Origin of the sequence: Natronincola ferrireducens (genome assembly GCF_900100845.1) — a bacterium.
In the GTDB taxonomy this organism is placed as follows: Bacteria; Bacillota; Clostridia; order Peptostreptococcales; family Natronincolaceae; genus Natronincola_B; species Natronincola_B ferrireducens.
Window position 1 is genome coordinate 57,672 of the sequence record NZ_FNFP01000001.1, and the last position, 922,746, is coordinate 980,417.

Genomic DNA, 922,746 nt, shown 5'->3' on the forward strand with positions numbered 1-922,746 from the left:
CCACCACCATAGAACTAAAAAATCAAGAAGAATTAATCATGACCTACCAACAGTAGGCCAATACAAAAGCCGAAGGGAATTTTTCCCCTCGGCTTGTATTTTCTTTATCTTCCTCTACAAATTACGGCTACTGAAATTTGTTAAGTAGCATTTCTCCAATTTTATAGACATCTCCAGCCCCCATGGTCAACACCAAATCCCCTGGTTGAATGTTTTCATAAACATAATCAACAATTTCCTCAAAGTCCTCCATATATCTAGCCCCTAGCTTGGGGTCCATCAAGGAAACCAGCTTTTTACTACTAACCTCACAATCCTCTGGCTCCCTAGCGGCATAGATATCGGTAATAATGATGTAATCTGCTGAACCAAAGGCATCGGCAAACTCCTTCAATAAAGCCTTTGTACGACTATAGGTATGGGGTTGAAATATGGCCCATATTTTTTTATGGGGATATTGTTTGGCCGCCTCCAGGGTAGCCTTAATTTCAACAGGATGATGGGCATAATCATCTACAATTTTAGCACCCTTTACATCCCCTAATATATCAAAACGTCGATGGATACCATGATAACGTTTAAGATTTTCAGCAATTTTTCCAGTATCTATTCCCAGTATATGGGAGGTGGCAATAGAAGCTAAGGCATTATAAACATTATGAACACCAGGAATACTCAAATGAAAATCGCCAAAGTCCTCACCCCTATAAGTAACCTTAAACATAGGATGACCTTCCCTATCAAAGATAATATCCTTTGCCATAAAATCCGAAGGAATGTTAATCCCGTAGGTGATGACATTACAATTCCCAACACCATATACCTCCCTTACATTAGAATCATCGTTACAGGCCACCAGAAAGCCCTCCTGGGGGATAAGCTTCACAAAGCTTCTAAAGGCTTCTTTAATATGATCTAAATCCCTATAATAATCCAAATGATCCTCATCAATGTTTAAAATAATTCCAATGAAGGGAAAAAGTTTTAAAAAGCTTTCAACATACTCGCAGGCCTCTGTAATAAAATGCTGGCTCTTACCGATTTTTATATTGCCCCCAATATCATCTAATTCTCCACCCACCAAAATGGTTGGGTCTAGATCAGCATATTCTAGCAAAAGAGATACTAAAGAAGTGGTGGTGGTTTTACCATGACTTCCTGCTACTGCAATAGCCTTTTCATACTTCTTCATAATTTGACCCAGCATTTCTGCCCGGTCCACTTGAGGAATATTTAATTCCTCTGCCCTAACCCGCTCGGGATTAATGCTTTTAATGGCAGCACTATAGACAACCAAGTCGGGATTTTGAATATTTTCTGCTCTATGACCAATAAAAATCTCGGCACCATGACGTTTTAATTTATCCACTATATTGGATTGTTTAATATCTGATCCCGATACACGATAACCATGATTTAAAAGAACCTCTGCAATAGCACTCATACTAATACCACCAATACCAATTAAATGAATATGATGAATTTTATGCTCACTCAAATCAAAAGAAATCACAATCTTCTCTCCTTTACAAAAAGATAGTTCTATTACTATTATTGACATTTTTATACCTTTATATAAAACCTTCTCTACATCTACAAATACTCCCTTTATATTAATACGAAACTATGTTCAATATAATAACATAAAAAAAAGAATAAGCATACTAATTTTAATAGAGCCTAGACCATGATGGGAAAAAATTTGTTGTGCTTTCAAAAAAAAACGAATAAAATAGATAATAAATAAAAAAACATTCAGTTTTGGAGGCGTGAAGTTAATGGAAAAATTAAAAAGGAATGAAAGAATCGCTGCCATAATGAAAATTCTTGGGGATCAGCCTAATAAAATATTCACCTTAAATTATTTCACGGAAATGTTTACTGCTGCAAAGTCCACCATAAGTGAAGATATTGTAGTAGTAAAACAAGCTATGGAAAAAATGAATTTAGGAAAGATTCAAACAATTTCAGGGGCAGCTGGGGGAGTAAAATACATTCCCCTTACTACAAAGGCTCAAAACAGAAAAATCCTACAGGAGACTGTCCAGTACTTATCTAAACCCGAAAGGATTCTTCCTGGAGGATTTTTATATATGGCGGACATTATTTATTCTCCCACCATTATGCATCAACTAGCGGCTGTTTTCGCCAGTCAGTTTGACTATAAAGAGGTGGACTATATTATTACTGTAGAAACCAAAGGAATACCTTTGGCCATGATGGTGGCGAAGGCCATGAACTTACCTCTTGTTATTCTTAGGAGGGATAGCAAGGTAACCGAAGGCTCCACCGTTAGTATCAACTATGTTTCTGGTTCCAGTGGAAAGATTCAAAAAATGTCGTTATCCCGTAGGGCTATTCCGCCTAATTCTAGAGTTATTATCATTGATGATTTTATGAAGGCAGGGGGAACAGCTAGAGGAATGATGGATATGATGAAGGAATTTGACACCCAGGTGGAGGACATTGGCGTATTGATTGCCACTAAGGAGCCTGATACAAAGCTGGTGAAAGATTATATTCCCCTCCTTATTTTAGATGAAGAAAACCTAAAAGAAGGGATTATTCATATACAACCTAATCCGAATCTCATATAAATTTACAAAAAACATAAAAAAATTAAGAAATTTATAAATATTTAAGAAGGAAAACAGGAATTAATGGAGAATAAAGGTAATTAATTGCAATTGTGGTACAATTTAGTATAGACATAAGGGAAGGTGGTGAGTGACAGGTGGAAGTAACAGATGTAAGAATTAGAAAGGTAGCTGCTGAGGGGAAGATGAAGGCTATCGTTTCCGTTACTTTTGATAATGAGTTTGTTGTACATGACATCAAAATTATCGAAGGACAAAATGGATTGTTTATCGCGATGCCTAGCAGAAAGATGGGGGAAGGAGACTTTAGAGATATAGCTCACCCTATCAATTCTGACACAAGATTCAAAATTCAAGATGCTATATTTACAGAATACGAAAAAATCAATGAAGAATGTGAAGTAGAAGAAGTTGAAACCCTAGGACAAGTTAACGAAGCATAGCACCAACAGAAGCCTTGCTATAAAAGGGCTTCTTTTTTTATGGTTGCAGGAAGTTTTAGGGGAAGTTAAATTTGTTAAAAAGGGTTTATTATTTGTTTGAAATATAATAAACTATTATAGGGATACTGCTGGAAAAACAAATTTAAAATTAAAAATGGAAAATGAAAAACTAAAACATTTTTTAAAAGCAATGAATACCGAACTTAAGTTAGTGAATAATGAACAAAAAAAAGCTTTAATGAATAGTGAACAATGAATAATGAATAATGAAGGACAAAATCTTAAAGACTAAAACATAACAAAATTAATCTCTGAAGCTTTCAAAGAATATTTTGTTTTAATCCTATGAAATTTTCTGTAGTTTAAGACAAGGGGACTTTATTAGTATTGAGGATTTTAAAAGTTTTAATTATTCATTATTAATTATTCATTATTAATTCCGCCCAAAGGGCGATAACAGGTGGTGAAAAAATGAAATTACAGGCAATTATACTGGCGGCAGGTGCTGGTACCCGTATGAAGTCAAAGCTTCCAAAGGTACTCCATAGGGTTTGTGGTCAAACAATGCTTCAGCATGTTATAGATACGTGTCGTCAATCTGGCATAGAAGATTCGATTGTAGTTGTAGGCCATGGTGCTGAAGAAGTAAAAAACAGCCTAGACCAAGGTATGAAAACCGTCCTCCAAAGCCAGCAGCTGGGGACAGGTCATGCTGTTATGATGGCCCATGATCTCATTCTGGAGGAGGGCACCGTAGTAGTCCTCAATGGTGATGGACCATTGATTACAGAAGAAACCCTAGGACAGCTATTGGCTTATCATCAAGAAAAGGGTTGTAGTGCAACGGTCTTGACAACAGAATTAGAAAATCCCCATGGCTATGGGCGAATTATGAGAACCACAGCCAATGGTCTCGACAAAATTGTGGAGGAAAAGGATGCCACACTGGAGGAAAAGGCTGTCAAGGAGATTAATTCCGGTCTTTATTGCTTTGATGCAAAAACCCTCAGGGAGGCACTACCTAAGATCAGCAACAATAATAAGCAAAAAGAATACTACTTAACCGATGCTCTTACCATTATGAAGGAAATGGGAAAAGAAGTAGGTGTCTACAAGACCCCCCATTATGAAGATATTATGGCAGTAAACTCTAGGGTGCAATTGGCGGAAGTAGAAGAAATTATGCGGAGAAGAATCGCTAAGAAGCATATGGAGCAGGGTGTCACCATCATTAACCCCAACCATACCTACATTGAAAAAACAGTGGTTATTTCACCAGACACTATTCTTTATCCAGGTGTAATCCTAAGGGGCAATACCATCATAGGAGAGGATTGCAGTATAGGTGCCGATAGTCGGATAGAAAATTCCACCATAGGAAAAGGGACAACCATCCACAACTCTACGATTTTAGACAGCCTGGTGGATGAGCATACCACCATAGGACCCTATGCCTATTTAAGACCTAAAAGTCAGATAGGAAAACACGTAAAAATAGGGGATTTTGTTGAAGTAAAAAATGCCATTATCGGGGACTATTCTAAAGCCTCCCATTTAGCTTATATAGGAGATGCAGAGGTGGGTAGCCATGTGAATATAGGCTGTGGTGTTGTATTTGTCAATTACGATGGCAAGAACAAGCATAAAACCATTGTCAAGGACTATGCTTTTATTGGTAGCAATGCCAACTTAATAGCCCCTGTGACAGTGGAGGAATCTGGATATGTCGCCAGTGGCTCCACCATTACCAAGAAGGTGGAGCAAGGTGCCTTAGCAGTAAGCCGCAGCCGTCAAGAAAACAAAGAAGGCTGGGTAAAACGTAAGGGTTTATTGAAAACAAAGGAGGAGTAAAAAAAGTGAACACCAGTGGTAATCAGATAAAAATATTTTGTGGTAATGCTAACCCAGAATTAGCAAGAGAGATTGCTAGTGAGATAGGCATTCCCCTTGGAAATTGTGAAGTAGGAACCTTCAGTGACGGAGAAATTGCTGTTAATATCAACGAAACCGTTAGGGGAGCTGACTTATTTGTGGTACAGCCCACCCACCCTCCAGTAAATGATAATTTAATGGAGTTGTTGATCCTAATAGACGCCTTTAAAAGGGCTTCGGCAGGAAGGATTACAGCTGTACTGCCCTACTACGGCTATGCCCGTCAGGATCGGAAAGCAAAGGCTAGAGATCCTATTACAGCTAAGCTAGTGGCGGATCTATTGACAACAGCTGGAGCCGATAGGGTGTTAACGATGGATTTACATGCTTCTCAAATTCAGGGCTATTTTGATATTCCTTTAGACCATCTATTAGGTGTACCTATATTAGCAAAATACTTTATCAAAAAGAATGTTCAAGACTTGGTTGTTGTCTCCCCTGATCTAGGTAGTGTTACAAGGGCTAGAAATTTTGCCAATCATTTAGATGCCCCCATCGCTATCATTGACAAGCGGAGACCGAAGGCAAATGTTTCTGAGGTTATGAACATCATTGGTGAAGTAGAGGGTAAAAACGTTATCCTGATTGATGATATGATTGATACCGCTGGTACTATTACTCAAGGAGCCAATGCCCTAAAGGAATTTGGAGCCAAGGAGGTTTATGCCTGCTGTACCCATCCTGTATTATCTGGTCCCGCCATTGAAAGAATACAAAATTCCGCTATTAAGGAACTAATTGTTACCAACACCATCAGTCTTCCAGAGGAAAAAAAGATTGATAAAATACAGGTGATGTCAGTGGCACCTATTATTGCAGAAGCTATTCAAAGGATCTACAAAAACATTTCTGTAAGTCGGTTGTTTGACTAAACCCAACCTCCATAGGAAGAATAGGAGGCATTATAAATGTATATTATTGCAGGTCTGGGAAACCCAGGGAAAAGATACGATGGTACCCGACATAATGTGGGCTTTGAAGCCATAGACCTACTGGCCCATCGTAATGGTATAAAGGTAAACAAGCTTAAGCACAAAGCCCTCTATGGAGAAGGTTTCTGGGGTGGTGAGAAGGTTGTCCTCGTAAAACCCCAAACCTTTATGAACCTAAGTGGAGAAAGCCTTCGAGATATGATGGAGTTTTATAAGCTGGATATAAAAAATCTTATTGTTATTTATGACGATGTTGATATAGAGGTGGGGACCCTCAGAATACGACAAAAAGGCAGCTCTGGAAGTCATAATGGTATGAAATCCATTATCCATCAACTGCAGTCCCATGACTTTCCAAGGATACGGATTGGTATAGGAAAGCCTCAATATGGGGACTTGGCCGATTATGTCCTGGGAAGATTTTCAAAGGAGGAAATTTCTCCTACAGTGGAGGCTATAGAAAGGGCGGCCTTGGCAGTGGAATCCATTGTAAAGGAAGGTATAGAACTGGCCATGAACCGATACAATGGATAGCTAAAAAGAGGAGTAAAACCTATGATAACCACCATCATGGCAGGCATATTGTCGGCTATACTTGCTTATTTATGTAATAAGGTGATTTTAAAATCCTTTAGAGACGAAGGACTTACAATTTTAGTACCTCTTTTGGAGGAGATGGCAAAGACCACCTTTGCCCTCCTCCTTAAAACCAATATGATAGGAACCCATTTCATCTTTGGATGTATTGAAGGAATTTACGATATCATTACTTCTTCAAAAAGAATAGGAAAATGGGCTGCTGTGGCTAGTATCCTTAGCCATAGCTTTTTTGGCATGGTCACCTATCTAACCTATACAAGAACCAAGCAGGCTTTAATAGCCATTATACTGTCTTGGATTCTCCACAGCGGATGGAATTGGTATGTAGTAAAAAAATTATAACTAAATTAACATGTCCCCCCGCCTCTATAGGCGGTGGGTTCCACTTAATTTTTTCAGGGGAAGTTCAATCCTCCACTGAAATCGTTGAATAACGGGGAAAGCCCTTATTGAAAGAGCAGGTGCAAAAATGAAGAAAAACATACTATTATCACCAATGGAACGTTCACTACAATATATACAGCTATTAGAAGCTTTAAAGGGGCATATGACCCCTGTGGGAGTCCATGGATTAAACGATTCACAAAAATCCCACTTGATTTATGGGGTTTTCGAAGGCTTAAATCGTCAGATTTGTCTATTAACTTATAGTGAATTAGAGGCACAACAAATTTATCAGGATCTGAAGTTTTATCTAAAGGAGGAAGTCCTTTTTTTCCCATCAAAGGATGTTGTTTTTTATGATATAGAAGCTATTGGAGATGAAGTTAAGGAGGAAAGAATAAAAACCCTTGACAGGCTGGTGAAGGGAGGACCTGCTATTGTAGTAGCTTCCATAGAAGCACTGCTTTTAAAGATAACTCCTCCACATATCTATAAAAAATATCAATTGACATTAAAGGTTGGGGAAACCCTTGACCTCCATCAAATTATCGAAACCTTTATCATGCAGGGCTACGAAAGAACTGAACGGGTGGATACCAAAGGTCAGTTCAGTATTCGAGGTGGAATCATAGATATTTTTCCGTTGACAGAGGAAAATCCCCTTCGAATAGAGCTTTTTGATGATGAAGTTGACTCCATCCGCTATTTCCATGGAGATACCCAGAAGTCTATTGAAAAAGTTCAACAAATAAAGATCTATCCTGCCACAGAGATTATTATAGAAACCCAAAATCATAATGAAGTCATTGGTAAGCTATCCCAAGAATTAAAAAGTACCCTAAAAAAGCTGGATTCAGCCCCAGGGGAAAAGCTACAGCTGAAAATAGGGGAAGTGATGGAAAAGCTCTCTACCCTAGGGAACTTTGAAGGTATCCAACGGTTTTTGCCCTATATCTATGAAAAGACCGGCTCCCTCTTAGATTATCTTCAGGGGGAGGCAGTAGTGATGCTTGATGAACCCGATAGGGGGAAGGAAAAAATCAAGGACTTCCATGAGGAATTTCGAGAAAATTTCAAAACCCTGTTGGAACGGGGGGAGGTTTTGCCCGGCCAGGGGAACTTATTGTTTACCTATGACGATATCCTTAGAAGCCTAAAAAACCGTAGCCTTGTTACCTCCAGTCTTTTACCCAAAAATCATCCAGATTTTCAGCCTAAGGAGATTATTAACTTTACCTCAAGACCTGTACAGACCTTCCATGGGAAAATGAACCTTCTGTTGCCAGAGATAAAAAACCTTGTAAAAAAAGGCTATAAAACTGTACTGGTGACAGCCACCAAGGAAAAGGCGTTAAAATTAATGGAAACCTTTAGGGAGCAAGGAATTCCTGTGGATTTTACAGTGAAGGAGGGGGATGCCCTGCCGGCTAGCAGGGTCACCATTCTACAGGGAAACCTTTATCGAGGCTTTGAGTATGTAGATGTAAAATATATTCTTATCACAGATTATGAAATCTACGGTGTTCATAAAAAGAAGAAGCAAAAAATTAAACGAAAAGATGCAGCCCCCATTAAGTCCTTTATCGATTTAAAGGTGGGGGACTATGTAGTCCACGAGGGTCATGGTATTGGTAAATATATCGGTATAGAGGAGTTAAAGGTAGAGGGAATAAAGAAGGACTATTTAAAAATCCGTTATTCTGGAGAAGATAATCTTTACGTTCCGACAGACCAGATGGATTTAATACAAAAATATATCGGTGCCGATGATAAAACCCCGAAGCTCAACAAGCTAGGGGGGACAGAATGGGTTAAAACAAAGGCAAAGGCTAAAAAGGCCATTGAGGATATGGCAAAGGATCTTTTGAAACTCTATGCCGAAAGGGAAGAAAGTAAAGGCTATGGCTTCTCCCGGGATACCGATTGGCAAAAACAGTTTGAATACCTCTTTCCCTATGAAGAAACCCCTGATCAGCTAAGGGCTATTCAAGAAGTAAAAGAAGACATGGAGCAGGAGCGCCCCATGGATAGACTTCTATGTGGGGATGTGGGTTATGGAAAAACAGAGATAGCCATTAGAGCAGCCTTTAAGGCTGTGATGGATAGCAAACAGGTGGCTCTACTGGTTCCCACCACCATTTTAGCCCAGCAGCATTATAATAATTTCAAGGAACGATTTTCTGGGTTTCCTGTAACCGTAGATATGTTAAGTCGTTTTAGAACAGCCGCCCAGCAAAAACAAACCTTAGAAAATGTTAGAACAGGAAACGTAGACATCCTTATTGGGACCCACCGGATTTTATCCAAGGATATAGCCTTCAAGGATTTAGGCCTCTTAATCGTAGATGAAGAGCAACGATTTGGTGTAAAGCATAAGGAGGTCCTAAAACAGCTGAAACAGTCTGTAGATGTCCTGACCCTAACGGCTACACCTATCCCCCGTACCCTCCATATGTCTATGATAGGAATAAGGGATATGAGTGTTATTGAAGATCCTCCAGAGGAAAGGTATCCCGTCCAAACCTATGTTGCCGGATACAATGAAGCCTTGATAGGGGATGCCATTGGCAGGGAAATTGTAAGGGGTGGACAGGTATACTATGTTTACAATCGGGTACAGGGAATTCATCAGGTGGCGGCAAGATTAGGGACTTTGGTACCCCAAGCCAGAATAGCTGTTGCCCACGGTCAGATGAGTGAGCGGCAGCTGGAAAAGCTTATGCTGGAATACTATCATGGTGAATATGATGTATTGGTATGCACCACCATTATCGAAACGGGATTGGATATTGCCAATGTCAATACTATTATTATACAGGATGCTGATAGACTAGGGCTTTCCCAGCTTTATCAGCTCAGGGGAAGGGTAGGAAGGTCTAATCGTCAAGGCTATGCCTATTTATTGTACGAAAAGGATAAAATTCTTTCAGAGGTGGCAGAAAAACGGTTAAAGGCCATCAAGGAGTTTACAGAATTTGGCTCAGGATTTAAGATTGCCATGAGGGATTTAGAAATCCGTGGAGCCGGAAACCTTTTAGGCTCAGAGCAGCATGGACATATGGCTTCTATTGGCTACGACCTTTATGTGAAGCTATTGGAGGAAACCATAGGAGAGCTAAAGGGACAAGTAATAGAAAAATACGAGGATACCATGATGGAGCTCAACGTAGATGCCTATATTTCAGAAAAGTACATTTCTAACCAAAGCCATAAAATAGAGATCTATAAGAAAATAGCCTCCATTCGAAACCAAGAGGATATGTACATGATAGAGGAAGAGATAGAGGATCGCTTTGGTGACATTCCTTTAAGTGCTAGAAACCTACTATTGATTTCCTACATTAAGGCTTTAGCCAAAAACTTAAAAATCCAGTATATTTCCCAAAAAGACAAACAAATCAAGATTCAGTTTAAGGAGGGTAAAGTCCTAAGACCAGAATACATTGTAGAGCTGATGGACCAGTATCGATGGAAGCTTAGTATCCATGGAGGGGACCAACCCCATTTCCTTTATAAAGTCCAGACCCAAGACCAAAACAGGGTACTGATGGACCTAAAAGACATCATAGAAAAAATTAGTGGTTTAAAAAAGACAGAAAGTTAGATATAATAGAAGAAGAATGAATAGGAGTTGATAAAAATGAGTGGGAGAAAAACCAGAAAAAAACTAATCCTGGTAGCAATGTTATTAATAGCAGCACTACTTTTTACTGCATGTTCTAGCCCCCAAAAGATTTCAGAGGATGCTGTAGCGGTGGTTAATGGAACCAATATTCCCATGGAGGAATTTGAAAAGCTTTTGGCATTACAACGAATTGAGTACGAAATGATGTATGGACCAGATATCCTTACCCAAGATTTAGGAACGGGGATGACCCTTTTAGATACGATTAAAAAAGGTGTTTTAGAAAACCTAGTTAAAAGTGAAATTCTTTTACAGGAAGCCATGAAAAATAATATCACTGTAGAAGATGAAGACATTGAAGAAGCCTATAACTCCTATGTGGAGCATATGGAAGGAAACGAAGATCTCAAGGTGTTTACAGAGGAAAATAATATCGATGAAGCCTTTGTCAGAAAGGAAATGAAAAAGAATCTAATCATTCATAGATATAGAGACTTTTATTTTGAAAACCTAGAAATTGACGAAGCAGCAGCAGAGGCCTACTATGGGGACAATCCTCTAGAGTTTGTAAGCAAAGTAAGTGCAAAGCACATTTTAGTACTGGCTGCAACAGAAGATGCTGAAGGTAAGGCAGAGGAGCTACTAAGCAAAATCAACAATGAAGAAGAATTTTCAGCCTTATTTGAACAATATGTGGAAGCAGCAGCGGGAGATGAAATTATCGCAGAGGAATTAGGCTACTTTGGAAGACAGCAAATGGTTCCAGAATTTGAAGCAGCTGCCTTCTCCTTAAACCCTGGGGAAATCAGTGATATTGTACAAACCTCATTTGGATACCATATTATTTTGGTAGAAGATAAGGAAACCTATTCATTTGAAGAAATGAAGGACTATATAATTCAATTTCTGAAGCAGAAGGATTTTGAAATTCATATAGGGGAATTAGAGGAAAAATCAAATATTACTAAGCGAGAAGAGCTATAATAAATAAAGACAGGTGCTGAAGCACCTGTTCTTTATTTTAGGCTATGTTAAAGGTAGACGTATTCTATAAATAAAACTATGACAAGATATTGAGGGATTGTCACGCTGAGGCGATGGATATCAAGGATTCATAGGATGTAAAAATCAACAATAGGGTTTAACAGAGGCTTGTTTTTAAAAAGTAAAATTGTTCCAATGAATAAAAAACAAAGATTGGTAAAATACTATGATTACACTAAATTTTACTTTAGCTAGGAGGGAATGGTAGTGAAAGCGACTGGAATAGTAAGACGCATAGATGATTTGGGAAGAGTAGTCATTCCTAAGGAAATTAGAAGAACCTTAAGAATTAGAGAAGGAGATCCTCTTGAGATATTTACTGACCGTGAAGGTGAGGTTATTTTAAAAAAATATTCTCCAATAGGGGAGCTCAGTGAGTTTGCCACAGAGTATGCAGAATCATTGCAGGAATCACTAGGGCATATTGCAATTATAACCGATAGAGATACTATTATAGCCGTAGCTGGACACTCGAAAAAAGAATATTTAGAGAAACGAGTAAGCAAAACCCTAGAACGTATGATGGAGGAAAGAGAGCCCATTGTATTGAACGAGGGGGAACAAATGTATCCTATAGCTGTCGATGAAGGAGAGGATGGCAAATATACAGCACAGGTAATAGCTCCTATTATTACCCAGGGAGACCCTATCGGAACCGTCATTATTTGTTCCAAAAACAGTGGCGTAAACATGGGTGAGGTTGAGAAGAAGATAGCAGCAACAGCTGCAGCCTTTTTATCCAAACAAATGGAACAATAGAAAAATCTAGCTCCGTAAAGGCGGGGCTGTTTTTTTTATGTAAAGTCTGCTATAATCAATAGGTAATTGTGGAGATGGGTCTTGGCATTCTGTGTTGTTGACCTTGTCCTTGATTGTATCTTAACGTTAATATTGTGGAGGAATTGTGATGAAGAAGGATACCTTTTTAAAGGGTGCAGTGATTTTAGGTGCTGCAGGCATGATTGTAAAAGTAATGGGAGCATTTTTTAGAATTCCATTGGGAAGAATTCTTGAATCAGAAGGTCTAGGCTATTATCAAGTAGGTTACACTGTTTTTAATCTTTTATTAGCCTTTACTGCTGCAGGCTTTCCCACAGCCATATCTAAATTAGTTTCGGAAAAACGGGCGAAAGGAGATTATCAAGGAGCCCATAAAATATTTAAGACATCTTTTTATCTGTTGGTGGGATTAGGAGGGATAGGTTCCATTGCTTTAGCTCTGTTAACATCATTTTTAGTCACCAACGTATTCCAAAGTCCCAACACCTATTATGCTGTACTAGCATTATCGCCAGCTGTATTTTTTGTTGCCGTGCTAGCATCCTTTAGGGGCTATTTCCAAGGGATGAAGGATATGAAACCCACTGCTATTTCTCAAATAGTAGAGCAGGCAGGGAAGGTATTATTTGGCCTATCCTTGGCGATAGTACTATTAAGACGCTTCGACATAGCATACGCAGCTGGTGGTGCCTCCTTTGGAACAGGCATCGGTGCAGCTTTTGCCCTAGTGATGATGGTATTTCTTTATCGTAAAAGGAAAGATAAAATTTTTCCTGCAGAGGGACAAGCAATAGATGCTGAAGAGGAAACCTCTGAGGAGATTGTTAAAAACCTTTTAAAAATTGCTATTCCTATTGCCATAGGAGCAGCGGTGATGCCCCTAATTAATATTGTAGACACTTTTGTAGTATTGAGGAGATTACAGGCTATCGGTTATAGTGTTGAAGAAGCCACCAGTCTTTATGGACAGCTACAGGGCATGGCAAACACCTTGGTGAACCTGCCACAGGTCTTGACGGTAGCATTGGCCATGAGTATTGTCCCGGTTATTTCTGAATCCGCCGCCACAAATGACTGGCAAGCTGTCAGAGGAGATACAAAGTCAGCCTTAAGGGTGGCTCTGTTGATAGGATTACCAGCCTCCGTGGGATTGGCGGTATTATCCACCCCCATCATGAGGATGCTGTTCCCTGCAGAGCCGGCAACTGTGGGACAGATTTTGCTTTTCCTTGCATTTGCAGTAACCTTTTTAGCTCCCCTCCAGACCTTAACGGGGGTATTACAGGGTCTAGGGAAACCAGATGTACCTGTAAAAAATCTAATGGTGGGAGCCGCCTTTAAATTTGTTGTTACCTATGGACTGACGGGTATACCAGCACTGAATGTTAAGGGGGCGGCTATAGGAACTGTAACTGCCTATATGGTAGCCTTTTTCCTAAACTTTTTAGCCGTGAAAAAAGAAACAAATGTTACCTTTGAGATCCAGCAGTTTGTTATAAAACCTATACTATCGGTGACAACCATGGGATTTGTTGTATATGCTTTATACAGACAGCTATACCCCTTCCTTGGCAACAGCTTATCTACAGTAGGATCCATCGCTGTAGGAGCCGCTGTTTATGGAATCATGCTACTAAAAACCCAAACCATCATTAAGGAAGACTTCGACCTACTACCTGGTGGAGGGAAATTGTTAAAAGTGCTTCATAAGATGAAACTTATCAAGGAATAAGGTTGAGGCTTTTGTAAGAAGGGAGTGAATATAATGTCTAAGTTAACCATTGTTGGCTTGGGCCCTGGTGCAAAGGAGCATCTGACCCTTGCCACCTTTAAAGCCATGAAGGACCATAAGGAAGTATACCTTAGAACAGATAAACACCCTATAGTCACCTATCTAAAGGAGGAAGGCATCAATTATAAAACCTTTGACCATGTGTATGAAGAAAAGCAAGACTTTCAAGAGGTTTATGAAGAAATTGCTGAAATCCTTATAGAAAAGGCAAAGGAGGAGGATATCCTTTATGCTGTTCCTGGTCATCCCTACGTGGCAGAAAACACTGTTCAGCTCCTCCTTGAAGGATGCAAAAGAGAAGGGATACCGAAAGAAGTATACCCTGCCATGAGCTTCGTGGATGCCATGTTTATGGCACTGGAGATAGATCCTATCGACGGATTCAAGCTGCTAGATGGATTACAGCTGGAGAAGCAAAAGCCCGATCCAAGTATAGCCAACATCATCACTCAGGTTTATGATCCCTTTATAGCTTCAGAGGTAAAATTAAGACTGATGGACTATTATGATGATGAACAGGAGATATTTGTAGTGAAGAATGCTGGAATTCCAGGGATTCAGAGGATTGAAAGGATGCCCCTTTACATGTTGGACAGACTGGATTGGATAGATTACCTGACAAGTCTTTATATACCAAGGATTGACATAGATCAAAAAAAATACTATAATGTGAATAATTTAGTGGAAATCATGGAAATATTAAGAAGTAAAGAGGGCTGTCCTTGGGATATCAAGCAAACCCATGATAGTCTAAAGCCTTACCTTATAGAAGAAAGCTATGAAGTGTTAGAAGCCATTGATGAAAAAGATGACCTTCTGCTGGAGGAGGAACTAGGAGATTTACTTCTACAGGTAATCTTTCATAGCCAAATCGCTAAGGAAAGACAAGCCTTCACCATGGAAGATGTGGTACAGGGTATTTGTGAAAAGCTAGTTTTTAGACATCCTCATGTTTTTAAAGGGGTAAAGGCTGAAACCACCAGTGAAGCCCTAGCCAATTGGGAACACCAAAAGCGTCAAGAGAAGCAAATTAAAAGTATAGCAGATTCAATGACAATGATACCAAAGGAATTACCAGCACTACTAAAGGCTGTCAAAGTTCAAAAGAAAGCAGCAGACGTTGGCTTTGATTGGGACCAGATAGAGGATGTTGTTAACAAGGTTAAGGAAGAATTACTGGAAACCCTCCAGGCCAAAGAAACAAAGGATGACAATAAAATTAAAGAAGAAGTCGGAGATTTACTTTTTGCAGTAGTGAATCTAGCTCGATTTTTAAAGGTAAATCCTGAAGATGCCTTGAATGCCACCTGCAATAAATTTATTTATAGATTTCGATACATAGAAGAAAAGGCAATGGAGGCAAAACAAGACATAAAAAAAATGACCCTATCAAAAATGGATGAACTTTGGGAGGAAGCCAAGAAAAAAAATCGCAAAAATTGCTGGTAAAATCTTTTAAAAAGAAGGATTTTAAAAATTTACAGAGAATATGCTATACGTACTTTAAAATATGAAGGAGGTATTCTAAGTGAATAAAGCTGAATTAGTTGCAAAAATTGCTGAAAAAAGTCAACTAACAAAAAAGGATGCTGAGTTAGCATTAAATGCATTCATGGAAAGCGTTGAAGAAGCATTAGTAGAGGGTGACAAAGTGCAATTAGTTGGATTTGGAACCTTTGATGTAAGAGAAAGAAAACCAAGACAAGGTAGAAACCCAAGAAATCCAGAGCAAGTAATCGACATACCAGCTTCAAAAGCACCTGTATTCAAAGCTGGCAAGACCCTTAAAGAAAAAATTAACGGATAAATAGGATTAAATACCACTAAATAGAAATCAGGGACAACCCTGATTTTTATTTTCTCTAATTTTATGGGGAAGGGAGGATGTCTTTCTCTAAAATTATAGAAAGCAAGGAGGAGAACTACCTATGAGATTAGATAAATACTTAAAAATATCAAGAATCATCAAACGTAGAACGATTGCCAAGGAAGCCTGTGAAAAGGGCAGGGTATTCATTAACGATAAAACAGCAAAGCCTAGTACAGAAGTGGAAGTAGGAGATCGACTGGAAATCCAGTTTGGGGACAAATCCCTAAAGGTAGAGATTACTCAAATTGCAGAGCATGTCAAAAAAGATGAAGCAAAGGAAATGTTTCGACTAATTGAATAACAATTGTATAGGAATTCCCCACATTTCAAATACTACAAATAGATGTAGCTTGAAAATTCTAGAAAAATGATAGAAGGAGGATTCCTATATGAGAAAAATTAAAAAATATGGTATGTTGCTTTTGATTCTTTTACTGATAGTACCCTTAGCTGCCTGCCGTCCTCAGCAGCGTCCAGAAGGCCCGGAAGAACAACCCCAGGTACAGGAGGATGGACCCCCTATTCCTGAAGCCATTAGCCAAGGGGAAGGTCAAGAGCCTAGATTGACAGTACACATAGTAGAAACAGGAGAAAACAAAGAAATGGACTTTGAAGAATACCTTCCTGGAGTACTGGCTGGAGAAATGAAAAATGATTGGCCAGAGGAAGCCCTACAGGCCCAAGCTATTTTAGCTAGAACCTTTGTTATGCAGTTTGTTACTGAAATGGGAGGCTCTAAATACGAAGGAGCCCATGTTTCTACAGATATTGAGGAGGCCCAAGCTTGGAATGAAGAAGAAATCAATGAAAGGATTATAGAGGCAGTGAATGCCACCAGAGGTCAGGTGGCTGTTCACAACAATGAATACATCAAAGCATGGTTCCATGCCCATGCCGCTGGTCAGACAGCCATGGCGGTGGAGGGATTAGGCTTAGACGATGAAGATCCCCCCTATATCCACTCCGTTGAATCTCCAGATTCTAAAGAAGCACCAGAGGACGATGTGAACTGGAGTGAGACCTTTACCAAAGCAGAGATTATACAAGCTGTACAAACTACAGGACAAGATCCTGGAGACTTTAACAGTATAGAAATCATAGAAACCGGATCCTCCGGAAGAGCATATAAACTGCAGATAGGTAATGCTACAGTGGTGGCACCAGCCTTTAGATTAGCCCTAGACAGTACTCGAATGAAATCCAATCAACTGGAGGGCATCTCCGTCGAAGGAGATCAGGTTACCATATCCGGCAGAGGCTATGGTCATGGAGTAGGTATGAGCCAATGGGGAGCCTATCAAATGGCACAGGATGGAAAAGATGCTGAAGAGATTGTAAAGCATTACTTCAAGGATATAGAAATTATTAAGCTTTGGGAGTAAGAGTAAATGAAAAATGAAAAATGAAAAATGGAAAATGGAAAAGACAAAAACATGCAATTAGGAGAGAAGAATTTTCTCTCCTAATTGTTTTTTGATGAATCTATTTGTTGGTGGTTGATGAAGAAGGACAGGGGGGAAAGCCCTTGATTTTGTCATCCTGAGCAACAGCGAAGGATCTTAGCATTTAGAAGACTTTAAAGATTTTTCATTTCACTTCGCTGCATTCAGAATGACAAGTATTTGAGGCTTCTTTAGGAATAAAGGGTAGCTTTTCTTTATAACTAAGAGTTATAATGGACGACCTGATGGGAATAAATATAGAGTACAGTGAGGATTAAGCCTTAGCCTTAACCTCAACCTGCGGCAGTGCCGTAAAAAAGGCAGGTGATAGGATGGAAGAGCGAAGGAACAACCGATATCGAGGCCATAGTGTTATACTAGAAAACAGGGAAAAGCTATCTATTTCAGGTGTAGAGCATGTGAACAATTTCAATAGCGAACTAATCGTTGTAGATACTACAGCAGGAGTTATTACCATTAAGGGTGAAGAATTGGACGTAAAAAAATTAAGTCTAGAGGATGGTAATGTCTCCATAAGTGGAACAGTCCACTCCATGGTCTATAGCGATCGGGAAAGCTTTACTGCTAAAAGCTCAGGCTTCTTCAGTAAAATGTTTAAATAACTGTCGAAAAAACTCGGCAGTTTTTCTTTTTGTCCATCTGTCACCAAATTGCACCCTGAGGAATATAATAAATAAGAAACCTATGTTTTTGACGTAGATTTCTTTTGTAACAGGTTAAAGGTTTTGACTTTTCTCGACCTTGACCTTAACCTGATTTTTAAATGAGGTGGTGAAATCATGATTTCTACCTATCAAGAGGCCTATATTTTATTGGTTACTATTTATGGAGGTATATTAATTGGGTTTATCTATGATTTATATAAAATATTCAGAGGGATTTTCAATCCTAAAAAAATTGCTACCCTCATCCAAGATTTTCTCTTTTGGCTGATTATCTCCATAGTGGCTTTCTATGTATTGATTATAAGTAACCAAGGAGCTTTACGGTTTTATAATTTTTTAGGATTTCTTATAGGAGCAATAATTTATAGCTTTTTGTTAAGTGACATTGTTATCAGGGCAGTGATTTTCATATTAAGGACCATGAAAAAGTTTATCGTTGATCTTTATCACATCATCACCTATCCCCTTCGTGTAGGATTATGTCTAATAGCCGTACCTTGTTCCTATTGCAAAACTAAAACAAAGCCGATATACTATAAGACAAAGCGATATGTCAAGCTACCCAGTAGAATGCTGGAGGAAACGAAAAAAAGCCTGACAAATTACTTTAAGAAAAAATAAAAAAGGAACATCTACAAAGGCTGAAGGGGGGAAGAATGTGCAAAAGAAAAAGCGAAGAAATAAGACCAAGAGAATATGGATGGGTATTCTCCTTTGCCTGGGACTTTATGTAGGTGTAACCTTTTATCAGCAACAGCAGGAAATGAAGCAACTTAGACAACAGGAAGCAAGATATTTGCAAGAGCTAGAAAAAATCCAACAGGATATTGATAACTTAAAGCAACAGGTAGAGATCAGTAATCATGATGAATATATAGAAACCATTGCCCGTCAACAGCTGAAAATGATAGGTTCTAATGAAATGATTATTATAGACATTGGACAGCAATGAAAAATATTTTGTCCCTCTACTTGAGACATTACATAGAATTTGATATAATAAAGTAGGTGAAATTCAATTATTTTAGTTTATAAATACATTGCTCAAGGAGGAAGATTGATTTTATGCTGGCAGAGGAAGGTAAGATTGTAGAAGGCACGGTTTCGGGGATTACGAATTTTGGTGCCTTTATAGACCTTGGTGAAGGCAAAACAGGATTAGTACACATCTCAGAAGTTGCAGACGACTATGTTAAAAACATTCATGATTATTTAAAAGATAAGCAAAAAGTCAAGGTGAAAGTGCTATCTATCGGTAAAGATGGAAAGATTAGTTTATCTATCCGACAAGCTACTACAAAGGTTAAAAAATCAGTTCGACCTGCAGAGGTGGATTGGCAGGTGAAGGACGATGAATCTTCAAGACTCTCCTTCGATGATAAGATTAGCAGATTTATGAAGGAAAGCGAAGAGAAGATGCAAGTATTAAAAGCTAAGAGTAAATCTAATGGCCGTAAAGGTAATGGATTTAGAAATAAAATGTAAATGAATGCCAGGGGGAACTTACCTGGCTTTTTTTATGAAGTTTTGGAGGGAAAAAATGAGAAAATATGCAGCCATCGATATAGGAACCAATTCTATGAGACTTTTACTGATGACTGTGGAGACGGATAGAATTCTACATAGAACAAAAGAAATCAATACTACCCGTATTGGACAATCGGTTGACGAAAGAGGGGCTATTACCCGTGAGGGAATGGAAAGAAATCTTGGAGCCTTTGAAGACTTTGTAGAAAAGGCTAGGGAATATGGGGCAGAAGAGATTTATGCCATTGCCACCAGTGCTGTCCGAGATGCCAAAAATGGAGAGGTCTTCGTAGGGGAAGCTTTACAAAGAACAGGGATAAAAATAGCTATCCTATCGGGAGAGGAAGAAGCAGGACTGGGCTATAAAGGGGTGCTGATGGGGTTGAAAAATCCAGAGCTAGAACTCCTGGTCATTGATATTGGTGGTGGAAGTACGGAATTTATTTTAGGAAAATCTGCCACACTACAGGAAACCATCAGCGAAAATGTGGGGGCTGTTAGAATGACAGAACGACTTATTACCACTGACCCCATTACCCAGCAGGAGAAGGAAGGATTAGAGAAGGTCATTAAAAAAGAGCTTCATAGCACTTTGCAAAAGCTACAGAAGAAGCAGATAAAGGGTCTCATAGGCATAGGGGGTACCATCACCACCTTGGGAGCCCTCCATCAACAATTGGACCCCTACGACATGGACAAGATCCATAACTATACCCTAACCCTACAGAATATAAAGGACCTCCTACAAAAACTAGAGACCCTAACCCTAGAAGAAAGAAAGGCACTAAAGGGTATCCATCCTAAACGGGGGGATATCATCATAGCTGGGACCACCATCCTCCGCATTATCATGGAAACCCTAGCCATAGACACCATCACCATAAGCGAATATGATAATATAGAAGGTCTATTATATGAAAATATGTAGCTAGCTATACCAAAAACCATTCATCACAAACCACAACCCTTCGGCAAAAAACAAAGCAATTTCCACGACAACCTCAACATATAGTATGGAATACGTGTTGCACATACCATATATTTGAATAATTTTGTCAAAAACCTACTTTTAAATGTCAAAAACTTTTTCAAGCTTCTCTCCTATTCTTGACAAATCTCCCCCCATTCCTTTGTTACAATAACCCTATAAAGTAAAGTTGGTTTGGCGTCAGGTTTTGATTTTTAACCTGAGGCCAAACCTAACCTTATAAACAATGGAGGGGTTATCTATGATAGACAAGCAAACAGTAGTTCCAGCATCCTTTAGGGAGAAAAGAAGGATAATGACACTTATAAATAAAAAGCTGATATTCTTGAATATACTTGCTTTTTTATTAGGAAGGGCAGGGATTTTAGAGGGGCTTACCCCCTTTGGCATAGGATTTTTTGCCGCACTAAACTATAGGGATAGAAAGTATGGAACTATAGGAATAGCCACATTACTAGGAATTATGTCTATTCAGGGCTTCTATAAAAGCATTCCCTACATCATAACCCTAGGCATTATCTATCTTTTATTTCATTATGTAATGGATTTAAGAAAGCTAAAAACCTTAAAGGCCGCCTTCATCAGCGGGTTTACCTACTTGACAGCCGGCATGCTGTTTTTAAGCCTTCAGAGCTTCTATATCTATGATGTAATGATTATTGCCTTCGAAGCATTGGTGATCTTTGTTATTGTATATATAGCCTCCTATGCGTTGCCCCTCATGGTGGAAAAGAAAAGTAGAAGCATCTTATCCTCAGAAGAAATTATTTGTATTGCCATTCTTTCAGCCATAGCCCTGTCGGGAATCAATGAAATATATATTTTTAACCTATCCCTAAGAAATAGCTTAGCCATCCTTATAACAATTTTATTTGCCTACAATGGTGGAACAGCCATTGGAGCCTCTGTTGGGATTACCCTAGGATTAATCACCAGTATGTCCATTGGGGGGACACCACCGGTGATTATCGGTATATTTGGTTTTTCTGGATTGTTGGCAGGTATATTTAAGGATATGGGAAAATTGGGAAGCGGCTTAGGCTTTTTAATGGGAAATGCCATCTTAACCTTTTACATAAACGGCTATTATGAGATTTTCATACAGTTTAGAGAAATCCTTTTAGCCTTTGGATTATTTATGCTGCTTCCCACACCCTGGATTCAGCAGCTGGAGAAGCTTTGCAACAGTCCTAAAAGTATTTTATATTCCGATCAAACCTATAGCCAACGGATGAAAAAAAGAACCTATGAAAAGCTTTCTGAATTTTCAAATGTATTTCACGATTTAGCTGTAACCTTTGATAAAATTTCTGATAAATATGTAATTTTTGAAAAGGAGGACTTAACCAACATTATACAAGAGGTAGCTGACCATGCCTGTGACAGCTGTGGTATGCGAAGAAGCTGCTGGGAAAAAAATTTCTGCAACACCTACCAAAGCATGGTAGACCTGTTGGTGCTTATAGAAACTCGAGATTCCATAGAGCCTAATGTTTTACCAGAAGAAATCCAAAAACGTTGCATTCATCCCCAGAAGGTTGTAGAGAAGATGCGGCACCTTTATGAGTTAAGTGCCCTAGATATGAACTGGAAGGAGCGTCTCATTGAAAATCGTTATTTAGTAGGAGAACAATTTAAAGGAGTATCGAAAATTATTGGACAAATGGCGGAGGAATTAAACAGCAATACCTCCTTCGATATTGAGCTGGAAAATGAGCTTTATGTGGTGCTGGATAAGGCTGGGTTATCGGCAAAAAATATTATTGTCACCAATCAACAGGAATCTCCCCTTGAAATCACTGTAGAAAAAAATCCCTGCTATAATCGAGAAAGCTGTATCTATAAATATATTCCTGTTCTTTCAGAAGCAGTGGGGGTGAAGCTGGTGAAAAAGCCAAGTACTTGTAGCTATCAAAGGGACGGGAGTGGGTGCAGCTTCACCCTAGTGGAAGCTAATCGCTACACCGCCATCACCAGAGTAGCTAGGGCAAAGAAGGAAGGCAATAGGGTTTCGGGAGATACCTGTACCTTTATGGATATTCAAGATGATCAATATCTTATGGCCATCAGCGATGGTATGGGAGCGGGGGACAAAGCCCAGCGTCAATCCAGTGCCACCATTACGATGCTGGAAAAAATGATGGAGGCAGGTTTTGATAGGGATGTAGCCATTAAAACCATCAATTCTATGCTGATGCTAAAATCATCGGAGGAAATCTTCTCTAGTCTTGATATGACTCTGCTGAATCTATGTAAAGGCACAGCAGATTTTGTGAAAATAGGTTCTGCCCCAAGTTATATCAAACGGAATCAAACAAAGATCCAAACCATTAAGGCATCAACTTTACCCATCGGCATCCTGAAAGATATTGAGTTCAATGAAGATGTTAAAAGAATAGAGGATGGAGATTTTATTATTATGGTTTCCGACGGTATCCTAGAGGCCAACAAAGAAGATGAACAATGGCTGGTAAGCTTCCTTGCCACCATTGAAACCCGCAATCCCCAAGACCTCGCCGACAAAATTCTTCAAAGGGCGCTACAGCTATCGGAAAACAAGGCCCAGGATGATATGACGGTATTGGTAACCAAGGTGTGGAGGGTGATATAAAATTTAATAATTAGTTTTCATTAGTAAACCAAGGGCTACTTCACCACTCCCTCCTAATTAATAAGAGGAAAAAATAGAAATTGTACAAATTTAGCATAAAAGTGCAAGTCCTTAATAAAGTATATTAAGAGCATCTATGGTCTTAGCAATACACCGAAGGATAATTCACATAAGGATTGTGGATTAGTAGGAGATTCTTTACTAAAGGAAGGGGAAAAGAGATGAAAAGAAAAGCAATTTGTTTTGTACTGTTGGTGATGTTTGGGGTAATTTCTGTGATGTCACCTATACACGCTTTGTCGGCAGGTGGAGATCTTCTTGCGGATAAGGTTCTCATCAATGGGGTTGTCTATACTGTGGATCAGGAGGACACCATGGCTGAAGCCATAGCCATCAAGGATGGCAAAATCCTAGCCGTAGGCACCACCCAAGAGGTTAAAGCCTATATTGGGCCCCATACGGAAGTGATGGATTTAGAGGGAAAGATGGTCCTACCTGGGCTGATGGACTCCCATATTCATCCACCAGGAACTGCCTTGACAGAACTATACGACATAAGCCTAAGCGCCACTGACAGTAAAGAGGTTATACTAGCAAAAATTCAACAATATGTTGACAACAATCCTGATCTTAATGCCTACTATGGTAGAGGATGGTCGGTTGGTGCCTTTGATGGAGATGAGACCAGTAGAGGACCTAAAAAAGAGCATCTTGATGCCATAAGCCCTGATATCCCCATCCTATTGACCTCCTATGATGGCCATAGTACATGGGTCAACAGCAAGGCTTTAGAGATGGCAGGCATCACAAAGGACACCCTAAATCCAGAGGGCGGGGTGATCGAGAAGGATCCAGTTACGGGAGAGCCATGGGGAACAATTAAAGGATATAAATCAGGCCTACTTCCTCCCCAGGAGTATACCCATGAAATGCTAGTAGAAGGAATGAAGGCATTCCAAGACTTTATGCATAGCCTTGGCTATACCGGATTCTTTAATGCCGGATGGGACGAAGAAATGTTTGAAGTAGTAAAGGAGCTAGAGGATAAAGGGGAACTTAAGATGTGGGCTCGGATTTCTGGAAGATTGGATATTCGAAGCGGCGAGGCGGTAGAGGAGCAAATCCAAAGACTGCTGGAGCTTAGGGACACATATAATTCTGATCTTTACAAAGTTATTAGTGGAAAGATCTTCATTGATGGGGTTGTTGAAGGTGTTACAGCCAAGTTGCTGGAACCCTATGAAGAAGAAGCAGGAGAAGGCAGTGAGCATTATGGCCTCTACTACTGGGGGGATATGGAGGCCCTAAGGGAAACCATCATCAAGGTCAACAGTGAGGGGTTATCTACCCATTTCCACTCCATAGGAGATAGAGCAACTCGAGAAGCCCTAGATGCTCTGGAGTATGGCCTAGAGCAGGTTCCAGGAGAGCATCGCAATGTCATTACCCATCTACAGTTGGTAGCTCTAGAGGACATTCCTCGGTTCAAAGAACTAGGGATAGTAGCAAATGTGCAGCCCTATTGGCACATGAAGGAACCAGGCTGGTGGCATGAGGTTGATTCTCTATTCTTAGGTGAGAGGGCTGAATATGAATATCCATTGGGCTCCTTCTTTAATGCAGGGGCAGTGGTAGCTTCATCCTCAGACTATTTCGTAACAGAGTACCCTAATGCCCTTTGGGCTATTGAGACAGGGGTTACCCGTAACCTGAACAATGGAGAGTACTACGGCGTAGATGACATAGAGGATATGGATGATCCTACTTGGCTGTTAAATAAAGAGGAGAGGGCCTCCCTTAAGGATATGATTAGAAGCTTCACCATCAACAATGCCTACTCCCTCTTCCTTGATGATAAAACCGGAAGCATCGAAGTAGGCAAGTATGCTGACTTAGTTGTTCTTGAAGAGGATCTCTTCAGTATCAATCCATTAGATATAGATGGTGTTGAAATCCTCTACACCATATTCCAAGGTGAGATTGTTTATGAAGCAGAGGTAGGACCCTATGAAGAAGAGATAGTTATTGTTACAGAAGACCTCTTCAACATTGAGGTTATAGATATGGGGGGCGGTACATTCTGGTATACGGTTTCTCGTAATAGATAGGTTGTAAGGGCCAAATATAGACTTTTTTTAAAAGGCTATGTTAAATAGCACTGTTGATTTTCATTCAAATCAAATAATAGAAAGTGTTTGAACTAGTCATCCTGAACGTAGGGAAGGATCTTTGTACAGCTTTTTAAATTAGATCCTTCACTACTCCTCAGGATGACACCCATTTGTATCAAGACTCTTCATCCAACAACATACCTGCTAAGCCCCTGTCTATACCATCACCATAACTCTTTTGTATCCCCTTTGGAGCCATGTATTTCACACTCTTAAAGGCTCTATATAACTTGATAACCAGTCCCTCCATAGGTTGGAACAAAAAGTTCAAGGGATCTAGGGAGTTGGTTATCTTATCTATAAAGACATCTGCATCTAAAACCATTGTATAACTCTCATCTACCAGGATACCTATATGCCCAAGGGCAGCTTTAAAGGAGTCTACTACATCTATTACCTTTATAGCGTTGTTTGTAGACATAACTTCATCCAGCTTTTTTAAGGAATGAAGGGCTTTATTGTATTTTTCTATAAGCTCCTTCATATGCTCTAAAAGGTGATCGCTTTCCTCATCTATATTTTCAATAGCCTCCTCTAGTCTTCTATGATCATGATAAAATTCCTTATATTCCCTTTTTAATTCCTCTAGCTTTTTATAGAAGAAATCCGAGGCAAGGGTATAGTTTGAGGAATAATATCCCGTTTGATTTTTTATTGCATCCACCGGTGTTACAGCCTGTACCCCATCACTTTTTTCCACGTACCTGACCCTATTGACATAGCTGTTTTGAACCCTTTTGCCAGCCACAGTCGAAGTCCTTGAAATTTTTGTCATAACCCTACACCCCCTTCTATTATCCTATCCCACTGTACAAGAGGACATTTCTCTTGTGTGTTGTGGCCTATTTACCATGCTGGCGAAAATTAAAGTAAATTCGGTCTCTATTGGTGTTAAAGGTAATATCAGTAAAATTATTGGTGCTGGAGGGAGTGCTTTGTATAGAGCCGGTGATTTCCGCATGGGGGTCATATAGCTCCCTTATAGCATCTACCATATTTTCTACCCAATATTCAATAATAGATTTTCTAATACCATCAAAGTCACTGAAGCTACTCCTAGGGTAGGTGATTGTTAGACGATAATCATCCCCATCCCTATGGCTAAAGGAGATACGCATCTCAATGTCCTCCAGCATATCAAAGTAATCCCTTAGGTAGGTCTGCATTCTAGATGTGGAGTTGATGCTTCTATAGGGGGTAGGCAACCTTCTGGTCCTCTCCAAATCTGCCACCAGTCTATCAATCTCCAAATCCCGTTGGCGCAGCAATTGATTACCAAATGCAACATACTCTCTGCTATAAAAATTATTATCCCTAATCCTTACCTCCCCCTCCTCAGGAAGATATTCCGCCATCCAATAGAGGGCATCAGCCAGCTCCGTAAGAGGCATATAAATTTCCTCCCCTATAAAAAAGGGCTCCTTTAATATGTTAAAGGGGTTTCCATCTATCTCCATAGTTACAGGATGAAACCAGGCCATCATATTACGCTGAAGGGTAGTAGGTTTTGGAGAAGTAATAGTTCTATTAGGCTTTGTATAGGCATCCTCTTGGGAATAAACCCTCCCATTTTCAAAACTAAAGAATAAAACATCCTTATCTTTATAATCATCATGGATAACACCATATACATCTAAATGATCATCATAGTCTTCTATTTCTCGTTTAAGACGATTTAAAAAGTTATTTTGCCTAGCTGTACTCCAATTATAAAAATCCTTATTAGTAAAATATACTACAAGGTCTATGTCATAAGGATGGCCAGTGACTTCATAATGAAAATCTATACCATAATAGGAGGGAAGATATCGGTCAAGGTGTCTTTCCAACCTACCCTCGTTAATATAAATCCTATCCCTACTGGAGGCATAGGTTCTGCGTGTTTTGTAAAGGGAATCATTTCGATTTTTTAAAGCCCTAGACAATACAGCTATTTCATAATCCCTTTGTAGCAACATCCCTGCAAAAAACTCAGCTGCTGGGTCCTTTAACATGCTTCCTGTATCAATTCCTATCCTGTGGTTAGCTTCATCATATTCTACAGAAAAATACAACCATTTGGCTAAATCCCTTAAGGGAACATAAACTTCATCCCCATGGATAAAGATGTCTTGACGGAGGGGGAGGGAGAGATTATTGATAACTATTTTGATGTCGTTGAATTCTGCTGTGATGTTTCTACTATATCCCTGTCCAAAGGCCACAGAAGACAGAGATAGTAAACATAGTAGGATACCTAGAATAAGCCATGATTTTCTCCTCATAGGAGATCACCCCTTTTCAATTTTTTTCTATAAATACTATATCGACAATTTTTAAAAAGAACTATAGAAGTTTTACAGATTATTCATGTTTATATTCCTAAAAACCTGTTTTTATTTCTTGACAATCTATAAATAATATGTAAATATTGGTTGAATAAGGGCTTTGCCCGTCATTCAACGATTTCAGTGGGAGATTGAACTCCCCCTGAAAAAATTAAGTGGAACCCGCCGCCTATAGAGGCGGTGGACATCTTAATTTAGTTATATTTACATATTATCTTGATGAAGAAGGGGATGATTTGGATGATACAAGAAAGAAAATTAATTCCGATCCTTTTAGCGGTATTATTGTTCTTAAGTACGGGGTTTTTTCCTATAGAAGCCAGCTATGGGGAGACAAAGTCAAATGCAGCTATAGCAGGGGCTGTTTCAAGTTTTTTAATGAATACAACAAGTAATATAGGCGGCCTCCAAATGACTGGTATCAACATGATACCAACTGGTGAGAAAATCAATTGGCTTACGAAACATAATGTAGAGCTTCAAAGCCCAAGCAACAATAATCCCGTAAAAGTACCCATCGTCACCTACCATCATATCGTTACAAATGTTGGATTAACCAATAATATCATCATTACTCCAGAAAAATTCAGGTCGGATATGGAGGCCATAAAGAAAGCAGGTTTTACCACCATCCTCTTTAAGGACTTGGTGAATTACGTTGAAGGGAAGGGACAACTGCCCCAAAAGCCAGTCCTAATTACCTTTGATGACGGCTACTACAGCAATTATGAATATGCCTATCCTATTTTAAAGGAGCTTGATATGAAGGCTACCATCTCCATCATAGGCTGGGCGGTGGGGGAAACCAAGCATAAAGTTACAGGTCGAGAGATTATTCCCCGCTTTACTTGGGAAGAGGCCAAGGAAATGATTGATTCAGGCCATATAGATATACAGAACCATACCTATGATATGCACAATCCCAGAGACCAGTATCCCTATAGGAGGGGTGTCCTGCAAAAAGAGGAGGAAAGTCTGGAGGATTACATAGAAGCTTTTCGGGAAGATGTTATGGAATTTCATCACGCTATAGAGGAAAACCTAGGTAATGATGTATTTGTCTTTGTTTACCCCCATGGGGAATATAACGATCTTACAGAAGAACTATTAGTTCAGTTAGGTTATAGGGTGACTTTGACGGGAGAACATGGTGTTAACCTGATCACTAGAGATAAAAACAGTCTATTTAAGTTGAAACGCATCAATGCCGGCTACAAACTCCCCAGTGAAGAACTGGTGAGGAGGATAAGTAGGTAGATCTATGCCAGGAGATGGTTCCTTAGGAATCAACCCCTGGCATTTTTTCAACAATTATTTCCAATTTTAAGGAAGGCTAAAAACCTCCCCTTATTTCTACATATTTTTCAATTCTATTACAAATCTCTACAAAGAAAGGAAGCAAAAGAAATATATGGTATAATTACCATAATTAATAATGGTAAAATATACTACTAAAATTGTTGGAGAAATTTGCCGATAAAATGTATAGGTAAAAAATGAATGTGTTAGTAAAAAATTATAAAGTTTACATATTTTAGGCAGGGAGGCTGGCAAATGAAAAAAAAGAAAAAGATGAGAAGGATTATAGCTTTTTTAATGACCCTTATGATGGTATTTATAATGCTACCTATCGAAGATATGGAGGTCCATGGTTTTGACCCAGATAGATATAGAGTAGATGAAGTTATACTCTTTAGGGTTTATGATCGAAATAGAAATGTGGTGGAAAGAAGGCTTTTAATATATGGAGCCTTTTTAAAGGATGCTGAGGTAGGGGTAGAAAGCAGTTCAGGGTACAATGCCTTAACAAACCGTATCACCAATTCCGAAGGGATACTACAGTTTAACATAACCAACAATCAGCTGGGAAGCTCTATACGTATTGAAGGGAAACATATTAGTCTCAAGGAGGAAGATATGCCGACACTGACCGGCATAACAAGAAAAGTAAAGATAGGGGAAGTAGATGGATTAAACATCCAGGGAACGAATCTTACCAAGATTAAAGATGATGACAATATAGTGGCCAAATATGAGCATGAGGGTGCAGAAACCACAATTGCTTCTAGTGTCTTTGACAACGATACAAATGTCAACATCACCCCTGCTACAGGACAATTGGGGATGCAAAACATTATCTTCCAAAAAAATGAAACCCAGGAACACACCTTTAATGATCTTAATACAAATCATGAGGTACGGGTGACGATTAAATATACCTATAGGGATCAAGTTAGCTTTTATAAGGATTTAATTATTGATGATTTAGAGATGCGACCCAATAGAGGGGAAAAGGGGGATACTGTTTATTTTGAAGCTCCTGCCCATAACCTAGATTCCTATGACGTATTTTTCCTAAGGGAAATCGACGGAACCATTCCCTATGCTTTAACCAATATGGGAAAAAATAAAACCTTTAGCTCCAATGTAAATGGAAGGGATATTTTAACAGTCAAGGTACCGGATTTACCTGTTGGGGAATACTATGTGGTCCTTACCAATGCAATTGATACCAGCAAAAACCCTATGGGACAGATAACCCAGGAAAAAGTTATGGGGAATAACAATAACGGCCCCTTTGAATATGAGAAATTTACTATCATTGATTCCAACATAAAGGCCAAGATTATAAACCTCCAGCCTAATACTGGCCCCGATACGGGAATCAAGGTGGAAATAGCAGGACAATTTTTAGGCACCTTAAATATAACAGAATACACACCAAATAACCTAGGAAACTATCCAAGTGTAGAAGGGCCAAGTGGCAACAGACAGGAACTAGTGGTGGACTTTGGAGGAGGTTATTATAATAAAGGAAAAACCAATGAGATAGAAATTACTGCTGCTAAAAGAAAAATCACAGTATTTATAGGGGAACAGGCAACCTTTCTTACTAAAAACAGTGATGCCCAATACGATGTTGATTTTAACCAAGACATAGACCGGATGGTGATCCAAACACCTCAAATAGGAGATGCCGCCACCAATCCTATCAAGGATGTTATTGTGGAGACGGAAACAATTCTAACAAAAGCCAATGGGGGGACTATGGTATTTAAAGAAAGGGCAGAGCTTATAAATGGTTTTACCTATATCCCCAGCAAAATAGATCCCACCATCACCAGCGTGGTGCCGGATAAGATACAGGTGGTTGGGGACACCACTGGATATAGGATTCCTGAAGATAGAATGCTTGCAATCCATGGTAGCAATTTTATGATTCATCGATATATTAAGGCCGATGGTACAGAGGTTATTCGATATCCAGTAATTGATTTAGGGGCAGAATTGACAATAGATAAAAACTATAATACAGGAGATTCCAACGCCTATATTAAGGTATTCGATGCAATGGGAAGGGAGCTGGACGGTACAGAGGGAAATGAAATAGGAACAAAGATTTTAGTGATGGTTCCAAAGGACCATCCTATAAATAATTTAGGAAAAACCTTTATAAGGGTTACCAATCCTGTTAGAAATTCCGATGCCCTAGGCTTAAGTACCCAGCGAATAGATTTTATCGAATACGTTAATCCCGATGCCAACAAAAACCCCATCATTAACTCTGTTGTTCCAGATGTGGTGGCAGTAGAAGGGGGAGAAGACATCGTAGTAGAGGGAAGTAACTTCCAAACAGGGGTAATGGTTTTTATAGACGGTAAACAGGTGGATAATGTTACCCGTCAAGGGGACGGTAAAAAGCTTACCTTCAAAGCCCCCAAGGGAAGAGAGGGGGAAACCCAGCTACAGGTTATGAATCCCGAGGGAGGTATGGACACCAGACCCTTTACCTACGTTACAACCTTCACCAACCCTAAAATTACAGACTTTGCACCCAAGAAAGGAAATACAGGAACCCTGGTAATTATCAAGGGAGAAAACTTCCTAAAGCCTGATCCAACAGCTACAGCTGATAATATTTTAAGGTTAATAGGGACAAGGGTACTATTAAATAATATCGAAGTAAATGATTACAATAGAAATGCCTCCACCAATAGAATAGAGCTACGGGAGTATACTTCGCCTGATGACAACAGGTTATTCAGAATAAATAATAATGGGAAGCTGGAGGTGGCAGATTACTACAATGCAGTTATTTTAAAAGCCGCAGGAAACTTTTATACGGTGGATAAGGATGTAAAGGGAAATATAACCCTATCCGACGGAGCTGCCAACAGCTACAGAATTGAAGTTAGAGGGGGAGATACAATTGTAGCCAACAAGGTTGGGGATAATGTATACCCATTAACCGTTGATACAGGTAGCATCACCATCAATCCACCCGTCAGTAACCCCGACTTTCAACCTATTACACTAGATTTTGTTACCCCCTATAGAATTCAGGGCAATAAAATCGTGGGGAATCGAGTACGGGTGAATGATCGAAGTGAAATATACTTTACAGTACCTATATTAGAAGCAGATGGTTACTATGATTTAACTGTTATCAATCCTGACACAAAAAAGGATAGTAAAATCAATCAACAGGGTTTTTACTACTACACCCTTCCTGAATCAAGACCAGTGATAACCAATATTTTTCCAAAGGAAGGATCTACTGCAGGAGGATATACCATTGATATTGTAGGAAGTGAGTTTTTAGACAATGCAAAGGTATATATTAACGGTGTAGAAATCCCTGCCGCCAACACCATTGTCACCACCAACGGCAATAAAATAACAGTGGTTGTCCCTAAGTATGCAGGAGATTTGGGAAAGGACAAGGACACCAACCGATTAACGGTTCCAGTGGTGGTGGTGAACGGAGACGGTGGTACCGCCAGTAGGGAAGATGGCTTTACCTATGTTGTTCCCAGCAGTAATCCCCAGATTACTAATGTGGTACCTCAAAAAGGTACTGCAGCCGGGGGAGATATTATAGAAATTACGGGAACAGATTTCCGATATTTTGAACCCTACGATGATACCAATAGAAATCAAATAAGAGATGAAGATGAAACCTTTAATGACATTAACAAAAACGATATATGGGACGACTTGTTGGACATACAAAGAGGAGAAAATGAATCCCTAGAGGATTTTGCCACAAGAAGAGATACATTGCTGGGGAAAACACCTATATCCCATAGGGACTATGACTACTACTATGCTTCACCTATATTGCCAAGGGTGTTTATTGGAACCCAGCAGGCAAGGATTGTAGAGTTTTCAAGGGGGTACATAAAGGCAATCGCTCCTGCTGGTACAGCAGGTAGAGCGGACTTATACATCCTTAACAATGATGCTGGAATATCTAATAAAGTGACTTTTACCTATGAATCCACAGATCCCAAAATCACCAGCATCCTACCAGCCCAAGGATCTAGACTAGGGGGAGATAGGGTAGATATTCATGGCAGCAGCTTTTCCTCCAGTGAGGTTCATGTTTACAATGACAATATAGATGAAGATGGAAATTCCCTTTATGATATAAAAAATCAGCCCCTAGTGAGATTTGGAAATGTTAACAATCTAAGCATTCCTAGGGAGCAGGAAAACAGTGGTCTGATCAATAACAATCGTGCCACCGTTAGACTGCCGGGAAATGTAACAGTAGAATACAATGGTGTAGAGGATAAGGTAACCGTCACCATTAGAGAAAACAACATTAATTATCGCAAGGAAATTACCGGCTATAATGACACAGTAAAATATATCCCTACCCATCTGCTAAAAAACCCAGAGGGTAAACAGTATGGGGATGATGAAAAAAACAAGCTAACAGAGGAACTAATCAAAATAGAGGTTTCCGATAGAAGGTTTTTTGTAGATAGGGGATATGCCCCAGAGGTAGAATATGTAAGTTCAGGACAGCTAAGGGTAAACACCCCCTTCTATTACACAGTAGGGAAGGTACCCACCTTTGTTATCAATCCCGACGGTGGTAGGGGTCAAACCCAATATGAATACCTGAACCCCGACAGTCGACCTAGAATCGTTAATATTACTAAAGAAGAAGAAACACCGACACTGGAAACCATAGAGGTGGAGGGTAAAAGGGTAGATGCAGGAGTTCTGAAACTCAGCTATAAGGGAGGTAACATTGTCAGTGTCTTTGGTGAAGATATTCGAGAAGGCGCTACAATTCAAATCGGCAACCTTGCTACTATAACAGCCGATAGAATCAAACGAGAAATCGTTGAAAACCCCTTTGGCACTACACCTCAAACCCTAGTGAAGCTCACCTTCGAGATGCCCAATGTAGGAGAAGCAGCATTGGAACAACCTCAGCGAGTAATCGTAAGGAACACCGATGGTGGCAATGCTTATTCCGATGGTTTGATACCACCTATCTACCTTGTATTTCTTCGGGGAGAAAGTGCACCTCAAATAGGAAAAATTGATCCTAACCTAGGACCGGTAAAGGGTGGCACTAAGGTAGAAATTGAAGGAAATGATTTTAGAAGAGAAATTGTGGGCTTTGAAGGAGGTACATTGAAGGTATTCTTTGGAGAATATAGAGTTCCTCAAGGGGATATCCAGTTCATTGATTACAAAACCCTTAGCGTAAGAGCTCCTAAAAGCGGTCAATATGGTGCAGTAGATGTAAAGGTTGAAAATCCTGATGGAGAATTAACTATATTAAGAAACGCCTTTACTTACATCAGTGAACCTAGGATTCAAAACGTCAACCCGGCCAAAATCTTTGCCAACGATAAAGAAGGAGAGATTACCCTTACGGGATCTATGTTTATGGCGGGGGCAAAGGTAGTACTTGGTGGGGAGATAAAAAATAAAAATGATGTAAAAAGCGATATGAAAATAATGGGGGAAGGAATAAATCGTGTAGATACAGATGGGAACAATGTTCACGTGGCTGTAGTGGGGGGTATTTTTGCATCCTCAACAACAGTAGTAGATGATACCACCATTATAGTAAAGTTTAATGAAACATTGGATTTAAAAAATAACAACCTCATTGTCATCAATCCTGACGGAGGTATTTCTGAGGCAAATAAAGACTTTGACTACCAGATTCCTCTTCCAGAAAAACCATTGGTTCTAGAGGCCATCCCAGGATATGAATCCACCGTACAGCTACTATGGTCGGAGTCAGCCCCCGAGATCCTCAACGCCTCTGAAAAATACGAGATCTATGGCAAGAGGAGTAGCGACAGCAACTATACCTTCATCGGCGACACTAGAGATTCTCGATTTTTAGTAAGGGGTCTCCAACCCAATACCCGATACGATTTTATGGTAAGGGCTTTAAATAGCTACGGCAGTGCAGTAGACTTTGCAGAGGTCACCGTCAGAACCTTAACCCTTAGGGAGGATGATAAGCTAAAGGATAAGGAGGAGGCCCTTGAAAAGGAAGCTGAGAAGCTAAGGAGAGAAGGTAAAGAAGAAACCCTAGACGGAGCACTGGTGAAAACCATCGGTACGGAGGAAATCCCCCAGGGGTCAGGAATCTATACCATTGATTTCTCCTTAAGTAAATACAAGGGTTATGATAAATTTGTGGTGGCTATACCGGTATCCATCCTGTCCACCACCAATAGAAATATCAGTATCACCGATGGCAGAGCCAACCTCACCTTTAGCCTTAGAAGTCTCTACACCCGTGAAGTAATAGAAGGATCGAGACAAAGTCTAGAGGACGCCCATGTAAGGGTTATCTTTGAAAGACTAAAGGGACAGGAGGCAGGAGGAATCTACACTGCAGTTTCCCGAAACCAACAGAGGGCATCGGAAATCTATAGTATAGACTATCAGCTACAGGCAGGAAAGACCATCACCGACATAAGACGGATCCTCCAGCCAGGAAGCCTTAGCATCAACTTTGATGCCAGAGCCTACCCTGCAGCTAGAGCCAACAGTCTCTTTATAGGACAATACAACCCAAGTCAACACAGCTTTACAAAAATTATGGAGGGCAACCGAGGGAACATCCAAGATCCAGCAAGATTTATGCTGTTGTCTGATAGAATGTAGGGAAGGGTCTTTGACCCTTCCGAAGATGGACAACCTACACGAAGCCATGGGGACTGTCCCTCTGGCACACGTTTCCCAGTGGGCAAGAGGGACTGTCCCGCGGAGTATGTAGGGAACGACCTCTGTGTCGTTCCGATGGAGTTAAGATTTTTGCTTTTTTCTTCACCTCTACATTTTGACGACAGGCAAAAATCTTACTGATTGACAACAAAACTAGCGAAGTCATGGGGACTGTCCATCTGGCACGCGTTTCTCAGTGGGCAAGAGGGACTGTCCCCGTGGCGTAGCAAGGGTTTTGCTTTTTCCTTAACCTCAACCTTAAAACAAGGAGGAATCCTATGACACTTACAAAAAAGAAACTAAGTGGTGCCATGGGGACTGTCCAACTGGCCCATGTTTCTCAATGGGCAAGAGGGACTGTCCCCTATGGCGTATGCATCCTGCTAATAGTAGCACTTTTACTACAAATATTCCCCTACACCAGCTTTGCCCAACAAAACCAAACCTACAGGGAAATAGAAGGCTTCATCGAAGCCATTGACAGCCATAATCAGCAGCTGGTGATGGTGGACTTTAGGGATCGCCAGCATATCCTCAATATAGGACCTTCCCCAGTGGTACAGATCAATGGAAAGACCGTTGCCTTAAGGGAATTACCCTATGGTCTAGAGGTGTCAGCAATCCTTCTCAATGGAGTAGTCACCCGTATCCAAGGTTTTTTAGAGGAAGAGCCCTTCCTCCACGGCTATATCCCACCAGGAAGTCGAACCAAGGTGGGGGATGTTCTATTCATCGATAAGGACACAGTAGAGATAAAAACCAATGAAGGTAGAGAAAAATACCAAATCACTGGTGGAACAAGGATTTTAAGGAACAACGGATCTGCCAATTTATTTGAAGTGAAGGTGGGGGATAGAGTTCTACTGTCCTTCAATGACATCTACAGCCCCCATATCGCCACCATTAGAGTAGAGGATCAGGAAAGACATGTCCAAGGGATTTATCGAGGGCGGATAGAAAAAGTAGATCCAAGGAATCGAGAAATTATTCTAAAGGACATCACCACCTATGAAAATGGAAGGTGGCTACAACATCCAAAATCCCAAGTAAAACTAAGGGCGGAGGGGGACCTTCTCTATGAAGGAGGACAAAAAATCTCCCTGAGGGATTTAACCAGTAGAAACAATCAAGAGGTCTATGCAGCTGTAGAAAACAGCTATGGCCTTCCTAAGATTGCTAAGCTTCTACTGAAAAATGGCTTCACCACCCTATATGAAGGAAATATCACCGATATTCAGTACGGTACCGGCAGGATGGTGGCCGACAATGTAGGCTTTACCTTCCATCCCGGCACTATTCTAGTAAAGAACAACCGACTGGTGGATACATTAAATCTAGATCTGGGACAAAATGTCTATATAGCAGCTGACCTCCTAAGGGGCAGTAGAAATACCTCCTTTGTCTCCATAGAATACAGTGGTATGCTGGAGGAACGGATCGATGGAAGTCGTCTTGTTATCTACAGAGGTACTATACAGGATATCCATCAAAATCGTGTTACTATAGGCAGATTAGCTCGACGATTGGATTACCTAAGATTAGAAGGAAACCAATGGATAGAGGATTGGGGTAAGAGAACCTTCACCTTAACAGAAGATACCTTTATCTTTGATAGTGATCTACAGAAGGAAATTCCAAGTCAATACTTTACCGATACCCGCTTCATTGATCCTGAGGATATTGAAGACGATGAACTAAGGGAAAGAATTGAAGAGGAATTCTATCTAGAAAAGGGAGCCTACTTCATCGTAAGGGAAATCACCATAGAAGGAGAAACCTATGAAGAAATTCTGGCCCTAAACCTTACACCAATCACCACCTATGAAGGGGGAAGTCTCCACATAGAACATAGTAGTATAGGAGAAATAGCAGCAGTAGATATGGATGCCGACACCATCACCCTAACCAACATCAAGCACTGGAACACCTTAAATAGTAGGTGGGAGATCGTAAGAGGCAGTGAAACCATCCATACCGAGAAGGCTGTCGTCCTCATCAATGACACCCCAATCAATAGGGAAGAGATGTACAAGCTAAGAAAAAATGCCAAAGCCTATATGATCAAAAGCAAACAGGTCTCCACAGGAGACGATGCCTACGTCATCATTGTAGAACAATAAACCATGTGTAGGGAAGGGTCTTGGAGCCATGGGCAGAAGCCATGGGGACTGTCCATCTGGCACAAGTTTCTCATTGTGCAAGAGGGACTGTCCCCGTGGCGCAGTATCCCCGTGGCTCAGTATGTCCCCTATGGCGCAGCGTAACCAACCAACCAACCACCTAAGGAGGTAACAAATGAAGAAAAAAACCACACAAATCCTATTAACGCTCCTGCTAATCCTATCCTTCACCCTCCAAAGCTACGGATTAGAAATCCCTGGCTATGAGGGGGGTATACAAAATGAAATGCTCTATCGAGAGGTTATCTTCCTAACAGGAGAGCCGATAGTTTTAGAAGGTACGGTAACTGTACGGGATAGAGGGGACAGAATTACCTATACCTATAGAAATTTAAGGAACCTAGAAAAAAACGCCACCTTAACCCGAAACATTACCCTAGATAGGGAAACCATCAGCAACGGTAGGGATCAAAAAAGGGAAATCTTTGCCCTAAACCGTTACAGAGAGACCATCAATATCAACGGTGTTCGGTATGAGGCCACAGAGGCCCACCACGCCTGGAGTAAATCCAACGTATTCCATGAAAAGCCCGGTGTCACCTACTTTGCCGGTAACTGGGACGGTAAAAAGGTTTATACCATTAATAGAAATCAAGGAACAGTGGAGGTAGAAACCCAAGGAACAGTGGTGGGGTATGACCACCACTGGGGGGCCACCCAAACCCAAACCATCCAACACTATATAGAATACAATCGCAGCTCCAATGGAGAAGAGGAAGCCATCTCCTGGGAGGGAACAGCAGAAGTCAATGTCGTCAATAACCGTACAAAGGACTATCACTATGAGGCCAATATCCCCTCCCACATCAGCTTTAGGGGAGGCTACCTTCTAACGGAAAAGGAAGAAAACATCGTAAAGTATAGCTACAATCTTCCGAGGCTATCGGAGGATGGAGAGGTTTTAAGGGGTAGAACCACCGACACCAAAAGCTTTACCCTGAACACCACCCCTTTAAATGAAAGACTCAACATCCCCACCATGAGGGATGCTGTAGGACATTGGGCAGAAAAGGACATATTATTCCTAGGAAGTCTAGAGGCTCTAAACCCCAACAATACCACCTTTGGCCCATCCCTGCCCATGAGCCGCAGTGAGTTCGCCAAAGCCTTAGCAGTAGTAATGGGTATAGAAAAGGTGGCAGAGCAGCCCACAAGAAACTCAAGGACCTCTAGAAACCAAGTAGAGGTACCCTTGACATTTAAGGATGTTGCTAAAACCCATCCAAACTACGGATACATTGAAGCCCTCTATCAAAAAGGGATTATGGGAGGTAGGGGAGACAATCAATTCCAGCCCAACCAACCTATCACCAGGGCAGAGGCAACCCTAACCATCATCAAGGCCCTAGGCTTTGAAGGATTAGCCCCTCTACAGCAGTACTACACAGGCTATCAGGATGACCCTTCCATCCCATCCTGGGCACGGGACGCTGCTTACTTAATGAGGGAACTAGGCATCGATGAAGGCATCGGCAGTAGCTTCTTCCAAGCCAATAGATCTCTAACCAAAGGAGAGGTTGCCCATATGCTGACTAACCTTGTCAACTATCTTCAACAGGATTTACGTTATGATTATAGGGAGAGAATATTAAACTATTATTAGATTGTCATCCTGAAGGTAGTGAAAAAAAGGTTGTCATCCTGAACGAAGTGAAGGATCTTCAGGAGAAGCCATGAAGCCATGGGGACTGTCCATCTGGCACGTGATAAAAGCAGCGAAAATATAGCTGGAAGGTGGAAAGTGGAAGACTGGATGGCACCCCCTATGTAGGGAAGGGTCTGTGACCCTTCCGAGACACAACGGGAACACCCATTATCTTTAAAGCCTCAATATTAAAAATAACAAAAAATAGAAAAAAATTATGAAAATAGAAGGAATTTTTTATACACCATAGAATATTATGGTAGTGGACAAGAAATCTTTACCATAGCAACTATGTCCTTTTATTTTTAGATTATGAATCTTAAAAGGTTTCGATTTTAGGTTTTGATTTCACATTTTTCATTTTACATTTTAAATTTTGCATTTAGAACGGTTTTTCATTGATTTTTCCCACTTGTCACATAAGTAAAAAAAATCTGTAACATTTCTGTAATGGTAATTTATCTAAAATATGTATATAATGGTTTTAGTAGAAAATAAAAACTAAGTTTTACAGTTTTGTTACAAAATGCCATAGGTGGTTGACCTTGGCAAAAACCAGTGGTATAATTTTACCTACTGGTGAGTTTAGAGAGCATGTCTCACCAGTACATAATCCAATTTAGTTTTTAAAGGTTTAAAGCCTTTAAAATATGTACTTTGGGGGTTGGCCCTTTCGGCATCCTAAAGTAGATAAAAATAAAAAAACCATATATTTCAAAGGAGGAAGAAAAAGCATGAAAAGAAAAATAGCTTTAATGCTAGCGTTAGTAATGGTACTTTCTTTAGTACCAATGTCAGCTTTCGCTGCTAGCACAAACAGAGTAAACAGAGTACCAGTAGTAGCAGATGATCACAAATTTACTGATGCGACTACTGCACCAGCTTTAAGAATTCAAGAAACAGATTCAGACTGGGGTGGCGCTAAGCAAACATTCAGATTATCCCTAGAAAATTCTGAATGGAGAGAAGATATTGAAAAAGTAGGAAAAACTATAACAGAAAATGTTTATAGTGCTGAAGTTAGTGTATTCAACATTACTAGATTAACAAAGACTACAATTCAGGTAGAAGTGCAAGCAACAACTGATAAAAAGGCATGGGTTTCTATCCCAATGTTAGTTGATGTTAAAGATTCTGGCGATATAAAAGTAACAGTTGAACCTAGAGACAGTGCAATAACTGGCGGAACTTATACTTTTGCTAGAGCTTCTGCAGGTAAAGCTTTAGTAACTATCGAAGATTCAGTTACTTTCGGAAGTGGATCAGAGCCAATTAAAGTAATTGAAATTGATGAAACAAGTTTAGGTGCTTTTGACGAAGACAAGAAAATAAGATTAAGATTACCTAGCGATTTTGAGTGGATAACAAGTGACCTAAAAGTAGAATTTAAAGGTGGATATAGCAAGCTTAATGACGCTAACTGGGAAGAAGTAAACAAAGCTGATAAGCAAATATTAGAAATAGAATTTTCAGACTTAACTACTACACAAGATGTACGTGGAAGTATATTCTTAAAAGGTTTGAAAATCAATGCTAAATCTGATGCTAAGTTTGGTGACGTAGTTGCAAGAGTTACTGGAGATGTTGAGTCTACAGAACTATTAGTAGCTAAATACGTAGACTATGGTGTGGCAGTAAAGAGAGATGGAGACGTTAGAGAAATTCTTGCAGGAAGATATGAAGGCGAAGAAAATGATGCGCACAAGTTAGCAAAATTAGTTATTAAAGAAAACATCGAAGGTTCATTATTACCAAGAAATCTGAGAATAGAATTCCCAGAATGGGTTAAAGTTACAGAAGTTAAAGTTAACAAAGCAAAAGACTTCACATTCCCAACAACAGGTTCTAAATTAGTTGATTTCTCAACAAATTCTGATAGAAATGTTGTTGAATTTACACCAGAAGTAGATGGCAAAGGTGATTTAGAATTAACATTCTACGTTTCTGTAGAAGCTGATGCTACTGGAGATATTACTGCTTTAGTATCTGGTAGAGGTTTGTCAGGAGAAGAATTTGAAGTTGTTTTAGGAAAAGCATTAGCTCCAGTTGAAGTTAAAACTACTGTAGAAGATGTAAGAGTAGGAGTAAAAAATCAATCAATTGGAAATATTACAATAAATGAAACAAAGGCAGGGGCTTTAAAGAAAGACAAAGTTGTTGAAGTTGAATTAGAAAATGGATTTGTATGGAATGCAAAGCCTTCAGTAGAGGTTGTAGAAGGTGACCTTAAAGTAGATAACATTACAATTAATGGTGAAAAATTAACATTTAAAGTAACAAGAGATAGTGATGAAGCTTCTGTGATTGAAATCACAGGTGGCAAGGTAGATTTATGGAGAACTTTACCACAAGGAGAGTTTGTTGTATCTATAGGTGGAGATGCACTTGTAAGAAATAATGGTGACAAAAAAGATCAATTTGATACAAAGTGGGTAGCTGAAGCAGCAATTGCTAATGTAGTAACTTTAGCTCCTGGTGAAATAGCTAGACAAGAAGCAGCTTTCACAATTGGTTCAACAACATTCACTGTTGGTGGAAAAACTGTTCAAGCTGACGTAGCTCCAGTTGTTAAAAACAACAGAACTTTCGTTCCAATCGCTTGGACTGCAATGGCTCTTGATGTAAACTACGTATGGGATAATGGAACTAAAACAGTTACATTATTCGGAGACAGAACTGTTCAAATGACAATCGGAAGCAAAACTATGTTAGTAAACGGAGTTCCAATGACAATGGACGTAGCTCCATATGTTGAAAACAACAGAACTTTCGTTCCAGTAGCATGGGCTGCAATCGCACTAGGTGTAGACTATACATGGGATGCTCCAACTCAAACAGTTACATTTAACTAGAATTAATAAATGTTATTGTAGATAACATAAAACAAAAAGAGGACTCCTTCGGGAGTCTCTTTTTATCATATTCTCATTATATTCACATATAATGCTAAGTGGGAAGGTGAAAAACCATGGGATTAAAAAAACTAACCATACTGACATTTGTTCAGCTTTTGATTTTATCTATTTTTGCTGGAAACTTGGCTTATAGTATGGATATGAACCCTACAAATGTTAAGACTACCGCTGGAGAAGAAACATTAACCTATTCCTATGATGAACTGCTGCGATTAGCGTTGAACAACAGTAGTGAATTAAGAAGAAGAAAAATAGAAGTAGAGCGTAGTGAAATTATGAGGGAAGAGGCAGCTAGAGCTAAGAAGTATACACCAGTGGGTCACGGAGGCACGATAGAAGACGCTATGGCAGTAGGTGCCCTCAGAGGACTACTTGCAGCAGATATTAACCTAGAGGTAAATAAGAGACAGCTAGAAACAGAGGAAGATAAGTTGGCTTACGAGGTGCTGGAGGGCTATAACAAACTATTATTGGCGAAAAGCCAACTGAATCTAAGACAAAAAGCCGAAGGTGTAATGAAGAGAGAACTAACCATTGCAAACCTTCGACATAGCTATGGCCAGGTTAGTAGCTTTGAAAGAATGATGGCAGAAAAGAATTATCATGAAGCTGTAAAACAATTGGATACAGCCAAAGCAAGTTTAGAAGCGGCTTTCTTAGAGCTAAACAATTTAGCAGGATTAAGCATAGACCTACGATATGAGCTGGCTGAAAAAGAGGGAGAAGAAAAGACACTTCCTGAATTAGAGGCACATATCCGTAAAATGTTAAATGATAATCCCAATATATGGGCTCTAGAGCAAAGGGTAAAGCTGGCAGAGCTAGCTGTAAATCTTTATACCTACAATGTAGGAGATGAGCCCTTTAGGGTAAAGGAAATGGATGTTTCAACTGCAAAGCTAACCTTGAATAATTCTAAGGAAATCATGGAAAATTCCCTTAGAAGTCTTTATCAATCCCTAGAACAAATGGAAAAGGCCATTGATATATTAGAGATCAACCTAGAAAAAGCTAGAGAGAATCTAGGGTTAACGGAATTAAGGGTAGAGTTAGGTATGGCTATTCCTTTGGAAGTACAAAAACTTGAAAAGCTTATAGCTGAATTAGACTATCAATTATTACAAAGTATAGCAAGGCATGAGGAAATGTCAGTGGTTTATGAGAAACCTTGGGTAGTTAGTGGAGTCTTGTAAAATGGCTGAATAATAAGAAAACATAAAATTATATGTTTTAAAATGGAGGTGTAGTTCTATGAAAAAGAAATACCCTATAACAAAGCAAGTAGGAACATTGGCTTTAGGAATCATCATTGGTATGATGCTGATGATACCTGCAGTAGCCTCTGCCAGCAACACATCTATTACTGCTTCCCTTGCCAATCATATTACTATGTATTTCAACGGAGAAGCAAAAAGTCTTCCTGAAGGCTATGACCTTCTAACCTATCAAGGTAGGACCTATACACCTGCAAGATTTGTTGCTGAGGAATTAGGAGCTGAGGTGGATTGGGATGGAAAAACCCATAGTATCTATATTACCTATGATGAAAAAACAGAGGAAGCAACCGATGATCAAAGGGATGAGCCACAGGAAAAGCCTCAACCTAAAAAAGATTATAAAGCATTACCTCTAACCAAGATATCCCCTGAAGCCCAGGTAATGCTAACCACCGTAGTTTTAGACAACAAAGCAACCACTGTATACCTAGAAATAGAAGGAAGAAGTAACACGCCTATACAACTAAGACAAAGCACCGCTAAGCTGGAGGTAGATGGGAGAGTCTATACCCAGGAAAAATTAACAAATATTGTAAACCCTATTGATGACCGATGGTACCATGACATTAGAAATGAACAAAGAACCTCTGGATGGATAAAGTTTCCTGAAATTGACCCAGATACAGAAAACCTATCATTATACCTACAGTTAATTAATAACGATGGTAGCAATGAAGTAACTGAATTTGAGTTTAATATAGCTTTATAATCTTCCTCCAGATTATCAATAGATATAAGAAAGCAATACAAACATATTTTCAAGGATGGCTGCAACTAAGCTGTTCTTTTTTTATGGCTCTGTTAATGATAAATGTTGATATTTGAAAAAATATAGAGGTTCTAGGATGCAGTCATCCTGAGTGATAACGAAGGATCTTAATTTTAGAGCTAAAGAGTTAGATCCTTCACTGCGTTCAGGATGACAAGTCTCTAACACTTATAATAAAATTACAATTCAGTCTAAAATCAACAATGAAATTTAACATAGCCTTTTTTATAGATAGGATATAGATATTCAAAGCCAAGGAGGTTTAAAATGCTATTTTATCTACAAAACCGTAACAAAACCATCAAGGAGTTAAGAAAAAATGCCAGTCTAACAGTAAAGGAATTAGCCAAGTTAATGGACTATGAAACTGTAAGAATTACTGAACTAGAGGATGTAAAGTTAAAAGATTTACCCAAAGATATGAGACAACAGATTATCCCTATCCTAAGACAAGACTATCTAGATAATATTTCCTATTAAAGAAAATTTTGTAGAAATATAAAGGATTTCATGGAAATATATAGAATAATATAGTCATATAATTTAAAAATGAGGGGGAAGACTAATAAATGAAAAAAGCTAGAAAATTACTCATTCTATCCATAACATTGTTGTTACTTGTAAGCACTACTATGACAAGCTTTGCCTCCACACCCTTTAGGGATGTAAGTGGAACCCATTGGGCTCGACAGCATATTACTAGAATGGCGGAGAAAAAAATCATCGGTGGGATGCTGGACGAAGGCGGAAATCCTATCTTTATGCCCGATGCTTCTGTAACAAAGCCCCAGGCACTACAGATGATTTACAATACTTTAGCTGCCAGTGGAAAGCTAAAGTCCACCCAGAATTATACGGAAAAGTATAAATCAGTAATGGTTTCCAATAGTGTCCCTACATGGGCCCATCAAGCTGTGGCCTACGCTTTAGAGCATAGCCTTTTACCAGGAAGTGAACTGGCTGGACTGATGAATGGAAGCCAACAGACAAATGCTACTAGACAACAGGTGGCTGTTTATTTAGGAAGGGCACTGGAAGGAAACTTGCCAAAGGATACTACAGTAGCCGTTAACTTCATAGATAGAGAAATTATTAGCAGTGAAGCCCTACCCTACGTAGGGTTACTGGTGAAGCATAAAATTATATCGGGAGATAACAACAATCGATTCAATCCCCATAACACCATCACAAGGGCTCAAATGGCGGCTATGTCCTCCAGTACCTATGATGTGTTAAAGTCAGAGATTATAGTGGAGGTTACACCACCAGCAGAGCCTAAAACCACAACAAAGTCCCGTACCATTATATCAGCAGACAATAGAACGATTTATGTATGGGACAATGATTATCGGGTGGAAATGTATACAGTGGAGAGTAACACCGAGGTTACTATAAATGGGGTAAAAAGAAGTATTACTAACCTAGCTAGAGATCAAAAAGCTAACTTGGTTTTTAATGAAGACGATGAACTAATTAAGATAGAAGTAAATCCCTCAGACAATAAATATGAGGGAGTTGTGGAAAGTACCACCATCGGTAACATCTATGGTACCATAACTGTTAGAAATGATAGCTACAGCAGTGATAGGAGAAGGGTCTTTAGAGTATATACTACTGAAAATGTGGAAATAAAGCTGGATGGAAAAACTGTAGGTCTACAAGACTTGAAGGAAGACCATCAAGTAACAGTAACCTATGATGGCTACAATGCAATTAAAATTATAGCCGATACGAAACTAAGGGATACAACAGGATTATTAGAGTCCTCTGTAAATTTTGCCAGATATCCTTACACTATTAGAATAAGAATAGCCAACAATGAAGTACGGGAGCTTGAACTAGACGAATATGTGGCAGTAAGAAGGGATGGTAGAAGAAGGAACCTAGAGGATTTAGTACGGGGTGACATTATAGAGGTCACGATAGAGAAGGATAAGGTTACTTATATTGAAGCCACCTCTATCAATGTTAAAAGAGAAGATGAAGGGGTTATACAATCTATCGTATTTGGCAACCCCAACAAGATTACCATAGTAGGGAAAGAAGATAAAGAAGTTACCTATGAGGTGGACACCAATGTCAGCGTCTATATAGATGATGAGAGGGCTACCTTCCATGACTTAAGGGTGGACTACAATATAGAGCTGGAGCTACAGGGTAACGTTATTATCACTATCGAGGGTAAGAAAATTGAGCGACGAAATAGCTTCGATGGTGAAATTGTACGTTTTCATGACAATATTAATAGAATCATCGTGAAGGTCTATAATACAGATGCTAGAAAATATGAAGAAATTCCTGTCTATGTCAACAATTCCACTAGAATTCTTGACGAAAAAGGAAAGGAAATAGACATGCGATACTTAGATAGAAGGGATCAAGTCTTTATTACGGGGCGATATGATGATGATGTCTTTATAGCCACAAGAATTATCGTTATCAATGATTAGGGGCATACCGAAATAGAAGTGAATATGATAAAATAAAAGCGGAGAGATTTCTCCGCTTTTATGTTGCTTTATAATATATAAACAATCCATGTCCTGAAGGATAGCAAGTTATCAATTGTTAGTGGAGCTATAGGAATAGCAGGCTATTCCTTTGGTAAGGATAAAATGAGACTTAATTCAGAGGGAGTTTTTATGCCCTCTGAATTATAGCCGAATTTACTTCGAGGATGTAGTGCTTGGTCTCCCGCTTTAAGTAGACAACCGAAAGTTTGGTTTTTAACTTTCGTGTTGGTCACTTAGTTTCTTCACCTATAAGTAGCGGGAGTCTTAGCAATACACCGAAGGATAAAATAATAGGAAAAAGGAGTTTTAACCATGAAGGGTATTATACTAGCAGGTGGGGCAGGAACAAGGCTGTATCCCATAACACGTTCTATATCAAAGCAGTTATTACCTATATATGACAAGCCTATGATCTACTATCCCCTATCTGTCTTGATGCTGGCGGGGATTAGGGATATTTTGGTGATTTCCACCCCTAGGGATATAGGGGCCTATGAAGAACTACTGGGTTCTGGAGGGCAAATGGGAATCAACATCTCCTATAAGGTTCAAGAAGAGCCTAGGGGCTTGGCGGATGCCTTTATTGTAGGAGAAGAATTTATAGGGTCGGACCCTGTTGCATTAATTCTTGGAGACAATATCTTCTATGGTCGGGGATTTACCCCTATTCTAGAGAGGGCTGTCAATAGGAGGGAAGGAGCCACTATATTTGGCTACTATGTCAACAATCCCGTAGATTTTGGGGTGGTGGAATTTGATGGAGAAAACAATGTATCCTCTATAGAAGAAAAACCCCAAAACCCTAAATCCAACTATGCTGTCCCCGGCCTTTACTTTTATGATAATGATGTGGTGGAGATTGCTAAAAATATAGAGCCCTCCCCTAGGGGAGAAATTGAAATCACCTCCGTTAACAACGAATATTTAAGAAGAGATAAACTGAAGGTGGAGCTATTGGGTAGGGGAATGGCTTGGTTAGATACAGGAACCCATAGTGGTCTTTTGGAGGCCAGCAATTTTGTCCAAGCGGTTCAAAAGAGACAGGGTCTCTATATTGCATGTTTAGAGGAGATCGCCTATAGGAAGGGTTATATTAACAAAGAGGAGCTTCTAAAATTAGCAGAACCCCTAGCTAAGACGGATTACGGAAGCTATCTCCTAAGTATTGCTGAAGGTAGATAAAGGAGGAAAGAAATATGAAGCGTTTATTGGTCACCGGTGGAGCAGGATTTATCGGAAGTAATTTTATTAAATATATGCTGGAGAAGTATGAGGAATATGAGATCATCAACCTGGACAAGTTAACCTATGCGGGTAACCTAGAAAACCTAAAGGATATAGAGGAGCATCCCAATTACACCTTTATTAAAGGAGATATTACTGACAGCAGTCTTGTGGAGGGGATTGTCGGTAAGGGTATTGATTATATCATCAATTTTGCAGCAGAATCCCATGTGGATCGAAGCATTGAAAATCCAAAGGTGTTTTTAGAAACCAATGTCATAGGAACCCAAGTTTTGTTGGATGCCGCCAAGAAGTATGGAATAGAAAAATACCTACAGGTATCCACCGATGAGGTCTATGGAGCCCTAGGGAAAATAGGATTATTTACAGAAACAACCTCCTTGGCCCCCAACAGTCCCTATTCTGCCTCCAAGACCAGTGGAGATTTGTTGGTAAGAGCCTATCATAAAACCTTTGACCTACCCATCAATATCACCCGATGCTCCAACAACTATGGCCCCTATCAATTTCCAGAGAAGCTGATCCCCCTCATGATTGCCAACTGCCTGCAGGAAAAGGATCTTCCAATATATGGAGATGGGATGCAGGTGAGGGATTGGCTCCATGTGAAGGATCATTGTACAGCCATCGATGCTGTCCTCCACAAAGGGAAGGATGGAGAGGTCTACAACATCGGAGGGAATAATGAAAAGGCCAATATAGAAATTGTTAAATTGATTATAAGAGCCCTAGGAAAATCCCAGGATCTTATCAAATATGTAAAGGATCGGCCAGGACACGATCGGAGATATGCCATTGATAACACCAAGATTACTACAGAGCTGGGATGGGAACCCCAATATACCTTTGAAGAGGGGATAGAAGAAACGATAGCATGGTACCTAGACAATAGGGACTGGTGGGAAAAAATCATCAGTGGTGATTATAGGAAGTATTATGATAGAATGTATAAAGACCGAGAACAAACCTTTAAATTTGGTAACAATAGAGAATAAGATTGATGGAGAGATACTATGAAAAATTGTAGATTAATAGAATTCCATAGAATAGGATCAACTGATGTCGGTTACTTAACCCCCCTAGAGGGCAATAAAAATATACCCTTTGACATCAAAAGGGTATATTACATCTATGATGTTCCCACCGAAATCCCCAGGGGCTTCCACGCCCACAGGAAGCTGGAGCAGGTACTGTTTTGTCTCCAGGGCAGTGTAAGGGTGAAGGTGGAGGATGGAGAAAAGACGGATGTGATTCCCCTAGATGCCCCCCATAAGGGTCTTTATGTGGGTCCTATGGTATGGCATGAGATGTTTGACTTTGAAGAAAACACCGTCATGATGGTACTGGCCTCCGACTACTATGAGGAGAAGGATTATATTAGGGACTATGAAGAGTTCAATGAATTGTTAAATACTGATATTATATAAAGGTTTAGAGAACACCAGTGGAAAGTCATAACAGATCCTTCACTTTGTTCAGGATGACAGGCGAGAGGGTTCAGGATGACAGGACAGACAAAATATAGGAATCTATAGGATAAAAAGGAGCTAGATAAGATGGAAGAGAAAAAAATTACAGACATTAGCCCTAGGGCACAAATTAGCACTACAGCCATCATCCATCAGGATGTTATAATTGAAGAAGATGTAATCATCCATGATTATGTGGTGATCTATCCCAACACCCATATAAAAAAGGGGGCAGAAATCTATGACCATTGTGTTTTAGGAAAACCCCCCACATCCCCAGGGAATGTTTCTAGGAGCTTAAAGAAACAGTATGAAACCCTAGTGATTGGAGAAAACAGCATACTATGTCCCCATGTTACCATCTATACGGGAACCAAAATAGGGGATAGGGTTCTTCTAGGAGACAATTGCTCCATTCGAGAGGAATGTGTCATTGGCAATGATTGCCTCATCAGTAGAAATGTCAGTATCAATTACAACACAAAGGTGGGGGATAGGACCAAGATCATGGATAATACCCATATTACCGGGGATATGATTATAGAAGAGGATGTATTTATCAGTGTGTTGGTGGCCACCACCAACGACAATACGATGGGGCGGGAAGCTTACAGTGACCAGCATGTAAGGGGACCCCATATCAAGAAAAATGCCACCATCGGAGCAGCCGCCAATATCCTTCCCCAAATAATAGTAGGGGAAAATGCTGTCGTAGGGGCTGGATCAGTGGTGACAAAAAATGTCCCCGACAACAAGGTTGTGATGGGGGTTCCAGCAAAGGTGATTCGAGATATTTAAAGGATAGACTTTGTTAAGGATAAGTGTTGATATTTTATAAAAACGGCTGGGTACTACAATTGGTGTCATCCTGAGCAACAGCGAAGGATCTTATACAGGATGACAAAACCTTAAATAATTTTTTTCATTGTTTAGTCAAAAATTGACAGAAACATATAACAGAGAAAAAGATAAAAAGTTTTGAATAATGAGGGGTGAAATCATGAAAATACCTTTTGGAGATATGAAAAAAGATTATAAAGACTTAAAACAGGAAATTGATGGAGTTCTACAAAGGGTCTTAGACTCTGGGTGGTTTATACTGGGGAAGGAGGGGGAAGCCTTTGAAGGAGAGTTCGCCCAGTATTGTGGTGTCAACTATGCTGTAGGATGTGCCTCTGGAACGGAGGCCTTGGCCCTATCCCTTATGGCCCTAGATATTAGTTCGGGGGATGAGGTCATTACCGTCAACAATACGGCTGTACCCACCATTACCGCCATCGTCATGGCGGGGGCTACCCCTGTATTGGTGGATATTGAAGAAGATACCTGTCTTATAGATGTAGATAAAATAGAGGAGAAGATTACCTCAAAAACAAAGGCCATCATGCCCGTCCACCTATATGGTCAAATATGTGACATGGACAGGATTAATGAAATTGCTGAAAGATATGCTTTAGCTGTCATTGAAGATGCCTGTCAAGCCCATGGCAGTCGATACAAGGATCGTCAGGCGGGAAGCTTAGGGACAATGGGTTGCTTTAGCTTCTATCCCAGCAAGAACCTTGGAGCCTATGGGGATGGTGGTGCCATCACCACTGACTCAGAGGAACTGTACAATAGGCTGATGATGATGAGGAACTACGGTCAAAGGAAAAGATATTATCATGACACAAAGGGCATCAACAGCAGATTAGATGAAATTCAAGCAGCTATACTGAGGGTAAAGCTAACATACCTTGAGGAATATAACAATAGAAGAAGGGAAATAGCCCATCTCTATGATACCCTCATTACCAACCCCAAGGTTGAAAAGGTAGGGATAAAGGAGTATAATAAAACAAATTACCACCTCTATGTCATTAGGGTGGAGGATCGGGAAAGGATTATGGAGTTTCTTGAGGGAGAGGGGATAGGTACCTATATCCATTATCCTGTCAACATTCACCTCCAGAAGGCGTTTCGGTATTTAGGCTATGATGAAAAGGACTTTCCTGTAAGCCAAAGGTGTGCCAAGGAGATTCTAAGCCTTCCTATGTATCCTCAGCTGACCGATAAAGAGGTAGAGTATATATGTGGGAAGCTGAATGAGATATAGGATGTAGTGTATAAATGCTAATAGGATTGTCATTCTGAGCATAGCGAAGAATCTTAAAGGTAGATTTTTGGCTCTGATAAGATCCTTCGCTATTGCTCAGGATGACAGACTAGAGAGGCTCATAGAAGCTTTGGCTGTGCTCAGCATGACAGACTCTAGGGCGTAGCATTTAAAAGAGGCTAAATGAAAGAGGTTAATTATGAAGAAATTATCGATTGTTATTCCCGTTTATTATAATGAACTGAATATTCCTTCCCTCTATGAAAAACTAAGGGAAGCCATCTTAAATAAGAAGCTGTTTCACGTGGAGCTTGTATTTGTGGATGATGGCTCTAAGGATAATTCCTATCAGGAACTGATAAAGCTAAGGGAAATGGATAAGAGAATCAAGGTGGTCAAGCTTTCTAAGAACTTCGGGTCCCATACAGCCATCTTAGCAGGTCTGAGCTATGCCACCGGTGACTGTGCCACTGTCATATCGGCAGACCTCCAAGATCCTCCGGAAATCATTGTTTCCATGTATGAGAAATGGCTGGAGGGGAACAAGGTGGTCCTTGCCGTAAGGGAGGATCGTGAAGAGGGATGGCTCCAAAAGAAGCTTTCCAACACCTACTATAGATGGATGAAGAAGTATGCCCTCTCCAATATGCCAGAGGGGGGCTTTGACTGCTTTTTAATCGACAAACAGGTGATAGAAATCCTTCGGGGTATGAAGGAAAAGAACTCCACCCTCATGGGACAAATCCTGTGGTGTGGCTTAAAAACCGAAAAGATTTACTATGTCAGAAGGGAAAGGGAGATCGGAAAATCCAAGTGGACCCTCTCTAAAAAGATTAAGCTATTTATTGATTCCTTTTTAGCATTTTCCTATGTCCCTATCCGATTCATCTCCACCTTTGGGTTTATTATCTCCTTCTTAGGCTTCCTAATGGCCCTCATCATCGTTATCAACAAATTCATCAATGATATTCCCGTACAGGGCTGGACCTCCTTGATGGTGGTGGTCTTAATACTATCCGGCATCCAGTTGATTACCCTGGGGGTTCTAGGAGAATATCTGTGGAGAAACTTTGATGAAACTAGAAAGCGTCCCCTATTCATTGTAGAGGAAACCATCGGGGTAGGAGAAGAAAAGGTGGCGGAGGAACGGATGGATCTATGGGAAGTGGGAAAATGATAGATAAAGCCTATATAAAAAGAAGGTTTATCCAACATCTTAATTTTATCAAATTTTGCATGGTGGGGGGTACCAATACCCTTGTATCCCTAGTGATCTATTGGATACTGCTGAAGGCTGATGTCTATTATCTGGCAGCCAGCACCTTGGCCTATGGGGCCGGCATTGTCAATGGCTATCTATTGAGTACAGCCTTTGTTTTTAAACGGTCACGGGAGGCTAGATCCTTTATGAAGTTCTTCTTGGTCTACTTCTCCTCCATGATTATCAACCTAATCATCATGTATGTGGCCGTAGACCATTTGTTGATTAACAAGGTCCTAGCCCAATTCATCGCCATAGGCTTTAACATGATTTATAATTATTCGTTAAATAAAATATGGACTTTTAAATAAAGACTATGTTAAAGATAGATGTTGATATTGTACATTTTGGGGGGATATGGTAATGGGATTAAAAAAATTAGCTGTTTTAGGGGTTCTGCTGATAGCCTTATCGGGGATTTCCATCCATTGGCTCAATAGCCACCATGCTGGAAAGGAAACCTCCCTTGAGGAGGAGCTTGCAGCCTTTACCCAGTATATAACTATTAATGACCATATAGGGACCCCTATCTTTTATACAGAAACAGAGGGAATTTCCCCCAACCTAGCCTTTGCTGGGGAAATCAAGGAGCGGGTTAGACTGACCTTTCCTAAGGAGGACCCCCTTCAGGGGGACTTTGCTGCTATGGAACTACCCCTTACCAACCTAGTAGAAGGACAAGCCTACACAGTAAGGATGAGTCTCCATGACAGCTACCACGGTGACCCTTATCCCAATCTTTTTCACCAATATGTATTATTAGGGGATGAGGTAATATGGCAGCATGATATGACGGGAGAGGATTTCACTGGATGGAATGGGCTAGAGTATTCCTTTGTTGCCTCCACTCCCCAAACCCAGCTGACCATAGGAGTTCAGGCGATGGGGGAAATTCCAGAGGGCTGGAGCTGGGGAACTATAGCTGGGGTGGAAGTCCAGCATATTTACATTGGTCCATCTAGGGATCAGCTTTAAGGAGGATAGACATGGGAGAAACTAAATTTTTAAACCTTATTCATAACCTTATCCATACACTACGACAGCGACTAAATACCATCTTTGCCATCACTGGAATAGGGTTGTTTTCCTTTATTATCCTCATCTATACCTTTGTTCGGATGCCCAATATGATCTATGCCGAGGTTCCCATCACTATAAATCTACTATTTATTGCCACCATAGGGGTTATTATGTTGGGGATTCATTTCCTTCTAAATGAAGGGAGGGGTCGGTTAAAGGAGAAGAACTTTTTAATTGGGTTAATTGTATTCTCCTTTCTACTAAGACTTCTTTGGGTGATGCTGGTGAGGACTGCCCCCGTCAGTGACTATGGCAGTATGCACTACCTAGCAGCCTCCGCCAGTGAAGGGGAGTTTACCCTGAAATTTGGTGAGGGAGGGTATCTCTACACCTTTCCCCATCTCGTAGGCAACACCCTCTATCTATCCATCCTATATAGGATTTTTGGTGTATCCCTGGCGATACCTAAGATGCTGAATGTTGTTTTCTCTGTTATCACGATTGTAATCCTTTACTTTATGACAAAAAAAATCTTTAATGAAAAGAGTGCCAGAATTGCTTCCTTTTTATACAGTATTTATTCCCCAACCATTATGATCAATTCTGTACTGGCCTCTGAAAATATAGCGGTTCCCTTGTTTTACTTGGCCTTCCTGATGGCCATCCTATATCATGGGGAGAAGGGGTCTAAATGGTATCTGTGGACCATAGGTCCTATGATGGCGATGGGACACTTTATGCGACCCCTAGCCCCCATCTTTCTTACAGCAATTGTATTATATATCCTCTTCTTTGAAGGGGATAAGGGAATAGACATCAAAAGAAATAGCAAAACCATTGCCATCATTGGGGCAGGCTTTATGGTTGTCACCCTCCTCATCAACTATAGTATCGTTATGCTGGATATTTATGAAAAACCCACATGGCAGGAGGATGTCCCCTACGGGAAATTTTTAGCTGGCTTTAACCATGCCTCCTTTGGGGGCTTTAGTATGGAGGATAGGATGATCCTAGAGCACCATGACTTTGACTATGAAAAGGTCAATGAAGAAATGAAGCTACGGGTGGAAAAGAGGTTGGAGGACCCTGTAGCCGTCATCAGCCTCATGGAGAAAAAATATGAAAGAATATGGGTGGACAATGGCTTTGCCTTTTATTGGAGCCTACAGCATGAGCAGGAAAGAGTGGGGCTTGCTGCCCTTCTCAGGGACAATACTCGAAATATAAGACTCCTTTCCCAAACCTTTTATATGGGGATTTTAGCATTTGCAGTGGCAGGGTGCTATTATGCCATGAGGGTAAGGAAAACCTATTATCATAATTTGATCATCATTACCTTTATAGGTTTTGTGCTGATCCATTGTGTTACAGAGGTACAGTCTAGGTACCAACAGCCAGCCATTCCCCTATTTTTCATTATGGGGGGATATGGTATAGCAAAAGTCTATGAAGCTGTAAAATAACCTATAGGAGGATCTTCCTATGTCTTATTTTACTAAGGCTCTGTTAAATATCACTGTTGATTTTCAACTAAATAATAATAAGACCTGCTGGAGGTTTTGTCATCCTGAACGTAGTGAAGGATCCTAGTTTATAGCAACCATCATTAGATCCTTCGCTATTGCTCAGGATGACACCAACCACGAGACTCACAAGCTTTTTATAAAGTATCAACAACGAAATTTAGCATAGTCTTTATTAAAGATAAAAAACCCTTTGGGATAGCCTGGGGGGTTTTTTTATGTTACAATAAACTAGGATTATTTAAGAAGAAATAAGGGGAGAAATATTATGGGGTTTTTAGGGAGATTTATCGAGATTATGACAATTGAGTTAACGGTATTGCTGACGGCAGCCATGCCGATTATTGAGCTGAGGGGGGCGATACCAGTAGGAGTATCCCTAGGAATGTCCCCCCTCCACGCCTTTATCATTAGCTTTATAGGGAGTATTCTTCCTGTACCTTTTTTGATTTTTACCATAAGACCTATTTTTAAAGCCCTAAAGCAGTTAAAGTTTTTCAGAGGCTTTATCGAGAGGATTACCGATAAAACCTTGATGCGGAGCGGGCGGATTCAGCGGTATGGCTTTTGGGGTTTGATTTTGTTCGTGGCCATTCCTCTACCGGGAACAGGGGTTTGGACTGGAACCTTAGCCTCCGTTCTTTTAGACCTACGGTTTAAGATGGCCTTTCCTGCAATCTTTATAGGAAACCTCATGGCAGGGCTGATCGTCATGTCCCTAAGCCAGGGGGCTGTTAGGACGATTAACATTTTTAGTGGTTTATTTTAAAAAAGTCTACTCCAGTTACTAAGGAGCAGACTTTTTTAATGGTGGGGGTGTTGGATAGATAGGGATTATAAAGAGGACAAAATCCCCGTCAAGATACCCCGGATAGCCGCCAACTCCCGTAGGATAGGTTCGATATCCCTTTGGGTGACGGGATAAAAATAAGGGGTTTTTTCCTCCTGGAGATATTCCTCCCCACCGTGGGTTTCTTTATATAACTTGCTACAAATAACTGCTTGGTTATAGCGTTTTTTCAGGGTGTCACCGTTGTTTAGGCTATAGACAATACGATTGTTTTCAAGATGAAGGGCTGCCTGGGGGTAGTCCATTTTTTTAAGGGCAAAATAATTGATATAGCCAATGGAGGAATCATTTTTAATCTTAGGGGTACGGGTTTTAATAGGGAACAGTAGAAGGCTAGAACTAAGGGGTAGGGGGGTATAATATCTACAGTTCAAAAGCTGCTGCTGCTTTTTTCTGATGAGTCTAAGATGTAGAGAATAATAGCTACAGATGGACTTAAGGACGGATTCTATGGATTGGGGAAGAAGAACTTCTCCACCATTGGCTGTTATGATTTGGGTAACATTCCCTAGATCCTTTTCATACAGAGGTAAAACACAAAGGATTTTTTCTTTATTTTCCAACAGGCTTTCTATGGACTTCAACTACTATCAACTCCTATTTTTTATACTTTTTTCCAATCCTAGGACCACCTTAGTAGCGGTGAATGATTTTATTATAGCACATGCCGAACAAATGTTCTATACCTTCTTCAAAAATTTGCCGAATTTTTCATCAAATTATGACAAAGTCCTGATAGACTTTAACCTATATCAGGGGTATAGAAACTATACTTTACTACAAAAGGTGTCGATGATATACTATATATGTTAACAATGATTTAAATCTGTGGAAATAAAATAGAAAATTATCATAGACGATGGGTAAAATTAAGGTTTTTAAGGATGAGGGGTTCGATAGGATGGAAAAGTCTACGAAGGAAAACCTAGAGATAAAGGAAATGATAGAAGCTTTAGAAACCTCCCTTCACCAGGTAGCGGAGGCAGAAGGTCTACAGGGAGAGATCCATAGGGCCTATAGGGTGCCGTATCCCATCCCTATAAAGTATAATGTATTGGTAGGATTTATACTCTACATGCTCTACAGAAATGGGCTAGCCCTAGGGGGATGGTTGTTGTTAGGGTGGTTTGGATGGCAGATCTGTGTCAATGTTGTCTATTTTATGTTGCAGCTATACAGAAAAATGCCGGAAATTGCAAGATGGAAGGATAAGGTTAATACCAACATTGAGGAACTGGAAAAGACCTGTATTGTCCCTCAAAAGTATTGGTACTCCAGTGCCCTACAGCACTTTATCAAATACTTGAAATCTGGAAGGGCTAAAACCATTCAGCAGTGTATAGAAATCTATGAGGAAGACTAGTAATAGTTAGGAGGGGGGCTTAAGGATGGCCCAAGAAGTATTTAATCGATACGAATTAAAGTATTTGATTCACCAAGATATCTACAGACGATTGTTAGAGGCTTTAAAACCCCACATTTCCATGGATGTCCATGGGGATAAGGAGGGATATTATACCATATCCAATATCTACTATGATACAGAGGACAATCTTTTTCATCGGGAAAAAATGTTGGGGCAGCCCTTCCGTCAAAAGCTTCGATTAAGGGTATATAATGAAGCAACCTTAGATGATTGGTCTTTTTTTGAAATCAAACAAAAACATAAGGGGGTTGTCAACAAAAGGCGGACCCTCATCAAATTGAAGGATGCCTATCGCTTTTTAAGCCAAAAGGAGACCTTGAAGGCTTCCCTTGACTTTGAGGTTTCTAACCATCAAATATTAAAGGAGATAGACTTTTTAAAGAACTTTTATCAGTTGAAGCCAAAGATGGTCCTTTGCTATGAACGTCAAGCCTTTCAAGCCATAGAAAACAGCGATATCCGTATTACCTTTGATAAAAATTTGAGAAAGCGGGAATACAACTATCGTTTAGAAAATGGAAGTGATGGAGAATTATTTATGGATTCAGATGTTTTTGTGTTGGAGGTAAAGCTAAGGGAAAGAATGCCCCTATGGCTTGCTAGAATTTTAAGTGAGTATCGCTGTGCTATGCAAAGCTTCTCAAAGTACTCCAACAGCCATAGTAACAAAGAAATAGTTGTACCAGAAAAGCATATTATTTAGGGGGAATTAGTAGTGATAGATACGATAAACGACATATTTATGTGGAATGAACTAGGAACAATAACCACCTTGAAGGAGGTTGTTGTCACCATTTTTATTAGTTTTCTTTTAGGATTAATCATTTCCTACACCTATATTAAGACCTATAGGGGAAGATATTATTCCCAAACCTTTGCCCAAACCCTAATTATTGTTGGGGTAGTTATTTCCATCATTATCGTGGCCATCGGCAGCAACATTGCTAGAGCCTTTAGTTTGGCAGGGGCTTTGTCCATCATACGTTTTAGAAGCACCATAGGAGATCCTAGGGATATTGCCTTTATCTTCTTTGTATTGGGGGCAGGACTGGCGGCAGGGGCAGGATTATTTTTACCGGCTGCTGTGTTTGTTATGATTTTAAGTGGACTGATTTATGGACTTTATTATATTAATTATGGCTCCAAGAGGGGCAAGGAAAAAACCTTGAAAATTACTGTCCCAGAAAACCTGAATTTCGAGGGCTTATTTGATGATGTGTTACAATCCCATCTAGAAGCCTATTCTTTGCTGAGTGTTAGGACAACCAATCTTGGTACGATGTTTGAGCTGGTATATTCTATCCGAACCAGTGATACCGTCTCTGAAAAGGCTTTAATCGATGATATCCGTGCTAGAAATGGGAATTTAAATGTTACTATTCTATTGGATCAACAGCTGATGGATTAACGGAGGTTTATAAAGTGAGGAAAAGATCAAGTGTAGCAATCCTTATAGGAATGATGATTGTTTTGCTCATCATGATTGCTGTAGTAACAAAGGTTGAAAACACACGGAAATCCACCATATTTTTATCCCCCCAATTTTCCCGAGGGGGAGGATTTTATGATGAAGAATTTTATTTAAGACTGTTTACCTATGATAAAAATGACGTTATCTATTATACATTAGATGGTTCCTCACCGGACCCCATCCAAAATCCCCACAACACCTATATCTATGGGGAAAGAATTCCCATAAGAAGCAGGAAAGGGGATGCCAACATTTTATCCAATATCCCCACCACCGTTTATAATCCTAGGAATACATGGAAGCCTCCTATGGAGGAGGTTTTTAAAGCCACTGTCGTAAGGGCAGCGGCCTATAGGAATGGAGAAGCTATTGGTGATATCGTTACCCATACCTATTGGGTGGATGAGGATATAGGGGATAGATATACCTTTCCCGTCATCTCTATTGTCACCGATAGGGAAAATTTCTTTGATGAAGAAAAGGGGATTTATGTTCCAGGCAGCCTTTACGATGAAGGGGCAAATCCCCCCTATATCACTGGCAATTACTTTCAACAGGGGGCTGAATGGGAAAGGATAGCTTCTATGGAGTTTTATGAGCCCCATGGAGAATTGGGCTTTTCCCAAAGGGTTGGGGTAAGGATTCATGGTGGGTCCTCCCGGCTGGAGCCTCAAAAAACCCTCAGACTCTATACTAGAAGGGAATATGGAGAAAACGCCATCTCCTATAAACTATTTCCCGACAGTGACATAGAGGAATATAAACGACTTCTTCTAAGGAATTCCGGTAATGAATGGGGCAATACCATGTTTTTGGATGCCTTGGCCCAAGGAATTATTAAGGATATGAATTTTGAAACCCAAGCCTACCGCCCCGCCGTTGTTTTTATTAATGGTGAATATTGGGGTATCCACAATATACGGGAACGGTACGATGATTGGTATTTTGAAATTAAATATGGTATAGCTAGGGAAGATGTGGTGATCCTTGAATTCCAGTGGTCGGTAGATACTGGGGTGGAGGGGGATGAAGCCCACTTTGTGGACATGCTGACATTTATGGAGGAAAATGATATGAATCTTCCAGAGAATTATCAGCAGGCCCACACCATGATGGATGTAGATAATTTTATAGATTATCAGGTGGCTCAAATATTTTTTGCCAACATCGATTGGCCCCAAACCAATGTCTATTATTGGCGAAAACGGACGGAGGCCTACGATCCCACCGCCCCCTATGGTCATGATGGCAGGTGGCGATGGATGGTGTTTGACTTAGATGCCTCCTTTGGATTTTGGGGAACCAATTATGACACTAGATCCCTAGAGATGGCCTCTGATCCAGACTATAATCATAACGGTATATGGGGAGGCAGGGATTGGTCCTGGAGTACCCTGTTATTTCGATTGCTTTTAGAAAATCAGGATTTTCAGCATCAATTCATCAATACCTTTGCTGACCATCTAAATACCACCTTCCAGAAGGAAAGGGTTTTAAAGGCGATTGATGAAATGCAGTTCATCTATGAACCAGAGATAGGGGAGCATATAAAGCGATGGGGCTATCCCTCCTCTATAGAGGAATGGTATGAAAATGTAGAGGGGCTTAGGAATTTTGCTAGAAAACGTCCAGAATATGTTCGTCTTCATATTATGGAAAAGTTTAATTTAGAGGAAATGGCCACAGTAACCATCGATGCCCCTGAAGGCTGGGAGGGGACTGTAAAGGTCAACAATATCTCTATAGATGCTTCTCAGCTACCCTGGCGGGGCACCTACTTCCATGGAGTACCCATCACCATAACAGCCATCCCCCAGGAAGGAACTACCTTTAGGGGATGGGGGGGAGATAGGTCAGGTGATGACTCCACCTTAACAGTAGATCCTAAAGGAAGTATGGAATTTCGAATAAAATGATTAAAAGCCAAGTAGACCTATCCATAGGATAGGGAGCTACTTGGCTTTTTAAATTCAAATAGTAACAGTGATAATACAATAAAATTCTTTCATTGCTATTGACAAAGGAGGGGATAAGGTTTAAAATAGTGGCCATATACTTTTATACTTTAACACTTTAATTAATTAAAGTGTTAAAGTGACAGGGGGGGAGAATTCATTGAAATCAAGAAAAGTATTGGTGCCGGAGGGGGTACAGGATCTGCTGATTGATGACTGTATTTATCGTAGGCACATTGAAAATATATTGATGGAGAACTTTTTTAGGGCGGGCTATATGGAGGTCAGCACCCCCACCCTAGAATATTATGATCTTTTTAGCAAGGATTATCTTACCCACAATGGGGATAAAATGTTTAAATTGATCGACACCAATGGAGGAATTTTAGTACTAAGACCCGACTGCACCATTCCCATAGCCAGAATGGTGGCCACCAAAATGAAGGACTTTGTCTACCCACTGAAGCTCTGTTACGTGGAAAATGTATTTCGGATTGATGAAGAACAGGCGGGTAAGAAGAGGGAATTCCGACAGGCGGGGGTGGAGCTCTTTGGGGTGGACTCCTATAGGGGAGATGGAGAAGTTATCATTACAGCCATAGAGAGTCTAAGGAGTCTTGGGCTGGAGAACTTCCAAATCGATATAGGCCAGATAAAACTGCTAAAGGGTATTTTAGAAACCCACCAACTGGCGCCAAAAGAAAAGGAAGCCATCCTCCACCATATGGAAAACAAAAGCTTTATTGAGGTGGATAGATTGGTGGAGACCCTTGCCATCGATGGGGCTACCCAACAGGTGTTGAGGGCCCTTCCTAGACTCTTTGGAGAACCCCAGGAGGTACTAAGGGAGGCAAAGGATCTACCTTTAACAGAAGCTATGCTGGAGGCAGTCCATGGGGTGGAGAAGGTTTGTAGAATGATAGAGGACTATGGATTAGGTCAATACATATCCCTGGATTTAGGCATGGTCACCAGCATGAAGTACTATAGTGGCATTATCTTTAAAGGATTTACTAGGGATTTAGGAGCTGTTCTCCTCAGTGGGGGACGGTATGACAGATTGATGGAGGACTTTGGTATGGAATGTCCCTCCACAGGCTTTGCCTTTATCATCAACAAGATCACCAAGGCCCTAAAAATCCAAGAAAATCTAAACATAAAGAAAACAAAACATATCCTCCTATTGCTAGAGGAGGAGGGCAATGAAAGAGTAGCTAATGAAGTTGAAAGACTTCGGCTGGAGGGGAATATAGTGGAGATAGGTCTTCTAATGGATAAAAAAGCCCTAGAGGTCTATAGGGAACGAAGGAAAATAGATGAAGTAATGGAGATAGATAAAGAAGGGGAGCTGAAGCTGTGGAAACCATAAAAATTGCTATTGCCAAGGGACGATTGGCAAAGCATAGTATAGGGCTTTTGGAGGAGATAGGTATAGATTGTAGGATTTTAAAGGAAGACAGTAGAAAGCTGGTATTCCATCTTTCTAGCCATCAGCTAGAGGTTATCCTCCTAAAGGCAGTAGATGTCCCCACCTATGTGGAGCATGGGGTGGTGGATATGGGGATTGTAGGCAAGGATGTATTGATGGAGCAGGAAAAACCCCTCTATGAGGTGATGGACTTGAAATTTGGAGGATGTAGGTTTTCTATAGCAGGCAGACTAGGGGATGGATTGGGGAAAAAACATCTTAGGGTAGCCACCAAATACCCCAATGTAGCCAGGAAACACTTCGCCAGCAAGGGTCAATCTGTGGAGATTATTCGACAGGAGGGTTCGGTGGAGCTGGCCCCCATAATGGGGCTATCGGATATTATTCTAGATATTGTAGAGACGGGAAAGACCTTGAAGGAAAATGGACTGGTGATACTGGAGGATGTGGCCCATCTCAGTGCCCGACTGGTATTGAACAAGGTGAGCTACAAGACAAAGAAAAAGGAGATCTCCACCATAATAGAGGCTATGGGAGAAAAGGTGAATTAGGGGGCGATGGGATGATGGACATAATTAAATTGCAGGGAAAAGAAAATCAAAGCTTTTTTAAGGAACTAAAGAAGAGGACCACTGTGGATTTTAAAGACTACGAAAAACCAGTGGAGGAAATACTGGAGGCTGTAAAAACTCAAGGGGATGCAGGTCTATTGGAGTATACCCAAAGATTTGATGGGATAGATCTAAAGGAAAGGGGCCTGAGGGTAAGGGAAGAAGAGTTTGATGAGGCCTATAATCTGGTGGAGGAGGATTTTATTCAAGCCTTAAGGAGAGCTATTGACAACATAAGAAGCTATCATGAGAGACAAAGGCAGAACTCTTGGTTCACCACCTCTGAAGGAATTTTTCTAGGACAGAAAGTAACCCCTATAGCCAGGGTAGGAATCTATGTCCCGGGGGGAACGGCGGCCTATCCCTCCTCTGTTTTAATGAATACCATTCCAGCCCAAGTGGCGGGGGTAAAGGGGATTGTCATGGTGACACCCCCCGATAGGGAAGGAAAGGTTTCTCCGGGGGTACTGGTGGCGGCTAAGGAACTGGGGGTCAAGGAGGTCTATAGAGTCGGTGGAGCCCAAGCAGTGGCGGCCCTAGCCTTTGGGACGGAATCCATAAAAAGGGTTGATAAAATCGTAGGACCCGGCAACATCTATGTAGCCACCGCCAAAAGAGCAGTCTATGGCTACGTAGATATCGATATGATTGCAGGACCCAGTGAGGTTTTGGTAATAGCCGATGAAACCGCCAACCCCAAATTTGTGGCGGCGGATTTACTGTCCCAGGCGGAGCATGATGAGATGGCTTCAGCCCTCCTGATCACCACCAGTGAAAAGCTGGGGATGGAGGTCAGGGAAGAGCTTATCCGACAGACGCAACAGCTGGAAAGACGGGATATCATAGAAAAGTCCTTAAGAAACTACGGGAAAATCATGGTGGTGGAGGACTTGAAGATAGGGGTAGCCCTTGCCAATGAAATCGCCCCAGAGCATTTGGAGCTATGTGTAGAAAAGCCCTTTGAACTGTTGGATGCCGTAGAAAATGCAGGGGCCATATTTCTGGGGCACTACACTCCAGAGCCTCTTGGGGACTACTTTGCAGGACCTAACCATGTGTTGCCCACCAGTGGTACAGCCAAGTTTTATTCTCCCCTATCAGTGGAGGACTTTATAAAGAAATCCAGTGTCATCTACTACAGTCAAGAGGCCTTGAGACAGGTGAAGGAGGATGTGATGACATTGGCAGCGGAGGAGGGCTTAACCGCCCATAAAAATTCTATAAAAGTGAGGTATGAAGATGATGATAAATAGCTTAGTGAAGAAAAGTGTAAAAAGCCTTATACCCTATAGGGTGGAGGAATGTCAAGATGCCATCAAGCTGGATGCCAATGAAAACAACAACGTAGCCTATTTGCTAAATCAAAAAATTGCTAAGGCCCTAATGGAGCTAAAGGTCAACCAATACCCCGATAGTGATTGTTGTCGGTTAAGGGGTCAACTGGGAAGGGAATTGGGATTATCTCCCCAACAGCTTTTGATGGGATGTGGTTCAGATCAGTTGATCTCCCTTGTTATCAATAGCTTTGTAGGGGAAGGAGATAAGGTGTTAACCCTCACCCCCACCTTTGGTATGTATAAACTCAGCACCCAAATAGCTGGTGGAGCTACGGTGGAGGTGCCGCTGGGGGAGGATTTCACCTTTGATTTCTACAGTTTTATGAAGGCCCTCAGAAGAGAAAGTCCTAAGGTCATCTTTTTAACTACACCTAATAACCCTACAGGGGGGATTATTCCACGGGAGCAGCTGATTAAGATTATAGAATATGCCAACGCCATTGTAGTAGTAGATGAGGCCTATTATGAGTTCTGTGGAGAGACGGTAATAGATCTGGTAAATTATTATCCGAACCTTGTTGTCCTAAGGACCCTATCCAAAGGCTATGGCTTGGCGGGGGCTAGGGTAGGCTATGCTGCGGGAGGCAGGGGGATCATGGGGATTTTATACAAAGTAAAGCCCCCCTACAATGTCAGCAGTATAAGCCAGCTGGCAGCCCAAGTATGCCTAGACAATAGGGGTTTTATAGAAGCTGAAATTCAAGAGGTTATTAAAGAGAGAGAAAAGCTGAGGACAGCTCTAGAGGCCATGGGAATGAAGGTCTATAAGAGCTATGGAAATTTCCTCCTCTGTAGGCTGGATAAGGCAAAAGAGATGTATAATTACTTATTGGAAAATAAGGTACTGGTAAGATACTTTGGGGAGGAAGGTCCTTTAGCTGGATGCCTTCGCATCACCATTGGCACCAAGGAGGAAAACCAACTGGTGCTGAAGCTTCTACAGGAGATATTGGACGTCACCACCGAAGTAGCTGTCTAGTCGTAGGGGGAGGTTTTCACGCCTGCCCATTAAACAAAGGACGATGTCATCCTGAGCAACAGCGAAGGATCCTATGCTTTACGGGGTATGTTGCCTTGACAGAAACAAGGTTTTGGTTTTTCTTGACCTCAACCTTGACCTTAACCTATTAAAACAACGACAGTTGTTTTAATCTATGAAAAGGAGGATACCATGAAAAACCGAAAACACATACTACAACGAACTACCACAGAAACAACGATAGAAATAGAGATGGATTTAGACGGGAAGGGACAGAGCAATATCCACACCGGCATTGGCTTCTTTGATCATATGCTCCACCAAATCGCCCGTCATGGTTTCATGGATTTACATATTAAGGCAAAGGGGGATTTGGAGGTGGATTTCCATCATACGGTGGAGGATGTAGGGATTGTCCTAGGTCAGGCCATAGCTGGAGCCTTAGGAGAAAAAAAGGGGATTGTACGCTATGCCACCACCTTTACTCCCATGGACGAGGCCTTATCTATGGTATCGATGGATATCAGCGGTAGACCCTATCTCCATTATGATGTCCCCTTTCATGGAGAACTAACGGGAAGCTTTGAGGTTCAGCTGGTGGAGGAATTTTTTAGAGCCTTAGCCTTTCAAGCAGGCATAACCCTCCACATCCAAAACTCCTACGGAAAAAACAATCACCATATTATAGAAAGTATTTTTAAAGCCTTCGGCAGGGCCTTAGATACTGCCACTAGATTAGACCCTAGAATAGAAGGGGTAATGTCTACTAAAGGACAGTTGTAAAAAGGAGCTGGTAACATGATAATTTATCCTGCTATAGATATTAAAGAGGGTAAGTGTGTGAGATTAACACAGGGAAAATTTACAGAGGAAAAAATTTATTTTCAACAACCGAAGGATGTGGCAAAAATGTGGCAGGAAAAGGGGGCAGAAGTCCTTCACATTGTGGATTTAGATGGGGCATTACAAGGGATATCCAAAAATCTTTCTGTGATTAAGGAAATTCTAGAGGCGGTAGATATTCCCATACAGGTGGGGGGAGGCATAAGAAACAAACAAACCCTAGAAGTCCTCTTTGATATAGGTGTGGAGAAGATAATTTTAGGTACAAAGGCCATAGAGGATAAAGGATTTCTTAAGGAACTGGTGGAGAAATATGATAGGAAAATCATCGTATCCATTGATGCAAAGGAGGGCTATGTAGCCACCGATGGATGGACGAAAGCCAGTGGAGTGAGGGCCATAGACCTTGCAGCTGAGATGGAGGAGATGGGGGTAAAAACCATTATTTATACCGATATTGCTAGGGATGGTATGTTAAAGGGGCCCAATTTTGAGAGCATCCAGGATTTGCAGGAAAGAACTAGGGTAGATATAATCGCTTCGGGAGGAGTGACCTCTATGGAAGACCTACAAAAGCTATCAACAATCGGCGTGGCAGGTGCCATCGTAGGAAAGGCCCTTTATGAAGGAAAGATTGATTTAGAAAAGGTAAAGGAGGGATGTTAAAATGCTTACCAAACGAATCATACCCTGTCTAGATGTGGATAAGGGACGGGTTGTAAAGGGCATTAATTTTGTGGATCTAAAGGATGTAGGAGATCCTGTGGAGGTGGCTAAGGCCTATAACCGACAGGGGGCAGATGAACTGGTGTTTTTAGACATCACCGCCTCCAATGAAGAAAGGGACATTCTACTGGATGTGGTGAAGAAGACGGCCCAAGAGATTACTATTCCCTTGACGGTGGGGGGAGGTATCAGAAGCACCGATGATTTTCGACGGGTTCTAGAAAGTGGTGCTGATAAGGTTTCCATTAACTCAGCTGCTGTAAAAAATCCTAAGCTAATCACAGAATGTGCCAGACTATTTGGCTCCCAAGTGGTGGTGGCCATCGATGTTAAAAGACAACGGGATGGGAGCTATCACGTCTATATCAAAGGTGGGCAAGAGGACACAGGATTAGAAGCAGTAGCCTGGGCTAGGGAAGTAGAAAAGCTGGGGGCAGGGGAAATCCTACTTACCAGTATGGATGGAGATGGCACCAAAGGAGGGTATGATCTAGAAATTACCCGACAGGTCAGTGAAGCTGTAGGCATCCCCGTCATCGCCTCTGGTGGAGCAGGAAATTCCGAGGATTTCTACGATGTATTTACCGAGGGAAAGGCAGATGCAGCACTGGCGGCCTCTTTATTTCATTTTAAGGAAGTGGCCATAGGGGAATTAAAGAACTATTTAAAGGAAAAAGGCATACCCATAAAAACAAACCCCTAGCAGTTGTCATCATGAGGGCAGCCACAATGTCATCTGAGCAAAGCAAAGGATCTTATGCTTTTATGTACTCATTCTCATTAGTAGGGGCGACCTTAGGTCGCCTAAAAGCAACAGAAAGCAGGTGAAAAAAATAAAAGACTTAACAAACCTAAAATTTGATAAAAAAGGACTAATCCCCACCATCATAAAGGAATCCACCACAGGAGAGGTTCTGATGCTGGCCTATATGAATAAGACCTCCCTGACAAAAACCCTAGAAACAGGAGAAACCTGGTTTTGGAGTCGCAGCAGGGGGGAGCTATGGCATAAGGGAGCCACCTCTGGACACACCCAACAGGTGAAGGAAATCCGATATGACTGTGATGGAGATGCCCTGTTAATTGAAGTCATACAAAAAGGTGCCGCCTGCCATACGGGAGAAAAATCCTGTTTTTATAATGACCTCTACACCACAGAAAAAAATGAAGGGAGGGCCCAAATACTACAGGACCTCTATGGCATTATAGAGGATCGGAAGGCAAATCCCAAGGAGGGCTCCTATACCAACTATCTCTTTGATAAGGGGATGGATAAAATCCTAAAAAAAGTCGGCGAAGAAACGGCAGAGGTTATTATCGCCGCCAAAAACCCAGCTAAGGAGGAGTTGATTTATGAGACCAGTGACCTCCTCTATCATCTATTGGTACTACTAAAAGAAAAGGAAGTACCTTTGGAGGATATTTTTCAAGAACTCCAAAGCCGCCACGGATAAATCTTTTAATTTAATCTTGCGTAGGGGTTGACCTTTGGTCCCCCGTCTAACTACAAAAAGCTATGGATTTCCTCAAACCCCGAGGGAATCCATAGCTTTTTCATTTTTATTCCAAAAAATTACTATATTACGATTTGTTACATTTATTGAATTAAACGGAGAAATTTTATACAATAAATAAAAGAAATAGAAAAAATTCTATATATTTCTAAAAAACTATTTGTTTTAAAGGGTTTATAGTATAGATGTAGAATATATATATGTTTAGGGAAAAATTTCCTTGCTATACACATTGAATCAAAGGAGCTGAAGACAATGGATAATATAGAAGAAATAAGTCTACGGGAATTAATAGAGGTTTTAATAAAAAGAAAGGTATTAATTATAGCTGTTACACTGATAGCCATAATAACTGCCGGTATCGTAAGCTTTTTTATGCTAGAACCAGTGTATGAAACGAGAATGGTACTGATGGCCTCTCAATTTAGTGATAAGCTACAGCCCAATCAGATTCAAGGGGAGGGAATCGACAGCTTGTTGAATACCCTGTCAAAATATCCCACCATGACCCTAGAAACCTATCGACAGCAAATCAAGGCCCCTAGAATTATGAGAGCCACCATAGCTGATCTAGGCCTAGAGGAAGAATACGACATTGAAAGTCTAGCAAGGGCCATCGAGCTAGAAACCATAAAGGACACCAACCTGATTACCCTTAAAATGAAGCATGGAGACCCTGAAAGGGCAGCAGAAATTGTCAATAAAGTGGGAGAAAACTTTGTGGCCTTTGTCTCCGACAAGGCTAAAGAGCATGCCACCAATTCCTCTAGATATGTAGAGGCCCAAATGGAAATCGAAAAACAAAAGCTAGATGAAGCTCTAGAGGAGCTAAAGGAATTTTTATCAGAGCCAAGGGGCGTATCAGAGCTGGAGAGGGAACTGGATGCAAGACTAGAGCAGATCACCCAATATAAAACAAAGCTAACGGATCTACATATACGTCGAGAGGCGTTAAAGGCGGCCATCCCGGTGGCTGTAAGGGAGTCAGGGGATGCCAGTAGGGTTATTTTAAAGAACCAATCATCAGATGAAGACAATCCAACGATAGAAAATCTACAGCTGATGATAGAGGATGCCGCCACCCTGTTAAAAATAGAGCTGGCGGAAGTGGAATCCAATATAGCCAATATACAAAGTCAAATCACGACCCTTCAAGGTCAAATAGAAGGCATCCAGGGGGAGCTGCAGGACAAAAAGCACCAGGAACGATTAATCAATCAAAGGGTATACATTGCTGAAAATACCTATGATGCCTTTGTAAAAAAATATGAGGAGCTAAGAATAGCAGAATCCTCCCAGATAGGGGAAGCCACCATTACCGTCATATCCAGAGCCTTCCCTACAACCAGTCCAATAGGACCTAGAAAGACTCTAAACCTTGCTATAGCAGCAGTGTTGGGTGTCATGATAGGAGTATTCATGGCCTTCTTTATGGAGTATTGGCAAACGTCAGGAGAAGAAAAGAAAAAAGAAAATCTAGCTTAGTTTTACATTTTAAATTTATACCATCGATACGGAAATGGAGCCACGGGGACTGTCCATCTGGCTCGCGTTTCTCAGTGGGCCTGAGGGACTGTCCCCGTGGCGTAGCTGCTAAAAGGAGCTGTTAATATGAAACCAAAAGAATTTAAGCAAAAAACAAAAGAAAATAGATCCACCATAGCAACAAAAAAAGAAGGAAAAAGCCTAATTTTATTTACTCTATTGGCCATCCTGCTTTTTTATCCCCCTTTTTTTAGAGGACTATTTTTTCAAAAAGAAATTTTAATCACCCATATCCTATCCTTTGGATTATTCACCATCTATTTAATCAACAAAGTCACAAAGGGAGAAAAGATCTCCTTCAACAATCCCTTTGACTACATAGGACTATTCTTCATAGTTGCCTATATCCTCCCTATTGTTTTTAGACAATGGGCGGACCTAAGGGGGGCTATAGGTCTAGTACTGAGATATACCAACTTTTTTGTCGTTTATCTTATGGTGAAGGAATATGCTGTAGAGGAAAAGTATAAAAACTGGATTGTAGACATATTTATTTTAAGTGGTGTAGGCACCGCCATCATCGGTCTATTGGGGGGAGCAGGCTATGTAACCCTGCAGGACGTAGTATTAGGCAACAGAATATCCTCCACCTTCCAATATCCGAATACCCTGGCAGCCTTTATGATGACCTTGTTTTTTATTACTGCAGGGAAACAAGCTATAGAAAATAACAACTGGAAAAGAAACCTCTATGCTACAGCAGGATTTGTAATGGCCTTTACCTTTATCTTTACCTATTCTAGAACAGCATGGGTTATCTTCCCTATATTTGCCCTTATTTATTTGGTCATCCTACCATCTATGGAAAGGGTTAAGACCATCTTTTATTACATAGCAGTGATTGTGCCTAGTCTTCTATTACTACAGCCCTTTAGTAGCTATACGACAAATATAGAGGACAAGAGTCCTAGGGCAGTTTTGACAGTAGTAATAGGGATAGCTATATTTTTAGGAATCTACATAGGAGCTCAACTTATTATTCAAAAGCTTCAAGAAAAGGATTTTAAAAAGGTATATATTGGCCTAGCAGCAGTTATGGTTGCTTTTGTCATATTGACAACAGCCGCCTTTAATGTCACTAGACCCCTCACATTTGATAATAGTGAAGCAACAGAAAATAAGAGTAATAATATCCATAGGGTTATAGGAAGCGTTGAAGGCAATCAAGATTATAATCTATTTCTGAACCTAGAGGCTGTAGGCAACGAAGAAAATCAATGGCCCTGGAGGATTAGAATCTTCAGTATAGATGGAGAAGGACAACGACAAGCCCTCTTAACGAGAAACGGAGAAGTAGATGAAGCAGGAGATATCCTCCTACCCTTCACTACCAATGAAGATACGGAGAAGCTAGCTATATACTTTGATAACCTTTATCCCGGGACACAGGTCACCTTTTATGAAGCAAAGCTTCTGACGGTGGATGAAGAGGTGGTGGACACCATCAACCTAAGCTATCGCTTTATACCAGAAACCATCATTAATCGGATCAATGTGCTAGACTTAAATCAACAAAGCTTCACCACCCGTGTCGCCTATTATAGGGACAGCTTTAAAATCTTTAAGAACTATCCTATCTTTGGAGCCGGAGGGGGAGCTTGGCATGGTCTCTATGCTAAGTATCAATCAGAGCCCTATTTCAGTACAGAAGCCCATAATTATTTCCTACAGACCCTAGTGGAGGTAGGGGTCATAGGTATGTTATTAATGTTGGTCTTTTTAGGGATGCTTTTAGCTTTATTTATGATGGCTGTAAAAAACCGGAGAACAATGGAGATGACTATCCTATTTGCCATAGGGTCCCTCCTAACCCATAGTGGACTGGACTTTAACTTCTCCTATCTATCCATCCCTCTATTTATGTGGGGACTGATGGCACTAGTAGATGTAGAACCTATAAAGAATCTGAATGTGAAGATCAAAGAAAAACTCAATAAAGAACTATATGCTGCCATACCCCTTGTTTTAATATTACCCTTTATCTTTATCTCTTTCTCCTTCTATGGGGGACACCAATCAGCCGTAAGGGCAGCAGAAGCCCTTCAATATGAAGGGGACTATGAAAAGGGTTATACCCTACTGGAGAGTGCCATCGCTAGAGATGGATTTAACAAGGACTTTAGGGGAGACATGGCTCGACTACAGACCATGATAGGAGAACAAAACCAACAGCAGGTCTGGTTCCAGCTGGCGGAGGAGAATCTACTAAGGGCCCTACAATACTCCCCTCATAATGAAAACCTTCTAGGACAACTAGGACAGCTGTATCTATCCCTAGGGGACTTTGAAAAAGGCTTTGGATATATAGAGAAGATGGTGACGGCAGCACCCCTAAGACCTGTTGTCTATGAAACAAAGGCTAATGCCTATAGTATAGTAGCTAACTATTATCTAGATAATGGAGAGACTGAAAAAGCTAAAGAGATGTTTGAGATGGCTACTGGGGTAGTGGAGGATGTAGAGGTAGGAAATAGTCAGGCGGAAAGGACTATCCAGTTAAATAGAGAAACCATCAATACATTAGCTAAAAATAGATATATAAAAGAAAATATAGAAAAATCCATGATAAAAGAAAGAGTAGACAACATAATCTATATCGCTTACCTAGATCAGCATATAGATGAAACTAGAGGACTGCCCAATGGTTGGTGGACTTGGAATAGAGAAGGAGGCAATATACAGACAGAACTAGTGGAGAAGGGGATTCGGGTTGTCAATGATGGCAAAGATTTAGGAATACTATTGACCCCGCAATTTCAGCTAGAACCCTCTACAACCTACGGCATTGATTTAAAGCTAGGGGGAGATGTAGAAGAACATCTACAACTTCTCCTCCATAGTAGAAGTGGAACTGCTATTCAATTTAGTCAAAGGCCCTTAGGAAAGCCTAATGGGGAAGGGACCTATAGCTTTACCTTTACTACAACAGAAGACTTAGAAGCAGGGGGACAGGATCTAAGATTTTATCATTATGGAGATAGTGAAAAAAGTTATATAGTAGAGTGGGTGGCTCTTTATAAGATGGATTAAATACAAGATAAAAAGTTGATAAAAAATCATGTTTTATTGACTTAAAGGATGAACTGTTTGGCCTTACTTCTCAAATGGGCAGGTCATCAACTTCTATCCCATGTAATATCGTTGAAGGTAAAGCTAGAGGTTCAAGCAAAGATTTTAAAAGGTTCTTGTTGATTGCAAGAGGATCTCTGGAAGAACTAAAGTATCAAATTTTACTATCAAAAGATTTGAATTACATAAATGAAGATAAATATCAAGAAATATTAAACATAACGAAGGAAGTAGGAAGACTCTTGAATGGGTTGATGGTGGCGGTAGATAAGAGTGGAAAGTAGAAGGGTAGAAAGTTGAAGATTTTGAACTTAATTGTTTTCCTTTCAACTTTAAGCTTTAGACTTTAGACTTTAGACTTATTTATTTTTCCACTTTCCACTTTCTGCTTTCCACTTTCAACTATACATCAATGAAAGGAAACAATTATTATGAATATACATAATGTCGATAAAAAGAAAATTTGGTTATCCAGCCCCCACATGAGCGATGAAGGCTATGAAATGCAATATGTACAGGAAGCTTTCGATACAAACTGGGTAGCTCCTCTAGGACCTAATGTTAATGAGTTTGAAAAAGAACTAGCAGCTAAAGTAGGTTCAGAACACGGTGCCGCTTTAGTATCGGGTACAGCAGCTATTCATTTAGCACTTAAGGCCGTAGGCGTTGGTGAGGGGGATATAGTCCTTTGTCAAAGTCTTACTTTTTCTGCTACTGCTAACCCTATTATATATCAGAACGCTACTCCAGTATTTATAGATAGTGATTATGAAACTTGGAATATGTGTTCTAAAGCATTAGAGACAGCCTTTGAGAAATACGGAGATAAAATCAAGGCTGTTTTAGTTGTGCATTTATATGGCCTTTCTGCTGATATGGATAAGATCATGGAGATTTGTAATAAGTACAATGTACCGGTGATTGAAGATGCTGCTGAGTCTTTAGGTGCCTACTATAAAGGAAAACATACGGGAAGCTTTGGAAAGTTTGGAGTGTTCTCGTTTAATGGAAACAAAATCATAACTACTTCTGGTGGTGGCATGTTAGTTTCTGATGATGAAGAGAAGATCAAGAAAGTAAGATTCTGGTCTACCCAAAGTAGAGAGGCAGCAAGGCACTACCAACATAGCGAATTAGGGTTCAATTACCGTATGAGCAATGTGGTTGCTGGGATTGGTAGAGGACAGCTTAAAGTATTAGAAGAAAGAGTAGATAAGAAAAAATATATATTTGAATATTATAAGAGAGAGATTGGTCAGTTAGAAGGTGTAAAATTTATGCCTATCAATGATTGGAACGAGCCTAATTACTGGTTAAGTGTTATGACATTGAAGGGAGAAGTAAGGCCATTAGATGTCATGGAAGCATTAGAGAAAGAGAATATTGAATCAAGACCAGTGTGGAAGCCGATGCATATGCAACCGTTCTTTGCGGAGTATGATTATATCGGTTCAGATGTGAGTGAGAAGCTGTTTGAGAATGGTGTGTGCTTGCCATCTGATACGAAGATGACGGATGAAGATCTTGAGAGAATATGTTCAATTATAAAGGAGCTATGGAAGTAATATGAAGAGAAAGAAAGGGTTCTATGAAAAGTTTATAAAAAGACCACAGGATCTTTTCCTTTCTATATCTGCTCTTATAGTTTTAAGTCCTATACTTTTTATCGTGGCTATTTTAGTTAGAACAAAACTAGGTAGTCCAATCATATTTACTCAAGACAGACCTGGTAAAAATGAGAAGATATTTAAAATGTATAAGTTTAGAACTATGACAGATGAAAGAGATGAAAACGGAGATTTATTACCTGACTCAGTTAGACTAACTAAGTTTGGGAGAATACTTAGAGCTACTAGTTTAGATGAACTTCCGGAGCTTTGGAATATAGTACGAGGGGACATGTCGGTAATAGGACCTAGACCTTTATTAGTTATTTATTTAGAGCTATATAACGAGCATCAAAAGAGAAGACATGAAGTGAGACCTGGTCTTTCTGGACATGCTCAGGTTAATGGACGTAATGCGATTAGCTGGGAAGATAAGTTTAATCTGGATGTTGAGTATGTTGAGAATATAAGTTTTATAGAAGACTGGAAGATTATATTCAAGACGATTAAGAAAGTATTTGTTAAGGAAGGCATCAGTTCAGATACATCAGTTACAATGGAGCCTTTTAGAGGAAGTAAAGTAGACAGTTAAAATATTGAGATTACTGCAATTATACATTTATTATTTCAGAGGGGAATGTACTTACCATGAAAGATAAATTAATCATCATAGGTGCCAGTGGACATGGAAAAGTTATCGCTGACATAGCAATAAAAATGAGTAAGTGGCAAAGCATCGCATTCCTCGATGATGACGAGTCTATTAAGATATCTATGGGATTAGAAGTCATCGGTAAAACTACTGATGCTTTTACATATAAAGAGGGAGCTGATTTCTTTGTTGCGATTGGAAACAATGCTGTTCGAGAAAAAGTCCAGGAGAAATTAATTGAAGAAGGGTTAAATGTGGTTAGTTTGATTCATCCCAGTGCGATTATTGGTACGGATGTTGAGATCGGCATAGGAACTGTTGTTATGGCCGGAACTGTGATTAATAGCTCTACTAGAATCGGTAAAGGATGTATTATCAATACGAGTTCTAGCTTGGATCATGACAATGTTATTGAAAATTATATACATATATCTCCTGGGGCTAACTTGGCTGGAAAAGTGAAAGTTGGCAAGGGGAGCTGGCTAGGAATAGGAAGTATTGTAAGCAATAATGTAAACATCTGCAGTGGTTGCAAAGTAGGTGCAGGGGCTGTAGTGGTTAAGGATATTACTGAACCTGGGACATATGTAGGGGTTCCGGTGAGGAAGATAGATTAAATCAAACGAAAACACACTATTATATGAAAAGAGGAAGTTGATTATGAATTATTTTGTTTATGTTGATGGTATTCTAGGGGTTAAAACCAATGAAAAAGAGTTTCCTTGGTCTTATGGAACGGTAGCTCCAGAATCTACAAAAGAAAAGTTTGATGAATGTAAGATAAAAATTAATGTAGATGTAAGACATTCAAATGATGTTTTTGGTGCAGACATTAATCTTGATAAAATGGGTAAATACCATTATTTTAGCGCCAATAGAAAGGAGAATAAAGTTTATTACGAAAGAAATTTCTTTGGTAAAAGTAAATTAAGATATTCTATTGAAATCAATGGAAACGAAATAAATGTTATTGTAGGCAAAAACTATATGAAGTATGTAAAACATAGAATAATGGGTCTACATTCAATGTCATATACATTAACTGATATTACAGCAGGGTTACTATTAAAAAATGGCATAGCCACTATACATTGTTCAGCAGTTAATGAAGATAATCAATCGATTATTATATTTGCTCCGCCGAATACAGGCAAAACACTCACAAGTATTCAGCTTTGTAAAGACCATAACTTCAAGTTTATTGCAGAGGATTTTGCATTAACAGATGGAGAAAATGTATGGGCTGTTCCTTGGACGAGTACATTTAGATATTATGATGATATAAATGAATCTAAAGTTGATACTATTGTTAACAAAATCACCTCAGTATTGCCGATTATGGAGTTGATTTCCGTTAAGAAAAACAAGTCGATTGATACATATCTTGGTGAAGATAGTATTAAGCACTTTTCTAGAGCAACAGATATTGTCGTTCTTGAAAGAGGAAAAAGCGATATCGAAAGAGATAAGGCTGAAGGCCTAAGGAAATTAATTAACCTTAACAAATATGAGTTTAATTATCATAAGGCGCCATCAATAGTAGTTATGGATTACTTTAACGAAGGGTTTTCACCGGAAGCAATGTATGATACAGAGAAGAAAATATTAAACAAACTCATAGATAACTGTAATTATGTTTCAATCTCTGAAGAAGATGCATTAAATTATGCAAATGTAGTTCTAAGAGAAGTAGTAGAGAAAAAAAGATGAAGAAAATAGTACATGTTTTTACTGTTTCGATGTCAGTAATTTTCCTTGAGGGATTATATGAAAAATTGAAAAGTAAAGGATATGAATTAATAGTAATCTGCTCAGATGGTGAAGAAGTTCGACATCAAGAAAGACTTGGGAATGTTAAATATTACCCAGTTAATATGAGCAGAGGTATAAATCCCATTAAAGATTTATCTGCTCTAATTAAAATAATTTCCATTCTCAAAAAAGAAAAACCGTTAATTGTCCATGGACATACGCCAAAGGGTGGTATTTTGGCGATGATGGCTGCAAAATTGCTTAAAATAAAACATAGACCTTATCATTTGCACGGATTAAAGTACCCTAGTGAAGTAGGAGCAAAACGATTAATTATCAAATGGATGGAAAAAATGACAATTAGTCTTTCAACGAAGGTTTTTGCTGTAAGTAATAGTCTTAAAGAGTTTGCTATTGCGTCAGGATTAGGATCTAATTTAAAAATTATGGTACTACTGAACGGTAGTGTTAAAGGAATTGATATTAAAGATTCAGAGGAAATACGAAAGAATAAAGAACAAACTGCTATCAGATTAGGCATTAAGAAAAATGAAGTAACAATAGGCTTTGTAGGTAGAATAACAGAAGAAAAAGGAATATTTGAGCTCTTGAAAGCTTACAAAAGATTAATAGGGTCAAAACAGAACATTGGATTAATTCTATGTGGACCAACAGAAATTAAAAATTCGCAAAATAGTGTTGTGTTTGATGAGATTAGAGAATTGCCTAATGTACAATATTTTGGGCAGGTTCATAATCCGTTAGAATACATGGTTTGTTGTGATATTTTTGTTTTACCTTCCTGGAGGGAAGGGTTTGGCTTAGTTAACATTGAAGCAAACTCAGTTGGACTACCTGTAATAACAACAGATATCGTAGGGTGTAAAGACTCAATTGAAGATCAAAAAACAGGTATTTTAATTGAAAGTAATAATGTTTGTGATTTAATTGATGCACTAGAACTTCTAATTGAAGATCCAGCACTAAGGAAAGAAATGGGGCAGAATGGAATACAGAGAGTTAGAGATTTATATGATAGAAATAAAATTTGGAATACTCTATTAGAAGAATATGAAAGAATGATTAAGGCGGTGAAAGCTTGAAGGCATTATTTGCACATGGACTGAAATTTTTTGAAGACTCAAATGGAAACTTGTATCTTCGAGGATATGACACCAATTATTGGAATAGATATCTAAAACATTTTGATGAATTATATGTAATTGGCCGTAAACAAAGTATTAGTGATGAACATATAGCAGGATTTAATAAATTTGATGGTGATGGTTTGTTTTTTGTGGAAGTTCCAGATATTCATAACTATAAAACTTATTTTAGAAGTAATAAATTATATGAAAGTATAGCTAAGAAAATAGTGAATGATGTAGATGTAATTATAGCAAGGATACCGGGAACATACTCTTCAAAAATCATTAAATATGCAAAGCAGAAGGACAAGCCTTACTTAGTAGAAATGGTAGGTTGTCCATGGGATTCCTTATGGAATCATAGCTTGAAAGGAAAATTTGTTGCACCTTTTATGATGCAATCTACTAAAAAAATACTGGGAAAAGCGCCTTATGTTATATACGTCACTAATAAATTTTTACAAAATAGATATCCTACGAAAGGGAAACAAACTAATTGTTCCAATGTAACGTTGCCAAAGATGGATGATGCAGTCCTAACAAAGAGAATTGAAAAAATTAAAAGCAATTCATCCTCAGAGATTGTGATAGGAACGACAGCAGCTGTAGATGTTCGTTATAAAGGGCAGCAGTATGTCGTTGAAGCTTTAGGTAAATTAAAAGCAGAAGGCAATACCAATTATAGATATCAATTAGTTGGTGGAGGAGATACTTCATATCTAGAAAGCATAATTAAAAAATATAATGTTGGGGAGCAAGTTGAATTTCTAGGTGCAAAATCTCACAATAAAGTTTTTGAATGGCTTGATACGATTGATATATATATTCAGCCTAGTAGACAGGAGGGGTTACCAAGAGCCTTAATAGAAGCAATGAGTAGAGGGTTACCTAGCCTTGGTGCGGCTACAGGAGGTATACCTGAATTATTAGATGAAAAATATATTTTTTCCAACACAAATAAAAATATAAGTGAAATTGTTACTATACTTACAAACTTGAGTAAAGAAGACATGGAGATGCAAGCGACCAGAAATTATGAAGAAGCTAAAAAGTATGGTGAGACGTTGATAGATAATAGAAGATCCGAATTTATTGAAAGTTTTTTAAAAAGTATAAAAAGGGAAGATAGAATATGAAAGTAACTTTACTTTTACCTAAAATAAGCTATGGTGGAGCTTCTAAAATTATTTCATGGCTGGCGAATCAGTTAACATATAGCGGTTACCAAGTTTCAATAGTTGTGTTTTATACAGGAGAAGTGCAACAAAAAATTGACAACTCAATCAATATTATTAATTTGAATGATAAGCAAAGCGCTAATAAAATTTCTAGACTGTTGTTTGGAACGTTAAAAACTCAAAAAAAGCTCAAGAGTGCAATAAATAAGATAGATCCTGATATTATTATTACTTTTGGCGATACAATGGGGTCCCTATATTTACTTACTAATATACTTAATAGAAGAAAGATAATCATCTCTGAGAGATCAGATCCATATTCTGTGAATGGGTTAAATCATAAGTTAAGGAGAAAGTTATTTGGATTTGCTGATGGTATAGTTTTTCAAACTGAGGGTGCAAAACAGTACTTCTCTAAGCGTATTCAAAATAAAGGAAGAGTTATTGTTAATCCAGTAATAAACCCAAATCAAATGAACAATAAGCATTTTGAATATAATCAGTACAGTAAGGACATTGTATGTGTATCTCGTTTCGATGTTAAACAAAAGAGGCAAGATCTGATGATTAGAGCATTTAGAAAAGTTATCAAAATTCACGATGGCATGAAATTAAGATTTTATGGAGATGGAAAAGATTTACCTATGATTGAGAAGATGGTCAAAGATTATGACTTGTCAGGAAGTGTGGTTTTTGAAGGGAAGACCAAAAATGTAATTGATCGTATAAGAAAATCTAGAATGTTCGTTTTGACTTCTGACTACGAGGGGATTCCAAATGCATTGATAGAAGCAATGACTATTGGATTACCTGTTATTTCTACAGATTGTAGTCCTGGAGGTGCTAAAGTATTAATTGATAATTATGAGAATGGGATTTTAGTACCAAGGGAAGATGAAGACGAATTAGCTGATGCAATATGCTATATTATTGAAAATACCTCCCATGCGAGCAAGATGGGAGAGAAAGCAAAAACAATCATTAATAAGTTTTCAGAAGAAAAAGTATATGGAGAATGGAATGATTTTATTGAATACGTGGCTAATCACTGAATGGAGTAATGCCTATGATTATTAAGAAGTCCAATGAAAGAAAAAAAAGAGTAGAAAAAAGGAACTTGTTTTTTTTAATATTTAATATATTCATTTTAATGCTGCTGTTATTATTTTTTATTTACACAAAAGATAATAATACATACCATTCTGAATGGTATAAGACAGTAAGTATATTATCACTATCTTTACTCATTTATTATATAGTTTATTTTTATAATTATAGATTGTTTTATGACTTTAGGTTTTGGTTCATTATTTTAACCTATCTTTTTATGTACAGTAAAATATACCTAAGGTTTTTTGGGATTGAAGATCCCTTTTACAGACCTTTTTTAGATAAGTATGCTTTGGATGTTTTATATACTACCGGCATGATAGTTGTATGTTACACTCAAGCTTTGTTTACAGGTTTCACATGGATCGGGAAAAGAACGAAAAAATCAAAGTTATATAAGCTTAAAGAAAACATTTCTGATCTGAGAGCAAAGAAATTAATATACTTGACTGGTAGTATACTAATTGCAATATCATTGCCTTTCCGACTTATAGTTGATTATAACACGATAGCTACCACTTATTTAACGGGATCTTACTCAAATCGCGCAGGTATGACAGGTCTATATAATGATATTGCGATATTATTCATCCCAGGTATAGTTTATTTGATTTCAAGTAATTACAAAAAAAGAAGGTTTGCAACCATACTTGCAATAACTACTTTGCTGTATTTTGTGTTAATAATGATTATGAGTGGAGATCGGAGATATTATATAACAGGCATATTAGCGGTAGTCTTAAGTTACTTAAAGGCATATAATATAAATTTATCCATTATTAAACTAATAATACTTGGAACAGCGTCGAATATAATGTTAAATTTATTGGCTGTTTTACGTGTGATTCGTAGCAGGGGATTATTATCACCACTGGAATTTCTAAAACAATTTAGTAATGACTTAATTAACTCTAAAGGAATCATAGAAGCAATGTCAGAGTTCGGATATTCATTTTATTCAGTTGTACAAGTTGTAAGATTTATACCTGAATATATACCACATCAATTGGGGATAGGTATATTTGGTGCAATACCTACATTACTGCCAATTGGGTTTATAATTAGAGATTTTTTAAACAAAGTTTCAATTTCAAGAACAATTAATGTTTTAGATGGTCATACGTTAGGTTCTACTATTGTAGGAAACTTATATGCGGACTTTTCTTGGTTTTTTGTTATAGCTGCAATAATTTTTGGGAAGATAATGTACGAAGCTACTGCAATTAAAACAATTGATAACGATAATCTTGCTTATGCAAGACAGTATTCCATGCTTTATGTTTTGGTGAATTCAGTGAGAGCTTCATTTCTTGAAATATTTAGGCCTTCTGTAACAGTGTATTTAATTCCGATAATGATACTATTATTGATATCTAAAAGGGGGAAGTTTAATGGCAGTGAATAGGCAAGAAAAATCCAAAATTGGCGTAATAACCTATGTAAGATCGAATAATTGGGGGACATTTTTGCAGGCATATGCGACGGTTAAATTACTTGAAAAATATCTTGGTGATTATTATGAAGTTGAACTAATTGATATTACAACAAGAGCTAAGACAACAGAAGGAAGAAAAAGTAAAAGTTTAAGGGAAATTTTGCAATATCCTAAGAGATTCTTATTATCAAGAAAACTAAGAAAAAATCATGAAAATATTATTAAGTTTTACGAATCCAACTTGAAATTGTCAGAACGATTCCATTCAGAACATTTCAACGAGGCACTAAAATTTATTAAAGATAGGCAATATGATATTTTAGTTTCAGGTAGCGATGAAATATGGGCAAATAAATCTGGTGTAGATATACCTAATATTTATTATATACCTCATGAGATAATAGCTCGTAAAATTAGTATAGCACCTTCAGCAAACCGTGGAGATTTAAATACTTTGACTGACAAAGAAAAATCATATATTAAGCATTCTTTATCTGGATATGATTATATAACCGTTAGAGATAAGAATACCTATGAATTTGTTACAGATTTAACTGATAAAAAAGTATCGCTAATATACGATCCAACCCTAGGGTGCGAGTTTGAACCGGTACCTCATCAAAAAATTCGAAGGGATAAAAAAGTAATAGCATTAATGTTTGGTAAGGTTAATCCAGATGTGGCTCAAAGAATTGTGGAGAGATATGGGAAAAAGTATAAAATTGTTTCAATTCATAGTTACATTCCAAAAACCGAATGGCTATATATTAAGGATCCTTTAGAATTTGTTAGTTTGTATAATGAAATTGATTTGATGATTACTAGTAGTTATCATGGAACGATATTTAGTATTAAAAGTGATACATCATTTATTTCTATTGATAATGAATCAATCTACAAGCAATATAGTAGCAAGATTTCTGATTTATTAAATCGACTTAAGTTAGAAGAACATTACCAACCTATTTTAGATAATTCTGAGGTTGAATATGAGATGCTATTTAAAAAAATAGACAAGTTATTAGAGCATGAATCAAGTTTAAATTTTAATGATGCAAAGAAAAGTGCATATGATGTAGTAAATAATTCACTAGCAGAGATACGCAACACTATAATAAAAAAAGATTAAAGGGGGTGTCTTGTTTGGTTCCATCAGAACAGTTCTTGTTTGATAGATTTAATACAGCTAGAAGTCCTTTTTCAATTGATACTTCCAAGCAACCACAAATACTATGGGAATCTAATTTACGATCACTATCTAAAGCTGGACCTGAATCTGCACCAGTCTTTGATAGGTATGGCAATATGTATTTTGGTTCTCATGATGGATGTTTTTACTCATACGACAAAAATGGTAATCATAGATGGATGTATAGCGTAGGCGCTCAGATTTATTCTAGTCCAATTATTAATGATGAGAGAGTCATTGTTGCTTCTGGAAATGGTTATTTGCTTTGCTTTAGTTTAAATGGGGAACTATTATGGACATATGATATAGCGGAAGAAAATAGGAGGTTTAAAGTAAGAATCAAGAATGATTTTAGAAATTATTTGTCGACTGTTATGAAATTCGGACTATCAAGATACCAATTTAAGTTATGGAATCGTATGTCATGGGCGTCTCCTAAAATAATAGATGATGCAGTTTATATAACAGGTTGTGGTAAAGGGGTACATGCAGTGGATAAAATTACTGGTAAAAGATTGTGGGTAAGAGAAATGGAAAAACCCAACCATCACCTAGCAGGCGTAGTTACAGGTATATATGGAGACATAATCGCGGTTGCTCAAAAACGATGGATATACTCATTAACCACTGCAAATAAAGTACGATGGAAGAAAAGACTGAAAAACAACTGGGACAATTGGTCGACACCGAGTGTTGATCCAAAAACTGGTGACATTTTCATCGCTTCTAGCAATGGAGAAACTAAAAGTATTCTTTATTGTTATAGTAAGGATGGAGAAGTCAAGTGGTCAACAGATTTAGAGGGTGCAATAAGGGGAAGTGCAGCTATTTCATACGATACGTACGTTGTTCTTGTGACGCTTAGTGGACATTTGTATTTCGTTGACAAAAATCAGGGGAATGTCATAAAAGATGAACTAATATCGCAATCAACTAGGGCTTTATGGACAACGCCTACCATCGACAAAACTGGAAATGTATTATTTACTATAAAAGAATCTAGTAAAGAAGGTTCAATAATTTGCTTTAATAAAAACGGTGATTTAGTTTGGAAGTTAGAAGGAGTGGGAAAAACTCTTTCTGTCCCAATAATAGATGAAAAAGGAAGAATTTTTATTGGGTCATGGAGAGGTTCTATGATGTGTATAAAATAAAAATTTAGTAAAAATATGCTCCTTATCATTAACAAGCAAAAGATGATATAGGTAGCATTCATTAATACAAGTTCTGCTTTTAGAACATGTAATTTTTTAATTGAGAGGATGTAAAACATTTGATTCAAAAGATAAGTAAAGTATTAAGTAATGATTACATGTTTTCAATAGCCGCAAAAATATTCGTAATTCTTAGCGGAGTTATATATAGTTCTCTATTTTCTAGATATTTTGGCCCGACTTTAAGAGGTGAATCAGCTGTAATTATAAATTTTGTTAGTTTAGCTAGTGTATTTCTAGGATTTGGGATGTATCAAACATATCCAATTTTTCGCAAAGAGAAAAAGGAGTTTCCGATTTATTTTACTAGCAATATGATTACAGTATTTATTGCATATTTAGCAGTAAGTATTTTCATAATTGTTAATTTTGATATTTCAACTAACATTAAGATTGCGGCTTTAATAACCCCGTTAACCATATTAATAAAACAAATTAACTATGTGGTTTTGATAGAAAGACCCAAAAAGAGAAATATCAATAGTATATTAATTGGTTTAACAGATATCATAATTGTAATATTTTTCATTGTGCTTTTTAAATCGAATTATTTCTTTATGATATCCTTTTTAATAGTAAAAGAAATTTTGCATCTAATAATTTCTCTTGTTAATTTAGAAATCTCTATCTTTAAACTTAAACCTCAATTCAAAGGGATTCCACGCTTTTTCAAATTTGGAATAATACCAATGATAACAGTGTCCCTTATGACTATAAATTACCGAGTGGATATTTTAATGTTAAATGGGGTAGTATTATCCTCTAGTATAGGGATTTATGCTATAGGGGTTAATTTAGCTGAACTTATTTGGTTGGTTCCAAACGCATTAAAGGATATTTTGCTTTCAAAATTAACTAAAGGAAGTAAAGACAGTGAAGTAGCTTATGTTATTAGACATAGTTTATTCTTTGCAATAATTTCACTTGTCGGAATATCAGCTTTTGGAAAATATATCATTTTGATATTATATGGCACGGAGTTTTTGGAATCATACAATATCACAATAATTATGCAAATTGGTATTATAGGAATGATATTCTACAAAATGATATATGCTTATAATATTGCAAATGGTTACAGAGTCAATAGTCTAATAATGCTAAGTTTTGCAGCAACATCAAATATTATATTGAATTACGTCATGATTCCTATATATGGTATTTATGGTGCCGCTATATCTTCGGTAGTGTCATATAACATGTGTGGTATAGCATTTTTAATCTATTTTCACTATAAGAGCAATATTGCCTATAAGGAGATTTTGTTCATAACGAAAAAGGATTTGAAAATACTATTTGATAAAATAAGGTAATTGTATAATTTTAGGAGGCGAAAATATGCAATCAATCAAGTCTCATTTAAAGCTGCTAGTTGACGAAAAAATTCCTTTATTGGCGGTATTAAGAAGGAGAAAGTTAAAGAATACTAATTTTACTGTAATATCAAATAATTGTTGGGCAGGCAATGTTTATAGATACTTTGGATTACCATATTTAACACCAACTGTGGGTATATATTTCTGGGCCCAAGACTATCTAAGGTTTGTAAGCAACCTTAGATATTATTTGAGCCAAAATATAGAATTTATCGACTATACTGAATCAAAATATCGCAGAGAAATTATAGCAAAGAATCAATGTCATATACCAATTGGTAGGTTGGATGATATAGAAATTGTATTCTTGCATTATAAGGATGAAGAAGAAGCTAGAAACAAGTGGACTAAGCGTGCTAAAAGAGTTAATTTTGATAATATTTTGATTAAATTTAGTGAAATGAATAATTGTGCTCACAGTGATTTAGCCAGCTTTGATAACTTAAAATTTGAAAATAAGTTTATGTTTGTAAAAAATAAGGATCATTCGTTTAAAAGTGGAATTTATTTACCGAATTATGATAATTGGAATAATATATCCAATGACACCAATAAATGGAATGAACACGTCGATATATTTGATTTGTTAAACAATAGAGCGGGAAAATATAAACTGTAGGTATTAATAGGAAAAATGAGAGGTGATTAATAAATGAAAATACTAATAACAGGTGCAGCCGGATTTATTGGTTTTCACCTTTCAAAGAAATTACTTGATGATTCCTATCAAATAATAGGAATTGACAACTTGAATGACTATTATGATCCAAACCTAAAACAATCCAGGCTTGAAATCTTAGGCAAATACAATAACTTTATTTTTCATAAAGTAGATCTAAAAGACAAGGCTGAAGTAGATAATATCTTCGAAACCTATCAGCCTACTCATGTCATAAACTTAGCTGCTCAAGCAGGAGTGCGGTACTCTATTGAGAATCCCTATGCTTATGTGGATTCCAACTTAACTGGATTTATGAATATCTTAGAGGCTTGCAGGAACTATCCAGTAGAGCATTTGCTCTACGCATCGTCTAGTTCTGTCTATGGTGGCAATAAGGTAGCGCCATTCTCTACAAATCACAATGTAGACCATCCAGTGTCACTTTATGCTGCAACGAAAAAGTCAAATGAACTCATGGCTCATACCTATAGTCATCTCTATGGCATCCCTACTACAGGTCTTAGATTCTTTACGGTTTATGGACCATATGGGAGACCGGATATGGCTTACTTCTCATTCACAAAGGATATCTTAGCAGGAAAGCCTATCAAGGTATTTAATCATGGAAAGATGGAAAGAGACTTTACTTATATTGATGACATTGTTGAAGGTATCGTGAAGTTAATTGATAAAGCTCCTAATGCCAACAAAGACTGGGATGAAAGCAAGGACGATTTAAGTACAAGCTTTGCGCCTTACAAGATTTACAACATTGGCAACAACAATCCTGTGCAGCTAATGAGATTTATTAATGCTTTAGAATCTGCACTTGGAAAAGAAGCCGAGAAAGTATATATGGATATGCAGCCAGGAGATGTTCATAGAACTTACGCTGACGTGAGTGATTTAGAAAGAGATATTAACTTTAAGCCATCGACGAGTATAGAGGATGGTCTTGCTAAGTTTGTGGATTGGTATAAGGAGTATTATAAAGTAGAGAAGTAAACTTATTCACGAGTAACGAGTTAAATGATAATGAAAGCCACAATCAAGTAAAGCAAATAGGTCTTATAACTATAAGATCTTACATAAATCAAGGGGGTAATCGAATAATGAAAATTACTATCGCCGGAACGGGTTATGTTGGATTGTCTAATGCCATACTTTTAGCGCAGCACAATGAGGTCATTGCACTAGACATCATCAAAGAGAAAGTTGACATGATTAACAATAAAAAATCTCCAATTGTTGATCCAGAGATTGAAGAGTACCTTTCGACAAAGGAGCTTAACTTAACTGCAACTACAGATAACTTTGAAGCGTATAAAGATGCTGATTATGTTATTATTTCAACACCAACAAACTATGATCCAGAGAAGAACTACTTTAATACCAGAACTGTTGAAGCTGTAATTGCAAATGTTCTTTCGATAAATCCAGATGCTGTAATGATTATTAAATCAACAGTACCTGTTGGATATACAGAGTCAATTAAAGAAAAATTTGATACTGAGAATGTTATTTTCTCACCTGAATTCTTAAGAGAAGGAAAAGCTCTATATGACAATCTATATCCTTCAAGGATTGTTGTTGGTGAGCAGTCAGAAAGAGCTAAAGCATTCGCTGAACTGCTAGCACAAGGCGCTATTAAAAAAGACGTTCCAATTCTTTATACAGATGCAACTGAGGCAGAAGCGATTAAATTATTTGCCAATACTTATCTTGCACTGCGTGTAGCGTACTTTAATGAGCTTGACTCATATGCAGAAGTGAGAGGTCTGAATACACAGCAAATCATTGAGGGTGTTGGACTAGATCCACGTATTGGAGACCATTACAATAACCCTTCATTTGGTTACGGTGGATACTGCCTACCTAAAGATACAAAACAATTATTAGCTAACTACGCAGACGTACCTCAAAATATTATGTCTGCAATCGTAGATGCTAATAGAACCAGAAAAGACCATATCGCTGATATGATTATCAAGAAAAACCCTAAGATTGTAGGTATCTACAGGCTGACCATGAAGATGGACTCTGATAACTTTAGACAATCTGCGATTCAAGGTGTCATGAAGCGTATCAAGGCTAAAGGGATTGAAGTAGTAGTATTTGAGCCTGCCCTTCAAGAAGATGAGTTCTACCACTCAAGAGTAATTAAGGACTTTGATGAGTTCAAGAAAATCTCTGATGTTATCGTTGCTAATAGATTATCTGATGAAATAAAAGATGTGGTAGACAAAGTTTACACAAGAGATTTGTTTAGTAGAGATTAATGGACAAGCCCTAACACTGTTTAGGGCTATTTCAACATAGAAGGGCTATTAATTACAGCCCAAATTTTATCAAAAGGGGAGGAACAGTAAAAATGAAAGTAAGAAAAGCAGTCATACCGGCAGCTGGACTAGGGACAAGGTTTTTACCGGCAACAAAGGCTACCCCGAAAGAAATGTTGCCAATCGTAGATAAGCCAACCCTTCAATATATAGTAGAAGAAGCGGTAGAATCAGGTATTGAAGAGATTTTAATTATTACCGGAAGGAACAAAACCAGCATCGAGGACCATTTCGATAAGTCTGTTGAATTAGAAATGGAATTAGAAAGAAAAGGTAAAGAGGATCTTTTAAAGATCGTCCGCGACGTATCGGACTTGGTCACAATCCATTACATCCGTCAAAAGGAACCTAAGGGCCTAGGGCATGCGATCCACTGTGCAAAAAGCTTTGTAGGCAATGAACCATTTGCTGTGATGTTAGGAGACGATATCGTAGAGAATGGCAATGGAAAGCCTTGTCTAAAGCAGATGATGGAAATGTACGATCAATTCAAAACTTCGATTTTGGGTGTGCAGGAAATCCCAAAAGAGAATACAGACAAGTATGGAATCGTGGATGGTAGTAAAATTGAAGATCGAGTGTACAGAGTAAAAGACCTGGTAGAAAAACCATCTGTAGATGAAGCACCATCAAATATAGCAATTCTAGGTCGTTATATTATTAATCCAGAAATTTTTGAAATTCTAGAAAAAACCAAGCCGGGTAAAGGTGGAGAAATTCAGCTTACTGATGCACTAAAAGAGCTTGCTACAAGAGAAGCTATGTATGCTTATATTTTCGAGGGAAGACGTCATGACGTAGGTGACAAACTGGGATTTTTACAAGCCACTGTGGAATTTGCCCTTAAGAGGGATGATTTAAGAGATGATTTTTTAGAGTATTTAGAAGGAATTCTGGGGAAGGAAAAAGGAGCTTTAAGTGAGGTTGCAGCAACCAAGTAATAAAATTTTAACATATAAAAACTACGGTGCCAGGCACTTAACTTATTAAAGGGAATAGACCAATTTCTCTTAAAATCTATATTTAAGGAATATTTAAAAGTTACAGAGAAACTATAGGAAATCCTTTGATAGTTTGATAATGAACTCCGATGCCAGGCACTTAACTTATTTATTTTATTTGATTTGTCAGGTTATACCGATGAAGAAATAAAAGGAAATGCTAGGCTTAGAATCTTCTTAAAAATATTAAGGGACATATTTGAAAAGGACTATGAAGAATTTCTTGTAGTTTTGAGAGAAGCGATTATAGCCTTGGATAAAATAGATAAGCAAGAAAAAGGCACAGAATACTTCGAAACATTCATTAGATATATTATGAACGCTAGAAATGATTTAGAGCTTAGGGCTGTATATGATATCGCAAAAGGTATTTCTGTGGAGAGGAGAGATGTGATCATGACAATAGCTGAAAAACTGATAAAAGAGGGTATGGAAAAAGGCATAGAAAAGGGCATAGAAAAAACAGCAGAAGCTGCTTTTAGAAAGGGAGCGGATATAGATTTTGTGGTGGATATCACAGGATTATCAATGGATAAGCTAAGAGAGATAAAGAGAAGGGTGAAAGAGGAGCAGAATTAAAGAATGGTCTTAGTATGCAAAGCTTAAACTGAACTGTGTCAGGCACTTAACTTTTTTAACTTTTAATTTATTGCGATAATTGTTATCAGTTGGTTTTGAAGTTTAAAGTTGAAAGCTTTTAAAAAGCAGGGTGTGGTTGCCACTTCACTTCAGATGAAGGGAGGTGGTGCGATGAGTACATATGAGGCAATATCACTAATGATACTGTTTTCTATGTTTATTTTATCGCTTATCTCCTATATAGATAGGAATAAGAACCAAAAGCAGATTGCCAAAATCTACGATTTTGTGCAAGTCGCTTTCACAGAGTGCAAGAAATAATCACCCTGCACTGCCATGCTGGGTGATTAAAATGATTTAGTCGCTAATTGGCAATCGCATTTTGCGAATCCGATCACCTTTTTTATTATTATATCATAATTGGGGAAAGAATAAACAGGATCATAGAAGAAACTAAAAAAACCTTAGTGTCTAGGGACAAAAGGTAAATAAGGGGTATGAAAAGATGGCTTCTATTGTAAAGAGCCTTGCCATATCAGGAGCAGATGGATACCTTGCGGCAGTGGAAAGAAATATAAGAAGAAGAATTTAGGCAAAGGATTGAGGAAGAGTACCAGTATGTTAAAAGTGTCTATAGGGGAGATGTTGATATCCTATGACCATCATACTCAAAGTAAGGGATATAAAAAGAAACTCAGGTGACATAAGGACCCAAGGGGATGATTTTTGTGGTAACTCATAAAGAGAAAAGCCACAACAATCATCCCCTTGGTTTATTTATGGGTTTTTAGAAAAGCTTCCTATGTTAAACTAGAAGGCTCTTTGGTGCTTACGATATCTTCAGGTCCTAGTATAATGGGTTTCCACTTATCTGGATGAAGTTTTTGCATTCTTTTAGCGTATAGATGAAGTAACACTCCTATGAGGAAATATCCAGCCAATAGGTATAAAGAAGTAGTAGAGATTTCTGATAAGGAGGCATAGATAACCCATATAGTAAAGGAAAGGGCAGCCAATCCTACTAGAGGACCATATTTAACTTTAAAGGGTCTTTCCCAGTTAGGTTGTTTTTTTCTAAGAGCAAGGAAAGATAAAACAACTGCCGTATAAACAATTCCAGCTACAAATGAATAAATCGTATAAATATATTCTACCCATTGCTCTGGGGCAAAAACTGTGAAGTAAATTGCAAGAATTCCAACCACGATGTTTCCTATATAGGGTTGACCATCTTTGTTTATCTTTGTAAATATGGGAGATAGTTGTCTTTGTTGAGCTGCACCATATAGACATCTAGAAGCACTTAGCCAGAATCCACTTAAAGTGGTGACTGTACCTAAAATTCCAACTACCACAACGATTACAGCAAGCCAGTGTTTTCCTACTAGGTCTGCAACTCTAGGGTCTACAATATCAATATTTGCTATCCATTCGGCAGACACTATTCCACCATTACTAAATATCGCAAGTCCATAGATTAAAAACGTAATTCCGATAGCCCCTAGATAGGCTTTCCATTGATCCTTTCTTGGAAAATTAGCTTCTTCTGCCAGCTGGGGCACAAGGTCAAATCCTATATACTTAAAGATTAATATGCCAACAGCAGCACTATAGCCTGGGAATCCTTTAGGGAACCAAGGCTTTAAATTAGCCATGCTCCATTGGGCACTGGTGATTAAGTTTATAGAAACAAATATTGAAGTAGCAATCATGATCCAGAATAAGATATTTTGAATTTTTCCTAACAACTTAATTTCTTTATTCGTCATAAAAAACCATAATATGAGGACTGTTAATGCAATTATCTTTGTCTGGAAAAATGTCAAAGGATAAAAATAATTTGTCATTGTAACGATACCATAGGAAACCGTAGGCATAGCAAGAACGTAAAGCAATAGCTGTGCCCAATCAAAATACCAACCTAGATTCCAACCAAATGCATTAGAAACCCAGATATTTGCTCCTCCTGCAAAGGGAAGCATAGAAGACATTTCCGAATAAACAAAAGCTAAAGGTAAAACCAAAATAGCTGTGGTAGCCAAAGCCCAAAAACTTCCAGTACCACTTAGTTCAAACCAATACTTGATTTCAACCATCCAAGCTGCGATCATGCCACCAGCAGCCATGGCAATTACTTGAGAAAGCGATAATTCCTTTTTCAACTTATTACCCAACGTATGAACCTCCTTTAAATTATAATTATTCACTATAGTTTAATTGCAAGATGCATACCAAGAGATAAATGAGATGAATTCAAGATAATAAAACAAAAAATAAAAATTTGTGTTACAATTAAGTTACACAAATATATTTAAAAGTAACATGATCATTATAGGGAACACAAGCTGGAGGTAAAAACCATGAAATCCTTTTCATCAAGAATAGTATTTATATTTGTTATACTAGTAATCTTTATCGTGTTTATATTTAGCATGTTTAATATTCTAGATGAACAAAAAATTGCTACAAAAATAATGGAGGAAAACCTTAAAAATTTAGTCTATGAAAAAAAATCTATTTTAGATTTACGGATGCGACAAGTGGAATTAGAAGTAGAAGAACTGGCCTATTGGTTGGAAAGCTATGAACAGATGCTGCCTATGGGAGATATTATCTATGATATACATAAAGATGGTACATATCTAGAGTATGGTGAAGAAGGAAACATAAGCCTTTTTGTAAATAGCAAAACAAAATTAACAGAAGAGATAGAAAAGCAAATATTTTATACAAAAAAATTGGAGGATAACTTTAAAAGAACGATAAATAAAAATCAAGACATTGTTTGCGTATATACAATATCTAACGATGGGTTGCTAAGGGTGTATCCTAATATGTATGAAACCCAGCTTAATTCTGAATACGACTTTAGAAAGGATTATTATTTTAGATATGCAATAGAAGAAACGAAGGGGGAAGGCAGGGCTGTATGGACCAAGCCTTATTATGATGTGGCAGATAGAGGATTGGTTGTAACCTGTGCTTATCCAATATATTCAAAAGACAAATTACAATACGTTATTTTTGCAGATGTAACATTGGAACTTTTGCAAAAAGAAATTGCTGATTTTAATATAGCTAGGTTCGGATATGGTTTTCTTATAGATGATCATGGAGAAATTATATATCATCCTGATTACCTAGAGAAGCCTTCTAAAAAAGGAGAAGAACTTAAAAATAATATTTTATCCCTATCAAATAATGAAGAATTTAAATTTATAATAGAAGATATGATAGGGGGTCAAACAGGACAAGCATATTATTTTGATGAAATGACGGATTCTGAAAAATTTGTTACCTATGCACCAATAGAGGGAACAAAATGGAGCGTTGCTTTGGTTGTTAATTCAAATGATTACTCAATAGATATAAGAAAATATCTGGGAAGGTACTTTATAGGACCATTAGTTATTATCATTATTTTTTCTATGTTTGTATATATGGCATTAAAGAAGGTTTCCAATTATTTAGTTGAGTTATCCTATAGGGCTGAAAGAGTAGCGTGTGGAGAATTGATGGCAGTGGAAAATGTGGGGGGAGGAGATGAAATAGTAACTATAGCTAATTCTCTAAACACCATGAGTTCCAATCTAAAAAATCATATGGAAAGCCTGATTAAAACTAATACAAAACTGGAAGCGGTTTTCAATAGTATAAAAGGTGTTTTATTCGTAATTGATAAAAATTATAAACTAGTAAATGTAAATAAATTAGGTAGAGATATTATTAAAAAAGACTATCCTTCATTTCCTGGAATCCATTGTTTTGAATTCTTTAAAGGATGTTTAAGGATTTGTGAAAAATGTCCAGTAACTAAAACAATGGAAACCGGTAAAGAAAGTTTTAAGGAAATGATTTGGGATAATGAAATTTATCACGTGAGGACCTATCCTATATTGGATGAGGAAGGAAATATAGATGAAATTGTAGTCTATAGCACGAAAGAAACTGAAAGGGCCATTATTGAGAGGGAATTTCATCAAAGGGAAAAGTTGGCCAGTATAGGACAAGTATCTGCTGCCATAACCCATGAGCTAAGAAATCCTATTGCTATAATAAATGGAAGTAGTTACTTGCTAAAGGATATGGTGGATAGTATAGATATAAAAACCCATGAAAAAGAAGAATTCCATGAAATTCTTAAGGAAATCGATAATAGCATTAAAAACTCCCTGACAATCATAAATGAATTGTTGGATTTTTCCAGAAAATCCACAACTATGGAAGAAAAGGTAGATATAATACCTTTGATCAGGCAAATATTAATGATCCATAAAAAAAATATAGTTGAAAATAATATAGTTATTTTAGAAAAGTTTAATAAAGAAGAAATATGGGTTTTTGGAAATTTAGATTCTTTAAGGCTAATATTTATAAATTTAATAGACAATGCTTTATATGAAATGAAAAATGGAGGTACGTTGATCATCAAAATAGATCCATTGTATGATGAGGGTAAGGTAAAACTTATTTTAAAGGATACAGGTAAGGGGATGGAGGAGGAAGTATTATCTAATATATTTAAACCTTTTTATACAACAAAACCAAGGGGAATAGGGAATGGTATAGGTATGTGGCTTGTCTATAGAGAGATTAAGAACAATAAGGGGACGATTAATATCCAAAGCCAATTGGGTAAGGGAACAAAAGTAGAAATAAATTTTAATTTATATGAGGAAGATGAGGGGGGAAAAGATGTTTAATATACTGTTGGTAGACGATGATTTAGGCTTTATTCATATACACAAAAAGATACTTGAGAGAAAAAACTATAGAGTTATTACTGCAAATAGTGGAGTAGAAGCTATAGAAATACTTAAAAGGGAAAATATCTCTCTAGTTATAACAGATATAGTAATGCCCCAAATGGGGGGATTAGAGTTATTGAGAAATATTAAAAAGTATTGGAGTGACTTGCCTGTAATCGTGTTAACGGGTAAAAGCAGTATAGAATCTGCGGTACAATCCATGAGGGAAGGAGCCTATACATATTTAACTAAGCCAGTAAATGTTGATGAATTTTTAATAGAGATAAATAAATGTAGAACATACCAGGAATTAAAGGCTGAAAATATATATTTAAAAGAGAGACTAATTCAGGAGAAGGGGGAATTTCTAGGGAAGAGTAGTGTAGTCAATGGAATTAGAGATAAAGTTATGATAGCTGCTCCTACAAATTCAACGATACTCATTACGGGAGAAAGTGGGACAGGAAAAGAATTAATAGCAGAACTATTTCATAGAAAAAGTTTGAGAAAAAACAAACCCTTAATTAAAGTTAATTGTGCAGCACTTTCAGAAACCATCCTAGAAAGTGAACTCTTCGGCCATGAAAAGGGAGCTTTCACCGGGGCATCTGAAAGAAGAATAGGTAGATTTGAAATAGCCCATGAAGGAACCCTTTTTTTAGATGAAATAGGAGATATGTCTTTAAACATGCAAACAAAACTCCTAAGGGTCCTTCAAGAAAAAGAATTTCAAAGGGTAGGATCTAGTAAAACAATATATTCTGATTTTAGGCTAATAGCAGCCACAAATAAGGATTTAATAAAGGAAGTTAAGGAAGGAAACTTTAGGGAGGATTTATATTATAGAATAAATGTAATACCCGTTCATATTACACCCTTAAGAGAGCGAAAGGAAGATATAGGGGTTTTATTTAACCACTTTATTGAAAAAATCTCCATAGAAATGAATAGAAATATTAAACCAATAGATCATGAATTGGAAAGAATATTAAAAACCTATAATTGGCCAGGAAACGTAAGGGAATTAAAAAACATTGCAGAAAGAGGAGTGGTTTTTGCAAGGGAAGATAAAATAGATGCTAACTTTATAAAAAATCAGTTGATATTCAATAATGACAGTAGCTTCGATGAAAAATCTTTAAAAGAAGCAAGGGAAAACTTTGAAAAAAACTTTATTATAGAGGCATTAATAGAAAATCAATGGAATATTTCTAAAACAGCAGAGGAAATAGGGATTGCAAGGAAAAATTTATATGAAAAGATTAAGAAATATGATCTACAGGAGAATTAGTGGTGTAAAAGTATCATAAAGTGTTACAAGAAAGTTACATATTTATATGTTTAAATTTTAGATCAGTGGAGATGTAGGATGAAACCTTACATCCCCACTGATTTATTTATTGGCATAAACTTTGCTTGTATATTAAAGTAGCAAAATGAAAGGAAGGGATAATAATGATATTAGTTCAAAAAGGTAATGCTACAAGAATGCTTGAGGATATAAAAACTCTTTCAAGCTTTGGTAACCGTTTTGCGGGATCTGAAGCTGAAGATAAAGCTGCAGATTTTGTTAAAAAAGCCTTTCAACAATCGGGATTAGAAGTGATAGAAGAAGGGTTTGTGACAGATGCTTTTGAAGAAATAGAATCCTATGTTAAATTAAATGGCAAAACATATGATACGAGAGCCATGTACTATTCTCCAGCCACAGGAGATGAAGGGGTAGAAGGAGAACTTGTATTTGCAGGAGTAGGGAAGGAAGAAGACTTTGAAGATTTATGCGTAAAGGATAAAATAGTAATATTCCATAGGGATAAAGAAACAGAAAAAGATCAGTTTTGGCCAGAAGTAAGGGTAGCTGCAAAAAAGGGAGCAAAGGGCGTCATACTCATCAACTTTGATCCTTGGATATTTATTACTACTTTAGAAACTGGGTTATTTGATCCAGAAAAAAGATTTCTTCCAGTAGAACCAAATCCAATACCTGCGGTAGTAGTAGGTAGGGATAGTGGAAAAGAAATATTAAATGAAATGGAAAAAGGCAATAAAAATATAAAAATATTTACCAACACCTTTAATGGAAAAAGGGAATCTAAAAATGTAAGGGGGATAAAATTAGGTACAGAGCTTCCAGATGAAAAAATTATTATCTATGGTCATAGAGATGCAGCAGGAACACCTGGAGCCAACGATAATGGTTCTGGTACAGTTATCATGATGGAGATAGCAAGGCTTTTAAAAGATATGACAACAAAAAGAACGGTAGAAATAGTTTCATTAGGAGCAGAGGAACAATTAGGCTCTGTTGGTTCCATAGAATATATTAAAAAACATGAAAATGAACTACATAAAATAAAAGCTTCTATAGAATTGGATATGGTAGGGGCAGGAAGTCCCCTTTGGGTAATGGAAGGTGGAAACTGGCCAGATACAAAGATAGAGCTTTCAAAGGATTTATGCAACCATGTAAAATCTGCAGCAGATGAATTAGGATATCATATAGATTTAGGATTTTGTGTTTTAGGAACACCAGACTCTGGAAGGTTTGCTAAAGCAGGAGTACCTACTACTTGGATATGGGGACCAGGAGATGTTCACTATCATAGCCCAGAAGATACTTGGGAAAAAGTAGACCCAAATAAAGTAAAGGCAGTTTGTGATATAGTCCTTACTAGTATATATGATTTAGCAAATCAAGATGAAATATAGAAAAATAAAGGGAACTATCCCCCTTGGATAGAGTGTTTGGTTGTGGGTAGAGTGAAGAAAAGGATCATAGTTAGCAGATAGGAAGCTGCTAATTATGGTCTTTTGCTTTATGTTTTGAAATAAGAAGGTTAGCATGTCGAAATTTGCAAATAAAATCTAGTAGGTATTAATCTTTTTTTATCGAAGTAGTTGTTAATCAGAAAAGTATTTAAAAATCTTAACCTAGGTAAGGGTGAATGCTATGGATGACTATTTATTGAGTCAGAAAAAAGGGTTTTATCAAAAGCTCCTTCGAACCTTTGATTATGAGAATAAGTATCAAGCTTGTGAAGGAGCAGACTATGATAGCCTTAAATTTATTGATAAATATAGAATAATTGATTTTTTCACAAGTTTATTGGATTCCTTTAGTGTAGAAAATGACTTATCTAATTCTATCAATCTCCTTGATATGAAACTTAAGGAATGGAATGAAAAAAATCCTACAAGACAGATTGATAAAACGCATTTATTAAAGAAATATTATGTATTGATAGAAGATAGGTGGGCCATTGTAAATCCTGAAGTAACAGGAAGAGGTACTTCGCAATATACAATAGACAGAGATTATGTTGATTTTGTAATATTATTCTCAAAAACTACATTTTTTTATCCTTTATTTGAAGAATACAGGTGGAAAGCAATATTAGAAGACCACAATAAAAAATATTCCCTAGAATTTACAAAAGATATACTGTTAGATGGTAAAAAAAATATACACAGTATGATCTTCCATAACCACAAAGGGTTTAGAGATGCTTTTTTAGAAGCACTAAAAAGGAAAATTAATCATGAAAGTTACAGTGCTTGGAGTCAAAACATTGAATATTATTTTAGTTTATTGATGGAAATTGCTCACTCTGAGGTATCTATCCACAACATAATACAATCCATGGACAAAAATAAACAGAAAATATTAGCAACATTAGCATTTAATAAATTAAAGGAACAGAGTAAACAGCATAGGATTGGTGATTTGAATTTTTTAAGTAGATTAAAATATGTGCCTTATGAGCTGGAAGGGGAAAATATCACCAGTCCTGTAAAGAATTCTAGGCTGGTGGCCTATAAATCTAACTACTACGATAATCTTAATATCTTTGATAGATTAGATAAAGTCAATAGATGTTTTGGTAACTTTGAATTTAATCACTATTATAGTAAATTAATCAAAGAAATTTCATTCATATTTAGATACCTTAGAAATCTATTTACTGTAGAACAATGGGAAGAGATAATGGAAACAAATTCTAATATTTATCTTTACTATTTTTCAACTTATGTTTTGGATAGAAAGGATAAACTCCTTCAGTTTAAATCAATACACATTGCTCCATTGATAATTGACCAAATGCTTATTATTGAGGAACCTCACTATGAAAGAAATAAAAACCATCTATTTACAGAGGATTTTAAAGTAGAGCTAATACAGTTTTATCTTGAATATATACGGGGAAATAACTCGGCTCATTTTAGTTTCCTGATGGATTTTTATTTTGATTTATCCCGCCAACAAGGTATGAATAATAAAGACACAACGCTAGTAAAAAAGATTAAAGATAAAGTAGTAACTGAGTTAGGTAAATACGTTGACCAGGATAATTATAGAAATATATTACTTGAAGCATTAAACACATTTCCTGTAAAGGATAATTTCTATTTATTTGATATACTTTCCTACTGTAATGGGAGTAACAATGAATTAAGAGATAGAATGGTGGATTTAATAATACAGAGATATCTGGAAATCTTAAGTACAGATGATTTTTATAGTAACTACTATGATTTTAAAGGGATTAATAATTTGTTGGCAGCTATAGATACTATAAGGGCAAATGAAGACAACAGTAAAGGAATTTTTATTGATTGGGCTAAGCGTTTAAGAGCAGTAGGTGAGGAAGATAAGATTGATTGGCACCAATACTTTTTAGTAGCCAAGAAGTTAAGATTTCATCTTGGCGTGCTTTGTAAATTTATAGTAATCTGTGGATGGCATGATAACATAGGCAACTATATTTTAGATACCTTTAAACAGTTAAAGAAGATCAAGATTCAAGAAGCCAGCCCTTTATCCTGGGAAGAAATACTATACGATACAATTAGAATACCTGCTAATGATATTTTAAGGAACGAGGAAATTCTTACATTTCATATAGTAAAGCTACTTGAAGCCAAAGATAGTTTATATGTAAAAAATTATGTAGAAGAGATAGTAAACTATTTAAACTATTTTGAGGCTATATTATTTAAAGATCTTATTTACATAAAAAAAGACCCAGATAAAAATCTAGAAGCCATAAGTTTGGGAATGGCTATAAAAAGTGCATATTTCCTCTTAAACAATGAAAATCCCATAGAAGCCCTTCACTATGTCAATTTTATTGAAGATAATTTGAGTGGCAAAATAACATATTTTCATGAACATGATTATTTAAACTTACTAAAGTATTACTGTTTTATCAACATTAAAGATTATGATAAAGCAATGGAGGCTGCAAACAAGATACAGGATAAGAGCAAAAGTATTCCTAAGATAGCTACAGTTCAATATTTTAAGAAAAATTATAGCCTAGCCAAGCAATTGTTTGAAAAACACCTTGAGGATTATAAGCCAGAAATTGAGACTATCGTTAATTATTCAGCTGTTTTAATTTCTATGGATATGAACAAAGAAGCCATTGAGTGGTGTGAACAATATATTAATGAGTACAAAGAAGATTATTTGCTAAATGCTAACTTGGCATGTGCTTATGGAAACATTGACAATGTAAAATCCTTATATTATTTCAATGAAGCCAAAAATAAGAACCCAGAATATAAACCTGCAATATATGGAACTGTAGATAACATTAACAGAATTGTAGGTGAACTCCCTGAAGTTATAGATTCCCTTGATGAATTTGATAAAAAAGGTAATTTAGCTAAAACATTTACTGAGAATTCTCAAAAAACAATAAGACTGTTAAATAAAGTTGCTATTTCTGATGATGAAGTGAGGATATTAAAACATATTAATAAAGCTATACAACTTATTTCAGAGAGGCCTATTAATATTGAAAAACTTAGTGAAAATGAATTAAGTGATATGATTAGGGATTGTCTTAAAATGGCATTGGATTGCTATGGGTATGAAGTAGTAAGGGAAGCTCCCCAAGGTTATGCTGCAAGTAAGCCAGGAGAATTAGATTTTTTTATATATAAATCTGGAGAAAATTATAGAAATATTGCTACTGGTGAAAACAAACTATGGAGTCAAGATAAGTTTAAAAGGCAGATGGGTCAATTATTTGGATATTTAAGGGAATATGGGGGCTTTGGATTTACTATAATATTCAATAAAGAAACACAATTAGAAAAGGTTTTAAGGGAAAGGGAGATTATACTAAATAATTACTATTTTGAAAATGATAAAGGGGAAAAAATATTTGATAAAATAGGCGCTATAGTAGATATGGGTTGCTACTCAAAAGAAATCAGTGGTGTTCTATTAACCCTTCATAAGAATCCAGAAGTAGAAGACTCTTATGTTAGAATATATCATTATATTGTTAACACCTCTAGACAAGATCGAAAACATCTTGCTAAACAAGTGAGGAAGAAGTAGAAAAACTGAGGCTGTAGAAAATTTTGTATAAACAGATTAAATATACTCTTTCTAGACAATAATTGAGGTAATGATAAAATACCAAAATTTTCTAGGAAGAGTATTTTTATATCGAATATACCAAAGGAAGTATTGAGAAACTGCATTAGGGAACAAAACTTTAGTAGTCCAAATGAAGTGTTAGCGTATAAGAAAATATAGGTTGTAAAACTAAGGGGCTGTAACAAAGCCTAAAGCTTTGTTACAGCCCCATTTGCTTTTAGGGAAAAAGAAACTTTATAGGATAGAGGGATTCCAGAGAAAAGTAATAGGACTTAATCTTTATAAATACACACAAATCATTAAACTTAGAAGGGTTCTATATAACCTCTATTGAGAATACATATTAGAACAAATTAAATAACAAACTGTTAAGCTATAGTGGGGGAGATGGTTTTCCTTACTAAGATTGTTATGTGTGTAAATTTATAGACGGTTGAATGGAGTGATATTATTGTCAAGGAATATTCTCATAAGTATATTGAGTATCTGTATTGTATTCATGTTTTATTTTATATTAGATAAGCTACAGACAATAGATTTCAACCAAGGGGATGAATCTAACAAAGATCCAATTGATTTAACGGATTCAACTGCATCCATGGAAAAACCTATTGGTTCCCAGTACAAGGATGAAGGAGAGGATGTAGTAGACCGTAAATATCAACGGGGTGAATTTCAAGCGGGTATTAATCTACTTGTTTATGATCAACCAAATATGTCCAATGCTACAAAATTATTTAAACGTTTGCGAAATCTAGGGATAAATAGCGTGGCCATTGTATACCCCTTTGTTCAGTCGGATTGGCAAGCTGATCAGGTAATGATCGACCCTATAATAACACCTGATATAGAAGCCTTAAAAGAACTTATTCTATTAGCCCATGCTGAGGATTTAAGCGTGATGTTGCGACCTATTTTAGATGAAAAAACTATCATGGCCTCAGGTCATTGGAGGGGCACCATTATGCCTCAAAATCCCCAGGTATGGTTTGACAGCTACCGCGCATTATTACTTCCCTATGCAGAGCTAGCACAAAAGACAAATGTGGAGATATTCAATATTGGTACTGAGCTTAATTCACTTCAGCATAATAAATATAGCGATGAATGGCTAAGACTAATTTTAGAAATAAGAGAAGTTTATCAAGGAAAATTAATTTACTCATTTAATTGGGATTCTTTTCGGGAAATTCCTTTGCTTGAATTTGTTCCTATGCTGGATCATGTAGGGATTGATGCTTACTTTCCTCTAGATGCTCCAGATGATGCAGGTATAGAGGACCTTAAAGAAGCGTGGGAAGAATGGATGTCACAAATTAAAGATATACTTAATAATCAATCAGTTGTCATAACAGAAGTTGGCGTAATTCCAGTAGCAGGGGCCTATCGGAAGCCTTACATATGGAGTATGCCTGGTGGAAGGCTTGATTGGCAAGCACAAGCCAATTACTACGAGGCAACCTATAGTGTTTGGAGGTTGATGAGTGAAGGGGTGTATTGGTGGATGGTTGATGTGGATGAATATGATTCCAATAGTATAGGTTTTTCACCACTAGGAACACCAACAGAGGATGTGCTAAAGCAGATTTTTCTGAAAAAAACACCTGAAGATATTAGGGATTAAACATAGGGGCAATAACAAAACAACATATTATGTAAAAAATAAAAAGACAATCCTATTAGCTTATGTTAGTAGGATGGTCTTTTTTATTATCCAAATAACATCAAACAAAAATTATTAATTTAGAACGTGTACTTATGACATAGTTTTAATTCATCCTTAATAGTATAGATATTATATTTATTATTGAAAAACAATTGATGTTAGAATGGAGGATTTCAGGTGGGGGTATGTAAAGAGAAACTAGGTTTTATGATCACGATTACAATCGCTGGAATTCTTCTAATTAGTCTATTTTCAACTAGTACTAGTGTGAAAGCCCATAGAGGGTTGGTAAAAGAAACCCCAAATATTTTAGTTGTATTTTCATCTAGAAACGATGAAATTGATGAACATCAGCGTATACTTGATATGTTATTAGGTGGTTTTACAGATAACATAGTCTTTAAGGCTAGTTCACAGGTAGTGAAAAATGATTTAGAGGAAGTGACACACCTTTTTTATTATGGCCAGCAAAGGGAGGTTCTACCTCAGACTTTTTTAGAAATAGTTGGGGATTATACAGGGGTCATGGTAGTTATAGGATATAATGTGGAGCAAATAGGGAATCGTTTTTCCTTTCTAGATTTGCTTACGGATAAGGCAATCATCCATCAAATTACTTTAGGGGATAATCCTAATAAACAACTTTCCTTTATACCCCAGATTATATTTAATATAGCTCTAGTAGATAATCAGAAGGCTAGGGTGCTGCTATTAGGGAAGAACAAAAATAATGAATATCCTGTTTTTGTTCAGCATGGCAAGAACTACTATCTAGCCTCCCACTATATTAAATCACCTTTTTCTATTGCTTTTGCAGAAGTGCTTTATGAGGTTTTCCAAGAGGAAGGCCAGGTGCAAAATCCAGCATATATCCGTTTAGAGGATATTCACCCCTTAGTAGATCCTGAAAAAATGATGGATATAGCAAAAATTTTAAAGGAAAAAAATATTCCGTATATGATTACGGTGATTCCCGTGTATACCAATCCCGAGACAGGGAGGCGGTATCATTTTTCAGACTCTCCTAAACTATTGAGGGTCCTGAAATATATGCAAAGAAATGGCGGTAGCATAGTATTACACGGATATACCCATCAATTCAGGTTGAGCGAAACAGGTGAGGGGTTTGAATTTTGGGATGTTGAGTACAACATGCCTATTTATCATGGGCAGGATGATGAAGTAGTTGTTAAGACGAGAGAAGATTTTAGTAGTGAAGAAGAGTATGAAGATTACCTTAGCCAACAGAAAGCATTTGAAAGAAATTATATAGAAACAAGAATTACAAGAGGAATTCAAGAATTAGCTAACTATGGATTGTATCCCCTTGCCTTTGAAGCCCCTCATTATACCATGTCCCAGCATGGATATGAGGTGATTTCAGAATATTTTTCTACCTATGTAGGTCAACTTCAGATAAGTGATGATGATTGGCGTATTATGACAACAGTACCCTACATGACGAAACCGACATTTTTGCATGGAATGACACTGATTCCTGAAACAATAGGTTATGTTGACCCCGATAACCCTCAATCAATAGAAAAAATGCTGAGCCTTGCCCAGGATTATCAGTTTGTTAGAGATGGAATGGTGGGAGGTTTTTATCATCCCTATTTAGGCGTAGAGTTATTTATAGAATTAATCGAAGAAATTGAAAAAATACCTAATATATCATGGATTGATTTAAGAGAAATAAATAATCGAGTAAATGCTGAAAATGTTGAAATTATAAGCAAGAATGGCCAGCTATTTGTAAATATTAACCGTGTTGGTCTATTTTTAACTTCTAGAGATTACCTAGCCTATCATATCAAAGTTGTAATAAAAACAGTCATGTGGGGCATAGCAGGCATAGGTTCATCGGCTGTTATAATTTTTATATTTAGTATTTTTATATCTCAAAACCGCAATAAATAAGAAGATGGAGGGGGAATAGATTGGCCGATACATTGCTATATATATCTTTATTTAGTATTTGGACCATGCTGTTCTATCATATATTCCTAATGCAGGGGGGATTTCTGCTGTCCCTAAACAATCTATCAATAGGGGAGTCGTGGATTAATGATATTCCTCCACAGCCTATGGTTAGCATTCTAATTCCTGCCCATAATGAAGAGCTTGTGATTGAAGAGACAATAAAATCAATGATAAACCTGAATTATCCTAAAGATAAGCTAGAGATTATCATAATAAATGATCATTCCACAGATTTAACAGGTATGATAGCAGAGTCCTATGCTAGTCGATACCTATATATAAAAGTAGTTAACACTATACCTCCGTTTGTAGGTAAGGGTAAATCTACTGCATTAAATGAAGGATTGAAGCATTCCATAGGGGAGATTATTGTTGTGTATGATGCCGACAATACACCTGAGCCAGATGCTGTTCGAAATTTAATCCTTGTTCTACAAAAAGACAGTGGTGCTGGTGTTTCTGTTGGAAAGTTCCGAGTGATTAATGCAGATAAAAATTTGCTAACAAGACTAATTAATATAGAAACCATTACTTTCCAGTGGTTAGCTCAAGCTGGAAGATGGTATTGGTTTAAACTATGTACTATTCCAGGTACGAATTTTGCAATAAGAAGAAGCATTTTAGAGGAGCTAGGAGGCTGGGACGAAAACGCTCTATCGGAAGATACAGAATTAAGCATTAGGGTCTATAATTTGGGCTATTATATCCGATTTTTTCCATTGGCAGTTACTTGGGAGCAAGAGCCAGAATTATGGAGGGTATGGTGGAAACAAAGAACTAGATGGGCTTGTGGGAACCTATATGTAATTACAAAATATATTTTAGGTTTTCATAAATTACAACATAAAAAGGTATTTATTGATTTACTATATTTTATGTTAACATATTTTTTGTTTATAGGGGGAATTCTCATCTCACATGGTATCCTCATTACTAGTTTATTTGTGGATTTAAACCTAACTATTGGTCTTGTTTCCTATGTGTTATTAGTACTAGGCTTTCTCTTATTTGTTACAGAAGCATTACTGGCAATAAGTATAGAAAATAATCAGTTGACTTTCAAAAACTTTTTTACGGTTTTACTCATGTATTTTACTTATTCCCAAATCTGGTTACTGTTAGTTATGAATGCAGTCTATTTAGAAATAAAGAGTATGATTTTAAGGCGAGAAATAACATGGTATAAAACACAACGGTTTCAGAAAGTTGGAAAAGACAAAGAGCACTCGGCATGAACAGTTTATATAAAAAGATTCATACTTAAGCATGTTGTCATAATTTGATGAAAAATGGGAAAAATACAAAAATAATTTAACTGGTATGGACAACTGTACCAATATAATGTATAATAAGTTTGTAATAAAGTTTTTAATAAATATGAGGAGGGTTTTTATGAAAAGGGGAATGAGTTTATTAATTATTGTCATACTGGTAATGGGGTTGTTGACAGGCTGTTCAGGAGATGCACCTCAAGATGCTTCTACAGAAAACGATACCATACGAATTGGCGCTTCACTTTTGACACAATCACATCCATTCCAGGTTGCTATTAAAGAGGCTATGGAGGCTGAGGCGGCAGGGTTAGGTGTAGAAATTGATATCGCTATTGCGGATCAAGATTTAAATCGACAAATTTCAGCTATAGAGGATTTTATTAACAAGGGTGTAGATGCTATTATACTTGTGCCAGTTGATTCTGATGGTGTTATGGGAGCTATTATGAAGGCTAAGGAAGCAAATATTCCTGTTGTTACAGTGGATATTAAAGCAAATGGTGTTGAAGTAGATTCTCATATTGCTACTGATAACTATGCAGGTGGAATGATTGCAGCTGAAGCGATGGCTCAATTCTTAGAAAAAGCCGGAGATGTAGGATTAATTACTTACCCAGAAGTTCAATCAGTTAGAGATCGTATTGATGGATTTAAAGAAATTGCTGATACATATGAAGATCTAAACATCGTTATTGAATTACCAGGTAGAACAAGAGAAGAGGCTGTATCTGCTTCTGAAGATATGTTAACAAGTAATCCAGGACTTAGGGGTATTTTTGGCTTTGGTGATGATATGGCCATTGCAGCTACTACTGTTATAGGAGAAAGAAATAGCGATACAATTGTAGTAGGTTTTGACGGACTAGAAGAAGCTAGAAACTCTACAGATGCTGACAACGCCTTCCAAGCAGTTGTTGTTCAATACCCAGACCTAATGGGTGCTGAGGGTGTAAGAAATGCTGTAAGCCTAGTAAGGGGTGAAGCGGTAGAAAAAGAAGTGCCTGTAACACCAGGACTTTATGTCCATGGAAGAGGCTTTGTAGATGTAGAGGTTATAAATGGAAAAGTAAATATAGGTTTATAACAATGACACAAATTGAAGAAATACCTAATAGGTATTTCTTCAAATTTTTAATATTTCATTTACAATATAAATGAATCATAAATAATACTGACTTTTATAAAAACAAAAATTTATTGATGGAAATGAGTGTGATACCTTGAATACTGTTCTTGAGATGAAGGGAATTAGAAAGGTTTTTCCAGGTGTTGTTGCACTTGATGATGTAAACTTAAAGCTTGAAAGGGGAAAGGTTTTGGCGCTTTTAGGAGAAAATGGTGCTGGTAAATCTACATTGATGAAGATATTGTCAGGCTCTTACCAACCAGATGATGGAGAAATTTTTCTTTATGGAGAAAAGGTGGAGATAAAAGATGTAATGCGGGCTAAGGAATTAGGTATTAGTATTATTTATCAAGAGCTTAGTCTATGTCAAAATTTGACAGTGGCAGAAAATATCTTTGCACTACAGGAACCAACAAGGTGGGGTTTAATAAAAGATGATGAAATTATAAGCAGAACAAGGGAACTATTTGAAGAATTTAATGTAGACATTGATCCCACCAAGATGGTGGAGGAGTTGTCGGTTTCTAGTCAGCAAATGGTTGAAATCGTTAAGGCCCTATCCTTGAAGCCTAAAATTGTCATCATGGACGAGCCCACCTCTGCTTTAAGTAAGAAGGAAACAGAAACACTATTTGAAATAATAGAGAAGCTGCAGCAGGAAGGAGTTTCTATAATATATATATCCCACAGGATGGAGGAAATCTTTAGAATAACCAACGATGTAAGTGTATTAAGGGATGGAAAATATATTGGAACGGTTAAAACTGCAGACACATCCTCTGAAGAGCTTATCAAAATGATGGTGGGTAGAACTATGGATAATATATATCCTGTTAAAGATTTTAAATATTTAAGGGATGAAAAGCTGTTAGAGGTAAGGGGCTATAATAAGGAAAATTATTTTCATGATATCAATCTATATGTTAGGCCAGGAGAAATATTGGGATTATATGGCTTGATGGGTTCAGGAAGAACGGAGATTGCACAGGGGATTTTTGGCATATTAAAGAAGGACAGGGGAGAAATGTTTATTCATGATAAAAAGGTGGAGATAAAAGACCCCTTTTCTGCTATTCAACATAAAATTGCCTTTGTAACCGAGGATAGAAAAAGAGAAGGACTTATTTTGACGGCTAGCGTTGCTGAGAATGCTACTATGGCTAATATAGATAAAATTCTAAATAAATTTAAATTAATTGAAGATAAAAGAGAAGCCAAAATTGCAAAGGAACATGTTGCAGATCTTAAGGTTAAAACCCCTAGCATCCATCAGACAATTAATAAATTAAGTGGTGGCAATCAGCAGAAAGTGGTTATTTCGAAATGGTTTGAAATTGAACCGGAAATTCTTATTTTAGATGAACCCACTAGGGGAATAGATGTCAGTGCTAAATATGAAATTTACAAACTAATGATTGAGCTGGCTCAAAAGGGTGTAGGGATCATTATGATATCCTCTGAGCTACCTGAAATTTTGAATGTATCTGATAGATTATTGGTTATAAATAAACGTCAAATTGTTACGGAATTAGACCCTAAAAATACTACGCAAGAAGAGATCATGACATATATTGCTGGAAGAGGTGAATAGGTAAAATGCAGCTAAAAAAAATAATGAATAATAGATATTTTAAAAGCTATGGTGGTGTTTTGTTAGCACTGGTGGGATTAGTTATATTATTTTCTTTTCTAAGTCCTCATTTTTTAAGAACAAATAATATTTTAACCATTTTTAATCAGGTTTCAATTATTGCTATTTTGGCCTTTGGTATGACTTTTGTATTGATGATTGGTGAAATAGACCTATCGGTGGGGTCCACTTTAGCCCTATCTAGTGTCATACTGGGGATAGCCTTGTCAACCGGAGTACATCCCTTTATTGCCATCATTTTCACCCTTGGGGTGGGGATTCTGGCGGGGCTGTTTAATGGAGTGGTCAGTGCAAAGCTTAAAATTCCAAGTTTTATTGTAACTGTGGCCACCATGGGTATCTTTAGAGGAATTGGATATGCATTAACCGATTCTAGACCAATACCTATTACTGATTCAGTTATATTGAAAATAGGAAACAATAGATTTTTAGGCGCAATTCCCAATGCAGTTATTGTCATGATATTTATTTTGATTGTCTTTCATATAGTTTTATCTAGAACTAAATTTGGAAGACAGGCTAAAATGGTAGGTGGTAATAAAGTAGCAGCTGAATATGTAGGTGTAGATACGAAAAAATTACAAGTTAAAATATTTATGATTTCAGGGCTAGCCGCTGCCGTTAGTGGTATTTTAATGGCGTCTAGACTTTATTCAGCACAACCCAATACTGCATCTGGATATGAGCTAGATGCTATTGCGTCAGCGGTTTTAGGAGGTACCAGTCTGTCTGGGGGATATGGAACTGTACTAGGAACTTTCATAGGAGCAGTTATTATGGGTGTTATTAACAATGGAATGAACTTAGTTGGTATGGCATATTTTTATCAACAGATTGTAAAGGGTTTAATCATTATTATAGCTGTATTCATTGATGTTAGAAATAAGGAAAGTATACTTGGCAAAAAATAAATTGTAAATTGGAGTTGATAATATGGCTGAAATAATTACCATTGGTGAAGTGCTGGTTGAGGTGATGGCAAAGTCCATAGGACAAAATTTTCATGAAACAGGAGAATTTATTGGTCCATTTCCAAGTGGTGCTCCAGCTATTTTTATAGATCAAGCAGCAAAATGTGGTAGCAAGGCTATGATTATATCAGCTGTTGGAGAAGATGGATTTGGAAGAATAAACATAGAACGTTTGACCAAGGATGGTGTTGATATTTCATCTATCAAAATATCAAAGGATAGGGCTACAGGTGTGGCTTTTGTCACCTATAAAGAAGATGGAGATCGTGATTTTTTATTTCATATAGGAAACGCCGCCTGTGGTGAAATAGATGAAGATTTTTTAAAGGAAGAAGATTTTAAGGATTGTAGATATTTTCATATTATGGGTTCTGCTATTTATAATGAAGGTACATCAAGGGCCATTCTTAAAGGGATGGAATTAGCATTAAAATATGGTGCCAAGATAACCTTTGATCCTAATGTTAGAAAAGAGATTATCGATAATGATGAAAAAAGAAAGTTATTGGTTCATATATTAGAAAAGGCTCATATTGTACTTGCTGGAGAAAGCGAACTATTTTATTTAACAGAAATAGAAGAGGAGGCAGTCAGTGCAAAGGGGTTGTTAGAAAATAATGCAGAAGCTGTAATAGTTAAACGAGGCAGCAGAGGAACTACCTTATACACACCACAGAACACAGTCAATATAGAAGCCTATCCAGTAGAGGAAGTAGACCCTACAGGAGCAGGAGATTGTTTTGCTGGAACATTTGTAGGCTGTATTAACCAAGGCATAACAGTTGAGAAGGCAGTGAAATTAGCTTCAATAGCTGGTGCAAAGGCAGTTACAAAAAAAGGGCCTATGGAGGGAAATACAGATCTTCAGGAGTTAAGTAGAATTTTTGAAGAAATTTATCAATAGATGGAGATGAAAAGATATGTTTATTTCGACGATGGAGATTTTAATTGACGCACAAAATAAAGGGTATGCAGTACCTGCCTTTAATATACATAATTTAGAAACTGCCATGGCAGTAGCAGAAACTGCAGAAGAATTAAAAAGTCCAGTTATATTGGCAGCTACCCCGGGAACCTTTACTTTTAATGGGAGAAAAAATATACATGCAATAGTAGAGACGATAGCTGGAACTACTAGTGTTCCCCTAACCCTTCATTTAGATCATCATACAAGCTTTGAGGATATTAAAACTTCCGTAGACTTAGGCTGCCGATCTGTAATGATTGATGCCTCCCATTATAGCTTTGAAGAAAATATAAAAATTGTCAAAGAAGTTGTAAGCTATACCCATAAAGTCGGCGGTACTGTTGAGGCAGAGCTGGGGGTGCTTGGGGGTATAGAGGATGACCTAGAGGTTAATGAAGATAGGGCTAAATATACAGATCCAGATGCCGCTAAAGAATTTGCAGAAAGAACTGGCATAGATTCCTTAGCTATAGCAATAGGTACAGCACATGGGTTATATAAATCTGAACCTAAATTAGATTATGAAAGATTGAAGCAAATAAAAGAGCTGGTTAGCATTCCTTTGGTATTACATGGTGCATCGGGAATTCCTAATGAAAATATTAAAAGGACTATAGAATTGGGAATATGCAAGGTAAATATTGCTACAGAACTAAAAATTTCCTTTAGCAACGCCCTAAGGCAGCACTTAATAAACCATCCTAGTGAAAATGATCCAAGAAAATATTTTCTATCAGCTAAGGAAGCTGTAAAAAAAATAGTAAAGGAAAAAATATTGTTGTGTAATAGCAACAATAGGGCATAGTCGAGATGATACTGACCATTACTTTAAATCCAGCCATTGATATATCCTATTATGTAAATGAATTGAAACTGGATAATGTGAATCGATGTGATAAATATATTAAAACAGCTGGTGGTAAGGGAATAAATGTTACTAAGGTACTACGGAATTTAAACTGTAATGTGATGGCCACAGGGTTTTTAGGAGGTAGTAGTGGGGAATTTATTAAAAATGAGCTTAAAAAAAGAAAGGTGGATTTAAGATTTGTTGATATAGCAGGAGAGACAAGGAATTGCATCGCCATTGTTTCACAGCAGCAACAGACTGAAATATTAGAATCTGGACCCTTTATCACTGAAAAAGAAGAAACTAATTTTATTGAAACACTAAAAGATAATTTAGATAAATATCCCATCCAAGTAGTAACTGCATCTGGTAGTATACCTAAAGGCTTGAGTAGTTCATATTATACAAAATTAATTAAAATAAGCAATGAAAGAGGAATTAAATTTTTGTTAGACACCAGTGGTATATATCTTCATAAGGCAATAGAGGCATCCCCTTATTTAATTAAACCTAATATTTCAGAACTGGAAGGATTTTATGGCAAAAAAATAGATAGCTTAGAAAAACTAATTAATGTCATGGAGGAATTGAGGGTTTATAATATTCAGATCATAGTGGTATCCCTAGGTAAAGAAGGATGCATTGCATTGTGCGATAATGAGGTATACAAAGTTACTGTTCCTCAGATTAAACTAAAAAATCCTGTAGGCTCAGGGGATGCAATGGTGGCAGGAATGGGAAAGGGCATTGAAAATAAGCATTCCTATGAAGAGATATTAAAAATAGGTAGCACCTGTGGAACACTTAATGCAATGAATGAAGAAACAGGAGCTATTAATATAAAAGAGTTTCAGGATATATACAATAAAATAAAAGTAGAAAAAATAAAAAGGGTTAGTATATAGAATAGCGAAAAAATTTTTGGTAAAAATACTTCAATAATAGTGGATTATATGGTAGAATCAACATTATCATTATCTTAAAAAAGTTGGTTTGTTTAAGTATTTTTTAAAAAATTTGAATCTAGCGGTGATATATTATGATAAACAGAAATTCAGTAATACCTATCTATTACCAAATAGAAGATTGGATTAAATCACAAATAGAAAATGAACAACTGAGGGTTGATAAAGTAATACCCTCCGAAAGAGAGTTAACGGAACTTTTTGGTGTAAGTAGGTATACCGTTAGACAAGCCATTGGCAATTTAGTCAATGAAGGATATCTATACCGTCTTTCTGGCAAGGGAACCTTCGTAAAGGATAGGAATGTTATATATAAAGAAAATAAATATACAAGTTTTTCAGAGGATATGGAAAGCTTGGGGAAAATTTTAAAAAACAAGGTTATTGGCTTTGCTATTACTACTGCCTCCAGTAGTATAGCAAATAGACTTTCCATAAATGAAAAGGATGATGTAATCTCTATAAAAAGGATTAGATCTGTGGATGATGTTCCCTTTTCTTATGAAATGCTTTTTATCCCTAGAGAAATAGTAGGTAACATGGATGAAGGCTTTGCAGAAGGCTCCATGATGGATTATTATGAAAATCATTTAGGTTTAGATATTGATCATTCGCTGGAGACCATTGAATCTGTTAAAGCTATAGAAAAAACAGCAGAAAAATTACAAGTTCCCAAGGATGCGCCACTTTTATTAGTAAAATCAAAGCTATTTTTAGGGAATGGAAAGCAAATACATTATAGGAAGAGTTACTTTAGAGGAGATAAATATAAATTTACAATAAAGTTAAAAAGATAAAAAATCATGTATTCCGAGGCACTTTACTTATTTTGTTAAGGAAATTGCATACTTACATCTCCATAATAGGAGTTATTAACCTACTTTAATGATAACCACCTTTTGCCAAAATAGAGCTAAAGGTGGTTTTTTAAATAAAAAATATCAACAATATTTCAATAATAAAAACAATAGGAGAAGAATCTAAGAACAATTCCCTCTAGGCTTTTTCATAGATAGGTCAGAATTTCTTTGAAAAATATGACGATTTAATCATATTGTAAGGAAACCTCCGTTGACACCAGTTTTTTGGCATAGTATAGTTAAATTAGTAAAAAATGTATAGATTAAAGTGGGGACGGAAATATGAGAAAAAAAATATTTGTAGTGTTACTTGTGGCCATTGATGCAGCATTGATGAATCTAGGCTTTCTTTTAGCCTTTTATATTCGATTTGATGGCGTGCTATCTGGCAAGATGGCAACCCAGTACTTACCTGTTTATTTAGACAATGCTGTGAACTTAACCCTGATTAAATTAGGACTCTTTTATCTCTTTGGCATGTATAAAAACCTATGGAAATATGCCAGCATCGAAGAGGTGTTTCAGATAGCCACTACAGTCTTTGTGGCCAATGCCGGAGTTGTTACCTATATGATGATGACCCAGCAGATGTTACCTAGAAGTATTTATATACTCATCTTTTTATTAGATATCCTGTTGATAGGTGGGGTTCGTCTCAGCTATCGCTTGACGAGAAATATGGGGAAAAATTTAAAGGAGCATGGTTTTGCAGGTATAATCAAGAATAAAGGCCAAAAACGTATTATGATTGTTGGTGCAGGCCAAGCTGGGGCTATGGTCATCAAGGAGTTAAGAAGACATGAGGGCCTCCATAGTAAACCGGTGGCCATCATCGATGATGATGATAGTAAGCTGGGATCGAAAATCCACGGGGTGCCAGTTCTAGGGGACAGGTATCACATTAAAAAGATAGCAGAGAAGAAAAAGGTAGATGAAATTATCATTGCCCTTCCCTCCGCCTATAAAAAGGAAACGAGAGAAATTATAGAGGAGGCCAATAAAACCAAGTGTAAGCTTAAAATTGTGCCGGGGATTTATGAACTGTTGGATGGACAGGTCAGTATTAAGGAACTGCGGGATGTGGAAATCGAAGACCTATTAGGTAGAGATCCTGTGGTGGTGGATCTAGAGGAGATCAGCAGTTATTTAGCCAATAAGGTGGTTTTGGTTACTGGTGGTGGTGGTTCCATCGGTTCCGAGATTTGTCGTCAGATTGCCAACTTTCAACCTAGCAAGCTAGTACTTGTAGATATCTATGAAAACAATGCCTATGATATACAAAATGAGCTGCGGAGAAATTATCCTGATTTAAAATTAGAGGTGCTCATTGCCTCTGTACGGGACAAAAAGAGGCTGGAGGAAATATTTATTGTCCATCAGCCCCAGGTGGTTTTCCATGCAGCAGCCCACAAGCATGTACCCTTGATGGAGGCCAGTCCCCAAGAGGCTATTAAGAACAATGTTTTTGGCACTAAAAATGTAGCGGAATGTGCCCATGATTATGGGGTGGAGAAGTTTGTTTTAATATCCACCGATAAGGCTGTGAACCCCACCAACATCATGGGGGCCACCAAAAGGGTGGCAGAGATGATTATTCAGTCGATGGATCGTATCAGTAAAACGGAGTTTGTGGCGGTGCGATTTGGCAATGTTTTAGGAAGCAATGGCAGTGTTATACCCCTTTTTAGAAGGCAAATTGCTGAAGGAGGACCGGTTACTGTGACGGATGCTGAGATGACAAGGTATTTTATGACCATCCCAGAGGCTGTACAGCTGGTGATCCAGGCCGGCGCCATGGCCCAAGGGGGAGAGATCTTTGTACTGGATATGGGCGAACCGGTAAAGATTATGGATTTAGCCAGAAATCTCATTCGTCTGTCGGGCTTTGAGCCGGAGGTGGATATACCTATAGAGATTGTAGGCCTTCGTCCAGGGGAGAAGCTATATGAGGAGCTGCTAATGGATGAAGAAGGTCTATCGGCCACCAAGCACCATAAGATTTTTGTAGGCAAGCCGGTCTTTACGGATCTAAAGCTATTACATAGGGAGTTAGATATTTTGTTGGACCTATTGTGGGGAGGACCCGAGGCTATCAAGGAATACATGGTAAAAATGGTCCCCACCTATAAACGAACCAGTTAAATACATGAGTAAGCATGAGGGTGACAACACTCTTTTCATATGAAACAAGGTAAAGGCCTTTGAAGAAAATGGTTCTTCAGGGGTCTTTTTCTTTGGATATATTTTAAAAACTATACTAAATCCTTTAGTATTTTGATAAAATAACAGGAGAACCCACAGGACGTTACATAAAGGAGAGAATAATGAATAAAAGCAAAGCTCTAAAAATCAGTTTAAGTATTATGCTTTTAATTTTATTAATAGCAGCAGTTGGTTTTGAAAAATACAATACTATGAAAAATCCTCAGCAAGCCTTTTATAAGGAGCTTCACCAACAGGAGATGGATGCTATAGACAAGGAGACGATCCCCAAGAGGAATATTATCAATGTTCTTTTGTTAGGGGTGGATAGTACAGAGGAGAGGGAGGCTAAGGGATCTGGTTATCGGAGTGATGCCATCATGGTGGTCTCCATGGATTTAGATACAAAGCAGGTAAAGGTACTTTCTATTCCACGGGATAGTTATACCGAGGTTCCAGGCAATGACAATAAAGATAAGATTAACCATGCTATGGCCTTTGGGGGAGGACCTAGGGGCAAGGGTAATGAATATGCTGTTGAAGCTGTAGAGGGCCTACTGGGCATTCCTATTCATCATTATGTTACGATGGATTTAGATGCTGTCAAAGATGTTGTAGATATCATTGGTGGAATAACCATAGATGTAGAACGCAGCATGGGCTCTGGAGGAAGACAGCTGAAAAAGGGGAAACAAAAACTTGATGGACAGCAGGCCCTCATCTATTTATCAAATCGTAATGCATCAACGGGGGATTTTGCTAGGATAGAACAGCAACAGAAGTTTATGCTGACTCTATTTCAGCAAACAAAGGAAAAGGGTAGATTCTCTGATATTCTTCCTATATATTTTAAGGTACAAAATAAGATATTTACCAATCTCAACATAGAGCAGATAGGGGCATTGGCTTTGTTTTTAAAGGATGTTGAATCACAGAATATAGAAATATTTACCCTCAAGGGGAAAAACATGATAATAGACGGGATATATTATTTAGACATTGATAGGGATTATATGGAGGAGATCCTGAAGGAAATCTTCTATAGGAGGTAGAATTTGTAAAAAGAACATACGTTTGACAAATTTTCTCCCTTAGGGTAAAATTAAAATTAAAGATAACGAATGCTTGAAAGCCTTGGAAAACTAAGGAAAGATACGAGTGGAGAGGTGTAGTCATGGATGTTCTGAAAAAACTTGAGATTTTAGCGGATGCAGCAAAGTATGATGTGTCCTGCTCCTCCAGTGGCAGTAATAGAAAAAATAGTGGGGGTCTTGGCAATGGTCATATGTCGGGGATTTGCCACAGCTGGGCCGATGATGGCCGGTGTATTTCTCTGTTAAAAATCCTCCTAACCAATGATTGCATCTATAACTGTGCCTACTGTGTGAACCGAAGTGGCAATGATTTACCTCGAGCCTCCTTTACTCCAGAGGAGGTGGCGGATCTTACCATTAATTTTTATCGGAGAAATTACATAGAAGGTTTATTTTTAAGTGCTGCTGTCCTAAAAAGTCCTGATTACACCATGGAGCTCCTATTAAAGACAGCAAAGCTTCTCCGCCATCATTATAACTTCAATGGATATATCCATATGAAGGCTATACCAGGAGCAGACCATAGGTTAATCCATGAAGCAGGTCAGCTGGTGGATAGAATGAGTGTCAACATAGAGCTACCCTCCACCAATGGTCTTAAGCTACTGGCCCCTCAAAAAAAGAAGGAGGCCATCCTAAAGCCTATGGGATTTATCTCCTCTCAGATTACCCAAAAAGTAGAAGAAAGAAAGCTTTTCAAAAACACCCATAAATTTGTGCCAGCAGGACAAAGCACCCAGCTAATTGTAGGGGCCACACCAGATGCTGACTTAAATATTTTAAGGCTATCGGAGGGTCTATATCAACGGTTTGGATTAAAAAGGGTTTACTACTCAGCCTATGTCCCTGTGTCCAGTGATCCTAAGCTTCCTGCCATAGCCCAGCCACCCCTGCTGAGGGAGCATCGTCTTTATCAGGCCGACTGGCTTTTGAGATTCTATGGGTTTTCTTCTCAGGAGCTGCTACAGGAGGATAAACCAAATTTTGATATCCATTTAGACCCCAAATGTGACTGGGCCCTTCGAAATCTCCAGCTGTTTCCCATTGAAATCAACCGTGCCCCCTATGAGATTCTTCTGCGGATACCAGGGATTGGGGTGAAATCCGCTAAAAGGATTATAGCAGCCCGTAGGTTTCATTCCCTTTCCTATGATAACCTCAAGAAGATAGGGGTGGTATTAAAGCGGGCCAAGTATTTCATCACCTGCAGGGATAAATATTATGGAGAAATAGATTTTCATAGGGAAGGTCTTTTAAGACAAGCTCTGATGGGGACTGAGATAAAGTCACCCTCCAAAGCAATAGAAGAAGGCCAACAGCTATCGATGTTTACCAATGGATTACTAACTTCTTAGTAAAACATAAGTTAGCCTATAAAAGTAATATTTACCATTAATAAAAGGCGATAAAACAGGCTTTATCAAAGGAGACTTTTATCATGATCCACTATATTTATGACGGCAGTTTTGAAGGGATGTTGACGGCCATCCATGAAGCCTACTATCGACCTGAGAAACCCCAAAGAATATTGAGGGAGGGTCCTAAGCAGCAAAACATCTTTGTGACACCCATAGCCATCGTGACGGATTCCCAAAAGGCTGACAAGGTCTATGGAGCCATTAAGGAAAAAATCTCCCATAGGGCCCTTAAAAATGTATTTTATGGTTTTTTATCGGAGGAGGAGGAGGTTGCCACTTGGATTTATCAGTACCTACAGCTGGGCTTTAAGCTAGGGGGAAAGGTGGATGGATACCATACGGAGGAGAGGGTGGCCAAGCTCCATAAAGTCAGCCAGAAGGTGGGGAAAGAAGCCCATAGGATGTTGGGGCTTATTCGATTTCAAAAACTTGAGGGAGGGATTTATTATGCTTCTATAGAGCCAGATCATAATATAACAGCCCTAGTGGCCCCTCACTTTGCCAATCGAATGGCAGATCAAAATTGGGTAATTCATGATGAAAAGAGAAATATTGCAGCCCTTTATAATCAGAAGGAATGGATTATAAGGGAGGGAGAGATGGGGGAAGAACTGGCCCTCCATGGGGAGGAGTTGGCCTATCAGGAGCTATGGAGAAAATATTTTAAGGCCATAGCCATCAAAAACCGCAGCAACCCCCGCCTACAAAAATCCTATATGCCAAAGCGTTATTGGAAGCACTTAATCGAGTTAAACAAATAGTATAAAAACAGCATCATCAATGAAGGGGACAGGTCCACCGATTACCAACAATCAATGGACCTGTCCGCTTGGTTTCCCCAAAAAAGGCGACCCGGAGGTCGCCTTTTAGTTATAGTTTCTTAGAGAATACTCCTAGTGCAAGAATCATCAAAACTCCAAATATCATTAAGCCTGTTTGTGCAATTGATCTAATTCCTGCAACAGCAACGATAGCAATTGCTACAGGGATAACATATTTTATCAAAGTATACCATGCTTCAAATAATGCAAATTTAACTGTTCCACCATTTGTAAGTTCTTGTTTAAGCTCTTCCTTATCTAGGAACCATCCAACAAAGATTGCCAATAATAATCCACCGATGGCTAAGAAGATCTTGTCGGTCAGGATATCAAAGAAGTCAAAGAATCCAACCCCGAATACTGTAACCCCTGACATTGCACCCATAGAAAGGGAAGATAGAACACACAATACAGCCATAGCACTGGATACAGAATAAACAGCTTTCTTTCTTTCCATTCCTCTTTCATCGATAAAGTAGGCAACTGCAACCTCCATTAAGGATACGGAGGAGGTAAGGGCTGCAACCGTTAAGGCTACAAAGAAGATAATAGATAATAACATACCAATACCGCCCATTGCAGCAAATACAGATGGAATAACAACAAATACAAGACCAGGTCCAACTGCTGGTTCCATTCCAAAGGCAAAGATTGCTGGGAACATAGCAATACCAGCTAATAAAGCAACTCCAAGATCCATACCAGTTACAAGAGTAGCATTACTTACAAGATCTTCTTTTTTGTTCAAGTAACTTCCGTAGGTAATCATACAACCCATACCAAGGCTAAGGGAGAAGAAGGCTTGACCTAAGGCGGCTAAGAAGGTTTGACCTGTCACCGCTGAGAAGTCAGGCTTAAACATGTAGCTAAGTCCTGCTGCTGCTCCTGGAAGGGTGAGGCTTCGAACGGCAATCAATACTAAAAGCCCAAATAATACAGGCATTAATATTTTACCAGCCTTTTCTATACCACCGGCGATACCCTTGGCAACGATAACTACGTTAAATAACATGAAAATAAGCATCCATACCAGTGGTTGGGTGGAGCCGGTAATGAAACCACCGAACACATCCCCTATTGCTTCAGGATTACTTAACAACCCAGTGAAGGATTTTGCTACATAGGCAGCGGACCAACCACCAACGACTGGATAGAAGCCCATGATGAAGAAGGCACTTAAGACCCCAAGCACACCTGCAAAGGTCCAGTTTTGACTATGACTTTTGTAAGCACCAACAGCTGCACGACTTGATTTTCTACCTACGGCAAATTCGGCGATCATAATACTAACACCAATAAATACAACAAAAGCTAAATAAATAAGAAGAAATGCCGCACCACCATTTTCACCCAGTAGGTAGGGGAATCTCCAGATATTACCAAGTCCAACGGCTGAGCCAGCTGCTGCCATGATAAAACCAATCCTCGATCCCCAATTCTCTCTTTTGACTAAACTTTTTTCCATAAAAAAACTCCCTCCTTTAAATGTTTAAGTTTGTAGTACCAGTAATAAGATATTAGTGCAAAATACTAATTAGAATTACTTATTAAATTGATTACAAAAACTTATTTAATGATATTACCATATACATAAAAGCATGTCAATGGTAAAATGTTTCAAATATTTAAAATATTTTAAATGTAGGTTATATTAAATATCACCGTTGGTTTTTCTCCAAATAAGCATAATAAAATCTGCTGGAGATTTGGACAACCCTGGCTATTACTCGAAACACCTCCAATTACAAAATCCAGAAGGTTTTGTAAAATAACAATAATTATCTTTAATAGAGGTTAAATATAAAATAAACTATACATAAAGGAAGTAATTTCTTCTAAAAATAAAAAACAAAAAAATACAATCTATTATACAGAATATATCACAGTCCCAACAAAAAGTCAAAATAGTTAAAATATTCACACTAAAATTTGCAAGGTTATTATAAATAATCAGCAGTTTAAATTTTATAATCTTTTTTACTTATGAAAGCATACATCGGTTTTGGGGGAAGATTTTAAAGGAATGATGATGAGGAAAGGGGTGGATATCACCCTTTTCCTATAGAAGATAGGTGATCCACCCACAAGATAAAATAGCAATATTATAAATTTTGGTACTATTTTTAACAAGGTACTTATGGAGAAATATTTCTATGTATGCTATCATTAAGATTAGCGATAAATAAAGTTATCATTTAAATTTTATGTAAGGAGGAATTGAACATGAAGGCAATGATTCGTATGAGGATGAGTATGCATGATGCCCACTATGGAGGAAACTTGGTGGATGGAGCAAAAATGCTTCAATTATTTGGAGATGTGGCAACAGAGCTTTTAATCCGTAATGATGGAGATGAGGGACTGTTTGCTGGCTATGAAAGTGTGGAATTTACAGCTCCAGTATATGCTGGGGATTATATTGAAGCAGTGGGAGAAATCACAAAGATGGGGAACAGTTCTAGAAAAATGACCTTTGAAGCCCGTAAGGTTATTGTACCTCGTCCCGACATCAATGATTCTGCCTGCGATGTTTTAGAGGAGCCTATCGTTGTATGTAGAGCGATGGGAACCTGTGTGGTTCCGAAGGATAAACAGAGAAATAAATAATAAAGGAGGGTTATTATGGAAAAGCTAATTATTACAGCCGCTCTTACGGGGGCAGAGGTCACAAGGGATCTACAGCCAAACCTACCTATCACCCCCGATGAAATTGCACAGGAAGCCTATGATGCCTACAAGGCAGGGGCTTCTATTGTACACATCCATGCCAGGGATGAGGAGGGAAACCCTACCCAGTCCTTTGAGGTATATAGGGAGATTAAAGAGAAAATTGAGGCTAAATGTAATATCATTTTTCAGCCCTCCACCGGTGGAGCTGTATGGCATTCTCCTGAGGATAGATTACAACCGGTAGAATTAAAGCCAGAAATGGCAACCTTAAGCTGTGGCACCTGCAATTTTGGTCCCGATGTTTTTATGAACAGCGAAGGCTATATGGAAAAGTTCGCCAGTAGAATGAAGGAGCTGGGTGTGAAGCCGGAGATGGAAATCTTTGAACGGGGAATGATTGAAAATGCCAAGAAGCTAGTGAAGAAGGGCTTAGCAGTAGCACCCCTGCACTTTGATTTCGTGTTGGGGGTACCGGGGGCTTGTCCAGCTACACCAGAGGATTTACTACATATGGTGAAGGCCATCCCAGAGGGTTCTACATGGACGGTGGCTGGTTTGGGTAGACATGAACTGTCATTGGCCACGATGGCTATTCTATTAGGGGGTCATGTAAGGGTTGGTTTTGAAGATAATATTTACTATAATAAGGGACAGTTGGCCAACTCCAATGCCCAATTAGTAGAAAGAATCGTAAGAATTGCCAATGAACTGGGCAGGGAAGTAGCTACTCCTGATGAAGCAAGGAAAATCTTAGGAATAGGAAGGGAATAAAATGAAGCTTTTTATTGATACTGCCAATGTTGATGAAATAAGAGAAATTGCTGAATGGGGGATTTTAGAAGGTGTTACCACCAATCCTTCCCTCATTGCTAAGGAAGGTAGAGATTTTAAGGAAGTTATTAAAGAAATTACAGAAATTGTAGATGGACCTATTAGTGCTGAGGTTATTAGTCTCAAGGCAGAGGAAATGGTGCAGGAGGCTGAAGGATTAGTAAAAATCCACAATAATATTGTCATCAAAATTCCTATGACGGAGGAAGGCTTAAAGGCTGTAAAGCTTCTTGCAGCTCAAGGGATTAAAACCAATGTTACCTTAGTATTTTCTGCTGCCCAAGCTTTGATGGCTGCAAAAGCAGGAGCCACCTATGTCAGCCCATTTTTGGGAAGGTTAGATGATATCGGCCATAGAGGTATAGACCTTGTGGAGGAAATTGTAGAAATTTTCGACTTGTATGGTATGGATACTGAAGTTATATCAGCCAGTATACGGCATACTACCCATGTTCTAGAGGCTGCCAAGGTAGGCTCCCATATTGCCACCATACCCTATGGTATATTTAAGCAGATGGTAAAACATCCCCTTACCGACAGTGGGATAGAACGATTCTTAAAAGACTGGGAAAATGCAGTGAAATAGATGTTGAAAATTTATTAAAATATATAATAAAGGAGGAGAAATTATGCGGTTAAAGGATAAGGTGGCTTTGATCACAGGCTCTACTAGGGGTATAGGTAGGGCGATTGCGGAAAAGTATGCTGAAGAAGGGGCTAAGGTCATACTAATTGACAGAAGTGGAAAAGGCCTTGATAAAGCAATGGGGGAAATGAAGGCAAAGTATGGAGTAGCCTATGGTTATGTGATGGATGTAACCAACAGATCTCAAGTCCAGGAAGTGTTTGCTAAGATTATAGAAGATTTGGGAACAATAGATATTTTAGTCAACAACGCTGGTATTACAGCCGATGCTCAAATTTACAAAATGGCCGATGAGCAGTGGGATAATGTCATCAATGTTAACTTAACAGGTGTATTTAACTGTACAAAGGAAGCCGTAAAGATCATGAGGGAAAAGGAATTTGGGAAAATCATCAACATTTCCTCGGTAGTAGGATTGTATGGGAACTTTGGTCAAACCAACTATGCTGCTACAAAATCTGGTGTCATCGGCATGACCAAAACATTAGCCAAAGAATTAGGCAGAAAAAATGTCAATGTCAATGTAGTATGCCCAGGCTTTATTGCTACAGAAATGACGGAAAAGATGCCGGAAAAGGTATTGGCCACAATGAAGGAAAAAGCACCTCTAAACCGATTAGGAACTCCAGAAGACATCGCAAATGCATGTGTTTTCCTAGCATCTCAAGAAGCCAGCTTTGTAACGGGAGCTGTGTTATCTGTGGATGGAGGAATTGTACTATAGATTTGTCCTAAGCTTTTACTATTTAAATATAAAGGAGGAAGATGTCAAAAAATGATGTCTTCCTTATTTTTTGGGAAATATTATTTCGTCAGTTGTGAAATAATATGGTTGAGAATTGCCCTTCAATAGTATAATATATTTATATAATAATCTACATAAAGTATAACACAATAACAGGATCATACTGAATATTCAAACAACATATTGTTTTGGATGAAGGAGGAATTTTGATGGATAGAAGTTTATCCTTGGAGTTAGTAAGAGTAACAGAAACAGCAGCCTTGGCTTCGGCCTCCTATATGGGTAGAGGTGATAAGGAGGGAGCTGATCAGGCGGCGGTAGATGGTATGAGAAGTACTTTTTCTGGTCTTTCTATTAAAGGAACGGTTGTCATCGGTGAAGGTGAGCTGGACGAGGCACCGATGTTATATATTGGAGAAGTAGTGGGCTGTGGAGAAGAAGGAGAGTTAGAGGTAGATATTGCAGTGGATCCTTTAGAAGGAACGAATCTGATCGCCAAGGGTCTCCCCAACGCCATTGCAGTAGTAGCCATAGCTCCTAAGGGATGTCTTTTACATGCCCCCGACACCTATATGAAAAAAATTGCCGTAGGCCCTAAAGCAAAGGGTGCTGTGGATATCAATGCCCCTGTAAAACAAAATCTAGAGGCCGTGGCAAAGGCTTTGGATAAAAACATAGAGGATGTAACGGTTATTATCCAAGACCGGGACAGACACGCTGATATTATCCGGGAGGTGAGGGAAGCAGGGGCCAGGATTAAACTCTTTAGTGATGGGGATGTGGCGGCTGCCATGGCAACTGGGTTTGAGGAAACCGGGGTAGATATTATGCTGGGAATCGGAGGTGCTCCCGAAGGAGTTATCGCTGCTGTAGCTTTAAAATGCTTGGGTGGCGATATGCAGGGGATTCTTCATCCCATGAGTGAGGAAGAAGTAGGGCGTTGCAGGGAGATGGGTTTATCAAAGGAAGATGTAGAAAAGGTTCTGACCCTAGATGATTTGGTCAGCAGTGATGACTGTTTCTTTGCGGCAACAGGGATTACCCAAGGAGATTTGCTGAAGGGGGTTCTTTACCTAGGCAACAATCAAGCCCAAACCCACTCGGTTGTAATGAGGGGGGAAACAGGCACCATAAGATTTGTTGAAGCCATCCATCGTTTAGATAAAAATGAAACCTTGACGGAGGTATTAAAGAAGCATAAAACCTTTATGCCCAATAGGTAATATATGAAGCCTCCTTTAATATAGCCCTATTAAAAGAAGTAATTATTGAATAAAGAACAAAATTTTATAAAAGGCAGGGAAAAAATATGGATCGTAACTTAGCCTTAGATTTAGTTAGAGTAACAGAAGCAGCTGCCCTAGGAGCTGCAAAGCACATGGGCAGAGGAGATAAAATCGCAGCTGATCAAGCTGGAGTAGATGGTATGAGAAAGGTCTTCGACAACCTCAACATTGAGGGGGTCGTTGTTATTGGCGAAGGGGAAATGGATGAAGCCCCAATGCTCTATATAGGAGAAACTGTAGGCAAAAGAGGGGCTGAATGTATCAAGGTAGACATTGCTGTAGACCCTGTGGAAGGCACCAACTCTGTAGCTAAGGGTCTTCCCAATGCTATTGCAGTAGTGGCCATGGCCCCTAGAGGATGCTTATTAAATGCCCCTGATATGTATATGGACAAAATTGCTGTAGGACCCAAAGCTGCTGGAAGGGTTCATATCGATGCCCCCATCTATGAAAACCTCAAGGCAACCGCTGAAGCCTTAAATAAAAGCATTACAGATCTAACAGTGACCATGCTGGATAGACCAAGGCATCAGGATATTGTTAGACAATGTAGAGAGGCAGGAGCTCGCATCAAGCTATTTAAGGATGGGGATGTTGCCGCCGCTTTAGCTACCTGCTTTGACTATACAGGGGTGGATATTATGCTGGGAATTGGTGGTGCTCCAGAGGGGGTAATTGCTGCTGCAGGATTGAAATGTCTAGGGGGACAATTTGAAGGCAAACTGATTCCCTATGAAGAGGAAGAAAGGGAAAGATGTATAAAAATGGGTGTGGATGTCAATAAAATCCTATATATGGAGGATTTGGTAAAGGGTCAAGAAGTTTACTTTGCCGCCACTGGCATTTCCGATGGGGAGCTACTGAAGGGGGTTATGTATAAAGGAAACAATCAAATCACAACCCATTCTGTCGTTATGCGTTCCAAAACAGGAACTATTCGTTTTATAGAAGCCATCCATCGCCTCAACAAAAAGCCTAAATATGCCTATTGACAAAAAATGAATTTTAGTTAAATAATTGACAGTTCTTGCAAAACGTGATAGCATAGTCTAAAAATGACTTCATAAGGGGGCAAAGTTTATTTAACTTTGTCCCTATCATTGAATAAGTTGGAGGTGTAACAAAAGTTGGAAGATTCGGAACTACAGGAAATGAAGCTTACGGAGCTTCGAGAGGAAGCAAAACAATTGGGTATAAAGAATTTAGTGAAATATAAAAAGTCGGAACTAATTGAACTGATTTTGCAGGAAAAGCAAAAGGAAAAACCAAAGGAAAAACCAAAGGAAGTAAAACCAGTTACTCCCATTATCAATAAGAAGGAAAACCAATTACCCCAGCATCTTTCCGATGAAATTCCAGAAGGAGAAGAAATGAACGTTGCTGAAGGCATACTGGAAATCCATCAAGATGGCTATGGATTCCTCAGAAGAGAAAATTATTTATCCAGTGATAATGATATATACATATCTCCATCTCAAATTAGAAGATTTAATATGAGGACGGGAGACAAAATTACTGGTATTACAAGGCCCCCAAAAAGCGGTGAAAAGTTTAAAGCTCTTCTTTATGTAAAGAAAATCAATGAATTAAATCCAGAATCTGCTATCCAAAGACCAAATTTTGAAGATCTTACCCCTATTTATCCCAAGGAACGAATAAATTTAGAAAATGAAACAAATGAATTATCTACACGATTAATTGACCTGATAGCCCCTATTGGAAAAGGGCAAAGAGGTGTTATTGTTGCCCCTCCAAAGGCAGGAAAAACCATTTTGCTACAAAAAATTGCCAATAGTGTAGCCATCAATTATCCAGAGATTGAAATTATTGTACTTCTCATTGATGAACGGCCTGAAGAAGTAACCGATATGCAGCGATCCATTAAAGGAGAAGTGGTTTATTCCACATTTGATGAGTTGCCTAGTCACCACATTAAGGTGGCAGAAATGGTATTAAATCGGGCCCAAAGATTGGTGGAGCATGGTAAGGATGTTTTGATTTTATTGGATAGTATTACAAGACTAGCTAGAGCCTATAATCTCACCATTCCGCCTACAGGAAGAACCCTTTCAGGAGGTTTAGACCCAGGAGCCCTTCATAAGCCTAAAAGATTTTTTGGTGCTGCCAGAAATTTAGAAGAGGGTGGAAGTCTTACGATTATTGCAACTGCTTTGGTGGAAACGGGAAGTAGGATGGACGATGTTATTTTTGAAGAGTTTAAAGGTACTGGTAATATGGAGCTTCATCTAGATCGCAAGCTATCGGAAAAGAGAATATTTCCTGCTGTGGATATTAATAAATCCGGTACCAGAAGAGAAGAACTATTGTTGAGTCAGGTTGAACTAGAGGGTATTTGGAGTATTCGTAGGGCTATGAGCAATAATTCGGTGCAGGAGGTTACAGAAAAAATTGTAAGCTCCCTAATGGAAAGTAGAAAAAACAGTGATTTCGTGGAAATGATCAGGAAAAGTATTTAGTGATTTTTTTCTTGTCACTATAAAGGTTATATGCTATAATGTAGTAGTTAAATTCTTAAGGGATAATATTTACTATTAACTACTTAATAATAAAGAAGTTATCATCATTTCAACATAAGTATTTTAGGGAAAGAGGTGAATACAATGAAAAACGGTATCCATCCAGAATACAATGAAGTAGACGTTTTCTGTGCATGTGGAAACAGCTTCAAAACAAAGTCAACAAAAAAAGAAATCAGAGTTGAAATTTGTTCTGACTGCCATCCTTTCTATTCTGGTAAGCAAAAAGCAGTAGAAAAAGGTGGACGTGTAGAAAAATTCAAGAAAAAATTTGGTATGTAAGATTCCTAAATAGATGTAATCAATCAAGGTTAGAAGGGACCCTTTCTAACCTTGATTTTTTGTATAACAAAGATCTTCTTTGATGACAAGTAGAAGTGGGCTTTAATGCTAGAGGTTGTCTAGAATCTAAAGAGGAGATGAGACAATGGTAGATATAGTAGAATATTCTAAGCGGGGTAGTATAGAAGTTATTGTAGGACCTATGTATGCTGGAAAAAGCGAGGAACTGATTCGAAGGGTAAATAGGGCGAAGATAGCTGATTTGAAGGTATTGACCTTTAAGCCAGCCATTGATGATAGATATTGCAGCAACAATATTACCTCCCATAATGGTAAAAAGATGGGGTGTACAGTAGTAGAAAGTGCCAAAGAAATCAAGGAATACATAGAGAAGGAAGACTTTGATGTCTTGGCCATTGATGAGGTTCAGTTTTTTGGTGAAGGTGTTATAGAAATCTGCCAAAAAGCTGCTGAAGAAGGAAAACGGGTTATTGTCTCTGGTTTAGATATGGACTTTAGGGGAGAGCCCTTTAATGTCACACCAAACCTTATGGCCATAGGAGAATATGTTACAAAGCTGACGGCCATCTGTAGGGTATGTAAAATGCCTGCCACCAGAACCCAAAGACTTGTTAATGGAGAGCCGGCTAAGTACAGTGATCCCATCATTATGGTGGGGGCTAAGGAGAGCTATGAAGCAAGGTGTAGAAGGTGCCATAGGGTAATTAAATAGGATTTTAAAAGATATCTATGGGATTTTATAGGGATAGGTATCTTTTTTTGTCTAAAAACCAGTCCCGTTATTCTATTAGCCAGTTGAAGCTATAGGGTATATTGCTATACTATGATGGATTGTAGCTACTTATAAGCAACAAATTTCAAGGGATGCCACTTATGTGTATCATAATGAGCCACTATTTCAAATAGACAATATATATGCAACAGTTCAAAACAATAAAATTTTTAGAAAATTATTGACAAATATTGTGGAACAATATATTATTTAAGATAGATACATCATATGAAACACAATGTATCAAAATGAAACAAAGCAAGACCTTCAATTGGAGTTTAGGAACAAAAAATATGGAGGTTTTGAAAATGCTTGGCTAATGCTGTTTGCTATTTCATCCTGGTTTTGACACTTAATGTTGATAAAAAGGGGAAGGAGGGTGGAGATAGGGGCTAAGCATGATTTTGGTGATATAAAAGAAAAAGAGGAGGGAATTATTGTGAAAAAAATAATAGGGTTTATGTTAATAGTTGTGTTGTTAACAACCACGCTTGTGGGATGTGGCCAGTCTGCTGGAGGTAGTAATGCAGGTGAACAAGATGCTGGAGTTATCAAAATTGCTGTTGCAGGTCCGTTGACAGGTGATTTTGCAGAGTATGGTACTGGCTTTAAAAATGCTGTTGAGCTTCAGGTAGCCGAGTGGAATAATGCCGGTGGTGTTCTTGGAAAACAAATTGAAATAGTTGTATATGATGATAAAAACAATGGCGAAGAGGCAGCTACCATTGCTGAGAGAATTGCTTCTGACAAGGATATTATGGCGGTAATAGGACACTTTGCCAGTGGCGTATGTATGGCGGCTTCCCCAACCTATCAGGAAAACGGTATCATCAATGTATCGCCTTCCGCATCGCATCCTGACTTTACAAAAGAAGGGGACTTTATTTTTAGAAACAATACTGTAATCAATGTAGAGGCTCAAGTGGCTGTTGATCTTGCGTTAAACACCTTAGACAAGAAAAAAGTAGGTATCCTTTCAGTAAGAACCGACTGGGGAACAAATACTGCAGAAATTACTAAAGGTCTAGTAGAAGCTGGAGGAGGAACCGTCGTTGAACACCAAGAGGTTGTTGATGGCACCATTGACTTTGGACCAAATATTACAAGATTACATAATGCAGGGGCTGATGTAGTGATTGTTGTAGCTATGTACAATACACTAGCACCGTTTGCAACCCAATATAAAGCAGTTAATCCTAATATTGATCTGGTAGGATTCTCCAATGCCTACAGTCAACAATTAATTGATCTTGCAAAAGAAAATGCTGAAAATATTCATTTCCCTACAATCTTTTTCCATGGCAGTTCAGATCCAGCTATTCAAGCTTATGTAAAGGCTTATGAAGATAAATTTGGTTCTAGTTCAAGTAGTTTGACTGCCCAAGCCTATGATAGTGCAGGTATTATTTTAGAGGCTATTGAAGCTGCTGGAAAGGCTGATCGCAGAGCCATAAGAGACGAACTTTATAAAATGGTTTATTCAGGTGTAACTGGTCAAACTAGCTTCAATGATATAGGAGATGCTATTAAGAGCTTTACAACTGTTAAAATCGAAAATGGTGTTTTTGTAGAGGTGCAATAACAAGGATAGTATAGAAAAATCCATAAAGCATTAGGCAGTATATAACATAAACAAGGGGGTGTAAGCTTGATAGTACAGCAACTAATGAATGGTTTGGCTTTAGGGATGGTGTATGCACTAATTGCAGTAGGATATTCCCTGGTCTTTGGAATTTTAAGACTGGTGAATTTTTCCCATGGATCAGTTTACGCATTTGGTGCCCATATGGCGTTGCTTTTCGTGGCTATGGAATTTGGTGTGGTGCCAGCTTTAATTCTAAGTATAGTGTTTACTGGCATATTAGGAATGGCCATTGACAAGATTGCCTTGGCCCCCCTTAGGGCTAAAAATTCAAAGGGTATAGCAGCGTTAATTACAACGATTGGTATTTCCTACATTATCCAAAACCTTCTTATGATTGTATTTGGAAGTGAAACCAAATATTTTCCTAAGCTATTTGATTATGGCAATATCCATATAGGTGGCTTTAGCCTAAATACCACACAACTATTTATATTTGGTGTATCTCTAATGTTACTTTTATTACTTACTTTTATTATAAGAAAAACCAAAATAGGTCTTGCTATGAGGGCGGTAGAGCAAAACCCAAAGGCCGCCAATCTAATGGGTATAGACGTAAACTTTATAATAAGCTTTACCTTCTTTTTAGGAGGGGCTTCGGCGGCTATTGCCGGAACTTTAATAAGCGGATATTATCAGGTCGTTTATCCGACAATGGGTTTTCTAGCAGGACTTAAGGCCTTCTCTGCTGCAGTATTAGGTGGAATTGGTATATTACATGGTTCGATTATAGGAGGATTGGTGGTAGGTGTTTCTGAAAGCTATGCTGCTGCTTTTCTTGGAGGAAGCTATAGGGATGCTGTAGCATTTATTATCCTCATTATCGTTCTTCTTGTAAAACCAACGGGCTTATTTGGAAAGAAAGGTGTTGTAAAGGTATAGGACTATGAAAAATATATATTTTGCTAACAATCAACTTTTCAGTAAATTAAGTGAAAAAGTAAGGAGCATCACCGCTAATACCAAAGTAAACTACTGTGTTTTGGTTGGTTTACTATTAGCTTTACCCTATATCATCAGTTCCCAATATCTTTTAAGAATTGTCATTATGATAGGTATATATAGTATATTGGCCTTATCGTTGGGTCTTGTTACAGGATATGCTGGACAAATATCTTTAGGACATGCAGCTTTTTATGCAATAGGTGCCTACACCTCCGCTGTCATTAGTGTTAACTTTGGCATTAGCTTCTTTATTACAGCACCTATTGCAGCTATTGTTGCAGCCTTATGTGGATTGTTATTGGGACTACCTACCTTAAGGCTTTCGGGAACTTACTTAGCAATTACTACACTAGGATTTTGTGAAATAGTAAGGATGGTATTGCTTAATTGGGATCCAGTTACAAATGGACCCTTAGGGATTTCTAGAATTCCAAGACCCTCTTTGTTTGGTTTGGATCTTACCCTAGCAAATAACGGTATGTATTACTTGATGTTGGTATTTTTAGCATTGACGGTTTTAACAGTTATGGCCATTGTTAGGTCTAAGATGGGTCGAGCCATGACAGCCATTAGAGAAGATGAATTAGCGGCAACCATGATGGGAATTAAAACCACAACCTATAAAGTTATTGCCTTTGTGGTATCTGCCTTTTTTTCTGGACTTGCCGGTGCCTTCTATGCCCATATGATAAGATTCATTGACCCCAACACCTTTACCTTTGATACTTCTATCATGATTTTAAGTATTGTTATTTTAGGGGGTATGGGTACGATTAAAGGTATGTTTTTAGGCTCCATTATTTTGGTTTCATTTCCAGAGGTTTTAAGATTTTTACAGGAATATAGATTTGTTGTTTATGGATTTGTCTTAGTTATGATGATGAGATTTCGTCCCCAAGGTATTTTAGGAGGACAACAAAAATCTGAATATAAGCTTCCTAAAGGGGTTGTAGTTGATAGGGATCAAAACCCATCCCCTGTAGAAAAAGGGAAAGCAATTCATACAGTAGAGGAAGGGATATGATATGGCATTCCTTGAAGTGAAAGATGTAACAAAACAATTTGGTGGACTTCTTGCCGTTGATAAGGTTTCCTTAGAGGTCAACAAAGGAGAAATAATAAGTATTATAGGTCCTAATGGTGCTGGCAAAACAACACTTTTCAATATGTTAACAGGGGTTTACACCTTGACTGAAGGTGAAATTATCCTTGACGGAAAACCAATACACAATCTTCCACCCCAAGAAATTGTTAAGGCTGGATTAGCCAGGACATTTCAAAACATCAGACTTTTTGGGGATATGAGGGTTATTGAAAATGTTTTGGTAGGAATGCATATCAATACGGAGTACAATTTCTTTGATTTGCTATTTAGGACAAAACGATTTCGAAATTTAGAGAGGGAAAAACATCAAGTAGCAATAGAAATCCTTGATTCAATAGGCCTTAAATCTAAGATGCACAACTATGCTACTAATTTACCCTATGGTGATCAGAGGAGATTAGAGATAGCTCGAGCTATCTCCACCGATGCACAAATTCTTCTGTTAGATGAACCGGCAGCTGGGATGAATCCCAATGAATCGGAGGAACTGTTGAATTTTATTAAGACATTAAGGGATAAAGGCTATACCATCATACTGATTGAGCATGATATGAACGTTGTTATGAATATTTCCGATAGGATTTATGTCATCGACCACGGTAAAAAAATTGCTGAAGGTTTGCCATCGGACATTGCCAACAATAAACGGGTAATCGAGGCATATCTTGGAAGGAGTGAATAGCCGTGCTAGTAGTTAAGAACTTAAATACCTATTACGGAAATATCCATGCCCTTAAGGGGGTTAGCCTAGAAGTAAAAGAGGGGGAAATTGTCACCCTTATAGGTAGCAATGGTGCTGGTAAAAGTACCACCTTAGGAAGTGTTACAGGGTTATTAAAGACCAGCTCTGGAGAAGTATGGTTTAAGGAGGAAAACATCACCAATGCTCCTCCTTCAGAAATTGTGAAAAAGGGTATAAGTCTTTCCCCGGAGGGTCGGGAGGTTTTTCCTGCCCTGACGGTGGAGGAAAATCTTCAATTGGGGGCTTATATAAGAAAAGACAAACAAAACATTGCAGAATCCTATGATAGGGTCTATGATTTGTTTCCACGACTGTTTGAAAGGAAGAAACAACAGGCAGGCACCTTATCCGGTGGTGAACAGCAAATGCTGGCCATAGGTAGAGGATTAATGTCAATGCCGAAATTGCTCTTATTGGATGAGCCTTCCTTAGGTCTTGCTCCCAACCTAGTGCTTATGATTTTTGATTTGATTGTTTCAATTAATCAACAGGGTACTACTGTATTGTTGGTTGAGCAAAATGCCAATATGGCATTGTCCATTGCCCATCGAGGCTATGTTTTAGAAACCGGCAAGGTAACCTTGACGGATGATGCCAAAGCATTAAGCGATAATGATATGGTTAGAAGGGCTTATTTAGGAAACATTTAAAATTTAAATATAAAATATAAAATATAAAAAATGGAGGTATGTCATTATGTGTCAAGCATGTGAATGTGAAAAAACGTATACACAAGAGGAACTTACAGAGGCTTTTAGAAGTGCAATTGAGGATAGGGGAAGATGGTTTTATTTATTACATAAGTATACACCAGAGGGATTTGATGAAATAGCTGAGAAGGCAATAACTGAATTTGGTATTGCAAAGGGTAAAGGTTTAGGAGAATGTAAAACTGCTAAGGATTTTGCAAATGGGATTTTAACAGGTCATGCCCGTGAAGCATTTGCTATGGAGCCAATCAAGCTGGAGGAAGATGAAAGTGTCATTAAGTTCCGTCACTGTGCCCTTGTAGAAGCATGGAAAAAGCTTGGTTGTTCAAAGGAGGAAGTTGCACATCTATGTGATCTAGCTTGCTTTGGGGACTTTGGCATGGTGAGTGTATTCCCAGAATTAAAGCTTGAGTTTAAGCAACTTTTAGCTAGAGGAGAAGAATGCTGCGAAATGGTTATTACAAAAAAATAGTTAGGGTGATAAATCATGAAAAAAATAATTAATAATCCTAATCATGTTGTAACAGAAATGCTTCAAGGTATTGTAAAGGCCCATCCTGAACTTCAATACTTTGAGGGGGTTGAAGTAATCTGTAAAAAAGATAAGAAGAAAAAAGTAGGACTTGTATCAGGGGGGGGTAGTGGCCATGAGCCCGCCCATGCAGGTTATGTAGGAACAGGTATGTTGGATGCAGCTGTATCTGGCAATGTGTTTGCATCACCATCCCCCGATAGGGTTTTGAAGGGTATTCAAGAGGCCAACACTGGTGAAGGGGTTCTTCTAATTATCAAAAACTACTCTGGAGATATTATGAATTTTGATATGGCTAAGGAATTGGCAGAAATGGAAGGAATCAGGGTAGAGTCAGTGGTGGTTAAGGATGACGTAGCTGTGAAGGACAGTACTTATTCTACTGGAAGAAGAGGGATTGCTGGTACTGTATTTGTCCATAAATTAGCCGGTGCTAAATCAGAAACTGGAGCTAGTTTAGATGAGGTGAAAAGAGTAGCAGAAAAAACCATCACAAATATCCGTAGTATGGGTATGGCTATGACCCCTTGTACATTACCTGCTGTTGGTAAGCCAGGGTTTGTATTGGAAGAAAATGAAGTAGAAATTGGCATGGGAATCCACGGAGAACCAGGGGTTGAAAAAACCACCATAAAAACCGCTGTTGAGCTTGCAGAAATTTTGTGCAACAAAATTCTTGATGATTATGATTATGAAGGAAGCGAAGTTGCTTTAATGGTCAATGGACTTGGGGCCACTCCTTTAATGGAATTATACATTTTAAACAATGAAGTTGAGAAGGTTTTATCTAAGCATAATATTAAAATTCATAAAACCTTTGTAGGAAACTATATGACAGCCCTTGAGATGGCCGGTTGTTCCATTACTTTACTCAAGCTTGATGATGAACTAAAAGAACTGCTGGATGCTCCTTGTGATACACCAGCAATGAAAGTTTAGGTGATAACTATGGAGATAAAGATCAATACTAAAAAGTATATTGAATATATTGAAATGGCAGCGAAAAAGATTGAAGCCAGCAAGGATTATGTCACAGAGCTGGACTCCATAACCGGTGATGGAGATCATTGGGTGAATATGAACATGGGATTTGAAAAATTAGTGGAAACCAAAGAAGAACTGGCCACTATGGACTTGGGACCATTGTTTCAAAAAATTGGTATGCTGCTGATGTCTACTGTAGGAGGATCTTCTGGAGTATTATACGGAAGTGCTTATATAAAAGCAGCTAAAACCATCGGTGATCAGAAGGAAATGGATATCAATCTATTATGTGATGTATTGGAAGCAAAGGTAAATGCCATTATGGAACGTGGCAATGCTAAGCCAGGATGTAAAACCATGATTGATACATTGTATCCAGCTGTGACTGCTTTAAAGGAAGCTTTAGAAAAGGGATTGAATGACTATGATGCTTTACAAGCTTTAAAGCAGGCGGCAATTGATGGAATGAACAGCACGAAGGATATGGAGGCCCTTAAGGGTAGAGCTTGTTATCAATCAAACAAAGGTGCAGGGCATATTGATCCAGGAGCTGTCACCATGTGTTACCAAATAGAAGTTTTAGTTGAATGTTTATGTAAAGAATAGTAAACTGATTGTAACAAAAGGTGTTAAATAAGCAGTAAATACCCTATCATTATTTAAGGTGATATTCAATGTATCTTGGAGAAATTAGAGGCGCTGCATCAAAGTTTGCTGAAACTATTTCAAAAATTTTTGATGTTGATGTCATGATCATCGATAACAACTATAATAGAATAGCCAACACATTCATCTATGCAAACGACCCTACTCCTATTACTCGGTATACGATAATAGGAGAGGTGTTGCATACAGGAAAGGTTGTAGCAGTAAAAAATAAAGCTATCTATCAACACTGTAAAAATTGTTCGGATTTAGAGGAGTGTGCTATATCAGGGCTTGTTAGTGTGCCTATATTCTTTGAACAGAAGGTTATAGGAGCTATTGCCCTGTTAGTACCCAACAATAAAACTAGTCCTATTTTTGAAAATCTTGAGATTTCAATAGATTTTTTAGAAAAAATGTCGGATTTATTAAGCTCAAAGCTTAAAAATATTGATGACTATAATAAGCTTAATCTTATTAAAAAAGAGCGGGAAATCATCCTGGATATGCTGGAGGATGGGTTGGTATTTTTAAATGATGTGGGAGAAGTGATGCATTGTAATCATCAATTTGAGAAATTTTTCAGAATTGAGAAACAGATTACTGGTCAGCATATAGAAAAGATCATCGATCACCCATTGATTCATGATACTATTGTATTTAGAAAAAATTTTTCCCATAAATTATTCTATTATGAAGAAAAGAGCTATGGTTTCTATGGTTTTTTATCCTGCCATAACATCACTTTAAATGCTGTTAACTATGGGTTTTTACTGACATTTAAAAGTCTTGGAAGAGTATATAATGTTTTAAATGAGGCTTCCGATAATAAAACGAATATTTCCTTCAATGATATTGTTGGCAAAGATGCCAAATTAATTGAAGAAATCAACAAAGCAAAACAACTTGCTGTAACCAATGAGATTATTTTAATTTCCAGTGAACCAGGCCTTGGAAAGTCTGTTTTTGCTAAAGCTATTCATAATTTTTCCGACAGGGCACAACAATACTTTGTATGTGTGGATTGTTATAATAAACCCTATGATTTGTTGGAAAAGGAGATTTTTGGATATCAAATCAATGAAAACCCTAAAACAACAGGGATTGGTAAGTTAAGAATGGGCCACAAGGGTACAATATTTTTTAAAAACATAAATGACATGCCCCTTTATCTACAGCAATGGCTGGTGGACATTATTAAGACCAAGCAGCTTAAACAAGGGACCTATAAGGATTTTCCCATTGATGTTAGGATGATTTTTGATACCCGTTGCGATATAGCCTCCCTTGTTGAAAGGGGAATGTTTAATGAGGAGTTATATTTCAGGATTTCAAAAAATATCATAAGGATACCTCCTCTTTCCCGTCGCAAAGGAGATATAAAAATAATTGTAGATGATACAATCGAAAAGCTGAAGGCAAAACACCTAAAAACCCATCTTAAATTTGATAAAGGTGTGTTGGAAAAAATGTATGGATATAGCTGGCCCAATAATATAGACGAAGTTCAAAAAACAGTGGAACTCCTTATTGGAAATGCTAAGGGCTGTAACATTACTTTAGAGGATGTAAGGGATTTTGATTTTGTAGAATTTCAAGGGGCCGAGACAAAAACTGTAGAGGTTATGGAAAGAGAATTAATAGAAAAAATGCTAGCCAAATACCAATCCAAAACAGAAATGGCAAAGGCCATGGGGATAGGTCGAGCAACCTTATATAGGAAGCTAAGAAAATATGGAATGATTTAAATTGCAAAATTTATAAAACTACCCTGGGCTTTAAAAGGGTAGTTTTTATAATTAATAGGAAATTATATACTTTGCAAAAATGTGGATAAGTTTAAACGTAAGTTGCATCAATTTTTTCAATCCAGGTTTTAAGTAAAAGAGTTGATTTAATTTCCGTTATTGGTTTCAAAAAAGTCTACCAATAAACCTTCCAAAGGGTGACTTTTTTATATTTAAGAAATTGCTTATAGAACAATTCAAAGTTCGGCAGAAATCTTACATTTATTGACAGATACATTCCTCTATAGTAATATTTGTTTAAGATGAGTAGGGTGTAAAACAAGGAAGGATACAATCTATTTGACTTCCTAGCTAAAGACCTAGGGTGTAGGACAGGAAGGAAGAATACTTTTGGAAAGGAGTATTTTTATGTCTAATACTTTAATGATCATTGGTTTATTGGGAATGGTGGCTGGTGTTATATCCCCTGTTTTTAGGGTTTTAAACAAGAAACCCAGACGTTCTGCAGGATGGGTAGTAACTATAATCCTATCTTTTTTAATTTTTATTTTAGGGGTAGTACTGGGGATGGAATAATTTAAAACGGGTGACTTCAGTATATTACTGGAATCACCCGTTTTATTGATAATAGAATCGGAAGTAGCTATACCAATCAATTAACTGCTTTGGCGGATTATCGATTATCATCTTTTATCTATCAACGCCTCTCTACTTTAGTTTTTTCAAAGGGATTTTGTGAAGGTTATCTATACTACCTCTGGCCTACAATCAAAGTACTACTTTTAATATACAGGGTTTTACTTATGAGATTGGTAGGGAACTACCGGATTCTATTATATTATATATATACGCAGCAAGTGGAAAAAGTAAACACAAAAAATAAAAAAACCTCAACTTATTTTTTAGGCTCTGTTAAACACTACTGTTGATTTTCACCTTCTATGAATTCTTGCACTCTGTCATTCTGAGGGAACCGAAGGATCTATAGACGCTTCCTTATCCTCGGGGGCAATCCCTTCATATGTTGTCATAGTTTTATCTATACAATATCAACATCTATCTTTAACATAGGCATTTCTTAAGGTTTTTTAATTATAGTAAAGGACCTATAGATAGTATATAATAAAATAGTGAAAATTATTTTAGAGAGGATTTTAATTTATGCCTGAAATTAGACGAACAAGTATAGGGGGTCAAGCCCTTATCGAAGGAGTTATGATGCGGGGACCTAAGGAAGTAGCCATCGTGGTAAGGCGTCCTAACCAAGAGTTAACGGTTAAAAAGGAAGCTGTTGGAGGCATTGTACAAAAATACAAGCTAAATAAAATACCTATTTTGAGGGGTGCCATTGCCTTGATTGATTCAATGGTGCTGGGGATGAAGTCCTTAACCTATTCTGCAGAAGTTGCAGAGGAGGCTATTGAAGAGGAAGAACCCGATAAGTTTCAAAGGCTTATGGAAAGAATCTTTAAGGACAAAGCCAATGATATACTATTATATACCTCTGTAGCTATAGCTATGATGATTTCTATTGGGGTATTTATTATAGGACCCACCTTTGCCACTAGTTTTTTAGGGAGGTACATTGAAGGAAATATTGCATTGAATCTTATAGAAGGACTTTTAAGGCTAGGTATGTTTTTGATTTATGTTATTTTTATTTCTAGAATGAAGGACATTCAGCGGGTATTTCAATATCACGGAGCAGAGCATAAAGCTATTTATTGTTATGAACACGGAGAAGAGTTAACGATAGAAAACGCTAAAAAATATACAACCCTTCACCCTAGATGTGGAACCAGCTTTTTGTTTGTAGTTATGATGGTGAGTATTATTCTCTTTTCTATGGTGGGATGGCCTAATCCTTTGGTAAGGACAGTAACTAGATTGGCATTGTTACCAGTAGTGGCTGGGATTTCTTATGAGATTATTAAAGTCAGTGGTAGAAGCAGCTCTCCTATTATGAAGGTCATTAACTATCCTGGCTTGATGCTGCAAAAACTCACCACCCTTGAACCCGATGCAGGGCAATTAGAGGTGGCAATAGAAGCTTTAAAAAACGTTTTGGTGGAAAATGAAGAAGAAACCAAATGGTAATCGAGAAACCTCGGCCTAGGGGCTGGGGTTTTGTGCAGTCATCCTAATACATTTGCATATAAGGATTTCGTTGGAAACAACGATAGAATTTAACAGACCATTAAAGTGAATACTATATAGCTAGAAAGAATTTTATCCTTCGGTGTATTGCTTTTAGCCTGCCGCCTTATGGAGCCAGGAGATCAAGTACTACATCCTCGAAGTAAATTCGGCTACAATTCAGAGGGTGTAAAAACTCCCTCTTGATAAACAAACTAAGTAATCAACAGGAAAGTTACAAACCAAACTTTCGGTTGTCTACTTACGAATTAAGTCTCATTTTATGAAAGCTTTCTAAAAGGAGGGAAGAATCCTTGATAACTGCAGGGGAATTATTGAAGGAAGCAGTAGAAAGATTAAAGGCATCGGATATAGATACGCCTCGACTGGATGCAGAGGTAATTTTATGTAATTTACTAGAAGTCGACAGGATAAAACTCCACATCTATCCTGAAATGAAGATTTCCCAGGAAATTTGTCTAAAGTATTGGAAGGCTGTTGAAAAAAGATTAAATCGGATGCCGGTGCAATATATTGTCAACCATCAAGAATTTATGGGTTTAGATTTTTGGGTGGAGGAGGGGGTCTTAATCCCTAGGGGAGATACAGAAATATTGGTGGAGAAGGTTTTGGAGCTCTATAATAGCAATAGCTTCCCTGAAACCATCAACATTGTAGATATTGGAACAGGTAGTGGCGCCATTTCCGTAAGCTTAGCCAAATTCATAGAAAAATCTAAGGTATATGCTATAGATATTTCATCGAAGGCTCTAGAAATCGCCACAAAGAACGCCCGCAACAATAAAGTGGAGGATAGAATAACATTTTTGCTAGGGAGCTTATTTGACCCCCTAGAGAAACAGAAGCTAGAGGGAACCTTTAATTTTGTCGTATCCAATCCCCCCTATATTCCCGATAGCACTATTGAAACCTTATCAAGAGAAGTGAAGGACTATGAACCATCTCTAGCTTTAGCTGGTGGGGAAGATGGTCTAGATTTTTATAGGGCAATTGTGGAGGAAGCTCCATTCTTTTTAAAGCCAAAGGGCTGGCTGGCCTTTGAAATCGGCTATGATCAGGGGAAGGCTTTAGAAAAAATGATGGAGCAGGCTGGTTTTTCTCATGTACAGGTGATAAAGGATTTGGCTGGTATGGATAGGGTAGCTATAGGCAGAAAAGGAAATAATCTATAGCAATTTCCTCAGTAATTTGATATAATATACAGTTGGTAGTAATAAAATAAAGTAAATAATGAATAATGAATAATGAAGGTCAAAACCATAAAAGTGTGGATAGAGAAGAGAAAAGGTGTTCTAAAAAACAACCTACAATCTTTAGACCTGTTTTTAAAAATAGAAATCTAACAATAACAATATTGGCGGCCGTAAGAGAGTAAGCTAATGAATATATGAGGTGAGATCATGCTAGAAAAGCTACAGTTTTTACAGGAAAAATATGAGGACATTGGTGTAAAAATCAGTGATCCTGATGTAATTAACAATCAAAGCCTATGGCAAAGGTTGATTAAGGAACATTCGGATTTAGAGCCCATCGTAGGGAAATATAAGGAATATAAAGCTTCAGAGGAAGCCCTGAAGGAAGCAAGAGAAATTCTTTATGATAAAACTGCAGAAGACGAGCTTCGGGAAATGGCGAAGATGGAAATGGATGAACTGGAGGACAAGATTCAAGAGCTGAAGGAAGAATTAAGAATCCTCCTGTTGCCTAAGGACCCCAATGATGATAAAAACGTTATTGTGGAAATCCGTGCAGGAACTGGAGGGGATGAAGCCGCTTTATTTGCAGCGGACCTCTTTAGAATGTACACAAGATATGCCGAAAGAAACGGCTGGAAGACAGAGATGATGAGTTTGAATGAAACGGGAGTAGGTGGTTATAAGGAAATTATCTTTATGATCAAAGGAAAGGGTGCCTATTCTCAGCTGAAGTTCGAAAGTGGTGCCCATCGGGTTCAAAGAATTCCTACTACAGAATCTGGGGGGAGAATCCATACCTCCGCCGCCACTGTAGCTGTTCTTCCAGAGGTGGATGATGTAGAATTCCAAATCAATGCAAATGATCTAAGGGTAGATGTATTTAGATCCTCTGGCTGTGGTGGACAAAGTGTTAACACCACCGACTCAGCTGTAAGGATTACTCATATACCAACAGGATTAGTGGTTTCCTGTCAGGATGAAAAATCCCAGCTAAAGAATAAGGAAAAGGCCATGAAAATCCTAAAGGCAAGACTTCAAGACAAAGCCACCCAAGAACAACAAAGTGAAATTGCTGCCAATAGAAAAAGTCAGGTTGGTTCAGGGGATAGGAGTGAACGTATCCGAACCTATAACTTTCCCCAGGGCCGTGTAACTGACCATAGAATCAATGTGACCCTGTATAAGCTAGATAGCTTCCTAGAGGGAGAAATTGAAGAAATGATCAGTGCTCTAATTACCTCTGATCAAGCTGAAAAATTAAAGGCCGTAGAGGCATAAAATAGAAAAACTGATGATGCATTACTTGTCATCAGTTTTTTCGTACCTTGTTATCTTAACCTTAACCTAATCAAAATCATGGCAGTAGGATTTGTTGCAAAAATATTTTTAGCTTTTCCTCAACCTTAACCTTAGCCTTGACCTAATTAAAACAGTGACAACTGTTTTAATTCCTTAGCCAAGCTATATTTCCCCTCCTGTAGGAATATATATTTAAAAGTTAAGACAATTCTACAGGATTTTTAGGGGGAGATAGATTGAGTAGTTTAATGGGAACTACCTTAATAGGTTTTATGGTAGGTGTTGTGGGAACTGGTGTAGGGGGCTCTATGGCCTTTTTTCTACGAAATCCCACAAAACGATTTTTAAGTGCTATTATTGGACTTTCCAGCGGATTGATGGTGGCCATCGTAACCTTTGAATTAATACCTGAGGCCTTTATGATTAGCGGGGTGGTGGGAACCTCGGCGGGAATCGCCCTTGGTGCCTTTATAGCCTCCTACTTAGATATTTTAATTACCCATATACATAAAAAAACCTTCAATCATGAACAGGGATATATTAAAACTTCCATACTTTTGGGGATAGGCATTGCCCTCCACAATTTTCCAGAAGGGTTAGCCATAGGCTCAGGCTTTGTAGCCCAAGCAAGACTGGGGGTAGGGTTGGCGGTTGTTATTGCCCTCCACAATATGCCAGAGGGCTTGGCGATGGTGACGCCTATGCGGGTAGGGGGCTATTCCAGTACAAAGGCCTTTTTATTAACCCTACTGGCGGGGGCCCCCATGGGTTTAGGGGCATTTATAGGAGCCCTTATTGGAGAATTTGCCTATAGCTTCATTGGAATCTGCCTTGCCTTTGCTGGAGGAACCATGCTTTATATTACCTTTGGAGAGTTGATTCCTAGAGGCAAGGATCTCCATAGAGGCAGGATATCTACTGTATTTGCCATTCTAGGTTTTATCGGTGGCATGTTGATTTCTAAAACATTTTAATTTTAATTGTTAATATTCTTTGTTTTGGTATAAAATAAGAAGAAACTATATGGGGAGACAATATCTTCTCCCCTAAAATACTAAGGAAGATAAAAGGTGATGGGGTATGTTTCAGATACTTTCATGGACAGTACGATATTTGTTTATAGGTCTTATCTATTACTTTATTTATCATATTATTAAGCTTATTTACTTAGACATTCAACAGATCAACAATAGACAGAAGAAGAACTTCGATAGTCCCTACTTAAAGCTGGTGAACCGTAAGGAAAGCCTTGATTTTGAGGTTCAAGAGTTTTATGACCTAAAGGATGTCGTCACCTTAGGAAGACACAGGGACAGTGATATCCAACTTATGGACAAGTTCATATCCTCCCAGCATGCTAAAATCACCATGGATGAAGGAGAGTATTTTCTGGAGGATTTAGGTAGTGTCAATGGCACCTATTTGAATAGCACCCAGATTCAAGATGTTGTCAAACTCAAAAGTGGTGATAGGATTGGCATTGGACAGGTTGAGTTTTTATTTGTAAAAGAGGTGGATTAGATGCGGCCTATAGGGATTTTAGTTATCATCAATACTTTGTTGTTTGGTCTCTTATATTTATTGGTGGAGCCTTTGGATCCATCGATTCTCATGGCTGGAGGAATATTGACCCTATTGATTTTGGCCTCCTATATGATTATCGTAAAGGCCAACATGGGGGATCAATATTTATTCCTCATCATATCCCTTTTATCCAGTTTAGGGGTGATTATGATCTATCGTCTAGATCCTGCCTTTGGGTCTCGACAAATTACATGGTATGCTGTCGGTGTTGTATTATATTTTCTGAGCTATGGCCTATTCCGCTGGGTAAAAAATTGGGACAAGTATTTATATCTTTATATTGGATTTGGCCTGCTGTTGTTTGCCTTGACCTTTATTCTAGGAACAACCATCAAGGGAGCCACCAACTGGATTCGGATAGGAGGTTTTACCTTTCAACCGGCTGAAATTATTAAGCTAAGCTTTGTGTTTTTTATAGCCGCTTATTTTACCTATCCTGAGAAACTTAAAAATATCTATTATTTTTTAGGTGTGGTATATGGCCATATTCTTTTCTTGGTTTTTCAACGGGATATGGGGATGGCCATGTTGTTTTATGGTATTTTCATGAGTGTTTTCTATGTTTTTTCTAAGGACAAGAAGTTGATGCTTTTAAATCTAGCGGCTTCTCTGGTTATCGTGGTTTTTGGCTACTTTACCATGACCCATGTGCAGGTGAGGGTGGAGGCTTGGCTAAATCCATGGCGGGATATTGCTGGGAGGGGCTACCAAATTACCCAATCCCTTTTTGCTATTGGGACAGGAGGATTCTTTGGCACTGGATTAGGAATGGGTCGTCCTGACTATATCCCTGAGGTCCATACCGACTTTATCTTCTCGGCTATTTGTGAAGAGATGGGGGTATTTGGTGGCATTGCTGTGGTGTTATTATACTTTATTTTAATTTATAGGGGCTTTAAAATCACCCTTACCATACCCAATACCTTTAGAAAAATTTTAGCTTTAGGTATTACCTTGACCTATAGCTATCAAACCTTTATTATCCTAGGGGGGGTTATTAAGTTGATTCCTTTAACGGGTATTACCCTTCCCTTCATCAGCTATGGAGGTAGTGCCTTGGTTTCTGCCTTTATTGCCTTTGGTGTATTACAGGCTTTATCCAAGAAATCCCTTGAAGTAGAGGAGTTGTTGGATTTTGGAAAATAACAAGAAAATCGTTCATCTTATTGTTTTTGTCAGTCTTCTATTTTTAAGTATTATTGGTTATTTAACCTATTTTCAAATTTTTATGGCAGCAGATGTCATTGATAACCCCTATAATCAGCGGCAGTGGGCAAGGGAGGATAACACCCTTCGGGGGAGGATCTATGACAGAAGAGGAACTGTTTTAGCTGAAACAGAGGTGGTGGAGGGAAGACCCCGCCGAAGATATCCCTATAACCAACTCTACAGCCATGTGGTGGGCTATAGCTACAAGCAATACGGTCGTTCAGCACTGGAGGCCCAGTATAATAGGGAATTGATGGCCTTAACCCCAGAAAGTCCCGTAGCCCACATTAAGGAACAGCTAACTGGTGATATGATTCAAGGTAATGATCTTATTCTGACCATTGACCATGAAATACAAAGAACGGCGGAGGGTCTATTAAGGGAAAAAACGGGGTCGGTGGTGGTGATAAACCCTGGAACAGGGGAGATCTTGGCAATGGTCAGTAAGCCGGACTTTAACCCCAACACCCTTATGGAGGATTGGGAGAACTTGGCAAATGACGAAAGAAGTCCTTTGATTAACAGAAGTACAACAGGGCTATATCCCCCAGGCTCCACCTATAAAATCGTCATGGCAGCGGCTATTTTAGAGGATTTACATATTGTTGATGAAGAATATAATTGTACCGGCACCATCAATATAGATGGTTATAATCTTTCTGACTATGGCAAAACCGCCCATGGGCCTGTGGATTTAATCCAATCCTTGGTGGTCTCCTGTAATACTAATTTTGCTAGAATGGCAGTGGAGCTAGGAGGAGAAAAAGTTAGGGATACTTCCAGAAGATTTATGCTGGATAGGCCCCTTGGGGGAGATTTATCTATAACCCAAAGTAGGTTTCCCTATGGCAATGTCATTGAACCTACGGAATTAGGGGCTATTGGTATTGGACAGGGGAAGGTTTTGGTTACACCCCTCCATATGGCATTGGTGGCCTCCACCTTTATCAATGATGGTGTCATGATGGAGCCCCAGATCATTAGGAAAATACAAAGTCCCCAAGGAAGAGTGCTGGAAACCCGAAGTCCTAATGGTAACAGAATTCTATCCTCCGAGATTGCTGAAGAGATAAGGGATATGATGGTTGCAACAGTAGAAAGGGGTACTGGGAGGCGAGCCGCCCTTAGGGGAACCACTGTAGGGGGCAAAACCGGGACAGCTGAAAATGCTACAGGAAGAAGTCATGCTTGGTTTATAGGCTTTGCCACTAGAGGTGAAGATCAGGTGGCGGTGGCGGTGATATTGGAAACTGAAGGACAAAGTGGAGGGGTGGCAGCAGCACCCATCGCTGGACAAATTATGGATATAGCATTAAAAAGGGGTGGAGAAATTTAATGGAGACACAGATCATAGAAATTGATTGTAATCATATGGAAGAAAAGGCTTTAGAGGGTTTGGCAGAAATTCTTAGAAGGGGTGGTACGGTGGCCTTTCCCACCGAAACCGTTTATGGATTAGGGGCCAATGCCCTAGATATAGAAGCAGTGAAAAAAATATTTCAAGCAAAGGGAAGGCCCTCTGACAATCCGCTGATTGTCCATGTGGCAAGGATCGAAGATATTCAACCTTTAGTTAAGGACATTCCCCTCCAGGCTAGAAGGGTGATGGAAAGATTTTGGCCCGGACCCCTTACCATCGTACTGGAAAAGACAGAGGGGGTTCCCTTGGCCATCACTGGAGGATTGGATACAGTGGCTATCCGTATACCAGCCCATCCTATAGCCCAAAGATTAATTCAGATGGCTGGCGTTCCGGTGGCGGCCCCCAGTGCCAACCTGTCGGGAAAACCCAGTCCCACCAGAGGAGAACATGTAGTAAAGGATCTTAGGGGAAAGGTAGATGCCATCATCATGGGGGGCAGCTGTGATGTGGGAGTAGAATCCACCGTATTGGACGTGACGGGGGAGGTTCCCACCATTCTCCGACCCGGAGGGATTACCAAAGAGATGCTTTTAGAGGTATTGGAAAGGGTGGAAGTTGATCCTGGTTTAAAGGGGGAGGAAGATATTATTCCTAAATCCCCAGGGATGAAATACACCCACTATGCTCCTGAGGCGGAGGTATATATTTTAAAGGGACAGGAAGAAAAAGTTCATCATAAAATACAGGAATTGGTCTCCCGATACAAAGCTGAGGGGAAAAGGGTAGGAATTATATGCTTTGATGAAGATCATGATGAATATAGGGGAGAGATAGTAAAAAGCATGGGAAGCAGAGGGGAACTAAAAACCGTTGCTGCCAATTTGTTCAAAGTGTTACGGGAGTTTGATGAAACAGAGGTGGATATTATTTTAGCTGAGGCTGTGGAGGAGATTGATTTAGGTGAAGCCATCATGAATCGCCTAACAAAGGCAGCGGGCTACAAAATTATTTATGTTGAATAAATTGTATTTTAAAAGGCATTAAAGGTTCGGAGACTTTCTTGACCTCAATTTCAATCTAAATTTTTAAAAGGGTTTTAGGTTTTGTTTTAGGTTTTAAGGTTTACTTAACCTTAACCTCGATCTCAACCTGAATTTGTTAAAGGGGTGTATAAAATGAAAACAATTCTGTTTGTTTGTACTGGTAATACCTGTCGAAGCAGTATGGCGGAGGCTTTGTTTAAGGATTTTGTGGAAAGAGAAAAGCATGATCTAGGGGACATCAAAATTATTTCTGCTGGAACCAATGCCATCAAGGGGGATAGGGCCTCTTTTCCCTCTATAGAAATTATGGGGGAGAAGGGAATATCCCTAGAAAACCATAAGGCCCAGCCTTTAACAAAGGAGTTAATTGATGAAGCTGATTTGATTTTAACCATGACCACCAATCATAAGGGGGCTGTGCTGGATATAGCTCCTGAAGCCAAGGAAAAGCTATATACCTTAAAGGAATATGTTAACAATGGAGAAAAATTAAATGACATATTGGATGAAATGAATGGGATTTATAAGAAAATCGAGGTAAAAAAACAGCAGTTTATGATGGAAAATCAGAAAAAACTAAAGGAATTAAGGGATAAAAGAGAAGCTCTTTTGGGGGAACTTGAAAATATCGATGAAGAGGTCAGAAGGATAGAAGGAGACTTCAGAGAAACTATTAGGGAGTATGAGGAGGAGCTTGGCAGCTTAAAAGCTAGGGTTCCTGAGATGGATATTCTAGATCCCTTTGGCCAGCCTTTAAATGCCTATCGCCAGAGTGCAAGGGATATTGAGGAAGCTTTACAAAAATTATTAAAAAAATATATAAAAAAATAAAGGGGATTTTAAAAACATAGCGAATATAATACTGGTTAAACTATTATAGGTCGTTGTTGTTATCCACTGGGTTGTTTAGTGGAGTTTAAAGGTTACAGCATTGTATAGACTTGGAGGTGTAAGGATGAAAATAGCTATCGGTAGTGATCATGGAGGTTTTTTACTAAAGGAGCTTATCAAGGAGTACTTAGAAAACAAAGGATTTGCTGTTAAAGATTATGGCACTGATTCTGAGGCTTCCTGTGATTATCCAGAGTTTGCTCAAAGTGTAGGGGAAGCAGTGGCAGCAGGAGAATATGACAAGGGTATTGTTATATGCGGAACAGGTATAGGCATATCCATTGCAGCCAATAAGATTCCAGGAATCCGATGTGCCTTGGTGGGGGATTCTTTTTCCGCTAAGGCTACCCGTCAGCATAATGATACCAATGTTTTGGCTTTAGGGGCTAGGGTCATTGGCTCTGGATTAGCATTGGAAATCGTTGATATATGGTTAGGTACAGAATTTGAAGGTGGCAGGCACGCAGGTCGGGTGGAAAAGATAGGAAACATTGAGAAGAAATATTGTAAATAAAATGAGATTTAATTCAGGGAAATTTTTTACGCCCTCTGAATTGTAGTGGAATTTACTTTGAGGATGTAGTGCTTGATCTGCCCCTTAAGTAGACAACCGAAAGTTTGGTTTTTAATTTTCGTGTTGGTCACTTAGTTTCTTCATCTATAAGAAGCGGAAGTGTTAGCAATACACCGAAGAAAAAAATATAAAGGAGGAGTCTTTGTGGGAAAGGTAGTAACGATAGACCATCCATTGATTCAGCATAAACTAACATTAATAAGGGATAAGAATACGGGATCTAAGGATTTTAGGGACTTAGTGAAGGAAGTATCTCTGTTGATGGGCTATGAGGTGACAAGGGACTTGTCCCTGCAGGAGATAGAAATAGAAACCCCCGTTTGTTCAGCCAAATCAAAGGTAATATCCGGTAAGAAGCTAGGGATTATTCCAATTTTACGGGCAGGGTTAGGTATGGTGGATGGAATACTGCAATTAATTCCGGCTGCTAAAGTAGGACATGTAGGCCTATATCGTGATCCTGAAACATTGGAGCCGGTGGAATATTACTGTAAGCTGCCCTCTGATGTGGAAGAACGAGATTTAATCGTATTAGATCCTATGCTGGCCACTGGAGGCTCCGCCAGTGCTGCTATCCAATTTCTAAAGGATAAGGGTGCCACCAACATTAAGCTTGTATGCTTAATTGCCTCTCCAGAAGGGGTGGAGGTTGTTCAAAACCAACATGATGATGTGGATATTTATGTGGCTTCTATCGATGAAAAATTAAATGAACATGCTTATATCGTCCCAGGCTTAGGGGATGCAGGAGATCGTTTGTTTGGTACAAAATAGGATGAAATATAGTTACATAAAGGGGAGTGGGACAATGCCACTCTCCTCTATGTTTATAGATCGTTGTAAATAAATATTGGAATTTTCTAAAAATAACATAATTTAAAACGCTAAGTAAAACAAACAGACAAACAAAACCATGCTATGGTAGGATATATAGCATGGTTTTATTACTTAAAAATAAAAATAAAAAGAAGGGGGAGTTTGTTGTATGAGTAAAGAAAAACGTCCAAGTTTTGGAGCAGCACTTTTTGTTATGTTATTCTTATGTTTTGCTATGTTTGCCCAGATCTTTATTATTGGAGAAGATTGGATTACCCATATCACGTTAATTTTAGTTGCAGCTGTTGCAGCTATCGTGGCTATGGCTTCAGGATTTACTTATGATGACGTACAGGAGGGTATATTATACGGATGTAAAATTGCTATGCTACCTATGCTGATTCTTATGCTGGTGGGGGTGTTGGTGGCCTCTTGGATACCGGCAGGAACAATTCCAACCCTAATCTACTACGGACTTAGCTTTATTTCACCTTCTGTTTTTCTTGTAGCGGTTGCCGCTGTATGTATGGTGGCATCAGTGGCCACAGGAAGCTCTTGGACAACTGGAGCTACTTTTGGCGTAGCCTTTATGGGAATTGGACATGGTTTAGGAATCCCAGCGGCCATGACGGCTGGAGCTGTCATCTCTGGGGCCATCTTTGGAGATAAAATGTCTCCTTTATCGGATGCTACAAATCTAGCAGCCGGTGTTGCTGAAGCTGATTTATTTGACCATATTAAAAGTATGATGTATACAACTGGACCTGCTATGTTGATTTCTCTTGTGCTTTATGCAATATTGGGGATGCGATTTGCAGGTGGAGAGCTAAATACAGCTCAAATCGATATTATTTTAAATGGATTGAAGGAAAACTATTTCATTAGTCCTATTACCTTGATACCACCGATTATTGTTGTGATTTTAGCGGTAAAGCGGGTATCGGGATTGGCGGTTATGGTTATCGCCTCCCTTATTGGTGCTGTGTTTGCCATCGCCTTCCAGGGCTATAGCGTAGGAGATGTAGCTAACTTTATGAATTACGGTTATGTATCTAGTACTGGAATTGAAGATGTAGATGCTTTACTAAGTCGTGGTGGACTACAAAGTATGATGTGGACCATTTCCCTAGGCTTTATTGCCTTAAGTATGGGGGGTATTCTTGAGAAAACCAGAATACTGGAGGTATTGCTAGAGAAGATTTCAGGCATTGTAAGCACTGGAAAGGGTTTAATCACCACCCATGTCATTTCGGCTCTTGCTGTTAATTTATTCTCAGCAAGTCAATATATGGCCATCTTGATTCCTAGCCGTATGTTTGTACCAGCTTATAAAAAGCTAAGATTACTACCCCAGGTGAACTCTAGGACAGCTGAGGATGCTGGGACAGTAACTTCACCATTGGTACCTTGGGGACTTTGTGGGGTATTCTTTACAGGGGCCTTAGGGGTTCAAACAATGGAGTACTTCCCCTATGTATTCCTATCCTTTATTACACCGATTATAGCAATTATTTACGGATTTACAGGAATTGCTATGTTTAAAGAAGGGGATATCAAAAGTGTAAAAACCTACAATGATGCTGAGGAAGTAACAGAAGCTTAGTTGATCAGGTAAACGAATATTTAATTCTATATGCCTTCCTATTTTATGAATGGGGAGGCATTGTATTCATGTAAATTTTTTATAGGGAGGAGATTTTTTGGAAACTGCAAAGGATTTGGCACAATATATTAATTATGAAAGAGTAACGGCTTTATTAACAGATCTTGTAAAAATCTATAGTCCTTATTTTGAAGAAGATGAAGTTATGGAATACACCTATAAATGGTTAAAGGAGCAGGGCTTGGATGCAAGCTTTCATCATTACCATGAAAAAAAGGTTACGGATTTTCGAGGAACAAATGTTGTTGGTCGTTTAAAGGGTAAGAATAAAGGACCTATAGTATTGTTAAATGGTCATCTAGATACAGTACAAATATGTGAGGGATGGACAAGAGATCCTCTAGGGGCTGAGATAGAAGATGGCAAACTATATGGTGTAGGAGCTCTAGACATGAAGGGCGGCTGTGTAGCCATCATGCTGGCGGTGGAGGCCTTTTCTAAAACCGTAAAGGATTTTAATGGAGAAGTTCTTTATACCTTTGTTTCCGATGAAGAAGGTCCCTATGGATTAGGTACCGATGCCTTGATTCTAGACGGTTATACCCAGGATGTAGATGTGGCTATTGTTCCCGAACCCAGTAGTGGATTTTCTGATGTGGCCTTTCCTTGTATATGTTTAGGGGCTAGGGGTGGATGGAATTATACTGTAACCTTCAAAGGAAAAAGTGCCCATGCAGCTAACCCTGAAAAGGGGATTGATGCCATAGAAGATGCAGCAAAGGTGTTATTGGAATTAAAAAAATCCCCTCTAAATCATGATCCTAAGCTGGGGCAGGGTTCCATTGCTGTCATTGATTTTAAAGGGGGCGGGGCAGCCTGCAGCATAGCCGACACTGCATCCTTTACGATTTTTAGACATACTGTTCGGGGAGAGGATTTGGCCTATTTAAAAAGGGAGGTGGAGGAAGCCGTTAAAAGAGCAGCCATTAAATCCACTGCAACTATGGAATTTAGAGAGGCACCCCATCCTGAATCTGGAGGATTTCATCCCTATACGGTTTCTGAAGACAATCCTTATACTAAGGCACTAAAAAAGACGATTTTAGAGGTAACTGGTGAAGAAGCAAAAACAGCATACTTTGCCAGTATTGGAGACTTTAACTCCCTTGGAGATCGGGCCAAGCTTCCAACCTATGTGATAGGACCTACCGGGGAAAATTATCACAGCTATGACGAATATGTAGAAATAAATTCGGTTGTAAAAACAGCAGAAATCATATATCATTATTTAAAAGAAATACTTGTATAGGGAAGGCTTGTTGCAGTAGAAAAAAGAAGATTTGCTAAATGAATAGATGGACCCTTGCCTTAGCAAGGGTTGTTTTGTAGGAGGTTGAAAATGAACAATAAAAACTTACTACTCTACAATGGTAAATTTATTACACTTTCTGAGGAGTTCCCCGAGGCTGAATGGGTTTATATCAAGGCAGGAACGATAAAAGATATTGGATGGGGAGATGGTTATCGGAGCTATGGAGCTGAAGTGCCTTCTATTGATTTAAAGGGCAGCACTGTTGTTCCAGGTTTTATTGATAGCCATGTTCACCTGATGGAGTCATCCCTTAATACCTTAAGCACCTATTTAGGAGGAGCTACTTCCATAGAAGATATTCTAGAAGTACTAACAACAGCAAAGGAAGAAAAAACAGAATGGGGGGACATGATCCACTGTATCGGTTTAGAGGAAATTAAGCTAAGGGAAAACCGAATGCCCACCCGATGGGAATTAGATCAGGTGGTGAAGGATAGGGTAGTATGGATATCCTCCATAGAGTATCATGTTAGCATTGTTAATACCTTTGGATTTAGGTTACTGAATCTTCCCTTCAATCTTTCGGGGATAGAGAGGAATGAAGAGGGTGTACCTACAGGGGTGTTAAGGGGAAGGGCTAATTTTTTAGCCAGAAAAAAGCTATTGGGAATCACCTCGGATGAAACCCGGGCTAAAGGGACAAAAAAACTTTTTAAAAATATCATCACAGCAGGGGTCACCACCATCAATGCTATGGAGGGGGGTTTTTTATTCCATGACAGGGATGCCCTCTATGTCCATAAAAACCTACATAAATTTCCTATTGATGTGGAGCTTTTCTATCAAACCACCGATGTAGAAAAGGTGAAAAAGATGAAGCTGAAGAGAATCGGAGGATGTATCTTTGTTGATGGCTCCTTTGGGGCCCGTACAGCTGCCTTAGATTATCCCTATGCCGATGATGAGGGAAACAAAGGAACCCTCTTCTTTCAAAAGGAAGAAATTACAAATTTCATTATGAAGTCCATCGCCAACCATTTACATATAGCTTTACATGCCATTGGCTCTGGAGCCATTCGATTGGTGCTGGAGGGCTACGAAGCAGCAAAAAAAGAATATCCACATACCACAAGCATCATGAGGATAGAGCATTTTGAGCTCCCCAATCAAGATCAAATCGAGTTGGCTACAAAGCTAGGGGTTATTCTGTCCATGCAGCCAACCTATGAATATTTTTGGGGTGGAGCAGAGAAAATGTATGAAACCCGATTAGGGAAGGTTAGAGGAAAGAGAACCAATCCCTTTGCCACCATTATAGCCAACGGCGGAATCATAGCTGGAGGCTCCGATAGTGACGTTACCCCCATCAATCCTTTGTTGGGTATTGATACAGCGGTTAATCATCCTAATAGCCAGGAGGCTATTTCCCCCATAGAGGCTTTAAAGCTCTTTACCATCAATGGAGCTATAGCCCTAGGTCAAGAGAAGGTAAAGGGAAGGATAGATAAGGGCTATTTAGGAGATCTGTGTATCCTATCTAAAAATCCTCTAGAGGGTAATACAAAGGAGATAAAAGATATTCAAGTGCTGGGGACTATTAAAGCTGGAAAAGTCCTGTATCTATCGTCAGACATAGGCGTTGAGGGGGCGGGGTCTTGCTAAAATTATATTTTTTAGGAGAACCAAAAATTTTAGTTGGAGATATAGATATTACCAATGAAATCAGTAGCAAGGCCTTGGCTATTTTAGCTTATCTCGTTACCCACAGAAACCAAAAAATTTCAAGGGATCGTATCTCAGCCCTCTTTTGGAGTGAAAGCTCCTACAAATCCTCCAAATATAATTTGCGATATACCCTGTGGTCCATCAAGAAAACCCTAAAGGACAAGGGGATAGAGGAGGATATTATCCTTGCTCCAGATAAGGAAAGCTGTAGTATAATAATAGAGGAAGAAAGCTGGTGGAGCGACGTTGTCCTATTGGAGAAGTTCCCCGATGTATATAAGTCAGTGGAAATCATCGATCTATATCAAGGAGAGTTTTTGCAGGACATCAACCTAAAGGGAAATCCTGAATTAGATGACTGGATTATCTATGAAAGGGAACGGCTTCAAAAACTGTATTTTAATGGTCTACTGAGATTAACCAAGGAGTTTTCGGAGTTGGGTCAGTATAATAAGGGCATCCTCTGTCTTAACAAGCTCCTTTATATTAATCCATTACAGGAGGAAATTCATAAAGAGCTAATGGAGCTTTATTATTTAAAGGGAGATCGGGTTTTAGCTCTACAGCAATATGAGAAGTGTGCTGAAATATTAAGATCGGAATTGAATATTAGTCCTGTAGAGGACATGAGGGAGCTTTATGAAAGGATTAAAATGGGGGACAAGGAAGATATTACTATAAGGAATAACAAAGATCTTTATAAAAATCCAAATTATTTTGTATTGGCAGAAATTATAGAAACAATAATAGAGATTTATCCTGACATACTAGAGGACCTTACTGAAGGCCAATTATGGGAATTGGCTAAGCTAGTTCCAGAATTATCAGTAGCAAGCAATGGACCTCCTATAGAATATAAATGTCAGGAGATCGAGAAGCTAAGAATATTTAAAGCTGCAGCTAGCCTCATAAAAAATGCAGAAGCAAGAGGAGGGCTACCTCATGTTAAGGCGATGGGGGAGATGGATAAGGTCTCTATCCAGTTTATCGCCTATATGAAGATGAAATTTCCAAATATTACAATACCTGTAGAAATCATTTAAATCAGTAGTCATACTGAATTTCTCCAGCCTTAAGTAGCATGATGGGTGGAGAGGTATAGGGAATATATTTTATAGATAGAATAAATCACCTCCTTTTTTACAACCATAGGGAACAAAAGGAGGTGATTTACTGTCTTAATCTATAGGGGAGGATCTTTTATAAAAGGAAGCTTGTTTTTATAGAAAAAAAGTAATATAATATATTTTTAAAGGAAAGAAATATTACATTTTTATTAAAATTTCAATACTGCTAATAAATTTATGGTATGATAGAAATAATGATATTGGATAGGGACAAGGGGTTGACGAAATGCGTCCGTCTTGGGATGAATATTATATGGAAATGGCAGAGGTGGCTAAGAAAAGATCCACCTGTATGCGAAGACAGGTGGGAGCAGTGATTGTAAAGGATCAAAGACTTTTGGCCAGTGGCTATAATGGTGCCCCCAGCGGCATTAACCATTGTAGTGAAGTCGGCTGTTTAAGAGAGAAGCTAGGAGTGCCCTCTGGAGAAAGACATGAACTATGTAGAGGTCTTCATGCGGAACAAAACGCTATTATCCAAGCTGCCCTCCATGGGGTAGGTATTAAGGGTAGTACCATCTACGTCACCCATAAGCCCTGTATTATTTGCACAAAAATGATGATTAATGCTGGAATACAAAAATTGATCTATAAAGGGGATTATCCCGATGGCTTATCTGAAGCAATGCTGAAGGAAGCTGGAATAACTGTAGAAAAGTACACCGAGGATGAAAGAAGCTGAAGAATGGAGTGAAACAATGGATTATTATATTTTAGCCTTTTTAATAGCTATGTCCATTTCTTATATATTGACCCCCTATGCTAAAAAAGTGGCCTATAGGATAGGTGCTATTGATGTGCCAAAGGACAATAGAAGAGTGCATAAAAAGCCTATACCACGGCTAGGTGGATTAGCTATTTATGTTGCTTTTATGGTTTCCTCTATGCTTATGGCTATTATGAAGGAAGAAGTCTTAAGTATTGATAAAAAATTTATAGGTATCATGGTGGGGGCCACCATTATCGTACTTATTGGCATTATAGATGATTCTAAACAAATATCAGCAAAATATAAGCTGGCGGGCCAGATATTGGCGGCGGTAATTGTTGTCTATAGTGGGGTAAGGATTGAATTCATCACCAATATTTTAAACAAAACAACGGGAATGTCAGAACTAAAACAATTAAGTGTCCCTGTTACTATATTTTGGATTGTAGGGATTACCAATACAGTAAATCTCATTGATGGATTAGATGGTCTAGCTGCTGGGGTTTCCACGATTGCAGCATTATCCTTAGCCTTTGTAGCCTGTTTAAATGGTGGAGTAGAGGTTACTATATTACTTATGATTTTAGCTGGTTCCCTATTAGGATTTTTACCCTATAACTTCAACCCTGCTGAAATATTTATGGGGGATACAGGGTCTCTATTGGTGGGTTTCATCTTGGCTACCATTTCTATTGAAGGGGTTATTAAAAGTGCCACCACCATTGCTGTAGCTATACCGGTATTGGCCTTGGGGGTGCCCATATTTGATACCACCTTTGCCATTATAAGAAGATTGGTTAATAAGCGGCCTATTATGGAGGCGGATAAGGGTCATCTTCACCATAGATTACTGGATCGGGGCTTAAGTCAAAAACAAACGGTTGTAATCCTATATATTATCAGTATCATATTAGGAGGTAGTGCCATTGTTATTTCCAATACCAGTGGAACAACACCCTATCTTATTATAGTTGGTATTGCCTACTGGGTTTTCCTAGGGGCCCTAAGGATTGGTTTAGTTAAAAAGACCCAGGAGACAAAAGCAAATTCATAACATTAAATGGACCTAAGGGTCCATTTTTAATGAAAAAAAGTACATTTTTAATGAAAAATTCTTAGGGTCTACAATAGCTGGGGATGGTTTTGTGAAACAAAAGGTTTATTTTTTTAATATCGTAGTTGTAATTATGTTGAGCAACATATATAATGATAGTAAGAATAAAATAACCTATAGGATGATGCTATAAACCATGAAATATTACGATGATGATACAGTTTATTTTATTTCCTACGCCAAGCTACCTACTGAAATTTCAGCAGCAGCCCTACACAAAGTGGTTGGAATAGGTTTAATTATTAATATAAAAACCGGTAGGATTGTTGATGTCTCTTGTACACTCCTTACCCAAGAAGCAAAGGATTTTATGAAATCTATACTTGTTGGACGAAATGTGCACGAGGAAGACGTTGATGAGATCATTCAAACCATTAAACAAAGATATCATGGCTATGCACAAAAAGCTGTAGGTGTAGCCACTAGAGGTACTATTGAACGCTATAATACATGGAAAATAGAACAGGAAAAAAAGTAAAGGATACTGCTTTTCTTACAGTGATTGTGCAGCCCATAATCGTTAAGTAAGTAAAACCCAGTATAATTATACCTATTTGTAAAAACCTTCAAAAACTGGGGGGATAAGTAGGTGTTATTATGCTGGGTTTTTTATATACCCAAATTCCATTCTACACAAGAAAAATTGTTTTTCTCCAGGTTTCAAGGTTTTACTTGTTCTTAAGGTTTTAACCTCAACCTTAACCTTAAAGTGACAGAATCTTAGATAAATAGAATAGCTTTAGGTTGTCAATTAAAATGATTTAATAAAATAATATTATTAAAGGGGAGGTATTTCCATGAGTGCTAACAAAGCTCCTAAAAATCATGTTTTCTACAGAAATCAAAACTGGCATTATCCAAAAATTGAAAAGGGTGAAGGTGTTTATCTCTTTGGAGAAGATGGCAAACGTTATTTAGACGCCTGTTCTGGTTCGGCTGTTGCCAATATAGGCCACGGCAACAAAGAAATTGCAGAATTTGCTAAGCAGCAGATTGAACGTATTGCATTTACCCATTTATCTAGATGGACGGTAGATGTGATTGAAGAATGTGCTTCCAAGGTAAGTGAATGGGCTCCAGGGGATTTAAACCATGTATATTTTGTATCTGGGGGATCTGAAGCTACAGAAACTGCCATGAAGATGGCAAGACAATACTTTATAGAAAGAGATGGCAAGAAAAGCTCTAAGTGGAAAATTATTTCTAAATGGGACTCTTATCATGGTAATACATTAGGGGCGTTATCTATGACAGGACATCCAGGACGTAGAAAGTTCTATGATCCTATGCTGGCTAATTTCCCTAAAATTCCACAATTCTATCATTATAGAAATCCATGGGGATGTAAGACCCTAGAAGAAACCAGCATAAAGGCAGCCAAAGCATTGGAGGAAGAAATCTTAAAGCAGGGGGCCGACAACATTGCAGCTTTTATTACTGAGCCAGTGGTGGGCTCTGCTATCCCAGGGGTTCATCCTGATAAAATTTACTTCCAAATGGTAAGAGAAATCTGTAATAAATACGATATTCTATTAATTGTTGATGAGGTTATGGCAGGATTTGGTAGAACTGGAGAAAAATTTGCTGTAGATCATTTTGATACTGTTCCAGATATTATTGCTTGTGCCAAGGGAATGAGTGCTGGATACACACCAATGGGAGCCACCGTATGTAATGATGAAATTTTTGAAACAATTATGGTGAAGGGTTCTGGAAACTTTGTTCATGGTCATACCTATGCCAGCAACCCATTATCCTGTGGTATTTCTCTGAAGGTATTGGAAATCATTGAAAGAGAAAACTACCTAGAAAATGCTAAGGCTCAAGGGGCATACTTTATGGAAAAGCTTGAAGAATTATATAAATACCCAATTATAGGGGATGTTCGAGGTAAAGGTCTGATGGCAGGACTGGAGTTTGTAAAGGATCAAAGCACAAAGGAGCCCTTTGAAGTCAGTGAAAATGTTAAGGGTAAATTTACAGTTAACTGCTTAGCCGAAGGCATCGTTCCATATCCTGGTGGGGGTTCAGCAGATGGGGTCCGAGGTGATGATACCCTATTGGCACCACCAATCAATATTACGAGGGAAGAAGTAGATGAATTGTTAGTAGGATTAGAAAAGGCTATTGCCAAAACCTGTGATGATGTACTGGGGGTTAAGGCGTAATAATAAATGAAAAATGCAAAATGTAAAATGAAAATCAAAAAAAATTTCAACCAACAGTCTACAAACGATTCGTGATTTAAGATTTTAATTTTACATTTTAAACTTTCAATTCCGCCGCAGGCGGCGAAGGGGGAATAAATATGGAAAAGTTAATCATAACCATAGCACCTACTGGAAATGTCCCGACAAAGGAACTCAATCCTAGTACACCAGTAACACCAGATGAAATCGTAGATACTGTAGCGAGATGTAGGGAATTAGGAGCCTCTATAGCCCATCTTCATGTAAGGGATGCAGAGGGGAAACCCACCAGTGATAGAAAGCTATTCAAAGAGGTTGTAGATAAAATCCATGAAAGAAAACTAGATGTTATCACCCAACTATCTACAGGGGCTAGGGGTGGCGGGAATACCCCCGAGTGGAGAAGTCAGATGCTGGATCTTAATATAGAAATGGCCAGCTTAGCAACTGGATCTTCTAACTTCCCCAGTGCAGTAAATGCCAATGCCCCAGAGTTAATTCAATATCTGATTAACACCATGAAGGCAAATGGTGTAAAGCCAGAGATTGAGGCCTTTGATATGGGTATGATCGATAATGCTAGATATTTAATGAAGAAGGGTATTTTAGTAGGTCCCCTCCACTTCAATCTAGTTATGAATGTACCGGGATCTATCGCAGGAACACCTAGAAACCTTATCCACATGGTGGAAAGTCTACCACCGGATTCTACATGGTCTGTAACCGCCATTGGTAAGGCCCATGTACCGCTGCTAACTATGGCTATAGCCATGGGGGGGAATGTTAGGACTGGACTAGAGGATATTATAGAAATATCTAAAGGAGTCTTAGCTACGAATGAGAGTCTAATGGAGAGGGTAGTTGGCATCGCAAAGGCAGTAGGAAGGGATATTGCAACTCCAGATGAAGCACGGAAAATATTAAGTCTATAAAAATGCACCCCAAATGTTAGGTTGTTTTGTCTAACTTTTGGGGTGTATTTCTGTTTGTCTTGCAGTTTTAAATTTTTATTGATGTCTATAGTAAAATCAACCATAATAAGATTATAGTATAAAAGTAAATAGTGGAAAATCCATTGGAATTTGTCCTAAAAAATAGGGGTGAGCTAAGCTATGGAAAGTAATGTTTTAATGAAGGTGGAAAATGTAAGTAAGCTTTATGAAATGGGGGAAGTGACAGTAGCGGCGGCCAAAGAAGTATCGCTAGAATTGTATCGGGGCGAATTTGTTGTTATCTTGGGACCCAGTGGCTCAGGAAAAAGTACTCTTTTGAATATTTTAGGAGGAATGGATATACCTACGGAAGGAAAGGTTTTCATGGAGGGAGAGGATATCACCGGCTACAATGATAAAAAGCTGACGGGTTATCGTAGGGAAAAGGTGGGTTTTGTTTTTCAATTTTATAACCTAATGGCCAATTTAACTGCCCGAGAAAATGTAGAGTTGGCTACAGAAATTTGCAAAGGTGCCTTAAACATTGATGAAGTAATGGAGGCGGTAGGGTTAGAGGATAGAAAGGATCACTTTCCAGCTCAAATGAGTGGTGGTGAACAGCAAAGAGTAGCTATAGCCAGGGCAGTGGCAAAAAATCCAGCCCTACTATTATGTGATGAGCCAACCGGTGCCCTAGATTTTCAGACGGGAATCAAGATTTTATCCCTCCTGAGGAAAATTAATAAAGAGTACAATAAAACAGTGGTGATCATTACCCACAATATCCCGGTTGGAGAGATGGCAGATCGGGTAATTAAAATGAGAAGTGGAGAGATTATTGAGACAAAGGTAAATGACAATCCAATTCATCCTGAAGGGATTGAGTGGTAATGAAGAAGCTAGATGTAAGGTTATTAAGATTAATAAAAAATTCTAAAGGACAGTTTGCTTCTATTACAGTGATGATTATTTTAGCCTTGACCATCTATGTTTCCTTCAGCATGGTGGGGGATAATTTGTATAACAGCATCTATTATTATTACGATATTACCAACTTTGGTGATGTTTTTGTAGAGGTGGTGAAGGCCCCGAAGTCAGCCATAGATCAACTCCATAGAATAGAGGGAATAGAAGCTGCTCAAGGAAGAATAAGCAGTGATGTACCCCTAAGGGTTGAAGATCCAGATGAAAAGGTGAGGGTTAGGGTTGTTTCTCTACCTAAGGAAGAGAAGGTCATCAATGATTTGTATATGCTAGAGGGTAGGGGACTGCAGGAGGATTCAAGGGCTACAATGGTGCTACAGCAATTTTCAGATGCTAGAGGTATTCAGCTGGAGGATAAAATTATCCCCTATATTGCAGGCAGAGAATATCCTTTAGATGTGGTGGGTATTGTAGGCAGTCCTGAATATATTTATCTTATGGAAAACGACCAGACCCTGTTACCAGCTGAGGAGAGATTTGGGGTTATCTATGTGACAGAAGATTTTGCCCAGTCTGCTTTAGGCTATCAAGGAAGCTATAATGAAGTCATGATTACAATTAAGGAGGAACATCTCCATAGAATAGATACTATTGTAGAGGAAATAGAGGATCATTTGGACAGATATGGAGTTCGTCGTACAATAAAAAGAGATGAGCAGTTGAGTCATAAAATGATGATGGAGGAAGTAAATCAATTGGATATGATGTCCACCGCCATTACCCTGTTATTTTTAGTGGTTTCGGCAGTGATCATTAATATCATGCTGTCAAGAATGGTAAAAAATGATAGGATGGCCATTGGTGTCATGAAGGCCTTAGGCTACAACAACCTCAATATATTAGGTCATTACACCAAGTTTGCCGTTGTTATGGGATTGGTGGGTTCGATTATTGGTATTGTCCTCAGCATCCCTCTATCCCAATGGTTCACCAACCTGTACATCTTGTTTTTTAATATACCAATGTTCCAAATGGAGGTTTATGATATCTATTTTGTCTATGGCATTCTGTTAACCACTGGATTTTGTGTAGCATCGGGTTTGATAGGAGCCAGAAGTGTTTTAAAAATCCTGCCGGCGGATGCTATGCGACCAGAGGCCCCAAGGGCTGGGGGAAGGATTTGGTTAGAAAAAGTTAAGTTCCTATGGAATCGTATAACCTTCAGCTGGAAGATGGTAATTAGAAACATATTAAGAAATAAAAGAAGGGCTGCCTTCTTAGGGTTGGGCATTGCTTTAACCTATGGTATCACCATGGTACCAGTATTTATGTCCTCTGTTTGGAGCAATTTATTTATGCTACAGTATGGAGAGTTTCAAACAATGGACTACAACATTGATTTCTCCCATCCCATGAATAACAATGGTATTAGGGAGTTATCTCAAGTCATTGAAGTGGATCATATAGAACCTAAAACAGAGATTCCCTTTGAATTAAGAAGGGGATGGAGAAAAAAGACCGTCAGTATTATTGGTATCCCAAGGGACACCAAGTTTTATCATCTAAAAACCCCCTCTGGGTCATCAGTAGATATCCCTGGAGAGGGAATTATACTGGCGGAACGTCTTGCCGAGATCCTTGGTGTAGGTGTAGGGGATGAAATCCTTATAAAAAACTTTATGCCGAATAAAGAAGACAGCGTTATTGAAGTAAAGGGAGTTGCTGTACAATATTTAGGAACCAATGCCTATATGGATATTGAAGCCCTGAATGATTTATTAGGGGAAAAAGGAATGGTTACGGGAGCCTTGATGAATTCGAGGGATGAAGTGGTATCTAAGCTACGGAATGTAGGGAATATTCGACAGGTTCAATCGGTGGAGGATATGAAAAATAGCTTTTTAGAGTTTATGGATTTAATTATTTACTCGGTAGGGGTGTTGATGATATTTGGCGGGATATTGGGCTTTGCCATAGTATATAATGTAACCATTATTAGCATAAGTGAAAGGACCATGGAGTTCTCCTCCTTGAGGGTGATGGGCTTTGATAAAAAAGAAATTTATAGGATGATCAGCAGGGAAAATGGCGTCATGACCTTCTTAGGTATCATGCTAGGGGTGCCTTTAGCCTATGGAATGTGCAGGGCAATGATATCCGCCCTTTCCACAGATCTCTTTAGTATTCCCTTTATTATCAGCCCCAGAAGCTATATAATAACTGCTATTGCCACCATTGTTTTTGTTGTTATAGCCCAGCTGGCAACGTTGAGAAAAATTCATAGATTAAATTTCATGGATGCCTTGAAAAATAGAATATCCTAAGGGTAATGAGAAACTAAAAACTAAAAATGCAAAATGTAAAATGGAAAATGCAAAACCAAAACCAAAACCAAAACCAAAGCCAACAATCTTGCAATAATAGGGGTTTTGAGGTTTTAAGATTTTAATTTTACATTTTAAATTCTAAATTTTAAATCTTAATCCCGCCGCAGGCGGCAAAGGGGTGTATATAAAATGAAAAAAAAGAAGGTCGTAGGAATTATTGTTATCGTCATAATTGCCCTAGGGGCAGGGGCTTTTGCTATGAATAAAGGGAAAGCCATTGAAGTGAACGGGGCCCCAGTTGAAAGGGGTATGATAACTGATTATGTGGAGGAACTGGGGACAGTTAAGGTGAAAAATCAAAGAAATATTTATAGTGGAGGGGCAGGACAGGTTACAGAGGTGTTGGTGGAATTAGGAGATGTGGTGAAGCAGGGGGATGCTTTAGTAAGATTAGATAATCAGCAGCTTCTTAGACAAATAGAGGAACTGGAGGCCCAAAGGAGAAGCATCACAGCCCAATATCATGAAGCCCTCAACACCATCGACGATAAAGAGATAGAAAAACTACAGCTTCAATTAACCACTGTGGATAGAAAATTACAGGAGGCCCAAAGGGTATTGGAAAATACTCAGAAGCTTTATGAAGCTGGGGCTATTAGTGGTGAAGAATATCAGAGGGCCCAGTTGGAAGTAGATCTGTTAAACAATCAATATAAAGGAATTCAGCTGGATATAGCTTTACTTCAAAAGCCTTTATCTGAAAATATTGCCACCCAATATGAAGCCCAGCTTCAACAAATTGCTATTCAACTTGAGACATTAAATAGCCAAAAAGGAGATTTTATCATAACAGCTCCCATTGATGGAACAGTATTAACCAAAAGTGTAGAAAAGGGCAGCTATCTTCAGCCGGGAATGGTGATTATGGAACTGGGGGATACTGGAGAACTGTATATTGAAAGTGATATTTTAGTAGGAGATATAGGGGGAGTTCAAGAGGGGTCCCTTGTAGAACTGATAAATAGGGATTTAGCCATAGAAGGGTTAAAGGGTAGGGTAAGAAGGATTCATCCCCAAGCCTTTAGTAAGCTATCGGATTTAGGGATAGAACAAAAACGAATTACGGTAGAAATAACGATAGAGGATGCTGTTGCCAATCTTCGACCAGGCTATGATTTAGATGTAAAAATCATAGTGGAAAGAAGAGAAAATGTACTATGGATACCTGAGGGTGCTATTTTTCAGCAGGAAGGCAAGGATTTCGTCTTTGTCAATAGAGACAACACAGCAGTCCTTCAGGAGATAGAAAAAGGCCTGGAGAGTAATAGAAGGGTAGAGGTTGTTAGGGGGTTAGAAGAAGGAGAGGAAGTTATTCTTTCTCCTGATGAGAACTTAACTGTTGGAGCTACTATAAGGGTTAATAAAAAATGAATAATGAATAATGAATAATGAATAATGAAAGGCAAAAGCAAGAAGCAGAAGATAAAAAATTTCAAAAGTTTATGAAAAAATTAACCAACTTATATATGTTAGGGGAACTTATGGAACAATTCAAATTGGCTAGTGTTATTTTCTAAACACTAGCCTTTGATTTTATTCTATGGAAGTCACTTGCATAAAATTATAGATTATACACTGCTTTTCTTTAAGGATAAAGGCTTTTTAATCACTTGAAAAGCAATTGAAAATTAAAATTGATAAAGTTGGAATTATGAAGATAAATTACCATGGGACTAAGTTCCAATTTGATTGTTAACAAACAAAGAAAACTTTATAATAAATCAAGAACAGAAGATTAGGCCTCAAGGCCTTTTTTCTGTTTAAAGGAAAAAATGCTACATATTAGCAGTATTTCAAAAGAAAGGAGTTGTAGAGAAAAGCATGGGACTTATACTTTTTATCATTATGATTGCACTATTTCTAGGTATATTAGAAAAGAAAACCCATCAAAAAAGGGTAGAATCCATTCCATTGCGGGTGAATGTCAATGGTATTCGAGGTAAGTCTACCGCCACCAGATTAATTACTGGAATTTTAAAGGAGGCTGGTCTGAAAACCGTAGGGAAAACAACTGGAACCCAGGCTAGGATGATTTACTGGTTTACCCATGAAGAAAAACCTATTAAGCGAAAGCCTCAGGGACCCAATATAGGGGAACAGATCAAAATTGTAGAAGAGGCGGCTAAACTAAAGGCCCAAGCCCTTGTAAGTGAATGTATGGCGGTTAAGCCAGACTATCAAATTATTTTTCAAGAGCAAATGGTACAGGCTAATGTAGGGGTTATCGTAAATGTATTGGAGGATCATATGGATGTTTTAGGTCCAACCCTAGATGAGGTGGCAGAGGCCTTTACAGCCACCATACCCTACAATGGGCATCTCATTATTACCCAAGGCCCCTATGTAGAATATTTTAAAAAAGTTGCTGCAAAGCGTGGAACCAAGGTAACTATTGCTGATACTTCCAAGGTTTCGGAGGAGTACTTAAGGAAATTTCACTATATTTTGTTCCCTGAAAATGTGGCCATTGGAATGGCTGTAGCAGAAGCATTGGAGATAGAGGAGGAAGTAGCCCTCAGGGGTATGTTAAATGCTCAACCAGACCCTGGGGTACTACAAGTCTTAACTGTGGGGGATTCCAAGACACCGGCCTATTTTGTCAATGGTTTTGCTGCCAATGATGCGGCTTCTACCCTTAATATTTGGAAGCGTATTGAAGAATTGGGGTATCCGACACAGGATGCAGTTATGCTAATGAACTGCCGTAGCGATCGTGTAGACCGCACCGAACAGTTTGCCCAAGATGTACTTCCCAACATCCCAGCGGATGTTATCGTTGTTATAGGGGGAACCGTAAGTCCTATTGTAGAAGCCTACAAGGCAGGAAAACTTCCTGTAAACAAGATTATCAATCTAGAGGGGAAAAATAGTGAGGAAATATATGAGGTAATTCAACAATACTTCTCAAATCGTGTTATCTATGGTATGGGAAATATCCATGGCTCTGCTGAACCTTTAGTGGAGATGCTGGAAGAAAAGCAAGGGAAAGAAAAAGTGGCAGAGAAGGATTTGGCAGAGGCCAGTTAATAAAAGAGGAGGAAAAAAATGTACGGGTCAGATTTATATATAGCAATGGTTTTAGGTGTTATTCTTAGTTTGATTTATGTAGAAAAAACAGGGATTCTACCAGCGGGTCTTATTGTACCAGGATATATAGCCTTGGTTTTTGACCAGCCTATATTACTTTTAGTGATATTTTCTTTAAGCTTTATCACCTACTTAATTGTCATGAAGGGAATAGGTAGAATTACAATTTTATATGGTCGTAGAAAATTTGCGGCTATGTTGGTTACAGCGGTTGTTCTTAAACTGGCTTTTGATGCCCTTTATCCTGTTATGCCCTTTGAAATCTTTGAATTCCGTGGCATCGGGGTAGTTGTTCCAGGACTTTTAGCAAATGGCATTGAAAAACAAGGATTGATTCATACTGTAACAAGCTCTATTTTCTTAAGTGGCATCACATTTTTGATGATGATGATTTACTATGCAGTTTAAGGTGGGAGGTACAGATGAAAAAATCACTTACATTTCAGGAAAAGTTAACAAAAATCATTAAACGACAAAAAAAGCTTGCCACAACCCATGTAATTATTGCTCTAATCTTTGCTGTAATCTTGATGACAACACTAAATTTTATAGATAGAAATATCGATAGAAGTTTTGCTATAGAAATACAGCAGGAGGAGGATGTACAATTTACAGCCACCATGGTAGGAGACGTAATGTTGGGGAGGCATGTGGAGGAAGTCATAAAGAGATATGGATATGATTACTTAACGAAGTACTTTCAACCCTATTTCACAGCATCCGACTATGTTACTTTAAATTTTGAACAACCTATTGTGATTCGAGATGAGGAGGCGGAAAGAGCTGATAAAAAGATTCATTTTAAAATTGGTTCCGAAGCAGCAACGGCTCTAAAGGAAATGAATGTTACAACTGTAAATTTAGCCAACAACCACATGATCGACTATGGTCAGGTGGGTCTTGAAGATACTTTTCGAGCTTTCGAAGAAATTGGTTTAGAATTTGTGGGGGCTGGTAGAAATTTAAGGGAGGCCCAACAAATACTTTATCAAACCTTTGATGATATAACGGTAGCTACAATAGGATTAGCTGATTTTCAATACGATAACTATTTTGCCACTCGAAGCAGAGGAGGTATTCTCAGAGCTGATCCAAGTATTTTTATGCCTTTGGTGATGGAGGCCAAAGAAAATGCTGATTTAGTTATGGTTCATGTCCATTGGGGGGCAGAATATGATAATAAACCCCATCCTAGACAGGTGGAAATAGGCAGGGCCCTAAGTGATGCGGGGGCAGATATTGTTATAGGCCATCATCCCCATGTTCTACAACCAATAGAAGTTTACAATGATACGGTGATTTTTTATAGTCTAGGGAATTTTATTTTTGATCAAGGAATGACCACTAGAAGAGAAACCGCAATTGTTCAATATAAATTAGACAAAGAGGGGAAGGCTCGGGTTGAAGTCACTCCTATGTGGATCAGGGAGGGTAGACCAAGACCTATTACCGGTATTTTGAAGTCCTATCGTACAAATAGAATTTATAATCATCTTACAAAAAAGCTGACGGAGGAAGACAGTTGGTTTTATGATGGGGACAAATTGACTATTGAACTACACCATTCCCATGTTATACAATAGAAACAAAAATTATAAATGAGGGTTCAAGGATCTTCTAGAGGGAGGCAGGTGTAAAATGCACAAAACAACAGTAAGAAAAGTTGCTTTTACAGTTTTAATGGTCTTTGTTTTTGGCATTGTAAATTATGGGGTGATGTATGAAGGATTAGCCTATGATGATTTTCAAGTCTATGCCCCTTCCATTCTAGAAGAACAAGAAAGTCCCTTAATAGGATATGGTGTAAGTGCTGCTCATCCCCTGGCAGTAGAGGCAGGGATGAAGGTATTAGAAAAAGGTGGTACTGCTGTGGATGCTGCCATTGCTGTTACCTATGTATTAAGTGTGGTAGAACCCTATGGCTCTGGTATTGGAGGGGGGGGAGCTATGCTAATCTATCCATCCGATGATCAGGAACCAGTTGTTTTTGACTACCGTGAAACGATGCCCTTATCAGGAGAAATGCCCTATAAAGCTATAGGAATACCTGGGTTAGTAAAGGGGATGGAAGCAGTCCATGGGGCCTTTGGTTCCATAGAGATGGCCCAGCTAATCGACCCCGCCATTCAATTAGCAGAAGAGGGCTTTGAGGTAAATAAAATACTAGCCGATAGAATACGATTAGCCGCCTATAGAATGCCTGTCTCCCAATTACCTCATTTTTATCCTAGGGGGAAAGCTATAGAAAAAGGTGCTATTCTAAAACAATCGGAGCTGGCCAACACCCTACGGATTCTTCAGAAAGAAGGGGCCGATGCCTTTTATAAAGGGAAAATAGCCAAGGCTATTGTAGGTGGAGTTAAGGGTATAGAGGCTACAGATCTAGAGGAATATAGGGTTGAAGAAAAGGAGCCTGCCAAGGGGGAATTTGGAGGATATGAAATTCTATCAGGTGGAGCCCCATTGGGAGGTATAAGCCTTATACAATCTCTGACGATGGCGGAAATGTTAGGGTTTAATAATGATACCTACGATACAGCTGATTTTATTCATCTTGTATATGAAGTCACCAAAAAAAGCTATAGGGATAGACTTTTATATATAGGGGATCCTAATTTTGTTGATGTACCGGTGGACAAGCTACTGGATGAGGAATACTTGACCAAGAAAGCCAAAGAAATTACAAAGAACAACATTACCCGAGGTTATGAACTCTTTGATACACCGGCTGATCAGGGAAACCATAACAACACAACCCATTTTGTTGTTGTTGACGGAGATGGTATGATGGTATCTGCCACCCACTCCTTGAGTCAATTTTTTGGATCGGGACAATATGTTGATGGATTTTTCTTGAATAATCAATTAAGAAACTTTGCTCTTTCCAATAGCTCCCCCAACAGAGTAGAGGGGGGGAAAAGACCCCGAAGCTTTATAGCCCCTACAATCTTGACTAAGGATGGAAATCCAGTTTTGGGAATCGGTACCCCTGGTGGGACAAATATCCCCATCCTACTAACACAAACGATTATGAGGATCGTTAAGATGAAGGAAAATGTGCAACAAGCCATTGAAGCACCCCGATTTTATTTTGACGGGGATGTCATCTATCTTGAAGGAGACATTTCCTACTTAGACAGAAAAAAATTAACGGACCTAGGCTATAAAATTGTTGTAAGCCAACCAACTTTAGCCTATGGGGGGGTCCATGCACTTTATATAGATTATGAAAACTCCACCATAGAAGGTGGAGCTGATGCCCGTCGAGGAGGGACTGCGGAAGTATTTTTGTATGACAATAAGCCTGGAGGAAAACAAAAACATGAAAAAAATCATTAAAGAAACGAGTTTAGCCCTATTATTCATCGGAATAGTTTTTACCTTTATTTTGAACTTTCAAGTTGTTCAAACCTTAACAGAGGAAGAAGCAGCTACTATAGCATTTTATAGGCAACAAATTGTTGAGATAAATTCCTTGAAGGAAAAGAACCTATCTATTGAGGGAGATGGGCCTATAGAGGATCATTATCAAATGGAGGAAAATCCATCGATAGAAGAATAACAAAGAGGAATTATCATAATAAAAGTCAGCCTGCAGCTAGATATTTTCTACTGCAGGCTAATTTATTATGACATTAGAAAAATAAAAGGTATATACCAATCTATGTCGAATTAGGTTTTTGGGTAAGCTATAATGAATAAATAGATTTTTTCATAGAAAGGAAGAATACAATGAAGAAGTTAAAGGTCATGACAATATTTGGGACACGGCCGGAGGCCATCAAAATGGCTCCCCTGGTAAAAAAATTGCAGGAGACGGAGGACATAGAATCTATCCTCTGTGTAACGGCCCAACATAGGGAAATGCTAGACATGGTATTGGATTTGTTTGAGTTAAAGCCCCAACACGATTTAAACATCATGCAGCATGGTCAGACGATTTCTGACATTACCACAAAAGTATTAAAGGGATTGGAGACAGTATTACAAAAGGAAAAACCGGATATTGTACTGGTCCATGGAGATACCACCACCACCTTTATAGGTGCTTTAGCTGCATTTTATCAGCAAATTCCAGTAGGTCATGTGGAGGCTGGTCTGAGAAGCGGAAATATTTATTCCCCCTATCCCGAGGAGATGAATAGAAAACTAACGGGCAATCTAGCTACTCTCCACTTTGCTCCCACAGAGGGTAACTATCATAACCTTATTAGGGAAGGAATAGAGGATAAAGTCATATTTATTACTGGGAACACTGTCATCGATGCTCTTCTACAGGTGGTGAAGGAGGATTATTTCTTTGAAAATCCTTTGTTAAATAAAATTGATTATAATAGCAAAAGGGTTATTGTCATGACCTGTCATAGAAGGGAAAACTGGGGAGAACCCATGGAAAATATTTTTAAAGCTGTAGTAGAGATTAAAAGGAAGCATAAGGATGTAGAGATTGTCTTCCCTGTCCACCTAAATCCAAATATTCAGAAGCTCTCTCGGGATATTATGGGTGAAGAAGAGGGTATTCATTTAATAGAGCCCTTGGACTACGAACCCTTTGCAAATCTTTTAAATAAGGCCCATCTTATTTTAACGGATTCTGGGGGAATTCAGGAAGAAGCACCGGCCCTTGGAAAGCCTATTGTAGTATTAAGGACAGAAACCGAGAGACCTGAGGCGGTGGAGGCTGGAACAGTGAAGGTAGTAGGTGTAGAGAAAAGCAAAATTATTCATGAGGTGGATAAATTATTGGAGGACCAAGCATATTATTTACAGATGAAAAATGCCCTAAATCCCTATGGTGATGGAAGAGCTTGTGAAAGAATTATTCATGCTTTAAAATTTTATTTTGGCTTTAATGAAGAAAAACCTAAGGTCTTTAAAGCATAGCACCCTGTTAATCCTCTATGGACCACCAAAAATTGTTAAAAAAATATCGAATTTAAAGCAGGATTTTGTTAAATAATGTCGAATCTTTATAAAGAAGAAGTGATATCTATTCATAAGGATTACTCTTCAATAAAGACAATTCAATGTTAAATTCAACATATTTTAGGATCTCAAAGTTGGTATTAATAGGTGTTGAAAAAATAAGTGCATAAAATTTGGAAGAAAGACACTTAATAATAATGATTCTCCACTTTGTAAGCAATGCAAAGACTTAAAAACAATACTATAAAGCAACAAAATACGACACCTGAATGCTAGGAATACTAATTTTAGTTCACAAGCCACAAATCCTAGGAGGTGGCCATATAACTTATATATCCAATAATTGAAGGGAAGAAACATTACACCAATATTGAAGCCAGTATAGAGCAACCTTTAACAAGAGAAGGGATGGTTGCATATAATGAAAAATTTCAAATTACCAATTTGTGCAATATGCCCAGTAGATTTGGAGTGTTTTGTAAGAACGATACAATGAAATTACAATTAACCCATGATATAATTAAGCTATAAAAACATTCGATATTTTCAGACATAATCCGTCACGACACAATTGTCTAAGTTTTAACAAATAGTGGAAAATAATAAAACGGTTTTAATCAAATTTTTTATAATTTACAATATTGCAAAAAGTTTTTCGCTGATATATTCTATATAATAAAGTTATGCTATAATAAATACTAATGTTGGTATATAGGGTAATAAAATTAACTATAATGGAGAGAAGGAAATGCCACAAAAGAGAAAAGGACATGTACTAGAAAACTTAACCTTAGTTAGTTATATTGGCATATCCATGACTGTACCTATTTTGGGTGGGGTTTTTGCAGGGCGGTGGCTTGACGCTAGACTACAGACTCAACCCATAGCTTTATTTATCTTTATCGTAATAGGGGTTGCTGTTGCCTTTATAAATCTTTTTAAGGTGGCAACCAAGGACGTCAAAAAGCATCAAAGGAAGTGATGACATGAGTTCATTATGGGATACTCAAGTGAAAATTGTAAAGGGTGTGTTGTTATTAAACACAATAATAGGGATTGTGGGGATTTTTTTTGTAAATTCGCCGATGATGTTTTTAACAGGTCTGCTGTTTGGCACCATTATGTCCCTCTTGAACTTTAGGTTGCTTTTCCTTACCCTAAAGAAGGCTGTGGAAATGGCTCCCCATCAAGCCCGTGTTTATACCACATCAAGATATATGCTGCGGTACTTTATTATGGGGATGATATTGTATATATCTATTAAAGCCGATTACATTCATAGTTTTGGTACTATTTTAGGTGTAATAACATTAAAGCTTGTTGTTTTACAAAAAGAATTGTTCAACGATAAGCAATATTTTAAAAATATATTCAAAAGAAAGGAGGCAAAATAAATGGAGTTTGGCCCAAAAGTCATTTTTGAGATTCCTATTTTAGGAGGTATCCCTATTACAGAAACCGTAGTGAACACATGGATTATTATGATTGCTCTGACGGTGCTGGCCATCTTAGGAGGCAAAACCTTTAAAAAGGTCCCTAGAGGCAAACAAAACGTAGTGGAAGTCCTAGTAGATGCCATCAACAAACTGACGATTCAAACCATGGGGGAGGACAAAAAGTTTTTTGGAAGCTACATGGGAACCCTAATGATATTTTTATTATTTGCCAACCTACTAGGACTATTAGGTCTTAGGCCGCCAACAGCGGATATTAACACAACCTTTGCTTTAGCACTCCTAACCTTTATTATGATTCACTCTTTTGGAGTAAAGCGTAAAGGAGCAGGAACATATCTGAAGGGATTTTTAGAACCAATGCCCTTCTTGTTACCCTTAAACATTATAGGAGAGCTGGCTACACCTATATCTCTATCCTTCCGTTTATTTGGTAACATTGTAGGTGGCTTGATCATTATGTCATTACTCTATGGTGGCTTGATAGGATTAAGCAGCATGATAGGATTAGGGATTTTCCCTATATTCCAGGCCGGTATTCCTGTAGTATTTCACTTATACTTTGACGTCTTTGCAGGGGTCCTTCAAAGCTTTATTTTTGTTATGCTATCAATGGTATTTATTTCAATTGCGATGGATTAAAGGTATTCTATTCCCTAAGGGGGTGAAACTTTGGAAAACACAAACTTTATTATGCAGTTTTTAGAATGGCTTATGTCCTTTGATCGAAGGGCCTTGATTTTAGCGGCATCTGCCTTAGGCGCAGGTCTAGCTATGATAGCAGGAATTGGTCCAGGAGTGGGTCAAGGCTATGCCGCCGGCAAGGGGGCTGAAGCTGTAAGCTACAACCCTAAAAGTGGAAGGCAGGCAACTATGATTATGCTGTTGGGGGCCGCTGTAGCTGAAACCTCTGGAATCCTATCTCTGGTTATTGCTTTGATTATGCTGTTTGCTAATCCTTTGGTAAACATACAGGGAGCAGCTATCATTGTGGCAGCATCTGCCATCGGTGCTGGTCTTTCTATGATCGCCGGCATAGGACCTGGAATAGGTCAGGGTTATGCTGCCGGTAAAGGGACAGAAATGGTAGGTAAAAGACCTAAGCATCAATCAGCAGTAGTAAGAACCATGTTTTTAGGTCAAGCGGTGGCTCAAACAACGGGAATCTATGCCATGATTATAGCTTTGATTCTTATGTTTGCAAATCCCCTTGTAGGACTACTATAAAAGGCTAAGGTCAAGGCCAAGGCTAAGTTAGCCGAATACAAGTGATTTGAATTTTAAAACCGACTGTTACATAAGTACAGCCGAAACAAAAACCAAAAATAAAAGATTTGTTTTAAATTACAATAACAATATTTTGAAGGAGGAATTATATTATGGAACCAATTACAGGTAGAGCATTAGTGTTAGCAGCTTCAGCTATAGGTGCAGGATTAGCGATGATCGCAGGTATTGGACCTGGAATAGGACAAGGATACGCTGCTGGTAAAGGTGCAGAAGGTGTTGGAAGACAACCAGAAGCTCAAGGTGATATCGTAAGAACTATGCTTTTAGGTGCTGCTGTTGCTGAGACAACTGGTATTTACGGTTTGATTATTGCGTTAATTTTACTATTTGCAAACCCACTAATCAACCTATTATAGGCTAAGAATACACTTAGTCCAAGAAAGGAGGCAGTAAATTATGCATCAAGGATTAGTGGAATTTAGTTGGACCTTTTTCTTTCAGTTAGTTAATACACTGATTATCTTCATTGTCCTGAGACGTTTTTTATTTAAGCCGGCTACAGAGTTCATGGATAATAGAACAAAGGGTATAGAAAGTGCCCTTGAGGATGCAGCCAATAAGAATAAAGAGGTTGAAGCCTTAAAGGCTCAGTATGAAGGTAAGTTAGCTGATATAAAGGAAGAAAGAAACGAAATCATTCGAGAAGCTACAAAACGTGCTGAAGAAAGAAGCGATGAAATCATAAAGACTGCAGAAATGGAGGCCCAAAAGGTTATTGATAGGGGTCGTCAGGACATTGAAAGAGAAAGACAAAAAGCAGTAAATGAATTAAAGGATCAAATCTCTACATTGGCAATTATGGCGGCTTCTAAAGTGATTGAAGAAGAACTAAATCAAACAACCCATCAAAAGATGGTTGAAGAATTTATAAAAGAGGTAGGGGAAACACAATGGCAGAATTAGTAGCAAAACGATATGCCGGCGCCCTATTTGAAGTTGCCCAAGAGGATAATAATCTTCAGCCTGTAAGAGAAGAGATGGATTTTATAGGAGAATGTCTTAAGGAAAATAAAGACTTTGAGAAACTATTAAATACACCGTTGATTAAATCCAGCGAAAAAAAGGAAGTTTTGACAAACATTTTTAAAGATAAGGTTAGTGTTGAAGTTTTAAACTTCCTTTATATTTTGGTGGACAAAAGACGAACAAGAGATCTTCAAGAAATTATCAAGGAATTTAGCAAAATGGCGGATGCTTCTAAAAATATGGTGGAAGCTGTGGCTATTACTGCCTTCCCATTGGAGCAGGAAACCCTGTTAAAACTACAGGTACAGCTTTCAATGGCCTCTGGCAAAAACGTTAAACTAAACAATAAAGTAGAAGAAGAAGTCATTGGTGGTGTCCTCATAAAAATGGGGGACAAGGTCATTGATGGCACACTGAAAAATCGACTTGGGCAGATGAAGCAGCAGTTGTCGCAAGTTATATTATAGGAATAGGGGTGATATCACATGAATCTCAGACCTGAAGAGATTAGCTCAGTGATTAAAGAGCAGATTAAAAGGTATGAAAACAAGCTTGAGATGAAGGACGTTGGAACTGTTATTCAGGTTGGTGATGGGATAGCAAGAATTCATGGTCTGGAAAAATGTATGGCTGGTGAGCTTTTACAATTTCCAGGTGATGTCTACGGTATGACCTTGAACCTAGAGGAGGACAACGTAGGATGCGTACTTTTAGGTTCAGATGATACGATTAAAGAAGGAGACATCGTAAAACGTACTGAAAGAATCGTAGAGGTTCCAGTAGGAGATGCTCTTTTAGGACGTGTTGTAAATGCATTAGGTCAGCCTATAGATGGCAAGGGTCCCATTAACACCGATAAATATAGAGAAATTGAAAGGGTTGCTCCAGGGATTATCGCTAGAAAATCCGTACATGAGCCCCTGCAAACAGGAATAAAAGCTATTGACTCCATGATTCCTATTGGAAGGGGTCAAAGGGAGCTTATTATCGGAGATAGACAGACTGGAAAGACTGCTATCGCCATAGATACCATTATTAATCAAAAAAATACAGATGTTATTTGTATTTATGTAGCCATTGGTCAGAAAAAATCTACTGTGGCACAAATTCAAGATACTCTTGAGAAAAATGGTGCCATGGATTATACCATCGTTGTGTCAGCCACCGCCAGTGAACTGGCACCGTTGCAATATATTGCCCCCTATGCTGGATGCGCTATGGGAGAAGAGTTTATGGATAATGGAAAGCACGTTTTGATTATCTATGATGATTTATCAAAGCATGCTGTTGCTTATCGTGCCATGTCCTTGCTATTAAGACGTCCACCAGGACGGGAGGCTTATCCTGGAGATGTATTCTATCTTCATAGTAGATTATTGGAGAGGGCGGCTAAGCTAAGCGATGAAAGGGGAGCAGGTTCTCTAACAGCGCTACCTCTTATAGAAACCCAAGCGGGAGACGTTTCTGCCTATATCCCAACCAATGTTATCTCCATTACTGATGGACAGATTTTCCTAGAGTCAGAGTTATTCCACTCAGGGGTTCGTCCAGCGGTAAATGCTGGGATTTCTGTATCAAGGGTTGGGGGTAGTGCCCAAATCAAGGCTATGAAAAAGGTTGCAGGAAAGCTTCGTCTTGAATTGGCTCAATATAGGGAATTGGCGGCCTTTGCTCAATTTGGTTCTGAGCTGGATAAAGAAACCCAAGCAAGATTGGCCCAAGGGGAAAGAATTGTTGAGGTTTTAAAACAGCCCCAATATCAACCTGTACCAGTAGAAAACCAAGTTATGATTATCTATGCTGTTACCAATAAATATCTTGCTGATATTGAAGTGGAACAGGTAGGGGAGTTTGAAGAAGAATTCATAAAGTTTGTCAATACACAATATGCTGAGATAGGTAGAACGATTGTAGAGACTGGTAAGCTTGAAGGGGAAACGGAAGAACAGCTAAAGACAGCCCTAGAGGAGTTCAAAAAGAAGTTTAAAGCCCAGTAATCGGGAGGTGATACATTGGCTGGATTAGGAATGCGGGATATAAAAAGACGTATTAAAAGTGTAAACAGTACAAAACAAATTACAAAGGCAATGGAGCTGGTTTCTTCGGCTAAGCTAAGAAAGGCTAGAGAAAGGCTAGAAAAAACCAGACCCTATTTTACTACAATTGGTAGAACAGTTGAAGAAATCATCTCCTCCACTAAAGGGATACAGCATGAGTTTTTAAAGCCCCGTGATGTTAAAAAGACGGGTTATATTGTCATTACTGCCGATAGAGGATTGTGTGGTGGCTATAATACCAATGTCATAAAGGCTGCCGTCAATCATATGGAAGAAAAGGAAAGGGTTTCCGTAATAGCCATAGGTCAAAAAGGCAGGGATTTCTTTAGAAAGAGACAGTATGACTTGGATGGGGAGTTCACCCATATTTCTGAAGATCCTTCCTTCACAGAAGCCCAAAGTGTAGGAAAGCTATCCATTGAGCTTTACAAACAACAATTGGTGGATGAAGTGTACTTAGTGTATACGGAGTTTGTCAGCACCATTAACCAAAAGCCTAGGCTGGTAAAGCTATTGCCTATAGAGGCAACAGCTGAAGAAGGGGAAACCAAGACGGTATCAGAGGACGAGGAATTCATGTCCTATGAGCCTTCCCCAGAGGCGGTGTTGAACTTCTTGATACCTAAGTATATTGATAGCATGATTTATGGAGCCCTTATTGAATCCTCCACCAGTGAGCAGGGGGCTAGAAGGGTTGCTATGGAAAGTGCTACTGATAATGCTACTGAGATGATTGATAAATTACAATTAAAATACAATCGTGCCCGTCAGGCTGCCATCACCCAAGAAATTGCAGAAATCGTTGGTGGTGCAGAGGCGCTGAAGTAAAAGACAATGAAAAATGAAAAATGAAAACCGATTCAAAAATGAAAGCTACTGCTAATAAAATAGTTGGCAGTATGATGCTTTGGGGTTTCAATTTTACATTTTCAATTTTTAATTTTTAATTCCGCTATAGGCGGCAGAGGAGGTAATGTAATGCCTGAAGGAAATGTAGGTAAATTGGTGCAAATCATTGGACCAGTTGTAGATATAAGATTCAGCAGTGAAAACCTACCAGCCCTTTTGAGTGCCATCGTCATAGAAGGCCCTAGACACAGGGTGACGGTGGAGGTGGCCCAGCATATCGGAGATGATACGGTAAGATGTGTTGCCATGAACTCTACAGATGGGTTAATGAGGGGTATGGAGGCTAAAGATACAGGAGCCCCCATCACCGTTCCGGTGGGAAAAGCTACATTAGGTAGAATATTTAACGTACTAGGTGAAGTGGTGGATGAGAAGGAGGAAGTAACCTCTGAATTCCATGCACCTATCCATCGTCAAGCTCCAAGCTTTGAAGATCAGGAGACGGGAACAGAAATTCTAGAAACTGGTATCAAGGTTGTTGACTTGATTGCCCCCTATTCAAAGGGTGGAAAAATCGGTCTCTTCGGAGGTGCTGGGGTTGGTAAGACAGTATTAATTATGGAGCTTATCAACAATATCGCTAAAGAGCATGGTGGACTTTCAGTATTTGCAGGGGTTGGAGAGAGAACAAGGGAAGGTAATGACCTTTATCATGAAATGATAGAATCCGGTGTTATTGATAAGACAACCCTAGTATATGGCCAGATGAATGAGCCTCCTGGAGCTAGGATGAGGGTTGGTTTAACAGGACTTACCATGGCGGAATATTTCAGGGATCAAGAGGGACAGGACGTACTTCTATTTATTGATAACATCTTCCGATTTACTCAAGCAGGAAGTGAGGTTTCAGCCCTTCTAGGCCGTATGCCAAGTGCCGTTGGTTATCAGCCAACGCTGGCGACAGAGATGGGTGCCCTACAGGAGAGAATTACTTCTACCAAGAAGGGTTCTATTACTTCTGTACAGGCGGTATATGTACCTGCCGATGACTTAACAGACCCTGCTCCAGCTACAACCTTTGCCCACTTAGATGCTACAACTGTACTTTCAAGACAAATTGCCGAGCTAGGTATTTATCCAGCGGTGGATCCATTGGACTCCAACTCAAGGATTCTTGATCCAGTAGTGGTGGGGGAAGAGCACTATGAAGTAGCCCGGGGTGTTCAAGAGGTATTACAAAGATATAAGGAATTACAGGATATCATTGCTATTCTTGGTATGGACGAACTTTCTGATGAAGATAAATTAATTGTTTCTAGAGCTAGAAAAATTCAACGTTTCTTATCTCAGCCCTTCCATGTTGCTGAACAGTTTACGGGGATGGCAGGAAAGTATGTACCATTAAAGGAAACGATCCGAGGCTTTAAGGAAATATTAGATGGAAAGCATGATGATTTACCGGAATCAGCCTTCCTATTTGTAGGTACTATAGAAGAAGCAAGAGAGAAAGCTAAAACCAGTGAATAAGGGAAGTAGGTGATAAAATGGCTTCCAAATTTCATCTAGAAATCGTAACCCCCGATAGGATGTTTTACGATGATGAAGTAGAAATGGCGGTAGTACGAACCACTGAAGGGGACGTAGGAATATTGGATGAACATATTTCTATGGTAGCACCTTTAAAAATTGGTAAAATTAAAATCAAAAAGGATGGTAGCCTTAAGGAGGCTGCTATTGCTGGGGGATTTGTAAAGGTAGTTCAAGGTGCAACCACCATTATTGCTGATGCTGCTGAATGGCCGGAGGAGATCGATATCCAAAGGGCAGAGGAGGCAAAGCAAAGGGCTGAAAAGCGTTTGGTGGCTGATGGATCAGGAATCGACACAATAAGGGCAGAAATAGCCTTAAAAAAAGCTATCAATAGGCTAGAGGTTTCTGAAATTAGAAAAAGATAAGTGAAATAAGACATAAAAAAAGCAAGGGGGGTGATTATACTTCCCTTGCTTTTTAATAAACAATAATATCAAAAACTGATTCTTCTTCTACGGTATCCTCCAATGTAATATACATTTTGATAGGTAGACTGACAATCATCTGATAGGACTCTCGAATCCATCCCATATCAGCATGGATAGATAGGGGAGAAATTTCATCGGGGAGTCTATGGAGTCTTACATAGCCATCCTTGATTTCCAGCTTTCCTGTGTATTCAACATTATTTACTGTAAAGGGAAATTCAATAAACTGAGATTCCTCCCCTTCAATCATAGGAAAGCGATGGATAACTTCACCGTCTAAATTCACAACAATTTCCTTACCATTCCCTTCTGTTGCTAGGAGTTTCGGTACGGCAAAAACAGAAGTAATGCTTAAAAGAAGTATAACGATAATCAATCCTATATCTGCTTTAGTTATAATTTTCATAAAAGATAACCTCCATTCAAGGGGTTGATACTTTGAATTTCCAAACTATATTATATACTATTTGTGGATAGTTGACAAATCTAATAAAAACCAAAAAAAGTAATGAATAGTGGAAAAGCAAAAGAGAATGAATAATGAATAATGGAAAAACAAATAATGAAAGGTAAAAGGTTTTGGTTTTCATTATTCATTATTAATTATTCACTATTCATTAAAAAAGGGTGGTATACATATGTCAAAAAAAAATGAACTAGAAAGAACGATAGAATTTGCCTTGAAGGGAACGCCCCAAATTAAACCTGAAGAAAAAAAGAAGTGGTTAGGGGAGTTTAGGGAACGGATTATTTTAGGTTTAACGATGGAGGATGCTAGAAAACCAGAAGCTCTTTCTGCAGTTAGAAAAGGTCTCCAAGATCCTATGGGGGAAATGCTGATCGTTAATAACAATATTCCTATGGACATTATGATAAATTATATGAAACTGGCAAAGGAAATGGACAAAGAATATAAGTCTATAGCCACCAATGAAAAAGAGGCCATGGGGGTGGTGGTGGCTAGTCGCAGTGCAGTAGAACGAGAAGATGTAATCTTTGAGATTAAAGAATTACCAGAAAAGTTTAAACATATAAAGCATAAGGAACTTTGCAGTGATTGCTATACAGAGCTACAGCAATTAGAGCCTGAAGCCATAAAGGGATTTAAAAAGCTATCTTTTCTAGATAAAATGATGGGTTTATACTGCGGTGCCTGTAGAAGGGATGAGGATGGGGGACCCCTCATGTAGAAAGACTTTGTCTTTCTACATGAGAAATTAAAAATTAAAAATTAAAAATTAAAGTTAAAAGCTAAAAAATTAGGCTAAATACAAATTTTTTAGCTTTTTAGATTTTAAATTGGTTTAGATTTTACATTTTAAATTTTATATTTTATGTTTCTCAAGTATAGCTCCTTTTCTTCCTGTCAATACTTCAACTACAAAGGGAAGAGATTAAAATGTAGTAAGGATGTTTTTCGTCCCCCTTTAACATCATACTTACAGGTTTAATCTCTTCTCTTTTTTATCCATATTTATTGAAGGAAGATGTGGAAAGGAGTTATAAAGATGAAAAAAATATGCAACATAGGACTTACTATTTTATTGTTTTTAAGCTTTTTTTATATAGCATCCGCCATCACAAGTAGCAGTAATGAAACCACTATAGATAGCCCAATAGAATTTATTTTTGCAAAAAGTGGAGCAGATATATTAGAAAGTAATATCAATACGACACTGGAAGTCCCCAATACATTATGGACAGAGGAAGAAGTATATAAAATTAAAGAAGAAATAAAAAAACAATTGGGATTAGATAATATAAAGGAAGTAAGACTAGAGGATGAGGATCAGCTATTTTATAATAATGGGGCTACAGAAAAGGATGAAAATATCCTTTTTATCCATGAATTTTCAGATTGTTATATGAAGCAAATAATAGCAACAAACACCGATAAAAATGGAGATACCATTACATTTAAAGTATATTCAGCAGAAATTCAAGAAGAAAAAACCTCGTATATTATTATTGACATCATACAGAATAAAAGGTATAAAGAGATAGTGGAGAAGAGTAATCAAAATCAGTTAATACTAGGTAGATATGGAAAAAATATAGAAACAACCATTAATCTAGTGGGGACCTACGATAAAAAAATGTCGTGGGAAGAAAGCAAAGAAAAAATAGATCAATTGATTGATTCCGTAAAAGGAAGAAAAGTAGAAGAAGTTGGCCAGGAATTATATATAAGTACTACTGCATATACACCAATTATTCCAGAAGCTATCCACTACGGAAATAACAAAGTGAACCTTCACTTGGCGATGCGCTATAACCACTATGAAGGAAAGACTTATCTATACATTGCCAACCCTTTGATTACCCTGACCTACTAACCAAATTGTATTTTGGCATCTATGGAAAGTGAGGCGTAGATATTGGCAAAAATAGTTGTTGAAAAAAGTCAACCATTAAAGGGTACTGTTCGGGTAAGTGGTGCAAAAAACTCTGTATTACCTATTTTAGCAGCAACTCTGTTGGCTACAGAAAAGTGCGTATTAGAAGATGTGCCCCCTTTACGGGACGTAGATGTTATCTGTGAGGTTCTAACCAGCTTAGGAGCAGATGTAAAGCGGGTAAATAGAGAACAAATTGATATTAGAGCAAATGCAATAGATAATTATGAAGCTCCTTATGAGCTTGTTAGAAAAATGCGGGCTTCTTTTTTAGTGATGGGACCTTTATTGGCCCGGATGGGGAAGGCTAGAATTTCTATGCCTGGAGGCTGTGCTATTGGCACAAGACCCATAGATCTCCATTTAAAAGGCTTCAAAGCCCTGGGGGCAGAGATTACCTTAGGTCATGGCTTTGTAGAAGCAAAGGCCGATAAGCTAATAGGTAATAAAATTTATTTGGACTTTCCTAGTGTAGGTGCTACAGAAAATATTATGATGGCTGCTGTTTTAGCGGAAGGACAGACTATTATTGAAAATGCAGCAGAGGAACCAGAAATTACGGATTTAGCTAACTATTTAAATAAAATGGGTGCCCAAATCAAGGGGGCTGGAACAGATACCATAAAAATAATGGGGGTGGAAAGGCTAACCGGTACCACCCATACAGTCATACCCGATAGAATAGAGGCAGGAACCTATATGGTAGCTGCTGCCATGACGGGGGGCAACGTATTAGTAGATAATGTTATGGCGGATCATTTGAAGCCGGTTATTGCTAAGTTAAGGGAAATTGATGTAGAGCTTTATGAAGAAGGAAATGGTATAAGGGTTATAGGACCTAAAATACCAAAGGCAGTAGATATAAAAACCCTACCTTATCCAGGATTTCCTACGGATATGCAGGCTCAATTTATGGCATTATTAAGTGTTTCAAAGGGTACCAGTGTTATTATAGAAACGGTATTTGAAAATCGCTTTATGCATGTAAGTGAGTTAAAGAGGATGGGTGCTGATATTAAAATAGAAGGCAGAAGTGCTATTATAGAAGGCAAAAGGGAATTAACTGGCGCTCCGGTGAAGGCCACAGACCTTAGGGCAGGGGCGGCACTGATTTTAGCTGGTTTGGTATCGGATGGCATAACAGAAATCAGCAATATTGAGCATATTGAAAGAGGCTATGTAGATATTGAAAAGAAGCTTAGGGGCTTAGGTGCCAAGATTTATAGAACCGATGAAGGCCTCTCAGTGGAGTAAAAATCAGTTCTAAATCCTTCATTCTTATCATACCTTTAGTTAGTGAATAAAGAATAATGTAAAGTGGGAGATCTTCCATTTTTATTATTCATTAAGTACAGGGGGATAAGATAAATGAAGGGTATTTTTTTTGCTGGAATTTCACTTTTGACCACTGTTCTATTAATACCATTATTGATTATTAGCAGCTGTGATATGCAGGTTCCCCAGAGAAGAAGTATAAGTAGAGAGGAAGTAAGGGAGTCGGATTTAAAGATTAATGTCTTTAATCATGAAACTAAAGAAATTATGGAGCTATACCTAGAGGATTATATAAGCCTAGTAGTAGCATCGGAAATGCCCGCCAGCTTTGAACTAGAAGCCCTAAAGGCCCAGGCGGTGGCAGCTCGGACCTATGCTATCTGGAGGGAGATGACCCAGGGTAAAGAAGGACATCCCTCCCACCCTGGAGCCAGTGTTTGCACCAGTCATACCCATTGTCAGGAATGGTTATCTATAGAAGAGTTGAAGAATCGCCATGGGATGATATGGATGACAAGGTACTGGCCCAAAATTCAGGAGGCGGTGGCCTCTACTGCTGGCATTATTATGACCTATGAAATGCAGCCCATTGAACCCCTCTACCACTCCACCAGTGGAGGTAAAACAGAAAACTCTGAGGATGTTTTTGCTACAGCCATGCCTTATCTTAGAAGTGTTTCCAGTCCCTATGAAGAAAGATCTCCTGTACTCGTGGACACGAAGGAGGTTTCCATAGAAGACTTTATTAGAACTTTAAAAAGTAGGGAGCAAGACTTTCAAATTAATACTAGAAACATTGCTGGGCAAATAAAGATTTTAGAAAAAAATCAAGGGGGCAGCATAAGAAGAATTGAAGTTGGTAACAAGACCTTTACCGGGTCGGAAATTCGGAGGACATTTGATTTAAGATCCGCAGATTTTACTGTAGATGTTAAGGGGAATCAAATTGTATTCACTACTAGAGGCTATGGCCATGGAGTAGGTATGAGCCAATGGGGAGCCAATGGCATGGCAGAGCAGGGTAGTGACTTTAAAGGGATATTAAGCCACTATTATCAAGGGATTACTTTAAGTAAATTAACTAGCTACAGGCGATAAGATCAAGGTTAAGACTAAGGTTTAGTGAAGGCTAAATTTTGGTTTTGGCCTTGAATTTTTTACTTTTATAGAGGATTCCTTCATCTAGAATAAAAAAACTAAGCTTAAATCTAAAACTCAGGCTTAATTTCGTGTATAAATTACCGCAAATAGGTGATAATTACAGATGGAGGTGGAATTGTATGTCCTTTGAAAACGACAATAACAACAATAATAACAACAACAAAAAACAAAATAAATCCCTATACAGATTCCTAGACAAACAAGGATTTTATCTTATCTTATTATTATGTGTTTCTATTGTTCTAGTAACAGCTGTTTGGGTATCAAGGCAGGAAGAAGAATACTTTTTATCAGACGAAGATGTTAACCCCCTTGAAGAGGAATTTAACAGGGTGGAGGTAACACTAGTAGAAGAGGATGCTGATGAAGATGAAAATATTCAGGAGGCTGCTAACATAGGGGAGACAGAAGAACCAAAGGAAGCTCCAGCAGAAGTAGAAGTCCCTGCTGAAGAAACAGCTTTACAGGAGAAACCAAAACAACCTTTAGAATTAAAGGAAAGTCCTAAAAAGCAGGAGGAAGAACCTGCTACCACTACAACAGCCAAAGATTATATTATGACTCAGCCGGTGGTAGGGAAGGTAGGTCTGCCCTATGCAACAGACAGACTGGTGTATCATAAGACATTAGACCATTGGAGCACCCATAGAGGCATGGATATCCATGCAGAGGTGGGGGCCCCCGTCAGAGCTGTTCTAGATGGGGAAGTGGTGGAAGTAATAAATGACACAATTATGGGCATTACCATTACCCTGCAGCATGATGATGAACTATTGACTAGATACAGTAATTTATCCACTGATGCTATGGTAAAAATGGGACAAAGGGTAACAAAGGGTCAGGTTATTAGCGGTGTAGGCAGAACAGCTGCCATAAAGACAGAAGAAGGACCACTGTTACACTTTCAAGTCATTCTCAATGGGGAGACAGTAGATCCTCAAAATTATTTGCCAAAAATCAATTAAATATAGATAACATTCCCTCATTAAATAGGAAAGGGCAACAGAGAAGTATAACTACTGTTGCCCTTTACCTTTAAAATCCGTAAAAATAACAATTCTAAATCTCGACCTCCCCTCATATTTATAAGATAAGACATAAAATAGAGGGGGGTCACACAGTTGAAGGACTATATAGAAAAACGGGTTATGGATATAGCCCGGTATATTATTGAAGAAGAATCTACCGTCAGACAAACCGCTCGGGTATTTGGAGTTAGTAAAAGCACAGTTCATAAGGATGTTACTGAAAGACTTCCTAAGATAAACCCTCTAGTGGCAAATCAAGTAAAAGATATACTTGAAGTAAATAAAGCCGAGAGACATATAAGAGGTGGCAGAGCAACAAAGATGAAATATAAAAGTGATACACTAGTAGAAGCAAAAGGGTAAAAATCTCCTGTGAAAACAGGAGGTTTTGTCATTAAAAGAATAATTGTGAAAAATGGTAAAAAGAAAAGAGGATTTTGACAACAGATATAGAATATAAAAATGTTGTATGCTATAAAGCTCTAACGCTAACTAAAAATGAGAAGCGAAGGTGGGGGAGAAATGTTCGGATTCGGTTCAGATATCGGTATCGATTTAGGAACTGCCAGTGTGTTGGTCTTTGTAAAGGGCAAAGGGGTTGTAATGCAGGAGCCTTCAGTGGTAGCTATCGATAAAAATACCAATAGTGTATTGGCAGTGGGACAAGAGGCCCGTAGAATGTTGGGAAGAACACCAGGAAATATAGTAGCCATTAGACCCCTAAAGGACGGTGTTATTTCTGACTATGAAGTTACAGAAAAAATGTTAAAATATTTTATAAGCAAAACCGTAGGAAGAAAATGGATTTTTAAACCCAAAATCATCGTTTGTGTACCCAGTGGTGTAACAGAGGTGGAAAAAAGAGCTGTTATTGATGCCACCAATGAGGCTGGTGCTAAAACCACCTATTTAATAGAAGAGCCAATTGCTGCCGCCATTGGAGCTGGGTTAGATATTGCTCAACCAAATGGCCATATGATTGTAGATATTGGTGGAGGTACCAGTGATATTGCCGTCATCTCCTTAGGAGGAATTGTTGTAAGCAACTCTATTAAAATTGCTGGTGACAAATTTGATGAGGCCATTATACGGTATATGCGTAAGAAGCATAATATTATGATTGGTGAAAGAACAGCAGAAGAAATGAAGATACAAATTGGGGGAGCCTTCAAAAGAGATGAAGCAGTGGTTATGAATGTCCGTGGAAGAAACCTTGTATCTGGGTTGCCTGTGAATATAGAAGTCAGCAGTGATGAAATGGTGGAGGCATTAGAAGAAAGCGTAGCTGCCATAGCAGATGCTGTCCATGCTGTGCTGGAAAAAACACCTCCAGAGCTGGCCTCTGATATCGCCGACCAAGGTGTAATTATGACTGGTGGGGGAGCCTTGTTATGGGGTTTGGACAAGCTAATCTATGAAAGAACAGGGGTTCCTGTAAAGGTTGCGGAGGATGCGGTTTCTTGTGTAGCTAATGGTACTGGAAAGGCGTTGGATTCTTTACATATATTAGAAAATGAAATGAAGAACGGAAGAAGTAGAAGATAAGCAGGTAAAGGCGGAGGAATAATCTCCGTCTTTTTTTAAAATATAGGACTAAAGATTTGTAGTGAAGGAACCGATATAACTATTGTACCAATGTACTCTAATAAACGAGGTGAAAAGCCATGCTAAGGGGATTATATACAGCTGTATCAGCTATGGGAACCAGCCAAAACAAGTTAGATGTTGCATCCAATAATATCGCTAATGTCAATACCACTGGTTTTAAAAAGGATGTTGTTATAACAGAATCCTTTCCAGAGGTTTATATGAAAAAGCTTCATGGACATCTTCCAGTAGAAGCCTATAATCGAAATATTGCGGTAGATGTAGAAAGGGATGGCGAAGGCTTTCGGGTTTCTACAGGAAGCGGCTATTTTACTGCCGAGGGATCTTTAGGAAAGAGTCATAGCTCCACTACTAGCTTTGCAGTAGATGAGGAAGGTTATTTGCGAACCTATGATAGAAATATTCATGGTCAATTGGATACCTCCCAAGGCAACTATATACTGGATAACAATGGAAACAGGATATTGGTGGGGAACAACAATATTGATGTGAATCAGCAGGGACAAGTAATGGCCAATGGTGAAATAGTGGCAAATTTGCTTTCACGGCCAGGCTTTAATACGATAGGTACTATAAATAGCGGACTTCGCCTTGAAAAAATAGAAACCTACTTTAACCAAGGGACCATAGAAGAAACAGGGAATCCCTTGGACATTACCATACAAGGCAATGGTTTTTTTAGAATTAATACTCCCCAAGGGGAAATGTATACCCGAAATGGTAACTTTACACTAAATACCAACGGACAAATCGTCACAAAAGAAGGATATTTATTAATGGGAGAGTTTGGACCTATTACTTTAGGTGAGGATTTTGATAGAGGTGGCTTCAGAATTAACGAAGATGGTGCTATTATTTTAGACAATATGTTTTTAAATCAAATAGATATTGTTAATATTACCAATACCAATGTATTAAGAAAATACGGAGAAGGCTATTATCAAATAGGGGAAGGGTTGCAACCACAACTTGAACCCTTTGATGGGAAAATACTACAGGGTTTTCTAGAGGGCTCCAATGTTAACCCTATCGAAGAAATGGTCAACATGATTTCTGTACTACGACTTTATGAATCTAACCAAAAAGTGGTACAAGCCTATGATGAAATATTACAGAAGGCTGTAAATGATATCGGGAGAGTTTAAAAAGCAATGAAGAATGAAGAATGAAAAATGAATAATGAAAGTCAAAGGCAAAAGATTAAAACCTCACACTTGATTCTATAAGAATTTTTAGTTTTGGCTGATATCAATCAATGATTAAAAATCAAAGATTGCATACTAGGAAAAGGACTGAAGGTTTTAAAAGATTTTCCATTATTCATTATTCACTATTAACTATTCATTAAGATTTTAAAAGGGGGAGATTAATGTGCGTGCTTTATGGACAGCGGCTTCGGGAATGAAATCACAGCAGTTAAATCTTGATACTATTGCCAACAACCTGGCAAACGTCAATACAACAGGATATAAAAGGCAGAAGGTGGAGTTTAAGGACTTATTATATACCACCATGAAAAGATCTGATTTAAATGAAGGAATAGGGAGTCCTGTAAACCTACAGGTGGGTCATGGAGTGATGCCTATGGCAACCTCTAGAATTTTTACCAATGGGAACCTAGAGCAGACAGAAAACCCCCTAGATTTAGCTATAGAAGGGGAAGGTTTTTTTGCCGTGGAAACCCCTGCAGGGGAGATTGTATACACGAGGGATGGAAACTTTAAACTCAGTGTTGATATGGATGAGATGTGGCTGGTAACGGCAGAGGGATATATGGTATTATCAGAATTTGATGCTGAAATCGTCTTTATGGAGGGAATGAAAAACATAAACATTTCTGAAATGGGCACCATTACAGCAGAAAATGAGGATGGGGAGATTGAGGAGATTGCCACCATTAAGCTGGTTAAATTCATCAATCCTGAAGGTTTGGAAAATATAGGCAGAAATCTATATAAGGAGACAATAGCCTCTGGAGAGGCAATTTCTATGGAGGATGAAAACAGAACCAGCACTGTCCGTCAAGGCTACCTAGAAACCTCCAATGTCCAAGTAATTGATGAGATGGTTCGCATGATCACAGCCCAAAGGGCTTATGAAATTAATTCAAAGACCATTCAAACCGCCGATGATATGCTGGGAATGGCAAATAACCTAAAAAGATAGCGTAAAAAATGTAAAATCAAAAATTTAAAATGAATAATAAAAAATGCAAAATGAAAAATAAAGGTTAAAACCAACTTCTCTAGAATAATTCATTTTCTCTAGGGATGTACTTATTAATTTTGCATTTTACATTTTAAATTTTAAATTTTGCCCCGCAAGGGGCGTCGAAAGGTTGGTTCCCTATGAAAATAAATCATCCTTATATAAATATAGATAACATATCTAAACTAGAAAATATGAAAACCCCTGAAGATGATCAAAAGTTATTAGAGGTTTGCAGGGAGTTTGAGTCAATTTTCTTAAATACCATGCTTAAACAAATGCGACGAACTGTTCCTGATGGAGGACTGACGGAAAAGAGCTTTGCCCGTGATATGTATGAATCCCTACAGGACGAAGAGATGGCTAAGGAAATGGCCAGGGGGAAAGGTATCGGTCTTGCCCAAGAACTATATAAGCAGCTGTCTAAGAAATAATGAATAATGAAAAGGAATAAAGACGATGAATAAGGGCAATGAATAATGTATAATGAATAACCAATAGAACAATGAATAATGTAAAATGAATAATGTAAAATGAATAATGAATAATGAGAGTCAAGTTCATTGAAAGCAAAGATTAATAATTTTTTGCTTTTAGTTTTGTTTTTTTCATTATTCATTATTCACTATTCATTAATCATTCTGCCATAGGCAGCAAGAAAGGTGTGACTTATTATGGAACTAAATGTTATGGAAATACAAAAGAAAATACCCCATCGTTATCCCTTTTTATTGGTGGATAAAATCCTTGAGATGGAGGCAGGAAAATCTGCTGTAGGCATAAAAAATGTCACTATTAATGAACCTTTTTTCCAAGGTCATTTCCCCCAAATGCCCATCATGCCAGGAGTCCTCATTGTAGAAGCGTTGGCCCAAGTAGCAGGATTGACCTGTGTGGTGGGAGAAGAAAGTGAAGGGAAAATAGGGGTTTTTACAGGGATTGACAACTGTAAGTTTAGAAAACAGGTGGGCCCTGGAGACATTTTAAGACTAGAAGTAACCATTACCGCCTTTAGGAGAGGTATAGGCAAGGCAGAAGGAAAAGCCTATGTAGGAGAAGAATTAGCTTGTTCTGCTAACCTAACCTTTGCCATGGTGGAGCAAAAATAGTAATCCAGTTTAGTACTGGATTATTTTTTTTGCATGAACATACAAAATTTTACAATTAAGAGGATAAAATGACATCGACGGCGAATAAAAACAAATAAAAATCAAAATGGGGGGAATAGGGTTGGGAAAAAGGTTTGGTAAGAAGAACTTAAGTTTAGTGATAATTTTATTATTGTTGATAAGTAGTATAACAGGGGTACTAGAAGGAATAAATGCCCAAGGGGTCACATTACCTGTTACACAGCTATTAAATGGTAGCTTTGAGGTTTGGGATAATGATAAACCTACAGGATGGTATGGTGAAAAAAGCAATATACCAGTAAGAAATATTCAAAAGTATACAAACTCTGTAAAAAGTGGAGATTATTCAGTAAAGCTAGTGAATCCTGGTACTAGCTGGCAGAGATTTACAAACCAAAGCTACTCCATACAAGAAAAGGTAAAATATACAGTTGCATATTGGGTTAGAGGAAAAGGAGAAATAAGAAATAATTTTTACAGAGGAGGAACCTACTCAAGCTTCAACCCCTATATCACCATTGATACAGATGAATGGCAGAAGATCACGTGGGAATTCACCCATGATGAATCGGTAGAAGATGTAGAAATTATTATTTCCATCCGTAAAACCAATGAAGAAAAGGATCATATTCAAATAGATAATGTGGTGGTAACTTCAAATCAGGAAGCGCCGATAGAACAAAAGGAATTGAGGATTTATCATACACCTACCTCTACAGCTGCAGAAATAGGTCAGCAGATGGAAATACCCTTTCTAACCAGTGGAGGTAAAGGAGCTGTTACAACAGCTGTATACTATAAAAAGCAAAGGGATGATGTTTTTAAAAAAATACCTGCAATAGGGGATGCCAATACCTATAAAATAGCTATACCAGGATATGAAATAACAGAAGATTTTGTCTATTATATCGTGGCAACTGATGATACAGGAACAGTAAGACATCCCGAAGAAGGTATCCATACTCTAAGGGTTATATCTCCGCCAGAGCCACCTAAACCAATATCTGTAGCAGAGGCTATTGCCAATAATAGTGGGGAGGCTACAGTAGAAGGGTATATTATAGGAATTGTATTCAATGGTCCTATTTATCAGTTTCAAGAACCATTTTCCCTAGCTATCAATTTAGCATTAGGAGATTCACCAGATGAAAGGAATCCCCTGAAAATCTTACCTGTTGAATTACCTGCTGGCTTCCCATCATTAAGACCACTGCTTAATTTAAAGGATAATCCCAATAACTTAGGTAGAAAAGTAAGGCTTACAGGCCAGTTAGAAGCCTATTATACCGTACCAGGACTAAAGGGTATATCGGCTTATGAATGGGTAACGGAGCAAGAAGAAGATATAGAAGACGAGGAAGAAGAAGAGATAGAAGACGAGGAAGGGAAAGAAATAGAAGAAGAGGAAGGGAAAGAGATAGAAGATGAGGAAGGGAAAGAGATAGAAGATGAGGAAGGGAAAGAGATAGAAGATGAGGAAGGGAAAGATATAGAAGACGAGGAAGGGAAAGAAATAGAAGACGAGGAAGGGAAAGATATAGAAGACGAGGAAGGGAAAGAAATAGAAGATGAGGAAGAGAAAGAAATAGAAGATGAGGAAGGGAAAGAGATACTACCCCTTCATCTAACGGATATAAAAGACCATTGGGCGGCAGAATACATTGAGGAACTGGTATCCCTTGGAGTCATTAGGGGCTATACAAATGGTAGCTTTAAGCCAAATGATGATATTACTAGAGCTGAATTTGTCACGATTATAGTAAAGGCTTTTGGTCTAGAAAAGAAAGAAGATAAGCTCTTTGATGATACACAAAACCATTGGGCTAAGGAGTATATTGCTACAGCTCAAGGTCATGGGATTATAAATGGCTATAACGATAGAATCTTTGGAACCAATGACAAGATTAACCGGGAACAAATGACGACTATCCTTGTAAAAGCAAGGGATTTAGAGATGGTGTCGGGAGGTAGGACATTCAGTGATGCAGAGGAAATTTCTGAATGGGCTGCAGCTATGGTAGAAACCGCAGTAGCACATCATATTATTTCCGGCTATACCGATGGTAGTTTTAAACCAAAGAACAATACCACAAGAGCAGAGGCGGCAACTATTGTTCTAAAGGCTTTAAAGCTATAGAAATAGAAATATAGAAAGATAAAGGATGACAACTTGTCAGTGATAATAATGAAAATACAAGGAATATCATGTATAATATAGATAGTCTATAGAGACTCTAAGGGACAAACCCCTTCATACTAATAAAGTAGAAATTAGAATTAATGGACTTGATCTAACTGGAAACACTAAACCTTTGGAACCATCACTGAAGGGTCCAGCGACGGCATAAATGTATACAATAGATTTAAAATCCCTGTCCTAGAAAAAGAATAACCCCATATACTAGAATAAAATAGTTTTTAGGGGGAAAAGAAATGAAAATACAAATTTTTTCCGGCAGGAATAGAAAAGAATTAGAAGAGGAAATAAATCTCTTTATCCAAGATAAGCAAGTTGTTAGTATAGCTCAATCAGAAAGCTTTGGAGAAAGACATTGGCACATAACAATTACTGTAGTATATGAAGAGAGTTTTTAGAGGTTATAAATATTTAAAAAATTGTAAATTTAGTAAAAAATAGTATAATGGAGAGGTAGGTAGTTGTGGATTTGAAATGCAAAAGCCCTGCTACAACAGAAGAAGAAACATCCTAAAATTTAAATATAGGCTCTGTTGATGATAAATGTTAATATTTGAAAGGTATGGATCAGTCTAAAATCAACAATGAAATTTAACATAGCCTAAACACAAAAATGAAGTTAGGGGGCAGTACTGTGGATTTACATATAATAAAAAATTATGAGACCTGGCTATTTGACCCATACTTTGATGAGGAAGTAAGGAAAGAATTAAAAGAAATTATGGGACAGGAAAAGGAAATTGAAGAACGGTTTTATAAGGACTTAGAGTTTGGCACAGGGGGGCTAAGGGGTATCATCGGAGCTGGTACCAATAGAATAAATAAATATACCATCAGAAAGGCCACCCAAGGCTTGGCTAATTATATAAAAGAACAAGGCTTCGAGGCAATAGATAGAGGGGTTGCCATTGCCTATGATTCCAGACATATGTCGAAGGAATTTGCAGAGGAGACAGCATTGGTTTTAGCTGCTAATGGTATAAGGGCCTATGTTTTTGAAGATTTAAGGGCTACACCACAGCTTTCCTTTGCTGTAAGACATCTAAAGGCTACGGCGGGGATTGTCATTACCGCCAGTCATAACCCTCCTGAATACAATGGATATAAGGTGTATTGGGAGGATGGAGCCCAGATTGCAACCAAGCTGGCAGGTGGAATTACGGAGGCCATCGGATCTATCCATGACTATTACACAATTGTACCTATGGATAAAGAGGAGGCCCAAAGGGCTGGGCTATTACAATATATAGGAGAGGATATTGATAAAGCCTATATAGAAGCGGTAAAGAAACAGTCTCTAGGGGGAGAGATTGTTCAACAGGTGACTAAGGATTTTAAAATTATTTTTACTCCCCTCCATGGGACAGGCAATATTCCGGTAAGAAAAATATTGGAGGAAGTCGGCTTTGAAAATGTAAGGGTGGTTCCCCAACAGGAAATGCCCGATAGTAACTTCCCTACTGTAGCCTATCCTAATCCAGAGGAGGAGGCAGCCTTCCAACTGGCTATAGAGATGGCGAAAAGGGAAGATGCCCATCTCATTATAGGAACGGATCCCGATTGTGACAGGGTAGGTGCTGTAGTGAAGAATAGAGAAGGAGAATACGTGCTGCTGACAGGCAACCAAGTAGGAGCACTGTTGGTGGAATACATATTATCCACCCTAAAGGAAAGAGGGTCTATGCCTGAAAATCCTGCAATTATAAAAACCATTGTTACCAGTGAAATGGGGGCTATCATTGCAAAAAATTATGGTGTAAATGTATTCAATACCCTAACTGGATTTAAATATATAGGAGAAAAAATAAAGGAATTTAAGGAAACTGGCGAAAACACCTTTGTCTTTGGCTATGAGGAAAGCTATGGCTACTTGGCAGGAACCCATGCTAGAGATAAGGATGCAGTAGTGGCAAGTATGTTAATTTGTGAAATGGCGGCCTATTATTATACTAAAGGATTAACCCTTTATGAGGGATTAACAAATCTCTATGAGAAATACGGCTATTATTTAGAGGACCTAAAATCCATCACCCTAGAAGGGAAGGAAGGGATAGCAAAGATTCAAACCACCCTCCAAACCTTTAGGGATAATCCTCCCCAGCATATAGCTGGACACAAGGTGTTGGAGGTGGAGGATTATTTGAATCAAACCAAGCTGCCGAAAGAAAATGTCTTAAAGTTCCTTCTAGAGAAGAATGCATGGATTGCTTTAAGACCTTCGGGAACAGAGCCGAAATTAAAAATTTATGTTGGTGTGATGGAGGATTCTTTACATAAAAGCAAGAAGAAGATAAAGGACTTCATTGACTATATGCTACAACAACTATAGGGAGGGGGGACAAGCTCCCCTCTGTAAGTTTACTGAAGGGGGGAGAAGAATCCATCTAATCATTGTAAGACCCATCAAATATTAGGAAAAGAATACCTTTAGTTGTTTTTTCGACAAAAATCTCAATAATTAGAATAACTGGAAACTGAGTTCAGGTATGGGAGCGCCACTATTATACAAGAACATAGAACATATCTGCCCAATAATTGTATCAAAAATAATATTGCTGAACAACAAAAAAACTGATTATTGTTAAAAACAAGTCTCTTGAAGGTAATGGTATGATATTTGCAAGAAAATAACTTAATTAAACCTTTAAAGGGTTAATTTGGGAGGGGATTTTATGACAAAGGAAAAAGCCTATAGTAAGTCGAGGTCCATTAAGGTAAAAATATTATTTTTCTTTTTAATCATCTTTATTATCAGTAATGTTATAATGAGCTCTGGATTTATATACAGATATAGACAAAACCTCATTAATAGGATTTCCAATGAGTTGATGACAGTTCTAAGGGCTACAGTTGCTAATATAGATGGAGACAGGTTTGAAGAAATCGTAAAATCCCAGGATGAAACCCATCTTTACTATGGAGAGTTAAGAAACTACTTAAATGATGTAAGGGTAAATACAGGATTTAAATATCTTTATACAGAAGCTTTTTTACCTAATGGGGATTTAATCTATATAGTAGATGGGGTAGGATTTGATACAGATGAGGTTAGTTTTTTAGGTGACCCAGTAGAAGAACAGGAAATAGAAGAGAGTCTTCAGGTTTATAAAGGGGAAGAAATCATTCAGGAGATCTATGAAACAGAAATGTGGGGAGAATTAATTACTGCTAAAATTCCTATCTATAATAGCAATGGCAAAATTGTAGGGATACTGGGGGGGGATCAGGATGCTAATATTGTAAGACAGCTACTAAGGGGGATGATCTTATTTGTTGTGATTATCCTTATAGTGACATCTATTGTTGGAGGATTGATCATGGTTTTTGTCGCCCACAAATTATTACAACCCCTTTCAATCATTAAGGAAAGTACTATGGAGGCTATGGAGGGGAACTTAACGGTGGATATTCCCATAAAATCCCAAGATGAGATTGGTTTATTAGCCCATGGATTTAATGAGATGATAAGGGGGTTAAAGACAATTGTATCCCATATCCATAAAAATACTGAAAAAATTTTAGAAACTACAGAAGTGTTAAGGGAAGGGACAGAAAATTCCAGTCAATCGGCCCAGCAGGTGGCAACTGCAATTTCCAGTATAGCTGAAGGATTACAGCTGCAGATGGAGGATGTAGAGGATGTAAAGGTGAGGATCCATGATATCAACAAAGCCATAGAAAATACCTTCCAACAATCCGAGAAGACGGTAATAGATGCAAAGGATGCTTATAAAAATGCTGAGGAAGGCAATGAAGCTATAGAAAAATCTACAGAAGTCATGTATCAAATTAGCCAAAGCATGGAACTATCCCAGGAGAAAATAAAAGTCCTTCAGGAAAATATAATAAATATCCTTAGTTTTGTTGATAGGATTTCCAATATTTCAGCCCAGACAAACATGCTGGCATTAAATGCAGCTATTGAAGCTGCTCGAGCAGGAAATCAAGGAAAGGGATTTGCTGTAGTGGCTGAAGAAGTAAGGAAGCTGGCGGTTGAGTCCTCCAGTGCTGCCAATGAAATATCGGGGTCATTGGCCACCATTGATGGCAATATGAATGAAACAGTAGATTCTATCCATAAAGTAGTGGAGAAGGTAAAAACAGGTGTAGATATAACTGATTCAGTTAGAAGATATTTTGATAGGATTATGAAGTCCAATGCCGCCATAGAAAACAGTGCTAACGGCATATTTGAGTATGTGAAAGCGGTTACCACCAGTAGCAACGAAGTGGTGGAAAAAGTAGAAAGAACAGGAGCAATAGTCTCAAAATTTAGTCTTGAATCCCAAAACATAGCAGCCTCTTCTCAAGAACAAATGGCTGTAACAGAGGAAATTAACCAGGCATTAAATTCATTGGCTGAAATGAGCAGAGAATTACAAACTACGGTAGATCAATTTAAAATAAAATAAACAAAAGGATGGAGGATTTTCCTCCATCCTTTTGTTTCAAACCCGTAAAAGTTGTATAATATATAAAGAGAGCTTATATTTTATGGGGAGTGGGTTCTATGAAGGTACTAATCATTGATGATGAGAAATTGCTAGTGAAGGGATTAAAAAAAAGCCTAGAGCAGGAGGGGTTTCAGGTTTCTGCTGCCTATGATGGGGAAGAGGGATTAAAGATCTTTGAAACCAACGGTTTCGATCTGGTGATTTTAGATTTAATGCTACCTAAAATAGATGGCATCAGTGTTTGTCGTAGAATACGACAAATGGGGGATACACCAGTAATTATGCTGACCGCCAAGGACAGCGATGTTGATAAGATATTGGGTCTGGAACTGGGGGCGGACGATTACATGACCAAGCCCTTTAATACAAGAGAACTGATCGCCAGAATGCGGGCTATTCTCAGAAGAGTAGAAAAGCAGGAAAATAAAGAAAAAGAAACGGTTTATACCTCGGGGGATTTAGAGGTGAATCCTAATTATCGAGTTGTTAAAAAAACCGACAGAGAAGTGGAATTAACCCCTAAGGAGTTTGACATATTGGAGCTATTAATTCGAAACAAAGGAAGGGTTTTTTCAAGGGAGGAAATCTTCACACTGGTTTGGCAGGAGCCCTGCTTAGATACTAGGACAATTGATGTACATATAAAAAATCTCCGGGAAAAGCTAAGGGATCATGGGAAAGAATCACCCATGATTCAGACAAAATGGGGTGTAGGCTATTATTTTAGAAGGGATTGATAGAAATGTTTTCTTCTATCAAACAAAAATTGACTTTAATTTATATCATTCTCATTATTTTACCTCTGTTGGCCATCAACTATCTATCTTTACACCACATGAAGGAATCCGTCTTGGGGGAAATTGAGGTCAACACCTTAAAGACAGCCAATATTCTTTCCAATATAAGTCGCAACAATATTCAAGATCCTTTGGCTTTAAAGAAGGTCACCCAGCAGTATGGGGAAACTGTGGAGGGAAGAGTTTTGATCCTTGACAAAGCAGGGAGGGTAATGGTGGACACCTCCCATCTTTTAGAAGGGCGAACTATAAACAATCCAGAGGTTCGTAGCGCCCTTGCTATGGAGGAGGGGGTTGGGTATTATCAAAGGGATAAATATATATTGCAGGTGACGGTCCCTATCCTACAGATGGTTCAAGGAGATAGAAATCTTTTAGGGGCAGTACTGGTATCCGTCAGTGTTGATGACGCCTTTGAAGCCATCCAAGATTTTAGGCAACGTTTAACGATGGTGTCCATTGGAGCTGCAGCCATAGGGGTGATAGTAGCTATATTAGCCAGCAGAAGGATGGCAAAACCCATTGTCATACTATCTAATACAGCTAAGCGGATAGGTGAAGGACATCTAGGGGAAATGGTAAACATAAAGTCCAGAGATGAGATAGGAAGACTTGCTGAAGATTTTAATTATATGAGCAAAGAGCTCTATAGGATTGACCATGGTAGAACTCAATTTATTGGTGATGTTTCCCATGAGTTAAAGACGCCTTTAGCCTCCATGAAGGCATTGATTGATTCCCTACTCTATGGAGAAGATGATCTTGAGGTATACAAGGAGTACTTAAGGGACATGGATGGAGAAATTGATCGACTATCGGACTTAGTAAAATCCCTTCTGACCTTGACAAGAATGGAGGAACAGGGGATTAAAATGAGGATATATTCCTTAAAGGAAATCATAGAAAATGCGGTAAAAATCCTCCAACCCTTGGCAGAAAAAGGAGGGGTAGAGGTAAGCATTGCATTAGAAGGATCTCCAGAGGTTGTTTGTGATGGGGAACGGATGAAGGAGGTATTTATTAACTTAATTGACAATGCCCTAAAGTATAGGGATATGGAGAAAGAAAAATATAGGGTCAGCATTATTGGAAAAAGACAAAAAGACGACTACAAAGTTATGCTTGTGGATAATGGTATTGGTATTAAGGAGGAAGAACTAGAATCTATCTTTGAAAAATTTTATCGAACAGATACCTCCCGTTCTAGAGATACTGGTGGAGCTGGTATTGGTCTCTCCATCGTTAGTCGGGTGATACAGCTCCATGGATGGAAAATTTCTGTCGCCAGTAGAATAAAAGAAGGGACAACCGTTACTATCTTGATTCCTAAAAATTTTTTAAAGATTTCTTCATGATTTCTTTACATTTGTTAATGAGGTCTTCACAATCTAGGGGTATAATAGGAATAAGCAAACAACAAAAACAAAACTGAAGGGACAGATGAAGATGAAAAAATTAGGTTTAATACTATTAATTATTGCTATGATGGTGACATTTATAGGCTGTGATAGGAGACAAGTTGAGAATGAAACCCCTCCGGTGGAGACGGAAAATGTCGATAACGATAACGATGTGGTGGACCCTACACCCCAGGAGGAAAATGTAGAAGTGACCCTATACTATGTCAATCAAGAATATGTTATGACAGGGGATGAAAGTTTAGAATCCATTGTACCAGTTATAAAAGAAGTAACTGTAGGGGAAAAGTCCCTAGAAGCTATTATTTTAGCGGAGCTACAAAAACAACCAGAGGATGAAAATTTGACTACAACCTTAGAAAATATCAAGGTTTTAAGTGTTGATATAGCGGAGGAAATAGCCTATGTAAATCTGGCAGGAGACAAATTAAGTGGTGGTAGTCTTCAAGAAGCTTTATTACTGAATCAAATCCTATACTCCTTGACGGAGATAGAAGGGGTGGAGGCAGTACAAATTTTAGTGGATGGCAGTAAAAGAGAGACGTTGATGGGTCATATAACCATCGAAGAACCTTTAACAAGAAACGATAATTAAAATAAATAAGGGGAGAAATTTTTCTCCCCTTAACTTGATTCATCCTCCAGCATCAGTCGATGGTACTGTACGATCAATTCATCTATTTCTATATTTAACGCAAAAATTTTATCGTAATCTTCGTTTTCTTCTAAATAACGTCTTAATTTATTTTTTTGGTTAGCGATCTCTATACTTAACTCTTCTAATTTCCCCATAATTCAATCCCCTTTCTAAACAACTAGATAACTAGAAGATGCTATTTTTATTTTTACATAAATCATATAAAATATTATAATGCAAAAGGTTAAAAAACCTATATTGCAAAATATACTTGTACAAATTATACCACAACTTCCAATGGCCAAACATTAAATTTACGTTACAAAGGGGTAATGGATAAACATAATACCAAAGGCTTACTGGGATATAGGGACTTAGTTCTATCGCCATTGTTTTCACTATATAATAAATAGAGGTGAAGGGAATGGAAAGAATGCTGGAACTAATTACCCATGAATTGATGGTGCTGTTAATTGCTGCAATGCCCCTAATTGAAGTAAGGGGTGCTATACCTATAGGGGTTTCCCTTGGCATGCATCCTGCCCATGCAACAGTTTTAGGGATTGTAGGAAGCTTAATCCCTGTTCCTCTTTTGCTTCTATTTATAAAGCCTTTTATTTTCTATTTCAGAAATATGAGGATTTTTAGCAAAGTCATTGATAGAGCTGTAAAAAAGATATTGAAAAAAAGTAAAAATATTGAAAAATACAGTGTGGTAGGATTAGTTTTATTTGTGGCTGTTCCTTTGCCTACAACAGGAATATGGAGTGGGTGTCTAGCAGCTATCCTATTTAATATCCCCTTTAAACAAGCTTTTCCAGCAATTGCTCTAGGTGCTGTAATTGCTGGAAGTATTATGTTTGTTTTAAGCTATGTAATTGTTACAATTTAGTTTAAAAGGAACCCTAATTTATTCATGAAGAAAAATTTTCCTACTTTAAAATATTCATTGACAGAGAAGAGACAGGGTGATATGATATTGCATGATAAAAACTTAATAAAAATCTTGATACCTTATCAAGAGTGGTGGAGGGAAGGGCCCGATGAAATCCGGCAACCATAAGTAGTATGGTGCTAAATCCCACAGAATATAATTCTGGAAGATGAGGAAACGAAATTGGTGTATTATGCCTCTTCTTTTTGAGAAGAGGTTTTTTATTATGGATAATTTTCGCTAAAAAAATAAAACTAATAGAAATCCTTTAAAATGTTTATAAGGAAATGATGACCTTCTCCTATTCATTCTACCCTTATCATTTCCTATATATATATAAATTTTACTTACAACAAAATCTTCCTACAGAAGCTTCAAGGTTGAGTTTGTTGAACCCAATAACGGAAATTATAACTTATTTACATTGTATATAGCTTATAATTTCCTATTGATTATAAAAATAAGGAAATAAGGAGGAAACAGTATTATGGCAAGAAGATTATTTACTTCAGAATCTGTAACAGAAGGACATCCAGATAAAATTTGTGATCAAATATCTGATGCTATTTTAGATGCCATTTTTGAAAAAGATCCAAATGCAAGGGTAGCTTGTGAAACCTCTGTAACAACTGGTCTTGTCTTGGTAGCAGGGGAAATTACAACCAATTGCTATGTAGATATTCCAAAGGTTGTTAGAAAAACAGTGGAGGAAATTGGTTACACAAGAGCAAAATATGGATTTGACTGCGATACCTGTGCTGTATTAACAGCCATTGATGAGCAATCTTCCGACATTGCTATGGGGGTAAATGAAGCCCTTGAAAGCAAAAAAGGTGAAATGCAGGATGAATTAGAAGCTATTGGGGCTGGAGACCAAGGTATTATGTTTGGTTTTGCCTGCAATGAAACCCCTGAGCTAATGCCTCTACCGATTGCCCTATCCCATAAGCTGGCCAGAAGATTAGCAGAGGTAAGAAAAAATGGTACATTATCCTATCTTCGCCCCGATGGAAAAACCCAGGTGACCGTTGAGTACGATGGAGACAAGCCTGTGAGAATAGACGCTATTGTTATTTCTACACAACATAGCCCAAAGGTAGATAGAGATACAATTGAAAATGATTTAATTGAGTATGTCATTCAAAAGATTGTACCAACAGAGCTATTGGATGAAAATACTAAGTACTACATTAACCCAACCGGTAGATTTGTTATTGGTGGACCCCAAGGGGATGCTGGATTAACAGGAAGAAAAATCATTGTAGATACCTATGGGGGTTATGCTCGCCATGGTGGTGGAGCCTTCTCTGGAAAAGATCCAACGAAGGTAGACCGTTCTGCTGCCTACGCTGCTAGATATGTAGCCAAGAATATTGTAGCTGCAGGTTTGGCTGATAAATGTGAGCTGGAGTTGGCCTATGCCATTGGTGTGGCTCAACCAGTATCCATTATGGTGGAAACCTTTGGTACAAGTAAGGTAGAGGAGGACAAGCTGGTACAGCTGATAAGAAAGCATTTTGACTTAAGACCAGCAGCCATCATTAGAGATTTAGATCTAAGACGTCCTATCTATAGACAAATAGCGGCCTATGGTCATTTTGGAAGAACAGACGTAGATGTTCCTTGGGAACGAACCGATAAGGCTGAAGCATTAAAAAATGATGAAATTATAAGAGGATAGTAGAAAAAAGAACTGACCCCCCAAATAGGTCAGTTCTTTTTTTATAGCCAATAGAAACTTAGAAATTTTATAATTTTAGGAACTAGCTTTATTCCCTCCCCTAACCATATAGGCTAAAGGATATGGGTTAAAAATCCACCTTCATTTCAAGGGAATTTACCCTTTTCCTCCCCCTACAATCCCATGATTCTTAAATTCCCCTTTACTATAGAAGTCTATACAATAAAGTCACCGGTAATAAAGGAAGATGCATCTTTTAAAGGATGTTAAAAAATGAATCGTTTATTTGAAGAATTGGTGAAAAAGGCCCTAAAGGGGGAGAAGGAGGCGATAGAACAGCTATTGCTACAGCTAAGGCCCTTAATCATTGCCTATAGCAAAAGATATGGAGGAAGGGAGGGTATGGATGAAGATGCCTACCAAGAGGGTCTTCTGGAAATTTTAGAAGGACTGCAGGATTTTGATTCTGCTAAAAATGTACCCTTTTTAGCCTATATTACCATAAGGGTACGATACTACTATTTAAATAAGAGGAGAAAAGTCAAAAGCCACTTTTCCCTAGAGGCAGATATAGGAGATAGTGAAGGAATTTCATTAATAGATTTACTAGAGGATACAACTGCTAAGGTGGAGGAGACTTATATGGAGATGGAGGAAAGCCAAAGGTTAAAGGAGGCTATCCATCGACTAACCTCTTGTCAAAGGGATATTATTTTACAATATTATTTCCACAGAAAAACCCTCAAGGAAATTGCTGCTATAAAGGGTATTCACCCTATTTCAGTAGCTAAGACAAAGGCCACTGGTCTAAAAAAATTGAAAAAATTATTGAAAGAATGGTACTAACCTTTTCCTTCCCAAAACATTTAATGGATGTAGGCTGCAGCTACAAAACTTAATGATAAAAGAAGGGGGGTGACGAAATGCCAGTAAAAGCAATGGGAGCAACCTCAAGAATAAGATTACAGTTCATTGATAGTGTAGATCAAGAGGGTAAAGAAAAGCTTACCTCCAGAAGCTACAGCAATGTAAATCCAGATGCTGTTGACACCCAGGTGTACAACGTATCAACGGAATTAGCTCTTCTACAGGAAAAGCCAGTCAAGGCCATAATGAGAATTGATGAGAAGGAGCTAATCGAGGAGTAAAGGAAGAAAAAATTTTTATAAAGGAGGTGAAGCTTCGTGAAAAAGGTATTGGAAATGACCTTTAAGAAGGAAGATGACAAACTGACTAAGGTGATGATTGTCAACGCCCGAGGAGATTTAACACCAGCTGAGGTGAAGGCAGCTATGCTGAACATCATCAATGAAAGTGTTTTTAGCATAGGAGGGGCAGGGTTATCAGACATCCACAGTGCAAAGGTGATTACAACCCAAGAGGAAGAATTCGATTTAGCATAAACTAAGGGGAGAGAAGTCTCCCCTTAATTCATAATAAGGTGGTGAAGAAGGTGAATGAAGTGTTGAATCAGGTTGCTAACCTAGGCTTCCCCATTGTAGTATCCATCTATCTATTAATACGGATTGAAGGAAAATTAGAGGGCCTTACCCTTAGCATCCATGAACTGGCAAAATCCATTCAAGTTCTATCGGCAAAATAAAATAAAACATCATGACAAAACCTCCTGAAAATCCAGGAGGTTTTGTCATGATATAAAGAAAAAGGAGGAATTATAAGGAGTATAAATATCCAAACCCCCATTTCCCAACATTTTTGTCAGAATTGTATATTTATTAATGGCAGGGTTTTTTCCTTATGCTATAATAAAAGTAATGGATTTTTGTGTAAAACTATTTAACATATATGAAGCAGATAGAGGAACTATGACATAAAAAACCTAACCTTAATGGAGTAGGAGGATAAAGAAGTGCTGGAAATTCAGGGTAGGCTTATAGAAATAATTTTTCAGAACCAAGCCAATGGCTATACGGTTGCTGTTTTAGAAACACCAGAGGAGGAAGTGACCCTAGTAGGATATCTTCCGGCCCTGAAGGAGGGAGATCATCTGCTGGTGAAGGGTGACTGGAGGGTACATCCCGTTTATGGACAGCAGTTGGAGGTGGGGGAATATCGTCCAATCATGCCCTCTACAGAGGAGGGCATGATCAATTACCTTTCCTCTGGAATTATTACGGGAATTCGTAAAAAGATGGCGAAAAAAATTGTAGAATTTTTCGGGAAGGAAGCATTGGAAATTATAGAATTTCAACCCCATAGATTGACGGAGGTTCCAGGGATTGGCGAAGCTAAAGCCAGTGTCATTGCTGAGGCCTTTCAGGATCAAAGGGAGCTAAGGGAAATAATTCTCTTTCTTTCCCAATATGGTATATCCCCCAGCTATGCAGTGAAAATCTATAAAAGCTATGGGGAAACCACCATTGCCACCATCCAAGAAAACCCTTATCGATTGGCAGAGGATATCGTGGGGATAGGTTTTATTACCGCTGACCGTATTGCAAAATCTATGGGGATTGCTCCTAATTCTAGATATCGGATCTATGCAGGTACAAGATATATACTAAATACCTTTCATATAGAGGGACACACCTATGCACCAAAGGATATATTATTGGAAAGAACTGCCGAACTACTGAAGGTAGATATAGGTATGGTGGAGGAGGCAGTGCAAAACCTAGCCTTAGACCAAAAAATACAGCTGGAGAATCGTGGAGGGGAAATGATTATCTACTCCCTCCCCTATTATTATGCAGAAACCAATGTATGCAACAAGCTAATTGAACTAACTAGAGTAAAGCTAGATCCTTTAGATATTCATATCGAAGAAGCGTTGCAGCAGATACAGGAGGAGGAGGGGATTTGGCTGGCCAACAACCAAAAAGAAGCCATCAAACAGGCTCTGGAAAATGGCATACTGGTCATTACTGGAGGACCAGGAACAGGAAAAACCACCACCATCAATACCCTCATTAAAATTTTAGAAAAGCTGGAAATGAAAATTACCCTAGGGGCCCCCACAGGAAGGGCCTCTAAAAGGATGACGGAGGCCACCGGCAAAGAGGCAAAAACCATCCACCGACTGCTGGAGTTGGGATTTGCTGAGGATGAAGATGTCATGATGTTTCAAAGGAATGAAGACAACCCTCTGGACAGCAATGTCATCATTATTGATGAGGTTTCCATGGTGGACATCCTTCTCATGAACAGTCTGATGAAGGCAGTTGCCTTAGGAACGCGATTGATTTTAGTAGGGGATGTGGATCAGCTACCTTCGGTGGGGGCAGGGAATGTATTAAAGGATATTATCGACAGTAGGATTGTAAAGGTAGTAAGGCTAAATGAAATCTTTCGCCAGGCGGAGGAAAGTATGATTATCGTCAATGCCCATAAAATCAATCAAGGTAAATATCCTATCCTCAATGCAAAGGACAAGGACTTCTATTTTATTACAAAGCATCAAAAAGAAAACATTGCAAAAACCGTTATACAGCTGGTGAAGGAACGATTACCAAATCATTATCAGTATGATCCTATAAAGGACATACAGGTGTTGACCCCTATGAAAAAAGGGGAAACCGGCACAATCAACTTAAATAAAGAGCTACAACAGGCCCTAAATCCTTCAGCCCCTTGGAAGAAGGAAAAGGAAATGAAGGAAAAACTCCTCCGTTCAGGGGATAAGGTGATGCAGATAAAAAACAATTATACCTTAAAATGGGAGAGCCTCGATCCCGATGCAGAGGAGGAAAAGGGAGAAGGGGTATTCAATGGAGACATTGGTTATATCCAAGCTGTGGATCAAGAGGATCAAGAACTTACTGTTCTCTTTGATGACTATCGCCTAGTGACCTATAGCTTTGCCCAGCTGGAGGAGCTGGAGCTGGCCTACTGTGTCACTATCCATAAAAGTCAAGGCTCGGAGTTTCCAGTGGTGGTAATGCCTATTACCTGGGGACCCCCTATGCTCTTGACAAGAAATCTTCTCTACACCGCCATAACCCGTGCCAAAAATCTGGTGGTGCTGGTGGGGTCAGAAAACTATTTAAAAATGATGGTGAACAACAACAAAATTATTGAAAGATACTCGGGTTTAGGCTATCGACTAAATAAATTTTATGAGTTTCATCTTCAGTCTAGGGAATGATGAGGGTTTAAAATAATTAGATAAATACAATCAGGAGTGATACCTTTGGATGAAAAAAATATCCAAATATTTGATTGGGGGGAAATTCAATGGATATACGAACCAGAGTCCATGAATTCCTCAAATATGATGTATATTGGCGTGGCAACTATTCTCCCAGGGGAGAGACAAGCTAAACACATTCATTATGGAAATGAACAGTTTTTATATGTCCTATCTGGAGAGGGTGAGCAGCTGTTAGACAACAAGGTCACTAACATAAAGCCGGGAGCATTTTTTCATATAGAAGCAGGATCTGTCCATGAAACCATCAATATTGGCAATGAACCTATGAAACAGCTGATTATATCAATCCCAGCGTCGCCAGAGAACAATACTTTTGTAGAAACTAGGATTAAAAAGTTGGTTAATATTAGAGGTAAACAGGAGTCAACAATTAAAATTAATGATGAGATAAAAAAGTTATATGATGAAGCCGTTGGTATCCTCGATATTCCCATCAGTATTTTTAATAAAAAAGGCGATGCTGTTATTGTAGGCAAAGAGTTCCCGGATTTTTGTGTAAAAATGTGTGGTGTAAATACCAATATTAAAAATTGTTGTTTATATGAAATGAAGGAAGAGTGGGGACCAAGGCAATATAAAGAGCTGTCAGCTAATGTTTGTTCCTATGGGATAACTGTTTTTTATCTCCCTATACTTTGCAATGACGAAGCTATCGGTATAATCCTAGGTGGGCATATAAGGACCTCTAAGGAGGAATTAAGCAGCATTTATAAAAATAGCAAAAAGGATACAATCCAGGACCCTTCTTATCAAGTCATTCAAGTGGTGCCCAAGGGAACAATGATTGCTATATTACAGCAGATGAAAAAGCTAAGCAAAAACATTGCTTATTATTATATATTTAAAAAGGCTGAGATGGAATTAAATAAAAAAGAAGAAATCATTCAAGATATTATTAAAAACGAACTTATGCTGGAACAATCTTTAAAATCTACTGAAGGAAAGATTTTAAATATGCAAATTAACAATCATTTTCTTTTCAATACCCTCAATGCCATCGCAGGAATGGCGGTAAAGGAGGATGCCTTTAAAACCTACGAATCTATTATACATCTTGCTCAAATGTTTCGATACACACTTAAGACGGAGAATGATTTTGTAAAACTGAAGGAGGAAATAGAACAGCTACACATCTTTCTACAGCTACAAAAATTGAGGCATGGTGATAAATTAAGGATAGATTTTGAGATTTCAAAGGAAGTAGATAAGGTTTATGTTCCATTTAACTGCCTACAACCAATTGTTGAAAATACTTTTATCCATGGATTTCGTTGTAAAAAGGATAAAATGCATATTCGTATCCTAGTAAAAGGCGGTGAAGATAGGATAGGGATAGAAATCCGAGATAATGGTTGTGGAATAGAGGATAAAAATATAGAGGAGCTGAATAGAAGGCTAAGTAGGGAAAACAAAGAAAAAACCCTTAGTGGATTAGGGATGATCTATTCCAAATTTCAACTGTTATATCAAGATAATTTTACATTTGAAATCCAAAGCCCATGCAATAAAGGAACTACTGTGAAGATTATTCTGCCAACCAAGTGGGCTTAAAAAGTTCCAAAATGATAGGATTTTCGTAGGGGGGATTATTATCAAAACTGCACTTATTGTGGACGATGAAGAACTATCCCGTGAACTATTAAGGTATTTGATCAATAAGTATAGATTCCCTATTAAGGTAATAGGACAGGCTGCTGCAGGTGATGAGGCTGTAGGACTGATTTTTGATTTGAAACCAGATATTGTTTTTTTAGACATTGAAATGCCAGGCTACAATGGTATACAAGTAATGGAAAGGATCAATAGAGATTATATAGGAGCCATCAAGTTTATCGTCATCACAGCCTATAATTACTTTGAATATGCTCAGGCTGCTTTGAGATTAGGGGCTAAGGACATTCTATTAAAACCCATTGAGCCAAAGCAATTTAAGGAAACGATAGAACGGGTTTTACATTATAATTATACAGACAACCAATTTTTTAACGAAATATTGGCCTATATCAATAACAATTATTATAAAACCATTCAGTTAAAGGAAACTGCAAAAAGGTTTCATACCAGCCCCAATTATATCACTAGAATGTTTAAAAAATACTTTGGTGTTAGCTTTATCGTTTACTTAAATAGAATAAAAATAGAAAAGGCAAAAGAGCTTTTAACCGACACACAGTTATCTATAAAAGAAATTGCTAACACAGTTGGCTACAACAATCTCAATTATTTCTATAAAAACTTTAAGATGATTACAGGGATTACACCTAAAGGATTTAAGAAAAATGAAGGTTAACTTCTGTTATACTAAAGAAACATCATGTGGACCGTAGGAGTTTAGCACGTTAAATCCTAGGGTCTTTTTCTTATTTTATGAAGGATTTGAAATAAATAAAGTTAAATCTGTTCAATAAATAGTCAATATAGTTAATTTTAAAGAAAGAAATTGTTTGAGATAATTAATTTAAAATATTTAAAAAATTCAAAATATATCTTGGAGGGATAAATATGTTACATACTGTTAAAGAAAAGGATATGGATTTATACAATATCGTGGAGGAGGAGCTTCAACGTCAAAGGACTGGTATTGAAATGATAGCATCTGAAAGCTATGTACCAACCCAAGTTTTGGAATTACAAGGTAGTATATTGACCAATAAGACAATGGAGGGCTTTCCAGGCAAAAGATATCATGCGGGAAGTAAAGTTATTGACAAGGCAGAGATATTAGGTATTGAGAGGGCAAAAGAGTTATTCAAGGCTGAACACGCCAATATACAGCCCCATTCTGGATCAAATGCTAACCACTGTGTCTATACAGCAATTTTAAATCCTGGAGATACAGTATTGGGAATGCGATTAGATCAAGGAGGCCATCTGACCCATGGCAGCAGCGCCAACTTTTCTGGTAAAGTATATAACTTTGTTTCCTATGGGTTAAATAGAGAAACAGAGGAAATCGACTATGAAGAAATTGAAACATTAGCCCAGCAACATAGACCTAAGCTTATCGTTGCAGGAGCCAGTGCATATCCTAGGGTGATAGACTATGAAAAAATCAGTAATATTGCTAAAAAAATAGATGCATACTTCATGGTGGATATGGCTCATGTGGCAGGCCTAGTGGCGGCAGGGGTTAACCCAAGTCCAGTAGCCTATGCAGATTTTGTAACCTCTACAACCACCAAAACCCTGGCGGGAGCAAGGGGAGGATTTATCCTTTGCAAAGAAAAATATGCAAAAGCACTGGACAAAGCGACATTTCCAGGGGCTCAGGGGTCAATGCACCTTCATGTAATGGCAGCCAAAGCCTATACCTTTAAACATGCTATGAGTCAAGAGTTTAGAGATTGTATGAAACAAGTAGTAAAAAATGCTCAAAAGCTAGCGGAGATTTTAAAAGAAAATGGTTTTAGAATTGTAACTGGGGGTACCGACAATCATATATTATTGGTGGATTTACGACCTAAAAATTTAACAGGGGCTGAATTTGAAAGGGCTTTAGAAGCTGTTGGCATAACCGTCAATAAGAATATGATTCCCTTTGATCCTGAAAAACCATTGATAACAAGTGGTGTAAGAATAGGCACAACAGCCATGACCACAAGGGGTATGAAGGAAAAAGAAATGGTAGAGATAGGTCATATCATGAATAGGGTAGCTGAGGGTATTGAAGATCATAAAGCTTTGGAGGAGATTCAATCTGAAGTACTGGTGTTAAGCTCAAGATTTCCCCTTTATCCAGGGTACTTTGAGTAGGGGAGGATGCAAAAATTTGTTTGATAGGCTATTCTCACCTAGAAGAATTTATTAAAACCAATGGAATGGAGGCGAGCTTTATGGAGTCTATAAGATCCCTTATGGAAAAATATAAAGAAGAGCTGATAGAAATCAGGCAGGATTTCCACATGAATCCGGAATTAAGCTTTAAAGAATATCGAACAACGGAAAAAATAAAAGAACTCCTTGTAAAATACAATATAGAAATTGTAGATATAGGTATAGAAACAGGTGTTATAGGTCTGTTGAGGGGAAAAGAAGAAGGACCCACCATCGCCCTAAGAGGAGATATTGATGCCTTACCGATTTTTGAAGAGAATAATGTTCCCTATAAATCAAGGGTGGAGGGTGTTATGCATGCCTGTGGTCATGATGTTCATGCCACTTCACTTTTAGGTGCAGCTATGATTTTGTCAGAATTAAGGGATGAAATAAAGGGAAATGTGAAATTTATTTTTCAACCAGCAGAAGAAGTGAATAAGGGTGCTAAGCTATTAGTAGAAAAGGGGGTTATGGAGAATCCTAAAGTAGATGCGGTATTCGGCCTCCATAATCATCCAGATATTCCAGCAGGTAAAGTAGGTGTAAAGCTGGGGGGATTAATGGCTGCTGTAGATACCATTAGAGTTCAAGTGAAGGGTGTTGGGGGTCATGGTGCTATTCCCAATAGAACAATTGATCCTATAGTAGCATCCAGTGCCATTATTATGGGATTGCAAAGTGTTGTCAGCAGGAATGTAAACCCTCTAGAAGCAGCGGTAGTATCTATAGGTACAATCAACGCAGGGATTGCTAACAATGTTATACCTGAAGAAGTAAGAATGACGGGGACTGTAAGAAGCTTTAGTAAAGAACTGCGAAAGGAGCTTCCTAGTCTATTGGAGAGAAATATAGAAAATAGTGCAAAGGCCTATGGTGCCGAGGCTACATTAGAATATATATTTGATTTGCCAGCAGTAATCAATGAAGAAGAAATGTATAAACTGGGGGTTGCTGCTGTATCGGAAATATGTACTCCTGAGGGTATCGTAGATCCTATCCCTTCAATGGGAGGAGAGGACTTTTCTATCTATATGGAAAAAGCTCCAGGCTGCTTTTATTGGTTAGGAGTGGGTAACCAAGAAAAGGAATGTGTTTATCAGTGGCATAACCCTAAATTCAATATTGATGAAGATGCTTTACCAATAGGAAGTGGTATATTAGCTGAATCTGTTATGAAGGCTATAGATTATTTTATAGCTAAAAATAAAAGATAAAGGGGTGTATATGATGGATCAAGGTAAGCCGCTATGGAAAGACCCAAAGCTACATGGAGTAGTATTAGTAATCACATTGATTACGGAAAAAATAGGAACCCATAGAGTTCCCATAGGCCCAGGAGTTATTTTGTTTTTACCAATGCTGTATGCTATGATTTTAGGACTAATTCTCTTTTTAACAAAACTAGTAAAAGAAGAACAAGCTACTACAGCAGAACCAATCATTGTTTTATCTATTACTTTATTGATTGCAAAAATAGGGGTGTTAATTGGACCCTCCATCGACAGAATCATTGCTGCAGGACCTGCTTTGCTCCTACAGGAGTTTGGAAACCTAGGAACTATTGTTTTTGCTCTGCCTATTGCTTTATTATTAGGATTTAAGAGGGAAGCTGTTGGCATGACCCATTCCATAGGCAGGGAACCAAATGTTGGATTAATTGTAGATAAATATGGATTTAACTCACCAGAAGGTAGAGGTGTAATGATTGTTTATATTGTAGGAACGATGTTTGGCACCATATTTATGGGCTTGATAGCAGGTTTTCTTGCTTCTGCCACTCCATTGCACCCTCTGGCATTTGCTATGGCAACTGGGGTAGGAAGTGGAAGTTTAATGGCGGCGGCTTCAGGAACACTGGCCAATTTATTTCCAGAAATGTCGGATGACATTATTGCCTTTGCTGGGGCCAGCAACCTATTATCAACAGGATTTGGATTATATATGTCTGTATTTGTTGCTCTACCTTTGACCAATAAGCTATACAATTGGTTAGAGCCTAAAATAGGGCGTGGGAATAAAGTGAAGGAAGAAGCCTAAAGGGGAAGGGAGGAAAAATTAATGAAATTGAAAGAACTACAAGAATGGATTATTCTGTTGTTAATTATAGGTATAATGGCTTTGCTAGGCAACTATATTGGATATGGAGAAGCAATTGCAGCATCTATTCCTGGAATGATAATACTTATACTCATTAGTCTAGCAGGAATGATTTTAGCTAAAATTATCCCTATCAATATCCCCAGTATTGCATATATCGGTATTATAGGGATGGTACTTACAATTCCAGGTGTTCCTTTTTCGGAAACAGTCGTTGCATATACACAAAAAGTACAATTTTTAGCCCTTGCCACTCCAGTTTTAGCCTACGCTGGAATTGCCATAGGAAAAAGCTGGAATGATTTTACCAAATTAGGATGGAAAAGCATCGTGGTTTCTCTATTTGTGCTATTCGGGACATTCCTGGGTTCTGCTGTCATTGCACAAATCATCTTAAAAAGCCAAGGCATCATATAAAATATGTTCCATATAGATAATAGAGGACCTATAGGGTTTGGTCTAATAAATATTTCATAGTAATTTTATATAGAAAGAAAAGCCTTAGGAGAATTCTTGAAAATAGAGGGTTCTCCTTTTATATTCCTTGATCCCTCCCCTATAGAAGCGGAAATGTTAGTAATAAATCAAAGCATAAGAAACATAAAATCAAGCTAATGGAGATAAAAGGATTATCGAGACTTTTATCGAATAATGAATAATATTGAAAAAATTAAACTGCCTTTTTATAAAATTTGATAAAAATGAGGGGAAAAATGAAGCTTTTAGCCCAGTTAATGGATTATACAGAAGCGTTACTGGATTTTATTTATCCAACCCATATCAACTGCATTACTTGCAACGGTTATTTAGGGGGTGAAGGAAAATATGGTCTTTGTTCCCCCTGTCTAAAGAAAATTACATTTATTACCGATAATAGTTGTAGGAAATGCTCAAAGCCCCTGAGCACCATGGAGGATTTGGATATCTGTGGGGATTGTAGGGATACCCAATATGCCTTTGATAGGGTTATTGCTGTGGTAGAATATGAGGGAATTATACAAAAACTAGTGTTTCGGTTGAAGTATCAGGATGCCACCTATTTAGCTAGACATATGGCTCTTATGATGACGGATGTTCTGAAGAAAGAAGAAATAGCAGCAGATGTCATTTTAGCAGTTCCTCTATATCCTCAAAAAGAAAAACAGCGGGGCTATAACCAAGCCCATCTTCTAGCTAAATATATTAGCAAAAATATGGGTATAGATTATAAAAAGCATCAATTAGTAAGGATAAAGAACACAGAAGTAATGCATAATCTCTCCAGAAGGCAGCGACGTCAAAATGTCAGCAAAGCCTTTCACATAAGAGATGGAAATTTTCTAGTGGACAAGACCATCCTACTAGTTGATGATATATTCACCAGTGGTGCCACTGCTGAGGCCTGCAGCAAAGTGGTGATAGAGGCAGGAGCAAGGTCTGTAGTGGTTGTAACCTTTGCAAGAGGGATATAAAGTTAATTATTCATTATTCATTTTCAATTATTCATTCCGCCACAGGCGGCAGAGGAGGGGATTTGATGGAATTAAAAAATTGTACCAAGTGTGGCAGGGCCTTTGCTTATACTGGTTCAGACCTGTGTTCCCGTTGCGATAATACCGATGAAGAGGATTTTAAAAAGGTAAAGGACTATTTATACGATCACCCAGGGGCCAATATTTTGGAGGTTTCTGAGGCAACTGAGGTCAGCGAAAAAAAGATATTAAAGTTTTTAAGGGAAAACAGAATAGAAATTCGAGAAGCCGACAATTTATTGTTAGGCTGTGAAAGGTGTGCTGCACCTATCCGTTCTGGAAAATTCTGCGACAAATGTGCAGCCCAATTAAAAAAGGAATTTTCCTCTATCCTTCAAACCAACAAGACGGAACCAGACAAACCTAAAATAACCACCAAAAGTAATAAGATGTATACCGCTGAAATTAGAAAAAAATTTAAATAAGGTAAAGAAACACCTCTAACTTACCGATAATACTATTAACAATAAAGAATCGGAAAGTTAGAGGTGTTTTTTTATGAAGATTTATAACAATCCCAACATCAATAAAATCATGGAAGTCTATAACAAAACCAGCAAGTCTGTCGAGAAGACCAACCAAGTTCAACAGACGAAGGACAAACTAGAGATATCCCAAAGCGCAAAGGAATTTCAAATAGCTATGCAGGCCTTTAAAAATCTTCCAGAGGTACGGGAGGAAAAGCTGAAGGAAATCAAAGAAAAAATCGAAACAAATAGCTACAATATATCTGGAAAAGAAATAGCCAACAAAATTTTAGAAGGAATCATGATAGATAAAAAGTTATAGATACTTGAAGGCTACAGGACAGATGGAGGTGTTTGGATGAAATCTATTGAACAGTTAAAGGAAGCCCTACAGCAGGAGTTAAACATGTATCAGCAGGTGTTGGAGATGGCGAAGGAAAAGACGCAAATTATAAAACAAGGACGTTTAAAGGAACTAGAGGAAAATACTTCTAAGGAACAGCAATATATTCGTACAATGGGAACCTTTGAAAAAATCCGTCGCTCTATTTTCACCAATATATCCCAAGAACTAGAAATTCAAGAGCCCAGCAGTGTATCGGAGCTTCTCCTTCATCTGGAGGAAGAAGAGGCCTCCCATATAGATGATATAAGGAATCAACTACTGGAGGTTATCCATAGATTAGAAGAGATAAACAAACTAAATGAGAAGCTAATTTATCAAAGTTTAGAGTATGTTAACTTCAACATAGAATTGATGACTACTTCCCATGAGACCAGCAGCCATTATGGAGAAAAAGAAGCAGGGAACCGTAAAACCGTTGCAAGTCTATTGGACATAAAGGTTTAGAGAAGGAGACAATATCATATAAAGGTGGTAGAACAATGCGATCGACATTTTTAGGATTTAATACAGCCCGTTCTGGGTTGTTTGCAGCCCAAAGGGCTTTAGATATAACCGGCCATAACATTGCCAATGTCAATACAAAGGGATATACAAGGCAACGGTTAGAACAGGCACAAAGCAACCCTATGGCTCTGCCAGGGGGACAAGGCATGCTGGGGACAGGTGTGGACACCCTAGCCATCAAACAACTACGAAATGAGTTTTTGGATTATAAGTTTAGGGGAGAAAACAATGCTTTGGGCTATTGGGAGGCCAAAAGGGACGGTCTTCACTTTATCGAAAGCATCTTTAATGAACCCTCGGAGACTGGAATCAGTACGGTTATGGATGAATTGTTTTCATCCTTTCAGGAGCTTAGTAAAAACCCCGAAAACCTCACAACTAGATCTTTAGTTCGCCAAAGGGCCATAGCCTTTACCAATACAGTAAACCATATGTACAATCAACTGGAAAAAATGGCAAAGGATTTAAACTTTGACATTCAGGCAACCGTCAATTCCATCAACGGCTATGCTGAACAAATTGGACGTCTAAATGAACAGATTTTCCGTAATGAAATTGATGGAGGAAATGCCAATGACCTTAGGGACCAAAGAAATCTTCTAATTGATGAGCTTTCTAAGCTGGTAAATGTAGAGGTGGTGGAGGTTTTAGATGTCAATGATGACGTTGCCTCTACTAAAGACCATGTAGGGAAAAAAATGGTCCTTCAAATCAATGGACAACCTTTAGTATCCCATGATAAAGTCTACAGATTAGATGCCACCCACAAGGATGCATCGGAGTTCTTTGAAGAAGAGCTAGACACTACAGTTTTCATGAACACTATAAAGTGGCAAAATGGCAGCACCCTAAATACCTCAGGTCTGAAGGGGGAGTTAAAGGCCCTATTGGATTTAAGGGATGGGGAAACAGGAAGCACCAAGGGTATCCCCTTTTATATTGGTGAATTGAATCGGTTCGTTGAAAAGTTTGCTCAAAAGGTTAATGATCTCCATGCCCAAGGATATGGACTAAGTGGTGATACTGGTAACTTCTTTTTTACTGCCAATGGTGTATCCACTCAGGATATGAAGGATGATGATAACCTTAAGATTACTGCTAGAAATATAAAAATTTCACTGGACATTGAGGATTTAAATAAAATTGCTGCCTCCAGTAGTTCAGACCTGCTACCAGGGGATGCCTCCATTGCTTTAAAAATGCTGGAGCTCCGCCATGATAGCCATATGTTTACTGAAGGTAAACCAGAGGATTTCATCAAATCCGTGATATCTAACCTAGGGGTAGATACCCAGGCGGCCATCCGAAACGCCTTCAATCAACAGGTATTGACGGAACAGGTGGATGGCGAGAGACAGCGGATTTCAGGGGTATCGATGGATGAAGAGCTATCTAGAATGGTTATGTTTCAGCACGCCTACAATGCCTCTGCTAGAATGATCACCACCATGGATGAAATGCTGGATGTAGTGATTAACCGAATAGGCTTAGTGGGAAGGTAGGGGGGTATATATGCGAATTACTAATAATATGATGATTACCAACATGATGCGAAATCTAAATCGCAATATGCTGCAGCTGGACAAAAGACAAATGCAGGTCTCCACAGGGAAAAGAATCCACAAGCCCTCCGATGATCCTATAGCTATTTCTAGAAGCTTAAAAATCCGTGCAGATATCAGCGAATTAGAACAATATAGAAAAAATGCAGATGACTCCGTCTCTTGGTTAGAGAGTACAGAATTGGCAGCCATTAATACAGGAAAAGCCATGCAACGGCTAAGGGAGATTACCGTTCAAGCCGCCAATGGTGTCCTAACGGAAGAAGAAACCCGTAAAATTCAAGAAGAGGTTAAGGAAATTAAACAACAAATTATCAACCTTGGGAATACTACCTATGCCGGTAAATATATTTTCTCAGGAAAAAATACCGATAAGCCTCTATTTGATCACTTTGGAAATTATAATATCGATCAATTTGATGCCAGAAATCCCAACCTCATTGATCATCGTATTCAATACGAGGTAGGGGTAGGAGAGTTAATAGAAATCAACACCCTAGGGATTGACTTGTTTGAAAGCTATAGCAATGCTTCAGATTTAACCTTAAGCTTTCCTACAAGGCTAGGAGAAGAACATGCCACCAAGCTGAAGCTGGAGGGGTTGGAGATAGGTATAGAAATGACAGATGAAGGTGATCCGGAAGCTGAACCTCCTGTACCTCCTACATATAAAGCTATCTTGGAGATAGAAGGTGAAGAAAATTCTCCTATAACCATAACGATGGGACTAGATGAAGATAGCAATCCAATCTATCTAGTAGATGAAAATGGAGATCAAATTCTAGATGAAGATGGGAATCCAATTCCTGAAAATAAAGAAGCTTTTATGAATAGAGTCATTGGTGAATTAAAAGGTGCTATAGATGCTATAGAAAATCCATTGCACCCATTAAAAAACTTTAACTTTACAGCTCAAAACCTAAAGGAAGGCAGAGTTGTAGCAGGTAGTGAAGAAAGTGATGATAACTGGACCATTAAGGCCCAGCCTAAAAAGGCTGGTTTAATCCATCTGATAGAGAGAATAGAAGGATTTATGAAGGAAGGAAAGCATGAGGAGCTTAACAACCAGCTGGGGAACATCGATAAATACATGGACTCCCTTCTGACCACCCGTTCAGAAATAGGGGCAAAGGTAAACCGTATGGAATTAGTTCAAAACAGAATTGCCGATGACAAAATCAATTTTAGAAACCTACAATCCCAACTGGAGGATGCCGACATGGGGGAGGTCATCATGGAGCTCATGAACGAAGAAAACGTCTACCGTGCCGCCCTTTCAGTAGGAGCCAGAATCATTCAACCAACCCTACTTGATTTTCTGAGGTAAAACCTTATAATTGTTTTAATGAATTTCGTAGGGAAGGGTCTGTGACCCTTCCGCAAAAATATAGGAGGAAAGATCATGAAACTAAACACCAGACACTTTGGAGAAATCGAAATAGATGAAAGCAAAATATTGTTTTTCTCCGATGGCATTCCGGGATTCGAAGACTTAACCCAATATATTATTCTACACAACCCTGACGAGGAAACCCCCTTCCACTGGCTACAGGCCATAGAGGATGGAGATTTAGCCTTTGTTATTGTAAATCCCTTTATCTTCAAAGCCAACTATGACTTTGAAATCCCTAAAAACATCATAGAAAAACTAGAAATAAAGTCCCCAGAGGATGTCAGTGTTTTTGCCATTGTCATCATCCCAGAGGATATTAGCAAGATGACAGCCAACCTAAGGGCCCCCATCATCATCAACACAGCTAATAACAAAGCCAAGCAAATCATGCTAGATGATGAAGCCTACCACACAAAGCACTATATCCTACAGGAAATGAAGAATCTCACTGCCACAAAACAACTAAAAGTAGAGGAACAAAAAGCAGTAGAGGGGGCGAAATAGCCATGCTGGTACTGTCAAGAAAGCTGGAAGAAAGCATCATGCTAGGAAAAGACATAGAAATCAAAATCCTCGCCATAGAAGACGACAAAGTGAAACTGGGTATCTCTGCACCAAAGGATGTAGATATTCTAAGAAAAGAAATCTATGTAGAGGTTCAAGAGGAAAACAAAGCCGCCAGTCTAAAGAGTAGAGATTTTGCTGAGTTAAAGGGTATTTTTAGTAAAAAAGATGAGAAATAAGTAACTATGAAGAAAAATTTGTAATATAATGAAAAAAATTATCTATTTACCTATAAAGTCTTAGGAAAATATTCCGATATATATTGTAAGATAGAAACAAATCTTACCCATAAACCTTGGCCAAGGAGAGGAAGATTTTTAAAAGCATTTAAATCTTTACAATTTTTCATTTTACATTTTAAACTTTACATTCCGCCCAAAGGGCGGCGGCAAGGATGCCAAAACTAAAAAAACAAATTTCAAGGAGGAATTACAAATGAGAATTAATAACAACTTGATGGCAATGAACACCCACAGACAGTTGGGAGTTAACAACTTGGCAGGATCAAAATCAATGGAAAAATTATCTTCAGGTTTTAGAATTAACAGAGCTGCAGATGATGCTGCTGGTTTATCTATCTCTGAAAAAATGAGAAGTCAGATTAGGGGACTTAATCAAGCAACAAGAAATGCACAAGATGGTATTTCTTTTATTCAAACGGCTGAAGGTGCATTAAATGAAGTTAGTGATATGTTGGTTAGACTTAAAGAACTTAGTGTTCAAGTAGCTAACGGTACTTACAGTGATGACGATAAGATAAACATTGGCGAAGAAATGGTAGCTTTAGGTGAAGCGGCTAATGAAATTCTTACTTCAACTAAATTTAATGGCATTGATGTATTTGGTACTGGTGCTACAATAGCCTATGGAGAAGATGCTTCTCTTACCGTAACTATTGATGCTGCAACAATAACAGATTTTACAGCATTAAAAGGTTTGACTGATGCCGCAACCGATGCTGCAGGGGCTGAAGCTGTTACAGTTACAGCTGTTGAAGATGCAATTACAGAAATGAATACACAAAGAGCAACTTATGGTGCTCAACAAAATAAGCTTGAGCATGTTATTAAAAATCAGGATACAACTCAAGAAAATTTACAAGCAGCTGAATCAAGAATCAGAGACGTAGATATGGCATCAGAAATGATGGAGTTCACTAAGAACAACATCCTTCAACAAGCAGCTACAGCTATGTTAGCTCAAGCAAACCAAGCACCTCAAGGAGTACTTCAATTATTAAGATAAGCAGAGAATCAATTTTAGTGTTTTTCTAAAATTGTGGGAATCGCTTACCCTGATAAACGAAGTGAAGAAGGGTCTTAAAACAAAGAAATAACAACAGAGGGCCAGGCACAACCAAGGGGACGGTTCTTGTGGTTAAATTTTACAGATTTAAATGTTAAAATAAACCATAAGAACCGTCCCTGTGGTTATGTGCTGCTATCAACGCTGAAATTACTCAACTTAATGCAGAGTTGGATGGTATTGCAGAAAGAACTCAGTTTAATGGTAAAAAATTACTAGATGGTAATTTAAATACTGATTTCCAAATCGGTGCTAATGCAGGACAACAAATTAATCTTACTATAGGTACAGCTATGTCATCAACAGGCTTAGCTGTAGGTGGTGTAGCTGTTGATGGTAACCAAGGGTAACCAAGGGGACGGTTCTTGAGGTTGACCTTGACTCAACCAAGGGGACGGTTCTTGAGGTTGAATTTTACAGATTTAAATGTTAAAATAAACCATAAGAACCGTCCCTGTGGTTATGGTTACCTGTGGTTATGCAAAGATGATGGAGTAGGTTGTGAATCCTAATTTAGGTACTAATCTGGATATCAAACTATAATCTAAATCATAGAAATGATAAAAAACACCTCTTCTGAGTTTGAAAATGAAAATCAGAAAAGGTGTTTTTAGATTTATTTATTTTTAATTTCAACTAAAGATTCGTGAATTTTAAAAATAACAATAAGCAATTCACAATATACTCTAATGGTAATTGGAGATAAAAATAGCATTATGATTCCTAAAAATACTTGAGCTCCACCGCCATAATACGCATTCATACCAGAAATGATCATTCCCAATGAAACTAAAACAGACAAGACAAGTCCAATATAAAAGATAATTTTAATAATAGCCGGTGTCATCATTTTATCAAAATTTAAAAAAGTTTTGATGAATCCTTGGTTTTTTACAGTTTCAAATTCCTTCTTTACGTCTTCCATGTGTACGTTCCCCCTCTCTAAAAGAATTTAAGTACTACTATATAACAATTATACCAAAATTAAACAATAATTTTCATTATAGCATAAAAGTAGATGATTACAAAATATTAATGCATAAGGGTAATGCATAAGGGAACGTCAAGTCGCGTCAAAAATCCAATAAATGGATAAGGCAATCTTGATATAGCATGCATAAAATCGCCCATAATAGTAGTAAGGAGGGTGATAGCGTGAGATATATAGAAGGTATTCATAGAAAAAGCAAGATTGCCTTGCCAGAATATGTAGATGACTATGTTACAGAAGATAATCCTGTAAGGATCATAGATACTTTCGTAGAAACAATAGATCTAACTGAATTAGGATTTAAGAATGCAACCTCAAAAGAGAGGGGCAGACCTGGATATAACCCCAAAGACCTACTTAAGCTATACATTTATGGATATATGAACAAAATTACTTCATCAAGAAAATTAGAAAAACAAACCCAAACAAATATAGAAGTAATGTGGCTGCTAAGGAGATTAACACCAGATGACACATACACCAAGGGCATACACCAAGGGGACGGTTCTTGAGGTTGACCTTGACTAATTTAAATGGTAAAATTTACTAGGGGTGTATAAACCATGCCTAGAAGAGGAAGAGAAAAAAGTCAAAGTGGGATATATCACATTATATTACGAGGAATGAACAGGCAAACAATATTTGAGGAAGAAGAAGATGCTATAAAGTTTCTACAAACTTTAAAAGAGTCCAAAGATAAAAGCGGCTATAAATTATATGCCTATTGCTTAATGAGTAACCATATCCATCTACTTTTGAAGGAAGAAGAGGAAGAGCTAGGAATCATTATGAGACGTATTGGTGCCAGTTATGTCTATTGGTACAATGGAAAATATGGTCGATGTGGACATTTATTTCAAGATAGATATAAGAGTGAAACCGTTGAAGATGATCGATATTTACTAACGGTATTAAGGTATATTCACCAAAATCCTCTAAAGGCAGGCTTAGTAAAAGACTTAAAAGATTATAAATGGAGCAGTTACTCTGAATACATAAAGAGAAGTGAAATAATAGACACTGATTTTATACTAAAGCTATTTGCTAAAGATAATAATAAAGCAATCCAAAGCTTTAAAGCATTTCATGAAATCAGTAGTAATGAAACCTGTATGGATATAGAGGAAAATAAAAAGATAACAGATGAGGAAGCTATAAAAATCATAAAAATAGGATGTAAAGTATCCCATTGCATAGATATTCAAGAAATGGAAAAGGAAGAAAAGAATAGGTGCTTAAAGTTACTAAAGGAAAATGGATTATCAACGAGGCAGATAGCTAGACTAACGGGAGTAAGCAGACATATTGTGGTTAAGGCTTAATCACCAAAGGCCCTTAAAAAACAATGGAGATTACTTAGATGATTCCTAAATTATTTCCTAAAAGAAAGGAGCTAATCCCATGGACATAGCAGCCCTATCTATGAGTTTAAGTCAAATGAAGGTAGCCCAGCAAGCCAGTATCTCCGTCATGAAGATGGCGATGGATACTGCTAAAGGACAAACTATAGACCTAACTCAGATGCTAGAAGCTAATACTAAAATGATGGAGCAATCCGTCAATCCCCATGTGGGAACCAATCTAGACATAAAGTTCTAAAGGCTCTAATAAAGGGTCTTTTTTCTTGGGCTTTTCCTGTACTTCATTCTCAGATTTTAATCAATGTCAATTGTAGTTTGTTTGTCTATAAGTATATATAAATACCTAGTACAATAGTGTTTCAATGAGATACTACAGGGTATGAATAGTAGGGATGTAACTTAAGAAAAATTAAGGGAAACCCAGGGGAATATAAACCACAAGAACCGTCCCCTTGGCCTACCCCCTTGGCTTAGAGAGAGGAGGAAATAGATGTGGATAAAAATATTGATTTTAATGGGCTAATAGAAACCGTAGGCAAGTGTTGTCTTTCTGAAAATTCTTGTGGTACATGCCAAAAAGATAATTGTTTAGTTGGGTATTGCAAGCAATCATTATTAACATCATTTAAGCAAAAGGATGAATTTATAGATAGGGGGATGGACTACATACCCTATGCAGATACAAAACTATACGATGAGGAAACACTTGTTAATACAATTGGATTTATTTTAAACCAATGTAAAAACTGTCAGCTTTATCATGATGAAGACTGTATTATTAATATTATTAGAAGCTCTATGGAGGTTGCTCTTTTAGGTGACCATACTGAATATAAAGGAAGTACATTAATGTATTTTTCTGATTTAGGCAATAAAAATAAAGAAATGTCACAAAGAATATATGCTGCATTTAAGCAGGTTAATAAATAGGAGGTATAAGATTAAAATGAACAATTCTAATTTAATTGTAGAAAATATTATTGGAGAAACGAAGGGAACTGAATTAGAAAGAGTAGTTAAGCAAAATTTCAATGGAGAAACAAGCGAAGTTGGTATGTATTTAGCTATGGCAAGACTAGCTCAAAGACAGGGCTATCCAGAAATAGCCGAAGTATTAAAAACTATTGCTTGGGAAGAAGCAGAGCATGCAGCTGTTTTTGCTGAATTTAATGGAATGATTCAAGAAGATATATTTGACAATTTAAAACAGATGCTAGAAGGAGAAACCTTTGCAAATAACGGCAAAAAAGCTGCAGCAGATAAGGCTGAAGAATTAGGGATTACTTCCGCTAGGGACTACTTTAACATATCTGCTAAGGATGAGGCCAGACATGCTAGAATGCTAGAGGGTATATTAAAACGGTTTGGAAAACTCTAGGAAACCATGGGGGCGGTTGAATATTGGCCTCCCCCCTTCCGTAGCTTTACAACCTATACAAATTCAGCTGAATTATTATAGAAAGTATTAAGGGGAACACTAGTAAAGTTGTTATCTTCTTTTTTTATTAATACACTAGCATTTAAATAATCTACCATTACAACATCCCCTATGAAATCCTTTCCTGTACTTATTTTTACTTTTTGACCAATAAAATAGCTATATATTCTTTTTTCAAAAACATAAAAAATATTTAAATCCAGCTCTTCTAAATGGTTTTTACGAATAAGGTTAATTGCCTTTATAGGATTTTCCTGTAGAGTTTGGGTGTAGTAACAATATAACTGGGCAAGATATATAATTTTAGAAAACAAAGGTATTTTATTACCATCATACTGAAATGGATAGCCCTTTCTATTTACAGTTTCATGGTGACAAAGGATAGCATGTTTACAAGCATCACTAAGGAATGTTGAATTTTCAAGTATTGAGTAACTATGTTCTACATGCTTCCGATATTCAGTCTCTTCTTCATCGGAAAGATCAAAGGGCTTGTGTCTAATGGCAGGAGATACCTTTAAAAGCCCTATATCTGCCACCATTCCACAGGTAAATAGAACTTTGGTTTTCTCCCCATCTAATTTTAACCATTTGCCAATCATATAACTGGTTATTGCTATATTATAACAATGGAGATAGAAAGAGGATTCTAGCTTTTTAAGCTTATCTATAATTTGAAAAACACCCACACATTTTTCCATCATCTCCATACTCTCTACTATTTGAGGCTCTAAACTATCTATTTCCTTTGAATCACCTTCTACAATAGATTCAAGAACCTGGTTAAACTTTTCTTGGCATTTTGGGAAAGTATTTTTTAAAAAGTCTTTCTCCTTTATATTTAGAGCAGCTAGTATTTTTTCTAAATCTTCACCCTCCTTACTGGAGTCCTCCTCTCCCAAAGTAGTAGTCTGTAGATCCATCAAACCTTCCAATTCAGTGGCAAGTGATTCTACTTCCACCTCTACATTGATGACCTCTATGTTGTTCTGTTCTAAAAGTCTTTTAATTCTATCTGCTACAGCATCATTCCTAATTTTATAATTTTTAGAAATAAGGAGATTGTTCTGTTGGTTTAGGATTTCTTCTGTAATAATCATGCCGGATTGTATATTGTTTACGGGTATTGTAAATTTAAGGTTTTCCTGTGGATTAGATTCTTTTAGCATAAATGACATCCTTTCTTTATTAAGAGGATATAATTATATTTTGAAGCTACAGAATAAAATTCATTTCAAATAAGATGAGTATTTCCTCCATTATAATCCATTTTTAGGGGATTTTCTACAAATTTTGTAAATTATATAATAAAAAAGACTTTTTCAATGGATATTTAGGAAAAAATTCTATGTTTGCTATACTAAATCCAGTAGAATATGTTAACAAATTTTATGTTGTTTTTAATTTTATATAAATACCTTAAACAGCTATATTTTAGTTTGTTGAAGGTATTTACGTTATATTTATTTACTCACACAATTTCGACCCTTCTTTTTAGCCCGATAGAGGGCTTTATCCGCCGCATTTCTTACTTCTTCTGGTGTTGTATATTTTTGATTTTTTTCAGCAACCCCAATACTGATAGTGACTTTAAGTGCTTTTGCTGGATTAGATTTGCCTTGTTTTCTTTTAGTTGACTTTCTCTTATAGATATAAGATTTCTGGCTAATATCTTTTCTTAGCTTCTCTAGGCTTGGCAGGACGGAGGCCATACTTTTTCCCGAAAAAACAATTGTAAATTCTTCTCCTCCATAGCGAAAAGCCTTGCCACCTGCATCAACACCTTTTAAAATCGACGCCACCATAGCAAGAACATCATCCCCTACATCGTGGCCATATTTATCATTGAACTTCTTAAAAAAGTCAATATCCAGCATAGCGATAGTATATTGCCCCCCAAGCTTTAAAAGGGTTTCTTCTAAAGCTCTTCGAGAAGGAATTTGCGTTAATTCATCGATGTAAGCCATATTATAAGAGGAACTAATTACTGATATTATAAGCAGCATACCCATAGTAGAATAAAAGATAGGCAAAGAAACTGAGATATCTTCAAGATAGGTTGTAGCAGTAATTAATAGTAATATAGTTACAATTGATCTGTCGGTAAAGGAAGTAGTTTTTATAGCTTTTATTATAAGAATAAGAATTGCAAGAAGAAGGAGTGCTATACTAAGGGTGTTTATTCCTACTTCCTTTACAAAGGGTAAATTTATTTTATCATGTAGATATTTATCAATCTCTCCACTTCCAATTTCTAGGGCATAAGTACTAAGCCATCCTTGAAGAATAAGCAGAGTAAATTTTAATTTCCCCCAAAGACTTAAAATGCCTCTTTCTTTAAAAAATGAAAACAGTAATAGATTTAGCACTACTAAAATTAAAAGAATAGCTTGTTGCTGCTGATTTTGAGGGGGTATATTAAATATAAAATTAGGTATTTTTATTTGAGTCCAATAAAAGGCTAGTAAAATTAATGCTATAAAAAAAATTTTGCTTTTGTTGAACCAAACACCCAAGAGAATAGCTAAAACAAATGAAATTGCAGCTATGGAGGGTAGTACATTCATCCAAGGGATAGGTAATATATTTATATTTATGTGGGCTATGTAAGTAACAGCTAAAAATCCAAATGAAGTAATAACAGGTAATAATAAACGTAAAATTTTCTGCATAAAAAGCTTCCTTTCTAGTGTATATGGTTCTAGTGGGTAAGGTGCTTTTAAGAGGAACCTTCTATAGAATTATCGACAAATTATAAAAAAAGTTTAGTTGTTGGTAAAATCAACAACCAAGGGGACGGTTCTTGTGGTTGAACTTTGCAGATCTAAATGTTAAAATATACCATATTTGTATAAACCATGCCTAGGAGAGGAAGAGCTATGAATCATTATTATAAACCACAAGAACCGTCCCTGTGGTTGTAAAGCCTAGAATAGATAAGCCAAAGGGTATAGCTATAGACCTTTAATTCAAAGGGATTACAGGTTTTTCATTTGTACAAAAAAAAGAAATATGCTAATATAAAGGCATGTATAAATTTAAAACAAAAAGAAAAAATATCCAAAATTTCACAGTTGTCAAGGGCTTCTGAGCTCTTGTATAATACAACAAAGAATTGGAGGAAACCATGAAGCATTTTAGGAAATATTTAACTTTTGCTGTAGCTGTAGCTGTTTTTGGTGAGATTTATTTTTATCCTTTTAATAGTAATTTAAGGTTTTCAGCAGCCATTATTGCACTCAACCTAATCCTTTTGATAGATGAAGAGATATCGCCTTTTTTCACCTGTGTTTTTTCAGGGATGGCAGTATTTCTCCAAAGGAGCTTATTGGGGATATTGTTTTATTCCTTATCATTGCAGGATGTTTTATTTTTACATGGCCCTTCCATCGTTTATTATATCATCTATGGCATTCTTCTTTTGTTTTTAAATATACAAAAGCAAAAGCACCAACTGATGGGAGCTATTATAATTTTAGCTTTTAGTGATATACTAAGTAACACTATAGAAATCTTCATTAGACAGGATAAACTTCTTACACCTTTGCTTCGGATGATCGTCTTAGTAGGGATTGCTAGAAGTGTAAGCGCCTACCTCATTTTTCTTTTTTATAAAAAGCGAGAACTTTTCCTAGTAACCCGTGAGGATAGAAAAAAATATGCTCAGCTCAATCTACTAGTCTCCAATATTCAAGCAGAAATGTTTTATTTAAAAAAATCAACCCGGGATATTGAAAATATTATGAGAAAAAGCTATGCCCTCTATGAAGGGTATAAGGACGACCATATTTTAAGGGAAAAAACCTTAGATATTGCATTAGAAATCCACGAAGTAAAAAAAGATTATTATAGGGTATTGAATGGTTTTGAAAGCTTCTTAAATGATTTTGAAGATAATGGGAAAATGATGTTATCCGATATGTTTGCCATCATTCATGAAAACACAGCCCGATATTTAAAAGAAAATAATCTTACTGTCTCCATTGATTTAACCTATGAAGAAAACTTTCAGGTCCAGAAATATTACCATTTGTTTACGATTATAAATAACCTATTGATCAATGCTATAGATGCCTGTAGAGGAGAGGGTACAATCAAAATCCTTCAAAAAAAAGATGGAGATAGTGTACTATTTGAGGTACGGGACAATGGAGAAGGAATTGGAGAAGAGTTTCTTCCCTATATCTTTAATCCAGGCTTTACAACTAAATATGATGAGAAATCAGGAAATCCTTCCACCGGTATAGGGTTGTCTCATGTAAAGGGGATTGTAGATGAATTAGAGGGTCAAGTAAAGGTAACATCTAAAGTAGGGGAAGGAACAACCTTTGAAATTAGGCTGCCAAAAAATATACTGATTGGGTGATAGAAATGACAAATACTTTTTTAATTATAGATGATGATGTGAATGTAAGAAAAATGCTGACATATATCATTATGAAAAACAACTTAGGTAAAGTGGTGGAGGAGTTGAATAGTGGAGAGCAAGCACCAGAGGAAATCATGTTTTATCAACCAGATATTGTTCTCATTGACTTTCTTCTACCCCAAAAGGACGGCATTGAAATCATTAGGTCTTGTAGAACCCTTGGTTATAAGGGAAAGTTTATTATGATTTCCCAAGTAGATAATGATACGATGATTGCAAAGGCCTATGAAAATGGCATTGTTTTTTTCATACACAAGCCTATCAATATAATTGAAGCCATCAATGTCATAAAGGGAGTATGTGAAAATCTTCGGCTTGAAAGATCTGTAGCTATGATTAAGGATGCGGTGTTCCATATAGAACAGGCAAAGCAAACAAATGTTGAGGTCAACTGGAGACAAGAGATAGAACATATTTTCACAGCCATAGGCATTATTGTAGAGTCGGGATGTAAGGATTTGACGAAGCTTATTGAAAAAATTATTACGATAAAGAAGAAGAGTCCTGCTTCCATTTATCAATTACAGGATATTTATAGGCAAATTGCTGAGGAGGAAAGTCTTCAGAACAATGGTTCTATCCATGCTAGAACCATAGAACAAAGAATTAGAAGAACTATTTTAAAGGCATTAGAAAATATTGCAGAATTAGGAAATGATGATTATTATAATTGTAAATTCATTGAATACAGTAATGTTTTATTTGATTTTAAGCAGGTAAAACAAGAAATCAAGCATATCAACAATCCTAGAGAGGATAGAGGAAAAATTAATGTAAAAAAGTTTGTAGAAGGAATTATTTCAAAACTGAATTTTTAGAAAAATGAATGATGGGTTATGTTTTCTTTAAATAATATTTAGTTTTAAAGCTTTTCTATCATTTTTGTCGCATTTTGTCACAATGAGTTGGACTATGTAGCATACTCCTTATAATGAAATAAGCACACTATATTCTTACAAAAAAATTATAGGAGGTATGTGTATGGTACTGCAACTAGACATTATTCAATCTGTTGCTTTGGCAGTAGTGGTTTTACTGCTGGGACAAACAATCCGAGGTAAGGTAAAGGTATTGGAAAAATTCTGTATTCCTGCACCTGTTATAGGTGGACTAATCTTTGCAATTTTAGTTTTATTTTTAAGACAATCCAATATTCTATACTTTGAAATGGATACCACCCTACAAGGCATCTTAATGACAGCTTTTTTTACTACTGTAGGGTTTACGGCTAGTTTTCAGCTCCTTAAAAAGGGTGGTTTTAAAGTTATATTATTTTTAATCTTAGCAATTGTTTTAGTAGCTCTACAAAATGTGATAGGGGTGACCTTAGCAAGACTTTTCAATTTAAATGCTCTAATAGGTCTTTCAACAGGATCTGTTCCGATGACAGGGGGACATGGAACCTCTGGAGCCTTCGCGCCATTACTTGAAGAAAGAGGGGCCATTGGTGCATCAACGGTTGCTATGGCTTCTGCTACATTTGGTTTGATTTGTGGAAGTATGTTGGGGGGACCTGTTGCAAAGCGATTAATTGAAAAAAACAATCTATTGGCTAGTGAATCCGTAGATGTATTTTCCCATCCCACGGAAGAAACTACGACAGAAGCATTAGTACCTAAAAACTTTTCATTGGCAGCATTTCAAATTATTTTAGCTATGGGGATTGGCACCATCATTTCAATGCTTATTCAGAAGACTGGTCTTACCTTTCCATCCTATATAGGTGCTATGTTTTCAGCAGCTATTATAAGAAACATATCGGATTTAACCCATGCATATAAGGTGCCAAGTACTGAAGTAGATATTTTAGGAAATATCTCTCTATCCATCTTCTTATCCATGGCTCTAATGGGATTAAGATTATGGGAGTTGGCGGACTTAGCTATTCCAATGCTGGTTATGCTAGTAGCACAGGCTGTATTAATGGGGATATTTGCTTACTTTGTAACATTTAATGTTATGGGAAAAAACTATGATGCAGCGGTTTTAGCAGGAGGACATTGTGGATTTGGTATGGGGGCTACACCTAATGCTATAGCAAATATGGAGGCTATCTCAAGTAAATATGGCCCAGCTCCAGCAGCCTTCTTTATTATCCCTCTTGTAGGAAGCTTATTTATTGATTTTGTCAATAGTGGTATTATCCTTGCATTTATTAATTTATTTTAATTTTAAAGAAGCAATGAATCAGTATATAAAACCCATGATTTAACTTTGAAAAATATAAGAAACCTAGGGCTTATGGCTCTAGGTTTTTTTCCTTATTTATTGTATCCCATTTCCCCTACAAGTACTATCCTAAGGGAAATAGAGGATATATCAAGAGGAAAACAATTATACCCTCTCATGAATCAATAGCTGGGCCATTTCATCTGCAATTTGTTGGCACATCTCGAATTCCTTTTCTTTTGGTGAGGATTTAGCCTCAACAGATTCCCCAATTTTTTGCCATTTGATTTTTTCAGCAAATTGATTTAAGGTGGAGACACCACCACCACTCCAGGAAGCAGTACCAAAAATACCGAGATAGCGATTCTTCAGTTGAGAGTTTTCTATTTTATGGATAACAGCCTCCATGGCAGGAAACAATCCGGTATTGTAGGCACAGCTACCTAAAACAACCCCCTTAAATCTCCAAATATCACTAATAATATAGGAAACATGGGTTTTAGAGGCATCATAAATCCGAATATTTTTTATCCCCTTTTCTGAAAGCTTTCGGGCAATAAAATCCGCCATCTTTTGGGTGTTTCCATACATAGAGCCATATACAATGACTACACCTTCTTCTGTTTCAGCTTTAGACCATTTATCATAATAATTGATGATACAAGAGGGATTACTTCTCCATACGGGACCATGGGTAGGGGCCACAACTTGGATATCAATACCGGCATCCTTAAGCTTCTTCAAGGCTTTTTGAACCATAGCACCATATTTACCAACAATGTTAGAATAATATCGTCTTATTTCATCGGTATAAAACTCTAGATTTACTTCATCATCAAAAACCCCGCCATCCAACGCACCAAAGCCACCAAAGGCATCACCGGAAAACAAGGTTTTGCTAGTGGTCTCATAGGTCATCATAGTTTCTGGCCAATGGACCATAGGGGTTAAGTAAAATTTAAGCTGATGTTTACCTAAATCCAATACATCGCCATCATCAATCATATAGTGATGGTCCATAATACCATAAAAGTCCTCCAAAAACTCAAAGGTTTTCTTATTACCCACTATTTTAACATTAGGATATTTCTCCCGCACAGCCTTTATGGCCCCCGAATGATCTGGTTCCATATGATTGATGATTAGATAATCTACGGGTTTATCACCTATAATGCCTCCGATTTTTTCGATAAAGGCGTCCATTTTTGTGCTTTTTACTGTATCTATTACGGCGATTTTTTCATCATGGATGAGGTAGGAATTATAGGAAACCCCTTTATCTAAAGGCCATAGGTTCTCAAACAAATGGGTTTCTCTATCATTTACCCCAAGAAAATGAATAGACTCTTCGATCTTTACTGTATTAATCATTGTAAAACCTCCTTTTTTCCTATGTATTTTTAATAAGTACATATTCAGTTTAACAATATTTTACTTTTCTATCAAATAAATTTTTCAAAGTAAATAGAAAGCTACATAGATTAAAGGGATTGTTATGTAGGGCTATAGATACCTTTGAATCGATACAACTAAAAAACTTAGATGAAAGTGAAGAATTCTTCGATAAAGGTTAAAAAAACTTCGATGAATCCCAAGAAATATCGATAATAATGTAGAAATTTGAAGAATTATAGAAAAAAATGGCATTAAATAGTATAATTATAATGAAATTTGCTGTGGAGGGGGTGTAGGGTAGGCATGGGCAAAAGGACGAAATTGGTTTCATTGCTATATATTATAATTACCATTGGATTTTTTACTTGGTTTATAATGGTAATGATTCCACACCTTAAATATAATTTGAGCTCCTTCGACAAAGAGTATTTGCAGTATTATAGTGATAAGTTTGTATTTGTAGGAGATGAAGAGTATCCACCCTTTTCCTTCAATATGAATTCTATGACTAAGGGTTATGAAGCCGATATAATAAGGGCTTTTAAAGAGGAGTTAAATATTGATTTAACCTATAAGCAAATGAATTGGAGTGAAGCCATTGAAGCATTAGAAAGGGGAGAGATCTCTGTCATTACTGGTATGCAAATTACAGAGGAGCGAAAAGAAAAGTATCTTTTCTCTGATCCCTATTTAGTAACTACCCAAGCTATTGTAGCCCCAAGGGAGCTAGGGGATGTGTCAGTAGAAGATCTACAATATTTGAGGATTATTGCACAAAAAAATTCCATTACCCATGACATAGCATTGGAAAACAATGCTGGAGAAATTATTATAGCGAAGGATCCTTTGGAGGCCATGGAATTATTAATCAACGGTGAAGGTGATGTTTGGATAGAGAACAATATGACAGCTCTATATTATTTAAGGTTATATAATGAAAATCATTCTTATAATATAAAGATTTTAGAGGAAACCACCGGCCACTATGCTATGGCTTTGTCTAAGGACAATTCTATGCTTGCTGATATTATCAACAGAGTCATTTATACGCTACATAAAAAAGGTACTATAGGTATTTTGGATAATAAGTGGTTTGGCATTGTTGGCCATAGACCCTTTCAAGAAATACCTAGGTATTTTTATATCACTTTCTTTTCTTATATCCTCTTAACCTGTATGTTTTTATTTTATTTGTGGAATACAACCCTACATTATCAATTGAATAAGAAAACTAACGATTTAAAGAAGACCAATCACTTATTACAAGAAGAAAGGGAAAACATAGCAAATTTATTAGAGGGAATTGCTACAGCCTTTGCTACGGCTATTGACTATAGGGATGCTTATACAGGCAATCACAGTAAACGAGTAGCCCGTTTGAGTATTAAGACTGCTGAAGAGATGGGATTGTCACAGAAGGATGTATTTGATACTTATGTTGGGGCTTTGCTTCATGATGTGGGGAAGGTAGGGATTCCCGACAATATTTTAAATAAAACAGGACCTCTAACCCCAGAAGAATACAACATCATAAAACAACACCCTGTTATCGGAGCAAAGATATTGGATGTCATCAAATCCTATGATACTATTAGGAATGCAGTATATTATCATCATGAACGATGGGATGGCGGAGTTAACACACCGTTTCCATCTTATCTTGGTACGGTAAAGGAGGAGGAAATCCCTCTAGCAGCAAGGATTATAGCAGTAGCTGATGCCTTTGATGCCATGACCACTGATAGGCCCTATAGAAAGGCTTTAGATTTATCGGAAGCAATTAAGAGAATAGAAATTGATTCAGGAAAACAATTTGATCCCAATGTGGTGACGTCCTTTTTAAAAATTATAGCCCTAGAAGAGGGGGAGGCCATAATTTAGGAGAAGAAATTATGGCTTTTTAAAGGGGATTTAAACATCCTTTGAAAATTTCATTAAGTTTTTTTATAAAATAACCGATATATTTTATGAGAAAATATGGAATATTCAGGAGGGAGCCGGATGAAGGTCGATGGATTGTCAAACAGTAAAATTTATACTGAAGCTCCTAATGCTTTAGGAAAAGGAAGTCCAAGCATTAGGAGAGAGGCCACAGCAGTAGAAGTACCGAGACCATCTGCAGAAAAGCAATACACAGAGGAACAAATTATCAAGGCGGTGGAAAAAGCCAACAAAAGTTTTGAACCCTTTGATCGACGTTTCGAAATCTCTATACATGAGAAGACGAAATCCATTATGGTTAAGGTAATCAATTCCACCAATGATGAGGTGATTCGAGAAGTACCATCGGAAAAAATTTTGGACATGGTGGCCCATATGCTGGAGGTTGCAGGAATTATTATCGATAAAAAAATCTAAATGGCAGTAGAAATCCATGGATTAGCAGTTTTAGAGACTGCTAATTTCTTTGTTTGTAGAAAAATTTTAGGTATAGGGATGATTCTATAAGAAAAATATGGTAATATAAAAAAGAATTAAGGTAGGATGGGACAACAATGGGCCCATCTTTTTTTGGAGGATAAAAAACCTTCCTTCAATAAATAAAAAACTTAGGGGGGATTTAGTTGAAAAAAAGCAAAAAAGGGGTAGCTTTGATTTTGATTGTTATGATGGTCATAGGTATGCAGCTGGTTTATAGCTTTGCAACAGAGGGAATGAGTCATGGAGAAATAGAAACCTTGATTGAAGAGGTAGCGAAGGAAAAAGGAATTCCTTCAGTGATTCTTAAGGCTATTGCTTGGAAGGAAAGTAACTATAGGCAATTTCACAATGGACACCCCTTTGTATCTAGAGGGAATACAGGGATTATGCAGATAAATGAAGTGCATCGCCATTTAGATCAGCAAAAACTAAGACATGATATACGATACAATATTGAAGCAGGAGCAGATATTTTATTGGGAAGATGGCAGGCATCCGGTAGTCTTTATCCCACTATAGGAGACATGGACCCTAATATTTTAGAGCATTGGTATTTTACTCTTTGGGGATATAATGGATGGTTAGCTAGAAATAACCCAAACGTTTCAGAGGATAAAGCTTATCAAGAGGAGATATTCCAATTAATAAGGGATAAATATAATCAACCCATCACCTCTATTGATTCCAGCCATCTGCCCAAAAGTGGATTGCCAAAGAGGGGGCTAAAAATACCAACCCCCAAGAACTATCATTTTGGGGATTTGAAGGATGACCATGGGGTTGTTTTTAGGGATATAATCCATCATATAAATCAGGAGTACATAGAGGAATTATATAAAATGGGGATTGTAAGTGGTATTGGAAAGGATTTATTTCTTCCCGATGCCTTTGTAACCAAAGAACAAATGGCTAAAATAGTAGTAGATGCATTGGATATAAAACCTATCGGTCAAGAAATCCATGATGTAGATTATGGGGAAGTATCTCCGTGGGCAAAGGACTATGTAACTATAGCCCATCAGCATGGCATGCTACCAGTAGATGAAGAGGATAGGATTTATCCCCAAGAGTTTATAACGAGGGAAGAGGCACTTATGATGCTGTTTGAAGGTCTGCAAGTTGAGATTCATAAAGAAGATCTTATAGCACCTATAACCTATAAAGACTTTAAACAAATAAGTTCTTCTGCCCTGGATAGTGTAGCCTATTTTATTGGAAAAGGTATATTGACGGTGGAGCCTCAGCAATCCTTAAGACCAAAGGATTATATGACTAGGGGAGAGCTATGTAGGCTGGTGTATTATATTAGAGAATTCCAGCTACAATAGTAACGGATATCTTACCTTCTTCTGTATAAGAAGTTGACACTATAGCATAAATTACGATAATACAATCATAATAATTTTAAAAGGGCAATTGTTGATGGAAAGGAAGATTGCCTTTTAAATGGTATTTTATATAGGAGAAAATTCAGGAGGCATAGGAGATGCTTCCTTTTTTTATACAACAAAAAACTTTCCCAAGCATTTTTATTTTGCAAAAATAGGTAGTTAGACCCTATGCCATAGTTCGGCAGTAGTATATAATAAAATAAATGCAAAAGAATACGGGGTGGTATTTATGGAACTTAGAAATTGTGCTAAATGTGGGAAGATGATAAAATACACTGGAGAAGGAGAAGTGCTGTGTGGTAAATGTATCACCCTAGAAGGAGATCCCTACAGAAGGATTCGGGAATATGTATACAATCATCAAGGAGCGACAATACAGGAAACTTCAGAGGCCACAGGGGTTAGCAGCACTTTGATCTTAAAGTACTTAAAGGAAGGGAGATTATCCCTCATGGATAAAAAAAGCCTCATGAGACATTGTGAAGAATGTGGTGTTGTCATAGAAAAGGGTAGTATATGTGGTATATGTTTAAAAAAAGAACTACAGCTTAAGGAGCAACCTGTGTATGGCAGCAACAAAGTTTCCACTACAGGCTTCGGTAGACGTAGAAGAAAATAGATGATTAGGAAGAAAAGGAGAAAACCAACTATGTTAAAGGAAAAGGCAGAAAAATATTATAGCTCTAAATACGATTTAAACTGTGCAGAAACCATCTTATATGCCGCTAATAAGGCCTATGACTTAAATCTTACAAAAGATGCCTTAAAGACAATGGCAGGATTTGGCGGGGGAATGGCTATAGAGGAAACCTGTGGAGCTGTTACTGGAGCTATAGCGGTATTAGGTATCATGTTTGTAGAAGAACGGGCCCATGAGGGGGAAAAAATAAAGAACCTGGTACTACAACTGTTTGACAGGGTAGAGAAAAGGTTGGATACCGTCAATTGCAAATTATTAAAGGAAAAGTATCGTCATGATGAAGAAGTGAAGTGTAAATCCATCATCGTGGCAGTAGCCGAGGTGCTGGAGGAAATTATAGGGAGTGAAGCTTAAAAAATCATAAAAAATCCAAAGGTATTTTTATAATCCATAGGAAACTATATACAATCCTATCCTATGGATAAATATAATTTTGGTTTTATTACTTTAAACACAAGGATTCTAGTGGAGGGCTGATGCCGGCAGGACCACAGAATCTTTTTTTTGTCATAACTCTTCAAAATGTAAAGTGATTGAAAATCTATAATCTTAAAATTATCTTAACACAACATCAGAAAGTTCTTAACAGGTCTATTTAGTCTAATTTACTATAGTTTTGCACTTTTTAAATAGCTACCAAAAACTGACGTAATAATTTAGAAAATAAAAGAGGAATATATAGACACAATAACCCTGGTAAGGAGTGATAATTGTGTACATTTATATTCCTCTAGAAGTACTTCAGTTACCATTGTTTCCAAAGGAATTGTTATCAATACCAAATTATAAATATTTTGTTACTTTCATTTGGTGTCTATTGGTAACCGAAGGCAGAAAGACCACTAGGAATATCTATAGATATTGTTTTTTCTATAAGAAGAACCTTGCCAGTTGGGAGCGCTTTTTATCCAAGAATCAGTGGGACTTAATGGCTGTAATGAAGCAGTTATTCTTGAAGCTCTTAGAACTATTTGAAGGTCAGTTCTTAGTTCATGGCAAGCTGCTTGTAGCCTTTGATACTAGTCTCGTAGCAAAGAATTCTGAAAAAAATTCCTGGTATTCAAAAGTGGAATAACCACAGTGGTAATGCTAACCAAGGGAAATATATTATAGGTTACCATTGGGGTATATTAGGTTTAGTTGGTTCTTTCTTTACTAATAAATTCCTTTGTTTCCCATTAATCTTCAGGTTAATATCGGGTAAGTCTAACCCCTGTCAGTACTCAGCTGATACTGATAGCATAGCAATATCAATGAATTTTTGGGAAAATGCCCATGCTACATTATTTCAGTTTACAGAGTGGAACTTAAAGCATTCTATTCGGGTAGTAGTAGATGCGTATTTTAGCAATAAATCCTTTATACAACCCCTGCTAGATAGAAAAAATCCTATTCATGTTGTTACAAAATTAAAGACGAATGCTGTTGGGTTTTTAGATCCTGAAAAACCAGCAAAAAAGAAGCAAGGTCGCCCAAGAAAAAAGGGGTAGAAGGTTAAAATTACTAATCTTTTTAAAACAGAACCTATGACATCTATTCCTGTACTCTTATATGGTGAAACTAGAAACGTTGACGTTGTAGTAAAAGATTTATGGATGCTAGATCTTGACCGTAAAGTTCGAGTAGTCCTCACTAAAGTTGGCAGCAAGGTAACTGCCATTATTAGTACAGATGTAACACTGACCCCATCAGCAATTATTGAAATCTATAGTGCTCGATTTTCCATAGAAGTAGCTATTAAAGATATGAAGCAGCACCTAGGCTTAGGGGATTATCAACATCACTCTTTATTGCCTACGCTTAGATTCGTACACCTTGTAGCTGTAGCCTATAGTGTAGGAAAGATAACATTGTTAAAATTTTCAAGTAGCAGCTGGTTAGATATCCAAGATTACTGAGGGGATACCCCATGGACATCTGAACTTAGTTTTAGTAGATTGCGAATTTGTTTAAAAAGATATTCCTTGGAAAAACTTGTTTTCTCCAAAACTGCATTAGATCAAGAAATAGAGAAAAATACATCAGTGAAAGATGCCATACTTACTATCGCTTCATGATAGGCTTATGGATAATTTAATAAAGATATTATTTGTGCAAAACTACAGTAATTTAGTTCACAACTTAAGTGGCACAAAATATTGAAATATTCTAATTAAACAACTTTTCTAAAAAATATTTATTTTCTTATTGACTCTCCATAATACAAGATGTATAATAAGTGTATACATCTACACTATTAAATATTTTTCCCTAATTCGTTGTTTTGTTTTTAAATCAAGTTGATGTTTGTAATTTATATTTATTATTTACTTACGATTTCAATTATTAAATAGAAATTGCTACTTTGTTATAGAAGTAAAATTTTTATTTATAATTAGAAATATTTGGTTTGAAAGTACAATCTATAAAAAAATGAGGGAGGTAAAAAAATGAAAAAGGCAATAAGTATAGTATTAATATTAGTAGTATTGTTAGCTACTATAACAGGATGTAGCAACAATACTACTAATGACACACAAAGCAATACAGATACACAAACAAAGAAAGATGCTATTATAATTAAATATGGCTTGATTGCACCTGAGTCTCATTCGCAAACTCAAGCAGCCTTTAAATTTGCCCAACACGTAGAAGAAAAATCTCAAGGAGAACTTAAAGTGGAAGTATATCCCAATGCTCTATTAGGTGGGGATGTTCAATTAACAGAGGCAGTAGCTCTAGGAACAATACAAATGGCTCTTCCTTCTACTTCTACATTAGTTATGTATTCTCCCATGTTTGGCGCATTAGACATGCCATTTATGTTTTCAAGTACTGAAAAAGCATTTAATGCTCTTGAAGGAGAAGTTGGACAATTACTAAATGGAGAACTTGAAAAAGTTGGAATCAAAAACACTGGGTACAGCTTTAATGGTATAAGAAACATAACAAATAATGTAAGACCTATAACACAACCTGAAGATTTGAAAGGTGTAAAAATGAGGGTTATGGAAAGTCCCATATTTATAGATATGTTTACTCTATTAGGTACTAACCCTACTCCTATAAGTTTTGGAGAACTTTTCACAGCGCTTCAACAAAAAACTGTTGATGGGCAAGAAAATGCTGCATCATTAATTTATGACTCTAAATTTCAAGAAGTACAAAAATACATAAGTCTCACAAAACATGTTTATGGATTTTGTGCAAATATAATAAATTTAGATTTTTATAATCAATTATCAAACGAGCATAAATCAATTATAGATGAAGCGGCTGAATTGTGGTTAGTTGATTGGCAAATCGCAGAAGAAGACGGTAATGATGCTAACTATGTCCAAAAACTACAAGATGATGGCATGGAAGTTAATGAGGTCTCTGAAGAGAATTACAAAAAATTCGCAGCTGCTGTAGAGCCAATGTATGAAAAGTACAGAAAAGAAATGGGTAATGAAATATTTGACTTGTTAGAAAAGTATAGATAGAAATTTAACTAAATTCAAGGTTAAGCTCAAAAATTTGTATTTAAGAAAATAAGTGCTCATGTGATACTACATTGTTTTAAAGTAATTGTCTCCCCTTTTGGGGTTAATTCTAGAAGTAGCAATTACCCCAAAAGGCACAGATGCTTTTAGCTAATTTATAGATTTTGACATTAAGCTAGCTAGAAATATTCTAAACAGTAAAGTAAAACTTAGAGGTGAACATATGAAAAATGTTGTAAAAAAAATAATAAACTTTTATAATGCAGCAGAAGAGTATATATTGGTAGCAAGTTTAGCATTTACAGTAATATTGGTATTTATTCAAGTTGTTATGAGATACGTGTTTAATCAATCTCTCTCGTGGAGTGAGGAATTATGTAGATATATATTTATTTGGCAAGTTTGGCTAGGTGCCAGCTTAGGGTTTAGGACCAAAAAACATATTGCTATTGAAATGATATACGACAAATTAAAAGGAAGAGGAAAGATAATATATATGTTCATGAGCAAAATTATTACACTAGCATTTAATGTTTTTTTAGTTAAATACGGCTTTCAATTAGTACAAACTATGATTGCCAGAGGTACAGTCTCCTCAGGAATGAGAATTCCTCTATATATTGTATATTTAAGTGTTCCAGTAAGTTCATTGGTAATAGTGTGTAGAATAATTGGAGGAATTTACAGTGACGCTAGAGGATTAGTATTCATAAAATCTGAAGGGAGTGAAGCATAATGCAAGCTACTATGTTTTTATTTTCTTCGTTTTTCATTCTCCTGTTCTTAGCAATACCAATCGGATATGCAATTGGCATTGCTACGTTATTAACTATGATGAACTTTTCAAATATACCATTAGTAATGATTAGTCAAAATGCTGTAACGGGAGTTGATTCATTTCCATTAATGGCTATACCCTTCTTTATTTTTGCTGGAAACATAATGAGTACAGGTGGGGTTGCAAAGCGTCTTATTGACTTTTTCAACTTGTTGTTAAGAAAAAGAACGGGCGCTCTAGGAATGGTAACCATAGTAGCTTGTATGTTCTTTGCAGCTATTTCTGGTTCTGCTATGGCAACTACAGCGGCAATTGGAGGTTTTATGATACCCGAAATGGAAAAAAGAGGTTACAGTAAAGCCTATAGTGCTTCTTTAGCTGCAGCTGCAGGTACCATCGGAGTCATTATTCCTCCTAGTATACCTTTTGTATTGTATGGAGTTGTTACAGGAAATTCTATTAGTGACTTGTTCATAGCTGGTATGATACCTGGAATTTTAATGGGAGTAGCACTAATGGTAGTCAATTATATTGTATCTAAGAAAAATGGAAATCTAGGGGATAAAAATGCTGCACCTTTATCTTTAAAGAAGTTTTTCTTAGCTTTCAAAGATGCAATATGGGCAATCATGACGCCGGTAATTATATTAGGAGGGATTTATGGAGGCATTTTTACACCAACAGAAGCTGCTGTTGTAGCGTGTGTATATGCAACAATTGTGAGTGTTGTAGTGTACAAGGAATTGACATTTAAACAACTATATAAAACCTTATTTACTAGTATGGAAGTCAATGGTACTACAGTATTTATGGTAGGACTTTCAACTGTATTTGCCACTTATTTAACTATGGAGCAAATTCCAGCAATGTTAGCTAATGCAATACTTAGTCTTACATCTAATAAAATAATTATATTATTATTAATAAATGTTTTGTTGCTAATAGTAGGCTGTTTTATCGATAATATACCGGCTACTATTATACTTGCTCCTATATTGTTACCCGTAGTAAGACAATTAGGTATGAGTGCTACACAGTTTGGTGTTATGTTGACTATGAACTTAGCTATTGGATTTGTTACACCACCCTATGGAATTAATTTATTTGTAGCTCAAGCTGTAGCTGGCGTAAAAATGGAACAAATGATTAAATATGTAAAATGGCTAATTTTGGCTTTGTTTATTGTACTGGCTCTAACCACTTATTTTGAACCAACAACTATGTTTTTAGTAAAACTTTTTAAAGGTTAAGAATTTCATTATAGAATGGAGTTAATAAAATGCCTATATTACTTGAGGAAGATTTAAATATTGACCTACCTAAAATGCATACAGTTAGGCAGATTTTTCCAAAAGAAGAATTAGAAGATATTGAAGCAGCTATATGTTGTGAGATAAAAAAAGAATTTATTAAATCTACAATCAAACCAGGAAATAAAGTTGCAGTTGCGGTAGGAAGCAGAGGTATAAAGAATTTAAAAGAAATAGTAAAACTAACTGTAGATAAAATAAAAGAAATGGGAGCCCATCCCTATATAGTTTCTGCAATGGGAAGCCACGGTGGAGGAACAGAAAAGGGTCAAAGAGAAATACTTTATGGTTATGGAATAACCGAAGAATATATGCAAGTACCTGTGATTACAAAAACAGATGTTGTTCACCTTGGCAAAACAAAAAAAGGTATTGATGTTTATTTTGATAAAATTGCATATGAAGCTGATGTAGTAGTGCCTATAAATAGAATAAAGCTTCACACAGATTTTGTTGCAGATATACAAAGTGGTTTATGTAAAATGCTTGTTATAGGATTAGGTAATCATACAGGTTGTTCTGCAATTCACGAAGAAGAATTTGATTGTTTTGGAGAAATAATTAAAGAAGCAGCTTCTATTATAATGAAAAAGGCAAACATTGGATTCGGTGTTGGAATAGTGGAGAATGCCTATGATAGAACATCAATAATTGAATTCATTCCTGCCAAAGAATTGATTTCTAGAGAGATTCAACTAGTTAGAATTGCTAAAGAAAATATGCCAAAGCTTATGATTCCCGAAATAGATATATTAATTGTAGAAGAGATAGGTAAAAACATCTCTGGTGCAGGATATGATCCAAATATATTAGGGAAAAGCTATATTTTAAAGGAGTTTGTATTAGAAGTTCCTAAGATAAATAAAATGATTCTATTAGACCTATCAGAGGAATCCCATGGGAATGGCATAGGTATGGGGATATTTGATATCATAACAAAAAAAGTGTTTGAGCAATTAGATTTTGAGTCAATTTATGCAAATGGAGTAGCTATTAAATGCATCGATGATTGTAAAATACCTTTAATTGCTAAAAATCAAGATGAAGCCATAAAAATAGCTATTAAAGTCCTTCGAGGAGCCGATAAAGACAATTTAAAGATTGTAAAAATTAAAAACACCTTAGAATTAGAATACATTCAGGTTTCAGATTCATTATTAGAATATGTGAAAAATGATACTAGATTAGAATTACATTAATTATATTTATCATTCTATGACAATTATTAATAGTGAATATAACCATCCATCTTCCATTGATAAAAATAATGGTTTTGTCTTACTGTAATTGCAATGTAGTTTTATATTATTGGGAGTGTAAAGTAGCTCATAAAAAATCAAAATAAATAAAAAAAATTAAAAATAACTATGTACTTATAATACTAGATAACAAACTAGATGGACAGCTAGTTGTCAGCAGCATTTATAGCATGCTAAACAATGCTCTGAAATTACAACCAACGGTGGAAGAACTCAAAAACAGATACAGCTACAATATCGTCACAAATAGTTGTGTTGCTCAGGACTTTTGGAATCATTAAAAGCCCCTTAATTAAAGGGAGTGCACTTAGCAATAAAAGGAATAATTTTTAAAATTTCTTTATGCAAGTATTGGATATATAAAAGTAAATAACATATAATTGAGTTCACAATGATCAACTTTTCTGTTGAAAAACTGCGTTGGAGAACTTCAATTATAACAGAAAAAACAGAGGATCATTGTTTTTTACACAAAAAATTTTGAGACCTTTGAAATATAATATTTATTTTTAAAAGGAGTGTCAAATTTAACACTACCATATTATGTAAGGAGGGTATATAATGAAGTTAACAAATGAACAACAGGACATGCTAGATGGCAAATATGGTGAAGGTGCCGCTATTGCAATGAAAATTCAAGTAGCTATTGGAGAATCATTTGATGCCGAAAGATTAGTACCAATAACTAGAGCACATGTTGCCTTAAGCAATCAAGAAGCAGATCTATGGTTTGCTGAAAAGTTATTAAAAGCGGGGGCTAAATGTAAAGTTCCTCCAACGGTTAATCCAGGGTTTTGTTTATCATTCTTTAAAAATAAAGAAATGGTTTCCAAAGAAGATGCTGATTTAATGCAAAGAACCCATGATGCCTACAAAGGTTTAGGAGCAATTTTGAGCTACAACTGCACCCCATATATAGATACAAACGTACCAAATTATGGAGAAATAGTTGCTTTTTCAGAATCAAGTGCAACTCCTTATGTAAACGCAGTTTGGGGAGCAAAAAGTAATAGAGAAGGAGCAAACAGTGCACTTTGTGCTGCTATCACTGGATTTGTGCCTGAATATGGACTATTATTTGATGAAAATAGAAAAGGTAATATTTTGGTAGAAGTAAAGGCTGATATAAAAACAGACTTTGATTATCATATACTAGGAATGTTAGGCAAGAAAATTGGGAATGGAATCCCTGTGTTTACAGGATTACCTAAACATATTTCAAAGGAGGGATTAAGAAATTTAGGTGCTCAACTAAATACATCTGGAGCCTATGGCATGTATCATATAGTCGGATGCACCCCTGAAGCACCAACATTAGAAGCTGCCTTTGGCGGAAAAGAGCCTCAAAGAAAAGTTACTATTACCAACGAAGATATGCAAGGAATTTTATCAGAAATTTCATTAGAAGGAAACAGAGAAATTGATTTTGCAATGTTTGGTTGTCCTCATTTTACCTTAGAAGAAGTCAAATATATTGCTGACAAAATAAAAGATAAAAAACTTAAAAAGGAAATGTGGATACTTACATCAAGTCATGTTAAAGAAATGGCTGAAAGGATGGGACTAGACAAAATAATTTTAGAAGCTGGTGGATTTATTGTACCTGATACCTGTCCAGATCAACCCTGTTGGAAACACTTAAATGGCAAAATAGGAATAACCGAGTCTCCAAAATGTGCATATTATCCACAAAGACGAGGAATACATTTTGTCATTAGAGATTTAGATACTTGCATAAATGCTGCATTAATAGGTGAGGTGAAATAAATGAAAAATAAAAAATTTAGCTGTCACAAAATATCAGAAGGTGTTGCAGAAGCTGAAGTGATTGTATCAAAGGATGATATCATGTTCTATTTAATAGAACCTGAAACAGGCAAAGTTATGGAACAGGCCCATGATTTAGAAGGAAAATCTATAGCACAAAAAATATTGATTTTTCCTAGTGGAAAAGGAAGCTCAGTAGTGCAAGCTGACGGATTATATCAACTTAATCAAAAAGGTAATGCACCAAAAGCCATGATTATACAACATCCTGAAACCGTACTAGTATCCAGTGCAATTATTATGGAAATCCCCATGGTTGATAAAGTAGATCCAGAATTTTATAAAGTAATAAAAGATGGAGATCGTGTTAGAGTAGATGCAAACAATGGAACTATAGAAATACTTAGCTAATATAAAATGTTGTAATGATGTTAAAAACTTGTTAGTATAGCAAAATTAAAACTATATAAAATGATTCATTTATATGTAATTATTAGCTATAAATGAATCATTTTTGCACTTCTTCATTAAACTATTGAAAGTGCTAATTTTCTATAAAAGATATCTTAGAGTCAATACTTCTTTAAAAGTAGCCCTGTTAAACGCTATTGTTGATTTTTACATTCTATAAATTTTTGAATTCTGTTATCCTGAGGGAACTGAAGGATCTAAGACTCTTTGCTATGCTTAGAGTGACAATCACTCAATATTTTGTCATAGCTTTATTTACACAATATCAACATCTATGTTTAACATAGCTTAAAAGTAAAATAATTGACTTCTATTGATTTTTTCAGCTCAGGTGTTGGTGGGTAAATGAGAATATTTAATTTGCCCATCTTTACCAACAAGTTTATAAACAATGATTGTTAAACCTTTAGATCTAGGGATTTCTGCAGGTACACTTGGATGTTTTCCAAAGAGCCATAGCGTGGGCCACCTTTAAGTTAAAGGATTTAAAAGCATCAAAGGAATTGAGTTTATTAGCAAATTAAATTAAAAAACAAAGCTAATCAGAAGTATTTACCACTTTATCCTCATCTAGTTTGAATGATATACTTTTCATAGGTGAGATACCGACTTTCTCAGGACTGTTTTGGATAAAAAATATTTCTATGAGCCACTATTCTCACCCTCAGCTGTTTTTGGAAATATATTCATGGTAAAGTTATAAAATGCCTATGTTGTTATTTGTACAAAATCAAGTTAATTAAAATTTAAGGATATAATTAGTAGGTTAAAGGAGAAAAAAATGATAACAAAAATAAGTAAGACTAAGAAGAAAAATTTAGCTCAAATCGCTTATGAAGAAATAAGGGATAGAATTTACCACAATAAGATACAACCTGGAGAGTTAATTAATGAAAGCAGTATTGCAGAGGAATTAAGTATAAGCAGGACGCCTGTTAGAGAAGCTCTTAGAATGTTAGCAAGCGAGGATATTATCGAAGTAAAAGATGGTGTTGGGACTTATGTCAAACTATTATCAATTAAAAATATTAAGGATATTTTTGAAGTAAGGAAAGCACTAGAAGTGATTGCAATTAAAACTGCAATTTATAAGATAACAGAATTAGAAATTACTGAACTCGAAAATGATTTTATGCTTCTTAAAAGAAAATATGATATGGGTACTTTGACAAAAGAGGAGTTTGCAAATGTTGATATGAAGTTTCATCAATTAATTTTTGCTAAATGTGAAAATAACTATGCTAAGGGAATATTTGAAGAGATGAGCTTAAAGATTAAACAATATCAATATATATCTTATGAATCCTTAAATAATAGTGAAGAAAGTATAGCACAACATTTACAAATGATTAACTTTATTAAAGATAGAAACTTAAAGGAATTAATTACTTTTTTAGAAAATCATATAAACTGGTCGCTGAAACTTTTGTTAATGGAAAAATAATTTTATCTAATGGCTTATTCTATTTAATATGATAGCACGGCGAGACTATAATTATTTTTTAATTTATAATAAAAATTAAAATCATTCAATTGATTTTGAACTTCATATAAAAGAACACTATTTTGCTCTTGTTTTCTTAGAATATTTTATTAACCCTAGAAACCTAGTTATTATAGTGTATTTTATTATGCAAATTATTTCTTGTTAATAGATAAATTTTTCATTAAGTGCTGGTAATGGCATATTCCTTACATAACTATATCTTTGAAATATCTTTTAAACTGTTAGATCCTTATCTTACCTATGATATAGTTTATATTCTATCCTAAGTTTATCCTGATAATCTAATTATAGGTTGTATACTGTGAGCCCCTATCTCAATGGAAAATTAATCCTTTAACAGGTCTTTTAGGGGTAATTGTCTATTCGATAGCACCAAGGATTAACTGCTTAGTCATGCTCACATCTAAAGCCTAACCTAGTATCTTTTTATGGTACAGATATTCAATAGCTGCTAGGTAAAGCCACCCTTTACTTGTTGAAATGCCCGTAATATCTCCAATCCACTCTTGGGTTTTAAATTTGGCTGTGAAATCCTTGTTCAATAGCTTGGGGTTACTGAATGGTTATGATTTGAATTTGTAGTGGCTTTGAATTTTGTTTTCAAAGCACTTACTAAATTATTTTCTCTTATAAGTCCTTTTATACCATTGTTACTAGCTCTTATCCCTTTTTTAAAAAATCTTCTTTCTAACACGGATGTGTTCATAGGCGCCATCAGATTCATCAAATATTTCTTAAATATACACAAGTAGTTTCATATCTTGTTTAGGAGGAATCATGAAAAAAATAAGATTGGATTTTCTTAAATATACATCATTAAATATTTTAGCTATGGTAGGTCTATCGATTTATATACTAGCAGACACTTATTTTATATCAAAAGCCCTTGGTGCAATAGGGCTTGCAGCACTAAATTTTTCTATCGTTATCTACACATTGATACAAGGTATAGGTTTAATGATAGGAATAGGAGGCGCTATAGATTTTACTACTAGACGATCTGAAGGTAGTAATTCCGGTAACGAATCTTTCTTGAATGCCCTATTAATAGGAGTATTGATCTCGATAATATTCCTTATTATGGCATTGTTTTTCGGAAAAAAGTTGTCGGTATTTCTTGGTGGAGATGAGTTTACACTACCTGCAATTAAAACTTATATAAGTACAATATTAGGACTTTCTTTCTTTTCCATTTTAAACAATATTATATTAGTATTTGTTCGAAATGATAATAATCCTAGGTTGGCAATGATAGCTATGATAATAAGCAGTTTATCAAATATCATATTAGATTATATTTTTATGTTTCCGTTATCCATGGGGATTTTTGGAGCAGCATTTGCCACTGGGCTATCTCCAATAATTAGCCTGTGTATTTTAATGACTCATTTTAAGCACAGTAGCTTTAGGTTTCAGCTGAATAAGCACAAACTAGATATAAAGAGGTTGGGGAAAATAATAATTCTTGGGTTTCCATCGTTTGTAACAGAGTTTGCATCATCAATTACATTATTTACTTTTAATATTATCATATTGAGAATAGCTGGTAATGTTGGAGTTGCCGCTTATGGAGTTATTGCCAATGTTGCAATAATCGCAACGGGACTATTTACAGGATTGGCTCAGGGAATACAACCACTTACAAGCAATTATTATGCTAAATCTGATATAAATGGATTGAGAACCATATTAAAATATAGCTTAACAACATCATTGATGTTATCAGCAATCATTTATTTTACCATATTGATGTTTTCAAAAAATATTGTTTCAGCTTTTAATAGTCAAGATAATGCTGCTCTTGCAATGATAGCTGAAGTTGGATTAAAAATATATTTTGTTGGGTTTATTTTTGCTGGACTAAACATTGTTTTGATATCTTTCTTAAGCGCAACATCTCATACTATCAACGCAATGACAATTTCTATACTAAGAAGCAGTGTGCTTTTGATTCCTTCCGTACTATTTATGAGTTTCTTCTTTGGGATGTATGGAGTTTGGGCATCCTTTACTATAACAGAATTAATTGTAATTATTTTAGCATACTTAATTCATACTAATCGCTTAAGAGGAAATAAGCAATTAAAGGTATATACACAAGGATAAACTCTTGAATATATAAAATTTTTTTACACATTGAACATTTTATAATTTAGGAGAAATATTTTTATAGAAAATTCATTGTTTGAAGATCAGGTCTGGGATTTGTTCTATATAGGAAAGCTCTATTTTGGAAAGGTAAAAGAAAAAGTAGAGATTTAACAGAATAGAATCAAGAACCTAATATTTTATTACTTTAACACAAGGATTCTAGTGGAGGGCTGATGCCAGCAGGACCACAGAATCTTTTTTTGTCTTTTTCTTAAATAATTTTCTCTATTTCCAAGGTGTTTATTATGTTTTACAAAGTAATTGATAAAGGGAGGAAAAACACAAGTTGAGATAAATGTTCACAACAAGAGTAGGAGGTGAGGAATTTGCAGAAAAATGATATAATAGGTCTAATAAAGAAATTCACTAGAAAATTGAGGTAATTTTAATGATGATGAAGGATGATACGATGAATAATGGTAAAATGCCTATAAAGCAATATTTTCAATGGGGTACAGTTAAATGGCTTCCTGAGCCGGATGATGTGAGTAAAGGAAAATTGCTGGTGGGACATATTACATTTTTGCCAAAGGCGGAACAAAAAAAGCATCTCCATACTGGCGATGAACAGATTCTTTATACCCTATCGGGAAAAGGAGTGCATTGGATTGATGGTAAAGAATATCCCCTATCCTATGGAAAGGTTTATCATATTCCCCCCTATGGAGAGCATGCTGTCAAAAACCTAAGGGACGAACCCTTAGAGATGATTATCGTCTACAATGCCAACAGCTTAAGTTATAAGGAGATGCTGCCACCGGCAGAGTTTTCTACCCGTTATGCCATAGATAATTTAAAGGGGATTATAGATTTATCTATGTTGCAAAAGGTTCAGGATAAATTTTCAGAGGCCTCCCAAATAGCTATTCTTATCCGGGATGAAAAGGGGGAGATTATAACGAAGCCCAGCAATTTATCCCCTTTTTGTCAGCACCATTGCAGCTACAATAATAGGTGTTATTTGAAAAGTAAAAAGGCTCCCCATATGGAGGATGAGACCAAGGTATTCAACTGTTGTTTAGATTTGGTTACCCTCTACACCCCTATTTATATGGGGGATACCTATATAGGCAGTATTAGCTGTGGACCTGTCTTTTTAAACGAACCATCCCAAAGAACATTAGAAGTATTGGAAAAAGAGGGAAATAGAAGACCATTAAAGGACTATTTAAATATAAGACGATTAACTAAGGCACGATTATATGCTATTATGGAATCTTTGATGACCATGAGCCGATTTATTGTAGAAACAGGTATTAATAATTTGGCCCAAAGGGAGCTTCATCAAAGAACAATTCAGATGCTAGAGGACCAGCAAAAGAAGATAGAACTGGAAAAGGCCCTACAGGAAACAAAGATGGAGGCTTTACAGGCCCAGCTAAGTCCCCATTTCCTTTTCAATACTTTAAGTGTTATAGGAGAGTTAGCTTATATGCAGGGGGCAAAGGATGCAGCGGAAACGACCTTCGCCCTATCCAATCTCTTGCGAACCACCCTGAAAAAATCAGAGGAAATGACGAAGGTATGGGAGGAACTGGATTATATTAAGGATTATCTCTTCATTCAAAAAAAACGTTTCCACCAACTTGTTGAAATCAAAATAGATGTGGAGGAGAATGTGATGGAGGTGGAGATCCCCTTTATGACCCTTCAGCTTTTGGTAGAAAACACGATTGTACATGGTTTGGAGGCCAACGGTAAACCAATCACTATCCAGATCAAAGGAAAGAGAAAAGATGATTACATTTTTTTAGAGGTTATGGATAATGGTTGTGGTATGAAGAAGGAAGTAATAGAGACACTATTTGAAAAAACGGTTGGCATTAAGGAAGGAACTGGTATTGGTTTAGCCAATCTTAAGGAAAGGTTTAGGTACTACTATGATGAAGATTTTCAGCTGAAAATATGCAGCCAGTGGGGAGAAGGAACCCAGGTCTTTATAAAAATACCTGTTCATGGGAAAGAAAAGGGAGGAAAAGAATGAAGCTTTTGATCGTTGACGATGAGAAAATAATGAAGGAGTATATAAAATTTGTCATAAGTCAAGAGAAACTAGATATTGAAGTTTTTGAAGCCTCCAATGGAGAAGAAGCCATAGAGATGGCGACTAAAATAAAGCCCCAAGGCATCTTCATGGACATAAAAATGCCCCGAGTCGATGGTTTGAAGGGGGCAGAGATTATTAGAAAAGAACTGCCTCAAGCAAAAATCATTTTTCTTTCTGCCTATGACAATTTTGACTATGTACAAAAAGCCCTTAGACTAGGAGCCTATGATTATCTCTTAAAGCCAATAGCCCCTAAGGATTTGAAGGAGATGCTGAAAAATCTCATGGATTTAGGAAAGGAAGAAGAAAAATCCCAGGAAAAAATAGTAGATCCCAGCTATGAGGATGATGTAATTTTAAAGGCCAAGGCCTATATACAAGAGCATTATAAAAATAAGATCCACCTACAGGATGTAGCCGATGAGGTAAACCTAAGCAGTGCTTACTTTTCTAAATATTTTAAGAAAAAGACGGAAATGAATTTCTCCCATTACCTCAATAAGCTGCGATTAAGTAAGGCTAAAGAACTGATGAAAAATCCTAATCTAACCCTCAATGAAATTGCTCTGGAGGTGGGCTATGAGGATTTGAGCTACTTTAGTATTGTTTTTCAAAGGTATGAAGATACCACCCCCACCAGCTATAGGCGACAAATTATGACAAAATAATAAAAAAAGAACAAAAAAACAAAAAACACTCAAGACAAAAGATTCAAAATATTTGTTTAAAAAACAAATGGCTTTGGGTCTTTTTTTTTGTTAAAGTATAGAAAACGATAAGGAGGCCATATAAATATGAAAATAAATAATAGCTTTCAAGGTTTAGATAGAGCCCCCCATAGATCCTTATTTTATGCTATGGGATATTTACCAGAGGATTTAAAAAAACCCTTAATTGGTGTGGTCAATGCCCATAATGAGGTGATTCCAGGACATTTTCACTTAAATGAGCTGGCCCAAGCAGTAAAGCTAGGAGTAAGTGCGGCAGGGGGAACGCCTATGGAGTTTCCAGTAATAGGGATATGTGATGGTATTGCCATGAATCATGATGGTATGAAATATCCCCTTTCCACTAGGGAGCTCATTGCAGATTCTATAGAAGCCATGACCATAGGTCATAAATTTGATGGTTTAGTATTAATAGGAAACTGTGACAAAATTGTTCCTGGAATGATGATGGCGGCAGCTAGATTGAATATTCCTGCCATCTATGTAAGTGGAGGACCTATGCTGACGGGAAATCACAAGGGAAAGCCAGTGGATTTAATTAGAGGGGCCTTTGAAGGGGTAGGGGCCTATGCGGAAGGAAAAATTACTGCAGAAGAATTAGAGGAACTGGAAGCAGAATCCTGTCCTAGCTGTGGTAGCTGTGCTGGGATGTTTACTGCCAATACTATGAACTGTCTTGCTGAAGCCCTAGGGATAGGTCTACCTGGTAATGGTACGATTCCAGCCCCCTATGGACAAAGAAAGCAATTGGCTAAAAGAGCTGGAATGCAAATTATGGAACTAGTAAAGGAAAATATTCGACCTAGGGATATATTAACCTTAGGAGCCTTTAGAAATGCCATAGCTGTAGATATGGCCATAGGAGGTTCCTCCAACACAGTACTACATCTTATGGCGATTGCTAACGAAGCAAAGATACCGTTGAATCTTGAGGAATTTGATAAAATTAGTAGAAGGGTTGCTAATATTGCAAAGCTCAGTCCAGCTGGACACCATAGTATAACAGATTTACATGGGGCGGGGGGAATTTCCGCAGTGGTGAATCAACTGTTGAAGGCAGGTTTAATTTATAATGATGAAATCACTGTAACTGGAAAAACCATCGGAGAAAATGTAATGAAGGCAGAGGTTTGGAACGACAGTGTCATTCGACCCATGGATGAAGCCTACAGTAAGGAGGGAGGAATTGCCATCCTTATGGGGAACCTTGCACCAGAGGGGGCCGTGGTGAAACAGTCAGGGGTAGAGGCAGAAATGATGGTCCATAAGGGTCCAGCTAGGGTATTTGATTCAGAAGAACAAGCCTATGCTGCCATCATGGCTAAGAGGATTAAATCGGGGGATGTAGTGGTAATCCGATATGAAGGGCCAAAGGGGGGACCCGGTATGCGGGAAATGCTAAGTCCTACGGCGGCAATTGTAGGGATGGGATTGGAAAAATCCGTTGCCTTGATTACAGATGGACGTTTCTCTGGCGGCACAAGGGGACCCTGTTTAGGTCATGTTTCCCCTGAAGCATCGGAGGGAGGACCTATCGCCATTATTGAAGAAGGAGATATGATAGAAATTGATATTCCTAATAGGAGTTTGAGAATAGATTTATCGGAAGAAGAAATAGAAAATCGTTTAAAAGCTTGGAAACAACCACCTACTAAGGCTGAAGAAGGGACTTATCTATATCGCTACAGTAAGCTAGTCACCTCCGCCAGTACAGGTGCAGTATTAAAGTATTAAATCTAATAAGGACTTTGAAGAAAATAATCTTATACCAGGGGGAAGAACAATGAAAAAGAAATTAAGTATGTTATTATGTATGCTGTTAGTGGTGACACTTTTAGCAGCCTGTGGACAAAAATCTCCAGCGCCTGCAGCAGGTGAAGATGTAACCTTAGAAGAATTTGAGCCTGTAAAATATCGTCTGGCCCACGTTGTCAATGAAAATGACAGCTTCCATATCAGTGCTGTGAAGTTTAAGGAATTGGTGGAGGAAAGAACCGGTGGTAAGGTGGAGATAGAAGTCCATCCCAACGCTACCTTAGGGGACGAAAGAACATTACTAGAGGGTATGCAAATGGGTACAGTGGACATGGGAATCATCACCAATGGACCCATCGCCAACTTTGTACCTCAAGTGGCAGTGTTTGAACTACCCTTCCTATTTAGCAGTCATGAAGAGGTTTATGGAGTATTGGATGGTGATATAGGTAAGGAAATCCTAAAAAAAATGGAGGATGTCAACCTGAAGGGCCTTGCCTTTGCAGAAAGAGGATTTAGAAACCTAACCAACTCTAAAAAACCGGTTGCAACCCCTGATGACATGAAGGGCTTAAGAATTAGAGTTATGGAAAATCCAGTATATATCGACACCTTCCAAGCTTTAGGGGCCAATACTGTACCAATGGCATGGACAGAAACCCTTACAGCTTTACAGCAGGGAACCATTGATGGACAAGAGAATCCAGTGGTGGTAATCCACTCCTTCAAGCTGGATGAAACACAAAAGCATTTATCCTTGTCTAGACATACCTATTCACCCGCCACTATCATGATGAGCTTGAATGCCTTCAACAAGCTTCCAGCAGACATTCAAGAGATTATTGAAAGGTCTGCTCAAGAGGCAGCAGAGCATGCAAGAGCTATCAATATTGAGAGTGAAGAAATACTATTGAAGGAGCTACAAGAAAGAGGTATGGAGATTACTGAGGTAGATACAGCAGTATTCCAAGAGGCGGTACAATCTGTTTATGACAAGTATAGAGGACAATACGGAGAATATATGGATAAAATTCAAGAACAACTTAACAAATAGTACGAAATTAGCCTTGGTACTGGGTGCCAAGGCTAATTTAAAAACAAAGGGGGGTAAGCAATGAAATTATCCTATTATTTTAGAAGATTCAGTGATGGGCTAGATTGGTTCATCACAAGGATGGTATTTTTAGGAATTATAGGCATGATTGTATCCATTAGTCTACAGATTATCTTTAGAGTGTTTTTCAATGCATTGGTTTGGACAGAGGAGGCTGCAAGGTATTTATTGGTGTGGAGCAGTTTTTTAGGGGCGACCCTTGCCTACAAAAGAAAGATGCATATAGCAGTTACCTTCGGGGTAGATTTACTGCCTTCAAGTTTAAAGAAGCCTGTGGTTCTTTTAAGTATAGTTTTATCTATGCTGTTTTTTGGGGTTTCCGCCTACTATGGGTTTAAATTAATCTCGATGCAGGTGTATCAATTATCACCGGCTTTGCGGCTTCCCATGAAATACATTTACTTAGGAATTCCTCTTAGCTTTATTGTGATGTTTATCCATGGTATATCATTAATATTGGATAATATCTTTCCACAAGGGGAGGTTGGGGCGTAATGGGTGCAATTATATTTTTCTCTTTTCTTATCTTTATGTTGTTGGGTATCCCTGTAGCGGTGGCCATTGGATTGGCTTCCCTTGTGGTATTAGTAAGGGAAGGTATGCCTCTAACGGTTTTGGTACAAAGGATGTTTGCAGGGACAGATACCTTTCCCTTAATTGCGGTTCCCTTCTTTATTCTGGCGGGGGATTTGCTGGCAAAGGGTAGGGTATCAGGAAAACTAGTGGAATTTGCGGATTCTATTTTTGGTTTTCTGAAGGGGGGCTTGTCGGTGGTATGTGTTTTGGCCTCCATGTTTTTTGCTGCTATCTCAGGGTCAGGAGCCGCCACCACTGCCGCAGTAGGTACACCCCTTATACCAGAGCTGAAAAAGAAGGGCTATGATGAAGCCACCTCTGCCGCCTTGATTGCCGCCAGTGGCACCATAGGGGTTGTTATTCCCCCTTCTGTTCCCATGATTTTATATGCAGTTATTGCTGATCAATCGGTGGCAAAGCTGTTTTTAAACGGATTTTTACCTGGTACTCTCATGGGATTAATCTTAATTGTTTTGGCCATAAGATACGCCTACAAAAACAATTATCCCAGAGGCTCAGCCTTTTCCGTAGGAAACGTAGTAAGGACCTTTAAGGAGGCCATTTGGGGAATTTTAACCCCCGTCATTATATTGGGGGGGATTTTCTCTGGCATCTTTACACCTTCAGAGGCAGCGGTTATTGCAGTGAACTATTCTCTATTTGTAGCCCTATTTGTTTATAAGGATATGAAGTGGAGAGACATATTTGAAATTGTCTGCAAATCCGCAATGACCATGGCAGTGGTTATGTTTATCATTGCCACCTCTAGTATTTTGAGCTGGGTTTTAGCCTATTACAGTATACCTACTGCTATTGCCAATGCAGTATTGTCTTTATCCAGCAATAAATATGTGATTATGCTATTGATTACCCTAGTCATTGTTTTAGCAGGGGTATTTATGGAAACCGCTTCCGCCTTAATCATACTGACACCAGTATTTCTTCCCCTTGTTACTCAGCTGGGGGTGGATCTAATCCACTTTGGTCTCATCATCGTAGTAGGTTTAGCTATTGGTATGATTACACCACCGGTGGCCATCAATCTCTATGTGGCCAGTACAGTAACTGGGTTGCCGATTGAAAAAATCACCAAATCCATTATCCCCTTTATGCTGGGGCTGCTGGCTGTACTGTTGCTAATTGTGTATATACCATTATTTTTCTAGACAATAATTAAAGGGACAGATATTTTGATTAAATCCAATCAAGGTATCTGTCCTAATTTATTACAAGACCAGTAATTCATTTCTCTTCAATATAGGTTTTAACCTTTTCTACTCATACAATTCCCACTGACAATGCCATAAAATTATTTCTGAATATTTTAACAAAAAAAGTTTTGAAATATTTAGAATTATGTATTATAATAAGATTATTATTCACATCACATACATTTGTATATAACATAAAAACAAAATTCAACATACATTGACATATTTTGAAGCCCAAAGGTTTATGATGTTTTTAACATAAATTTGTACAAGGCTTCATAAATTTGTATATAGACATATATACAGTAAAATTATGGATTGAGTTTCTCGGTATATCTGGGAAGTTCAAATAAAAAATTATTAAATCTTTAAGCATGAAAAAACAAAAGGGGGAATTAATGTGAAAAAATGGATATCTATTTTTTTAGTAATGCTTTTGGTTTTATCAGTAGGGCTAGTAGGTTGTAGTAGTCCAACTCCTACAGAAGCACCAAGTGATGAGCCAGATGAGGCAGCAGGAGACGATGATGTAATCAAAATTGGGGTTTTTCAACCTTTAACCGGGGCGAATGCAGCCGGTGGAGCCTTAGAAGTTGAAGGTTCACGTTTGGCAAATGAATTATATCCAGAAGTATTAGGCAAGAAGATTGAGTTAGTTGTTGTTGATAACGGATCTGACGCTGTACAAGCCGCCAGTGCAGTAGCAAGATTGATAGAAAGTGAAAATGTTGTAGCTATCATCGGTAGCTGGGGCAGTACATACTCTATGGCAGCTGGAGATTTAGTTAGAGATAACCAAGTACCTGCAGTTGCTGCATCTGCCACAAACCCAATGGTAACATTAGACAATGATTACTATTTCAGAGTTTGCTTCTTGGACCCATTCCAAGGAACCGTTATGGCAAACTATGCCTACAATAATCTTGGCGCTAGAACAGCCGGGATTATTCGAGAAGTTTCCAGTGACTATGCAGTTGGTTTGGCGAGATTCTTTGAGCAAGCCTTCATCGAATTAACTGGAGATCCAAATTCTATCGTTGAAATTTCTGACTACCAAACAGGAGATCAAGATTTCTCATCCCAAATACTAAATGTTAGTGGTAAAGCTCCTGATGTTATCTTTGCACCTGGTAACTTTACAGAGTCTGCATTAATAATTCAACAGGCGAAAAACCTAGGGGTTACAATTCCATTTATCGGTGGAGACACTTGGGAAACTCCTGAGTTCATTGAGATCGGTGCTGATGCTGTAGAAGGTGCTGTATTTTCAACATTCTTTACATCAGAAGTACCAATCACACCTGAGTCTGAAATTTTCTTAGATGCTTACAGAAGCAAGTATGGCAAGGAGCCTGCTGCTGTTACGGCTTTAGGATATGATGCCTATATCTTAATTAGAGATGCCATCGAAAGAGCAGGAGCAGTAGACCCGATTAAAATTAGAGATGAAATCGCTAAGACATCTGGATTCCCAGGAGCTGCTGGTGTCATCAACCTAGATGAAAATGGGGATGCCGTTAAGAGTGCTGTTATTAAGATTGTTGAAAATGGTGAATTTGTATACTTAGATACAATTGAGCCCTACTAGGTCCACAATTTAAAAAATAACGCTTCCCTCTATCAAGGGGGGAGCGTAATTTTGTACCAAATATAATGGAAAAATAAGTAATTTTAATGTAAATTCTAATTAGGTGGTGGACATATGAACTTCGAACTGTTTTTGCAATACCTGACCAACGGTATATCCTTGGGAAGCTTGTATGCACTTATTGCTATTGGTTATACAATGGTTTATGGAATATTAAGATTAATTAACTTTGCCCATGGGGAAATCTTTATGATGTCCCTGTATTTTGCTTTTTATGGTGTTACAATGTTCAGTATGCCCTGGTATGTATCCTTTGTTATGGCAGTAATCTTTACAGCTGCCCTTGGTATGTTGATAGAAAGAGCCGCCTATAGGCCTCTAAGGGATTCCCCAAGAATCACCATCATGGTTTCCGCCATTGGGGCTTCCTTCTTTATACAAAACCTTGCCATCGTTGTCTTTGGTGGAAGGCCTAAAGCTTTTCCAAATATTCCTCTCTTAACAGATGTTATAACCATTGGGACGGTTTCCCTTCAAAGACTGACTTTGATCATTCCTGTTGTAACCATCATTCTTCTTTATGCCTTGTTGTTTTTAGTTAATAAGACTAAGACGGGGATGGCCATGAGGGCTGTATCTAAGGATCACGAAACTGCTAGGCTGATGGGAATAGACGTTAACCGAACCATTACGATAACCTTTGGTGTAGGGTCTATTCTAGCGGCTATTGGTGGTATTATGTGGGGCTCTAGATTCCCTCAAATTCAACCAGTTATGGGGATTATGCCTGGATTAAAATGCTTTATCGCCGCTGTTGTAGGGGGTATTGGCAACATTACTGGAGCCGTAATTGGAGGCTTTATTCTGGGTATAGGAGAGATTATGATTATAGCATTTTTGCCAAATTTAACTGGCTACCGTGATGCCTTTGCGTTTATTTTACTAATAGTGATTCTGCTATTTAAACCTACAGGCATTATGGGAGAAAAAATATCGGAGAAGGTGTAGACTATGAAGAAGAGAGATATCATTTTAACCACCATATCTATAGTAGCACTTGGCTTATTTCTTATATATGCCAACAGTAATTTTAACCCTTATCAGATAAGGATATTAAATCTATGCGCAATCTATGTTGTGCTGGGATTGAGTATGAACTTGATTAATGGATTTACAGGTTTGTTTTCCTTAGGACATGCTGGCTTTATGGCAGTAGGGGCCTATACAACAGCCCTTCTTACAATGTCGGAAACAGCTAAGCAGAGGACCTTCTTTTTAGAGCCTATGATTTCTCCTTTAGATAAAATTACCCTACCGTTTTTTGTAGCCCTATTAATAGGAGGATTATTGGCGGCCTTTGTAGCTCTTCTAATTGGGGCACCTACCTTAAGATTAAAGGGAGACTACCTAGCCATTGCAACCCTAGGCTTTTCTGAGATTATTAGAATTATATTTACCAACACCCAAAACATCACAAATGGTGCTTTAGGATTGAAATCAATTCCCAATACCACCAATCTTTGGTGGACCTATGGAACTATGGTGGTGACCATCATGGTGATGGCTGCCCTAATCAATAGTAGCTTTGGTAAAGCCTTTAAAGCAATAAGGGAAGATGAAATTGCCGCTGAAAGTATGGGAATTAATTTATTTAAACATAAGGTCATGTCCTTTGCCATAGGAGCATTCTTTGCAGGTATAGGTGGAGGACTATTGGGGAACCTACTGGGGGCCATTAACCCCGCCATGTTTCGATTTGTTCTGACCTTTAACATCCTTTTAATTATCGTTTTAGGGGGAATGGGCAGTATAACTGGAACAGTGATTTCTGCCTTTGTAGTCACCTCAGGATTAGAGTACTTAAGGATTTTAGATGAATCCATCAACCTTGGATTTATCCAGATTCAAGGTATTACAGGTCTGAGAATGGTTGTGTTTTCAGCCCTATTGATGATTGTAGTTATTTTCTTTAGAAACGGACTAATGGGTACCAATGAATTTAGCTGGGATAAACTCTTCAATCTCCTTAAGAGAAGACCCTTTAGCAAGAAGGGGGTAGGACAATAATGACAGTATTAAAAACAGATCATATGACAATGAAATTTGGAGGATTAACTGCTGTAAATCAGCTTAATCTCCATATCGACAAGGGTGAAATCGTAGCCCTTATAGGACCAAATGGTGCCGGTAAGACGACGGCCTTCAATATGATTACTGGAGTGTATCGACCAACAGAGGGAAGTGTTTATTTTGAGGATCGTGATATTACAGGCCTAAAACCCCATGAAATTACAAAGGGGGGGATGGCAAGAACCTTTCAAAACATTCGTTTGTTTAAGGAATTAAGCGTACTGGACAATGTGTTTATAGCCAATCATCTTCATCTAAAGTCCAACTTTTTTCAAGCTGTGTTAGGAAAATTACAGCCCAGCCTTTTAGACAAGGTGATTGGGGAAAGATACTATAAAAAAGAAGAAAAAGAAATACTAGAAAAATGCTATATGCTATTGGAAAAAGTAGGATTACTTGATCTTAAACATGAAAAGGCAAATAGCCTTCCCTATGGTCTTCAAAGAAAACTAGAGATTGCTAGGGCATTGGCTACAGAGCCAAAGCTACTGCTGCTAGATGAACCGGCGGCAGGGATGAATCCAAAGGAAACCAATGATTTAACAGCCTTCATAAGGGAAATAAGAGATGAATTTGATTTAACCGTACTGTTAATAGAGCATCATATGCAGGTGGTTATGGACATATCCGATAGAATTTATGTTTTAGATTATGGTATCAATATAGCTGAAGGCAACCCCTATGAAATCCAAAACAATGATAGGGTAATTCAAGCTTATCTGGGGGTGACTGAAGATGCTTAAAATAGAAAACTTAAAGGTGGCCTATGGTGGTATTCAAGCCTTAAAGGGGATAAATCTTGAAGTAGAAGAGGGAAAAATTGTGGCCCTTATCGGTGCCAATGGAGCGGGAAAGAGTACTACCCTCCGATCTATAGTGGGCTTAGTAAAACCTGAAAGTGGTATTATTACCTATCAAGGTGAAGATTTATCCAAGGTTGAAACAAAGGATATCGTGAAAAAAGGGATTACCCTAGTGCCAGAGGGGAGAAGGGTCTTTGGAAACCTAACGGTACTGGAAAATTTAAAAATAGGGGCTTTTTATAGACACGACCAAAAGAATATAAAAGAGGATTTAGAGTGGGTATACTCCCTGTTCCCACGATTAAAGGAAAGAACCTGGCAACAGGCAGGAACCCTTTCAGGAGGGGAGCAACAAATGCTGGCGGTGGGCAGGGCTTTAATGTCAAGACCAAAGCTTCTCATGATGGATGAGCCATCCCTAGGTCTAGCCCCCTTAATCGTAAAAGAAATCTTTAATATTATTAAAACCATTCACCAACAAGGGGTAACCATACTTCTGATCGAACAAAATGCCAATGTTTCTTTAAAGATAGCTGATAAGGCCTATGTTATGGAGACCGGTAATATTACGCTACAGGGTACAGGAAAAGAACTACTAACCAATGAAGAGGTAAAGAAGGCATATCTAGGAGAAAGTGTACATGGATAATGAAAAATTCTAAAAATGGTACATAAATAGTGAAAAAACCTTTAGGCTTTTTATAGGAGCCTAAAGGTTTTTATTAAGGTTAAGGTGGAGATTAAGATCTTTTTTTAATGTAGTCATCTATTAAATCATCATAGCCACTTCTAATTTTAACAATAGTAGAATTTGTTGCAGAGCCATAGGGTAGGTGATCCACTAGGGCAATGGGTAGAACCTTAGGGGACGTTCCCGTCATAAAGATTCCATCACATTCCTTTAAAAAGTCTACAGTGATGGGAGCTTCCACTACAGCAAGTCCTATTTTTTTAGATAGATCAATGATACGATTCCTTGTGACCCCCTTTAAAACCTTCTCGGCAGGGGCTGTGTAGAGGATGGAGTCCTTTACTAAAAAAATATTGGAACGACTACCTTCAGTAATCTGCTGATGTTGATTCACTAAAATAGCTTCAAAGGCATTGGCACTTTTGATTTTTTCATCTACTCTACTTCTAAAATCCTTTAAAACCACCTTAGCATTAGGATTTTCTCTTTCAGCAGTATACAATATAGCAGAGACCCCTTTTTTATATTGTTCTTCATGGGGGTAATTGCTGGCAATGAAGAATAAATATATATTTGGGGATGGGGTTTCAAGGTTATTCACGATTACCTTTATATTGTAGGCATAGCATTGATTGACTTCTACTAATCTATAAATTTCTTTTTCTAAATCCTTTGGATCTATATAAAAATTATAATTCAATAATCTAAAGGATTGATTTAGGCGATCTAAATGCTCCTCCAAAAAAAGAGGTACTCCCTGGATAATTCGAATCACTTCATATATTGAAGTGGTTTTAGTGATGTCATCGGCACTAAATTTATTGACCGACAGCACACTACCATTTTTAATAAAATAATTTTTATGGATTTCCTTCTGACTTCCCTTCATAAAGCCACCTCCGTCTTTAAGGATATTGTATCACTCAAATAATAATTAGAAAAGAAAAAATTATTATTGAATCCTGTACCTTCGGGGGTATAATGAATTAAATGATATATTTTCAATCAATTAATCAATAAGATAAAATTTAGAGCAGAGGGAGGGTTTAAAATGGTAAATACAATTTTATATTCAGTAGCCTTTGGTTTCTTGGTTTTATCCTATACTAAAGACAAAACGAAGACAAGAATGGCACTAAAAAAAGCTTGGAAAGCCTTTGAAAATATTTTACCGCAGTTTTTAGGTATTATTATCGTCATAGGTATCTTATTATCTCTCCTTAATCCCCAGGTTATTGGACGGATTTTAGGAGGACAATCAGGATGGTTAGGAGTTATCATTTCTTCTCTAGTGGGGGCTATTACTATCATGCCTCCCTTTGTAGCATTTCCTACAGCTGCGCTGTTATTGGAAAATGGAGCTGGCTTGATGCAGATGGGGGCATTTATATCATCACTTATGATGGTGGGGATTGTAACAGCTCCCATAGAAATTCAATACTTTGGTAAAAAACTAACCCTATGGAGAAATGTAAGTGCCTTCATTTTTTCTTTTATTGTAGCTTATGTAATAGGAAGGGTGGTATAGATGAAAAAGGTATTAAAAAGATATAGATTTTTTATAGGCATGTCAATTTTGTTATTGATAGTTACAGTATTTAATAGAAGCATTGGTACCAATGCCTTAGGCGTGGCAACTTTTAGTTTAAGAGAAATGATATTAGTAGTACCTCCAGTATTTATTATGCTAGGGTTACTGGATGTATGGATACCTAGAGAAACTATGATTAAGTACATGGGAGAAGACTCAGGAATTAAAGGAACGATCTTAGCATTTGTTATGGGATCAGCAGCTGCTGGACCTTTATATGCCGCTTTTCCTATAGCATTAGTTCTTATGAGAAAAGGAGCTAAGTTTAACAATATTTTAGTTTTTATAGGGGCTTGGTCAACTACCAAAATTCCGACACTGTTATTTGAAATTTCAGCTCTAGGGATTGAGTTTACATTAACAAGGTTAATGGTGAACATTCCAGGAATTATTATTATGGCCTATTTATTAGAACATTTCGTAGTATCAAAGGAAAAAGAAAGTATTTATGAAAATATTAAAAAGCTGGAACGTGTTTAGGAGCTTTCTATCAAAAGATGGAGGCTCTTTTTCTTTTATGAAAAATAGAAATTATTAAACTTTTTTAAAGATAAAACCGATATACAATATATAGTTTTAAAATAGAAGATTTGCTAATGGATGCAAAATACTATGTGCATATAAAGCTTATGGAGAGGAGTGGAATTATGAGAATTGGGGGCATCGCCTCTGGTATGGATACAGAGCAAATGGTACGGGATTTAATGAGGGCAGAAAGAGTAAGGATGGATAGATTTTTTCAGCAGGAGCAGCGTTTAAAGTGGAGACAGGAGGCCTACAACGGCATCAATCGAAGCATGGCAAATTTCATTGTGGATTCCCGTAAAAGCTTTGGTTTAGCAAGAACCACCGCTACAGGGTCCATGATAAATACCAGTGCCAGTAGCTTCGATTGGGTGAAAAGGGCTACATCCAGTAATGAAGGTGTAGTAAGAGCCACAGCCAATGCCAATGCCATGGCTGGAACCCATACGGTGAAGGTGGAGCAGCTGGCTGAGGTGGCCAGTGTTACTAGTGGGGATTTAAAAGGTTTATTAGAAGCGGATGGAAGAACCTTTAAAGCAGGTAGTCATGAATTTACGATAGCAACAGCCACTGGTCACCAGACCTTTAAAATTGGCAACGAAGATGATGCTATAAAAAATATGGATGATTTGGTAAGGGCCATCAATAGTGCTACATCTGAGGAAGGAGCAAGTTTAGGTTTAAGATCTGCTTATGATAGAGATTTGGGGCAATTAATGATTAATACCAGGGAAACTGGAAAAGAGCAGTTTATAACAATAAAAGATGTTTCCAAAATAGAAGGCGTTTCTCCATGGATTACCTTCACCACGAAATCCAATGAACCAGTAGACGAAGGAGTGGAGATAAAAGGACAAGATGCTGAAATTACGTTTAATGGAAGCGTTATAGAAAAAAGCACCAACAACTTTTCGGTTTACGGCATTAACCTCCAGCTTCAAAGTGAACAGGTAGCAGAGGCTCAACCCATCACCATCCGTGTTGACGCCGATGTGGATAGTATTTTTGATAAGGTCAAATCCTTTGTAGATGAATACAATAAGCTATTGGATGAAATCAATGGACAGCTAGGTCAAAAGCACTATAGAGATTTTTCACCCTTAACCAATGAACAAAAAGAAGCCATGTCAGAAAAGGATATTGAGCTTTGGGAGGAAAAGGCTAAGAGTGGATTAATAAGAAATGATAGTATCTTGACTAGAACCCTTCAAACCATAAGAAGCAGTCTATATGAAAAGGTAGAGGGGGTATCGGGAAGCTATGACCATATAACCCAACTGGGGATTACCACTGGTACCTATCAAGAAGGAGGAAAGTTGGTGATCAATGAGGAAAAGCTAAGGGCAGCCATCAATGATGATCCTGAAGGAGTAATAGATTTAATGTTTAAAAGCCCCGATAGCTCCTTGACGGGTAAGGAAAAGATGGAAAATACAGGGTTGGTTCAAAGGATTTATGATGGTATGATAGATGGTATAAAAGAGATTGTCCATCAATCCGGGCCTGGGGAGGATAGCGCTCTATTAAGAAATGTGAGATCCAATATTTTAATTGACTTTGTAACAGGGGGCTCCCGTAGTGTATTAGATAAGGATTTAAACAGTATCAATACTAGAATGGCGAGGGAAGAGGATCTGTTACGGAGACGAGAGGACCGTTACTGGCAGCAGTTTACAGCGATGGAAAAAGCTCTGGCATCTATGCATCAGCAAAGCTCATGGCTCATGTCCCAGATGGGACAACAATTTTAAGTAGGTGGTGTAATATAAATGGCAATGCAAAATCCATATAATCAATATAAAGAAAACAACATTATGACAGCATCTCCAGAAAATCTAACCCTATTGTTATATAATGGTGCCTTGAAATTCATCAATCAAGGAAAAATATTTATCGAACAAAAAAATGTACAAAAATCCCATGAAGTTATTCTAAGGGCCCAAGATATTATTCAAGAACTTAATATAACCCTAGATATGAAATACGATATTTCACAAAATTTAAGGACCCTCTATATCTACATAAATGAAAGACTCATAGAGGCCAATATCCAAAAAAATCAGGCTATATTGGATGAGGTAGCCGGCATGGTAACAGAGTTAAGGGATACCTGGAAGGAAGCTATGGTGGTGGCCAAGAGGGGAAGATAGGTGATGAAATGAAAAAGGAAGAAATTATGGACTATTTACTTCGCCTTAGTGAAGCCAAGCTTCTCTTGGTTAACAAATTGTTTAAAAATACAGAAGCCCAAAGTAAGACGCTAGAGCCTGAAAAAATGCAAGAGATGGAGATCATTATTCAGGAAAAGCAAGAAATTATGGGAAAGATAGATATAGTAGATAAGGAATTTGTAGAAAAGTATGCTATGTTGAAAAAACTATTGGGTATAACCTCCCTGCAGGAACTGGAGGGGGAGGAAGTTCCTGCATTGAAGGAACTACAGAAAAAGATAGGAGAGATTGTCAAGATTATAGAAGAAGTACAAAAGCTAGATGAAGGAAATACAGAAAAAATGAAAAGAAACATTGCTGAGGCAAAAAATAATTTTAAAGCTGTAAAGGCTGGAAAAAAAGTTACTGCAGGATATAAAAATCAATATATAGAAAGTCATTCCTTCTTTATTGATAAGAAAAAATAATAAAAAAGGTAGGAATAAATGGCAACAGGATATTTCATAATAGGTTATTGAGAAGAAGTATAATATCGTGTATAATAGTAAGGTAACAATTGGATATGGTGTAGATAAAGAAGGTCTGTGGTTGAAAGTCCATGCCAGTCGCAGGCAAAGGGACCCACGTAAGATAACAAAAAAACCTGTTATCGAGCATGGTGCGGCTTAGATGTAAGACCTGCCGGTAACAAATCGAGAGAAATAGTAGTGAAGGCGATCCCTGAGCGAACCTTCCAGCAGGCGAGTGTGGGGGCAAAGACCAGGTCAGCTTCTACTGTACCAATCTACTTACAAAAAGCTTTGACATATTGTCGAGGCTTTTTTTAATTTATTAAAGAAAGCTGTTAAATTTTGCTGATATGTAAAATAATAGAAAAAAATTTTAAAAAATGACAAAATATAGGCACTATAAAGTTAAAAATATTGCGACAATAAATATAAACCATATAATGAAAAAATCCTTTAAAAAAGTTTTCCCCATTTATACACATATATATTCACATAGTTGTTTCCTTGAAAATAAACTTATCAACACTGTTATACACATTATCCACATAAAAATTTTAAACATATCCACAAACAATGACTTAAAGATAGTATTGGGGACAAAATTCTCTCGTTTAAAATTAAAAGGGAAATTTTGTTGAAAACAATTATAAAGATTATGGCTTCCTATGATGCCAAAGTTTATAATTTGCTATTGCTATAAAAAAAGAATATTTTTTATCTAATAAAATATGGAGACTATTTTCATAGGGAAATTCATATAATAACCTTAAAAATAAACCTAAAAATCCTATAGATGAAAAAATTCTTTATATAATAGCTATAAATTTTGTTTGACAAGCTATAGGACGGGGTAATAATGAAAATAAATATAGATACAATAATATATGTCGTTTATCATTTTAAGTTGATCCTATCGACTTAAATATTATAGAAGGGAAAGGAGCTGGAGATATGAAGGTTATCATAAGTGGAAAAAACATTGAAGTAACCGATGCCTTAAAAGGAATAGTTGAATCCAAGATCTCTAAGCTAGACAAATATTTTAATGAAGGAGCTGAAGCCCAAGCCACCCTAACAGTGGAGAAGTCAAGACAAATTATAGAAGTAACAATTCCCATCAATGGCTCTATTTTAAGGGCAGAAGAGTCTACCCATGACATGTATACCTCCATTGATAAGGTTGTGGATAAGTTAATTCGTCAGTTAACTAAGCACAAAACACGACTTGAGAGAAATCGCGTTAGTAATTATGAGACTATACGCTTTGAAAATATCTTGCTTTCTGAGAACGAAGAAGAAAGCTTTGAACCTAAGATTGTAAAAACAAAACGTTTTGCCTTGAAGCCTATGAACTCAGAAGAAGCTGTTTTACAGATGGATTTAATAGGTCACAATTTCTTTGTATTTGCCAATGCAGATACCGATGAAGTAAATGTTGTTTATAAAAGAAGGGATGGAAACTATGGTTTGATTGAGCCAGAGTTCGATTAATAGATTAAATATAACTTTAAGAACAGTAGATGATCTCTACTGTTCTTTTTGGAATGTAAAGATTAATAAAAAATTTCTAAAAATACCAACAAAACCTTGCAGGAGAAAGTCTTTTTGTATAGAAAATTAAGATGAAGTAGAAATATGTTATTTGTTGAAGGGTTGTGAAGAAATGATGCTAGAGGGTATATTGTTAGGAATCCTTGTAGGTAAAATCAGAGGGGGAAAATTTAAAAGATTGGGCACCACAATGCTGAGATTTTCATGGTTTATTTTGTTGACCTTTATTTTACGGTTGGGGATAGACATTATGATATCTTTAGGATATCCCCTAGTGATCGAATACAGGATGATTTTATACGTTATTGCCTACAGTCTTTTATTTATAGCTCTATTCCTCAATATGCACTTTAAGTGTATGTGGTTTATTATGCTAGGGTCTATAGCCAACTTTGCAGCTATCATCCTCAATAGTGGTAGTATGCCTGTGGATATGAGGGTACTGGAGACCGTTGGATTTCAAAATATGATGAATTCCATCCAGTTAGGAACCCTGCCCCAATACATACCTCTAGAAGAAGCCAAATTGTATACAGAGTATTTAGGAAGAAGATTGTCTATGCCCTCCTTCTATCCTTTAAAGCAGGTTTTTAGTGGAGGAGATATTTTGATTGTAATCGGTATTTTCTTTTTAATTCAAAATATGATGACACCTTCAATCTACCATCGAACCTCAAAGGTTATTCGATTTGATCATAAAAGTAAAGCCCTAAAATAATTGAAACAAACAAAAACTCCTAAACGGGAGTTTTTTTGTGACAATTAATCAACAAGATTTTCAAGTTATTGTTTTAAAAAGATAGAAATGATACAATAATATGATAAACAAAAGGTTTAACATAAAAATTGAGGTTTTCATTGGTGAAAACCTCATTATAATAGAATATATAAATGAGGTGAGAGGCTTGAAAAAGTTATTTGAGAAATTTTTTGGCACCTATAGTGAAAGAGAACTAAAAAAATTAGATAAAATTATTCAGCAAATAGAAGGATTGGAGCAAGAGTATACGAAGCTTAGGGATGAAGAATTAAGACAAAAAACCTTTGAGTTTAAAGAAAGGCTTCAAAAGGGTGAAACGTTGGATGATATCCTACCGGAGGCATTTGCTACTGTTAGGGAGGCGGCCTTCAGGGTCTTGGGCATGAAGCACTACAGGGTACAACTCTATGGTGGTATTGTACTCCACCAAGGTCGGATTGCTGAGATGAAGACAGGGGAAGGTAAAACCCTCATGGCAACCCTTCCAGTCTATCTAAATGCTCTTGGAGGAAAGGGCTGCCATGTAGTAACCGTCAATGATTACTTAGCTAAAAGAGACCAGGAATGGATGGGGAAGGTCTATAGCTTTTTAGGATTAACGGTGGGGGTTATCCACCATGGTATTAATCAACAGGAGAGAAGAGCTGCCTATAACAGTGATATCACCTATGGTACCAACAATGAATTTGGTTTCGACTATTTAAGGGACAACATGGTAATCTACAAAGATGATAAGGTCCAAAGGGAATTAAACTATGCTATCGTGGATGAGGTAGATAGTATATTAATCGACGAAGCTAGGACTCCTTTGATTATTTCAGGCCAGGGTGAAAAATCCACCAAGATGTATCATGTTGTGGATCATTTTGTAAAAACCCTAAGAAAAGAAGATGACTATACGATAGATGAGAAGGCAAATTCTGTAGCCCTAACAGAGACAGGGGTAGAAAAGGCGGAAAGAGCCTTTGGTATTGAAAATCTTTCTGACTTAAATAATATGGAGTTATCCCACCATATTAACCAAGCCCTTAAGGCTCGAAGTCTCATGAAACGAGATAAGGATTATGTTGTAAAGGATGGAGAAGTAATTATTGTTGACGATTTCACCGGACGTTTGATGTTTGGTCGTAGATATAGCGATGGATTACACCAAGCCATAGAGGCAAAGGAAGGGATGGATATCCAAAGGGAGTCCAAAACCCTAGCAACCATTACCTTCCAAAATTATTTTAGAATGTATAATAAGCTGTCGGGGATGACGGGAACAGCCAAGACAGAGGAAGAGGAATTTATATCTATTTATAAAATGGATGTAGTAGAAATCCCAACCAATAAGCCTGTAGTTCGGGAGGATTATCCTGATGCCATCTATCAAACAGAAAACGGTAAATTCCAAGCTTTAGCCAGAGAAATAGAAGAAAAGCATCAAAAAGGACAGCCGGTACTGGTGGGGACCATCTCTATAGAAAAGTCAGAGGAACTGTCAAAACTATTAAAGCGCAGGGGTATACCCCATGAAGTATTAAATGCAAAGCACCATGAAAGGGAAGCAGATATTGTGGCCCAAGCTGGAAGAAAAGGGGCTGTAACCATTGCCACCAATATGGCGGGTCGGGGAACCGATATCCTTTTAGGAGGGAACCCTGAATTTTTAGCAAAACAGGAGCTGAAGCGAAAAGGCTATGATGATGAGGTAATAGCTCAGGTCACCAGCTTTGCTGATACTGATAATGAAGAAGTTGTTACTGCTAGAAGACTTTATGATGATCTTTTTAAGCAGTACAAGATAGAGACCGATAAGGAGCATCAGGAGGTTACCGGGGTAGGAGGTCTCCATATTATCGGTACAGAAAGACATGAATCTCGAAGAATAGACAATCAGTTAAGGGGGCGTGCTGGCCGACAGGGAGATCCAGGATCCAGTAGATTTTATATTTCTCTAGAGGATGATTTAATGCGTCTCTTTGGTGGAGATAGAATGCAGGGTTTTGTAGAGAAAATGGGCCTCCAGGAGGATGAAGCCATTGAACACAACCTGCTGTCAAAGTCCATAGAAAATGCCCAAAAGAAGGTGGAGGGTAGAAACTTTGGTATTCGTAAACACGTCCTACAATATGATGATGTTATGAATAAACAGAGGGAAGTTATCTATGGTGAGCGGAAAAAGGTATTGGCGGGAGAAAATATGCGGGATCATATTTTCAACATGCTGGGGAATATTATAGACAATGCTATTGCCATTTATACTGCCGATGGTCAGTATCCTGAGGAATGGGACTTAAAGGGTTTGGAAGAAAATTTAAGCAATGTTTTTCTACCAAAGGATATGCTGATATTTGAAAATGTTGAGGATTTAAACCTAGAAACCCTGAAGGAGGAAATTATGGAGCTGGCTGAGGGGCTCTATAGTAAAAAGGAAGAAGAGGTTGGGCCAGAAGGAATCCGTGAAATCGAAAGGGTTGTATTATTACAGGTTATCGATACGAAATGGATGGATCATATCGATGCCATGGATCAACTAAGACAGGGTATTGGCTTAAGGGCTATTGGTCAAGTGGACCCTGTAAGGGCCTATCAAGTAGAAGGCTTTGATATGTTCCAGGAGATGATCAATAAGATTCAAGAGGATACAGTAAGATATTTATTTAATATGGAAAAGGAAGTAAAGCTTCAAAGAAAACAGGTGGCCAATCCCACAGCTGCCACCCACGGGGATGGAGAGGATAGTAAAGCCAAGCCTGTTGCAAAAAAAGAAGAGGCTGGAAGAAATGAACCCTGTCCATGTGGCAGTGGTAAAAAATACAAAAAATGCTGTGGACAATAAATGAGGTGATGAGAAGTGCTAAATTTAGATATTTATAAACAGCAGCTTTTAGGAATGCATGAAGAAATTAAGGAAATGAGGGCTTCCCTTTGACATAGAAGCTATAGAAAAGATTCTTGAGGAATACGAGGCAAAGATGGGGGTTGAGGGGTTTTGGAATGATCCCTCAGCTGCTCAGGAAATCTTAAAAAAATCAAAGGAATTAAAAAACAAAATAGAAATCTTTGAGGGCTTGATAGCAGCCCATGAAGAGCTGGAAACCATGATTCTCTTTATTGAAGAGGGGGACAGCTCCTTTGAAAAAGAAATGCTGGAGAGTATGAAGAGATTACAAGAAACCATCGATGCCATGAAGATAGAAACCCTTTTGAAGGGGGAGTACGATAAAAATAATTGTATTGTATCTATTCATGCTGGAACAGGGGGATTAGATGCTCAAGATTGGGCAAAAATGCTGTGGCGGATGTATACCCGATGGGCAGAGGAGAAAAACTATAGGGTAAAGCTATTGGATCTCCTACAGGACCCTGAAGCTGGTATTAAAAGCGTCACCCTACTTATAGAAGGTTTAAATGCCTATGGTTATTTAAAGGCAGAGAAGGGAGTCCACCGACTGGTTCGTATTTCACCCTTTGATTCCTCTGGCAAGCGACATACCTCCTTTGCTTCGGTGGATGTGATGCCAGAGATGGATGATACAGTGGAGGTGGACATCAAGGCAACGGATTTAAAAATAGATACCTATAGGGCCAGTGGTGCTGGAGGACAGCATGTTAATAAAACAGATTCAGCTGTACGGATTACCCATCTACCTACAGGTATTGTAGTTCAGTGTCAAAATGAAAGATCTCAGCATACCAACCGAGATACTGCCATGAAGATGCTGAAGGCAAAGCTATTAGAACTAAAGGAATTGGAGCAAAAAGAAAAAATTGAAGACATTCAAGGGGAATATAGTCAAATTGCGTGGGGGAGTCAAATCCGATCCTATGTATTCAACCCCTATAATCTGGTGAAGGATCATCGAACCAATATAGAAGTAGGAAACATTCAAGCCGTTATGGATGGGGATATAGACCTATTTATCAATGGATTTTTACAGAAAAGCCTAGAGGGATAATCTAGGCTTTTCTGTTTGCAAATAATTAAACCATATTTGAAAGTTTTTGTAAAAAATAAAGGATTTTGTAGATAAATGTCAAATTATATGACAAGTAGAAAAATTATCCAAATAATATTTAACCACATTGTAAAGGGGCGGGAAAAGCTTGAAAATGAGTATAGCAGTAAAAGGTAAAAAGGATAAAAAACCCAAAAAAATTGGTGAAAAGAAAATTAAAACAGCTAAATCTAGTAAAGAAATGAGTATTAAAAGGCAGTTAATCACGATTGTCTCTGCTATTCTTTTGGTAGCCATTTCAACTATTACATTTTTAAATTATTACAATGATTCAAAAAAAGTTATAGAAACAGCCGAGGGCAATAATCAACTGATAGCAGAATCGGTTGCCACCCAAATTGATTTGTATCTGGATTCTATTGTTGATATGGTCAGAATGATAGGGGTGTCCCATGATTTCCATGAGTTAAGTGAAGAAGAGCTTTATTCTGCCCTTAGCTATTACACCTACCAATATCGTACATTGCGGGGCCTGCGATATGTGGACTTATCTGGGACAGTACAGTCCTCCAATGATGGTGGGGTGGGAGAAAATGTTTCTGGAGAAAGATGGTTTCAAGAAGCCATTGGGGGCAGAGTTTACTTGAGTCAATCCATAACAGATAGGGCAACATCACAGCCTGTGATGATGATCAGTATACCCGTTAGGATGAATAAAGTAGGGAATATTAACGGTGTTCTGGCGGCTACCATCAATTTTAGTAACATTAATGACATTGTTCAAAAAATACAAATTGGAGAAACCGGCTATGCCTATGTGGTGGATACCCAAGGATATGTTGTGGGGCATGGTATCGATCCAGTGGAGTATGTCAATGAACGCTATAACATTTTAGAGGATGGGGCCGAAGAAGTTAAAAAGGTTGTTCAAGGTGAAAAGGAATTATCCCATGGCCTCAACCATGAGGGGAACAATGTTGTTATTACCAGTGGAAGGGTTAACAGAAATGGTTGGACTGTCATCATAGAGCAGAATATGGCAGAAGTTACAGCACAAAATAGACATTTATTGGCTTTAGCTTTAGGAGTAGCTCTAATCATTATTTTATTGGCTATGATTGTAATATACATATTTGCCAATATTTTTACAAAACCAATTTTACGACTGTCAACCAGTGCTAAAAAGATAAGGGATGGAGATTTAACAGAGGATGTTAAGGTTACCAGCAAAAATGAAATTGGTGAGCTTCAGGGAGCCTTTCAGGATATGGTAAATTCTATTGGAGGCATATTACAACAGCTTCAGGGAACTATTGACGAAATCAATGGATTTACCGGTGGATTAAGAGAAAATGTTGACTTGACGGCCCGGGCTGCTGGGGAAATATCCAAGACAATAGAGCATGTTGCAGCAGAGGCATCCCAACAGATGCACTATGTAGAAGATACAACTACATCAGTAATGACATTGGTGGACAATGCCCAAGAGGTGAAAAATAGTAGTAATATAGTGGTGGAGGCTGCAGTTAAAGCCTCGAAGTTGGCTGAAGGTGGTTCTCAAAATATACAAGAGATACAAAACACCATAGAAACCATGACCAATGTAGCAATGGAAACAGCTTCTATGGTAAAATCATTGGATGACAATATAAAAGAAATCAACAAGGCGGGGCAGTTGATTACTGACATAGCAGAGCAAACTAATCTACTGGCATTAAATGCTGCTATTGAAGCTGCTAGGGCTGGAGAGCATGGCAGAGGTTTTAATGTAGTTGCTGAAGAAGTACGAAAGCTGGCTGAAGCCTCTAGAGGTGCTTCGGGGGAAATTATTGATTTAATCCATAGAATACAGGGAGAAACTCAAAGGGTAGTTTCTGCCACTGAGGAAACCATTGAAGGGGTAGAAAAGGGTAGAGAGGTTATTCGACACACCTCGGTATCCTTTAAGGACATTATAGGAGAAACCTACAGGGTATCTGAATTTATGGAGAGATTGTCTGAAAATATTACCCAGATGTTCCAGCAGGTAGACGAGGTTAAGGAGAAGATTACAGAAGTCGCCAGTATTTCTCAATCCACTGCCGCCAGTTCTCAAGAAGTGTTGGCCAGTGTAGAGGAACAGGAGGCAGCTGTTCAACAAATCACCCTATCTGCCGATACCTTAAGTGATATGGTGGAAAAGCTAAACAATATTTTACAACGATTTACCATTGATAAAAAATAACAGAGAATAACAAAAGCCCACGAAAACCGTGGGCTTTTAATCTACATAAATAAATCCAGAAGCAATCCTCGAATATCATCCAATCGTTTTAAAACATTGATACCATCAACCTCCTGCTTTAAAAAATCCTTTGTTAGGGCCTCCAGTTCTCGATCCACCTTTTTCACAATACAGTAGACCCGGTGGCGACCTCTACGATCCAAAAAGTTCTGCTTTGAAAACTTATGGGAATTTTTAACGGCTACATCTAAAAATTCACGGACCAAATTTTTATATTTAACCACTTCACTTAAATGGAGCTTTTCTCCAATTTTGTCGGCTTGATCTGTTATTTTATTATAGAGACCTTCTAGGTGGTCTCGTACATGCTGAGATTGAATGGTTTCAAACCTTGTAAAAAATTTTCCTTGATTTGCCTCAGCTTTTTTTTGCTGAGGCTCTATTTTATTGATAAATTCTTGTATATGAAGATTATTAATTTTATTCATCCTGAATCCTCCAATTTTAAGCACCCAACTGTCTATAGTTAGTTTACAGGAAAAGCTATTATTCGTCCATCATATATTCTATCGGCAAGTTTAAGGAAAAACCTTAGACCGCCGTAACAAGTCTCCCATTAAAGAAATCTGTGGAAAATGACGATACATAAGTTAGAATTGAAAAGGCGGTGGAAGGATGAACAATAACCTTTTTCAAAAAATAAATTTAGGGGCTTCACAGCAATATTACACTGGCTCATCATTCTTTAAGATTCGAGGGACTTTAATGGAGAAAAAGGAGGATATGGTAAAGGTAAATATAGGTGGAGACAAGATAATAGAAGCCCAGCTAAAGACCCCCCTAGAAGGAAAAGTAGGGGAGACGGTTGTAATTGATAAAAAGGAAATTATCAAATCTAGGCTATCCCATAAGGAGGCTCCTGTGGAGACACCTAATGATGATAAAGAGGAAATCCAACTCCTTGAAAAGCTGCAGCTCCCCATTAATGAAGAAACCCAAGGAGCAGTAAAAGCGTTGGAAAAACATGGTATAACTCCTTCGAAAGAAAATATCCTAGCTTTTATAGCCTCTAAGGGCCAGCTGGAAAGGGTCATAGAAGGGTTGGACTATGAAACAGCTGTTAAGCTAATGGAGAAAAATATTGATATTGAAGAAGCTGGCTTAGAAAAAGTAATGGATATGGTGGAGGAAACAAAGGGAAGGAAGGAAGGTTTTTCTCTTTTGAAGTTTTTCGTTGGGGGAAAAAAACTACCGATAGAAGAGGCGGAAAGAATAGCCTATAATCTCTATGGCAATAAAATGGGGAAGGATATAACTGATATTATCCAAGCTCTCCATAAGGCAGGAGTAGAGATTAGCATAAAAAATATCGATAGAATCCATAGGATTTTTTCAAAGTTAGATAACCTACAAACCATAAAGGATGATACCATTGTAGATGCTATCAAAAACAAAATTGATACCACCATAGACAACCTATATAAGCTAAAAAATACTATTGCAAAAAATGTTATTGGGATAGGAGAGAAAAACCCTCCCTTGGCAACGAAGGCCTATGAGACTAACCTTTATCAACCTACAGGCATAAGCGATAGAGAAATAAAGGGAATGGAGGGGGATATAAAAAGGATTCTTACCTCTCTACAGATAAAGACTACAGAAGAGGTTTTAAAATTAGCTAAGGATTTAATTAAACAGGGCTTAGAATTATCCCAGGAAAACATACAAAGAGTTATTAATACAAAAGCTGCTCTGAAGGATCTGCCACAGTTTTTTAATTATGAAAAAGCGGCTACCCTCATGGCTTCAGGTCTACAGCCGGAAAAAGAAGAGGTTACAGCCTTACTTAAAAAGGTAAAGGAAGAAAATGCAAACAATTCAGTAAAGACCATAGAAAACCCTCAACAAACCCATAGAGACGAGGCCCTACAGCAGCTAGAAAAGCTTCAACCCCAAAATCTTAAAGCTATTATGGCTATGATGAAAAATATGAAGGAAATACCTGAACAACGGGAGACCGTCTTATCTCTACTAATTAAAAACAGTATACCAATGACCTTTAAAAGTCTCACCAGGACTGATTTACTTATTAACAATCACCAGCAAATTACCTCTCAAATCCACGAAGCTTTAAGGATTTTAGAAAAAAGCAATAATAAAGAGTTAAAGGATTTGGGGACAAAACTTAGGGTTGTGGTGGAGGAAGGAAGTACTAGTCTCAAGCTAGGAAAATTCAATATAGGAAGATTTCATCAGGAGCTTGGGAGATTGATAGAGGGGGTGGAGGATAAGCTTCATCTTATGGATGAAAACACCAGAAGGGATTTTCAGCAAAATAAGGATAGCTTAAGGGAATCCCTCCAGCTACAAAGTCAGTTAAACAAAGACGATATCCTCCTACAGGTACCTGTAATGATGGAAAACCAGATGAAAAATCTACAAATATATATATTAAATAAGAAAAAAGGCAGTAGAAAAATAGATCCTAACAATATGTCGGTATTACTAAACTTTGAAACCAATAATATGGGTAATGTGAATATCTATGCAGCAGTTAACCGAAAACAGGTTACCATGAAAATAGGGGTAAAAAGCCAAAGGGATGGTCATTTGTTTGAAGTCCATAAAAAGCAAATAGAGGGTCTTTTAGAAGGCTTGGGCTATGAGTTAAAGGAGGTTTCCTTTAAGATAGAGGAAAAACAAAATCTATTTGATCTTATGGAGGGTATAACTACTGGATATCCATCAACTAGAAGGTCTTTAGACATGACGGTATAGAGGTGAAAAAATGAAGGAAGTAGAAAAGCGAAAACAGGCAGTGGCACTGAAATATGATATAGAAAAGGACCATGCTCCTAAAATCATTGCAATGGGACAAGGAGTAGTGGCGGAAAACATTTTGAAACTGGCTGAGGAAAATCAGGTGGTTGTCCAACAAGATGACAGGCTAGTTAAACAGCTACTGGAATTTTCGGTAGGTACGGAAATTCCACCAGAGCTTTATGAAGTAGTGGCACAAATTTTAGCATTTGTAGAGATGGTGGATAAGGAAAAGGGCTTGAAGCAAAACAACTAGGTCCATATAACTATAGGGATATTGGAGATAAAGACTAAAGATTAGGAGGATTTTAGTCGATAAACGTAATATACAATCCTACATATTTTGACATTTTTTTAAATTACCATAGTGTTTCATAGGAAACAATTTACAATAGGGGGAAGATAATATGAGAATTAACCATAACATTCCAGCACTAAATGCCCACAGACTTTTAACCCAAAACACCAATGCATCTTCAAAGGTGTTGGAAAGACTTTCTTCAGGGAAGAAAATTAATAAGGCTGCCGATGATGCAGCTGGAATGGCGATATCAGAGAAGATGAAGGCTCAGGTGAGGGGGTTAAAAAAGGCATCCCAAAACACCCTAGACGGCATCTCCCTTATCCAAACGGCAGAGGGAGCCATGAACGAAGTCCACTCCATGCTCCAAAGGATGAGGGAATTAGCAGTACAAGCAGCCAATGGTACTGTAACCGATGGAGATAGAAGTGCTATTCAGGATGAGATCAACCAGCTGACCTCAGAGGTCAACAGAATCGCCAATGGAACGGAATTTAATACAAGGAATATTCTCAGGGGTAATGAAGCACCTAATTCTAATACTACGGTACATAGGATGTCTACGGGAAACGCTGCTGTGTTTGTTTCTGACAAAGCTTTGGCAAATGATAATGATGTAGAAAATTTAGGTGATTTACAAACTCAAAAGCTTTCCATATGGATAGATGGACAGGAAAGAGAGGTTAGACTAGATAAGCTAGATGGGACAGAAAACGCTACAAAGGATAGTTTATTAGAAGCGTTAAACAATGCCATGGGGGACTTAGGTCAAGCTATTTGGACAGATGAAGATAAATTAGAGATTAGATCAACCTCTATTGGTGGAAGAAGCGAAGTTAAAATAACAGGTTCTCCAGTGGTTATGGAAGAATTATTTAATGAAACTACGGAGACTACTATTATAGAAAAGGGAGAGTCTGAGAAAGACACAGGAAAGGCTACAGGCAGTATTTATTTCAACAATTTCCCTGCCATTGGTTCAACTATTACTATAGGTAATGAAAAAATTGAGTTCTATGATAGCAGTATTAGTCCTTATACTGGGTCCAATCGACCTATAAATTTAAACGGTAAAAATAGTATTGAAGATATAGTTAAAGAATTGGAAGATTTAAGTTTTGAAGGGGTTACTTTAAAACAGGATGAGAATGTTAAAGAAAGACTGATTATAGAAGCAGAATCCACTGGTTTTGCTGGACAGGCAATCTTCCTAGAAGGTACACCTAAGGAATTTGTAACCAATCTACAGATTGGTCCCAACCAAGGTCAGGGCTTTAGACTGTCGGTGGGGGATATTCGTGCTACCCAACTAGGTATTAGTGCAAAAGATCCCACTGGAAACACAGGTATTAAAGGGGCGGCTTTTCACAGTTTGATGGAGGTAACTGATGGACTTTCAGAGGCTACAGCAGAGCATGCCCTAGACGTATCTACAGAAGAAAGAGCAACAGCAGCTATAACTGTATATGATAACGCCATTGTCAAGCTGGCGGAGCTTAGGGGTTCCTTAGGAGCCATACAAAACCGCTTGGAATACACTGCCGCTAACCTAGATAATACAACAGAAAACCTAACGGCAGCTTTATCGAGAATTGAAGATGCTGATATGGCCCTAGAGATGTCGGAGTTTACTAAGTTAAACATCCTAACCCAATCAGGGGTAGCTATGCTGGCTCAAGCCAACCAAAGACCGCAATCGATTTTACAGTTGCTTGGAAGTTAGTGAATAGTGCAGTAAAAGAATTATTAATTCCACCGAAGGTGGTAGTGGGGTGAAGAAATGATAGAAAAAGAATATCTTGCAAATCGTGTAGCCAATGCCAATGGTGCTGAACTGGTGGCTATTTTATATGAGGGATTTATAGATACATTAGAGGATAGCATAGATTATTTAAAGATAGGGGCTTTTAAAAAGCTGAATGATTCCCTGCAAAAGGCTAGAGAAATTTTAGCGGAGCTGTTGAGTACTCTACAGGGGGATTCAGAGATTGCAAACAATCTAAGAAGCATTTACCTTTATGTAAATCAGCTAATGACAGAAGGGGAAAGCCATAGGGATACTGACAAGCTAGAGATGGCTATTAAAATTATGGCTCCTATCTATGAAGGCTGGAGGGAACTAGGGGATCAAGAGGATGGTCAGAACCAACAGGAAATCCTTGAAACTCCCAAAATTGTAGCAGGTATTACCTATGGTAAAGGACAGCTAAAGGATTATGTGATGAATGATGAAAACAAATGGGAAAAAGGATAGATATAGGGCCAACACCGTCTAATTAGACGGTGTTTTGCTATGTATAATAATGAAGGTTGGAAGAGAAGATAAGAAAAAATCATATCAATAAGAAAAAAGACCATTAGATTATGATTATGATATAATAGCTTTATGAATAACGAAGGAGGCCTGGGAATGAAGATTACAAAACAGCTGGTGAAGGAATTTCAATTAAAGGAATTTCAAGTAACCAATACAATAGCCCTAATAGACGAAGGAAATACCATACCCTTTATTGCCCGTTATCGTAAGGAAAAGACGGGGGAATTAAGCGATACTGTGCTGAGGGAGTTAGGGGAGCGTTTAACCTACTTAAGAAATCTGGAGGCTAAAAGGGAAGAAATTAGTCGACTTATTCAAGAGCAGGAAAAGCTGACACCGGAGCTTGAAGAAAAGATTGAGAATGCTAAAACCCTACAGGAGATAGAGGATATCTATCGACCCTTTCGACCCAAACGTAGAACGAGGGCCACGATTGCAAAGGAAAAGGGACTGGAGCCATTGGCAGCAATTGTTTATGAACAACAGCTGGAGCAGGGAAACATAGAGGATATAGCAAAGGCCTATGTTAATCCTGAAAAAGAAGTAAATACTATAGAGGATGCTTTAAATGGTGCCATGGACATCATTGCAGAAATCATATCCGACAATGCTGATTACCGGAAGGCTATAAGGGATATTACTTTTAAAGAAGGCATCATCTCTTCTAAAGCCACCGATGCTGAAAAATCCTCTGTTTATGAAATGTACTATGACTATAAGGAAAAGATCAACACGGCAGCGGAGCATAGAATATTGGCCATGAATCGTGGAGAAAAGGAAGAGTTTTTAAAGGTTAAAATAGACATAGATGCAGAAAAAATATTTTATTATTTAAAGAAAAAGCTTTTAAAAACCAAGGATAGCATTACTACCCCCTATGTGGCAACAGCCCTTGAGGATGCCTATAAGCGATTAATCGGTCCTTCTATTGAAAGGGAAATCCGTGCTATGCTTACAGAAAAGGCGGAGGAAAAAGCCATAAAGGTCTTTGGGGAAAATTTGAAAAGACTTTTACTACAGCCTCCTGTTAAGGATAAGGTGGTAATGGGCTTTGATCCTGCCTATCGAACGGGCTGCAAGATTGCTGTGGTAGATGGGACTGGAAAGCTGTTGGAAACCACCACAGTATATCCTACTGCACCCCAAAACAATATAGATGGTAGTAAAGAAAAGCTAAAGGAAATGATTACTGCCTATGGGGTAGATGTTATTGCAATAGGCAATGGTACAGCATCAAGGGAGTCGGAGGTTTTTGTTGCAGATATGCTAAAGGAGATTGACAGAAGGGTTTATTATATGATTATCAGTGAAGCGGGGGCTTCGGTTTATTCGGCCTCAGACCTAGCCTCAAAGGAATATCCTGATATCAATGTCTCCCTAAGGGGGGCCATATCCATCGCTAGAAGGCTTCAGGACCCCTTGGCGGAGCTGGTGAAAATTGATCCTAAGCACGTAGGTGTAGGACAATATCAGCATGATGTAAATCAAAAGCGATTGGATGAAGCCCTAAAGGGTGTGGTGGAGGATTGTGTAAATAGTGTAGGTATAGACTTAAACACTGCATCTCCTTCTCTATTACAGTACATAGCTGGGATTAGCAAGGCTGTGGCGGAAAATATAGTAAAGTACAGGGAAGAGGAAGGAAAGTTTACCAATCGTAAGCAATTAAACAAGGTAAAGCGTCTAGGGCCAGCAGCCTTCCAGCAGGCGGCAGGATTTTTAAGGATTTCTGATGGAAAAAATCCTTTAGACAATACGGGGGTCCATCCAGAATCCTATGGTGCGGCAGAAAAACTATTAACTGTTTTAGGCTATGGATTAACTTCCATTACCAACAAAGAATTACGGGATATAGAAGATAGAGTGAAGAATCATAAGGAAGAAGTATTGGCTAAAGAACTGGATATAGGAGTACCTACCCTAAGGGATATTGTAAAGGAGTTGAAAAAGCCTGGCAGGGACCCAAGGGAAGAAATGCCAAAGCCTATTTTTAGAACCGATGTATTAAAGCTGGAGGATTTAAAGGTGGATATGATGTTGACGGGGACTGTGAGAAATGTTCTGGATTTTGGAGCTTTTATAGATATTGGCTTAAAAAATGATGGCTTAGTCCATATATCAGAATTAAGTGACCGCTTTGTTAAAAATCCTATGGATGTTGTGGCAGTAGGAGATATTGTCCAGGTAAGGGTTCTTTCAGTAGACCTCAATAAAGGGAGAGTTGCCCTTTCAATGAAGGAAATCCATTGCAAAAATTCATGTGGAGAAAAAGAATAAAAAAATATTTATTCCTTTGAAACTTTTTTAAAATAGGAACCGTCTAATAATAGATAGGGAAATATTTGGATAAGGAGTTTATTTATGGAAACAGTGCCGTTGAAGGTTGTTGTATTGAATGCTATACCAGAGGCTATTGTCCTAATGTACTTAGGATTGACGCTAATTGGTATTAAACCAGATAAGAAAAGAGTAGTGGTGGCGGGTATACTTCAGGGGGCTGCCTATTACTATATAAGAAAAAATGTGGATTTTGGCACCCACATCTTTATGCAATGCGCATCCTTTGTTTTGCTAACATGGCTTATTGTGAAGGTATCCTTTATAGCTTCAGTAATAGCCAATACTGTTAGTATCACCCTTGCAATATTGTTGGAGAGTTCTATAGGTTTTATGATCGCCTATATAACAGGGATTACAATAACAGAAATGATGTCTAGGGAGTGGATACGGGTTTTATGGTGTTTACCCTATTTATTTGTAATCCTGTTTATCACCTTCTTAGTAGGGAAGTACAAATTTACCCTTGAGGAAGAAATTTCTTTAATAAAGAAGATAGATAAAAGGGTAAAAGGCTAAAAAGCCTATTGCAAAGAAATAGAAAAAGCATTATAATGAAGGCAAGAAATAGGAAAATTAAATAGAGTATTTACTCTTCAGGGCAGGGTGAAATTCCCGACCGGCGGTTAAAGTCCGCGACTCGGCTCCGCAGCCGATTGATCTGGTGTAATTCCAGTACCGACAGTAAAGTCTGGATGGGAGAAGATGTGAATGTAGGAGTTTTTTTACATGTTATTTACACGTCTGAAGGGTTTTTGTCTTCAGGCGTTTTTGATTTAATAAAACGACTCTGAAAATTCTCCCCTAAAATTTAAATTAAATCATTAGGGAGGCATTGTTTATGCAAAATCTACAAAAAACAATTAGCTACAAATCAAAGGTATTTAGCACCAGCAATTTAGTAAAAATGTCAATTTTAGCAATATTTTCTTATGTATTAATGTTGGTTAGCTTTCCATTACCTATTTTTCCTGGTTTTTTAAAGTTGGACTTAAGTGATGTACCACCATTGATTGGAGGATTTGCTTTAGGACCTGTAGCAGGAATGCTAATCCAATTAATAAAAAACATTTTACATTTTATCACAAAGACTTCCACTGGTGGTGTAGGAGAGTTATCTAACTTTATTGTAGGAAGCTCTTATGTTATTACAGCATCTTTCATCTATCATTTAAAGAAAGACAGAACCCACGCAATTGTTGGAGTAATCCTAGGTACTATATTTATGGCTGTTACAGGAGCATTGTCCAATACCTACTTAATCCTTCCTTTTTACTCAAACTTTATGCCTATAGATGCTATTGTAAAAATGGGAACGGTTATTAACAGTAGAATTGTAGATGTTCCAACCCTAGTCCTTTACGGTATTACACCTTTTAATATTTTTAAAGGAGCTGTCATAGCTTGTATAACACTACTTATCTACAAAAAAATATCTCCACTTCTTAAGTAGATGCCCGATAAGTAGACAACCAAAAGTTTGATTTTTAACTTTTGTGTTGGTCACTTATACAGAGTGCAAGAACTAAAAAACTGCTGATTTTACAGCAGTTTTTTAGCTTTTTAAAAAGCAACCCATATATTAAAAGGAAGTGTACTATTAATTGGCTTTTCTAGCCTTAGCATTGGCAGCGTTTCCTCTACCTTGATTTCCGGTATTACCGTTATTTCTACTATTACCATTTCCGTTGTTTGATTTGTTATCCCTATCATTGTTGGACCACTTGTCTACAGAAGTTGTTGTCACAGTAGCTTCAGCTTCTTTGTTTTTTGCTTGTTTTTCTACTGCTTTTATAGGTGCTATTACCCTTTCCTTTCTTTGTTGCTTTAGGGCTTCTTGCTGTTGTTTAATTTCAGCTTTAATAGCTCCCCTTTCAAACTTCCTTTCATTAAGGACTTCCCTCTTTTCTGCTAAAAATTCCTGTTGGATTTGTTGTCTTAATTGTTTTTCCCAATCCCCAGCATTTTCAATAAACTCGATAAATTCATTGGTTTCCTTTGCTACCTTAATTTGGTCTTCTAGGGTCTTAACCTCTGCTTCTAATGCTTCTCTTTCCTCTTCGGTTAAATCCTCTCCTAATAGAGCTTCCTGAAGGTTTTGAAGCTGAGTCTCTAACGCCTCTAATTCTTCAGGAGAAATAGGTTCAAGTGTTTTTTCCCCCATGCTTATTTGACAGCTTAAAATGCGAAGCTCAGTTTTGCGGATGTTTTTACGAATCGCTGGTTTTGCCACATCTGGAACACGATCATAGATAGCCTGGAACTTTACTAGTTTAAGATAAAGGTTTTGTAATGCTTCTTTAGATATCTCTTCCTCTGGTGTATCTTCATCCTCATCTTCTTCATCATATATGCCTTCTACTTCGTCCTCATCCTTATCCTCATCTTCTAATTCTTCTTCTAGCTCATCTAGTATTTCTTCGATTAACCCATCAAGTTCATCCTCATCCAGGTCTAAATCTAGATCCTCTAGCAACTCTTTGATTATATCTACATCAATTTCAGGAGCATCCTCCATGTCCTCTACATCCACTGTAATGTCGATGATGTCTCCATCAACAAGTCCTTCACCAGCAAAGGCATAGATGGCAGAACCCATTAATAAACAACCACTGATAATAAAAGCTAAAGTTTTTTTCATCTTTTGTTCCCCCTTATAATGTTTTTCTGTATATTATACGATAAAAAAAATTTTTTTAGGGGGCGGAATGTCGAAATAAGTCTAAAGAACTAAAATAATAAGGAAAATATTCACAATAAAGAACAGGTTTTTTGTAAAGTCCTGTAGATAAAAAATTGAATTATGTTAAAATAAAGTATGGATAAGTAGGAATTCACCCATACCTAACTTAGTTTCATAAAGGATATAGATGGACAGTAGTTAAAACATTACTGCGGTGACTAAACATTAATGAATAGTGAATAATGAATAGTAAATAATGAATAATGAAAGGCAAAATCCCAAATAACCGATAATAGATAAATACCAACTTTTATTCAATATTCTAATTAATCGACTAATTTAGGAGGTTAAGCTTGTTTTTAAAAAATGGTTGTGTAACGATTATTATACTGAATCCTACAGAAGAAAGTAGAGTAATAAATAGAAAAGATAAGTAGGTGCTAAGGATGAAATGTGTAAAAGCTTTGACTGAGAAGGAAACGGAAGCTTTAGGAATAAAGCTGGGAAGTTTGATGGGACCTGGAGATGTGCTGTGCTTGATAGGAGATTTAGGTGCTGGTAAAACCACCTTTACAAAAGCCTTTGCAATAGGTTTAGATATTATGGAGGATGTTACCAGTCCAACCTTTACGATAGTTCAAGAATATGAAGGGAGAATACCCCTTTATCATTTTGATGTCTATCGTGTTAGTCACGTCAGGGAAATGGAGGATATTCCCTATGAGGAATATTTTTATGGTGATGGGGTATGTGTCATTGAATGGGCCCATCTAATTGAGGAGGTTCTTCCTAAAGATTATTTAAAAATAGAGATAAAATATATAGGCCCACAAGAACGGGAGATATGCTTTCAAGCCACAAATGCTTATTATGAAAAACAAATAGAGGAGTTGTTACAGTAATGAAAATGCTAGCACTGGACACCTCATCCATCGTTGCCACTGTAGCTATTTTAGATGAGGATAAATTGGTGGGGGAATACATATTAAACCATAAAAAAACCCATTCTCAAAAACTAATGCCTATGATTGAGGATATTTTGAAAAGCTGTGAATTGACACCAAAGGATATTGATGTTTTTGCTGTAGCCTTGGGTCCAGGTTCCTTTACTGGTCTTAGAATAGGCTTGGCCACCATCAAGGCAATGGCTCAAGCATTGGAGAAACCCGTCATAGGGGTATCTACCTTGGAGGCTTTAACCTACAATCTTCCCTATGCTAAAGAACTGGTATGTCCCATACTGGATGCCCAGCGGGATTTGGTTTATACAGGGCTTTATCAATGGCAACAGGGGGAATTTATTAAGGTGATGGAGGAGGAGGTTGTTACCATAGAAGCTCTATTAGAAAACCTTAAGACAAGGGGAGAAAAAGTAATCTTTTTAGGAGATGCTTTAGAAAAATTTCGAGGGGTTATTTTACAGGAATTGAAGGAAAATGCCATCATCCCCCCTGCTATAGTAAGGATGCCCAGGGCTTCCTCGGTTGCAGAGTTGGCCAGCAGAAGGAGAAGGGCAGGAAATCTACAGAAGGCCTCGGAGGTATTACCTATTTACATGAGAAAATCCCAAGCAGAAAACCAGTGGGAAGAACGTATGAATAAGGGGAAGTAGAAGATATGGAGGAATTGGAAGTAAGAAGGATGTTGTTGAAGGATATTGACGATGTAGTAGAAATAGAAAAAAGATGCTTTCCCATACCGTGGACTAGGGGGGCTTTTGAAACGGAGCTAAGGAAAAACAAATTAGCTCTATACTTTGTTGGTCTATGGAGGGGGAAGGTAGTAGGGTATGGAGGTATGTGGCTGATTATAGATGAGGGTCATATTACCAACATAGCTGTCCATCCCGATTATCAAGGAAGGAAAGTAGGAGAAGCTATTGTTGAGGCTATTATAGAGGAAGCTAAGGCAAGAAGAATTTATCGTATTACACTAGAGGTAAGGAAGTCCAATGATATAGCACAAAATCTTTATAAGAAATTAGGGTTCATAACCTGTGGCATAAGACCCGGCTATTATAGTGATAATGGTGAAGATGCCATGATTATGTGGAAGGAGCTAGCATCTATATAAAAGTATATAGGTGCTTTTAATTTATAAGAGTTTATATAAAATATTGGAATTTTATTGAATAAATGTTATTATCTTATAGAAGAAAAGCTATTTGTGCTTGATAGAGTCTAGGGAGGAATTGTGATGGCGAAAGGAAAGTCTAAAAAAAAGAAAATCATCATTTTAGCTGTAGTGTTTCTTGTAATTGCAATAGCTACCGTTGGTGCTACTACAGCCTTTAGAAATAAGAAGGAGGGGGTCTCTGTAGATATACTAACCCTTACTAAAGGAGGGATTACCGTTACTGTACCGGCCAATGGTGTGCTGGAGGAGATAGAAAAGCATACAATTTTTACGGAAACCACTACTAAGGTCCTCTCCATTGAAGTAAAAGAGGGGGATTATGTACAAAAAGGACAAATGCTAGCAATGTTGGATACAAAGGATTTAGGTAATCAGCTGGCGATAAAAAGAAATTTATTAGAAATGGATAAAATTGATTTAGCTAAGCTAGAAGTTGCTCGTGAAGAAACAATTGATGAAAACAATCGTAGAGTAGAAGGTAGTCTCAGGACTATAGAGGATACAAAAAAGACTTTGATGAGAAACACAGAGCTATACAACCACGGTGCTATCTCTAAGGAGGAATTTGAAGCCAGTGAGAGGGCCTATGAAGATGCTAAAAGAGCCTATGGGGAGGCTGCAAAAACCTCTGATATTATGGCTTTTGATATAGAAAAAATGAAAAAGAAGATAGAAATTACCAAGCTGGAAATTGCTGATATGGAGAGGGAAGTTCAAAAGCAAGAGGATAAAATCATTAGTCCTATAGAGGGAATGGTTACAGCTATTAACTTAGAAGAGGGAGGATTTACGAATCCTACTAATCCAAGCTTTATTATTTCCAATATTGAAGACTTAGCTATTGAAATCAATGTTAGTGAATACGATATTGCAAAGGTAGAGGTAGGTCAAGAGGTGGAAATTGAAACAGACGCCCTGTCTGGCACAACCTTCAAAGGCTTTGTAGAGAGGGTTGCACCTGTAGCTAAAAGACTGGCCACAGGTCAAACCACAGAAACAGTCATCCCAGTTACCATAAAGGTGAAGGAAAACCATGAACTATTAAAGCCCGGTTTTTCTGTAAAGACGAAAATCATTAGTCAGCAGAAGGAAGATGTTTTAGTGATTCCCTTTGATGCTATTATTTTAGAACAAAATGGAGCAAAGATTGTCTTTGTGGTGAGGGAGGATATTCTTCATAAAGTAGAGGTTCAAACAGGGATAGAATCGGATTTTGATATAGAAATTATAAGGGGTTTAGAGGTGGGGGACAAAATTGTTCTAAATCCATCCATGACTTTAACAGAAGGTATGAAGGTCATTGTCAATGAAAGACAACAGAAGGAAAAATAATAGTGGGGAAGGATAGATTATGAATCTATTAGAAAATATTCTATTGGCGGCATCGACTATTAGGGCCAATAAAATGCGGTCATTTTTGACAATGCTAGGGATTATTATTGGCATTGCTGCTGTAGTGGCGATATCTGCTATCGGAAATGGTGGCAAATATCAAATACAAAAGAGTATGGAACAGTTTGGAACCAATCGATTGATGGTCTATATGAACTGGGAAAAGCAGGGGGAGATGACCCAGAGGGATTATCTCAACGATAGAGATATTGAAGGGATTAAAAGGATTCAGGGTATTGAGGCCATAACACCCCTCTATGAAGAATGGACTTCTTTAACTGTTAGAAACCATCATATAGATATTGTTTTGGTGGGAGCAAATGCCGATAGTCAGATCATTACAAATGTTAAGATGATAAAGGGAAGATTTATTAACGATAACGATGTAGCCAATAACAGCAATCAGATTGTTATTTCCGAGAAGGAAGCAAGGGAGCTATTTGGCACTATAGATGTCATCGGAGAGAAGGTAACCTTAAATAGCTATAGGGGACCTGTGGATTTCAACATAGTTGGTATTACAAATTATGAAGAAAATCTTTTTAGTGGCACGATGAATAATGGTAGGGCCCAGGTTTATGTACCTATTTCAACTATTATGCGGGTATATAATCAGACGGTTTACTATGGCGTTAATTTAAAGATTGCCAATAGGGAGGATATGGACATCGTTGGGCAACAGGTTATAAGATTATTGGAAAGAATGCATAACAATAAGGATATGTACACAATGTTTAATTTAGAGCAAATGCTACAAACGATTAATGGTGTTATTGCTACCGTTACAACGGTTTTGGCCTTTATTGCTGGTATAGCTCTTTTGGTAGGGGGGATTGGCATTATGAACATTATGCTGGTCTCAGTAAGTGAAAGGATACGGGAAATAGGTATCAAGAAGGCCATTGGAGCCAAAAGAAGTACCATTCTACTACAATTTATAACTGAATCCTCCATTATATCCCTATTGGGAGGAATAATAGGTATCATATTTGGTTTTGTCTTGGGGTTAGGGGCTTCCTTTTTATTGAAGATGCCACCGTTGATTAGTATAAGGGAAGTGGTGGGGGCCACCCTGTTGGCAATGACCATTGGAATCCTATTTGGTGTATATCCTGCCAATCGAGCTGCTAAAATGAATCCTATTGAAGCTCTGGGGTACGAGTAGGGGAATAGAAAAATTTAAAATTAAAAATGCAAAATTTAAAATTTAAAATGCAAATACGAAATTTAAAATCCAAAATGCAAATACGAAATTTAAAATCCAAAATGCAAATACGAAATTTAAAATCCAAAATGCAAATACGAAATTTAAAATCCAAAATCCAAAATGAAAAAACCACCTCTATAACTAGAGATAAGTAGATTGGAAAAAAGTTTTTCTATTATTTAAGTAGGCTTTAATAGATTAAAGGAGAAGAATTGTATGCTGTTGATAGAAACCTTTAGAGTGGCCCTACAAAGTATTTGGACAAATAAACTACGGTCTAGTTTAACGATATTGGGCTTGGTGATAGGAATATTATCGGTAGTAGTGATTACTACTTTAGGTAATGCCGCCCAAGCCGATATGACATCAGCCTTTGAACAATATGGGAAGGGAAAGCTAAATGTTAACCTTCGAGGTAATGCTGATCGCCCAGCAGTATATCGGGATTTTTTTAGTGATGAGGATATAAGTGCTATAGGGAGGATGGAGGATGATATTATAGCTATTTCTCCTGAACTGAGGCGTTGGATGACGATACAGCATGGGAATAAGCAGACACGAATCGATATGATGGGGGTTAACCATAATTATAATCAGGTAGAGACCATAGACCTTCTTGGTGGTCGATTTTTTACAGAAGAAGATACCTTGGGTAGAAGAAATGTAATGATCATCGACGAAAAAACTGCTAGGTTTTTATTTGACTCCACTGACGTCATCGGTGAGATTGTAACTGTGACGACGGGCTGGTATGCAGTGGAGCTTATGATCATAGGTGTAGATAAGCTAATGGATTCAGCAATTCTCAACATGGCCCAAGGAGACTATTCCTATGGTTATATGCCCATTACTTTAGCGGCTAGAATGTATTTTACCGACAGATATCCTAGATTTATGCTTCAAGCCCAAGAGGGATTAAATCTAGATGCTGTGTCAGAAAGGGTTTTAAACCTATTGGAAAGAAGGAACAAGGAAAGGGATATGTATTGGGTATTTACAAGAGAGGAACAATTCAATCAAGCTACAGAGGGGATAGGATTTTTAACGGCCACCGTTTCTGGTATAGCTGCTATAGCCCTTTTGGTAGGAGGCATTGGTATTATGAATATTATGCTGGTCTCGGTAACAGAAAGAACCCGTGAGATCGGTATTCGAAAGGCTATTGGAGCTAAGCCAAGGGTAATCCTGCTACAGTTTTTAGTAGAGGCTGTAATTCTCTCGATATTTGGGGGGATGATAGGACTTTTTATAGGAGGTATGATTAGCTTAGGTATTGTAAAGGCTTTAGGTCTGCCCTTTATAATATCCAAAGGGGTTATTGCTTTGGCCTTTATCTTTTCAACAACTATAGGGATTATTTTTGGAGTGTATCCTGCAAATAAAGCTTCAAAGCTAGATCCTATTGAAGCCTTAAGATATGAATAAATGGGGTGTAGAGATGATTACCGTAAAGGATTTAAATAAAGTTTATGAAAATGGAAGTATAGCAGTTCAAGCACTAAGGAATGTAAATTTGGAGATTGATGAAGGTGAGTTTGTAGCTATTACGGGGCCCTCTGGATCAGGAAAGTCTACGTTTATGAACATTATTGGGTGCTTAGATAGAGCCACCTCTGGACTATATATATTAGGTGGAGAAACAATTGAAGATTTATCGGATAATGAATTGGCAGCAATACGAAATAGAAAAATAGGTTTTGTCTTTCAGTCCTTTAATCTCCTCCCTAGAACCTCTGCTTTGAAAAATGTGGAGCTACCTATGATGTATGCTGGAATAGGCAAGAAGGAGAGGAGGGCTAGGGCATTAGATGCACTAGAAAGAGTGGGTTTGGGGGACAGGGTAGATCATAAACCCAATGAGCTTTCAGGAGGACAAAAACAAAGGGTAGCGGTGGCTAGGGCCTTAGTAAACAATCCTTCCATCATTTTAGCCGATGAACCTACTGGGAACCTAGATTCTAAATCCACCCAAGAAGTAATGGACTTATTTAAAAAGTTAAATGAAGAGGGGGTTACTATTTTAATTGTAACCCATGAAAAGGATATTGCAGAACAGACAAAAAGAATTGTTAGTTTTCGCGATGGAGAAATCATTGTGGACAAAGAATCGATAGAAGCCTAGGCTTCTATCGATTCTTTCCTTTATTTTCTTTAGGAGTCATTTGAAAAATCGCTTGTTCTGTTGAGTCTATTGGAAAAAGCATCCCATCAGACATAATGTTTTCACTGCCTAATCTTTGGGATAAACTTCTTTCTGGAGAAGTATTCTTATATCTTCTTTTACTCATACAGTCAGCTCCCTTCAGCTCCTTAAGATTAATTTAGGGGAAGTTTTTATTCCCACTGAATTATAGCCCAAGTTATTTGATGTAATGGGTCTCCTCCTACCTGGGGAAGTAATAGACTAAAAACAATACACCAAAGGATAAAAAAAGATTAAGGTTGAAGTCTAGCATAAAAAATCTTGACCCTCCTTTAACCTTAAGATTAGTATAGACAAAAATAAAAAAATTACTAACACAAAAAATGTAAATAATTTTTGTGTTCCATACTTAATGGATATATAATAGAGTGGGTAAGCTATAGATATTAATTAAAAATGAAAAATGAAAAATGAAAAATGAATAATGAAGAATGAAGAATGAAGAATGAAGAATGAAGAATGAAGGTCAAGATCTAAAAGCTTAAAAACCGAGAAGTATTAACTTAGAATTTTCAAGAGAGTTTTTATATAGAAGTTTTTTTGGAAATACTATTGACTTTCATAGATAGAAGGAGAGAAAAAAATGTCTAAAGATTTTACTAAGGATGATATCATTACGTTGGCCATCGAAAGCAGCTGTGATGAAACCTCTGTAAGTATTTTAAAAAATGGTCGTACTGTTTTATCAAATATCATTGCAACCCAGATAGAACAACATAAAAAATTTGGGGGGGTTGTTCCAGAGGTAGCCTCTAGAAAACATATAGAAAATATTAATTTTGTTATAGGGGAAGCGTTGGAGGAGGCTAATGTTACCTTTGATGATATAACCCATGTGGCTTCAACCTATGGGCCTGGTTTAGTGGGAGCATTGCTGGTGGGTTTATCAGCGGCTAAAGCCATTGCCTTTGCAAGAGAGATTCCCTTCAATGGGGTTAACCATATAGAAGGCCATATTTATGCAAATTTTATTGAACATCAGGAGCTGGAGCCTCCATTTGTTTGTCTCATTGTCTCAGGTGGACATACCCATTTAGTTTATATGAAGGACTATGGAGAATATGAAATATTGGGAAAGACAAGGGATGATGCAGCTGGGGAAGCCTTTGATAAAGTGGCCCGTGCTTTAGGATTAGGATATCCTGGGGGGCCTGAAATCGATAAATTAGCTAAAATAGGGGATAAGGAAGCCATAGCTTTTCCAAAGGCCTATTTAGAAGAAGGAAGCTATGATTTTAGTTTTAGTGGATTAAAATCCGCTGTCCTCAATTATTTGAACTCCCAAAGGATGAAGGGAAATCCTATAGTGATAGAGGACGTAGCTGCTAGTTTTCAACAGGCGGTTATTGAAATATTGGTTGAAAAAACCATGGCCTGTGCTATAGAGAAGGGTGTAAAACAAATTACCATAGCTGGAGGTGTCGCAGCCAATAGCGGTCTTCGCCAACTATTAGGAAAGAAGGCTGAGGCCCATGGTCTACACTTAAAATATCCTTCCCTAAAGCTATGTACCGATAATGCTGCCATGATCGGTTGTGTAGCCTATTATGACTATATTAAGGGATATCGATCCTCACTGGATTTAAATGGTATACCTAATCTCAAAATAGGAGAGCGACATTAAAGTTAATCTAAACTTATCCACAGAAAACCTAAATTTACAAAATATGTAAACAATTCATAACATTACTTGTATAATCCCTTCTATCCCCTATGATATAATAAAATTGTCAGACTTTTTTATAAAGGGGGAAGTTTATATGGAAATGTTGTCATGGATGAAAAAAGTGGATACAAGAATGAAGAAAAGTTCGCTATTACAATTGATTGATGAAATGCATGGGGTTATTCACGCACTACTTGTTGATAACAAAAGATATAAAGACACAATCCTAGAACTAAAGAAAGCATTGGAACAGCAGCAATAATAAGTACATAATCACAAAACAATAATTTTATCCTTCGGTGTAGTGCTAAGACTCCCGCTTCTTAAGGGGGAGATCAAGCACTACATCCTCGAAGTAAATTCGGCTGCAATTCAGAGGGTGTAAAAACTCCCTCTTGATAAACAAACGAAGTGATCACCAGGAAAGTTAGAAACCAAACTTTCGGTTGTCTACTTAATAAATTAAGTCTCATTTTATAATACTTTATGTTAATAAAAAACCCTATCTTGGCCAAGATTAGGGTTTTTTATTTTCTATTTTGTGATTAAATTATACACAGATGGGTAGGGGAAATGATGTTAATAATGTGAATGAACTATCAATAAAGGTGATTACAACAACACATCCTGTGGATAAACCTGTGGACTCTGTGGAAAACCTGTGGATGAATGTGGATATAAGTTCCCCCTTTAAATCTATGCTTTAGTATTAAAAAATATAACTAAAAAATTTCGTTAACATAATTTTTTTGTAAGTTTCCCTTTATTTAGCTAATTCATAAATAGCCTTACCGTAAATATAGGTAATTTTCATGAGGTTTTCTATAGAGATGCATTCATCTTTTTGATGGGCCAGTTCTTCTTCTCCAGGGAATATCGGACCAAAAGCCACTGTATTTTCTAAGGTTCTAGCATAGGTTCCTCCACCTAGGGTAATGGGTTGATTTTCATTATCTCCTGTTTCTTCTCTGTAGACCTTCATCAAGCTTTGTATTAGCTTATGTTCCTTAGGAACATATAGGGGTTTAGAGTCTTCATCTAGGATTAAATCTATATTTGTTCCTACCAGCTGTTGCTGAATACCCTCTAAAACTTCTTTGCCAGTAACCTTGATGGGGTATCTGATATTTACTGTCACATCAACAAAATCTTCATTGGCATCAATAATACCTACATTAAAGATGAGTTTGCCGGAAATGTCATCTTCAAAGCCACAGCCAATAGATTCACCATTGTATTCCATACCAATCTTGTTATTATATATTTTAATAAAACGAAGAATACCACATTGATAGTCCTCTAATTCCCCTAAAAATGCCAACAGTTGAGAAATGGCATTGTGACCCTTTTCAGGCGTACTGCCATGGGCGGAAACACCTTCAGACTTGATGATAACATCTTCTCCTTCAAAGGCTAAAGACAATTTATAGCCAGTCTTTTCTACGAAGGTCTCCAATCGATTCTCTAGCTTTTCTTTACCAGTATTGTTTACCTTTAGCACTGCCCTACAAAAGTCTGGAACCACGTTGGGGCGTGTGCCCCCCTTGATGCTTTTTACAGCTATGTCACTGGTGCATTTACATTTTTTTTCAAAGACTGTCCTTAAAGAAAAAACTTGTATTCCCTTTTCTCCATAAATTACAGGGAAATCCCCATCGGGGGTAAAGGCCATATCAGGATTCTTTTCTTTAGATAGATAATATTCCATATCCTGCATCCCTGTCTCCTCATTGGTACCAAAAATCATCCTGACCTTCCTCTGGAGGGGTAAGCCAGATTCCTTTAATGCCTTCATGGCGTAAAGGGTTGTAATGACAGGACCCTTATCATCTACGGTGCCTCTACCATAGATTTTATCATCATGGATTTCTCCACCATAGGGAGGATAAGTCCAACCATCACCCTCCGGTACCACATCTAGGTGGCCAAGGATACCAATGGTTTCCTCCCCATCCCCCATTTCAGCATAACCAACATACCCATCTAGGTTTTTGGTGGTGAAGCCCATTTCTTGTGATAACCTCAAGGCATACTGAAGGGCAGCATCCACACCTTCTCCAAAGGGCATCCCCTCTTTGCCTTCTTCTTCAACGCTTTTAATTCTTACGATTTCCTGTGTTTTTTCAATGATGTCTTGACGATATCCATCAATAATCTCTTTTAATTTCTCCATTCCCTATTCCTCCTAATTTTTATTATAATTTTATTTATAATTATATTATACTATACTTCCTTCCTTTCCCATTCTTCATAAAGCCTATTAATTTTATCCTTAAGCCCTAGGGTTTCTTGATGAATTTCTTTGCTTTTACTGGGGTTAGAGTAGATTTCCTCTTGACACATGAGGGTTTCTAATTCTGATAAATTTTCCTCTAGCTCCATAATTTCTAACTCTATTTTCTCCTGGGCTTTGGAGAGCTGTCGAAGGCGTTCCCGTTCCTCCTTCTCCCTGCGACGCTCCTCTTTTAATTGAGTTTTTGTCTTAAGGGGGGATTCTTCGTCGTCATCCAAAAGCTGTTGATTTTTCTTTTCCACATAATAAGCATAGTTCCCTAGGAATACTTCTACACCCTCAGCCCTTAAATCGATGATTTTTGTTGTTACACGATTTAAAAAATAACGATCATGGGAGATAACAAAAATTGTACCATCATACTGTAGCAGGGCATCCTCAAGAACTTCCTTAGAGTCAATATCCAAATGATTGGTGGGTTCATCCAGCAATAGAAGGTTTGCTTTGGATAAAATCAATTTTAAGAGAGAAAGTCTAGCTTTTTCCCCACCACTTAAAGTAGACACCTGTTTAAAAACATCTTCACCTTTAAACAGAAAAGCCCCTAAAAGGGTTCTGATCTCTGTTTGATCCATGGAGGTGTGATCATCCCAAATTTCATCAATAGCCATTTTATCTGGATGTAGATTTTCCTGTTCTTGATCATAATAGCCTAAATGAACATTATGGCCTAATCGGAGGGTACCACTGCTGGCTTGAATTTTATCCAGAATAATCTTAAAGAGGGTGGACTTCCCAATGCCATTGGGTCCGATTAATCCAATCCTTTCTCCACGATAAATTTCAAAAGTAACATTTTGAAACAGGGGAATATCTTCAAAGGATTTACTTAAAGCCTCCACAGTTAAAATATCATTTCCACTTTTTAGGGCTGCTTCAAATTGAATTTTTGCCCTGTCTCGATGGATTTGAGGGCGATGGAGCTCTTCTACCTTTGCCAATTGTTTTTCCTTACTTTTAGCACGATTCATAAGCTTTTCTGTACCATGCTGTCGAAGTCTTCGGATAACATCTTTTTGTCTAGTAATTTCTTTTTGCTGCTCAGTATAATCCTTTAATTGTTGCTCTCGAATCACCTGTTTTTGCTTCATAAAGGCGGTATAGTTTCCTTTGTAGCTTTCAAGTCGATGGTTTTCAATCTCCATAATACGATTTACCAATTGGTCAAGAAAGTATCGGTCATGGGAAATCATTAAAATTGTGCCGGAATAATCCTTCAAAAATCCCTCCAACCACTCTACAGCTTCTATATCCAAATGGTTGGTGGGTTCATCCAGCATGAGAATATCAGGTTTCTTTAACAATAGCTTAGCAAGGGAAATACGGGTTTTCTGGCCACCACTCAGCTGAAAAATTGGCTGGTGAAATTCTTCTTCAGAAAAGCCCAACCCCCTTAACACTCCCCTCACTTCGCTGCGGAAACCATAACCATTTTTTTGGTTAAATTCCTCCAGCATAGATGCGTATTGTTCCATAATATTTTCTAAGTCTAAAGAAGAATCGGTATTCTTACCAAGTTCTGAAATTTCATACTCCAGCTCCCTTAGTTTTTTCTCCATGTCAATTAAATGGGAAAATACTTCCACCACTTCGTCGTAAACGTTTTTGGAGGGATTTAAAATATTATTTTGTTCTAAATAACCTATACTTGTGGATTTGGCTATATAAAGCTCACCACCATCATAGGATAATTGTTGGCATAGAATCTTAAAAAGAGTGGATTTACCAGCACCATTAACACCAACTAAACCCACTTTTTCTCCTTTATTAATACTAAAGGTAATATTTTCTATAATTAAATCAACACCAAAATACTTTGATAGGCTGTTACAAGATAAAACGATCATATGATTATGTCCTCCTGAAATTATTTGTTATCGTACCCTCCACATAAAGGATCTATTATTTAAAAAAAGTTATTTTAACTAAGGTATTTGTAACAAAGTCTTCCTTTGCAAGATTCATAGGTAGACTTTGTTGAAATACATTACGGAAATTATGACTTCTCCACAATTTATGAAAGTATATAATTTCCTATGTATTATAAAAAAATCAACATTTACTAATAGTTTAACAAAAAAAGTGGTAATAATAAAGAAAAAGACTATAAACTAATAATATTGTTAAATTAATGATTTACACAAAAATGAATCTTTGTTATAATACTAAATTATAGAAAAAAAACCTAAGTTCATGAGTTATTAATTAAAAACTTCTATTGATTATACTTATAGGTTATATTTATAATAAAGTGGAGATAGATATTAGTATAGCTGCTTTTCACCCACAGTAAAAGAAGAAGCCAAAAATTTATTCTAATATAATCGGAATATTCTAAAAACAATTATTTTTTTATAAAAGAATCGTTCTGAAATAAAAATTATTAATAGGAGACTGATGTTATGGGTAAGAATCATAAAGATATATCAATGGCGGTTATTCGGAGACTACCAAAATACCACAGATATTTAAAGGATCTGCTGGATAAGGAGGTCTACAGAATTTCCTCAAAGGAACTAAGTGCTATGATGGGATTTACAGCTTCTCAAATTCGTCAAGACTTAAATAACTTTGGCGGATTTGGTCAACAGGGGTATGGTTATAATGTGGAGGAACTGTATGGTGAAATTCAAAAAATTCTAGGATTAATGGCCTCCTATAATACTGTTATTGTAGGATCAGGGAATCTAGGGCAAGCTATTGCTAATTATACCAATTTCCAGAAGTATGGTTTTAAGCTAATGGCTTTATTTGATACGAATCCTAAGCTCATTGGTATGAAGATTCGTGATGTTCCCGTCTTTGACATTGACGAATTACAGGGATTTATAGACGAAAAACAAGTTGATATCGGAATTATCTGTACCCCTAAGGAGTTTGCACAGGATATAGCAGATAAGCTTGTGAAGTCAGGAGTATCAGCTATTTGGAATTTTGCCCCTATAGATCTTAAAGTTCCGGAGGATATTATTATTGAAAATGTACATTTAAGTGATAGTTTATTTATCCTATCCTATTTATTAAATAATCAAGAGTAATAAAAGGAGTAAAAAGCCTACATCTTTCAATGGAGGCTTTTTACTTTTTCAAAGAAGAATAATAATCGGAAAAAAGAAAATATTTTTTAAATTAAACTTTTAATTATTGTAAACTTATGTTAAAATATTATCAAAGATGGATAACAATTTAACATAAGGGTTTTAGTATGTAAGGAGGGACATTATGAACTTTAATTTAAGTAAACAGCAGGAAATGGTAAGGAAGGTAGTAAGGGAGTTTGTAGAAAAAGAGGTTAGACCCATAGCAGCTGAGGTGGATGAGACGGAAAGGTTTCCCAAAGAAAACGTTGAAAAAATGGCGAGGTACAAAATGCTAGGTGTGAGTATTCCTAAGGCCTACGGTGGAGCTGGAGGAGATGATTTGAGTTATGCCATCACAGTAGAGGAATTATCAAAGGCCTGTGGAACTACTGGGGTTATTTGTTCAGCCCACACATCCTTGGCGTGCTGGCCTATTTATAAGTTTGGTACTGAAGATCAAAAACAAAAGTATCTAGTACCCTTAGCAAAGGGAGAAAAGCTTGGGGCCTTTGGATTGACAGAGGCAAATGCTGGCACAGATGCAGGATCTCAACAAACGACAGCGGTTTTAGATGGAGAGGACTACATTATAAATGGAACAAAAATTTTTATAACCAATGGTAACCAAGCAGATATTTATGTAATATTTGCTATGACAGATAAGTCTAAAGGAGTAAAGGGAATTTCTACCTTTATTATTGAAAGAAATACCCCTGGCTTTAGTATCGGTAAAGTAGAGAAAAAAATGGGTATTAAGGGCTCGGCTACTACTGAATTGGTTTTTGAAAATGTTAGAATACCCAAAGAAAATCTTCTAGGAAAAATAGGGGAGGGCTTTAAAATTGCTATGCAAACCCTAGATGGCGGAAGAATTGGTATAGCTGCTCAGGCCCTAGGCATTGCCCAAGGAGCCATAGATGAAACAGCAAGATACTTAAAGGAAAGACAGCAGTTTGGAAGACCTATTGGTCAGTTCCAAGCCCTCCAATTCAATATCGCTGACATGGTTACAAAGGTAGAGGCGGCTAGGCTATTGGTTTATCAAGCTGCATCAGCTAAAGCTGAGGGAAAGAAATATAGTCACTTAGCAGCTATGGCAAAGCTTTATGCATCTGAAACTGCTATGGAGGTAACGACAAAGGCTGTACAGATGCATGGAGGCTATGGCTATACCAAGGATTATCCTGTAGAAAGAATGATGAGGGATGCAAAGATTACAGAAATCTATGAGGGAACTTCTGAAGTACAGAGAATGGTTATTGCAGCCAATGCATTGAAGTAAAATGAGATTTAATTTAGTAATCAGCATACTGAAGAATAAGAGGATGCTAAAGATAGATGAGGGAGGTAAGGTAGATGAAAATCATCGTTTGTGCAAAGCAAGTGCCAGATACAACAGAAGTAAGAATTGATCCAGTGAAGGGTACATTAATTCGGGATGGTGTGCCTAGCATATTGAATCCTGATGACAAAAATGCCTTAGAAGAGGCTTTAAAGATAAAGGAAAAGCAACCGGATGCAACAGTTACAATATTATCCATGGGGCCGCCACAAGCGGAGGATGCCTTAAGGGAAGCATTGGCTATGGGGGCAGATAGGGCTATACTGTTAAGTGATAGAGAATTTGCAGGGGCTGATACATGGGCTACCTCTGCTACTCTGGCAGCTGCCATTAAAAAAATTGGAGATTACGATTTGATTTTCTGTGGGAGACAAGCAATAGATGGAGATACAGCTCAAGTGGGGCCACAAATTGCTGAGAGATTAGATTTACCCCAGGTTACCTACGTAGAAAAATTAACTATCCATAGGGATAAGTTAGAGGTCCATAGGGCATTGGAGGATGGCTATGAAATAATAGAGATGAAACTGCCAGCCCTTCTGACAGCGGTAAAAGAGTTAAATGAACCAAGATATCCTTCAATAGAAGGAATATTTGATGCCTATGGAGAGAAACAAGTGGAGGTATGGCGTGCTAAGGATTTACAAGTAGATCCTAATCACATTGGTTTAAAGGGGTCCCCTACCCAAGTAAAAAAATCCTTTACCCCTGAGGCAAAGGGAAAGGGTGAAATGTTAAAGGGAAACGGTAAAGACGTTGTTATACAGTTACTGATGAATTTAAAGAAAAAGCATATTATATAGCGGGGAGGGAAAAGAAATGGCCGTAAAAATAGTAGATGAAATGTGTAAAGGATGTACATTATGTGTGGGGGCTTGTCCCTTTGGTGCTATTGAAATGCAGGAAGGAATAGCTGTAATTAATGAACAGTGTACCAATTGCGGTGTTTGTATAGATACCTGTAACTTTGAAGCAATTCTTCAAGAAAAAGAAGAAAAAGAAGTAAAGGATATAAGTAGTTATAAGGGTGTATGGGTTTTTGCAGAACAAAGACAAGGTATATTACAACCAGTTGCTATAGAATTATTAGGTGAGGGTCGTAAAATAGCTGATGAAATTGGTGTGGAACTGGCTGCTGTTTTACTGGGGGATAATGTAAAATATCTAGAAAAACAGTTAATTGCCTATGGTGCTGATAAGGTTTATCTATGTGAAGATAGAGAATTAAAGGAATATACAACCGATGGCTATACAAAAGTTCTATCCCAAATGATTAATACCTATAAACCCGAAATTGTATTGGTGGGAGCTACCCATATCGGAAGAGATCTAGCTCCCAGAATAGCAGCACGAATTAACACAGGGTTAACTGCTGACTGTACGAAGCTAGAGGTGGACACTGAGGACAAAAAACTATTACAAACAAGACCAGCCTTTGGAGGAAATATTATGGCCACCATTATATGTCCCAACCATAGACCTCAAATGGCAACAGTAAGGTCTGGGGTAATGACGAAGGCTAAAAAGGATGAAGCGAGAAGGGGTGAAGTAATCACTGTAGCTGCTGATTTAAAGCAGGAAGATATTCGAACAAAGGTGATAGAGATTATAAAACAGCAGAAATCTATTGCAAATATTCAAGAAGCAGAGGTTATTGTTGCTGGTGGTAGAGGCTTAGGAAAAAAAGAAGGCTTTCAGCTTTTGGAAAAACTGGCAAATAAACTTGGCGGTGTGGTAGGTGCTTCTAGGGCAGTGGTGGATTTAGATTGGATTGATCATGACTATCAGGTAGGACAAACTGGAAAGACAGTAAGACCAAGACTATATATCGCCTGTGGTATTTCTGGAGCCATACAACATTTAGCGGGAATGCAGGGGGCTGAGTGTATTGTGGCTATCAACAAAAATCCAGATGCTCCTATATTTAAAATTGCCGATTATGGTATAGTAGGAGATGTATATGAAATTCTACCTCTACTGATAGATACATTAGAAAAAGAAGATATAGAGGAAATTCTTTTTCAAGAGGTGGCAGCAGCGAGGGCTTAGGAGAGGGGACTACCTCTCTTCTTTTTTTGTTTGGGGCATAAACTTGTATCCCAAGGACTTATCCTATATACTGAATGTAATGTTTATAAAAAAATCAACAAAGGTGATGGAATGAGAAATTATTATCAGCAAATTCACGAATATTTATTAAAGTTAATAAAAAATATTCTTTCATATGATAAAAAGGGACTTCAAGTAAAAGGAATAGATCTGTCTCTTTTAGAATTGCTAATAATTAAAGAACTGGGAGGGGAAAAGGAAAAGAAGATGTTCGAGGTGATTGATGCCTTGGGTATTGACCGTAATTCTTTTGTAACCCTTATCAATAAACTTCAACAGCAGCAGTATATTATAAAAACCAAGTCAGAAGAAGATAAAAGAGTACATTTGTTAAGCTTATCTTCTAAGGGTGAGGAATTATTAGAGGAAATTGAGGATAAGGAAAAGGAACTTCTCTATTCTCTATTAAATGATTTTTCCTTTAATGAAGAAAAAGCAGTACTGAAATTTTTAGTAAAGCTAGACATGCTAAAAAAAGATAAGCATAAGGAGAAGGAAAATGATATATAAAAAAGCAGCAGTTTTTTCAACTGCCGCTTTTTTTATGATCATTTTATAAGATTACTCTGGAATAGGTGCATCTACAGGACATACGTTAGCACAAGCACCACAATCAATGCATCCATCTTGATCGATTACATAGATATCATCTCCTGCTGAAATAACATCTACTGGACATTCTGGTTCACATGCTCCACAGCTAATACAAGCATCAGTAATTTTATATGCCATTGTTGGTTCCTCCTCTATGTATAATTTATTTACCTACAATATGTATTATAACAAGGGGAAAATATTATAATCAATAAATATTCTATTTTTTTCTACAAAAACACTAAAATATAATGATTATCATTTTATTTGTATAGACAAGAAAAAAATATGATAAAATAGATATTAATCTGTAGTATGGGAGGTTTTTGTATGAGGGTTATTGTATTGGTGGGTACCAGTGGAACAGGTAAAAGCTATCAAGCTATGCATGTGGCTAAAGCAAAAAATATTAAATATATTATTGATGATGGGCTTTTAATTAAAGAAAACAAAGTTTTGGCAGGGTATTCTGCAAAAAGGGAAAAATCAAAGATGGCGGCAATAAAAAGAGCTCTTTTTATTGATAACAATCATCGACTAGAAGTTAAACAAGCCATTGATAAAGAAAATCCTGAAGGAATATTGATTTTAGGAACTTCAGAAAAAATGGTTTATTCCATTGCCCAAACCTTGGAGCTTGGGGATGTGACAGAAAAGATTTATATAGAGGATATTGCTACGGAAGAGGATATTAAAACTGCTAAAAAAAGTCGTAAAAAGGAAGGAAAGCATATTATCCCGGTACCAACCTTTGAAATTAAAAAGGAATTTTCTGGATATTTCCTAAACCCCTTAAAGGTATTCAAGAGGATGGGCAGAGACGAAACCCAAGAAGCAGAAAAATCTGTCGTAAGACCTACCTTTAGTTACTTAGGGAAGTATACCATATCCGACAGGGTGGTTCGGGAATTAATTTTCTATGCTGCCAATAAAATTATAGGCATATATAAAATAGACCATGTAGATATCACTAATACCCAAGAGGGCTTGACTATTGAGCTGGAGGTAAAAATTGTTTATGGCAATCCTATTAGAGCCCTAATGGAACGGTTGCAGGAGCAGGTAAAGTATGAGGTTGAAGAGATGACATCCTTTAATATTATTAGTGTCAATGTAGATGTAAAAAGTTTGGTAATATGCGATTAAGGTATTTGCAAATTAAAAATGGATATGCTATAATTTAAATTGAAGGCTTGGCTAACGGTTTCGGATAACAGTAATAATTAGACAAATTTTTTTGTCCATAAGGGTAAAAATTAGTTAATAATTTAACGGTATCTATACATAATTATTTTAGGATGAAATAGTAGGTCTTATATTTACTGAAAAATCAAAATGTTTTCAAAAAAGCCTTTGCTTTTTTGATATAAATGCTACACTATATTTTTAGAAGCATATAAAATATTTTTTAGGAGGGTATAGGAACATGGGGGAAAAACACATCAATGTATTTGAAACGGCTCAAAAGCAGGTGAAGCAGGCATGTGACAAGCTAGGAACAGATCCAGCGGTATATGAGATTTTAAAAAATCCAATGAGAGTATTGGAAGTAGCGGTTCCTGTTAAAATGGACGATGGCACAGTGAAAAGTTTCATTGGCTACAGGGCGCAGCACAATGATGCTATAGGGCCTTTTAAAGGTGGTATTAGATTTCATCCAGATGTAAACCTGGACGAGGTAAAAGCTCTTTCTACATGGATGACATTTAAATGTGGTGTAGTTGGTGTTCCATATGGTGGAGGTAAAGGTGGAATTACTGTAAATCCATCGGAATTATCCCAAGGAGAATTAGAAAGATTATCAAGAGGATTTACTAGAGCTATTGCTCCAATCATCGGAGAAAAAGTGGATATTCCGGCACCAGACGTAAATACAAACGGTCAAATTATGGCTTGGATGGTAGACGAATATCACAAAGCTACTGGTGATTTCCAACCTGGAGTACTTACAGGAAAGCCTGTATCCTTCTATGGTTCATTAGCAAGAACAGAAGCAACTGGATATGGTGTGGCCATTATGGCGAGAGATGCTGCTAAGAAAATTAATTTACCATTAGAAGAAGCAACAGTTGCTCTTCAAGGCTTTGGTAATGTAGGTAGTTATGCGGCTTTATATATTGCAGAAATGGGAGCTAAGGTAGTTGCGGTTTCTGATGCCTCTGGATGTATCATAAACAAAAATGGTCTTGATGTACCGGCATTAGCAGAATATGTAAAAGAACACAAGATTGTAAAAGACTTCCCAGGAGCTGAAGAAGTAATAGATAGAAATGAAGTTTTTGCATTAAATGTAGATATCTTAATGCCATGTGCTTTAGAAAATCAAATTACAGCAGAAAATGCTGTTAATATTAAGGCTAAAATCATCAGTGAAGGTGCTAATGGACCTACAACATTAGATGCAGATAAAATTCTAGACGAAAGAGGCATCGTTGTAGTACCAGATATTTTAGCAAATGCTGGTGGTGTTACAGTATCCTATTTTGAGTGGGTACAAAACCTAATGAGATATTCTTGGACCTTTGAAGAAGTTCAAGAAAAGCAATCTCAATTAATGGAAAAAGCCTTCAATGAAATTTGGGCATTAAAAGAAGAGCATGGGGTAAACATGAGGGTAGCGGCTTACATGATGTCTATCAAGCGTGTTGCTGATGCTATGAAGTTAAGAGGCTGGTACTAGGATTTTAAAATAAAAATTATATAGTAATAGTTGGGGCAGATATTCTTCGGAGTATCTGCCTTTATTACTATTTAATCATTTAAATACAAAGAATAGCAAACAAATTATTAATAGATTAAGAACAAATCAAGTTACTTATTATACAAATTAGCAGTATAGAGAGAACATGATTGGCAACGATTAAGGAAATACCAAAGGATAAAAGCCTAGAGGCGAATATACCGCTAGTTTATAGTAATGATAGAGTAGGAACCCAGTTTACGTTGGATTTTGGAAAAGTTGCTGGGAATTTGTAGAGGATGATATTACACAGGAATTTTAAATGCAAAAAAAGAAAAGAAACTACAAAAGTTTACTAATATTCCTGTAGAAATTTACGTAAAAAAGCAAATCTATGATTTAAAAGCTTAATATTGTAAGAATAACAACGAAGAGTTTATATTTTAAACAACCCCCAAACTAGATATAATAAAATATATAGATGGGGACAATGATTTGTATTCTTTAATTGGGCACTTGGAATGCAAGGAGTCAGTAGTGCAACCTGCCAGCTAGTAATAGCTGGTTTTGTGTTCTAATCCATTAGGGGGAATTGTTACAATAAATAAACCTACTGCATATAATTTTTTTAAAATGGCAATATTCTAATGAGGTTTAGAATAATATATAGAAGCTTATTAATAATGACAGTAAAAGACCTAATAATATCATAGAATAAAAACATGGAAGAAGTGATGTGGCCTGTGGACAATAGGCAGAAAGTAACTACCTTGTTTATGAAAACCAACTTCTTAGAAAATCAACCTGGAGAGATAAAAGTTATCTATATTTATCGATATATGTCATTATTATTGACTTCCCTCTTCTATCTAATTGGCACACCCTCTGTACCCATTATATTTAAGATAGGAGTTATCTTTTTATTGTATTTATCTGCAAAAATTATGATGGGTTTCTACATAAAGCTTCACAAAAACGTATTTATCATGAAGGTATTGGTTTTATTAGAGTCTTCAGGAATTATACTATTACTATTTCCATCAGGAGGTATCAGTAGTCCTTTTATTTGGTATGCATTGAATCCCGTTTTAGTGGCGGCTAATTATTTAAATACCATCTTTTGCTGGTTGACCCTAACCCTTTATCTTGTTTCGGCAACCGCTATAAGCATCAATTTTATTAATCACTACAACCAATCAATTATAGAGATGACAAAGGAAAATGCTCACCTCGTTTTAGTATTTGTTTTAATCACATTAGCTGTTCAACTACTTTCCAATCTATGCAAAAAGCTACATGAGCAATCGCATCATTTAGTGATACAAAAAAGGGAGCTGTTAAAAGCCAATGATGCTTTACAACAGCTGAATGGAAGTCTTGAAGAATCCATGGAGCACATTATGGATCTTTATCAGGCGGTGGAGATATTCACTAACCAAAACAATCGTCAAAATCTATTTCAAGTTTTTGCAGATTATACAGAAAAACTGACAAAAACAAATTTAGCTTTTTTTTGTGGGTTACCCTATTCAAAATATAGGGAAATAATTACAGTCAGTAACGATAAAAGCATCAATAATGAGAAATTACAGATTAAAAAGGCCATTCAAGAGTATGGAGATTCCTTTAAACATACTGCTTACCCCATGGAATTTATAATTAATGCCCAAAGATACAGCCTGATAAAGGTAAAATCCTCAACCAATAGATATGGATTAATAGGAATTCAGTTAGAGGATGAGACCCAATTAAATGGGCTAAGGTTAAGACAGTTATACTTTCTTGCTAACCTATGCACTGTCATTTTAGAAAGGTTGGAGCTAGAAGAAATAGAAGAACAACTAATGCTAGTAGAAGAGCAAAATCGAATTGCTAATGAAATACATGACAATGTATCTCAACGGCTTTTTAGTATTACTTATGCCATCCATGCTTTAAATGGAAAATGGCAAAGCATTTCAAATGATAGATTAAAAGTACAGTTAGAGCATATTAGACAATCTGCCAACGAAGCTATGCAGGATCTAAGGGCTTCTATATATCGGCTAAGCTCAAGAAAGAGGGGGGAGAAGTCCCTACATAAAACCATTAACACTTATCTTAATAGCTTAGCTAATCTTAACGGTATTACCGTAGATTTTGAAATAAAAGGAGAAGAGGAACTGATTCCAAATCCAGTAAAAAAAGCATTTTTTAGGCTTATCCGTGAGGCCACAGGGAATGCAGTCCGGCACGGAAGATGTAAAGAGATACAGGTGGAAATTCACGTGGAGAAAGGAAAAATAGTGCTGATGGTACGTGATGACGGCAAGGGCTTTAACTTCAGTGCACTACAGCAAACTCAGCATAGTGGTCTAGGGATTGGAAATATGAAAAATCTTGTAGAAGCTTTTGGTGGAGAATTTCAATTATATAGCCAGTTGGGTAACGGAACAAAAATACACATTACTATTCCAACTAATAGGGGTTCTATTGAAGAGGAAGGAGGTTTAGCTATATGAAAATTGTTATAGTAGATGACCATCCCCTTGTAAGAAAGGGATTATCTCTTGTACTGGAAAACGAAAAAAATATAGAAGTAAAAGGAGAAGCTGGAACCATCACGGAGGCCTGTGAGATTATATTAAAGGAAAAGCCTGATATAGCCTTAGTTGATATAAAGCTTGGTCGGGAAAATGGCCTAGAAATTATTGAAAAAATTTTTAAAGAGAAAATAACCTGTAAATTCCTTTTATTAACCTCATCTGCAAATGAAGAGGATTTTAGACGGGCAGAAATATTAGGTGCCCATGGTTACGTCCTGAAAGAAGCATTGCCTGAGGAACTCTTATATGCCATCAATCTTGTGAACAGGGGAAGAAAGTACTATGATCCAGGATTAATGGAACTGTTAATGCAGGAGGATGACAGCGAAGAAATTTTAACAGAACGGGAGCAGGAGGTATTAAAGGCTTTAGGGAAGGGCTTGAGCAATCGGGAAATAGGCAACAGACTATTTATCACAGAGTATACCGTAAAAAAACATGTTAGTCAGATTTTAGCTAAGCTGGAGCTTGCCGATAGAACACAGGCAGCATTGTATGCCAATGCAAAGGGATTAGTAAAGTATCAATAAAATACAAAAAAATTATCCGTCTACAAAAGGCGGTTTTTTTCTGCTCCTAAAGTATACCTTTGACTACTACTCTAGTATAAACAAGGGGAATCTTTAGAGGAAAATCATCGGTAGACAAATTTAGGAGGAACTTTCTATGCGATGGAGGGATAATAAAGTAAACTCAGGAGGGAAGTTAAAGGATTTTCAAAAGGCTATACTAAAAGAAAGTAGTATTTTGGGGAATTTCTAAAAAATAAATTGAAAATTTGCATCTATATAGAAAAAACTAAGACAAAGGGGGAAAACCCTTGATTTATCCAAGAATATACCACAGGATAAGAAGCTTATATAAAGAAAGAGAAATATTTAAAATAGTATTTTACTATAGGTATATTTCTCTATTAATTACATCTACACTTTATATTGCTGGAGATTTAAATCACTCAATGCCAAGGAAAGGTTTTGTCGTAGTATGTATGACTATATCTTCCCTATTACTTCATTATCTTTACATAAAAAATGGAAAGTCTACCTTTAAAATCACTTTGTTAATATTGTTAGAAACCATAGGAAACTCTTTTATACTGATCCCTTCTGGAGGCCTAAGTAGCCCCTATGTTTGGTATTCTCTAAATACCATTCTAGTGGCTTCCATTAAGTTAAATGCTAAGTATTGTTGGTTGAATCTCTTTATTTATTTTTTTAGTTCTACTATTGCAGTTCAATTTATTGTAGAAGAAAGTAGAAGCTTTACTAGGATATTGATAGAGGAATCCAATCTCCTCCTGAGCTTTGTTCTGATCACAGGAGTTATTCAAATGCTAGTAAAGTATGCTAGGAGAATCCATAAGGAAAGCAATAGACTGGCAGCAATCAATAGACAGTTGTTGATAGCCAATAGAAAAAATAAAGAAGCTATGAATTACATAATGGAAATTTATCAAGGAGTCCACCTTTTTACAAAACAGGAGAACAAAAAGGATTTTATAGAGCTGATGATTGATTATAGCAGGAAGATGATAAGAAGCGATATGGTGGTTTTTGTAGAATGCTTTAGGGAGGCCGAGCAAACAATCATTGAAGGGTCTGGTTCTATTAGAGAAGAAGTGATTTCAGAAATATATAAAGGATGGAAAGATATGATTTCCTATGATGGACCAATAGAAGTGCAACTAAAAGGAAGAACATATCTTTTAATTGCTATTGGATGCAGTTATAGGGTTTATGGAATATTAGGGGTTGATATAACTCCTCAAATCACAGAGGATAGCTATAAGGAAACTGTAGAACAGCTAAAATTTTTAGCTAGTCTTAGTGCAGTAACTTTTGAAAAGTTTGAATTAGAAAAGATAAATGAAAGGCTATTAATCAATGAAGAACAGAATCGTATAGCTAATGAAATTCATGATGGTATATTACAAAGGATATTTAGCATATCCTGTAGCATATATACCAACATTAAGCACCTAGAACAAAAAGAAATTAGGGATATAGCCCTTGAGTTAAATAAAACAAGGAGCTATCTCAACGGGGTAATGAAGGATTTAAGGAATACGATTTACTCCCTTAGCTGGAGCAAGGAAGGCACTAATAATTTTATTGTTAATATTAAAAACTATATTGAAGAAATGAAATCATTAAACAATAGTAATATTAACCTGCACCTAGAAGGTGATCATGAAGCCTTGTCTATGGAACAAAAAAAAGCTATCTATAGAATTATATGTGAAGGTATTGGCAATGCCCTCCGACATGGAAGGGCAACAACTATAGATGTTTATCTTTCGATAGGAATGAATATGAGCTTTTTACAAATTCTAGATAATGGTATCGGCTTTGAACCTATAGCCTTAGAGAGGGAGGGAAGGATGGGATTGGGTCTAAAAAATATTCGCATCCTAAGTCAAGCCATGAACGGGAACCTAAAGCTAGATAGTCAGGTAGGAACGGGGACAAAGATAACCATCGAAATTCCTAATACAATTCAAAAGCTATACGAGGAGGAAGTAGTATGAGGGTACTAATTGTTGACGATCATCCATTGGTTAGAAGGGGGATAGCCTCTGCCCTCTCCTTTGAAGAAAGCATAGAAGAAGTAAAAGAGGCAGGTAGTATAGCAGAGGCGTTATCTATCATGTCCAAAGATAATCTAGAGATTATTATGATTGATTTAAATCTTGGCAGGGAGGATGGCCTAGAACTAGTCAATCAAGCCAAAAACAAAAATATATCAACAAAATTTGTAGTTTTAACCTCTTCCCTAAGGAAGGAAGATTTTTTTAGGGCAAAAGAAGTAGGTGTAGAGGGATATATACTAAAGGAAGCATTTCCAGAGGATATCCTCTATGGTCTAAAGGTAGTGGCAAAGGGGAAAAAGTTTTATGATCCTGAGGTTATGCAGTTTCATATGAGGGGAGATAAAAAAAGCTATTTGGATGAGCTGTCACCTAGGGAACAGGATGTTCTTGGTGAACTTGGAAAGGGCATGAGTAACATAGAAATTGCCCAAAGGCTGTATATATCAGAACATACAGTAAAGAAGCATGTCAGCAACATCCTCTCAAAGCTAAGATTAAACCACAGAACAGAAGCAGCCCTTTATATAAATAATACTGAAAGATTCGGCTACTAAGGCTTAGTGGAAAATAGTTTGTAAAGAGAGGTGAGTATCCTTTGGCAAAGAAGAAAAGAAAAAGAAAATCCATAGGGAAGTATATCCTATTAATCGGTGCCATCGTTTTCCTGAACCTTATAGGAGTAAGCTACGGCTACTGGAACGATGGTTTACAACTAATTACGTCTATTACTACAGGGAGGTTAGATGTTCGATTTGCAAGGAATCCTTCCGTTAGCATAGAATTACCAGATGTACATTTAACACCAGTAGTTTCCTGGGATGGAGATAGGATAACTATAGAAGGTGAAGTGCCCTCTGAGCACGTGAATCAATGGGTAACATTAAATTATTCTGTAGAAAATACAGGAACCATTCCAGTGAGGCTGGGGGGACAAATCATCCAACCACAAAGCAGTGGATATTTTAATCAAACTATTTCCCTACAAGAACTTTTGCAAAATTCTTCTGAGTATTCTATCCAACGTTCTTTTAACAGCCCTTTAGAATTAAATGTAAGACAATTTAATGATGATTAATATAAAGGTTTGAAAAATAGACTAAGCAGACGGAATGGTGTTGCTTAGCTTCCATTGATAGGGAGGTGTTACAGTGAAAAAAAGAATGGTAATTATTATAGCCAGTGTCATGATGGCCCTCCTCTTTATGTCCAGTGGTTATGGTTTTTGGCAAAAAAGTTTGTCCATAACAGGGAACATAACGCTTGTTGAACCTAAGGTGCCAGAAATAGCATTAGGTGGTGGAGGAGGCTCAGTGGGAGAATGTGAAGAAGACGAAGTAGAATATACAGAAGAAGAATTAACAGACGATGATCATGATGATGGAGAAATAAGTGCTGATAGCGATATAGCTATAGGTATAGATATTGATGGTGACAGAGATAGTTTAAATAGTGAAGAATCTAAGGAAGAAAAAGAACATAAAGAAGAGCCTAAGCAAAAGGAAGGTACAGTAAAACCAGTTGACACAGGAAATCCATCAGATGCCTCAACTACAGGTGACACAACAAATACAACAGATACTACTGAAGCCACGACGCCAACAGAATTTGCAAATAGATCAAATACCCCCGACAATGCCACCAGCACTTCAGATAATGCAAGTAGTACCAAAAGTTCAAGGACAACAAGTAATTCTAGGGGTACAGAAATCTCGAGCAGCTCAGATAGCACTAGTAGTTCTAGTAATTCAGATGATGGAGAAGAATAAAGAAACACAGGGGGACAAAAGATGATAGAAAAAAAGTATTTACCAACAAGAAAATCCAATTCAAAATGCCTTATATTAATTGGATTAATGATAGGATTATATCTCATAGACAATTCATCGGTGGCTTCTCGTGTGGGAAGCCAGCTTTTTATTTATTATATCAAGCCAGCCCTATGGATGGGGCTTACCCTCTTGGTGTGGTGGTTTCCTAAGACACATCCTAAAGGCAAGCTAAGACTTAGGGGATTTGTAAACCTATGGACCCTCAATCTAGGTATTATTTATATTGTTGTGTCTATACTGGCAGGAATCATTGATGGCTTTGGAAGAAGCCCCTATAGTCATACATCTATTGGGATTTTAATGAATATTATTACAGTAGGTTCTGCCATAGTAGGGATTGAATTCATAAGAAGCTATTTAATTAGCAACCTAACAAAGGAGGAGAATTATCTAGTTTTTGTTCTTATAGCATTACTTATGACGATTGTTACCATATCCTTGAATAGATTTTTTAATTTAAAAGAGCTTAAAGATGTGGTTAAATTCATAGCCCAATACTTTGCCCCAGAGTTTTGTAAAAACCTCCTAGCCACCTATTTGGTATTCTTAGGAGGACCTTTGCCAGCAATTATTTATAGGGCTATAGTTGAAGGGTTTCATTGGCTTTCACCTATCCTTCCAAATCTCCAATGGATTACAAAAGCCCTTATAGGCATCCTTTGTCCACTATTTTCTTTATTAGCAATACAAGGTATCTATGGTAAGGAGGCTAGAAAAATCAAAAGGGAAGATGAAGAAGAAGGTTTATTGGGCTGGATGATTACCAGTTTAGTCTCCATTGGTATGATATGGTTTGCAGTAGGGGTATTCCCCATTTATCCATCTGTAGTAGCTACGGGAAGCATGGAGCCCATGATCTATCCTGGAGATGTTATTCTAGTGGAGAAAATAACTGATATAAAGGATATTCATCAACTGAAAGTAGGAGATGTTATTCAATTTCAACGGGAACGCATATTAATATCTCATCGAATCATAGAGATTAAAGAAGACGATGAAGGAATCCTTCGTTATCGGACTCAGGGAGATAATAATTCGGCACCAGATACAGAATTGGTAGGTCCAGAGGATATTAGAGGTACAATTAAAAAAGTAGTACCAAAAGTGGGTTGGCCAACCCTCCTTTTAAAACAAAAGAAAGATGCACCAATGGATTATATAGAATTTTAAATAAGAAAAGATTGTAGGCAGGGTTAAACACCCTGTTTTTGTTGTACAGCCTGTAGGAGTAGAGAGTAAAATACAACAACAGCTTTTGCAAAAAGAATAAATTATACAAAAGTAGTAGTATAGTAGACAATTTGCACTATTGCTATAGCACAAAATTAGCCAAGAAAACTACTCTTTTGCAGGAGGTAAAACCTGTAAAAAATCCCTATAATCAAAGGTGTAAGGTTGATATAACCTAAAAATTTAAAAGAGGAGTGGTTTTAGAATGAAAAAAACAAGATTTATTGCATTAGCTCTTATCGTAGCAGTAGCACTAATGGGTGCTGGTTATGCGGCGTGGACAGATTCAATTGAGATTAACACTACAGTAAATACCGGACAATTAGACGTTCATTTTGTTGATGAAGCAATACTAGTCTTAGATGATTATGTTACAGGTGATGTAGGATATGCCCAAGATGGAAGTGGAGATAATGATTGGGATATAGCAAATGTTACTTTTAGCAATATGTACCCTGGTGCAGTAGCGAAAGTAACACTAAAAATAGCAAACAACAGTACTATTCCAGTAAAAATGAATAGAATTCAGGATACAAGAGATGGTGATTGGACTCACTTTAACCAAATTGGAGCTTCTCTTCGTTTCTTTGATAAAGATGGAACTCCATTGGAATTTGATAATACTACTACCTATGCAAATCCCTGGGAACCCGCTCATTTAGTAAATACTGAACTTCCGGTAGGTGGTTATGCTACTTTAAGCTTTACATTTACAGCCAACGATTCTGTACAGGAAAATAAAACATATACTTTCCGTCCAGAAGCTGTATTCAAGCAATTTAACAAATAGTCTATCAACCTCATAAACAGGGAGAGGATATAAACTTCTCCCTGTTTATTTTTAATGATGCTATAAAGTTATGACAAACCAAAGATTAGGAGTAAATAACTGTCATATTTGTATTTTCAGCCCTAATCTTAGATTGTATTTCAACCTATATAGACATAGTTCAAGGAATAATCGTTGAAGGAAACCCTCTAATGGCAGCAATTTTTGAGTATTCCTTTATAGTAGGTATATTTATTAGAGGGATAATGTCCTTAGCCTTAATGATTCCATTTATTTACGTTAAAAAAAGAAGTAGGAAGCACTATAAATTTTTAGTGACAACCTTTCTTGTGATTTATAGCTTTGGTTTTCCTATTCACCTTCATTAGATTACTGTAGTTGTTTTTATGATTTAATGTAGTTTGAGGATATTATATAAATAAAGGAATAACCATGTCCCCAAATGATTATAATCTATAGCAGGTAAAAAATATGGTTTATGAAATTATTACACATATAAAAGAAATGTGGAGGTGGACACATGAAGATAGTTTTGAATAAGAATCTAAGGATAAGCTTGATATTGATCTTGACAATTATTATAGGTATTACTTCTTTTTCTCTATACAATGAGATGAAGAAGCTGGAGTTTAAAGAAGAACAGGTTTCTTTGTATAGCTATAGAACCAATTCAGATATTAACTATGAGGTTTTTTTAAAGTCCAATATTTTGTTTGATAAGGAGAGCTTAGAAGAAGGTGAGATATATTTTACAGAATTTGTGGATTATATCAAAGCTGACTTTCACTATGGATTTTACGGAGAAACCTCAGCAGATATAACAGGAGATTATAAAGTTATTGCAGTGATGGAGGGCTACGCCAGAGAGGGTGAAGGAGAAAAGGTCATTTGGCAAAAAAACTTTCCTATACTCCCAAAGAAAAGCTTTGAAGTGACAGATAAAGAAATGGCTATCAAAGAGGGAATATCCTTTCAGTTAGATGAATACAATGAATTTGCAGACTTGGTAGCAGAGGCTACAAAAGCACGGACATCCACAAGATTAATTCTCTATATCCATATTAATTTAATAGCTGATACCAATTACGGAGCAGTAGAAGAAAAAATATCTCCAGCAATAGTCATTCCCCTTGGACAAGATCAATTTGCTATAGAAAAACAACTGGTGGGGGAAAAAGAGGAAAGTCTTGAAGAGACGAAACAAGTAGAGATACCTACTGACAGTAAAAAAATATTTTTGTATGGAACCCCTATAGGAATCTTCTTAATTGCACTTATATATCTTATCTTCTTTACGGCTAATAAGCCTCCTAAAAGTAAGCTCGAGAAAACAGTGAGCAAGATATTTAAAAGCCATGGAAGTCGGTTGGTAGCGCTGGATGAAGAAAAGGCAGAGGCCTATAATAATTATTATAGAGTAAGAACCATAGAAGATCTTGTAAAAATTGCTGATGAAATAGAAAAGCCCATCCTTTATCAATACAAATCCAATCCCCAAAATATAACCCAATTTTACATTGTAGATGAAGCCTCTATTTATGTCCTAGACTTAAAGTATTTGGTAGAAGAGTCCAAGGAAACTGAAGCTACAGTAGAAGAAATAAAGAACAATTAAATATAACATTACATTATTTTACAAAACTATTTTAAAGAATAAAAATCTATAGAAATTGTATTAAATAAACTAGAGCTTCTTATAGGAGCAGACTTCTGTGGCTTCTCAGGTTGCCATAGGATCAACTTCTACCATGTAAACCATTCACGGTAGATTATATAGTTACATAGAAACATAAAAGAAGTCCTCATAAAGAAGACTTCTTTTTTCTTCTACTCCTTTTGCACTATAAAAATAACACAAAGTAAGTATTAAAAAGTAATCTTATGAAGGGTGAGAAGCTAAGGGGAAAGAGGTAAAATAGATAGTAGTGTGGATAATATCTTAGCAGGAGGTGAAGGAGATGAAAAATAAGAAAAAGCTCTTGGGAATGACCCTAAAGTTTCTTGTCCTCATATTGCTTGTAGGATTCTTTGCTAGTGATATTATAGAACTTACCTATTCAGTTGTTACACAAAGCACTCCTGATGTAACTATTACTATTAATAACAATGGTACTAGGTTACAAGAAGGTAGTTTGTTTGGTGATGAGCTATGGTATCCAGGGAAAGAGAAGAATGGCATTATTCGGATTCATAATCAGTATAAATCTATAAAAGTCAGCAACCTTGGCATCGATGTCGATTTAAAACATATTAACAAAGCATATGGGTGGGATGAGGTGTATGATTCCTTTATTGAGAACATGAGACTAACCATAACCAGGGGTAAGTTAACTGCTTTTGATAAGAATATCCTTAAGGATAAAAGCTTAGGAGAATTATTAGCTATCTCCAGTAATGAAAGTAAAAATGGGTTAATGCTACCAGTTGAAGATCAATTCACAATTAGAAAGAATGATTTTGTGGACTTAAAATATACACTATTAATGGATAAAAATTCAGGTAATGAACTACAAAACTTAACAGCAGATATATCTTTTCACATTAACCTCCACCAAAATCTAATCAATGATGGTAGTGGCAACGATAATGATAGAGATAAGAAAAAACCAGTAATTAAAGAACCGGGAGAAGATGACGAAGAACTCCTTCTTATACCTAATGATTTAACACCTCAAGGCACTCCCCATTGGGCCCACAACTGTATTGTTACTTTACTAAGGCATGGGATCATTAGCGGTTATCCCGATGGAAGCATAAGACCTGATCAACCTATTACACGAGCAGAATCAGCCGTATTAATTGCAAAGGCCTTGAAAATAGAGGAAGAAAATAAAATTTTCTCTGGATATATAGATCCTCTACCTAAATGGGCAAGGGGCTACATCATCGCCGTATCAGAAAGGGATATTTTTGCAGGTTATCCTATGAAACGCTTCAAGGCCAATAGAAATATCTCCCGTGAAGAGATGGTGACGGTGTTGATAAAGGGTTTTGAAAAAGAATTGTTGGCTGATACTGAATTGAGCTTTAGCGATAGGGAAGATATCGGTGACTGGGCAATAGAATATGTAAAAGCAGGAGTGGGGCATCAGATATTAAGTGGCTATCCAGATGGTAGCTTTAGCCCTAAAAGTCCAATCACTCGGGCTGAGGCCTTCACCATAATATGTAAACTGCTAGGGTTACATGATGAACATATGTAAAAGATAAAATATATTGAGCTTATCAAAAACCTAGAAAGCTAGTTAGGATAGCTTTCCAGGTTTTTCTTTTTTAAAAAATAACTTCTGCAGATTTCAAAAATCTGCAGAAGTTATTAGAAGCGTTTTTAACTAATCATATTGTCAACATAGTCTAAAACCTTATCCATGATATCCATTGCTTCCATTAACTCCATCTCTGATATCGTTAATGGAGGAGCTACGATTAGAATATTGTCATGGTTATAGGTGGCGAAGCCTTCACTGCTTAACATACCAAGAATTTTTTTCATGATTTTTTCAGGGTCATTACCATAAGGTACGATAGGTTCCTTTGAGGTCCTATCCTTTACTAATTCAATGCCAGAGAATAAACCTATGTAACGGACATCTCCGACACATTTGTGCTTAGTCTTAAGATTTTCTAGAATTTCTCCTAAAATTATACCCATTCGCTTAGAGTTTTCCAAAAGCTTTTCTTCTTTATAAACATCGATGGTAGCAATAGCAGCAGCACAGCCCAAAGGATGACCGCTATAGGTTAAGCCGCACCATAGGGTGTTATCATCAAAGAATTTAGCGATATCCTTACTTACAAGTACACCACCTAATGGAACATAACCACAGGTAACCCCTTTAGCAAAAGTGATGAGATCCGGTTCTATATCCCAATGATTTACCGCAAACCACTCTCCTGTTCTTCCCCAGCCCGCCATAACTTCGTCACAAACCATCATAATATTGAACTCATTACAAAGCTCCCTTACACCCTTGAGGTAACCCTCTGGTGGAATAATAATACCATTACTGCCGGTTACAGTTTCTAAGAAGATGGCAGCAATTTTATCAGGACCTTCAAATAAAATCTGTTCCCTAAGCTGACTTATATAATATTTGGTGGCTTCCTTTTCATCACTAAAGGCAATTGGTGCCCGGTATAGATAGGGATCAAAGAACTTCACGAATCCAGGAATCCCTGGTTCGCTGGGGAATCTTCTTTTTTCTCCTGTAAGATTAGCGGCACCGTAGGTAGCCCCATGATAGGATCGATATCTTGAGAAAATTTTATATTTTCCAGTATACATTCTGGCAATTTTAATAGCATTTTCATTGGCCTCTGCGCCAGCATTAGTAAAGAAAACCTTGCCCATATTGTCAGGTGCAACCTCTACAATTTTCCTTGCAGCCTCTGATTTTACATCGAAGGCATAACCAGGGCCCATAAAAGCCATTTTTTCTGTCTGCTCTTTAATAGCTTCTACAACCTTTTTGTTTCCATGACCAATATTCATATTAACAAGCTGGGAAGACATATCAAAATACCGCTTTCCATCGGCATCCCAAAAGTAAATACCTTCAGCTTTTGTAATAACCTTTGGAGCTAGTCCTCCTTGGGGACTCCATGAATGAAGATTATAGGCTAAAGAATCTTTTTTTATCTTTTCACCATAATTCATGATGGCTTGTGTCATTTTTATTCCTCCTCAATTTTAATATAGGGTATTTAGTAAATTATTAATCATTCATAACCTCTCCAAACAACTCTTCATCGGTAGGCATGGTATTTTCTATTGGCGAAGATACCCATGTTACATTAATTAATTGCTTCCATGTGATATTTTCTGATGAAATGTTACCACCCCATGTTCCACAGCCTAAGGTCAATGTCATTGGCATGCCATTGGTCCAAGCTCCACTGTTGGCTAAACATTGGGGCTGTCTTACCATAATACGGCTTGTTTTGGTTTTTAGGGCAAACTCTTCAACACGTGCTTGATTAAAGGTATGGATGCCGCAGGAATGTCCTCGTCCATGATAGGAGGTTATGGCATTAACTTTATCTATAGCTTCTTGGAATTCATTGTATTTATATAGAGTTGTCACCACAGAAAGCTTTTCTCCTGAGAAGGGATAAGCGGCTCCTACTCCTGTTTCCTCTACCATAAAGAAGGTTTTTTCCTCTGGCAAATCTATTCCTGCTTCCTTTGCTATGGTTTGGGCTGATTGAGCAATAATTTTTGGACTTAAATGACCATCCACCCACATAGCTGCTTGAAGCTTTTCTTTTTCTTCAGCACCTACTAAATAACCACCTTCTTCTTGCAGGTATGTCACTAGTTTATCATAAACACCTTCTTGAATGACACAGGAGTTTTCTGTTGAACAGCTGGTGGCATAATCAAAGGTTTTGCTTCGCATAATTTTATTGGCTGTATCCTTTAGGTCGGCGGTTTCATCCACCACTGTAACAGCATTTCCTTGACCAACTCCGTAGGCGGGTGTTCCTGAGCTATAGGCTGCATGGACCAGTCCTCCACCGCCAGTTGCCAATACTAGATCTGCTTGCTTCATAAGTTCATTACTAGCCTCCATGGTGGGCTCTTCAATGGCAATAACCAAATCCTCCGGTGCTCCATATTTCTTTAAAGTATCCCTTATGATACTTGTAATATGGGCATTGGTTTTCTTGGTTCTTGGGTGGGGTGAAAGAATAATGGCGTTTCTTCCCTTAATGGCGAACATAGCCTTGGCTACCGGTGTGGCCTCTGGGTTGGTGCAGGGGACTAGAGCTGCTATAACCCCAACTGGTTTTGCTACTTTCATTAATCCCTTCTCTGTATCCCTTTCTATGATCCCTACAGATTTTTGTCCCTTCATGTCCCTTAGGGGACCTTTGATTTTTGTCATCAATTTACCATATTTTCCGTCATAGTTACCCATCCCCGATTCTTCTACCGCCATTTTGGCAATCTCTTGGGCAACTCCATCTTTAGTAATATTCCAAGCAATAGCTGTTATCAGTTGATCTACCTTTTCTTGGGTAAATCCATCGGCTATTTCTTGGGCTTTTCTTGCTCTTGCAATTAAATCTGCTACATAGTCTGCAGCATTTACAGTTGCAACTGTACTCATTTACATTACCTCCTTAGTATAAAGATTTATATAATTGGTTTTGCCTAGCTACTATCAAATTAAGTGCAATTATTATGCCAAAAAATAAATCTCAACAATGATGCTTTTACAACAGATAAAATAATTAATATTTTTAAAATTTAGAATATTGATTCAAAAATGTATCAACTGTATTCCTTTCTTTTTAAAAACCAATAACCAAACAGGATTCCACCGATAAGGGAGGAAGACAACTCTTTGATACAAAAAAGTATCAAAGAGATACGGAAATAAATCATCATAGTGTTCACCATCAAAGTTTCTACATTACCTTTTAGATAAACTATTTGAAATAGTTGTTGAAAAAAGTTAACCAATGAATCCTCCCAAGGAAGACTTTTTTATTTTTAATACTCAAATTCCTATGTTTGTGGTATGATAAATAGTAGAAAAGAAGCTAGGAGGAGCTATCTCTATGAAAAAATATACAAAAACCATGCTGATGATATTATTATTAGGCAGTATCATAATTAATATGGTCTATTATAGAAATATAAAGGATGCAGAGGAAAAAATAAATCATGTCAATACCATCATTGCTTCTAATGTAGAGAGCAACATGAGACAAAGCATTATGTATATACAGGAACTGATAGATACAGGTTCTCCTCAAGCCCTTCAAAATCTTGAAAGAACCGTTGGTACCCTTACATTGGCCTTTAATCATTGGGTAGATCTAAATCAAACCAGGAGAAACCCCAATGAAAGGATGCAAAGGAGCTTGTCTAGTATAGAAGGCTTAAGAAATATTATTAATCATCATTTAAGTAATCAATATACAATTAATGAAAATCAACTACTAGAAGCAGATATCCAAATGCTAGAAAATGTAAATGAGCAATTAAAGCGGTTGCTATTGGTTTATCACAACATAGAGGACAGGCTATTGGAATTGAAAAATCCTATTGCCAGTGACGGTGGATTAATTCAAATCTCTGACAATCTTGAAGAAATTACTAGACTTTATAGGCATAGTAAGCTTCCCAATAAACACCCTAAGTATATAACCTATGAGGAAGCTATAGTAGAGGTGGAAAAGAAAATTCCATTTTTAAAGGATTTTTCTATAAAGGAAGAAAAACCCCAGGTTATAATAAGAGATGGTATCCATTATTATGAGGTGAATTATTTTGAGGATAAAGAAGAAGCTTATTATGTATGGGCAGACGCTACCGATGGAAACATTCGTAATTTTGAATTAAGAAAAAATATTTATAATGGCAAAATGCTATCACAAAATGAGGCCATTGCCATTGCTAGAAATTTCACGAATAAATTTTATCGAGGTGACATGAAGGAAGAAATGTTTTATATGGAGGATAAAGACGGAGGAGATGCAATATATTCCTTTAGATTTACTCCTATTAAAGAAGATGTTGGGATTGTAAGCGATGCTTCTATCATTAATGTATCTACTAGCTCGGGAGAGGTTTTAAAATATACCAATGACTTTACGGATACAAGGATAATGCCACAGGAGGAGGTCTTTTCTCCAGAGGAACTGCAGGAAAGACATAAAGAGGAGTTTGGGATGCTGGAGTATCAAGATTTAGCAGTGGTACGATCCTTTTATACCCGTTATCAACCGAGGTTAACCTATAGATTCAAAACTATGCACAATCAACAGGAAACCATGATATTTATTGATGTTACTACAGGAATGCCTGTTTATCAATTGTATTATGTACATTATCCAATCTTTAACTAATGGCAGGTGAAGTGAAATCCTTGTAGCAACCTGAAATACAGGGGGTTAGATGGGAGATCTAGTCTATAAAGGAGCGAAGAATGCGGTTAGATATTGTTTATAAAAATAAGGAAGTAATCATAAAGGATGTAAAAGACTTTGAACCTCAACATGTCTTTGAGTGTGGTCAATGTTTTCGATGGACTAGAGAGGAAGATGGCAGCTATACGGGGGTGGCCTTTAAGCAGGTGATTAACGTAAAAAAAGTAGACAATGATTTAATTATTCTCAATACCACCAAAGAGGACTTTATCGATATATGGATGGACTACTTCGACCTTACTACAGACTATGGAGCTATCAAGGAAAGGCTAACCCATGGGGATCATATTATGAAGAGAGCTGTAGCCTTTGGAAATGGCATCCGGATTTTGCAACAGGAACCATGGGAAACCTTAATATCCTTCATAATATCCTCCAACAACAATATCCCTCGGATTAAAGGGGCTATTGAATTGCTATGCCAAAGGTATGGGGAATATCTAGGGGAATTCTGGGGGGAAAAAAGGTATAGTTTTCCTGAACCACAAGTACTGGCAGCATTAAGGCTAGAAGAAATAACAGCCTGTGGAACTGGATATCGAGCCCCTTATATTCAGCACACTTCTTGTCAGGTTATCAAGGCTCTAGATGAATTTATGTCTTTAAAAAAATTGGATTTACAGGAGTGTCAAAAGAAATTAATGAATTATCAAGGTGTTGGACCGAAGGTAGCCCATTGTATTTTATTTTTTTCCATGGGTAAAATGGAGGCTTTTCCTGTAGATGTGTGGGTCAAACGAATTATGGAGCATCTTTATTTCAATAAAGAAACACCAGCGGGGGTAATACAGGAATTTGCTAGAGAAAGATATGGAGAGTATGCAGGCTACGGACAGCAATATTTGTTTTACTATGCTAGAGAATTAGGAATTGGGAAAAAGTAAACTTAAAATGGGGGAATAGATTCAGATGTTAGGAACAATTGTCAATGCAATAGCTATTATAGTTGGGGGAACTGTAGGTTTACTCTTAAGAAAAGGTATTCCAGATAGATATAAGGTTACCATTATGCAAGGGCTAGGTCTAAGTATTTTAGCAATTGGATTAATGGGAGCCTTTAAAAGTGAAAATATTTTAGTTGTAATTACTAGCATTGTATTAGGAAGCATTATAGGGGAAAAGTTGAAGGTATCGGATAAATTGGACAACTTAGGAATTTGGATTGAAAACAGAACTGGTAAGGGAGAGGGCTCTGTTGCCAAAGGATTTGTAACTGCAAGCTTAATTTATTGTGTAGGGGCGATGGCAATTGTAGGTGCTCTAGAAAGTGGGTTAACTGGAAATCATGAAACCCTCTACGCTAAATCACTATTAGATGGGATTTCTTCCGTTATTTTTGCTTCAAGTTTAGGCATTGGTGTTATATTTTCAGCTGCAGCTGTTTTTGTTTATCAAGGACTTATTACACTTACAGCAGGAGCTGTAAAATATCTTTTGGTGGAAAGTGTAGTACAGGAGATGTCGGCGGTAGGAGGGCTTCTTATTGTAGGTATATCCTTTAATATATTAGAAATCAAACGGGTTTCCGTTGCCAATATGTTGCCAGCAGTATTCTTACCCATATTCTATCAACTACTAGAGCCGGTTTTTTTAACTGTTACTGCTGTTATTCAAAATCTATTTTAATGGATTTTTACTACAAGGAGCTATGGATTATTCCATAGCTTTTGAAATTTTAAGGAAAATAATGAAAAATAATAAAATAGCTAGATAAATGGTAATAATTAAGTGTAATTGGTTATAATAGCAAATGGTGGAGTTTGCTTGGTAAAATTCTTTTATATAATATTATAAATGTAGTTAGCACTCTCTAATGATGAGTGCTAACAAAATGACAGGCAAGAAATTTTGAAAAAATAAAAATAAAACAATATTGTTAAGGAGGTTAAATTATGAACATTAAACCATTAGGTGACAGAGTTGTTATTAAGAAGGTGGAAGCTGAAGAAACAACAAAAAGTGGTATCTTACTACCAGGTAGTGCAAAAGAGCAACCTCAAATGGCTGAAGTTGTTGCTGTAGGGCCAGGGGGAGTAGTAGATGGTAAGGAGATTACAATGGAAGTAAAAGTAGGAGATAAGGTAATCTTCTCAAAATATGCAGGAACAGAAGTGAAGTTTGATGGTGAAGAGTACACAATTTTAAGACAAAACGATATTTTGGCAATTGTTGAATAAACCCAAGATAATACATAAATAATTGAGAAATTAAATCGGTCAAGGAGGGTATTAAAATGGCAAAGGAAATTAAATTCAGTGAAAATGCTAGACGTGCTTTAGAAGCAGGTGTAAATAAGCTTGCAGACACTGTAAAGGTGACATTAGGACCTAAGGGAAGAAATGTTGTTATTGATAAAAAGTTTGGTTCTCCATTAATTACAAATGATGGCGTTACTATAGCTAGAGAAATTGAATTAGAGGATGCCTATGAAAATATGGGTGCTCAATTAGTAAAGGAAGTTGCTACTAAGACCAACGATGTGGCTGGAGACGGTACAACAACAGCTACTCTATTGGCTCAAGCTATTATTAGAGAAGGTATTAAAAACGTAGCAGCTGGAGCAAATCCAATGATTCTTAAAAAAGGTATTGAAAAGGCTGTGAATGTAGCAGTAGAAGAATTGAAGAATATTTCTAAATCAGTAGAAAGTAAAGAAGCTGTTGCACAGGTAGGAGCTATTTCCGCTGGTGATGAAGAAATTGGAAGCTTAATCGCTGATGCTATGGAGAGAGTAGGAAAAGATGGGGTTATTACTGTAGAGGAATCTAAGTCCATGGGTACTACTTTAGATGTAGTGGAGGGTATGCAATTTGATAGAGGCTATTTATCTCCCTATATGGTAACAGATACAGAAAAAATGGAAGCTGTATTAAATGAGCCATATGTTTTAATTACAGATAAGAAGATCTCTAACATACAAGAAATCCTACCAGTATTAGAGCAAATTGTACAACAAGGGAAAAAATTATTAATTATTGCTGAAGATGTTGAAGGTGAAGCTCTAGCTACATTGGTTGTCAATAAATTAAGGGGTACCTTTGAGTGTGTAGCTGTAAAAGCTCCTGGTTTTGGTGATAGAAGAAAAGCTATGCTGGAAGACATCGCTATCTTAACAGGTGGGACTGTTATCTCTGAAGAGTTAGGTTATGAACTAAAATCTGTCACCCTTGATATGTTAGGAACTGCTAGAACTGTAAAGGTAGACAAAGAAAATACAACTATTGTAGAAGGCAGTGGCGATCAAAAATCAATTAAAGACAGAGTTCATCAGATTAAAGTACAAATCGAGGAAACAACCTCTGAATTTGATAAAGAAAAGCTTCAAGAAAGATTGGCTAAATTATCTGGTGGTGTAGCTGTAATTCAAGTAGGTGCTGCTACTGAAACAGAGTTGAAGGAAAGAAAGCTTAGAATTGAAGATGCACTAAATGCTACAAGAGCTGCTGTTGAAGAAGGTATCGTACCTGGCGGTGGTACAGCATTGACAAATGTTATCTCAGCTGTAGAAGGAATCATTGATACAGTTGCAGGAGATGAAAAAACAGGTGTTCAAATTATTAGAAGAGCTTTAGAGGAGCCTGTAAGACAAATTGCTGAAAATGCAGGACTTGAAGGTTCTGTTATTGTAGAAAAAGTGATGAATGCTGAAAAGGGTATTGGCTTTGATGCATTAAATGAAAAATATGTAAACATGATTGAAGCTGGTATAGTAGACCCAACAAAGGTAACAAGATCTGCATTACAAAACGCTGCATCTATTTCAGCTATGTTATTAACAACTGAAGCGGCTGTTGTAGATATCAAGGAAGATGAGCCTGGAATGCCTGGTGGTATGGGGGGCATGGGCGGCGGTATGCCAATGATGTAATCTTTAAAAAAGTTAATGGGAGTGGAGGCTGACCTCTACTCCTGTTTTTTTGCCCCTGTATAAGTGACCAACATGAAAGTTACAAATCAAACTTTGGGCCATCTATTAATTGGAAAAAATTACAAATAAAAAAATTAAAAAAATATTGATAATTATCATAATATTTGCTATAATATAGGTAAGAATCCTTCTCTAAGCAAGTCAAGTCAAATCAAGAAGTTCAGTAAGTTAAAAGAATTAAGAATTAAGAATTAAGAATTAAGAATTAAGAATTAAGAATTTGAAGTTTGATTTGAAAATATTGACGGAGGTAATTGGAAAAAGGATTTTAGGAAGAGTAAGTAAAGCAAGTAAAGCAAGTAAAGTAAGTAAAGTAAGTAAAGTAAGTGGAATAAGTAAGTATCAGTAAATTAACAAAGTAAAATTGCAACAAAAAATTATTGGGATTTAAAGAAGGGAATTGTATAAGAGAATTGAGTATAGAAGAGTTTTACGGATTTGCCGAGAAGGATTCTATATGTATATAAATCAGGTTTTCAATTTATTGAAAACCTGATTTGTTTTTTTGAAGCTATATTATTGCAGGTCGTTTTTCATCTGGTTGTACTTAGTTTTAGCATTTTGTACGTCTTGAGCTGGAGCTTGCTTTGTTTGATACCAGCCTCTTTGTTGCATAGCATTGAAAATATTATATTGGATATGCTGAGAATCATTTAAACAACTGGTTAAGTGCTGTCTTAGGTTTGGACAGGAAGTCTCGGTGATACCAACATTATAAGCTGATGTTACTTGTTTTTCAGATGCTAAAAGATCATTCATTAATTCTTTTTCTGTGAAGCTAGCTTGATGATTGTTATTCATAGGGCAACCTCCTTATAGTTTCAAAACACTGACTATAGATAGACTATTGATGGGAATTTAGATAGTTTAACAATTCGTTATAATGCTGCTTATGTTTTTGTGCAGCCTGCTGACATAAATTTTTCAACTCAGTATCGGTACAGTACCCGGCATAAGTTGCAAACTTTTTGTTCATCATAGATTCATAGTTTAATTGATCTTCTAATACCTTCAGATTATTAGCATCTAAATTAGGTATACCTTGATTGTTCATAGTATTGTTCATTATCATTATAACCTCCTAGAAGTTTAATAGAAATCTGTTCCTTTCTTAGTATGTAACAAAATAGAAAAGATATAAATTGTAAAAAAAGACAGAGCTGCAGAAAATTTTTAATCAATGGATTGCCAAGAAAACAGGAAGAAATTAGGAAAATATTAGAAAAACAAAAGAATTTGATGTATAATAAAAATTAAGACAAAATTACATAGACAATACTAGAAAATAAGGAGGCATTTAGATGATTTATCGTGATTATGGAGCTACGGGAAAAAAGGTTTCGGTTATTGGTTTTGGTGGAATGAGATTTGGTGAAGACGAAGATTATGCTGCTGAAGTAGTGAGAAGGGCAAATGAATTAGGAATTAATTATTTTGATACAGCTCCTGTTTACTGTAATGATCGAAGTGAATCAATTTTTGGTAAAGCCTTTAAAAAAATGCCAAAGGAGTTTTATATCTCTACCAAAAGTATGGTAAGTAAAGATCCAGATGCCGATGCAGTAAGAAAAAGAATTGAAAACTCTCTACAGCGAATAGGGGTAGATAAAATTAATTTTTTTCATATGTGGTGCATTATGGACTTAGAACAATATAAAAAGGTAATGGCTCCTGGAGGACCCTATGAAGGAGCTTTAAAGGCTAAGGAGGAAGGTTTAATTGAACATTTAGTATTTTCTACCCACTGTAAAGGTGAGGATATTCGTACCATCATTGAAGACAAGGTTTTTGAAGGGGTATTATTGGGATACAACGTTATGAATCATCCCTTCCGACAAGAGGGTGTAAGGGCAGCCTTAGAGCATAATATAGGGGTGGTTACCATGAACCCTCTAGGAGGAGGTTTAATCCCTCAGCATAAAGAATACTTTGATTTTATAAGACAACACGAAGACGAAACAGTTATTCAAGGGGCTTTAAGATTTAATGCTGCCCAAGAAGGAATTACAGTAGCATTGGCTGGTATGGGTACTATAGAAGAAGTAGAGGAAAATATTAATACATTAAAATACCCATTAACCTTCTCACAGGAAAAAACCCAGGAAATTCAAGAAAAAATTATTCATGACATGGACTCCCTTTGTACAACCTGTCAATACTGTACAAAATGTCCTAAAAAAATAAATATACCTAATTATTTACAAGCCTATAATCTATTGCTTTTAAAGGATGCTGAAGAGATGCAAAAGCATATTGCTTGGTTAAAGCAGGAGGGAAGAATTAAGGCAAACCACACTACACCAGCAGATTGTATAGAATGTGGAAAGTGTGAGGAGTTATGCACCCAAAAACTACCTATTATAAAAAGGTTAAAAGAGATGGCAGAGCTATATCGATAATAAGGAGGGGGCTTATGAATAAGGATGAAGAAAAGCTTGTAGTTGAAGGCAAGGAAATTTTATGTCCTATATGTGGCCATGATAAATACTGGACAAGAGAAACTTTAATGAATACAGCAGGAGCAAGCTTTTTAGGCTTCGATTGGGCAAATAAGGCAGCCACTAATTATGTCTGTCATCAATGCGGTTATGTCCTTTGGTTTTTAGGTAAATAATCAAGAATAGGACATAGTTATACTATATTTAACCTTAGCCTTAGCCTTAGCCTTAACCTTGATAAATCACTAAAAGTAGGGAAGGGTCAAAATTTCGATAAAAGAATAATTTAATTTATATGAGGGGTGTTGGAAAATGGATTTTAATTTGAGGGTAGGCATGAGCCAGAAAGTGGAGATAAAGGTGGAGTTAAAGGACACCGCAGTATCCTTTGGAAGTGGTGGTGTGAAGGTTCTAGCCACCCCAATGATGATTACTCTAATGGAAAATGCAGCCCTAAAGGCTGTAGATACAAATTTGCCTGAGGGGTATGGAACGGTGGGAACCCATTTAGATGTAAAGCATTTAGCCGCCACACCTATCGGAATGAAGGCCTATGCTGAAGCTGAGTTGGTAAAGATAGAGGGGAAAAAGCTACTTTTCAATGTGACAGCCTATGATGAGCAGGAAAAGATAGGGGAAGGAACCCATACTAGGTATATTATACCAGTAGATGCATTTATACAAAGAACTAATGAAAAACTTAATGGGTAGAAATAGAAAAGGTGACCATAGTCACCTTTTTAAGTAAGAAAAAAAGGGGTGACTCTATGGATTTAATTAAAGCTATCAGGGAAAGAAGAAGTATAAGAAAATTTCAAGATACAAAGGTTTCTAGAGAAAAAATTATAGATATTATTGATAAGGCAATATGGGCCCCATCAGGAAGTAATACGCAGGCATGGAGGTTTATTATTATAGATGAAGAGGCACAACAAAAGAAATTAAAGCTTTTTGCTCCTGGCCTATCGGGAAATCCGCCTGTTACCTTAGCCATATGTATGGATTTGAAGGAAGCAGAAAAAAAGGGAGGGAGATTGGGAAGCAATGAACTGGTTTTATATGATGCTGGAATAGTATGCCAAAACATTGGATTGTTAGCATTGGAGCATAAGCTGGGGACATGTATCGTTGCCTCCTTTAATAAGAAGGGGGTGCAAGAAATTTTGGGATTACCTAATGAAGTAAAGCCATTTCTATTAATGTCCCTTGGCTACCCTGAAATAGTACCATCACCACCAGTTAGAAAAAAGATGGGAGAAATTATTTATTGGCAAAGATATGGTAAGGAGGAGGAGCAAATTGAATAATTTACAATCGGTAAAGGAAGAATTAGAAGAGATAATGTTTTTTTTGATTACCAGCGCTCGAGGCTGTATAGATGAACCAGCTAGTTATGGACCATTACGTTTGCTGGAAGCCGCCAGTAGATTGACGGATGTTGTCGGAAAACATAATGACAGCTATATAAAACTTAAAGATGAAATCAATAATAGTATGGATATTGCTTTAATAGATGAAGAAAAATTTCAAGAACAATTAGATGATATTATTTTACATTTAGCCAAAGAAGTTAGATAAATTAATCCTAGTATCGTCTTTGCTGTAGTGTTTCCTTTAAAGAATAATATTGGGTATTAGAAAATAGGTACATTAGCAAATATGAAAAGACCAACAAAGGTATAAATAAGAAAAAAAATTGTTGTTGACAATTGTAAAAGCATCTGTTAATTTATATAGTATTAATAAAATATAACCCGATAAAAACAACGCTCATATAATATCGATAATATGGATCGATAGTTTCTACCTTTGGAACCGTAAATCCCTAGACTATGGGTGAAGTTATTATATTTCAGCGGGGCTTTATAGAGGAGGATTCTATGGGGTTTTGCTAAGTTTTATATATATTTCATAAAACCTGTATAATAATTTCACTCTTATGAGAGAGTAATTATTATATGGGTTTTTATTTTAGAAGGAGGCTGAACTATGGAAGATAAAATTGTAAAGGAAGGACTAACCTTTGATGATGTCCTATTAATACCAGCTAAGTCAGAAGTACTGCCTAACCAAGTAGATTTATCTACTTACTTAACAAAGACGATTAAATTAAATATTCCCTTAATGAGTGCCGGAATGGATACCGTGACGGAGGGGAAAATGGCTATTTCTATGGCAAGAGAAGGTGGAATTGGTATTATCCACAAAAATATGTCTATAGAAGAACAGGCCCTGGAAGTCGATAAAGTAAAACGAAGCGAGCATGGTGTTATCGTAGACCCCTTCTTTTTATCCCCAGAGCATGCTGTATCCGATGCTTTAGAGCTGATGGAACGGTATCATATCTCAGGTGTACCTATAACTGTAAAGGGGAAGCTGGTGGGGATTATCACCAATCGTGACATTCGTTTTGAGACCAACTATGCAAGACTTATTTCTGAAGTGATGACCAAAGAAAATCTCGTAACGGCAAAAGAAGGCATCACTATGGATGAAGCTCAACAAATATTGATGAAAAATAAAATAGAAAAGCTTCCTATTGTGGATGACGAGGGGATGTTAAAAGGGTTAATTACTATAAAGGATATTGAAAAGGCTATAAAATATCCCAACTCTGCCAAGGACAAAGGCGGCAGGCTTTTAGCCGGCGCTGCTGTAGGAATAACCAATGATATGTTAGAGAGGGTAGATGCTCTTTATAAAGCTAAGGTAGATGTAATAGTGGTGGATACAGCCCATGGACATTCTAGAGGTGTTGTTGAGGCTGTAAGGAAGGTTAAGAATAATTATCCAGAGCTTCAGGTAATTGCAGGAAACGTAGCTACGGCAGCAGCAACGGTGGAATTAATCGAAGCAGGAGCCGATGCTATAAAAGTAGGAATCGGTCCAGGTTCTATTTGTACTACAAGAGTAATCGCTGGTATAGGTGTTCCTCAAATTACCGCCGTATACGATTGTGCTAAGGCTGCAAAGGCCTATGGTATTCCAGTAATTGCAGATGGAGGGATTAAATATTCAGGAGATATTACAAAGGCAGTGGCAGCTGGAGCCAATGTTGCTATGATAGGCTCTTTATTTGCAGGAACAGAGGAAAGTCCTGGAGAAACAGTAATTTTTAAAGGAAGAAGCTTTAAAACCTATCGTGGTATGGGTTCCATTGCTGCTATGGAAAAGGGAAGCAAAGACAGATATTTCCAGGAAGATAATAAAAAGCTAGTGCCAGAGGGTGTAGAAGGAAAGGTTCCCTATAAAGGTCCTCTAAAGGATACAGTTCTGCAGTTAATGGGGGGATTGAGATCTGGTATGGGCTATTGTGGAACACCTACCATAACAGACCTGCAGGAAAATGGAAGATTCATTAGAATTACGGGGGCTGGATTAAAGGAAAGTCATCCCCATGACATCACCATTACAAAGGAAGCTCCTAACTATAGTGTAGGGGAATAACCAAGAGAGGATGAATACCATGACCAATGAAGGAATTTTAATTTTAGACTTTGGTGGACAATATAATCAATTGATTGCAAGAAGGGTAAGGGAATGCAATGTATATTGTGAGGTTGTACCCTATAAGGTTTCTATAGAAGAAGTGAAGGCTAAAAATCCAAAGGGAATTATTTTTACTGGAGGACCAGCCAGTGTTTATGGTGATAACTCTCCTAAATGTGACGAAGGTATTTTGCAACTAGATATTCCGATTTTAGGTATTTGCTATGGTGGGCAATTGATGGCAGAAGCCTTGGGGGGTAAAGTAAATGCTGCAACAAAAAGAGAATATGGAAAAACTCCTTTAGCTTTAGAAGGAAACTCCTTATTACTTAATGATATACCTCAAAATAGTATTTGTTGGATGAGTCATACAGACTTTATTGAAAAGGCACCAGAGGATTTTATTATTACAGCTGCAACAGAGGATTGTCCAGTGGCTGCCATGGAAAATAGAGATAAAAAACTTTATGCTGTTCAATTTCATCCGGAGGTAGAGCACACAGAAGCAGGGAAGGAAATATTGAAAAATTTCTTATATGAAGTATGTGGCTGTGAAGGAAAGTGGACAACAGAAAATTATATAGAAGAAGAAATTCAAAACATTAAAGCCATAGCAGGAGACAAAAAGGTTCTATGCGCCCTCTCGGGGGGAGTGGATTCCTCTGTAGCTGCGGTGTTGGTACATAAAGCCGTAGGGGACAATTTAACCTGTGTTTTTGTAGATCATGGACTCCTCCGTAAGGATGAAGGAGATCAGGTAGAGGAACTATTTAAAAATAAATTTAAAATGAACTTTATTCGGGTTAATGCCAAGGAACGTTTCTTAGGAAAATTAGCTGGTATAGAAGAACCTGAGAAAAAAAGAAAAATTATTGGTGAAGAATTTATCCGTCTTTTTGAGGAAGAAGCTAAAAAGCTTGGAAAGGTGGACTACTTAGTACAGGGAACTCTTTATCCTGACATTATCGAAAGTGGTACAGAAACCGCTTCTGTTATCAAAAGTCATCACAATGTAGGAGGCTTACCAGAGGATATGGAGTTTCAACTGATAGAGCCCTTTAAATATTTGTTTAAGGACGAGGTAAGGGCTGTTGGTACAGAGCTGGGTCTACCAGAGGAAGTTGTTTGGAGACAACCCTTCCCAGGACCAGGATTGGCTGTGCGGGTATTAGGAGAGATTACTGAAGAAAAGCTGAACATTGTACGGGAAGCCGATGCTATTGTACGGGAAGAAATCAAAAAAGCTGGTTTGGACAGGGATATATGGCAGTACTTTGCAGTATTACCTGGAATCAAAAGTGTAGGGGTGATGGGGGACGAAAGAACCTATTCCCATACCATTGGCATTCGTGCCATCACCAGCTCCGATGCCATGACGGCTGATTGGGCCAAAATTCCCCATGAAGTTTTAGATAAAATGTCGAGAAGAATTGTCAACGAAGTAGATGATGTAAATAGAATTGTTTATGATATAACCTCCAAGCCGCCAGCTACAGTGGAGTGGGAATAACATAACTTAAAGGGTGAAATGACAAGTAATATTCGTATATATACAAACTTAATGAAAAAATAATAAAAAAATATTCGAAATTCCATTGACCTTTAGAAGGGCATCTGTTATTATAAAAATATGGAAATGCAGACTTGCTACTTGACAATAGAAAACTCATATAGTGTCGATAATAGGGTTCGACAGTTTCTACAGGATGACCGTAAATCATTCTACTATGGGTGAAAGTGTACCTAGGGTTCCGTTCTTTATATACATACAAAGAAGCTGGTCCAAGCGGTACAGGCATTCCTGCAATGTTACACCGATGGGAAAAAAGCCCGGGCGGATAGGTTTCACTATGATGAGATCTATCCGTCCGGGATTATTTTTTTAAAAAAAATGGAATTATAACATTAAAACAAAGGAGGATTTATGTCAATGAGTACAAACAATACGTCAGCATTAGACAAAATGTTTAAGCTGACAGAAAACAAAACAGATGTAAAAACGGAAATTATCGCAGGTATTACCACTTTCATCACAATGGCCTACATTTTATTTGTAAACCCAGATATACTATCTATTGCCGGCATGGACTTTAATGCTGTATTTATGGCAACATGTTTATCAGCAGCTATTGGTACCTTAATAATGGGTTTTTACGCTAATTTACCTTTTGCTCAAGCCCCTGGCATGGGATTAAATGCTTTCTTTACCTTCGGGGTTGTTTTAGGATTAGGCTATACTTGGGAACAGGCTTTAGCAGCAATTTTTATTTCAGGAATTGTATTTATTTTATTAACTGTGACAGGCCTCAGAACTGCAATTGTAGAAGCTATACCTAACTCACTAAAACATGCTATCGGTGGGGGTATTGGATTATTTATTGCTTTACTTGGATTCAAAAACTCAGGAATTGTAATACCCTATGAAGCTACTTTAGTAAGCCTAGGAAGCTTTGCAGATCCTAAAGTGTTATTATCTGTAATTGGTTTAGTTATCACAGGGATATTGATGATAAAAAATGTTAAGGGAGCCATTTTAATAGGAATACTTACAACAATGGTAATTGGTATACCTATGGGGGTGACGGATACTTCTGTGGCGATGGACTTCTCCTTTGACATTCGACCTACACTATTTAAAATGGATTTACCAGGACTATTGAGGATTGGCGAAGCTGGTGTAGTAGGTGCAATAACCAGTGTGTTAACAGTTGTTATTTCCTTTAGCTTAGTAGACATGTTTGATACAATCGGTACATTAATTGGTACCGGGGCTAAAGCAAAAATGCTAGATGAAAAGGGAAGACTACCTAATATGAATAAAGCCTTAATGGCCGATGCTGTAGCAACCTCTGCCGGAGCATTATTGGGAACATCTACTGTAACAACCTACGTAGAATCTGCAGCTGGTGTAGCTGAAGGTGGCAAAACTGGATTAACTGCAGTAACAACAGGTGTATTATTTATATTTTCTATACTTTTAGCACCATTTGCCCTCATGGTACCACCTCAAGCAACAGCCCCAGCTCTAATTATTGTAGGGGTGCTGATGATGGGAACTGTGAAGGAAATCAATTTTGATGACTTTAGTGAAGCGTTACCTGCCTTCTTAACAATTGCAGTAATGCCTTTCTCCTTCAGTATTGCTAATGGTATTGCGGCAGGCCTAGTATTTTATCCAATTGTTAAGCTTGTCAAAGGAGAAGGAAAAGAAGTTCATCCAGCAATTTATATACTAGCAATATTATTTATTCTAAGATTTACGATCTTACCCCACTAATTGAAAAGCAGCTAAGGAAGTCTTAGCTGCTTTTGCTAACAAAAAATGGGAAAATTTTTTTCGAAGGGAGTAACCCTTCCTGTAGATGAACAAACTAATAGACCAGCACAAAAGTTAAAAACAGAACCTTCGATTGTCTACTTATGAATTAAGTTTCATTTTCTGAATAGGGAGTGTATTAGATTGAATTTCAAAAACATTGGAATAATTGGTGGGGGACAGTTGGGGAAGATGATGGTATTAGAGGGGAAAAAACTAGGGCTTCACTTTAACATTTTGGACCCAAGCCATGACTGTCCAGCCTCCTCCATTGCGGATCAACATATTATAGGAAACTTTTATGATCAGGAAAAAATCCAGAGTTTGGCAGAAATAAGTGATGTAATTACCTATGAATTTGAACATATTGATGCTGATATGCTAGTTGAATTAGAAAAGCAAGGCCATAGGATTTATCCTTCTCCCAGCACCTTAAAAATCATTCAAAATAAATATGAACAAAAAAACTTTTTACAGAAATATGGTTTGTCTGTACCGAAGTTTCAGAAGGTAGTCTCTATAGAGGATATCGATAGAGCTACTGAGGAATATGGTTTTCCTTTGATACTAAAAAGCTGTAAAGGTGGTTATGATGGGAAGGGGAATTATGTTATTAAGACCAAAGGTGATATAAAAAAGGCCTATGGGAATTTAGGTGGGAGCCATAGAGATTTAATGATAGAGGCCTATATACCCTTCAAAATGGAGATATCTGTCCTCATAGCAAGAGGAATAACTGGAGAAATGAAGATATATCCTTTGGCTGAAAACATTCATGAGAACAATATTTTGAAAACCACTATTGCACCTGCAAGAGTAAGGAGAGAAACAGAAGAAAAAGCCCATAAACTGGCCCTCAAGACAATGGAAATTTTAAAGGGTATAGGTATTTTCTGTATTGAGATGTTTGTAGACCAAGAAGATAATCTATTTATCAATGAAATTGCTCCCCGTACCCATAATTCAGGGCATTATACCATAGAGGGCTGCAGCACCTCTCAATTTTATCAGCACCTTCGAGGAATTTTGGGACTACCTCTAGGAGATACTAGTCTAGTGAAGGAAGCAGTTATGATAAATCTTTTAGGGGAAGAGGGATATGTAGGAAAGACAAAGGTGACGGGTGTAGAGAAAGCTTTAGCCCTATCTGGAGTTTATGTTCATATTTATGGAAAAACAGATACCAAGCCCAACAGAAAAATGGGGCACGCTACAATAGTTGATACAAATGTAGCATCAGCATTGAAAAAAGCAGATTATGTTAGAGATATATTAAAAATAATAAGTGAAGATTAAGGGTAGATGATAATGAAAAGTTTGGAGGGACATGCAATGAAAAGTCCAGTTGTGGCTATCATCATGGGAAGTGATTCTGACTTACCAGTGATGAAGGAATCAGCAGAAATCCTTGAGGAATTAGGGGTAGCCTATGAATGTACCATTGTGTCAGCCCATCGTACTCCCCATAAAATGTTTGAATATGCCAAAGAAGCTGAAGAACGGGGACTTCAAGTGATTATTGCAGGGGCAGGAGGAGCTGCCCATCTGCCAGGTATGGTGGCTTCCTTAACCAATCTTCCTGTAATTGGGGTTCCAGTAAAGAGTAAGACCCTAAATGGATTAGACTCCCTCTATTCCATTGTTCAAATGCCCCCTGGAATTCCAGTGGCTACAGTAGCCATTAATGGAGCTAAAAATGCAGGGATTTTAGGAGCTCAAATTATAGCCTTGCAAAATAAAGAGGTAAAGAAAAAACTTAAAGAATATCAACAAAACCTTAAAGAAATAGTAGAAAAAAAAGCTACAAACCTAGAGGAACTAGGTTGGAGAGATTATCATGTATAAAGTAGAAAAGCTGAAAATGTTATATCAAGGAAAATCCTAAAAACGTCTATAAAACCAATCATCAAAATAAGTACATTTAGCAATAGCAACAAAAGAGGAAACCAAATAATAAAGATTAAGGATGTATTTTAAGATGGAGGGTTTTAAACCTATAGATTTTAAATTAGAGTTTGGCATGTCTGAAGAGATAAAAAAACTAAGGAGGTTATTATAATGAAGGCGAAGGTTTATGTAACACTAAAAAAGAGTATTGCAGATCCCCAGGGTTTTGCTATAAAAGGGGCATTGAATAAAATGGGTTACGATAAAGTAGAGGATGTAAGGATAGGAAAAATCATAGAATTGGATTTAGGGGATGTCACCAAGGAAGAGGCAGAAACACAATTAAAGGTAATGTGTGAAAAGCTATTAGCCAACACAGTAATTGAAGAATATCAATACAGTATTTTGTAGAGGGGGACTGAAAATGAAGTTTGGTATTATTGTGTTTCCGGGCTCCAACTGTGATATAGATTGTTATCATGTGTTAAAGGATGTTATGAAGAAGGACGTAGAATATGTTTGGCATGATCGAGATGATATAGATGACTTTGATTGTATTGTTCTTCCAGGAGGATTTTCCTATGGAGATTATTTGAGATGTGGAGCAGTGGCTCAGTTTTCTAAGGCTATGGAACAGGTGAAGATCCATGCAGCAAAGGGTAAGCTGGTCTTGGGTATATGTAATGGTTTTCAGATATTGACGGAGGCAGGGTTATTGCCAGGAGCATTGGTGAGAAATCAAAAATTGAAATTCATTTGTGATACGGTGGCTTTAAAGGTTGAAAATATAGATACACCCTTTACCAACTGCTATGGAGCTGGAGAAATCATTAATATTCCCATCGCCCATGGAGAAGGAAATTACGTAGTGGATGAAACTACCCTAGAAGAAATGAAGAAAAATCAACAGATATTGTTTACTTATCAAGAGAATCCCAATGGTTCTATCTCTGCCATCGCAGGAATTTGTAATGAAGGGAAAAATGTATTGGGAATGATGCCCCATCCTGAAAGGGCCGGCGAAGGGTTGCTAGGTAATTCTGATGGTATAGGGATTTTTCAATCCATCATTGCTTATTTAGAGGGAGGGTCTAAGGATGCAAAATAGATATGAAGCTGTAGGATTAACAAAATCCGAATATGAGAAAATCCTGGAGGTATTAGGTAGAGAGCCTAATGAACTTGAATTAAATATGTATGGGGTTATGTGGTCAGAGCACTGTAGCTATAAGCATTCTAGAGGGTTGTTTAGGCATTTCCCCACTTCAAATGAAAAAGTACTACAGGGACCGGGAGAAAATGCCGGCATCGTAGATATAGGAGATAACTTGGCAATTGCCATGAAAATAGAAAGCCATAATCATCCCTCTGCCATCGAACCCTATCAAGGGGCAGCCACTGGTGTGGGGGGAATTATTAGGGATATCTTTGCCATGGGGGCAAGACCTATTGCCCTATTAAATTCCCTGCGATTTGGTGAAATTGAGGAGAATGATAGGGTAAAATATTTGTTAAATGGTGTTGTAGAAGGAATTGCTGGATATGGAAACTGTATCGGCATTCCTACAGTAGGTGGAGAGGTTTATTTTAACCATTCCTATAAAGGTAATCCTTTAGTTAATGCCATGTGTGTAGGATTGATAGAGCATGATAAAATCCATCGTGGTAATGCCTCTGGTGTGGGGAACTCTATTATGTATGTAGGTGCTGCCACTGGGAGAGATGGTATGGGGGGAGCAAGCTTTGCTTCTGTAGAATTAACAGAGGAATCTCAGGAAAAACGTTCAGCTGTACAGGTGGGAGACCCCTTTATGGAAAAACTTCTTTTAGAGGCCTGCTTAGAATTATTGGAAACCGGCTGTGTAGTAGGAATTCAGGATTTAGGGGCAGCTGGCCTTACATCCGCCTGCTGTGAAACCGCCACCCGTGGTGAAGGTGGTATGGAGATAGATGTACTGAAGGTTCCAAGACGGGAAAAGGGAATGCTTCCGGTGGAAGTCATGATTTCCGAATCCCAAGAGAGAATGCTTTTAATTGTAGAAAAGGGTAGAGAAGAGGAAGTTAACAAAATTGTAGAAAAATGGGGACTGTACTCTGTAGTTATTGGTAAAGTAACCAATGATGATTTGTTAAGGGTGATGGAGGGGGACAAGGTAGTAGGAGAAATGCCGGCCAACAGCTTAGATTCCTCAGGAGCCCCTAAATATTATAAGGATTATGAAAAACCTCAATATATAAAGGAATTACAGAACTTTAGCAGTGATGACATTGAAGAACCTCAGGATTACAATAAAATTCTAGTAGATCTATTAAAGGCTCCCAACATTGCCAGCAAAGAATGGATTTATAGACAATATGATCATATGGTACGAACCAATACGGTTGTTAAACCAGGTTCTGATGCAGCAGTTCTAAGAATACGGGGAAGTAAAAAGGGTATTGCATTAACCACTGATTGCAATAGTAGACTTTGTTATTTAGATCCAAGAGAGGGTAGTAAGATTGCTGTAACGGAAGCAGCAAGAAACATTGTCTGCAGTGGTGGAAAACCTCTGGCTATAACCGACGGTTTGAATTTTGGTAGTCCTGAGAAGCCAGACCGCTATTGGCAATTTAGAGAAAGCGTTTTAGGTATTAGTGAAGCCTGCCGTGAGCTAGACACCCCGGTTATTAGTGGAAACGTAAGCTTTTACAATGAAACCGATACCCATGCTATTCATCCTACACCTATTATTGGTATGGTAGGGGTTTTAGAGGATGTAGAAAAGGCATGTACTATGGAATTCAAAGAGGAGGGGGATGTTATCCTTCTATTGGGTAAAACCAAGGACGAGATAGGTGGTAGCGAATACCTAGCTAGAATCCATGGTATTGAAAAGGGAGAAGTGCCAGCCATTAACTTCGGCTTAGAAAAGAAGCTGCAAGCCTTTATTATAGAGGGAATCGAAAACAATTTAATTCAATCAGCCCATGACTTAAGTGATGGAGGTTTAGGGGTAGCGGTAGCGGAGGCAGCCATAGGTGGTGGCTTGGGTGCCATCATCAATATAGCTACAGATTTACGAAAAGACGTTGCCCTATTTTCTGAAAGTCAATCTAGATTCCTCATTACGACTAAGAAGGAAAACCTAAATACACTAAAGGAAATGTTACAAAGAATAGGTGCTCCCTATGAAATTCTTGGAGAAGTCTTAGGAGAAAAGCTACAATTCAACATTAATGATGAGCCTATCATTAATTTAAATGTTAAGGAAATGGAGGAAGCTTGGAGAGGAGCATTAGCATGTATCATGGAATAAACCTTGACGACAAGTTAAGGGAAGAATGCGGTGTTTTAGGTCTCTATACAGATGGCAATGATAATACCGCCAGACTTTTATACTATGGCTTGTATGCCCTTCAACATAGGGGACAGGAAAGTGCTGGTATTGCCGTAAATGATGGTATAAAAAGTTATTATCATAAGGCCATGGGCTTGGTTCCAGAGGTGTTTGATGACGAGGTGTTAGAAAAGCTGAAGGGACATATGGGTATAGCCCATGTTAGGTATGCTACATCAGAAGAAAGCTATGTTGAAAATGCCCAACCCTTTGTGGCTAGATATAGAGGCGGAACCATTTCTGTAGCCCATAATGGTAGTCTTATCAATGGTAAAAAAATTAGAGACAGCCTAGAGGTTGAAGGTGCCATCTTTCAAACCTCTATAGACAGTGAGGTTATTGCAAATCTAATTGCAAGATACAGCAATGAAGGAATGAACAAGGCTATAGAGAAAACAATGGCGTTAATTGAAGGAGCCTATGCTCTAACGATTATGACGGAGGAAAAGCTCTTGGGGGTTAGGGACCCCCTAGGGTTAAGACCCCTTTGCTTAGGAAAGATGGGGAACAATTATGTATTGGCATCAGAAAGCTGTGCCTTTGATGTGATGGGAGCTACTTTGGTAAGGGATATTGAGCCAGGGGAAATTGTTACTATAGATAAGGATGGTATAACCTCCACCTTCTATACAAAAGGTGACAAAAGAGCCTCCTGTATATTTGAGTACATTTATTTTTCCCGTCCCGATAGCATTATAGATAATGTCAGTGTCTACGAAGCCCGTAAAAATGCTGGCAGAATTTTAGCAAAACAATATCCCGTAGAGGCGGATTTGGTCATAGCTGTACCGGATTCCTCTGTGCCCGTTGCCATAGGCTATGCCGAGGCTTCAGGGATACCCTATGGAGAAGGATTAATTAAAAATAAATATATTGGTAGAACTTTTATACAGCCAAAACAATCTATGCGGGAGTTAGCTGTAAGGTTAAAGCTAAGTCCCCTTAGTGAAAACCTAGAAGGCAAAAGGGTTGTTATGATTGATGACTCTATTGTTAGGGGTACCACCAGCAGACGTTTAGTGGAAAGACTAAAAAGTGCGGGGGCAAAGGAGGTCCACGTGAGGGTTAGCTCACCTCCTGTAGTTTGCAGCTGTTATTTTGGCATCGATACTCCTGATAAAAATCAATTAATTGGAGCGATGAAAACGATAGAGGAAATTAGAAAAACCATAGGAGCCGACAGCTTAGGTTACATCAGTACCGACGGTTTGGTTAACTCTACAGGATTACCAAAGGAGAACTTTTGTTTAGCCTGCTTTAATGGGGAGTACCCTATGGCTGTTGATGAAGGAAAAGAAAATGAAGTTTTGGAAGATTGATAGGAGGTGAATAGCTATGGAAAAAATGACCTATAAAAACGCTGGTGTAGATGTAGAGGAAGGGCAAAGAGCAGTAAGCTTAATGAAAAACCATGTAAAATCCACTTTTACATCGAATGTTCTAGAGGATATAGGAGGCTTTGGAGGACTGTTTGCCCTAGATCTACAGGGGATCAAAGAGCCTGTGCTTGTGTCGGGAACCGATGGTGTAGGAACCAAGCTGAAGCTAGCCTTTCTATTGGATAAACATGATACGATAGGTCAGGACTGTGTTGCTATGTGTGTCAATGACATATTGTGTCAAGGGGCAAAGCCTTTGTTTTTCTTAGACTATATTGCTACAGGTAGATTGAAGGCAGAAAAGGTAGAAGCTATCGTAAAGGGTATAGCTGACGGATGTAAAATCGCTGGATGTGCCTTGATTGGTGGAGAAACAGCAGAAATGCCAGGCTTTTATCAAGATGAAGAGTATGATATTGCAGGCTTTGTTGTGGGTCTAGTAGATAAATCTAAGGTGATTACAGGAAACAATATTAAAGAAGGGGATATTATCCTTGGTCTTGCCTCCAGTGGATTACACAGCAACGGATATTCTTTGGCTAGAAGTGTACTGCTGGAGAAGGAAAAGCTTCCCTTACATGGCTCTGTAGACCCTCTAGAAGAAACCTTGGGGGAAGAGTTAATTAAGCCTACAAGAATCTACGTTGATGCTGTTGAGAAAGTAATGAAGACAGTTGCTATCAAGGGAATTGCCCATATCACTGGAGGAGGCTTTTATGAAAATGTACCAAGAATTCTTCCTGAAGATGTGGATGCCCATATAGACTTAGGCAGCTGGAGGATTCCGCCTATATTTGATTTGATACAGGAACGGGGCAATATTGAAGCTATAGAAATGTATAAAACCTTTAATATGGGCATCGGTATGATGCTGGTAGTTGATGAAAAAGATGGAGAAGAAGCTTTAAAGACATTGGAAGCCACTGGGGAAAAGGTCTATAAAATTGGCAAAATCCATAAAGGTAAAAAACAGGTGGTACTATGTCAGGGATAAAAATTGCTGTCCTTTTATCTGGTGGAGGAACAAATCTACAATCCCTAATAGATGCTATAGAATTAGGGAAGATACCAGGACAAATAAGTGTAATCATCTCCAATAAAAAAGAAGCCTTTGGTTTAAAAAGAGGAGAAAAACATGGTATAGAAACAATGGTGTTGGATAAAAACACCTATGGATGTAAGGAAAAAAGAGACAAGGTACTGGTGGAAACCCTTCTGGAGAAAAAAATAGATTTGATTGTACTGGCAGGATATTTAGCCATCCTTTCTTCAAATGTCATTGAAAAATATAAAAATAGGATTATCAATATCCATCCCTCCTTAATACCAAGTTTTTGTGGTGATGGTTATTATGGAGAAAAGGTCCATCAAGCAGTTCTTCAAAGGGGTGTTAAGGTAACCGGCGCCACTGTACATTTTGTCAATGAAATAACCGATGGAGGCCCCATCATTCTACAGGAAACAGTAGCGGTGGCTATAGATGACGATGTAAAAACGCTGCAAGAAAAGGTGCTAGAAATAGAGCATAAAATCCTACCCCTAGCAGTAAAGCTTTTTGCTGAAGATAGGCTGGAGGTTGTAGAGAATAGGGTGAAAATCCACTAAAGTAGAGGCTGAGGTTAATGCAATATATAGAATACAAATACCGATAGATGGGGTGATAAGATGATAAAAAGGGCTTTAATTAGTGTTTCAGATAAAACTGGCATCGTAGATTTTGCTAGGGACCTGGCGGAGTTGGGAATAGAGATATTATCTACGGGAGGAACGGCTAAGTTATTAAGGGATGCTGGTATTAAGGCTATAGATGTTGCTGATGTAACAGGGTTTCCAGAATGCTTAGATGGCAGGGTAAAAACCCTACATCCCGTTATACATGGGGGTATCTTAGCAATAAGAGATAGGGAAGAACATCAAAAAACCTTAGAAGAATTAAAGATTACCACCATAGATCTAGTTGTTATCAATCTTTATCCCTTTAAGGAGACTATATTAAAAGAAGGAGTTACCCTGGAGGAGGCCATAGAAAATATTGATATTGGCGGCCCTACGATGCTAAGATCAGCGGCAAAGAATCATAAATTTGTAACAGTGGTAACGGACCCTGAGGATTATAAAAAGGTAGTAGAGGAGATAAAGGTTCAAGCCGATACAACTCTGAAAACTAGATATGATTTAGCATTGAAGGTATTTCAACATACCAGTCATTATGATGCATTGATAGCTTCTTATTTAGGCAAGGATAAAGATATTTTACGAGAAACCCTTACATTAACCTATGAAAAGGTACAGGATTTAAGGTATGGTGAGAACCCCCATCAACAAGCAGCCTTTTATAGGGAGGTAGGACCTCAACGGGGGACATTAGTGGAGGGCATTCAGCTTCAAGGAAAGGAACTTTCCTTTAATAATATTAATGATGCCAATGGAGCATTGGAGCTATTAAAAGAATTTGATGAACCAACAGTAGTAGCAATAAAGCATACCAACCCATGTGGCGTAGCATCCGGGATAAATATAGATGAAGCCTATAGCAAGGCCTTTGAAGCCGATCCACTATCCATCTTTGGAGGTATTGTTGCATCCAATGATGTGATAGGAGAAAAAACAGCTGAAAGGATGAAGGATGTATTTTTAGAGGTAATTATTGCTCCGGATTTTACAAAGGAAGCTTTAGAAATATTTAGTGAAAAGCAAAACCTTCGATTAATTAAGCTACCCCATATAAAAGCTAGAGGGGAGAAGGCACTGGACATCAAGAAGGTTGGCGGGGGAATTTTAGTGCAGGATACTAATAAAGCCTTAATAGAGGAATTAAAAGTCGTTACCGAGGCCAAGCCTACAAAATCCCAACTGGAGGACTTAATCTTTGCCTTTAAGATTGTAAAGCATGTAAAATCCAATGCTATTGTATTGGTAAAGGATAAACAAACCTTAGCTGTAGGTCCAGGACAAACCAGTAGAATATGGGCATTAAAAAATGCCATCAAAAACAGTCAACATATTTTACGTGGAAGCGTATTGGCATCGGATGCCTTCTTCCCCTTCAGTGACTGTGTAGAAGAAGCGGCAAAGGAAGGAATTACAACCATCATTCAGCCGGGAGGCTCTTTAAAGGATAAGGAATCCATACAAGCCTGTAATGAAAAGGGAATTTCTATGGTGTTTACAGGGATGAGACATTTTAAACACTAGGGAAAATCAATGAAAAATGAAAAATGAAAAATGAAAAATGAAAGACAAAGTCAAAGACAATGATAATGAAAATGCAAAATGTAAAATGGAAAATGTAAAATGGAAAATGCAAAATAAGAAATGAAGAATGAAATTGGAAGTTAAAGTTAGGATCAAGAGCTATTAAAAAATGATTTGAGGGTTTTTCAATATAATTTCACATTTTAAATTTTAAATTTTAACTCCGCCGAAGGCGGCAAGGATGGTGAAGTGATGAAGGTATTGGTAATTGGTGGTGGTGGTCGTGAACACACCATTGTATGGAAACTAAGACAAAGCCCCAAGGTTACGGAGATCTACTGTGCTCCTGGCAATCCTGGAATAGATGCTTTAGCAAAGTGTGTAGATATATCGTCAGATAATATAGAAGAACTTGTAGAATTTTCCCGGGAAATGTCAGTGGATTTAACAGTAGTGGGACCTGAGATTCCTTTGGTGGAGGGAATTGTTGATAGATTTAAAGATGCAGGGTTAAATATCATTGGTCCATCCATGGCAGCAGCCCAATTAGAGGGAAGCAAGGCCTTTTCAAAAAGATTTATGGAAAAATACAATATTCCTACTGCTGCCTATCATGAGATAGGGAGCTATGAAGAAGCAATAGAGGTTTTGAAGCATTATAGCTTTCCTGTGGTTATCAAGGCAGATGGTCTAGCAGCAGGAAAGGGTGTTTTGATTTGTGAAGATCAAGTGGAGGCTGAAAAAGCCCTGCAGGACATTTTGATTCACAATATATTTGGCACTTCAGGTAGCAAAGTAGTTATAGAAGAGTTTTTAGAAGGGATAGAAACCTCAATCCTTTGTTTTGTAGATGGGAAAGCCATCGTGCCAATGGTCAGTAGTCAGGATCATAAGAGAATATTTGATGGTGATAAGGGACCCAATACAGGAGGTATGGGTACATATTCCCCCAACTATGTCTATACCGATGAAATTGCCAGCGTAGTGGAGACCACTATTTTAAAACCTACTTTAAAGGGTATTCAACAGGAAAATATGGACTACAGAGGAATTTTATTTATTGGGTTAATGATTACAAAGGAAGGACCTAAAGTTCTGGAATATAATGTGAGATTTGGAGATCCAGAAACCCAAGTGGTATTACCAAGATTAGAGACGGATTTAGTAGAAATATTTGATGCAATCCTCCAGCAACAGCTATCTAATATTGCTATTAAATGGAATAATCAAGCTGTAGTTTGTGTGGTACTGGCTTCCGGTGGATATCCAGATGCCTATGAAAAGGGAAAAGAAATTACAGGTATAGAAACCGTAGACAACAATACGATGGTCTTTCATGCAGGAACTGCCATCAAGGATGGAAAATTAGTGACCAATGGAGGTAGGGTTCTAGGTGTTACCTCCTGGGGAGAAGATATAGAAACCGCTAGAAATCAAGCTTATGACAGTGTAGATAAAATTTATTTTCACGGGAAAAACTATCGCAAGGATATTGCAGTGAAATGAATTTCACTGCTTTTGTGTTTTTAGGCTCTGTTAATGACAAATGTTGATATTTTAAAAAATATAGAAATGCTAGGGAACAGTCATCCTGAGGGATAATGAAATTTAACATAGTCTAAAAAATAGAAGCAGAATGGCTATATTGCTAATTTTGAGGATATAGCCATTTTTTTGTATATTTTATTTTCCCTAGAAAAGATTAGACATTTTTTTGAAAATCATGTTTGTCTTTTCTGTTTGCGGTATATCCTTTATAATAGTAAATGGAAGATAGATCAGTATGCTTTATTCCAGTAAGTCCCAAGGATTTAGCTAAAATAGCTATGGTATTTACTAAAGATGCTCTACATATAGATACAGGTGAAGAATTTATTTTTAAGTATATTTTAATATCGGCAGGGCGAGGATAAAAGCTTAAACAAAAGGGGCTGGAGGGCTATAATCATTATGTCCATGCTGGACAGAGAATATGGGGTGCAGAAATGAAGGACAACATCGTAAAAAAACAGGATGCTTATTGCATTAGTTTATTCAGTTTAATTCTTATAGCTGTTTGTATTTTCTTTAATTTTTCTTTATTTTTTGGTTTTCTTGGAGGCATTATATTTTCCTTCCTTTTACTACTGAAAAAGGGTTTTTCTGTAGATGATTTAGTACAAATCATCCTGGAGAGCTTAAAGGAGTGTGGACTCCTTTATTTGTTAATTTTATTAATTGGCGCCACCATTTCCATATGGCTATCTTCAGGGGTTGTTCCTGCCATGATTTATTATGGGTTCCAGTATATGCAAGGGATGAATTTTTTATTTTCGGCCTTTGTAATTACTTCTATTATGGGGATTTTTATGGGAACAGCTGTAGGAACAATAAGTACCATGGGAATAGCTTTGTTAGGAATTGGAAGGGGTTTTGGGGTGCCAGAAGGGGTTTTATTAGGGGCCATTGTTTCGGGGGCATATATCGCAGATAAAATTTCTCCTATTTCAGGTTTGTTAAACCTTACTTTGTCCACCACCCAAACCACCTATAAGGAAACTTTAAAGGCTATGACCCAAACATTAGTGCCAGTATATATCCTAACGGTCTTAATATATTATTATATAGGAAAGACCTACAATGTTAATGGGGAATTAGATAGCCTACAGGAATATCAATGGGCAATACTGGATGGATTTTATATATCTCCGTTACTATTATTATTGCCATTAGGAGTTCTATGTTTGACGATAGTAGGCGTGAAAATTATTCCAACCATATCCTTAGCCCTACTGGGAGGAATTATTGTCAGTACCAGTCTACAAGGAATGCCTGTTTTTGATGTGTTTCATGCCATGTTTTTTGGTTTTAAGGGGAATACTGCTTCTTCTGAGTTAAATAGCATTCTATTTAGTGGGGGAATCAAATCAATGTTTGAGGTAGTATTGATTGTGGGGGGAGCCATAGCATTGAGTGGCATTTTAGAAAAATCTGGTTTAATCAGATTGATGATCCATGAGGCTATAGCTAAAACAAAATCAAGGAGCAAGCTTATTTTTAAAACAGGAGTCATTAGCAGCATATTAACGGCTACAACCTGTGACCAGGCGGTGGGAATTATTATCCCCAGCCGCTTCCTAAAGGATAAATACCAGGAGCTGGGATTAAACAATAGAATTCTAGCAAGAACAATTTCAGATACAGGAACCGTCATCGCACCATTGATACCCTGGAATGTAAATGCATTAATTATTGGAATGATTTCAGGTGTTTCTATAACAAGTTATATACCCTATGCTGTACTTTGTTACCTTTTCCCCATCGTAACCATGATAGTGGGAAGTGAGTTTAAAATAGAAAAAGCTATCTCTATTGAGATGGAGTCTTAGAAATATTACTACTGAAATAGACGAATAACAGATGGAAAATCAACATAACAGTCAGGAAAATTTAAAGGAAACTAGGTTTTTATGGATTGAGGATTTTAGTATTTTGAAGTCTTTGAAAGTGGCTGACACCAAATCTTTAATTTGGTGTCAGCCATTTTTATTTTTTATAGTTTTTGAAGCTATCATTCCATTCCTTTTCATAAAACTTTCTGGAATCAAAGGCATCTACATCCCGCATCATATCCAAAGGCATGACATAGGAGTTCATATCCTTTTCGGGTATTTCAAAATCCCTTTGATTGTAGGTAGAATCAATAATATCCTGAGGATTTCGTGGAGCATGTTGTTTTTTCTTCATCAACTATCCCTCCTATTTTAGTAGTATCTGCAATAGCTTTATAATTAAAAATGGCAAATGATACATATCTATATGCTGGACCTTTTAAAACATAGCTTCAGGAAAGGATAGAGCACCAATAAAAGACCATGAAGAAAAGCCATCATTAGAAAAAATGATGGCTTTATGACACTAATTAAAAAGCAGGTACTACTGCTCCTTGATATTTAGTTTCAATGAATTCCTTAACCTCTGAAGAATTTAATATTTCAATTAAAGTTAGAATTTTTTCATTGTTTTTATCTTCAGAACGAATGGTTAATACGTTGGCATAGGGAGAGTTGGCATCCTCCATGATTAATGAATCATTTATAGGGTTAAATCCAGCCTCTAGAGCATAATTGGTGTTGATAATAGCAGCCTCAACATCATCCAAAGCTCTAGGTAGTTGTGGAGATTCTAAAGAAATAAATTTTAAATTTTTAGGGTTAGATGCAATATCCATTTCGGTGGCTGTTAAGGAAGCATCCTCTTTCAATTCAATGAATCCATAATATTGAAGTAATAAAAGAGCTCTACCGCCATTGGTTGGGTCATTGGGGATAGCAATAGTTGCACCATCCTCTAATTCTTCAATGCTAGTAAGTTTTTTAGAATATAAGCCTAAAGGCTCTACATGAACCTTTGTGGCAGCAGTTAATTCTAAACCATTGTTAGCTGCAAAAGTTTCCATATAGGGAACGTGCTGAAAAAAGTTGGCATCAATTTCTCCATCACCTAAAGCTAGGTTTGGTGTAACGTAATCAGTAAATTCTACAATATCTAACGTGATACCTTTATCTGCTAGAATAGGTTTAATAAATTCTAATATTTCTGAATGGGGAACTGGGGTGGCACCAACCTTTATTATAGCTGTTTCTTCCTCTGTTATAGCAGTATCACCACTTGTATCTTCAGCTTGGGTGCAGCCTGCTAATAAACTAATTACCAATAATCCAATAATAAATAAAATACTTTTCTTTTTCATATTGTTACCTCCTGTCAATTTTTTTAGCTAAAATAGTTCCTGAAATCTGTATGAACTGTACCATGACAATCAATACAAGTACTGTCCATATCATAAGGTTTTTATCAAAACGATGATAACCATAGCGTATTGCTAAATCCCCTAGACCACCTCCTCCTACAGCCCCCGCCATGGCTGAATAGCCAATGACATTTACTAGAGTAATGGTAATGCCTAGGATAATAGCTGGCATGCTTTCTGGAATCAAAACCTTATAAATAATTTGTAGGTTTGTAGCTCCCATAGCTTGAGAGGCTTCTATAACGCCTTTATTAACCTCCAATAGAGCATTTTCTATAATTCTAGAAAAGAAGGGAATGGTAGCTACCGTCAAAGGAACAATAGCGGCAGTTGTTCCGATAGAAGTCCCCACAATTCCTCTAGTAAAAGGAATGATAGAAATCATCAGGATGATAAAGGGAAAGGATCTCCCTATATTGACAATATAGGAAAAAATGTTGTGGAGCCCTTTATTTTCCATAATATGATTTTTTCTAGTAATCACCAAAATAATTCCTATAGGTGTTCCAATCAAAACAGCTATTAGGGTAGATATTGAAACCATATAAAGTGTTTCCTGTAGAGAAGGAATAATCAAGCTCAATAATTTATCCATTTTATAAACCTCCTACCTTTACATTTCTGAACAAATCCAGTGGTATAGGCTGATGTTTTTCGAAGGCCTTGTTACCCAATAGGAGATTGGTATAGGGATGCTGAGGTGTCTTAAATATTTGGTTTACACAACCCCTCTCTACAATCTCTCCGTCCTTTAACACAGCCACCTTCTTACAGATTTGTTGAATAACCTCCATTTGATGGGTAATCAGTACAACTGTAATATCTAACTTTTCATTAATTTCTCTTAATAGGTTCAAGATGCTTCTACTGGTGATGGGATCTAAGGCAGAAGTAGCTTCATCACTTAACAATATTTTGGGATTTGTGGCTAAAGCCCTGGCAATAGCAACCCTTTGTCTTTGTCCCCCACTTAATTGAGAAGGGTAATGATTCTTTTTGTCTTGAAGGCCTACTAATTCTAGCAATTGATGAACTCTAATCTTTATTTCGTCTTTTTTCATACCATCCAACTCTAGGGGATAGGCTACATTTTTCTCTACAGTTCTACTGGTTAGCAAATGATAATTTTGAAAAATCATACCCATATCTCGACGGCATTTTCTAAGGTTATTAGGAGAAAGCTTTGTTAGGTCGATACCATCTATCCGAACCTCTCCTGAGGTAGGCTTCTCTAGTAGATTAATACAACGGATCAAAGTAGATTTTCCAGCACCGCTAAGACCCATGATACCGTAGATATCTCCCTTATCTACGGTTAAACTGATGTTCTTTAAGGCTAAAACATTCCCCTCCTTTGATTCATAAAGCTTACTGATGTTTTTTAACTCAATCATGGTTTTACACCTCTTTCTATAAAATAAAAAAACCACTTTCTCGACGAAAGAGGCACCAAAACAATAGTTCCCTCCCTCATCTCTCAGCACATGATGTGCTGCTGGAATTGGCACCTTCGATCGTAATCGCGGTTGCCGGGTTTCATCGGGCCAGTCCCTCCACCTCTCTTGATAAGAGTGTTTCATTAAGTATTAAATTTTTATAATAAAAAAACCACTTTCACAACGAAAGAGGCATCAAAAGTATAGATTCCTCCCTCATCTTTCAACACATAATGTGTTGCAGGAATTGGCACCTTCGATCGTAATCGCGGTTGCCGGGTTTCATCGGGCCAGTCCCTCCACCTCTCTTGATAAGAGTATAATAATTCGATTTAATTTTTTACTTCAATCATAAAATACATTATATTAGTTTTTGGAAAAAAAGTCAATAATAAAAATAAAATAAATTTTTGTTGTTATTTTTTCTGTAGGTAACAACGGAGATATATTATTTTGTCAGAAAAATTTTTATTTAATTAAAAGGAAAAAGGAGAAAAAGGTAGAAGTTTATATTAAAATGTATGTTTGGGGTGAGATGATGTCTTATCAGTCAAGAATTAAAGATGGATTTACCGATGCGTTATTTGAAGCGATTTTAGAGCTAGAGACAGTAGAGGAGTGCTATAGATTTTTTGAAGATGTTTGCACCATTAAAGAAATTCAATCCATATCCCAAAGGCTAGAGGTTGCCAAGCTACTGAAGGAAGGGCGAACCTACATTGAAATAGAAAAAACTACGGGGGCCAGTACCGCCACCATTAGTAGAGTTAATCGTTGCCTTCATTATGGGGCCGACGGATATAAGCTAGTCCTAAAAAGGTTAGACGAACAACAAAAACAAAGTGAAGAAGATTTACAACAAGAATAAAAACAGGGAAATCCTAACATTAGGATTTCCCTGTTTTTAAGTTGGGTTCTGTTGAAAGATAATTGTTGATGTTTTATAAAAACCTCTCGGTCTTGTAATTGGTATCATTCCAAGCAATAGTGGAGGATATAATAATGGTTGCTATCAATTGAGATCCTTCACTACCTTCAGATACCATAGCATGACAAAAGCTCCAGCAGGTCTTATTATCATTATTTAGACGAAAATCAACAGTGATATTTAACATAATTTTATAGTGCTATTGATCTAAATGGAAAGCCTCATGTAAGATATTGACGGCTTTTTTTCCTGCCTCCTGTGGTACAAGGCAGGAGATAGTAGAATGGGAGTCAGAACTTTGAAGGATTTTAATTCCTTCCTTGGCTAAGGCACTGACAACTGTAGCCATAACTCCTGGTATTCCAGTAATTCGACAGCCTACAATAGTTACCTTACTACAGTTATTTAAAATAGTATACTTTACATCAAAATCCCTTAGTATGTTTTTAAGATTTAAGTTTTGACTTCCATCAATGGTGAAGATTTTTTTATCGACAAAGAAGTTAATCATATCGATACTGATATTTCCACAGGCTAGAGCCGATAGTAATTGGCTGTCTTTTTCAGGATTGGCCTCTGTATAAATGGATATCTGACTTATATCATCCTTATGGGTAATGGCAGTTAATAAACCTTTAGAGGATTTAGAAGAATAAGGGAGGGTACCATTTTTCCTGCAGTAATAAACAGTGGTGCCAGGATGGGTAGACATGGTATTTTTAATTTTCAAAGGGATATTACCATTTTGAGCAATTTCCACTGCTCTTGGATGGATAACCTTTGCTCCCTTATCGGCCATTTGAAAAACTTCATCATAATTCATCTCATGGATTATTTTTGCTTTTGGCACTACATTTGGATCTGCTGTCATGATACCGTCTACGTCGGTATAAATCTCTACACACTTTGCATTTAAGGCTACTCCTAGGGCCACAGCTGTTGTATCGCTGCCTCCACGACCTAGGGTAGTAATTTCATTATCCTTTGTAGCCCCTTGGAAGCCAGAAATGACAACGATTTTGTCCTCTTCCAAATGCTTTAATATTTTACTAGCATCTATTGATAATATGTCTGCATTACTAAAGCTATCATCTGTTAAAAGTCCCGCCTGATAACCTGTGAGGGCCACTACATCAAAACCAGCTTCTTCTAAAGAGGAGGCCAATACGACAGAAGAGATGATTTCACCACAGGACATTAAAAGATCTAGGTGCTTTAAGCTACAGCTGGGGGCATTTTCCAATACTAGATTCCTCAGGGTATCTGTGGCATAGGGCTCCCCTTTACGGCCCATAGCAGAAACCACAATGACCAGGCTGTAGCCAGCTTTTTTTCCCTCAGTTATTTTATCAATAACCATTTTTCTTCTTTCTCTTGTAGACACGGAGGTTCCTCCAAATTTTTGCACAATAATATCCACACAAACCACCCCATATTTATTGAAATTATTCATCCTTATATTTAAAATATGCTTCAATAGGATAAATGTTCTACAGGAACAGAAATCAAATTTTTAAAAAAGTATGGATGTTTTGGCTATTTAATATCCCCACAATAAATGTGGATTTTATAAATTCCAAAATGCACAAAATAGACCTCCATTTCATAATATAGAATGAGACACGATACAAAACTATGAGAGAGTGAGGTGTCAATAAATGAGTGATGCTGTAAAAGGAACAGGGGTTTTAGGAGGTTTTTTCAAAGGGGACACCAGTATATTGTTTTTCTTTTTATTGCTGGTAATAATCTTCTGTAACTGTCGTCTATTTAGAGATTCAGGTGATAGCCTATTATTCTTCTTATTAATATTGGTAGTGCTATTTACTGGACGGGGAATATGTTAGCATGAGGGTTAAATAACAAGACTTCTAGGGTTAGCTAGGTAAAATATTTTACTTAGCTAACCTATGGAGGTAACCATTTTATCAGTTTTAACATAGTATATATTAAGACTAGAGATAGTCCTAATAAGAATTATAAGGAGGGTGCTAATAAATGAGTGAAGTAGCTAAGAGCAATGTATTAGGCGGTTTATTTGGTGGCCAAAGCAGCATATTATTCTTCTTCCTATTGCTAGTAATAATCTTCTGTAACTGCGGTATATTTAGAGGTACAGGAGATAGCTTATTATTCTTCTTCTTGTTACTAGTATTGTTATTTGGTGGAAGATATTTCTGGGCTTACTAAGTTAAATGCCTTGCCAAACAAAAAGGGTAGAGTTTCTGCCCTTTTTGTTTTTGTAATAAAATACAGCTTTTTGTCAACAATAGTATTTGCTATAATAAACATAACTTTATTGGAAAATAATAAAACATATAAAAAATAATGGAAGGAGATAGATGTTTATGAAGCTTATATTAGATACCCATTGCCACACTTTATCCAGTGGTCATGCCTATAGCACTATACAAGAAATGGCTGCCTATGCTAAAACCATAGACTTTCAATTGATTGCTATTACTGACCATGGGCCTAAGATGCCTGGAAGTGCCCATAAATTGCATTTTAGAAATTTAAGGGTTGTACCAAAAGAAATAAATGGGGTGGAAGTTTTGAGGGGGGTAGAGGTAAATATATTGGATTATGATGGAAAGCTGGACCTTTCAGACAATGTTCTAAAGGATTTAGATTTGGTTATCGCCAGCCTACATCACCCCTGTATCAAATCAGGAACTGTGGAGGAAAATACCCATGCCCTCATCAACGTTATAAAAAATCCCTATATACATATTATCGGACATCCTGGAAACCCAGCCTATCCAATAGATATTGAAAAGGTAATAGATGCTGCTAAAGAGTACAACACCCTAATAGAAATTAACAATAGTTCCCTCAAACCAGAAACCTTTAGGGTGGGTAGTAAGGAAAACTGCTACAATATCTTAAAGGCATGTCGTGACAAGGGGGTTTCTGTAGTAGTAGGTAGTGATGCCCATATTGCCTTTCATATAGGAAACTTTTCTGTGGCACAGGAGATGCTAGAGGACCTTCAGGTGCCAGAGGAATTAGTGATGAACACTTCTGTAGAAAGACTAAAAGCAGCCCTGAGTAAAAAACAAAAGTAATTTTAAAAATCAATCTGCATAGGTATAGATAGAAAATTAATCTATGCAGGGAGTGGAGAAAATGATATGAAAAAAACCACTTATTTTATTACAAGAACTAGTTTATTGTTGTCTTTAGCTTTAATTTTTCAAATTGCCTTTAGAACCTTTGCCCAACCTATAGTAGGACCATTGATAAATCTTATTTTAATTATCAGTGTCATCAAGGTAGGGGTGGTTTCAGCTGTTATGATAGGATGTCTTACACCCCTCATAGCATTTTTAATTGGCATTACTCCACTACTACCCTTGATACCCTTTATTATGATAGGTAATAGTATTTTTGCCTACATATTTAATTATTTTTATAGGAAAGAACGATTGGCTAATGACTATAGGGCCATCATTCCAGCAGCCTTTGGGAAATTTATATTTTTAGCCCTTTCCATAAGATACCTAGTCACCTTATTTATTCCCCAGGTACCACTAAACCTCATAGCCGCCTTTACTTGGCCCCAACTATATACCGCCTTGATTGGTGGGTTTTTAGCCATCTTTATTTCAAAGCTATTAAAATAAACTTTAAACAAACATTAAATAAATCCCTGAGGGGATTTATTTTTGTGTAAAGCAAAGAATAACCAATGAAGAATTTATTCACAATAATAGGGTAAATCTAAATACTTGTAAGAGAGGAGGAACAAAATGCCTGAGGAGCTTAGAGTAAAAGAAAAAAATAATCTTGAAGAAACCCTACCTAAGGAGCATTATGATGAGCTGGAGGAATATATCAATAGCTTACCTTCTTTAGAGGGAAGATTGATACAGATTCTCCATAAGGCCCAAGATATTTTTGGTTACTTGCCAAGAGATGTTCAGTTGTTCATTGCAAGAAAACTAGGATTATCAGGGGCTAAGGTAAATGGTGTGGTTTCTTTTTATACTTATTTTACTGAAGAAGCTAGAGGAGAGTATGTCATCAACGTCTGCACAGGAACCGCCTGTTTTGTCAAAGGAGCCAATAAGCTTTTGGAGGAATTCCAAAGTAGGCTAAAGGTTTCCGTAGGAGACACCACAGAGGACAAGAAATTCACATTGAAGGATGTTCGATGTGTTGGAGCTTGTGGCTTAGCCCCCCTAATTGTTATTAATGATAAGGTATATGGGAGGGTGAAACCAGAAGAAATTGATGCAATCTTATCTGAATATCAATAGGAGGTTAAAGCATGAAGGCGATTAAATCCCTAGAGGAATTAAAAAAGATCAGAGAAGCTGCCAATGACAGACTTACTATAAGAAGGGCAGGAGAGGAGGAACATATAAAAGTAATGGTGGGAATGGCCACCTGCGGCATTGCGGCTGGGGCTCGTGAAACCTTTAATACTCTTTTTGAAGAGATTGATAAGAGAAATCTTAAAAATGTATATTTAGTCCAAGTAGGATGTATGGGTTATTGTCATGATGAACCTATTGTACAGGTAAATGTCCCAGGAGAAGCAGCTATTCTATATGGGAAGGTAGATAAGAAAAAGGCTATAGACATTATTGAAAAGCATATAGAAAATGGAGAGCTACTACAGGACTCCATTATTTCTAAATCCTTTCATAAGGCATAGAGACTGGAGGGAAGTGAATGAGGAACTATCGATTACATGTACTAGTCTGTGGTGGAACTGCCTGTGAATCTCAAGAGAGTAGGGATATAATTCAGAAGTTCCATGAAGAACTAGAAGGCGTTGGTTATGATAAAGAAGTCCAGGTAGTAAAGACTGGATGCTTTGGCTTTTGTGAGAAGGGTCCTATCGTAAAAATTCATCCTGACCATGTATTTTATGTGGAGGTAAAACCCCAGGATATTAAAGAAATTGTTGAGGAGCATGTGGTAAAAGGCAGAATAGTAGACAGGTTATTGTATAAAGAACCTAGCAATGAGAAAAAGATTCAAGAACAAGAGAACATATCTTTTTATCATAAACAGTTGAGAATTGCCTTAAGAAACTGCGGATTCATTAACCCTGAAGATATTCAGGAGTACATAGCTGAAGGTGGTTATTTAGCCTTAGGAAAGGTGCTAACCCAAATGACTCCAGAGGAAGTGATAGGCATAGTAAAAGACAGTGGTCTTAGAGGTAGAGGTGGTGGTGGTTTTCCTACTGGATATAAGTGGGAGCTAACCTATCGTAATAAAAACGATTTAAAATTTATTATCTGCAATGCTGATGAGGGAGATCCAGGGGCCTTTATGGACAGGAGTATTCTAGAGGGAGATCCCCATAGTGTTCTAGAGGCCATGGCCATAGCAGGCTATGCCATCGGAGCAGAAAAGGGCTACATCTATATTCGAGCTGAGTATCCCTTAGCTATTCACCGATTAAATATTGCCATAAACCAAGCTACAGAGTATGGTTTTCTAGGAGAAAAGATATTTGATAGCAGCTTTAATTTTGATATTGAATTAAAATATGGTGCCGGAGCTTTTGTATGTGGAGAAGAAACAGCCCTTATCAACTCCGTAGAGGGTGGTCGGGGGGAACCTAATGCAAAGCCACCATTTCCAGCGGAAAGCGGATTATGGGACAAACCTACCTGTGTTAACAATGTAGAAACCTTTGCAAATATTCCACAAATTATTTTAAAGGGACCTAAATGGTTTAACGGTATAGGGACAGAAAAAAGTAAAGGAACAAAGGTTTTTGCCTTGGCTGGAAAGGTAAACAACGTTGGTCTAGTGGAGGTGCCTATGGGGATTACCCTAAGGGAGATTATCTACGATATAGGAGGAGGCATCCGTGAAAACCATAAATTTAAAGCAGTCCAGACGGGGGGACCTTCAGGGGGGTGTATTCCTGAGGATTATTTAGATACCCCAATAGATTATGAAACCTTAAAGGATATCGGGTCCATGATGGGTTCAGGGGGAATGATTGTCATGGATGAAAATGATTGTATGATAAATATTGCAAAATTTTATTTAGAATTTACAGAAGATGAATCCTGTGGGAAGTGTACCCCCTGTAGAATAGGGAATAAAAGATTACATGAGATTTTAGTAAGGATTTCTAATGGAAAGGGAACAGAAGATGATTTAAAAAATCTTAAAACCTTAGGAAAAATTATTAAGGATAGCTCCCTTTGTGGCCTAGGACAAAGCTCTCCAAATCCTATTTTAAGTACAATGGAATATTTTCCAGAAGAATATCATGAACACATATTTAACAAAATCTGTCCAGCAGGAGTATGCTCTATGGGTAAAAAGAAAAAGCAGCCAGTAGTACCGAAATAATAAGGATAAAGGCGGTGAAATTTTGAAGGAATATGTTAAAGTGACAATCAATGATAAAGAAGTAAAGGTTCCAAGGGAATACACAATATTGAATGCAGCAGTAGAAGCAGGCATTAAGATTCCAACCCTATGTCATTTGGACCTCCATGATCTGAAAATGGTGAACCGTACCGCCTCCTGCAGGGTATGTATGGTGGAGGTGGAAAATCGTCCTAATCTGGCACCGGCCTGTGCCACACCTATTAATGATGGCATGGTGATTCGTACCGACACCATAAGATCTATCAAGGCTAGAAGAGTGGCGGTAGAGCTATTGCTATCCAATCATCCTACCGATTGCCTTATTTGCCAGAGAAATTTGCGGTGTGAGCTACAAGCCTTAGCCCAAGAATTAAATATTAGAGAAATCCATTATTCAGGAAAGAGAAACAAGTATCATCTAGATACCTCCAGTCAAGCAGTTATTAAAAACCAGGACAAGTGCATATTATGTCGTCGCTGTGAAACCGCTTGCAATGAAATACAAACCTGTGGTATTTTATCGGCTTTAAATAGGGGGTTTGAAACGGTGGTAGGCCCTGCCTTTAATCTACCTATGGTGGAAACCTCCTGTACCTATTGTGGTCAATGTGTAGCTGTTTGCCCTACAGCAGCCTTGACAGAGGTGAATCATACTCGAAAGGTATGGGAAGCCCTTCATCATCCTGATAAATATGTTATTGTCCAGGCTGCACCGGCAATACGGGTGGCATTAGGAGAACTGTTTGGGATGGAGGCAGGTACCATTGTAACAGGGAAACTAGCGGCTGCTCTGAGAAAATTGGGATTTGATCAGGTTTGTGATACAGAATTTGGAGCAGATGTTACTATTATGGAGGAGGCTAAGGAGCTGATCCATCGCTTGGAAAATGGAGGAAGACTTCCTATGCTAACCAGTTGCTGTCCAGCTTGGGTTAGCTTTATTGAGCATCAGTTTCCAGAGCTGGTGGATGTACCCTCCACCTGTAAATCCCCCCATATTATGTTTGGAACGTTGGCTAAAACCTACTTAGCTGAGAAATTAGGTATTGATCCCAAAAACATCGTAGTAGTTTCCGTAATGCCCTGTGTTGCTAAAAAAGCCGAGGCTGCTAGAACAGAGCTTAGTATTGATGATCAGGACAATGTGGATGTTGTTATTACTACAAGGGAATTAGGAGATATGCTGAAGGAAGCAGGTATTGACTTTGATAAGCTAGCAGATGAAGAATTTGATCGTCCTTTGGGGGAATCCACTGGAGCCGCCACTATTTTTGGTACTACTGGCGGCGTCATTGAAGCAGCCATGCGTACGGCCTATGAGTGGATTACAGGGAAAGAGTTAGAAAAAGTAGAGTTCCACCAATTAAGGGGCATGGAGGGACTAAGGGAAGCTACAGTTCCCCTCGATGGTCAGCAAATAAAAATAGGTATTGCCCATGGCTTAGGCAATGCTAGACAGCTGCTGGAGGATATCCGTAGTGGAAAATCTCAGTACCATGCTATTGAAATTATGGCCTGTCCTGGTGGGTGTATCGGGGGTGGAGGACAACCCTACCATTATGGCAATGATGAAATTGTAAAAAAACGACAGCAGGCTATTTATAAAGAGGACGAAAGAAAAACCATCCGTAAGTCCCATCTAAATTCTGAAGTGATAAAATTGTATGAGGAATACTTAGGAGAGCCCTATGGGGAATTGGCCCATAAACTGTTACATACCAGCTTTACCCCTAAAGAAAGAATATAGATAACAATATGTAATCTACTAGGTTAGTAAACAATAGCACCGGAGAAAATCATTATAATAAAGCTATGCATATGTTTCAAAATCCAAGTTAGAAGCCCTTGGTTGATAACTTAAAAATTTTCTAAAACAAATGTTAGTCTTCTTTTTAAGGGACACCAGCAAATAGGAAACATTGCATAGCTTAATAAATGATTAAAATCTTCTTATTAAATTTCGCTGATTTTTTTAATAGCCTCCATCAATTGTGCAAACTTTTTAGGCTTTAGGGATTGGGCACCATCGGAAAGGGCACATTCTGGTTGATGATGAACTTCAATAATAAGACCATCGGCACCAACCGCAATAGAAGCTTTAGATAAAGGCTCCACCATAGCCCACTTTCCAGTGGCGTGGCTAGGATCAATGATAATCGGTAAATGACTTAACTCCTTGATAACAGGAACAGCACTGATGTCTAGTGTATTTCTTGTGTAGGTTTCAAAGGTTCGAATACCCCTTTCACATAAAATCACATTGAGGTTTCCTTCCGCCATAATGTATTCTGCTGACATTAAAAGCTCTTCAATGGTGGCGGATAGTCCCCTCTTTAGCAAAATTGGTTTTTGAGATTTTCCTGCCCGTTTCAATAGAGGGAAGTTTTGCATATTTCTGGCACCAATTTGTAAAATATCAGCGTATTCCTCCACAACATCAAAGGTATCCTGACACATAACCTCTGTTACAATAGGCATTCCAGTGGCTTCCTTAGCTTTTTTCAGTAGTTTTAGTCCTTCTTCCCCCATGCCCTGGAAGCTGTAGGGAGAGGTTCTTGGCTTGAAGGCTCCACCCCGTAAAAATTGTGCCCCAGACTCTTTAACAGCATGGGCAATGGTCATCAATTGTTCTTCACTTTCTACAGAGCAGGGTCCCGCCATAATAGCTACATGTCCCCCGCCTATTTTAAGACCGTCTATGTCAATAATTGTATCCTCAGGATGAAAAAGTCTGTTGGCAAGCTTATAAGGCTGTTGTACCCTCAAAAGTTTATCAACGTACTTATTGGCTTCGATTTGACTAGGGTTAATTTTGCTTGTATCCCCTACTAATCCTAATAAACAGTAATTTGCTCCTTGGGATTGGTGGACCTGACATCCCAAACTCGTCATTTTCTTTACAATTTTTTCAATCATCTCCTGTGGTGCTGTTGGTTTCATTACAATTACCATTTTCACTTCCTCCTTCATTTTCTTTAATATTTTTTTAAAATCCTTTAAAAAGCTGCTGCTCCTATCCTATTGATTTATAAAATAAAAAGGTGGACTCCTTCTAGGAGTCCACCTGTATAACAAAGAGTGAATATAGTTTTATAAAAACTATACTGGTACCCATCCTCTATTAATACTGTTCCTTAGAAAGAAATACTTATACCTATTATTTTTCCATGCAAAATAGCTGGCGCTAAAAAAGTAAAAGCCCCAGTAAAAGTTAAAATAATAGCTATTTAATTTGGTATTTCTTTTAATTGTATCCAACATAGGAATCACCCTTCATAGTTTCATATATTTTTAATATAGTATATGCACTTTTAATAAAATATCCAGCAATTTATAGAAAATTTTAAAATTAATTATAATGAAAAATATTTAAATTGTCAATAAAAAAATTAATATTTATTAAAAAATTCTTAAAAATTTATATTGACAAAATTGAAAAAGAATATTAGAATTATAAAAAAATAAATTGTCATGAAATTCTGTGATTGGAAAAAGTAGGTGCGTTCTTAAGCAAAAGCGAGTCAGGGGTGGTGAAAGCCTGATGCCGATGGACTTATTGAATGGTTCCAGGAGAAGCAGTGGGAAATCCTAGGAGAGTATCACATGCCGTAGGTCTTACGTTATAGAGACAGGGTATCGAAATAGACAGACACTATTTCCGTACCTGGGAGAGTGAGATAGTATAGACTATCTAAAATAGGTGGCAACACGGAGTAGAACATTTCGTCCTATATAGGGATCGAAGTGTTTTTTTGTTTCCCTAAATACTTAAAGAAGTTCACCTACAAAAGATAGTTTTACGTCTAACAAGGGTGGCAACACGGAATCAAAGCATTTCGTCCCTGCAGGGGATGGCGTGCTTTTTGTTTTTTTGGGGAGGTGGTTTTAATGTTATGAAGGTGGCTGGTGAAAGGTTTTAAAAAAATTTAAAATTAAAATTAAATTAGGAGATGATAACATGAAAAAACAATTAGAAAAAACATTTGGTGAATTTGGAGGACAATTTGTTCCCCCAGCTATAGTGGCGGTATTGGAGGAAGTAGAAAATGAATTTATCAAGGCAAAAGAGGATGAAAAATTTCAAGAGGAGTATAGATATTATGTAAAGGAATATTCAGGAAGACCTACACCCCTATATTTTGCTGAAAATCTAACACAAAAACTAGGGGGGGGAAAAATCTATCTAAAACGAGAAGATTTAAATCATACAGGAGCCCATAAAATTAATAATGTTATTGGTCAAGTCCTACTAGCAAAAAGAATGGGGAAAAACCGTATTATTGCTGAAACAGGAGCAGGTCAGCATGGGGTGGCAACAGCTACGATTTGTGCAATGTTTGGATTATCCTGTGAAATTTATATGGGGAAGGAAGATGTAGAAAGACAGGCTTTAAATGTTTTTAAGATGGAGATGCTGGGAGCAAAGGTTCATTCTGTAGCCGTAGGAACTGGAACCCTGAAGGAGGCTGTTGATGAGGCTATAAAGGACTGGGCTGAAAACATAGAAGACACCTTTTACGTCATCGGTTCTGTAGTAGGCCCCCATCCCTACCCTACTATGGTGAGGGATTTTCAAAGGATTATAGGAGATGAAGTGAAGGAACAAATTATCCAAAAGGAAGGAAGACTTCCCGATTATTTAATTGCTTGTGCTGGAGGTGGAAGTAATGCCATGGGACTGTTTTATCCCTTTATCGAAGATAAGGAAGTAAAAATCCATGGGGTTGAAGCAGCCGGTTTAGGGGTGGATACCCAGCATCATGCAGCCACATTAACCAAGGGAAGCATTGGTGTCATCCACGGAATGGCCACCTATGTCCTCCAAGATCAGGAGGGAGAAATTATGCCGGTTTATTCCATATCATCGGGATTGGATTATCCAGGTATAGGACCTGAGATTGCTTATCTTCATCAAATGGGTAGAGTGCAGTTTCAAGGGGTTACCGATGCTGAAGCAGTAGAGGCTTTTTATTACTTAACAAGATCAGAAGGAATTATACCAGCCTTAGAAAGCTCCCATGCCATTGCCTATTTAATGGAGTTAGCACCTAAAACCAATAAAGAAGATATTATCGTAGTCAACCTTTCTGGAAGAGGAGATAAGGATATTGATACACTTTTAAAGTTAAACAAAAAAAATAACAATCAATAGCTCTTTGTTAAAAAATTAGATGAAACAAAAAAACATTGCTTGACAGATGATGAAATATTCAGTAAAGTATTAAATTAAAATAAAATAAAATTTATTATTTTTTTACACCAAATATATATAAGGGAGAGAAGTAGCATGCATCCATTTAACAATATTGTCATCATTGGTGTTGGCTTAATCGGTGGTTCTATAGCATTGTCCCTAAAAAAAGCAGGATATAGAGGAAAAATCATAGGCTGTGATTTATCTCAGGAAGCCCTAGAGGAGGCTAAAGCACTAGGGGTCATCGATATGGGCTACAGCAGTCTAAAGGATGCTGTTCAAGGAGCAGATCTAGTGATTGTAGCTACTCCTGTCGGCTATTATAGTGGAATTTTTAAGGAAATAGCCCCTTTTCTCCCTAAAAATGTTATTGTTACTGATGTAGGTAGTGTTAAGGGATATGTGGAGAAAGCTGCCTCTAAGGATTTACCCCAAGATATTCAGTTTATAGGAGGACATCCCATGGCTGGATCGGAAAAAGGAGGTATCAAGGCAGCCACACCCTTTCTCTATGAAAATGCCTATTATTTTCTTACCCCCAACAGCAATACTAAAGAGGATACAATTAATAAGCTAAAGACTTTTGTTGAAATATTAGGTGCATATCCTGTAATCGTGGAGCCTCAACAACACGACAAAATTGTTGCCCTCATAAGTCATATTCCCCACCTGGCAGCTGTTTTGTTGGCAAATATGCTGGATAGACAAAACAGTATTTCCTATATACCCTTTGTAGGGGGGGGATTTAGAGACACCACAAGAATTGCAGCCGGCAATCCCCATATGTGGAAGGACATTTTTTTCTTAAATCAAACAGAGGTATTGGAGGGAATTGAAGCCCTAGAGGATATGCTTGAGGAATTCAAACATTTGCTGAAAACCCAAGGATATAAAGGGGTGTTGGAGACTTTAGAAAAAGCAAAATTAATTCGAGATAGTATTCCTCATACCTATAGGGATTACATACCTCCCCTATATGATTTAATCATTGATGTTGAGGATCGACCGGGAATTTTAGGAGAGCTTACACAAATTATAGGAAACCATAAAATTAATATTAAAGAAATCGAAATTCTCCATGAACGCCAAGGGGAGAAGGGGGCTGTAAGAATAGGTCTAGCTTCTAAGGAAGAACAGGAAAAAGCATTTTATATTTTAAGAGAGGGTGGTTTTCCCTTAACTTATCGCAAAGGAGAGATAGAAGATGTTGGTAACAAATAAAATACAAGGAATAGAAGGGAAGATTACGGTTCCTGGAGATAAATCCATCTCCCATAGGGCTGTTATGCTGGCCAGCATTAGTAAAGGAACCAGTAGCATTAAAGGATTTTTACGGGGGGAAGACTGTATTAGTACCATTAGCTGCTTTAGGGGATTAGGTATTGATGTAGAGGACAAGGGAGAAGAAATTATCCTTCATGGCAAGGGACTTTATGGCTTAAGGGAGCCTGAAGGTGTACTGGATGCAGGGAATTCTGGTACCACCATCCGCCTTTTATCAGGAATATTGGCGGGACAGGAGTTTTTAACGATTGTTATGGGAGATGCCTCCCTTCGGAAAAGACCAATGGCTAGGATAGCAGTACCCTTAAGAAAAATGGGTGCTATGATTGAAGGACGGGATAAAGGGAATTTGGCACCCTTGGTCATCAGAGGAGGAAACTTAAAGGCAATTGATTATACATCTCCTGTATCTAGTGCTCAAGTAAAGTCAGCCATTCTGTTGGCAGGTCTTTATGGAGAAGGGGATACCATTGTGAGGGAAGAAATTGTCTCCCGTGACCATACAGAAAGAATGTTAAAGGCTTTAGGAGCCAATATCAAAACCGAAAATGGTATTGTAACAGTAGGAAAATCAGAGCTTCATGGTGAAGAAATCCATGTACCAGGCGATATTTCCTCCGCCGCTTTTTTTATGGCCGCTGCCGCCGCCATGCCTAAATCCCATTTAGTCATTGAAGGAGTGGGCTTGAATCCTACCCGTACTGGAATCATTGATGTCTTAAAGGAGATGGGAGCAGATATTGAAATAGATAATCTGCAGGAGAAGGCTGGAGAAGAAACTGGAGATATCATCATTAAGGGGAAGAAGCTACAGGGTATTAGCATTGGAAAAGAAATTATCCCAAGGCTCATTGATGAAATCCCCGTTATAGCTGTAATTGCTGCTACTGCAGAGGGTAAAACGATAATTACTGGAGCAGAGGAATTGAAGGTAAAGGAGTCAAATCGCATTACCTCCATGGTAACGGAGCTACAAAAGGTAGGAATTAAGGTGAAGGAGCTACCGGATGGTATGGAGATTGAAGGATCTAATAGCATCACTGGAGGCAGGGTAGAAAGCTATGGTGATCATAGGATTGCCATGGCCATGGCTGTATGTGGTCTGTTTGCCAATGGACCTATAGAAGTAGCAAACAGTGGATGTATCGATATATCCTTCCCAGATTTCCAAAAAACATTAAAGACAGTTACAAAATAACAGGAAAAGGAAGGGATAGAATGAAATTAGGGTATTTGGGGCCCGAAGGTTCCTACAGCTATACAGCTGCAAAGTATTATGCCCCTAATCATATGCTGGTAGGGATGAAGACCTTTAAGGAGATTATTACAGCAGTAGAAGAGGGTAAACTAGAAGAGGGGATTTTACCCATAGAAAATTCTACAGAAGGAGCCGTTACTCAGGTAATGGATGCTTTGATGAAGACAGAAACCTCTAAAATTCAAGGGGAGCTGATTCTTCGGGTACGACATAATCTGTTGAGCATTGGGGAAGCTATTGAAGAAATCAACTATGTGCTATCCCACCCCCAAGCCCTTGAGCAATGTCGAGAGTTTTTTGCAGTCAACTATCCCCATATGACATTGATCCCCTGTGAAAGCTCCTCTACTGCCTGTCAAATTGCAAAGGAAAAGGGACGGCAATACGCTGCCATTGCCAATAGCTGGGCAGGGGAAAATAATGGATTGAAAACCTTATGCAAGGATATACAGGATAATGTCAACAATCAAACACGATTTATTATCATTGGTAAAGAATCTATACTCCCTACCGGGAAGGATAAAACCTCCATCGCCTTTTCCTTTCACGATGATTATCCTGGGAGTTTGTATAGTATTTTGAAGGAATTTGCCGAGGAAAAAATCAATTTAACTCGGATTGAATCTCGACCAGCTAAAATAGAGCTGGGAAAATATATTTTTTACATAGATTTTCAAGGACATCAGAAGGATACAAGGTGTCAAGGAGTATTGAATCGGATAGAAAAAAATATTAATAAATTAAAGGTTTTTGGCTCCTATCCTATAGGAAGGATCTATTAAGGAGATGATTAGATGTTTCGATTACTTACGGCAGGAGAATCCCATGGAAAAGGTTTAGTAGGTGTCATTGAAGGGTTTCCTGCAAATGTCCATATAGATATTGATGAAGTGAACAAAGACCTGGCCAGAAGACAAAAGGGCTATGGACGTGGCGGTAGGATGAAAATTGAAAAGGATAAGGCAGAAATTTTATCAGGGGTAAGGGGTGGGATGACCTTAGGAAGTCCAATAGCCCTTCTCATAGAAAATAAAGATTATGCAAACTGGGAACCCCATATGAATCCTATTTCAGTAGAAGGTGAAACAACAAAGGTTACCCAACCTCGTCCTGGACACGCAGATTTAACAGGAGCCTTAAAATATGGATTTTCCGATATCAGAAATGTGCTGGAGAGGAGCAGTGCTAGAGAAACAGCGGTAAGAGTGGCCATAGGTAGCTTTGCAAGACAGCTAATGAAGGTCTTTAATATAGAGGTTTATAGCCATGTCACTGCCATTGGTGGAGCTGCCCTAGAAGCAAGGGTGGAGGATATAGAAAAAATTAAGGGGGCTGAGGGCTCCGAGGTTCGTTGTGTTGATCCAGTGGTGGAAAAGGCTATGATAGAAGAAATCAAGAATGCTAAGGAAGAGGGAGATTCCTTAGGAGGAATTTTTGAAATACACATTACAGGAGTGCCTAGAGGTCTAGGCAGCTATGTTCAATGGGATCATAAACTGGATGGAAAGCTGACCTATAATCTTATGGGAATCCAGGCCATCAAGGGTGTAGAGATAGGTTACGGTTTTGATAATGCTCAGCAGAGGGGATCTTTGGTCCATGATGAAATATTTTATGAGGAAAACAAGGGATATTATCGTGGAACTAACCATGCTGGAGGAATTGAAGGTGGGATGTCCAACGGAGAAACCATTATCATAAGATGTGCCATGAAGCCAATACCAACCCTCTATAAGCCCCTTAAAACTGTAGATATAGCCACAAAGGAGACGGTTTTGGCTACAGTGGAGAGAAGTGATACCTGTGCCGTGCCAGCAGCGTCTATTGTAGGGGAAATGGTGGCCATCACCGTTATTGCACAGGAGTTTTTAAAGAAATTTGGCGGAGATTCTTTAGAGGAGATTAAAAAGGTATGGAAAGATTATATATCGATTTAGGTGAAAATAGCTATTGGATTCATATTGCTAGGGGGTTAATAGAAAATCTGAAGGAGTATTTGACGGTGGGGGATAAATTCCTCTTGATAACCGATGAAAACGTAGATAGCTACTATGGAGAGAAGATTTTAAAGGCTTTTAAAGGAAAAGAGGTAGAAAAAGTTGTTCTCCCCCCAGGAGAAACCACCAAGAACCTCTCAGTTATTGAAGGGATTTTAAACACTATGATTGATAGGGGATTCACCAGAAGATCCCAAATAATTGCTGTGGGTGGCGGTGTCATAGGAGATATTGCCGGCTTCTGTGCCTCTATCTATATGAGAGGGATAGACTTTATCCAAGTACCTACAACGCTATTGGCTCAAGTAGACAGCAGCGTAGGAGGAAAAACAGGGGTGAACATGCCCCAGGCTAAAAATATTGTAGGCAGCTTTTATCAGCCAAAGGCAGTTGTTATTGATACAGACGTATTGAGGACTTTGCCCCCTAGAGAGTTAATCAGTGGTATTGGAGAAGTCATCAAATATGGAATTATTTATGATGGAGACTTTCTAGACTATATTGATGCTCACCTTCCCCAGCTACTAAAATTAGATGAAGACATTATGCCCAAGGTGATTAAAGGCTGTTGTGAAATTAAGGCAGAAATTGTTGCAAAGGACGAAAGGGAAGTAGGTCTAAGAAAAATTTTAAACTTTGGCCACACCATAGGTCATAGCCTAGAGGCATTAACCCAATATAAAAAATATACCCATGGAGAAGCAGTTCTGATGGGCATGTACTATGAAACCCTTATGGCAAAAAAATTAGGCTATATTGACGAAGTTTATTGTGATGAAATAGCTGAAATTATCCAGAAGACAGGAATTTCTTTAGAGCTTCAAGGAATAACTTTATCGGATTTAATCGGTGGCATGATGAAGGATAAAAAGAATCATGGGGGAAAAATTTCCTTTATTCTACCAATAGGAAAAGGAAAAGTGGAAGAGGTTTTGCTAACAAGAGAAAAAATAGAAAACATTTTTTTCTCCTTAAATAAATAAAGTATATTGTACTAGGAAAAAGGTGGTGAGTCCTGTGGACATAGAAGAATTAAGGAAAGAAATTGATGGATGTGACATGGCTTTGGTTGAGATTTTTCAACGAAGAATGAAGCTAGTTTTGGAAATTCTAGAGAATAAGAGAAAAAACAACTTACCAGTCCTTCATCCCCAAAGGGAAGAGGAGATTATTGAAAAAGTATTAAAAAACTTGAAGGAGGATACCTTTGCCCATGAAGTGGAAGACCTCCTGATGAAAATATTTAAAATAAGCAGAAGAATTCAGTCTGAAAAGCTCTTTCCCCATAATATTGTGTTGATTGGGTTTATGGGGGTAGGGAAGTCTACTATTGGTAGGGATTTATCACGACAACTGGAAATGAAATACGTCGATACAGATCAATTGATTGAAGAGAGGGTGGGGATGCCTATCAAAGAAATATTTGAGAAATATGGCCAAGCCTTCTTTAGGGATTTAGAAAAAAATATTATAGAAGAAGTCAGTGGGTCTAAAAACAAAATCATTATCTGTGGCGGCGGTGTGGTGCTGAACCCTGAAAACATTAGGAGTCTAAGAAGGTATGGTAAAACGATACTGCTTAAAGCCAAGGCTGCCACCATTTATGATCGTATTAGCCAAGAGGATTCCAGGCCTGTACTGAAAGGAAGAATGAGTCTAGAGGGCATTGAACAAGTATTACAGCAGAGGGATAATGCTTACCATGATGCTGCCGATATAATCATTGAAACCGATAATAAACCTATTGAGAAAATCAGTACAGATATTATTACAGGATTGTATGAAATCAGTAAATAATTTGAGTTGTGGAAATTTAAAATATGATAAATTTCCAAAAATATTTTAAATGGAGGCTTTTTTAAACGTTATTGTTGATTTTCACATGCTATGAATTATTGAATTCTGTTATCCTGAGGGAACCGAAGGATCTAAGACTCTAAGATCCTTCACTATCCTCAGATGACAAAAGAGAAATTTTTTGGTAATAATTCGTTTAAGTTAAGGCCTATGATTACTTTATATAATCTACATTCCTTATATACACCCTTCTCTTCATGATTGCTACTAAGATAGCGAGGCTAATAATTATCATGCCAATGATAGACCATGAGATAATAGGTCTTACAGCCACCGTTTCTTCAGCAGTTCTTTTCAAGTATATGCCAAGCAAAGCCCAATCAACTACTAAAGCGTAGAAGATGTCCCTGTATAATAATATAAATAACAATCCCAATACTACCCCTACAGTCATAACGATAATCGTCCATACTACTGGGGAAATCCCAAACCCATCCCAATTTATAGCCACCAGGAAGGTTGTAATATTTGCAATAGTTGCGATGCTTATCCAGCCTAGGTAAACACTAAAGTTTATATCCACTAGCAATACCTCTGCTTTTTTCTTGGATGTTTTGCCAATTCCAAGTCTTCTATAGATAATGATTAAAGAAGTTAGCATAATAAGCATAATGATGACAGAGATGCCAATATATTGATAGTGCCATGCTAAAATCCATAGCATGTTTCCTATCCCTAATACAAAATTCCAAAGGCCAATACGATCTACAAAGGTTTTTGCGGTTTCCTGAGGCTTAAAAGCCACTATCAGCTGATAAACAGTAAATATACCCAAAAGGGTATAAATAAGACCCCAGATAGAAAAGGTTATGGCAGCAGGTGTAAAAAGATTGGGGTAAAGGGCCGCTACCTCTCCTGTTGTAATATTATTAATAGGTAGAAGATTGGCTAGAAGGTTCATGATTATTGTACCTAGAAAAGCCAATACATTAAGGAGGGCTAGTTTTCGTGTGTAATTCATAATTATATCACCTCTTTTTTATTAATTTATTAGCACTATACTTAATTAATACCCAAAATCTTTGACATTTAGTTGCAATAAATTAAGATTTTTGTGGAAATAAGGGGTTTTTTCTCCCCATAAAGGAACTATCTAAAATGCTGTTCTATAATAATTACGAGAACAGCATTTCTATTTTTTGTAAAATAAAAAAATAAAAAATTTTTTTCAAAAAACTTCACCACTAAAACCACTGAAAATGATTTAGAAATGTATAAAAAATGAGAATCAGTTTGACATAAGTTGCATTTAATCAAACAAAAAATATTTACATTATTTTACATAATACCATTGTATTTAATAGTTTAAAATAAAATACCTAAGGAAACCAGCAAATATAAACAATTTACAAAAAACTAATTTCTAATAAGAAAAAATCAAAAGAGAAGAAAAGTCCAATTTTTAAAATTGGACCTATCATTTATGGATGGACTACAAATGACACTTGCAATATGTGCTCAAATTCACGATATGAAGGCTTGAAACAAGGAAGATTCAATTGTTGGGAACGGGAGATAATTCATGGAAAAACCACGCAAAACAAAAGGAGAGGGATATAAAGTCTATTATATGAGATTTTATGGGTTAAAACAATTATAAACAAGTCTATATGAGGATAAACAAATTCTCTGAAACGTGATAGAATATGAAATCAATTGGACTAATCCAATCTTTGATTGGGCCACAAAAAGAGGTGGTATCAGGAAATGAGAATTGAAAGAAAAAGTGGGGTGCCAATTTATATCCAGGTAAAAAAACAGATCATGGAGGATATAAAAACCGGCAAATTAAAAATAGGGGACAAACTACCAACTGAAAGAGAACTATCTCAAAAACTAAAAGTAAGTAGGAATACGATCTCAACTGCCTATAACCTATTGGAGCAGGAGGGGGTCCTCATATCCTACCAGGGTAGAGGAACCTATGTTGCAGAGGAGGATAGGACTTGGAAGGAGCATACCATAAAGGATAAGATGGTTAAGCTTATCGATATAGCCTTGGAAGAGGCTATCGAGGTGGGCTTAGACACAAAGGAATTTGTAGCCCTAGTCCAGGAAATCGTTAAAGAAAAAGAGAGTTTAATAAAAAATGTCAATGCCATATTTGTAGAGTGTAACATAGAGCAGGCAAAACTGTTCACTGATGAATTAAACAGAATCACCAATCTTCATGTAGTACCTATGACGGTGGCTCAGCTACAAAATAGAGATGAGGTAGCAGAAAAAGCTCTCCAAGAAGCTCGAATGATTATTACTGCCTTTAATCATGTAAATGAGATAAGACAGATAATTGATGATTTGAAAATTGAAGTCTTTGGTGTTGCTAGTAACCCTAGCCTAGAGACCATCGTAAAAATTGCAAAGTATCCTAAAGGAACAAAGTTTGGACAGGTGTGTCTTTCAAAGGAATTTTATCTTAAGGTCCAATACGCACTGAAGTCAGCTGGGCTGGAAAATCTCAGCTTAAAGGCTACTATCAGTAAAGATGAAGAGGAACTTCTTCGTATCATTGAAGAATCCCATGTTATTATTGCTTCTCCTGGTAGGGGAGAAGAGGTAGAAAGATTGGCTAAAGGAAAAAAAGAAATTATAAAATTCAATTATGTACTGGATCAAGGTTCAGTGAAAGCAATTTTATCTAAAATATTAGAAATAAAAAGACATTTTTAAGGAGAGGAAATCATCATGAAGAAAAACATTGTACTTGGGGTTATAGGAGCAGATTGTCACGCAGTTGGAAACAAGGTTCTTGATTATGCCTTTACAGAAGCTGGTTTTGAAGTAATCAATATAGGGGTATTAAGCTCCCAGGAGGATTTTATCAATGCAGCCATTGAAACAAATGCCTCTGCTATTTTAGTATCATCCCTTTATGGTCATGGAGAAATTGACTGTAGAGGATTAAGAGAAAAATGTGAGGAAGCAGGTTTAAAGGATATCTTATTATACGCCGGTGGAAATCTTGTTGTTGGAAAACAGGAGTGGGCACCAGTACAAAAGAGATTCGAAGATATGGGCTTTAATCGTGTTTATGCTCCAGGAACCTCACCACAGGTAGGAATAAAACACTTAAAAGAAGATTTGCAAATCATTTAATCTAAGGGTGATAACATGAATCCAGTATTATTGATCGACTTTGGCAGTACCTATACAAAGCTAACTGCTGTTGATATAGACAATGAAGAAATCATCGCCAATACTAAGGCATTAACCACTGTGCAAAGCGACATTATGATTGGTTTTCAAAATGCCTATGGTTTGATGAAGGAAAAGTGTAAGGGCCTTAATATTCAATTTAATGAAATGCTAGCATGCAGTAGTGCAGCTGGTGGGCTAAAAATGATAGCTATTGGCTTAGTTCCAGATCTTACAGCTGAGGCAGCCAAAAGAGCAGCTTTAGGTGCAGGATCTAGGGTCCTTGAAGTATATAGCCATGAATTAACCCTAAGAGAAGTTAGGGATATTATTCAAAAAAAACCTGACATCATTCTACTAGCCGGTGGAACAGATGGTGGCAATAAGGATTGCATTATACACAATGCAAAGATGATAGCCATGAATATAAAAGATGTACCGGTGGTGGTGGCAGGAAACAGTAAAGCCAATGATGACATTGAAGAAATATTTATGCAGCAGGGTATTGACTATGAAATTACAGACAACGTTATGCCTAAATTAAATCAATTAAATGTTGAACCTGCAAGAGAAGCCATCAGAGGCATTTTTATGAAAAAAATTGTAGAAGCAAAGGGTATGAAGAGTGCCGAATCCTTTATTAATGGTATTCTTATGCCGACACCAGCGGCGGTATTAAATGCAGCAAAAATATTAGCCAATGGAACAGACGAAGAGGAAGGTATAGGAGACCTAATCATTGTAGATATCGGAGGAGCTACAACAGACATTCACTCCATAGCTGAAGGAGAACCAACCCAACCGGGGGTTATGAAGACAGGTCTTGAGGAGCCCTATGCAAAAAGAACTGTTGAAGGTGATTTAGGTATGCGAGTAAGCGCAGAGTCTCTTGGGCAAGCTATAGCTACAAGGAAAATCAAAAAATTTGCTCCTAACTTATCCTATAATGTTAAGGAAAGATGCAGTTATCTTGCACAGCATGTTAATGAAATTCCCAAGACTTCTGAAGAAAAAGCTTTTGATGAGGCCATGAGTATGGCGGCGACAGAAGTAGCAATGGAGAGACATGTAGGGGTGCTAGAGGATGTATATACACCTATGGGGAAGGTTTATTCCCTAACTGGTAAGGACTTATCCAACACAGGATATGTAATAGGTACCGGTGGTGTACTGATTCACAGTGAAGATCCAGCTAAAATATTGAAGGCTGGATTATATAACGAAGATAATCCAAAATATCTAAAGCCTAAAAAACCACAATTGTTAGTGGATAAAGAATACATCCTTTCAGCAATGGGTTTAATGGCAGTGAAATACCCAAATCATGCAATTAGAATATTAAAAAAATACCTTATAAACGTATAGTGGGAGGAAAAATTATGACACTTCAAAATAAAAGGTTAACAGAAGAAGAATTTTTAAAACAAAGACAGGAAATACTAACCCATTGGCCAACTGGTAAGGATGTAGATTTACAGGAAGCAGTGGATTATCTAAAAAAAGTTCCAGAACATAAAAACTTTGCAGCAAAGCTTAGAAAAGCAAGTGAAGAGGGAATCACATTGGCACAGCCTAGAGCAGGGGTTGCCTTAGTAGATGAGCATATTAAGCTTTTACAATATCTTCAAAATGAAGGTGGAGCAGATCTTTTACCAAACACAATTGACAGCTATACAAGACAAAATAGATATAATGAGTGTCAAGTAGGTATCGAAGAAAGTATCAAGGAAAATCGTTCTATGTTAAATGGATTCCCTGTAGTAAACCACGGGGTAAAAAATTGTAGAAAAGTTCTTGAAGCAGTAGAACTTCCTCTACAGGCAAGACATGGTACTCCAGATGCAAGATTGTTAACAGAAATCATCCATGCTGGAGGATGGACTTCTAATGAGGGTGGTGGAATCTCCTATAATATTCCTTATGCAAAAAGTGTTAGCTTAGAGAAAACTATCCTAGACTGGCAATACTGCGATAGACTTACAGGAATGTATGAAGAAATGGGCGTAGAAATTAATAGAGAGCCTTTTGGACCATTAACAGGAACTCTTGTACCACCAAGTATGTCTAATGCAGTTGCAATTATTGAAGGTCTTTTAGCAGCAGAGCAGGGTGTAAAGAATCTTACATTAGGATACGGACAATGTGGAAACCTAGTACAGGACGTAGCAGCTATTAGAACCCTTGTAGAGCAAGCATCAGAATACTTTAAAACCTATGGTTATGATATAGAGCTTACAACTGTATTCCATCAATGGATGGGTGGTTTCCCAGCCGATGAATCAAAGGCATTTGGTGTAATTTCATGGGGAGCAGCTACAGCAGCTTTAGCTGGTGCAACAAAGGTAATTGTTAAAACACCTCATGAGGCTATGGGTATTCCAACAATGGAGGCTAATGCTCAAGGTATAAAAGCAACAAAGCAAGTATTAAACCTTCTAAAAGGACAAAGATTAACGATGTCAAAAGAGCTTCAAGCAGAAATGCAGTTAATCAAAGCTGAAACAAAATGTATTTTAGATAAAGTATTTGAATTAGGAAAAGGCGATCTTGCAGTAGGTACTGTAAAGGCTTTTGAAACAGGGGTTATGGATATTCCTTTTGCACCAAGTAAGTACAATGCAGGAAAGATTCTTCCAGCTAGAGATAATAACGGAGCTGTTAGATACTTGGAGTTTGGCAACATTCCTATGTCAAAGGATATTAAGGATTTCAATAGACAACTATTAGAAGCAAGAGCAAAAACTGAAGGTAGAGATGTTAGCTTCCAAATGGTAGTTGATGATATCTATGCCGTAGGTAAAGGAACACTTGTAGGAAGACCTGAAAACAAATAATTTTATAAACTTGGGGGAAAACTGATATGAAAATTGTAGACATTATATGTTCAGCAGGAAGAACTGGATTTTATTTTGACGATCAAAGAGCTATAAAGCAAGGAGCAGATCATGATGGTTTTACCTATGTAGGGGAGCCTGTGACTGAAGGCTTTACAAAGGTTCGTCAAGCGGGTGAATCAATTTCTGTTATGTTTGTTTTAGAGGACGGTCAGGTGGCTTATGGAGATTGTGCAGCTGTACAATATTCTGGTGCTGGTGGTAGAGACCCTTTATTCCTTGCCGATGATTTTATTCCAATTATTGAAAAACATATTGCCCCAAAGCTTATTGGGAGAGAAGTTACAGGTTTTAGACAATTAGCTGAAGAAGTTGACAATATGATGGTAGAAGGAAAAAGACTTCACACAGCTATACGATATGGTATAACTCAAGGAATTCTTGATGCAGCTTCTAAGGCAAAAAAGGTAACTATGGCAGAAGTAATCAAAGAAGAGTACAATACAAACGTAGAATTTAAGAGAATCCCTATTTTCACTCAATCTGGTGATGATAGATACAATAATGTTGATAAAATGATTATCAAAGGGGCGGATGTTCTTCCCCACGCATTAATCAATCATGTTGATACAAAGCTAGGAAAAAACGGTGAAATTCTTAAGGAATATGTAACTTGGTTAAAAAATAGAATAGAAGCCCTTAGAGCTACAGAAGAGGAAGACTTTATTCTTCATATAGATGTTTATGGAACAATAGGTATTGCCTTTGATAATGATACTGAAAAAATGGCAAACTATCTTGGGGAACTTGAAGCGGCAGCAGCTCCATTTAAGCTTCGTATAGAGGGACCTATGGACGTTGAAAATAGAGATGGTCAAGTAAAAGCCCTAAAGGCTTTAAGAACAGCTCTTCGTGAAAAAGGAATTGGTGTTGAACTTGTTGCTGATGAATGGTGTAACACATGGGAAGATATCAAGTTATTCGTAGACGAAGGTGCTGCCGACATGATTCAAATCAAGACACCAGACCTTGGAGGAATCAACAATATTGTAGAATCCATCCTATATTGTAAAGACAATGGTGTAGGAGCCTATAGTGGTGGAACCTGTAATGAAACCGATAGATCAGCTCAGGTATGCACAAATATAGCTATCGCTTGTGGAGCAGATCAATGTCTTGCAAAGCCTGGAATGGGTGTTGATGAAGGGTTTATGATCGTAAATAACGAAATGAATAGAGTTCTTGCCCTTGCAAAAAGAAGAGAGAGCTTAATTTTAGAAGGGGAAGAACAGTTAAATAGGAGTGCTGTATAATGAGGGAAGTACATGTTTCTAAAATTACTGAAACCATAAAAAGACTTTGCATCGATACAAACTATTATCTTACCGACGATATAAGACAAAGGTTTGAAGAAGCAAAGGCTGATGAAAAATTTCCTATTGCACAAAACATTTTAGATATTCTCATTGAAAATGCTGACATAGCTAAAAACGAACAAAGACCCATGTGTCAAGATACTGGTATGGCTATTGTATTTTTAGAAATTGGTCAAGAGGTTCATGTTGTAGGGGGCAGTCTAGAGGATGCCATCCATGAAGGGGTAAGACAAGGCTATGAAGAAGGGTATTTAAGGAAATCCGTGGTGAATGATCCCATTGAAAGGATCAACACAAAGGACAATACTCCTGCTATTATTTATTATAATATGATTCCAGGAGATACCTTTAAAATCACCGTTGCTCCTAAGGGATTTGGTAGTGAAAACATGAGTCAGCTTAAAATGCTGAGACCTGCCGATGGTGTTGAAGGGGTTAAGGATTTTGTTCTGAAGGTTGTAAAGGAGGCAGGGCCTAATCCCTGCCCTCCTATTGTTGTAGGTGTAGGTATTGGAGGCACCTTTGACAAAGCAGCTTTTTTAGCTAAAAAGGCTCTTTTAAGATCTACAAATGAAAGAAATGAAAAGCCTTTTTATGCTGAGTTAGAGAAGGATCTGTTGGAGGCAATCAATGACTTGGGTATTGGACCTCAGGGTTTTGGGGGTAGGACAACAGCCCTTGCAGTAAATATAGAAACCTATGGAACCCATATTGCAGGATTACCTGTTGCGGTGAATATAAACTGCCATGCCACAAGACATGGGGAAGCCCATATATAGGAGGTTTAGTAGGATGAGTAAAAAAATAAGCATGCCTTTAACAGAGGAAAAGCTTAAGGACTTAAAGGCAGGAGACAGTGTATTGCTTACTGGAACCATCTATACCGCTAGGGATGCGGCCCATAAAAGACTAGTGGAGCTAATAGGGGAAGGAAAAGACCTTCCCTTTGATATAGAAGATCAAGTAATTTATTATGTAGGACCTACTCCTGCCAAGGAGGGTCAGCCCATAGGTTCAGCTGGACCTACAACCAGTTACAGAATGGACCCCTATACACCACAGCTTTTAGAAAAAGGGTTAAGGGGTATGATTGGCAAGGGAAAGCGAAGTGACGCTGTAGTAGAAGCCATGAAGAATTTTGGTGGTGTTTATTTTGCTGCTATTGGTGGTGCGGCTGCCCTGACAGCTAAATGTGTGAAGTCCTCTGAAATCGTTGCATATGAAGACCTAGGTGCTGAAGCTATTAGAAGACTTTATGTTGAAGAGCTTCCGTTGGTTGTAGTAATCGATAGTGAAGGCAACAACTATTACCAAATAGGACAGCAGCAATACTTAGAAACCCAAAGGTAGGTGTTAGGTATGGATATAAGGACTCCTGCGAAGGCAGGAACGATGGAATCCAATGACATATATATCATGGTGCAATCCAATGCTGAAGGTGGTATCGTCATTGATCTCGAAAGCATTGTCATGAAACAGTTCGGCAAACAAATTGAACAGGTAATTTTGGAAACTTTACAAAACATGGGGATTAAAGATATTCATGTTGTTGCTAAGGATAGAGGAGCTCTAGATTATACCATAAGAGCCAGAGTAGAAACCGCAGTAAAAAGGGCGATGTAAGGGGTGATTTGATGGAGAGACTTAGAAGAACCATGCTATTTATGCCAGGAAACAATCCTAGTATGCTGCAAAGTGCAGGGATTTTAGGGGCCGACAGTATTATATTAGATCTTGAGGATGCAGTAAGTATTACGGAAAAGGATGCAGCGAGAATCCTAGTAAGAAATGCTATAAAAAATGTGGATTTCTATGATTCTGAAGTTGTTGTAAGAATCAATCCCCTTTCATCTGGATTTGGTTTAAAGGATGCTGAAGAAATAGGTCGAGTGAAGCCCGATGCCATCATGGTAACAAAAGCAACAGAAGAGGATGTAGCCACAGTTTGTGAAATTCTGACAAAGGTTGAGAAGGAGGAAGGTTTTGAAGAAGGAAGCATAAAGCTTTTCCCTCTGATTGAAACCGCCTACGGATTGGAAAATATCCATAGCATTATAAAATCCTCCCCAAGGGTAATAGGTATTCTTTTAGGAGCAGAGGATTTAACCGCTGATCTTGGTATTAAAAGAACAAGGGAAGGGGAAGAAATCTTCTACGCCAGAAGCAAGGTTGCGGCTGCATGCAGAACCCATAAAGTAGATGCTATTGACACCCCCTTTGCCGATATGAATGATTGTCAAGGATTTGCAAAGGATATTAATAGGGCAAAATCCTTAGGTATGACAGGAAAGGCTGCCATTAATCCTAGACAGGTGGATACGATTCATGAAATTTTTGCACCCTCTGAGGAGGAAATAAAGTATGCCCAAAGGGTGATCCATGCTATGGAGGAAGCCCAGGCAGAAGGCAAGGGTGTATTTTCCCTAGATGGGAAAATGGTGGATGCACCTATTATTGCACGGGCGGAAAATGTAGTAAAAAAAGCAAAGCTTGCAGGCTTGCTTTAAGGAGGGATGGCTATGAAAAATATACTTGGAAGAGAAATTCCTGAAACCATCCAAGGGTACGGAACCGTCAAGCCCTTTCAAGGTGCTTTTGCAAGCTTAGGAGAGGTAGAAAAGAAATCCGTTAAGCTAAAGAGTACAGGGCCAAAGGAAGAAAAGGTGTTGTCATCTATTCAAGAGGTATTGGAAAAATGTAGCTTGCAGGATGGTATGACGGTTTCCTTTCACCATCATTTAAGAAATGGTGATTATGTATTAAACATGGTTTTAGATGAAATTGCAAAAGCGGGGGTAAGGGACATCAAGGTTGCCGCCAGTTCCATATTTCCAATCCATGCTCCATTGGTTCAGCATATACAAAATGGTGTTGTGACAGGGATCTATGCAAATTATATGTCAGGACCTGTAGCAGAAGCCATCTCAAGAGGAGAACTAAAAAATCCTGCTATTATGCATACCCATGGTGGTAGGGCACGGGCCATTGAATCCGGGGATTTATCTATTGATATAGCCTTCATCGCTGCCCCTACCTGTGATACCTACGGTAATATCAATGGTGTGGAGGGAAAGGCTGCCTGCGGTACTTTAGGCTATGCTGTTCCAGATGCTGTTTATGCCACTAAAACAGTAGCTATAACCGATAACCTTGTTCCATATCCAGCTTGTCCCATTGAAATTACTCAAGAGCATATAGATTATGTTGTGAAGGTAGACAGTATTGGAGATCCAAAAGGAATTGTCTCAGGGACAACTCAAATTACAAAGGACCCTGTAGGACTGAAGATTGCAAAAATGACAGCTAAGGTCATAGAGGTATCAGGACTTTTAAAGGATGGATTTTCTTTTCAAACGGGGGCAGGAGGAACCTCTTTGGCGGTTGCTGCCTATGTAAAGGAATTGATGAAGAAGAACAATGTAAAGGGTAGCTTTGCAGCTGGGGGAATTACTGGATATATGGTGGAGATGTTTGAAGAAGGGTTATTTGAATCCCTCTTCGATGTACAATGCTTTGACCTAAAGGCAGTGGAGTCCTATAGAGACAACAAAAGACATCAAGTAATGTCAGCCTCCATGTATGGAAATCCCCATAATAAAGGTGCTGTTGTAAACAATTTAGATGTTATGATTTTAGGTGCAACAGAAATAGATACAGCCTTCAATGCCAACGTTACAACTGGATCAAGTGGTATGATTATGGGGGGATCAGGTGGACATAGTGATACAGCTGCTGGTTCAAAGCTGGCAATTGTAGTAACCCAACTTGTAAAGGGTAGACTTCCTATCGTTGTAGATAGAGTTACTACTGTCACAACTCCTGGCGAAACCATTGATGTTCTCGTAACGGAAAGGGGTATAGCTGTTAATCCCCTAAGACAGGACTTGATAGAGAAATTAAAAACCACCAATCTGCCTATTATGACCATTGAAGAGCTTAAGGCTATGGCAGAAGCTATGACGGGAATTCCAGAAAAAATTGAATTAGATGATGAAGTGGTGGCTGTAGTAGAATATCGTGACGGAACTGTTATCGATGTTGTAAGAAAAATAAAGGATTGATTTTATGCATGATATTAGCATTGAAAAAATAGATTTGAATACTGATAAAAGGTTAGAAGTTGAAGATTTTCTTTCAACTTTTAACCTATTTTTTGATAAGGATATAGAATATACAGCTATAGCCAAGGCAGGGGATGAAATCCTCGGTACCTGCTCCTATAGTGGTAGGGTATTGAAATGCTTTGCAGTAAAGGAAGGACTGCAGGGGGAAGGTATTGCTTCCAAGCTGATTACCCATATGACAAATCAGCTTTTTGATAAGGGTATTTATGAATCCTTCATATTTACATGCCCTAAAAACCTTGCTATCTTTAAAGGGCTACAATACCAGGAAGTCCACACAGTAGATGAGGTTACTTTACTGGAGGGGGGGATGGCCAACGTCAAAAGGTATGTAGAACATATGTTTAAGGACAGTGGTCTAGGCAGGGGGAAAAAGGCTGCCCTTGTCATGAATTGCAATCCCTTCACCTTAGGCCATAGGTATCTGATAGAAACAGCAGCCAAAGAAAACGAAGAAGTGGTTATATTTATTGTAGAAGAAAATGCCTCTCTTTTTCCTTTTGAAGTTCGGCTTAATCTAGTGAAAAAGGGTACGGAGGATTTAAAAAACGTCCATGTTTTACCAGGGGGTAGCTATATCATTTCCTCCACCACCTTTCCCTCCTATTTCCTTAGAAGGGAAGATGAAAGATTAAAGGCCTATACTAAGCTAGATGCTGGAATATTTAGTCGCTACATTGCTACGGTTTTTAATATTACAAAAAGATATGTAGGGACGGAGCCCTACTGCAGGGTGACAGAGCAATACAATGAAGCCTTAAGAAATGTCCTGCCAACGTATGGCATAGAACTAATAGAGATTGATAGATTGGACAGAGAAAATAAGGCGATTAGTGCTTCTAGGGTGAGGCAGATGATAAAGGCTGGAGATTGGCATGATTTAAAAAATCTAGTCCCTTCAACAACCTATGAATTTTTAAACTCTCCCGAGGCGGAGGTTATTGTAGAAATAATAAAAAGGAGTGACACTCCCCATTGATGAATGCTATTCTGCAGGATAGAGAAAACAGATATAATGAGACCCTGTCTTTGATTAATAAATATCATCTTCCAGTAATCTGTGGTAAAATCAATTATCCTGGAAACAATAAAAATACCCTGGAAGTTGAGAAGTCCTTCAATGTTCTACAGGGGCTATTAATATCAACATTCAAGAAAAATACTATATACACAAAAGTCCTTTCGGGGGAGGATGGGGAGAGTATTTTAATGGTTGTTGATTTAAGCCCCTTGGAGGCTAAGAAAATAGGGGTAGCCTTAGAAATACAGCACCCCCTAGGAAGAATATTTGATATAGATGTCTATGGTGAGGATGGCAGATCCATAGGTAGGGAAGCGATAGGAATGGAAGGCAGAAGATGTATCCTCTGTAATGGAGATGCTAGAATCTGTATGAGGGCAAAGGCCCACAGCCTACAGGAAGTACTGGATTGTATTCATAAAAAAATCCGCAAATATAATGATGGAGGAGAAAAATTTGTCTAAGGATTTTGATGTGTGTGAATATATAAGTGAATTAGCTTTAAAATCCATGTTATATGAAGTGTCCACCACCCCAAAGCCAGGTCTTGTGGATCGGAATAATCCCGGGGCCCACAATGACATGGACTTTTTTTCCTTTATGGCCAGTAGTGGAGCCTTAGCCTATACCTTTTATAAATGCGCATTGGCAGGGTTAAAGTTTCAGGGTGTAGATATAAAGGGACTGCTCCATGAGCTTCGGCCAATAGGTATTGAAGGTGAGGAAAAGATGTTTCGGGCCACCAAAGGTATCAACACCCATAAAGGATTGATTTTTTCCCTAGGCCTCATTGCAGCTGCTGCAGGATTATATTATAGAGAAACTAAAAGCCTACCAATGAATGCAGGGGATATTTGTAATAGGATCAAGGAAATGACAGAGGGAATCTCCAATAAAGAGCTAGGCAATACACAGGAAGCAACCGCCCTAACCTATGGAGAAAAACTCTTTAGAAAATATGGGATTAAGGGAATTCGGGGAGAGGTGGAGGCTGGATTTCCTACAGTAAGGTGTTATGGACTGCCTATTCTTCGAGATCTCATGAAACAGAACCGAAATATTAATGACAGCTTGGTACAAGTATTGTTTCATCTCATGACAGTGACGGAAGATAGTAATGTTTTGGGAAGACATGATTGGGAAGCCTTAGACTATGTTAAAACCACAGCAACAGAAGTATTAGAGATGGGGGGTATGTTTACAGAGAGGGGCAAAAACAAAATCATAGAGATAGATAAAGAATTTATTAAGAAGAATATTAGCCCAGGGGGATCTGCTGATCTTTTGGCAGTGACTATTATGTTCTACTTGCTAGAAACCTCTGATGAAGCTTTAGTCCCTCTTGATTAAACATATAACAATTAACTATAGTACCTATAATATCTATAATGAGCCTACTATCATAGCAAAATCACCATACACTATTGATAGAGGCTTTTTCTATATTTTATAACCAATAGGAAATTATCAACATATTTAATGGGAAGATAAATCATTGATTTCCTGTCAATTGTTTATACAGAGTGTAGTTTTCCAAAGGAGGACTTTTCTAATCGGTGTCAAACACTGAAAAAATGTAAAAAATTGAAAGGATTTGTCAAAAAAATGTCGAATTGTAGCATTAAGACCATCAACAATGATGGACTTAGGAGGCATAATATATGACAAATTCTGAAATTATTATAAAATCCAAGTTAATCGACAACAGCAAAAACTTCTATAGAGAAATAGTTATGGGGCTCTTATTATTGATGGCTACTATTTATTTAAGCCTTCATAATTATATATTGGTTCATACGGTAGTTGAGGTTTTTAGTATTATTGTTGCATATATGCTATTAACCATAGCTATTAACACCTATCAGATGACAGATAATCATTACTTGTTATTTCTAGGAGTTGCCTATGGATTTATTGCATTCTTTGATCTAATCCATACCCTGTCCTTTAAAGGTATGGGGGTGTTCTCAAAAGATTTAGGTGATGCTTCCACTCAACTACGGATTATAGCCAGATATATGGAGGGCATAACCCTTCTAGTGGCCCCTATGTTTTTAAAAAGAAAAGTTAAGGTTAAAGCTACTATGGCTTTTTATGTTATTACTTCTGTCCTTTTGTTACTAAGTGTACTTTATTGGGAGGTATTCCCTACATGTATCGTAGCAGGGGGGGGACTCACCACCTTTAAAATAGTGAGTGAATACATCATTGCTAGTATGATAGCTTTAAGTGCTATCTATTTGACAAAAAATAAATCCAGCTTTACAGAAAAAAACTATAGGATGTTAATAGGGTCCTATATAGCAAGTATTTTATCGGCAATTGCCTTTACTCATTATATTGACGTCTATGATTTTGCCAATATGATAGGACATGTTTTAAAAGGGGTTTCTTTCTACTTAATTTATAAGGCCTTCATAGAAACCTCTATCAAAGAACCCTATAAAAAATTAATGGAGAGTGAAGACTGGTACCGAGGGGTAACGCAGATGCTGCCAACAGGTCTTTTTATCTACACCAACTATCAATGCATCTTTACGAATTCCGCCTTTCAGCAAATGATGGGGGCAAAGAGCCAAGAGGACCTCATAGGAAAAAGTATATTTGACTTTATTCATCCCGATAGCCATCTTAAAATAAAAAATGTAATACAAGTAAGAAAACAACAAAAGAAGAAGGAAGAGATTTATGAGGAAAAGTTTATTAAATTAAATGGAGAGGTTATAGACGTAGAAGTGCGAGCCATATTTTTGCCCCATGCCAATAGGGAAGAAACATTGGTGATTGTAACAGATGTTACACCTCAGAAGGAGAAAGAAAAATTACAAAGACACATTCAATATAAACAGCAGCAGTTGAAGGAATCTATAGAATATGATAAGTTGAAAACCGAGTTTTTCAGCAACTTATCCCATGAAATGAGGACCCCCTTAAATGTTATCTTTGGTACTGTTCAACTATTAGACCTTCAATTTCAGGCCCATGATCCTTCAAAAAAAATGCAGAAACAAATGAAGGTTCTAAAGCAAAATTGTTATCGTATGCTGAAGTTAATCAATAACCTTTTAGATATTACTAAAATAGATGCTGGGTACTTTGAAACAGGCTTTGAAAACTGCAATATCGTCAGTATTATAGAAGATATAACAGATTCTGTCATACCCTATGGAGAAAACAAAGGAATTACATTTTTATTTGATACAGATATAGAGGAAAAAATAATGGCGGTTGATATCAATGGAATCGAGAGGATTATGTTAAACCTGCTGTCCAATGCCATTAAATTTACTGATGCTGGGGGCAGTGTTAATGTAAATATTTATGACAAAACAGAAAAAATTGTTATTGTTATCAAGGATACTGGAAGTGGTATTCCACCTGATAAACTGCCCTTTGTATTTGATAGATTTCGACAAGCCAATGAGTCTCTCAAGAAAAATCATCAAGGAACTGGCATAGGTCTATCTCTTGTGGAGTCCTTAGTAAAAATTCACGATGGTGACATTCGAGTGGAAAGTGAAGTAGACAAGGGAACCTCCGTCTTTATAGAATTACCTGTAACGCTCCAGAAGAATCTCGAGGAAACCACTGCTAGCTTGGAGGATATAGAGGAAAATTTAGTGGAAAAAATTAATATAGAGTTTTCTGATATATATACTATAAAATAAAAAATCAGCACCACCTAAATTATGGGTGGTGCTGATTTTTACAATAGGTTTCTTTTATAAAAAATGTAGAAAGGGTGCCTATGATTACAGCTATAAAACAATAAAGAAAGGCTCTTTGATAAAGAAGGTTGGTTTGGAGGGTGGTACCATACTTATCCAAAACCCTTCCTAGCATGGGGGGAAGTAGGGCCGCCCCAAAAAATCCTCCCATGTTGACAATAGAGGTTGAAAGACCAGTGGAGGAGGGATGGTTTAATTCCTTGGCACATGCCCAGCCTAAAACCACACCAGCGGAACTAAAGCCCATCATAAAATAGAGAGGATATAAAAGGCCTATAGGAGGTTTTCCTTGGTTTATAAAAAGAAAGACACCCCAGCTTATTGCATTGATACTACAAAAAACCATCATGGGTAGCTTTCGTCTTTTAAGACCATCAGATATTTTTCCTGCCGCCATACACCCTATAGCATGGGCTACCACCATAACAACAAGGTAATTGGGAGCTTCCGAGGGAGAAAAACCATAAAGATTTATTAAGTAGCTTTGTCCCCAGGTTCCTGTAAGGGTTAAGTAAGATCCAAAAACCCCAGCAAAGACAAAAAATGGTGGCCATGTATAGGGATTAAGAAGTATTTCAACTAAGCTTTCCTTTAAGGAGGCGGTTCTAATGGGAGGGTGCTTTGAGTAACTATATACAGCAGAAAATCCCTTATCATCAGGAGTATTTCTTACAACTGCATAACATAAAAAGGCAATAAACATGCTGATGATACCTATCCCAATAAAAGTTGTTCTCCATGTAAAATAGCCTACAGCTAAGGCCAAAGGAGTCTGGGCTAAAGCCCCTCCTAAATTTCCCATGAAAGTAGTCATCCCAGACATGGTGGCAAATCTTTCCTCCTCAAACCATTGGGAGAGGACTTTAAGAATAGAAATAAGAACCACCGAGACCCCCAATCCCACCATAAGACGACCTAAAAAAACATAATGAATAGTAGGTCCAATACCAAAAAGGATGGAGCCTAAGGCTGCTAAGAAGGTACCAATGGTTACGGTTTTTCTAGCCCCTAAAGTATCGGCTAAAATGCCGGAGGGAATCTGCATGAAGAGATAGGCATAAAAATAAGTGGACCCTAAATAACCAAAGGTGGCACTTGTAATATGAAAGGTATCCGTAAGATTCTCTCGTACTACACCCAATGCCATACGATGAAAAAACACGATAAGATAAGCTAAAATTAAAATCCACCATACAAGCCAACGATAAGTATTAAATTTCTTCTTTGATTGATTGTTTATTATTACCATTCTATTCTCCTGTCCTACATCTGTTATAGTATAATATCAATAGAGCTAGTATTCTCTATATATATTTTCTTTTCCTTCTATAGTTAAAACAATTTTACAAGACAAGCTATAAGCTTTCTAAGAAATATATCGGAAAATATTTCTTTAATTATTAAAATATAGTAGCAAAAAACTAAAGAAATATGTTAAAATTTTAACTAAGGACTGAAAGACTGGGGGTTCAAGTTTTAAGAAATACAACATAGAGGTAATCTTGGAAGGATAAGGGGGAAAATAACAATGATTAGTATCAAAAACAATTCTAATGATCCACATTTCAATTTAGCATTGGAGGAATATGCCTTAAAGTATTTAAATCCTGAAGAAAATTATGTCATACTATGGCAAAATGAACCCTCCGTCATCATAGGAAGAAATCAAAACACCATAGAGGAAATCAATACCACTTATGTAAAGGAAAAAGGCATAAATGTTGTTAGGAGACTTTCCGGCGGCGGAGCTGTTTATCATGACTTTGGCAATCTAAACTTCACCTTTATTGTCACTATTAAAGATGAAGGGGATGTCAATAACTTCAAAAAATTCACAGAACCAGTCATCAAGGCCCTTGCCAAATTTGGAATTGAAGCAGAGCTTTCGGGAAGAAATGATATTACAATAGATGGCAAAAAGTTTTCCGGCAATGCCCAATATTTCTATAAAAATCGTCTCCTGCATCATGGAACCATCCTTTTTGACTCCAATTTAGGTGTAGTCCAGGAGACATTGAATGTTAAACAGGAGAAAATAGAGTCTAAGGGAGTTAAATCGGTAAAAAGCAGGGTAACCAATATCCACCCCTATTTGAAGGAGAAGATTACAGTTGATGCTTTTAAGGAAGCCCTATTGAACTACCTACTAGAAGGAGAAGAAGATAAAAAACAGTATACTCTAACCAAAGAAGATTTAAGGAAAATTAAAGAACTGATGGAGGAAAGATACCTAAAGTGGGGGTGGAACTACGGGGAATCCCCTAAATATAGTATTCAAAAAAATAAACGGTTCATCTGGGGTGGCTTAGATTTAAGATTAGAGGTAAAATCAGGAATTATCCAAGACTGTGTTATCTATGGGGATTTCTTTGGTCATCATGAGATTTCCACATTAACAGAGAAATTAAAGGGTATACAATATAGAGAAGAGGAAGTGGCAGAGGCTTTAAAGAATATAGATCTATCCCCTTACTTTAAGGGAATAGAAGAAGGGGATTTTCTAGCATGTATGTTTTCTTAAGGGTCGGTTAAATTCTGGTGTTGATTTTAGATTAGCTATGTTAAACTATATTAAAATTTCAAAGATTTTCAGTGGACTTGTGTAGAATGATATAATAATACATAAGATGGAAAATATGCATTAGAACCTATGAGAAAGGAGTCATTATGAAAGTAGCAATAAATAAAAAAGTTCTTCTGTATCTTGTTACAATGGTTATGACTTATATGATAATTAGTCTTATAATTAAAGGCTCATTTTCTAATATTGAGTGGGATGTGATATTAGTTATGTGTTCAGTATCTTTTGTAACTCTTATAATAATGGGAGGTATAAAAGAAAAAAATAAGTAATTCGCAATTTCTATTCTATGCGACATAAAACATATAAAAAAAAGAATGACTATATATTTGTAGTTTCAGTAATATAGGCATTCTTTTTTTAGTTTTTTAAAATATCAACATCTATCTTTAACTGAACTGTTTTTTTATATTGTAGCAAGTTTTTCTATTGAACGCATTAATTGGGCAAACTTTTCTGGTCTGAGGGATTGGGCTCCATCCGATAAAGCACATTCCGGCTGATGATGGACTTCGATAATCAATCCATCAGCACCTACTGCAATGGAGGCTTTAGATAAAGGCTCCACCATAGACCATTTACCAGTGGCATGACTAGGGTCAATAATAATTGGCAAATGGCTTAGTTCTTTAATGACAGGAACAGCACTGATATCTAATGTATTTCTTGTATAGGTTTCAAAGGTACGAATTCCCCTCTCACAAAGAATAATATTTGGGTTACCATGAGCCATGATATATTCAGCTGACATTAGCAATTCTTCAATAGTGGCAGATAAACCTCTTTTCAATAAAATAGGTCGGGGGCTTTTGCCACATCGCTTCAGTAAAGAAAAGTTCTGCATGTTTCTAGCACCAATTTGAAGAATATCTGTGTATTCCTCCACTACATCAAAGGTATCCTGCCCCATTACCTCTGTTACAATGGGCATGCCTGTGATTTCCTTAGCTTTTTTTAAAAGTTTCAGTCCTTCCTCCTGCATTCCCTGGAAGCTGTAGGGGGAAGTTCTAGGCTTATAGGCACCACCCCTTAACATGTGGGCCCCTTCTTTTTTAACTGCATGGGCAATCGTCATCAACTGTTCTTCACTTTCCACAGAGCAAGGTCCTGCCATAATAGCAATATTTCCTCCCCCTACTTTCACACCATCTATTTCAATAATAGTATCCTCAGGATGAAAAAGTCTACTGGCAAGCTTGAAGGGATGTTGTACCTTTAATAGCCTTTCAACATATTCATTTGCTTCAATTTGGTTTGGGTTGATTTTACTGGTGTCTCCAACTAAACCCAATATCGTGTAATTCTCTCCTTGGGTTATACGAACGTCACATCCTAAACTAACCATTTTCTTTGATATTTTTTCAATCATTTCCTGTGGTGCACCGGGTTTCATAACAATAACCATAATAACATCCTCCTTAATTTTTAAATGCATAGAATTTTAATTGAAATGAAAAAAAGTGGACTCCCTCTAAGAGTCCACTTTATGTACTAAAGTTAGAAATATAGTTTTCGCCCTATACCAGTATGAACCATTGATTCATGCTGTTTCTTAGAAAGATTTCTTTATACCTATTAAATTGGTATGGAAAATAACCAGCGCTAAAAAAGTAAAAGCCCCAGTAAAAGTTAAAGAAATAGATATAAAGTTGTGGGATTTTTTTAGTAATATCTAGCATTGGAATCACCCTTCAAGTTATATATACTTAATAGTATAAAATTAGTATAAAATCTTCTAAAAACAATACATATTTTCAAAACAATTTAATTAATTTTAAATTATTTAAATTATACTTAAATAGCTTCCTGTTGTCAATAAAAACTTTTAAACTCCATCCTTGAAAACAGTAGGAAAAGCAATTAGCTGTGGAAATATCAAGGTAGGCTATGGGGAAAACATGGGTCTAGAGGGGATAGAAAGAAAATAGGCGTTACAGGTAAAAATAAATTTTGTATAAGATAAAGAAGATTGTACACCTTAAAGTGGGTAATAAAGATGGCATAAATGATAAAAATTGAATAACCTTCTGAAATAAGGTAAGATAATAGATATTAATATACTGAAGGGAGCACTAAGATTTATGAATTTATCACATATGAATGATGAGCAGCGGAGGGCTGTGGAACATACAGAGGGGCCATTATTAGTCTTGGCAGGGGCTGGCTCCGGAAAGACGAGGGTACTAACCCATCGTATCGCCTATCTTGTGGAGGAAAAGGGAGTATCTCCCTATAGCATATTAGCTATCACCTTCACCAACAAAGCCGCCAAGGAAATGAAGGAAAGACTGGAGAGATTAATGGAGGGAGACTTTAAAGACCTATGGGTCAGTACCTTCCACTCCACCTGTGTTCGGATTCTTAGAAGGGATATAGAAAAAATTGGCTATGAAAGGAATTTTGTTATCTATGACACCTCTGATCAACAGACGGTTATGAAGGAATGTATGAAGAAGCTGAAGGTAGACGAAAAGAAGCTAAACCCAAGGGCGGCTCTAGGGGCCATCGGCAGGGCGAAGGACCGTTTAATTACCCCCAGCGAATATGCAAAGGAGTTCGGCAGTGACTATCCCAACAACCTTATATTAGACCTCTATAGGTTATATCAGAAAACCTTAAAGGGTAACAATGCTCTAGATTTTGATGACCTAATTATGAAGACAGTGGAGCTTTTACAACAAAATCCAGCAGACCTTCACTATTATCAAAATAAGTTTAAGTATATATTGGTGGATGAGTTTCAGGATACCAATATGGCCCAGTATACCCTCGTCAGCATGCTGGCCCGTCAGCATCAAAATCTCTGTGTGGTGGGGGATGATGATCAGGGGATATACAGCTGGAGGGGTGCTGATATTGAAAATATTCTAGGCTTTGAAAAAGAATTTCCTAATACTGCTGTGATTAAACTAGAGAAAAATTATCGCTCCACAAAAACCATATTGAATGCTGCCAATAGAGTTGTTAGTAATAACAGGGCCAGGAAGGATAAGAAGCTTTGGACGGATAATCAGGAAGGGGAAATCATTCAATACTATAAGGCCAACAATGAGTATGATGAAGCCTCCTATATAGCCAACACTATAGAAAGGTTGAGACGGGAAGAAGATAGACAGTACAAGGACATAGCCCTTTTATATCGCACCAATGCTCAATCCCGTGTACTGGAGGAGGCCTTGATGAAGGAAGGTATTCCCTATAAGATTGTGGCTGGAACCCGGTTCTATGATAGAAAGGAAATAAAGGATATTTTAGCCTATTTGATTACGATAGAAAATCCTGTCAATGACGTGGGTGTGAAGCGAATCATTAACGTTCCTAAGCGAGGTATAGGTCTTAGGACGATAGAAAAAATAGATGAATATGCTGAAGCCTTAGAAATCAGTTTTTTTGAAGCATTACTAGATATAGATGAAATAGGGGATATTAGTACAAGGGTACAAAATCAAATTAAGAAATTTACCGATATAATGATGGACTTGAGACAGAGAAGAGAAGAAATGGCAGTAACTGAAATCGTAGGGGAACTCTATGAAAAAACTGGGTACATTGAGGAATTGAAAAAGGAAGGCAGTGTAGAAGCTGAAAGCCGTATAGAAAACCTTCAGGAATTTCTTTCTTTAACAGTAGATTTTGATGAGAATGCTGAAATAAAAACCCTAGAGGAATTTTTGGCAAGAACCTCTCTAGAATCCTCTCTAGACCATGTAGAGGAGGACAATGCTGTAATCCTAATGACCCTCCATAGTGCAAAGGGCTTGGAGTTTCCGGTAGTCTTTATACCAGGTATGGAGGAGGGAATTTTCCCCTCTTATATGTCCTTGCAGGAAAATAATGACGAGGAAGAAAGAAGGCTTTGTTATGTAGGAATCACTAGAGCTATGGAAAAGCTTTATATGAGTCATGCCATGATGCGCACCCTATATGGTAGAACCAGCTACAACTCCTGCTCTAGATTTTTAGAAGAAATTCCTGATGAATTGATAGATAGGGAGATACCCTATAACCGTAAGACAGAAGTGAAAAAAATGCAGACTTCACCCCTCTTTACTGGGGGAGGCTTGGGGGGATTTGGTGGTCTAGCCGGGAAACCCAAATTGGACGCTGGTGTATCTAAATCCAAAATTACAGGGGGAGCAAAGGTAAAGCATCCTAAATTTGGTATAGGAACAGTGGTTTCGGTTGGAGGAGACATATTAACTATAGCTTTTCCTAATGCCGGCGTAAAAAAAATATCCTCAGCCTTCGTGCAGTTGCATATTGTAGAATAACCTTGTTTGGAGGGATACCAAATGGATAAAGTAAAAAGAATGAAGGAACTTATTCAACAGTTAAATGAATACAGTTATCGCTATTATGTATTGGATGATCCTATTGTAACCGATAAAGAATACGATGTTCTTTATGATGAATTGGTGGAGTTGGAGAAGGAAACAGAAACCCTCCTACCCAATTCACCTACCCTACGGGTAGGTGGAGAACCTTTAAAGAGCTTTACTCCCCATAGCCATCTCTCCCCCCTTTGGAGCTTGGACAAGGCCAAGACAGAGGATGAGCTAAGAAATTGGGACACTAGGGTAAAAAAGTTGCTGGGGGGGCAGGACTTACCCTTGGAGTATGTTGTGGAATATAAATTTGACGGATTAACCATTAACTTGACCTATGAGGGGGGGGAGCTGGTACAGGCTGCCACCCGTGGAAATGGTGTGACGGGGGAAGCTATTCTTCCCCAGATAAAAACCATAAAATCTCTACCCCTATCCATTGATTTTCAAGGTACAATAGAGGTGCAGGGGGAGGGGTTGATGGGTTTATCTGTTCTGGAGGAATACAATAGGACAGCAGAGGAACCCCTGAAAAATGCTAGAAATGCAGCTGCCGGCGCCCTGAGAAATCTAAACCCTAAGGTTACCGCCACAAGAAAGCTAGATGCTTTTTGTTACAATGTAGGCTATGCTGAGGGTATAGAATTTACAACCCATATGGAAATGATAGGCTTTTTAAGGGAAAATAGGTTTCCTGTTAATAAATATATAAAGCTGTGTAAAAATATTGGGGAAGTCATAGAAGAAATTCGACAATTAAAGGAAGAAGTAAAGGCTTTAGACTATTTAACCGACGGAATAGTAATTAAAATCAACCATATAGAAACAAGACAGCAGTTAGGCTATACCCAAAAATTCCCTAGATGGGCGATTGCTTTTAAATTTGAGGCCCAAGAGGTGACAACAGAGTTAAAGGATGTCATCTGGCAGGTGGGTAGGACAGGAAAATTGACACCTTCGGCTATACTGGAGGCAGTGGATATCGGTGGGGTTACTGTTAGCCGAGCTACCCTCAATAACTGGGATGATATTCAAAGGAAAAAGGTGAAAAAAGGTTGTAATGTATGGTTAAGACGATCGAACGATGTGATTCCTGAAATTATGGGGGCTATTGAAGAAACCTGTGAAGGGGCTGAGGAAATCCAACGGCCCCAACGATGTCCTGCCTGTGGCAGTGAGGTTATAGAAAAGGGGGCCCATATATTTTGTCCCAACTCCTTAGCCTGTAAACCCCAATTGGTTTCAGCTATTGTCCATTATAGCAGTAGGGATGCTATGGATATTGAGGGCTTTAGTGAAAAGACGGCAGAACAGCTGTATGAAGCACTGGGTATTAAAGACATTGCTGATTTGTATGATATAAAGTACGAGGATTTAATTTGTTTGGAAAGATTTGGAGACAAAAAGACAAAGAATCTTTTAGAAGCTATAGAAAAAAGTAAAGACTGCAGATTAGATGCCTTTATCTACGCCCTAGGTATTCCCAACGTAGGTCGAAAGACGGCTACTGATTTAGCAAAGCACTATCAATCCCTAGAGACTATTATGGAGGCACAGTATGATGAGCTAGTAACTTTGCCAGACGTTGGAGGAATTGTAGCCTCTAGTATTATAGACTTTTTTCAGGATGAAAAAATAGTTGCCACCATCCAAAGATTGTTAGACAGAGGTGTTCATCCCAAATATGGGGGTTCAGAGACGAAGGAAAGCCCCTTTACTGGAAAAACAGTTGTGGTTACAGGAACCCTAGAGGGCTATAATCGAAAAGAAATTAAAGACTTGCTGGAAAAATTGGGAGCAAAGGTCACTGGAAGTGTCAGTAAAAACACTGATTATCTCTTGGCGGGAGAGGAAGCTGGCTCTAAGCTGGATAAGGCTAGAGAGATTATTGCCTCTGGCACAGCCACTAATTTGAAGATTTTAACAGAGGAAGAGTTTACAAACATGCTGATATAATAGGGGGTTTTCTATTGACTTTTTCCTACAATGATATATAATGATGGTGAAAACTTAAAAGGGGAGCTAAGTTAACTTGGCTGAGAGGGAACTGTATTTTGTTCCGACCCATGGTACCTGACCTAGGTAATGCTAGCGTAGGGAAATATTTTATCAAAGCAAATGCTTTTATTGTGCATTATGATGATTTTAACCCCTTTACCTAATGTCAGGTTAAGGGGTTTTTTGTGTTAAAATAGTACAACAAATTTTAGAATTTATGGGAGGAGGATTAAAATGGCTCATGTTAATTTAAGTCTACAGGTACTACCAAGGGTTCCAGATGAAAGAATTTATCCTGTTGTGGATGCAGTTATACATATGATTCAAGAAACGGGGTTAAAGTATGAAGTAGGACCAATGGAAACAACTATTGAAGGAGAACTGGATGAACTTTTAGAAATCGTTAAAAAAGCTCAAGATATTTGCATAGAGGAAGGTGCTACTAGAGTAATGTCTGTTATTAAGATAGATTATAGGCCAGAGGGCGTGACAATGGATGAAAAGATTAAAAAATATCGATAATGTCTTTCATAGGTTAAGCAGATTGAATATAGACATCCTTCCCTTAGGGTTCAGCCTTTCTTTATTGATGCTTTGGGAGATGGTTGGAAGGCTAGGCTGGGTACAACCCTTTATCCTTCCAGCCCCTTCGGCTGTTGTACGGGCCTTAATCACTACATTCCCCATCATGAGGGAGCATATTACCACAACTTTACTTGAAGCGGTGGTAGGATTTTTAGTAGCAATTCTATTGGCAGTGATGATGGCAGTGGCTATGGATAGAATTGTGGTTGTCAGGAGAACCCTATACCCTTTGGTGATTATTTCTCAAACCGTTCCTATTATTACTTTGGCTCCCCTATTTGCCATGTGGTTTGGATTTGGATATTTACCGAAGATTGTTATAGTGGTCCTGGTGTGTTTTTTCCCTATTACGATTAGTCTGCTGGAGGGTTTGGCTTCAGTGGATAAAGACCTGTTAAATCTACTGAAGTCTATGGGAGCCAGTCACCTAGATATCTATAGGATTGTAAAGCTTCCTGCTGCCCTACCCAGCTTCTTTGCTGGATTAAAAATTTCTGGTACCTATAGTATTATGGGGGCAGTGATTGGAGAATGGATAGGAGGCAAAAAGGGGTTAGGTGTCTATATGATGCGGGCTAGACAATCCTTTGCCACCGATAGAGTATTTGCCACCATTGTAATAATTGTATTATTGAGTATAGCTGTACTAAAGTTGATAATTTTTATCGAAGCCAGGGCTATACCATGGCATAGGGAACTACGTAAAATACAGAAGGAGGAATAACGAATGAAAAGGCTTATGATTGCTTTTATGATATTGGTATTAATGACAGCTGTTATTGGCTGCGGAGCTAACTCTCAGGAGGGAGGGGATACACCTCAACAGTTGGAAAAAGTAACAGTGATTTTAGATTGGGTACCAAATACAAATCATACCGGCATGTACACCGCTATAGAAAAGGGCTACTATCAAGAAGAAGGTCTAGAGGTAGAAATCCTACAGCCTACAGCCGGAGGCAGTACCGATTTAATTGCAGCTAAGCAAGGGGAATTTGGTATTAGCTATCAAGAACAAGTGGCCTATGCCAGAACAGCAGAAAATCCATTGCCTGTAACTGCTATAGCAGCCATTATTCAACATAACACCTCAGGCTTTGCCTCTCCAGCCCATAGGGAGATTATATCCCCTAAGGACTTTGAGGGTAAAATCTATGGGGGATGGGGATCTCCTATGGAGGAGGCTATACTAAAGGCTTTGATGGGTAGAGACGATGGAGATTTTGATAAGCTAGAAATGGTTGTTACAGGAGAGGTGGACTTCTTCACCAGTGTAGAAAATCATGTGGACTTTCAATGGATTTATTATGGATGGGATGGTGTTGCAGCAGAATTAATGGACTATGATTTAAATTTTATTCTTTTACAGGATATCCATGAAGCCCTAGACTTCTATACCCCAGTGATTATTGCCCATGATGATCTTTTAAAAAGCAATCCTGAATTAGTAGAAAAATTTATGAGGGCAACAACAAGGGGCTATCAATATGCTATAGCCAATCCTCAAGATGCTGCAGCTGACCTATTAAAATCAGCCCCAGAGCTGGATGAGGAATTAGTAGTAGCAAGTCAATTGTACTTGGCTGACCAATACCAGGCAGAAGCACCTAGATGGGGGGAAATGAGAAGTACCGTATGGGAAAACTACAGTAATTGGATGTATGAGCAGGGGTTATTAAGAGAAAAGTTAGATGTAGAAACAGCTTTTACAAACGACTTTTTACCACCTCAGTAGGATGCCTATGAAAAAGCTGGAAATCCTTCATATAACCAAATATTTTGATGAACTGTATACCCTACAGGACATATCCCTTACTGTTGAAGAAAATGAATTTGTTACTATTTTAGGTCCCAGTGGTAGTGGAAAAAGTACTTTGTTTAATATTGTTGCTGGTCTTGAAAAGGCCGATGCTGGAAAAATATTAATAGAAGAGAAGGATTACACTGGAAAAACTGGACGGGTAAGCTATATGCACCAAAAAGATTTACTAATGCCTTGGAAAACAATTTTAGATAATGTCTGCATACCTTTAAGGATTAAGGGTATGAACAAAAAAGAAGCTAAAGACCAAGCCCTCCCCTACTTTACCCCTTTTGGACTAGAAGGCTTCGAGGATCACTACCCCCATCAGCTTTCTGGGGGCATGAGGCAAAGGGCGGCTTTGCTTAGGACTTATCTTTTCACCCAGGATATTTTACTGCTGGATGAGCCCTTCGGAGGCTTAGATGCTATTACAAAACGAAGGATGCAGCAATGGCTGTTGGGGGTATTGGAGAGGTTAAGGGCTTCCATTTTATTTATCACCCATGATATAGATGAGGCTATTTTTCTCTCGGATAAAATTTATATTCTTTCAGAACGCCCAGCAAAGATTAAGGAAGTAATAGATATTGACATTCCTAGACCCCGGGATCATACTACGTTTACATGCCAAGAATTTGTGGCGTTAAAGGAAAGGATTTTAACGATACTTTAATTAGACAAGATAAAACAGATAAATGGTGGTCAACATAGACCACCATTTTAAACTTTTCTATTGTTATTCTATCCACAGAGATGTTTTCCACCAAACAATACAACCAATAGTAAGAAGAAGAATAGTAGACTCTCTGGATTTGTACCTGCAAATCTACAGCAGTTACAGAAGATAACTACTAGTAGCAGGAAGAAGAATAATAGGGAACTGTTACCTGTCCACCAAGCTCTTGTAGCTTCAGTCATGATTTTTCACCTCCTTAGGGAAATAGAGAGTAGTTTACTTATGATTTATAATATGAAGTTAAGGGTAATGGGGTGATAAAACTTTTATAAATTGCTACTATGACGTAGAATAAAAAAATTGTATAATAGAGAAATAACCAAAAAACTAGAGGGTGGATAATCATGAAAAGAATAATCTATATTGCGTTTGGCATTCTTCTCTCCCTTGTTCTATTATTGACGGCAGTAGATATTGTAGCCTTTAATATGAACCATTATAAAAGAGAGTTTGCAAAGCATGATATCACTACTGTAACGGGAATGGATGATGAGAATTTACAACATGTCACAAAGGAATTACTCTCCTATTTAAGGGATGAACGTGATGACCTAAAGATAGAAGCAGTAGTCAGAGGAGAAAAAAGAGAAGTCTTCGGGGAGAGGGAGAAGCTTCATATGATTGATGTAAAGGATCTCTTTGTAGGTGGAAGAAAGGTAAGGAAGGTTAGCCTAATTATACTGGGATTGCTATTGATACTCTTTATAAAAACTGATAAGGATTGGAAAAGAAACCTTGCTAAAACCTTCATGTTCACAGGAATGGTTAATATAGATTTAATTATTCTTTTATTTCTATTGATGCACTTTGATTTTACAAAATACTTTGACTATTTTCACTATATCTTCTTTGATAATGATTTGTGGATTCTAGATCCCAACACGGAAATACTAATACAAATGCTGCCCCAGGAGTTTTTCTTTAACACTGCTGTAAAAATAGCTCTCATCTATGCAGGGACTATTATTGCATTAGGAATAGGTGGTTTTTGGTACAAGAAAAGGCAAATCCTTTAGTATCCTATCCTAAGGGATTTGCCTTATTGAATTAAGCTTCATCTTTTCTTAATTGATTCAGCAAAGATAAGAACATTTTTTCATGCTCCATTTCAATTTTTCCTACATTCTCAAAAAAGTCGGCAATTTCCATAAAACCTTCTTCTCGAGCCACTCTTTCAAATTCTTTATACATGGTGGTCCCTTCATAGCCTTCGTTTTCTGCAGATATTCGTAAATTTGTTGCTGTATCCTTTAATCCATTTAAAAAACTTAAAATCGTCTTAGCATGGTCTTTTTCCTGATCACCTAAGATGTCAAAAACTGCTGCGATATTTTCATGACCTTCATGGCGGGCTATTTCAGCAAAATAAGTATATTTATTTCTGGTTTGACTTTCCCCAGCAAAGGCCGCCCAAAGATTTTCTTCGGTTTTTGTTCCCTTCAATGACACAGAGATACCCCCCTTAAATAATATGAACCAACAGAATGCTTCTATTTTAACATAACTACCATAAAAAAAGAAGAGGAGAACCTTTGAATATATATCTAAATATAGGGATTACAGGGGATAGACCTATAAGTAGCCGGTAGGACTATAATCCTAAATCATCCTAAATCAGTTTGTAAAATTTGAAAATAGCATATTGCTTTAAAACTAAAGTTGTGATAAAATCTTAACATAAGAAGATAATGAAAACTATTATCAATTGAAGGGGGTTATTAGCCATGCCGTTGTATGAGCTAAGGAAGAACCATCGTTGTACTATAGAAAAAATACCTGCCATCCAACTTCTAAAGTCTATTGGTGTGCGGGAAGGGATGACGGTTTCTGTTATGTCAAGGCAGCCATTAGGAGGGCCTATTGTCATTCAAATAGGCAAACGCAGCTTTGCTATAGCAAGGGATGTAGCAGAGCAGATTGTTGTGAGGGAGGTTAATTAATTGGGTTGTCATACTGCAGATGGTAAAGACCTATATATAGAAAAGAATGATTTAAAAATTTTACTAATGGGTAACCCTAATGTCGGTAAAAGTGTTGTTTTTTCCAAACTAACAGGTATGGAGGTTATGTCAGCTAACTATACCGGTACAACTGTAACCTATACAAAAGGGATTATTAATCATAGAAAAAAGAAGGGTGTATTGATAGATGTTCCAGGAACCTATTCTTTAGATTCTACATCGCCGGCTGAAGAGGTGGCGATTGAATTTTTAAATGAGGCTTCGGCAGATGTGGTTATATGTGTATTAGATGCTACAAATTTAGAGAGAAATCTAAACTTTGCTCTACAGGTGCAAGAATACGGTCTACCAACGGTTTTCGCTTTAAACCTTATTGATGTGGCAGAGCGACAGGGTATATCTATCGATGTAGAAAAGCTAGAAAAAGAATTAGGTGCTCCTGTAGTACCTACGGTGGCCATACGGAATATAGGGTTAGTAGAATTAATGGAAAAAACCTGGGAGATTATGGGGAATAAAGAAAATTCCATAACTGACTTAACCGTCACAGAGGAAGAACGATGGCAGAAGGTAGGAAAAATTATAAAACAGGTGCAAAATGTAGAGGATAGACATCCTACATTTTTGGAAAAACTAGGGGACTTAATGCTTCAGCCCTTTCCTGGTTTGCCCATAGCTGTCTTTGTATTAATGATGGCTTTAGGAGTAGTAGTAGGTGGGGGTAAAGGCTTGAGGGCTGCTATTTTTCTACCCCTTGTCAACAATTGGATAGTACCATTTTTTAGAAACATAATTTCCCTTTTTATAACAGAGGGAATCACCTATAACATTTTAGTTGGAGAGTATGGGGTGCTTGTAAAGGGAATAGAATGGCCCTTTGCTTTAATTTTACCCTACGTACTTTTATTTTACATTGTATTATCCTTTTTAGAAGATAGCGGCTATCTACCTAGATTGGGGGTTTTAGTGGATGCTACCCTCCGACGACTAGGTGTTCATGGGGGGAATATTGTTCCCTTTATTATGGGCTATGGATGTGCTGTACCGGCTATTCTAGGTACTAGGGCCGCCACCAGCTATAAGGAAAGACTGATTGTATCCTCATTAGTAGCTTTAGCAGTACCCTGTGCTGCCCAGACAGGAGCCTTCATTGCCTTATTGGGAGAACACTCAGCCTTGGTATTAGCTTCAGTTTACTTAATATCTTTTGCCTCCATTGTAATAGCGGGAACAATTCTAAATAAAGTCATTGGTGGAAAAATTGAACCTATGCTTTTAGAAATTCCAAATTTATTGCTGCCAGATTCTCAGGCCCTCTTGAAAAAAATATGGATTCGGACTAAGGGTTTTATGATCGAAGCTGAGCTCCCAATGATGTTAGGGGTTGGATTTGCTGCGTTGGTAGCAGAAACAGGGATGTTAAATGCCGTTAGCGGGTATGTAGCTCCTTTAACAACCGGATGGTTGGGGCTCCCTAGTGAGGCTACTTTAGGACTGATGCTGGGAATTATCCGTCGAGAATTGGCAGTGTTACCTCTTTTAGAATTAAACCTTACAACCCTTCAATTATTGGTTGGATCAGTGGTGGCCCTATTTTATATTCCTTGTCTTTCAGTTCTAGGGGTTTTAATTAAAGAATTTGGTATAAAGATTTCTTTGATTATAGGGGTTTCAACTATTGTGATCGCCTTCTTTATAGGGGGCCTGATAAACCAAATTGGTAGCTTTATAGGATTATTATTTTAATATAAATTAAGGGGATTATCTACTATAACAGATACCCCCTTTTTTAAAAAAATAACAATCTCAATTACAAAAAAATATTATATGATAAAGATTATCAATATCAATGCCCAGCATGTAGAAAATGATAAAATTTTAAAGATAAAAAGTATGAAAAACCAACTATATTATATGAGGTGGGATAAAATAGAAATGATAGCATTATTAACAAGGGAATTAGAAAAGGTATTTGCTCAGTTTCCTGCCACCAGTAGTATTCTTTCCCTCTATTACAAAAACATGGTAGGAAAAGAAATCCATATGGGGAATATTTGTAAAAATGATAAGGTTTTATGTATTGGGGGAGGCTCTTTTCCCTGTACTGCCCTACAAATAGCTCAAAGGACAGGAGCTTATGTAGAGGTGATAGACATTGATCCTATAGCAATCAAAAATGCTAGAAGGGTGGTTGCAAGCCTTCATATGGAGAAAAACATAAAAATCATAGAAGGTCGAGGGCAAGAAATAGATCCTTCGAGATTTTCTGTTATCCATATAGCCCGCCAAGCTTGTCCCCATATTGAAATTTTGAATAACATTTTAAATAGGGCTTCTAATGGGGCTAGAATATTGATGCGAAGCAATAAAAATCATTTGAAAACCATCCATAGGTTTTTAAATGAAGCTTGTTGTAATGGGAAGTGCTGTTGTATGGAAAAAGACTATACTTTTATGCAGGAAACCGTATTTTTTATTAAAAGCCATGGAGGGAAAAGAAATGAAAAAGTTAGCTCTGTTTATAGTGACGATACTACTAATAGCAGTCCTTCTTTGGCAGGCTAACCTACAGGATGTAATAGGGGTTTTAGAAGAGGTGGACCCCCTACTGATTTTGGGGGTTTGTTTGCTTCAAATTATAACAATGCTCATCATTAATTTTCAATGGTATAAATTAGCAGCAATCATAGGAGAAAAACCTGACTTTAAGCAATTACTTAGTATGAATATGGTAGGAACCTTTGTAGAAAGTATTACACCTTCTGCTAAGGCAGGGGGAGAAGTAACCAAAATCTATCTATTAAAATCTCAACTAGGATTTTCTGCTGGAGAGGCAACGGTGTTGGTAACCCTACAAAAAATAATTAGCTTATTTACCTTTCTACTATTAAACACCATGGCTGTAGCGGCTTTTTTGTGTATGATCCACTGTGAAAGTCTGCAGCTACAGGTATTGTTATTAAGTACATTGTTTTTAGTTTTATGGATAGCCAGTCTTGTGGTCTTTCTAATCTATCCCAATAAAGTAAAGAAAATCCTTAAAGTTCTACCTATAAAGGAGGGCTGGAGGATAAAACTCCATGACTTTATCGGCACAATAGAAACAACTCTTCAGTCGGTTATGAAGGATAAAAAGAAACTTTTACCTCAATTTCTTTTATCCCTATGTATATGGGGACTCTTTGCTGTCAAAGCTTACTTAATAGCCAGAGGTCTAAAGATACAATTACCCTTTATCTCTATAGCAGTGGTAACCTATCTCACCTATATGATAGGAATGCTGCCTTTATTACCAGGGGGGATAGGTACATTTGAAGGAGGAATGGTATTCTTTTTGTTGCCATTGGGGGTTCCTGTTTATCAAGCTATAGCCTTTGCTTTAACTTTAAGATTTGTCACATTTTGGTTTGTGTTCCTCATCAGTGGTGGATGGTTAGGCTTCAAGGAAATAAAGAAAATTAGATTTAAGTGGAAAACAGCTTAAATGCCAACAGCGAAGAAAAGTCTTCGCTGTTTTTGTGTCTTGAGGAAAATAATTCTTTTAAAATTACCTATACTAAGGCTTAGTAGTTTTTTTCATATCCTCCCCCTTCCTTTTAAAATAGACGCAGCTTTTGTTGGTTAATTCTGATACTGAAGTGACATGGGTTAGGGTACACATACCTTCATTTTCATAAACACATGAATGATTACAATAAATTGTTAGCAAAAAGCCACCTCCTTAACTATATTTTGATACATAGAGATTCTTCTATACATTGAAATAAATGTTATAGGAGGAAATTCCAAAAGAGGTGATAGCATGTTTTTTCAAGATTATCAAAATACAGGATGGATTTATCATATTATCCATATAACCAATTTAAAAAAAACTTTAACTGAAGGCATCCACTATAACGATAAAATTAGCTATGAAAATCATTATGAAAAATTCCATGATTTTATAGATAGTTTAAAGACAAAAAATATTCCTCCTTGGGTTATACGAAAAAAAGCCATCTTTGCTACCATCAATTATAGGGATAACCCTTGTTTCCATTCCCATACAGCGGTTTTAGCTCTAAAGGCAGATAAATCTAAATGTTGGGTAGCCAATGAAAATAGGGCTAACCAAATCTATGAGCCCTTTATTTTAAAGGAAATGGAGGAATTTAAAGGGGCGAAGGATTATCTAAATACAAAGGGTAGAAATTTGATAAAAGAATATTGGGAAACATCCCTTAGCTTTGAGGATAATATAAAAGAACGAAGGGATTTAGTGAAGGGCTATGATGCAGAGGTCATGATTTTTGACAGTATTCCCCCAGAAGATATTCAACTCCTTTACTTGACTTCAGATCATAGGACTTTAACAGTAAAGGAGTGGAAGAAGATTTTTTGTGGAGAATAAAATTATGGTATAATACATTTATTAGCAGTATATCTAAAGGAGGGACTTACATGAAGATTGGAAAGGTACCTACAGAAGTATTAAGAGAGGTTGTATTTAAAAATATTAAGCATAAAAGACCAGAGGTATTGGTGCGGCCTGGCATAGGAGAGGATTGTGCTGTCGTAGATTTTGAAGAAAATGTATGTGTGATGAGTACGGACCCCATCACAGGTGCTGTTAAAGATATAGGTAGCTTAAGTATACATATTTCCTGCAATGATGTTGCCTCCAATGGTGTAGAACCTATAGGAGTAATGATGACGATATTGGCCCCTGTAGGTACCACCAAGGAGGACCTTGACTATGTCATGAAGGAGGCAAATAAGGCAGCTGCCTCCATTAATGTAGAGATTATTGGAGGGCATTCCGAAATTACTGATGCTGTCAACCGTATGGTGATTAGCACTACAGCCATCGGAAGACAAAGAAAAAAAGATATGGTGACATCTAAGGGAGCTAAAGTAGGAGATGCTGTCATTATGACGAAGCATGGGGGGCTAGAGGGAGCTGCTATTATTGCCCACGATCTAGAAAAGGTGTTAAAGGATAAAGTAACAGAAGAGACTATAAAGTCGGCTAAAGCCTTTGGAGAGGAAATTAGTGTTGTAAAGGAAGGTGTATTAGCAGGAAAGATAGGGGTCCACGGTATGCATGATGTTACTGAGGGGGGAATACTGGGAGCCCTATGGGAGTTAGCGGAGGCTTCTAATTTAGGTATAGAGGTTTACGAGGACAAAATCCCCATAAGGCCAGAAACCTTAGAAATCTGTAAAGCATTATCCATTAATCCCCTGAGGTTAATATCCAGCGGTGTTATGGTTATGGCTGTCCCTCAGGAAAAGAAAAATAGTCTGATGGAGATTTTAGAGACTGTAGGAATTAAAGCTACAGAAATAGGGAAAATCACAGAAAATGAAAAAATTATAGTAAAAGGAAATTCAATACAAATTTTAGAAGCACCTGAAACCGATGAACTTTACAAAGTTATCTGATTAGGTATTTTAGCTTATTTAATATTACAAATAGGTATCTATCTTAATTTTGTAGCAAAACATCAAAAAAACACCCCGTAACACACTGAAATTAGTGAGGTTTCGGGGTGTTGATTTTTTGGTTTTTTTGTAGTGCATTTATATTTTAGTCTTTTTTTGGACTATACCTAGTTATAATTAAAAAAAAGGTATAAAAAAGCATAAAAAGGAGAGATGATTTATGGACATGGAGATTACAATTAATAGTGAAAAATATGTTTTGGATATAGATCCTAGTAAAAGATTAATTGATCTTTTAAGGGAAGATTTAGGTTTAACAGGAACTAAAGAAGGGTGTGGAGAAGGGGAATGCGGTGCCTGCACTATAATTATGAATGGTGTTGCAGTTAACTCATGTCTTGTTTTTGCTTACCAAGCAAAAAATTCTGAAATAATAACTATTGAAGGTTTAGCAAAGGATGAAGAATTAGACATTTTACAGAAATCATTCATCAAGAATGGGGCTGTTCAATGTGGATATTGCACACCAGGTATGCTTATGTCTTCAAAAGCACTTCTTATGAAGAATCCTAATCCAACGGAAGAAGAAATTAAAATTGCCATATCAGGTAACTTGTGTAGATGTACAGGCTATACAAAAATCGTAAGAGCTGTAGGGGATAAAGATAATCATCATAATTGCAATTGTAGATAAAAGGAGGCGTTGTTATGGGGAATATAGAATTTAAGACTCCATTTAATATTGAAGAGTTAATTTATTGTCTAAAGGAAGTGGATGAAAATACATTTCTTTTAAGTGGAGGTACAGATTTAGTTATTAAATTGAGAAATCAAAATATAAGTAAGGCAAAACTTATAGACATGTCAAAAATTGAGGAATTAAATTATATAAAGGTTGAAGAAGGCTATATTAAAATAGGTGCTAATGCAACTTTTTCAAAAATTTCTGATAATGAAATAATAAGAAAACATGCAAATGCAATATATGAAGTGGCATCTCAAGTGGGATCAACTCAAATAAGAAATATAGCTAGAATGGCTGGAAATATTGCTAATGCATCTCCAGGAGGAGACTCTATACCGGCCCTTGAATGTATGGAGGCTAAAGTTAAAATTCTCAATAGTAAAGGAGAATATACTTTAAAAACTATACCTGAAATTGTAGTGGGTATTGGGAAAAACACTTTGGAAAAAGATGAAGCAATAATAGAAATTTTAATACCTCATCTATCAGAGGAATATAGAAGTGCATTTGGCAAATATGGAATATCCAGCAGGACTACGGTGATTATTGCAAACATCAGCGTTTCTATGATAGTGAAATATGACAAAGAAAAAAACCTTATAAAAGACGCAAAAGTTGTATTAGGTGCCGCTGCACCAGTAATGTATCATGCAATAGAAGCTGAGAAGTTTTTAGTAAATAAAACCCCATCAAACAAACTTGGTGAAGAATTTGGTGAAATATTACAGCAACATGTAAAAGAGTCTATTAAGGGGGTTAAAATATTTGAATGTAAAATAGATGCAGTTAAAGGACTTGGAATGAGTGTATATGATAGAATTTTTAAGGATGTTTTATAGGAGGGATAATAATTGAGTGAAAAATTAAAGTATGTTGGTAAGTATATACCTATACATGATATAGAAGAAAAGGTTACTGGTAAGATTAAATATGTGGGGGATATGATATTTCCTAAAATGCTTCATGCAAAATTATTATTAAGTGATATAGCCCATGGAAGAATTATAAATATTGATACCTCAGAAGCAGAAAAACTTCCAGGAGTTAAGGCAGTGTATACCTATAAAAATTCATCGGATACATTGTACAATTCTCATAAGTGGATTGAAGGATTAGAAGTAATAAAAGATGAACGTTTATTCACCGATGTAGTAAGATTTTATGGAGATAGAATAGGAGCAGTGGTTGCAGAAAAAAAAGAGATTGCAGAAGAAGCAATTAAACTAATAAAGGTTCAGTATGAAGAGCTTCCACTAGTGTTAGATCCAGAAGAAGCTATAAAAGAGGATAGTTATAAAATTCATCATAGAGATAATTTATTATACTCTAAGGAAATAAAGTGCGGAAATCCAGAGGAGAAAATACGGGGAGCTGAGATTGTTGTAGAAGATAAAGTAGAAACCCCTAAAATACATCATGGAGCAATGGAAACCCATGGGTGTGTAGTGGACATAGATAGTTATGGGAATTTAACTGTATATACTCCCTGCCAAGTAGTTTTTCAGGTAAGACTTATTATATCAGAAATATTTAATTTACCTTTGAATAAAGTAAGAGTAGTAAAAACTACAATGGGCGGTTCTTTTGGAGGTAAAGGTCAGCCAATATTAGAACCAATTTGTGCTTTTTTAAGCTTAGCCACTAAAAGACCAGTTAAACTTATATTAGATAGAACAGAAGCTATATTATCTACTAGAACAAGAACTAAAACAATAGGATGGGTAAAAACTGCTGTAGATAAAGAGGGAAGCATACTTGGAAGAGATATACACATGTTGGTTGACGCAGGAGCCTATGTAACAAACGGGGATGCAGTAGCAATGGCTATGGGGAAAAAGGCTTTTAAGTTATATAGGATAAAGGATCAAAAATATTCTACAGATGTTGTATATACAAATACTCCAATAGGAGGTGCGGCAAGGGGGTATGGCTCTCCACAAATTCATGCCTTAACAGAAATAAATATTGATAATGTAGCAAGAGCATTGAATATGGATCCTTTGGAATTAAGATTGAAAAATCTTGTTCATCCATATGATAAGGATCCAACAGGAGGACCTGAACTTGGAAACGCTAGAGTAATAGATTGCGTTATAAAAGGTGCAGAGGCGTTTAAATGGAAAGAAAAATACTCTAGAACAAAAGATGAAGGTAGATTTGTAAGGGGAGTAGGAATGGCTTGTGCTGCCCATGGTAATGGATATTATGGAGCATATCCAGATTTTATAACAATGTCCCTTAGAATAAATGAAGATGGAACTGCTGTTTTAAAAGGAGCAATACATGATCAAGGTTGTGGAACAAATACTACTATGATGCAGATTGTAGCTGAGGTTTTAAAAATGGATATAAATAAGGTTTTTGTTCCAGAGGCAGATACACTTTTAAGTCCTTATGATACAGCAGGAACCCAAGCTAGTCGTGTAACCTTTGTGTGTGGGGGATGTGCAAAAGAGCTTTCTGAAATGGTTCGTGAAAAGTTGATTGAATATTCATCAGAAATTTTAAAATGTAGTAAAGAGGAAATAACTTTAGATGATGGAATGATATATAATAAGATGTTGCCTGAAGAGAAGATGACTTATGGGCAAATGGTTACTCTTATTCAAAAGAGGTTTAGTGATGAAGTTGGCGACACATTGACATATAAATCTCCAGGTAATCCAACAAGCTATGGAGTTAATTTTGTAGAAGTAGAAGTAGATAAGGTAACAGGCATGGCAAAAATAATTGATTTTTTAGCAGTGCATGATATAGGAAAGGCAATAAATAAGGGCTTTGTTGAGGGACAGGTACAAGGAGCAGTTCAAATGGGAATTGGATTAGCTCTATGTGAAGAATTTGTTTTTGACGATAAGGGAAGAATACCAACAAATAGATTCAGTAGATATCATGTGGTAAACGCTCCTGATATGCCAGAGGTAAAAGTTCTTTTAGTGGAAGACGGAGAAGAACTTGGTCCTTTTGGGGCAAAGAGTATTGGTGAAGCATGTGCGGTTCCTACTGCACCAGCTATTATAAATGCTATAAATAATGCTTTAGATATAAATATAACTACATTACCTGCTACACCTGAAAGAATAGTTAATGCATTAAAAAATAAGATGTAAATTTATAACTATGGACTGTACTTATTTAACGTCCTCTAAAAGAAGACCATCATAATGTGTCGAATATATATAGTGCCATTAAAGACAACAACATAAAATAGTAAGCACTTATATATTCGACCAACTCTTATTTCACTTTATATAAAAAACCCCGAAAACCCATTAATTTCAGTGTGTTGCGGGGTGTTTTTGACTTTTGCTACAAAACTTAAGTTGGGCTGTCCCTCAGGAAAAGAAAAATAGTCTAATGGAGATTTTAGAGACTGTAGGAATTAAAGCTACAGAAATAGGAAAAATCACAGAAAATGAAAAAAGTATCATAAAGGTAAATTAAATATAAATATTAGAAGTACCTGAAATCCATGAACTTTACAAAGTTATCTGATTAGGTATTTTAGCTTATTTAATATTACAAATAGGTATCTATCTTACAATTTAATGACAAATAGTTACAAGCGTTGACATAATCTTTTGGGAAGTGATATAACTAAATATAGAATAATATTAAGATGAAGGATTAAAGCCTTAATCTCAATTTAAATGGGGGACAAGCATTATGAAAAAACTTATTTCACTTCTATTGGTATTTATTGTATTATTTACTTCCTGTGTCTATGCCAACACCAATAGCAATACTGTCAGGATGCTGATGGATGGTAGACATATAGACTTTCAAAGGGTCAATTTGATGATGGAGGGCAAAGCCGTAACCACTGATGTACCAGCTGTTATCCATCAAGATAGAACCTTAGTTCCTATTACATTTGTTGCTTTGGAGTTAGGGATAACACCGGAATGGAAAAGAGAAACGAGAGAAGTTGTTATTAAGACAAAGAATAAAGAAATCATATTAACCATCGACAGTCCTATAGCTACTGTTAATGGAGAGAAGAAGGTATTGCCTAGTAATGTCCCACCTAAACTCATTACATATCAAGGCAATGGGAGAACCATGATGCCTATCGCATTTCTCAGTGAAGAACTAGGCCTGGAGGCCATCTGGGATAGGACAACTAGAACAGTATCGGTAGAAAAAAAGCCACAGCCTCTACCAAGTAAAGCTGTAAAGGATGTTAATTTTGTCATAAATAATGGACTTCCTGAAATTCGAGTAAAAACTGGTGAAGAATTAAGTTACAATCAGTTTGCCTTATCTGAACCCCATAGATTGGTTTTTGATTTTCAGGAAGCAAAGTTTGATATAGTAGATAAAAATAAGCTTTTATCCAACGGAACCCTACGGTTGGATGTAAACAGTAGAGGTATAGGGAGTATTCGGGCATCACAGTTTAATATAGATCCCTTTATAACAAGGGTTACGATAGAACTTGATGCAATGAGAAACCACCAAGTATTCTATGATAGCCAAACTGATGAAATGGTTATTCAATTGGAAGGTGATGAAGACAATAAAATTACAGAAGCTTTCCACTATGAAAAAATAAACAACCTTACCTCCCAACTGAAGCTCAACAGCACTACCCAAGTACAGTTTGGTTTTAGTGTAAGGGATTATGGGAAAATACTACAGGTTACCGTACCTAAGACAGCTATAGATTTATCAGTAAAGACAATGGAAATCAATGATGGTTTTGTGGGAAATATATTTATTACAGAACATCTAAACAAAGAAAACTATCATATTGAAATTCTACTGCAGGATAATGTAGATTATAAGGTTGTTTCTCCAGGAAATACAAAGGAGTATATCATTGAGTTTACAGTTACCCAAAAACCTGGCATACCACTGATTGTTATTGATCCGGGTCATGGTGGCTCAGATCCAGGGGCAACATCTCCTATTAACCGCATAAGGGAAAAGGACCTTGTATTGGATGTAGCCCACTATCTCAACAACCTATTATTAGAAGCTGGTTTCAGGACATATATGACCAGAGAAACAGATGTTTCTGTGGTCCGAGAAGATAGGGCGGCTATAGCCAATCAGTTAAATGGTGATTTCTTTATAAGTATCCATGCCAATTCATTTACTACTGAAGTACCCAGCGGTATAGAACATTACTATCATGCCGGTACAGATGGGACGGGAATGGATAGGGACAGTAAACAGGCTGGTAAAATCATTCACGATACAATGATAGAGATGACCAAGTCCTATGGTATGCGGGATAGAGGTCTAAAAAAAGCAACAAATCTTGTTGTGCTAAGGGAAACAAAAATGCCAGCAGTGTTAAGTGAAATAGGCTTTTTAAGCAATCCCAATGATGCTGCTTGGCTAGCTACAGAAGAGTATAAGCAGGTGGTGGCAGAGGCTTTGTTTCAAGGTATTGTAAAGTATTTTCAAACAGTAAAATAGAAAATGACAAAAGTACAAACACTAAGGGGACGGAGAAATATTCTTTGTCCCCTTTTAATAGGAAAAATAAGGTTGAAATATAACCTTTATTATAATAAAGTAAAGATGAAAGAAAAAAATTAGGAGGATTAATATGGAGTTTCTTGTAGGATATTTATTCATTTTCTTTGCTAAGGTAGCAGACGTAACACTGGCAACCATAAGAATGATTATGGTTGTAAAGGGCCGGAGGGTGCAAGCGGCCTTTATAGGATTTGTAGAAATTATCATTTATATCCTCGCCATAGGCAAGGTATTAGCAGAATTGGATAATCCCTTTAATGTTCTTGCCTACGCCTTGGGATTTGCGTCTGGGAATTATTTAGGAATTTATGTAGAAGAAAAAATGGCTTTGGGAACCATCATTGTTCAAGTAATTACCCATGGCAATGCAATGCCACTGGTGGAGATCTTTAGAGAGCAGGGCTTTGGGGTCACAGTGGTGGAGGGTTATGGCAGAGAAGGTATGCAGCATCTTTTGAGTATAACCATTCAAAGAAAAAACCTATCAAAGGTCTATAGAATAATAGATAATTATGATAAAAAAGCCTTTGTTACAGTAACAGATGCCAGGTCAATCCGTGGAGGGTATTTTACACAACTGAAAAGAAGATAAATAAAGCATAGTATCGTCCCATCTATAATATAATGATATAAAATGAGACTTAATTCGGAGGGGGTTTTTATTCCCTCTGAATTGTAGCCGAATTTACTTCGAGGATGTAGTGCTTGACGTCCACTTATACAACGTGAAAGTGGAAGTCTTAGCAATACACCGAAGATAAAAGAAAAGGTATTAAATTGTTGAGGGGGACGAAAAGACATGAAAGGTTATCGATTGCTGGCTATTGTCATGATACTTTGTGGGGTTCTTGTGTTATCAGGGTGCCAAAATCCACTTACCAGACTAGTAGGAGAAAGAGAAACCTCTGATACGTCTCATGTAAGCTATCTTATCGACACTGAAGGTTTTGTCGATGAGGAAAATGTGGGATTGAGAAAAACAGTACTTTATTATAGAGATGAAAAGGGGCTTGTTATCCCTGTTATGAGAAGAATACCGTGGGAGGAAGGAATTGCTAAAGCAGCAATAAATCAATTGGTGGATAGACCTATTGTTAGGGAAGATTTATCTATGATTGGATTATTACCTGTATTGCCAGCTAGTACAGAAATTATAGGCATGTCAATAGATGATGGGTTATGTAGGGTGGATTTCAATAAAAATATTTTATCCTACAACAGCGAACTAGAAGAAAAAGCCATTGTTCAATCTATTGTGTACACCTTAACAGAATTTGAGGCTATTGATAAGGTACAAATTATCGTAGAGGGTAATATTATGAAAAAACTTACCTATGGAACAAATATAGAGAAACCTTTACGAAGACAAAATATTAATCTAACCCATGAACTGTCTGAGGAAAATATCCCAGTAGTTGTCTATTATAAAGGAACCACCAATGGAGAAGAAACCTTTTTTGTTCCAGTCACCAAGGGAGTATCTGGATTGAAGGCGGATATCAAATCAGTTGTGGCAGCCTTGTTGGAGGGAGTCCCAGAAAATAGCGGTCTATATAGTGAAATACCCTATGGTACCACCGTTAATGACGTATATGTGAGGGATGGAGTAGCCTATATAGACCTTTCTCAAGAAATAAAAAGGATGCCAGAGAGCCCACAGCATCAGCAGTCCTTAGTATATGAGCTGGGCTTAACCCTAAGGGAAGTAGAGCCTACTATAGCTCAAGTAAGAATTTTATCCAATGGTACAGAAATACAGCTAAACAGCAATGTCAGTCTTAACCTACCAAGCTTTTCAAATGAATTTTAAAGGACTAAGACCGGGCTTTTTAGCCTGGTCATTTTATTTAAACCAACCTGACTAGACTCTAGTTCAGGTTTTTCTATAGATAAAAAATAAAAGTTTTGGGGAAACTTTCATAGGAAAAGAAAAGTATGATACAATACAACGTAGAAAGAAACCTATAATAAAAAAAATATTTATTACATATAGAGAGGAAGATTTATTTTGAATAGGATAGATGGAAGAAGCTATGATCAATTACGTCCAGTGAAATTCACCAGAAATTTTACAAAACAAGCCCAAGGTTCTGTATTGGTAGAAATGGGGGAAACAAAGGTTATATGTACTGCTATGATTGAGGACAGGGTTCCACCCTTTTTAAAAAATACAGGAAAAGGTTGGATTACGGCTGAATATTCTATGTTGCCTAGTTCAACAGAAACCAGGAAAATAAGGGAATCCTCCAGAGGGAAAATTGATGGTAGAACCCAGGAAATTCAAAGATTAATCGGCAGAGCTCTTAGGTCTGTAGTAGACTTAGACAGTATAGGAGAAAGAACTATATGGATAGATTGTGATGTTATTCAGGCCGACGGTGGGACAAGAACAGCTTCTATTACAGGGGCCTTTGTTGCATTAGTAGAGGCTGCCAATACACTGGTGGAAAGTGGTACACTTTCCAAGCTTCCTATAAAAAACTTTGTATCAGCCATAAGCGTAGGTGTTGTAGAGGAGAAGCATCTTCTAGATCTATGCTATAAAGAGGATTCAAAGGCAAAGGTAGATATGAATATTGTTATGACGGATAAAGGTGAATTCATAGAAGTACAAGGTACTGGAGAGGAAGCCCCCTTCTCTAAAAATGATTTAATGGAGCTTTTAAAGTTAGGAGAAAAAGGAAATGCTGAACTGATTGCACTTCAAAAATCTGTATTGGGGGATATAGCAGATAAGGTGGGAATGATTATAAAAGATACTGTGGGGGATAAGAATGAAAAGTAATAGTGCTGTTATTGCTACTGGCAATCAACATAAGTTAGAGGAAATTGGAGCTATATTAAAGGACTTTAATCTAGAGATAAAGTCTATGAAGGATGTAGGCTTAGAGGGGCTGGAAATCATTGAGGACGGCAACACCTTTGAAGACAATGCCTTGATTAAAGCTAGGACTGTGATGGAAAAAACAGGATTTATGACGATAGCCGATGACTCTGGCTTAGAGGTGGAATTCTTAGCTGGTCAACCAGGAGTTTATTCCGCTAGGTTTGCAGGAGAAGGGGCGACAGATAGAGACAATAACGAGAAACTTCTAAAGCTGTTGGAGGGTGTTGCTTTAGAAGAGCGAAGGGCTGGATTTGTTTGCGTCATAGCTGTCGTTATGCCTGATGGAGAAAGTTTTACTGTAAGGGGAGAGCTTGATGGTATCATAGGATTTGAGCCAAAGGGGCAAGGGGGATTTGGATATGACCCCTTGTTTATGACTAGAGAATATGAAGGATTAAGCTTAGCAGAAATAAGTCCAGAGGAAAAGAACAAGATTAGCCATCGAGCCCAAGCTTTACAAAAGATGAAAAAGGTTTTGGATGAAAGGCTAAGGAGTGAATAGATTGAGGATAGCAGTTTTGGGGGATAGTCATGGAAATACAGAGTGTATAGATGTATTTATGAAAAATATAGGAGATGTAGATTATATTATACATACAGGAGATAACTTTGCTGATATAGAATATATTGCTGAAAATTATGCCGTCAATATTATAGGTGTTAAGGGGAACTGTGATTTTCAATCAAAGGGTAAGAATGAGCTACTGGAAGTGATAGGAGGCAAAAAATTCTTTGTTACCCATGGACATCAATATGCTGTAAAGTATGGATTAAACAATATTTTTTATAGAGGTAAAGAATTGGAAGCTGATGTGGTTGTTTTTGGACATAGTCATATACCCCATTATTCCTTGGAGGAGGATATGATTCTTTTAAATCCTGGCAGTATAAGTCTACCTAGGGGAGGGTCATCCAAGGGGTTTGCTATATTAGATGTCAACAAGGATATCACTGTAGAGTTTGTAGAAATCTAATGTAAGGTTATTGTTGGAGGACTGATGTTGGGGGAGAATTGATTCTCCCCCAACATTTGAAATCAAAACATAGAAAAAAGATTTAAGTTCTTTATTTACAGTTTACATAAAAAATATAAAAGTGTGGAAAAACAAAGAAATTCTGTGAAAAATCAAGTATAATTTTGAAAGTGTAAGGAAATCCTTAATAAAGACCAATAAATTTTATTGACTGAACCACGAAAGTTATGTATACTATAACTTGTCCTCGAAAGACAGGATAACAAAAAACATTGACATGTGATATAAAACATGTTAATATATTGTATTGTGATAGAAAATATTTATGCGGGTGTAGTTCAGTGGTAGAACTTCAGCCTTCCAAGCTGACCGCGAGGGTTCGATTCCCTTCACCCGCTCCATTTATTTATGTACCCATAGCTCAGCTGGATAGAGCATCGCCCTTCTAAGGCGAGTGTCCGGGGTTCGAATCCCTGTGGGTACGCCATTTATTTTGGTGGGTGTAGTCAAGTGGTTAAGACACAGGATTGTGGCTCCTGCACTCGTGGGTTCGAATCCCATCATCCACCCCATTAAAAACCTGATGGGATATAGCCAAGTCGGTAAGGCAACGGACTTTGACTCCGTCATTCGCAGGTTCGAGTCCTGCTATCCCAGCCAAGTTAAATACTGGAGGGATAGTTAATAAATATTCCTAATTATATGCGGAAGTGGCTCAGTGGTAGAGCATCGCCTTGCCAAGGCGAGGGTCGCGGGTTCGAGTCCCGTCTTCCGCTCCATTTTTTATAAAACATTAAAAACTCCATACCTAAGTACCCATAGCTCAGCTGGATAGAGCATCGCCCTTCTAAGGCGAGTGTCCGGGGTTCGAATCCCTGTGGGTACGCCATTACATATAGCTTAAAAGGTATAGATATGAAAAGATATCTATACCTTTTTTAATTTTTTGAAATAACTATCCTACTTTGACCACCATAAATATTTTTATATATTTTGGTGGTCTTTTTTATTGTTGAAAGTGCATAAAATTAACTAATTACCTAACCTTTTATACTCATTACTTTAAAAAATATAATGGAATATATTTATTTTAAATAATGGAGATACTAGCAAATAGTTAGGAATTGTAGTTTCAGGGGTTAGGTCTATTGTTAGTTTTTCTACAGAATAATCTCAAGGATTATTAAAGTTAGGGAGGTGGGGAAAAGCTAAATATACCCATTCTAATAAAAATCTCTTAAAATCCATAGAATGGCTATTTAGAATTAGCATTTACTTTTATAGGTATCGAGATAAGGAATAGGATTTAAAGCAATTTATTTGAAAGAGGTGATATTTTGAGAAGATTTAGGAGTAAAGATTTGGTTTTCTTTGTTTTACTTACTTTCATATTTTCACTTATAGTTCCCAGTGGTCAAATGAATGTTGCTGCAGAAGGAAACCTAAAAACAGTATCTTCAACAGTTACCCAAAGTGTTTATCATGACCCTAATGATGACACAGATGAGGAACAGGATATAACGTTACATGTAACATATGATAGAGGAGACCCTACTGTTACTGTAATCAGAGAGCATCCATCTAGAGCACTTCATTTTGATGTAGAACGATCTGGTGGATTAGTACAATCTGCTGTAGTTAAACTTCCTAATGGAGAGATAATAAAAGAATGGACAGGACAAGGTGGAGAGAAGAACAATCTCATTGACTGTGAAATGGCATATTGGCACTGGATTTATACTCCTAGTGGTGTACTAACAATCAGTAGTAGTGCGTGCAGATGCCCTAGAGAAAAAAACAGAACACTTGTGGTAAAAAAAGTAGTTGAAAGAAATGAATCACAAGAGGAACCGAAGGCATTCAGTGATCCCCTATTGCCCATGGACAAATTTGAAATAAATATAACCGGACCCGATGGGTATAATCATAGTATTTTCCTTGGTGATAATGAAAGCAAGACAATTGAAAACTTAAAGGAAGGATATTATACCATAACAGAAAAAATAAAGGGTCTAGAAGAGCTAGGCTATGAGCTAGTAAGGATATCTTCTTCTTGTGGTGCTGAGTCTTCCACAGAGACCCTCACTGTATACGTAGAGCCCCATCAAAAAGCACCTGTTACTGTAACGGTAATCAACAAAAAAATAGATCCCCTACCCCCGCCACCCGACACACTAATTTTAAAAGTTAAAAAAGTCGTAGTAAATTCACCGGATAATCCACCAGAAAATTACAAAGTAAAAATATACAAATATGACGAAGATACTGGAGAAAAAGGTGAGAAGGCAACAGAATTCACCATAAGCCCTGATCAGGAAATAATATTATCACAACCCCAAGAGATTGGAACATATATCATTATCGAAGAAAAACCAACCCATGAAAGATTCTCAAGTGTATCCTATGCAGTAGAGTATAAAGATTTAGAGGAAAATGGCACTACACCAATGAGAGGCACAATATTAGAATCCAACGAAGGAAAAGTTTTTGAAATTCGTGGGGATATTGAAACCATCATTACCATAACCAATACCTTCTCTACACCACCAACAAAACCTGAAAACGGAAACGGTGGTGATAATGAAAACGGAAATGGTGGTGATAATGAAAACGATGGAGATAATGGAAATGGAAGCATCCGTGATCCAGATCCTAAGCCAAAAGAACCGACAGTTGAAATAGAAGAAGATATTCCACATGAAGAGGAAGAACCGGTAATTGAAGTAATAGAAGAACCTGAAGAACCACAGGATCCGGAGGAAGAAATAATCTTAGAAGAAGAAGTTCCAGTAGGTATACCACAGTTACCTAAAACGGGAGAAGGAAACCCAATAGGGTTATACTTATTAGGAGGACTTCTAACAATTATTGGAATTAAATTAAGAAGAGCTTGCTAGAATTCTCAACAAAATAGACATCCATTAGGTGCTAGCCATAGCATTATGGCTGGCTTTCTAATATTGCTGAGGATAAGAATTTATAGGAAGATTAAATTATTAAACATTAAAAATAAATTAGAAAGGAAAATGCATAATGAATTCCCCTATGTTTTCATTATGTAGGTGGAGGGTATGAAAAAAATCAGCTATATCTTTATTATTGCAGGCATATCAATTGCCAGTTATCCTATTGTCAATAATCTCTATAGCTGGTATTGGCAACAAAGATTATTAAATGAAATAGAACCAACTGAAATAGTTGCAGAGGAAGATGATTTAGAGGAGCACTACCGACAGCTTAACGAAGTATTTATTCAGCAAACAACAAATCCTATTGTTGATGAAGAAGCTATAGCAGAAGAAAGACAACAGGAAACTCCTGAGGAGACTACGATAAAACAAACACCAAAGTCCCAACAAAAATTAATAGGAAGCATTGAAATTAAAAAAATTAATCTACGAATGCCAGTTTTGGCAGGAACCAGCGATACCAACTTAAACAGAGGGGCTGGTCATTTAACGGGAACAGACTTACCTGGGGAAATTGGTAATGCTGCCATTGCTGGTCATAGAGGTCGTAGCTATGGAAGACTTTTCAATCGATTGGATGAATTGGAAGTGGGAGATGAGATTGTTGTCAATACCAACGAAGGGAGTTTTCGATATACAGTCTATGAAAAAAAATTGGTAGAACCTACAGATTTATCTGTATTAAATAGAAACAATCGAGAGAGGGTGTTGACTTTGATAACCTGTGATCCCATATATAACCCAACCCATAGGCTGATTATTCATGGAAAAATAAATTAAAGTCCTGTCTGGTTAAAGGCAAAATATACTGTATTAAATTCCTTAAGAAAACACATAGATTATAAATACTTTACTAAACCTTGTAGTATTTCTTAGATGACATAAAAATATTGTGAAAAACCTTATATATCCAAACCCTTGACATAATGTCATGTTTCCGGTATAATAAATAAGTCCCAAGATAATAATATATAATATTATGCGCCCTTAGCTCAGCTGGATAGAGTTGCAGACTTCGAATCTGAAGGTCGGGGGTTCGAATCCCTCAGGGCGTGCCAGTTAAGATTTTGATAAGACAGGTCTTTCATGAAAATGAAAGACCTGTCTTTTGCAGTTTATCATCTGAAGTGCACCCAAATGTTAGATAAAAGTCTAATATTTGGGTGTATTTCATTATGACTAAGTATTCATTAGAAACTAAAGTGAAAGTAATACATACTTGCATTTTTTCTTCCTAAATTATGCTGAGATAAAGATTATTTTCTTGAGAAAAGCAAGTAGAATTTAACTAGTCTACTTACAATTTAGTAATTTTTTCAATAACGGAAGAAATTTTTTTAAAAAATTCTATTAAAGTACAAAAAAAATGGCATTTGTGCAAATACAAAATAAAAAAAATTCTTTAAAATGATATTGAGAAAAAAATAACAAAATCTTATAAACTTTTAACAGGAGGTACACCAATGCTAAAAACAAAAAAAATACTATCACTTTTATTGGCCTTGATTTTAATTACTACTGCCCTCGTTGGTTGTGGAAATGATGCCAAAGAGACTCTTTATCAAGACGGGATTTATCAAGGAAGTGCCCAAGGACATAATGCAGAAGTTGAAGTTGAAGTTACTGTGAAAGATGGAAAAATTGCAGAAATTGAAGTGTTACAACATCATGAGACTAAGGTGTTGACTGATCCAGTATTTGAAAAGGCAATTCCTGCTATCATCAGTGAAAACAGTGTAAATATTGATACCTTTACAGGGGCAACTATTACTAGTTTGGCCCTAAAAAATGCCATTAAAGATGCGTTAACAAAGGCTGGTGGTAATGAAGATGTTTTCAAAAAAGGTAAATTATTAAAATTTGATAGTGCTTCAGATTCTTCAGAGGAAACCTATGATGTTGTAGTGATTGGTGCTGGTGGAGCCGGACTAATTGCTGCTATTGAAGCAAAAGCCCATGGTGCTAATGTTGTTATTTTAGAAAAAATGCCCTTCGTTGGTGGAAATACTTTGGTATCTGGTGGTGAATTTAACGCTCCAAACACTTGGGTACAAGAAAAGCTTGGTATTGAAGATAGTGTCGAACAGTATTATACAGATACCTTAAAAGCCGGTGATTTTGAGGGTGATGAGGAGTTAATTAGAACCCTTGCTGAAAATATTACTGAGGGTGGAGAATGGTTAAGAGACTCTGTAAATGTAGAATTTATAGAAGATTATTTAATGCACTTCGGTGGTCACAGTGTTCCTAGAGCGATTTATCCTATAGGTGGTTCTGGAGTAGAGTTAATTCAAAAACTTGGTGCTCATGCTGAAGCCAAGGATATACCAATTAAATTGAGTATGAAGGCAGAAAAGATTTTAACAGATGATAATGATAGAGTTGTTGGTGTTGAAGCAACAGATGTCACAGGCAGAACAGTTACTTTTCATGCAGAAAAAGCAGTAATTATAGCAACAGGTGGTTTTGGTGCTAATTATGAGCTAACTAAAAAGTATAATTCTGAAATTGATGAGAGATATAAAGGAACGATACAAAAAGGAACAATGGGTGATGGGATTTTAATGGCTGAAGAAATTGGAGCTGATCTCATGGGTATGGAACATATTCAAACCTATCCTACCTGTAATCCTTTGACAGGAAATTTATCCTATGTTGCAGATACACGATTTGACGGAGCTGTCTTAGTGAATAAAGAAGGTCAACGTTTTGTAGAGGAAATGGAACGTAGAGACGTTATTTCTAAAGGAATTTTAGCTCAAACTGATTCTATAGCATATCTTGTTTGGGATAAAACTATTAAAGAAAATAGTCATATGGATAAATATCAAGTAGAGTTTGACAATATGGAAAAACAAAATTTAATCATCAAAGCCGATACTTTAGAGGAGGCGGCAGCGTTTTTTGATATCGATGAAAAACAACTGCTAGAAACCATTAAAACCTATAATGGATATGTACAAGAGGGACAAGATAAAGACTTCAATCGAAGAGGAAAGCTAGTAGCCCTTACAGAAGGACCCTATTATATCCAAAAAGTAGCTCCAGCAATTCATCATACCATGGGGGGCATTAAAATCAATAGTGAAGCTAGAGTTATTGACAAAGATGGAAATCCAATAGAAGGTTTGTTTGCTGCTGGTGAAGTAACAGGTGGAATTCATGGTACTAATCGACTTGGTGGTAACGCAATTTCTGATTTAATAGTATTTGGAAGAATAGCTGGACAAACAGCTGCAAAATAAACAACAAAGTAATCCCCTTATCATTATGATTAAGGGAATTACTTTTTTTGTTATTTGACGTATTCTTTATACAATATTAAAATTGAACTTGTTAAATAAAATACAGGAGGACTTTTATGAAAGCCTTACGGAGTAAAATATTGTTGTATTTCACATCTTTTTCTATCATTATTATTCTTCTCCTTGTTTTAATTGTGAAAAATCAAATAACAAATACCAATATACCCCTAACAGAAAATCTAAATCAGCAAGTGGTTACTGCTAAAGCAGAACAGATAGGGACTTGGATACAACAGCGGATTTGTGAACTTCAAATTCTAACAGAAACCGAGCATCTTATGGCTATGGATATGGATGAAATTAAACCCTTCATGAGACGTATGGATGTGATCCATAAAGAAGAATTCGAATCCTTTGCTATTATAAATTTAGAGGGCCAAGCATGGGTTACAAATGATACCTACATTGACATTAACCATAGACACTATTTTGAAAAAATAAAATCTCAAAGGCTTGATTATGTGGTAAGTGATCCTGTAATTTCTCGTTCTAATGATGAACCTATTGTTGTTATTATTCATCCTATAAAAAATTTAGCAGGAAATGTAGTAGGCTATATAAATGGTGCTATATACTTAAAAAAGCTATCTCAAATAGCAGAGGAAATTGAGATGTATGATGGTACAGCTTGGATATGCGATAGTGCAGGCAATATTTTCACCAGTACTGAGAAAGGCATTAAAGAAACCATAAATGTACTACAATCCTCTGAGGTTGGGTATGTGAACTTTGAAGAAGTAGGTAGAGAAATGCTTATGGGTAAAGAGGGGGTCCATAGAATTAAAACTCCCCAAAACCAAGAAAAATTAGTGCTTCATACTCCAATTCCCAATGTTTATGGTTGGTCTCTAGGTATAGCCTTTTCAGAAGAGGAAATGACTAAAGATACGGATAAATTGATCTTCACAGTTCTTATTTTTGGTGGAGTTCTTATAGTTGTACTAATGATTATATCTTTATTGCTGGCATCATCTATAGTAAAACCTATAGTACAATTACAAAACCTAATGAAACAAGGGGAAAATGGAAACTTAGATATTTATTTTGATTATCAGGGGAAAGATGAAATAGGACAGTTGGGATTAGGCTTTAATAAAATGATTCTTCAATTGAAGAAATTAATTTCCCTAGTAGAAAAAGAACAACAACAAAAAAGAAAAGCAGAGCTTAAAGTGTTACAAGCACAAATTCAACCTCATTTTCTATATAATACTTTGGATACCATACGATGGGCTGCTATGGAAGATGATGCCCAAGAAGCAGTAGAGCTTTTAGAAGCGTTGAGTACCTTCTATCGGATTGGTATAAGCTCTGGAAAAGAGTTTATCAGTGTTGAAGAAGAATTAGATCACGTAGAAAGTTATTTGCAATTACAAAAAGCACGTTATGAGGACATGCTGGATTATGAAATTAGATATGATGAAACAATTATTCATAATGAAGTCTTGAAACTAATACTACAGCCGATAATTGAAAATTCTATTTTACATGGTTTTCAAAGACAAAATCAGGTGAAATATATTATTGATTTGGAAATTCAAAAACAAGATGATGATTTACTCATTGAAATCAAAGATAATGGTAAAGGTATTCCCTTAGAAAAGCTTAAAAAAATTCAAAAAGCCTTAGAAGTTAATGAAGAACCTGGAGAAAATATAGGCTTTGGATTATATAGTACAAATAAGCGTATCAAACTGACTTGTGGTAATAGCTATGGACTAACTATTAACCTGATGGACGGGTGGACGAGGGTTTCCATTAGGTACCCTTTAATAAAAGGAGGTTCACAACATGTGGAAAGTTGCAATTGTAGATGATGAACCTAAAATACGGAGAGGATTTAAAGGATGGATAGAAGAGTTTGGCCATCCCTTTCAGTTTGCAGGAGAGGCTCCAAATACATTTAAAGCTTTAGAAATTATAGATAGACAATTTCCCCATGTATTTTTCCTGGATATTAGAATGGGGGGAGATAATGGTCTGGAGTTAGCAAAATTCATCAAAAGTAAAAATTCTAAAACCCTTATTATTATGGTTACAGGCTATGATTACTTCGAATATGCCCATGAAGCTATTAAATTACATGTTTTTGATTATCTTTTAAAGCCTGTACCTAAAACAGATTTTTTCAAAATCCTAAAAGATATTGATAAATATCTTTGTCAACAATTTCCCCAGGATATTACTAAGAAAAGTGATTATAATAATGAAAACCACAAAAACTATTCTATTATTGTTTTACGAGTGAAGGAATACATTGAAAACAACTACTACAAGCCAGATATTTCACTTCAAAAGGTAGCACAGCTTCATAATGTTAACAAGGGCTACCTTAGCAAGCTTATGAAGGAAGAACTGGGCTATTCCTTTACGGAGCTTTTGACTAAAATTAGAATTGCTAGGGCCAAGGAACTATTAAAAGAAGATTTAACAGGAGCCAAAATCTATGAAATTGCTAAAAAAATAGGCTATCAAAGTCAGCATTATTTTAGTCGAGTCTTTAAAAATAGTGAGGGGATCTCTCCTTTAGAATATAGGACTAAAAACTTTAAGGATTAACTTTTCAAAAAATGCAAAGGTAAAAAACAACAAAATATTTCTTGAAGTCTATAATATAAAATAAAATTGGAGATAAGCAATTTTATTATAAATTTCTGTTGTGAAATCCATAAAAAACCTTATTTTCAGATATTTAAATAGTTTTTTAAAAGATTTAGCGGCTTACAAAAAACCCTAAGATTTATTATAAAAAAGTATAATAAATCCTAGGGTATTTCTGTTTATCTCCCTGTAGTCTCAGCAAGAACTTGTAGGAGTGGAAATTTTATTTACTTTCTATATTATAATCTTGGGGTATAGCTAGTAATCATTTAAGCTCTTTTATCCAAGGCATTTTCTTTCTTATAATGTTTAGATAGAAGCAGGACGATAGTCAGTAATAATCCTATAGATACGATTAAACTAATAATGGCATTGTTAGTGAAGCCTGCCACAATAAAGCCAATAAAGGATACCCCAGCTACAGTAGCAGCGTAGGGAATTTGTGTAGATACGTGGTCGATGTGATGACAGCCTGCCCCTGTTGAAGAAAGAATTGTTGTATCAGATATGGGTGAGCAATGATCTCCGAATACCGCCCCTGCTAATACAGAAGACATCATAAGTCCCACCATTTCAGGATTAACATTAGCTGAAATTGATATGGCTATCGGTAGCATAATAGCAAAGGTCCCCCAAGAAGTACCCGTTGAAAAAGCAATAAAACCAGCTGCTATAAAAATGATGGCTGGCAATATAGCGATAGGTAAATTATTACCCACTATAGTTGCTACAAAAGTACCCGTCTGTAGCCCATCATCTCTTAACACACTACCAAAGGTCCATGCTAAAATTAGAATACTAAAAGCTGGCACCATTGATTTAACCCCTTGAATAAAAGCATTCATAAAGTTACCATAAGTCATCAAGCCCCGTGGTACAAACATGATCATACATAGAAATAGGGCGCCAATCCCACCATATACAAGGGAGATGGCTGCATCAGTATCACCTAGTGCCTGCCATAAAGTCACTTCTCCATTAAAATATCCACCAGTATAGATCATAGCTATCAATGTAAACGTAATTAAACCAGCAATAGGCACAATTAAGTCCCAAGGTGTCCCTTTACTTGATATGTCTAAGCTACTGAAATCATCTACAGGAGGTGTTGAACCTTGATCTGCCTGGATTTCTCCTGTCTCCATGGCTCTAGCCTCAAAATCAGCCATTGGTCCAAACTCTATATTAAGAGCAGCAACAAGAACTACCATTAATAGTGATAGCCAGGCATAAATGTTAAAAGGAATTGTTGCAATAAATCCATTTAGTCCGTTCATCTCAAAACCTGCACCCCTTAGTGTAGGCTCCATGATAGAGATGATGTAAGCAACCCAGCTAGATAAGGGTACTAATATTGTCACTGGTGCCGCAGTTGAATCTAATATATAGGCCAGCTTAGCCCGTGAAATATTATAACGATCTGTTAAGGGACGCATGACTGTACCTACTGTTAAACTATTGAAATAATCATCAATAAAAATAATACAGCCCAATATAAACACAGCGATTTGAGCACCAATTCTTGATTTAACCTTTTTAGTTGCCCATTCACCATAGGCTGCTGAACCTCCAGCTACAGTAATGACAGCAACTAATCCTCCCAACAAAGCTAAAAAAATTAAAATAGCCATATTCCAAGAATCTCCTGCATTTTCAATAATGGAATTTACCATTTCCAGGATTGGTCCAATTACAGGATTGGTTGAAGCCAGGTTTGCTGCAATCTCTGCTGAAGCAAAATTTACATAGATAAAATATCCAGAAAAAATGCCAATGATTAATGAGCCAAAAACTTCTTTTGTTGCTAAAGCTAGTCCTACTGCAATAATTGGTGGCAATAAAGATAGCCATCCATAAACATGTTCCATAGTTAGTCCTCCTTGTGTTGTTTTATTACCCGATTTTTTTATAGCTATCCTTTGCTGTAAATTCTATGCTTATTTATGCAAACAAAAAAACACCTAACAAAATAAAGGTTTGTCAGGTGTTTTTTATCATAATAAAATATACACCTACACCTCCCGTTAACCCTTAGCATGAGATAGCACTCCATTAGGATAGTGGGTATGTATCCTAATGACAGTTCTGCATTTATTTAATGCAGACCCAGTCATAAGCTTTGGTACTTATGACTTCGGCGATGGCTCCTTTCAACATACTTCATAGGCTTCCAACCTCTGTATGTATACTTTTAGACACCGCGCCTCTACCCCATCCCTCTGAGAGATGAGGATTTCTATTTAATTTTTAAGTATACAACATAAGATAACAAATATCTAAGGATTTGTCAAATGCTTTTGTTGTATAAACTCTAGTGTTGATATATTGTTGTTAATAGCAATATACAAAGTAACTATAGCTATACCTACCTGTTCTGCTATTATCTATAATTTACAAATTGAAGATTCATAGGCAAATCAGCAGCCTTTAAGGCTTGGATGACGGCCTGCAGATCATCTCTGTTTTTGCCGGAGACCCGAACCACATCCCCCTGGACAGATGCTTGCACCTTTAATTTCAATCCTTTTATTAAAGTAGTAATCTTTTTAGCTTCCTCTTGGTTAATTCCCTGTTTAACCTTGATGACTTGTTTCACTCTTCCCCCTAAAGCATGTTCTACCTTTTGATAATCCATTCCCTTGAGGGGAACATTTCTTTTAGCCAGCTTTGTTTGTAAAATGTCGATGACATTTCTAAGCTTAAAATCATCGGAGGTAGCAATAAGAATTTCATCCTCCTTTTTTTCAATGACAGTATTACTACCTTTAAAGTCAAACCTTTGGGCAATTTCTTTTTCAGTTTGATTTACTGCATTTGTTACCTCCTGCATGTCCACTTGAGAAACAATATCAAAAGTACTGTCTTTTGTAGCCATTTTATCCCTCCTTTATAGCATATTTTATTAAAATTTTAAACATTTCTAGTATAGCCACATTACATTAAGTTAAAAAGCAACCCTAAATAAGGACTTTACTAAAAAATTAAGCAATAGGATTGTGACCTAACTATAATTTGTAGTGCAATACCATTAAAATATTGCCACATACTTCTCTAACCAATATGTAGTGATCAAACATTTTTTCAACAGCATTAATAATGTCTCTTCTTGAGGTTTTGGATTGTAGTTCACTGGTGATTTCATAAACATCCACCTGAACCTTATCCCAGTTGAAATGCTGTAGCTTAGAGGATTGACTAGCATTAATGAGCTCAAAGGGTATGGATGCAAAAATATTACCATTAAAAACCTCATGGGCCTGCCAAAACCTATTATGAATATCCAATACACCACTGGATTTTAAATCTGAAGTTCTTATGGAGGCAAACCTTTCTAAATAATCCCCATCATAATAGTTCTTTACTGTAATAGGTTTATATAAAAAGACTTCTTGAGAAATTTTTTCGATTTTCATATCGACATGATTGATTACGTCTACATTATTTTTGTTGTTTTGTTGATTTGTTACATGAATCAAATGCTGTTTGTAGACTTCTGCAGTTACTATTAACTCCTGTAGCAAACTAATTTGTGAATTTGTATATGAACTGGCTTCTAAATCATTTACAATTCTTTTGATTTTGTAAAGTTGATTATTCACATGAGTCACCTTCCCTAAGCATATTAGACTTATTACTAATATTATAGTACAAATTTGGAAATTAAAAAATAAAGAATATGTCACAACTTAAATATATTAGTATATTATCGAAGCAAGTTGTAGAAAATTTATGAACAAACCAAGAATGAAAGCTCCTTTCATTCTTTATGAAATAATGGTAAAATATAGTGTAGTATTGGATATATACAACAAAAATGACTTGATAAATTTTTAATATTTGGATATATTGTTAATAATACACTGATAAGATAGGAGGAAACAACATTGAAATTCAACTCAAACCCTGTAAGGGGAACCTTTGACGTTTTACCACAAGATATGGAATTGAGGAATTGGGTACAGGATACCATCAAGAAAGTTTATAGGGAAAGGGGCTATATGCAAATAGAAACCCCCTGTATTGAAAACTTAGACCTTCTAAACGATGGTGAAGGTGGAGAAAACCTTAGACTTTTATTTAAAATATTAAAGCGTGGAGAAAAGCTCACCTTTGATGAACTATCAGAAAATGCCCTATGTGATTTAGGCTTAAGGTTTGACTTAACCTTACCCCTAAGTAGATTTTATGCCAACAATCGCAATGAATTACCTACTCCCTTTAAGGCCTTTCAAATGGGTTATGTGTGGCGGGCGGAAAGACCACAAAAGGGGAGATTCCGTCAGTTTACCCAATGTGATATTGACATCATAGGGGATAAAACAATCTATGCAGAAATTGATATATTGCTGACCTTACCAAAGGCTATAGAGAGCTTGGGTTTTAAAAACTTTACCATTAAAATCAATGATAGACGACTGTTGAAGGATATTGTTGTAGGGGCAGGCTTTAAGGAGGAGGACTTTGATAGTATCTGCATCACATTAGATAAGATGGACAAGGTAGGTCAAGAAGGGGTAACGGAGGAACTAGTATCTAAAGGCTACAGAAAAGAAGATATAGAAAAGCTTCTAGCCCAATTAAATACAAATATAGGTAATTTTGACAACCAGTATGCTAGAGAACTACAAAAAGCCATTGACGTTGTATCAAAGTATTATCCTATTGAATTTGAACCAACCCTAGTGAGAGGGATGGGCTATTATACAGGGGCTATTTTTGAAATTGTCAGCGATGAGTTTAGGGGTTCTATTGCTGGAGGAGGAAGATACGACAATCTATTAAGCAAATTCCAAAGGGACTCCATTCCTGCAGTAGGCTTTTCTATTGGCTTTGAAAGAATTGTAACGATTTTAAAGGAAAAAAACTTCAAAATACCAAAAGAGCAAAAGAAAATCGCCCTAGTCTTTACAGAGGATGAACTATTGGATCAAGTAATCAATCGAATAGAGGACCTCACTAAAGAAGGTAACATTGCTACGATGGTGAATGTTACTAGAAATAAGCTTGGTAAAAAAATTAGTCAATTGGAAGAACAAGGCTATGAAGTAGAGGTTATAAAATAATAAAAATAAGCCCTAATAATTACTAGGGCTTATTTTTATGATGTTTTCTTCATAGAATTGTCATAATTCTGTAGTAAAATATAATTGCAAAAATTATAGGTAAAGGATCTAAAGTCTATTTTAACAGAAATTTATAAAACCTATTCCAGTCTTTTACTAAAAAGCTTTAAAGAAGCCTCAATAGACTCTCTATCCAATTCCAGAAGAATATAGGAAAACCATCTCTCTTTACGCTTCTGGGTAGGGGAACCAGGATTTAACATCAAAATACCCCTATGGGTTTTAATGATAGGCTGATGACTATGACCAAAAATGATGATATCTACATTATCCTCCATAAATATTTCATAGGTTCTTTCTAAAGTAGTTTTTCCTATGCCATGACCATGATAGATACCAATTTTATAGCCTTCTAATTCAATTAACTCCTTTTCCTTAACAAAATGGGTTGTATTCTGATTGTCTACATTACCCAATACTCCCACAAAGTCCTTGTATTGTATTAATCCTTTAACTACCCCTTCTGCTACAAAATCCCCTGCATGTATGATTAAATCTAATCCATGGAAATGATATTTTATAGTATGTAAAAATTTTTCAGGATCTTTAGTAATATGGGTATCTGAAATAATGCCTATTTTCATCCTTTATCACCTTCATGTAAAGTATATTTTATTATTTTTCTTCCTATCAGCTACAATATACCCTAATAAATTTTATGTATTGTTAAAAAGCAATAATGTTATTACATAAGGGAAAATGGACAGTATTTTTGAAATGAAAATTAATAAATTCAAATGAAAGAAAAGGGGAGGGGGTAGACAGGAGAAGTAATAAGGTTGATTTTATGGAGCCTAAATTTATTGACAATAATAACAGAAAAATATACAATGAAAATGCAAATCATATGCAAAATCAAAAACAATATATTATTAAAGTGTAATGATTAGAGGAGGGATAGAATGAGTCATATCCATGTTCCTGATGGTATTATATCAGTAGTCTGGTGGGGGTTAGGATATGTTTTGACCTTTACCATCATGTTTTTTATTTTTAAAACCCTAGATAAGGAGGAGGCAAGGAAGAAAATTCCCTTTACAGGAATAGCCGCCGCCATTATGCTTTTGGGAATGTCAGTACCACTATTTATTGTTCCAGTACATTTAAGTCTAGCGGTATTAACAGGTATTTTAATAGGACCCAAACTAGGTTTTCTAGCAGTATTTGTTGTTAATATAATGCTGGCATTATTTGGCCATGGAGGTATTACTATTGTTGGATTAAATACCCTTGTGGTTGGTTCGGAGGTATTAATAGGCTCCTGCTTATTTAAATATTTTAGTAAAAGGTTACATAAAGTAGGTAGTGTATTTATAGCAACAGCAATAGCTCTACTGATCTCTATGACCTTAATGGTAGGTATCATTGGTGTTACTACTGGTGTTACAGAGGCCCTACCCCATCACCATCATGGAGAGCATGATTATTATGAAGATCAGCATGCTATAGAAGAAGTTGAAGATGTTTGGGAAAAAATGGGAGATGAAGTAGCTACAATAAGATACTTTGCCTTTACAGGCTGGACAGCGGTTGTGCTTATTCTTATGGCAGGCATTGCTTTAGAATCTACTGGAACTGCCTTAATCATAAGATATTTCTTGCAGGTTCGTCCAGATTTAATTATTCCTACTCAAGATGTTTAATAACTCAAAAGAATAAGGATGGTAAAAAATGCATTTAGCTGAAATCGATCAAATATCTACTAATGGCATCAGTCCCCTTCATAAAGCAGGGGCTGTTTCCAAAATTATATTAACCCTACTTATTTTATCTGCCTTTATTGTTTCTAATGATGTAGTAAAATTAAGCTGTCTTATAATTATTCTCTTTACATTTTTTAGTGTAGGAGGGGTTCCCCTAAAGCAGGTGGGACACTTAGCCCTTTATCCTGTTTTTTTCAGTATTATATTTGCTTTAATAAGGGCTCAACAGGGATGGATTCTTGGGGTAATCATTATGTTAAAGGCTGTAGGTGCTGCCTCTACTATGCTTCTTTTGATAACAACTACACCTTATGTTGACATTTTTTCTTTTTTATCTTTATTCATGCCAAGTCTGTTGGTGGATATTTTTCTTTTCACCTATCGCTCTTTTTTTATTTTGATTGATAAAATAGAAAGCCTTATTAAAAGTATGCGATTAAGGGGAGGGTACAAAGCCTTTAACCTATTCAGCAATCTTAAAAATATTGCTGGAATTTTAGGGGTGTTAATCATTCACTCCTTCGAAATGAGTGAAAGAATGTACAGGATTTATTCCCTTAGAGGATATCAGGGACGTATACCTTTAACGATAGATATATTTCCATTAAAAATTTATGATTATATAATTATTATATTAGGCATAGTTATTCTAGTTGGGACGGTGATACAATGGAACCTTTAATAAAGGTACAGTGCTTAAAACATATATATCCTGATAAAACAGAAGTAAAACTTTGCGGTTTAGACTTTGTTGTAAAACCAGGGGAGAGGGTAGTTGTATTAGGTCCAAATGGAGCAGGGAAGACCACGCTGTTATCCCACATATTAGGACTTCTTTCGGCTGTAGAAGGTACAGTAGAGGTTATGGGTTTCCGACCCGATAAACATTTTAATAGGATTCGAAAAAATATAGGTGTGGTTTTTCAAAATGTTGATGAACAAATCATAGGACCTAGAGTTTATGATGATATAGCCTTTACCCCTCGAAATGAAGGATTATCCAAGGATGAGGTTCACAAAAAGGTGATGCTAGTGGCTCGAACCCTTAAAATTGAACACCTTCTTGATAAAATCCCCCATTATCTTAGTGGAGGACAAAAAAAGAAGGTAGCTTTGGCAGGGGCTATGGTGATGATGCCTAAAATTCTTATTATGGATGAGCCCTTTGATTCTCTAGATCCCAAGGCTAAGGGCGAGATGGTAGCTATTATTAATGATCTGAATAAAGCCCATGGTGTGACTTTAATTATTACCACCCATGATATCAATATCGTACCTAGCTTAGCCGACACCATCTATATCTTCAATGAAGGAAGCATTGTCACCAAAGGTACACCTAGTGAGGTATTTCAGCAGACAGAAATCTTAAAAAAAGCTAACTTAGAGCCGCCAATTCTATCGGAATTGTTTGATCGTTTAAGGAAAAGAGGCTATGATATTGAAATTCCTAATAGTTTAGAAGATGCAGAAGAGCAGTTGTTGACCATATTAAACCCTAAGGAAATATCAAATGAAGGTGCTAAAAATTAAAAGATAAAAGATCTAAAATCTAAAATAGTTTATCCCTATCTGTTTATTATATAGGATAGTAAGATTGAAACCCCAGTTATTATAGCTGGGGTTTTATGATGCAATCAAGCCTAGATTTTTTATTACACTTCAATTTTAGTATTTATAAACTCCTCAATCAGGAAACATTCCTCTATAGGTTCCATTTTGACAAGTATGTACAGCCTTTGGTTGCATGCCTGTTTCTGCTGGTTTTCCACCGATATAAATAGAAGAAGTAGGCCCATCCCCTGCTATTTGTTCACCAACAAGCTGAGTTACAAAACTTAAGGTCATAGAATACTATCGTTATAGATAAATCCTTGACAATATAAAAGAAATGGAATATAATAATGATAATCATTATCATTTGTTAAAAGGAGGATTAAAAATGAGGGCATTATTAGTTGGAGCAGATCGGTTAGGTAATATTCCAAATACATTGATGGAATATGGTATTGAAGATTATATCCATTGGACTGGGAGAAAAAAGGGTATGCGTAATTTTCAAATACCTACGGAGATGGATATGATCATCGTTTTTTATGATTTTATCGAACATAATATTACACAAATTGTAAAGGAAAAAGCAAAACAAAGTAACATACCATGTGTTTTTTCAAGAAGAGCCTGTAGTGATTTAGCAAAACAATTAAATAATTGTAGGGGATGTAAAGTATGTAAGGTGCAATAACCAAACATCCAATGTTAAAAAATTTACAAGGTCAACGAGAATGATATTCATTACTGTATTAACGGAAGATTTTTAAATAGAAAATATAGGTTTTTGAAGAGTACTTCTAAAGGAAAGAGGGATAGAATGGAGACCAATTCTAAATACTGCTATTGTCTAAATCAAAACAGTGATTATGAATTTATAAAATGGATTGTTGAATTGCTTGGACCAGTATTATTAGGGGTAAAGCCATCGGAGATTGTCAGCTTTCCTGGAAAGGACAAAACAAGCCTTCAGAGAAGAGAAGCAGTGAAATTAATGATGGATATGAGTCCTAGAGTTAGTTTTAGAGAAATTGATTTTTCAAATAGATGTAATAAAATTTTATTTTATCATGTCGAATCTTTAAATCATACCCTTAAAGAATTTAGAAATCTGAGGTTCCTAAAAACCTTAGGGTATCCTGAGGATTACAACTTACAAATTTACTTAGACCATATGATATATAAAATGCAAGGAGGGGAAATCCCTCACGAAATTGGAGTATTTTTAGGATATCCATTAAAGGATGTTTTAGGGTTTATGGGACATCCTTCCTTGAAGCTAACAAAAACCAACGGATGGAAAGTATATGGAGATCCTAGACTATCTGATGAAAAACATAGAAGGATTTTATGTGCTAAGGAAAAAGTGAAAAAAATGCTGGAAATAAATCCTCCAGAGAAGATTATACAAACTGCGTAATAGAATAGTTTACTAGATATTAAAGGCTAACAAAAATTTATATCAAATTTATATCAATAGAACAAAAAATTCAAAAACATATTGACAATAAATTAACAAAAAGATATAATGAGTTCAAGAAAAAATTAATTTAATTATAAGGTAACATAGTCATGAAGACTTTTAAAGCCATGAAGGCTACTGAAACAGTAGTTTTTTCGGCTTTAATTTGTTTTCTATTACTTTTAAGTGCCCCCTATAAACCTCATTCTTTTTATAAAAGATGGGGTTTTGCTTTTGATTTTTATAGGATTACGGAAATCTTGAGGGATAACTTATAAATGTATATAGACTAATGAAAGTCTGCAGCTATTAGGATAAGCTGCAGACCTATTAAATTTTCAACAATCCTTCAATAGCATCAAAAAGATCCTTAGGTTTAATGGGTTTAGGAACAAAAGCATCCATCCCCACTTGAAAGCACTTATTTCGATCTTCTTCAAAGGCATTGGCGGTCATAGCAATAATAGGTAAATGGTTACCGGTGATCTTTTCCTTGTCTCTGATGTGGGAGGTGGTTTCAAAACCATCCATTTCTGGCATTTGTATATCCATCAAAACACAATCAAAGGTTTGGGTTTTTAATAAATCCAATGCTTCTTTACCATTAGATGCTATGGCTACATCAAAACCTTTTTTCACAAGAAATGCTTTAGTAAGTCTTTGATTAATCTTTTCGTCTTCCACCAACAGAATCCTCAGTTGTTGATTATCAATGGAGGCAGCAGCTAAATCATCAATTGTCCTATCTGTCAAGTTATTGGAGGAAGCTTCCTTAAAGGTTAAAGTTACTTTAAAGGTAAAGGTACTTCCCTGCCCCTCTTTACTTTCTACGTTAATGGTTCCTCCCATTATATCCACTAGATTCTTGGTTATAGCTAGACCTAAACCAGTTCCTCCGTACTTTCTAGTAGTAGAGGCATCTACTTGGCTAAAGTTTTTAAACAGAAGATTGTATTTGTCTGATGGAATCCCAATCCCTGTATCCTTAATAGAAAATGCTAATTCTACCCTATAAGGACCTAGTTTTTTAGCTTTAACCTGGAGGTCAACTCCACCCCTTTCTGTAAACTTGATGGCATTACCTAAGAGGTTGTACAATATTTGATTCAAGCGATGGGGGTCACCTATAAATATAGAGGGAGTTTCCTCATCAATAGAATAACTGAAGGATAGACCCTTACTTTTTGCCCTAAAGGAAAAATCTTTAGCTACTAAGGTGATAAACTCATGGAAATTGAACTCCACCTGATCTAATACCATTTTATTGGCCTCGATTTTAGAGATGTCTAATATATTGTTAATAATATTTAATAAACGATCATTAGAGGCTTGCAATAATTCAATATATTCTTTTTGCTGATGACTTAATGTTGTGGCGGATAACAGCTCGGTTACACCTATAATCCCATTCATTGGGGTCCTTAGCTCATGACTCATATTTGCTAAGAAATAAGACTTTGAAATACTTGCTGCCTCTGATTCTAGCTTTGCCTGGATCAATTCTTCTTCTGCCACCTTCCGATGGGTAATATCTTGAACAATTCCCAGAACACTTTCTACTCTACCATCTGTTTTTCTAAGGAAGACTACTTCCCTACAGCAGAGCCAGATAAAATGACCCTCCTTATGCTCTGCTCTAAACTCAATGGAAAAAACCTCATCGGTTACAGTATTAGTCATTATCTTTAAATGCTCTGTCATTTTATCAACATCTTCAGGATGCAGGATATCCATAAATCTATTTCCACTTAATTGATGAAATTCTTCTATAGAATAACCTAGGATTGAAGGTGCGTGATGATTACAATAAAGATTTTTCCTTCGAATAATATCAGTAACATAAATGATGTCCGGGAGGGCTTCTGTAATAGCTGTTACTTTTCGATGGGAGGCCTCAAGGGTTGTCAGCATTCTATTAACAGAATCCCCCAAAACTGCAAATTCATCCTTTGCATCAATGGTTAGCCTAGCCTTTAGGTTGGTAGGATTACCCATTAAAGCAATATCTTTTGTTAAGGATCTTAAGGGTGATAGGACATTTTTTCTTAAAAAGAATAGAAAAAGCCCAAGAAACAATCCACCAGTCAATACAATCAAAATTATAAAGAGACGAATACTCTGTAGACTTTGGATATAAAGGGTTCGAGGAAAGACTAACTCTAATAACAGAGTGTCATTACCATAAATATCCTCCACCAACTGATAGACAGCTACTTTTTCCTGTGTTAAGGCTTGGGTATAGATATCCTCCTTTGATAAATGCTGTAAAATTTTTTCTGTATTGGGTGGAATCCCAGTGCCATTGATTAAATCAAATACATCTACCGACAGATGTATTTTTTTCGAAGTGTTTTGAAGCTTTGCTTCATTCACATAGCTAGCCATAATTAAAGCCCCCCTATTGGGGCCTGTAGCATGGCTGGTTAAAATAGGTTGAAAAGATACCAGTAAAATACCACTGGGGAGAATCATTAAACCCTTTTGATTTTCGTTAGAGCCCCTATCATACAATACCCCCCAATTTTCCTGCACATGTTTTTTAAAATCCAGTGGAATAGGGAACTCCTTATCTCCCACGGAATCATAGGCCTTTTCATAGACAATATCACCATGAATATCAAGCAGCATCACCATTTCAACGCCACCGGCTTCAAAGGTTATATTGGTATAATTACTCTCAATATACTGTTCATTAGGATTTAACATATATTCATAGGTATCATCCCATTTTCCATAATCCAATGCTAGGGTATTTATATAATCCACCATAGATTCAAGCTCATTTTTAAAGCGAATAATATTATGACGGGCAATCACTGTTTCGTTATTCAGGGACATTTTGACCAAAACCATATGGGCAATATAACTGTTTATAGCTAGAGTACATAAAATTGTAACAATGGCCCATACCATTGTTTTCTTATAAAGGGTCATTTCAATTCACCTCATTTATAGGTATATGATTCAATAATATAGAAGGTTTTATTTTGAAATTCGACATAAATTGCTATTTTCCTTTATAAAATACTCAAACAACAAATGTAAAGTATAACCATTATATAATAATAAAAGGGAGTTAAAAAACTTTAATAAAAGTCATGATCCAGAAGAGTGGTTTAAAAATATTAAAATAAAAAACAAATAAAGTAAGGGGTAGAAGAGAGGGGATAGAACAATTTAAGTCTGTATCTTCATTTCATATTTTGAAGATACAGACTTAAAATACACATAATGGAAATCTAACCTTTGATATAGCGGCATATTGCTTCTGTCATTTCCGTAGTTGTAGCAGTACCACCTATATCCTGTGTTGTATATTTACCTTCCTGAATAACATAGGCAGTAGCCTGTCGAATAAGACTTGCGGCAGATTGTTCCCCTATATAATCTAGCATCATGGTGGCCGATAAAATGCAGGCAGTGGGATTGGCCATATTTAATCCTGCTATACTTGGGGCACTGCCATGGACTGCTTCAAATATGGCGATGTTCTCTCCTATGTTTGCACCAGGGACTAAACCTAATCCCCCCACTAATCCTGCACCTAAATCAGAAATAATATCACCATAAAGATTAGGCAAAACCAGAACATCGTAATTTTCAGGATGCATTACCAACTGCATACACATATTGTCAACGATAACTTCCTCGTAATAAATTTCTGGATATTTTTTAGCTATTTTTCTAACACACTCTAAAAAAAGTCCATCTGAAATTTTCATGATATTGGCCTTATGAACAGCCGTTACCTTTTTCCTGCCATGGGTTTTGGCATATTGAAAGGCAGACTCAGCAATTCTTAGGGAAGCCTTTTCGGTAATGATTTTAATAGATTCTGCTACTCCTTCGGTTACTAAGTGCTCTATACCACAGTACAGGTCTTCAGAATTTTCCCTAACAATAACTAAATCTACGTTTTGAAAGGGTGTTTTGATACCTGGAATACTTTTAATGGGTCTGATATTGGCATAGGTGTTATACTTTTGCCTTAAAGTAACATTAATACTTCTAAATCCACTGCCAATGGGTGTAGTAATAGGACCCTTAAAGACAATTTTATTTTTAGATATACTTTCTAAAAGGGAGGTAGGAATAAATTGGCCTGTAGCTTTATAGGCATCTTCTCCAGCATTTATAATCTCCCAGTCAATTTTTACATCAGCAGCTGTAATAACCTTTTGAAGGGAGGAGGTTACTTCATAACCGATTCCATCCCCGGGTATTAGTGTAATAGTTTTCATTGTTATTCCCCCAAACGAACTTTTGTATAATGTAAATAGCCTCCACATAATAGGATGTCAATATCCCGTTGGGAACCTGTGAACTGTGCCTTTACCGAAATGTTTTTTGTTTTATTCCAAATCTCAATCGGTTTCTTATTCTGCAACTTAATTTTTAAATCATTGATTATAAGTTGGTCCATCTCATCCAGTTTAGCATAATCATTGGGATCAAGTAATTCTAAAGGAAGAATACCAGAGTTAATAAGATTTGCTTTATGAATTCTAGCAAAGGATTTTGCTAGAATCATCTTAATCCCTAGATAAAGGGGAACTAATGCAGCATGCTCTCTACTAGAGCCTTGACCATAATTATCTCCCCCTAGGATAAAACCTCCATTATTTTCTAGACACTTTTTATGAAAATCTAAGTCTAATCCATAAAAACAATATTTTGAAAGGTAAGGAATATTAGATCTGTAGGGCAAAAGCTTAGCATTGGAGGGCATAATATCATCAGTAGTAACATTATCTCCTGCCTTTAGCAATAACCTACCTTCTAAAGCATCTGTTAAAGGATTATTAACTGGAAAAGGCTTAATGTTTGGGCCCATAGAAATAGTTGACATTCCAGTCCCTCCATAAATAAAGTAAGCATCACTATTGTCATATTGGTTAGGTTCATCAATCCTAATACCATCCCCTAAAATCACAGGGTCCTCTAGATAACCCTTTATAGAGGATATGGCAGCCGTTTCAGGACTCACTAAGTAGATGTCAGCATCCTTAGTTCCACTTCTGCCACAAAAGTTTCTATTAAAGGTCCTTAAGGATATACCTTTGGATTTAGGAGCCTGCCCCATACCAATACATGGGCCACAACTACATTCCAGTATACGGGCTCCTGCAGAAATAAAAATCGAGAGACCACCGTTATCCGATAACATCTTCAAAATACTACTGGAGCCAGGAGCAATTCCTAAGCTAACATCAGGGTGGATCTTTTTATCCTTCAAGATGCTGGCTACCTTCATTAAATCCTTATAGGAGGAATTTGTGCAACTACCAATAAGAATTTGATCTACTTTTAAACCCTTGAGAGATCCAGTGCTGGCAACATTGTCAGGGCTATGGGGTTTTGCCACCATAGAAACAACTTCTGAAAGATCAATTTCTAGAATGTCATCATAGTCAGCCCCATCATCTCCCTTTAATTCTACCCAATCCTTCTCCCGGCCCTGAGCCTTTAAATAATTAAAGGTTATTTTATCACTAGGAAAAATAGAGGTAGTAGCCCCTAATTCAGCGCCCATGTTGGTGATGGTGGCTCTATCTGTTAAAGAAAGGGATTTTAGTCCTTCTCCAGAGTACTCAATTACCTTGCCAACACCGCCTTTTACTGTCAATTTTCCTAGGATATATAGGATAACATCTTTAGCTGAGACCCAAGGCCTTAATTGGCCCTTAAGGCGGACATTTAAGACTTTGGGCACCTTAAGATGATACTGGCCACTGGCCATGGCAACAGCCACATCCAAACCTCCTGTGCCAATGGCCAGCATTCCCATACCACCACTGGTAGGGGTATGGCTATCGGAGCCTAGTAATGTTCCGCCAGGCTTCGAAAAATTTTCCAGGTGCAACTGATGACAAATGCCATTGCCTGGTTTGGAATAGATAATACCATATTTTTGGGCTACACTTTTAATAAATTCATGGTCATCAGCGTTCTCAAAACCTGTTTGAAGGGTGTTGTGATCAATATATGCTACCGATAGATCAGTTTTAATTTCTTTTATATTCATGGCCTCCAGCTGTAGATACACCATGGTGCCAGTGGAATCTTGGGTCAAGGTTTGATCCACTTTGATACTTATTTCTTCTCCAGGAAGGAGGTTACCTGAAATCAAATGTTTTTCTAAAATTTTATAAGTTAAAGATCTTGTCATTTTCAATCACCTCATCAATTGTCTAAGCGTCTCTAGATAAAACCCCTTCTTTAATGGTTTCTTCATATAAATTTACCAACTCTTCATCTGTCAAGGTTCTTTTTAAGGAAATGGCAGTATTTCTAACCTTTTTCAAAAGATAATAGGTTGTTGCATCATCTAAATGAATATTGTAGGGTGATAAATTATTTTTAATTGCAGCTGTGCCGGAATGTTTGCCAACAAGGATTTTTCTTTCTAATCCCAGTTCTTCAGGACGAATAATTTCATAGGTTAATGGATTTTTAATGGCACCATCAGCATGGATTCCAGACTCATGATAAAATATATGATCCCCTACTACAGCCTTCCAGGTAGGGATATGTCTATTAGAGGCTTTTGCAACATAATTACATAAATCCTTCATTTTACTTAAATTATATCCTGTATCCCCAATATTCAGTGCATGCTTTAAGGAAAGAATTACTTCCTCTAAGGAGGCGTTTCCTGCCCGTTCGCCTAAACCATTAACGGTAACACCCAAATAAGTAGCTCCAGCAATAGCACCAGCAATTGCATTAGCTGTGGCCATACCTAAATCATTATGGGTATGCATTTCTACTTCAATATCAACCTCATCTATGATTGCCTTAATGATGTTATAGGTGGTGACAGGATCTAAACACCCTACAGTATCACAGAACCTTACTCTATCTGCCCCTGCTTCTTTAGCTGTTTTAAAAAAATTAAGCAAAAAAGCTAAATCTGTTCTGGAGGCATCCTCGGCATTGACAGATACATATAGACCATTGGACTTCGCAAACTCTGTGGCCTTTACCATTTGATCTAAAACTTTATTTCTAGTGGAATTCAATTTATGCTTGATATGGATATCGGAAGTAGATATAGAGATGGCAACAGCATCTACACCACAATCAATGGAGGCTTCTATATCCTTAATAACAGCTCTATTCCATCCCATAATACTTGCCTTCAAATTACTCTTAACAATTTTTTTGATAACTTCTTTTTCGTCATCTCCCATAACAGGGATACCAGCTTCAATTTGGTCAACTCCTAGTTCATCCAGCATCTTTGCAATAAAAATCTTCTCCTCATTAGCAAATACCACACCAGCAGTTTGCTCCCCATCCCTTAGGGTTGTGTCTAAAAGCTTAAATTTTTTCATCACTTCATTTTCCCCCTTTAACAATTTCCTTAAATATGTTAACAATATTATATATGCAATAAAATAAAAAAACAACATCATTTTTCAAAAAAATGAAATATTTTTAAATAAATAATTCATAATTAGGTAAAAAAATTAGTTTGAGTCTAAAAAATAATACGAAAAAGAAATTATTAAAATAAAATATTTCAAAAATCTAGACACTCCTCTGTTTTAAAACAACCCTCTTTATTTTAAATTAACTATTTAATGGGGGATAGAAAAGGGCAGAAGTATTTAGATTTCACAGTAAATCTAAGTTTAATCAATGGTTTTTTAAAAATCATCATTAATCTATAATAGAAATGCAATTCAATCATTGGATATTGCATTTCTATTATAAAAGGGAATTTATAAAATAGAATAGCAATAGATATGGTCAAAAATAAGGGAATTATGTTATAATTTGTATAAAAGGGGGGAAAGTAAAAATGGCAGAAAAACAGTACGTTATTTTTAAGCTATGTGGTGAAGAATATGGTGTAGAAATTAATCATGTACAGGAAATTACTGAGTATAAAAAAGCCACTAAGGTCCCTAATGTGCCCAGTTTTATTGAAGGAATCATTAATCTTCGAGGGAATATTACACCTATTGTAAGTTTAAAAAAGAAGTTTAACTTGGAAGAAGGAGAAATCCAAGAAAACAATCGTATTATCATAATAAATCTTAAAAATAAGCATGTGGGCTTTATTGTAGATGATGCCTCTCAGGTATTAACTATGGAGGAGAAGCAAATAGAAAACCCGCCAGAACTATTAACGGGAATAGATAGACAATATATAACTGGTATTGGAAAAGTAGAAGAAAAAATTATTATTTTATTAGATTTAGAAAAAATATTAACTGAAGAAGAGAAAGAAGAAATAAAAAATATGTAAATAATCGTGTATCGACAGAACAATATGTTATAAAAGGATTGAAGTCTGCATTTTCATTTTAGCGATGAAGATGCAGACTTAAGTTTTAGTTATTGTATTTTGAAACCCTCTCCTTGTAATATAATAAACTCTGGAGAAAAAGTCTGCTAAAAGGAAGTAGCAAAGAATTCTCTAAAGAACCCTTCATAAACAAAAAAGAAACAAGCAATAGGGTGATTTTTCATCAATCCTTGCTTGTTTTCTAAGTCATGGGTACTAAGAATAATTCACAAACCTATAACTTTTTTAAACGTTGAATCTAAAAAGAATAACATCCCCATCTTGAACGATATATTCCTTACCTTCTAATCTTACAAGTCCCTTTTCTTTAGCGGCAGCATGAGTACCACAGTTCACAAGGTCGTTATAAGCAACCACTTCAGCTCGAATAAAACCTCTTTCAAAATCGGTATGGATTTTACCGGCAGCTTGAGGAGCTTTTGTTCCCCTTTTAATAGTCCAAGCCCTTACCTCCTTGGGTCCGGCTGTTAAGTAACTGATTAAGCCAAGAAGAGAGTAGGAAGCCTGTACCAGTCGGTCTAAACCAGATTGCTGTAAACCCAGTTCTTCTAAGAATATTTCTTTTTCTTCTTCATCCAACTCTGCAATTTCAGCTTCGATTTTGGCACAGATGACAACAACCTCTGCATCCTCTGTTTTGGCAAATTCCCTTAACCTTTGGACATGGGGATTATTTACTCCCTCGTCAGCAACTTCGTCCTCTGCAACATTGGCAACATAAATGATGGGTTTCATAGATAAAAGGCCAAAGGTTTTTAATAACTCCTGCTCTTCTTCTGTATATTCTAAGCTACGGGCAGATAGACCTTCCTCTAAAGCAGCCTGTAATCTTTTTAACAATGATAACTCAGGGAGAAGACTTTTGTCACCCTTAACCAATTTTTCGGTTTTTTGTACTCTTCTTTCCACCATTTCAAGATCAGAAAAAATTAATTCAAGGTTGATAGTTTCGATATCCCGGAGGGGATTAACATCTCCATCTACATGGGTAATATTACTGTCTTCAAAGCATCGAACTACTTGAAGTATGGAGGCAACTTCTCGGATGTGGGATAGAAATTTATTGCCTAAGCCTTCCCCCTTACTTGCACCCCTAACCAATCCAGCAATATCATAAAATTCAATGGCTGCAGGAATAACCTTTTCTGATTGATAGAGGTCTTTTAAAAACTGCAAACGATTATCAGGAACAGCAACCACCCCTATGTTTGGCTCTATGGTGCAGAAGGGATAGTTAGCAGATTCTGCGCCTGCTTGAGTAATTGCATTGAACAACGTACTTTTTCCTACGTTAGGCAATCCAACAATGCCTAGTTTCATGGGAATCTTCCTTTCTATATGGGTTCAAATAATAGTCAATTATACACATAGATAAAAGTATACCCTATTGTGGATTTCTTAGCAACATTTAAAGTTTATTGATCATACTGGCCATATAGCCAGCCCCAAATCCATTATCTATATTTACTACAGCGGTGCCGCTGGCACAGCTGTTGAGCATGGATAATAGGGCTGCTAGACCACCAAAATTTGCCCCATAACCGACACTGGTGGGGACAGCAATGACGGGTTTATCCACCAACCCCCCCACCACACTAGCTAAAGCACCCTCCATACCGGCAACAGCGATAACTACCCGAGCATTTGTTATGATATCTAGTTTGGAAAAAAGTCTATGGATACCCGCCACCCCCACATCATAAACCCGTTCCACCTTGTTACCTAAGATCTCCGCTGTAACAGCAGCTTCTTCAGCCACGGGGATATCGGAGGTTCCACCAGTAACGATGACAATATAACCCTTACCAGTCTCGATTTTTTGCTGCTGTAGGACAATGGTTCTAGCTGCTTCATTGTGTATCGCCATAGGGTGCATCTTTTTTACAGCTTCATACATTTCTTTGGTAGCCCTTGTTCCCAATACATTGCTACCCCTTTTATAAATCATGTCCACGATGTGAACCACCTGGTCTACTGTTTTGCCAGCACAATAGATAACCTCAGGATAACCCTGTCTCAATTCACGATGGTGATCTACCTTAGCAAAGCCTAAGTCCTCATAAGGAAGCTGCTTCAACTGAGATAGGGCCGTCTCCACTTCTATTTTATTTTCTTTAACATCCCTAAGTAGCTTTTCAATGGTTTCTACCTTCAACTAAACCCCTCCCTAAATTCCTCTAAATTCAATTAATCCTGCAGTTGTGTGGCATATAACTGTTGAACTAGATTGTAGACTTGATGAATAGGAATTTCATAATTTTTTGCAATTATTTTGCAATCCTCATACTCTGGCTTCCATTTTACAACCTTCCCCTGGTGGACAGCTAATTTAACCCTTACAGGCCCATAGGAGGTTTCAAGCTTTACTATTCTTCTTTCCATCATAACCTTATCTACGTCATAGCTTCGTATTCCTAAAGTAGTGGTTTCTTGGAACAATAAAGTGGTCAAACTCTCTATCAAATTGGGATTACATAAGACACTCAGCTTCATGGCGGGTCTGCTTTTCTTCATGGTAATAGGAGTAAGATAGACATCCATTGCCCCTTTATCCAAAAGCTTATCCATAATATATTGATAAAGTTCAGGGTTCATATCATCAATGTTGCATTCTATAATTTTAGCCTTTTCCCTAGGTACTTCTAGACTTTCCCCCAAAAATACCCTAAGGACGTTGGGGATAGCATTGTCTCGATGACCAATACCATAGGCTACCTTTGTAATGGTGAAGTCCTTATTAGGACTAAATTCATCTCCCAAAACTTTGGCGATGGCAGCACCGGTAGGGGTAGTCATTTCCTTTTGAATATCTCCAGAGACAATGGGGATACCCATTAAAATCTCTGTAGTGGCAGGGGCTGGCACGGGGAACCTTCCATGGGCACAATCTACAAAGCCGCCCCCCACAGTAATAGGAGAAAAGATAACCTTGTCCACCTCTAGGGCATCATAGCATAGGGCCGCCCCTACGATATCTAGTATAGAGTCAACTGCCCCCACCTCATGGAAATGAACATCCTCTATAGATTTACCGTGGATTTTGGCTTCAGCCTTGGCAATTTCCATAAACATTTTCAAGCTAAGGGACTTGACACTAGGGCTTAAGTCACTATCCTTCACCATATTTTCTATATGATGGAGATTTCTATGATGATGTTCATGGTGATGATCTTCGCCAAGAGGGGAGGTGTGACTATGACCATCAACATGGTGATGGTCGTCATGTTGATGGGATAGATGGATAGTCACCTTTGTTCCTGTAATACCTTTCCTTTCATCTCTTTTGATTTCTAATAGGTATTCCTTATGTATAGGTAGCTTTTTAAGCTCTCTTCTTAAATAATCTTCGTTGACCCCTAAGTCCAGCATAGCACCTAGATTCATATCTCCACTAATTCCAGAGAAACAGTCATAGTATAGAATTTTCATGGGTATACCTCCTGATGGAAATTATAGTTTAAGTATGGCGTTAATATTAGTTTGTGAAAAAAGATATTTTTTATATAGCATTTACTTATTATACTATATTAATTACTTTCGGCAAAACCATCATTATTTTAATCAATATTTAAAACTTGGCATGTTTTATGCATGATATTAATCTATAAAGAGAGGAGTGGTTTAAATAGTTTTATCTATACACTATCAACATCCATCTTTAATATAGCCATTTCCAAAAATGAAAAATGCTATAGAAAGCAACAAAAGTAAAATATAAATAATGTAAGGGGGTCATAAAAATGAATTTCAACTTATCAAAGGAACATCTAATGCTTCAGCAGATGTATGAAGAGTTTGCTGAAAAAGAAGTAAAACCATTGGCAGAGGAAGTAGATGAAACAGAAGAATTTCCAGTAGAGACTTTAAAGAAATTGAAACACTATGGATTTATGGGTATCCCTTTTCCTAGGGAATATGGGGGAGAAGGGGGAGATGTTTTAGGCTACGCCATGGCAGTTGAAGCCCTATCAAAGGTTTGTGCCACCACAGGAGTTATTGTATCAGCCCATACCTCCCTATGCGCAGCTCCTATCTATGAGTTTGGAACAGAAAAACAAAAAGAAAAATACTTAATTCCTTTAGCCAAAGGAGAAAAATTAGGAGCCTTTGGATTAACAGAAGCAAATGCAGGAACCGATGCATCAGCACAGCAGACTACAGCAGAATTAAAAGGGGATTATTATTTGCTAAATGGCTCCAAAATATTTATCACCAACGGGGGCTATGCTGACACTTATGTAGTTATGGCAATGACGGATAAAAGCAAAGGAACGAGAGGGATTTCTGCCTTTATCGTTGAGGCAGATACTGAAGGTTTTACTATTGGAAAAAAAGAGTCAAAGATGGGAATTAGAGGCTCCGCCACCTGCGAATTAATTTTCGAAAATTGCAAAATTCCTAAGGAAAACCTTTTAGGAAGTGAAGGAAAGGGCTTCAAGATTGCAATGCAAACCTTGGATGGGGGGCGTATTGGTATTGCTTCACAAGCCCTTGGAATTGCAGAAGGTGCTTTGGAGGAAACTGTTAACTATGTGAAGGAAAGAAAGCAGTTTAATAGACCTCTTGCTTCCTTCCAAAATACCCAGTTCCAATTGGCAGATATGTATACAAAAGTAGAAGCTGCAAAAATGTTGGTATATAAGGCTGCTTTTCATAAGGAAAACAAACTGCCTTATTCAAAAGAAGCTGCTATGGCAAAGCTCTATGCTGCTGAAGTAGCTATGGAAGTTACTACAAAGGCGGTACAGCTCCATGGTGGATATGGTTATACTAGGGAATATCCAGTTGAAAGAATGATGCGTGATGCAAAAATTACAGAAATTTATGAAGGTACATCAGAGGTTCAAAGAATGGTAATATCTTCACATTTATTGAAATAGGGGGGGTTGAAATCCATGAAGATTATTGTTTGTATTAAACAAGTGCCAGACACAACAGAAGTAAAAATTGATCCCAAAACAGGAACTTTGATTAGAGATGGTATTCCTAGCATTATCAATCCTGACGACAAGAGTGGATTAGAGGCAGCTTTAAAACTAAAGGATGAAGCGGGGGCCCATGTAACTGTATTAACTATGGGACCGCCACAAGCAGACTTAGCATTAAGAGAAGTATTAGCTATGGGTGCAGATCGAGCTATTCTTTTAACAGATCGTGGTTTTGCAGGAGCAGATACTTGGGCCACTTCTTGTACGCTGGCAGGAGCTATAGAGAAATTAGAATATGATTTAATTATCGCAGGAAGACAAGCAATAGACGGGGATACGGCTCAAGTAGGGCCACAAATTGCAGAACATTTAAATCTTCCTCAAGTAACCTATGTAGAGGATTTGAAGCTACAGGGAAATGAATTCCTTTTAAAACGGAGCTTTGAAGATGGATACCATCTCATTAAAGTAAAACCCCCTTGTTTAATTACTACATTAAAGGAAATGAATGAAGCTAGGTATATGAAGATAGGGGGAGTATTTGATGCCTATCGAGAAAAAGAAGTAGAGGTTTGGAATTTAAAGGATATTAATGTAGACATTTCTAATATAGGGTTAAAGGGTTCCCCAACAAAAGTAAAAAAAGCCTTTACTAAAGGGGCAAAAACAGCAGGAAAAGTTTATGATGTGGCTCCAAAAGAGGCAGCAGAAATCATCATTGAAAAACTAAAAGAAAAATTTATTATATAGCTGGGAGGGATACCATTTGGAGAATAAAAACTATAAAGGTGTTTGGGTTTTTGCTGAGCAGAGGGATGGGGAGATTCAAAAAGTTTCCCTAGAGCTTTTAGGCAAAGGAAAGGAATTGGCAGAGGTTTTAGGAGTAAAATTGACAGCTGTTTTATTGGGAGATAATATTAAAAAAATAGCAAATGAGCTAATCTATTATGGTGCAGATGAAGTGATTTTAGTAGAGGATAAAGGCTTAAATCTATATATAACAGAGCCCTATACAAAGGTTATGACAGAAATTATCAATGAAAGAAAACCAGAAATCATTTTACTGGGGGCAACTGCAATAGGAAGAGATTTAGCTCCAAGAATATCGGCTAGAATCCATACAGGGTTAACGGCAGATTGTACTTCTCTTGAAATAGAGGAGGAGACCAACCACCTATTGATGACAAGACCTGCTTTTGGAGGAAACCTTTTAGCAACAATTATTTGTCCTGACCATCGACCTCAAATGTCTACTGTAAGACCAGGAGTAATGATCAAATTAGAAAGAGATGAAAATCGCAAAGGGGAAATAATAGAATATCCATGTAATTTAACACCAGAGGATATAAATATAGAGATTGTAGAAGTGGTGAAGGAAAAGAAGGAAAAGATTAAAATTGAAGAAGCAGAGGTCTTGGTATCCGGTGGTAGAGGAATAGGTAATAAAGAAAACTTTAATGTGTTGGAGATACTAGCAAAGGAATTAGGTGGGGTTGTATCTGGGTCCCGTGCGGTAGTAGATGCAGGTTGGATAGAAAGGGATAGGCAAGTAGGACAAACAGGAAAGACGGTTAGACCTAATTTATATTTTGCCTGTGGTATTTCTGGAGCTATTCAGCATTTAGCGGGTATGGAGGAGTCGGATTTAATCGTAGCAATAAACAAAAATGACTCAGCCCCTATTTTTGAAGTTGCAGATGTAGGGATTGTCGGAGACGTTCATAAAATTATACCTGCTGTGGTGGAGGAACTTAAAAAAATAGTATAAGATTATTGAAAATCCTACATTTTTAGAAGTATAAAAACCTTTAAAGATGTAGGATTTTATATTGGAGGATAAAATTTTAAATGCTGGTGAAGGAATATATTGCTGTAGAATTATGGAACCTATTGCAAAATTAAGGAATAAAAAGGATTTATTGCAAAAATGCAATTGAAATGCAGTTTTGCAATAGCTTTATTTCGACACATTGCAACAATGCAATTGGGACTGGGGAATACACTTTAAAAGGAGTTATTATTGCCTAAAAAGAAATTTCAGTTGGCGTGGAAAAAAGTTCACCAATAAGATTTCAAGATTTGGTGCTAGACTATTATTTTTAGTGGATTATAAAATGAGACTTAATTCATAAGTAGACAACTGAAAGTTTGGTTTCTAACTTTCCTGGTGATCACTTAGTTTGTTTATCAAGAGGGGGTTTTTACGGCCTGTGAATTGTAGTCGAATTTATTTTCAGGGTGTATTGCTAAGACTCCCCCTTCTAAGGGGGAGTCTTAGCAATACACCGAAGGATAAAATGTTTTTCTGTTAGACATATAAAATGGCATGGTTTTTGCAATTATTAATTTTAAAAAAAGAGGGGAGCGATTTATATGCCACTTAGAACACCTAAATCCTATATAGAAAGCTTAAGAAAATTAAATTTAGAGGTTTATATGTTTGGGAAAAGGGTGGAAAACCCAGTAGATGACCCTATTATTAGACCTTCATTAAGCTCAGTAGTGATGACCTATGCTTTAGCTCAAGATCCTCAATATGAGGACATAATGACTGCAACCTCAAGCTTAACAGGTAAAAAAATCAATCGTTTTACCCATTTACACCAAAGCGAAGAGGATCTAATCAAAAAGGTTAAGATGCTCCGATTATTAGGTCAAAAAACTGGAGCTTGTTTTCAACGATGTGTGGGGATGGATGCCTTTAATGCAGTTTACAGTACAACCTTTGAAATTGATGGGAAATATGGAACCTCCTATCACAAAAACTTTGTAGAGTTTTTAAAGTATGTACAGGAGGAGGATCTTGTAGTAGATGGTGCTATGACGGATCCAAAGGGCAATAGGGGTTTAGCTCCTTCTCAACAAGCAGATCCAGATTTATTTTTGAGAATAGTCGAAAGAAGAAAAGATGGGGTTGTTGTTAGGGGGGCAAAGGCTCATCAAACCGGTATGGTAAACTCCCATGAGGTATTGGTGATGCCAACGATAGCTATGAAGGAGGAAGATAGAGATTATGCTATAGCCTTTTCAGTACCTAGCGATGCACCAGGAATCAAAATTATTTATGGACGTCAGTCCTGTGATACTAGGAAGCTAGAAAAGGGGCTACTAGATAGAGGGAATCCTAAATTTGGAGGACATGAGGCTTTAGTAGTATTTGAAGATGTTTTTGTGCCAAAGGACAGAATTTTCATGTGTGGAGAATATGATTTTGCTGGTATGTTAGTAGAGAGATTTGCAGGATACCATAGACAAAGCTATGGAGGATGCAAAGTGGGGGTAGGAGATGTTCTAATAGGTGCTACTGCTTTAATCGCTGAATATAATGGTGCTGCAAAGGCATCTCATGTGAAGGATAAAATCATTGAAATGACTCATCTCAATGAAACCTTATATTCCTGTGGTATTGCTTGCTCCTGTGAAGGACATAAAACCAGTGCAGGAAACTATGAAATTGATATGTTACTGGCTAATGTCTGCAAACAAAATGTAACAAGATTTCCCTATGAAATTGCAAGATTAGCTGAAGATATTGCTGGAGGGGTTTTTGTCACACTGCCTTCTGAAGAGGATTTAAAAAGTCCAGAGATAGGAAAATATGTTGAAAAATACTTTAAGGGTGTTGATGGGGTATCCACGATTGATCGCTTCAAAGTCCTAAGGTTAATTGAAAATATGACATTAGGTACTGCTGCAGTAGGTTATCGTACAGAATCCATGCATGGGGCAGGATCTCCACAGGCACAGCGAATTATGATTGCAAGACAGTCTAATCTTAATAGTAAAAAACAGCTGGCAAAAGATATTTTAGATATAGACAAATAAAGGGATGCTAAAAAACATTCAATAGAATTGGCCTATTGGGATGAGATGATGAATTTTGTAAAAAGATTTGGAAATGGGGGGAGAACCTGATGCTATGGGGGGATCTATATAAAAAAAAGCTCTGCAGTCCTGAGGAAGCTGTAAAAAATATAAAGTCGGGAAATCGAGTTGTAATAGGACACGCAGCGGCAGAACCACAGATTCTTGTCGAGGCTATGGTGAATAACCATGAAAATTATGAAGCTGTAGAAATTGTTCATATGGTGCCATTAGGAAAATGTGATTACCTTAATCCAACTATGGAAAAGCATTTTAGGCATAATGCACTTTTTGTAGGGGGGGGATTAGCCCGAAACGCAATAGAAGAAGGCAGAGGAGACTATACCCCTAGTTTTTTCTTTGAAATACCAAAATTATTTAAAAATAATATTTTGCCTGTAGATGTTGCACTGGTGCAGGTTTCTAAACCTGACAAGCAAGGGTATTGTAGCTTAGGGGTTTCCATAGACTATACTAAAAGTGCTGTAGAAAATGCAAAAACCGTTATAGCCCAAGTAAATGACCAGATGCCTAGAACCCATGGTGACAGCTTTGTGCATATCAGCCAGATTGACTATATTGTAGAAGCCTCTCAACCCCTACACGAGATACCATTACCTGTAATAGGAGAAATAGAAAGCAGAATAGGAGAATATTGTGCCAGCTTAATTGATGATGGTTCAACGTTACAATTGGGAATAGGGGCCATACCCGATGCAGTATTATCCTTTCTTAAAGTTAAAAATGACTTAGGTATTCATTCAGAAATGTTTTCCGATGGCATACTGGATCTAGTAGAAAATGGAAATATAAACAATACTAAAAAAACCCTACATAAGGGAAAATCTGTTGCGAATTTTTTGATGGGAAGCAAACGACTTTATGATTATGTGGATGATAATCCTGCTGTTCAAATGTATCCAGCGGATTATGTAAATCATCCTATGGTGATTGCACAAAACAACAAGATGGTGTCTATCAACTCCGCATTGCAGATAGATATAATGGGGCAGGTGGTGGCGGAAACCATAGGCTATAAGCAATTTAGCGGTACCGGTGGGCAGGTGGACTTTGTTAGGGGGGCCTCCTTAGCTAAAGAAGGTAAATCCATTATTGCTTTTCCTTCTGTTGCTGCAAAGGGAAAGATTTCAAGAATCGTTCCCATTGTAGATGAAGGGTCATCCATAACGACCTCTAGAAACGATGTTGACTATGTGGTAACAGAGTATGGTATAGCCAGTTTAAAGGGGAAAACCTTGAAGGAAAGAGCACGAGCATTAATTAACATTGCTCATCCAGACTTTAGAGAAATACTCCATGAAAAAGCAAAAATTCGATTTAGATATTTCTAAAAATTAGTCATTCTCTTAATGGATGATCACTATAATATATATACGGAGGTTTATCTATAATTTTAAAAGGCAGGGGGGAGGAAATAGAGAAAAATCCAAAATAGTCTTTAAAAAAACTTAAAGAATAAAAAACTGTTGGAGCAATAACGTGGAATAAGGAAAAAGCCATACAACCTTAGACTACGGTAGGTGGAGAAATGATTTTATATTTAGAAAATTTCGGTTATAACCACTTGATAAACCTATCAAGGATTGGTATGATGATCAAGAATACCAAATTTTAAACAAATACACAAATGTGGGCATAAAATAAAAGAGAAAATGTTTGATAAATTTAAGGAGGTTTTAATCAATGGCAGTATTAAAGCTACAACCAATCCTTCACAAATTCAACAGTTTTAAAGAGTTTGCACAGGAATTTGACATAGGAGAAGAGGATTGCATCTTTACAAACGAATTTCTTTATGAGCCTTTTATGAAGGAAATTTCTCTAAAAGCCGACTTTTTATTTCAAGAGAAGTATGGGATGGGGGAACCATCAGATGAAATGATTAATGCTCTTATGGCTAAAATAAGCGAAAAAAAATATAAACGAATTATTGCAGTTGGTGGCGGAACCATCATAGATATTTCAAAAATATTGGCTTTGAAGCATGTTAAAAACTGCATTGATTTATTTGAAAAAAAGGCACCTATAGTCAAGGATAAAAAACTTATTATCGTTCCAACAACCTGTGGAACTGGCAGTGAGGTTACTAATATCACCATAGCAGAAATAAAAGACAAGCAAACCAAAATAGGTCTTGCGGCAGATGAGCTCTATCCAGAGGATGCCGTATTAATACCTGAGCTAGTAAAGAGTCTTCCCTTTAAATTCTTTGCAACCAGTTCAGTTGATGCATTGATCCATGCCATTGAATCCTATGTAGCACCCAAATCCAATGGATATACGGAATTGTTTAGTAGTAAAGCCATTAAACTTATTATTAGGGGTTATAAAGAGATTGTAGAAAAAGGAGAGGATCATAGACAGGAACTTATCGAAGATTTTTTAGTAGCAAGCAATTACGCAGGCATTGCCTTTGGTAATACAGGAGTGGGTGCCGTCCATGCCCTTTCTTATCCATTGGGAGGCGTGTACCATGTCCCCCACGGTGAAGCCAATTATCAATTTTTTATTGAAGTATTTAAAACCTACAACAGAAAAAATCCCTGTGGTAAAATAAGCAAAGTCAACAAAATGCTAGCAGAACTTTTAGAGATAGACCAGGATGCCGATGTGTATGAGGCACTTGAGGGACTTCTTAACAAACTATTATCCAAAAACCAATTAAAGGAATACGGCATGAAGGAGGAAGAAATAGAAGCCTTTGCTGATAGCGTCATTGAAAAGCAACAAAGGCTGTTAGCAAATAACTATGTGCCTCTTTCAAGAGATGAAATTCGTGATATTTATAGAGCACTATATTAATCGATTTATCAATGAATCCAATAACAGAAGCACAAAGCCCAGGCTTTTTGCTTCTGTTATTTTACTCTACATGTATATGATTGGAATATTGTAGATAACTCTAGTTAATAACTGGAGTTATGGAATTTTTCATCACAACATTTAACAATTGGACAACTTAAGCAAGTAAAAAAATCCAGAAGCTTCTTCAATTTCCCCATTGACAGACTTCATTTAATTGGATAAAATATAAGAATCAAATTGCTGAAATTCTATGAATAGGATGAGTAGTTAAAGGAATAAAGTTCCAGCGAGTCGGAGGAGGTGTGAGTCCGATACTTTATCTTTAGTGAATGGACCTAGGAGAAACAAGGAGAAATCATCTGGAATTTATCCGGTGAGAGTAGCCGTCGTCGGGGGCTTCCCGTTATAGAAGCAGGATATCGAGCAGTTTAGCTCCGTATTTCATGAGGGGACCCTTTTGGGGTCTATAAAGGTGGTACCGCGGAAATCAGTCTTTCGTCCTTTTAGTATAAGGATGAAGGGCTTTTTTATTTACTCAATAATTTAGAAGGGCGGTAAAGATAATGTTGTGAGCAGAAGATGGAATTGTTCCTTGGGAAAATAGAAAAACAATAAATAATGAAAAGGAAGGGATTTATTATGAATCTAAGAAAAAGTATTTTAACAGCATTATTGTTAGCCATCGGTCTTATTTTACACCAAATTACACCTGGTACATTGGGGGGCATAAAGTTTGATTTGTTTTTACCCTTTGTGTTTATTGCCCTGTTTCTAAATACAACCTTTAAGAACGCTTTGTTGACAGGGCTTTTAGGAGGAATTTTAACAGCTATGACCACCTCTTTTCCTGGAGGACAATTACCTAACCTTATTGACAAAGTAGGTACCTGTATCATTTTATTTGTAATTATTAAGGGGATGGAAAGCTTTAAAGACAGTCGATTTTTTGTAGGGGTTATTGCATGTTTAGGGACAGTGATTAGTGGCAGTATCTTTTTAGGGTCTGCTCTATTGATGATAGGATTACCGGCTCCTTTTATGGTATTATTTATGACCATCGTTTTACCCACCTCTTTAACCAACATATTTGTTACGATGATCATTTATCGAATTACTCAAAATACATTAAGGGTTACAGGTATGAAATTAGTTTAGATCCATAGAAAAGTAACCTGTGTACAAATCTCCTAAAGAGAATTATAATTTAAATCATAGATACACAACAAGGTAGGTATCTCTTCAAAGGGGAGGAGGAGGGCTCTTATGGAAATAAACTATAAAATAATGAAGCAGGTTTTGAATAATTCTATTAATGGTGTTGTTATCGTAGAAAACAGTGATGATATATTGTATATGAACAAAAAAGCCAGGGAAATATTAGGTATTCAGGGAAAAAGAAATGAAAAATCAAATGAAATTTTAAAAAAAGATGATTTAAGTAAATTGCAAAATCTTGATATAGAAGGATTCCATAAAATACATTATAACAATAGAATATTAGTAGCCAGCACTCTGTCAATTATAGATGAAGAAAACATAAAGAGAAGAGCATATATTCTACAGGACATTTCTAAATATGAGGCAGCGGTTGAAGAAATAAGCAAATATAAAGAGCTAACCTATACATTGGAGGCCATCATTAATTCCTCCTACGATGGTATTTATGTGACGGATGGTGAAGCCAACACCCTTATTGTTAATGGAGCCTACGAAAGAATTACTGGAATTAAGGCGTCAGAGGTTTTAGGAAAAAACATGAAGGATTTAGAAAAAAATGGAGTTTTAAATCAATCCAGCTCTATATTGGCCATTGAAAATCGCAAGCCTATTACCATAAGGCAGGTAATAAGACGAGATAAAGAAATCCTTGTCACCAGCACACCGGTTTTTTCCAGTAATGGCGACATAACCTATGTTGTTACCAATGTAAGAGATATTTCCAATTTAGTTAATCTTAAAAATGAATTAATAGATACAAAGGCACTAAATGAAAGATATTTAACTGAGCTTCAGCATATAAAGAACAAATTAGTAAATACTCCAGAAATTATTATAAAAGACTCTAATATGCTTAAAGTTATGGAGATGGCAATGAGGGTGGCGAAGGTAGATACTACTGTTTTGTTAAGTGGAGAAACTGGTGTAGGAAAGGGACAGCTGGCAGACTTTATTCATAAAAATAGTCTACGGGCTAAAGAAAATTATATAGAAATAAATTGTGGGGCCATCCCAGAGAATTTAATTGAATCAGAGCTTTTTGGATATGAAAAGGGAGCCTTTACGGGGGCTAATAAACAGGGAAAAATGGGGATGTTTGAATTAGCAAGTAAAGGAACCCTACTATTGGATGAGGTCTCTGAATTGTCTTTGGAATTACAAGTAAAGCTATTAAAAGCTTTGGAGGAAAAAAAGATTTATCGAATTGGAGGAGAAAAGCCAATTCCTATCAATAGCCGTATAATAGCGGCATCAAATAAAGATCTAAAACAGATGGTAGAGAAGGGTTCTTTTAGAGATGATTTATACTATCGTTTAAATGTAGTTCCTATACACATCTTTCCCTTAAGGGAACGTAGAGATGAAATCATACCATTATGCCTCAAGTTTCTAGAGGATTTTAATAAAAAATATGCTATGAATAAGTTTTTTGCTCCTATCACATTGAATAAACTACTTTATTATAATTGGCCGGGAAATGTTAGGGAATTAAAAAATCTTGTGGAGAGAATGGTGGTTATTGCCCCCGAAGATGAACTTACGGAGGAATTATTACCAGAGTACATTTTCAATAATCATTTTTCAAAAGAAAATTTATCCCATACAGAGATAGGAAAGGATCTGCAGTGTAGTGACATGTCATTAAAAGAGGCAACTTATGAATTTGAAAAGAGCTACATTAGAAATGCCATTAAAAAGTATGGTTCATTAAAAAAAGCAGCAAAAAACTTAAATATTGATCCTTCAACCATTAATAGAAAATTGAAAAGGTAAGGATTTGTTTACCTATGTATAATTTCTCCAAAACCTGTCAAAATTCTAATAAATGCTATATGATTCTTCAGTAATCCAAATTACTTGACTTTTAGCTAGAAGTAATTATATAATATATTTTGAAGGTTTATAAAAAGTTTTTAAATTACACCTATTCTGAAGATTATATTAAATGCTATGAAGAGGACAGTAGTGAAAGGAAACCGTTTTTAGAGAGATAATCCTTGGCTGGGAGATTATTACGGATTTTTTTACGAAGATCACCTTGGAGCAGAAGGTCTGAACATCTAGTAGGATCTTCCGTAGACATACGTTATCATGTGCTGAAGTGACAAGATATCTATTGATCTTGTAACCAGGGTGGTACCGCGGTTTATTCGTCCCTAATGTATTTTAGGGACTTTTTATAGTTTTTGGCATAATTTTTAAAGATGTTAGAAGAATAGTTAGCATAATTCAATTACTTAGAAAGGATGAGGAAACATGAAGGGATTTAAAACGCTATCTAATGGCCCTGTAGCTCAGCGGGAAAAAGCTGTAGCAGAACTATGGGAGCAAAACAATATCCTAGAAAAAAGTATCGAAAACCGTGAAGGAGCAAAGTCTTTTGTGTTTTTTGAAGGCCCTCCTACAGCCAATGGTAGACCGGGAATTCATCACGTTATATCGAGAACACTAAAGGACTCCGTATGTAGATACCATACGATGCTGGGGGAACAAGTTAAAAGAAAGGCTGGATGGGACACCCATGGTCTTCCAGTTGAGATTGAGGTAGAAAAGCAATTAAAGCTTTCTAGCAAATTAGAAATTGAGAATTATGGTATTGCAGCCTTTAACACAAAGTGTAGGGAGTCTGTTTTCTCCTATGAAAAGCAATGGAGGGAAATGACTAGGAGAATGGGCTACTCCATTGACCTAGATAACCCTTATATTACTTTAGACAATAATTATATCGAGTCCGTATGGTGGATTTTAGATAAGTTCTTTAAGGAAGGATATATTTATGAAGGACATAAAATTCTGCCCTATTGTCCTAGATGTGGAACTGGATTAGCATCCCATGAGGTTTCCCAAGGCTATAAGGAAATCAAATCCAACACCGTTATTGTACCAATGAAGCGAAAAGATGCCGATGAATATTTCTTAGTGTGGACGACAACACCATGGACATTAGCCTCCAACGTTGCCTTAGCTGTACATCCTGAAGTTACCTATGTCAAGGTGCGACACAATGATAAGGTATATATTTTGGCAAAGAATTTGGTTGGGCGAGTAGTTGGGGAAGAGTACGAAATTTTAGAGGAAATGAAGGGGCAGGATTTAGAATATGTAGAGTATGAACAATTAATGCCTTTTTTAGAAGCCGATAAAAAAGCCTTCTTTGTTACGGTTGCCGACTATGTAACAACAGAGGATGGTACTGGGGTTGTTCATATCGCTCCTGCCTTTGGTGAAGACGACTATCAAATAGGAAGAAGATATGATCTACCGGTATTCCAACCAGTAAGTGAAGAAGGGAAATATACTACAACACCTTGGGAAGGTCAGTTTGTAATCGATGCCGATATCGACATTATTAAATGGCTCCATGGTGAGGGTAAATTATTTAAAAAAGAAAAAATGGATCACAATTATCCCCACTGCTGGCGTTGTTCTACACCATTATTATATTATGGAAAACCAAGCTGGTATATTGAGATGACCAAGCTAAAGGATCAGTTGATTGCCAATAACAATTCTGTTAACTGGTATCCAGACTATGTAGGAGAAAAGCGTTTTGGCAACTGGTTAGATAACTTAAATGATTGGGCTATTTCTAGAAATCGTTATTGGGGAACACCTTTAAATATTTGGCGTTGTGAATGCGGCCACACAACTTCAGTAGGCTCTAGAAAAGAGTTAGTTGAAAAAGCTGTACAAAATATTGATGAAACAGTAGAACTCCATAGACCCTATGTAGATGACATTCAGTTAAAGTGTAGTGATTGTGATGGTATTATGACAAGGGTTACAGAGGTTATTGATTGTTGGTTTGACAGTGGTGCCATGCCATTTGCACAACATCACTACCCCTTCGAGAATAAAGAAGGCTTTGATAGACTTTTCCCAGCTGATTTTATCTGTGAAGGTATCGATCAAACAAGAGGGTGGTTCTATTCCTTATTAGCTATCTCTACCTTTGTTATGGGAGTATCCCCCTATAAAAATGTACTGGTAAATGATTTAATTTTAGATAAAAATGGACAAAAGATGTCAAAGTCTAAAGGAAATACTGTAGATCCCTTTGAGCTATTTGATAAGTATGGGGCTGATGCCCTTAGGTGGTATCTACTACATGTATCTCCAGCATGGACACCTACTAGGTTTGACATTGAGGGATTAAAAGAAGTACAAAGTAAATTTTTCACAACTATAGAAAATGTTTATGCCTTCTTCACCCTTTATGCTAATACCGATGAAATTAATCCTAAAGATTTCTTCATTGATTACAAAGATAGACCCGAATTAGATAGATGGATACTATCAAAATATAATAGCTTGATTGAAGAAGTTAGAAAGGACATGGACGTCTTTGATCTAACAAAAGCTGTTAGAAAAATTCAAGAATTTGTTAATGAAGATTTGTCTAACTGGTATATTAGAAGGGCTAGAAGACGTTTTTGGGCAACTGAATTAACAGATGATAAGAAGGCAGTATACAATACAACCTATGAAATTCTTGTAGGGGTATCTAAGTTAGTTGCGCCCTTCTCACCCTTCTTGGCTGATGAAATGTATCAGAATTTAACCAATGGTTTATCTGTTCATCTTGCAGACTATCCTGAAACAGATGGAGGTTTAATTGACAAGGCTGTAGAGGAAAAAATGGATTTAGTAAGGGATTTAGTAGGATTAGGTAGAGCTGCAAGGGCTCAATCTAAAATCAAGGTACGTCAACCTTTACAAAAGATTTTAGTAGATGGAAAATATGAACCTTTAATTTCTGACTTAGTTCCTCTAATTCAAGAGGAGCTAAATGTAAAGGAAGTTCATTTTGAAAAGAATCTCAAGGATTTTATGGACTTTAGCTTAAAGCCAAACTTTAGGGTAGCAGGACCAGAGTTAGGAAGCAAGATAAAGGTCTTTGGAAAGGCTTTAACGGAAGTAGATGCTTCGGAGGTGGTACCAAAGCTAGAGGCAGGGGAAAAAGTAACCCTAAACCTTGATGGCGAAGCCTTTGAAGTAGGTAAGGATTATGTTATGATCAATATTATTGCCAAGGAAGGCTTTACAGTAGAAATGGCAAGCAATCTTTTTGTAATCCTAGATACAACCCTAAGTGAAGAATTAATTAATGAAGGCTTTGCCCGTGAATTTGTATCTAAGGTACAGCAAATGAGAAAGAATAACAACTATGAAGTAATCGACAATATCAATATTTACTTTGATGGAGACGATGAAATTGCTAAGGCAGTAGAACTATATGGAGATTATATTATGCAGGAAACCCTAGCCTTAGCCATCGATAGAGTTCAGGATAATAGCTTTGAAAAGCAAAATTTAAATGATCATGAAACAGGTATTAAAGTTGAAAAGGTAGAAGTATAAAAATCTCTAAAAATCTCTAAAAATCTCCAGTTATTGACTGGAGATTTTTTATTCATAACTCTAGAAAAAGTGGGTATTTTAATAGGAAAAGGAGGTTTTATCATGAAAAAAATTTTTGTTTACATAATTATCCTTGTATTGATATTTGTTATGATGGGTTGCAGGGTAGAACCAGTACCAGATCCACCACCACCACAGGATGAACCCAATGGAGGTATGGAGGAGAATGGGAATTTTCATGGGGATATAAACGTAGAGCTACAGGATAGGATGAGAATTGTGGAAGAAGATACTCTTCCAGACACAATTAGAGAGTGGTTTCAACAATTTGGTGATGAAAGAGGAGGTTACGTTTATCAACATCCTGATGCCACCTATGTAAAAATCAATGCAGGGGAAAAACCTACAGGTGGCTATGGCATCTCTATCGTGGATTACCTTCATGAAGAATATCCGAGGATCATTGTAGTAGATACTAGAATTCCCGATGAGGATGATATAGTTACCCAAGTCTTGTCCTATCCATCGGTAATTTTGCAGGTTCATACAGATATGGCTGTAGAATTTGAAGTTAGAACAATAGACGACGAAGCCTTCCCCATGGAGCATACCTTAGTTTTTGCTGAGCTGGAATTGCCGGAGGAAAATGAAGAAATTAATAATCCGGTGGAAATACAGGGTAGAATTATAGCCTTTGAAGGTAGTTTTATTGTAAGAATTTTAGATGCTGAAGATGAAATCATTCATGAAGAACATCTACAGGCAGATGCAGGAGGACCAGAATGGGGAAGTTTCCAAGAAGAAATTCGTTATCCTCTTCCTAAGACAAAGGAAGGAAGAATAGAGGTAGGAGAATATAGCGCTAAGGATGGAGAGTACCTCATGAGGGACTATGTAGCCGTTAGATTTAAAAATATAGAACAATAACCTACAATTTTAATCCCAATAAAAAGATGGCTTCTACCATCTTTTTATTGGGATTCTTTACGTTGTATCAGGGACTGACATCAGATCAAAGGTTTGATATTAGTCCCTTAAATAAACAGCTGTATATCTGATGTCAATGCGTCCTTTAAGTAGGCTTTGGCATCCATTACCTCTAGCTCTGGAATTAATTCTTCCTTTTTTAATCCCATGATTTCCATAGATAGCTTACAGCCGTAGAAACGAACACCTTTTTTAACGGCACCATTTAAAAAATCTATCAGTGGAGGTGCTTCATCATCCTTCATCATTTCCAATAGCATTTCTTTACCCAACCCACTGAAATTCATTTTAGAGAGGGGTAATTCATTGGGGCCCTTAGGTGTCATCAAGCTAAACATTTTTTCATAGGTGGTTTTATCCTCTAAGGTCATTTTATTTGGATCCCGGAGCAAAAATAACCCCCAAAAAGCGAAGAACATAGTAACTTCCACCTCTATTTCTCTAGCAGCATTGGCCAGAATAAGGGCCGCCAATGCCTTATCATATTCCCCACTAAACATAAGAAGATTTATCTTTTTGTTTTCCAAGTCTGATAGCCTCCTTTAATTACAATTAAAATATCAATATAGTTTTTAGTGTAACCAAATTTTCCTATAAAAATCTTTTAAGTACAATTCATAAATGGTAGTGGTGTATTTAGATAAGACCTAAAGGAGAAATCCACATAATGTAGAATTGATTAATAATAATGGATTTTCAAAATATTTTATTGGGAGAGTTGCTATGGATAATAGAAGACAATTATCTTTTTTAAATTTAATATTGTTTTTCACAAGTCATTATTTAAGAAATAGGCTTTGTTAGTGATGAATGTTGATATTTTAGAAAATAAAAGAAAAAGGGCTATATTACTATTTTCTAGTATGTAGCCCTTTTTTTTCAAATATTTTATGTCGCATAGAAAAGAAAAGACGTCATTGCAATATCCCATACATGTGTAGGGAACGGTCTTGACCGTTCCGCTGTTGTAATAGATTCATTCATAACGGAAGGGTCAAGACCCTTCCCTACGATTTTTTATTGCACATAATCCATCTGATATGACTATCTCTAACATCTTCCTTTTACCTATTACCACTACTTTTCAGCAGGAATGGCATATAACGTTTCGAGGCTTTCCGTTGTCCTACACGCTTTTAGTAGGATGATGGAAAGCCTCTGTTAGATGATGAACTATATATAATCTGCTAATATAACCTTTACACTTCTTTTTACTTTGGGCAACTCTTTCTCTACAACATTCCATACAATTTTTATGTCAACACCAAAATAATCATGTATCAATACATCTCTTAATCCTGCCATTTCTCTCCAAGGTAGTTCTGAATAACTATTTCTTGTATCTTTTGAAATTTTCTTTGTAGCTTCTCCGATAATCTCTAGATTTCTTATAACAGCATCTTGAATTAATTGCGATTTAATGAATTTTTCTTTTCCTTCTTCTGTATACTCCTCTATGTTTTCAATGCATTCCATTATATGAATTAAGTAAATCTTATCACTTTTCATATTTCAACAACCTCATTGCTTACCTGATCCTTTAAAGTCCAATGTAAAGATTCCTCTGTAACAACATCTACTTTTCTTTTTAATAGATATTCTAAGTCATTTTTAAAACCAATTAAATCAAATAGAGAGCGTCCTTCTTCAAGTTTAACAAGCAAATCAATATCACTATCTGATTTTTCTTCCCCTCTTGCAACAGAACCAAATACCTTAATAGAAACTACTCCATATTTATCTGCAATACTATTAATTTGTTTTTTATGATCATTAATCACTCTAATTAATTTCATTATTATCACCTTCAAATAATTTCTTATTTATATTATACCTTGTATTTTATAAATAAAAAACATTAAATCCTATATTTTGCAGTTAATTTTTGCATTAGTTTGTCATCTAACGTTCCAGCATTTGCGACGTCTTCGAACTGGACCCTAAATGAATACCCCATAGTGGAGCTTAGCTTCCAGCACCCTTGTGCAAACATATTGTTATCTGCTGTCCGGTTAACGAAAGCCCTCTAAATCCACCAATTAATTCCTTTTGTTCACTAATGACTAACTTAAAAGATTGTATTATATATGAAAAATTAGACACTGCTAATAACATTACTAATCGTTAAACTTGAAAGTCACTTTATTTCTATCTTTATCGATGATTTCAACACCTTCTAGTAACTTCATTTCATCTATTTCTTCTTTACTTTTCCCACTTGTATTAAAAGTAAAGTTGCCAACGATTTTAAAATAAGGTGTTTTCTCAAGCCCTCTTTCACTACTATGTGGTCCGTTTTCTAACATCAGATCTAAATAATCCATATTGATTAAAACTTCATAGGCATCAATGTTTTCAATATCTTTTTTTGCTCCGCTAATGATGATACTGTAAGAAATTTCTGTTTTATTTGAATCTCCACCATAAGAATAGGAAGCATTCATGGCATACTTTTCACTTTGTTTTATCCCGCCATGATTGCAAGCACCCAGAGTAAAAGCAAGACAAACTGCTAAAATTATTATTGATATTTTTTTCATTCAGTCACCCCTTTCAATTATATAAATAACCCTTGCTACACATTTTTCATCAGATACGCTATAGGCTATAAAATATTTACTTCATATTTTTCATCTAATGTATAATTATTGAAGCCACTTTTCTTCTAAATCAATTTCAATACATTAAGATAAAGAATTATTGTTGACTGTTGCCTGTTAATTCCCTAAGTCGTTTTTCATTGCTAAACCAGTTTGACACATTGACTATAGTGATAACTATAATCAGTACAGCATTATAAATAAAGAGTTATTTTATATTATCTGGGCGTCTTAATGCTGAGAAAAAAGTAGCACTAATCATAGATACAACAAAAAGAGGAATTGTTTGTCCTAACACATACTTAATCAATCCCTTTTCTCTCTCTACAACCCATTTAGATATAAATTTATTATCATTGAACCAATACATGTTTATTTCTCCTCTATTACATGAAGTTCTCCTATTAAATCTTAACAAAGATAATGTTCAGTCATGTAATTTAGTTTTTGTAAATTTTTTCTATCATGCTTTCTATTCTTTCGATTTTTTCTTCAATTTTTTTAATTCGTTTAGGTAATTTAACAGCCAAACTAAAAATAAGATAAATAATTCCAATCCATATTGCAATGTTTAATAGTTGAAAAGCTAGAGTCCAGCTAAATTCTACAATGCCTTGCTCCACAATACCAACCCCTCATTTAATTAATAATATTTTGTTTGTATATTTCATCTTATCCCATACTAACATATTGAAAAATGAATCTCTTAAACCCTTCTTATACATGCCATTCATTGGCACTTACCACTATTTACCCCAATTTCTACGATGCAAATATAATCCTTCCCTGTAAGCAGCTGGAATAAAGCTATATCTATTCAGAGAGGCTACACCATCCATCCCGCCTAAACTCCTACAACAGTTTCAGAGCCTCTAGAAGCTATTTATGAGGCATAGGGTTGAGCCAAATCCCAAAAGGATAAATACTAAATGCATCTACCCTCTTGATTCCCTTGTGTCACTTTATACATCTATGTGTAATTATATAATTCTACACAAATCCATAGAAACCCTTTCAGGTTTTAGTATGATTTAACTAATGTTAAATTTGGCAGTCCTAATAGAATGGTATGTGTCATGAATTTTGTATAGACACCCATACAATATTTTTTATAAGCACGCCATTTATCGGTACAAAGCACATTGGTAGAAGACAAATAACTGCCTACCACTTTTTCTACCTTAGACTTTACAATTCTGCCCATGCAACTAGTTTTAGCAATGGTATTCTTATTTCTATCTCTAGCCACTAAAATACATACTTGTTCTTTGCTAATACCTCTATATTTAGATTTACCCCCTCGTTTACGAGGTTTCCTATCAACAATCTTCTTTTGCCCTTTTCAGAGAAAAGTAAGTATGTTTCATCCATCGCAACAATACCATTAAAGGCTTCAATGGTCCCTTGTTTCAATGCATTAAGGATTTTATGCCTCCAATAGAAAAGAGTTGCATGCGATACCCCAACAATTTTTTGAGACTTTCTTAATGACTTCCCTTCTATCATACATTCGATAAACCTAATCCACTTTTCAGGATGCTTTGTTTTATAGAGTGGAGTATGAGTAAAGTCATTAAAGGTTTTATTGCAACTCTTACATTTATATCGTTGACGATTGTTGTATTTGCCGAAACGCATGACTTCTTTTCCATCACAGCGAGGGCATATTAACCCCTTACTAAACTTAGTTTCTCTAAGTTCTTCAATAATTTTTCTATGATAAGGGTCAATAGGCTTTATAGATTCTTTAAGGGTATAATATAGTTCTTCTTTGTAATCTGCATTCATACTATCAATAAACTTTAGCAACTTTTCAAAGGTAACTGGCTTCATACCCTCAACTCCTTTAATTATTCTCTTATATATTATACCCTTATTTGTAGATATATATATAAATCAACAATAGAATTTAACAGAGCCAAGAAATAAGAAACAGAAGGAACAGGTGACTGCTGTTAACTAAACTATCATTAAATATTAAATAACAACCCCCCTCTCTTTTTAATCTAAGGAGAGGGGGGTGTGCATACATTAATTAAAACTTAGCCGATGAGGAAGTAGTCTTTGTACTATTTATCCGTCATTATACTTTTCTAAATAATATTTCCTGTTAACAGAAATTTTACAAAGTAGACTTATAAATTGATCTATTTCATCGTAGGTGTTATATAGTCCAAAGCTTACTCTCACCAGTCCAGGATGGGGTAAAGTAGGGTTAGCAATTCGTTGTTGCATTTCTTGATTGGACACATTCAATAATCTCTGAACATAGGGCTGTGCACAGAAACAGCCATTTCTTACAGCTATTCCTCCCTCCTGGGAAAGGGCATTGGCTATGATGTCATGGGGCAATCCTTCTATATTAAATGGAATAATACTTACACGGTCTTTTATATCATGGGGATTGCCATATAACTGGATATGGGGTACATTTTTAAGGCTTTCTAGGGTATACTGAGTTAAGCTTTTTTCATAGGCATCTATTGCTTCCATTCCCAAGCTTTTTAGCATCTTTAAAGAAGTTACTATAGCTAAAACACCCATAATATTTGGTGTTCCTGCCTCCTCCTTTGAGGGAGGAGGCTGCCACTTGATATAATCGTGGGTAACTAACTCTACTGTTCCTCCACCTACACAGTCGGGAGAACCCTGTTGGAAGGTTTTTTTGGGACCGATTAAAACTCCTGATCCAAAGGGAGCATACATCTTATGGCCAGAAAATACTAGATAGTCAATATGTCCAGGGTCCTTGAGGGATTTCATATCTACTGGGGTATGGGGAACCAATTGAGCACCATCCACCAAAATTTCAGCTCCATGCCCATGGGCCATTTCAGCAATTTCATGGATGGGATTGATGTATCCTGTGACGTTGGATGCTCCTGTTACAGCTACTAGCTTTACTTTCCCATCATAATGCTGAAGCTTTTTCTTTAAATCCTCCAAGGAAAGTCTGCCATCTTTATCTAATTCTATATAATCAACTTTATATTTGTTCCGCCAGGGCAAATCATTGGAGTGGTGTTCCATACAGGTAGATAAGACAACCCCATCTTTATAAATTTCCAACAGTCTATTGGAAAGCTTATTAATGGCTTCAGTTGTATTTTTTACAAACACAACTGTATGCTCACTAGAATCTGCTCCTACAAAATTAGCAATACTCTCCCGAGCTTCCTCATATAATTTAGAAGAAAATTGGGACTTATAGCCTGCTCCTCGATGGACAGAAGCATACCAAGGAGAAAAATCCATAAGCTCCTCAAGGACAGCAAGAAAAGGGGGTGTGGTGGCAGCGTTATCAAAATTAATAGCAGTAGTATAGCTACCATTAAGTAAAGGCACTTTTGTATCAATGCCTGCAATTAAAGCTTTATAATGGTTATAGGGTTTTATATATTGCATTTAGTCATCACCCTTCTAAATAATCTTCTTCTATCCATTGTATGTCGTAAAGAAAAAAACGTGATTAAAAAAATTAATAGCTAATTTAAAAAAACATTGCAAAGAGCTTTAGAATTGAATATAATATTTCTAATTATACATTTTTACGAGAGTAGAAGTGACAATCCAAAGAAGTTATTTATTATACAAAAAAGGAGTTGAGAGATGATGGGAGTTAAAAAATTTAAGAGGGTGCTGGTGGCCAATCGAGGAGAAATTGCTATTAGAATTTTTAGAGCTTGTCATGAACTAGGCATTAGAACGGTAGCTATTTATTCCAATGAGGATCAATGTTCTTTGTTTAGAACAAAGGCAGATGAATCCTATTTAATAGGAAAAAATAAAGGTCCTGTTGAAGCCTATCTTAACATTGAAGAGATTATTAAGATAGCCCTTAAAAAGGGAGTAGATGCTATACATCCAGGGTATGGTTTCTTAGCTGAAAATCCAGATTTCGCTAAAAAATGCAAGGAAGCTGGAATCGTGTTTATTGGTCCTAGTCATGAAATGATTGAAGCCTTAGGTGATAAAATTCAATCAAAGCTGGTGGCAAAAAAGGTAGGGGTACCAACAATTCCAGGGATAGAGAAACCAATTACCTCCGATGAAAAAGCTAAGGAGTTTGCTGACTACTGTGGTTATCCCGTCATTCTAAAGGCAGCTGCCGGTGGCGGGGGTAGAGGGATGCGGATTGTCTATAAAGAGGAAGAATTATTGGAGGCTTATTATAGCGCTAAGAGTGAAGCCCAAAAGGCCTTTGGCAATGATGACATCTTTATTGAAAAATATTTAGAAAAACCAAAGCATATAGAGGTACAGGTCTTAGGGGACGAAGCCGGAAATATAGTACATCTATATGAAAGGGATTGCTCTTTACAAAGACGACATCAAAAGGTAATAGAATTTACACCAGCGCTAACCTTAACCCCTGAGAAAAGAGAAGCAATTTGTCAGGATGCTTTAAAAATAGCTAAGGCAGTAAATTATAAAAATGCTGGAACAGTAGAATTTTTGGTGGATGCCTATGGTAATCATTATTTTATAGAGATGAACCCTAGAATTCAAGTAGAACATACAGTAACTGAAATGGTAACCGGCATTGACTTGGTACAAAGTCAAATATTAATTGCCCAAGGCTATACTTTAGACTCTCCAGAGATCAACATTCCTTCCCAAGAAGCAGTAGAGCCTAGGGGCTACGCTATACAATGCAGGGTTACCTGCGAGGATCCTGCTAATCAATTTGCACCTGATACGGGACGGATTGATATATATAGAACAGGGTCGGGCTTTGGTATACGCTTGGATGGAGGCAATGGATTTACAGGGGCAGAGGTAAGTCCCTACTATGACAGTCTTTTGGTAAAGGTAACTGCTTCGGCTAGAACATTCCAAGATGCTATTAAAAAATCCATTCGTTCTATTAGGGAGCTAAAGGTAAGTGGCGTCAAGACAAATACAGGTTTTTTAATTAACGTATTAAACCATGAAACTTTTTTAAAGGGAGAATGTGATACTGGATTTATAGCTAATAATCCCGAACTTTTTAACATTAAACCTAAAACCGATAGGGAATTAAAATTATTAAAGTTTATTGGAGAAAAAGTAGTCAATGAAACGAAGAGCCTTAAAAAGGAATTCGATGTTCCAGAAGTTCCTAAAGTAATAAGACCCGAAGGACTAAGGGGAACAAAGCAAATTCTTGATGAGAAAGGACCCGAAGGACTGATCCAATGGATTAAACAACAGGATAAGCTGTTGCTAACCGATACTACTATGCGAGATGCCCATCAATCCTTGATGGCTACAAGAGTACGAACAAGAGACATGGTTAAAATTGGAAAACCTACTTCTGTATTGGCAAAGGATTTGTTTTCTGTCGAAATGTGGGGGGGAGCGACCTTTGATGTAGCCTATCGATTTTTAAGGGAATCCCCTTGGGTAAGGCTAGAGCTTCTTCGAAAAAAAATACCTAATATTCTGTTCCAAATGCTTTTGAGGGGCAGCAATGGTGTGGGCTATAAAAATTATCCCGATAATGTTATAAGGGAATTCATTAAAGAATCAGCTGTTGGTGGTATTGATGTTTTCAGAATTTTTGATTCCCTCAACTGGTTGAAGGGTATGGAGGTAGCTGTTGATGAAGTTTTAAAGACAGGGAAAATTGCGGAAGCGTGTATATGCTATACTGGAGATATTTTGGATACTACACGGGATAAATACACCCTAGAATATTATGTGAATATGGCTAAGGAAATAGAAAAGATGGGAAGTCATATACTGGGTATCAAGGATATGTCAGCACTATTAAAGCCCTATGCTGCCCATAAATTAATTAAAGCTTTAAAAGAAGAAATTTCTATCCCCATCCATTTACACACCCATGATACCAGTGGTAATGGGGTTGCCACAATTTTAATGGCAGCAGAAGCTGGGGTAGATATAGTAGATACTGCCTTCAACAGTTTTGCAGGACTTACTAGTCAACCACCTTTAAATTCTGTTGTAGCCGCCTTAGAAAATACCATAAGAGATACAAAGATGAATGTAGATGATTTAGAAAAAATTTCGAATTATTGGAATGATGTACGTCCAGTATATGAACAATTCGAATCTGATTTAAAGTCAGGAACAGCAGAAATATACAAATATGAAATCCCTGGAGGTCAATACTCTAATTTAAAACCTCAGGTGGAAAGCTTTGGACTGGGCCATCGTTTTGATGAAGTGAAGGAAATGTATAAGGCTGTTAATGATATGGTGGGGGATATTGTAAAGGTAACACCCTCCTCTAAAATGGTGGGAGACTTAGCTATTTTCATGGTACAAAATGACTTAACTACAGAAAATATTTATGAAAAGGCTAAAGATATGACCTTCCCTGACTCAGTGGTAGCTTATTTTAAAGGCATGATGGGTCAGCCTATGGGAGGCTTTCCTGAAGAACTACAAAAAATTGTTTTAAAGGGTGAAAAGCCTATTACCTGCAGACCGGGGGAATTGCTAGAACCAGAGGACTTTGACAGTATTGAAAGTTATCTAAGGGAAAAATATAAAATGACCCCAAATAATAAGAATCTACTAAGCTTTGCCCTTTATCCTAAGGTATATGAAGAGTATTTAAATTATATTTTTGAATATGGAGATTTAAGTCGAATGGGCAGTGATGTGTTTTTCCATGGTCTTTATGAGGGAGAAACCTGTGAAATTGAAATTGCAGAGGGTAAGGTTTTGATTGTAAAGCTGCAGGAAATTGGCAGGATAGACAATGATGGAAATCGTTCTGTGGTATTTGAAGTCAATGGAAACCGTAGGGAGATTAAAATATTTGATAAGGCCAGTGGTATTACCAATAGAAAAGAGATGGTCCAACTGGCTGACCCTAACAACAATCTAGAAATTGGTTCCAGTATTCCGGGAACAGTGTTAAAGGTATTGGTAAAGGAAGGGGAGGAAGTCAAGGAAAACCAGAGCATTCTTATAATCGAAGCTATGAAGATGGAAACTAATATTGTTGCTCCTGTAGAGGGCGTCATAGAGGCTGTACTGGTAGAAGAAATGCAACAGGTAAAGGCAGGACAATTATTGATTCGATTAAAGGAAAAATAAAATATAAGAGTATAAAAAGAAGAAGGTCTACAACAATACCTTCTTCTTTTTATACAGAAAGCAACAGACAAAAACAATAGATTAAAGCAAAAAAACAGGGTATACAAAATTATTTTAGAAAATTTAACCACTTGTGACAATCATTGCCTTACTTCGACAAAGAACTTAAGATATAGTTATATTGGTGTTGGAATTTATCAAACAAGTGGGAGAAGATATAGCGATGGAAGGACAAGGGCATAGAAAAAAATACAACACAATGGAATTGAAGATAGGCTTTGCTTTGATTTTTGTGGCATTGATACCCCTAATGTTTTATTGGGTTTTCAACAATATAGCTATTTCAAAAACATTTGCTGAATTAGAAGAAAAAAAAATTCAAAATGAATTAGATCATGTAGGGGATATCTTTGCCTTTAAGGGGGAAATGTTGACAAAGCTAATAAAAGACTATGCCTTTTTTGAAGATACCTATTATAAAATAGAGGAAAAGGACAAGATGTGGTTTGACAAAAATTTCAAAACACCTCTTTATTATGAACATAGTGTTGATTTAGCCCTGGCAATTAACAATAACAAAGAAATAATTTATGAATATGGACTATGGGAACGGGATCATACTCCTTTATTAGAAATTGAAAAAATACAAAATGTTTTTTCTGCCACAAATAAAGACAGGGTTCTCCATGGATTCATAACATATGATGAAGATATATATGTTATGGCAATTGCACCAATCTCCCCCTTTAACAAAGGTCTAAAATCAAATGGCATACTTATTTTTGGCAAAAAGCTAACGCCACAAATGTTGCTTGATATTGAAAGGGAATATGGCTATAGCATATATTTATACCATAAAGATGACTTGATTGCTCCTTATACCCAAAGTAAAAAAGCATTGGTAATGAAGACTTACATTAAGGGGATGATGGATCAGCTACAAGAGGAAAAAATCATGATGACAAAACAGGATAAAATTTTGTCCACTACCGACATAAAAGATATAGACGATGGAAAAATAGGAGAGTTAATATTAATAAGTTCAAGGGAAACTTATCTTTCTACACTGAAAATTATTTACACAAATGGATTTAAAGCCATAAGCATATCAGTTGTTTGCATTCTCCTGTTAGCCTTTTATTTAAATAAAAGGATGATGAAACCCCTCAATACAATCAAAGGAGATATAAACAATATGACTGAGAACCAGATGTTATCTCATATCAAAGTAGAGGGTCCCAATGAAATTATGGATTTAGCTAAGGCTTTTAATGAAATGGTGGATAACCTTCATGAAGAGAAGAAAATTAATGAAGGTTTAAGAGAAAAGCTGGAATACGATAACTTAAAGACAGAATTTTTAGGCAATATATCCCATGAATTGAGGACTCCATTAAATGTAATTTTAGGCAGTATACAGCTAATGGAGCTAGCTGATAGGGGTATAGACTCCTATGGCAATCAAAGGAAACAGGCAAAGGTGATTAAGCAAAACTGCTATAGGTTATTGAAGTTAGCCAACAATCTCATTGATATGACAAAGATTGATTCCGGTTTTTTTCAGCTTAATGCCTCTAAAAATAATATTGTCAAGGTAATAGAAGACACCACATTATCGGTAAGTGATTATATGAAAAACCGAGACATTACCCTGCAATTTGATACGGAGGTGGAGGAAAAATACTTAATATGTGATCCAGATAAAATAGAACGGATTATATTAAATTTATTATCCAATGCCATAAAATCCACAAAACCTGGAGGAAAAATTGACATAATGGTGGAGGATAAGGATGATAGGGTTATCATCCTTATAAGGGATACAGGTATAGGTATTCCCAAACATAAGCAGGACATTATTTTTGAAAAGTTTAGACAGGTGGAGGATTTACTTACAAGAAGCTGTGAAGGAAGTGGTCTCGGGTTACCCTTAACAAAAGCCTTAGTAGAAATGCATGGTGGCAGCATATCCCTTGAAAGTCAATGCGGTAAAGGAAGCACCTTTAAGATTCAGCTTCCCGTCAACTATTTAGAAGAAGATGGAGAAGTAAAAGAGGAGGGCCTAGAGCCAAGCCAGCTGGAACGAATTAGCATTGAATTTTCTGATATCTGCTGTAAATGAATAAAGGTTGATCTTAGAAGAAAATCATCTTTATAATCAACATCAGTAAACAAAGGATTTGTGTCTATAATTTGGTTCATCAATAGACTTTGTAAAAATATATTCCGCTTAAGAAGCGAGAGTCTTAGCAATATACCGAAGGATAAAAAAAGCAGGGAGTAAAAATCAATAGGAAATTGACACAGATTGATGAAAGGTATAAAATTGGATAGAATTATTAGGTAAGAGAAACTAGAGGGAGTGAAGATTTAATGAAGTTTAATATAAAGGATGTGGCGAGGAAGGCTGGCGTGTCTATCTCCACAGTATCGAGGGTAATAAACGACAGTAAGGCAGTAAGACCTAAAACAAAGGCAAAGGTTATAGAAGCAGTTGAAGAATTGGGATATAAACCGAATGCTATTGCAAGGAGTTTAAAAATTAAAAACACCAAGACAATAGGTATCATGATCCCTGATATATCTAATCAATTTTTTCCTGAAGTAGTTAGAGGTGTAGAGGATGTAGCCAATATGTATGAGTACAACATATTTCTTTGCAATACGGATTTAGACCAGGAAAAGGAAATACAATACTTTGGGATATTAGAGGAAAAACAGGTAGATGGTATCATTTTTATGGGGAATATTATTAGAGAAGATCTGGCAAAGCGATTTGAAGCCTGTGACATACCTATTGTATTAATTGGTACCGATTATGGTGATATGCCTTCTGTGACCATCAATAACCTACAAGCCAGCAAAGATGCCGTTAGCTATTTAATTAAAAAAGGTCATAAAAAGGTTGCAATAATTACTGGAAAGGCCTATGACCCTGTTATTGGTGTAGCTAGAAAACAAGGCTATATAGAGGCTTTAAAGGAAGCAGGGCTGGAATATAATGAAGGATTGGTGATAGAAGGAGGCTACCGATTTAAAAGTGGTTATGAAGGAGGAAAAAAGCTGTTAGATACAGAAGATAGACCAACAGCCATATTTGTTGCAAGTGATGAGATGGCCATAGGAGTTATACGGGCAGCTCTTGAGAGGGATATCGACATTCCAAAAGAACTGGCAATTGTAGGATTTGATAATATTGATATGGCGGGAAAGGTATATCCTTCCTTATCTACTGTAGCTCAGCCTATGTATGAAATGGGTGCTATAGGTATGAGGGTATTGACAAAAATATTAAATGAAGAAATGTTAGAGGATAGAAAGGTATTATTAAACTACAGTTTTATTGAAAGGGAAAGTAGCTAATCAAATACTGCTCTTAGGAAACAGGATGTATATTTCATCGTGAAATATAGCAAACAATTAAATGTAAGAAGAAGGATTTTACTAGGAATAGACTGGAACAAAAGCTACCTTACTATTACAGATTGCATAAGCATTAGTTTTGGCATTAAGGGATAATAAGGAAATATAGAAGCAAACTCCTAGAGGCAGTGGCAGTAAAACAGTAGGGGAAAAAAATATATAGGGAAAACAAATTAAAAAATAATTAAAAATGTAGAATAAAAAAGACCTAATTATGTTGACAATAATAATTAAATTAGATAGTATAAAAATAATAAGTAAACTAATATGTGTTAAACATCCAATATATCATTATGGATGTTTTTTTTAGGCTTTGTTTTTTAAAAAGCCTACATTTTCTACTTAAACTTTTGGTTTTTAAATTGAACACATTAGTAGTATAATGATATACATCATAGTAAATGTAAAATTAAATACAGAGGAGGACCATAGATGCATTCAGAAGTAATCAAAAGAGAAGAAAATAAAATTACATTAAAGGTAGTAATAGGTGCAGAAGCATTTGAAGCAGGAATCAATAAGGCTTACAACAAAATGAGAGGGAAATTCAATATTCCAGGATTTAGAAAAGGTAAGGCTCCAAGAAAAATTATCGAACTGAACTATGGAACAGAGATATTTTATGAGGAAGCAATTAATATTACCTTCCCAGACGCTTATGACAAAGCCTTAGAGGAGCATGGTATTAATCCTGTAGATCGTCCATCTATAGAAGACCTAGAAGAAATTCAAAAAGGTCAAGATGTAGTTCTTACAGTTGGTGTCGAAATCATGCCTGAGGTTGTAGTAGAAAATTATAAAGGTATAGAAGTAGAAAAAAAAGAGTATAATGTACAGGAAGAGGATATCCAAAAAGAGTTAGATAGTTTACTAGAGAAAAATGCTAGAATGATTGCAGTAGAAGATAGACCTGTGCAGGACAGCGATATGGTAATAATCGACTATAAAGGAATGATCGATGGAGTAGCCTTTGAAGGTGGAACTGCAGAAAAGCAAAGCTTAAACATCGGTTCAGGTCAATTTATTCAAGGCTTTGAAGAACAATTAATTGGCAAAAATACAGGTGATGAAGTAGAAGTAAAGGTTACCTTCCCAGAGGATTATCATGGTAAAGATGTAGCAGGAAAAGAAGCTGTTTTTGAAGTGAAGATCCATGAAATTAAAGAAAAAGAAGTACCGGCTTTAGACGATGAGTTTGCTAAGGACGTATCTGAGTTTGACACCCTAGAGGAATTGAAGGCAGATGTTAAAAAGAGATTAGAAGAGCAAGCTAAAAATAAAACAGAGCAGGAACTAAGAAATAAAGTAGTAGATGCAGCTATTGACAAAGTGGAGATAAATCTACCTAGTGCAGTAGTTGAAAGACAAATCGATAACATGTTAAGGGATTTTGAATATTCTTTAAGCTATCAAGGCTTGAACCTACAATATTACTACAATATGACAGGTGCAAAAGAAGAAGATTTAAGAAATCAAATGCGTGACGATGCTGTTAAAAGGGTAAAAACACAAATAGTACTAGAAAAAATCAGTGAATTAGAGGCTATCGAAGCTACGGAAGAAGAAGTAAATCAAGAGGTTGAAAAGATGGCAGAACAATATAAGCAAGAAGTTGATAAATTAAAGGAAACTTTAAGAGAAGAAGATATGACTTATATTAAAGATAATATCGTTGTGAGAAAAACGATTGACTTCCTAGTAGCAAATGCCCAAATAGCATAAAGATAAAGCAACACTTAATTCAGGGAAAGTTTTTATTCTTGTGAATTATAGTTGAATTTACTTCATGTAATGCTTACTCCCTCCCTCATTTGATGAAGATGGAGGGACTTAGCAATACAAGTAGATGATAAATATTGGGAGGAGAGATAATATGGCATTAGTACCGGTTGTTGTTGAGCAAACCAATCGCGGAGAAAGATCCTATGATATTTACTCAAGGCTATTAAAAGATAGAATTATTCTTTTAAATGATGAAGTAAATGATGTAACTGCTGGACTAATCGTAGCTCAGTTAATATTCCTAGAATCAGAAGATCCAGATAAAGATATTCAACTATATATTAATAGTCCAGGGGGTTCCATTACAGCTGGAATGGCTATTTTTGATACGATGAATTATATTAAGCCCAATGTATCTACTATTTGCATTGGTATGGCCGCCAGTATGGGAGCGTTTCTATTGGCTGCTGGGGCAAAGGGTAAGAGATATGCCCTACCTAATGCAGAAATCATGATCCACCAACCATTAGGGGGAACCCGTGGGCAAGCAGAGGATATTCGTATTCATGCTGAAAGAATTCTGAAGACTAGGGATACTATGAATCATATATTAGCAGAAAGAACAGGTCAGCCATTGGACCGTGTTAAGAGGGATACCGACAGAGACTTCTTTATGTCAGCTAATGAGGCGAAGGAGTATGGTATTATTGATGAAGTGATAACCGCAAGAAAATAATTGCGGATTAAGCGAGGTGTAAAGATGTCTAGATTTGAGGATAAAAAGCAATTGAAGTGCTCCTTTTGTGGTAAGTCTCAAGATCAAGTAAGGAGATTGATTGCAGGTCCTAATGTATATATTTGTGATGAATGTATTGAATTATGTCAAGAAATCATTCAAGAAGAATTTGATGAAAATCTGGATTTAGATTTAGTAGATTTACCTAAACCTAAGGAAATTAAGTCCATATTAGCTCAGTATGTTATAGGCCAAGAGCAGGCTAAAAAAGCTCTTGCTGTTGCTGTTTATAATCACTACAAGAGAGTAAACATGGATGTTAAAAATGAAGAGGTTGAACTTCAAAAGAGTAATATTGTTATGATTGGACCTACAGGTTCTGGTAAGACTTTATTAGCTCAAACCTTAGCAAAGCTGCTAAACGTTCCCTTTGCCATTGCCGATGCCACTTCCTTAACAGAAGCTGGATATGTAGGTGAAGACGTAGAAAATATATTATTAAAGCTAATTCAAGCTGCTGATTATGATATTGAAAAGGCAGAAAAGGGTATTATTTACATTGATGAAGTTGATAAAATAGCGAAAAAATCAGAGAACCCATCCATCACTCGAGATGTAAGTGGTGAAGGTGTACAACAGGCCCTTTTAAAAATATTAGAGGGAACAGTAGCAAGTGTTCCTCCTCAGGGTGGAAGAAAACATCCCCATCAGGAATTTATTCAAATAGATACAACCAATATTTTGTTTATTTGTGGTGGAGCCTTTGATGGAATAGATAAAATCATTCAAAAACGTACTGGTAAAACCTCTATGGGTTTTGGAGCAGAAATTGTAAGCAAGACAAAATTAGACATAGGTGCTCTGTTAAAGTTGATTCAACCAGAGGATTTATTGAAATATGGTTTGATTCCAGAGTTTGTGGGTAGATTACCAGTAGTAGTGACCCTAGACCAATTAGATGAAGCAGCATTAATTCAAATTTTGACAGAGCCTAAAAATTCATTGGTTAAACAATACAAGAAATTGTTTGAAATTGAAGATGTAGCTTTAGATTTTGAAGAAGCTGCTTTAGAACTTATTGCTAAACGAGGAATTGAAAGAAAAACCGGAGCAAGGGGATTAAGAGGCATTATGGAGGGTTTGATGATGGATATTATGTACGAGATTCCATCTAGAGATGATATTGAAAAAATCATCATCACCAAAGATACTGTAGCAAAGGGTACTGAACCAACCATCGTGTTAAAAAGCTCCAACACAAAAAGTAAAAAAAAGCCGAAGGAATCAGCATCCTAGATAAAAAATCCTAACCCATCATATGGGTTAGGATTTTTTAGATCAATGGGAAGGCTGGTGGTTTCCTCTCCTGTGGATTTTACAAGGAATAAATAACAATACCCATTACCCCTGAAAGCATAATCACACCGATGGGATGAAGCTTAGATTTGTATAGGATTATTAATCCTGCTATGCCTATCATAAAGCCTTTACCATCTACAATAGAAGTTTGAAATAAGGATACACAGGCGGAGGCGATTAATCCGATAACGGCTGGGCGTATCCCTAAGAAAATACCCTCTACAAGGTAGGAACCTTTGTATTTGATGATGATACGGGCCAATGTAGTTACTAGAAAAAAGGAAGCAAAGACAACACCAAAGGTGGCAACAATACTTCCTATTACCCCATACTGTCTAAAGCCTACAAAGGTAGCACTATTGACGGCAATAGGGCCAGGGGACATTTGGGATATGGCTACAATGTCCACAAATTCTGTAGGTTTCAACCACTTATAAATATGTACAACCTCTTCTTCAATGAGGGGAAGCATGGCATAGCCCCCTCCAAAGCTAAAGGCTCCAATTTTTAAAAAAACCAAGAACAAATTAATGAGATCCATGTTGACCCTCCTTGCTTCTGTAGAGTAACCCCACTCCAGCACAGATGCTGACAATTAATATAGGATGAATTTTGAAAAAAACAATACCTATAAAAGCAAAGATCGTTATAGCCAAGTTTAAATAGGTTTTAGAGATAGATTTTGATAGTTTAAGGGCGGACATAAAAATTAACGCTACAATGGCAGGACGAACCCCTTGAAAAAACAGTTGAATGAAGGTAATATCCTTAATTTTATTATAAAAGCTAGCGAATAGAATGATTACCACTAAAGAAGGTAAAACTGTGCCTAAAAGAGCAGTGATGGCTCCACAGATTCCCTTTAGCTTATAGCCTACAAAAACCGCTGTATTGACAGCAATGGGACCCGGTAAACTTTGGGCCACAGCGATGATATCTAAAAACTCCCTTTCCTCAATTAACTGATTGGCTTCAACAATTTCTTTTTGAATGATGGGAACCATAGCATAGCCACCGCCAAAGGTAAAGGCTCCTACACGAAAAAATATATTAAACAATTTGAAGTAGTGATTCATAAAAAACCTCCATAATACCCTCTATTTTACAACACAACTATTGTTAGTATATCACATCCTATAAAAATAATTGAAACAAATTACCTTTTGTTGACTAAACTAACAATTATATCTAAAGGATATTTCACTTTCCTGTGCACATACTAAAATTATAGGACAATGAGAGGAGGTCATATTTTGCCAAATATTTTTTTTCTAGTCCAATTCTTTTTTGCCGTAGTTATTGGACTTTACTTTTTGGGGTTATTAAAAAATCAACAGGGAAATAAATCAGCAATAGAAAAAGAATCAAAAAAAGAGATGGAAAAATTAAGAAAATTAAGGGAAAGTGCTTTAACCATGCCTCTAGCTGAGCAAACTAGACCTACTTCCTTTGATGATATTATTGGACAGGAGGATGGATTGAAGGCCTTGAAGGCAGCATTATGCAGTCCAAATCCCCAGCATGTTCTGATATATGGACCTCCGGGGGTAGGTAAAACTGCAGCCGCTAGGGTTGTTTTAGAAGAAGCTAAAAAAAGTGATCTATCTCCCTTTAATGAGGAATCTAAATTTATAGAAATGGATGCCACTACACTAAGATTTGATGATAGAGGTATAGCTGATCCCTTAATGGGCTCTGTTCATGATCCCATTTACCAAGGGGCAGGACCTTTAGGTCAAGCTGGAATTCCTCAACCAAAGCCCGGTGCCGTCACCAAGGCCCATGGTGGGATATTATTTTTAGATGAAATAGGAGAGCTTCACCCAGTCCAAATCAATAAACTTTTAAAGGTATTAGAAGATAGAAAGGTATATTTAGAAAGCGCTTATTATCATGCAGAGGATGAAAATATTCCCCAACATATTCATGAAATATTTCAAAAAGGATTGCCAGCAGATTTTAGGTTAGTGGGAGCAACCACCAAATCCCCAGGGGACTTACCACCAGCACTAAGATCCCGATGTGTAGAAATTTACTTTCGTCCTTTAAAGTCCGAGGAAATAGGATTGATTGTGAAAAACGCTTGTAAAAAGAGTCACTTTGAAATAGAAGAAAGAGCAATAGAAGAAATAAAAAAATATGCCAGTAATGGTAGGGAAGCTATAAATATTATTCAGATTACAACTGGGTTAGCTTTAACGGAGGGGAGAAAGAAAATATCCCTTACCGATATACAATGGGTGGTGGAAAGTGGTGAGTATAGTCCAAGACCTTGTAAAAAAGTAGGAGCAAAACCTTCCATTGGTTTTGTCAATGGCTTAGCTGTATATGGAGCAAATATGGGAATGGTAATAGAAATAGAGGTTTCGGCGATACAGTTGCCTACAAAGGGTAAGGGCAGGATCATTGTAACAGGAATTATCGATAGGGAAGAAACCAATGGTCCAGGCAGAAGTTTTCAAAGAAGAAGTACAGCCTCGGATTCTGTAGATAATGTACTTACGGTCATGAAAAAATTTTTAAAAATAGATGCTAAGGATTACGATATTCATGTAAATTTCCCAGGAGGTACACCTATAGATGGCCCATCAGCCGGTATTACAATGGTTACAGCTATCTATTCCGCCATTACCAATCAACCAATAGACAATTACTTAGCAATGACTGGAGAAATCTCTATTAGGGGTGGGGTAAAGCCTGTAGGTGCTATTCCAGCAAAAATAGAGGCTGCTAAGGAGGCAGGATGCACACGGATCTTGATACCAAAGGACAATTACCAAGAACGCTTTAAGGAATATAATATAGAAGTCATTCCTGTGGAGGATATAGAGGAAGTCATTCGGTTAGCCACCACACAAAAACCTGCCACCAATAAAAGGACTCCTTCCACTGATAATATTGACTTTGCAGCGGCTTTAGGAAGTAAAGAAAAAAAGTAGTTTAGGACTACTTTTTTTCTTTAGTCTTGATATAATGGTGGAAATTAGGGTAAAATATTGAAAAAAGTTGGATGAAAAGATATAATGGAATCAATTGTGAAATATTTTAAAAGGAGAAGATACTTATGGAAGAGAGAGAAACAAACATTTCAACCAGAACAATCCCTCTAATTCCTTTAAGGGGATTAACTGTTTTTCCATATATGGTTATACATTTTGATGTAGGTAGAGAACGGTCTATTAATGCTTTGGAAGAAGCTATGGTAAATGATCAGCTGGTTTTTTTGGTTTCTCAAAAAGAAGCCGAAATTAATGCCCCTAAATTAGAAGACATATATGAGGTAGGAACCATTGCAAAAATTAAGCAGATGCTGAAGCTTCCAGGAGATACTATTAGAGTATTGGTGGAGGGGATTTCTAGAGCAAAGATCACTAAGGTTTTAAAGGAAACCCCTTACTTTGAAGTTGAGGTAGAAGAAAAAACCTACAAAAACGAAATGGAAATAGATGCTGAAACAGAAGCTTTAATGAGGAGCGTCATTGATGCCTTTGAAGAGTATGTGGAGGTAAGTAATAAAATCTCCCCCGAGATTTTAATCACCATCTCTGAAATTGAGATGCCTGGGAGATTGGCGGATACGATAGCTTCTAATATCTTTATTAAACCAAATGACAAACAAGAAATTATAGAAGCCTTTGATCCCTTAGAAAGACTAGAAACACTCTATAAAATCCTTTTAGAGGAGATTCAAATCTTAGAAATAGAAAAGAAAATAAACAGTCGAGTAAAAAAGCAAATCAATAAAGTACAAAAAGAGTATTATCTAAGAGAGCAGTTAAAGGCCATCCAAAAAGAATTAGGTGAAGATGAGGGGATAGTAGAGGAAGTAGCAGAGTATAAGGAAAGGCTTAAAAAACTAAAGTTTCCTAAGGAGATCCATGAAAAGATTGATAGGGAAATCGATCGATTATTAAAGCTTTCTCCCGCTTCAGCAGAAACAGGAGTAATTCGAAATTACATAGATTGGGCTTTAAATCTTCCTTGGAATAAAGAAACCAAGGATAGACTGGACTTGAAAAAATCTGCTGCTATTTTGGATGAAGACCATTATGGACTAAAGAAGGTCAAGGAAAGAATTTTAGAATATTTAGCAATTCGACAGCTGGCAAAGTCTATGAAGGGCCCTATTCTTTGCTTGGTAGGCCCTCCAGGAGTGGGTAAAACCTCTATAGCTAAATCTATTGCCCGTTCCTTAAATCGAAAATTTGTTAGAATGTCTCTAGGAGGAGTTCGGGATGAAGCAGAAATTAGAGGCCATAGAAGAACCTATGTTGGTGCTATTCCTGGAAGAATTATATCCTCCATCCGTCAAGCAGGAACAAAAAACCCATTATTTCTGTTGGATGAAATTGATAAGTTAGCCAGTGATTTTAGGGGGGATCCAGCTTCAGCCCTATTAGAGGTATTGGACCCTGAGCAAAACCATGATTTTATCGATCATTTTATGGAACTGCCCTTTAATTTATCTAAGGTGATGTTTATAACTACTGCCAATACCTTGGATACCATACCAAGACCTCTACTAGACCGGATGGAGGTTATACGGATTCCTGGTTATACAGAAGAAGAAAAGCTAAATATAGCTTCAAAATATCTATTGCCAAAACAAATTAAAGAACATGGATTAAAGTCCACCACCCTAAAGGTATCAGAAAAGGCCCTCAGGGATATTAGCAATTATTATACTAGGGAGGCTGGGGTAAGAAATCTGGAAAGACAGATTGCTAACCTGTGTCGTAAAGTAGCCAAGAGGGTAGTTGAAGAGAAGTTAAAGGTAATCTCCATTACCCCCGCCAATTTAAAAAAATATTTAGGAAATCCTATTTATAGATATGAAATGGCTAACCAAAAGGATGAAGTAGGTATAGCTAGAGGATTAGCCTGGACTATCGTAGGTGGAGATACCTTGTCTATAGAAGTGACACCTATGCAGGGGGATGGTAAGTTGGCATTGACAGGACAGCTAGGGGATGTTATGAAGGAGTCGGCTAGGGCTGGTATTAGTTACATCCGATCTAAGGTAGAGGATCTAGAAATTGATCCAGCATTCCATAATAAATTAGATATTCATATCCATATACCAGAGGGGGCTACACCAAAGGATGGACCCTCTGCAGGAATTACTATGGCAACAGCAGTTATTTCTGCTTTAACCCATATTCCAGTATATAAGGATGTGGCTATGACGGGTGAAATCACCTTAAGGGGTAGAGTGCTGGCTGTTGGGGGTATTAAGGAAAAGGTATTGGCTGCTAACAGGGCGGGGATTACTAAGATACTTTTACCCGCAGAAAACAAAAGGGATCTAGAAGAAGTACCAGAGAATGTTAAGCGGAAAATGGAATTTGTACTTGTAGATCATATGGATCAAGTACTAGAACACGCCCTAAAGAGAGGGATATAAAATGAAGATTAAAACCTCAGATATTGTTATAAGTGCCGTAGCTCCTAGTCAATATCCAGAAGATATGTTGCCAGAAATTGCTGTAGTAGGTAGATCAAATGTAGGAAAATCCTCCACCATCAACACAATGCTGGGAAGAAAAAAATTGGCTAGAGTAAGTGCTACCCCTGGTAAAACCAGAACAATTAACTTTTTTATTATTAACAAGGAATTTTATTTAGTAGATTTACCTGGTTATGGATATGCTAAAGTATCTAAAACAGAGAAAGCCTCTTGGGGTAAAATTATGGAAACCTATTTGACAAATAGAAAAAACCTTCAGGAAGTAATATTATTGGTGGATATCAGACATGAACCTACCAATGATGATAAAATGATGTATGACTGGATTAAGCATTTTGGATTTGGCAGTATTGTCATTGCAACCAAGTCCGACAAGGTTTCAAGATCCCAACTGCAAAAACATCTAAAGGTGATTCGACAAAGTCTTCAAATGTCAAAGGAAGATAAGATTGTTCCTGTCTCTTCGTTGAAAAAACAGGGGATAGAGGATGCATGGCACCATATTGAAGAGCTGTTTATTGAAAAACAGCTTCCTATTACCATAGAAGAAGCTCCAAAGTAGTTAACTACTTTGGAGCTTCTTCTTTTCTTGATGTTTATTAAATAAAGATTTCCAATCTAGTTCAGCGATAAGCATGCCTGCTAAAATTAAAATTCCTCCGAAGATACCTCCCTTTGTGAGAACTTCTCCTACAAGTATATAAGCAAATAATGCGGCAAAAACAGGTTCGCCAGTATAGATAAGGGCTGTATGGGTTGGAGATGTAAACTTCTGCATAGCATTCTGAACAATATAGGCAAAGGAAGTAGCAAATACTGCTAAAATTAAAATAGAAGTCCATGCACCTACACCCTTAGGCAAAACAGGGATTTCCACTGTAAAGGTAAATAATGTACTTAATATCCCCACCACAGCGATTTGAACAATGCCTAAAGCGATGGAATCCACCTTAACCGTATATTTGCCTACAGTAATAATATGAAGGGCAAAAAATAAAGCACCTATTAAAGTTAATAGATCACCTATATTAAAGGTGAGGGTAGTATCCAAAGTCAGAAACCCTAATCCCAGCAATGCTAGGAAGACACTAACAATAGCAGCTCTCTCGGGCTTTTTCTTTAATAATAGAGCAGACAATATAGGAACGATGACAACAGAAAAACCAGTAATAAACCCGGATTTAGAAGCTGTTGTATAGTTCAACCCTAATGTTTGGAAAGCATAGGCAGTAAATAGGATACAACCTATTAGCACACCATACTTAAGGGTATCCTTCTTGATATTGAGGATATTTTTATAAAATAGTAAAGAAGATAATAACGCAGAGATTAAAAAACGTATTGCTAAAAAATTAAAGGTTTGCAAATGGTCTAAAGAATTTTTAGACAAAACAAAAGAAGCCCCCCATACCATGGCAACTCCCAACAATGCCAAATCCGCTTTTAGTTGTTTAGACACTTTACCTCAACTCCTTCTAAATATATTTAATCGTCAGTTTTAACAACTATCTCAACAATCATTATTTTATCAGAAAAATAAAAAATTTAAAAGATTTAACGAAATATTATTTTTATTTACGGGAGGCATATTAGCAGGAAAGGAGGTAAAAATAGTATAGACAAATAAAAAGCCACCATTAGGTGGCTTTGGTATATAACACTTATTCTGTAGGCTCAAACATGTCCTTGCCTACACCACAGACTGGACATACCCAATCATCTGGAATATCTTCAAAAGCTGTTCCGGGAGCAATACCTGAATCTGGATCTCCCTCCGCTGGATCATAAATATACCCACATGGCACACATAAATATTTTTGCATAGTCCTATCTCCTCTCTCACATTTTAAATATTATATTTTATGGAATTACAATACCATTATACCCTAAATTCTACAGAGGTAAACAAAAAAATGCAACATTTAGAATATTTTTAAATAAAATATAGAAAAATAACAATATTTCCTTTAACAGGTCGTTGACATCCTTGATGGTTTTCTATATAATGAACATTAAAATATAAAAATATTGTGTTTAACTTCATAGATAATAAATGCTTTGAAGGAGAATAGTAAGAGGGTAATGTTTTCTAGAGAGTAAGGTATTGGTGGAAGCCTTATAAACTATCCCTTTGAACCCGCTCTGGAGCTTACGATGATAAAGTCATTACGGTGGTAATCCCGTTACGATTACAAAAGCTGAGCCGTTTTTGGCTAATTAGGGTGGTACCGCGGGTAAACTCTCGTCCCTTTATAGGGATGAGGGTTTTTTATTTTTTGTAGAATACTGAATAAATATTTTAAAAGGAGTGGTGACATGACGGCTTTAGTAAAACAATGTAACAATTTAAAAAGGGCGGCAGAGGTTTTAGGAACAGCCAATACAAAATCTAAAAATGAGGCATTAAAGGAAGTGGCGGAAAGTCTCCAGCAATATACTGATTATATCCTAGAAGAAAATGCTAAGGATATTGAAAATGCAGAAAGAAATAATATGAAGGAAAGTCTCATTGATAGATTGAGACTAACAAAAGATAGAATAGAAGCCATGGTGGATAGTATTTATACCATTGTTGATTTAAAGGACCCTGTGTGGAAAAGTAACGATGTGTGGACATTGGAAAATGGTTTGACTATTAGCAAAATGACAGTACCTATTGGAGTAATTGGTATTATCTATGAATCTAGACCAAATGTAACGGTAGATGCCTTTGCTTTAACCTTAAAAAGCGGTAATGCTGTTTTATTAAGAGGTAGCTCTACTTCTCTCCATTCCAATAGAGCATTGGTATACGCCATTAGGGAAGGACTAAAAAATAGTTCTATACCTGAAGATGTCATTGGCTTTATTGATGATGCAGACAGGTCTGTGGTAAAGGAAATGCTTACTTTGAATAAATATATTGATTTAATTATTCCAAGAGGTGGAAAGGAATTAATCGATTTTGTTGTAAAAAATGCCACTGTACCTACTATTGAGACGGGGGTAGGAAACTGTCATATTTTTGTTGATGAAAGTGCTGATTTAGAAAGGGCTGTAGATATTGTAGAAAATGCAAAGGTTCAACGTCCTGGCGTATGCAATGCCTGTGAAACCCTACTGGTTCATAAGTCAATTGCCAAAGAGCTTCTACCTAAAATTCATGAACGAATTGGTAAAAAAGTAGAATTAAGGGGTTGTAAAGATGTACAAAGCTTTATTGAGGTAAAGACTGCCTTAGAGGAGGATTGGGCTGAAGAGTATTTAGACTATGTTTTAGCTGTTAAGCTTGTTGAGGATGTAGATGCTGCCATTACCCATATTAATCGTTATGGCACAAAGCATTCTGAAGCTATTTTAACCGAAAGCTTCACCAACAGCAACAAATTTTTAAGACAAGTAGACGCAGCAACAGTTTATGTTAATTCCTCTACTAGATTTACCGATGGAGGAGAGTTTGGATTTGGAGGCGAGATGGGAATCAGCACTCAAAAAATCCATGCTAGAGGACCTATGGGTTTAAATGAATTGGTAACCGTAAAATACACCGTTGTTGGTACTGGACAAATTAGAAAGTAGTGGTGATATATGCTAACTGAACTTATAAAAAACAGCAAAAAGATAGTGATTAAAATTGGAAGCAATACTTTAGCAAATGAAGATGGAAGCATATGTAGGGATTTTCTACAGAATCTAAGCAAACAAGTTCACACCCTAGTGGAGGAAGGCAAACAAGTAGTTATTGTATCCTCAGGAGCGAGAATTGCTGGGGTGGCAACCCTAGGAAGATGGATGCGGAAGGAGGATATGCATTATAAGCAAGCCCTATGTTCTATTGGTCAGGTGGAGCTAATGGATGCTTACCGTAGAGTATTTGAAGATCATCACATTCATATTGGACAAATGCTGCTGACTAGAGATGATTTTTGTGATAGAAATAGGACATTAAATATAAGAAATACCCTATTTACCCTAGTAGATGAGGGGGTTGTTCCTATTATCAATGAAAATGACACAGTAAGTGTAGAAGAAATCAAAATCGGAGATAATGATACTTTGGCGGCTCTAACTGCTAATCTATGGAATGCTGATCTACTTATTTTATTTAGTGATATTGATGGTGTTTATGATAAAAACCCAAAAATCCACAAAGATGCTGAGTTGGTGGAGAGGGTAAGGGATATTGAAGGGTTGTTAGCTACAATTGAAGTGGGGGAAGTTAACTCCTTTGGAACAGGAGGTATTGCTACTAAGATTGAGGCTGCTAAAACCGTCAATAACTATGGCATACCTATGATCCTAACCAATGGGAAAAAAGAAGATATTTTATTAAAGCTGATAAATGGTGTAGAGAAGGCAACAGTATTTGAAGGAATGAAGAGGTGAAGAAGATGAAACGTAAAATTGGTATAATTGGAGCTGGAAATATAGCCTATTCTATTGTGAAGGGATTAGTTGATACTTTTCCAGAGATCCATGAAAATATATACATTAGCAACAGAACCTTCGCAAAGGCTGAAACCTTTAAAGAGGCATTTAACGTTCAGCCACAGACAAGCAATATAGAGGTTGTGAAAAAATGTGACATTATTTTATTAACAGTAAAACCTAATGCATATAAGTATGTACTGGAGGAAATAAAAGAATTTATTAGGGAAGATCAAATCATTGTTTCTATTGCAGCAGGTATTTCCATAAAATATATTGAGGGCTTCTATCACCAACCTATAAAGATTGTTAGAACTATGACCAACACATCGGTATTAGTAGGGGAAGGTATGACAGCTCTAGCACCTAATCAACAGGTAACGAAGGAAGAACTAGATGATGTTTGTGAGATTTTCAAAAGTATCGGCAAAATTGATGTCATAGAGGAAGAACATTTAGATGTTGTGGCCTCTATTAGTGCCAGTAGCCCTGCCTATGTCTATATGTTTATTGAAGCCTTAGCTGATGGTGGTGTACTGGAGGGAATGTCTAGAAAAAAAGCCTATCAGTATGCGGCTCAAGCTGTATTAGGTGCTGCTAAAATGGTTTTGGAGACCCAAAAGCATCCAGGAGAATTAAAGGATATGATTTGTTCTCCAGCCGGTATTACGATAGAAGCCGTCTATGCTCTGGAACGAAACCACTTTAGAGCTTCAATTATCGAGGCCATGGAGGCTTGCACAGCGAAGTCCAAAGAGCTTATTGATAAATAGAATGAAAGGATTTCTCTGATTCCAACAATGCAACATTAATAATAAAAATTTCATCATAGATTTTAAAACCTTCTATTAACAATAAAATACATTGGAAATTTCTAAGAAAATAAACAAGTTATGCAATTTTTAACAACAGAATTTCAATATTTTAAATATTGTATACAAAACTATTGAATATTGTACTATTTTAGCTTATAATATAAAGTGTTTCTAGGGCGATATAAAATCAACCGTTATCTTTTCATTGTCACCCATAAATATCATATGATTTATAAAACAAAATGAAAATCACAAATTTTAGATAGGTGTCGATTAGTTGACACCTATTATTTAAACACAATTATCATTGAAACAATACTATTTACATATATAGTATTATAAATAAAAGTTTTTAATGAGACAGAAAAGTGTCAAAAGTCCATGGTTTTAAAAAGAAAAATATTCTTCACAATATTATTTATACTTTAAAGCTATGACCTATTAAATTTTTATGAAGGGAGGGGTGACGAAGTTTTGATTTTAACTATAAAAGCAAGGAGGTAGATTTATGAGTCAAAACAAAGAGCAATGGGGAAGTAGAATGGGGTTTATTGCAGCTGCTATTGGTATGGCTATAGGGACAGGTAATATTTGGAGGTTTCCTAGGGTAGCTGCCGCCAATGGAGGAGGTCCCTTTGTTATTGCTTGGACCATCGCTTTATTTGTATGGGCAATTCCATTATTGATGGGCGAAATGGTCATGGGTAGGAAAACTGGTTTAGGAACTATAGGAGCCTTCAGGGATTTTGTAGGAAAAAAATATACCTGGATGGGTACATGGATTGCAGTTGTGTGTCTAGGCATTATGTTTTATTATTCAGTAGTTATGGGATGGTGTGTAAAGTACTTTACTTTAGCAGTTTCAGGAGCATTTCAACCAGGTATAAGTATTACTGAAACAGAGGCCATCTGGAATGTATTCACCGCTGCACCTTCTCAAACTATATTATTTCATTTTCTCTCTATGCTGATAGCAGGATTTATTATTTATCGAGGAGTATCGGGGGGAATAGAAAAAGCCTCTAAAATTATGATACCAACCTTGTTTGTTCTATTAATTTTAGCAGTTATAAGATCTTTAACTCTTCCAGGTGCTATGCAGGGCTTAGAATATTTATTTAGTCCTAATTTACACATGTTAGGAAACCCAACCATATGGTTAGAGGCCTTTACACAGGCTGCATGGTCAACAGGAGCTGGATGGGGTTTTATTATTACTTATGCAACCTATACCAAGATGAAGGAAGATGTTGCAGGAAACTGTATGATTATGGGCTTTGGAGACAATCTTGGTGCATTGATTGCCGGGATGACAGTATTACCAGCCATCTATGCATTATCTCCTACAGCTGAGTTTGCAGCCGATGCTCTATCTTCTGGTAATACAGGAATTACTTTTATTTATTTAGCTCAATTATTTACAAAAATGCCTGCAGGAGGAGCTTTGGCAGCTATCTTCTTCTTAGCAATGGCTATTTCTGCCCTATCTTCCTTATTACCTATGATCGAAGTTGGAGTTAGAAACCTAATGGATATGGGCTTTAACCGTAGTAAAGCAACCCTTAGTATTGTGGCAGCTGGATTTTTATTAGGGATTCCTTCAGCCTATAGCTTAGCCTTTTTAGATAATCAAGACTGGGTTTGGGGGGTAGGCTTATTAGTAAGTGGTTTATTTGTTGCTTTCGCTTTAATGAAATATGGTGTTGAAAAAGCCAGAAATAAGGATATTAATACAGAGTGGGCAGACTTTAAGGTTGGAAAATGGTGGTCTACATGTATCAGACTATTTCCTGTATTCTTTGTAGTTGTAACCGGGTGGTGGTTTATGCAGGCGATTTCATGGTATCCAGGAAACTGGTGGGCTCCATTTGAAGTTTTTAGTGCTGGAACCATTATATTTCAGTGGGCTATCGTGCTGGTTTTCGCCTTCCTAACAAACAATTGGCTGGCCAATAGGGTTGGTGAGGGTAGAGATATTACCCTAGGGAATGGCAAAGGCTTAATGTAAGGGGGATGATAATATGTCAGCAACTTCTATAGTTATGATGATAGCAGTACTAGGTTTTTATGGTGTAGGCTTTGTTTTGCTAGTCAACAAAGCTTTTAAATCCAAAGAAACAAAATAATCCTAAAGTTTTTGGATTCCCTCCTTAAGGAGGGAGTCCAAAACTAAAAGAAATGGGGGATTGACTGTGCGCATAGATAAACACCCTATTTTATCCTTTCAAAGAGAAAAGAAGATAACCTTTACCTATAATGGTGAACCAGTGGAGGGCTATGAAGGTGAAACCATCGCAGCTGCCCTGCATGCTGCTGGGGTGAAGGTTTTAAGTCATAGTATAGAAAATCATAGGCCAAGGGGATTTTATTGTGCTATTGGCAACTGTTCCTCCTGCTTTATGGAGGTAAACGGTGAAGCCAATGTGAGAATCTGTGTAGAACCTTTAAAGGAGGGAATGATTGTAAAAACCCAAGAAGGAAAAGGTGATATTCTATGAAGAGGGTAGAATTATTGGTGATAGGAGGAGGCCCTGCAGGACTATGTGCAGCCATTAGTGCAGCTGAGTTAGGCAGTAGGGTTCTATTGGTGGAAAGGGATAACTGGTTAGGAGGACAATTAATTAAACAAACCCATATGTTTTTTGGTTCAGAAAAACAACATGCTTCAATAAGGGGAATTGACATTGCAAAGCTATTACTAGATAAAATTAAAGACTTAAAAAATATTGAAGTTATGAAGGGTACTACAGTTTTAGGGATTTATGAAGATGGAATTATTACTTTAGAATCCCAGGGAAAATACATAAAGGTAGATCCTAAAGCTGTTATTGTGGCTACTGGCGCCAGTGAAAAGACCCTTGCCTTCCCCAATAACGACCTTCCAGGAATCTATGGTGCAGGAGCAGTACAAACCTTAATGAATGTATATGGAATAAGGCCTGGAAAGGATGTATTAATGATAGGCGCTGGAAATATAGGCTTAATTGTCAGCTATCAGCTTATACAGGCTGGGGTCAATGTAAAGGCTATTGTACAGCGGGGACCAAAAATTGGAGGATATTTAGTTCATGCTTCTAAAATAAGGAGAAAGGGAGTTCCTATTTACACCGGCTATACCATCAAAGAAGCCCATGGTAAGGATAGTTTAGAAGGTGCGACTATATGGAAGCTGGATGAAAGATCGCATCCTATACCTGGAACCGAAATAAAGTTAGATGTAGATGTCATGTGTGTTTCTGTAGGATTGACGCCATTGGCTGAATTGTTGTGGCAAGCAGGATGTCAAATGCAGTATGTAGGGGCATTAGGAGGCTTTGTACCTATACGGGATGAAGATATGCAAACTACTACACAGGGAATCTTTGTGGCGGGGGATGTAGCAGGTGTAGAGGAGGCCAGCAGTGCTATGGTGGAGGGTCATTTAGCAGGGCTATCAGCAGCTTCTCATCTAGGATATACCATATACAATATAAAGGAGTTAAAGCAGGATTTATTGAATCAACTGGAGGCTTTAAGGTCTGGGCCAGTTGGAGAAAAAATAAGGTTAGGTATACAAGAAGCCACATCTATCAAGGAAGTAACTGCATCAGCAGGATTATAGGGGGTGGAAAAATGTTAGCAAGTACTGGTGTGCCAACAAAGGAGGACTTAAATAAGGTTTTTCCATCAGAGGAACGACTGGCAAAGGGGCCGGTTGTGGTTGTAGAATGTTTTCAAGAAATTCCATGTAATCCCTGTTATACCGCCTGTAATAGAAATGCCATCAAGGAATTTAAAGACATCAACCATTTGCCTACTGTAGATCATGATGTCTGTAATGGATGTAGCCTATGTGTTGCCAATTGTCCTGGCCTGGCTATTATGGTGGTGGATATGACCTATTCAAAGGATGAAGCATTATTGAAAATCCCCTACGAATTTTTACCCCTACCAGAAGAAGGGGATGTAGTAAAGGGTCTAGATAGAGAAGGCAAAGAAATTGATGATGTAAGGATTGTAAAGATTTTAAACACAAAGGCTTTAGATAGAACCCCTATTATTGCTATAGCAGTAAAAAAGGAACATGTAAGGATTATTAGAAACATACAGGTGGATGATAAAACCTTCAGTAAAGTTTCTTGTTGTGGGGAAGCTACAGCAGAGAATGTTGAAGAAATGTCAAAAGAAACAGTTGTGTGCCGCTGTTCTGATGTTACATTGGAAGACATAAGGGAATTAATTGGTAAGGGCTATACAACCTTTGATGAGATAAAGAGAATTAGTAGAGTTGGTATGGGACCCTGTCAAGGAAGAACCTGTGGTCAGATTATACTAAGGGAGCTTGCTCAAATAACGGGAACATCTATTGAAAAACTAATGTTGGGTACCTATAGACCTCCAGTAAAATCCATGAAGCTTGGAGAAATTGTGGAGGCTGCCTTAGGAGGTGAAGCCCATGATTAAAACTGCAGATGCTGTCATTATAGGGGGAGGCATTTCAGGGGTAGCTATAGCCTACAATTTAGCAAAAAAAGGCATGAAAAATGTTGTAATTTTAGAAAGAGAGTATTTAGCCAGTGGAGCTACTGGAAGATGCGGTGCTGGGATTCGACAACAGTGGGGAACAGAAATGAACTGTAAAATGGCTAAAATCTCCTGTGATTTCTTTGAAACAGCCAATGAAGAATTAGAATATGAAGGAGATATTGAATTTAAGCAAGGGGGATACTTATTACTATCCAGTACAGAAAAAGAACATCAGCAGTTTATTAAAAATGTTGCATTACAAAATAGCTTAGGTGTACCTTCCCAGCTTTTGACCCTAGAGGAGGCAAAGGAAATTGTTCCTTTCTTGAATACAGAGGGTCTAATCAGTGCCACATATTGTGAGAAAGATGGTCACCTCAATCCCTTCCATACAACCCAAGCCTATGCAGCTGGAGGAGAAAGGTTAGGTGTAAAAATATATAAGTATACAGAAGTAACCGACATTATCGTTAAAAATGGCAAAGTGCAGGGAGTAAGAACAACAAAAGGGGATATTGCCACCAACATCGTTGTTAATGCTGCAGGGGGTTATGCCCAGCTTATAGGAAAAATGGTGGGTTTAGATTTACCCCTATATTCTGAAAGACATCAAATTCTCGTAACAGAACCAGTGGATACGGTACTAAAACCGATGGTAATGTCCTTTTCCCTAAATCTTTATTGTCAGCAGGTACCCCATGGTGGATTTATTATGGGGAGGGGAGATGACACAGAACCAAGGGATTATCGTATTACCTCCAGTTGGCAGTTTTTAGATGAAATGACGAAAACAGTTACAAGGCTATTGCCTCCCCTAAGAAATGCAAGACTATTAAGGCAATGGGCGGGACTTTATAATATGACTCCAGATCGTCAACCGATTTACGGATCAGTGGACGAGGTGGAAGGCTTCTACCTAGCAGTGGGCTATAGTGGTCATGGATTTATGTTTGGCCCTGCTACGGGATTATTGATGGCAGAAACGATTTTAGGAGAAGATACCACCATTTCAATTGATATGCTTCATTTAAACCGCTTTAAAAAAGGTAAATTAATCTTTGAACCATCGGTTGTATAGAAAATAATTCTAATAAAATTGCCCTCTCCATTTTTAAATAGAGAGGGTTTAGATTGTACAAAAGACACAGGAAACAGAGGGGTGGCCAACTTAAATAATGGATGAAAGCTTCATTGCAAAAACTATGGGTAAAAGATATAATGAAATTAGTAAATAAATAATAAATTATGGAAAGAAGGATGCTCTTGACTACTGAAACAAAAGCCCAATGGGTAAAAATCATTAAAAAACTTCCCTCACTTTTTCTAGGATGCTTCCTATTTGCCACTGGAACAGTAGCTACTCTATATGGAGGACTTGGCATGAGTCCCTGGGGTGTATTCCATATGGGAATAGCCAATCACACCCCCTTCACATTAGGACAGGTAACCCAGCTATTGGGATTAATCATTCTGTTGATAGGCTATAAGATGGGACGGATACCAGGTTTAGGTACAATTTGCAATATGATTTTCGTAGGAGGATTTATGGACCTAATAGAAAAATTAGGGGTGTTGAGGGTTCCTGAAACTCTTGTTGGTAAGTTTACTATGCTGGCATTTGGTATCCTTATCAGTGGTTGGGGATCTTACTTTTATTTAAGGGTTCAGCTGGGGGCAGGACCAAGGGATGGTTTAATGGAGGGGTTGGTAAAAAAACTGAAAAAGCCTGTATGGCTTATTCGTGGAACTATGGAGACCACTGTATTAATATTAGGTTATTTCCTGGGAGGACCTGTAGGTATTGGAACTGTTATAACTGCCCTTACCCTAGGATTTTCTGTACAATTTGCCTTTAGGCTAGGGGGATACAGCCCTAAAAAGGCAAGGCATATCAATTTCTTAGAGATGTTTAAACTGCTTTCTGGAAAGGATTTATGCAAAGAAACCTCCTATTGAGATTAAAGGACATATATACAACAGCTTCAAGGCCCCATGGGCCTTTTTACGTGCTTGAAAAAAAGAAGGGTTTAGGTCAAGAGACCTAAAAAATAAAAAAAATTAAAAATAAAATTCAAAAAAAAGGGAAATACAAAAAAATGTCGAAAAGTAGAAAAATGTCGAAAATTAATATGAAATAATGCAGAAATTATAAGAGGGATTCAAGTCTATGCTTGGAAACCCAATTATAAAAAGAAGGGGTTTAGTTTTGTTATTTACTATAAGGGGGAATGATATATGACATTAAATTTATCCAAACGAATTACTTTGCTAATAATGGTACTTATTGCAGTGGTTTCTTTAGGATTAGGTATAACTGCAATAAAACTTAGCTCTGATGCTGTTAGAACTGAAGTAGAAAATGCCCTTCTACTTCTTGCTGAAGAAGCTGACGACTATATCGAAGCTAGAATACAAGGAAGCCTTGATGTTTTAGAAACGATAGCCAATTATAATGCTATGAGGAGTATGGATTGGGAGGAGCAAAAGGAGACTTTAGCCTTAGAGCTTGAAAGGCTGCACCATAGGGGATATTTAGGAATGGGGATTGTTTTTCCTAATGGAACTGCCAAGTACAGTGATGATAGTGAGGCTGAATTAGGGGATCGAGAATATGTAAGGAAAGCCTTTAGAGGGGAAAGCAATGTTTCTGATGTAATTATTAGCAGAGTTACCAACTCGGCAGTATTGATGTATGCAGTACCTATCTATAGCTTTGAGGGAGAGATAGAAGGGGTATTGATAGCCCGATTGCCAGCAAGTTCGATTAATGATGTAACAGACAGAATGGGCTTTGGAGAAAATGGGTATGCCTATGTCCTGGGAGCTGATGGTACCATTTATGCCCATCCTAATAGAGAAAATGTTATGAATCAAAGAAATATATTTGAAGATATAGAAAGTGATGGAGTATTTAAAAATGTGGGATTAGCCATAAGAGACCTTGAACTAGGAAAATCTAGCGTCATTCATTATGAGGCTTCTGGGAGTCCTAGATACATGGGGATTTCCACTATAGATAGTACAGGATGGGTTGTTGGTATTGGTGCCCATGAAGGTGATGTTCTAGCTGGGTTAAATAATTTAAGGAATATAATTTTTATAATTGCTTTAATAGTTATGGCAATAGGGATGGCAGTGGCAATTATTTTAGGAAAATCCATATCAAAACCCATTATGGAGCTAGACGAAATCATCGAAAGATTAGCTAAATATGATTTGACCTTGGATGACAATAGTAAAGTAATAAAGTATTTAAATAGAAAGGATGAGATAGGAACTATAAGCATAGCATTGACGACGATGCAGAAAAACTTTGTTGCCTTAATTAAAGCTATAGGGAACACCGCTCAACAGGTGGCATCATCATCAGAAGAACTTACGGCCACAAGTCATCAATCGGCTACAGCAGCAGATGAAGTGGCTAGAACGATAGAAGAAATAGCACAGGGCGCAGGTGACCAGGCGAAGGATACGGAAAATGGTGTAGAACATATCAATGAGTTAGGTAAACTATTGGAGAAGGAACAACAATATATCGAGGATTTAAATATTTCTGCCAATGAAGTAACTAGACTAAAGGATGAAGGTTTTGTGATTTTAAAGGATTTAGTAGAGAAGACAGAAATCAGCAATAAATCAGCAAAGGAAATACATGATGTTATTATAAATACCGATGAAAGTGCAACAAAAATAGAAAATGCCAGCAAAATGATTAAAAATATAGCAGAACAAACCAACCTATTAGCACTGAATGCAGCTATAGAAGCAGCTAGAGCAGGGGAAGCTGGACGGGGCTTTGCTGTTGTAGCGGAGGAAATACGAAAGCTAGCAGAAGAATCCAATAAATTTACAGAAGAAATCGCGGGTATCATTAAAGAATTAACGGATAAAACAGAATATGCAGTTAACACAATGGAAGAGGTGGGTAAAACTGTAGCATCTCAAACACAAAGTGTAAAGTTAACCAATGATAAATTTAAAGGCATTGATAGTGCAATTGAGGCAATGAAGGGGATAATAGTACAAATCAATGAATCATCCCAGGTGATGGAAGGTAAAAAAAGTGAAATGATAGGGATTATTGAAAATCTATCGGCTATATCCCAAGAGAATGCAGCTGGAACGGAGGAAGCCTCTGCTGCTGTTGAAGAACAAACTGCCTCCATGGAGGAAATAGCCAGTGCCAGTGAAACACTAGCACAATTAGCAGAGGAAATGCAGGAGAATATTGCTAGGTTTAAATATTAATTATAGAACTGCAAAGCAGGCTGGACATCAATAAATGTTCAGCCTGCTTTACTCTAAAGGGGAGAATGTAGGACTGATTTAAAAGTATGTTTTAAAATGGTTAATTGTTATAATATAATGATAATAACTAAAATTTACTTATTAATCATTTGAGGTGATGTCTTGCAAAAGGGAATTGTTTTTAACATACAAAAATATTCTTTACATGATGGACCAGGAATTAGAACAACAGTTTTTCTTAAGGGATGTCCTTTGAACTGCTGGTGGTGTCATAATCCTGAGAGCAAAAACCTAGGAAAACAGCTTATATTTGTAAAAAGCCGATGTATAGGATGTGGACTTTGTTCCAATAGGTGTCATAATTCTGCTATAGACCTAATAAAAGAAAGCAATAACATTGATAGACAAAAATGTGAGAATTGTGGCATGTGTGCTGAAGCATGTCCTACAAATGCTATGGAATTGATTGGAAAAGAAATGACGATTGAAGAAGTAATGAAGGAGATAGAGAAGGATAGGGTTTTTTATGAGGAGTCCAAAGGGGGGGTAACCTTTTCTGGAGGTGAACCTTTGGTACAGTGGGAATTTCTATATGAACTTTTAAAAAAATGCAAACAACAGGGAATTTCCACAGCAGTAGACACTTCAGGATTTACAAGCTGGAATATTCTTGAGAAAATTAGCAAGTTAACAGATTTATTTTTATATGACTTAAAGCATATGAAGGAAGAAGAGCATCAGAGATTTACTGGTGTATCTAATATGACTATACTTAACAATCTAAACAAGCTTGCTTTAATACATCCCAATATTCATATTCGGATACCCATAATACCGGGAATCAATAATGATGAGGAAAACATTGGAGCTACAGGTAAATTTATTTCTTCTTTAGGCTTAAATAGGGTGAGTATTTTACCATATCACCACGTTGGTATGGATAAATATAATAGAATAGAAGAAATATATAAAATTCCAGAAATATTGGAACCTTCTGATGAAGAGATGCAAGGGATTGCAAAGGTTTTAAAAACCTTTAAATTAAATGTAATGATAGGAGGCTAATAAATGGAAAGACAATTAAGGGGAATGAATGAAAGAGTTCAAAAGTTAAGATATCAAAGTGAAACAACACCTCCAAGTATTTCTATAGAAAGGGCAGTGTTGGTGACGGAGGCTTATAAAGAATATGAAGGAAAGGTTTCTATACCAGTTCTTAGGGCATTGACCTTTAAACATCTGATGGAAAATAAGACAATATGCATCAATGAAGATGAACTTATTGTTGGTGAAAGAGGGGAAAAACCTCAATCGGCTCCAAACTATCCAGAACTGTGCTGTCACACCTTAGAAGATTTAAAGATTATGCATGATAGAAAAAAGATATCCTTTTTTGTTAGCGAAGAGGTAAGTAGAACCCAGAAAGAAAAAATAATCCCTTATTGGCAGGGAAGATCTATTCGAGACTTAATATTTAATGAGATGACGGATGAGTGGAAGGATTGTTATGAGGCCGGTATATTTACAGAATTTATGGAACAAAGAGCTCCTGGCCATACAGTGGGAGATGATAAGATTTTTAAAAAAGGTTTTCTAGATTTTAAAAAAGAGATAAAAGAACAATTAGAAAATCTTGATTATTACAATGATCCTGAAGTCTACGAAAAGCAAGAACAACTGAAGGCGATGGATATCTGTATAGATGCTATCATAATCTTTGCTAAGCGTTATGCTGAAAAAGCTAGGGAGTTAGCTGAAAAAGAGGAAAATCCTAACCGGAAAAAAGAGTTACAAAAGATAGCAGACATATGTACCCGTGTGCCAGCAAATCCTCCACAAAACTTCTGGGAAGCATTACAAGCCTATTGGTTTATTCATCTAGGGGTAATTACAGAGCTAAACACATGGGATGCCTTTTGTCCAGGAAGACTTGATCAACACTTATATCCTTTTTATAAAAAAGGTATAGAGGACGGGACATTAACCTATGAAAAGGCAAAGGAGCTTTTACAGTGTTTTTGGGTGAAGTTTAACAATCAACCAGCACCTCCAAAGGTGGGAATTACCCTGCAGGAAAGTGGAACCTATACGGATTTTGCCAACATCAACATAGGTGGATTAAAAATAGATGGTTCAGATGGAGTGAATGAAGTCTCTTACCTGTTATTAGAAGTCATTGATGAAATGAGACTATTGCAGCCCAGCTCCAATGTGCAAGTAAGCAAGAAGAGTCCCGATTACTTTATCAAGAAAGCTGGGGAGGTTATTCGTAAGGGATGGGGTCAGCCTTCTGTATTTAATGCAGATGCCGTTATAGAGGAACTGTTACGGCAAGGGAAATCTATTGAGGATGCAAGGTGTGGCGGCACCAGTGGCTGTGTGGAAACAGGAGCCTTTGGCAAGGAAAGCTATATTTTGACAGGATATTTTAACTTAACAAAGATACTAGAAATTACTTTGAACAATGGTATTGATCCAAAGAGTGATAAAAAAATAGGTGTTGAAACTGGGGATCCAGAAGATTTTCATTCTTTTGATGAACTAATGGAAGCTTTTAAAAGACAGGTACAGCATTTTGTTGATATAAAAATTAGAGGAAATAATATCATCGAGAAGTTATATGCAAACTATATGCCGGCACCATTTTTATCTATCATTATTGATGATTGTATTAAAAACGGAAAAGATTACAATTGTGGAGGTGCTAGATATAATACCAACTATATTCAAGGTGTAGGAATTGGTAGTATTACCGATAGTTTATCAGGTATTCATTATCATGTTTTTGATAAGCAAACTTTGTCTATGAAGGAATTACTAGAGGTCTTAAAGAAAAATTTTGAAGGAAAAGAAGAAGTAAGACAGCTGTTTTTAAATAAAACACCGCGATATGGTAATGATGATGATTATGCTGATGATATTATGATCAAGGTGTTTAATAGTTTTTATGAAGCTGTTAATGGAAGAAGGTCTATGCGGGGAGGAATCTATCGTATCAATATGCTACCTACCACATGTCATGTCTATTTTGGTTCTGTTATAGGTGCAACTCCTGATGGTAGAAGGGGGGGTTCCCCTCTATCGGAGGGAATTTCCCCAGTACAGGGAACTGACAGAAAAGGTCCTACAGCTGTTATAAAATCAGCAGCAAAAATGGATCATCTAAAAACTGGAGGTACACTATTAAACCAAAAATTCACCCCTCGATTATTGGCAGATGAAAAGGGTATAGAAAATTTAACCTATTTAATCCGGGCCTACTTTAAGCTGGATGGTCATCATATACAGTTCAATGTAGCTGATGCAAATACACTGAAAAAAGCACAAAAAAACCCTGAAGCTTATGGTGATTTAATTGTACGAGTTGCAGGATATAGTGATTATTTTAATAACTTGAATAAAGGACTGCAGGATGAAATTATTGGTAGAACAGAACATGAAAGCTTTTAAGATATAAACATAGTTAAAGCAGGGTTAAAACCCTACTTTAAAATGGTGGGATTGTTTTATTGGAGATGGTCTATGGTTGCTTTTTAATTGCAAGAATTGATGAAACATATACATCTTTCTCTGCACTTGGATTATATTATTTTAGAAGTTGTATTTGTAGCAGTTTTATAATATGTTGATTTATAGGAAAGTTAGACAAGTAACAATAAAAAATAAATATGTTTAGATCATTAAACAATGGTTGTAAACATATTATATGAGGAGAATGGGTATGAAGAACATAGCATTAGAAAAATTATGTAAAGAAATGTCAAACCAAGGGATTAATGGATTTATGCTAGGTGTTTCTACAGATTTAGAGTACTTTACAGGATTTCATCCTAAAAGCTGTTCAAGATTTCAAGCTTTATTTGTAATGGACAATGGAAAGAAGTTTTATATTGTTCCAGAAATACTACAGGAAGAAGCAATTGAGGTATTACCAGAATCAACCACTATAGTTTCTTGGGCAGATGATGAATATTTTTTAAAAAAGCTTTCTACAGCAGTAGATGAATTTGGTTTAAACAATAAAGTCATAGCAGTTAATGAAGGAATTAAAGCAATAGATTTATTAGATATACAAAATATCATGAAGGCAAAGTTTCATAATGGTAAAGATATCTTAGAAAAAATAAGGGTTCGAAAAACTGCTGAAGAAATCCACAATTTAAGAGAAGCTGCAAAGCTAGCAGATGCTGTGATGGAGGATTTAACAAAATATATACGACCTGGAATACAGGAAAAAGATATAAAGAAAAAAATTGAAGAACTATTTTCACAAAAAGGAGCAGATGAACTAGCCTTTGATCCTATCATAGCTTCAGGACCCAATAGTTCTAAGCCCCACTATAATGATGCTCAACGCTATATTCAAGAAGAAGATATTATTATTCTAGATTTTGGTTGTAGATACAAAGGCTATTGTTCAGATATCTCAAGAACCCTATTTGTAGGAGGGGCAACACCTAAACAAAAAGATATTTATAATATCATTTATCGTGCTAATGCAGAAGCTAAAGAGATGGTGAAACCTGGCATTACTGCAGAGACTGTTGATAAAGCTGCAAGAACAATCATAAAGGATGCAGGATATGGTCAGTATTTCTTATGTCGTACAGGTCACGGGATAGGTATGGCAGTCCATGAAAGTCCCTACATAAAAACAGGCAACCAGGAGATTCTTCAAGAAGGAATGGCCTTTAGTATAGAGCCAGGTATTTATCTAAGTGGACAGTTCGGTATGAGAATAGAAGATATTGTAGTAGTGACAGACAATGGTGTAGAGGTGTTAAATCAGTTTCCTAGAGAACTAATTGTTCTATAAAAATAACTCAAAAGTAATGAAAATAGTTTAAAGTAGAAAAGCTCCCTATGAATTAATCCAGCTTTATGGATATCAGAAGGGAGCTAAAGTTTTTGCTGAAGAATTGAGAACTTATAAATTTAAACTTGAAACCACATAGTCATAGAAAATTTATAGAAAATAACATTCTTTTTTTACAAATTATAGCTTATATTCCGTTAACTCTTCACAATAGTTACATTTATATTGAATCTTTCCATTAGGTACTAAAGTAAACTCTGATTCTGCATAATCATCTACTGAAGTAATACATCTTGGGTTTTTACATTTAAATAGCCCCGTTACTTTTTGAGGTATTTCAATATTTCTTTTTGCTATAATATGGTCATTGTCAATAATATTGATGGTGATGCTGGGGTCAATTAATCCTAGAACGGTTAAATCAATATCAATGATATCCTGAATCTTAATCATATCCTTTTTGCCTAGTTGTTTACTGGGGACCTTCATTAACAGTACAACTGGTGTATCTACCTTATCTAAACAAAGCTTTTCAAAAATTTTCAAACCTTTACCTGAAGTAATATGATCAATAACAATTCCCTTTTGAATACTGGTTACCTTTAACATACTTCAATCACCCCCGTAAGTAGTGCAATCAATGCCATTCTTACATAAATACCCAACCTTGCCTGTTCAAAATATTTACCTCTAGGATCTGTATCAACATCATAGTTAATTTCATTGACCCTGGGTAGGGGATGAAGAATTAACATATCTTCTTTGGCATTTTGCAGCTTATCCCTATTGACAATATAACTATCCTTTAACTTTACATAATCCTCTTCGTTAAAAAACCTCTCTTTTTGAATTCTAGTCATATAAAGAAGATCTATTTCTGGCATATGGGTTTCTAAACAATTGGTTTCAACAATTTCAACATCATAATTTTCCAGAATTTCATTTTTAAGATGATAAGGAACTTTCAATTCTGGAGGAGAGATTAGAATAAACTTCATACCTTCATATCTACTTAAGGTTTTTAATAGGGAGTGAACAGTTCGACCAAACAAGAGATCACCGCAAAGGGCAACTTTAAGGTTTTTAATTTCACCCTTATAGTGTTTGATGGTGATAAGATCTGTGAGGGTTTGGGTGGGATGCTGATGACCGCCATCACCGCCATTAATGAGGGGTACAGTAGCATATTGAGAGGCAAGCTTTGGAGCACCTTCTCTAGGATGGCGCATCACTAAAATATCTGCATAGTCATCCATGACACGAATGGTATCGGCAATGGTTTCACCTTTTTTAACAGAAGTAGTACTGGCATCGGAGAAGCCCAGGATACTTCCTCCTAATCTAAGCATAGCCGATTCAAAGCTTAATCGAGTACGGGTACTGGCTTCATAAAATAAGGTGCCTAATATTTTTCCTTTACATATCTCGGCATATGCTGAAGGATTACTATAAATTTTCAAGCCTAAATCAACAACTTCCTGAATTTCTTCTAGGGTTAAGTCATTAGGATCAATCACATGTCTACCTTTTAAACTCATAATTTTTCCTCCCTTTTCTAAAATGTGGGAGTTCATCACTCCCTTTTTAGTCTCTCCGGACTAAATTAAAGGTATACAATAAATAAAACCCTTACAGTAGGACTGAAGGGTATAATAAACCTAGCTAAAGTGTATAGGTTTAGCTGTTATCCTTTCCAGTCTCACAGGACCAATTTAAAGGCTCTATTTATTCTATTTTTTAAAATATATCATTTGAAAAATAAAAAGTCAATAGATAGGCTGAATATAGAAGGGAAAAATTCAACCTATGTAGAATACTTAAACTATGTAAAATACTTTTAAAAGATATTTATTTTTGCTGAACTATTAAGCTTTCTGCTCTCCCAACCCATAGTTGGGAGAATAACCACTCAATGAAGAAGCTTGGGTAAAATTTAGGGATAGGAATCCCCGAATTAAGTCTCATTTTATATAAAGAGGTGTCAAATTATGTATCATTTATCTTTAGAGGAACTATATAACTTCTTAATAGAAGAAACTAACATGCCTAAATTTATGGACTTTAATGAAAATGTTTCCCTCCTGCCTATTTCCAGTGTTGAATACCGAGATAAGATCCGAGGAGCTATGGTGAGTCTTGCCTTAGGGGATGCCTATGGTAGTCATTTAGAGGGACAGCTTCCTCAGGAGGTAGAATACATCAATAGTTTTTTAAAGGGAGATCGAAATGCAGCCTCCATCAGTATTACTGATGATACGGAAATGGCCATTATGTTGGCAGAATCCCTCATCATTCATCAAGACTTTCATCCAGAGGATATCGCCAATCGATTTATTAGACAACCTATTACACAAGTAGGGAATACCATTAAAGATTTTATTACAAATTATCGGGATCGAAAAATACCCTGGTATACTAGTGGTTGTGAATCTGCCGGCAATGGCGCAGCAGTCCGATGCCCACCTATAGCCCTTATTAATTATGGAGACTTTACCTCCTTAAAGCTTATGGCGGGGATACAGGCGTCTATCACCCATATGGACCAAATGGCCATAGCCTCCAGTATTGTCCATAGTACTGCCATAGCCTATTTAATAAATTTACCTCCTTTTCGATTGAAGGACAAAGAAGATCTTTATAAATTTATAGCTGCCTGTGGGAAAAGCATTAAAGGGATAGAAACTAAAGTATATCCCACAAGGAAAAACTGTCAAATTGCCAATCTATATACAAGGATTAATATAGAACTGATGGAGGCTATTGAAAAGGACTTAGCTGTGGATGAAGTCCAAGAAAAATGGGGAAGTGGTGCTTATGTACTGGAATCTTTACCCTATGCCCTCTATGTGTTTTTAAAAAGCCCTAATGACTATGAAAAAATACTAAAACAATGTTTGTTGGCGAGGGATACTGATACTGTAGCTAGCTTGGCTCTAACCTTAATAGGAGCTTACTTAGGTCTAAACAATATACCTAAGGGGTATGTCAGTAAATTAAGGAATTTAGATGAAATATTGGCTTTATCTGATCGTTTGTTTGAGCTATCCCTGAAAAACAAGAACAACAATCCCTATAGACGTATGCGGGAAACCATCACAGACTCTAAGTGTCAGGATGAAATTGATAAGCTCATGTGGCAGGGAATTAAGTACAATAAACAGGACAAATATCAAGAGGCAGTAAAATATTTTGAAGATCTCATAGTAAAATATCCTGAAGCTAAGAAAAACGACAAAATAAAGCTTCATATTATCGAAGCCTACGAGGGTCTTGGCACCAAGCTTTTAGGTGAGGAAGCCTATGAGGATGCCTTAAGATGCTTCAAAAAAGCATTGGGTTACGACTTAAATCACCCTGTTATTCTATGTGATTTAGCTATTACTTATCTCAACCTCGATGATTTAGGTAAAGCAGAAAGGTATGCCCGGCGGTCGGTAGAAATAGCTCCAGAATATGAAATTGGTAGAGAGGTGTTGGAGGCTATTACAAGTCTCAAAAAGAAAAATTAAAAACATGAGTAGATTACAGCCACCTGAGGGATATTCTAGGTGGTTTTTACTTTTTGTTGATAGTCCTCATAGATGGTAGACTTAATAAAAATGCAACAATCCCACTTAGTAGCCCATAGATTAACCAGGGTATAGGAGAATCTACAATACCATAGGTATCCACCAATCTTCCACTGGCAAAAGCTCCTAAAGCTCCACCAATGCCAGAAGCAAAGTTTGCCACAGCGAAGTAAGCTCCCAATAAATTGGGATCAGCAATTAATTTTGTTATATTATCTAGTGTGGGCATCATAAACATCTGTCCAACTATAAAGATAGTAGAACATATTAACAAAAATGAAAAGGTTGTAGCCCAGCCAATCAAAGCAATACCAACACCCAATAGAAGAGTTCCCATAATAAGTGCTAGTATTGGTGAACGTTTTTCCAAAAAACCTCTAGAGATGATTGGCTGTACAAAAATAACTATAACACTGGTAATTGTCCAAATAATACCTATCCTATTAGGGTTATTTAAAATAGCCTCCCCTCTTAAAGGAAGTAACAAACCCAGTTGTGTATGAATTCCCCATATTAAAGCGGAGATAAGACTAAAAATGATAAAGGTTCTATGTTTAAATATATTGATATATTCCCTAAAAGGCAAGGTGGGACAGGGTTGACCCCCACATCCTTCAGGCAATAAAATCCAAGATAAAATCATAAGAAAACCATAAATAACGGCACCTCCATAAAAGTTAACATTGCTTGCAAAAAACAAGACAAAAATACCTGCTATACTGGTACCGACATTGGCAAATACTGCCCGTAGGGAAAAGGCAGTAGTTGTATTATCCTCCCTAGCTAAATAAGAGATAGCAGCCTTGGTGGTAGGAACATAAATGCCAGTTCCTACACCATTTAAAGATGAAAATAGAACTAAGGCTGTAGTAGAAGTGGATAAGCCTAGACCAAAGAGTGCAATAAATTGCATACCATTTCCTATCACGATGGTTAATTTGTTTCCGATTCTATCGGCAATGATCCCAGCAATAATACTACCAAGCTGGATGAATAAGGAGCCAGCCCCTATTACCAATCCTACTTCAGAAGGAGTTAAATTCTTTATATTTTTTAATAAAATGGGAAAAATAGGTACAATTAAATAGGCTGCAATGTGCACAATTAATATGGAAGATAAAAGTACCCATATGTCTTTTTTCAATCCTAGATTTTTAGGAAGTCCAAACATAGCTACAACTCCTTATCCTACTTATTATTTTTGGCTATGTTAAATTTCATTGTTGATTTTAAACTGAATTGTAATTTTAGTATAATTCCTAGAGGCTTGTCATCCTTCGTTATCCCTCAGGATGACTGGACCCTAGTGTTTCCATGTTTTTTTCAAATATCAACATTTATCATTGACAGAGTCTTATTTTTAAATAAAAATTTTAATCTTTAGTTATTATGTGTGAAAAGTTAAAAACTTACTAAGAAAAAATATTTTGTTTTACAAATTAAATTTCACATTCTTTAGTTTTATTTATAAAGCATATAACAATAAATTTTAGGAAATGCTGATAATATCGATTTTTTATTATAAAGGACGTGTTACAGTAATGAATATTATGGCCATTGTTATTTACATATTATTTCTAGCTATTATTTACTATAATTTATTTGTCATTCTCCCAGAGCCAGTTATTATTGGTGTATATCCCTATGCTCTGGCTATAACGACTTTACTAGCCATCAGTTTTCTTCTATTACGATTTGTACAAGTCCCCCTACTTATTCAGGGGGTTAAAGTGGTGGCAATAGTTAGCCTTGTATTGATAAGCTTTACTTTTATACAAATATGGAGAAACGCAGGACTACAGAATGGCTATCAAGAAAACAGAAGTGATTATATGGATAAGTTAATGAAGATATCTAAGGAAAAGGAGTATGAGGATATAGATATGACACCACAACAACAGGGGATAACAACCTTGATAGAAGCCAATACAGGGATACCTTTAACCTATCACAACAAAGTAACTTTGATAAATGACAGCAGCAAAATATTTGCTGAAATGATAGAAAAAATAGGGGAGGCTGAGGACCATATTCATCTAGAATTTTTTATAGTAAGGGATGATCACATAGGAGAAAAATTTCAAAAAGTCTTAAAGGAAAAGGCCACTGAAGGGGTAGAGGTAAGACTGCTGTATGATGGCCTGGGAAGTCATGGTTTGGGGAAAAAATTTATAAGGGAGCTAAGGGAGGCGGGGGCTGAAGTAGTTGCCTATGATAATGTCCTTCAATCCATCATAAAGGGAAAGCTAAATCATAGAAATCACAGAAAAATTGTTGTTGTAGATGGGAATACAGCCTTTACGGGAGGAGTAAACCTAGGAGATGAGTATTTAGGAAGGGATGAGTCTATTGGAAATTGGGAGGATATAGCCGTTAAAGTAGAGGGGGAGGGTGCCCATTGGTTGCAAAAAATCTTTTTAGGGGATTGGTATTATGCTACAAAGCAGCAGCTTTTAGACCCAAAATACTTTCCACAAATCAAAATAGGAGAAACACTACCACTGCAAATGATTACCAGTGGCTACGATACCCATTGGAATGAAATAAGCCAACTATACTTTTCTATGATTGCTTCTGCTAAAGAAAATGTCTATATAGCCACACCCTACCTTATTTTAAGTGATAGTATGCTAAAGGCCCTTGAAACAGCAGGGTTAAGAGGAGTAGATGTCAATATTATCTTGCCAAGAAAGCCAGATTGGGTCATTGTAGGATGGGCAAATGCATCGTTTTTTGAAAAGCTGCTGAAGAGTAAGGTCAAGATTTATCAATATGATAATGGATTTCTCCATGCAAAAGCAGTTATGGTGGACAACAAAATCTTATCCGTAGGTTCAGCCAATCTAAATACACGAAGTCTCCATCTTGACTATGAAGTAAATACAGTAATTTATGATGAGGAACTATGTCAACAAATGTTGGAAGAGTTTGAAAGATATAAAGAGGAAAGCGTAGAGGTCACCTTAAAATTTTATGAAAATCCCCCCTTTAGCCAAAGACTGAAGGAGTTAATTGGACGGTTTATTATCCCCCTTACCTAGAAGTTAGAAGTATACAATACTTTCGATTTGTACATACTATACAGATGTTGAAGGGAGGAATTATATGACCGTAAAAATAGGCATACCTAGGGGACTGTGGTTTTACGACTACTATCCCCTATGGAAGACCTTTTACGAAGAACTAGGGGCAGAGGTGATTTTATCCAACCCTACAAATAAAAAAACATTAGACGTAGGTGTTAGAAATACGGTGGATGAAGCTTGTCTGCCTGTAAAAATATTTCATGGACATGTGCTGGATTTAAGAGATAAAGTAGATTATATATTTTTGCCCAAAATAATGAGTGTTTATGAAAAAGAATATATATGCCCTAAATTTTGTGGATTACCAGAAATGGTCAGTCATTCTATTAAAGGGTTACCTCCTATTATTGATAGGGAGATCAACTTTAATAAATCTAGAAGTAGCTTAATGAAAACTGTATATGACTTTGGAAGCTATGTCACAAAAAATCCAGTGAAAATTAAAAGGGCTTATAACTGTGGCTTGGAAGTCTATAAGAAGTATAAAGTTAGGATACAGGAGGGCTTTCTTCCCATCAATGGAGATTTCTCCAATAAGACCAATGGAAAGTCATCTATAACCATAGCTGTAATGGGGCATTCCTATAACATTTATGATCAATATGGGTCAATGAACTTAATAACAAAATTGCAGCAGCAGGGGATTAACATTATCACCCCAGAAATGATGAATTATCGTACCATCAATGATTATGCTGAAACCCTAGAAAAGAAAATGTTTTGGAGCTATGGCAGAAAGCTATTAGGTACTGCCATGTATTTAGCTGATGTCAAAAATATAGATGGTATTGTATATTTGTCTTCCTTTGGCTGTGGAATTGACTCTATTATAGAAGATTTGGTGGAGAGAAAGACAAGAAAGGAAGGGAAAATACCCTTTTTGTTAATTACTGTAGATGAACATACGGGGGAAGCTGGGGTGAATACTCGTTTGGAAGCGTTTATTGACATGATTGAATGGAGGCAGAGAAATGAAGGTAACTTTTCCACACATGGGTAATCAATACGTTGCAACAAAGGTATTACTGGAGGAGCTGGGAATAGATATTGTGATTCCCCCCCAGTGTACCCATGATACCTTGAATATAGGAACACAATATTCCCCAGAATCTATCTGTCTACCTTTAAAAGTAAATGTGGGCAATATTATGGAGGCTATTAAAGAAGGAGCAGATACCGTTGTTTTTTCAGGAAGCTGTGGTCCCTGTAGGTTTGGCTATTATTCAATCCTGCAAAAAGAAATATTCAAGGAATTAGGTCATGAAATAGAATTCATTTTATTTGATCCACCCCAAGGGGATTATAAAACCTTTATAAATAGAATATTTAAGCTGGCCCAAACAAGTAATCCCTATAAAATTATTAAGGCATTGGAAAAGGGCGTAAGGATACTTTATCAGGTAGATGCATTGGATGAAGCAGTTCTCTATAAACGTCCAAGGCAAAGGGAATTGGGGACAGCAGATAAATACTATGAGATATTTCATAGGGAGGTTAGAAATACCTATGGATATAGGGAAACCTCCCAATTAATTCAAAACACTATAAAAACCATTCAGAATATAGAAGAAGATCCCCATAAAGAAATCTTAAAGATAGGTATCGTTGGAGAAATTTATACGATAATAGAACCCTTTGTTAACCTACAAGTGGAAAGAAAGCTAGGGGAAATGGGTGTAGAAATTAAAAAATCCTTAAAAATCAGCCATTGGCTTACAGAGCATTTATTTTTAAATCCCCTTAAGCTTACAATGGAGGGAAAAATCAAAAAAACAGCTAAACCCTATTTAAAAACCATGATTGGGGGTCATGCTAGAGAAACTATTGGTTATACCATTGAATATGCTAAACAAGATTTCGATGGTGTTATCCAAATCTATCCTTTAACCTGTATGCCAGAAATCGTTGCCCAAAGCATATTGCCAACAGTAGAAAAGGATTATAACATTCCGTATCTATGTCTTATTGTAGATGAAATGACAGGGGAGGCCGGCTATACAACAAGATTAGAGGCCTTTATAGATCTGTTAAGACGGAGAAAGGAGAGACGGGAAAATGAAGAATTGTTACTTAGGTATTGATGTTGGTTCTGTCAGCACCAATATTGTTTTAATGGATGAAGATAAGGAGATTGTTGGAAAGGTATATACCAAAACCCAGGGAAGGCCCATTGATGCTGTCCAAAGGGGTTTAAAGGAGATTAAATCCAATATAAAGGAAGAGATTAAGGTAAAGGGTGTTGGTACCACTGGAAGTGGTCGGCATTTAGCATCTATGATTGTAGGCGGAGATGTTATAAAAAATGAAATCACTGCCCATGGTGTGGCAGCCCTGAATTTTGTTGATGGAGTTAAGACTATTATTGAAATTGGTGGACAGGATTCTAAGATTATTTTGCTAAGGGATGGAATTATTAGTGATTTTGCAATGAATACCGTATGTGCCGCTGGTACAGGCTCCTTTTTAGATAGACAAGCAGCAAGAATGGGAATAGAAATAGAGGACTTTGGTGAACTGGCACTGCAATCGAAAAACCCTGTAAGAATTGCTGGAAGATGTGCTGTCTTTGCAGAGTCTGATATGATTCATAAGCAACAGTTGGGCCACAACCAAGAGGATATCATCAAGGGTCTTAGTGATGCATTGGTAAGAAACTTCCTAAACAACCTTGCCAAGGGTAAGGAGATATTAGGTCCTGTAGTATTCCAAGGGGGTGTGGCTGCCAACGTAGGTATCAAGAAATCCTTTGAAGAAGCTTTAGGGGTAGAGGTCTTTGTTCCTCCCCATCATGAGGTGATGGGGGCTATAGGCTGTTGTCTATTAGCTAAGGAGAATGCCATAAAAAATCTCCAAACCAACTTCAGCGGGTTCGATATTATTAACTCCGGATATAAGGTTAAGGGCATAGAATGTCAAGATTGCTCTAATATGTGTGAAGTAATAGAAATTTTAAGAGATGGTGCCGTCATGGCCCGTTGGGGGGACAAATGCGGCAAATGGAACAATGTATTAAAAAATGAAACAGAGAAATTAGCTTGATTTTATAGACCCCATATAATAATTATATTATATGGGGATAATTTTTGACTTGTTATTTTAGTTATACAATAAAATATCATAGAATTCAGTAAACCAAACTACTTTACAAAAAAAACCAAATATGTTAAAATATAATTTATAAATATTTGAATATTTAACCTATTTATCGAATATTTTAAAGGAGTTATTACTTAAAAATTAATATTATTTATTGACAGGAGAATTGGAGTGTCAACAAAAAATAACACAATTATTAAGCATTGTTGTTATTTTATTGTTGACTTTTTTATTATGTTTTTAAAGGATTTTGCCATTAAATTTTAGCATAGGGTAAAATCTAAAAGGATTATTTTAGAAAATAAAACAAATATTGACATAAGTCTAAGTTAATTGATAAGCTAGATGTGAATTAGTTAATAGACTACTGTACTATGACAATGGATAAAAAACTTAGCTGATTACATAAAAAAACCTATTCAATTAGTCATCTTGGAATGAATATTAAAAAAACATAGGTAAAGTATACTTTATTTAATTGTCGTCTCTATTAAGCTTTAAGTTGGATTAATGATTGTAGCATGCTGCAATTAATTAATAAAAATTCTTAAGGGGAGGATTATGTAATGAAAAGAAGGTTTAAAGGTTTAAGCTTTATTTTAGTACTATGTTTATTGTTGACAGCTTTTCTTGTAGGATGTGGCAGTAACACCCCCACAGATACAGGAAGTAATAACGGAGAAGCAGGAGAAGTAGGGGAAGTAGATGACGATTTCAAATTGGTTTTAAGATTAAGTCATGTCTTTAGTCCTGAAGAGCAATTGACGAAATCAATGGATTGGGTTGCAGAGAGGATTTACGAAAGAACTGATGGAGCAATCGAGATTCAAACATTCCCTCAAGGTCAAATAGCAGCCTATAAGGATGGGGTTGAGCAAGTTGTTAGAGGAGCAGACTTCATTTCTGTGGAGGACCCTTCTTATATAGGGGACTATGTACCAGATTTTACTGCTTTAGTTGGACCAATGCTATACAATAGCTATGATGAGTATGTTGAAATGGTAAGAACAGAGTTAGTAGAAGATATGAAAAAGAAAGCTGAAGAAAAGGGAATCAAAATTCTTGCTCTTGATTATATCTTTGGCTTTAGAAATGTAATAACAGATAAAGTAATAGAAACACCAGATGATTTAAGGGGTATTAAGCTAAGAACACCAGGAAGTCAGCTATTCATTGAAACATTAACTGCTATGGGAGCAACTGTAACACCGTTGCCATGGGGAGAAACAATCTCTGCTATGCAACAAGGGGTAGTAGATGGAATAGAAGGTTCTGAGTTTACAAATATCGGAAATAAAATCTATGAAATAAAGAAAAATGTAGCATTTACTCAACATTTCTTAGGAACATGTGGAGTTTATATTTCAACAGAAGTTTGGGATCGTATTCCTGAAAGATATCAAGTGATCATTGCTGAAGAATTCGAAAAGGGTGCAGCAGAGATGGTTGAAATCGGAAAAACAGAGCACAGCCAAGTTGTAGCAGAATTAGAATCCTATGGGGTACAGTTTAATGAAGTAGATAAGGAAGCTTTCGTAGAAGCTACAAGAAGTATATATGATACATTCCCAGGCCTAACACCTGGAATTTATGACAGACTACAAGAAGAACTAGCCATCATTAGAGAAAAGTTGTAGGATTGATAGTTGATTATTTAGCTTTAATATAGTGTTTAGAAAAAGGAATTAATTAGATAATACAAGGTAGCTTAATTATCCTAATAGAATAATTAAATTTAAGGAATTTCCTAAAATGTCAGTTACTCTATTAGGATAATTTTATTTAAATAAGTCCTTAGCCTTTAACAAATTAATTTATTATGATATAAGGAGTAATGCATATGAAAAGCTTGGTTAAAACCTCAATTAAGAATGCAGAAGAGATAGTGAGTTGCTTTTTTGTAAGTATTACCGTATGTTTAGTTATTGTTAATGTTATATTACGCTATATTTTTAATATAGGACTTTATTGGTCAGAAGAGGTTGCCACTATATGCTTTGTTTGGAGTGTTTTTATAGGTGCAGCTGCCTGCTACAAAAGAAAAATGCATATTGGTATTGACTTTCTCATCAAACTAGTCCCTGAAAAAATACAAGATCTAATTAATCTAGTAGTGCATAGTCTACTTATTATTATTAATGGATACATTGCTTATTTAAGTATTATTTTTATTAGGGCATCTTACATAAAGCCAACAGCGGTTTTAGGAATTTCTTCTGCCTATGTCAGTAGCTCTCTGTTGGTTGGATTCGGACTAATGACAATGTATTCTATTATATTTTTTATGAGAGACTTAAAAAATTTCCTTAATAGTTTCAAGGAAGTTCAAGATATAAAGTCAATATAAAAGATTCATAGTATATGATTTAGAATAATAAGACGTTAATAACTACGTTTTTGATATATTTTAAGATCTTAAGCAGATGATAGTTTATTAAACTTTAGGAGTGATAAAAATGGAATTCCTTCCAGTAGTTGTTGTATTTGGATTATACTTTTCTAGCATTCCCATAGCCTTTGCTCTATTTGCTGCAACCTTAGTATATTTTACTTTTATTAATACAGGAAGTCCTGTTGACCTGATTTTGCAAAGATTTATTACTAGCACCGCTTCCTTTCCTTTGCTAGCTATTCCATTTTTTATCATGGCGGGCTCTATTATGAATTATGCTGGAATAAGCTCAAAGTTAATGAAAATGGCAGATGTTCTAACGGGTCATATGACAGGGGGATTAGCCCAGGTTAATGTTGTATTGAGCACACTGATGGGTGGAGTATCGGGATCTGCCAATGCCGATGCAGCAATGCAATGTAAAATTTTAGTTCCAGAAATGGAGAAGAGGGGCTATAGTAGAGGATTTTCAGCTGCTATTACCGCAGCATCTTCTGCTATTGCGCCAGTAATTCCTCCGGGAATCAATTTGATTATTTATGCATTAATTGCCCAAGTATCAGTAGGTAAAATATTTTTAGCGGGATATGTTCCTGGATTAATTATGTGCTTAAGCTTGATGGTGGCAGTAACTATTATATCGAAAAAAAGGGGCTATAAGCCTTCAAGAGAAAAAAAGGCAACTGTAGGTGAAGTTTTAAGCCAGATAAAGGAATCCAGTTGGGCATTATTTCTACCCTTTGGAATTATATTAGGATTACGATTCGGCATGTTTACCCCTACAGAGGCAGGGGCTATTGCTGTACTGTTCTGTACATTAGTAGGATTCTTTGTTTATAGAGAGTTAAAGATTGAACATTTCTCCACTATTTTAAAGGATACCATCTATGGAACCAGTTCGGTGGTGCTGATTATTGTTGCGGCCTCGGTTTTTGGATATTATATGAGCTGGGAAAGAATACCTCAAAATATTGCTTCCCTACTTTTGGATATTACCGATAGTAAAATAATGATGTTAATGCTCATCAATATTTTATTCCTCGTTTTAGGAATGTTTTTAGAGGGAGGAGCAGCTTTAATTATTTTGGCTCCCTTACTTGTTCCGGTAGTTGTTCAATTAGGTGTTGATCCAGTTCATTTTGGATTAATTGCCATTGTAAACATAATGATTGGAGGGGTCACACCTCCCTTTGGTTCAATGATGTTTACCACCTGTTCTATTACAGAGGTACCTATTATTGACTTTATAAAAGAAAGTATCCCCTTTATTATCGCCTTATTGATTGCCCTATTAATCATTACCTATGTACCTGGTTTAGTGATGTTCCTACCTAATTTAATTTATTAGGATAAACATCTTGTTATAAAAGTTATATTTATAAAGCAAAACCAATTACAAATAGAAAAGCAAATGATTAGTGGGTTTAACATAAAGTATCATTGGCAAAGGGAGGGAAGAGGATTATGTTAATAATTGCCCATAGGGGGGCATCGGGATATGCTCCAGAAAATACCTTAGCCGCCATGGACTTAGCTATGGAGCAGGGCTGTGATGGTATAGAAATTGATGTTCAATTAACTAAAGATGGTGTGGTAGTAGTTCATCACGATTGGTCTGTAGATAGAACTACAAACGGTAGTGGGGAAATTAAAGATTTAACCTGGAAAGAAATTCAGAAACTAGATGCGGGGTTTTGGTTTTCAGAGGAATTTACAGGAGAAAAAGTACCTACATTAGATGATGTCCTTAAGCATTTACCTAAAACACTATTGCTAAATGTTGAAGTGAAGAGCAGATCCTTTGATGATAGGGGATTGGAAAAGAAGGTGGTAGAGCTTCTTGAGAAGCATCATCGATTAGAAAATACAGTTGTTTCCTCCTTTAATCATTTATGTCTTCAGCGAATTCAATTAATGAATCCCCAAGTAAAGATAGGAATACTATATGAGGCCCATCTGCTTGAGCCCTGTAATTATTTCAAGGCAAATGACTTGAATTTATACAGCTTTCATCCTTGTCATTATTATTTAACCCCTGACTTGGTAAAGAAAGTACAGGATAATGGCATGAAGATATATAGTTGGACAATAAATGATGGGGAGAGGGGAAAAAACCTTAAGGCCTTAGGGATAGATGGAATTATTACAAACTACCCTGACATGCTTCGATAAAATTCACCTTTTGAAGTCATGGAGGAATTTAAATGACAAAACTAAGTAAGATTAAGTGCTTTCTTTTAGATATGGACGGAACCTTCTATCTAGGTAACAAGCTAATAGATGGATCTTTAGATTTTTTAAAAATGTTGGAAGAAAAAAATAGAGATTTTTTATTTTTAACAAACAACTCATCTCAAAATAGGATAGCTTATAAGGAAAAACTAAAGAAACTAGGATGTGATGTGCCAGAAGACAAAATCTTTACTTCTGGAGAAGCCACCACCATCTACTTAAAAAAAAGGAAGGCTAATGCCAAGGTATTTTTACTAGGAACTCCTTTTTTAGAGAAGGAATTTGAACAAAATGGCTTCCAATTGGTGAAAGATAAAAATACTTCACCTGATTTTGTTGTATTAGGTTTTGATACTACGCTAACCTATGAAAAAATATGGTTTGCCTGTGATTTTATTAGGGCAGGGGTAGAATATATTGCCACTCACCCAGATTTCAATTGTCCTTTAGAAGATAATAAATACAAACCAGATACAGGAGCTATGATTAAGATGATAGAGGCCAGTACTGGAAAATTGCCAATAATTATTGGAAAACCTAATGAGTATATTATCAATGCCATAATTGAAAAATATCAACTTAAAAGAGATGAAATAGCTATGGTTGGTGATCGGTTGTACACAGACATCCAAACCGGCATCAACGCTGGTATTTCATCTATACTAGTAATGAGCGGTGAAACAACCCTTGAGATGTATAAAAACTCTGAAATAACAGCAGATTATGTTTTCCCCTCTATTAAGGAATTAAATCAAGCCGTCAAGGATGCTGTAGAAGAAGCCAGTTTAACGATAGGAGCATAAAATTATACTAAGAGATAAAGGTATGAGGGAGATACACTGCTAAGTAGCAATAAAAAATGTAGTTTAACTAATCAATCCTTACGGTAGTAGCTATAATTAGTTAAGCACCTAAAGCTGTGTCTCAATAATTTGACGTGATTTATTAAGTATAGATAACAAAGTAGGAAATAAGTTATAAAGGATTGATATGATGAATGGATTAATAATGGAAAGAATAGAAAACAATCCAATTATTGCGGCGGTTCAGAATGAAAGTGATATAGACCATGCTATTGCTTCTGATGTAACAACAATTTTTTTATTAAGTGCTGATATTTTCAATGCAAAGATACTTGTAGATAAAATAAAGGAAGTAAATAAAAGTGTCTTAATCCATATAGACTTTTTAGAAGGTATAGGAAAAGATGCTAAAGCTATTGACTATATCATTCAAGTTATTCAACCAGATGGGGTAATTAGTACGAAGAGCAGTCATATTAAGCTTGCAAAGGAAAAAGGTATGTTTACTATTCAAAGGTTCTTTTTGATAGATAATAAATCCTATGATATGACGATAAAAAGCGTAAAGTCTATACAACCCGACATGATTGAAATTATGCCAGGTGTAATGCCAAGGGTTATTAGTCGCATTACTGAAGAGATATCTACTCCTGTCATTGCAGGAGGGCTGATTAGCAGCAAACAGGATATTATGGAGATATTAAAAGCAGGAGCTTTAGGAACTTCAACCGGGAAGAAGGAACTATGGGCCCTGTAACAACACCATTAAGTGAATAATATTGACAGGAGAATTGGAGTGTCAGCAATAAACTAACATTTTTACTGTGTTGGTTTATTGCTTTTTATTATTTTAAAGCTTGTTTGGTGGGGATTTATACATAGAAAGAAGGAATATCAACAAAAAATTGGTTCTTAGATCTACTATAGTTGTTGTATAATAAAGGGGGAAATAAAAATGATAAGTACCTATGAGCTTGTGCTGCGATTACTGCTATCAGCAACTATTGGAGGACTAATCGGAATGGAACGGGAAGCTAACAATAGACCAGCTGGACTTAGAACCCATATACTGGTGACACTAGGATCTGCCCTTATTATGCTATTATCAACCCAAGGCTTTAACTATCCTGGTAATCCTGGTGATCCTGCTCGACTGGCATCCCAGGTTGTTAGTGGGATTGGCTTTCTAGGGGCAGGTACAATTTTAAGAAATGGTAACCACGTAAGGGGTTTGACTACTGCAGCTACTATATGGGTGTGTGGAGGATTAGGCCTTGCTATTGGTGGGGGCTATTATGTAGGAGGTCTAATAACGGCAGCTATAGTTCTAATCTCTTTAACTGGGCTTGGTGGATTTGAAAAGAAAGTACTAAATAAGAAATACAAAGTAGTGCTTATCCAGTGTAGGGAAAGACCTGGTTTGTTAGGAGATATCGGTCATGTTTTTGGAAGACATAATATGACAATAAAAGATATTCAGATTTTTAGAAGTACAGAGGATTGTGATTATGAAAAGGAGGAATCACTAGGAAACTTTGGTATGGAAAGAATAGAGGGTTTGATTGAAATCCATTTTGCAGTAAAGCTTAGCAAAGATTTTAATGAGATAGAGTGCTTTGAAACAATGAGTAAAATTGATGGTGTTGAACAGGTAATTTGGAACGATGAAAAATTAGCCTATAATATATAGAAAATCAAATAGTTTATAGAGGAGTTTTGGGGAGGAGTATATGAAAAAATATATTTTAGCTTTAGACCAAGGTACAACCAGCTCCAGAGCAATATTATTTAATGATAAGGGAGAAATTTGTAGTATATCTCAGAAGGAATTTACCCAAATCTATCCTAGAGCAGGGTGGGTGGAGCATGATCCAATGGAAATTTGGGGAACCCAAAGTGGTGTAGCTAGAGAAATACTTGAAAAAGCTGGGGTAAAGCCTCAGGAGGTAGCGGCTATAGGGATTACAAATCAAAGAGAGACTACAGTAGTATGGGATAAGCATACGGGAAAGCCAATATACAATGCAATTGTTTGGCAATGCAGAAGAACAGCAGAAATATGTGATGATTTAAAGGAAAAAGGTTTAGAAACCTACATCAGAAATAATACAGGACTGGTAGTAGATGCATATTTCTCTGCTACAAAGATAAAGTGGATTTTAGATAATGTAGAAGGGGCACGAATAAAGGCAGAAAAGGGGGATCTGCTGTTTGGTAATATTGACAGCTGGCTAATATGGAACTTAACAAGAGGTAAGGTTCATGTTACTGATTTTTCCAATGCATCTCGAACCATGTTGTTTAACATAAAAGAACTAAAATGGGATGAAAAAATATTAGAAGCCTTAGATATTCCTGTTTCTATGTTACCTGCTGTAAAGCCCTCCAGTTTTATCTATGGACATACAGATTCACAAACCTTTGGGGGAGCTGAAATTCCTATCGCCGGAGTGGCAGGAGACCAACAGGCGGCTCTGTTTGGGCAGGCATGTTTTGAACCTGGAATGGCTAAAAATACATATGGTACAGGATGTTTTATGTTAATGAATACTGGAGAAACCTTTGTACCCTCCAATAACGGTCTACTTACTACGATAGCATGGGGTATAGAAGGAAAAGTAGAGTATGCTCTAGAGGGCAGTATTTTTGTAGCTGGGGCTGTTGTCCAATGGCTAAGGGACGAATTAAGGATTATACGGGATGCAGATGAAACCGAATATTTAGCTACAAAGGTGAAGGATGCAAATGGTGTGTATCTAGTACCAGCTTTTGTTGGAATGGGGGCACCCTACTGGGATATGTATGCTAGAGGTACTATAGTAGGCCTTACAAGGGGAACTAAGGCCGAACATATAGTTAGGGCAGCACTGGAGTCCATTGCTTATCAAACTAGAGATGTATTGGAAGCTATGGAGGAGGATTCCGGCATAGATCTACAGGTATTAAAAGTTGACGGTGGGGCAGTGAAAAATAACTTTTTGATGCAATTTCAATCGGATATACTGGGGGCAAAGGTGGAACGTCCTGAGATTGTTGAGACGACGGCCCTAGGTGCAGCTTATTTGGCAGGGCTGGCTGTAGGATTTTGGCCTAATAAAAAGGTAATTGTTGATAGCAGAAGAATTGATACCGAATTCTCATCAAATATGGAGAAGGGGGACAGGGAAAAGCTCTATAAGGATTGGAAGCGGGCTGTTAATCGTTCATTAAAATGGGAAGAGGAGTAGGTTTTCAATTGCAATTTGGCCTAATATATGATATAATATAAAGGTAAAAGTTGGAAATACAAAAGCAAATTAAATACTAATAGGCTGAGAACAGGAGAGCCGTGGAACTAAATCTATTGAAGAAATAGGTTGGGTTTACACGGCTCTTTTTTTCTGGATATTCTTGATATAGAAGTTGGCTATTTCTTAAAGGGAGGAATATAAATGTTTGATGTTGCAATTATCGGAGCAGGTGTAACCGGAGCTGCTATTGCTAGGGAACTTTCAAAATATCAACTTAATATAGTAATTATTGAAAAGGACAATGATGTTGCTAATGGAACGACTAAAGCCAATAGTGCCATTGTTCATGCAGGCTATGATGCTACTCAAGGAACATTAAAGGCTAAACTCAATGTAAGAGGAAACGAAATGTACGATAAAATATGCAAAGAATTACATGTACCATTCAAGAGGATAGGTTCATTAGTATTGGCCTTCAATGAAGAAGAAATGAAGGTAGTTCAAGAGTTATATAAACGAGGAATTGTAAATGGAGTACCTGATATGGAAATTGTAAATAAGCAAAAGGTCTTGTCCCTTGAGCCCAACATAAATGAAGATGTGGTGGGGGCTCTTTATGCTAAAACTGGAGGGATTGTTGGACCTTGGGAACTGGCCATTGCATTGGTGGAAAATGCCGTAGACAATGGAGTTGAGATACATCTTAATAGTCCTGTTACAGATATTGAAAAAATACAGGAGGGCTATTTAATTACAGCAGTAGATAAAAAAATACACACTAAACTAGTAATTAATTGTGCCGGTCTGTATGGAGATGAAATAAATAATATGGTTAATAGCCCCGCCTTTGAGATATTACCAAATAGAGGAGAATATAACCTTTTTGATAAGGGTGTAGGAAACACTGTCAATACTGTGGTTTTTAGATGTCCTTCAGAAGCAGGGAAAGGAGCAGTTGTACTACCTACAGTTCATGGTAATCTACTTATTGGTCCTACTGCAGAGTATGTGGAGGATAAAGAAAGTGTTAACACAACATGGAAGGGACTAACCTTTCTACAAGAACACACCCAGTCTATCTTGAAGAAGATGGGTTTTGGTAATGTTATCACCTCCTTCAGTGGATTAAGGGCAAAAACCAAAAACCAAGATTTTATCATAGAAGAATCAAAGGAGTCTCTAGGTTTCATCAATGTAGCTGCCATTGACTCACCGGGACTAACGGCAGCTCCAGCTATTGCAGAGTATGTGGTAGACATTGTAAAAAACAGACTGGGAACTGTACAGGAAAACCCCAGCTTTAATCCTAATAGAAGGCCCAATATACATTTTGCAGAGCTTTCACAGGAGGAAAAAGCAGAGTTAGTTCATAAAGACAAAAGGTACGGAAGAGTCATTTGTCGATGTGAGCACATTACTGAAGGAGAAATTGTGGATGTCATCCATAGAAAAGCTGGAGCTAGAACACTAGATGGTGTCAAAAGAAGAGCTAGACCAGGATCAGGACGTTGTCAGGGGGGATTTTGTGCCCCAAGGGTAATGGAGATTATCGCCAGGGAACTGGCAGTAGATATTACAGAGGTTGTAAAGGATGGTAAAGGCTCTTATATATTAACAGGAAAAACCAAGTAACACTTTAGGGAATTTAGCAATTATTCCAGTAAAGTCTAGGAGGGAACACTGTGTTAAATTATGAACTTGTGGTCATTGGAGGAGGTCCAGCTGGACTGGCAGCAGCAATCGAAGCCCGGGAAAATGGTGTTAAAAATATACTGGTGATAGAGAGGGATAGGGAGCTAGGAGGTATTCTACAGCAATGTATTCATAATGGGTTTGGACTCCATGTCTTTAAGGAGGAACTAACCGGACCAGAATATGCTGAAAAATTTATTTTAGAGCTTGTGGAGATGGGGATAGAGTATAAATTAGATACGATGGTACTGGAGGTTAGTAACAATAAACAGATTACTGCTATGAACACAATCGACGGAATCATAAATATCGAAGCAAAAGCTATCATCCTTGCTATGGGCTGTAGAGAAAGGGCAAGGGGAGCCATTAGAATTCCTGGTGCTAGACCTGCTGGAGTATTAACAGCTGGTACGGCACAACGTTTTGTTAATATGGAAGGTTATATGATTGGAAAAAAAGTAGTTATTCTAGGATCAGGGGATATTGGCTTAATTATGGCAAGACGGTTAACCTTAGAAGGGACAGAAGTACTGGCGGTAGCAGAATTAATGCCCTACTCTGGAGGATTGACAAGAAATATTGTTCAGTGTTTGGAGGACTATGATATACCCCTCTTTTTAAAGCATACGGTTATAGATATCGAAGGTCAGGATCGAGTTAAGGCTGTAACCATAGCTCAGGTAGATGAAGGATTTAAGCCAATACCTGGGACAGAAAAGAGATTTGAATGTGATACGCTACTACTATCGGTTGGGTTGATTCCTGAAAATGAGCTTTCAAAATATGCTGGTATAGATATAGATTCTATTACAGCAGGGCCGGTAGTCAACGAGTCTATGGAAACCTCAGTAGAGGGAATTTTTGCCTGTGGAAATGTTGTTCATGTCCATGATTTAGTAGACTGGGTTACTGAGGAGAGCAGAAGGGCTGGAAGAAGTGCTGCCAAGTATATAAAGGGTAAATTGATCAATCAAGGAAAAGTTATAAACCTTAAGGCTGCAAATGGCGTGAGATATATTGTTCCCCAACGTATAAGAGTAGATAACATAACAGAATCAATTCAAATTATGATGCGGGTTGATAATGTCTATAAAAATATCAAATTGGTTGCAAAGGGCAACAATAAAATAGTCAAAGAAGTAAAAAGGCTGCACGTTGCTCCAGGTGAAATGGAAACGGTTAAATTGACTTTGCAGGAATTATCTTTAGAAAATTCCCATGAGATTTCTGTAGAGGTTGTGAAGGGAGAGGAGTAGTATTGGAAGGAAAAGAGATGGTTTGTATTGTATGTCCATTAGGTTGTAAACTGATGGTTACTAAGGATGATACCAATCAAGTAGGTTACGGGGTAGTAGGTAACAAATGTTCAAAAGGTTTGAATTATGGGATTAGGGAAATGACGAATCCCACTAGACCACTGACAACAACAGTAAAAATAACCAATGCTTTTTTAAATAGACTGCCTGTACGAACAAATGGAGATATTCCTAAATCCCAGATTTTTCAGGCAATGAAATTAATCAACAAGGTTGAAGTGAAGGCACCTATAAAGGCAGGAGAAGTAATTATTAAAAATGTTTTAGATACAGGGGTAGATGTAATTGCCTCTAGAAGCATGCATGAAAATGAAGAACTCAATTATTATTTTACTCACCCCAAAATAAAAAAAATAATAAACCTATAATACAGCACCCAAATTCAAAGGGGGTATAGGGACTATAGTCCCTATACCCCCTTTGAATTTACTTCTTTACTTGTATTATTATTCTAATATTTATATTTTTTTACTTTTATTTACAATAGGGATTTTATCTTAAATATAGCCAGGACAACAAGCTATAGAGTGTACACATACATACTCTTTATTGTTCAAGGGAGTTTACTTCAGGATAAAAATGGATATAATATATGGGAAATGCAACAAATTTGCATTTTCTATAAATAAAGAAATCGGAGGTATAAAAATGAAAGGCAAGTCAATAAAATACGGCATTATCCTACTTATTCTAACCTATATATTTGTGGGATGCAGTCCAATAACTTTAATGGAGGAAAGTAGTATTGAAGAGTTGGAGGTCCAGGATGGAGAAGTAGTGATGGAACCTCGAATTAAAATGTTTGCCAGCTTCTACCCTCTATATGATTTTGCTAAAAAAGTAGGAGGCGATTTAGTAGATGTTTCCGTTGTTGTTCCCCATGCCATAGATCCCCACAGCTTTGACCCTTCTCCAAGGATTATAGCTCAACTGGAAACGGCAGATGTACTTATCTACAATGGATTAGGGATGGAGCCTTGGATCGACGGTGTGTTGGAGATTTTTAAAGACAAAAATACGATTATCATCGAAGCCAATAAAGGATTAGAACTTATCAAATTTGAAGAAGATAATGGATATCATCATCATGAACATGATCATCATCATCATGATGGAGAATATGATCCTCATATTTGGATGGACCCCATCAATGTCATAAAAATAGCAGAAGGAATCAAGGATGCCTTTGTGGAAATAGATCCTGAAAATATAGGATATTATGAAGAGAACTATATAAACTTTAGAAATCAATTGAAAAATCTTGATAAAGACTTTATAGAAGGTTTAGAGAAGGCTGTAGGGAGAAGAATATTGGTATCCCACTCTGCCTTTGGTTATTTAGCCAATAGGTATAATATAAAAGAAATAGCCGTTTCAGGTGTTTCACCCCATCAAGAGCCTAGTCCTGGGAGATTGGCAGAATTAACCGAAAAAGCTAAGGAGTTTAACTTAAAATATATATTCTTTGAAGGTTTGGCAAATCCTAGAACTGCAGAAATTTTAGGTGAAGAAGCTAATTTAGAAGTGCTGACACTATACAACATAGAAGGTTTAACAGAGGAACAGAGGGAATTTGGCGAAGATTACCTATCCCTAATGTATAAAAACCTAGAAAATCTAAAGAAAGCTTTGGTGGAATAAATGGCAGCAATAGCAGAGGTTAAAGATTTATCCTTTCAATATGATACTATACCTATATTAACAAATGTAAATTTCAGTATTCAACAAGGGGATTTTATGGGGATTGTTGGACCAAATGGTTCAGCTAAGAGTACCCTTGTGAAGCTCCTGCTGGGGTTATTAAAACCTCAGCAGGGCAAAATTTATTTAATGGGTAGGCCAATAGAAGCCTTTAGGCAGTGGCACAAGATTGGTTATATCTCTCAAAGAGTCAGAAACTTTAACAATAGCTTTCCTGCCACAGTAGAGGAAATCATTGCAGCTAACCTATATCATCAAATGGGAATTTTTAAATTTTTACGAAGAGTTCATCGTGGGAAAGTAGATAGGGTGCTGGAAATTGTAGGGATGAGGGAGTATAAGGATAGGCTTATTGGCACCTTGTCAGGAGGAGAACAGCAGAGAATTTTTATAGCTCGGACTCTAATTAGTAATCCTAAAATTATTTTTATGGATGAACCTCTAGTTGGAGTTGATATAGCATCCCAAGAAAAATTTTATGCCCTAATGTGTAAGTTAAATAAAGAGATGGGAATAACCCTAGTAATGGTTTCCCATGACTTAGGGGTAATTACTGACTATACCAATCGTGTTGCCTGTGTAGGTAACCGCAAAATATTTGTTCATCAATCCAAGTCCTTTAACGAGGAGGAGTATATTAGAAATGTCTATGGAGATAGGGCTAGACTCCTTCAGCATAGACATTAGAGGAATAGAGGGGAAAAAGTATGCCAGAAATTTTAACCTATAGCTTTATGCAACGGGCTTTTGTTGCAGGGATTATGGTGGCCTTAGTATGTCCTACCATTGGGATATTTATTGTATTACGAAGGTTATCTATGATTGGAGATACTTTGTCCCATGTAGCCCTAGCAGGTGTGGCGGCAGGTATGCTGGGGGGCATTTATCCCACTTATTCAGCTTTGATTTTTTCTATATTGGCAGCAATTGGTGTAGAAAAGCTGAGAAAGACCTTCAAGGATTATGAAGAACTATCTATTGCCATCATTTTGTCAATCGGGATAGGCTTGGCAACGATTTTAATTAGTATAGGAAGCTCCAATGCTGCTATTTTCAGTTATTTATTTGGAAGCATTGCTTTGGTTTCCAACAAAGATGTGGTAGTAGTGGTGTTTTTAAGTATCTTCATCATGGCATCAGTGATTTTTCTTTATAGAGGATTATTTTATATCACCTTTGATGAGGAAGCTGCTGCATTATCAGGGGTACCTATAAAATGGATGAATTTATATTTTATTATTTTAATTGGTATAACCATTGCAATATCAATGCGAATTGTAGGAATTTTACTGGTTTCCTCCTTAATGGTGGTGCCGGTGGCTACTAGCTTACAAATAGGTAAAAGCTTTAAAAAGACTTGGATTTATTCCCTTTTATTTGCCCTATTATCAGTACTGACGGGATTGACGGTTTCCTTTTATGGAGACTTAGCTCCAGGGGGCACCATTGTTTTATCGGGGGTATTTATTTTAATTATAACGATTATTATCAAAAACATACAAAAAAAGCTGCAAACTGTTAAAAAAGTAAGTAAAGTGAACTTTTTTATGGACAAAGGTTGACATAGATAAGGGGAAAGAATATTATTAATATATAATAATATAATTATATATTAAGGCTATGTTAAACATAGATGTTGATATTGTATAAATAAAATCATGACAAGATACTGAGGGATTGTCACTCTGAGATGACAGAACCCCAGAATTCATAGAATGCTAAAATCAACAATAGTGTTTAACAGAGGGTATGGTAAAAGGAGGAGGAAATATGATAGTTAAAGTACTGGGATCAGGATGTAAAAATTGTAACATCTTAGAGGAAAATGTGAAGGAAGCCCTAAAGCAGTTGGATTTTGAAGCAACGGTGGAAAAGGTAACAGACTTTAAATCTATTGCAGAGCATGGTGTAATGAAAACCCCAGGCCTAGTAGTAGATGGAACTGTAGTATCTACTGGAAAAGTATTAAAGGTTGAAGAAATTAAAAAACTACTAAAGAGCTAAGGCTGGAGCTTTTATATGATTTGTAGACCTTTATTCTAATTTCAAGCTTATAATTTCCTATTGTTGGTTATCAAAAAGTCTGGAGCTAAAATTGATTTTAACTCCAGACTTTTTTGCATATCAATAAATACAGCTTATTATTGATTAAGCTTTTCCAATAAAACATTTACATCAATACCATGAACAGCTGCAGCTTGACCCAATGTTTCCATTTGAGCAGAAGGACAACCTAGGCATCCCATACCAAAAGACATTAAAATAGAAACGGCATTAGGGTTAATTTTTAAAACTTCACTGATTTTTGTATCTTGTGTAATTTTCATGGATTATAACCTCCTATTTTTAATAAGTTCTTTATCCTTATTATACAATGAACTACCTTCAATAAATATTACAAAAATCACAAAATAAAGTGATATATATCACATATAGGAAAAGTTTACCTGAATTAGATGGGAAGAACGATGTAATTAACCTTAGATTAGGTTATAATATATAAAAATAATGATGACCTTTTTAGTTCTTTAGCCTAAGTAAAAAATGGTATAGATATAAAAAGTATAAAAATAGGAGGAGATAGAATGGGATTTTATGAAGAATTCAGTAAATATTATGATTATGTTTTTCCTACAGGAGATCCTCAACTAAATTTTATTAAAAAGAGGATTACAGACTCTACGAATACTATATTAGATATTGCTTCAGGGACAGGGAACTATGCTATAGCATTGGCTGAGAAGGGGTTTGACATTTCGGCTATTGATTTAGACAAAGGAATGATTGAAGAAACAAAGGTAAAGGCAAAGGAAAAGGGAATTTTATTAAATACATATGTGGGAGATATGAAGGAGCTGGATAAGCACTTCCAGAGGGAAACCTTTGATGTTGTATTTTGTATTGGCAATTCCCTTGTGCATTTGACACAGCTGGAGGAAATACAGCAGACTTTAAATCAAATGTACTATATTTTAAAAGAGGGGGGGAACCTCCTATTGCAAATTATTAATTATGATAAAATCATTCAATACAATATAGACGGTTTACCTACTATAGAAAATAAAGAGGTGGGAGTTAAATTCATTAGGAAATATGTTTATGAAGAGGAAAAACGATTAATTCACTTTAATACAGAGCTTATCGTAACAAAAGGCGAAGAAGAAGCGGTCTATAGGAACTCTGTACCCCTATATCCCCTGCAAAGTCAACAACTAATAGGTATGCTGCAAAATGCAGGATTTAAAACTATTGATTTGTTTGGAGGGTTTCAAGAGGAGCCCTACAAAGAAGAAAGCTATGGAATCGTAGTAGCTGCTAAAAAATAGGTAACATTTAAGTTTGTAGGTTTTGTAGTCAAAAGGGGGTTATGAAATGAAAAATGTAGCAATAAATATTTTAAAAAAAATGCCAGTGTTTACACACTTAAAGGATGAAGATATAGAAAAAATCAGTAAAATCAGTACTGAAAGACATTTTAAAAAAGGAACGATTATTTTTATGGAGGGAGATCCTGGGGAAGCCTTCTATTTTATTAAGTCTGGAAAGGTAAAAGTATACAAGACTACCCCCGATGGGAGGGAGCATATTTTCACCATCCTGTCGGAGGGAGGGGTTTTTGCAGAAGTAACCTTATTTAATGATATTTGTTATCCTGCTTCAGCGGAAATTCTAGAGGATGCTGAAATTGGTATGATTAAAAATAAGGATCTAGAGGACTTGGTACGAACCAATGCAGAAATTGCTCTACAGATTATCAAGGTTCTTAGCAAAAAACTTTTTTATTCTCAACAAAAGGTAAAGGAATTAGCTTTAGGAGATACCTATAGCCGTATTGCTAAAAGTCTTTTAACCTTTGCTGATGACCATGGGACTGAAAAAGAAGATGGTATTGAAATGAAATTAAACATATCTAGACAGGAATTGGCAAATATGATAGGAACAGCGAGGGAAACCGTTAGTCGAGCCCTAAGTCAATTTAAAAAGGAGGGTTCTATTGAAATTCAAGGAAAAAAAATTATTATAAAGAATATGGAAAAATTAAAGAGCTGGATTCAATAGACTATTGATTTTTATAGAAAAAAGGTGTATTATATATATACCCCCCCAATAGGGGAGGGGAAAACTACTGGGAGGGATGTATATATGAAAAACTCAATTATGAAATGGTCATGGATTTTCATGGTATTATTTTTCACATTAGCTATTGTAGATATTCGTTTTGGGATTTTAGGACTACTATGTATGGGAACACCAGTATATTTAGCTCTTCGTGGTGGCGGTAGAGTTCATTGTGCTAAATACTGCCCGAGGGGATCTCTATTTGGTGTATTTTTAGATAAAGTAAGCTTTAGAAATAATCTACCAAAATCCTTTAAAACTAAAACAGTTAAAAATATTATGCTGGTTTGGATGCTAGGGATGTTTAGTATTTCTTTAGTTATGGCGGGGGGAGACTTTACAAAAACAGCCTTTGCTATTGTTAGGATGATGACGGTATCTACCTTAGTAGGTGTTGTGATGGGAGTTGTTTTTCAACCAAGAAGCTGGTGTACCGTATGTCCTATGGGGTATGCAACTGGATTGATTGAAAAAAACCAAAAAAAATCTCGAAAAGCTGCTTAAACATTGTAGAAATGGCAAAAACTTTATATAATTGAAGAATGATGATAGTATGAACCCTAAAAGGAAGTGAAGACATGGATCAACAACAAATTAGAAAAGACATATTGAATCGACTAAAGACCATCAAGGGACATATTCAAGGAATTGAAAAAATGATTGAAGAAGAGAAAGCCTGTGATGATGTATTATTGCAAATAGCAGCAGTAAAATCCTCCCTAGAGAAGGTGGGGTCCATCATTGTAGAAGACCATGCCAAGGAGTGTTTGCTGAGGGAAAACATCACAAGAGATGAAGTAGATAAAATTTTAAAAACCATTATGAAGTTTTCAAAATAACACCTTGTCTGATCAAGAGAAGGTGTTATTTTCCTCTATAGAATTTGTTAATAGCCTAACTCCTGCTTTATAAGGATTACCTTTGTAATATAATGATGGGCTTAGAAAAAAGCTTCTAGAATGGCAACTAGAAGAATAGGAGTATATATTTTCTGCAATGAAACAAAATAATGAAAGAAAAATAAATGAAGGAGTGAATCTATGGAGTCCAATAAAGATGTTGTTTCCTTTATTGCAGAGTTAGATGAAAAAAAGAACTTTTTTCACAATGTCAATGAAATTAACAAATATAATATGGGGGCTATTGTAGAATTAATACAATATCAAAATATCAAGGAGTATGGTGAATCTTTATACACTAGAGAGGAAATAAGACGAGGTATTAAAAAATATACTCAAGGCAGTTAACATAAATCCATTAAAAGATTCTTTTGATAATAGGGGTGTGTATAGAGTATAGATTGTATACCACTAACCATACTTGAGAAAATTATAGGATTAATAAAAAACATATAAATATCATTACATTAGTTTTGGCTATGTTAAAGATAGATGTTGATATTGTATAAATAAAACTATGACAAGATGTTGAGGGATTATCCCTTATTTTTAAAAGTAAAATAGGATAATATAATAGTAGAATTCAAATTTTGTTACCAATAGTTCAACTGTTTGTTATGCTGATCTTTGGGTATTTATAATTTGAAAATGATTTTGAGGAGGAATTTATTATGTCAAAGGAAGTAATTGTTTTTACAAGCAATACATGCCCCCACTGCGTAACAGTGAAGGAGTTTCTTTCACAAAAAGGTGTTAGTTATACAGAAAGAAATGTACAGACGGACCCATCCGCTAGAAAAGAATTAATGCAAAAAGGTTTTATGGCTGTGCCAGTAGTTGAAATTGGTGGAGAAACCATCGTAGGATTTGATAAGGATAAAATTGAAGAGTTATTAAAATAAAATTTAAGGCGAAGAATTTTTCTTCGCCTTAAATTTTGTATTTTTGCAGTTCATTTTTAAAGTTTTTAGTAAGATCCTCTAATAAGGCAATGTTTTCAGAAAGGTCCTTTACCTTTTCAGAGTATTGAGTAACGTTGGCACTCATTTCTTCTGATGCTGCTGAGTTTTCTTCAGAAATAGCAGCTAAAGAATGGATATTTTCAACAACTTTTGTAAGATTGTTGGTTTCTGTCGATAATTGATCAATAAGTTTTACGATGATATTGGCAACACCAACAATTTGGTTAGTGGAGGATTGATTATCAATGGTTACCTTTTCTAGGGTAGCATTGCTTGACTCCAATTGATGATATTGGGTTTCGATGGCCTTTACAAAACCTTCTATCTGCTGTATAAAGAAGACCAGATTAGCATTAATATCCTTTACGGCGGATTTAGAGTTTTCAGCTAACTTCCGTATTTCCTGAGCAACTACTGTAAAGCCCCTCCCAGCCTCACCGGCACTGGCGGCCTCGATAGCAGCATTTAATGCTAAAAGATTGGTCTGATCTGCTATAGATTCCACAGTAGAACTGATCTCCATAATTTTTGTAGCCTGTAGAGAAAGATCCTTACCCTGATAATTAACAGTAGAGAAATTATCCTTTACTTCGTTAATCATAGCAGTAACATTTTTTACATCATTAAAGGAAGTTTCTAAATCCTTTACAGCTCCTTCCAATTGATTCTTTCCTTCTGTTTCCTCCTCTACAATTTTATTTAAGGTGGAAATATATTCATCTAAAATTCCAACAGCCCCTTCAGTCTCTTCCGCCTGATTAGTGGCACTCAACGCCACCTCGTGAACTACAGCAGCGATAGAGTCAGATAAATTCTTCATATTTTCAGCTATGATAGAAAATTCATGGACAAAGTTATTCATGTCATCGGTGCCACCCTTGAGGAACAAAAAGTCTTTCTTTATAGTAGCCTTTGTTTCATTAAAAAGATGAAAGGTATCCTCAAAGGTATCCTTGGTTTTAACCACTGTTTTACTTCCAAAATCATAGTTTCTAATTTTTTTCATCTCTGATAGAAAAAATCCCATAGGCTGAAGAACTATAGATGCACCTACATAGGTTGTTATTAAAGCTACAGAAGAAATAACTATGCTGGATAGCCAACTCTCCCCTCCCATCATAATCAGGCAAGTAATAAATAGGATGATGGTGGTAAATAGACTGATTTTCAGTGGAATACTTTTTAAAAAACCAAAGCCCAAAATTTTTGTCGGGGTAGCATGATGAATCTTATCAGGAGATTTTTCTAGCTTAATATTAACCCTCATATATTTTTTTCCATCAGGGGTGGTACCAGAGTCTAAGATATTAACGTCTATTTTTTCATCAAAATAAGCGGCACTACCCTCTAAAAGCCCTAAAAAGTAATCAAACAATCCTCTTTTAGATTGATAGGTTATTTCTATCTCTTTTTCACCTATCTCTTTAGCTAAGAGCCTAGGAGGATTAGCCCCCTTAATCATTTTTGTTAATTGGGAATGTACATCATCCATCATCATAAGAAAGCCCTTGAGACTATATCTTTCAAAATAAGAAGGAAACCACTTTTGAAAGGAGTTAATGTTTTGTCTTCCAACCTCTCTCCATATGACTTCAACAGGTTTATTAACTTTTTTTGCAATAACAGAGAATACTAAGAAAATTTCATCATCAGGAATCTCCTCTAGAGGAGTGATAATTCTGTCAACATTCCAACCTGCTCTATTAATTCCTTCATTTACCACTTCATCCCCAAAGAGACTTCGGAGACTATTTAACCATGTAGAAACAACAGTACCCTTCACAAAATCACCTCTTTATTATAATTATAAAAAATATATACCTAATAAATAGAATACTAAAACATAATATGCTAAAATATGACAAACTCCCACTATGTAATTATACCAAAAAATGTATTGGATAAACAAACAAAAAATCCATTAAACAGGAAGTATATCAACTTATTAAAGAAATGTGATATAATAACTATATAAATATAGTTATTATAGGACGGTGAGGGCTATGGGCTCAGTATTATTTCAATTTTTTAATTTAATTTTAATTATTGCATTGTTTACAGTGCCGATTGTAATTACTATTTTACTTCTACGACATTTTGGAAAGTCAAAAAATATGGGAGAGAATGAAGATTATCTGCTGCAAAAAATTAGAGAGCTGGAAAGACGAATAGATGAGTTGGAAAATAAATATTAACATTTCCCTTATAGAATGATTGACAATGGAAAAAATATAAATTATAATACAGAAAATAATATACAGAAAAGCGATGAATAAGGATAGTAAAAGTAGTGCTTGATTTAAGCGAGTCGATGATGGTGGAAGATCGATACAGGAACTATTTTGAATGGGCTTAGGAGTGCTGACTGAAATAATAGTAGGTCTAGACGGCCACTTCCTCCGTTAAGGAAGTGTTGATGTTATCAACGATTGAGTGGGTGTTTTACACTAACTAGAGTGGTACCGCGGAGTATAATCCTTCGTCTCTAAAAATTTATTTTTAGGACGGAGGATTTTGTTTTCTTAAAAGAAATAAAAATAGCAAAATAACAAGGAGGGTATTATTATGACTACAACAAAAGAAAAGGTTATTTTTAGTGGTGCCCAACCAACGGGCAGCTTAACATTGGGCAATTATATTGGAGCTATACAAAATTGGAAGGCATTGGAGCAGGATTATCAATGTTTATATTCTATTGTAGATTTACATTCCTTGACAATTCGTCAAGATCCTAAGATGTTTAGAGAATCCTGTTTGTCTTTTTTAGCACAATATTTAGCTTGTGGCCTAGACCCAGAAAAAAATATTATCTTTTTTCAATCCCATGTACCTCAACATACGGAACTTAACTGGATTTTAAATTGTATCACTTATATGGGAGAGCTTAATCGTATGACCCAATTCAAAGAAAAGTCAGAAATCCATAGGGACAATATAAATGCAGGATTGTTCTCTTATCCAGTGCTACAAGCAGCAGACATTTTATTATATCAAACAAACCTAGTTCCAGTAGGAGAAGACCAAAAACAGCATTTAGAACTGGCTAGAGATATTGCTCTTCGCTTCAACAATGCCTATGGAGATACTTTTGAAATACCAGAAATTTATTTGGCAAAAGTAGGAGCTCGAATCATGAGTCTCCAGGAACCAGAGAAGAAAATGTCTAAATCCGATGAAAATGTAAATGGCACCATCTTGTTATTAGATAGTAATGATCTAATTGTTAAAAAAATGAAACGGGCTGTTACTGATAGTGAAAACAAAGTAGCTTATCGGGATGAGCAACCTGGCATAAAAAACCTTATCACCATTTATTCTCAGGTGGCTAATTGTACTATAGAGGATGTAGTGAATAAGTATGAAGGAAAAGGCTATGGTGCTTTTAAAACTGAGTTAGCAGAATTGCTAGTAGAAAGTCTAAGACCTTTTAAAGAAAAATATGATAATTATATGAAGAACCCTGATTATATAACAGACATCTATAGGAAGGGTGCTGAGAGGGCTGGAGCAATTGCAGAAAAAACCATAAAGGATGTAAAGGAAAAAATTGGTCTTCTTTAAACTTGTTAAAACCTTCCACTTATAAAATACGACTATCTATCTATACTAAATATAGAGGTGATAGCGGTGAAAAACAAAAAAAATTCTGTCGTACCAGAGGCTAGGCAAGCCTTAAACTCCTTTAAAGTTGAAGTAGCAAAGGAATTGGGATTAGAAAACCAAACCAATGCAGGTTATGTAGGGGGCAATATAGTGAAAAAAATGGTAGAGGATGCAGAAAAATCATTAACCAACTTAGGAAGGTCTTAGACCTTCCTATACTTATTTCCATTTGACTATTTAAGTTGGAAGGGGTATTATTTTATATAAGAAAAAAGCTTAACTAAAGGAAGTGGAATGGTGAAAAAAACGCATGTTTCCGTTATACTATTTTTATTGTTTGCTGTGTTTGGCATGGTTATTGGTATTCATATAGAGATGATAGACAAAATAGAAAATCAGCTTCCTTTTAGTCCAGGTATAGAAACCCAAGAAATAGCAGACTTAAGGAAGGCCAATCAGGATATGAAAAAGAGGATCAAACAATTAAAAAGTCAAGTGACCATCTATGAAGATGAAAAAACTGTAGAAAATATTGTGTTACAAAATTTAAGTTCAAAGGTGAATGAATATAAACTATTGGCAGGCCATCAAATAGTGGCAGGACCTGGCATGATTATTACTTTAGCAAGTACATTAGATGAAAATATAGCCATGATTGTTGAACAGAAAAGATATCTTATTAATTTAGTCAACGAACTTAGGATGGCAGGGGCTGAGGTAATATCTATTAACAACCATAGAATTACCTCCAGAAGTGAAATAACTCTGGCGGGCAATCATATTAATGCCAATATGACACCAATGGCACCTCCATATGTTATAAGAGCCATAGGAGATATTGATGATTTCCAGCGTTATATAACCTATAGAACCCTCCTATTTGAGTTAATGGAGGTAGATGGTATCAATACCTCTGTTGAATTTGCCGATGAAGTAAAAATACCCGCCCTTACGAAAGAAAAACCTATGGAATTTTTTCAAATTATAGAAGATACTCAATAAAGACAAAAAAACAACAAGACCCCATGAAGTCTTGTTGTTTTTTTATTTGTATATGCAATAAACAATTATTTCCTCCTATCGAAGGAAACCTTGGGAAATCATAAACTTCCTGGTTTGTCTCGGCATTAACATATTTGTTTGATGGTGGTTTGTGATTTGAAGGAGTCTATTGAATCCTCCAATGTTAATACTTTTGTATCGTGGGTTTTATAGGTGTTTATATCTTTAGGATATAGAGTAACTAAAGTCAATGCTATTAAGCCCAAAGATACTAATTTTTTTATCATAATCATTCCTCCCTAATGTAGATACAAACTTGTTATATAAAGATATTTACTTTATATAGTATATTTTCTGTAGAAATAAAAACTTTATAGATGCAATAAAAGGGAAGATTGACATTATTCTGTTAAAACTTAAGAAAAAAATTCTTGATAAATTTAATGAAATTATATACAATTATAACAATAAATCCCCAAAATAATAGGTAAGAGATAGAAAATTGTTGAGCTCGAGCAATCATTAAAAAGGCTGCAACCAATAAAGATGAAATATAATTGTTATGACTTTTAAGACTATCTATAATTCTTTGACCCATTAATATCCTATCTACAACAGTAAAGATCACAAAGGTCTTAAACCACTCTACAATAAGAAAAGTTCCAGTATCTATAAATTCCATACCCTATTACACTCCTTAAATAAGCATTCTATTGATAATTGAAAATTAAAAAATTCAAAGAAAAATTTTTATAATAAAATAAAAAGTTTAGTCTTTAAATGGAATTATATTATTATAATATATTATGATAAATATTGCAATGTACCTATTTAGTGCAAAATTCTTTAAAAACGGTGGGAAGAATAAAAGATAAACTAAAAAGTTAAGGGGATGTAAGAATGAAACATAAGGAGTATGAAAAGGATACGTATTTAAATGCTATGTACCCTTTAAATCCTAAAAGTGGCAATCTAATTATAGAGATTCTTCTAGAAAAGTATATTTACCTTTTCAACGAATGGGATAATGCCTCCTTTAAAAGACGGGATTTAGATCCTGATTTAATCTTCTTTTTAGATGAATGCTCTCAAGAAGTCTCTTTAGAGCATGACATAGAATTGGTCATCACTGTAACAGAAGAGGAGCGGGATATAACCAAGGAAAATAACATTATAAAAGGCTTTAAAAATCAATATTCCCACTACTTAACAAGTGAAGAGAGGAGCTTAAAGGAGCTTTATAAAAAGACTTTATTGTATGTAATTGCTGCCTTTACCATACTTTTTGCTAGTTCTATTTTAGAAGAAACGCTAACCGTTAGTCCATTATCAACCACTGTAATAGAAGGCTCATATATAGGAGGATGGGTATTTGCTTGGGAAGCTGTATCTAACTTTTTCTTTCTTAGAGGAGAAGTAAAAAGAAAAATAAAAGAATATAAAAGAATTTTAAAAGCTCCAATTCTTTTTGTTTACCTAAATGAAAAGTAAGCAATTTGTTTTCTCATTAATGAGATTGTCATATCATTTTTAATAATTATAGGAAAGGTGTTGATAAGACTAGCATATCATCACTTTTTTTTATAGGTTCTTAATTATGAGAATATAAGAGTTAATATAAATCTACAAAAATATACTTTTTACTCTTTCTTATAAAAAAACTAGTCCCATGAAACTTTGGAATAACAATGGACCCCAAACATAATTATCTAAAAATATAAATTATTTAGAAAATTGTGGCACGAATTTTGCTTTATATAGGTGGCAGATAGTTAAGACAAAGAAAATAATATTTATAAAAGGGAGGAATATGAAGAATGAAAACTGATAAGAAAAAGGCTTTGCAAGAAGCTCAAAAGGTGTTGGATTTTATTTTAAAGGAAGAATTAACCGATCAGGAAAAGGATCAAATTGTAAAAGATGCTATCCAGAATTTTAACGAAAACGTCAACCCTGGATGGTTAGCCTATCGTAAATCCGTATCCACCGATGCAGCATTTGTTGAGTGGGAGGATTCAGTAGAAACCTTTAAGGATTTATATGGAAACGAATTTATTGACTGTTTAGGTGGTTTCGGTATTTACACATGTGGCCACAGAAATCCTGAAATCCTAAAGTATGTACAGGCTCAATTAAACAGATATGCCCTCCATAGTCAAGAGCTAGTAGATCCATTAAGAGGATATCTAGCAAACATATTAGCTATGGCTACACCAGGAGATTTACAATATGCCTTCTTCTGTAACGGTGGTGCAGAAGCAGTAGAAATGGCATTAAAGCTTGCTAGATTGGCTTCAGGAAAGAACTACTATATTTCTACAGTAAATGGTTTCCATGGTAAATCCCTTGGTGCAGTGACTATGGGAGGAAAAGGAACCTACAGAAAGCCATATCTTCCTATGATTCAAGGAGTACAGCATGTAGAATTTGGTGATGCGGATGCAGCAGAAAAAGCCATTAAAAACCTCATAGCAGTAGGGGAAACCGTAGCTGCCATGATTGTAGAGCCAATCCAAGGGGAAGCAGGAATTATTTTACCTCCTGACGGATATTTAAAGAGACTAAGAGAAATATGTGATAAGTACGATGTTATCTTAATCTTTGATGAAATTCAAACAGGAATGGGTCGAACAGGAACTATGTGGGCTGCTGAATACTATGATGTAGTGCCAGATATCATGACCTTTGGTAAAGCCTTTGGTGGAGGGGTTATGCCTATAACAGGTATTATAGCAAGACCTCACCTATGGACAGAGGATATAAAGGAAAATCCATGGGTTTTAGGCTCACCAACCTTTGGTGGCAATCCTGTATGCTGTGCAGCTGCCATTGCAACAATTAAATATATGCTAGAAAATGATCTACCAGCTCAAATCGATGAAAAAGGTAAATACATGATGGGTAAATTATATGAATTACAAAAGAAACATCCGATCCTAGTAGATATAAGAGGAAAGGGCTTATTAATAGGATTAGAATATCCAACAGCAGAAATGGGTTGGGGAGTTTCAAAGGGATTATTCAAACGTGGCGTTATGACTGGAGGTACCTTAGTAAATTCTAAGGTTAACAGAATAGAGCCACCAGGAATTATTAGCTATGAAACTATAGACACAATCATCGAAAGATTAGATGAGACCCTTACAGAAGTAGAAGAAGAATTCAATGTTACCTGGGAATCTGTAGCAGCTTCTAAGGAATAATAATAAAAAAACAACCCTACACTGTCTGTTTTAAAGAACAGACAGTGTAGGGTTATTGTACTTTAAAATAATACTCTGTTCATGATAAATGTTGATATTTGAAAAACATAGAAATGTTAGGGTCCAGTCATCTACGGCTTATGCTAAAATTACAACTCAGTCTAAAATCAACAATGAAGTTTAACATAGCCTAAAATAAAGCTAAATTTGGGACATAATAGCCAAGTTTAAACAATAGGTATAAAGTAAGTATATCAAAAATGTCTTTGTTGAGTTTTGAAAACAATCATTTGAATATTTCAGTTTTTGACATTATTTAAAAACGAGGTTTATTAAGGGATTTAAAAATAAACAATTGTCACAATAGTCAAACTATTTATTGAAAGGGGGTGTATTACATATTATAATTTAGAAGACGGTATTTAGATTCTTCGTAAACTACTAAAGGACAAGGGATTTTAAAGTTGACGTAGAATTTAGAAATTAGCTTGATTTGGTAAAATATAACTGAAATCTTGGAAAAACCAAGGATGGGCACAACCGGGGTTGATCAGCAACTGAGTGCTTTTGGGGATGGTTTTTCACAGAAAAAAATGGCGATATTATCAGATCAATTTAGTTGAATTCAATCGTGGAATCTGATCTTTTGTACTTTAGATATTCTTTAACTCAGAGAGGAGAATGTTTATGACAACACTAACTAAACTGACCAAGGATGACAAGGTGAGAAAGAATATGCTCTTTTATGGTATTCTCATCATTTCTTTCATCATCATTGGATTTCTCGTACCAGGTGATCCGACGGATTTCGGTATCATCTCTGCCATACCAGCTGCCTTTCTAATTATTTTCATTTTTAAAACAAAAAGAATCATTGAGGCACTGACACTGGCTTTGCTTCTTACTACCATTATGGGCTACAAGGGTGAATTCTTCGGCGTCTTCAACGAAATTATTCTTGAGAATCTTATGAACGAAGACATGGCCTGGCTATTCATCGTCTGTGGGCTGATGGGTGGCATCGTTGCCCTTGTTGAAAGCAGCGGAGGTGGCTACGCCTTCGGAAGCTGGGTTATACAGAAGGCAAAAACACCAAAATCCTCCATGCTTTGGACGGCTATCTGTTCCATTTTCCTGTCCATTGATGATTACCTCAGCGTTTTGACCACTGGTTGTGCCATGACACCCATTAACGACCGGCACAAAATTCCCAGAGAAATGACCGCTTACATTGTTGACTCGGCAGCTGCACCGGCCTGTGTACTCAACCCCATCTCCACCTGGGCTGTTTTCATTGGAGGCTTGATGGTGGCTAACGGATTGGGAGAACCGGGACAGCAGGTTTTAACTTATGTAAAGACCATCCCCTATAACTTTTATGCCATGGCTGCTCTTGTCGTACTGTTCCTGGTCATTATCGGTGTCATTCCTGTGTTTGGGCCTATGAAAAGGGCTTTTGAAAGAGTCCAGGCCGGCGGCCCTTTGGCGCCTCCGGGATCAGAAAGAATCGACATCCGTGGCGGCAAAGAGCAGGAAGTTCCTGAAAATCCCAAACTCCGGAACTTCTTCGTACCGATGCTGGTGCTGATATCCGCAACAATTTTCTTCGAGTTTGATATGCAGATGGGCGTTGTTGCCGCTATCGGCTTCAACTTCGTCTGGTTCGTCCTTCAGGGAATGAGCCCGGAAGGGTTTGTGGATGAAGTGCTCAGAGGCCTGAAAAACATGATCACGCCTCTCTTGATGATGGTTCTCGCCTTCAGCTTCGCTGACGGGTGCGAAAGAATCGGATTCATGGAGTATGTAGTCGACGTTGCAACCGAACATATTACTCTCCAGTATCTGCCGCTCACAGTTTTCTTGGTATTTGCCTTTACTGAATTCATCATGGGCATCAACTGGGGCATGTACATCATCGCAATACCGATGGTCGTTCCCATCACCCTGGCGTTGGGGGGAGATCCCATCGTCATGGTGGGCGTTGTCGCCGCTGCCGGGGTGTGGGGAAGCCACTGCTGTTTCTACTCCGATGCCACCATCCTGACATCTGCTGGCACAGGATGCGAAAACTTCCGGCATGCCATCACCCAGATTCCCTTCGGGTTTATTGCCGGTATCATTGCCGCTATCGGATACTTGGCCATGGGCTTTATCCTATATTAGTTTTTCACGCAACAAATTTTTGAATTATCATTATAATAGAATTATTATAATGATTTCCTGAAGTTTACACCTGAATAAATTTCATAAAGGATTTTCTTTAAAATATAAGTCTGTATTTAGCTCTAGTTATTACACTATAGTACTGGTTATGATTTTGCATCTTTTCTTTCTATGAACAATAGATGAAAGGTTATTAGGGTTCTTTACAGAAAGGGACGGTTTAATTTAGCTAACGATGAAGCTGGAGACAGTATCAATAGTGAGAATATTGTATCAGTTTTGATAAATGCCGACAAAGTATGATTTAATTAAAAAGTTCTAAATAAGGAGAGGATATTCTCAATTTTGAGAATATCCTCTCCTTATTTATTCAAATTTAAGATAATATTTGATAAAAAAACTAGATTCCTAAATAAAATCATCTATACATAATTTTAGAATTTCAACAAAGAAGAAAAAATCACACCAAAATTTAACAAAAATTTCTAAATAAATAAAAAATTTAAACAATTTGGCATAGCTTTTGCTTTAAATAACAATATACAAATATGCAATGAATTAAAAATCTATATTGGAGGGGGAGGGATTTAAATTGGAAACACTGGCAATTTTAGAACCAAAGGAATACATAGGGACATTGGTAGAAAAAGCAAGAATTGCCCAAGGGGAATTCGAAAAATTTACCCAAGAAGAGGTAGATGAAGTTGTAAGGGAAATGGGAAAAGTTATTTATGATAATGCAGTAGAGCTGGCCAAAATGGCAGTAGAGGAAACGAGAATGGGAATCTTTGAAGATAAAGTCAAAAAAAATCAAGGGAAATCCAAAACCATATGGAATAGTCTCAAGGGAAAAAAATCCGTTGGCATTATTGATAGGAATGAAGAAACAGGGATTGTAAAGGTAGCCAAGCCAGTGGGGGTGGTAGCCTCTGTAACACCAACCACTAATCCTATTGTTACCCCGATGTGTAACGCAATGTTTGCCCTCAAGGGAAGAAATGCCATCATCATTGCCCCTCATCCCAGAGCAAAAAAATGCAGCAGCTATACAGTAGAATTAATGAATAAGGCCATAGCTAAATATAGGGTGCCAGAAAATCTCATACAAATTATAGAAGAACCATCTATAGATTTGACCAATGAGCTAATGAAGGCAGCAGACGTAGTGGTGGCCACCGGTGGCATGGGAATGGTACAGGCAGCCTATAGCAGTGGTAAACCCGCCTATGGTGTAGGAGCCGGTAACGTACAATGCATTGTTGATAGAGATGTAGATATCCAAGAGGTAGTACCAAAGATTATTACGGGAAGAACCTTCGACAATGGTATCATCTGTTCAGGAGAACAAACAGTTATTGCTCCAGAGGAAGCTTATGATAAAATTATGGAGGAATTTATAAAAAATGGTGGATATTTTGTAAAGACTCCTCAGGAAAAAGAAGCCTTTAGAAAAGCTCTATTTGTTGATGGGGTGATTAGTAAGGATGTAGTAGGTCAATCCCCTCAACAAATAGCTAAATTAGCAGGTATTACTATACCGCAAGATACAAAAGTCATTTTAATCGAAGCTGATGGCATTGGAGAAGAAGATGTATTATGTAAAGAAAAGATGTGCCCAGTATTGGCTACCTTTAAATATAAAGATTTTAAAGATGCAGTAACAATAGCTCAGACCAACCTAGAGGTGGAAGGTAAGGGTCACAGCTGTGCCATTCACTCCAACAACAAAGAAAATATTGAATACGCTGGAGAAAAATTGACCATCAGTAGATTAGTTGTCAATCAACCAAGCTCCACCAGTGCTGGGGGTAGCCTCTATAACGGCTTTGCACCTACCACTACCTTAGGCTGTGGTACATGGGGGAATAATAGCATTTCAGAAAACCTTAATTATACCCATTTAATCAATGTATCCCAGATCGGTTATTTTATCTCTGATAGACAAGTACCTACAGATGAAGAAATTTGGAAATAAAAAATAAAAATATAAAAGAAAAAACAAAGGGGGTTAATCATCAATGGAAACATTAAGAGAACCTAAAATCATTACAGAACTACCAGGACCTAAATCACAGGAATTATTAAAAGTTCGAGAAGAAAACGTACCAACAGGGGTTTCCAATAGCGTTCCCGTTTATGTAAAACGGGGAGAGGGAGCATTGTTTGAAGATGTAGACGGAAACGTATTTTTAGACTTTGCCGGTGGTATTGGTGTATTAAACATAGGGTATAGTCATCCGGAAGTGGTTGAAGCTGTAAAAGAACAAAGTGAAAAATTTTTCCATACCAGTATCAATGTAGTTCTATATGAACAATATCCTAGGTTGGCGGAAAAACTTAATCATCTTATACCAGGAGACTTTAGAAAGAAAACTATGTTGGTCAACAGTGGAGCAGAAGCAGTAGAAAATGCCATTAAACTTGCAAGAAAATACACAAAGAGAACAGAGATTATTGCCTTTACAGGAGCTTTCCACGGTAGAACCCTATTAACCATGACTTTAACCAGCAAAATTAAACCCTATAAATGGGAATTTGGTCCCTTTGCCCCAGGAGTGCATCGCATGACTTTCCCCTATTGTTATAGATGTCCCCATGGGTTAGAAAGGGAAACCTGTAACCTCCACTGTGGAAAACAATTTGAATCCTTCTTCCTAGAAACTGTTGACCCGGAAGACGTAGCTGCCATAATTTTAGAACCAATGCAGGGAGAAGGTGGATTTGTCCTGCCACCAGATGAATACATAAAAACCTTAAGAAAAATCTGTGATCAATACGGCATATTATTAATTGCAGATGAAGTACAAAGTTCCTACGGCAGAACAGGAAGAATGTTTGCCACAGAATATTGGGCAGAGTTAGGGGTATACCCAGATATCGTTACAACAGCCAAATCTATAGCAGGAGGTCTGCCTATTAGTACTGTTACCGCCAGAGCAGAAATCATGGAAGCATCCCATATAGGAGGAATTGGTGGAACCTATGGAGGCAATCCCCTAGCAGCGGCGGCAGCTCTGAAGGTCATAGAAGTTATGGAGAGGGACTGTATAGCTGAAAAATCCCTCCGCATCGGAGAAATATGTATGAATCGCTTTGAGGAAATGAAGGAGAAGTATGAGATAATAGGGGACATTCGAGGTCGTGGCTCAATGGTGGCCCTAGAGCTAGTAAAGAACAGGGAGACAAAGGAAGCTGCTAAGGATGAAACTAGTAAAGTAGTACAGGAGTGCTGGAGGAATGGTTTAGTTGTTCTGTCGGCAGGGGCTAGGGGAAATGTATTACGATTCCTTATGCCATTGGTGATTACAGAACACCAGCTTAATATAGGCATAGATATTTTAGAAAAGGCTATTGCAACTGTCAATAATCAACTGTTTGCTAATCAAGAAGCCTAAGTAGATGCCCGAAATCTTTGATTTCGTGGCAGTCACTTATACAGGGTGCATCTTTGATTTAGTGGCAGTCACTTGTACAGAGTGAAAAAATAAAGATATGGGGATATCTTCTCCATATCTTTATTTAACTAAAATATGTAAAAAATTGAAAAAAATAGAGGAATGAAAGGGATTTCTGTTGAAGTAATTAAACACATAATATTCGGACATTTAATTATTAGATGTATTGCTAATCCCCCTGCTTTTATGGGAAGAAACTAAGGCACCAACAGAAAATCATAAACTTTAGCCATTTGCTTTTAGTCATCTTCTTATACAAGGGGAGGACCAGCATTACATGAAGCATCATTTTATTTTTAAAAAGGGTGATATTTATGGGGAGTTTAAAGAGAATAGCAGATAGTGTTCAACAGGTGGCAGAGGCTATCTCGCTGGCTGTAGGAATCGAAACAGAAATCGTAGACAATGAATTAACAATTGTGGGGGGTACTAATCGCTATAGAGAGCGGCTAGGTGAAAAAGAGGAATCTGGAAAGTTATCAGGGGACTATCTTTATGGAAGGATGTTGAGACAAGGAGAAACTGTTGTTGTAGAAGATGCTAGAAGGGATATAAACTATGATTATTCTACTACAATAGGAGCTACCGAGGAATTGGCAGAAATTTGCACTCCTATTAAAGCCGATGAAAAAATCATTGGTATCATTGGTCTTGTAGCTTTTACAAAGGAGCAACAACAGCAGCTTTTAAAAAATAAAGATAGCATGATTTTATTTGTAGAACGTATGGCAGATCTATTGGCATCAAAAGCGTTGGAAAATGAAGTTTTTGATAGAGTGAAAACCATACAAAATGAAATTATGACTATTTTGGAAACAATTCATGAAGGTATGTTGTCGATTGATGGAAAAGGATATATTAATTATTGTAATTCCAATGCGGAGATATTGTTAAAAACAATTAGAGAGGAAATCATAGGTAGACATATTTCTCATTTCATGCCAAACTCCCCGGCCTTAAAGGTTTTAGAGACGGGGGAAGGTTATACAGAGCATGAAGAAATGTATAAAAATAGTGAAAATTCTTTTCATTTTATTGTAACAGCAAAGGCCATCTTAGGCAAATCTAAGCCCCGGGGTGTGGTTATTTCCTTTAGGGATATTGTGGAGGCAAGAAAGCTGATTTACAATATGAGTGAGATGAGTATGAGCTATACCTTTGATGATATTATAGGGGATAGCGATAGTATCACTAGAATAAAAACCCAAGCCCATCAAGTTGCAAGAGGTTATTCTACTGTATTGATTACTGGAGAAAGTGGTACTGGCAAAGAGTTATTTTCTAGGGCTATACATTATTCTAGTCCTAGAAAAAAAGGACCATTTATTACAGTAAACTGTGGTGCTATTCCAGAGACCCTATTGGAAAGTGAATTATTTGGCTATGAAAGAGGGGCTTTTACCGGAGCTAAGGAAAAAGGGAAGGTAGGAAAATTTGAATTAGCAGATGGAGGAACCATTTTTCTAGATGAGATAGGGGATATGCCCCTTCATCTTCAGGTGAAACTGCTACATGTTTTACAAAACAGAAGGTTTGAAAGGGTGGGTGGCAATAAAACCATCTTAATAGATGTTCGAGTGATTGCTGCTACCAATAAAAATCTTGAAGAAATGATTCATCAAAAAAAATTCAGAGAAGATTTATATTATAGACTAAGTGTTATTCCTTTAAAAATCCCATCCTTAAGAGAGCGGGGGGAGGATATTCTCCTTCTAAAGGATTACTTCCTTAAAAAATACAATGCGTTTTTAAATAAAAGAATAAAGGGTTTTTCTAGACAGGTGGAGGAGTTATACCTTGCCTATGATTGGCCTGGTAATGTAAGGGAGCTAGAAAATGCTGTGGAATATGGTGTGAATATGACCCTTGAGGAGGAGATTCAACTGGAGGCAGTTCCTCCTAGAATAAAGAAATTATACAGTTTTTCTGATGCAAAATCTTCTAGTATATCTTTACAGGATCAAGTCAAAAGATTTGAAAAGGAGATTTTTATTAAAAAGCTCACAGAAAAAGGAAGTAGTCAGAATGGGAAACTAGAAATAGCTGAAGAACTAGGAATTAGTAGAGCCACCCTGTATAGAAAGCTGGCAGAATACAATTTATCTTAATATTAAGAATTATCGATATTTTGTCTCGCCATTGAGAAAAAGGTTATAAAGTATAGTTCAAATTATAAGGGATTCCTGCTGTATCAAAACTGAGAAAAATATTTTCAGAAAATATAAAACATTTAGCTAATTAGCTGATTTTAGGACAATGTCATTTTGGTACGATTCTTGCAGAAAAATATACTATAACCAAATAAATGATGAAGGGAGGAGAATATCTTCCATATAAACCATGAAGGGAGGAGAATATTTTCGATGCTTATAGAGATTTACCTTGGGACTTTACATAGCTAACCTATACATTTACAAATAATCTATTAAATGGGATTTATATAAAAATTAAATGGAGGGATTAGTTATGAAGGTTTTACTTATTGGTGTTGGCGGTGTTGGAGAAGCAATAGCAAGTATTAGTAAAGATAGGGATTGGCTTGAAAAAATGGTTTTAGCAGATTACAACTTAAAAAGGGCTGAAGAAGTACAGAAAAAGCTGGGGGATGAAAATAAATTTCCCATCGAACAGGTTGATGCTAGCAATAAAGAGGAAATCGTTACCCTTGCTAAGAAGCATAAGTGTGATTTAATCATGAATGGTTGCGACCCATCCTTTAATGAAAGCATTTTTGACGCAGCCTATGAAGCAGGATGCAATTATATGGATATGGCAATGACTCTATCCAAGCCCCATCCAGAAGAACCCTACAGCAAATCCTATATTAAGCTAGGAGATTATCAGTTTGAAAGAGCAAAGCAGTGGGAAGATAAAGGAATAACAGCTATCGTAGGTTCCGGTGTGGAGCCAGGTATGGCAGATGTTTTTGCGAGATATGGAGCAGATTATTTATTTGACGAACTTGAAGAAATAGGCATAAAGGATGGAAATAACTTTGTGGCTGAGGGTTATTCAGTACCCTTTGGATTTTCCATATGGACAACCATTGAAGAATGTTTAAATCCTCCTGTTATTTGGGAGAGGGACAAGGGCTGGTACACAACAGAACCCTTCTCAGAACCAGAAATTTTTGAATTGCCAGAAGGTATTGGACCAGTAGAGTTAGTCAATGTAGAACATGAAGAAGTATTGTTGGTTCCAAGATATATAGATAAAGGCTTAAAGAGGGTTACATTTAAATTCGGTCTTGGTAATGACTTTATTACTATGTTGAAGAATCTTAGGGAGTTAGGTCTTCATCGGAAAGATAAAGTTAAAGTTGGAGATGTATATGTTTCTCCACGGGATGTGGTGGCAGCAACAGCTCCTAATCCAGCTTATCTAGGTCCTAGATTGACAGGTAAGACCTGTGCAGGAACCTGGATCAAAGGTAAAAAGGATGGTAAGGAACGACAAGTCTACCTCTATCAAGTAGCTGATAACCAAGAGTGTATGAAGACCTTTGGAAGTCAAGCTGTTGTAGCGCAAACTGCTTTTCCACCAGTTATTATGATGGAGCTATTGGCCGAGGGTATATGGTCTGGCAAAGGTGTATTTGGACCAGAGGCCTTTGATGCGGTTCCTTTTATGGAAAGAATGGAAGAATATAAATTCCCGTATGGCATGACAGAAATGGAATCCGAGTATAAAAGTATGCTGGAGGAAGTAGCAGCTACAAAAGAATAATCTAAGCCACAGCCTCTTTGGATAGGGGAAAGGGGCTGTGGAAGTAGAATATTACTAGGATAAGGGGGGAAGATTTATGGCGCTAAAATTTATTTCTGATAAGTGCATTGGATGCAAGCTATGTCATTTAGCCTGCTCTGGTGCTCATGAAGATGTGTTCAATCCAGGGCTGGCAAGACTATCGGTGGAGTCTTATTATCAAGACAAAAACCTACAGATTGATGGTAATGTCTGTACCCTTTGTGGGGAGTGTGTGGATGTCTGTCCAACCTCTGCAATAGAGTTAAAAGAAGGAAGGCTACATTACTCTCTAGAGGATTGTATTAACTGTGGGGTATGTGTCAGTGCATGTCCTGAAGAAGTAATCCTTCAGAAGGATGAAGGTGTAGGGATATGTGATCTTTGTGAAGGATCACCCTGGTGTGTAAAATCCTGTCCCCATGGGGCATTAGTATATGAGGAGGTGAAGTAGTAATGTTAGGATATCAAAATAAAGTATTGAGAATTTTTTTAGATAAAAATAATATTCGTGTTGCTACAGAGCCTTTGAATATGGAATGGGCAAGACAATACATAGGGGGTAAGGGTTTAGGTATTAAATATCTATATGAAGAATTAAAGCCTGGAACCGATCCATTGTCATCAGAAAACAAATTAATCCTCATGACAGCCCCTTTAACTGGAACAACTGTACCCTGCTCTGGGAAATTGGCTATTATCTCCCGTTCTCCAGCTACTGGCACAATTTTAGATTGTTCTATAGGGGGACATATAGCATCTGAAATCAAATTTGCTGGATATGATGCCGTTATTTTTGAAGGAGCATTAGATGTACCTAGCTATATTTATATAGAAGATGATAAAGTTCGTCTCCTTCCTGCAGATGAATTATGGGGAAAGGGTTCCCATGATACAGAAGCTGCTTTGCTCCAAAAGTATGGCAGGGATCATAAAATATTAAGCATTGGTCCTGCTGGAGAAAATTTGGTTTCTATGGCCTGTATCAATTCTGACTATTATAGACAGGCTGGCCGTGGAGGAATTGGTGCTGTAATGGGAAGTAAAAAAATCAAGGCTATTGTAGTAAAGGGTAGTGGTAGTGTAAAGGTAGCCAATATGAAGGAAACCTTAGCCACAATCAACAGCATTATGAGGGACAATACTTTAACTGACGATAACCTATGGGCCTATACCGATGGAACGGCTATGTTGGTGGAGATGTCCCATACTACAGGAATATTGCCTACCCATAATTTCCAAGACGGTACCTTTGAAGGCTATAAAGGCATTGATTCTGAAGCAATGAAGGGCGCTAGAAGTGGTAAAAAAGGCTGTGGAAGCTGTGCCCTTGGCTGTGGTAATTTTACAAAGATAGGCAATGCTTTAGTAGAAGGACCTGAGTATGAAACATTAGCCCTATGTGGTTCCAACTGTGGCATTGGAGATCTAGAAGCCGTAGTTAAATTTAATCAGCTATGTGACGATATGGGTATAGATACCATCAGTGCTGGAAATACTTTGGCCTTTGCTATGGAATTAACTGAGAAGGGACTAAAGGATTTTGGTCTTAAATTTGGAGACGTAGAGGCTTATCTTAGCATTCCAGAGATGATAGCTAAAAAAGAAGGTATTGGAGCTGAATTGGCTTTAGGAACAAAGGAATTAGGAAAACGGTATGGTGGTAGTGATTTTGCTATGCAGGTCAAGGGCCTAGAGTTTCCTGGATATGAACCTAGAGGTGCTTGGGGAATGGGCTTAGCCTATGCTACTTCTGATAGAGGAGCCTGTCACATGCGGGCTTGGCCTGTGGCTCAAGAAGCCTACGGAGATGTAGATGCCTTTACTGAAGAAGGTAAAGCAGCCATGGTCATAGAGTTACAAAATTATAATGCTGTAAAGTTCTCTTCTATTCTCTGTGATTTTTGGGCACTAGATCTAGAAGTTTTAAGTCAAGTGTTAAATGCTGTTACGGGGGAATCCTTTGCAGTAGAGGAATTAGATAAAATTGGGGAAAGGGTAGTCAACATAGGCAGACTATTTAATCAAAGAGAGGGCTTTAGTAGCAAGGATGATATACTACCTAATAGAATATTTAAGGATGCGCTAAAATCAGGGGCTACAGCGGGCAAAAAGATACCTAAGGAAAGCTTTGACAAAATGTTGTTACAATACTATAATGAGCGGGGATGGAGTCAAGAGGGTATCATTGGTGAAGAAAAAATACAGGAATTACAGCTTATGGATTTAAAGGAAGCTACTGCAGAAGACTAAGGTGATTTGATGAAAATAAAAGTTACGTTAAAAGGACCTTTAAGTAAGTACTTTGATGGCGTGAAGGAAAAACAAATTATTTTACCTTCAGATGCTACAGTAAAGGAGGTACTAGAAAGTATTAACCTCCCTAAAGAATATGTAAGCATCGTAGCTATAAACGGTAGTAAGGTACCATTAGATTACAGACTTAAAGTCACCGATGAGATTACCATCTATCCTCCTGTATCAGGAGGATAGAAAATCCTCTCTAGCAGTAGAGGATAACAGGATAAAAGAAGAGACAAATACATATCAGAATATTCTGTTTAATTACTACGATAATAGAGGGAAGGTTGTGTTAATTAATAAAGGGGGGGAATTTATGGAAGCTTCAGTAGTTGGTGTATTTGCATCAGCAAAATGGATTTTGATGATTATGTTGGTGTATATTGGTGTGATACTATTTTTAGGATTTAAGTATGCAGGAAAAATTGAGGAGTCGGATGATTTAGTGTTAGCTGGAAGAGGGTTGACATTACCCTTCTTAGTACCATCCATTGTAGCAACATGGATATGTGCAGGAGCCATGATGGGGGCTGCAGGCGAGGCTTATATAGGAGGATTTCAAGCCGTAGTATTTGACCCCTTTGCAGCTGTATTGATGATGTTCTTAATCGCTATATTCTTTGCCTATCGTTTAAGAAAAGCTGGGTATACAACAGTTGTAGATTTCTTCGATGATAAGTTTGGCAAAAAAATGGGGATGCTGTATCTTATCGTTCAAGTTTTATCGGCTGTAGGCTGGCTAGGAGGACAATTGGTGGCGTTAGGCTACATTGTATTCTTGACCACTGGCTTTAGTATGAATCTAGCCATAGTTATTGGGGCTATTACCATGATTGTGGTAACCTATTTTGGTGGACTTATGGCTTTATCTAGAGTAGATGCCATTAGTGTACTTTTAATGATTGTAGGTTTATTTATTATGCTAGCTGTTGTTATGGGTCACGTAGGAGGATTTAGTGAATTTGTTGCCACTGCAGATAACTGGCTGGAGGTTCCTACCTTTGCTATTACACCAGTGTCTGCTGATAGAGGCGGATATTTATGGTATACTGGTATTTTAGGTATTACCTACTATATTTCAGCTTGGGCTGCCCTAGGTCTAGGAGATATACCTAGCCAAGTAATTCTCCAAAGAGCCTTGGCAGCTAAGGATGAAAAAACAGCCACTAAAGGCTTTATGGTCAGTGGATTTGTTTACTTGACATTAGGGTTAATTCCGGTATTAATAGGGATTGCCATGTACACATGGGGATTAGAGCTACCATTGGGTCAAGCAGAGATGGTGTTACCTTGGGTAGCAGATAATTTCCTACCACCATGGGCAGCTGTATTATTTGTTGTATCCCTAACGGCAACAATTGTCAGTACAGTTGGGAATACCGCGTTAATATGCTCCACCATGATTGGCCACAACTTATATAAACATTTCCGACCTAATGCCACAACCCAGGATGAGTTAAGAATGATTCGAATTGCTATTCCTATTGTAACTGCTGTTGCATTGGCTATAGCGCTATATTTTGAAACAGTTTATAAGCTCATTATATTTTCGGGTTCATTGCAGCTATGTACTGTATTTGCAGCCTTTGCATTTGGTATGTTCTGGAAAAAAGCCAATACAAAGGGAGCTGTTGCATCCTTCTTTGCAGGAGCCATATCTTGGGTGATATTCTTCTTTATAGTATTCCCCTTTACAAAGGTTGCCAATTTTGAAGAGGAAATTATTGAAGCAGGCTTGTATATGGATTGGGCCATCTGGGATGGGTTATACATATCCATGGTGCCGGCAGCCATTGTATCTATCATCGTAATGTATGTAGTTTCTAAGCAAACCCAAATTTCTGATCCACCAAGACCATTAATTAATGCCAAGGGAGAATTAATGGATGACAAATTCTTCTTCTGGTCCAAGGATAAGCCAACTGAAGAAGTGAAATAAATTTAAACCAGAAAAGCTTCGCCACCCTTTCTATAATTAGGAGGGTGGCGAAATTTTGGAATCAATAATTGGGTATACTAACTAAAAATAAAGGAGGGTGAAATAATTTATGAAATATAGATTACCTTGGGGAGAGCTCTATACAGAAAAGCTTGATGAAGCAGATGTAGTCATTTTAGGAATCCCCTTTGATAGCGCTGTAAGTAATAGAAAAGGTGCAGCAGAGGCCCCGGATAAACTCAGGGAGCTTTCAAGGATTTTACCACCTGTAACAGAAGAGGGATTATTATTAAAGGACTTCAAGGTTTATGACCATGAAAATGTAGAAATTTCATTGGATTGGCAAAAATACTTCAAAAACGTGGAGGAGGAAGCTTTAGGGCTATTCAACAGTGGGAAGTTCTGTATTTTTATAGGTGGAGATCATGCCGTAACGATACCATTGGAAACTGCTTTTTCAAAGGCCTTTAAAGAAGAAAAAATAGGGATTATTCATTTTGATTCCCACCCTGATATTATTAATATCTATGATGATCATCCTTGGTCCCACGCCTGCACCCAAAGGAGAGCTTTGGAGTTAGATAATATTAAGCCTGAAGGTCTTACCTTTATAGGGTTGAGATCCTTTATGGAGGAGGAATTGGAGTACTTTGAAAAGCATCCGGAGATTAAAATTATAACTGCTAGAGAGGTATATCGCAAGGGTACAGACTATGTCCTAGATACAATAAAAGAAAAATATAAGGAGTATACAAAGCTATATATTACTTTAGATATAGATGTTCTAGATCCAGCCTTTGCTCCAGGCACTGGAACACCAGAAGCAGGTGGTCTTACCACAAGAGAGTTGATAGAGCTGGTTCGGGAGATGGTGGAAGTCCTACCGGTGGCTGCTGTTGACATAGTGGAGGTGTCTCCTCCCTTGGATTCTTCTGACATCACCAGCTGGGCAGCATTAAAGGTTTTATATGAAGTTTTTGGTGGGGTTTATAGAAAAAGATAGGAATAAGATAGGGGGAAGAATATTTTTTTAAAATAAGTAGCATATTATATACAGCTTATGGTATAATTTATCTGCTTTAAAGAAAATTAGGATAACAAGAAGGAGGAAGAACAGTGCCATTTATTTTAAGTGAATATCATTCCCCAGGTCTTTCTGTGAATTGGACAGCTAATAAGGTATTATTCCACAAACAATCAGACTTCCAGGAAGTAGCCATAGTAGAATTAGAAGAGATGGGAAGAGCATTAGTGTTGGATGGTTATGTTCAAGTAACTGTTGAGGATGAATTTGTTTACAATGAAATGATTACCCATGTACCACTATTTACCCATCCTAAGCCTGAGAAGGTTTTAATTATTGGTGGTGGCGATGGAGGCTCTGCTAGGGAGGCAGCAAAGCATCCTAGTGTAACCCAAGTAGACCTGTGTGAAATTGATCCAATGGTTATAGAGGCTTGTAGAGAGCATTTACCAGAAATGAGTGTTTCCTACAATCATCCTAAAGTAAATGTTATTACAAAAGACGGTGTGAAGTTCATAAAAGACCATCCAAATACATACGATGTAATCATCATAGATTCCTCAGATCCTATAGGACCTGCTGTAGATTTGTTTGGGAAGGATTTTTATAGCAATGTACATAAAGCATTGAAGGAGGATGGTATATTTGCATGTCAAAGTGAGTCCCTCTTCTACCATCAAGATTTAATAAAGGATGTTCATGAGATGCTTAAGGGACTTTTCCCAATAGCAAGACTATATACTGCCACCACCCCAACTTATCCAGGATTCCTTTGGGCCTATTCTATGGGGTCTAAAAAGTATGATCCCTTCGATAGAATGGATGTTAAAAAGCCTGAGATAGAAGCAAGATACTATAATCATGATATTTATAAAGGTTGCTTTGCGCTACCAACATTTATTAAGGAAACATTAGGTTTGAAAAAATAGAAGATAAACACAAACAGGAGAAGCTAGATCACAACTTATTATTGGTCTAGCTTTTTTGTTTATAAAGAAAAAGGGGAATGGAGAATGAGAAGGGAAGAAAGAGAAGTAAAGGATAAGGCTCTTATTGAATCAATTCTTCAAAAAGCGTTATTTCTTAGAATTGCATTATGTGATGGAGATAAACCCTATATTGTTCCTATGAATTTTGGGTATAGGGAAGGGATACTATACCTCCATTCATCTCGAAAGGGTAAAAAAATTGAGTTGTTAAAAAGCAACAATAATGTCGCCTTCCAAATGGACATAGATACGGCTATAGTAAAGGCTGACAGCCCTTGTGATTGGAGTATGAAGTATGCTAGCCTTACAGGGTATGGGCGGGCTGAATTTATTGAGGATTATGATGAAAAAATAGAAGGACTTACTATTATTATGAAAAAATATGGAGAAAAACAATGCTTTAATTTTTCTGAAATGTCTGTAAAAAATGTGACTGTCATAAAAATAACCATAGAAGAAATGACAGGTAAAAAAACTTTGTAAGAGGGAGGGGAAAGGATAGTGGATAAATATTTTAAAAAAGCAGATGTGGATTATGCCTATAATATAGCATTAAAGCTCAATGATTTTGTCAACAGTGATTTAGGGGGTAGAAACTCTGGCAGTGATGCAGAGCATGAAGCAGCTGAATATTTATATAGAGAAATGAAGGAAATAGGTCTACAGGAGGTATCGAAGGATTCTTTTCCTGTGGCGAGATGGCAGTTTAATGGAGGCTCTTTACAAATTGTTAACAAAGGGGATGACACTAAAAAAATTAACATTTATTCCTATGCCTCCAGTGGGACACCTAAGGAAGGAATTACTGCTGAGTTAGTCTATGTAGGAAAGGGTAGGAAGAAGGACTATCTTTATAAGGATGTTAAAGGAAAGATTGTCTTAATTGATATCAATATGCGAGAAGATTGGTGGGTTACTTATCCTACTCTGGAAGCAGCCCATCAAGGAGCGATAGCCATTATCAATAACTGCTGTGGTGGTTACGGGGAAATTAGTGAAGATGCCATGAATTGCCAAGATTTTGTTGGTCCTATAACGATTCCCTCCGTCAATATTAGCCAAAAAGATGCTAATTATTTAAAAACAGCCTTGGAAAAACAGCAAATACTTGTGAATTTAAGAGTAGATAACCAAGTAAATCCAAATGGTGTTAGTTACAACATTGTTGGGAAAATACCTGGAGTAATAAAAGATGAATATATTATTGTAGGTGATCATTACGACTGTCATTTTTGGGGGTTTCAAGACAATAATGCTGCTGTAGGATTAACTCTTGCTATTGCCAAGGCAATGATAGAATCTAACTATAAGCCCAATAGAACGATAATATTTATCCTTCATGGTTCTGAAGAATCCGGGGCAATTGATACAAGATATGATTGGTGTATTGGTGCTTGGAATCAAATCAATAGGGTGCAGCCTGAATGGAGGGGAAAGACCCTTGCTTATATTAACTTTGAGCTTCCTGCCTATGACTTCGGCAATAGTGCATATATAGCCTCTACACCAGAATTCTATAGCTTTCTACAGGAATTTGTTAAACGCACATCATTAGAGGATCATTGTTTTAAAAATGATAGATTAGAAGCAGGATATCCCCAATTTTCCTGGTCCGATGATTGGTCTTACACAATTGCTGGAGTACCCTCTCTTATTAATGGTTTTCTAATGAATAAACAAGGAGAGGTGAGTGATTTTTATTATAACATTTATCACTCTCAGTTTGATACAAAGGATACCTATAATAAAGAAGTATTAGAGTTTCATATCAAGCTTTATGGGGAATTAGCTATAAAGCTTGATAAAACACCTATAGTGGCTTTAGATTTTACCCATCAAGCTATAAGACTTAAAAAATCCATCGATGAAGAAATTTGGGAGATAGCAGGTTGTGATGTAGAGGCTTTTCTTATGGAAATAGAAGCCTTCCATCAAATAGCTGAGGAAAAATATAGAGAGATAAAAGCTATGAATGAAGATTATAAGGATATTTTGGAACCCCACTTACAAGTAATCAATAGCCAATTGTTAAAGGTATTTCAATTTTTCCAGGATAATCTTTTGCGATTGGATTGGTATGAAGTTCCTATTGTTGGTCATCAGCAGCCTCAAAATAATATAAATATTATGAAGAAAGCCATAGAGAAACTAAAACAGAAGGATGTTAAATTTGTTTTAGAAGAATTACTTTTAAAGGTAGAGGATGAGTGGTATAGTTACCACTTTAGCAAGGAAGTTCTTCAACATTTTACTAATCAGGTAATGAATCCTAAAAACGCCTCTAACCTCTATTGGGGAAGGGGGAGGGTTGTAGGATGTGTAGATCTTTATGATGTAATACAATCCCTTCAAGAGAAGTATACCAATGGAGATTTAGATTTTACTAGGGAAATAACTTATCTAGAAAAGGTACTAGAAGATCAAAAACAGTTATTGACCAAGTTGATAAAGGAAGAAACAGATGCCATAAAGGAAGTGAAAAATATTTTATCAAATATTGGTGGATTTGCGGTGTTAGAGGAACTGTAAAACAACCTGGTGGTTAATAAACCACCAGGTTGTTTTGTCTATAACTTACATTTCTTATTTAATCAATCCTAAAACATCAGCTGGATAATCTACACCTAAAAGAGCAACAAGTTCTCCCTTTGTGTTGTAGATAGGAGCAAAGGCAGATTTCTGGATACCATACCACTCATCCTCCCAAGTATGTATAGCATAGGAAGGACTACCATTAAAGGCTGTTACAAATTGAGGCTCCATTTCATACTCTGCACCATATTCATCAGCATCGTCACCTTCAGCAGCATCTACAATAAGGTTTGTCATATCGTCGCTAACCTTAATTAAGGTGTAGACATAGGTGGCATTATTAATATCACGTATTTGTTGTAGGACGAATTGGAATTCATCATAGACTTCGCTATCCCTATGACCATCGGCAACGATTTCTTCATGAAGATCTCCAAACTCTCCGTTGAGGAGGAGGGAGCCAGTAGCTGCTATGGCCATAACCTTTTCACCAACTAATACGTTCATATCACTCTTAGTAGCATCATAGGGGTAATCTATACCAAGGAGAGCTACTATCTTACCAGCGCTGTTGTAAATAGGAGCAAAGGCAGATTTTTGGGTACCATGGTATGAAGATTCCCAAGTATGGATGGCATAGGAAGGACTACCATTAAAGGCTGTTACGAATTGAGGCTCCATTTCATACTCTTCACCATATTCATCAGGATCATCAGCGGCATCTACAATAAGGTTTGTCATATCTTCACTAACCTTAATTAAGGTGTAGACATAGGTGGCATTGTTAATATCACGAATTTCTTGTAGGACGGCAAGGAAAGCATCATAGGCTTCGCTATCCCTATGACCATCGGCAACGATTTCTTCATGAAGATCTCCAAATTCTCCGTTGAGGAGGAGGGAGCCAGTAGCTGCTATTCCCATAACTTTTTCACCAATTAAACGGTTAACAGGAGAAATAAGGCTTACAGTCTTAGTAGAACCCTCCCATTTAACTATATAATCTAAGGCTTCAGCTGTATCCCTTAGGGGAACTAAGGAATCCTTCGTAATTTCTACTCCTAGCAACAGCTTCGCCCAATCGGGAGTTACCAAAACCCTGCCATTTTCAACTACATAGTCGTAACCCAAATCCACCTCTTCACCATCAACGATAAAGTTAAAGTCAGAACTTGCAAAAGCTGTTGTAGTAGTACCTACTAGCACAAAAACTAGCATCAGAACAAAAATACTTTTCTTCTTCATATGCATTTTACAACCTCCCTTTGTTTTTGAATCTTTTTCATACTAAATATTTTTTTAAAACTTTATCACCACTTTCTTTTTAAATAAAATATTCAAATAAACACTTATTTTATAAAGTATTCATTATAGGACATGAAAAGAACGATAAATTCAATAGTTAGTAAAATAAAAAAACATTTAACATTAGTATATTATGCAAAGATCATGCCACAGATAAAGTTAACAGAAAATTCAGTATTTTAAAGGGCTGAGGAATTAATTTTTATAAGAAAATATCATAAATGATACCATAAAGAATGGACAAGATGATGGGATTAAGAAATTATAAGTTATCTTACTTATGAGATGTAGAAACAGAAATTCTCAATAATAAAACTGGAGAATTCACAATAAAATTTAATTAATATATTTGTAATTATAAACAAAATATTGTAATATTTCAATATACAAATAGAAAAAAGAGGTGAAAAAATGAAGGCAGAAATTATTGCAGTAGGAACAGAAATATTATTGGGAGACATAGTGAATACCAATGCTCAATATGTGGCTAAAAGTTTGGCAGATATGGGAATTTTTGTTTATCACCAATCGGTGGTGGGCGATAATTGGGAAAGAATAAAAAAAGCCTATGAAACAGCCTTTGAAAGGGTGGAACTTGTTATTACAACTGGAGGATTAGGGCCTACAAAGGACGATTTAACAAAAGAGGTTGCAGCCGATTACTTTGGTAAAAATCTTATGTTAGATGAGGCATCTCTAGAAAGTATGAAGGGATATCTCCTAGGAAGGAATCAACCAATTACTGAGGGCAACAAAAAACAGGCATATTTTCCAGAAGGTGCTATCATACTAGAAAACCATCATGGTACTGCTCCTGGATGTATTATTGAAGAAAAAGGGAAGATTCTTATCCTATTACCTGGTCCCCCAAGAGAGATGATGCCTATGTTCTCAAAACAGGTAATCCCCCATTTAAGTAAGTATCAAGAGGGCTACCTAGTTTCTAAAACCCTGAGGGTATGTGGTATTGGTGAAAGCTATATGGAGGAAATGATTAAGGATATTGTAGAGGTTCAGAATAATCCCACTATTGCCCCCTATGCAAAGGAAGGAGAGGTAACTTTAAGGATTACAGCTAGTGGTAAAAACCTAGAAGAAGCTAAAGCCCTAATTGATCCTATGGAAAGGGAAGTTCGTATTAGGTTAGGAAACCATATATATGGGGAAGGAGAAACATCTTTAGAGGAAACAATAGGAAAACTGCTTATAGATAATCATCTAACTATAGCTACAGCTGAATCCTGTACCGGGGGACTTTTGGCAGGAAGAATTGTCAATGTACCAGGAATTTCCTCTGTGTTTACAGAAGGTGTCATCACCTATAGCAATTCCTCAAAAATAAAGCTATTAGGTGTAAAAGAGAAGACCCTAGAAGAACATGGAGCCGTCAGTAAAGAAACAGCTGTTGAGATGGCAGAAGGGGTAGCAAAGTTAGGCAATACAGATATAGGAATAGCTATTACAGGAGTAGCTGGTCCAGGAGGTGGAACAAAGGAAAAGCCTGTGGGCTTAATTTATGTTGGACTATACATAAAGGGCAATACATATACAAAGCAGATAAACTTCAAAGGTGATAGACAAAGACTGAGGAATTTTGCAGTTACTCAAGCCCTATGCTGGCTAAGAAAAGTGCTAATGGAAGAAACATTAAAGAAAAAAAGTATTAGATAAAATAAAGGCAAGAAAATATATGCAAGAAAAAACTGGATTATAATAAATTTATAACATAGATAATATATTCTTTTTATTAAAAACCCCTCTTTATATCATATAAAGAGGGGTTTTTCTAAGGAGATAAATATAGTTATTAAAACTAACTATAGAATACAAATGGAGTAGATATCCTATAAATGTAAGACACCTATTTCATAGAATATTAGTAAACAATACCATACTTTTTTAGCTTTCTAGAAACAGTAGTAGGATCAATTTTTAGAATTTGGGACATTTCTAATAAGCTATCATATTTTTCTATTGCTTGCATTAAGATAGTTTTTTCTAAATCTTCAAGAGAATCCTTCAAGGGCTTTTTTAAGGTATTTTCTTCATATAGAGAATTGAAATTTTGACCCATTTCATTGAAATATTTAATAACATGCTGGACTTTTATTTCATTGTTCTGGGTTGTTATAATACAACGCTCGATAAAATTTTCCAATTCCCTCACGTTTCCAGGCCAATGATAGTCCAATAGCATATTCATAGCTTCATTAGTAATTTGTTTATTTTCTTCATATTTTGAATTATACTTTTTAGTAAAAATGGAGGTTAAATATTTGATATCCTCCTTCCTATCTCTTAGAGGAGGAATAATGATGGGAACAACATTCAAGCGATAGAACAGATCCATCCGGAATCGTCCTTTATCTACTTCCTCTTTTAAATTTCTATTTGTAGCGGCTATAATTCTAACATCAACCTTGATGACATTTTCTCCTCCTACCCTCACAATTTCATTTTCTTGGAGGACTCTTAGGAGCTTTACCTGCAATTGCATTGGAAGTTCTCCAATTTCGTCCAAGAAAAGCGTGCCTTTATTGGCTTGTTCAAATAATCCCTTTTTACCCTGTTTTTTTGCTCCTGTAAAAGCTCCATTTTCGTAGCCAAATAACTCCGACTCCAATAAACTTTCTGTGATTGCTCCACAGTTTACCTTGACAAAAGGCTTTTTATTACGATCGCTGTTTTCATAAATTAGTCTAGCTAAGACTTCTTTACCAACCCCTGTTTCTCCTTGGATCAGGATTTTAATATCTGATTTTGCAACCCTTTGGGCTAGTTTGATAATTGATTGAACTTTTTCGGATTTTGTCTTCATTGAAGAATTTATCGGTGGAGAAGAACTACAGTGTGGAGATTGAGATTTAAACTGAGGATATTGAAATGAAGAATGATGGGATGATTGAGATAAATTACTGTTTTTTAACAATTGATTTTCTAGTTGTGAGGTTTCTTGTAAAATATACATGTTTAAAGGAATACGTCCTTCTAGAGACTGAACTTTAATTAAATATTTCTGTCCTTGAATTAAACAGAAATCTCCTTTTTTTGTTGCAGTGATTTGATTTAAGATTGTTTTTGTTGCGGTACAGTTAATAGCTTGAAAACCCATAAGTCCTTTTGGACAGAACTTTTTTTCTTTACAAAAACACCTTTGAAAATAGTGATTGCAGAAATGAATATTTCTTTTATCATCGATTAAAAAAACATGGATCGGCATAAAATTAAACATTTGCTCCAACAAGAGTTTTTCTTGATGAATGTATTCTGCCGAAGAAATTGACATAATTCCACTCCTTAGCCAATTTTTTAAATATTCAGTAAATATTATTAAAAAAATAAATGTGTAATATACACCCTCCCTCTTTTGATTTCTGATTAATTTTTTTAAGTATGGGTCCTGCATATATGCAGAAAAAAACTGCAACGATGCACTTTTTAGGTTATGAAATCATTATATTACTAGGCTTTGTTATTGAAATTATTTAAGAAAGCCTATTATTATTATAATCATTAAATACACGGTATGTCAATAAATGGAATAAAACTCTTGTGTTTCTTCAAAGTTACTATTCTTTTATCCCTTGATATTACAATACCTTAATGAAATAAATAAATTTCACAAACAAATTAAAGGAATTTTGGCATAGTATTTGCTCTATAAATAAAGGGAATAAAATAATAATATTTTGGAGGGGAAAATATGAAGATTCTCTTAATAGGCACAGGTGGTGTCGGAGAAGCAATTGCTAAGATTACGAAAAAATATGATCCAAATGCAGAGTGGATGACAAAAATGGTTTTAGCTAATTTGAATATTGAAAAAGCAAATGAATTAGCTTCAAAACTTAATGATGCAGAAAGATATCCTGTAGAATATTTGGATGCTACAAATAAGGAGGCTATAAAATCTCTAGCAAAGAAATATGATATAGATGTAATTATGAATTGCTGTGATCCTACACTAAATGAAAGTATTTTTGATGCTGCATTAGAGTGTGACTGCAATTATGTAGACATGGCTATGACCTTATCAATACAACATCCGACAGACCCCTATAATCAATCCTATATTAAGCTTGGGGACTATCAATTTGCTAAAGGAGAAGAGTGGAAAAACAAAGGCAAACTGGCCCTTGTTGGAAGTGGAGCAGATCCAGGAATGTCAGATGTATTTGCTCGATATGCTGAAAAGCATTTATTTGATGAAATAGAAGAAATTGGTGTTAGGGATGGCGGTAATTTAGAAACTGAGGGACATTCGGTTTCCTTTGGATTTTCCATCTGGACAACTATTGAAGAGTGTTTAAATCCCCCATTAATCTGGGAAAGGGAAAAGGGCTGGTATGCAGTAGAACCATTCTTTGAACCGGAAATATTTCATTTTCCAGAAGGAATTGGAGATGTTGAGATAGTAAATGTTGAACATGAAGAGGTATCCCTTATACCTAGATACATAGATAAAGGACTTAAGAAAGTAACCTTTAAATATGGACTCGGCAGAGATTTTATACAGGCACTAAAATATTTACAAGCACTAAACCTTGATAGAAAAGATATAGAGATAGAAGTAGGAGGGGAGAAAATATCTCCAAGAAGTTTTGTAGCAAAGGCAGCTCCTAATCCTGCCACCCTAGGAGAAAAAATGACGGGTAAAACCTGTGTAGGAACATGGATAAAAGGTAAAAAGGATGGATTAGAACGACAAGTATACCTATATCAGGCTACTGATAACCAGGAAGTCATGAAAAGAATAGGGTCACAGGCAGTTGTGACACAAACCGCTTATCCTACAGTTATTATGCTGGAATTATTAGCAAAAGGAATTTGGTCTGGAGCAGGAGTAGAGTCACCAGAAGCCTTTGATCCCGATCCTTTCGTAGAAAGAATGGAGGCCTATGACTTTATAGGGGGCTTGATGGAAATGGAATCAGAATATTTACAGACAATAGAAAGAGATAAGATAAAAGAACCCTTATTAAAAGTCGTTACAGCTGAATAAATCTCTAAATATCAATATAAAAACCACCTAAATTTAGGTGGTTTTTATATTGATATTTAGAGTGATCATACTATAAGTATATAGATATATATAACTCGTTAATCATTTTTTGCCAAGTATTTCTTTGCATTTTTTGACCAATAAAACAGAGGTGTATTTTCCATACTGTTGCCATCAGCATCTACAATTGGTTTAGGTGGATCGGATTTAGCTGTTAATAGAGAGACTACAACTAATGTAACAGCACTAACGATAAAAGCAGGTATAACAGCAATGTAGAGGGCATCCCAAATAGCCTCCTCCATCCAGGGCTCACCCTTTACAAGCATACCAGTATTTGCCACTTTTGTATGGGGAAAAGCGTAAAGAAAAAATAGGATCCAAGATATTGTACCTGTAATAAAGGACCAAACTGATCCAGTATGATTTGCCTTCTTCCAGAACAACCCCCCAAAGTATGCTACCGTTACAGTAGGCAATAATACTGCTCCAGCAAAAACAATGAGCTTGTAAACTGTACCGAAAAACAGACCAATAGCCATGGCTCCTAGACCTACGATAGGGACGGAGATTCTAATTGCCTTTAAAGTATCTTTCTTAGTAGCATTGGGTTTAAAGTACCGATAGATATTATGACCCATCAAAGTAGCATCCACTAGAATATTTTCACCACATGTACTAACGATAACTGCAGCCATTGCTAGAACAAACAGTACGCCCCCCCAGCTTGGCAGGAAGTGACTTGTTGCCCATAGCAATAGGTATTCGGCATTATCTGGTCTTACCCTTATCCCCCAAGTGTATAGGGCGATACCAATCGTAGCAGGAATTAAACCTAAAAACAAATATAAAACACCACTTGTTAAGAAGCCATAGGTAGCGGTTTTTTCATCCTTAGCAGCTAAAATCCTTTGGGTCAATGTAGTACAGTTGGTATCCCCCAAGCCCACACCAAGCCAAGCACCAAGATACAATAAAATCCCAAAAGGACCGGTATACCATAAAAATCCTCTTTCTCCTGATACGGGGGTCATTGCAAAGGCTGGAAGATCATCGTAGACGGTTGCTGTTTCTACAAAGTTACTCCATCCCCCAACGCCATTTATAACAGCGGGGAATAACACCAGTAGACCAGCGATAATCAGTATTAGAGCAAAGGCATCTAGCCGAGACAGTGCCCATAGACCACCAGCATAGGTTACCATGATGATGGCAATGGTGGCGATGACAATGGAAACCTGAAGGGAGAATCCGGTTGTCATGAAGATAATAATGCCTAGAGCAACTAATTGTCCTGCTATCCAGCTGAAGCCTGCGATTAACTGCATAATCATATAGATAACTGCCATTTTTCTTCCTAATCTTGATTCAAAGAAATCAACCATAGTGGTATACTGGGCTCTTCGCAATCGATAGGCCAAGAAAAATCCAATGATAAGTAGCGTTAAAAAAGGTGACCATGGATCAAAAATAACCCCCTGCATACCATAAAGATAGGCGGCGCCTGTTGCACCCATTAAAGCCCCAGCACATATCCAAGTAGCAGTAACTGACGCTACCAAATAGGGAAAGGTTAAGCCTCTACCAGCTAAAGCATGATCATCAGAATCATTAATTTTTTTAGAGTAATATATCCCCACAAGGACAATTCCAATAATATAGACAACTAAAAAAATCAATATAATGTTTGCATAGCCTTCAAATAAAATAACATCACCCAAAATTACATTCCCCCTTTTATTTAGACTCTGTTAAAGATAAATGTTGATATTTTCTATTGCAGTATACACCTTATGTTCTATAGGGAAGGGATGAAGCGCTTTCCCTAGAATTCACTTAAAATCAACACTGGTATTTAACAGAGCCTTAGTTTGTTTGACAAAAGTCATTGTATTAAACTCCTTAACCCTCCTTTCATATAATTAATATATTAATTTTAAAAAGATTAAACAGATTTAGGTAAATAGAAAAGAATATTATGTTGAACAAGAAAATAAATAAAAAATTCTTAATATTATGAAAATGCAAAAAACGTGCCAAACATATAGGATTTACTGATTATATTGTTGGCATAGTTTTTGCAATTGTAATTAGATAGCTTACAAGAATGCCCAAAAAATATTATTTTAAAAGGAGGCGTTAAAATGAATCATTGGAAACCTGGACAGTTTGCAAAAATATTATTAGCTCTTATGTTAATAGTAGCTCTATTGGTTTTAACAGGCTGTGGAGGAGGTACAGGAGATACTACAGCACCATCAGAAGAATCTCAAGAGGAAGTCGTCGATAGAGATGACGATGAAGATGTCGATAGGAAAAAAGGATTTGCACATTTTGCTGATGAATGGGTGGTTCCTACAATTCAACCGCCACTGGAGTTTGTAGGCAATGATGGATTCGATGAACAAATACTATGCTCTACAGGACCTACCATCGTTACGATTAGTCCAGAAGGAGATTTTTTAAGGAGAATAGTTTCTTCAGGAAAAGGCTACTATGATTATCCTGTTTTATCCCCTGATGGTACACGTTTTGTTGTTAATGCTGATTATCACGAGTTTATAGAGCCCTGGGAGATGATGCTTTTGGGGGATATGGATACTGGCGAATTGATTGAACTGGAAGCGGCAGGCGATTACTACTACTACCCAGCATCATGGAATCATGATGGTACAAAAGTTATTTATACTGCCTATGATGAAGATTGGTTGGCCAACATTTATTACGTAGATGTTGATACAATGGAAAGCGGTATATTTCTTGATTTAGCAGAGCTGCCAATTGATCGTGAGGTTGTAGAGACTGCAAAGCTCCATCCTAATAAAAACATTCTTTATTTTATCGCCCTACCTGAAGGTGAAGAAGATTATGGGGTCTTTAAGTATGATTTAGATGAAGGAGTCCTAGAGCAAGTATGGACGACGGAAGAAGAGTATGTGTATGACATTGCCATTTCGCCTAGAGATGATCTGTTAGCCATAAGTGCAGGTATGGGCATAACGGAAGAAGATATGTCAACAATGGGTCTATACCTAGTTTATCCAGAGGAAAATAAAGATGAATTGTTGTTCTGGGAGGAGGATGTCCAGCCTATAGGAGTTAGTTTTTCACCCTGCGGTAAATATCTAGCCTTTGATGCAGATACGCGAGTAATTGAAAACACATGGAGTATTTATATTTATGATGTCGATGGAAGAGATGGAAAATTAATTACTCGATATATTTATGATTCCCATATAGAGCCATTTTCACCAAGCTGGGGTATCATTCCCTAAAACATTATTAACATAATTTTAGCCTAAGGAAATCTGCAGGTATGCAGTTTTCAAAATGCAAACCTGCAGGTTGAAAAATTAATTTGATTTTAGATTAGATAGTTTATTATTTCTTTTGTAAATGGCTATGTTTTTCATTGTAAATTCAAATTACTTTAGAATACAATCCCTTAAAATTTAGATGCCATTAAAAGTTATCGCTAAAAACCATTTTTTATACAAAATATCCCCAGGGAGGTGAAATATTCGATAAATCAGTATTTACATGACAATCCTAGTAGATAGAGGAAAAAACAATAATAAAAAAGTTCTTTTAAAAACTAGAAAAAACTAGGAGGGTTATCAATGAAAGCATTATTAGTTGGTGTAGGAGCAGTTGGGGAAGCGATTGTCAAAATCCTAAGCAAGAGAGATACTGAAGGTAAATGGTTAGAAAAAATGGTTTTAGCTGATTACGATTTTGAAAAGGCAAAAAGCATATCAGAAGAATTACAAAATTCTAAAAGATTTCCTGCAGAATTTTTAGACGCATCAGATAAAGAGGAAATTATTAATATGATTAAAAAACATGAGGTTGATTTTGTTTTAAATGGATCACCACCATATCTTAACAATAATATTTTTGATGCAGCCTTTGAAGCTGGAGTAAAATATTTAGATATGGGTCTCTATTCTAATCCCTACCCCGCGGAGAGTTCAACAAAGGGGTATATTGAATGGATGGGAGATTATAGCTTTAAAAAAGCTAAGGAATGGGAAGAAAAAAATCTTTTAGCTATCCTAGGAGCAGGGATTGATCCTGGAGTAGCCGATGTATTTGCCAAATTTGCAGCCAAGCATATTTTTGATGAACTAGAGGAAATAGGGGTAAAGGATGGAAATAATATTACAGTGAAGGATTTAGATATAGCCTTTGGTTTTTCTATTTGGACAGTTATTGATGAAGTGCTGAATCCTCCAGTAGTATGGGAACGAGATAAAGGTTGGTATACAGTAGAACCTTTCTCAGGCATAGAAACCTTTGATTTTCCAGAGGGAATAGGCCCTCAAAAATTGATCAATTGTGAACATGAGGAAGTAGTATTTATACCTAAGTATATTGATAAAGGTTTAAAAAAGGTTAGCTTTAAAATAGGCTTGGGAGATGAAATGATTCAAGCACTAAAGGTAATTCGAGGATTAGGAATGGATAAAAAAGAAAAGTATATAGTAGATGGAGTGGAGGTTTCACCAAGGGATGTAGTAGCTTCCATCGCTCCTAGCCCTGCTGAACTCAGGGATAAAATGGAAGGGAAAATGTGTGTTGGAATTCATGTAAAAGGTAAGAAGGATGGGAAAAAACGAGAGATTTTTATGTATCAATATCTAGATCATAAAGACGCAATGGAACGAGTAGGATGTCAGGTAGTAGTAACTCAGACGGCTTTTGGAGCTTGCATTGCTACTGAATTGGTTGCAAAAGAAATATGGCAGGGTAAAGGTGTTCACTGCCCTGAGTACTTTGAACCAGAGCCCTTCTTAAAATTGATGCAGGAATATGAATATCCCTTTAGGATTTTAGAAATGGACTCTGAATACAAAAAGAGTCGAGATGAATTTGAGTTAAACCAAATTCTTGATGAGGTGGCAATCTCTAAAGAATAATTCTTTATGATAATTAGTAGGTAAATTTCCCCCCTGCTAATTATAGCTTCCTATGCAGCTAAGAGAGTGCATAGGAAGTTTTATTTTTTGAAGAAAATAATTGACAATTTAGACAAATGTTTAAATGTTTGATATGATAAAAGGAAATAAGTTGTATAAAGGTGATAATGATGGTAAAGGATTCAAGGAAGCTGGAGGCAGCACTACATAAGACACAAAAAGAAGTAAGAATGCTTAATGAAATTATAGAAAATCTTAGTGATGGAATTTATATTACTGATGGTGAAGGTAATACTTTAAGGGTGAACAGAACCTATGAAAAAATGGCAGGATTAAAGGGTGAAGAGCTTATGGGAAAAAATATGAAGGATTTGGTAGAGGAAGGATATTTTTCCCAATCTGCCACCCTACAGGTATTGAAGCTAAAGACCCCTGCTACTGTTATGTATACCGTCAAAACAGGCAAAAGACTTTTGGCTAAAGGGGTACCTGTTTTTGATAAAAATGACAGGATTAAAATGATTGTTAACAACGTATGGGATTTAACTGCCATCTATAACCTAGAAAGTGAAACAATTGCCACTAAAACAAAGCTTCAAGAGGAGGAAGGAAACTTTATTTTCCATAGTGAAGCTATGGATAAGGTGGTGGAGCTGGCTAGAAAAGCTTCGAAGGTAAATTCCAATATTTTAATACTAGGGGAATCTGGGGTAGGAAAAGATGTTATCGCCAAACTTATCCACAATGCTAGTAATTATAAAGGAGACTATATTAAGATAAACTGTGCCGCTATTCCAGAGCATTTATTAGAAAGTGAACTTTTTGGCTATGAGGAGGGGTCCTTTACTGGAGCTAAAAAGGAAGGGAAGCCTGGTATGTTTGAGTTGGCCCATAGGGGGACTATATTTTTAGATGAAATTGCAGAGATTCCTATACATTTACAGGCAAAGCTACTAAGGGTGATACAGGAAAAGGAAGTTATACGAATTGGAGGTACGAAACAGATAGATGTTGATGCAAGAATAATTGCTGCCACCAATCGAGAACTTGAAATAATGGTAAGGGAAGGGAAATTTAGGGAGGATTTATATTATCGATTGAATGTTGTTCCCATTAGGATACCACCATTACGACAAAGAAAAGAGGACATCATTCCTTTAGTCCATTATTTTACTAAACTGTTTAATAAAAAATATCATTTTCACAAGAGCTTTTCTAAAGAGACACTAGAAATATTTTACCACTATAAATGGCATGGAAATGTAAGGGAATTACAAAACATCATAGAACGTCTTGTTGTTGTAACTGATAAAGACCTAATCATTAAGGTTGATGTAGAAGGAATTCTTAATCTACAATATGATCATGATAATATTACTGCAGAGGATCAATTAAAGGATGCTGTTAAAAAGCTGGAAAGTAAGCTTATCAAGGAGGCTTTAAAAAATCATAAGTCCACAAGAAAAGCCGCTAAAAAACTAGGTATAGATCAGTCCACACTGGTGCGGAAGATTAAGAAGTATGGGATAAAATACGATGAAATATCACATCAAAACGATGCGTTTTAACATCGATAAACCCTAGGTATAACGCCATTATATTATTACTAACTAATACTGATGCAAAAATACATCTATGCAAAGAAAAAAATATTTTTATAGTAGGAGGAATTTCTTATAGATTTAAGTAATTGCAATAGAAACGCCATTTGTGAAGATTGATTTATAGGAACAAGAAAGTTGGCATAAATATTGCAATTTTTAAATAACAACTAATTATAAAGGAGGCAATGATATGAGTAAAATAGTAGAATTAGAAAAAGCATTGGAACATATAAAAGATGGAATGACAGTAATGATTGCTGGATTCATGGGGATAGGTACTCCAGAAACCCTTGTAGATGGGTTGATAGAAAAAGGAGTAAAGGACTTGTTTGTTATTTGTACAGACACAGCTAGACCCGAAACAGGTATCGGTAAATTAATCGTAAACGATAGGGTGAAAAAGTTAATCGCTTCTCATATAGGGACCAATCCAGTAACTGGACAAAAAATGAATGCTGGAGAAATTGATGTTACGCTAGTTCCTCAAGGAACATTGGCGGAGAGGATTAGAGCTGGTGGAGGAGGACTTGGAGGCTTCCTAACACCTACAGGTATTGGAACTGTTGTAGAAGAAGGAAAGGAAAAAATTACAGTAGATGGTAAGGAATATTTATTAGAATTACCCCTTAAAGCAGATGTTGCTTTAATTTTAGGAAGTAAGGTGGACAAAACAGGTAATGTTTGGTATAGAGGGGCTGCCAGAAACTTTAATCCTTTAATGGCTACGGCTGCTGATTTAGTCATTGTAGAGGCGGAAGAAATTGTAGAAGTGGGAGAAATTAATCCTAATGATATTGTAACTTCTGGAATTTTCGTAGACTATATTGTAAAGGGGGAAAAGTAATATGGATAGCAGAGAGAGAATTGCGAGAAGAGTTGCTAAAGAATTAAATGACGGAGATATAGTAAATCTTGGCATAGGTATGCCTACTATGGTGGCAGATTATATTGCTGATGGAGTAGAGGTTATTTTACAATCGGAAAACGGTTTCATAGGTATGGGACCAGCCCCAAAAGAAGGTGAAGAAGATAAAGATATCGTAAATGCAGGAGGAATGCCTATTACTGTTAAAAAGGGAGCTTGCTTTTTTGATAGTGCCACTTCTTTTATGATTATAAGGGGCGGCCATGTGGATGCTACTGTACTAGGAGCGCTACAGGTTGACGAAAAGGGTAATCTAGCCAACTGGATGATTCCTGGAAAAATGGTTCCTGGTATGGGGGGAGCTATGGACTTAGTAGTGGGGGCTAAAAAGGTTATCATTGCAATGGAACATACTGCAAAGGGAAGACATAAAATTTTAAAGGAGTGTACTTTACCCTTAACGGCAGTAGCTGAGGTAGACTTGATTGTGACAGAAATGGGTGTTATGGAAGTAACCGATAAAGGTTTAGTATTAAAGGAACTTGCAGAAGGTGTAACGATTGAAGAAATACAAGCTGCCACTGAAGCGGAATTAATTATTGATGAAAACTTAAAACCAATGGCTCTATAAACATAGAAAAAGCAGAGGAACCTCTGCTTTTTCTATGTTTAGTAGACTTAACTACATAAAGGGTTAAAGAAACTATTGTTAGTTGCCAAAAACATATGTTCCCACTATAATGGTAGTATGTAGTGCTTGGTCCTCCACTTTTATTTATAAAAGAGGGGATATTAGCAATACATCTAAGATAAAAGGGGGAGTGGTATGTTAGCGAGAACCCATATAGCTTTGGGTATGATGACAGCATTGTTTACAGCAGCTTATGTAGGAACCTCTTATTTTGAAGGTTCTAAGGACTTTATGACACTACTGGTGGTGATTATAGCAGCCTTGTTGCCAGATTTAGATATGGGAACCTCTTCTCTAGCAGGAAAATTTGGTATAATAAAGGCCAACCATATTCAAAGGATTTGGTTGGGAACTTTATTGATTTTGGCAACCTTAACAGTGGTATATTTAAGAGAAACCCCTATTTTTCTAGGCATATTGTTTACTCTGTTTTTGGGGGCTGTGTTTTCTAAGGATTTTGCTCAAAAAGGATATTATCTATTGAGGAATTTTGTGCAGGCCATGGTGGCCATAGGCTTTTTTGGTGCTGCCTATTACTATAAGCAACCACCCTTGATGGGAATAGGACTTATACTGATTTTATTACTTTTCAGTAAGCATAGGGGTTTATCTCATTCTATTGTATTCGTGATTATTACCTTTATCCTTGTTAAGAGTGTTAGTACATATTACGATTATAGGGACTACAGTATATTGTTTACTGTAAGTATGATTTCTCATATTTTAGGAGATATGTTTACAAAGGCAGGAGTGATGCTCCTTTATCCCTTTAATCAAAAGAGAATAAAATTTCCTTTAACCATTAAAACAGGAGGGAAGTTAGAAAATGTCGTTTTTCTTTTAGCTTGTTTTGCAGCATTTCGTTTAATTAAGCTATTATAATTCCCAGCAAAAACTGGGAATTATTTTGCTTTTGATGAATTTACCCCTCATCTTAATTCTGACCCCCGCTACTTGATTTATAACAACAAAGCCTTCATTAATATAACAGTAAAAATAGAGCCAAAAACCACATAGATTACATGAAACTTTAAAAAGGCTAAAGCAACAGCTACAACTCCCCCCATCAGACCGATGATGGGCATAGTAGCTTCCACCGTTAAAACTCCTGGGAAAATTAAAGCACCTAGAGCTGCATAAGGAATGGTTTTTAGCCATTTGTTAACCCAAGGAGGTAAATTTAACTTATCCATAATAAAAGCCGGAAGCAATCTAGGAATAAAGGTTACTATAGCCATACTTAAAATTACAATGAAGAAAGTCATACCTTCACTCACCTTTCATAAAAAAACTACCGACCAAGCCTCCGACTAGAGTAGCCATTACAATCCCCCATCCAGAAGTGAAAATTAAGCTAAAGAAGTAACAAAATCCACCACTGATAGCAGCAATTATTCCAATTTTTATATTTTCCCTTACACTGGGGATTAGTAAACCAATAAACATAGCATAAAGTCCGATGGACATGCTGGTTCCAATAGAAGGAGGAATTACCATAGATAAAAGTCCTCCTATGAAGGTGCCTATACCCCAAGAACTGTAGGAAGCTAACATGATTCCACCAATAAAATAAGAGCTTAGTTTTATGTTGTCATCCTTGGATGCCATAGAAACCATAGCAAAGGTTTCGTCTGTGATACCAAAGGATAAAACAACCTTCTCTACTAGAGACAGATGATGGAGTTTGTTCATTAAAGACATACTCATGACAAAGTGTCTAAAATTTAGAATAAAGGTTGCCAAAACAATTTCTAATCCCAAAATCCCCATTGCCATCATGTTGACTGCCATAAACTGACTGGCACCTGCATAGACGATTAATGACATTAGGACAGTATGAACTAGAGATAAGCCTGTTTGGGCTGAGATGACCCCGAAGGAAATAGCAATAGGTAAATAGCCAATGACAATAGGTAGTGCCTGTTTCATACCTTCAACAAAGGCAAACTTGCCATATAGGAGGACTTCACCCTTGTTGGAGGCTTGAGAAAAAGGGATGTTTTTATCACACATAAATATCCTCCTTTAAGTGATAATAAAATTTACAATTTTATTTAATATACCATTTAATAAAGAAAAGGACAATGTCAAATTGTATTGTAACGCTTTATTAGATATAATAAAATGAGACTTAATTTAAAGGGAGTTTTTATTTTTACTGAATTTCACTTCAAGTTATTACATAGAGTACTTAATCTCCCCTTCATCATAAGTAGCAGGCTAAAAGCAACACACTAAAGGAGACAATTATGGTAAATTTAAATAAATAAAATTGGAAGGGAGAAAATTATGTTAAAGACAATATTATTTGATTTAGATGGTACCCTGTTACCCTTAAATATGGAGGATTTTCTTAAAAAATACTTCCAAGAAATCAGTGTCAAATTCAAGGATTATTTCACTCCACAGGAACTAACAAAGCTCATATGGGAATCAACGGAGTATATGGTTAAAAATATAGATGCCAATAAAACCAACGCCGATGCTTTTTTTGAAGATTTTTATAGCAAAATCCCCTATACTGCGGATTTATTCAATCCTATGTTTGATGATTTTTATACTAATAATTTTTTGAAGGTAAAGGAAGCTACCCAGGAAAGCGAATATATAATAAAAGCAGTAGATATATTAAAAGAAAAGGGGTATGAGATGGTGGTAGCTACTAACCCATTGTTTCCTGAGAAAGCTATTTTCCATAGAATTGCATGGGCTGGATTAAATAAAGAAGACTTTACCTTTATTACAAGTTTTGAAAAAATGCATTTTTGCAAACCTCATCTTCAATTTTATGAAGAAATTTTGGGTAAAATTAATAGAGAACCAAGGGAATGTATGATGGTGGGCAATGATATAGAGGAGGATATGGTGGCAAAACAATTGGGATTAGCAACCTATTTAATTGAAGACCATAAAATTCATCGCTCCAAAGATATGAAAAATGTTGATTATACAGGAAAATACCCGGATTTTTATAGGTTTGTAATAGAATTACCATCAGTTAAATAAATTCCAACAAAAAATTACAACAAAGGTATTGGATTATAGGTTTGAAAGGTGTGGGTCTATGGGAACCTGTGGTTGTTCTAAAAAACAAATAAATGCTACACAACAATGTCCCCTATGTAAGGAAGAAGCCAAGTATATTTATTACTTAGCAGTGAGGCCTATAGTAAAGGAAAATTTACAAAGGCTGGTGCAGAAGGATAATTATTTCATCTGTAGAAACTCACAATGTGATGTCGTATTCTTTAACCAAGATGAAAATATTATTTTTTTAACACAGGATATCAATATGGCAGCAGACTTTCATGAGGTTTCAAAACCAAAAAGCCAATCCTGTAAAGAGGGATGTAAGGGATGCAATTCAAGTAAAGGGTGATGATAAATATGAAAAAAAAATCAATTTCAGTAGTAATCCTTGCTGGAGGCGGTAGTACTCGAATGGGAAGAAATAAGGCTCTGTTGCAATTAGGAAACAAAACGATGATTGAAGAAATTATTGATAAAGTCAGACCCTTATTTGATGAAATTATTGTAGTTACCAATAATCCTGAAGAATATCCTATGTTAAGGGATATACTATTTGTAAAGGATACTATAAAAACCGCACAAAAGAATTCTCTAGTAGGGATTTATACAGGTCTATTAACCAGTCAAAACCCTTATACCTTTATTATTCCTTGTGATATGCCCTTTATCAATTCTGAGCTTATTACCTATATGATCCATCAATTGGAGGAAGAGGATATCCTGATTCCCTTTGTGGAGGGACACTATCAACCATTACACGCCATATACGGAAAGAAATGTTTAGCTCCCATAAAAAAATTATTAGATAAGGAGCAATATAAAATTATTAATTTTTTTCCTGAGGTTTCAGTAAAAACCATATGTGATGAAGAAGTAACAAGATTTTCTAAAGATATGATATGTTTTTTAAATATCAATACCTATGAAAATTATTTAACCATAAAAGAAAACTGGAGTGGAATCTAAAAGATAAGAGGTGGAAAAATGTCAAAGGATTCAATGGAAATTTTAGGTGACAAAGGAAAAATAAAAATTGCTAGTGATATTGTTATGACCATAGCCCGTCATACTGCGGAAGAGGTAGAAGGGATTATCTCTATTAAGGGTGGATTACCAGGGAGTATAAGTGAACTTTTCGGCAAAAAAACCAGTAACAAAAAAGGTATAAAAATTGAAAATGAAGAAACTCAAGTAATAATCAACCTTTCTGTTGTTGTAGCATATGGGATAGTTATTCCAGAGGTTATTAAAAAAGTGCAGGAGAAGGTAAAGAGCTCTGTAGAGTCTATGACGGATATTCCAGTGTCTAGGGTCAATGTTTTTGTTCAAGATGTAAATATTACATAGCATTAAAAGATAAAAACAGGTAATTACCTGTTTTTATCTTTTAAATAGGATTAGATTTTTTAACAATCAGTATGATCATGGTGATGCTCATAGTACATCATTTTATGTTTATAGGCTTCAGCTTTATGGATGTAGGCCATATGCATGTGCATATAATACATCTTTTTCATATGTTCATAGTCATGACCCTCCATAGGCATACCAGGCATCATAGGCATACTAGGCATCATGGGCATACCAGGCATCATGGGCATATCAGGCATCATAGGCATAGCAGGCGTATGTCCTGGCATTGTAGGCATAGGCATAGCTGGTGTATGTCCTGGCATTGTAGGGTGATAGGGTCTTGGCATGCAATCTTCCATCCAAGGGTGTTTCATATTTTCTTTTTTCGTTTCCACAGAAAAACCTCCTATATTATAGATTTGTGTGTTTAATTTTCTCTCTTTGTTATAGCATATGAAACCCCTCATATTTGGAAACTTGACCATTGAAAAAATGAATAAAATCTTCCCAATAAAAAAACCACCTGTTACTTTCTACAAGTGGTTATTCTTCAAAACCTTATTTGTTGCTTTCAACGTATTCGACGATATCGCCGATATTTTTAAAACCTTCTGCTTCTTCATCAGGTATTTCTACACCAAACTCATCCTCTATTGCCATAATGATCTCCACTGCATCTAAGGAGTCAGCATTTAAATCATTTACCAATGAAGTAGCTGGTGTAATAGATTCTACATCACTGATACCTAATTGTTCTCCAATAATGCTTCTAACTTTTTCAAATGTCATAGTTTTCCCAGTTCGTTATACTCTATAACTCACTAGGAATTCACCTCCTCTAATAAGTTTTGTTGGTTTTTTATTGGTTTATACTATGTAATAACTATACCCTATATAGTATAGTCAAAAGTTTATATTTAGAATACCATAAAAGAAAAAAAAAGGGTAGATTTTATTTTAAAAATTTATGAAAGGAAATGCAAAAAAATTGGAGAAATAACAATAATAAAATTATGAAGGTTTAATAGGGAGGATTAAAATAAATGAGAGAAAAAATAATAGGTATACTAGGAGGCATGGGACCAGAAGCCACCTACGATATATTTGGAAGAATTATCAAGCTTACACAAGTGAAAAACGACAGTGACCATATTCGAGTTATTATTGATAGTAATTCAAAAATACCAGACCGTACAAAGGCAATATTGGGTAATGGAGCTAGTCCTATAAAAGAAATGATAGCTACAGCACAAAACCTACAAAAAGCTGGAGCTGATTTTGTTATTATACCCTGCATGACAGCCCATTTTTTTATTGAAGAAATACAAAAATCTATTTCTATTCCTATTATAGATGGACTAGAAGAAACCAATAGGTATATTGATAAAAATTATTGTAGTGCCAACAAAATAGGATTGTTAGCCACCACTGGAACCATTGAAGCTCAATTATTTCAAAAAAGCCTACAGGGAAAAACTGTAATTTTACCCGATAAAAAATTACAGGAGGAAGTAGTGATGGATACTATTTATGGAGAAAATGGAATAAAGGCCGGTAATACCTCTGGGGAAACCCTAAATAGACTTATAGAAGTAGTTAAAATCCTACAAAACGAGGGAGCTGAAATGATTATTGCTGGATGTACTGAGGTGGGTTTGGTAATAAAACAAAAGAATATAGATATTCCTTTAATTGATCCCCTAACAGTACTTGCTGAAAGGGCTATAATCTTAGCGAAAAATATAGAAAAGTGAATTTGTTACAGTTTGGTAAAATATTGGGAGTAGTATCCTTTAAAATTAGAATCTATTAAACACTATTGTTGATTTTCATATTCTATGAATTCTTCAATTCTGTCAGTTCCGGGTGACAATCCCTCGATATCTTGTCATAGTTTTATTTATACAATATCAACATCTATCTTTAACGTAACATAAAATTAAAACCCACACTATTATTAATTGATAATAAAAATCAATGGTACTATATATTTAATATCAATAAAAATAAGGGTTTACAAACTGTTCAATTGAGAATAAAATGGTTATATGACAGTAAGTGACCATTAGGAGGCATTAATATGAAGGTAAACCCAAAAGAAGCTTTTTTTAGTAATAAAGTTAATAGAGTTATTGTTATTACTATCATTATGAATTTATTTTTAGTAATAGCCAAAATGATAGGAGGCTACTTTGCAGGTAGCAAAGCCCTATTAGCAGATGGGCTCCACTCTGCCTCCGATGTTATTACTTCCTTAGGTGTTATTATAGGAGTAGGTATAGCTAAAAAACCAAGAGACGATGAACATCAATACGGTCACGAAAAGGTAGAGACAATTGTTACTTTTCTTCTAGCAATAGTGTTACTATACACAGGTCTAAGGATAGGTATTGTTTCAGGGTCTTCTATACTCCATAGGACCAGCATTATACCTGGAAAATTTGCATTGTATACGGCTTTGTTTTCCATTGCTGTTAAGGAAGTACAGTATCAAATTACATTTAAAGTAGGTAAAGAGATGAAAAGCAGTGCTCTTATAGCAGATGCATGGCATCATCGGTCAGACGCCCTATCATCCATAGCAGCATTTATTGGAATTGTAGGAAGTCGTGTAGGCTTTCCGATATTAGATCCTATAGCAGGGATAGTTGTTTCCTTTATTGTAATGAAGGTGGGGTTAGAAATATTTAAGGATTGCTTTCAGCAATTAATTGATGTATCTATTCACTTAAAGGATTTAGAGGGAGTAAAAAAATCGATTTTACAACAAAAAGAGGTGGAATATATCAACGATATTCGCACAAGAAGACATGGTTCAAAGGTATTTGTAGATGTGAGGGTAGCGGTAGATCCAACAATGGATATTTATAGGGGTCATTGTGTAGCGGTGGAAGTAGAATCCATCATTAAAAAAGAAGTGGAAAACGTAAAGGATGTGATTGTACACATAGATCCGTCTTCCTCTACCCAATAGAAAAATAGATAGGATAATTAAGTAGACAACGGAAAGTTTGATTTATAACTTTCCTGTTGGTCATTTATACACAGTAAAAAAGCAATCAAGAAGATTTTTATCCTCTTGATTACTTTTTTGTAGGATTTATAGTAATTATTGAGGGGCTTTGGTATAATAGCAAACAACTAAGGTATTTAAGTTCCATAAAATTACATATAATAAACTTAACAAAAACTTAACACAAAGTTAACACATTAGCTATAGAAACAGTATAATATTTATAATTGTGTATAACATTAAAAAAGAGCTTTCTAACCAAAGAAGAGGGAGGATATTGATGGAGATACTGTTTGGAGTGCTGGGAGGTTTAGGTTTATTTTTATATGGAATGAACGTTATGAGTAATGGACTGCAAAAGGCTGCCGGAGACAAGTTGAAGTCTATTATTGGCCTGTTAACAACTAATCGGTTTATGGCAGTTGTTGTAGGTGCAGTTGTTACAGCTATTGTACAGAGTAGTAGTGCTTCTACTGTTATGGTGGTAGGTTTTGTAAATGCTGGAATGATGAAGCTAACCCAAGCTGTTGGTGTTATTATGGGAGCAAATATTGGAACTACCATTACAGCTCAAATCATCACCTTTAAAATCGAAAAATATGCACCTATTATTGTTGGACTTGCTGTAGCTGTATGGTTATTTGCTAAAAATAGAAAGATAAAGCAATTGGCGGAGGCTTTTATAGGCTTTGGAATATTATTTATTGGACTGAAGTTTATGGGAGATGCCTTGAGACCTTTAAGGGAGTATGAGGCCTTTAGGCATATGCTGATCAGCTTTGGGGAGAATCAATTTTTAGGAATATTTGCAGGATTTATTATTACCGTAGCAGTACAAAGTAGTAGTGCCTCTACAGGTATATTATTGGCCTTAGCTATAGAGGGACTTATTCCTATAACCTCTGGTTTACCTATTTTATTTGGGATTAATATGGGGACAACTGTGACTGCTATGTTATCCAGTATAGGAGCCAGCAATACGGCAAAGAGGGCAGCTGCCTTCCACTTCCTCTTTAATTTAGTGGGAACCGTTATATTTATTGCTTTTCTTCAAGGACCAACCTACAGGCTCATTACTTACTTAGATCCTGTACATGTACCACGACAAATAGCCAATGCCCATACTTTCTTTAACATAACAACTACGTTGATGCTGTTACCGTTTTCGGGGATACTTGTAAAGATGGCTAAAAAAATTGTGCCTGGAGAAGAAGAGACAACCCATGGTGTCAAATATATAGACAACCGTATTTTAAATACCCCCTCTATTGCTACCGCCAGCGCCATTAGGGAAACACTACACATGGGTAAAGTAGCAAGGGAGTCTTTTAAGAATGCCTTTGATGGCTTTGTTAATAACGATCAAAATAAAATAGATGAAAGCTTTAAGCTTGAGAAGGTAGTGAACGAGTTAGAAAGGGAGATGTCGGCCTATTTAGTAAGCTTGTCCAATACCAATGTTTCTCAGGATAATCGAGAAACTGTTAATGGTCTATTCAATACTATCAATGATATTGAAAGGGTAGGAGATCATGCAGAAAACATTGCAGAGCTAGCCCAATATAAGATAGATAATCAATTATCCTTTTCTGATACGGCTATACAAGAGTTAAAAGAAATTGCAGAAACCACCATGGAGGCCTACAGCAATGCTTTAACTGCTATGAAAACCTTAGATGCCAGTTTAGCTATGAAGGTGGTAGAGATAGAAGAACAGGTGGATTTCATGGAAAGAACATTAAGAGCAAATCATATAGAAAGATTAAACAAACAATTATGTGTACCTACTTCAGGGGTTATTTTTCTAGATATAATTAGCAATCTAGAGAGAATAGCAGATCACTCATCTAATATTGCCATGGCTGTATTGGATAAAGCAAAAAATAAAAGATAAGCCATAGCGAATTCAAAACCACCCTTTATAAATATTATTTATAAAGGGTGGTTTTTGTTTGCTCAAAAATAGAAAAAAATAGAAATTTATTTATAGATGACAACAAAATTGAATATTTAGAAGACGAAGGGATAAAATAAAAATAGTTTAATTGGAAGGGGTACGTTATGGCAAAAGAAGAAAATGTCCAATTAGTAATCATTGGTGGTGGAGAAGATAAAGGAACTGATAAAGAAATATTAAAGAAAGTTGTTGAGTTATCTGGAAAACACAAAGCTAATATTGCGGTAATTACCACTGCCACCAATTATCCTCTAGAAGTAGGGGAGGAGTATAAAAGAATTTTTTATGACTTAGGTGTTGATAAAGTAGACACCATCAATATTTTAAGTAGAAAAGAAGCCAATCAAAAACAAGTATTAAGAAGTCTAGATGATGTAGACTGTGTTTTTTTTGTAGGGGGTGACCAATTAAGGATATCCAGTATACTGGGGGGAACAGCGTTTCATAACTATATACAAAACCGACTGGAGGAAGGCTTGATTGTGGCAGGAACCAGTGCTGGTGCCTCAATGATGAGTGAAGTCATGGTGGTGGAGGGTGATGAAGAAGATGCCCCAAGAAAATGCACTGTAAAATTGGCTCCAGGAATGGGATTTTTAAAAGGGGTTATTATTGACCAACACTTCAACCAAAGGGGAAGAATAGGGAGATTGTTAGGGGCTGTAGCACAAAATCCCTACACTCTTGGAATAGGAATTGATGAAGATACAGCGATTATCATCACCGGTGAAAAGGAGATAAGAGTGATTGGATCTGGTGTGATTACGATTGTTGATGGAAAAAATATAGGGTACACCAACATTTCTGAGCAATATCCTGATGAGCCCTTAGCCATTACCAATGTTAATGTTCATATTTTACCAACAGGTTATAGATATAGTTTAATAAATAGAATTGCAATCATCAATGAAGGGCTGACAAAAGAAAAAGAGGAGGACCATAAATGAAACTATTGAGAGTACAGGTATATACTGGCAGAAATATATATGCTCATTTTCCTATTGTTAGAGTAGACGTAGAATTAGGAGAATATGTAGATATACCTACATGTGACATAGAAGGATTTAATGAGGGACTTATCGGATTATTACCTGGTTTAAGAGAACATAAATGTAGTAATGGGCTTCAAGGAGGATTTGTAAAACGGTTAGAAAGAGGCACCTATCTAGCCCATGTAATGGAACATATAGCTTTAGAACTTCAAAAACAACTGGGGTATGACTTGAAGTATGGAAAAGCAAGGTATTTAGAAGGTGACTCTATTTATTATATTGTGTACGAATACAAAGATGAAATAGCAGGCTTACATGCAGGAAAATTAGCCTTTGATATTATACAGAGTTTATTAAAAAGAGAAAAATTAGATTTATCGGAAAGATTACAGGTTATAACATCTGCAATTGTTAAAAATCAATTAGGACCCAGCACTGCTGCTATTATAGAAGAAGCAAAAAAAAGAAGAATTCCTGTCACACGAATTGGGGGCAATAGTTTACTACAGTTGGGTTATGGAAGGTATGGTGAAAAAATTCAAGCTACTATTACTGAACATACCAGTTGTATCGCAGTAGATACTGCTGGTGATAAAGAATTAACTAATTCTATATTGAGAAATTATGGCATTCCAGTTCCAGAAGGCCAAGGTGTAGAAACCTATGGGGAAGCAAGGGCTGTTATTAAGAAAATTGGTTTTCCAGTAGTGATTAAGCCTTATAATGGCAACCAAGGAAAAGGGGTATCTTTAAACCTCACTTCTTTAAAGGAAGTAAAAAAAGCCTTTATAATTGCAAAAAAACATAGTAATCGTGTATTGTTAGAGAAATATATCCCTGGAAAGCATTATCGCATTGCAATAGTAGGGGAAAAAATGGTTGCCGCATCAGAACGTATTGCAGCCCATGTTATTGGTAATGGAATAAACACAATTAAAGAATTAATTGATATGGAGAATCAGAACCCTGTAAGGGGGGAAGGACATGAAAAGCCTTTAACAAAAATAAAAATTGATGATGTAATGATGCTGTTGTTATCCAAAACAGGAAGGACTTTAAATAATATACCAAATAAAGGAGAAATCATATATTTAAGGGAAAATGATAACTTAAGTACAGGAGGAACAGCTATTGATGTGACAGATAAAGTTCATCCAGACAATGAAAGAATGGCAATCCATGCTGCTAGAACCATAGGCTTAGATGTAGCAGGGGTCGACATAACTACACAAGACATAGGAAGATCTATGGTAACAGATAGGGGAGCTATTATAGAAATCAATGCCTGCCCTGGTATTAGAATGCACCATTATCCTTCAAAGGGTAAAAGTAGAAATGTAGCAAAGGCAATTGTAGATAATCTATTTCCAGAAGGCGAAAAGTATACGATACCCATCATTTCAGTAACTGGAACCAATGGTAAAACGACTACAACTAGAATGCTGGGAAAAATTTTTAGAGAAACTGGCTTGACGGTAGGCATGACTACTACTGGAGGTGTTTATATACAGGATGAGGAGATAGTAAAGGGTGACACAACCGGCCCCCAAAGTGCCCAAACCGTCCTAATGGACAAAAGGGTAGAGTTTGGCGTCTTAGAAACTGCTAGAGGAGGCATTGTAAATAAAGGTTTAGGATATGATTTAGCTGATATAGGTATTATTACCAATATAGGAGATGATCATTTAGGCATAGATGGTATTAATACCCTAGAGGAAATGGCAGATGTAAAGGCTTTAGTAGTTGAAGCTGTAAAAAAAGAGGGTTATGCTATTCTTAATGCAGATGATCTTTACACCCCTAGAATCGCTGAAAGAGTAAGGTGTAATATCATTTATTTTGCCAAAGATATAGCCAATGAAACTATAAAGCATCATATGGCCTGTGGGGGAAAGGCTGTTTATTTAAAGAAAAAAACCATTTGTATTTATGATGGAATAAAGGAAATACCTGTAATTAAAATAGATGAAATACCCGCCACCTTTGGAGGAGTATTGGAGCATAATATAGAAAACAGTATGGCAGCCATAGCTGGAGCCCATGGGTGTGGTGTAGAGCCGAAGGTTATATACAATGCTCTAAGTCAATTTTATACAGATACTATTAACAATCCTGGTAGATTCAATGTCTTTGATGTGAAAAACTTTAAAGTTGTTATTGATTATGGTCATAATATTGATGGGTATATGAAGGTACTAGAAGGATTAAAAAAAATGAAGGCTGGTAAGCTAGTAGGTATAATAGGTGTACCGGGTGATAGAACCGATATAAGTATTTTGAAGGTAGGGGAAATCTCTGGACAATATTTTGACTATGTTTATATTAAAGAAGATAAGGATTTAAGAGGAAGGAAACCTGGAGAAGTGGCAAACATCATGAAAAAAGGATGTAGCTTAGGTGGTCTCAATGAAAATGCAATGGAGATTGAACTGTGTGAAATTAAAGCCCTGAATAAAGCTATGGAAACTGCAGAGGCTGGAGATATTATTATCGTCTTCTTCGAAGAATATCAACCTCTTGTCCAAGCTATAGAAGCTTATAAAAAGAAAGGAAACATGAATACTTCTAAGCTGATAAAATTAAAAAGAACCAGCAATATAGCAAATGTTAGCCCCTAAATAGGGGCTCATTTTCTTTAGGAAAAACTATAGTTGTAATAATTTCTTAAATTATATATTATATTAAATAAAGATTTATTACAGATTTTGGCTATATATCTGTAAATTTTCAGAGAGAAGGGGTTATCATGAAAAATATTGCTGCATTTTTTGATGTGGATGGAACCCTCTATAGGGATTCCTTAATGGTAGAACACTTTAAACGATTGATTAAATACGAAGTAATAGATCCTAGCATTTGGCACAATGTTGCAAAAAAAACCTTCCATAATTGGGATAAAAGACAGGGAAATTATGAGGATTATTTATTGGATGTAGCAGAAATTTATTTAAATTCTATGAAGGGTCAAAATAAGAACCATATTGAATTTATAACCAATCAAGTCATTAATATAAAGGGGGATAGGGTATATCGCTTTACCAGAGATCGAATAGAGTGGCACAAAGCGCAGGGACATAAGGTTATATTTATATCTGGAAGTCCAGATTATTTGGTGTCAAAAATGGCTGAAAAACATGGTGTTACCGATTATAGGGGAACTAGGTATGAAGTAAATGAAAGCAATCACTTTACTGGAGAAATATTACAAATGTGGGATTCCGATAGTAAGCATCAAGCTATCTTGGAATTTGTAGAGAAATATGATATAGATTTAGACAAAAGCTATTCCTATGGAGATACTAATGGAGACTTTTCTATGCTAAAATTGGTGGGTAATCCTATAGCCATTAATCCTGCAAAGGAACTGGTTTTAAATATTAAAGGTGATGAAGAGTTGAGGAAAAAGGTTACCATCATTATAGAAAGAAAAGATGTAATTTATCAGTTAAGGGCAGATGTGGAGATACTATGATAAAAATAATGTAGGTTGCTTTTAGCAGGTTAAGGCTAAGGTTGAGGTGAAGAAGAAAAAATTTTTGGGCAGACGATAGAGGGCAGGTAAATACAAAAGGAGTAGTAGAGGTGTTAAAAGCTCTACTACTCCTTTTGTCTAGTTAATTTGCATATTGATAGGCTTCGTTCATTAGAGATATTTTATCCTTTACGTCGGATGTAGTATACACAAGTTTTTCTTTGGTAACAAAAATCCCCTCTACACCAGGAAGAGCTTCTATAAATTTAAGGCCTTCCTCTAGTCCCATAACAAAGGCTGTAGTAGATAAAATATCGGCTTCTAAAGCGGTTTTAGCTACAATAGTAACACTGGCTAAGTTGTTATCAGTAGGATATCCTGTAGCAGGGTTTATAATATGATGATAGTGTCGACCTGTTTTAGGATCTATAAAATACCTTTGATAGTCTCCAGAGGTAACGATAGAACCCTCGGTTAATTCAATCCCTGCCATAACGGTATTTGTGCCTATTTCGGGGGTTTGAATCCCGATTTTCCAAGGAGTACCATCAGGCTTTGGACCAAGAACATAAATGTCTCCTCCTAAATCCACAAAACCACTATTAAAACCAGAGTTCTGTAAAATATTGGCAGCTTCATCTACAGCATAACCCTTAGCAATTCCACCTAAATCTATGGTCATATTAGGATCTTTGATAAATATTTTACTATCTTTGAACTCTAAATTCCTTAAATCCACATGATTTTTGGCTTCTTCTATCTCTGCTTCTGTAGGAATTTTAGGAGTATCATCGGCAGTGACTTTACTAATTCCCCATAAATCCAATAAAGCTCCTAAGCCGATACTAAAGGTACCATTGGTTACCTCGTAATAATCTAAAGCTTTATGAATTACCTTTAATGTCTCTGGAGATACTTCTACAGCCTCAACTCCAGCATTTGCATTAAGACGATAGATGTCACTGTTCTCTATGGTTGTACTCATTGTATTTTCAATATCGGTGATACGACCATATGCAGAAGTAAGGGCTTCATTACCCTTTTTTGGAGAAGAACTATATATCTGAATGTTACCTAAGGTACCTAAAACAAATTTGGTCTCTCTTAGTAGTTCAGGAGTACTGTCACTACAAGCTGTCAATAACAAAACTAAAGCTATCAGTAATATAAATAGTTTTTCTTTATAATTTATAAATTTTCTAATGATAAACACCTCTCCTTCAATATCCATAATTATAGCAAGGCTAAAATAAAATGTAAAGGCTACAAAAAGCTGTTCCTTGCTACTAAGTAAAATCTTACATTATAAACCCTGGGGTTTCAAAATGCTTATTTCGATAATTTATATTATTAGATAAAAAATATTTGTTACCAATGATTAAAAAAATCTATTGAATTTAATTATCGTTTGTTATATAATTAACTTACAAATAAAAAATACATATAAAATATTGAAGGGAGAAATAAAAATGAAAAAAGTGTTAGTATTACTTTTAGCCATGATGATGATAATCAGTTTAATTGGTTGTTCAACTCAAACATCAGCTGATCCAGAACCAGGTGATGAGACGGGAGAGGTAGTAGAAAACAAATATGTAGATGGTACCTATGTAGGATTTGATAACGCTGGAGAAAAAAGCTATAGTAAAGCAATTGTAACAATAGAAAATGATAGAATTGTAGGGTTAGAATTAATTGGGCTTACAGATATGGGGGAAGTGAAGGGTGAAGCTTATCCATACGAGACTTTCCATCAAGCAAAGGCAGCTTTAACAGAAGCCTTCATAGCTGCTAATGGAACAGAAGGTGTAGATGTATTTACTGGAGCTACAAGTTCCTACAATGGTTGGAAGCTTGCCCTAGAAAGAGCTCTTGAAAAAGCTTTAGTTGAGCCTGCCAGTGACAATGTATACTTTGATGGTACATTCCATGGGGCTACTGAGTTAGGTGAAAGAGGACGTAAACTAGCATGGGTAACCATTGAAAACGATACAATCGTTGACGTTGTAGTAAAAGAAACAAGATTTGTAGATGATAAAGAAGTATTCAAAGATGAAGAATATACTTTTGAAATCTTCCATGAAGCAGCAGAAGAAATGCCATTGAGATTTATTGAAGCGAATGGAACAGATGTAGAAATTTATACCGGAGCTACAAGCTCAAGCACTGGATGGATTGAAGCTGTTGAAAGAGCCCTAGAAAATGCACAAAGATAATAGATTATAAATACAAAAACCTCTGATTCTTAAGATGAATCGGAGGTTTTTTGCTAAAAATAGTCCTTTGCATAAACGAAGGCCTTGTGTCCAGTTTTAAGATGATGTTTTACCTCTAGTAGAACATCAAAGCCATTTTTTCTATACACATTTCTACCAGCCAAATTTTCCTCGTCAATGACGATAAAAACCCTTCTTAAAGGATACCCTTTTTTTCTATAATAATTTTCAATATCCTCTATACAAAGGAGAAGTAAAGTATTGCCGTAGCCTTTACGCCGATTTTTTTTATTAGGTATAGACATTTGAAAGATTTCTACTAACCCTGAGGTAATTCCCTCCTTCATGGTCCATGTTATAGCTCCAATATTTTCTTCATCCTTATAAATCATTAGACTGCGATGAACCTCAGTACATGCTATGGCATACCTTTCAGCTAAATCCTGTTCCTTTCCATAATACTTTAAATAATCCTCTATAAAATAAGTTTTATCTTCTTTAGAAGCTAAGCGATACTGTAGCATAGAAATCCCTCCTTGTTGATAGTTCATACCCATATAGTGACAAAAGAACCTCTTTTTTATTCTAAAAGTATTGTAAATTCTTTAATTATCATTTTATTACACCATAATCATCGTAGCATTGTCAACTATTAGAAGGATTTAACGTATTATGGAGTAAGGAGGTATGTCGGATGAAAATAGCCAGTAGATATTTGCGACTTTTAGAGCCCTATATGTTTGGACCCGATGTGATGCATGTGGAGGAGAGGTTAACTACACTAGGTTTTTATGAAAATACCATAGATGGTATCTATGATGAACAACTATATGAATCTGTTAGAGCTTATCAAGGAGATTTTGGACTAACCCCTGATGGGATTGTAGGCCCAGATACATGGAATGCCATTGGATTAGATCCTGAAAAAAAATATCCCCTTCCAGAAGAAGGATATTCTATAGAAATTGATTTGGAGCAGAAAGTCCTTACCTTAAAGCAATTCTCAGAAACCATAGCAACCTATCCAGTAGCTGTCGGTAAACCATCTACACCTACTCCCGTAGGAGATTGGCAGATTATACAAAAAACCAGAAATCCAGGAGGAGCTTTTGGTACCCGATGGATGCGAATGAATGTTCCATGGGGAGGGTATGGTATTCATGGAACAAATGCTCCAGAATCTATAGGAACAGCTGCTAGTCATGGATGTGTTAGGATGTTTAATGAGGATGTTAATGGGCTTTATGATATTGTACCTTTAGGTACACCTGTAAAAATCACTGGGGAAGTTTTTACAGGAAGAGTATTGGCAATTGGCATAGATCCAGGTCCAGATGTGTTTCAAGTGAAAACCATCTTAACTGAATTAGGATATTATGATGGAGAAATAGATGGAATTTATAATGAAGAGACAGCGGAAGCTGTGAGGAATTTCCAAAAGGATTTTAATTTAGTGGCAGATGGTACAGTGGGGGTAGACACCTACGATGAACTACAATTAGCTAGAGATCAGTATTTAGAGGATAGAGAGCCATAAAAAACACGGGAGAGTTACAAAAAATCATAAATTTTTGTAATTCTCCTCTTATTTCTCCCCCAAATTTTATTTTCTATGGTAAAATATAAGAAAGTTTTATAGTAGTATTTACACAAGGAGGTTGGGAATGGAGCTAATCAAAGGGAAAAAAATGCTACTTGATAGGATTAACAAGTGTTTTTTTGAAACAATAGGTGTAGACGAAATTTTATTTTATGGTATTATAGATAAAGAGATTATTCATATGGTAATAGAAAAGGTTGCCCAAATGGACCAGGATGTTACTTTTAAAATTATTATTCCCAATTTACAGGACTTTGGATTGATTAACTGGTTTAGAAGTCACCAGAATCTCCATAACAATTATCAAATTAGAACCAATTCTAAATGTAGTAATCAGTACATTGTTATAGGAGATATGTTGATTTTCATATCAGGTACATCACCTAAAAAATATAACTTTATAGATGATGGGTTTCTTTGCATGATTGATAAAAAATCTAGTGAAAGCAATTTAAACCTAAGGGAAATATTTTTAGAAAAGTGGGGGGGCAGCTATGACTTATATTTATAATCTCATCGTCTAGTGTAGGAACCATAAATAACATATAAAGTTTCAAGAGAATCTACCTTGTTAATACCTCTGGCCGTCTGCCAGAGGAATTTATAATTGAAGATTCTTTTATTTTAATTATGGAATTGTTCACCCAGAAAGGAAGGAAAAAATGCGTATTATTATTGTTGGAGCTGGGAAGTTAGGCTATAAATTGGCAGAATCTCTGTCCCAAGAAGAAAATGATGTTATTGTTATAGACATTGATAGCGAGGTTTTAGAAAGGGTTAATGAAAATCTAGATGTATTGACCATAAAGGCCAATGGCGCCCAGTTGCAAGCCCTAGAGCAGTTGCATATAAATAATTGCGATTTAATTATTGCGGTTACTGGCAGTGATGAAACCAATATTTTAGTTAGTGTTACAGCAAAAAAAATAGGATGTAAAAAGGCTATAGCTAGAATAAGAAATCCTGAGTATGCCAACCAAGTGGATTTCATCAAGAGTCAAATGGGAATTGATTATATTGTTAATCCCGAGCTGGCAACCGCCAAGGAGATAGCCAAGGTCCTCTTAAAAAATCAAGGTATTTATATGGAGGATTTTGCTAAAGGAAAGGTAGCTATGGTGGATTTTAGAGTGGAAAATTTGCTATGGGTAGCCGGCAAAAAAATAAAAGACCTAAATATGACGGGTCCCCTATTGGTGGTGGCTATAGCTAGAAATGGGGAAATGATCATTCCTTATGGGGATACAGAAATATTATCAACTGATACCATCTATGTGATGGGACAAAAAGAAAGTATCAATGAATTTTCAAAGATCCATGGAGCTCCAACTGAAACCAAACCTGTAAAAAAGGTTATGATTTTAGGGGGAGGAAAGTCAGCTTACTATTTGGCCAATAAATTAACCTATAATGGTGTAGATATAAAAATTATCGAACAGGACAAGGAGAGGTGTAAGGCTTTAGCAGAATGTCTTAGCAGTGGCTTGGTGATTCATGGGGATGGGACAGATATTAATCTGTTGGTAGAAGAAAACATTTCTGATATGGATGCCTTTGTTGCACTTACGGGATTTGATGAAGACAATCTTTTAATTACCCTCTTAGCCAAACAGTATCGTGTCAATAAAGTCATTGCTAAGGTCAGTCGACCAAACTATATACCTATTATAGAGAGGTTAGGGATTGACATAGCAATAAATCCTATATTAATTACTGCTGGTGAGATCTTGAGATTTATTCAAGGTGGCAAGGTGATTTCTATTTCTCTGCTTTTAGGTGGTAAAGCTGAAGTCCTCGAAATTATTGCCCATCATGAATCAAAAATCGTTGGAAAAAAACTAGCCAATTTAGGATTGCCTAAAGGGATTATTATTGGATCTATTGTTCATGAAAATAAAATAATCATTCCCGATGGTAACTCTATTATTCAGCCAGGGGATCGCGTGATTGTATTTTGCCTACAATCAGAAGTGGCTTCCCTAGAGAAGTATTTTTATAGGGCTAAAGGAGGACTAATCAATGAACTATGGCATGGTTGTAAAGGTATTAGGAAATCTACTTCTATTTGAAGCGGCTGCTCTGGTAGTACCCTTATTTGTTTCCCTTTATTATAGAGAACATAGTGCCTTAGCCTTTATGTATACCATATTAATTTTGATTGTTGTAGGAGGCTTGATGGCTAAAATCCCTAATCCTTCAAAAAAAATAAGGTCTAAGGAGGGATTAATCATTGTAGCTGCTGGATGGGTTTTTGTCTCTTATTTTGGAGCACTACCCTTTACGTTATCAGGAAGTATTCCCTCTATGGTAGATGCGTTTTTTGAAACGGTTTCAGGTCTCACCACTACAGGAGCTACTATTATTAATGACATCGAGGTGTTACCTAGGGGAATTTTATTTTGGCGTTCCTTGACCCACTGGTTGGGAGGAATGGGGATTCTAGTATTAACATTAGCTGTATTACCGGCCATTGGTGTTGGAGGCTTTCAGATTTTCAAGGCAGAAAGCCCTGGTCCAGTATCGGATAAGCTAGTTCCCAGGATGAGGAATACTGCAACTATTTTATATACAGCATATTTAGGTCTTACAATATTACAAATAATTTTATTGTTACTCGGGGGCTTAACCCTTTATGAAGCAGCTATCCATACCTTTGGGACGGTGGGTACTGGAGGGTTCTCCATCTATAATACCAGTATTGGTGCCTATAATAGTAGTTATGTAGTTATGGTTATAGCTATATTTATGATAGCCTCTGGTATAAACTTTTCCCTCTACTATGAATTGTATAAAAGAAATTGGAGGGAAGTCATCTACAATTCTGAGCTGCGATTATATTTATCTATTATAGGTATTGCTACCCTATTGATTACCTTGAACCTATACGGCAGGATTCATGGAGGATTATTTGAAACCTTTAAGCATGCACTGTTTCAAGTCGCATCTATAACTACAACAACAGGCTATGCTACGATGGATTATGAAATATGGCCCTCCTTTAGTCAAGGTATTATATTTATATTGATGTTTATTGGAGGATCTGCAGGATCTACAGGGGGGGGCATTAAGATAATCCGCCATCTTATTTTATTAAAGTTGGTTATTAGAGAAATATCTAAAATACTTCATCCTAGGGCAGTTATTCCCATAAGAGTTAATGGAAAAATGATATCTGCAGATGTAATAGCTGGAGTTACTAGCTTTTTCTTTCTATACTTATTACTGTTAATGGGGGGAACCCTACTGATTTCTTTAGAAGGTGTAGATCTATTTAGTTCTCTGACTTCAGTAGCAGCCACACTGGGGAATATAGGGCCGGGCTTCGGAGCCGTTGGTCCTACACAAACCTATAGCGCATTTAGTGTACCCAGTAAGCTTTTACTTTCTCTCATGATGTTGTTTGGTAGATTGGAATTATATACGATATTTATACTTTTAATGCCTACCTTTTGGAAGGAGCGGATTTAAGCAGCTGAAATGCTGCTTTTATTTTTTTAAAAAAATGTTAAAATAAAAGATAACATTGTTGAAAAAAATTGAAAACTTTATAAATAGTTTAGGAGGGAAGGTCAATGAAAAAAACAAATTTTATAAATAGATTAAAGGATAAAATACTGGTTTATGATGGGGCTATGGGGACAATGCTGCAAAAAATGGGTTTATCCACCAATGAATGTCCAGAATTGTATAACCTCCATCATAAAGAAGTGATAAAAGAAATTCATAGACAATACATAGAAGCTGGGTGTGATATTATCCAAACCAATACCTTTGGAGGAAATAAAATTAAGCTTTCTTCCTATGGACATGGAGATTTAGTAGAGGAAATAAATAAACAGGCGGTGATCATTGCTAGGGAAGCTGCAGGGGAAGAAGGACTGGTGGCTGGAGATATCGGTCCTACAGGAAAGCTCCTTTATCCCTTAGGAGAAGTAACCTTTGAGGAGGTCTATGATGGGTTTTACCAGCAGGCCAAGGCTTTGATAGAAGCTGGTGTAGATATAATCAATATTGAAACCATGTCGGATATTAGGGAGGCTAAGGCGGCTGTCATGGCAGTAAGGGATATAGGAGATATTCCTATTATCTGTACTATGACCTTTCAAGAAAATTTACGAACCTTAACCGGCTCAGATCCCGAGACAGTGGTGACTATTCTAGAGGCAATGGGAGTGGATGTGATAGGTGCCAATTGTGGCTTTGGTCCAGAAATGATGGTTGAAGTTTTAAAGAGGATGCAACAGGTAAGTCAAAGCCCTTTAATGGTTCAACCTAATGCCGGCTTACCTAAGCTGGTGGATGGACAATCTATATATGACATGACTCCAGAAAAAATGGTGAACTATGTTGATGATCTTGTGTTGGCAGGTGCCAATATTATTGGGGGCTGCTGTGGTACAACACCCCATCATTTGCGACTTATTGTAGAAAGAGTTTCCCACCTGAAACCGATACCAAAGAAGAAAATAACCTTCTCTAAACTGGCAAGTGGTACCGATACCCTTCTGATAGGAGAGGGACATCCTACTAGAGTGATAGGGGGGCATATTAATCCTACGGCAAAAGACTATTTAATCCAAGCCATTAAAGAGGAAAATATGGGGATATTAACGGAACATGCAGTAAAGCAGGTGGAGGCAGGAGCCAATATTATTGGTATTAACCTTGGTGTAAATACCCAACAGGAAAGTAGAATGATGAAAAAGGCAATTACTGAAATACAACAGGCAGTGAGGGTGCCCCTTTCAATTGATACCGTCAATTATGATGCTATGGAGGAGGGCTTAAAGGTATATAATGGTAAGCCTTTGCTGAACTCCACTAGTGCTAAGGATGATGCGTTAAATAGAGTGATAAAGCTGGCGAAGGGATATGGTGCTTCTATCGTTGGGTTGACATTGGATGAAAATGGAATACCTGAGAGGGCGGAGGACAGGTTTAAAATTGCAGAAAAGATTGTTAGGACAGCTGTGGAGCAGGGCATAAGAAAAGAAGATATATTTATTGATACACTAGTATTGACAGCAGGAGCTCAACAGCATGTAGCGCTAGAATGTTTAAAGGCCATAAAGCTGGTAAAGGAAAGACTAGGGGTTAAGACCCTATTAGGTGTGGAAAATATCTCCCATGGTTTACCCAATCGGGGGATGTTGAACAATACCTTTTTAGCTATGGCATTGGAGGCAGGGTTAGATCTTCCCATCATCAATCCTTATTATCAAAGTAGTTGGTACACCATTAAAAGTGCCGATGTTCTTATGGGGAAGGATAAAAATGCAGAGGATTTTGTCCAAAGATTTAAAATAAGCAATAATTCCGATACCAAGATAAAGTTAGAAGATAAAACACCTATAGAAAAGAAACCTCTGGAAGAATTGATGTGTATTATAAAAAATGGAGATAAGAAGAGGGCCCTTCCTAAGGTAGAGGAATTGATTGCCGATAATATCCAACCTATAGATATTATCAATGGAGGCATTATTCCTGCTTTAGAGGAGATAGGAGAAAATTATGAAAAACAAATATATTTCCTACCTCAGCTACTATTAGCTGCTGAGACGGCCCAGCATATATTTCAGGCTGTCAAAGGACATGTAAAGGAAACCACTGACAATTCCCTAGGTACCTTGATAATTGCCACTGTCAAAGGAGATATACATGATATTGGAAAAAACATTGTTTCTATTATGCTGGAAAATCACGGTTTTCGTGTCATAGATCTAGGAAAAAATGTAGATAATGAAGCTATTATAGAAACCGCTATTAAGGAAAGGGCAGACATCATTGGGTTAAGTGCTTTAATGACTACAACTATGCAAGAAATGAAGAACATTTCTAATCTATTAAAGAAGAAGGGGATAGAAATACCCATCATGGTGGGAGGGGCTGTTGTAACAGATGGCTATGCCAAAGAGATAGGAGCCCATTATGCTGCTGATGCTATTCAGGCTGTGAAGGTAGCAAAAGCTATTATGGAGGGAAAGATGTAATGATGCTTAAAAAATTCTTAATATTACATCTTTGTAAGGAAGACTAGAAAATTTATATAAAATCTCGTATAATAATGGTTGTTACGACATAATTAAGTAGACAAGGAGGAAAAAAATGAAAATAGTAAAAAAAGGACTAATAGCTCTATTAGTTTTAAGTATGTTACTTTTAGTTGCTTGTAATTCACAATCAACTGGAACTGCAGAGTCATCATACAAGGATGGCACATACACTGGAGCAGGTACTGGATTTGGTGGAGAGATGGAAGTAGAGGTTGTTATTGAAAATGGAAGTATTACTGGGTTAAATATTATCTCCCATGGTGAAACACCAGGCATTTCTGATCCAGCCTTTACAGGTATTGAAGAGCAATTGCTAGAAAACCAAGACACTGAGGAAATTGATGCTATATCCAATGCAACTAGAACCAGTGAAGGTTTAATTGAAGCTATTCAAGATGCTTTAAGTAAGGCAGAAAACTAAAATAGAGTATGCAAATATGGAGGGTAGTATGTCTCAAGGAGATATACTACCCTTATTTATGCTTTATGGGAAAATCATGAATAATTTACTTATATAAATGTGTAACATTTTAAAGGAATTTTTATAAATATATGGAATATAGAATTTGAAGAAAATTTCACGAAAATTTTAAATAATAAAATTATAAAATGGATGACAAAACAAATGGGGTTTGCATAAATCGATGATGTTAGGGGGGTAGCAGGATGGACTATCAATGTTGGTATGAGTTTATAGAAGAAGGCAAGCTATCTATTGAGGTTGAGGGGGACATTGCAAACTCTTGGAAGATTGCAAGGGCCAATAGAGTTTCCCATACAAGCCCATATAAAGAGGAAGGGATAGATGAAACATTTATTAATAAATTAACAAATCAACATCAGCAAACTATTAAACTCACAGAGGAATACATAGAAATCATTTCTAAAGGGCTGGAAAGAGAATCAAGCAAAGAAAAGTTCGGAATGCTACTGCTGAATAGTGAGGGCTACCTACTATACTGCTGTCATAATTTTTCCAAGGAGCAGGAAAGCTTTCTTGGCTTAGAAATAGGATCAAATTGGAAACTACAAAAAAGGGGTACAACAGCCCAAGGAATCACTTTAATGGAGAATAGATCAGCAGTAGTAAAACATCATCAGCACTATCAGCAGCGCTACCACTCCTATACCACAGCAGCTTTTCCTATACAAAATTCTTATGGGGAGTTGGTTTGTGTTTTAGGTGTTGTGTCCTCTAATTCCCAATGCTGTGAAATAATGAAGGCTATGATGATAATGGCAACAAAAGCTATAGAAAAAGATGTATTACATGTTACATATAAAAAGGAAGCAAAGGAATTAAATAAAAGACTAAATAAACAAAACAAGCTTTATGAGACTCAGACTAATCTTTTAAACTTTATATTAAATCATACAAAAGAAATGGTTTTTATTATCAACGAAGAAGGAAAATATGTTTTATTAAATCAATGGGCTTGGAAATTTTTAAAGGAACATCAAGTCTATACCCTAAAAGACGTATATGAAAAGCTGGAAGTTTACGATATAAAAGGTAAAAGGATTATTATAGAAAAAGAAAGAATGTTTTCTATATTTACAAGTAATTCCATGAAGGATTATAAAATTATGCTAAAAGATAGGCCTAGTGGGGAAAGGTATTATCATCTCTACGTTAAACCCTATTACGACTATCACAATAGAAGGTTGGCTGTAGTAATTATTGAGGATATTACTGATTATATGTTATTGGATAAAATGAAAAGTAAATATGAAAGTAAAGCCCTTCAGCTGGAAAATATTATTAACACGATAACTGATGGCGTAGTGATATTTGATTACGAAGGAAAATGTATTAAAAAAAATCCTGCTTCTCAGGAGATGCTGACATGCTTAAAGGGAAGTGAAAAAGAGGGGCTAGATACCATCAGTATTTTATGTAACGATACTATCAAACAAAAGAAATGCTGTAGTATGGTTGATGAAAAGGGAAAATCCATTACAATTCATCAGTATGCATTAAATAAAGTTCGGGAAAGAAAGACCTTTCAAAATGAAGTCTATACAGTAAAAAGTAATGGGAAAAAACATTTTATTCGCTTGAATGGGAGCCCTATTTTTAACAGAGAAGGTAAGGTGGAACGTATTGTTGTTAGTTTCCATGAGATTACAAAGTTAAAGGAACATGAAGCAAAGTTAAAACATCAAAAGGAATTTATTGATAATGTTATTAATGCTTTAGGGGTTCCAGTGGCTGTTTTAACATATCCAGATTACACCTATGAATTTGCAAATGATACCCATATTGAATTACTATGTAGAATTGTTGGTAAAGAAATAAATCCTCTTAAACTAATAGGAGAAAAGGTTTCAGACATATTACCTGCTGTCGTTGAACATTATTCAGATAAAGAGATGGAAGCCATTTTAAATTCTCCTAACATCCCTTGGCGGAAGATGCTGTCTTTAAATACATTTAATGGAGCAACCCTCTATTATCAAATAGCACAAACTGCCCTTAAAAATGAAAATGATAATAAAACTCGGATTATTATAGTAGGTATGGATGTAACATCCCAAGTAAAGCTTCGAAAGGAAGGGGAGGCCTTGACAAGGGCAAAGGAGGATTACTTTGCTACCATATCCCACGAGCTTCGATCTCCTGTCACTGTAATTCATTCGGTGATGCAATTACTGAACAGTCAGTATTACAGCTATAAATTTGATGATAAAACAAAGAATTTATTAAAAAAAGCAGAAAAAAATAATCAACGGCTGTTGAGACTTGTCAATAACTTTTTGGATATTAGCCGAGCTGAAGCAGGATTTATGGAGGTAAATCTACAGGAGGTCAATCTTGTTCAGCATACAGAGCTGATTATAGAGTCTATTTTGCCAATAGGCCATAAAAAAAATATCGATATACAATTTCAACAGCAGTGCAAAACAGAGAAAATTCCTATAGATATTGAAAAATATGAGGGGGTTATGTTAAACCTTCTATCAAATGCTATAAAATTTACAAAGGAAAAGGGTGAAATTAATGTATGCCTTAAAGAAGAAGAGGACCATATAAACATAAAAGTAAAGGATAATGGTATAGGTATTCCGAAGGTAGAATTAGATAAGATATTTGATAGGTTTTACATTTCTGCAAACAATAAAAAACGAGAAAATCGTGGAACGGGAATAGGCCTTTCTCTAGTAAAAAAACTGATGGAGCTTATGGAGGGAAAGATAGAGGTCTTCAGTGAAGAAGGGGAGGGAAGTGAGTTTATTCTGGTTTTCCCCAAAAAGAGAGGAAAGAAAACAGTTAAATCTAGGGTAGATAGTTCGCCTCAATTAATTGAAAAAATATCTTTAGAGTTTTCTGATATACAGCAATAATAAGCAAGCCTAAACCAGTTGACAAAATACCAACTGGTTTATCCTTTTCCCCTGTATGACAAAAAATATAGTTATCTTAGAAGTTTACACAATATAATATAGGTAAGAGTAAAAAGGGAATAAATTTTCTAAAGAATGGTGGGAGGCGATGATTTCAAATATTGATTTAATAGTAAGATTATTTTTAGCTGGAATTTTGGGAGGATTAATCGGTTTTGAGAGAGAAGTAAACAATAGACCAGCAGGTTTTAGAACCCATATATTAGTTACGGTGGGGTCTTGTCTTATTATGATTTTATCCATCTATGGATTTATAGGCTTTGGATTAGATGGAAGAGGAGGAGAACCGGCTAGATTAGCAGCTCAGGTTATAAGTGGCATAGGTTTTTTAGGGGCTGGAACCATTATGCGGGAAGGTACTAATGTAAAGGGCTTGACCACAGCAGCTAGTATATGGATCAGTGGTGGAATTGGTTTAGCGGTGGGGGCAGGCTTTTATTTAGGGGCCTTTATTACTACTGGGATAGCTCTTTTTTCCTTAGCCAGTCTAGGACTTTTAGAGAAGAGGATGGTAAAGCTAAGAAGATACTCGGAGGTAAAGGTGGGGGGAGTAGGTCGTCCAGGGTTTATTGGAGATATTGGCACGGTTTTTGGTAGATTCCATATCAATATCAAAAATATTGTAGTGGAAAATGATTTGAACCAAGAGGATGATGAATATGAATACAATATTCAAATTACTTTTTTGGTAAGAACTCCTCCTAAATTAAACCGTGGGGAGGTATATCAGGGCTTAAAGAACATACAAGGCATAGAAAGTGTTGTATGGGATGGTATTCAGGTTATTCATAATAACAAAATATTGTAATAGACTTAGGACTTCCTAGCTAAATATAGTATAAAAATACAAGTTTTTTAAATAAATGTTGCTAATAAAAGAAATACAAGTTAAACTAGAATTAAATTACTATAGAAAACCTAGTAGAGGTTGGGATAAGAGATGACCTTTGGGAAAATATTAATATTAAGTAGAGAAAAAAATTCCTGTTGTGATATAAAAATTATGTTAAGAAAGTATGGGCATGAAGTTTTAGAAGAAAATCCAAGGGAAAACATATTAAATGAAGTGTTTCATATAATACCCCATATTATTCTTTTTGTTTTTACTGGTAAAGAGGGGGAGGAAGAAGATTTTCTAAATATAGGCAGATCCTTCAAGGACGATGAAAGAACAAAAGAGATTCCCATCATTACAATTTTTCATGATAGTAGAGATGAAGAAAAGCTGGAACATATTCCTATTGAAATGGATGATTATATAAGCAAACCCTTCAAAGAAAAGGATTTTATACTAAAAATTAATAATCAGTTAAAAATCGCTGTATTGCAGAAGAACTACCAGCAAACAAAAATGGCTTTAGAAGAAAGCTTAACAACAATTCAAAAACAAAAAATAGAGTTAGAACACAATCTAACCATGGCTTCTAAAATACAAGAGGCCCTTATTCCTAAAACCCTAGGCAACATACCAAACTGCTCTTTTTACTGGTATTTTCAGCCCTCTGGAAGAGTAGGAGGAGACATCTTTGATGTATTTATGCTGGACGAAGATCATATGGGATTGTATGTTATTGATGTTATGGGGCATGGAATTGCATCCTCTATGCTGGCTGTAGCTTTATCAGAATTTCTTATTCTTGATATAGACAGGGGGTCACCTTTAAAAAGAAAGACCCGCAAGCCCCCCTACTATGAAATCGTTTCCCCAGTAGAGGTAGTGGATTATTTAAACAAACGATTTCCCTTCACTAAATACCATCATTATTTCACCATTTTTTACATGGTTTTAAATGTAAAAACTGGCGTGGGAAAATATGTGAGGGGAGCCCATCCTACTCCACTATTGGTGAAAAGTAATAACGACATTGTAGAACTCCAGGGATACGGAACACCTGTGGGTTTTGAATTTACAGAAGGCTACGAAGAAAAATCCATTTACTTAGATCCGGGAGATCATTTAATTGTCTATACAGATGGATTATTAGAGCTTCCGGATGAAGATGGTAACAGCATAGAATATGAAGGTCTTATAGAATACATAAAAAGAGAAATAAATTGCAATCATCCTAATCATTACTTAACCTACAATATCAATCAACTGGCTCAATCTCAAGAAAAATTAAAGGATGATTTATCGGTGTTAGAAATGAAATGGGTGAAGTTTATATAGAAGGCTAATAATAAAAGCTGGAAAGGAAGGGATTAGCATGTTAGAAAAGAAAATACATATACAAAATGAGAAGGGAATAAATGCCCGACCAGCCAGTCTGTTGGTGAGGGAGGCCACTAAATTTAAAGCAGAAAGCTATATTATTAAGGATGGCAACGCCTATAACTGTAAAAGCATCATGAATATTATGAGTATGTTGGCTCGGCAGGGGGAAGAAATCCTATTGAGGGTAGAGGGATCTGATGAAGAAAAGGCCATAAAAGCCCTAGTTACTTTAATTGAGAACTTTAGGGATGAATAGAAAAGCATCGGTGGATGCTTTTTGGCTTTTGATAAGAGTAGTTATGTGGTAATATTATTGCTATTATAAAAAGAGCATAACAGAAAAAGGAAGTGTTTAAAATGAAGGAGTCAAGCCAAACAGTACAATCAGTAGAACGAGCACTAGCTATTTTAGAGGTTCTATCGGATTATGGTGAAGGTGTAGGTATTACAGAGCTTAGCACTAACATTAACCTACACAAAAGCACTGTACATAGGCTGCTATTAACTTTAATACAAAAAGGATATGTAGAGCAAAATCCCGAGACCAGCAAATATAAACTAACATTAAAATTATTTGAATTAGGGAATAAGCCATTAGAAAAGTTGGATATTCTCACGGTGGCCAAGCCCTATCTACACCAATTAAAAGAGGTTACCCATGAGGTTGTCCACTTAGTTATACGGGAAGGAACAGAAATCGTTTATATAGATAAGGTGGAGTCTGAAAATAAAATCAGGATGCACTCCCGTATTGGGACAAGAAGTCCTATGTATTGCACTTCAGTGGGAAAGGCGATTATGGCCTATTTACCAGAGGAGGAAGTAGAGAGGCTATGGGAGAATAGTGAAATAAAAAGACTTACCCCTCATACTATTACGGATTTAAATGTTATGAAGAAAACCCTAAAAGAAATCCGTCAAAAGGGGTATGCACTAGATGAAGAGGAAAATGAGCTGGGTATTAGGTGTATTGGAGCACCTATTTTCAATCATAGGGGAGAGTTAGCAGGGGCCATCAGTGTATCAGGACCAACCATCAGAGTAACAAAGGAAGTTGTAGAAGGCTATAAAAATCATATACTAGAATACAGCAAAAATATTTCTAAAGAGCTTGGTTACAGAGGATAGTGTAACCAAGCTCTTTTGTCATTTCCTAAAAATAACAAAAAAGTATGATTTTATATAAAAAAGAAAGGAAATAAGAAGTATATTAAGCTAACTCCCTCTAAACAACTTAAAATAAATTTCATCAGCTTGAAGATAAAGAGGATATTCCGTATAATGAAACTAAGGTTTGTGATATGAAACATAAAAACTAAGGAGGTATTCTAATGATTCCTAAAATAGAAACATTGAAAAAAATTGCAGAAGTGGGCATTGTTTCTGTAGTAAGAGCGGAAAACCCCGAAATTGCAGAGAAAATTGCTAAGGCTTGTATAGAGGGGAGTATCCCAGCTATTGAGGTAACCTTTACTGTGCCAGGAGCAGACAAAGTGATTACAGCATTAAAGGAAAAATTTTCAAAGGACGAGCTAATTGTAGGGGCCGGAACGGTACTTGATAGTGAAACCGCTAGAATTGCTATACTGGCAGGAGCTGAATATGTTGTTAGTCCATCCTTCGATTTGGAAACAGCAAAGTTGTGCAATCGATATCAAATCCCCTATATGCCCGGATGTATGACCATTACAGAAATGGTTAAGGCCATGGAGGCAGGAGCAGATATCATTAAGGTATTCCCAGGAAGTGCATTTGGACCAAGCTTTATTAAGGCTATTAAAGGTCCTCTACCTCAAGCGATACTAATGCCTACTGGGGGTGTAAGCTTAGATAATGTAGGACAATGGATTAAAAACGGTTGTGTAGCAGTTGGTGTAGGTGGAGAACTAACAGGTGGAGCCAAAACTGGAGATTTTCAATCCATTACAGAAACAGCTAAGCAATTCGTAGAAAAAATAAAAGAAGCTAGAGGAAAATAGGAGGTAATAATGATGAAAAAAGTAGTAACCCTTGGAGAAATTATGTTAAGATTATCCACACCAGGACATCAAAGATTTGTGCAATCCGACAGCTTTGATGTAAACTATGGTGGTGGAGAAGCCAACGTATGTGTATCTTTAGCAAACTATGGTTTAGACGCAAGATTTGTAACAAAAGTACCTAAGCATGAAATCGGCCAAAGTGCTATAAACGCTTTAAGGAAATATGGAGTTGATACAAAATATATCGCAAGAGGTGGAGATAGATTAGGTATCTATTTCTTAGAAAGTGGTGCTTCTCAAAGAGCTTCTAAGGTTATCTATGATAGAGCCCATGCTGCTATAGCAGAGGCAGATCCATCTGATTTCAATTGGAAAGAAATATTTGAAGGAGTAGATTGGTTCCACTTTACAGGTATTACACCTGCATTAGGAGATAAGGCTGCTGCTATTACACTAGAAGCTTGTAAAGCTGCTAAAGAAATGGGAGTAACTGTGTCTGTAGACTTAAACTTTAGAAAAAAATTATGGACTCCAGAAAAAGCCAATGAAGTGATGTCTCAATTAATGAGATATGTAGATGTATGTATCGGTAATGAAGAGGATGCCGAAATGGTATTTGGTATTAAAGCTGCCCATACTGATATTACAAAGGGAGAAATCGATCACAGTTCCTATGAAGCAGTAGCAAAGGAATTAATCAATAGATTTGACTTCAAATATGTTGCCTCTACCTTAAGAGAAAGCTATTCTGCTTCAGATAATGGCTGGTCAGCCCTTTTATATGATGGTGAAAAATCCTATCTATCTAAAAAATATGATGTGAGAATTGTAGATAGAGTTGGTGGGGGAGATTCCTTTGCCAGTGGATTAATTTATGGATTAATTACGGAAATGCCATTACAGAATGCATTAGAATTTGCAGTTGCTGCATCAGCTCTAAAGCATACAATTCCTGGAGACTTCAACCTAGTTGCTAAGGACGAAGTAGAAACCCTAATGAAGGGTGATGGTTCAGGCAGGGTTCAAAGATAGTATGGACCTTGTAACCTTTGGAGAATCTATGGTGTTATTTAATCCTGACTCTACCGGTCCACTTAGGTATGTTCATAATTTTAGCAAGTCTATAGCAGGGGCAGAGTCCAATGTAGCTATAGCCCTTGCAAGGTTAGGACATGATGTGGGATGGTTTTCCAAACTTGGAAACGATGAATTTGGAAGCTATATAAAATCTATTATAAGAGGAGAAGGAGTAGACGTATCTAGAGTTGTCGTTGATTCTGAAAATAATACAGGACTACTGTTTAAGGAAAGATTTGCTCATGTTGATCCTAATGTATATTACTATCGTAAGAACTCTGCTGCTAGTAACATGACTATAGAAGATTTAGATTTAGATTATATTAGATCTGCTAAAATTCTACATGTTACTGGTATTACTTTAGCATTGTCTGAAAATACTAGACAAGCTGTTTATAAAGCTGTAGAATTTGCTAAAGCTAATAATATATTAGTATCCTTTGACCCCAATATTAGATTAAAGTTATGGAGTATTGATAAAGCAAGACCAACTATACTTGATATTATACAAATGACAGATATTGTTTTTCCAGGTAAGGAGGAAGGAAAACTTCTACTTGGCACAGATAATCCTAAGCAAATTAGTGAAGCCTTCTTAAATATGGGCTGCAAAACTGTTGCTACAAAACTGGGAAAAGAAGGGTGTTATATTACCACAAAGCATCAAAGTGAAGAAGTTAGAGGATATACTGTAGAAAAGCCCGAAGATACTGTAGGAGCAGGAGATGGATTTGCTGCAGGGTTTTTATCGGGTATCTTGAAGGGCTTAAGCTTGAGGGAATGTGGTCAATTGGCAAATGCTGTTGGAGCAATGGCTACTTTGGTAAGAGGAGATATGGAAGGATTTCCAACTCTTGACCAAGTAAAAAAGTTTATGGGAATTGAAGAACATATAGAGAGATAACATTACATACAAATAAATGATACTAAAACAAATTAACCCAATTATATATATATTTATCCTCCCCTTTTATTTAGGACAACAGCTTATCTACCTACCCCATATAGATAAGCTGTTGTTAGTATAGAGAAAAAACATTAAAGGAGCTGATCGAGATGTTAACCCTTGAGCATGTAGGTATTTGTGCTAAAGATACAGTGGCATTAAAAGATTGGTATGTCAAGGTATTTAATTTCAAAATTGTATATGATAATAGAAAGGAAAAACCTACTTATTTTCTACTGATGGAGGATAATAGTATGATTGAAATTTATCCTGCTGATCATGATAGTGAGGTCAGAAGCAATAAACATCAGGGAATTCGTCATTTATCCTTCGATACAGATAATATCGAGAAGGAATACCAAAATCTTTTGAATCACAATGTAGAGATTATTGAAGAGTTAAAAGAAAATGCAAAAGGTATCAAAACAGCATTTTTTAGAGATATAGAAGGAAATATTATTCATTTTATTCAGAGACCTGTGAGTTTGTATTTTAAAAAAACCTAGATGATTATATAAACAAATAGAATCTTTGAGACTTAGATTAAACATACAATAAATTGTTAAAAAATACTATTACTTTAAACAACAGTTGTGAAATTTATGATTAATTAGTAAAATAAGAATACTGGTGTGTGCATAAAAGATATTAATTGTTTTTCATATCTATGTTTTTTTAAAAAATAATAGGTAAATTTATAGCAGGAAAATTAATGAATAATTTATTTTATTATTTTACTGGGGGGGAGCGGTATGAACAGACTTTTAATTGTCGATGATGAACTAATCATTCGTACTGGATTAGTTAATAAAATTAAATGGAAAGAGATAGGTATAGATGAAGTGTACAGTAGTACAAATGGGGTTGAGGCATTAAAGGCTATAAAAAAAGTAAAACCTAATATTATCTGTACGGATATTAAAATGCCTAAAATGAATGGAATAGAATTAATCAAAAATATTAGGCAACAAAACTTAGATGTTGAAATTGTGATTTATAGTGGATATGGTGAATTTCGATATGCACAAGAAGCATTAAAAAATAATGTAGACAATTACATTTTAAAACCTACTAAGATAGAAAAGATTACTGATATATTTATAGAAATTGTAAAGAAGATAAGTTTGAAGGAAAAACAGGAGAAAAAAATTCAACAATTACAAGAGGCATATGAAAAGTACATAAATTTAATAGAAAACCTAACATCTATTTCGGATTTTAGAAAAATTATAACAAATGAAACCAATAATAATTTTGACTTACTGAATAGTCTTGAATCAATTGATAAGATAGAAACCTATGAAAATTACTGGGATAAAATAATGGGCGATGAAGCGAAAATTACTGATGAATTTAATCAACAAATCTTAATGGCTTCAAAGCATGCAATATACACAGCAAAGAAGTATATAAAAGCGAATTACAATAAAAATATATCGTTGAACGATGTAGCTAAGGAAGTTTATATGAATCCATCTTACTTTAGTCATATATTCAAGCAAGAAACAGGGACAAATTATATTAATTACTTAACTAATTTGAGACTAAAACAAGCTAAACATTTATTAAAATATACTAAAGCTCCAATCTACCAAATATCCGATGAGATAGGATATAAAAATTCTAAATATTTTAACAAACTTTTCAAAAAACATATTGGACTAACTCCTTCACAATTTAGAGAAGCTCCAAGAGATATATCAATGCCTTTAAAGTAAGCTTTACTTATGAAAATAGTGTTTTGATAAAATTCTTTAAAATAATTTAGCACAAAGGTTTGTTTTACAAAATCAAAAAATAAGTTACCACTGCCTAAAAATAAAACGTTTCCATTTGATTGAATATTAAGTATTATTTAATTGTATTCAATTAAAAACTTTGATTTATAAAAAGGAGGAAGGAAATTGAAAAACAGATGGAAAAAATTAAGTTCAATATTAATTAGCTTAGTTTTAATTGTTTCTCTTACAGCATGTGGTCAAAATACTAGCACAGATTCTAGCGCTGACTCTAGTAGTGAAGGAGAAGGCAAAGATAAGCAACCAATTATTATGAGGTTAGCTGAAAATCAACCAGATAACAATCCTGTATCAATTGCAATGTATAAATTTGCAGAGCTTTTAGATGAAAAAACTAATGGTGAAATTAAAGTAGAGGTTTATACCGGTGCTCAATTAGGACAAGAACCAGAAACCATTGAGCAAGCACAGGTAGGGATTGTGGAATTCACAAGAGTAAACTCTGTTGTATTAGCAGAAGTTGCAAGTGAAATGGGAGTTTTTACACTACCATATATTTTTGCAGATAATGATCATAAATATAGAGTTTTAGATGGAGAAATTGGACAGGAAGCATTAGATGCTTTGGAACAGTATAATCTAGTAGGCTTTGGATATATGGAGGCAGGAACAAGACATTTCTATACTACGAAACCTGTTAGAAGTTTAGAGGATCTAAAAGGAATGAAAATTAGAGTTCAACCCGCACAGATTTCAATAAAAATGACTGAATTGTTAGGCGCTACACCTACCCCTATGAATTATGGAGAAGTATATAGTGGATTGCAAACTGGAGTTATCGATGGAGCTGAAAATGACTACGTGAGTTATTATACATCTAGTCACTATGAAGTAGCAAAATATTATATTTTAGATGGTCACTTAAGCCCTCCAGCTTTGTTAGTAATGAATAAACAAGCATTTGATAATCTTTCTAAAGAGCATCAAGAAGCAGTTCAAGAAGCAGCTTGGGAAGCAGCACTATATGAGAGAGAATTGATGTTTGCATTCCAAGAAGAGTCTAGGGATAATGTAGTGCAAGCAGGCACGGAAATTATTGAAGTAGATGTTTCAGAATTCCAAAGTGCTGTACAACCAATTTACGAAGAGTTTCCACAATATAAAGATATAATTGAAAGAATTAGAGCATTACAATAAAATCAGAACTTATTAGATGCGGCAAAATTGTCGCATCTAATTAATAATAGAGGTGAAGCTAATGAATTCAATAAAAAGAATGATAAGATTTTTAGATAAATCATTAGAAATCGTATCAATGATTTTACTAGTATTGATGATTATAGTAACAGTGTACCAAGTCATTCTACGATCAATTTTTAATAATCCTACTAGTTGGTCTGAAGAGATAGCTTTACTATTCATGATTTGGTTTGGATATTTGGGAGTAGTAAATGGTGTGAAGGATAGGACTCATATTACTGTAGAAGCATTGTCTTCAAGACTAAGTCCTAGAATACAGAGAATTTTAGAAAAAATTAGCGATGTTCTTATTTGTGGTTTTGGAATTTTGATGATAAAGGAAGGAGTCGTCCTTTACAACATATCTAATATGCAAAGACTTCCCGCTACTCAGATTAATAAAGGTATGATGTACTTAGTACTCATTATTTGTGGGTTTATGATGGTAATTTATACTACACTTCAGATATTAAATATATCAATAGACAGAGAAGAGAAGTTGACTTTAAAAAGCAATACTAATGCTACTGAAGAATTATTATAATGTTCATTTAATTTATTATAGAAAGAAGTGAGACAATGACAGTAGAAATAATAGGGATTACAATTTTATTAGGAATCTTCTTTTTACTGATGTTTTTAAAAATTCCTATTGCTTTTGCTATGGGGATATCATCTATAGTTACAGCAATATATCTTGACATTCCAACAATTATGGTTTTTCAAAGAATGGTTAACGGGTTAAACAGCTTTACTTTTTTAGCAGTACCTTTCTTTATTGTAGCGGGTCAGATAATGTCGGAAGGGGGAATATCCAAACGATTAATTAAGTTTTCTAATGTACTAGTTGGAAAAATTCGTGGGGGGATGGCAGTAGTAAACGTGTTTGCAAGTATGCTTTTTGGGGGAATATCTGGGTCCTCTGTAGCAGATGTTTCATCAATTGGTTCTTTCTTAATACCAATGATGGAGGAAAATGGATATGATAAAGACTACTCAGTAGCTGTAACCGTAACATCTTCCGTACAAGGTGTCATCATTCCCCCTAGTCAAAATGTCATTTATTATTCTTTAGCAGCTGGAGGTTTATCGGTAGGAAAACTATTTCTTGGTGGATATATCCCGGGTATTATTCTTGGACTTGCCCTCATGTTTTTAAGCTATGGGATTGCAGTAAAGAGAAACTATCCTAAAGGACAAAGCTATACACTTAAAGAATCGATAAGCATTATTTTAGATGCTTTGATTGGATTATTTACTGTTGTTATTATCATGGGTGGTATATTGTTTGGAATTTTTACAGCGACAGAATCAGCGGCTATTGCTACTGTATATGCCTTTATAGTAACTTGGTTAGTTTATCGTGAGTTGGGACTTAAAAAAATGTATAAGGTCTTAAAAGATTCTGTTCAGACTTTATCAATTATTGTAGCTATTATAGGAACATCATCGGCGTTTGCTTTTTTATTGGCTTATTTAAGAGTACCGACAATGGTAACCAATCTTCTGTTAGGTATATCAGACAATAGAATAGTCATAATTCTGCTTATCAATCTATTATTATTGGTATTAGGGATGTTAATGGATATGGGCATATTGATTTTACTTTTGACCCCTATATTATTACCTGTGGCTATAGAGATTGGGATGGATCCTATCCAGTTTGGAATCATGATGATGCTGAATCTAGGTATAGGCTTATGTACACCGCCTGTAGGCACATCTTTGTTTGTAGGTTGTGCTATAGCTAAGTTAAAGATTGAGAATTCAATAAAAGCTTTGCTGCCTTTTTATGCAGTTATGGTTGCAGTATTATTGCTAGTTATTTTTGCTCCAGGTGTTGTAATGTTCTTACCGAATTTAATGGATTAAAGACCATCTAAAATAAGGAATTTGCTAGAAATCAGGTGTTGCAATGGGAGATAAAACTTTAAAAAAACTGTTTAATTTTAAACAAAATCCTATAGGTATTTTATTCTTAATTATCTGTTTTGTATGTATTATCTTACCTATGAGCTTTAATCAGTTTTTATCCTATAACAATTATGTATTGGATACAAGAGAGCATATTATAGAAAGTAACTACAAGGCGTTGTCTGATATAAACCATTCAATTTATGAGTTTACTGTTAGGATAGAAAATGAACTAGAGTATATATCAAGGAATACGGTAATCAGCAATTATACACAAGAAACAGAGGAAATGGACATAGCGTTGGTGTTCAATGATTTTATTAGGCTAAATAAAAAAATTGGTAACATTTATTTTGTAGACGTTAAAAATAGGGACTTGTTTTTAACACAAAATTTAGAAGGATTAGTCTCTTATAAGGGTAAGCAACAAATATATAATTCTAGCGAATACGATATCTATAGCACGGCCTATAACGGATTACAAGTGAAATGGCACCCCTATCATATAAGCGGGATTACAAATCAAAGAGTCATAAGTGCTTTAAAAATTATATACAATTGGCAAAAAAGTGAGGTTGTAGGGTATATTGTCATTGAAATACCTTTAGAGGTTTTCTCAAGCTCGATTACTCATAATAACTTCGGTCAAAGAAACCGAGTTATCGTACTAGATAAAAATAATAATGTTATAGCCCACACCAATGAATTTTATCTAGGGAGAGAGTTTGAAAATCAACAAATTATAGATGCTTTAGATACAAACTTTCTAGGAGATTTATTTATTAATGATTATTACTCCACAGGATATTATAACTATAGAAAATTTCCTAAGCTAGATTTCAATTTAATTGCGTATGTCCCCCAATGGCATTTTAGTAATTTGGTGAAGCCTATGAGGAATTCAAGTATGACAGTTGTTGCTATAAGCATTGTTTTCGGCATAATTTCTTCCATAATTTTAGCCCAATATCTAATTTCTCAAATCAAAGTCAGAGAACAAAAGCAAGAGCTAAAGAGAAGAGAAACAGAGCTAAATGCTTTGCAAGTACAGATTAATCCACATTTTTTATACAATACGCTAGAATCAATTAGATGGATGGCAGAAATTGATAATGCTACTGAAGCAGTTGATATGATTATGGCTTTGAGTGAACTTTTCAGAAGAAGTTCAAAAAACCCTAATGATTTGGTTACTGTTGAGGAAGAAATAGAATGTTTAAAGCATTATCTATTTATTCAACAAAAGAGATACGGCGATAAATTTGAAGTAGCATGGAATGTCCCTAAAAATCTTCTAAAGTGCAAAATGATAAAATTTATCCTACAGCCTATTATTGAAAATTGCCTTGAGCATGGCATTGCCGACCTAGAAGAATATGGAAAAATAACTATTAGAGCATGCTTAAAAGAAAAAAGCATAAACTTTACAATTGCTGATAACGGCAAAGGAATAGACTCTAATAAACTAGAACTAATAAGAAATAAACTTGAAGGTATAAATACTGAAAAAATAGGGATAGGAATTTCCAATGTACATGAGCGGTTAAAACTATATTATGGAAATGAATATGGAATTGAAATTAAAAGCTGTGAGAATAAAGGAACTGAAATAACAATTAAATTAGGTGTGATACCAAGCTAAAATTTCTTTTTCTAAGAATGTATAAAAATCCTATAAGAAACTGAGGAATAGTATAATGCATGAAGCTTTGAGCAATCTTATTTCCATGGTTATGTTGATAACCCTTGGATATATAATAAGGATAAAGAAAACCAGCTTAGATGATTTATCCAATATCGTAGTAGACATATGTCTGCCAGCACTAATACTATATAGTACTATTACAACCTTTTCTAAAGAAGTATTTCAACAAGCAGTATACACCTTTGTATTAGGAATAGTAGCAGCACTTATAGGATTAGTTTTGGGAATTTGTGTGTTAAGATTTCTAAAAATCCAGCAAGAAGATCGAGGAGCATTTCTAATTACTTCTTCATTTGGCAATACGGGTTTTATTGGGTTGCCATTAATAATGTTGCTGTTTGGCCAAGAAGGTCTTCTGTTGGCAGTTTGTTTTGATTTTGGCATGAACATAATCTTATGGAGTATTGGTATAAATATATTACAGAACACAAACAAACTTTTTACTATAAAAACCATAAAGAATCTTGGCAATCCTTTTATCCTAGCTATTATTGCAGGCATATTAATAAACATATTAGAAATAGAGGTACCTAATGCATTTCTTACTTTTATAGAATCCCTAGGAAACATTGCTTCGCCTATTGCCATGATATTTATTGGGTTGATGTTAAAACAAATGAACTTTAAAGATACAAAACATAGCAAGAGTGTTATAGCATTAATAGTAATAAAGTTAATTTTGGTACCGTTTTGCATATTCGTTATATCAAAAACTATGTTTATCGATGAAATTGTGGTAGTTGTTTCTTTACTTCAATCAGCTATGCCATGTATGGCTAGCGCACCTATTATTGTAAAGAGATTTCAAGGCGATTCCACTTATCCAGCTATAGGTGTATTACTATCTACGATTATATCTATAGCAACTATACCTCTATTAATTGGATTAGTTCAAATGATTTTTAATGTATTCTAAAGGGGTATATGTTCTTATCAAAATATAAATGTAAATTTGATAATGGATAAGGCATAAGTATTTGTTAATGTCTTTTTAAAATATATTTTTCAAATTAAATCAAGGAGGTAGTAAGATGAAATTATACGTATCTATAAATCCACAAGAATTAGGAGAAAAGGCGGCTTCCCATGCTGCTGATGAGCTTAATAAGGCCATATCAGAGCAAGGATATGCTAGATTGCTAGTATCAACAGGAGCTTCACAATTTGAAACACTTAGTGCATTGATAAAAAAAGATATAGACTGGAAAAAGGTTGAAATGTTTCATTTAGATGAATATGTTAACTTGCCAGAAAATCATATTGCAAGCTTTCGTAAATACTTAAAAGAAAGATTTGTTCAACGTATTCCTCTTAAAAAGGCCCATTTAGTAAATGGAGAAGGGGATATAAAAGAAACAATAAAATTACTAACAGAGGAAATTAGAAAACAGCCTATTGACGTGGCCTTAATAGGAATCGGCGAAAATGCCCATATAGCCTTTAATGATCCGCCTGCAGACTTTGACACAAAAGAAGCCTATATTGTAGTTGAGTTAGATGACAAATGCAAAGAACAACAAGTTAGAGAAGGGTGGTTTAAGATTATAGAAGATGTCCCTAAAACTGCAATCTCTATGAGTGTATACCAAATTATGCAGAGTAAAATAATTATCTCATCTGTACCACACTTAGTAAAGGCAAAAGCAGTAAAAGATACTCTAGAAAGTGACTTAACTAATACAATTCCAGCAACCATGCTAAAACAACATGATAACTGGCATCTTTATTTAGATGAATCGTCTTCATCGCTAATAGATCATAAGCAAAGTTATAATTCACTATACCTTTAAATAGATACTATTAACTGTAGATTTAACCAACAAATAGCAAGTCATCATAATGTATTATTATGTTTTATCAAATCATAAGTAGAAATTATATCTAATAAAAGCTCACTAAAATTATTTTGTTATAGTATATCTAGTCTTAATAGAGGTATTATAATAACTGGCAAGTAAAATATTATATTTTGAGGAATATTCATACAAATTGATACACTCAATTTAAGTCTCAATATTAAAAAATACAATTATTTCAATTGACCTTTAAATTATTATAATAATTTAAATAATTAAATAAGTTGACTTATAAAGAATATTTTGATAATATATAGTAAACGTTTACTATATATTATCAAAATTATTGCTTGTGATAGCAAACATTTTTTGCACATCATAGTAAACGTTTACTATGTGTCTATGACAAAATCAATTCTATTATGTAAGGTGAGATTTAAATGAAAAAGAAGCCAACTATCTCAGATATAGCAAAATTAGCTAACGTTTCCATTGCTACCGTATCTCGTGTACTAAGCAATTCAGATTACCCAGTAAAAGAAGAAGTTCGACAAAAAATATTGGGAATATCTAAAGAAGTTAATTATAAACCTAATATTTTTGGAAAAATGCTCAAGGGTGGTTCTAGCAAAGAAATAGGAGTAATTATTCCTAGTGTTACAAATCCATTTTATGCACAATTAGTATCAGCAGTAGAAAAACAATGTATAAATAGAGGCTATATCCCTCTTATTTGTAGTTCCTATAATAATCCCAAAATGGAAAAAAGACATATAGATATACTTTTTCAAAAACAGGTAGCTGGAATAGTTATGTCAACTATTAGAAAAGATGATCCTTTTTTAAATATAGAAGCCCATGATAAAAATGTAAAAGTTGTATTATTTGATCAAACTCGTACAGATTTACAATATGATAGCGTATCCTTTGATTTTCGCAAAGGTGGTTACATGGCAGTAGACTATTTAATTCAGTGTGGACATAAAGATATTGCATTTTTAACAGCACCAATTGATAGAAAGAGTAGAAAAATGATACTAGAGGGTTACAAACAAGCATTGAAGATTAATGGGATTATGTATAATTCGAAACGGGTGATTATATCCTCCATGATAGGAACAAATGATAGTGGAGAATTTGAATACGAAAATGGGAAGACACTAGCACGATTGCTCCTACAAGACAAGGTTTTACCAGATGCTATAGTTACCATAAATGATATGACAGCCATAGGCATTATTAGGGAGCTAACTAGTGAAGGAATTGAAGTACCAAAGGATGTATCTATTATCGGTTTTGATAATATTTCAATTTCCTCAATGATTACTCCATCACTGACAACCATCAACCAGCCATCCTATGAAACAGGTACTTTGGCAACTAAGATGCTATTAGATCGTATTGAGGGAAAGGAAATAGAAACAAACAATATTGTTATGAAACCGACGCTTATAAAAAGAGATTCTGTCAAAAAAATAGAAAAGGAGACAAGACAATGAGAAATCAACATTATGGAGAGGTTAACTTAAAAATTTTTAAAACGAGGGAGGATATGGGTGTAGTTGCAGCTAGGGAGGCATCTGAGAAAATTATAGAATTATTAGGGGAAAAAAAAGAAATTAATTGCGTTTTTGCGGCAGCACCATCACAAAATGAATTTTTACAAAGTTTACTCGGAGATTCAAAAATTGATTGGTCTAGAATAAATGGATACCACATGGATGAATATATTGGATTATCACAGGAGAACAGCAGGTCCTTTACTAATTTTTTAAACACTAAAATTTTCAATAAAGTACCTTTTAAGTCTGTAAATTTATTGAATGGGCTTGCAGATCCACAAGAAGAATGTAATCGATATGAAAAACTATTAAAACATAATCCTATAGATATTGTATTTATGGGAATTGGTGAAAATGGCCATATTGCATTTAACGATCCTGGAGTAGCAAAATTTCAGGATGAAAGACTGGTAAAGATAGTAGAATTGGAAGAATCTTGTAAGGTTCAGCAGGTTAATGATGGATGTTTTCCAACAATTGAAGATGTACCCCAAAAAGCTATTACGTTAACAATACCAGCATTGGTAGACTGTAAGTATATTTTTTGTGTTGTACCCAGTGCTAATAAAGCAAAAGCTGTAACTTCAGCATTAAAAGGAGAGATTAGTGAAGTGTGTCCAGCATCTATACTTAGAAGGACTAAAAATGTAAATATGTACATTGATGAAGCTTGTGCTGCCTTATTATAAGCAATGATTAGCAAGTTATAATTATAGAAACTTATACACAAGAATAGGTGTAATTTTGAACATTACATGAGATGGGGTGGGTTTCATGAGGTTAGATAATATTAATAAATATTATATAGTAGGCATTCTTCCATTTACTACGGTTATTTTTATTTTATCTTTATTACTATCTTATAATAGAAAAACAGTTTTTTACTCTTTACTCATGGTAGGGGTATTGACGACTTATCAATTGGTTAAAAAATTCACCTTTCTACCTAGGCCTTTAGAAGAATATAAAGATCTAAAAGAAATAAAGCCGCACTTACCTATAAAATATGATGTACGTTACTTTACCTCTAAAGATTTTGACAAATATCCATTTTTTCCAAGAATAGTGGAAATTCTTTCCCCTCTATATTTAAAAGAAGGCGAAAAATTAAAGGTTGTTATCAACGAGAGTCTATTAAAGAATAAAAATGAGCCCTTTATTTACATAGCTATTTGTCGAGAAATTGAAAAATATCGAACAAAGAGCCAAGTAAAAATAATATTAACCCTCGTAACTCCTATTTTAATGGTCATTATAATTGTATTATGGTCCTTATTTATAAAAATTAACCTTTCTAACTATTTAAACCCCTTTATTTTATATTTTATTTTACCTTCTTTTACGGTAATTTTATTTCTAAGTCACTTGTTTTTTTGGAATCGATATGTAACTGTTCAAGAAGCCAAGTTAGATGAGTTTTTAACATCCTATTTTCACATAGATGATGTTGAAAAATATATTAAGCATATTGAGGGCTTAGAAGGAGGTGCAGAGACCTCAAAGCACAGGGAATTTAATAGTTATTATGCAAAGCAACGCCTTAAAAAGTTAAAAAAAGCAAATTAAAAGGAGGGTATATCTATGACAATGCATTGGCTTGACTATGCTATGGTGGCACTATTTTTTATAGTTATGGTATTTATTGGTTTAAAGTCTTTAAATTCTGTTAAAAGTTCGGAAGATTTCTTTGTTGGTGGTGGAAAGATACCATGGTGGTTATCTGGTATATCTCATCATGTATCGGGCTATTCAGGAGTTGTGTTTGTAGCCTACGCTGGCATCGCCTATACTCATGGCATTTCAATTTATTTCTGGTGGGGAGTAAATATTGCAGTTGCCATGGCTTTAAGTGCAATTATTATCGCACCAAGGTGGCCACGTTTAAGAAGGACTCTAGGTATTCAGTCACCTACTGAATATTTAAGAATGCGCTATAATACTTCAGCACAATTAATTGTTGCAATTTCTGGAATAGTAGTTAAGTTGCTAGATGTTGGAGCGAAATGGGCTTCAATGGGTATTTTATTATATGGTTTTACTGGCCTTCCAATTTGGTTAGGCATTGTAGTATCCAGTTTAGTATCCTTGGTGTATATCTCCATCGGAGGATTAGTTGCTGATTTATGGACAGATTTTGCACAATTTGTAGTGCAAGTTGTAGCAGGTTTGGCACTATTCTTTGGAGTTCTTCTACAATTAGGAGCACGAGGTCTTAACTTTTTCACTGTATTTTCTCAATTACCAGATGCAAATACTGCCATATTTAATGCAGGACGAGGTCAAGGATCTTTATCATGGACTTTACTTTATTTCTTTGTAATCTTCTTTAGTTATAGTGGTGGCACTTGGAATCTAGCAGCAAGATTTATTGCAACTCCAGATGATAAACAAGCAAAAAATGCAGCCCTTTTATCTAGTGCATTGTATTTAGTATGGCCTTTTATTTTATTCTTCCCAATGTGGGCTGGGCCACTAATTTTTCCAGGGCTAACTCGAGGAGAAGCAGAAGCAAATCTTTATGCTATGTTGACAAATGAATTTTTACCAGTAGGTATGATAGGTCTAGTACTTGCTTCTATGTTTGCCAATACATTATCTATGTGTACCTCAGATGCAAATACAATTTCTGCCGTATTAACACGTGACGTTTTACCTATATTTAAACCAGAATTAAGAAATTTAACAGAAAAAAAATCACTATATTACGCCCGTGCTACTACCATTGCATTTACATCATTAACTATTTTAGTAGCACTGTTCAGAGATCAACTAGGTGGTGTGTCTGGTTTGATTTTAACTTGGTTTGCAGCATTATTAGGACCTACAGCAATTCCACTATTATTCGGTTTACTGCCCCAATTTAAGTATGCAGATGCAAAGGCAGCTATAGCTTCTATGATAGGTGGGTTAGGAGTATTTGTTATGACTAAAATGGGCCTGCAATTAGAGGCCGATATTGCCTTGATTGCTCCCCTTGCAACATCCTTTATAATATTTGGCGGAATGACATTATTAAATAAATATGTATTAGGCTATAAGGTTCCTGATGAAATAGAACAGCTTATGACTGAATTAGGAAAAGAAGATCTAGCAAAGGAATTGAATTAATTATGATAAAAAGTGAAACCTATAATTTCTACGTGTCACAAATAGAAGAGGACTTTGTGCCTTATTGGAGTAAATTTGTTGACAGAGAAAATGGTGGAATATTTAATTGTATTAATAACTTTGGAGACAAAAAACTAAGTGACCATAAATTTACTTGGTCCCAAGGACGTTATTTATGGATTCTAGGAAAAATCTATGATTTAAGTCAAAAAAATATTCTTACTAAAATTGATTACAATGATATAAAATTTCAAATGGATAAAACCTATGAATTTATAAGTAAATATGCTATTTATGATAATAAGTGCTGTTATTTATTAGATGCCGTTGGGAATAAGCTAATCGATGAAAAAACCAACAGATATGATGCAAGTATTTTTGCTGATTGCTTTGCATTGATTGGTATGGTTCAATATGTAAAGTCACTACATAAGGTAGAACTTGTAGATGAAGTAAGAAATCTCTATGAAAGTATTGTTGACAGGATTGAATCAGGAAAATTTTTAACAGAACCTTACCCAATACCCCCAAATTATAAAGTCCACTCTATTCCAATGATATTGTTAAATACAACCTATGAGTATATAAAAATGCTCCAAAGGATGCATCTACAACATACAAAAGAAATTAATTATGGCCTGAAGCAAATAGACACTATCCTTGTAGAGTTTCACCGAGATGGGTTGATTCGTGAACATGTTTCAACGGATGAAAACTATGAAACTCGTATGCTAGATAGACATATAAATCCAGGACATACATTAGAATGTATGTGGTTTGTCATTGAGTTCCTAAAAGAGTTTGGGGATATACATAAATATCTACCCAGTATCATAAATATAGCACAAAAAAACTTTGATTTAGGTTGGGATAAAAAACATGGTGGATTATTTAGATTTGTAGATAGGGATGGAATAGCACCCCATGGTAAGATGGGGGACAGTGATTTTGAGATCTTGATTGAAAACACCCATGATATGAAGTTATGGTGGCCTCATTCAGAAATGTTATATGTTTTTCTTCTAATTTATGAAGTGACACAGGACAAAAGAATGTTAGAGAACTATGAAAAGGCTTATGAATATACCTTTAAAACATTCCCCAATAGGGAAATAGGCGAGTGGATACAGATTCGGAAGCGAGATGGTTCTCCCGAAGAGAGATTGGTAGCCCTACCCGTTAAAGATCCTTTTCATATTTTAAGAAACTTTATTAAAATCGTAGAGCTTTATGAAATGAGGTAATTGTATGTATTTAGGTGTATCAAAAATGATAATAACTCCCCCTCATCCAGTACGGCTATGTGGTTATGGAAATCGAATAGGTACTTTTAAAGACGTAAAAGAGGATATTTATTTACGGATACAAATTCATAGTAATGCTGAGAAAACAATTGTGTTTATTTATGGGGATGTACTTTGGTGGGGTTCTGATTTTGTGGCAGAAATAAAACCAAAGTTAGAGGGAAAATTTCATCTGCAGCAGGAAGATGTTTTCTTTGTCGCTTCCCATAACCATTCAGGACCTCCTACGAGTAAAAAATTTACCAATACACTGGAAACCTATGATGAAAATTATACTAATTTTTTAAAAGAAAAGATATTTGAGGGGATCAGGGTAGCTTTCAACAATATGGAAGAAGTTACAGGAAAGTTGCACACTGGAACATCACGTTTAAATGTTTTTCGACGACTTAAGGTTGGGGAGAAAATAATGATGGCTCCTAACTATAAAATAGATGCTGATCATGGATTAACAATCATTGGTTTATATAGAAAAAACCAATCCTTGAAAGGTATGATTGTCCACTATCCATGCCATGCAAATATCTCAAATGAAAATGATATACAACCAGATTATCCGGGAGTGGCCCTTAGAATGTTAGATCAAAAATTTGCAAATAGTGTATCAATTTTCTTGCAAGGATGTACAGGAGATTTAAGGCCAAATACTGTGCTGGGGGATAAATTTTCCCCCGGCTCTTATGAAAGTGTAGTAAAATTTGCTCGATCATTTTATGAAGATTGTCTAAAGACTATGGATGAAGACAAAGGTGTATCGCTGAAATTCATCTTAAAAACTTCTAAAAAAGAAGTTAAATTATCCCAAGAAAATTTTAAAAAAGAAGAAGAGATAAAAAAATTATTACATTCAGATATAGCTTTAGAGAAGGAATGGGCTGAACAGATAATAGAAAAAAAGAATAGGGACTATGAAGTTTTAGAAATAAATAAAATTAGTTATGCCAATGAAATTTCTTTTTTAACCTTTAATGCTGAAATTTCTCAATATTATTCTGAGTTTGTAAAATCTCTTGATAAAAAGATTATTTCTATTGCCTATACCAATGGAATGGTAGGGTATATATGTACCAACGAGCAGATTGTAGAAGGGGGTTACGAGCCAAAGGAATCAGCTCTTTATTTTGCATTATCAGGAACATATAAACCAGAAATAGAGGAAGTAATCCATAATAGCATTAAAGAATTACTTTAGGAGGGTTCAAATGAAAAGTGGTTTTGTAATGGATGCTTATTACAAAGAAATTATACGCATTCTAGATGATATTCATAATAATGAAAAAGAAAGAATTCTTGAAGTTGCCTATGTAATTGCTGAACATATAAAAAAAGACAGACTAGTGTACATTTGGGGACCTGGAGGCCATTCCAACCTTGCAGCTATGGAGATTTTTTTCCGTGCGGGAGGTCTTATGCATATTAATGCCATATTAAATACAGAAACGATGTTAAGTGAAGGCGCTTTAAAGTCTATGTATGTAGAGCGTATGCCAGGATACGGTAAAGTTGTTATTAACGATTATGGCATTGGTGAAGGAGATTTAATTATTGTTGTCAATGCCTATGGCATTAACTCTGCAACGATTGATGCAGCTTTGGAAGCAAAATCTAGAGGTGCTATTGTAATCGGTATTAGCTCCCATGAACATGCAAACAATACACCTAAAGATCATGTTGCACGGCACCCATCTAAATTTAATCTACATGAAATTGTAGATTATACCGTTGATTGTAAAGTTAAGGTTGGAGACGCCGTAATCAAACTACCTGATTTTCAACAAAAAATTGGGGCATTAAGCACTTTTGCCAATGCCTATGTATTAAACTGCATTGTCATCGAAGCTATTAATATGATGGTAAAGGATGGAATAAAACCTCCTGTTTGGATGAGTGGCAATGCACAAGGTGGGGATGAATGGAATAACCAGTTTATAGATCGATTCAAAAACAAGATAAGGGTGCTTTAATATGAAAAAAATATTATTTAAAAATGCTAGGATTATAACACCTTCAGGAATTACAAAGGGTGAACTCCTTGTCCATGGCGATACCATCGAGAAAATTGTATTTAATAGAGAAATCCATGATGAAGCCGATCAAGTTATCGATGTGAACAACAAATATTTATCACCTGGCTTTATAGATGTTCATACCCATGGCGCTGGGGATGCAGACTTTATGGATGGTAACATAGATGCAATATACAATGCATGTAAAGCCCATATGATTCACGGGACAACGTCTATAGTACCCACAACAATAACAAGTACAAAGGAGTCTCTTTTGCACTTCATTGATCTTTTTAATAAGGTAGACCTAAGAAAAAAAGGGCTACCTAATATTCTAGGTTTACATTTAGAAGGACCCTACTTTGCATACAATCAAAGGGGTGCACAAGACCCTAAATATTTAAGAAATCCCGATGAAAGGGAGTATAAAGAAGTATTAAGCAGAACAGATCGCATCATCAGATGGTCCTTTGCAGTTGAGTTAGAAGGATCTAAAGAATTTTTAAATACATTAAGAACCTATAATATTATTAGTTCACTAGCACACTCCGATGCTACTTGTGAAGAGGTTATTAGAGCTTACGAAAACGGGTTATCGGCACTAACACATTTTTATTCAGCCATGTCTACTGTTAAAAGAGTTAATGCTTACCGTGTTGCTGGTGCAGTAGAGGCTGGGTATTTATTGGATGATTTGTTTGTGGAGGTTATTGCTGATGGAAAACACTTGCCCAAAGAATTATTGCAACTGATTTATAAGATAAAAGGACCGGATAAAATTTGTTTAGTGACAGATTCTATGAGAGCAGCAGGAATGCCAGATGGAGAATATATTTTAGGAAACAAAGAAAATGGTATGAAGGTAATTTCAGAAGAAAATGTTGCAAAACTTATGGATAGAACTGCATTTGCAGGAAGTGTAGCAACAGCTGATAGGCTTGTGAGAACATTTCATAAATTAACTAATGCTCCTTTACATGAAGTAATAAAAATGATAACTTTGACACCAGCAAAGTTATTAAAAATTAATCACAAAAAAGGATCCGTTGGTGAAAATAAAGATGCAGATTTGTTGATATTTAATGAAAATATCAATATTGAAATGGTTATGGTGATGGGTGAAATTAATTACAGTGTATAATGGATGATCTCAGTTGTAGTAAGATGGGGCTTCACTTCTTTCCTAATAAAGAAAACCTCTGGTTTGAACACGATATCAAAACTCTTTAATTATGATTAAATTATTTAATTTCCTTTTGATAAAATTGAATTACCTAAGTTTTGCATAAATAACTAACAGGTCTTAAAGAGAATATAGCGTCATGAGTGCAACAAGAAATACCATCCTTAGTAAGGTTGTAGTCAAAACTACTAAGGAGAACGAGGATTAAGAAAAATATAAGTTTTGCTGAATTTCCAATACCTAATACCCAGAAAATCTTTGTAAATATTAATGGCATCAAAAGCAAAATCACCGATAAAGGTATCTGCTTAAATATATGGATGTTTATTTAAAAAGTTAAATAGAACTAATTAAAGAGATTTTGAATAACTAGAGGATTAATCTTCATTAGGAGAATGAAACTTTTTCAAGAACAATTGTAAAAGTAAAGCCTACATCATAGAAGTAAGAGGATATTCTCTAGGTTTCTCATTAAATGCATAGTAACTACAATAAAAAGAAAGAGGTATTAACTCATCAAGATCAAGGTGTTCTTCTAAAAGAGAAAGAAAGTGATGCTTATTAATTTCAAAATAATTGGTATAGTCACAATAAACTTCGGCCAAAGAAAAAATGTTTATGTGTTTAAAGTAGACATGTATAACTCCTTTCTAGGTTGGTAAATTTGTTTCTGTTAATTTAATTTTTACTATCATCTGGAGAGGAGTTATATTTTTTATATCAAAACCTACCTGTAACTATATGAGCCGTAGCGTTTCGCAAATGCCTATTAAAAATAAAATAGTAAGGAGCTGATAACATTGAAAATGACCTTTAGATGGTACGGGGAGAATGATTCCGTTACCTTAGAGTACATTAAGCAAATTCCAGGTATCGTGGGTATTGTTTCCGCAATTTATGATATTCCTGTTGGAGAACCATGGCCTATGGATAAGATTCTTGAACTGAAGAACAAAGTAGAAGCCAATGGTCTAAAGTTATCTGTAATAGAGAGCGTACCTGTACATGAAGATATTAAATTAGGAAAATCAACAAGAGAGCAATACATCAAAAACTATAAAACGACAATTCGAAGATTAGGGCAAGCTGGTATTAAAGTAATCTGCTACAATTTCATGCCGGTCTTTGATTGGACTAGATCAGATTTGGAATACCAATTATCAGATGGTTCTACAGCTTTGATTTTTGATGAAAAAATAGTAGAGAAAATGGACCCATCTACCGGGGAATTAAGCCTTCCAGGGTGGGATACTAGCTATACTAAAGAAGGATTAAAAGCTTTATTAGATGAGTACAAGCAGGTAGATGAAGAAAGGCTTTGGGAAAATCTTGAGTATTTCTTAAAAGAAATCATTCCTGTAGCGGCAGAAGAAGACGTAAAAATGGCTATCCATCCAGATGATCCACCATGGCCTATTTTTGATCTTCCAAGAATTATTACTAATGAAGATAATCTAGAAAGATTTTTAAATTTAGTCAATCATCCTAATAATGGTCTAACTCTATGTAGTGGTTCATTAGGGGTGTCAAAGAATAATGACATGGCAAGACTTGTAAGAAAATTCGGCAAGAAAATTCACTTCTCCCATATGAGAAATGTAAAAATTACTGGACCTAAATCTTTTGAAGAATCTGCCCATCCTTCCCAGTACGGTTCTTTAGATATGGTAGATATTTTAAAGGCTTATCACGATGTAGGTTTTGATGGGCCTATGCGTCCAGACCATGGTAGAATGATCTGGGGAGAAACAGGGAAACCAGGATATGGTCTATATGATAGAGCTTTAGGTGCAACCTATCTTATGGGAATTTGGGAAACTTTAGAGAAAACTAGAAAACAGAAGGGATAGGAGGAATACGATGTTACCATTTAAAATTGATTTAACAGATAAAGTTGCAGTTGTCACTGGTGGTGGAGGTGTATTGTGCAGCGAATTTGCTAAGGCTTTAGCTGAATGTGATGCTAAAGTTGCAGTATTAGACTTAACAGAGGAATATGCTAGACGAGTAGCCAATGAGATCAATGATAAAGGTGGAAAGGCTATTGAGGTAGTTGCTAATGTTTTAGATATTGAAAGTCTTGAAGAGGCAAAAAAACTAATAAATGATAAATTAGGTACAGTAGATATTTTAATCAATGGAGCTGGTGGCAATCATCCAAAGGGAACAACTACAAAGGAATATTTATTTAAAGAGGATTTACACAACAATACTGATATTACAACCTTCTTTGACCTAGATCCAAAGGGTGTGGAGTTCACCTTTAATCTTAACTTCATAGGAACGTTGTTGCCTACACAGGTTTTTGCAAAGGATATGATTGATAAAGAAGAGGCTTGTATTGTTAATGTTTCTTCTATGAATGCCTACACTCCCTTAACTAAAATCCCTGCCTATAGTGGAGCCAAGGCAGCTGTTAGCAACTTTACCCAATGGCTGGCAGTCCACATGTCTAAGGTAGGCATTCGAGTAAATGCTATTGCTCCTGGATTTTTTTTAACGAAGCAAAATGAAGGACTTTTATTAAATAAAGATGGTAGCTTTACACAAAGGGCGAATAAAATTATTGGTCAAACTCCAATGGAGAGATTTGGTAAACCTGAAGAGCTAATAGGAACCCTCCTTTGGTTGGTTGATCATAAAGCATCTAGCTTCGTAAATGGTATTACTGTGCCTGTAGATGGTGGATTTTCCTCCTACTCAGGTGTTTAAGGATTTAACGGTCTTATGCTTGGTCATCCTGAAAAAAGTTAAGAAATTTGCCATAGTATAAACACTTAAAATCTTTACAAATACTCAGGATGACTGTTGTTTTAGCCCATGTTGAATTTTCATCTAAGATTAGTATTTACCTTTAATATGACCTTGAAATTTAAAATAGCAAAAGACATTCTATTATGAACATAGGTATTTTATGATATGATAACTATGAGGTGGTAAAATGAGTGTTACGATAAAAGACATAGCAAGGATTGCAAAGGTTTCCCATACAACTGTATCTAGAGTCCTCAATGATAGTCCTTTAATTAGTGAAAAAACAAAAAAAAGAATAAAAAAGATTGCAGAGGAATTAAATTATACCCCTAATTATAGTGCTAGAAGCTTAGTTTTGGATAGATCTTACCATATTGGACTGTTTTTTTCCACAATCAATAAAGGTACTTCATCAAATTTCTTTTATGAGGTTGTCAGGGGTGTAAATAACACAATAAAGGATCAATATAATCTTATTGTAAAAGGTATTGATGATTATCATAATCTAAATAGTATAAACAAACGAAATTTTGATGGAATCATAATTATGAGTCAAAGCACAGAAGATACCCCTTTTATTAAACATGTTTTAGAAAAAAAAATTCCTCTAGTGGTTTTAAATAGATATATACAAAACAGTAATCTAGTTAATATTTTGTCGGATGATAAAAAAGGTTCCTATAATGGAGCACAATATTTAATTCAATTAGGGCATAGGAAAATTGGCTTAATAGAGGGTAAACAAGGTTTTAAGTCTACGGAAGAAAGAAAAGAAGGATTTTTGCAGGCATTAAGGGATTACAACATTCCTGTAGATGAAGCATTCATTGTAAAGGGGAATTATGATCTAGAAAGTGGCTATAGGACTATGAAATATCTTTTACAGCTTCAAGACTTACCTACAGCTATTTTTTCTTCTAATGATGATATGGCTGTAGGGGCAATGAAGGCAATCATAGAAAAAGGCCTTAGTATACCTGAAGATATTTCTATAATTGGGTTTGATGACAACGTTTTTTCTTCATTTTTGACACCTGCTTTAACTACTGTCAAAAGACCTATTGAAGCAATAAGTGAAGAAGGGGGAAGGAAGTTGATAAAGTTAATTAATCAAGAAGATATAAAAAAAGAAACCATATATATTAATACTAAACTGGTAATACGGGACTCAGTGAAGGTCTTGGAGAAATAGTTTTTTAAAGATATATTGAGGAATTTTTTAACGAAACAATGCACACGTTAAACTAAAAACAGGAGGAATATGAAGTGAAATTAGAAAAATCTATATACAAGGAATATAAAAGTTACCCAGAAAAAATAATACAATTTGGTGAAGGAAATTTTCTAAGAGCATTTGTAGATTGGAAGATAGATAAAATGAATAAAGAAATAGGCTTTAATAGTGGGGTAGTGGTTGTACAGCCTTTGGATAATGGTTTGGTAAATAAGCTAAATCAACAGGATGGCTTATATACCCTGTATCTAAATGGTATCAAGAATGGTGAGGTTGTTACCGAGCATTCAATTATTAATTGTATTGCAAGGGGAGTTAATACCTATACAGACTATGATGAATATTTAAAGATTGCAGAAAACCCAGAACTAAGGTTTGTCATTTCTAATACAACAGAAGCAGGGATCGCCTACAATGAGGAAGATAAATTAGAGGATAGACCACAGATGAGCTTTCCAGGAAAATTAGCAGCCCTATTATACCATAGATATAAAACCTTTAATGGAGATAGAAGCAAAGGATTAATATTTATCCCTTGTGAACTCATAGATAAAAATGGAGAAAATCTTAAGGCTATTCTTTTGAAGCTTGCAGATCAATGGAAACTAGAAGAAGATTTTAAAGCATGGCTTCATGAAGCCAATACCTTCTGCAATAGCTTAGTTGATAGAATTGTTCCGGGGTATCCAAAGGGAAAAATTCAGAAAATTTGCCAGGAGCTTGGTTATGAAGATGATTTGGTGGTAGAGGGAGAGCAATTCCACCTTTGGGTTATCGAGGGGCCAGCTTGGGTAAAGGACGAATTTCCTGCACATAAAGCTGGATTGAATGTACTATTTGTAGAGGATATGACCCCTTACAGAATAAGAAAAGTAAGAATATTAAATGGTGTCCATACCAGCATGGTGCCTGTAGCTTATTTATATGGCTTAAATACTGTTAGGGAAAGTGTAGAGGATCCTGTAGTAGGCAAATTCGTATTAGAAGCAGTTTTCCAAGAGATTATTCCTACCTTAGATTTATCTATGGAGGAGTTGGAGAAATTTGCCCATGATGTACTAGATCGTTTTAGGAATCCATTTATTAAGCACGAATTAATGAGCATTGCTTTAAACTCCATGTCTAAATTTGAAACTAGGGTGTTGCCTTCTCTTTTAGAGTATAAAAATAGAAGAGGAAGCCTTCCAAAGAGGCTAGTATTTTCATTAGCTGCATTAATTGCCTTCTACAAAGGCAAAAGAAATAATGAAAATATTCATCTAGCTGATGATCTAGAGGTTCTAAACCAATATAAGGAACTTTGGGGAGACTATGATGGATCAGAAGATTATTTGGTATATATTGTAAAAACTATTTTATCCAATGAAAAGATTTGGAAAATGAATTTAAATGAAGTCGAAGGATTGACTTCAGCTGTGACAAAATACCTGATTGTTATTGAAAAGGAAGGTATTAAAGCTGCTATAGAAAAGGTGATGATATAATATGAAACCTTATATTAAAATCAATGAACTGGATAATGTAGCTGTTGCTTTAAGGGATTTAAGTAAAAATGATATAGCCCTATTTAATGATTATAAAGTGGAACTTTTAGAGGATATCAAAAGGGGTCATAAGTTTGCTTTAGCAGAAATAAAAAAAGGTGTAAATATTATAAAATATGGTGCTCCTTTAGGCCACGCGATAAAGACAATAAGCATAGGGGAATGGGTACACTCCCACAACACAAAAACAAATCTATCAGGTGTCAGCGAATATACCTTTAATCAACAATGCCATGAAATAAGTAGGGAAGATAAAAAGTTAACCTTTAAAGGATATCATAGAAAAAATGGCAACGTAGGTATTCGAAATGAATTGTGGATTATTCCCACAGTAGGTTGTGTCAATGGCATTGCTGAAACCATTATTAGAAGGTTTAAAGAGGAAGTAAATCCACAAGGAATTGATGCTATAGAAGTATTTAAGCATAACTATGGCTGTTCTCAGCTTGGTAATGATCATAACAACACGAGAACTATTTTAGGTGATATTGTTAAGCATCCTAATGCTGGTGGAGTGCTAATAATGGGGCTAGGCTGTGAAAATAACTATGTTTCTGCCTTCAAGGAATCTTTAGGAGGATTTGATGAGGATAGGGTGAAATTCCTTATTACTCAAGAGGTGTCAGATGAGATAGAAATAGGAGTACAATTATTAAAGAAACTATATCAACAAATGATAAAGGATGAGAGAAAGGATACACCTATTTCTGAATTAAAGGTAGGACTAAAATGTGGTGGTTCTGATGGATTATCAGGCATTACTGCTAATCCCTTGGTAGGAGCATTTTCTGACTTCTTGATTTCTCAAGGAGGCACAACGATTTTGACGGAGGTTCCAGAAATGTTTGGTGCGGAAATCCTCCTTATGAATCGAGCAGAAAACGAAGATGTATTCCAAGCAACGGTAGACCTTATCAATGATTTTAAACGATATTTTATTGAACACAATCAGCCAATTTATGAAAACCCTTCCCCGGGCAATAAGGAGGGGGGTATTACAACTCTAGAGGAAAAATCCTTAGGCTGTACCCAAAAAGGTGGTAGGGCAATGGTTGTAGATGTACTAAAATATGGAGAAGTACTAAAGAAAAAAGGATTGAATCTTTTAAATGCTCCAGGAAATGATCTTGTTGCCGCTACAGCTTTGGGAGCTTCTGGATGTCAAATACTACTGTTTACAACAGGTAGAGGCACACCCTTTGGTAGTTTTGTACCAACTATTAAGGTTTCAACCAATACATCTATATATGAGCTAAAGCCCCATTGGATTGATTTTAATGCAGGTACATTAGTAGAGGATGAATCAATGGAGGAAGTATTGGAGAAATTTATTCAATATATTATTCAGGTGGCCAGTGGAGAACTTGTTAACCATGAAAAAAATAACTTCAAGGAGATTTCTATTTTCAAAACTGGGGTTACACTATAGAGAGGATAGGGTGATAGAAATGAAAAAATTTATGGATGAAAACTTTCTTTTAAGTACCAAGACAGCCGAAGAACTATATCATAATTATGCAAAACATATGCCTATCTATGATTACCATTGTCATTTAAGTCCAAAAGAAATTCATACTGATAAGAAGTACAGAAACATTACTGATGTATGGTTAGGTGGAGACCACTATAAATGGAGGGCTATGAGAAGTAATGGTATAGAGGAGAAGTATATAACAGGAGATGCTAGTGATTATGAAAAATTTATGGCTTGGGCTAAAACCTTATCCATGTGTATTGGAAATCCCTTATATCATTGGACCCATCTAGAGCTCCAAAGGTACTTCGGTATCTATGATATATTAAATGAATCTACCGCTGATGATATTTGGAATAAGTGTAATGAGCTTATTGTAAGAGATGATTTTACAGCAAAGGAATTAATAAAAAAGTCTAATGTAAAGGTAATATGTACAACAGATGATCCTATAGATGATTTAAATTATCATATTGCTATTAAAGACGATGAGACCTTTGGCGTAAAAGTTCTTCCTACTTTTAGACCTGATAAGGGATTAAATGTTGAAAAAAAAGGGTTTTACCAATGGTTAGAGAGCTTACAAGCGGTATCTGGAGTAAATGTTATAGATTACACCACCTATCTCCAAGCCCTACAACAAAGAATTGACTTCTTCCATGAAGTAGGTTGCAGAGTATCAGACCATGCTCTAGATACTGTAGTTTACCAAGCTGGAAGTTTAGAAGAAGTAGAGACAATATTTCTCAAGGTGCTGGCAAAGGAAAGCACAACTCAAGAGGAGCTTCATAAGCTGAAAACCTATACCTTAAAATTCTTTGCTCAGAACTATAGTAAATATGGCTGGGCTATGCAGCTTCATATTGGAGCCCTAAGAAACAATAATACAAGAATGTTCCAGTATTTAGGACCAGATACAGGGTATGACTCCATCAATGATGAAAATATAGCTACCCCTTTATCAAGGGTTTTAGATGATCTTGATGAAGAAGGGCAGTTGCCTAAAACCATATTATACTGCTTAAACCCTAAGGATAACTATGTTTTAGGAACTATGATAGGCAATTTTCAAGGAGGAGGAGTAGCAGGAAAAATCCAATTTGGTTCAGGATGGTGGTTTAATGATCAAAAAGAAGGTATGATAGCCCAAATGACTTCGCTGGGAAATCTTGGATTATTAGGCGGATTTGTTGGCATGTTGACGGATTCAAGAAGCTTCTTGTCCTATCCAAGACATGAGTACTTTAGAAGAATTCTTTGCGATCTTATAGGTCGATGGGTAGAAGATGGAGAGTTGCCCTATGACTTAGAATACCTTGGCGTTATTGTAGAAAATATTTGCTATAACAATGCTAAAAATTATTTTGATATTTTAAAATAAGAGTGCTGATAACTAGCACTGAGGTTGTTGAAAAAAGGGTAGTTTTTCTGAGAGAAAAACTACCCTTTTTGAAATTTGATGTAAAAGCATATTAAAGTCTACAAAAATATAGCATTATCTTCTATTTTATATCTTTTTTATGTTTAATATGGTTGCTGTAATCAAAGCTTGTACATTAACACCTTCCTTGATAATCTCCATTAGGAGATTTTTTTAAGCCCTTTATTTTGATTTAATCTTTCTAACAATCAATTAAATATTGATTTTGAAGGAGTTTTATTAAAATATTAAAGCTACAGCAATATCTTAAGATAGGATTTTTACTTAAGTTTTAAAACAAGATTTTTGTGCACTCCATATAAGCGACTGACATCAAATAAAAGATTTCATTCATCTACTTAGGACAAATATGTCTTACAAGTAAAACCATTAATAAAATTGAGTAATAATTGTAATATAACTTATAAAATAGTAATAATCAATAAAATTAATATAGAATCATCATTTATTCTTTAAAAATCGTGCTTTAATCTAAAAATATTATTTAAAAACTTTTCAAAAAATATTGACAATACATATCTAACTTCAGTATAATCATAAGTAAGTTATAAGTTGTAAGACAAGTTAAACGAGGAAGTGATCTATATGGAACAGAAAAAAATGAATACCAGTGAAATCGTTTACAGAACTATTGAAGAAAAAATCTTCAATAAAGAGTGGACACCGGGGATGAAGATAGCTTCAGAAAATCAGTTATCTCAAGAATTAGGTGTCAGTAGAATGTCAGTAAGAGAAGCTATTGAAAAAATGGTGGCCCTTAATGTACTGACAAAAAAACAGGGTGGTGGAACATTTGTTAACGAACTATCTCCTTCCATCTACCTTAATAGTTTAATTCCAATGTTACTTTTTGATAATGATAACTTGTTGGATGTATTGGAATTTAGAGAGGTAATAGAGGTGGATAGTGCTAGACTTTGTGCTGAGCGCTGTGATGAGGAAACCATTGGGGTTCTGGAAAGTTGTTATCAAATCATGTGTGATAATAACAACAAATCACCGGAATTTTCAAATGCTGACTATCAATTTCACATGGAGATAGCCAAAGGAACAAAAAACTCTTTAATTATAAAGGTCAACAGTATTTTAACGGATATTTGGAAATTTCAACAGAAGGAAATCAATCGTTACTTAGGACCATCTGGGGGTGTCCAAGAGCATAAAAAAATCCTAGATGCCATTAAAGCAAGAGACTCTGAATTAGCAGCTCTTTTTATGAAACGACATATCGAGAGAACCTATAATGAAATTTTTACAATTAAAGCAAGAGAAGAAAGTGAAGAAAATCAATAGAGAGTTGAAGGTGAGGTCATGAAAAGTTTAACGGTAAAATTCCCTAATTACACTATCCAGGAAAAACTTCTATCTAAAGTTGGAGAGATGCTGAGAAGTTATGGAGAAACTGTGCTGGTGATGGGAGGAAGAACTGCCTTAGAAAAGACAGAGGAAGAACTGAAAAAGTCGTTTAAAAGTAATGGGTTAGAAGCAGTTGACTTTATGTGGTATGGTGGAGAATGTACCTATGCCAATATAAATAAGGCTGCTGAAATAGCTAAATTGGAAGGCGTAGACATGATTATAGGGGTTGGTGGGGGAAAGGCTCTTGATACAGCTAAGGCTGCTGCTGAGCGGGCGGGACTTCCGTCTTTTACAATACCAACTACTGCTGCAACATGTGCAGCTACTACACCCCTCTCTATTGTATATACAGAAAAAGGGGACTTTGAAGCCTTATTTCACTTAAATGAACCACCGGTTCATATTTTTATGGATAGTAGCATCATTGCTAATGCTCCTACAAAGTATTTATGGGCTGGCATAGGTGATACCATAGCAAAATACTATGAAGTAGATTTGGCCAGCAGAGGAAAAAAACTATCCCATAGCGCAGCTATGGGTAAAGAATTAAGCACCATGTGTGTGGAACCACTGATTGAATTCGGAAAGAAGGCGTTACAAGATAGTGAAAATAAAGTAGCTTCCTATGAGTTAGAACAAGTTATCTTAAACAATATCATCAGTACTGGTATGGTTGCCATGTTGGTGGGAGATGAAAATAATGGCGCTATAGCCCATGGGCTGTTTTATGGATTTACATTATTAGAAGAGATAGAAAAGTATCATCTACATGGAGAGGTGGTGGCCTATGGTGTATTGGTACTTTTAGCTATAGATAAGCAAGATGCAGAGTTAGATAGATTAATAACCTTTTATGAGGACATAAACTTACCAACAACATTGGGAAAAATGGATGTTAAACATGAAAGAGAGTATTTAGAAACTGTATTAGAAAAAGCAATTAATGCACCGGATATGAAAAAAACACCCTATCCAATTACAAAGGACATGATTTTTGAAGCTATAGAAAAGCTAGAGGCTAGAAAAGTTTAAGAAAGTATTGCTAATGATTCTTTGTACATAGTACAAAATCATTATATAAAAAATTTACATGAGGGGGAAAGAACCATGAAAAACATGAAAAAATTAGTTGCATTAATGTTGGTATTGGCAATGATCTTAGTTGGATGTAGCAGTGAACCAGCTGGTGGGAACGAAGGAACTGAAGCTGGCGGTGAGCAAGAAACCTTTGTAATCCGGGCAGGAATTGGTCTTAATGATCAACATCCACAGTTCAAAGGTTTAGAAGTATTTAAAGAGTATGTTGAAAGAGAAAGTGATGGAAGAATTGAAGTTCAATTATTCCATAGCAGTCAATTAGGTGATGATATCCAAATGATGGAAGCTTTACAGTTGGGAAGTCAAGAAATGACATGTCCTTCAACTGCACCTATTACTTCTATTGATAAGAGATTTATGGCTTTTGACCTACCGTTCTTATTCCCAACTCCTGAAGTAGCAGACGCTATTTTAGATGGTGCTATTGGACAAGAATTACTTGATGGGTTACAAGACCATGGATTAGTAGGATTAGCCTACTGGGAAAATGGTTACCGTCATTTAACAAACAGTAAAGTCGCTGTATCTACACCAGAAGATATGTCAGGTCTAAAAATTAGAACGATGGAAAACCAAGTTCACTTAGATTTCTTTAGAGCCATGGGTGCTCAACCAACTCCAATGCCTTTTGGTGAGTTATTTACAGCTATGCAACAGGGTGTAGTAGATGGTCAAGAAAACCCAGTTCCAACTATCTACCTACAAAACTTTGATGAAGTACAGGATTACACAACATTAACAGGTCACGTTTACAGCCCATTTGTATTCATGATGAGCAAAATCTTCTATGATAGATTACCAGCTGATTTACAACAAATCGTTAGAGATGGTGCTCTTGTAGCTAGAGATGAACAAAGAGTAATTAACCGTGAATACACAGAAGAGTTAACCGATGGATTAAGACAAAAGGGTATGACTGTTATCGAGCTAACACCTGAGCAACAACAAGCTTTCCAAGCGGCTACAAGTTCAACAGTTGAAAAGTTTAGAGATGAAATCGGTGCAGAAACTGTAGATAGAATTTTAGCAGAAATTGAGCGTTTATCTAACTAATAATAAAAACCGTTAAGTTTAAGAGTAGCTCAACAACTGTATATAGGAGAATAAAATTAAAAAGGAGTTTAAATTATATTAAACTCCTTTTTAAATAGAAGGAGGCAGCAGATGGTGGAAAAATTAAGTTATATCCCTAAGGGATTAGGAGTAGTGAACAAGTGGATTAGCCAAATATTTAAATTAGCCATCGTTTTGAATTTAATAGTAATGGTTGGTATCGTATTTTATGCCGTTATAAGTCGTAACTTTCTAAATGCCTCTATTGCCTGGGCAGAAGAATTATCAAGAATACTGTTTATATGGCTAGTATTTAGTGGTGCTGTTTTAGGTCTTTTTTATAAAGAACATTTGGGATTAACACTGTTAGTAGATCGATTAAAACCCCGACAACAACTAATTTTTGAAATTGTTTCATGGATTTTAATTATAGTAGTAACAAGAGCCATGATTTTAGGTGGCGACAGAATTGTAACAACCATTAGGAATGCTAGAACACCTGCTTTAGGATTGCCTACAGCTCTAAAATATTGGCCAGTTTTAATAGCAGGATATGCAATGGTATTAATTAGTATTGAGAACTTATTCAATAGTATTATAAAGTTAACAAAATTTTTTTTGAATAGGAATGAAAAGGGGGAATAGACAAATGGATATGCTCATAATATTTTTAGCAGCCCTATTTGGATTTCTATTGATTGGGGTACCAGTAGCTTTTTGTCTAGGCTTGGCAGCTCTAGTCATGATGGGACTGCAGAACTTCGGTTTTGACGTGCTGGTACAGAAGATGGTTGGTGGTATTGACAGCTTCCCCCTATTAGCAGTGCCATTTTTTATGCTGGCAGGGGAAATTATGAACACCGGAGGTATAGCAAAAAGAATTATCAACCTTTCCAATGCCCTAGTTGGGCACATAACTGGGGGATTAGGTCTGGTAAATATTGTAGCTAGTATGTTTTTCGGTGGAATTTCTGGTTCCTCTGTTGCAGATACTGCTGCAATTGGAGGATTATTGATTCCTGCCATGAAGGAAGATGGCTATGATGCAGATTTTTCTGCTGCTGTAACAGCATCATCATCTACTATGGGTATTGTTATACCACCTAGTATTCCTATGATTTTATTTGGATTAATTAGTGGAGTTTCAGTAGTAAGAATGTTCTTAGGGGGTATTATACCTGGAATCATGATTGGTGCTTCTTTATTAATTCTAACCTATGTTATTTCTAAGAAAAGAAAATATCCCAAAGGAGAAAAGTTCTCTATTATTAGAGTTTTTAAAGCTCTTAAGGAATCTATTTGGGCGGTGTTTTTGCCTGTAATTATTATAGGTGGTATCATATCTGGATACTTTACACCTACTGAGGCAGCTGTTGTATCGGTTGTATATGCATTAATTGTTTCTCTGTTTATTTACAAGGAAATGACATTAAAAGATTTGCCTAAGATATTGATTGATACTGGGAAAACTACAGGTATTGTTATGCTGGTTGCAGGAACAGCTATGGTAGTGGCATGGCTATTAACTGTTGTGAGAATTCCACAGTCTATAGCTGCAACGATTTTATCTATTTCTGAAAGTCCTATTATTGTACTATTGATTATAAACTTCTTCCTATTATTAGTAGGTAGTGTTATGGATTTAACACCAGCTTTATTGATCTTAGCTCCAGTTTTATTACCAGTTGCAACAGCAGTAGGGATAGATCCAGTATTCTTTGGGGTTATGATGGTAATCAATTTGGGGATAGGTCTAGTAACACCTCCGGTTGGTACAATTTTATATATCTCCTGTGGGATTGCTAAGATTTCTTTGGAACGTATTACAAAGGCCATGATGCCTTTCCTTGTTACCCAGGTAGCTGTACTACTGTTAATTATTATATTCCCCCAGTTAGTACTTTGGATTCCTAACGCAATGAGATAAAAGCAACTTAACTTAGAGGAGGTAACCCTCGGAATTTTAATGAAAATTGCTTCATGTGGTACTTTGGACTACTATTTGCTAAAGACATAGTCTTAGCCATATGCTGAAGGGGAAAAATCGAATCATAATCACTATAGTAGAAATGAAAGGTTCAGGTGGGACATAGATGTTAAAAAGTCAAGAAATTAGAAAAAAAGCACCGGAAATGGACTCTTTGAGAATTGGAATGGGGTGGAAGGTGGAAGAATTATCCCAGCCTCAAATTATTATAGAAAGCACTTTTGGTCATAGTCATCCTGGAAGCGCCCATTTAGATGTTTTAGTAGAGGAAGCTTATCAGGGAGTTATGGAAAGGGGAGGAAAACCAGCTAAATTCTTTGCCACCGATATTTGTGACGGCCAAGCCCAAGGTCATGATGGTATGAATTATTCTTTAGCATCTAGGGAATATATAGCCAATATGATAGAGATTCACATCGGGGCTACGCCCTATGATGCAGGAGTATTCATTGCCAGTTGTGATAAGGGTATGCCGGCCCACTTAAAAGCTATTGCAAGAATGGATATTCCATCCATTGTTGTACCTGGTGGCACCATGAAGGCTGGTCCTAATATGCTGACATTAGAGCAAATAGGCACCTATAGTGCAAGATTTGAGAGAAAAGAAATAACAGAGGAAGAATTTACTCATTTTAAGCATAATGCATGTCCATCCTGTGGAGCATGTTCCTTTATGGGAACAGCTGCTACGATGCAAATCATGGCAGAAGCCTTGGGTTTAGCGTTGCCTGGAACAGCCTTTATGCCAGCTACAGCAGAGGAATTAAAGGGGTTAGCTAGAAAAGCTGGAGAACATGCTCTAAAGCTTGTAGAAATGGATTTAAAACCAAGTCAAATTTTAACAAAAAAAGCTTTTGAAAATGCTATTATGGTTCATGCAGCAATAGCGGGTTCTTCCAACTCTCTGCTCCATGTTCCTGCGATTGCCCATGAGTTAGGGATAGAAATAAAGCCAGAAATGTTTGACGAAATCCATAGAAGGATTCCCTATATTTTAAATATCCGGCCTAGTGGATTTTATCCGGGAGAATACTTCTGGTATGCAGGAGGTGTCCCAGGTGTTATGGAGGAAATTAGAGAATACCTACATCTAGATGCTATAACAATTACTGGTAAAACCCTAGGTGAGAATTTAGATGAGCTAAAGAAAAATGGATACTATGATACTTGCTATCAATATTTAACAGATAAAGGGGTAAGGAAAGAAGACATTTTAAAAACAGTTAAAGATCCTATTCAATCTCAAGGAGCGATAGCTGTTTTAAAAGGAAATCTAGCACCAGAGGGTGCTGTTGTTAAGCATTCAGCTATTGCTAAGGAAATGCTACAGGCTACATTAGAGGCTAGAGTTTTTGATAGTGAAGAAGAAGCGATGGAGGCAGTGCTGACAAAGGAAATTAAACCAGGAGATGCAGTGTTTATCCGTTATGAAGGTCCAAAGGGATCTGGAATGCCTGAAATGTTTTATACCACAGAAGCTATTGCTTCTGATCCAGAATTGATTTCAACTACAGCGTTAATTACCGATGGTAGATTTTCTGGTGCCACTAGAGGACCAGCTATTGGACATGTTTCTCCCGAGGCCTCTGAAGGAGGGCCTATTGCTCTAGTGGAAGAAGGAGATTTAATTGGATTAGATATTCCTAATAGAAGTATTGATATTATTGGTGTTAAAGGTGAAGAAAAGTCTCAAAAAGAAATAGAAAAGGTTTTAGCTGAGAGAAAAGCTAAGTGGGTACAACCACAGCCTAAATATACAAAAGGTGCTTTAGGCATCTATACTAAACTAGCTGTATCCCCTATGAAGGGTGGATATATGGAGTAATAAATAGTCCGTTCTTTTGAATGGACTATTGCTTTATAGAATAACGAGGGGGGATACTGTGAAAATAACCAAATTCAAATTATATCAAGTACCACCAAGATGGTTGTTTTTAAAGATCGAAACTGACCAGGGTATATGGGGTTGGGGAGAGCCTGTGATAGAGGGGAGAGCCCACACGGTAAAGGCTGCAGTAGAGGAGTTAAGTGAATACTTAATAGGAAAAGACCCCTTAAGAATTGAAGATCACTGGCAGGTGCTGTATAGGGGAGGGTTTTATAGGGGAGGCCCTATTTTAATGAGTGCTATTTCAGGTATAGATCAAGCCCTATGGGATATTAAAGGGAAATATTATAATGCTCCAATTTATGAACTTTTGGGGGGAGCTTGTAGAGATAAAATTAAGGTTTATTCTTGGATAGGGGGAGATAGACCTAGCGATGTAGCTGAAGCAGCCCTGGAAAAGAAGCAGCAGGGCTTTATGGCTATAAAAATGAATGGAACTGAAGAACTTCAATATATTGATAGCTATGATAAAATCGATGAAGTAGTGGAGAGGGTAGATGCTATTAGAAGAGCTGTAGGCCAAAATTTCGGCATAGGAGTAGATTTCCATGGCAGGGTTCATAAGCCTATGGCAAAGATTTTAGCAAAGGCATTGGAGCCCTATAGACTTATGTTTATTGAAGAACCTGTATTGGATGAAAATCTAGAGGCATTAAAAGAAATAGCCATGCATACATCCACACCTATTGCCACTGGAGAAAGAATGTATAGTCGATGGGATTTTAAACAGATGCTTGCAGAGGGCTATGTTGATATTCTACAGCCTGATCTTTCCCATGCTGGGGGAATTACAGAATGTAGAAAAATTGCTACTATGGCGGAGGCCTATGATGTGGCTTTAGCTCCCCATTGTCCACTAGGACCTATAGCTCTAGCATCCTGTCTTCAGGTAGATGCAGTAAGTCATAATGCCTTTATTCAGGAGCAAAGCTTAGGTATTCATTACAACCAAGGTAATGATATCCTGGATTATTTAAAGAATAAAGCTGTATTTAAATACGAAAATGGCTTTGTAGAAATGCCTAAAGGACCAGGATTAGGTATAGAAATTGATGAGGAAAAAGTTAGGGAAGCATCGACGAAGGGACATAATTGGAAAAATCCTATTTGGCGACATGAAGACGGTAGTGTAGCTGAATGGTAGTAATATCTAATAAAAGGGGTGAAAAAGCTTGAACAAATTAAATAAACTTAAAAATATTGAAAAAATAGGTGTCGTTGCAATCCTAAGAAAGATTCAAGAAGAGAAGGTCTTAGATGTAGTGGAGGCTATTTATGAAGGAGGCGTTAATGCTATTGAGGTAACCTTTAATACTGTAGGGGCCGAGAGAATGATTACTAATATAAAGAAATCATTTGGAGATAAGCTCTTGGTTGGGGCTGGGACGATTATAAATGAAGAACAAGCAAATATAGCTATTGAAGCTGGAGCTGAATTCATATTAAGTCCTAGTTTGCATTATGATGTGATAAAAGTTGCTACTAAGAATGATATTATTGCTATACCTGGAGTGTACACCCCTACAGAAATGGTGTTGGCCCACCAGTGGGGGGCAGATATAGTGAAGTTGTTTCCTGCCGGCTCTGCAGGAACTGACTATATGAAATTGGTTAAAGCTCCTTTGGATGATATTCCTATTATGGCTGTAGGGGGAATTGATTTAAGCAATACAGCAGACTTTATTAAAGCTGGAGCGATTGGTGTTGGGATTGGAAGTGCCCTTACCCCTCAAAAATATATAATTTATGAAGAGTATGATAAAATTAGTGAGCTAGGGCAAGCTTTTGTAGAAGAAGTTAAAAAAGGTAGAGCATAAAACAAATCAAGAATAATGTGATGGGAAGTGGTTTTATGGGATATATTATTATAGATACAGGAACTACCAATACCCGTATTAGGTATATAGAAGGTGATAGCATATTAGGAGAATATCAAAGTAAAGTAGGTGTTAGAAACACCGCTATTGATAAAAGTACGCAAAAACTAAAGGATGCTTTACAGGAAGGTATCTCGCAAGTAATAGAAAAGAGCAATAAAAGTCTCCCAGATGTAAAAAAAATCATTGCCTATGGCATGATTACCTCTAACTTGGGTATTTTTGAAATTCCCCATCTTCAAACACCTGTAGGAATAGAAGAGTTATCTACAAATATAAGAAAGAAAATGTTTGAAGAAATATGTGAAAAACCTATTTGTTTTATTCCTGGTGTTAAAAATAGAATTGGTGAAGTTACTGTAGAAAACTTTCAAGATATGGATATTATGCGGGGTGAAGAAGTAGAAGCTCTTGGGGCTTTGGTCTACGCTTCAAGAAATCAAGATGTTATTTATATTTCTCCAGGTTCCCATACAAAATTTGTTTTTATTGATTCAGAAGGTAGAATTCAAAAATGCAGTACTACCCTTACGGGAGAGTTGTTATGGGCCTTATCTAAGGAAACTGTACTAGCTAGTGCTATACCACAAACTCTAATTACTTCTATTGATGAAGCTTATATAAAAAAGGGGATAGAAGCTGTAAAGCAGTATGGGTTTTCTAAAGCTTGTTTCCTAGTAAGGATTATGGAGATTTTTACAGAAGCTACTGACAACCAAAGGGTCAATTTTATTGCTGGAGCTATTTGCTATCATGATATCATTTCTATTGAAAAGGACCTTAAAGAAAGAGACCCATATATCATTATTGGAGGCAAGAAAATTTTAAGGGAATTATATGGTACTGTATTAAAGCTGATGAACTATGATGAAGATAAGATTAAGTTATTAAGTGATGATGAAGTTGAAAGGGTCAGTACTGTAGCTGCCATCAAAATTGTGGAAGGAAATCATGTGGATAAATAATCCTTTGGATTAAGAAGCTAAGCAGATAAAACTTAATAGAAAAGCAAAAACCTCAAAGTTTATTTTAAGAGCTTTGAGGTTTTATATTTTTTATTTTAGGAAAGACAGTTGCATTATTTTTATATCTGTTATATATTATATATAACAGATATAAAAATGGAGGTGTAAAATGCTATTAAAGATTGAGTTTGAATCAGAGATTCCTATTTATCAGCAAATTAAAAATCAAATTATTCAAGGGATTGCCTTAGGCTCTTTGCTTCCTGGAGAAGATCTACCCTCCGTAAGACAACTGGCAGTAGATATAGGGATTAACTTTCATACTGTCAACAAGGTCTATAACCAATTGAAGCAGGAGGGCTGGGTGGTTATCCATAGAAAAAGCGGTGTTATGATAAATCCTGAGCTGAATGTAGAAAAAACTGAAGAATATGTGGAAGCTTTAAAGGATTTACTAAAAATTACAACTGCTGAGGCCTATTTAAGAGGGGTTTCAAAGGAAGGGTTTATTAAGATGATAGAAACCTATTATAAAAGCTATGAAAGCCAAGAGGGGGAATAAAATGTTTCTATTTGTGTTTTTATTAAATCTATTTACTGTTTATATACCTCTACTACTTATAGGATACTTCATGCCTGACTTTATAAAAAGCACTTTACTTTTTGGGGTAGTTATTCCTGAGGAAGTTAGTAGAACAGAGGAAGTTGTTGGACTAAGAAAACGCTATAAAAGAAATTATGGATTATCAGGGTTAATCACCACCCTATTTCTAAATGTAGCAGCAATTTATTTTCAAAATACCCATATCCTTTACATGGGAATATTTTTATTGATTGTCATTATGACAATCACTTATGTAGATGTTCATAAGAGGGCTAAAGCCCTGAAAAAAGAAAAGGGATGGATGATGAATAAGAAACAGGTGGTGGTTGTAGACACCTGCCAAAGCTATAATAAAAAATTTATATCTCCCCATTGGTTTTGGTGTTCTGTAGGGATTGTCATCTTTACGATGTTGTTTACCATGATTCAGTACCCCCATTTACCAAATCAGATTCCTACACAGTTTGATTTTAAAGGTGCTGTTATGGGTTATACAGATAAAAATTTTTTTAGTGTATTTGGTTTACCTTTAACCCAAGTTGGGATGACGACTATGTTCTATATCATCTATAGAATTATCAAGAAGGTAAAGCCTAGTATTAACCCATCTAGACCTAAAACATCCTCCCTGCAAAACCAAATTGCCAAGAGGTATTGGGCAATTTATATGTTGGTTACTATAACCATTTTGAACCTACAATTTCTTTATATTCAGCTAAATGTTTTACAGGTGATAAATAGCTCTGAGGGTATAAGCATACTCATATACCTATTGGCCATAGGTATTCCAATACTGGGGGCTGTGGGCATTGCCATAAAAGCCGGACAAAGCGGCAGTAAAATAAAGATAGATTGTACTGAGGAAGCTGACAGCAGAGTAATCGATAGAGACGATGATGGATTTTGGAAGTGGGGGATGATTTATTACAATTCTCAAGATCCTAGTTTGTTTATAGAAAAAAGATTTGGTATAGGCTGGACCATTAACTGTGGTCATCCTGGAGGTATGGTTATTATGATTGCTACAGTTTTCATTCTCCTTGGGTCTCTAGTGATACCATGGATATTCAAGTGAAAATGAGGGAGCAAGGTTATTTATGAAGGATGGGGAAGGTTCACCAGTATCACCTATAGACAAAAAATATCAATAGGAAGAACCTATTTATTATGCTGTTGATTAACCTAACTTAAAGGTGTATAATGGTTTTGGTGTTGCTATTATTTAAATTAAAAGGGAGATGCATGAAAAAATGAAGGCACATGACTTCAAAAAACAACTTACCAAATTCACACTGAATTTAGAGTTGATTTTAGCAGTATGTTTAGCAGTGGCAATTCTTATTGGACTATTTGATATTGTGAAGTATTTAGCACATATTATCCAAACTGATCTTACGGACACCTATAATGTATTTAAAAAGTTTCTAGCTTTTACCCTATTGCTGGTAGTGGGTATCGAACTGGTTTTAATGTTATTATCCCATTCCACCAGTGCAATGCTAGAGTTGGTATTATTTGCCATAGCAAGAAAGATGTTAATTTATAGTGAAACGATGCTTGATCTAATACTGGGAACAGCTGCTATAGCAGGAGTATTTGCTATCAAGAAATATTTGATGACAAAGAAACCCCTCAGTGAGCGAGATGGTCATGTTATTTCAGCTGCACAATCTGTTCATGATATAAACTTTACAACAGGACTTGATATACCAGAAAATAAGGGAAATACCATCGGTGGATTAATTTGTCATTTATCAGAGGAAACCTGCACCCCTGTAGAAGAAGGGTCAGAATATGAAGTTGGTAACATAAAGATTAGAATTCTAAAAATGAAGGACGGGTTAATTGAAAAAGTAATTCTAAACGAGAATCATATAAGAGAAGTAGAGGAACGAATTTAACCTCTAATTCTATTACACTCTGTGAAAGCAAATGACACCAAACCAAATATTTGGGTCATTTGCTTTTTTGAGATTTTTAAAAAGAAAAAGACACATAATAATGGATGTATAAATAGTATAAAGAATCAGCAGTGCTTCTGTTTACAAATAGTTAATCATAGTATATAATGAATACTAAAATTTTACTTGTTTACCTTAGTTCACGCAGTGGTACGAACTTAAATATTAAAAAAAATATTAATATTCGCCAAGAGGAGATAAAGGAGGCATGTTTATGCACAAGAAGGTAGAGGACTTAATAGCTGAAGATATGATTTATTCGTTGCCCAGCTGGGCCCATGACAAGGATACTTTGACAAAAATTTTAAAGGCTCATCCTAATATTCAGTTTGTATCGGTGGTAGCTGTGGATTTAGGAGGAAACGATACAGATGAAAAAATTCCTATTTCCTTAATTTTAGAGGATATAGAAGAGTTTTTAAGTGTAGGGGTCCAGACGGATGGCTCCAGTGTTATGCTTAAGGGCATTGCAAGCTTAAATAATGCTAAAATAGATTTGATACCAGATTTAGAAGCCAATTGGATTGTAGATTATAACTATGATCATACCTACGAGGAAAATGGTTTACCAATTGGTACTTTAAGAATGCCAGCATTTATAGAACATAATGAAAAAAGAGTAGATTCTAGATCTATACTTAAAAGAACCGTAGATTACTTTACTACAGAAGTTAAAGAATTACTTAATAAATATCCCCAAGCATTGGAGGAGTTAAATGTTCCTTCAGCAGATGATATTGAAGAAATTGTTTTAACCACAGCTACTGAGTTGGAATTTTGGGTAAAAACTCCTGAGGACTATGCAGATGAAGAAAAGCTTTCCACTTCCCAAATGTTGAAGGAACAATATTGGAAGCGAACCAAAGGCAATGTAAGAACAGCTATGGAAGAAACCATTATGTTAATGGAGAAATATGGATTTGTACCAGAAATGGGTCATAAAGAAGTAGGTGGTGTTACTGCTAGGATTGGTATTACTGGTAAGCTAAATCATGTTATGGAGCAGTTGGAAATAGATTGGAAATACAGTACTGCTCTACAATGTGCTGACAATGAGTTGTTTATAAGGGAATTGGTGGAAGAAGTTTTTGAAAGTCATGGGCTTGAAGTAACCTTTTTAGCAAAACCTATTGAAGGTGTGGCAGGCAGCGGTAAACATACTCATCTAGGTGCCAGCTTAAAATTAAAAAATGGCAAATATATTAATTTATTTGCCCCTAAGGATATGAAGAGTGGATATTTAAATGCCATTGGTTGGGGTGGGCTGATGGGTTTATTGAAAAATTATGAAGTAGTAAATCCCTTTGTAACCTCTACCAACGATGCCTTTAATCGATTAAAGCCTGGCTTCGAAGCCCCCATATGTATTGTAGGGTCTGTAGGCCACTCCCCACAAATACCCTCAAGAAATCGTACTGTGTTGGTGGGCTTAGTTAGAGATATTAATAATCCATTAGCCACTAGATTTGAATTAAGGGCACCGAACCCAACAACCAATGTATATTTATGTGTAGCAGCTGCCTATCAGACCATGCTGGATGGTATCAAAGCCGCAGTAACAAGCAAAATGGATTGTAAAAAATTAGAAATGGAATTTTCCAAAGAAGCAGGAAAAGAGAAATTTTATTTAGAAAAAGATCGAGCCTACCGTAGTGAAGAGGATGTATTTGATGATTATACAGAGGAAGAAAGAAATCAACACTTTGGTAAACCCCCGGCTACGGTGTGGGAAAATCTAAAGGCCTTTGAAAGCTATCCTAATAAAAAGGAAATCCTCTTCCATGGGGAAGCCTTCAGTGAAACTATTGTGGAATCCTATAAACTATCCATCCTAGACAAATGGGTAAAGGAATTGGCAGGAAGAATTATTGTAGATAATATGGAACTGGTCAGGAATTGTAAGAAGCTTCATGGGGCAGATAATGTCACTGATTTAGATGTGGTAAACTGGGAAAAAATCAACGGTATGAGGAATTATCTTATGAAGGATAGCCTTGAGAGAAAGTCTCTATTTACTCAGATTAGAGAAGCTATTGCAGTCAAAAATTACGACCTAGTATCAAATTTACAGCTGGAGATGTCGGAAAAAATTACAAAGCTAAAACAATTATACAGTGTCTATAGAAGAAACCTATTAGAAGAAGTCAATGGGTATTACGATCACGATAGAATGTAAAGCTGAAGCCTCATCCTTAGGATGGGGTTTTTCTTTGGTATCTCCACAAAAATCAGTAAATATGTTGTTTCCTACTGATTGTTTAGGGTATAATTAGTATAATATCCATATTTAAGAAATAATTGCAAAGGGAGTGGGGAGATGGATTTAAAAAATTTACAGAAAAGAACCCAAGAGTTGAAACAGCTTTTAGACCCTAAAAGGACAGAAAGAGAGAAAAAAGAAGAAAAGAAAAAAGCAATGTCAAGGGGTTTAGCTATTGGTGCCTTCCTAGGTGGTCTGGCAGGTGTATTTTTTGCCCCCGATAAGGGAGAAAACACAAGAAGAAAAACAAAGGAAGAATTGGAAAAGATCAAAGAAAACCTTCAAACCGAGATTGTAGAGGGAAAAGAAAAGTTAGGAGTCAACTTAGCTGAAGGGAAAGAAAAATTAACAGATATCTATGAGGAAAACAAGGAAATAATTACTGAAAAATTTACTACTCTTAAGGAAAAGGTGAAGGGTCAGCCAGAGCCTAATGTAGCAACAGAAGAGGAATTAGAGGTGGACCAAGAGGAATTAGCTAAAGAAGAAGCATAGGACTATGGAAGAAAATACATAGGATAAGGTGGGATAGGATGGATTCAACTATTACTTTTACATTAGGACAGTTATTTACTATCTTGTTTGCTTTACTAGGTATGGCTTTGTTTGTGATAGTTTTTATTTTGCTATCCAAAGTGAATGAAACCCTAAAACAAATAAAAGAGCTTTTGACTAAGAATGAAGAAAATATTGATGAAACGTTAGAAAGGATACCTAAGGTTCTTCAAAATGTTGAAGAGATTACTGATGTTGTCAATGAGGAGATAAAGCATGTACAGGGTGTAGTAAAAAATATAGAAGAAACTGTGGAATATACAGCTTCAGCAGCCCAAGGTATCAATGAAGATATCCTAGAGCCTATACGGGATATTTTTCAGATTGTAGCTTTAATAGGGGAATTGCTACCCAGTAAGAAAAAAAAGGGTTGGTTTAATAAATAAAATAAGTAAAGTCGTGGATCAAAAGGATTCACGTTTTTTTTTTGCAAAAAATAAAAAATGGTTGAATATTTATAACTAAATATGTATAATTAGTTAATGATGAATAAAAATTCCATACATATTATAAGTATAAAAACAATCCTATAAATAAAGAAGGGGTGACAACATGATTAAGGTAGGTATTATTGGTGCAACTGGATATGTAGGTGGGGAGCTTACAAGGCTGCTTTCACAGCACGATAAAGTAGAAATAAGCTTTTTAGATTCTAGAAGCTATGCTTCTATGGAATATAGTAGGATTTATCCAAACCTAAAAAACATTGTAGAAGAAAAGTGTATTTCTATAAATATAGAAGAGAATTTTGATGAGGTTGATCTACTGTTTTGTGCCCTTCCCCATGGATTAAGTCAGGAAGCGGTAAAGAAGGTATTAAATAAGGGGAGGAAAGTCATCGATCTTTCAGCTGACTTTCGATTAAAGGATGGGGCTATCTATGAAAAATGGTATGGAGTAGACCACGGAGCTACAGAAGAACTAAAGAAAGCCGTCTATGGTCTAAGTGAGATTTATACTCAGGAGATTGCTGAGGCACAGCTGGTGGCCAATCCTGGATGCTATCCCACCAGTATATTGCTATCCTTATATCCATTATTAAAGGAAGGAATCATTAAAACCAAAGGAATTATAATAGATTCAAAATCCGGTGTATCGGGGGCGGGCAGGTCACCTTCCGATGCCAATCTTTTTGCCCAATGCAATGAAAACCTAAGGGCCTATGGTATAGGTGTTCATCGTCACATACCAGAAATCGAACAGGAGCTATCTAGGGCAGCTACAGAAGAAGTGACAGTACAGTTTACCCCCCACCTCGCGCCTATGACCAGGGGGATTTTAAGTACCATTTATATATCTAATGATAAAAAAGCAGCCTATAGGGATATTGAGGGAATATATGATAGCTATTATGGGGCCCAACCCTTTGTAAGGTTTTTAGGGGAGGAGGAGTACCCCCAGACAAAGGCGGTTTATGGAACAAATTATTGTGACATTGGCGTAAAAATAGATGATAGAACCAATAACTTGGTTATTGTCAGTGCTATAGATAATTTAGTGAAGGGGGCAGCTGGTCAGGCTGTCCAAAACATGAATTTGATGTTTGATTTTAAGGTGGATGAAGGATTAAAACAGGCCCCAGTTTGGCCTTAAGGAGAGGAGCAGAAAGATGAAAAACTTTCATATATTTGATGGCGATGTGACTTCACCTAAGGGATTTCAAGCCAGTGGTGTACATATAGGCATAAAAAAGAAAAAAAAAGATATGGCCTTGATTGTCAGCGATGTTTTAGCAGAGGGGGCGGGGGTATTTACTAGGAATCAAGTTTGTGCAGCTCCAGTACTGATATCTAAGGAAAATATCAAGAAGGGAAAAGTTCAAGCTATTATTATAAACAGTGGAAACGCCAATGCCTGTACAGGGAAGGAAGGTCATAAAAACGCTCTAAAAATGCTGGAACTAACAGCAGAGGAATTAAAGTTATCTTCAGAAAATGTTCTTGTAGCTTCCACAGGAGTAATCGGAGTTCCTTTACCAATGGATATTGTGGAAAGAGGTATCAAAAATGCAGCTAAAGCTTTAAGCTATGGAGGAGGTATAGCAGCAGCAGAGGGCATCCTCACCACAGATACGGGGACGAAGAAGATAGGGGTGGAGGTAGAGATAGATGGGAAAAAAGTTACAATAGGGGGGATTGCTAAGGGTTCTGGAATGATCCACCCTAATATGGCAACTATGCTGGCCTTTATCACCACTGATGCTAAAATAGAGGGGGGTTTTTTACAAAGTCTCTTAAAAAATACGGTAGATAAAACCTACAACATGATTACTGTTGATGGGGATACCAGTACAAATGATAGTGTTTGTATGATGGCCAATGGCTTGGCAGACAATAATATTCTTCAGGAGGCTCATCCTGAAATTGAGAAATTTAAAGAGGCTTTTCATTATGTAAATGAATATTTAGCTAAAACCATTGTACGGGATGGTGAAGGAGCTACAAAATTTTTAGAGGTGGAGGTAGTAAATAGCAAAACCTTTGAAGATGGTAAAGCAATTGTAAAAAGCATTTTAAATTCAAACCTTGTAAAAACTGCCTTCTTTGGAGAAGACGGGAATTGGGGAAGAATTATGTGTAGCATCGGTTATGCTGATTCAGCCATAGAGGTAGAAAAAGTGGAGATTTATTTAGGTGACGAGAAAAAAACAATAAAAATTGTAGAAAAGGGTGAAGGAACCAAATTTACAGAGGAAGAGATAGGAGAAGTTTTAAAGGAAAAGGAATTAAAGGTTGTTGTAGATTTAAAGATGGGAAATGAAAAAGCTAGGGGCTGGGGCTGTGACTTATCCTACGACTATGTAAAAATTAATGGAGCCTATAGAACTTAGGAGGAGAAAAAAATGAACCTATCACCTTGTCAAAAGGCAAGCATTTTAATAGAAAGCTTACCCTATATTAAGACCTTTTATAACCAAACGGTGGTTATTAAGTATGGTGGCAATGCAATGATTAATGATGAGTTGAAACAGACAGTGATTAAGGACATTGCCCTCATGAAATTTGTCGGCATGAATCCAGTGGTGGTCCACGGTGGAGGGCCAGAAATTTCCCATATGATGAAAAAGCTTGGGAAGGAGCCTAAATTTATAGATGGGTTAAGGGTAACAGATGAAGAAACCATGGAGATTACTGAGATGATTCTTCTAGGAAAAATTAATCGTCAAATTGTCTCCTTAATTAATGAAAATGGTATAAAGGCTGTGGGAATCAGTGGTAAGGATGGTGGCATGATTCAAGCTGTACAAAAAGACCCTAAGCTGGGTCTAGTGGGGGAAATTAAAAAAATTGATACCAGTTTAATTGATACCATAACTGAAAAAGGATATATTCCCATTATTTCTCCCATAGGCTGTGGAGAAAATGGTAAGACCTATAATATCAATGCCGATGAAGTAGCAGGACGATTAGCAGCAGCCCTAGGAGCAAAAAAACTTGTTTTAATTACTGATGTAAAGGGGGTTATGAAGGACCAAAGGGATACCTCCTCCATCATATCCCATATAAAAACAGCTGAGATCAGAAAATATATTGAAGAAGAAATCATTGGTGGCGGCATGATTCCTAAAATACAGTGTTGCTTTGATGCAGTAACGATGGGGGTAGAAAGGGCCCATATTATTGACGGTAGAAAACCCCATTCTATTCTTCTGGAAATCTTCACTAATGAAGGAATAGGAACAATGATTACAACCTAAAGGAGGTAGAAAACCATGCTAGATAGTATCATCCAACAAGGACAGAAATATACCATGAATACCTATAACCGATTACCTGTAGCCTTTACCAAAGGGGAGGGCTGTTATTTAACAGATACAGAAGAAAAGGAGTATTTAGATATGATTGGGGGTTTAGGGGCCTGTGGGTTAGGCCATAACCATCCTATCGTTACAAAGGCTATTCAACAGCAGGCAGAAAAGTATATTCATGTATCCAATATTTATTGGATAAAAGAGCAGGTGGAGTTAGCAAAGCTTCTTGTAGAAAATTCCTTTGGAGATAAAGCTTTTTTCTGTAACAGTGGGGCAGAAGCCAATGAGGCCGCCATTAAATTGGCAAGAAAGTATGCCTATAAAAAGTATGGAAGTCAAAAAAATGAGATTATTGCCATGACCCAATCCTTCCATGGAAGAACCCTAGGAACCCTCGCAGTAACCCATAATAAAAAGTACCAAGAGGGTTATGGTCCTATACCAGAGGGGTTTGGTTTTACAAAATTTAATGATATAGCTGGATTAAAGGCTGCTATTACGGAAAATACCTGTGGCATCATACTGGAGCCTATACAGGGGGAGGGAGGGGTTACACCAATAGATGGAGGGTTTTTGAAGGAGATTAAAAGCCTATGCCAAGAAAAGGATATTCTTTTAATTTTTGATGAAGTACAGTGCGGTATTGGAAGAAGTGGAAAGCTATTTGCCTATGAAAGTTATGGGATAGAACCAGACATTATGACCTTAGCCAAGGCATTGGGTAGTGGTATTCCCATAGGAGCTGTGGTGGCTAAGGGGAAAGTGGCAGAGGCCCTTCAGCCTGGAGATCATGGTACAACCTTTGGGGGCAACCCCTTATCCACTAGTGTTGCTTTAGCAACTATGAAGTTTATGGTAGAAGAAAAGCTATGGGAAAAGGCGGAGGAGATGGGACTATACCTCCATGAAAAACTACAGCAGTTTACGAAAAAATATACCTGGATAAAAACAGTAAAAGGTAAGGGATTGATGGTGGGCCTAGAACTTGAAATAGAAGGAGGGTCTATCGTTGAAAAAGCTCTTAAAGAAGGGCTTTTAATAAACTGTACCGCTGGAAAGATACTGAGATTTCTTCCCCCCCTTATAGTAGAAAAACAGGAAATAGATAAGATGGTAGAAATTTTAGAGAGGATTTTTTCAAAATTATAGAAATCACTTAAACAGAAAGACAACCAAATTTTATGGCTGTCTTTCTGTTTTTTATTTTTATTGAAAAATATGTATATTCAGAATAAAATAGAAATAAAATGAGACTTATTGGGGAAGGGCGCCTAACGATTATAATGAAAAACTTTTTTAGAATGGTATCAGATAAGGCGGATACTCCTAAGGAGGATACTATATGAATAAAACTCTGTTAAAAAATCTTGTCCTTCAAGGAAGAAGAGAACTAAGACATAAGATAAAAAGAAGAGCTATGGATTTAGGAATAACAGAAGAGAATATCCATGGTAAACCTAGGATACATCTTACTGTAAGGGAAGAAGTCGAAAGAAATAAGCTGCTGGCTAAAATGTTGGCAAAGGGATTCCTAGAAGTAATAGAAGAAGCTACCTACACATGGTTTAAGGTGCTAATCATCCTTCGATTTATGGAGGCAAATGATTATTATCCAATTCACATCAAGTCCTTAGCCTATCCTATAGGTAGTAACATAGAAAAAGAGCATATCCTTCGCCAGTGGAATAAATTAAATGAAATTGCTCCATGGATTTTTCAAGCAATTCAAGAGGATGATCTTCTTCTCTTTCCCACTAACTTACTGAAGGAAGGTAGCTTCTTGGGAGAGCTAACCAATAAACATCTTATTTCTCAAGAGGATTGGCAGGAGGTTGAAATTATAGGGTGGCTCTATCAATACTACATAACAGAGGAAAATGAAAGAATTAGCAAAGGAAAAGGAAGATATGAAAAGGAGGAAATTTCCTTTGCTACTCAATTATTTACTCCCAAATGGATGGTTCAATATATGATAGAAAATTCCCTAGGACGATATTGGGTGGAGTCCCATCCAAAAGATAAGGAGCTTATAGAAGGCTGGAAATATTATGTAGAAAATCCTGGACTACAAAAGGATTTTCAAGAAAAGTTAATTATTGATATAAATGAAAGTTCAAGAATAGAGGAAATAAAATGCTTTGATCCCGCTATGGGGAGTGGTCATATTCTTGTATATATGTTTGATGTGTTATTTCAAATCTACAAGAGATATGGTTATAAGCATAAGGAGATACCAAGGCTGATTATAGAAAACAATCTCTATGGATTAGATATTGATGATAGAGCTTATGAACTTGCTTGTTTTTCTATTGTTATGAAGGCTATGGCCTATGATAGAGATTTTTTAGAAAGTATCAAGAAGGAGGGGTTAAAGCTTCATTTAGCTGCTATAGAGGAAACCAATGATCTGGAGGAGGGAGATATTGCCTATGTTGCAGGAGGGTGTAGAGGGGAAAACTATAAAAAAACAAAGAAATTTATAGGCCAGTTCTATGATGGCAAACTATATGGTTCTTTAATAGAGGTAAAAGAATTTGATAGAGAATTTTTTGAAAACAGACTTAAGGATATAAAAAATAATTCTCCCCAAAATTCATCAGAGAAAATATTGAAGAAAAAGATGATAAAGGTGCTAAGTTCCCTAATAATGCAAGCAGAAATCATGGGAAAAAGCTATGAAATATTGGTAACCAACCCCCCTTATATAAGCAATAAATATTTTCCCCCTAAGTTAAGTAATTTTATAATCAACAATTATCATGAGGTGAAGGATGATTTGTTTTCTGCTTTTATTGTGTATAGTTTTTCTAGGGTGAAACCCCATGGACATTTAGCCTTTATGACTCCCTTTGTTTGGATGTTTATAGGCTCCTATGAAAAGTTGAGGGAAATGATAATAAAGAAAAAGCAAATTACCTCTTTAGTTCAATTGGAATACTCAGGTTTTGATGGAGCCACTGTCCCCATATGTGTTTTCACCCTACGCAATCAATATATAAATCTTCCAGGAGAGTATATTCGTCTGTCGGAATTCAGAGGGGTAGAAAATCAGTCTATTAAAACAAGAGAAGCAATAATAAATCCAGAAGTGGATTACCGATATACGATTTATGCCAAAAAATTTCTGAAAATTAATAAAATTCCAATAGCCTACTGGTTGAGCGAAAAATTATCAAATATTTTTTTAATGGAGAAACCTATCTCCTCCTATGGTAGAACATGTAAGGGAATAGATACTGGTAACAATAGCTTGTTCTTAAAGCTATGGTTTGAAATAGAATTTCAAAAACTGGGAGTGGGATTTAAAAATTATAAACAAGCAATGGAATCAAGCTTTGATTATTATCCCTATAACAAAGGAGGAGCCTATAGAAAATGGTATGGTAATCATGAATATGTTTTATGGTGGAAAAAAGATGGTAAAGATTTAAAGAAATATCCTAAAGCCAATCTCAGGAATAAAGAATATTATAGAAGAGATGGTCTCACCTGGTCTACCGTCACCTCCAGCAGCTTTAGCATGAGGGAATTTGGATATGGGTTTTACTTTGATAATGGAGGAAGCTGTCTATTTATAGAAAACAAAAGATATTATTTAGCCTTATTAAACTCTAAAATATTTAAATCTATCCAAAAACTTTCCCCCACTTTAAATTTTCAGCCAGGGGATATTGGGAGGGTTCCAGTGATTTTCTCTGAAAGTCGGAAGGATAAGATTATAGATTTAACAGGGGAATGTATTGCAATAGCTAAAAAAGACTGGGATTCCCTTGAAATATCATGGGATTTTAAACAAGATCCAATATTAGCCCATAAAGAAAAAGCTACCACTATAGAAGAAGCTTTTGATAATTGGAAGATATTTTCAGAGGCCCAGTTCAATAAGCTAAAGAAAAAGGAAGAAGAAATCAATAGGTTATTCATTGAGATTTATGGGTTGGGGGAGGAGTTGACCCCTGAGGTAAATGAAGAGGATATTACCATTAGAAGGGCTGATGGAAAAAGGGATATAAAAGCCTTTATTTCCTATAGTGTAGGTTGTATGCTGGGAAGATATTCCCTTGATGAAGAAGGTCTTGTTTATGCTGGAGGTGAATTTGATATAAAGAGATACAATAAATTTAGACCTGTTGAAGATAATATCTTACCCATCCTATCCAATAAGCATTTGGGAGATGACATTGTATCGAGATTTATTGAATTTATTAAGGTAACCTTTGGAGAAGACACCCTACAGGAAAATATTGAATATATTGCCGTAGTATTGGGGAGACAGAAAGGAAGAACTGCTGAAGAAGTAATCAGAAGTTACTTTCTCCATGATTTTTACAAGGATCATGTGAAAACCTATAAGAAGAGACCAATTTATTGGTTATTTACCTCAGGAAAAGAAAAGGCCTTTAACTGTCTAATCTATATCCATCGATATGATAAACAAATTTTTAAAAAGTTAAGAGAAGATTATCTCCCTAGATTACACAAAAATTTAAAAGCTCAAAAAATTGTTTTAACGGCAGTAGTTAATCAAAGTGGAACAGTTAAGAATAATTCCTCTGTAAAAAAGGAATTTAAAAGACTTAAAAAAGAAATAGAAGAGTTAAAAATTTATGATGAAATGTTACACCCTATGGTACAAGAGGAGATAGAGGTTGATTTAGATGATGGGGTGACAGTGAATTATGGAAAGTTTAATAATCTCCTGAAAAACCTATAATTTTGAAAAAACAAATGTGTTGTATCTATTGCAATAAAAGGTACAGCACCTTTTGTTGTTTTTAGAGTTTGTTTCAATAAGTAGTATGATAAAAGACAAGAAATTAATTTTTAACAAAGCAAGTAGCACCAAATAAATAACCCTTCATATAGTGTATTAGAAAAAGGACATGAAAGGGGGTGAAAAATCATGGCAGATCGTATCTATGCTTCTGTAGTAAATCAAAAAACTGTATCTCAAGTACAGCTACAGGTACTAACATTGATAGCTGCTCAAGTTACTAACCTTATTGAAGCACAAATTGGCTTTACAATTCAGTCTGACGATGATGTTTTTGATATTTAATGGATTAGGAAGGTAAAAAAATATTAAGTGGGGAGGATGTACAATGGCAGATCGTATCTATGCTTCTGTGGTAAATCAAAAAACTGTATCTCAAGTACAGCTACAGGTACTAACATTGATAGCCGCTCAAGTTACTAACCTTATTGAAGCACAAATTGGTTTTGTAATTCAATCTGATGATGACGTTTTTGATCTTTAAGGGACAACAGAACTACAGGGGTAGAAGGGGGGGATTATAAATTGAAAATTGGATTTAACAAAGAAGGATTGACATTTAACGCTAAAAAATTTCATCCATTAAACATGGGCATTAAGGGATATAAAATAGAGTCCAATGAAAACATTAACACTGTTGATGCTACTGAAATATTGGAGGAATTGACTTTAGTCAAAGGAAAACGAGCTAGTAAATTAGAAAAAATGAAGGGGTTAAGAGGGGTATTAAATAAGATAAATTAATAGGCTAAAAATAATTATTAAAATGACAATGCAAATAGGAGCTGCATTGTCATTTTCTTTTATAAAACAAATAACCTATTAAGTAGAAGTATGACATGCTTTGCAGTCCATGAACATTTATTTTCTTTAATACATAATATATTGTATGCAAATGACTAATGTATTACAAAATAATCTACTGCATTATATAAAGGAGGTATTATTTATGACTAAGAAAACTGCAAAAGATTTGACCAAAATAAAAGGCACAGAGGATGTTCAAATGAGTGCTAAAATTACCAATCAAATCAATACAAATCAGCAATGTAACATGGTGCTTTCCGCCTATTGTGTTACAACCCAAAGCTGTTCTACCGTCAATATTAATTTTGGATAATAGGGAGGAAGAAAATGAGCATAGATAAAAATCAAACCAATGGATGGATAAAAATTAAAACCAAGAAAAATCATAAAAATTCACCTTCAGAACTTCAGATTGATATGGATGGAACAGTATATATAGATGGAGAGTTATATAATGAAGCTACCTGCAAATACAAAAATTTAAGTGTGGATGTGGAAAACCATAATCGATTAAGTACTGGTGAAGAAACAGAAAAAATTATTGAAGCTAGTAAAAAAAGAAAACGAGGCGAGTCGATTGTTATAAAGGATGTTGAAGGACCCGATAGAAGGGAGAGTACAACAGTTAAATTTTAAACAAGTAATGGAGGTGGAGGAATGGGAGAGGGAGAGAAGGTAAAGGCAACAAAAAATAGAGAATATAATAAATTTATAAAAGTTACTTCCTTAAAGGATGCTGAATTTATAATAAACTGTAAAAAATATGGAGATCCAATGGAACTACTAGAAAAACTATATTGTATACGGAATCAGCAGAATTTAACTAATGAAGAAAAAAACAAAAAAGTTCAAATTATTATGAAAGAATATATGGAGTGATTGCTTTGGAAAATATTAAATCTTCAATGGCGCTTAATCTTTCTAATCAAGCTAATGTTAATAAATCAAGCAAATCCAATTTATGTCAGTTCAATTATTTTGTCATCCTTGGCCTTGAGTATTTAGATGATACTAGAGAAGGAGAAGATATACCAATCGTTATAGATATTGACAAAACAGGAGAATTAACCATAAATGGCTTAGATGAAGACTTGGTAAAGGATAACAATATCTTTATTTGTTCGGATAAAAAGGTGACAGATAGTAACAGCTAATAGAAAACTGTAATACTACAGAGGGAGGGAAAATTAGTTGGGAGAAAACATCGAAAGTAATAAAATAAATGAAGAAGACATTAGTAAAGAAAAAGTAGTAGAAGAGGTTATGGAGGAGGAGAATAATGGTTCCTATACTTTCTTGATAAATGCCTCAAATCAAGGAAATTTAACTAACACCTATAATGCATCATCTTTGCAGATGAATGCTGTTTTTGTAATGGTGTCTCCTTATTATATAGAAAAATTTAATTTAGAGGGTTTAGATCTAAATATAAGTGTAGATGAAAAAGGTACTGTTAAAATTAATAACGAATCCTTTAAATCTTTAGAAATAAAGCCAGGGGTTAGGATATTTGGCATCTCAAAGGAAAATTAGGCGGTGATATATATGAAGTGTAAACAATGCAATGAAACTGAGGTTATAAAAATCAACAAGCTGGAGCATGTTAAATACCAATGTCAGCAAGGGCATATGTGGACTGAAGAATATGTAGATAATGGAGGAATTCATACAAGACCTAAATCCTATAATTTGAGAATAGAAGATATTTTATTTCCTAAAGAAAAAAAATTATATCAAAAAGTTGCAGATGAAATAGAGAAAAATGAAGATTTTTTTGCTGCTGCTAATGCCAAGGAGATTATGAATTATATGGTGAAAAAGTGCGGATTTAGCAAAGAAGAGATTTATAAACTATTTAAGAAAATAACACAATTTAATAATAAAGTAAAGGATTAATAATAACATAGGATTTGAGGGAGGTATCGACTATGGGAAACAATTCATCACAAAATCAAACCTTTGGGAAGTATTCACCACGGGAGCTTATAGAACAGAAGCGGTGGGAAATATATGAAAAAGACAAAACCGTAATTAGAAAATTTCAAAAATCTTCTAATGCTGAAGAGAGTTTAAAAGCTAGTAATGAATTATTGAAGGAACAACAAGAGATAACAATGAAAGATACAAGGGAAGGAACTCATATACAACAGGATGATTCTCAAGACATTGCAGTAGAAGAAGAAATAAAAAACAATAGCAGCAACGAAGATGCTTGCAAACCAGAAGATTTAATCCAAAGGGATAATGCTTTGGAAGTAATTGAAAAGCTTTATGAAATCTATAAAAAAAGAAAAAAAGAGTAATAAAAAGGCAAAAAAATTCCTGTATACCAACGGGAATTTTTTTGAGGAAAGATAATTAACCTATCTTGAAGTAAGAGAGGATAAATGATTATAATATAGGTGAAATAGGTTTTACAAAGGAAACATCTAAAAAAGAAAAAATTACTAAATTTATGTTCATCAAGAGATACTATCTCTAAGAAGAATATAGACTGCAGAAGAAATTAGAAAGGAAAAATGCTATGAAGGATAATCAATATATGCTGGAAAATTACAAGATTATTGGTAATAAGTTTAAAGAGGAAGATCAACTGGAAAAAGCCCTTCATTTTTATAATAAAGCATATGACTGCAAGGGGGGGAACAAAGATATAGAATTGCTATTAAATATGGGACTTTTATATGATGAGTTAGGACAGTTTGACTTAGCAAAAATTAAATATGAAGAGGTATTACATATTGATGCCAAAGAAGCTAGGGCATATTACAGTATGGCAGTGGCCTACGACAATGAAAAAAATTATATAGAAGCTATTAAGTATTATAAGAAAGCAATTGAAATAGATCCATATTATGATAGGGCTTATTTTTTTCTTGCTAATGCCTATGATGAGATAGGTGAGAAGGAAAAAGCTATTCAATATTATAACAAGGTTATTGAAATGATTTCAGATGACTTTTGGGCCTATGTCAATCTTGGATCTATTTATGAAGAAACCAATCAAGATGACTTGGCATTGCAAATGATGGAACAAGCCTTAATACTAGACCCACAACATTATAAAGCACTATTTAATATGGGGGTAATTTTAAAAAAACTAGGAAAAAAACATGAGGCCATCAATTATTATCGTTTATCTATTGAAGAAAACCCCTATTTTCCCTACAGCTATTTTAATCTAGCCATCATTTATAAAGAAAATGGAGATTATACAAAGGGAATCGAAGCTCTTACTGAAGCCATCAATTATAATAAAGATGTTGCAGTTCTTTATTATAATAGAGCTTGTTTGTATAGCCTGTTGGAACATTCTGAAGGGGCCATGAAGGATTTGATTAAAGCAACGGAAATAGATAATAATTTAATTCAATATATGAAAGAAGATGAAGAACTAAATTTTCTAAGGGATTTTGAGGCATACAAGGCTGTGTTTGGAGAAGCCTAAGGATATTTTAATTGCTTTATATCCTCTTAGATATTTTATAGACAAACAAAGATTTACAAGAAAATTATTAAGAATATTAAAATAATAATATAACAATAACATAAAATAAAGTATAGAAAAAACAATTTAGTCCAGAAATAACTGGGGGGTTATTGTTATGAAAAGTATCACCTATGGAGAGATAAGCTTTGAGCAGGTTTGTGAAAAGATTAAGGAGTATACTATCAAGGATTTAGAATCAGATTATGTTATTTCTGTAGGGACAGACTCACAAAATATAGATGGCTATACCAAAATGGTTTCAGTTATTGCTATTGTCCGAAGAACAAAAGGGGGTATTTTCTTTTATGATATAAAAAGAGTAAAAAAAATAAAAAACCTACGACAAAAAATCTTTAAAGAAACCCAATATAGTATTGATTTAGCATCAAAGGTTATGGAGTTTCTTGATGAAAATCGTATATATGCTGCCCTAGAGGTTCACGTAGATATTGGAATTAATGGTCACACAAAAAAGTTGATCAGGGAAATTGTAGGTTGGGTCATAGGTTCAGGATTTAAATGCTGTATGAAACCTGACTCCTATACCTCCAGTGGTATTGCCGATAGGATTTCCAAAAAGGGAAGTAAGGTATGTTGACATGCTATATTTTTTTTCAGAGTGGGAAAAATATCTTTTATAAATCAAGCAATGTTTCCAAAAAATTTCAAGAGAAACAAAGGAAGAACTAGAAATCCCATAGCCACTATAGTAATATAGTAAAGTAGGTAATTTAAAATATAAATAATGTATAAGGAGGAAAATACATATGAAAAATCCAATCGTTACCTTTGTGATGGAGGATGGCAGTGAAATGAAGGCAGAGCTTTATCCAGAGATTGCTCCCAACACAGTGAATAATTTCATTTCTCTAGTTAAGAAAGGGTTTTATAATGGTGTAATTTTTCATCGGGTTATCCCTGGATTTATGATTCAAGGAGGAGACCCACAGGGAGTAGGTACTGGTGGTCCAGGATATTCCATTAAAGGAGAGTTTTCAGGAAATGGATTCAAAAACTCCTTAAAGCATACAAAGGGTGTGCTTTCTATGGCTAGATCTATGAGCCCTGATTCAGCTGGTTCCCAATTCTTTGTTATGGTGGAAAATGCCCCCCATCTAGACGGGCAGTATGCTGCTTTTGGTAAAGTGATAGAGGGTGTAGATACCGCTGAAAAAATTGTAGCAGTTAAAAGAAATGCTAACGATAAGCCCCTGGAAGATCAAAGAATGAAGGAAGTTACTGTTGAAACCTTTGGAGAGGAATATCCAGAGCCAGAAAAACTATAATACAAAACCTCTTACCTAGTGTGAGGGGTTTTTGTTTTTGTTCAAAATTTTTAAAATTGAAACTTGTTATTATAATTTATAAATGTTAAGATAATAATTGAAGTATATGTTAAATTTTTTAAAAAATAAGAACATAGTTGACTTAAGGGGAAGGAATGATTGCTTTGATAGGTCAAAGAATTAGAGAAATAAGGCACAAAAGAGGAATGACCCTCAATGAATTAGCTTCTCAAATAGATGTTACGGCTAGTTACATATCCCAAGTAGAAAGGGATCTTATAGAACCTTCGCTATCATCTTTAAGAAAAATAGCAGTTGCTTTGGGAGTACCCTTGTTTACTTTTTTACATGATGATTCAATCGACCCCGTAGTGGTAAGGGCAGCTGAAAGAAAACAACTAGCGCTACCAGAAAGCAGTATTATTTATGAGTTTGTCACACCTATGGTGGCTGATCAAAAGGTTCAACCTAAAATGGAGATTATTTATTTTACACTGGCCCCTAAATCTTGGACAAGCGATGAAAATATTACTCATCAAGCAGATGAATGTGTTTTTGTTATTAATGGGGATCTAGAAATTTATTTAGATGACAAAAAATATTGCCTACAGGCAGGGGACAGCGTGTATATTAAAGAAAACATAGGCCACAGATTTTATAACCCAACCGATAAGATTGTGACAGGATTAACCAACATCACACCAGCCATTTATTAGTTTATAAAATAGCCCTTGTATATTTAAATATACAAGGGCATACTTATGACATATTATGATATAATGAAATATATTTTAAAGAGGCTGGGGTATAAATCCCAAACATGGAAGGGAGATAGGAATGATAGAAAAAAAATTAGAATTGAGGAAACTGGTGATATATTATTCCTTTGAAGGAAATACCAAATTTATTGCAGAAAATATTGCTAAAATCACTGATGCTGATTTAGCAGAGCTAAAGCCTAAAAAGGAGTTAACCTCTAAAGGCTTTATGAAGTATATTTGGGGCGGTAGCCAGGTAATGATGAAAAAAAGACCAGAACTTTATCCTTTAGAGAAAAACCCTGAAGATTATGATATAATATTTATTGGCACCCCCGTTTGGGCATGGACCTTTGCTCCACCATTAAGTACTTTCTTTCACAGCAATAGTCTACAAAACAAGAAAATTGCTTTGTTTAGCTGTAATAGAGGACAAAATGGAAAAACCTTTGAAAACATGAAAAAAGAACTGGAAGGAAACGATATTTTAGGAGAGATAGAACTTTTTGATCCCCTACTAAAAGATAAAAATAAAAATCTTCAGAAGATAGAGGAATGGATAAAGGGAATGTTTATCAACCTATAAATTTACATGAGGGATGTGACAACAAGTGCAACAAGTAAATAGATATTTACCTATATTAGCAGGCATAACTGCATCAACTATATTTGGATTTTCCTTTTTGTTTACAAAGGAAGCTTTAGCTGTTATTAGTCCTTTTCATCTACTGGGCTTTCGATTTATTTTTGCCGTGGGCCTATTGGTAGTGCTACAGCTTATGGGAATCATCAAAATAAGCTTTCAAGGAAAGCCCTTAGGAGCATTGTTTCTTTTAGCCTTCTTTCAACCAATATTATATTTTGTGTGTGAAACCTCAGGGATCAACATGACTTCTGCTTCTGAAGCTGGGATGATGATTGCTTTGATACCCGTTGTAGTTACAATTTTGGCCATGATTTTTTTAGGAGAAAAACCAACCAAACTACAGCTATTCTTCATAGGATTATCTGTTGTAGGGGTAATTTTCATTATTGTTATGACAGGGAAGGTCAATTTAGGGGACAATTTAAAAGGGATGTTTGTTTTATTGGGGGCTGTACTAGCAGCAGGAGTATTCAATGTATTATCTAGAAAATCCTCTATATATTTCAAACCAGTAGAAATTACTTATGTGATGATGTGGGTGGGACTAGTTGCTTTTAACACTATAGCCATTGGACAGCATATTGTTATGGGGAATCTAGGTAACTACTTTGAACCCTTAAAACATCCTCAAGCAATAATTTCTATTGTATATTTAGGGGTATTATCCTCCGTGATTGCTTTTCTTATGTTGAACTTTATGCTATCCAAGCTAGAAGCATCAAAATCTGCAGTATTTAGCAATCTGGTGACGGTTGTTTCTATTATAGCTGGAGTTGTTTTTAGAAAAGAACCCTTTTATTGGTTTCATGGAGTAGGTGCTTTGATGATTTTAATTGGGGTGTGGGGTACCAATTATTTTGTGAAGCAGAAAAACCTCTATGAAATACGATTTGAGACTATGCGACGACAATTATAGAGTAAATTTAGAGAAGATATGGGATTGTCTTCTCTTTTTATTTAGTGATATATAAGGGACTGACAGCAAATTAAAATTTGCTGTCAGTCCCTTATATGCTTTTAAAATTAACCTATAAGCAATAAATAAAAAAATTCAGAGTAATAGAAGGAATTGTGTAAAATGATGTCGAAATATGCAAAATATGTAAACTTTGTTTCTTCATCGACAATAAAAATTTATCCTATAGATAAATAAGGGGAGATATTATGTTTAAAAATCCTTTTAGAAGTATTAAACAAAAATTTCTGTTCATATTGATTGTAGGTATTAGCCTTAATATTCTTGTTTTAGTATACACCTGCACCCTAATTACGAAAGATATTATTATCGACATGCTCCACAATAATAATCTTAAACATGTAGAAACCTATGCTCAAGTCGTTGAAAACTGGTTTAAAGAACGCTTCAATGAAATAGATATATATGCCAATACAGACCTAATAAAATCAATGGAAACCCCAAAAATTCAATCCTATCTCCAGAAGGAGATGGAAGAAAAGGCAGATATTTATGCAGATTTATTTGTGATAGAAGCAGATGGTACTTTCCATAGTCATACTGGTATTAATATTGATAACATAGGTTATAGGGACTATTTTTCTAAGGTAATGACTGGTGAAAGGGTGCTATCAAACCCTATAGTATCTACGTCTACAGGAAAGCAAATAGTTGTTGTGGCAGTTCCTATAAAGAATGAGGAAGAAGAAGTACTGGGGGTAATGGGGGGTTCTGTAGATTTAATAAAATTATATAGCTTGATTGAGGGGTTTAAGGGTAATGGTAGTGGAGGCTATTCCTATATCGTAGACAGCAATGGAGTGGTTATTACCCACCCTAATAAAGATTACATTATGAGACGGAACATCTACCTATTATCTAAAAACGCTAGTAGTGAAATTATAGTTGGATCAAAGGAAACTCTGTCTAGGGAAAAGGGTAGAGTCCTTTATACCTATGGGGGTGTAGAAAGTAATGGTTATTATCATGTAATAGATAATACTGAGGGTTGGTGGATTGTTTATAAAGTACCTACCTATGAAGCAGCCAATATTCTGAATAGATTACTTGATTTAGTGGGAGTAGCAACGCTAATCATACTATGTCTAGGGGTTGTACTGAGTTTCTACTTTACCCACAAAAACACAAAGCCTATTATTGAGCTTAAGGAGGTTTTTGACAAAGCCGCTAAGGGTGACTTATCAGTGAGGGCTGAAACAAAGTATGCTGATGAACTGGGGGAAGCAGGAAAGAGCTTTAATATTATGATGGATAAAATAAGCAGCCTTACCTACTATGATGCCATCACCCATTTACCAAATAGAGATTACTTTATAGAGGAGCTGACAAAAGAGCTAGCCCATCGAATAGTAGATGAAAAGAAATTAAGTATTGTATTGATTTCCATCAACAAATTCAAGAGTATCAATGATATGTATGGATTTGATGAAGGGGATGAAGTATTAAAGGAAATGGGGAGAAGAATAAAAACAATAATAGGAGAGGAAAACAAGGTGGCTAGAATCGGTGCCGATGAATTTGCCCTGTTGTTTTATGAAGTACCAGTAAGAAGTAAAATTCTAAAAAAGGTAGAGGAGCTATTAGACAAGATTACACAAGATATTACTTTAGAAGGTCATGAGCTACATATAAGTTGCCGGGCAGGTATTGTATTTTTCCCTCAAGACGGAAAAGACTCCGATACCCTATTTAAGAAGGCAAGTATAGCAAGGCTTCGGGCCAAACAAAAAAGGCAAAATGAATACCAGGTTTATAACGAGGAAGTGAATAAACAATTAACAGAGGAGCTGACGATGGAGAGAAATCTTTATCATGCCATAGAAAATCAAGAACTTTATTTAGAGTTCCAACCTTTTATTCATATAAAAACTGGGGAAATTGTAGAGGCGGAGGCTCTCCTTCGATGGCGGCATCCAAGGAAGGGTATAATACCCCCTGGGAGATTTATTCCGTTGGCGGAAAAAACCGGACTAATTGTTCCTATTGGTAACTGGGTTTTAAGGGAAGCCTGTAGGCAGAATAGGGCTTGGCAGGATCTAGGGTTAAATCCCATTGTTATATCTGTTAATGTATCTGTTATTCAGTTTATGCGGCAGGACTTTATTGAAACAATAAAAAGTATTTTAAATGAAACGAAACTGAATCCCAAATATCTTGCTCTAGAGATTACAGAGGGGGTGGCAATGGAGGAGATAGAAAAAAATATTAAAAAGTTTCATCAGCTGAAAAAATTAGGTGTAAAAATATCTATTGATGATTTTGGCACAGGTTTTTCTTCTCTAAATTACTTTGCTAAATTCCCTATAGATAGTTTAAAAATTGATCGCTCCTTTATACAAAATATTGCCAACAATCAACAGGCAAGGGCTATTGTTTCTACCATTATATCTATGGCACAAGCCTTGGGGGTAGAAAATATTGCAGAAGGAGTAGAAACAGAGGAACAACTAAGCTTTATTAAAAGCATAGGTTGCCATAAGGCTCAGGGCTATTTTTTCAGTAAACCCTTAGCAGCCCAAAACCTTGAAAAGCTACTGATGGAAAACAAAACATACAACCACTAGCGTAGTGGTTGTATGTTTTGTTAAAGACTATCTAAAACCGAAAGTAAATCCTTTCCTTCAGAAATTGCCTGCATGATGGCGGAGATATTTTTAAAGGAAGTATTTACCCCGTAGACCCGCTGGAATCTTTGAAGAGCTAAACTGTTTTTGCCAAGCCTACCATAGGCAATACCTAAATAGTAATGACAGTTAATATAAGGCTCCTCCATTCTTCTTTTTCGACCTATTGCATTTTTAAAGACCTCTATTGCTATCTCATAAAGGTTTTTTCCCATAAAGCAAAGGCCCTTAAAATAATTTTTCCATAGGGAAAAGTCAATTCCTTCTATTTCTTCCTCTGGCAAGGTTTCAATGATGCTGAGGGCGAAATCAAAATCTTTATTTTCGATTGCTAAAGCTATGGCAGTAGCCTTGGGGGGCCAGTAATGGAGACTATCTAAGTTGTGTAGCTCTATCTTTTGAAAATAGTCCTTGTAGACATTATAGGCTTCATCAATCTTGTCCATTTCTAAAAAACATTCCGCTTTAGTGAGATATAAGTCTAAATCGGCATTTGAATGGGAGAAAATATGATCTATTGCTTCAATACATTTATCATATTTTTTTACCCTATAGAAGTTAATGGCATCTCCATAGCTTTTGGCGGCTGCATCGGTTTTTTTCCTCCAAGCACTTTTTCCATAAATACATAATACTCCTAATAAAAGAAAGATTATATTGAAAAAGCTGGCAAAAACAAAGAGAATACCTAAAGCCCCTAGTATAGATTGTAGATGATACTTTTTGCTTCTTAATTTTTTAGGAACCTCTGAACCTAAATAAGAGCTATAACTACTTTTACTTACTACCTGTACGTGAGGTTTTTCGCTGTGCTGCTTAGAACTGGTTAAACGTTGTTCTTTAACGTAGGAAATACCTGTGCCAGGGATAGAGGTACTAGTTCTAATACCCCTAGGACCTACACCAACACGAAACCCTTTGACACCTCCGCTAAGGCCTACACCACTTTTACTGAGGTTTAACCGAACTCCTTTACCAAGATTCATACTTTTTTTAAATCTTAACCCCATAATTTACCTCCTAAGTTAGGTTGTGAAACAACAAATATAATTAATACTTCAAAGGTTTATCCTTCGGGGTAGTGCTTGATCTCCCACTTCTTAAGTGGGAGGTCAAGCACTACATCCTCGAAGTAAATTCAGCTACAATTCAAAGGGCGTAAAAACTTCCTCTGAATATAAGTTTCATTTTATACTTTGTCTTTTGGTATTTTATAAATTGCAATAAATTTTAAAAGGGTATCTATTACTTTATACTTGTCAAAATTCCTGTAAGCGTATATATTTTTATTATATGATGATAAACTAATAAAATCAATGAAGAGAAATGAACTACTATAATTTCAAGAATATGAGGAGATGATGTTATGAGTTTAATAGAAAAAAGTCTAAGGTTCCATGAAGAAAAAAGAGGAAAAATAGAAGTGACCTCTAAAATAACTGTAGAAAACAGAGAAAATTTGAGTCTTGCCTATACTCCGGGAGTGGCGGAGCCCTGCAAAAAAATTTATGAAGATAAAGAGGCCGCCTATACATATACTGCCAAGGGGAATTTAGTTGCAGTAGTTACTGACGGTACAGCAGTATTAGGCTTAGGGGATATAGGTCCTGAGGCTGCCATGCCAGTTATGGAGGGAAAAGCCATCCTTTTTAAGGAATTTGGTGATATAGATGCCTTTCCTATCTCCTTAGCTACAAAGGATGTGGAGGAAATCGTCAAAACCATCAAGATGATTGCACCTACCTTTGGAGGTATTAATTTAGAAGATATTAGTGCTCCTAGGTGCTTTGAAATTGAAAGAAGATTAAAAAAAGAATTAGACATTCCTATATTTCATGACGACCAGCACGGCACTGCTATTGTAGTGGTGGCTGGGGTGATTAATGCTTTAAAGGTAGTAGGCAAGTCAATGGAAGATGTAACAATTGTTATCAACGGAGCTGGTGCAGCTGGAATGGCCATTACAAAAATGCTTATAAATATGAAGCCAAAGGACATTATATTATGTGATAGAGGGGGAATAATCCATAGAAATAATCCTAATAACAATGATTTTAAGGAAGAAATTGCAAAGATAACAAATAAGAAGGAAAAAAGAGGTTCATTAAAGGATGCTATGGTGGGAGCAGATATATTTATTGGAGTATCGGTAGCCGATGTTGTAACGGAGGATATGATAAAGACCATGAATAAGGAAGCCATTGTGTTTGCCCTAGCAAATCCAGTTCCTGAGATCATGCCGGACATAGCTTTAAAGGGGGGAGCAAAGGTAGTAGGCTCTGGCCGATCGGATTTTCCAAATCAAATCAACAACTTACTGGCCTTCCCTGGGATTTTTAGAGGTGCCTTAGATGTGAGGGCTAAGGAAATAAATGAAGAAATGAAGCTAGCAGCTGCTTATGCTATAGCTGATATTATAGGTGAAGAGGAATTAAGACCAGATTATGTGATTCCTGAGGTTTTTGATAAGCGGGTGGTAAAAAGGGTAGCAAAAGCAGTGGGAAGAGCAGCTATAGAAACTGGAACTACCATGGTTAAGTAATGACTATAAGGTGGATTGACAGAGATGGAATAAAAAGATAAAATCAAGTGTATCGATTATTGAAGCACACAATTTATATACAGAAAGAGGAAAAAAAATGCAAAAGGATTTTTTAAAAGAAGTGAGACGAAGAAGAACCTTTGCTATTATATCTCACCCTGATGCTGGAAAAACAACCTTAACGGAAAAATTATTACTCTACGGGGGAGCTATACGTTTGGCGGGCTCTGTTAAATCTAGAAGGGCACAAAAGCATGCTGTTTCCGATTGGATGGAAATCGAAAAGCAAAGGGGTATTTCTGTTACCTCCAGTGTTATGCAATTTGATTATAACAATTATTGTATTAATATACTGGATACCCCAGGACATCAAGACTTTAGTGAAGACACCTATAGAACCCTTATGGCAGCCGATAGTGCTGTTATGGTAATTGACTTTGCCAAAGGGGTAGAGGAGCAAACCAAAAAACTTTTCGAGGTTTGCAAAATGAGGGGAATACCAATCTTCACCTTTATTAACAAGCTAGACAGAGCTGGAAAGGACCCCTTTGAGTTAATGGAGGAAATAGAAAATGTATTAGGTATTCGCTCCTATCCCATGAATTGGCCTATCGGCATCCATGGAAACTTTAAAGGCGTCTATAATAGACAAAAATCTCAAATAGAGGTATTTAATGAGGGCAAACATGGACAAACTGTTGTGGAGTCTGTTGTTGGAGATGTAACCGATAATATATTTAAAGATTTAGTAGGAGAAGATCTACATCAACAACTGATGGAGGAGATAGAGTTATTAGATGTAGCAGGAGATAACTTTGACTTAAACAAGGTTTTAAAGGGAGAGTTAACCCCTGTATTTTTTGGAAGTGCCATGACAAACTTTGGGGTCAGACCCTTCCTAGAAGGATTTTTGGAAATGACCACCCCCCCAATAGCTAGAATGAGCAATAAAGGGGAGATTGACCCGGAAAGCAACAATTTCACAGGCTTTATTTTTAAAATTCAAGCCAACATGAATCCTGCCCACAGAGATAGGATTGCCTTTATCCGAATTTGCTCAGGAAAATTCCAAAAGGGTATGTCGGTAAACCATGTGAGAGTCAATAAAACTGTAAAATTAGCCCAACCTCAGCAATTTTTAGCTCAGGATAGGGCAGTGGTGGAGGAAGCTTATCCAGGAGATATTATCGGGGTCCATGATCCTGGGATATTTAATATAGGAGATACCCTTTGTCAAGATAACTCCAAGGTGGAATATGAGGGAATACCTGCATTTGCGCCTGAACACTTTGCTAAGGTCTATGCTAAGGATTCTATGAAGAGAAAGCAATTTGTTAAAGGAATAGAACAGATATCAGAAGAAGGAGCTATTCAAGTCTTTAAAAGACCCCATGCAGGTGTAGAGGAATTGCTAGTAGGTGTTGTAGGAGTCTTGCAATTTGAAGTGCTACAATATAGGTTGGAAAAGGAATATGGTGTAGATATAAAAATGCAATCCCTACCCTATAGACATGTCCGATGGGTTGAAAAGGAAAACTTCAATTATGATAGGTTTAGTTTAACTATGGACAGTTTAATTGCTGAGGATAAATATGGAAAACCAGTGGTTTTATTTGAAAATCAATGGTCTATACAAAAAGTAGAGGAAAGAAATCCAGGCACTATACTAAAAAGGGTTTCCACTAAATAATAACAATTATGGTTGTAACATCCTTTGAAATTTAATGCAAAGGGTGTTACAATAACTTAAATTGTTTTAATATTTAAAAATATTTAATAAAGATATTCAAGGTTTAAACATTATGTTATAATTATTTCAAACAGTGATAATTTTATAAATAATTATTCCTTCCAAGCACCTGATAGTTATAAAACAAGAAAAAACTTTTTAAAATTTAAATACTTTTAAATTTTATATATTCAAAAAAGGAGGGTAGAGGGAAAAGGTTTTCAAAATACTATGTAAGGGGGAAGAATTTATGTTAACAAATCCAGTAGTATTATCGGTTATTGTAATGATTGTACTTTGTCTTTTTAAATTAAACGTAATACTTTCTTTAATCGTTGCGGCACTTGTAGGTGGGGTTTTAGCAGGTATTCCTCTTGGCGAAACAATGGGACTATTAATTGGCGGTATGGGTGGAAACTCTAGTACGGCATTAAGTTATATTTTATTAGGGGCTTTAGCAGCAGCCCTTCATAAGACAGGGATTGCTGAAGTATTAGCAAAATTAATTGTGAAATGGGTTAAAGGAAAAGGAATTATATTAATTATGGTACTTGCAGTTGTAAGTAGTTTTTCTCAAAATCTAATTCCCGTTCACATTGCATTTATTCCAATTTTAATTCCACCATTGGTGGCAGTAATGAACAGGTTAAAAATCGATAGAAGAGCTGCTGCTTCAGCCATAACCTTTGGTTTAAAAGCTCCTTATGTTGCTTTGCCAATAGGCTATGGATGGATATTCCATGGGATTATTAGCAGTCAAATGAACGAAAACGGTATGGCAATTGCCCAGAGTGATATATGGAAGGCCATGTGGATTCCAGGATTTGCTATGGTAATTGGTTTAATTGTTGCGGTGTTTATCACCTACAGAAAACCAAGAGAATATCAAGAATTAGAGGTAGCTCATGAAGAAGCTTCAGCAGCAGCTACTGAAGAAGTAAAAATGACAGGTAAACATTGGGTAGCTTTAGTTGGTGCCCTATCTGCCCTAGCAGTTCAAGTATCACCATTAGGATCTCTGCACATAGGAGCTATTCTTGGTCTTACCATCATGCTGGTGGGAGGAGCTATTAAATGGCAAGATATTGATGATATGATAAACAGTGGTATCGGAATGATGGGTTTTATTGCTTTTGTTATGCTGGTTGCTGCAGGATACGGTGCTGTTATCCGTGAAACCGGGGGGGTAGAAACCCTTGTAGCAGCTGTTTCTAGCATGATGGGAGGTAGTAAACTTATAGCAGCTACTGTAATGATTTTGCTAGGCCTTGTTATTACAATGGGAATTGGGACTTCCTTTGGAACAATTCCGATTATTGCAGCCATCTATGTTCCATTAGCGGCTTCTATGGGCTTCAGTCCATTGGCAACAGCATTATTAGTGGGTACTGCTGCAGCTCTGGGGGATGCAGGTTCACCAGCCTCAGATAGTACATTAGGACCAACAGCTGGATTAAATATAGATGGACAACACGACCATATTTGGGATACTTGTGTACCAACATTCCTACACTATAATATACCACTAGTTATTCTAGGTGTAATTGGAGCTATGCTATTATAAAAATTATATAAGGGAGGGATTGAGATGAAACTGAATTTTATGAAGGTAAATCCTACTGAAAATATGACGGTTTTTATTACCGATCCCCTTCCCCGAAAATCATATAGACATATTGCAAAGGACATCATGAACTATAACAGACTTCATGGAGAACAGGTGGGTTTTATTGAAAAACCTACCTGTAACTATAGTCAAGCAGTTATAAGACTACATATGATGGGAGACGAATTCTGTGCCAATGCTACTAGAGGATTAGCTGCCGCCTTAGTATACAAACAGTATCCCAACATTGAGAAGACAGGAGAAAAGTTCATTGTTCCATTGGAGGTTTCGGGGGCAGAGGAATTGATTTATTGTGAGGTAGAGGCTATGGAAAAAAAGGAGAAATTTATTTCTACAGCAACTATTCCTTTGCATAAAAATTTGGAGATGTTTTCTGTGGACTTTGAGGACAAGACCTATGACGGTACCCTAGTGACCTTTCACGGCATTATTCATTTTATTGTAAATAGCGATGGACTAGAGAACAAGGAAGCTTTTTTTAAAGTGGTTAAAAATCAGTTGAAGGATTTAGACTTTGAAGCTTTAGGGATAATGTTTTATGATGAAGCTAATTCCTATATGGAACCCCTTGTTTATGTAAAGGCAACCGATAGTCTTTTTTGGGAAAGGGGATGTGGATCAGGGACGGCGGCTGTAGGTGTAGCCCTTTCCACTAGGCTTAATAAGGCAATAGATATCGCTGTCAAACAACCGGGTGGTGACCTCCAAGTCAGCACAACATGGCAGGATAATAAAATCACAAATATTTCCCTTTCCGGTCCCGTGGAAATTGCTGCTGAAGGAAGTGTATATATCTAAAAAAACAAAGAGGGTAACCTCTTTGTTTTTTTAATACTTATCATCATAGCACTGAAGGATTGTCATTTCCTTTATACTATTGTCATTTTTTTTATGATGATTTCTAACTAAAAACAGCACTTTTTCCGATAGGGGAAGGTTATTAAGAAGCCTATAGCCTAGTTCAGCATGATAATTTTTAAAGTACATAGCCTTCTTTAAAAAAGAAGGTAGGACTTGGTGAGGTAGTTTGAGGGCTTGGGCTAAGACAACAAAAGATTTGTTCATTAAAGTTAAGTTGCTACCTATTTTACCAATATCATGGAGAAGAGCAGCTTGAATTAATTCTCTATCATGGGGAACCTTTTCTTGACAACCATAGGCAACATTTAAACTATGCCTTTGTTCACTCTTCCTCAGCTGAGAAAATAGCTCCTTCTCCTCAGGACTTAAATAAATTTCTATGAAATCCAAATCCCTCTCATGGATTTTAGCTGTAAGACCCTGAAAAAATTGTTTTCCTCTATAAAACATTTTTGCACTCCTTTATCATTTGATTCAATCTATATATGTTATTTTACGACAAAAAGTCAAAAATTAAAATAATAAATTATTATTCTGTGGTATGAACTGAAAAAGTGAGGGTTCTTCTTTTAGAAGGACTTTTAACTTTCATGTAGTATAATGTAAAATATTAAGAAATCAAAGGAGGGATAGGATGAAGGCATTATTTACATATAACTATGGTGAAGAAAAAATGAATGCTATAGAAAAACTAGGCTATGAAATTATGGTCATCAATGAAAAAGATATTGCTTATACAGAGGATATGAAGGATGTGGAGGTATTGATATGCTATGATCCCTTTTTTACTTTAGACATCGGAAGGATGGAAAATCTAAAATGGATTCAGCTTTCCAGCACTGGCATTGACCAAGTACCTAAGGAAATCGTGAAGGAAAACAATATTACTTTAACCAACAACAGAGGAGGCTACAGTATTCCTATAGGGGAGTGGATTGTATTAAAAATTTTAGAAATTTTTAAAAGTTCCTATAAACTATATCAACAGCAAAAACAAAGGCAATGGAAGATAGATACAAGTCTCCTTGAACTCTATCGAAAGAAAATAGGTTTTATTGGGACGGGAAGTATAGCTACAGAAGCTGCTAAAAGACTTCAGGGATTTGAAGCCCATAGTATTGGCGTCAATACAAGGGGTGAAAAACTGAAATATTTTGATAAGTGTTATCCTATTGAACAGCTGGATGAAGTGTTAAAGGTTAGTGATGTTGTGGTGCTGACAATTCCCTATACCGACAAAACCCACCACTTAATTAACAAAGAAAAGCTACAAATGATGAAGAAGAATGCTGTTTTTATTAATATATCCAGAGGTAGTATTGTAGATGAAGAAGCATTGATTCAACATTTACAGGAAGGAAATTTTAAGGGAGCTGCTTTGGATGTATTCGAAGTGGAACCGTTATTAAAGGATAGTCCTCTATGGGATATGGACAATGTCATCATAACTCCCCATAATTCATGGATATCTGAAATGAAAAATGAGAGGATATTTAGAATCATATATGAAAATATGAAAAGATATATAGAAAATCAACCCCTGGTGAATCAGGTGGATATTGAAAAGGGGTATTAGTAGGATTATGGTATAACAAAGGATCTATCCTCATATACATGAACTAAGAGGACAGTTAGGGTTATGTATAAAGGGAGGGAGACTATTTTGTTAACCTGGATTGCTTTAATACTTATCATTATTGGGGCTTTAAACTGGGGTCTATATGGGTTGTTTGGAGTGGATTTAGTGGCAAAGCTATTTGGGGGGCCACGATCCTTAGTCAGTAGAATAATTTACACTTTGATAGGCATCTCAGGACTTTACACAATTATTATGTTAATATTGAGAAGATAGTAAAAAACAGCGAACCTGAAAGGTCGCTGTTTTTTTGCTCTTTTTGTAGCAATCAATCATAAGGCTTGGGCCTTAGTCATATAAATTAATAAATCCCTTAAGCTAGTCCAGTTTAGATGTAGGTGAAGGTAGGGAAATATAGTCTTAATACTGGAAACAATCAAAATGGGAAACGACATTACACCACCTATTAGTGGCACCATAAAATCTCTTGAAGTAAAAATAGGAGATAAGGTTAGAGGAAGTACTGGCAGTTATTGAATAAGGCTTGGGGTTATTTAAGTTAAGGAAAAAAGGAAAGGGGGAAGAATATATGGCAACAAAAATGGTTGGTATAAAAGAAAAATGTGTAGGGTGCAGGATTTGTGAGTTGGCTTGCTCCATAAATTTAGAGGGAGTTTTTAATCCTAAGCTTTCTAAGATCCAGATTGAACGAGGTAAAGGAGCATTGGATTTACCCCATGTCTGTTATCAGTGTGAGAAGGCAGCCTGTAGTCAAGTCTGCCCTGTAGATGCTATTGAGATGGAGGAAGATACAGGGATATGGAGGCTAGATAAGGAAGCCTGCATAGGGTGTGGCACTTGCATAGATGCTTGTCCCTATGGTGCTATATTTATGGAGCCAAATAATCGGTATGCAATAAAATGTGAAATTTGTGAAGATTTGCATTGTAAAGAAAGCTGTCCAAATGGTGCATTGGAATTGCAAAAATAAAAAACAATTTATAGGAGGGGTGTTGATGAAGATGTTAGGAGGCTATGCAGGTAAATATTTAGATGTTGATCTTACAAAGGGTGAGATTCATGTTAAACCATTAAAACAAGAAATGGTGGAAAATTATATAGGTGGTGGAGGATTTATTGCCAAAATATTATGGGATGAATTAGAGGTAGATACGGAACCATTAAGTCCTGAAAATGTTTTGATTCTTATGACTGGTCCCATGACAGGTACAATGGCCCCCACTGGAAATAGCTGGTACGTTGGATTTAAATCCCCTACAACAGGTATTTATGGTGAAGGTCGGGGTGGAGGTTACTGGGGTCCTGAGTTGAAATATGCAGGGTATGACTATATCGTTATTAGAGGACAATCTAAAAAACCAGTTTACATTTCTATTGAAAATGATAGGATTCAACTATTAGATGCAGAAAGAATATGGGGCAAAGACTTTTTTGAAACAACCAGGATACTAGAAGAGAAGCATAAAGGAGCAAAAGTACTAGGAATTGGCCCAGCCGGTGAAAATTTAGTAAAATCTGCATGTGTTATGAGTGATTTATATAGGGCTGGGGGTCGTGGTGGCGCTGGAGCTGTAATGGGATCTAAAAACCTTAAGGCTATAGCAGTTTATGGTTCGGGCAGTGTTCATGTAGCCAACAAGGAATTATTTCAGGATATTCTTAAAGAAGTTAACGAAGCTATTTACACCCATCCTGCTACCAATCATTTATTACCTGATTATGGTACTGCATCTCTAGTAAACGGCATGAACGCCTTTGGTGCTTTGCCTACTAGAAACTTTCAATCCGGTGTTTTTGAAGGGGCCGAAAAAATCAGTGGTGAAAAAATGTCAGAAACGATTTTAGCAAAAACCCGTAGCTGTTTTGCTTGTAACATTAAATGTACACGATATACGATTGTAGAAGAGGGAGAGTATGCAGGAGTAGAAAGTGAAGGTCCTGAGTATGAAACTGTAGATGCATTTGGAGCTAGGTGTGGAGTAGATAATTTGGAAGCAATAGCCATGGCCAATATGAATGCAAATCGATTAGGTTTAGATACCATTTCAGCAGGAACCCTTATTTCCTTTGCTATGGAGCTTTATGAAGAAGGGATTCTTACGAAGGAGGATTGTAATCAACTGGAGTTAACCTTTGGAAACCATAGGGCTATGAATCAGCTGTTGGAGGATATAGCCTATAGGAAAGGTCTTGGGGACATATTAGCAGAAGGTGTAAGGGATGCAGCAGCTAAAATCGGTAAGGGGGCTGAAAAGTATGCTATGCATGTGAAGGGCTTAGAGTTAACTGCAACAGAACTTAGGGCTGCTCAGGACTCTGGATTAGGTCATGCTATCGCCAATAGAGGGGGAGACCATCTAAGACCTTGGTCACCGGCCTTTACATTATTTAACTTTGGTAATGAGGAAATGGAGCTTTCAGGGGTGGCAGATCCAATTGTACCGGATGAAAAGGCTGAAGTAGTGGATAAGATGGCAAAAACAGCTATATTTACAGATTTAAATGGAATGTGTAAGTTTACTGTACTATGTAATACTTTATCTCCTAGGCAGTTGGCTGCACTGCATACTTCTATAACCGGTATTGTTCTGTCGTCAGAGGATTTATCAACTACAGTGGATAGGGTACTGAACCTACAGAGAATATTAAATATTAAAAAATTTAATATGTCATCAAAGGAGGATACTTTACCTGAAAGATTTTTAAAGGAGCCAGCACCTAATGGCCCAGCCCAAGGAAAGGTTGTAGTGCTAGACAAGATGCTAAAGGAATATTACCAATTGGTAGGCTGGGATGAAAAAGGTATTCCAAAGGAAGAAACCCTCAAAGAGCTTGGATTGGATTTTCTAATAGGCAGTGAAGAAAAATGATGCAAGTTACTGTAAAGGTAATGGGAGATCTTATAAAAATTGTAGGCTATAGTAGCTTTACGGTAGAGCTACAAAAGGATGCTACCATTAAAGGCCTCTTAGAGGAACTGTTTATTTTGCATGGAGAAGACTTTAAAAAAGAAGTAATGGATAAGGAAGGGAGGGATTTGGCTCCCTACTACAAAGTTCTTGTCAATGGAAGAAATGCTAAATTATTAGGACATTTTGAGACGGTTTTAGAAAATGGCCAAACAATCCATATTATGCCACCAATAGCTGGGGGATAAAACCCATATATAAATGCTATCTTCAGAGGTTTTTGAAGGTGGCATTTATGGTTTAATCTACTATTTTATGACAGGAGAGTTTAACCAAAAAACATTCATGACATATAATGATAAGGAGACAATTGAGAGGAGGTTAATAATGCATCCTAATTATATGTCACCTATGATGAATCCACAGGTCCCTGAACCCCCACCTTGTCCAGATGGAACCATATATACCATCAGACCGGGAGATACAATGTTTCGAATAGCCAATCGATATGATATAAGTTTAACACAATTGATTGCAGCAAATCCACAAATTACAAATCCAAATATTATTTTTGTAGGACAAAGAATTTGCATACCTAAAGTGGTAACCCCACTGCCACCTCCAGAAGAATTTTGTCCAGATGGAATTTTGTATACGGTACAACGTGGTGATACAATGTTTAATATCGCAAGAAGGTATGGCTTGACACTGCAGCAGTTAATAAGAGCTAATCCCCAAATCCCAGATCCAAATGTACTAGAAATAGGACAAAAAATATGTATACCAGTAACAGGTGTTCCCTTACCGGAGGGTATTTGCAAGATAGATTTAAAACCTGAACGCACTGGAATACTGGGGGCTACAGCTTTTATAAACATTCCAGACCCTACTGTATGGATAAGTACCTTTGGTTTGCCTGATCCTGCTACAATAGATACTAAATACAAATGCTATTATGCTTGGGTGGTAGATAGGGATACTGAAAAATACTGTAGGGTAGATTTAAAGGACTCAGGAGTACCAGATATTATGGTAGGATATAGAAAAACAACAGGTAGCTTTGTAGGTTATGATGAAATTATTGTTACAGCAGAAGCAGTTGTATCAATATCTAAGCCTGAGGGACCAGTTTTACTAAGAGGAAGCTTAGCACCTTGCAGATAAATATAAAATCCTGTAATCTAGTAATAGGTTACAGGATTTTATATGTAAAAAACTTAAATTCATTTTAGGTGATATTTATAGTATAATATAGTAGAACAGATTTTTGTGTTCATCTACAAATTTATATGAAATGATATTTAACTCATAAGTAGATGACCAAAATCTTTGATTTTGTGTTAGTCACTTATAAACAGTGAAAGTTTGAACTTTAATTTTGTAACAGGCACTTAGTTTGTCTATTTAAAGGGAGTTTTGCCCTGATTAAATTTTAGCTGAAGTTACTCTATGTAGTGCTTAATATGTCTTTTACTAGAAGTGGCAGGCTAAAAACAATACACCCAAGGATAAAAAACAAAAAGGATGATATATAAACATAATAGAAAGGGGTGCAGATATGATAGAAAAAGAAAATACAATGATCTGTGTAACCCAACAAAAAACCTGTGAAAGATTGATAAAAGTAGGAACAAAAATCCAAGAAAAACAAGGCGGGGGATTATATGTTGTCCATGTTGCTCCAGTAGGATGGAATATACTAGGCAATTCAAAAGAGGGAGAAGCACTGGACTACTTATTTGATATCTCAAAAAGGGTTGGGGCAGATATGACAGTTCTACGCTCTACAGAAGTGGTGAAAACTATACTGGACTTCTGTCAAAAACATAATATTAAAACCATTGTTTTAGGAGAATCTAAAGAAAAAACCAGTGACAACAATATCATTATGAAGTTAAGTAAAAAGGTATGTGAAGATGTGGATATAAAAATTATACCTACTGACTAATCATTTCTGTAGGGATTTCTAATAAGGAAATCCCTATTTCCATGGATTTTTGCTGTTTTTTAGGAAATGTATAACTTCAACAATCTATGGAAACAAAGATAATAAAACGAAAGAACGGGGTATATACATGAAACAAGAAGGATTTCTATATAAAACATATTCCCAATATCTTCGGGAGAAATATGGAGAAAAAGTATATAAACTTCCAGTAAATTTGCCATTAACTTGTCCTAATAGAGATGGAAGGTTAGGGAGGGGAGGGTGTAGTTTTTGTGCAGAAGTAGGGACTGGATTTGAAAACCTGCCGAATTATTATGGGGTTAGACAACAATTGGAAGAAAATATGAGTCATATTAGAAAAAAATATAAGGCACAAAAATTTATAGCTTACTTTCAGAACTTTACTAATACTTATTTACCTCTAGAGGATTTTAAAAAACATATACAGGAGGCTTTACTTGAAGATATCGTTGAAATTGCTATTTCTACTAGACCTGATTGTATTTCAGATGCCTATCTAGCATTTTTGAAGGAAATAAAAGAAAAAGAAGATATAGAAATATCTATAGAATTGGGCCTGCAAACAGTAAATTATCATACTTTAAACAAGATAAATAGGGGACATAGCTTAGCAGAATTTATAGATGCTGTTTTGCTTATAAAAAAATATGATTTTGAAATTTGCAGTCATTTAATCTTAAACCTACCTTGGGACAATAAAGAAGATGTTATAGAAAATGCTAAAATTATGTCAGCCCTCAAGGTAAATCAGATAAAATTGCATGCCCTATATTTAGTCAAGGGAACGATTATGGGTGAAATGTATGAAAGGGGAGAGTTTCAAATTATTTCTGCAGAAGAATATAAGGATAGGGTTATTACCTTTTTAGAACACCTTGATCCCAATATTGTTGTACAACGATTGATAGGAAGAGCACCTGAAGAGAACAGCATATTTGTAAACTGGAATATGAGCTGGTGGAAAATAAGAGATGAGATACATGAAAAAATGGAGAAAAACAACAACTACCAAGGTAAAAAGGCCAATTATTTAGGTGGAAAAGCTTTAAGCTGTAGTCAATTTAAATAGATGAATTGACTACAGCTTAAATAAAATAAAAAATTTAAAATAATTTGTCGAATCATGCAGGAAAATTTCTGAATTTATAGAATATTACATATGAGTTAAAATTTATAAATGAATTAAAGTAAGGAGGACATTGAAATGATAAAATTAATCGTAGGAAAAAAGGGAAGCGGTAAAACGAAGACTTTGATTCATGATGCAAATGAAGCTGTTAAAAAAGCAAAGGGTAATATTGTATTTGTAGATGTAGATAGCAGTCACATGTTTCAAATAGATTATAAAATAAGGTTTATCTCTTTAAAGGATTATCAAATCACAAACGAAGATATTTTCTATGGTTATATCTGTGGCATAACAGCATCGAATTATGATATTGAAAGTATTTATGTAGATGATCTATTAAAAGCCACAGAAAAATCTTTAGAAGAGCTGGAGGATTTCTTTAAAAAACTAGATATGCTAGAGATAAAATATAATGTAAACTTTATTTTTACCATTAGTAGTGATGTAGAAGAAATTCCAGACTATCTAAAAAAATATATGCTAGAGGTTTTATATTAAAATTCTAAAATTTTAAAAACAAATATAGAGCAGCTTTGCTGCTCTATATTTGTGGGTCTACTTCATCAAAGGTTGGAAAACGACCTTCTTGTTTTTTGGAGAAGATTAATTGTTGATTTGAGGTTATCTCAAACACTCCTCCAGAAGATGGGATAAGATTAAGGGACACTATCTCATTTTTATATTTACTCAATATGTTTTGAGCCATATCCAAGGCTCTAGGTAGATAGCCTCATCCTGTACAATACTCAATAGATACTTTTCGATTAGCCATTTTTCAAAATACCTCCTTCAAACTATTCCAACTATTTTAATTTTCTATTTAATTGTTATTACAAATAGAAATTATTTATTATATTACCCTTAAACAAAAAATCTAAACAAAATAAAGATTCTATATTACAATAGGGTTTAAAGCTTTTGACTTAAGGAGATTATAAAAATAGAACAATTGATTTTAAAAGGATAAAAATGTATTTGCTATATTAAATAGTTGGATATATAATGATTAGTGTGTCACATTATATATTAGTATAACATACATAAGGAGGATATTTATGAAAACCAAAATAGGTATAAATGGGTTTGGACGAATTGGAAAGGGTGTATTAAAGGCTTCTTTAGAACTCAATGGAGATGTAGAGGTTGTAGCTATTAATAGTACCAGTGGACCAGCAAAACATGCTCATATTTATAAATATGATTCCATCTATGGAAGGGTAAAGGAAGAGGTAAAAGCAACGGAAGATGCTTTACACATAGGAGATAAGAAAATTCAATTCACTGCCTATAGGGATCCTGCAGAAATACCCTGGGGAGAAATGGGGGTAGAAATTGTTATTGAAGCTACTGGAATCTTCTTAACAAAAGAAGCTGCCTCTAAGCATTTTGAAGGTGGAGCAAAGAAGGTTATTATATCCGCTCCTGCTAAGTCGGGGGAGGACTTAACCGTTGTTATGGGAGTAAATGAAAAGGATTATGATCCTGCTAACCATCACATATTATCCAATGCATCCTGTACCACCAACTGTTTAGCTCCTGTAGCCAAAGTATTGGAGGACAATTTTGGTATAGAAACTGGAATGATGACCACTGTACATGCCTATACCAACGATCAAAGAATATTAGATTTACCCCATAGTGATTTAAGAAGAGCAAGGGCTGCTGCAGAATCTATTATACCAACCACTACTGGTGCTGCAAAGGCGGTGTCAAAGGTTATCCCTTCTTTAGAAGGAAAGTTAAACGGTATGGCAATGAGGGTTCCTATTCCAGTTGTATCTGTAGTGGATTTAGTAGCGGAATTAAAAACAGATACAACAGCTGAAGAAGTGAATGAGAAGTTAAAACAGGCAGCTGAAGGCCCTATGAAGGGAATACTAGGATATTCTGAGGAGCCATTAGTGTCTATAGATTATAAACAAGACGATAGATCCTCCATTGTCGATGCCTTGTCTACCATGATGGTAGGTAAAAAGATGGTAAAAATAGTAGCTTGGTATGATAATGAATGGGGATATTCTAACAGAATTGTAGATTTAGCTAACTATATTGCTAAAAAAGGATTATAGAGGTAAATAAAACTGCTGTAGAGTAAATCTACAGTAGTTTTGTCGTTTCTCCAACCCATAAAGTATAAACACTAAAATCAAGGAAAAAAATACACTATTAGTATTGAGATAATTGAAGGGTTTTTGTATTTAACAATTAAAAAAATAGTAAAATAATGATATAATGGAGAAGGCAAATTTATGTTTTAATGGTTAGCAAGTGTTTCCATTAAGATAGCGGGGTGATAGGTTATGGATAATATACAGTGGAAAAAGTTTTTAATTCCCTATGAAAATGCTGTAGAGGAGTTAAAGGTAAAATTTAAAAGCATACGAAACGAGCTTCGTACCATCGGTGAATATTCTCCTATTGAATTTGTTACTGGAAGAGTAAAAAAGGTATCCAGTATTTTAGAAAAGGCTAAGAAATTGGATGTAAGCCCTGAAGAAATTCCTGATAAGATAGAGGATATTGCCGGGATAAGAATTATGTGTCAATTTGTTGAGGATATTTATACTGTTGTAGATTACATAAGAGATAGAAATGGGGAAGACTTAGAAATTGTTCTTGAGAAGGATTATATAACCAATTTTAAGGATAGTGGCTATAGAAGTTATCATGTAGTAATTAAATATCCTATCCATACTGCACTAGGCCCCAAAAAAATTCTAGCTGAGATACAAATTAGAACGTTAGCTATGAATTTTTGGGCAATTATCGAACACTCTTTAAAGTATAAATACAAACAGTTGATTCCTCCTCACATCGAAGATCGGCTTAAAAAAGCTTCTGATGCTGCTTTTAAACTAGATCAAGAAATGTCAGAAATTCGCCATGAAATTAGACAGGCACAAAAAGTCTTTGAAGTAAGGTCTAACATTGTATCCAGTATATTACAGAATATACAATCCCTCTATATAACAGGCAAGGTCAAAGAAGCCAATGAATTTCAAGAGCGATTCAATAGACTGTGGGAAAAAGGTGACACAATAGAACTAAAGATATTAGATAAAGAAATTAGCAACCTAACCCAAAAACAACAGCAATACGACTAATCATAATGAATAGCTAAAGATAGGTGATAAAATGGCTCTATACGCAATAGGAGATTTACATTTAAGTAATGATGTAGATAAACCTATGGATGTATTTGGTGAACACTGGACAATGCATGCCATGAAAATTAAAGAAAATTGGCTTCGAAAAGTAAAGTCAGATGATACTGTGCTTATTCCTGGAGACATTTCCTGGGGAATGAATATGGAAGAAGCAACGAAGGATTTACAATGGATTGAAGCACTTCCAGGTAAGAAAATTTTGTTAAAGGGTAACCATGATTATTGGTGGGGATCTATTTCAAGATTGAATAATAGTTTTAATAATATGGAGTTTCTACAGAACAACTTTTTTACCTATGAAGATTACGCCATATGTGGTACTAGAGGATGGATATGTCCCAATCCCTATAGGTTCACTAAACAGGATGAAAAAATTTATCATCGGGAAATCCATCGATTAAGACTTTCTTTAGATGCTGCGAAACTGAAGGGCTACAATAAAATTATAGGGATGCTTCATTATCCTCCTACAAATGATCTTCAACAAACCTCCTTGTTTACTGAGGCGTTTGAGGCATATAATGTAGATACAGTTATATACGGCCACCTCCATGGAGAAGAGTCCTATGAAGGAGGACTTCAAGGAGTACATCAAGGTATCAGCTATCATTTGGTTTCCTGTGATTATTTAGATTTTAATCTATTTAGAATACGATGAAAAAATAAAAGCACTCTTAAAGTTCCTTGAGGGCTACTGATAAAGGATAAAAAGCAAGTAAAAATCAGGAGAATTCCTTAAAACAAAAAGGGATCTCCTTTTTTATTCAGGAAACCTCCATAGTAAAAACATCTTATTTTCACTCCCTCTAGTATTACAAGATAGACAAGGTAGTAGAGGATTTATAGAGGAGAAAAGACTTTTAATTGGAAGGTAAAATAATTTTTTCTTAAAGGAAAGTATGATTTCTAAATGTATAGAAGAATATCATACAAGTTTTAATATGAAAAAATACAAAATTAGAAAAGTTTTAAAGGAGTTTTCTGTTGCTTTTGATGCACTACGTTTTTATGAAAAAAACAGTGATGATAAAATTAGCTTATCCATTCCTTCAAAACCTTTTGATATAGTCAAAAAGGTCGGGTATAAACTGAATTGGGACATTATATGTCAGTATATTTTAGAGTATAAATAAAGAAGGTAAAAATATAGAGAGGTATAAGATAGTCATTCCGATTAAAGAAATTTAAAAAATATGTTGGTTATTTTATTACAGGAAAAAGATGAGTTATAAATTAATATTATTTATAACTCATCTTTTCAAATGTAATTAATTCAACGTTAAAAGGTTCTAGTGTGATGTGCAAATCATAATAACTTTTTTGTTCGATGTGGGAAAAAGTGATTTTAGGGAAAGATGTTCTTTGAATCAATTCTTCATTTTCTTTGGAAATTGATTGGGGACATCCCATGTTTTCCCAATGCTTATAGACAAAACCATTTTCTATGTCTAATTTATATCTCTTTATAATATATTTATTACCTATGTTCATTAGTCGTAAGATAAATTCTTTTTTTGTATTGAGTATATCATGCAATTGTTTTTTAGCTACTTTTAATTCTATTTTTTCATCAATAAATAGGTTGTTGCATAGTTCATCATAGTTATATATTAATATTTGTATACTATCATTGTTTTTAGTTGCTACATACCCATCTCCCTTAGCTATTATCTCATCACCAAGCTTTGATAATAAGTAGAATCCATAATAGGATGATTTTCTTAAACCATTCAATGTTATTAAGCCTAGACCACCATGAAAAAAGGAATGATTTCTTGAATAATCATGGAAACTATCTATTAGCATTATGTTATCTTTAAATTTATCTTTGTTACTCTTTACTAGATTATGTACTATGAAGGAAGCCATAAATTCCGTATCATACAATGAATTTAAAGAATAATTCATGACATTTTTTTCTTTTGGTGTGGTCATTTTATAGGATTTAATTATTTTATTAATTTCTGAAATAAGGTAATTATATTTATTGTCTTTTACATTACTATGTAACTCGAATTTCCAATTTTTTACTGATTCATATCCATATTTATTCATACAGTACAATATAAAATTATTTAAAATATATGGCAATTCATTAACAAGTCCATTAGTCACTATTTTTTCATAATTCATTGTAATAATAGGCGTAATCCTTATTCTATTACAAGTATTGAATAGCTGATTAAAACAATCAAAATTTTCAGGTGTATAATTTCTTTCTATACAATCCAGAGGATTTAAACGAATGTACTTAAAACCAATATCCTCCTGAAATTTTTCTAAATACTTTTGGTACTCTAAGGTAAGTCCTTGATAAATATTTGGCAAGTTTAAATAGTTCCAGTAATGCTCAAATTTTTTAGTTCCCTTATTAGTAAAATCTATTTCAATAATGTTGAATACTCCCTCAAAACTATAAACATTCTGTTTTTCTTTAGGAATTTTCAACAAGTTTTTTATTTTTTTTACGGCTTTTTCTTTATCATAATCTAAATATTTTATTTTTTTAACTCTAATTGTTTTATCTTTAAATTTTTTTCTATGTTCAGAAGGTGTTATACCAAAGAATTTTTTGAAATGTTTAGTATAATATCTATAGGAGGAAAAACCACATTCATGTACAATATCTTCTATAGTCATTTCCGTCCCTAATAGTAGTTTTTCAGATAGTTCTACCCTAACTAAATTTACGGTATCTTGAAATCCATATCCAACCCCATATTTAAGCAGACGTGTCAAATAATACTTACTAATATGTTCTTCTTTAGAAATTTGTTCTAAACTAATTTTTTTATTGTAATTTGAATAAATATAATCTGTTATTCTGTGTATCCTTTGAATTTGAAAATGATCTCCTTTATACTTGTTTTCATTTTTAAGTTTTTTATCATCCATAGAATAATATTGAAAATCATTTATTAGGTTTAATAGACATGAGATAACTAATGCTTCAACTTTTTTTCTATATCCTTCTTCCTTGTTTAAAACTTCCAGCATTATTTTTATTAAATATTGTTTTATTCTTTCAATTTCTTCTCTATGAGCTTTGTTATAATATGAATCACATATATAAATTATTTTATCTACGTAAGGATGATATTTTTTGTAGTTTTCCAAATCAATTTGTAGGAATAATATTAAATTTGAATCACTTTTTTTATAAATACTATGCAGGTCTCCTCCATTAATAAAATAAACATCCCCTTGTTCCAACGTATAGCTGTGAAAAGTATCTTTAAGATTTATTTCTCCTTCTATAACATAAATGATTTCAAGTTCATCATGCATATGTATAGGATATTCATTAATTGAACTACTAAATACTCTAATAGCTAAACCGTCAGAGTATTCAATACATTCTTTTAGCATATAAAAGACCTCTTTTCTAAAAGTAATTAGAGATGTTTAATTAGGTAATTAATTTTCTGATTTTATTTTATATTATATATTTTATGATAATTACGCTCTATTGTATAGTAAAAACAGCAAAAAATATATCTTTCTTCTCTAAATTATTAATAATTTGTTGATACTAAAAAATAAATTACTATATAACACAGTTAAATTAGGACATTTAATACATATGTAGATTGTTACATTTTGTTTTTAAATCTACATTCCTATTCGAACAGTAAAATAATTTTATTGGACAACATGATATATGAAATAGAACAACTTAATACATAGCAAATACTTTCATTTTAAAATTAAATTTTAAAATATTAAAAATTAAGACTATGTTAAATGTCGTTGTTGATTTTATACTAAATTATAATTTTAGTATAAGATTTAGAGACTTGTCATCCTATGGTATCTAAAGGCAGCAAAGGATCTAGCCCTTTAGATCTAAAACTAAGATCCTTTATTATCCCTCAGGATGACTGCAGCCTAACATTTTTATATTTTTTCAAATATCAACATTTATCATTAACAGAGCCAAAATTAAAAAGAATAAAGGGGGAATTTGTATGGAAAAAATAATGGGAGGAAAGAGAAAGAGATTATCATTTTTTACAAAGGCAGGATATGGTTCGGCATCAATGGCCGATACAATTTTCTATGATTTTGTATTTGTATTTTTCTTATTCTTTCTTACTGATATTGCAGGAATAAGCCCTGCTTTTGCAGGTACCATTGCATTTGTTGGAGTTCTTTGGGATGCAATAACAGACCCATTAGCAGGATTCGTATCTGACAATACAAAATCTAAGTATGGAAGAAGAAGGCCGTATATTATTGGATCAGTAATTCCTCTCATCATAACATTGACCCTCATGTTCACAAAGGTGAATTTTAGTACTATAGGAATGAATATATACTATATAATTATTACCATGGCATTTTGGTTGGCTTATAAAGCATTTTTCATTCCCTATTCTGCATTAGGAGCAGAATTAACTAATGATTATCATGAAAGAACCTCTCTTAGATCCTATGCAACAATATTTAATTATGTAGGATTATTGGCTGGCGGTGCATTACCTCTTGTATTAGTGGATTTTTTTCAAGGATTAGGATATGAACCAGCAACTGCATGGCAGTACACAGCATTGACACTATCAATTGTAGCTGGAGCTACAATTGTGATAACATGGTTTTCTACAAAAGGTAAAGAGCTTGATATTGAGCTTTTACACAAAGAAAGCACTTCAAGAGAAGGATTCGTTAAAACAATTAAACAACTATTTAAAATCAAAGCATATAAATTTATTTTATTGGCTTCTATGTTTTTTATGGCCAGTTATTCAATATTTAATAGCAATTTAATTTATTTTTCTACCTATAAGCTTGGAATTGGCGAAATAGAGATGGCAGGCATATTTCTAATCTTCACCATAGTTTCATTCTTCTTTATTCCAGTTGTTACAGCTTTTTCTTCAAAAATTGGGAAAAGAAAAACTTATATTTGGGGCATGATTTCAGCAGGAATTGCATGCTGTTTATTTAGATTTATCAATATTGAAACCATATTCATGACGATAGTTTATTCAATTATATATGTTATTGGTAATGTAGTCTATTGGACATTGATATACGCTTTAATCTATGATGTATGTGAACTTGATGAATTTATTTCAGGGCAACAAAGGGCAGGAATGGTTTCATCCTATGGATCGTTTGTTGGCAAACTAGGTTGTGCCATCGGTATGCAGATATTAGGCTTAGTATTACATTTGGCTGGATATAATCCAGAGGCTCTAGAACAAACACCTAAGACTATGAATGCTATTGAGTCTGCTTTCACAATAGTTCCTGGAATATTTTTAATCTTAAGTGGTCTGTTGTTGATATTTTATCCTATTTCTCAAGAAAGATATGAACGTTTGGTGGAAGCTTTAGAGTTAAAAAGACAAGGAAAAGAATATACAACAGAGGGGTTTGAAGAGTTATTGTAGTTTGTTAACTGTAGGGGATTTTTCTTTATCTTGACAATACATTCATGGGGCAAAAACGTGTAAAAATTATAGGATAAATTAAGGAAACGATATAATTTTTGGAATGGGGGATGATTATTATGGAAGTAAATGTACTAAAACCGGCAGAAATGGTATTTCAAAATGGCATTGTATATACGGTTGATAAGGAAAGAAGCTGGGCTGAGGCTGTAGCTGTAGCCAATGAGAAAATTGTTTATGTAGGAGATAACAAAGGGGTAGAGAAGTTTATTGGAGGGGATACAAAGGTAATAGATCTTGAAGGAAAGATGCTTCTACCGGGTTTTATTGATGCCCATGCCCACCCCAATATGGCAGCATTTTTTTCAATGGGTGTTAAGATAGACATGACGGCAGATTATAATGAAACATTAAAAAGCATAAAAAAATATATAGAAGAAAATCCTGAAAGAAATGAATACTTTGGTTTTGGATATAATGAGGACTTGTTTGATGAGAAGGGACCAAAGAAAGAAGTTTTAGATGCACTATGTCTAGACAAGCCAATCTTTATTCTATCATCTGGTGGACACTCTGGTTGGGGAAACTCAAAAGCATTTGAGGTAGCTGGTGTAGACAGAAAACACCCAGATCCTATTCCAGGGTTTCATTATTACAAGCGGGATGCCATGGTCTTTTTCAAGAATTTTATAATATATGTGTAAAAGCAGCAGCAGCAGGATTTGACATTCATCTTCACGGTATAGGAGATAGAACTATTTTTGAAAATCTTATGGCGGCTAAAGCAGTTCGAGAGGCTGGTTATCATGATACAAGGCTTACAAATGCCCATACTCAGTATGTAAGAAGAGAAGACAGAGAGCTATTTGGCAAATATAATGTCATTGCCAATACAACAGGTGCTTGGTTTGTTAATGATGAAAATAATGAAATAGCATTAGGTGATCGAGCTAAAGAATTATTTTTAATGAAAACCCTTATTAAAAACGGTTCTAAAATAACATTAAGCAGTGATTACTCAGCTTCAGAGTTAGGTCACGAGCCTTTAAAGAACATTGAGATGATAGTTACACGTCAGGTTTATGGAGAAAAGGATTTTCCAGTTTTAGAGCCTGTAGAAGAAAGACTGACAATTGAAGAGGCTATAGAAGCTTATACAATTAATGCTGCATATCAAGTTAGAATGGATGACAAAATTGGTTCAATTGAAGAAGGAAAATATGCTGATTTAGTAGTATTAGGAGAAAATATCTTTGAAACAGATACATATTCTATTCATAGGATTCCGGTTGTTATGACGATAACAAATGGTAAAGTAGTTTACAATACAAATAATATAGGATCTGTAGTAGTAAAGTGTTGTTAATAGAATGCAAAATGTATATACATGTTCTAATTGGTGGAACTAGATATCTAAGGAAACTTTTAGCAAAATCAAAGCTTTAGGAAACAAAACAATATTTATTTAGCACAGAGTCATAATATAAAGCAATTACATTTCTAAAGCCCCTTGAACTATTGAGTTCAAGGGGCTTTAGATTTTTACTATATCTATTTACAGTGTTGATAAAATTAGAGGTAAAACAAAGTTATTACCATATGTTGTGGAAATTATTATACACATGTTGCTATTTTAAAAATCAAAATAATTTTATAAAGCAATATTGTATATAAAATGAAGCAACATAATATCTACTTCAAAAAAGTGTATTGTAATATAATTAATTTATAGAAAATTCTAAAAATAATTAAATATAACAAACCTTTGGTTAAAAGATTTTTTAGATAATAGGAAAAAATATTGTAAAGGTTTTATTACTGATGAATAGTTGTTAGAAAAATATTTGTTCACATTCTTAATTAGGATTTAAGTGATTATAATGTCAATCATTTATCCATTTATTAATGATTGATGCATTATAAATATACCCATCAAACAATTATAAAATTGGAGGCGAAATTGTGAAAGTGTTATTAGCAGGAACCTGACATTGGCCAGTGAATAGACACAAAACAATATGTTTAAATTCGCAAAATGAATAAAATGATAAGAAAAGGGGAAGTAAATATGAGGATGTTAATGATCGGGACAGGTGGAGTTGGAGAGTCAATTCTTAAAATTTTAAAGGAAAGAGACCCTAAAAGTAAATGGTTAAAATATGTTGTTTGTGCAGACTATCATATGGACAGAGCAGAGGAAGTTGCTGCTAGCCTAGGTGACTCAAAGCGTTTCGTTCCTGCTCAAGTTAATGCTAAGGATAAGGAAGCGATTATAGAACTAATTAAAAAACACAATTGTGATTTTGTAATGGATGCAGCGGCTCCCTTTGTAGCAGATAACATTTTCGATGCTGCTTATGAGGCTGGAGTACAATATGCAAATATGGGGACTTGGTCTTTACCGAAGACAGATCCAAAAGAGATGTATGGTGTCGGAAAACAGTGCTTCCAGCAGTTTATGACAGACTATAACTTTGATAGATCTGATATGTGGGCAGAAAAAGGTTTATTAGCAGCTATATGTCTAGGAATAGATCCAGGGGTTGTTAACGTATTTGCTAAATTTGCAGCGGAGTATCTATTTGATGAATTACATGAAATACATGTAAAAGATGGTGGTAATTTGAGTATACCATCTGCAAAAGAAGACGAAATAGTATTTGGGTTTAATGTTTGGACAGTATTAGATGAAGTTTTAAATCCAAACGTAGAATGGGATAAAGAAAAAGGATTTATCGTAGAGCCTCCATTTGCTGGTGAAGAAATTTTTGATATGCCAGAAGGAGTAGGACCAAATAAACTTGTAAAAGTTGAACACGAAGAAGTAGCATGTATGCCAAGATATTTAGAAAAGTATGGATTGAAAAAATGCACATTTAAAATTGCTTTAGATGAAAATCTGGTAAGGGCATTAAAAGTTATTCAAGCATTAGGTCTTAGAAGTTTAAATCCAGTGAATTTGGATGGTATAGAAGTTTACCCTAGGGATGTTGTTGCTGCAGTTGCTCCACAACCAACTGATATTGGGAATGAAATGATTGGCAGGATGTGTGTTGGTGTTCATTGTATAGGTATTAAAGATGGTAAAAAACGAGAAATCTTCATGTATCAGCCCTTAGATAACCAAGAATCAATGAGGCGTTGGGGTATGCAGGCTGTCGTAGCCCAAACAGGTTTTGGAGCAGCCATTGCTATTGAATTGATTGGTAGAGAAATCTGGACCGAGAAGGGGGTACATTCTTTAGAAGCATTTGACCCAATCCCTTATCTAGAAATTATGAATGAAGCAGGTTTTGAATACAATATAGTTGAAATGGATTCGGAATATAAGCGTGTAATAGATAAAATAGAGCTTAGTAAAATTTTTGCAGAAGCTGCAGCAGCTGGAGATAGATAAACAGGAAGAATTTACAGTTGAGTTTTCTATAAAACAGAAGTAAAAAGAGGTTTTAGTATTGCAAATATAGGTTTTACTGTAAAGGGTATACAGAGTAGAAGGTGAGTCAAATAATTATTCACCTTAAAGCCAAAGGGACTCCTAGGAGTCCCTTTGTGGTGTTTTTAGCAATATAGCATTAAAATAAATTTGATTACAACTCCAGGGGATAAAAATTCCTTCAGGAGCAAATCCGATTTTATAGGAAATTGTTACAGCCTAAAACATTGGCAATTTTATGGCGAACCATTTCCTTAATAGCTGTTCTACCTTCACCCAGATACTTTCTTGGATCAAAGTTACCTGGGTTTTCTGTAAGACTTTTTCTCATGGCTGCTGTCATAGCCAAACGAAGATCGGTATCAATATTAATTTTACATACACCCAATGAAGCAGCTCTTCTTAACATATCTTCAGGTACTCCTTGTGCTCCAGGAATATTTCCTCCATATTGATTGCAAAGCTCTACAAATTCAGGCAATACAGTAGAAGCACCATGTAAAACCAATGGAAAACCTGGTAAAAGCTTAGCAATTGCTTGAAGTCTTTCAAAATCTAGATTTGGTTCTCCTTTAAATTTATAAGCTCCATGACTGGTACCTATGGCAATAGCTAAAGAATCCACACCAGTTTTTTCTACAAATTCTGCTGCCTGTTGGGGATCGGTATAGGTGGCGTCCTTTGCACTTACATTTACATCATCCTCTACCCCAGCTAACCTGCCGAGCTCTGCTTCTACAACAACACCCTTACTATGGGCATATTCCACCACCTGCTTTGTAATAGCGATGTTTTCCTCGAAGGGGTGATGGGATGCATCGATCATCACTGAAGTAAAACCATCATCAATACATTGCTTGCAGATTTCAAAGTCCTCACCATGATCTAAGTGAAGAACAATAGGCAACCCAGAATCTTCAACAGCTGCTTCTACTAATTTCTTCAGATAAGTAGGATTAGCATATTTTCTAGCTCCTGCTGAAACCTGAAGAATCAAAGGGGATTTCTCCTCCTTAGCGGCATCAACAATACCTTGAATAATTTCCATGTTGTTTACATTGAAGGCTCCGATGGCAAACTTTCCATCATAGGCTCTTTTAAAGAGTTCTCTACTTGTTACTAATGGCATAACATATTCCTCCTAAATAAATATTTTATCTATTTTTTCAATAGCATCATAAAGGAAAATTGAACGATTAATATAAGAAAATACAATTTTGCATACCTATGTAATATTTTTATAATAAACATTTAAATTGTATCATATTAGTTTAATAACCGTCAATCAAACTAAAAGAGCAGAATTGTGTTGTATATATAATATAATGCCTATATTTATTAAACATTATAATTCATATTTATAATAAAAGTTTGTTGCTGTTGTAAAAGTTGAAAAATAGTTTTCTCAATTTTAGACTATGAATTTCAACAAAAATGAAGTAAAATGTATAGTAAGAGGTTATAATAGTTGATGAATAATTAGAAAAAAACAATTATTGAGATTATGAGGAATAGAGGTGAAAAAAGGTGAGAGTAAAAGCACATATACCAAATATGTTTACTTTTTTTAACTTAACCTTGGGAATACTAGCCATCGTAAGTATAATAAATGAATCCTATACGATTTCAGCTTTATTAATTTTAACGGCTGCATTTACAGATCGACTTGACGGACAATTGGCTCGAAAGTTGGATGCTGAAAGTGAAATTGGCAAAGAACTAGACTCATTATGTGATTTAATTTCTTTTGGTGTTGCACCTGCTGTTTTAATTTGGAGTTTTCATTTGGCAACATTTGGAGTTATTGGAATATTAATTATGATAATCTTTTCAATATCGGGAGCTTATCGACTAGCCAGATATAACATTATGGAATTTGATGGGGTTTATATGGGTATCCCGATTACGATGTGTGGTGGAATTGTAGCTTTGATGACGTTGTACTCTATTAATTATCAAATCAATGTTTATTTTATTGGAATTATGATGTTATTTCTATCTTATTCTATGATTAGCAAAAGAATTAAACTAAAGAAAAGATAAAGACTCCTCTCAAGGAGTCTTTTCCTTAACATCTGTTTAATTAAATATGACGTAATAGAGGGTGTTAAAGATGAGGTATGTTCAAGGAGAAAATATATTTGAAAAATTCTTTAATCAACGACAAAGCTTAATACAGCAGTTTAAAAAAGGAGATATTACTAAAAAAGAATATATAGAAGAAAGCTATGGATACATAAAGCAAATGAATATTAAGCCCTTTAAAAGGGTAGATAATTTTAATAAGGCAGTATATAATTACCAATACTATAATATGATGGCAAAATATTGCTACCTAAAGGCAAAGGAAATTAAAAGGTATGAAAAACATCCTGAGCTTCATAAAGAGTATGAGGATAAAGTAAATTATTATTATCATAAAAAAGATCAAACTACCCTACAAACCATTGAACTACTGGATTATTATGACGTGGAGGCTTACTATATTAAAGTAACCTCTTCTTATTTGAAGGAAAATCTATTTGAAATTATATTTAAAAATCATGACCAGGTTATTTTCCATTCAAGAAGCCAGTGGCTTCTAAATAAACTAAAGGAAGAGGGGGTTTTTAAGGAGGGGATTAGAAGATCTTTAATAGAAAACTATATTAATCAAAAGTATTAATGACAAATGTAGCTAGAAGGAGGGATAGTATGTATAAGATCGTCACTGCTGAAAAATTTCTTTGGGAAGGAATTAATTTGGAGGGAAAGGTAGTTTTAGAAGGTGGAACCAGCTGGGGCAATACTACTAGACTCATCGCTAAGAAAGTAGTAGAAAACAGCTGGAATACTGAATTAATCTCTGTGGATATTGATGATAGTCATTTTGATGAGATTGAAGAAGATATGAGAGAAGCTTTTACAAAGCTTACCTTGAGAAAGGGAGATCTAGGTGATCTGTATTTTGTTCCTTCTGATTCCATTGATGTTATTATTTGCAACTATACCTTATCCTCTGTAGAACAATTTCCCTTGAGGGTGGTAAAGGCACTGAAGGAATTACATCGTGTTTTGAAAAAAGGTGGGAAGCTACTGATTACAGAGGAGATGCCCATCTGGTCTGTAGATACCAGCGATTATCCCTATTGGTCTAAAAGGCTCAGAATTATTAAAAGTATTAGTGTATTAAAGGCTATGACCGTCTTTAGTGAAATACATCCCAATGATTTACAAGAGGTATTAAAACTATTGGATTTTAAAGACATCCATTGGAAGGAATTCCAGGAAAAAATCAATGCTGAAATGGCAGTGAAATTTTTAGATAAAAGAAAACAAACCTTAATTAAGGGAGCTAATGATTTAGAAAACAAGCATTTGACCGATGGTTTTGTAGAGTTGACGGAAAACCTGGTGAAGGAATTTGAGAAAACAAAGGAATTTTTAGCACCAGCCTATATTTTGAAGGCCATTAAATGATAAGGTTTTGATTATAAAATAGATTTAGGATATAATATAGTGACCAACAATTCCGATGGGTCACTATATTTTTTTGAATTTTGTTGCAAACTAACGATACATAAATTATTGAAGATATATAATGGGAGTGAAAACATTGATAAAAAAGAAGGAAATTGTAGAATTTAAAATAGAAGACAGTGAATTTGGTGGGAAAGCCTATGGTTATGTGGACAATGTGAAGGTGGCAGTGAAGCATGGTATCCCTGGACAAGTGGTAAAGGCTTTTATCAAAAAAATCAGAAACAAAAAGGCAGAGGCACAAATCATGGAGATTGTAGAGCCATCACCATTCGAGACCCAGTCCACCTGCCGACACTTTGGAAAATGCGGTGGCTGTTTTCAACAGACAATAGACTATGAAAAGCAGCTGGAATTAAAAGAAAACCAAGTGAAAAAGCTTTTTGAAGAAGCTGAATTAAAGGGATATCAGTGGTTAGGTATAGAGGGTAGTCCTCAATCTTTTGATTATAGAAACAAAATGGAATTCTCCTTTGGGGATGAAGAAAAGGGAGGACCATTAACCTTAGGTATGCATAAGCGTGGTAGACATTATGACATTGTAACGGTGGATGACTGTAGAATTATGGATGAAGATTTTAGAAGGCTTCTTATAAGTATTTTAGAATACTTTAGAGATAAAAATCTTTCCTATTATAATACCCGCAGGCATGAAGGATACTTAAGGCATTTAGTAATAAGGAAAGCTAGATTCACAGAGGAAATTTTAATTAATCTTGTCACCACCACCCAAAGTCAAATAGATATAACGGACTTGGTTAATGAATTGGTAGCTATGGACCTAAAGGGGAAAATTGTAGGATTTTTACATACCTTCAATGATGATTTAGCCGATGTAGTAAAAAGTGATAAAACTGATATTTTATTTGGAAGGGATTATGTCATAGAGAAGCTATTGGGATTAGAATTTAAAATATCAGCCTTTTCCTTCTTTCAAACCAACTCCGGGGGGGCGGAAAAGCTCTACTCTATCGTACGGGATTTTGTAGGTGAAGCTGAAAACCAAATAGTATTTGACCTTTACTGTGGTACTGGCACCATAGGACAAATTGTAGCTCCAAATGCTGAAAAGGTGATAGGCATTGAAATTGTTGAAGATGCTGTTGAAGCAGCAAGGGAAAATGCTAAGCTGAATAACCTTGATAACTGCACTTTTATTGCTGGAGATGTAAAAGAAGAAGTGAAGAAACTTGAGGAAAAGCCTGATATTATTATAATTGATCCACCAAGGGCAGGAATACATCCAGGAGCTCTAAAGGATATCATAAGCTTTGCCTCGGATAAAATTGTCTATGTCTCCTGCAATCCTAAAACAATGGTTCGAGATCTTGTAGAGCTTGAAAGTAAAGGCTATAAAATAGAAAAGGTACAATGTATGGATATGTTTCCTCATACACCCCATGTTGAGAGTATAATTCTGATGACGTATTGTGGTGATAAGGAGAAATAATCGAGTTTGACCAACACATATAGTGGTTTGAGGATGAAACTCGGGACAAAAATCGGTGAAAAAACACCGTTTTTTGTCCCCTATTTTTGGGGTAATTTATAGATGACATAAGGTAATTTTTAAAGATGACACCCTAAAATGTAAATTGTATATAGAAGGATCCAAGACATTAAGATGAGAATCTTGGTGTCTTTATTGTAAGGGTAAATGTTAATATGGAAATGTACAAATATTAAAATCTCAAAATACACAAATCTCAACGTTTTTCTTGTATAATACTTATAAATATATAACGGGAAGAATTATAAAATTATTATTGACAACTGCGACAAGATGTAGTACTATTTATGTACGACAACTTGTCGCATTAATAATGGGGGTGCACACCATGAAGAATTTGGGAAAGTTATCGGAAACAGAAATGGAAGTGATACAGGAAATATGGAAAATAAAAGAACCTGTAACTGTCGCACAGCTTATGGATGTTTTCAGAAGTAAAGACTGGAAAACTTCGACCTTGTCAACCATAATGCAACGCTTGATTAATAAAGGATTCTTAACAAAATCTATGGATGGGAAAGTAAATTTTTACTATGTTACTCTTACATTAGATGAGTACAAGAAATATGAGTCAGTGGAATTTTTAAATCGTCTATATGATGGAAATATTAAAAATTTTATAGCTGCTATTGTTGAAGATGAAGGTTTAAGTAAAAATGATATTGATGAGCTTAAAGATTGGTTTGTTGAACAGGCTGGTGAGAAATGATGAGCTTTGTATCTTCTCTAATTATTGCTTCTTTGGTAGGGGCAATTCTTTGGATTATCAAAAATGTTTTCAAACCAATCACACAAAAACTATTTTCACAGACTTGGCATTATTACACAAGTTTAATACCTATATTTTTCTTTCTCGGGGGTACTAAAGTTATCAATGAACTGATAGATTTGACAAGTCCTATACTTAATAACAAAAGTATGGGTTTGATAAAACAATCAAAAAATTTAAATCCTATGGATCAATTGCTTACTATGATGCCTCAGTCCGAAAAAATAGATGAAATAATGCTATGGATAATTCTTATTTGGGTAACTGGTATGATAATTTTTCTTATGCTAAATATAAAAAAGTATGTTAATTTTAGATATTTTATATTGCAAAACCACAGGATTTACAATACGGAACATAGTAATGCACAAATAATCATAAGTAGCAATGCTACAACACCAATGGTAATGGGATTTTTCAATCCAATTGTGGTACTACCAGATGTTCAATTTAAGGATAGAGAACTTATTATGATTTTGTCCCATGAGCTTGTTCATATAAAACGAGGTGACTTACTTATAAAGTTGGTGATTATGATAACAAAAGCAGTACATTGGTTTAATCCAGTAATTTATCATCTCAGTAAGCAGATAAATAATTACTGTGAACTTTCATGTGATGAAAAAGTTGTGAAAAAAATGGATGCTGAAAGCCGAAGAGGTTATGGTCAGATGATACTATCAGTATTGGATTACGGAGTTAAGAAAAGAACTAATATTGGTGATAATTATGTAATTAAATTTTGTAGTAACAAAAATAATGTAAAAAGGAGGTTGTTGAATATTATGAATGGTAAGAAAATGAAAAAATCAATGATTACCCTATCTATTTTTGTATCAGTTTTACTAATTGGAATAGGTGCTTATGTTGCCTATGCTTATGAATCTCAGGTACCAGAAACAAGCAAATTCCATAAGGAGGATTATGATGATTCTGACGTTAAAGTAATGGAAAGCAACCAATCAAATGAATTTTCCCTTGAAGTTGATGTTCCATATCCAATGAAATATCAAGACCCATATGCAGATCCTCCATTGGATATTGACATAGAACCTGGCAAGCAAACTCTAACGGGGGACGAAGCAGAGGCATACTTAAAGTTTAGAAAACCAAATTAAGATTGATCTGATACCTCCAAGTAGATAGCCTAATTAATAAAAAAAGACTATCTACTTGGAGGTATTTGTAGATTTAAAGTTAATAAGATATGCCAAGACTAAAGTCCTCAGATCTTACTAAGGATTTTAATGTTGGTATATTTTGTAGAAATATGTCGGTAGAATAGTCTATACATTTGGTAAATAATGGGTTCTTGGGCTGAGAAAAGATAGAGGATACTATAAAATTAAAGTAATGGTATTAACACCAAGAGATGCCATCAAAATATGAAACTTAAATCATATGTAATAGGAAGCATATAAATTAGCTTGTTTTGATTGTTCTGAGAGAGCGATTCAGATACTTCAAAATGAATATAGTGCAGAAGCATATGATGAATATTTAGAGGGTTATATTCAGAAGGCAATGGATAGTGTTTATGAAGAATTCAGAGATTTATGTCAAGGATCAAAAGATAAATTGGATAATATGATTAAAATTATGGATGATTATCTAGGTTTATCAAGAAGAGCATTCTATGAATTTGAAAAGTTAGAGTTTAGAAAAATAAACGATGAGATTGATAACACATAATATAAAGAGGAAAGGATTTGAGTCTTTCTCGCTTTTTTGGACACCGTTTCGTGAGCATATCTTGATATCAAATTAAATTCCTAGGATTTGCTTCCAATATCTCGGCTTTTGGAGTATTGCTTTAAGTATTATACTTAAATTTCTAGTAATATCAAGGGTTAAATGAACGGCTGTGCCGCCCTTGACATAACAAGAAACTCAAGTTGGTTTAGCGCTAAGCAATTATTCCAAAACCTATATTTATCCTGCAAGATTCCAGTACCACATCTTATTATAGGCAGCAGGAGTTATCCAACCTAAGGCTGCATGTCGCCTTTGGCGGTTATAATAGACTTCTATATATTCAAATATAGCTTGTTTAGCGGCTTCTCTAGTTCTAAAGGAATAAAAATTAGTACATTCGCACTTTAAGCAGCTAAAGAAGTTCTCTGCACAGGCATTGTCATAGGGATTACCTTTACGGCTCATGCTTTGACTTATGTGATTGACTTTTAACAGATCTTTGAAGTCATTTGAACAATACTGGCTTCCTCTATCTGAGTGAAATATTAATCCAAGTGATGGTTTCTCACGCTTTAAAGCCATCTCCATTGCCTTGATAACTAGTTCCTTGGTCATTCTGTCGCTCATAGCATAGCCAACTACATCTTTGGTGCATAGGTCTTTAACAATGGCTGTATATAGCCAGCCTTCCTTTGTCCAGTGGTAGGTAATATCTCCTACCCAGACGGTATTTGGTACTTTTATATCAAAGTTTTGTTCTAATAGATTTGGTGCTACTGCTAGATTATGATTGCTGTTGGTGGTTGCCTTCCATTTTGTCTTACGCTTTGATTTTATACCGTTTTTCTTCATAATGCTATAGACTGTGTTGCGGCTGCAGGGGATTATTTCTTTTACCTCAGCCCAGATTGGATCAACGCCCCATACTGGGTGCTTCTTGTGGATTCTTTTAATCTCTTTAAGTATTCTATTATGCTTTATTTCTCTTTGGGATGAAGGTCTACCAACCCAGTCATAATAACCGCTTCGGGACACTTCTAGTAAATTGCACATTTTCTCCACAGAATGCCCAGAAGCGTTTATTTTAATAAATTCATATTTAGTAGCAGTTCTTACTTCTGTGGTTTTATGAAAATGGCTACTGACTTTTTTAGTACTTCTACTGTGTCCTTAGCGTCATCTAATTCTTTTTTTAGTCTTTTGTTTTCTGCTTCCAATTCAGCTAATTTCTTGGAAGCAGCATCTTCGGGCTCAGTACTTGCTTTTATCCATCTTCTAAGTGCAGGTTCTGATACTCCTAGATCCTTTGCTACAGCACTAATTGGTCGACCTTTTTCTATCACCATTTTTACAGCACTGGCTTTAAATTCATCATCATATCGATTGTTATTACTTGACATTTTCAACACCCTTTCATGATTTAATTATACAATCACGATTCTGTGTCCGTCAAACTTGGTATGAGGCAAAGAGGCTAAACAAATCAGATATAACATTTTCTCATGTATGTGGTTATTACGATGACAGTCTAGAGATTAAATTTAAAGATATAAAAGAAGCAATATTTTATAATAATCAACATAATATAAATATAAAAGCTGCATAGCTAAGGTATGAGAATGCAGAAAATAATACTTATTGGAAATTAGTAAAACAAATAGGAAACCAAGCATAATTATGCTATAATAAAGTCATAATATTAACAAGGAGGCAATGTTATGATTGAAATAAGGCCAATAAAGGATTTAAGAGATACAACTGAAATATCAAGACTTTGCGAAGAAAATAAAGAACCTATTTATATTACAAAAAATGGATATGGACACTTAGTTGTTATGAGTATGGAAACCTATAAAGATAAATTAGCTAAAGCAGATTTATATGAAAAGTTAGCAGAAGCTGAAAATCAAATTAATAATGGAGAAGAACTTTTAGATGCTGAGGCAGTATTTAAAAGTTTAAAAGATAGGTATGGTAAATAAATATAGCATAAAAATGACCCCAAGGGCAGTAGCAGATCTAGATAATATTTTTAAATATATATCAGAGGAATTATTTGCTGCATCAGTAGCCGGCAATATTCTAGAAAGAATAGAAAGAGAAATTATGAGATTGAAAGATTTTCCTTTTTCATGTAATTATGTGGCTGATGAATATCTAAGAAATAAGGGTTATAGAAAATTAATAGTTGATAATTATATAGTATTTTATTTAGTCGAGGAAGAAAAGAAACAAGCTATCATTATGAGGGTTTTATATGGAAAACAAAAATATGAGAATTTACTTTAAATACACCTGATTAGGTGTATTTAATTTGAATATAAGTCTTTATTAGCTTAAAATAGCCATCCACTAAGGGGATAGTATCCCCCTACGACATCATTATTGTCTCTTCAAGGCTCGTGGAGTGTGTTACACTGATAGAGCGAATTTTTCTTAGGAGGGGATACTTTTACGCAGAAATAAGGAAAATAACGTAAAGGTAAATATTTTGTGTAATCATATGTTTGAGTTAGACAAGCAGCATGCTAGGGTATTTTCAAAGAATTTTCTTTTTATTATGTATCGTGTTTAGTGCTACAGTGTGTTTTATAATCTTTGAGTGAGAGTTCACTTTAAAAAAACCATAAATCTTGACATAGGCCAATAATTCATATAAAATTATTAGAAAATAAATATATAGCACTATACTTGCCACCGGGTAAGTATAAAAAGTGCCAAAAGTACTTCGTTAGGTCTTAGAAGAAGTGGTTTTGGCACTTTTTTTCGTTTAGGAGGAAGCCATGAAAAAAATAAAATTAGATTTTCTTAAATATACATCACTCAATATTTTGGCTATGGTGGGAGTATCGATTTATATACTAGCAGATACTTACTTCATTTCAAAAGCACTAGGTGCCATAGGTCTTACAGCATTGAATTTGGGCATAGTTATATTTACACTGATACAGAGTGTAGGTCTTATGGTAGGAATAGGCGGAGCTATAGATTTTACCCTTAGAAAATCTGAAAATAATAATTCACAGAAGACCTCTTTTCAGAGCACTTTATTTATCGGACTTCTGTTTTCAGCAATATTCCTCTTGATAAGCTTCTTTTTTACAACCCAGCTTTCATTATTTTTAGGTGCAGATGAGGATACATTAGCCTTAACTAGAATCTATATATCTACTATATTAGGATTTTCGCCATTTTTCATTCTGAACAATATAGTCCTGGCATTTGTTAGAAATGATAATGGCCCAAGATTGGCAATGATAGCTATGATAGCAAGTAGCTTTTCAAATATCATACTAGACTATATATTTATGTTTCCTTTATCTATGGGGATTTTTGGAGCTGCTCTTGCAACAGGATTATCGCCGATTATCAGCCTGTCCATTTTGACAACTCATTTTAAATACAGTAGCAAAAGTTTACGGTTATATAAGTACAAACTAGAAATAAAGAGATTAGTGAGAATAATGATCCTTGGATTACCCTCATTTGCAACAGAGTTTGCGTCATCTATAACACTATTTACTTTTAATATTGTGATATTAAAAATAGCAGGTAATATCGGAGTTGCTGCCTATGGAGTTATTGCCAATGTTGCAATTATAGCCACAGCCCTATTTACAGGATTGGCACAGGGTATACAGCCACTGGTTAGTAATTACTATGCCAAATCTGATAGGAATGGATTAAGGACCATATTAAATTATAGTTTAGTAACTACGTTTGGGTTATCAATAACGATATACTTAATAGTAGTTATTTTTTCAAACAACATTGTTTCAATTTTCAATGGTCAAAATAATGAGGTTCTTGCAACGATAGCTGAAGTTGGATTAAAAATATATTTTGCTGGGTTCGTTTTTGCTGGAATAAATATTGTTTTAATCTCATTTTTTAGTGCAACTTCAAACATTATCAAAGCAATGGTAATATCTATATTAAGAAGTAGTTTACTTTTGATTCCTGTAGTACTACTTCTTAGTGCTCTCTTTGGCATCTATGGTGTTTGGGTATCCTTTGTTATAACAGAATTAGGTGTGACTGTTTTGACGTATTTAACCTACTCTAATCAATTAAAGGAAAAAAACAGATAACCGTATCTTCCATGGGTAAACCCCTAGAAGATATTAAATAGTATTTTATATAAAATTTTACAATTTAGGAGGAATGCTTTTATGAAAAATTTCATTGTTGAAAACCAGTTTTGGGATTTGTTCCCTGAAGCAAAGATCGGAGTTGTTGTTTTTCATGGAATCGACAATACCATAAAGGAGATGGATCAGTACAAAGAGATAATTCAAAGCTCCGAGAAGCAAGCTCTTAAATTTTTGAAGGAAGCAGATTTCAGTAGTAACGATGTCATTAAAGTTTGGAGAGATGCTTTTCAAAAGTTCAAAACAAAAAAAGGAGCAAGGTCATCGATTGAAGCGTTGCTGAAACGTGTACACAAGGGGGATCATATTGGTACTATCAATCCTCTCGTTGATATTTACAATTCTATTTCTCTTAAGTATGCATTGCCTTGTGGAGGAGAGGATATTGATACTTTTGTTGGTAGTATCAGATTGACCAAGGCAGAGGGTGATGAATCGTTTATAACTCTAGGTACAGACAAGAATGCACCACCCTATGAGGGGGAAATAGTGTATAAGGATGATGAAGGAGCTATGTGCAGATGCTGGAATTGGCGTGAATCTGTCAGAACAATGCTTACTGAAAATACAAAAAATGCCTTTCTGTGCATAGAATTAGTTGATGACAGTCGAATGGATGATTTCAAGAATGCATTAAGTGAACTGGCTAATTTAGTGGAGGAAAACTTAGGTGGCACCTATAGGATTTCAATTCTTGATATAAATAACAAAGAGATATCAATAGGATAATTAGAGGGAGGGTGAGATAATGAGTGGATTCTCATATTAAGTTGAATAAAATGTTTCAGAAGTTTTACAGAGTTGATATTTCAAGATCTAGCAATATTGAAGGTTCGGGGCTAGGATTAGCAATTTCCAAAAAATAGTGGATCTTCATTGTGGTGAGATTTGGGCTGAATGGGATTGTGATATGGTAAGAATACATATTAAGTTGCCTATCATTCCTTTCCATTGATTTTAGTTTGCAACTAATTTTTTAACTTTATGATCGCACCATTTATTTTTCCTTATTTTAAACAAAAGATGTGAAGAGATTATGAAGCGTATATCGCTGTTTTATTTAAAAAAATTAACAATAGAGCTCGTCAAATAATCCCCTTTTATTCTATGAACTAATAGAGATGCTATTTTAATAGATATCTTCATAATTTCTTCAAAATGTTTTTCTATAATGTAAGTAAGTTAAAAAAGTTACTTAAAAAATATAGAGGAGGAAGATACTATGAAAAAGAGATTATTACTATTAGCAGGGGTAGCAATTATTGCAGCAACATCAATAGGGGGTTATGCCTTTGCTGAGGAAACAAACTTTGTAAGACATATGAATGCTAGAAGAGGTTATTTGGCCCAAGAAGGAACAACAAAAAGAAGCTTTAGCAACCACTGCCGAAATAATGAAGATATGATTCAAACAATGAGAGAAAATGGTTTTGAGGACATGGCTATCTGGATGGAAGAAGGAGACTTTAGATCAATGGATGAGTTTATGAATAATCTATCTGAGGAAGATTATCAGAAAATGATTGATTTAATGAGAGAGAATGGCTATGGCAACAAAGCCAGAATGATGGAATCTGTTGGAAGAGAAGGTATGATTAACATGCATAACTCTATGATGGGTGGGGGAGGTGCTGGCTTTAATATGATGAGAGGAAAGGGTACTAGATTTAACATGATGGATCGTTACCAATAATCAAAATAGGGTAGATATTATAATGTCCAGTATTTTTCCATACTGGACATTATAATATTATAGGAAAAAACTTTATTGATAAATTATTTAGATATAGGAGTGGGGAAATGGATTATAGGGCTATAAATATCCTTATAGTAGAGGATGAGGAGAGTATTACAGATGTAGTTAGAGCCTATTTGAAAAAAGAAGGGTATAATGTTTTTGTTGCCTATAACGGAAGTGATGCTATGGATATATTTAATGATGAGGAAATTGATTTTATAATTTTAGATTTAATGTTACCAGACCTATCAGGAGAAGAGGTTTGCAAAAAAATCCGTGTCAAATCTAAGGTGCCAATACTTATGATGACAGCAAAGGCAGAGGAATCAGATAAAGTTTATGGTTTAGATATTGGAGCAGATGATTACATTACTAAGCCCTTTAGCCCAAAGGAGTTAATGGCTAGGGTAAGGGCTATCTTAAGAAGAACAGGTACTGAAGAGGTAAAGGCAAATATACTAGATTTTTCTAATGGAGATTTAACAATAGATTTAAGTAAGATGGAGGTAAAAAAACAAGGGGAAATCGTGGGTTTGACAGCTAAGGAGTACAGGTTGCTGAGTATATTAGTTCAAAATATAGGAAAGATATTTAGTCGTGAAGAGCTAGTAGTTAAAGTGTTAGGCTACGATTATGAGGGCTACGATAGAACTATAGATACCCATGTAAAAAACATAAGACAAAAAATTGAGGATGGTAACAATAAATATATTGTCACTGTATATGGCGTAGGGTATAAGTTTCGGGAGGGCTAAAAATGTTCAATAAATTAAGAACAAGGCTTATATTAATGACCCTAGGGGGGGCTGTTTTCTCAATTCTTTTAGTAAGTATTATTACAAACATTACTGTATTTAATAGGTTTGAGGATTATATGCAAAGGGAGCAGGAAAATAGGGTAGAGGAAGTAATCAGGATAATTGAGGAGTCCTATGCCGTCAATGGGGGATGGACGGAGGAGGCAATATATTACATTGATATTTCTTACCTTATCCATAGTTTTGACATTGAAATCAAGGATAAAGAAAATAATATCGTGTATACTCACTATATGGAGAATAATATGCTCCAGATGCATAATCAGATGATGGGTAGAATGAGACATCCCATGATGGGCAGGGGGCCTAGGGGGATAATGGGTCAAAACTTAAGGGCAGAAAACTATATTGTAGAAAGTCATGAAGCATTCTATGACAATGAAAGAATTGGAACCATAGTAATTAGGCACATAGGCCCTTTTCAAGTATCTGAAAGGGAAATAGAATTTACTAGAGGCATAAATAGATCTATACTGTATAGTGCAATTATTTCAATTATATCAGCAATTTTGCTAGGAATGTACTCTTCTAGGATTTTTTCAAAGCCAATTTTACAGATTACAAAGGCGGCTAACTATATAAGGGAGGGTAAGTTGGATACTAAGGTGGAAATACCAAATAACATAGTAGAACTCCAAGAACTTTCCAGTTCAATCAATCATTTAGCTAGCTCACTAAATAGTCAGCAGTTATTAAGAAAAAGGCTAACCTCTGATATATCCCATGAGTTAAGAACCCCCCTGACCATACTACAAAGTCATATCGAGGCCATCAGTGATGGCATATGGGAACCCACCCAAGATAAATTAGATATTTGCAAGAGTGAAGTTATTAGATTGATTAAGCTTGTAGAGGAACTAAAACACTTAACAGATATAGAAAGTCACAGGATTAATTTGCAAATTCAACAATACTCTTTATCTAAGGATTTAGAGGAGGTATTAGAAAGCTTTGCAATAAAGTTTCAAGATAAAAGAATTAAAGTTTATAGTAATATTCAGAAGGATGTTCAGATAACAGGAGATAAGGACAAAATTAAGCAGGTATTAATAAATATTTTAGCAAATGCTCTTAAGTTTACAAACTCAGGGGGAAGTGTGAAAGTAGATCTAGTAGAAGAAAAAGAGATGATAAAAATAACTATTGAAGATACAGGAATTGGTATAGATAATAATAACCTTCCCTATATATTTGAAAGATTCTATAGAAGTGATGAATCGAGAAGCAGGAAAACTGGAGGAACTGGAATAGGCCTAACCATTACAAAAACTTTGATTGAAGCCCATGGGGGTAAAATTATTGTGGAAAGCAAAAAGGGCAAAGGAAGTAAGTTTCATATAGTAGTACCTAAGCAGTATCACAGGATATCTAAGTAAACTCACGGGAATAAGTATTACCAGTATCAACAATTATCTTGTAGAAGGTTATAGCCCCGTTCATGAACAATATGGTATAAATCGACTAGGACCGTTGACACCCTTTAAAAATGAAATACTAACATTAAGATCAGAAGGTATTACCTATAAGGAGCTTACAGAAGGACTTCGTGCTAAAGGATACAAGGGAAGTGTTGCAGCCCTTAGAGTGGTAGTCTTCAAGGAGAAGAGAATTGCTAAAGATTTACTTAAACATGAAGAACCTTGGGAGTTAATTGACAAGCGAGCTACTGGACTTTATCCTCGATATAAGTTGTCGGGAATATATCAAGGGTATATTTTTTAGCAAAAACGAATCTAAAATTAGGTAGGGTTGTGGAGATAGATGTAGAAACATAACATTGGTGGCTGACCGTTAATCGGGAGATATACTCTCTTGGTTGGCGGTTTTTATATGCTTTGATTAACAATTAAAGATTTGTTTAAAAATCATCATTGACATATTAGTCTATAAGGTATAGACTAATAACATAAAGTCGATATTGTATAGACCAAGGAGGGTTATCATGAATGGATACAAACTAACAGAAAGCGAAGAAAAATTTGCAGAATTAATTTGGCAGAACGAACCTATAGGCTCTGGTGATCTGGTGAAGCTATGTGATAAAGAAATGAATTGGAAAAAGTCCACAACATATACAGTGCTAAAAAAGTTATGTGAAAAGGGTATTTTTCAAAATGTAAATGCTGTAGTTTCATCTTTAGTTACAAAGGATGAATATTACGCAAAACAAAGTATACGTTTTGTTGAAGATACCTTTGGAGGGTCCTTGCCGAAATTTTTAACAGCTTTTATTGGAGTAAAAAAATTAAGTAAATACCAAGCTGAAGAGTTGAAAAAATTAATTGATGAGCATAAGGAGGTGTAATAATGGGGGAACTATTTCTTTCTGTTTTAAATATGAGCCTTACGGCAAGCTATGTAATCCTTTTTGTGATACTTATCAGGCTGACACTCAAAAAAGCTCCCAAAGTCATCTCTTATGCCTTATGGGGTGTGGTTGCGTTTCGTCTTATAATACCATTTTCCTTTGAAAGTATGTTTAGTCTTATGCCACGGAATACCAATGCTATCCCAATCCCTAATGATATTATCTATCAGCAAAATCCCCAGATTAATAGTGGGATAGAAGTAGTAGATTCCTTTATAAGTGGTTCGCTTCCTGCACCCACTATAGGGGCAAGTGCAAATCCATTGCAGATTTATATAGAAATAGGGGCATACATCTGGATTTTAGGAATAATGGTATTACTTATTTATAGTTTAGTGTCTGTTTTACTATTAAAAAGACAGCTTAAAAGTACAGAATTAATAGAGCACAATATCTTTGAAGCTAAGAATTTACAAACACCATTTGTGCTTGGATTAATAAGACCAAAGATATATTTACCGGTTGGACTTAACGTTGAAGAAAGAAGCTATATTTTGCTACATGAACAGACCCATATCCATCGAAAAGACCATATCGTTAAGATGTTAGCTTTCCTAATATTGTCCATACACTGGTTCAATCCCCTTGTGTGGATTGGGTTTATGTTGATGAGTACGGATATGGAACTTTCCTGTGACGAAAGAGTATTGAAAGAAATGAAGGAAGATATTAAAAAACCTTATGCTAATTCGTTATTGTCGATTGCTACTGGAAGACATATCTTAAATGGAAGTCCACTTGCCTTTGGTGAGGGCAATATAAAAGGGAGAATTAAAAACGTACTGCATTATAGGAAACCCGGATTTTGGGTAGTTGCGGCTACAGTAACTTTGGTTGTAGCAGTCAGCATAGGACTTGTAGCCAATCCTATAAATACTGCAAAACTACCTGATGTTGTAGAATTTACATTAGAACCTCTTGATCGTTTTGCCTATGGAACGCTAATTTCTGAAAATAAGCATATGGATTTTAATGAGGAAAAAGTAGATGAAATTGCAGACTATTTAAAAAAGCTTAAGGTAAACAAATCGGCGGTTTCTCAAAGTCGTGATCTTGACAGGGATACCACCAATCAAGTCCATTTTGTTTTCAGAGGTCTTTATAGCGGTGATAAGCAAAATATGTATTTTAATTTTAGTAAGGATTTTACTAAAGTTTGGGTAAATAATGACGTAAAACCCAGTCTTTCCTACACTGTTAAGAAACCAGGTGAGGTTAAAGATTTTTTTCGGCGGCAGTTTGAAAGTGTTAATATGCTGGTAGAGATTGGATTCTATGTTGAAAGGAATTTGGATATCATTATGTCTTCACCGAAGAATTCTTCAAATCCGCAGGATTATATAAATGCTCATAAAAATGAATATGAAAACTTCATGAAATATGGGGGAGAAGAAGCCCTGCAATACATGCTGACCCAGTTTGAAGCTGGTAATGCCGAAGGACTACGAGGGCAAATCATGATGTTACTTTGTAAAGAGCTTTTGGGTGGCCGAAATAATGTTACCGATGAATCGATATCACCACAGGAATGGTACGATGCATTGACCATCCGTCAGGAAATTATACTTCCACATTTTGAATATGACGGTCAGGATGTAATCGAAAAGCTTGTTTATGACACAGAAGTCGAGAATAGTTCAGATTCTAAAAGAGGGGGGTTCATTGTTGTAGCTCCAAAAATTTTTGGAAGTTATGAGGAGGAAGATATCCTCAAGGTCTTTGTAACCACTTACAGTGCAAGGTATAAACTTTATGGTAATACTTTATCGGAAGAAGGAGGTAGCATTATTCCAGCAGCAATCACCTATCGGAAAGATAATAATGGCCGGTATATCCTGGAGAAATATGAGCAAGCAAGAGATGGCTCGGAATTTGGCCCATCAATCAGAAAATATTGTACAATGCCGGTATCCAAGAAGGAAATTAAAGGGCTTGCAGATAAAATCCTTAAGGATTACGGAGATTATGAGGATATCCGTATTCTTATGCATGATAACCTATTTAAGCATTTAAAGAAAAATGGTATTAAAGACGCTACCCTTACCAATTCTCAAGGTGAGGTTGAATTTTCCATGAGTGATCCAAAATACAAACCTTGAACTCCTTAATACCGTAAGAGCATAAAAGGAACAGCCGATAAACTGCTTGGGAAACAAGAATTTATGTAGCAGTTTTGGACCAAATTCGTCTATTCCTGTTGATGCAAGGGAAGGAAATAAGAAAGTCTATGGATCAAAACCTACTTTTTTGAAGTAACCTTGTGGATTCACTTCATGAAAAATTAATTGTTGAATGGACATATAATAACAATGCTATAGAAGGGAACACTTTGACTTTATTAGAGATAAAAGTTGTCCTTTTATTCAGAATTGGGCTTTGTTTTATATTTTTTATAGAGTACATAGAGGAAATACTATGTTTTAACTAGAAGTATTAATAAATATAAAAATTAGGGGGAGAGTATTATGGAACTAACAGCAAAGGATATAATGACAAAGGATGTTATAACTATAAAGGAGGATAACAGTATTTATGACGCGATAGAAACACTAATATCTCTTAACATAAATTGTTTGCCTGTTCTCAATAATGAAGGTATTTTGACAGGAATTGTAACCGAGACGGATTTGGTATATGTAGATAAAAAATTAAATGAATCATCCTATTATGCCTACTCAAAACTACATGTCCCAATTGATTCAAGGAATCTAAATAAGAATTCAAATAGATTCAAAGATCTTACAATAAAAGATGTTATGACAAAGAAACCGAGGACAGTAAAAGAAGATACATCCTTAGATAAAATAATAGATATAATTATTAATAAAGGACTCAAGACAATTCCTGTTGTAAAGGATTCCAAAGTAATTGGGATTATTACTAGAAAAAATATCCTTAAATATTACTTGAAGTAGATACTTAAGTAAGCTGAATGGATAATCCGTAGTGACAAGTTAATAGTCACAGATGTAATTAATGAAAATCATTTTCTAAATATGAATCAAAAAAAGTTTATTAAAGGAATGAGTAGAATACTATAGATAATATTCTACTCATTCCTTTGTTTGTAAGTGTCAAAGAATTGTGGCCTAGTTTATTATCTAATGTTATAATGGTCTTCCTTTCATTTCATATACCTAAAAAATCAGACCTTTAATAGAAATTGTTAACTTTTTAAGTATATAAATTTACAAGCATCTTAGCAACAGGGATATAATATCGATGCTGTCCACCTGAATATATTGTAAGCCATCTAATAAACAGATGATACTTTCATTCTTTGGTGAATATTTAAAGAGTATGGGGTTTCATGTTTTTAATCTTAAGCTTTCGCATACGGTATTGTAGATTTTGGCGAACAATACCTAGTTTTTTAGCAGTTTGAGAAATATTCCAATTACACTGCTCCAATGCATTCAATAGAACCTCTTTTTCATAATCCAAGAGAGCTTCTGCTAGACTGGAGACTTGTAAACTTTTTTGATGGACTTCTTGTAGTTCCATTAAAGAGGTTAGATGGGAAGGTAAATGATGAGGTAGAATCGTTTCCTCATAATCAATCATAGTTACTACTGATTCTATGATGTGCTCAAGCTCTCGAACATTACCGGGCCAACTATAGCTACAGAATAATTTAATTAGATCTTTGGAAGCTGAGACTATTGGCTTACCATATTTCATAGAAAAAAACTCAATAAAATAATTTGTGAGCAAATCAACATCCTCTAGACGTTCCCTTAAGGGTGGTATCTCTATTGAAATCACAGCTAAACGAAAATATAAATCCATCCTAAGTGTTGAATTACTCAGACATTCAAAAGGAGGTATGTTTGTTGAACTAACAACTCTACAGTTTAAAGCTAGCTCTTCCTTCCCACCGACCCTACGATATTGTTTTTCCTGTAGTACACGAAGTATTTTTGCCTGCAAATTTAAGGGCATAGAATTTATTTCATCTAGATATAGTGTCCCATGACCAGCCTGTTCAATCAAACCTATTGAATTCTTTGACCCAGTAAAAGAACCTTCAACAGTACCAAAAAGTAGACTTTCTAATAATGACTCTGGAATAGCTGCACAATTAATAGCCAAAAAAGGATGGTTTTTGGTGATAGGGTTTTCGTTATGAATTCCTTGGACAAATAGTTCTTTCCCTGTTCCAGTTTCACCATAAATTAATAGAGGGGACAATACTTCACCAGCTTTTCTTGCTCTCTTAATGACATCCATCATCCTAGAGCTTTTACCAATGATATTATTTAAAGTATAACGGGTATTGTTTTCTAATTTATCCATTAGCATATTTTCATAAATTGGAGAAAAACGTTTTTGAATCTTTTTGCTGTTATTTAATAGTTCTTTTATGGTTATTAGATTTCTACTAACTGAATAGGTAGAAATAATTTTACCATTTTTAATTATAGGATAGGTACTTGCTATAAGATGGATTTCCTTATTATGCATCGTATGATACTTTTGATATCTATCAATAATTGAGGTTTGTGTCTTTAGCACTGTCCTATGTTCACTGTTCTCAGGTTTTATGTTATAGACTTCTGTTATCGGTTTTCCAAGTATATTACAAGGCTCAAGCCCTTCAAAAATTTGTATTTGTTTATTATAAAATTGTATTTTTCCTTTAGTGTCAGCTATAAGTATTCCCTCATGAATGGAGTTAAGTACTGTAGAGAAACAGTAATTAGAGTCTTCTAAGTTACTGACCATAGTACAATCCTCAATACAAACGACTATGAGGTTTTTATTATTTATGATAATTGATTTCCTGTGAAACTTGAGTATTTTATTATGGTATATTATTTTTTGTGTTTCATTAGGGTTTTCGGTATCAAGCTTAAGTTGTATAAAAGAAATTACTTCCTCTAATGTATTTGTAGTAGTTTCAAATAGAAGATTTAGTTTTTTATTCATATAAGCAACTTGGTAATTCTCATCGAAAACAATTATAGCTTCTTTTACATTGTTTAATATTTCTTCTAAAAGTGACAGTAACATATTTTTTTCTCCTTAACAAATTATTATAAGCTATTAATAATTATAGCATAAATTATATGCAATGCACAAAATTTATGCAGTCTCATTGCTTTATAAAAAGGCAAAGTATGCAAAAAAAATGTGCATCCACAACAAATCATTATCGTGACGGAATACTATAATCCACTAAATTCAACAGATTATAAAACCATCAAACTTGGCACTTGTTTTGCAATATACAAAACATAGGATACAGCAAATCATTTAGATGATAGTATCTTATATTTTGTATAAAGGAGTGGTTGGCAATGGGAAAAATTTTATGCTTGAATGGAGAGAACTTAGAGTTAGAAGCTTTATTAGCCTATATTGAAGAGAATCCCTTCAAAGTTAAAATTTCAAGAACAAATCTAGAGGGTTTCCATGGAGAGTTATTAAATCCAAGGAAAGTGATATCAAATACAAAATTATTAGAAGAGACACCTGACATTATGTTAAGAACATACGCCTTATGCTATGGCAATATTTTACCCGAAGAAATAGGACGGATCAGCTTAGTTCTTTTGCTGAATGCAGGCCTTCGGTATGGAAATGATTTACGGCAAGAGTTCATAGAAAGAATTCTATACTTTATTAATCATAATATTTCTCCATGCATACATGATATGAATAAACATGAAATATCTGCTATGAGCGAACTTTCTCTTATCCTTGCAGGAGAAGAGAAAACCCTATGCTATTTTAATGGAGAGTATACTACCACAGGAGATGTATTCAAAGAGTTACAACTTGAAAAAATGTATCTTACTAGGGACGAGATTGTATTTATGGTAAACGCTTGCTGTATATCAACCGCCATATCAGTATATACCCTAAAGGAAGCGAAAAAATTGGTTAAGACTGCTGATATATGTCTATCTATGAACTTAGAAGCTATAAGGGGTGAAGTTGGTGCTTTTGACTATAGATTACATGAAATAGGACGGCCCTATAGGAATCAGATTATGTGTGCTGAGAACATAAAAAGATTGATTGAAGACAGTGAATTTACTACAGAAAAAGCTAGGCGTGCTTTTGATGGAGATAAAGGTGCTAGATGTCAAGATGCTATATGCTATAGAGCCTCACCTCAAACACACGGTGGTGTACGTGATACAATTCAGTGGCTAGAAGAAAACTTAGTCAAGGAACTGAACAATATTTCTTATACAATCAATCCAATTATAGGATACTCTCTTGATCTGATGATCATATCTTTGGTTGATCTAGGAAATATAAGTGAAAGACGGAGCTTTAGATTAAATGATTCAAATTTGTCCTATGGACTTCCTATGAATCTTGTTGGTGAAAATCCAGGCTTTAATCATGGCTTTCCAGTTATACAGGCTGCAGCCACAGCTGTATTAGCTGAACTAAAGCTTTTAGCATTGCCTAATACAGCCTGCACAAGTATTTTTAGCAACAGAAATAAATATTTTTGTACTACATATCCTTCTGCTTTAAAATCTTTAGAGGTAATATCCCTTTTAACAAAAGTATTAGCTATAGAAATGTTTATGTCAGCTCAGGCCATGGATTTAGCAAAGGACAAACTAATAGACTATAGTTTTGGAAAAGGAACAGTGGTTGCGTTAAGTGAATTTAGAAAATACGTAAAAATAGTAAGAGAGAATAGATTTGCTGCACCTGATATGGTGGAGTCCGATAGATTAGTCAAAGAAGGTGTAATTTTATCTGCAGTTGAAAAAAGTATTGGTCATTTAAAGTAAGGGGGAAGATATTGATGGAGAAAAGAAAGTATTATATAGATGGTTATAGTTTAACAATAGATGATATTATATCTGCTATAAAAGGAAAGTATGCTTCTGTACACATAGCACAGAAAGCTATTGAAAGATGTAAAGATAGTAGGAGACAAATAGATAAATGGCTAGAGAAGGATGCTCCTGTTATTTATGGAGTAAATACAGGCTTAGGAAACTTAAAAGATACAATTTTATCACTTGAAGACCATATAAAATGGAATAAAACAATACCCTACCCTCATGCGGTAGGTATGGGAGGGCCAATTGACCCAGATATAACAAGAGCTGCCCTTCTCATTAGAGCAAATGTTCTATGCAGAGGCTATTCCGCTGTGCGACCTAAATTAATTCAGAGAATGTTAGATATATTTAATGCAGGCATTTCTCCAGTAGTATTAGAATTAGGCTCTACTGGTTTAAGTGATCTTGGTCCCCTTGCTCAATGCACAATGGTTGTAGCTGGTTTAGAGGAAGCAGAAGCTTTCTACAAAGGTAGAAGAGATAAAGTACAAACTATTTTCCAAGATGCAGGATTAGAACCAACCTTTGATTTAGAATGTAAGGAAGTCTTATCACAAATGAATGGGTCAACTATGACACAATCCATAGCTATATTTGCCTTTGATAGGATTAAAAAGCTAACAAAAATCCACAAACAAATCGAGGGCTTAATGGATTCTGATAAGAATGAATCTTGCTATTTAAATGATAAAGTCTACTTAGCAATAGAAGATTCACTTAAATTTGTATCGAGTATTATTAACTTTGAGAACAATATAAGCTGTGATAATCCCCTTGTTTTTAAAGAAGAACAAGGAGACTATACTCCAGTCATGGGATGCAATTGCAGTAATACACAGGTTGGATATGTGCTTGATTTACTAAACATTCTTATTGCTGATGCATCGAATATTCTATACCAACAGCTATGTCAAAAGGAAGAATTACATCCTTTTATGAGGGGGTTGAAAAATACAGCTTTGCAAATATTAATGAAATTGCGAACCCTTAGCATACCTGCTAGCGCAGACTCTATACCAACCAAAGGAAATCAAGAGGATCATGTTGAATTTAGTTATGGTGCAGCCAGAAAAGCTATGAAGGGGGTTCAATTATTTAAAACCCTGATAGCCTGTAAAATATATGGAATTCTCTTGATCACACCTCCAGGAATCCAAAAAGAAATAATAAAGAAAATCTCGTTGGACAACTCCTTTAACCTAGATATAATCAAGGAAAATGATTTGGTCAGTGAAAATTTAGAAATGATAGAACAGTGGATTGAAGAATATATTTTTTAAGGTTCAATCAGTAAAGAGAATATAAAGCATCTTTGAAAAGAAGTGTTAGGCAAAGAATCTCCGCTAGAGCTGTAGGACTTTGCCTATTTTAATCCTTTAAACCTATTGGGAAATTCATCATACTTTAAATTTACACAACGCAACTCTATTAGTATAAAAGGTGAAAAGTATAAAAAAATTTAATAGGTATAAAATATTATTTATAATTTATTAATCCTGTTTATGCAAAAATCTGAATAAATGATAGAGGTATACCATGCGAAAATTATATTATAATGGAACAATTCTTACCATGGAAAATGAATTGCCTGTTGTCGATGCACTTGTTATTTGTGATGGGAAAATTGAATTTGTAGGAACCTATGAGGATGTAAACAATAGGGGAGATATTTCTGAAGAAATTAATCTCAAGGGTAATACAATGTTACCTGCATTTATTGATGCACATAGCCATTTTTCAGCAGTGGCAAATTCATTTTTACAGGTATCATTGAATGAAAGTACTAGCTTTCATGAGATTTCCAGTAGAATACGTAATTTCATTGATGCCCATGATGTTAAGCCTGGAGAGTGGATTAACGCAAAGGGCTATGATCATAATTTACTGATAGAAAAGCGACATCCAGACAGGTTTTTTTTGGATACATGCTGTCCAGAAAACCCCCTTGTATTACAGCATGCCTCAGGTCATGTAGGTGTATTTAATTCTACAGGTCTAAGTGTCCTTGGGGTAACAGTACAAACAACGGTTCCCTATGGTGGTTTTATCGAGATTAAAGATGGCGAACTAACTGGATATATGGAGGAAAATGCCTTTCTTGAGTATCTTAGAAAGGTGCCAATGCCTGATATGTCGGTGTTAATGGATGCTTATTGTAAAGCACAACAGCTTTATGCTTCCTATGGCATTACTACAATTCAGGAGGGTTTTGCCGTGAAAGAGATGATACCATTTTATCAATATCTTTTGGAACACAATAGGCTGACGCTGGATGTTGTTGCATATATGGATATGAAGGATGATAAACATTTTTTTGATTATTTTCCTAATTGTATAAAACAATATTGTAATGGATTTAAATTAGGAGGATATAAAATATTTCTTGATGGTTCTCCACAGGGACGTACAGCTTGGGTGAGGGTACCATATGAATATGAAAACGATGACGATGATTATTGCGGCTATGGGACAATGACAGATGAAAAGGTTGTTGATGCAATCAAATTAGCTGGTGATAAGGGTTTACAGATATTGGCACATTGTAATGGGGATGCTGCTATTCAACAGTATCTCCATGCTATAAAAAAAGTTACTAGAGATATGGATATCCAGTCTATTCGACCTGTTATAATCCATGCCCAACTAATTGGTATCGATCAACTTGACTTAGTAAAACAGTTGGAATTAATTCCGTCTTTTTTCATAGGTCATGTTTTTCATTGGGGGGATATACATGTATTAAATTTAGGAATTGATCGTGCTGCCCACATTAGCCCAGCAGGATCAGCACTTGAAAAGGACATCACTTTTACCTTTCACCAGGATGCTCCAGTTATTGAACCCAATATGCTAGAAACAATTTGGTGTGCAGTTAATAGAATTACCAAGAGTGGAAAGAAGCTAGGAGAAAATGAAGGGATTGATGTATTAGATGCTTTAAAAGCAGTTACGATTAATGCAGCATACCAGTATTTTGAAGAAGATATCAAAGGTAGTATTAAGGTTGGAAAGAATGGGGATTTTGTCATACTTGATAAAAATCCTCTTACGGTGGACAAAATGGAGATTTCAAACATTTTGGTTCTTGAAACAATTAAAGAGGGAAAGACTATATTTGTGAGATAAAAAGCAATGGCACATAATCTGTGGTGGAACTACTACCTTAAAGAAATAAAGAGTTCCTTTCTGACAAGAATTAATAAATAATTCCATGTTGGAAAGGAGTTTTTTTAAAACCAATAGGAAATTATATACAATACTATCCTGTGGATAAATATAATTTCCGTTAGTTGTTTCAAAAAAGTCTACCAATAAATCTTCCAAAGAAAGACTTTTTTATAGGGGTTCAAGGGAACGGCAGACTGCACCTAATCAAAAGAATCGTCCCCCAGATTGACCTCCCTGAGATTGAAAATAGCATAGCAATTTTTATTCCCCTAAACCAATAGGTTTAGGGGATTTTCTATTAGAGGAGGAAGAAAGCGTCTAGGTCTCCAAATATACGGATTCTATAAAATCTTTGACAAGTCTTAGATTTTATAGAACCTAAATAATTGAGTTTATTGTATACAATATAAACTACAATAACAAATAAGTTTGAGGAGGCTGTTATGCAGAAGAAAAGAGTAACAGAAAGATTTCCATTTCTATTACCTATAAGAAAATTTCAAAGAAAGATATTTTTTTATGCTCAGATGAAAACCGATTCCAACAAATATGCAAGAAAAATTTCCAAGGACCTTTTAGAGCATAAGGTTTTTTTAGGGAAATCAAAGCTAATTAATTCAGAAAGTGGTTATGACATCAAGTATCAAATAAATAAAATTCATAATCTCAAGCTAGTTGCAAACACAATGAATAAAGTAATAATAGAGCCTAATGAAACCTTTTCTTTTTGGATGCTGGCGAAGGATGCAGAAAGTGGTGAAAAGTATAAAAAAGCATTGGTGATGGTTAACAATCAAATTGTTCCTCTTGAAGGTGGAGGCCTATGTCAAATGAGCAATCTACTATTTTGGTTATTTATTCATACACCACTTACTATAGTAGAGCGGCATCCCCATTCAGCGGAAACAATGCCACTTCCAAAGGGTGATATTCCTGAAGGAGTTGATGCAACAATTGCTGAAGGGTGGTTAGATTTAAAGGTGAAAAATGAAACCCAAGAAAGCTTTCAGCTTTTTATTGAGTTCGATGATGAATTTATGTATGGAACGATTCTAAGTAATAGCTTTCAAGAAGTTATATATACTGTGAAAAGTGAAAATGTGAAATACACTAGAGAGAATGAAAAAATATATAGATATAATCAAATATACAAGGAAGGTTATAGCTTTTTTAAGAAAAACTTGGTTTCTAGAGAGCTAATTTTAGACAATAAGTATGAAATTAAATATGACATAGAATCTGAAATAGGAGTTATTAAATAAGGAGGCAGTATCAATGGAAAAGAAGGTTGTAGCAGTAATTTTTGGAGGAGAATCCTCTGAATATGAGGTATCGTTGAAATCCGCAAGCTCTGTAATCGAGAACTTAGATATAGAAAAATATAATGTTATAAAAATAGGTATTACACGCGAAGGCAGATGGTTTAGGTATAGTGGGGATTTAGATAAGATAAAGAATAATACTTGGTTTTTAGATAATAGTTGTACTAAGGTTATGATTTCTCCAAGCAAGGGGGATAGAGAAATTATTGAGATAAAAAATGGAATGTTGATACCCACTAAAATAGATATTGTATTTCCAGTCCTTCATGGTAAAAATGGAGAAGATGGAACAATTCAAGGATTGTTTGAGATATCAGGAATACCGTATGTTGGTTGTAATGTGGCTACAAGCTCTGTTTGTATGGACAAGGACTATGCCCATAAAATCGTTGATTATGCAGGTTTTGACGTTCCCAAAAGCTTAGCTATTAGCCGTCAAACAAATGAAACAGAAATAGAAGCCTTTGTAGAAAGGGTGAACTATCCAATTTATGTAAAGCCTGCCCAGGAGGGTTCTTCTATAGGAATAACAAAAGCAAATAATAAACATGAACTATTTCAAGGAATAGATGAGGCATTGCAATTTGATAATAAGGTTGTGCTAGAGGAAAATATTAATGGTTTTGAGGTTGGATGTGCTATTATAGGGGATGATGACCTAATAGTTGGAACAGTAGATGAAATTGAGACACCTAGTGGATTCTTTGATTTTAAAGAAAAATACACATTAGAATACTCAAAGATCCATTTGCCTGCAAGAATTGATAATGAACTATGTGAAAAAATTAAGGCAACAGCAAAAGGTATATATAAAGTATTAGGATGTACCGGACTATCGAGGGTAGATTTATTTGTGGACGAAAAAAATAGAATCATATTTAATGAAGTAAATACCCTTCCAGGCTTTACTACGGGAAGTCGATTCCCTAATATGTTGCTGCATTCAGGAATAGAGTATAGATATATCTTGGACATGTTAATTGAGCTAGGAATAAAGAGGTAACAACATGAAAACAATAGTATTAAAAAACGAAGATATTTATAGGGGGAATTTAATATTAATAAATAAAAAATATTCAATCAAATTGAATGAGGGGGAAATTAAGAAAAATCTAGTTACTGTTGATTATAAATATAAAAATCACTTAATAAACAAGTATACGGCTAAAGCACTTAGACATACTTTAAATAAAATTAATTCCAAAGATAGCATCCTGCCGGTTAGTGGATTTCGGTCACATCAAGAACAGTTACAGCTATATGAAACTTCCATTAGAGATAATGGCATTGAATTTACACAAAAATTTGTAGCTAAACCTGGTGCCAGTGAACATCAAAGTGGTATGGCAATTGACTTAGGGCAAAACAAAGAAAATATAGACTATATTTGTCCTGACTTCCCATACTATGGTATATTTAATAAATTTAGAGAAGAAGCGAAAAGATGGGGATTTATAGAAAGATATAAGCAAGGAAAAGAATCGGTAACAGGAATTTCAAAAGAACCCTGGCATTTTCGTTATGTAGGCTATCCACATAGTGCTATAATAGAAGAAAAAGGCTTTGTCCTTGAAGAATACCACGATTTTATAAGAAATTATACCTCATGTGACAATAGCTACCAATATCAGTGTGGAAATAGTAGGATAAAACTGTTTTTTGTAAAATCAACTGCTGATGTACAGACACTTCAGATTGAAGACGAATATAAAAGTGAAGTGTCTGGAAACAATTATGATGGATTTATTATAACTTTATTTAAAGAACTACAATAAGAAAATAGGAAATATTAAGCTTGATTACTTATACAAAATAGACAAAGGGGATAAATTATGGGTTACAATATTTTAGTTTGTGATGACGAAAAGGACATCGTTAGCGCTATAGAGATATATCTTAAAAGCGAAGGCTATAATGTGATTTGTGCCTATGATGGTATGCAGGCTTTAGAAGCACTTGAACATAATGATATTCATCTGATTATTATTGATGTGATGATGCCAAAACTAGATGGGATAGAAGCAACTTCGAGAATAAGAATGAAGCATAATATTCCAATAATAATTCTTAGTGCTAAAAGTGAATATACAGATAAGGCTATCGGGCTAAATGTTGGGGCTGATGATTACATTACAAAGCCATTTAATGCAATAGAGCTTTTGGCTAGAGTAAAATCAACCCTTAGAAGGTTTACAGCCCTTGGTAGCATGGAAAAGGAAGAAGATGTTTTTTCTATAGGAAGAATAACCCTTAATGATCGAACAAAGCAGGTAAGTGCTGATAACAATATCGTTAATCTTACTCCTAACGAATATGGAATATTAAGACTGCTAATGAAAAATAAAGGGAGAGTCTTTTCCTCAAATGAAATCTATGAGCAGGTTTGGGATCAACCTGCTTATCATGTAAAGAAAGTAATATCTGTTCATATTAGTCATCTTCGAGAAAAGTTAGAAATCAATCCTAAAGAGCCGGATTATATAAAATCTGTCTATGGTATGGGGTATAAGATTGTGGGGGATTAGATGTATAAAAACATCATGAAGAGGATTAAAGTAAAATACATCTTAGAGAATATCTATCTTGAAATGTTGTTTTTATATATGTCGCTAATCTTTGTTATAGGTATTCCATTATTAAGAGAAATGACAATAGCAATAGCAAGATTAGCGATAGTACGTGTCTTAGTTAGAGCCTTATTTAGAGTTGAATATATTATCAAGTTTATACTTTTTGAGGAATTAATAGATATACTTAGCTTAGTTAGCATACTAACTCTTATTTTTATTTTTATAATCATTGTAATTATAAGAATAAGAAGGGGAATATTTCTTAAAACCTTATTATTATATAGTCTATTTAAAAATTATAATAATGATTTCAAAGTATATACAGGTATAGCTCTTCCAATTATTTTAGCTATAAGTTACTTTATGAATTACCTATTTAGTTATAGACTTACCCGTGGAGATACAACAAGGGTACTTATAATGCTTATAGTAACAATGGGATTACTAAATTATGCACAACAGGTCAGTATAATCATTGGCAATATCAAAAACATTCATGATGATAAAAAAAACTATATGGACACTGGATGTCCTGCGGAATTCACCCTAGAAGCGATGAAAATGTTGGACAATATAGATCAGAATATCCAAAGTGCTATCGAGAAAGAGCTAAAATCCGAAAGACTAAAGACTGAGCTTATTACCAATGTTTCCCATGATATTAAGACGCCACTAACTTCTATCATAAATTATACAAACCTATTGAAAGATCATGACTTTAAAGATGATACTATTTTAAGCTATATCAATTCTTTAGACAGAAACTCTCAAAGATTGAAGCTGCTGATTACAGATATAGTTGAGGCTTCTAAAACAGAAACAGGTAATATCAACTTATATCTAGAAAAATTAGAGTTAAATGAGCTGATATCACAGATTTATGGAGGGTTTGACAGGATATTTCATGAAAAAAATATTTCTTTTATATTTAATCCAAAGGATGATATTTTTGTCTTTGCAGATGGTAATTATTTAGGAAGAGTACTTGAAAATATTATCGGGAATGCAAGTAAATATACCTTAGAAAACACAAGGATTTACTGCACAGTAAAAGAAGAATCGGAGTTTGTTTCATTTACTCTTAAAAATGTATCTAAGGACGAACTTAATATCGATGTAGATGAACTAATGGAACAATTTATAAGAGGAGAAAAATCCAGGCATACTGAAGGGAGTGGTCTTGGACTATATATCACAAGAAATCTTATGAGGTTGATGAATGGAGATTTGTTACTAGGAATAAACGGCGACTTATTTAAGGCAAAGTTATTAATACCAAGATTAGATAAATAAACTAATGAAAAGGTCGAAGCACAGGGAAGGGAAGCAATAACCCCATTCCCTCACTTCATTAAGGAAATAAAGGGTTCCTTTCCGACAAGAATTAATAAATAATTCCATGTTGGAAAGGGGCTTTTATTTTCACGTAAGCACGGATTGGTTTATACTATCTGGACTCTTATAATGCTAGAGTTATCTACTATTGTACTGTACCCACCATTTGAATTCCCACATCGGCTTCAATATTAATAATAGCCTGTGAAAATTGTTTATTCCAGTTATCAGCATCAAAATACTCTGGGTGATTTACCCTTACATATCGGCCATATCCAATATTATCACTTTCATATTGATTTTGTAACTTAACAATTAGTTCTTCACAGATAGCTTCTAAATGAAGATTTGCAGCCTTTTGCATATCTTCGATAACCTTTTTATCATAAACTGGTTCTGGGGAAGTGAATTCAGAAAGATGGGTAACTAGAGAAATTTGGTGATGAATATGTAATTGAGAATCTTTGATTTCTGTTTTAATGTTACTTTTTCCCCTCAGAATTCTTAGGGCTAACTCTGGATTTTCATTTGTATCCTCTGATGGATAGGGCAAGGTCATAAAACCCCCTTGTACTTCTCCGGTTAGCACCATGAAGGAAAAACCTTCAATTTCTTCAAGCTTGCCTATCATTTTATTACCTTTAAATAAAGCAATACTATTAATGAGAAATTCATCAGGCTTGCTTCCATACCTTATAAAGGGTATCACAGGCTCTATGCCATCGGTTTTGAAAGCATTATTAAATCTTCGCATGGTTGTAAGTGGGATTGTTGACATGTAATGACTTTCCCTTAACAAATCATTTACATATAGGGTTACTAGAGGACTAGTTGGAGGCTGTATTGTCATTAAATCAACAACTTTATCTTCAACTACTAGGAGCCTAATTGTACCTTTGCCTTCTGGATCCCTTAGTAGGGAATCTATATGTCTTATAACACCTTGTCTAGCTACTTCTTCACTAATAAAAAACACCTTTGTATTTGCATAAGTAATGCGTCTAGATGCCTTATTTTGGATATTATCCTGAGCATTTCTAAGGGAAGTACCCTCACCAGAAATTTCTATTTTAGGGCTTTTAGCATCTGAATGGATAGTTGGAGCTGCTACAGTAATTAAATATTTTGATGGATTTTCCTGGCTGATATCTACTCCAATACCATAAACCAAATACAAGTCATCTAATTGTCTTACATCCCAGCAGGAGGATAAAAGCAAGCATATGAGTATAAGTGATAGTATTTTACATGTCTTTTTCATAATTAACCCTCTTTCTCTTTACTATATACATAAATAGAAGTAAGACAGGAAGTATAATTCCAAATCCAATATTGATATTTCCCATTACTCCACTAAATTCCATAACCTCCATAGAGTTTTGAGGAATTAAAGAAATAACAAATACTATTGGTGATAAGATGTATACAAACTTACTTATTTGTTTTGTTTTTAATATAGACTTGAAGGCTATACACCCGGCTATATACTGGATAGTCAGGGTACCTAGCACTGCAAAAATCCAAAAAAATGTAAAGAAAATTTCAATTCGTACAATAATAGGAAATTCTAAAACGTCAAGATAGTTGATGGAAGGATATAAAATACCAACTATTTCTTGGTAGCCAAATAGTGCAATTTGACTGGCTACAATACTGGTATATAATATTGTAACAAAGGCAATAGATAACACGGAGTACCTTAAGTTATTTTTATTCTTATTAGATATGTAGGGATATATAAGAAAGAGCACTTCATAACCTGCAAAGGCGTAAAAAGCTGGAGGTACGCCTTTAATGATATTGATAAAACCACTTCCTCCTACAGGCCTTAAGTTTAATATAGAGGCTTCTGAAAGAGAAGGAAAAATTAATAATACAAATGGAATAATTGAAAAAACAACAATTTCATTAAAACGTCCTACAAAGGTTAGTCCATCCTTTGTAATATACACAAGGGTAGATACAATAACAAAAGAAATCACAATCATTGGTGTTCTAGGTAAAAACCATGTATTAACCATCTCACATGTAATTCTAATGACTAAAGCAGTAGTTAAAATTGCATATACCCCATAAAGAAAAACAATAAGATAAGCTATAGGTTTAGTTAATAAAATAGAAGCATATTTTAAAAATGTATGTTTTGGAAATTTATTGGATAACAAAATGATTATTCCCGTCATAAAGCAAATGACTATTCCATTAAGAATAATAGAAATCCAAGCATCCTGCTTAGATATCATTGCAACAGATCGAGCAAGACCTAAGACTCCAGTCCCAATCATAATACTGATAATCATGATATAGCTTTGACCTGATGATATTTCTCCAGTTTCATATTTTTTAATCATAATGTTATCTCCATCCTATTTTCCTCTTTTATTTTTATTTGATGCTGAAGAAGGGGAATATGCTAGGGTTGCCATAGGTCCACGAAGAGCAGCATCTTTCATATCTTTAGTATTAATTGGGGCAAATGGTGTTAAAAAAGGATGACCAAAAGAATGCAATTTACACATATGAGCAATAATCCAAGCCCAAGTGATTACTATTCCAAAGGCTCCAAAGGTTGCTGCCATCAATATCATAGGTAGTCTTATAAATCGAACAGAATATGAAGTGCTAAAGTGAGGAAATATATAAGAACCAATAGCAGTAATGGCTATAACCACCACCATTATAGGACTTATTATACCAGCTTTAACTGCAGCATCTCCTATTACAAGTGCTCCTACAATACCAATTGTTTGTCCAATTCTAGATGGAAGACGGGCACTAGCTTCCCTTAGAAGCTCTATTGTAATTTCCATCAAGAGAGCCTCTATAACTGGTGGAAAAGGAACTTCTACTCTGCCCTTTGCAATATTCAATACAAAATCTGAGGGAAGTAATTCTTGATGAAATGTAGTAACTGCAACATAGATTGATGGAAAGGTTGAAGCAACAACAAACCCTACAAATCTAATAAAACGTACTATATTTGCAAAAATAAATCTTTCGTAATAATCCTCAGGAGATTGTAAAAATTGCACCAACCCCACTGGAAATATAAGGGCATCGGGGGAACCATCAACTAAAATAACTATTCTACCCTCTAACAAGTTACCACAGGCTTTATCGGGACGCTCTGTTATTTGCATTTGAGGAAAGATTGAGAAGGTATCTTCCTCTAAAAATTGTTCAATATAGCCTGTATCAAATATACCATCAATTTTAATTTTTTCTAATTTGTTTAAGGCGGATTGGAGAATTTCTTGGTTAACAATATCATCCATATATATTATTGCTATACTAGTGTTACTTTTAGATCCCACCTTCAAATCTTGGATTTTTAAACTAGAATCCTTAAGTTTTCTCCTAATCATAGCTGTGTTGGTACGTATATCTTCAACAAAACCTTCCTTAGACCCTCTTATAACACTTTCTACTGGAGATTCTTGTACTGATCTTGATTCCCAACCCCTGGTATTTAACAGAAGAGCTTCTTCGGAGCCATCTATAAGCAACACTGTTTCTCCAGATAAAATACTATGAATAACGTCATCAAATTTCTTTGTAACCTTTACACTGTTAATTAAAATAATATCCTGTAGGAGAGTGATATTTATATCAGAGATGTTGTCTAATCTATGAGAAAAATTAATTGGTTTAATGATACTTTCATTAATTATGGCATTATTAACAAGACCATCAGTAAAAACCAAAAGGATGGAGCCATACTTGTTATTACCAAGACTTTTTTTTAATTCTCTAAAGTTAATATCGCTACAATCCTTAAACCTATCCTTAAGATAATTAGTATTATCATGGAGTTTGTTAGAAATATCCCTGCTGTTTTCAATATTTAGTTTATCTCCTATAGTAAAATTTGATTTGAAATTCTTAAATTTATCAAATAAACCCAATTTATATCACTCCGCCTAATAAACATAATACATATATTATTGGATACTGTTATTAGAAATATTCCCATAAGGTGTTTTAAAAGAGAAAAACCACTAAACATCAATGGATTAGTAGATTTATGGGGGAGGATATAGAATTAAACGGCACGATACAGTATGTAGGATTTAATATTTTTAACAGGATGGTTTATCAGAAAATTGTGATATAATTGCTTTATGATAAGTGTTTAGAATAAAATCTTAAAGGGGTAGGTAGGAGGGATTGATTTGAAAGTATTGGTTGCAAAGGATTACAAACCAATTAGCAAAATAACTATAAGGATGATAAGGGATGGAATAAAGAAAAAATTACTCTTATTGTATCCGAAGGTTACATTTATTTTCAATGAAAAAGCTTATGGAATTCAGGTGATGGTATGAAAACTTTAATAAAGAATGTAAATTTAATTAACCCTTATGAAATACTTTTTGGCTATGGTGTAGTTGTAAATGAAGATAAAATAGTTGAAATAAATATAGAAGATAATATAAAAATACAAGATATAGATTTAGTTATTGATGGGAAAGGAAATTTTTTAGTCCCCGGCTTTGTTGATATTCATAACCATGGCAATACGGGATTTGATATTATGGATAGAACTGAGGATGCCTTAGATAGTATTGGTAGATTTCATTTGCAAAATGGTGTTACATCTTATTTGGGAACAGTAATAACCTCCTCCCATGAAAATATGTGTAATGCCATAAAAAACCTAGCAGATTATAAAAACAAAAGGGGATTGTCTCAACTAATAGGCATACATCTAGAAGGACCATTTTTCTCCTTAGATAAAAAAGGAGCACAGCCTGGGAAATATATTAAAAATCCAAATATGGAGGAAATAAAACAAATTCTCAATATATCTAAAGATAGACTAAAGATGGTTTCTATAGCCCCTGAAACACCTAGAGCACTGGATATTATAGCTTATTTGAAGTCTAAGGATATTACTGTGGCATTAGCCCATAGCAGTGCAAGCTTTGAAGAATCAGAGGTAGGTATAAACTATGGTGCTACTGTAGCTACCCATCTGTATAATGGCATGAGAGAATTTAACCATAGGGAACCTGGTATAATAGGAGCAGTATTGTTGGATGAAAGAGTATATTGTGAAATTATATATGATAGAATTCATTTACATGATGCTGCAGTAAAAATTGCCCTCAAGCTGAAGGGGACAGATAAGATAGTATTAGTATCGGATGCTATGATGGCAGCAGGGCTTTGTGATGGTACTTATGAGTTGGGGGGACAAAAGGTAATAGTCAAGGAGGGTAGAGCTACATTGGAAACTGGAAATTTAGCAGGCTCTACTTTAAATCTAAGAGATGCAGTATATAACATGGTATATTATTTAAATATTCCTATGAAGGATGCAATAAGAATGGCAAGTTTGTCTCCTGCCAAGGCCATAGGAATAGATAAATATAAAGGAAGCATCGAAATTGGAAAACATGGGGATATGATATTAATAGATAAAGATATAAATATACTTGGTACTATGGTTATGGGAAAATGGATACCACATAGTAACTGATAATGGAAGTTAAAGGTGAGGTGATAGGTTGAAGGTTATTGGGAAGGTATATAATACACTTTTAGACTTAGAAGGCAAAAACAAAGCTGGTGTATCTGCTATGGATATATCAAAGGAATTGAACTTAAACAGATCTACAATTAGTAGATATTTAAATGTTTTATATAATGATAAAAAGATAAAAAAGTTAGGTGGGAGACCTGTTTTATATCAATCAATATCAAATAATACTATTATTTCCTCCGAAGATAAATTAAACAATGGATTAAATAGTTTAGACAAGCTTACTGGAGCTAAGCAGGGTTTGAGTATTCCGATAGAAAGAGCTAAAGCTGCTATTATATATCCACCAAAGGGTCTTCATACTTTACTACTAGGAGAAACAGGAGTTGGAAAATCCTTGTTTGCTGAGCAAATGTATGAATATGCTAAAGAGGTCAATGTACTAGACAAGGATGCACCTTTTATAAGGTTTAACTGTGCAGATTATTTTAACAATCCCAATCTTTTAACGGCACAAATTTTTGGCGTGAAAAAGGGTGCCTTCACAGGGGCAGAAGCCGATAGAGATGGACTATTAAAAAAAGCCGATAGAGGAGTGCTTTTTTTAGATGAAATCCATAGATTAACTCCAGAGGGGCAAGAAATGCTATTTACATACATAGATAAAGGTTTTTTTAGGCCCCTTGGAGAGAGTGAGAAGTTAGTGTATGCAAACGTTAGAATAATAGCTGCAACTACAGAGAACCCAGAATCCCATTTGTTACAAACTTTTTCTAGAAGAATCCCTATGGTAATTGAACTACCAAGTCTAAAAGAAAGGTCTACAGTAGAAAGATACGCTTTAATAGAATCTTTTATTAGAGAAGAATCCAGTAGACTGGGACAAAGTATTTATATCAATAAAAATTCAATTATTTCTTATCTATTATATAATTGCCCAAATAATATTGGTCAACTAAAAAGTGATATACAGCTTTCCTGTGCCAAAGCTTTTTTAAATTATAAAGGAAATTCAAATAATTATCTTATGATTAATCAAGGTGATTTACCAAATCATGTAAGAAAAGGATTGCTTTATTTAAATGAATATAGGAAAGAAGTAAATGAAGTGTTAAATGGAGCTAGTGATATATTAAAGTATAGTGGAATAGAAGAAGCACCTTTAAAATTAACCCACGAAGAGGAAAATATAGGGGAAGATTTCTATAGTATAATTGAAGATAAAATTGATTCCTTCAAGAAGTCCGGGATAGATGAAAAGGATATAAATCAGATTCTAAGCGTAGATATAGAGTCTTATTTTCAAAAATATATTGGACAAATAAGTAGACATTATAGAAAAGATGAAATTCACAATAGAATTAATAAGGAAATAGTAGATGCAGTGGAAGAAATTTTATTATTAGCTAAAAAAATTCTAAACAGAGAATATGATGAGAGATTATACTTTGGATTGTCTCTCCATCTTGAAAGAAGTATTGAAAGAATTAGTAATGGGGAAAAAATATATAATCCTAAGTTGAATTTTATTCGAATAAACTATGAAGATGAATTTATATTTGCTATGAAGATAGCAAAATTAATAGACAATAAATTTAATATTGAAACACCAGTAGATGAAATAGGATATCTCGCTATGTTTTTTGCATCCGACTATTTTAAAGATAAAAAAGAAATAGAATCAAATGTAAAAATTGTTGTTGTAATGCATGGAGGAAGTACTGCAAGTTCAATGGTGGAGGTAGTAAATAATTTAATAGGCTCTGACTTTGTTGTAGGACTAGATATGCCATTATCTATAGACCCTCAGGGAATGTATGAAATAACCAAGGACAAGATTTTAGATATTCATAGAGACAAAGGTGTTATTTTAATGGTGGATATGGGCTCTTTGACAAACTTTGGTCATATGATTACGGAAGAAACTGGGATCGAAGTTAAAACCATTGACATGGTAAGCACTTTAATGGTTTTAGATATTGCAAGAAAAGCTCTAGTAGGATATTCCCTAGAGGATATTTTAAAATCCACTGAATATAAGACAATAATAGATATGCCACAAAGTAGAAGTAGAAAAAAAGAAAACGCCATTATTACTGCCTGTTTTACAGGTGATGGAGTAGCCAAGAAGATATCAGACATTGTAAGTAATACTATATCTGATAAGAATATCAAAATAATTACTATGAATATTATTGATGATATAGTGCTGGAGGATAGAATAATAGAGCTGGAGAAAAGCTATAATATATTGGCTATTATTAGTGCTGTTAATATAAATATAAAATCAATACCATTTATTCCAGCTATTGATATTTTCTACAACGAGACTGCAGAAAAATTAGACGAAATAATTGAAGAAGCTGAAATGTATGATAGAATATGGGATTCCCTTAAAGAACATTTAGTACATTTAAAAAGCGACTTAGTAATTAAAGATATTAGAAATCTCATAAATAGATTAGAAAAAAGCTTAAATGTTAAAGTAACAAATGATATAAAAATGGGGATGACACTTCATATTTGCTTTATGATGGATAGTATTTTGGCTGGAGAAAAACCTAAAGTATTTCATGGATTAAATGCCTTTAAGAAATTACATTTAAAGCATATTCTAATAGTAAAGGAAGAATTAAAAACTATTAAACATATTTATAAGGTTAATATTGAAGATAATGAAATAGCCTATATTGTTAAAATGTTTATTGAAAACAAAAGCAGTGTGTAATAGTGTGCAGTTTATTACACACTATTTTTTTTTTATAAACCTAGAATTAATCAGCATTAATAGATAACTGTGTTGGCACGTATATTGCATTATATATTGGTACACTGATTATTATATATTATAAGGAAAAGGAGGGATTAATTTGTACAATATTTTATTAGTATGTTCAGCAGGAATGTCTACTAGTTTATTGGTGACAAAAATGGAAAAAGCAGCAAAGGAACAGGGGATAGAAGCAAATATAAAAGCTATTGCAGAAGCTGATTTAAAAAATAATTTAGAGAACCTAGATGTATTACTATTAGGACCCCAGGTTAGGTATATGCTTTCTAAGGTGAAGACTTTAATGGAGCCTAAGGGGATTCCTGTAGACGTAATAAACAGTGTAGATTATGGGACTATGAATGGAGCAAAGGTATTAAGTCATGCTATTTCAATGATAGAAGGGAAGTAATTATCTTATTATTTTTTAAGGGGGATAATCATGAAGAATTTTATGAGATGGATGGAAGAAAAATTTGTTCCAGTTGCAGGTAGAATGGGATCCCAAAGACACCTCTCTGCTGTTAGAGATGGTTTTATCGGTATTATGCCTATCGTTTTAGCAGGATCTTTTGCAGTTTTATTGAACAACACTTTAGGAAGTTGGATTCCAGTATTAGGCCAAATATTAGGACCTATTAACGGTAATGTTTGGTGGGGAACTCTAGCAATGCTTGGTTTACTTGTAACCTTTTCTGTGGGCTATAATCTTTCAAAATCATATGGTGTGGATGGATTATCAGCAGGTCTAGTTTCTGTAGCATCATTTATTGTTACATTACCACAAGCCCATGGAGATGCAGGCTGGGGATATATTCATTGGGGCTACTTAGATGCTAGAGGTATATTTACAGGCCTTGTGGTGGCTTTAATTGCTACAGAAATATTTGTTAAGCTAACTAAAAAAGGTTTAGTAATTAAGATGCCTGACACCGTACCACCGGCTGTAGGCAAAGCCTTTGCTTCTGTATTTCCAGGATTCATTGCAATATTTATATTTGGGGCATTAACCCTTGTTATTGATAAAGCAGGATTTGGTAGTTTATATGAACTAATATTTAATTTAGTACAACAACCCCTTATGGGTATTACACAGGGTATGGTGGCAGTTGTATTAATGCCTATTCTAATGAACTTACTATGGTTCTTTGGGATACATGGTGCAAATATATTTGAACCAATAATGCAGTCTGTATATTTACCAGCACTTGGTGAGAATTATGATGCAATTATGGCAGGTGGTGAGGCACCACACTTAATAACAAAGGCTTTCTTTGATTCATTTGTTCATATAGGTGGATCTGGAGCAACTTTAGCTTTAATCATTGCAATTTTTATGGTTGCAAAGAAAAGAAAAGAATATAGAGAAGTGGCTAAACTTTCATCTCCACTTGGGTTATTCCAGATTAATGAGTCTGTAATATATGGACTTCCTGTAGTGTTAAATCCTATATTATTTATTCCATTTTTATTAGTACCAGGAGTATTATCCTTAATTGCTTTTATAGCTACAGCTTCGGGAATAGTACCACCAACTTACGTACAAATACCTTGGATTACCCCAGTAGGTATTGGAGCGTTTTTAGCAACTGGTGCTAAGGGGTTAGGTAGTATTATGGCAGCATTGCTAGCTATAGTAAATTTAATTGTAGCTGTACTGATTTATCTGCCATTTGTAAGATTAGCTGAAAAACAAGCAATAGAGAGGGAAAAAGAAGAAGTAAAGGGCTAGGAGAATAAGGGACCACAATGGTCCCTTCTAGTTAATCCAAAGGAGTTGGCTATATGAATAAATTCCTCAAGATAGCCACAATAGGTGGTGGCTCCTCATATACACCTGAGTTTTTAGAGGGTTTAATAAATAGATATAATGAATTGCCTGTAGACGAATTATGGCTTGTAGATATAGAAGAAGGCTTAGAGAAGCTTGAAATTATCGGAGACCTGGCAAGAAGAATGGTAAATAAAGCTAACATACCAATGAAAATATTTACAACAGCAGATAGAAAAAAGGCAATTAAAGATGCAGACTTTGTAACAATACAGATTAGAGTAGGACAACTAAAAGCAAGAGCTAAGGATGAAAGAATTCCTTTGGCACATGGGTTTATAGGTCAAGAAACCAATGGAGCAGGCGGTTTGTTTAAGGGACTAAGAACTATACCTGTAATATTAGAAATAGCTAATGAAATGAGCGAATTATGTCCTAATGGATGGTTAATTAACTTTACAAATCCTGTTGGAATGGTTATGGAAGCTTTAATTAGATATTCAAAGCATAGAAAATTTGTTGGTCTTTGCAATGTACCTGTAGGTATAGAAAGGGGTATAGCTAAGATTTTAGATATAGATCACCATAGAATAAGAATTGATTTTGCTGGTTTAAACCACATGGTATATGGATTTAATATATTTGTAGATGATGAAAATAGGACATCAGAAGTTTTTGAAAAATATATTAATGACTCTGCTTTAGTTAATATGAAAAATATAGATCCAATGGAATGGGACGAAGGCTTTTTAAGGGCATTAAATTTAATTCCATGTCCCTACCATAAATATTATTATAAGCAGTCCCATATGTTAGAAAGTCAATTAGATCAATATAAAAATGGAATTACAAGGGCAGAGGAAGTTATTAAAACAGAAACAGAGTTATTTAATATTTATAAAAATGTGGAATTAAACACAAAACCTAATGAGTTAGAAAAAAGGGGTGGAGCCTATTACTCTGATGCAGCCTGTAATTTAATATCATCAATCTATAATAATAAAGGTGACTTACAGGTTGTAACTACTATAAATGGAAACACAATTAAAGACTTTCCACCAGATTATGCTATAGAAATTAGCAGTTATATTACGAAGGAAGGCCCAATACCATATAAGTTTATAAATGAGTTTCCCCTAAGTATAAAAGGATTAATTAGTCAAATAAAGGCATTTGAAATAAATGGAGCTGAGGCTGCTGTAGAAGGAAGCTACGAAAAAGCATTACTTGCAATAACATTAAATCCGCTAATAGCAAATGATGTATTAGGGCATAAATTGCTAGATGAAATGCTTGAAGCCAACAAACAATACCTACCGAGATTTTTTAATGAAGAATTCCATAGGGCAAATAGATAAAGGAGAGATTAGAATGGATTTAGAACTTACAATAATAAATATAATTAATTATAGTGGAGAGGCTAGAAGTCTTTGTATGGAAGCTATTGGATATGCTAAGGACGGAGAGTCTGAAAAAGCTAAAAAGTCTATAGAAGAGGCTAACAATAAATTATCAGAAGCCCATAAAAACCAAACTTTATTAATACAAGAAGAGGCTAGAGGAGAAACAAAATCTATATCTCTCCTATTAATCCATGCTCAAGACCATTTAATGAATGCCATTACTGTAAGGGATATGGCAACTGAATTTGTAGAGTTATATCAAGTAATACATTCTCTAAAGGAAGAAAAACACCATGGTTAAACTAGGCGTATCTGTTTACCCAGACAAAAGCAGTTTAGAGGATAATAAAAAGTATTTAAGCTTGGCAGCAAAATATGGATTTAGCAGGGTATTTCTAAATTTTTTAACTGTTGAAAATGAAGAGATACTAGAAAGGTTTAAGGATATAGTTAATTATGCTAGAGAATTAAACATGGAGATAATAGCAGATGTTGCTCCAAAGGTTTTTAAGGATTTAAATATAGATTATAAAGATTTAAAAATATTTAGTGATATAGGACTTACAGGGATTAGACTTGATATGGGATTTAGCGGTAATGAGGAAAGTATCATGTCATTTAATTCCTATGGATTGAAGATAGAATTAAATATTAGTAGTGGAACCAAGTATTTAGACAATGTTATAAGCTACTTACCTAACAAAGAAAATATAATTGGGTGTCACAATTTTTATCCCCATAGATATACAGGAATATCTAGAGAGCATTTTATGAAAACAACTGAAACATTTAAGAAATATGGCCTTAGAACTGCGGCTTTTGTTTCATCTAATGAAGCAACTTTTGGTCCCTGGGATATAAATGAAGGCCTGCCTACTATGGAAGAGCATAGGGAATTACCTATTGAAGTTCAAGCTAAAGATTTAATAAATACTGAATTAATCGATGATATTATTATTTCTAACTGCTTTGCTTCTGAAGAAGAGCTAAGGACTTTAGGATCAATTAATAGAAACATTTTAGAGTTAAATATAGAGATAGATGAAAACCTTCCAGAAGTGGAAAGAAATATTTTGTTAAAGGAGCTTCATTTTAATAGAGGAGATATTTCTGAATATATGATTAGATCTACTCAATCTAGAGTGAAGTATAAAGGCCATGAATTCAAACTACTCAATCCAAAGGATATGGAAAAGGGTGATATTGTAATTGAATCCAGCTTATATGCCCATTATGCTGGAGAAGTACATTTGGTTTTAAAACCTATGAAAAATAGCAATAGATCTTCAGTTGTTGGAAAGATTGCTGATGAAGAAATGTTTTTACTTGATTATATAAAGCCATGGCAAAAATTTAGGTTTAAGTTGAAATAGTGAAAAAAATATAATTAGGGGATGATACTATGGTTGAAAAAGAAATAGTATTGCTAAATGATACAGGATTACATGCTAGACCAGCATCTATGATTGTAAAAGAGGCAGGAAAATATACTAGTGATATAAAAATTATTAAAAATGAAAAGGAATACAACCCTAGAAGTATAATGAGCATATTGAGTATGGGGGCTGTAAAGGGAGACAGCCTTGTAATAAAAGCTATAGGTGAAGATGAAGAAAAAGCAGTGAAGGAGCTAGGGGATCTTATTGAAAACAACATAATGGATTAGGAGGAGATCTTTTTGAAAGGCTTAGGAACTTCGGCAGGTATTGGTATAGGCAAGGTTCTAATATATAAAGACCCTGAGATAAAGATTTCTAAAGAAAGTGTTTTAAACAGTGAACTAGAAGTAGAAAGATTAAATCAATCTATTAATAAAGCAATAATAGACATAGATAATATATATGATATAACTTTAGAAAAGCTAGGAGAAAAAGAAGCAGAAATATTTGCTGCCCATAAAATGATATTAGAGGATCCAGAATACATCAACTCTATAAAGGAAAAAATATTAGTTGACAATATAAATAGTGAATGGGCAGTTAGTGAAATAACTAATTCATATATTTCTATTTTTAATGAAATGGAAGATGAATATCTAAAAGCAAGGGCTGTAGATATAAAGGATGTATCTAATAGACTATTAAGGATATTATTAAATATAGAAACTAAGGATTTGTCTTTAATAGATAAAGAAGTAATTATTGTAGCTGAAGACTTGACCCCATCCGATACAGCACAAATAAATAAAGACATGGTAGCTGGAATTGTAACAGAAATAGGAGGACGTACGTCCCATACATCTATAATGGCTAGAACTATGAATATTCCTGCCGTATGTGGTGTAAAAAATATTACAGATATAGCAAAAGAAGATGACTTAATGATTGTCAATGGTTCAACAGGAGACATTATTATAAATCCTACTAAAGATGAAGTTATACTATATACAAAAGAGAAGGAAGATTTAGAAAAACTACAACAAAAACTAGACAAGATGAAGGGACAAGAATCCATATCCAAGGATGGATACAAAGTAGAGTTAGCGGGAAACATAGGTGCTCTGCAGGATATAGACAAGGTAATAGAAAATGATGGTGAGGGAGTAGGTCTTTATAGAACAGAGTTTCTATATATGTATAGTGACAAACTGCCTACGGAAGATGAACAATTTGAAGCCTATAAAATAGTTGCAGAAAAACTAAATGGAAAACCCTTAGTAATTAGAACATTAGATATAGGGGGAGATAAGGAAATTCCATATTTAAATATTCCGAGGGAAATGAATCCTTTTTTAGGATATAGAGCAGTAAGATTTTGCTTAGATAATAAGGAGATATTCACAACTCAACTAAGAGCTATTTTAAGGGCCAGTGCATATGGAAACATAAAAATAATGTTTCCTATGATTTCAAGTATAGAAGAGCTAAGACAGTGCAAATTTATACTTGAAGAAGTTAAAAAGGACTTAAGAAAAGAAAATATCAGGTTTAGTGAAAATATAGAAATAGGAATCATGGTGGAGATTCCTGCAGTAGCAGTACACTCAAGACAGTTTGCTAAGGAAGTTGATTTTTTCAGTATAGGAACAAATGATTTAATCCAATATTCTTTGGCAGTTGATAGAGGAAATCAAGAAATATCTAATCTGTATAATCAATTTCATCCAGCAGTACTATCTTTAATAAGAATGACTATAGAAAATGGTCATAAGGAAGGTATCTGGGTAGGGATGTGTGGAGAAGTTGCAGGGGATGAAAAGCTTATACCAATACTTTTAGCCATGGGATTAGATGAATTTAGTATGAGTGCATCATCTATTTTAAAAGCTAGATATTTAATTAGAAATACTTCTAAAAAAGATGTAGAAGGTATGTTAGATCATATATTAAACTTGCCTACTGCTAAGGATGTAGAAAGATATATTGATAAAAATATAATGATCCATAATTTAGATAAATGAAATTTAAATATGAAACCTCTATGACCCCTACATGTCAAAGGGGTCATAGAGGGCTTTAAGGATAGCAATAGATTAGCCTCTAATATCGAGAATACAATTCTATAATCGGTTTATAATATAATGAAACTATACTTTTAAATCAATAGGAGGCTAATATAAAAATGAATTTGCAGTCAGGGAAGCTTTATTGGAATAAAACCATAAATAACCCTCCTTTCTATCCACCACTTGAAGGTGATATTGAATGTGATGTTTTAATAATAGGCGGAGGTACCTCAGGGGCACAATCTGCCTATTATTTATGGGATAAAGGGTTGGATGTAGTTTTAGTAGATAAAGAAAAAATAGGTCATGGAAGTACATCCTCAAATACTGCTCTTATACAGTATTCAGGTGATAAAATGTTTTATGAGTTGATTAATAGTTTTGGCGAAGAAACAGCCGCTACCCATTTAAAGTTATGTTTAACGGCTATAAATGAGATAGAAGAAGCCTGTAGACTTTTAGAGAAAAGTCCTGATTTTGTCCGGCGAGATAGTCTTTATTATGCAAGTTATCAAGAGGATACAAGCAAACTACAGAAGGAATATAGGTATTTAAAGAAACATGGGTTTGAAGTTCAGTTGTTATCATCAAATGAAATTGGACACCTTTATCCCTTTGAAAAACCAGGGGCTATTTATACTAAAAATGATGCTGAAGTAAATCCTTATAAGTTTACTGTGGAACTTATACATAAGGCCTATAAAAAAGGTGTGCGGATATTTGAGGACACCTATATACACGGAAAGAAGGTTGAAAAAGATTATACTTTATTTCATACTAAAAACGGAAGTACCATCAAAACCCGTTATGTAATTGTTGCTGCAGGCTACGAATGTCAAGAATTTAAGCAGGACAAAAACGTAGTATTTGAAAGCTCCTATGCTATAGTAACCAATCAAGTGGAGGATTTATCTGATTGGTACAAACAAACCTTAATTTGGGAAACAGCACGACCATATATTTATATGCGGACTACAGCGGATAATCGTATTATTATTGGTGGATTAGATGAAACGACCATAATTCCTGAAAAACGTGATGGTATGTTATTTCATAAAAAGGATTTGTTAATCCAAGAATTTAACAAACTTTTTCCTAACATTGAAGTTTTCCCTGAGTTTTATTTGTCGGCTATTTATGGTGGCACTCATGATGGTTTGCCCATGATAGGCAGTTATGGAGAATTCCCTAACTGGTATTTCCTCATGGCCTATGGTGATAATGGTATGGTTTATAGTATGGTGTTGGCTAAAATAATTACTGACCTCATTACTAGGGGATCTAATTCCCATTTAGATATATATCTACAAACCCGTCCCTGTCTAAATAGTAAAAAAGAATAACATATCGATTAAAAAAACACTCCAAAAGGGAGTGTTTTTTATTGATAGAGAAGTAGAATAATTATTCCTCATCTCCCTTTACTAACTCGATGGTAACTTGATTTGGTAGGCACATAATCCATGGACCCAAAGGACGTGTGTGTATATTTTCCAATGTCACTTCCCCCTGATGGAGACAATCTTCATTTTCACAATTTGATGCATGCATTACAGCTCCGTTGCTGGTTACTTTAACCTCATTGTACTTTCCATTACGGTCAATGGTCACAATTTGAGGATTACTTAAGCTGATCCTCTGATATTCTTCGGTTCCAACATATATGATGACATATGATTCATCTTCAATATTATTACTCATGATACGAGTAAAGGTGAATACCGCAAATGAAATCAGCAGGATAAGGAAAATAAGTTGTAAATCTCGTCTGTTCATTTAATCACACCTGCTTATAATATTTTTAAAAAATGATTGAATAAATTGGTATGCTATACAATAAAAACTAATTTATTGTTATGCAACACAACAAGTTCCAGTATATTGTACCATCTTAATTTTTAACTAGCAATAAATAAAACAATAAGTTTTTAAGTTAACTATATTGGCGGTGCAAATACCTATTAATCTTTAAAAGTAGTTTAAGGTTGTTTGAGCAATATATTTTTGTTGACTTTACGTAATCATAAATTTATTTTTCCACTGTTTTAACAAAATAAATTCACTATGAAGGAAATAAAAATAAATTAAATATGTTGGATATTGGATATTTACCCATAAATTTCATTATAAATTTCTTGGAACATAACTACATAACCTTCGTCTAATTAAATGAAAACACAAAATTGCTAAGGAGGTATTTGATTAGATGAAGTTTTTAAACAACAACGTAATTTGCATCTTATTCACAAAAACATAATCTTAATTTCAACATTTTAACTAGAATAGGATTCTTAGCCAACTGAGAATTGTTTAAAAACCTCAGTCATCTAAGGAATATACAAAATAGGAGGAATTATAAAAATGAAAAAAATAAAATTAATGATTAGCTTGACAATAGTTTTAGCAATGACATTTATGTTTGTAGGGTGTTCATCAGAAAGCGCAGTGAACTTAGGAGATGATTTTTTAGAGAAGGCCCATGAAGCTGTTAAGGAAGCCTATGGGGAAGATTACATTCCATCAATGGCTATTCAAGAAGATTTTTTAGCAGATATTTATGGTGTTCCAATGGATTCAGTAAAAGAATACATTGCAGAAGGACCCATGATGAGTACACATGTAGACACATTTATTGGATTAAAAGTAGAAGCAGATTCTGTTAATAAAGTAGCAGATGCTTTAAGAGCATATCATACTGATTTAGTTGAAAACAGCATGCAATATCCTATGAATCTAGCAAAGGTTCAATCTGCAGAAATTTTAGTGATTGAAGACCATGTATTCTTTTTAATGCTTGGTGGATTTAATGATAATGTTGAACAAACAGAAGAAGAGGCACTAGAATTTGCTAAAGAGCAGGTACAAATTGCAGTGGAAGCTATAGAAGGCTTAGTGAAATAAAATGGTATTTAGCAGCTTATTGTTTTTATTTCGATTTTTACCTATTGCCTTAGGTATCTATTATGTAACACCCCATTTTTTTAAAAATGGGGTATTGCTTATTATTAGTCTTCTTTTTTATGCCTGGGGTGAGCCAAGGTATGTTTTAATTATGCTTATTTCCATTGTAGTTGACTATATAGCCTCCAATGGCATTGAAGGGACTCAACAGCTTTGGGCAAAGCGACTGTTTTTAACTTTTTCTGTATTAATGAATATGGGCTTTCTTATGACCTTTAAATATATGGACTTTTTTATTGGGAATTTAAACAGAGTACCACATATAGAACTAATGCCTCTGGGATTAACACTTCCCTTGGGGATTAGTTTCTACACTTTTCAAACCATGTCCTATACGTTAGATGTGTACAAAGGAAAAATAAAAGCTGAAAAAAATATTATTGATTTTGGGGCATATGTATGTCTGTTTCCCCAGCTTATTGCAGGGCCAATTGTAAAATATGTAGACATACAAAAAGAACTGAAGGATCGAAAGATAAAGCTACACCAAGTTAGTGAAGGTATTCGCTACTTTGTGATGGGTCTTGCTAGCAAAGTAGTTATTGCCAATGCCATGGGTATGCTGTGGGAGGACGTACAGGCAATAGGAGTAATGAATGTGTCTATGGCTATGGCTTGGTTGGGGGTTATTGGGTATGGATTCCAGATTTATTTTGATTTCAGTGGTTATTCCCTTATGGCCATCGGTCTTGGTAAAATGCTTGGTTTTGAATTCCCTAAAAACTTTGATTTCCCTTATATGTCTACAAGTGTTACAGAGTTTTGGAGAAGATGGCATATAACCCTTGGGGATTGGTTCAGAGAATATGTGTATATTCCCCTTGGGGGCAATCGCAAAGGCTTAAAAAGGCAACGGTTCAATTTATTCATCGTTTGGTTTTTAACTGGATTCTGGCATGGTGCCAGTTGGAATTTTATTTTATGGGGACTTTATTTTGCCTTATTTTTAATAATAGAAAAACAATTTTTGTTAAAATGGCTTCATCATCATAAAATTATATCTCATATATATGCCATGACGGTGGTAATCTTTGGCTGGGTGATTTTTGCTACACCAAATCTTACTGAGATGTGTCTCTACGTATATAAAATGTTTTCTTTTCATGGGGGACAAGATTATTTGTATGCCCTTAACACCTATGGAATGACATTTATATTAGCTATTCTATTTTCAACCCCTTGGGTTAAAAAGGTGTATGAAGGATATGCCCATCGATTGGTACCAGTTGGAACAGCCTTGATGATACTGTTTTTGATTTCAGTGAGTTATTTGGTGGATTCCAGCTTTAATCCATTCCTATATTTTAGGTTTTAGATATTATTCAATTAGTAAACAGGTTAATATAAAACAGAAAATGGTCAAAGAAGGACATCCATTTACTTTGCATATTATTTCAGGATGTATTAGGAGGTGATTTAGGGTTGAAGAATTTTACTATTTGGGTTTTTGTTATGCTTATGGGGGTTTTAATAACAGCTGATTTATCGATACCTAACAGGGTATTTTCAGAGTTTGAAAATCGCTATTTATCCCAGAAACCAGATTTCCGTTGGGATGATCTGATTAGTGGGAGATACACACAAAACTATGAAAATTATGTGGCTGATCAGTTTGTTTTTAGAAATAAGTGGATGGAGTTAAAGGTTTTCTTAGAGAAAGCACTGTTAAAAAAAGAAAACAACAATATTGTTTTTGGAAAAGATGGATATTTATTTAACAAATATATAACCTTGCCAGACGAATTTTTTACCAATGTTGAACTATTGAATAAGTTTATTGAAACCTATGAAAAAGAAAATGTTTATGTTGCTATCCCACCTAACAGCTATGCTGTTTTAGAAAAATTAGCACCAATAGGTCTATATAATGTGGATCAGGCTAAATGGCTTCAATGGTTGGAGGAGGAATTAAATTTGCCAAAGGGGAAAGTGGTGAATTTATATGAAGCACTTAAAAAACATGATGACGAATACATTTATTATAGATTAGATCATCACTGGACCACCTTAGGAGCTTATTATGCTTATGAGGCTTATGCTAAACAAGTAGGATTTTCACCGATGCCACTGGAGGAATTCAATCCTGAAGTTATTGAGGACTTTTATGGTACTTTTTACTCTGCTGCCAAGAGAAAGGAGGGACATGCCGATTTGATTTTTTATGACCCAAATTTAGATGCTGATTTTTATTTAGATGGGGTACTACAACCCTCTATCTATGATTTAACATTTACAAAGGGACGTGATAAGTACGGTATGTTTCTTCACAACAATCCTGGTAGAGCTTCTATTAAGACTAACTTAAACTCGGAAATAAGAGAAAAAAAACTTTTGGTGTTTAAGGATTCCTATGCCAACAGTATGATTCCTTTCTTGACAAAACATTATTCTCAGATAGAAATAGTTGACCTTCGATATTATAATGGCAGTGTAGGAGCTTTAATGGAGGAAGGTTGGGATGATGTCCTATTTTTGTTTAATTTCATTTCATTTTCTAATGATCCCAATTTAGTTAAATTGAACTATTAGGATTAAATAGTGCTAGGTAAATCCTATTCTTGCTGGATTTTATCCAGCACTATTTCACTTTCCTTAAATGTAAATTTAGCCAATAGTTGGGGCATATAATTTAAATTAGATCCCATAATACCTTCTTTATCCCTACAATAAACTGTAAGGGTTTATTGTAGGGATAAAGAAAGTATTATAAATAAAAATGTTATTTGTTTCAAGTATCATAAATAGATAAAATACTATATTATATATGCAGTGTTGATAGGATAGTATAATAAATACATAGTAAAAGAGGTGAGTAGATGAAATATTATACTACCAAACAAATGGCAAGTATATTAGGTGTTGGTATTGAAACATTAAGACATTATGAAAATAAAGGAATCCTTAAGCCCCGTAGAGATAAAGAGAATAACTATCGACTGTATACCGCCAGTGATATTCGCAAATTCAATAGTTGTCGTATTTTTCGAACCTTTGATTTTACAATTGAGGAAGCAGCTAAGATTATAGAATGGGAATCCCTGGATTATATAAAAGATAGTGTTGACTATAAAATTGAAGCGTTAAAAAAACAAAGGGTATTTTTAGACGAGCGAATCAATAGTTTAGAGGCATATAAGAAAAAAGTTCAAGATGCTGAAGATTTGAATGGAAGACTTGTCATTAAAGAAATGCCAGATGTATATTATTTTACTACCCAAAGGTTTGATCAATATGAAACAGATCACAAAAATGATAGCCTTAGGAAACGATGGGTTGAGTATTTTCCTGTTGCCCAATGGGCAAGAAGGGTGAAAGCATCAAAAATAAAATATATGTATGAAGAACTTCCTTATGATAATGGGATAATAATTGAGGCTGATGTAGCTAGGAAAATTAATTTTCCACAAGAATTAATTGAATCTGCAGAAAAAATAGAAGGTGGTAGAATCTGTTATACAGTTTTTGGAAAATTTGATAATGAGCCTTATGACTGGTCTGCCTTCCAACCTGTTTTTAGGCAGATTAATGATGCTGGATATGAAATATGTGGCGATATGATAACTTTTTTTGTCACATCAAAGTATAAAGGAGATAATTTGGTTAATTACCATTATTGTAAAATAAGAATAAAATAATGACAAAAAAATAACTAAAAACTATTGAGCCTGTGGTTACCACAGGCTTTATATTATTTACTAGAGTCAATATTTTAAGTAGATATGAAGTAAATTTAGAAAACATGGCTTAATAAATATACAAAAGGAGGAAGATATAGGTAGTAATGGGACATAAATTTATCAATTAGTATTTTGCAGCTACTAATCAAGTAAATGAACATAATAATTTTAAAGAAGAAATGTTTAGAGGAGGACAAAGATGTTTAAATCAAAAAAAGCTATTTCGCTATTATTGTGTATTATACTGACTGTTTCCTTAATTGGTTGCCAATCAAAATCTACAGAATCATCAGGTGAAGCATTATTTAAAGCTGGTGTATATAAGGCATCGGCAGCTGGACACAATGGAGATATAACGGTTCAGGTTACTGTAGATGAATATAAAATTAAAGAAATTAAAATATTAGAACATAATGAAAGTGCAGGAATATCCGATCCAGCAATTGATAGAATTCCAAGTGCTATTGTTGATGGACAGACCTTAGCAGTAGACAGTATTTCAGGTGCAACGATTACAAGCGATGCAATTATTGAAGCTGTAATTAATGCTCTTAAGCAGGCAGGTGCAGATATTGATGCACTAAGTGTAAAAGGCGAGAGCACAAGTGTTGTAGGTGAAACCGTTGAATATACAACTGATGTTGTTGTTATTGGTGGTGGAGGTGCAGGTCTTGCAGCTGCTGTATCTGCCCATGAAAACGGTGCTAAGGTTATCCTTGCTGAAAAAATGCCAAGACTTGGGGGAAACACTATTTTAGCTGGATCAGCCTTTAATGCAGTAGATCCTGGAAGACAAGAAAAACAAGGGATAGAAGATTCTCTTGATTTACATTTTACTCAAACCTATGAAGGTGGAGATAAAGTTGGCAATACAGAATTAATAAGAACATTTGTAGAAGGAGCTTACCCTGCTATCGAATGGCTTGAAGGTTTAGGTTTAGAGTTTGCAGATGAAGTCTTTACAGTTGCAGGTGGTCTGTGGCCAAGAGGACATAAGACTATAAAACCTTTAGGAACAGGTTATATAAGCACATATGAACATTATATTAATGAGCATCAAGATGATATGAAAATTTTATTAGATACAGAAATAATAGATCTTATTGTAAAAGATGATAGGGTTGTAGGTGTTAAAGGGAAAGGGTTAAATGGTGAGGTTATAATTAATGCCAATAATGGAGTAATTATTGCAACCGGTGGATTTGCTGCTAATCCAGAGCTAAGGGATAGATACAATGAAAATTGGCCAACTCTTACTAGTTATAAAAGTACAAATCACCCAGGGGCAACAGGTGATGGACTAGTAATGGCTGAAGCAGTAGGTGCAAATTTTGTTGGATTAGAGCATATGCAATTACTTCCTTTAGGTGATCCAGTAACTGGAAGTCTTAGTGGTAATGTTAATAAAGGAGTTACCAGCAGTATTTTTGTTAATAAAGATGGTAATCGTTTTGTAGATGAAGGTGCTCGTCGAGATGTTATGACCCGTGCTTTAATGGAGCAAGAGGATGCTTCAATGTGGATCATCCTTGATTCAAAATCTTATCCCACAGGAGATACATTAAATAACTTTGGTGAAACTATTGATGAACTTATAGATCAAGGCAGAGCATTTAAAGGAGATACTCTTGAAGAGTTAGCAGAAAAAATTGGAGTTGATGCTGATAATCTTACCAAAGCTTTAGAGGAATTTAATAAAGCGGTGGAAACGGGTGAGCCAGATGCATTTGGAAGAACATTAGTTGATAAAACAATTGATACAGCACCATTCTATGCAGGACCACGTGTGCCAACAGTTCACCACACAATGGGTGGAATTGAAATCAATACAAGTGCACAGGTGCTTGACGTAAATGGAAAGGTTATCCCTGGATTATATGCAGCTGGTGAGGTTACGGGTGGTATCCACGGTTCAAATCGTTTAGGTGGAAATGCCCTAGCTGAAATTGCAGTATTTGGTAGAATTGCTGGAGCAAGTGCAGCAGGAAAAAAATAATAGGATAATAGTAAAATAAGAAACAAATGGATACAATTGTAAGTACAATGGATTCATTTGTTTCTTGTTTTATAGGTAAGAGAGGGTTGTGTATGAGAATTGATAAAAAAACATGTCAGTATAATAACATAGAAAAGAAATTAAACCTTTTCAAATTCTTAGTATTTAGCATGTTAGGTATCTGTGTATATTTCATTCCATTTACAATCATGGGCAATAAAAGCATTTTACTAGATCATTTAGTTATGGCTATTATAGTAGCTATGCCAAGGCTAGTATCTAGCTTTACTTTAGTTATGATTATACTTGGAGGATTATTACCTTTTTATGAAAGAAGCTGGAATAAGAATATAACTTTAGTTGTAATGTCAGGATTAAAGGTTTTAGGAATAATTCTAGGTATGATGGCGTTCTTTAATTTTGGTCCTAAATGGTTAATGGGAGAAGATATGTTGCCCTTATTATTTAATACAATAGCCATACCTGTAGCCCTTATCATTCCATTAGGGTCGTTATTTTTAACTTTTATTACTAATTATGGGTTACTTGGGTTTTTAGGAGTTTTATTGAAGCCAGTCATGCGTCCCATATGGAAGGTGCCAGGGAGTGCTGCTATAAATGTAGTAGCATCTTTTGTTGGGAGTTTTTCAGTAGGAATTTTTATGACTAACAAATTTTTTAAAGAAGGTAGATATACTAGGCAAGAAGCTGCCATTATTGTTACAGGCTTTTCAACTGTTTCTGCAACATTTATGATTATTATAGCCAAAAACCTTGATCTAATGTCAATATGGAGCACCTTCTTTTGGACCACACTTATAACAACATTTGTAGTTTCAGCCATAACAGTAAGATTAAAACCTTTGAATGCAATAGAAGGAGAATATATTACTGGGCAGGGAAAAGTTGAGTTGAACTCAAAGGAGAAGCTATTAAATAGTGCTATAAATGAGGCTTTAAAAGAAATAGAAAACAATAGATCTATTGTGAAAGGGATAGCTAGTAATCTTAAAGAAGGGATTTCCATGAGCTTACGGTTTTTACCCCTTATTTTAGCTATTGGAGTAATATCTTTTTACTTAGTTAAAATGACTGTATTTTTTGATGTTTTAGCTTATATTTTTTATCCCCTTATTTATATTCTAAGAATTCCAGAACCATGGATGGTAGCTAAGGCAATTGTTACAGTAGGAGGTCAAGTATTAATGCCCTCATTTATTATGGCAGGCATTGAAGCGCCAATGGCAACAAGATTTATTACTGGTGTTGTATCTATATCTTCTATATTATTTTTTTCTGGATCTATTCCGTGTATTATAAGTACAGATATTGATATTAGCATCAAGGATATACTATTTATTCTTATTGAAAGAATAGTAATTACTCTTGTTATAGTAACACCACTGACTATGATTTTCTTATAAGCAACGAATTTATTTTTGTATTTTAAAAGGAATCATCATTATCGATATTATGCAAATATAATAAAAAAAATATGGAATTTTAATAAATGGCGTTTATTATGTGAAATCACATTACTTCTAAATTATAACAAATAAAACTGGATAATATATCATTAAAAAACGGAATGGGTTAGCCATTCCGTTGAGGGTTTAACTAATTCTATTTTTCATAGACAAATTCTCCGTCTATCATGGTCTTTTCAACTTTAATATCTTTTATTTTTAATGGATCTATAGTAAATATATCTTTATCCAATACAATCAAATCAGCTACATAGCCTGGTTTTAATCTTCCTTTAAAATCCTCTTTAAATTCATTAAAAGCACTACCAATTGTATAAGCATCAATGACGTCTTCAAGGTCCATTTTTTCATTTGGATAAAAGCCATCTGTTGGTTTACCATCCATTCCTAGTCTTGTCACAGCACAGTAAATATTAGGGAATGGGTTACAGTCTTCTACTGGAGCATCTGTACTTAAGCTTATAGGAGCTCCTAATTTATATAGTGTATTAAAAGCATAAGAAGTGCTGGCCAATTGCTTTCCAACACGTGCTTCTAAAATTTTAATATCGCAATCTAAGAAAATAGGCTGATACATAACAGGAATATTCAATTTAGCAATTCTCTTTAACTGTTCCATATTTGTGATTTCACAATGGACAATTCCATGACGAAGAGGGTTTTTTCCATTTTTGATGATTTTTTCATATGCATTTAGAACACTTTCTATAGCACCATCACCAATTGCATGGGTTATTACTGGAATACCATGCTCTGTTGCTAAATCACATAAATCTTGCAGTTGCTCATCACTTAATGCTGCTACACCTTTAGTACCGGGAGCATCCTCATAATCCTTTAACATTAAAGCAGTCCTTGCTCCCAAAGAACCATCTTTAAATAATTTTAATACACCTTTTGACAAGAATTTTTCATCATATTGTCCTGTCTTGTATTCTGTTTGAAGATAGGTTTTAAAATCATTTATATCTTGAAAGTTAAATTGATGAGAATATCTTAACTTTGATTTTTTATTATCGTAAATGTTATGAATTATATCAAACATTCTCCTAAAATCCCCATGCATAATATCACAAGATTGAATAGAGGTTATGCCAACACTTAATGCATAGTTAGCAGCCTCCAAAAAATCCTTCTCAATATCCCTATCACTTTTTTCTGGAATAAGTGAATGAATTAATCCAACAGCATTTTCATTAAATATACCATTTGGCTTTCCATCATCTCCAAGCTCAACTACCCCACCATCGATAATAGTGTTTGCATCTACACCTAATACTTCTAAAGCCTTAGTATTTCCTACCGAAACATGGCCACATACTCTATCAAATACAATTGGAATCTGTGTCGATATTTTATCTAAGTCAAATCGATTCAATAGACGTTTTTCACCTGAGGTAAAATAATCTTGATTCCAGCCACGACCATTTAAAACAACTAAATCTTTATTTTCTTTAATAAAGTTTTTACCAAACTGAATAACCTCATCAATTGATTTAGCTGATGTCAAATTACAGGAGGTCATAGCATCTCCTACCCATGAAATATGTAGATGACTATCATTAAAACCTGGCAAAATAGTTTTCTCCTGAAGGTCTATAATATTATCAGCATCATTTTTAAGGATATCTTCATTTCCACCAGTTTGTACAATAACTCCATCTTCGATTAAAATTGCTTGTTGAAAACTATTTTTTTCAATATAAAACTTTCCATTTTTTAAAATTGTTCTCAAAAGATCATCTCCTTATATTTTTTAGCAGGATATTTTCTTCTGCAAATTATAACCCGTAGCAACCGCCCCTCTACCGCACCTGCAAGGATGAGGATTTTTATTAAATTGTTAATAGAATAACATGACATTTTCTTATTGTCAATTTTCGCCATAATTGGTATCTAAACTATCCAAAGGAATTTTAAAAACAGTGTTATGGAGATGGTTTCTTTTGTGGAACAAATCTGAGGCATAAAATATAATTTTCTAATATCACTTGACCCTATAGTTACCATAGGGTTTATAATGAGACAAAGAAAGACATTATTGTGTGGGAAAGCTAGAGGAGGATATCTACAAATGAATAACAAAATATTAATAAAAAATGCACGGGCAATTGTATCCTGTGATATTGAAGACAGAGTTTATTATGATTGTGATATGTTAATTGAAGGTCCAGAGATAAAAGAAATAGGACAAGGATTATCCTGTGATGAAGCTACCGTTATAAATGCTAAAGACAAGTTTGTATATCCAGGATTAATTAATACCCATCATCACTTTTTTCAAACATTTATTAGAAATATGGAAAGTATAGACTATCCCAATATGACCGTAGTAGAATGGTTAGATAAGATATATCGTATTTTTCAAAAAGTTGATTCTGATGTTATTTATTACTCATCTTTAACAGCCATGGCGGATTTAGTAAAACACGGTTGTACAACTGCCTTTGATCATCAATACTGTTATACTAAGAAATCTGGTAAAGAGTTAGTAGATCGGCAAATGGAAGCTGCTTCCCTTTTAGGCTTAAGATATCATGCAGGTAGAGGAACAAATACCCTCCCAAGAAGCGAAGGCAGTACCATTCCAGATAATATGCTCGAAACTACCGATGAATTCATTGCAGACTGTGAAAGAATCATTGATTTATATCATGATCCAAAACCATTTTCAATGAAACAAATTGTTGTAGCACCCTGCCAACCAATTAACAGCTATCGTGATACATTTATTGAATCTGTAGCTTTGGCAAGATCTAAAGGTGTTTACTTACATACACATTTAGGTGAAGGTGAAAATGAATTAATGATGGAAAGATGGGGTAAAAGAACCCTTGAGTGGTGTCAAGAAATAGGCTTTGTAGGTAAAGATGTATTTGTAGCCCATGGTTGGGAACTAGAGCCCTTTGAATATAAAATTGTGGGGGATACAAATACGGGAGTGTCCCACTGTCCTACTCCAGCGGTTTTAGGGGGATTCCCTATATTGGATATGAAAAGCATGCAAGAAAATAATGTATTAATAAGCTTAGGGTGTGATGGTTCTGCAACTAATGATAGTTCAAATCTACTGGATTCATTAAGATTAGCCTATATGATGCAGGCCTATCATAGTAAAGCCCGGGGTACCAGTGTTACCCCATATGAAATGTTAAAGATAGCAACTATAAATGGTGCCAAAACATTGGGGAGAGATGAATTAGGCTCCCTTGAAATAGGTAAAGGCGCAGATTTATTTATGATAGATACCAGTGTATTGGAGCTGACAGGAACCTTACATGATCCAAAAAATATTTTAGCTAAAACTGGGGTGACTGGACCTGTTTGGTTAACCATGATTAATGGAAAAGTTGTTTTTAAGGATGGACAATTAGTGGGGGTAGATGAACATAAGTTAGCTCAAGAAGGAGAGAAGGTTTGGACAAGATTTATCAACAGCTAAGAAACTAACAAAACAAACAGTGGAGCAAATTGGTTTCAATTACTTTTTAAAATTATGAGGAGGCTATTTTAAAATGAAAAAAATAATTATTGTTTTATTATGTATGGCTTTGTTATTTACGGGATGTGCTCAGTCCAATGATGTGTCAAAAGATGATGGTACAGAGGACACTTTAAAAGTAGCACTATTGCTTTCAGGACCAGCAAATGACCAAGGTTGGAATGCTTCTGCATTAGAGGGTTTAATAGCTGCAGAACAGGAAATGGGCATCGAGATTGCATATATGGAAAATGTTGAGCTAGTTGATACTGAATCTGCATACAGGGATTATGCTGCACAGGGCTTTGACTTAATCATTGGTCATGGTTTTCAATTTGGAGAACCAGCTGTGCGGGTTGCAGAATCATTTCCTAATACATATTTTATGGCAACCGAAGCAAATGCTCAGTCAGAAAATACTGCTTCCTATGTAATGAAATGTGAGCAAGGCGGGTACTTGATGGGAGTTTTATCTAGCTCAATGTCAAAAACAGGGAAAATTGGCGTGGTTGGTGGATTTGAACAGCCTTCCATTGTTAAAGAGGTAGAAGCCTTTAAAGTAGGTGCTAAGTCGGTTAATCCTGATATAGAAGTATTTGAAATTTATATTAGTTCCTTTACAGATGTAACAGCCGGGAAGGCAGCAGCTTCGTCCATGATAGATCAAGGTGCCGATGTATTATATCATGTGGCTAACCAAGCGGGTACTGGTGTAATCAAAGCTGCAGAAGAAAATGGCTTACTTGCATGTGGTAATGCCTATGACCAAAGTTCAATAGCTCCTGAAACAATTATGGCTTCTACATTATATAACATGCCTGAGGTTATATTACAAGCGGTTACGCAAGTAAAAGAAGGTACATTTGGTGGTGGGGTTTATCACTTAGGTATGGCAGATAACGTTGTAGATATAACAGAATTTAACTCCTTTGAAGATAAAATTCCAACAGAAGTTAAAGAATTAATTAAAAGTTTAAAATCTCAAATTACTGATGGTAGTCTGGAAGTTCCTTTAATCGAAACTCCAACAAAATAGTATTAGCGTAATTTTTAAGGAGGGTTTCTATGTCATTGCTAGTGATGCAAAATATCGATAAGTCATTTTTTGGAAAGAGTGCTTTAAAGCAGGTATGCTTAGATGTTAAACATGGTGAGATACATGCATTGTTAGGTGAAAATGGTGCAGGAAAGACAACATTAATGAATATATTATACGGAATTTATACTAAAGACAATGGGGAAGTATTTTGGAAAGGGGAATCAATTCAGTTTGATTCCCCTAAAGATGCCATCGATAATAGGATTGGCATGGTACATCAACATTTTTCATTAGTTCCTACCTTAACTGTTTCTCAAAATATAACTTTAGGTTTAAAATCTAAGGGATATCCATTTTCTAATAGAAAGAAACTAAATGAAGAAATAAAAGAAATTTCAAATAAATATGGTTTAGATATATGTCCAGATGCTTATGTTTCGTCTTTATCGGTAGGGGAACAACAGAGGGTTGAAATAATAAAATTACTTTATAGAAATGCTGAACTACTTATTTTAGATGAGCCTACTGCGGTGCTTACCCCACAAGAAATAGAAAACCTCTATATAATACTGCGTAAGCTACGGGAAGATGGCCATTCTGTAATTATAATAACCCATAGGATACCCGATGTTATAAGTATAACAGATAAGATTACAGTATTAAGGGATGGAGAAAAGATTGCTACTGTAAATACAAAGGATGTAGATGAGAAGGAACTATCTCAGTATATGATTGGTAGACAATTAAAGGTTATGAAAAGAGATGAAATAGAAGTCAAGGAATGTGATGGTTTAGATTTAAATAATATTTCATTGAAAAAAGATGGTGTTATGAGTCTTGATTCTATTTCATTACATATAGCTCCAGGGCAGATAATTGGGGTAGCTGGGGTAGATGGTAATGGGCAAAAGGATCTTGCAGAGGTAATCATGGGGATTCAGACCCATACAGGTGGCACCTTAAAATTATGTAATGAAGATATAAGTAATTTGAAGGTAAAAGACCGTAAAAAATTAGGGATGGGTTATATATCCGATGATAGGCATTGTGATGGATTGATTATGGATATGGATTTAACAGAAAATTTTTTATTGAGGGCGCATTCTGATAAAAAATTTATTAATAAAGGATTAATAAATGAAAAATTAGCTAAACAGGAAACCAAAAAAATTGTAGAAAAATATGGAATTAAGACCCAAAGCATTAGAACGCCTATTAGATATCTATCGGGAGGTAACCAACAAAAATTAATATTAGCAAGGGAACTCATGGGAAATCCAAAAGCTATAGTAGCTTTTCAACCTACAAGAGGCTTAGATATTGGTGCAGCAGAATTTATACACGAAAAGCTTTTTGAGTGCCGTAAAAATGGATGTTCTATCCTTTTGATTTCTGCTGATTTAGAAGAGATATTAGCTGTAAGTGATCTAATTGCTGTAATGTATAAAGGAAAATTTATGGGAATATTGAAAAATGAAGAAAATATAGATGTTTCTCGCATAGGTATGATGATGGCGGGTAGTCTAGATGAATATAGGAGAGAGCTGGCATGAAGACATTAAACAAATATTTATCATTTTTAGGTATTGCGCTGATCATATTCATGATAGCTATTTTGCTAATAGCCTTTAATGGAAGTAATGTATTTAAAGCCCTTTCTGGATTTTTTATAGGGATATTTGGCTCAAAATATTCAATAGCAGAGGTATTTGTTAAAGCTATACCCCTTACATTGACAGGTTTAGGTGTGGCGGTAGGTTTTCGTAGTGGATTTATTAATCTTGGAGCTGAAGGACAACTGTATATGGGAGCTATATTTGCTACATATTTTGCTTTACTATTTCCAAATCTACCAAAGATTGTGATGATACCTTTGTTAATAATTGTCGGCTTTATAGGGGGAGGAATATGGGCATTAATACCAGGGATTTTGAAGGCTAAATTTAAAATTTCAGAAATAATAGTAAGTATTATGTTTAATTATATTGCAATAAATATAGTTGGGATAATGGTAAGGACAATATTAAAAGATCCAGATTATCCTTATCCAATGTCACCAAGAATACCTGAAGGTGCGATGTTATCAACCTTGATACAATCTACCAGACTACATTCCGGTATAATAATAGCATTGATTGCAACTATATTGATCTATATACTGATATGGAAAACACCGACAGGTTATGAAATGAGGGCTTGTGGTATCAATCCTCGGGCTAGTATGTGTTCAGGTATATCCATCTATCGTAATATAGTTTTATCAGCGTTAATTAGTGGTGGACTTGCAGGACTGGCGGGTATGTCTGAAATTGCAGGGTTACAACATAAGCTTATTGAGGGTTTATCTCCAAATTATGGTTATACAGCTATAATTGTGGCATTGATTGGAAGAAATCATCCGTTAGGAGTAGCTGTGGCTGCAATAGGTATATCTGCATTACAGGTTGGATCATTAGCGATGCAACGTTCAGCGGGTATTCCCAATTCAATTTCATCTATTATAATGGGTGCAGTAGTTATTTTAATATTAGCTCGTAAAACAATATTTAAGAAATTAGTCACAGAAGAAGGGATGGTATAGATTATGGAATTTATAACCATGGCTGCAGCCTATCTTGCAGCAGCAATTAAGATGGCTATACCTATTACTTTAGCTGGGCTTGGAGAATCGATTTCTGAAAAATCCGGGGTACTTAATATTGGAATTGAAGGAATTATGCTTGGAGGCGCTTTCGGCAGTTTTATTATAGCTTACTTTACAGACAATCTATTTTTAGGGGTTTTAGCAGGGATACTTAGTGGAATTATCGTTAGTTTAATTCATGCTGTTATAAGTATTAAGTGTAAAGCTGATCAGACGATTGTAGGTCTTGCGTTAAACTTCCTGGTACTTGGATTATCTAGTTTTATGTTCTTGATGGTTTTTGGACAAACAACGGATCTTCCTTCAATTGCTGTATTTAAAGTAATACGGATACCAATATTATCAAAAATTCCAGTAATAGGAGAGATTTTATTTATTCAAGATGCATTTGTGTATTTTACTATTTTCATGGTAATAATTCTATCCATTATATTTTATAAAACAGAGTGGGGAATAAATCTACATGCTGTAGGGGAAAATCCTAGAGCTGCAGATACAGCAGGTCTAAATGTTAATAAAATTCGTTATATAAGTTGTTTGTTTAATGGTGCTTTAGGGGGACTTGCTGGAACCTATATGACATTGGTACAATTTGGTTTTTTTATAGAAAATATAACAGCTGGCAGAGGATATATTGCATTGGCAGCAGTTACATTAGGGAGAAGAAATCCTGTTGGTGTATTTGCAGCATCATTAGTAATTGGATTTGCTGAAGCATTACAATATGGATTACAAACAATGGGTATTCCTGTTCCTTCCCAATTATTTACGATGTTTCCCTATGTAATTGCAGTGTTAGTTCTTTTATTTTCCATCGGCAAAACAAAAAATCCTACTGCTTTAGGAACACCCTATATTAGAAGCGAAAGATAGTATTGAAGTATTTGAATTTTTAGTAGTAATAGGATAAACTTATGATGAAATAATAAATGAATGTAAGGGTGAAAAAATGGAGAGATATTTAACGATAGGAGAATTAAGTAAATTATTTAAAATTAATGTACAGACACTTCATTATTATGATTCTATAGGTTTATTAGTGCCTAACGAGAGGGATTCAGAGACTGGATATCGGAAATATGCTTTTGACCAAATATATAAGCTGGCTACTATTAGATATTTACGGAGAAATGGTTATTCGTTAAATAAGATTGAATCCTATATGGAATATAGGAATATAGAATATACCTTAGAAAGTCTTAAGAAACAATCTTTGTTTTTAAGAAAAAAATGGGAAGAATTAATTAATATTGATACAGCAATTCAACGTAAGATAAGATTTATAGAGCTAAAACAAGAAGATATAAAGATTAACCATGTATTTACTAAGGAATATCCCGATAGATATTATCTATCTATTGGAGATGAGGATACAGTTTATTTAAGTGACTCATTTTACTTTTATCCTACAATAGTCTTTTATGAAAATAATTGTAAGCACTTTGGTGCATATATGTTTTGTGAGGATATAGAAGAAGAAAATGAGGTGTTAAAGCATTTTTCTAACCTATTAAAGATACCGGCAGGCAAATATTTATGCGGTTATCATTTAGGTCCTTATGAAAACATCACTGAAACTATTGAAACAATGAGATTACACTCAAATGATTTAGCTTTAGGAGACAGAGTAATTGCCATCAATATAATAGATCAGTTTGTAGAATCAGATATGGATAAATACATTACTGAATTGCAAATACCTATTGTATAATAAAATGTTTTAAATGAAGCTTAGTGGGACTAGCTGGTGGTAAGCTAGTGGATTAAAATTGTCCCTTTGAAAAAGCACCCTATAGAGTAGACGATTGTATGGTCTATTTTATAGGGATTTTTTAATACAGATAAAACTCCAAATCAATTGTAATTATATGTAAAAAATAGAGGGTTATTGATGGTCTATATAGAAATAAGAAAGAGGTTTAATGTTTTTGATGAAACTCTTGGAAAAGAGGTGATAAGAGTGATAAATGTAGATAAAATCAGTGATGCAGAATTGAAGGTTACCTTTCAATATAATAGTAAACTAGTAGAAAAAATTAGACAAGTTGAAGGAAGAAGATGGGAAGCAATACAAAAGTGCTGGATCATTCCTAATAATGTTAAAAGTATAAATAGCTTAACAAAGGTTTTTATAAAAGAAGATATAAATTGGGATGGATCCTTAAACTCTTTTATAACAAAAAATAGTGAAGGCAATTTACATAATAGCAATCCAAAACTAGAAGAATTAGAAAAATGCTTGATACTTAAAGGATATAGTCCTAAGACTAAAAAGGCATATATTGGACATGTAAGAAGATTTCTTGAGATTATTAATAAAAAGCCTGAAGTATTGACAAAAGAGGATGTTGAAAAATATATTTGTTATTTGCTTAAGGAACAAAAAACTTCCCATGCCTTTGCAAATCAAGCATTAAGTGCAATTAAATTTTATTATCAACATTCATTAAAAAAAGACAAAGTATTATATGATCTACCTAGACCTAAGAAAGAAAAGAAGTTGCCAAATATTTTAAGTCAAAGAGAAGTATTATCTATACTAGATTCTGTTAATAACATCAAACATAAATCCATACTATTCTTAATTTATTCAGCAGGACTCCGAGTTGGTGAAGTAGTAAGACTAAAGGTAGATGATATAGATAGTGATAGAATGCTAATACATGTAAGACAAGGGAAAGGCAGAAGAGATAGGTATACTATACTTTCTGAAGTTGCTCTAGGTATGCTAAGAAAATATGCAATGGTAGAAAAGCCTAAGGGATGGTTGTTTCCAGGAGGAAAAGATAATTGTTTCCTCACCGAAAGATCAGTTCAAAAGATATTTGCAACTGCATGTAAGAAATCCAGTATAAAAAAAGATGTTTCAGTACATAGCTTAAGACACTCTTTTGCAACCCATTTATTAGAAAGTGGAACTGATCTTAGATATATTCAGGAATTATTAGGGCATTCAAGCTCTAAAACTACAGAGATATACACACATGTAACTGAAGCAAATCTTAGCAAAATAAAAAGCCCTTTAGATAGATTAATGAAATAGAGTTACAACCATAAGCAGACTTTCACGAAACATGGTTCGCAAACCCATCTATTTTGGCATATAAAAACGAACTTGTATTCGTGGATGTAAGAGTTAGAAGACACGGCAATTTCGGGGTAACTCTCTGAGGGTCTGTTGATGAAAAAAAGATATTGCATAACAGTAGAAAAGTGTGACTTAAGGAGGAAGTGTTATGATGAAAAATAGAAAACATGCAATAGTGATTATTATTATATTGGTTATATTATCATCTTTATTATATTGGTATCCTGTTCAAAAGTATCTTGCAGAAAAGAGTCTAAAAGAATATATGTCTGTTCAGGGCACTACTAATGCAATTATAGATTCTAAACGAATATATAAAGATTATACAATAGGAGGATATGTTATAGATATAATATATCAAGATGACCCAGACTATAGATATAATTATACATATATACCTTTGAAAGGACTGAAAAGTAAGATGGTGTGTATAATTTTTGATAAAGAGAATGTATCTGCTGATATAAATAATAAAGAAGTTAAATATCCATCTATTGATTAATAAAAATTGCTGAACATCATTTATTTTATGCGAAGAATCGTTGGAGAAAAGACATTGCCGCATCTTCTAACAATGTATTTGCACAAGGGTGCACTAGGGCACAATCTTAGGGCGATGTGCACCACATCCCTTCACCGGGAACAGAGTTCCGCCAAGGGGGTCTATCTTTGGGGTCCGGTTCAGGGACGTCGCAAATACTGGAACGTTATAGGTAATGATGATATCGGGGTTGTTTTTTAGGGTCTTGTTTAATAAAAAAGAAGTGTTTGAAGATGAATAATAGATTATACAAATTATATATTACATATGTGATGCAAAGTAGGTAAGTTTTGGTAAGATCTTATTTATGGAGGAAAACTTAATGGGTGAAAAACTGAAAGGTGTATATGTAAAGTATCGTATAGGAGTTAATCTTGGACTAATATGGCTAGTTCTTATTATTGCTGTAGTTGGTCATTCATCGTACACTACCCATAAGGTTGAAATAGTGAATGATGGTATTATGTACCAAGCAGGAAACAACCAAATATCAATCCCAGTTGGTATAGAAATACAGGGCAAGTATTTTACAACATTTGGAGGAAAACCTAAGAGATTTGAGGGGCAGATAATAGTTGACGATGATGTCTTTCCATACACAATACATTTTCATAGCAATATGGGTGTATTACTAACTACATATGGTAGCACTTATGGAGATTTACATGTTAGTGACGAATTTGATAGCTTTACTATTACAATCTCGAAACTCAGAGAAGATGCTAGGAGTAAAGGATGGAGTAGTAGTGATGGGTGGATAATATCGGCACCAGCAGTTAATAGAAAGGAAGCTGTAACTCTCTCTAATAAATTATTATCAAAATACTATAGAAACATTGAAATAGAATAGAAAAGAACTTTTATCGCTCATATCAACAGAGAGAAGTTGATTAAAAAAATTATCCATATCACATTATCTATTGTATGAGAAGGATTATAGAGGTAAAAAGCGTTATCACTACCTATAACAATACATTTGCATAAAGGTGCTAGAAGTACGTATCAAAGGAAAAGTCAGAGCACCCCATCCCTTCACCGGGAACAAAGCTCCACCAAGGGGCAAGGTCAAGTGGGTCCGGTTCAGGGACGTTGCAAATGCGAGACCGTTATAGGCCATCCCTGCCGAAAGGTAGTGACAGGAAGTAATAGGAAAATGATCAAGAGGGTCATATCAGATGAAAAATGTACAACACAGAGTTCTATTATCTTATTATAGAGGTGATGATATTGCAAATAACACTTGTATTACTAAATTTCCTAGCCTTGGTAGTAGTTGTAACAATATTTAAATCAAATAAAAAACGAAAAATTTTGATATTAGCAGTAATAGCATTGGTAGTTTTTTCTCACCAGTTTGTTTTAGTGCAAAAAACGACTGCACGACTAACTGCAACAGCTTATGTAACTGCCAACTATTATCATAAAGGCTTGAAATTTGAACAGTTAGAGTGGTTAGGTCCATATGGAGCATATGGTGTTCGCTTCAAAGATGAAAACGGAGATATTATGGGAGTTCAGGTTATTTCAAAGAAAGTGCCTATCGTTGTAATTTATGATTCTCTTGACCAAGGCCCATAAAGTTGATGTTAGGTATGATACTGCACTTTCTCTTTTCTATACGTCATAAAGAGCAATAAATAAGTAGAAGTAGAAATTATTCAGTTAACGGGACAGCATATAACAGAGGCTTAGCGAACGTCGGCAAGTGGGTTTTCTAGGGAAAGTCCGACATCGCTAAGCCCCAGGACGTTATAGGAAATGATGATATCGGGGCTGTTTTTTGGGGGGGTCTTGTTTAATAAAAAAGAAGTGTTTTCAAGATAGACAATAGATTATACAAATTATTTATGACGTATATGCAGAACAATGTAAAGTAATGAATGTGTATATTTTTCAGGAGGGTAATAGGATGGATAGAAAAATAAAATGGTTAATTGTTGTAACAATTGGCTCTATTTTTGCTTTAGGTTTGATTTTCATATTAAAAGAAAGACATCTAGATCGGGGCAGGACGTTGGGGATTAATGGTTTGCCTGATACTACTGAACATTAGATGGAAAATATGAAATAAGCTCAATAATGCAAGAAATAAAAAAGCAAATAGCAAATGATAAAAAGTCTAAATACTATTACTGCATAGGGAATAGCAAAACTAATTTATGAGGACGGTGATATAGTGAAGTTTGTATTATTTACACTATTGATACTGAGTACTTTTCTACCAGTTTTGATTTTTTATATACTTGATAGAGTGTTTAATTTAAAAATAGGATTGGTAAGGTTATTTAAGACAACTAAAATTTACAAGACTACAATATTGCTTATTTCACTGTCAGGCTATTTATTGTCTTTAGTGGTTCTTTATCTTGTTGAGAAGACACATCTATTTTTTATGGGGTTTTCAATAATTTTTTTGTATCATTACCTAATTCATATTCCAGATACAGCTTTGAATTTAAATAAAACCGATAAAAAGACAAATGATAAATAATTCGTGTTTTCTATTCTATATGTCATAAAAAACAATGGTTTAGTGAGGGTATAAAATTTAGAATCGACGGGACAGCACATAACATAGGGTTAGCAACATTTTGGCTTCGGAAATTAATTATGTGCCAGAACGTCGCTAAGCCCCAAAACGTTATAGGAAATGATGATATCGGGGCTGTTTTTTTAGGGTCTTGTTTAATAAAAAAGAAGTATTTTGAAGATAGATAATAGATTCTATAAATTTATTTGTAGCAAACTTGATAAACAAGACGTCATAAAGTTAGAGTTTGTCATCCTGAGCAAAGCGAAGGATCTTATGTAGTAAAGAATCTTCTAAGGAGGATGCATGGATGTATTATGTTTACATATTGACAAATAGGTCAAACAAGGTACTTTATACTGGCATAACTAATAACCTTGAACGTCGTTTGTATGAACATAAAAACAAATTAATTAAAGGGTTTACAGAGAAATATAATGTTAATAAATTAGTATATTTTGGTAGCACAGATGATGTAGAAGCTGCACTTGTAAGAGAAAAGCAGATTAAGGGTTGGACAAGGTGTAAGAAAATTAACTTGATAGAAAGTATTAACCCAGAATGGAAAGATCTATCTCAGGGTTTTAATTATTAGATCCTTCGCTAAGCTCAGGATGACAACCCACAAAATCAACATTCTTAATGAAGTATCTGTCATTCTGAACGTAGTGAAGAATCTATCTTTTATGACTTGTTATTACGCATCATATGGATTGTGTGAAGCAAAGATAGTACAATAGTTTTTACATATTTGTAGATTATGCAAAGTGAAAAAAATATATTTATGGAGGAAAATTTTATGAAGAAAATTGTATTTTATATACCAGCAATTTTATTTACAATTATTTTTGGATGGTTGGCAATCTCTTTTGGAATTTGTCCAATTTCACCAATTGTACTTATTTGGATTACTTTATTTTTGGCAAGTGGTTTTCTATTAAATAAAGATAAGTTTTGGGGAGGAATTTTGGGTATGTTGCCAGGAATTTATTTTATTTATGCAAGTACAAAGTATACAGGACAAGTGATTAGTGAAAGGCCAATAGGAATTGTGGTTTTGATTTTTTACATGATTTGCAGTGGCTATGTTTTCTCTAAAAAAGGGAGGATAACTGCATGAAGGCAAAATTAACATTAGTTACACCTAGTACAGTAGTAATATTGATTGTTGTAATATTAATTTTAAGTTACAATCTATACAATTTAAATACAACCGTTGAAGCAATGAAAAGTAATGAAGTTATAGAAAATCATTTAGAAGAAAAAATTACTGATATTGAAAATAGGGTCAATAACTTAGAGATTGAGATGCCTAATCAAAACTTAGATCAATTTATAAGATCAACTATTTTAGAGTTAAATAGAATGGAAGACCTATTAAATAAAGTTGATGGACTTGAAACAGTATTTGGTGTTATAACTGGTTTAGATAAATCAAGTCAAATAATTTTGGATGTAGAGTTAGCAGATACCCAAGAAAATATCCAAATAAAATTAGCTGAGAATTGTACTGCTTATGTGGCAGGTCAATTTACTAGGGTACCTATAGATACTGAAGAGTTTATAAAAATGGTAGAACAAGATTTGAAGAAAGACTTTCAACAGGGGTTTACATTTAAAATAGAAAATGGGAAAGCTGTACAAATATATCAGAGTTGGGGAGATTTAAACTGATGTAGAAATAAGAATATATCTATATCATAAAGTCACAGGAAACTTTAAACTACAATACTTATCTGCTTTGCTTTGAGGACAGAGTCCACCGCTTAACAATATGTTTGCACAAGGATGCTGGTGGCACGTGTTTAGGGAAAGGTTAGTCCACCACATCCTTCACCGCCACTGAGTTCCACCCAGACTGCCTATCTTTTGGGTTCGGTTCAGTGACGTCGTAAACACCGGTACGTTAGGCGCAAGCAAAAACATCTGTATTTAGTATTTTGAAAATTGAATGAATTGAGGAGATGGGAAAAGGATGGTTAACGAGAAATTACTAAATGATTTACTTAATAAAATGGTTAATAACAAAAGGATTTTTAGTGCTGTTTTGTGCGTGGAGAATAGCGACAAGAGTTTCTCTTGGACCGGAACAGCGGGTAATATGGAAAAGGACAGCAGATTTTTTATTGCAAGTGTTACTAAACTTTATGTAACCGCTGTAGTGATGTGCTTGATTGAGGAAAAACGCATGGCACTTACAGATAAAATATCAAAATACCTACCTGATCACTATTGTGAAGGCCTTCATGTCTTAAAGGGTGTGGATTATTCTGATAAGCTTACTATTTATCATTTAATTTCCAATACATCGGGTTTACCCGACTATTTTTTTCATAAGCAAGATAATGGGAGAACTGTTGCGGATGCACTAATGGAGGGGAATGATGAGCCTTGGCCTTTGGATAAAACAATTGACCTAATCAAGAACCTTACCCCTAATTTTAAGCCAGGAGCTAAGGGCAAAGCCGCCTATTCTGATTCCAATTATCAGCTCCTAGGAAAGATCATCGAGAACGTCACAGGGAAACCTATTGGGGAAGTGTTTCATGACTATATATTTTCTCAATTGAATTTATCTCACACCTATGTTTACAATGATCTCAACGACAATACTCCAGTAGCTTTCTACTACAACTCAGATGAACTATGGCTTCCTCATTATATGACATCCGCGGGAGTGGAAGGCGGAATTGTTTCCACCGCTGAGGAGTTAATGCTATTTTTAAAAAAGTTTTTTAATGGCTATTTCTTTCCTAAGGAGAGAATCAATGAGTTAAAACAGTGGAATTTACTTTTGCCACCTCCGGGCCTCTTTTACTTTGGAATAGGATTAGAAAAGTTATGGACACCAAGAATAGTGTCACCTTTTAAACCAATTAAAGAAATAGTAGGCTTTTGGGGACAAACAGGCTCCTTTGCTTTTTACAACTTAGACACTGACTTATACTTCTGTGGTACCACTAACCAGATAAACGGAGCAGGGCACAGGTTAGTTGGTAGTGCTATAGCAAAAATAATCAAATCTGTATTGTGAGTATCTATTTAAAATTGCCAGTGCCTAACAGAAGCTTATCAGACATTGGTAAGAGAGGATTAAGGGAGAGTCCAACGTCGCTAAGCCTGGAAACGTTAGTAGACATGACAATATCAGGGGAGTTCTCTAGGGGTCTGTTGATGAGAGCAGGATATTGGATAACAGTAGAAAAATATGCAGTAAATATTATTATATAACAGGAGGTTACGTATGAAAAAAGTATTATTCGGAGGAATGCTTTTTATTGGAGGGTCAATCATGTATTCTGTTGGTGTATTAGGTTTTGCAGATGTAGCTGTACAAGCAGGGTATATGCAAGTACCACAATACGCTGGTTTGTTATCTATAGTTATTGGTATTGTCTTGGGGGTTTTTGGATTAAAAGAGGATTAGCTAGATCAATAGGTATAATCTACGGTTGTAATTAATACGCATTATTTTTTTCAATGTGCCTAGGAAAACTAGATAGGTTGTGTGAAGAAAATATTTTATAGACTATATCACATCTGATGAATTATGTGGAACTATATAGACTATTTAAAACATAATTTTAAACTTGTTGGCTTAATGGAAAGAAAAGTGCTTAAAAAATTGTAGTTGAGGAGTGATTTTTTGAAAAAACCTTTGTTTATTATATTAATGGTTTTTATACTGTTATTTGGATTTATTACACTTAGATTCGGTAGTGCTCTACGACAAGAGGGGAACCCTATTCCAATTTTAACTTCAATTATTAAACTTGAGTTAACAAACAGTGATTACCAGCAGTTTTCAGAAACAAATAATGGATATAGATATGTGTCAAAAACTACAAGAAATTCTTCCTCAGGCTATGATTCAATTAAAGAATTCATGAAGGAAAAGGGATGGCGTTTTAAGGAACAAGCGGGTGCAGGCTTTGTATTTGAGGGCGATGAAGAGACTGTTGTTATTGAGACGAGGTTATATTCAAAACACTATTTTCTGTGGTATGTTCCAAAAAAGGTGCTTAACTAAATAATGATAGTTGTTGCATAGTATCCTTTTAAGACGAATCAGATATATTATTAGTAGAAACCTGACATGTGGTGCCTCTATGGACATGATTTGAGGGAATAGAGAAGGTTCTGTTTCTCCATGTAAAGCCATAGTTTTATGTGGTTGTAATATACAACATGTGAATGGCCGCACTAGCCGCCAAAAGTTGTATACTTTTTAAAAGCGTAAAAAATGAAATATAGACTTTTAAATGAAAGCAATTAGAATCAAAAAAACTAGCAATTAAATTATAAATAGGAGGTTGTAAAATGGAATTTGTAGGGCTCTTAGCTCCAGTTGCGTTTGTTTTTGCTTTATCAGCTATCTCACAAGTAAATTCCCTTAAAAAAGAGATAGAGCAGTTAAAAGAAGAAATAAGTAAATTAAATTAACAATTATAATGTCTAATTTAAAGCATTAAGGAGGTTTTTGTATGCATGATAGTAATTCAGCTCAGCTTCAACCAGTAAGTGAGCAAAGTAGAGTTAAAGAAATTGATATTATTAGAGGTTTTGCATTATTTGGAGTTCTATTAGTAAATGTAGTGTTCTTTAGTTATGTTACAATTGACTCCCTTACCTCAGGGATTCATGTTTTAAGCTATCCTCTTAATTTAAGCAACTCTACTGATAGGATTTTGGCTATATTTATTAAATTGTTTGCTGAAGGTAAGTTCTATACTATTTTTTCAATTTTATTTGGCTTAGGATTTTATATTTTTATAAAAAAGGTTGAAGAAAAAGGTTTTTCTCCGAAATCATTATTTAGAAGAAGACTTTTGCTGCTTATGCTATTTGGCGTTTTGAATTTATTTTTAGTTTGGTTTGGGGATATACTTCATGTTTACGCTTTAATTGGATTCATATTATTGGCTTTTAGAAATAAATCTATAAAAAGCCTCAAGCGTTGGATTGTAATATTATTAATAATATCTACATTGTTAATGACGATATCGACCCCATCTCCCTTAGCACTCAGGTCTCACTTTGGAGATGTAGATTACTTTTCTTATAGTGAAAGGGTTGAAAGGTCCTTTGATATATATGAAAATGGGTCTTATTTTGAAATTATTAGATTTAGAATAACGAATGATCTACCATTTGTATTAATCTCTTTATTATTTACAATTCCTAAAATCTTAGGGATGTTTTTAATAGGCTTACTGCTTGCTAAATTAAAGATATTTCATGATATTAAGGGTAATCTACATTTAATTAAAAAAATGTGGAAAACAACAGGAGCTTTAAGTGTATTATCCACACTAATTTGTATAATAATGGGTTATATTTTTCTACCAAGTTTGGTGGTGGCTTCTTTATTCTTTGGATTGTTTTTTGAGTTGGGCACTGTATTTTTATCACTATTTTACATCACATCATTACTATTATTACTTAGAAAAGATACTTTTATAAAAATATTAGCCCCACTTCAATGGGTAGGTAGAATGGCCCTCACAAACTATTTGGTGCAATGTATTTTATGCTCCTTTGTGTTTTATGGTCAAGGTTTGGGGCTTATAACCAATATGGGTATTCTAGCAGGAGTTTTATTTACAGTGGTCATATTTAGTTTACAGGTTATATTTAGTAAAGTTTGGTTTGATTATTATAAGTTTGGTCCATTAGAGTGGGTCTGGAGGAAATATACTTATAGTAAAGTGTAGGGGAATATAACTTATAAAAGGAGAAAACAACACATGATTAACAATAAAGATAAGGAATTTCCTATATTACAAACTGAAAGATTAATTTTACGGGAATTGACAGAAGAGGATGCAAGCACCGCCAAGGGAATATTCCTATGGGGTCCAATTCAAAAGCTTCGACAGTGGGGAGACGTTAATATGTGAATGTTGGGGTAGAGCGTGAGGATTAATTGGTTTGCCTAATGCCATTAAATATCAGATGAACAATATGAACAAGGAAGGTTATGTTTTGTTTTAAATGAGGAGGGGCATGTATGAGTAGTACAATTGTGATTTATCAGTCTAAGTATGGAGCAACAAAAAAATATGCAGAATGGCTAGTGGAAGAACTATCATGCGATTTGATTGAAACAAAAAAAGCTACAATTCAGCAGATAGAGAAATATGATACAGTTATATTAGGTGGTGGCATATATGCTACAGGAATTGCAGGTATTTCTTTTCTTAAAAAACATCAAGAAAGATTAAAAGGCAAGAAGATTATAGTATTTGCAGTAGGAGCATCCCCATACGATAAAAAAGCAATGGCTGTATTAAAAGAGCGTAATTTTAAAACTGGTCTTGCACATATTCCTTGTTTTTATTGCAGAGGTGCATGGAATGAAGAAATTATGTCTTGGAAAGATCGGACATTATGTAATATGTTAAAAAAAGTTGTTGAGAAAAAAGATCCAGCCACCTACGAACCATGGGAAGCAGCTTTAATGGAAGCAATTGGATCAAAGTGTGATTGGACAAAAAAAGAAAATCTTAAACCTATTATTGAGTTTATACAAGCAAAATAAATAGAGTCCTAGTAAAACCAAATAAAATACACGCTTTCTAAAGAGAGAAGGTTAGCAATGACAGTGGAACGTAATAGAATCATTACTTAATATTAACTTTGTTGGTTATTACTCTAGGATTGTGTTCGAGATTAGACTTTTTACCAAAATGGATTCATCTTTATTTAGAGGATGTTCTTTGGGCAATGATGATTTTCCTTATTATTGGAATGTTGTTTAGTAGAAAAAATACATATTGGGTGGCAGCATCTGCCATTTTAGTTACATTTTCAATTGAGATTAGTCAATTATATCAGGCAGCATGGATAAATGAAATAAGACATACAAAGATTGATGGATTAATTTTGGGTTTTGGTAATCGCCAAAACATTAGTAAAAATTCCTAAGTAGATTTCGAGACAAATAATAGGGTGGGGAAATGCTTGAGATGAAGCCCTTAAAACGAAAGATTTTTATCATTTGAAAATAACACAATATAAAAAATAGACAAATTTTTATAAAAAATATTGACAAATTGCTTTTTACACTATAAACTATTATTCAGTATGAATAAAACAAATATTTTGATAAGGCGAAGACGGAGAGAAAAATACATTGTTTTCTATCTACAGAGAGCTGAAGTTTGATGAGATTCAGCGTTAGAATATGTATACAATAATCACTCCCGAGCAGCTGATTTGAAAGATTTTTCGAGTAAATGATGCCGGAGCCACCGATATATGGCTAGAATTCAAGCAAAGGTAGTTTATAAATCCTTTACTTTGATTTGAAAATGAGACAGTTGTATTAACTGTGAAATAAGGTGGTACCATGAAAATAATCCTTCATCCTTATAAATATTACACATATTTGTAGGTATGGGGGATTTTTATATACAATTTTATAAAGGAGGTTAAGAAAATAATTTTAAATTTAGGCATAGAAGGTATGCAAGTGCCCATTGGAATATTTAAATTATTCATAACAATTAAAAGACTTTAAATATGACGACAAAAGGAGATGTATTATGAAAAGAGATAATTTTGGTTCAAAATTAGGCGTATTAGCAGCAGCAGCAGGCTCGGCCATAGGCTTAGGAAACATATGGAAATTTCCTTATGTTGCAGGTCAAAATGGAGGAGCGGCATTTATATTAGTATATTTACTTTGTGTAGCTATAGTAGGGATACCTGTAATGGTTTCAGAATTTGCTTTAGGAAGAAAAACCCAAGCAAATGCAGCAGGGGTCTTTAAAAAGTTAAAACCAAATAGTAAATGGAGTATCACAGGATATTTAGGAATATTTACTGCCTTTATTATATTGTCTTATTATGCAGTTATTGCTGGATGGATATTTGCCTATATAGCTAGATCAGCTACAGGCAAATTAGCCAACATTGCACCTGACCAAATAGGTGTATATTTTGAAAGTATTATAGGAAGCAACATTGAACCAGTGTTTTGGAGTTTATTTGTTATTGTGTTGACAGGATTTATAGTAATGTCTGGAATCAAAGAGGGTATAGAAAAATATAGTAAAATTCTTATGCCTATATTACTAGGTATTCTTGTAGTGTTAATGTTTAGATCATTAACATTAGAAGGTGCTTCAAAGGGATTGGAATTTTTATTTAAACCGGATTTTTCTCAATTGACTACTAAGGGAGTATTAGAAGCCCTTGGACATTCATTTTTCTCCCTTAGTCTTGGTATGGCAATTATAATTACTTATGGAAGTTATGTAAAAAAGGATGAAAATATTGCTTCTCTATCCCTACAGGTAATTCTTGTAGATACGTTGATTGCAATTATGGCAGGTATTGTTATATTCCCAGCTGTATTTGCATATGGCTTTGAACCCCAAGCAGGACCTACACTTATATTTATAACATTGCCTGCTGTATTTCAGGAAATGCCATTTGGAGCTTTATTTGAGACCCTATTCTTTATGTTGATTGGAATTGCAGCTATTACTTCAACTATATCCCTATTAGAGGTTTCAGTTGCTTTTGTTACAGAGGAATTTAAGCTTAGCAGAAAAAAAACCACTGTCATTCTTTCAAGTATACTTTTTCTATTATCAATACCAAGTGCTCTATCATTTGGTGCACTTAGTGGCGTAACGGTATTTGGCAAAACATTTTTTGATTTATTTGATTTCATTACCTCCAACATATTCTTGCCATTAGGTGGATTGTTAGTATGCTTATTTGCTGCTTGGGTGTGGGGAGCAAAGAATGTTGCTAAAGAAGTAACCAGCAATGGTATATTTGAATTTAAATGGGAAAAGTTATATTCCTTTACCCTTAAATATATAGCACCTATTGCTATTCTACTGATTTTTCTTTACTCAATAGGTATCGTTAAATTAAATTAATAATTTTCATGATACCTTATAATGAAGCAAAAATATCAAATAGTTTTAGAAAACTCAAAAATTAAAGAATCAGGTGGAGAGTTGACTCCACCTGATTCTATTTACATAAATAATTCAGTTATCAAAAGATATTATTATAGTGTTGACTCTATTAAAAAATATCAAGATCCTTTGCTGAAATCACTTCACCATCAAATTTTTGTTTGATTTCCATAATCATTTCCTGCTCTCTTTCTGCGATGGACAACATCTCTCCAGATTCATTTTCTCCTACCATAAATAACTGATGATACAGTACTAATAGTTCTGGATTAACCTGAGATGCTATTTCACCTAATTCAACACTTGATGTGTGGACTGTTGTGTGGTAGTTATACCATTTTGGCGTTCTACTATTGATGCCAGTAGCTGAATAAACCTCATGAACAAGAATATTACATCCCTTTGCATGTTTTATTAAATTCTCACAGGGAGTTGTATCCCCGGAAACAACTACGACTTTATCTGGAGTAATGAACTTATAGCCATAGGCTTCAAATGGGGGATGGTTCACCCTAAAAGCTTCTACTATTACCTTTTCATCTGAATAGATAATCCCTTCAAAGACTTCTTCTACATCAACTTTAATCCCAGTTTCATTAGCTTTTTCTCCACCGTATCTACGTGCATCGATGTCTACTTTATAGGCTTCCAAAAGATGATTTGTCATTTGTTTAATACCTTTAGGACCAAATACCTTTAAAGGCTCTTCTCTTTCAAGTACCCAAGGTGTTAAAATCAAATCACTATATCCAGCTGTATGATCTGAATGAAGATGAGTTAAGAAAGCTCTTTTAAGATTTTTTGCTTCTAGGGCTTTAATACCTTTTCTATTAGCCTTCTCAGCTTGTCTTACTACACCAGGTCCAAAATCAACAAGATAAGAGTTTTCACCTACAACTATTGCAACACAAGGTCCTGATCTTTCTGGTACTGGGTTAGGTGTTCCAGTTCCTAATAGTACTACTTTTGTTTGGTTTTCCATTTCAAATTCCTCCTATAGCTATCATTATTTTTCATTATAAAAATTAACTTATTAATTAGTTTGAAGTTGACCTTTGCTATCTTCCTCATCAAGAGATACCATACTAATTCCTGCAAATCCATAGAATAGAATGATTACAATAATAGCAAAAGGAAAAAACAGGTAAGGAATAAATTCAATAGGTTCCACCCCCAGTATATTTTTAGCAAATATGCAGGGAACACTCCAAGGAACAAGATTTATACAAATTGTTCCGATGGATTGAGCAGTTCTAGCTAAATTTTTTGGATGTAGATTTCTTTTTTTGTATTCCTTTGTAAACATTCTGGCTGGCAAAACGATAGCAAGTAATTGAGCCCCAGTAGCAAAACCCACCGCCAAACCACTTAAAACTGTTACTAATATTAATTCTCCATTTGTTTTTACCTTTTTCATGATAAAGTCAAGAATAGAATCTAAGGCTCCGATTTTTTCTAATATTCCCCCTAAAGATGTTGCGATAGTAAGAAGTATGACAACCTCACCCATAGAAGTTATCCCACCTCTAGTCAATAAATTGTCAACTATGCTTACTTCTGTTTGACTCTTAAAACCAGATGTCACGCTTTTAAGTACAGTAGCAATATCTGCTCCTTGAAAAACTATGGCTGCCAAACCACCTAACAAAGCAATGATTACAAGGGAAGGTATTGCTGGATATTGTTTTATAGATAAAAATATAGTAATAATAGGTATTAAAAGTAACAAAGGAGTAATGGTAAATGATGATTGAAGTCCACTTAAAATGGTTTCAATGGTTCCTAAATCCATTACAGCTTGGGATGCAAATTTTAACCCTACAAAATAATATCCAACAACGGCTATAACAAAAGCCGGTATTCCTGTGAACATCAAATACTTAATAACATCAAATAATTGACAACCAGCCATTGCTGAAGATAAGTTGGTTGTATCGGAAAGGGGTGATATACTATCTCCAAAGTAAGCTCCTGAAATAATGGCACCAGCTAGTAATGGTGCAGGGAAACCCATCCCTAAACCTGTAACCATCAAGGATAAACCAATTGTTGCTATGGATGTAAAGGATGTTCCTGTGGCAGTAGCAATCATGGCAGTTACAATGGCTACTGCTGGAATAAAAATTTGAGGACTAATCATTTTTAAACTATAGTATATAAGGGTTGGTATCACTCCTCCTGCAATCCAAGATCCAATAATAGCTCCTACAACAAGCATAATAAACAACGCTGGCAAAGCTCTTGAGACACCTTGAACCAAACTAGATTGAAGTTCTTCCCACCCATAGCCCATATACATACCTAGTATAACTGCTACAGTTATACTTCCTATGATGGGGGTGACCATACCTACCTTCCATTTCATTACCGACATTAACCCCAAGAACATTACAGTGATAATGGGTAAAAATGCTTGCCAAACCTTTATTGCCTTCTTTTCTTTCATCTTCATCTCCTCAACCTTCTTTTATTTTTAAAATTTATTTAATAAAAACAAAAAACCACGCAGAATGTGTATCTACCTGGTTTAAAAGCTTCTTATTAAAAATAAAACCACGTAGCGACAGTCTACGTGGTTTTGTGCATTACTAATATTACCATCATAGACGCAAACCGTATATTAAAATACTTGGCTGGTTTGCATCTATGATTTTTTTCATTTCAGCAAACCCTATCTATAATAGTAATAATAATTTGTATTTGTATTTGTTTTATCGATTATGATTATCATAACAAGGTCCCCCTAGTAAATGTTATTTTGTATTTTATCATAGCCATTAAAGAAATACAAGTTACTTTTATCTAAAAAAATTAAATTTTTCCTAAATTACCTAAATAGATGGGCTTGAGGTTTTGAAAAAGAATTAAACAAAACAATAATTAACTAATTAGTTATGCTGATGTTCAGAAATGTCATTATGGTTGAAGTTTTCCTCGTAGTCCTTAGTGGTATTGACTACAAAGGAGAACAGTCCTAACAAAGCTATTAAGTTAGGAATAACCATTAAACCATTGAAGGTATCAGCCAGTTCCCATACGATTTCCACCCGCATTGCAGTACCCATAATAATAAATAATAGTACTAGAATTCTATAAAATTTAATTCCTTTTTTACCAAAAAGAAATTTAATATTTGATTCTCCAAAGTAATACCAACCTATAATAGTAGACAAGGCAAAGAAGAATAAACATATGGCTACAAAGGTACTTCCAAATCCACCAAAGCCCCTAATAAAGCCTTCTTGAGTTAATTGTGCCCCTATAAGACCTGAGGAAAAGGCACCTGTTGTCAAAATAACTAGAGCAGTTAATGTACATACAATTCCTGTATCAATCACTACACCCATGATAGCAACTAATCCCTGTTGAGCCGGATGCTTAACCTTTGCTACAGCATGGGCATGGGGAGTAGAACCCATCCCCGCCTCGTTGGAGAAAAGACCCCTAGCGATACCATAACGGAAGGCTTCCTTTACAGAGGCACCAATGATTCCACCAGTGGCAGCCATAGGATTGAAGGCACCATAAATAATCATTTTAAAGGCAGGTAAAATTTGATTGTAATTAATGAAAACAATTACCAAGCTACCTAAAACATATAATCCCGCCATTATAGGTACAATCTTTTCTGTAAAGGAGGCAATTCTACTAATTCCTCCAATGACAATTAGACCTACTAAACCTGCTACAACAATCCCAGTAACTACTTTAGGAATATTAAAAGCAACATGGACTGCTTCAGAAATAGAGTTGGATTGAACCATATTCCCCATAAATCCTAAGGCTAATACAATAGCAACAGCAAAAAATCCTGCTAGAAATTTACTTCCTAGTCCCTTTTTAATATAGTAGGCTGGACCACCTGTTATTTCTCCATCCACCCTTTCTGTATGCAATTGAGCTAGTACTGCTTCTGCAAAGATAGTTCCCATTCCTAAGAAGCCACTTATCCACATCCAGAAAATAGCACCGGGTCCTCCTGCAGCAATGGCTGTGGCAACCCCTGCTAGGTTTCCAGTACCCACTTGGGCGGCGATGGCTGTGGTTAGGGCTTGGAATGAGGACATTCCATCTTCATCTGCTTTATCTATTTTCTTAAAGATGCCTCCGAAGGTTTCCCTCCAGATATACTTAAATTTTCTAATTTGTATAAAACGTAGCTTAAGGGTAAATAGAAGACCTGTACCCAATAAGAAGAACAACATAATAGGACCCCATAAAATACTGTTGATTTTAGATATGATTGTTATTAAGTTCATGTGATAACCTCCGTAATAATTATTTTGTCTGATAATCTCAAATAAATTTCAAATATAATGTAGCATTGTAGTCATACTAATAGATCCTTTGATTCCTCACCTCTCCCCTTAAGAATAATAGATATTTGGAGACATTCAAAAAAAGAAAAGAGACTAAAGAATAAACTTAGTCTCTGGAAATCAAGATTTTTCAAGTAGCAAAATTAGCCTGTTAACAAAAAAACGTCAACAGCAATAGTATTATGACTACATGATAAATCCCCTGTCCTTTTACCTGAGAGTTTCACCTGAAAATCAGGCTTTCCCCTTCGGTGCTCGTTTGAGTCTCTCCAGAGGTTCGTCCAATAACGGTCTATATAAAATCCTATATATTCCATTATCTTCATCCGATATTTATAAAATTGTGTTTTATGAATAATCATAATTTTAACATGAATCCCTATTAGAAATCAAGCTTAACTTTAAAAGGGATTTAAACTATAACCTATAATGTGGAAAGTACATAATAGTGAAATTATTTGAACAAAATATATAGTAAAGTAAATAATAAAACTTAGATTGGGGATGTTTATGTATAGAAAAATTATTCTAATATTAATGCTGGCAATAATGATTACAATGTCAAGCTGTGGACAACGAAGAAATGTTCCCCCTGATGGGGAACCCCCTCAAGGACAGCAACCAGGTTCCTCAGCAGAGGAACCCAAGGAGGACAAACTAGCCAAATCCGACAGGGAAGCTGTGGAGGAGAATATAAATGGTTTCAACATTGAAGATGACTTGAGGATTACCCAAATCACACAGGGTAAGGAAGAAAACAGAGTATCTTACCTTAGTCAGCAACAGAAAATGAAGCTATTAAACAATATCGGCTCCAAAAACATGAATACTGTATTAGAGGAATATAACACTATTCTTCCTGAAGGAATCAATGATGCAGTACAGTATTTTGAGTATGATATGGCCTTTGACTATTTTCTTATAACAGCAGAGGAGGGTGCTAAAATCCGAGAAAATCCAATTCCAGATGCCACTGTTGTTACTCAGGTGGCGAACCTGGATAAGGTGTCATTACTCCAGAGGGTTGAAGGTGAGGCGTTGGAGGATTCCGCCATATGGTATAGGGTAGCACTTAAAGATAATAATGAAATAAAAGAGGGTTATCTCCATGCAACAGTAGGTACCCCTAGGAATTTTCGTTTTGAAAGGATGCAGGATGCTGTAAATCAACTAAGGCAACAATTGGCCGATGGGGAGTTACACTTTATCAGTAACTATAAATTTCAAAATGGTGCACCTCCTCAAAAGGGGGATGTGGCAGTAGATGAGTATGGCTATCGGTTTTACCACAGTGCCCCTGCATATGAAGAGGCAGATACAAATAGTAATTTTCGATATATACCCGATGGTATATTGGTACGGATATTAGATGAAACCGATGATTTTTATCATGTCAACGTTCCGACTTTTGAGGGAGATTTTTACGTACCTAAGCAGTACATTGATCCAAATGTCACATTAAGTCAGTTAAACCATGTGGTTGTAGTAGACAGAAATCACCAAAACCAAGCTTCCTTTGAGCTTGATGAAAACGGTCTTAACCTCGTCTCCTATACCCTGGCTACTACTGGTATTGCAGGAGATTTCTCCTTTGAGACTACTTTAGGGAGCTACAAGGCTATTCAAAAAAGAGAACGCTTTGAATACTTGAAAAGTGGTACACAGGATATTACAGGTTATGCACCCTTTGCTATACGATTTACAGGGGGAGCCTACATCCACGGGGTTCCAGTGGCATATGAGGAAGAGGATGGAGAGAAGGTTGATCCTGGGACGATAGAATATCTACACACCATCGGTACATTCCCTCGCTCCAATATGTGTGTTCGGAATTTCACCAGTCATGCAGAATTCCTTTATAACTGGATAGATAATGAAAGCGGTGCTGTTATAGTGATAGAATGATGATAATAGGGATGAAGCTGTAAGTAAAAATCATTTTGCGTGTAAATATCAATACACTATCAAAGCAAGGGCTTAAACAGCACATGAAGTAATATGAGATTTGATTTAATGATAGGAAAGACTCCTTTTGAATTAAGTTTCCTCTTAATTTGTAAAGAGAACCCCTAAATATATAGGTTTTAAGTACTAGACAACAAAAGAAGAGTACTATAAAATATAGCTAGAAAGTTAGTTATATATCCTTGATTTTGTTTCTTATGAATAATATTTAAAATAAGAATGAAGTACGATATTTTATGATTTATCTATAGATTTTGGGGGACTATTATGAGTACATTATTAGAAAAGCTGGAAAAAGATCAGCGAAAGCTATCTATCATAAGCTTTTCTTTATTTGCAGGATGGTTATTGTCTCTACCCTTTGAGGGGCAGATTCTCTACAGCCTTATGGAAAATGCAGATAAAGACGGAGCATTACATAATACCATAGCCATGATGACTCACTTTGTAGGCCTGAGTATCACCGGGCTTTTCATCAAAAAACAAGTTGCAGCAAAACTGGCTATGATTACCTCCGCCATAGTATGTCTATTAGGAAGCTTAATTTTCTTTTTACCTGTTTCAATATTATGGTATATATCCCTTGGTGCTATATCATTTTTTGCCGGTATATTTGTAGCCAGTTGGGGTTTCTACTTTAAGGTATATTCCCAAAGTCAGGAACGATTTAAAACAGCGGCAGATGTTTTAATTTTCTCCAACATATTGATGATTTTTATTAATGGAATTGCAGTAAATATTTCAGCATTTATTGGTCTTGTCATAGCTATGCTAATTCTTATGGGTGGGACCCTTCTAACCTTTAGATTAGAAGACTTTTCTGAAGAAATCTCTTGTAGTAAAATAAATTTAGAAAAAACTTCGGAGAAGATACCCAATAGCTTAAGACCTCTAGTGACCTTATGTTTATTTATTTTAGTTATTACAATTAACTCAGGATTGATGTACAGAGTGGTGATTCCTGCCTTTGCTCATCACCAACTGCTGACCAGCTATTACTGGGCAATACCATATATTGTAGCGCTATTCTTCCTTAGAAATGCAAAAGATCAAGTCAACCGAGGTTATATACTATACATTGCCCTTGCCATGATAGGACTTTCCTATGTCTCGTTTATGTGGCTGGATAGGTCCATCACAAGCTATTTTATTATCAACACCCTTATGTTGGCTGCTTTTGGTGTATTTGACTTGTTTTGGTGGAGTATCTTAGGAGAATTTTTTGACTATAGTCAGAACCCTGTACAGGTATTAGGAATTGGTTTATCCATGAATGTACTGGGAATTACTATTGGAGGTATTGTGGGAAACAATTTGATGTATTATGAAGGGCTTTATTATAAAGCTACTCTTGTTGCCTTAACCATTGTTTTTGTCATCATCACACTACTACCTATATTACATATGCAACTTACACGATTTCTCAAAAGTCATGTATTTCTTTTTAAGTTTGCAAACATGAAGGAAAATCAGCAACAGATAGCCATGGCATCCTTTAGAGAAAAAAAGCAACTTACTGATAGGGAAACAGAGATCATAGAGTTGTTACTTAAGGGATACACCTATAAGGGTATAGCAGAAAATCTTTGTATAAGTGAAAACACAATGAAATATCATGTGAAAAATATATATCAAAAACTAAGTATTAACAGTAAAATGGAATTGATTAAAATTTTTTCTGAAGAAGAAAAGACATTCGCTTAAATGCCTGAAGGTGCAAGCCTTTGGGCTTTTGATTTTTTGAAGATAATAGACACCTACCCTTTTTGGGTAGGATCTTTTTTTATAAAAACTACCCCTTTTGTGTGATTTTAAATCTATGTTATAGAGCTATAATAGTGAGGAAATCTAAAATTATATTTGTTATAAGAGGGGGGGTAAAAATTATGAAGGAATTATGAAACACTAAAATTTTGTTATACATCCTTTTAAAAAATTCCTAATGATAAATAACAGTCCTAATTTTTTAAAAGGAGAAAAAAGCTATAAAACAAGGTGGTTAGACTATGTACCAAGCCATTATAGGTCTACTGTTTATTAGCATCATTGTAACTACTGGCTGGCTTTTATACTTTTATAACAAAATTCTCAACAAAAGAACAGAGGTAGAGAACAGCTGGAAAAGGATTTATTTACAATTGATTTATTTACAACTAAAAATCAGGGCTGATTTAATACTGGACTATGTAGAGACAATTTCCACTGGTGATAGCCTTGAGAAAGAGATGATTAATGGAATTATGAAGGCACAGCACAACTTTATTAACGCTGTAACAACAGATGAGGTGATGAAATTCTCCCTAGAGATTAGTAGGGCTTTAGAAATACTGTTAGATAAAAGCAACAAATATCGCCAGCATAAAGCTGATGAAGACTTTATCCAACAGTATAATCAACTGAAGGACCTAAATGAAAAGGCACGAGAATACTATAGAGTGTATGAGCATAAGGTACTGAACTACAACACTTATCTAACCGTATTTCCCAATAATATCACCAGTATAATATTAGGAATAAAACCGTTGCCTTGTTTTTCATGGAAGATCCTAGATATACAAAAGGATTCAAGCTATAGAAGTAAAATATAAAATGGGGAGGAAAAAAATGAAACAAAAAATTCAATGGAGAAAAAAAGTAGCCTTCATGGTCAGTTTGATATTGTTGATCACTATGGTACCGATTTTGACCTTTGGGGAAGCCAATGATATAGGAGGTCATTGGGCCGGTGGTGTCATTGCTAAATGGATAGAGAAAGGCTTAGCTAAGGGCTATCCCGATGGCAGCTTTCGACCCAACAATTCTATAACTCGAGCAGAGTTTATTGCATTAACCAACAAAGTCTTTGGTTTTACTGAAGAGGCCATCATATCCTTCAAGGATGTAAAGGAAGAAAATTGGTTTGCTCCAGCCATAAAGCAGGCCATTGCTGCTGGGTACATTAGTGGATATCCTGACGGCACTATAAGGCCGCACAATCCAATAAGCCGTCAAGAAGTAGCCATCATCATTGGTAAGGTTAAAAATCTAGAGGAAAGGCAACATGCAGCCAATATATTCAGTGATTCACAAAAAATTTCAAGCTGGAGTAAAGGCTTTGTAGGGGCGGTACTAGAAAAAGGATTTATAGGGGGTTATCCAGATGGAAGCTTCAAACCAACTACATCTATAACCCGGGCTGAGGCTTTGGTAGTATTGAACAATGTAATGATAGTTGGAGAAGAGACCATTGAAGAATTTATAGGTGTTTTTGACAAAGTAGGTATTTATGGTGATAAAACAATCATTGAGACCTTAGAAGGCGATATTTACATTAAGTCTGAAGACGTTACCTTGCAGAATATGGTCATCAAGGGGGATCTCATTATTGCAGAAGAAGTAGGAGAAGGAGAAGTATATCTCAACAATATTACTGTAGAAGGGGACACCTATATTCGTGGTGGTGGCATTGATAGTATCTACATCAATGACGGCAGCTATAGAAGAATTATCATACAGAAGGCAGGAAAGGGAATTCGAGTTGTAGCCATTGGAGGAAGAATTTCTAACTTAATGGTATATCCAGAAACAGAAGGTAACGAAGTTATTTTCAAGGGGAGTTATGAAGAAATTACCGTCCTAGCAGATGACATCATCCTCATCACTCAAGAAGATACCATCATTAAAAAGCTAACTGTGGGAAAGGAAACCAAGAATGCTACTGTTACTACCTCTAAAGAAACAATCATTGACGAGCTGATAATAGACAGTCCTGCAAATTTTAACAATGAAGGTAGAATCAAAAAAGCCATAGGAACAGCAGTAAAGGGAGCAATCTTTGATGTCAATCAACCAGAGAATTTTATCATCTCTTCTGGAGGTGGCGGGGGAGGATCCAGCACGCCAGTAATAATTGAGGTAAGTGCTATTACTGCTACACCACCAGCAGGTAAAGTAGCTATTGGAACAAAAGTTACTTTAGACACAGCAACTGAAGGTGCAACAATCTATTATACATTGGATGGAAGCATACCAACAACCAGTAGCAATCAATATAGTGACCCTATTACCATAAACTCAACCACAACAATTAAAGCCATTGGCGTTAAGAGTGGCATGAATAATAGTTCAGTTGAAACATTTTCTTATACAGTAGAGGAACCAGCAAAACCAGAGATGACAGTATCCCCAGCACAGGTTACTGTAGATAGTAATTTTAATCAAACCTTTATACTATCAATAGCAAATGATACTGTTACAGAAACTGTTTATTCAGAACATATCTCACTAAGGGAAGTATTTTCAGGATTGACCTTAAGTAACGTTGTTAGAAAGGATAATACTACAGTAACTGTAGCAGTATATGGCAATCTAAAAGGTGCGGGAACAGGAACAATTATCTTAGATGCAGATGCTCTAGTGAATAGTGAAAGTAAATTGACAGTAAATGTGACCGTGGTTGAAGGTACAGTAGTTCCTGTTAATGCTATTACTGTGACAGGAGCAGGAGATGCAACAACAATTACCACAGATGCCGGTACACTGCAGATGAGTGCTGCTGTATCTCCCAATAATGCTACAAACAAGAATGTAATATGGTCAGTAACATTAGGAACGGGTGTAGCAACAATTAACTCAAATGGATTGCTGACAGCAATTGAAAACGGTACAGTTACCGTAGTATCAACAGCTCAGGATGGATCTGGGGCTACAGGAGAGTTAAAAATAACTATTTCAAACCAAACAGACAAAAATGTGTTAGCAACAGAGATTACAGTAGCCGATGTCAATAAAGGAACAGTATCCGTCAGCGTAGATGGTTCAGATATACTAATCACAGAACAGTGGGTAACAGCAACGAATATGAGTGCTTATGAAACAGCCATAGGAACAGCCCAAGGAGTCTATAACGATAACGATGCAACACAAGCAGAGGTAGATGCAGCAGTAACGGCATTACAAGCTGCAACGGTTACATTTAACGGAGCAAAAACAGCTGGAACCCTAAAAGCTACACCAGTAGTAAAAACAGCAGTCACCGCAACAGCAGTTAATGCAGGAGGCACATTAGAAAATTCAACGTTAGCAGGAGCTTTTAAAGATCCAAACACAGATGCAAATGTTCTAGGCTGTTTATCATGGAATAATACAGCCACAGTAGTGAATGAAACAGGAAACTTCGAATGGACCTTTACACCGACCAATACGGCAGACTACAACACCGTAACAGGAAGTGTAGAAGTAGTGGCAATTGCAGACAAGAGCGTGTTGGCAACAGAGATTACAGTAGCCAATGTCAATAAAGGAACAGTATCCGTCAGCGTAGATGGTTCAGATATACTAATCACAGAACAGTGGGTAACAGCAACGAATATGAGTGCTTATGAAACAGCCATAGGAACAGCCCAAGGAGTCTATAACGATAACGATGCAACACAAGCAGAGGTAGATGCAGCAGTAACGGCATTACAAGCTGCAACGGTTACATTTAACGGAGCAAAAACAGCTGGAACCCTAAAAGCTACACCAGTAGTAAAAACAGCAGTCACCGCAACAGCAGTTAATGCAGGAGGCACATTAGAAAATTCAACGTTAGCAGGAGCTTTTAAAGATCCAAACACAGATGCAAATGTTCTAGGCTCTTTATCATGGAATAATACAGCCACAGTAGTGAATGAAACAGGAAACTTCGAATGGACCTTTACACCGACCAATACGGCAGACTACAACACCGTAACAGGAAGTGTAGAAGTAGTGGCAATTGCAGACAAGAGCGTGTTGGCAACAGAGATTACAGTAGCCAATGTCAATAAAGGAACAGTATCCGTCAGCGTAGATGGTTCAGATATACTAATCACAGAACAGTGGGTAACAGCAACGAATATGAGTGCTTATGAAACAGCCATAGGAACAGCCCAAGGAGTTTATAACGATAACGATGCAACACAAGCAGAGGTAGATGTAGCAGTAACAACCTTGGCAGCAGCCACAAGTACGTTTAACAGTGCAAAAGCTGCAGGAACACTCACTATAGCACCACAAGGACTCTTACTTGATGCAGAAGCAGGTACAGACTTTACAGGTGTTCTTTACACAAGAGATGGAAATATCTACTACAATCAACAGGATAGTGAAGGTATCTGGGGATCAGAAGCGTTGATTGGAGTAGGTGGAGAAGGTAGGCTTGCCATTGATGGATCGGCCAAACCTCATGTAGCGTATGTGACAAAAGCTCCCAGCGGATATGATGCTATTGGCTATAGGAAGTTTGACGGAACTGGATGGACAGTAGAAGAGCTAATCGAGTCGAATGGAAGTGCTAACTGTTCAAAGCCCGATATTGCAGTGGATAGTCAAGGATTTTCCCATATCACTTACACCGATAGAAGAGGTAATAGTGCGAACTATGATGACATAATGTATGCAACAAATGTGAGTGGTAGTTTTGTAAAAACACTTATTGGTGAAGGTTATTATGGAAGCTTTTTTAGTGGGAGTTGGGACTGGAACTATTTTACGAAAGGATCCTACATTACTATTGACAATAATGACCAATATTATATCATGACACATGAGAGACAGGGGAATAGGAATAGTTGGGGCGATACTTACAATAATTACAGAATATGGGTTAATTCTAATAACATCTCGGGCAACAACTCCTCAGACGACCGTGAAATATATAGCATATTAACAAATAATGGTAAGCTTTATGCTCTGTATAGAGCGGGAACCGTTAAAGTTACCGAACTAACAGTATCTGATGGTAGCATCACAAGCGCCAATGATAGAGTTGTCACAGATATTACAACTGCATTTTCACATGATGTATCGGGTAATAATATAGTCATCGGAAGCAAAGACGGCAATAATTTAAGAGTCCACTATAATGAAAATCCAACGACTTATAATCAAATCGAAGTCGCAGGTAATGCCGTATCCATCGTAAACCTTGGTGGAATATTCTATGCTTTCTACACAGACAATGAGGACGATAGCATAAAGAGATTAGAAATAACAGAATAGATAAATAAACTAATCAACTCCCAGCAAACCTTGGGAGCCATGAAGCTCTTAAGGGGCTGGGGGTTGTTTTTTTGTAGTTTCCAACAATGCAAGACAAGCAAGACGAGGGGACGTTTCGGTTGTCTCTGAAGCAAGACGAGGGGACGTTTCGGTTGTCTCTGTAATGTCAATGTGTTATTCTATAATAGGGTGATATTTATGGCAAGACAAGCAAGACAAAAAAGTAGTACAGGTATTTATCATATTATGCTAAGAGGAATAGATGGAAGAAATATTTTCTTAGATGATGAGGATAAAACAGTGTTTATAGAGAAATTATTGAAAGCAAAAGAAAAAGCAAAATTCAAAGTATACGCTTATTGTTTAATGGATAATCATGTACACTTACTTATAGAAGAAAATGAAGAAATAGGAAAAAGTATAAAACGTATAACAGTGGGATATGTTCAATGGCATAATAATAAGTATGGGAGAACAGGACATCTATTTCAAAATAGATATAATAGTGAAGTCATTGAAACGGAAAATTATTTTATAACAGTTCTTAGATATATTCATCAAAATCCTGTAAAAGCTAAGATGGTAAATAAGATGGAGGATTATTTGTGGAGCAGTTACAACCAATATAGTGCGTCTTATCAAAATAAAAGTAACTATATAAGTACTGAAATAGTTAATGAATATTTCACAAAACAGGATACTTTTGAAAAATATATGAATCAAACAAATCAGGATGAATGTTTAGAATACAGACCAGTAAAAAAATACACAGATGAAGAATTAAGAAAAAAAATAATCAAAGAATTTAAATTAAATATAAGTGAAGTAGGAGACTTAACACCACAAGAAAGGGATAGGATGATAAAAACTATATACTGCAACATGAGAGTGAGTATAAGACAGTTAGTCAGGATACTAGGATTAGGGAAAAGTATAATAGAAAAAGCAATAAAAAATGAAACTAGAACAATGAGCAACGAGACAATCGAAACGTCCCCGTGTCATACGGGTCTAATCCATTAACAAGAAAGGTTTGATAATATGATTGAAGAAGTATACGAAAAAATTTATCGAAGTGAAATTCCTCTCCCTCAAAGTCCTCTAAAGGCTTTAAATAGTTATATTATTAAGGGGAAAGAAAAAGCAGTTATTGTAGATACAGGATTTAATCGTGAAGAATGTAAAGAAGCTTTTTATGAAAATCTAATGAGATTAAATGTTGACATCAAAAAAACAGAAGTAGTTATTACCCATCTTCATGCCGATCATTCAGGTCTTGCCCATGAATTGTATCAACAAGGTGCAAAAATTTTTATGAGTAGGGGAGATGGACATGCTACAAAAAGATTAACAGATGAAGAAAACTGGATAGAGATGAAAAAACAGTTAAGGAGCTTTGGCCTGAAGATTGAAGAAGATTTTTTAGATACTCACCCAGGCAAAGTTTATGCTCCTTCAGGGGAATTTGAGTTTACTACCCTTAAAGACGGGGATAAGATATTGGTAGATGAGTATAGCTTTGAAGTAATATCTGTTCCGGGCCATACCCCAGATATGATTAACTTATATGAGCCTAAGCATGGGATTTATTTTTCCGGGGATCATGTTTTAGATCCCATTACCCCTAATATAGGCTTTTGGGGATTTGAATATCCTGTAATACTTAATCAATATTTTAATAGTTTAAAGAAAATTTATGATTTCAACATTCAACTTATGCTTCCCTCCCATAGGACACTGATTAAGGATCATCAAAGGAGAATTGATGAGCTTTTAGCACATCATGAGGATAGACTACAGGAAATTGAAAATATACTAAGTAAAAATGCCACAGAAATGACCGTAGAAGACGTGGCTAGGGAGATGAAGTGGAAAATTAGAGCCAAGGATTGGGATGACTTCCCACCACCACAAAAATCCTTTGCTGCTGGAGAAGCCATGAGTCATTTAGAGTATCTTGTCTATCAGAAAAGAATTACTATGAATAAACACAATGGTCTATTATACTTTAGTATTTAAATTGAATTAGAAATTAACATCTAAAAATAAAAAAGTTTTTACGATAAATTTAGGGGAGCATATCATTGTGGTATGCTCTTTTAAATTTTTATCTAACTAAAACTTTATAAAGAAATTACATTAGATTTATTTTTAAAATCTGTAGTTTTTATTCCATCAAAGTAAAAGAACTGATTTTCCTTTGCAATGGGAACAAGCTGTGAAGACAAATTAAGCTCCTTCCACTGATTAATCAAAAGATAAAGCAATAAAAAATTAAATAAGGTTTAAACTAATAGTAGAACATAAAGAATTGAGGATATGTAATGGTAAAAAGGCAATTAAATAAAAAGCTTATTTTTATACTTATTAGTATTGTGATAGGTCTTCTCGTATGGTTATTATGGAAATATGAAGTGTGGAATTTTATATCCATCGACTATTTAAGAAAATTTACAGGTAGGATACGACGTTTAGGCTTCCTAGGAGTACTTCTCTATCTTGTAAGCTTTGCCTTAGGTACAATGTTGCTTTTACCTAGCTTACCGTTTGCACTTTTAGGTGGAATTACCTATGGAACGGTATTAGGTATTGTATATGCTACTATAGGAGATTTGTTAGGGGCATCCATGGCATTTGTCGTTGCTAGGTACATAGGGAGGGAGAGAATAGAAAAAAGATTAAAAAGCAGCAAGGCTTTTCATGAGATAGATGAGGGGGTTAAACAGGATGGATGGCGGATTGTTGTTTTAACTCGGATGGTGCCAATTATTCCCCATTGGCTACAAAACTATGTCTATGGGTTGACAGGAATTTCATTTACAACCTATGCCTTTGTAACCCTATTATGTATTATTCCTGGAACAGCTGTATGGATTTTTGCTATAAATACAGTAGGTAGAGATGAAGGCGATGCAAAGAGAACAATGATTTACCTAGGAATTGCTGCAGTAGCAATTGTGGTTATCTCTTATTTACCTAAATGGATATATAAAAAGAAAATATTAAACAACAAGCAGGAGTGAAAAACCTCCCCTCTGGTTCGTTATTGACAATTTGTATCAGAGGGGAGGTTTTTTCAATGTACTCTAAATATTTTATAGATAGAAGGTTATTTTAGTAATAGACCTCCTCTAAAAATAAACCCTGGGGGGGAAGGGTTTGCCCAGCCATGGATCTGTTTTTACCCTCAAGTATTTCATCAATATGGGAGATGTTTTTTTGCTTTAAACCAATTTCTACTAAAGTACCCATAATAATACGAACCATATTATATAAAAAGCCGTCTCCTATGAAAATAAACTTCACCATATGTTTTTCTTTAGTAATAGATATTTCTTGAATGGTTCTTACAGTAGATTTATTGGTCTTTTTTACAGAAGAAAAACCAATGAAATCATGGGTTCCAACTAATTTTTCTGCTGCTTCCTTCATTAATTCAATATTTAGTTTATCAACAAGGTGATAACTATATTTTCGATGAAAGACTGATGGAATCCAATCATTCCAAATGTAATAAACATATTTTTTGTTTTTTACATTATAGCGACTATGGAATCTCTCTCCCACCTCTGCTACTTCCTTAATTACAATATCCTGTGGCAAATAATAGTTCATATATTTGTGGATTTCTTTGGTTGACATATTGGACTTAGTATGGAAATTAGCCACTTGTCCTTTAGCATGAACCCCTGCATCCGTTCGACCCGACCCGATAATCTCTATAGGGAAATCTACCATCTCACTAATAACATGCTCCAATTTTCCTTGAATAGTTTCACCAGAACTCTTTAATCTTTGCCATCCATTATACCTGCCACCATCATATTCTATTACTAATTTAATATTTCTCATTACATCACTCCTTATTTATTATCATAACATTTTAATGGTAATATTTACATTGTTATATAGATTTTATTCCTTATTTACTTTGGTTAGGGAATTAATTGAAGTAGGCCCTAGGATAAATTTCATCCCCTCAAAAAGGATGGTTTTTACTATGTAGAAATTTGTAAAATTTACAAGAAATACAAAATTTATCCTTTACTATATAGTGTAGTTACTATATACTAGAATACGTGAGGATTAAGACCTACTATTAATTCATAATGGGTAGGTATTGGGATCTACTGTATAATTTATGGGAACTGAATAGATTAGAATTCTGATAATAGCAAACTTATTGAAAGATAAGGACGCAAAGCTATGGGCCTAATGGATAAATTCCAATGGTTGCCAGGTTGCCAAAGAGTTAATTTTTAAGTTATTCATTTGCTTATAAGATTAATTATTGTGCAATAAAGCAGCCAACTGTTTGGCTGCTTTTAAATTTTTAAATTGCTTTAGAGATTAGCATAGGAGGATCATTAGTATAATGATAAATTTGAAAAAATCTACTTATCTTAATTTAGTGAAGCATGACTTTTCTTTAGAGATACTTGTGCATTCCAATAATGTTGCCAATATTGCTATAAAGATGGCTGATGTGATGAAGCTATGTCATAATGAAAAACTAAGACTCCACGAAGAAGCCCTATATCATGATATTGGTAAAAGTAAAATTCCTGAATCTATTTTGTATAAAACAGGAAGATTATCTACAGAAGAGTGGAAAATTATGATGAAACATCCCATTTATTCAGAGGAGTTATATTTAAGTATTAGGAACTTAGATGAGGAGACGATAAAAATTGCACAAGTAATAAGGCATCACCATGAAAATTGGGACGGCACAGGCTATCCTGATAAAATGGCTAAGAAAAGAATTCCATTACATAGTAGAATTATAAAGATAGCAGACATGTTTGAGGCTATGACCCAACCTAGAATTTATAGACCTTTTAAAATAGAGAACACCTTAGAAGTGATGGAGCAGCTGGCGGGAAAGGAAATAGATCCATATATTTTTCACAAAACTTATCCTATACTACATAAATTATTAGAGAATAACCTCCAAGAGAATACAATGCATTGGAAAGTGAAAAGTATTGTCGGTGGTTAACTAATCTATATTAAGGGACTTCAATGATGACAACACAGTTTTTAATAAATTAAAATATTATCTAAGGCAATTAAGTTAAGAATAATAACTAAAAATCTCCACAAAACTAATAATTAGTAGTTTTGTGGAGATTTTTTAATAAAGTAGAGACTGGGTAAAAGGAATCTTTTGAAAAATATAGAATAAAAAAAGTGGCATTAAAAATCTCTAAATACAAAATTATAAATAAAGAAAGGCATTGATGAATATGACTTATGAAATTGAATTGATTAAAAAACATCAGCTTCAAACCAATCGTTGGTCAGGAGGAACTACAACTCAGCTTGCAATTTATCCTAAGGATGCTATCTATAGTAATGAAGGAAACTTCACATGGCGCTTAAGCTCAGCAAGGGTTGAAGTAGAGGAATCTGTTTTCACACCACTCCCCAACATTCAGAGGGTTCTTATGATTATTGAAGGAGAACTCCTGCTACAACATCAAGGCCATCATAAAAGTATTTTAAAACCATTTGACCAAGATAGATTTAGCGGAAGCTGGACAACGAAAAGTGTTGGATTTTAATTTAATGATGGGTGAGGGCTGTGAAGGTGAATTGGAGGCTATACACCTTGAAGGAAATCAATCCAATAGTATGTCCTTCCATAGCAGAGAGGAATTTTCACAAAATGTTGAAGCTATCTATTGTGTAAAGGGACAAGTAAAATTAAAAATTTCAATAGATAATAGTATGATCTTGGATGAAGGAGATATTATTTTAATAACAAAGAAAGGGAATTTCAGTGACCTGCAACTAGAGATGTATAACCTAAAGGATGAAAAAGCCCACCTAATTAGAACGAGTATCCACTACTAAAGAAGAAAGAAAATGATTTATAGAAAATTGCTATATACTAAAATAATATAACCCTATAAGGAAAATTAATAGCTATGGAAAAAACAGGGCAGGCTCAAGTCATTTACAGTAAATAAAGGGTGGACTATAGAAAAAACCTATAGGTAACCCACCTACAAGGTTGAAAACTTGAGTCAATGATGTATAATATGATTAAAAATTATAACCCAAAGGAGCTAGATGAAATGAAGCTAATTTATCAGGGAAAAACAAAGGATATATATGCTTTGGAGGATGGAAACTATTTACTTAGATTTAAGGATGATGTTACGGGAGAAAATGGTGTATTTGATCCAGGAGCCAATACCGTCGGTCTAACGATTGAAGGTGCTGGTAAGGCCGGTCTTAGATTAACAAAATTCTTTTTTGAAATCCTAAAAGAAAAAGGAATACCTACCCATTATGTTGATGCAAACGTTGAAGAGGCAACTATGACGGTGAAAACAGCAACGGTGTTTGGCAAGGGGATGGAGGTAATCTGTCGCTATAGGGCAGTAGGAAGCTTTTTACGCCGTTATGGTATGTATGTAGAAGAAGGACAGTCATTAGATAGATTTGTGGAGGTTACCCTTAAGGATGATGAACGGCAGGACCCCCCTATTACTGAGGATGGGCTGGACATGCTGGGTATATTGTCAAAGGAAGAGTACAAAACATTAAAAGCCCTTACCCAAAGGATAGGAGATATAGTAAAGGAAGAATTAGCTAAAAAATCTATTGAGTTATATGATATTAAGTTTGAGTTTGGGCGCTTGAAGGAAAACAACGAAATTGTTTTAATCGATGAAATTTCTGGAGGAAACATGAGGGCCTATAAGGATGGTCAATATATTGAGCCATTAAAGCTAGAAAAATTAGTGATGGAAGGGGAGTAAAAACTATTTATTAAAGTTATAAAGTTAAAAATTTAAAAATTAGCACTCTATCACAGGGAGTGCTAATTTTTCTATTGACTGTAAATTCATATAATTGTATGATAGATTTGTACAAAGGATGATAGTCCTTTAAATTTTTAAATATCTACATAATATTAAATCATTAAGGAGGGTATTTATGAGTAAAGAAAAAGGAAATTTGTCGATCCACAGTGAGAATATTTTTCCTATTATTAAAAAGTGGCTGTATTCAGATCATGATATCTTCATTAGAGAGTTAATTTCCAATGCTTGTGATGCTATTACCAAGCTAAAAAGATTAAATAGTCTAGGAGAGGCCGACTTAGATGGCAAAACAGATTTTCAGGTGAAGGTTATCCTAGATAAAACAGCAAGAACCTTAAAGTTCATCGATAATGGTATTGGTATGACGGAGGAGGAAGTAAAGAAATATATTAATCAGATTGCTTTTTCCGGGGCGGAAGATTTTCTTAAGACCTATAAGGATAAGGGAGATGCCGACCAAATTATCGGTCATTTTGGTCTTGGTTTTTATTCTGCCTTTATGGTGGCAGACATTGTAGAAATCGATACTTTATCCTATAAAAACGAGGCTGGGGCCGTTAAATGGTGTTGTGATGGTGGTATAGAGTTTGAGATGGAGGATAGTAATAGAAGGGAAAGAGGTACAGAGATTACCCTTCACCTAGGACAGCAGGGAGAAACCTTCTTAAATGAATATACTGTGAAATCCACCATAGAAAAATACTGTTCCTTTATGCCCTACCCCATTTATTTTGACATAGCCGATAAAGAGCCAGAAAAGGATGGGGAAGGCAATATCATTATTACTGAACCTAAAGCTTTAAATGACACATTACCACTATATACAAAACAGCCAAATAGTTGTACAGATGAAGAGTACAAGGAATTTTACCAAAAAACCTTTAAGGATTTTCGAGAACCACTTTTTTGGATTCATCTCAATATGGACTATCCCTTTAACTTGAAGGGGATTCTTTACTTCCCTAAATTGAACACACAGTTTGATACTATGGAGGGACAGATTAAGCTATACAACAGCCAGGTTTTTGTAGCTGATAACATTAAAGAAGCTATACCAGAATTTTTACTGCTTCTAAAGGGAATTATAGATTGCCCTGATCTACCCCTAAATGTGTCTAGGAGTTTTCTACAAAATGATGGTTTCGTAAGGAAAATTTCTGATTACATTACTAAGAAGGTAGCAGATAAATTAAACAGCCTCTTTAAATCAGAACGAGAAAACTTCCAAAAATTCTGGGATGATATTAGTCCCTTTGTTAAATACGGTCTCATAAAAGATAACAAATTTTATGAAAAAATAGAATCTATTATTCTATATAAGACCACACAACAGCAATATGTAACCCTTGAAGAGTATTTTGAAAAGCATGATGGAAAACTAAACAAGGAAGTCTACTATGTTACAGATACTGTTCAACAGGCCCAGTATATTCAAATGATGCAGGCCCATGGGATAGAAGCTGTTGTTTTAGATCATGGTATTGATTCCGCCTTTATATCCCACCTTGAGATGAAAAAGAATGATATCAGCTTTAAACGAGTGGATTCAAACATCTCAGAGGTAATAAAAGATATGGATGAGGCCCCTGATGAAGAAACAGCCACAAAGGAAAGGGATATTCTGACGAAGGTTTTCAAAAATGCTTTAAATAAAGAGGATTGTCAAATCCAGCTTGAAAGCTTGAAGTCTGAGGATGTTGCAGGAATGATTATTCTGTCAGAAGAGAGCAGAAGAATGCAGGAAATGATGAAAATGTACAGTATGGGGGAATTAAATGCTGGCATGATGGGAAGTGAAGAAACCCTTGTACTGAATAAAAAACACCCTCTTGTTCAATATATTTTAGAACGGGGTGAAGAGAAGACAGAAGCAGTGGATTTGATTGCTCAACAGGTATATGATTTAGCAGTATTAAGTCATAAGTCCCTTTCTCCTGAAGCCATGACAAACTTTATTAAGAGAAGTCATCAAATCATGAGATATATGATTGGATAAAAAACTTAATTTTTTATTGAATTGTACCCTATAAAAAAGCATCTACAGAGAAGTTTGTAGGTGCTTTTTCAATATTGAGATTAGAAGAACTGGAACCCCTGGTGTAATCATAAGAGATAGAGGATATACGTAACAAACAAAGTATTCTTTAATAAAACTATTTAACCTTGGGAGACAAATCCAGTTGATTTATTGAAAAACACTATATCAAAGAAGGTGATGTCTTTGTAATAGTGTGGTAAAATGATAGAGAAATAAAAACCCTTTAAATTACATGCCAAAATTTTACTGTATAAATAAAGTCCTTTATTTGGAAAGAATATCAACTAATAGGATGATTTTTTAGGGATATAGCTACATAAGAAATAAATATGATAAAAGAAAGAAGGTCAAGCATGATAGATTTAGGCGTAATGCAAACACTCCAGGTGGTTAAAACCACTTCCTTTGGAGTTTATTTAAACTCAAAGGATAACAAAAGAGATGACAATATTCTATTACCAAAGAAACAAGTACCTGAAGGAATTGCAGTAGGGGATGAAATAGAAGTATTTGTTTATAAAGATTCTGAAGATAGAATAATTGCCACAACCGAAAAACCTAAGATAACCCTTGGAGAAATAGGGCTGCTAAGGGTAGTGGAAACCACAAAAATAGGAGCATTTTTAGACTGGGGCTTAGAAAAGGATTTATTGCTACCCTTTAAAGAACAAATTGGTAGGGTTTATAAAGATAAGGAATGTTTAGTAGGTTTGTATATAGATAAAAGTGACAGATTATGTGGAACTATGGATATATATCAATTCCTCAGCAGTGAATCTCCTTATCAAGTAGACGACAGAGTACAAGGAACCATTTACAGTATACATAGAGAAATAGGTGCATTCGTAGCAGTAGATAACAAATATCATGGTTTAATACCTCAAAAGGAATTCATAGGGAATTATAAGCCTGGTGACCAAATAGAAGGTAGAGTAACAAAGGTAAAAGAAGATGGGAAGCTGGATTTAAGCTTAAAGGAAAAAGCCTATAAACAAATGGGGGAAGATGCAGACTACATTTTAGAAAAAATGAAGGCCCAAGGTGGAAGTCTGCCATTGGATGATAATAGTGATCCAGATAAAATAAAAGATGAATTAAATATGAGTAAACGAGCCTTTAAGAGGGCAGTAGGAAAATTATTAAAAGAAGGAGAAATCAAATTCACAGAAAAGGGTATAGAGTTATTGAAAAAATAAGAAATATATCTATATTACTTTAAGGGAGTGCTGATATGATTAAAAGAATAAAAGTAAAGTTAAATATTATAGAAGGCATGCTCTATTATTGGCAAGCAACCAGCGAGAAGGAAAAGGTAGGAGAGAGCTATATCATCAATATGGCTGAACTACCAGAAATGGCCTATATCTATGATGATGAGTTTAACAAAGAGTCTGTAAGAAAAGTACTTAGTGCCATATCCAACAGAGAAATCCTTAATAGCGAAAGCAGGAAGGAAAGAAAATTTTGGAACAATAATATGTGGATGCTAGAAGACCTAGAATATACCAACATGATGATAGCACCATTGAAAACTTTGAATTTGGATGGCATTATTGAAAAATTAAATAATCAAAGTCTCCAATCAAAGGATGAAGAACTGGAAGTCCTATTTATCCCTGGGCATCATGATGAATATTTAATTGCTGACAACAAATTAGTCATCAACTTTTTTAGAGTTAAGGCAGATCTATATGAGGAAAACAAGGTGACCATTGGAGACACCCCTTTAGTGGATTATATACAGGAGAAGCTAACAGAATTAATAAAAAAATAAAGATAAGATATAAAATAGCAGCCCCTCCCTTAGGAGAGAAGCTGCTATTTTATACTTTATACTTTTATTGTCTCCATTTTAAAAATATATTTTCCAGCCATACAATTAACTGGTACATTAAGGCAGTTGCAATAGCAAGAATAATAACTCCCGCCATAACGATGTCTAATCTAAATACCTGACCACCATAAACGATCAAATAACCTAAGCCAGCCTTAGAAACCAAGAATTCCCCTACAATAACACCTACCCAGGACATACCGATGTTAATTTTCATAGTATTAATCATGGTAGGGACACTAGCTGGAAGAACAACCTTCTGTAATACTTGATATTTATTGGCCCCAAAGGTCTTCAGCATCTTAATCTTTTCTTCATCGACTTCTTTAAAACCATTATAAGTAGCTAAGATTGTAACGACAAGTGAAATTGCCAATGCAGTTACGATAATACCCCGCATCCCCGCACCAGCCCAAATGATAATAATAGGTCCAAGGGCTATCTTAGGCAGGGCATTTAGGACAACCAAATAGGGGTCCAATACTTTAGCTATAAAGTCAGACCACCATAGCATGATGGCAATGATCGTTCCCAGTATGGTTCCTATAATAAAACCCATAACAGCTTCAAAAACTGAAATAGCTGTATGTTTAAAGAGGGAACCATCCTCTATCAAATTAAGAATTAAAGTAAAAATAGCCGAAGGTTTACTGGTGAAAAAAGGATCGATCCAACGTAGGGTGGCAGCTATTTCCCATAATAATAGAAATCCTACTAAAACGCCTACTTGAGATAACTTTATTTTTATTCTATACTGTTTTATACTTTTTAAATATTCAATATGGCTGGAGGAGTGCTGAGGGCTTTCAAGGTTATTATTTAACATAAATATCTAGCTCCTTCCATATTTTATTGAAATAATGCCTAAACTCAGGGGCCTCACGACACTTTAGAGGTGTACGCTTTCCATCTGCGCAGGTTAGAGCTATATTATGAATATTTTTAATAGAAGATGGTCTATTAGAAAGCACAATTACTCTATCTGCCATAGAGATAGCTTCTGCTATGTTCACATAAATGCGACTAAGGAACTTCTTAGGAGAAAGAAAATTAAAGTAGTAGTGAATAAACCTAACCCAGATGAACTAGAAAATCTGACAACCGATACAGTTGCTAAAATAGCCATGCTTACAATCAATAATCTCCCTCAAAATCAACGGTTAGCTACCTTAGAGGAGATATTGAGGAGGTTAAAGACTGCAGATTTTGTCGAATAAGGGTGAACGATAAAAATGAGAAATCTTACAGAATTATGGAATAATATGGAACTAATTAGTACAATAGAATTAGGTTCTATTTTCTAATTGTATAAAGGAGGACGGGCTATGAGTAACAATAACAGTGGTTGTCTATCAGTGTTATTCCCATTCTTAAAACTTACTGGAAAACAACATGAGGAGTGTCAAGAACTACCTAATATAGAAAAAGAAAAATTACCTTATGCTAAGAGAGATGACTTTCTATCCCCATCTGAACTATCTTTTTATAAAGTTTTGAGACAAGCTGTAGGAGAAGAAATACTAATTTGTCCAAAGGTTGGATTGAAAGAAATATTCTTTGTAAAAACCAGAGATAGAGGGGGATTTTCAACATACCACAATAAAATAGATCGCAAGCATGTAGACTTCTTACTATGTAGAACTGACAACCTGCAACCTATCTGTGGAATAGAATTAGACGACACCTCCCATCAAAAACAATCTCGTATTGAGAGGGATAATTTTGTTGAAGAGGTTTTTGAGACAAGCAATCTTCCTTTGTTGAGATTTAAAAATAGAGTGAGCTACACCTTTTCAGAGGTTAAGGAAAGCCTTGATAAGGTGCTGAATGGCATAGATATTAAAGCTGCAGAGACTGCTGAAAGCATCAGTGGAGAGGAACTAACAATACCTATATGCCCTAAATGTGGAATACCTATGGTAAAGCGGACAGTAAGCAAAGGTGAAAATAAGGGAAAAGAGTTTTACGGCTGCCCTAATTTCCCTAGGTGTCGGGAGACGGTTGATGTTGAGAAGTAGCAAGATATTTTATCAACCTAATATTTCTCAGCTTATTACATTTTAGTTAGCTAGCTTCTAGTAGACGTTTAATTCCTGTCTTGCTGCGAAAGTTAGGGTGCAATATTAAATAAAAAGGTGCAGTTATAAGCAGATATTTACGAAACAAGGTTCGTAAATGCATACATATAAGTATAGAAAACGAAGTTGTATTCGTGGATGCAAGAGTTATGTAAAAGGCTGTACATAGATATCGGCTGCAAAGGAGAAAAAGAGATGTTGGGAGATATATTAGTTATCATAGGAATTTTTTATTTAAGTGTTTTCATACACGAAATTGGACATTGTGTGATGCCAAGGATGGTTGGAATAAAAGAATTCAATAATATTTATTTGGGGATTGGAAATGAACTTCGTAGGTTTAAAGTAGGGGATTTAAGTATAGTAATAAATAAATTTTTAGTTCCATTTGGATATGTTGGAGGAAAAGAAAAAACTAATTATGATAGTTTCAATGTTCTGCAAAGAGCTCTCGTTCACTTAGGCGGTATTATCTTTAATTTAGCTATAGCTGTAATGGCATTTGGAGTAATTTATTACTCAAGTTATGATTTTCTCTTGATCGGAAGCATTGCATCATTGATACCATATATTCTTAAAAGCGTTGTGCATAGTTCACTATGGGTTTTTCAAAATGGGTTTGAAGGGGTGGGTGCATTACTTAATGCCAAAACTAATCTAGGAACATATTTCTATTTTTATATTTTCGGTATTATTAATAGTTTTATATTTATATTCAATACAATACCAATCCCAATGATGATAAAGAATGGCAAGATATTATTCAATGATGGAGGTCAATTCATCTTCAAAGGGTTGTTAAACAAGGGTACAGCTTCAAGTAAAGAGTGTAGATAATCAGCCCTTCACATAACAGAGGCTTAGCAGATACCGGAAAGCGAGTGTTTAGGGAAAGTCCGGCATTGCTAAGCCCCAAAACGTTATAGGCAATGATGATATCGAGGCTGTTTTTGGGGTCTCGTTTAGAAAAAGACGTTGAAAATAAAGATAAATTATTTGAGAAGCTATTTATGAAGTATCTATAGATATATGTACATAAATACTTATATACTAACATCAAATGTTATTTTATAGTTCGGAGGGTAAAATGAAAAAGAAGAAATTATTACTAATGATTTTCCTAATTATCTCATTGTTAATTCTATCTAGCTATATGAATTTTAGAATGATGAAAGTTAATAACCTATATCTAAATGAGTTTAAGGATAAATTGATAACGACTATTCAAGAAGATACATCATTTCATATGAAAGATTTGACACCCTTTGATTGGGATAAAGCATTTATTATTTACCCATATACCAGCAAAACAGAAATGCAAAAAATAGTAGGTAAGGAGTGGACTACTCATAATACTTATATTGGATATTTAATTGAAAAAACTTACTTTGGAGAACACCCATTAGACGATGATATTTTTCATAAATTGGTATTTGTTAAAGACGAAGAAATCATTCTTGATATAACTATACAAAGAATTATGGCAGACTTCACTGGAATTGAGGGAGTAATATATTTTGAAGATGATTTTTTTATAATTGATAAAATGGAGGACAGATATCCAATAATACTTAGACATAAATAAACTACGCCGACCCATGTTTTCGAATTAAGATGTGTTCTTTATATTAGGCGAGGATTATAGGGGTAAAAAGCATCAACACATCCTATAACAATGTTTTTTGGGCGAGGGTGCTTGTAGCACGCTTTTAGAGAAAGGTCAAGGCACCACATCCCTTCACTGGGAGCAAAGCTCCACTAGAGGGCAAGGTCAAGTGAGTCCAGTTCAGGGACGTCGCAAATACTAGGACGTTATATACCATCCCTACTGAAGGGTGGCAGTGGTAGGAAAAATAATAATAAAAATATTGAACAAGATGAAATCTTCAAGAAATATTTTATATAATACACAAGGGGGGTAATTTAAGGATGGTACATTTAGTATATTGTGACGACAAAGAAAAGGTTTTGGAAAAAATTATTGATGGTACAAAAACCATGATTATAAGAGGAGCAGCAGGAAGAAAAATTCCTCACAGTAGAGTTTTTGAAGGCGAAACATTATACTTTATGAAAAAAGGAACAAAGAAAATTTCTACTATGGCTACAGTTGCGGGTGTTCAAAACCATGTTAAATTAGCAGAAAATGAAATTGTGAAAATATTAGAGGATAACCAAAGTAAATTGAATTTATCTGACAAACAAAAAAAGAGATGGCATAAAAAATGCTTATGTTTAGTTGAATTTAAAGATGTTAGGGAAATTGATGCTTTAGAATTTCATCATCAAAGTAATATGGATGACTGGTTAATCATTGAAAAAATTGAAGATGTAGTAGTAGGTACAAGCATTCCTTACAATTATAACAACTCTAAATTTAAATAAATTACCTGTTCGGTTAAGTCAAGCTACGGTTCATATAAGAAAAATCAACGGTTTAGTGAAAGGAGAAAGTTTAATTGAAACTATAAATACTTGCATGGAATGTCCTTCACATCAAAACAACCATTTGGGCTCACCTGGAAAACAGAGATACGGAGTCATTAAAAAAATTACTAAGTGAAGCAGAAACCATTGAACTATTTGATGTGATGAGGGAATTATCTTCAGAGGAGCAAGCTATTGTATATCGACTGTTATCTAAAGATAAAGCGTTATTGGTATTTGAACAATTAGATACTCAACTACAACAAAAACTATTATCTTCCTTCACAGAGGATAAGGTTATAGAAATGATCTCTGAACTAGCACCAGATGACCGTGTTAGATTATTGGATGAATTACCTGCAAAGGTAACAAAAAAATTAATAGCCTCTCTTTCTCCTGAAGAGCGGAAAGAAACTGCTCTACTTATGGGATACGAAGAAGAAACCGCTGGGAGAATTATGACAACAGAATATGTAAGACTAAAAAGAAGTTATACAGCTTCTGAAGCATTAGAAAACATAAGAATTCATGCCCAGGATAAAGAAACCATCTACACTATTTACATTACTGATGATAGCAGAAAGCTAGAAGGTGTACTTTCCTTAAGGGAACTAGTCATGGCATCTCCCGAAATAAAACTTGAAGATATTATGCATAAAAAGGTGATTAAAGTAGCAACTGATACAGATCAAGAGGAAGTAGCCCGTACATTACAGGAACTGGACTTATTGGCTTTGCCTGTTGTGGATAAGGAAAATAGATTGGTGGGAATCATTACAATTGATGATGCAATGGATATTCTTGAAGAAGAAACAACAGAGGATATTTTTGATAAAGCAGGCTTAGCTGACTTAAATAGGAAAGAGTCGGATCGTAGTGAGAGATTAGTAAATGGATCTGTACTTCAAATTTGGAAGGTACGTCTACCCTTTTTAATTATTACAATGCTTGGAGGATTAATGGCCGGAGTGGTCATAGAATCCTTTGAGGAAGCATTAGAAGCTATTGCAGCTGTTGCTATCTTTATTCCAGTTATTATGGATATGGGTGGTAATGCAGGAACTCAGTCTTCTACCATTTTTGCCCGTGGTTTAATACTAGGTCATATCAATACAAAGAAATTCTTAAAGCATCTAGGTAAAGAAACATTTGTTGGGTTAAGTATGGGGGTATTAGTGGGTGTTGTAACAGGAATTATTGCATCTGTATGGCAAGGTATTCCTGAGTTAGGGATTGCAGTTGGATTAGCATTGGCAATTACCATGACTTTGGCAACAGCATTAGGTTTTTTTATTCCCTATGCACTATTTAAATTAGGTATTGACCAAGCTGCTGGAGCAGACCCAATTATTACAACCATTAAAGATATATCAGGATTATTGATTTACTTTGTTTTAGTAACACAGTTTCTTGGCTATCTTTTATAGAAATTGTATAAATATAAATAGAGAACTTGTTAGATGAGGCTCCTAAATGAACATAGGCTATTGTCCAAAAATGTCGAGAGACGCCAATGGGTAAAGCAGGTAGGATCGGATTAAGGTCTGCTTAAGATAGCTGATTCAGATGAATCTACGTCATTTAGTGCTGAGGCTCAAACCAGCAGGAACATCAACTTATGGTATATATAGCACTTATCTTTATACATTGAGTTAAACTATATTTGTGGGTAACTTCTTGTTTTGGAGTTACTCCTTTTTAAATTGAAAAAAACGCTGAAGGGAGTGATGGGTATACTAGACACTAGTGATTCATCTATACAATATAGTAAATAGTTCCTCCAGATAAAAATATAGGACCTTTAAACATAATAGGCTATTTAGGAGGGATACCCATGACTATTTTCAGAGGAGATTTATTAAGAATTTTGAAAAAGCGTGATATGAAGGCGTTAAAACAGTTAATTAATGAAATAGGCATTATTAAACTAATACATATTTTTAAACACCTACAAAAAAAGGATGCTACAGGTATTTGAAAGTTTAGGAGGAGAAAAACACTCTCTACTGTTAAAACATATTTCTCAATATAAAGTAATGGAATCAACAGCAAAGGTGCATGCTATAAATAATGCAGAAATTATACGCCAGGATGCCTACAATAAAAGTATTTATTCTGTAAGGCAGTGCAGCTTTATTAAGCATGTATCTACAGGTGTTAATAAACTCCTTAGGACATCTATGTAGAGGAAGGTGGAAAAATGTTTTTTATAAATTTTATTATACAAATTACAATAGCTTTTATTTTAGGTGGTGCTATTGGAGTTGAAAGATAGAAAAGACAACGGATGGCTGGAATAAGAACAAATGTATTAGTGGCATTAGGTGCCTTTTTATTTCTGACAGTATCTATGATGATTGAAGGAGAAGGTAGCCCCACTAGAATGGCAGCCCAGGTTGTTTGAGGAATAGGTTTTTTAGGAGCTGGGGTAATTATTAGAGGCGGACTGAATGGCAGAGGGCTTAATACAGCTGCTACATTATGGTGTTCTGCTGCCATAGGGGTACTAACTAGTACAGGATTTATAATAGAAGCAGTAATTGGTATGATATTCATATCAATAGCAAATATATATTTACGACATGTTGTCCATGCAATTGAAAACCATCCTACATCTAGGGGAGGATTTGAAACAATCTATAGCCTCAGGGTAGTATGTTCAGACAAGGTAGAATTTCAAATCCGTGCCCTCTTAATCCATATGCTCTAGGGAGAGGATATTATGCTTGCAAATCTAGAAAGTGAAGACATCATAGGAACTGAGACTGTAGAAGTCATTGCTAGAGTAACGAGTGTAATGAAAAACCATGGAACCCTTGAGAAAATAGCCAATAAGATTGGTTTAGAGTCAGGAATCAATTCGGTAGGTTGGGAAGTAGAATCTTAAAACATATAGGTTGTCGTAAGCAAATAATAGAATACAGTTTTTTAAAAAATATTGATTTTTTAAAAAAGCATAGAGCAGAGCCTAAGGTTGAAAATAATTTTAGGTTCTATTAAATTTATTGATGAGAGTAGAGAGTGTGGAGAGGATAAAAGCAGGACTTTAAACCACCTTTCTTCTGTAAAGTGTACATAAATGAGACCAAGGAATTTTTATACATTCCTTGGTCTTGTAATTTATAGTCTATGAAAGTGAATGATACCAAATCAAAGATTTAGGAAATCTACTTTTTTCATTAATATTGCCTTGTAACTCTTTTCCATCCCAATAGATGTTTTCTATAATCATTTTCCAGAAAAATTGGAAAGATGTCAGTTATATTTAGAATAAACAAACTCTCTATTAGAATCCAAGGTAGCTACCTTGGATGAAGTATTGAAAAAACTAAATTCTTGTGATTTTGTCTAATAATGTTTTACGATTAATATGAAACTTGTTAATACAATAGAATCAGATAATGTTCTTAAACTGTACAAAGAGAAAAGGTAATGAGTAATAATAACCGTGACTGACTATCAGCCCTATTTCCATTCTTAAAACTAGGTGGAAAACAACATGTAAAGTATGATAATAATGAACAAATTAACAGAACAACATAATTATTTATTTGATGCTTATGTGAAAAAATGATATGCTTTTTACAGAGCACTTTATGAGTACTAAAAAATTTATAATACATAAAGAGGAGGTATTGGTAGATGCGTTTATTAATTGCAATTATAAACAATCCAGATCACATTACTGACATCCTAGATGAGTTGTATAAAGTCGACGTTAAGGGAGCAACAGTGATGGACAGCATGGGAATGGCACATATTATGGCGCATCATGTTCCGTTTTTTTCTAGATTTGCTGAGTTTGGGCAGGAACCTGCATACAATAAAACAATTTTTGCTGTTATTCATTCCCAAGAATGCCTAAAAAAAGCAATTGATGCCATTGAAAGAATTGTTGGTGATTTGAATAAACCCGATACAGGTATTGTAATGACACTTCCCATCGATTTTTGCAAAGGTTTGGTTAAGATAGAGGGGGATGAGTAATTGTCATGAATATTTCTTTAGCTGTTGGAATTATTTTTTTAGCTGGAGCTGCTGGAGGGAAATTAGCTCGTAGCGTTAAGCTTCCATCGGTAACAGGCAATCTATTGGCAGGAATCCTTGTTGGACCTTCTGTTATGCGCCTAGTTAGTACGGATGTAATGTATGCACTTACCCCGATTAATGAACTGGCTTTAGGTGTTATTGCTCTTTCCATTGGTGCCGAACTCCATTGGGGAACAATGCGTAAGTTAGCTAAAGATGCAACCAAAGTTTTTATGGTGGAGGCTCTTTTGACCTTAAGTCTTGTATTTGGTTCGTTATATTTGTTTGGTTTACCGTTTCGATATGCCCTCGTCTTTGGGGTGATTAGCATTGCTACAGCTCCAGGAGCTATTATTGCCTGCATTCGGGAAACTCCTACAAAGGGGGACTTCAGTAAAGTGCTCTTGTCAGTAGTAGCTTTGGACAATTTGTTCGCCATTACACTTTTTGGCATTGTTATTAGTTTTATGCAAGCGGGTTTAGCTGCAACTGATACAGCAAGCACGCCTGCTATTGTGATGGCTGGACGGAATATAGGGATTGCATTACTGTTGGGAATAGTCGCAGGGGTATTTTTAGTAGTTACATCCCATAAGGCTAAAAGTGATACCCGTATTTTAGTATCCGTTCTAGGTGCAGTCCTAATAACAGTAGGATTATCGAATCAATGGGATACACCTGCCTTACTAGCGGCAATTACAGCTGGTACCGTTTATATCAATTTTTCTCGAAACCCCCATCGTATTAGCAGATCACTTATGAATGTTGAGGACCCCATTTTACTTATTTTTCTCACCTTAGCAGGGGCAAAACTGGATTTATCAGTTCTTCCAGTGGTAGGGCAAATTGGATTGATATATATCATTGCACGTTTTTTTGCGAAATTGGTGGGTAGTCGTGTAGGAACTGCACTAACACTTTTTCCAATAAGTTGGAAGCGTAATCTAGGAAGAGCTCTAACCCCTCAGGCTGGTGTGGCTATTGGTTTAGCTATTATCGCTGAACAAAAACCGATTTTTGCACCGGATACAATTATGCCAGTGGTTCTTGCAGCCGTAGTTGTTTTTGAACTTATTGGACCAATACTTGTTCGTAAAGCATTGTACGATGTAGATCGTGGATAATGAAATGTAAAGAATTAGGCAAATTAGACAAAGAATAAATTGCTATAAACAAAGAATAAGAAGAAGTTTTTCAAATTTTTTATAGGGATTGCAAGAAAGGAGTAGAAATTTTTTCTGCTTCTTTTAAAATTATTTCACAAATTACAAAAGAAGAGTAAAATCCTAAAAATTTAGTTGTTCAAAATGATAAAATGTTTAGGGAAACATGTAATATGAACCAAGATATAGAGAAACTAGTTGAAAAAAGGACAAGGGAATTAGAATCTACAAATAAGCGTTTGATGGTAGACCATCCTCATAGGAAACAATAATATTTTAAGGAGGAATGGGGAATTTTATATCGAATAAACAATATAAAGTAAAATTATAGAACTAGAGTATTCATATAGAGGAATTAATCTTTAAAGATAGCAATTTAAGTATACATCCAATAATAAAATATTTTTTAAAAACAGCCTTTTTATTTAGACTAAGTTTTGAGATTAATACTCTAGATTAGTAGAATGAACTAAAACTAGGGGTACAAATGATTGTCTTTTAAAACTTGAGAGTTGTGAAATTCAAACTTTATAAAAAGGGTTGGTGTAGAGTATGTTTAAATGTGATGATTATAAATTTTTTTTAGAAAATATATTGGGATTAATGATTATTAATACTGATGGCAAAGTAACTTATATGAATCAACAGTGTGCCGAATATATTAAAGTAGATTTAAAGAAATCTCTAAATAAATCTGTTAATGAGGTCTTTCCCCCTTCAAAAATGATGGAGTTGTTACAAGGGGATAAAGTTTTCAATACTGATTTTTACTTTCATGAGGGAAGGATGAGTGTAAGCACACAGGTTCAATTAAATAGGGATGGGAAGATTGTAGGAGTACTGGAATATGATATGATCCAGGATTTTAGTTCATTAGAAGAATTTATTGGTAAATACACTTCATTATTGGATGAGGAATTAAAATATTATCGTGAGGAGTTCAGAAAATTATGGAGAACAAAGTATTCAATAGATAATATTATTGGTTCGTCTGAAAAAACCAAAGAATTACGGCGTCAGATAAAATATGCCTCAAACACAAGTTCAACTGTATTAATAAATGGGGAAACGGGGACGGGCAAAGAACTTGTAGCCCATTCCATACATAATTTAAGTGGTAGAAGTTTTCAAGATTTTATTAAAGTAAATACAGCTAGCTTTCCAGAGTCATTAGCAGAATCAGAACTGTTCGGTTATGAGGAGGGTGCTTTTACTGGAGCTAAAAAAGGAGGAAAAAAGGGAAAATTTGAATTAGCTAATGGAGGAACTATTTTTCTTGATGAAATAAGTGAGATGCCCTTAACCCTTCAGCCAAAAATATTACGTGTTCTTCAAGAAAAGGAATTAGATAGAGTAGGGGGTGAAAAAAGCATCCCAATAAACGTAAGAATTATTGCAGCCACAAATAAGGACTTGCAAGAATTGATAAAAAATAGAGGGTTTAGAGAAGACTTATTCTATAGACTCAATGTTTTTACCATAAATGTACCACCATTAAGAGAGCGTTTAGAGGACTTACCAGAATTAGTGACGGCTAAACTAGAACAGTTAAACTTAGAACTTGGGAAAAATGTAACGGAGGTAGACAAAAAAGTATATGAATATCTATGCCAATATAATTGGCCTGGAAACGTCAGAGAACTACATAATGTTATTGAAAAAGCCATAAATTATGTAGAGGGGAATAAATTGAAAATTGAACATTTTGGTAGCAACTTAAAGAGTGATTTCTTTAAATTTAGCATGTTAACCAAGTACGAAAATCCAATTGAAGCAATCAAGAGAGAAGCAGAAACAAAACTATTAAAAGAAGTTCTTGAAATGTTTCATGGAAACAAGACAAAGGCAGCCAAATACCTTAAAATTTCTAGACCATTACTTTATCAAAAGATGAACAGGCTAGGTCTTAAATAATTAGAGTGTAAGTGCAAAGAAACAGTGTAATTAGAAAATTACACTGTTTTGTGTTTGTTATAATGTACAAGAAGCTTAGTAAGCTAATAGGGATAAGTGTAAGTATATAAGTACATTTTAATCAAATTAAGAATATAGAATCTATAAATTTCAGAATATTCAAAATGGCATAAAAATTGCTAGTATATAATAATAATCTATGTTGTTAGAAGGGAGGATGAAAAATAGAAATATCTACAACTAGATATTAAATTTAAAAGGAGGGAGTAACGTGGATTCTTATGGAATAATTAGTTTGGTTCCAGTTGTTGTTGTTATAGTAACAGCAATAATTAGCAAGAGGGCACTGGAGTCATTGCTGTTGGGAACTTTCGTAGCAACAATCATTATAGCCCAAGGGGACTGGTTTAATTTGTGGATGGATGTAACCTTTACTGAATTTGGAGACTCAGCCTATTACATCTTAATGTTTGGATTGTTCGGAGCTTTAATTAAAATTTTGGAGTTCTCAGGTGCAGCAATGGGCTTCTCCGATATAGGAGCAAAGATAGCAAATACTCGGAAAAAAACCCTTATCTTAACTTGGATTTTAGGTTTAATTATTTTTGTAGAAGATTATCTTAATGCATTGGGTGTTGGTATAGCAATGCAGAAGCTTACAGATAGATTTAAGGTTTCAAGACAGTATCTGGCCTTTATAGTTAATTCAACAGGCGCGGCCGTCTGTATATTGGTACCATTTTCATCGTGGGGTGTTTTATATGCTGCACAGATTGAATCAGTAGGAGTTATAACGGATATGTCAGGCTTTGCTGCCTATGCCAGGGCTATACCATATATGCTTTATGCATGGGCTGCTGTAGTGGTGGTACCCCTATTCTGCTTAGGAATTATACCACTATTTGGTCCTATGAAAAAAGCAGAAGAGAGAGCCCTATTATATGGCGAAGTTTTCCCTGAAGATTATTATAAAGAGGGAGAAGAGTCTGAGGAATTAATAGCATCAACCAAAGAAATAAAAACTTCAAGTGCTTTGAATTTCATAATACCTATGCTTATTTTAATTGGAGTTACAATATATACAGAGGATATACTACTTGGAGTGATATTTGCATTGATAACATGTTTTGTGTTACTTTTCCCTCAGAAACTAATTACCTTAGGAAAATTTTGTGATTATACTGTAGAGGGTTTTAAGGATATGTTGTATGTAACAGGTCTTGTTTTAGTTGCATTTGTATTACAAAATTTCAACGATATGTTAGGACTTACACCCTATGTTATTGAAAGTGTAACTCCGATTTTAAGTCCTGCCCTTTTTCCTGCGGTTGTATTCCTAGTTGTAGGTGCAATTGCCTTCTCCACAGGGAGCTTTTGGGGTGTTGCAGCTATTTCATTCCCTATAATTCTTCCTCTGGCAGTAGCTTTAGAAGTAAACATATTCATGGCCATCGGCGTGGTGGCAGCGGCAACAGCATTTGGGAGTCATACTTGCTTTTATAGTGATGCTGTCACAGTCACATGTGCATCCACAGGCATAAAAAATATGGACTATTCTAAAACAGCTTTACCTTTAATCAGCATTCCTTTTGTAATCGGCATGATTGGCTATCTGATCATGGGGTTTATCATGGCTTAGGATGAAAAGAATATAGAATTTAACAATCAATCCAGAAGGGGAGAAGATAATAGTGAAAGCAAATTTAATTCTAAAAGGAAATGCTATATTTGATAGTATCACGCCAAATCCTTTTAAGGGTTTTGTAGCAGTTAAAAACAATAAAATTATAGGAATAGGTAGTCCTCAAGATATGGAAAATTTTGTGGATGCCGATACTAAAATAATTAATGCAGGAGATAAGCTAATAATGTCCTCTTTTTATGATAGTCATACCCATCTAATTTTAGCAGGTATGTATAAGACCTATGTAAATCTAGGTAAGGCTACTTCTGAAGAAGAGGCGGCAAAGATGCTGAAAGACTTTGTTGATGTCAACCCTAATCTTATGACAGAATGGATACTTGGATTTAATTGGTATCATGTCTTTTGGAATAACAAACAACTACCTACAAAGTACACATTAGACAAATATTTTCCAGATAAGCCGGTATTTTTATTAAATGCAGAGGCACATGGGGCATGGGTAAACAGTAAAGCGTTAGAGGTTGCAGGTATAAATGCAAATACTCCTGATCCATTGTATGGAGAAATAGGTAGGTTAGAAAACGGAGAACCATCAGGATTTCTATATGAAACAGCTTTGGGTTTGGTGGGTGTTCTTGCTCTTGCTTCCTCAATGGAGAAGGACAAACGTTATGTAAAGGCCTATACTAAAAATGCTATAGAATTTGGCATAACATCAGTAAATGATATGCAGCCATATTTTGGATTAAATATGGGAGATTATGAAGCATATAGGGAATTAGAGGATAATGGAGAATTACATGTAAGGATACATTCAGCTGCCGATCTATTGGGGGATTTACAGAAAACAGCTGAGCTGAGGAGAAAACATAATACCGACAAGCGAAAAATTACTTTGTTAAAACAATTTATGGATGGTGTTCCTACAACCCATACTGCTTTGATGCTTAATGATTATGCTGACAGTCCTGGCAATAAGGGACTTCCTCTATCGGATCTTGATGCTATTGCCAAGGCTGTAGAGGAAGCCCATAAGCTAGAGTTTTCTATTAGACTACATTGTTGTGGAGATGGAGCTGCTAGAATGGCATTGGATTTTTATGAAAGTGCTATAAAGAAGTTTGGACAAAATAAAGCCAGACATGGTATAGAGCATTTTGAACTGGTACATCCTGATGATATACAAAGAGTCAGAGGCTTAGGTATAATCCCGTCAGTTCAACCAGAGCATCTTGCGATTACCCAGACTTTTGATGCTAATCCATATAGAATGACGTTGGGAGAAGCTAGGGCAGAGAAAACTTGGCCTCTTAAGAATCTTTATGATGCCGCTGGCGTTTTGGCCCTTGGCAGTGATTGTCCAGTTGTAGATAATGATCCATTTATAGAAATTTACAGAGCTGTCACAAGGCTCCATAATGATGGAGAACCTAAAGGTGGTTGGAATCCAAAGGAAAAGCTCACGATGTATGAAGTGTTGAGATCCTATACCTATGGTTCCGCCTACGGAACATCCAGGGAAAATGAACTTGGAACGTTGGAGATAGGCAAATTTGCAGATATTATGGTTCTTGATAAAAATCTATTCAATATAGAGGTATCAGAGATTAGAGATACCAAGGTTGATATGACAATTATGGACGGCCAAATTGTTTTTGAAAGATAAGTGGGTTTTATCTGTTTTTAAATGATACATATATACTTAAAATATCATCAATATATTAAAGAATGTAGCTGGAAGTTTTAATTTATCACTAAATACAGTCATGGAACCATCTAGAGGATTTGCAGTGGTGGCAGAGGAAATACAAGCAAGTATACTAAGTTTAAATGTTAAGAAACAATGGGTAATGTCTGACCTCTTGAAGATTTTATGCTTCAAGAGGTTTTTAAAATTTATGTTTCTCATATTTTTTCATCCTATATTATTAGCCTTTAGTGTATTGCTAAAGCTTTCATTTCTCCAAGTAGAGATTAAGTTCTAAATCCTGGAAGTAAGTGTAGTGGAATATTATTTAAAGAACATACAATCACAATATATTATTATTAATCCCTCCTTAAAATTTATTATATACAACAGAAAAGAAGGAATTTTAAAAAAAATGTAGAAAAATATGTCTTATGGTGTAGTATGTTAGATTCACATAATAACCATTATAAAATTTAATAATATTGATAATAGCAAACTTATTGAAAAATGAGGACGCAAAGCTATGGATCTAAGGGAAGTACTATTCCTATGATTGCCAGGTTGCCAAATATATAGTAGTAATAGGATATTAAACTATAGGGCGCCTTAAGTAAAGGGTGCTCTTATTTTTTATTAAATAGAAGTCAAAATAAATATCTTTAAATAAATATCTTAAGGGTTCCTATAAATATAAATATAAAAGTAAAATTTACAAGTAAGGTAGGTTTTTAAAATGGCCAGCAAGTATATTTATCAATTTAATATTCATGATATATTCAAAACCACTGATGAACAAAAGATTTTTATCGGTTCCTTTAAGGAAGATAACAGTAAATTTGTTATAATCAATATTTTAAATGTCCAAAGATTTCTACAGCAGGAAGTAAAGGAACAATTACAATTATTAAACAACTTAGTCTATTTTGAGGAGCTTAATGAAGGAATTGTTCTTGTCACTAGCTTCAAAAAATCCCAATATTTAGCAGAATATGTGAAGAATAATACCCTCACTATAGAAGAAGGTTTGAATTTAGCTTATCAGTATTTAAAAGGAATAGTGAAATATGATGGTTTTTCCAATGATATTAAGCATATTCTAATCGATGAGTCTCAAATAACTATAAAAGAAGGAAATATACTATTTAATGAATTGTTATTCCTAGAGGATGGGATGGTAGATTATGACCATAGCTTCAAGAGAGTGGCCCAAAGCGTAGCAGCTGTATTAAAAACAATTGTTTGTTCAAATATTAGTATTACAAATGTACAATCTAATGTCTTAGATGGAATAGTAGAATTTATAAAGGATTTAGAACAGGGAGATCATGAATATACAAATTTTCATGAAATTCTAAGGGATTTTCAGTTTCTCTATAGGGGTGGTTCCTATAATAGCCATCATTTACAGGAAGTATCAAAACTTTTAGAAGAGGATAATTATAATTCTTATAAAAAAAGACAACCTAAGAAACAACAAAATCATACTTTTATTAAAGCAACTATAGCAACAGCAGTTGTTGGAGTAGCCATTGCTGTATTAGCCCTTGGAATAGGAGATAGGTCTAAAACAGGGGATAGTGAATCAAATATACCTATGGCTTATTTTGAAGAAAATCAAATAGATAACCATTGGGAGTTTATAAATAATAGTATTGTTTTTGGTGATGATAATAAACTTAAAGAATTTTTATGGGAAGTTAGAAAAGAAGATAATGTTTTAAATCAATATTCTTCAAAGGATTTAAGCTTGTCTTTACAAGATGAAGGAAGATATGAGATTGCTCTAAGGGTAAAAGACGCAAATAGCAATTGGAGTGAAGAATTTAGTAGAGTGATAAGAATAATAGAAGAGGATGGAGAGGGGGATGACGACTTAACAAAACCTATACAAAGCAGCCATGTCATAGAAAATTTTGAAAAATATGATGTTTTCTATCCTGATTCGGATATTGTAACAACTGATGATACGATATTCCGAAGTGGAGAATATGCCCTAAAATTTTTAGGTACTTTCGATCATTTATCTAAGGATATCTTCTTAAATAATGTTAATATACAAAACAATGGGGTTCTTTCCCTCTGGATCATGACGGATGGCTTTGAAGACATTAAAATGGAGTTTCAAGGATATAATAGTGATGATGACTTAAAGTTTCAACATGCTATAGATTATAGTGCTAAAGTGATAGGACAGTGGGAAATGATATACTTTGATATCCCAATTGAAGGAATAATTAAAATAAAAACAGCTGTACTAAGCTCTAATACGACAGTGTGGATTGATGACATAAAAATTGATTCTTATAAATAACAAAATTAAAATAGTTAACAAACAATTTCAGGAACAATAAAAAACTATCAGAATTTTCCACTTCTGATAGTTTTTTTATAGATAACTATTATTTTTCTGAGGTTAACCATTTTTCACTAGTAACTCTAATGCCAAAGGCTCCCAAGGGGGCTGTAACTAGAATGGATAATACAGCAATTGCTAAAATAATTTCTCCTGATGGCACCCCCATAGCGAGGGGGACAGCTCCAATAGCCGCTTGAACAGTGGCTTTGGGCACATAAGAAATAACACAGAAAAACTTTTCCTGTCTGTTAAGATTTGTTCCGGCTACTGATATTAATACACCAATGCTTCTAGCGATTAACCCAATTGCAATAATTATTAAACCTATAAAACCTGAATCAATAGCCACATAAATATTTACTTCAGCACCTACAAGGACAAATAATAATAGCTGAGCAAATACCCATATTTTATTGAATTTATCACTTAGCCGTTTGGCCACAAAGGGATAATGCTCTAGGAGAATGAATCCAATGGTCATTACCCCTAGCAAGCTGGCAATAGGGATGAAACCTTCTAGGAACTCTTCAATACTATTAAGGACAATGGCAGCACCCAACACAATAAGCACTTTTTTGGTATCCCGCATAGAGTACTTTTTAAAGAGAAATACCATTAAAAATCCCACCATAACCCCTAAACCAATACCTAGGATAATAGAGATAGGTATGGTTAAAACCTGTCTAAATAAATTGATATCGCCACCACCATACAATCCTAAAAAAGCAGTAAATAGAGTAATGGCAAATACATCGTCTACGGAAGCCCCTGCTAAAATCAAAGTAGGAATTCCTTTATCCTCACCAACCTTTCTTTGTATTAAATCCAGCATACTAGGAACGATGACAGCTGGAGAAACAGCTGCTATAATAAATCCTAGAATTCCAGCTTCAATTCTTGAAATCCCCAATAAGTAGCTTGCCACCATCATAATCGTTAATCCCTCTAATATTCCAGGAATACAGCTCATTTTAATGGCAGGAACCCCAACTTTGTTTAAGGTGTCTTTATTAAGACCTAATCCAGCCCTTAATAAAATAATGATTAAAGCTATTTTTCTAAGGTCTGATGATATTGTTAAAATTTCTTTGCTGATTAGGTTAAAACCATAGGGCCCCATTGCTATGCCTAAAACCAACATACCTAATAATCCAGGCAATCTAATTTTTTCAAATGCTCTGTTGAAGATTAATCCCAAAAGAATAATACCAGCAAGACTCAAAGCCATACAACATACCTCCATTTCTCTATAGATGATAGTCTCTCCCCAAAAATCGAAAACAAAAACTCCTACCTAAATTTTAAATTTAAGTAGGAGTCATTAATTGCTTAAGCAATGGTTAGCGGTGAACTCCATCACCATCTATTAAATATCGTTATATATTACTATAACACAAAATCCCATAATATACAATATTGTTTAAAAATCATTGTGCTTTAATGAAATAAATGAAATAAATTGCTATTTTTATCATTGCTTAATAAATAGCCACACAATAAATTGTATCAAAACAAAAGCAAAAATATCAAAATTTTCACAAAATATATTTGAAGTAGTGTAAAATATATTTATAAAGATGTTAAAGAGCATAAGGGAGGATGTTTAATATGAATAGGGCTTATCTAGTGCTGTACCCCTTGACGGTTATTGTAAATCTACTGCCATTTATACCTATGTCCATGAAAGGAATATTAGGGATAATTTTTATTATCATTACTTCAATGAAGGTCAATTATAAGAATGGACTGATTATTGCTACATTATGGATTGTATTTGGATTTATCAATTATACTTTAGATATAAACGTAGATTATAGAATTCCAAAAGCTACTATGATTTTAGGCTCGGGATTATACTATTTTATTGCATATTATTTAGGAAAGTCAACAGAAAGTCTAAGGCGAAAAAATAAGCAGTTAAAGGGGGAAATACAGAAAAGGGAAAATATAGAGAATGAATTGAAGAAAAAGCTTACCATGATACAAAGCTTAATGAACACTATACCAAGCCCTATTTTTTTTAAAAATTTAGATTATAGATATATGGGTTGTAATCCTGCATTTGAGAAAGCTTTAGGAGTAAAAGAAGGAGATTTAATTGGCAAAACATCCTATGATATAAACGATAGAAAATCGGCAGACTTACTTTATAGTATGGACATACAACTCTTAGAAAGTGGCGGGGAGCAGGTCTATGAAACTACTATAAAATTTGCTGATGGCAGCTTAAGAAACATTATTTTTAATAAGGGTATATTTGCAGATGAAAAGGGTAATCCCCTTGGAATTGTGGGAGTCATGACAGATATTACAGATAAAAAACAAAGGGAGGTATTGAGACAAAAAGTAGTGGAGAAGAAGCGGGAAATTGATGAAATATTAGAGCATGACAAAATGAAGACTGAATTTTTTTCAAATATTTCCCATGAACTTAGAACACCTTTAAATGTAATATTAGGTTCTATACAGCTAATAGATCAATACATAACAGATGAAGCATATGATAAAAGTCAAGATAAAGTAAAAAAGGGTACTGTTATCATGAGACAAAACTGCTATAGGTTATTGAGACTTGTAAACAATCTTATAGATGTTAGTAAAATTGATGCCTCTGCATTTGAGATAAACCTAAGGAACTGTAACATAGTGACGATAGTAGAGGAAATAACCCTATCGGTATCAAGTTACATAGAAAATCGTGGAATAAGTCTCGTGTTTGATACTGATATAGAGGAGAAAGTTATCCCCTGTGATGATGAGAAAATAGAGAGAATTATGCTGAATCTACTTTCTAATGCTGTGAAATTTACACCAACAGGGGGAAGTATATTTGTCAGCATTCATGATAGAGGTAATAGCTTATGTATTAATGTAAGGGATACTGGAATAGGAATACCCCTAGAGAAACAGGGAGAAATATTTGAAAGATTTTGTCAGGTAACTGATCTGTTTTCAAGACAACATGAAGGTAGTGGTATAGGTCTAAATCTTGTAAAAAATCTTGTTGAAATGCATGGTGGAACAATTACTGTTACAAGTAAACTTGGCAAGGGAACCACTTTTACCATCAGCTTACCTACAACAACACTGGTGGAAGAAGCCATGGAACATAAGTCTTTTGAGGAACAACATTGCATTGAAAGGATCAGCATAGAATTTTCCGATATTTATTCCCCTAGACAAATAATATCTTAATTTAAATAGATAAGGAAAAACAGGGAAGCTCCTTAGGACAAGGGATCATATTGCTATAAGTAAATTTCTAGCATACAGATAGATAGTGATGACCAAATAGTCATCACTATCTATCTATATGAATCATTTCTTTTAATTTTTTTAAATGATCATGATCAGTTCTTAAGATTTTTTCAACCATTTCTAAACTGGTGGCATCCAAATCTCCTTGGATGATTTTTTCTACCATAGCAATCCCTTGATCTTCTCCATCATAGAGTTTTTTTAGCATGCTTTTTTCGCTTCTAAAGACCCCTTCAGCCTTTAACTTGGTTTGAGCCATAATCCCCACCATTCCAGTAGATTCTTTTGGTGTGCCACCAAGACTGATGATATGATCTGTGATTTCTATGGCATGCTGCTTGTGGTCCCTCAAAATATTACTAATTTCTTCTCTTGTCTGTTGATCTTCTATTTTAGCTAAAGTAGTTTCATAGCTTTCTATAGCCATATGTTCTCCCTGCAGCAGTTCATTTAATGTTTTTATATTTGGCTCATCCATTTAAAATTCCTCCTCTGTTTCATTCCTCTATTATAGAATAGTATTCCCAAAGCTTATAGAAGTAAACTCTTTCCATTGAGTTTCTTTGACTATCATGACAGGATATATAATTAGAAGATATTACAACTATCCATAGAGGAGATGAGAGAATATAATTAATTCAGGAAGTCGGAAAACATGTATGTTTTAGTGATTTCTAAAATAGTAGAAAGGTTGAGCTTATGACTATTGATTATTTATTTTATTTCTTTATCATTATTTTACTTACAGGTATCAGTTTTTCCTGCGGTTGGGTTGTTTACCACGGACTTAAGGACGGAGTTGTTTACACCAGGGGAAGGACTGCTGGTTACAAACGTGGGGGTCAGCCCATATCCTTTTGGTTTCAAATCATCATGGAATCAGTAATTGGTGTTACGATGCTTCGTTATCTTATATTCAAATGGTTTCCTGCATTTCCTCAGTTATGAAGATGGTATAAGAATGGAGGGTAGAATGTATGAATAAAAAAGCTGAAATTCTGAAGAGAAAAAGAAAGGCACAGGACCAAAGACAAGTGGCCGTCAATCAGGAAAATGAAGAGATAAAAAGCTTTATTTTTTTTCTTATGTTTTACCTCTTTCTTGGTATTTGTCAGCTAATAGGCAGGTTTTTTGATATTGATGTTTTAATTTACATGACTAGAATTAGGACAAGAGACACTTCTAGCTCTAGTGTAAGCTTTCCACCGATTGTTATAAGTATAGGAACTGCTTATATTGTTATGACAATTTTAGACAAACTACCTTATTTGACAATTTTAGTGGAAACTGGAAAAAAGCTAAGCCTAAGACTTCGGAAGTATCATAGACTCTATAGAATTGCAAAGTTTGTATATAAGCATCCGATATGGTCTTACCTCATGGCAACGACAATCCATACAATTATTGAAACCTTCTTGATCTATGTTGTAAAAATTTAACTTGGTTTAGCATTTTAGACTGTAAAACTAGAAAGGTGATTAATTTGTCATTTATAAAAGCTATAGGGAGAATTTCCCTAAAAATATTTAAATATATTCTACTTATAATTATTCTTGTAACTTTACCCATTCTTAGCTGGTTCATCATGGGGCAGATTCAAGCATTGATCCTTGTTCCAGATGATTTTATTATGTGGGCAGTAGGGGACTCAATTCCCACATTGGCTTTGTTCCTCTTCATGATGATTGCTTATCCTGTGATTAATTTCACCCACATAAAAAAAGACCAGACATTTCTAAAAGCCTCTAACCTTGTCAAAAGGCATAAGAAAGTCAGTATTACTGCTTTTTTAGGTGTCGCTATGATTATAGGATACTACATGTTTACAAATGCAAGTGTTATTTCCAGTGATAAAATTGTTACCCACGGTTTCTTTTATCCCCAGGGTAAGGAATATTCCTATTCCGATATAAAAGCCCTTCATACGGGAACATATAATAGAACTATTCCCTTTATACGAGATAAGGGAGAATTCTATTATATTATTGAACTAAATAATGGTAAGAAAATCAATCTTGCCAATATAGGTGGTGTTAAGGATCATCGGGATAGCTGGCTAACCTTTATGGAGCTAGATCAGGTCTTTACGGAATTGGATGTAGTTAAAAATGTTGATGCTAAAAATTTTGATTCCCATCTAAAGAACTTAGACCCCCTATATAGGGGCAGAATACAAAATATTTTTGAGAATGTAAAGTAGCATTGTCTCTGTCAATATGCAGTCTATTGAAGAATAGTATTATTAAAAAATTTATTATAGGATCCTAACGAAAATCCAATAATTTCTGTTCTTCTAACCAAGCCCTCAGATGATTAACAAATTTTTGTGAAGCATTAGAGAGGTTTTGTAGGGAATAGGCTGCAATTCCTATGGTACGATAATGGCTGCCTTTTAAATTAACAGAACAAATATTGGATTGAAGATTGGGTATAGCCATTTCAGGAAGAATGCTAATGCCCAAGTCTTTTTGTACCATTGCTATAATGGCCTGTTCTTCTAATACTTCGTATCTAATATTAGGTATGATTTTATTGACTTTCAGTATTTGCCTAACGTCATGATTTTTACCCCATTTAGGCATAATAAAGGGTTCGTCTTTTATTTCTCGAAAATCAATTAGATCTCGGCAGCCTAAGGGGTGTTGATGGGGTAGAATACACACCATTTTATCCTTTTTTAAGGGAATAAAGTCAAAGGATTTATTAGCTGCCAAAACCATAAATCCAAAATCTACAGCACCATTTGCGATCCAATAGTTAATTTCATCATAGTCTCCTTCCAATAGTTTGATATGTATAGAAGGATAATTATTTTGAAATTCCTTTATCACCCCAGGTAACCATTGGGTAGAAACACTTGTAAATGTGCCGATTCGTACCGTGCCAACTTGAAGTCCATTTATTGCTGCTACTTCCTGCTTTAGTTGTTCATCCAATTGTAAAATTTCATGGATATATTTTAAAAGGTACTCTCCATTACTCGTTAAACTAATACCTGAACGATTTCTAATAAGTAGAGGAAATCCAAATTCTAACTCTAAACTAGAAATAGCATGGCTGATACCAGACTGTGTTAAATTCAGGGCCTCAGCAGCCCTAGTTAAGCTCCCAAGTTCAACAGTTGTACTAAATATTCCATACTTTAAAAGAGACATAGCATCCTCCTATATACATGAATTTATTTCATGCAAAATATTATAAACATTCATTTTACTAATACAAATTATACCTGTATAGTATTGAGTAGGCAATAATCAATTTTCCATACTAATCTTTAAGTACTTTAATGAAAAGGGGAATTTTTATGAAAACTCAATTAAAGGCAGATTTAATGATGTTAATGGTTACAGCGATTTGGGGTTCATCCTATTTGTTTATGAAAATGGGACTGAATACTATTCAGGAATTTAATTTTATAGGATTGCGATTTGGTATTGCTTTTATCTTATCTGCAATAGTATTTCATAAACGTTTAATGAAAGCTGAATTTAAGACAGTGAAGTATGCTTTTATCCTTGGGTCCATTTTATTTTCAGTCTTTGCTGCCATCACTTTGGGTTTAAAAACTACAACAGCTTCAAATGCTGGGTTTTTAGTAAGTCTTACTGTTATATTTGTCCCTATCCTATCGGCTGTTTTTTTAAAGAAGATACCAGAAAAAAGGATTTGCTTAGGAGCCTGCCTGGCGGTGCTGGGGATTGCTTTACTAACTTTAAATAGTCAGTTCATAATTAATACTGGTGACTTGTTGTGCATTTTAGGGGCTCTGTTCTTTGCAATACATATTATCGTTACAGGAAAATTAACAAAAGATGTAGATTCAATTATGTTGGGGGTTTTACAGCTTGGATTTACAGGAGGATGGGGATTTATACTTGCATTTGTGCTGGAAACACCTACATTACCAAATACTTCTGAAGCTTGGTTAGCTGTATTGGCATTAAGCATCCTGTGTAGTGCTATAGGATTTACCCTTCAAACAGTGGCACAAAAATATACTACTCCAACCCATATTGGGCTTATTTTTTCACTAGAGCCTGTTTTCACTGCAGTATTTGCTTTTATATTTATAGGTGAAATGCTTTCTATAAGAGGATATATTGGAGCAGTAATTGTATTATTAGGGGTGGTTAATGCTGAAATAGATTTTAAAAATATATTTATAAAAAGAAGGGGAGAACAAGCAAATACTTGGTAAAATAATTTCATTAGTTTAACACAAAAGATAAATCATCATAAAGACCAGTATAACATTTTTTCAAAAGGATACTTTAAATTTTTAACAATTATTGATTAATAGAAAGGCTATGTTAAATTTCATTGTTGATTTTAGACTGAATTGTAATTTTAGTATAAGTCATAGAGGTTTGTCATCCTGAAGGCAATGGAGGATCTAGTCTTTTAGCTCTAAAACTAAGATTCTTCGTTATCACTCAGGATGACTGGACCCTAACATTTCATATTTTTTCAAATATCAACATTTATCATTAACAGAGGGAATAGAAAATAAAAGCTCCTTTCTGATAAGAATTATTAAAACAATCCACATCAGAGAGGAGTACTTTTTTAAAGAAACATTTAAAATTTTACCAATGTAAAGCCTTAGGATGATATAGCTTTATTGAAAACTATTATTATTTGAACTTTCATTCTTGCTTTTTTGAACTTTTTGCTTAGTGTTTTGTAATTCCTGTTGTCCTACAGCATTAGAAGTATTTAAAGTTGGAACACTAGAGGTCATTCCTTGATTAGTAGTTTGATTGTTTAAATCCTGCTTTGCACTCTGCAATTCCTGTTGTCCTACAGATTTTGAATTTTTCAAACTAGGAGTTTTCCCTGAAAATTTATTATTCATACTATATTACCTCCATAAATATTATTAGTAAGTAATTTAACTTACCGATAATAGTATCTGTAGTTTTATATAAAATATGGTTTGTAAATAATGAATAAATTAGTGAAAGATGCTAGCATAATTATTTTAAATAAACAACAATAGTAAAAAAACAGGATATTTTTATAACCATCTTAAAGTCCTTTAATAAATATTAATTTCTAGTTTTTCTCCATCCCATACAATGTCTTTTATAAGGATTTGTAGGATTTTTTTCTTTTCGTAAAAATCAGCTTCATGCAACAAAGTAAAAAAATTTTTAAACATACCTTCGGTTATTTGTAATTCAGGGGGTACTATGGTAATGAATTCATCAATATTTATTAATGTACCCAGCTGTTCCCTGGTATCACGGATTTTTTTATCTATTTTTTCAATTTCTTGCAGAATGTATTTCTCTGCTGTAGATCCTTGATTTTCAGCTAATTTTAGGGTGAGGATGGATATAGTGTTTTCATAGGTGTCTAACTTTTTTTTAAGGCTTAGGTTTAATGGATTGTTATTTTCAAATTCCTTTAGACTTAGAAGGGTATTTCTTCTTGTAAGGAGCACATCGATGAATTTACTAGAGGAGGTTGTAAATTTTTTTAATTCCTTTAGGACTATTTCCTCCGCCTGTTTGCCATTGAGGTTAATCATTGTACAAAGGCTGCTACGGGAACGTTCCTTTAAAGTACATTTATAATAATGATGCAGAATTTCTCCATTTTTAGTTTTATAGGTTACCTTTAGCTTTGAACCACAGCTGTTACAGAGGAGAAGAGGGGTTAAGAGAGCCACTCGACTGTTTCCCTCTCTGGGAGCTTTTTTACTATTTTTCTTTAATTGACTTTGTACTTGAATCCAATCCATAGAAGAAATAATCCCTTGATGCTTACTAATAGCCACGATCCAATCGGTATATTTTTTTAATCTACAGGTCTTGCTTTTCTCTTGATGTTTATTATAAACGAGGACACCATACCTTCCGTTAAAGGCTTCTTTAGGGCTAGCCACATCCATTCCCAAGCTCTGAAAGTATTGGTGTAGGCTTTCATCTGCTACTGCATAAACAGGATTCATAAGGATAAGTTTTAAACTACTTTTATCAAAACACTTATTGTTCTTTGTTCTTAAATGTTTTTTTAAACACCAACTTTCCAATTGGCTAAGGCTGTTTAACTGTAAATATTTTTCATAGATGATTTTCACTATTTCTAGTTCTTTTTGAATGGGGGTTAATTGATACATCCTTTTCTTGTTCATATGATGATCATAATAAGTAATAGCTTCACTTTTAAAGCCGGTGGGGGTAACACCTCCTAGCCATCTGCCTGTACGGGCTAATTGTATCATATTGTCTCGAATACGTTCAGCAATTGTTTCTCTTTCAAGTTGAGCAAATACTAGAGCAATATACATCATTGCTCTCCCCATAGGGGTAGATGTATCAAACTGTTCTTTGATGGAGACAAAGGCAACATCATGGCTTTGTAGAAGTTCTACAAGTTTAGTAAAATCAGTTATATTTCTACTGATTCGGTCAAGACGGTAGCAAATCAGCACATCAAACTTTTTTTCTTTGGCATCCTCCATCATTTTTTTAAATTGTGGTCTATCTATGTTTCCACCTGAAAACCCTTCATCATCATAAATAATAAAACTTTTTCCTTCAAAGTGAAGTTGCCCATATTCTTTACACAGAGCCACTTGATTTTGAACGGACTCACCCTTATCGGTGAATTTAGATTTTCTAGAATAGATTGCAATTGTCTTTATTGCTATCACCACCTTTTCCCCAGTTGTTGATAGACAGGATTGATCCCATCAACATTGAGGAAGTTTCATCCTATTAATATAACAATTATGCTGATAGAGGATAGAATAGTCCAATCCTTCAACATCATAGGATGTCTTAAGGAGGTGGAGAATTTATGAGAAAAGGACAGGAAATCAAAGTAGTGGTGAATAAACCTAATCAAGAAAATCTAGAAAAGCTTGTGGCTGAGGCTGTGGCTGAAGTAACTATCCATAGGATTAATAAGCTTCCAGAAAATCAAAGGCTGTATATGTTAGAAGAAATAATAAAAAAGCTTCAAGCTAAAAACACCTCTAACTGGTAGTTCAAATACTTATTTATAGGATATTTCCGATTTAATTATAAGTTTTTAAAGTCTTGGATTTTTTTATCATCAAGCCTACAGGTTTTATTAAAATCATTCCAATTGATAGTACTTCTCTTATGACTTTGCCATTCATAGAGTCCTATATACTCTCTAATAAAATGGATACAATATCTGGTGTAGTATCTTGAAACAAAGACAAATTCCCCACCTTCAATATCTGTACCTATAATGGAAATCCTTATTAAAATATTCTTATCTTGATAGATGGCGGCCTTCAAGTAGTCTAACAGCTCTTTGTTTTTCTCATCATGCAAATCAATATCCCAGTAGAGGAGCTTCTCAAAGTAATGATACTGCTGTGCCATATGGAGTATTCTTTTTCTATTACTTTCTTCATATTCAAAGACCTCTAATACTCGATTGACATTTACCAATGCTCGACCCTTATTCCCAACCCTTACGGATAAATAAAATCTATCGTTATTATCTTTATATCTTATAAATATTTTGTTGGTTATAATAATGTTTCTTGGACGTTTCACTAGGTAATACAGGAACATACCAGTAAATGTAGAATTAATGATTACACCTGAAAAGCCTTGAAGAACAGTAAGAAACTTCCCCAATTGATCTACTGCCGTAATATCTCCATAGCCTATAGTCAGGTAAGTAATACCACTAAAGTAAAGGGCATCATGAAAATATAAACTTTGACTATTTTCTATATGTTCTTCAATCCAATTACTATTAACAATAACACAGTGTTGATAATATAAATAAGCAAAAGAAATAATATTTAATCCAACCAACAGAATATAAATTGCTAATAATTTCAAGACTCTTTTTAATATATCCATTTTTTATATCCCTTCATTTATTACATTTCATTATTAGCATTTCTTAAGGAGGGGATTTATATTACTGTTAATATAAGATCAAAATATTCAATTGGTATTATAAATTAGAGTAGCATTTAAGACTAAATAGCTTCTGCTATATCATGGGTAACCATAATAGCGGTTTTTTGTTCTCGCTTTAAAATACCAGCGATATCATCACTAACTGCTAAACGACTTTGATAATCTAATGCTGAAAAAGGTTCATCCAACAGCAGGAGCTCTGGCTCGATTGCCAGGGTTCTAATAAGAGCCACCCTTTGACGCATTCCTCCTGATAGTTGATTAGGATAATGGTTTTTGAATTCTCCTAGACCATAAGTATCCAATAATTTTTCTACTCTTTTAATACTATCTAAAGTCACTTTTTTTTGAATTTCCAATCCAATTAAAACATTTTCCATAATAGTACGCCATTGAAACAAGTGATCGCTTTGAAACATATAGCCAATGGCCTTGGTAGTATTTTTTATTTTTTCACCATAAATGAAAACCTCGCCAGAACTAGGCTTTATCAATCCCGCAATAATAGATAATATCGTAGATTTACCACAACCGCTGGGACCTACGATAGTCACAATTTCTCCTTTATTAATATCAAAGGAAAGATTATCTAAAGCTTTTGTCTCTCCATCTAACGTATGATAAGTCATAGAGATATTTTTAATTTCAACAAATTTCTTTTCTTCCACAGGCATACCTCCTTTGTAAAGCAAGTGATAAAATACAATCTATGCTATATATTATGAGAAAAAGTGAATTATGTTACAACGGCAATAAAAAACCAGAGGAATCCGTCCACGGGGCACTATAAGACGCCTTTATCTTCTTTAGATATTATAGCGTTTCCTAAAATTCTCCTATAGTTAGTATAAGGAACTACCAAAACAAACATAAAAACATATTTAAAATATTTTATAATTTTTTTAAAATTAAAAATAATTAAATTAATTATAAAAATATGGTATAATAAGGATAATTATATACAACATTTTCCACAGTTTTTCATGGATAAATTTATTGAGGGAGAAGGGATTTCATGGAAAAAATGATATTAGCAGACTTAATAGCAGGTATGAAGATTGGGAAAGATGTTATTAGCAAAGGTGGCATGAAGCTTGTGCCAAAGGGAAGCATTTTATCTCTTTCCACTATTGAATATTTACGGAGCTGGGGAGTTAGTGACGTATATATTGAAGAAGAAAAACAAGAAATTATTACAGGAAGAAAAGAGAAACAAAAACAAATTACAAATACATATAAGAAATCTCTTGATACAACAATAGAATTTTTAGAAGGATTAAAGACGAGCAATCAGTTAAAAATAAAGGAAGTAAGAAATGTTATAAATGAATTGAATGATTTAACAGAAATATTACCTACTATACAGGTGGTAAATCAATTAAAACAACAGGACACCTATACCCAACAGCACAGTATGAATGTTGCTATATATTCTCTTTTTATGGGGAGATGGCTAAACTTAGATGAGACAACCCTCAAAAAGCTATGTTATGCTGCCCTTCTCCATGACATTGGAAAGATAAGAGTTGCTGAAGATATTATACTAAAGCCTGGGAAACTCACCAAAAAAGAATGTCAAGAAGTAAAAAAACACACTATTTATGGTTATAATATCATCAAAGAAAATCCCAATTTGAGTCATCAAATAGCCTTAGGAGTTTTACAGCATCATGAAAGGCAGGACGGTTCAGGCTATCCTTTTGGGATAGATGGTACCAAAATCCATTTATTTGCAAAGATTATCGCTGTGGCCGACATATATGATGCTATTACCTCTGATAGAACCTATAAAGAAAGACAGTCCCCTTTCATAGCTGCCGAAGTTTTGACTGAACAATGTTTTGGCATTCTAGATACAGAAATCGTAAAGATCTTTATAGAAAAACTAGCTGATTTTTATATAGGCTCTTCTGTGATTTTAAACAACGGAGAAATTGGACAAATCATCACTAAAAATCCAGTATTTCCCACAAGACCTCTTGTAAAAGTAGGAGAAAGATTTATAGATTTAAGTAAGGAAAGATCTATTGGTATACAAGATATTTTAATAGCTTAATGATGATAATAGGTGGTTCAAAATTGAACCACCTAAAAATTTTCAATCAATCAAATCATTTTTTTCTTATGAAGTATATAAATAACTGCAAAGCCTATAACGACGAATAAAAAGGTTAAAATTCCTTGCATCAATAATGACATATATTTCCCCTCCTAGTATCCTTATCGATTAAATATCCCATACTATTAGTATCAATTTTAAATATAAGTTTATTCAGTGGAGGTATAGAGATGAGGGTAGCCATAGAAGTAATATTACAGACGATTTTAGCATTCTTCTCAATACTATTTATTACTAGGATATTGGGAAGACAGCAAGTATCTCAATTAACAATGCATGAATATGTGAATGGTATCACCTTTGGCTCTATAGCAGCTACCCTTGCTACCGATGTAAATCAAAGAACTTGGCAGCATTTAATTGGACTGATTTTATTTGGGATTCTGACCTTTCTTGTTTCTTATATCAGCATAAAAAATCTTGCTATTGCTAGGGTAATTCAGGGGGAGCCAGTAATCGTTATACAGGATGGAAAAATTTTAGAAAAAAATTTAGCAAAGTTTCATTATACCCTAGATGATTTAAATCATCTGCTGAGAAAGAAGGATGTTTTTAGCTTAAATGACATCAGGTATGGAATCTTGGAGACAACAGGGGAGATAAGCATTATAAAAATAGGAACAAAGGTTAATCCCACGGCAGAAGACTTGGGAATTGTAGGAAAACAGGATGAGATAGTCACTGAAGTAATTGTAGCAGGAAATATTATTTATGAAAACCTAAAACAACAGAATTTAACGGTGAAGTGGTTAATTGAGGAACTTAAGATACAGGGGATAAAGGATCTAAAGGAAGTATTTTATGGCACCATTGATTCTGAAAAACGCCTTTATATCGATAAAATAGAAGATCATTTTCCAATGGAAAAATAAAATCAGACTTAATTCAGCAGGAATCCTAAGAAGTATTGGCTGTCCATAAGGGTTTCATGAAGGAAAGAAAACCAGCTAAAAATCAAGGGGATGGGTATACTGATTGTTAGCAACCAGTGTACCTGTCCCCTTGATTTCTATTGGATACCCAACTTAGCATCTAATTTCCCAGCTTCGTCTAGGGCATATAAATCATCGCAGCCTCCGATAAACTCTCCATGGATAAAGATTTGGGGTACTGTATCCCACCCGGTTTTCTTTTTAATCTCTTGGAAGATGGCGTCATTATGGGTAACATCAACCTCATTGAAGGCGACGTTTTTCTTTTGTAAGAGGGCTACAGCTCTTTTGCAATAGGGACAATAATTTTTTGTATAGATACTAACATCCATAAGTGCATTCCACCTTTCTATAAGTATGTAGAAATATAATACCCAATTATCTTATGAATAATAAAAAATATTATTGATTTATTAATAGATATTAATATTCACCATGAATAGGATTAAATTTTGTAATTATATAAAGCCATGGTAAATGGCATTTATTGCCCTTTCAAAATCCTCTGTCTCTACACCAACAATAATATTAATCTCACTAGAACCCTGATCGATCATGCGGATATTGATACCTTCATTAGCCAGGGCAGTAAAAAGCTTAGCAGAGATTCCAGGGGTATAGGCCATACCGTGTCCAACAGTGGCAATTAGAGCCATATTTGGATAGACCTCAATCAAGTCTGGATCGCATAATTGTTCGATTTCATTTAACAGTTTATCAAGCTTACCATCCAGTTGAAAATCAGTTAAAACTATAGATACGGTATCAATTCCTGAGGGTAAATGCTGTAAGTAGATGTTATTGTCCTCCAATATTGTCAACAGCTTTCGCATAAAGCTAACATCTGACTTCATACGATTTTTTTCAATAGCAATAACAGTAAAATCCTTTCTTCCCGCTATGCCAGTAATGGTTCCAGCAGGAGATACAGGATCACAATAGCTGACAATCATAGTTCCAGCACTATGGGGATCATTGGTGTTTCTTATATTTATGGGTATACCAGCATCTAGAACGGGAAAAATTGTTTCCTCATGCAGGACTGAGGCCCCCATATAGGAAAGCTCCCTTAACTCACGATATGTAATTTTTTCAATTGATTTTGGATTACTTACAATAGTAGGATCTGTCATCAATAGACCCGAAACATCTGTCCAGTTTTCATAAACGACAGCCTCTACAGCTCTGGATACAAGAGCCCCTGTTATATCAGAGCCACCTCTTGAAAAAATTTTGATATCTCCATTGGGTAAGCCCCCGTAAAAACCAGGAATTACTGCCCTTTCTTTTTTTAATAGACATTCCTTCATCTTTATGTCTGTCAATTCCATATCCAAAGTATGATCTTCTTGGAAAACGATAATATCCTTTGGATCAACAAATTCATACCCCAACAGATCCGCCAAAACAACACCATTAAGGTATTCTCCCCTACTGACTATATAATCTAAAGATCCGCCATTTTCCATCTCCTGCTTTATATGTAAAAGATAGGGTTGAAGATCAAGGGATAAACCCAACTCCCTTATTATTTCTAGATAACGATTAGCGATAATATCAAAAGTATCATAAAAATTTACCTGGTGCTGTATTTGTGAATGACATAAATAAAGGAGATCTGTGATCTTTGTATCCCCTTTATTTCGTTTTCCTGGAGCCGATGGAATGACATACCGTCTTTCTTTATCGGATGAAATAATAGTTTTTACCTTTTTAAATTGATTGGCATCCGCCAATGAAGTTCCACCAAATTTAGCTACTTTTATTTCCATGATTTTTCCCCCTTAACAATGATGAATAAAACTTTATGAAAATTCCTAGTAAGAACTTAAACTATTTAACTATTATACGCAGTTAAAAAACAAATGTCAATGACAAGAGGACAAAATATATTTCAGAATAAAATATGGATTGTTAAAAGTTATTTTTCCAACAATCCATAACATTTAAAAAGTCTCTTAAAAGTTTATAACTTCTTAAATAGCCTACTGCTAAATTCCATTAGAATTTTTAATACATATAATTCAATGTGTAGTTATTTATACTGATGGTAAAGAAACCCTCTAGTATCATAAAAGAGAATATAAAGTGAAGGATTATTAAAAAGGATACAAAGGATAGTTAGATATGGTGGGAAAAAGACTTATAAAAAAACAAACCTTTATGTAGGACTTTGAAGAATACTACATAAAGGCAGTTAAAATGACAACATATAGGATTAAAGATTTAGTTCCTGTAAAAATTCACCCACCAGTCTATCATATTCTCCTTTGTTTTTAGAATAGGCCTGAACATGACCTGCATTAGGAGCCAAATATAGTTTTTTGGCTCCTTTTTTAATGGTATACATATCAATTGTCATGTTGTAGGGGATATAGGCATCTTCTACACCATGAATGAAAAAGATAGGAGTAGATATATCTTTAATAGAATCTATAGGAGTAACATCCTTAAGGGCTACTCCAGTTCTCCACCTATTTAAATAATCAGCAATCATTAAAAAGGGAAAAGTAGGTAAATGATACTCTACCTTGAGGCGATACTTTAAAATGCCATAAAGGCTAGAATAAGGACAATCAGCTATATAAAAAGATATTCTAGGATCTATAGCAGCATTTTGTAATAGTATTGCAGCCCCCATAGACTCCCCATGAATACCAATTTTACAATCAACCCCACATTTTTCATATACCCAATCAACCCAAGCCTTTAAATCATACTTTTCATAAAAGCCATAGGTGGTATTTCTACCACCACTTTTGCCATGGTTTCTATGGTCATAAAGGAGGACGTTAAACCCCCTCTTCAAATAAATATTCATATATTTAACACAGCCATAGAGGGTATAGGTAATGCCATGACATAGAATAACAGTTTTTTTAGATCCCTCTACAGGAAAATAGAGACCATAGAGACTATAGTCATAGGAGGATTTTATGGAAATCTCTTCCCTATAGAGACTTTCAAACAACTCATCATCTAATCTACCAGCTTCCTTTTCCTTGTGGTAGGTTGCTTCATGGGATAGGGTTTTAGGATAAATAACGATATTAGATAAATAAAATCCAATAATTATAATAAATGACATAACAATTAATAAAAAAGCAAATAAAAACAACAAAATAAAACCTCCTTTAACAAAACTAAGCTATAAATAAATGGTATAATAAAGAAATGAAAATAACAAGTAATCTATGGGCTTTTTAAATTAGGAGGAGTATAGATGGCATACACCTATATATTAGAATGCAATGACAGTACTTTTTATATCGGCTGGACCACCGATTTAGAAAATAGAGTAAAGGTACATAATGAAGGGAAAGGCGCTCGATATACTCGGGGCAGAAGACCAGTAAAACTCCTATACTGGGAGAGTCATGACAATCGTAGTGAGGCCCAGAAAAGAGAAGCGGCCCTAAGGCGTTTAAATCGAAGGGAAAAGGAGGAATTAATTAATAAATTCACAAAAAAACTAATTAATATTCAGGAATAGATATACATTATATAGGTAAATATGATATACTAAGTATGACAAACATACGTTCTAGAGAACTAAATCTATAGGGGGATAGCAATTACCAAATGAATGACAAAGAGAGCACATTAGAGAAAATAAGAAAGCAGTTAAATAATGTTTTAGAAGAAAACGATGGAAAAGTGACAGAGAAAGTTATAAAAATCAGCAAAGAATTGGACAGTATAATTGTTGCAGAAGTAAAAAAAGAAAAATCCTCATAATCATATGAGGATTTTTGTGTGGGGTGATTATTAAGCTTCTTCTGCTGGTGGGGTGAAGGTTCTTTGAGCTAATTCATTGTCTAACATATAGATAGCATGGCTATTTTCACCAATTCTTTTAATTTTGTTAATAATAGTAGTCATCATAGCTTCTTCTTCTACCTGCTCATCGATGAACCAGTTTAAAAAGCTTACGGCAGCATAATTTTTCTCTTGGATTGCTATATCCATTAATAGATTAATTCTGCTTGTAACAAATTTTTCATGATTTAAAGCATCAGTAAACACCTCTTCTAAAGAAGAAAAATCGTTTTTGGGGTCCTCAAAGCCTTGAACGATAACACGGTTACCTAATTCATTGATAAAATCAAAAAACTTCATGGCGTGGAATCTTTCTTCTTCAGCTTGAACGATGAAGAAGTTGGCAAATCCCTCTAAGTCCAAATCTTTACAATAAGCTGCCATGGCTAGATAGTAATTGGCAGAAGCAGCCTCATACTTGAACTGATCATTAAATTCTTTTGCTAGTTTTTCTGATAACATAAATAATACCTCCTAAATAATTTAGTTTTACTAATACTTATCCAAAATATTCCTTATATAAAAATATTATAGAAAATTCTTAAAAAAATAACAATGGGATTTTCTAATTTTAACCATATTATTTATAATATAGTTCCTATATTATAATATGTACACTATTCCTAGAAAAATAAACAGACAATTTATATTTTATCAAAATATTTTGACTAAAAAGTCTTCATCTTTTAAGATAAATATAGAGATGCAAAGAGAGAGGTTTTTTTTATGGCGTAAAAAAGTTATAATAAGCTTAACATAGCCTTAATAATTGAAGGAGGAGACATATGAAGTATAAACTATTGGCAACAGATATGGATGGAACTTTATTGATGAATAACAAAGCGCTATCCAGTGAAAATATAGAAGCCTTAAGAAGGGCAAAGGAAAAAGGATTGGAAATAGTTATTTGTACTGGAAGACCCTATGTAACCGTGAAGCCCTATTTAGAAATGTTAGGCTTCGATTGTTGGGTAGTAACAAATAACGGTGCTATTATTCGGAACAAAGAGGGAGAAATTGTTTCTGTAACCCTTATGGAGGATGAGACGTTGGGTCAGGTCCTTAAAATATTGGAGAAAGATGATGTTGATTACCATGTTTCCGATGAAAAATTCACCTATATCAGAAGTATAGGTCAAAGAATAAGACTTATTCGAAGCTTTCTATTGCAAACAGAGATGGCCTATTGGAAGGCTTACCTTTTATCCATATGGGCGGTTGTGTTCAATGGTAGTCATAAAAAGGTGGACTTTTCTAGCTTTGTAAACAAGGGTGGTAGGGCTGCCAGTGTTTTTATTTATTCAAAGGATAGAAAAAAACTGGAAAATTTAAAGAAAGAGATGAAAAAAATAAAGAGAATAGATCTTACTAGTTCAGGCATTGATAATATAGAGATATTGCACGAAAACGCAACAAAGGGAAAAGCTTTAGAAAGGTTAAGCAACATGTTAAATATTGAAAAAGAGGAAATGATAGCTGTGGGGGACAATTATAATGATTTATCAATGATTGCCTACGCTGGTTTAGGGGTAGCCATGGAAAATGGAGAAGAAGAGGTAATAGAGGCTGCTGACTGGATAACCACCACCAATGAGAATCATGGAATAGCTCATCTGCTAGAAAATTGTCCTGATATTTATGAAAAAATATAAATTTATAAAATACAAACCCCTCCTTCCTCACCCTATAGATACAATATTTCTTAAAAAGAAGCATTGTATCTATGCAAAAAATATTGTACCCCAATTGAATCTATTGTATAATGTTTTTATTAGGAACAATACATAGGAAATATGAGGGGAGAAACAACGATGACGGAAAAATTAACGGTTGCCAGGAAAGAAAACAGTGCTTTAAGTCAAAGTAGTAAAACAAAGGATTTGGTTCTTACGGCGTTATTAACAGCATTGGTATTTGTTGCTACTAAATTCATTAATTTTCAACTACCTTTCTCTATACATGGGGGATTGATTCACTTAGGCAATACGATGTTATTTGCAGTGGCTATTGTTTTTGGGGCTAAAAAAGGAGCTATATCTGGAGCCTTTGGTATGGGCTTGTTTGATTTGGTATCAGGTTGGGTTATATGGGCCCCCTTTACTTTTATCATCAGAGGAGTCATGGGTTGGTTAATTGGAAGGATAGCCAACGACAAAGGTAGAAATGGTACTAGCTTTAAGTGGAACATTATCGGTATTTTAGTTAGCAGCATATGGATGATTGTTGGATATTACATAGCAGAGGTTATCATTTATGGTAACTGGTTTACACCACTAACGGCTATACCAGGGGATATTACACAAATTATTTTAGGAATTATTTTAGGTATGCCATTGGTAGCAGCTTTAAAGAAAACAAAAGTAGTATAATTAACTTGTTATCGGGAGGAATAATCATGAAGAATCCTTTAATTATGACACCAGGACCTACTTATGTTAATGAGGAAGTTAGAAGAGCATTGTCTAAGGAAATAACAAACCCTGATTTAGATTTAGATTTCTATAATTTTTATAGAGAAACCTGCAATAAATTAAAACAATTGTTAAATACGAAGAACGATGTACTTATACTGAGTGGTGAAGGTATATTAGGCTTAGAGGCAGCTTGTGCATCTTTGATAGAACCAGGAGATAGAGTGTTGGTAATTGACAATGGTATTTTTGGTAATGGGTTTGCAGACTTTGTGAAGATGTATGGGGGAGAAGTGGTGGTTTTTCGAGGGGACTATGAAAGAGCCATCGATGTAGAAGAACTGGAAAATTTTTTGAAGGAAAATCATGACTTTAAATTAGCTACATTAGTACATTGTGAAACACCCTCTGGTATAACAAATCCAGTGGATAAGATTTGTCCTATACTGAAAAAACATGGCATTCTTACAGTAGTAGATGCTGTATCTGCCATAGGGGGAGAACCCCTTGAGGTAGACAAGTGGCAAATAGATATGGTCATAGGAGGCTCTCAAAAAGTTTTATCTGCCCCCCCTGGATTGACCTTCTTAAGCATTAGTGCAGCAGCTTGGGAAAAAATGCTGATGAGACATACTCCTATAACAGGATACTATTGTAATTTGACGATATGGAAAAATTGGGATGAGGAAAAATGGTTCCCTTACACCCAACCTATTAGCGATATTTATGGTTTAAGGGCGGCTGTAGATATACTACTAGAGGATACTGAAGCTTTAGCCAGACATAGAAGGATTGCTGAAGCTGTTAGAAAAACCCTCACAGACAGTGGCTTGGAGCTATATCCTAAGGGAGGCTTTTCAAATACCGTTACAACCCTTATGGTACCAGAGGCAATAAACTTTAAAGATGTTTATGAAGGTATGTTAAAGGAACATGGAGTTTTGATTGCTGGGGCATTTGGCTTCTTAAAGGACAAGGTAATCCGTATTGGACATATGGGTGAAAACTGTTATGAAGAAAAGCTTTACATTACCCTTAAGGGATTAAATCAAGTACTTAGGAATCTTGGAGTGGATTTAAAGGGAGAGCTTCATAAGCTATTTATTGAAAATATATAATTTTCATAGGGACGAAGACTTTTCTTCGTCTTATTTTGTGTTTTGTCATCCCTAACTATTTAAAATGTAGCTACTATTTTGTATAATAATAGATATTGATTTTTAAAGATTAATAAAAATAGGGGGCCTAACAATGGTGACATTTGAAGATATAAAAAAGGCAAGGCAACGGATAGAACAACATATATGGAAAACTCCTTTGGATTTTTCTATGCACTTAACTACAGAGGAGAAAAAAGTATTTTTAAAGCTGGAATGCCAGCAAAAAATGAAAACCTTCAAGTTTAGAGGTGCTATGAGTAAGCTCACCAGTTTAACAGAAGAAGAAAAACAAAGAGGTGTTATAACCGTTTCTTCCGGGAATCATGGGGCAGGTCTAAGCTATGGAGCCAATCTATTGAAAGGAATTAAAACAACCGTGTTCGTACCATCAACCACACCGGAAGCAAAGGTGGAAAAAATTAAGTATTATGGTGCAAACATTGAGCTTCAGGGAAAAAACTATGACGAAGCCCATAAAATTGCCATGGATTATGTAAAAAAACAAAATATGACCTTTGTAGACTCTTGTTCTGATGTAGAGGTTATCTCAGGCCAAGGAACCATTGCTATGGAAATTTTAGAAGAAAACCCCCATATCGATACAATTTTAGTTCCTATAGGTGGTGGCGGGATGATCACTGGCATAGGTGTTGCTGCTAAGGCAATGAAACCCTCTATTCAAGTCATTGGTTTACAGACAGCTGCTTGTCCTGCCATGGTGCAATCCCTTCAGGATAAAGTATGTTATATAGAATTTCCCACAAAAGATTCTATTTGTGAAGCATTAGTAGGGGGAGTAGGGGAGATACCCTATCATATGGCAGAAAATTGTATCGATGATATTATTGTGGTGGAGGAAGAATGGATTCGTCGGGCAGTTAGGCAGTTGATTAGTAAGGAAAAGGTAATAGCTGAAGCTTCGGGAGCTATTGGCTATGCTGCCTTGATGGGCTATTCTCATTTAATAAAAGGGAAGAACATTGCTGTTGTCATATCTGGGGGCAATTTGAATTATCATCTGATGGAGGATATATTGTTGGAAACTAACAGAGACCCCCTTTAAAAATTTTAAAAGGAAAAGAATTTTTATGCAAAAACTTGACATACTATATTATATACTTTATAATAAATGAAAATTGAATTGAATAAATTTTTTAAAGACTATGAAGAGAAGAGTAGCTATAGGATGTAGTTGTAGCGAGTTGGTGATGGTGGGAGACCAATACGAAGCCTATAATGAAGAACGTCTCTGAGTTCCTAACCCAAATCTTTAGAGAAAGTAGGCTTAGGCGGAGTCACACCGTTATTGAGTGGACAGTATCGAATATATTTGTTTATATTCCGTACTGATAAAGAGAGTTACTTTACTTAGCTAATTAAGGTGGTACCGCGGAGACAGATATGTCCTTCGTCCTTTATACAGGATGAGGGACTTTTTATTTTTAAAGAATCATAATTATGATGTTTAAAACAAAGCTTTTAATTTATTAATATTATTAAAATCTATTAAGGAGGCAATAAGCTATGGAAATTTTACGAGATACGTTTGAAATAGCAGGAGGTTATGCAGGGGTAAATACATTAATGATACCAGATAACTATAAGTCTAGCTTAAGTATTAGGGAAACAGAGGTTGCCATTAAACAAATCAAAGACTGTTTTGAGAGAAAATTAGCTGAAGAACTAAACCTAACAAGGGTATCAGCACCTCTTTTTGTAAGACCAGAGACAGGGTTAAACGATGACCTCAACGGCATAGAACGTCCCGTTAGCTTTGGTGTAAAGGGTATAGGTGGCAAGAAGGTAGAGGTAGTTCATTCTTTAGCAAAATGGAAACGAATGGCCCTTCACAAATATGGTTTCAGTGAAGGAGAGGGACTGTACACAGATATGGATGCCATCCGTAGGGATGAAGATTTAGATAACCTACATTCCATCTATGTAGATCAATGGGATTGGGAAAAAATCATCACCAAGGAGGAAAGGACAGTAGATACCCTCAAAGCCACTGTTAAAGGTATTTATAGGGTTTTTAAGGAGACAGAAAAGCATGTAGCAGCATTGTATCCTCAATTTACCCCTTTTCTTCCTGAAGATATTAGTTTTATAACAACCCAACAATTAGAAGACAAGTATCCAACCCTGTCTTCTAAAGAAAGAGAAAATGCTATTGCTAAAGAAAAGGGAGCAGTTTTCCTTATGGAAATTGGAGATACTTTAAAATCAGGGGAAAAGCATGATGGAAGAGCACCCGACTATGATGATTGGCATTTAAATGGAGATATCCTGTTTTGGTATCCCACTTTAGAAATGGCTTTAGAATTATCCTCCATGGGTATTCGTGTAGATGAAGACACATTAGAAAGACAGCTAAAGCTGGGGGACTGTGAAGATCGAAGGAAGTTGGAGTATCATCAATTAATTTTAAACAAAAAACTGCCCTATACCGTTGGTGGAGGGATAGGACAGTCAAGAATTTGTATGTTTTTCCTAAGAAAAGCCCATATAGGAGAGGTGCAATCCGCCATATGGCCTGAAGGTATGATAAAAGCCAGTGAAGAGGCGGGTATACAGTTATTATAAGTAGATGGCCCAAATCTCTGATTTGGAGGCAGTCACTTATACAGAGTGAAAGTAGATGGCCCAAATCTCTGATTTGGAGGCAGTCACTTATACAGAGTAAAAAAAAGATAGAAGACTCTCAAGGGAGAGTCTTCTACTAATAAATTGGTACCATAAACAATCTTTGAACCAGTTGAGTTAAGTCAGGATCTGTAGAGCTATAGGCATTTACAAAGTTTTGAATTTCTTCATATTCATGAACACTTATACTAGGTTCCATCACCTTTAGAGATAATTTTATCAAGGTTTGATGGGCAGTTAGTTCTGGATTTTCTAATAGTTTCAGGGCATCTAATGGTTTTTTCTGCTGAATTTTTTTCTTTAGCTCCATATCTAGAGAACTGTAGTTATTCCTATACTCTTCTATAGCCGTCAATCCCCGTACTTCTTCTGAGGGCTTCTCTGTAGATTTTAAGTTATCAAAATTGTTGGTGATGATTCTTAAAGAAGTTTCTATATTATCCTCTTTGAAATCAGTCTGTAAAAGTTCCTGTAAGGCCCCTTCATAATTACCCAAATGTATATCAATCATAATGAAATTTTGACGATGCCAAAGATGCAATGCATTTTTTTCCTCTAATATTTTTAAAACGGCTAATGCCTGATGATAATCCTTCTTTTGGTAATACTGGATAAAGAAACTTCTATCTAAAAAGCTTGGGTTTTCAGTAATAGCATACAATTCCTCATAATAAGCTAAAGCCTTATCAAGGTCCGTATGGGGGTAGGTATCATTCCAAGAGATACTATACAGTTTTCCCAGCATAGCTAAAGGGTAGATATCCTTTGGATTTTTAGATACATCTTCTTCATAGGCATCTATAGCCCCTTGGTAATCCCTTGCCAGTAGAAGTTCATCTCCTTTTCTCAAGTCCCTACCGGTAAAATGAAAGTCTGTATTTTGGCCTTTAAGATACCCTCTAGAGGTGGTGATGATATTGCCCTCCTCATCATGGGCCCGGATTCCCCAAAAATATTTGCCTTTAGGATGGGCGAAGGCCAAAAGAGAATCAGGGGTAGGTCCTTCATCGTCAAAGGCCATACCAGTCTGGATATAGGTCAGTTCATCTACAGAAAGCAATGCTTCATTGGTATAGAACTTCCTCTCAGAATAGGGGGTAGAATAAGTGCCACCACCATTTAGGGAATAGGTACCTAGCTCTAGGGTATAATAGGATGCATCTTCAAAGGCCTCCCATTGAAAATGAAGGGTATCTCCAGTTACCCTATAGTTTTCTACAGGTGATAGGACCTTTAAGGTATCCACCAAATGAAAGTCTCGATGATAGCTTTGCTCTTCATCAACAAGGATGGTAGATTCAGGGAAAAATCCTCCCTTTAAGACAACATCCTCCACCACATCTAGGTCTACAATAAAGCCTATGCTATATCGTCCAGGAAGTACATGACTAAAGGTAAATTCACCATTTTTATCACTTGTTGTCCATAGGGCGTCATCTGTAGAACCACCGAAGATCACACCACCTCTAGGAAAATTTTGGGGCTGTAGAAATACCTGTAGGTTGGGGAAGGCCTCCCCCCTTAAGGTAACAGAACCCGTGACTTCACCATGTTTCATAGGTCTATTTTGGAGAGAAGCTAGCTTCATAACAATTTCTTTTGTCTTTTCATCATAGTAGCTGTTTATACCCCCCATATCTGAATCTGACCAATGGTGTCTTTCTATCTCCATGATGTCTTTATACTCTTGTAAGAGCAGGGAGTAATATTTTTCAGCTTCTTCTTTATTGCCTAAGAAACGATGAAATTCTGCGGCTACTTCATAAACATCTGTATTTATAACATCACCTTGATGTTCCATGATATAGTCTAGTATCCTTAATCCCTCATCATAGAAGCCCTGACTCCTTAGGGTAGCAGCTAGGGTTAAGGCTACAGAGGCATCCCAATAGTTATATCTAGTATTGGCATTTATGGTTTCATAATAATTTTCCATTACTTCAAAGGCTTCCTCTATTTTATTTTCATAAACCTTATCCCTAATGGCTTGCTTTGTTAATTGGGTCGTAGCCCTTTTTCCCTGCCATGTGTCGGGAAATCTCTTCACCAGTTTTTCATAGTAAACTTTAGATTCCTGTGACAGGTGGGCAACCATGTGGGGGGCACTGCCAACTCCAGCAGAAGAGATCATCAATAGATTATGATTGGCTGTTATCTCAGCCATCCTTTCCAGTGCCGTAGCTGTTTCGCTGGCCTTTGGGAAAAATCTATCCAGTCGTTCATAGTAAATTTTAGCTGTCAAGGGATTTCCGTTTCTATCATATCTTTCTCCTATACTTAGCATGATAGTAGGTAAAAAGATATAGGCCAATAATAAGACTGACAGGAATACACTTATTGCCTTTAATAAATCCTTTACTTTAACCCGTAGTATTTTTTTCATAACCTTCCTCCCTCTTCACTCTACTAGATACTTAACTATCACAATAGTCTCATAAAAAATAAAATTTGGCAAATTAATTTTTAGATACTCTAGACTTATAGTTCTATCCTTATTGGAATAAATGGAATAATAAGTTTTATTTTAAAATCCTACTTCTATAAAGCTGTTAAAAAATATATTGACAACAAAACAAAACATTCATATACTATAAACATAAACACATAGAAATATATCTATATGATGATAGAAGAAGGTGATGACAATGGAGGATAAAATAGAATTATTAAAGGCTTTATCAGACAAAAATAGATTACTTATTCTAGATATGCTCTCCTGTGGAGAGTTATGTGGCTGTGATATTATGGAGGGCCTTAGCTTAACCCAGCCAACCATTTCCCACCATATGAAGATTTTACAGCAATGTAAGCTTGTGATGGGAAGAAAGGAAGGAAAATGGACCTTTTACTCAATTAATCGAGAAAGAGTAGATGCTATCCAACAGTTTATTCATCATATAACTTCCTTTAAAGAAAACTGTATTTGTGAAAGAGTTACTAAAACCTGTTCTCAATGGGATGATCATTCAAGAGAGGGTTAGGAAACTATTATTTCTGTTACAAAGCTTTTAAAATGGAAAAAGTTAATCCTAGAAGGCTATTAGAAAAAATAGGAGGAATCATCATGAAGAAAAAAGTTGCATTTGTATGTGTTCATAATTCTTGTCGTTCACAAATGGCAGAGGCTTGGGCAAAGGATCTAGGAAAGGATGTCCTAGAAGTTTACTCGGCTGGTACAGAGGAGTATCATGAAGTAAAACCAGGAGCAGTTGAAGTAATGGAAGAAGTAGGCATTGACATGGGCAAGCATTATCCCAAACTATTAACGGATATTCCTCAGGAGGTAGATGTTCTTATTACTATGGGATGTAATGTAGCGTGTCCCTTTGTACCCTGTAGCCATAATGAAGACTGGGGCTTAGAGGACCCATCTGGAGGACCTATTGAAGATTTTAGAAATACCCGGGATATCATTAAAGCCAAAGTAGAGGATTTAATCAAAAGAGTAAAAAATCAGGAACTGTAGTAGGAGACGGTCTTGACGGTTAAGCAGGTACAATATTTAAATTCATAAGGGAAGGGTGAAGATTCGATTCAGCCCTACAGCAATAATAAACGCTAATACAAAATTTTGATTAAATGGGAGGTATTGTTATGAGCAATGAAAATTCAAAAAAGCAAGGACAAGGATTAGGTTTTTTTGAAACCTATCTAACGGTATGGGTGACAGCTTGTATTGTAATTGGTGTGGCAATAGGTCAATTTTTACCAGGAGTTCCTGAAACCTTAAGTCAATTTACCTATTATGAAATCTCTATTCCAGTAGCTATTTTAATTTGGCTAATGATCTATCCTATGATGCTAAAAATTGACTTTACCAGTATTGTAGAAGCCACTAAGAAACCAAAGGGGCTGGTTGTTACTTGTGTTAGTAACTGGTTAATTAAGCCCTTTACTATGTATTTAATCGCAGCATTCTTCCTAAAGATAGTATTTAGCGGCCTCATTCCTGAAGCTTTGGCAAATGAATATTTAGCTGGAGCAGTAATTTTAGGAGCGGCTCCTTGTACAGCTATGGTATTTGTATGGAGTCATTTAACTAAGGGGGACCCTGCCTATACTTTAATACAAGTAGCAGTAAATGATATCATTCTTCTATTTGCCTTTACCCCCATCGTTGCTATTTTGTTAGGGATAACCGACGTATTCGTTCCCTACGGAACCTTAATTTTATCTGTAATTCTTTTTATTGTTATTCCTTTTGTTGGTGGATACTTCTCTAGAACCTATATTGTGAAGAATAAAGGGATAGAATACTTTGAAAATGTATTTTTAAAGAAATTTGATAATGTAACGATTGTAGGACTATTACTGACATTAATTATTATCTTCACCTTCCAAGGGGACGTTATTATTGGGAATCCATTACACATTGCATTGATTGCTATACCATTGACCATACAAACCTTTTTTATTTTTGCCATTGCCTATGGATGGGCAAAGGCCTGGAGACTACCCCATAGTGTAGCAGCACCTGCTGGTATGATTGGTGCAAGTAACTTTTTCGAGTTGGCGGTAGCTGTAGCCATATCTCTATTTGGTTTGGAGTCGGGAGCTACCTTGGCAACAGTAGTAGGTGTACTGGTGGAGGTACCAGTTATGCTTGCGTTAGTTAGAATCGCCAACAAAACAAGACATTGGTTTCCACAGGAGCTTGGAGAAAACTAATCAATTATCCTAAAAAGCAAGACACAACTTAGGTTTTATTTTATCGTATTTTTGAAGGTTTATTAAAAGCATTATCTCAACTTTTATAGGAGGCATCATTATGTTTGAAAGATTTGGTCACTTAGTAGCACCTTATATAGTAAAATTTGTTAACTGGTTATTGGTTCTGCTTGGATTCAACATTGAAACGGGAGATACTTTTTACGATGCAGTTCACTTTTTTGTTTATGATACAGTAAAAATTATATTTTTACTTAGTTTTATGATTTTTATCATTACCTATATACGCAGTTATTTTCCACCTGAAAAGGTGAAGGCATTGTTAGCGAAATTTCGTGGGATTTGGGCCTATGTTATCGCTTCTATGCTGGGGGTTGTTTCACCATTTTGCTCCTGTTCCACAGTACCTATTTTCATTGGCTTTGTTGAGGCGGGAATTCCTCTAGGGGTTACTTTTACTTTTCTAGTAACCTCTCCTATAGTCAATGAGATTGCTCTAGGCTATCTCTTTGTTAGCTTTGGTCCTAAAATTGCTATTTTATATACCTTAGCTGGTATGACAATTGGTATTGTGACAGGATTATTGATTGAAAAATTCAATCTCTATCACTTGGTAGAGGAATATGTCTTCAAAATTAAAATGGGGGATACCCAAGCAGAAGAAATGACCCCAAGACAACGATTAATCTATGCAAAGGATAGTGTGGTGGATATTGTAAAAGGAATCTGGATTTATGTAGTCATTGGTATTGGAATTGGTGCGTTAATCCATGGTTGGGCTCCTGAGGATTTATTGACTAGGTATGCAGGACCAAACAATCCTCTAGCTGTTTTTGTGGGGGTGCTATTTGGTATTCCTTTATACTCTAATGCAGTTGGAACAATACCAATAGCAGAAGCCCTGATTAATAAAGGGGTGGGGGTTGGTACGGCCTTAGCCTTTATGATGTCTGTAGTGGCTTTATCTCTACCCTCCATTATTATGTTAAAGAGAGTAATAAAACCAAAATTAATTACTATTTTTGTAAGTATTACTGGACTAGGAATTGTACTGGTAGGATTTTTATTCAATTGGGTTCTATAGTTTGTAAAGGATTGGATAAGGGTTATAGAATTTGAAAACTAAAGGGTGGCGGAATGAATTTTCATTCCATCACCCTTTAATTAATATATCATTATCCCTGACTTCTACGTTGAGTTCTTTCGCGGGTTGTTTTATCTAAAATCCTTTTTCTTAATCGAATACTTTTTGGTGTTACCTCTACTAACTCATCATCGGCAATAAATTCTAAAGCCTGCTCTAGAGAGAAGACCACTGGTGGAACCAGTTTTAGAGCATCATCAGCACCGGAGGAACGAATATTTGTTAATTGTTTACGCTTACAAACATTGACTGCAATGTCCTCTAACCTCGAACTTTCTCCCACAACCATTCCCTCATAAACCTCTATACCAGGTTCAATAAAAATTCTGCCCCGTTCTTGGGCATGATAGATACCATAGGCAATGGCTGGACCACTTTCAAAGGCAATAAGAGATCCTCTGGTTCTAGAACGAATTTCACCTCTGTAGGTGTCATAGCCATCGAAGAGATGATGAAAGGTACCGTAACCCTTGGTATCTGTTAGGAACTCTGAACGATAACCAATTAAACCTCTAGCTGGAATTCTAAATTCTAGTTTCATCCTCCCTGTTCCAGTGGGCATCATATTTTGCATTTCACCTTTACGTTGTCCAATCTTTTCAATGACAGAGCTGGCACTTTCTTCAGGGGTCTCAACAAAAAGCCTCTCCATAGGCTCCATTAATCCATCATCAGTCTTCTTCATAATTACTTGAGGTCTAGATACAGCAAATTCATAGCCCTCTCTACGCATGGTTTCTATAAGAATAGAAAGGTGTAATTCACCTCTACCTAAGACTTTAAAGGAATCAGCGGATAATTCCTCCATACGCATTGCTACATTGGAAAGTATTTCTCTCTCCAAACGATCCTTTAAATGTCTACTGGTGACAAAGGTCCCCTCTTTACCAGCAAAGGGACTATCGTTTACCATAAAGTTCATAGAAATCGTAGGATCATCGATTTTAACAAAGGGTAGAGGTTCTACTTTATCTACTGAACAAATGGTATCACCAATATTAATATCAGCTATACCTGATATGGCAACAATTTCACCTACTGTTGCCCCATCTATATCCACTCGTTTTAACCCTTGAAAATTATATAGGTTGGCAATTCTGACGTTAGCAAGGCTTCCGTCAGTAGCGGCATGAACAACGGTTTCTCCCTTTGCAACCTTACCTCGAATGATTTTACCAATACCGATTCTACCAATATATTTATCATAATCAATGGTAGAGATAAGAAGCTGTAGACCGTCTTCATCATCACCTTCAGGACAAGGAATATGTTCTAGGATTCCTTCAAATAAAGGGGCAAAATTATTTCGTTCATCTTCTTCAGATAATACGGCATAGCCGCCTACACCAGAAGCATAGATTACAGGGAATTCCAACTGTTCATCAGTAGCCTCTAGGTCAATAAATAGATCTAGCACCTCATCAATTACCTCTGAAGCTCTAGCTCCAGGACGGTCAATCTTATTAATTACTACAACAGGTCTTAAGCCACTTTTCAGGGCTTTTTGCAGAACAAAGCGGGTTTGGGGCATAGGACCTTCAAAAGCATCAACCAACAGCAGCACACCGTCCACCATTTGCATGATTCGCTCTACTTCTCCACCAAAGTCTGCATGGCCAGGAGTATCAAAAATATTAATTTTTACATCCTTGTAGGAAACAGCTGTGTTTTTGGACAGGATCGTGATTCCTCTTTCTCGTTCTAAAGAGTTGGAGTCCATTACCCGTTCCTCTACTACTTCGTTGACACGGAAGGTTCCACTTTGTCTTAGCATTTGATCTACTAAGGTTGTTTTTCCATGATCAACATGGGCGATAATTGCGATATTTCTAATATCTTTTCTTTGCATCTGTTTTTCACATCTTCTTTCATTATAAATTTATACTATAAATAAAATGACACTTAATTCAGAAGACGTTTCTTCAACCCCTGAATTTTAGCGGAATTTATTTTAAGAATATAATACTTCAATTTCCATTTATACAACCTATCCAGTAGAAAACAGTATCATAACAGTATGTCAAAGGACAAGGTCTATATCTTTAAGGATGCTACTACATAAAGTAACAAAAGCAATTTTATCATAAACTTCTATTTTCTACAATAAAATGCCACTTAATTCAGAGAAGATTTTTTCTATCCGTAAATTTTAGTCCAAGTTCCCTTCAGTAGATTTCCCATCTAGATTCAGCAGAATTTAGTTTTGTTATAGTTCTTTATAAAACATGAAAGGTGAAGGTGTAACAATACATAAAAGGATAAATCTAATCCATATATAATAGGAAGTATACTTATTTTAAACAGAGGAAAGGATTTTTACTACTATTAAACAGATTACACATTAAGGAAAAAAAGACAAAAAATAAAAATGTTACAATAAGGAAAAACAACGAAATTTATTCAAAATATTAAAAAAATAGAGGAAATTCAAAAGATTTGTTGAATGGTAATAATTAACTAATCTATACAGTACAAATAGATAGGACAGCAGATTTAGGTGGATATTGAGGAGAATAATTAACTTTCATTTAGGGAGGTTGATAATATTTAAGACGGAAAATAGCCACATCAAAGGAGGAGATACCGCAACAACATTGTACATATTGTAAAATATATTAAAGGAGGGACAAACCTATGATTTTTCCAAATGCAAAAATTTTGGATGTTGATTTAACTAGTAAAGAAATAAGTATGAGGGAAATTCCAGGAGAAACCTATCGTCTATATCCAGGGGGATCAGCTTTAGGACTATATCTAATACTACAGGAGATGGAGGCAGGGATAGACCCTTTATCCCCAGAAAACATGTTGGTGTTTTCTGTATCTGCGTTGACAGGTCTTCCGGTTAGTGGACAAAGCAGGGTGAATGTAACAACTAAAAGTCCTCTAACAGGAGGTATTGGAGCTACAGAAGCAGGAGGATTTTTCCCAGCCCATTTAAAGGGAAATGGTTATGACGCTGTGATTCTCCGGGGTAAATCAGAAAAACCTGTTTACTTGTATGTTGATGAAGACAATGTAGAAATAAGAGATGCCCAAAAAATGTGGGGCAAAGTAACAGGAGAAGCCGAAAGGCTTATTAAAGAAGATTTAGGAGAAGAAAGGGTTGAAATAGCTCAAATCGGTCCTGGGGGAGAAAATCTAGTAAAGTATGCTTGTATTATGAATATGTCCAATCGTGCCAACGGTAGAAATGGAACAGGAGCTGTTATGGGTTCCAAAAACTTAAAGGCTTTGGTTGTGAAAAAGGCAAGACCGAGAAAACCCCACAATCCAGAGGGCTTTAAAACATTAACTGGTAATCTTAAAGAACGTTTTGCAGAAAACCCAGGGATTGTAGGGCTGGGAGAGCATGGTACCGATGGTGAGCTTTTAGGTACCAATATGGATGGATTTTTAGCAACAAAGAACTTTAGCACAGGATATTTTGAAAAAGAAAATGCCAAAAAGATTACTGGAACTACCATGACAAAAACTATCCTGAAGGAAAGGGATACCTGCTACGCCTGTGCAATTCGATGTAAAAGAGTTGTTGAAGTAGAAGGGAAGGTAGACCCCCTCTATGGAGGACCAGAATATGAAACCTGTGCCACCTTCGGGTCCTATTGTGGAGTATCAAGTCTTGAGGATGTTGCACTGGCCAATCAATTATGTAATATGTACGGTTTAGATACCATTTCCTGTGGTGCAACCATAGCCTTCGCTATGGAATGTTATGAAAAAGGATTATTAACTAAGGAGGACACTGATGGACTAGATTTAAAATTTGGCAACCATGAGGTATTCCCTACTCTTATTGAAAAAATTGCAAAGCGTGAAGGATTTGGAGATCTTTTGGCGGAAGGTAGTGCTAGGGCAGCTAGAAAAATTGGAGAAGCTGCGATACCACTAAGTATCTCTGTAAAAAATCAAGAATTACCTGCCCATATGCCTCAGTACAAACCAGCGGTGGGACTATTATATGCAGTGAATTCCTTTGGTGCTGACCATCAATCCTGTGAGCATGATCCATTTTTAGTAATGCCTGCCGACAGTAAAGAAAGAAAATGGCTAGGTCATATGGCAGCCCTCAAGGAATACGATAACCCTCATGTATTGGATGATGAAAAGGTTCAATATGCTGTAGACGGTCAAAGGTTTTATTCTTTAATGGATACCCTATGTCTCTGTCAATTTGCCTGGGGCCCTGCATGGCAGCTATACGGACCGGCTGATCTTATTGATTTATGCAAATATGGTATTGGTTGGGAAACCTCTCTATATGAATTACTTCGTATTGGTGAAAGAAGAATCAATATGATGCGTTATTTTAATGCTAGAGAAGGCTTTACCAAGAAGGATGACTATCTGCCCGACAGAATATTTGAGGCAATGCCGGATGGACCTGCAAAAGGTCATGTGATGGATAAAGAAGAATTTGAAAGAGCTAAGGAGCTTTACTATAAGTTTGTTGGGTGGGATGAAGAAACAGGAAACCCAACAGAAATCAATTTAAGAAGACTTGGGTTGGGCTGGCTGTTGGAGAAGGATAAGGAGTTAGCTAAAGCATAATACACTTATATATGTAACAGTGGGGAGGTAAAGAGGTGAAAATTTTTGTTAACAACCAAGAAAAGACAGTAGTTGAAGGGTGTACCGTAAAAAATCTCCTAAAAAGCATGGAGTTAACCTCCTCTGTTGCAATATGGATAAATGATTTACAATTGCTACAAGGAGATTATCCCACTTACATACTAAAAGAAGGGGATAAAGTGAAGATTTTCAAACCTATGGGGGGCGGTTAGAACCTCTAAATCAAGATCCTATCTTTTCGTTTGGAAAGATAGGATCTTGATTTTTTCGTTAATAATTCTCCAAAACACTAGTTGATAAATATGATTATAAATTAACCTTGTTTACAAACAAATAAAGTAATGCTATAATGTTAACAAAGTAAAAGATATCAAAATATTTTGAGATTAATCTTAAAACATGGACTACATATTATTTTAAAGAGTGGGGGGTGAAAAAATGTTAACCATAGATAAGGATACTTTTCAACAAGAAGTGTTAGAAGTAGAGGGTTATGTACTAGTGGATTTTTGGAGTGAAAGCTGTGAACCATGTAAAGCTATCATGCCTTCAATAGTGGAACTATCCGAAAAATATAAAGACAGTATGAAATTTTGCAAACTTGAAACTACAAAAGCAAGACGATTAGCTATTAAACAGAGGGTTTTAGGCCTTCCAACTGTAGCAATTTACAAGGATGGGGAGAAAATAGCTGAAAAGACAAATGAAGAGGTAACAAAAGAAGGCATCGAGGCTATGATTCAACAATATGTATAATTTTATTTATATAAAAGCATAGTTTCAAGCCAACATTTTTAAATAGAGATACAGGTGAAATTGGAAATGTACCTTGTTCTATTTCAGATACCATTTGTATTAAAAGAAGAGACCTTTATATAAATAGTAAAGAAAGGATGTTGAAAATGGGAGCATATGATGGTAAAAAAATCATTATCATTGGTGACCGTGATGGTATACCAGGTCCAGCTATTGAGGAGTGCTTAAAAGGCACTGGTGCAGAAGTAGTATTTTCTTCTACTGAATGCTTTGTCTGAACCGCTGCAGGAGCAATGGACCTAGAAAACCAAAAAAGAGTTAAGGATCTTACAGAAAAGCATGGTGCAGAAAATATCGTAGTGCTTTTAGGAGCGGCAGAAGCAGAAGCGGCAGGATTGGCTGCTGAAACTGTAACAGCTGGAGATCCAACCTTTGCAGGTCCATTGGCAGGAGTCCAGTTAGGACTTAGAGTATATCATGCAGTAGAGCCTCAATTTAAGGATGAAGTAGACCCTACAGTATATGATGATCAAATTGGTATGATGGAAATGGTTTTAAATGTAGAGGAAATTATTGAAGAAATGACTTCAATCAGAGATGAATTTTGTCAATTTAAATAATAAAAAGCTAGATGGGTGTATACTTCTACACCCATCTAGCTTTTTTGCTATAGACAAGTACTGTAGCATTGAATAGTCTTTTTAATATATTTTAATGTCATTTCTACAGCCTCATCTACAGTATAAAGATCTTTATTATTTAGTATTTTGCATAGCATACCGTAGTATATTAAGTAAGTCATTTTATTAATGTCATAAAGATCCTTCTCTTCAATAAAACCTTCCTTCACACAAGATTTTAGGATAGAGATATTTCTTTCATAGATATTCTTTTCTAAAAACATGGACAAGAGTTCTTCGGACTCTGCGACTAGATCCTCTGGAAAAATTTCATAATATTCTTTAACAGAATCCCTTATATAATCACTATAGGCATCAAAAAAAATAGCATGATAAATTTTAGGCTTACTAAAGGAATAGTAACAAAAGCATCGCCAAATAGCAACATACTTATCAAAGGCAGTTTCAACTCCCTTTAAATAACATGGCAGAGCCTCGGAATATTCTTTGACATACTTCATGGAAGCAAAAAATATCAAGTGATCTAGGTTCTCAAAATAGTTATATAGGGTAGCACTATTATAACCAGCAATATCAGCAACCTTTCTAACAGTGACAGCTTCCAAACCCTCCTCTTCGATAATGTGATTAGTAGCTTCGATGAAGTAGCTCATCATTCTTCTTTTTTGAATTTCTTTTTTACTCATTAATTATCACCATCTATCTTAATTAATGCAATATTTAACCAGTTTTGATTATTATAACACATGTGATAAACAACACACAAATAATATACGTATTATTACTATAATTATTAATAATCTTACACGACATAATGATTTAAATTACTTATAATCGATAGGAAACTATAAAATTTTTAAAATTGTAACTAAGTTATAAGTTTTTTCTGTTGAAATAGCAATAGAGGCTGTTGAAAAACTCTGGTTTGTGTCACTATGGATGGAACCTAGTGAAATGCAGAGTCTTGAAAGTTTGGAGATACAAGATTCTTCCCTATGGACAGAATGACAACCTAAGTTTTTTAATATAATTCATGGATTTTTCAACAACCTGAATAGGCGGGTTTTTTAGTTTGTATATAAAAGTTTTTTATACATACAGGCGAATCTATAGAACCAAATAATACTCTGAATATTTTTAAAAAAAACAATATTTATTTAATAAACACGGTTACAAAATAAACTAGATATGATATAATAAATTTGAAAAAACAGTTATTTGGTTAACAAAATTTTAGCTTTTGATAATTCCATTAAAGGGAGTGTAAAGGAATGAAATTAGAAATTGGGAATTTTTATGTAAAAGACATTGCCTTTGGTGATAAAATGGCCTACAAAAACGGCATTTTAACCATCAACAAAGAAGAAGCCTTAGCAGTAGTAAGAGAAGATGAGCATATCACAGAAGCGGATATAGTAATAGTAAAGCCAGGAGACAAAGTAAGAATTGTGCCAGTAAAAGAAGCCATTGAACCAAGACATAGGGTAGGTGGAGGGCCAGTATTTCCGGGAGTAACAGGAGAGTTAACACAGGCAGGAAACGGGAAAACGTTAGCATTAAAAAACTGTAGCGTATTGGTGGTGGGAAAACACTGGGGGGGCTTCCAAGATGGATTAATAGATATGAGCGGAGAAGGCGCCAAGTACACATTATTCTCCCAGTTGCAAAATATTTGTCTAGTAGCTGATACCGATGAAGACTTCGAAAAACGTGAACAACAAAAGAAAAATCATGCATTAAGATGGGCAGGAATGAGGCTAGCAGAATATATAGGCAGCTGTGTAGCTGAGCTAGAACCAGAGGAAATAGAAACCTATGAATTAAGTCCAATAACAAAACGACCCCAAGAAGTACAAGGATTACCAAATGTAGTATTAGTATTACAACCCCAATCCCAAATGGAAGAAATGGGTTACAATGACTTAATCTATGGATGGGATTGTAATCACATGGTACCAACCTTCATGCATCCAAATGAAGTATTAGATGGCGCCATGATATCAGGAAGCTTTATGCCCTGTTCATCCAAATGGTCCACCTATGATTTTCAGAACTATCCAATGATTAAAAGATTGTATGAAGAGCATGGAAAAACCATTAACTTCTTAGGTGTAATTATGTCCAATCTAAATGTAGCCCTAGAACAAAAAGAAAGATCCGCTTTATTTGTAGCACAGATGGCTAAGTCACTAGGAGCCGATGCAGCAGTTGTAGCAGAAGAAGGCTATGGAAATCCAGATGCAGACTTTATCGCATGCATTGTAGCTTTAGAAAATGTAGGTGTAAAAACAGTAGGACTAACCAATGAGTGTACAGGAAGAGACGGAGCATCTCAACCATTAGTAACACTAGACGAAAAAGCAGATGCAATCGTTTCTTGTGGGAATGTCTCCGAGTTAATTATCCTTCCACCAATGGAAACAGTAATTGGAGAATTAGAAGCATTGGCTAGAGACGGATTATCAGGGGGATGGGCAGAGGACGAAATATTAGGACCATCAGTAAGAGAAGATGGATCCATCATTATGGAAAATAATGCAATGTTCTGTGGAGACCGAGTAGCGGGATGGTCAACCAAGACAATGGTGGAATATTAAGGAGGTGGAAAAGATGAAAAAGAAAGCCATATTATATTTAAACCAGTTTTTTGGACAAATAGGTGGAGAAGAACTAGCTGATCATGCCCCTGAGATAAGAGAAGGTTTAGTAGGACCAGCAATGGAACTAAACAAACAACTAGGAGATGTGGCAGAAGTAACCCATACCATTATTTGTGGTGACAACTTTATGGGTTCAAGACAAGAAGAAGCAGTTGAAACAATACTAGGCTTCCTAGAAGGTAAAGAATTTGATATCTTCTTTGCAGGGCCAGCCTTTAGAGCAGGAAGATACGGAAGTGCCTGTGGACATATCAGCAAAGCAGTAAAAGAAAAATTTGGTGTTCCAGTAATCAGTTCCATGAACGATGAAAATCCTGGAGTAGAAATGTTCAAAAAAGAAATGTACATCTTCAAGGGTGGGGCCAGTGCAGCAGCTATGAGAAAAGATGTTAAAAAAATGGCTGATTTTGGTAAAAAAATCATCACAGGAGAAGAACTACTATCGGCAGTAGAAGAAGGATACTATGATAGAGGAAATAGACATCAAAAGTGGCTTAATCCTCCAGTACCAGCTACTGACAGAGTTATTGATATGCTATTGAAAAAAATTAGAGGAGAAGCCTTTCAAACAGAACTACCCATACCTCCATCTGATTTAGTACCGATAGCACCAGCAATAAAGGACTTAAGCAAGGCAAAGATCGCCATTGCAACTACTGGAGGAATTGTACCAGTAGATAACCCTGACAGAATCCAATCAGCATCAGCGACAAGATGGGGTAAATACCATATGATAGGAATGGATACACTTGAATCAGGTGTATTTAAAACCATACATGCAGGATTTGACCCAGCAGCAGCCGATGCAGATCCAAACGTCATCGTCCCTCTAGATGTATTAAGAGTCTATGAAAAAGAAGGAAGAATTGGCTCAATTCACAACTACTTCTACACAACAGTAGGAACAGGAACAACCCAAGCAGAGGCAGCAAGAATGGGAAGAGAAATTGCAGAGGATTTAAGATTAGCCGGTGTAGATGCGGTTATCCTAACCTCCACATGAGGCACCTGTACACGTTGCGGTGCAACGATAGTAAAAGAAATTGAGAAAGCAGGCTTTACAATTGTACAGATGGCCAACTTAATCCCAGTTGCAAAGACTGTTGGTTCCAACAGAATGGTACCAACCATTTCTATCCCATATCCATTAGGAGATCCAGAAACCCCAAAAGAACAACAATGGAAGCTACGTCACCATAGAGTAGGGATTGCTTTAGAGGCATTAGAAACCGACATTCAGGAACAGACGGTTTTTAAGGTAAAAATCTAAAAAAATAGTAAATTTTTTTCAACAAGTACAATCTAAAGAATTAATAATAAGGATGTGTATGAAAAATCCTTGACGTAGCCGGATATAATTCAATATTAGTTTACTAACTTCAGTATCTCATATGAGATCTGTTAGTTATATAAAGTATGTAGAAGTCATAATAACCAATAATTATTTTTATAGAAAGGTGGTGCTTAAGGTAGTACAATATACAAAGATGGCATTTCAACTCTTTGTATTTGATTGCTGATTTTAATCGGATGTAGAATTCAGGGGAAACACTATTTTAAAATGAAGGGGAGATGACATTATGACCACGAAAGTTAGTAAGAAAAATTTCTTTGATATAAAGATGCCTCATACCTATATACTTTTATCGATGATCATGGTTTTTATGGCAGTACTATCCTATATTATTCCTGCTGGTGCATATGAAAGAATAGAAGACACTGTGACAGGAAGAATGGTTGTTATACCTGGTAGCTTTGAATACATAGAAGGCACACAACCGGGAGTATTTGATGTATTTATTGCATTGCAGAGGGGTTTTATTGATGCTGCTGACATTATTTTTCTAATTGTCTTTGCTTATGGATTTGTTTATATGTTAATAAAAAATGGAACAATGGATGCAACACTTGGTACAATCATAAGAAAGATGGGAAATAAAATAGAATGGCTTATCCCTGTTTGTATGCTGTCATTTGGTATTCTGGGTGCCACGATGGGTTTATATGAAGAGGTTTATGGTTTGATTCCAGTATTTATAGGGATGTCTGTAGCTCTAGGCTATGATGCAGTGGTTGGTGGAGCTATAGTTTTCACAGGTGTAGCCACAGGTTTTGCTGCTGCAATAATCAATCCTTTTTCCATAGGTATCGCTCAAGGAATTGCTGGGGTTCAAATGTTTTCAGGAATAGGATTTAGAATTATTATATTTATAGTTTTTCAAACTGCTTCTATTGCATACGTTTGGAGATATGCAAAAAAAATCAAAAAAGATCCTACAAAATCTGTTCTCTATGGAGTTGAATTAGATACAATACACAAAACAAACAAGGATGACCTCTTAGATACTAAATTGACTGTTAGAAATAAATTATGCATGGTGATCTTTGTGCTAACAATAGGAATATTATTGTATGGAACTACCCAGTGGGACTGGTACATCAATGAAATTGCTGCTTTGTTTTTAATGATGATGGTAGTTGTAGGGGTTGTTGGTGGATTTAATGCAACAAAAATATGTAACGTATTTATAGAATCTACTAAAAGCATGGTTTTTTCTATGATGATTTGTGGTTTTACTAGAGGAATACTAATACTTATGCAGGATGCACAAATAGCAGACACCATAGTTCATTCTCTTGTTACAGTACTAGAAGGACAAAGTAAATATATATCTGCTCTCGGTATGCTAGGCTTACAAAATATTATAAACTTCTTTATAACAGGTTCTGCAAGTCAAGCGACGATTACAATGCCTATTATGGCTCCAGTTGCTGATTTAGTTGACTTAAATAAACAAATTGCAGTGTTAGCATATCAATTTGGTGATGGGTTTTCTAATATGTTTTGGCCTACCGTTGTTGCATTTGAGTGTGGACTTATGGGGATTCCAATTAATAAATGGTATAAATTCATGGCACCACTTTTTGGTATTATGACTATCCTTCAAATTATAATGATGTTGGTGGCAGTTGCAATCGGGTATAATTAATAATGTAGTAAATATTTTAACAATATAGTTAAATTCTGATTAAAGGAGACTGTCATGATAATAAGAAATGCTTATGTTCTATTGTTTGAAGAAAATGGTTTTGTAAAAAAGGATATTTGTTTTGAAGATGGAAAAATAAAACAAGTAGCAGATAAAATTGATGGGGAATACTATATAGATGCTACAGGAAAGTATATAACTCCAGGTTTAATTGATGCCCATTCACATATTGGAATATGTGAAGAGGCTATAGGTTGGGAAGGGGATGATACCTGTGAGTATGGCAATGCTGTATCTCCTCAGCTCAGGGCTATAGATGCTATCAATCCCTTCGATATAGCATTTAAAGAAGCTCTTAGAGGTGGTGTGACCACTGTGTGTACAGGGCCTGGAAGTGCAAATGTTGTTGCGGGAACATTTGCTACCATCAAGCTAAAGGGAAATGTTATAGATGAGATGATAATAGATGAGAGAGCAGCTATGAAATGTGCATTTGGAGAAAATCCAAGGGCTTTTGGAAAATCAGGAAAAGAACCCTATACGAGAATGGGAGTTGCTGCTCTTTTAAGAAAGACATTAAATGATGCAATGAACTACAAAGCAAAAAAAGAAGATGCTGAAAAAAACAATAAATACTTTGAAAAAGATTTACAAATGGAAAATATGTTATTAGTGATAAATGGTGACATACCAATCAAAGCCCATGTACATCGAGCTGATGATATTTGTACAGCCATAAGAATAGCTAAAGAATATAATATTGGATTAACTTTAGATCATTGCACAGAAGGACATCTTATCGTAGATTACCTTAAAAAATTTGATTATCCTACAATTATTGGGCCATCCTATGGTCCAAAAACTAAAATAGAAACTAAAAATAAAACCTTCCAAACAGCTAAAATATTATGGGATGCTGGTTTGAAAGTATGTATAACGACAGATCATAATGTACATCCCCAGGAATCTCTTATTTTGTTTGCTGCTATGGCGGCTAAAGAAGGATTAGATGAAATTGAAGCATTAAAGGCTATAACGATAAATCCAGCAGAGGTTTTAAGAATACATGAAAGAAAAGGACAGATAAAAAAGGGGTTAGATGCAGATTTGGTAATTTGGGATAGCCATCCTTTAGATTTTATGGCAAAGGTTGAAAAAGTATTTATAGAAGGCCAAGAAGCATTCTAAATCATAAAGGAATTCCATAAGGCACATGGATACTAGTAAATTTTCAACAATGCATATATGGAGGAGATTATGGATTATACACTAGATAAAATTATAAAATATAGAAGAGAGTTCCACAAGTACCCAGAAACTGGATGGAAGGAAATAAGAACAAGTGCAAGAATAGCTGAAATACTATCTCAATTAGGATATGAAAATATAAAAGTAGGAACAGAAGCCGTAGATATCAATACAATTGTTGAACCAGTGAGACTTAGTGAAGATGAGAGAAAAAAAGAAATAAAAAGGGCGATAAGTCAAGGGGGAAATAAAGATTGGATTAGGAAAGCCAATGGATATCCAGGGGTTGTAGCAGAGATAGATACAGGAAATATAGGTCCAACAGTAGCTTTTAGATTTGATATTGATGCATTGGTGGATACAGAACCTTATGAAAGTGGACATAAACCCTTTGATGAAGAATATATCTCTATCAACCCCAATAGTGTACATGCTTGTGGCCATGATGGACATATTGCTATTGGTTTAGGATTGGCAAAAGAGATACTAAAGCATAAAAAGTCCTTAAGGGGAAAGATAAAGTTACTATTTCAACCTGCGGAAGAAACCTTTTCAGGAGCTGAATCAATGGTAACAAAAGGTCACTTAGATGATGTAGATTATTTTTTCAGTATGCATATAGGGCTAAGCTATGAAAACAAACCCCTACCATCAAAAAGTATCGCATGTGGATGTTGTGATTTTCTAAGTGATCGACAATTGGATGTGTATTTTCAAGGGAAAGCAGCTCATCCATGTGGAGCTTCACAAGAAGGCAAGAATACATTGCTAGCGGCATGTACCGCTGCCCTAAATATCCATTCCATAGCACCTCATGAGGAGGGGTTATTTAGAGTGAATGTAGGAGAAATACATGCAGGTGTTTGTGCAAATACAATTCCTGCAAATGCCCTCATAAGGGTAGAGTATAGAGGAGAAAATAGCAATATAACGAACTATGGTAAAAATCGTGTGTTAACGATTATAGAAGCTGCAGCAAAAATGTATGAGTTGACATATAAAATTGTGGACTATGGAGAAGTTCCAACAGCTAAAAGTGATAAAGAGATGATAGATATCGTGAAAAAATCAGCTAAAAAAGTAAGTTGGTTTGAAAATATATATGATTACGGAAATGTAGGTGGAACTGATGATGCCACAGTTATGATGAAGAAGGTACAGGATCATGGTGGTAAGGCGGTTTATATTGGGTTGGGGGCAGATGTTACTGAGCCTTTACATAATCCTAAATTTGACTTTGATGAAAATGTATTAATAGCTGCTACAAATCTTTTCGTAAATATTTTAAAAGACATATCCTCTTGTAAAAATTTATAAAATATTATGTGTGCTTGAGCTAAAAAGAAACTCCTCTCTAGAAATAAAAAATATTTTCTAGAAAGGAGTTTCTTTTTTACTGAATCAAGTTTCATTTTACAAAGAAAAAATAAGAAAACATAATAAAATTTGAAGAAGATTACTCTTATAACTATGATGATAAATAAAGGTGGAAAAAATGACTGAAAAGAAACTAAGAGGGCTTGAGGATATGCCCCCATATACAAAATTCAATTATTTTAAAGTTCTGTCAATGTTGTTACACAACTCTAGAAGTAGTTTGTATTCTCTGGGATATAGCTTCTTTAAATGCTGTAAAGCTGCCAGCACAAATTATGGAGTTGTGATTAGATTTGGTCACAATTTCAAGTCCAACAGTTTTTGAAAATCGAACTCCCTCATCGGTTACATTATCTGTAATAACGCTTTCAAAAACAAATCCCTGAGCTTCGTAGGTCTCATAGCAAGTGACATAGTCCTTTAATAAATCGTTTAAAGCTGAAGTTTTTCTGTAGGGGGCATCTATAACAACGCAACTCAAAAACAGATGGTAGGACTTTGAAACATCTCTTGGGACATCCATATGCTCTTTGACAAGGTGTTTGTCATTAAATGTTCCATCTAAAAGGGTTTGATAAATTTCTAATGAAACTGGAAATAAATTAATGAACCCTATAATTTGGTCATCATGTTTAAGGCACCGTATACAATGTGGCCAATGTTGATACCAACTATAGCTTGTTAGAGCATCGGTAATATATGCTTCATCGTAATATTTTTTTTCAAGGGTTTCCATGGCTAAAAAGTCCTCTAAAGTTAATTTGGATTTTATCATCATTTTTCCTCCTGGATAAAAATCATAGATTTTCATATATGGTTTTTATCCCTCAAATTACTTTTACTGCTGTTATTTTACCATTTCCATCACTGACTTTCCACAAAATAATTAAAAATTAAGAATATTTAAAAATATATATCCCTATAAATAACCTCTTATAATAAAAAATAAAGGAATATAACAAAATCTGAAGAATATTACTTTTATAACTATAATCATAAATGAAGGTGGAAAAAATGACTGAAAAAAAAGTAAGAGGGCTTGAGGATATGCCCCCATATACAAAATTGAATTATTTTAAAATCCTGATAATAATGGCTAACACAAATGGAGAAGTCACTCAATTGGAAATGGTGGAGCTTTATAGACTAATGGCAAAGAACAAGCTTTCTCAGGTGGATAGGTTAGTATTATTAAGCTGGATGGAAGAAGAAAGGCATAATCAGCTATTAGAATTATGTGACAATCTATATGAAGAATTAAATGATCAAGAGAAAAATATTATACGATTTTCCTTGATTAAGGATTTGATAATTATCATGGGAGCTGATAATTATGAGGCTCCTGAAGAGATGGAACTGTTCAACAAGATGAAGGAGATCTTCTGTATAACAGAAGAACAGCTAGGGTTTTTAAAAGAAGAGTATGAGACGGACAAAACTTTTTTTGCAGAAGAAACTACTGATAACAGTTGGTATGACAAATTTGAGGAAACCTTTTTGACAGCCACAGCTATAGGCGTACCTATTACAGTTTTATATTATCAAGGCAGCTTCAAAAGGGAATGGTCTTTGTGTAGAAGATTATATAGAAAACCTACTTTACCTGGAAACATAGCAAAGGCTGTGGTTTTAGGTGGAGCTTCTTACAAAATGCTAAAATGGTTTTTAGAAGGAAAAAGAAAGAAAGCCCATAAGCTTAAAGAAGCTTTATTTGAAGCAGCCTCTAAAGTCCATGAGAGGGCAGATGATTATTTAACTAAGGATATCCAAAAAATTCAAGAAGAGCTACAGCATACAAAAGAAGAGGTGGGGCAAAGAAAAGCTTTAAACCACAGGGCAGTTTTGTTGCAGAAAACTTTGGGGAACTTGAGAAGTAGGAAGCCTCAACTATTATAATTTGAAGACTCCTTATAGGGAGTCTTTTTCGAATAGTAGAATAACATAATTATTCTACTGTTTAAACAAAGGATAAGGAGATATTATTTATGATAAAAACAATAAAAAAGTATAATTGGTTACTGATTATAGTATGCTTAATTACCCTGTTAGGGGCCTGTAGCTTTCAAGGGAATACTACCCCATCCTACCTGCCAGAAAATAAAGAAGAGATGGAAGCTACTAAACCAGAGGAGATAATCTATCCACCTCCAGTAGAAATTGACATAATAGCAGTGGGAGATATTATGGTCCATGGTCCCCAGCTTAGGGCACAACATAAACCACAGGATGACACCTATGATTTCACCAACAATTTTCAATTTGTGAAACCTTATTTTGAAAAAGCTGATTTAGTTATAGGCAACTTAGAAACTACCTTTGGTGGGGGAGAAAGGGGGTATTCCAGCTTTCCTATGTTTAACACCCCTGATACACTGGCAGATGCCCTAAAGGATTCGGGATTTCATGTGATTTCTACGGTTAACAATCATACAATGGATACTGGAAGCAAGGGTATGCTAAGGACTATTGATGTTTTGAAGGAAAGGAATCTTGAAGTCATAGGGACTAGAAGGGAAGAAAAAGAAGATGTTTTTCTTATCAAGGAAATAGAGGGTATAAAAATTGGTCTCACAGCTTATACCTATGAAACACCAAAGCTTGGAGAGTATAAAACCTTAAATGGAATACGGGTCCCTAAGGAGGTGGAGAATCTTGTTAATAGCTTTTCCTATGAAAGTTTAGAGGAAGATCTTTTGAAGATGAAGGATACTATTGAAGACATGAAAAAAAGGGGAGTAGAGTTTATTATTTTCTACATTCATTGGGGAGATGAATATCAAAGACAACCAAATTCTTATCAAAGAGTTATAGCAGAAAAACTATCGGATTATGGTGTAGACATTATATTTGGAAGTCATCCCCATGTAGTCCAGCCTGTTGAGATAATTGAGTCTGACATTTCCAATAAAAATACTTTAGTGGTTTATTCTATGGGAAATTTTTTGTCTAATCAACGATATGAAATATTAAAAAATAGATATACAGAGGACGGAGTTATTATCAATGCTAAGATAAAAAAAGATTTTGAAGCAAATACTGTAACACTTCAAGGGGTTTCTTATATACCTACTTGGGTTCATAGGTATCATTCTAAGGGTAAAGTTATTTATGAAATACTTCCGGTGGTAGATGCCCTTGAAGACAAGGATTTTTATAATCTCTATTCTAGTGATAGTGTATGGCGGGCTGAAAACTCGAAAACCAATACAATTGAAATAATAGAATCCTTAGATATACCTAGACCTATTGAAATACAATTGATAAAGGCAAATTAAAAGATGGTTAAAACTTTTTTATAAATTTCCCTCAATGTCAAAAGGAAAAATTTAGTTTGTGTTGAATAATTTTATTATTAAAAATGTTATAAATGCCATCAAAGATTAAGAATGCCAATGTAGAAGAGAGGGGATTTAAAGGAATTAGTGACATAATCTTTCATATCTGTTTGTATATTGAGTATATAAGAATATTTTACAAAAGTTCTTCATTGTGACAAGGAATAAATAGAAAATGACTGGAGGTAAAGATAGTGAAAATAGGAATTCCCCAGAGTTTACTTTATAGCTATTATTATCCTTTTTGGAAAACATATTTTGAAGAACTGGGCTTAGAGGTTGTTACTACCCCTGCCACTACAAAGACGATTATTGATAAGGGAGTAAAAGCATCGGTACCAGAAATATGTGTACCTATTAAAGTGTATATAGGACATGTTTTAACGTTGTTAGAAAAAGAAGTGGATTATATTTTTATTCCTCGATTTGTAGCTATAAAAAAAGATCAATTTTTTTGCCCGAAATTTATGGGTCTCCCAGATATGATTAGGCATTCCATTCATGGTATTGAAGAGAAAATGATTATGCCCTTTATCAATACAAAAAGTGATAATATAGCTGAAGCCTTTAAGCATAATATTTTTGGTGAAAAGCTATTAGTAGGTTACAAACAAAACAAAAATGCCTTAGAAAAAGCAGAAAAAGTGTGGTTAAAATTCAGGGAGAGTAGTAAAAAGGGTTATTCTATCATGGAAGCCTGTGATATCGCTTTGGGCAAAGCTGTTGAAGATGAAATTCAGCCTATAACAGAGGGAGATTCAAAGGTAACCATAGGACTATTGGGATACGTTTATAATATTTATGATCCTTTTATTAGTATGGATATATTAACCAAATTAAGAGAAATGGGTGTAGGGGTAAAAACCTTTGAAATGCTGAAGGATGAGGACATTCATCATCAACTTAAGACTATGTCCAAAACCTTGTTTTGGACTTTTAGCGATAAACTGATGGCAGCGGGCTACCACTTTTATAAGGATACTGATGTGGATGGATTGATTCATGTGACGGCCTTTGGCTGTGGTCCTGATTCTTTATTAGGAAAACTAATGGAACTTGACTCACCTATTTATAAAAAGCCTTTTATGACAGTAAGAGTTGATGAGCATTCTGGAGAAAACCACCTTCAGACTAGAATAGAAGCCTTTGTAGATATGATAAAACGTAAAAAATCTAAAGTTCAAAGAGGTGCATAAAAATGAAGGTGTCCTTTCCCTACATGGGGACAACGGTAGTATATAAAAAGCTTTTAGAACTGCTTGGACATGAAGTGGTTATGCCACCAAAACCTAGCCAAAAGACCATCAATTTAGGTGTGAAGTATAGTCCAGAATTTGCATGTTTTCCTCTTAAGGTAATTATGGGTAGCTATATGGAGGCAATAGAAAAGGGTGCTGAGGTTATTGTCACCTCTGGAGGGCATGGACCCTGTAGAGCAGGTTTTTATGAAAAGGTTCATAGTCGAATCCTAAAAGAAGAAAATTATCCTGTAGAATTTATTGTATTTGATTCAATGTTTAGGAATTATAAACAATTTTATAAAAATATTTTAAGGGTTAAGGGCAATAGCTCTTGGCATAAGGTAGGCAAATCCCTACTGTATGTTTATAACATGATTAAAAAGCTAGACATACTAGAAAAGGAAGTGCAGCGGATTAGAGCCTATGAGGTAAAGAAGGGGGAAACCACAAAAACATGGGAAAAAATTCAGCAAATTTTTGATAAAGCCTATACAAAACAAGAATTAGAAGAGGCTTATCACACGGGAAAAATTTGGTTAAGTGAAATACAGCAGGTTTCTGTTCCACAAAAAAACAAAATACGTATTGGGATTGTAGGAGAAATTTATGTCATTATGGAGGCTTCTATTAATATGAAGCTAGAAGAGCTGTTGGGTTCACTAGGAGCAGAAGTAGAACGTGCTCAATATCTTTCACAATGGGTTAGTTATAATGCCTTACCAAAGTTTATTAATCACACCCATGAAGTAGAAATTTTGAAAAAGGGTGAAAGATATATACCTATTCAAATTGGAGGTCATGCAAAGCAAACAGTTGGGCACATTATTGACTATAGTGAAAGAGGATTTGATGGCGTTGTTCACTTAATGCCCTTTGGCTGTTTACCGGAACTGGTTTCTCAAAGTATCATTCCTAAAATCACTGAAGAATTGGGGATTCCTGTTTTGACCCTATCAATAGACGAACAAGTAGGTACTGCCAACAATTTAACACGAATAGAGGCATTTTTGGATTTAATCAAGGGGAAAAGATCTAGAAAAATATCATAAGGGGATGAATTCAATGCAGGAGATATACTTAGGAATAGATGTAGGTTCTGTAAGTACAAATATAGTTGCTTTGAATGATCAATATGAGGTAATCCATAGTCAATATATTCGAACTAATGGACAACCGTTGGAATCTGTAAAAATTGGCTTAAGAGAATTAAAAAGAAATCTACCTCAAGACATTAATATACAGAGTGTAGGTACTACTGGCAGTGGGCGACAGCTGGTGGGAGTAATGGTGGGGGCAGATGTAGTAAAGAATGAAATCACTGCCCATGCCACAGCAACAGCTCAATTGGTTCCTGACGTAAAAACGATTTTTGAAATTGGAGGACAGGATTCAAAGATTATTATTATTGAAAATCAAATGGTTGTAGACTTTGCTATGAATACCGTATGTGCAGCTGGAACTGGGTCGTTTTTAGATCATCAAGCAGAAAGACTAGGTATTCCCATTGAACAATTTGGGGATATGGCTTTGTCGGTTGACAGAGATGTACGGATCGCAGGACGATGTACAGTATTTGCAGAATCTGATATGATTGCAAAACAGCAGTTTGGTTTCTCTAAAGCAGAGATTATTAAAGGTCTCTCTGAAGCCTTAGTAAGAAATTATATTAACAATTTAGGCAGAGGGAAAAAGCTGGAGCCACCTTTTGTGTTTCAAGGGGGGGTAGCCGCCAATAAGGGAATTAAAATAGCCTTTGAAAAGGAAATTGGGCATGAGGTAATTATTCCTAAACATTTTAACATTATGGGGGCTTTAGGTTCAGCTATTCTAGCTAGGGAATATGTTGAAGAAGCAGGAACCCCCACCAATTTTAGAGGGTTTGAAGCTGCAGATCTTGATTTTGCCCCCTCCACCTTTGAGTGTGGAGGCTGTTCTAATAATTGTGAAGTCATCAAGGTAGAACTAGATAGACAAATTGTAGCCATGTGGGGAGACCGTTGTGGCAAATGGACCAATAACCTATAGAAACAAGCGACTTTTGTCGCTTGTTTCTATAGGTCCTTTACATAGGACTCCAGTTCGTTTAAAAGAGCTATATATTTTTCTTCAGTTTTTTCACTATCCAGTCGTTCTTTGGCATTTTCAAATTCTGCATCTACCCAGTGCTGCAGGTCGTTATTGAAGCTTTTTTCAGCAAAGGTAAAAATGGCAGCATCCTCCTTTTCAATATGACGATATAATAAGTCAGTATAGGCTACAGCATTGACTATGATATCTAGCTTTGCTTCCTCCCCGCCTTCTTCAGCCTTGTGTAATGCTTCCTCAAGATTTTTCACAAAAAGCCTGCCTAAATCATGCTCTGCCAGCATTCCATAAATAGGACCGGTTTTGATGGCTTCACCTAATTCCGTAGACATTTTGTCAAACAAAATGTCCTCTTCCTTTCCATGATGAAATTTATCTGCATAATTTCTAATAAAGTCAATAGCAGCATAATAGCCTTTATAATATACCTCCTTTGTATTAAAGGTTTGTAGACATAACCTTCTTATTACCTTTAACATTCTCAAAATATTTTGGTGTTCATCCATAAGTATCTTTACAGCTTTCATTTTTTATTCCTCCTATTCATAATTCAATGATTTAGCTATAGTATAACCATATAAAAGGCTTTAAGCTGTGATTTATATCAAAACAAACAAAAATCTTTTGAAAAAAATAGAACTGGTCTATAATGATAACTATACAATATTAACTGGTTTGGAGTGAAAAAATGAAGCTAGGTGGATATGCCCATATCAATGGCATCACATTTTTTTGTGATGTTTTAAAAATAAGGGCAATAAAAAGAAAGAAAACAATTGAATATCAAGGAGATTGGATTGTACCTAAAAGATGGTTAAGGAAACTGGAGGGTAAGCTTTTCTTAAATGGACTATTGACTATGTATTATCAATGGAAAATTATTAATACCAAGCATAAGCTTCTTATAGGAGGTTTGTTATTGGTGGCTGTGGTGGAGGAATTGTGCAGCTTTCCTTTAATGGATAAGATATTTATGTTAACAATTGATAAAATTTGGGTCTATAGTATTATGGCAGCAGTACTTTTGTTAAACGTTAGGAGGATTATTCGACTTTTTCAATATCATGGTGCGGAGCATAAGACGATTAATTGCTATATGAAGTACGGATATGTAAATTACTATTTGGTTAAGAAAGCCTCTAGATTCAACAAACGATGCGGTTCTAATCTAGCATTAACTATTATTTTGATTTATGGGTTATTATGGATATTTGGTATAGACTCTTTTTTTGTTTTTCTTTTAGTTTTTTTAGTTTCTATTCAAATTACTAAAAAACTTGCTTCAATAGAGGGTAAATGGGATAAATATATGAATATATTACAATGGATTACAGTATTGGAGCCAAAAGAAGAAGACATTCATTTAGCCATCAATGCCTTCCAACGTCTACAACAAGCCTATGAAATTTACCGCAAGGAAGTATGTACTTAAGTTGCAACTTCCTGTATTTTCTCTACAACAAGTTCATTATTAGAAAGACTGTAGAGGGTAAGAACAGCTATAACTGATGCAGCTCCACCTATAAAGTTTAGGAGTCTATAGCCACCAAGATTATAGAGGAGAGGAGCTATAATAACAAAGATTAAGCTGCATAAAGAATGAGAAAAGGAAATCAGGGTCATAAACAGGGTTCTTTGTTTAGGTTTTATTTCTGAAGCTAAGGTTTGAAAGGCTAAAAAGCCACCGTCTAAACCGACAAGATTTATAAAAATAATCATAATGATTAAAGGAATAGCATTTAAATAGGATAAGGGAAACAAAGTGATGGCTGTAAGGATAAAGCCTATTTTGGCTGTCAATAGTTTGCCTATTTTATCACTTACTAGGGTAGCAGCAGCTACACCAATCATAGTCCCTGAATTTGCTAAAGTGAAAATATAACCTATTTGACTTTGGTTTAAAGTAAAATTTTGGTCTAACCATATAGAGAAAAATCCAAAAAGAGATAAAGGAGCTGCCATCACCATAAAGGAAATTAATATAAACTTTTGGGTTGTTTTATCCTGCAAAAGCTGGATGAGCTCTGGAAGATTTATGTTTTTCCCTCCTGAATTACTAATAACTTTATCAGTTGGTAGCTTCAATAAAAACAACAATGCTATAACTGCAGCAAAAGATACACCTAAATACAGGGTTTGTAAATTAAACCTCTCAACAATATAAGATGCTGAGGCTGGAGCCAGCAAAACTGCAATAGCAAAGGATATTCGAAGGATGCCGGCTGCCCGGCCTCTTTGATGAAAGGGGATAAAATCGCTTATATAGGCGATAATGGTGGCACCTATGGTTAAGGAACCTATGGCGGTAATCATCCTAGAAACAGCGAAAATATAATGATGAGTTGAAACACCGCTCATAAAGGTACCCACAATGTAAAAAACAGTGGCAATAAATAACCCGCGTTTTTTTCCTATCTTATCTGTAAGCATTCCGAAAAAAGGTGAAAAAAGTCCTACAAAGAAAAAACCGAAATTCAAATAAATAACACTACTTTTTTCAATTCCAAAATGGGTAGATAAATAGGGTATAATCGGATTAATGAAATTACTCTCAAAGCTGACTAAAAATTGTAACAATGAGCATACAAAGAAAACAAAAATATATTTCATATCGGTACCTCCTTTCCCATACTTTATCCATTATGGAATATAATGGTGGATATGTAAACACTTTTTTATAACAATCTATAAAAATATATAATAAATTATGGTGGCTAGCCTATTATACCCTTCAATTAAGAAGGGTATGGGCATCATCCCTACCTTGGCTAGTTGAGGGAGGATATAATAATCCTTTATGAAGAATAAGAAAAAAGAATTATCAATGACAAGCAAATGATATATTATAGCATATATACCCTTAGCTTAGGGGGAGGGAGGAAATTTAAAATGGAAATATCAATTTTAATAGCCTTGTTAGCAGGAATGTTGTCATTTTTATCTCCCTGTGTACTACCTCTTGTGCCAGCCTATATAGGCTTTATTAGTGGTAGTTTTTCACAGGAAAAACAAGTCGACAAAAAGTTGGTTATTTTTAGAGGGTTTGTGTTTGTAATAGGCTTTTCTTTAGTTTTTATTATTATGGGAGCAACTGCTAGTTTTATAGGCAGGTTGTTCTTTAGGTATCAAAATATCTTCAATAAGGTCAGTGGCATCTTTATTATGTTTTTCGGGCTATATATGTTAGGGATTGTTAGACCCTCGTTTTTAAGCAGAGAACTAAGGTTTCGTTCACCTAAAAACATTACCAGTAGCTTAGGCTCATTCTTGATGGGGATGGCTTTTGCAGCAGGCTGGAGTCCCTGTGTAGGATCGGTACTAGGAGCTATATTATTGTATGCAGGAACAACTGCCACCGTCTATAGAGGTGTATTGCTTTTAGGTGTATATTCCTTAGGTTTAGGCATACCTTTTTTATTGACAACCTTATTGACCAATGAGTTTAACAAATTTTTAAACCGATATGACAAGGCTGTTCCATATATTTCAAAAATTGGTGGCATCCTTCTGGTATTGTTAGGGCTTCTAATATTTCTTGACAAGATGGTAGTCTTTAGTAGATATTTCTATTTTATTGATTTAGCCTTATAAAACAAATTATTGAGAGGTGATGAAAATGAAAAAAACACTCATAATCTTTTGTATTTTAATACTTCTTATTGGGGGAGGATATAGCATATCTACCTTTATAAGGAGTGGAGAAAATTCCGTAGAAGAAGAGAAGGAGCTAGGAATGGTGGGGAATAAAGAAGAGACAATTGGACTTGACATGGGAAATACCGCACCTAAATTCACTTTAATTAATACAAATAATGAAAAAGAAAGTTTGGAGAATTATAGAGGGAAAAATGTTATATTGAATTTTTTTGCTACAACATGACCTCCCTGTAGGGAAGAAATGTCCCATCTCGATGAGTTTCATCGAACTTATATAGATAAAGATGTGGTGGTGATCGGTATCAGTTTAGGGGAAAAACCAGAGACTGTAAGGACTTTTATGGAAGAACGTGGCTATAACTTTCCTGTTTTATTGGATGAAGAATTAGATGTAGGATTTACTTATCAAGTCAGGTATACCCCTACTACCTATGTTATTAATAAAGAAGGAAAAATTATTGGTAGAGGCATAGGCCCTCTAGATTTTGAAAAACTAAAAGAAATTATACAGTAGAAATGGAGGCTTAAATTTTAAGCCTCCATTTTTATTATCATTGAGGTTTATTTTTATTATCATTGAGGTTTATTTTGATTATTTTTATTCTGTTGTTGCATACCCATAGATTGCTGTAAATACTGGGGTTCTTCGCTATTTACAAAGTCTACTCTAGATTGAAGCATTTGAACGGTATTTTCTAAATTAGTAGATAATTGGTTAAACATTTGTTTTGCCTGTTGATCCTCAGTATCCATAGAAAAGCCTTTTAAATCAGTCTGCAAACTTTTAGCACTATTCAAGGCCTGTTGTAGTTTGTTAATGGTTGTCATAATATACATACCTCCATATTGTTTAAATAATAGATTTTATTGAAATCTACCAAAAGAAAAATTATTTTAAAAATTTTTAGAGAAACAATAAATTTTTCTTATCAACGTATAGTATAAGCACAAAAACAATTTTTTTTCATTGTAAAAATAACCAAAAGAGTTGATAGTACTAGGAACTCTTTTTAGTAATCATATAAATTGTAATTAAGAAATAAACTGTAAAAAAATATTATTCTACTATCACATCTTTTAGAGAAAAACATACTATAGAATAAGAACGGAATTTATTATATGAACTATATAAATAAAAGGAGTGAATAGAATGAGTGAAGTTAATCAAAATGATGTGTTAGGAAATTTGTTTGGTGGGATTTTTAGAGGAAAACATAGCATATTAATTTTTCTGTTGATATTCTTACTATTAAGTGGTCATGGTGGTTTTGGAGGATTTTTTGGTAAATTCGATGAAAATCTAATTCTAGTATTTGTTGTAATCATACTATTATTTGGTGGTTCCTTTAGATTCTAAGATAATAGTCACTAAATACTTAAAAAATAGGTGCTTGTAGAGAGCATCTGTTTTTTGTTTTTGTAAAATATGTAAATATATATAAATATTAGATTCTATTCTATATATTACAATGATTAAAAGCAAATCAACTACAGATAATAGTAATGTAGTTAATACTACAAATATACATTTAAGGAAGGAGGAAGACACAATGGCAACTAACAGCAATAACACTGGAAGAAATCAAATAGTAGTTCCAGAAGCTCGTCAAGCACTAAATAGTATGAAGACAGAAATTGCTAACGAACTAGGATTAACAAACTATGAGGCAACTGACAAAGGTAACTTAACAGCAAGACAAAATGGTTATGTTGGTGGTTATATGGTAAAAAGATTAATCGAGCAAGCTGAAAGAAGTATGAGTGGTAGATAATAAACTTTAAGTTTACTGACAAATAAAAAAACACAAACAAAAGCGAAGGAATTTCTTCGCTTTTGTTTGTGTTAGGTTTTAAAAATATAGTTGTAAAACCATAACCATTAGAGTAAACTAATTATGTAATCTTTTATATAGAATTGCGTATATAATTATAAATTTTTATTAAGGGAATATATTGCAGAGGATGAATAAAGGTTGAAAATCGAAAATAAGCTGCTAAAAAAAATAAATTTCAGTTTAATTATTGTGGTGCTACTAATTTGCATGATAGGTCTTGTTATGATTGCCAGTGCTACCCATAACCTAGGCTACGAAAGATTTATCAAGACCCAAATTGTATCCATAGCAATGGGATTCATAGCAATTATTATTATACTATTTATTGATTATAAAACACTAGCTAGGTTATATATACCAATATATATTTTTTCTAACCTTATGTTAGTAGCTGTTTTAATATTTGGTACTGGTAGTGAACAGTGGGGTGCCGATCGATGGATTCGAATAGGAGGTTTCCAATTTCAACCATCTGATTTTGCAAAAATAGGTATTATTATTTGTCTTGCTAAGATCATTGATGACAATAAAGAATCCATCCATGAATTACCAACATTAGCAAAAATAATTGGATTTTCGGCAATTCCGATGGTATTGGTTGCCCGTCAACCGGATTTAGGTACTACTATGGCTTTTGTTTTTTTTACACTAGGCATGATTTTTACAGCGGGACTAAAGTATAGGCAAATCCTTGTTACAGGTATCATAGGTATTATTAGTATACCTCTTGCATGGATAGGATTTTTACAGGACTATCAAAAGAATAGAATTATGACCTTTTTAAATCCAGATTTAGATCCTATGGGTACCGGTTATCATGCAATTCAATCTAGAATGGCAGTAGGAAATGGGATGTTATTTGGTAAGGGTTTGTTTAGAGGAACCCAAAGTCAATATGGATTTTTACCAGAAAAACATACAGACTTTATTTTTTCTGTTTTGGCAGAGGAATTAGGATTTGTAGGGGCAGGGGTATTAATTCTATTGTATATTATTATGCTTATAAAGTGTATTAATATAGCCAAAGAGGCTAAGGATGATTTAGGAGCATATATTGTAACAGGGGTTGTTTTTATGTTGGGTTTCCATATTTTTGCAAATATAGGAATGACTATAGGGTTGATGCCTGTTACGGGAAAACCTCTGCCTTTTGTTAGCTATGGTGGAACATTTATGCTCTCCAACATGATGGCCTTAGGTCTTGTTTTAAATGTAAATATGAGAAGAGATAAAATTAATTTTTAATGATGGTTTTAAAGTATAAATGGTAAGGAGGTGGTGGAAGTGGATCCTATTCCCGAGGGGAGTAAGAGCTCTTTGTTTGTAACAAAAAAATTAAATAGTAGGGAAGAATCTTCCACCATAAAAGGTGGGCACCTTCCCTAGTTAGGAGAGGTGAAACAATGTATGAAAGAATTAGTGAACTAATCGCAGAAAAAAAGTTTGCTGTCCTAAGAGAAGAATTAAAGGAAATGCGAGCTGTTGACGTGGCAGAAGCTTTTGATGAACTGGACAAAAAAAATACGATTATCCTCTTTCGTCTATTGAGTAAAGATGATGCAGCAGGTATTTTTTCCTATTTATCTACTCAGCAAAGGAAAAATATTGTTAACGCTATACATGAAACCCAGCTAAATGAAATCATAGATGAACTATACTTTGATGATATGATTGACTTTTTAGAGGAAATGCCAGCTAATTTTGTTAAACGGGTATTAGCTTCTTCCACAGAAGAGGAACGGAAACTGATTAATCAGTTCTTAAAGTATCCCGATACCTCTGCCGGCAGTCTTATGACTATTGAGTATGTGGATTTAAAAAAGGAAATGACAGTAAAGGAAGCCCTAGAGCATATTAAGAAAACTGGGGTAGACAAAGAAACCATCTATACCTGTTATGTTCTCGATGATAAGAGGAAGCTGGAAGGAATTGTTTCTTTAAGAAAGTTGGTATTATTTGACGCTGACCTACTGATTGCTGAAGTCATGAATGATGATTATATTGCTGCCAACACCTTAGATGATCAAGAGGAAATTGCTAGCCTCTTTAAAAAGTACGATTTATTAACTTTACCTATCGTAGATAAAGAAGGAAGGTTAGTAGGAATTATAACTATTGATGATATTATAGATGTTATTGACCAAGAAACCACCGAAGACTTTCAAAAGATGGCGGCTATGGAGCCCAGTGAAGAAGAATATCTTCATTCTAGAGCTTTTTCTTTAGCTAGACGAAGAATCCCATGGCTTTTACTATTGATGGTTTCTGCTACCTTTACAGAAGGGATTATAGGTCGTTTTGAAGATGTATTGCAAGCTGTTGCTATTCTAGCTGCTTCCATACCCATGTTGATGGATACAGCCGGCAATGCTGGTTCTCAGTCCTCTACCCTCATTATTAGAGGAATGGCCTTAGGGGAGATAGAGCTTAACGATTATTTGAGGGTGTTTTGGAGTGAGTTAAAGGTAAGTATTATTGTTGGCATTACTTTAGGGTTTTTAAACTTTGTTAGAATGATGATTTTTTCGCCAGCGGATTTGAGTGTGGGAATTACCGTATCAGCAACACTGGTATTGACGATTATGATGGCAAAGGTTGTTGGAGGAATTCTACCCATTGCAGCTAAAAAAATGAAGCTGGACCCGGCTATTATGGCTGGACCTATGATTACCACAATTGTAGATGCTTTAGCGTTGATGGTATACTTTACTATCGCTACTACGATATTAGGCCTATAAAGCATCCCTATATAACAAAAAAAAGAAGACGACTTCTCTACGGTGTCATAGGGACATTTTCTAAACCGTAGTGAAGTGGGGGCAGTATGTATGGGCAGACAGTGAGTATTCGCTGTCTGCCCATATTCTTTATAGCAGCTATCTGATAAATTTAATTTTCTAAAACTCCATCTTTCAACGTTAGTATCCGATTACCTACTTTAGCAACATTACTATCATGGGTAATTTGAATTATAGTATTTCCTTTATTATTCAGTTCCTTGAATAATGCTAGAATGTCCTTTCCAGTTTTAGAATCCAAGGCACCTGTGGGCTCATCAGCCAGTAATATAGCTGGATTGGTTATTAAAGCTCTAGCTATGGCAACTCGTTGTTGTTGCCCACCGGAAAGCTCATTGGGTTTGTGGTGACTTCTATCTTCTAGTCCTACCATTTCCAGAATTTCTTTCGCCTTGTCTTTTGCCAAGTACCTTTCAGCACCTCGAATAAGCAATGGCATCATTACATTTTGCAAAACTGAATACTTGGGAATCAAATGATACTTTTGAAATATAAAGCCTATTTTCTCGTTTCTTATGGTAGCAAGAACATCTGCATCACTGTTTTCTACAGAAATACCATCAATCACATATTTGCCTGTATCTAAAGTGTCCATACACCCAATGATATTCATAAGGGTGGATTTTCCGCTACCTGACGCACCAAGAATCGAAACATATTCACCTTTTTTAACCTGCATAGTTACATCTTTTAGCACATGAAGCGAGGACCTGCCCATATAATAAGATTTGTTTACATTTTCTAACAAAATCATACTCTTACCAAACCATTATGCTTTCAACAACACCACTGGTTTCATTGATAATAATCTGAACTAAGCTTCCTACTTTAATACTGTCCAGTGTAGTTTCTCTGCCTAATACATTGACTATATTGGCTCCGGCAGGAATTATAAATTCTTTTATCTCACCTGTAAACTCAATTGGGAGCTTTTCAATTTCGCCACCACCCGCGGCGTTTCCATCAGCTTCATCACCTGAATCATCCGGCATTGGAATCATTATTACTATGTCTCCGTCAGCATCGCCTCCAAAGCCTCCTTCAACAGGTATTTGGTTGCCGTTTTCGTCAATCATCATAGTTTGATTGTCACCACTATCATTCTCCAAAATAAGTTTACCTATGCTTAACGTGATTTCATTACCTAATTTTCCTGATATCTGCCCCATGTAAGTTTTAATTGAAGCTGTTTCTTGTTTTTCAGATTGAGATAAATCCGGTGTTGAATTTAAATCCTTTACGTTGTTTGTTTCTCCTGTACAAGCTACTAAGCTTAATGCCAGTGTTCCAGCTACTAATAATAAAATCACCTTTTTCATTGTTTTAAATCCTCCTTTAAATATATTGATTTATTCTTCAGCCAACGCCTTTACAGGCATCAGCATGGAAGCTTTGTAAGCTGGGTAAAACCCAAAAACAGTGCTTGTTGCTACTGCAAATAATAAGGCAATTATTTTACCCTCTAATGTGGGATAAACAGGAATATCAGTGTAATTCATAAAACCTATGGCAAAAAAACTTAGAGCAACCCCAATAATTCCCGAAAATACACCAATACAGAACGCCTCTATCAAAAACTGAAAAAGAATATCTTTTTCTTTAGTACCTAATGCCTTTAAAATTCCAATTTCTTTTGTTCGCTCTTTCACTGTAACAAACATGACATTCATAATTCCAATACCACCTACTATAAAAACAATCACAGCAACAGAAACAAGTAAAAGTTTCATGGTTGTAGCAGAAGCTGTTGCAGCTTCAATTCTTGTTCCAGCATCAGAAACCATGTAAGCACTTGCATCATTCATGTAATAATTCAATGTGCTTTTAATCTCGGTCTTTGCCCGTTCTATATTCTCTATACCAAGAGCTTTTCCTACAGCCTGAGTTGTTGAATATTTATCAAGAATATTATCTTTCATCATAGTGCTATAAGGAATGAAGATGCTACTGTCGGTATCTACACCTTGTAGGCCATCTTCACTGCGCTTCAAAAGTCCTACGATTTTATAACGAAAATCACCAATCTTGATATAATTACCCACAGCATCATCGGGCCCAAATAGTTTTTCTGCGATTCTACTTCCGATTACAGCCACTCGCTCGCTATCTTCAAAATCGTACTCACTGAAATCTGCTCCTTGTTCAATAAATATATTTGAAATTTCAACATATCCTTGTGTAACCCCAACCAGGTTAGTAGATTGTTTAGAGTTCTTATACACCACTTCTTTGTATGTGCTAGATCTTAGATACAAACCTTGCAAAGTATTACTTTCCTCCATAATTTTATCTGCTAAATCTGGTGTGAGTTTTTCTATGGTACTAATATCTCTTTTGGCTCCTACTGCATTATAGTCCAAATTAACATATACAGTATCAGCAGAAAGGTTTGAAAATTGCTTTGCTGCTTCCATTTCACCTCCCTTTCCAATTGCAATAACAAGGATAATTGTAATTGTACCAACGATAATACCTAGCGTAGTAAGTAACAAACGAAATTTGTTTTCTATCATGTTAATATAAACAATATGAAAAATCTCACTCAATCTCATAGGCTACTCCTGTACTACGGCAATATCATCTTCTGATAATCCATCTAAAACTTCACTGATTCTTCCATCCGAAAAGCCAGTAGCTACTTTAGTTTTTACCAGTTCGCCGCTTTCTTTTTTTACATTAACATATTGCTCTCCATTTTCAAGCAAAATAGCTTTATTAGAAATAGTTAAAATATCTTGTTTCTCTTTCAAAATAATCGTAGCAAATGCTCTCATTCCCGGAAGTAACATCTGCTCTTCTGGATCAATAGCTATTGTAACAGGGTAATCCCCATTGTCATTTGCAACAAGTAGTCTTTCTACAACAGTACCTGAAAATTTCTGTTCTGCAAAAGCATCTACAAAAACATTTACTTTTTGACCTATGGAAATGCTACCAATATCTACTGAACTTACAGGAACAGTCATTGTGATTTCACTTAATTCTCCGATTACACATAGTGGCCTACCATCTACAACAACATCTCCAGTTTTGTAATTCAGTGCAGTTACAATTCCATCCATCTGTGCATATAGTGTTGGATTTTTATCTAAATCAAATAGTTTGTTTAATTTTTCTTGAACATATACTACATTTCGATTTGCTTTAGAAATATTTTCGTTAATTGCCTTTAATTCTTCATTTACCTTATAATCAGCAAAAGCGCTATTCTTACCTTGGTTTTCTAATGCTTGCTCATATTGTTTTTCTGTTTTTTGAATTTCCTCCAATTTTGAAGAAAATGCAGTATATTCTTTTTCTAATGCATCTTCAGTTGAACTTTTCTTATTTCTTAGCTTTTCCAGTTCTTCAACAATAGGATTTTCTGAAAGCTTATCGATTTCCTGTTGCAAAGCTGTATTTTTATTTTGCAACTTAGTTATTTCAAGGCGAATTGCGTTCATCTCCTCGGACCCATCCGATAGATTATTTAAATTACTTTGAGCTTTTCTAATTTGATTTTCTTTTCTTGAAATTTGTTTTTGTAAATTAACAATTTCTTTGCTATAGGAGAGGTCTTCAATTTCTGCTATTTTTTTCTTGATCTCATCATTTAGTCTCTCAATTTCTTTTGAAAGCTCTGCTTTCTTTGTTTCCTCTTCTGTTTCATCTAATACTCTCTTCAGTTCAGAAATATCTTGATGTTTTTTTTTGATTTCTACTTCTAGCTGTTGTATTATAGTGTGATTGCTATTTGCTAAAGATAGTTTTTGACTTAACTGAGTATTTAATTTTTGAATTTCATACTGAATATTAGCAATTTCTTCATTGAGTTCTTTTCTTTTAGCAGAACCCGTATCTACTTTCAAAAGCTTTTCGTTTAGATCCCCAATCTTAATAATGTTTTTATTGATTTTATCTTTTAAATCTGCTATCCTGATTTCAATATACTTCACTTGTGGTGTTAACTCAAAATTCTGTTTCTCTAATTTTGTAATTTCTGATTCATAATCTTTGATAGACTTTTGAATTCTGTTTTTCTCACTAGCTAATTGTTCTAGTCTTCCATCAAATTCTTGTTTGATTCCATTCACGCCATCTTGCTTATTCTTATGGTTTTGACTTAGCATTACATCTTTTGTACTTGATGCTTGCAAAAGAGTAGCTTTTGCATCTGAAAGTTCATCCTTAGCCATCTTGATGAGCTCACTTAAATTATCAGCTGAAATGGTGGCTAACTTATCACCTTTTTTTACCTCGCTACCTACTTTTACAAATATTTCATCAACCACAGTATTTTCCTCAAAGCTGTGTATATTAGGCAAGGTGTTAATTTGACCACTTGATTCAACACCCACAGTGATACTACCTTTTTTAGCAGGATATTCCCGCTCACGAACTACATTGCTCTTATCTTTCGGAGTAAGTAACAGTGGCAAGCTGATTGCAACTACAAGTAATATTGCAGATGTGCTTATAATAATTTTTTTCTGTTTTAAAAATTTCGTTTTCACAGTAACACTCCCTATACTTTGTTATCTATTACAAAACAAATTATATATATGTGACCTTTAACGAACCTTTAATGCAAAATAAAATTTGTTTGTCTATACTCACCAACTTTATGTCCCACTCAATTGTGAGCTTACTTAGAATTTCAAGTGCTCAAAAAATAAAAAGCCTTCGGTTAACGAAAGCTTTTTTCTAACATGTAAATTACACACAATTAAATTTTACAGTAAACATTGTATTTTCATTTTGAATGCTTGAAACGGATATTTCACCATTCATACTTTTTACTAGAGATTTTGCTATGGACAGACCCAAACCGTAACTACCATTATGTTTTCTTGAGGAATCGACTCTATAAAACCTATCAAAAATTCGCTCTATATGCTCTTCTGCAATGCCATCCCCTGTATTAGAAACAGAAAATACAGCTTGATTTTTTCTAATCCAAAGGAGTACATCAATGCTACCCCCAGCATTTGTATACTTAACAGCGTTATCTAGCAATATTTTAACAATCTGTTCCATCTTATCTTCATCACCGTTTACAATAACATCAGAATCAATGTGCCGGTTAAATTTAATACCTTTTTCAAAGATAACAGTTTCTATAGAAAGGATAGAATTCTCGATTGTTTCACTAAAATTAATAGGAGACAATTCCATAGGAGCCTCTGTATTATCGGTTTTTGCCAAATAGAGTAAATCATTTACAAGCTTACTCATACGCTCTATCTCATAGTATATATATCCTAACCATTTTTGCTGACTTTCCACAGTTTCTTTTGGATTTGAGGTCACGGCATCAAGATTTGCACCAATGGACGCCAGTGGCGTTTTTAGCTCGTGGGATGCATCTTGAATAAATTGCTGCTGTTTTATATAGGATTTTTCAATAGGAATAACCGAACGTTTTGCAAAATATATACTTATACCTAAAATACCAAACAAGGTTACTACTCCAATCGTAATAAAAGTGATAAGCAATTGCATTAGCGTCTGTTGTGATTCTGTAATATCTAAAAAAGTTATTTGATAAAGTTGCTCTACTACCGGAAGATTTTTCAAACTGTCATCGGTAATATTTACCTTGGCAAATGCTTGGGAAAATGAATATTGAAATTGTTTGTCATCTAATAAAATTTTCCCTGTTTTGCTATTCTCTTTGGTTGCTAGGTTAACAGCCTCTAATATAAACTCCTTAGATATTATTCCAAACGAACTATCGAAAACGTAGTCGCCTTGTTCATTGATAATAACACCAAAAGCCTGTATATATTCACCTGACGGAAGTTGTACATTAACCATAACACTATGTTCAAATATTTCCATGTAGTGTTTAGTTGTTGATGAAATATTTTCTATTTTTAATTTATTTTGGTTTTGAATATTGTTAAATGTAATCATATAGATTGCAGCAAAAGAAGCTATCATAACAAATGAAATCATCATCATATTAAGGAATACGAATTTTCGTTTTAGTTTTTTAAACATTAGTTGTGTCCTCAGGTTTTAACAGAGAGTAACCTAATCCTCGGATTGTTTTTATTGTGGTTTCGGCAGATAATGCTTTAAGTTTTTTTCTTAAGAAAGAAACATATACCTCAACATGACTGTCCTCAGCTTCACTGTCAAATCCCCAAAGCTTTTCAATGATTGTATTTTTAGAAATTACATTGCCTTTTGCTTGAATAAGAAGATCTAAAAGTTGACTTTCTTTTAGAGTTAAGTTAAAAGATTTTTTGCCGCAATATAAATTTAGTGAGTAAGGATTTAGCTCAATATCACCATAAGTCCTTGTGTTTTCAATTGCTATATCACCTTTTCGTCTCCCTAAAGCACGCAAGCGTGCAAGAAGCTCTTCTGTTTTAAATGGCTTTGCAAGGTAATCATCTGCACCTAAATCAAGTCCTTTTACTTTATCTTCAGTTTCTCCCTTTGCTGTTAAAAGTAATACAGGAATTGCAATTTTTTCTTTTCTTAACGATTTTAATATGTCCAAACCATTTAATTTAGGAAGCATGATATCTAGAATGATTATGTCATAAATTCCTGACAAACCACAATCTAATCCATATTCTCCATCATAAGCCAAATCTACTGTATAATTATTTTTTTCTAAGACCTGTGCAACCGCTTGTGCCATATATTCTTCATCCTCAACCAATAAAATTCTCATCTATTTCACCTGCCTTGTTCTAAATAGCTTTAGTATAATTTAAAAACCTTTAATCAACCTTAAATCATAGGCAATATCCACGTCCTTGATCCTGTTTTCCTCCCTCAGCTTCTGTACCCAATGCTCTGTAATGTCTTACTTTTTAGCTGCTTCTCGAATAGTCATGTGCTCTATTTTGTGGCATCCTTTTAGAAAATACATATATTATATTCGTTTTGACAAATTAAAGCAAACATTTTAATCGAAACACTCCATAAGCCAATAAATAGGCTTATGGAGTGTTTACTCGTATTCAGTTTACTTTTCTTAAATTGTCCCTATGACACCATGAACTTACAGATCGTCTTCTTTTTTTTGGATAATTTAGTATGTTTCAGATAAAAATAATAGTATTCTATTAAAATCAACAAAGGAGGTATAACATGAAAAGGAAAGTAGCAATTCCTTTATTAACAATAATATGTGTTTTATTGCTAGCTATTCTTATGTTTGAAAGTATCTATGCCCAAAATCTTGCTTGGGGTTCAAGTGGAGCTGAGGTTACAGATCTACAAAATCGTTTAAGTCGATGGGGCTATTATGATGGGGCCATCAGTGGCACCTTTGGGCCCCAAACCTATGAAGCAGTTCGATTTTTTCAGCGGAGGAATGGCCTAACGGTAGATGGTGTTGTAGGACCTCAAACGAGGGCAGCCCTTGGTATGCCTACTAAGGCAGCAGCGCCTACTACCCCCGTCAGTAGAGGAGTATCAAGAAGTGATGATGTAGAATTGTTAGCAAGAACTATTCATGCAGAATCTAAAGGTGAGCCCTATGAAGGCCAGGTGGCAGTAGGGGCAGTTATTCTTAATCGCGTCAGAAGTTCTAATTTTCCAAATACTATAGCAGGGGTAGTATATCAACCCTGTGCCTTTGAGCCTGTTAAGCGGGGAACTATCAATCAAGCACCTAATGATTCTGCCTATAAGGCAGCAAGGGATGCCTTAAATGGTTGGGATCCCACAGGAGGAGCACTTTATTTCTGGAATCCCGCCACAGCCACCAGTAAATGGATTTGGACACGAACCATTACCCTAAGAATTGGAAGGCATGTATTTGGTATTTAGAGAGGAGTGATAGAATGAGAAGATATTTACTACCCAGTATACTAGCAGTGGCTCTGGTGGCAACTGGAATTTGGGGATATTATCAATTTAATGAAAGAAATGATTATCATACATATTTAGATTTACAATTTCAAAGGCAGTTTTATGATTTGATAGGGCATGTTGAAAATGCTCAAGTGGATTTGGCTAAGGCTATGGTATCGGGTTCTACAAAGGATATTACAAAGTATTTAAACGATACAGTTTTTCAAGCCTATATGGCACAGGATAAGCTTACCCAATTACCCCTAAACCATCCAGCTATTCGAAAAATAGAAAGATTTTTAAACCAATTAGGAGATTATTCTACTGCTATGGTAAACAAAAGCTTAGAAGGTATACTTCTAGATGAGGAAGAACTCAATACTTTGACAGAGCTCCATAGCTATATCAATTTATTATCGCAGGATTTGATAGAGCTACAACAGGATGTTGCATCAGGCGGTATCAACTTTGGGGATTTAAGACGGGAAGGAAATAGGGATTTAGGACGATTGAATGATAGAATGGAAAAGTTTAATTTAATTACCTTTGAAGAGAGGGTACAGGATTATCCTGAGCTTATTTATGATGGTCCCTTTTCAGATCATTTAAAAAATATAAAACCAAAATTAAAAGGCAAAGAAATAACTGAAGCCCAAGCAATAGAAGTTGTACAAAACACCTTCAAAGAAGAAAATGTAAGGGATATAGAGGTAGTGGGCAAGATAGAAAACACACCTATTTCTGGTTACTATTTAAGGGGAACTAGAAATGGCGATAATGGTCAAGAGATTTCTGTAGCAGTAAGCCAAATCGGTGGAAAAATCATATGGTATCTTAACCCTAGGACTATAGGAGAAAGTAGATTAGGTAGAAAAGAAGCAATGGAAAAGGCCCAGAAGTTTTTAGAGGATAAAGGCTATAAAGATATGATACCTACCTATACATCAAACTATGAAGGCATGAGCATCATTAATTTTGCCTATGAGCAGGAGGATGTCATTGTCTATACAGATTTAATTAAGGTTAAGGTAGCTTTAGATAATGGAGAAATTATAGGATTAGAAACAGAAGGGTTTTTGATTAATAACCATGAAAGGGATATTGAAGAACCCCAAGTATCAGAGGAGGCAGCTAGGGAACGATTAAATAGTGGTATTGAAATAGAAAACACCAGGCTGGCTATGATACCTACTCCTGGAAAAAAGGAAGTACTGTGCTATGAATTTAAAGTAAGGTTTGGTGAGGATCGCTATTTAATCTATATTGATGCCAATGAAGGAGAACAAAGAAAGGTATTGTTATTGGTTGAGCAAGAGGATGGAACTTTAACCATGTAAGAATTTTAAGTAAATTCACACTTGAAGATAAAGTTAGATTCATGTAGAATAAATTTGATTCAAGATATAATTGTATAAAGGGGGACAAAAAATGTATTTTGTGACTTATTTAGAAAACAACGTAGAGAAAGTAGGCTTATTATTAGACAATAAAACAAAAGTGTTGGATTTAGCTAGGGCTCTCGGAAAAAATCACCTTAACAATATGCTAGAGCTCATTACCCATTGCAATAAAGAAATGATAGACAAAATAAAAGGTCTCACACAAGATAAGATGCTTTATGAAAAAGCAGTGGATGTTAAGGATATTAAATTGTATTCCCCCATTCCTCAACCTAGAAGAAATGTAATATGTCTTGGTTTGAATTATAAAGACCATGCAGAGGAATTAAAAAATAGCTTAGGAAAGCAAGTACAAACCCTTAAAGCTCCAGTATATTTTGGGAAAATGGCTTGTGATATCATCGGAGATGGAGATGCAATAGATAATCACCCAAATATAACTGAAGCTATAGATTATGAAGTAGAGCTAGCTGTTATTATAGGAAAGGAAGGTAAAAACATTTCTCTAGAAGAAGCAGAGGATTACATATTTGGATACTCTATATTAAATGACTTATCTGCAAGAGATCTTCAGACTAAGCATACCCAATGGATTAAGGGGAAAAGCTTAGATACCTTTACAGCCATGGGACCCTGTATTGTCCATAAAAGTGAATTACCCTTCCCAATTGAATTAAATTTGACCTGTAGAGTAAATGACGAGGTAAGGCAAAGTTCTAACACAAGAAATTTAATCTTTGATATTCCTTATATTATCAGTGACTTATCAAAGGGCATGACACTTAAGCCAGGAGATATTATTGCTACTGGTACACCAGCCGGTGTAGGCATGGGCTTTAGCCCTCCAAAATATTTAAAATCTGGTGATGTGATTACCTGTAGTATAGAAAAAATAGGAGAACTAATCAACAAATTAAAATAATTGTAAGAATGTTCGTCATCCCCTTAAGCCTTCTTAAGGGGATTTCATTTATTAAAGTGAAAGGTTAACTTCAATAATAAAATAATGGAATTAAGCCATAACTTATTTAAAGTAAAAGGTTAACTTTAAGTTGCAAATATTTAGCTTTGGAATAAATATATAATAAAGGGAATGTAGGGGAGGGAGGTTTATGGGTTTTATGGATAAATTATCTGATGCTCTTTCTCAATCAGTAGAGGAGATAGGAAAGAAATCATCAGAAATCATTGAGGTAAATAAATTAAGTATGAATATCGGTAAAAAAGAAAGGGAAATGGAAAAGCTATTTTTAGAGCTAGGAGAATATGTATATAGAAATTTACAGGAATATAACTATATATCTAGGGACAATGCAGAAATTTATATGCATAAAATAGCTTATTTGGAAAAGGAGATTGATACTTTAGAAAAATTAGCATTAAATATTAAGAAAATTCGATATTGCCCTAGGTGCAAAGAGGAATTTGATGGAGAAGAGGTTTCCTATTGTCCTATATGTGGAAAGTATATTCGAGAGTGAGGTGATGTATTTCACAAAAATGTGTGAGGTGTGTCACATACTGATTTTCTCTCCTATAGTAAAATAAAATCAAGAAAATCATAAAGGAGAGGATACCTATGGCAATAAGAAAAATTATTGAAATAAATGAAGAAAAATGTGATGGATGCGGACTATGTGTACCTAATTGTGCTGAAGGAGCTATTCAGATCATTGATGGAAAAGCTAAGCTAGTTAGTGATATTTACTGTGATGGTTTAGGAGCCTGTTTAGGTCATTGTCCTCAGGATGCGTTAAAAATTATAGAAAGAGAAGCACCAGACTTCGATGAGGAAGCTGTGGAAGAGCTTTTAAAAAGTCAAAATAAAGCCTTTACACCAGCTAAAGCTAGTACCCATCAAGATCAAGAGCATGATTGTGGTTGTTCCGGCAAGAAAACAGAAGCACCCAATCCTCCTTTAAGTGGGGGTGTTCATCAGCATCATGGTGGAGGATGTCCAGGAAGCAGAATGATGAAGTTTAATGAAGAAAATACAGGAAATGAAAGTGTTGTAAGTAGTGGAGATGTAGAAATAAAAATTAAACCTCAGTTAAGACAATGGCCAGTACAACTGAAGCTTATTCCAGTAAATGCCCCTTACTTCCAAGATGCAGATTTATTAGTAACTGCTGATTGTGTACCCTTCGCTTATCCAAACTATCATTTAGATATTTTAAAAGGAAAAGCAGTTGTGGTAGGTTGTCCTAAGCTAGATGACATAGCTTTTTATACAGATAAGCTAACACAAATCATCGCCACCAACAATTTGAAATCTGTTACTGTAGCCTTCATGGAGGTACCCTGCTGTCAAGGAATAGTTAGAGCAGTGGATATGGCAGTGGCTAAAGCTAACAAAGCTATTGAAGTAAAAAAAGTAAAAATAAGCCTACAAGGCGAAAAACTATAAACTAAAATCCTACATTTTGTGTAGGATTTTTTATGATTTTATAAAAAATAGATATGAGAAATTCATAAAAAACATTTTGATATTAATGATATAATAGATACTATAACAACAAACAAATATTAGTGAAGGGTGAGATCATGGGCCTTAGAAAAAAAATCACCATAAGTATATGTATTATTGTTTTGATTTCTTTATTTACCCTATGTATGTCCATCTATAGAAAATCTGCAGAAATTCTTAATGAAGAAACCAATAATTTTACTGAAATTCAGATTCTTAGAGCTCAAGAAAAGATAGATCTTTTGGTAGATAGAATAAAAATGGAGAGTAAGCTTTTAGCTAGAGATAAATATGTGATAGATTTTTTGAATAATAAGATTACTACAGAAGATTTAAACTTGATTTTAACCTACCAAATGATCAGTAAAAATCAAAAGGATAATTATTACAAAGATTTATTTATAGTAGATTTAGAAGGAGTCATTATCGCATCTACTATGGGTGATGCTATGTATGTAGATTTATCTGAGAGAGAATACATACAAAAATCTTTTTTGACCCATGAAACCCAAACAAGCGATATATTAATTGCTTTAACAGATGGTAAAAACATAGTAAATACAGTAACTCCCATATACAATGAAAACCAAGAGATCATGGGCTTAGCCGGGATAGCCCTAAGGGCTGAGAATTTTGTGAATTTTATCAAAGATTATAATGTAGGACAAACTGGATATTTTGTTATAATTGATTCTAATGGGTACATACTTTCCCATAGGGATACTTCGTTAATTGGGCATATCTATTCACAGGAGATTTCAGGATTAGAAAATATCCATACAACGGATGACGGCTTACAAAAGACATATGATGATGTATATCTCTACACCTACAAAAAAATGAAGAGCAATAATTGGATATTGCTTACACTTATGCCTAAAGAAGAGTTGAATATTAAATCTGTTGGTTTGTTAAAATATGTTTTTATATATGGATTCATTATATCCATCAGTGCAATATTTTTCAGTATTTTCCTATCAAAACAAATATCTAGACCTATTATTCATATTACAAATTATATAGATAAAGCAAAAAATAACAATCAAATGCTAGATGATGCAATTTATCACACAAGAATCGATCTAGAAAATGATAAATTTGATTTTTCATTAGATAACCCAAGTTTTCATCAGGTGGAGTCGTTTTTGGAAAGTGTAAGAAAAAAAATGGATAAAAACTTTAATCTATTTGAGGAGGATGCAAAATCTTTGATTAAAAAATCTAAGGATTTAAGTAGCTCCTTAGAGATGAAATCTTATCTAACAGTAAAGTTTTTATCTACCTTATCCCATGATATAAGAACATCTCTTACCCTTATAAAAGGATATGCAAAAGGATTAATATCTAATTTTGAATTAGATGAAGATACTAAAAATAGATTTGCTCAGGAAATATATGATAGTGCTGAAAATCTTCAAAATATAGTTAATGATGTGCTAGACTCCACATATGAGGCCCATTGTACAAATGAGAGCAAGAAGGAATATGTAAAAAGCTATGGGTTTTGCGAGTATTTATTTCATTTTTCTAAAGAATATATTGAAAACTTTGATAGAATATTTATAGGTAATTTTGACTGTGGAACTGAGCTATTATATATAGATAGAATCAAAATTATAAGAGTTTGGCAAAATATCTTGAGCAATGCAGTAAAATACACAGAAAAATTCACCAACATTTATGTCACTATTTGTAAAGAAGATGATAGAATGTTATTTAAAATAAAGGATGAAGGTATGGGCATACGTGAAAATGATAAAGAATATATATGTGAAATGTTTTACAAATCCAATCTTTCGGATAAAAATAGCTATGGCTTAGGGCTGTTTATATCAAAATCTATTTTAAATACCCATCATTCAGATATTTATTTTGAATCTGAATTAGGTAAAGGCAGTACATTTTGGTTCTATTTAGATCTAAAACCTGAAAATGAGGAGAATAATTGATTTGTTGGAGGGAAATAAAATGGACTTTCAAGGGAAGATATTGGTAGTAGATGATGACAAACGTTTAGTAAAAATGATTGAGGAATATTTAAATCTTTATAGATTTAAAGCAGTTAAAGCCTACAATGGCAAAGATGCTTTGGCATTTTGTGATGAAACTATTGACTTAATAATACTAGACATAAACATGAATCATCTTGATGGCATAGAAGTTTGCGAAAGATTAAGACAAAACTTTGATGTACCAATAATTTTTTTAAGTGCAAATACAGCCTCCTATGACAAGATTCGTGCCTTTGGGGTTGGAGGAGATGACTATGTCATAAAACCTTTTGATCCAATGGAATTAATCGCCAGAATTAAAGCCCACATAGCAAGAGCAAGAAGATATAACCCTTCAAAGCAGGAGAATAAAGTTATAGCGTTTGGAGATATAAAAATATATAAGGATGCCCATAAGATTTTAAAACAAGATAAGGAGATTAAGCTTTCTAAAACGGAATTTAAGTTGTTATTGTATTTGATAGAAAATCCATTTGTTGTACTTTCTAGGAAAGAAATTTTGCAAAATGTATGGAACAGTCAATTATACGATGAAGCAATTGTAAATACATATATTATGAGAATCAGACAGAAACTAGAAGAAAATAATGTAGAGGAGCAGTATATAAAATCAGTCAGAGGCATAGGGTATATGTGTGAAGTAGAGTTTGAAAAAAACATAGGATAATTTTTAACAGTAAATATTTTCACAAAAAAGACAGCACCAACAATTTATTGGCTTTAAAAAAGTCATCCTTTGCATCTTCAAAAGGAAGACTTTTTTACTTTTTTTGTTATAATAATATTATTAAGTAAAAATTTACAACATAAGGGGGTTTTAGGGGATGAGTAAAATTACATTTAATTATTCAAAGGCATTAGGTTACATAGGAAATCATGAAATAAAGGCACTTGAGCCTACTATAGATATAGCTCATAAAATGTTGCATGACAAAACGGGGTTAGGAAATGATTTTTTGGGTTGGGTAGATTTACCAGCTTTCTATGATAAGAAGGAACTGGAAAAAATTAAGGAAACAGCTGAAAAAATACAAAATCAATCGGATGTACTAATAGTTGTAGGTATTGGAGGATCTTATTTAGGGGCAAGGGCTGCTATTGAAATGTTGAGCCATAGCTTTTATAATCTGTTACCAAAGAATAAAAGAAAAACACCGGAAATCTATTTTGCAGGACACAATATGAGTGCAAGATATATAAAGGATTTATTAGAAATAATAGAGGGTAAGGATATCTCTTTAAATGTTATTTCAAAATCCGGCACCACTACAGAGCCTGCTATTGCTTTCCGTATTTTAAAGGCATATATGGAGAACAAATACGGTAAAGAGGGAGTAAAGGATAGGATTTATGCCACCACTGATAAAGAGCAGGGAGCATTAAAAACAATGTCTGAAGAGGAAGGGTATGAAACCTTTGTTATTCCTGATGATGTTGGGGGAAGATACTCTGTATTGACAGCGGTTGGTTTTCTCCCCATTGCAGTGGCAGGCATTGATATTGGACAAGTCATGGAGGGAGCTTATGAAGCCTATAAAGATTTGAACAATTCAACACTTGAAAAAAATCATTGTTATCAATATGCTGTAGTAAGAAATATTTTATATAATAAGGGAAAAACTGTAGAAGTATTAGTAAATTATGAACCATCCCTGTACTATATGGGTGAGTGGTGGAAACAATTGTTTGGAGAGAGTGAAGGGAAGGATCACAAGGGTATTTTCCCGGCTTCTGTAAATTTTTCTACTGATTTACATTCTATGGGACAATATATTCAGGATGGTAGAAGAAATATTTTTGAGACAGTTCTACATATAGAAAGCTTGCAGGAGGAAGTCCTTATACCTCAGCAGGAGAAGGATTTAGATGGGTTAAATTATTTGACGGAAAAAACTGTAGACGATATTAACAAAGGCATTTTTGAAGCTACCCTCCTAGCCCATGATGATGGAGGTGTTCCAAACTTAATTATTAATATTCCTGAAATAAGCTGCTATTTTTATGGATACTTGGTTTATTTTTTTGAGAAAGCCTGTGGCATCAGTGGTTATCTGTTGGGTGTTAATCCATTTGATCAACCTGGAGTAGAAGCTTATAAAAACAACATGTTTACCCTTTTAGGAAAGAGGGGATATGAGAAGCAACGGGAAGAGATGCTTAAGAGGTTGAATAAATTATAAATAGGAGGGTGTTTAAAACCGTGAAATATGATAGTGACTTAGCGATAGGTGTTTTTGACTCTGGTGTAGGGGGAATTAGTGTGCTGGCAGAGCTAATTCATCGTTTACCAAAGGAAAAATACATCTATTATGGAGATTCAAAGAATGCTCCCTACGGAATGAGAACAACGGAGGAAGTAAAGGCGTTATCCTTAAATGTAGTGGAGGAATTGCTGAAAATTGGCATTAAAGGGTTGGTGGTGGCCTGTAACACTGCAACAAGTGGAGTTATTGAGGACTTAAGAAAAGCAATAGATATTCCTATTGTTGGGATGGAACCAGCTCTAAAACCTGCAGTAGAGCTAAATAAAGCAGGTAAAATTATTGTTATGGCAACGCCAGTCACTTTAAGGGAAAAGAAATTTAATAATTTAATTCAATGCTTTGACAATAGGAACAAAATAATTAAACTACCCTGCCCAGGTTTAGTAGAAATTATCGAGAAAAATGGGGGTAGGGGAGAAGAAATAAGACAATACCTCCATAACCTATTTAAGGAAATTAATATAGAGGAAATTGATTCTATTGTTTTAGGATGTACCCATTACATCTTTATTAAAGAAGAACTTAACATAATGACAGGAAATCGAGTGCAATTAATTGATGGCAATAGAGGCACTGCCAATCAACTTAAACGATTATTAACAGAGGAGAATCTCCTCCATATGGAAAAAAATCAAGGATACACAGAGATAACTATGATAAATTCCTTAAACACAGAGGATATCATAGATCTAAGCAAAAAACTGTTGGAGGAACAGCTCCATTATTTGGGCTGGCAAGGAAGATTAAAGTATAATATAGTAGATTTGTAAATTCACTGATAAAATAATTTTAGCCAATATCTTTAAAATAATTGGCATTATAGGTAAAGGGAAGATATAATCTTCCCTTTTATTAGTTATTGTAGAAGCTTTACGATGGCTTTAGCATAAATAACAGTGGTTTTCATTAAGCTATCAATGTCTATATACTCATTGGCCTTATGGGCCATTTTTTCTTCTCCCGGAAAAAGAGGGCCAAAGGCAACGAAATTTTTAAAGGCTCTGGCATAGGTGGCTCCACCAGTTGCCAAAGGCGTGCTATTTTGATTGGTCACCTCTTCATATACCTGCCTTAAGGTTTGAACTAGATAATGATCCTCTGGAACATAAAGGGAGGGTAGAGAGTCCAAAACCTCCATATTAAGTCCATAGGGTTTAACAGATTTTTTTAAAAGTTCTAATACCTCCTTCATCTCTTTAGTGACTGGCATACGGATATCAATATATAGTTCCTGTTTGTTTTCATCTATCAGAACCTTAGCTATGTTAAAAGTTAGGTTTCCTGAGACATTATCACAATAATTGTTAAATATCCTTCGGGCATACACATCTTCTCCTACTTCTTTTGCAACAAAATCTATTACAGAAGAAGTAACCTTTTCCTTAGATAAAAGCAATGCCCCTTGAACGATGGCATTTTTACCCTCCCAAGCCTTAGCAGAGTGGGCAGCTTTTCCTAAAAAAGTGAAGGTGTTCTCTTGGATAATATACTGGTAATTTAAATCATCAGCAGTTTTAATCAAGGATTGTAAATCCTCTCCAGTAAAGCTGCAGGATTCGGGAACACTATTTAAAGCAGTCCCACCTTGAAACTTAAAGGAAGTACCTTCATCGATGGATAGCTTCACCTGCAAAAGCCCTTTTTCTGCATTAATTAAAGGATAATCAGAATCTGGAGTAAAGCCTAAGGTGGGAATTTCCTCTTCCTCAATATATTTATTAATATCTTTCCAATGGGTTTCCTCATTAGTACCTAAGATGAGACGAACCCTTTTATTTAAAGGAATATCAGCTTCCTTCAATGCCTTCATCCCATAAAGGACAGCTAATAAAGGACCTTTATCGTCTAGAGTACCTCTACCGTATATACGGTTGTCGGCTATTTCACCACTAAAGGGAGGGTAGGTCCAAGCTTCAGGCTTTTCTGCCGGGACAACATCTAAATGACCTAAGATACCAATTAATTCTTCACCTTCCCCCATTTCTATATAACCATAATAGCCATCTTTATTAACTGTAGAAAAACCCATTTTTTCTCCCAAAGCTAAAGTAAATTGTAAAGCATCGTTAACACCTTTACCAAAGGGCATCTTTTCTAGGGCCTCAGCTTCTACACTTTTAATTTGAACTAATTGTTGGATAGAAGAAACTAGCTCATCCTTTAATGATTGAACCTTGTTTTCTAATGAATCCATAAATTACTCCTTTCTATCTGACGATTCTAACAAAATATATGTAATTGACTTCTTGAATATCAAATTATACAATAACACTATAAATATTATATCAAAATATTAAAGTAGGTGGTTGGTATCGTTTTATCATTAATCCCATTATTGTTGTTTGGCATTATTGCCTTAGTTATCTTACTAGGAGGAGGGTTATCCTTGACAAAAAACTTAAATTTAAGAAGTCTTTATCTTTACTTAGTATGTCTTGTTACATTAGTTATATTTATTTTTGGTACAATTTTTACCATCCACAGAACTGTGGATTTAGTAGTTGGTGCCGATGGATATTATTTCCAAACCCTAGAGGATTATCAACAAAGATATTATGTTTATAACTCTGAAGGAAAAAGACAGGACCCAGAGCTTTCTCGGGAAGAAATAGAAAAGCGTTATGAAGAATATTTAAAGCAAGAAGCTACCAGGAGAAGGACACAAAATATAAGGGATTTATCTTATAGCCTATCGGCCATGTTAGTAGGTGGAGGGTTTTGGTTTTATCATTGGAGAAAAATTAAAGAAGATTAAAATCAGTCATGATGTTACTCCCCACTGGAATATACTTACTATAGAATATTTCATTGTGAGGGAGTACTTTTATGTCTAATAAAAGATTTATTAAGGGAGCATTTGTTTTAGCTGTAGCAGGGCTTATAGCAAAATTTTTAGGAATATTTTTCAAAATTCCGCTACAACGCCTAATCCATGATGAAGGTATGGGGCTATTTGGATTGCCTTATCCCATTTATACCATTATGTTATCTATATCAATAATTGGTCTACCTGCCGCTATATCAAAATTAATCTCTGAAAAAATAGCTATTGGAGATTATAGTGGTGTTAAAAAGGTCTTTCGTATTTCCTTTTTTATGATTATAGCTATTGGTATATTTTCCTCATGCTTTCTATATTTTGGAGCCCATAGGATTATTAAACTGTTGGATTGGCCTCCTGAAACCTATTATGCCATTATAGGATTGGCCTTTGCTCCTTTTTTTGTTTCTATTATGTCGGCTTTTCGAGGGTATTTTCAAGGGATGCAAATTATGATGCCGACGGCATTGTCTCAAATTGTGGAACAAATGGGAAGGGTGGTTATTGGGGTAGGATTGGCTTATATGTATATAGATAAAGGTGTAGGATATGCAGCAGGAGCGGCGACCTTTGGAGCTACAGCTGGAGCTTTACTAGGAGCCCTTTTATTACTGGGGTATTATTTGTTCACAAGAAAATCCTTTCCAGATTATACTGCTTATAGAAGGAATAAAGGAAAAGAGTCTACCTCAAAAATAGTAAAAAGGCTGATTTGGCTGGCTATTCCTATAACAATAGGAGCGATACTCAGTTCTGTTATGGGATTAATGGACTCCATCATTGTCCCAGCAAGACTTTTACAGAGTGGCTATAGTCAAGAGGGAGCGACAATTCTCTATGGCAGATTAACGGGAAAGGCCGTTACGTTAATAAATGTACCTTTAACCTTTAGTATGGCCATGGCTGCCAGTCTTGTTCCAGCTATATCAGAAGCTAACAGTAGAAACAATATGTTAGAACTAAGGGAAAAGGCCAAAACCGGGATAAAACTAACCATGATAATTGCCTTTCCCGCAACGTTAGGTCTTTTTCTACTGGCATCTCCTATTATTCATTTACTTTGGGGGGAGACAGAGGCGGGGGGAGATATACTAAAAGTTCTAGCAGTAAATGTTCTATTTATTTCTTTAGCTCAGACCCTCACCAGCATTTTGCAAGGTATGAATAGGGTTTTTGTTCCTGTAAGAAATTTATTGATAGGGGTTATTGTAAAGATTATTGTCAGTTATTTTCTTTTAGTAAGCCATTTAAATATTATAGGAGCTGTTACAGGTTCTATTTGTGGTTATGGGGTTGTTATGATTTTAAATTATATAGAAATTGAAAGGACTGTCGGTTTGAGACTTTCTATAAGGGAGACGGTTTTAAAGCCCATAGTAGCTTCAGGAACAATGGCCATAGGTGTTATACTGGTTTTTAATTATACCTATTTACAGCTACAAAAAGAAGCCATAGCAACTTTACTTGCCATTACTAGTGGTATAGTTTTTTACAGTATTATGGCATTGCTCATCTATGATTTTCAATTCCACAAAAAAAACTTTTTCTTTAAATAAAGGCTCTATTAAACACTATTGTTGATTTTAGCATTCTATGAATTCTGGGGTTCTGTCAAGATAATAAACTGAGAAAACCTCTATTCTCAAAAAAATGGAATAGAGGTTTTAATTTTGTACAAACTAATAATGACATCTTAATAAAAAACTTTATAAAAAACTTTGAGAGGTGATTTGTATGAAGAATAAAATACTTATTTTATTTGTTGTAATGCTGATGGTGGGTTTTGCTACCGTAGGATGCCGAACTCAGGAAGCACCTCCTGCTCCAACAGAAACTCCAGAAGAGACTCCAGATGAAACACCTGAAATGACGGATGAAACTCCAGAAGGAGAAATGAATTATGAAGATGGATCTTATCGTGGTGAATTAGAACCCAATGAAAAAGGGTGGACAAGTGTTGTTGATATTGTAGTAGAAAATGGAAGAATTACAGAGGTAGATTATGACGAACTAGATGAAGAAGGCAATCGAAAATCAGAAAATGAAGAATATAATGAACTGTGGGAATCGGCAGCCGGTATCAGTGCGAAAGAGGCTTATCCAGCATTAGAGCAACAATTAATTGAAGTTCAAGATGTTCAAGCAGTAGAGGTAATAACAGGTGCTACTTTAACTACAAAGGATTTTAAAGAAGTAGTTGAGAAGGCAGTAGAAGAAGGACCTCAATAAAAATTATAGGTAAAAGATAAAATATAAAGATGGTGTAAAAAAGTCCATTACCTAGAGGGAATAATAGGTAGATGGACTTTTTTGTCCCATGTCTAGATTATTAGATTTGAGGAATACTAAAATTACAGTTATAATAAAGGAGGTATATGAATGAAGGACAAGTATGTAATCTATACGAAAAATGGGTTTTTAGAAAATGTATTATCTAGAGATGAGGCTATTGAAAAAATTAAACAATATCATGAGCATGGTGTAGATGCTTATATCATATCTGAGACAGAAGCAAAACGTATTCAAGAAGGGGATGAAGAATTTCATTTACCTAAGTGGGAATAAGGGTGTAAAGCACACCCTTTCTTTATTGTTTTTTTATAAAATTTTTAAAAATTATCATTTGTTACAATAGGTAAGAAAAATGAGGTATGGTGTAGAAAAATTTCAAAAAAAACGGAAATTTATGTCTAAAGTTCTATTGCAAATTAGGGGCATAATCATGTATTATATACAATATATAGTAGAATAAGAAAAATATCATACAAATAGGAGGGTATTATGGCTGTTATAAAAGTACAAAAAAGAAATGGTGAGATTGTAGATTTTGACAGTTCTAAAATAAAAAATGCTATATTTGCTGCTGCAAAATCTGTGGGTGGCAAAGATGAAATGAAGGCGTCAAAGCTAACAAAAATGGTAATAGAAATTTTAAACGAAACCTGTAGAGCCAGTATTCCTTCTGTAGAAGATATACAAGATATTGTTGAGAAGGTCTTAATTGAAGAAGGACATGCTAAAACAGCAAAAGCATATATACTGTACAGAAAAAAACATGAAGAAATTCGAGAAGTAAGAAACCTCTTTATGGATGCCGAGGAAATGATTGAGGAATATGTCAATTTAGAGGATTGGCGGGTAAATGAAAATGCCAATATGGGTTTTTCCCTACAGGGGTTAAACAATCATATTGTTGAAAGTATTACAAAAAAATATTGGTTAAATAAAATTTATCGCAAAGAATTAAGGGACGCCCATACCCGAGGGGATTTACATATACATGATTTAGGTCTGTTGGCACCCTATTGCTGTGGATGGGATTTGGAGGCATTTTTAAGACAGGGCTTTAAAGGAGCTAAAGGAAAGATTGAATCCAAGCCGCCAAAGCATTTTGAATCAGCCTTAGGTCAGTTGGTGAATTTATTGTATACCCTCCAAGGAGAAGCAGCTGGAGCTCAGGCGGTTTCTAGTATAGATACATATTTAGCACCATTTATTTATTATGATAAATTGGATTATGAACAGGTGAAAAAGGCACTACAAAGATTTGTGTTTAACTTAAATGTTCCTACAAGAGTTGGATTTCAAACACCCTTCACCAATATAACCCTAGATATAACACCCCACCAATTATTGAAAAAACAACCAGTAATTATTGGTGGAGAAAATATGGAAAAGACCTATGGTGAGTTCCAAAAGGAAATGGATATATTTAATAGAGCTTTTTGTGAGGTTATGATGGAGGGGGATGGAGCTGGTCGAGCTTTTAGTTTCCCAATTCCTACTGTCAATATTACTGAAGACTTCCCCTGGGATACTGAAGTAGTCAATTGCATTATGGAGATGACAAGAAAATTTGGTACACCTTACTTTGCTAATTTCTTAAACTCTGATTTATCTCCAGAGGATATTCGATCTATGTGCTGTCGTCTTCGTTTAGATAATAGAGAACTTAGAAAACGGGGTGGTGGGCTGTTTGGGGCTAATCCATTAACAGGATCCATCAATGTTGTAACGTTGAATATGGGTAGAATTGGATATTTATCTAATTCACCAGAAGAATTTAAACGTAGAGTTAGAGAATTAATGGAGTACTCTAAGGAAATATGTGAAGCCAAGAGAGTTGTTTTAGAAAAGTATATGGATGCTGGTTTATATCCCTACTCTAGACATTACCTTCAGGGAGTAAAGGATGGCACAGGAGAATATTTCAAAAATCATTTTTCTACAATAGGTCTCAATGGTATGAATGAAGCCTGTGTTAACCTATTAGGGGTAGATATTACTACAGAAGAAGGCAATGAATTTGCTATAGAAATTATGGAATTCATGAATAGAGTAATGCAGATTTTTCAAGAAGAAACTGGAAGTCTATGGAATCTTGAAGCTTCACCTGCGGAAGGAGCTGCCTATAGATTTGCTAGATTGGATAAAAAAATATATCCTAAAATCTTTACCCAAGGTGAGGAAGAACCTTACTATACTAACTCAACCCAATTGCCTGTAGGCTATACAGAGGATATTTTTGAAGTACTGGAGTTACAGGAGAAGCTACAGACCCTTTATACTGGAGGAACGGTACTCCATGGCTTTATTGGTGAGGCTATCGATAATGTAGAGACCTGTAAAACTTTGATTAGAAAAGTAATGGAAAACAGTAGTATTCCCTACATTACCATTACCCCAACCTTCTCCATATGCCCTGAACATGGTTATTTAACAGGAGAACAGCCAGAGTGTCCACAATGTCAAAGAGAGACAGAAATCTGGACCCGGGTTGTAGGTTTCCACAGACCCGTACAGGCATGGAATAAAGGAAAGCAAGAGGAATATAAGGATAGAAAAGAGTATAGCTGTGAATCCTCATTAAAGTCAGATGCTGATAATAAGGATGCATATGTAGTAGAGAGTGTTTCATAATAAAGTTAAAAAGCTACAATTTAAATTTAAAGGATTAATACAGCTTTGGGTAACTAGATAAATTTTATACATGATAAGGGATATAAATGTTACCGGATAGGTTGCAATTAGATTAGATAATAAAAATAAGGTGATGTAAACTAAAAACAATACACCCAAAGGAGTTTGTTCAAAAGCTCTTTAAACGGCATGGAATCAGTATTTAACTGGATTCATGCCGTTTTTAATTTGTATATTTCCTTTAAAAGCCCTTAGGTCAGGTAAAGATTTGACTTTCTAGTCCTTCAAAACTTCAACTGAACTTTTTAAAATTACCATCTCAATTTTAAATATAGGTTTTAGTACAAAGCCAAGAGACATACATATAGATAATAAATAAGTTTTTGTTGAAGTTTATAATTTAAGACATCTTTATTATGAGGATTAGTAAATATTGTTAGTTAAACTTAAAGGAGGGGATTATATATGGGTTACTTTCGAGAGTTAATACAACAAGATAGGGATGAAAGAAAGAAGAAGAGCTTTGAAGGAACCTTTTTAGATTATTTAGAAATTATTAAGCAGGAGCCATCCATTGCAATGTTAGCCCATGAAAGAATGTATAGAACAATCATTGAGGAGGGTGAGGAAGTAATCAATACTGTTGAATATCCTAGACTAAGAAGAATATATGGAAACGATGTAATTAAAAAATATAAATTTTTCAAGAAAGATTTTTTTGGCATAGATAAAATATTAATGAAAATTGTAAGTTACTTCAACACTGCAGCTATGAAGGGAGAAGAGGCAAGACAGGTATTATATCTTGTGGGACCTGTGGGAGCTGGCAAATCATCAATAATAGAGACATTAAAAAAGGGATTAGAAACAAGCGATCCTATATATGCCCTTAAAGGATGTCCCATGAGGGAAGAACCCCTCCATTTAGTTCCCAATCATTTGAGAAATAAATTTGAAGAAGTGTTGAATATAAAAATAGAAGGAGACTTATGTCCAGTATGCAGATATAGACTAATAAATGAATATGACGGTGAATTCGAAAGATTCCCTGTTGAAACCGTAGATTTTAGTATTAGATCCAGGAAAGGAATAGGGGTTGTACCACCGGTAGATCCAAATAATCAAGATACATCGGTATTAATAGGCTCTGTAGATATTTCGAAGCTAGATTTATATCCTGAGGATGATCCTAGGATATTATCACTAAATGGTGCTTTTAACGTTGGTAATCGAGGAATAGTAGAATTTATTGAAGTTTTTAAAAATGAAGTAGAATATCTCCATACTATGATTACAGCAACCCAAGAAAAAAGCATACCTTCTCCAGGTAAATCTTCAATGATTTATTTTGATGGAATTATTTTAGCCCATTCAAATGAGGCAGAATGGAATAAATTTAAATCCGACCATACAAATGAAGCTATTTTAGACAGAATTGTAAAAATAGAAGTACCCTACTGTCTTGAGTTAAGGGAAGAAATAAAAATATATAGAAAAATTTTAAACAAGAGTAATTTTACCGTGCATATAGCTCCCCATACAATAGAGGTAGCATCTATGTTTGCTATTCTAACAAGATTAGCTCCTTCAAATAAAGCAAATCCCCTTACAAAGCTTAAATTATACAATGGGGAAGAAATCGTGGAGAAGGGGACTACAAAAAAGATAGATATATTAGAATTAAGAGAAGAAGTACAAAGAGAAGGTATGACAGGCATTTCTCCAAGATTTATTATGAAGGCTTTAGACCAAGCAATAGCTGAATCTGAGGATAACTGTATAAATCCAATTTCTATTCTGGAAGTATTAGTAAAAGCAGTAAAGGAACTGTCAATAAGTGAGGATTTAAAAAAGCAATACCTTAATTTCTTGCAGAATATCATCAAGAAGGAATACAATAGAATTCTTGAGAATGAGGTTACAAAGGCTTTTATACATGGATATAAAGAACAAGCGGAAGACTTGTTTAATAATTATTTAGATCATGCAGAAGCATATATCAACAAAACTAAATTAAAAGATAGTAGTACGGGAGAAGAGTTGGAACCAGATGAAGAATTTCTAAGATCTATTGAAGAACAAATAAATATAATTAGTACCGCAGCAAAAGGCTTTAGACAAGATGTAACCTCCTATATGTTTTATATTATTAGAAATGGCGGCATGATAGATTACACTTGCTATCAACCCCTTAAAGAAGCAATAGAGAAAAAATTAACTACTTCAGTAAGATCCTTAAGTAGAGTGATAACCCAAACAAAAGTAAGAGATAAGGAACAAAGAGAAAAATATGATGCTATGGTGGAGGAAATGAAGAGAAATGGCTATTGTGAGCACTGTTGTAATGTAGTCCTTAAATACTCAGCTAATAATTTATGGAAGGATTAAAGCCCTATGTTGTAGGGAGGTGATAACTTGACAATCTTTAAAGAATTTGATGGTAGAGGCAGGGATCGTTCAGCAGAAGATAGATTAAGACATAGAAAATTGGTTGAGGATTCCATCAAAAAGAACATAAAGGACATCATAGCAGAAGAAAGTATTATAGGTAAAAGTAAAGATAAAGTAATAAAAATCCCTATAAAAGGGATAAAGGAGTATAGATTTATATATGGACAAAATAAGCCTGGAGTAGGTTCTGGTAAGGGTGAAGAAAAGCGGGGAGATAGGATAGGTCAAGATGAAATATCAGAAGGTCAGGGGGATGAAGAGGCTGGAAACAATAAAGGTGAAGATATTTATGAAACAGAGATTACGATAGAAGAATTAATAAATTATTTATTTGATGATCTAGAATTACCCTTTATGGAAAGAAAAAGATTTAGTCAAATAGAATCCGAAAAAAAATTCAAAAGATTAGGTTATCAAAGAAAGGGAATTCCACCTAGGCTTGCAAAAAAGAAATCCATGATAGAGAAGATAAAGAGGCAAAAGGCTACTAAAAGAGCCCAAAATATTGATGGTGATAGTTTAGAATACAAACAGAGTGAAGAAAAGAAAAGATTTCCTTTCAAGGAGGAGGATTTAAGATATTTTCACATTAGAAAGGATATAAAAAGAGAAAGTAACGCTGTAGTCATATGTATCATGGATACTTCAGCCTCAATGGATATTACTAAAAAGTATTTAGCTAGAAGCTTTTATTTTTTATTATATCAATTTATTAATTTAAGGTATGTTAATGTTGAAGTCGTTTTTATAGCCCATTCCACAGAAGCCTTCGAAGTTAATGAGGATGAATTTTTCCATAAGGGACAATCGGGGGGTACCTATATCAGTAGTGGTTACGAAAAAGCCCTGGAAATTATTGAAAAAAGATATAATCCTTCTATATGGAACATCTATGCATTCCATTGTAGCGATGGAGATAATTGGAGGGAAGATAATACTAAGGCTGTGAAGTTAGCCCAAGAGTTATGTGAGACCTGTAATCTTTTTGGATACGGAGAAATAAGGATTGGCGGGTATATCAGTAGCAGTACAATTAGATCAGAGTTTAAAGCCAAGCTAAATTATCCAAATTTTTCACTTGTAACCATGTGGAGGAAGGAGGATATTATTCCAGCCCTTAGAAATTTATTAGATAAAGAAAAAGGGCTTATGGAATAATAATTTCACTATGATGGAATATACAATTAAAGAATTGGAAAAGTGGGATGAAAAGATAAGGATGATTGCTAAGGCCGAGAATCTCGATTGGTATCCTCAAGAATATGAGATATGCAGCTATGAGGATATGCTATGCTTTGAAGCTTATGTAGGGATGCCTTCCCACTATCCCCATTGGAGCTATGGAAAAAACTATGAAAGAAAAAAAACCCTTTATAAGTATAATCTAGAGGGATTACCCTATGAGATGGTAATAAATTCTAATCCCTGCATTGCCTATCTTATGAGGGATAATACATTGCTTCTACAAATATTGACCATGGCCCATGTCTATGGGCATAATGATTTTTTCAAAAACAATAGGTTGTTTCTAGAGGGTACTAGAGCTGAATATACTGTGGAGATGTTTAAAAATCATGGAGATAGGATTAGAAGATATATAGCAAATCCTTCAATTGGTTATGAAGGGGTGGAAAGGATATTAGATGCTGCCCATGCCATAAGGTATCATACATCTAAAGTTATTGGATACAAGGGATTATCTAGGCAGGAGAAGAAAGAAAAAATCCTTCAAAAATATTATAAAGATAGTAAAATTGAGGGACTACTAGATGAGAAAAAAAACATTCCATTTCCTGATTTAAACAAGATACCCCTGGAAGCTACTGAAGATATAATAGGATTTTTGGCTGAATACGGGAAACTACAAGAGTGGGAAAGGGATATAGTAGAAATTGTAATAAAGGAGACAAAATATTTTATGCCTCAAATCGAAACTAAAATCATGAATGAAGGATGGGCTAGTTACTGGCATTACAAAATTTTATCTAAGCTAGAGCTTCCTCAACACCTCCATATGGAATTTTTAAATAGACATAATCTAGTTATTAGACCCTTTACTGGAAATATAAATCCATATTATATTGGGTTTAAAATATTTAATGATATTGAGAAAAAATATGGTGTGGACAAAATTTTTGAGGTAAGAAAGCTGGAGAGAGATCAATCCTTTATTAGAAAGTATCTAACAAAAGAACTATGCGAAGAAATGAACCTGTTTCAGTATAATAAACAAAATAATTTTTATGTAGTTGAGGAGATTTCCGATGAAGAAGGGTGGAAAAAAATTAGAGATACATTAGCAAATATTGTTGGCATGGGTAGTTTTCCCCATATCAATGTAGTAGAAGTAGATGCTAAGGATAACACATTAGTTTTACAGCATGAATATGATGGTAGAGAATTAGAATTATCCTATGCATATGAAACTTTAAAATATATTTCTACTTTATGGAATGGAAAAGTTGTTTTAAGGACCACCCTTAATAATATTAAAAAAATCATTTTTTGTAGTGAAGACAAGAAAGTTTCTATCAAAGATCTTTAATAGCGATACCTTCAAAGTATTTATTGAAGTAACTGTAGTTTCTCAATTAAACAAACGACAATTTTTCACAAAAAGAGTTGTTATTTAAATAACAGTTGAGATATAACAGCACCCAATTCCCTACTTATTCATATTATGAATAAGTAGGGAATTTTTGTTTTCTTGTCTTTGATTATTAGACATAAGGGGAGTAGTAATTCAATAAAGACAAGAAAAGGAGATTTAGAGGGGATTTATAGTTGAGGATTTGATGGAAGGAGGAAGAAACATGGTGTCGTTAGCCTTGGTTCACTGGATCTATGTAGTGATGGTAGTGGTGATTTTAGTTGTTATGGTGCTGCGAAGGGATACGTTAATACCCTGTATTTTAGGGATATTCTTAATGGGAATGGCAGCTCAAAAGGGTGTTGCGGGGGCAACAGGAGCAATCTTTGATTCCTTCGTAGTAGCTGGAGTAGAATTACTGGGAATCATCTTTGTTATTTCGGTAATCGTCTCTATGTCCAGGTTGTTAGAAGACTTAGGGGCAAATCAACTAATGGTAAAACCCTTTACAAAACTTATTAAGACACCAGATCAAGCTTTTTGGTTTATTGGAATTGTCATGTTTGTGGTTTCTTGGTTTTTCTGGCCCTCACCAGCCACCGCCTTAGTCGGAGCTGTTTTACTACCAGTGGCATTAAAGGTAGGTCTTCCAGCAATTGGGGCAGCCATGGCTATCAACTTATTTGGTCATGGGTTGGCTTTATCCAGTGATTTTGTTATTCAAGGTGCACCCACCCTGGCTGCTAATGCAGCAAGAGTAGAGGTAACAGAGTTGATAGTTAAAGGAATTCCTCTCTTTGGTGTTATGGGATTTGTAACTATAGTAACAGCGTATATCTTATTAAAACGAGACATGAAAAGGGGTATCATAACCGCTGAAAAAATAGTAACTGGGGAAGTAATAAAAGAAAAGGAAGTGACAAAGAACACGAAAATTGCAGCAGTTTTAGTACCCCTAGCCTTTACTTTAGACATTATTGCTATGTTTGTTTTAAACCTAAGGGGAGGAGATGCAACCGCCCTTATAGGAGGAACTGCGGTTTTAATACTGGCCATTTTATGTCTCCTTGAATTTAGAAATAAAATGCTAGAAGAATTTACGAAGTATATTAAATCAGGCTTTGTATTTGGTATGGAAATATTCGGTCCCATCATTCCTATAGCAGCCTTCTTCTATATGGGAGATATGGGAACCTTTGTTGAAGTAATGGGCAGTGAAGCATTACCACTAAACTCTCAAGGTATATTAGCAGATTTAGGAGGGGCATTAGCTTCTATAGCACCAATGAATAAGCCCACTGCTGCTGCAATGCAGATGACTATTGGATCACTAACAGGGTTAGACGGCTCTGGATTCTCCGGGGTACCTTTAGTGGGTGCTTTGGCAAGATTATTTGGAACTGCAGTAAATGGCAGTATAGCTAGATTAGCCGCTTTAGGGCAGATAGGTGCTATATGGGTAGGTGGAGGTACTATTGTACCTTGGGGATTGATTCCTGCGGCAGCTATCTGTAAGGTACTTCCTATGGACTTAGCAAGAAGAAATTTTATTCCTGTCATTACAGGGTTAATTGTTACTACGATCGTGGCTATGTTTTTAATATGATCTTTAAAGCTGAGAAGAAAAATCTCTTCTCAGCTTTAATGTATTTTTTAGATAGAACTATTTTTTACAAACTGACAACATCAAATAATATTTTTTATTTTCTTTAGGTATTTCAATATGAGTATCAATTTCATGGCACATGATTAACTGTTTCAAGGGTTTTAGCACCTCAAGAAACTCATCTTCCCTATACTGATAGATATAGAAGGTCATAATCAGTCTCCTTAACACTTGTTAATAGACAAAGATTTTTATATACTTGTATATAGATTCTTTACAAAAAACTTTTAAGAAATAGGGTGAAAGTCAATGAAAATTATAGCAATGGAAAAATCATCCTTTATTGATTATCCAGGGAAAATTTGCACAATGTATTTTGTAGCCCTTTGTAATTTTAAATGTGGATACTGTCATAATGCCTCCATCGTAAAGGGTGAAGGAGAGGTCATTCCTGAAGAGGAAGTATTTTCTTTTTTAGAGAAAAGAAAAAAATTTATCGATGCAGTATGTATTTCCGGGGGAGAACCCACTTTATATAAGGAGTTATATGATTTTATAAAGAAAGTAAAGGATAAGGGCTTTTTTATAAAGCTAGATACCAATGGGACTAACCCACAAATCCTTAAAAAACTAATTGATGAAAAGTTAATAGATTATGTTGCAATGGATATAAAAGCTCCCTTCCATAAATATGAATCTGTTACTCAAACAAAGGTTGATATAGAAAGTATAAAGTCCAGTATAGATATTATTCGAAGTGCTCCTATTGATTACGAGTTTAGAACAACCATCTGTAGGGAATTATTGACAAAAGAGGACGTTTTAGAGATGGCTACATATTTAAAAGGAAGCAAACGATTTTACCTACAAAACTTTCAAGATGGAGATACAGTTTTAGCAGGAAGAAATCAATTTCATCCATATGATGTTGAAGTCTTGAAAGAGATTCAAAGAAATCTAGAAGGTTATTTTGAACTGTGTGAAGTCAGAAATAAATAAGAATGTAGAATTTCAGTGGAATAAAGAAAGATGACAAACTATATTTCTATAGGACATATGTAATGATGATGGAAGTGTTACAGGAGATAATTAATCCATAGAGGGATAACCTCCCCTATGGATTAATTGTATAGGTATAGGTTTAGTCTCATCCTATCCTATCCTTTATGTTATCCTTCAGATGTAGTATTTTTCTCTATGCATTCCTTTACTTAATTATGCCGCTAGAGAAAAGTAATTACGAAATTGCTCTTTCTCCATAAAATCAAAACTACCCCCTAAGGGAGTAGTTTTGATTCGCTACTGAGTGCTTTCTATAGCTACTTCTATAAATTTTGTCACGACGATTTTGTTATAATCTACCCTTTGATTAAGTTCGCCAGCCTCTGTCATAACATCCTGTAATCTATCTAATCCTTCTTCCGTCAACACTGGATTATGTCTAGATGGGTATCAGGAAAATGGGGCTGTAGAATTTTTTTAACTTCCTTCTAAGCTATTTTGTTTAACTTAAAGATTTGAAGAAAAGCTTAATCCTATTTATTGTTTATCTTTGTTCATTGGGCTATTACCACTTGTTTGTTTTCTAATTTCTTTGTCAGCCTTCTTCATTAGAAAGTACCCACCAACACAAAAACCTATAAAAACTAACAACACCATTATTTCATCAAGTTTCATGAAAACCCCTCCTTATCTACAATCTATCAGTATCCATTAATCCTGTAGATAAGAGTCTTTGTAACTGCTCATATGGTATCTAGGAATAAGTAATTGATGAAGCTTTGAAAACAAACGTGACCAATTATAGTATTCATAAGAATTAGTAGCAGATTTTACTGATAAAAGCAAAAACAATATCGGTATTAAACGTAATATATTCATACTCAATATGTCTATAAAGTTATTATCATTACTTTCCTCAGAATGATAAAAAATTATTGTGCTTGATTCAGGGATTTGACATAAATATACGTTATCTAAAGAAACTTTATTATTTGTAAAATATCCATCAATATTAAAGCATAAGAAAAAGACTAGCAAAAAAGCCATCATAAGAGAGAGAAATTGTTTTATTTTTTTTTGCTTCATATAAATACTCATTTACCCCACCTCTTAACAATTGGAGACTTTGACTTAATACTGACTATACATATTATAATACTGTTTGAGTATGAAAAGCAACGAATATTAGTGCAAGAGGATCTAGTATACATCAAAGAAGGAACTTTAAATTGAAGAACCGGGTAATACATCATTTTTATTCAAGATACAAGTAGGACTTTTGATTTCTATTAATAATTTGTGATAGAAAAGCCGTTGTTTGAGATGGACACTGTATCCCATCGGTGATTTTAGTTTTGGCTGTATTAATTCATAGAGAGGACAGTCTTCAACAGAAAAAAATTTCTTTTCTTAAGGTAAATTAAGCTATCTCGTATAGGATAATACTTATAATAGAATTATAAATAGAACGGGTGTATAATTTTATATATGTTCAATAATTCATAATATTTTATATTAAAAAACCTACTCAGCAAGGGATGGTGAATCATTTGTCACTTATAGACCAGAAGATAAAAGATAAGCTATATAAAATTATATTTGGAACAGATACCCCAGCAGGAAAAGCCTTTGATGTCATGCTTATTATTACAATTCTCAGTAATAGTATGATAATTATTGCTGAAAGTGTAGAAGTTATTAGAAATACTTATGGAATGTGGCTAGTAGTACTGGGGTGGTTCTTTGTTATTATCTTTACTATTGAGTACATATTAAGGCTTTTTGTTGTCAAAAGAAAAGGTGCTTATCTGTTGAGCTTCTTTGGTATTATTGACTTACTAGCTATTTTACCTGCGTTTTTAGGTTTTTTTATGCCACAAATACGATTTTTAGTCATTGTTAGGAGCCTTAGACTCCTTAGACTGTTTAGCATACTAAAAATGGGCCGTTATATGGAAGAGTCTAGTCATTTGTTACGGGCATTGAAGGCTAGTAGACCTAAAATTACCGTTTTTCTTTTTACAATACTATTCATTATCGTGGTAGTAGGATCAATGATGTATGTTATTGAAGGACCCCAAAACGGATTTGACAGTATTCCTATATCTATGTACTGGGCAATTGTTACGATTTCCACCGTGGGCTATGGGGACATCTCTCCCCAGACCCCTATAGGAAAGCTAATTTCCAGCTTGCTAATGATTATCGGATATGGAATTTTGGCTGTGCCTACTGGAATTATCTCCCATGAACTGGCCCATACTTCTAAAAACCAAGGAAAGAAAAAAAACTGTCCTAATTGTTATTCAAAATTCTATACTAAGGAGGAACGTTTTTGTTCTAAATGTGGCACTTTGCTTGATTCATAATATAAAGTAGATATTATAGATGGCGTTTGTAAACTTCTCAATGATTTCAGGATTTTTTTCTATATAGCTCTTTTTAGCTGAGTAGGCGTATAAGGAATATAACCACTTTTTTGACCACACTATACTTTACCTTTAAAAGTTATCAATTTATTTGGTGTAACTGTAGAGTCATTAAGTATTAGAAAACAGATGAATATTTAATTATTGTATAAAATGGGAATTGATAAAACTTCACATTCATTAGGGTATTTAAGGTGATTATAAAAAATAGAAGGACTTAAAGAAAGAGATCTATACAATTATTAAATTAGTTAAACTATTGACAATTATTTTACAATTATATATACTTATAGCAATGAATCAATTATCAAAATTTTATAAATACTCCGAGTCTATTCTTCCTAATAAAGAAATTTTATGGGAGATAGGCCTGTAGGGTATAAAGGGAAACCTTTATGCCTCCCATTGTGGAAAGGAGTCGTGCATACAAAACATTCTAGAGGAATGGTATTGGATGTTAGACGCCTAAAAGGGCGTCTTTTTTAACGAAATGACTCTTTTGTAAAGGAGTCATTTTTTGTGGCCCTCTGTGAAAGCGACTTGCGTAAAATCACAGATTTTAGCAATATATATCATAATATTTGAAATAATTAAATGAATACATAAATTAGAAGGTTAAAAACAAAATCACATAGAGAAATAGGGGGGAGGAACATTAAACTTTTTAAAATTATTGCAATCATGATCATTGGTATCTCTATATTAGGATGCTCTATCGGTAGTAGAGACAAAGTTCCTTTAGAAGTCCAAGCACATATAGAGGAAACCAACGAAGTACGGATTTTGAATAAACATACAACAACCAATATTCAAGGGGTATATTATGTTGGTAAAATCTTTGGTGAAAAAACAATTCTTCAGTGGGTAGAAAAGGAGGGATTTAACGGGAAGATTCAACTTCTTGTAACAGTTGACGTAGAGGAGGATAGGGTGTTGAAGGTTGAAGTTTTAGACCATCAGGAGACAGATAGTTATGGAGGATACATAACAGAAGATTGGTTTTTAGATAGGTTTATTGGAAAAGACCCTCAGTACCAATTGGTTGCAGCAAAGGTTACTGCTAAAAATCCTGAGGATATTTCTATTGTTACAGGAGCCACCATCACAAGTGAAGCCGTTATCAATGCTGTAAATGATGCTATGGAAAATTACTTAAGAATAAAAAAGGAGGAATTTAAAAGATGAAAATACATCGTATAGCAATACTTCTTATTCTAATAATTGGGTTAACACTGTCAGGATGTTCAACTACTTCACAAGAAGAGGCGGTAATATCTACGGGTGGAGAGACAATCGATGAGAAAATTGTGCTTGCAGGTCTAGAAGAGAAGGAAATAGAGATCACAGTTGAAAGCCTAAAGAACTACGAAACGATAACAAGAGAAGTAGTTTCAGTGAATTCCAGCGGTACTGAAAACAGGTTTGCTGTAACAGGAAGCTTACTGGAGGATGTGTTACAGGATTTAGGACACTCTCAAAAAGATCTAAAAGGTCTTCGGTTGATTGCTGGTGATGGATATTCTATGGAGGTTCCTAAGGAGGTTGTAGGTCATCGGGAAATAGTCCTGGCTTATGAGGTAGATGGAGAGCCATTAGATCAGAAAAGTAGACCTATTAGAGTAATTGTTCCACAGGAAAGGGCTATGTATTGGGTTCGCAACCTAACAAGAATCGAAGTATTAGAGGAAACAGAAGACGCAACTGTAAACACTGTTATTTTTTTAGAAGCTGCCATAAGTACCCTACCTCAAGAGGATTACACCTATTATGATAGTGTAGATCAAGCCATTAGACCTACAGACCTTATTAGAGAATTTGGTGATGAAAAGGAAGAGAAAACTGTATACATAAAAGCTGTTGATGGATTGGAAAAAAATGAAACAAATGAGATTTTCCAAAGTGGTTACATAAAAGTAACTGGTACGGATGCACCTATGTTTTTATCACCAGATATCCCTAAGGGAATGTACGTGAAGGACATTTTATGGTTTTCTCAAGGCAACAGCGTTTTTTTTACCTATAGCAAAGGCCAAGAGTTGTTTCAAGTTAAAAAGTTAGAAGATAAAGAGGGGATTATGCTAAAGGACATTATTGATGAAGTTGGTTTAAGAGAAGGACAGACTTATAAGCTGACAGCTGTTGATGGATACAGTGTGGAAGTAGGGATAGAGGAACTGGAGAAGGGGATTGTCTATTTAGGAAAAGAGGGAGAGCTAAGGACTTCCTTTGAAGACCTACCTAAAAATCTCAACATAAAAGGGTTATTAGCTATAGAGGTAATGGATTAAGATAAAAAATAATCATCGGAGCTTAGTTAACAACAGTATAAGGATAATCGGGGGGAGATAAATGGCTAAACAAAGATTTCTAAAGAGATTTTCTGTATTTGATTTGGTGGTAATAGCCATGATGGCTTCTCTGGGAATTGCTATTAAACCAGTGGTAGTTCCCTTAGCCCATATTATCACAGGGCCCCTATATATTCCTGGGGGTGTGATTGCTGGTGGGTTTTATATGCTATGGATTGTTCTAGGGGTAGGTCTTGTGGGAAAAAGGGGTACTGCTACCCTGATAGCCTTAGTTCAAGCAATCATGGTAATTTCTATAGGGGTTTTTGGTACCCACGGAATTTTAAGCTTGATCACTTATTTATTACCAGGAATTGCTGTTGATATGGCTCTTCTATTAACAAGGCATAGGGGTTGTTGTATAGGCTGTTGCTTTTTGGCTGGCATTGCAGCCAATATGAGTGGAACTTTTCTCGTCAATGTTGTTTTTTTTCAATTACCCTTGATACCTCTAATATTAAGCTTAAGTAGTGCTGCTTTGTCAGGAGGCCTGGGAGGATTGATAGCTTATAGTATTATTAAACAATTTAGAAATCTACATATCATCAATCATGGAACATAAAGGGGTGACAAAATGAAATATAAAAATCTTCTATTAGCAATAGTATTATTGTTTATAGGTAGTTTATTAGGTTTTACAGTGGCAAAAACAGGCTTGGCGGCAAATTCACAGGTCCATGAGATAGATGCTATGCATTTAACAAGTTTCAAAGTTATAGGGGACGTAAAAGAGGTTATTGAGGTTAAAGAACTTAGTCAGTTTGCCACGACAGAGATGGAGCATAAGGATAGCGTAATGAAGTTTTTCTCTCTTGAGGAAGTCATCAAGTCTGCATATCCCATTGTAGAGGAGTATGAGATTTTATTTGTAGGTAGGGATGGACTAATGGCGAAAATTGATGGAGATAGGATGGAGGGGTGCCATATCACGTACTCTTATGAATATGGATGGGAGCTTGTCAATGAAAACCACCCTATTAGCAGTAATATTAAAAAATTAAAAGAGATCGTAGTAATTTCTAAAGAAAACAATTGGAAAGATGGGGTTAACATTATAAGTGTGACAGAAAATATTCTTAATATGACGCCAGGCCAAATGTACATAAAAGAACTAAATCATTATCCCCACTTTGAAGGTAAGTCCTCAGTAGAGGAAAATGGCAGGACTTATAATACCAGCGTTTATACTACAAAAAAAATCATTAGATTTCAAGATTTACTCGATATTCCCCAGAACAAACTTCTTTTAGCTGTAAGTAATGATGGAGACTACCGCTACATAGATGGCAGGGGCTATTTTGAACTAAAAGACAATAGAATTGATTATATAGATACACACAATAAAAAAACCATAAAGGAAGTAAAGGGTGTTTTCATCAATCCCCCTGCTGTTAGTATCATGGATACCTATTATGATACATTACATTTTATGAAACAGGATGAAAAAGTGATGATTTTGTTTCTAGATGGATTTGGATATCATCAATACCTTCAAGCAATGAACAAGGGATATGCTCCCTTCTTAAATTCCTTAGAAAGGGCTGAAAAAGCTTCGACAGTATATAGACCTGTAACCAATGCAGGCTTTGCTGCCATGATTACAGGAGAACCCCCATTTATAAATGGTATCTATTCTAGAAATCAAAGGGAGCTGAAGGTGCCAAGTATTTTTAGCTGGGCACTGGAGTTAAATAAAAAGGCAGCACTAATTCAAGGGCCTATTAATGTGTTGGATACAGAAATACAACCAATATTAAATATGGATAAAAACAACAATGACATTGCTGACGATGAGATTTATGAAAAGGCGCTAGAGGAAATAGAGAAAGGCTATGACTTAATCCTTATACATTTTAAAGCCATTGATATTTATGGTCATAGCTATGGAGATTTTGATGAAAGAACAATGGCAACGATTAAAATGATTGATCAATATGTAGAGGAATTGGTAAAAGCATGGGAGGGAAAAGTAATCATCACCTCTGACCATGGCATGCATTCTACCGATGAAGGAGGATATCACGGAAACTTCCAGGTAGAGGACATGCTTGTGCCTTATTTAGTTATAGAGGGAGGGAATAAATCATGAAAAAGATAGTAACAATTGCAATCCTTGTTTTAGTAATAGTAATTGCAGTAACCGCCTATCTTAATCAAAATCAGGTTAAAGAAAAAGCTTCCATGATTGAAAATGCTACCATTTCTATAAAAGTAGATGGTGAAGAGGTGGGCATCATGAACCTAGGATCGATACAGGACTTAGGAGAAGAGACATTTCATGCCAACCTTAAAAGCAGTGGTAAAGATCCTATAGAATACCAATATACTGGAGTACCATTAAAGACAATATTTCAAGCACAGGAAGTTGATATAGAAGGTAATGGGCAAGTAATTGTTCGATCAGTTGACGGATACACAGTTGCTCTTTCGGTGGAGGAAGTGTTGCAGGAGGATAATGTTTATCTTGCCTATGAAAGAAATGGAGAACCTTTGGGAACGAAAGAAGATGGTGGCAGTGGTCCATACCAAATCATTATACGGAATGATCCCTTTAGTCAGCGGTGGACTAAGTTTGTTGTAGAGGTGGAGCTACAGTGACCTGGGCCATTGAAATAAGAAATCTTACCTTCCGTTATCCTGGAAGAGATACATACATATTACAGAATGTTAATCTCAAGATAAAACAAGGCGAGACAGTAGCTATTGTTGGATTAAGTGGTAATGGTAAAAGCACCCTATGTTATTGCATCAGTGGTATTATACCCCATATTTATGGGGGAGATCTCCAAGGTGAAGTCTTTTTATTTGATCAACCTATAAAGGATTTGAAAAGGAGTGAAATGGTTACAAAGATTGGGATTGTATTTCAAGATCCAGATACCCAGTTATTCTCACCAACGGTGGAGGATGAGGTAGCCTTTGGACCAGAAAATTTATGCCTTGATAGATGGGAAATTGATCGTAGAATAGAGGAGGCTTTGAAGGTGGTGGGGATGGAGAATCATCGGCTTAGTAATCCTAACCATTTATCAGGAGGTCAAAAGCAACTGGTTGCCCTAGCTTCAGTGCTAAGTTTAGAACCTGATATTTTCGTTTTTGATGAGGCTGTATCTCAAGTGGACAAAGATGGAAAGCTGGCCATTAAAAATAAAATTCTAACCTTAAAAAAGGAGAAAAAAACCATTATTATGGTTGAGCATGATTTTACCAATCTTGACATAGCTGATCGTGTAGTAGTATTGAAGGAAGGAAGACTTCAAGAGTTTGAGGGATGGTTATAGGAATAAGGAGTGGTTATTCTGTATTATATAGAGCTAGAGAATGTGGAATTTGGTTATGAAAAAAATAAAGACATCATTAAAAATACCTCTCTCCAAATGTTTCAACAGGATTTTACTGCCATTATAGGTCCAAATGGAGGAGGAAAAACCACCATAGGAAAGTTAATGGCCGGAATCTTAAAGCCTTCAAAAGGTAGGGTAATGATTGATGGTGTAGACAGCAGAGATATGAAGTTAGGGGGTATTGGACAGAAAATAGGTTATTTGTTTCAGAATCCTGAGCGCCAAATTTTTGCTCCTACAGTAGAAGAGGATTTAACCTTTCCCTTAGGGTTAAAGGGGATAGATAAGCAAAAGGCTGAGAAAAAAGCAGAGGAAATGATGGAAACCTTTCACTTAAGTCATTTAAGGGGTGCGTTTCCCTTTACATTAAGTCAAGGAGAAAAGCAGCGCTTAGCACTTGCTGGTGTTTTTATGAATGACCCATCTTTTGTCATTTTGGATGAACCTACAACAGGCCTAGACCCAGAACGCAGAAAAATACTTTCTAATATACTTGAAGAGTTGCATAAAAAATCAATTGGCATAACCATCATCAGTCATGATGAGGATTTTATCCATCAGCATGCAACTAGAATAATAGAAATAGTGGGAGGGAAAGTGCTTGCAGATACAAGAAAAAAAGCTAGATCCTAGAACAAAGCTGACAATGGTCTTATGGATATCCAGCTTGGCAGTATTTATAAGAAATATAAATTTTTTAACAGGCATATTACTGATAACCATTATGATCTCCCTTGGAGTCGGCAGCAATCCATTAACTGTTGTGAAAAAGATGAAACGGCTTCTAGGAGTATTTGTTGCTATCATTTTTATTCAAAGCATATTTACAAAAGGGGAAGTATCCATCATTGCTATAGGTGGCATCGCCTTCCTAACTAGGGAGGGTATCATTAAAGGAGTTGAATTGGCATTAAGAATGGCTATCATTATAATTTCTGCCACCATTGTAGCCACATCAAATCCTCGAGAAATTATCCAAGGGTTAGTTCAATGGAGGGTTCCTTATGAAATAGCTTTTATGGTCTCAATTGCAATTCGATTCCTACCATTATTGGTTGAAGAAATAAAAGATACAGTAACAGCTATACAGTTAAGAGGTGTTGAACTTGAGGGGATTCCTATGGGGAAAAAAATTAGAATATACTCCTACATTTTCATGCCAGTAGTGGCCAGTACCCTTATGAAGGCTAGAAAGCTTTCAACAGCCATGGAAACTAGAGGATTTGCAGCTTATCCCAGTCGTACAAGTTTTAAGGTGCTAAAAACGTCTACTTTAGATTACAGCATAATGGCCATATCTTGGTTAGCTGCCATTTGTACAATCAAAGCCTATTTGATAATGAAGTAATAAGGAGGACAATTATGAAGGTTTTTACTGTATGCGGTATTACACAATCAGGCAAGACAACAACAATTGAAAATATTATTAGGGAATTAAAAAAAAGAAGATATTCTGTAGGCAGCGTCAAGGAGATTCACTTTGAAGCTTTTGCTATTGATGAAAAGGGAAGTAATACAGATAGACATCGTAGGGCGGGGTCTGAATTGGTAACAGCAAGGGGTTATTATGAGACGGATGTTTTATTTCCTACAAGGATTTCTATTGAAGAAATCTTAAGGTTTTATCATCAGGATTATGTAGTGTTAGAAGGTGTAACCGATAGTAATGTCCCTAAAATTATTACTGCCCATACTATAGAGGAGATTGAAGAAAGGCTGGATGGGAGGGTATTTGCCATATCCGGGAGAATTGTAAATGAAATTCAGGAGTATAAAGGTATACCCGTTATCAGCACCATAGATGAAGTAACAAAGCTAGTTGATTTAATAGAAGAAAAGGTCTATGAAAAGCTTCCAGAGTTTCCTAAGGAGTGCTGTGGAGCCTGTGGGTATGACTGTATAGAGCTGGGAATTAAGATTCTAAAGGGAGAAGCAAAGCGTGAAGACTGTATTATCTCTCAAGAAGCAATTGAGCTTCTAATTGATGATAAGACAATACCCATGGTTCCATTTGTTCAAAATATACTCTACAATGCTGTAACAGCTGTGGTGAAGGAACTGGAGGGTTATAAGAAAGGACATAAGATTACTGTCAAGATAGGTGAAAAATAATGTTTCCCCATGAAGAATTTCAAAAAAACACAAACACAGAAAGATACACTGTTGAGGGAAAATTCTATAGTAAAAAGAATGAAGTATATAAAGTTAAATGTTTTGAAGAAAACATGAATTATAGCAAGATACTTGTTGTAAAAAAGTACCTCCAATCCCTTACTAATATGGAAAATGAAATATATTTTCTAACAGAGCTTTACCAGAGGGGAGTGGCGGTTCCTAAAATATATCGTGTTGAAAATAATTGGGTCATTCTAGAGTACATAGAAGGAACTACCCTATTAGAGCTACTAGAAGCAGCTGAAAACAACAGTAGCCACCTACAACACTATCAATGCCAAGTTAAAAACTATCTAACAAACCAATTACTTAATTGGCTTGAGGGTTTCTATTTTTATACAAGAGAAGTTACTGGTAAAAACTTCATCCTAAAGGATATTCACCTAAGAAACTTTATTATGAAAGATCATTTGGTGGGAGTAGATTTTGAAAATTGCTGTGAAGGTGAAGTTGAAGAGGACATGGGGAGATTATGTGCATTTATTTTGACCTATGATCCTGTTTGGACCCCATGGAAAATGCATCTGGTAGAAGAATTATTAACTGAGGCTATAAAAAGATTCGATCTCGATGAAAAGAAATTGATGGGAGAGGTTGGAAAAGAAATAGATGCTATTAATAAGAGACGTAAAGTCTTTATAAACAAAGATTTGAATTGCCTCTAGTATTACTAGAGATTTTATATTCAATATAATATTAAATATAGGGGGAATAAAAATGAGAAAAAGTAAAGTAATGGTGTTTTTAATGGTAATGATGCTGATATTAACAGCCTGTAGGCAGGCAGAAGAGACCCAAGGCCAGGAGATTGAATGGACAATTGAAATTCAATTGGCGGATGGTAAAGATGTGGCCTTTACGAATCTAGATATGGAAACAATCGGGTTATCAGACTATGTTGCTGAAAGAAAGAATAAGGAAGAAATGGAAGAAAAACAGCTTACAGGTGTTACATTCGATCAGTTATTAGAGCATATCGGTGTAGAGGGCTATGGAATGGCGACAGTAGAAGCAGTAGATGGTTACTCAAGAGAATATGTCCCAGAAATGCTAGAGGGTGATGGTGCCATTTTAGCCATCAAAGTAGATGGTAAAGATGCTGAACCTATTGAATTTGCTGTGGATGGCAAAGGAAGCAATTGGTGGATTAAGCAGGTGGCGAAAATAGTTATTAGTGATTAAATTTCAGGTGGAAAGACAATTTAAAATTTACTACAGGACAAAGGTTCTGTAGTAAATTTTTTAGGACACATTTCTTAAAGACAATACTTGATCATTTGAGATTTTATTGGAATCTAAATTAATATCAAGCTATTGTCCAGATTTCTAATACCAAAACTTATTCCAACAGTATATGTAAGGAACAAGGGAGACTTTCTATGATGAAAAAAAGAAATGCTATATATGTAGGACTTATTTTAGCACCGCTGATCTGTATTTTTCTATCATTATTTATTGGCAGATATCCATTATCTTTTGCCACGATTGTAAGGGTTTTGGGTAGTAGAGTAATGAATAATAGTTCCTATTATCCAGATATTTACGAAACAATTATTTGGGACATAAGATTACCACGGGCCTTGTTAGGGGCACTGGTAGGGGGATGCCTTGGTATTAGTGGGGCAGCCTTTCAAGGGCTGTTTCGCAATCCTTTAGTAGACTCAGGGATTTTAGGGGTGAGCTCTGGTGCTGGATTTGGTGCAGCTTTAGCAATAATCCTTTTTAATAATGTCCTTATGATATATATTTTATCCTTTATATTCGGTATTCTAGCAGTGTTTTTGAGCTATTTAATAGGTAGGATATATAACACAACGCCAACCATTATGCTGGTTTTGGGGGGTGTTATTGTTTCATCTGTTTTTTCTTCTCTGGTGTCGCTTATAAAGTATGTGGCTGATCCATATAACCAATTGCCTACTATTGTTTTTTGGCTGATGGGGAGTTTGGCCACAGCAAGCTATCATGATATCTCAAGAGCAATTTTACCTATGCTAGTTGGCATTACTGGTTTAATCCTTATTAGATGGAGAATCAATGTTCTTTCCATGGGAGATAGAGAGGCTCAAGCCTTAGGCATTAATGTAAAGCTAAGCAAAGGAATCGTCATAGCTTGCACCACCCTAGCTACTGCTGGGGCTGTCAGTGTAAGTGGCATTATAGGTTGGATAGGCCTTGTAATTCCCCATATTGGAAGAATGCTAATTGGAAATGACAATAAGCTATTAATCCCTGCTAGTTTCTCCCTAGGAGCTTGCTTTCTAATTGTGATCGATAATATTGGAAGAGCAATTACTGGAAGTGAGCTCCCCTTAAGTATTTTAACAGCATTGGTGGGAGGACCATTCTACGTGTTTTTATTGAAGAAAACAAAGGGAGGAGGATGGTAAAATGAGCCTAATTCAGGTAAAGGGATTAAATTTTTCCTATGGCAATAGAACTGTTTTTAAAGATGTTAATCTCTCATTAGGCAAGGGCCAGATACTATGTTTGTTAGGACCTAATGGCTGCGGAAAAACAACTTTATTGGATTGTATCCTTGGTTTACTGAAACCCAATCATGGAGCAATTACCATAAACAATAGAAATATATCTTCAATGGAGCCCCATGAAATAGCACAAAAAATAGCATATGTTCCTCAAGCCCATAATAAAACATTTCCATATCGGGTTATAGATATAGTGTTGATGGGTAGGGCAGCCTATACCTCTGCCTTCTCTTCACCTAATGATGAAGATATGAAAATAGCAGAGGAAGCTTTGAGGGTAGCAGGAATTCATGAATACAAAGAAAGAATTTATACAGAGCTGAGTGGGGGTGAGGGACAACTAGTAATGATGGCAAGGGCATTGGCCCAACAAGCGACTATTATGATTTTGGATGAACCTACAGCACATTTGGATTTTAAACATGAATTAATGATATTGGAAACCATTGTGCAACTAGTTAAAGAAAGAGGATTGTCACTGATTATGGCTACCCATTTCCCTAACCATGCTTTTTACTTTGAAAACAATGACATTAACACTTCTATTGTAATGATGAGTAATAATAGAATTACCCTAGCAGGACCTCCTAGTGAGGTGTTATCAGAAAATAATATGAGAGATATATTTAATGTACAATCAAAGGTGTTATCCTACTTAACTGGAACCAAAGGAAGATCAAATTATATTATTCCACTAAACACCTGTGAAAAAGTTGAAAGGATGATTTAGATGAGAAAATTAGCTTTGATTCTTATGATCTTATTATTAGTCCAATTTGTTGGAGGATGTGTTCAGAATACAGGTATGGAATCAAGTGAAATACAGATTGAAACCATTAAAGTAATAGATAGTGATGGAAGAGAAGTTGAAGTCCCTAAAGAGGTAGAGAGAATAGCTACTTTGTTCTCAGTTTCTGGCCATGTTGTGACTTTATTGGGTAAGGGTGAGAATATTGTTGCTGTTGGTGGGGGACTGCAGAGGGACTTGCTTTTATTAGAAATATGTCCAACCATAAAAGATGCCTATGTGCCAAAGGTAAGTGGCGATGTAAATGGAGAGGAACTGGCAAAGTCTAGACCTGATGTGGCCCTAGTAGACAGGGATATTGTTAGTAGCAGGGGGGAAACAGAAGTTTATGATAAGTTGGGAATTCCATATTTAGTAGTTGATTTCAACAGTATAGAGGATCAGCAGAATATGGTGTCAATGGTAGGGAAAGTGGTTGGAGCAGAGGAAAAGGCTGCTGAATATATTCAGTATTATAATGAAAGTATAGAGATGGTTTATGACAGGGTAAAAAATATACCAGAAGATAACAAACTAAGGGTGTATCATTCTACAAAGGAAGCTACAAGAACGACACCAGCTGGAAGCCTTCCTGTAGAGTGGTTGAAAAAAGCAGGTGGCATCAGTGTTTCAGCTACCCAAGACCTACGACTGGTGGGAAACAACCACTATACCACTATAGAACAAATCCTTTTATGGGACCCCGATGTTATCTTTGTAAATGACGATGGTATTGATGAATATATTATGAATCATGACCATTGGAAGAATTTAAAAGCAGTTCAGGAAGAGAAGGTCTATCTACTACCTAATGGCGTATCAAGATGGGGGCATCCTAATTCTATTGAAACCCCGTTGGTGATTATATGGGCAGCTAAAACCCTTTATCCAGATTATTTTCAAGATATTGATATGGTAGATGTTACAAAGAAATTCTATAATAATTTTTTCAACTATCATCTTACTGACGAACAAGTTCAACAATTATTAAGTGGTAAAAACATGAGAACACAAAAAGAATAGATTTTGGGGGTGAATGTATGGAGATAATAGTATCCATAGATGATACAGATAATATGGAAAGCAAGGGGACAGGGGAGCTAGCTCAGGAGATAGCCAATACCATAGAGAAAAATAAATGGGGAGAAGTGTCAAAAATTACACGACATCAGTTGTTGGTTCATGAGGATATCCCCTATACCTCCCATAATAGTGCTATGGCTTTTGAAGCAGATATTGATGATAATTGTCTACAAACAATTATAGAATTTTCTATAGATTACTTAAAAAAAGAAAGTGCAGCAGAATCCGATCCTGGATTATGTGTAGTAGTTCTCGATGATTTGTTGAGTGAAGAAAAATTAATTGAATTTGGAAAAAAGGCAAAGTGTGAAGTACTGTCGAAGGAAGAAGCATATAACTTGGCTAAAACTTTAAAAATTCATCTCTCGGAGCATGGGGGTACAGGACAGGGAGTTATAGGAGCTTTAGCTGGAGCTGGTCTTCGACTAAGTGGAAATGACGGCAGATTTAAAGGTAACCATATAGTATCGACTAGAGACAATATTATGGCAGTAGGTGAAATTCGTGTTTCTACAGGTATTGATGTTGTAAAAACCTTAGATGGAGAAATGTTAAAGGATAATGAGAGGATTTTTTTAAAGGATAAAATAAAAACTGTATTACTTCAATATCAAGAAGTTTTATTAGTAGAACCAATAGAAGGACAAAAAGGTGAAATTTTATGGCAAAATTGTTCAAAACAAAAGTTAAGGAATTATTAAGGGAGGAATAATATGTATTTCTTCAAAAATTCTAAAGAAGAAGCTGAATTTATAGGAGGAAAAAGTGATTGGACTAGAGCAAAAGAAATAGCAGAGACATGTTTGTTTTTTAAAGAAGATGTAGAGGATGAGCTTGTAGCGGATGATTTAAGATCTTGCTATAATTGTCGATTAAGACGATGGACAGAAAAGTCTTTTGTATGTTGTGGCGATCTTTCTTTATGAAACCTCAACGTTTAAAGACAAACACATAAAAATATAGTAAAATAGATGTATATGGTTAGGGGGTGATTTTGCTTTATGGAATATAAGTTTCGTATTTGGTTAACACAGAACAATAATAAGGTATTTGGTGAAGGTCCATTAAAGTT

General features: G+C 35.9%; 843 protein-coding genes, 7 tRNA genes, 4 pseudogenes, 15 riboswitches and 7 other annotated features (2 of these 876 running past the window's edge). Of the genes and pseudogenes, 732 read left to right on the plus strand and 122 right to left on the minus strand.

The features are described 5' to 3' along the window. A protein-coding gene (locus BLS22_RS00295; protein WP_090548647.1) for a CotH kinase family protein crosses the window boundary here: on the plus strand, nucleotides 1-56 show its final stretch. It extends 1,732 nt beyond the left edge of the window; only the last 56 of its 1,788 coding nucleotides appear in the window; its start codon lies beyond the left edge, outside the window; its stop codon occupies nucleotides 54-56. Between the two features lie 71 nt (nucleotides 57-127). Here BLS22_RS00295 and murC read toward each other — a convergent pair whose 3' ends face one another. Continuing rightward, nucleotides 128-1,513, minus strand: coding sequence for a UDP-N-acetylmuramate--L-alanine ligase (gene murC / locus BLS22_RS00300; protein WP_330386443.1), 1,386 nt, complete (start codon nucleotides 1,511-1,513; stop codon nucleotides 128-130). A gap of 265 nt (nucleotides 1,514-1,778) precedes the next feature. Here murC and purR point away from each other — a divergent pair, with 265 nt between their 5' ends. From purR to BLS22_RS00405, 21 genes are all read left to right on the plus strand, one after another. Further along, the gene (purR, locus tag BLS22_RS00305; protein ID WP_090548653.1) at nucleotides 1,779-2,597 is read left to right on the plus strand and encodes a pur operon repressor; all 819 of its coding nucleotides are present in this window, start codon (nucleotides 1,779-1,781) and stop codon (nucleotides 2,595-2,597) included. A 137-nt stretch (nucleotides 2,598-2,734) separates the two neighbouring features. Then, nucleotides 2,735-3,040, plus strand: a complete 306-nt coding sequence (spoVG, locus tag BLS22_RS00310; RefSeq protein ID WP_090548656.1) for a septation regulator SpoVG — start codon at nucleotides 2,735-2,737, stop codon at nucleotides 3,038-3,040. A gap of 471 nt (nucleotides 3,041-3,511) precedes the next feature. Beyond that, nucleotides 3,512-4,891: a bifunctional UDP-N-acetylglucosamine diphosphorylase/glucosamine-1-phosphate N-acetyltransferase GlmU gene (glmU, locus tag BLS22_RS00315; RefSeq protein WP_090548659.1), complete on the plus strand. Its 1,380-nt coding sequence runs from the start codon at nucleotides 3,512-3,514 to the stop codon at nucleotides 4,889-4,891. Between the two features lie 5 nt (nucleotides 4,892-4,896). Then, nucleotides 4,897-5,844: a ribose-phosphate diphosphokinase gene (locus BLS22_RS00320; RefSeq protein WP_090548662.1), complete on the plus strand. Its 948-nt coding sequence runs from the start codon at nucleotides 4,897-4,899 to the stop codon at nucleotides 5,842-5,844. A 36-nt stretch (nucleotides 5,845-5,880) separates the two neighbouring features. After that, nucleotides 5,881-6,438 (plus strand): aminoacyl-tRNA hydrolase, encoded by a 558-nt coding sequence (pth, locus tag BLS22_RS00325; protein WP_090548665.1) that lies wholly within the window; start codon nucleotides 5,881-5,883, stop codon nucleotides 6,436-6,438. A gap of 21 nt (nucleotides 6,439-6,459) precedes the next feature. After that, on the plus strand, nucleotides 6,460-6,846 hold the full coding sequence (locus BLS22_RS00330) for a hypothetical protein (protein ID WP_090548667.1): 387 nt from the start codon (nucleotides 6,460-6,462) through the stop codon (nucleotides 6,844-6,846). 127 nt (nucleotides 6,847-6,973) lie between these two features. Then, nucleotides 6,974-10,492, plus strand: coding sequence for a transcription-repair coupling factor (gene mfd / locus BLS22_RS00335; protein WP_090548670.1), 3,519 nt, complete (start codon nucleotides 6,974-6,976; stop codon nucleotides 10,490-10,492). A gap of 36 nt (nucleotides 10,493-10,528) precedes the next feature. Next, entirely contained in the window at nucleotides 10,529-11,497 is a 969-nt protein-coding gene (locus tag BLS22_RS00340) for a peptidylprolyl isomerase (protein ID WP_090548674.1), read from the plus strand. 267 nt (nucleotides 11,498-11,764) lie between these two features. Beyond that, nucleotides 11,765-12,316: a stage V sporulation protein T gene (spoVT, locus tag BLS22_RS00345; RefSeq protein WP_090548677.1), complete on the plus strand. Its 552-nt coding sequence runs from the start codon at nucleotides 11,765-11,767 to the stop codon at nucleotides 12,314-12,316. A 148-nt stretch (nucleotides 12,317-12,464) separates the two neighbouring features. After that, nucleotides 12,465-14,069 carry a putative polysaccharide biosynthesis protein gene (locus BLS22_RS00350; RefSeq protein ID WP_090548680.1) on the plus strand — a complete coding sequence of 535 codons (1,605 nt, stop codon included), beginning with the start codon at nucleotides 12,465-12,467 and terminating at the stop codon, nucleotides 14,067-14,069. Between the two features lie 33 nt (nucleotides 14,070-14,102). Then, nucleotides 14,103-15,578 (plus strand): bifunctional methyltransferase/pyrophosphohydrolase YabN, encoded by a 1,476-nt coding sequence (gene yabN, locus BLS22_RS00355; protein ID WP_090548683.1) that lies wholly within the window; start codon nucleotides 14,103-14,105, stop codon nucleotides 15,576-15,578. A gap of 79 nt (nucleotides 15,579-15,657) precedes the next feature. Further along, a complete protein-coding gene (locus BLS22_RS00360; RefSeq protein ID WP_090548686.1) occupies nucleotides 15,658-15,936 on the plus strand; it encodes an HU family DNA-binding protein in 279 nt (92 codons plus the stop codon). 121 nt (nucleotides 15,937-16,057) lie between these two features. Beyond that, nucleotides 16,058-16,300, plus strand: a complete 243-nt coding sequence (locus tag BLS22_RS00365) for an RNA-binding S4 domain-containing protein (RefSeq protein WP_090548688.1) — start codon at nucleotides 16,058-16,060, stop codon at nucleotides 16,298-16,300. A gap of 88 nt (nucleotides 16,301-16,388) precedes the next feature. Further along, a complete protein-coding gene (locus BLS22_RS00370; RefSeq protein ID WP_090548691.1) occupies nucleotides 16,389-17,381 on the plus strand; it encodes a SpoIID/LytB domain-containing protein in 993 nt (330 codons plus the stop codon). Nucleotides 17,382-17,773: 392 nt separating this feature from the next. After that, on the plus strand, nucleotides 17,774-18,064 hold the full coding sequence (gene yabP / locus BLS22_RS00375; protein ID WP_090548693.1) for a sporulation protein YabP: 291 nt from the start codon (nucleotides 17,774-17,776) through the stop codon (nucleotides 18,062-18,064). A gap of 177 nt (nucleotides 18,065-18,241) precedes the next feature. Continuing rightward, nucleotides 18,242-18,748, plus strand: coding sequence for a spore cortex biosynthesis protein YabQ (gene yabQ, locus BLS22_RS00380; RefSeq protein WP_244269422.1), 507 nt, complete (start codon nucleotides 18,242-18,244; stop codon nucleotides 18,746-18,748). A gap of 37 nt (nucleotides 18,749-18,785) precedes the next feature. After that, nucleotides 18,786-19,079, plus strand: a complete 294-nt coding sequence (locus BLS22_RS00385; protein WP_090548698.1) for an FtsB family cell division protein — start codon at nucleotides 18,786-18,788, stop codon at nucleotides 19,077-19,079. Between the two features lie 113 nt (nucleotides 19,080-19,192). Continuing rightward, the gene (locus tag BLS22_RS00390; protein ID WP_090548701.1) at nucleotides 19,193-19,612 is read left to right on the plus strand and encodes a S1 RNA-binding domain-containing protein; all 420 of its coding nucleotides are present in this window, start codon (nucleotides 19,193-19,195) and stop codon (nucleotides 19,610-19,612) included. A 55-nt stretch (nucleotides 19,613-19,667) separates the two neighbouring features. Next, complete coding sequence (locus BLS22_RS00395; protein WP_090548704.1) at nucleotides 19,668-20,582, plus strand: Ppx/GppA phosphatase family protein; 915 nt, start codon at nucleotides 19,668-19,670, stop codon at nucleotides 20,580-20,582. 301 nt (nucleotides 20,583-20,883) lie between these two features. Further along, the gene (gene spoIIE / locus BLS22_RS00400; protein ID WP_244269423.1) at nucleotides 20,884-23,253 is read left to right on the plus strand and encodes a stage II sporulation protein E; all 2,370 of its coding nucleotides are present in this window, start codon (nucleotides 20,884-20,886) and stop codon (nucleotides 23,251-23,253) included. 221 nt (nucleotides 23,254-23,474) lie between these two features. Continuing rightward, nucleotides 23,475-25,361: an amidohydrolase gene (locus BLS22_RS00405; protein WP_090548710.1), complete on the plus strand. Its 1,887-nt coding sequence runs from the start codon at nucleotides 23,475-23,477 to the stop codon at nucleotides 25,359-25,361. Nucleotides 25,362-25,539: 178 nt separating this feature from the next. Here BLS22_RS00405 and BLS22_RS00410 read toward each other — a convergent pair whose 3' ends face one another. Both BLS22_RS00410 and BLS22_RS00415 read right to left on the minus strand, forming a co-directional pair. Further along, complete coding sequence (locus BLS22_RS00410; RefSeq protein ID WP_090548713.1) at nucleotides 25,540-26,199, minus strand: acyl-ACP--UDP-N-acetylglucosamine O-acyltransferase; 660 nt, start codon at nucleotides 26,197-26,199, stop codon at nucleotides 25,540-25,542. Between the two features lie 67 nt (nucleotides 26,200-26,266). After that, a complete protein-coding gene (locus tag BLS22_RS00415) occupies nucleotides 26,267-27,688 on the minus strand; it encodes a hypothetical protein (RefSeq protein ID WP_090548715.1) in 1,422 nt (473 codons plus the stop codon). Nucleotides 27,689-27,991: 303 nt separating this feature from the next. Between BLS22_RS00415 and BLS22_RS00420 the strand changes: the two genes are divergently transcribed. From BLS22_RS00420 to BLS22_RS00510, 19 genes are all read left to right on the plus strand, one after another. Then, nucleotides 27,992-29,008: a polysaccharide deacetylase family protein gene (locus tag BLS22_RS00420; RefSeq protein ID WP_176761981.1), complete on the plus strand. Its 1,017-nt coding sequence runs from the start codon at nucleotides 27,992-27,994 to the stop codon at nucleotides 29,006-29,008. A gap of 297 nt (nucleotides 29,009-29,305) precedes the next feature. Continuing rightward, on the plus strand, nucleotides 29,306-35,686 hold the full coding sequence (locus BLS22_RS00425) for an IPT/TIG domain-containing protein (protein WP_090548720.1): 6,381 nt from the start codon (nucleotides 29,306-29,308) through the stop codon (nucleotides 35,684-35,686). 338 nt (nucleotides 35,687-36,024) lie between these two features. Further along, nucleotides 36,025-37,866 carry a hypothetical protein gene (locus BLS22_RS00430; RefSeq protein WP_090548722.1) on the plus strand — a complete coding sequence of 614 codons (1,842 nt, stop codon included), beginning with the start codon at nucleotides 36,025-36,027 and terminating at the stop codon, nucleotides 37,864-37,866. A gap of 175 nt (nucleotides 37,867-38,041) precedes the next feature. Beyond that, nucleotides 38,042-39,529, plus strand: a complete 1,488-nt coding sequence (locus BLS22_RS00435) for an S-layer homology domain-containing protein (RefSeq protein ID WP_090548725.1) — start codon at nucleotides 38,042-38,044, stop codon at nucleotides 39,527-39,529. A 776-nt stretch (nucleotides 39,530-40,305) separates the two neighbouring features. After that, nucleotides 40,306-42,423, plus strand: coding sequence for a copper amine oxidase N-terminal domain-containing protein (locus BLS22_RS00440; RefSeq protein ID WP_176761982.1), 2,118 nt, complete (start codon nucleotides 40,306-40,308; stop codon nucleotides 42,421-42,423). A gap of 116 nt (nucleotides 42,424-42,539) precedes the next feature. Further along, entirely contained in the window at nucleotides 42,540-43,679 is a 1,140-nt protein-coding gene (locus BLS22_RS00445) for a TolC family protein (protein WP_090548730.1), read from the plus strand. Nucleotides 43,680-43,737: 58 nt separating this feature from the next. Beyond that, nucleotides 43,738-44,472 carry a copper amine oxidase N-terminal domain-containing protein gene (locus BLS22_RS00450; protein WP_176761983.1) on the plus strand — a complete coding sequence of 245 codons (735 nt, stop codon included), beginning with the start codon at nucleotides 43,738-43,740 and terminating at the stop codon, nucleotides 44,470-44,472. A 327-nt stretch (nucleotides 44,473-44,799) separates the two neighbouring features. Then, a complete protein-coding gene (locus BLS22_RS00455; protein ID WP_090548735.1) occupies nucleotides 44,800-45,012 on the plus strand; it encodes a hypothetical protein in 213 nt (70 codons plus the stop codon). A gap of 89 nt (nucleotides 45,013-45,101) precedes the next feature. Next, nucleotides 45,102-46,982: an S-layer homology domain-containing protein gene (locus tag BLS22_RS00460; RefSeq protein ID WP_090548738.1), complete on the plus strand. Its 1,881-nt coding sequence runs from the start codon at nucleotides 45,102-45,104 to the stop codon at nucleotides 46,980-46,982. Between the two features lie 375 nt (nucleotides 46,983-47,357). Continuing rightward, nucleotides 47,358-48,227, plus strand: a complete 870-nt coding sequence (rfbA, locus tag BLS22_RS00465) for a glucose-1-phosphate thymidylyltransferase RfbA (RefSeq protein ID WP_090548741.1) — start codon at nucleotides 47,358-47,360, stop codon at nucleotides 48,225-48,227. A gap of 14 nt (nucleotides 48,228-48,241) precedes the next feature. Beyond that, on the plus strand, nucleotides 48,242-49,285 hold the full coding sequence (rfbB, locus tag BLS22_RS00470; RefSeq protein WP_090548744.1) for a dTDP-glucose 4,6-dehydratase: 1,044 nt from the start codon (nucleotides 48,242-48,244) through the stop codon (nucleotides 49,283-49,285). 18 nt (nucleotides 49,286-49,303) lie between these two features. Continuing rightward, entirely contained in the window at nucleotides 49,304-49,717 is a 414-nt protein-coding gene (locus BLS22_RS00475; RefSeq protein WP_090548748.1) for a sugar 3,4-ketoisomerase, read from the plus strand. A 129-nt stretch (nucleotides 49,718-49,846) separates the two neighbouring features. After that, the gene (locus BLS22_RS00480) at nucleotides 49,847-50,557 is read left to right on the plus strand and encodes an N-acetyltransferase (protein WP_090548750.1); all 711 of its coding nucleotides are present in this window, start codon (nucleotides 49,847-49,849) and stop codon (nucleotides 50,555-50,557) included. Between the two features lie 202 nt (nucleotides 50,558-50,759). Next, a complete protein-coding gene (locus BLS22_RS00485; RefSeq protein ID WP_090548753.1) occupies nucleotides 50,760-51,854 on the plus strand; it encodes a DegT/DnrJ/EryC1/StrS family aminotransferase in 1,095 nt (364 codons plus the stop codon). Nucleotides 51,855-52,053: 199 nt separating this feature from the next. Then, nucleotides 52,054-53,031, plus strand: coding sequence for a glycosyltransferase family 2 protein (locus tag BLS22_RS00490; protein WP_090548756.1), 978 nt, complete (start codon nucleotides 52,054-52,056; stop codon nucleotides 53,029-53,031). Continuing rightward, nucleotides 53,028-53,426: a GtrA family protein gene (locus tag BLS22_RS00495; RefSeq protein WP_176761984.1), complete on the plus strand. Its 399-nt coding sequence runs from the start codon at nucleotides 53,028-53,030 to the stop codon at nucleotides 53,424-53,426. Before BLS22_RS00490 ends, BLS22_RS00495 begins: the two co-directional genes overlap by 4 nt. 52 nt (nucleotides 53,427-53,478) lie before the next feature. Then, complete coding sequence (locus tag BLS22_RS00500) at nucleotides 53,479-54,090, plus strand: hypothetical protein (RefSeq protein WP_090548762.1); 612 nt, start codon at nucleotides 53,479-53,481, stop codon at nucleotides 54,088-54,090. An 11-nt stretch (nucleotides 54,091-54,101) separates the two neighbouring features. Further along, on the plus strand, nucleotides 54,102-55,598 hold the full coding sequence (locus BLS22_RS00505; protein ID WP_090548765.1) for an ArnT family glycosyltransferase: 1,497 nt from the start codon (nucleotides 54,102-54,104) through the stop codon (nucleotides 55,596-55,598). 328 nt (nucleotides 55,599-55,926) lie between these two features. Continuing rightward, the gene (locus tag BLS22_RS00510) at nucleotides 55,927-56,427 is read left to right on the plus strand and encodes a COG2426 family protein (protein ID WP_090548768.1); all 501 of its coding nucleotides are present in this window, start codon (nucleotides 55,927-55,929) and stop codon (nucleotides 56,425-56,427) included. A 65-nt stretch (nucleotides 56,428-56,492) separates the two neighbouring features. Here BLS22_RS00510 and BLS22_RS00515 read toward each other — a convergent pair whose 3' ends face one another. After that, on the minus strand, nucleotides 56,493-57,092 hold the full coding sequence (locus tag BLS22_RS00515) for a hypothetical protein (RefSeq protein ID WP_090548771.1): 600 nt from the start codon (nucleotides 57,090-57,092) through the stop codon (nucleotides 56,493-56,495). Between the two features lie 317 nt (nucleotides 57,093-57,409). Between BLS22_RS00515 and BLS22_RS00520 the strand changes: the two genes are divergently transcribed. The 32 genes from BLS22_RS00520 (at nucleotide 57,410) to BLS22_RS15305 (ending at nucleotide 90,975) form a co-directional block, all read left to right on the plus strand. Further along, nucleotides 57,410-57,871 carry a hypothetical protein gene (locus BLS22_RS00520; RefSeq protein WP_090548774.1) on the plus strand — a complete coding sequence of 154 codons (462 nt, stop codon included), beginning with the start codon at nucleotides 57,410-57,412 and terminating at the stop codon, nucleotides 57,869-57,871. Nucleotides 57,872-57,896: 25 nt separating this feature from the next. Further along, entirely contained in the window at nucleotides 57,897-58,637 is a 741-nt protein-coding gene (locus BLS22_RS00525; protein WP_090548777.1) for a polyphosphate polymerase domain-containing protein, read from the plus strand. A 12-nt stretch (nucleotides 58,638-58,649) separates the two neighbouring features. Next, the gene (locus BLS22_RS00530; protein WP_244269424.1) at nucleotides 58,650-59,342 is read left to right on the plus strand and encodes a DUF4956 domain-containing protein; all 693 of its coding nucleotides are present in this window, start codon (nucleotides 58,650-58,652) and stop codon (nucleotides 59,340-59,342) included. 14 nt (nucleotides 59,343-59,356) lie between these two features. Beyond that, a complete protein-coding gene (locus tag BLS22_RS00535; protein ID WP_090548780.1) occupies nucleotides 59,357-61,321 on the plus strand; it encodes a CotH kinase family protein in 1,965 nt (654 codons plus the stop codon). Between the two features lie 199 nt (nucleotides 61,322-61,520). After that, entirely contained in the window at nucleotides 61,521-62,729 is a 1,209-nt protein-coding gene (gene hisZ, locus BLS22_RS00540) for an ATP phosphoribosyltransferase regulatory subunit (RefSeq protein WP_176761985.1), read from the plus strand. Then, nucleotides 62,717-63,340 carry an ATP phosphoribosyltransferase gene (gene hisG / locus BLS22_RS00545; protein WP_090548785.1) on the plus strand — a complete coding sequence of 208 codons (624 nt, stop codon included), beginning with the start codon at nucleotides 62,717-62,719 and terminating at the stop codon, nucleotides 63,338-63,340. The genes hisZ and hisG overlap by 13 nt, the downstream gene beginning before the upstream one ends. Before the next feature lie 11 nt (nucleotides 63,341-63,351). After that, nucleotides 63,352-64,653, plus strand: a complete 1,302-nt coding sequence (gene hisD / locus BLS22_RS00550) for a histidinol dehydrogenase (RefSeq protein ID WP_176761986.1) — start codon at nucleotides 63,352-63,354, stop codon at nucleotides 64,651-64,653. Beyond that, a complete protein-coding gene (gene hisC, locus BLS22_RS00555; RefSeq protein WP_176761987.1) occupies nucleotides 64,640-65,716 on the plus strand; it encodes a histidinol-phosphate transaminase in 1,077 nt (358 codons plus the stop codon). Before hisD ends, hisC begins: the two co-directional genes overlap by 14 nt. Before the next feature lie 192 nt (nucleotides 65,717-65,908). Then, nucleotides 65,909-66,499 (plus strand): imidazoleglycerol-phosphate dehydratase HisB, encoded by a 591-nt coding sequence (hisB, locus tag BLS22_RS00560; protein ID WP_090548791.1) that lies wholly within the window; start codon nucleotides 65,909-65,911, stop codon nucleotides 66,497-66,499. A 15-nt stretch (nucleotides 66,500-66,514) separates the two neighbouring features. Next, nucleotides 66,515-67,225, plus strand: coding sequence for a 1-(5-phosphoribosyl)-5-[(5-phosphoribosylamino)methylideneamino]imidazole-4-carboxamide isomerase (hisA, locus tag BLS22_RS00565; protein ID WP_090548794.1), 711 nt, complete (start codon nucleotides 66,515-66,517; stop codon nucleotides 67,223-67,225). 1 nt (nucleotide 67,226) lies between these two features. Then, complete coding sequence (hisF, locus tag BLS22_RS00570) at nucleotides 67,227-67,988, plus strand: imidazole glycerol phosphate synthase subunit HisF (RefSeq protein WP_090548797.1); 762 nt, start codon at nucleotides 67,227-67,229, stop codon at nucleotides 67,986-67,988. Between the two features lie 121 nt (nucleotides 67,989-68,109). Then, a complete protein-coding gene (gene hisIE / locus BLS22_RS00575) occupies nucleotides 68,110-68,739 on the plus strand; it encodes a bifunctional phosphoribosyl-AMP cyclohydrolase/phosphoribosyl-ATP diphosphatase HisIE (protein ID WP_208974647.1) in 630 nt (209 codons plus the stop codon). A 315-nt stretch (nucleotides 68,740-69,054) separates the two neighbouring features. Further along, nucleotides 69,055-70,284: a GumC family protein gene (locus tag BLS22_RS00580; protein WP_090548800.1), complete on the plus strand. Its 1,230-nt coding sequence runs from the start codon at nucleotides 69,055-69,057 to the stop codon at nucleotides 70,282-70,284. Between the two features lie 126 nt (nucleotides 70,285-70,410). After that, on the plus strand, nucleotides 70,411-73,374 hold the full coding sequence (locus BLS22_RS00585; protein ID WP_090548803.1) for an O-antigen ligase family protein: 2,964 nt from the start codon (nucleotides 70,411-70,413) through the stop codon (nucleotides 73,372-73,374). A 35-nt stretch (nucleotides 73,375-73,409) separates the two neighbouring features. Further along, nucleotides 73,410-73,697 carry a four helix bundle protein gene (locus BLS22_RS00590; protein ID WP_280139560.1) on the plus strand — a complete coding sequence of 96 codons (288 nt, stop codon included), beginning with the start codon at nucleotides 73,410-73,412 and terminating at the stop codon, nucleotides 73,695-73,697. A gap of 219 nt (nucleotides 73,698-73,916) precedes the next feature. Further along, a complete protein-coding gene (locus BLS22_RS00595) occupies nucleotides 73,917-74,978 on the plus strand; it encodes a DegT/DnrJ/EryC1/StrS family aminotransferase (RefSeq protein ID WP_280139553.1) in 1,062 nt (353 codons plus the stop codon). A gap of 1 nt (nucleotide 74,979) precedes the next feature. Beyond that, entirely contained in the window at nucleotides 74,980-75,612 is a 633-nt protein-coding gene (locus BLS22_RS00600; RefSeq protein WP_090548813.1) for a sugar transferase, read from the plus strand. Between the two features lie 56 nt (nucleotides 75,613-75,668). After that, nucleotides 75,669-76,289, plus strand: coding sequence for an acetyltransferase (locus BLS22_RS00605; RefSeq protein ID WP_090548816.1), 621 nt, complete (start codon nucleotides 75,669-75,671; stop codon nucleotides 76,287-76,289). Between the two features lie 43 nt (nucleotides 76,290-76,332). Further along, nucleotides 76,333-77,382, plus strand: a complete 1,050-nt coding sequence (locus BLS22_RS00610; protein WP_090548819.1) for a hypothetical protein — start codon at nucleotides 76,333-76,335, stop codon at nucleotides 77,380-77,382. Further along, a complete protein-coding gene (locus BLS22_RS00615) occupies nucleotides 77,379-78,527 on the plus strand; it encodes a glycosyltransferase family 4 protein (protein ID WP_090548821.1) in 1,149 nt (382 codons plus the stop codon). Before BLS22_RS00610 ends, BLS22_RS00615 begins: the two co-directional genes overlap by 4 nt. Next, the gene (locus BLS22_RS00620; RefSeq protein ID WP_208974648.1) at nucleotides 78,524-79,708 is read left to right on the plus strand and encodes a glycosyltransferase family 4 protein; all 1,185 of its coding nucleotides are present in this window, start codon (nucleotides 78,524-78,526) and stop codon (nucleotides 79,706-79,708) included. The genes BLS22_RS00615 and BLS22_RS00620 overlap by 4 nt, the downstream gene beginning before the upstream one ends. Beyond that, complete coding sequence (locus BLS22_RS00625) at nucleotides 79,705-80,802, plus strand: glycosyltransferase (protein ID WP_090548824.1); 1,098 nt, start codon at nucleotides 79,705-79,707, stop codon at nucleotides 80,800-80,802. The genes BLS22_RS00620 and BLS22_RS00625 overlap by 4 nt, the downstream gene beginning before the upstream one ends. Nucleotides 80,803-80,816: 14 nt before the next feature. Beyond that, nucleotides 80,817-82,265, plus strand: a complete 1,449-nt coding sequence (locus tag BLS22_RS00630) for an O-antigen polymerase (RefSeq protein ID WP_176761988.1) — start codon at nucleotides 80,817-80,819, stop codon at nucleotides 82,263-82,265. Next, nucleotides 82,252-83,424: a polysaccharide pyruvyl transferase family protein gene (locus BLS22_RS00635; RefSeq protein WP_090548828.1), complete on the plus strand. Its 1,173-nt coding sequence runs from the start codon at nucleotides 82,252-82,254 to the stop codon at nucleotides 83,422-83,424. The genes BLS22_RS00630 and BLS22_RS00635 overlap by 14 nt, the downstream gene beginning before the upstream one ends. Before the next feature lie 14 nt (nucleotides 83,425-83,438). Continuing rightward, nucleotides 83,439-84,638, plus strand: a complete 1,200-nt coding sequence (locus tag BLS22_RS00640; RefSeq protein ID WP_176761989.1) for an outer membrane protein assembly factor BamB family protein — start codon at nucleotides 83,439-83,441, stop codon at nucleotides 84,636-84,638. 119 nt (nucleotides 84,639-84,757) lie between these two features. Continuing rightward, a complete protein-coding gene (locus BLS22_RS00645; RefSeq protein WP_090548835.1) occupies nucleotides 84,758-86,011 on the plus strand; it encodes an MATE family efflux transporter in 1,254 nt (417 codons plus the stop codon). Between the two features lie 25 nt (nucleotides 86,012-86,036). Continuing rightward, nucleotides 86,037-86,693 carry a DUF1919 domain-containing protein gene (locus tag BLS22_RS00650; RefSeq protein WP_090548838.1) on the plus strand — a complete coding sequence of 219 codons (657 nt, stop codon included), beginning with the start codon at nucleotides 86,037-86,039 and terminating at the stop codon, nucleotides 86,691-86,693. A 33-nt stretch (nucleotides 86,694-86,726) separates the two neighbouring features. Then, nucleotides 86,727-87,740: an NAD-dependent epimerase gene (locus BLS22_RS00655; protein ID WP_090548841.1), complete on the plus strand. Its 1,014-nt coding sequence runs from the start codon at nucleotides 86,727-86,729 to the stop codon at nucleotides 87,738-87,740. Between the two features lie 107 nt (nucleotides 87,741-87,847). Continuing rightward, nucleotides 87,848-89,014, plus strand: coding sequence for a nucleotide sugar dehydrogenase (locus BLS22_RS00660; RefSeq protein WP_090548843.1), 1,167 nt, complete (start codon nucleotides 87,848-87,850; stop codon nucleotides 89,012-89,014). A gap of 92 nt (nucleotides 89,015-89,106) precedes the next feature. Next, a complete protein-coding gene (gene galU / locus BLS22_RS00665) occupies nucleotides 89,107-90,015 on the plus strand; it encodes a UTP--glucose-1-phosphate uridylyltransferase GalU (protein WP_090548846.1) in 909 nt (302 codons plus the stop codon). A 171-nt stretch (nucleotides 90,016-90,186) separates the two neighbouring features. Next, on the plus strand, nucleotides 90,187-90,654 hold the full coding sequence (locus BLS22_RS00670; RefSeq protein ID WP_280139561.1) for an Rpn family recombination-promoting nuclease/putative transposase: 468 nt from the start codon (nucleotides 90,187-90,189) through the stop codon (nucleotides 90,652-90,654). Nucleotides 90,655-90,825: 171 nt separating this feature from the next. Continuing rightward, nucleotides 90,826-90,975 (plus strand): putative holin-like toxin, encoded by a 150-nt coding sequence (locus tag BLS22_RS15305; protein WP_280139554.1) that lies wholly within the window; start codon nucleotides 90,826-90,828, stop codon nucleotides 90,973-90,975. Between the two features lie 479 nt (nucleotides 90,976-91,454). Here BLS22_RS15305 and BLS22_RS00680 read toward each other — a convergent pair whose 3' ends face one another. Beyond that, nucleotides 91,455-92,828 (minus strand): APC family permease, encoded by a 1,374-nt coding sequence (locus BLS22_RS00680; protein WP_090548852.1) that lies wholly within the window; start codon nucleotides 92,826-92,828, stop codon nucleotides 91,455-91,457. A gap of 186 nt (nucleotides 92,829-93,014) precedes the next feature. Between BLS22_RS00680 and BLS22_RS00685 the strand changes: the two genes are divergently transcribed. From BLS22_RS00685 to BLS22_RS00770, 18 genes are all read left to right on the plus strand, one after another. After that, nucleotides 93,015-95,357, plus strand: a complete 2,343-nt coding sequence (locus BLS22_RS00685; RefSeq protein WP_090548855.1) for a cache domain-containing protein — start codon at nucleotides 93,015-93,017, stop codon at nucleotides 95,355-95,357. Further along, on the plus strand, nucleotides 95,350-96,693 hold the full coding sequence (locus BLS22_RS00690) for a sigma-54-dependent transcriptional regulator (protein ID WP_176761990.1): 1,344 nt from the start codon (nucleotides 95,350-95,352) through the stop codon (nucleotides 96,691-96,693). The genes BLS22_RS00685 and BLS22_RS00690 overlap by 8 nt, the downstream gene beginning before the upstream one ends. A gap of 164 nt (nucleotides 96,694-96,857) precedes the next feature. Further along, nucleotides 96,858-98,111: a M20/M25/M40 family metallo-hydrolase gene (locus BLS22_RS00695; RefSeq protein ID WP_090548861.1), complete on the plus strand. Its 1,254-nt coding sequence runs from the start codon at nucleotides 96,858-96,860 to the stop codon at nucleotides 98,109-98,111. Nucleotides 98,112-98,352: 241 nt separating this feature from the next. Next, a complete protein-coding gene (locus BLS22_RS00700; protein ID WP_090548864.1) occupies nucleotides 98,353-101,754 on the plus strand; it encodes a tetratricopeptide repeat protein in 3,402 nt (1,133 codons plus the stop codon). 493 nt (nucleotides 101,755-102,247) lie between these two features. Then, the gene (locus BLS22_RS00705) at nucleotides 102,248-103,420 is read left to right on the plus strand and encodes a glycoside hydrolase family 113 (RefSeq protein ID WP_090548867.1); all 1,173 of its coding nucleotides are present in this window, start codon (nucleotides 102,248-102,250) and stop codon (nucleotides 103,418-103,420) included. 219 nt (nucleotides 103,421-103,639) lie between these two features. Continuing rightward, nucleotides 103,640-105,382, plus strand: a complete 1,743-nt coding sequence (locus BLS22_RS00710) for a DUF2334 domain-containing protein (protein ID WP_090548871.1) — start codon at nucleotides 103,640-103,642, stop codon at nucleotides 105,380-105,382. Between the two features lie 20 nt (nucleotides 105,383-105,402). Continuing rightward, entirely contained in the window at nucleotides 105,403-106,680 is a 1,278-nt protein-coding gene (locus tag BLS22_RS00715) for a glycosyltransferase family 2 protein (RefSeq protein WP_090548874.1), read from the plus strand. Between the two features lie 157 nt (nucleotides 106,681-106,837). Then, a complete protein-coding gene (locus tag BLS22_RS00720; RefSeq protein WP_090548877.1) occupies nucleotides 106,838-107,803 on the plus strand; it encodes a substrate-binding domain-containing protein in 966 nt (321 codons plus the stop codon). A gap of 136 nt (nucleotides 107,804-107,939) precedes the next feature. After that, on the plus strand, nucleotides 107,940-109,436 hold the full coding sequence (locus tag BLS22_RS00725; protein ID WP_244269425.1) for a sugar ABC transporter ATP-binding protein: 1,497 nt from the start codon (nucleotides 107,940-107,942) through the stop codon (nucleotides 109,434-109,436). Between the two features lie 5 nt (nucleotides 109,437-109,441). Continuing rightward, complete coding sequence (locus BLS22_RS00730) at nucleotides 109,442-110,407, plus strand: ABC transporter permease (RefSeq protein ID WP_090548880.1); 966 nt, start codon at nucleotides 109,442-109,444, stop codon at nucleotides 110,405-110,407. Nucleotides 110,408-110,429: 22 nt separating this feature from the next. Then, nucleotides 110,430-111,371 carry a sugar kinase gene (locus BLS22_RS00735; protein WP_090548886.1) on the plus strand — a complete coding sequence of 314 codons (942 nt, stop codon included), beginning with the start codon at nucleotides 110,430-110,432 and terminating at the stop codon, nucleotides 111,369-111,371. Nucleotides 111,372-111,387: 16 nt separating this feature from the next. Then, nucleotides 111,388-112,239 (plus strand): tagatose-bisphosphate aldolase subunit GatY, encoded by an 852-nt coding sequence (gatY, locus tag BLS22_RS00740; RefSeq protein WP_090548890.1) that lies wholly within the window; start codon nucleotides 111,388-111,390, stop codon nucleotides 112,237-112,239. A 5-nt stretch (nucleotides 112,240-112,244) separates the two neighbouring features. Then, nucleotides 112,245-113,189 carry a 1-phosphofructokinase gene (pfkB, locus tag BLS22_RS00745; protein ID WP_090548894.1) on the plus strand — a complete coding sequence of 315 codons (945 nt, stop codon included), beginning with the start codon at nucleotides 112,245-112,247 and terminating at the stop codon, nucleotides 113,187-113,189. 134 nt (nucleotides 113,190-113,323) lie between these two features. Next, on the plus strand, nucleotides 113,324-114,046 hold the full coding sequence (locus BLS22_RS00750; RefSeq protein ID WP_090548897.1) for a GntR family transcriptional regulator: 723 nt from the start codon (nucleotides 113,324-113,326) through the stop codon (nucleotides 114,044-114,046). A gap of 345 nt (nucleotides 114,047-114,391) precedes the next feature. Then, nucleotides 114,392-116,251: a polysaccharide biosynthesis protein gene (locus BLS22_RS00755; protein ID WP_090548900.1), complete on the plus strand. Its 1,860-nt coding sequence runs from the start codon at nucleotides 114,392-114,394 to the stop codon at nucleotides 116,249-116,251. Nucleotides 116,252-116,433: 182 nt separating this feature from the next. Then, on the plus strand, nucleotides 116,434-117,363 hold the full coding sequence (locus BLS22_RS00760; protein WP_090548903.1) for an LCP family protein: 930 nt from the start codon (nucleotides 116,434-116,436) through the stop codon (nucleotides 117,361-117,363). A 122-nt stretch (nucleotides 117,364-117,485) separates the two neighbouring features. Then, nucleotides 117,486-118,760, plus strand: coding sequence for a putative DNA modification/repair radical SAM protein (locus BLS22_RS00765; protein WP_090548906.1), 1,275 nt, complete (start codon nucleotides 117,486-117,488; stop codon nucleotides 118,758-118,760). 83 nt (nucleotides 118,761-118,843) lie between these two features. Then, complete coding sequence (locus tag BLS22_RS00770; protein ID WP_090548909.1) at nucleotides 118,844-119,584, plus strand: TIGR03915 family putative DNA repair protein; 741 nt, start codon at nucleotides 118,844-118,846, stop codon at nucleotides 119,582-119,584. A 109-nt stretch (nucleotides 119,585-119,693) separates the two neighbouring features. On the opposite strand, the gene BLS22_RS00775 is transcribed toward BLS22_RS00770, so the two are convergent. Beyond that, nucleotides 119,694-121,109, minus strand: coding sequence for a sodium-dependent transporter (locus tag BLS22_RS00775; protein ID WP_090548912.1), 1,416 nt, complete (start codon nucleotides 121,107-121,109; stop codon nucleotides 119,694-119,696). Nucleotides 121,110-121,867: 758 nt separating this feature from the next. Between BLS22_RS00775 and kal the strand changes: the two genes are divergently transcribed. The 59 genes from kal (at nucleotide 121,868) to BLS22_RS01065 (ending at nucleotide 181,225) form a co-directional block, all read left to right on the plus strand. Further along, nucleotides 121,868-122,251: a 3-aminobutyryl-CoA ammonia lyase gene (gene kal / locus BLS22_RS00780; RefSeq protein WP_090548915.1), complete on the plus strand. Its 384-nt coding sequence runs from the start codon at nucleotides 121,868-121,870 to the stop codon at nucleotides 122,249-122,251. A 15-nt stretch (nucleotides 122,252-122,266) separates the two neighbouring features. Further along, on the plus strand, nucleotides 122,267-123,085 hold the full coding sequence (gene kce / locus BLS22_RS00785; RefSeq protein WP_090548917.1) for a 3-keto-5-aminohexanoate cleavage enzyme: 819 nt from the start codon (nucleotides 122,267-122,269) through the stop codon (nucleotides 123,083-123,085). A gap of 1 nt (nucleotide 123,086) precedes the next feature. Then, on the plus strand, nucleotides 123,087-123,731 hold the full coding sequence (gene fsa, locus BLS22_RS00790; RefSeq protein WP_090548919.1) for a fructose-6-phosphate aldolase: 645 nt from the start codon (nucleotides 123,087-123,089) through the stop codon (nucleotides 123,729-123,731). Nucleotides 123,732-123,774: 43 nt separating this feature from the next. Then, the gene (gene fabG / locus BLS22_RS00795) at nucleotides 123,775-124,515 is read left to right on the plus strand and encodes a 3-oxoacyl-[acyl-carrier-protein] reductase (protein ID WP_090548923.1); all 741 of its coding nucleotides are present in this window, start codon (nucleotides 123,775-123,777) and stop codon (nucleotides 124,513-124,515) included. Nucleotides 124,516-124,745: 230 nt separating this feature from the next. Beyond that, entirely contained in the window at nucleotides 124,746-125,759 is a 1,014-nt protein-coding gene (gene glpX / locus BLS22_RS00800) for a class II fructose-bisphosphatase (protein ID WP_090548926.1), read from the plus strand. A gap of 86 nt (nucleotides 125,760-125,845) precedes the next feature. After that, nucleotides 125,846-126,814, plus strand: a complete 969-nt coding sequence (gene glpX, locus BLS22_RS00805; protein ID WP_090548929.1) for a class II fructose-bisphosphatase — start codon at nucleotides 125,846-125,848, stop codon at nucleotides 126,812-126,814. A gap of 159 nt (nucleotides 126,815-126,973) precedes the next feature. Continuing rightward, nucleotides 126,974-128,299: a transcription termination factor Rho gene (gene rho, locus BLS22_RS00810; protein WP_244269462.1), complete on the plus strand. Its 1,326-nt coding sequence runs from the start codon at nucleotides 126,974-126,976 to the stop codon at nucleotides 128,297-128,299. Between the two features lie 144 nt (nucleotides 128,300-128,443). Next, nucleotides 128,444-128,641: a 50S ribosomal protein L31 gene (rpmE, locus tag BLS22_RS00815; RefSeq protein WP_090548935.1), complete on the plus strand. Its 198-nt coding sequence runs from the start codon at nucleotides 128,444-128,446 to the stop codon at nucleotides 128,639-128,641. Between the two features lie 145 nt (nucleotides 128,642-128,786). Beyond that, nucleotides 128,787-129,374: a thymidine kinase gene (locus tag BLS22_RS00820; protein WP_090548938.1), complete on the plus strand. Its 588-nt coding sequence runs from the start codon at nucleotides 128,787-128,789 to the stop codon at nucleotides 129,372-129,374. 499 nt (nucleotides 129,375-129,873) lie between these two features. Continuing rightward, entirely contained in the window at nucleotides 129,874-131,016 is a 1,143-nt protein-coding gene (locus tag BLS22_RS00825) for an ABC transporter substrate-binding protein (RefSeq protein ID WP_090551501.1), read from the plus strand. Between the two features lie 66 nt (nucleotides 131,017-131,082). Continuing rightward, complete coding sequence (locus BLS22_RS00830) at nucleotides 131,083-131,958, plus strand: branched-chain amino acid ABC transporter permease (protein WP_090548944.1); 876 nt, start codon at nucleotides 131,083-131,085, stop codon at nucleotides 131,956-131,958. A 4-nt stretch (nucleotides 131,959-131,962) separates the two neighbouring features. After that, on the plus strand, nucleotides 131,963-133,045 hold the full coding sequence (locus BLS22_RS00835; protein WP_090548945.1) for a branched-chain amino acid ABC transporter permease: 1,083 nt from the start codon (nucleotides 131,963-131,965) through the stop codon (nucleotides 133,043-133,045). Nucleotide 133,046: 1 nt separating this feature from the next. Then, complete coding sequence (locus BLS22_RS00840; protein ID WP_090548946.1) at nucleotides 133,047-133,808, plus strand: ABC transporter ATP-binding protein; 762 nt, start codon at nucleotides 133,047-133,049, stop codon at nucleotides 133,806-133,808. 2 nt (nucleotides 133,809-133,810) lie between these two features. Next, nucleotides 133,811-134,518, plus strand: coding sequence for an ABC transporter ATP-binding protein (locus tag BLS22_RS00845; protein WP_176761991.1), 708 nt, complete (start codon nucleotides 133,811-133,813; stop codon nucleotides 134,516-134,518). Between the two features lie 46 nt (nucleotides 134,519-134,564). Beyond that, complete coding sequence (locus tag BLS22_RS00850) at nucleotides 134,565-135,050, plus strand: L-2-amino-thiazoline-4-carboxylic acid hydrolase (RefSeq protein WP_090548953.1); 486 nt, start codon at nucleotides 134,565-134,567, stop codon at nucleotides 135,048-135,050. Between the two features lie 15 nt (nucleotides 135,051-135,065). Further along, nucleotides 135,066-136,049 (plus strand): dihydroxyacetone kinase subunit DhaK, encoded by a 984-nt coding sequence (gene dhaK / locus BLS22_RS00855; protein WP_090548956.1) that lies wholly within the window; start codon nucleotides 135,066-135,068, stop codon nucleotides 136,047-136,049. Between the two features lie 9 nt (nucleotides 136,050-136,058). Next, entirely contained in the window at nucleotides 136,059-136,700 is a 642-nt protein-coding gene (gene dhaL, locus BLS22_RS00860; RefSeq protein ID WP_090548958.1) for a dihydroxyacetone kinase subunit DhaL, read from the plus strand. Nucleotides 136,701-136,768: 68 nt separating this feature from the next. Next, nucleotides 136,769-138,487, plus strand: coding sequence for a sigma 54-interacting transcriptional regulator (locus BLS22_RS00865; RefSeq protein ID WP_090548961.1), 1,719 nt, complete (start codon nucleotides 136,769-136,771; stop codon nucleotides 138,485-138,487). Between the two features lie 408 nt (nucleotides 138,488-138,895). Further along, nucleotides 138,896-139,063, plus strand: a complete 168-nt coding sequence (locus BLS22_RS14900; RefSeq protein WP_176761992.1) for a hypothetical protein — start codon at nucleotides 138,896-138,898, stop codon at nucleotides 139,061-139,063. Nucleotides 139,064-139,648: 585 nt separating this feature from the next. After that, nucleotides 139,649-140,584, plus strand: coding sequence for a DUF1385 domain-containing protein (locus BLS22_RS00870; protein WP_208974649.1), 936 nt, complete (start codon nucleotides 139,649-139,651; stop codon nucleotides 140,582-140,584). A gap of 353 nt (nucleotides 140,585-140,937) precedes the next feature. Then, nucleotides 140,938-141,816, plus strand: a complete 879-nt coding sequence (prmC, locus tag BLS22_RS00875) for a peptide chain release factor N(5)-glutamine methyltransferase (protein ID WP_090548964.1) — start codon at nucleotides 140,938-140,940, stop codon at nucleotides 141,814-141,816. 228 nt (nucleotides 141,817-142,044) lie between these two features. After that, nucleotides 142,045-143,118 carry a peptide chain release factor 1 gene (gene prfA, locus BLS22_RS00880; protein WP_090548967.1) on the plus strand — a complete coding sequence of 358 codons (1,074 nt, stop codon included), beginning with the start codon at nucleotides 142,045-142,047 and terminating at the stop codon, nucleotides 143,116-143,118. 257 nt (nucleotides 143,119-143,375) lie between these two features. After that, nucleotides 143,376-144,113, plus strand: coding sequence for a ZIP family metal transporter (locus BLS22_RS00885; RefSeq protein WP_244269426.1), 738 nt, complete (start codon nucleotides 143,376-143,378; stop codon nucleotides 144,111-144,113). A 106-nt stretch (nucleotides 144,114-144,219) separates the two neighbouring features. Beyond that, nucleotides 144,220-144,660, plus strand: a complete 441-nt coding sequence (locus BLS22_RS00890) for an FHA domain-containing protein (protein WP_090548970.1) — start codon at nucleotides 144,220-144,222, stop codon at nucleotides 144,658-144,660. Further along, nucleotides 144,661-145,869: an FtsW/RodA/SpoVE family cell cycle protein gene (locus BLS22_RS00895; protein ID WP_090548973.1), complete on the plus strand. Its 1,209-nt coding sequence runs from the start codon at nucleotides 144,661-144,663 to the stop codon at nucleotides 145,867-145,869. Next, nucleotides 145,859-147,268, plus strand: coding sequence for a peptidoglycan D,D-transpeptidase FtsI family protein (locus BLS22_RS00900; protein ID WP_090548976.1), 1,410 nt, complete (start codon nucleotides 145,859-145,861; stop codon nucleotides 147,266-147,268). Before BLS22_RS00895 ends, BLS22_RS00900 begins: the two co-directional genes overlap by 11 nt. Further along, nucleotides 147,268-148,317 carry an L-threonylcarbamoyladenylate synthase gene (locus BLS22_RS00905; protein ID WP_090548979.1) on the plus strand — a complete coding sequence of 350 codons (1,050 nt, stop codon included), beginning with the start codon at nucleotides 147,268-147,270 and terminating at the stop codon, nucleotides 148,315-148,317. Before BLS22_RS00900 ends, BLS22_RS00905 begins: the two co-directional genes overlap by 1 nt. A gap of 153 nt (nucleotides 148,318-148,470) precedes the next feature. Continuing rightward, a complete protein-coding gene (locus BLS22_RS00910; protein WP_090548982.1) occupies nucleotides 148,471-149,169 on the plus strand; it encodes a low molecular weight protein arginine phosphatase in 699 nt (232 codons plus the stop codon). A gap of 124 nt (nucleotides 149,170-149,293) precedes the next feature. Next, entirely contained in the window at nucleotides 149,294-149,743 is a 450-nt protein-coding gene (gene rpiB, locus BLS22_RS00915) for a ribose 5-phosphate isomerase B (protein ID WP_090548985.1), read from the plus strand. Nucleotides 149,744-149,947: 204 nt separating this feature from the next. Then, nucleotides 149,948-150,577, plus strand: a complete 630-nt coding sequence (gene upp, locus BLS22_RS00920; protein ID WP_090548988.1) for a uracil phosphoribosyltransferase — start codon at nucleotides 149,948-149,950, stop codon at nucleotides 150,575-150,577. 211 nt (nucleotides 150,578-150,788) lie between these two features. After that, the gene (nhaC, locus tag BLS22_RS00925; RefSeq protein WP_090548991.1) at nucleotides 150,789-152,222 is read left to right on the plus strand and encodes a Na+/H+ antiporter NhaC; all 1,434 of its coding nucleotides are present in this window, start codon (nucleotides 150,789-150,791) and stop codon (nucleotides 152,220-152,222) included. Nucleotides 152,223-152,319: 97 nt separating this feature from the next. Next, nucleotides 152,320-153,531 (plus strand): M20 family metallopeptidase, encoded by a 1,212-nt coding sequence (locus tag BLS22_RS00930; protein WP_208974650.1) that lies wholly within the window; start codon nucleotides 152,320-152,322, stop codon nucleotides 153,529-153,531. Between the two features lie 90 nt (nucleotides 153,532-153,621). Next, nucleotides 153,622-155,196: an amidohydrolase gene (locus BLS22_RS00935; RefSeq protein WP_090548993.1), complete on the plus strand. Its 1,575-nt coding sequence runs from the start codon at nucleotides 153,622-153,624 to the stop codon at nucleotides 155,194-155,196. Further along, entirely contained in the window at nucleotides 155,190-156,302 is a 1,113-nt protein-coding gene (locus BLS22_RS00940; protein WP_090548996.1) for an AfsR/SARP family transcriptional regulator, read from the plus strand. Before BLS22_RS00935 ends, BLS22_RS00940 begins: the two co-directional genes overlap by 7 nt. 310 nt (nucleotides 156,303-156,612) lie before the next feature. Further along, entirely contained in the window at nucleotides 156,613-157,068 is a 456-nt protein-coding gene (locus BLS22_RS00945) for a deoxycytidylate deaminase (protein ID WP_090548999.1), read from the plus strand. A gap of 16 nt (nucleotides 157,069-157,084) precedes the next feature. Beyond that, complete coding sequence (locus BLS22_RS00950) at nucleotides 157,085-158,149, plus strand: MraY family glycosyltransferase (protein WP_090551511.1); 1,065 nt, start codon at nucleotides 157,085-157,087, stop codon at nucleotides 158,147-158,149. A gap of 196 nt (nucleotides 158,150-158,345) precedes the next feature. After that, nucleotides 158,346-158,687 (plus strand): DUF3870 domain-containing protein, encoded by a 342-nt coding sequence (locus BLS22_RS00955; protein ID WP_090549002.1) that lies wholly within the window; start codon nucleotides 158,346-158,348, stop codon nucleotides 158,685-158,687. 319 nt (nucleotides 158,688-159,006) lie between these two features. Then, nucleotides 159,007-160,377, plus strand: a complete 1,371-nt coding sequence (locus BLS22_RS00960; protein WP_090549005.1) for an aminotransferase family protein — start codon at nucleotides 159,007-159,009, stop codon at nucleotides 160,375-160,377. A 140-nt stretch (nucleotides 160,378-160,517) separates the two neighbouring features. Continuing rightward, nucleotides 160,518-161,330, plus strand: coding sequence for a beta-keto acid cleavage family enzyme (locus BLS22_RS00965; RefSeq protein ID WP_090549008.1), 813 nt, complete (start codon nucleotides 160,518-160,520; stop codon nucleotides 161,328-161,330). Nucleotides 161,331-161,510: 180 nt separating this feature from the next. Beyond that, on the plus strand, nucleotides 161,511-162,221 hold the full coding sequence (locus BLS22_RS00970) for an ABC transporter ATP-binding protein (protein WP_090549011.1): 711 nt from the start codon (nucleotides 161,511-161,513) through the stop codon (nucleotides 162,219-162,221). Further along, entirely contained in the window at nucleotides 162,221-164,578 is a 2,358-nt protein-coding gene (locus BLS22_RS00975; RefSeq protein ID WP_090549014.1) for an ABC transporter permease, read from the plus strand. The genes BLS22_RS00970 and BLS22_RS00975 overlap by 1 nt, the downstream gene beginning before the upstream one ends. Nucleotides 164,579-164,770: 192 nt before the next feature. Beyond that, entirely contained in the window at nucleotides 164,771-166,012 is a 1,242-nt protein-coding gene (locus BLS22_RS00980) for an efflux RND transporter periplasmic adaptor subunit (protein WP_090549020.1), read from the plus strand. 450 nt (nucleotides 166,013-166,462) lie between these two features. Further along, complete coding sequence (gene pgsB / locus BLS22_RS00985) at nucleotides 166,463-167,668, plus strand: poly-gamma-glutamate synthase PgsB (RefSeq protein ID WP_090549022.1); 1,206 nt, start codon at nucleotides 166,463-166,465, stop codon at nucleotides 167,666-167,668. 18 nt (nucleotides 167,669-167,686) lie between these two features. Then, entirely contained in the window at nucleotides 167,687-168,136 is a 450-nt protein-coding gene (gene pgsC / locus BLS22_RS00990; RefSeq protein WP_090549025.1) for a poly-gamma-glutamate biosynthesis protein PgsC, read from the plus strand. A 14-nt stretch (nucleotides 168,137-168,150) separates the two neighbouring features. Continuing rightward, nucleotides 168,151-169,311 carry a CapA family protein gene (locus BLS22_RS00995; protein WP_090549028.1) on the plus strand — a complete coding sequence of 387 codons (1,161 nt, stop codon included), beginning with the start codon at nucleotides 168,151-168,153 and terminating at the stop codon, nucleotides 169,309-169,311. 55 nt (nucleotides 169,312-169,366) lie between these two features. Beyond that, on the plus strand, nucleotides 169,367-171,067 hold the full coding sequence (ggt, locus tag BLS22_RS01000; protein WP_090549033.1) for a gamma-glutamyltransferase: 1,701 nt from the start codon (nucleotides 169,367-169,369) through the stop codon (nucleotides 171,065-171,067). Next, a complete protein-coding gene (locus BLS22_RS01005; RefSeq protein WP_090549036.1) occupies nucleotides 171,051-171,290 on the plus strand; it encodes a hypothetical protein in 240 nt (79 codons plus the stop codon). The genes ggt and BLS22_RS01005 overlap by 17 nt, the downstream gene beginning before the upstream one ends. Nucleotides 171,291-171,460: 170 nt before the next feature. Then, on the plus strand, nucleotides 171,461-172,612 hold the full coding sequence (gene wecB, locus BLS22_RS01010) for a non-hydrolyzing UDP-N-acetylglucosamine 2-epimerase (RefSeq protein ID WP_090549039.1): 1,152 nt from the start codon (nucleotides 171,461-171,463) through the stop codon (nucleotides 172,610-172,612). 790 nt (nucleotides 172,613-173,402) lie between these two features. Continuing rightward, nucleotides 173,403-173,636: an AtpZ/AtpI family protein gene (locus tag BLS22_RS01015; RefSeq protein ID WP_090549042.1), complete on the plus strand. Its 234-nt coding sequence runs from the start codon at nucleotides 173,403-173,405 to the stop codon at nucleotides 173,634-173,636. Nucleotides 173,637-173,640: 4 nt separating this feature from the next. Then, complete coding sequence (locus BLS22_RS01020; RefSeq protein WP_090549044.1) at nucleotides 173,641-174,048, plus strand: ATP synthase subunit I; 408 nt, start codon at nucleotides 173,641-173,643, stop codon at nucleotides 174,046-174,048. Then, complete coding sequence (atpB, locus tag BLS22_RS01025; protein WP_090549046.1) at nucleotides 174,049-174,750, plus strand: F0F1 ATP synthase subunit A; 702 nt, start codon at nucleotides 174,049-174,051, stop codon at nucleotides 174,748-174,750. Between the two features lie 30 nt (nucleotides 174,751-174,780). Continuing rightward, entirely contained in the window at nucleotides 174,781-175,335 is a 555-nt protein-coding gene (gene atpE, locus BLS22_RS01030; protein WP_244269427.1) for an ATP synthase F0 subunit C, read from the plus strand. 152 nt (nucleotides 175,336-175,487) lie between these two features. Further along, nucleotides 175,488-175,754, plus strand: a complete 267-nt coding sequence (gene atpE, locus BLS22_RS01035) for an ATP synthase F0 subunit C (RefSeq protein WP_090549049.1) — start codon at nucleotides 175,488-175,490, stop codon at nucleotides 175,752-175,754. A gap of 40 nt (nucleotides 175,755-175,794) precedes the next feature. Continuing rightward, nucleotides 175,795-176,301: a F0F1 ATP synthase subunit B gene (gene atpF, locus BLS22_RS01040; RefSeq protein WP_090549052.1), complete on the plus strand. Its 507-nt coding sequence runs from the start codon at nucleotides 175,795-175,797 to the stop codon at nucleotides 176,299-176,301. Further along, complete coding sequence (locus BLS22_RS01045) at nucleotides 176,289-176,831, plus strand: F0F1 ATP synthase subunit delta (protein WP_090549055.1); 543 nt, start codon at nucleotides 176,289-176,291, stop codon at nucleotides 176,829-176,831. The genes atpF and BLS22_RS01045 overlap by 13 nt, the downstream gene beginning before the upstream one ends. A gap of 18 nt (nucleotides 176,832-176,849) precedes the next feature. Further along, a complete protein-coding gene (gene atpA / locus BLS22_RS01050) occupies nucleotides 176,850-178,361 on the plus strand; it encodes a F0F1 ATP synthase subunit alpha (RefSeq protein WP_090549058.1) in 1,512 nt (503 codons plus the stop codon). 15 nt (nucleotides 178,362-178,376) lie between these two features. After that, complete coding sequence (atpG, locus tag BLS22_RS01055; RefSeq protein ID WP_244269428.1) at nucleotides 178,377-179,249, plus strand: ATP synthase F1 subunit gamma; 873 nt, start codon at nucleotides 178,377-178,379, stop codon at nucleotides 179,247-179,249. 150 nt (nucleotides 179,250-179,399) lie between these two features. After that, nucleotides 179,400-180,797, plus strand: a complete 1,398-nt coding sequence (atpD, locus tag BLS22_RS01060; RefSeq protein ID WP_090549061.1) for a F0F1 ATP synthase subunit beta — start codon at nucleotides 179,400-179,402, stop codon at nucleotides 180,795-180,797. 17 nt (nucleotides 180,798-180,814) lie between these two features. Beyond that, entirely contained in the window at nucleotides 180,815-181,225 is a 411-nt protein-coding gene (locus BLS22_RS01065; RefSeq protein WP_090549064.1) for a F0F1 ATP synthase subunit epsilon, read from the plus strand. A 52-nt stretch (nucleotides 181,226-181,277) separates the two neighbouring features. Here the strand turns inward: BLS22_RS01065 and BLS22_RS01070 are convergent, their stop codons facing one another. Further along, nucleotides 181,278-181,694 carry a NusG domain II-containing protein gene (locus BLS22_RS01070; protein ID WP_090549067.1) on the minus strand — a complete coding sequence of 139 codons (417 nt, stop codon included), beginning with the start codon at nucleotides 181,692-181,694 and terminating at the stop codon, nucleotides 181,278-181,280. Nucleotides 181,695-181,926: 232 nt separating this feature from the next. Between BLS22_RS01070 and BLS22_RS01075 the strand changes: the two genes are divergently transcribed. The 18 genes from BLS22_RS01075 to BLS22_RS01155 all read left to right on the plus strand — a co-directional run bounded on the left by BLS22_RS01075 (nucleotide 181,927) and on the right by BLS22_RS01155 (nucleotide 201,555). Further along, nucleotides 181,927-182,478 (plus strand): YueI family protein, encoded by a 552-nt coding sequence (locus BLS22_RS01075; protein WP_090549069.1) that lies wholly within the window; start codon nucleotides 181,927-181,929, stop codon nucleotides 182,476-182,478. A 318-nt stretch (nucleotides 182,479-182,796) separates the two neighbouring features. Then, nucleotides 182,797-183,624, plus strand: coding sequence for a YwmB family TATA-box binding protein (locus tag BLS22_RS01080; protein ID WP_176761993.1), 828 nt, complete (start codon nucleotides 182,797-182,799; stop codon nucleotides 183,622-183,624). A 42-nt stretch (nucleotides 183,625-183,666) separates the two neighbouring features. Continuing rightward, a complete protein-coding gene (murA, locus tag BLS22_RS01085; RefSeq protein ID WP_176761994.1) occupies nucleotides 183,667-184,938 on the plus strand; it encodes a UDP-N-acetylglucosamine 1-carboxyvinyltransferase in 1,272 nt (423 codons plus the stop codon). Between the two features lie 114 nt (nucleotides 184,939-185,052). Further along, entirely contained in the window at nucleotides 185,053-186,057 is a 1,005-nt protein-coding gene (gene spoIID / locus BLS22_RS01090) for a stage II sporulation protein D (RefSeq protein WP_090549080.1), read from the plus strand. 182 nt (nucleotides 186,058-186,239) lie between these two features. Beyond that, nucleotides 186,240-187,085, plus strand: a complete 846-nt coding sequence (locus BLS22_RS01095) for a M23 family metallopeptidase (RefSeq protein ID WP_090549083.1) — start codon at nucleotides 186,240-186,242, stop codon at nucleotides 187,083-187,085. Nucleotides 187,086-187,241: 156 nt separating this feature from the next. Beyond that, nucleotides 187,242-187,511 carry a sporulation transcriptional regulator SpoIIID gene (gene spoIIID / locus BLS22_RS01100; protein WP_090549086.1) on the plus strand — a complete coding sequence of 90 codons (270 nt, stop codon included), beginning with the start codon at nucleotides 187,242-187,244 and terminating at the stop codon, nucleotides 187,509-187,511. A 159-nt stretch (nucleotides 187,512-187,670) separates the two neighbouring features. Then, a complete protein-coding gene (gene mreB, locus BLS22_RS01105; protein WP_090549090.1) occupies nucleotides 187,671-188,693 on the plus strand; it encodes a rod shape-determining protein in 1,023 nt (340 codons plus the stop codon). A 119-nt stretch (nucleotides 188,694-188,812) separates the two neighbouring features. Next, nucleotides 188,813-189,901 carry a flagellar hook-basal body protein gene (locus BLS22_RS01110; RefSeq protein ID WP_090549093.1) on the plus strand — a complete coding sequence of 363 codons (1,089 nt, stop codon included), beginning with the start codon at nucleotides 188,813-188,815 and terminating at the stop codon, nucleotides 189,899-189,901. Nucleotides 189,902-190,127: 226 nt separating this feature from the next. Continuing rightward, nucleotides 190,128-190,922 carry a flagellar basal-body rod protein FlgG gene (gene flgG / locus BLS22_RS01115; protein ID WP_090549096.1) on the plus strand — a complete coding sequence of 265 codons (795 nt, stop codon included), beginning with the start codon at nucleotides 190,128-190,130 and terminating at the stop codon, nucleotides 190,920-190,922. Between the two features lie 182 nt (nucleotides 190,923-191,104). Next, nucleotides 191,105-191,398, plus strand: a complete 294-nt coding sequence (locus BLS22_RS01120) for a rod-binding protein (protein WP_090549099.1) — start codon at nucleotides 191,105-191,107, stop codon at nucleotides 191,396-191,398. Between the two features lie 240 nt (nucleotides 191,399-191,638). Further along, nucleotides 191,639-192,073 (plus strand): 3-hydroxyacyl-ACP dehydratase FabZ, encoded by a 435-nt coding sequence (fabZ, locus tag BLS22_RS01125; protein ID WP_090549102.1) that lies wholly within the window; start codon nucleotides 191,639-191,641, stop codon nucleotides 192,071-192,073. A 121-nt stretch (nucleotides 192,074-192,194) separates the two neighbouring features. Further along, nucleotides 192,195-194,231: an S-layer homology domain-containing protein gene (locus BLS22_RS01130; RefSeq protein ID WP_090549105.1), complete on the plus strand. Its 2,037-nt coding sequence runs from the start codon at nucleotides 192,195-192,197 to the stop codon at nucleotides 194,229-194,231. Nucleotides 194,232-194,527: 296 nt separating this feature from the next. After that, the gene (locus BLS22_RS14905) at nucleotides 194,528-194,689 is read left to right on the plus strand and encodes a hypothetical protein (RefSeq protein ID WP_176761995.1); all 162 of its coding nucleotides are present in this window, start codon (nucleotides 194,528-194,530) and stop codon (nucleotides 194,687-194,689) included. Nucleotides 194,690-194,925: 236 nt separating this feature from the next. After that, nucleotides 194,926-196,620 carry a phospho-sugar mutase gene (locus tag BLS22_RS01135; RefSeq protein ID WP_244269429.1) on the plus strand — a complete coding sequence of 565 codons (1,695 nt, stop codon included), beginning with the start codon at nucleotides 194,926-194,928 and terminating at the stop codon, nucleotides 196,618-196,620. Nucleotides 196,621-196,963: 343 nt separating this feature from the next. Next, a complete protein-coding gene (locus BLS22_RS01140; protein WP_090549111.1) occupies nucleotides 196,964-198,703 on the plus strand; it encodes a methyl-accepting chemotaxis protein in 1,740 nt (579 codons plus the stop codon). A 98-nt stretch (nucleotides 198,704-198,801) separates the two neighbouring features. Then, entirely contained in the window at nucleotides 198,802-199,482 is a 681-nt protein-coding gene (locus BLS22_RS01145) for a response regulator transcription factor (RefSeq protein WP_090549114.1), read from the plus strand. Between the two features lie 5 nt (nucleotides 199,483-199,487). After that, the gene (locus BLS22_RS01150) at nucleotides 199,488-200,897 is read left to right on the plus strand and encodes a sensor histidine kinase (RefSeq protein WP_090549117.1); all 1,410 of its coding nucleotides are present in this window, start codon (nucleotides 199,488-199,490) and stop codon (nucleotides 200,895-200,897) included. An 85-nt stretch (nucleotides 200,898-200,982) separates the two neighbouring features. Beyond that, nucleotides 200,983-201,555 carry a GerMN domain-containing protein gene (locus BLS22_RS01155; protein ID WP_090549120.1) on the plus strand — a complete coding sequence of 191 codons (573 nt, stop codon included), beginning with the start codon at nucleotides 200,983-200,985 and terminating at the stop codon, nucleotides 201,553-201,555. Nucleotides 201,556-201,584: 29 nt separating this feature from the next. On the opposite strand, the gene BLS22_RS14910 is transcribed toward BLS22_RS01155, so the two are convergent. Further along, nucleotides 201,585-201,752 carry a hypothetical protein gene (locus BLS22_RS14910; RefSeq protein WP_176761996.1) on the minus strand — a complete coding sequence of 56 codons (168 nt, stop codon included), beginning with the start codon at nucleotides 201,750-201,752 and terminating at the stop codon, nucleotides 201,585-201,587. A 269-nt stretch (nucleotides 201,753-202,021) separates the two neighbouring features. On the opposite strand from BLS22_RS14910, the gene BLS22_RS01160 reads away from it, so the two are divergent. From BLS22_RS01160 to BLS22_RS15310, 23 genes are all read left to right on the plus strand, one after another. After that, nucleotides 202,022-202,489 (plus strand): COG2426 family protein, encoded by a 468-nt coding sequence (locus tag BLS22_RS01160; RefSeq protein ID WP_090549123.1) that lies wholly within the window; start codon nucleotides 202,022-202,024, stop codon nucleotides 202,487-202,489. Between the two features lie 119 nt (nucleotides 202,490-202,608). Next, a riboswitch (SAM riboswitch) is annotated at nucleotides 202,609-202,707 on the plus strand. A 311-nt stretch (nucleotides 202,708-203,018) separates the two neighbouring features. Continuing rightward, nucleotides 203,019-204,212 (plus strand): methionine adenosyltransferase, encoded by a 1,194-nt coding sequence (gene metK, locus BLS22_RS01165; RefSeq protein ID WP_090549126.1) that lies wholly within the window; start codon nucleotides 203,019-203,021, stop codon nucleotides 204,210-204,212. A 273-nt stretch (nucleotides 204,213-204,485) separates the two neighbouring features. Further along, a complete protein-coding gene (locus tag BLS22_RS01170; protein WP_090549129.1) occupies nucleotides 204,486-205,058 on the plus strand; it encodes an RNA polymerase sigma factor in 573 nt (190 codons plus the stop codon). Between the two features lie 77 nt (nucleotides 205,059-205,135). Continuing rightward, the gene (locus BLS22_RS01175; RefSeq protein WP_090549132.1) at nucleotides 205,136-205,360 is read left to right on the plus strand and encodes a DUF1659 domain-containing protein; all 225 of its coding nucleotides are present in this window, start codon (nucleotides 205,136-205,138) and stop codon (nucleotides 205,358-205,360) included. Between the two features lie 36 nt (nucleotides 205,361-205,396). Then, nucleotides 205,397-205,615, plus strand: coding sequence for a DUF2922 domain-containing protein (locus tag BLS22_RS01180; protein WP_090549135.1), 219 nt, complete (start codon nucleotides 205,397-205,399; stop codon nucleotides 205,613-205,615). A 50-nt stretch (nucleotides 205,616-205,665) separates the two neighbouring features. Then, nucleotides 205,666-205,815: a YvrJ family protein gene (locus tag BLS22_RS01185; RefSeq protein ID WP_090549139.1), complete on the plus strand. Its 150-nt coding sequence runs from the start codon at nucleotides 205,666-205,668 to the stop codon at nucleotides 205,813-205,815. Between the two features lie 267 nt (nucleotides 205,816-206,082). Then, nucleotides 206,083-208,317 (plus strand): SF1B family DNA helicase RecD2, encoded by a 2,235-nt coding sequence (recD2, locus tag BLS22_RS01190; protein ID WP_090549142.1) that lies wholly within the window; start codon nucleotides 206,083-206,085, stop codon nucleotides 208,315-208,317. A gap of 45 nt (nucleotides 208,318-208,362) precedes the next feature. Beyond that, nucleotides 208,363-209,934 (plus strand): histidine kinase, encoded by a 1,572-nt coding sequence (locus tag BLS22_RS01195; protein WP_090549145.1) that lies wholly within the window; start codon nucleotides 208,363-208,365, stop codon nucleotides 209,932-209,934. A gap of 58 nt (nucleotides 209,935-209,992) precedes the next feature. Next, nucleotides 209,993-210,673 carry a response regulator transcription factor gene (locus BLS22_RS01200; RefSeq protein ID WP_244269430.1) on the plus strand — a complete coding sequence of 227 codons (681 nt, stop codon included), beginning with the start codon at nucleotides 209,993-209,995 and terminating at the stop codon, nucleotides 210,671-210,673. Between the two features lie 212 nt (nucleotides 210,674-210,885). Then, complete coding sequence (locus BLS22_RS01205; RefSeq protein WP_090549151.1) at nucleotides 210,886-212,136, plus strand: serine hydroxymethyltransferase; 1,251 nt, start codon at nucleotides 210,886-210,888, stop codon at nucleotides 212,134-212,136. 20 nt (nucleotides 212,137-212,156) lie between these two features. Next, nucleotides 212,157-213,413 (plus strand): M20 metallopeptidase family protein, encoded by a 1,257-nt coding sequence (locus BLS22_RS01210; protein WP_244269431.1) that lies wholly within the window; start codon nucleotides 212,157-212,159, stop codon nucleotides 213,411-213,413. A 13-nt stretch (nucleotides 213,414-213,426) separates the two neighbouring features. Beyond that, nucleotides 213,427-214,236, plus strand: coding sequence for a DUF3100 domain-containing protein (locus BLS22_RS01215; RefSeq protein ID WP_208974651.1), 810 nt, complete (start codon nucleotides 213,427-213,429; stop codon nucleotides 214,234-214,236). Nucleotides 214,237-214,257: 21 nt separating this feature from the next. Then, a complete protein-coding gene (locus BLS22_RS01220) occupies nucleotides 214,258-214,713 on the plus strand; it encodes a hypothetical protein (protein ID WP_090549157.1) in 456 nt (151 codons plus the stop codon). Nucleotides 214,714-215,009: 296 nt separating this feature from the next. Beyond that, a complete protein-coding gene (locus tag BLS22_RS01225; RefSeq protein ID WP_090549160.1) occupies nucleotides 215,010-215,747 on the plus strand; it encodes a ComF family protein in 738 nt (245 codons plus the stop codon). A 65-nt stretch (nucleotides 215,748-215,812) separates the two neighbouring features. Then, nucleotides 215,813-216,232: a TIGR03826 family flagellar region protein gene (locus BLS22_RS01230; protein WP_090549163.1), complete on the plus strand. Its 420-nt coding sequence runs from the start codon at nucleotides 215,813-215,815 to the stop codon at nucleotides 216,230-216,232. Nucleotides 216,233-216,305: 73 nt separating this feature from the next. Next, complete coding sequence (gene flgM, locus BLS22_RS01235) at nucleotides 216,306-216,596, plus strand: flagellar biosynthesis anti-sigma factor FlgM (RefSeq protein WP_090549166.1); 291 nt, start codon at nucleotides 216,306-216,308, stop codon at nucleotides 216,594-216,596. 36 nt (nucleotides 216,597-216,632) lie between these two features. Beyond that, nucleotides 216,633-217,124 (plus strand): flagellar protein FlgN, encoded by a 492-nt coding sequence (locus BLS22_RS01240; RefSeq protein WP_090549169.1) that lies wholly within the window; start codon nucleotides 216,633-216,635, stop codon nucleotides 217,122-217,124. A gap of 35 nt (nucleotides 217,125-217,159) precedes the next feature. After that, nucleotides 217,160-218,686, plus strand: coding sequence for a flagellar hook-associated protein FlgK (flgK, locus tag BLS22_RS01245; protein ID WP_090549171.1), 1,527 nt, complete (start codon nucleotides 217,160-217,162; stop codon nucleotides 218,684-218,686). 10 nt (nucleotides 218,687-218,696) lie between these two features. Beyond that, the gene (gene flgL, locus BLS22_RS01250; RefSeq protein ID WP_090549174.1) at nucleotides 218,697-220,073 is read left to right on the plus strand and encodes a flagellar hook-associated protein FlgL; all 1,377 of its coding nucleotides are present in this window, start codon (nucleotides 218,697-218,699) and stop codon (nucleotides 220,071-220,073) included. Between the two features lie 75 nt (nucleotides 220,074-220,148). Next, nucleotides 220,149-220,643, plus strand: coding sequence for a flagellar assembly protein FliW (fliW, locus tag BLS22_RS01255; protein WP_090549177.1), 495 nt, complete (start codon nucleotides 220,149-220,151; stop codon nucleotides 220,641-220,643). 2 nt (nucleotides 220,644-220,645) lie between these two features. Beyond that, complete coding sequence (csrA, locus tag BLS22_RS01260) at nucleotides 220,646-220,882, plus strand: carbon storage regulator CsrA (RefSeq protein WP_090549181.1); 237 nt, start codon at nucleotides 220,646-220,648, stop codon at nucleotides 220,880-220,882. A gap of 256 nt (nucleotides 220,883-221,138) precedes the next feature. Continuing rightward, nucleotides 221,139-221,948 carry a flagellin N-terminal helical domain-containing protein gene (locus BLS22_RS01265; RefSeq protein WP_090549184.1) on the plus strand — a complete coding sequence of 270 codons (810 nt, stop codon included), beginning with the start codon at nucleotides 221,139-221,141 and terminating at the stop codon, nucleotides 221,946-221,948. Nucleotides 221,949-222,145: 197 nt separating this feature from the next. Beyond that, nucleotides 222,146-222,358: a flagellin N-terminal helical domain-containing protein gene (locus BLS22_RS15310; protein WP_280139562.1), complete on the plus strand. Its 213-nt coding sequence runs from the start codon at nucleotides 222,146-222,148 to the stop codon at nucleotides 222,356-222,358. Nucleotides 222,359-222,624: 266 nt separating this feature from the next. Here BLS22_RS15310 and BLS22_RS01275 read toward each other — a convergent pair whose 3' ends face one another. Next, the gene (locus tag BLS22_RS01275; protein WP_090549190.1) at nucleotides 222,625-222,933 is read right to left on the minus strand and encodes a DUF4282 domain-containing protein; all 309 of its coding nucleotides are present in this window, start codon (nucleotides 222,931-222,933) and stop codon (nucleotides 222,625-222,627) included. Nucleotides 222,934-223,163: 230 nt separating this feature from the next. Here BLS22_RS01275 and BLS22_RS01280 point away from each other — a divergent pair, with 230 nt between their 5' ends. From BLS22_RS01280 to BLS22_RS01300, 5 genes are all read left to right on the plus strand, one after another. Then, a complete protein-coding gene (locus BLS22_RS01280; RefSeq protein ID WP_176761997.1) occupies nucleotides 223,164-223,511 on the plus strand; it encodes a transposase in 348 nt (115 codons plus the stop codon). Nucleotides 223,512-223,562: 51 nt separating this feature from the next. Then, nucleotides 223,563-224,321, plus strand: a complete 759-nt coding sequence (locus BLS22_RS01285; RefSeq protein ID WP_090549195.1) for an REP-associated tyrosine transposase — start codon at nucleotides 223,563-223,565, stop codon at nucleotides 224,319-224,321. Nucleotides 224,322-224,400: 79 nt separating this feature from the next. After that, a complete protein-coding gene (locus BLS22_RS01290) occupies nucleotides 224,401-224,598 on the plus strand; it encodes a YjfB family protein (RefSeq protein ID WP_090549198.1) in 198 nt (65 codons plus the stop codon). 254 nt (nucleotides 224,599-224,852) lie between these two features. Continuing rightward, nucleotides 224,853-225,290, plus strand: a complete 438-nt coding sequence (locus BLS22_RS01295) for a hypothetical protein (protein WP_090549201.1) — start codon at nucleotides 224,853-224,855, stop codon at nucleotides 225,288-225,290. Between the two features lie 16 nt (nucleotides 225,291-225,306). After that, complete coding sequence (locus BLS22_RS01300) at nucleotides 225,307-225,738, plus strand: ferritin-like domain-containing protein (protein ID WP_090549204.1); 432 nt, start codon at nucleotides 225,307-225,309, stop codon at nucleotides 225,736-225,738. 53 nt (nucleotides 225,739-225,791) lie between these two features. On the opposite strand, the gene BLS22_RS01305 is transcribed toward BLS22_RS01300, so the two are convergent. Further along, on the minus strand, nucleotides 225,792-226,967 hold the full coding sequence (locus BLS22_RS01305; protein ID WP_176761998.1) for an HD-GYP domain-containing protein: 1,176 nt from the start codon (nucleotides 226,965-226,967) through the stop codon (nucleotides 225,792-225,794). A gap of 294 nt (nucleotides 226,968-227,261) precedes the next feature. After that, nucleotides 227,262-228,470, minus strand: a complete 1,209-nt coding sequence (locus tag BLS22_RS01310) for a GGDEF domain-containing protein (protein WP_090549211.1) — start codon at nucleotides 228,468-228,470, stop codon at nucleotides 227,262-227,264. 455 nt (nucleotides 228,471-228,925) lie between these two features. On the opposite strand from BLS22_RS01310, the gene BLS22_RS01315 reads away from it, so the two are divergent. The 3 genes from BLS22_RS01315 (at nucleotide 228,926) to gltS (ending at nucleotide 232,396) form a co-directional block, all read left to right on the plus strand. Continuing rightward, on the plus strand, nucleotides 228,926-230,164 hold the full coding sequence (locus tag BLS22_RS01315; RefSeq protein WP_090549213.1) for a sensor histidine kinase: 1,239 nt from the start codon (nucleotides 228,926-228,928) through the stop codon (nucleotides 230,162-230,164). 5 nt (nucleotides 230,165-230,169) lie between these two features. Further along, complete coding sequence (locus tag BLS22_RS01320) at nucleotides 230,170-231,045, plus strand: response regulator (RefSeq protein WP_090549216.1); 876 nt, start codon at nucleotides 230,170-230,172, stop codon at nucleotides 231,043-231,045. A gap of 163 nt (nucleotides 231,046-231,208) precedes the next feature. Then, on the plus strand, nucleotides 231,209-232,396 hold the full coding sequence (gene gltS, locus BLS22_RS01325; RefSeq protein ID WP_090549219.1) for a sodium/glutamate symporter: 1,188 nt from the start codon (nucleotides 231,209-231,211) through the stop codon (nucleotides 232,394-232,396). 165 nt (nucleotides 232,397-232,561) lie between these two features. On the opposite strand, the gene BLS22_RS01330 is transcribed toward gltS, so the two are convergent. After that, nucleotides 232,562-233,767: an FprA family A-type flavoprotein gene (locus BLS22_RS01330; protein ID WP_090549221.1), complete on the minus strand. Its 1,206-nt coding sequence runs from the start codon at nucleotides 233,765-233,767 to the stop codon at nucleotides 232,562-232,564. A 327-nt stretch (nucleotides 233,768-234,094) separates the two neighbouring features. Between BLS22_RS01330 and BLS22_RS01335 the strand changes: the two genes are divergently transcribed. The 27 genes from BLS22_RS01335 to BLS22_RS01465 all read left to right on the plus strand — a co-directional run bounded on the left by BLS22_RS01335 (nucleotide 234,095) and on the right by BLS22_RS01465 (nucleotide 263,611). Beyond that, on the plus strand, nucleotides 234,095-235,672 hold the full coding sequence (locus BLS22_RS01335) for an HD domain-containing phosphohydrolase (RefSeq protein ID WP_090549225.1): 1,578 nt from the start codon (nucleotides 234,095-234,097) through the stop codon (nucleotides 235,670-235,672). Between the two features lie 120 nt (nucleotides 235,673-235,792). Continuing rightward, nucleotides 235,793-236,149, plus strand: coding sequence for a flagellar protein FlaG (locus BLS22_RS01340; RefSeq protein WP_176761999.1), 357 nt, complete (start codon nucleotides 235,793-235,795; stop codon nucleotides 236,147-236,149). Between the two features lie 206 nt (nucleotides 236,150-236,355). Further along, nucleotides 236,356-237,540: an S-layer homology domain-containing protein gene (locus BLS22_RS01345; RefSeq protein WP_090549231.1), complete on the plus strand. Its 1,185-nt coding sequence runs from the start codon at nucleotides 236,356-236,358 to the stop codon at nucleotides 237,538-237,540. 292 nt (nucleotides 237,541-237,832) lie between these two features. After that, nucleotides 237,833-238,222 (plus strand): hypothetical protein, encoded by a 390-nt coding sequence (locus BLS22_RS01350; protein ID WP_090549234.1) that lies wholly within the window; start codon nucleotides 237,833-237,835, stop codon nucleotides 238,220-238,222. A 30-nt stretch (nucleotides 238,223-238,252) separates the two neighbouring features. Continuing rightward, nucleotides 238,253-238,657 (plus strand): C-GCAxxG-C-C family (seleno)protein, encoded by a 405-nt coding sequence (locus BLS22_RS01355; protein ID WP_090549237.1) that lies wholly within the window; start codon nucleotides 238,253-238,255, stop codon nucleotides 238,655-238,657. Between the two features lie 358 nt (nucleotides 238,658-239,015). Further along, nucleotides 239,016-239,378 carry a hypothetical protein gene (locus BLS22_RS15315; protein ID WP_090549241.1) on the plus strand — a complete coding sequence of 121 codons (363 nt, stop codon included), beginning with the start codon at nucleotides 239,016-239,018 and terminating at the stop codon, nucleotides 239,376-239,378. A 178-nt stretch (nucleotides 239,379-239,556) separates the two neighbouring features. Further along, nucleotides 239,557-239,793 carry a transposase gene (locus tag BLS22_RS15320; protein WP_334292609.1) on the plus strand — a complete coding sequence of 79 codons (237 nt, stop codon included), beginning with the start codon at nucleotides 239,557-239,559 and terminating at the stop codon, nucleotides 239,791-239,793. 36 nt (nucleotides 239,794-239,829) lie between these two features. Next, on the plus strand, nucleotides 239,830-240,201 hold the full coding sequence (locus BLS22_RS15325; protein WP_090549248.1) for a transposase: 372 nt from the start codon (nucleotides 239,830-239,832) through the stop codon (nucleotides 240,199-240,201). A gap of 531 nt (nucleotides 240,202-240,732) precedes the next feature. Beyond that, nucleotides 240,733-241,767, plus strand: coding sequence for a DctP family TRAP transporter solute-binding subunit (locus BLS22_RS01375; protein ID WP_090549251.1), 1,035 nt, complete (start codon nucleotides 240,733-240,735; stop codon nucleotides 241,765-241,767). A 223-nt stretch (nucleotides 241,768-241,990) separates the two neighbouring features. Further along, the gene (locus BLS22_RS01380) at nucleotides 241,991-242,503 is read left to right on the plus strand and encodes a TRAP transporter small permease (protein ID WP_090549253.1); all 513 of its coding nucleotides are present in this window, start codon (nucleotides 241,991-241,993) and stop codon (nucleotides 242,501-242,503) included. Next, complete coding sequence (locus BLS22_RS01385) at nucleotides 242,503-243,795, plus strand: TRAP transporter large permease (RefSeq protein WP_090549255.1); 1,293 nt, start codon at nucleotides 242,503-242,505, stop codon at nucleotides 243,793-243,795. The genes BLS22_RS01380 and BLS22_RS01385 overlap by 1 nt, the downstream gene beginning before the upstream one ends. Before the next feature lie 29 nt (nucleotides 243,796-243,824). Then, a complete protein-coding gene (locus BLS22_RS01390; protein ID WP_090549257.1) occupies nucleotides 243,825-245,054 on the plus strand; it encodes a nickel pincer cofactor-dependent isomerase, group 22 in 1,230 nt (409 codons plus the stop codon). A 621-nt stretch (nucleotides 245,055-245,675) separates the two neighbouring features. After that, nucleotides 245,676-246,881, plus strand: coding sequence for an aconitase X catalytic domain-containing protein (locus BLS22_RS01395; protein ID WP_090549259.1), 1,206 nt, complete (start codon nucleotides 245,676-245,678; stop codon nucleotides 246,879-246,881). Further along, the gene (locus BLS22_RS01400; RefSeq protein ID WP_090549261.1) at nucleotides 246,882-247,292 is read left to right on the plus strand and encodes an aconitase X swivel domain-containing protein; all 411 of its coding nucleotides are present in this window, start codon (nucleotides 246,882-246,884) and stop codon (nucleotides 247,290-247,292) included. An 841-nt stretch (nucleotides 247,293-248,133) separates the two neighbouring features. Beyond that, nucleotides 248,134-248,796, plus strand: a complete 663-nt coding sequence (locus tag BLS22_RS01405; protein ID WP_090549264.1) for a GntR family transcriptional regulator — start codon at nucleotides 248,134-248,136, stop codon at nucleotides 248,794-248,796. An 840-nt stretch (nucleotides 248,797-249,636) separates the two neighbouring features. Next, nucleotides 249,637-250,965: an MATE family efflux transporter gene (locus BLS22_RS01410; protein ID WP_090549267.1), complete on the plus strand. Its 1,329-nt coding sequence runs from the start codon at nucleotides 249,637-249,639 to the stop codon at nucleotides 250,963-250,965. A gap of 433 nt (nucleotides 250,966-251,398) precedes the next feature. After that, a complete protein-coding gene (locus tag BLS22_RS01415; protein ID WP_090549270.1) occupies nucleotides 251,399-252,994 on the plus strand; it encodes a PocR ligand-binding domain-containing protein in 1,596 nt (531 codons plus the stop codon). Next, complete coding sequence (locus BLS22_RS01420) at nucleotides 252,991-253,725, plus strand: response regulator transcription factor (protein ID WP_176762000.1); 735 nt, start codon at nucleotides 252,991-252,993, stop codon at nucleotides 253,723-253,725. The genes BLS22_RS01415 and BLS22_RS01420 overlap by 4 nt, the downstream gene beginning before the upstream one ends. 126 nt (nucleotides 253,726-253,851) lie before the next feature. Next, a complete protein-coding gene (ilvD, locus tag BLS22_RS01425; protein WP_090549276.1) occupies nucleotides 253,852-255,519 on the plus strand; it encodes a dihydroxy-acid dehydratase in 1,668 nt (555 codons plus the stop codon). A gap of 49 nt (nucleotides 255,520-255,568) precedes the next feature. After that, on the plus strand, nucleotides 255,569-256,594 hold the full coding sequence (locus BLS22_RS01430; protein ID WP_090549279.1) for a TRAP transporter substrate-binding protein: 1,026 nt from the start codon (nucleotides 255,569-255,571) through the stop codon (nucleotides 256,592-256,594). A 60-nt stretch (nucleotides 256,595-256,654) separates the two neighbouring features. Further along, nucleotides 256,655-257,149 carry a TRAP transporter small permease gene (locus tag BLS22_RS01435; RefSeq protein WP_090549282.1) on the plus strand — a complete coding sequence of 165 codons (495 nt, stop codon included), beginning with the start codon at nucleotides 256,655-256,657 and terminating at the stop codon, nucleotides 257,147-257,149. After that, nucleotides 257,149-258,396, plus strand: a complete 1,248-nt coding sequence (locus tag BLS22_RS01440) for a TRAP transporter large permease (RefSeq protein ID WP_090549285.1) — start codon at nucleotides 257,149-257,151, stop codon at nucleotides 258,394-258,396. Before BLS22_RS01435 ends, BLS22_RS01440 begins: the two co-directional genes overlap by 1 nt. Before the next feature lie 445 nt (nucleotides 258,397-258,841). Next, a complete protein-coding gene (locus BLS22_RS01445) occupies nucleotides 258,842-260,029 on the plus strand; it encodes an ABC transporter substrate-binding protein (protein ID WP_090549288.1) in 1,188 nt (395 codons plus the stop codon). 114 nt (nucleotides 260,030-260,143) lie between these two features. Beyond that, nucleotides 260,144-261,037: a branched-chain amino acid ABC transporter permease gene (locus tag BLS22_RS01450; protein WP_090549291.1), complete on the plus strand. Its 894-nt coding sequence runs from the start codon at nucleotides 260,144-260,146 to the stop codon at nucleotides 261,035-261,037. A gap of 3 nt (nucleotides 261,038-261,040) precedes the next feature. Further along, complete coding sequence (locus BLS22_RS01455) at nucleotides 261,041-262,096, plus strand: branched-chain amino acid ABC transporter permease (protein ID WP_090549294.1); 1,056 nt, start codon at nucleotides 261,041-261,043, stop codon at nucleotides 262,094-262,096. Next, nucleotides 262,096-262,902: an ABC transporter ATP-binding protein gene (locus BLS22_RS01460; protein WP_090549297.1), complete on the plus strand. Its 807-nt coding sequence runs from the start codon at nucleotides 262,096-262,098 to the stop codon at nucleotides 262,900-262,902. Before BLS22_RS01455 ends, BLS22_RS01460 begins: the two co-directional genes overlap by 1 nt. Next, entirely contained in the window at nucleotides 262,895-263,611 is a 717-nt protein-coding gene (locus tag BLS22_RS01465; protein WP_090549300.1) for an ABC transporter ATP-binding protein, read from the plus strand. The genes BLS22_RS01460 and BLS22_RS01465 overlap by 8 nt, the downstream gene beginning before the upstream one ends. 91 nt (nucleotides 263,612-263,702) lie before the next feature. On the opposite strand, the gene BLS22_RS01470 is transcribed toward BLS22_RS01465, so the two are convergent. Further along, complete coding sequence (locus tag BLS22_RS01470; protein ID WP_090549303.1) at nucleotides 263,703-264,542, minus strand: aminotransferase class IV; 840 nt, start codon at nucleotides 264,540-264,542, stop codon at nucleotides 263,703-263,705. Between the two features lie 162 nt (nucleotides 264,543-264,704). Here BLS22_RS01470 and BLS22_RS01475 point away from each other — a divergent pair, with 162 nt between their 5' ends. The 11 genes from BLS22_RS01475 to BLS22_RS01520 all read left to right on the plus strand — a co-directional run bounded on the left by BLS22_RS01475 (nucleotide 264,705) and on the right by BLS22_RS01520 (nucleotide 276,928). Then, a complete protein-coding gene (locus BLS22_RS01475; protein ID WP_090549306.1) occupies nucleotides 264,705-265,181 on the plus strand; it encodes a permease in 477 nt (158 codons plus the stop codon). Beyond that, nucleotides 265,182-265,724: a permease gene (locus BLS22_RS01480; RefSeq protein ID WP_090549309.1), complete on the plus strand. Its 543-nt coding sequence runs from the start codon at nucleotides 265,182-265,184 to the stop codon at nucleotides 265,722-265,724. A gap of 116 nt (nucleotides 265,725-265,840) precedes the next feature. Beyond that, the gene (gene fliD / locus BLS22_RS01485) at nucleotides 265,841-267,520 is read left to right on the plus strand and encodes a flagellar filament capping protein FliD (protein WP_090549311.1); all 1,680 of its coding nucleotides are present in this window, start codon (nucleotides 265,841-265,843) and stop codon (nucleotides 267,518-267,520) included. 18 nt (nucleotides 267,521-267,538) lie between these two features. After that, a complete protein-coding gene (gene fliS / locus BLS22_RS01490; protein WP_090549314.1) occupies nucleotides 267,539-267,919 on the plus strand; it encodes a flagellar export chaperone FliS in 381 nt (126 codons plus the stop codon). 8 nt (nucleotides 267,920-267,927) lie between these two features. Continuing rightward, a complete protein-coding gene (flgN, locus tag BLS22_RS01495; RefSeq protein ID WP_090549317.1) occupies nucleotides 267,928-268,407 on the plus strand; it encodes a flagellar export chaperone FlgN in 480 nt (159 codons plus the stop codon). A gap of 67 nt (nucleotides 268,408-268,474) precedes the next feature. Beyond that, nucleotides 268,475-268,609 carry a hypothetical protein gene (locus BLS22_RS15460; RefSeq protein WP_280139555.1) on the plus strand — a complete coding sequence of 45 codons (135 nt, stop codon included), beginning with the start codon at nucleotides 268,475-268,477 and terminating at the stop codon, nucleotides 268,607-268,609. Between the two features lie 791 nt (nucleotides 268,610-269,400). After that, the gene (gene hpf, locus BLS22_RS01500) at nucleotides 269,401-269,940 is read left to right on the plus strand and encodes a ribosome hibernation-promoting factor, HPF/YfiA family (protein WP_090549320.1); all 540 of its coding nucleotides are present in this window, start codon (nucleotides 269,401-269,403) and stop codon (nucleotides 269,938-269,940) included. A gap of 172 nt (nucleotides 269,941-270,112) precedes the next feature. Beyond that, nucleotides 270,113-270,718, plus strand: a complete 606-nt coding sequence (locus BLS22_RS01505; RefSeq protein ID WP_090549323.1) for a DUF5317 domain-containing protein — start codon at nucleotides 270,113-270,115, stop codon at nucleotides 270,716-270,718. Between the two features lie 187 nt (nucleotides 270,719-270,905). Next, nucleotides 270,906-273,584 carry a preprotein translocase subunit SecA gene (gene secA, locus BLS22_RS01510; protein WP_090551523.1) on the plus strand — a complete coding sequence of 893 codons (2,679 nt, stop codon included), beginning with the start codon at nucleotides 270,906-270,908 and terminating at the stop codon, nucleotides 273,582-273,584. A 15-nt stretch (nucleotides 273,585-273,599) separates the two neighbouring features. Beyond that, nucleotides 273,600-274,704, plus strand: a protein-coding gene (prfB, locus tag BLS22_RS01515; RefSeq protein ID WP_176762002.1) for a peptide chain release factor 2 whose coding sequence is annotated in 2 segments (ribosomal slippage) — nucleotides 273,600-273,674 and nucleotides 273,676-274,704 — 1,104 coding nt in all. Because the reading frame shifts where the segments join, the coding sequence is not laid out codon by codon here. A 154-nt stretch (nucleotides 274,705-274,858) separates the two neighbouring features. Further along, on the plus strand, nucleotides 274,859-276,928 hold the full coding sequence (locus BLS22_RS01520) for a methyl-accepting chemotaxis protein (protein WP_244269464.1): 2,070 nt from the start codon (nucleotides 274,859-274,861) through the stop codon (nucleotides 276,926-276,928). A gap of 41 nt (nucleotides 276,929-276,969) precedes the next feature. Here BLS22_RS01520 and BLS22_RS01525 read toward each other — a convergent pair whose 3' ends face one another. Then, nucleotides 276,970-277,416, minus strand: coding sequence for a YaaR family protein (locus BLS22_RS01525; protein WP_090549331.1), 447 nt, complete (start codon nucleotides 277,414-277,416; stop codon nucleotides 276,970-276,972). A 187-nt stretch (nucleotides 277,417-277,603) separates the two neighbouring features. Between BLS22_RS01525 and BLS22_RS01530 the strand changes: the two genes are divergently transcribed. The 7 genes from BLS22_RS01530 (at nucleotide 277,604) to BLS22_RS01560 (ending at nucleotide 286,156) form a co-directional block, all read left to right on the plus strand. Continuing rightward, entirely contained in the window at nucleotides 277,604-279,706 is a 2,103-nt protein-coding gene (locus BLS22_RS01530; protein ID WP_090549333.1) for a DUF6240 domain-containing protein, read from the plus strand. Nucleotides 279,707-279,716: 10 nt separating this feature from the next. Further along, nucleotides 279,717-280,004, plus strand: a complete 288-nt coding sequence (locus BLS22_RS01535) for an EscU/YscU/HrcU family type III secretion system export apparatus switch protein (protein WP_090549336.1) — start codon at nucleotides 279,717-279,719, stop codon at nucleotides 280,002-280,004. Between the two features lie 151 nt (nucleotides 280,005-280,155). After that, on the plus strand, nucleotides 280,156-281,772 hold the full coding sequence (locus BLS22_RS15465) for a flagellin N-terminal helical domain-containing protein (RefSeq protein ID WP_090549339.1): 1,617 nt from the start codon (nucleotides 280,156-280,158) through the stop codon (nucleotides 281,770-281,772). A gap of 57 nt (nucleotides 281,773-281,829) precedes the next feature. Then, complete coding sequence (locus BLS22_RS01545; RefSeq protein ID WP_090549342.1) at nucleotides 281,830-282,303, plus strand: flagellar export chaperone FliS; 474 nt, start codon at nucleotides 281,830-281,832, stop codon at nucleotides 282,301-282,303. A gap of 156 nt (nucleotides 282,304-282,459) precedes the next feature. Further along, on the plus strand, nucleotides 282,460-284,643 hold the full coding sequence (locus BLS22_RS01550; protein WP_090549345.1) for a Tex family protein: 2,184 nt from the start codon (nucleotides 282,460-282,462) through the stop codon (nucleotides 284,641-284,643). Between the two features lie 84 nt (nucleotides 284,644-284,727). After that, nucleotides 284,728-285,222: a hypothetical protein gene (locus BLS22_RS01555; RefSeq protein ID WP_090549348.1), complete on the plus strand. Its 495-nt coding sequence runs from the start codon at nucleotides 284,728-284,730 to the stop codon at nucleotides 285,220-285,222. Between the two features lie 69 nt (nucleotides 285,223-285,291). Then, a riboswitch (FMN riboswitch) is annotated at nucleotides 285,292-285,414 on the plus strand. 130 nt (nucleotides 285,415-285,544) lie between these two features. Then, nucleotides 285,545-286,156, plus strand: a complete 612-nt coding sequence (locus BLS22_RS01560) for an ECF transporter S component (protein WP_090549351.1) — start codon at nucleotides 285,545-285,547, stop codon at nucleotides 286,154-286,156. A 147-nt stretch (nucleotides 286,157-286,303) separates the two neighbouring features. Here BLS22_RS01560 and BLS22_RS01565 read toward each other — a convergent pair whose 3' ends face one another. Beyond that, nucleotides 286,304-287,344 carry a hypothetical protein gene (locus BLS22_RS01565; RefSeq protein WP_090549353.1) on the minus strand — a complete coding sequence of 347 codons (1,041 nt, stop codon included), beginning with the start codon at nucleotides 287,342-287,344 and terminating at the stop codon, nucleotides 286,304-286,306. A 488-nt stretch (nucleotides 287,345-287,832) separates the two neighbouring features. On the opposite strand from BLS22_RS01565, the gene tsaE reads away from it, so the two are divergent. The 7 genes from tsaE to BLS22_RS01600 all read left to right on the plus strand — a co-directional run bounded on the left by tsaE (nucleotide 287,833) and on the right by BLS22_RS01600 (nucleotide 294,243). Further along, complete coding sequence (gene tsaE / locus BLS22_RS01570; RefSeq protein WP_090549356.1) at nucleotides 287,833-288,288, plus strand: tRNA (adenosine(37)-N6)-threonylcarbamoyltransferase complex ATPase subunit type 1 TsaE; 456 nt, start codon at nucleotides 287,833-287,835, stop codon at nucleotides 288,286-288,288. Continuing rightward, nucleotides 288,288-288,998: a tRNA (adenosine(37)-N6)-threonylcarbamoyltransferase complex dimerization subunit type 1 TsaB gene (tsaB, locus tag BLS22_RS01575; RefSeq protein ID WP_090549360.1), complete on the plus strand. Its 711-nt coding sequence runs from the start codon at nucleotides 288,288-288,290 to the stop codon at nucleotides 288,996-288,998. The genes tsaE and tsaB overlap by 1 nt, the downstream gene beginning before the upstream one ends. Before the next feature lie 5 nt (nucleotides 288,999-289,003). Next, a complete protein-coding gene (gene rimI, locus BLS22_RS01580) occupies nucleotides 289,004-289,459 on the plus strand; it encodes a ribosomal protein S18-alanine N-acetyltransferase (protein ID WP_090549363.1) in 456 nt (151 codons plus the stop codon). A gap of 123 nt (nucleotides 289,460-289,582) precedes the next feature. Further along, a complete protein-coding gene (locus tag BLS22_RS01585; protein WP_090549365.1) occupies nucleotides 289,583-290,854 on the plus strand; it encodes an efflux RND transporter periplasmic adaptor subunit in 1,272 nt (423 codons plus the stop codon). A 19-nt stretch (nucleotides 290,855-290,873) separates the two neighbouring features. Continuing rightward, nucleotides 290,874-292,079, plus strand: coding sequence for an ABC transporter permease (locus tag BLS22_RS01590; RefSeq protein WP_090549368.1), 1,206 nt, complete (start codon nucleotides 290,874-290,876; stop codon nucleotides 292,077-292,079). A 258-nt stretch (nucleotides 292,080-292,337) separates the two neighbouring features. Next, nucleotides 292,338-293,546: an ABC transporter permease gene (locus BLS22_RS01595; protein ID WP_090549371.1), complete on the plus strand. Its 1,209-nt coding sequence runs from the start codon at nucleotides 292,338-292,340 to the stop codon at nucleotides 293,544-293,546. A 13-nt stretch (nucleotides 293,547-293,559) separates the two neighbouring features. Continuing rightward, nucleotides 293,560-294,243 (plus strand): ABC transporter ATP-binding protein, encoded by a 684-nt coding sequence (locus tag BLS22_RS01600; protein WP_090551525.1) that lies wholly within the window; start codon nucleotides 293,560-293,562, stop codon nucleotides 294,241-294,243. Between the two features lie 4 nt (nucleotides 294,244-294,247). Here the strand turns inward: BLS22_RS01600 and BLS22_RS14930 are convergent, their stop codons facing one another. Beyond that, nucleotides 294,248-294,409: a hypothetical protein gene (locus tag BLS22_RS14930; RefSeq protein ID WP_176762003.1), complete on the minus strand. Its 162-nt coding sequence runs from the start codon at nucleotides 294,407-294,409 to the stop codon at nucleotides 294,248-294,250. 498 nt (nucleotides 294,410-294,907) lie between these two features. Here BLS22_RS14930 and tsaD point away from each other — a divergent pair, with 498 nt between their 5' ends. Further along, complete coding sequence (tsaD, locus tag BLS22_RS01605) at nucleotides 294,908-295,948, plus strand: tRNA (adenosine(37)-N6)-threonylcarbamoyltransferase complex transferase subunit TsaD (RefSeq protein ID WP_090549374.1); 1,041 nt, start codon at nucleotides 294,908-294,910, stop codon at nucleotides 295,946-295,948. 136 nt (nucleotides 295,949-296,084) lie between these two features. Beyond that, nucleotides 296,085-296,252 (plus strand): hypothetical protein, encoded by a 168-nt coding sequence (locus BLS22_RS14935; RefSeq protein WP_176762004.1) that lies wholly within the window; start codon nucleotides 296,085-296,087, stop codon nucleotides 296,250-296,252. A 501-nt stretch (nucleotides 296,253-296,753) separates the two neighbouring features. Here the strand turns inward: BLS22_RS14935 and pepV (BLS22_RS01610) are convergent. Together pepV (BLS22_RS01610) and BLS22_RS01615 are read right to left on the minus strand one after the other, a co-directional pair. Next, nucleotides 296,754-298,163: a dipeptidase PepV gene (gene pepV, locus BLS22_RS01610; RefSeq protein WP_090549376.1), complete on the minus strand. Its 1,410-nt coding sequence runs from the start codon at nucleotides 298,161-298,163 to the stop codon at nucleotides 296,754-296,756. A gap of 50 nt (nucleotides 298,164-298,213) precedes the next feature. Then, entirely contained in the window at nucleotides 298,214-300,130 is a 1,917-nt protein-coding gene (locus BLS22_RS01615) for an ABC-F family ATP-binding cassette domain-containing protein (protein WP_090549377.1), read from the minus strand. Nucleotides 300,131-300,685: 555 nt separating this feature from the next. Here BLS22_RS01615 and BLS22_RS01620 point away from each other — a divergent pair. From BLS22_RS01620 to BLS22_RS01640, 5 genes are all read left to right on the plus strand, one after another. Continuing rightward, entirely contained in the window at nucleotides 300,686-301,321 is a 636-nt protein-coding gene (locus BLS22_RS01620; RefSeq protein ID WP_090549381.1) for a redox-sensing transcriptional repressor Rex, read from the plus strand. A gap of 184 nt (nucleotides 301,322-301,505) precedes the next feature. Beyond that, a complete protein-coding gene (locus BLS22_RS01625) occupies nucleotides 301,506-302,645 on the plus strand; it encodes an acyl-CoA dehydrogenase (protein ID WP_090549384.1) in 1,140 nt (379 codons plus the stop codon). A 74-nt stretch (nucleotides 302,646-302,719) separates the two neighbouring features. Further along, complete coding sequence (locus BLS22_RS01630) at nucleotides 302,720-303,508, plus strand: electron transfer flavoprotein subunit beta/FixA family protein (RefSeq protein WP_090549387.1); 789 nt, start codon at nucleotides 302,720-302,722, stop codon at nucleotides 303,506-303,508. Between the two features lie 16 nt (nucleotides 303,509-303,524). Next, entirely contained in the window at nucleotides 303,525-304,754 is a 1,230-nt protein-coding gene (locus BLS22_RS01635) for an electron transfer flavoprotein subunit alpha (protein WP_090549390.1), read from the plus strand. A 111-nt stretch (nucleotides 304,755-304,865) separates the two neighbouring features. Continuing rightward, entirely contained in the window at nucleotides 304,866-305,324 is a 459-nt protein-coding gene (locus BLS22_RS01640) for a MarR family winged helix-turn-helix transcriptional regulator (RefSeq protein ID WP_090551529.1), read from the plus strand. Between the two features lie 51 nt (nucleotides 305,325-305,375). Here BLS22_RS01640 and BLS22_RS01645 read toward each other — a convergent pair whose 3' ends face one another. After that, the gene (locus BLS22_RS01645; protein ID WP_090549393.1) at nucleotides 305,376-305,546 is read right to left on the minus strand and encodes a 4Fe-4S binding protein; all 171 of its coding nucleotides are present in this window, start codon (nucleotides 305,544-305,546) and stop codon (nucleotides 305,376-305,378) included. Between the two features lie 192 nt (nucleotides 305,547-305,738). On the opposite strand from BLS22_RS01645, the gene BLS22_RS01650 reads away from it, so the two are divergent. From BLS22_RS01650 to BLS22_RS01705, 14 genes are all read left to right on the plus strand, one after another. Then, complete coding sequence (locus BLS22_RS01650) at nucleotides 305,739-306,554, plus strand: Asp23/Gls24 family envelope stress response protein (RefSeq protein ID WP_090549396.1); 816 nt, start codon at nucleotides 305,739-305,741, stop codon at nucleotides 306,552-306,554. A 280-nt stretch (nucleotides 306,555-306,834) separates the two neighbouring features. Further along, entirely contained in the window at nucleotides 306,835-308,088 is a 1,254-nt protein-coding gene (locus tag BLS22_RS01655; protein ID WP_090549399.1) for a Glu/Leu/Phe/Val family dehydrogenase, read from the plus strand. A gap of 170 nt (nucleotides 308,089-308,258) precedes the next feature. Continuing rightward, on the plus strand, nucleotides 308,259-308,384 hold the full coding sequence (locus BLS22_RS15470) for a pseudouridine-5'-phosphate glycosidase (protein ID WP_143011232.1): 126 nt from the start codon (nucleotides 308,259-308,261) through the stop codon (nucleotides 308,382-308,384). A 178-nt stretch (nucleotides 308,385-308,562) separates the two neighbouring features. Beyond that, nucleotides 308,563-308,646, plus strand: a riboswitch (cyclic di-GMP riboswitch). A 185-nt stretch (nucleotides 308,647-308,831) separates the two neighbouring features. Then, nucleotides 308,832-310,589, plus strand: coding sequence for a sensor histidine kinase (locus BLS22_RS01660; RefSeq protein WP_176762005.1), 1,758 nt, complete (start codon nucleotides 308,832-308,834; stop codon nucleotides 310,587-310,589). After that, a complete protein-coding gene (locus BLS22_RS01665) occupies nucleotides 310,586-311,203 on the plus strand; it encodes a response regulator (RefSeq protein ID WP_090549404.1) in 618 nt (205 codons plus the stop codon). Before BLS22_RS01660 ends, BLS22_RS01665 begins: the two co-directional genes overlap by 4 nt. A 290-nt stretch (nucleotides 311,204-311,493) precedes the next feature. After that, the gene (locus BLS22_RS01670) at nucleotides 311,494-313,200 is read left to right on the plus strand and encodes a sensor histidine kinase (RefSeq protein ID WP_090549407.1); all 1,707 of its coding nucleotides are present in this window, start codon (nucleotides 311,494-311,496) and stop codon (nucleotides 313,198-313,200) included. Then, on the plus strand, nucleotides 313,197-313,817 hold the full coding sequence (locus BLS22_RS01675; protein ID WP_090549410.1) for a response regulator: 621 nt from the start codon (nucleotides 313,197-313,199) through the stop codon (nucleotides 313,815-313,817). Before BLS22_RS01670 ends, BLS22_RS01675 begins: the two co-directional genes overlap by 4 nt. 41 nt (nucleotides 313,818-313,858) lie before the next feature. Further along, a complete protein-coding gene (locus BLS22_RS01680) occupies nucleotides 313,859-314,338 on the plus strand; it encodes a hypothetical protein (RefSeq protein WP_090549413.1) in 480 nt (159 codons plus the stop codon). 73 nt (nucleotides 314,339-314,411) lie between these two features. Further along, the gene (locus tag BLS22_RS01685; protein WP_090549416.1) at nucleotides 314,412-315,029 is read left to right on the plus strand and encodes a hypothetical protein; all 618 of its coding nucleotides are present in this window, start codon (nucleotides 314,412-314,414) and stop codon (nucleotides 315,027-315,029) included. A 21-nt stretch (nucleotides 315,030-315,050) separates the two neighbouring features. After that, nucleotides 315,051-316,262: a signal peptidase I gene (locus BLS22_RS01690; RefSeq protein WP_090549418.1), complete on the plus strand. Its 1,212-nt coding sequence runs from the start codon at nucleotides 315,051-315,053 to the stop codon at nucleotides 316,260-316,262. Between the two features lie 265 nt (nucleotides 316,263-316,527). Then, the gene (locus tag BLS22_RS01695; protein ID WP_090549421.1) at nucleotides 316,528-317,112 is read left to right on the plus strand and encodes a hypothetical protein; all 585 of its coding nucleotides are present in this window, start codon (nucleotides 316,528-316,530) and stop codon (nucleotides 317,110-317,112) included. 137 nt (nucleotides 317,113-317,249) lie between these two features. Continuing rightward, nucleotides 317,250-317,480, plus strand: a complete 231-nt coding sequence (locus tag BLS22_RS15585) for a DUF5658 family protein (RefSeq protein WP_408633650.1) — start codon at nucleotides 317,250-317,252, stop codon at nucleotides 317,478-317,480. 152 nt (nucleotides 317,481-317,632) lie between these two features. Next, a complete protein-coding gene (locus BLS22_RS01700) occupies nucleotides 317,633-318,727 on the plus strand; it encodes a DUF5305 family protein (RefSeq protein WP_090549424.1) in 1,095 nt (364 codons plus the stop codon). Between the two features lie 343 nt (nucleotides 318,728-319,070). Beyond that, on the plus strand, nucleotides 319,071-320,315 hold the full coding sequence (locus BLS22_RS01705; RefSeq protein WP_090549427.1) for an S-layer homology domain-containing protein: 1,245 nt from the start codon (nucleotides 319,071-319,073) through the stop codon (nucleotides 320,313-320,315). A 125-nt stretch (nucleotides 320,316-320,440) separates the two neighbouring features. Here BLS22_RS01705 and BLS22_RS01710 read toward each other — a convergent pair whose 3' ends face one another. Both BLS22_RS01710 and BLS22_RS01715 read right to left on the minus strand, forming a co-directional pair. Then, nucleotides 320,441-321,784 carry an aminotransferase class III-fold pyridoxal phosphate-dependent enzyme gene (locus BLS22_RS01710; protein ID WP_090549430.1) on the minus strand — a complete coding sequence of 448 codons (1,344 nt, stop codon included), beginning with the start codon at nucleotides 321,782-321,784 and terminating at the stop codon, nucleotides 320,441-320,443. Nucleotides 321,785-321,827: 43 nt separating this feature from the next. Then, nucleotides 321,828-323,225, minus strand: a complete 1,398-nt coding sequence (locus tag BLS22_RS01715; RefSeq protein WP_090549432.1) for an aldehyde dehydrogenase family protein — start codon at nucleotides 323,223-323,225, stop codon at nucleotides 321,828-321,830. Nucleotides 323,226-323,679: 454 nt separating this feature from the next. Here BLS22_RS01715 and BLS22_RS01725 point away from each other — a divergent pair, with 454 nt between their 5' ends. The 5 genes from BLS22_RS01725 to groL all read left to right on the plus strand — a co-directional run bounded on the left by BLS22_RS01725 (nucleotide 323,680) and on the right by groL (nucleotide 328,921). After that, on the plus strand, nucleotides 323,680-324,972 hold the full coding sequence (locus BLS22_RS01725) for a PepSY domain-containing protein (protein ID WP_090549437.1): 1,293 nt from the start codon (nucleotides 323,680-323,682) through the stop codon (nucleotides 324,970-324,972). Between the two features lie 80 nt (nucleotides 324,973-325,052). Further along, nucleotides 325,053-325,937 (plus strand): DNA-3-methyladenine glycosylase family protein, encoded by an 885-nt coding sequence (locus tag BLS22_RS01730; RefSeq protein ID WP_090549440.1) that lies wholly within the window; start codon nucleotides 325,053-325,055, stop codon nucleotides 325,935-325,937. A gap of 25 nt (nucleotides 325,938-325,962) precedes the next feature. Next, nucleotides 325,963-326,679, plus strand: coding sequence for a DUF554 domain-containing protein (locus BLS22_RS01735; RefSeq protein WP_090549443.1), 717 nt, complete (start codon nucleotides 325,963-325,965; stop codon nucleotides 326,677-326,679). Between the two features lie 266 nt (nucleotides 326,680-326,945). Continuing rightward, nucleotides 326,946-327,230, plus strand: a complete 285-nt coding sequence (groES, locus tag BLS22_RS01740) for a co-chaperone GroES (RefSeq protein ID WP_090549445.1) — start codon at nucleotides 326,946-326,948, stop codon at nucleotides 327,228-327,230. 56 nt (nucleotides 327,231-327,286) lie between these two features. Next, complete coding sequence (groL, locus tag BLS22_RS01745; RefSeq protein ID WP_090549448.1) at nucleotides 327,287-328,921, plus strand: chaperonin GroEL; 1,635 nt, start codon at nucleotides 327,287-327,289, stop codon at nucleotides 328,919-328,921. Nucleotides 328,922-329,497: 576 nt separating this feature from the next. Here groL and BLS22_RS01750 read toward each other — a convergent pair. Next, nucleotides 329,498-329,782, minus strand: coding sequence for a spore coat protein (locus tag BLS22_RS01750; protein WP_090549451.1), 285 nt, complete (start codon nucleotides 329,780-329,782; stop codon nucleotides 329,498-329,500). Between the two features lie 43 nt (nucleotides 329,783-329,825). Next, nucleotides 329,826-330,053 (minus strand): hypothetical protein, encoded by a 228-nt coding sequence (locus tag BLS22_RS01755; RefSeq protein WP_244269432.1) that lies wholly within the window; start codon nucleotides 330,051-330,053, stop codon nucleotides 329,826-329,828. Nucleotides 330,054-330,282: 229 nt separating this feature from the next. On the opposite strand from BLS22_RS01755, the gene BLS22_RS01760 reads away from it, so the two are divergent. From BLS22_RS01760 to BLS22_RS01850, 19 genes are all read left to right on the plus strand, one after another. Further along, a complete protein-coding gene (locus tag BLS22_RS01760; protein WP_090549454.1) occupies nucleotides 330,283-331,380 on the plus strand; it encodes an aldo/keto reductase in 1,098 nt (365 codons plus the stop codon). A gap of 14 nt (nucleotides 331,381-331,394) precedes the next feature. Continuing rightward, complete coding sequence (locus BLS22_RS01765; RefSeq protein ID WP_090549457.1) at nucleotides 331,395-331,595, plus strand: hypothetical protein; 201 nt, start codon at nucleotides 331,395-331,397, stop codon at nucleotides 331,593-331,595. 136 nt (nucleotides 331,596-331,731) lie between these two features. Further along, the gene (locus BLS22_RS01770; protein ID WP_090549459.1) at nucleotides 331,732-332,130 is read left to right on the plus strand and encodes a thioesterase family protein; all 399 of its coding nucleotides are present in this window, start codon (nucleotides 331,732-331,734) and stop codon (nucleotides 332,128-332,130) included. Between the two features lie 56 nt (nucleotides 332,131-332,186). Beyond that, nucleotides 332,187-332,726, plus strand: a complete 540-nt coding sequence (locus tag BLS22_RS01775; RefSeq protein ID WP_090549462.1) for a nitroreductase family protein — start codon at nucleotides 332,187-332,189, stop codon at nucleotides 332,724-332,726. Further along, entirely contained in the window at nucleotides 332,719-332,997 is a 279-nt protein-coding gene (locus BLS22_RS01780) for a DUF6092 family protein (RefSeq protein ID WP_090549465.1), read from the plus strand. The genes BLS22_RS01775 and BLS22_RS01780 overlap by 8 nt, the downstream gene beginning before the upstream one ends. 172 nt (nucleotides 332,998-333,169) lie before the next feature. After that, a riboswitch (purine riboswitch) is annotated at nucleotides 333,170-333,272 on the plus strand. A 136-nt stretch (nucleotides 333,273-333,408) separates the two neighbouring features. Continuing rightward, complete coding sequence (gene guaB, locus BLS22_RS01785; protein ID WP_090549468.1) at nucleotides 333,409-334,866, plus strand: IMP dehydrogenase; 1,458 nt, start codon at nucleotides 333,409-333,411, stop codon at nucleotides 334,864-334,866. Nucleotides 334,867-334,885: 19 nt separating this feature from the next. Beyond that, nucleotides 334,886-336,418 carry a glutamine-hydrolyzing GMP synthase gene (gene guaA, locus BLS22_RS01790; protein ID WP_090549473.1) on the plus strand — a complete coding sequence of 511 codons (1,533 nt, stop codon included), beginning with the start codon at nucleotides 334,886-334,888 and terminating at the stop codon, nucleotides 336,416-336,418. 136 nt (nucleotides 336,419-336,554) lie between these two features. Beyond that, nucleotides 336,555-336,656, plus strand: a riboswitch (purine riboswitch). A gap of 182 nt (nucleotides 336,657-336,838) precedes the next feature. Then, nucleotides 336,839-338,185, plus strand: coding sequence for an NCS2 family permease (locus BLS22_RS01795; RefSeq protein ID WP_208974652.1), 1,347 nt, complete (start codon nucleotides 336,839-336,841; stop codon nucleotides 338,183-338,185). 183 nt (nucleotides 338,186-338,368) lie between these two features. After that, nucleotides 338,369-339,520 (plus strand): 5-(carboxyamino)imidazole ribonucleotide synthase, encoded by a 1,152-nt coding sequence (locus BLS22_RS01800; protein ID WP_244269433.1) that lies wholly within the window; start codon nucleotides 338,369-338,371, stop codon nucleotides 339,518-339,520. A 36-nt stretch (nucleotides 339,521-339,556) separates the two neighbouring features. Continuing rightward, nucleotides 339,557-340,069: a 5-(carboxyamino)imidazole ribonucleotide mutase gene (purE, locus tag BLS22_RS01805; RefSeq protein WP_090549479.1), complete on the plus strand. Its 513-nt coding sequence runs from the start codon at nucleotides 339,557-339,559 to the stop codon at nucleotides 340,067-340,069. Nucleotides 340,070-340,282: 213 nt separating this feature from the next. Next, on the plus strand, nucleotides 340,283-340,522 hold the full coding sequence (gene purS, locus BLS22_RS01810; protein WP_208974653.1) for a phosphoribosylformylglycinamidine synthase subunit PurS: 240 nt from the start codon (nucleotides 340,283-340,285) through the stop codon (nucleotides 340,520-340,522). A 13-nt stretch (nucleotides 340,523-340,535) separates the two neighbouring features. Further along, entirely contained in the window at nucleotides 340,536-341,219 is a 684-nt protein-coding gene (purQ, locus tag BLS22_RS01815; RefSeq protein WP_090549486.1) for a phosphoribosylformylglycinamidine synthase subunit PurQ, read from the plus strand. Further along, nucleotides 341,209-343,410: a phosphoribosylformylglycinamidine synthase subunit PurL gene (purL, locus tag BLS22_RS01820; protein ID WP_090549489.1), complete on the plus strand. Its 2,202-nt coding sequence runs from the start codon at nucleotides 341,209-341,211 to the stop codon at nucleotides 343,408-343,410. Before purQ ends, purL begins: the two co-directional genes overlap by 11 nt. Further along, a complete protein-coding gene (purF, locus tag BLS22_RS01825; RefSeq protein WP_090549492.1) occupies nucleotides 343,395-344,810 on the plus strand; it encodes an amidophosphoribosyltransferase in 1,416 nt (471 codons plus the stop codon). The genes purL and purF overlap by 16 nt, the downstream gene beginning before the upstream one ends. A gap of 16 nt (nucleotides 344,811-344,826) precedes the next feature. Then, nucleotides 344,827-345,864 (plus strand): phosphoribosylformylglycinamidine cyclo-ligase, encoded by a 1,038-nt coding sequence (purM, locus tag BLS22_RS01830; protein ID WP_090549495.1) that lies wholly within the window; start codon nucleotides 344,827-344,829, stop codon nucleotides 345,862-345,864. Further along, the gene (purN, locus tag BLS22_RS01835; protein ID WP_176762006.1) at nucleotides 345,852-346,475 is read left to right on the plus strand and encodes a phosphoribosylglycinamide formyltransferase; all 624 of its coding nucleotides are present in this window, start codon (nucleotides 345,852-345,854) and stop codon (nucleotides 346,473-346,475) included. The genes purM and purN overlap by 13 nt, the downstream gene beginning before the upstream one ends. Nucleotides 346,476-346,535: 60 nt before the next feature. After that, complete coding sequence (purH, locus tag BLS22_RS01840; protein ID WP_090549497.1) at nucleotides 346,536-348,065, plus strand: bifunctional phosphoribosylaminoimidazolecarboxamide formyltransferase/IMP cyclohydrolase; 1,530 nt, start codon at nucleotides 346,536-346,538, stop codon at nucleotides 348,063-348,065. A gap of 252 nt (nucleotides 348,066-348,317) precedes the next feature. After that, nucleotides 348,318-349,571, plus strand: coding sequence for a phosphoribosylamine--glycine ligase (gene purD, locus BLS22_RS01845; RefSeq protein ID WP_090549500.1), 1,254 nt, complete (start codon nucleotides 348,318-348,320; stop codon nucleotides 349,569-349,571). 479 nt (nucleotides 349,572-350,050) lie between these two features. After that, nucleotides 350,051-351,433, plus strand: coding sequence for a Na+/H+ antiporter NhaC family protein (locus BLS22_RS01850; RefSeq protein ID WP_090549503.1), 1,383 nt, complete (start codon nucleotides 350,051-350,053; stop codon nucleotides 351,431-351,433). 157 nt (nucleotides 351,434-351,590) lie between these two features. Here the strand turns inward: BLS22_RS01850 and BLS22_RS01855 are convergent, their stop codons facing one another. From BLS22_RS01855 to BLS22_RS01870, 4 genes are all read right to left on the minus strand, one after another. After that, entirely contained in the window at nucleotides 351,591-351,791 is a 201-nt protein-coding gene (locus BLS22_RS01855) for a hypothetical protein (protein ID WP_090549505.1), read from the minus strand. 175 nt (nucleotides 351,792-351,966) lie between these two features. Further along, the gene (locus BLS22_RS01860) at nucleotides 351,967-352,797 is read right to left on the minus strand and encodes a MetQ/NlpA family ABC transporter substrate-binding protein (RefSeq protein WP_090549507.1); all 831 of its coding nucleotides are present in this window, start codon (nucleotides 352,795-352,797) and stop codon (nucleotides 351,967-351,969) included. A 4-nt stretch (nucleotides 352,798-352,801) separates the two neighbouring features. Beyond that, nucleotides 352,802-353,452, minus strand: coding sequence for a methionine ABC transporter permease (locus tag BLS22_RS01865; protein WP_090549508.1), 651 nt, complete (start codon nucleotides 353,450-353,452; stop codon nucleotides 352,802-352,804). Between the two features lies 1 nt (nucleotide 353,453). Then, nucleotides 353,454-354,251, minus strand: a complete 798-nt coding sequence (locus BLS22_RS01870) for a methionine ABC transporter ATP-binding protein (RefSeq protein ID WP_090551545.1) — start codon at nucleotides 354,249-354,251, stop codon at nucleotides 353,454-353,456. Nucleotides 354,252-354,324: 73 nt separating this feature from the next. Beyond that, nucleotides 354,325-354,429, minus strand: a riboswitch (SAM riboswitch). A 77-nt stretch (nucleotides 354,430-354,506) separates the two neighbouring features. Further along, nucleotides 354,507-354,611, minus strand: a riboswitch (SAM riboswitch). A 220-nt stretch (nucleotides 354,612-354,831) separates the two neighbouring features. On the opposite strand from BLS22_RS01870, the gene BLS22_RS01875 reads away from it, so the two are divergent. Then, nucleotides 354,832-355,161: a YerC/YecD family TrpR-related protein gene (locus BLS22_RS01875; RefSeq protein WP_090551547.1), complete on the plus strand. Its 330-nt coding sequence runs from the start codon at nucleotides 354,832-354,834 to the stop codon at nucleotides 355,159-355,161. A gap of 259 nt (nucleotides 355,162-355,420) precedes the next feature. Here BLS22_RS01875 and dapG read toward each other — a convergent pair whose 3' ends face one another. Next, on the minus strand, nucleotides 355,421-356,674 hold the full coding sequence (gene dapG / locus BLS22_RS01880; RefSeq protein WP_330386448.1) for an aspartate kinase: 1,254 nt from the start codon (nucleotides 356,672-356,674) through the stop codon (nucleotides 355,421-355,423). A gap of 205 nt (nucleotides 356,675-356,879) precedes the next feature. Between dapG and BLS22_RS01885 the strand changes: the two genes are divergently transcribed. The 8 genes from BLS22_RS01885 to BLS22_RS01920 all read left to right on the plus strand — a co-directional run bounded on the left by BLS22_RS01885 (nucleotide 356,880) and on the right by BLS22_RS01920 (nucleotide 363,319). After that, nucleotides 356,880-357,068, plus strand: a complete 189-nt coding sequence (locus BLS22_RS01885; RefSeq protein ID WP_090549513.1) for a hypothetical protein — start codon at nucleotides 356,880-356,882, stop codon at nucleotides 357,066-357,068. Nucleotides 357,069-357,219: 151 nt separating this feature from the next. Then, the gene (locus tag BLS22_RS01890) at nucleotides 357,220-357,411 is read left to right on the plus strand and encodes a hypothetical protein (protein ID WP_090549516.1); all 192 of its coding nucleotides are present in this window, start codon (nucleotides 357,220-357,222) and stop codon (nucleotides 357,409-357,411) included. A gap of 158 nt (nucleotides 357,412-357,569) precedes the next feature. Continuing rightward, a complete protein-coding gene (locus tag BLS22_RS01895; RefSeq protein ID WP_090549519.1) occupies nucleotides 357,570-358,289 on the plus strand; it encodes a phosphatase in 720 nt (239 codons plus the stop codon). Nucleotides 358,290-358,355: 66 nt separating this feature from the next. Beyond that, a complete protein-coding gene (locus tag BLS22_RS01900; RefSeq protein ID WP_090549521.1) occupies nucleotides 358,356-358,847 on the plus strand; it encodes an ECF transporter S component in 492 nt (163 codons plus the stop codon). A 126-nt stretch (nucleotides 358,848-358,973) separates the two neighbouring features. Then, entirely contained in the window at nucleotides 358,974-359,483 is a 510-nt protein-coding gene (locus tag BLS22_RS01905; protein ID WP_090549524.1) for an NADH-quinone oxidoreductase subunit NuoE family protein, read from the plus strand. Between the two features lie 11 nt (nucleotides 359,484-359,494). Further along, nucleotides 359,495-359,884: a (2Fe-2S) ferredoxin domain-containing protein gene (locus BLS22_RS01910; RefSeq protein ID WP_090549530.1), complete on the plus strand. Its 390-nt coding sequence runs from the start codon at nucleotides 359,495-359,497 to the stop codon at nucleotides 359,882-359,884. 17 nt (nucleotides 359,885-359,901) lie between these two features. Then, nucleotides 359,902-361,551 carry a NuoF family protein gene (locus BLS22_RS01915; protein WP_090549533.1) on the plus strand — a complete coding sequence of 550 codons (1,650 nt, stop codon included), beginning with the start codon at nucleotides 359,902-359,904 and terminating at the stop codon, nucleotides 361,549-361,551. A 22-nt stretch (nucleotides 361,552-361,573) separates the two neighbouring features. Next, the gene (locus tag BLS22_RS01920; protein WP_090549536.1) at nucleotides 361,574-363,319 is read left to right on the plus strand and encodes an NADH-dependent [FeFe] hydrogenase, group A6; all 1,746 of its coding nucleotides are present in this window, start codon (nucleotides 361,574-361,576) and stop codon (nucleotides 363,317-363,319) included. A 206-nt stretch (nucleotides 363,320-363,525) separates the two neighbouring features. Here BLS22_RS01920 and aroF (BLS22_RS01925) read toward each other — a convergent pair whose 3' ends face one another. Then, nucleotides 363,526-364,524 (minus strand): 3-deoxy-7-phosphoheptulonate synthase, encoded by a 999-nt coding sequence (gene aroF / locus BLS22_RS01925; protein WP_090549539.1) that lies wholly within the window; start codon nucleotides 364,522-364,524, stop codon nucleotides 363,526-363,528. 520 nt (nucleotides 364,525-365,044) lie between these two features. Further along, nucleotides 365,045-365,306: a binding site (T-box leader), on the plus strand. A 224-nt stretch (nucleotides 365,307-365,530) separates the two neighbouring features. Here aroF (BLS22_RS01925) and trpB point away from each other — a divergent pair. From trpB to BLS22_RS01960, 7 genes are all read left to right on the plus strand, one after another. Then, nucleotides 365,531-366,724 (plus strand): tryptophan synthase subunit beta, encoded by a 1,194-nt coding sequence (gene trpB / locus BLS22_RS01930; RefSeq protein ID WP_090549541.1) that lies wholly within the window; start codon nucleotides 365,531-365,533, stop codon nucleotides 366,722-366,724. A 135-nt stretch (nucleotides 366,725-366,859) separates the two neighbouring features. After that, entirely contained in the window at nucleotides 366,860-367,987 is a 1,128-nt protein-coding gene (locus BLS22_RS01935) for a prephenate dehydrogenase (RefSeq protein WP_090549544.1), read from the plus strand. Then, entirely contained in the window at nucleotides 367,971-369,248 is a 1,278-nt protein-coding gene (aroA, locus tag BLS22_RS01940; RefSeq protein WP_090549547.1) for a 3-phosphoshikimate 1-carboxyvinyltransferase, read from the plus strand. Before BLS22_RS01935 ends, aroA begins: the two co-directional genes overlap by 17 nt. 20 nt (nucleotides 369,249-369,268) lie before the next feature. Continuing rightward, nucleotides 369,269-370,090: a prephenate dehydratase gene (gene pheA, locus BLS22_RS01945; protein ID WP_176762007.1), complete on the plus strand. Its 822-nt coding sequence runs from the start codon at nucleotides 369,269-369,271 to the stop codon at nucleotides 370,088-370,090. Between the two features lie 12 nt (nucleotides 370,091-370,102). Then, nucleotides 370,103-371,245: a chorismate synthase gene (gene aroC, locus BLS22_RS01950; RefSeq protein WP_090549553.1), complete on the plus strand. Its 1,143-nt coding sequence runs from the start codon at nucleotides 370,103-370,105 to the stop codon at nucleotides 371,243-371,245. Then, nucleotides 371,221-372,288, plus strand: a complete 1,068-nt coding sequence (gene aroB / locus BLS22_RS01955; RefSeq protein ID WP_090549556.1) for a 3-dehydroquinate synthase — start codon at nucleotides 371,221-371,223, stop codon at nucleotides 372,286-372,288. Before aroC ends, aroB begins: the two co-directional genes overlap by 25 nt. A 34-nt stretch (nucleotides 372,289-372,322) precedes the next feature. Further along, entirely contained in the window at nucleotides 372,323-373,102 is a 780-nt protein-coding gene (locus BLS22_RS01960; protein WP_090549559.1) for a shikimate kinase, read from the plus strand. 214 nt (nucleotides 373,103-373,316) lie between these two features. On the opposite strand, the gene BLS22_RS01965 is transcribed toward BLS22_RS01960, so the two are convergent. After that, nucleotides 373,317-374,123, minus strand: coding sequence for a hypothetical protein (locus BLS22_RS01965; RefSeq protein WP_090549562.1), 807 nt, complete (start codon nucleotides 374,121-374,123; stop codon nucleotides 373,317-373,319). A 746-nt stretch (nucleotides 374,124-374,869) separates the two neighbouring features. On the opposite strand from BLS22_RS01965, the gene BLS22_RS01970 reads away from it, so the two are divergent. From BLS22_RS01970 to BLS22_RS02035, 14 genes are all read left to right on the plus strand, one after another. Beyond that, nucleotides 374,870-375,832 (plus strand): GntR family transcriptional regulator, encoded by a 963-nt coding sequence (locus tag BLS22_RS01970; RefSeq protein WP_090549566.1) that lies wholly within the window; start codon nucleotides 374,870-374,872, stop codon nucleotides 375,830-375,832. A gap of 15 nt (nucleotides 375,833-375,847) precedes the next feature. Then, nucleotides 375,848-376,258: a methylaspartate mutase subunit S gene (glmS, locus tag BLS22_RS01975; RefSeq protein WP_090549569.1), complete on the plus strand. Its 411-nt coding sequence runs from the start codon at nucleotides 375,848-375,850 to the stop codon at nucleotides 376,256-376,258. 15 nt (nucleotides 376,259-376,273) lie between these two features. Continuing rightward, nucleotides 376,274-377,662: a methylaspartate mutase accessory protein GlmL gene (glmL, locus tag BLS22_RS01980; RefSeq protein WP_090549571.1), complete on the plus strand. Its 1,389-nt coding sequence runs from the start codon at nucleotides 376,274-376,276 to the stop codon at nucleotides 377,660-377,662. 14 nt (nucleotides 377,663-377,676) lie between these two features. Beyond that, nucleotides 377,677-379,131: a methylaspartate mutase subunit E gene (locus BLS22_RS01985; protein WP_090549575.1), complete on the plus strand. Its 1,455-nt coding sequence runs from the start codon at nucleotides 377,677-377,679 to the stop codon at nucleotides 379,129-379,131. Nucleotides 379,132-379,157: 26 nt separating this feature from the next. After that, nucleotides 379,158-380,444, plus strand: a complete 1,287-nt coding sequence (locus BLS22_RS01990; RefSeq protein ID WP_090549578.1) for a methylaspartate ammonia-lyase — start codon at nucleotides 379,158-379,160, stop codon at nucleotides 380,442-380,444. After that, a complete protein-coding gene (locus tag BLS22_RS01995) occupies nucleotides 380,444-381,286 on the plus strand; it encodes a fumarate hydratase (RefSeq protein WP_090549581.1) in 843 nt (280 codons plus the stop codon). The genes BLS22_RS01990 and BLS22_RS01995 overlap by 1 nt, the downstream gene beginning before the upstream one ends. A 13-nt stretch (nucleotides 381,287-381,299) precedes the next feature. Next, nucleotides 381,300-381,857 (plus strand): Fe-S-containing hydro-lyase, encoded by a 558-nt coding sequence (locus BLS22_RS02000; RefSeq protein WP_090549584.1) that lies wholly within the window; start codon nucleotides 381,300-381,302, stop codon nucleotides 381,855-381,857. Nucleotides 381,858-381,866: 9 nt separating this feature from the next. Then, on the plus strand, nucleotides 381,867-382,130 hold the full coding sequence (gene citD, locus BLS22_RS02005) for a citrate lyase acyl carrier protein (RefSeq protein WP_090549586.1): 264 nt from the start codon (nucleotides 381,867-381,869) through the stop codon (nucleotides 382,128-382,130). 11 nt (nucleotides 382,131-382,141) lie between these two features. Next, entirely contained in the window at nucleotides 382,142-383,014 is an 873-nt protein-coding gene (locus tag BLS22_RS02010; RefSeq protein ID WP_090549589.1) for an HpcH/HpaI aldolase/citrate lyase family protein, read from the plus strand. A 12-nt stretch (nucleotides 383,015-383,026) separates the two neighbouring features. Further along, nucleotides 383,027-384,568 carry a citrate lyase subunit alpha gene (gene citF, locus BLS22_RS02015; RefSeq protein ID WP_090549591.1) on the plus strand — a complete coding sequence of 514 codons (1,542 nt, stop codon included), beginning with the start codon at nucleotides 383,027-383,029 and terminating at the stop codon, nucleotides 384,566-384,568. Between the two features lie 4 nt (nucleotides 384,569-384,572). Further along, the gene (gene citC / locus BLS22_RS02020) at nucleotides 384,573-385,610 is read left to right on the plus strand and encodes a [citrate (pro-3S)-lyase] ligase (protein WP_090549595.1); all 1,038 of its coding nucleotides are present in this window, start codon (nucleotides 384,573-384,575) and stop codon (nucleotides 385,608-385,610) included. Further along, on the plus strand, nucleotides 385,610-386,116 hold the full coding sequence (citX, locus tag BLS22_RS02025) for a citrate lyase holo-[acyl-carrier protein] synthase (protein WP_090549598.1): 507 nt from the start codon (nucleotides 385,610-385,612) through the stop codon (nucleotides 386,114-386,116). Before citC ends, citX begins: the two co-directional genes overlap by 1 nt. Then, nucleotides 386,109-387,002, plus strand: coding sequence for a triphosphoribosyl-dephospho-CoA synthase CitG (gene citG / locus BLS22_RS02030; RefSeq protein ID WP_244269434.1), 894 nt, complete (start codon nucleotides 386,109-386,111; stop codon nucleotides 387,000-387,002). Before citX ends, citG begins: the two co-directional genes overlap by 8 nt. A gap of 311 nt (nucleotides 387,003-387,313) precedes the next feature. Next, nucleotides 387,314-389,320 (plus strand): sensor histidine kinase, encoded by a 2,007-nt coding sequence (locus BLS22_RS02035; protein ID WP_090549603.1) that lies wholly within the window; start codon nucleotides 387,314-387,316, stop codon nucleotides 389,318-389,320. 19 nt (nucleotides 389,321-389,339) lie between these two features. Here BLS22_RS02035 and BLS22_RS02040 read toward each other — a convergent pair whose 3' ends face one another. Beyond that, on the minus strand, nucleotides 389,340-390,629 hold the full coding sequence (locus BLS22_RS02040) for an MFS transporter (protein WP_090549605.1): 1,290 nt from the start codon (nucleotides 390,627-390,629) through the stop codon (nucleotides 389,340-389,342). Between the two features lie 279 nt (nucleotides 390,630-390,908). Between BLS22_RS02040 and BLS22_RS02045 the strand changes: the two genes are divergently transcribed. Then, nucleotides 390,909-391,901, plus strand: a complete 993-nt coding sequence (locus tag BLS22_RS02045) for a lipoate--protein ligase (protein WP_090549607.1) — start codon at nucleotides 390,909-390,911, stop codon at nucleotides 391,899-391,901. 466 nt (nucleotides 391,902-392,367) lie between these two features. Here BLS22_RS02045 and aroF (BLS22_RS02055) read toward each other — a convergent pair whose 3' ends face one another. Beyond that, a complete protein-coding gene (gene aroF / locus BLS22_RS02055; RefSeq protein ID WP_090549614.1) occupies nucleotides 392,368-393,366 on the minus strand; it encodes a 3-deoxy-7-phosphoheptulonate synthase in 999 nt (332 codons plus the stop codon). Between the two features lie 676 nt (nucleotides 393,367-394,042). Between aroF (BLS22_RS02055) and pcrA the strand changes: the two genes are divergently transcribed. From pcrA to BLS22_RS02085, 6 genes are all read left to right on the plus strand, one after another. Further along, complete coding sequence (gene pcrA, locus BLS22_RS02060) at nucleotides 394,043-396,232, plus strand: DNA helicase PcrA (protein WP_090549617.1); 2,190 nt, start codon at nucleotides 394,043-394,045, stop codon at nucleotides 396,230-396,232. 21 nt (nucleotides 396,233-396,253) lie between these two features. After that, nucleotides 396,254-398,242, plus strand: coding sequence for an NAD-dependent DNA ligase LigA (gene ligA, locus BLS22_RS02065; RefSeq protein ID WP_090549619.1), 1,989 nt, complete (start codon nucleotides 396,254-396,256; stop codon nucleotides 398,240-398,242). A 49-nt stretch (nucleotides 398,243-398,291) separates the two neighbouring features. Continuing rightward, nucleotides 398,292-398,403: riboswitch (TPP riboswitch) on the plus strand. 115 nt (nucleotides 398,404-398,518) lie between these two features. Further along, complete coding sequence (locus BLS22_RS02070) at nucleotides 398,519-398,806, plus strand: MTH1187 family thiamine-binding protein (RefSeq protein ID WP_090549622.1); 288 nt, start codon at nucleotides 398,519-398,521, stop codon at nucleotides 398,804-398,806. Continuing rightward, nucleotides 398,781-399,593: an ABC transporter permease gene (locus tag BLS22_RS02075; protein ID WP_090549626.1), complete on the plus strand. Its 813-nt coding sequence runs from the start codon at nucleotides 398,781-398,783 to the stop codon at nucleotides 399,591-399,593. The genes BLS22_RS02070 and BLS22_RS02075 overlap by 26 nt, the downstream gene beginning before the upstream one ends. Nucleotides 399,594-399,596: 3 nt before the next feature. Then, on the plus strand, nucleotides 399,597-400,601 hold the full coding sequence (locus tag BLS22_RS02080) for an ABC transporter substrate-binding protein (protein ID WP_090549629.1): 1,005 nt from the start codon (nucleotides 399,597-399,599) through the stop codon (nucleotides 400,599-400,601). Nucleotides 400,602-400,608: 7 nt separating this feature from the next. Beyond that, nucleotides 400,609-401,343 (plus strand): ABC transporter ATP-binding protein, encoded by a 735-nt coding sequence (locus tag BLS22_RS02085; RefSeq protein ID WP_090549631.1) that lies wholly within the window; start codon nucleotides 400,609-400,611, stop codon nucleotides 401,341-401,343. Nucleotides 401,344-401,411: 68 nt separating this feature from the next. On the opposite strand, the gene BLS22_RS14940 is transcribed toward BLS22_RS02085, so the two are convergent. After that, nucleotides 401,412-401,588 (minus strand): hypothetical protein, encoded by a 177-nt coding sequence (locus BLS22_RS14940; RefSeq protein WP_176762008.1) that lies wholly within the window; start codon nucleotides 401,586-401,588, stop codon nucleotides 401,412-401,414. A gap of 162 nt (nucleotides 401,589-401,750) precedes the next feature. On the opposite strand from BLS22_RS14940, the gene BLS22_RS02090 reads away from it, so the two are divergent. Beyond that, nucleotides 401,751-402,422 carry a TIGR01906 family membrane protein gene (locus BLS22_RS02090; RefSeq protein ID WP_090549634.1) on the plus strand — a complete coding sequence of 224 codons (672 nt, stop codon included), beginning with the start codon at nucleotides 401,751-401,753 and terminating at the stop codon, nucleotides 402,420-402,422. Nucleotides 402,423-402,453: 31 nt separating this feature from the next. Here the strand turns inward: BLS22_RS02090 and BLS22_RS02095 are convergent, their stop codons facing one another. Next, the gene (locus BLS22_RS02095; protein WP_090549637.1) at nucleotides 402,454-402,855 is read right to left on the minus strand and encodes a rubrerythrin family protein; all 402 of its coding nucleotides are present in this window, start codon (nucleotides 402,853-402,855) and stop codon (nucleotides 402,454-402,456) included. 275 nt (nucleotides 402,856-403,130) lie between these two features. On the opposite strand from BLS22_RS02095, the gene BLS22_RS02100 reads away from it, so the two are divergent. The 4 genes from BLS22_RS02100 (at nucleotide 403,131) to BLS22_RS02110 (ending at nucleotide 406,851) form a co-directional block, all read left to right on the plus strand. Continuing rightward, nucleotides 403,131-403,346 (plus strand): FeoA family protein, encoded by a 216-nt coding sequence (locus tag BLS22_RS02100; RefSeq protein ID WP_090549640.1) that lies wholly within the window; start codon nucleotides 403,131-403,133, stop codon nucleotides 403,344-403,346. After that, nucleotides 403,347-405,113, plus strand: coding sequence for a ferrous iron transporter B (locus tag BLS22_RS02105; RefSeq protein ID WP_090549643.1), 1,767 nt, complete (start codon nucleotides 403,347-403,349; stop codon nucleotides 405,111-405,113). A 189-nt stretch (nucleotides 405,114-405,302) separates the two neighbouring features. Then, complete coding sequence (locus BLS22_RS14945; RefSeq protein ID WP_176762009.1) at nucleotides 405,303-405,932, plus strand: class I SAM-dependent methyltransferase; 630 nt, start codon at nucleotides 405,303-405,305, stop codon at nucleotides 405,930-405,932. Continuing rightward, nucleotides 405,868-406,851 carry a lysylphosphatidylglycerol synthase transmembrane domain-containing protein gene (locus tag BLS22_RS02110; RefSeq protein WP_176762010.1) on the plus strand — a complete coding sequence of 328 codons (984 nt, stop codon included), beginning with the start codon at nucleotides 405,868-405,870 and terminating at the stop codon, nucleotides 406,849-406,851. The genes BLS22_RS14945 and BLS22_RS02110 overlap by 65 nt, the downstream gene beginning before the upstream one ends. Nucleotides 406,852-406,923: 72 nt before the next feature. On the opposite strand, the gene BLS22_RS14950 is transcribed toward BLS22_RS02110, so the two are convergent. Further along, entirely contained in the window at nucleotides 406,924-407,076 is a 153-nt protein-coding gene (locus BLS22_RS14950) for a hypothetical protein (RefSeq protein ID WP_176762011.1), read from the minus strand. 93 nt (nucleotides 407,077-407,169) lie between these two features. Here BLS22_RS14950 and BLS22_RS02115 point away from each other — a divergent pair, with 93 nt between their 5' ends. The 23 genes and pseudogenes from BLS22_RS02115 to BLS22_RS02225 all read left to right on the plus strand — a co-directional run bounded on the left by BLS22_RS02115 (nucleotide 407,170) and on the right by BLS22_RS02225 (nucleotide 427,720). Continuing rightward, the gene (locus BLS22_RS02115; protein WP_090549649.1) at nucleotides 407,170-407,757 is read left to right on the plus strand and encodes a hypothetical protein; all 588 of its coding nucleotides are present in this window, start codon (nucleotides 407,170-407,172) and stop codon (nucleotides 407,755-407,757) included. A 50-nt stretch (nucleotides 407,758-407,807) separates the two neighbouring features. Beyond that, nucleotides 407,808-408,791 (plus strand): AIR synthase family protein, encoded by a 984-nt coding sequence (locus tag BLS22_RS02120; protein ID WP_090549652.1) that lies wholly within the window; start codon nucleotides 407,808-407,810, stop codon nucleotides 408,789-408,791. A 220-nt stretch (nucleotides 408,792-409,011) separates the two neighbouring features. Beyond that, entirely contained in the window at nucleotides 409,012-409,485 is a 474-nt protein-coding gene (locus tag BLS22_RS02125; RefSeq protein ID WP_090549655.1) for a (2Fe-2S)-binding protein, read from the plus strand. Nucleotides 409,486-409,499: 14 nt separating this feature from the next. Beyond that, nucleotides 409,500-410,375 (plus strand): FAD binding domain-containing protein, encoded by an 876-nt coding sequence (locus BLS22_RS02130; RefSeq protein ID WP_090549657.1) that lies wholly within the window; start codon nucleotides 409,500-409,502, stop codon nucleotides 410,373-410,375. A 12-nt stretch (nucleotides 410,376-410,387) separates the two neighbouring features. Then, nucleotides 410,388-412,646: a xanthine dehydrogenase family protein molybdopterin-binding subunit gene (locus BLS22_RS02135; protein ID WP_090549660.1), complete on the plus strand. Its 2,259-nt coding sequence runs from the start codon at nucleotides 410,388-410,390 to the stop codon at nucleotides 412,644-412,646. Between the two features lie 196 nt (nucleotides 412,647-412,842). Further along, a complete protein-coding gene (locus BLS22_RS14955; RefSeq protein ID WP_176762012.1) occupies nucleotides 412,843-412,980 on the plus strand; it encodes a hypothetical protein in 138 nt (45 codons plus the stop codon). A gap of 222 nt (nucleotides 412,981-413,202) precedes the next feature. After that, entirely contained in the window at nucleotides 413,203-414,963 is a 1,761-nt protein-coding gene (locus BLS22_RS02140; RefSeq protein ID WP_090549662.1) for an N-acetylmuramoyl-L-alanine amidase, read from the plus strand. Nucleotides 414,964-415,096: 133 nt separating this feature from the next. Beyond that, nucleotides 415,097-415,618 carry a DUF2179 domain-containing protein gene (locus BLS22_RS02145; protein ID WP_090549665.1) on the plus strand — a complete coding sequence of 174 codons (522 nt, stop codon included), beginning with the start codon at nucleotides 415,097-415,099 and terminating at the stop codon, nucleotides 415,616-415,618. Between the two features lie 207 nt (nucleotides 415,619-415,825). Continuing rightward, a complete protein-coding gene (locus BLS22_RS02150) occupies nucleotides 415,826-416,836 on the plus strand; it encodes a GerMN domain-containing protein (protein ID WP_090549669.1) in 1,011 nt (336 codons plus the stop codon). 198 nt (nucleotides 416,837-417,034) lie between these two features. After that, nucleotides 417,035-418,415 (plus strand): annotated as a pseudogene (rph, locus tag BLS22_RS15595) (ribonuclease PH). Continuing rightward, the gene (locus tag BLS22_RS02165) at nucleotides 418,408-418,887 is read left to right on the plus strand and encodes a metallophosphoesterase (RefSeq protein WP_090549677.1); all 480 of its coding nucleotides are present in this window, start codon (nucleotides 418,408-418,410) and stop codon (nucleotides 418,885-418,887) included. Before rph ends, BLS22_RS02165 begins: the two are co-directional and overlap by 8 nt. A 327-nt stretch (nucleotides 418,888-419,214) precedes the next feature. Then, nucleotides 419,215-419,288: transfer RNA gene (locus tag BLS22_RS02170), tRNA-Gly, on the plus strand. Nucleotides 419,289-419,297: 9 nt separating this feature from the next. After that, nucleotides 419,298-419,374, plus strand: a tRNA-Arg gene (locus BLS22_RS02175). Nucleotides 419,375-419,383: 9 nt separating this feature from the next. Next, nucleotides 419,384-419,459: transfer RNA gene (locus tag BLS22_RS02180), tRNA-His, on the plus strand. Nucleotides 419,460-419,471: 12 nt separating this feature from the next. Further along, nucleotides 419,472-419,547, plus strand: a tRNA-Gln gene (locus BLS22_RS02185). 44 nt (nucleotides 419,548-419,591) lie between these two features. Beyond that, nucleotides 419,592-419,666 (plus strand) — tRNA-Gly (locus BLS22_RS02190). 33 nt (nucleotides 419,667-419,699) lie between these two features. Beyond that, nucleotides 419,700-419,776 (plus strand) — tRNA-Arg (locus BLS22_RS02195). A gap of 448 nt (nucleotides 419,777-420,224) precedes the next feature. Then, on the plus strand, nucleotides 420,225-421,784 hold the full coding sequence (locus BLS22_RS02200; protein WP_090549680.1) for an LPXTG cell wall anchor domain-containing protein: 1,560 nt from the start codon (nucleotides 420,225-420,227) through the stop codon (nucleotides 421,782-421,784). A 174-nt stretch (nucleotides 421,785-421,958) separates the two neighbouring features. After that, entirely contained in the window at nucleotides 421,959-422,636 is a 678-nt protein-coding gene (locus tag BLS22_RS02205; protein WP_090549682.1) for a class D sortase, read from the plus strand. 201 nt (nucleotides 422,637-422,837) lie between these two features. Then, nucleotides 422,838-422,914, plus strand: a tRNA-Arg gene (locus BLS22_RS02210). A gap of 405 nt (nucleotides 422,915-423,319) precedes the next feature. Next, complete coding sequence (locus BLS22_RS02215) at nucleotides 423,320-425,101, plus strand: flavocytochrome c (protein WP_090549686.1); 1,782 nt, start codon at nucleotides 423,320-423,322, stop codon at nucleotides 425,099-425,101. Between the two features lie 116 nt (nucleotides 425,102-425,217). Further along, nucleotides 425,218-426,978 carry a cache domain-containing sensor histidine kinase gene (locus BLS22_RS02220; protein ID WP_090549689.1) on the plus strand — a complete coding sequence of 587 codons (1,761 nt, stop codon included), beginning with the start codon at nucleotides 425,218-425,220 and terminating at the stop codon, nucleotides 426,976-426,978. Further along, nucleotides 426,953-427,720 (plus strand): response regulator transcription factor, encoded by a 768-nt coding sequence (locus BLS22_RS02225; RefSeq protein WP_090549691.1) that lies wholly within the window; start codon nucleotides 426,953-426,955, stop codon nucleotides 427,718-427,720. Before BLS22_RS02220 ends, BLS22_RS02225 begins: the two co-directional genes overlap by 26 nt. Nucleotides 427,721-428,031: 311 nt before the next feature. On the opposite strand, the gene BLS22_RS02230 is transcribed toward BLS22_RS02225, so the two are convergent. From BLS22_RS02230 to BLS22_RS02240, 3 genes are all read right to left on the minus strand, one after another. Next, nucleotides 428,032-429,630 (minus strand): Na+/H+ antiporter NhaC family protein, encoded by a 1,599-nt coding sequence (locus tag BLS22_RS02230; protein ID WP_090549694.1) that lies wholly within the window; start codon nucleotides 429,628-429,630, stop codon nucleotides 428,032-428,034. A 166-nt stretch (nucleotides 429,631-429,796) separates the two neighbouring features. After that, a riboswitch (Lysine riboswitch) is annotated at nucleotides 429,797-429,979 on the minus strand. Nucleotides 429,980-430,142: 163 nt separating this feature from the next. Beyond that, the gene (locus BLS22_RS02235) at nucleotides 430,143-430,637 is read right to left on the minus strand and encodes a YajQ family cyclic di-GMP-binding protein (protein ID WP_090549697.1); all 495 of its coding nucleotides are present in this window, start codon (nucleotides 430,635-430,637) and stop codon (nucleotides 430,143-430,145) included. Between the two features lie 130 nt (nucleotides 430,638-430,767). Then, complete coding sequence (locus BLS22_RS02240; protein ID WP_090549699.1) at nucleotides 430,768-431,361, minus strand: hypothetical protein; 594 nt, start codon at nucleotides 431,359-431,361, stop codon at nucleotides 430,768-430,770. A gap of 285 nt (nucleotides 431,362-431,646) precedes the next feature. On the opposite strand from BLS22_RS02240, the gene hisS reads away from it, so the two are divergent. Further along, entirely contained in the window at nucleotides 431,647-432,825 is a 1,179-nt protein-coding gene (gene hisS, locus BLS22_RS02245) for a histidine--tRNA ligase (protein ID WP_244269435.1), read from the plus strand. Between the two features lie 140 nt (nucleotides 432,826-432,965). On the opposite strand, the gene BLS22_RS02250 is transcribed toward hisS, so the two are convergent. Then, the gene (locus tag BLS22_RS02250; protein WP_090549701.1) at nucleotides 432,966-433,469 is read right to left on the minus strand and encodes a metallophosphoesterase family protein; all 504 of its coding nucleotides are present in this window, start codon (nucleotides 433,467-433,469) and stop codon (nucleotides 432,966-432,968) included. A gap of 318 nt (nucleotides 433,470-433,787) precedes the next feature. Here BLS22_RS02250 and BLS22_RS02255 point away from each other — a divergent pair, with 318 nt between their 5' ends. Genes BLS22_RS02255 through BLS22_RS02265 form a run of 3 tightly spaced genes read left to right on the plus strand, consistent with a single transcriptional unit; the run spans nucleotide 433,788 to nucleotide 436,118 of the window. Then, nucleotides 433,788-434,528, plus strand: a complete 741-nt coding sequence (locus BLS22_RS02255) for an energy-coupling factor ABC transporter permease (RefSeq protein WP_090549704.1) — start codon at nucleotides 433,788-433,790, stop codon at nucleotides 434,526-434,528. Between the two features lie 28 nt (nucleotides 434,529-434,556). Next, entirely contained in the window at nucleotides 434,557-435,270 is a 714-nt protein-coding gene (locus BLS22_RS02260; RefSeq protein WP_090549706.1) for an energy-coupling factor transporter transmembrane component T family protein, read from the plus strand. Beyond that, a complete protein-coding gene (locus tag BLS22_RS02265; protein ID WP_090549709.1) occupies nucleotides 435,258-436,118 on the plus strand; it encodes an energy-coupling factor ABC transporter ATP-binding protein in 861 nt (286 codons plus the stop codon). Before BLS22_RS02260 ends, BLS22_RS02265 begins: the two co-directional genes overlap by 13 nt. A gap of 153 nt (nucleotides 436,119-436,271) precedes the next feature. On the opposite strand, the gene BLS22_RS14960 is transcribed toward BLS22_RS02265, so the two are convergent. Next, complete coding sequence (locus BLS22_RS14960; protein WP_176762013.1) at nucleotides 436,272-436,433, minus strand: hypothetical protein; 162 nt, start codon at nucleotides 436,431-436,433, stop codon at nucleotides 436,272-436,274. Nucleotides 436,434-436,527: 94 nt separating this feature from the next. Between BLS22_RS14960 and BLS22_RS02270 the strand changes: the two genes are divergently transcribed. Beyond that, nucleotides 436,528-436,830 (plus strand): DUF2325 domain-containing protein, encoded by a 303-nt coding sequence (locus BLS22_RS02270; RefSeq protein WP_090549712.1) that lies wholly within the window; start codon nucleotides 436,528-436,530, stop codon nucleotides 436,828-436,830. A gap of 126 nt (nucleotides 436,831-436,956) precedes the next feature. Next, nucleotides 436,957-437,556, plus strand: a complete 600-nt coding sequence (locus BLS22_RS02275; RefSeq protein WP_090549714.1) for a DUF3793 family protein — start codon at nucleotides 436,957-436,959, stop codon at nucleotides 437,554-437,556. A gap of 372 nt (nucleotides 437,557-437,928) precedes the next feature. Here the strand turns inward: BLS22_RS02275 and BLS22_RS02280 are convergent, their stop codons facing one another. The 4 genes from BLS22_RS02280 to nifV all read right to left on the minus strand — a co-directional run bounded on the left by BLS22_RS02280 (nucleotide 437,929) and on the right by nifV (nucleotide 444,935). Further along, nucleotides 437,929-440,532: a response regulator gene (locus BLS22_RS02280; protein ID WP_090549717.1), complete on the minus strand. Its 2,604-nt coding sequence runs from the start codon at nucleotides 440,530-440,532 to the stop codon at nucleotides 437,929-437,931. A gap of 305 nt (nucleotides 440,533-440,837) precedes the next feature. Continuing rightward, complete coding sequence (locus BLS22_RS02285; protein WP_176762014.1) at nucleotides 440,838-441,839, minus strand: isocitrate/isopropylmalate dehydrogenase family protein; 1,002 nt, start codon at nucleotides 441,837-441,839, stop codon at nucleotides 440,838-440,840. A gap of 2 nt (nucleotides 441,840-441,841) precedes the next feature. Beyond that, nucleotides 441,842-443,767, minus strand: coding sequence for an aconitate hydratase (locus tag BLS22_RS02290; RefSeq protein WP_090549721.1), 1,926 nt, complete (start codon nucleotides 443,765-443,767; stop codon nucleotides 441,842-441,844). 22 nt (nucleotides 443,768-443,789) lie between these two features. After that, a complete protein-coding gene (gene nifV, locus BLS22_RS02295; protein ID WP_090549724.1) occupies nucleotides 443,790-444,935 on the minus strand; it encodes a homocitrate synthase in 1,146 nt (381 codons plus the stop codon). 470 nt (nucleotides 444,936-445,405) lie between these two features. On the opposite strand from nifV, the gene BLS22_RS02300 reads away from it, so the two are divergent. After that, nucleotides 445,406-445,855 carry a chemotaxis protein CheW gene (locus BLS22_RS02300; RefSeq protein ID WP_090549728.1) on the plus strand — a complete coding sequence of 150 codons (450 nt, stop codon included), beginning with the start codon at nucleotides 445,406-445,408 and terminating at the stop codon, nucleotides 445,853-445,855. A gap of 285 nt (nucleotides 445,856-446,140) precedes the next feature. On the opposite strand, the gene ychF is transcribed toward BLS22_RS02300, so the two are convergent. The 3 genes from ychF to larC all read right to left on the minus strand — a co-directional run bounded on the left by ychF (nucleotide 446,141) and on the right by larC (nucleotide 449,344). Then, nucleotides 446,141-447,235 (minus strand): redox-regulated ATPase YchF, encoded by a 1,095-nt coding sequence (gene ychF, locus BLS22_RS02305; protein WP_090549731.1) that lies wholly within the window; start codon nucleotides 447,233-447,235, stop codon nucleotides 446,141-446,143. Nucleotides 447,236-447,323: 88 nt separating this feature from the next. Then, a complete protein-coding gene (larB, locus tag BLS22_RS02310; protein WP_090549734.1) occupies nucleotides 447,324-448,070 on the minus strand; it encodes a nickel pincer cofactor biosynthesis protein LarB in 747 nt (248 codons plus the stop codon). A gap of 32 nt (nucleotides 448,071-448,102) precedes the next feature. After that, nucleotides 448,103-449,344, minus strand: coding sequence for a nickel pincer cofactor biosynthesis protein LarC (larC, locus tag BLS22_RS02315; protein ID WP_090549737.1), 1,242 nt, complete (start codon nucleotides 449,342-449,344; stop codon nucleotides 448,103-448,105). Nucleotides 449,345-449,655: 311 nt separating this feature from the next. On the opposite strand from larC, the gene BLS22_RS02320 reads away from it, so the two are divergent. The 10 genes from BLS22_RS02320 (at nucleotide 449,656) to BLS22_RS02365 (ending at nucleotide 465,039) form a co-directional block, all read left to right on the plus strand. Then, nucleotides 449,656-450,795 (plus strand): acyl-CoA dehydrogenase, encoded by a 1,140-nt coding sequence (locus tag BLS22_RS02320; RefSeq protein ID WP_090549740.1) that lies wholly within the window; start codon nucleotides 449,656-449,658, stop codon nucleotides 450,793-450,795. A gap of 15 nt (nucleotides 450,796-450,810) precedes the next feature. After that, on the plus strand, nucleotides 450,811-451,593 hold the full coding sequence (locus BLS22_RS02325) for an electron transfer flavoprotein subunit beta/FixA family protein (RefSeq protein ID WP_090549743.1): 783 nt from the start codon (nucleotides 450,811-450,813) through the stop codon (nucleotides 451,591-451,593). A gap of 16 nt (nucleotides 451,594-451,609) precedes the next feature. Then, nucleotides 451,610-452,611 carry an electron transfer flavoprotein subunit alpha/FixB family protein gene (locus tag BLS22_RS02330; protein WP_090549746.1) on the plus strand — a complete coding sequence of 334 codons (1,002 nt, stop codon included), beginning with the start codon at nucleotides 451,610-451,612 and terminating at the stop codon, nucleotides 452,609-452,611. A gap of 605 nt (nucleotides 452,612-453,216) precedes the next feature. Beyond that, nucleotides 453,217-454,668 (plus strand): 4-hydroxyphenylacetate 3-hydroxylase family protein, encoded by a 1,452-nt coding sequence (locus BLS22_RS02335; protein ID WP_090549749.1) that lies wholly within the window; start codon nucleotides 453,217-453,219, stop codon nucleotides 454,666-454,668. A gap of 89 nt (nucleotides 454,669-454,757) precedes the next feature. Further along, nucleotides 454,758-456,059 (plus strand): acetyl-CoA hydrolase/transferase family protein, encoded by a 1,302-nt coding sequence (locus BLS22_RS02340; RefSeq protein ID WP_090549752.1) that lies wholly within the window; start codon nucleotides 454,758-454,760, stop codon nucleotides 456,057-456,059. A 352-nt stretch (nucleotides 456,060-456,411) separates the two neighbouring features. Continuing rightward, nucleotides 456,412-457,530, plus strand: coding sequence for a 4-hydroxybutyrate dehydrogenase (locus tag BLS22_RS02345; protein WP_090549755.1), 1,119 nt, complete (start codon nucleotides 456,412-456,414; stop codon nucleotides 457,528-457,530). Between the two features lie 244 nt (nucleotides 457,531-457,774). Next, nucleotides 457,775-458,039, plus strand: a binding site (T-box leader). 133 nt (nucleotides 458,040-458,172) lie between these two features. Beyond that, a complete protein-coding gene (locus BLS22_RS02350) occupies nucleotides 458,173-458,688 on the plus strand; it encodes a tryptophan transporter (RefSeq protein WP_090549758.1) in 516 nt (171 codons plus the stop codon). Nucleotides 458,689-458,796: 108 nt separating this feature from the next. After that, the gene (locus BLS22_RS02355) at nucleotides 458,797-460,524 is read left to right on the plus strand and encodes a sigma-54 interaction domain-containing protein (RefSeq protein WP_090549761.1); all 1,728 of its coding nucleotides are present in this window, start codon (nucleotides 458,797-458,799) and stop codon (nucleotides 460,522-460,524) included. Between the two features lie 168 nt (nucleotides 460,525-460,692). Next, nucleotides 460,693-460,912 (plus strand) — a binding site (T-box leader). A 95-nt stretch (nucleotides 460,913-461,007) separates the two neighbouring features. Next, nucleotides 461,008-464,112, plus strand: coding sequence for an isoleucine--tRNA ligase (ileS, locus tag BLS22_RS02360; RefSeq protein WP_090549764.1), 3,105 nt, complete (start codon nucleotides 461,008-461,010; stop codon nucleotides 464,110-464,112). Between the two features lie 102 nt (nucleotides 464,113-464,214). Continuing rightward, nucleotides 464,215-465,039 carry a Gmad2 immunoglobulin-like domain-containing protein gene (locus tag BLS22_RS02365; protein WP_090549767.1) on the plus strand — a complete coding sequence of 275 codons (825 nt, stop codon included), beginning with the start codon at nucleotides 464,215-464,217 and terminating at the stop codon, nucleotides 465,037-465,039. Nucleotides 465,040-465,146: 107 nt separating this feature from the next. Here BLS22_RS02365 and BLS22_RS02370 read toward each other — a convergent pair whose 3' ends face one another. The 8 genes and pseudogenes from BLS22_RS02370 to BLS22_RS02400 form a co-directional block, all read right to left on the minus strand. After that, nucleotides 465,147-465,626: a DsrE/DsrF/DrsH-like family protein gene (locus BLS22_RS02370; RefSeq protein ID WP_090549770.1), complete on the minus strand. Its 480-nt coding sequence runs from the start codon at nucleotides 465,624-465,626 to the stop codon at nucleotides 465,147-465,149. Between the two features lie 646 nt (nucleotides 465,627-466,272). Beyond that, the gene (locus tag BLS22_RS02375; RefSeq protein ID WP_090549773.1) at nucleotides 466,273-466,608 is read right to left on the minus strand and encodes a HepT-like ribonuclease domain-containing protein; all 336 of its coding nucleotides are present in this window, start codon (nucleotides 466,606-466,608) and stop codon (nucleotides 466,273-466,275) included. Then, on the minus strand, nucleotides 466,605-466,895 hold the full coding sequence (locus BLS22_RS02380) for a nucleotidyltransferase family protein (protein ID WP_090549779.1): 291 nt from the start codon (nucleotides 466,893-466,895) through the stop codon (nucleotides 466,605-466,607). Before BLS22_RS02380 ends, BLS22_RS02375 begins: the two co-directional genes overlap by 4 nt. A gap of 321 nt (nucleotides 466,896-467,216) precedes the next feature. Next, on the minus strand, nucleotides 467,217-467,639 hold the full coding sequence (locus tag BLS22_RS02385; RefSeq protein WP_090549782.1) for a hypothetical protein: 423 nt from the start codon (nucleotides 467,637-467,639) through the stop codon (nucleotides 467,217-467,219). Nucleotides 467,640-467,907: 268 nt separating this feature from the next. Then, nucleotides 467,908-468,069, minus strand: a complete 162-nt coding sequence (locus BLS22_RS14965) for a hypothetical protein (protein WP_176762015.1) — start codon at nucleotides 468,067-468,069, stop codon at nucleotides 467,908-467,910. Nucleotides 468,070-468,139: 70 nt separating this feature from the next. After that, a complete protein-coding gene (locus BLS22_RS02390) occupies nucleotides 468,140-468,322 on the minus strand; it encodes a hypothetical protein (protein ID WP_090549785.1) in 183 nt (60 codons plus the stop codon). A 479-nt stretch (nucleotides 468,323-468,801) separates the two neighbouring features. After that, nucleotides 468,802-469,406, minus strand: a pseudogene (locus BLS22_RS02395) (IS1595 family transposase); the annotation flags it as partial. 366 nt (nucleotides 469,407-469,772) lie between these two features. Then, a complete protein-coding gene (locus BLS22_RS02400; RefSeq protein WP_090549791.1) occupies nucleotides 469,773-471,104 on the minus strand; it encodes an aminotransferase class V-fold PLP-dependent enzyme in 1,332 nt (443 codons plus the stop codon). A gap of 207 nt (nucleotides 471,105-471,311) precedes the next feature. Between BLS22_RS02400 and BLS22_RS02405 the strand changes: the two genes are divergently transcribed. The 6 genes from BLS22_RS02405 (at nucleotide 471,312) to clpX (ending at nucleotide 481,929) form a co-directional block, all read left to right on the plus strand. Further along, a complete protein-coding gene (locus BLS22_RS02405) occupies nucleotides 471,312-474,752 on the plus strand; it encodes a pyruvate carboxylase (RefSeq protein WP_090549794.1) in 3,441 nt (1,146 codons plus the stop codon). Between the two features lie 223 nt (nucleotides 474,753-474,975). Further along, the gene (locus BLS22_RS02410; RefSeq protein ID WP_090549797.1) at nucleotides 474,976-476,874 is read left to right on the plus strand and encodes a sensor histidine kinase; all 1,899 of its coding nucleotides are present in this window, start codon (nucleotides 474,976-474,978) and stop codon (nucleotides 476,872-476,874) included. 251 nt (nucleotides 476,875-477,125) lie between these two features. Next, entirely contained in the window at nucleotides 477,126-478,115 is a 990-nt protein-coding gene (locus BLS22_RS02415; RefSeq protein ID WP_090549800.1) for a LacI family DNA-binding transcriptional regulator, read from the plus strand. Nucleotides 478,116-478,607: 492 nt separating this feature from the next. Continuing rightward, entirely contained in the window at nucleotides 478,608-479,897 is a 1,290-nt protein-coding gene (gene tig, locus BLS22_RS02420) for a trigger factor (protein WP_090549803.1), read from the plus strand. 151 nt (nucleotides 479,898-480,048) lie between these two features. Then, nucleotides 480,049-480,633: an ATP-dependent Clp endopeptidase proteolytic subunit ClpP gene (clpP, locus tag BLS22_RS02425; protein ID WP_090549806.1), complete on the plus strand. Its 585-nt coding sequence runs from the start codon at nucleotides 480,049-480,051 to the stop codon at nucleotides 480,631-480,633. Nucleotides 480,634-480,657: 24 nt separating this feature from the next. Continuing rightward, nucleotides 480,658-481,929: an ATP-dependent Clp protease ATP-binding subunit ClpX gene (gene clpX / locus BLS22_RS02430; RefSeq protein WP_090549809.1), complete on the plus strand. Its 1,272-nt coding sequence runs from the start codon at nucleotides 480,658-480,660 to the stop codon at nucleotides 481,927-481,929. 79 nt (nucleotides 481,930-482,008) lie between these two features. Here the strand turns inward: clpX and BLS22_RS02435 are convergent, their stop codons facing one another. After that, on the minus strand, nucleotides 482,009-482,533 hold the full coding sequence (locus tag BLS22_RS02435) for a chromate transporter (RefSeq protein WP_090549812.1): 525 nt from the start codon (nucleotides 482,531-482,533) through the stop codon (nucleotides 482,009-482,011). Then, entirely contained in the window at nucleotides 482,520-483,068 is a 549-nt protein-coding gene (locus BLS22_RS02440; protein ID WP_090549815.1) for a chromate transporter, read from the minus strand. Before BLS22_RS02440 ends, BLS22_RS02435 begins: the two co-directional genes overlap by 14 nt. A 177-nt stretch (nucleotides 483,069-483,245) precedes the next feature. Between BLS22_RS02440 and lonB the strand changes: the two genes are divergently transcribed. From lonB to yihA, 3 genes are all read left to right on the plus strand, one after another. After that, complete coding sequence (lonB, locus tag BLS22_RS02445; protein WP_330386451.1) at nucleotides 483,246-484,931, plus strand: ATP-dependent protease LonB; 1,686 nt, start codon at nucleotides 483,246-483,248, stop codon at nucleotides 484,929-484,931. A 125-nt stretch (nucleotides 484,932-485,056) separates the two neighbouring features. Next, nucleotides 485,057-487,396: an endopeptidase La gene (lon, locus tag BLS22_RS02450; RefSeq protein WP_090549820.1), complete on the plus strand. Its 2,340-nt coding sequence runs from the start codon at nucleotides 485,057-485,059 to the stop codon at nucleotides 487,394-487,396. Nucleotide 487,397: 1 nt separating this feature from the next. Next, on the plus strand, nucleotides 487,398-488,021 hold the full coding sequence (yihA, locus tag BLS22_RS02455; protein WP_090549824.1) for a ribosome biogenesis GTP-binding protein YihA/YsxC: 624 nt from the start codon (nucleotides 487,398-487,400) through the stop codon (nucleotides 488,019-488,021). Here yihA and BLS22_RS02460 read toward each other — a convergent pair whose 3' ends face one another. Continuing rightward, a complete protein-coding gene (locus tag BLS22_RS02460; protein ID WP_090549827.1) occupies nucleotides 488,022-488,918 on the minus strand; it encodes a DMT family transporter in 897 nt (298 codons plus the stop codon). It lies immediately after the preceding gene. 202 nt (nucleotides 488,919-489,120) lie between these two features. Further along, nucleotides 489,121-489,282 (minus strand): rubredoxin, encoded by a 162-nt coding sequence (gene rd, locus BLS22_RS02465; protein WP_090549830.1) that lies wholly within the window; start codon nucleotides 489,280-489,282, stop codon nucleotides 489,121-489,123. A gap of 226 nt (nucleotides 489,283-489,508) precedes the next feature. After that, nucleotides 489,509-489,712 (plus strand) — a binding site (T-box leader). 63 nt (nucleotides 489,713-489,775) lie between these two features. Between rd and BLS22_RS02470 the strand changes: the two genes are divergently transcribed. From BLS22_RS02470 to BLS22_RS02535, 13 genes are all read left to right on the plus strand, one after another. Then, nucleotides 489,776-491,017 carry a glutamate-5-semialdehyde dehydrogenase gene (locus BLS22_RS02470; RefSeq protein WP_090549832.1) on the plus strand — a complete coding sequence of 414 codons (1,242 nt, stop codon included), beginning with the start codon at nucleotides 489,776-489,778 and terminating at the stop codon, nucleotides 491,015-491,017. 9 nt (nucleotides 491,018-491,026) lie between these two features. After that, nucleotides 491,027-491,824 carry a glutamate 5-kinase gene (gene proB, locus BLS22_RS02475; RefSeq protein ID WP_090549834.1) on the plus strand — a complete coding sequence of 266 codons (798 nt, stop codon included), beginning with the start codon at nucleotides 491,027-491,029 and terminating at the stop codon, nucleotides 491,822-491,824. 5 nt (nucleotides 491,825-491,829) lie between these two features. Continuing rightward, nucleotides 491,830-492,639 carry a pyrroline-5-carboxylate reductase gene (gene proC, locus BLS22_RS02480; protein WP_090549837.1) on the plus strand — a complete coding sequence of 270 codons (810 nt, stop codon included), beginning with the start codon at nucleotides 491,830-491,832 and terminating at the stop codon, nucleotides 492,637-492,639. Between the two features lie 550 nt (nucleotides 492,640-493,189). Beyond that, on the plus strand, nucleotides 493,190-494,689 hold the full coding sequence (locus tag BLS22_RS02485; RefSeq protein WP_090549840.1) for a sodium-dependent transporter: 1,500 nt from the start codon (nucleotides 493,190-493,192) through the stop codon (nucleotides 494,687-494,689). Between the two features lie 184 nt (nucleotides 494,690-494,873). After that, nucleotides 494,874-495,179, plus strand: a complete 306-nt coding sequence (locus tag BLS22_RS02490; protein WP_090549843.1) for a (2Fe-2S)-binding protein — start codon at nucleotides 494,874-494,876, stop codon at nucleotides 495,177-495,179. Next, the gene (locus tag BLS22_RS02495) at nucleotides 495,176-496,282 is read left to right on the plus strand and encodes an NAD(P)/FAD-dependent oxidoreductase (protein ID WP_090549846.1); all 1,107 of its coding nucleotides are present in this window, start codon (nucleotides 495,176-495,178) and stop codon (nucleotides 496,280-496,282) included. The genes BLS22_RS02490 and BLS22_RS02495 overlap by 4 nt, the downstream gene beginning before the upstream one ends. 11 nt (nucleotides 496,283-496,293) lie before the next feature. Beyond that, on the plus strand, nucleotides 496,294-497,124 hold the full coding sequence (locus BLS22_RS15335; RefSeq protein WP_244269436.1) for a (2Fe-2S)-binding protein: 831 nt from the start codon (nucleotides 496,294-496,296) through the stop codon (nucleotides 497,122-497,124). Then, nucleotides 497,117-498,265 carry an NAD(P)/FAD-dependent oxidoreductase gene (locus tag BLS22_RS02510; protein WP_090549849.1) on the plus strand — a complete coding sequence of 383 codons (1,149 nt, stop codon included), beginning with the start codon at nucleotides 497,117-497,119 and terminating at the stop codon, nucleotides 498,263-498,265. The genes BLS22_RS15335 and BLS22_RS02510 overlap by 8 nt, the downstream gene beginning before the upstream one ends. Before the next feature lie 185 nt (nucleotides 498,266-498,450). Beyond that, nucleotides 498,451-499,143 carry a YczE/YyaS/YitT family protein gene (locus BLS22_RS02515; protein WP_330386452.1) on the plus strand — a complete coding sequence of 231 codons (693 nt, stop codon included), beginning with the start codon at nucleotides 498,451-498,453 and terminating at the stop codon, nucleotides 499,141-499,143. 279 nt (nucleotides 499,144-499,422) lie between these two features. After that, nucleotides 499,423-501,435 (plus strand): methyl-accepting chemotaxis protein, encoded by a 2,013-nt coding sequence (locus BLS22_RS02520; RefSeq protein WP_090549855.1) that lies wholly within the window; start codon nucleotides 499,423-499,425, stop codon nucleotides 501,433-501,435. A gap of 162 nt (nucleotides 501,436-501,597) precedes the next feature. Further along, entirely contained in the window at nucleotides 501,598-502,500 is a 903-nt protein-coding gene (locus BLS22_RS02525) for a glycyl-radical enzyme activating protein (protein ID WP_090549858.1), read from the plus strand. A 3-nt stretch (nucleotides 502,501-502,503) separates the two neighbouring features. Next, nucleotides 502,504-504,885 carry a trans-4-hydroxy-L-proline dehydratase gene (gene hypD / locus BLS22_RS02530; RefSeq protein WP_330386453.1) on the plus strand — a complete coding sequence of 794 codons (2,382 nt, stop codon included), beginning with the start codon at nucleotides 502,504-502,506 and terminating at the stop codon, nucleotides 504,883-504,885. A 271-nt stretch (nucleotides 504,886-505,156) separates the two neighbouring features. Continuing rightward, a complete protein-coding gene (locus tag BLS22_RS02535) occupies nucleotides 505,157-506,251 on the plus strand; it encodes a M24 family metallopeptidase (RefSeq protein ID WP_176762016.1) in 1,095 nt (364 codons plus the stop codon). Between the two features lie 180 nt (nucleotides 506,252-506,431). On the opposite strand, the gene BLS22_RS02540 is transcribed toward BLS22_RS02535, so the two are convergent. Together BLS22_RS02540 and pyrB are read right to left on the minus strand one after the other, a co-directional pair. After that, nucleotides 506,432-506,860, minus strand: a complete 429-nt coding sequence (locus tag BLS22_RS02540) for an aspartate carbamoyltransferase regulatory subunit (protein ID WP_090549864.1) — start codon at nucleotides 506,858-506,860, stop codon at nucleotides 506,432-506,434. Beyond that, entirely contained in the window at nucleotides 506,854-507,789 is a 936-nt protein-coding gene (pyrB, locus tag BLS22_RS02545) for an aspartate carbamoyltransferase (protein WP_090549868.1), read from the minus strand. Before pyrB ends, BLS22_RS02540 begins: the two co-directional genes overlap by 7 nt. A 450-nt stretch (nucleotides 507,790-508,239) precedes the next feature. Here pyrB and BLS22_RS02550 point away from each other — a divergent pair, with 450 nt between their 5' ends. Beyond that, nucleotides 508,240-509,760 (plus strand): ADP-ribosylglycohydrolase family protein, encoded by a 1,521-nt coding sequence (locus BLS22_RS02550; protein ID WP_090549871.1) that lies wholly within the window; start codon nucleotides 508,240-508,242, stop codon nucleotides 509,758-509,760. A 46-nt stretch (nucleotides 509,761-509,806) separates the two neighbouring features. Here the strand turns inward: BLS22_RS02550 and BLS22_RS02555 are convergent, their stop codons facing one another. Beyond that, entirely contained in the window at nucleotides 509,807-510,991 is a 1,185-nt protein-coding gene (locus BLS22_RS02555) for an MFS transporter (RefSeq protein ID WP_090549873.1), read from the minus strand. Nucleotides 510,992-511,361: 370 nt separating this feature from the next. Here BLS22_RS02555 and cls point away from each other — a divergent pair, with 370 nt between their 5' ends. The 19 genes from cls to BLS22_RS02650 all read left to right on the plus strand — a co-directional run bounded on the left by cls (nucleotide 511,362) and on the right by BLS22_RS02650 (nucleotide 531,372). Then, nucleotides 511,362-512,861: a cardiolipin synthase gene (gene cls / locus BLS22_RS02560; protein WP_176762017.1), complete on the plus strand. Its 1,500-nt coding sequence runs from the start codon at nucleotides 511,362-511,364 to the stop codon at nucleotides 512,859-512,861. Between the two features lie 64 nt (nucleotides 512,862-512,925). Further along, the gene (locus tag BLS22_RS02565; RefSeq protein WP_090549882.1) at nucleotides 512,926-513,906 is read left to right on the plus strand and encodes an acyl-CoA dehydratase activase-related protein; all 981 of its coding nucleotides are present in this window, start codon (nucleotides 512,926-512,928) and stop codon (nucleotides 513,904-513,906) included. Then, a complete protein-coding gene (locus BLS22_RS02570; RefSeq protein WP_090549885.1) occupies nucleotides 513,878-514,987 on the plus strand; it encodes an acyl-CoA dehydratase activase-related protein in 1,110 nt (369 codons plus the stop codon). The genes BLS22_RS02565 and BLS22_RS02570 overlap by 29 nt, the downstream gene beginning before the upstream one ends. Continuing rightward, a complete protein-coding gene (locus BLS22_RS02575; protein WP_090549888.1) occupies nucleotides 514,962-515,945 on the plus strand; it encodes an acyl-CoA dehydratase activase in 984 nt (327 codons plus the stop codon). The genes BLS22_RS02570 and BLS22_RS02575 overlap by 26 nt, the downstream gene beginning before the upstream one ends. A 623-nt stretch (nucleotides 515,946-516,568) precedes the next feature. After that, nucleotides 516,569-517,639, plus strand: coding sequence for a C4-dicarboxylate TRAP transporter substrate-binding protein (locus tag BLS22_RS02580; protein ID WP_090549891.1), 1,071 nt, complete (start codon nucleotides 516,569-516,571; stop codon nucleotides 517,637-517,639). 203 nt (nucleotides 517,640-517,842) lie between these two features. Then, complete coding sequence (locus tag BLS22_RS02585) at nucleotides 517,843-518,349, plus strand: TRAP transporter small permease (RefSeq protein WP_244269438.1); 507 nt, start codon at nucleotides 517,843-517,845, stop codon at nucleotides 518,347-518,349. Nucleotides 518,350-518,458: 109 nt separating this feature from the next. Then, the gene (locus tag BLS22_RS02590) at nucleotides 518,459-519,742 is read left to right on the plus strand and encodes a TRAP transporter large permease (protein ID WP_090549897.1); all 1,284 of its coding nucleotides are present in this window, start codon (nucleotides 518,459-518,461) and stop codon (nucleotides 519,740-519,742) included. Between the two features lie 116 nt (nucleotides 519,743-519,858). After that, nucleotides 519,859-520,566, plus strand: a complete 708-nt coding sequence (locus tag BLS22_RS02595) for a glycerophosphodiester phosphodiesterase (RefSeq protein ID WP_090549900.1) — start codon at nucleotides 519,859-519,861, stop codon at nucleotides 520,564-520,566. 32 nt (nucleotides 520,567-520,598) lie between these two features. Further along, the gene (locus BLS22_RS02600) at nucleotides 520,599-521,429 is read left to right on the plus strand and encodes an HAD-IIA family hydrolase (protein WP_090549903.1); all 831 of its coding nucleotides are present in this window, start codon (nucleotides 520,599-520,601) and stop codon (nucleotides 521,427-521,429) included. Between the two features lie 190 nt (nucleotides 521,430-521,619). After that, nucleotides 521,620-522,186, plus strand: coding sequence for a glycerol-3-phosphate responsive antiterminator (locus BLS22_RS02605; protein WP_176762018.1), 567 nt, complete (start codon nucleotides 521,620-521,622; stop codon nucleotides 522,184-522,186). A 198-nt stretch (nucleotides 522,187-522,384) separates the two neighbouring features. Beyond that, nucleotides 522,385-523,119 (plus strand): MgtC/SapB family protein, encoded by a 735-nt coding sequence (locus BLS22_RS02610; RefSeq protein WP_090549909.1) that lies wholly within the window; start codon nucleotides 522,385-522,387, stop codon nucleotides 523,117-523,119. Between the two features lie 40 nt (nucleotides 523,120-523,159). After that, on the plus strand, nucleotides 523,160-524,656 hold the full coding sequence (gene glpK, locus BLS22_RS02615; RefSeq protein WP_090549912.1) for a glycerol kinase GlpK: 1,497 nt from the start codon (nucleotides 523,160-523,162) through the stop codon (nucleotides 524,654-524,656). Nucleotides 524,657-524,860: 204 nt separating this feature from the next. After that, nucleotides 524,861-526,291, plus strand: a complete 1,431-nt coding sequence (locus tag BLS22_RS02620; RefSeq protein ID WP_090549914.1) for an NAD(P)/FAD-dependent oxidoreductase — start codon at nucleotides 524,861-524,863, stop codon at nucleotides 526,289-526,291. A gap of 50 nt (nucleotides 526,292-526,341) precedes the next feature. Beyond that, a complete protein-coding gene (locus BLS22_RS02625) occupies nucleotides 526,342-527,607 on the plus strand; it encodes an NAD(P)/FAD-dependent oxidoreductase (RefSeq protein ID WP_090549917.1) in 1,266 nt (421 codons plus the stop codon). Nucleotides 527,608-527,609: 2 nt separating this feature from the next. After that, the gene (locus BLS22_RS02630; RefSeq protein WP_330386454.1) at nucleotides 527,610-528,035 is read left to right on the plus strand and encodes a DUF1667 domain-containing protein; all 426 of its coding nucleotides are present in this window, start codon (nucleotides 527,610-527,612) and stop codon (nucleotides 528,033-528,035) included. A 280-nt stretch (nucleotides 528,036-528,315) separates the two neighbouring features. Beyond that, a complete protein-coding gene (locus BLS22_RS02635; protein ID WP_090549920.1) occupies nucleotides 528,316-529,308 on the plus strand; it encodes a metal ABC transporter solute-binding protein, Zn/Mn family in 993 nt (330 codons plus the stop codon). Further along, nucleotides 529,309-530,055 carry a metal ABC transporter ATP-binding protein gene (locus tag BLS22_RS02640; protein WP_090549923.1) on the plus strand — a complete coding sequence of 249 codons (747 nt, stop codon included), beginning with the start codon at nucleotides 529,309-529,311 and terminating at the stop codon, nucleotides 530,053-530,055. It abuts the gene before it with no gap. Between the two features lie 20 nt (nucleotides 530,056-530,075). Beyond that, nucleotides 530,076-530,930 carry a metal ABC transporter permease gene (locus tag BLS22_RS02645; protein ID WP_090549925.1) on the plus strand — a complete coding sequence of 285 codons (855 nt, stop codon included), beginning with the start codon at nucleotides 530,076-530,078 and terminating at the stop codon, nucleotides 530,928-530,930. A gap of 208 nt (nucleotides 530,931-531,138) precedes the next feature. After that, nucleotides 531,139-531,372, plus strand: a complete 234-nt coding sequence (locus BLS22_RS02650) for a thioredoxin family protein (RefSeq protein WP_090549928.1) — start codon at nucleotides 531,139-531,141, stop codon at nucleotides 531,370-531,372. Between the two features lie 137 nt (nucleotides 531,373-531,509). On the opposite strand, the gene BLS22_RS02655 is transcribed toward BLS22_RS02650, so the two are convergent. Further along, nucleotides 531,510-531,695, minus strand: coding sequence for a DUF1858 domain-containing protein (locus BLS22_RS02655; RefSeq protein ID WP_090549931.1), 186 nt, complete (start codon nucleotides 531,693-531,695; stop codon nucleotides 531,510-531,512). A 258-nt stretch (nucleotides 531,696-531,953) separates the two neighbouring features. Between BLS22_RS02655 and BLS22_RS02660 the strand changes: the two genes are divergently transcribed. The 6 genes from BLS22_RS02660 to BLS22_RS02685 all read left to right on the plus strand — a co-directional run bounded on the left by BLS22_RS02660 (nucleotide 531,954) and on the right by BLS22_RS02685 (nucleotide 535,288). Beyond that, on the plus strand, nucleotides 531,954-532,694 hold the full coding sequence (locus BLS22_RS02660; RefSeq protein WP_090549934.1) for a class I SAM-dependent methyltransferase: 741 nt from the start codon (nucleotides 531,954-531,956) through the stop codon (nucleotides 532,692-532,694). 46 nt (nucleotides 532,695-532,740) lie between these two features. After that, nucleotides 532,741-533,427 carry a Crp/Fnr family transcriptional regulator gene (locus BLS22_RS02665; RefSeq protein ID WP_090549936.1) on the plus strand — a complete coding sequence of 229 codons (687 nt, stop codon included), beginning with the start codon at nucleotides 532,741-532,743 and terminating at the stop codon, nucleotides 533,425-533,427. An 84-nt stretch (nucleotides 533,428-533,511) separates the two neighbouring features. Then, the gene (locus tag BLS22_RS02670) at nucleotides 533,512-533,991 is read left to right on the plus strand and encodes a 4Fe-4S binding protein (RefSeq protein ID WP_090549938.1); all 480 of its coding nucleotides are present in this window, start codon (nucleotides 533,512-533,514) and stop codon (nucleotides 533,989-533,991) included. A gap of 74 nt (nucleotides 533,992-534,065) precedes the next feature. Next, nucleotides 534,066-534,326, plus strand: coding sequence for a metal-sensitive transcriptional regulator (locus tag BLS22_RS02675; RefSeq protein WP_090549942.1), 261 nt, complete (start codon nucleotides 534,066-534,068; stop codon nucleotides 534,324-534,326). A 201-nt stretch (nucleotides 534,327-534,527) separates the two neighbouring features. After that, nucleotides 534,528-534,734 (plus strand): hypothetical protein, encoded by a 207-nt coding sequence (locus tag BLS22_RS02680; protein WP_090549945.1) that lies wholly within the window; start codon nucleotides 534,528-534,530, stop codon nucleotides 534,732-534,734. 323 nt (nucleotides 534,735-535,057) lie between these two features. Continuing rightward, on the plus strand, nucleotides 535,058-535,288 hold the full coding sequence (locus BLS22_RS02685) for a glutaredoxin family protein (protein ID WP_090549948.1): 231 nt from the start codon (nucleotides 535,058-535,060) through the stop codon (nucleotides 535,286-535,288). A 28-nt stretch (nucleotides 535,289-535,316) separates the two neighbouring features. On the opposite strand, the gene BLS22_RS02690 is transcribed toward BLS22_RS02685, so the two are convergent. Beyond that, on the minus strand, nucleotides 535,317-537,131 hold the full coding sequence (locus BLS22_RS02690; RefSeq protein WP_090549951.1) for a heme NO-binding domain-containing protein: 1,815 nt from the start codon (nucleotides 537,129-537,131) through the stop codon (nucleotides 535,317-535,319). Nucleotides 537,132-537,351: 220 nt separating this feature from the next. Here BLS22_RS02690 and BLS22_RS02695 point away from each other — a divergent pair, with 220 nt between their 5' ends. The 4 genes from BLS22_RS02695 to BLS22_RS02710 all read left to right on the plus strand — a co-directional run bounded on the left by BLS22_RS02695 (nucleotide 537,352) and on the right by BLS22_RS02710 (nucleotide 539,953). Beyond that, a complete protein-coding gene (locus BLS22_RS02695) occupies nucleotides 537,352-537,543 on the plus strand; it encodes a hypothetical protein (protein ID WP_090549953.1) in 192 nt (63 codons plus the stop codon). Between the two features lie 64 nt (nucleotides 537,544-537,607). Then, nucleotides 537,608-537,838 (plus strand) — a binding site (T-box leader). Nucleotides 537,839-537,913: 75 nt separating this feature from the next. Beyond that, nucleotides 537,914-538,909 carry a tryptophan--tRNA ligase gene (trpS, locus tag BLS22_RS02700; protein WP_090549956.1) on the plus strand — a complete coding sequence of 332 codons (996 nt, stop codon included), beginning with the start codon at nucleotides 537,914-537,916 and terminating at the stop codon, nucleotides 538,907-538,909. 66 nt (nucleotides 538,910-538,975) lie between these two features. Then, on the plus strand, nucleotides 538,976-539,158 hold the full coding sequence (locus BLS22_RS02705) for an alpha/beta-type small acid-soluble spore protein (protein WP_330386455.1): 183 nt from the start codon (nucleotides 538,976-538,978) through the stop codon (nucleotides 539,156-539,158). A 90-nt stretch (nucleotides 539,159-539,248) separates the two neighbouring features. Beyond that, nucleotides 539,249-539,953 (plus strand): DUF881 domain-containing protein, encoded by a 705-nt coding sequence (locus BLS22_RS02710; RefSeq protein ID WP_176762019.1) that lies wholly within the window; start codon nucleotides 539,249-539,251, stop codon nucleotides 539,951-539,953. Nucleotides 539,954-540,078: 125 nt separating this feature from the next. Here the strand turns inward: BLS22_RS02710 and BLS22_RS14970 are convergent, their stop codons facing one another. Together BLS22_RS14970 and BLS22_RS02715 are read right to left on the minus strand one after the other, a co-directional pair. Beyond that, nucleotides 540,079-540,240 carry a hypothetical protein gene (locus BLS22_RS14970; protein ID WP_176762020.1) on the minus strand — a complete coding sequence of 54 codons (162 nt, stop codon included), beginning with the start codon at nucleotides 540,238-540,240 and terminating at the stop codon, nucleotides 540,079-540,081. A gap of 122 nt (nucleotides 540,241-540,362) precedes the next feature. After that, nucleotides 540,363-540,635, minus strand: a complete 273-nt coding sequence (locus tag BLS22_RS02715) for a hypothetical protein (protein ID WP_090549965.1) — start codon at nucleotides 540,633-540,635, stop codon at nucleotides 540,363-540,365. 218 nt (nucleotides 540,636-540,853) lie between these two features. Between BLS22_RS02715 and BLS22_RS02720 the strand changes: the two genes are divergently transcribed. From BLS22_RS02720 to BLS22_RS02790, 15 genes are all read left to right on the plus strand, one after another. Beyond that, nucleotides 540,854-541,444 carry a hypothetical protein gene (locus tag BLS22_RS02720; protein ID WP_090549967.1) on the plus strand — a complete coding sequence of 197 codons (591 nt, stop codon included), beginning with the start codon at nucleotides 540,854-540,856 and terminating at the stop codon, nucleotides 541,442-541,444. A gap of 326 nt (nucleotides 541,445-541,770) precedes the next feature. Beyond that, nucleotides 541,771-543,156, plus strand: coding sequence for a putrescine aminotransferase (locus BLS22_RS02725; protein ID WP_090549970.1), 1,386 nt, complete (start codon nucleotides 541,771-541,773; stop codon nucleotides 543,154-543,156). 687 nt (nucleotides 543,157-543,843) lie between these two features. Continuing rightward, complete coding sequence (locus BLS22_RS02730; protein WP_176762021.1) at nucleotides 543,844-545,319, plus strand: Na+/H+ antiporter NhaC family protein; 1,476 nt, start codon at nucleotides 543,844-543,846, stop codon at nucleotides 545,317-545,319. Nucleotides 545,320-545,911: 592 nt separating this feature from the next. Further along, complete coding sequence (locus BLS22_RS02735; RefSeq protein ID WP_090549976.1) at nucleotides 545,912-547,294, plus strand: aldehyde dehydrogenase family protein; 1,383 nt, start codon at nucleotides 545,912-545,914, stop codon at nucleotides 547,292-547,294. 43 nt (nucleotides 547,295-547,337) lie between these two features. After that, entirely contained in the window at nucleotides 547,338-548,714 is a 1,377-nt protein-coding gene (gabT, locus tag BLS22_RS02740) for a 4-aminobutyrate--2-oxoglutarate transaminase (RefSeq protein ID WP_090549979.1), read from the plus strand. A 374-nt stretch (nucleotides 548,715-549,088) separates the two neighbouring features. Next, nucleotides 549,089-550,882, plus strand: a complete 1,794-nt coding sequence (locus BLS22_RS02745) for a sigma 54-interacting transcriptional regulator (protein WP_090549982.1) — start codon at nucleotides 549,089-549,091, stop codon at nucleotides 550,880-550,882. A gap of 358 nt (nucleotides 550,883-551,240) precedes the next feature. Next, nucleotides 551,241-552,500 (plus strand): saccharopine dehydrogenase family protein, encoded by a 1,260-nt coding sequence (locus BLS22_RS02750; RefSeq protein WP_090549987.1) that lies wholly within the window; start codon nucleotides 551,241-551,243, stop codon nucleotides 552,498-552,500. Between the two features lie 76 nt (nucleotides 552,501-552,576). Next, on the plus strand, nucleotides 552,577-552,972 hold the full coding sequence (locus tag BLS22_RS02755; RefSeq protein ID WP_090549990.1) for a 4Fe-4S dicluster domain-containing protein: 396 nt from the start codon (nucleotides 552,577-552,579) through the stop codon (nucleotides 552,970-552,972). Between the two features lie 2 nt (nucleotides 552,973-552,974). Continuing rightward, nucleotides 552,975-554,771 carry an aldehyde ferredoxin oxidoreductase family protein gene (locus tag BLS22_RS02760; RefSeq protein WP_090549993.1) on the plus strand — a complete coding sequence of 599 codons (1,797 nt, stop codon included), beginning with the start codon at nucleotides 552,975-552,977 and terminating at the stop codon, nucleotides 554,769-554,771. A gap of 9 nt (nucleotides 554,772-554,780) precedes the next feature. Then, nucleotides 554,781-555,011 (plus strand): MoaD/ThiS family protein, encoded by a 231-nt coding sequence (locus tag BLS22_RS02765; RefSeq protein WP_090549996.1) that lies wholly within the window; start codon nucleotides 554,781-554,783, stop codon nucleotides 555,009-555,011. A gap of 124 nt (nucleotides 555,012-555,135) precedes the next feature. Then, complete coding sequence (locus tag BLS22_RS02770) at nucleotides 555,136-556,758, plus strand: sodium:solute symporter family transporter (RefSeq protein ID WP_176762022.1); 1,623 nt, start codon at nucleotides 555,136-555,138, stop codon at nucleotides 556,756-556,758. A gap of 109 nt (nucleotides 556,759-556,867) precedes the next feature. After that, entirely contained in the window at nucleotides 556,868-557,761 is an 894-nt protein-coding gene (gene speB / locus BLS22_RS02775; RefSeq protein ID WP_090550003.1) for an agmatinase, read from the plus strand. Between the two features lie 113 nt (nucleotides 557,762-557,874). Then, nucleotides 557,875-558,711 carry a polyamine aminopropyltransferase gene (gene speE, locus BLS22_RS02780; RefSeq protein ID WP_090550006.1) on the plus strand — a complete coding sequence of 279 codons (837 nt, stop codon included), beginning with the start codon at nucleotides 557,875-557,877 and terminating at the stop codon, nucleotides 558,709-558,711. An 84-nt stretch (nucleotides 558,712-558,795) separates the two neighbouring features. Beyond that, nucleotides 558,796-559,254 (plus strand): pyridoxamine 5'-phosphate oxidase family protein, encoded by a 459-nt coding sequence (locus tag BLS22_RS02785; RefSeq protein ID WP_090550009.1) that lies wholly within the window; start codon nucleotides 558,796-558,798, stop codon nucleotides 559,252-559,254. 18 nt (nucleotides 559,255-559,272) lie between these two features. Next, nucleotides 559,273-561,300 (plus strand): M28 family peptidase, encoded by a 2,028-nt coding sequence (locus tag BLS22_RS02790; RefSeq protein WP_090550011.1) that lies wholly within the window; start codon nucleotides 559,273-559,275, stop codon nucleotides 561,298-561,300. Nucleotides 561,301-561,354: 54 nt separating this feature from the next. On the opposite strand, the gene BLS22_RS02795 is transcribed toward BLS22_RS02790, so the two are convergent. Further along, nucleotides 561,355-562,554, minus strand: coding sequence for a hypothetical protein (locus tag BLS22_RS02795; RefSeq protein WP_090550014.1), 1,200 nt, complete (start codon nucleotides 562,552-562,554; stop codon nucleotides 561,355-561,357). A 465-nt stretch (nucleotides 562,555-563,019) separates the two neighbouring features. Between BLS22_RS02795 and BLS22_RS02800 the strand changes: the two genes are divergently transcribed. Next, nucleotides 563,020-564,279 carry a competence/damage-inducible protein A gene (locus tag BLS22_RS02800; protein ID WP_090550017.1) on the plus strand — a complete coding sequence of 420 codons (1,260 nt, stop codon included), beginning with the start codon at nucleotides 563,020-563,022 and terminating at the stop codon, nucleotides 564,277-564,279. Nucleotides 564,280-564,484: 205 nt separating this feature from the next. Here BLS22_RS02800 and BLS22_RS02805 read toward each other — a convergent pair whose 3' ends face one another. Then, nucleotides 564,485-565,894 carry a sigma-54 interaction domain-containing protein gene (locus tag BLS22_RS02805; RefSeq protein ID WP_176762023.1) on the minus strand — a complete coding sequence of 470 codons (1,410 nt, stop codon included), beginning with the start codon at nucleotides 565,892-565,894 and terminating at the stop codon, nucleotides 564,485-564,487. Between the two features lie 417 nt (nucleotides 565,895-566,311). On the opposite strand from BLS22_RS02805, the gene BLS22_RS02810 reads away from it, so the two are divergent. Further along, nucleotides 566,312-567,610 (plus strand): saccharopine dehydrogenase family protein, encoded by a 1,299-nt coding sequence (locus BLS22_RS02810; RefSeq protein ID WP_090550023.1) that lies wholly within the window; start codon nucleotides 566,312-566,314, stop codon nucleotides 567,608-567,610. A 98-nt stretch (nucleotides 567,611-567,708) separates the two neighbouring features. Here the strand turns inward: BLS22_RS02810 and BLS22_RS02815 are convergent, their stop codons facing one another. Beyond that, nucleotides 567,709-569,331, minus strand: coding sequence for a sodium:solute symporter family transporter (locus tag BLS22_RS02815; RefSeq protein ID WP_176762024.1), 1,623 nt, complete (start codon nucleotides 569,329-569,331; stop codon nucleotides 567,709-567,711). 423 nt (nucleotides 569,332-569,754) lie between these two features. Between BLS22_RS02815 and BLS22_RS02820 the strand changes: the two genes are divergently transcribed. The 6 genes from BLS22_RS02820 (at nucleotide 569,755) to BLS22_RS02845 (ending at nucleotide 576,571) form a co-directional block, all read left to right on the plus strand. Beyond that, nucleotides 569,755-570,885 carry a TolB family protein gene (locus BLS22_RS02820; protein ID WP_090550032.1) on the plus strand — a complete coding sequence of 377 codons (1,131 nt, stop codon included), beginning with the start codon at nucleotides 569,755-569,757 and terminating at the stop codon, nucleotides 570,883-570,885. A 345-nt stretch (nucleotides 570,886-571,230) separates the two neighbouring features. Beyond that, nucleotides 571,231-572,529 carry a saccharopine dehydrogenase family protein gene (locus BLS22_RS02825; protein WP_090550036.1) on the plus strand — a complete coding sequence of 433 codons (1,299 nt, stop codon included), beginning with the start codon at nucleotides 571,231-571,233 and terminating at the stop codon, nucleotides 572,527-572,529. 170 nt (nucleotides 572,530-572,699) lie between these two features. Further along, nucleotides 572,700-574,097 carry a sigma-54 interaction domain-containing protein gene (locus BLS22_RS02830; RefSeq protein WP_244269439.1) on the plus strand — a complete coding sequence of 466 codons (1,398 nt, stop codon included), beginning with the start codon at nucleotides 572,700-572,702 and terminating at the stop codon, nucleotides 574,095-574,097. A 226-nt stretch (nucleotides 574,098-574,323) separates the two neighbouring features. Beyond that, nucleotides 574,324-574,977, plus strand: coding sequence for an acetate CoA-transferase subunit alpha (gene atoD / locus BLS22_RS02835; RefSeq protein ID WP_090550039.1), 654 nt, complete (start codon nucleotides 574,324-574,326; stop codon nucleotides 574,975-574,977). A gap of 1 nt (nucleotide 574,978) precedes the next feature. Then, a complete protein-coding gene (locus BLS22_RS02840) occupies nucleotides 574,979-575,629 on the plus strand; it encodes a 3-oxoacid CoA-transferase subunit B (protein WP_090550043.1) in 651 nt (216 codons plus the stop codon). Between the two features lie 195 nt (nucleotides 575,630-575,824). After that, nucleotides 575,825-576,571: a metal-dependent hydrolase gene (locus BLS22_RS02845; protein ID WP_090550045.1), complete on the plus strand. Its 747-nt coding sequence runs from the start codon at nucleotides 575,825-575,827 to the stop codon at nucleotides 576,569-576,571. Between the two features lie 77 nt (nucleotides 576,572-576,648). Here the strand turns inward: BLS22_RS02845 and BLS22_RS02850 are convergent, their stop codons facing one another. Next, nucleotides 576,649-576,954 (minus strand): AzlD domain-containing protein, encoded by a 306-nt coding sequence (locus BLS22_RS02850; protein ID WP_090550048.1) that lies wholly within the window; start codon nucleotides 576,952-576,954, stop codon nucleotides 576,649-576,651. A gap of 4 nt (nucleotides 576,955-576,958) precedes the next feature. Further along, the gene (locus BLS22_RS02855) at nucleotides 576,959-577,702 is read right to left on the minus strand and encodes an AzlC family ABC transporter permease (protein ID WP_090550051.1); all 744 of its coding nucleotides are present in this window, start codon (nucleotides 577,700-577,702) and stop codon (nucleotides 576,959-576,961) included. Between the two features lie 276 nt (nucleotides 577,703-577,978). On the opposite strand from BLS22_RS02855, the gene BLS22_RS02860 reads away from it, so the two are divergent. From BLS22_RS02860 to BLS22_RS02875, 4 genes are read left to right on the plus strand one after another with little or no spacing between them, the layout of a single operon-like run. Continuing rightward, the gene (locus BLS22_RS02860; RefSeq protein WP_090550053.1) at nucleotides 577,979-578,695 is read left to right on the plus strand and encodes an HAD family hydrolase; all 717 of its coding nucleotides are present in this window, start codon (nucleotides 577,979-577,981) and stop codon (nucleotides 578,693-578,695) included. A gap of 58 nt (nucleotides 578,696-578,753) precedes the next feature. Continuing rightward, nucleotides 578,754-579,068: a hypothetical protein gene (locus BLS22_RS02865; RefSeq protein WP_090550057.1), complete on the plus strand. Its 315-nt coding sequence runs from the start codon at nucleotides 578,754-578,756 to the stop codon at nucleotides 579,066-579,068. 8 nt (nucleotides 579,069-579,076) lie between these two features. After that, nucleotides 579,077-579,685 carry a molybdenum cofactor guanylyltransferase gene (locus BLS22_RS02870; RefSeq protein ID WP_090550060.1) on the plus strand — a complete coding sequence of 203 codons (609 nt, stop codon included), beginning with the start codon at nucleotides 579,077-579,079 and terminating at the stop codon, nucleotides 579,683-579,685. An 18-nt stretch (nucleotides 579,686-579,703) separates the two neighbouring features. Continuing rightward, the gene (locus BLS22_RS02875; RefSeq protein WP_244269440.1) at nucleotides 579,704-580,066 is read left to right on the plus strand and encodes an Asp23/Gls24 family envelope stress response protein; all 363 of its coding nucleotides are present in this window, start codon (nucleotides 579,704-579,706) and stop codon (nucleotides 580,064-580,066) included. 59 nt (nucleotides 580,067-580,125) lie between these two features. Here the strand turns inward: BLS22_RS02875 and BLS22_RS02880 are convergent, their stop codons facing one another. Both BLS22_RS02880 and acpP read right to left on the minus strand, forming a co-directional pair. Beyond that, on the minus strand, nucleotides 580,126-580,467 hold the full coding sequence (locus BLS22_RS02880) for a hypothetical protein (protein WP_143011236.1): 342 nt from the start codon (nucleotides 580,465-580,467) through the stop codon (nucleotides 580,126-580,128). A gap of 163 nt (nucleotides 580,468-580,630) precedes the next feature. After that, a complete protein-coding gene (acpP, locus tag BLS22_RS02885; protein WP_090550067.1) occupies nucleotides 580,631-580,861 on the minus strand; it encodes an acyl carrier protein in 231 nt (76 codons plus the stop codon). Between the two features lie 254 nt (nucleotides 580,862-581,115). Here acpP and cuyB point away from each other — a divergent pair, with 254 nt between their 5' ends. The 6 genes from cuyB (at nucleotide 581,116) to BLS22_RS02915 (ending at nucleotide 589,506) form a co-directional block, all read left to right on the plus strand. Continuing rightward, complete coding sequence (gene cuyB, locus BLS22_RS02890; RefSeq protein WP_090550068.1) at nucleotides 581,116-581,826, plus strand: cysteate racemase; 711 nt, start codon at nucleotides 581,116-581,118, stop codon at nucleotides 581,824-581,826. Between the two features lie 326 nt (nucleotides 581,827-582,152). Next, the gene (locus BLS22_RS02895; protein WP_090550071.1) at nucleotides 582,153-583,046 is read left to right on the plus strand and encodes a cation diffusion facilitator family transporter; all 894 of its coding nucleotides are present in this window, start codon (nucleotides 582,153-582,155) and stop codon (nucleotides 583,044-583,046) included. Between the two features lie 319 nt (nucleotides 583,047-583,365). After that, nucleotides 583,366-584,979: a Na/Pi cotransporter family protein gene (locus BLS22_RS02900; protein WP_090550073.1), complete on the plus strand. Its 1,614-nt coding sequence runs from the start codon at nucleotides 583,366-583,368 to the stop codon at nucleotides 584,977-584,979. A gap of 167 nt (nucleotides 584,980-585,146) precedes the next feature. Further along, the gene (locus BLS22_RS02905) at nucleotides 585,147-585,989 is read left to right on the plus strand and encodes a cyanophycinase (RefSeq protein ID WP_090550076.1); all 843 of its coding nucleotides are present in this window, start codon (nucleotides 585,147-585,149) and stop codon (nucleotides 585,987-585,989) included. After that, nucleotides 585,986-588,652: a cyanophycin synthetase gene (gene cphA / locus BLS22_RS02910; RefSeq protein ID WP_090550078.1), complete on the plus strand. Its 2,667-nt coding sequence runs from the start codon at nucleotides 585,986-585,988 to the stop codon at nucleotides 588,650-588,652. Before BLS22_RS02905 ends, cphA begins: the two co-directional genes overlap by 4 nt. A gap of 128 nt (nucleotides 588,653-588,780) precedes the next feature. Then, entirely contained in the window at nucleotides 588,781-589,506 is a 726-nt protein-coding gene (locus tag BLS22_RS02915; RefSeq protein ID WP_090550082.1) for an HAD family hydrolase, read from the plus strand. Nucleotides 589,507-589,648: 142 nt separating this feature from the next. Here BLS22_RS02915 and BLS22_RS02920 read toward each other — a convergent pair whose 3' ends face one another. Continuing rightward, nucleotides 589,649-590,719 (minus strand): FAD:protein FMN transferase, encoded by a 1,071-nt coding sequence (locus tag BLS22_RS02920; protein ID WP_244269441.1) that lies wholly within the window; start codon nucleotides 590,717-590,719, stop codon nucleotides 589,649-589,651. Between the two features lie 256 nt (nucleotides 590,720-590,975). On the opposite strand from BLS22_RS02920, the gene BLS22_RS02925 reads away from it, so the two are divergent. Then, on the plus strand, nucleotides 590,976-591,722 hold the full coding sequence (locus BLS22_RS02925; protein ID WP_090550087.1) for an FMN-binding protein: 747 nt from the start codon (nucleotides 590,976-590,978) through the stop codon (nucleotides 591,720-591,722). A 53-nt stretch (nucleotides 591,723-591,775) separates the two neighbouring features. On the opposite strand, the gene BLS22_RS02930 is transcribed toward BLS22_RS02925, so the two are convergent. Next, the gene (locus BLS22_RS02930) at nucleotides 591,776-592,246 is read right to left on the minus strand and encodes a GNAT family N-acetyltransferase (RefSeq protein ID WP_176762025.1); all 471 of its coding nucleotides are present in this window, start codon (nucleotides 592,244-592,246) and stop codon (nucleotides 591,776-591,778) included. A 170-nt stretch (nucleotides 592,247-592,416) separates the two neighbouring features. On the opposite strand from BLS22_RS02930, the gene BLS22_RS02935 reads away from it, so the two are divergent. The 73 genes from BLS22_RS02935 to BLS22_RS03280 all read left to right on the plus strand — a co-directional run bounded on the left by BLS22_RS02935 (nucleotide 592,417) and on the right by BLS22_RS03280 (nucleotide 669,662). Next, nucleotides 592,417-593,259: a L,D-transpeptidase family protein gene (locus tag BLS22_RS02935; RefSeq protein ID WP_090550092.1), complete on the plus strand. Its 843-nt coding sequence runs from the start codon at nucleotides 592,417-592,419 to the stop codon at nucleotides 593,257-593,259. A 127-nt stretch (nucleotides 593,260-593,386) separates the two neighbouring features. Next, nucleotides 593,387-593,833, plus strand: a complete 447-nt coding sequence (locus tag BLS22_RS02940; protein WP_090550095.1) for a hypothetical protein — start codon at nucleotides 593,387-593,389, stop codon at nucleotides 593,831-593,833. A 151-nt stretch (nucleotides 593,834-593,984) separates the two neighbouring features. Next, a complete protein-coding gene (trkA, locus tag BLS22_RS02945; RefSeq protein WP_090550097.1) occupies nucleotides 593,985-595,391 on the plus strand; it encodes a Trk system potassium transporter TrkA in 1,407 nt (468 codons plus the stop codon). Beyond that, a complete protein-coding gene (locus tag BLS22_RS02950; RefSeq protein WP_090550099.1) occupies nucleotides 595,342-596,790 on the plus strand; it encodes a TrkH family potassium uptake protein in 1,449 nt (482 codons plus the stop codon). Before trkA ends, BLS22_RS02950 begins: the two co-directional genes overlap by 50 nt. Before the next feature lie 104 nt (nucleotides 596,791-596,894). Continuing rightward, nucleotides 596,895-599,312, plus strand: coding sequence for a homocysteine S-methyltransferase family protein (locus BLS22_RS02955; protein WP_090550101.1), 2,418 nt, complete (start codon nucleotides 596,895-596,897; stop codon nucleotides 599,310-599,312). 115 nt (nucleotides 599,313-599,427) lie between these two features. Continuing rightward, nucleotides 599,428-599,796 carry an FMN-binding protein gene (locus BLS22_RS02960; RefSeq protein ID WP_090550103.1) on the plus strand — a complete coding sequence of 123 codons (369 nt, stop codon included), beginning with the start codon at nucleotides 599,428-599,430 and terminating at the stop codon, nucleotides 599,794-599,796. 245 nt (nucleotides 599,797-600,041) lie between these two features. Beyond that, nucleotides 600,042-602,720, plus strand: a complete 2,679-nt coding sequence (locus BLS22_RS02965; protein WP_090550105.1) for an ATP-binding protein — start codon at nucleotides 600,042-600,044, stop codon at nucleotides 602,718-602,720. 148 nt (nucleotides 602,721-602,868) lie between these two features. Then, nucleotides 602,869-603,588, plus strand: a complete 720-nt coding sequence (locus BLS22_RS02970; protein ID WP_090550107.1) for an MgtC/SapB family protein — start codon at nucleotides 602,869-602,871, stop codon at nucleotides 603,586-603,588. Between the two features lie 132 nt (nucleotides 603,589-603,720). After that, complete coding sequence (locus BLS22_RS02975) at nucleotides 603,721-604,950, plus strand: SpoIIE family protein phosphatase (RefSeq protein ID WP_090550110.1); 1,230 nt, start codon at nucleotides 603,721-603,723, stop codon at nucleotides 604,948-604,950. A 37-nt stretch (nucleotides 604,951-604,987) separates the two neighbouring features. Beyond that, a complete protein-coding gene (locus tag BLS22_RS02980) occupies nucleotides 604,988-605,251 on the plus strand; it encodes an HPr family phosphocarrier protein (RefSeq protein ID WP_090550113.1) in 264 nt (87 codons plus the stop codon). Between the two features lie 101 nt (nucleotides 605,252-605,352). Next, complete coding sequence (locus BLS22_RS02985) at nucleotides 605,353-606,123, plus strand: IclR family transcriptional regulator (protein ID WP_090550115.1); 771 nt, start codon at nucleotides 605,353-605,355, stop codon at nucleotides 606,121-606,123. Nucleotides 606,124-606,326: 203 nt separating this feature from the next. Beyond that, complete coding sequence (locus tag BLS22_RS02990; protein ID WP_090550117.1) at nucleotides 606,327-606,974, plus strand: bifunctional 4-hydroxy-2-oxoglutarate aldolase/2-dehydro-3-deoxy-phosphogluconate aldolase; 648 nt, start codon at nucleotides 606,327-606,329, stop codon at nucleotides 606,972-606,974. Between the two features lie 12 nt (nucleotides 606,975-606,986). Next, complete coding sequence (locus tag BLS22_RS02995; protein ID WP_330386456.1) at nucleotides 606,987-608,009, plus strand: sugar kinase; 1,023 nt, start codon at nucleotides 606,987-606,989, stop codon at nucleotides 608,007-608,009. After that, nucleotides 607,984-608,958 (plus strand): sugar kinase, encoded by a 975-nt coding sequence (locus BLS22_RS03000; protein WP_330386457.1) that lies wholly within the window; start codon nucleotides 607,984-607,986, stop codon nucleotides 608,956-608,958. Before BLS22_RS02995 ends, BLS22_RS03000 begins: the two co-directional genes overlap by 26 nt. A 152-nt stretch (nucleotides 608,959-609,110) precedes the next feature. Continuing rightward, nucleotides 609,111-609,506: a VOC family protein gene (locus BLS22_RS03005; RefSeq protein ID WP_090550124.1), complete on the plus strand. Its 396-nt coding sequence runs from the start codon at nucleotides 609,111-609,113 to the stop codon at nucleotides 609,504-609,506. A gap of 246 nt (nucleotides 609,507-609,752) precedes the next feature. Further along, complete coding sequence (locus BLS22_RS03010) at nucleotides 609,753-610,718, plus strand: response regulator transcription factor (protein ID WP_090550127.1); 966 nt, start codon at nucleotides 609,753-609,755, stop codon at nucleotides 610,716-610,718. 186 nt (nucleotides 610,719-610,904) lie between these two features. After that, a complete protein-coding gene (locus BLS22_RS03015; protein WP_208974654.1) occupies nucleotides 610,905-611,936 on the plus strand; it encodes a TRAP transporter substrate-binding protein in 1,032 nt (343 codons plus the stop codon). A gap of 61 nt (nucleotides 611,937-611,997) precedes the next feature. Further along, nucleotides 611,998-612,522, plus strand: coding sequence for a TRAP transporter small permease (locus BLS22_RS03020; RefSeq protein ID WP_090550129.1), 525 nt, complete (start codon nucleotides 611,998-612,000; stop codon nucleotides 612,520-612,522). Nucleotides 612,523-612,557: 35 nt separating this feature from the next. Continuing rightward, nucleotides 612,558-613,850 carry a TRAP transporter large permease gene (locus BLS22_RS03025; RefSeq protein WP_090550131.1) on the plus strand — a complete coding sequence of 431 codons (1,293 nt, stop codon included), beginning with the start codon at nucleotides 612,558-612,560 and terminating at the stop codon, nucleotides 613,848-613,850. A 43-nt stretch (nucleotides 613,851-613,893) separates the two neighbouring features. Then, nucleotides 613,894-615,534 (plus strand): sensor histidine kinase, encoded by a 1,641-nt coding sequence (locus BLS22_RS03030; protein ID WP_090550134.1) that lies wholly within the window; start codon nucleotides 613,894-613,896, stop codon nucleotides 615,532-615,534. A gap of 55 nt (nucleotides 615,535-615,589) precedes the next feature. Next, the gene (locus BLS22_RS03035; protein WP_090550136.1) at nucleotides 615,590-616,513 is read left to right on the plus strand and encodes an AEC family transporter; all 924 of its coding nucleotides are present in this window, start codon (nucleotides 615,590-615,592) and stop codon (nucleotides 616,511-616,513) included. 115 nt (nucleotides 616,514-616,628) lie between these two features. Further along, complete coding sequence (locus BLS22_RS03040) at nucleotides 616,629-617,387, plus strand: glucosamine-6-phosphate deaminase (protein WP_090550139.1); 759 nt, start codon at nucleotides 616,629-616,631, stop codon at nucleotides 617,385-617,387. Between the two features lie 446 nt (nucleotides 617,388-617,833). Next, a complete protein-coding gene (locus BLS22_RS03045; RefSeq protein ID WP_090550143.1) occupies nucleotides 617,834-618,892 on the plus strand; it encodes a LacI family DNA-binding transcriptional regulator in 1,059 nt (352 codons plus the stop codon). Continuing rightward, a complete protein-coding gene (locus BLS22_RS03050) occupies nucleotides 618,889-619,644 on the plus strand; it encodes a glucosamine-6-phosphate deaminase (protein WP_090550146.1) in 756 nt (251 codons plus the stop codon). The genes BLS22_RS03045 and BLS22_RS03050 overlap by 4 nt, the downstream gene beginning before the upstream one ends. An 85-nt stretch (nucleotides 619,645-619,729) precedes the next feature. Then, nucleotides 619,730-620,521, plus strand: coding sequence for a hypothetical protein (locus BLS22_RS03055; protein WP_090550149.1), 792 nt, complete (start codon nucleotides 619,730-619,732; stop codon nucleotides 620,519-620,521). A gap of 15 nt (nucleotides 620,522-620,536) precedes the next feature. Next, nucleotides 620,537-622,063: a sodium:solute symporter family protein gene (locus BLS22_RS03060; protein WP_244269442.1), complete on the plus strand. Its 1,527-nt coding sequence runs from the start codon at nucleotides 620,537-620,539 to the stop codon at nucleotides 622,061-622,063. Nucleotides 622,064-622,065: 2 nt separating this feature from the next. Further along, nucleotides 622,066-623,307, plus strand: a complete 1,242-nt coding sequence (locus tag BLS22_RS03065) for an AGE family epimerase/isomerase (RefSeq protein WP_090550151.1) — start codon at nucleotides 622,066-622,068, stop codon at nucleotides 623,305-623,307. A 4-nt stretch (nucleotides 623,308-623,311) separates the two neighbouring features. Beyond that, nucleotides 623,312-624,559: a neutral/alkaline non-lysosomal ceramidase N-terminal domain-containing protein gene (locus BLS22_RS03070; protein ID WP_090550155.1), complete on the plus strand. Its 1,248-nt coding sequence runs from the start codon at nucleotides 623,312-623,314 to the stop codon at nucleotides 624,557-624,559. A 10-nt stretch (nucleotides 624,560-624,569) separates the two neighbouring features. Next, the gene (locus BLS22_RS03075; protein ID WP_090550158.1) at nucleotides 624,570-625,331 is read left to right on the plus strand and encodes a sugar isomerase domain-containing protein; all 762 of its coding nucleotides are present in this window, start codon (nucleotides 624,570-624,572) and stop codon (nucleotides 625,329-625,331) included. A 1-nt stretch (nucleotide 625,332) separates the two neighbouring features. Further along, nucleotides 625,333-626,514, plus strand: a complete 1,182-nt coding sequence (nagA, locus tag BLS22_RS03080; RefSeq protein WP_090550162.1) for an N-acetylglucosamine-6-phosphate deacetylase — start codon at nucleotides 625,333-625,335, stop codon at nucleotides 626,512-626,514. A gap of 848 nt (nucleotides 626,515-627,362) precedes the next feature. Then, nucleotides 627,363-628,406: a mannonate dehydratase gene (gene uxuA, locus BLS22_RS03085; RefSeq protein WP_330386468.1), complete on the plus strand. Its 1,044-nt coding sequence runs from the start codon at nucleotides 627,363-627,365 to the stop codon at nucleotides 628,404-628,406. A gap of 10 nt (nucleotides 628,407-628,416) precedes the next feature. Then, on the plus strand, nucleotides 628,417-629,268 hold the full coding sequence (locus tag BLS22_RS03090; RefSeq protein ID WP_090550167.1) for an SDR family oxidoreductase: 852 nt from the start codon (nucleotides 628,417-628,419) through the stop codon (nucleotides 629,266-629,268). A 229-nt stretch (nucleotides 629,269-629,497) separates the two neighbouring features. After that, nucleotides 629,498-630,502, plus strand: a complete 1,005-nt coding sequence (locus BLS22_RS03095; protein WP_090550170.1) for a LacI family DNA-binding transcriptional regulator — start codon at nucleotides 629,498-629,500, stop codon at nucleotides 630,500-630,502. Between the two features lie 74 nt (nucleotides 630,503-630,576). Continuing rightward, on the plus strand, nucleotides 630,577-632,028 hold the full coding sequence (locus BLS22_RS03100) for a tagaturonate reductase (RefSeq protein ID WP_090550173.1): 1,452 nt from the start codon (nucleotides 630,577-630,579) through the stop codon (nucleotides 632,026-632,028). Nucleotide 632,029: 1 nt separating this feature from the next. Beyond that, entirely contained in the window at nucleotides 632,030-633,517 is a 1,488-nt protein-coding gene (locus BLS22_RS03105) for a UxaA family hydrolase (RefSeq protein WP_090550175.1), read from the plus strand. Between the two features lie 19 nt (nucleotides 633,518-633,536). Beyond that, nucleotides 633,537-634,943 (plus strand): glucuronate isomerase, encoded by a 1,407-nt coding sequence (gene uxaC / locus BLS22_RS03110; RefSeq protein ID WP_090551578.1) that lies wholly within the window; start codon nucleotides 633,537-633,539, stop codon nucleotides 634,941-634,943. A 645-nt stretch (nucleotides 634,944-635,588) separates the two neighbouring features. Next, entirely contained in the window at nucleotides 635,589-636,296 is a 708-nt protein-coding gene (locus BLS22_RS03115) for a FadR/GntR family transcriptional regulator (protein WP_090550178.1), read from the plus strand. A gap of 18 nt (nucleotides 636,297-636,314) precedes the next feature. Further along, the gene (locus tag BLS22_RS03120; RefSeq protein ID WP_090550180.1) at nucleotides 636,315-637,394 is read left to right on the plus strand and encodes an iron-containing alcohol dehydrogenase family protein; all 1,080 of its coding nucleotides are present in this window, start codon (nucleotides 636,315-636,317) and stop codon (nucleotides 637,392-637,394) included. Between the two features lie 75 nt (nucleotides 637,395-637,469). Beyond that, a complete protein-coding gene (locus tag BLS22_RS03125; RefSeq protein ID WP_090550183.1) occupies nucleotides 637,470-638,513 on the plus strand; it encodes a TRAP transporter substrate-binding protein in 1,044 nt (347 codons plus the stop codon). A 111-nt stretch (nucleotides 638,514-638,624) separates the two neighbouring features. Continuing rightward, nucleotides 638,625-639,158 carry a TRAP transporter small permease gene (locus BLS22_RS03130; protein WP_090550186.1) on the plus strand — a complete coding sequence of 178 codons (534 nt, stop codon included), beginning with the start codon at nucleotides 638,625-638,627 and terminating at the stop codon, nucleotides 639,156-639,158. Nucleotides 639,159-639,162: 4 nt separating this feature from the next. Then, complete coding sequence (locus BLS22_RS03135; RefSeq protein ID WP_244269443.1) at nucleotides 639,163-640,440, plus strand: TRAP transporter large permease; 1,278 nt, start codon at nucleotides 639,163-639,165, stop codon at nucleotides 640,438-640,440. Between the two features lie 166 nt (nucleotides 640,441-640,606). Continuing rightward, nucleotides 640,607-642,325, plus strand: a complete 1,719-nt coding sequence (gene ilvD, locus BLS22_RS03140) for a dihydroxy-acid dehydratase (RefSeq protein WP_090550189.1) — start codon at nucleotides 640,607-640,609, stop codon at nucleotides 642,323-642,325. 58 nt (nucleotides 642,326-642,383) lie between these two features. Beyond that, nucleotides 642,384-643,532 carry a galactonate dehydratase gene (gene dgoD, locus BLS22_RS03145; protein ID WP_090550191.1) on the plus strand — a complete coding sequence of 383 codons (1,149 nt, stop codon included), beginning with the start codon at nucleotides 642,384-642,386 and terminating at the stop codon, nucleotides 643,530-643,532. 28 nt (nucleotides 643,533-643,560) lie between these two features. Next, nucleotides 643,561-644,205, plus strand: a complete 645-nt coding sequence (locus tag BLS22_RS03150) for a bifunctional 4-hydroxy-2-oxoglutarate aldolase/2-dehydro-3-deoxy-phosphogluconate aldolase (RefSeq protein ID WP_090550194.1) — start codon at nucleotides 643,561-643,563, stop codon at nucleotides 644,203-644,205. A gap of 35 nt (nucleotides 644,206-644,240) precedes the next feature. Next, nucleotides 644,241-645,230: a 2-dehydro-3-deoxygalactonokinase gene (locus BLS22_RS03155; RefSeq protein WP_176762026.1), complete on the plus strand. Its 990-nt coding sequence runs from the start codon at nucleotides 644,241-644,243 to the stop codon at nucleotides 645,228-645,230. Between the two features lie 169 nt (nucleotides 645,231-645,399). Next, nucleotides 645,400-645,792, plus strand: a complete 393-nt coding sequence (locus BLS22_RS03160) for a GntR family transcriptional regulator (RefSeq protein ID WP_090550199.1) — start codon at nucleotides 645,400-645,402, stop codon at nucleotides 645,790-645,792. A 1-nt stretch (nucleotide 645,793) separates the two neighbouring features. Next, nucleotides 645,794-646,909 carry a DUF1648 domain-containing protein gene (locus BLS22_RS03165; protein ID WP_176762027.1) on the plus strand — a complete coding sequence of 372 codons (1,116 nt, stop codon included), beginning with the start codon at nucleotides 645,794-645,796 and terminating at the stop codon, nucleotides 646,907-646,909. Nucleotides 646,910-647,084: 175 nt separating this feature from the next. Continuing rightward, a complete protein-coding gene (locus BLS22_RS14975; protein ID WP_176762028.1) occupies nucleotides 647,085-647,735 on the plus strand; it encodes a transporter associated domain-containing protein in 651 nt (216 codons plus the stop codon). Nucleotides 647,736-648,009: 274 nt separating this feature from the next. Next, nucleotides 648,010-649,971, plus strand: a complete 1,962-nt coding sequence (locus BLS22_RS03175) for a type I glutamate--ammonia ligase (RefSeq protein ID WP_090550204.1) — start codon at nucleotides 648,010-648,012, stop codon at nucleotides 649,969-649,971. 141 nt (nucleotides 649,972-650,112) lie between these two features. Beyond that, complete coding sequence (locus BLS22_RS03180) at nucleotides 650,113-650,550, plus strand: YtxH domain-containing protein (RefSeq protein WP_090550207.1); 438 nt, start codon at nucleotides 650,113-650,115, stop codon at nucleotides 650,548-650,550. Between the two features lie 38 nt (nucleotides 650,551-650,588). Then, the gene (locus BLS22_RS03185; protein WP_090550209.1) at nucleotides 650,589-650,996 is read left to right on the plus strand and encodes a hypothetical protein; all 408 of its coding nucleotides are present in this window, start codon (nucleotides 650,589-650,591) and stop codon (nucleotides 650,994-650,996) included. Between the two features lie 166 nt (nucleotides 650,997-651,162). Then, complete coding sequence (gene argC / locus BLS22_RS03190) at nucleotides 651,163-652,203, plus strand: N-acetyl-gamma-glutamyl-phosphate reductase (protein WP_090550213.1); 1,041 nt, start codon at nucleotides 651,163-651,165, stop codon at nucleotides 652,201-652,203. 16 nt (nucleotides 652,204-652,219) lie between these two features. Beyond that, nucleotides 652,220-653,440, plus strand: coding sequence for a bifunctional glutamate N-acetyltransferase/amino-acid acetyltransferase ArgJ (gene argJ / locus BLS22_RS03195; protein WP_090550216.1), 1,221 nt, complete (start codon nucleotides 652,220-652,222; stop codon nucleotides 653,438-653,440). Nucleotides 653,441-653,452: 12 nt separating this feature from the next. After that, the gene (argB, locus tag BLS22_RS03200; RefSeq protein ID WP_090550218.1) at nucleotides 653,453-654,307 is read left to right on the plus strand and encodes an acetylglutamate kinase; all 855 of its coding nucleotides are present in this window, start codon (nucleotides 653,453-653,455) and stop codon (nucleotides 654,305-654,307) included. 15 nt (nucleotides 654,308-654,322) lie between these two features. Beyond that, nucleotides 654,323-655,510, plus strand: coding sequence for an aspartate aminotransferase family protein (locus BLS22_RS03205; protein WP_090550221.1), 1,188 nt, complete (start codon nucleotides 654,323-654,325; stop codon nucleotides 655,508-655,510). 193 nt (nucleotides 655,511-655,703) lie between these two features. Further along, nucleotides 655,704-659,075: a BREX-1 system adenine-specific DNA-methyltransferase PglX gene (pglX, locus tag BLS22_RS03210; RefSeq protein WP_090550224.1), complete on the plus strand. Its 3,372-nt coding sequence runs from the start codon at nucleotides 655,704-655,706 to the stop codon at nucleotides 659,073-659,075. Between the two features lie 189 nt (nucleotides 659,076-659,264). After that, nucleotides 659,265-659,420: a hypothetical protein gene (locus BLS22_RS14980; RefSeq protein ID WP_176762029.1), complete on the plus strand. Its 156-nt coding sequence runs from the start codon at nucleotides 659,265-659,267 to the stop codon at nucleotides 659,418-659,420. A gap of 43 nt (nucleotides 659,421-659,463) precedes the next feature. Further along, nucleotides 659,464-659,619 (plus strand): hypothetical protein, encoded by a 156-nt coding sequence (locus BLS22_RS14985; protein WP_176762030.1) that lies wholly within the window; start codon nucleotides 659,464-659,466, stop codon nucleotides 659,617-659,619. A gap of 41 nt (nucleotides 659,620-659,660) precedes the next feature. After that, complete coding sequence (locus BLS22_RS03215) at nucleotides 659,661-659,879, plus strand: hypothetical protein (protein ID WP_090550228.1); 219 nt, start codon at nucleotides 659,661-659,663, stop codon at nucleotides 659,877-659,879. A 205-nt stretch (nucleotides 659,880-660,084) separates the two neighbouring features. Continuing rightward, nucleotides 660,085-660,255 (plus strand): hypothetical protein, encoded by a 171-nt coding sequence (locus tag BLS22_RS14990; protein ID WP_176762031.1) that lies wholly within the window; start codon nucleotides 660,085-660,087, stop codon nucleotides 660,253-660,255. A 14-nt stretch (nucleotides 660,256-660,269) separates the two neighbouring features. After that, complete coding sequence (locus BLS22_RS03220; RefSeq protein WP_090550231.1) at nucleotides 660,270-660,578, plus strand: hypothetical protein; 309 nt, start codon at nucleotides 660,270-660,272, stop codon at nucleotides 660,576-660,578. Between the two features lie 21 nt (nucleotides 660,579-660,599). Next, complete coding sequence (locus tag BLS22_RS03225; RefSeq protein WP_090550234.1) at nucleotides 660,600-660,821, plus strand: hypothetical protein; 222 nt, start codon at nucleotides 660,600-660,602, stop codon at nucleotides 660,819-660,821. Nucleotides 660,822-660,826: 5 nt separating this feature from the next. Then, nucleotides 660,827-661,096: a hypothetical protein gene (locus BLS22_RS03230; RefSeq protein WP_090550238.1), complete on the plus strand. Its 270-nt coding sequence runs from the start codon at nucleotides 660,827-660,829 to the stop codon at nucleotides 661,094-661,096. A gap of 37 nt (nucleotides 661,097-661,133) precedes the next feature. Continuing rightward, nucleotides 661,134-661,475 carry a hypothetical protein gene (locus BLS22_RS03235; RefSeq protein ID WP_090550242.1) on the plus strand — a complete coding sequence of 114 codons (342 nt, stop codon included), beginning with the start codon at nucleotides 661,134-661,136 and terminating at the stop codon, nucleotides 661,473-661,475. A 12-nt stretch (nucleotides 661,476-661,487) separates the two neighbouring features. Further along, the gene (locus BLS22_RS03240) at nucleotides 661,488-661,838 is read left to right on the plus strand and encodes a hypothetical protein (protein WP_090550245.1); all 351 of its coding nucleotides are present in this window, start codon (nucleotides 661,488-661,490) and stop codon (nucleotides 661,836-661,838) included. 32 nt (nucleotides 661,839-661,870) lie between these two features. Beyond that, nucleotides 661,871-662,245, plus strand: coding sequence for a hypothetical protein (locus BLS22_RS03245; RefSeq protein ID WP_090550249.1), 375 nt, complete (start codon nucleotides 661,871-661,873; stop codon nucleotides 662,243-662,245). A 221-nt stretch (nucleotides 662,246-662,466) separates the two neighbouring features. Next, complete coding sequence (locus BLS22_RS03250) at nucleotides 662,467-663,390, plus strand: tetratricopeptide repeat protein (protein WP_090550251.1); 924 nt, start codon at nucleotides 662,467-662,469, stop codon at nucleotides 663,388-663,390. Between the two features lie 157 nt (nucleotides 663,391-663,547). Beyond that, nucleotides 663,548-664,030 (plus strand): ribonuclease H-like YkuK family protein, encoded by a 483-nt coding sequence (locus BLS22_RS03255; RefSeq protein WP_090550254.1) that lies wholly within the window; start codon nucleotides 663,548-663,550, stop codon nucleotides 664,028-664,030. Nucleotides 664,031-664,199: 169 nt separating this feature from the next. Beyond that, entirely contained in the window at nucleotides 664,200-664,718 is a 519-nt protein-coding gene (locus BLS22_RS03260; RefSeq protein ID WP_090550257.1) for a peptidylprolyl isomerase, read from the plus strand. Nucleotides 664,719-664,873: 155 nt separating this feature from the next. Next, the gene (locus BLS22_RS03265) at nucleotides 664,874-665,434 is read left to right on the plus strand and encodes a helix-turn-helix domain-containing protein (RefSeq protein WP_090550259.1); all 561 of its coding nucleotides are present in this window, start codon (nucleotides 664,874-664,876) and stop codon (nucleotides 665,432-665,434) included. A 121-nt stretch (nucleotides 665,435-665,555) separates the two neighbouring features. Further along, nucleotides 665,556-666,062, plus strand: a complete 507-nt coding sequence (locus tag BLS22_RS03270; RefSeq protein WP_176762032.1) for a flavodoxin family protein — start codon at nucleotides 665,556-665,558, stop codon at nucleotides 666,060-666,062. A 25-nt stretch (nucleotides 666,063-666,087) separates the two neighbouring features. Continuing rightward, complete coding sequence (locus tag BLS22_RS03275) at nucleotides 666,088-667,038, plus strand: DMT family transporter (RefSeq protein ID WP_090550262.1); 951 nt, start codon at nucleotides 666,088-666,090, stop codon at nucleotides 667,036-667,038. Nucleotides 667,039-667,286: 248 nt separating this feature from the next. Further along, nucleotides 667,287-669,662, plus strand: a complete 2,376-nt coding sequence (locus BLS22_RS03280; protein ID WP_090550265.1) for a bifunctional diguanylate cyclase/phosphodiesterase — start codon at nucleotides 667,287-667,289, stop codon at nucleotides 669,660-669,662. A 20-nt stretch (nucleotides 669,663-669,682) separates the two neighbouring features. Here BLS22_RS03280 and BLS22_RS03285 read toward each other — a convergent pair whose 3' ends face one another. Then, complete coding sequence (locus BLS22_RS03285; protein ID WP_090550267.1) at nucleotides 669,683-670,732, minus strand: DUF4236 domain-containing protein; 1,050 nt, start codon at nucleotides 670,730-670,732, stop codon at nucleotides 669,683-669,685. A 356-nt stretch (nucleotides 670,733-671,088) separates the two neighbouring features. Between BLS22_RS03285 and BLS22_RS03290 the strand changes: the two genes are divergently transcribed. The 4 genes from BLS22_RS03290 (at nucleotide 671,089) to BLS22_RS03305 (ending at nucleotide 676,418) form a co-directional block, all read left to right on the plus strand. Next, complete coding sequence (locus BLS22_RS03290) at nucleotides 671,089-672,264, plus strand: NAD(P)-dependent malic enzyme (protein WP_090550271.1); 1,176 nt, start codon at nucleotides 671,089-671,091, stop codon at nucleotides 672,262-672,264. A 97-nt stretch (nucleotides 672,265-672,361) separates the two neighbouring features. Continuing rightward, on the plus strand, nucleotides 672,362-673,954 hold the full coding sequence (locus BLS22_RS03295) for a peptide chain release factor 3 (protein ID WP_090550274.1): 1,593 nt from the start codon (nucleotides 672,362-672,364) through the stop codon (nucleotides 673,952-673,954). 289 nt (nucleotides 673,955-674,243) lie between these two features. After that, nucleotides 674,244-675,557 carry a Na+/H+ antiporter family protein gene (locus BLS22_RS03300; protein ID WP_090550277.1) on the plus strand — a complete coding sequence of 438 codons (1,314 nt, stop codon included), beginning with the start codon at nucleotides 674,244-674,246 and terminating at the stop codon, nucleotides 675,555-675,557. 24 nt (nucleotides 675,558-675,581) lie between these two features. Beyond that, complete coding sequence (locus BLS22_RS03305; RefSeq protein WP_090550280.1) at nucleotides 675,582-676,418, plus strand: histidine racemase CntK family protein; 837 nt, start codon at nucleotides 675,582-675,584, stop codon at nucleotides 676,416-676,418. Between the two features lie 30 nt (nucleotides 676,419-676,448). On the opposite strand, the gene BLS22_RS03310 is transcribed toward BLS22_RS03305, so the two are convergent. After that, on the minus strand, nucleotides 676,449-676,931 hold the full coding sequence (locus BLS22_RS03310; RefSeq protein ID WP_090550283.1) for an HD domain-containing protein: 483 nt from the start codon (nucleotides 676,929-676,931) through the stop codon (nucleotides 676,449-676,451). Nucleotides 676,932-677,115: 184 nt separating this feature from the next. Between BLS22_RS03310 and BLS22_RS03315 the strand changes: the two genes are divergently transcribed. The 10 genes from BLS22_RS03315 to BLS22_RS03360 all read left to right on the plus strand — a co-directional run bounded on the left by BLS22_RS03315 (nucleotide 677,116) and on the right by BLS22_RS03360 (nucleotide 684,583). Next, the gene (locus tag BLS22_RS03315) at nucleotides 677,116-678,057 is read left to right on the plus strand and encodes a phosphoglycerate dehydrogenase (RefSeq protein WP_090550285.1); all 942 of its coding nucleotides are present in this window, start codon (nucleotides 677,116-677,118) and stop codon (nucleotides 678,055-678,057) included. A gap of 87 nt (nucleotides 678,058-678,144) precedes the next feature. Continuing rightward, nucleotides 678,145-678,333, plus strand: a complete 189-nt coding sequence (locus tag BLS22_RS03320) for a DUF378 domain-containing protein (RefSeq protein WP_244269444.1) — start codon at nucleotides 678,145-678,147, stop codon at nucleotides 678,331-678,333. A 138-nt stretch (nucleotides 678,334-678,471) separates the two neighbouring features. Continuing rightward, nucleotides 678,472-678,594 carry a biotin/lipoyl-containing protein gene (locus tag BLS22_RS03325; RefSeq protein WP_330386469.1) on the plus strand — a complete coding sequence of 41 codons (123 nt, stop codon included), beginning with the start codon at nucleotides 678,472-678,474 and terminating at the stop codon, nucleotides 678,592-678,594. 52 nt (nucleotides 678,595-678,646) lie between these two features. Continuing rightward, complete coding sequence (locus BLS22_RS03330) at nucleotides 678,647-679,048, plus strand: 4Fe-4S dicluster domain-containing protein (RefSeq protein WP_090550293.1); 402 nt, start codon at nucleotides 678,647-678,649, stop codon at nucleotides 679,046-679,048. Between the two features lie 25 nt (nucleotides 679,049-679,073). Then, on the plus strand, nucleotides 679,074-680,948 hold the full coding sequence (locus BLS22_RS03335) for an aldehyde ferredoxin oxidoreductase family protein (RefSeq protein ID WP_176762033.1): 1,875 nt from the start codon (nucleotides 679,074-679,076) through the stop codon (nucleotides 680,946-680,948). Continuing rightward, nucleotides 680,945-681,235: a MoaD/ThiS family protein gene (locus tag BLS22_RS03340; RefSeq protein WP_090550299.1), complete on the plus strand. Its 291-nt coding sequence runs from the start codon at nucleotides 680,945-680,947 to the stop codon at nucleotides 681,233-681,235. The genes BLS22_RS03335 and BLS22_RS03340 overlap by 4 nt, the downstream gene beginning before the upstream one ends. A 139-nt stretch (nucleotides 681,236-681,374) precedes the next feature. After that, on the plus strand, nucleotides 681,375-682,151 hold the full coding sequence (locus tag BLS22_RS03345) for a LysM peptidoglycan-binding domain-containing protein (protein ID WP_208974655.1): 777 nt from the start codon (nucleotides 681,375-681,377) through the stop codon (nucleotides 682,149-682,151). 394 nt (nucleotides 682,152-682,545) lie between these two features. After that, nucleotides 682,546-682,935: an adenine nucleotide alpha hydrolase family protein gene (locus BLS22_RS03350; RefSeq protein WP_090550301.1), complete on the plus strand. Its 390-nt coding sequence runs from the start codon at nucleotides 682,546-682,548 to the stop codon at nucleotides 682,933-682,935. 127 nt (nucleotides 682,936-683,062) lie between these two features. Beyond that, nucleotides 683,063-684,025 (plus strand): tRNA modification radical SAM protein MnmL/YtqA, encoded by a 963-nt coding sequence (locus BLS22_RS03355; RefSeq protein ID WP_090550304.1) that lies wholly within the window; start codon nucleotides 683,063-683,065, stop codon nucleotides 684,023-684,025. Between the two features lie 135 nt (nucleotides 684,026-684,160). Beyond that, the gene (locus tag BLS22_RS03360) at nucleotides 684,161-684,583 is read left to right on the plus strand and encodes an ATP-binding protein (RefSeq protein WP_090550307.1); all 423 of its coding nucleotides are present in this window, start codon (nucleotides 684,161-684,163) and stop codon (nucleotides 684,581-684,583) included. Between the two features lie 43 nt (nucleotides 684,584-684,626). Here BLS22_RS03360 and BLS22_RS03365 read toward each other — a convergent pair whose 3' ends face one another. Beyond that, on the minus strand, nucleotides 684,627-684,857 hold the full coding sequence (locus tag BLS22_RS03365; RefSeq protein WP_090550310.1) for a SelT/SelW/SelH family (seleno)protein: 231 nt from the start codon (nucleotides 684,855-684,857) through the stop codon (nucleotides 684,627-684,629). Between the two features lie 283 nt (nucleotides 684,858-685,140). On the opposite strand from BLS22_RS03365, the gene gap reads away from it, so the two are divergent. The 3 genes from gap (at nucleotide 685,141) to BLS22_RS03380 (ending at nucleotide 687,910) form a co-directional block, all read left to right on the plus strand. Next, nucleotides 685,141-686,154, plus strand: coding sequence for a type I glyceraldehyde-3-phosphate dehydrogenase (gene gap / locus BLS22_RS03370; RefSeq protein ID WP_090550313.1), 1,014 nt, complete (start codon nucleotides 685,141-685,143; stop codon nucleotides 686,152-686,154). A 231-nt stretch (nucleotides 686,155-686,385) separates the two neighbouring features. Further along, entirely contained in the window at nucleotides 686,386-687,189 is an 804-nt protein-coding gene (locus BLS22_RS03375; protein ID WP_090550316.1) for a GTP diphosphokinase, read from the plus strand. Between the two features lie 31 nt (nucleotides 687,190-687,220). Further along, on the plus strand, nucleotides 687,221-687,910 hold the full coding sequence (locus BLS22_RS03380) for a metallophosphoesterase (protein ID WP_090550318.1): 690 nt from the start codon (nucleotides 687,221-687,223) through the stop codon (nucleotides 687,908-687,910). Between the two features lie 581 nt (nucleotides 687,911-688,491). On the opposite strand, the gene BLS22_RS03390 is transcribed toward BLS22_RS03380, so the two are convergent. After that, a complete protein-coding gene (locus BLS22_RS03390) occupies nucleotides 688,492-690,621 on the minus strand; it encodes a helix-turn-helix domain-containing protein (RefSeq protein WP_090550325.1) in 2,130 nt (709 codons plus the stop codon). Nucleotides 690,622-691,220: 599 nt separating this feature from the next. Here BLS22_RS03390 and BLS22_RS03395 point away from each other — a divergent pair. From BLS22_RS03395 to BLS22_RS03410, 4 genes are all read left to right on the plus strand, one after another. Continuing rightward, nucleotides 691,221-692,648, plus strand: coding sequence for an MFS transporter (locus tag BLS22_RS03395; RefSeq protein ID WP_090550328.1), 1,428 nt, complete (start codon nucleotides 691,221-691,223; stop codon nucleotides 692,646-692,648). Between the two features lie 119 nt (nucleotides 692,649-692,767). Beyond that, entirely contained in the window at nucleotides 692,768-693,352 is a 585-nt protein-coding gene (locus BLS22_RS03400; RefSeq protein WP_176762034.1) for an amidohydrolase family protein, read from the plus strand. A gap of 38 nt (nucleotides 693,353-693,390) precedes the next feature. Then, a complete protein-coding gene (locus BLS22_RS03405) occupies nucleotides 693,391-694,014 on the plus strand; it encodes an amidohydrolase family protein (protein WP_244269467.1) in 624 nt (207 codons plus the stop codon). A gap of 702 nt (nucleotides 694,015-694,716) precedes the next feature. Beyond that, entirely contained in the window at nucleotides 694,717-696,045 is a 1,329-nt protein-coding gene (locus BLS22_RS03410; protein ID WP_244269446.1) for a saccharopine dehydrogenase family protein, read from the plus strand. Nucleotides 696,046-696,283: 238 nt separating this feature from the next. Here BLS22_RS03410 and fba read toward each other — a convergent pair whose 3' ends face one another. After that, nucleotides 696,284-697,213 (minus strand): class II fructose-1,6-bisphosphate aldolase, encoded by a 930-nt coding sequence (gene fba, locus BLS22_RS03415; protein ID WP_090550336.1) that lies wholly within the window; start codon nucleotides 697,211-697,213, stop codon nucleotides 696,284-696,286. Between the two features lie 398 nt (nucleotides 697,214-697,611). Between fba and pssA the strand changes: the two genes are divergently transcribed. The 7 genes from pssA to BLS22_RS14995 all read left to right on the plus strand — a co-directional run bounded on the left by pssA (nucleotide 697,612) and on the right by BLS22_RS14995 (nucleotide 703,574). After that, nucleotides 697,612-698,127, plus strand: coding sequence for a CDP-diacylglycerol--serine O-phosphatidyltransferase (gene pssA / locus BLS22_RS03420; protein ID WP_244269447.1), 516 nt, complete (start codon nucleotides 697,612-697,614; stop codon nucleotides 698,125-698,127). 70 nt (nucleotides 698,128-698,197) lie between these two features. After that, nucleotides 698,198-698,749 carry a DUF6648 family protein gene (locus BLS22_RS03425; RefSeq protein WP_090550339.1) on the plus strand — a complete coding sequence of 184 codons (552 nt, stop codon included), beginning with the start codon at nucleotides 698,198-698,200 and terminating at the stop codon, nucleotides 698,747-698,749. 29 nt (nucleotides 698,750-698,778) lie between these two features. After that, on the plus strand, nucleotides 698,779-699,543 hold the full coding sequence (locus BLS22_RS03430) for a class I SAM-dependent methyltransferase (protein ID WP_176762035.1): 765 nt from the start codon (nucleotides 698,779-698,781) through the stop codon (nucleotides 699,541-699,543). 136 nt (nucleotides 699,544-699,679) lie between these two features. Further along, nucleotides 699,680-701,053, plus strand: coding sequence for a 23S rRNA (uracil(1939)-C(5))-methyltransferase RlmD (gene rlmD, locus BLS22_RS03435; protein ID WP_090550345.1), 1,374 nt, complete (start codon nucleotides 699,680-699,682; stop codon nucleotides 701,051-701,053). A 388-nt stretch (nucleotides 701,054-701,441) separates the two neighbouring features. Continuing rightward, the gene (locus BLS22_RS03440) at nucleotides 701,442-701,822 is read left to right on the plus strand and encodes a BlaI/MecI/CopY family transcriptional regulator (RefSeq protein ID WP_090550348.1); all 381 of its coding nucleotides are present in this window, start codon (nucleotides 701,442-701,444) and stop codon (nucleotides 701,820-701,822) included. Continuing rightward, nucleotides 701,819-703,000 (plus strand): M56 family metallopeptidase, encoded by a 1,182-nt coding sequence (locus tag BLS22_RS03445; RefSeq protein ID WP_090550351.1) that lies wholly within the window; start codon nucleotides 701,819-701,821, stop codon nucleotides 702,998-703,000. Before BLS22_RS03440 ends, BLS22_RS03445 begins: the two co-directional genes overlap by 4 nt. A 406-nt stretch (nucleotides 703,001-703,406) precedes the next feature. After that, nucleotides 703,407-703,574 carry a hypothetical protein gene (locus BLS22_RS14995; protein WP_176762037.1) on the plus strand — a complete coding sequence of 56 codons (168 nt, stop codon included), beginning with the start codon at nucleotides 703,407-703,409 and terminating at the stop codon, nucleotides 703,572-703,574. 240 nt (nucleotides 703,575-703,814) lie between these two features. Here the strand turns inward: BLS22_RS14995 and BLS22_RS03450 are convergent, their stop codons facing one another. Beyond that, entirely contained in the window at nucleotides 703,815-704,666 is an 852-nt protein-coding gene (locus BLS22_RS03450) for an IS3 family transposase (RefSeq protein WP_143011239.1), read from the minus strand. 23 nt (nucleotides 704,667-704,689) lie between these two features. Beyond that, nucleotides 704,690-704,977, minus strand: a complete 288-nt coding sequence (locus BLS22_RS03455; protein ID WP_090550358.1) for a transposase — start codon at nucleotides 704,975-704,977, stop codon at nucleotides 704,690-704,692. A 318-nt stretch (nucleotides 704,978-705,295) separates the two neighbouring features. On the opposite strand from BLS22_RS03455, the gene BLS22_RS03460 reads away from it, so the two are divergent. The 11 genes from BLS22_RS03460 to BLS22_RS03520 all read left to right on the plus strand — a co-directional run bounded on the left by BLS22_RS03460 (nucleotide 705,296) and on the right by BLS22_RS03520 (nucleotide 715,567). Beyond that, nucleotides 705,296-705,559 (plus strand): prevent-host-death protein, encoded by a 264-nt coding sequence (locus BLS22_RS03460; RefSeq protein WP_090550361.1) that lies wholly within the window; start codon nucleotides 705,296-705,298, stop codon nucleotides 705,557-705,559. Continuing rightward, nucleotides 705,549-705,866, plus strand: a complete 318-nt coding sequence (locus tag BLS22_RS03465) for a type II toxin-antitoxin system RelE/ParE family toxin (RefSeq protein WP_090550364.1) — start codon at nucleotides 705,549-705,551, stop codon at nucleotides 705,864-705,866. Before BLS22_RS03460 ends, BLS22_RS03465 begins: the two co-directional genes overlap by 11 nt. 494 nt (nucleotides 705,867-706,360) lie before the next feature. Then, the gene (locus tag BLS22_RS03470) at nucleotides 706,361-707,668 is read left to right on the plus strand and encodes an MATE family efflux transporter (protein WP_090550367.1); all 1,308 of its coding nucleotides are present in this window, start codon (nucleotides 706,361-706,363) and stop codon (nucleotides 707,666-707,668) included. An 81-nt stretch (nucleotides 707,669-707,749) separates the two neighbouring features. Then, entirely contained in the window at nucleotides 707,750-708,457 is a 708-nt protein-coding gene (locus BLS22_RS03475; RefSeq protein ID WP_090550369.1) for a B3/B4 domain-containing protein, read from the plus strand. Between the two features lie 493 nt (nucleotides 708,458-708,950). Continuing rightward, complete coding sequence (locus BLS22_RS03485) at nucleotides 708,951-709,421, plus strand: hypothetical protein (protein WP_090550371.1); 471 nt, start codon at nucleotides 708,951-708,953, stop codon at nucleotides 709,419-709,421. 107 nt (nucleotides 709,422-709,528) lie between these two features. After that, nucleotides 709,529-710,221 (plus strand): response regulator transcription factor, encoded by a 693-nt coding sequence (locus BLS22_RS03490; RefSeq protein ID WP_176762038.1) that lies wholly within the window; start codon nucleotides 709,529-709,531, stop codon nucleotides 710,219-710,221. A 2-nt stretch (nucleotides 710,222-710,223) separates the two neighbouring features. Continuing rightward, complete coding sequence (locus tag BLS22_RS03495) at nucleotides 710,224-711,660, plus strand: sensor histidine kinase (RefSeq protein WP_090550373.1); 1,437 nt, start codon at nucleotides 710,224-710,226, stop codon at nucleotides 711,658-711,660. Nucleotides 711,661-711,754: 94 nt separating this feature from the next. Then, a complete protein-coding gene (locus tag BLS22_RS03500) occupies nucleotides 711,755-712,006 on the plus strand; it encodes a hypothetical protein (RefSeq protein WP_090550376.1) in 252 nt (83 codons plus the stop codon). A 220-nt stretch (nucleotides 712,007-712,226) separates the two neighbouring features. Next, nucleotides 712,227-712,589, plus strand: a complete 363-nt coding sequence (locus BLS22_RS03505) for a BlaI/MecI/CopY family transcriptional regulator (protein ID WP_090550379.1) — start codon at nucleotides 712,227-712,229, stop codon at nucleotides 712,587-712,589. Nucleotides 712,590-712,591: 2 nt separating this feature from the next. Continuing rightward, nucleotides 712,592-714,751, plus strand: a complete 2,160-nt coding sequence (locus BLS22_RS15345; RefSeq protein WP_244269448.1) for a M56 family metallopeptidase — start codon at nucleotides 712,592-712,594, stop codon at nucleotides 714,749-714,751. A gap of 366 nt (nucleotides 714,752-715,117) precedes the next feature. Continuing rightward, entirely contained in the window at nucleotides 715,118-715,567 is a 450-nt protein-coding gene (locus BLS22_RS03520; RefSeq protein ID WP_090550381.1) for a CBS domain-containing protein, read from the plus strand. Between the two features lie 376 nt (nucleotides 715,568-715,943). On the opposite strand, the gene BLS22_RS03525 is transcribed toward BLS22_RS03520, so the two are convergent. Further along, a complete protein-coding gene (locus BLS22_RS03525) occupies nucleotides 715,944-717,665 on the minus strand; it encodes a sigma-54 interaction domain-containing protein (RefSeq protein ID WP_090550384.1) in 1,722 nt (573 codons plus the stop codon). Nucleotides 717,666-717,952: 287 nt separating this feature from the next. On the opposite strand from BLS22_RS03525, the gene BLS22_RS03530 reads away from it, so the two are divergent. The 8 genes from BLS22_RS03530 to BLS22_RS03565 all read left to right on the plus strand — a co-directional run bounded on the left by BLS22_RS03530 (nucleotide 717,953) and on the right by BLS22_RS03565 (nucleotide 727,823). After that, the gene (locus BLS22_RS03530) at nucleotides 717,953-719,413 is read left to right on the plus strand and encodes an aromatic amino acid ammonia-lyase (RefSeq protein ID WP_090550386.1); all 1,461 of its coding nucleotides are present in this window, start codon (nucleotides 717,953-717,955) and stop codon (nucleotides 719,411-719,413) included. Nucleotides 719,414-719,427: 14 nt separating this feature from the next. Further along, a complete protein-coding gene (locus BLS22_RS03535) occupies nucleotides 719,428-720,750 on the plus strand; it encodes an aromatic amino acid ammonia-lyase (RefSeq protein ID WP_090550389.1) in 1,323 nt (440 codons plus the stop codon). Between the two features lie 256 nt (nucleotides 720,751-721,006). After that, a complete protein-coding gene (locus tag BLS22_RS03540) occupies nucleotides 721,007-722,596 on the plus strand; it encodes an amidohydrolase (protein WP_090550391.1) in 1,590 nt (529 codons plus the stop codon). 485 nt (nucleotides 722,597-723,081) lie between these two features. Continuing rightward, nucleotides 723,082-723,900 carry a glycopeptide resistance accessory protein VanW gene (gene vanW / locus BLS22_RS03545; protein WP_090550394.1) on the plus strand — a complete coding sequence of 273 codons (819 nt, stop codon included), beginning with the start codon at nucleotides 723,082-723,084 and terminating at the stop codon, nucleotides 723,898-723,900. Nucleotides 723,901-723,913: 13 nt separating this feature from the next. Continuing rightward, nucleotides 723,914-724,963 (plus strand): D-alanine--D-serine ligase VanG, encoded by a 1,050-nt coding sequence (vanG, locus tag BLS22_RS03550; protein ID WP_090550397.1) that lies wholly within the window; start codon nucleotides 723,914-723,916, stop codon nucleotides 724,961-724,963. A gap of 4 nt (nucleotides 724,964-724,967) precedes the next feature. Beyond that, complete coding sequence (locus BLS22_RS03555) at nucleotides 724,968-725,735, plus strand: D-alanyl-D-alanine carboxypeptidase family protein (RefSeq protein WP_090550399.1); 768 nt, start codon at nucleotides 724,968-724,970, stop codon at nucleotides 725,733-725,735. 57 nt (nucleotides 725,736-725,792) lie between these two features. Beyond that, nucleotides 725,793-726,485, plus strand: coding sequence for a response regulator transcription factor (locus tag BLS22_RS03560; protein ID WP_090550402.1), 693 nt, complete (start codon nucleotides 725,793-725,795; stop codon nucleotides 726,483-726,485). Further along, nucleotides 726,486-727,823 (plus strand): sensor histidine kinase, encoded by a 1,338-nt coding sequence (locus BLS22_RS03565; protein WP_090550404.1) that lies wholly within the window; start codon nucleotides 726,486-726,488, stop codon nucleotides 727,821-727,823. It begins immediately after the preceding gene. 187 nt (nucleotides 727,824-728,010) lie between these two features. Here BLS22_RS03565 and BLS22_RS03570 read toward each other — a convergent pair whose 3' ends face one another. Genes BLS22_RS03570 through BLS22_RS03580 form a run of 3 tightly spaced genes read right to left on the minus strand, consistent with a single transcriptional unit; the run spans nucleotide 728,011 to nucleotide 731,770 of the window. Further along, nucleotides 728,011-729,126 carry a Ger(x)C family spore germination protein gene (locus BLS22_RS03570; RefSeq protein WP_090550409.1) on the minus strand — a complete coding sequence of 372 codons (1,116 nt, stop codon included), beginning with the start codon at nucleotides 729,124-729,126 and terminating at the stop codon, nucleotides 728,011-728,013. Further along, a complete protein-coding gene (locus BLS22_RS03575) occupies nucleotides 729,110-730,216 on the minus strand; it encodes a GerAB/ArcD/ProY family transporter (protein ID WP_090550413.1) in 1,107 nt (368 codons plus the stop codon). Before BLS22_RS03575 ends, BLS22_RS03570 begins: the two co-directional genes overlap by 17 nt. Before the next feature lie 15 nt (nucleotides 730,217-730,231). Continuing rightward, nucleotides 730,232-731,770 (minus strand): spore germination protein, encoded by a 1,539-nt coding sequence (locus tag BLS22_RS03580; protein WP_090550416.1) that lies wholly within the window; start codon nucleotides 731,768-731,770, stop codon nucleotides 730,232-730,234. Between the two features lie 267 nt (nucleotides 731,771-732,037). Between BLS22_RS03580 and BLS22_RS15000 the strand changes: the two genes are divergently transcribed. The 11 genes from BLS22_RS15000 to BLS22_RS03630 all read left to right on the plus strand — a co-directional run bounded on the left by BLS22_RS15000 (nucleotide 732,038) and on the right by BLS22_RS03630 (nucleotide 744,082). Further along, entirely contained in the window at nucleotides 732,038-732,190 is a 153-nt protein-coding gene (locus tag BLS22_RS15000) for a hypothetical protein (protein ID WP_176762039.1), read from the plus strand. Then, complete coding sequence (nagA, locus tag BLS22_RS03585) at nucleotides 732,187-733,347, plus strand: N-acetylglucosamine-6-phosphate deacetylase (RefSeq protein ID WP_090550419.1); 1,161 nt, start codon at nucleotides 732,187-732,189, stop codon at nucleotides 733,345-733,347. The genes BLS22_RS15000 and nagA (BLS22_RS03585) overlap by 4 nt, the downstream gene beginning before the upstream one ends. A gap of 28 nt (nucleotides 733,348-733,375) precedes the next feature. After that, nucleotides 733,376-736,078, plus strand: coding sequence for a sigma-54-dependent transcriptional regulator (locus tag BLS22_RS03590; protein ID WP_090550421.1), 2,703 nt, complete (start codon nucleotides 733,376-733,378; stop codon nucleotides 736,076-736,078). Between the two features lie 142 nt (nucleotides 736,079-736,220). Continuing rightward, nucleotides 736,221-736,532, plus strand: coding sequence for a PTS sugar transporter subunit IIB (locus BLS22_RS03595; protein ID WP_090550424.1), 312 nt, complete (start codon nucleotides 736,221-736,223; stop codon nucleotides 736,530-736,532). A gap of 30 nt (nucleotides 736,533-736,562) precedes the next feature. Continuing rightward, nucleotides 736,563-737,852, plus strand: a complete 1,290-nt coding sequence (locus tag BLS22_RS03600) for a PTS sugar transporter subunit IIC (RefSeq protein ID WP_090550426.1) — start codon at nucleotides 736,563-736,565, stop codon at nucleotides 737,850-737,852. A 53-nt stretch (nucleotides 737,853-737,905) separates the two neighbouring features. Then, nucleotides 737,906-739,249, plus strand: a complete 1,344-nt coding sequence (locus BLS22_RS03605) for a 6-phospho-beta-glucosidase (RefSeq protein ID WP_090550428.1) — start codon at nucleotides 737,906-737,908, stop codon at nucleotides 739,247-739,249. Nucleotides 739,250-739,262: 13 nt separating this feature from the next. Then, on the plus strand, nucleotides 739,263-739,595 hold the full coding sequence (locus tag BLS22_RS03610; protein WP_090550430.1) for a PTS sugar transporter subunit IIA: 333 nt from the start codon (nucleotides 739,263-739,265) through the stop codon (nucleotides 739,593-739,595). After that, nucleotides 739,588-740,667 (plus strand): DUF871 domain-containing protein, encoded by a 1,080-nt coding sequence (locus BLS22_RS03615; RefSeq protein ID WP_090550433.1) that lies wholly within the window; start codon nucleotides 739,588-739,590, stop codon nucleotides 740,665-740,667. The genes BLS22_RS03610 and BLS22_RS03615 overlap by 8 nt, the downstream gene beginning before the upstream one ends. A 29-nt stretch (nucleotides 740,668-740,696) precedes the next feature. Beyond that, nucleotides 740,697-740,960 carry an HPr family phosphocarrier protein gene (locus BLS22_RS03620; RefSeq protein WP_090550435.1) on the plus strand — a complete coding sequence of 88 codons (264 nt, stop codon included), beginning with the start codon at nucleotides 740,697-740,699 and terminating at the stop codon, nucleotides 740,958-740,960. Nucleotides 740,961-740,972: 12 nt separating this feature from the next. Next, on the plus strand, nucleotides 740,973-742,694 hold the full coding sequence (gene ptsP / locus BLS22_RS03625; RefSeq protein ID WP_090550438.1) for a phosphoenolpyruvate--protein phosphotransferase: 1,722 nt from the start codon (nucleotides 740,973-740,975) through the stop codon (nucleotides 742,692-742,694). Between the two features lie 161 nt (nucleotides 742,695-742,855). After that, entirely contained in the window at nucleotides 742,856-744,082 is a 1,227-nt protein-coding gene (locus tag BLS22_RS03630) for an NAD(P)/FAD-dependent oxidoreductase (RefSeq protein ID WP_090550440.1), read from the plus strand. 61 nt (nucleotides 744,083-744,143) lie between these two features. Here BLS22_RS03630 and BLS22_RS03635 read toward each other — a convergent pair whose 3' ends face one another. After that, on the minus strand, nucleotides 744,144-744,515 hold the full coding sequence (locus BLS22_RS03635; RefSeq protein ID WP_090550442.1) for a NusG domain II-containing protein: 372 nt from the start codon (nucleotides 744,513-744,515) through the stop codon (nucleotides 744,144-744,146). A 585-nt stretch (nucleotides 744,516-745,100) separates the two neighbouring features. On the opposite strand from BLS22_RS03635, the gene BLS22_RS03640 reads away from it, so the two are divergent. The 6 genes from BLS22_RS03640 to BLS22_RS03665 all read left to right on the plus strand — a co-directional run bounded on the left by BLS22_RS03640 (nucleotide 745,101) and on the right by BLS22_RS03665 (nucleotide 752,797). Beyond that, nucleotides 745,101-745,640 carry a DUF4358 domain-containing protein gene (locus BLS22_RS03640; RefSeq protein WP_090550445.1) on the plus strand — a complete coding sequence of 180 codons (540 nt, stop codon included), beginning with the start codon at nucleotides 745,101-745,103 and terminating at the stop codon, nucleotides 745,638-745,640. 1 nt (nucleotide 745,641) lies between these two features. Next, on the plus strand, nucleotides 745,642-747,015 hold the full coding sequence (locus BLS22_RS03645) for an MBOAT family O-acyltransferase (RefSeq protein WP_090550447.1): 1,374 nt from the start codon (nucleotides 745,642-745,644) through the stop codon (nucleotides 747,013-747,015). A gap of 107 nt (nucleotides 747,016-747,122) precedes the next feature. Next, complete coding sequence (locus BLS22_RS03650; protein WP_090550450.1) at nucleotides 747,123-748,229, plus strand: DHHW family protein; 1,107 nt, start codon at nucleotides 747,123-747,125, stop codon at nucleotides 748,227-748,229. Nucleotides 748,230-748,516: 287 nt separating this feature from the next. Further along, entirely contained in the window at nucleotides 748,517-749,335 is an 819-nt protein-coding gene (locus tag BLS22_RS03655; protein ID WP_090550453.1) for a MerR family transcriptional regulator, read from the plus strand. 241 nt (nucleotides 749,336-749,576) lie between these two features. Then, nucleotides 749,577-751,373 (plus strand): flavocytochrome c, encoded by a 1,797-nt coding sequence (locus BLS22_RS03660; RefSeq protein ID WP_090550455.1) that lies wholly within the window; start codon nucleotides 749,577-749,579, stop codon nucleotides 751,371-751,373. A 92-nt stretch (nucleotides 751,374-751,465) separates the two neighbouring features. After that, nucleotides 751,466-752,797, plus strand: a complete 1,332-nt coding sequence (locus tag BLS22_RS03665; RefSeq protein ID WP_090550458.1) for a YjiH family protein — start codon at nucleotides 751,466-751,468, stop codon at nucleotides 752,795-752,797. A 199-nt stretch (nucleotides 752,798-752,996) separates the two neighbouring features. On the opposite strand, the gene BLS22_RS03670 is transcribed toward BLS22_RS03665, so the two are convergent. After that, nucleotides 752,997-754,595, minus strand: coding sequence for an amidohydrolase (locus BLS22_RS03670; RefSeq protein WP_090550461.1), 1,599 nt, complete (start codon nucleotides 754,593-754,595; stop codon nucleotides 752,997-752,999). A gap of 339 nt (nucleotides 754,596-754,934) precedes the next feature. Between BLS22_RS03670 and BLS22_RS03675 the strand changes: the two genes are divergently transcribed. The 24 genes from BLS22_RS03675 to BLS22_RS03780 all read left to right on the plus strand — a co-directional run bounded on the left by BLS22_RS03675 (nucleotide 754,935) and on the right by BLS22_RS03780 (nucleotide 775,080). Then, complete coding sequence (locus tag BLS22_RS03675; protein ID WP_090550463.1) at nucleotides 754,935-756,302, plus strand: amidohydrolase; 1,368 nt, start codon at nucleotides 754,935-754,937, stop codon at nucleotides 756,300-756,302. 103 nt (nucleotides 756,303-756,405) lie between these two features. After that, nucleotides 756,406-757,377, plus strand: coding sequence for a BMP family protein (locus tag BLS22_RS03680; protein WP_244269449.1), 972 nt, complete (start codon nucleotides 756,406-756,408; stop codon nucleotides 757,375-757,377). A gap of 29 nt (nucleotides 757,378-757,406) precedes the next feature. After that, complete coding sequence (locus tag BLS22_RS03685) at nucleotides 757,407-758,933, plus strand: ABC transporter ATP-binding protein (protein WP_090550470.1); 1,527 nt, start codon at nucleotides 757,407-757,409, stop codon at nucleotides 758,931-758,933. Further along, nucleotides 758,930-759,961 (plus strand): ABC transporter permease, encoded by a 1,032-nt coding sequence (locus BLS22_RS03690; protein ID WP_090550472.1) that lies wholly within the window; start codon nucleotides 758,930-758,932, stop codon nucleotides 759,959-759,961. The genes BLS22_RS03685 and BLS22_RS03690 overlap by 4 nt, the downstream gene beginning before the upstream one ends. Before the next feature lie 3 nt (nucleotides 759,962-759,964). Next, nucleotides 759,965-760,897 carry an ABC transporter permease gene (locus BLS22_RS03695; RefSeq protein WP_090550475.1) on the plus strand — a complete coding sequence of 311 codons (933 nt, stop codon included), beginning with the start codon at nucleotides 759,965-759,967 and terminating at the stop codon, nucleotides 760,895-760,897. Between the two features lie 76 nt (nucleotides 760,898-760,973). Then, the gene (locus tag BLS22_RS03700; RefSeq protein WP_090550477.1) at nucleotides 760,974-761,735 is read left to right on the plus strand and encodes a MerR family transcriptional regulator; all 762 of its coding nucleotides are present in this window, start codon (nucleotides 760,974-760,976) and stop codon (nucleotides 761,733-761,735) included. Nucleotides 761,736-761,915: 180 nt separating this feature from the next. Then, nucleotides 761,916-763,067: a site-specific tyrosine recombinase/integron integrase gene (xerA, locus tag BLS22_RS03705; protein WP_244269450.1), complete on the plus strand. Its 1,152-nt coding sequence runs from the start codon at nucleotides 761,916-761,918 to the stop codon at nucleotides 763,065-763,067. Nucleotides 763,068-763,260: 193 nt separating this feature from the next. Next, nucleotides 763,261-763,614: a DUF3139 domain-containing protein gene (locus BLS22_RS03710; RefSeq protein ID WP_090550480.1), complete on the plus strand. Its 354-nt coding sequence runs from the start codon at nucleotides 763,261-763,263 to the stop codon at nucleotides 763,612-763,614. A gap of 361 nt (nucleotides 763,615-763,975) precedes the next feature. Beyond that, nucleotides 763,976-764,503: a hypothetical protein gene (locus tag BLS22_RS03720; protein WP_090550486.1), complete on the plus strand. Its 528-nt coding sequence runs from the start codon at nucleotides 763,976-763,978 to the stop codon at nucleotides 764,501-764,503. 377 nt (nucleotides 764,504-764,880) lie between these two features. Then, nucleotides 764,881-765,231: a YgjV family protein gene (locus BLS22_RS03725; RefSeq protein ID WP_090550489.1), complete on the plus strand. Its 351-nt coding sequence runs from the start codon at nucleotides 764,881-764,883 to the stop codon at nucleotides 765,229-765,231. A gap of 331 nt (nucleotides 765,232-765,562) precedes the next feature. Beyond that, entirely contained in the window at nucleotides 765,563-765,706 is a 144-nt protein-coding gene (locus BLS22_RS15005; RefSeq protein WP_176762040.1) for a hypothetical protein, read from the plus strand. Nucleotides 765,707-766,493: 787 nt separating this feature from the next. Further along, a complete protein-coding gene (locus tag BLS22_RS03735; protein ID WP_090550494.1) occupies nucleotides 766,494-766,778 on the plus strand; it encodes a GIY-YIG nuclease family protein in 285 nt (94 codons plus the stop codon). 204 nt (nucleotides 766,779-766,982) lie between these two features. After that, nucleotides 766,983-767,303: a hypothetical protein gene (locus tag BLS22_RS03740; RefSeq protein ID WP_090550498.1), complete on the plus strand. Its 321-nt coding sequence runs from the start codon at nucleotides 766,983-766,985 to the stop codon at nucleotides 767,301-767,303. Beyond that, nucleotides 767,300-767,857 carry a hypothetical protein gene (locus BLS22_RS03745; RefSeq protein WP_090550500.1) on the plus strand — a complete coding sequence of 186 codons (558 nt, stop codon included), beginning with the start codon at nucleotides 767,300-767,302 and terminating at the stop codon, nucleotides 767,855-767,857. The genes BLS22_RS03740 and BLS22_RS03745 overlap by 4 nt, the downstream gene beginning before the upstream one ends. Nucleotides 767,858-768,158: 301 nt before the next feature. Beyond that, on the plus strand, nucleotides 768,159-769,217 hold the full coding sequence (locus BLS22_RS03750) for a serine hydrolase domain-containing protein (RefSeq protein ID WP_090550503.1): 1,059 nt from the start codon (nucleotides 768,159-768,161) through the stop codon (nucleotides 769,215-769,217). Nucleotides 769,218-769,231: 14 nt separating this feature from the next. Next, on the plus strand, nucleotides 769,232-769,414 hold the full coding sequence (locus BLS22_RS14815; RefSeq protein WP_176762041.1) for a hypothetical protein: 183 nt from the start codon (nucleotides 769,232-769,234) through the stop codon (nucleotides 769,412-769,414). A 13-nt stretch (nucleotides 769,415-769,427) separates the two neighbouring features. After that, a complete protein-coding gene (locus BLS22_RS03755) occupies nucleotides 769,428-769,610 on the plus strand; it encodes a hypothetical protein (protein ID WP_090550506.1) in 183 nt (60 codons plus the stop codon). A gap of 219 nt (nucleotides 769,611-769,829) precedes the next feature. Then, entirely contained in the window at nucleotides 769,830-770,213 is a 384-nt protein-coding gene (locus BLS22_RS03760; protein WP_208974656.1) for a hypothetical protein, read from the plus strand. 290 nt (nucleotides 770,214-770,503) lie between these two features. Beyond that, nucleotides 770,504-770,626 (plus strand): hypothetical protein, encoded by a 123-nt coding sequence (locus BLS22_RS15475; protein WP_280139557.1) that lies wholly within the window; start codon nucleotides 770,504-770,506, stop codon nucleotides 770,624-770,626. Between the two features lie 41 nt (nucleotides 770,627-770,667). Continuing rightward, nucleotides 770,668-771,897: a DUF418 domain-containing protein gene (locus tag BLS22_RS03765; RefSeq protein ID WP_090550508.1), complete on the plus strand. Its 1,230-nt coding sequence runs from the start codon at nucleotides 770,668-770,670 to the stop codon at nucleotides 771,895-771,897. Nucleotides 771,898-771,930: 33 nt separating this feature from the next. Next, nucleotides 771,931-772,083, plus strand: coding sequence for a hypothetical protein (locus BLS22_RS15010; RefSeq protein WP_176762042.1), 153 nt, complete (start codon nucleotides 771,931-771,933; stop codon nucleotides 772,081-772,083). 110 nt (nucleotides 772,084-772,193) lie between these two features. After that, the gene (locus BLS22_RS03770) at nucleotides 772,194-772,724 is read left to right on the plus strand and encodes a flavodoxin domain-containing protein (RefSeq protein ID WP_090550511.1); all 531 of its coding nucleotides are present in this window, start codon (nucleotides 772,194-772,196) and stop codon (nucleotides 772,722-772,724) included. Nucleotides 772,725-772,843: 119 nt separating this feature from the next. Continuing rightward, nucleotides 772,844-773,110, plus strand: coding sequence for a ribosomal maturation YjgA family protein (locus BLS22_RS15600; protein WP_143011243.1), 267 nt, complete (start codon nucleotides 772,844-772,846; stop codon nucleotides 773,108-773,110). 179 nt (nucleotides 773,111-773,289) lie between these two features. Next, nucleotides 773,290-773,559, plus strand: a binding site (T-box leader). A 171-nt stretch (nucleotides 773,560-773,730) separates the two neighbouring features. Continuing rightward, complete coding sequence (locus tag BLS22_RS03780; RefSeq protein WP_090550516.1) at nucleotides 773,731-775,080, plus strand: sodium-dependent transporter; 1,350 nt, start codon at nucleotides 773,731-773,733, stop codon at nucleotides 775,078-775,080. A gap of 151 nt (nucleotides 775,081-775,231) precedes the next feature. On the opposite strand, the gene BLS22_RS03785 is transcribed toward BLS22_RS03780, so the two are convergent. The 3 genes from BLS22_RS03785 to BLS22_RS03795 form a co-directional block, all read right to left on the minus strand. Continuing rightward, nucleotides 775,232-776,104, minus strand: a complete 873-nt coding sequence (locus BLS22_RS03785) for an MBL fold metallo-hydrolase (protein WP_090550519.1) — start codon at nucleotides 776,102-776,104, stop codon at nucleotides 775,232-775,234. A 51-nt stretch (nucleotides 776,105-776,155) separates the two neighbouring features. Beyond that, on the minus strand, nucleotides 776,156-777,574 hold the full coding sequence (gene nhaC / locus BLS22_RS03790; protein WP_244269451.1) for a Na+/H+ antiporter NhaC: 1,419 nt from the start codon (nucleotides 777,572-777,574) through the stop codon (nucleotides 776,156-776,158). A 436-nt stretch (nucleotides 777,575-778,010) separates the two neighbouring features. Next, entirely contained in the window at nucleotides 778,011-779,381 is a 1,371-nt protein-coding gene (locus BLS22_RS03795) for an alanine/glycine:cation symporter family protein (RefSeq protein ID WP_090550525.1), read from the minus strand. 252 nt (nucleotides 779,382-779,633) lie between these two features. Beyond that, nucleotides 779,634-779,724, minus strand: a riboswitch (glycine riboswitch). A 227-nt stretch (nucleotides 779,725-779,951) separates the two neighbouring features. On the opposite strand from BLS22_RS03795, the gene BLS22_RS03800 reads away from it, so the two are divergent. From BLS22_RS03800 to BLS22_RS03830, 7 genes are all read left to right on the plus strand, one after another. Continuing rightward, complete coding sequence (locus tag BLS22_RS03800; RefSeq protein ID WP_090550527.1) at nucleotides 779,952-781,346, plus strand: L,D-transpeptidase family protein; 1,395 nt, start codon at nucleotides 779,952-779,954, stop codon at nucleotides 781,344-781,346. Between the two features lie 327 nt (nucleotides 781,347-781,673). Next, complete coding sequence (locus BLS22_RS03805) at nucleotides 781,674-783,110, plus strand: response regulator transcription factor (protein ID WP_090550530.1); 1,437 nt, start codon at nucleotides 781,674-781,676, stop codon at nucleotides 783,108-783,110. 302 nt (nucleotides 783,111-783,412) lie between these two features. Continuing rightward, the gene (locus BLS22_RS03810; protein ID WP_090550535.1) at nucleotides 783,413-783,994 is read left to right on the plus strand and encodes a LemA family protein; all 582 of its coding nucleotides are present in this window, start codon (nucleotides 783,413-783,415) and stop codon (nucleotides 783,992-783,994) included. Nucleotides 783,995-784,010: 16 nt separating this feature from the next. Next, nucleotides 784,011-788,408 carry an S-layer homology domain-containing protein gene (locus BLS22_RS03815; RefSeq protein WP_176762043.1) on the plus strand — a complete coding sequence of 1,466 codons (4,398 nt, stop codon included), beginning with the start codon at nucleotides 784,011-784,013 and terminating at the stop codon, nucleotides 788,406-788,408. 198 nt (nucleotides 788,409-788,606) lie between these two features. Next, nucleotides 788,607-789,431, plus strand: coding sequence for an REP-associated tyrosine transposase (locus BLS22_RS03820; RefSeq protein WP_244269452.1), 825 nt, complete (start codon nucleotides 788,607-788,609; stop codon nucleotides 789,429-789,431). 18 nt (nucleotides 789,432-789,449) lie between these two features. Beyond that, a complete protein-coding gene (locus BLS22_RS03825; protein WP_090550541.1) occupies nucleotides 789,450-790,427 on the plus strand; it encodes an MBL fold metallo-hydrolase in 978 nt (325 codons plus the stop codon). A gap of 305 nt (nucleotides 790,428-790,732) precedes the next feature. Continuing rightward, a complete protein-coding gene (locus tag BLS22_RS03830; RefSeq protein WP_090550544.1) occupies nucleotides 790,733-791,431 on the plus strand; it encodes a TVP38/TMEM64 family protein in 699 nt (232 codons plus the stop codon). A 91-nt stretch (nucleotides 791,432-791,522) separates the two neighbouring features. Here BLS22_RS03830 and truA read toward each other — a convergent pair whose 3' ends face one another. Next, entirely contained in the window at nucleotides 791,523-792,260 is a 738-nt protein-coding gene (truA, locus tag BLS22_RS03835) for a tRNA pseudouridine(38-40) synthase TruA (RefSeq protein ID WP_090550547.1), read from the minus strand. 311 nt (nucleotides 792,261-792,571) lie between these two features. Next, nucleotides 792,572-792,657: riboswitch (cyclic di-GMP riboswitch) on the plus strand. 126 nt (nucleotides 792,658-792,783) lie between these two features. On the opposite strand from truA, the gene BLS22_RS03840 reads away from it, so the two are divergent. The 7 genes from BLS22_RS03840 (at nucleotide 792,784) to BLS22_RS03870 (ending at nucleotide 799,059) form a co-directional block, all read left to right on the plus strand. Beyond that, nucleotides 792,784-793,410 carry an HD-GYP domain-containing protein gene (locus tag BLS22_RS03840; RefSeq protein ID WP_090550550.1) on the plus strand — a complete coding sequence of 209 codons (627 nt, stop codon included), beginning with the start codon at nucleotides 792,784-792,786 and terminating at the stop codon, nucleotides 793,408-793,410. Between the two features lie 241 nt (nucleotides 793,411-793,651). Further along, nucleotides 793,652-793,975: a HutD family protein gene (locus BLS22_RS03845; RefSeq protein WP_090550552.1), complete on the plus strand. Its 324-nt coding sequence runs from the start codon at nucleotides 793,652-793,654 to the stop codon at nucleotides 793,973-793,975. Next, the gene (locus tag BLS22_RS03850; protein ID WP_090550556.1) at nucleotides 793,962-794,267 is read left to right on the plus strand and encodes a cupin domain-containing protein; all 306 of its coding nucleotides are present in this window, start codon (nucleotides 793,962-793,964) and stop codon (nucleotides 794,265-794,267) included. Before BLS22_RS03845 ends, BLS22_RS03850 begins: the two co-directional genes overlap by 14 nt. Before the next feature lie 224 nt (nucleotides 794,268-794,491). After that, entirely contained in the window at nucleotides 794,492-795,181 is a 690-nt protein-coding gene (locus tag BLS22_RS03855) for a phosphoribosylaminoimidazolesuccinocarboxamide synthase (protein WP_090551604.1), read from the plus strand. Between the two features lie 178 nt (nucleotides 795,182-795,359). After that, a complete protein-coding gene (gene htpG / locus BLS22_RS03860; protein WP_090550558.1) occupies nucleotides 795,360-797,243 on the plus strand; it encodes a molecular chaperone HtpG in 1,884 nt (627 codons plus the stop codon). 395 nt (nucleotides 797,244-797,638) lie between these two features. Then, nucleotides 797,639-798,481 carry a CvfB family protein gene (locus tag BLS22_RS03865; protein ID WP_090550562.1) on the plus strand — a complete coding sequence of 281 codons (843 nt, stop codon included), beginning with the start codon at nucleotides 797,639-797,641 and terminating at the stop codon, nucleotides 798,479-798,481. Nucleotides 798,482-798,516: 35 nt separating this feature from the next. Next, entirely contained in the window at nucleotides 798,517-799,059 is a 543-nt protein-coding gene (locus BLS22_RS03870) for a TDE2712 family protein (RefSeq protein WP_090550565.1), read from the plus strand. 64 nt (nucleotides 799,060-799,123) lie between these two features. Here BLS22_RS03870 and BLS22_RS03875 read toward each other — a convergent pair whose 3' ends face one another. Then, complete coding sequence (locus BLS22_RS03875; RefSeq protein ID WP_090550567.1) at nucleotides 799,124-799,945, minus strand: ABC transporter permease; 822 nt, start codon at nucleotides 799,943-799,945, stop codon at nucleotides 799,124-799,126. A gap of 106 nt (nucleotides 799,946-800,051) precedes the next feature. On the opposite strand from BLS22_RS03875, the gene BLS22_RS15015 reads away from it, so the two are divergent. From BLS22_RS15015 to BLS22_RS03945, 15 genes and pseudogenes are all read left to right on the plus strand, one after another. Then, nucleotides 800,052-800,336, plus strand: coding sequence for a hypothetical protein (locus BLS22_RS15015; RefSeq protein ID WP_176762044.1), 285 nt, complete (start codon nucleotides 800,052-800,054; stop codon nucleotides 800,334-800,336). A 108-nt stretch (nucleotides 800,337-800,444) separates the two neighbouring features. Then, nucleotides 800,445-801,137, plus strand: a complete 693-nt coding sequence (locus tag BLS22_RS03885) for a DUF2726 domain-containing protein (RefSeq protein ID WP_090550573.1) — start codon at nucleotides 800,445-800,447, stop codon at nucleotides 801,135-801,137. A 255-nt stretch (nucleotides 801,138-801,392) separates the two neighbouring features. Then, entirely contained in the window at nucleotides 801,393-802,034 is a 642-nt protein-coding gene (locus BLS22_RS03890; protein ID WP_176762045.1) for a M50 family metallopeptidase, read from the plus strand. 250 nt (nucleotides 802,035-802,284) lie between these two features. Next, on the plus strand, nucleotides 802,285-802,782 hold the full coding sequence (locus tag BLS22_RS03895) for a hypothetical protein (RefSeq protein WP_090550578.1): 498 nt from the start codon (nucleotides 802,285-802,287) through the stop codon (nucleotides 802,780-802,782). A gap of 344 nt (nucleotides 802,783-803,126) precedes the next feature. Next, nucleotides 803,127-803,582 (plus strand): hypothetical protein, encoded by a 456-nt coding sequence (locus tag BLS22_RS03900; RefSeq protein WP_090550581.1) that lies wholly within the window; start codon nucleotides 803,127-803,129, stop codon nucleotides 803,580-803,582. A gap of 134 nt (nucleotides 803,583-803,716) precedes the next feature. Continuing rightward, nucleotides 803,717-805,051, plus strand: a complete 1,335-nt coding sequence (mgtE, locus tag BLS22_RS03905; protein WP_244269471.1) for a magnesium transporter — start codon at nucleotides 803,717-803,719, stop codon at nucleotides 805,049-805,051. Nucleotides 805,052-805,069: 18 nt separating this feature from the next. After that, a riboswitch (M-box (ykoK) riboswitch) is annotated at nucleotides 805,070-805,238 on the plus strand. A gap of 220 nt (nucleotides 805,239-805,458) precedes the next feature. Then, nucleotides 805,459-805,602: a hypothetical protein gene (locus BLS22_RS15020; protein WP_176762046.1), complete on the plus strand. Its 144-nt coding sequence runs from the start codon at nucleotides 805,459-805,461 to the stop codon at nucleotides 805,600-805,602. Further along, a complete protein-coding gene (locus BLS22_RS03910; protein WP_090550586.1) occupies nucleotides 805,586-805,810 on the plus strand; it encodes a hypothetical protein in 225 nt (74 codons plus the stop codon). Before BLS22_RS15020 ends, BLS22_RS03910 begins: the two co-directional genes overlap by 17 nt. Before the next feature lie 101 nt (nucleotides 805,811-805,911). Further along, nucleotides 805,912-806,334: pseudogene (locus tag BLS22_RS03920) on the plus strand (MgtC/SapB family protein). Nucleotides 806,335-806,346: 12 nt separating this feature from the next. Continuing rightward, the gene (locus BLS22_RS15025; RefSeq protein WP_176762047.1) at nucleotides 806,347-806,511 is read left to right on the plus strand and encodes a hypothetical protein; all 165 of its coding nucleotides are present in this window, start codon (nucleotides 806,347-806,349) and stop codon (nucleotides 806,509-806,511) included. Between the two features lie 755 nt (nucleotides 806,512-807,266). After that, the gene (locus BLS22_RS03925; RefSeq protein WP_090550594.1) at nucleotides 807,267-807,611 is read left to right on the plus strand and encodes a hypothetical protein; all 345 of its coding nucleotides are present in this window, start codon (nucleotides 807,267-807,269) and stop codon (nucleotides 807,609-807,611) included. Nucleotides 807,612-807,616: 5 nt separating this feature from the next. Continuing rightward, nucleotides 807,617-808,777, plus strand: coding sequence for a cation:proton antiporter (locus BLS22_RS03930; RefSeq protein WP_090550597.1), 1,161 nt, complete (start codon nucleotides 807,617-807,619; stop codon nucleotides 808,775-808,777). A 591-nt stretch (nucleotides 808,778-809,368) separates the two neighbouring features. Next, nucleotides 809,369-810,730 (plus strand): sigma-54 interaction domain-containing protein, encoded by a 1,362-nt coding sequence (locus BLS22_RS03935; RefSeq protein WP_090550600.1) that lies wholly within the window; start codon nucleotides 809,369-809,371, stop codon nucleotides 810,728-810,730. A gap of 271 nt (nucleotides 810,731-811,001) precedes the next feature. Next, complete coding sequence (locus BLS22_RS03940; RefSeq protein ID WP_090550603.1) at nucleotides 811,002-812,369, plus strand: Na+/H+ antiporter NhaC family protein; 1,368 nt, start codon at nucleotides 811,002-811,004, stop codon at nucleotides 812,367-812,369. A 52-nt stretch (nucleotides 812,370-812,421) separates the two neighbouring features. Further along, nucleotides 812,422-814,041 (plus strand): amidohydrolase, encoded by a 1,620-nt coding sequence (locus tag BLS22_RS03945; protein WP_090550606.1) that lies wholly within the window; start codon nucleotides 812,422-812,424, stop codon nucleotides 814,039-814,041. Between the two features lie 36 nt (nucleotides 814,042-814,077). Here the strand turns inward: BLS22_RS03945 and BLS22_RS03950 are convergent, their stop codons facing one another. Continuing rightward, nucleotides 814,078-814,284, minus strand: a complete 207-nt coding sequence (locus tag BLS22_RS03950; RefSeq protein WP_090550609.1) for a hypothetical protein — start codon at nucleotides 814,282-814,284, stop codon at nucleotides 814,078-814,080. Between the two features lie 261 nt (nucleotides 814,285-814,545). Then, nucleotides 814,546-814,634, plus strand: a riboswitch (cyclic di-GMP riboswitch). A 164-nt stretch (nucleotides 814,635-814,798) separates the two neighbouring features. Between BLS22_RS03950 and BLS22_RS03955 the strand changes: the two genes are divergently transcribed. Then, nucleotides 814,799-816,376, plus strand: a complete 1,578-nt coding sequence (locus BLS22_RS03955) for a hypothetical protein (RefSeq protein ID WP_090550612.1) — start codon at nucleotides 814,799-814,801, stop codon at nucleotides 816,374-816,376. An 88-nt stretch (nucleotides 816,377-816,464) separates the two neighbouring features. On the opposite strand, the gene BLS22_RS03960 is transcribed toward BLS22_RS03955, so the two are convergent. Further along, complete coding sequence (locus BLS22_RS03960) at nucleotides 816,465-817,649, minus strand: cation:proton antiporter (protein WP_090550615.1); 1,185 nt, start codon at nucleotides 817,647-817,649, stop codon at nucleotides 816,465-816,467. A 77-nt stretch (nucleotides 817,650-817,726) separates the two neighbouring features. After that, nucleotides 817,727-817,791, minus strand: a riboswitch (Fluoride riboswitch). Between the two features lie 238 nt (nucleotides 817,792-818,029). Between BLS22_RS03960 and BLS22_RS03965 the strand changes: the two genes are divergently transcribed. Further along, nucleotides 818,030-819,616 (plus strand): PAS domain-containing sensor histidine kinase, encoded by a 1,587-nt coding sequence (locus BLS22_RS03965; protein WP_176762048.1) that lies wholly within the window; start codon nucleotides 818,030-818,032, stop codon nucleotides 819,614-819,616. Nucleotides 819,617-819,722: 106 nt separating this feature from the next. Here BLS22_RS03965 and BLS22_RS03970 read toward each other — a convergent pair whose 3' ends face one another. Next, nucleotides 819,723-820,157, minus strand: coding sequence for a DUF2383 domain-containing protein (locus BLS22_RS03970; RefSeq protein WP_090550622.1), 435 nt, complete (start codon nucleotides 820,155-820,157; stop codon nucleotides 819,723-819,725). Between the two features lie 499 nt (nucleotides 820,158-820,656). Here BLS22_RS03970 and BLS22_RS03980 point away from each other — a divergent pair, with 499 nt between their 5' ends. Beyond that, a complete protein-coding gene (locus BLS22_RS03980) occupies nucleotides 820,657-821,118 on the plus strand; it encodes a hypothetical protein (RefSeq protein ID WP_090550627.1) in 462 nt (153 codons plus the stop codon). Between the two features lie 146 nt (nucleotides 821,119-821,264). Then, nucleotides 821,265-821,879 carry a hypothetical protein gene (locus BLS22_RS03985; RefSeq protein ID WP_143011246.1) on the plus strand — a complete coding sequence of 205 codons (615 nt, stop codon included), beginning with the start codon at nucleotides 821,265-821,267 and terminating at the stop codon, nucleotides 821,877-821,879. 64 nt (nucleotides 821,880-821,943) lie between these two features. On the opposite strand, the gene BLS22_RS03990 is transcribed toward BLS22_RS03985, so the two are convergent. Next, nucleotides 821,944-822,834, minus strand: coding sequence for a LysR family transcriptional regulator (locus tag BLS22_RS03990; RefSeq protein WP_090550632.1), 891 nt, complete (start codon nucleotides 822,832-822,834; stop codon nucleotides 821,944-821,946). Between the two features lie 149 nt (nucleotides 822,835-822,983). On the opposite strand from BLS22_RS03990, the gene BLS22_RS03995 reads away from it, so the two are divergent. Beyond that, on the plus strand, nucleotides 822,984-823,877 hold the full coding sequence (locus BLS22_RS03995; protein ID WP_090550635.1) for a DMT family transporter: 894 nt from the start codon (nucleotides 822,984-822,986) through the stop codon (nucleotides 823,875-823,877). A gap of 420 nt (nucleotides 823,878-824,297) precedes the next feature. On the opposite strand, the gene BLS22_RS04000 is transcribed toward BLS22_RS03995, so the two are convergent. Together BLS22_RS04000 and BLS22_RS04005 are read right to left on the minus strand one after the other, a co-directional pair. Further along, complete coding sequence (locus tag BLS22_RS04000; RefSeq protein WP_090550637.1) at nucleotides 824,298-824,534, minus strand: hypothetical protein; 237 nt, start codon at nucleotides 824,532-824,534, stop codon at nucleotides 824,298-824,300. A gap of 183 nt (nucleotides 824,535-824,717) precedes the next feature. Continuing rightward, on the minus strand, nucleotides 824,718-826,340 hold the full coding sequence (locus BLS22_RS04005) for a recombinase family protein (protein ID WP_176762049.1): 1,623 nt from the start codon (nucleotides 826,338-826,340) through the stop codon (nucleotides 824,718-824,720). 146 nt (nucleotides 826,341-826,486) lie between these two features. Between BLS22_RS04005 and BLS22_RS04010 the strand changes: the two genes are divergently transcribed. Next, on the plus strand, nucleotides 826,487-826,675 hold the full coding sequence (locus BLS22_RS04010) for a hypothetical protein (RefSeq protein WP_090550643.1): 189 nt from the start codon (nucleotides 826,487-826,489) through the stop codon (nucleotides 826,673-826,675). Nucleotides 826,676-826,710: 35 nt separating this feature from the next. Here the strand turns inward: BLS22_RS04010 and BLS22_RS04015 are convergent, their stop codons facing one another. Together BLS22_RS04015 and BLS22_RS04020 are read right to left on the minus strand one after the other, a co-directional pair. Continuing rightward, on the minus strand, nucleotides 826,711-827,535 hold the full coding sequence (locus tag BLS22_RS04015; protein WP_090550646.1) for a potassium channel family protein: 825 nt from the start codon (nucleotides 827,533-827,535) through the stop codon (nucleotides 826,711-826,713). Nucleotides 827,536-827,657: 122 nt separating this feature from the next. Then, on the minus strand, nucleotides 827,658-828,272 hold the full coding sequence (locus BLS22_RS04020) for an ABC transporter ATP-binding protein (RefSeq protein WP_090550649.1): 615 nt from the start codon (nucleotides 828,270-828,272) through the stop codon (nucleotides 827,658-827,660). 341 nt (nucleotides 828,273-828,613) lie between these two features. On the opposite strand from BLS22_RS04020, the gene BLS22_RS04025 reads away from it, so the two are divergent. Further along, on the plus strand, nucleotides 828,614-829,654 hold the full coding sequence (locus tag BLS22_RS04025; RefSeq protein WP_090550651.1) for an HD-GYP domain-containing protein: 1,041 nt from the start codon (nucleotides 828,614-828,616) through the stop codon (nucleotides 829,652-829,654). A gap of 233 nt (nucleotides 829,655-829,887) precedes the next feature. Then, nucleotides 829,888-830,589, plus strand: a complete 702-nt coding sequence (locus BLS22_RS04030) for a DUF421 domain-containing protein (protein WP_090550654.1) — start codon at nucleotides 829,888-829,890, stop codon at nucleotides 830,587-830,589. 137 nt (nucleotides 830,590-830,726) lie between these two features. Here BLS22_RS04030 and grxC read toward each other — a convergent pair whose 3' ends face one another. From grxC to BLS22_RS04045, 3 genes are all read right to left on the minus strand, one after another. Continuing rightward, nucleotides 830,727-830,981 carry a glutaredoxin 3 gene (gene grxC / locus BLS22_RS04035; RefSeq protein WP_090550657.1) on the minus strand — a complete coding sequence of 85 codons (255 nt, stop codon included), beginning with the start codon at nucleotides 830,979-830,981 and terminating at the stop codon, nucleotides 830,727-830,729. 126 nt (nucleotides 830,982-831,107) lie between these two features. Next, nucleotides 831,108-832,421, minus strand: a complete 1,314-nt coding sequence (locus tag BLS22_RS04040; protein WP_090550660.1) for an aspartate kinase — start codon at nucleotides 832,419-832,421, stop codon at nucleotides 831,108-831,110. A gap of 446 nt (nucleotides 832,422-832,867) precedes the next feature. Beyond that, nucleotides 832,868-833,770 (minus strand): alpha/beta hydrolase, encoded by a 903-nt coding sequence (locus BLS22_RS04045; RefSeq protein WP_244269453.1) that lies wholly within the window; start codon nucleotides 833,768-833,770, stop codon nucleotides 832,868-832,870. A gap of 102 nt (nucleotides 833,771-833,872) precedes the next feature. Between BLS22_RS04045 and BLS22_RS04050 the strand changes: the two genes are divergently transcribed. Then, nucleotides 833,873-834,142 (plus strand): GIY-YIG nuclease family protein, encoded by a 270-nt coding sequence (locus BLS22_RS04050; RefSeq protein WP_090550661.1) that lies wholly within the window; start codon nucleotides 833,873-833,875, stop codon nucleotides 834,140-834,142. Between the two features lie 89 nt (nucleotides 834,143-834,231). Further along, nucleotides 834,232-834,387, plus strand: a complete 156-nt coding sequence (locus BLS22_RS04055) for a Spo0E family sporulation regulatory protein-aspartic acid phosphatase (RefSeq protein ID WP_090550664.1) — start codon at nucleotides 834,232-834,234, stop codon at nucleotides 834,385-834,387. Nucleotides 834,388-834,417: 30 nt separating this feature from the next. Here the strand turns inward: BLS22_RS04055 and BLS22_RS04060 are convergent, their stop codons facing one another. Beyond that, the gene (locus tag BLS22_RS04060) at nucleotides 834,418-834,930 is read right to left on the minus strand and encodes a ferritin (protein WP_090550682.1); all 513 of its coding nucleotides are present in this window, start codon (nucleotides 834,928-834,930) and stop codon (nucleotides 834,418-834,420) included. A 323-nt stretch (nucleotides 834,931-835,253) separates the two neighbouring features. Between BLS22_RS04060 and BLS22_RS04065 the strand changes: the two genes are divergently transcribed. The 5 genes from BLS22_RS04065 to asnA all read left to right on the plus strand — a co-directional run bounded on the left by BLS22_RS04065 (nucleotide 835,254) and on the right by asnA (nucleotide 840,622). Next, on the plus strand, nucleotides 835,254-836,120 hold the full coding sequence (locus BLS22_RS04065; protein ID WP_090550684.1) for a Cof-type HAD-IIB family hydrolase: 867 nt from the start codon (nucleotides 835,254-835,256) through the stop codon (nucleotides 836,118-836,120). 159 nt (nucleotides 836,121-836,279) lie between these two features. Continuing rightward, nucleotides 836,280-836,837, plus strand: coding sequence for an ECF transporter S component (locus tag BLS22_RS04070; protein ID WP_090550688.1), 558 nt, complete (start codon nucleotides 836,280-836,282; stop codon nucleotides 836,835-836,837). Between the two features lie 26 nt (nucleotides 836,838-836,863). Next, nucleotides 836,864-837,997 carry a pyridoxal-phosphate-dependent aminotransferase family protein gene (locus BLS22_RS04075; RefSeq protein WP_090550691.1) on the plus strand — a complete coding sequence of 378 codons (1,134 nt, stop codon included), beginning with the start codon at nucleotides 836,864-836,866 and terminating at the stop codon, nucleotides 837,995-837,997. Nucleotides 837,998-838,130: 133 nt separating this feature from the next. Continuing rightward, the gene (locus BLS22_RS04080) at nucleotides 838,131-839,102 is read left to right on the plus strand and encodes a threonine ammonia-lyase (protein ID WP_090550693.1); all 972 of its coding nucleotides are present in this window, start codon (nucleotides 838,131-838,133) and stop codon (nucleotides 839,100-839,102) included. A gap of 91 nt (nucleotides 839,103-839,193) precedes the next feature. Then, nucleotides 839,194-839,458, plus strand: a binding site (T-box leader). 105 nt (nucleotides 839,459-839,563) lie between these two features. Next, nucleotides 839,564-840,622, plus strand: coding sequence for an aspartate--ammonia ligase (gene asnA, locus BLS22_RS04085; protein ID WP_090550696.1), 1,059 nt, complete (start codon nucleotides 839,564-839,566; stop codon nucleotides 840,620-840,622). Between the two features lie 136 nt (nucleotides 840,623-840,758). Here the strand turns inward: asnA and BLS22_RS04090 are convergent, their stop codons facing one another. After that, nucleotides 840,759-843,065 (minus strand): carboxypeptidase-like regulatory domain-containing protein, encoded by a 2,307-nt coding sequence (locus tag BLS22_RS04090; RefSeq protein WP_090550698.1) that lies wholly within the window; start codon nucleotides 843,063-843,065, stop codon nucleotides 840,759-840,761. Nucleotides 843,066-843,327: 262 nt separating this feature from the next. Between BLS22_RS04090 and BLS22_RS04095 the strand changes: the two genes are divergently transcribed. From BLS22_RS04095 to BLS22_RS04110, 4 genes are all read left to right on the plus strand, one after another. Then, nucleotides 843,328-843,663 (plus strand): ArsR/SmtB family transcription factor, encoded by a 336-nt coding sequence (locus BLS22_RS04095; protein WP_090550702.1) that lies wholly within the window; start codon nucleotides 843,328-843,330, stop codon nucleotides 843,661-843,663. Nucleotides 843,664-843,746: 83 nt separating this feature from the next. After that, a complete protein-coding gene (locus BLS22_RS04100; RefSeq protein ID WP_090550705.1) occupies nucleotides 843,747-844,148 on the plus strand; it encodes an arsenate reductase ArsC in 402 nt (133 codons plus the stop codon). A gap of 128 nt (nucleotides 844,149-844,276) precedes the next feature. Continuing rightward, on the plus strand, nucleotides 844,277-845,350 hold the full coding sequence (gene arsB / locus BLS22_RS04105) for an ACR3 family arsenite efflux transporter (RefSeq protein WP_090550707.1): 1,074 nt from the start codon (nucleotides 844,277-844,279) through the stop codon (nucleotides 845,348-845,350). A gap of 100 nt (nucleotides 845,351-845,450) precedes the next feature. Further along, the gene (locus tag BLS22_RS04110) at nucleotides 845,451-846,434 is read left to right on the plus strand and encodes a permease (RefSeq protein ID WP_090550711.1); all 984 of its coding nucleotides are present in this window, start codon (nucleotides 845,451-845,453) and stop codon (nucleotides 846,432-846,434) included. A 91-nt stretch (nucleotides 846,435-846,525) separates the two neighbouring features. Here the strand turns inward: BLS22_RS04110 and typA are convergent, their stop codons facing one another. Next, the gene (gene typA, locus BLS22_RS04115; RefSeq protein WP_090550715.1) at nucleotides 846,526-848,343 is read right to left on the minus strand and encodes a translational GTPase TypA; all 1,818 of its coding nucleotides are present in this window, start codon (nucleotides 848,341-848,343) and stop codon (nucleotides 846,526-846,528) included. Nucleotides 848,344-849,128: 785 nt separating this feature from the next. Here typA and BLS22_RS04120 point away from each other — a divergent pair. The 4 genes from BLS22_RS04120 (at nucleotide 849,129) to grdA (ending at nucleotide 852,442) form a co-directional block, all read left to right on the plus strand. Next, on the plus strand, nucleotides 849,129-851,045 hold the full coding sequence (locus tag BLS22_RS04120) for an aldehyde ferredoxin oxidoreductase family protein (protein ID WP_090550718.1): 1,917 nt from the start codon (nucleotides 849,129-849,131) through the stop codon (nucleotides 851,043-851,045). Between the two features lie 35 nt (nucleotides 851,046-851,080). Beyond that, complete coding sequence (gene thiS / locus BLS22_RS04125; protein ID WP_090550720.1) at nucleotides 851,081-851,278, plus strand: sulfur carrier protein ThiS; 198 nt, start codon at nucleotides 851,081-851,083, stop codon at nucleotides 851,276-851,278. 226 nt (nucleotides 851,279-851,504) lie between these two features. Continuing rightward, nucleotides 851,505-851,822, plus strand: a complete 318-nt coding sequence (gene trxA, locus BLS22_RS04130; protein ID WP_090550723.1) for a thioredoxin TrxA — start codon at nucleotides 851,505-851,507, stop codon at nucleotides 851,820-851,822. Between the two features lie 146 nt (nucleotides 851,823-851,968). Then, nucleotides 851,969-852,442 carry a glycine/sarcosine/betaine reductase complex selenoprotein A gene (gene grdA, locus BLS22_RS04135; RefSeq protein WP_090550725.1) on the plus strand — a complete coding sequence of 158 codons (474 nt, stop codon included), beginning with the start codon at nucleotides 851,969-851,971 and terminating at the stop codon, nucleotides 852,440-852,442. A 47-nt stretch (nucleotides 852,443-852,489) separates the two neighbouring features. Here the strand turns inward: grdA and BLS22_RS04140 are convergent, their stop codons facing one another. Continuing rightward, a complete protein-coding gene (locus BLS22_RS04140) occupies nucleotides 852,490-853,149 on the minus strand; it encodes a TetR/AcrR family transcriptional regulator (protein ID WP_090550728.1) in 660 nt (219 codons plus the stop codon). 585 nt (nucleotides 853,150-853,734) lie between these two features. Between BLS22_RS04140 and BLS22_RS04145 the strand changes: the two genes are divergently transcribed. From BLS22_RS04145 to BLS22_RS04165, 5 genes are all read left to right on the plus strand, one after another. Next, complete coding sequence (locus BLS22_RS04145) at nucleotides 853,735-855,060, plus strand: glycine/sarcosine/betaine reductase component B subunit (RefSeq protein ID WP_090550730.1); 1,326 nt, start codon at nucleotides 853,735-853,737, stop codon at nucleotides 855,058-855,060. A 13-nt stretch (nucleotides 855,061-855,073) separates the two neighbouring features. Then, on the plus strand, nucleotides 855,074-856,393 hold the full coding sequence (gene grdH / locus BLS22_RS04150; RefSeq protein ID WP_090550732.1) for a betaine reductase selenoprotein B: 1,320 nt from the start codon (nucleotides 855,074-855,076) through the stop codon (nucleotides 856,391-856,393). 310 nt (nucleotides 856,394-856,703) lie between these two features. Then, complete coding sequence (locus BLS22_RS04155; protein WP_090550736.1) at nucleotides 856,704-858,113, plus strand: YfcC family protein; 1,410 nt, start codon at nucleotides 856,704-856,706, stop codon at nucleotides 858,111-858,113. A 54-nt stretch (nucleotides 858,114-858,167) separates the two neighbouring features. Beyond that, nucleotides 858,168-859,301: an amidohydrolase gene (locus tag BLS22_RS04160; protein WP_090550739.1), complete on the plus strand. Its 1,134-nt coding sequence runs from the start codon at nucleotides 858,168-858,170 to the stop codon at nucleotides 859,299-859,301. 69 nt (nucleotides 859,302-859,370) lie between these two features. Continuing rightward, nucleotides 859,371-860,678 (plus strand): amidohydrolase, encoded by a 1,308-nt coding sequence (locus BLS22_RS04165; RefSeq protein WP_090550744.1) that lies wholly within the window; start codon nucleotides 859,371-859,373, stop codon nucleotides 860,676-860,678. 259 nt (nucleotides 860,679-860,937) lie between these two features. Here BLS22_RS04165 and BLS22_RS04170 read toward each other — a convergent pair whose 3' ends face one another. Then, complete coding sequence (locus BLS22_RS04170; RefSeq protein ID WP_090550746.1) at nucleotides 860,938-861,513, minus strand: hypothetical protein; 576 nt, start codon at nucleotides 861,511-861,513, stop codon at nucleotides 860,938-860,940. A gap of 239 nt (nucleotides 861,514-861,752) precedes the next feature. Here BLS22_RS04170 and BLS22_RS04175 point away from each other — a divergent pair, with 239 nt between their 5' ends. The 5 genes from BLS22_RS04175 to BLS22_RS04195 all read left to right on the plus strand — a co-directional run bounded on the left by BLS22_RS04175 (nucleotide 861,753) and on the right by BLS22_RS04195 (nucleotide 867,339). Then, a complete protein-coding gene (locus BLS22_RS04175) occupies nucleotides 861,753-862,634 on the plus strand; it encodes a hypothetical protein (RefSeq protein WP_090550750.1) in 882 nt (293 codons plus the stop codon). Nucleotides 862,635-862,723: 89 nt separating this feature from the next. Then, entirely contained in the window at nucleotides 862,724-864,013 is a 1,290-nt protein-coding gene (locus BLS22_RS04180) for a CapA family protein (RefSeq protein ID WP_090550752.1), read from the plus strand. Between the two features lie 254 nt (nucleotides 864,014-864,267). Continuing rightward, nucleotides 864,268-865,269 (plus strand): acyl-CoA dehydratase activase-related protein, encoded by a 1,002-nt coding sequence (locus tag BLS22_RS04185; protein ID WP_090550755.1) that lies wholly within the window; start codon nucleotides 864,268-864,270, stop codon nucleotides 865,267-865,269. A 2-nt stretch (nucleotides 865,270-865,271) separates the two neighbouring features. Beyond that, nucleotides 865,272-866,363, plus strand: coding sequence for an acyl-CoA dehydratase activase-related protein (locus tag BLS22_RS04190; protein WP_090550757.1), 1,092 nt, complete (start codon nucleotides 865,272-865,274; stop codon nucleotides 866,361-866,363). 13 nt (nucleotides 866,364-866,376) lie between these two features. Beyond that, nucleotides 866,377-867,339 (plus strand): acyl-CoA dehydratase activase, encoded by a 963-nt coding sequence (locus BLS22_RS04195; RefSeq protein WP_090550760.1) that lies wholly within the window; start codon nucleotides 866,377-866,379, stop codon nucleotides 867,337-867,339. Nucleotides 867,340-867,365: 26 nt separating this feature from the next. Here BLS22_RS04195 and BLS22_RS04200 read toward each other — a convergent pair whose 3' ends face one another. Then, entirely contained in the window at nucleotides 867,366-867,926 is a 561-nt protein-coding gene (locus BLS22_RS04200) for a hemerythrin domain-containing protein (RefSeq protein WP_090550762.1), read from the minus strand. A 161-nt stretch (nucleotides 867,927-868,087) separates the two neighbouring features. Between BLS22_RS04200 and BLS22_RS04205 the strand changes: the two genes are divergently transcribed. Beyond that, the gene (locus tag BLS22_RS04205) at nucleotides 868,088-868,831 is read left to right on the plus strand and encodes a DUF1385 domain-containing protein (protein ID WP_090550765.1); all 744 of its coding nucleotides are present in this window, start codon (nucleotides 868,088-868,090) and stop codon (nucleotides 868,829-868,831) included. On the opposite strand, the gene BLS22_RS04210 is transcribed toward BLS22_RS04205, so the two are convergent. Further along, complete coding sequence (locus BLS22_RS04210; RefSeq protein ID WP_090550770.1) at nucleotides 868,828-870,009, minus strand: MFS transporter; 1,182 nt, start codon at nucleotides 870,007-870,009, stop codon at nucleotides 868,828-868,830. The genes BLS22_RS04205 and BLS22_RS04210 overlap by 4 nt on opposite strands. Nucleotides 870,010-870,288: 279 nt before the next feature. Between BLS22_RS04210 and BLS22_RS04215 the strand changes: the two genes are divergently transcribed. The 3 genes and pseudogenes from BLS22_RS04215 to BLS22_RS04225 form a co-directional block, all read left to right on the plus strand. Further along, entirely contained in the window at nucleotides 870,289-870,990 is a 702-nt protein-coding gene (locus BLS22_RS04215) for a cytochrome c biogenesis CcdA family protein (RefSeq protein WP_208974657.1), read from the plus strand. Between the two features lie 19 nt (nucleotides 870,991-871,009). Continuing rightward, nucleotides 871,010-871,279: a peroxiredoxin family protein gene (locus BLS22_RS04220; protein WP_143011247.1), complete on the plus strand. Its 270-nt coding sequence runs from the start codon at nucleotides 871,010-871,012 to the stop codon at nucleotides 871,277-871,279. 12 nt (nucleotides 871,280-871,291) lie between these two features. Further along, nucleotides 871,292-871,570, plus strand: a pseudogene (locus BLS22_RS04225) (TlpA family protein disulfide reductase); the annotation flags it as partial. A gap of 59 nt (nucleotides 871,571-871,629) precedes the next feature. Here the strand turns inward: BLS22_RS04225 and BLS22_RS04230 are convergent. Beyond that, the gene (locus BLS22_RS04230) at nucleotides 871,630-871,884 is read right to left on the minus strand and encodes a DUF1657 domain-containing protein (RefSeq protein ID WP_090550780.1); all 255 of its coding nucleotides are present in this window, start codon (nucleotides 871,882-871,884) and stop codon (nucleotides 871,630-871,632) included. A 322-nt stretch (nucleotides 871,885-872,206) separates the two neighbouring features. On the opposite strand from BLS22_RS04230, the gene BLS22_RS04235 reads away from it, so the two are divergent. From BLS22_RS04235 to mgtE (BLS22_RS04250), 4 genes are all read left to right on the plus strand, one after another. Next, the gene (locus tag BLS22_RS04235) at nucleotides 872,207-872,413 is read left to right on the plus strand and encodes a hypothetical protein (RefSeq protein WP_090550785.1); all 207 of its coding nucleotides are present in this window, start codon (nucleotides 872,207-872,209) and stop codon (nucleotides 872,411-872,413) included. Between the two features lie 193 nt (nucleotides 872,414-872,606). Further along, complete coding sequence (locus tag BLS22_RS04240; RefSeq protein WP_090550788.1) at nucleotides 872,607-872,828, plus strand: alpha/beta-type small acid-soluble spore protein; 222 nt, start codon at nucleotides 872,607-872,609, stop codon at nucleotides 872,826-872,828. A gap of 201 nt (nucleotides 872,829-873,029) precedes the next feature. Beyond that, nucleotides 873,030-874,136, plus strand: coding sequence for a rod shape-determining protein RodA (gene rodA / locus BLS22_RS04245; protein WP_176762050.1), 1,107 nt, complete (start codon nucleotides 873,030-873,032; stop codon nucleotides 874,134-874,136). Between the two features lie 158 nt (nucleotides 874,137-874,294). Then, complete coding sequence (gene mgtE / locus BLS22_RS04250; RefSeq protein WP_090550790.1) at nucleotides 874,295-875,629, plus strand: magnesium transporter; 1,335 nt, start codon at nucleotides 874,295-874,297, stop codon at nucleotides 875,627-875,629. Nucleotides 875,630-875,780: 151 nt separating this feature from the next. On the opposite strand, the gene BLS22_RS04255 is transcribed toward mgtE (BLS22_RS04250), so the two are convergent. The 6 genes from BLS22_RS04255 to BLS22_RS04280 all read right to left on the minus strand — a co-directional run bounded on the left by BLS22_RS04255 (nucleotide 875,781) and on the right by BLS22_RS04280 (nucleotide 882,356). Next, entirely contained in the window at nucleotides 875,781-876,386 is a 606-nt protein-coding gene (locus BLS22_RS04255) for an ABC transporter ATP-binding protein (RefSeq protein WP_330386461.1), read from the minus strand. 61 nt (nucleotides 876,387-876,447) lie between these two features. After that, nucleotides 876,448-877,008 carry a hypothetical protein gene (locus tag BLS22_RS04260; protein ID WP_090550795.1) on the minus strand — a complete coding sequence of 187 codons (561 nt, stop codon included), beginning with the start codon at nucleotides 877,006-877,008 and terminating at the stop codon, nucleotides 876,448-876,450. A gap of 30 nt (nucleotides 877,009-877,038) precedes the next feature. Next, on the minus strand, nucleotides 877,039-878,241 hold the full coding sequence (locus BLS22_RS04265; protein WP_090550798.1) for an ABC transporter permease: 1,203 nt from the start codon (nucleotides 878,239-878,241) through the stop codon (nucleotides 877,039-877,041). A gap of 3 nt (nucleotides 878,242-878,244) precedes the next feature. Next, nucleotides 878,245-880,182: an HlyD family efflux transporter periplasmic adaptor subunit gene (locus tag BLS22_RS04270; RefSeq protein ID WP_090550802.1), complete on the minus strand. Its 1,938-nt coding sequence runs from the start codon at nucleotides 880,180-880,182 to the stop codon at nucleotides 878,245-878,247. Nucleotides 880,183-880,384: 202 nt separating this feature from the next. Then, the gene (locus BLS22_RS04275) at nucleotides 880,385-881,671 is read right to left on the minus strand and encodes a sensor histidine kinase (RefSeq protein WP_090550804.1); all 1,287 of its coding nucleotides are present in this window, start codon (nucleotides 881,669-881,671) and stop codon (nucleotides 880,385-880,387) included. Next, nucleotides 881,664-882,356, minus strand: a complete 693-nt coding sequence (locus BLS22_RS04280; RefSeq protein WP_090550806.1) for a response regulator transcription factor — start codon at nucleotides 882,354-882,356, stop codon at nucleotides 881,664-881,666. Before BLS22_RS04280 ends, BLS22_RS04275 begins: the two co-directional genes overlap by 8 nt. Before the next feature lie 422 nt (nucleotides 882,357-882,778). Here BLS22_RS04280 and sleB point away from each other — a divergent pair, with 422 nt between their 5' ends. The 9 genes from sleB (at nucleotide 882,779) to murI (ending at nucleotide 892,399) form a co-directional block, all read left to right on the plus strand. After that, nucleotides 882,779-883,462 (plus strand): spore cortex-lytic enzyme, encoded by a 684-nt coding sequence (gene sleB, locus BLS22_RS04285; RefSeq protein WP_090550809.1) that lies wholly within the window; start codon nucleotides 882,779-882,781, stop codon nucleotides 883,460-883,462. Nucleotides 883,463-883,476: 14 nt separating this feature from the next. Next, entirely contained in the window at nucleotides 883,477-884,823 is a 1,347-nt protein-coding gene (gene ypeB, locus BLS22_RS04290; RefSeq protein WP_090550812.1) for a germination protein YpeB, read from the plus strand. A 91-nt stretch (nucleotides 884,824-884,914) separates the two neighbouring features. Beyond that, on the plus strand, nucleotides 884,915-885,808 hold the full coding sequence (locus BLS22_RS04295) for a fumarylacetoacetate hydrolase family protein (RefSeq protein ID WP_090550814.1): 894 nt from the start codon (nucleotides 884,915-884,917) through the stop codon (nucleotides 885,806-885,808). 190 nt (nucleotides 885,809-885,998) lie between these two features. Continuing rightward, the gene (locus tag BLS22_RS04300; protein ID WP_090550817.1) at nucleotides 885,999-886,367 is read left to right on the plus strand and encodes an SIR2 family protein; all 369 of its coding nucleotides are present in this window, start codon (nucleotides 885,999-886,001) and stop codon (nucleotides 886,365-886,367) included. A 98-nt stretch (nucleotides 886,368-886,465) separates the two neighbouring features. Continuing rightward, entirely contained in the window at nucleotides 886,466-887,293 is an 828-nt protein-coding gene (locus BLS22_RS04305) for an ATP-binding protein (RefSeq protein ID WP_090550820.1), read from the plus strand. A 137-nt stretch (nucleotides 887,294-887,430) separates the two neighbouring features. Next, nucleotides 887,431-889,302, plus strand: a complete 1,872-nt coding sequence (locus BLS22_RS04310; RefSeq protein WP_090550823.1) for a sensor histidine kinase — start codon at nucleotides 887,431-887,433, stop codon at nucleotides 889,300-889,302. A gap of 19 nt (nucleotides 889,303-889,321) precedes the next feature. Beyond that, nucleotides 889,322-890,032, plus strand: coding sequence for a response regulator transcription factor (locus tag BLS22_RS04315; RefSeq protein WP_244269454.1), 711 nt, complete (start codon nucleotides 889,322-889,324; stop codon nucleotides 890,030-890,032). A gap of 157 nt (nucleotides 890,033-890,189) precedes the next feature. Beyond that, the gene (locus BLS22_RS04320) at nucleotides 890,190-891,545 is read left to right on the plus strand and encodes a glucose-6-phosphate isomerase (protein ID WP_090550829.1); all 1,356 of its coding nucleotides are present in this window, start codon (nucleotides 890,190-890,192) and stop codon (nucleotides 891,543-891,545) included. A gap of 20 nt (nucleotides 891,546-891,565) precedes the next feature. Further along, nucleotides 891,566-892,399: a glutamate racemase gene (gene murI, locus BLS22_RS04325; RefSeq protein WP_090550831.1), complete on the plus strand. Its 834-nt coding sequence runs from the start codon at nucleotides 891,566-891,568 to the stop codon at nucleotides 892,397-892,399. An 86-nt stretch (nucleotides 892,400-892,485) separates the two neighbouring features. Here murI and pepV (BLS22_RS04330) read toward each other — a convergent pair whose 3' ends face one another. Next, nucleotides 892,486-893,823, minus strand: a complete 1,338-nt coding sequence (gene pepV / locus BLS22_RS04330; protein WP_090550834.1) for a dipeptidase PepV — start codon at nucleotides 893,821-893,823, stop codon at nucleotides 892,486-892,488. Between the two features lie 192 nt (nucleotides 893,824-894,015). On the opposite strand from pepV (BLS22_RS04330), the gene BLS22_RS04335 reads away from it, so the two are divergent. From BLS22_RS04335 to BLS22_RS04375, 9 genes are all read left to right on the plus strand, one after another. Next, nucleotides 894,016-894,384: a hypothetical protein gene (locus BLS22_RS04335; protein WP_143011248.1), complete on the plus strand. Its 369-nt coding sequence runs from the start codon at nucleotides 894,016-894,018 to the stop codon at nucleotides 894,382-894,384. Nucleotides 894,385-894,455: 71 nt separating this feature from the next. Beyond that, nucleotides 894,456-896,006: a putative polysaccharide biosynthesis protein gene (locus BLS22_RS04340; protein ID WP_090550839.1), complete on the plus strand. Its 1,551-nt coding sequence runs from the start codon at nucleotides 894,456-894,458 to the stop codon at nucleotides 896,004-896,006. Between the two features lie 178 nt (nucleotides 896,007-896,184). Then, entirely contained in the window at nucleotides 896,185-896,679 is a 495-nt protein-coding gene (locus BLS22_RS04345) for an FMN-binding protein (protein WP_090550841.1), read from the plus strand. A gap of 150 nt (nucleotides 896,680-896,829) precedes the next feature. Further along, complete coding sequence (locus tag BLS22_RS04350) at nucleotides 896,830-897,015, plus strand: hypothetical protein (protein WP_090550844.1); 186 nt, start codon at nucleotides 896,830-896,832, stop codon at nucleotides 897,013-897,015. Between the two features lie 216 nt (nucleotides 897,016-897,231). Then, complete coding sequence (locus BLS22_RS04355) at nucleotides 897,232-899,370, plus strand: ribonucleoside triphosphate reductase (protein WP_090550848.1); 2,139 nt, start codon at nucleotides 897,232-897,234, stop codon at nucleotides 899,368-899,370. Between the two features lie 465 nt (nucleotides 899,371-899,835). Beyond that, nucleotides 899,836-901,758 (plus strand): PrkA family serine protein kinase, encoded by a 1,923-nt coding sequence (locus BLS22_RS04360; protein WP_090550852.1) that lies wholly within the window; start codon nucleotides 899,836-899,838, stop codon nucleotides 901,756-901,758. A 27-nt stretch (nucleotides 901,759-901,785) separates the two neighbouring features. Then, nucleotides 901,786-902,979: a sporulation protein YhbH gene (yhbH, locus tag BLS22_RS04365; RefSeq protein ID WP_090550855.1), complete on the plus strand. Its 1,194-nt coding sequence runs from the start codon at nucleotides 901,786-901,788 to the stop codon at nucleotides 902,977-902,979. A gap of 10 nt (nucleotides 902,980-902,989) precedes the next feature. Continuing rightward, nucleotides 902,990-904,366, plus strand: a complete 1,377-nt coding sequence (locus tag BLS22_RS04370; RefSeq protein WP_090550857.1) for a SpoVR family protein — start codon at nucleotides 902,990-902,992, stop codon at nucleotides 904,364-904,366. Nucleotides 904,367-904,634: 268 nt separating this feature from the next. Then, nucleotides 904,635-906,017: a hypothetical protein gene (locus BLS22_RS04375; RefSeq protein ID WP_090550859.1), complete on the plus strand. Its 1,383-nt coding sequence runs from the start codon at nucleotides 904,635-904,637 to the stop codon at nucleotides 906,015-906,017. Nucleotides 906,018-906,074: 57 nt separating this feature from the next. Here the strand turns inward: BLS22_RS04375 and BLS22_RS15030 are convergent, their stop codons facing one another. Next, nucleotides 906,075-906,230, minus strand: coding sequence for a hypothetical protein (locus tag BLS22_RS15030; RefSeq protein WP_176762051.1), 156 nt, complete (start codon nucleotides 906,228-906,230; stop codon nucleotides 906,075-906,077). A gap of 96 nt (nucleotides 906,231-906,326) precedes the next feature. Between BLS22_RS15030 and BLS22_RS04380 the strand changes: the two genes are divergently transcribed. After that, on the plus strand, nucleotides 906,327-907,016 hold the full coding sequence (locus BLS22_RS04380; RefSeq protein WP_090550862.1) for an anaerobic ribonucleoside-triphosphate reductase activating protein: 690 nt from the start codon (nucleotides 906,327-906,329) through the stop codon (nucleotides 907,014-907,016). Nucleotides 907,017-907,316: 300 nt separating this feature from the next. On the opposite strand, the gene BLS22_RS15480 is transcribed toward BLS22_RS04380, so the two are convergent. Further along, complete coding sequence (locus BLS22_RS15480; protein ID WP_280139558.1) at nucleotides 907,317-907,445, minus strand: hypothetical protein; 129 nt, start codon at nucleotides 907,443-907,445, stop codon at nucleotides 907,317-907,319. 111 nt (nucleotides 907,446-907,556) lie between these two features. After that, nucleotides 907,557-907,694, minus strand: a complete 138-nt coding sequence (locus BLS22_RS15035; protein ID WP_176762052.1) for a hypothetical protein — start codon at nucleotides 907,692-907,694, stop codon at nucleotides 907,557-907,559. An 866-nt stretch (nucleotides 907,695-908,560) separates the two neighbouring features. Here BLS22_RS15035 and BLS22_RS04390 point away from each other — a divergent pair. The 18 genes from BLS22_RS04390 to BLS22_RS04475 all read left to right on the plus strand — a co-directional run. Beyond that, a complete protein-coding gene (locus BLS22_RS04390) occupies nucleotides 908,561-909,388 on the plus strand; it encodes an ion transporter (RefSeq protein ID WP_408633648.1) in 828 nt (275 codons plus the stop codon). A gap of 372 nt (nucleotides 909,389-909,760) precedes the next feature. Continuing rightward, nucleotides 909,761-909,882, plus strand: a riboswitch (molybdenum cofactor riboswitch). A 247-nt stretch (nucleotides 909,883-910,129) separates the two neighbouring features. Next, a complete protein-coding gene (locus tag BLS22_RS04395) occupies nucleotides 910,130-910,633 on the plus strand; it encodes an RnfABCDGE type electron transport complex subunit G (RefSeq protein ID WP_090550870.1) in 504 nt (167 codons plus the stop codon). Beyond that, entirely contained in the window at nucleotides 910,630-911,736 is a 1,107-nt protein-coding gene (locus tag BLS22_RS04400; protein ID WP_090550872.1) for a molybdopterin-dependent oxidoreductase, read from the plus strand. Before BLS22_RS04395 ends, BLS22_RS04400 begins: the two co-directional genes overlap by 4 nt. A gap of 61 nt (nucleotides 911,737-911,797) precedes the next feature. Continuing rightward, the gene (locus tag BLS22_RS04405) at nucleotides 911,798-912,358 is read left to right on the plus strand and encodes an ECF transporter S component (RefSeq protein ID WP_090550874.1); all 561 of its coding nucleotides are present in this window, start codon (nucleotides 911,798-911,800) and stop codon (nucleotides 912,356-912,358) included. 12 nt (nucleotides 912,359-912,370) lie between these two features. Further along, complete coding sequence (locus BLS22_RS04410; RefSeq protein WP_090550877.1) at nucleotides 912,371-913,885, plus strand: alkaline phosphatase family protein; 1,515 nt, start codon at nucleotides 912,371-912,373, stop codon at nucleotides 913,883-913,885. Then, on the plus strand, nucleotides 913,882-914,394 hold the full coding sequence (locus tag BLS22_RS04415) for a molybdopterin-dependent oxidoreductase (RefSeq protein ID WP_090550880.1): 513 nt from the start codon (nucleotides 913,882-913,884) through the stop codon (nucleotides 914,392-914,394). The genes BLS22_RS04410 and BLS22_RS04415 overlap by 4 nt, the downstream gene beginning before the upstream one ends. Next, nucleotides 914,391-915,077, plus strand: coding sequence for an energy-coupling factor ABC transporter ATP-binding protein (locus BLS22_RS04420; RefSeq protein ID WP_090550882.1), 687 nt, complete (start codon nucleotides 914,391-914,393; stop codon nucleotides 915,075-915,077). Before BLS22_RS04415 ends, BLS22_RS04420 begins: the two co-directional genes overlap by 4 nt. Nucleotides 915,078-915,086: 9 nt before the next feature. Continuing rightward, a complete protein-coding gene (locus tag BLS22_RS04425; protein WP_090550885.1) occupies nucleotides 915,087-915,773 on the plus strand; it encodes an energy-coupling factor ABC transporter ATP-binding protein in 687 nt (228 codons plus the stop codon). Beyond that, nucleotides 915,742-916,488 carry an energy-coupling factor transporter transmembrane component T family protein gene (locus tag BLS22_RS04430; RefSeq protein ID WP_208974658.1) on the plus strand — a complete coding sequence of 249 codons (747 nt, stop codon included), beginning with the start codon at nucleotides 915,742-915,744 and terminating at the stop codon, nucleotides 916,486-916,488. Before BLS22_RS04425 ends, BLS22_RS04430 begins: the two co-directional genes overlap by 32 nt. A gap of 14 nt (nucleotides 916,489-916,502) precedes the next feature. Beyond that, nucleotides 916,503-917,252: a molybdopterin-guanine dinucleotide biosynthesis protein MobB gene (locus tag BLS22_RS04435; RefSeq protein WP_090550887.1), complete on the plus strand. Its 750-nt coding sequence runs from the start codon at nucleotides 916,503-916,505 to the stop codon at nucleotides 917,250-917,252. After that, nucleotides 917,252-917,980: an RIO1 family regulatory kinase/ATPase domain-containing protein gene (locus BLS22_RS04440; RefSeq protein ID WP_090550890.1), complete on the plus strand. Its 729-nt coding sequence runs from the start codon at nucleotides 917,252-917,254 to the stop codon at nucleotides 917,978-917,980. Before BLS22_RS04435 ends, BLS22_RS04440 begins: the two co-directional genes overlap by 1 nt. A 52-nt stretch (nucleotides 917,981-918,032) precedes the next feature. Beyond that, the gene (locus BLS22_RS04445) at nucleotides 918,033-918,497 is read left to right on the plus strand and encodes a hypothetical protein (RefSeq protein WP_090550892.1); all 465 of its coding nucleotides are present in this window, start codon (nucleotides 918,033-918,035) and stop codon (nucleotides 918,495-918,497) included. 197 nt (nucleotides 918,498-918,694) lie between these two features. Beyond that, entirely contained in the window at nucleotides 918,695-919,705 is a 1,011-nt protein-coding gene (locus BLS22_RS04450; RefSeq protein WP_244269456.1) for a FecCD family ABC transporter permease, read from the plus strand. A 1-nt stretch (nucleotide 919,706) separates the two neighbouring features. Next, nucleotides 919,707-920,534, plus strand: coding sequence for an ABC transporter ATP-binding protein (locus tag BLS22_RS04455; RefSeq protein ID WP_090550895.1), 828 nt, complete (start codon nucleotides 919,707-919,709; stop codon nucleotides 920,532-920,534). After that, nucleotides 920,535-921,614 carry an ABC transporter substrate-binding protein gene (locus BLS22_RS04460; RefSeq protein ID WP_090550899.1) on the plus strand — a complete coding sequence of 360 codons (1,080 nt, stop codon included), beginning with the start codon at nucleotides 920,535-920,537 and terminating at the stop codon, nucleotides 921,612-921,614. A gap of 17 nt (nucleotides 921,615-921,631) precedes the next feature. Beyond that, nucleotides 921,632-922,375 (plus strand): hypothetical protein, encoded by a 744-nt coding sequence (locus BLS22_RS04465; RefSeq protein WP_090550902.1) that lies wholly within the window; start codon nucleotides 921,632-921,634, stop codon nucleotides 922,373-922,375. 12 nt (nucleotides 922,376-922,387) lie between these two features. Continuing rightward, the gene (locus BLS22_RS04470; RefSeq protein ID WP_090550906.1) at nucleotides 922,388-922,600 is read left to right on the plus strand and encodes a hypothetical protein; all 213 of its coding nucleotides are present in this window, start codon (nucleotides 922,388-922,390) and stop codon (nucleotides 922,598-922,600) included. Between the two features lie 75 nt (nucleotides 922,601-922,675). After that, on the plus strand, nucleotides 922,676-922,746 hold the 5' end (the start) of the coding sequence (locus BLS22_RS04475; protein ID WP_090550910.1) for a winged helix-turn-helix domain-containing protein. Its footprint extends 262 nt past the window's final position; only the first 71 of its 333 coding nucleotides appear in the window; it begins with the start codon at nucleotides 922,676-922,678; the stop codon falls past the right edge of the window.

Excerpts from the sequence above, each read along its gene's own strand:
- purR (WP_090548653.1), top strand. The coding sequence starts at position 1,779 with ATGGAAAAATTAAAAAGGAATGAAAGAATCGCTGCCATAATGAAAATT.
- glmU (WP_090548659.1), top strand. The coding sequence starts at position 3,512 with ATGAAATTACAGGCAATTATACTGGCGGCAGGTGCTGGTACCCGTATG.
- pth (WP_090548665.1), top strand. The coding sequence starts at position 5,881 with ATGTATATTATTGCAGGTCTGGGAAACCCAGGGAAAAGATACGATGGT.
- BLS22_RS00330 (WP_090548667.1), top strand. The coding sequence starts at position 6,460 with ATGATAACCACCATCATGGCAGGCATATTGTCGGCTATACTTGCTTAT.
- mfd (WP_090548670.1), top strand. The coding sequence starts at position 6,974 with ATGAAGAAAAACATACTATTATCACCAATGGAACGTTCACTACAATAT.
- BLS22_RS00340 (WP_090548674.1), top strand. The coding sequence starts at position 10,529 with ATGAGTGGGAGAAAAACCAGAAAAAAACTAATCCTGGTAGCAATGTTA.
- BLS22_RS00350 (WP_090548680.1), top strand. The coding sequence starts at position 12,465 with ATGAAGAAGGATACCTTTTTAAAGGGTGCAGTGATTTTAGGTGCTGCA.
- yabN (WP_090548683.1), top strand. The coding sequence starts at position 14,103 with ATGTCTAAGTTAACCATTGTTGGCTTGGGCCCTGGTGCAAAGGAGCAT.
- BLS22_RS00365 (WP_090548688.1), top strand. The coding sequence starts at position 16,058 with ATGAGATTAGATAAATACTTAAAAATATCAAGAATCATCAAACGTAGA.
- BLS22_RS00370 (WP_090548691.1), top strand. The coding sequence starts at position 16,389 with ATGAGAAAAATTAAAAAATATGGTATGTTGCTTTTGATTCTTTTACTG.
- yabP (WP_090548693.1), top strand. The coding sequence starts at position 17,774 with ATGGAAGAGCGAAGGAACAACCGATATCGAGGCCATAGTGTTATACTA.
- yabQ (WP_244269422.1), top strand. The coding sequence starts at position 18,242 with ATGATTTCTACCTATCAAGAGGCCTATATTTTATTGGTTACTATTTAT.
- BLS22_RS00390 (WP_090548701.1), top strand. The coding sequence starts at position 19,193 with ATGCTGGCAGAGGAAGGTAAGATTGTAGAAGGCACGGTTTCGGGGATT.
- BLS22_RS00395 (WP_090548704.1), top strand. The coding sequence starts at position 19,668 with ATGAGAAAATATGCAGCCATCGATATAGGAACCAATTCTATGAGACTT.
- spoIIE (WP_244269423.1), top strand. The coding sequence starts at position 20,884 with ATGATAGACAAGCAAACAGTAGTTCCAGCATCCTTTAGGGAGAAAAGA.
- BLS22_RS00405 (WP_090548710.1), top strand. The coding sequence starts at position 23,475 with ATGAAAAGAAAAGCAATTTGTTTTGTACTGTTGGTGATGTTTGGGGTA.
- BLS22_RS00410 (WP_090548713.1), bottom strand. The coding sequence starts at position 26,199 with ATGACAAAAATTTCAAGGACTTCGACTGTGGCTGGCAAAAGGGTTCAA.
- BLS22_RS00415 (WP_090548715.1), bottom strand. The coding sequence starts at position 27,688 with ATGAGGAGAAAATCATGGCTTATTCTAGGTATCCTACTATGTTTACTA.
- BLS22_RS00420 (WP_176761981.1), top strand. The coding sequence starts at position 27,992 with ATGATACAAGAAAGAAAATTAATTCCGATCCTTTTAGCGGTATTATTG.
- BLS22_RS00425 (WP_090548720.1), top strand. The coding sequence starts at position 29,306 with ATGAAAAAAAAGAAAAAGATGAGAAGGATTATAGCTTTTTTAATGACC.
- BLS22_RS00430 (WP_090548722.1), top strand. The coding sequence starts at position 36,025 with ATGACACTTACAAAAAAGAAACTAAGTGGTGCCATGGGGACTGTCCAA.
- BLS22_RS00435 (WP_090548725.1), top strand. The coding sequence starts at position 38,042 with ATGAAGAAAAAAACCACACAAATCCTATTAACGCTCCTGCTAATCCTA.
- BLS22_RS00440 (WP_176761982.1), top strand. The coding sequence starts at position 40,306 with ATGAAAAGAAAAATAGCTTTAATGCTAGCGTTAGTAATGGTACTTTCT.
- BLS22_RS00445 (WP_090548730.1), top strand. The coding sequence starts at position 42,540 with ATGGGATTAAAAAAACTAACCATACTGACATTTGTTCAGCTTTTGATT.
- BLS22_RS00450 (WP_176761983.1), top strand. The coding sequence starts at position 43,738 with ATGAAAAAGAAATACCCTATAACAAAGCAAGTAGGAACATTGGCTTTA.
- BLS22_RS00455 (WP_090548735.1), top strand. The coding sequence starts at position 44,800 with ATGCTATTTTATCTACAAAACCGTAACAAAACCATCAAGGAGTTAAGA.
- BLS22_RS00460 (WP_090548738.1), top strand. The coding sequence starts at position 45,102 with ATGAAAAAAGCTAGAAAATTACTCATTCTATCCATAACATTGTTGTTA.
- rfbA (WP_090548741.1), top strand. The coding sequence starts at position 47,358 with ATGAAGGGTATTATACTAGCAGGTGGGGCAGGAACAAGGCTGTATCCC.
- rfbB (WP_090548744.1), top strand. The coding sequence starts at position 48,242 with ATGAAGCGTTTATTGGTCACCGGTGGAGCAGGATTTATCGGAAGTAAT.
- BLS22_RS00475 (WP_090548748.1), top strand. The coding sequence starts at position 49,304 with ATGAAAAATTGTAGATTAATAGAATTCCATAGAATAGGATCAACTGAT.
- BLS22_RS00480 (WP_090548750.1), top strand. The coding sequence starts at position 49,847 with ATGGAAGAGAAAAAAATTACAGACATTAGCCCTAGGGCACAAATTAGC.
- BLS22_RS00485 (WP_090548753.1), top strand. The coding sequence starts at position 50,760 with ATGAAAATACCTTTTGGAGATATGAAAAAAGATTATAAAGACTTAAAA.
- BLS22_RS00490 (WP_090548756.1), top strand. The coding sequence starts at position 52,054 with ATGAAGAAATTATCGATTGTTATTCCCGTTTATTATAATGAACTGAAT.
- BLS22_RS00495 (WP_176761984.1), top strand. The coding sequence starts at position 53,028 with ATGATAGATAAAGCCTATATAAAAAGAAGGTTTATCCAACATCTTAAT.
- BLS22_RS00500 (WP_090548762.1), top strand. The coding sequence starts at position 53,479 with ATGGGATTAAAAAAATTAGCTGTTTTAGGGGTTCTGCTGATAGCCTTA.
- BLS22_RS00505 (WP_090548765.1), top strand. The coding sequence starts at position 54,102 with ATGGGAGAAACTAAATTTTTAAACCTTATTCATAACCTTATCCATACA.
- BLS22_RS00510 (WP_090548768.1), top strand. The coding sequence starts at position 55,927 with ATGGGGTTTTTAGGGAGATTTATCGAGATTATGACAATTGAGTTAACG.
- BLS22_RS00520 (WP_090548774.1), top strand. The coding sequence starts at position 57,410 with ATGGAAAAGTCTACGAAGGAAAACCTAGAGATAAAGGAAATGATAGAA.
- BLS22_RS00525 (WP_090548777.1), top strand. The coding sequence starts at position 57,897 with ATGGCCCAAGAAGTATTTAATCGATACGAATTAAAGTATTTGATTCAC.
- hisD (WP_176761986.1), top strand. The coding sequence starts at position 63,352 with ATGATGGACATAATTAAATTGCAGGGAAAAGAAAATCAAAGCTTTTTT.
- hisC (WP_176761987.1), top strand. The coding sequence starts at position 64,640 with ATGATGATAAATAGCTTAGTGAAGAAAAGTGTAAAAAGCCTTATACCC.
- hisB (WP_090548791.1), top strand. The coding sequence starts at position 65,909 with ATGAAAAACCGAAAACACATACTACAACGAACTACCACAGAAACAACG.
- hisA (WP_090548794.1), top strand. The coding sequence starts at position 66,515 with ATGATAATTTATCCTGCTATAGATATTAAAGAGGGTAAGTGTGTGAGA.
- hisF (WP_090548797.1), top strand. The coding sequence starts at position 67,227 with ATGCTTACCAAACGAATCATACCCTGTCTAGATGTGGATAAGGGACGG.
- BLS22_RS00580 (WP_090548800.1), top strand. The coding sequence starts at position 69,055 with ATGGATAATATAGAAGAAATAAGTCTACGGGAATTAATAGAGGTTTTA.
- BLS22_RS00585 (WP_090548803.1), top strand. The coding sequence starts at position 70,411 with ATGAAACCAAAAGAATTTAAGCAAAAAACAAAAGAAAATAGATCCACC.
- BLS22_RS00595 (WP_280139553.1), top strand. The coding sequence starts at position 73,917 with ATGCAATATGTACAGGAAGCTTTCGATACAAACTGGGTAGCTCCTCTA.
- BLS22_RS00600 (WP_090548813.1), top strand. The coding sequence starts at position 74,980 with ATGAAGAGAAAGAAAGGGTTCTATGAAAAGTTTATAAAAAGACCACAG.
- BLS22_RS00605 (WP_090548816.1), top strand. The coding sequence starts at position 75,669 with ATGAAAGATAAATTAATCATCATAGGTGCCAGTGGACATGGAAAAGTT.
- BLS22_RS00610 (WP_090548819.1), top strand. The coding sequence starts at position 76,333 with ATGAATTATTTTGTTTATGTTGATGGTATTCTAGGGGTTAAAACCAAT.
- BLS22_RS00615 (WP_090548821.1), top strand. The coding sequence starts at position 77,379 with ATGAAGAAAATAGTACATGTTTTTACTGTTTCGATGTCAGTAATTTTC.
- BLS22_RS00625 (WP_090548824.1), top strand. The coding sequence starts at position 79,705 with ATGAAAGTAACTTTACTTTTACCTAAAATAAGCTATGGTGGAGCTTCT.
- BLS22_RS00630 (WP_176761988.1), top strand. The coding sequence starts at position 80,817 with ATGATTATTAAGAAGTCCAATGAAAGAAAAAAAAGAGTAGAAAAAAGG.
- BLS22_RS00635 (WP_090548828.1), top strand. The coding sequence starts at position 82,252 with ATGGCAGTGAATAGGCAAGAAAAATCCAAAATTGGCGTAATAACCTAT.
- BLS22_RS00650 (WP_090548838.1), top strand. The coding sequence starts at position 86,037 with ATGCAATCAATCAAGTCTCATTTAAAGCTGCTAGTTGACGAAAAAATT.
- BLS22_RS00655 (WP_090548841.1), top strand. The coding sequence starts at position 86,727 with ATGAAAATACTAATAACAGGTGCAGCCGGATTTATTGGTTTTCACCTT.
- BLS22_RS00660 (WP_090548843.1), top strand. The coding sequence starts at position 87,848 with ATGAAAATTACTATCGCCGGAACGGGTTATGTTGGATTGTCTAATGCC.
- galU (WP_090548846.1), top strand. The coding sequence starts at position 89,107 with ATGAAAGTAAGAAAAGCAGTCATACCGGCAGCTGGACTAGGGACAAGG.
- BLS22_RS15305 (WP_280139554.1), top strand. The coding sequence starts at position 90,826 with ATGAGTACATATGAGGCAATATCACTAATGATACTGTTTTCTATGTTT.
- BLS22_RS00685 (WP_090548855.1), top strand. The coding sequence starts at position 93,015 with ATGAAATCCTTTTCATCAAGAATAGTATTTATATTTGTTATACTAGTA.
- BLS22_RS00690 (WP_176761990.1), top strand. The coding sequence starts at position 95,350 with ATGTTTAATATACTGTTGGTAGACGATGATTTAGGCTTTATTCATATA.
- BLS22_RS00695 (WP_090548861.1), top strand. The coding sequence starts at position 96,858 with ATGATATTAGTTCAAAAAGGTAATGCTACAAGAATGCTTGAGGATATA.
- BLS22_RS00700 (WP_090548864.1), top strand. The coding sequence starts at position 98,353 with ATGGATGACTATTTATTGAGTCAGAAAAAAGGGTTTTATCAAAAGCTC.
- BLS22_RS00720 (WP_090548877.1), top strand. The coding sequence starts at position 106,838 with ATGAAAAGGGGAATGAGTTTATTAATTATTGTCATACTGGTAATGGGG.
- BLS22_RS00730 (WP_090548880.1), top strand. The coding sequence starts at position 109,442 with ATGCAGCTAAAAAAAATAATGAATAATAGATATTTTAAAAGCTATGGT.
- BLS22_RS00735 (WP_090548886.1), top strand. The coding sequence starts at position 110,430 with ATGGCTGAAATAATTACCATTGGTGAAGTGCTGGTTGAGGTGATGGCA.
- gatY (WP_090548890.1), top strand. The coding sequence starts at position 111,388 with ATGTTTATTTCGACGATGGAGATTTTAATTGACGCACAAAATAAAGGG.
- pfkB (WP_090548894.1), top strand. The coding sequence starts at position 112,245 with ATGATACTGACCATTACTTTAAATCCAGCCATTGATATATCCTATTAT.
- BLS22_RS00750 (WP_090548897.1), top strand. The coding sequence starts at position 113,324 with ATGATAAACAGAAATTCAGTAATACCTATCTATTACCAAATAGAAGAT.
- BLS22_RS00755 (WP_090548900.1), top strand. The coding sequence starts at position 114,392 with ATGAGAAAAAAAATATTTGTAGTGTTACTTGTGGCCATTGATGCAGCA.
- BLS22_RS00760 (WP_090548903.1), top strand. The coding sequence starts at position 116,434 with ATGAATAAAAGCAAAGCTCTAAAAATCAGTTTAAGTATTATGCTTTTA.
- BLS22_RS00765 (WP_090548906.1), top strand. The coding sequence starts at position 117,486 with ATGGATGTTCTGAAAAAACTTGAGATTTTAGCGGATGCAGCAAAGTAT.
- BLS22_RS00770 (WP_090548909.1), top strand. The coding sequence starts at position 118,844 with ATGATCCACTATATTTATGACGGCAGTTTTGAAGGGATGTTGACGGCC.
- BLS22_RS00775 (WP_090548912.1), bottom strand. The coding sequence starts at position 121,109 with ATGGAAAAAAGTTTAGTCAAAAGAGAGAATTGGGGATCGAGGATTGGT.
- kal (WP_090548915.1), top strand. The coding sequence starts at position 121,868 with ATGAAGGCAATGATTCGTATGAGGATGAGTATGCATGATGCCCACTAT.
- kce (WP_090548917.1), top strand. The coding sequence starts at position 122,267 with ATGGAAAAGCTAATTATTACAGCCGCTCTTACGGGGGCAGAGGTCACA.
- fsa (WP_090548919.1), top strand. The coding sequence starts at position 123,087 with ATGAAGCTTTTTATTGATACTGCCAATGTTGATGAAATAAGAGAAATT.
- fabG (WP_090548923.1), top strand. The coding sequence starts at position 123,775 with ATGCGGTTAAAGGATAAGGTGGCTTTGATCACAGGCTCTACTAGGGGT.
- glpX (WP_090548926.1), top strand. The coding sequence starts at position 124,746 with ATGGATAGAAGTTTATCCTTGGAGTTAGTAAGAGTAACAGAAACAGCA.
- glpX (WP_090548929.1), top strand. The coding sequence starts at position 125,846 with ATGGATCGTAACTTAGCCTTAGATTTAGTTAGAGTAACAGAAGCAGCT.
- rho (WP_244269462.1), top strand. The coding sequence starts at position 126,974 with ATGAAGCTTACGGAGCTTCGAGAGGAAGCAAAACAATTGGGTATAAAG.
- rpmE (WP_090548935.1), top strand. The coding sequence starts at position 128,444 with ATGAAAAACGGTATCCATCCAGAATACAATGAAGTAGACGTTTTCTGT.
- BLS22_RS00820 (WP_090548938.1), top strand. The coding sequence starts at position 128,787 with ATGGTAGATATAGTAGAATATTCTAAGCGGGGTAGTATAGAAGTTATT.
- BLS22_RS00835 (WP_090548945.1), top strand. The coding sequence starts at position 131,963 with ATGAAAAATATATATTTTGCTAACAATCAACTTTTCAGTAAATTAAGT.
- BLS22_RS00840 (WP_090548946.1), top strand. The coding sequence starts at position 133,047 with ATGGCATTCCTTGAAGTGAAAGATGTAACAAAACAATTTGGTGGACTT.
- BLS22_RS00850 (WP_090548953.1), top strand. The coding sequence starts at position 134,565 with ATGTGTCAAGCATGTGAATGTGAAAAAACGTATACACAAGAGGAACTT.
- dhaK (WP_090548956.1), top strand. The coding sequence starts at position 135,066 with ATGAAAAAAATAATTAATAATCCTAATCATGTTGTAACAGAAATGCTT.
- dhaL (WP_090548958.1), top strand. The coding sequence starts at position 136,059 with ATGGAGATAAAGATCAATACTAAAAAGTATATTGAATATATTGAAATG.
- BLS22_RS00865 (WP_090548961.1), top strand. The coding sequence starts at position 136,769 with ATGTATCTTGGAGAAATTAGAGGCGCTGCATCAAAGTTTGCTGAAACT.
- BLS22_RS14900 (WP_176761992.1), top strand. The coding sequence starts at position 138,896 with ATGTCTAATACTTTAATGATCATTGGTTTATTGGGAATGGTGGCTGGT.
- BLS22_RS00870 (WP_208974649.1), top strand. The coding sequence starts at position 139,649 with ATGCCTGAAATTAGACGAACAAGTATAGGGGGTCAAGCCCTTATCGAA.
- prfA (WP_090548967.1), top strand. The coding sequence starts at position 142,045 with ATGCTAGAAAAGCTACAGTTTTTACAGGAAAAATATGAGGACATTGGT.
- BLS22_RS00890 (WP_090548970.1), top strand. The coding sequence starts at position 144,220 with ATGTTTCAGATACTTTCATGGACAGTACGATATTTGTTTATAGGTCTT.
- BLS22_RS00895 (WP_090548973.1), top strand. The coding sequence starts at position 144,661 with ATGCGGCCTATAGGGATTTTAGTTATCATCAATACTTTGTTGTTTGGT.
- BLS22_RS00905 (WP_090548979.1), top strand. The coding sequence starts at position 147,268 with ATGGAGACACAGATCATAGAAATTGATTGTAATCATATGGAAGAAAAG.
- BLS22_RS00910 (WP_090548982.1), top strand. The coding sequence starts at position 148,471 with ATGAAAACAATTCTGTTTGTTTGTACTGGTAATACCTGTCGAAGCAGT.
- rpiB (WP_090548985.1), top strand. The coding sequence starts at position 149,294 with ATGAAAATAGCTATCGGTAGTGATCATGGAGGTTTTTTACTAAAGGAG.
- nhaC (WP_090548991.1), top strand. The coding sequence starts at position 150,789 with ATGAGTAAAGAAAAACGTCCAAGTTTTGGAGCAGCACTTTTTGTTATG.
- BLS22_RS00935 (WP_090548993.1), top strand. The coding sequence starts at position 153,622 with ATGAACAATAAAAACTTACTACTCTACAATGGTAAATTTATTACACTT.
- BLS22_RS00945 (WP_090548999.1), top strand. The coding sequence starts at position 156,613 with ATGCGTCCGTCTTGGGATGAATATTATATGGAAATGGCAGAGGTGGCT.
- BLS22_RS00950 (WP_090551511.1), top strand. The coding sequence starts at position 157,085 with ATGGATTATTATATTTTAGCCTTTTTAATAGCTATGTCCATTTCTTAT.
- BLS22_RS00955 (WP_090549002.1), top strand. The coding sequence starts at position 158,346 with ATGAAATATTACGATGATGATACAGTTTATTTTATTTCCTACGCCAAG.
- BLS22_RS00960 (WP_090549005.1), top strand. The coding sequence starts at position 159,007 with ATGAGTGCTAACAAAGCTCCTAAAAATCATGTTTTCTACAGAAATCAA.
- BLS22_RS00965 (WP_090549008.1), top strand. The coding sequence starts at position 160,518 with ATGGAAAAGTTAATCATAACCATAGCACCTACTGGAAATGTCCCGACA.
- BLS22_RS00970 (WP_090549011.1), top strand. The coding sequence starts at position 161,511 with ATGGAAAGTAATGTTTTAATGAAGGTGGAAAATGTAAGTAAGCTTTAT.
- BLS22_RS00975 (WP_090549014.1), top strand. The coding sequence starts at position 162,221 with ATGAAGAAGCTAGATGTAAGGTTATTAAGATTAATAAAAAATTCTAAA.
- BLS22_RS00980 (WP_090549020.1), top strand. The coding sequence starts at position 164,771 with ATGAAAAAAAAGAAGGTCGTAGGAATTATTGTTATCGTCATAATTGCC.
- pgsB (WP_090549022.1), top strand. The coding sequence starts at position 166,463 with ATGGGACTTATACTTTTTATCATTATGATTGCACTATTTCTAGGTATA.
- pgsC (WP_090549025.1), top strand. The coding sequence starts at position 167,687 with ATGTACGGGTCAGATTTATATATAGCAATGGTTTTAGGTGTTATTCTT.
- BLS22_RS00995 (WP_090549028.1), top strand. The coding sequence starts at position 168,151 with ATGAAAAAATCACTTACATTTCAGGAAAAGTTAACAAAAATCATTAAA.
- ggt (WP_090549033.1), top strand. The coding sequence starts at position 169,367 with ATGCACAAAACAACAGTAAGAAAAGTTGCTTTTACAGTTTTAATGGTC.
- BLS22_RS01005 (WP_090549036.1), top strand. The coding sequence starts at position 171,051 with ATGAAAAAAATCATTAAAGAAACGAGTTTAGCCCTATTATTCATCGGA.
- wecB (WP_090549039.1), top strand. The coding sequence starts at position 171,461 with ATGAAGAAGTTAAAGGTCATGACAATATTTGGGACACGGCCGGAGGCC.
- BLS22_RS01015 (WP_090549042.1), top strand. The coding sequence starts at position 173,403 with ATGCCACAAAAGAGAAAAGGACATGTACTAGAAAACTTAACCTTAGTT.
- BLS22_RS01020 (WP_090549044.1), top strand. The coding sequence starts at position 173,641 with ATGAGTTCATTATGGGATACTCAAGTGAAAATTGTAAAGGGTGTGTTG.
- atpB (WP_090549046.1), top strand. The coding sequence starts at position 174,049 with ATGGAGTTTGGCCCAAAAGTCATTTTTGAGATTCCTATTTTAGGAGGT.
- atpE (WP_090549049.1), top strand. The coding sequence starts at position 175,488 with ATGGAACCAATTACAGGTAGAGCATTAGTGTTAGCAGCTTCAGCTATA.
- atpF (WP_090549052.1), top strand. The coding sequence starts at position 175,795 with ATGCATCAAGGATTAGTGGAATTTAGTTGGACCTTTTTCTTTCAGTTA.
- BLS22_RS01045 (WP_090549055.1), top strand. The coding sequence starts at position 176,289 with ATGGCAGAATTAGTAGCAAAACGATATGCCGGCGCCCTATTTGAAGTT.
- atpA (WP_090549058.1), top strand. The coding sequence starts at position 176,850 with ATGAATCTCAGACCTGAAGAGATTAGCTCAGTGATTAAAGAGCAGATT.
- atpD (WP_090549061.1), top strand. The coding sequence starts at position 179,400 with ATGCCTGAAGGAAATGTAGGTAAATTGGTGCAAATCATTGGACCAGTT.
- BLS22_RS01065 (WP_090549064.1), top strand. The coding sequence starts at position 180,815 with ATGGCTTCCAAATTTCATCTAGAAATCGTAACCCCCGATAGGATGTTT.
- BLS22_RS01070 (WP_090549067.1), bottom strand. The coding sequence starts at position 181,694 with ATGAAAATTATAACTAAAGCAGATATAGGATTGATTATCGTTATACTT.
- BLS22_RS01075 (WP_090549069.1), top strand. The coding sequence starts at position 181,927 with ATGTCAAAAAAAAATGAACTAGAAAGAACGATAGAATTTGCCTTGAAG.
- BLS22_RS01080 (WP_176761993.1), top strand. The coding sequence starts at position 182,797 with ATGAAAAAAATATGCAACATAGGACTTACTATTTTATTGTTTTTAAGC.
- spoIID (WP_090549080.1), top strand. The coding sequence starts at position 185,053 with ATGAAGGGTATTTTTTTTGCTGGAATTTCACTTTTGACCACTGTTCTA.
- BLS22_RS01095 (WP_090549083.1), top strand. The coding sequence starts at position 186,240 with ATGTCCTTTGAAAACGACAATAACAACAATAATAACAACAACAAAAAA.
- mreB (WP_090549090.1), top strand. The coding sequence starts at position 187,671 with ATGTTCGGATTCGGTTCAGATATCGGTATCGATTTAGGAACTGCCAGT.
- BLS22_RS01110 (WP_090549093.1), top strand. The coding sequence starts at position 188,813 with ATGCTAAGGGGATTATATACAGCTGTATCAGCTATGGGAACCAGCCAA.
- BLS22_RS01120 (WP_090549099.1), top strand. The coding sequence starts at position 191,105 with ATGAAAATAAATCATCCTTATATAAATATAGATAACATATCTAAACTA.
- fabZ (WP_090549102.1), top strand. The coding sequence starts at position 191,639 with ATGGAACTAAATGTTATGGAAATACAAAAGAAAATACCCCATCGTTAT.
- BLS22_RS14905 (WP_176761995.1), top strand. The coding sequence starts at position 194,528 with ATGAAAATACAAATTTTTTCCGGCAGGAATAGAAAAGAATTAGAAGAG.
- BLS22_RS01140 (WP_090549111.1), top strand. The coding sequence starts at position 196,964 with ATGACAAAGGAAAAAGCCTATAGTAAGTCGAGGTCCATTAAGGTAAAA.
- BLS22_RS01145 (WP_090549114.1), top strand. The coding sequence starts at position 198,802 with ATGAAGGTACTAATCATTGATGATGAGAAATTGCTAGTGAAGGGATTA.
- BLS22_RS01150 (WP_090549117.1), top strand. The coding sequence starts at position 199,488 with ATGTTTTCTTCTATCAAACAAAAATTGACTTTAATTTATATCATTCTC.
- BLS22_RS01155 (WP_090549120.1), top strand. The coding sequence starts at position 200,983 with ATGAAGATGAAAAAATTAGGTTTAATACTATTAATTATTGCTATGATG.
- BLS22_RS14910 (WP_176761996.1), bottom strand. The coding sequence starts at position 201,752 with ATGGGGAAATTAGAAGAGTTAAGTATAGAGATCGCTAACCAAAAAAAT.
- BLS22_RS01160 (WP_090549123.1), top strand. The coding sequence starts at position 202,022 with ATGGAAAGAATGCTGGAACTAATTACCCATGAATTGATGGTGCTGTTA.
- metK (WP_090549126.1), top strand. The coding sequence starts at position 203,019 with ATGGCAAGAAGATTATTTACTTCAGAATCTGTAACAGAAGGACATCCA.
- BLS22_RS01170 (WP_090549129.1), top strand. The coding sequence starts at position 204,486 with ATGAATCGTTTATTTGAAGAATTGGTGAAAAAGGCCCTAAAGGGGGAG.
- BLS22_RS01175 (WP_090549132.1), top strand. The coding sequence starts at position 205,136 with ATGCCAGTAAAAGCAATGGGAGCAACCTCAAGAATAAGATTACAGTTC.
- BLS22_RS01205 (WP_090549151.1), top strand. The coding sequence starts at position 210,886 with ATGTTACATACTGTTAAAGAAAAGGATATGGATTTATACAATATCGTG.
- BLS22_RS01215 (WP_208974651.1), top strand. The coding sequence starts at position 213,427 with ATGGATCAAGGTAAGCCGCTATGGAAAGACCCAAAGCTACATGGAGTA.
- BLS22_RS01220 (WP_090549157.1), top strand. The coding sequence starts at position 214,258 with ATGAAATTGAAAGAACTACAAGAATGGATTATTCTGTTGTTAATTATA.
- BLS22_RS01225 (WP_090549160.1), top strand. The coding sequence starts at position 215,010 with ATGAAGCTTTTAGCCCAGTTAATGGATTATACAGAAGCGTTACTGGAT.
- BLS22_RS01230 (WP_090549163.1), top strand. The coding sequence starts at position 215,813 with ATGGAATTAAAAAATTGTACCAAGTGTGGCAGGGCCTTTGCTTATACT.
- flgM (WP_090549166.1), top strand. The coding sequence starts at position 216,306 with ATGAAGATTTATAACAATCCCAACATCAATAAAATCATGGAAGTCTAT.
- BLS22_RS01240 (WP_090549169.1), top strand. The coding sequence starts at position 216,633 with ATGAAATCTATTGAACAGTTAAAGGAAGCCCTACAGCAGGAGTTAAAC.
- flgK (WP_090549171.1), top strand. The coding sequence starts at position 217,160 with ATGCGATCGACATTTTTAGGATTTAATACAGCCCGTTCTGGGTTGTTT.
- flgL (WP_090549174.1), top strand. The coding sequence starts at position 218,697 with ATGCGAATTACTAATAATATGATGATTACCAACATGATGCGAAATCTA.
- fliW (WP_090549177.1), top strand. The coding sequence starts at position 220,149 with ATGAAACTAAACACCAGACACTTTGGAGAAATCGAAATAGATGAAAGC.
- csrA (WP_090549181.1), top strand. The coding sequence starts at position 220,646 with ATGCTGGTACTGTCAAGAAAGCTGGAAGAAAGCATCATGCTAGGAAAA.
- BLS22_RS01265 (WP_090549184.1), top strand. The coding sequence starts at position 221,139 with ATGAGAATTAATAACAACTTGATGGCAATGAACACCCACAGACAGTTG.
- BLS22_RS01275 (WP_090549190.1), bottom strand. The coding sequence starts at position 222,933 with ATGGAAGACGTAAAGAAGGAATTTGAAACTGTAAAAAACCAAGGATTC.
- BLS22_RS01285 (WP_090549195.1), top strand. The coding sequence starts at position 223,563 with ATGCCTAGAAGAGGAAGAGAAAAAAGTCAAAGTGGGATATATCACATT.
- BLS22_RS01290 (WP_090549198.1), top strand. The coding sequence starts at position 224,401 with ATGGACATAGCAGCCCTATCTATGAGTTTAAGTCAAATGAAGGTAGCC.
- BLS22_RS01300 (WP_090549204.1), top strand. The coding sequence starts at position 225,307 with ATGAACAATTCTAATTTAATTGTAGAAAATATTATTGGAGAAACGAAG.
- BLS22_RS01305 (WP_176761998.1), bottom strand. The coding sequence starts at position 226,967 with ATGCTAAAAGAATCTAATCCACAGGAAAACCTTAAATTTACAATACCC.
- BLS22_RS01310 (WP_090549211.1), bottom strand. The coding sequence starts at position 228,470 with ATGCAGAAAATTTTACGTTTATTATTACCTGTTATTACTTCATTTGGA.
- BLS22_RS01315 (WP_090549213.1), top strand. The coding sequence starts at position 228,926 with ATGAAGCATTTTAGGAAATATTTAACTTTTGCTGTAGCTGTAGCTGTT.
- BLS22_RS01320 (WP_090549216.1), top strand. The coding sequence starts at position 230,170 with ATGACAAATACTTTTTTAATTATAGATGATGATGTGAATGTAAGAAAA.
- gltS (WP_090549219.1), top strand. The coding sequence starts at position 231,209 with ATGGTACTGCAACTAGACATTATTCAATCTGTTGCTTTGGCAGTAGTG.
- BLS22_RS01330 (WP_090549221.1), bottom strand. The coding sequence starts at position 233,767 with ATGATTAATACAGTAAAGATCGAAGAGTCTATTCATTTTCTTGGGGTA.
- BLS22_RS01335 (WP_090549225.1), top strand. The coding sequence starts at position 234,095 with ATGGGCAAAAGGACGAAATTGGTTTCATTGCTATATATTATAATTACC.
- BLS22_RS01340 (WP_176761999.1), top strand. The coding sequence starts at position 235,793 with ATGAAGGTCGATGGATTGTCAAACAGTAAAATTTATACTGAAGCTCCT.
- BLS22_RS01350 (WP_090549234.1), top strand. The coding sequence starts at position 237,833 with ATGGAACTTAGAAATTGTGCTAAATGTGGGAAGATGATAAAATACACT.
- BLS22_RS01355 (WP_090549237.1), top strand. The coding sequence starts at position 238,253 with ATGTTAAAGGAAAAGGCAGAAAAATATTATAGCTCTAAATACGATTTA.
- BLS22_RS15320 (WP_334292609.1), top strand. The coding sequence starts at position 239,557 with ATGAATTTTTGGGAAAATGCCCATGCTACATTATTTCAGTTTACAGAG.
- BLS22_RS15325 (WP_090549248.1), top strand. The coding sequence starts at position 239,830 with ATGACATCTATTCCTGTACTCTTATATGGTGAAACTAGAAACGTTGAC.
- BLS22_RS01375 (WP_090549251.1), top strand. The coding sequence starts at position 240,733 with ATGAAAAAGGCAATAAGTATAGTATTAATATTAGTAGTATTGTTAGCT.
- BLS22_RS01380 (WP_090549253.1), top strand. The coding sequence starts at position 241,991 with ATGAAAAATGTTGTAAAAAAAATAATAAACTTTTATAATGCAGCAGAA.
- BLS22_RS01385 (WP_090549255.1), top strand. The coding sequence starts at position 242,503 with ATGCAAGCTACTATGTTTTTATTTTCTTCGTTTTTCATTCTCCTGTTC.
- BLS22_RS01390 (WP_090549257.1), top strand. The coding sequence starts at position 243,825 with ATGCCTATATTACTTGAGGAAGATTTAAATATTGACCTACCTAAAATG.
- BLS22_RS01395 (WP_090549259.1), top strand. The coding sequence starts at position 245,676 with ATGAAGTTAACAAATGAACAACAGGACATGCTAGATGGCAAATATGGT.
- BLS22_RS01400 (WP_090549261.1), top strand. The coding sequence starts at position 246,882 with ATGAAAAATAAAAAATTTAGCTGTCACAAAATATCAGAAGGTGTTGCA.
- BLS22_RS01405 (WP_090549264.1), top strand. The coding sequence starts at position 248,134 with ATGATAACAAAAATAAGTAAGACTAAGAAGAAAAATTTAGCTCAAATC.
- BLS22_RS01410 (WP_090549267.1), top strand. The coding sequence starts at position 249,637 with ATGAAAAAAATAAGATTGGATTTTCTTAAATATACATCATTAAATATT.
- BLS22_RS01415 (WP_090549270.1), top strand. The coding sequence starts at position 251,399 with ATGATGATGAAGGATGATACGATGAATAATGGTAAAATGCCTATAAAG.
- BLS22_RS01420 (WP_176762000.1), top strand. The coding sequence starts at position 252,991 with ATGAAGCTTTTGATCGTTGACGATGAGAAAATAATGAAGGAGTATATA.
- ilvD (WP_090549276.1), top strand. The coding sequence starts at position 253,852 with ATGAAAATAAATAATAGCTTTCAAGGTTTAGATAGAGCCCCCCATAGA.
- BLS22_RS01430 (WP_090549279.1), top strand. The coding sequence starts at position 255,569 with ATGAAAAAGAAATTAAGTATGTTATTATGTATGCTGTTAGTGGTGACA.
- BLS22_RS01435 (WP_090549282.1), top strand. The coding sequence starts at position 256,655 with ATGAAATTATCCTATTATTTTAGAAGATTCAGTGATGGGCTAGATTGG.
- BLS22_RS01440 (WP_090549285.1), top strand. The coding sequence starts at position 257,149 with ATGGGTGCAATTATATTTTTCTCTTTTCTTATCTTTATGTTGTTGGGT.
- BLS22_RS01450 (WP_090549291.1), top strand. The coding sequence starts at position 260,144 with ATGAACTTCGAACTGTTTTTGCAATACCTGACCAACGGTATATCCTTG.
- BLS22_RS01455 (WP_090549294.1), top strand. The coding sequence starts at position 261,041 with ATGAAGAAGAGAGATATCATTTTAACCACCATATCTATAGTAGCACTT.
- BLS22_RS01460 (WP_090549297.1), top strand. The coding sequence starts at position 262,096 with ATGACAGTATTAAAAACAGATCATATGACAATGAAATTTGGAGGATTA.
- BLS22_RS01465 (WP_090549300.1), top strand. The coding sequence starts at position 262,895 with ATGCTTAAAATAGAAAACTTAAAGGTGGCCTATGGTGGTATTCAAGCC.
- BLS22_RS01470 (WP_090549303.1), bottom strand. The coding sequence starts at position 264,542 with ATGAAGGGAAGTCAGAAGGAAATCCATAAAAATTATTTTATTAAAAAT.
- BLS22_RS01475 (WP_090549306.1), top strand. The coding sequence starts at position 264,705 with ATGGTAAATACAATTTTATATTCAGTAGCCTTTGGTTTCTTGGTTTTA.
- BLS22_RS01480 (WP_090549309.1), top strand. The coding sequence starts at position 265,182 with ATGAAAAAGGTATTAAAAAGATATAGATTTTTTATAGGCATGTCAATT.
- fliD (WP_090549311.1), top strand. The coding sequence starts at position 265,841 with ATGGATGCAAAATACTATGTGCATATAAAGCTTATGGAGAGGAGTGGA.
- fliS (WP_090549314.1), top strand. The coding sequence starts at position 267,539 with ATGGCAATGCAAAATCCATATAATCAATATAAAGAAAACAACATTATG.
- flgN (WP_090549317.1), top strand. The coding sequence starts at position 267,928 with ATGAAAAAGGAAGAAATTATGGACTATTTACTTCGCCTTAGTGAAGCC.
- hpf (WP_090549320.1), top strand. The coding sequence starts at position 269,401 with ATGAAGGTTATCATAAGTGGAAAAAACATTGAAGTAACCGATGCCTTA.
- BLS22_RS01505 (WP_090549323.1), top strand. The coding sequence starts at position 270,113 with ATGATGCTAGAGGGTATATTGTTAGGAATCCTTGTAGGTAAAATCAGA.
- BLS22_RS01520 (WP_244269464.1), top strand. The coding sequence starts at position 274,859 with ATGAGTATAGCAGTAAAAGGTAAAAAGGATAAAAAACCCAAAAAAATT.
- BLS22_RS01525 (WP_090549331.1), bottom strand. The coding sequence starts at position 277,416 with ATGAATAAAATTAATAATCTTCATATACAAGAATTTATCAATAAAATA.
- BLS22_RS01530 (WP_090549333.1), top strand. The coding sequence starts at position 277,604 with ATGAACAATAACCTTTTTCAAAAAATAAATTTAGGGGCTTCACAGCAA.
- BLS22_RS01535 (WP_090549336.1), top strand. The coding sequence starts at position 279,717 with ATGAAGGAAGTAGAAAAGCGAAAACAGGCAGTGGCACTGAAATATGAT.
- BLS22_RS15465 (WP_090549339.1), top strand. The coding sequence starts at position 280,156 with ATGAGAATTAACCATAACATTCCAGCACTAAATGCCCACAGACTTTTA.
- BLS22_RS01545 (WP_090549342.1), top strand. The coding sequence starts at position 281,830 with ATGATAGAAAAAGAATATCTTGCAAATCGTGTAGCCAATGCCAATGGT.
- BLS22_RS01550 (WP_090549345.1), top strand. The coding sequence starts at position 282,460 with ATGAAGATTACAAAACAGCTGGTGAAGGAATTTCAATTAAAGGAATTT.
- BLS22_RS01555 (WP_090549348.1), top strand. The coding sequence starts at position 284,728 with ATGGAAACAGTGCCGTTGAAGGTTGTTGTATTGAATGCTATACCAGAG.
- BLS22_RS01560 (WP_090549351.1), top strand. The coding sequence starts at position 285,545 with ATGCAAAATCTACAAAAAACAATTAGCTACAAATCAAAGGTATTTAGC.
- BLS22_RS01565 (WP_090549353.1), bottom strand. The coding sequence starts at position 287,344 with ATGAAAAAAACTTTAGCTTTTATTATCAGTGGTTGTTTATTAATGGGT.
- tsaE (WP_090549356.1), top strand. The coding sequence starts at position 287,833 with ATGAAATGTGTAAAAGCTTTGACTGAGAAGGAAACGGAAGCTTTAGGA.
- tsaB (WP_090549360.1), top strand. The coding sequence starts at position 288,288 with ATGAAAATGCTAGCACTGGACACCTCATCCATCGTTGCCACTGTAGCT.
- rimI (WP_090549363.1), top strand. The coding sequence starts at position 289,004 with ATGGAGGAATTGGAAGTAAGAAGGATGTTGTTGAAGGATATTGACGAT.
- BLS22_RS01585 (WP_090549365.1), top strand. The coding sequence starts at position 289,583 with ATGGCGAAAGGAAAGTCTAAAAAAAAGAAAATCATCATTTTAGCTGTA.
- BLS22_RS01590 (WP_090549368.1), top strand. The coding sequence starts at position 290,874 with ATGAATCTATTAGAAAATATTCTATTGGCGGCATCGACTATTAGGGCC.
- BLS22_RS01595 (WP_090549371.1), top strand. The coding sequence starts at position 292,338 with ATGCTGTTGATAGAAACCTTTAGAGTGGCCCTACAAAGTATTTGGACA.
- BLS22_RS01600 (WP_090551525.1), top strand. The coding sequence starts at position 293,560 with ATGATTACCGTAAAGGATTTAAATAAAGTTTATGAAAATGGAAGTATA.
- BLS22_RS14930 (WP_176762003.1), bottom strand. The coding sequence starts at position 294,409 with ATGAGTAAAAGAAGATATAAGAATACTTCTCCAGAAAGAAGTTTATCC.
- tsaD (WP_090549374.1), top strand. The coding sequence starts at position 294,908 with ATGTCTAAAGATTTTACTAAGGATGATATCATTACGTTGGCCATCGAA.
- BLS22_RS14935 (WP_176762004.1), top strand. The coding sequence starts at position 296,085 with ATGGAAATGTTGTCATGGATGAAAAAAGTGGATACAAGAATGAAGAAA.
- pepV (WP_090549376.1), bottom strand. The coding sequence starts at position 298,163 with ATGGAGAAATTAAAAGAGATTATTGATGGATATCGTCAAGACATCATT.
- BLS22_RS01615 (WP_090549377.1), bottom strand. The coding sequence starts at position 300,130 with ATGATCGTTTTATCTTGTAACAGCCTATCAAAGTATTTTGGTGTTGAT.
- BLS22_RS01620 (WP_090549381.1), top strand. The coding sequence starts at position 300,686 with ATGGGTAAGAATCATAAAGATATATCAATGGCGGTTATTCGGAGACTA.
- BLS22_RS01625 (WP_090549384.1), top strand. The coding sequence starts at position 301,506 with ATGAACTTTAATTTAAGTAAACAGCAGGAAATGGTAAGGAAGGTAGTA.
- BLS22_RS01630 (WP_090549387.1), top strand. The coding sequence starts at position 302,720 with ATGAAAATCATCGTTTGTGCAAAGCAAGTGCCAGATACAACAGAAGTA.
- BLS22_RS01635 (WP_090549390.1), top strand. The coding sequence starts at position 303,525 with ATGGCCGTAAAAATAGTAGATGAAATGTGTAAAGGATGTACATTATGT.
- BLS22_RS01640 (WP_090551529.1), top strand. The coding sequence starts at position 304,866 with ATGAGAAATTATTATCAGCAAATTCACGAATATTTATTAAAGTTAATA.
- BLS22_RS01645 (WP_090549393.1), bottom strand. The coding sequence starts at position 305,546 with ATGGCATATAAAATTACTGATGCTTGTATTAGCTGTGGAGCATGTGAA.
- BLS22_RS01650 (WP_090549396.1), top strand. The coding sequence starts at position 305,739 with ATGAGGGTTATTGTATTGGTGGGTACCAGTGGAACAGGTAAAAGCTAT.
- BLS22_RS01655 (WP_090549399.1), top strand. The coding sequence starts at position 306,835 with ATGGGGGAAAAACACATCAATGTATTTGAAACGGCTCAAAAGCAGGTG.
- BLS22_RS01665 (WP_090549404.1), top strand. The coding sequence starts at position 310,586 with ATGAAAATTGTTATAGTAGATGACCATCCCCTTGTAAGAAAGGGATTA.
- BLS22_RS01675 (WP_090549410.1), top strand. The coding sequence starts at position 313,197 with ATGAGGGTACTAATTGTTGACGATCATCCATTGGTTAGAAGGGGGATA.
- BLS22_RS01690 (WP_090549418.1), top strand. The coding sequence starts at position 315,051 with ATGATAGAAAAAAAGTATTTACCAACAAGAAAATCCAATTCAAAATGC.
- BLS22_RS01695 (WP_090549421.1), top strand. The coding sequence starts at position 316,528 with ATGAAAAAAACAAGATTTATTGCATTAGCTCTTATCGTAGCAGTAGCA.
- BLS22_RS01700 (WP_090549424.1), top strand. The coding sequence starts at position 317,633 with ATGAAGATAGTTTTGAATAAGAATCTAAGGATAAGCTTGATATTGATC.
- BLS22_RS01705 (WP_090549427.1), top strand. The coding sequence starts at position 319,071 with ATGAAAAATAAGAAAAAGCTCTTGGGAATGACCCTAAAGTTTCTTGTC.
- BLS22_RS01710 (WP_090549430.1), bottom strand. The coding sequence starts at position 321,784 with ATGACACAAGCCATCATGAATTATGGTGAAAAGATAAAAAAAGATTCT.
- BLS22_RS01715 (WP_090549432.1), bottom strand. The coding sequence starts at position 323,225 with ATGAGTACAGTTGCAACTGTAAATGCTGCAGACTATGTAGCAGATTTA.
- BLS22_RS01725 (WP_090549437.1), top strand. The coding sequence starts at position 323,680 with ATGAAAAAATATACAAAAACCATGCTGATGATATTATTATTAGGCAGT.
- BLS22_RS01730 (WP_090549440.1), top strand. The coding sequence starts at position 325,053 with ATGCGGTTAGATATTGTTTATAAAAATAAGGAAGTAATCATAAAGGAT.
- BLS22_RS01735 (WP_090549443.1), top strand. The coding sequence starts at position 325,963 with ATGTTAGGAACAATTGTCAATGCAATAGCTATTATAGTTGGGGGAACT.
- groES (WP_090549445.1), top strand. The coding sequence starts at position 326,946 with ATGAACATTAAACCATTAGGTGACAGAGTTGTTATTAAGAAGGTGGAA.
- groL (WP_090549448.1), top strand. The coding sequence starts at position 327,287 with ATGGCAAAGGAAATTAAATTCAGTGAAAATGCTAGACGTGCTTTAGAA.
- BLS22_RS01750 (WP_090549451.1), bottom strand. The coding sequence starts at position 329,782 with ATGAATAACAATCATCAAGCTAGCTTCACAGAAAAAGAATTAATGAAT.
- BLS22_RS01755 (WP_244269432.1), bottom strand. The coding sequence starts at position 330,053 with ATGATAATGAACAATACTATGAACAATCAAGGTATACCTAATTTAGAT.
- BLS22_RS01760 (WP_090549454.1), top strand. The coding sequence starts at position 330,283 with ATGATTTATCGTGATTATGGAGCTACGGGAAAAAAGGTTTCGGTTATT.
- BLS22_RS01765 (WP_090549457.1), top strand. The coding sequence starts at position 331,395 with ATGAATAAGGATGAAGAAAAGCTTGTAGTTGAAGGCAAGGAAATTTTA.
- BLS22_RS01770 (WP_090549459.1), top strand. The coding sequence starts at position 331,732 with ATGGATTTTAATTTGAGGGTAGGCATGAGCCAGAAAGTGGAGATAAAG.
- BLS22_RS01775 (WP_090549462.1), top strand. The coding sequence starts at position 332,187 with ATGGATTTAATTAAAGCTATCAGGGAAAGAAGAAGTATAAGAAAATTT.
- guaB (WP_090549468.1), top strand. The coding sequence starts at position 333,409 with ATGGAAGATAAAATTGTAAAGGAAGGACTAACCTTTGATGATGTCCTA.
- guaA (WP_090549473.1), top strand. The coding sequence starts at position 334,886 with ATGACCAATGAAGGAATTTTAATTTTAGACTTTGGTGGACAATATAAT.
- BLS22_RS01795 (WP_208974652.1), top strand. The coding sequence starts at position 336,839 with ATGAGTACAAACAATACGTCAGCATTAGACAAAATGTTTAAGCTGACA.
- purE (WP_090549479.1), top strand. The coding sequence starts at position 339,557 with ATGAAAAGTCCAGTTGTGGCTATCATCATGGGAAGTGATTCTGACTTA.
- purS (WP_208974653.1), top strand. The coding sequence starts at position 340,283 with ATGAAGGCGAAGGTTTATGTAACACTAAAAAAGAGTATTGCAGATCCC.
- purQ (WP_090549486.1), top strand. The coding sequence starts at position 340,536 with ATGAAGTTTGGTATTATTGTGTTTCCGGGCTCCAACTGTGATATAGAT.
- purL (WP_090549489.1), top strand. The coding sequence starts at position 341,209 with ATGCAAAATAGATATGAAGCTGTAGGATTAACAAAATCCGAATATGAG.
- purF (WP_090549492.1), top strand. The coding sequence starts at position 343,395 with ATGTATCATGGAATAAACCTTGACGACAAGTTAAGGGAAGAATGCGGT.
- purM (WP_090549495.1), top strand. The coding sequence starts at position 344,827 with ATGGAAAAAATGACCTATAAAAACGCTGGTGTAGATGTAGAGGAAGGG.
- purN (WP_176762006.1), top strand. The coding sequence starts at position 345,852 with ATGTCAGGGATAAAAATTGCTGTCCTTTTATCTGGTGGAGGAACAAAT.
- purH (WP_090549497.1), top strand. The coding sequence starts at position 346,536 with ATGATAAAAAGGGCTTTAATTAGTGTTTCAGATAAAACTGGCATCGTA.
- purD (WP_090549500.1), top strand. The coding sequence starts at position 348,318 with ATGAAGGTATTGGTAATTGGTGGTGGTGGTCGTGAACACACCATTGTA.
- BLS22_RS01850 (WP_090549503.1), top strand. The coding sequence starts at position 350,051 with ATGAAGGACAACATCGTAAAAAAACAGGATGCTTATTGCATTAGTTTA.
- BLS22_RS01855 (WP_090549505.1), bottom strand. The coding sequence starts at position 351,791 with ATGAAGAAAAAACAACATGCTCCACGAAATCCTCAGGATATTATTGAT.
- BLS22_RS01860 (WP_090549507.1), bottom strand. The coding sequence starts at position 352,797 with ATGAAAAAGAAAAGTATTTTATTTATTATTGGATTATTGGTAATTAGT.
- BLS22_RS01865 (WP_090549508.1), bottom strand. The coding sequence starts at position 353,452 with ATGGATAAATTATTGAGCTTGATTATTCCTTCTCTACAGGAAACACTT.
- BLS22_RS01870 (WP_090551545.1), bottom strand. The coding sequence starts at position 354,251 with ATGATTGAGTTAAAAAACATCAGTAAGCTTTATGAATCAAAGGAGGGG.
- BLS22_RS01875 (WP_090551547.1), top strand. The coding sequence starts at position 354,832 with ATGTCTTATCAGTCAAGAATTAAAGATGGATTTACCGATGCGTTATTT.
- dapG (WP_330386448.1), bottom strand. The coding sequence starts at position 356,674 with ATGAATAATTTCAATAAATATGGGGTGGTTTGTGTGGATATTATTGTG.
- BLS22_RS01885 (WP_090549513.1), top strand. The coding sequence starts at position 356,880 with ATGAGTGATGCTGTAAAAGGAACAGGGGTTTTAGGAGGTTTTTTCAAA.
- BLS22_RS01890 (WP_090549516.1), top strand. The coding sequence starts at position 357,220 with ATGAGTGAAGTAGCTAAGAGCAATGTATTAGGCGGTTTATTTGGTGGC.
- BLS22_RS01895 (WP_090549519.1), top strand. The coding sequence starts at position 357,570 with ATGAAGCTTATATTAGATACCCATTGCCACACTTTATCCAGTGGTCAT.
- BLS22_RS01900 (WP_090549521.1), top strand. The coding sequence starts at position 358,356 with ATGAAAAAAACCACTTATTTTATTACAAGAACTAGTTTATTGTTGTCT.
- BLS22_RS01905 (WP_090549524.1), top strand. The coding sequence starts at position 358,974 with ATGCCTGAGGAGCTTAGAGTAAAAGAAAAAAATAATCTTGAAGAAACC.
- BLS22_RS01910 (WP_090549530.1), top strand. The coding sequence starts at position 359,495 with ATGAAGGCGATTAAATCCCTAGAGGAATTAAAAAAGATCAGAGAAGCT.
- BLS22_RS01915 (WP_090549533.1), top strand. The coding sequence starts at position 359,902 with ATGAGGAACTATCGATTACATGTACTAGTCTGTGGTGGAACTGCCTGT.
- aroF (WP_090549539.1), bottom strand. The coding sequence starts at position 364,524 with ATGGTAATTGTAATGAAACCAACAGCACCACAGGAGATGATTGAAAAA.
- trpB (WP_090549541.1), top strand. The coding sequence starts at position 365,531 with ATGAAAAAACAATTAGAAAAAACATTTGGTGAATTTGGAGGACAATTT.
- BLS22_RS01935 (WP_090549544.1), top strand. The coding sequence starts at position 366,860 with ATGCATCCATTTAACAATATTGTCATCATTGGTGTTGGCTTAATCGGT.
- aroA (WP_090549547.1), top strand. The coding sequence starts at position 367,971 with ATGTTGGTAACAAATAAAATACAAGGAATAGAAGGGAAGATTACGGTT.
- pheA (WP_176762007.1), top strand. The coding sequence starts at position 369,269 with ATGAAATTAGGGTATTTGGGGCCCGAAGGTTCCTACAGCTATACAGCT.
- aroC (WP_090549553.1), top strand. The coding sequence starts at position 370,103 with ATGTTTCGATTACTTACGGCAGGAGAATCCCATGGAAAAGGTTTAGTA.
- aroB (WP_090549556.1), top strand. The coding sequence starts at position 371,221 with ATGGAAAGATTATATATCGATTTAGGTGAAAATAGCTATTGGATTCAT.
- BLS22_RS01965 (WP_090549562.1), bottom strand. The coding sequence starts at position 374,123 with ATGAATTACACACGAAAACTAGCCCTCCTTAATGTATTGGCTTTTCTA.
- BLS22_RS01970 (WP_090549566.1), top strand. The coding sequence starts at position 374,870 with ATGAGAATTGAAAGAAAAAGTGGGGTGCCAATTTATATCCAGGTAAAA.
- glmS (WP_090549569.1), top strand. The coding sequence starts at position 375,848 with ATGAAGAAAAACATTGTACTTGGGGTTATAGGAGCAGATTGTCACGCA.
- glmL (WP_090549571.1), top strand. The coding sequence starts at position 376,274 with ATGAATCCAGTATTATTGATCGACTTTGGCAGTACCTATACAAAGCTA.
- BLS22_RS01985 (WP_090549575.1), top strand. The coding sequence starts at position 377,677 with ATGACACTTCAAAATAAAAGGTTAACAGAAGAAGAATTTTTAAAACAA.
- BLS22_RS01990 (WP_090549578.1), top strand. The coding sequence starts at position 379,158 with ATGAAAATTGTAGACATTATATGTTCAGCAGGAAGAACTGGATTTTAT.
- BLS22_RS01995 (WP_090549581.1), top strand. The coding sequence starts at position 380,444 with ATGAGGGAAGTACATGTTTCTAAAATTACTGAAACCATAAAAAGACTT.
- BLS22_RS02000 (WP_090549584.1), top strand. The coding sequence starts at position 381,300 with ATGAGTAAAAAAATAAGCATGCCTTTAACAGAGGAAAAGCTTAAGGAC.
- citD (WP_090549586.1), top strand. The coding sequence starts at position 381,867 with ATGGATATAAGGACTCCTGCGAAGGCAGGAACGATGGAATCCAATGAC.
- BLS22_RS02010 (WP_090549589.1), top strand. The coding sequence starts at position 382,142 with ATGGAGAGACTTAGAAGAACCATGCTATTTATGCCAGGAAACAATCCT.
- citF (WP_090549591.1), top strand. The coding sequence starts at position 383,027 with ATGAAAAATATACTTGGAAGAGAAATTCCTGAAACCATCCAAGGGTAC.
- citC (WP_090549595.1), top strand. The coding sequence starts at position 384,573 with ATGCATGATATTAGCATTGAAAAAATAGATTTGAATACTGATAAAAGG.
- citX (WP_090549598.1), top strand. The coding sequence starts at position 385,610 with ATGAATGCTATTCTGCAGGATAGAGAAAACAGATATAATGAGACCCTG.
- BLS22_RS02035 (WP_090549603.1), top strand. The coding sequence starts at position 387,314 with ATGACAAATTCTGAAATTATTATAAAATCCAAGTTAATCGACAACAGC.
- BLS22_RS02040 (WP_090549605.1), bottom strand. The coding sequence starts at position 390,629 with ATGGTAATAATAAACAATCAATCAAAGAAGAAATTTAATACTTATCGT.
- BLS22_RS02045 (WP_090549607.1), top strand. The coding sequence starts at position 390,909 with ATGATTAGTATCAAAAACAATTCTAATGATCCACATTTCAATTTAGCA.
- aroF (WP_090549614.1), bottom strand. The coding sequence starts at position 393,366 with ATGGTTATTGTTATGAAACCCGGTGCACCACAGGAAATGATTGAAAAA.
- pcrA (WP_090549617.1), top strand. The coding sequence starts at position 394,043 with ATGAATTTATCACATATGAATGATGAGCAGCGGAGGGCTGTGGAACAT.
- ligA (WP_090549619.1), top strand. The coding sequence starts at position 396,254 with ATGGATAAAGTAAAAAGAATGAAGGAACTTATTCAACAGTTAAATGAA.
- BLS22_RS02070 (WP_090549622.1), top strand. The coding sequence starts at position 398,519 with ATGGCTCATGTTAATTTAAGTCTACAGGTACTACCAAGGGTTCCAGAT.
- BLS22_RS02075 (WP_090549626.1), top strand. The coding sequence starts at position 398,781 with ATGAAAAGATTAAAAAATATCGATAATGTCTTTCATAGGTTAAGCAGA.
- BLS22_RS02080 (WP_090549629.1), top strand. The coding sequence starts at position 399,597 with ATGAAAAGGCTTATGATTGCTTTTATGATATTGGTATTAATGACAGCT.
- BLS22_RS02085 (WP_090549631.1), top strand. The coding sequence starts at position 400,609 with ATGAAAAAGCTGGAAATCCTTCATATAACCAAATATTTTGATGAACTG.
- BLS22_RS14940 (WP_176762008.1), bottom strand. The coding sequence starts at position 401,588 with ATGACTGAAGCTACAAGAGCTTGGTGGACAGGTAACAGTTCCCTATTA.
- BLS22_RS02090 (WP_090549634.1), top strand. The coding sequence starts at position 401,751 with ATGAAAAGAATAATCTATATTGCGTTTGGCATTCTTCTCTCCCTTGTT.
- BLS22_RS02100 (WP_090549640.1), top strand. The coding sequence starts at position 403,131 with ATGCCGTTGTATGAGCTAAGGAAGAACCATCGTTGTACTATAGAAAAA.
- BLS22_RS14945 (WP_176762009.1), top strand. The coding sequence starts at position 405,303 with ATGATAGCATTATTAACAAGGGAATTAGAAAAGGTATTTGCTCAGTTT.
- BLS22_RS02110 (WP_176762010.1), top strand. The coding sequence starts at position 405,868 with ATGAAAAAGTTAGCTCTGTTTATAGTGACGATACTACTAATAGCAGTC.
- BLS22_RS02115 (WP_090549649.1), top strand. The coding sequence starts at position 407,170 with ATGTTTTTTCAAGATTATCAAAATACAGGATGGATTTATCATATTATC.
- BLS22_RS02120 (WP_090549652.1), top strand. The coding sequence starts at position 407,808 with ATGAAGATTGGAAAGGTACCTACAGAAGTATTAAGAGAGGTTGTATTT.
- BLS22_RS02125 (WP_090549655.1), top strand. The coding sequence starts at position 409,012 with ATGGACATGGAGATTACAATTAATAGTGAAAAATATGTTTTGGATATA.
- BLS22_RS02130 (WP_090549657.1), top strand. The coding sequence starts at position 409,500 with ATGGGGAATATAGAATTTAAGACTCCATTTAATATTGAAGAGTTAATT.
- BLS22_RS02140 (WP_090549662.1), top strand. The coding sequence starts at position 413,203 with ATGAAAAAACTTATTTCACTTCTATTGGTATTTATTGTATTATTTACT.
- BLS22_RS02145 (WP_090549665.1), top strand. The coding sequence starts at position 415,097 with ATGGAGTTTCTTGTAGGATATTTATTCATTTTCTTTGCTAAGGTAGCA.
- BLS22_RS02150 (WP_090549669.1), top strand. The coding sequence starts at position 415,826 with ATGAAAGGTTATCGATTGCTGGCTATTGTCATGATACTTTGTGGGGTT.
- BLS22_RS02205 (WP_090549682.1), top strand. The coding sequence starts at position 421,959 with ATGAAAAAAATCAGCTATATCTTTATTATTGCAGGCATATCAATTGCC.
- BLS22_RS02215 (WP_090549686.1), top strand. The coding sequence starts at position 423,320 with ATGCTAAAAACAAAAAAAATACTATCACTTTTATTGGCCTTGATTTTA.
- BLS22_RS02220 (WP_090549689.1), top strand. The coding sequence starts at position 425,218 with ATGAAAGCCTTACGGAGTAAAATATTGTTGTATTTCACATCTTTTTCT.
- BLS22_RS02225 (WP_090549691.1), top strand. The coding sequence starts at position 426,953 with ATGTGGAAAGTTGCAATTGTAGATGATGAACCTAAAATACGGAGAGGA.
- BLS22_RS02230 (WP_090549694.1), bottom strand. The coding sequence starts at position 429,630 with ATGGAACATGTTTATGGATGGCTATCTTTATTGCCACCAATTATTGCA.
- BLS22_RS02235 (WP_090549697.1), bottom strand. The coding sequence starts at position 430,637 with ATGGCTACAAAAGACAGTACTTTTGATATTGTTTCTCAAGTGGACATG.
- BLS22_RS02250 (WP_090549701.1), bottom strand. The coding sequence starts at position 433,469 with ATGAAAATAGGCATTATTTCAGATACCCATATTACTAAAGATCCTGAA.
- BLS22_RS02255 (WP_090549704.1), top strand. The coding sequence starts at position 433,788 with ATGAGTCATATCCATGTTCCTGATGGTATTATATCAGTAGTCTGGTGG.
- BLS22_RS02260 (WP_090549706.1), top strand. The coding sequence starts at position 434,557 with ATGCATTTAGCTGAAATCGATCAAATATCTACTAATGGCATCAGTCCC.
- BLS22_RS02265 (WP_090549709.1), top strand. The coding sequence starts at position 435,258 with ATGGAACCTTTAATAAAGGTACAGTGCTTAAAACATATATATCCTGAT.
- BLS22_RS14960 (WP_176762013.1), bottom strand. The coding sequence starts at position 436,433 with ATGACCTTAAGTTTTGTAACTCAGCTTGTTGGTGAACAAATAGCAGGG.
- BLS22_RS02270 (WP_090549712.1), top strand. The coding sequence starts at position 436,528 with ATGAGGGCATTATTAGTTGGAGCAGATCGGTTAGGTAATATTCCAAAT.
- BLS22_RS02275 (WP_090549714.1), top strand. The coding sequence starts at position 436,957 with ATGGAGACCAATTCTAAATACTGCTATTGTCTAAATCAAAACAGTGAT.
- BLS22_RS02280 (WP_090549717.1), bottom strand. The coding sequence starts at position 440,532 with ATGACCCTTTATAAGAAAACAATGGTATGGGCCATTGTTACAATTTTA.
- BLS22_RS02285 (WP_176762014.1), bottom strand. The coding sequence starts at position 441,839 with ATGAAAACTATTACACTAATACCCGGGGATGGAATCGGTTATGAAGTA.
- BLS22_RS02290 (WP_090549721.1), bottom strand. The coding sequence starts at position 443,767 with ATGACAAGATCTTTAACTTATAAAATTTTAGAAAAACATTTGATTTCA.
- nifV (WP_090549724.1), bottom strand. The coding sequence starts at position 444,935 with ATGAAAAAATTTAAGCTTTTAGACACAACCCTAAGGGATGGGGAGCAA.
- BLS22_RS02300 (WP_090549728.1), top strand. The coding sequence starts at position 445,406 with ATGGCAGAAAAACAGTACGTTATTTTTAAGCTATGTGGTGAAGAATAT.
- ychF (WP_090549731.1), bottom strand. The coding sequence starts at position 447,235 with ATGAAACTAGGCATTGTTGGATTGCCTAACGTAGGAAAAAGTACGTTG.
- larC (WP_090549737.1), bottom strand. The coding sequence starts at position 449,344 with ATGAAAATTCTATACTATGACTGTTTCTCTGGAATTAGTGGAGATATG.
- BLS22_RS02320 (WP_090549740.1), top strand. The coding sequence starts at position 449,656 with ATGAATTTCAACTTATCAAAGGAACATCTAATGCTTCAGCAGATGTAT.
- BLS22_RS02325 (WP_090549743.1), top strand. The coding sequence starts at position 450,811 with ATGAAGATTATTGTTTGTATTAAACAAGTGCCAGACACAACAGAAGTA.
- BLS22_RS02335 (WP_090549749.1), top strand. The coding sequence starts at position 453,217 with ATGCCACTTAGAACACCTAAATCCTATATAGAAAGCTTAAGAAAATTA.
- BLS22_RS02340 (WP_090549752.1), top strand. The coding sequence starts at position 454,758 with ATGCTATGGGGGGATCTATATAAAAAAAAGCTCTGCAGTCCTGAGGAA.
- BLS22_RS02345 (WP_090549755.1), top strand. The coding sequence starts at position 456,412 with ATGGCAGTATTAAAGCTACAACCAATCCTTCACAAATTCAACAGTTTT.
- BLS22_RS02350 (WP_090549758.1), top strand. The coding sequence starts at position 458,173 with ATGAATCTAAGAAAAAGTATTTTAACAGCATTATTGTTAGCCATCGGT.
- BLS22_RS02355 (WP_090549761.1), top strand. The coding sequence starts at position 458,797 with ATGGAAATAAACTATAAAATAATGAAGCAGGTTTTGAATAATTCTATT.
- ileS (WP_090549764.1), top strand. The coding sequence starts at position 461,008 with ATGAAGGGATTTAAAACGCTATCTAATGGCCCTGTAGCTCAGCGGGAA.
- BLS22_RS02365 (WP_090549767.1), top strand. The coding sequence starts at position 464,215 with ATGAAAAAAATTTTTGTTTACATAATTATCCTTGTATTGATATTTGTT.
- BLS22_RS02375 (WP_090549773.1), bottom strand. The coding sequence starts at position 466,608 with ATGAAAAGTGATAAGATTTACTTAATTCATATAATGGAATGCATTGAA.
- BLS22_RS02380 (WP_090549779.1), bottom strand. The coding sequence starts at position 466,895 with ATGAAATTAATTAGAGTGATTAATGATCATAAAAAACAAATTAATAGT.
- BLS22_RS02385 (WP_090549782.1), bottom strand. The coding sequence starts at position 467,639 with ATGAAAAAAATATCAATAATAATTTTAGCAGTTTGTCTTGCTTTTACT.
- BLS22_RS14965 (WP_176762015.1), bottom strand. The coding sequence starts at position 468,069 with ATGTATTGGTTCAATGATAATAAATTTATATCTAAATGGGTTGTAGAG.
- BLS22_RS02400 (WP_090549791.1), bottom strand. The coding sequence starts at position 471,104 with ATGCAATATATAAAACCCTATAACCATTATAAAGCTTTAATTGCAGGC.
- BLS22_RS02405 (WP_090549794.1), top strand. The coding sequence starts at position 471,312 with ATGGGAGTTAAAAAATTTAAGAGGGTGCTGGTGGCCAATCGAGGAGAA.
- BLS22_RS02410 (WP_090549797.1), top strand. The coding sequence starts at position 474,976 with ATGGAAGGACAAGGGCATAGAAAAAAATACAACACAATGGAATTGAAG.
- BLS22_RS02415 (WP_090549800.1), top strand. The coding sequence starts at position 477,126 with ATGAAGTTTAATATAAAGGATGTGGCGAGGAAGGCTGGCGTGTCTATC.
- tig (WP_090549803.1), top strand. The coding sequence starts at position 478,608 with ATGCATTCAGAAGTAATCAAAAGAGAAGAAAATAAAATTACATTAAAG.
- clpP (WP_090549806.1), top strand. The coding sequence starts at position 480,049 with ATGGCATTAGTACCGGTTGTTGTTGAGCAAACCAATCGCGGAGAAAGA.
- clpX (WP_090549809.1), top strand. The coding sequence starts at position 480,658 with ATGTCTAGATTTGAGGATAAAAAGCAATTGAAGTGCTCCTTTTGTGGT.
- BLS22_RS02435 (WP_090549812.1), bottom strand. The coding sequence starts at position 482,533 with ATGGATCTCATTAATTTGTTCTTGGTTTTTTTAAAAATTGGAGCCTTT.
- BLS22_RS02440 (WP_090549815.1), bottom strand. The coding sequence starts at position 483,068 with ATGAATCACTACTTCAAATTGTTTAATATATTTTTTCGTGTAGGAGCC.
- lon (WP_090549820.1), top strand. The coding sequence starts at position 485,057 with ATGGAAGAGAGAGAAACAAACATTTCAACCAGAACAATCCCTCTAATT.
- yihA (WP_090549824.1), top strand. The coding sequence starts at position 487,398 with ATGAAGATTAAAACCTCAGATATTGTTATAAGTGCCGTAGCTCCTAGT.
- rd (WP_090549830.1), bottom strand. The coding sequence starts at position 489,282 with ATGCAAAAATATTTATGTGTGCCATGTGGGTATATTTATGATCCAGCG.
- BLS22_RS02470 (WP_090549832.1), top strand. The coding sequence starts at position 489,776 with ATGACGGCTTTAGTAAAACAATGTAACAATTTAAAAAGGGCGGCAGAG.
- proB (WP_090549834.1), top strand. The coding sequence starts at position 491,027 with ATGCTAACTGAACTTATAAAAAACAGCAAAAAGATAGTGATTAAAATT.
- proC (WP_090549837.1), top strand. The coding sequence starts at position 491,830 with ATGAAACGTAAAATTGGTATAATTGGAGCTGGAAATATAGCCTATTCT.
- BLS22_RS02485 (WP_090549840.1), top strand. The coding sequence starts at position 493,190 with ATGAGTCAAAACAAAGAGCAATGGGGAAGTAGAATGGGGTTTATTGCA.
- BLS22_RS02495 (WP_090549846.1), top strand. The coding sequence starts at position 495,176 with ATGAAGAGGGTAGAATTATTGGTGATAGGAGGAGGCCCTGCAGGACTA.
- BLS22_RS15335 (WP_244269436.1), top strand. The coding sequence starts at position 496,294 with ATGTTAGCAAGTACTGGTGTGCCAACAAAGGAGGACTTAAATAAGGTT.
- BLS22_RS02510 (WP_090549849.1), top strand. The coding sequence starts at position 497,117 with ATGATTAAAACTGCAGATGCTGTCATTATAGGGGGAGGCATTTCAGGG.
- BLS22_RS02520 (WP_090549855.1), top strand. The coding sequence starts at position 499,423 with ATGACATTAAATTTATCCAAACGAATTACTTTGCTAATAATGGTACTT.
- hypD (WP_330386453.1), top strand. The coding sequence starts at position 502,504 with ATGGAAAGACAATTAAGGGGAATGAATGAAAGAGTTCAAAAGTTAAGA.
- BLS22_RS02535 (WP_176762016.1), top strand. The coding sequence starts at position 505,157 with ATGAAGAACATAGCATTAGAAAAATTATGTAAAGAAATGTCAAACCAA.
- BLS22_RS02540 (WP_090549864.1), bottom strand. The coding sequence starts at position 506,860 with ATGTTAAAGGTAACCAGTATTCAAAAGGGAATTGTTATTGATCATATT.
- pyrB (WP_090549868.1), bottom strand. The coding sequence starts at position 507,789 with ATGAGTTTAAAAGGTAGACATGTGATTGATCCTAATGACTTAACCCTA.
- BLS22_RS02550 (WP_090549871.1), top strand. The coding sequence starts at position 508,240 with ATGTATCATTTATCTTTAGAGGAACTATATAACTTCTTAATAGAAGAA.
- BLS22_RS02555 (WP_090549873.1), bottom strand. The coding sequence starts at position 510,991 with ATGTTTGGACTTCCTAAAAATCTAGGATTGAAAAAAGACATATGGGTA.
- cls (WP_176762017.1), top strand. The coding sequence starts at position 511,362 with ATGAATATTATGGCCATTGTTATTTACATATTATTTCTAGCTATTATT.
- BLS22_RS02565 (WP_090549882.1), top strand. The coding sequence starts at position 512,926 with ATGACCGTAAAAATAGGCATACCTAGGGGACTGTGGTTTTACGACTAC.
- BLS22_RS02570 (WP_090549885.1), top strand. The coding sequence starts at position 513,878 with ATGAAGGTAACTTTTCCACACATGGGTAATCAATACGTTGCAACAAAG.
- BLS22_RS02575 (WP_090549888.1), top strand. The coding sequence starts at position 514,962 with ATGAAGAATTGTTACTTAGGTATTGATGTTGGTTCTGTCAGCACCAAT.
- BLS22_RS02580 (WP_090549891.1), top strand. The coding sequence starts at position 516,569 with ATGAAAAGAAGGTTTAAAGGTTTAAGCTTTATTTTAGTACTATGTTTA.
- BLS22_RS02585 (WP_244269438.1), top strand. The coding sequence starts at position 517,843 with ATGAAAAGCTTGGTTAAAACCTCAATTAAGAATGCAGAAGAGATAGTG.
- BLS22_RS02590 (WP_090549897.1), top strand. The coding sequence starts at position 518,459 with ATGGAATTCCTTCCAGTAGTTGTTGTATTTGGATTATACTTTTCTAGC.
- BLS22_RS02595 (WP_090549900.1), top strand. The coding sequence starts at position 519,859 with ATGTTAATAATTGCCCATAGGGGGGCATCGGGATATGCTCCAGAAAAT.
- BLS22_RS02600 (WP_090549903.1), top strand. The coding sequence starts at position 520,599 with ATGACAAAACTAAGTAAGATTAAGTGCTTTCTTTTAGATATGGACGGA.
- BLS22_RS02605 (WP_176762018.1), top strand. The coding sequence starts at position 521,620 with ATGAATGGATTAATAATGGAAAGAATAGAAAACAATCCAATTATTGCG.
- BLS22_RS02610 (WP_090549909.1), top strand. The coding sequence starts at position 522,385 with ATGATAAGTACCTATGAGCTTGTGCTGCGATTACTGCTATCAGCAACT.
- glpK (WP_090549912.1), top strand. The coding sequence starts at position 523,160 with ATGAAAAAATATATTTTAGCTTTAGACCAAGGTACAACCAGCTCCAGA.
- BLS22_RS02620 (WP_090549914.1), top strand. The coding sequence starts at position 524,861 with ATGTTTGATGTTGCAATTATCGGAGCAGGTGTAACCGGAGCTGCTATT.
- BLS22_RS02635 (WP_090549920.1), top strand. The coding sequence starts at position 528,316 with ATGAAAGGCAAGTCAATAAAATACGGCATTATCCTACTTATTCTAACC.
- BLS22_RS02640 (WP_090549923.1), top strand. The coding sequence starts at position 529,309 with ATGGCAGCAATAGCAGAGGTTAAAGATTTATCCTTTCAATATGATACT.
- BLS22_RS02645 (WP_090549925.1), top strand. The coding sequence starts at position 530,076 with ATGCCAGAAATTTTAACCTATAGCTTTATGCAACGGGCTTTTGTTGCA.
- BLS22_RS02650 (WP_090549928.1), top strand. The coding sequence starts at position 531,139 with ATGATAGTTAAAGTACTGGGATCAGGATGTAAAAATTGTAACATCTTA.
- BLS22_RS02655 (WP_090549931.1), bottom strand. The coding sequence starts at position 531,695 with ATGAAAATTACACAAGATACAAAAATCAGTGAAGTTTTAAAAATTAAC.
- BLS22_RS02660 (WP_090549934.1), top strand. The coding sequence starts at position 531,954 with ATGGGATTTTATGAAGAATTCAGTAAATATTATGATTATGTTTTTCCT.
- BLS22_RS02665 (WP_090549936.1), top strand. The coding sequence starts at position 532,741 with ATGAAAAATGTAGCAATAAATATTTTAAAAAAAATGCCAGTGTTTACA.
- BLS22_RS02670 (WP_090549938.1), top strand. The coding sequence starts at position 533,512 with ATGAAAAACTCAATTATGAAATGGTCATGGATTTTCATGGTATTATTT.
- BLS22_RS02675 (WP_090549942.1), top strand. The coding sequence starts at position 534,066 with ATGGATCAACAACAAATTAGAAAAGACATATTGAATCGACTAAAGACC.
- BLS22_RS02680 (WP_090549945.1), top strand. The coding sequence starts at position 534,528 with ATGGAGTCCAATAAAGATGTTGTTTCCTTTATTGCAGAGTTAGATGAA.
- BLS22_RS02685 (WP_090549948.1), top strand. The coding sequence starts at position 535,058 with ATGTCAAAGGAAGTAATTGTTTTTACAAGCAATACATGCCCCCACTGC.
- BLS22_RS02695 (WP_090549953.1), top strand. The coding sequence starts at position 537,352 with ATGGGCTCAGTATTATTTCAATTTTTTAATTTAATTTTAATTATTGCA.
- trpS (WP_090549956.1), top strand. The coding sequence starts at position 537,914 with ATGACTACAACAAAAGAAAAGGTTATTTTTAGTGGTGCCCAACCAACG.
- BLS22_RS14970 (WP_176762020.1), bottom strand. The coding sequence starts at position 540,240 with ATGATAAAAAAATTAGTATCTTTGGGCTTAATAGCATTGACTTTAGTT.
- BLS22_RS02715 (WP_090549965.1), bottom strand. The coding sequence starts at position 540,635 with ATGGAATTTATAGATACTGGAACTTTTCTTATTGTAGAGTGGTTTAAG.
- BLS22_RS02720 (WP_090549967.1), top strand. The coding sequence starts at position 540,854 with ATGAAACATAAGGAGTATGAAAAGGATACGTATTTAAATGCTATGTAC.
- BLS22_RS02725 (WP_090549970.1), top strand. The coding sequence starts at position 541,771 with ATGAAAACTGATAAGAAAAAGGCTTTGCAAGAAGCTCAAAAGGTGTTG.
- BLS22_RS02730 (WP_176762021.1), top strand. The coding sequence starts at position 543,844 with ATGACAACACTAACTAAACTGACCAAGGATGACAAGGTGAGAAAGAAT.
- gabT (WP_090549979.1), top strand. The coding sequence starts at position 547,338 with ATGGAAACATTAAGAGAACCTAAAATCATTACAGAACTACCAGGACCT.
- BLS22_RS02745 (WP_090549982.1), top strand. The coding sequence starts at position 549,089 with ATGGGGAGTTTAAAGAGAATAGCAGATAGTGTTCAACAGGTGGCAGAG.
- BLS22_RS02750 (WP_090549987.1), top strand. The coding sequence starts at position 551,241 with ATGAAGGTTTTACTTATTGGTGTTGGCGGTGTTGGAGAAGCAATAGCA.
- BLS22_RS02755 (WP_090549990.1), top strand. The coding sequence starts at position 552,577 with ATGGCGCTAAAATTTATTTCTGATAAGTGCATTGGATGCAAGCTATGT.
- BLS22_RS02760 (WP_090549993.1), top strand. The coding sequence starts at position 552,975 with ATGTTAGGATATCAAAATAAAGTATTGAGAATTTTTTTAGATAAAAAT.
- BLS22_RS02765 (WP_090549996.1), top strand. The coding sequence starts at position 554,781 with ATGAAAATAAAAGTTACGTTAAAAGGACCTTTAAGTAAGTACTTTGAT.
- BLS22_RS02770 (WP_176762022.1), top strand. The coding sequence starts at position 555,136 with ATGGAAGCTTCAGTAGTTGGTGTATTTGCATCAGCAAAATGGATTTTG.
- speB (WP_090550003.1), top strand. The coding sequence starts at position 556,868 with ATGAAATATAGATTACCTTGGGGAGAGCTCTATACAGAAAAGCTTGAT.
- BLS22_RS02785 (WP_090550009.1), top strand. The coding sequence starts at position 558,796 with ATGAGAAGGGAAGAAAGAGAAGTAAAGGATAAGGCTCTTATTGAATCA.
- BLS22_RS02795 (WP_090550014.1), bottom strand. The coding sequence starts at position 562,554 with ATGCATATGAAGAAGAAAAGTATTTTTGTTCTGATGCTAGTTTTTGTG.
- BLS22_RS02800 (WP_090550017.1), top strand. The coding sequence starts at position 563,020 with ATGAAGGCAGAAATTATTGCAGTAGGAACAGAAATATTATTGGGAGAC.
- BLS22_RS02805 (WP_176762023.1), bottom strand. The coding sequence starts at position 565,894 with ATGTCAATTTCTTCGGCAGAATACATTCATCAAGAAAAACTCTTGTTG.
- BLS22_RS02810 (WP_090550023.1), top strand. The coding sequence starts at position 566,312 with ATGAAGATTCTCTTAATAGGCACAGGTGGTGTCGGAGAAGCAATTGCT.
- BLS22_RS02820 (WP_090550032.1), top strand. The coding sequence starts at position 569,755 with ATGAATCATTGGAAACCTGGACAGTTTGCAAAAATATTATTAGCTCTT.
- BLS22_RS02825 (WP_090550036.1), top strand. The coding sequence starts at position 571,231 with ATGAAAGCATTATTAGTTGGTGTAGGAGCAGTTGGGGAAGCGATTGTC.
- BLS22_RS02830 (WP_244269439.1), top strand. The coding sequence starts at position 572,700 with ATGGTAAAGGATTCAAGGAAGCTGGAGGCAGCACTACATAAGACACAA.
- atoD (WP_090550039.1), top strand. The coding sequence starts at position 574,324 with ATGAGTAAAATAGTAGAATTAGAAAAAGCATTGGAACATATAAAAGAT.
- BLS22_RS02840 (WP_090550043.1), top strand. The coding sequence starts at position 574,979 with ATGGATAGCAGAGAGAGAATTGCGAGAAGAGTTGCTAAAGAATTAAAT.
- BLS22_RS02845 (WP_090550045.1), top strand. The coding sequence starts at position 575,825 with ATGTTAGCGAGAACCCATATAGCTTTGGGTATGATGACAGCATTGTTT.
- BLS22_RS02850 (WP_090550048.1), bottom strand. The coding sequence starts at position 576,954 with ATGACTTTCTTCATTGTAATTTTAAGTATGGCTATAGTAACCTTTATT.
- BLS22_RS02855 (WP_090550051.1), bottom strand. The coding sequence starts at position 577,702 with ATGTGTGATAAAAACATCCCTTTTTCTCAAGCCTCCAACAAGGGTGAA.
- BLS22_RS02860 (WP_090550053.1), top strand. The coding sequence starts at position 577,979 with ATGTTAAAGACAATATTATTTGATTTAGATGGTACCCTGTTACCCTTA.
- BLS22_RS02865 (WP_090550057.1), top strand. The coding sequence starts at position 578,754 with ATGGGAACCTGTGGTTGTTCTAAAAAACAAATAAATGCTACACAACAA.
- BLS22_RS02870 (WP_090550060.1), top strand. The coding sequence starts at position 579,077 with ATGAAAAAAAAATCAATTTCAGTAGTAATCCTTGCTGGAGGCGGTAGT.
- BLS22_RS02875 (WP_244269440.1), top strand. The coding sequence starts at position 579,704 with ATGTCAAAGGATTCAATGGAAATTTTAGGTGACAAAGGAAAAATAAAA.
- acpP (WP_090550067.1), bottom strand. The coding sequence starts at position 580,861 with ATGACATTTGAAAAAGTTAGAAGCATTATTGGAGAACAATTAGGTATC.
- cuyB (WP_090550068.1), top strand. The coding sequence starts at position 581,116 with ATGAGAGAAAAAATAATAGGTATACTAGGAGGCATGGGACCAGAAGCC.
- BLS22_RS02895 (WP_090550071.1), top strand. The coding sequence starts at position 582,153 with ATGAAGGTAAACCCAAAAGAAGCTTTTTTTAGTAATAAAGTTAATAGA.
- BLS22_RS02900 (WP_090550073.1), top strand. The coding sequence starts at position 583,366 with ATGGAGATACTGTTTGGAGTGCTGGGAGGTTTAGGTTTATTTTTATAT.
- BLS22_RS02905 (WP_090550076.1), top strand. The coding sequence starts at position 585,147 with ATGGCAAAAGAAGAAAATGTCCAATTAGTAATCATTGGTGGTGGAGAA.
- cphA (WP_090550078.1), top strand. The coding sequence starts at position 585,986 with ATGAAACTATTGAGAGTACAGGTATATACTGGCAGAAATATATATGCT.
- BLS22_RS02915 (WP_090550082.1), top strand. The coding sequence starts at position 588,781 with ATGAAAAATATTGCTGCATTTTTTGATGTGGATGGAACCCTCTATAGG.
- BLS22_RS02925 (WP_090550087.1), top strand. The coding sequence starts at position 590,976 with ATGAAAAAAGTGTTAGTATTACTTTTAGCCATGATGATGATAATCAGT.
- BLS22_RS02930 (WP_176762025.1), bottom strand. The coding sequence starts at position 592,246 with ATGCTACAGTATCGCTTAGCTTCTAAAGAAGATAAAACTTATTTTATA.
- BLS22_RS02935 (WP_090550092.1), top strand. The coding sequence starts at position 592,417 with ATGAAAATAGCCAGTAGATATTTGCGACTTTTAGAGCCCTATATGTTT.
- BLS22_RS02940 (WP_090550095.1), top strand. The coding sequence starts at position 593,387 with ATGGAGCTAATCAAAGGGAAAAAAATGCTACTTGATAGGATTAACAAG.
- trkA (WP_090550097.1), top strand. The coding sequence starts at position 593,985 with ATGCGTATTATTATTGTTGGAGCTGGGAAGTTAGGCTATAAATTGGCA.
- BLS22_RS02950 (WP_090550099.1), top strand. The coding sequence starts at position 595,342 with ATGAACTATGGCATGGTTGTAAAGGTATTAGGAAATCTACTTCTATTT.
- BLS22_RS02955 (WP_090550101.1), top strand. The coding sequence starts at position 596,895 with ATGAAAAAAACAAATTTTATAAATAGATTAAAGGATAAAATACTGGTT.
- BLS22_RS02960 (WP_090550103.1), top strand. The coding sequence starts at position 599,428 with ATGAAAATAGTAAAAAAAGGACTAATAGCTCTATTAGTTTTAAGTATG.
- BLS22_RS02965 (WP_090550105.1), top strand. The coding sequence starts at position 600,042 with ATGGACTATCAATGTTGGTATGAGTTTATAGAAGAAGGCAAGCTATCT.
- BLS22_RS02970 (WP_090550107.1), top strand. The coding sequence starts at position 602,869 with ATGATTTCAAATATTGATTTAATAGTAAGATTATTTTTAGCTGGAATT.
- BLS22_RS02975 (WP_090550110.1), top strand. The coding sequence starts at position 603,721 with ATGACCTTTGGGAAAATATTAATATTAAGTAGAGAAAAAAATTCCTGT.
- BLS22_RS02980 (WP_090550113.1), top strand. The coding sequence starts at position 604,988 with ATGTTAGAAAAGAAAATACATATACAAAATGAGAAGGGAATAAATGCC.
- BLS22_RS02985 (WP_090550115.1), top strand. The coding sequence starts at position 605,353 with ATGAAGGAGTCAAGCCAAACAGTACAATCAGTAGAACGAGCACTAGCT.
- BLS22_RS02990 (WP_090550117.1), top strand. The coding sequence starts at position 606,327 with ATGATTCCTAAAATAGAAACATTGAAAAAAATTGCAGAAGTGGGCATT.
- BLS22_RS02995 (WP_330386456.1), top strand. The coding sequence starts at position 606,987 with ATGAAAAAAGTAGTAACCCTTGGAGAAATTATGTTAAGATTATCCACA.
- BLS22_RS03000 (WP_330386457.1), top strand. The coding sequence starts at position 607,984 with ATGGTTCAGGCAGGGTTCAAAGATAGTATGGACCTTGTAACCTTTGGA.
- BLS22_RS03005 (WP_090550124.1), top strand. The coding sequence starts at position 609,111 with ATGTTAACCCTTGAGCATGTAGGTATTTGTGCTAAAGATACAGTGGCA.
- BLS22_RS03010 (WP_090550127.1), top strand. The coding sequence starts at position 609,753 with ATGAACAGACTTTTAATTGTCGATGATGAACTAATCATTCGTACTGGA.
- BLS22_RS03020 (WP_090550129.1), top strand. The coding sequence starts at position 611,998 with ATGAATTCAATAAAAAGAATGATAAGATTTTTAGATAAATCATTAGAA.
- BLS22_RS03025 (WP_090550131.1), top strand. The coding sequence starts at position 612,558 with ATGACAGTAGAAATAATAGGGATTACAATTTTATTAGGAATCTTCTTT.
- BLS22_RS03030 (WP_090550134.1), top strand. The coding sequence starts at position 613,894 with ATGGGAGATAAAACTTTAAAAAAACTGTTTAATTTTAAACAAAATCCT.
- BLS22_RS03035 (WP_090550136.1), top strand. The coding sequence starts at position 615,590 with ATGCATGAAGCTTTGAGCAATCTTATTTCCATGGTTATGTTGATAACC.
- BLS22_RS03040 (WP_090550139.1), top strand. The coding sequence starts at position 616,629 with ATGAAATTATACGTATCTATAAATCCACAAGAATTAGGAGAAAAGGCG.
- BLS22_RS03045 (WP_090550143.1), top strand. The coding sequence starts at position 617,834 with ATGAAAAAGAAGCCAACTATCTCAGATATAGCAAAATTAGCTAACGTT.
- BLS22_RS03050 (WP_090550146.1), top strand. The coding sequence starts at position 618,889 with ATGAGAAATCAACATTATGGAGAGGTTAACTTAAAAATTTTTAAAACG.
- BLS22_RS03055 (WP_090550149.1), top strand. The coding sequence starts at position 619,730 with ATGAGGTTAGATAATATTAATAAATATTATATAGTAGGCATTCTTCCA.
- BLS22_RS03060 (WP_244269442.1), top strand. The coding sequence starts at position 620,537 with ATGACAATGCATTGGCTTGACTATGCTATGGTGGCACTATTTTTTATA.
- BLS22_RS03065 (WP_090550151.1), top strand. The coding sequence starts at position 622,066 with ATGATAAAAAGTGAAACCTATAATTTCTACGTGTCACAAATAGAAGAG.
- BLS22_RS03070 (WP_090550155.1), top strand. The coding sequence starts at position 623,312 with ATGTATTTAGGTGTATCAAAAATGATAATAACTCCCCCTCATCCAGTA.
- BLS22_RS03075 (WP_090550158.1), top strand. The coding sequence starts at position 624,570 with ATGAAAAGTGGTTTTGTAATGGATGCTTATTACAAAGAAATTATACGC.
- nagA (WP_090550162.1), top strand. The coding sequence starts at position 625,333 with ATGAAAAAAATATTATTTAAAAATGCTAGGATTATAACACCTTCAGGA.
- uxuA (WP_330386468.1), top strand. The coding sequence starts at position 627,363 with ATGACCTTTAGATGGTACGGGGAGAATGATTCCGTTACCTTAGAGTAC.
- BLS22_RS03090 (WP_090550167.1), top strand. The coding sequence starts at position 628,417 with ATGTTACCATTTAAAATTGATTTAACAGATAAAGTTGCAGTTGTCACT.
- BLS22_RS03095 (WP_090550170.1), top strand. The coding sequence starts at position 629,498 with ATGAGTGTTACGATAAAAGACATAGCAAGGATTGCAAAGGTTTCCCAT.
- BLS22_RS03105 (WP_090550175.1), top strand. The coding sequence starts at position 632,030 with ATGAAACCTTATATTAAAATCAATGAACTGGATAATGTAGCTGTTGCT.
- uxaC (WP_090551578.1), top strand. The coding sequence starts at position 633,537 with ATGAAAAAATTTATGGATGAAAACTTTCTTTTAAGTACCAAGACAGCC.
- BLS22_RS03115 (WP_090550178.1), top strand. The coding sequence starts at position 635,589 with ATGGAACAGAAAAAAATGAATACCAGTGAAATCGTTTACAGAACTATT.
- BLS22_RS03120 (WP_090550180.1), top strand. The coding sequence starts at position 636,315 with ATGAAAAGTTTAACGGTAAAATTCCCTAATTACACTATCCAGGAAAAA.
- BLS22_RS03125 (WP_090550183.1), top strand. The coding sequence starts at position 637,470 with ATGAAAAACATGAAAAAATTAGTTGCATTAATGTTGGTATTGGCAATG.
- BLS22_RS03130 (WP_090550186.1), top strand. The coding sequence starts at position 638,625 with ATGGTGGAAAAATTAAGTTATATCCCTAAGGGATTAGGAGTAGTGAAC.
- BLS22_RS03135 (WP_244269443.1), top strand. The coding sequence starts at position 639,163 with ATGGATATGCTCATAATATTTTTAGCAGCCCTATTTGGATTTCTATTG.
- ilvD (WP_090550189.1), top strand. The coding sequence starts at position 640,607 with ATGTTAAAAAGTCAAGAAATTAGAAAAAAAGCACCGGAAATGGACTCT.
- BLS22_RS03155 (WP_176762026.1), top strand. The coding sequence starts at position 644,241 with ATGGGATATATTATTATAGATACAGGAACTACCAATACCCGTATTAGG.
- BLS22_RS03160 (WP_090550199.1), top strand. The coding sequence starts at position 645,400 with ATGCTATTAAAGATTGAGTTTGAATCAGAGATTCCTATTTATCAGCAA.
- BLS22_RS03165 (WP_176762027.1), top strand. The coding sequence starts at position 645,794 with ATGTTTCTATTTGTGTTTTTATTAAATCTATTTACTGTTTATATACCT.
- BLS22_RS14975 (WP_176762028.1), top strand. The coding sequence starts at position 647,085 with ATGAAGGCACATGACTTCAAAAAACAACTTACCAAATTCACACTGAAT.
- BLS22_RS03175 (WP_090550204.1), top strand. The coding sequence starts at position 648,010 with ATGCACAAGAAGGTAGAGGACTTAATAGCTGAAGATATGATTTATTCG.
- BLS22_RS03180 (WP_090550207.1), top strand. The coding sequence starts at position 650,113 with ATGGATTTAAAAAATTTACAGAAAAGAACCCAAGAGTTGAAACAGCTT.
- BLS22_RS03185 (WP_090550209.1), top strand. The coding sequence starts at position 650,589 with ATGGATTCAACTATTACTTTTACATTAGGACAGTTATTTACTATCTTG.
- argC (WP_090550213.1), top strand. The coding sequence starts at position 651,163 with ATGATTAAGGTAGGTATTATTGGTGCAACTGGATATGTAGGTGGGGAG.
- argJ (WP_090550216.1), top strand. The coding sequence starts at position 652,220 with ATGAAAAACTTTCATATATTTGATGGCGATGTGACTTCACCTAAGGGA.
- argB (WP_090550218.1), top strand. The coding sequence starts at position 653,453 with ATGAACCTATCACCTTGTCAAAAGGCAAGCATTTTAATAGAAAGCTTA.
- BLS22_RS03205 (WP_090550221.1), top strand. The coding sequence starts at position 654,323 with ATGCTAGATAGTATCATCCAACAAGGACAGAAATATACCATGAATACC.
- pglX (WP_090550224.1), top strand. The coding sequence starts at position 655,704 with ATGAATAAAACTCTGTTAAAAAATCTTGTCCTTCAAGGAAGAAGAGAA.
- BLS22_RS14980 (WP_176762029.1), top strand. The coding sequence starts at position 659,265 with ATGGCAGATCGTATCTATGCTTCTGTAGTAAATCAAAAAACTGTATCT.
- BLS22_RS14985 (WP_176762030.1), top strand. The coding sequence starts at position 659,464 with ATGGCAGATCGTATCTATGCTTCTGTGGTAAATCAAAAAACTGTATCT.
- BLS22_RS14990 (WP_176762031.1), top strand. The coding sequence starts at position 660,085 with ATGACTAAGAAAACTGCAAAAGATTTGACCAAAATAAAAGGCACAGAG.
- BLS22_RS03220 (WP_090550231.1), top strand. The coding sequence starts at position 660,270 with ATGAGCATAGATAAAAATCAAACCAATGGATGGATAAAAATTAAAACC.
- BLS22_RS03225 (WP_090550234.1), top strand. The coding sequence starts at position 660,600 with ATGGGAGAGGGAGAGAAGGTAAAGGCAACAAAAAATAGAGAATATAAT.
- BLS22_RS03240 (WP_090550245.1), top strand. The coding sequence starts at position 661,488 with ATGAAGTGTAAACAATGCAATGAAACTGAGGTTATAAAAATCAACAAG.
- BLS22_RS03245 (WP_090550249.1), top strand. The coding sequence starts at position 661,871 with ATGGGAAACAATTCATCACAAAATCAAACCTTTGGGAAGTATTCACCA.
- BLS22_RS03250 (WP_090550251.1), top strand. The coding sequence starts at position 662,467 with ATGAAGGATAATCAATATATGCTGGAAAATTACAAGATTATTGGTAAT.
- BLS22_RS03255 (WP_090550254.1), top strand. The coding sequence starts at position 663,548 with ATGAAAAGTATCACCTATGGAGAGATAAGCTTTGAGCAGGTTTGTGAA.
- BLS22_RS03260 (WP_090550257.1), top strand. The coding sequence starts at position 664,200 with ATGAAAAATCCAATCGTTACCTTTGTGATGGAGGATGGCAGTGAAATG.
- BLS22_RS03265 (WP_090550259.1), top strand. The coding sequence starts at position 664,874 with ATGATTGCTTTGATAGGTCAAAGAATTAGAGAAATAAGGCACAAAAGA.
- BLS22_RS03270 (WP_176762032.1), top strand. The coding sequence starts at position 665,556 with ATGATAGAAAAAAAATTAGAATTGAGGAAACTGGTGATATATTATTCC.
- BLS22_RS03280 (WP_090550265.1), top strand. The coding sequence starts at position 667,287 with ATGTTTAAAAATCCTTTTAGAAGTATTAAACAAAAATTTCTGTTCATA.
- BLS22_RS03285 (WP_090550267.1), bottom strand. The coding sequence starts at position 670,732 with ATGGGGTTAAGATTTAAAAAAAGTATGAATCTTGGTAAAGGAGTTCGG.
- BLS22_RS03290 (WP_090550271.1), top strand. The coding sequence starts at position 671,089 with ATGAGTTTAATAGAAAAAAGTCTAAGGTTCCATGAAGAAAAAAGAGGA.
- BLS22_RS03295 (WP_090550274.1), top strand. The coding sequence starts at position 672,362 with ATGCAAAAGGATTTTTTAAAAGAAGTGAGACGAAGAAGAACCTTTGCT.
- BLS22_RS03300 (WP_090550277.1), top strand. The coding sequence starts at position 674,244 with ATGTTAACAAATCCAGTAGTATTATCGGTTATTGTAATGATTGTACTT.
- BLS22_RS03305 (WP_090550280.1), top strand. The coding sequence starts at position 675,582 with ATGAAACTGAATTTTATGAAGGTAAATCCTACTGAAAATATGACGGTT.
- BLS22_RS03310 (WP_090550283.1), bottom strand. The coding sequence starts at position 676,931 with ATGTTTTATAGAGGAAAACAATTTTTTCAGGGTCTTACAGCTAAAATC.
- BLS22_RS03315 (WP_090550285.1), top strand. The coding sequence starts at position 677,116 with ATGAAGGCATTATTTACATATAACTATGGTGAAGAAAAAATGAATGCT.
- BLS22_RS03330 (WP_090550293.1), top strand. The coding sequence starts at position 678,647 with ATGGCAACAAAAATGGTTGGTATAAAAGAAAAATGTGTAGGGTGCAGG.
- BLS22_RS03335 (WP_176762033.1), top strand. The coding sequence starts at position 679,074 with ATGAAGATGTTAGGAGGCTATGCAGGTAAATATTTAGATGTTGATCTT.
- BLS22_RS03340 (WP_090550299.1), top strand. The coding sequence starts at position 680,945 with ATGATGCAAGTTACTGTAAAGGTAATGGGAGATCTTATAAAAATTGTA.
- BLS22_RS03345 (WP_208974655.1), top strand. The coding sequence starts at position 681,375 with ATGCATCCTAATTATATGTCACCTATGATGAATCCACAGGTCCCTGAA.
- BLS22_RS03350 (WP_090550301.1), top strand. The coding sequence starts at position 682,546 with ATGATAGAAAAAGAAAATACAATGATCTGTGTAACCCAACAAAAAACC.
- BLS22_RS03355 (WP_090550304.1), top strand. The coding sequence starts at position 683,063 with ATGAAACAAGAAGGATTTCTATATAAAACATATTCCCAATATCTTCGG.
- BLS22_RS03360 (WP_090550307.1), top strand. The coding sequence starts at position 684,161 with ATGATAAAATTAATCGTAGGAAAAAAGGGAAGCGGTAAAACGAAGACT.
- gap (WP_090550313.1), top strand. The coding sequence starts at position 685,141 with ATGAAAACCAAAATAGGTATAAATGGGTTTGGACGAATTGGAAAGGGT.
- BLS22_RS03375 (WP_090550316.1), top strand. The coding sequence starts at position 686,386 with ATGGATAATATACAGTGGAAAAAGTTTTTAATTCCCTATGAAAATGCT.
- BLS22_RS03380 (WP_090550318.1), top strand. The coding sequence starts at position 687,221 with ATGGCTCTATACGCAATAGGAGATTTACATTTAAGTAATGATGTAGAT.
- BLS22_RS03390 (WP_090550325.1), bottom strand. The coding sequence starts at position 690,621 with ATGCTAAAAGAATGTATTGAATACTCTGACGGTTTAGCTATTAGAGTA.
- BLS22_RS03395 (WP_090550328.1), top strand. The coding sequence starts at position 691,221 with ATGGAAAAAATAATGGGAGGAAAGAGAAAGAGATTATCATTTTTTACA.
- BLS22_RS03400 (WP_176762034.1), top strand. The coding sequence starts at position 692,768 with ATGGAAGTAAATGTACTAAAACCGGCAGAAATGGTATTTCAAAATGGC.
- BLS22_RS03410 (WP_244269446.1), top strand. The coding sequence starts at position 694,717 with ATGAGGATGTTAATGATCGGGACAGGTGGAGTTGGAGAGTCAATTCTT.
- fba (WP_090550336.1), bottom strand. The coding sequence starts at position 697,213 with ATGCCATTAGTAACAAGTAGAGAACTCTTTAAAAGAGCCTATGATGGA.
- BLS22_RS03425 (WP_090550339.1), top strand. The coding sequence starts at position 698,198 with ATGAGGTATGTTCAAGGAGAAAATATATTTGAAAAATTCTTTAATCAA.
- BLS22_RS03430 (WP_176762035.1), top strand. The coding sequence starts at position 698,779 with ATGTATAAGATCGTCACTGCTGAAAAATTTCTTTGGGAAGGAATTAAT.
- BLS22_RS03440 (WP_090550348.1), top strand. The coding sequence starts at position 701,442 with ATGAAGAATTTGGGAAAGTTATCGGAAACAGAAATGGAAGTGATACAG.
- BLS22_RS03445 (WP_090550351.1), top strand. The coding sequence starts at position 701,819 with ATGATGAGCTTTGTATCTTCTCTAATTATTGCTTCTTTGGTAGGGGCA.
- BLS22_RS14995 (WP_176762037.1), top strand. The coding sequence starts at position 703,407 with ATGGATAGTGTTTATGAAGAATTCAGAGATTTATGTCAAGGATCAAAA.
- BLS22_RS03455 (WP_090550358.1), bottom strand. The coding sequence starts at position 704,977 with ATGTCAAGTAATAACAATCGATATGATGATGAATTTAAAGCCAGTGCT.
- BLS22_RS03460 (WP_090550361.1), top strand. The coding sequence starts at position 705,296 with ATGATTGAAATAAGGCCAATAAAGGATTTAAGAGATACAACTGAAATA.
- BLS22_RS03465 (WP_090550364.1), top strand. The coding sequence starts at position 705,549 with ATGGTAAATAAATATAGCATAAAAATGACCCCAAGGGCAGTAGCAGAT.
- BLS22_RS03470 (WP_090550367.1), top strand. The coding sequence starts at position 706,361 with ATGAAAAAAATAAAATTAGATTTTCTTAAATATACATCACTCAATATT.
- BLS22_RS03475 (WP_090550369.1), top strand. The coding sequence starts at position 707,750 with ATGAAAAATTTCATTGTTGAAAACCAGTTTTGGGATTTGTTCCCTGAA.
- BLS22_RS03485 (WP_090550371.1), top strand. The coding sequence starts at position 708,951 with ATGAAAAAGAGATTATTACTATTAGCAGGGGTAGCAATTATTGCAGCA.
- BLS22_RS03490 (WP_176762038.1), top strand. The coding sequence starts at position 709,529 with ATGGATTATAGGGCTATAAATATCCTTATAGTAGAGGATGAGGAGAGT.
- BLS22_RS03495 (WP_090550373.1), top strand. The coding sequence starts at position 710,224 with ATGTTCAATAAATTAAGAACAAGGCTTATATTAATGACCCTAGGGGGG.
- BLS22_RS03505 (WP_090550379.1), top strand. The coding sequence starts at position 712,227 with ATGAATGGATACAAACTAACAGAAAGCGAAGAAAAATTTGCAGAATTA.
- BLS22_RS15345 (WP_244269448.1), top strand. The coding sequence starts at position 712,592 with ATGGGGGAACTATTTCTTTCTGTTTTAAATATGAGCCTTACGGCAAGC.
- BLS22_RS03520 (WP_090550381.1), top strand. The coding sequence starts at position 715,118 with ATGGAACTAACAGCAAAGGATATAATGACAAAGGATGTTATAACTATA.
- BLS22_RS03525 (WP_090550384.1), bottom strand. The coding sequence starts at position 717,665 with ATGTTACTGTCACTTTTAGAAGAAATATTAAACAATGTAAAAGAAGCT.
- BLS22_RS03530 (WP_090550386.1), top strand. The coding sequence starts at position 717,953 with ATGGGAAAAATTTTATGCTTGAATGGAGAGAACTTAGAGTTAGAAGCT.
- BLS22_RS03535 (WP_090550389.1), top strand. The coding sequence starts at position 719,428 with ATGGAGAAAAGAAAGTATTATATAGATGGTTATAGTTTAACAATAGAT.
- BLS22_RS03540 (WP_090550391.1), top strand. The coding sequence starts at position 721,007 with ATGCGAAAATTATATTATAATGGAACAATTCTTACCATGGAAAATGAA.
- vanW (WP_090550394.1), top strand. The coding sequence starts at position 723,082 with ATGCAGAAGAAAAGAGTAACAGAAAGATTTCCATTTCTATTACCTATA.
- vanG (WP_090550397.1), top strand. The coding sequence starts at position 723,914 with ATGGAAAAGAAGGTTGTAGCAGTAATTTTTGGAGGAGAATCCTCTGAA.
- BLS22_RS03555 (WP_090550399.1), top strand. The coding sequence starts at position 724,968 with ATGAAAACAATAGTATTAAAAAACGAAGATATTTATAGGGGGAATTTA.
- BLS22_RS03560 (WP_090550402.1), top strand. The coding sequence starts at position 725,793 with ATGGGTTACAATATTTTAGTTTGTGATGACGAAAAGGACATCGTTAGC.
- BLS22_RS03565 (WP_090550404.1), top strand. The coding sequence starts at position 726,486 with ATGTATAAAAACATCATGAAGAGGATTAAAGTAAAATACATCTTAGAG.
- BLS22_RS03570 (WP_090550409.1), bottom strand. The coding sequence starts at position 729,126 with ATGAAAAAGACATGTAAAATACTATCACTTATACTCATATGCTTGCTT.
- BLS22_RS03575 (WP_090550413.1), bottom strand. The coding sequence starts at position 730,216 with ATGATTAAAAAATATGAAACTGGAGAAATATCATCAGGTCAAAGCTAT.
- nagA (WP_090550419.1), top strand. The coding sequence starts at position 732,187 with ATGAAAACTTTAATAAAGAATGTAAATTTAATTAACCCTTATGAAATA.
- BLS22_RS03600 (WP_090550426.1), top strand. The coding sequence starts at position 736,563 with ATGAAGAATTTTATGAGATGGATGGAAGAAAAATTTGTTCCAGTTGCA.
- BLS22_RS03605 (WP_090550428.1), top strand. The coding sequence starts at position 737,906 with ATGAATAAATTCCTCAAGATAGCCACAATAGGTGGTGGCTCCTCATAT.
- BLS22_RS03610 (WP_090550430.1), top strand. The coding sequence starts at position 739,263 with ATGGATTTAGAACTTACAATAATAAATATAATTAATTATAGTGGAGAG.
- BLS22_RS03615 (WP_090550433.1), top strand. The coding sequence starts at position 739,588 with ATGGTTAAACTAGGCGTATCTGTTTACCCAGACAAAAGCAGTTTAGAG.
- BLS22_RS03620 (WP_090550435.1), top strand. The coding sequence starts at position 740,697 with ATGGTTGAAAAAGAAATAGTATTGCTAAATGATACAGGATTACATGCT.
- BLS22_RS03630 (WP_090550440.1), top strand. The coding sequence starts at position 742,856 with ATGAATTTGCAGTCAGGGAAGCTTTATTGGAATAAAACCATAAATAAC.
- BLS22_RS03635 (WP_090550442.1), bottom strand. The coding sequence starts at position 744,515 with ATGAACAGACGAGATTTACAACTTATTTTCCTTATCCTGCTGATTTCA.
- BLS22_RS03640 (WP_090550445.1), top strand. The coding sequence starts at position 745,101 with ATGAAAAAAATAAAATTAATGATTAGCTTGACAATAGTTTTAGCAATG.
- BLS22_RS03645 (WP_090550447.1), top strand. The coding sequence starts at position 745,642 with ATGGTATTTAGCAGCTTATTGTTTTTATTTCGATTTTTACCTATTGCC.
- BLS22_RS03655 (WP_090550453.1), top strand. The coding sequence starts at position 748,517 with ATGAAATATTATACTACCAAACAAATGGCAAGTATATTAGGTGTTGGT.
- BLS22_RS03660 (WP_090550455.1), top strand. The coding sequence starts at position 749,577 with ATGTTTAAATCAAAAAAAGCTATTTCGCTATTATTGTGTATTATACTG.
- BLS22_RS03665 (WP_090550458.1), top strand. The coding sequence starts at position 751,466 with ATGAGAATTGATAAAAAAACATGTCAGTATAATAACATAGAAAAGAAA.
- BLS22_RS03675 (WP_090550463.1), top strand. The coding sequence starts at position 754,935 with ATGAATAACAAAATATTAATAAAAAATGCACGGGCAATTGTATCCTGT.
- BLS22_RS03680 (WP_244269449.1), top strand. The coding sequence starts at position 756,406 with ATGGCTTTGTTATTTACGGGATGTGCTCAGTCCAATGATGTGTCAAAA.
- BLS22_RS03685 (WP_090550470.1), top strand. The coding sequence starts at position 757,407 with ATGTCATTGCTAGTGATGCAAAATATCGATAAGTCATTTTTTGGAAAG.
- BLS22_RS03690 (WP_090550472.1), top strand. The coding sequence starts at position 758,930 with ATGAAGACATTAAACAAATATTTATCATTTTTAGGTATTGCGCTGATC.
- BLS22_RS03695 (WP_090550475.1), top strand. The coding sequence starts at position 759,965 with ATGGAATTTATAACCATGGCTGCAGCCTATCTTGCAGCAGCAATTAAG.
- BLS22_RS03700 (WP_090550477.1), top strand. The coding sequence starts at position 760,974 with ATGGAGAGATATTTAACGATAGGAGAATTAAGTAAATTATTTAAAATT.
- xerA (WP_244269450.1), top strand. The coding sequence starts at position 761,916 with ATGGTCTATATAGAAATAAGAAAGAGGTTTAATGTTTTTGATGAAACT.
- BLS22_RS03710 (WP_090550480.1), top strand. The coding sequence starts at position 763,261 with ATGATGAAAAATAGAAAACATGCAATAGTGATTATTATTATATTGGTT.
- BLS22_RS03720 (WP_090550486.1), top strand. The coding sequence starts at position 763,976 with ATGGGTGAAAAACTGAAAGGTGTATATGTAAAGTATCGTATAGGAGTT.
- BLS22_RS15005 (WP_176762040.1), top strand. The coding sequence starts at position 765,563 with ATGGATAGAAAAATAAAATGGTTAATTGTTGTAACAATTGGCTCTATT.
- BLS22_RS03735 (WP_090550494.1), top strand. The coding sequence starts at position 766,494 with ATGTATTATGTTTACATATTGACAAATAGGTCAAACAAGGTACTTTAT.
- BLS22_RS03740 (WP_090550498.1), top strand. The coding sequence starts at position 766,983 with ATGAAGAAAATTGTATTTTATATACCAGCAATTTTATTTACAATTATT.
- BLS22_RS03745 (WP_090550500.1), top strand. The coding sequence starts at position 767,300 with ATGAAGGCAAAATTAACATTAGTTACACCTAGTACAGTAGTAATATTG.
- BLS22_RS03750 (WP_090550503.1), top strand. The coding sequence starts at position 768,159 with ATGGTTAACGAGAAATTACTAAATGATTTACTTAATAAAATGGTTAAT.
- BLS22_RS03755 (WP_090550506.1), top strand. The coding sequence starts at position 769,428 with ATGAAAAAAGTATTATTCGGAGGAATGCTTTTTATTGGAGGGTCAATC.
- BLS22_RS15475 (WP_280139557.1), top strand. The coding sequence starts at position 770,504 with ATGGAATTTGTAGGGCTCTTAGCTCCAGTTGCGTTTGTTTTTGCTTTA.
- BLS22_RS03765 (WP_090550508.1), top strand. The coding sequence starts at position 770,668 with ATGCATGATAGTAATTCAGCTCAGCTTCAACCAGTAAGTGAGCAAAGT.
- BLS22_RS15010 (WP_176762042.1), top strand. The coding sequence starts at position 771,931 with ATGATTAACAATAAAGATAAGGAATTTCCTATATTACAAACTGAAAGA.
- BLS22_RS03770 (WP_090550511.1), top strand. The coding sequence starts at position 772,194 with ATGAGTAGTACAATTGTGATTTATCAGTCTAAGTATGGAGCAACAAAA.
- BLS22_RS03780 (WP_090550516.1), top strand. The coding sequence starts at position 773,731 with ATGAAAAGAGATAATTTTGGTTCAAAATTAGGCGTATTAGCAGCAGCA.
- BLS22_RS03785 (WP_090550519.1), bottom strand. The coding sequence starts at position 776,104 with ATGGAAAACCAAACAAAAGTAGTACTATTAGGAACTGGAACACCTAAC.
- nhaC (WP_244269451.1), bottom strand. The coding sequence starts at position 777,574 with ATGAAGATGAAAGAAAAGAAGGCAATAAAGGTTTGGCAAGCATTTTTA.
- BLS22_RS03795 (WP_090550525.1), bottom strand. The coding sequence starts at position 779,381 with ATGAACTTAATAACAATCATATCTAAAATCAACAGTATTTTATGGGGT.
- BLS22_RS03800 (WP_090550527.1), top strand. The coding sequence starts at position 779,952 with ATGTATAGAAAAATTATTCTAATATTAATGCTGGCAATAATGATTACA.
- BLS22_RS03805 (WP_090550530.1), top strand. The coding sequence starts at position 781,674 with ATGAGTACATTATTAGAAAAGCTGGAAAAAGATCAGCGAAAGCTATCT.
- BLS22_RS03810 (WP_090550535.1), top strand. The coding sequence starts at position 783,413 with ATGTACCAAGCCATTATAGGTCTACTGTTTATTAGCATCATTGTAACT.
- BLS22_RS03815 (WP_176762043.1), top strand. The coding sequence starts at position 784,011 with ATGAAACAAAAAATTCAATGGAGAAAAAAAGTAGCCTTCATGGTCAGT.
- BLS22_RS03820 (WP_244269452.1), top strand. The coding sequence starts at position 788,607 with ATGGCAAGACAAGCAAGACAAAAAAGTAGTACAGGTATTTATCATATT.
- BLS22_RS03825 (WP_090550541.1), top strand. The coding sequence starts at position 789,450 with ATGATTGAAGAAGTATACGAAAAAATTTATCGAAGTGAAATTCCTCTC.
- BLS22_RS03830 (WP_090550544.1), top strand. The coding sequence starts at position 790,733 with ATGGTAAAAAGGCAATTAAATAAAAAGCTTATTTTTATACTTATTAGT.
- truA (WP_090550547.1), bottom strand. The coding sequence starts at position 792,260 with ATGAGAAATATTAAATTAGTAATAGAATATGATGGTGGCAGGTATAAT.
- BLS22_RS03840 (WP_090550550.1), top strand. The coding sequence starts at position 792,784 with ATGATAAATTTGAAAAAATCTACTTATCTTAATTTAGTGAAGCATGAC.
- BLS22_RS03845 (WP_090550552.1), top strand. The coding sequence starts at position 793,652 with ATGAATATGACTTATGAAATTGAATTGATTAAAAAACATCAGCTTCAA.
- BLS22_RS03855 (WP_090551604.1), top strand. The coding sequence starts at position 794,492 with ATGAAGCTAATTTATCAGGGAAAAACAAAGGATATATATGCTTTGGAG.
- htpG (WP_090550558.1), top strand. The coding sequence starts at position 795,360 with ATGAGTAAAGAAAAAGGAAATTTGTCGATCCACAGTGAGAATATTTTT.
- BLS22_RS03865 (WP_090550562.1), top strand. The coding sequence starts at position 797,639 with ATGATAGATTTAGGCGTAATGCAAACACTCCAGGTGGTTAAAACCACT.
- BLS22_RS03870 (WP_090550565.1), top strand. The coding sequence starts at position 798,517 with ATGATTAAAAGAATAAAAGTAAAGTTAAATATTATAGAAGGCATGCTC.
- BLS22_RS03875 (WP_090550567.1), bottom strand. The coding sequence starts at position 799,945 with ATGTTAAATAATAACCTTGAAAGCCCTCAGCACTCCTCCAGCCATATT.
- BLS22_RS15015 (WP_176762044.1), top strand. The coding sequence starts at position 800,052 with ATGAATATTTTTAATAGAAGATGGTCTATTAGAAAGCACAATTACTCT.
- BLS22_RS03885 (WP_090550573.1), top strand. The coding sequence starts at position 800,445 with ATGAGTAACAATAACAGTGGTTGTCTATCAGTGTTATTCCCATTCTTA.
- BLS22_RS03890 (WP_176762045.1), top strand. The coding sequence starts at position 801,393 with ATGTTGGGAGATATATTAGTTATCATAGGAATTTTTTATTTAAGTGTT.
- BLS22_RS03895 (WP_090550578.1), top strand. The coding sequence starts at position 802,285 with ATGAAAAAGAAGAAATTATTACTAATGATTTTCCTAATTATCTCATTG.
- BLS22_RS03900 (WP_090550581.1), top strand. The coding sequence starts at position 803,127 with ATGGTACATTTAGTATATTGTGACGACAAAGAAAAGGTTTTGGAAAAA.
- BLS22_RS15020 (WP_176762046.1), top strand. The coding sequence starts at position 805,459 with ATGACTATTTTCAGAGGAGATTTATTAAGAATTTTGAAAAAGCGTGAT.
- BLS22_RS03910 (WP_090550586.1), top strand. The coding sequence starts at position 805,586 with ATGCTACAGGTATTTGAAAGTTTAGGAGGAGAAAAACACTCTCTACTG.
- BLS22_RS15025 (WP_176762047.1), top strand. The coding sequence starts at position 806,347 with ATGCTTGCAAATCTAGAAAGTGAAGACATCATAGGAACTGAGACTGTA.
- BLS22_RS03925 (WP_090550594.1), top strand. The coding sequence starts at position 807,267 with ATGCGTTTATTAATTGCAATTATAAACAATCCAGATCACATTACTGAC.
- BLS22_RS03930 (WP_090550597.1), top strand. The coding sequence starts at position 807,617 with ATGAATATTTCTTTAGCTGTTGGAATTATTTTTTTAGCTGGAGCTGCT.
- BLS22_RS03935 (WP_090550600.1), top strand. The coding sequence starts at position 809,369 with ATGTTTAAATGTGATGATTATAAATTTTTTTTAGAAAATATATTGGGA.
- BLS22_RS03950 (WP_090550609.1), bottom strand. The coding sequence starts at position 814,284 with ATGAGAAACATAAATTTTAAAAACCTCTTGAAGCATAAAATCTTCAAG.
- BLS22_RS03955 (WP_090550612.1), top strand. The coding sequence starts at position 814,799 with ATGGCCAGCAAGTATATTTATCAATTTAATATTCATGATATATTCAAA.
- BLS22_RS03960 (WP_090550615.1), bottom strand. The coding sequence starts at position 817,649 with ATGGCTTTGAGTCTTGCTGGTATTATTCTTTTGGGATTAATCTTCAAC.
- BLS22_RS03965 (WP_176762048.1), top strand. The coding sequence starts at position 818,030 with ATGAATAGGGCTTATCTAGTGCTGTACCCCTTGACGGTTATTGTAAAT.
- BLS22_RS03970 (WP_090550622.1), bottom strand. The coding sequence starts at position 820,157 with ATGGATGAGCCAAATATAAAAACATTAAATGAACTGCTGCAGGGAGAA.
- BLS22_RS03980 (WP_090550627.1), top strand. The coding sequence starts at position 820,657 with ATGAATAAAAAAGCTGAAATTCTGAAGAGAAAAAGAAAGGCACAGGAC.
- BLS22_RS03985 (WP_143011246.1), top strand. The coding sequence starts at position 821,265 with ATGGGGCAGATTCAAGCATTGATCCTTGTTCCAGATGATTTTATTATG.
- BLS22_RS03990 (WP_090550632.1), bottom strand. The coding sequence starts at position 822,834 with ATGTCTCTTTTAAAGTATGGAATATTTAGTACAACTGTTGAACTTGGG.
- BLS22_RS03995 (WP_090550635.1), top strand. The coding sequence starts at position 822,984 with ATGAAAACTCAATTAAAGGCAGATTTAATGATGTTAATGGTTACAGCG.
- BLS22_RS04000 (WP_090550637.1), bottom strand. The coding sequence starts at position 824,534 with ATGAATAATAAATTTTCAGGGAAAACTCCTAGTTTGAAAAATTCAAAA.
- BLS22_RS04010 (WP_090550643.1), top strand. The coding sequence starts at position 826,487 with ATGAGAAAAGGACAGGAAATCAAAGTAGTGGTGAATAAACCTAATCAA.
- BLS22_RS04015 (WP_090550646.1), bottom strand. The coding sequence starts at position 827,535 with ATGGATATATTAAAAAGAGTCTTGAAATTATTAGCAATTTATATTCTG.
- BLS22_RS04020 (WP_090550649.1), bottom strand. The coding sequence starts at position 828,272 with ATGCCTGTGGAAGAAAAGAAATTTGTTGAAATTAAAAATATCTCTATG.
- BLS22_RS04025 (WP_090550651.1), top strand. The coding sequence starts at position 828,614 with ATGGAAAAAATGATATTAGCAGACTTAATAGCAGGTATGAAGATTGGG.
- BLS22_RS04030 (WP_090550654.1), top strand. The coding sequence starts at position 829,888 with ATGAGGGTAGCCATAGAAGTAATATTACAGACGATTTTAGCATTCTTC.
- grxC (WP_090550657.1), bottom strand. The coding sequence starts at position 830,981 with ATGGATGTTAGTATCTATACAAAAAATTATTGTCCCTATTGCAAAAGA.
- BLS22_RS04040 (WP_090550660.1), bottom strand. The coding sequence starts at position 832,421 with ATGGAAATAAAAGTAGCTAAATTTGGTGGAACTTCATTGGCGGATGCC.
- BLS22_RS04050 (WP_090550661.1), top strand. The coding sequence starts at position 833,873 with ATGGCATACACCTATATATTAGAATGCAATGACAGTACTTTTTATATC.
- BLS22_RS04055 (WP_090550664.1), top strand. The coding sequence starts at position 834,232 with ATGAATGACAAAGAGAGCACATTAGAGAAAATAAGAAAGCAGTTAAAT.
- BLS22_RS04060 (WP_090550682.1), bottom strand. The coding sequence starts at position 834,930 with ATGTTATCAGAAAAACTAGCAAAAGAATTTAATGATCAGTTCAAGTAT.
- BLS22_RS04065 (WP_090550684.1), top strand. The coding sequence starts at position 835,254 with ATGAAGTATAAACTATTGGCAACAGATATGGATGGAACTTTATTGATG.
- BLS22_RS04070 (WP_090550688.1), top strand. The coding sequence starts at position 836,280 with ATGACGGAAAAATTAACGGTTGCCAGGAAAGAAAACAGTGCTTTAAGT.
- BLS22_RS04075 (WP_090550691.1), top strand. The coding sequence starts at position 836,864 with ATGAAGAATCCTTTAATTATGACACCAGGACCTACTTATGTTAATGAG.
- BLS22_RS04080 (WP_090550693.1), top strand. The coding sequence starts at position 838,131 with ATGGTGACATTTGAAGATATAAAAAAGGCAAGGCAACGGATAGAACAA.
- asnA (WP_090550696.1), top strand. The coding sequence starts at position 839,564 with ATGGAAATTTTACGAGATACGTTTGAAATAGCAGGAGGTTATGCAGGG.
- BLS22_RS04090 (WP_090550698.1), bottom strand. The coding sequence starts at position 843,065 with ATGAAAAAAATACTACGGGTTAAAGTAAAGGATTTATTAAAGGCAATA.
- BLS22_RS04095 (WP_090550702.1), top strand. The coding sequence starts at position 843,328 with ATGGAGGATAAAATAGAATTATTAAAGGCTTTATCAGACAAAAATAGA.
- BLS22_RS04100 (WP_090550705.1), top strand. The coding sequence starts at position 843,747 with ATGAAGAAAAAAGTTGCATTTGTATGTGTTCATAATTCTTGTCGTTCA.
- arsB (WP_090550707.1), top strand. The coding sequence starts at position 844,277 with ATGAGCAATGAAAATTCAAAAAAGCAAGGACAAGGATTAGGTTTTTTT.
- BLS22_RS04110 (WP_090550711.1), top strand. The coding sequence starts at position 845,451 with ATGTTTGAAAGATTTGGTCACTTAGTAGCACCTTATATAGTAAAATTT.
- typA (WP_090550715.1), bottom strand. The coding sequence starts at position 848,343 with ATGCAAAGAAAAGATATTAGAAATATCGCAATTATCGCCCATGTTGAT.
- BLS22_RS04120 (WP_090550718.1), top strand. The coding sequence starts at position 849,129 with ATGATTTTTCCAAATGCAAAAATTTTGGATGTTGATTTAACTAGTAAA.
- trxA (WP_090550723.1), top strand. The coding sequence starts at position 851,505 with ATGTTAACCATAGATAAGGATACTTTTCAACAAGAAGTGTTAGAAGTA.
- BLS22_RS04140 (WP_090550728.1), bottom strand. The coding sequence starts at position 853,149 with ATGAGTAAAAAAGAAATTCAAAAAAGAAGAATGATGAGCTACTTCATC.
- BLS22_RS04145 (WP_090550730.1), top strand. The coding sequence starts at position 853,735 with ATGAAATTAGAAATTGGGAATTTTTATGTAAAAGACATTGCCTTTGGT.
- BLS22_RS04155 (WP_090550736.1), top strand. The coding sequence starts at position 856,704 with ATGACCACGAAAGTTAGTAAGAAAAATTTCTTTGATATAAAGATGCCT.
- BLS22_RS04160 (WP_090550739.1), top strand. The coding sequence starts at position 858,168 with ATGATAATAAGAAATGCTTATGTTCTATTGTTTGAAGAAAATGGTTTT.
- BLS22_RS04165 (WP_090550744.1), top strand. The coding sequence starts at position 859,371 with ATGGATTATACACTAGATAAAATTATAAAATATAGAAGAGAGTTCCAC.
- BLS22_RS04170 (WP_090550746.1), bottom strand. The coding sequence starts at position 861,513 with ATGATAAAATCCAAATTAACTTTAGAGGACTTTTTAGCCATGGAAACC.
- BLS22_RS04175 (WP_090550750.1), top strand. The coding sequence starts at position 861,753 with ATGACTGAAAAAAAAGTAAGAGGGCTTGAGGATATGCCCCCATATACA.
- BLS22_RS04180 (WP_090550752.1), top strand. The coding sequence starts at position 862,724 with ATGATAAAAACAATAAAAAAGTATAATTGGTTACTGATTATAGTATGC.
- BLS22_RS04190 (WP_090550757.1), top strand. The coding sequence starts at position 865,272 with ATGAAGGTGTCCTTTCCCTACATGGGGACAACGGTAGTATATAAAAAG.
- BLS22_RS04195 (WP_090550760.1), top strand. The coding sequence starts at position 866,377 with ATGCAGGAGATATACTTAGGAATAGATGTAGGTTCTGTAAGTACAAAT.
- BLS22_RS04200 (WP_090550762.1), bottom strand. The coding sequence starts at position 867,926 with ATGAAAGCTGTAAAGATACTTATGGATGAACACCAAAATATTTTGAGA.
- BLS22_RS04205 (WP_090550765.1), top strand. The coding sequence starts at position 868,088 with ATGAAGCTAGGTGGATATGCCCATATCAATGGCATCACATTTTTTTGT.
- BLS22_RS04210 (WP_090550770.1), bottom strand. The coding sequence starts at position 870,009 with ATGAAATATATTTTTGTTTTCTTTGTATGCTCATTGTTACAATTTTTA.
- BLS22_RS04215 (WP_208974657.1), top strand. The coding sequence starts at position 870,289 with ATGGAAATATCAATTTTAATAGCCTTGTTAGCAGGAATGTTGTCATTT.
- BLS22_RS04220 (WP_143011247.1), top strand. The coding sequence starts at position 871,010 with ATGAAAATGAAAAAAACACTCATAATCTTTTGTATTTTAATACTTCTT.
- BLS22_RS04230 (WP_090550780.1), bottom strand. The coding sequence starts at position 871,884 with ATGACAACCATTAACAAACTACAACAGGCCTTGAATAGTGCTAAAAGT.
- BLS22_RS04235 (WP_090550785.1), top strand. The coding sequence starts at position 872,207 with ATGAGTGAAGTTAATCAAAATGATGTGTTAGGAAATTTGTTTGGTGGG.
- BLS22_RS04240 (WP_090550788.1), top strand. The coding sequence starts at position 872,607 with ATGGCAACTAACAGCAATAACACTGGAAGAAATCAAATAGTAGTTCCA.
- mgtE (WP_090550790.1), top strand. The coding sequence starts at position 874,295 with ATGTATGAAAGAATTAGTGAACTAATCGCAGAAAAAAAGTTTGCTGTC.
- BLS22_RS04260 (WP_090550795.1), bottom strand. The coding sequence starts at position 877,008 with ATGAAAAAGGTGATTTTATTATTAGTAGCTGGAACACTGGCATTAAGC.
- BLS22_RS04265 (WP_090550798.1), bottom strand. The coding sequence starts at position 878,241 with ATGAGATTGAGTGAGATTTTTCATATTGTTTATATTAACATGATAGAA.
- BLS22_RS04275 (WP_090550804.1), bottom strand. The coding sequence starts at position 881,671 with ATGTTTAAAAAACTAAAACGAAAATTCGTATTCCTTAATATGATGATG.
- BLS22_RS04280 (WP_090550806.1), bottom strand. The coding sequence starts at position 882,356 with ATGAGAATTTTATTGGTTGAGGATGAAGAATATATGGCACAAGCGGTT.
- sleB (WP_090550809.1), top strand. The coding sequence starts at position 882,779 with ATGAAAAGGAAAGTAGCAATTCCTTTATTAACAATAATATGTGTTTTA.
- ypeB (WP_090550812.1), top strand. The coding sequence starts at position 883,477 with ATGAGAAGATATTTACTACCCAGTATACTAGCAGTGGCTCTGGTGGCA.
- BLS22_RS04295 (WP_090550814.1), top strand. The coding sequence starts at position 884,915 with ATGTATTTTGTGACTTATTTAGAAAACAACGTAGAGAAAGTAGGCTTA.
- BLS22_RS04300 (WP_090550817.1), top strand. The coding sequence starts at position 885,999 with ATGGGTTTTATGGATAAATTATCTGATGCTCTTTCTCAATCAGTAGAG.
- BLS22_RS04305 (WP_090550820.1), top strand. The coding sequence starts at position 886,466 with ATGGCAATAAGAAAAATTATTGAAATAAATGAAGAAAAATGTGATGGA.
- BLS22_RS04310 (WP_090550823.1), top strand. The coding sequence starts at position 887,431 with ATGGGCCTTAGAAAAAAAATCACCATAAGTATATGTATTATTGTTTTG.
- BLS22_RS04315 (WP_244269454.1), top strand. The coding sequence starts at position 889,322 with ATGGACTTTCAAGGGAAGATATTGGTAGTAGATGATGACAAACGTTTA.
- BLS22_RS04320 (WP_090550829.1), top strand. The coding sequence starts at position 890,190 with ATGAGTAAAATTACATTTAATTATTCAAAGGCATTAGGTTACATAGGA.
- pepV (WP_090550834.1), bottom strand. The coding sequence starts at position 893,823 with ATGGATTCATTAGAAAACAAGGTTCAATCATTAAAGGATGAGCTAGTT.
- BLS22_RS04340 (WP_090550839.1), top strand. The coding sequence starts at position 894,456 with ATGTCTAATAAAAGATTTATTAAGGGAGCATTTGTTTTAGCTGTAGCA.
- BLS22_RS04345 (WP_090550841.1), top strand. The coding sequence starts at position 896,185 with ATGAAGAATAAAATACTTATTTTATTTGTTGTAATGCTGATGGTGGGT.
- BLS22_RS04350 (WP_090550844.1), top strand. The coding sequence starts at position 896,830 with ATGAAGGACAAGTATGTAATCTATACGAAAAATGGGTTTTTAGAAAAT.
- BLS22_RS04355 (WP_090550848.1), top strand. The coding sequence starts at position 897,232 with ATGGCTGTTATAAAAGTACAAAAAAGAAATGGTGAGATTGTAGATTTT.
- BLS22_RS04360 (WP_090550852.1), top strand. The coding sequence starts at position 899,836 with ATGGGTTACTTTCGAGAGTTAATACAACAAGATAGGGATGAAAGAAAG.
- BLS22_RS04370 (WP_090550857.1), top strand. The coding sequence starts at position 902,990 with ATGATGGAATATACAATTAAAGAATTGGAAAAGTGGGATGAAAAGATA.
- BLS22_RS04375 (WP_090550859.1), top strand. The coding sequence starts at position 904,635 with ATGGTGTCGTTAGCCTTGGTTCACTGGATCTATGTAGTGATGGTAGTG.
- BLS22_RS15030 (WP_176762051.1), bottom strand. The coding sequence starts at position 906,230 with ATGACCTTCTATATCTATCAGTATAGGGAAGATGAGTTTCTTGAGGTG.
- BLS22_RS04380 (WP_090550862.1), top strand. The coding sequence starts at position 906,327 with ATGAAAATTATAGCAATGGAAAAATCATCCTTTATTGATTATCCAGGG.
- BLS22_RS15035 (WP_176762052.1), bottom strand. The coding sequence starts at position 907,694 with ATGAAACTTGATGAAATAATGGTGTTGTTAGTTTTTATAGGTTTTTGT.
- BLS22_RS04395 (WP_090550870.1), top strand. The coding sequence starts at position 910,130 with ATGATCATTGGTATCTCTATATTAGGATGCTCTATCGGTAGTAGAGAC.
- BLS22_RS04400 (WP_090550872.1), top strand. The coding sequence starts at position 910,630 with ATGAAAATACATCGTATAGCAATACTTCTTATTCTAATAATTGGGTTA.
- BLS22_RS04405 (WP_090550874.1), top strand. The coding sequence starts at position 911,798 with ATGGCTAAACAAAGATTTCTAAAGAGATTTTCTGTATTTGATTTGGTG.
- BLS22_RS04410 (WP_090550877.1), top strand. The coding sequence starts at position 912,371 with ATGAAATATAAAAATCTTCTATTAGCAATAGTATTATTGTTTATAGGT.
- BLS22_RS04415 (WP_090550880.1), top strand. The coding sequence starts at position 913,882 with ATGAAAAAGATAGTAACAATTGCAATCCTTGTTTTAGTAATAGTAATT.
- BLS22_RS04435 (WP_090550887.1), top strand. The coding sequence starts at position 916,503 with ATGAAGGTTTTTACTGTATGCGGTATTACACAATCAGGCAAGACAACA.
- BLS22_RS04440 (WP_090550890.1), top strand. The coding sequence starts at position 917,252 with ATGTTTCCCCATGAAGAATTTCAAAAAAACACAAACACAGAAAGATAC.
- BLS22_RS04445 (WP_090550892.1), top strand. The coding sequence starts at position 918,033 with ATGAGAAAAAGTAAAGTAATGGTGTTTTTAATGGTAATGATGCTGATA.
- BLS22_RS04450 (WP_244269456.1), top strand. The coding sequence starts at position 918,695 with ATGATGAAAAAAAGAAATGCTATATATGTAGGACTTATTTTAGCACCG.
- BLS22_RS04455 (WP_090550895.1), top strand. The coding sequence starts at position 919,707 with ATGAGCCTAATTCAGGTAAAGGGATTAAATTTTTCCTATGGCAATAGA.
- BLS22_RS04460 (WP_090550899.1), top strand. The coding sequence starts at position 920,535 with ATGAGAAAATTAGCTTTGATTCTTATGATCTTATTATTAGTCCAATTT.
- BLS22_RS04465 (WP_090550902.1), top strand. The coding sequence starts at position 921,632 with ATGGAGATAATAGTATCCATAGATGATACAGATAATATGGAAAGCAAG.
- BLS22_RS04470 (WP_090550906.1), top strand. The coding sequence starts at position 922,388 with ATGTATTTCTTCAAAAATTCTAAAGAAGAAGCTGAATTTATAGGAGGA.